Consider the following 746,037-nt stretch of genomic DNA (forward strand, 5'->3'; position numbering starts at 1 on the left):
GACCGGTCATTTCAGTCAAGTTCACCGGCGTCGTCGGCGAAGGAAAATCTGGCATCTACAAGGTCGCCGTCGACGGCGTGCCAGATACGTTGATGATCCGCGTGCAGACGGGACCGGCAATCAACGGGACGGAACTGCGTGACGCCACGGGCAAGATCACATTCGGCCAGTTCACCAACCAGATTGAGTACCAGGACGCCGGTTCGGCGCTGAACAATGAGATGAAGAAGGAAGTCCTGGCCAAGGTCGATACGAGCACCTTGACCGGCAAGACCATATCGGTGGTCGGCGCATTCAAGCTGGTCAACCCGAAGAGCTGGCTCGTCACCCCCGTGAGGCTGGACGTCAAATGAAACCGACTGCCGACACCGGACCCGCGACTGGCGACGCCGTGCTTTCGGCGCGCAACATCGTCATGTCGTATGGCGGCGTCCATGCGCTCAAGGGCGTCAATTTCGACATCCATCGCGGCAAGGTCACCACGCTGTTCGGAGAGAATGGCGCCGGCAAGTCGACGCTGATGAAGATCCTCTCCGGCGTGGTCACGCCGACGTCCGGCGACATCGTGCTCGACGGCAATCTCGTCAGCTTTTCTTCGTCCTCGGACGCGCGCGATCGCGGCATCTCGATCATCCACCAGGAACTCAGCCTGGCGCCCAACCTCAGCGTTCGCGACAACATCTTCATGGGCCGCGAACTGCGCACCAGGACCGGCCTCGACTTCGCCGAGGAGCAACGCCAGGCGCGCGCTCTGATGGCTGATCTCGAGGAGGACATCGATCCGATGACCCTGGTCGAGGATCTGCGCCTCGGCCAACAGCAGATCGTCGAGATCGCCCGGGCACTGTCGGTCGATTCGCGCATCCTCATCATGGACGAGCCGACCTCCGCGCTCAGCGCAACCGAGGTGGAAGTTCTGTTCAAGGTGATCCGCGATCTGACCAGCCGCGGCGTCTCCATCGTCTACATATCGCATCACCTCGAAGAGGCGCTGCAGATCACCGACTATGCCGTTGTCCTGCGCGATGGCGCGATTACCGCGACGGCCGAAGCCCGGGATATCGATCTCGAATGGATCGTGCGCAACATGGTCGGCGAGAATTTCGATCTCGGCTCGCCGCCGACCGGCCATGAATTCGGCGAAGTCGCCCTATCGATCGAGGATGTCAGCGTCGTCGACACTTCGGGCTCAGGTTATTCCGTCGTCGATCACCTGTCGCTGGACGTGCGAGCAGGCGAGATCGTCTGCATCTACGGGCTGATGGGTGCCGGGCGCACGGAATTGCTGGAGGCCGTCGCCGGACGAGTGCCGATGGCGGGCGGGCGGGCGCTGCTGGAAGGCGAGGACGTCTCGGGGCTGAGCATTGCCCAGCGTATCTCCAGAGGGCTTGTGCTGGTCCCCGAGGACCGGCAGCGCGACGGGCTGGTGCAGACGATGACCGTCGGTCGTAATCTTTCGCTCGCCAGCATCGAAGCGTTCGCCAGGGGCCTGTTTCTGTCTCGTTCCAGAGAGCGAGAGCTGGTCGAAGACTCGATCCGCAAGGTGACCGTCAAGACCGCTGGCGGCAACGCCATGATCGGATCGCTGTCGGGCGGCAATCAGCAGAAGGTCGTCATCGGCAAGATGCTGACGACCAATCCCAAGGTTATCCTTCTCGACGAGCCGAGCCGCGGCATCGATGTCGGCGCCAAGGCCGAAGTCTTCCGCTTGCTGAGCGAACGCGCTGCGCAGGGCCTTGCCGTCGTCTTCTCGACCTCTGAGGTCAACGAATGCCTCAGCATTGCCCACCGCATCGTCGTCATGCGCCGCGGCAGGATTTCAGCCGAATTCGGCGCCAATGCCACCAAAGAGCAGATCATGGCCGCCTCGGGCGAAGCCGTGGTCGCCTGATCACCAGGAATTTCGGAGCCCACACCATGACCGATGTCAGCCAGGCCAGAAAACAGTCCAGTCCAAGCGCGAGCGAAGGCTTCGATCTCGCCAAGCTGCTGCTCGAGGGCCGCGCTTTCTTTGCCCTGATCGTCATCATCGTCGTCTTTTCGATCCTGTCGCCCTACTACCTCTCGGTGGCGAATTTCCTGACCATGGCCTCGCATGTCGCCATCTTCGGAATCCTCGCGATCGGCATGCTGCTTGTCATCCTCAATGGCGGCATCGATCTGTCGGTGGGGTCGACGCTGGGCTTGGCCGGCGTCGTTGCCGGCTTCCTGATGCAAGGGGTGACGCTGAGTTGGCTGGGCGTCGTTCTCTATCCGCCGGTGTGGGTGGTCGCGGTGCTGGCCTGCATGCTGGGCGCCGTCGTCGGGCTGATCAACGGCGTGCTCATCGCGCGCTTCAAGGTTCCAGCTTTCGTCGCCACCCTCGGCGTCATGTACATGGCGCGCGGCCTGGCGCTGCTGATGACCAGCGGCCTGACCTACAACAATCTCGGCGGCAAGCCGGAGCTCGGAAACACCGGCTTCGATGCGCTTGGCTTCAACCGCTTGTTCGGCGTGCCGACGGGCGTCGTGGTTCTCGTGGTCATCGCGCTCATTGGCAGCATCGTCCTGAACCGCACCGCTTTCGGGCGCTGGCTCTACGCCTCGGGCGGCAATGAACGCGCGGCCGAACTCTCCGGCGTTCCGGTCAAGACAGTGCAGATTTCCGTCTATGTGCTGTCGGGCATCTGCGCCGCCATTGCCGGCCTGATCCTGTCCTCGCAGCTTACATCGGCGGGACCGACCGCCGGCACCACCTACGAACTGACGGCCATTGCGGCCGTCGTCATCGGCGGCGCGGCACTGACCGGCGGCCGCGGCAACATCCGCGGAACCCTGCTCGGGGCCTTCGTCATCGGCTTCCTGTCCGACGGTCTGGTGATCATCGGCATCTCATCCTACTGGCAGACAGTGTTCACCGGCGCGGTCATCGTGCTCGCCGTGCTCCTCAATGCCGTTCAGTATCGCCGCCGCAGCAAGCTCCCAAGCGCGACAGGTGGCCAACCGACTTCTCAGAAACGGGGGAAGGCCGAACCGGCCAATCCTGCCCAAGGGAAGACTGCCAGGTGAACTGGCAGCAACACCGCGTAATCATTGGAGGAATGTACATGAAAACCATGCTGAAAAGTCTGCTCGCGGCCGCGATGGTCGTTGGGTTCACGGCCGCCGCGTCAGCCGCGGGCCTGATCTCGATCATCGTCAACGATCCGGCCAATCCCTACTGGCTGACCGAGGGCAACGTCGCCAAGGCCGAGGCCGAGAAGCTTGGCTATACGGCCAATGTCGGCGCCCACAAGGGCGATACCAATACCGAAAGCAATTTGATCGACACCGCCATCACCAACAAGTCGGTGGCGATCATTCTCGATCCGGCCAACGCCGACGGCTCTGTCGGTGCGGTGAAGAAGGCGATTGCAGCCAACATCCCGGTGTTCCTTGTCAATGCCGAGATCAACCAGGAAGGCCTCGCCAAGGGGCAGCTCGTTTCCAACAACGCGCAGGGCGCTGCTCTCGGTGCCCAGCAGTGGGTGCAGGCCGTCGGTGAAAAGGGCAAATATGTCGAACTGCTCGGCGCCCCGTCGGACAACAATGCCGCCACGCGCTCGAACGGTTACGCGACTGTGCTGAGCCAGTACCCGGATCTCGAAAAGGCTGCTTCGCAGGTCGCCAACTGGGATCGTACCCAGGGCCACGACAAGATGCAGAGCATGCTGCAAGCCAATCCCGACATCATCGCCGTGATCAGCGGCAATGACGAAATGGCTCTCGGCGCGGTTGCGGCGCTGAAGGAAGCTGGCAAGCTCGCCGGCATCAAGGTCGGTGGCTTCGACGGCTCCCCGGACGCGGTTGCGGCGATCAAGTCCGGTGAACTGCAGTACACCGTGCTGCAGCCGGTCGCCATCTTCTCGGCCAAGGCCGTGCAGCAGGCGGACTCGTTTATCAAGACGGGTGCCACCGGTGCGGCGACCGAGAAGCAGCTGTTCGATTGCCTTCTCATCACCAAGGACAATGTCGACAAGTACACCGCACCCTTCGTGCTGTCTGAGTAATACCTGCACAGGGGGTGTCCTTGCGGACACCCCCTGTCTCTTCTACGAAATGACTGCCCTCGTGAACTGCCTTCGCAACCAATCGGAATTTGCGGCATGAAAGACCTGCTGATCGGCATCGACGCGGGAACGTCGGTGATCAAATCGATCGCTTTCGATCTGTCCGGGCGGCAGCTCGCCATGACGTCGGTGCCCAATAGCTTCGTCACGCTGGAAGGCGGCGGCGCCGAGCAGGACCTCGACCAGACCTGGCGCGACATGGCGCGGACCGTTCGCGATCTCGCGGCCAAGATTCCCGACCTCGCGCAACGAATCGCGGCGGTGGCCATCACCGGGCAAGGCGACGGAACCTGGCTGATCGATAGCGACGGCATGCCTGTCTCGCGCGCCTGGCTGTGGCTCGATGCCCGCGCCGGACGTTTGGTGGACGAGATGCGCGCCGATCCCCGGGATCGCAGGCGGTTCGAACTGACCGGCACGGGGCTGAATTCCTGCCAGCAAGGCGCCCAGCTTGCCTTCATGAAAAAGAACCATCCCGACATGCTGGAGCGGGCGGCCACCGCACTGCATTGCAAGGATTGGCTCTACTTCAAGATGACGGGCGAACGCGCCACCGATCCCTCCGAGGGAACCTTCACCTTCGGCGATTTTCGGTCGCGCACCTATTCCGACGAAGCCCTCGACATCCTGGATCTGACGACGCATCGCCGCCTGTTGCCTCCCATGCTCGAAGGCACCACCGACCATCATCCGCTATCGCGATCGGCGGCGGCGGAGACCGGCCTGCTCGAAGGCACGCCGGTGGTGCTGGGCTACGTCGACATGGTCATGACGGCGCTCGGAGCCGGCCTCTATGATCCCTCGGGCAATGTCGGCTGCACGGTCATCGGCTCGACCGGCATACACACGCGCTTCGCAGCCACTCCCGACGATGTCGTGCTGAACGCAGATGGCTCCGGCTACACGATCGCCATGCCTATTCCGGGCGCCTTTGCACAATTGCAATCCAACATGGCGGCGACGCTCAACATAGACTGGGTGCTTGGCCTTGCGCGCGACGTGCTCGCCACGGCTGGCGGCAAACCTTCTCATGACGAGTTGCTGAAGGCGCTCGACGCTTGGATGGAAGCATCGGAGCCGGGATCGCTGATCTACCAGCCTTACATATCGCTAGCCGGCGAAAGAGGGCCGTTCGTCGACCCTGACGCACGCGCCGGCTTCATCGGCCTTTCGGTCAAGCATGGCTTTGGCGATCTGGCACGCGGCGTGCTCGAGGGGTTGGCCTTCGCCGCTCGCGATTGCTACCAGGCGATGGGCGCCGTGCCGAGTGAGATCCGCCTGTCGGGCGGCGCAGCGCGCAGTCCGTCTCTACGTCGCATCATCGCGGCGGCGACAAGGGCGCAGGTGCGCACCAGCAGCCGCCAGGAAGCCGGCGCGGCGGGTGCCGCGATGATGGCCGCGGTCGGGCTCGGCGTCTACGGCTCCATGGAAGACTGCGCCGCCGAATGGGTGACGCCGCTTCTCGGCGACTGCGATGCCTATGACGAGGCGCTTTCGCAAACATACGATGCGCTCTTCCCTTCCTTCGTTGCGGCGCGCCAGGCGCTTCGGCCGGTGTGGAAGGGCATGGCGCACCGCACAGGAGCAAGATCTTGAGCAATACAACAGATGTCGTCGATCTCTTCGTGATCGGCGGCGGCGTCAATGGAGCCGGCATAGCGCGTGATGCTGCAGGTCGTGGCCTGTCCGTCATCCTGTGCGAAAAAGACGATCTCGCGCAAGGCACCAGTTCGCGTTCCGGCAAGCTGGTGCATGGCGGCCTGCGCTACCTCGAATATTATGAATTCAGGCTGGTTCGCGAAGCGCTGATCGAACGCGAGGTGCTGCTCGAGGCGGCGCCGCATATCATCTGGCCGATGCGCTTCGTTCTACCGCACAGCCCGCAGGATAGGCCGGCATGGCTGGTCCGGCTCGGGCTGTTTCTCTACGACCACCTTGGCGGCCGCAAACGGCTGCCTGGGACAAGAACGCTGAACCTGAGGACCTCGCCTGAAGGCGCGCCGATCAAGGACGAATTCAAGCGCGGTTTCGAATATTCCGACTGCTGGGTCGACGATGCGCGCCTGGTGCTGCTCAATGCGCTCGATGCAAGGCAGCGAGGCGCCAGAGTGCTCACGCGCACCGCCTGTGTCGCGGCGCGCCGTGAAGGCGGACTGTGGTCGATCGACATGCAGGATGGTCGCACGGGCGCCGTCACGAAAGTCCGCGCGCGCGCTCTGATCAACGCAGCAGGTCCCTGGGTCAACGACATTGTCAGCCGCGTCGCCGGGCAGAATTCGACGCGCAATGTCCGGCTTGTAAAAGGCAGCCATATCGTCGTGCCCAAATTCTGGGAGGGGCGGCAGGCCTATCTCATCCAGAACAACGACAAGCGGGTGATCTTCGTCAACCCGTACGAGAACGATCTGGCGCTGATCGGCACGACCGACATTCCCTACGAAGGCAGGCCCGAGGAAGTGGTCGCCGAGGCCAGCGAAGTCGACTACCTGATCAAGGTGGTCAATCGCTATTTCAAGCGGCAGCTGACGCCACAGGACGTGGTCTACAGCTTCTCCGGTGTGCGTCCGCTCTATGACGACAATGCCGACAATCCAAGCGCGGTGACGCGCGACTATATTTTCGAACTCGACGCCTCCAACGGCAACGCACCGCTGCTTTCGGTGTTCGGCGGCAAGATCACCACCTTCCGCAAGCTGTCGGAACACGCGCTGGAAAAGATCCAGCCATTCTTTCCGACGATGAAGAAAGCCTGGACGGCCAAAATTCCCTTGCCGGGGGGCGACCTGCCCAATGCGGACTTCGAGCAGTTTCTGAGCGATCTGCATGTCGAATTTTCATGGCTCAGCCCGTCGTTGGTGAAGCACTACGCTCGAAGCTACGGCACCCGCGCCAGGCAATTGCTCGCCGGCGCGCAAAGCGAGGCTGATCTCGGCCGACGCTTCGGTCCCGATCTGTATGAACGGGAGGCAAAGTTCCTGGTCGAGACCGAATGGGCTGGCACATCAGCCGATATACTGGAACGCCGCACAAAGCATGGCCTGCATATCAATGCGGCCGAGCGGAAAGCGTTCGAAGATTGGTTCGGTAACATCATGGCGACGGCGGACTGATGGCCTTCACGCTTTCCCTCAACACCAATCCTCTGGTCAATCGCTTCGCCGATCCAGACGATTTGATCGACGCGATTGCTTATGGCATCGGCATTCGCGACGTGCAGTTGACGCATGAATTCGTCAATCCGGGCTGGCCGGCGGCCACGATTGCCAAATTCCTGCGCCTGTTCAACAGCGCGCTTTCGCGGACCGGTGTCAGGATCACCTCCGGCATGACCGGACCTTATGGCCGGCTCAACCATTTCGGCCACCCGGACGCCGACGTCCGGCGCTACTATGTCGACTGGTTCAAGACCTTCGCCGACATTTCCGCCGAACTCGGCGCGCTAGGCATGGGCACGCAGTTCGCCATCTTCACCTACAAGGACTTTGACGATCCGCAACGGCGGGCAGCACTTCTCGATATCGCGCTCGAATGCTGGCGCGAGGTTGCCGAACACGCCAGGGCGGCGGGGCTGACATACCTGTTCTGGGAGCCGATGTCGGTCGGCCGCGAGTTCGGCCACACGATCGAAAGCTGCGTCACGCTGCAAGGCGCCATCGACGCAGCGAAGCTGCCCATACCGATGAAGATGATGGTCGATATCGACCATGGCGACGTGACCTCACCCAACCCTGCCGACACCGATCCCTACGCCTGGGCGAAAGCGTTTCCATTGCAATCTCCGATCATCCACATCAAGCAGTCTTCCATGAACAAGGGCGGCCATTGGCCGTTCACGGCCGCCTACAACAAGGATGGCCGCATAGTGCCGCAGAAGTTGCTGGACGCGGTTCGGCAGGGTGGTGGAACCGACAATGAAATTTGCCTTGAACTTTCCTTCAGGGAGAGGGAACCAGTCGACCATCAGGTTATCGAGATGATCCGCGAGTCGGTGGATTTCTGGGCGCCTTACGTCGACAGTGGCCGGGACAGTCTCAAGCCTCGGACTTGAGCGAATACGTCGCCCGGAAGCCGGCTTCGGCCGCAAAAGTATCGAAGGAGAAAAACAATGGCCCCATATTGGGTCGGCACGAGCTGGAAGATGAACAAGACGCTTGCCGAGGCGTTGCTGTTCGCCGATGCGTTGGCCGCCTTCGTGCCTGGTTTCGATCAGGCGATACAGCCTTTCGTCATTCCGCCGTTCACCGCCGCGCGCCAGGTCAAGGCGGCACTAGCCAACACCCGCGTGAAGGTAGGTGCCCAGAACATGCATTGGGCCGATGCCGGCGCGTGGACGGGAGAGATTTCGCCAGTGATGTTGAAAGACTGCGGGCTGGATGTAATCGAACTCGGCCATAGCGAGCGCCGGGAGCATTTCGGCGAGACGGATGCGACTGTCGGACTGAAAACGGCAGCTGCTGTCAGGCACGGTTTCGTGCCACTGATCTGCGTCGGCGAGACGCTGGACGAGCGTGAATCAGGCCGCGCCGAGGCGGTGCTGACGGCACAAGTTCTCGGCGCGCTGCAGGAGCTGAGCGGCGATCAACCGAAGGCGGAAATCCTCTTTGCCTACGAGCCTGTCTGGGCGATCGGGGAGAAGGGCATTCCCGCAAGCGCCGACTATGCCGACAAGCAGCAAGCGCTGATCAAGCAGGTAGCCGCTGACCGGCTGCCGGCTGCCCCGCCTGTGCTTTACGGCGGCAGCGTCAACCCCGGCAACGCGGCCGAACTTATCGGCCAGCCGCATATTGATGGCCTGTTCATCGGCCGCTCGGCGTGGCAAGCGGAAGGCTATATCGACATTCTGAGAAAGGCGTCGGCCGCCATCGCGCGCTAACCGCGCGAGCAATTCCGGGAAAGTGTGAAGCGGTTTTCCGTCCGGAATTGCGTCAAATCAAAGAGACAGAGACAAAAGCAAAGGAGTTCATCATCATGAAGATCGCACTCGGAGCCGACAGCGCCGGCAAGCCGCTGCTCGATGTCATCGCCAAGCATCTCGCCACCAAGCCGGAGTTGCAGGTCGTCGACCTGAGCCAGGCCGGCTTCTACGCCGATATCGCCGCCTCGGTCGGCCACGAAATTCTCGACGGCAACTACGACCGGGCCATCCTGTTTTGTGGCACCGGCATCGGCGTCAGCATCTCTGCCAACAAGGTGCCGGGCATTCGCGCCGCGTTGACCCACGATACCTATTCCGCGGAGCGCGCCGCCAAGTCCAACAACGCCCAGATCATCACCATGGGCGCCCGCGTCATCGGTCCCGAACTGGCGAAATCGATCGCCGACGCATGGCTTGCCTCCGAGTTTGATCCGAATGGCCCATCTGCCGCGAACGTGCAGGCCGTCGACAAGCTCGACGCCAAGCGCTGAAAGACGCGGCAAGTCCGCTGATGATCAGTCGGTCAAGGCGGTCCGCATCGCCTCGATCACGGTGACGGCGGACGCAGCGCCCGGATCCATATGGCCAAGCGAACGTTCGCCGAGGCGTGATGCCCGGCCCTTGGTGGCCACCATCGCTTTGGTCGCTTCCGCGCCTGTCTCTGCCGCCTGGGCGGCGGCCTTGAGACTGGCGGCCAGATCCTTGCCTGAGGCCAGCGCTTCGCCCGCCGCTTGCCCCGCCGGCGCCCATGCATCGATCATCGTCTTTTCGCCAAGCTCTGCCTTGCCGCGATCCTGAATGCCCTTGGCCATGGCCTGGAACAGGGCGACCACATCCGCGTCGTCGAGCGCCGTCTTGCCCTTGACGGCTGCCGCGGCGCGCATGAGCGCGGTCGCATAGAGCGGACCGGAGGAGGCGCCGACCGCATTCAGGAACGACTTTGCCGCCGTGTTCAGCAAGGTGGTCGGATCGGTCGCCGCGGTGTCCAGTCCGGCCACCGCATCGCGCGCAGCGGAAAATCCAAGCTCCATCGCGATGCCGTGGTCGGCGTCACCGATAACCCCGTCAAGCGCGCACAGCCTGTCCCTGTCTGCTGACATGGAGTTTGCGATCGCCGCGAACATCGTGACAAGGCGGGCGGTATCGATTGTCGTCATGTCTTAGTCCTTGCCACAGAGTGGGTTTAGCCGGCGCGAAACATGGCGCAGTCGCAGGGGTGGTCCAGCATCGTCTGCAACTCGCCGTCCAGCCGATGCAGCGTGATCGAGGCCCCGGCCATTTCGAGCGAGGTGCAGTAATTGCCGACCCAGCTTGCGTGGATGGACACACCGATCTCATCAAGCCTCTGCTTCACGCGCAGGTTCATGATGTAGAGTTCCATCAGCGGCGTTGAGCCCAGCGAATTGACGAGCACCGCGACCTTGTCGCCGCGCGCCGGCGCCATCTCGTCGAGGATCCTGTCCAGCATCTCGTCGGTGATCTCATCGGCTGTTTTCAACTTTTCGCGTGCGATGCCGGGCTCGCCGTGGATGCCCATGCCGATCTCCATCTCGTCCGGCCCGATCTCGAAATTTGGCCGGCGGGTCTGCGGCAGCGAACAGGGCGACAGCGCCACGCCCATGGTGAAGGTGTGGTCGTTGGCCTTGCCGGCGATGCGCTCGCATTCGTCGAACGACAACATCCGGTCGCAGGCGGCGCCGGCCGCCTTGAAGATGAAGAAATTGCCGGCGACGCCGCGCCTCTTGTGCCGCTGGTCGCGCGGTGCCGAGGCGACGTCGTCGGTGCTCAGCACCGTGCGCACCTCGATGTCGTCCATCGCCGCCATCTCGGCCGCCATGTCGAAATTCATCACGTCGCCGGCATAATTGCCGTACATGAACAGCACGCCGGCGCCGCCGCTGACCGCCTTGGCGCATTCGAGGATCGGGTCCGGCGGCGGCGAGGCAAAGACATTGCCGATGGCCGCAGCGTCAGCCAAGCCCTTGCCGACAAAGCCGAGAAAGCTCGGCTCGTGGCCCGAGCCGCCGCCGATGACCAGGCCCACCTTGCCCTGGCGCGGCCCGTCGCGGGCGACGATGGAGCGTGGACTGCCGTCCACGCTTTTGAGATGGCGGGGATGCGCTGCCAGGATGCCTTCCAGCATCTCGTCGACGGCGCGGTTGCCATCGTTGATGATCTTCTTGGTCTGCACCCGGCATCCTCCCGACTTCGGCATTTTCGCAGATAATACCGGGTGTTACCGGGATTTCCACCCGGCAAGGCGTATTTCGCGCGCTGAGATGTTCCCACGGCCAACACCTGGACGCAGGCGCTGGCTGTTTCAACCGCCGAGGCCGTCGCGGATGGCTGAGAAATAGCGATCGGTCCCGACCTGGCCGCCCTTGAGCGCGACCTCCAGTCCGTCGATCGCCTTGACGCGCGAGTGGGCAACGCAAAGCGGGGAACCCGGCGAAGCGGGCAGCGGCATGCGAATTGTCAGGGCATCGACGCCCGTCTCGCCGAGTGCGTGGCTCGACGTGTCGCCGCCTGCAATGACCACGCGACGCAGGCTCTGTTCCACCGTCAGGTTGCGAAGGATTTCTCCGAGGCCGCGGCCAAGCCTGTGGCGGGCGCCTTCCTCCCGGTCGATTTCGGCGCCCCTGTCGGCAGTGGGGCCAAGCGCGGTGTAGAGGATGACGCTGCGCCCGGCTTGCAGACTGGCACGGCCGCTTGCCGTTGCGCGCGTGATCGCCTGCTGCGAGGCCTCCGAAACCAGTTCGACCGGATCGACCTCGATGCCGTCGAAACCGTCGGTCAGGGCATGCCGGATCTGTCGTTCGGTGGTCGGCGAGCAACTGCCCGACACGACGGCTATCCGCTCGGCAGCGCCCGGCGGTGTGAAGCCTGGCCCAGCGCTGACGACGCCATTCGACGTCCATTCGGCCAGCAGCGCATATTCGACACCGGACGAGCCGACGACAAAAGAACCGCCGGGCTTGCGAACGCGCCACAGTTCCTTGCCGGCCAAAACCTGCGTCTCCAGACTGTCGACATCGACAAGCACGATGGCGGTGCCGTTTCCGGTCAGGCGATCGAACGCCGCCGACCGCGATGCCGACTGCAGCGTCGCAAGATCGACCAGCCCGGAGCTCAGCGCCGTCTGCCGCGACAGATGGATCAGCAGATCGGACTCATCCATTGGCGTCGTCGGGTGACGGCTCATCACCGGGTGGCGATCAATGCGGAAATATTGGTCGCGATAGGCCGCGAACAGATGGCCGAAAGCGGTATAGCGCTTGAGCTGCGGCGCGCCGACCAGCAGCGGCACGCTATCCTGCGCGAACACCGAGCGGCCGACCTCGATGGCTCGGCCGATGCTGCCGATCGTCGGGCTGGAATCGAAGGTCGAGCAGACCTTGTAGTGGCAAATCTCGGCGTTAAGCGTCTTCAGCCAGGCGAAGGCATCGCGCAGATGCGTGTCCATCCATTGCGGCGTCTCACTGCGGCTGGTGCCGGCCAGCCCTATCGCCCGGCAATGGCCAAACCGGGACAGCAGGGCCGCGTCCGGCTGGCGCATGAACAGCACGGTCGGCACGCCACCGAGCTCGAGCGCCTCCATGACATCGGTCGAGCCGGTCAGGTCGTCGCCATAATAGCTGAGAAGCAGGTCCTGCATCGTCTCAGGCTGCCTTGCCGTCGCCGAATTTTTCGATCGACCGCGCCAGTTCGGGATGGTTCAAGGCGAAGTCGGCCAGCGGAATGCCGTCGACCGCCGATTGCCAGGCTTGCTGCACGGCACGTACGCCGGCGCCCGGTCCGTCCGGATGGCTGACGATGCCGCCGCCGCAGAGATAGAGAAGATCCACGGTCCGGCCGGTTCGTGCATATGTCTCGGGCGCCTGACCGCCCCACTGGCCGGAACCTGCCACCGGTAATGCGCAGTCCCCAGCCGAAAAGATCGGCGTCGTCACCGCCTTGAAGGATTCGACGAAAGAGTCATCCGGTTCCCAGTATTTCGAGGCGATGCCGTTGATCTGGAACTGGTCGACGCCGAGCAGTCGCCAGAATTGCTGCCAGACCTTGAAGTCCATGCCGAGGCCGGGGTGACGGGTGAGGATGTCCCAGCCGTTGCGATGAGCATGCAGCACCAGGCCGGAGCGTTTTCTCAGGAATGCCATGCCGCCAAAGCCGATCGAATTGATGTTGATAACAGCACAATTGCCGCCGGCCTTCGCCACCAGATCGTGGTTGCGCATCATCTCGTCGGGATCGGCGTGCGAAATGCCGAAGGCATACATCACCTTCTTGCCGGTCTTCTGCTCGTGATCGAGGATCAGCGGCATGATTGCCTTCACCCGTTCCGACAGGGGCGAATAGGCCGGGCTCATCAGCTTCTCGTCATCCTTGATGAAGTCGACGCCGGCGGCGATCAGTTCCGCCACCATTGCCGCCGTCTCGTGCGGCCGCAATCCTAGCGCCGGCTTGACGATCGTGCCGATGATCGGGCGGTCAGTCACATTGGTCAGCCGGCGGCTGCCGGCGACACCGAACTGTGGGCCGGGATGTGCCCCGCGATACTCCTCCGGCAATTTCATGTCGACGACGCGAATCCCGGTAAGGCCCTTGATCGAATAGGTGCCGCCGATGGCAATCGTCATCAGCGCCGAAAGGTCGGTGCCGATGGCATCGAACGGAAAGGCGATGTCGACATCGGCGCGCCTGAACGGCCCCTTACCGTCATTGGGAAGCGACGGCCGCTCGGCATCGGGCAGAGGCCGAATCGCCAGCACACGTGCCGCCACCCGGGCCTTCAGTTCCTCGGTCTCGCCGGGCAGCGCTACGAAGGTGCCGGTCGACTGATCGCTGGCGATCTTGGCCGCCAGCGCTTCGATGCTTCCAGGCGTTTCGATGCGGTAGGTGAGGGTGATCATGGTCCGCTGTCTCAAGCCGAGGCGTTCGAAAAAGGTTCACTGGTGTTTCAAATCTGGTATAATGAGTACATAAGTATTGCAAGTCATATCCGGCAGCGGGATCGACAGACGGCAATTCCGGGAATTGTGGCGGCAGTGTTAGATAGGGCCGGGTCAAGGGAGTGATTCGCGGCGATGAACCGTTCGGAACCGATTGTCCGGCGCAAGCTTTCCGATGAGGTCTTCTTGCGGCTGAAGCGCCTGATCACCAGCGGCGAGCTGATGCCAGGCGACGACATGCCCTCGGAGCGCGAGCTGATGGAGCGCTTCGAGGTCGGCCGCCCCGCGATCCGCGAGGCGATGCAGGCGCTGAGCAATATGGGGCTGGTTGCGATCTCGCATGGCGAACGCGCCAAGGTGCTGCAACTCACCGCCAAGTCGATCATCAAGCAGGTCGACGGCGCCGCCAAGATCATCCTGTCGTCATCGAAAGACACGCTGGAGCACCTGAAGACCGCGCGCATCTTCTTCGAGCGTGGCATGGTCAGGGAAGCCGCCGAAAAGGCCACCGCCGAGGATGTGCTGCGGCTGCGGGCCACCGTTGCCGAACAGCGCGGCTTTCGCGGCGATTCCGAAGCCTTCATCTCCGCCGACATGAAGTTCCATACACAGATCGCCGCGATCTCCGGCAACCCGATCTATGTCGCCGTCAGCGAGGCGATGCTCGGCTGGCTGAAGGAATACCACACCGAAATGCTGATCTGGACCGGCAAGGAAAAGTTCACGCTCACCGAGCACGAAGAGATCATCGGCCGCATCGAGAAGAAGGATGCCGATGGCGCCGAGAAGGCGATGATCAAGCATCTCGAACGCTCGCGCGCGCTCTATGTGATGAACTCCGAAAAATAACGTCAGTCGATCCGGACGATCTCGTAAGGCGTCATCACGAGATGGCCTCGGCCAAAAGCTGAAATGTCGACTTGCACGTCGTCCGCCGTCAGGTTCGCCAGCCACACGACAGTGTCGCCCGAGGCCGAGCGTCCAGCCAGCGCCAGCACCTTGGTCTCATCGCTCGTCCCTGCGGCCACATGCGCAAGGCCGGCCAGTTCGCAAAGCCCCTTGATGGCTCTGAAGAGCGGCCGGGGCGATCCTTCCGCGACGGGTTCTCCGGATGACGCCAGCACGCCGAACGGTCCGGTGAAGCTGGAGAGCGTGAGCTGTTCCAGCCCAGCGGCTGCGACGCGCGCGGCATAGCCGACCGTCCAAGCCGCCGCGAACTGGCCGGCATGGCGCGGATCGCTGTCGGCCATGGCAATGCGCTGTCCCCCGGGATTGGGTTTGGTCGCTCCGCCATAAGGGTTCTGGCGCATGGCAATCGTCGACGGTCCGATCCGGTAGGGCTTTGCCCCGAAGATAGCCCGTGCCGATTGGGTGATGAAAGGCAGCGCCTCCAGCGACTGCATGACGCTGAGATCGTCGGCGGCGTGCACGATCGGGCAGGTGCAATGGGTGACGAAATCGAGCTGGTCTGCCGGAACGCGCTTGCGGTTGAGTTCGGTGAAATAGCTGAACATGCCGCCGCCGAGGCGGATATCGGGGAATGCCCGCCGCGCTGCGGCATAAATGTCGTCGAGCGGCGGGCATTCCGGCCACGCGCTGCCCGGCGGTGTCGACTGCCGGTCGACCGACGGCGACACGGCAATGGCCGAGAGTTTTAGCCCGGCCCGGCGAACCAGGTCGGCGACGCCGGACAACTCGGCGTCAAGATCACCAGCGCAGGCAACGACGCATTCGAGGGTTGTTTCGGCTGCGTAGGCAGTTGCGAGCCGGGCGAAAGCGCGCAAGGCATCGAGCCCGTGGCCGCGCGTCGGATCGTGGTGAAACAGCAGCTGTTGTGGGCCGAGTGCCGCCAGCGTGGAGAGGTTCGCCAGCGCCGTCTCGACATCCTCGGGATAGATGACCACGCCGACATCGGGCAGCCTTGCTCCCGCCTCGCCGAGTTCGACCCTGACCGGTTCGCTGGCCACTGCGGCAGCCGGCGCTTTGCCTTCACCTGCGATGCGCAGGCTGATCGTCTGGCTCAGGGGCTGGCCGGCAGGCAGCACATACGGCCACGGCAGCACCAGCGGCCGCACATAGGTCTTGTAGGAGGCGTCCGACCAGTTGCGCTGGTCCTCCATTTCGAAAGTATCGCCTTCCATCCGGCACTCAGCGATGACACCAGGCCGAACCTGATGGGAGATGGCGCGGATATCCTTGAAAGGCTGCCAGGGGTCGATCAGCTGGGGAAGTTTCGTCGCCACCACGCTGCCGTCTGTGTGCTCGACCATGACCGGGCTACCGGCGAGGTCGGCGATCGGGTGCAGGATACAGAAGCCGCAGCGGTTGGTTTCGAAATCGTTTTCGGGAAGGGCGCTGACGTCGAAGACCAGACGGCCGTCGGCAGAGCCTTTGATGGTGGCGCGGAAGCCGAGCCGGTTTCCATCGGGGGCCAGGCAGCTTGCCGAATAGCTGACCGAAAAAGCGTCGGCACCCTGCTCGATCACCAGGTCCGTCAAATTTGGCTCATAGGTGCCCCAGTCGCGGTCACGCACGATATAGGCGATGGCGCGCAGCACTTCGGTGCCGCCATGGCGGATGGTGCGCAGATTGCCGTTGACGAAGTCGGCGCTGAGCGAGCCTGCGCTGAGCCTGACCGGCTCGGCCTCGACCACGCGCGTGCCGTAGAGCAGGAAAGTGCCGGCGGTCATTTCGGCAAGGCGTCGAGTTGCACCGGTTGCCGGCTCGCGGCCCCAGCATAGGCGGCCTCGACCAGCGCGAATGTCCTAAGATTGTCGGCGCCCGAGGTCGCCGGCTCGGTCCCCTTTGCCAGGCAGTCGACCCAGTGCTGCTGGATGGCTACGACGCTTTCCTGGATGTTGTGCCAGGGCCGCGACGCCCAGGCCAGCAGCGGCGGCGAGACGTCGGTGACGGCCGTGCCGCTCTTGCCGGTGACGGTCAGCCGGTATCCCTGCGCCAGCCGGATCGTGCCGTCGCTGCCATCGATCTCGATCAGCGTTTCGGGAAACGGCTCGGTGGCGAGCTTGGTCGCGTAGCTGCAGTCGACCACGGAGGTTGCGCCGCTCTTGTGGTCCATCAGCATGGTCGCCACATCCTCGCCCGCAATGGCGGGATTGATGCGGGCGATTCGTGTCGTGATGGTCGAGACGTCGCCGAGCAGGAAACGGGCGATATCGAGGATATGGATACCGAGGTCCTCGATGATGAAGCGCTTTCCCGTCGCCAGATAGGGCTGACCGGAAAACACGTCATAGGCCGAGCGGAAGGAGATACGCCCGAAGAAGGGCGTGCCGATCTCGCCGCTATCGAGCACGGTCCGCACCGCCTGGATAGGTGACTGCCAGCGAAAATTCTCATGCACCATCAGCGGAACGCCGGCTTCCGCGCATGCCTTGACCATCGCCTTTGCGTCGGCAAGCGTCGGCGCGAACGGCTTTTGGCAGATCACCGGAACGCGGTGGGCGGCCGCCATTTCGACAAGCGGACGATGGCTGGGCGCGGTGGTGGCGATATCGACGAAGTCCAGGCTTTCGCCGGCAAATAGTTCCGCCGCATCGGTATAGCGCTTCGCAATGCCGAACTGGTCACCGACGATCCGCAACCGTTCCGGGTCACGGTCGCAGATGGCGATGATCGAGGCGCCCGCTATGTCGCGCCAGGCATGCATCTGGTTGACGGCAAAGAAGCCGCAGCCGATCAGCGCTCCCCGCAGTTCCGCCATGCTCAGCCTGCCTTTGCCATCTGCATCAAGGTGACACGTTGCTGAAGCCGGCGCTGTGCCTGGTCGACGACGACGGCGACGATGATGACGAGGCCCTTGATCACCATCTGCCAGAACGAACTCACGCCCATCATCACCAACCCGTCCGAAAGAATGCCGATGACGAAGGCGCCGACGATGGTGCCGCCGATCGTGCCGCGGCCGCCCGACATCGAGGTGCCGCCGAGCACTGCCGCCGCAATGGCGTTGAGCTCGAAGCTTTCGCCCGTCGCCGGATGCGAGGCCATCAGCTCGGACGAGATGATCAGGCCGACGATCGCCGCGCAGAAACCGGAGAACATATAGACGAACATCTTGACCATGTTGACCCGGACGCCCGAAATCCGCGACGCCCGTTCATTGCCGCCGACGGCGAAGATATGGCGACCGAGTGGCGTGTACTTGGCGAGATAGGCGGCTCCCAGTGCAACGACGATGAGGATCCAGATCGCCACCGGCAGGCCAAGCAGCCGACCGGCCCCGAGGAAGCCGAAGCCGGTGGTGCCAAGCTCCGGCTTGCCGACGAGGTTGGGAAAGGTGCGGCCATCCGACGACAGCAGCGCCAGGCCGCGCGCGACATAGAGCACGCCGAGCGTGGCGATGAACGGCGCGACGTTTAGCCTGGTGATCAGCAAGCCGTTGACGGCGCCGATCAATATGCCGACGGCAAGCGTGATCAGCGCGATCTCAAAGACGTTGAAATAGATGGTGTAGCCGATCTGCAGGTCGATGCCGTTGAGCACGAGATACCCGGCCACCATACCGCACAGGCCGACGATCGAACCGACCGAAAGGTCGATGCCGCCGGTGATGATGACGAAGGTCATGCCCATCGCCAGGAACGCATTCAGCGCCACGTGCTTCGACATCAGGATCAGATTGGCGGTCGACAGGAAATTAGGCGCCGCGATCGAAAAGAAGATCAAGACGGCGATGAGCGCGATGAAGGTTCTCGCCTTCATCAGCGTCAGCAGCAGCGAGCCGCTCGAGACGGAGGGGACAGCCGCCTTGGCCGGGATGTCAGTCATGGGCGGTTTTCTCCGTGTGCGGGGTCGGCCCGTGGCCAAGTGCCGAGGCGGAGACAAGGGCTGCCTCCGTCGCCTCGGAGCGATCGAACATGCCCGTCAGTTTTCCGTTGCTCATCACCGCAATGCGGTCTGACAGCGCCATCACCTCATCGAGATCCGAGGTGGCGAAGAGAATGCCCAATCCATCGCGCGACAGTTTGCGCATGGTGCGGAAGACGTCGGCCTTGGCGCCGACATCGATGCCTCGGCTGGGCTCGTCCATCAGCAGCACCTTGGGCCCGGTGAGCAGCGCCTTGCCGATCACCACCTTCTGCTGGTTGCCGCCCGACAGCGACGACACCTCTTGCGCCGGGTCGGCGACCCTGATCGCCAACTCCCGCACCACCTGCGTCACCGCCTGCCTTTCGTCAGCGCCACGGATGTGGAACAGGCGGGCAAAGCGCGACAGGCTGGCCAGCGTCAAATTGCTGGCGACCGAAAGGATCGAGACAAGCCCTTCGCGCTGGCGATCCTCGGGGATCAGCGCCAGCCCGCGCCGGATGCGCCGCGTCGTATCGCGCTCCTTGACCTTTCTACCGCCAATGAAGATGTCGCCGGTCGAATGGCCGTGGCGGCCCATGATGCAGTCGAACAGTTCGCTGCGCCCGGCGCCCATCAAGCCGTATATGCCGAGGATCTCGCCGGCACGCAGCGACAACGAGACATGGTCGACGGCAAGTCCGCCGGTGGCACGAGGCAGGCAGATCTCCTCGGCACGAAAAATCTCTTCGCCCGGAAGATGGCCGTCGGCCTTGGCGAAGTCCTTGGCGTCGGAGCCGATCATCTGGCGAACGATCCACTGCGTGTCGACGTTCTTCATCTCTTCCTGGCCGGTGATGCGGCCGTCACGCAGCACGGTGATGTAGTCGCCGATGCGGATCAGCTCTTCGAGCCGGTGCGAAATGTAGACGATGGCCACGCCGCGCGCCTTGAGGTCGGCGATCACCTTGAACAGGATCTCGACTTCCGCTGCACTCAGCGCCGAGGTCGGCTCGTCCATGATCAGGATGCGTGCATCGAGCGAAACCGCCTTGGCGATCTCGACCAGCTGCTGCTGGCCGATGCGCAGATCCTCGACCAGCATGTCGGGCCGGATGCCGGCCTGTAGGCGTTCCAGAAATTCCGCAGCGCGGTTTTCCTGTTGCGCGTGGTCGATTTTGCCGAAGCGGTTGGTGATTTCTCGGGTGGCGAAAATATTCTCGGCGACGCTCATATTGCCGAACAGGTTCAGCTCCTGGAACACCATGCCGATGCCACGGTTCACCGCATCACCGGATGACGAGAAGGAAACCTCTTCGCCTTCCAGCAGGATGCGGCCGGCGGTCGGCCGTTCGACGCCGGCGATGATCTTCATCAGCGTCGACTTGCCGGCGCCGTTTTCGCCGACCAGCACGTTGACCGCGCCCTTGCGCACCTCGAAATTGGCGCGCTTGACCGCAACGGTGCCGGAATAGACCTTGGAGACGTCCTCGAGCTTCAGAATGATTTCGCGCTCCGCGATCGCGCTCATGGCTTCGGCCCGATCTCTGCCTCCGCCGGCGTCACCAGCGGCAGGTCCTGGCCGCTCCCCAGCGTATAGGCGCCGAGCACCTTGGCACTGCGGCCTTCCAGCGCCTCGCGCGGCAGCTTGGAAAGCACCGTCTTGTCGGCATAAGCGTTGAAAGCCTTGCCGAACTGGGCGAAGTCGATCTGGTTGGTGAAGTCGTTGAACTGGATGAAGTCCAGGCTGTCGCGCAGCGCGGTACCGCGCACCGCCGGTCCGATCTGCACCCGTGCATCGGCTTTGCCGTCTCCGTCGACATCGACGTCGACCGTTGCCGCACGCGACTGTGTGTTGGCCGCGATAATCTTGCCTTCCAGCCGAACCGCGAAAGTCCAAGGCGAATTCGCCTGCTTGTTCGGATTGCCGTATTTGGCGCCGGCAGCCGCTGGGTCGGTTGTCGCCAGTGTGTGAACCTGCGCAAACGGTCCGGCTTTCTGCTGGAGATAGGGCACGACCTTTGCCGCCCATATCTCTTCGACCATCTTGTCTGGATTGAAGGTGGCAGCGTTGTTGCCGTCGTCCGATTTCGTCGGCAGGATCTTGCAGGCGGTCAGGCTGATGCCGACCATCACGGTAAGGATCGGCCAGTTCGGCTTGGTGTTCAGCATGGCGGCCTGTCGTTCAGCATCGTGGGCGGCCCAGGGAAAATGGCGGCGAGGGGCGATCCTGGGTTCGCCCCTCGCTATTCAAATCACGCTGGCTCAGTTCGTCAGCGCGAAGGTCTCCAGCTTGGCGGCATTGTCGCCATTGACCAGAACGCAGTCCATCAATTGCTTTTCCTTGGCCGGCGACTTCTTGTTCTTGATGAAGTCGTTGGCCTGCTCGACCGCCATCTGCGCCTGCGCGAAAGCGGGCTGCAGCACCGTTGCCTTGATGCCGCCCGAGGTGATGGAGTCGCGAACATCGTTCGATCCGTCGAAGCCGACGACGATGACATCCTTGCGGTTCGCCGCGGCAAGTGCCGCATAGGCGCCCATCGCCATCGTATCGTTGCCGGAGATCACGCCCTTGATGTCGGGGTTGGCCTGCAGGATCGATTCCATCTTGGAATAGGCTTCAGTCTGGCTCCAGTTGGCCGACTGCTGGGCGACCATCTTCAGGTCCGGATAGTCGTCGATGACGTCGTGATAACCCTTGGAACGAATGCCGGCATTGGTGTCGGATTCCTTGCCGACCAGCTCGACGAAATTGCCCTTCTCGCCCATCAGCTTGACGAATTCCTGCGCGCCGAGCTGGGCGCCCTGGTAGTTGTTGGAGACGATCTGCGCGACGGCGACGCCGGTGGCGTTGATCTCGCGGTCGATCAGGAAGGACGGAATGCCTGCGTCCTTGGCTTTCTGTACCGCGGCGACGGTGGCGTCGGCGCCGGCATTGTCGAGGATGATCGCCTTGGCGCCGCGGCCGATCGCGGTGTCGATCAGCTCGGACTGCTTGTTGGCGTCGTCGTCATGGACCAGCACCAGCGCCTCGTAGCCGAGTTCCTTGGCCTTGGCTTCGGCGCCGACGGCTTCCGCCTTGAAGAACGGATTGTCGTGCGAGGGCGTGATGATGGCGATGAGATCCGCCGCGTAGGCGGGCACGGTCGTGCCAAGCGCCAGCATGCCGGCGAAAGCCGCAAGCGTCATTCTGCGTGTAAGTTTCATGAAGTCCTCCCGTTTGAAAAATTGCCTTGGTTACCCAAAGCATCTGTCGGCATCCGAATTCGTCAGGCGGCGCGGGCGGCGGATCGCTTTTGGGCTAAAGAGCCGTTTGCCGGCTTCCCCTCCACGGATCGTTGCTCCCCAGCCATCCTCCACTCGCCCAGGCATCGTACTCCTGCGAAAACCCTGTCGATCCGAGCCATGAACAGCTAAGCCAACTGGTATGATGAGTCAACCACGAATTCAGGTGATATGTACCTGATGAGCTACGATGCCGAGCGTCGAACGGTACGGCGACGTCGCGGCGCTGCGGCAGCGCCTCTCCTCTTCAGGTGATACGCTGAATGCTGGCGGCGATCTCTTCCGGCTCGAACACGCGCTTCCAGTCGTCCCGCATCAGCACCGGCTTGCCGAACTCGATCGCCTTGTTGCAGGCATCCGAGAAAACGCCCTTGGTCTCGCCGAAAATGACGGCGCCCAGCACGTTCATATGGCCGAGCAGGAAGTCGAGCGCCGCCTGCTGGTCGACGCCGCGTGCCACGACCTCGTCGACGGCTTCCTTCATGACCACCAGCAGCGAGGCGCACACCGTCTCCGAAAGCCCGGGTTCCAGCAGCGCCATCTGTTCGACGCTGACGCGGTGCGAACGCATGACCGGCGCCCAGATGATCTTCGCGATCGCCTCGCCCTTGGCGTAATCCTCTTCCGGCCCCTGCATCAAGGCGCTGACCATATGCTGCTTGGCCTTGACGCCGCCGAAATAGTCCTTCTTTGCCGCCATATCTGTTTCGTCGTTGAAGATCGGCGGATGGCAGGGGTGGGTGACGAAATAGGTGAGGTCCGGTCGATTCGGCAGGTGGCCGGCGAAGGGTGCCGCCGCGTCGAGCACCACCACCATGGTGCCCGGCGCCAGCTTGCTCTCGATGCTGGTCGCCACCTTGCCGATATGCGTGTCGGGAACGGCCAGGATCACCACATCGGCGCCCTTGAGCGCCTCGTCGGCACTGACCGTATCGAAACCCAGTCCGGTCTTCAGCCGTTCGCGGCCGGCATCGCTGACCTCGACATGGCGTATTGTGTAGGGCGACCCGCGAAAATTGGTCGACAGGCGGTAGCCCATTTTCCCACCGGCACCGAACAGCGCAATCGTTGTCATTTGGGTCATTACTCCTGATCTCAGCGGACGGTATCGCCCGTCGTCAACTGATCAACTGGTATAATCACGCTACCAGAATTTGGCAATCCGATAATGACAATGAGGATGCGGGTCATGTGCTTCGCCGCGTCATCGGCTGCCGCCCTCGCAAGCTCAAGCACGAGAACCATGGATGACGCGCTCGGGACATGATCTCTAGATCACCAGAAGAAGCCCGCGCTTGCCCGCTGAGTGCGCATGAGCGCTGCTCTGCCATCCCCAGAAATAGGAGGCATGTGATAGGGGTCGGAGGTCGGGCCGGGCGCTACTTCAAAAGATCGACCAGCATGTCGAAAGCCGCATCGATATCGCCGCGAACCGCCGCCTGAACTGCCTGCTCGTCCCGGTCGCGCAGGGCCGCAAACATCTGTTGATGGTATGTGTTCGCGGTCGAGTAGGATCCATGCAGCATATTGAAATAGGGGCTGATCTGCAGCCATAGATCCTTGATGATCTTGAGCAGGGTTTCGGATCCCGCTGCTCGGTAGATTGCGAAGTGGAAGGTATAATTCGCCCTGAGATAGGCCTTTACGTCGTCCGCGCCATTCGCGCGTTCCAGTGAGTCCAGATCGCGCGCGAAAATCGCAAGATCCGCATCACTGCGGTTCTGTGAGGCCCAGCCGGCGGCGATGGCCTCTATCTCAAAACGTACATTGCGCAAATCGGTGAGCCGCTCGCGGCTGAGCGCCGGAATACCAATGGAGCGCCCGGATACTACCGTCAGCGCGTTGGCTGCCGTCAGGCGCCGCAGCGCTTCCCTGACCGGCATCGGACTGACGCCAAAGGCGTCGGCGAGGCTCTGAACCGTGACCATCTCGCCCGGCACGATGCTGCCGTCGAGGATCAACTCGGTGACCTGATTGTAGACCCGGTCCTGCAGAGTTTCCTTGGACAGTGGAATGATCTCGACACCAGGCTTCCTGAACGCCGATCCAGCCATCTCCTGTCAACCTTCCCGCCTGAGGGCGACACCTGCTTGTGTGGTCGTGTCGGAATGCAAGGTTCGTGGTGCCACGTCAAGCGGCTGACACGGCCGGTTTTGATATAAACGATTTCATCATTGATATTTGATCAAATCATGATACGGTCGCTGGCATCGAATGACAAGGGTTTACGTTTTGTGCCCTTGGGAGGCATTCGGTCGTTCTGTTTGGGAGGAGTTCCACATGGGTATCGGATCGAAAGTCCGGCGGCTCGCGCTGCTGGCCGGCATGGCTGCGTGCGCCTTCGGCCTGTCCGCCGCGCAGGCCGCCGAGAAGCACAAGATCTTTCTCAGCATGAGCTACATCGGCAATGATTGGCAGGCGGAGGCGGCCAACATGGTCAAGGCCATGGCCGCTCATAAGAGCCTGGCCGACAAGGTCGACCTGCAGGTCCAGGTCGCTGGCCCCAACGCGCAACGCCAGATTCAGCAGATCAACGCAATGGTGCAAAGCGGCGCCGAAGCTATCGTCGTGTATCCGATCTCGCCGACCGCGCTCAACCAGGTCGTCAAGAATGCCTGCGACAAGGGTGTGAAGGTCTTTGCGTACGACGCCGAGATCACCGAGCCTTGCGCCTACAACGTCCACATAGACCAGCTGGAAGCGGGCAGGGTGACCGCCGAATGGCTGGTCAAGAAGCTCAATGGCAAGGGCAACATCATCGCCATCACGGGCGTCCCGGGAACATCCGTTGACGATCAGCGGACAAAGGCCGCCAAGGAAGTCTTCGCCAAGTATCCTGATATCAAGATCGTCGGCGAGGCTGTCGGCATGTGGAGCCAGGCGGTCGCCCGCACCGAACTTTCGAAAATCCTGGCCACCCGCAATTGGGACGACATCAACGGACTGTGGATGCAGGTCGGCTGCTTCACCGCCAACTCGATGCAGCTCGAGGCTGGCAAGAAGACCAGCGAACTCCTGCCTTGCGCCGGCGAAGGTTCCAATGGCGGCCGCATCCAGATGCTGCCGGAGGGCACCGAAGTCGAAGGTGCCGCTCCTCCTTATGCACCGGCGGGCGCACAACGCATTTCCTATGCCTCGCCGCCTTATTCGGGTGCGCTGGCGCTGAAGCTTGCCGTCGAGGCGATCGAAGGCAAGGACGTGCCGAAGACCACCATCCTGCCGCTGCCGGTCGTTACCAATGAGACGATCAAGCTGTGCGACGAAGGCACATGGGCGGAGATGAAGGCCGGCTGCAACGCCTTCAAGCCGTCGCTGGTCTCCAATCCGGGCTGGTTTGCCTCGATCTTCTCGGACCAGACACCCGAGGTCGGCCTTAATGCTGCCCTCGTCGGACAACCGGAGAACTAAGCCTCCCAAGGCCCGTGTGACGATGCACGGACAACTGTCCGTGCGTCGTCAATCCATGCCAAGCCGGCGATCGAGGACAATGACAGAACACTCCGAGCTCCCCGCCGTCGAGATCGACGGCATCAGCAAGGCGTTCGGCCCGACCGTCGCGCTGGACGGCGTGTCGTTTGCGATCGCGCCCGGCAGCGTCCATGCCCTGCTCGGTGAAAACGGAGCCGGCAAGTCGACACTGGTGAAGCTGCTGTCCGGGCTGGTCCGGCCGAGCCAAGGCCATGTCCGTGTCTTCGGCAAGGAGATCGCTTACGGCGCACCGCGCGCAGCACATGCGCTCGGCATGCAGACAGCATTCCAGGAGATGACCCTGGTGCGCGATCTCTCCGTGCTCGACAACATGCTGCTGCCTTACGCCCCCGTCGGCATCTCCGGCCTGATCCGCCGCGGTGCCGCCCGCAAGGCCGTCCGCCGCCATATCGAAGATCTCGGTTTTTCCGTCGATCTCGATGCCGAGGTGAGCGAGCTCGAGCTTTCGGTGCGCCAGAAGATCGAGATCGCGCGCGCCGTCTACCGCAAGCCGCGCATCCTTTTGCTCGACGAACCGACCTCGACGCTCGCCGGACGCGACGTCGACTGGCTGGGCGACATCATCGCCAGGCTGAAGGCGGCAGGCACCACCATCGTCTTCATCACCCACCGCATGCGCGAGGTCCGCGCTTTGTGCGACACGCTGACGATCCTGAGAAACGGCCGCCACATCGTCACCGCGCCGGTCGCCGATGTCTCGGATGCCGACGTCATCGAAAAGATCATCGGCCGCAGCATCGAGCAGACCTTTCCGCCCAAGCCGGACAGCGCCCAGGCCTTCGGTCCGCCGGTTCTGGGCGTGCGCGACCTCAAGGTCGGACGCAAGCTCGACGGCGCCGGCTTCGATCTGCGCAAGGGCGAAATCCTCGGCGTCGCCGGGTTGCAAGGCATGGGCCAGCAGGACCTGTTCCTGGCCTGCTTTGGCATGGCCGAGATCGAGCGCGGCCACATCCTCGTCGACGGCCGCAAGGTCTGGCTCGGTTCGCCGGCCGATGCCTTGCGCCCCAACATGGCCATCGGCCTGGTGCCGGAAGACCGCAAATCCGAAGGCCTGTTCCTGAAATTGTCGGGCAGCCAGAACGCCACGCTGCCGGTGATATCGCGCTTCACACGGCTAGGCCTTGTCGACGCGCAAGCCGAGACCCGCTCCGTCGAGGCGGCATTCGCCACTGTCGAGGTCGACCGCCGCGCGCTGTGGACGCGGGCCGGTGCGTTTTCCGGCGGCAACCAGCAGAAGATCGCCATCGCCAAGTGGCTGGTGGCGCAGAGCCGCATCCTGCTGTTGTTCGATCCCACCCGAGGCATCGACGTCGGTACCAAGCACGAGCTTTATGTGATGATGCGAAACTACGTGGCTTCGGGCGGTTCGATCCTGCTGCACTCGACGGAGATCCCCGAACTCGTTCACCAATGCAACAGGGTGCTGGTCCTCTATGACGGGCGCATCGCCGCCGAACTCGAAGGCGACGCCATCACCGAACCGGCCATCATGCGCCCGGCGCTCGGCCATGCCGGGGAAGCCGCCGCATGAGCAGCGCAGCAGCCTCATCATCCCCTGTTCCCGGCGGCTTCGGACTGCGCCGTGCGCTGGTGCGCAATCGCGGCGCGCTGATCGCCGCGGCCGTGCTGGCGATCCTGCTCTTCGTCGTCGACTGGATCAGCGCCGGGCCGCTGACCTATTTCGATGTGTCGTTCCTGTCGAGCGGCGGCGCCACCTCGGCGCTCGCGGCGATCGGCCAGACGATCGTGATCCTGTCGGGCGGCTTCGACCTGTCCGCCGGCGCGGTGATATCGCTGGTCAATGCCGTGCTGGCATCGAGCATGGATCCGATGGCGCCAGGCGCAAGCATCCTCCTGTGGACGGCCGTCGGCATCGGCGTCGGCATGGCGGTGGGCGCCTTCAACGGCTTCTTCATCGCGGTGCTGCGCATGCAGCCGATCGTGGTGACGCTGTCCACCATGTTCATCCTGCAAGGCGTCACGCTGCTGGTGATGGACAAGCCCGGCGGCTTCGTGTCGCCCGATCTCGGCACCTTCTATCTCGGCGACGCGATCGCCGGCTGGCTGCCGATGCCGCTGGTGGTGATCGGTGTCGTCCTGCTCGCCTGGTTCTGGCTGAAGGGAACCCGCTTCGGCACAGCACTCTACGCGCTTGGCAGCGATCCGGAGTCGGCCGCTTCCGTCGGCATCAATGTCGTTCTGGTGCGCTTTGCCGTCTATGTCATCGCCGGCGGCTGCTATGGCCTTGCCGGCGTGTTCATCAGCGCCCAGACCGGCAGCGGCGATCCGCTGGTCGGCAATCCGCTGCTCTTGTCGATGTTCGCGGCGGTCGTCGTCGGCGGCACGCGCCTCGGTGGCGGGCAGGGCGGCCCGGTGGGCTCTGTCTTCGGCGCCTACATCCTGATGATCGTGGTGAACATCCTGCTGGTGCTCAACGTATCGGCCTATTATTCGACCATTGCCGAAGGCACCATTCTGGTGCTGGCGGCACTTGCCGGCTCGATCTCGCATGCATCGGTGCTTGCCGTGCAATTGCGCGCCGCGCGTGCCCGGTTTGCCGCCTGGCGCGCCGGCATATTGCCCTCGCAACTCGAGCGCGTGGACCGGCGTCTCAAGATCGCCGAGCCAGCCCATGCCCAGCGCCGTCCGGCATCGCCGCGCCCTGCCTTCCATCTGCGCAATGCGGAAACGCTGCGCTATGCGCTGCCGGCCTATGTCTGCCTGCTGCTCATCGTGCTTGTCACCCAGATCTGGCTCGGCCGCGCCATCCTCAATCCGGGGTACTGGAATTCGCTGCTGGTGCTATCGTCCTTCCTAGCCGTCCTGGCGCTCGGGCAGGGAACCGTCATCCTGACCGGAGGCCTCGATCTCTCCGTGCCGTGGACGATCGGCATCTCCGGCATCATCCTAGCGGGCATGGTCAACGGCTCCGACGCCGCCCTTGTCTACGCCTTGCCGGTCGTCTTGGTGATGGCCTGCGCCATCGGCTTCGCCAATGGTTTCGGCATCGTCTATCTCGGCATCTCGCCGATCGTCATGACGCTCGCCACCAACGGCATTCTGCAAGGCTGTGCGCTGCTCTATTCGCAGGGAACGCCGGCCGGGTTTTCCTCGCCGATGCTGCGCTGGGTCATGACGGCCAAGCTCGCCGGCCTGCTGACTCCAATCGTGCTGCTGATGGTCGTCTTTGTCGTCGCAGCGGTACTCCTGCTTGGCCGCACCCCGTTCGGAAGGCGCGTCTACGGCATCGGCAACGGGCTGCGCGCGGCGCGCTTGTCGGGCATCGGCGTCGAGCGCACGCTGATCCTGGTCTACATGCTTTCGGCCGTCTGCGCGGCTGTTGTCGGCGTCATGCTGACCGGCTTTTCGGGTCAGGCGAGCCTCGGCATGGGCGACGACTATCTATTGCCGTCGATCGCCGTGGTGGTGGTCGGCGGCGCGCTGATCACCGGCGGGCGCGGCCACTATCTCGGCATGCTCGGCGGCGTGTTGTTGCTGACGGCACTGCAGATGCTGCTCGCCGGCACCACGCTTCCCTATGCCACGAGGGCAATTCTTTACGGACTGGTCGTTCTGGGCGCCGTCATGGCGCTGCGCGAACGGCGGCTGCAATGAGAAGGACAGGACCATGAGCACAAGGGCGCCGGCATCGGCGGACGAATTTTTGACCGGGCTGAAAGGCCAGCGCGTGCTGGTGACGGCGGGCGCAGGCGGCATCGGGTTTGCCATAGCCGACACGCTGTCACGCCTCGGCGCCCGCATCGTCGTCTGCGACGTTTCCGACGAGGCGCTGGCCGCCGCTCCCAGCAAGATCGACCTAGTCGCGGCGGTCAAGGCCGACGTCTCGCGCGACGAGGACGTCGACCGTCTGTTCGAGGCGGTCGAGAAAAAACTCGGCGGGCTCGATGCGCTGATCAACAATGCCGGCATTGCCGGGCCGACCGGCGGTGTCGACGAGATCGATCCGGCGGACTGGCGGCGCTGCATCGACATCTGCCTGACCGGCCAGTTCCTGTGCGCCCGGCGCGCGGTGCCGCTGATCAAGGCGGCGGGCGGCGGTTCGATCGTCTCGATGTCGTCGGCCGCCGGCCGCCATGGCTACGCCTTCCGCACACCCTATTCGGCGGCCAAGTTCGGTGTCATCGGTTTCACGCAAAGCTTGGCCAAAGAGCTCGGGCCGCACGCCATCAGGGTCAACGCCATCCTGCCCGGCATCATCGAGGGCCCCCGCATCGAAGGTGTTATCTCGGCGCGCGCCAAGCAGGTCGGTATCAGCCACGAGGAGATGACCGGGCGCTATCTCCAGAACATCTCGCTGCGTCGCATGACCAGCCCCTATGATGTCGCGTCGATGGTCGCCTTCCTGCTCTCCGATGCGGGGATCAACATTTCCGGCCAGTCGCTCGGCGTCGACGGCAACGTCGAAACACTTTGAGGAACAAACCATGGCCAATGTCGCGATCGTCGGAAGCGGGTTCATCGGGCGGGCCTGGGCGATCAGCTTCGCCCGCGCCGGCCATGACGTGCGGATGTGGGACCAGTCGCCCACTGCCACAGGTGGAGCCCGCGACTACATTGCCGGCGTGCTCGGCGATCTCGCCGCGAACGATCTTCTGCGGGGACAGCAAGCCGGTGAGGTTCTTGACCGTATCTCCGTTGTCGCCGAGCTTGAAGAGGCGTTGGCAGGTGCCGTGCATATCCAGGAGAACACGCCCGAGAATCTCGAGGTGAAGCGCAAGGTGTTCTCCTTGATCGACACGCTTGCCGATCCGCGAACAGTCATCGCCAGTTCCACCTCGGCGCTGTTGCCGTCGAAATTCACCGACCATCTGCAAGGGCGGCAGCGCTGCCTGGTCGTGCATCCGATCAACCCGCCCTATCTCATTCCGGCGGCCGAAATCGTGCCGGCGCCGTGGACCTCGGCCGAGACGGTCGAGAGAACCCGCGCCTTCCTCGTCGACGCCGGCCACGCGCCACTGGTCATGCAGCACGAGCTTGACGGCTTCATCATGAATCGCCTGCAAGGCGCATTGCTTGAGGAAGCTTTCCGGCTTGTCGCCGATGGCTACGCCAGTGTCGAGGATGTCGACGTCGGCATCCGCGACGGGCTGGCGCTGCGCTGGTCGTTCATGGGGCCGTTCGAGACCATCGATCTCAATGCACCCGGCGGCGTGCGCGACTATGTCGAGCGCTATCAGGGCATCTATTCCAACATCTTTCCCCAGACGCAGCGGCGCGTCGACTGGGCCGGCAAGGTCATCGACACGGTCGAGGCTGATCGCCGCAAGCGACTGCCACAGCAAAGCCTAGGCGACCGGCAGGTGTGGCGTGACCGCCGGCTCATGGCGCTCGCCGCCCACAAGAGAAAATCGGATCAGGAGTTTGGAGAATGACGCAAACCAGTCGCAAGCCGGGACCTGCACGGACCAGGGGCAAGGTCATCATCACCTGCGCGGTGACGGGCGCCATCCACACGCCGACCATGTCGCCCTATCTGCCGATCACGCCCGACCAGATCGCTTCGGAGGCGATCGCGGCGGCGGAAGCCGGTGCCGCGATCCTGCATCTGCATGCCCGCGATCCGGAAACCGGCAAGCCCGACCAGACGCCGGAGGCCTTCGCCCGCTTCCTGCCGCGCGTCAAGCAAGGCACCAACGCCGCCATCAACATCACCACCGGTGGCAGTCCCTACATGAAGGTCGAGGAGCGCGTGCGCCCGGCCGCCCAGTTCAAGCCGGAAGTCGCCTCGCTCAACATGGGCTCGATCAATTTCGGGCTCTATCACCTGGCCGACAAATACGAGACCTTCAAGTTCGATTGGGAAAAGCCGCATCTGGAAGCGACGCGCGACCTCGTCTTCCGCAACTCATTCAAGGACATCGAGTACATTCTGGCGACCTGCTACGACAACGGCACGCGCTTCGAGTTCGAGTGCTACGACATCGCCCATCTGTACAACCTTTCCCACTTCGCCGACCGTGGGCTGGTGAAGCCGCCTTTCTTCGTGCAGTCGGTGTTCGGGCTGCTCGGCGGCATCGGCACGCATCCAGAAGACGTCGCCCATATGAAGCGCACTGCCGACCGGCTGTTCGGCGACCAGTTCCGGTGGTCGGTGCTGGGCGCCGGCGCCAGCCAACTGCGCATCGCCGCGCAATCGGCGGCCCTTGGCGGCAACATCCGCGTCGGGCTGGAGGACAGTCTGTGGGCGGGCAAGGGAAAGCTTGCCAAATCGAACGCCGAGCAGGTCTTGCTGGCCCGCAAGATCATCGAAGGGCTCGGCATGGAGGTGGCGACGCCCGACGAGGCACGCGAAATCCTGTCATTGAAAGGCGGGGACAAGGTCGCTTTCTGAGGCGGCCCGAGCAATCGCCGCGAGACGCAAAACGGAGGAGGACGGCATGAAGATCGAAGTCGTGGTGGACGTGAAGACCACACTGGGCGAAGGACCGCTGTGGGACGTCGAACAGGAACGACTCTACTGGATCGACAGCTTCGACGGGCGCGTGTTTCGGGCGACCGCCGACGGGCGCGAGATCCGGTCATGGGACGTGCCGATGAAGATCGGCTCAATGGCGCTGCGCAAGGATGGCGGCGGCGCTGTCGTCTCGCTGCAGCGCGGCTTCCATCTGCTCGATTTCGCCACCGGCGAGGTGACGCTGATCCACGATCCCGAGCCGGACAAGCCGATGAACCGGCTCAACGACGGCAAGGTCGACCGGCGCGGCCGTTTCTTCGCCGGCTCCATGGATACGATGGAAGAGGGGCCGTCCGGCGGTCTCTACAGGCTCGATCCGGATTTTTCCGTCACCCGGATCGATTCCGGCATCATCTGCTCCAACGGTCCATGCTGGAGCCCCGACGACCGCACCTTCTATTTCGCCGATACCTGGACCGGCGAGATATGGGCCTACGACTACGATATCGCCACCGGTGCCGCCACCAACAGGCGTACCTTCGTGCGCGTCGACACCAGCCGAGGCGGTGCGGCGGACGGCTCGACCGTCGATGCCGAGGGCTATCTCTGGAATGCGCTGGTCTATGACGGAAGGCTGGTGCGCTACGCGCCCGATGGCAGCATCGATCGCATCATCGACATGCCGGTCAAGAAGATCACCAGCGTCATGTTCGGCGGACCGAAGCTCGACACCCTCTACGTCACCTCGATGGCCAAGCCGCCGCTGCCGCGTTTTCCCGGCGACGGCGTTTTGCGCGGCAGCCTGTTCGCCATATCAGGCCTTGGCGTTAGGGGCGTCGCGGAACCGCGCTTCGGCGGCTGACGCCAGGCAAGCGAAGCGCCGGTAAAATACGCAGATCAGGCCTTGGCGCAGGAATTCGGGCAAGTCTGGCAATTGATGCCGAACGTGTGCATATACAGGCATACATATATCCATGCAGAGGGGTTTCCGTTAGGCTGAGCGCCCCGCGTCAAACGGGAGCATCGATTGCCAGGATTTGCGGAAAGCGTGATGCAGGGGCCGCGAACCGTGGCCGAACAGGTCGCCAATGTCCTGCGCGAAGCGATTGCCAGTGGCACCATCAAGGCGGGCACTTCGCTGCGCCAGGACGAATTGGCCGAGCAGTTTGGCTTCAGCCGCATGCCAATTCGTGACGCCCTTCGCCAATTGGAAGCCGAAGGCATTGTTTCCATCCATCCGACAAAAGGCGCGCAGGTCGCCCGGATGGACAGCGCCGAGATCAGTGAAATCTATGCACTGCGCGAATTGCTCGAATGCGAGGCGTTGCGGCTTTCGCTTCCCAATCTCGCCGGTGACAGGCTCGACGAGGCGGAACAGGTTCTCGATCAGATCGACGCGGAGCGCAATGTCGGCCGATGGGGCGCGCTGAACCGTGCCTTTCATCTGGCTCTCTACGATGCCTGCGGCAACAATCGATTGCTGGCCTTAATCGAGGCGCACCACAATGCCGCCGATCGCTACGTCCGCATCCTGCTGTCGAACCTGGACTATCGCAGCCGCTCGCAGACGGAGCACCGCGATCTGCTGGCCGCCTGCCGGCGGCGCGACGGCGACAGGGCCATAGGCATTCTGAGGCAGCATCTTCGCGAGGGAAGCGAGACGCTGGTCAGCGCGATCAGGGAAGATGGCCTGTCGCGAAAATCCTGACGACATGGCTTGAGTTGCCTCTGCGCACGATCACTGCCACATATTGCAACATCGCTACTCGATCCGAGGATCATCATGTCCCCCGACAGCAGCCTGCCGGCGCGCGCCCTTGCTCCACGTCGCCACGAAGAGATCCTGCGGCGGCTGGGCGCCCAGGGGTCTGTCAGTGTCGCCGAACTGGCCGGGTTCTTCGATGTCTCGCGCGAAACCATCCGCCGTGATTTGAAGCTGCTGTCGGATAAGGGACGGCTCGGCATCGTCCATGGCGGCGCCGCCCGCTTCGAGCCGAGCGAACCGGCAATGAGCTTGCGCAGCCACGAAAATGCCGGAGGCAAGGCCGCGATCGGCAGGCTGGCCGCCGGTCTTGTAAAGGACGGCATGGTGGTGTTCCTCGATTCCGGCACCACCACATTGGCCGTCGCACAAGCCATGGCCGACCTGCGCGATCTCACCATCTGCACGGCGAGCCTGAAGATCGCGCTTCTGCTGTGCCACGTCTCAGGCATGCGCGTGCATGTGCTGGGTGGCGAAGTCGATCCCGGCGAGGAAGCAGCCTCCGGCATCGACATGCTCGAAGCCATGTCGCGCTTTCGCGTCGACATCGCGTTCCTCGGTGGTGGCGCGCTGTCGCCCGACGGCGAAGTGACCGATTTCACCCGCGCCGGCGCCGAACAGCGCAGCCGCATGATCGCGCTTGCCGCCAAAACCTACTTCGTTCTCGACAGCAGCAAGTTCGCAAAGCTGACGCCGCTCAGGATTCCGAATTTTCAACGCGCCGCCGGCGTGATCGTCGACGCGAAACCGCAGGCTGACATCGCTGAAGCGCTTGCGCGCAAAGGGCCTGAGCTGATGATTGCCTCTTTGATGTGATATTTTGTGGTATTTTGTGTTGATATTTGGAATTCGGCTGCTATGATCCAACCGGTGTCAAAACGGCAGGATGTCCCATGGCAAACGAATTCCCCACGCAAGCGCGCGTCGTCATCGTCGGCGGCGGTATCATTGGCTGCTCGGTCGCCTATCATCTGACGAAGCTCGGTTGGACCGATGTCGTGCTGCTCGAACAGGGGCAACTCAGCGGTGGCACCACCTGGCACGCCGCAGGGCTTGTCGGCCAGTTGCGCAGTCATTCCAACATGACCAGCCTGATCAAATACTCCACGCAGCTCTATGGCGAGCTGGAGGCCGAGACCGGGCTCGCCACCGGTTGGAAGAATTGTGGCTCGCTGTCGGTGGCGCGGACCGCCGACCGCATGACGGTGCTGAAGCGCACGGCCGCATCGGCACGCGCCCAAGGCGTCGAGATCGACGTGATTTCGCCGAAGGAGGCGGCCGATCTATGGCCGGTCATGGCGACCGACGATCTGGTCGGCGCCGTCTGGCTGCCGGGCGACGGCAAGGCCAATCCGACCGATCTCACGCAATCGCTGGCCAAGGGTGCGCGCAATCGCGGCGCGAAAATTTTCGAGCGGGTCAAGGTCGCCGGCATCAGCGTGAAGAACGGCGTCGCCTGCGGTATCGAGACGGACCGCGGCAACATTGCCGCCGAGATCGTCGTCAATTGCGCCGGCCAGTGGGCGCGCAAGGTCGGGCTGATGTGCGGCGTCTCGGTGCCGCTGCATTCGGCCGAGCACATGTACATCGTTACCGGCAGGATCGAGGGCGTGCATCCGGACCTGCCGGTCATGCGCGACCCCGACGGGTTCATCTATTTCAAGGAAGAGGTCGGCGGCCTGGTCATGGGTGGCTTTGAGCCGCACGCCAAGCCGTGGGGCATGAATGGCATTCCCGAAAATTTCGAGTTCGCGCTGTTGCCGGACGATTGGGATCAGTTCGAGATTTTGATGGAAAACGCGCTGGTCCGCGTGCCGCAATTGGCCGAGGCCGAGGTCAAGAAATTCTACAACGGTCCCGAAAGCTTCACGCCGGACAACAATTTTCTCCTCGGCGAGGCGCCGGAACTGAAGAATTTCTATGTCGGCGCCGGCTTCAACTCCATGGGCATCGCCAGCGCCGGCGGCGCGGGCAGGGCGCTGGCGGAATGGATCGTCAACAGCGCGCCGACCATGGATTTGTGGCCGGTCGACATCAGGCGTTTCGCCTCCTTCAACAACAATCCGCGCTGGCTGCATGACCGTGTCAAGGAAACGCTCGGCTTGCATTACGCCATGCCGTGGCCGAACCGTGAACTGGACACGGCGCGGCCGTTCCGCCGCTCGCCGCTCTACGACCGGCTCGCCGCCAAGGGCGCCTGCTTCGGTTCCAAGATGGGCTGGGAGCGGGCCAACTGGTTCGCGGCACCGGGAGAGAAGACCGAGAACGACTATGCCTTCGGCCGCCAGAACTGGCACGAGGCGGTCAAGCGCGAAATGAAGGCGACACGCGAAGCCGTCGCCATCTTCGACCAGACCTCTTTCGCCAAGCTCCTCGTGCAGGGCCGCGATGCCTGCGCCGTGCTCAACTGGATCTGCGCCGGAAATATTGACGTACCGGACGGTACGTCTGTTTACACGGGCGTGCTCAATGCACGCGGTGGCTATGAGAGCGATCTCACCGTTATGCGGCTCGGCGCGGAGAAATTCCTCATCGTCACCGGGTCCGCACAAGCTGTCCACGATGCCGACTGGATCGTCAAAAACATTCCGTCCGACGCGCATGCAATCGTGACCGACGTCACCTCGTCCTACGCGGTGCTGGCGTTGATGGGACCGCGATCACGCGATCTGCTGGGCAAACTCTCCTCGGCCGATCTTTCCAACGCCGGCTTTCCCTTCGCTACCATCCGCGAGATCGATATCGGCTATGCCACCGCCTATGCCAACCGTATGACCTATGTCGGCGAACTGGGCTGGGAACTAATCGTGCCGACAGAATTCGCCGCCGGCGTCTATGAGGCGTTGCATGAGGCGGGCCGTGAATTCGGTCTGCTGGACGCCGGCTACTACGCGCTCGATGCCTTGCGCATCGAAAAGGGTTTTCGCGCCTGGGGCAGGGAGTTGACGCCTGATATCGACCCCTGGCAGGCCGGGCTTGGCTTCGCCGTGGCGATGGACAAGCCAGGTGACTTTATCGGCCGCGACGCGCTGGTTGAGACGAAGCCATCGGCAGCACCGGCAAGACGCGTCGTGCTGTTCACGCTCGATGATGCCGAGCCGATGCTGTGGGGCGGCGAACTGATCCTGCGCGACGGCAAGCCGGTCGGCGAAGTCCGCTCGGCCGCCTACGGCCACACGCTTGGCCGCTCGGTGGCGCTCGGCCTGATCGAGAACGAGGCGGGCGTCGACGCTGCGTTTCTCACCGGTGGTCGTTTCGAGATCGACCTTGCCGGCGTTCGCCATGCCGCGACAGCACATCTGCGCAGCCCCTACGATCCGAAGTCGGAGCGGGTGAAGGCTGATGCGGTGGAGATCAGGGCCGCCGCTTAATCCGCTGACATCGAGCGCGCCATATCCAGGAAAGCCCGCACCAGTTTGCCGCCGCTGCGTTCACGCAGGCAGATCAACGCCTCGTCCATCAGGGTCTCGGGAGCATCGATGGTGATCGGCACCAGCCGCGAATCCTGGCCGAATTCGGCCGCCGAGACAAAGCCGATGCCGGCGCCCGAGGCGACGATCTCGCGGACGGCTTCGCGGCCCTCGGCTTCGATCGCCGGCCTCAATTCGATTTTCGAGGCGGCTGCGAGATCTTCGAGTTTCTGACGCGTCTTCGATCCACGCTCGCGCATGACCAGTGATTCCTGCGCGAGCTGCTTGAGGGTGAGCGACTTTTTCGCGGCCAGCGGGTGGTCGACGGATGCAAACGCGATGATCGGCGTCGAGTTGAGTTTCAGCACCTCGAAATCGCGCCCCGTCGGCACCTCGCCCAGCACGCCGATATCGGCATCGTAGCTGTAGAGGCTGCTGATCACCGTCTCGGTGTTGCCGGCGCGCACCGAAACCTGCACGCCGGGATAGCGGGCCCGGAAGCTGCCGAGAATGTGAAGCAGATGATGTGCGGCATCGGCGACGATGCGCAGCGTGCCGGAACGCAGGGCGCGGGACTCCGTCAGGAGTTCGAGCGCCTGTTGCTCGGTATCGAACATGCGGTGGGTTATTTCGAGCAATTTCTGGCCCGAATGGGTCAGCGTGACCTGCTTCTTGTTCCGATTGAACAGCAGCACATCATACTCTTCCTCGAGCTTGCGCACCTGGTCCGAGATCGCCGGCTGGGTCAGGAAGAGCGCCTCGGCGGCGCGAGAAAAGCCACCGCAGATGGCCACCTGGTGAAAGGCTCGCAACTGGACGTAGCGCATCTCCCGTGCCTCCGACACTTCTGAAATCACCGACATCTTATCATAAGGATTGCTTAGGAAAAGATCGAAAGGAACGATTTGACTTATGTTTTGCCGACCCTCAGCCTGAGCATGGGTCGACATCCCTGCCGGCCGTTGGCACCGGAGGCGTCGCCATGCAATTTTCCATCATCCTGCTGCATCTGGCGGGTGCGGTCATGCTGCTGCTCTGGGCCGTGCATATGGTGCGCACGGGTGTCGAGCGGGCCTGCGGGCCCGCTTTGCGTGATGCCCTGAGGCAAGCTCGGGGTGAGCGGATCAAATCGGCCGGCGTCGGCACCGTGCTTGCCGTGCTGCTGCAGAGCTCGACCGCCGTCGCTATCCTGGCGGCCGGGTTTGCCGCCAGCGGCATGGTTTCGGTGTCGGCCGGGCTGGCGATCCTGCTGGGCGCCGATCTCGGTTCCGCCCTGGTCGTGCAGGTGCTGTCGTTCGACCTCAGCTGGCTTGTGCCGGCGCTGATCCTGGTCGGCGGCGCGATGGCCCTGAAGTTCGAAGTGGCTGGCATCAGGCATAGCGGGCGAATCCTGATGGGGGTCGCCTTCGTCCTGTTGTCGCTGCATATGATCGGCGAGGCGACCGCACCGATGCGGCAGAGCACCTTGCTGCCACTGGTGATTTCCTATCTGCGCGCGGACTATTTCACCGCCTTTGCCGCCGCTGCCCTGTTCACATGGCTGATCCACTCCAGCGTCGCGGCGATCCTGCTGTTCGTCACGCTTGCCGCGCAAGGCGTCTTGCCGGTCGAGGTCGGTCTGTTCTTCATCCTCGGCGCCAATTGCGGCGGCGCGCTGATCGCGGTTTGGCTGACGCGCGGCGAAGCCGTCGAGGCGCGCCGTATCCCGCTCGGCAATCTGATCTTTCGCGGCACGGCGGCGCTGGCGGCTTTGTTCGCGCTTCAGGCCGTGACCTTCCCGGCGCATCTGTTCGGCGCAACCGAAGGCCGCCAGCTGGTCAACCTGCACCTTGCCTTCAATCTGGTGCTGGTCATCTGCTGCTTGCCGTTCACCGGCATGATGGAGCGGCTGGTCGCCTTGTTGATCGCAGACAGGCCGGTGGCAAAGGCCGGAGAGGGTGGAGACCTGATGTCGCGCCGCACCAGCGCGCTCGACCGCACCGTCATGCGCACACCCGGTCTTGCGCTAGCCAGTGCCACCCGCGAGCTGCTGCGCATGGGCGAAGTCGTCGAGGTGATGCTGCGCCCAGTGATGGATTTCTTCGACGCCGGCACCGGCGACCAGATACGCCAGGCTCAAAAACTCAATGAGGAGGTCAACCGCGCCCATACCGAAATCAAGCTCTACATTGCCGAAGTCAATCGCGGCAGCATGAGCGTGGCCGAAGCGCAGCGCGGCATCGAGCTCACCGACTTCGCCATCAATCTCGAACGCGCCGGCGACATCGTCGCCAAGAACCTGCTCGTGCTCACCCAGGAGCTGCGTGACAAGAACCTGCGCTTCTCACGCGACGGCTGGAGCGAACTGGCCGGGCTTCACAACCGTGTCATGGCCAACATGCAGCTTGCACTCAATGTGCTGGTGTCGAGCGATCTCGATTCGGCGCGGCAACTCGTCGTCGAGAAGGAGCGGATGCGCAGACTGGAACGCACGAGCCACGACCGTCACCTCAAGCGCCTGCAATCGGGAATGCCGCAGAGCATCGACACCAGCGACATCCACCTGGAGGCCGTGCGGGCGCTGAAGGAGATCAACTCGCTGATGGCCTCGGTCGCTTATCCCTTGCTGACGCAGAGCGGTGATCTGCTCGAAAGCCGGCTGGCGAGAGGGGCTGCGGAAGTGAGGGCTCCTGCACTGGCCTGAGGACGGATTCCCGCCCGGCAGGCCATCACTAAAATCTATACATCGATACAAAATAACGATTTTACAAATAGATCATTCAGGCCAAGAATAAGGCCACATCGAACGCAGATCGAGCGGAGGACAACATGCTCGCCGAGACGAAATTTGCCGCGGAGCCGCTGGCCAGCCCGGCGCTGGGCGAGCCGTATCTTCTGACCCCGGGGCCGCTCACCACGGCCTATTCGGTCAAGCAGGCGATGTTGCGCGACTGGGGATCGTGGGACGGCGACTTCCGCGCCATGACATCGGATATGCGTCGCCGCCTGCTGGCGCTGACCGGGGACACGAACGATGAGTTCGACTGCGTGCCGATGCAAGGCAGCGGTTCTTTCTGCGTCGAAGCGATGCTGGGGTCGTTCGTGCCCAGGGACGGCAAGGTTCTTGTGCTGGCCAACGGCGCCTACGGCCTGCGCGCCGCGCAGACCATGCAGTATCTCGGCCGCGCCTATACGCTGATCGACAAGGGTGACTATCTGCCCCCGCGCGGCGACGAGGTGGCAGCGGCCCTCGCGGCCGACCCTGATATCACCCATGTCATCGCCATCCATTGCGAGACCAGTTCCGGCATCCTCAACCCGGTCGCTGAAATTGCCGAAGCCGTCCATGCCAAGGGTCGCAAGCTGCTGGTCGATTCCATGAGTGCGTTCGGCGCCGTGGCGCTCGACGTCAACGAAATCCGCTATGAGGCGATGGTCTCGTCCGCCAACAAGTGCATCGAGGGCGTTCCGGGTTTTGGCTTCATCATCGCCTGCAAGAGCGAACTGGACGCCGCCAAAGGCAGGAGCCATTCGCTGTCGCTCGATGTCCACGCTCAGTGGGCGCACCTGAACAAGACCGGCCAGTGGCGCTACACGCCGCCGACGCATGTCGTGGCCGCCTTCCTCGAAGCACTGCGCCAGCATGAGGCCGAAGGCGGCGTCGCCGGCCGTGGCGCCCGCTATACGAGGAACCGCGACGTTATGGTGGCCGGCATGCGCGACCTCGGTTTCGAGACACTGCTCCGGGATCGCTGGCTGTCGCCGATCATCGTCACCTTCTTCAACCCGGCTCATGCCAGTTTCGCGTTCGACCGTTTCTACGACCTGATGAAGGACAAAGGCTTTATCATCTATCCGGGCAAGCTGACCGCCGTGGATTCGTTCCGCGTCGGCTGCATCGGCCAGATGGACGAACATGTCATGCGCCGCGTCGTCGAGGCGGCGGCGTTCTCGCTTCATGAAATGGGCGTCGACACCGCCGCCCCACCCGCCGCGGCACTTGCCGAACGCGCCAAACTCGCCGCCTGAAGCGGCCGACTTCGAGGATATCAGATGAACCAGATGTCTCCCATCAACGTCGCGGTCAACGGCCGCACCTATGCCTGGCCGCGCGTGCCGGCCATCGCCATCTGCCTTGATGGCTGCGAGCCCGCCTATCTCGACGAAGCGATAAAGGCCGGGCTGATGCCGGCTCTGGTCAGGATCAAAGAGAAGGGCACGGTGCGCTTTGCGCATTCGGTCATCCCGAGCTTCACCAACCCCAACAATCTGTCGATCGCCACCGGCCGGCCGCCGTCGGTGCATGGCATCTGCGGCAACTATCTCTATGAGCGCGAGACCGGCAAGGAAGTGATGATGAACGACCCGCGCTTCCTGCACGCGCCGACCATCTTCCAGGCCTTCTATGATGCCGGCGCCAAGGTCGCCGTGGTCACCGCCAAGGACAAGCTGCGTGCCTTGCTTGGCAAGGGCCTTGCCTTCGATGAAGGCCGCGCGCTGTGCTTCTCGGCTGAAAAATCCGACACCACCAGCAAGGCCGAGCACGGCATCGACAATGCCTCGAAGCATTTCGGGCTGCCGGTGCCGGAGGTCTATTCGGCCGAACTGTCGGAATTCGTCTTCGCCGCCGGCGTCCAGCTGCTGAAGGAATTCCGCCCGGATATCATGTACCTGACGACCACCGACTATGTGCAGCACAAATATGCGCCGGGCGTGCCGCAGGCCAACGCCTTCTACGAGATGTTCGACAAGTACCTGACCGAGCTCGATGCGCTGGGTGCTGCCATCGTCGTCACCGCCGACCACGGCATGAAGCCCAAGCACAAGGCCGACGGTTCGCCCGACGTCGTCTATGTCCAGGACCTGCTCGACGAGTGGCTGGGCAAGGACGCCGCCCGCGTCATCCTGCCGATCACCGACCCCTATGTCGTGCATCACGGCGCGCTCGGCTCGTTTGCCACCGCCTATCTGCCTGATGGCGCAGACCAGGCCGGCATCATGGCGCGGTTGGCCAAGATCGATGGCATCATGCTGGTCGTCGACAGCCCGACCGCCTGCGAGCGCTTCGAACTGCCGGCCGATCGCATCGGCGACATCGTGCTGATCTCGACCGAGAACAAGACGATCGGCACCTCGGAACATCGCCATGACCTGGCGGCTCTGAACGAGCCGCTACGGTCGCATGGCGGGCTGACCGAGCAGGAGGTGCCGTTCATCGTCAATCGTGTGCTGCCAGAATTGCCGAACGAACCTGTGTTGAGAAACTTCGACGCCTTCTACTACGCCACCATGGCGGCGGCGCTGGCTTGAGTCGAGCGTGATTGTCGACCCCCACTCTGCCGAGCTTCGCTCGGCACCTCTCCCCCGATCGGCGGGGGAGAGGAAAGGCGCCAGGGTTAGCCGCGGCTTAGCCTGGAAACGTTGAGGCACTGACCTCGCCTGATTTCCTCTCCCCCCTCGATCGGGGGAGAGGTGGCCCGAAGGGCCGGAGTGGGGGTCGATCCTCCGCGCAACAAGAATCTGCTGGAGCAGAACCCATGACCAAGCTCGACCCCGCCATCAAAGTTCGCCACGAGCCGATGCGCATCGCCGGCAGACGAGTCGATGCCGACGGCGTCGTCGAGGTGCGCTACCCCTGGAACGACACCGTCATCGGCACCGTTCCGGCCGGCCGCGCCGATCACGCCCGCCAGGCGTTCGAGATCGCCGCCGGCTACAAATCGAAGCTGACCCGCTACGAGCGCCAGCAGATCCTGTTTCGCACGGCGCAAGCGCTGGCCTCGCGCCGCGAAGAAATCTCCGATCTGATCACGCTCGAGCTCGGCATCTCCAAGACGGACTCGCTCTATGAGGTCGGCCGCGCCTATGACGTGTTCACGCTGTCGGCGCAGATGTGCATCCAGGATGACGGGCAGATCTTCTCCTGCGACCTCACCCCGCACGGCAAGGCGCGCAAGATCTTCACCACCCGCGAGCCGTTGAAGGCGATCTCGGCGATCACGCCGTTCAATCATCCGCTCAACATGGTCTCGCACAAGGTGGCGCCGGCGATCGCCACCAACAATTGCGTGGTGGTCAAGCCGACCGAACTGACGCCGATGACCGCACTTCTCCTGGCCGACATTCTCTATGAAGCCGGCCTGCCGCCTGAAATGCTGTCGGTGGTGACCGGCTGGCCGGCCGATATCGGCAACGAGATGATCGCCAATGAAAACATCGACCTGATCACCTTCACCGGCGGCGTGCCGGTCGGCAAGATGATCGCCCGCACCGCCGGCTACAAGCGCCAGGTGCTGGAGCTCGGCGGCAACGACCCGCTGATCATCCTCAACGATTTGTCGGACGAGGATCTGGCAAAGGCGGCGGATCTTGCAGTGGCCGGAGCGACAAAAAACTCCGGCCAGCGCTGCACCGCGGTCAAGCGCATCCTCGTCCAGGAAAGTGTCGCCGACCGTTTCGTGCCGCTGGTGCTGGAGCGGGCGAAGAAGATCCGCTTCGGCGATCCGATGGACCGCGCGACCGACCTTGGCACCGTCGTGCACGAGAAGGCGGCGGCGCTGTTCGAAGCCCGCGTCCACATGGCTGCCGAGCAAGGCGCCGACATTCTCTACAATCCGGGCCGCCAGGGCGCGTTGCTGCCGCCAATCGTCGTCGATCGCGTGCCGCATACATCCGAGCTGGTCATGGAAGAAACCTTCGGGCCGATCATCCCGATCGTGCGTGCGCCGGACGATGACGAGGCGTTGATTGCGCTCTCCAACTCGACCGCCTTCGGCCTGTCGTCGGGCGTCTGCACCAACTCCTTTCCGCGCATGCAGAAATACATCGCCGGCCTGCAGGTCGGCACCGTCAACATCTGGGAAGTGCCGGGCTATCGCATCGAGATGTCGCCCTTCGGCGGCATCAAGGATTCGGGCAACGGCTACAAGGAAGGCGTCATCGAAGCGATGAAGAGCTACACCAATGTGAAGACATTTTCGCTGCCCTGGTCCTGACCGGACGGCATTGACGGATAGAACAATCGAGGGAGCGTTCGCCGCTCCCTCATTCGCATTTCGGAGACCATGATGGCCGCGATATCTGAACTTGTGCACACCGAAGGCGATTCCAACACCACAGCGGCTCGCGGTCGCTGGGATGCCGGGCAGGGCGATCCGCGGATCCGCGGCCTGCTCGATCGCGACGCGGCCGCCTTCATGCACCAGAGCCTGTCCAGCCCCTGTTTGTCGACGATCGCCAAGGCGCAAGGCATCTGGATCGAGGACACCGCCGGTCGCCGCTTCATGGATTTCCACGGCAACAGCGTCCATCACCTCGGCTATGGCCACCCGAGGCTTGTGGCCGCCATCAAGAAGCAGCTCGATGAGCTCTGCTTTGCGCCGCGCCGCTTCACCTGTGAGCCCGCCGTCGAACTGGCCGAGAAGCTGGCGGTATTGGCGCCCGGCAATCTCGGCAAAGTGCTGTTCACCACCGGCGGCTCGGACGCCATCGAGGTCGCGCTGAAGATCGCCCGCGCCGCGACCGGCCGCTTCAAGACGGTGTCGTTCTGGGATGCGTTCCATGGCGCCGGCTTTGGCGCAGCAAGCGTTGGTGGCGAGGCGACCTTCCGCTCGCACATATCAGGCCCGATGATGACCGGCACCGAGCACGTCGCGCCTTGGGACGGCTATCGCTGCCCCTATGGCCACGATTCCCTGGAAGCATCGGGCCTCGCCTGCGCCAACATGATTGCCTACGTCCTTGGCCGCGAGCAGGACGTGGCGGCGGTCGTCGCCGAACCGATGCGGGCGACGCCAAACCCGCCGCCGCCGGGCTTCTGGAAGCGGGTGCGCGAGGCCTGCGACCGGCACGGCACGCTCTTGATCTTCGACGAGATCCCGACCGGCCTTGGCAAGACCGGCAAATTCTTCGCGCACGAGCATGATGATGTGACGCCTGACATCGTCGTCCTCGGCAAGTCGCTCGGCGGCGGCGTCCTGCCGATCGCCGCCATCATCGCGCGCCGCGATCTCGACGTCACCGGTGGCTTCGCGATCGGCCACTACACCCACGAGAAGAACCCGGTGACGACCCGCGCCGCATTGACGACGATCGACATCATCCTGGAGGAAGGGCTGGTCGAGCGCGCGGCCGAACTCGGTCGGCACATGCTAGGGCGCATGCAGCACCTGATGGCGCGCTCGCCCCATGTCGGCGACGTCAGGGGCAGGGGACTGATGGTCGGCGTCGAGCTCGTCGAGGATCGCGATACGCGCCAGCCGGCACGCGATCTCGCCGAGCGCGTCTTCTATGCTTGCCTTGAACAGGGGCTGAGCTTCAAGATCAGCCAAGGCAACGTGTTGACGCTGTCGCCGCCGCTGGTCATTTCGAAAACCGACCTCGACGGCGCGCTCGACATCGTCGAGCGCACGGTGCTGGCGGCCTGACCGTGAAGGCCGTGCGCACCGACCGCGAATGTCCCGGCATCGACGCCGGCTTGCGGGCGAGGAGGGTCGAACTGGTGACGCTGCCGGACGGCATCCCCGAAGCTGATCTCATGCAGGCCGTTGCGGACGCCGATCTTTTGCTGATGTGCTACACGCCGATCACCGCACGGGTGATCGAGGCGGCTCCCAGATTGAACGGCATTGTCAAATATGGCGTCGGCGTCGATGCCATCGACATCCCCGCCGCGATGCGGCGTGGCATTCCCGTTGTCAACGTGCCGGATTATGCTGAGGAAACCGTCGCCGAAGGCGCCTTCGCGCTGATGATCGCGCTGGCCAAGCGGCTGCCCTCCATCACCGCGGCGGTGTCACGTGATGGTTGGATCTGGCCCGAGCAACGCTGGCTGGGGCGCGACATGTCCGGCGCCACGCTTGGGCTCGTCGGCTGCGGCAAGATCGGCCGCAGCATGGCGCGCATGGCAGGCCAAGGATTTCATGCGCGCGTTCTCGGCTTCGATCCCGGTGTCGATGTCGCAACCATGCGCACCGCCGGCATCGAGAGGGTAGAAGACCTCCACGTCATGCTGCGCGCCTGCGATTTCGTTTCCCTCCACTGCGTGCTGAACGACAGGACGCGCGGCTTGATTGGTGAAGCCGAGCTCGCTTGCCTGAAGCCTTCCGCTATCATCGTCAACGTCTCGCGCGGCGCGCTGATCGACGAGGCCGCCCTTGTCGAGGCGATCATCTCGGGGCGCATCGGCGGCGCCGGGCTCGACGTCTATTCGGTCGAGCCGCTGGCCAAATCGGGCCATCCGATGAGCGCGCTGTTCGGCCGCGACAACGTCATCCTGTTTCCGCATCTCACCTTCTTCACGCAGGGGGCCATGCGCCGGCTCGAAGACGACACGCTCGCGCGCTGCTTCGAAATTCTCGAAGGCCGGCCGGTTACCGTTCGTTCGTTCGACCCGCGGCTGCGGGCGCAGACATCTGGGGTTTCATTCGGCTGACCATCACCATCTCTGCAGCCAATCGCGGGCCTTCCGCGAGGCCGGAATCGAAGCCAGGCCAGCGTTGCGACAGTTCCATGACAACTATCAGGTAAAATTTGTCTCTCATAAAATAAATAGATTTTACTTATCGATCGTCAGTCCCCAAAGTCGGCACAACGACGAGATCGAACGGTGCCGCATAAGGCTCCGGCCTACAGGCGAGATCGTCACAGTGCATCGCAGAATGTGCCATCAATCACAGGGGAACTGAGCATGAAATCGCAAAAGGCAACCATAGCTATGGCCTTCGCCGCGTCGCTGTTGGCGTCGTCGGCTCTTGTCGGACCGGCACTCGCCGACGGCGTCGTCACCATCTATTCCGCCGACGGCCTGCATGACGGCAATGGCAGCTGGTTCGAGACCGAATTCGCCGCCTTCACCAAGGCCACCGGCATCACCGTGCAGTATATCGAGGCAGGTTCCGGCGGCGTCGTCGAGCGTGTCGCCAAGGAAAAGTCGAATCCGCAGGCCGACGTGCTGGTGACCTTGCCGCCCTTCGTGCAGCGGGCCGCGGCTGACGGCCTGCTGCAGGACTACAAGCCGGAAGCCGCCGACCAGATCGATGGCGGCACAGACAAGTACCGGCCGCTGGTCAACAACTATATGAACTTCATCTACAACAGTGCCGTCCTGCCGGAAGCGCCAAAGGCCTACAACGACCTGCTCGATCCGAAGTTCAAGGGCAAGATCCAGTATTCTACCCCCGGCCAGGCCGGTGACGGCACCGCCGTCATGCTGCAGATCATCCACGCCTTCGGCAGCGAGGATGCCGGCTTCGAGTTCATGAAGAAGCTGCAGGACAACAATGTCGGCCCCTCCGCTTCGACCGGCAAGCTGACCGCGCTGGTCAACAAGGGTGAGCTGCATGTCGCCAATGGCGATCTGCAGATGAACATGTCGCAGATGGCCGACAATCCCAATATCAAGGTGTTCTGGCCGGCTGGACCTGACGGTGTGCGCTCCACCTTCGCGCTGCCCTATGAAATCGGCCTGGTCACCGGCGCACCCAACGTAGACAACGGCAAGAAACTGATCGACTTCCTGCTCTCCAAGGAAGCCCAGTCGAGCATCAGTTCCGTTGCGCTCGGCATGCCGGCTCGCAAGGACGTCAAGCCGGATGACGCCAACTTCGCCAAGGCGCAGGAGGCGATGAAAGGCGTGACCATCTGGTCGCCGAACTGGGACGACGCGCTGAGCAAGCTGCCCGATTATGTCAAGCGCTGGAACGAAGCGACCGGAAGTTGATCCGCAAGGGAAACCCGGAGGACCACGCCATGTCGGCCGCAGCCTTTACTGGTACCAGTGTCATGGACATCGACGCCGCGAAGGTTCGCGGCGCCGGCTCCAATGTCCATTTCGACAAGGTCAGCGTTGCCTATGGCGCGCATGTCGTCCTGCATCCGCTGACCCTGGATATCGCACCTGGCGAGATCCTGGCGATGATCGGCCCATCCGGCTCCGGCAAGACGACGGCCTTGCGCGCCGTGGCCGGCTTCGTGCGACCCGCCAGCGGGCGGATCCGCATCGGCGCCACCGATGTGACCGATCTGCCGCCCTACGAGCGCGGCCTCGGCATGGTGGTGCAGAACTACGCGCTGTTTCCACATATGCGGGTCGAGGACAACGTTGCCTTCGGCCTCAGAGCACAGGGCGCCGACAAGGCGCTGATCGGCGAGCGGATCAAGGATGCGCTGGGCACTGTCGGCATGTCGGCCTATGCCCGGCGCTATCCGCGCGAGCTTTCGGGCGGCCAGCAGCAGCGCGTGGCGATTGCGCGTGCCTTGGCCGTGCGGCCGCGTGTGCTCCTGCTCGACGAGCCGCTCTCGGCGCTCGACGCCCAGATCCGCCGCAACATGGTCGAGGAGATTGCCCGGCTGCACCGCAGCCTGCCCGGCCTGACGATCCTCTATGTCACCCACGACCAGACCGAGGCGCTGACGCTTGCCGACAAGATCGCCATCATGCGCGACGGCAGGGTCTGTTCGCATGGACCGACGACCGAACTCTACCGCCGCCCGCCAAACCGTTTTACGGCCGAGTTCCTCGGCCGCGCCAATCTTCTTCCGGTAACGGTTGCCGAGGCCGTCGGGTCGAAGGGCTTTGCCACGGCAAGGCATGGTGACGCGCTGCTGACCGGCGCCGGCCGCAACGAGAAGGCCGGCGACAAGAGCCTGCTCTGTATCAGGCCGCAGCATCTCAGCCTGACCGCCGACAGCGACCATACCAACCGCATCGTGGGCACGCTCCAGGAAGTGCACTGGCAGGGCGAACTGACCCATCTCGTGCTCGACGTCGACGGCACGCCGGTGCGTGTCTCGGCGACCAGGCTGCCGATCGCCTTGCCCGAACCCGGCGCCAAGGTGCCGCTGTTCTTCGCGCCCGCCGACACCTCGCTTCTCCCGGAAGACGCCGGTGTCTGAGGCGGTCGCCATCCCTGCGCCGGCGATGAAGCTCTCGTCGGGTAAATTGTGGATAGTGCCACCGGCGGCCCTGCTGGCGCTGCTGTTCTTCTATCCGTTGGCACTGATTGCCCGCCAGGCCTTCCTCGACGACAGTGGCGTCGCCAATGTCGCCGAAGTCATCCGCGTGCTGCATTCGCGCTTCTTCCTCAACGCGCTGATCAACACGGTGTCGATCTCGGTCGCGGCGACAGCCGGATGCCTGGTCGTCGGCCTCGTGCTGGCGCTGATTCTGGCCTTCGTGCCGTTCCCCGGCAGCGGCTTCATCGCCCGGCTGATCGATACCTTCATCGCGCTGCCGACATTCCTGGTGACGCTTGCCTTCACCTTCCTCTATGGCTCCGCCGGCATGCTCAATGCCGGGCTGATGGAGACCTTTTCGCTGCCGCTGCCGCCCGTCGATTTCCTCTATTCCGCGTGGGGTGTGATCCTGGCCGAGGTCACTGTCTACACACCCTTCATCCTGCGGCCGCTGCTCGCCGCCTTTTCGCTGGTCGACCGAGGCCAGATCGAAGCGGCGAGCGTGCTCGGCGCGCGGCCGTTTCGCATCGTTCGCCAGGTCATCCTGCCGGCGGCAATCCCCGCACTCATCGCCGGCGGCAGCCTGTGCCTGCTGTTGACTGTCAACGAATTCGGCATCGTGCTGTTCATCGGCGCCAAGGGCGTCATCACCCTGCCGCTGCTGATCTACGGCAAGGCGATCCAGGAATCGGCCTATCAGGTCGCCTGTATCATCGCCGTCGTCAACATCGCGCTGTCGCTCGGCCTGTTCGGCCTCTACCGTTTCGCCGCCGGCCGGTTGGGAGCTTAGCCCATGCTGGTCTGGTCACGCTCCGGTCGTCTTGTCCTGTGGGTGCTCTTCGCACTGATCTTCGGCGTGCTGTTCCTGGCGCCGCTCGCGGTCATCCTCCTGTCCAGCCTCGCCGACCAGTGGAACGGCGTGCTGCCCAACGGCCTGACGACGGAGCACTACACTGATGTCATTTCCGGTGCCGCCGGCAGAGCGGTCAAGGCCAGCCTGGTCACGGGCTTCCTGGCCAGCGCGCTGGCGCTGGTCAGCGGCACCTGGGCGGCCCTGTCGCTGCGCCTCCAGGGCCATGCCTTGCGGCGGCTGCTCGGCCTTTTGTTCTTCATCCCAAGCGCGGTCCCTTCGGTGTCTGTCGGCCTTGGCCTGCTGGTTGCCTTCAGCCATCCGCCGCTGCTGCTCAACGGCACGATCGCGATCGTCATGATCGCGCATTTCGTGCTGATCTCGGCTTTCACCTTCGGCAATGTCTCGGCTGGACTGGCGCGGCTGTCGCCCGACTTCGAGCAGGTGGCATCGAGCCTCGGCGCTCGCCCGGCCTACCGGCTTTGGCACGTCACACTGCCCTTGCTCGCACCCTATCTGGTCGCCGCCTTCGGTCTCAGTTTCGCGCTGTCGATGGGGGAACTCGGCGCCACCGTCATGGTCTACCCGCCGGGTTGGGTGACGCTGCCGGTCTCGATCTTCAGCCTTACCGATCGCGGCGACATCTTTGCCGGCGCGGCACTGACAATGATCCTGGTCGTGGCGACGCTGGTTCTCTTGCTCGGGCTGGAGCGCATTACCAAGCGCGCTACCGGCTCGTAGGACTTTCCCGAGTCTCAGCCCTGCGCCGGCCTGCGTTCGACGATGTAGATGTGGTCTGCCGCCAGCACCACGTCGCCGCGCTGGTTGATCACCTCGCACCGCTCGATCACCCGTCCTGAACCCGGCCGCTTGGGATCGTCTTCCTTGACCGCGATGGTGGTGCGCGTGCGGATTGTGTCGCCGATGAACACCGGCTTGATGAAGCGCAGCCGGTCGTAGCCGTAGGAAAAGGCGACAGGGTTAACGACGCTCGCGGTCAGCCCGATGCCGACGGAGAACACCAGCGTGCCATGCGCGATGCGCTGGCCGAATGGCGTCGTCTTCATGTACTCGGCGTCCATGTGGTGCGGAAAGAAATCGCCGGTGTGGCCGGCATGGACGATGAAGTCGGTCTCGGTGATGGTGCGGCCGCTTGTTAGGCGCGACGCGCCAATCTCGTAATCCTCGAAATACTTGATCTGTTCCATCAGGGTCTTTCCGCAATCGGCGTCGCCGGTGCCGCGCTCGACTGATACGCCGCCTCGACCAGCGCCATAGTGCTCCAGGCATCTTCGACGGGGCTTATCAGCGTATCATCTTCTCCGGTCGCAAAGCGCTGGACATTGGCCATGCGGCCGACGAAGGCATCGGGAAACCACTCGCCGGCCAAAGGCACGGCGATCCAGCCCGTTCCGCCCTTCGGATAGATCTCCAATACATCCGGTTCGCCCTGGGGATAATCGAGGTTGAGACCCAGCTTGAGATAGGCGGCACCCTCTGTGCCGCAGATGCGGAACTCGCAGGCCTGATGCCGGCGACCGAATTTGTGGTCGTGGTTGATCGACAGCGCGCAACGCACGGTGTCGCCATAGTCGAGAATGGCGCTGGTGCGCGTCTGCGCCACCTTATGGTTGGGATGGCCGAGTGTCTTGGCGTGCACGCCTCTGGGGTCGCCGAGCAACTGCCGGATCAGGTCGAGATAGTGGATCGAATGCATGGCGATCTCGACGCGCGGCGCCTTGAGCAGGAATTCCCAAAGCTCCCATGGTGTCGCCAGCGCCAGCCAGGCGTCGAAGTCGACGATCTCGCCGAGCCAGCCCTTGCCGATGGCATCCTTCAGCGCCAGCATCATTGGCGCGAAGCGCAATTGGAAGTTCACCGCCGCGTGCAGCCTCCTGGCGCGGCAGATTTCGAGGATCGCGGTCGCCTCGGCAAGATTGCTGCCCATCGGCTTCTGGATCAGCGCCACCGCGCCGTCAGGCAAGGACTTCAGCACATCGGCATGATGCGACGGCGGGGTGGCAAGGTCGAAGATCGCGCCCTCGACAGCAGTCGCTTCTTCGACCGAGCCAAAGGCCGTCACGCCCCATTGGCTGGCCAGCTTTTCAGCCCTGGCATGATCAGGATCATAAAGCCCGGCAACCGGAAAGCCGGCCTTCCGGTAGGCTGGGAAATGCGCGTCGCCGACGATCGATCCCGCGCCGAAGGTGACGATCGGCCGGGGTTTTGAGGGTTTTGGCCAGGATTGAACGAGCAAGGCAGGGTCGAAGCCGCCTTCAGTCATGATGGAAGACCTCATCCATCTCGGCCCACCACTCGCCCTCCTTGCGGGTCGCCAGCGGCTCCTGGCATGGCATGCAGACGGCCCACCATTCCTGCGTCTTCGGGTCGGCCGCCATCTTGGCCATGTCGGCGGCATAGTCGGTGCCGTGGTATTCAAAATAGGAAAACAGCAGGTTCTCCGGCCGCTTCAGGTAGATCGAATAATTCTTGATATTGCAGGCCGAGATCATGGTCAGCACGCCGGGCCAGACGGCGGCATGGAGGCGGACATACTCCTCGACCTTTTCCGGCTTCAGTCCGAGAATCATCCCCATCCGCTGCATATCAGTCTCCTATTTCGTGATCGCCGTGGTGAATTCGGCGATGCTCATGGCCTTGACCGCGTCCCAGTCCCAATCGATGCCGATTCCCGGTTCGTCGGGCGCCAGCGCCTGGCCATCTTCGATGCGCATGCGCTTGCCGGTCAACTGGTCGAGCTGCGGAATGTACTCGACATATCGGCCGTTCTGAACAGCGCAGGTCAGGCTGACATGCAGTTCCATCAGGAAATGCGGGCAGACCGGAATGTCGAAGGCCTCTGCCGCGTGCGCAATCTTGAGCCAGGGCGTGATGCCGCCGATACGGCCGACATCGACCTGCACGATCGAGCAGGCGCCTTTCTGCATGTACTCGCGAAAATGGCGGAGGGAGTAGAGCGACTCGCCGATGGCGATCGGCGTCGGCGTCGAGTTCGACAATCGCACATGCCCGTCGATGTCGTCTGCCGGCAGCGGTTCCTCGATCCAGGCGAGGTCGAGCTCACGCAGCCTCGCAGCGCGCCGGATCGCTTCGTCGACCGAAAACCCCTGATTGGCGTCGGTCATGATCTCGTAGCCGTCGCCGACCGCCTTGCGCACCGCCGACAGGCGGGCAAGATCCTCCGACCCGTGCGGCCTGCCGATCTTGACTTTCGAGCCGCGAAATCCCTTCGCCTTGGCGGCCAGCGCATCGTCGACCAGCGCCTGCGTCTCGATGTGCAGCCAACCGCCTTCGGTGGTGTAAAGCGGACAACGATCCTTGGCGCCGCCGGCCAGTTTCCACAAAGGCAGGTTTTGCTTCTTGGCCCGCAGATCCCAGAGTGCTGTATCGATGGCGGCGATCGCGATGGCGGTGATGGCACCGATGGTCGTGGCATGGGTGGCGAATTCGAGATCGTGCCAGATCGCCTCGATCATGTCGGGATCGCGGCCGATCAGGCGCGGCACCAGATGGTCCGAGAGCAGCCGCATCACCGACGAACCGCCGGTGCCGATCGTGTAGCTGTAACCGGTGCCGACCGCACCGTCGGAATCGGTGATCGTGACGATCGGCGTTTCCTGGCTGACGAAGCTCTGGATCGCGTCGGTGCGCTTGACCTTGGGCACAAGGTCCACCATGCAAAGGTCGACTTTCTCGATTCTGGCCATGCCGATCAGCTCCGCAATGTCTTTCCGGTCTCAGTGGCAAACAGATGCGCCTGCGACATGTCGAGGCTCATGGCGACCCGCTCGCCCGGCCGCAGTGGCCTCGGGTTCAGCATGCGCGACACCCAGTCCGTGCCGTTGAATTCAACGAACACCAGCGTCTCGTTGCCGAGCGGTTCGGTGACCGTGATCGGCAGCTCGATCTGGTGGACATCGGCCGCGCCACCGGAACTGATGCCATGGCCGGTCGGGTAGATGTCGTCCGGCCGCAGCCCGAACACGACCTTGTCGCCGGTCGCGACATTGGCCTTGAACTGGCCGGGCAGCGGCAGCTTCTCGCCGCTGGCGAAAACCATCTGGCCGTCATCGATCGTCGCCTCGTGCAGATTCATCGGCGGTGAGCCGATGAAGCCGGCGACGAAGCGCGTCGCCGGCCGCCGGAACACCTCGTCGGGCGTGCCGACCTGTTCGATATGACCGTCGCGCATGATGACGATGCGATCGGCAAGCGTCATCGCCTCGACCTGGTCGTGGGTGACGTAGATCACTGTCGACTGCACCTTGGCATGCAGCTTCTTGATCTCGGTGCGCATCTGCGTGCGCAATTTGGCGTCGAGATTGGAAAGCGGTTCGTCGAACAGAAACACATCGGGGTCGCGCACGATGGCGCGGCCCATCGCGACGCGCTGGCGCTGACCGCCGGACAGTTGCGACGGGCGGCGGTCGAGCAACGTGTCGAGGCCGAGGATGGCCGAGGCCTCGGCGACGCGGCGGTCCATGTCTTCTTTGGCGGCGCCGGCGATCTTCAGGGAGAAGCCGAGATTCTCGCGCACCGTCATGTGCGGATAGAGCGCATAGGATTGGAACACCATCGAGATGTTGCGCGAGCGTGGCGGCAAATCGTTGACGATGCGTCCGCCGATCTCGATCGAGCCGGCGCTGATTTCCTCCAGCCCGGCGATCATGCGCAGCGTCGTCGACTTGCCGCAGCCGGACGGGCCGACCAGCGCAATGAACTCGCGGTCGGCAATGTCGAGATCGATGCCGTGCACGATCCCAATAGTGCCGTAGCGCTTGGTCAGCTTGGTGAGGGTAACGGTTGCCATGGGATCAGCCTTTCACCGCGCCGGAGGTCAGGCCGCCGACAAGGTGTTTCTGGACTATGTAGGTGAGGGTGAGCGCCGGGATGATCATCACCACGGCCAGCGCGCACATGCCGCGCCAATCGATGGTGAACTCGGCCGTGTAGTCGAGCAGGCCGACCGGCAGCGTCTTGGCGCTCACCGAGCGGGTCAGCTGCGAGGCCAGCGCGAACTCGTTCCAGCAGGTCAGGAAGGCGAAGATCGCGGCCGACGCAATGCCCGGTCCGGCGAGCGGAAACTCGACCTGCCAGAACGCCTGCCAGCGGGTGCAGCCATCGATCTGCGCTGCTTCCGCGAGGTCCTTGGGCACCTGGCGGAAGAAGCCGTCGATCAGCCAGATGGTGAACGGCACGTTGAGCGCGACATAGGCGAGGATCAGCCCGAAATGGGTGTCGATGATGCCGAGCCGCACATAGAGGAAGAACAGCGGCAGCGAGAGCGCGATGCCCGGCACGGTGCGCGTCAGCATCAGGCCGAGGAAGACGCTCGATTTACCGCGAAAACGATAGCGGGCGAACGCATAGCCGCCTGCCATGCCGATGGCCACCGCAATCACCGTCGAGGTCACCGAGATGATCAGCGAGTTGCGGAAATATTCAATCACCGGGATGCCGCCCTTGCCGATGCCCGAGAACATCGCGACATAGGCGTCGAACGAAATCTCCTGTGGGATCCACACCGGTGGCTTTGCCATGATCTCGACCGTCGGCCGCAGCGACGACAGCACGATCCACAGGCCCGGCAGGCAGATGGTCAGCATCGCCAGGAACAGGCCGATGCGATAGACGATGCCGAGCAGCCGGCGCTTCAGGCGGGCGGAAGAATTCTCGTCCATCTTCACCACTCCGCACCGATCTGCGTGCGCGCCGCGGCGAGCTTGTTGAAGAAGTAGACGGTGAAGGCGATCGACAGCAGGATCGAAAAATAGGCCATGGCGTTGGCCATGCCCATGCGCCCGTCGCTGTAGGCGGTGCGGGCCACCAAGGTCCATAGCAGTTCGGTGCGGCCCGCCGGTCCGCCATCGGTCATGATCTTGACGATGTCATAGGCGCGCGCCACGTCGAGCGAACGGATGGTCATGGCGATGTAGGCGAAGGGCATGACGAATGGCCACGTCACATAGCGGAATGTCTGCCACGGCGTGCAGCCGTCGACCCGCGCCGCCTCGATCGGCTCCTTGGGCATGGCGAGCAGGCCGGCGAGGATCAGGATGGCGAAGATCGCCGTCGACGACCAGATCTCGGCGATCGAGATGGCGATGAAGGCGAGATGGCCCTCGATCAGCCACGGTATGGCGTCTCGCGTGATGCCGAGCGACTGCAGCGCATTGTTCACCAGGCCGATATTGTCGTTGAACATGAACTTGAATTGGAAGCCGACCAGGATCGGCGAGAACATCATCGGAAACATCATCAGCGTGCGCAGGATGCGCTGGCCGCGCGTCGCCTTCTCGACCAGCATGGCGAGGCCGAGCCCGAGCAGCATTTCGAGATTGAGCGCGATGGTCAGCAGCAGAACCGTGCGACCGAAGGCCCACCAGAAGTCGGTGTTGGACAGGATCGAAAGATAGTTCCGGATGCCGATGAAGACGTAGAACGTTTCGGGCCGCGTCAGGCGGAACGGGGTGAAGCTCGAATAGAGCGACAGAAGCAGCGGCACCACCACCACCGCCGCCAGCACGATCATGGCCGGAAGCAGCAGCAGGAATGGCGCGGATGGCTTGAAGCCCTTCATCAGAATCCTTGAGTGTTTGTATTTGGACGGCGGTGCGTTGGCTGGGCGCGAAGGGTTAGCGTAAACCGCTGGCATCCCGCGCAACGCGATCGCCTCCCCCATTGCTGATGGGGGAGGCAACCCTGGGAGCCGTTGCTAGAGCTTGCCGGCGTCCTGGAGGATTTGTGTCGCCTTGGCGGCGGCTTCATCCAGTGCCTGCTTCGAGGTCTTGTCGCCGAGGATCGCCGCCTGCAGCTCGGGATAGACGGCGTTCGAGATCTCGATCCATTCAGGCGTCTGCGGCACGGCGAAGGCGTGCTTGGCCTCTTCCTGGAAAGCGGTAAGAACCTCCTTCTTGTAAGGATCGTTTTCGGCTTGCTTCAGGTCCCAGTCCCAGACCGCGGTGCGGGTCGGCAGCGGACCGGCGGCGGCCTCGAGCTTCTGGCTGTCCTCGTTGGTCAGCCACCAAACCAGGGAAGCCGCGGCCTCCTTGTTCGGGCAGTTCTCGGTCACCGAGAAGCCATGGAAGCCGGACCAGCCGGTGCGCTTGCCGGACGAACCCTTCGGCGCGACTTTGACGCCGACATTGCCGGCGACCTTCGACGACTTCGGATCGTTGAAGAAGCCGGCCCAGCCCGGCCAATCCAGGTTGATGGCGACAGTGCCGGACGCAAAGCCCTGGCCGAGATCGTCCCAGAGATAGTTGGTGGTGCCGGCCGGCACAGCCTTGGCCTTGTAGAGGTTGACGAACCAGTCGAGCGCCCGGATGCCGGCCTCGGAGTTGAAGACCGGCTTGCCGTCCTTGTCGAGATATTCGCCGCCCTCGGCGACGACCATCTCGTAGAAGCGGCCGTTGATCGCCTCTTCCTTACCGGCGAACTGGGTGCCGTAGAAATTGGGCGGGTTGGCGAAGAACTCGGCCTGGTCGGTGACTTCCTTCCAGGTGTCCGGCGGCACCAGGTCATAGCCGTATTTCGCCTTGAACTTGGTCTTGTTGTCGGCGTTCTCGTACAGGCTCTTCTGGTAGTAGAGCGCCGAAACGTCGAACTGCGCACGCGGCAGCATCTCCAGCTTGCCGTCGATGGTTGCCGCCTTGATCGTCGACGGCACGAAGGCGTCGATCTCTTCCTTCGGCAGCAACTTGCTGAGGTCGGTGTAGAGGCCGGTATATTGCGGCGCGAAGGAGGAATGGTTCCAGCCGACGCACCAGTTGGTGCTGCCCGAGGCGATGTCCGACTTGAGCTCCTTGTCGATGTCGAAGCCGTTCTTCTTGGTCAGGATGTTGACCTTGGCGCCAGTCGCCTTCTCCCATTCGGGAATGCGTTCGTAGAGCTTTTCATATTGCTGGCCGCCGATCAGCTTCACGTCGACGGTCACGCCTTCGAACTTGCCGGGCAGGTCGCCGGCAAGAGCAGCGCCTGCACCTGACGCGAGCAACAATGCACCGGCGGAGACGCCGGAAAGCAGTCTGTTCATTGGTATCCTCCCTTGGTGCCGCCTTCGCGGCGACCGCAACTCGTCTGATGACAAGAAGTGCTACATTCATATACAAACAAAACATTCATAGACACGTCAAGGCGAAATTTGTTTCCGCCGCGCACGTTCCTGCGTATATGAAGGGCGAAATTCACTGGAGGATGAGCCCATGGACGACAGTGAAGACGAGCGCTATCGCGCACCGGCGCTCGACAAGGGGCTCGATATCCTTGAACTGCTGGCGGGCGTCGACGGTGGCCTGACCCAGGCCGAAATCGCCAAGAAACTCGACCGCAGTCCCAACGAATTCTATCGCATGCTCGACCGGCTGGTGCGGCGTGGCTACGTCACGCGCCTCGACGGCGACCGCTATTCGCTGACGCTCAAGCTGTTCGGCCTGGCACAGCTGCACGCGCCGGTACGGCGGCTGGTCTCCTATGCGACGCCGCTGATGCGTGAGCTTGCCGAGACATCGCAGCAGGCCAACCAACTCGTTGTTTTTGATCGTGGTTCTGCCGTCGTCATCGGTCAGCAGGAAGCACCGAACTACTGGGGCATATCGATCCGGGTCGGCTCCCATATCAGTCTATTCGATACCGGCTCGGGACATGTGCTGCTCGCCTTCCGCTCACCGGAAGAGCGCCAGATGATGATTTCCGAACACGTCCGCAGCACCGACAAGACGGCGCAATCGAGCGAGTTCTTCACCCGTCTCGACCAGATCCGCGACCGTGGCTACGAGATGATGGCTTCGATGCAGACAGCCGGCGTCTTCAACCTGTCGGCCCCGGTGCGCAGTTCCGACGGCAAGGCGATCGCCGCGCTGTCGATTCCCTACATCACGGTGGTCAACGCGCCTTCCGCACCCGATATCACCAGGACAATCGAACTGTTGCTGGCAACGTGTGAAAAGCTGTCGCACCTTGCTGGATCAGCAGTCGGCTCATCGGTGTGAATTCTTATTTGAATGAAGAATTCTTTCGTGAGATGATTTGAAAAGCCAGAGGGAGGAGCCTCGCCATGATCATCGACACCCATCTTCACCTCATCGATCGCTCGGCCCTGCGCTATCCCTGGCTCGCCGACGTGCCGGCGCTCAACCGCGATTTCTCTTATGAAGACTACGCGACGGAGGCGCAGCGTGTCGGCGTCGAGCGCGTGCTGCATATGGAGGTCGATGTCGATCCGGCCGACATCGAAGCCGAGACGGCTCGTGTGGAAGGACTGTCACGGCAGCCCGGCAGCATGCTGGCCGGGGTGATCGCGTCCTGCCGTCCTGAGGAAGGAGACTTCGCGGCCTATCTCGAACGGCAGCGGGCAAACCCGTTCGTAAGGGGCTTTCGCCGCGTCCTTCATGTCGCGCCCGACGAGCTCTCGGAAGGTGCGGTGTTCCGCGACAGCATCAAGCGGCTTGGCGGCACCGGCCTGACCTTCGATCTCGTCGTGCTGCCGCACCAGATTCCCAAGGCTATCGTGCTTGCCGACCTGGCACCCGATGTGACGTTCGTCCTCGACCATTGCGGCGTGCCCGACATCAAGGGCAACAGGGAACATCCATGGCGCGAGCATATGAGCGAGATCGCCCGGCGCCCGAATGTCATGGCCAAGATTTCCGGTGTCGTCGCCTATGCCGATGCCGGCAGCTGGACGGTCGAGACGTTGCGGCCGTACGTCGAGCACACCATCAATTCATTCGGCTGGGACCGCGTCGTCTGGGGCAGCGACTGGCCGGTCTGCACGCTAGGCGGCGGCCTGTCGACCTGGGTGGCGGCGACCCATGCATTGCTCTCGGGCTGCAGCATTGCCGAGCGCGACAGGCTGTTGTCCGGCAATGCCCGCAAGCTGTGGCGGCTCGACTGACAGGTCCTTTCAGATGGTTGCCGAGACGTGCCGTTCGCGGCCATAGAGCGAAACCAGCAGCACGATGACGAAGCCGAGCGCGGCCTGCACTGCCGCGGGCTGGAAGCCGAGGCCGATGAGCAGCGTGTTGATCTCGGTCAGCACCAGCACGCCGGCGATCGTGCCGAGATAGCTGCCCCGGCCGCCGACCAGTGCTGCGCCGCCGACGACGACCGCTGCGATGGTCTGGAACAGATAGGGCTGGCCGACATCGCCATAGGCCGAGCCGGTGAAGCCGAGCAGCAGCACGCCCGCGACAGCGGCGAAGAAGGCGCTTGCTGCATAGGTGATGACCCACATGCGAACCGGATCGATCAGCGCCAGCGGCGCCGCTCCCGGATTGCTGCCCAACGCATAGAGCCGGCGGCCATAGGGCGTCCGCTCCAGCACTAGCACGACCAGCGCCGCCAGCACGACCAGGCTTGGCACCAGCCACGGCACCGGCAGCGGGCCGGCCGATCCGCCGATCGAGACGAAGCTGGAAACCGCTTGTGGCGCGGAGCCTGACGGGAAGCCGGCTGTCCACAGCAGCACCAGCCCTTGCACGACCATGCCGATGCCGAGCGTGACGATGAGCGGCTGGATGTCGAGGCTGCGCGAGATCAGCCCGTTCAGCCCGCCGATGACGAGCGCCAGCGCGCCGACCAGGCCGCAGACGAGAAAAAAGTTCCAGCCATCGCCATAAAGCTGCGCCGCCACGACATTGGCAAAGCCGATGACGAAGGGGATCGAAAGGTCAATGCCGCCCATGATGACGACCAGCGTCTGGCCGATCGAGGCCACGGCGAGCAGCGAGGCGAGCACCAGCATGGCCCGTATCGCAAACGGCGCCGAGTAGCCGGGAATGAGAATTGTGCCGGCAAGGTGCAGAAGGGCGGCGACGCAGAAGGCGCCGACGACACGGGCGTTGGTTGTCGCGAAGAGGTTTTGGCGCAAAACCATGTCAGCGTCTCCCCATGGCAAGACGTTCCTGCAGCGCTGTCAGCATCACCGCCAGCACCAGGATCGCGCCGTAGGCGATCTGCAGCACGAAGGTCGAGACGTTGAACGTCGTCAGCACGCTCTGCAGCAGGAAGATGTCGATGGCGCCGATGGCGGCACCCGCCACGCCACCACGGCCGCCGGCCAGGCTGACGCCGCCAAGTGCTACGGCGGCGATGGCGATCAGTGTGTAGGTCGGCCCGATATTGGGATCAGCCGAGCCGATCAGCGCGGTCAGCATCAGCCCGGCGCATCCGCCGAGGATGCCGGTCATGACATAGGCGATGAAGCGCACGCGCGTGACATCGACACCGGCGGTGTAGGCGGCGCGGTCGTCGCTGCCGACCGCCATAAGCTGGTCGTAGTATGGTGTGCGCCGCACCAGCCACCAGGCGACGAGCATCGCCGCCAGCGGCAGCATCGACAGCGAACCGGACAGCGCCTTGAGCCAGGCCGGCGCTGGGCCGATGGGCGCCGGCAGGATTGTCAGCGTCACGCCGGTCAGGATCAGATAGGTGCCGAGCGTGGCGACGATCGGCTGAATGCGCACGATTGTCGCCAGGAAGCCGTTCGCCGCGCCCACCAGCGCGCCGACGAGCAACGCCGCCGGAACGAGCACCAAGGGCGACGAGATGCCGGTGCCGAGGAACAGCACCTGGATCGTCAAAGCGTTGACAAAGCCCATCAATGGCCCGACCGAGATGTCGATTCCGCCACGCCCGGCGAGGATGACAGGCGTTGAGGCGATGGCAGCACCGATCAAGGGCGCCGCCAATCCGACCAGCGCCCCCCAGGAACCCGGCTGGAACCGTCCCGGGCTGAGGATGAGATTGACCGCAAGCAGCACGACCAGCAGCACGACGGCGAAGCCGAAATTTCGCCCAAGGGACAGGAGGCGCGCAACAGGGCTCATGCCGCACGTCCGAACATGGCTGATATCACGCCGTCGGTGGTGAGGGCGTTGCCGGCGATCTCGGCCGCGACTTCATTCTCACGGAACACCAGCACGCGCTGGCACAGGAGAAGAATCTCCTCGATTTCGCTGGACAGGATGACGAGCCCCATGCCGTCGGCCGCCAGCCCGCGAAACACGTCGTAGAGAACATGCCGCGTCGCCACGTCGACGCCACGCGTCGGATCGTTGAGGAGCAGGATCGCGGGCTCCAGCGCCAAGGCCCGCGCCAGCAGCACCTTCTGCTGGTTGCCGCCCGACAAAGTGGTGATCGGCGCATCGGGCCGGGGTGCGGCGATTGACAGTTTTTCGCGGTAGATGTCGTAGCGCGCCTTGCGCGCCGCCGGGCTGATCAGGCCGAGCCGTGTGTCGCGCGACAGAGTCGAAACGGCGAAGTTGTCGAGCACCGACTGCGTCGGGAAAATGCCGTTGGCGCGTCGGTCGCGCGGCAAATAGGCGATGCCGCTGGCGACAGCCTTGCGAAACCCGGTGATCTTACGGGACGCATCCGATGCACCGAGTTCGATCGAGCCGCCATGCGGCGGTTCCAGGCCAGCAAGCATCTTGAGAAACAGCTCCTGGCCATGACCATCGAGGCCGGCAAGCCCGACGATCTCACCCGGAGCGATTGCCTGCGTGATCGGGCTGGCGCCGGGCGCGATGACGAGTTCGCGAACGGCAAGACCACCAAAATCGAGAGCGGTGCGATCAGCCATGCGCAAGCTCCGCGGCGGTACGTGGCGCCATTGTCTTGAGAAGCTCAGCCGGCGTCGAAGCGCCGCGCTCTTCGGTGCGCACCACGCTGCCGCCCCGCAGGATCGAGATGCGATCCGAAAGCGACATCACCTCGTCCATGCGGTGGGTGATGAACAGGATCAGGCAGCCCTCGCCGGCAAGCGCACGCATCAACGAAAAAACGGATTCGCGATCGGCGAAGTCGAGCGCGGCGGTGACCTCGTCGAGGATCAGGATCTTTGGGTTGCGCACGATCGCGCGAGCAAGGACGACCAATTGCTGCGCGGCGAGCGGCAGCAGGCCGGCTGGCATGTCGAGAGGGACGTCGGTGACCGCGAAGCGCTTAAGCGCAGCTTTCGCCCGGTCACGGCGCTCGTTGCGGGGCACAGCGCGCCGGACCAGCCCGTCGAGGCCGAGCAGGATGTTGTCGGTCACGCTGCGATCCGGCGCGATCAGCACCTCCTGGAACACCGTGGCGAAGCCTTGCGCCTGGAAGGCCGAGGGGTTGGCGCCCGAGAACGGCTTGCCGTGCAGGAGGATCGCGCCGCTGTCCGGCTGGACGATGCCGGACAACAGCTTGACCATCGTGCTCTTGCCCGAACCGTTCTCGCCCAGGATGGTGTGGATGGTTCCCGCCCGAAACGCGATCGATGCGTCCGCGAGCGCGATCGTCTCGCCATAGCGTTTGGATATGGTTTTGACTTCAAGCATGTCGCATTTCGATGCTGGCAGGCCGGCTCCCCGAAAGGAGCCGGCCTGTTGAGAGATTAGCAGGCGTCACTTTGCACAGGCATCGGGCACCTTCGAATAGTCCCAGCCCTTGGTTGGCGCCGGGTTCGAGAAATAGGCGTCGAGCCATTCCTCCGGCATCGGATCTTTCGGCGGGATCGGGAAGATAGACACGGCGTCCGTCGTCATGCAGTCCTTGTACCAGGCACCGAGATCGGCGGTGTGGACAGGCGGGATCGGGATCAGCAGCGTGTTCAGCTTCGGCTTCTGCCCGTCGAGCATGCGCTCGCCGACGCGGAACAGCGTCTGCGCGGTCCAGTGCGGCAGCACCGCATGGCCTTCGAAGCGGTACTTGTCGGGGTTGGCCTTCCAGTAGCCCAGCGCATCGCCGGTGATCGAGCCGGTGATCAATGGTGCGGGCCGGCCGGCTTCTGCGAAGGCTTCGGCGACGACGCGGCTTTCGCTGCCTGTCGTCCACACTGCATCGATCGGCGCCGGGTTGGTGGCGATCGCCTGCAGCACCACGGTCTTGGTGACGTTGGCTGTCCAGTTGCCATTGACATTGCGCGAGATCTTCAGCTTCGGATTTTCAGTCAGCGCCTTGTCCGCGCCCTGGCGCTCCTGCACCACGATCGGGTGTCCGGCGATGCCTTCGACCAGAAGGATGCTGGCGCCGTCCGGCTGCGCCTTGCCGATCGCCGCCATCATGTCGTAGCCCCAGCGCGCATAGTTGGAATCGACATTGATGGCGTTCGGGCTGGTCACCGAACCGGCAGCGGTGATGAACGGAATGCCGGCTTTGGCGGCAGCGTCGACCGCATCATCGAGTGCCGTCGCCGAGCCCGGGATCGAGGTGATGATCGAGCACTTCTTGTCGATGAAGGCGCGGATCTGGTTGATCTGCTGGCTGGCGTCGTTGTTGGAATCAGACACCTCGAAGCTGGACACCGTTCCGTCGGCGATCAGCCCGTCGACGAGACGCTTCAATTCCTTGGTCACCGTGACCCGCCACGGATTGCCCTGGTAGGATTCCGAGTGGCACCATTTCCACGGTTTCGGCGGCGCTGTGAAATTGTCCCAGGCCGAAGGCAGCACCTTCTGCGGCGCGCCGTCATATTGCGCCTTAAGTTCGGTTGGCAGCCCGCCGATGACGCCTTGCACATCCTGCGCAAAGGCGGTCGTTGCAAGCGAGGCAAGCGCGGTTGCGGCCAGCAGGCCGCGGATCATTCCTGTCATCTCGTTCTCCTCCGTTCGGTTTGGTTCAGGCTCCTCCACCGGCAGCGCCGGACACCTGCACCGGGGAACTCTCCCGAAACAGGCGATTGAGATCGGCAACAACCTGTCGGGCTTGATGCCGGGAGGTCATGCCGGAAAGGATGCGTTCGGATGCTGCTTGCTGGAAAGTCATGTAGCCGTCGTGGCGCGGCCGCACCCATGCACCCTCCAGCGTCGCGCGCGTATCCCGATAGAAGTCGCCGGTCGCTTCATTGACAGCCTGGTCCTCCCAGGCCGCTGCATGGCCGGGCTGGCCGCCGGCGGCGGCATAGGCGCCACGCTGGACATCGCCGCTCGCGACCCAATAGGCGAAGTCGATCGCGGCATCCCTGGCTTTGGAAAAGGCTGATACGGCTATGCCGGTGCCGCCAAGCGCCGAACCGACCGGGCCGCCGGAACCGATGACCGGAACATCGGCAAAGGCCAGCCGGTTCGCCCGAAAGCCAGCCGTCGCATAGGAAACGTAACCATAGATCAGTGGCGCGCAGACGAACCTGGAACCGGCCTCCGCCATACGTTCGGAGACGGCAATCGGGTCCATCTCGAAACACGCGGGATCGACCAGCGCTGCGATCTCGCGCATTGCCTCGAAGACTTGGCTACCGATCTCCACATCGATCAGATCGTGGGACGGATCGGTCGTGCAGGCATGCCCGAGATTGCCGGCAAGCGTGTAGAACACCATCAACACGTGAGGCGGCCGCAGCGGCAGCAGCACGCGGCCTTGCCGGGCGAGATCGAGCACCTCGCTCCAGCGCGCCGGCGGCGCCGCGAGCGCATCCGGACGCCATGCCTGGACCTGGGTTGCCGCATCGATCGGGAAAGCCCATTGCCGTCCTTGCCAGTTGTAGCTCGGATAGGACTGGCCGATGCTGCCTGAGGCAAGGGCCGTGCGTTCCGCCTCGCGTCCGGCGACATCCAGCGGCTCCAGGCAGCCTTCGGCCGTGATCTGGCCGACATGCGGATGGTCGATGACGATGAGGTCATAGGCGCGCGCCAGTTCTTCGACCGGGAAGGATTCGAAGTCCTGCAGCGAGCGCTTGTCCCATTCGATGGCAATACCGGTCTTCTGCTGCCACAGCGCCGAGCAGGCGACCATCGGATCATAGCCACGCGGATGGCTCCAGGTCATGCCTTTGAGCTTGGGCGAACTCACAGGCCGAACTCCGCGCGGATGGCGGCACTGTGCTCGCCGATGCGGGGCGCCGCCCGATCGGCCTTGGCTCTTATGCCATCGACCCGGAGCGGCGAACTCGTGGTGAGGATCGACACATCGTCCTCGCGCGTCACCGTCTGCAGCATATCGAGCGACTGGAACCCCTCGTTTGCCAGCATCTCGGGCCAGGTCAGCACTTTGGCGCACCAGATGTCGGCCGGCTCGAGGATATCAAGCCACTCGTCGATCGTCTTGGTGGCGATCCGCTGTGCGATGATCGCCTTGATGTCGTCGCGCGCGGTGAACCACGACGCAGGCTTGTCGCGATAGGGTGCGAGTTCGCTGAGCGACAGGAGATCGGCCAGCTTGGGAATCGGCGTCATGGCGATGGCGAGATATCCGTCCTTGGCCGGGTAAACACCGTAAGGCGCCGACAGATAGGCATGCGCGCTGCGGAAGCTGGAGCGCCTGGGCAGCCGGCGGCCGTCATTGAGATGCGTCGTCAGCACCTCGAACTGGAAATCGACCAGCGCTTCCAGGAGACTGGTTTCGATATGGCTGCCCTGGCCGGTGATGCCGCGCCGCACGAGTGCGGCCAGAATGCCCTGCGCGCAGGCGGCACCGGCCAGCATGTCGCCGATGGCAAGACCGAACGGCACCGGCCCTTGGTCCTCATCGCCGTTTAGCCACATCACGCCGGAGCGCGCCTGCGCCAGCAGGTCTTGGCCGGGTCTCTTGACCCATGGTCCGTCTTCGCCATAGCCGCTGATCGAGGCATAGACCAGCCGCGGATTGATCTTGCGGACCGCCTCATAGTCCAAGCCGAGCCGCTCGATGACGCCCGGCCGGAAATTCTGGATCAGCACATCGGCCTTGGCCAGAAGGCCGCGCAACGCCTCGAGATCGGCCTCGTTCTTGAGGTCGATGGCAAGACTTTCCTTGGCCCGGTTGATGGCATGAAAGATGGTGGAATCGCCGCCGATCTCGGTGTCGCTGAGATAGAGCCGGCGCGACAGGTCGCCGCCATCCGGACGCTCGATCTTGATGACGCGGGCGCCGAGATCGAGCAGCCTGAGTGAGCAATAGGGCCCGGACAGGAACTGGCTCATGTCGACGACGACGAGACCGGCGAGCGGCAATTCGGCTGCTGCCGGCATGCTATTTCTCCGTCTTGCCGACGAAGTCGGCCGGGTTGCGGTACTTCACCGTCTGCAGATGCTCGCAATAGAGAACCAACTCGCCTTCGCCCTTGAACACCTCATAGCTGGCGCGGATCAGCCCCATTTCCTTGTAGCGGGGCTTCTTGTCGAGGTTGGAGCGGATCGAATAGATCGTGTCGCCAATGAAGACGGGTTTTATGAAGCGGAGCTTGTCGTAGCCATAGGAGAAGGCATTGACGCAGTTGGTGGCGACCAGCCCCAGGCCAGCCGAAAAGACAAAGGCGCCGGCGATCAGCCGCTTGCCGAAAATGCCTTCGTTCTCGGCAAACATCTGGTCCTGCACATAGGGGTGGATGTCGAGCACCAGCGTGTTGAACAAATGGCTGTCGCCTTCGGCCATTGTGCGCCGCAACGAGCGGATCTTCTGGCCGACGGGCCAGTCCTCGTAGAACCAGTTCTCGGCGTTCCACACCGGCAGCGCGGCGTGATCCGCCGGCATGTTCTTGGGATGCGTCGAGGCGACACCGACGGTAGGTGCGAAATCGTTCATGGTCGGCACCGCCAGACCTGCATGGGGCACGTCACAGCTATCGGAAAACGCATCAAGGCGTCGAAATGCAAGACGTCTCCTCCCATCAATCTTCTTTTGTAAATAGTATTTTCACATATGGGGTTGCGTTGCAAGCGTGAACAGGCGAAATTTTGGCTGCTCCCGCGCGCCAAAGCGCAGGCGGGTAGGGGAGGAAATCATGCGCGAGAATTGTCTGGTCTTTGTCGGCAGCCTGAACCGCGAGGCGCCGTATTTTCAGGGCGCTCGGGGCGTCGGCCTCAGCGTCTACAGCTTTGACGAGACGACGCTGGAAACACGAAAACTGGCCGAGACCAACGACGTCGACAATCCGACCTTCCTCTCGGTGACACCGGACGGCTCGCGGATCTACGCCAACTCGGAAGTGTTCACCTGGCGCGAGGGCACCGTCTCAGCTTACAGCTTCGATCGAGCTTCGGGGACGCTCATTTATCTGAACAAGCAACCGTCGCTCGGCAGCATAGCCGCCCACAACACCATCACCCGCGACGGGACAAAACTGCTGGTCGCCAATTACGGCATGGGCGAGGGCGGCCCGGATCGCGCGGTGGCTGTCTATGGCTTCGAAGAGAACGGCGCCTTGTCGGCGCCGCTTGCCAGCGTTTCGCATGAGGGCAGCGGCCCGAATGTGGCGCGGCAGGAACGCTCGCATGCGCACAGCGTCACCGAAACCATCGGCGGGGGAACAGCCATCGTCGCCGACCTCGGCATCGACCGGCTGGTGTCTTACCGGATCGAGCGCGAGGGCAATCTGGCCAAGCTAACCGAATCCGCTTTGCCATCCGGCGCCGGTCCACGCCACCTCGCACTGCATCCGAACGGACGCTTCGTCTTCGTCATGAACGAACTGGATTCGACCATCGTGTCGATGACGCTGGACGAAGCCACCGGCAAGCTCTCGATCATCGACGCAAAGCCGGCGGTGCCGGCCGAGGCACGCGACAGCAACCACTGCGCCGATATCCAGATCTCACCGGATGGCCGTTTTGTCTACGGCTCCAACCGCGGCCATGACAGCGTCGTCATCATGGCGGTCGACCAGCAGACAGGGTCGCTCAGCCTCGTCAGCTATATCCCTTGCGGCGGCGCGACCCCGCGTAACCTGGCGCTGACGCCGTCAGGCGGCCATCTGTTTTCCGCCAACCAGAATGGCGACCGCATTTCGATCTTCGCCCGCGACGCCGACAGCGGCATACTGACCGACACCGGGCGCGCCATCGAGGTCGGCACGCCGATGTGCGTCAAGATCGTGCGCTGAACGCCCACAACTGCGAAACCTCGGAAAAATCGCCCGAGGCTCAAGCCTGTTGTATTGCCGAGAGCTTCCAGTTCGATCCATTCTCACGCACGAAAGTCCACAGCTCGGTCGTCTCTGTCGGATGACCATCGTCGCCCGCGACGATTTTGCCGCTGGCCCGTTCGCGCGTCACGTCACGAGATTCGTAGCGCAAGGCGGCCGTGGCGTAGTCGCGCTCATCCTCGCGCCAGCTTTCCGCGATGTCGGCCTGCAGCAAGGTGATATCAGTCACCTCGTTCCTGAGACCTTTCTGGGCATTGTCGGCCAACTCTTCCGACAGATAGGATACCATTTCGGGTGTAACCGCCCGGCGCAGAGCGGCATGGTCTTCGCGCCCGAATGCTTCCTGGACATCGGTCAGCAGCTGCTGGAATGCGTCGAGATCCGTCTGGGCCAGCGTGATCTCCTCGGAGGCGGCGGCCGGAGAGCCTCCACCTGAACCGCCGCCGAAACCGGGAATTGTGAAGGAGCCTGCAGTCTGCTGCCCTGCCGTTGAGCGGTTCTCAAATCGCGAAGCCTGGGCATTGCCGGCACCGGCGAGCGCCGGCGCGGGGCCGCGCGCGGATTGCGAGCGGAAGAACCTGATGGCCAGCATGATCGCGCCACCGATCAGCAAGGCCTGAAGCAGGAAACCGAACATGCCGGCCAGGCCGCCGAAGCCCTGACCCAGAAGCAGGCCGAACAGGCCGCCGAGCAACAGGCCGCGCATCATCGTTCCACCGAAACCGCTCATGAAGCCGGGCCTCTGCAGGCCGGCCTGCGGCTGCCGGGCCGCGTTGTTCACACCGGTGTTGGGCGTCATCGACCGCTCGACCGGAGCGGCCGGTGCTGGGGCCGTCCTGGTCGGCGGTGCCGATTGGAACGTACGCATGCCACGACTGCCGAAACTGCCGCCACGACGGGCCTCGGCATGGTCCATCGCAACCATGGAGAATGCAAGGAACAGTCCTGCAAAGAGGGCTGCAAATCGGCTGGTGCGGGAAATCATCGGAGATGAACCTTTGTCGATGTGGTTTCGGAAGTTTCAGCAAGTGCCGGCCTGGATGTCGGGCATCATGCGGTCAGTCGAACAACTCTTCGAAGAATGATTTCTTCCGCTTCGGATAGCGGTGACCGTGCGAGCGGGAATAATCGTCATCGCGGCTCTGGCCATGTTGTGGCTGGGAGAATGCTGCCGGCTGTGGCTGCGGCGCGGGCGCCGCTTCCCTGCCGGAACGCTCGATGATCTTGTCGAGTTCTCCTCTATCAAGCCAGACGCCGCGGCACTGCGGACAGTAATCGATTTCGATACCCTGGCGTTCGCTCATCACGAGCGCGACGCGGCAGGAGGGGCAAACCATACCGAGGAGGGAAGTAGATGTCATACGGGGCTCCAAACCGAAAGGAATGAGCCCGCTTGACCGAAAGAGTGGAAACGGGCCCGTTAAAGCGGTCCGACATCACAATCGCCAAAAGCGACAGTCAGAGGGGCCCGGCCCGCACCGAACAGTTAGGGATGCAAAGCCGCGGCTTCAAGGCCGATATTGCCCTGCAAGAATGATTTGTTCGCCAGCGTTGCTCAGGCAGTCACCACGATTCAAATCGTCACCACGATCTCAGATCGTCACTACGATCTCAGATCGTCACCACGATCTTGCCGAACTGCTCGTTCGACTCCAGGTAGCGGCGCCTCGACGATTTGGTCGAACGCGAAGGTCCTGTCGATGATCGGCCTCAGCGTCCCGTCCTCCAGACCTTCGACGATAAACGCCTTGGCGGCCTCGAGTTTCACAGGGTTGCCGGTGATCTCGTGGACGAGGTAGCCGCGCAGTGTCAGCGTCTTGCTCAGCACCGCTGGCAGCGGGAATGGCGTCGGCTCGCGGCTGAGACCGCCATATTCGATGAGGATGCCGCCACGCGACATGGCCGCTGTGAGTGGCTCGAAGATCGGGCCGCCGACCGCATCGAACACGACGCGCACGCCTTCAGGCCCTGCGATCTCATTCAGCCGTGCCGCCAAATCCTCCTCGGCCAAGGTGACGACTTCAGCCGCGCCGGCGTCGAGCAGGGCCTGCCTCTTCGCCGATGTCCGCGTCACCGCAATCGCTGTTGCACCGACCCTGTTGGCGATCTGGATTGCCGCAAGCCCGACGCTGCTCGAGGCCGCGGTGATCACCACGTGGTCTCCGCTGTGCAGCCCGGCGATATCGATCAGCGCGCCATAGGCGGTGAGATACTGCATCCAGACGGCCGCTGCCGTCTGCCAGTCGAGCGACGGCGGATGCTGACGACAAGTCCGGCGGGGTAGGTGGCAAACTCGCCATAGGCCGGCCAGCGGATCATCGATTGCGGCGGGATGACACTGACGCTGTCGCCCGGCGCGAAATCCCTCACACCGTCGCCAATAGCCTCGATGACGCCCGCTGCCTCAAGGCCAAGCCCCGAGGGGAGCGTCGGCGTCTCGATATAGGAACCCGCGCGCAGCAGCGCTTCGGCGCGATTGAGGCCGAGTGCCTTGACCCGGATTTGAACTTCGCCCGAACCCGGTGGGGAAAGCGCGACATGCTCGATGCGCAGAACCTCGGGGCCACCATGCTGGTGAAAGCGAACTACGCGTGTCATTCGGGATACTCCAAATCATCTGAACCGAATGAGCTATGCAGCCGGTCTTGCCAGGGATAAATGGCTGTAAGAGAAGAACAGTAGAAACCAGGAGTTTTGAATATGGATCGGCTTGAGAGCATGGCCGTGTTCGTCAAGGCGGTCGATCTCGGCTCGTTCGCGGCCGCGGCGGTCGCGCTTGATCTCTCCGGACCGATGGTCGGCAAGCATGTCCGGTTTCTTGAGGAGCGGCTGGGCGTGCGGCTGCTCAACCGGACCACGCGACGGCAGAGCCTGACCGACTTCGGCCGCGCTTACTATGAACGCTGTCGGGTGGTGCTGGCCGAGGCCGAAGCCGCCGATGCGCTCGCCGCCGAACAGTTTTCGGAGCCACGTGGAAAACTGCGGGTCACCATGCCGGCGCATTTCGGGCGCCATTGCGTGACCCCCGTGTTGCTAAAGCTGGCCCGTCAATATCCGATGCTGGAACTCGACCTGTCGCTCACCGACCGCTTCGCGGATATTGCCGAGGACGGCTACGATCTCGCAATCCGCACCGGCACTCTTGACGACAAGGTGGGGGTGATTGCGCGTCGCGTCGCGCGTCAGGGCATGGTCGTCTGCGCGGCACCCTCTTATCTCAGAATTCATGGCGAGCCGCAGCGGATCGAGGATCTCGCCGACCATCAGGCGATTGTCTACCGCCGGCTCGGCCAGGTCGTTCAGCCGTGGTTGTTTGTGCGCGAGGGGCAACCCACGCTCGAGATCACGCCAACCGGACGGCTGCGGCTCGACGATCTCGATGCCATCGCTGACGCGGCCGCCGACGGCATGGGGCTGGCCTGGCTGCCCTGGTGGCTGGTACGCGACCGCATTCAGGCCGGCGCGCTGATGGCGCTGTTGCCGGACCAGCCGCGATATCTCTACGACTGCCACGCGCTTTGGCTGCAGACACCGCATCTGCCGCTGAAGGTGCGGCTGGCCGTCGATGCGCTGGCCGTCGCCTTGCCGAAATCGATGGCCTGATTGCCAATCGCCGCCGCTCAGTTGAGATCGCGCCGATACTCCTTGACCTCGCTGCGGTCGACGATCCGCTCGTCTCCGTCATGGGCAGTGATGTGGGTCTCGATCCGCCAGACGTCGCGCAGCGCGCGCACCGTCGCCGTCACTGAAAGGCGCGCCTGCCAGTCGCCGCGGCCATAGGATTTTTCCCAGGTGCAGGTGCCGACCGCCGAGGTCGGGTCGTCGGGGTGAATGGAGAACCGGTCGACATGCTTCGCTGAAAGGACGATTCCCGTATGCGGATGCCGCACCGTGCCGCCATCATTGACGACTTGGTAGACGGTCTCGCTGGTGACCTGGTCTGTCGAAACCGAGCGCTGAAAACCGTCGCCCTTGGCCAGAACCTCCTGCTCCATCGGCGCGGCGCTTTCCGGAGCCAGGAAGGCCCCCAGCGTGTCGTCCAGCTTCTGCGGCGCGCGCACCGGCAGGATCAGCCGGCTGTCCCCGCAATGGATCGACAGCGTCGCCTGCTCGGCGGTCGGAAAGACGATCGGCCAATGCGATGTCGCCAGTGCCAGCCGGATACGCTCGCCAGCCTCGAAACGCTGCCCGCAACAGCGCAGCTTGATGCGGACGGTCTCCGCCCGGCCCGGCACCATGGGTACGATGTCCAGATCATCGTTGCGATGGCTCAGATTGAGGATGCCGTAGCTGATGCGCGAGGCAGCACCTTCCGGGAACACTTGCGACAGCGTGGCGGACAGAAGCGCAACCGGCTTGTCGGAGGAGAGCTTGACCTCGAATTCGGGAAAACCGAGGATCTCGACCGCTTCGGTCAACGGCGCCGTCTCGAAGATCAGGGCATTGCCTTCTTCCGTGCGTTGGTCGACCGGCAAGGTAGGCATGACGCCATAACCGCACCAGGCGCCGGACGACAGGCCGGCCGTCTGCGGCGATGAAATCTCCAGGATCGTGTCTTCGCCCCTGGCCTCGCTCAGCACATGCGGCGCAAGGTTCAGCACCTTTTCGCCGACCCCCGGCCCCGGCCAAGCCGGCTCGGCGACCCAGCGGCCGGGCCGCTCGTCATAGATCGCCGCCGGCCGTGCGGGATCTTGAATCCAGGCGCGCAGCATCGGCTCGTCGGCAATGCCGGTGTTTATGCCCTTGAGATATTGATCCCACCAGCGCAGGCACTCCTGCAGGAAGCCGATGCGCGGTCCTGGCATGGCGAAGTGCGGATATTTATGGCCCCAGGGTCCAATCAGCCCTTTGCGGGGACCGCTTAGCTTTTCCAGCATCCGGAAGATCGGATTGGGGTAACCGTCGGCCCAGCCGCCCACGGCGTAGACCGGGATTTCGACATCGGAATAATCCTCGCAGATCGAACCGTGCTTGTAGAAATCGTCGCGGCGCTGGTGTTCAAACCAGTCCTGCATCCAGATGCCATTGCCATTCAGCCGTTGTTTCCAAAGATCGCGCCAGCGGTCGCCGACAATGAGCGGGTCGGGCGGGGTCATGGCGATGGCCCAGGCGGTGGTTCCCCACATCAGATTGTCGCACATCATCGCGCCGCCGAGATAATGCACGTCGTCGTTATAGCGGTCGTCGGTCGAGCACAGCGAAACGAGGGCTTTCAGCGCCGGCGGCCGGCGGGCCGCGACCTGCAGCCCGTTGAAGCCGCCCCAGCTGATGCCGATCATGCCGACGCTTCCCGAGCACCAGGATTGCCTCGCCAGCCATTCGATGACCACCAGGCAGTCATCCTGCTCCTGCTTCAGATACTCACCCTTGCACAGCCCTTCGCTGTCGCCCGAGCCGCGCATGTCGACCCGCACGCCGGCATAGCCGTGACCGGCGAAATAGGGATGCGTCAGCGCATCGCGCTCCACCGTTCCGTCACGCTTGCGATAGGGCAAATATTCGAGGATCGCCGGCACGGGATCGCTCTCCGCGTCTTCCGGCAGCCAGACACGCGCCGCCAGCTTGACGCCATCCGGCATCGGAATCCACAAATTCTCGATCTCGCGGATTTTGCGCGGGAAATCGGTGACGACGCGGATATCTTGCATGGCGGCTCCTCTCAACGCCCCGGCCGACACTTGCGCCGGTGGCGATCCTTATGTGTTCAGCGGGAAATGGCAGGTCAGACGGCTGTCGCCGACCGAGGCCGGGACGGGGACATCCAGCGCGCAACGGCCCTCGGCCTGCGGGCAGCGTGTGTGAAACTCGCAGCCTGAGGGGCGCGCCAGCAAGGACGGAACGTCAGCCGGCAGCGTGATGCGCTGATGCACCCTGTCGGGATCAGGCTCGGGATTGGCGGAGAGAAGGGCCGCCGTATAGGGATGATGCGGGGCGCGGAAGATCGCTTCGGTTTCGCCCTGCTCGACGAAGCGCCCGAGATACATCACCGCCATGCGGTCGGCGATCTGGCGCACGACATGCAGATTGTGGGTGATGATCAGCATCGACAGGCCCATGCGGTCGCGCAGGTCGTTGAGCAGGTTCAGCACCTCTCCCTGCACGGAGACGTCGAGGCCGGCGGTCGGCTCGTCGGCGACGACCAGCACCGGGTCCAGCGCAATCGCCCGCGCTACGCCGACGCGGCGCGCCTGGCCGCCAGATAGCTGGTGCGGGTAGCGGTCGGCGAAATCGCGCGGCAGCCCGACCAGCGCAAGAAGCCGTGTGACTTCAGCGTTGAGATCGCGATCCGACAAACCGTGGATGACGAAAGGCTCCGACAGCAGCGAGCGCACGCTGAGCCGCGGCGACAGCGATCCGACCGGATCCTGGAACATCATCGGCATGCGCCGCCGCACCGGTTTCATCGCGGCGTTGGACAGGCCTTGCAGTTCCTGTCCTTCGAACACGATCGTGCCTGCTTTCACCGGCTGAAGACCGTTGAGGGTGCGCGCCAGCGTCGTCTTGCCCGAGCCGGATTCGCCGACCAGCGCGAAGGTGCTGCCTCGTTGAAGCGTGAAGCTGACGCCGGAGACCGCTTCGATTTCGGTGGCCCGCCCCGCGAGCCTGGCGGACAGGCCGCCAACCCGGAACGAGACGCGCAGGTCGCTGACACGGAGCAGGTCTTCGTTCATGCGCTCATGGCCCCCAGTGGAACGTCCGCGTGCCAGCAATGGGCGATATGAGATCCGCCGACAGGGGCGCTGGGAGGCGTCGTCAGGCATTGGGCGTCGGCGCGATCGCAGCGCGGCTGGAAGACGCAGCCGCTTGGTCGGCGGCGCAGGTCCGGCAAGGTCCCGGCAATCGTCGGCAGCCGGGGCACACGCTGCGACAGCCGGGCGGGATCGCAGGCCAGCAGCTTCTGCGTGTAGGGATGGCGGGCGTCGTGGAAGATCTCGCGGGTCGTGCCGCTTTCCACGACCTCGCCGGCATACATCACGATCATCTCGTCGCAGAGTTCGGCGATCACGCCCAGATGATGCGAGATGAACAGCACCGAGCAGCCGATGTCGCGCTGCAGATCCTTGAGCAGTTCGATGGTGGCCACCTCCAGCGTCGCATCGAGCGCCGTGGTCGGCTCGTCGGCGATCAGCAGCGCCGGCTCCATCATCAGCGCCATGGCGATGGCGATGCGCTGCTTCATGCCGCCGGAGAATTCGTGCGGAAACTGTGTCAGCCGGCTTTCCGGATCGGGAATGCGAACCTTGCGCAGCATGGCGACCGAGCGCGCATCCTTGTCCCGCTTCGACAGACCCGAGCGATACTGGATGTCGCGCATCTGCCGCCCCACCGACAGCACCGGGTTGAGCGCACCCATCGGGTCCTGGAAAACGGTAGCTATCCTTTGGCCGCGCAAGCCGCGCATCGCCGTGGGGTCAAGCCGGGCGAGGTCTTTGTCGCCCTCGAAGATGATCTCGCCCGATAATATCTCGCCATTGTCGGCGAGCAGGCCGAGAATGGCGTTGATGAGCGTCGACTTCCCGCAGCCGGATTCGCCGACCACGCCAACGCTGCGGTTGGCCGCCACGGAAAAACTCACCTGCTTCAGCGCCTCCAGTCGCCCACTCTCGGTGTGGAAGGCGACGCTCAGATCCTTGATCGCGAGAACCGTCATGACCGCCCCTTCAGCCGGGGATCGAAGAGGTCGCGCAGCGTCTCGCCGAAGAAGGTGAAGCCGAGTGTGGTCAGCACGATGGGCAGGCCGCCGGCAATCACGATCCAGTAGGAATCGCGGATGTTGGCAAAGCCGTCATTGAGGATCGCGCCCCAGCTCGGCGTTGGCGGCCGCACGCCGAGCCCGAGGAAGCTCATGCCGGCCTCGATCGCCACCACCACGGGAATGTCCATCGATATCAGGATCAGGATCGGGCCGATGATGTTGGGCAGGATATGGACGCGCAGGATACGGCCGGCACTGGCGCCCATCGAGCGCGCCGCCATGACATGTTCGGCCGACTTCAGCACCAGCGTCTGCGTCCTGATGATGCGGGCATAGCCCGGCACATTGACCAGCATCACCACCAGCACCACCGCATAGAGCGAGGGGCCGAACAGGGTGACCAGCGTCAGCGCCAGCATGACGGTGGGAAAGCTCTTCACGGCGTCGAAGATCAGCAGCAGCACATTGTCGAGCCAGCGCGGCCCATAGCCGGCGATCAGCCCGAGCACCACGCCGACGACCAGCGACACCGCTGTCGCGCCCAGCGCGATCAAGAGCGCGACGCGCCCGCCATAGAGCACCCGGGTCAGAAGATCACGGCCGAGGTGGTCGGTGCCGAGCAGATGCAGCAGGCTCGGCGAAGCGAAGCGTTCGGCCGGCGATATCTTGCTCGGCGCATAGCTGGTCAGCGCGCTGGCAAACACAGCCGACAGCACCACCAGCGTCACCAGCGTCAGGCCGACGGCGCCGAGCGGCTCGCGCATGATGCCGCGCACGGTGCGCCACAATCCGGACAACCGGCTGCCGCCGGAAGACAGCTCAGTTGAAACTTGATCTGACACGGGGATCCAATACACCGACCAGAATGTCGGCCGCTACGTTGACGAGGACGAAGAAGACCGTGGTGACCAGCACGGCTCCGGAGACGATGGGGTAGTTGCGCACCGAGATCGCCTCATAGACCAGCTTGCCGATGCCGGGGCGGGCGAAGACGATTTCGGCGAAAACGGAAGACGACAGCATGTGGCCGATACCGACGCCGAGCAGGGTGATCGTTGGCAGCACGGCAATGCGCAGCGCGTAGGTGTAGACGATCCGGTGCTCTGTCAGGCCGAAGGCGCGCGCCGTGCGGATATGGCTGGCCTCCAGCGTCTCCAGCATCGAGGCGCGCACCATGCGCGAGATGTAGCCGATCCAGCCAAGTCCGACCGCCAGCGACGGCAGGATGAGGTGCTGGAGCCGGCTGGCGAGGTCGCCCGGTTCGCCGGCGCCGATCGCCGGCAGCCATTGCAGTGCGACCGCGAACACCAGCAGCGAATAGATGGCGACGACGAAGGACGGCACGGCGATCATCGCCACCGAAAGAACCCCGATCACCTGATCGACAAAGCCGCCTCGGCGCACCGCGGCGATACAGCCAAGCGGGATGCCAAGCGCCACCGACCAGGTGATGCCGCCGACCACCAGCGCCAGCGTGAACGGAAGCTGCTCGATCACCACGTCCAGCACCGGGCGGTTCGACAGAACCTCGGTGCCCAGGTCACCGCGCAGGACCGATCCGTAGAAGTGCAGGAACTGCCGCCACACCGGCTGGTCGAGGCCCATGCGTACGCGCAGCGCCTCCATCATCTCCGGCGTCGCGCGTGGCCCCAGCGCGACGGAGGCCGGGTCGCCGGGAATGAGGTAGACCATGGCGAACATCATCATCATAGCGACGCTGATGATGATGGCGCCAAGCCACAAACGCTTGAGGGCGTAGCGGATCATTTTCGGTACCTGTCGGACGGTCTGTGGCCGGGGCGAGCCCCGCCCGCCGATATCATGCCGGTTTGAAGTCGGTGAACACGGGTTCGCCGTTCGGCTTCAGGCCGGCCACAAGCGTGTCTCGATTCATGATGCCGGTGACCTCATGCGTCAGGAAAACGTAGTTGCCGTTCTCCTCCATCAGGTCCTGCAGCTTCTTGTAGATGACATCGCGTTTTGCAGGATCGAGTTCGACCATGCCTTCGGCGTTGAGCTTGTCGAATTCCTCGCTGGAAAAACGCTCCCAGTTCCAGACGCCGATCTGGTCGCGCGTAAACCAGGCGGTCGCCCAGCTCGGGTCCGGCTGCATGGAGAAGCGGCTGATGATCATCTGCAGCTTCTTGTAGTAGTCGCCTTCCTTGGCGCCAAGCGTCCAGAAGGTGCCGCTGTCGTTCTGCTTGATCTCCACAGTGAGACCGACATCCTGCAGGTTCGACTGCACGACCTGCGCCGCGGTCAGCCGCTCGGTCTTGTTGAGGATGTCGAGCGTGATCGTCGTGCCGGCCAGCCCTTCCTTGGCGATCATGTCGCGGGCGCGGTCCGGATCGAAATCGAACAGGTTCTTCTCGCGATGGCCGGGCAGGCCGGGCGCGATGATGCCGGTAGCGGTTGCCGCGGCGCCGAAATAAGCGGCGTCGACCACCGCCTTGCGGTCCACCGCGTACTGCACCGCGCGGCGCATGTTGGGATTGTCGAAAGGCGCGACATCCTGGTTCATGCCAAGCCAGACAAAGGCCAGCGACGGCTTCTCGACCACGGTCGTCTTTGGCGGCGGCGTCTGCTTCAGGCGCGAGATCGAGGAGACCGCGGTCCAGGTGTAGTCGAGGTCGCCGGCCTCATAGCCAAGTTCGGCGGTCTTCTCATCCTCGATCGGATGGATGTGGATTTCCGCGAAGGCGCCCTGCTCGTACTTCCAGTCGGGATTGCGCACCAGCACCGTGCGCTGCTTGGGCAGCCATTCCTTCAGGATGTAGGGGCCCGACTGGGCCACCGGCTTGACGCCCATCTTGCCACCGAGCTCGGTGATGGCGCGCTTCGACAGGATGGTGCCGGACGGCGTCGGCAAGGTCGACGTCCACAGCGGCGCGAAGGCCTGCTTTAGGTGGATCAGCCCCGACAGCTTGTCCTTGATTTCGACTTCCTTGAGCGTTGCCCAGTCGCCGGAATAGGGGCTCTTGTTGGCGGGGTCGGCGATGCGTTCGATCGAAAACTTGACGTCTTCGGCCGTCATCTGGCCGTAGCCATCGGTGAAGCCGATATTGTCGCGCAGCTGGAAGGCGACGGTCAGCGGATCGAGCTGCTTGATCGTCTCCGCCGCCATCGGCCGCCAGCCCCAGCTGTCTCCCGGCGTGGTGACGACGAGGCCTGCGAAGATGACGCTGGTGATGTCGCCTTCAGGCGCCGCCAGCCGGAAGCAAGGGTCGAGCGTCTGGATGTCGGCGTAGGATCGCACCTTGAGGATCGGCCCGTCGCTCGACCAGGAAACTTTTGGATTGACCATTGAGGCGAGGCCGAAAGCGCCGGCTCCGGCGAGCAAGCTGCGGCGCGAAACCCTGGTGTCGGCTAGAATGGACATGCTCTACCCCTCTGCTGTTTTCGTTGTCTTGTTTTTCAGGCCGCGGGCCATTCTCCAAGCCGGGCCGAATGTACCGGTCCGCTAAAACTGCTAATAATAGACATCTATGTCTAGCGAAAATTTTGCCAGCATGTCCGAATCTTGGATACGGACGATCTTGCGGAAAATCTCGACGTCTGTTCCGACCCCGCCGGCGCGTGGGCAAGCAGGCGGGCGAAATGTGATCGCGCACACGGTGCGGCCTGGCCCGCCATTCGATGGGGCCTGGATCAAGAGCTGTTGCGGAGATGCGCGTCTCCGCTGCCGTTCACTTCCAGATTTCAGCCGCTAGGCGCATGAAATTGCCGCCCAGGACATCGCGCACCGTCTGCTCGGACTGGCCGCGGCGCAGAAGAACCTCGGTCAGTTCGCGCATCTGACCTGGCGCCGCGTAGGTCGTTGCCCCCTCCGGATATTCGCTCTTGGGCCAGAATTGCGGATTGTCGGAAATGATACGGTCGATGCCTTTGACGTCAACGGGGAAGGCGTAGTCCAGCCCGATGCCGACATGATTTGGGCCAGCCATGTCAACGAGATATTCGATGTGGTCAGCCAGCCTGTCCGAGTCCGTGCGTCCCTCTCCCAGGAAACGATTGAGCCCGACAATCGCGACGATGCCGCCGGTGCGCGCGCAGGCCTTGATCTGCTCGTCGGTGATGTTGCGGCCATGGACGCACAGGGCCTTGGCGTTGGAATGCGAGAAGATCACCGGCCGGTTGGAATATTCCATCACCTCCATCGAGGTGCGATAGCCGGTGTGGGTGACGTCGACGAACATTCCGAGACGGTTCATCTCGTCGATGACCTGGCGGCCGAACGCCGTCAGGCCGGTCTCGACATCGTGGCAACCGCCGCCGGCCAGGTTGTTCCTGTTGTAGGCGAACAGGATCTGGCGCACGCCCAAATGGTGATAGAACTCCACCATCTCGATGCGGCCGTCGAGCGCGTTCATGCCCTCGATGTCGAAGGTGATCGCCAGTTTGCCCTCAAGCTTGGCCTTGCGGATTTCCGCGACGGAGGAGACCAGCGTGTAGTGCTCAGGATTGGCAAGGATCCAGTGGCGGAAATTTGCCAGCGTCCGCACGGTCTGCTCCCAAGGCAACAGGTCGAAGCCGACATCGATCGACAGATAGTCGACGCCGGCGTCGCGCCAGATCTGCAGATTGTTCAGGTCCGCCGCTGGGTCCGGCATGAAGCCGGAATGCGCGTCCCATATGATTTCACTGTCGAAAATGGCCTGGGCGGCAGTCGAAACGCTCACTTTTCCTCACTCTCTCGGTGACACCAACATAGCGGAAGGCCGGATCAAGCGGCGTTCCGGACGTGTGATCCAGATGCAGTGCGCATCAAGTATCAGGCCACAGACACATGTGTCTAGACAGCTCCGAACGGGCCTGTATGGTCGCCGTCGCTGCATGTCGCTCCGACCGGACCATCGGCAAAAGGGAGAACAAAGATGAGCTCAAACGGAAGCCATGGCGGGAGCGATAGCAGGCATATCGCCGTGATCGGCGGCGGCATTATCGGCTGCAGCGCGGCTTTCCATTTGCTGCGGTCCGGCGTGCGCCAAGTGACGGTCATCGATGCCGGCCAGCCGGGTGCCGCGACCACCAGCGCCGGCGCGGGCTTCGTCTCCCATTGGTCCGCCGGCATGATCCCGCTCGGTGAAGAAGGCCTTCAACTGCAGCAATATGGCCTCGATTTCTATCGCAGGCTGCACGAGGTCGGCGTTGAGATCGGTTATCGGCCAAACGGCACCTTGATCATGGCGCTGACCGAGGACGGGCGCGAGCGTTTCGTCCGACCGGTGCTGGACTCTCCCTATGCCCCACCGGAAATGCAGGATTTGAACGCTACGCAGATCGGGCAGAAGATGCAGGGCCTCATCGATCCGGCGCGGGTCCATTCGGCTGCCTACAATCCTCACGGCATCCAGCTCGACACCAAGCTGGCGATGGGGGTACTGACCGGCCAGATCAGCGAGTTGGGCGGCGTATTCCGCAGCAACACACGCGTGACGGCCGTCCATGATGCCGGCGATCGGGTGACCATCGAGACCGATCAGGGCAGCCTTGAGGCTGACGGCGTGATCGTTGCCGCTGGCGCATGGAACAACCAGGTCATATCGGGCCTCGGCTGGAAGTTGCCGCTGCTGCGCGTCGTCGCAACGCGCATCGTCACCGACGATCGCGGGCTGCCATCGACCATTCCCACCGTCCAGTGCCGCGAATTGCGGCTGTGGCTGCGCGAGACATTCGGCGCCGTCATGTGGGGAACCGGCCGGCATTACAAACCTCTCTACAAGACCGACGACAACGAGATCGAACCTGGCCAGCCGCACAATATCGAGCTGATGCGGGAGACCTCCGAGCAGGAGCTTGCCGAGCTGCAGACTGTGTTCCCGCCGCTGCGCGGTTCGACGATCGCGAGCTGGGCGCAAGGCGTGCCGTGCTACACGCCCGACAACGGCCTTGTCGTTGGCAAGGTGCCCGGCAGCGACAATGTCGTGGTTGTCGGCGGCGACAATGAGAGCGGCGTCACCCATGGACCGGGTCTTGGCCGGCTCTCCTGCGAGCTGGTCCTCGGGCAGACCCCGTTCGTTTCCGCCGAGCGGTTCCGTGTCGATCGCTACGCCTCCGATGCCTTCAAGTCGGAAGCCGAGATCGAGGCCGCCATGCCGGCCTGGGGCGCGCGTCATGAAGCGTCGCGGTTTGGTCGCGAGGCCTGATCTGTCAGCTGTCACTGACGCTGACTTGTCAGCTGTCCCCGACGCTTGCCTGCAAGCTGTCGCCGACGCTGCCGAGCAGCGCCTGCGCCACCGCCCTGACCACCGAGCCGGCATTCTTCCGCATGACGATGTGGAAGGAACCGGCATGGCGACGCGAGGTCTTGGTCAGCCGGACGAGCTGGCCGCGGCGCAGATGCTCGTCGGCAAACCCCGCCCAGGCGAGCGCAACTCCGCGCCCGGCGATGGTTTCATGGATCATCGACATGTAGCTGGTGAACCGAGGCCCATCGAGTTTCCGCTCGGTTCCGATCCATGACTGCCAACTGTCGATCGCGCCCGGCGGCGTCACCTGGTGCAGCAGCGGCACCGCCAGGAAAGCCTCTGGCTCCTCCGAGGCGAGCGCCGGATAACGCGTCAGGAACGCCGGCGCGCAGACCGGGAACCATTCGCCCTCGAGCAGTTTTTCGGTCACGAATTCGGACCATTGCCCGGCTTCGCCGAAACGGATCGACAATGCCACCTCGGGTTGGTCGAAATCCCGGTAGTCGGTGGATGTCTGCAAAAGCACCCGGCCATCGGCCACCTGCGATGTGATGAGAGCGAAGCGCGGCATCAGCCATGCCTGCGCGAAGTCGTGGCTGCAGCCGACCACGAATGTATCGCTGTCGTGCGCGGTCAAATCATCGACCGCTTGCCTGATGGTGCCAAGACCCTCGCGGATCGCTTCGGCCAGCGTGTTGCCGGCCCCGGTGACGGCGACGCGGTTGCCCTTGCGCGTGAACAGCTCGACCGACAGCTGACGCTCGAGATTGGCGACATGCCGGCTGACCGCCGATTGGGCGATGTTGAGCTCCTGCGCGGCCAGCGTCAGCCCGCCATGCCTGGCGGCAGCCTCGAAGACGACCATGGCGTTCAGCAGGGGAAGCGATGTCTTGAGGGTTTTCACGATCCGAACCTGCATTCATGCCTTTTCGATATGAAGGTCTATCATATCTGTATTTGCTGCAAGCCTTTCCGCATCGCACACTCTATCGAAACATCATTCTAACGCCAGCGAGCAGAAAGGTGTTTGCCGTGCAGGCCTACACACCGAACAGCCAGCCTATCGACAGAAGCGAGACCGTCAGGCTGATCGACCGGCAACGTCCGGACTGGTCGCTGGAACAGGCCTTCTATGCGGACCCGGCGATCTTCGCGCTGGAACGGGACTTGTGGTTTCCGCGCCAATGGATGCTTGTCGCCCATGCCAGCGAGGTTCCCGAAAAGGGCCGCTACATCGTGCGCCAGCTGTTCGACGAGGAGATCATCGTCGTGCGCTTCGGCGATGGCGAGGACGACATCGCGGCCTACTACAATGTCTGCACCCATCGCGGCTCGCGGCTCTGCGCCAAGGATGGTCGCGGCAAGCTTCTGGTCTGCCCCTACCATGCCTGGTCGTTCAGGCTGACCGGTGAATTGCAGTCGCGGCAGGACCTACCGGCAAGCGTCGATCCGGAAGCGCTGGGACTGCACCGCGTGCCCTCGAAATGTTTCGGTGGCCTCGTGTTCTGCGGCCTCGATGGCAACTCGTTGCCCGATATCCAGCCTGTCGCGGACGGGCTGACCGCCGGGTTGTGCGAAAACGGCCTCGACCGTGCACGCATCGTCGCGCGCAAGAATTATCTGACCAAGGCGAACTGGAAGCTGGTGCTCGAGAACTTTCTCGAATGTTATCACTGCCGGCCGGCTCATCCCGAATATTACCGCGTCAACGGCCATGTCAAAGTGACAGCGACCCGCGACGCCGACAAGGCAGTTGCGTGGCAGAACGAAATCGAGGCCTGGCACAGCGTCATCGGCGATGCCGAGTTCCACAAGGGTGCGTGGCAGGCTGGCGACCTCGACACGATGCCGTTTGCCATGCACCGCAAGCCGATCGGCTCCGGCCGCAACACGCTCTCCAATACGGGTGAGGGGGTCTCGTGCCTGATGGGCGGCCGTCACGCCTATGATGGCGGCGAAAGCGGTTTCCGCCTCGGACGCCTGTCGTTTGCAAGTGCTGCCAATGACTATGTCACGCTGTTCCAGATGATACCGCGCAGCGCCACGGAAACCGACGTCATCCTGACCTGGCTCGTCGACAAGGATGCCGATGGCGACGTCGATTCCGATGCGATCAGCTGGATGTGGGACGTCACCACGGTGCAAGACAAGAAGATCACCGAAGACAATGCCGACGGCATCATGTCGCGCGCTTACCGGCCGGGCCCCTATACGCCGCTGGAAAGCCAGACCTCGTTCTTCGTGCAGACCTATCTGTCGGAACTGCGTTCGCTGATCACCGGCACGCGCGGCGCGACCGTCAGCCAGTGGTCTGCGCCGAAGGAACTTTTCGCATCGCCGAAAGCGGCGAGCTGCAACACGCGGCTCTGACCCGCGGCCGAAGATGCCTCTTTGAGGCGTCGCATTCCGATGCCATATGAAGGTGGCCGATGGAATGTTGCGGGAGACGGTTTATGACCAAAGGTTCGGATCTGTTCGTCGCGGCCCTTGAGAACGAAGGGGTCGAACGGATTTTCGGCATTCCGGGCGAAGAAAATCTCGATATCGTCGAATCCATCCGCCGCTCCTCGATCCAGCTGATCCTGACCCGCCACGAGCAGGCAGCCGCTTTCATGGCCGCCACCTATGGCAGGCTCACCGGCAAGCCAGGTGTGTGCATCACCACCCTTGGCCCAGGTGCACTCAATCTTTCGACCGGTTCGGCCTATGCGCTGCTCGGCGCGATGCCGATGATCATGATCACCGGCCAGAAGGGCATCCTGTCATCCCGGCAGGCGCGCTTCCAGATCGTCGACATCGTCGCGGCGATGAAGCCGCTGACCAAGCTGTCGCGCCAGATCGTCTCGCCGAAGATGATCCCCTCGCTAGTGCGCGAAGCTTTCCGTGTCGCCCAGGAAGAGCGTCCCGGCCCCGTGCATCTTGAACTGCCGGAAGACATTGCAGCGGCCGAGTGTGAACCGGTAGCACTCGTGCCGACGCACCCGGTCGAACTGCCGCTGGCCAGCCCGGGCGCGCTTGATCGCGCCGCCCGTATGATCCTGGAAGCCAAACGTCCGCTGCTGATGTTCGGCGCGGCGGCGTCGCGGCCGCGCGTGACCCCCGATGTCGCGCAGTTCGTGCTGCGCACGCAAATTCCCTATTTCACCACGCAGATGGGCAAGGGAACCGTGCCCGGCGGCACGGAGCTCTATATGGGAAGGCAGCCCTTTCGGAGCGCGACTATGTGCACGAGGCCATAGAACAGGCCGATCTGATCATCACCATCGGCCACGACACGGTGGAGAAGCCGCCCTTCATCATGGGGGCGAAGGGGCCGAAGGTCATTCATGTCGGCTACCATTCAGCCGACGTCGAGCAGGTCTATTTCCCGCAAGCCGAAATCGTCGGCGACCTCGGTCCTTCGCTGGCGCTGCTGGCCGACCGCATCGAGGGCAAGATCCCCAACGCACAGGCCCTGCTGCCGCTGCGGGAAGGCATTCTGAGCCGGATCGCCGCGCGCGCCACCGAAGATCGCTTCACGCCGCAGCGCATCGTGCATGACGTGCGCGCCGTGATGCCGCCGGACGGGATCCTCGCCCTCGACAACGGCATGTACAAGATCTGGTTCGCGCGCAACTACCGGACGCGCATGGCAAACACGATCCTGCTCGACAATGCGCTGGCCACCATGGGCGCAGGCCTGCCGTCGGCGATGATGGCGGCACTGCTCTATCCCCAGCGCCGTGTCATGGCCATCTGCGGCGATGGCGGCTTCATGATGAACAGCCAGGAACTGGAGACCGCCGTCAGGCTCAAGCTCAACCTCGTCGTTCTGCTGCTCGAAGACCATGCCTATGGCATGATCCGCTGGAAGCAGGCGGTCGATGCGTTCCCGGATTTCGGCATGACCTTCGGCAATCCCGATTTCGTCAAGTATGCCGAGGCCTATGGCGCCAGGGGGACCAGGGTTGCGGAGATCGCCGACTTGCGGCCGGCGCTTGAACAGGCCTTCACCGGCGGCGGCGTGCATCTCGTCGTCGTGCCCATCGACTATTCCGAAAACACCAGGGTGCTTGTCGACGAACTGCGCGAGCGGCTGCCGGCGCCGCAGACGCCCTGACGGCAGCGACAAAGCTGCCGTCAGGATTTGCGTTGAGCGCTGCCGAAGCTCCTACACCTTGCAGTAAGGCGTTACCGGCGCGATGGTGCCGAAATCCTTGACGATTTCGTAGCCGATGCCGTCGGCCGCCGCCTTGCCCACATAGGAATGGCACAGTGTGTGGTTGTTGGTGGCGTCAACGCGAATCTTGCCTTGCGGTGCGTCGAATTCGATCGACGGCAGCGCCGCCAGCACATCGTCGTCCTTCAGCGATCCGGCCTTCTCGGCAGCCAGCGCGTAGAGATGCAGGCCGTTGTAGCCGGCCTCGCCGATGCCGTTGACCATCTTTTCCTGGCCGAATTTTTCGCGGAAGCTCGAGATGAACTTCTTGTTGACAGGATTGTCGAGCGCCATCCAGTAGGGCTGCGGCGCGTAGGTGCCGGCGGCGACGCCGGGCGGCAGCGCGTCCTTGTTGAAGACCTCGTCGAGCGGTGCAATCAGCGGCTGCTTGATGTCGAAGCTGCGATACTGCTTGAGCTGGGTGACGGCGTCGTTGCCGACCACCATCGACCAGACGACATCGGGCTTCAGCGACTTGATCTTCTGGAAGGCCGGGCCGAAATCGGTGGTGCCGAACGGATAGTAGTCGGCGCCGATGATCTTGCCGCCGGCCTTCTCATAGGCTGCCGTGATCGCCTCGGTCATCTTCTGCGGCCAGGCATAGTCGGAGGCCATGACGTAGATGGTCTTGCCGAGGGTCTCGGCCACCCACGGCATCATCGGGTCGACTTGCTGCATCGGGATCGGGCCGGTGGCGACGAAGTAGCGGTTGCATTCGCCGCCCTCGAAATTGGTTGGGTAGAAGAACAGCTTCTTGGCCTTCGAGGTCACCGACAGCGTAGCACTTCGCTCGGGCGAAATGATCGTGCCCATGATCACATCGACCTTGTCTTCGTTGATGAGCTTGCGCGCCTTGTCGATGGAACCCTTGGTCGTGGTCTGGTTGTCCTCGATGAACAACTCGACCTGGCGCCCGCCAATGCCGTTGGCGGCGTTGAGCTCGGCTGCGGCGAGCTTGTAGCAATTGAGCAGCGTCTCGCCGAGGATCGCCTGCAGCCCGGTGATCGGAATCGACAGGCCGACCTTGACGGTGTCGGCGGCGCGCAGGATCGACGGCGCACCGACCATGGCGAAAGCGGCCGCGGCGCCGCCGGATTTCAAGACAGTTCTTCTGCTTATCATTGTTGTGTTCCCTTCCAGTCCCAGACGCGCCCCATGCACGCCTTACAAGTCAACAAGCTCCCAGGCGCGCTTCAGGCGGGCCTTATAGGGCCAACAGATCCTTCAGCAGGGTCTCGTCGGCGAACGCCTCCGGCGCGCCTTCATGGACGATCCTGCCCTTCTCCATCACCAGGCAGCGGTCCGATGCCTTGAGAACGAGATCGAGATTCTGCTCGACCAGTACGATCGCGATGCCGCGTTCGCGCGCGATGCGCGGCACCAGCTCGGCGATCGACTGCACGATGTTCGGCTGTATGCCTTCCGAAGGCTCGTCGAGCAGCAGCACCGACGGCAGGCCGCAGAGCGCGCGGCCGATCGCCAGCATCTGCTGCTGGCCGCCTGAAAGCGTGCCTGCGATCTGTGCTTCGCGTTCGCGCAGGATTGGAAAATAGCCGAAGATGTCGGCCGGAATGCCGCCGTCGCCACGGTCCTTGGCAGCGCGGGTGCCGACCTCCAGGTTTTGCCGCACCGTCAGCTGGTTGAAGATCCCGCGCCCCTGCGGCACATGCGCAATGCCTGCCCGCGCGCGGCGGAAGGCCGGCGCGTTCGTGAGGTCCTTGTCACCGAGAACCACCGCGCCACCGCTCGCTCGCAAGCCGCCGGCGATGACGCGCAGCAGCGTCGTCTTGCCGGCGCCGTTACGGCCGAGCAGGCCGACGACTTCGCCCGGCGCGACACTGAGGTCGATGCCGTTCAGCACCGGGAGCGGGCCGTAGCCGGCCGACACCGCCATTGTCCGCAGCATGATCAGCGCCTCCCCAGATAGACATCGCGGACCATTTCGTCGGTCTCGATGTCATGGAAAGGACCGCTGCGGAGGCGGCGTCCCTGATGCAGCACCAGCGTCTCGCAGTTCAGCGCCCGTACGAAGCGGATATCGTGTTCGACGGCGACGATCGAGAACTCGCCCTTTAGGCGCAGCAGCATATAGGCCGTCGCCAGCGTCTCCTGCGGCGTCATGCCGGCGGTGGGTTCGTCGAGCAAAAGCAACCGCGGCTCGATTGCCAGCGCCATGCCGATCTCCAGCCATTGCTTCTGGCCATGCGCGAGTTCGCCGGCCGGTGTGGCAGCGCGATTGCTCAGCGCGACCAATTCCAGCAATTCGCCAACCGGGCGCACAGGCGAGGGCGCCCCCCAGCGGGCGACCTTCACATTGTCTTCCACCGAGAGGCTCGGGAAGACGGACGGGATCTGGAACTTGCGCGCGATGCCGAGCCGGGCGATGCGATGCAGCGGCAGGCCGGCTATGTCGTGGCCGAGGAAGCGCACGCTGCCGCTGGTCGGGCGCAGCGTACCGGTCAACACATTGAGGAAGGTGCTTTTGCCGGCGCCGTTCGGGCCGATGATGCAGCAGAGTTCCTTGTCGCGTACAGTGAGGTTCAGGGCCTCCAGCGCCTGCAGCCCGCCAAAGCGGATGCCGACATTTTCGGCCTGGAGCAGGATGTCGCTCATTGTGCGCGCCTCCCGCCTTTGAACAGGGCTTTCAGTCGCGCGTAGATCGACAGGATGCCGTCCGGAAGGACGAAGACGATGATGACGAAGACACAGCCGAGCAATAGCGGCCACAGGCTCGGGTTGAAACTGCTGATCGTCTGCTGCGCACGCTGGATGAAGATGGCGCCGAGCACCGGCCCCAGCAGCGTGCCGCGCCCGCCGACCGCCACCCAGACGATGACTTCCGTCGACAGAAGCAGTCCGGACAGATCCGGTGCCACCAACCCCGCCATGCAGACATAGAGCGCGCCGGCAAGGCCGGCGATCGCCGCCGACAGGACGAAGGTGACGAGCAGCCGCAACGGCGCATTGTGGCCGAGCGCTGCTGCCCGGACTTCATTGTCCTGTATGGCGGTCAGCACCGTACCCCAGCGGCCACGGCTGATCGACCACAGCGCCAGCACGGTCACCGCGACGATGGCCGAGACGAAGATGTAGCTGGGCAGGTCCTGGCTGAGATCGACGTGCAGCCCGCCGACATCGAAGGCAATCGGCGGAATGCCGATCAGCCCGCTGTCGCCGCCGGTGACCGAGCTCCAGGAGACCGCCGCCTGCTGGCAGATGACGCCCATGGCCAGCGTGACGATAGTGAAATAGCTGCCACGGATGCCGCCGAAAAACAGGAAGTAGCCGATGATGGCGGAGACCAAGGCCGCACCGGCCACCGCACCGATGATGCCAAGCAGGCTGGCGAAGGAGATCGCATCGTTGAGCGTGATCAGCGCCATGATGTAGCCGCCGATGCCGAAAAACGCAGCGTGGCCGAAACACAGGATTCCAGTGCGGCCCCAGAAGAAGTCGAGGCTCGCGGCGAACAGGCCGAAGATCAGCGCGTCGCGGATCACGGTCAGCTGATACCCGCCGACAAAGAACGGATAGATGATCGCGAGCGCCACGCAGGCGGCGAAGATCAGCAGCCAGTTGCGGTCGCGGGCGATCATCGCGACGCTCCGTTGAACAAGCCGTTGGGCCGAAGCCGGACAGCGACGATGGCCGCCAGCAGCACGACCGCCTGCGCCAGCGACGGCGAGATCTGATAATTGAGGATGCTGGTCAGCCCGCCGACGAAGACGCTGCCGGCGACGAGGCCGCCGATCGAGCCGACGCCGCCGACAATGACGACGAAGAAGGCGTTGGCGAGATAGTTCACCCCCATCTGCGGCAGCACGATCGCCAGCGGCGCGACCAGTCCGCCGGCGAGCCCGGCGATGGCCGCGCCGAAGGTGAAGGCGATGGCGTAGGTGCGCCGCGTGTTGATGCCGACGCCCTCGGCCATTTCGCGGTTCTGGATGACGGTGCGGATGTCGAGACCGAAGGACGTGCGGCTGATCAGCAGGATGACGCCGAGCAAGGTCAGCATGGCGATGCCGATCAGGATCAGCCGATAGGCCGGGTAGACGGTGAAGAAGAGGTCGAGCGTGCCCTCGATAGGCGGCGTCACCGGCTTGGCGCCGAGACCGAAGATCAGTTCCAGCCCTTGCTGCAGGATCAGGCTGACGCCCCAGGTGGCAAGCACAGTTGAGACCGGCCTGGAATAGAGATGGCGGATGATGGCGAATTCGAGGATGCAGCCGATCACCGCGCCGGCGATGGGGGCAGCCGCCAGCCCTAGCCAGAACGAGCCACCCATGCTCTGGACGAAATAGACCGCGAAGGCGCCGACGGTGACGAACTCGCCATGTGCCAAATTGGTCACGTTCATCAGGCCGAAGCTGATCGCCAGCCCGAGCCCGACCAGCATCAGGATACTGATCAGCGTCAGCGCATTGAGCAGCGTGGTGATGACAAAATCCATCGCGTCAGGCCGCACTGGCGAGACGTTGGCGCAGGCCGGCGAGCAGGCCTTCGGCGGCATCGATCACCGCGGCCTGATGAAGCTGCAGGTCTTGCCCGGCCCATTCGTCGATATGGTCCGACAAAGGGTCGACCACTTCGGTACGGTGATTGGCTAGCGTCTCGATGACGGCATGGCCGCAGAACGGCACATAGCCCTCGGAGTAGCCGCCTTCATGGGTCATCATCAGGCGCCCTTGCGAGGTCTCGGCGGCCAGCGCAACCATGCGCGCGGCGAGACGCCTGAAGCATTCGCTGTTGAGCATCATGCGGCCGAGTGGATCGAAGCCGGACGCATCGAAGCCGGAGGCGACGATGACGAGGTCCGGCCTGTAGGCGCGCAGTGCCGGCGCGACAACGCGGTCGAAAGTCGCTTCATAAGCACCGGTTCCGCTGCCGGCCGGCAGCGGGATGTTGATGTTAAAACCCTCGCCGGCATCTTTCCCGTTGTCGGCCAGCGCACCGCGCCCGGTCGGATAGAGATTGTCCTGGTGCACGGAAATGGTCAGAACCGACGGGTCGGAATAGAACACCGTCTCGGTGCCGTTGCCGTGATGCACATCCCAGTCGACTATCGCCGCGCGCCCGAGCAGGCCTTCATGCTGCAGCCGGCGGACAGCGACGCCAATGTTGGAGAACAGGCAGTTGCCCATCGCCTGGTCGGGCTCGGCATGGTGTCCCGGCGGCCGCGCCAGCGCATAGGCATTGTCGACGCGGCCCGTCAGCACGGCGCGCATCGCGGCATAGGTGGTGCCGGCCGACAGCAGCGCGATGTCAAAACTGTTGAGGCCGATCGGCGCCTGCGGCCCGGCGAAACCGGAGCCGCGTTCGCTGAGCATGCGAATATCGTCGACATGGCGTTGCGTGTGCACGCGCAACAGGTCGTCGACCGAGACCGGCTCGGGGATGATCGGCACCAGATGCCGCGACAGGCCGCTGACCTGGATGAGGTTGTTCAGCCGGCGCTTGGAGCCAGGGGATTCCAGATGCCGGCCGGGTTCCACGAAACGGCCGGGCGGCATCATGTCGGCGCTGGAGCCGGTGTCATGCCACATCAGCTGTTCGTGAAAAACGTAGCCTGTCGCCATCCGCAGCGTCCTCTGAAAACCAAGTGACGCTAGCAGGCTAACGATCAGATCGCCCGACCCGAAAGTGGGGTCGCGCCTCTTATCTATGCCCCTCCTTTCGGAGGGGTATGGGCGCCTGCAGATCCTTGCGCGGCGCGCACCGCCTGCACCCGGTTGGTCACCGCGAGCTTGCCGAAAATGTTCTTCAGATGCCATTTCACCGTGGTCTCGCTCACCGACAACGCCAAGGCGATATCGCGGTTGGACATGCCCTCGGTGAGATAGCGCAGCAGTTCGGCCTCGCGCTGGGTGAGCTGTTCCTTCTCGGCGGCTGGTGCGGTCAGTTTGCGTGTCGCGACAGGCATCGCCTGCGCGGCATCGATGATGCGCGACGCATAGGCTGACAGTGCGGGATCGGTCTTCGCCTGGGCCGCGCGCAGCCGCATCAACCCTTCGACAACAGGCCTTCCCTCGTCGACGAAAGAACGGATGAAGCCGGAGGGTTGGGCGAGACGCAACGCATTGAGGAGATTGCGGTCTGCCTCGCGTTGGTCGTGGGCAGCGCTGGCCGCTTTGGCGCGCAGGATCAGCGCCAATATATGGCGGCGCATGCGCCCGCTGTCTTTCGTGCGCTCGAGCAGCGCGTCGAAAACCCCCGCGGCAGCGGCATAGGATTTCTCGGCCGTCAGCAGGCGGCCCTCGGCAAAGAACTCGAACTCGTTGGCGGTAGTGATGACCACCGAAGCCTCGGTCCCTTCGCCCCGATGCTCGGCCAGCAGCGCACGCGCCTCGGCAATACGGTTCTGGTCGAGCAGCACACGTATGCGGTCATGCACGATCATCGATGCCAGGCGGCGATACACCGTGCCGTGTACGCGTTGATAGACGCGTTCAAGCATATCCAGTGCCGCTTCGGTGCGACCGGTCAGCTGCAGCACGCGGGCATAGGTCGGCACGCTGGCCAGGGGATAGACGATGACCGCCGCGCCCTCGATCTGCGGTCCGAGATTCTCGACCAGGGTCAGCGCTTCGCCCGACGCATTGGTCTCATAGGCAAGTTCCGCAAGCAGCGTGCCGGCCAGGGCCTCGGCATAGGAGTTTGCACCGATCCGCGCCCGAGCCTCGATGATCGCGTTGCGCAGCAGCCGCTCGGCGGCGGGCAAGCGGCCCGCCGAACGCTCGATCACGGCCATGTAGCAATTGGCAATGGTGACGCCGAGCAGGCTGCCGCTTCGCTCATGCGCCCGGCGTGCCGCATCGATCGCGGCGCGGGCACCTTCAAGGTCACCCAGCGCGTAGAGGTTGTAGCCGATGACATTGGCGGTCGCGCCCTCCATGAACCAGGCATCTGGCGCGATGACGCGCAGGGCCGCAAGGGCTGTGTCGCGCGCCTGATCGAACTGCTCCAGCGTGCTGTGAACGGCGGCGGCGAGAACCACGAGCTCGGCCTCGATCGTTGTGCCGGTCATCGTGCCCGGGTCGTTGCTGTCGGTCGGTCCGGCTTCGACCAGCTTGCGCGCATTGCTCAGCGTCTGTTGGGCAATCTCCGGCTGGCTGCTGTGCACCGCCAACCACAGCACGACCAGCTGCAGCCGAATGCGCTGGTCGATCAGCTTCCTCGGCAGCAGTGCCAGCAGCTGGCGCACGTAGAGAAGCTGGCACTGGGCGATGAGGTCGAGCGCATTGTTCTCCACGAACACCGCCGCGCGGGCCTGGTCGCCGGCGGCCAGCGCGTGCCCGATCGCCTCTGTCAGCATCTTGCGCTCGCCGAACCATTCGGCGGCCGCCAGATGCAGCGGCGCGATCATCTCCGGTTCGCGCCGTTCCATTTCGCGGCTGAGGAAATCGCGGAACAGATGATGGAAGCGGAACCAGCGCCGCTCTTCGTCGAGCGGCACCAGGAACAGGTTGCGCGTCTCGATCTCGGTGATCGCCGCTTCGGCGTCGGCCGCGCGCATCACCGCCCGGCAGGCCTCGGCGCTGAAGCGTTCGAAGATCGAGCTGTAGAGCAGGAATTTTGCGATCGCCGGCGGCAGTTCCAGGAACACTTCGCCCATCAGGAAGTCGGCGACGTTTCGGTTGGCGCCGGTAAAATTGCCGATGACGGTTTCCGGTGCATGCGCGGCACTCAGTGACAAAGAGGCCAGTTGCAGGCCGGCGGCCCATCCTTCGGCGCGCGAGCACAAGGTCTCCACCGTGCCGCTGCTGACGCTCAGGCCCAGCTTGTCGTTGAAGAAAGCTTCGGCCTCGGACGAGGCGAAACGCAGATCTTCGGGGCCGATTTCGAAAACGTCGCCAAGCACCCGGAGCTTGCCGAGCTGCAGGTCGGGCAGGCTGCGTGAGCCGATGACGAAAGCAACATTTTCCGGCGCCTGCCGGGTCAGGCGCTCCATGAACCGCTTCACCGCCGGCGCCTCGACGGCGTGGTAATCGTCGAAGAACAGGGTGATGTCGGCCTCGCGCGCCGCCAGACCCGCCACAAGTGCCGCGAGCACGACATCGAGCTGCGGGATGGGGCTCGACTGGAAGGCAAGGTCGAGTTCCGCCGGGCTCTGGACCAGATGGCGCAGCGCGCCCACCAGATGCGATAGGAAGGCGCCCTCATCATTGTCCGTCGCCTCGCAGGACAGCCATGCCGTCAGCCTGCCGTGGCGTGCGATTTCCGCAGCCCATTGCGCCATCGTCGTCGATTTGCCGAAGCCGGCGGGCGCGGCGAACAGCACGATGCGGGTGTCGATATGACGCTCCAGCGTCGACAGAATGGTCTCGCGGCGCACCCATCGGCGATGGTGCGGCGACGCTTGGCTGACGGATTGCGGAGCTGTTCTCATCTAGGTCCGCACAGCCTGTAGCTCTCTGGGGGAGAGTCGCCGCAGCCGCTCCACTCCGCTTCGATCAGCGGAATTTGCGGTGCGGCATCGCGCGGCAAGGTTCCCTTGATACGGGGATCGTCGACGATCTCAAATCCGGTAGCGAAGGGCACGAACCCGCAGGCGCTGTAGAATCCGATGACGCTGTGATGATCGAAGCTGCTTGTATGCAGCCAGATGCGGCTCGGGTTGAGACGCCATGCGAGCTCCAGTGCCCCGGCCATCAGCCGTTTGCCGAAACCGCGGCCGGTCAGGGACGGGAACAGGCCGAAATAGGTGATCTCGATCTCGTTATTGTCGGCGGCGAAGAACTCGACCATGCCGAGATGCGCGCCGGTTTCGTCGTGGCCGTAGTAGAGATGCTGGCGCGGGTCGGCGAAATGCTCGGTGATTTCGGCATCGGACATTTCGGAAACGCGGTCCCACAGCCAGGGTGCGCCGATCTCGAGAAAGATCGCCCGGTAGGAAACGCAATCGGGCGTCGTGATCCGTGTCATGCCCAAGGGGCGCGCGAGATCCGGCTGCGGCGTGCGCGCTTCCATCCAGGTCACCGCATTGGCAAGCTTACCAGCCGGCAGGCGATGGTAGCCAATGGCGAGATCGGTGATTTCGGCGGGCATCGTGTCTTCTGTGATCAACGCATTCCCTCGTCATGTCTTCCAGAGATAGCAGTATCGGCTTGCTGCATCCGATGCCAACTCTCCAAGACCATGGCAGCATCGAACGGCAAGTCCTGGACTGAAAGTTTGGCGCGCATGCCTCTTGCATTTCACAGGAATGGCATATGAGATATGATACACCATCCAGATGAAAGTGAAATGTGATGCCTGAGCGGATTGCGGATGAGGCCATTCTGAGCGCAGTCGATGATGGCTTCGCCCGACAGGTCGCGTTTCTGCAAGACCTCGTGCGCTTTCCCTCCCAACGTGGCGAGGAACACCCCGCGCAGTCGTTTATGGCCGCCGCCTACGAGGCGGATGGCTACGCGGTCGACATGTGGCGCGTCGATGTCGACGTGATTCGCGACCTGCCGGGTTTTTCCCCCGTGGCGGTCTCTTACGACGATGCCTTCAACGTCGTTGCTACCCACACGCCGCGAAACGCGACCGGCCGCTCGCTGATCCTCAACGGCCATATCGATGTCGTTCCGACCGGACCGCTCGACCGCTGGGTCCGCGATCCCTACGATCCGGCGATCGAGGATGGCTGGATGCATGGCCGCGGCGCCGGCGACATGAAGGCCGGCCTGTCCGCCTGCCTCTATGCGCTGAGCGCCTTGCGTAGCCTTGGCTATCAGCCGGCCGCGAACGTGTATCTCCAGTCGGTGGTCGAGGAGGAATGCACCGGCAATGGCGCGCTTGCATGCCTGCAGCGCGGCTATCGCGCCGACGCCGCCTTCATTCCCGAACCGCTGGAGCCGCGGCTGATGCGGGCGCAGGTCGGGCCGATCTGGTTCAGGGTCGAGGTCGACGGCGATCCGCAGCATGCGTCGGGTGCATTTTCGGCCGGCGCCAATGCCATCGAAAAGGCCTTCGTCATCATTCAGGCGCTGAAGCAGCTCGAAATCGTCTGGAACGCGCGCAAGGTCGATGACAGGCATTTCCATGATCACCCGCATCCGATCCGCTTCAACCTCGGCAAGATCGAAGGCGGCGAGTGGACATCGAGCGTTCCGGCGCGCTGTGTCTTCGAGATGCGCGTCGCCACCTATCCCGGCCAGAGGCTCGAAGACGCCAGGGCCGAGCTCGAGGCCTGCATTGCCGATGCGGCGCGCGCCGATCCGTTCCTGGCCAACCGACCACCCAAGATGACCTACAATGGCTTCATGGCCGAGGGCTATGTGCTGGAGGGCGCCGACGAGATGGAAGCGGTGCTGCGCCGCAGCCATACCGCCGTGTGGGGCGAGCCGCTGACGGAACACGTCACCTCGGCGACCACCGATGCACGTTTCTTCGGCCTCTATGCCGACACGCCGGCGATCGTCTACGGCCCGATCTGCCGCATGCCGCATGGCTATGACGAGGCCGTCGATCTCGACTCGGTGCGCAAGGTCACCCAGACGATCGCGCTGTTCATCGCCGACTGGTGTGGCCTCGAACCTATCGAGGCTAAGCCATGAATGCGGCGGTGCCCGATGCGTTCGGCGAAACACTCGCCGAGGACGCACCGGATGTTTCCACGGCCGACGCGCTCGCCATCCTGCGCCGGCACTACGGGCTGACCGGCACCGCGCGTCCGCTGCCTGGCGAACGCGACCACAATTTCCATATTCAGACCGACGGCGAGGGCGAGTTCGTCCTGAAGATCTCCCATCCGGCGGAAGAAGCTGGCTTCACCGATTTCCAGAACAAGGCGCTCGACCACATCCTTGCGGTCGACCCCACCTTGCCGGTTCCCTCGGTGCGCAAAAGCCTCGAGGATGAGGCGCAGTTCGCGGTTAGAGTCGCTGGATCGGCGCCGCGCATCATCCGGCTGGTGACCTATCTGCCCGGTCAGTTGCTGTCGCGCTCGCCGACTTCCGAGGAGCAGGATCGCAATCTCGGCATCTTCCTCGCCCGCCTTGGCAGGGCGCTGCGCGGCTTCTTCCACCCGGCCGCCGGCAGCGACCTGCTCTGGGACATCCGCAAGGTCGCCAAGACACGGCCGATGATGGCGCACATCACTGATCCGACTCGGAGGGCGATGGTCGAGCGCGCGATCGACTCCTTCGAGCAGCATGCAGCGCCGGTCATTCCCACCCTGCGCGCGCAGATCGTCCACAACGACATGAATTCCTACAATGTGGTGATGGATGCTTCGCGGCCGGAGGTCGTCAGCGGCATTCTCGATTTCGGCGACATGATCCATTCGCCGCTGATCTGCGACCTCGCCATCGGCGCCGTCTACCGCTGGCCGGCGGAAGGCCATCCGCTGGCACCGGCGGCGCGCTTTGTCGCAGGTTATCAGTCGCTCCAACCACTGGAGGAGGAAGAGATTGGCATTCTCTTCGATCTGATCCGTGCCCGACTTGCGCTCATCGTCAACATCGCCAGCTGGCAGGCCGAGCGTTTCCCGGCCAAGCGCGACTACGTGCTGCGCCTCGCCACCGAAGTCTGGGCTTCACTCGAACGGTTGAACGGCCTGTCGTCCACCGATGCCCGCCGCTATTTTCTCGACCATTCCAATCCGGAGTAGATGCTCGTGTCCCAGTCCTCGCCATACCCCGCAAATGCCGACGCGGCTGCATCGGAGCGCGCGCTGCTCGAACGCCGCGCCAGGCTGCTCGGGCCGACCTACCGCGCCTTCTACCGCAACCCTATTCATCTGGTGCGCGGCAACGGTGTGTGGCTCTACGATGCCCAGGGCCGCAAGTTCCTCGACGCCTACAACAACGTCGCCTCGGTCGGCCACTGCCATCCGCGCGTCGTCGAGGCACTGTCCGGGCAGGCCGCAACGCTCAACACCCACACACGCTATCTCAGCGAGATCATCCTCGATTACGCGGAAAAGCTTCTCGGCACCGTTCCGGCCCATCTCGGCCACGCGATGTTCACCTGCACCGGCAGCGAGGCGAACGACCTTGCCATCCGCATTGCCCAGCATTCCAGCGGCGGCACCGGGGTGATCATCACCGATTTCGCCTATCACGGCGCCACCATAGCGACGGCGCAACTGTCGCCGGCGGCGGTCGGGGCAAAGGGGGTGCCAGCGCACCACCGCACGGTGGCAGCGCCGGACACGTTCCGCGACCATGGCCGGGCCGCGCATGATTTCGCCGGAAATGTCGCCGCTGCCATAGAGGACATGCGAGCAAAAGGCATCCAGCCGGCGGCGCTGCTTCTCGACTCCGCCTTTCCCAGCGACGGCATCTTCTTTCCCGATGCGGCGGTGATGCGCGAAGCGGCGGATCACGTCAAAAAGGCCGGCGGCATCGTCATCGCCGATGAGGTCCAGTCCGGCTTCGGCCGGCTTGGCCAGGGCATGTGGGGCTTCGCAAACTATGGCATCGAGCCTGACATCGTCACGATGGGCAAGCCGATCGGCGATGGGCACCCGATGGGCGCCGTGCTCGTGCGGCCGCAGCTTGTCGCCTCCTTCGGTTCGAACACCGGCTACTTCAACACCTTCGGCGGCAACCCGGTCGCGGCCGCTGTCGGCCTCGCCGTTCTCGATGTCATCGAAGGCGAGGGGCTGATCGAGAATGCGCGCAATGTCGGCGCCTATACGAGTGAACTGCTGCGCGCCCTGCAGGGCCGGCACGGCGCGGTCGCTGATGTCAGGCACAACGGCCTCTATTTCGGCGTCGAGCTGACGGCGGACGGCGACGGGGCTCTGGCCGCCACCAAGACATCGGCGGTCGTCGAAGCCATGCGCGAGGACGGCGTGCTGATCTCGTCCTGCGGTCCGCGCGGCAATGTGCTGAAGATCAGGCCGCCACTGCCCTTTGCCAGGGACAATGCCGAGCAACTGGCCGAGACGCTCGATCGCGCTCTGTCGAACTGGTGATCGGAGCGGCCCGCGTATGCTGAAGCTTGAACATCAGACCCTGAATGACCGCGCCTATGGCGCGCTCAAGCAGGAGTTGATTTCCGGTGGCTTCAGCCCGGGCCAGGCGCTGGTCATCCGCAAGCTCGCCGAGACGTTCGGCATCTCGACGACACCGATCCGCGAGGCGCTGCAGAGGCTTGTCGCCGAGCGGCTGCTCGAGATGCAGAACAACCGCTCGGTCATCGTGCCGTTGCTGTCCGCGCCTGCCTTCGAGGAGCTGACGCGCATCCGCATCGCCGTCGAGGGACTGGCGGGCGAGATGGCGGCGACCAGGATGAGCGAAAGCGGGCTGGCTGACATCCAGGCGACGCTCGCCGGCATGCAGCGTGCCATTGAGGCCGGCGACGCCAGGGCCTATCTCTCATTGAACGAGGCGTTCCACTTCGCCATCTACCAGCATGCCGGCGCGCCGATCCTTTTGAACATGATCCGCGACCTCTGGGGGCGGGTCGGGCCTTATCTCAAGCTGCTGATGCAGGCCGATCGCTACATCCCGCAGTCCAACGACGCGCATCGCAAGATCGTCGCCGCACTGGAGCAGCGCAGCGGTCCCACTGTGCGGATTTTCATAGAAGAGGACATCGCCGTGGCGGCCGCTGTGCTGTCTGCAAACCTTGACGCTGCCAGGGAGCCGTCGGCCTAGCTCGTCCCGTCCAGCCGGTCGCGCAGCATGCTCCAGCCGAGCAGCATGTTGGGCGCGTGCCGCAGCACGGCGTGGAACGGTATTGGCGCCGGCGGCGCGAAGGGCAGCGGCAGGTCGCGGGCGTCGGTGCCGGCGGCCCAGTCGGCCAGAACCTTGCCCATCGCCGTCGTCATGGCGATGCCGCGCCCGTTGCAGGCGCGACCGGCGATCAGTCCCGGACCGAGGTCGATCAGGTGCGGCAGGAAATCCGGTTCGACCGCTGCCATTCCCGACCAGCTGTAGGCAAGCGGCGGCAGGTCGGGCAGACCGAGATGCCGGCCGAGCCTTCGCCAGATCGTCTGCGGTACGCGCGTATCCGCACCGGCGCCAAGGATATGCATGCCGCCGCTGATCAGCCGGTTTTCGGCGTCGAAGCGGAAGGTGAACAGATTGCGTCTGGTGTCACCGACACCTTGCCCGCCGGGAAGCAACCGGTTGCGCACTTCACGAGGCAGCGGCGCTGTCGCGATCTGGAAGACTTTCAGCGGGAAGTAGGTTCGCTGCAACGACGGATTGAGGGACCAGCCATAGGCGTTGGTGGCGATCAGCACCTTGCCCGCGCGTACCGAGCCAGAGGGCATTTTCAGCATCCAGCCATCGGCTATGCGATCAACCGAGGTGACGCGCGTCTGCTCGAAGATCTTTGCGCCGGCCTTCTCCGCCGCATCGGCCAATCCGCGCGCATAGGCGACCGGATTGAGCACGCCGCCGGAACGGTCCATCCAGCCGCCGACATAGCCTGGCACGCCTGTCAGGGCTTCGACTTCCTGCCGATCCAATGTGACTGCCGGCCGGCCACGCTGTGCCCACTGCCCGGCACGTGACTTGACCTTTTCAAAGGCGGCAGGCGAATGCGCCGGCTGGATCCATCCGTTCTGCACGGCGTCGCAGTCGATGCCGTGCTGCCGGATCAGGCGGAAAACCAGGTCGGCGCTGCCGGCGGCGAAATCGATCAGCCTTTCGCCACGCGATGGTCCGAGATGGGCCAGTATGTCGGCCGGGTCCATCTTGGCGAAGTTCGGCACGACGAAGCCAGCATTCCTGCCGGTTGCGCCCCAGGCGATGAATTCGGCTTCGAGAACGGCGACGGAAAGGCCTTTGCCGGCGGCGTGCAGCGCGGTTGAAAGGCCCGAAAAGCCGCCGCCGACAATGGCCAGGTCGACATCGAGCTTACCCTGCAGCGCCGGCCGTTCGCGGCGGTCGCGGCTGACGGCAAGCCAGAGTGAAGCGCCATGCGCTTCCTGCCGAACCGCGGCATTCATGACGGGGAAACGCTTTTGGCCGTAGTCGCCTTCGTCCGCTTGCCGAGCCAAGGCCGCCGTGGCCTGTCGCCGAACAGCCCGTTCGGCCGGACCAGCAGGATAATGCAGAGCATGACGCCGATGGCGGCGATCTGCAGCGCGGCGGCACGAGCCTGCTGTTCCGGCGGGAAGAGGATGCTGGTCAGCGTGCCCGACCCAGCCCATATCGCCCAGACCAGGATGCTGCCGACGACGGCGCCGAGATTGCTGCCCGAGCCGCCGACGATCAGCATCACCCAGACCTGGAAAGTCAGGATCGGCAAATAATTGTCCGGCGCGATGAAGCCGGTGAAATGCGCCTGCAGTGCACCGGCCAGCGCCATGATGGCGCCGCCCACGGCAAAGGCCTGGACTCGGTAGAAACGCGCGCTCTTGCCAAGCGAGATCGCCGCCCGCTCATCCTCGCGTAGCGCCTTCAGCACGCGGCCCCACGGGCTGCGCGACAGATGTTCCAAAGCGAAATAGGCGACCAGAGTCACCGCCGCGACCACGGCAAGGTTCGACAGGTTGAACAGCAGCGGCGTCTCGGCAAGGCTGCCGAAGGGGCGCGGGATGAAGCCGATGCCGAACGGGCCGCCGGTCAGTTTCTGCGCGTTGAGCGCGACCAGTTGCACGACGACGGCGACGCCGAAGGTGGTGATCGCCAGATAGTCGGACCTGAGCCGCAGCGTCGCCATGCCAGTTAACGCCGCGGCAATGCCGCCGACGACCATGGCGCCCGCCCAGCCGACAACGATCGGCAGGCCAAGGCCACCCAGCCGCGCGGCGTCGTCGGGAGTGGTCAGCAATGCCGAGGTGTAGGCGCCGATGGCGACGAAGCCGGCAAGGCCGACATTGAACAGGCCGGTCAGGCCCCACTGCAAATTGAGCCCCAGCGTGACCAGCGAAAAGATCAGCGCGGTGGTCAGGAAGAAGGCGCCGTAGCCGATCAGATCCATCAGCGTTCCCTCACACCAAACAGGCCGATCGGCCGCACGAACAGCACCGCCATCAGGATGATGAAGGAGACGGCGGCGCGCCATTCGGCGCCGATCAGCTGCACGGCACCGGCCTCGGCGAGCCCGATGATCAGGCCGCCGAGCACGGCGCCGGGGATGCTGCCGATGCCGCCGAGAATGGCGGCGGCAAACATCGGCAATAGCATGTCGAAGCCCATGAACGGGCGGATCTGCACCAGGATGCCGATCATCACGCCGGCCACGCAGGCCAGCGCCCCGCCGATGACCCAGGTGACGCGCACCACGCTGGCGACGTCGATGCCGACGATGCGGGCCAGTGCCGCGTTCTGGCTCAGGGCCTGCATCGAGCGGCCGGTCTGCGTGCGCGTCATCAACAGATGCACGGCGAGCACCAGCACCGCGGTCAGCAGCAAAAGCGCGATCTGGTCTGATGTGATGCGGATGCCGAAGCCGACCGGCATGGCGATCTGGATCGCCCGGCTGAAATAGGTCGGCCGCGAGGTGAAGGTGAATTCGAGCAGGCTTCTCAGCGCCATCGAGGCACCGAAGCTCGCCATCACCACGATGATCGCCTGGCCTTGCGAGCGCAGCCGCGAAAACAGCACCTTGTCGAGCAGCAGCGCCAGCAAAGCGGTGAAAGCCATGCCGACGATCAGCGCGACAATCAGCGGCCAGCCGAAGGACAGCGGTGCGATCGGTGCCACCTTGCCGACTGTCGCGCCGATGGCGCTGACGACGGCCAGCGTCGCGTAGGTGCCCCAGGCCATGAAGTCGCCATGGGCAAAGTTCGAGAAGCGCAGGATCGAATAGGTAAGCGTCACGCCGATGGCGCCCAGGCCGATCATCGAACCCGTCAGCAATCCGTCGACGACAAATTGCAGGCTCATGCCCCACCTCCTGTGCCGGACTTGCGGGGGCGCTGGCCGAGATAGAGTTCGGCGACCACCGGATCGTTCCACAGCTCGGAAGCAATGCCCTCGTGCCGGTCTTTGCCTTCGACCAGCACATAGGCGCGGTCGCCGATGGCGAGCGCTGCCTTGGCATTCTGTTCGACGAGCAGGACAGTGACGCCGGACTTGCGGATGCCGGCCAGCATCTCGAACACCATCGAGACGAATTTCGGCGACAGGCCGGCCGACGGCTCGTCTAGCACCAGCACCTTGGGGTGGACGATCAGCGCCCGCGCAACGGCGAGCATCTGCCGTTGTCCGCCCGAGAGGTTGCCGGCGGCGGTGCGGCGCTGGCGGACGAGATCGGGGAAGGCGGCATACATCTCCTCGATGCGCGCAGGAATTTCGCGCCGCTCAAGGATGCCGCAAGCAACTCTTAGATTGTCCTCGACCGACATCAGTGGGAAGATGTTTTCGGTCTGCGGCACGAAGGCCAGCCCGAGCCGCACCATGGTGTGGGCCGGCGCGGCAGTGATGTCCTTGCCGTCCAGAAATACTGTGCCGCCGGTGATCGGGACGAGGCCGGCGATGGCCTTGATGAAGCTAGACTTGCCGGCGCCGTTGGGGCCGAGCACCACGACGATCTCGCCCTTGGCGACGGTGATCGAGGCGCCGCGCACGATCGGCACGCCGGGCTCGTAGCCGGCTTCGAGGTCGCGGACATCGAGAACGATCTCGCTCATGCCGCGCCTCCGAGATAGGCCTCGATGACGCGCGGGTCGCGAGCGACCTCTTCGGCCGTGCCTTCGCTGAGCAACTGGCCGCTCGCCATGACGAGGACGCGATGGCAGAGCCGCGTTACCATGTCGATATTATGCTCGATCAGCAGGAAGGTGATACCGCGCGCATTGATGTCGCGGATGCGGTCGATGATGACTTCGAGCAGCGTCGCGTTGACGCCGGCCGCCGGTTCGTCGAGCAAGATGATCGCCGGATCGGCCATCATCACGCGGGCGAGTTCGAGCAGCTTGCGCTGGCCGCCGGAAAGCACGCGCGCCGGCTCATGCGCGAGATGGGCGAGGGCGACCAGTTCCAGCAGTTCAAGCGCCTTTGTCCTGGCGGCCCTTTCCTGCGCGGCGACGCGCCATGGCGTGACGAAATTGGCAAGCAGCTTTTCGCCGGCCTGACCCTGTGCCGCCAGCATGATGTTTTCGATCAGCGTCAGGTTGGGCAGCGGGCGCGGTATCTGAAACGTGCGGCCGAGACCGCGTCCGATGCGCAGATGTGCTGCTTCGCCCGAGACGCGCGCGCCGTTGAGAAGGATTTCGCCGCTGGTCGGCAATATGCTGCCGGCAAGCAGGTCGAACATCGTCGTCTTGCCGGCGCCGTTGGGGCCGATGAGGCCGAGGATTTCGCCCGCTTTGACGTTAAACGAGACGTCGTTGACCGCGACAAGGCCGCCGAACCGCCTGACGACATTCCTTGCCGTCAGAACCGGCGCGCGGGTTTCCCCTTGCCGTTTGGTTGCCTCGCTCATCAAACCCTCTGGCCGAAGACGATCGCTGCCGCCTCCTGATTATGATTTGTGATCACACTTGCGTTGATCACGCTATTCGGCTTTAACTTCCTCCGCAAGCCGAAAACCGGCCACGAACGGAATTCCATGCAAAAGGCTGCCATCGAAAAGAACAACGAGGTGATCGCGGCCCAGCTTGCGCCGGTCGGCCGCGAGACCGTGCAGGACCGCGTGTATTCCGAGCTGCGCCGCGCCCTGATTGGCGGCCTGTTCGAACCGAGCCAGGTGCTGACCATCCGCGGCCTGGCTGACGCCTTGGTCACCTCGACCATGCCGGTGCGCGAGGCGCTCGGCCGGCTGATTACGGAAAAGGCGCTGGAGGCGCTGCCCAACCGTTCGGTGCGCGTGCCGCCGATCACGCTGGAACGCCTCGACGATCTCCTGCGGGCTCGCATCCTGATCGAGGGCGAGGCGATCGCGCTGGCCGCCGCCCGCATGGGTCCGCGCCAGATCGCCACCATCGAAACCATCCTCGCCGAATGGGACGAGATGCGGGCTTTGAAACACAAGAAGGACGTCGACCGCGAAGTGACGCTCAACCAGAGCTTTCATTTCGAGATTTACCGCTCCTGCGGTTCGGCCGTGCTGATCCCGATGATCGAGAGCCTGTGGCTGCAATCGGGTCCCTGCATTCGTGTCGCCATCTACGCCTTCTCGGAAGCCGGCGAGGTCGACACCGCCCAATATCACCGCCGCATCGTCACGGCGCTGTCCACGCAGGATGCGCAGGCGGCGCGCGAGTCGCTGGTCGCCGACATCAGCCGACCCTTCACCTTCCTGCGCAGCAAGTTGCAGGCCGCCGCCGCGAAAGACCAGACATGACCGCCATCAGGATCACCGAGCCGCGCTCGCAGCTTTCCGTAACGGCATTGCTGCTGCCCGAGAAGGCGCCGGAAAACGCTGCCTTCCTCTTGGCCTACCTCGGCACGCCACGCGTTGTTCCGGGCATCCATGCGATGTGGACGGGGCCTGAGATTTCCTGTCCGGTTCCATCAACCGACCTCGAGGGCCAGGCCTATGCAAAACCGTTGCCGGCCGAGAACGCGACGCTGAACCCGCAGCCGGGCGACATCGTACTGTCCTACGTGCCGTCACGCATGTGGGGCGGCAATCCCAATGCGATCTTCGACATTGGCCTCTACTACGGGCAGGGCGCGCGGCTCTTGTTCCCGATAGGCTGGCTGGCCGGCAGTGTGGTGGCGCAGGTGCGCGTCGAAGAGCGTGACCGGTTCGCCGCCGCGTGCGGTGTCATCCGCCGCAACGGCGCCTGCGATGTCACCTTCAGCCTGATGGAGGCCTGACATGGCCGACGACGGTTTCGAGCTGTTCGACCTTCGCGTCGAGGCGATCATCCCCAAGGACAAACCTATCTATTGCGGCGCCAAGGAAGGCGACTATTTCGAGCTCAAGGGCGAGATGCTGTCGATGCCGGCAGGGCAGGGTTTTTCGATCTATTCGATCGCCGCCGTGTTGCCGCTGCTGGCAGCCAAGCAGCGCCCGACCCACCCGAACGACTGGATGACCTCGGACGCCGAGATCGCTTGTCCCGATCCCAATTGCGGCAGCCGGCTGCGGATCGTCAGGGCGGCCAGGCGGCGGTTCAGCCACGCCGAGACGACGGCGGTGCCGCTGCCGAAAGAGGATGACCTGAGATGACCGCAAACACCTTCGAACTCGGCCCCGGCTACACCATCTCGCGCGTCATTCGCGGCGGCTGGCAACTGGCTGGCGGCCACGGCGCCATTGACCGCAGCCAGGCGGTGGCCGATCTGATCGCCACTTTCGATGCCGGCATCTGGACCTATGATTGCGCCGACATCTATACCGGCGTCGAGGAGCTGATCGGTGCCGCGCGCCTGCGGCTGGCCAGCGAGCGCGGCCTCGACGTCGCGGCCAGGATGAAGGTGCACACCAAGCTGGTGCCCGACCTCGAACGGCTGGCCAGTATCAGCCGCGACTACATCAGGGGCATCGTCGACCAGTCATTGCGGCGGCTGAAGACCGAGCGGCTCGATCTCGTGCAGTTCCATTGGTGGGACTATGAACAGCCGCGCTATGTCGATGCCATGGGCTGGCTCAACGAGCTTCGGTTGGAGGGCAAGGTGCGCAATCTCGGCACCACCAATTTCGACACGCCAAGGCTCGCCGAGATACTCGCTGCCGGCATCCCACTGGTCAGCCAGCAACTGCAATATTCCGTGCTCGACCAGCGCCCGGGCAACAGCCTGGCCGCGCTCGCAAAACAGAACGGCGTCAGCTTCCTCTGCTATGGCTCAGTCGCCGGCGGCTTCCTCAGCAACAAATGGCTCGGTGCGGCCGAGCCCGCCACGCCGCTCGAAAACCGCTCGCTGGTCAAGTACAAGCTGATCATCGACGATTTTGGCGGCTGGGAGCTGTTCCAGCACCTGCTGCAGGCGCTGAAGGCCGTTGGCGACCGCCACGGCGTTGACGTCGCCACCATCGCCAGCGCCTGGGTGCTGGAGCAGCCGCAAGTGGCGGCGGTCATCGTCGGCGCCCGCAACCAGGCCCACGCCATTGCCAATGCGAAAATCATGGACGTTGCGCTCGACACCGAGGACCGGGAGCGGATTGCGGCCGTCATCGCGCAAGGCACCGGCCTCGAAGGTGACGTCTACACGCTGGAACGCGACCGCCGCGGCCGCCACGGTTCGATCATGCATTACAACCTCAATGCGGGGAAGAAATGAGCGGCGAACCCTCCCTGTTTTCACGCGCCAGCGCCGAAATCATCGACCTGCACCGCTTCTTCGTCGACTGGTTCGTCGCCGCGCGAGCCAACACGGTGGACTTCGGCCGCTTCGAACGCGCCATGGGCAAGGACCTCAGCATGGTGGCGCCGGACGGGCAGATCCTCGATCGCGAAGCGGTCGTCGACCATGTCCGCGCAAGCCGTGCTTCCTGCGACGATGGTTTCGCCATTTCGATCGAGGACATCCGGCCCGGCTGGCAGGACGCGGATACCATCGTCGTCCTCTATGTCGAAGCGCAGCTGCGCGCAGGCAAGCACAGCAGCCGTCAATCGAGCGCCGTCTTCACGACCAGTTCATCGGCGCCCAACGGCGTCGAATGGCGACATCTGCATGAAACCTGGCTGCAGGTGCCGGAACGCTGAACAAGCTCCAGAGTTCAAATACAGTCGAGTAACGAAAGGGGAACAACAATGACAAAGACGATACTCCAACTCACCACAGCGCTCGCTCTCGTCACGATGGCGGGTGCTGCGCAAGCCGCCGATTGCAAGATCACCGTCGGCCTCGTCATGGAGCTGACCGGCCCGGCCGGCGAATACGGCCAGGCCGGCGCCAAGTCGGTCGAGATGGCCTTCCGCGACATCAACGGAGCCGGCGGGGTGCGCGGCTGCGATCTCGTCACCGACACGCGCGACAGCCAGAGCCAGGGCAACATCGCGGTCGACGCCGCCACTCAGCTTGTGCAGGTCAAGAAAGTGCCGGTCATCATCGGCGGCATCATCTCGTCGGTGTCGATCCCGATCCTGACCTCGGTGACCGCGCCAGCCAAGATCGTCCAGGTCTCGCCAGCATCGTCCTCGCCGACGCTGACCGCGCTCGGCCGCGACGGCAAGACCAACGGCATCTTCTTCCGCACCATCACCTCGGATGCGCTGCAGGGTGTCGCCGCCGCCAAATATGCCATCGACAAGGGTTTCAAGAAGCTGTCGATCATCCACGTCAACAACGATTTCGGCGTCAACATGGTGGCCGAATTCTCGCGTGCCTACAAAGCGCTCGGCGGCACCATCGTCTCCGACACGCCTTACAATGAAAAGCAGTCGAGCTATGCCTCCGAAGTCACCGCGGCAATGGCCGGTGAACCGGACGGTCTCTACCTCGTCAGCACACCGGTCGACGGCGCCACGGTCGCCCGCACCTGGATCTCGCAGGGCGGCGTGCAGAAATTCCTGCTCAATGACGGCATGAACAGCCCGGACTTCATCGAATCCGTCGGCGCCGATTATCTGAAGGAAGCCTACGGCACGTCGTCCGGCACCAGCCCGACGGCCTCGACGGAGTATTTCACCAAGAACTATAAGGAATTCTCCGGCATCGAACCGACCAATCCGGCAGCCGACCGTTCCTATGACGCCGGCGCGATTGTTGGCCTCGCCATCGCCATTGCCGGCTCTGAGGACCCGGCCAAGATCAAGGACGCGATGTACAAGGCGGTCGATCCGGCCGGCACGCCGATCTTTGCTGGCAAGGAAGAGTTCGCCAAGGCGCTCGGCCTGATCAAGGACGGCAAGCCGATCCGCTACGAAGGCGTCATCGGCCCGGTCGCCTTCGATAAATATGGCGACATCACAGGCCCGTTCCGGCTGTGGAAGATCGTCGACGGCAAGGTAGCGACGGACGGTGAAATGACCACCGACGATGTCAACGCCTTGCAGGCCAAGCTTCAGTAAGCAGCATTCCGTTTGGTCCGGCATCGATTATGTCAGCATCGATGCCGGGCCAAGAATATGGCTGCCTCATTGCGGCGCTCTTGCCCGGCACTCACGTCCGTTCCGTCGCAACTTGCCTGGGGATGAGAAAGCGGGCGGCGAGCACGCAGAGCAGCACGGTGAACATCAGGATCAGCGCCACCAGCGCATTGATATCGGGTGAGAAGCCAAGCCGCATCATCGCCCACAGCCTGACCGGCAGCGTGCTTTGCGTGCCAGTGACCAGGATGGTGATCATGGTCTCGTCGAATGACAGGGCGAAGGCCAGGATGGCGCCGCCGACCATGGCGCTCGACAGGTTCGGCAGGATGATGCGCCAGAAGGTCTGCCAGCCCGTGGCACCGAGATCGTAGGACGCTTCAACCAGCGTGCGGCTCATCGACTGCAGCCGCATCAGTACCGTGCGGTAGACTATCGCCAACACGAAAACCGTATGGCCGATAACGACCGTCAGCAGCGAGCGTTCGAGGCCGATCTCGCGGAAGAAGATCAGCAGCGCCAGGCCGCTGATGATCGGCGGCATCAGGAACGGCAGGAAGATGATGAACTGCAGCAGCGAGCGTCCGGAACGGCGCCCATGATAATAGAGCGCCAGCAGCGTTCCGCTGACCACCGACAGGATGACGGTGCAGACGCCGACGATCAGCGTCGTGCGCAGAGCGACCAATATGTCGTGGTTTTCAGCCAGCGCCACATAGGTCGACAGGGTCGGCGACGACCAGTCGACGGAGCCATGCGAAATGGTGAAGAACGACGACACGATCGGCACGAACAGTGGGCTGTAGAGCAGCACCGCAACCAGTGTCGTGATCGCGGCCAGAAAGATCGTGGACAGTCGGGGCAGGGCGCTCATACCGAAGTCCCCGGGTTGCGGCCAAAGCGTTCGCCGACGAGGATTGCGGCGATCACCACGACGGCCAGCGCCACCGACAGCGCCGCGCCGAACGGCCAGTTATAGGCCGTGCCGAACTGGCTGTAGAGGATGCGGCCGAAGGTGAAGCCGCTGATGCCGCCGACCATTTGCGGCGTCAGGAAATCGCCGATCGCCAGCACGAAGACGAAGCTCGCCGCCGAAGCGACGCCGGGCAGGCTGAGCGGCAAGGTGATGCGCAGGAAGGTCTGCAAGCCGCTCGCGCCGAGATCGTCGGATGCGCGCAGCAGCACCTGCGGAATCCGCTCCAGCGACAGGAAGATCGGCAGGATGGCGAAGGGGATCAGGAGCAGGGTCAGCGTCAAAAGGATGGCGTTCATGTTGAACACAAAAAGCGTCGACGGTTCCTGCAGGATACCAAGCGCCACCAGCGCCTTGTTGAGGAAGCCGTTGAGGCCCAGGATGCTGCGGATCGCATAGATCTTGATGACGTAGCTCATCAGCAGTGGCACCAGCAGCAGCATCAGCAAGGCGTAGCGCCAGCGGCCTTTCAGCGTCGTCAGGAAATAGGCGGCGGGATAGGCAAGCAGGATGCAGATGATGGCCACCGACACGCACAGCACGATGGTGTTCCAGAACACCGGCAGAAAGACCGGATCGGTGAAGAACCTGACATAGTTGCCCAGCGACAAGCCGTAGACGATCGTGCCCTGGTCGACGCTGAAGAAACTGTAGCCGAGGAAGATCGCCAGCGGCACCAGGACGAAGACCACCGGCAAGGCAAACGCCAGCACCGTCACCAGCAGTGACAGCCGTCTTTCCGCAGGCAGTGTCGATCCGGCTTCGCTCATGCCAGCACCAGATGGCCTTCATGCGGCGCAAACGAAAGCGATACAGCCTCGCCGGATTTGAGCGCGCTGCCGTCGACGCGGCTCGGCACGCGCAGCCGCAAGCGCTGCGCGGCATTGTCGGCGCCGGCCATGATGGTGGCGACGGTCGACGAGCCGGCAAAGGCCAGATCGGAGATCGTGCCGGAAAAACGGTTGTCGGTGTCCTTTGCATCCGCAAGGTGCAAGGCTTCTGGACGGAACGCGGCGTAAGCGCTGGCGCCTTCCGCTGCGGCTTTCAAATGCGGCTGGTCGCTGATCGAACAGATGAGGCGCCCGAGCGCCGTCTCGATCGATCGCAGCTCGCCCTGGACCGGTCCGAGTTTCCCGGCCACCAGATTGTTCTCGCCGAAGAAACGCGCGACGAATTCGCAATTCGGTCTGTAGTAAAGGTCGTGCGGCGTGCCGAGCTGGCGGATATGACCGGCCTCCATGACGCAGATCCGGTCGGCCATGCCGATGGCTTCTTCCTGGTCATGGGTGACGAACAGGAAGGTGGTCCTGATTTCGCGCTGGATGGACTTTAGGAACACCTGCATCTGCCGGCGCAGTTCGAGGTCGAGTGCGGCGAGCGGCTCATCGAGCAGGATCAGGCGCGGCTGGCAGATCAGCGCACGGGCGAGTGCGACGCGCTGGCGCTGGCCGCCGGAGAGCTGCGCCGGAAAGCGGTCGGCGAAACGCCCGAGCTGGACCAGTTCCAGCGCCTCCGCGACTCGGCGCGCGATTTCCTTGCGCTGGACATGGCGAACCGAAAGCCCGTAGCCGACATTGCCGGAAACGGTCAGGTGCGGGAACAGCGCATAGTCCTGAAACACGGTGTTGAACGGCCGCCGGTTGATCGGCATGCGGCTGATGTCTTGCCCATCCAGGCGGATCTCGCCCGACGTCAGCGGTTCCAGCCCGCCGATCAGCCGCAGCACCGTGGTCTTGCCGGAGCCGGAGGGTCCAAGAACGGTGAGGAACTCACCGTCCTTGATCGACAGGTCGATGTCGTGCAGCACGGGGACCGTGCCGTAGGATTTCGAGACGGACCGCAGCGTCAAGAGGTCGGTGTTCTGGTTCATGAAATACTCTCGCATACGCTTCGGCGGTCCGGAACTCCGGACCGCCGGGTCCTTCGAAGGCATGGTGCGGAAAGATCAGGGCGTTGCCTTGACCTCGTTCCACATGTCCGAACGCTTGAGTGGGTCCTCGACATTGTTGAGCCAGACCAGCTTGTCGTTGCCGCCGGCGCTGCCGGTTTCCGTCACCGTGTTGCCGAAGCCGGTACGCTCGGAAAGCTCGCCGCCGACCTTCTTGCTCAGCATGAAGTCGATCCATTTCTCGGCTGCCGCATTATCACGGACACCCTTGGAAATGACCCAGTTGTCGAGCCAGGCAAGCGCGCCCTCGCTCGGATTGACGTAGGCGACATGGGCGCCGATCTTCTGCAGCGCCTTGACCTGCTGCTGGCCGTAATTGGCCCAGATCAGGGCCACATCATTGTTCTGGTAGATCTGCTGCGCCTCGTCGGCGGTGGTGTAGAAGCTGAGCACGTTGCGCTTGAGTTCGACCAGCTTGGCCTTGACTGCAGCCATCTGCTCTTCGTTGAGGTTGAACGGATCCTTGTAGCCGAGCGTCAGTGCGGTGAACGAGAAATTGTGCTCGCCATTATCATACGCCAGCACCTTGCCCTTGTAGGCCGGGTCCCACAGAACCGACATCGAGGTCGGCGCCGGCTTGACCTTGTCGGTGTCGTAGATCAGGCCGATGGAGTCGAAGCAGAACGGAATGCCGTAGACCTTGCCGTCCTTGGTCACGCCGCTGACCGCCGTCAGGTCGCGGAAGCGCGGCAGCACGTCTTTCTGGTTGGCGAGCTTGGTGACGTCGATCGGCGACACCAGGTCAGCCTTGATGTAGCGCTGCAACTGGGCGGTGTTGACAGCAAAGACGTCGAAGTCCTGGCCCTCGCTGCCCTTGATCTTGGCCCAGATCTCGTCGTCGCTGCCGATGAAGACGACATCGACGCCGATGCCGGTCGCGGCGGTGAAGTCCTTGACCCAGTCGGCATCGGCGTAGCCGTCCCAAGCCAGTACCCGAAGGTTCGCGGCGAGCGCCGCCGATGTCATCAGGCCGATGCTGAGCCCGATTGTCGCTAGTCTTAGAAACGCTTTCCTCAGTCCCATTTTAATCTCCCATTATCGTTCTGGTGGACCGTAATTTTCGGGCCTGCGCCGTCACAGCTGGGTAACAGCGACCAGTCCCTCGTCCGGCACCGACACCATCCGGTTGCGCAGTGGCTTGCCGAACGTCTGTGCCTGGATTTCATACTCGTCGCCGGAAGCCGTCTTGACGCCGGAGGCGTAGCTCATCACCGCCGCGCCGAAGAAATAGGCGTGCAGGTCGCCCGCCCTGCGGTGCATCGGGTAGCGGAAATGGAAGTGTTCGAGATTGGCGATCGAGTGCGACATGTGCGCTTCACCCGACAGGAATTCCTGCTCCCAGATAACAGTGCCGTCGCGCAGGATGCGCGAATGGCCGCGCACTTCTTCGGGCAGGTCACCGATCAGCAGTTCCGGACCGATCGAGCAGGAGCGCAGCTTGGAATGGGCGAGATAAAGGTAGTTCTCGCCCTCCGTCACGTGGTCGGAATATTCGTTTCCGAGCGCATAGCCGATGCGATAGGGATGGCCATCGGGTCCATTGACATAAAGCCCGACGATCTCGGCTTCCTCGGCACCGGCTTTCGCGAATGCCGGCATCGGCAGCGGCGCGCCGGGCGGGACAATGCAGGTGCCGACGCCCTTGAAGAACCACTCTGGCTGAATCCCGATCTTGCCGGCGCCAGGCTTGCCGCCCTCCAGTCCCATGCGGAAGATTTTCAAGGAATCGGATTCGTCGGCACCTTCGCCATGGGTCAGAACATGCATCTGGTTGCGCGCGGCGGCACTTCCGGTGTGGGTGAGGCCGGTGCCGGTGACCAGGAAGCGCGCCGGTTCGGGATGGTCGACCGGAGCGAGCACCTGCCCATCGCGCAACAGTTGGTCGTAGTCGATTTTCGCTGTGCCGGTCCGCTTCTCGACCAGCGCTGCGATCGACGTGCCCTGGGCAATTGCCGCTTCGGCCAGCTCCAGCACGCTGCTGGTCTTCTCGAGAGGGTGCAGATGATTGCCGTCATCGCAGACACGGCCAACCCCTCTGCTGCCGTCGGCCATTCTGAACTGAACAAGACGCATGAACTAACCTTCTTCCTTTGAAGCCGTACGGGTCACACCCAGCCCGCATCGACGATGAACTGCTGGCTTGTGCACATGCGGCTGTCGTCGGCGGCGAGGAACAGCGCCATGCGCGCGATATCGGAGGGTTGCAGCCGGTCGGGCAGGCACTGCCTTTCCGCGATCTGGCGTTCGCCGGCCGGGTCCAGCCACAGGCGAATCTGGCGCTCGGTCATCACCCAGCCCGGCACCATGCAGTTGACGCGGATGCGCTCAGGGCCAAGCTCGCGGGCCAGCGCCCGCGTCATGCCGTAAACAGCCGCTTTCGCGGTGACATAGGCTGGGCAATCCGGATCGCCGACCATCCAGGTGATGGAGCCGAAGTTGATGATCGAGCCGCCGCCCTGCGCGCTCATCTGCGGACGCACTGCCTGCGCCGCGAAAAACTGGTGGCGCAGATTGACCGCCATGCGGTCGTCCCAATAGGCAACCGTCACATCCTTGGTCTGGTGGCGGTCGTCATTGCCGGCATTGTTGCACAGCGCCTGGATGGGGCCATTGTGCTGCATTGCCTGCACGGTTGCCGCCTGCAACTCTTCGACGTTGCGCAGGTCGCATGGAATGAACAGCGGCGCGGCATGTCCGTCGGCCGCAATCGCGTCGACCAGACGTTGGGATGGTTCTTCGGCCATGTCGACGAAGGCGACGCGGCTGCCCTGGGCGCAGAAATGGCGCACCAGGCTTTCGCCGATGCCGCTGCCGCCGCCTGTTATGAAGACGCTGCGGCCCTTGAGGCTTGGATAGATCGCGTAGCCGATTTCATCCGTCATCGCGCGCCTCTCTAGTGCGAATGCCGAGGAATGCCGGCATCGCGCCGGCCGACGAGAAAGTCGAAATCGCAGCCCTTGTCGGCCTGCAGCACGCGCTCGACATAAAGGCTCTGGTAGCCGCCCTCCGGCGACGCCGGCGGCTTCCAGTCACGCCGGCGGATGGCGAGCTCCTCTTCCGACACCAAAAGTTCCAACCGGCGGCCGGCGACATCGAGCTCGATAAGATCGCCGTCGCGCACCAGCGCCAGCGCGCCGCCTGCGGCAGCTTCTGGAGCCACATGCAGAACCACGGTGCCGTAGGCGGTGCCGCTCATGCGCGCGTCCGAAATGCGCACCATGTCGGAGATGCCTTGCTTGAGCAGTTTGGCCGGCAGCGGCATGTTGCCGACCTCGGCCATTCCGGGATAACCGCGCGGCCCGCAGTTCTTCAGCACCATCACCGAGGAGGCATCGATGTCCAACTCCGGATCGTCGATGCGGGCGTAGTAATGCTCGATGTTTTCGAACACCACCGCCTTGCCGCGATGCTGCATCAGCTCGGGCGTTGCCGCGGACGGCTTGATGACCGCGCCGTCAGGCGCCAGATTGCCGCGCAGGATGGAGATGCCCCCTTCCTTGGTCAGCGGCTCGCTCATTGGGCGGATCACTTCGCTGTTGTAGTTGGGCGCGCCGTCGATCAATTCACCGATGGTCTTGGCGCTGACGGTCATGGCGTCGCGATGAAGAAGCCCCACTTCATCAAGCGACGCCATGACCGCAGCTAGCCCCCCGGCGTAGTAGAAATCTTCCATCAGGAACCGGCCCGACGGCATCAAATCGACAATAGTTGGAACGTCACGACCTAGGCGGTCCCAGTCTTCGAGGCTGAGATCGACACCGATCCGGTTGGCGATGGCGATCAGATGCAGCACCGCATTGGTCGAGCCACCGATCGCGCCGTTGACGCGAATGGCGTTCTCGAACGCTTGCCTGGTGAGGATCTCCGCGATCGTCACGTCCCTGCGCACCAGATCGACGATCTGGCGTCCGGCCATCTGGGCGAGCACGCCACGGCGCGAATCCACCGCCGGGATCGCGGCGTTGTCCGGCATGCCGATGCCGAGCGCTTCGACCATGCTGGCCATGGTCGAGGCCGTGCCCATCGTCATGCAGCTGCCCGCCGATCGGCTCTGGCCCTGCTCGGCGGCGAGGAAGTCGGCAACCGGCATGCGGCCGGCTTTAACCTCCTCGGCGAATTTCCAGACGTGGGTGCCCGAGCCGATATCCTGTCCGCGGAACTTGCCGTTGAGCATCGGCCCGCCGGAAACGGCGATGGTCGGCAGGTTGCACGATGCGGCGCCCATCAGCAGCGCCGGTGTGGTCTTGTCGCAACCGACCAGCAGGATGACGCCATCGATCGGATTGCCGCGGATGGACTCTTCGACATCCATGCTGACCAGATTGCGAAACAGCATGGCGGTGGGGCGCATGTTGCTCTCGCCCAGCGACATCACCGGAAATTCGAGCGGCAGGCCGCCGGCTTCATAGACGCCGCGCTTGACGTGATCGGCCAGCGCCCGCAGATGCGCGTTGCATGGGGTCAATTCCGACCAGGTGTTGCAGATGCCGATCACCGGGCGGCCGTCGAAAGCGTCGGCGGGAATGCCCTGGTTCTTCATCCAGCTGCGGTGCATGAAGGCGTTCTTGCCCTCACCGCCGAACCAGGCCTCGGACCGCAGTTTGCGTTTGGTGTCGGTCACGATGTCTGTTCCCGTTCCTGGCGGCGCTTGTTGCGGTTTTCGACGCTGCGGCGCACGTCCTCCTCGGCATTGTCGATGAGGACCAGCAGCGCCTTTTGTGCGCCGGTCGCGTCGCCGGCGGCGATCTTTTCGGCGACTTCCCGGTGCAGCGGCAATGAGGGGCGCTGCCCTTCCGGATTGTCGTTGGAAAGACGAAAGCTCGTCACCAATGCGGTTTCGACCAGTGCCGCCAGCGAGCCGATCAGCTCATTGCCGGTCATGCGCAGTATGGTCTGGTGGAACAAAAGGTCAGGCTTGGCGAAGCGGTCGCCGTCGTCGACCACCGCCTCCATTTCGACCAGAGCTGCATTGATCTCGGCGATCTGCGCTGGCGTGGCGCGCTGGGCCGCAAGCGCTGCCGACATCGGCTCGATGGCCCTGCGCAATTCGAACAGCGCCCGGACATCGTCGGCGCTGACACCGCTGGCATAGCGCCATGACAGGACGTCCGGGTCGAGGAAATTCCAGTCGGCACGAGGACGCACCCGTGTGCCGGTCTTCGGCCGCGATTCGACCAGCCCCTTGCCCGCCAACACCTTGATCGCCTCGCGCAGCACCGTGCGGCTGACCCCCAGCATCTCGCTTGAATCGTCGGCATTGGGCAGTGCCTCGCCGGGCAGGAAATCGCCTTGAACGATGCGCAATCCGATTTGCTCGACGACGGTCGCATGCAGAGCGGTGGAGCCGCTGGAAACCGCCACCGCGACTCTCGACGTACGCGCCATACTGAAAGATTTGTTATTCTTCATACTATTCATATGATATGTCTTATAGGCATGGCGATTGGAGTCAAGGGATGGGGGTGTGCCGATGACAAAGAATTCCGCTGCCGTTACCGAGCAGCACCAAGAGCTGATCTCGATCAGCGATGGCATTGCGACCGTGGAAATCGTCCCTGCTGCCGGCGGTGCCCTGGCGTCGTATCGCTGGCGGCAAAACGGATCCGTCGTGGATTGGCTGCGCCCTGCTGACCCGGCGGCGATCGGCCGCCGCGATGCCGGCGCCATGGCCTGCTTCCCGCTGGTTCCCTATTCCAATCGCATAAGGGGCGGTCGCTTCGCATTCGCCGGCCGCACCGTCGAACTGCCGACCAACTCGGACGATCCGCACTATGAGCACGGCCATGGCTGGCGTCGATCATGGACAGTCGTGCGGCACGAAGCCAGCAGCACGGTCCTATCCTATCGCCATGCTGCCGATTCCTGGCCGTGGAGCTATGAGGCAAGGCAGGCCATCTCGCTGATCGATGGCGGGCTGGCGATTGCCCTCTCGCTGCGCAACCTTTCGGACACGCCGATGCCGGCAGGCTTTGGCCTACATCCCTATTTTCCGTCGACGCCGTGGACACATGTCCAGGCGCGGGTGTCCGGCATGTGGGAAACCGATGCGGAAATCCTGCCCACCATCCACATACCGCCGCCGCCGGGCGCCAACCCGACCACGGGCTTCGACGTGTCGGAGACGGACTTCGACACGGTCTTCACCGGATGGTCGCGCCGCGCCCGGATCTCCTGGCCGGAGCATGGACGGCAACTGGACATCGAGGCCGAGGCGCCACTCGATTTCCTTGTCCTCTACACGCCGCCCGGCGAGCCGTTCTTTTGCGCCGAACCGGTCAGCAACATCACCGATGCCTTCAACCGCAGGGCTGACACGGGCATCGAGACCGGCTGCATCGTACTGGCGCCCGGGCACATGAGGTCCGCAAGCGTTCGCTTCACGCCTTCGCGGGAGATCTGATCGCCAGTCTGAGCCGCATCAACTGCTTTGCCTCGCCGCTTCGCGGATGGTCTGCAGCAGGATGGAGAAGGCCGGCGAGGGCGCCGTGTCGGTCCGCATCGTCAGGCCGACCGGTCCTTTGGTTTCCTCGGTGTCGACCGGCAGGGCGACGAAGGCGCCACTGCCGAGTTCATTGGCGACGACGCCTGCCGAAATGATCCAAACCGCATCGCTCTGCCGCAGGAAGGCGCGGCCGAAGGAGTCCGAGACGGTTTCGATCTCGGTTGCCGGCGCCGTCATGCCGTTGGTGATGAACAGGCGGTCGACGAAAGGGCGGATGACCGATTCCCGTGTCGGCATCAGCGCCGGGAACTCGTCGAGCCGCGCGAACACGTCCTGTCCGGGCTCAAGCAGCGGATGTCGCGCCCGCACCACGAACAGCACCTGTTCGGAGTAGAGATGCTCGAAGAAGAAGCCGGTCATGTTCTCCGGCGCCGCCAACCGTCCGACGACGAGATCGAGCGCGCCGGTGCGCAACTGTTCGAGCAGCACCGCGTTCTCGCCGGTGACGATCTTGATCGCCGCACCGGTGCTCTCTTTGAGGAACAGGCTCATGGCAAGCGGCATCACCCGCGCCGACACCGTCGGCAGCGCGCCGATGCGGATCGGGTGCCGGTTGACCGCCCCGTCCTGCCGGACGGAATCGACACCCTGCTTGAGCGCCGTGATCGCCGTACCGGCATGGCGAAGGAAGATTTCGCCGATGCGCGTCAGTCTGATGCCGCGGCCGTCGCGTTCGACGACCGCCACCCCCAGCGCCTCTTCCAGTTCGCGCAATGTCTTGGTCACCGCCGGCGGGCTGACATGCAGGAAGTCGGCCGCCCGCGCCACGCTTCCCTGCCGCGCAACTTCAAGGAATGCCTGCAGGTGACGGAACCGGATACGGCTCTCGGACATGGATTTGATAACCCCTGAGTTAATGAAACGCCAAAAAATATCATTTTACCGAACCAAACGCCTTGTGCAATGTGAGGGCGGAGGATCGAAACCGTGCCATTCGTCACCATCGGCGGCATCACGCTGCACCATCGCCACATCAAGGCGACCGGCAATGCGCGCCCAATCATATTCATCAATTCGCTCGGCACCGACTTCCGGATCTGGGACGAAATTGTCTCGACGTTCGATGGTGAAATGCCGCTGCTGGTGTATGACAAGCGCGGCCACGGACTGTCCGACATCGGCGACATCAGGTCGATCGACGATCACGTCGATGACCTCTCGGCGCTCATCGATCATTTCGGCTTGAGCAAGGTCGTGCTGTGCGGCCTGTCGGTCGGCGGCATGATCGCGCAGGGGCTCTATGCCAGGCGGCCTGAAATCGTCGAAGGCCTGATCCTTTGCGATACGGCACACAAGATCGGCACGACAGACAGCTGGAACACACGCATCGCGACCGTCGAAAGCAAGGGCATCCAGGCGATTGCCGATGGCGTGCTCAAAGTGTGGTTCACCCCCGCCTTCCACGCGGCGCGTCAGGCCGAGCTCGACGGTTACTGGAACATGATGACGAGGCAAGCGCTTGCAGGTTACGTCGGGACTTGCGCGGCCGTTCGCGATGCCGATTTCACCGATGCTGCACGCCGCATCGCGGTGCCGACGCTCTGCGTGGCCGGCGACCAGGATGGCTCGACACCTCCCGATCTCGTCCGCTCGCTGGCCGCGCTGATCCCCGGCGCGCGCTTCGAAATGATCCGCGACGCTGGACACATTCCTTGCGTCGAACAGCCTGAAGCGCTCACCGCCCTGATCCGCGGCTTTATCGCGTCGCTTGCCCCTGGAGCAGTAACCCATGGATGAAGTCCCCGGCAACGCAACCAGATATTGCACCGGCCTCGCGGTGCGGCGCTCGGTGCTTGGTGACCGCCATGTCGACCGCGCCGAGGTCGCCGCCACCGATTTCGACCAGCCTTTCCAGGAGTTGATCACCGAGGCCGCCTGGGGAACCGTGTGGGCGCGGCCGGGCTTGACCAGGCGTGAGCGTTCGATCGTCACGCTGGCGCTGCTGGCCGCACTCGGCCATGATGAGGAGGTTGCTATGCATGTGCGCGCCACCGTCAACACCGGTGCCTCGCGCGACGATATCTGCGAGGCGTTCCTGCATGTCGCCATCTATGCCGGCGTGCCGGCCGCCAACCGTGCCTTCAGAATTGCCAAGGACGTGTTTTCGGAAATGGACGGAAGCCAGAATGACCGCTGAGTCCGGCTCGAACCGAAGGCCCGAGACCGGCGCCTTCTTCCAGCGCGACCGGACCTGGCATCCGCCTGTTCTGACACCGAATTACAAGAGCTCCGTGCTGCGCTCGCCGCAGAAGGCGCCGCTGCCGTTCGACAACACGCTGTCGGAGATTGCAGGCCCGGTCTTCGGTCACGCCATGCTCGGCAAACTCGACGCCGACCTGATCCACAATTTCGCCAGGCCCGGCGAGAGCGCGCTCGGCGAGCGCATCATCGTCCATGGCCGGGTGCTCGATGAACGCGGCGTTGGCGTACCCGGCGCGCTGCTCGAATTCTGGCAGGCCAATGCCGGCGGCCGCTACCGCCACAAGAAGGACGGCTATCTGGCGCCGCTCGACCCGAACTTTGGCGGCTGCGGGCGCGCCATAACAGGCGAGGATGGCGGCTACGCCTTTCGCACCGTCAAGCCCGGCCCCTATCCCTGGCCGAACGGGCCGAACGACTGGCGGCCCTCGCACATCCATTTCTCGGTCTTCGGCCACGGCTTTGCGCAGCGGCTGATCACGCAGATGTATTTCGAGGGTGATCCGCTGATCTGGCACTGCCCGATCGTGCGCGGCATCCCCGACAAGGCCGCCGTCGAAACGCTGATCGCCACGCTCGACATGCAGGCGACGATCCCCTTCGACGCGCGCGCCTACAAGTTCGACATCGTGCTGCGCGGGCGCCGCGCGTCGCTGTTCGAAAACAGGCTGGAGGGCAATTGATGGCCCAGTCGCTCGACCGGCTCAGGGAAAGCCCCTCGCAGACCGCCGGACCTTATGTCCATATCGGGCTGACGCCCAATTTCTGCGGCATCGGCGGCGTCTATGCGACCGACCTTGGTGCGACCATGGTCAACGACAGGACCAAGGGGGAGCGCATCGGCCTGCGCATCCGGGTGCTCGACGGTACCGGCACGCCGCTCAAGGATGCGCTGATCGAGATCTGGCAGGCAGATGCGGATGGGCTTTACAATTCGCCGGCTGAACTGCGCGGCGCGGCCGATCCGAACTTTTTCGGCTGGGGCCGTTGCCCGACCGACATGGACACCGGTCTGTGCACGTTCGAGACGATCAAGCCGGGCCGCGTGCCGTTCAGGGACGGAAGCCTGATGGCCCCGCACATCACCCTCTGGATCGTCGCGCGCGGTATCAATCTCGGCCTGCACACACGCCTGTATTTTTCCGATGAGGAAAAGGCCAATGCCGGGGATGCGATCCTGGCGCGCATCGAGCACCGCGTCCGCGTGCCGACGCTGATCGCCGAGCGCAACGGCGATATTTATGTTTTCGACATCCATCTCCAGGGGGAGAAGGAAACGGTCTTCTTCGACAGCTGATGGTCAGGAGGAGCAGGATATGACCGTATCGCCCTTCGACCATCCACTGCTCTCCGCTCTTCTCGGCGACGAGGAGGCGAACCGGCATTTTTCCGTCGAGGCGGAAATCGAGGCGATGCTTGCCTTCGAGCGGGCGCTGGCGCAAGCGGAAGCTGAAAACGGGATTATCACCAAGGATGATGCCGCCGCGATCGTGGCCGCACTTGCCACATTCCGGCCCGACACCGCCTTGCTGCGGGCTGCCGTCGCCAAAGACGGCGTCATTGTGCCGGAACTGGTACGCCAGATCAGGGCGGCGGTCGGCGAACCGCATGGCGACAAAGTGCATTTCGGCGCAACCAGCCACGATGTCATCGATACCGGCCTGGTGTTTCGGCTGAAGTCCATCGTCGAGCATCTCGGCCTGCTCCTGACCGAGACCATTATACGGCTCGTCTCGCTCGAAGAGCGGTTTGGCGGCAGGGCGCTGACGGGAATGACGCGCATGCAGCCAGCCATTCCGATCAAAGCGGCCGACCGCGTCAGGACGTGGCGGGCGCCACTGCAACGGCATCAGGAAAGATTGTCGGAACAGTCGAGGCGTCTGCTGGTGATGCAGTTCGGCGGTGCCGCCGGCACGCTGGAAAAGCTAGGCGACAAAGGTCCGGCGGTGCGCGCAGCACTAGCCGCAAAGCTCGGCCTTGGCGACGCACCGCATTGGCAGAACCAGCGTGACGCACTCGCCGATTTCGCCGGCCTGATGTCGCTGCTATCAGGCAGCCTCGGCAAATTCGGCCAGGACATCGCGCTGATGGCGCAAGGTGGAACCGAGATCGAGCTTTCCGGCGGCGGCGGCTCTTCGGCCATGCCGCACAAGCAGAACCCGGTGAAGGCCGAAGCGCTGGTGGCGCTTGCCCGCTTCAACGCCACGCAGCTTGCGGGCATGCATCACGCGCTCGTGCATGAGCAGGAGCGCTCGGGCGCTGCCTGGACGCTGGAATGGCTATTGCTGCCGCAAATGGTCATCGTGACGGCCGCGTCGCTCCGCCTTGCCGCTGAGCTGGCCGCACAGGTCGAAAGTCTCGGCCACTGATGCGCACGCAAATCGTCATCGTCGGGTCCGGACCGTCCGGCCTGCTGCTTGGGCAGCTTCTGGCCGGCATCGGCGTCGAGACGGTCATTTTGGAACGCGCGAGCCGCGAGCACGTGCTTGGCCGTGTGCGGGCAGGGGTGCTCGAACAGGGCACCGTCGAATTGCTGGAACAGGCTGGCGCGGCGGCAAGGCTGCATGCCGAAGGACTGCCGCATTCCGGCATCTCGCTCGCCTTCGACGGACGCCTGCACCGCATCGACCTCGAGGCACTGACCGGCGGCAGGCATGTCACCGTCTATGGCCAGACCGAGGTGACGCACGATTTGATGGACAAGCGCGATGCGGACGGACTGACCACGATCTACGAGGCGGCAAATGTCGCGTTGCACGATTTCGACGGCGCCGCACCTTTCGCGACCTATGACAAGGACGGGGTCACGCATCGCATCGATTGCGACTTCATTGCCGGCTGTGACGGCTATCACGGCGTCAGCCGCAAATCGGTGCTCGAGCGTGCGCTGAAAATCTTCGAGCGGCAGTATCCGTTCGGCTGGCTCGGCGTGCTGGCCGAAGTGCCGCCGGCCGATCACGAACTGGTCTACGCCAATCACGAGCGGGGTTTTGCCCTGTGCTCGATGCGCTCGACGCATCGCAGCCGCTATTATGTGCAGTGTCCGCAGGACGATCGCGTCGAAGCCTGGCCGGACGATCGCTTCTGGGACGAGTTGCGCCGCCGCTTGCCGGAGCAGACCGCGGCAAGCGTCGTTACTGGACCATCCTTTGAAAAGTCGATCGCGCCGCTGCGCTCTTTCGTCGCCGAGCCGATGCGTTTCGGCAGGCTGTTCCTGGTCGGGGACGCCGCCCACATCGTGCCGCCGACCGGCGCCAAGGGCCTCAACCTCGCCGCCAGCGACGTGCGCTATCTCTTCGCCGGTTTTCGCGACTTCTACATCGAGAAATCATCTGTTGGCATCGACGCCTATTCCGGCAAGGCGCTGGCACGGGTCTGGAAGGCGGTTCGCTTTTCCTGGTGGATGACGACGATGCTGCATCGTTTTCCCGACACCGGCGAGTTCGGCCAGCGCATCCAGGAGGCCGAGCTCGACTATCTCGTGCAGTCGCGTGCCGCATCGACCGCGCTCGCGGAAAACTATGTCGGCCTGCCCTATTGAGGGCTGCGGATCATCCGGCGCCTTGCTGCCTGGCAAAATCCAAAAGCATCGGGCGCTGCCCCTTGAGGATTTTCACCTCGGCCTCGGGCAAGGTGAACCAGCCCGCTCTGTCGACCTCCGGGAACTCCTTCAGGGATCCCGACCTTGGCGGCCATTCCATGGTGAACATGTTGCTTTTGATGGCAGCCACATCGATGTCGATGCGCGCCTCGACGGACCAGGCCGTGACAACCTTGCCACCGGGTTGTTTGTAGTCGCCAAGCCGCGCGAAGGTGCCGTCGACCCTGACGCCGAGCTCTTCCTCGGTCTCGCGTTGCGCTGCCGTCAACTCATCCTCGTCCTCGCCGACGAGACCCTTCGGTATCGACCAGGCGCCATCGTCCTTCTTCGCCCAGAACGGCCCGCCCGGGTGAACCAGCAACACCCTGAGATCGCCATCGCTGCGGCGATAGATCAGCAATCCCGCACTGCGTTTTGCCATTTTTGTACGTCCATTTGCGAAGCCGGCAGCCTGCTGATGGTCCTTGAATCGTTGATGCGAACCTTGCACTAGGGGATTGCGACGCTATGTCAGGCGCGTCTGCATTGCACCTCGGTCGCGAGTCCGGCAATCTGATACCATCGCTTATTTGGCGGCTCGAAGGCTAGGTGACGATGCAACTCGGTCTTATTGGCTACTATAGCGACTTCGTGGTGTATCCGCTGGTGATCGCCGTGCTGACAGTGGCCGGGCTGCTCGAGGCTGGCGAAGAGAGTGCGCCAGGCTGGATCGGCACTGTCCTCGCCTGTCTCGGCCTCTGGACGCTGATCGAGTATGTGCTGCACAGGTTCGCTCTTCACCATATTCCTTACGTCAAGGACCTGCACGACCGTCACCATGTCGAGGAACGCAGTTCTGTGGGCACGCCAACCTGGCTCAGTCTCGGCGTGCATGCGCTGGTCGCGTTTGTGCCCGTTTGGGTGGTCTCAGATTTCGCCACCGCGAGCGCGGTGAGCTGCGGGTTGATGCTGGGATATCTGTGGTACATCAGCATCCACCACATGATCCATCACTGGCACCCGGCGCATCCGAGCTATCTCTACACGCTCAAGCGCCGTCATGCGGTGCATCACCACATCGACGAAACGGCCAATTTCGGTGTGACTTCGGCATTCTGGGATCGCGTTTTCGGCACGGCGCAGCTCTGAAGTCCTCAGTCCTCGCCGTTCAGCGCCTCTTTCCGCGACCGCCGGAAGTCTTGGCTCCGCGAGGCCCGCTCTGGACCGGCGTGTTGTTCTGGTTCTCGTCGGACAGTTTTCGCCAGCGGGCAAGGCGCTCCGGGTCGAGCGTCCCCGCCTTCAAGGCAGCCTGAACCGCGCAACCCGGCTCGTGCACATGCGTGCAGTCGCGGAACTTGCAGAGCGGTGCAAGCTCGGTGATTTCGGCAAACAGCGTGTCGATGCCGTAGCCGACATCGCTGACCTGCAGCGTCCGCATGCCCGGCGTGTCGATCACCCAGCCACCGCCGGCGATTGAATGCAGCGATCGCGACGTGGTGGTGTGGCGTCCCTTGGAATCGTGCTCGCGGATGCCCCCGGTCTGTTGCGGCGATTGCTGCGCCGATCCGGCCAGCGTGTTGACCAGCGTCGATTTGCCGACGCCGGAGGAGCCGATCAGCGCCACCGTCTGGCCGACACCGCACCAGGCAGCCAGGACGGTTGCCGCATCCGATGTGCGGGGGTTCAGCATCACCACCGGCAATCCACGCTGCAACGCCGCAGCTTGCTTCTGGTAGGTCTCGGCGTCTTCAGCGGTATCGGCCTTGGTCAGCAGGATCACCGGCGTCGTTCCGGCCTCGTTGGCCAGCGCCAGATAGCGCTCGAGCCGGGCGGGATTGAAGTCGGCATTGCACGAGGTGACGATGAACAGCGTGTCGACATTGGCCGCGGCAAGCTGCGGCACCCTGCCGCCGCCCTGGGTGCGGCGTTCCAGCACCGTCTTGCGGGTCAGGCGGCGCTTCACAAGGTGTTCATGCCCATCGACCAGCACCCAGTCGCCGACGGCGTAGTCACCGGTGTTCGCCTGCGCCGCCAGCGTCAGATCGACCGGCCCTGCCTGGGACAGGCCGGTCAGGCGATCGCGGTGGACGGTGGCGATCCGCGTCGGGACAAGATTGGCTTCGCCGGGCTCGAGCTGGTCGCCGAAAAATTCGGTCCAGCCCAGGCTGGCGAGCGATGGCGTGGAGTGATCCGTCACGGCTTTGACCACGGCGTCACGGACATTGGACGGTATCCCTGGCAGGTGGGGGCGAACGGGTAGGGTGATTTCCAAGCCGTGTATGGGCGGCATGGCGACATTTGGCAAGCAGGCCCGTAGCTGAGGGCTGAGCGGCAAGCTTCTGCAGCCCTTCGTCGAACTGACAATGAAGTCCATGACGCCATCAGTTTTGAAGCGTTAACAAATAATTTGACGCATGGAATATTTTTGCGTTCTATTGGGAACTGTGAAAATTGACTGAATAAGTTCCGTCAAGCATTGTCGCATCCGGTCAACGGCCGCATGACTGTGGGCGGGGCCGATCGTTGGCAGGGGATCAGGAATATATCGATGGCGGAGAAGACGCACCGCACGATGGACGACTTCGCCCAGGCATGCGGCGTGTCGCGCCCGACGCTGTCCAAATATTTCGACGATCCGGCGAGCGTGAAGCCGGCGACGCGGGCGCGCATCGAAGCCGCCCTGCGTTCCTCGGACTATCAGCCGAACCTTTTCGCCCGCAACCTCAACCGCAAGCGCACCCGCAACATCGGCATCGTCGTGCCGACGATCACCGATCCGTTCTACGCCGAGATGGTCAGCCGCATCGAATTTCGCTGCCGCGACGAAGGCTACTGGCCGATCGTCATCTCCTCGCATGGTTCGCCGAAGCTGGAGGCGGAGTCGGTCAGGACGCTGCTGTCGCTGAAGGTGGCCGGCGCGATCATCGCCCCGCTCGGCCTTGCCTCCGACCGCAGCGTCTTCGACAAGCTCGGGCAGGACATTCCGATCGTCTATTTCGACACCTATATCGAGGGCGATACGCCGTTCGTCGGCAACGACAACCGGCAGAGCGTGTCGACCATCGTCGACTATCTCTGTCGCTCGGGCGAACCGCCGGTCTATCTCGACATTCCGCATGTCAACCACAACTCCGGCGAACGCCAGGAGAGCTACATCGTCGCGATGGAGACCGCCGGCTTCAAGCCGGCCGTCATCGAGGCCGCGCGCGATTACACCTGGGACTTCGAACGCATCGGCTACGAGCAGACGGAAAAAATGCTGGAGGCCGGGACCTTGCCCGGCCGCACCATCCTGTGCGCCAACGATCGTCTCGCCTTTGGCGTAATGGCGGCCGCGTACTCGCGCGGCCTGAAGGTCGGCCGCAGGCCCGATTGCGATCTGCGCGTTGCCGCCCACGACGACCATCCGCTGAGCCGCTACACCTGTCCGGCGCTGACCACCATGGCGCAGGATTTCACCGCCATGGCCGGCCGCAGCGTCGAGATCCTGCTGGCCCTGCTGGACGAGGCCGATCCGCCGAAGCAGGGCATGGCGCGCACCGTCAAGCTCGGTGCCACCCTGGTGATGCGTCAGTCGGCCTAACCGGTCGACGTCGATCCCTCGAAGTGGCGCCAGGCCGTCACCCCCTCGACCACCGCTTGCCGGGCGGCGGGAATATGGCGTCCCATCGAGACGAAGCCATGGATCTGGCCCGGCCATTGCCGCAGGATCACAGGCACGCCCGCGGCCTGCAGGCGCGCCGCATAGGCTGCCCCTTCGTCGGCCAGGATGTCACAGCCGGCAAGCGCCACGAATGCCGGCGCGACGCCGGCAAGATCAGGCGCCAGCAAGGGCGAGACGCGCCAGTCCATGATATCGTCGGGCGTTCGCACATAATGGTCGCGGAACCATGCCATGGTCGTCGCGGTAAGGCCGAAGCCGTCGCCGAAACGCCGGTAGCTGTCCGATGTCTGCCGCGCGTCGGTGTTGGGATAGATCAGGATCTGGGTCGCAAGTGGTGGAGCGAGCCCATCGCGTGCGAGCAGCGCCAGCACTGCGGCAAGATTGCCGCCGGCGCTGTCGCCGGCAACACCAATGCGCACCTTGTCGATGCCCAGGTCGACGGCATTCTCGGCCATGAAGCGAAGTGTCGCCAGGCAATCCTCGAGCCCGGCGGGAAATTTGTGCTCCGGGGCCAGGCGATAGTCGGGGCAGACAATGACGGCGTTGCCGAGATTGGCCATCAGGCGGCAGATCTCGTCATGTGAATCGAGATTGCCGATGACCCAGCCGCCGCCATGCAGATAGAGCAGCGCCGGCGCCCCGCTCGGCAGTGCGTCGATGCCGCGATGGATGCGGACAGTGATGGGGCCGTTCGGCCCGTCGATCTGCTGTTCAAAGGTCGTCGCGACCGGCTCATGCTCACCTTGCAGCGTCGGGAACGAGGCGTTGTAGGCAGCTCGCGCCGCCGCCACGCTGCCGGTCTCGAATGGCTTGCCGCCGGCTGCACGAGCCATGTCGAGGACGCGCAGCGCATCCGGATCGAGCGTCATGATCATACCCTCAGGCCAGCAGATCGCTCGCCTCTTCCTCGGTCAGCAGGGCCGGCTGGACGACATCGCCCGCGATGGCGACCGAGCCCTGTGTTTCACCGGAGCGCAGGATAGCCTCCATGATCTCCAGCACATGCAGCGCCAGATTGCCGGAGGCGCGTGGCGTGTTGCCGGTCTGAAGCGAGCGCACCAGATCGGCGACGCCGAGCATGCGGTAATTGGCGCGATCGGGCGCCGCATAAGGCCAGTTGCGGGCGCCATAGAGTTCGCCTTCGCTGGCGAAATCCCTCCAGTCGGTGCCGCGTTTCGACAGCGACACGGTGCCGCCGAACGTGTCGGGGTCGGGCAGGCGCAGCGAGCCTTCCGTGCCGTGCAGTTCGATCGGATGGTTGGAGTGGCGAAAGACATCCCACGAGGCGCCGAAGGTGACGGTTGCGCCGGAGCGGAACTCCAGCAGCGACAGCACATTGGTCGGCGTGCCGACCTTGAATGTGGTGTTCTTGAATGGCCCTTCGGCAGTGATCAGCCGCTCCTCCTGGCCGCGCGTCGCCATCGCCATGACGCGTTCGACCGGGCCGAGCAGATTGACCAGCATGGTCAGATAGTAGGGGCCCATGTCGAACACCGGGCCACCGCCTGGCTGGTAGTAGAACTGCGGGTTGGGGTGCCAGTGCTCCATGCCGCGGCCCATCATGAAGGCGGTGCCGGTGACCGGGCGGCCGATGGCGCCGTCATCCATCAGCCGGCGGGCGCGGCGTCCGGCTGCACCAAGGAAGGTGTCGGGCGCCGAGCCGAGCAGCAGCCCGCGCGACCGCGCCTCGTCGACCAGGCGCCGTCCATCGGCGGCCGAGGTGGCGAGCGGCTTTTCGCTGAAGACGTGCTTGCCGGCCGAAAGGGCGGCAAACGAAATGTCGAAATGCGCCGCCGGAATGGTCAGGTTGAGGACGAGATCGATCTCGGGATCGGCCAGCAGTGCATCGACGCCGAGTGCCCGTATGCCATATTCCTTCGCCCGCAGCGCCGTCATGTCGGCCGAGATATCGGCGCAGGCGCGCAACTCGATGCCGCCGAAGAGAGCGGCATTGCGCAGATAGGTCATCGAGATATTGCCGCATCCGATGACGCCGATCCCGAGTTTCGTCGTTGATATCCCGTGCATTTTCGATCGTACCTCCCAACGCGGTCACCGTCTGCCGAATCCGCCCAGAAGTAACGGATCGCCTTCGCAAAGGGCTATACAACATTTTAAATATTGACGCGCGTAAAATTTTTATACAACATGCGAAAATGCTGGCGCGATATCGGGAGGCTGCCAGTCCTGGGAGGAGAAAATGACCGACATGAAAAAACGGCCGACCGCCGATGCGGATGCCGTGGGTCATGCGCGCATCGGATATTTCCGCCGCGGCCAGGGACCTCGACGGGGTCAGGCATAGATCACCTTGGCCCCTGTCCTATCAAGCTGGCTGCGTATTGGGCCGGACAGGCCATCGTCGGTGATCACGACATCGACGCTCGACAGCGAAAAGGCCTTGGAGGTTCCGCTGACGCCCCATTTGCTCGAATCCGCAAGGAGGACAACGCGCCGGGCCATGCGCACGAGGTTTCGCTTGGTTCGCGCCATGTCTTCGTTCACGTCGACCACATCCAGTGACGAGTCAATTGCATGCGCTCCAACAAAGACCTGATGCGCTACCAAGCCGCCGAGAGCCGTGTCGGCATCGGTGATCAGCGTGCTTACCGTGTCCGGGTAGACCCGGCCGCCGATCATGTGAACGTCGAGCCCGGGCCGATGCATCAGATGCTGCACGATATTCATCGCCGTGGCCGCGACCACGACATTGCTGAGCGGCGGTAACAGCATGGCAACCTGCATCAATGTCGAGCCGCCATCGAAGATGACCGATTGGTTGTCCTCGAACAGGTCTATCGCTGCCCGGGCGATGCGTTTCTTTGCATCGAGGTTTGTTTGCATCCGCCGGGCGAACGCGGCCGTGGTCGAATCCGTGGTCCGGGTCACCGCGCCTCCGCGGGTCTTGGTCAGCAGTCCCTTGCGATCCAGTATCTCGAGGTCGGAGCGCACCGTGACTTCCGACACGCCAAAATCGTCTGACAGGTCCTTGATGCGAACCTGTCCGCTGCGTTGCACTTCCCCCAGGATCGATTGGCGTCTCTGCTCTGACAACATTGGCCTGTCCTTGCCTCCATGCGCCAAGCGATCGCCCTGGCCTCGGTTCACTCTACCAAAAATAGGCGAATTCGAAAGCTTTCGAAAGATTGCATTTGTTATTTCTTTCGCAAACACTGGGTCCAGGATTTTGAAATCAATCAATTGGAGAGTTTTGGACTCATGAGCCTCGGAACCAAGGTGCGCCTGGCGCGCCTCTTCTCACATCCATCGGGGAATCTTTTTGGCGGCGCGGTCGACCACTTTGTCGGCTATGGCGACGTGCGCAAAGGAGGTCTTGCCGACCTGCCGGGTGCGCTTGCACGCGTCATGGTAGGCAAACCCGACTACGTCAGCATCCAGCCTGGCACCGCGCGCCATCTGTGGCCGCAATATGCGGGCAAGGCTTCCCTGGTGATCCAGGCCGGCTGCTTCACCCCAGACGATCGCATCAGTGAACTGATTGCAACGCCCGAGGATGCGGTGCGCGCCGGCGCCGATGCGTTGGCCGTGGCCATTCCGGTGCGCGGCGCGACCGAGGGAAAATACATACGCTGGCTGACCGATTCGGTGAACGCGGCGGCTCGTTACGGCATGCCGGTGGTAGCGCATATCTACCCTCGCGATTTCACCGACGGGGCAAAAATCGTCTTCACCCCCGACGAGATCGCCTATGCGGCACGCATCGGCTACGAGTCCGGCGTCGATGTGATCAAGATCGGGTACACGGGCGATTTCGAGTCGTTCCGAGAGACCGTTCGGACCTGCCCGGTGCCGGTTGTGATCGCTGGTGGTCCGAAGACCGACACGCTGCTCGGCGCCCTTCAGCAGACGGCGGACGCCATCCGTGCAGGCGCGCGCGGTGCCGTGGTGGGCCGCAATCTATGGGGGCACGGCGATCCGGAAAAGGCAGCGATCGCCTTTCGGGGCGTCATCCATGACGGCCTTTCGGCGCAAGACGCCTTGACGAAGGCGGGTGCCTGAACGATGCTCGCCGTCCCTTCAATCCTCGGCTTCGGAGCTATTGCGATCGACGACATCGTCTATGTCGATCAGCCGTTGTCGGCGGGCAAGGGGAAGGTTTTGCAAAGTGCCCGAGCTTTCGGGGGAAACGTCGCGACGGCACTTGCCGCCGTCGCGCGGCTCGGCGGAAGCGCCGGGTTCATCGGATGGCTGGGCAGTGCCGCCGACGACGCCGTGTTGTGCGATCTCGTTGCGAGCGGCGTTGAAACCGCGTTCGCGCCGCGCCACCCGCACGCGCGCCCGGTGCGCTCGCGGATCACCGTCGGTTCGGATGGGGAGCGGTTCATCGCGTATGACGACGAAGCGATGCTGGGCACCGCGCCGGACTTTCCGGACGAGGTTCTCAGCCGCGCGACTGTCCTGATCGTCGACAGTTACGGGATCGGGTCGCTGGATGTCGTGGCTCGGGCTCGCGATCTCGGCCTTGCGATCCTCGGCGATGTCGAATGGAGCCACGGCCCGGCCACCGAGAGACTGATCGGGCTCTGCGACCATCTCATTCTTCCGCTCGGCTTCGCGCGGACCGCCACCGGCCGCCAGGCTCCGGCCGAGATACTCGATGCATTGTGGTTGCCGTCGCGGTCCGCCGTGGTTCTGACGGATGGCGGCAGAGGCGTCTTCTATCGCGGACGCGACGAGACAGGGCTCTGGCACCTGCCTCCGCACCGGGTTGCCGTCGTCGACTCGACCGGCGCCGGTGACTGCTTTCATGGCGCCTATGCCCTTGCATTGACGCGCGGGGCCGACACCGCAGGCCGGGTCGCATTCGCGGCCGCGGCGGCGGCCCTTTCGATAACGGGGCGGGGCGGGCGCGAGGCGCTTCCGACCGACGACCAGGTCAAGGAACTCCTGGCATCGACGAACGCGCCGTCGGCAGTCGAACTGAAATATGCGCGGCTTGATACCGGAACATAGCCCGAACTATCCGAGGAAAAATTTCGCAGGTGAACGTAAGCCGAGGACAATCATAAAAATCAGTGGCTTAGACTTGTGGAGGGAGGAATATGGCAGAAGTCGTTCTTGAGAATATCTGCAAGACATACGGGAACAATTTTCACGCAATCGACCAATTGAACCTGTCGGTCAAGGACGGCGAGTTCTTGATTCTCGTGGGGCCGTCCGGCTGTGGTAAATCCACCGCGTTGCGGATGATCGCGGGATTGGAGGACGTCACCAGCGGCAGCCTTCGGATCGGCGGGGTCGACGTCGTCGACATGCCGCCCAAGGATCGCGACATCGCGATGGTCTTCCAGAGCTACGCCCTCTATCCGCATATGACTGTGTTCGAAAACATCGGCTTTTCGATGCGGCTGGCAGGCAAGCCGAAGGCCGAGCGCAAAAAGCGCGTGGACGAGATCGCCAAAACCCTTCAACTGACGTCTCTGCTGGACAGCAAACCCGCGAACCTTTCAGGCGGACAGCGTCAAAGGGTTGCCATGGGCCGCGCCATGGTGCGCGAGCCGGCAGCCTTTCTCATGGACGAACCCCTTTCCAATCTGGACGCGAAACTGCGTGTTCAAATGCGCGCCGAAATCACCAGTCTGCAAAAGCAGCTCGGCGTAACGACCATATATGTGACCCACGACCAAACCGAAGCCATGACGATGGGCGACAGGGTCGCGGTGTTGAAAGGCGGCGTGCTGCAGCAGGTCGACGCACCCAAGAGGCTCTATGAATCGCCGGTGAACGCTTTCGTTGCTGGCTTCATCGGGTCTCCTTCGATGAATCTTTTCGAGGCAACCCTGACGGGCGCCGAACTGATGTCCGGCGCCTTGGCCATCCGGCTGCAGGATGCAGCCTTCGTGCGCAGGCCGGGCTTGAGGTCGTATGCGGGGCGCAAGGTCGTGTTCGGGATACGACCGGAGGATCTCTATGACAGCAGTCTCGAATCCGGCCGCAAGTATCAGACGATACCGGCAAAGGTGACCTCGATCGAAGAACTCGGATCCGAACAAATCGTCCATCTCAACATCGACGCGGTCCGGGTGGACTCCGGCGACCCTGACGCGGTGCAGGATTTCGGCCTGGCGTCGAATGCGGTGGCGAAATTCGAACCGGTCAGCACAGTCCGCTCCGGCTCGGAAATCAGCTTGGCCCTGGATGATGCCAAGCTCCATTTCTTCGACCCCGAGACGCATCTGGCAATCTGAATATCAGCGATAAGACCCGCGGGCGAAGGTGAGGCGCCCGCGTAAGAAGACTTCTGGATAATCAGACGATCGGCCGCATTGTGCGGGCGAATATAAAGAAGGAGGAGAAAATGACGTTTCGTATTAAACCCGCGATGCTGAAAATAGCCGCGGCCGCATGGTTGCTTGGCGCAACCGGCGCCATGGCGGATACGACGCTGGAATTCACCCAATGGTGGGAGCCCGAATTGCCGGCTGGCTCGCTCAGGTCAATCATGGATGAGTTCGAGGCGGCAAACCCCGGAATCAAGGTGACGCTGGTCAGCGGCCCCTACGCCACCACGCGAGACCAGATCTCGGTTGGTGCTGCAACCGGAACGCTCAGCGACGTCGTCGGTCTCGACGGCGCCTGGGTGAACAATCTGAATGCGCAGGGCGCACTCGCCGACATGAATCCGATGATGGATGCGAGCGGTTTCGACAAGAGCCAGGTCGCGGATATCATCAAGGTGGACGGCAAGGCCGTGATGTTTCCCGTGGCTTCGTTCGTCTATCCGGTCTTCGTGAATTTGGACCTCGCCGCCAAGGCGGGCGTGACCAAGCTGCCGTCGACCCGTGCGGAGTTTCTCGAAGCCGCCAAGAAGATGACGCACGCCGACCAGAACCAGTATGGCTGGGTGCTGCCCCTGTCGCTGCAAACGCCATCCGGCGTCCAGAACGACATGATGTCGTGGGTTTGGGCTTCGGGCCAGTCGATGATGGCGAGCGGCAAGCCGGACCTTGAGGGCAAACCGGTGGTGGATATGCTCACTTTCGTCAAATCACTCAATGACGCCGGCACCATCTCGCCCGGCATCGCCACCAAGACCGAGCAGGAAAAGGTCGAGGAGTTCGTCAACAACCGCGTCGGGATGATGATCGACTCGCTCGCGCATGTGAACCTCATCCGCAAGCGCAATCCCAAGCTGAACTTCGACCTCATCCCGGTCCCTGTCGTGGAAAATTATACCGGCAAGCGCGGCCTTCCCTATGCTTCCTGGGGCATCGGCATCTCTGCGGCTTCGAAACATCAGGAAGAGGCCTGGAAACTCGTCCAGTATCTGATGAGTGAAAAGGTCAACGCCAAGCTCGTGTCGCTTGCAAACGCGTTCCCGGGCAACGTCAACGCCAAGCCCGATTTCGTGACCTCGGACAAGGCTTTCGGCAAGGCTTTTGAAATCTTCAAGACCGGTCATCTCGCCAATGAGTTCACGGGCCTGCCGGTGGCTGAAGACCTGATGACCCAGTTCGACGTGCAAGCCCAGAAGATGCTCGCCGGCGAGCAGTCTCCGGAACAAGCAGCCGCCGCCGCTCAGAAGGGCTGGATGGCGAAATTCTGATCGGCCTGTTCCCGTTTGCTGTCTTCGACCGGGTGACCTGACTTCGGGCAGGCCACCCGGCAACAACGGATCGGCATTCTGAGTGGACTTGTTTTTGAAAGCTTACCTTCCCTTGAAGGCGTATCCCAAGGTTGGCACATGACCCGGCAAAAGCGCTCCCACCACAAGCTCAAACGAGCGGTCGCACCCTACCTCTATCTGTCGCCCTCGCTGCTCATAATCGGGCTCCTGATGCTGCTGCCGATGGTGACGGTGATTGCCTACTCGTTCCAGAACAGCGCGGTGCTGCGTCGTGACCCATCCTTTGCCGGACTGAAGCACTACCAGGCGATCTTCGACGACCCCGTGTTCTGGGCTTCGCTGTGGCACACGCTCTACTTCACATGCATGAGTGTCATTTTCCACATGACCATCGGCATGGTCTTCGCGCTCATGCTGAACAGCGACCGCATCAATCCGACGCTGCGCAATATTCTGCGCGTGCTCTACATACTGCCCTGGCTGTTCACCGCGGTGATCATCGCCGTGATCTGGCGCCTCCTGCTTGAGCCGAACGGTGTCGTGAACAGTATTCTCATGCAAATCGGCATCATAGGTTCCAAGGTCGAATGGTTTTCCTCGCCTGAGACCGCGCTGCATGCAGTCACTTTTGCCAATATCTGGGCGGGCTACCCGCTCTTCATGGTCAGTTTGCTCGCGGGTTTGCAGGGCATTCCCAAGGATTTCTACGAGGCCGCCGATATCGACGGGGCGAAAGCCTACCAGAAGCTGATCTTCATCACCATTCCGCAGCTGATGCCGATCATCATCAGCATCTCGCTGCTCGACTTCATCTGGACCATGCAGGTCTTCCCGCTAATCTGGATAACGACGGGCGGTGGCCCGATCTACTCGACCGAGGTCCTCAGCACCTACACGTACAAGCTGGCATTTTCGAGCTACAACCTGTCGCAGGCTTCGGCCAGCGCCGTGGTCATCCTGCTGATCTCTCTCGGCCTGACGCTGTTCTATATTCGCTATCAAAAGGCTCGGTAATCACCATGAGGAAAAGGCACACGCCGAAAGACAGGCTGATCACCGTGGCGCTCCATGTAGCGCTTGCAGCAGGGCTCTTTTTCGCGGCATTCCCGATCTACTGGATGCTGAGCAGCTCGTTCAAATCGAATACCGAAATCTTTGCCCTGCCACCAACCATCCTGCCAAAGGCGTTCACGCTGGAAGCGTATGCAGCCATCCTTGGCGACCCGGTAAAGCTGCGCTTCTTCTTCAACAGCTATTTCGTGGCGGGAGCGGTGACCGTGCTGACGGTGCTGATCGCCTTGCTGGCGGCCTACGGGTTCAGCCGCTTCAATTTCCGCGGCAAGGGCAGCCTGAACACAATCATCATCAGCACGCAGACGATTCCGCCGATCACACTTTTGATCCCCTTCTTCGGGCTTGTCGTCTCATACGGTATCTTCGATACCTACGTCGCGCTGATCCTGACCTACCTGGTGTTTACGCTGCCCTACGCGATCCTGCTGATGACGGGATATCTGAACACCTTGCCCCGCGATCTCGATGAAGCCGTGGCTGTCGACGGCGGCAGCAGCTGGACCGCGCTTTGGCGGGTGATTGTCCCGATTTCACTGCCTGGTATCGTGGCGACGTCGGTCTACACCTTCCTGTTGTGCTGGAACGAATTTCTCTTTGCGCTGACGCTGACGAAGTCGACGTCCATGCGCACGGTCCCGATCGGCATCCAGCTGTTGATGGGGCAGCATGCCTTCGAATGGAACCAGATGATGGCGATGAGCGTGCTCGGCTCGCTACCGCTCTTGCTCATCTACCTCGTTGCCCAGAGGTACTTCCTCGCCGGCATGACCGCGGGCTCGGTCAAGTAGGATGTTCATCCCACGGCGACGCAGGGTGGCATCAATCAATAAGCGGTATCAAGGATTGAAAGGATGAACGTGAAAGACCTCAAAGTCGGCTGCCAGACCTTCACCTGGGAAATGTTGGGAGACCGGTTCACCGGCGGCCCCGACGATCTGCTGAGGGCGATCTCTGACGGTGGCTATGCCGGCATCGAGATCACCGACACCATGATCGGACATTATGGCGACAAGCCGGAGGAGTTCGCCGCCGCGCTGAAGACGTCGGGGCTGACGCTGGTTTCTTTCGCCTTTGGCTCGAACAGTGGCTTTACGCTGAAGGAGAAGATCGGCGACGATCTCGAGACCGCCAAACGCTGGATCGGCTTCGCGGCTGCGTTCCCGGGCGCGCTGGTCTCGATGGGCTCGGCGACGGTGGTGTCCGACGGGCCGCGCGACGAGAAGTTCGCCATCGCGGCCGAGGTCTACAACCAGGCCGGCGAGCTTGGCCGCAGGGCCGGTGTTCAGGTCGCGGTGCATCCAAGCTCGCACCACAACACGCTGCTGTTCGACCGCGCCGATTACGATGCGATCTTTGCCTTGCTCGATCCCGACCTGGTCGGCTGGGTGCCGGATACCGGCCATATACTGCGCGGCCACAAGGACATGTCCGATACGCTGCGCACCTACCGCGACCGCATCCGCTACATCCATTTGAAGGACGTCGATGCCAACGGCACCTGGGCCATGCTCGGCAAGGGCGTCTGCGACACGCCGGCGGTGATCGAGATCGCCAACACCGCACCGCGCTTCAACGGCTGGCTGGTGCTGGAGGAGGAATCCGAAACGGCCGCCGCCGATCCCGCCGGCGCGGTAAAAACCAACCGCCAGACAATGCGCAGCTTGGGCGCCTGAAGAACGAGACGATGATCAAGAAACAGGACAGACGCCTCAGGGTCGGTGTGCTCGGCTGCGGCCCCATCGCGCAGTTCGCGCATCTGCAATCCTGCGTGAAGGCTGGGAATGCCGACCTCTACGCCATCTGCGACGCGGCACCCGATCTGCTCGCCCGCATGGGCGCCACCTACGAGCCGCAAAAGATGTATGCCGACTACGACGCCATGCTCGCCGATCCCGAACTGGAAGCGGTGATCGTCGCCACGTCGGACGCCTATCACGTGCCGATGTCGATCAAGGCGCTCGATGCGGGAAAGCATGTCCTGTGCGAAAAGCCGATCGGCACCTCGGTGGAGGAAGGCGAGGCGCTGGCCCAGGCGGTCAGGCGCTCGGGCAAGGTGCTGCAGGTCGGGCATATGAAGCGCTTCGACCCGGCGCTGGAGGCGGCGCGCGACTTCGTGCGCGACGAGATCGGCGAGGTGCTGGCGCTTAAGGCCTGGTACTGCGATTCCACCCATCGCTACACCAACACCGATGCCATTCAGCCGCTGCCGGTCACCAGCAAGCTGGCGAAGAAGCCGACCGGCAATCCCAAGGCTGATCTCAGGCAATATTTCATGCTGGCGCACGGCTCGCATCTCGTCGATACGGCGCGTTTCCTGTGCGGCGAAATCGTTGCCGTGCGCGCCCGCCTCAACGAACGCTTCGGCGCCTATTGCTGGTTCGTCGAGACCGAGTTCGCCAGCGGCGCGCTCGGGCATCTCGATCTTACCGTCGCCGTGCGCATGGACTGGCACGAAGGTTTTCAGCTCTATGGCGAGAACGGTTCCGTCATCGCCAGGACATTCAACCCCTGGTACTTCCGCGCCAGCGAGGTCGAGATCTTTTACGAGAAGACCTCCACCGCCCACAAGCCGCTCGGCGCCGACGGTCATTTCTTCCGCCGCCAACTGGAAGGCCTAGCGGATACAGTCCTGAACGGCACGCCGATGCGCGGCGCCAATGTCGAGGACGGCATCGCCTCGATCCGCGCCATGGTCGCGATTGCCCGCTCGGTCGAGACCGGCGAGCGGGTCGAGCTCGCCTCGGTTTCGGGTGCGGTCTGATGCGTCTCGGCATTTTCGCCAAGACATTTGCCGGCACAGAGCCGGCTGCCGTGCTGACGGCGGTTAAGCAGGCTGGCTATGAGACGACGCAGTTCAATCTCGCCTGCGCCGGCCTGCCGTCGATGCCGGATGTCGTGCCGGCGGAAGCAGTCACTTCCATCCGCGCCGCAGCACAATCGACCGGGGTTGCACTCGCCGCACTGTCGGGCACCTACAACATGGCGCATCCCGACAAGGCCGTCCGCGACGGTGGCCTCAGGCGTCTCGCGGCCATCATCAATGCTGCTGCTGCCCTCGACATTCCGCTGGTCACGCTCTGCACCGGCTCGCGCAACGCCGCCGATCAGTGGGCGTATCATCCCGACAATAGCACGCCGGCCGCCTGGTCCGACATGGCCGCCGAGATGGAGAAAGCGCTGGCGCTTGCCGAAGACGCCGGCGTCGATCTCGGCATCGAGCCCGAGCAGGCCAACATCGTCACCTCGGCCAGGGACGCGACCAGGCTGATCGCCGAAATGGGATCGAAGCATCTGAAGATCGTGCTCGATCCGGCGAACCTGTTCGAGCACGCGACGCCACACGAAGCGCACGCCATCGTCGCCGCCGCGATCGACGAGGCTGCCGGCCATATCGCCATGGCGCACGCCAAGGATCGCTCTGGCGACGGCCGCTTTGCCACCGCCGGACAAGGCATCGTCGATTTTCCGCATTTTGTTTCACGGCTGAAGGCAGCGGGCTTCGACGGATCGCTCGTCACCCACGGGCTGTCCGCCGATGAAGCCCCCGGCGTCGCAGCCTTTCTGCGGGGACTCCTCTGATGGGCGCCGCGCCGGCGATCCTGCTTCGCGACGATGCATCGCTTCGTGTCTTCGACACGGGGCAGGGCAGGCCTCCCGTCGTCTTCCAGCACGGCCTCGGCGGTGATGCGGCACAAGTGGCGCAGAACTTTCCCGATGGTCCTTCATACCGCCGACTGACCGTCGAATGTCGCGCTCAGGGCGGCTCCGGCGTCGGCAGCAAGCGTCCTTTTTCGATCGAGATGTTCGCCGACGACGTGTTGGCTGCCGCCGATGCCGCCGGCCTCGACCGTTTCGTCGCCGGCGGCATCTCGATGGGCGCGGCAATCGCCTTGCGGCTTGCGGCCCGGCACCCGGATAGGGTCACAGGTCTCGTGCTTGTTCGCCCTGCCTGGGCTTTCGACGCGGCACCGCAAAACATGCGCCCTTACGTGGAAGTGGCGGAGCTCATCCTCAGCCGTCCGCTGGATGACGCGCGCGATGCCTTCGCGGCCTCCGCGACTGCCACATGGTTTCACACCGAAGTGCCGGACAATCTCGCGTCCTTGCTTGGCTTTTTTGCGCGCGAGAACGCGAATGTTTTCGCCGAGGTGATGCGAGCAATCGCAAACGATGGGCCTGGCGTGACGCGGGCAGCGGCCGCCGGCCTCGCGCTCCCGACACTCGTCATCGGCAGCGGCATCGATCTCGTCCATCCGCTGGCGGCCGCGCGCAGCCTTGCAGATACCATCCCCAATGCCGCCTTTGTCGAGGTGACGCCGAAGGCCACCGACAAGGAGCGCCATTTCGCCGAAATCCGCGCCGCCATCGGCAGCTTTCTCAACACAAATTTTGACAAGCAGGACCAATCATGATCTCGAAATCTCTCTCCGGCCCGGCCGCCATCGCCGAACTGCCACGCGATCGCATGATCGCCGAATTCTCGCTCTGGTCTGCCAATCTTGCCAATTTCGAGAACGACTTGAAGCGCATCGAACCCTATGTCGATCTTCATCATATCGATGTGGCGGACGGTCATTTCGCCCCGTCCTTCCTGTTCTTCCCCGACCTCGTTGCCCGCATCGCCGGGCTGACGGCGAAACCCATCCACGTCCACCTGATGGTCGATGAAGCAATCGTCGAGGCGCAGACGCGCCAGTTCATCGAAGCCGGCGCCGACATGATCAGCGTCCATGCCGAGAATGGCGAAGCGGGATTGCGCGCCGTGCGGCTGGCGCGGGAGCTCGGCGCCGAGGCGGGCGTCGTGCTCAGGCTGGAGACGCCTGTGGAAGCGGTGACGGCCTTCGTCCCGGAGGTCGCCTTCGTAACGCTTCTTGGAACCGCAATCGGCGTCAAGGGACAGAGCCTGTCGGACAAGGCCTGCGACAGGCTGGGCGCTACCCGCGCCATCCTGAGAAAGGCCGGCCGCGAGGCGCACGTGGTTCTGGCCGCCGACGGCGGCATCCGCCACGAGACCGTGCCGTTGCTGCGTGCCGCCGGCGCCGAAACCGTGGTTCTCGGTTCGCTCGCCTTCGGTGACAAGGACCTCGCCGGCCGCATCGGCTGGCTGCACGGCTTGAAGGTCGCGGCATGACAACGGAAGCCGCCCTTGCGATCGATCTTGGCGGGACGGAGCTTCGCGCCGCCTTGGTCGACCGCGAAGGCAAGATCCTGGCATTCGCGGCGGTGCCGACGCAGGCGCAGGCCGGTCCAGACGTGGTGATCGGCCAGATCGAGGCGCTGGCGGCGACCGTCCATGCCGAAGCCCCGGCACTGTCGGTCGTCGGCGTCGGTGTCGGTGCGCCGGGACCGCTTGATCCGCTGGCCGGCATCGCCGTCGGCCCGCCGACACTCACCGGCTGGCTGGATGTACCGCTTGCCGACATCCTCGAGCGGCGGCTCGGCCTGCCGGTCCGTCTGGAGAACGACGCCAATGCCGCGGCGCTCGGCGAATGGCGCTTCGGCGCCGGCCATGGCGCTCGCTCGCTGGTCTTTGTCACGGTGTCGACCGGCATCGGCGGCGGTGTCGTCGTCGATGGGCGCATCCTGCATGGCCGCCGTGGCCTTGCCGCCGAGATCGGTCACATGACCATCACCAATGAGGGCGAGCGTTGCGTGTGCGGCGTCATCGGCTGCTTCGAGGCCATCGCTTCGGGAACCGCGCTCGGCCGCCGCGCCACCGCCGCCACGGCCGCCGGCGACGGCTCTGCCTTGCGGCGCCTGTCAGCGGATGCGGAGGTGACCGGCCGCCATGTCGTCGAGGCGGCACGGCTGCGCGACGATCTTGCCTCGGCCTTGCTGGACGAGGAAGCCCGCTGGCTGGGCGTCGGCTTCACCAACCTGTTACATCTCTATTCGCCCGATGTGCTGGTCGTCGGCGGCGGCATCGCCAACGGGCTCGACCTGATGGCGCCGACCATCGAGGCAACCATCAGGCAGCGGGCCATGCGCGCCTATCGCGACGTACCGGTCGTTCCAGCACAGCTCGGCCGCCATGCCGGGCTCGTCGGCGCCGCCAGCCTTGTGCTGTTCGACGACGAGGGCACTTTGGCAGCCCGCATGCCTGTCGGCCCAAGCACATATCCGGACACACCACTGAGCAAGATCGGCACCGTCTGACGTGCGACTGCATGACAAAGGCCGCAGGCAGCATGCCTCCGGCCTTTTACGCATAAGCCACGCGTGGTTACTCGGCGGGGACGACATCCGCCGGCAGGCTGTCATCAGCCGTGTCCGCCAGCGCCCTCGCCAGCTTGGCCTCGTCGAGTTCGCCTTCCCAGCGCGCCACCACCAGCGTGGCGACGGCATTGCCAACGAAGTTGGTCAGCGCCCGGCATTCCGACATGAAGCGGTCGACGCCGAGGATCAGCGCCATACCGGCGACCGGCACCGCCGGAACCACCGACAGCGTGGCGGCAAGGGTGATGAAGCCTGCTCCGGTGATGCCGGCGGCACCCTTGGACGAGAGCATGGCCACCAGCAGCAGCAGGATCTGGTCACCCATCGACAGGTGGATGTTGGTCGCCTGTGCGATGAACAGCGCCGCCAAGGTCATGTAGATGTTGGTGCCGTCGAGGTTGAAGGAATAGCCGGTCGGTATGACCAGACCGACCACCGAGCGCTTGGCGCCGGCCTTCTCCATCTTTTCCATCAGCGAGGGCAGGGCGGCCTCCGACGAGGAGGTGCCCAGCACCAAAAGCAGCTCTTCCTTGATGTAGCGGATCAGCGACAGGATGGAGAATCCGTTGTAGCGGCAGACCGCACCCAGCACGATGAACACGAACAGGAACGACGTCACGTAGAAGGTGCCGACCAGCATGGCGAGATTGATGACCGCGCCGATGCCGTATTTGCCGATGGTGAAGGCCATGGCGCCGAAGGCACCGATGGGGGCGGCCTTCATCAGCACGCTGACCAGCTTGAAGATCGGCGTCGTCAGTGCCTGCAGGAAGTTGAGCACGGGCATGCCCTTGTCGCCGACCAGCGCCAGCGCGATGCCGAACAGCACCGAGAAGAACAGCACCTGCAGGATGTCGCCGTCGGCGAAGGCGCCGACGATGGTCGACGGGATGATGTTCATCAGGAACCCGGTGACCGACTGATCGTGCGCCTTGGCGGCGTAGGTGTTGACGGTCGAGGCGTCGAGCGTCGCCGGGTCGATGTTGAAGCCGGCGCCCGGCTGCACGACATTGGCGACGACAAGGCCGATGATCAGCGCCAACGTCGAAAAGGTGAGGAAATAGAGCATCGCCTTGCCGGCAACACGCCCGACCTTCTGCAGGTCGCTCATGCCGGCAATGCCCGTTGTCACGGTCAGGAAGATGACCGGGGCGATGATCATCTTGACCAGCTTGATGAAGGCGTCGCCGAGCGGCTTCATGCTCTCGCCGACCGACGGATAGAAATGGCCGAGCAGGATGCCGACGGTGATCGCGACGAGCACCTGCACGTATAGTTGGGCATAGAAAGGTTTGCGCTGCGCGGCAAGCGCGCCTGATTGGTCTGCGATGTGCATCGAACTCTCCCTGGCCGGATGGGCGAAAACGGATCGCCTGCGTGACTTCTCCCATCGCGGCGCTCCGGTCGCACGCCGCTGAAAGCAGTTTTGCAAGCGTCGTGCCAGATCGGGGAAAGGCCGGAATCGCGGATTTCCGCCTTTGTCAGAGGTCGCGCGGACAATACTTGTGCGGATTTCCGCACAAGTGGCGTTTGCCTGGGCGGATTTTCGCATTACACTGACCGGAAAGCCGCGAAGAAAAGGGAGAGGGCAGACGCCGCAGGCAGGCACCGATAGCGAATCCCAAGGGTTTGCCGGCCGTGAGTTGCTGCGCGAGGCGGTGGCCCGGCTGCGCGATGGCCGCTGGCTTGTCGTGGTCGCAGCCCTGGCTTTCCTGGCCGGCGCGATCGCCATCGCCGGGCGCATCGCCTCCGGCCAGGCGGCCGACAATCTGCGCGACACAGCACTTGCCGCTCTGCCGCTGGCGGCGGGAACGCTGACCGGCGAAATCGAAAAGCAGCGCCTGGTTCCCTTGGTGCTGGCCCGCGACGATGCTGTGCGGGGCGCGCTGCGCCGGGCCGGGAAGATGCAAGAAGCGGCCCTCAACGACAAGCTCAAGGCGATTGCCGGCGATGCCTCGGCCTCCGCCATCTATGTCATCGATACGGCAGGCATCGCCATATCAGCCAGCAATGCCGGCGAACCGACCAGCTTTGTCGGCATCGACTATAATTTCCGGCACTATTTTCAGGAGGCGATGGCGAAAGGTGCTGCCAGCCAATATGGCCTCGGCACGATCAGCGGACGGCCGGGACTCTACCTTTCGAGCCGCGTCGACGATAACGGCAAGCCGCTTGGCGTTGCGGTGTTGAAGGTCGAGCTCGACGGCGTCGAGGCAAATTGGCGTTCCAGCGGTTTCCTTGTCTTTGTCACCGATGAACGAGGCGTCGTGCTGGCCACCAGCCAGCCCGACTGGCGGTTTCGTGCGCTGGCACCACTGTCGGCCGAGGACGTGGCCGCCGCCCATGAGCAACTGCAATTGGCCGATGCTGCCTTCGAGCCGCTGCCGTTCAGACGCGGCGCCGGCGATGGCCTGGCGACGATCGACAACGCCGGAAAACCACGCCAGTTCGTCGAGGTGGTGCAGGATTTGCCCGGTGCAGTCCCAGGCTGGCGTCTGTGGCTGCTGACGCCCGCCGACGCTGCTCTCTCCTCGGCCGCCAATACGGCGCGCCTGACCACGCTCCTGGGCTTGCTGCTTCTAGGCTTGATTGCCTACGTGCTGACCCGGCGCCGGCGAACGCGCAGGCTGCGGCAGGAAGCGCTGGCGCGCATGAATGCCGAGCTCGAAAGCCGGGTCAGCACGCGAACGGCCGAGCTGACGCGCTCCAACACCGCACTTGCCGGCGAAATCGCCGAGCGCGAGAATGCCGAAGCCAAGGTCCGCCGACTGCGCGACGATCTCGCCCAGGCCAACCGGCTTTCCATCCTCGGCCAGATCGCCGCCGGCGTGGCGCATGAGATCAACCAGCCGGTCGCCGCCATCCGCACCTATGCCGAGAATGCAGGTCGTTTTCTGGACAGCGGCAAGACCGGATCGGCCAGCGGCAATCTGACATCGATCGTTTCGATGACCGAACGCATCGGCGCGATCACCGGCACCTTGCGCACTTTCGCCCGCCGGCCGGGCGTCGCCGCTTCGCCGCTGCCGGTGCGCGAGGCGATCGACGGCGCGCTGTCGCTGCTGTCAGGCCGCATACGCGATTCCGGCGTCACCATCGTCAGGCCGCGCGGCAATGCCTCGCCGGTGGTCATGGCGAGCCGCATCCGGCTGGAGCAGATCCTGGTCAATCTTTTGCAAAATGCATTGGACGCGATGAAGGACCAGCCCGATCCCCGCATCGAGATCGAACTTGCCGAGCGCGACGACAGGGTGCTGATTTCGGTGCGCGACAATGGACCCGGCCTTGGTCCGGAGGCGGCTGGCAATCTGTTCATGCCGTTCCAGACCACCAAGGAGAAGGGGCTTGGCCTGGGGCTGGTGATCTCGCAGGAGATCGCCCAGGAATTGGGCGGCACGCTGCGGCTCGATCCCGGCAATGGCAGCGGCGCATCCTTCACCATCGATTTGAGGCGAATTGAATGACAGACGGATCAGGGCTGGTCGCGCTCGTCGACGACGATGCGGACCTCCTTCACGCCACCACGCAATTGCTCGAGCTTGCCGGCTTCACGGTGGTCGCACTCGACGCCGCCGAGGCAGCACTTGCCGTCGTCGACAGGAATTTCGAGGGCGTCGTCGTCAGCGATATCCGCATGCCGGGCATGAACGGGCTGCAGCTGTTCGATCGCATCAAAGCGATCGACGCGGATATACCGGTGATCCTGGTTACCGGGCATGGCGATGTCGATCTCGCTGTGGCCGCGCTCAAGGACGGCGTTTACGATTTCATCCCGAAACCCTATGCCGGAGAACGCCTTGTCGAGGCGCTGAAACGGGCATCGGAAAAGCGGCGGCTGGTGATGGAAAACCGGCGGCTGCGCGAAGCCGCGGCATTGGCCGCCGACGGCCTGCCGCTGATCGGCGAGGCGCCTGCCATCAAGCGGTTGCGCGAGACCTTGCGCCAGATCGCCGACATGGATGTCGATGTGCTGGTCGAGGGAGAAACGGGAACCGGCAAGGAAGTGGTGGCGGACCTCCTGCACCGATGGGGGCGGCGGCGCGCAAAACCCTTCGTGGCGCTGAATTGCGGCGCCCTGCCGGAGACGGTCATCGAAAGCGAGTTGTTCGGCCACGAGGCTGGCGCGTTCACCGGCGCGCAGCGGCGGCGGATTGGCAGCATCGAGCATTCCAGCGGCGGCACGCTGTTTCTCGACGAGATCGAATCCATGCCGCCTGCGCTCCAGGTCAAGCTGCTGCGGGTGCTCGAAACGCGCAGCCTCACGCCGCTTGGCTCGAACGAGATCCGGCGCATCGATCTCAGGGTCGTCGCGGCGACCAAGGTCGATCTCGGGCGGCCGGACCAGCGCGGCGATTTTCGCGAGGATCTGTATTTTCGCCTCAACGTGGTGACGCTGCGCATTCCGCCGCTACGTGAACGCCGCGGCGATATCCCGATGCTGTTCGGGCATTTCCTCGGCAAGGCGGCCGAACGGTTTGGCCGGCCTGTCGCCAAGGTGAATGCAGCCGTCAGCGATCATCTCCAGTCGCATGACTGGCCGGGCAATGTGCGCGAGCTCGCCCATTTCGCCGATCGCGTCGCGCTCGGTCTCGGCCCGGACGAGGAGATGAAAACGGTTCGCGCGCATTCGCCGGAGCCTGCGGCAGCATTGCCCGAACGGGTCGGCCACTATGAGGCGCAACTGATCCGCGATGCGCTGCGCGACCATGGCGGCGACGTGCGCGCCGCCATCGACGCGCTCGGCGTGCCGCGCAAGACTTTTTACGACAAGCTCAAGCGCTACGGCATTGCCGCGTCCGAATTTCGCAATGGCGGCGATGCCGATACGCAACCCATCTCGGAAAAGCGATGAACACGACACTGGAAACGACGGCAAATCCCTCGCCGCAAGACCTCACTTTTCTCAGCGAAAGGCTGACGGCGTTCAACGACGGCGATGTCGGCGCGTCCGAAAGGCAAGCGCTTGCGGTGTTCGTGCGCGACGACGCCGGCGCGGTCGTAGCCGGCATTTCCGGTTACACCGCCTGGGGCTGGCTTTATGTGCAATGGCTCTGGGTGGATGAGCGGCTGCGCGGCCAGCACACGGCCGGCAAGATGCTGGACGCAGCCGAACATGAAGCGGTGGCGCGCGGCTGTCGAAACGCCTGGATCGACACCTTCAATCCGAATGCCGCCAAGGCCTATCAGCGCCAGGGTTATCAGCCCTTTGGAACACTTGCCGACTTCCCCGTCGGCCGCAGCCGCATCTTCCTGCAGAAGAAACTGGCTTAACCGGCGAGTTTTCCGCCCTGCATCGGCCGCGGTGCGCCGGTCGTGCTCGGAAAACTGATCGGCAGCCCGCGCAGCACGCGAACCGCGAGGAAGGCAAAGCATTCCGCCTCCACCGCGTCGCCGCTCCAGCCCAGGCTCTCGGCCTGCACCACCTCGACGCCGGCGCGGCTGGCCAGCATCGCCATCATGGTCGGATTATGGCGACCTCCGCCGCTGACCACGAGTTTCTTCGGCCGGTGCGGCAAGAGGTCGAGCGCCTTTCCGACGGCCGCAGCGGTGAAGGCGGTGAGCAGCGCCGCGCCATCCTCGGCGCTTAGGCCGTCCGCCATCGCCGCGCCGAAGTCGAAACGGTCCAGCGATTTTGGGTAGGCTTTGCTGAGATAAGGGTGCTGCAGCAGCTTTGCCAAGCGCTCCTCGTCCACCTTGCCCGCCCCGCCAAGCGCGCCGTCGCGGTCCATTTCGCCGAGCCCTTTCGACTTGATGAAATCGTTCAGCGGTGCGTTGGCGGGGCCGGTATCGAAGGCAACGACATTGTCGGCACCGTCCCACCAGGTGATGTTGGCGACGCCGCCGAGATTGAGCACCGCCACCTCGCCGCTGGCGCCGGCGCTGCGCATCAGCGCGGTGTGGTAGGCCGCGGCCAAGGGCGCGCCTTGTCCGCCGGCGCGCATGTCGGCCGAACGGAAATCGTAAGCGACCTTGGTGCCCAATAACGCGTGCATCAGTTCACCGTCGCCGAGCTGCCTTGTCTGGCCAAGCCGTCCGACCTGCGGCGCACGATGCAGCACGGTCTGGCCGTGAAAACCGACGACGCCGATGTCGGCCATCGTCATGCCATAGCTCTCGACCAATTCCTTGACCGCCGCCGACTGCGCGCGCGTCAGGGCTTCTTCCGCGGTGCGGAAGATCGCCGGCTCCGGCCCGACAAAATTCCACGCCCGCGCCTGCGTCAGCGTCTCTTCCAGCAGGGAGCGGATCGACGAAGGATAGGGCATCAGCCGGTAGGTGCCGAAATCCTCGATGCGTTCGCCATCGGTCTTGATCAGCGCGACGTCGATGTTGCCGTCCAGCACCGTGCCGGTCATCAGGCCGACGGCCCAGATTGGTTCCATAGTCGTTTCCTTGTTGAGCATGATCTCTTCCGAAAACCGTTTCCCACTTTTCGGGACCGTGCTCCAGTCCCATTGATGAGATCGCCGACAGCTTTGCGAGGCCTAACGGTTCGACCGACAAAACGTTGGTCAGATGAATCCGGTTGGCGGGCAAGGTCCAAGCCTTGCCACTGTCGAAGCGGCGGTCTCGGTGCTGAAGGCCGAGCGGCCTTCGTAGCGCCACAGGCGATGCTGGACCGCGCAACGTTGGTTCTGCAGCCGTCTGGCTCAACAACCGCCGAGATGCCACCTCTTGCCTGTCAGCCCCGAAGGCGCGACCTTGCCTGATCTGGCGAACGCTTCCGCCGAAATCCGCAAGGAGTGAAAAATCATGGCATCCGATGTGGCCGTCATTGCAGGCGCCGGCGCTGGTCTGAGCGCCTCGCTTGCGCGCCTTCTCACCCGGGAAGGCTTTCGCGTGGTTCTGGCCGCCCGCAATGTCGAGAAGCTCAGCGCTCTGACCGACGAAACCGGGGCGCTGGCCGTCGAGACGGATGTTGCCGACGTTGCGTCCGTCGCCAGCCTGTTCGACACCGCAGACAAGGCCGGCCCGCTGGCGCTTGCAGTGTTCAACGCCAGCGCGCGCACCCGCGGACCGATCGCCGAGCTCGATGCCGAAGCGGTCAAACAGGCATTGCTGGTCGGCGCCTATGGCGGCTTCCTGGTCGGCCAGCAGGCGGCGCGCCGGCTGCTGGCGCGGGGTTCCGGATCGATCCTGTTCACCGGCGCCACCGCCAGTGTGAAGGGATTTCCCGGCTCAGCCGGCTTCGCCATGCCGAAATTCGGCCTGCGCGGCCTGGCGCAATCCATGGCCCGTGAACTCGCTCCGCAGAACATCCACGTCGCCCACTTCATCATCGACGGCCAGATCGAGCCGGCCGGACAGGTGGCCGATCCCGACCGGCCGGACCGCCGTCTATCGCCGGACGCCATCGCCGAGGCCTATCTTACAACCCATCGCCAGCATCGCAGCGCCTGGAGCTCGGAGCTTGAGCTGCGGCCCTGGGCAGAGACGTTTTGACAGTGCAGCTGATCGCCTAGGGCCAACTGATCGCCTGGCGGGAAGTAACGCGGTCCTTCCGCCATTCCTTTTACATTAGGCGATACTAATATTTTGTGGCTCTGAGCTGCTTATCCGATACATAAAAAAGCCCAGTGTAATATATACGTTTGTTTAACGTCGGTTGTGCATCTTGCTGGCTTTCCCGGTCTAATTGAGAACGCGTATGCCGGTTACACGTCGTACACTGCTTGCGGCCGGGAGCGGCGGGTTGCTGATCTCGCAAGCCCAGGCGGCCAACACTCCAGGACAGCAGGCGGAGAACGCCCCAACGCCGATCGCGAGCGGCGATGCCTTGCGCATCGCAATGCCGGTCTTCGCTTCCAATCCGTTCTTCCCGGCCGACGGATCGGGGGACAATGGCATAGACATGGAACTGGCCCACGGCATCGCCGCGGCGCTTGGGGTCGAGCCGGTGTTCGACCGATCCGCCGCAACGTTCGACGATATCGTCAGACAGGTCAGTTCCGGACAGGCCGACATGGCGATTGGCAAGCTCAGCAGGACGCTTCAGCGCGGCCGGTCGATCATCTATTCCCGCCCCTACGCCATGCTGCGGCAAGGGCTGATCGCCAACCGCCTCAACCTGGCGCGTATCGCGCAAGGCAAGCCGCCAGAACAGATTGTCCGTGATTTCTCAGGCGATCTCGGCGTGATCGAGGGCTCTTCCTTCGCCACTTATGCGGCCACGACTTTCCCACATGCGCAAATCCATCGCTTGGCAAGCTGGGATCTGATCATCGATGCGATCCGAAACGGGACGATCGACATGGCCTATCGCGATGATTTCGAGATCAAGAAGCTGATGGTCGACGATCCGTCGATGACAGTCGTAGCGCGCTCCATCACGCTGACCGACAAGGTCGATACGATCGCAGTCGGCGTGCGGCCGGACAATCCGCATCTCGCGGCCTTTGTCGATCTGTATCTCGACCTCGCGCGGGGTCAGCAGATTCTCAACACGGACGAGATCATCGCCCGCTATCGCCTGGGGAGCAAAGCCTGACAATGGCCATCTCCGACGTAGCCGGACCCCTGCCTTTCGATTGGCGTCTCGCGGCAAGGCGTATCTTGCGATCGCCGGTGACGACGATTGCGATGATTGCTGCAGGAATCCTGTGCGGCCTCTACTATCCAGACTTTGCCCATGCGATCAGCCCTGTCGCACAACTTTACCTGAATTTCCTCAAGATGGTCGTCCTGCCCTATTTGGTCTCGTCGGTCATCTTCTCCATCACGGCGATGGTCCAGGACCCGAAATCGGTCCGCTACCTCGGTAAGGTGGGTATGGCCGTGCTGGTCGTGTCGTTCCTGGCCGTGCTGGTGAGCGGCACCTTGTCGCTGATCCTGCAGCCGGGCCAGATCGAGAATCCCCAGTCGCGCATCGAGCTTGGCGAGTTCATCAATTCGCAAGGCAGCGTGTCCACCGATCTCGCCTTCCCGTTCCAGCCGCCGCCCTCCAATGGGGATCCCAGCGGCGGGCATTCGATCCTGCTCGACCTGGTGCCGAACAACGTCTTCAATGCGCTGGCCTCGGGACAGACCATCCAGGTTCTGCTGTTCTGCCTGCTTTTCGGGCTCGCGATGGGGAAGATTCCCCAGCCCTCGTCCATGAGCCTGACGCAGGCGCTCAACGCGGTCTACAGGGCCTGTACGGTGCTGACCAACTGGTTCATCTGGGGGTTGCCCTTTGCAACCTTCATCCTGATCGCGGACCAGACCGCGTCGACCGGAACCAAGCCGCTCACGCTGATGGGCGGTTACCTGCTGGTGATGGGTCTTTCCTGCCTCATATTCGTTGCCGGGGCCTTTGCCATTATCGCCATCCGGTCGCGACGAAGCTACTGGACGACGATCAAGACCTGCCAGCCCCTTCTCATGGTGGCCATCACCACACGCTCTACGGTCGCCTCGCTGCCATGGGTCATCAACCTTTTGAGCGAGCGCCTGCGGTTCAGCCTGGTGGTCGTGGAACTGCTGGTGCCGCTGCAGGCGGCTTTGCTGCGTACAGGCCCGGCGCTGCTCTACACTTCGGGTGCGCTGTTCATCGCCCAGCTCTACGGCCATCCGCTTGCAGTCCCCGACCTCGTGCTCGTCGGCATCATCTCGGCGCTTCTCGCGCTCACCACCGGCGGCATGGGCAGCCTGCTCATCCTGTCGCAGATGTCCATCGTCTGCGGCTACCTAAAGCTTCCCTTCGAGGCGGCGTTCGCCCTGTTCGTCGCGGTGGATGCGGCCGTGGACACGTTCATGACGCTGGCCAGCGTCTGCACCGTCGCAGCGAGTACGGCAATGATCGCTCCCAGCCACAGGGAGGCGACACAGCCTGAAACCGTCTCGGAACAGCTCGAAGCCGAGCCTGCCAGATGATCGACGACACCATCCGTCCCCAGCTCGGCATTATCGGCGGCCTGGGGCCGCTTGCATCGGCTGACTTCTACTTCAAATTGACCCGGATGACCCAGGCGTTCAGAGACAACGAACATGTGCCTGCCGTGATCCTCAGCGTACCGCAGCTGCCCGACAGGACCGAAGCCATCCTTGCCGGCCATGACGGCCCGCTGGCGCCTTTGAAAGCCGCGGTCGCGACGCTCAATGCGCTCGGCGTCGCCTGCGTCGCGATGCCGTGCAACACCGCCCATCATTGGTACGACCAACTGGCGGCGAATTCGCGCGCGGAAATCATCCATATCGGCGACGCCGTGGTGGCGGAGACGCGTCGTAGCCTGGAGCGGGGCCGGGTTGCTGTTCTCGCCACCCAAGGCACGCTGGCCTCCGGCTTCTATCAGGACAGGATGTCGGCGGCGGGATTTGAGCTCTGCCTTCCCTCGAACACCGAATTTCAGGCGTGCGTCGACAGCGCGATCAGCCTCGTCAAGGCGGGTTCGATCGTGGATGCGGCGGTTGAAACCGAGCGCGCGCTCGACATCGCGCAAGCGGCCGGCGCCGATGCCGCCCTGCTCGGCTGCACCGAACTGTCGGTGGTGGCTGCCAGCCTCAACGACGTGAATGGATTGCTCGTCATCGACAGCAATGCGGCCCTGGCGCGAGCCTGCCTGACGCGATTAGGGTTCGGTACGCAGGAAGCCCGAGGCCTGCCGACCGTATCGCGGCCGCCAGGACATGATTGGCCGATGCGCGCCAGCTTGGCCGTACTGGCGTAACCCGATCTAGACGCTCTCGAGGTATGTCTCGATCTCGAAGTCGCTGACATTGAGCGCGAATGTGTTCAGCTCCTGGCGTTTGCAGGCCACAAAGGAGTCGCGCAGGATGGCTGGAAAAATCTCCGCCACATGCGTCCCGCTCTCGAAGGCGGCGATGGCGGATGCCCAGTCCGGCGGAAGCTTTGCCGGCGGAAGTCCCTGGCCGTCTGTGCCGATCGGATCACCGGGCGACAACTGTCTTTCGATGCCGGTCAGTGCGGCGCCCAATATGGCCGCGAGCACCAGATAGGGGTTGGCGTCGGCTCCCGATACGCGGTGCTCGATACGGCGAGCAGCGGTCGGTCCGCCCGGAATGCGGATCGCGACCATGCGGTTCTCATAGCCCCAGGCGACCGCGGTTGGCGCATAGGATCTTGGGCGCAGCCTGCGGTACGAATTGAAGTGCGGCGCGAATACCAGCGTGCTCTCGGCCATTGCCGCAAGCAGGCCACCGACTGCATGGCGCATGGTCTCCGAGCCCTGGTCGGTGCCGTCGTCGAAGACGTTGCGCCCTTCACCGTCGACCAGGCTGAAATGAACGTGAAAGCCGTTGCCCGCCCGGTCGCCATAGGGCTTGGCCATGAAGCAGGCGGCAAAGCCGTGCTTGCGGGCAATGCCCTTCACCGTGCGCTTGAACAGCACCGCATCGTCAGCCGCCCGCAACGCGTCCGCGACATGGTTCAGATTGATCTCGAACTGACCGACGCCGTTTTCGGCGATGGCCGTGTCGACGGGAATGCCTTGCGTCCGGCAAGCCTCGTAGACGTCATGGATGAAGGATTCGAAATCGTCGATTTCGTCGATCGACAGCGCCGCGTCGGAATCGAGCCGGCGTCCGGTCACCGGCGAGACAGGGCCGACCGGCCGCTGCGATTGCGGATCGACGAGGTAGAATTCGAGTTCCGTTGCCGCGACCGGGGTCAGGCCCAGGGCCTTGTAGCGATCGAGGATGCGGGCCAGCGCCCGTCGCGGGTCGCCGAGATAGGGCGCGCCGCTTTCGTCGGCAAGCCACAGCGGGACAAGTGCCGTCGGATGCGCCGTCCAGGCCACCGGCAGAATGCCGCGCCCGGTCCATTGGCACAGTCCATCGGCATCGCCGGTCGAGAAAACCAGGCTGTTGCCTTCGATGTCTTCGCCCCAGACATCCAGTCCGATCAGCGAAAAAGGCATGCGCAGCTTGCCTTCCAGCGCCTTTCTTGCCTGCTCGACGGGAATGCGCTTGCCGCGCATGATGCCGTTGAGGTCGCACACCGCCGCCCTCAGGCTCTGGATGTCGGTTCTGCTTTCAAGCCAGTTCAAAACGTCCGCAATTGCATCGCTCAATTTAAAACCTCTGGTTTTCGAAGGTGCCGCAGCCTGACCGGCCGCACGTCCCTGGTAAAAATAGCTGGTGAGTTTTAGGAAAACAGACGTGGCTGTCGCCAAGCGCTTTTCCTTATTTTTTCAAGTCACTAGCTGGTATGTCGGGAGGCATTTCAAAACCAATTGCGCGATCTGCGATCGCAACATAGAGGTTGGAGGGCGGAATGCCAAGCACGAGCCGGTAAACCAGCGCGCAGCCGCTATCGGCGGGAGCGGCGAGCTCGCTGCGGTAAGATCTGGCGCACGCAGCGCCCGAGCCACGCTGTGCAAAACGGTCATCACAAATCTTGACCTCGCATGCACTTGCACCTCTGGCCGCTGTCTGGCTTTTTGGGGTACCCATCGCAACGGACTGATTCGCGTCATGCCGCTCGATTGCAATATGCCCAAGGCAGTCTGCGGGTGGGTCGTGAAGCGCGCGCAATTGACGAAGGAGAAACAGGCATGGCCGAGTTCAAGAAGCCCGAAATCTCCGAGATGAGACCCAAGATCACCGTTATCGGCGTCGGCGGCGGCGGCGGCAATGCCGTCAACAACATGATCGCCGAGCAGCTTCAGGGTACCGAATTCATCGCCGCCAACACCGACGCGCAGGCGCTGACCATGTCCAAGGCGACGCGGCTGATCCAGCTTGGCGCTCATGTCACCGAAGGGCTGGGCGCCGGATCGCTTCCCGAGATCGGTCGCGCCGCGGCCGAGGAATCGCTCGACGAGATCATGGATCATCTGGCCGGCACGCATATGTGTTTCGTCACCGCCGGAATGGGCGGCGGCACGGGAACCGGTGCGGCTCCAATCATCGCCCAGGCGGCGCGCAAAGCCGGCATCCTGACGGTTGGCGTCGTCACGAAGCCGTTCACCTTTGAAGGCCGGCGCCGCATGCAGATGGCCGAAGAAGGCATCGAGCGGCTGCGCGAGAGCGCCGACACGGTGATCGTCATCCCGAACCAGAACCTGTTCAGGATCGCCGATGCCAAGACCACCTTCGCCGATGCGTTCGTCATTGCCGACCGGGTGCTCTATGCCGGCGTCAGCTGCATCACCGACCTCATCGTCAAGGAAGGCCTGATCAATCTCGACTTCGCCGATGTCAAATCCGTGATGCGCGACATGGGCCGCGCCATGATGGGCACCGGTGAGGCTTCCGGTGAAGGCCGCGCGATGAAGGCGGCCGAAGCCGCGATCGCCAACCCGCTGCTCGACGAAGTGTCGATGAAAGGCGCCAAGGGCGTGCTGGTCTCGATATCGGGCGGCAGGGACATGACCCTGTTTGAAGTCGACGAGGCCGCCACCCGCATTCGCGAAGAGGTCTACGAGGATGCCGACATCATCGTTGGCGCCATCTTCGACAAGGGCATGGAAGGCCGCTTCAGGGTCTCGGTCGTGGCGACGGGCCTCGACCGTGCTTTTGGCGCCGAGGATGCCGACGCCGGCATCGCGCGCGACCACGCCGGTCAGCCGGCGCGGACGCTTCAATAGTGTTCGGTAAACGGGCAGGGCGCTGCCGCGCTCCTGCCCTCGATACCAGCGTTCAGCTCAGCCGAACTTCGGGTCCAGACTGCCCGACTTGTAGCGCTTGGCCATTTCGGCGACCGGCAGCGGCTTGATCTTCTGCGCGTTGCCGGCGGTGCCGAACTGTTCGAAGCGCTCCTTGCAGAGCTTGCGCATGGCGGCCATGGCCGGTGTCAGATACTTGCGCGGGTCGAACTCGCTCGGGTTCTCGGTCAGCACCTTGCGGATGGCGCCGGTCAGCGCCATGCGGTTGTCGGTGTCGATGTTGATCTTGCGCACGCCGTGCTTGATGCCGCGCTGGATTTCCTCGACCGGCACGCCCCAGGTCGGCTTCATCTGGCCGCCATATTTGTTGATGATCTCCTGCAGGTCCTCGGGCACCGAGGACGAGCCGTGCATGACCAGGTGCATGTTCGGCAGCCGGCGATGGATCTCTTCGATGACGTTCATGGCCAGCACCGCGCCGTCCGGCTTGCGCGAGAATTTGTAGGCGCCATGGCTGGTGCCCATGGCAACCGCCAGCGCATCGACATGGGTGTCCTTGACGAATTCCACCGCCTGTTCGGGATCAGTCAAAAGCTGGTCGTGGCTGATCGCGCCTTCGACGCCGTGGCCGTCTTCCTGCTCGCCGCCGCCGCTTTCCAGCGAGCCGAGCACGCCGATCTCGCCTTCGACCGACACGCCGCCCCAATGCGCCATGTCGACGACGCGCTTGGTGATGCCGGAATTGTAGGCGTAGTCGGCCGGCGTCTTGCCGTCTTCCTTCAGCGATCCGTCCATCATGACGGAGGTGAAGCCGTACTGGATCGCGGTGACGCAGGTGGCTTCGTTGTTGCCATGGTCGAGATGCATGCAGACCGGAATGTCGGGATGGATTTCGACCAGCGCGTCGATCAGCTTGGCCAGCACCACGTCATTGGCATAGGCGCGCGCGCCGCGGCTAGCCTGCAGGATGACCGGCGAATTGGTCTCCTCGGCGGCCTCCATGATGGCGAGGCCCTGTTCCATGTTGTTCATGTTGAAAGCGGGCACGCCGTAGCCGTATTCGGCGGCGTGGTCGAGCAATTGTCTCAGTGTTATGCGAGCCACCCAATAGTCTCCCGTATCTGGTTTCAAGCGCAACGTCGCGGGCCGGCCGGTTTGCCGGTCGGCCCTTGATGCTTCTGGCGGGATTTCAAGGGAACCGCAACCTTCGGAGCGCTTCTCGATCGCAATTCTTGTTGCAGGGTTGAAATCCGGCCAGTTTGACGACCTCAGGCCGCGATCAGGTCCCGCGCCGCCAGGAGTTGCACGCAGGCGTTCGCCGCTTCCTTGCCCTTAGCGGTGAAGTGCTCGAAGAAGAAGCGGTGGTGCTCGGCGCTGTCGTGGTAGTTGTGCGGGGTGAGCACCGCCGACAGCACCGGCACGCCGGTCGACAGCTGCACGTTCATCATGCCGTCGATGACGGCACTTGCGACGAACTCATGCCGGTAGATGCCGCCATTGACCACAAAGGCTGTGCCGAGGATCGCGGCATAACGGCCGGTCCCGGCCAGGGTCTTGGCATGCAGGGGGATCTCATAGGCGCCCGGCACGTCGAAAATGTCGACGGTGAAGCGTTCGCCTCCCAGAGAGGCCAGTTCAGCTTCGAAGGCCTGTACGCACTGGTCGACGATGTCGGCATGCCAGCGCGCGCGGATAACGGCGATGCGGGTCGTTTCATAGTCTTTATGGGAATGCTGATTCATGGGTCCATCCTTCCGTTTCGAACCAGAATCAGGACGCACGATACGGATTAAGCCCGCGAAAAGCGGGCCGGCTTCCGTTTCGTCCTCTTCCATCCGGACTGTAACCGTCGGCTCCGGAATCACACCGGATCTGCTGACCTTTCCACTAGAGCGCCACGCGTCCCTTGGACGCGTAAAGGACGCTCTAGCACTTAAGAATCCACGCATTGATGCGTGGACCGGAAAGCGCTCGCGGGCTTGGGTAGAAACCCTTACCGCCGGTGGGGACTTTCACCCCGCCCTGAGAACATTAACGGCTTTGTATGAAAGGGCAGGACGCTGCTGTCAACCGTGAGAAGGTTGGGCCAAGCACGTTCGACTACCGCGTGCGCCACGCCGCCGCCGATGCGGCGATCAGCATCAGCAATGCTGCGACCATTGCGCAGGTGGCAAAACCAAAGCTGGAGTAGAGCGGCCCGAAGCTGGTGGTGCCGACAAAGACCGCGAGGTAAGTCACCGCACTGTTCAGCCCCATGATCGTGCCGCGCCGCGACGGATCGAGCGCCGACAGGCGCATCACCAGGACGTTCAGGCCGAAATGATTGGCCAGTCCCCAGATTGCCACCATGGTCAAGGTCAGCCCGAAACTGTCGCTCGTCGCCGCCATCGCGACGTAGACGACGGCGACAAGAAGATAGGCAAACGGCATGACGCGCCGCGCACCCAGTCTGTCGATGATGCCGTCGAGCAGAGCAGCCGTCCCGAAGCCTATGCCGTAGGCAAGCGCCGCCAGGCCATTGGCACTCACCGGCTGTCCAAGCCCGACATGAAGATGGTCGCCGAGATAGCCATAGACGCCGTAGAACGAAGTCATGAAGGCCGCGCACGCGACCAGCAGCGGCAAGATTCCGGGAATGCCGAGCGCTTCCAGCGGGGCGGGCGCCGGTCCGGCCTTCCTGGTGTCGCTGAGCGACGTCACTGTCAGTCCCATCCATGCAAGGGCCGCAAGCACCGCGACCGCCACGAAAACGGCGCGCCAATGCACAAGATCGGCAAGCACGGCCGACAGCGAGACGCCGGCGACCATGCTGAGCGTCCATCCGGTCAGCACGACGCCGATCGTGCCGCTCTCCCTGCCCGGTGGGGCGATGGCCGCCGCGCTGGCATAGATCGCCGGCATGGCGACGCCGGCGGCGATGCCGGCCAGCAGCTGTGCGGCGACCAGCATGATCACCGTGGGTGCCGCGGCGCTGGCGACCAGCGCCAGTGCCAACAGCAGCAGTGCGCCCTGCAGCATTCTGCGAGCACCGAGCCGGTCGATGTAGCGCGCCAGGAACAGCGCGCTGGCAGAGGTGCCGAGGCCGAACGCGGCCGCCGCAATCATCACGGCCGGCACGCTGGTCCCGAACGACGAGGCGACAGCCGGTGCAATCGGACCCAGCACAAGCGAGTTCGAGCCGATGACCGCGATGCAGCCCGTCAACAGATAGGCAAGCGCCGGGATCGGGGCTCGGGCAGTCAATGGTGCAAGTTGATCAATGTTCGACATATCGGCATAATGGCCGTATTCTATTCAGCGGAGAACCAGGAATTTCGCCATGGATGAAGAAACAGATGGCATTCTGCAGAACAGGCTGGCGGCCCGCGATCTCGACGCGATAGACCGAAGAATATTAGGTGTCCTGGTCGATGATGCCACGATCAGCTACGCCGAACTCGGCGATCGCGTCGGCTTGTCGCCACCGGCAGCGCATGAGCGGGTCAAACGGCTCCGGCGCAGCGGCGCCATCCGCAACACGGTCACCATCATCGATCCCCGGGCGGTGAAAAAGCCTTTGCTTGCCTTTGTCCATATCGACACCAGGGGCTGGGGAAAGACGCCGGAACTGATGGCGGTCTCGCAATATCCCGAAGTGGAGGAAATCCATACCGTCGCCGGCGACACCTGCATGCTGCTGAAGGTCCGCACCGAAGACACCAGGGCCCTCGAAGGCCTTTTGGCGCGCCTCTACGAAACGCCGGGCGTCACCTCGACGCGCAGCTATGTGGTGCTCTCGACCTATCTGGAGCGGCCGGTGCAGCCGGGTATCACCGAGACTTGGCCGACACCCAAGCACATGGCCGAGCCTCTGTACTAGAAGCGAGCGGCTACGCCCGCTCGGGAAACATCTGCTTCAGGCCCTCGCGCGAGGCCTTGGCGACACCGCGCTCGGTGATCAGGCCGGTCACCAGCCGCGCCGGCGTCACGTCGAAGGCCGGGTTGGCCGCCGGCGTCGTCTCAGGCGAAATGCGCACCTGGGCAATCTCGCCGGCGGCGGTCTTGCCCCAGACCAGCGAGACCTCGTCGGCCGAGCGTTGCTCGATCGGGATTTCGGCCAGTCCGTCATGCACCGTCCAGTCGATGGTCGGCGACGGCAGCGCGACATAGAACGGCACGTCGTTGTCGGCGGCGGCGAGCGCCTTGAGATAGGTGCCGATCTTGTTGCAGACGTCGCCGTCGGCGGTGGTGCGGTCGGTACCGACGATGACCATGTCGATTGCGCCGCGCTGCATCAGATGGCCGCCGGCATTGTCGACGATCAGCGTGTGCGGCACGCCGTGCCCGGCCATCTCCCAGGCGGTCAGCTGGGCGCCCTGGTTGCGCGGCCGCGTCTCGTCGACATAGACATGGACCGGAATGCCGGCTTCTGTGGCCAGGTAGATCGGCGCGGTCGCCGTGCCGTAATCGACCGTCGCCAGCCAGCCGGCATTGCAATGGGTCAGGATGTTGACCGGCTCGCCCTTCTGCTTGCGTGCCGCGATCGCCTTGATGATGGCGAGACCGTTCTCGCCGATGGCGCGATTGAGGCCGACATCCTCGTCGGCGATCTCACTGGCCCGCCGATAGGCGGCTGCGGCGCGCTGTTCCGTTGGCAGCGGCCGCAGGAAGCGCCGCATCTCATCGAGCGCCCAGCGCAGATTGATCGCGGTCGGCCGCGTCTCGTGCAGGGTCTCCCACACGGCGTCGAGCGCTGCATCCGACGCATCGTCGGCCATCTGCATGGCGACGCCATAGGCAGCGGTGACGCCGATCAGCGGCGCGCCGCGCACCCACATGTCGCGGATGGCGGTGGCGATGCCGGCAACCGTGCCGATCCTCTCGATGCGGAAATCATGCGGCAGCCAGCGCTGGTCGATGATATCGACCGAACGCCCGTCGTCGCTCAGCCAGATGGTGCGATAGTGGCGGTCGCCGACGTTCAAATGCTGCTCTCCTGTTCGATCAACGCGGCCAGTTGGTTGACCTCGTCGATGCTATGGATCTGGCGCCGGTTGACGGCGAGGTGGCGGCCGAATTTCAGCGCCTTTGCTTCACAACTGGCGCGCAGATCCTCGTCGGCAATGGTCTCGAAATCGGCATTGTGAGCGAGACCGAGGATGCGCCGGTGCACTTCGACGCCGGCAAAGCCTAGCAGGTCGGTCCAGATCTGGTGCAGCACATGGTCGAGCGCCTGCTCTGAGGCAAGGATGTCGCCCTGGTCCTCGAACAGGCTCTTTTGGTAGAGCATGCCGGTGCGCTCGCTGCGCCATAGATGCGAAAACTCGGCGCGGAACACCGACCAGGTCTCGACCGTCACACCGAGCAGATAGGCGCGCATGGCGTCGCGCTTGCCCTTCTGTTCGTGGCCGCGTTGCGAGAAGAAGGACATCCAGAAATTGGCAAGCAGCATGCCGACGTCGAAAGCCATCGGGCCGTAGAAGGCGAACTCCGGATCGATCATCCGGGTCTCCGTGTCGGTGACCATGATCGAACCGGAATGCAGGTCGCCATGCAGCAGCGTTTCGGCATTGGCGGCGAAGATGTGCTTCAGCCGCTGCGCCTCGACCTTGAGGTCGCGGTCGGCGCGCAGTTCGGCGACCAGGCCGTCGAGCTGCGGCGAGGTGTGCCGGTTCATCTTGGCATCGAAATAGGGATCGGAGAACACCAGGTTTTCGGTGATGTCGCAAAGCTCGGCATTGTCGGCGAACAGCGCCAGATCGGCCTTGCGGTCCTTGGCGGTCATATGCAGGTCCGAGCCGCGAAACAGCGTGCGGGCCATGAACAGGCCGATATCCCGGGCGATGTTCGGCAGTTGGCGGCCGTCGATCAGGGCACGGCGCAGGATGATATGCGGCGGCGCAAGATATTCCATGATGATCAGCGCCTGACCTTCATCGAAATAATGGATCGCCGGCACCGAGCCCGGCGCGCGCGCCTCTTGCCTGGTCAGCGCGTAATATTCGAAGAAGGAGCGCTTCAACGGCAGCGGCCAGCTGTCGCCGACCAGGCGGACATAGGGCAGGGCCTGCTTGACCACGGCCGCACCGCTGGCGCCCTCGACGATGAACACCAGGTTGAGATTGCCGTCGCCGACCTCGCGGACCTTCCAGGCGCCGGTGTCCTTGCCGATCTTCGCGCACAGCGCCTCGTTGCCGCCAAGGCGTGCAGCCAGGGTTTCGACCGACAGGGCTTCGAACGGCAATTCTTCAGTCATCGTTATCCTCCCGCATATGCGCTTCCAACATAACGGAGGCGTGGCGGCCGGGCCAAGCTAGGAAGCGATCTGGCAATTGTCAATCGTGTTGACAATTGCCGATGCAGCCCATAGCGTCATGTCAGGGAGGAACGCATGGTCGGCAATGCCGTGTTCCGCGTAGAGGGACTGAGGAAATCCTTTGGCCATAACGAGGTGCTTGGCGGCGTCTCGCTGGAACTGCATGCCGGTGAAGTGACCGTGCTGATGGGCGCCAACGGCGCCGGCAAATCCACTCTCGTCAAGATCATCTCTGGTGTCTACGAACGCGGCGGGGGGACGATGGTGCTCGCCGACCAGGATTTCGCGCCGAAAACCCCGGCCGAGGCGATCCGCGCCGGCGTCGTCACCGTGCATCAGAACATCAACGACGGTGTCGTCGCCGATCTCGACGTCGCCACCAACCTGACGCTGGACCGGCTGAGCGGCAGCGGTGCGCCGACCCTGTTCAATCCAATGCGCGTGCGGCGAGAGGCCAAGGCGGTTGCCGACCGCATGGGGCTGGCCATCGATTTGAAGGCGCGGGTGAGTGATCTTTCGCTGGCCGATCGTCAGATGGTGGCGATTGCCCGCGCGCTGGCGCACAAGCCGAAAGTGCTGATCCTCGACGAGCCGACCTCATCGCTCTCCAGCGCCGAGGCTGATCGGCTGTTTGCCCTGATCGACAGGCTGCGCGAGCAAGGCGTGGCCATCCTCTACATCTCGCACCGTATGTCGGACATAAGGCGGCTGGCCGACCGCATCGTATCCATGCGGGACGGGATCATCTCAGGCATTTTCGACAAGAAACCGCTCGACTATGAAGGCGCGGTCAACGCCATGCTCGGCCGCAAGATCCATCTCGACCGGATTGTTGTCAGGGATTCGGCCAATGCCGTCTTCAAGATAGACGGTCTGCGCATCGCACAAGGCGCACGGCCGATCTCGCTGACGCTCGGCGACGGTGAGGTCGTTGCCATCACCGGCCTCGTCGGCGTCGGCAAGACGGCGCTTGCCGAGACGCTGTTTGGCGTGCGCCAGCCGCTGGCCGGCACAATGACGCTGAACGGCAGGCCTTATGCGCCTGAAACAGCCGGCGAGGCGATCGCCGCCGGCGTGTTCCTCGTTGCCAAGGACCGCGGCGAGAACGGCATCGTCGGCGGCTTCAACATCCAGGAAAATATCAGCCTGCCGTTTCACAAGCGCATGTCACGTTTCGCTGTTCTCAAGCGCCGTCTGGAACGCGCCACGGCGCGCCGGCAGATCGAGGAGCTGGGCATCGTCTGCCGCTCCGAGAAGGACGAGATGTCGGAGCTCTCCGGCGGCAACCAGCAGAAGGTGATGGTCGCCCGCTGGATGGCCCAGCATGCGAGACTGTTCATTCTGGACGAGCCGTTTCAGGGCGTCGATATTTCCGCCCGGCGCGACATCGCCGCCAAGCTCAGGGCCAGTGCAAACGGACGCGCCACGCTGCTGTTCGTCACCGAACTCGACGAGGCGCTGGAGACCGCCGATCGCATCCTGGTCATGTCGGAACAGACCATCGTCGGCGAGCACCGCAATGCCGATGTCGATCTCGACCGCCTGTTGGCCGAGGTCGCCGGCGGGCCGCTGCACAGTGCCGCCTGAGCACGGGCGTTAGGAATGGGAATGGAAAGAGCATGGGTTCGGATTGGCTAAAAACGGCAGCAGCGCGCGGGAGCGCCGAATGACATTACGCGACCACGCCATCCGCTACGGATTCATCGTGCTCTTGTTCGGGCTCGTCGCCTATTTCTCGACCGCCGCCGACGGTTTCGTTTCGCCGCAAAGTGCGGTTTTCATCTTCCAGTCGGTCGCCATCACCGGCGTGCTGGCGCTCGGCGTCACCGCCACGCTGGTCGTCGGAGGTTTTGATCTGTCGATCGGCTCGGTCGCCACCTCAGCCATGATGGCGGCCGCCTATGTCATGGTGGTGCTGGAGCAGAACGCCCTTGTCGCGGTCGTCGTCTGCCTGCTCATTGGCGCCATCGTCGGCCTGATCAATGGCTGGCTGATCGTCTACATGCGTGTGCCCGATCTGCTGGCGACGCTCGGCATGATGTTCCTGCTCGTCGGCCTGCAGCGCATTCCAACCGAAGGCCGCTCGATCGCCACCGGCATGACCATGCCGGACGGTTCGGTCGCCAACGGCAAATTCTCCGATGCCTTCCTGGCGCTCGGCCGCCACCGCTTCGACTTCTTCATCCCGAACCTCATTCCAGTGTCGGTGGTGGTGCTGCTCGTGCTCGCCGTGCTGATCTGGTTCTTCCTCGAATACACACGTTTCGGCCGCATGATGTATGCCGTCGGCAGCAATGAGCGCGCCGCCGAACTCGCCGGTGCGCCTGTCAAGGCATACAAGATCTGGGCTTACGTCATTTCAGGTGTTTTTGCCTCGATCGGCGGCATTTTGCTCGCTGCCCGGCTTGGACGCGGCGACATCGCCTCGGGTAATAATCTGCTGCTCGATGCGGTTGCCGCGGCGCTGATCGGCTACGCGGTGCTGGGTGCCGCCAAGCCGAATGCGTTCGGCACAGCCATCGGCGCGCTGTTCGTCGGCATCTTGCTGCAAGGCCTGACGATGATGAACGCGCCTTACTACACGCAGGATTTCATCAAGGGCGTGGTTCTGGTCGTCGCCCTTGTCTTCACCTTTGCGCTTTCGGGCAGGGGCAGGAGATAGCTTTCGACCGGAACAGGATTTTCGAGTTCAACAAGAGTGGAGGAAAACAAAGTGAGCATTACAAGAAGACTTCTGGGGAAGGTGGCGCTCGGATTGGCCGGCGCAACCATGCTGATGCAGGTCCCGGCTTTTGCCGCGGACAAGCCGGCGCCCTTCGACAAGCCCGGCGTCAAGATCGCGCTGGTGCGCTATCTCTCGACCGGCGACTTCTTCCAGGCCTATCTCTCGGGCGTCGAGGCGCAGTCGAAGGCGCTCGGCATCGACCTGCGCGTCCTCGACAGCCGCCAGGATGCGGCTCTTCAGTCCGACATGGTCGATCAGGCCATCGCGCTCGGCGTGCAGGGTATCATCATCCAGCACGGCCTGACCGAATCGATGAAGGACGCCGCGCAGCGTGCGGTCGACGCCGGCATCAAGGTTGTGGCCTTCGACGTCAATGTCGAAAACCCCAAGATCCCGCAGATCGAACAGTCCGATCGCGACCTGGCCCGCCTCGCGCTCGAGCAGGCGGTCAAGGACAATGGCGAAAGCTGGAATGCCGGCTATGTCTATGTCGCCGGCATCGCGCCGCTCGACCGCCGCAACGAGACCTGGGTTGACGTCAAGAAGAAATATGCCGGCATCAAGGAAGTCGCGATGTTCGGCACGCTCGACAATCCGATCGCCAACTCCGTCGCCAACCAGGCGCGTTCGGTGCTGACGGCGCATCCCGACATCAAGGTGATGTTCGCTCCCTATGACGAATTCGCCAAGGGCGTGAAGATCGCTGTCGACGAAGCGGGCTTGAACAAGGGCATCAAGATCTATTCGGCCGACATTTCGACCTCGGACATCGCTGCGATGCGCGAGCCCGACAGCGCCTGGGCCGCGACCGCCGCGACCAACCCGGCCGTCGTCGGCCAGGTCTCGGTGCGTGCGCTGGCACAGCTGCTGGCCGGTGAAGACCCCGGCCACAACGTCGTCGTGCCGCCGACACTGATCACCCAGAAGGACCTCATCGACAAGGACATCAAGAACATGGAGGACCTGTCGGCCAAGCTGCCGCAGTTCGCCCACGCCGATGTCGCGATGCCGGCCTGGATGCCGAACCCGAACGCCAAGTAACTTTCGCTATCGAAGGCCGCCTGCAGCCGCTTGCTGCAGGCGGCCTTTTTGCTGAATATATTTTTACAGGTTTGCCGGATTTCAATTGTCGCAGAAACACAGTTTGCGCGTTGCAGGAAACAGGCGCGAAAGTGTCGGTTTAATGGATATTCGCGACAATATATCGGTATAGCTTTTCAGTATCGAGGCCTAATTTGTACATACCGCCATGGACCATCCTCGCAGGACTGGGAACCCTCACCCGCCAGGAGCTGTGCCAGCTTCTTCCGCATTTTGAAGAGACCAACCTTCTGAACATTGCGGCTGATAAATTCCGAGATCTTGGGGCTAAGTTCGACAGGGCTCCAGATGCTCAAACTGAAGCCGCCTTCAAGCAGCGGCTAATAGAATCCTCCGAACGGATTATGGTCTCGAATGCAACTGACGGCGCCCTACGCGTCAGGTTATGGGATCACTTACTGTCCGCGTTCGAGATCGAGGCGTCCCTCCCGCTTTCAACGCGCGTTGCGAATGTAAAATCCGCCGATCTGGCTCATCATGCAGCACTGACGCTCTCAGACCAGTTGAAGTCTGAAAAGGAAGCCGAAAGCCTTTCATCGCCTGGGAAGGTATGGAAGCGTCTGATGGCCATCTTCTCCAAGGGAGAACCAGATTTCAGCGCTATAGTAGTTGCGCAGGCTGAAATCATAGCGCGCGCCGTTGCAGAGGCTGCACAGAACGGCACCCTAGCTGCTAACGACAAAGCGGAACTGGTCAAGCGGGTACGGGAGCAGATTGAAGAGTTGCCTCCCGAACTCCGTAGCGAGGCGATGGAACGAGCCCTGAAATCGGGCGACACAGCAATTATCGGCCTGCTTGCATCAGGAACGTCCCTTGTTAGTGTTGGGATCGCAGTGAAGCTTGCTGGCTTCAGCGCTTATATCTTCGCGGCACAGGCAGCAGCAATTATTCCGTTTATCGGCGGCTCGACCACCGTCTCCATGCTGTTTGTTCTCGCAAATCCGCTTTTTATCGGACCAGTTGTGGGCCTACATTGCAGGTAGGCACGTCAAAGGCGTACATGCAAAGCGGCTCTCATCAAACATAGCTGTGCAGCTCGCCCTCAAAGGCGTCGCTGTCGGCCGTGCCGGGCTGCGGACAACCCTTGATGATTTCAAGAACCTGTGGGTCTCTGATTTTGACACATGGCCCGAAAAGCGCCGGAGCAGGATTCTCACCAAACTTTCCGATGTCCGGAAAAGAGTAGGCTCTCCCCTACCGCCAACGCCATGGCCGCCGGAGGGGATACTAGCCAAGCCTCTGAAAGACGATACCGGCAGTGCATTGCACCAAATCCTGTTCTCCAGAAACGGAGGAAACTCTGGCGAGGCTTTGATCCTGGGTGGTCTCACCGCTGGCGACATTCTCTACGATGCTGCCGCGATCGATCCCACGGTGCTCGCCGCGGCTGATTTTTCGCGATCGGAAGATATCTCGAATATTTTTGATTTCGGCATCTTCGCGGACCGCATCGGGTCCATGGCAGAGGAATCCGGGGCCGGTGCGGGGAACAATTTGCGGGGCTATGTGGCCGAGCAGATTGTTGCAACCCGTCTTGTCGAGCAAGGCCACATCGTCACGTTTCCGAACACATCTAACAATCCCGGCTTCGACCTATTGGTCGACGGGCATGCCTTTCAGGTAAAATGCCTGGCGGGCATTTCGGGTCTTCGGGAACACTTCGATAAATATCCGGACATGCCAGTATTCGCCAATAGCGAGCTTGCCGAGGCGGTTGCCGCTACCGCTGAAAAATGGGCCAGGAAGGTTTTTTACGTCGAAGGCTTCGATCGAGAAATAACCGACTTCATCATGCAGGCAGCGCTGGACGCAGGTGCATCTCTTGGCGAGATGGATGTTCCCTATTTCGCTATTGCAGTCTCCGCCGCTAAAAATCTGTTCGGTTGGTGGCAGGGAAGGGTTCCTCTTGCCGATCTGCCTTTTTCAGTTGTGCTGGATGGCGCTGTAAAAGGTGGGCTTGCGGCGGCCGGCGGGTTCTCCGGCAATATCCTCGGCTTGTTGCTGTTTGGTCCCGCCGGTGCGCTTGTCTTTGGAGGCGTCGGAGGAGCTGGAGCAATTCTGGGATCCCGTTGGACCCGTCAGCAGGTGACCCGTCTGGTTTCAGGCAATTGGCTCAAATCTCTCGATGAAACGACCAACCGGCTACACCGTGCCCTAGTTGACGAGATTCAGGCTAAAATCAGACTTCTGATTGAGAAACGCAGCCAGATTGCCGTTCAGGGTCATGAACAGGAAGCATGGTTTCTCGCTCGTGTTGCTGATGATGTTGTCGCGCTGGCCGAGCACATTTACGAACTTGAAAACGAGATCGCCCAGCAGGAGCAGCCGGAACGCGCGCGTATGTGTCTTCAGTCGATGACGGAAGCGAGCGTCCATCCCTGGTCCGTACAACAACAGCTGTCTGGAGTCCTTAGTAGCCTTAAGGAACAGCCCTCCCTGACGGAGGCAACATCCAGGAAGGCGCTGGAAGCGTGGGCTGTACTTAAATCGAAGCTGTCGCAGAAATCCTGAGTTTCCGGCTTGCCTACTCATTGAACAGGTCGGAATGGGAACCAGTGCGGGCAAGCTGTAGTTCATCGTCAGTAACGCGGTAGATCAAAAGCCAGTCCGGTTCTATGTGCGCGTCGCGATAGCCCTTCCAATCGCCTTTCAGAGGGTGATCCTTGTAACTCGCCGGCAGCTCATTTCCGGCGATCAGAAGGCCGAGCAACTCGCGCAATTTGCCGAGGTCTTTGCCACGTTTCTCCATACGTTTCACATCCCGGCGGAATTGCCCGGAGCGAACGGGAGCCAGCATGTCAGATACCCAAATCCTTGAACAACTCGTCGGCCGTGGCGAAACGCTTGCCCTTGCCCTTTTCCAATTCGGCCATGGCCTTTCGCGTGGTTGCGTTAGGCACTTTCACCGGGAAGGGAAATTCCTTGTCGGCAGCCACGCGCACCAGAAGCAGGCGGATGGCGTCGGAAACAGACAATCCCATCGCCGCCAGGGCTTCCGTCGCCTGATCCTTTGTCGCCGTATCGATCCGGGCGCGGACTACGGTATCCGTTGCCATGTCAAAACTCCTCTGAGGGCTACAATGTAGCTACAGAGCCCCAGATGCGCAAGCCCGTTGGCCCTTTCGCAAACTACCGCATCGCTGCCGCGATATTGCCGCCGTCGACGGTCGTCACGTCGGCGGTGGTGCGGTCGGCCAGCGCATGATGCAGGAAGGCCTGCGCCACGTCCTGCGCCGTCACTTCCTGGCCGAGCAGATTGCCGGACATGTAGTCCTTCTCCGACACGCCGCGCGCGCCTGAGCGGCTGGCAATCATGGCGTCGGTCAAAAGGCCCGAGCGGATACGGTCGGCGTTGACGGCGTTCGAGCGGATGCCATGCGCGCCATAGTCGAGCGCGTATTGCCTGGACAGGAACAGCGTCGCCGCCTTCGGCACGCCATAGGCGCCGAACTTCGGGCCGGGGTTGACGGCCTGCTTGGAGGTGTTGAACAGAAGCACGCCGCCGGTGCCCTGTTCGAGCATGATGCGCACGGCGTTCTGCGCCACCGACTGATGGGCGAAGAAGTTGAGCTCGAAACTCTTGCGCAAAAGTGCATCGTCGAGCTCGCCGATGCGGCCTTCCCAGGCGGCGCCGGCATTGGAAACCAGGATGTCGACACCGCCGAACACGGCGACCGCTTTGTCGAAGGCGGCACGCACCTGTGCCGGGTCGGTGATGTCTGCGGCGACGCCGATCGAATTGTTGCCGGCTTTCTTCGCTGCATCGGCGGCTTTTTCGGCGTCGAGATCGACGACGACGGCATGGGCGCCATTGTCGGCGAACAGCTTTGCCGTCGCTGCACCGATCGCGCCGGCACCGCCGGTGATCAGCACCACCTGGCCGGTCAGCGGCTTCGGCTTGTTGGAGGCGAGCTTGGCCTGTTCCAGCGACCAGTATTCGAGCGGGAACAAGTCGGCCTTGGAAAGCGGATGGAACCGGCCGACGGCCTCGGCGCCACGCACTGCCTCGATCCACATCTCACCGACATCCGACGCGATCTTCGCGTCCTTCAGGGTGCGGCCGTGGCCGAACATGCCGAGGCCGGGCACCAGCGTCAGCCGCGGCATCTGGTCAAGCATGGTGCGCTTGACGTCGTCGAGCGCATCGTTGGTTTCGAAATAGGCGCGATAATCCTTGGCGAACGCGTCGACATGGCTCTTGATCACCGCCTTGTAGTCGCCGGCCTTGTCCGCGTCGGGCGCCGGCAGCGCCATCGGCCCGGTCTTGATGCGGATCGACAGATCGGGCGTCGAGACGCCGCGCCCGGCATAATCGGCGATCTCGGCTGAATTGATGAAATCGACAATTGCCGGCGAAGTGCGGAAATCGCTGACCATTCGGTCGAAGCGGCCTTCGCCGCGCGCTACCGCCACCGCGCCGCGCAGCATCGGCGCGATCGACGCCGGCGTCGCGAGCTTTGCCGGCAAGGCTGCCTTTGCCGCCTTCGGCTTGCCGCTTGCGGCAATATAGTCCTCGGCGACGTTCACATAATGGATCATCCGGTCGTAGGCCTGCTTCGCATCGTCGCCGAAGGTGAAGATGCCATGCTTGTCGAGGATCAGGCCCTCGACGTCAGGATCGGCGTCGAAGATGTCGGCAGCCGCCTTGGCGAGGTCGAAGCCGGGCATGATGTAAGGCACGTAACCCATCTTGCTGCCGAAAACCGTCTTCACCAGCGGCTTGGAGTCCTCCTGGTCGACGATGGCGAGAATGGCGGTCGAGTGCGTGTGGTCGACGAATTTGTGCGGCAGGAAGGCATGCAGCAACGTCTCGACCGACGGGTTGGGCGAGGACGGATCGATGAGGTTGACGCGTTGCAGGGCAACCATGTCCTCGTCGGCCAGCCTGTTCAGCGCGCGCGCCTTGAGCAGCGGCTTGAGCTTGACCGCCGGCAGGCCCTGCGGCTCGATGACGCCCATGTCCCAGCCGCTGCCCTTGACGCACAGCACGTCCCACTGGTCGCCGACGAGGTCGGTTGCCGTCGTCTTGCAAGAAGTGTTGCCGCCGCCATGCAGGACCAGCCGTGGTTCGCCGCCGAGCAGCCGGGTCGTGTAGACGCGCAGCGCCAGGTCGCGGCCGACACCCTTTTTCGCGTAGTCGGCGACGAGTTTTTCGGCTGCTTCGTCATTCCACAAATTCTTCATGTTCGCTTCGTCCGGTTGTTTGTCTTTGATGGTGAAACAGGAATGCCGCGACGCTTTGATGACAATGCGCCGGCGACGGAGAGGGGATTTCCTAGGAGGCCTTTTCTGTCGTGGCAGCAGCATGATCCAGGAGCCGCTGCGCCATGTGCGCGCCGACCACCAGATGCGTGCAAAGGCCGCCGGCGATCGCCGCGAGCAGCGGTTCGAACTTGCTGTCCTCCTGCACCACCACCAACCGCCTGGCGATGGCGCGCAGCGATGCAAGCTCGGCGGAGATCACCCGCCTGTTATAACTGCAGTCGAGCACCTTGCCCTCGGCGTCTATGATCTGCCCGGCAATCACGCCGGCAGCGCCTTGGCTGCGCAGATCCGCCATTTCACTTGGCGTCAGCGCGCCGCATTTGACCAGATGGCTGTCGGCGTCGACCGCGCCGACCGAGTATAACGCCAGGTCGCATTCGCCGACACCCGACAATTGTTCTCGGATCACCGGCTCGGCACGCAGCGCACGCGCAAGTTCTTCCGTAGACAGCACCAGCGGCGCGTAGAAATTGAGCCCTTTGGCGTTGAGCCGCCGCGCGATTTCCATAGTGCATTGGTCGGGGCGATAGGAATAGGGCGCGCCGAGATTGCCGCAGAGCTGCACCACCGTGACATCCTGCAGATCGGCATAGGACATGACGTCGGCAATCATATAGACGGTGCGGCCCCAGGCGACGCCGATGCGGTCGCCCTTCTTGACCAGTTCGAGAAAGACGCTCGCCGCCAGCACGGCGATTTCCGTCGACGGGTCGGCAATATGATCATTCTCCGGCGCGATCCAGACGGCGTCGAGGCTCAGCGCATCCTCGAGCTTGCGCGCCAGCACGTCGTCGGTGAAAAGCTGGGTCGAAGTCGAGATGTTGACGATGCCGGTCTCGCGCGCCTTGCGCAGGTACATGGCGACCGAGGCACGGGAAATGTTAAGCTGGCTCGCCACCTGGTCCTGCCGCAGGCCATGGGCATAGTAGAGCCAGGCGGCCTTGTGGATGAGTTGTTCTGCCGGTCGGATCGCCATGCCGTCTCCTCAGCTGACATTATTCACGGCTCTCGACAAAAGTCAAACTGGGCAGAGGTATGCGATGCTCCCGCTTGCGCCGAATCTGGTTCATCATTGTGCCGAATGCGCTCTGTCGTGGCATCGTTTGTGGTGACGCGGCCCAAGCCTGTGATTAGAACGTCTGAAAGAAAATCGCGGGGAGCATGGGATGGGCAATCCTTACGAACAGGATCTCGACAAGAACGCGGCCAACCATCAGCCGCTGACGCCGCTCACCTATCTGGAGCGCGCGGCCAAGACCTATCCCGACCATATCGCCATCATCCATGGCCGCCAGCGCATCGACTATCGCACTTTCTGGCAGCGGTCGCTGAAGCTTGCCTCGGCCCTTCAGAAGCGCGGCATCGGCAAGGGCGACACCGTCACCGTCATGCTGTCAAACACGCCGCCGATGCTGGAGGCGCATTTCGGCGTGCCGATGACCAAGGCGGTGCTGCATTCGCTCAACACCCGCCTCGATGCGGCGGTCATCGCCTTCCAACTCGATCATGCCGAGACCAAGGTGCTGATCGTCGACCGCGAATTCTCCGGCGTCGTCAAGCAGGCCCTGGAACTGGCCAGGGTCAAGCCGCTGGTCATCGACTATGACGATCCCGAATACGCCGCCGACGCGCCGTACCCAAAGGGCGAGCGGGTAGGCTCACTGGACTATGAGGCATTTGTCGCAGGCGGCGACGCGGACTTCGCCTGGTCGATGCCCGACGACGAGTGGGATGCGATTTCGCTCAACTACACGTCCGGAACGACGGGCAATCCGAAGGGCGTCGTCTACCACCATCGCGGTGCGGCCCTGATGGCCTACACCAACACCATCCATGCCGGCATGGCCAAGCACGCGGTCTATTTGTGGACGCTGCCGATGTTCCACTGCAATGGCTGGTGCTTTCCCTGGACGCTCGCCGTCCAGGCCGGCACCCATGTCTGTCTGCGCTGGGTGCGGCCGAAGCCGATCTACGATGCGATCGCCGATCAGGGCGTCACCCATCTGTGCGGCGCGCCGGTCGTCATGTCGGTGCTGATCAATGCCAGGGACGAGGACAAGCGCGCATTTCCGCAGACGGTCACTTTCAACACGGCTGCAGCACCCCCGCCGGAAGCCGTGCTGTCGGGGATGGCGGATGCCGGCTTTGCCGTCACCCATCTCTACGGCCTGACCGAGACCTATGGCCCGGCGGTCGTCAACGAATGGCACGGCGCCTGGGATGATCTCGAAAAGGGCGAGCGCAGCGCCAGGAAGGCGCGGCAGGGCGTGCGCTATGCAGCGCTCGAAGGCCTGACGGTCAGGGACCCCGAGACGATGCGGACGACACCGGCCGACGGCGAGACAATCGGCGAGGTCATGTTCCGCGGCAACATCGTCATGAAGGGCTACCTGAAAAACCGCAAGGCGAGCGACGAAGCCTTCGCCGGCGGCTGGTTCCATTCCGGCGATCTCGGCGTCATGCACCCCGATGGCTACATCCAGCTCAAGGACCGCTCCAAGGACATCATCATCTCCGGTGGCGAGAACATTTCCTCTATCGAGGTCGAGGACGCGCTCTACAAGCACCCGTCGGTTGCCTCTTGCGGCGTCGTCGCCAGGCCCGACGACAAATGGGGCGAAGTGCCTGTTGCCTATGTCGAGCTGAAACCCGGCAAGGTCGCGACCGAAGCCGAGATCATCGATCACTGCCGCGCGCTGCTTGCCCGGTTCAAAGTGCCGAAGGCGGTCATCTTCGCCGAAATCCCGAAAACCTCGACCGGCAAGATCCAGAAATTCCGGCTACGCGAGATGGCCAAGGGGGCTTAGCTGCATCGCCACCCATGCTTCGCCTCGACAATTTGTCGCGGGCTTCGTCATCCTAGGGTGTAGCAGTCGCGAGCGACGTCGCGGAAACCCGGGAGCTGCTCCGCAGCCCAAGGGATCCATGCCGTCACCTTGCGGCCGAGCTCCGACAGTCGAGAATGGCGGCTGCAGGCTACAGCTCGCTGACCGGTGTAACTTATTGATCCGTCGCACTCTTTGACCAATGCCGCGGCATGGATCCTAGGGTCTGCGCCGCGTCGCTTCGCTCCTTGCTTCGCCCTAGGATGACGAATTCATCAGGGCCAGCCGCTAACAGCGATCGTCGATTCCACCTTCTCACTGTCACCATCTGTCACCATTCGTACGTGTATACCGAATTCGCATTGACAGGTCCTTCTTTTCGATTTACGAGTGATGAAAATCAAAATTCGTCACTCGTAAATCGATAGAGGATCATGTCCGAAGCCGCCACCATAGTCGCCGAAGCCGCCCGACAGGAAAATGTAACGCGCATTCTCGATTGCGCCGAGCGCCTGTTCCGGCACTATGGCTACGGCAAGACCAATGTCGCCGACATTGCGCGTGAGCTCGGCATGTCGCCGGCCAACATCTACCGTTTCTTCGCCTCCAAGGTCGAAATCCACCAGGCCGTCTGCGGCCGGATGCTCGGCGCCAGCTACAAGATGGCCTACGAGATTTCGCGCCTGCCGATCAGCGCCGAGGAGCGGCTCCGGCGCTACGTGCATGCGCAATACAAGATGACGATGGAGGTCATGCTCGACGACCAGAAGGTCCACGAGATGGTCATCGTCGCCCTCGAACGGGATTGGGGTGTGATCGACAAGCATGTCGACAGCATTCACGACCTGTTCGCGGAAATCATTCGTGACGGGATCGAGGCCGGTGAGTTCAGAAAACAGGATCCGGTTATCGCGTCTCGCTGTTTCGGCGCCGCGACCGTCATCCTGTGTCACCCGCAGATGGTGGCGCAATGCCTTGCCAAGACCAACCGGGCAATGCCTGACGACCTCGTCGACTATGCAATCAAGGCCTTGAAGTAGCCTCCGCCCGTCGGGCGCCGGTTTCAACGATTCATCTCCATTTCGGGAGTACGCGCGTGTCTTCGTTCAGTTCAATCATCGGCAGGTTGCCCGCTGTAGGCCGGGTGCTGCTTGTCACCGCCACTCTCGGGCTTGCCGGCTGCAGCCAGGAAAAAGCCGAAGTCAAGGATATCATCCGCCCGGTCAAGGTTGTCGAGATCGCGAAGGTACATGACACCCGCACGCTCTCCTATTCCGGGTCGGTGAGGGCCCGCACCGAGAGCGCTCTGGCATTCCGCGTCAATGGCAAGATCACCGAGCGCCTCGTCGATATCGGCCAGCATGTGGCCTCGGGCGATGTGCTCGCCCGCATCGATCCCATTGACTACGACCTTTCGGTCAAGAGCGCGCAGGCAGCGCTCGATGCCGCCGAGCGGCAGGTCGAGACCGTGGAACTCGCCCGCAAGCGTGCCGAGCAGCTTTTTGCCAAGAATTTTGCCCCGAAATCACAGCTCGAACAGGCGACCTTGACCTATGACCAAGCGGTCGCCACCCGTGATTCCGCCCTTTCGACACTGGCTCAGGCGAAGAACCAGGTCGGTTATACCGATCTCAAGGCCGACAGGGATGGCATCGTCACCACGGTCAGCGCCGACGTTGGCCAGGTGGTCGGTTCCGGCACGCCGGTTGTCACTGTCGCTGTCGACGGCGAAAAGGAAGTGCTGATCGCCGTCCCCGAAATGGAAATCGCCGAATTCAAGCCGGGCAAGGCGGTCAAGGCGGGCTTCTGGTCCGACGATGCGCTGGCGCTCGACGGCAAGGTCCGCGAAGTCGCCGGCAGCGCCGATCCGCAATCGCGCACCTTCGCCGTCCGCGTCAGCCTGCCCAACGATCCGCGTGTGCTGCTCGGCATGACCGCCAGCATCGAAGCCACGGCGGCCAATGAGCGGCAGCTGGTCTCGATCCCCCTGAGCGCACTGGCCGAGCAAGGCACCCAATCGATCGTCTGGACCGTCGATCGTGGCGCCGACACCGTTCATGCTCGTCCGATCAAGGTTGCCGAGTTCGCCGCCGATGGCGTGCGTGTCGCGGAGGGTTTGAAACCCGGCGATGTCGTGGTCGCCGCCGGCACGCAATTCATGACCGAGAACCTCAAGGTGAAGCTCGCCGGTGATACGGCGCTGCAATCGGCATCCGCGGCGGACGGCGACGCCAAGCAGGTGCGCTGACGACAGACAACCGGCTGCGCGTTCCCGCAGCCGCTGGTTTCCGGGCGGCAGGCGCCCGACCGAGACGCTCGATTGATGTAACCCCCACATCGATTTCGCGTCCCACCGCGATGAGTGCTTCTCCGCTGGGAGAGCCTTGCCGCCCGGAAGCCACTACGAACCCTCGATTTTGTTGCGCTAGATAGATGGACCAGCGTCGATGACCAATTCCACGGAAGAGAAGCGGCCCTTCAACCTGTCGCGCTGGGCAATCGGCCATCCCGCCATTGCGCGGTTCCTGTTCGGCCTGATCATCATTTCCGGCGCGCTCGGCCTGATGCGCATGGGCCAGAAGGAAGATCCCGATTTCACCTTCCGGGTCATGGTCGTCCAGGCGATCTGGCCGGGCTCCTCGATCCAGGAGATGGAAGACCAGGTCGTCAACAAGATCGAACGCAAGCTGCAGGAAACGCCGCATCTCGATTTCGTGCGCTCCTTCACCCGCGCCGGCAGCGCCATCATCACCGTGCAGATCAAGGGCGACACCAACACCGCCGAGGTGACCGACGCGTTCTACCAGGTGCGCAAGAAGGTCGGTGACATTGCCGGTGACTTGCCACAAGGTCTGCTCGGCCCCTATTTCAACGATGAATTCGGCGACACCTTCATCACCCTGCATTCGATCAGCGGCGATGGCTTCAGCTATCCCGAGCTGAAGAAGTTCGCCATCCAGGCGCGCGACATGCTTTTGACGACGCCCGGCGTCGAGAAGGCCGTTATCATCGGCGACCAGCCTGAAAAGCTCTATATCGACGTCTCGTCCAAGGCCTTGGCCGAACGCGGCCTGACGCTGACCGATCTGCAGAATGCGATCAAGGGACAGAACAATGTCGACCCGGCCGGCTCCGTCGATACCGGCACCAACTCGGTGCGCATTTCCGTCGAGGGCGATGTCGGCAAGGTCGAGGATATCAGGAACCTGCGCCTGCGCGCCGGCGGTCAGGTCACGAGGCTGGGCGACATCGCCACGGTGAGTTCGGGGTTGCAGGATCCGTTCCAGCGAAAGTACCGCTTCAACGGTCACGACAGCGTGCAGTTGGGCGTCGTCATGGCCAAGGGCTTCAAGGTTACCGATGTCGGCAAGGATGTCGAGGCCACCTACAAGCGCTTCGAAGAGGCGCTGCCCTACGGCGTTGCGGTCGACCAGATCTCCGACCAGCCGGGCGTCGTCACCGATGCGGTGGCGGAGTTCATGCATGCGCTTGGCGAAGCGTTGCTGATCGTGCTCGTCGTCTCGTTCCTGTCGATCGGTTGGCGTTCCGGCCTGGTTATCGCCATCGCCATCCCGCTGGTGCTGGCCGCGACCTTCGCCATCATGTACGAGCTCGGCATCGACCTGCAGCGCATCTCGCTCGGCGCGCTGATCATCGCGCTCGGTCTTCTGGTCGACGACGCGATGATCGTCGTCGAGATGATGGAGCGCAAGCTGGAGGAGGGGATGGTCAAGGTCGAGGCGGCGAGCTTCGCCTATTCCTCGACCGCCTTCCCGATGCTGACCGGCACGCTGATCACCACGGCCGGCTTTATTCCGGTCGGCTTCGCGGCCTCGACCGCCGGCGAATATGTCCGCACGCTGTTCTATGTCGTCGGCATCGCGCTGATCGTCTCCTGGTTCGTCGCGGTCTATTTCACGCCATGGCTCGGCAACATGATCCTCAAGCAGCGCAAGCATGCCGGCAGCCATCACGATGTCTTCGACACGCGTTTCTACCGCCGGCTTCGTGCCGCCGTCAGCTGGGCCGTGCGCCATCGCATCATCGTCCTGGTGATGACGCTGGTCACCTTCGGCACCAGCCTGTGGGCTTTCCAGTTCATTCCGCAGAACTTCTTCCCGCAATCGTCGCGGCCGGAAATCCTCGTCGACCTTTGGCTGCCGGAAGGCACCAGCATCAAGGAAGTCGAGGCGCAGGCCAAGGCGCTCGAGACCAAGATGATGGACGACAAGGACAAGCGTTTCATCGCCACCTATATCGGCGAGGGCGCGCCGCGCTTCTTCCTGCCGCTCGACCAGCAGCTGAGCAACCCCAACTTTGCCCAGTTGCTCGTCATGGCCAATGACGAACCGGCTCGCGAACGTCTGATCGTCAAGTTGCGCACCGTTCTGGCGCAAGACTTCCCGTCCATCCGTGCCAAGGTCGATCGTCTGTTCCTCGGTCCACCGACCGGCTGGCCGGTGCAGATGCGCGTCATGGGGCCGGATCGCCAGGAGGTGCGCCGCATCGCCGACCAGGTGAAGGCGAAGTTCCGTGAAGATCCGCTGCTTGGCGCCGTGCATGATGACTGGCTGGAGCCGGTTCCGGCGATGAAGCTGGTCATCGACCAGGATCGTGCCCGCGCACTCGGCGTCACCTCGCAGCGCATCCGCCAGATGCTGCAGGCGACGATGTCCGGCGCGCCGCTCGACGACTTCCGCGACGGCGAGGAGACGGTGTCCATCGTCGCCCGCGAGCCGAATGCCAGCCGCAGCCTGCTGTCCTCGGTCGACTCGGTCTATATCCCGACCGACTTCGGCGGATTCGTGCCGCTGTCGCAGGTGGCCAAGGTGGTGCCGGTGCTGGAGCAAGGCATCGAGTGGCGCCGCGACCGCCTGCCGACCATCAGCGTGCGCGCCACCTTGCCCGACGGCGTGCAGTCCAACGACGTCGTCACCAAGATGTACAATGACATGAAGGATCTGCGTGCGAGTCTGGCGCCCGGTTACAAGATCGAAATCCAGGGCGGTGCGGAGGATTCGGCGGAAAGCCAGGCTTCGATCGCCGCCAAGGCACCGATCATGCTGGCCGTCATTGTCGTGCTTTTGATGATCCAGCTGCAGAACTTCGGCAAGGCGATGCTGGTGCTGGCGACCGGTCCGCTTGGCATTATCGGTGCTGCCGCGGCGCTCCTGATCAGCGGTGCGCCGTTCGGCTTCGTCGCCATTCTCGGCGTCATCGCGCTGCTCGGCATCATCATGCGCAACTCGATCATCCTGGTCGACCAGATCGACCAGGACATCGCCGCGGGCATGGACCGCTACGAGGCCATCATCGGTTCGGCCGTTCGCCGTTTCCGGCCGATCACGCTGACGGCGCTGACGGCGGTGCTGGCGCTGATCCCGATCTCGCGCGGCGTCTTCTGGGGTCCGCTCGCCTACGCCATGATGGGCGGCATCCTGGTTGCCACGGTGCTGACCATACTGGTCCTGCCGGCCGGTTACGCCCTGTTCTTCGGCCGGGAGCCGAAGAAGCGCGGGGCGGAGGGACGGACGGACGATCTGGAACTGAGCCAGGAAGCCGAAAAGCCGCAACTGGCGCTGGCCGCCGAATAGATCGATCGCGCCAGTCGAAAAGGATCGGGCGCGCCGAAGCGCGCCCGATCCTTTTTATTTTTATGAGGTCAGATGACGAAGAACCAGTTGGCGAGCAGCATCACCACCACGCCGGCGACCAGCGTCAGATAGGGCAGCATGCCCGCCTTTTTGACCGAGAGGTCGGCCCCCGTCATGCCGAGATCGGCCAGCATGTGGTCGGGGAACTTGCCCTTGTCCTGAATGTAGTGTCGGAAGCAGAACACCGGGATGATCAGCGCTGCCGTGATCAGGCCGGCCCACAGCGCCATCGGGTTCCATACCTTGGCACCGGCGCCCATGAAGATCGCGTTGACATAGGCGAAGATCGCCCCGATCCCGAGCAGCCAGCTCGGCGCCTTCCAGGGCCGTGCGATATGGCCGTTGTCGATGCGGTGGATCCAGCCGGCGTTGAGGTTGAGGAAGTTGAAGATGATGTAACCGCAATTCGACACGGCGAGGATGAAGAAGAAGCTCGTCGCGTCGGCCGAGGCGATGGCCAGCACGATCAGGTTGAAGACGAGATCGGTCCACATTGCCCGTGTCGGCGCACCATGTTCGTTGACATGGCTGAGATAGCGCGGCAGCCAGCCGTCGACCGAGCCCTGGTAGAGCGTACGCGAAGAGCCGGCCATGGCCGTCATGATGCACAGCACCAGCGCCAGGATCATCAGCATCACCAACAGGCTGTGGACTAGCGCGCCGCCGCCGACCATGCCGGCCAGCGCGTCGGCGACCCCGGAGCCGTCGACGATCGGCGTCGCCAGCATACCGTTGAGGCCAAGCACGCCCTGGAAGGTGAACGGCACCAGGATGAACAGCAGCATGCACAGAAGGCCGGAATAGAAAATCGCCTTGAACGTGTCGGTGCCGGGGTTCTTGAACTCGGATGTGTAGCAGACGGCGGTCTCGAAGCCGTAGGTCGACCAGGCGGCGATGAACATACCACCAAGCACCAGCGTCCAGCCGGCGATGTTCCAGGCACCGGGCTCGGGCGCGTAGGCTGCGGCCAGCGGCACCAGCGGCGAAAAATTCGCCCAGTTGATCTGGCCGGTGACGATCGGCACCACGCCGACGATCAGCATCGGGACGATGACCAAGAGGCCGATATATTTCTGCACATTGGCGGTGCCGAGAATGCCGCGATGCTGGATCGCAAAGATGATCAGCATCAGCACTGCGCCGATGAAGAAGGTCGCGTTGAAGGTGAACGAGACCGGTCCCAGCGTGTGGCTGTAAAGCGTCCAGTTGCGGATTGCCGGCGTCGCCGCCGCGGTCACCGCTGTGATGGCGTCGGCGGCACTCGTCCCGGCATGCGCGGCGATATAGGCGACGACATCGGGTGAGGTTTCGGTGAACAGCGGCACTGGCGCCAGCGCGTTGAGGATGTAGGCGGCGGCGATCGAGCAGCCGAGCGACAGCACCGGCGACCAGGCGAACCAGTTGCACCAGACAGACAGCGGCGCGATGAACTTGGAATAGCGCAGCCAGGCGGTGGCGCCGTAGATCGACGCGCCGCCCGACTTGTTCGGAAACAGGCCGGCGATTTCGGCATAGGTGAAGGATTGCAGGAAGCCCATGATCATGGAGAAGATCCAGATCGCGAAGGCCAGCGTGCCGGTCGTGCCGGCAATGCCGCCGATCGAGAACAGGACCAGGGCCGGCACGCCGCTCGCCACCCAGAAGGCGCCGCGCCAGTCGATATTTCGGTGCAACTTGCCTTCGGCAAGCGGCTCCAGGACAGTCGTTATCGTGCTCATATGTCTTTGTTCCCCATTTTGATGTTCCCCGTTCGTGACGGCCGCGACTTCGCGAGGCTTCATCATCGACGCATGCTTTGGGCGGCTGTCGGTGTTTCCACTCAGTCGCATTTTTTTCTTAACAGTGAAGATTGATCCGGCGCGCTTTCAGGTCAAGCGATTTGTCGCGCCGTGCACATCACGCTTGCGAAACATGTCGGCTTCACACTGCCGCGGTGGGATTGTTCGGAAAAGGACCAAGGGTCAGGAAGCGAAAACCCGCCGGAGGCGGGTCGCGGCGCAAATCAGCACCATGGACGAATATGTAGCATAGCTGCCCTCAGCAGGTCAAGAAAAAATTCCTATCACGAACTGCAGCACGGCCTCACTGTCTTGGGAGGGAAGGGCCGTCAGGAACGCGGTTTGGTCTTTTGCGGATCGTAGTGGGCGAAGGCGACGACTCGCGCCGGCAGCCGCTTGGCATGGCCGTCGAGCTTGCCGATCTCGACCTCGGTACCGACAGCCGAATGGGTGACATCGAGCCTGGCCAGCGCGATGGTCTTGTTCAGCACCGGCGAGCGCATGCCTGACGTGACCACGCCGATCTGGGCACTGCCGACATGCACGCAATCGCCATGGCCGACGTCGACATTGGCGTCGATGTCGAGACCGACCAGCTTCGTCTGCGGGTGCTCCTTGCGGCGGATCAGCGCCTCGCGGCCGACGAAATCGTCGGTCTTGCTCTTCAGCGGCACGGTGAAGCCGATGCCGGCCTCGAACGGATCGGTCTGGTCGGAAAATTCGTATCCGGCGAAGATCAACCCGGCCTCGATGCGCACCATGTCCAGCGCCTGCAGTCCCATCGGCTTCAGCCCGTGAGGCTGGCCGGCTTCCCAGATGGCGTCGAAGACTTTTTCGGCGTCGCGCGGATGGCACCAGATCTCGTAGCCGAGCTCGCCGGTATAGCCGGTGCGCGAGACGACGACCGGAATGCCGTTGCCGCCACCAATGCGGGCGACGGCGAAGCGGAACCATTCGAGTTCGTCGATCGACGGCTGCAGCGGCGAGGTCCAGATCACCTCCCTGAGGATGTCGCGGCTCTTCGGTCCCTGCACGGCGACATTGTGCATCTGGTCGGTGGAGGAACGCACAAGGACATTGAGGCCGAGTTTTGTCGCCGTCTCGCGCAGCCACTCGCCAGACAGATCGTCGCCGCCGACCCAGCGGAAATTGTCCTTGCCCAGCCGCAGCAGGGTGCCGTCATCAATCATGCCGCCATGCTCGTAGCACATGGCCGAATAGACCACCTGGCCAACGCCAAGCTTCTTGACGTCGCGGGTCAGCGTGTATTGCAGCAGCGCTTCGGAATCCGGGCCGGTGACCTCGAACTTGCGCAGCGGCGACAGGTCCATGATCACCGCGTCTTGGCGGCAGGCCCAGTATTCGGCGATCGGCCCGTCCTTGGCGAAGGAATTGGCGAGCCAATAGCCCTTGTACTCCTGAAAGTTGCGGGTGTGCTTGGCAAAGCTCGAATGAAAAGCGGTCTCGCGGGTCATTTTCGGTTCCGAATCGGGCGTCATGCGTCTGGCGATCGCTCGCGAGAATTTGTGCTGGCCGGAATAGGTCCGCACATGGATGTCGGTCGGGTTCCAGCCATTGGCCGGCGTCGTGTCGTCGGGGCAGGCGGAGGAAACGCAAACGATGTCGGTGAGCGCCCTGAGCAGCACATAGTCGCCCGCCCGCGACCACGGCTCGTCGGACACCATGACGCCATGCGCGTCGATCGCCGTGTTGAAGAAGAAGTTGATCGCCATCCAGCCCGCGCGGGGATTGACGCCCTTGCCGGCCAGAGCGCCGTTGAAATTCTCCGAACAGTTGGTGTGTCCGGGATAGCCGATGTCGTCGTAATATTTGGCGGCGCAGGCGAGCGCGAAGGCGTCGTGCCGGCCGCATGTGTCCTGCACCACCTCGACCAGCGGCTCCATGTCCTGGTCATAGTATTTGGAATGCAGGCCGGGCATCGGGTAGCTCGCACCCATGAGCGTGCGCGTCGTCGTCACGTCGAGCGGATGATCCAGTCCCCTGTCCAGCTTGCGCGCCGAAAAGCACTGGAAATCGGTGCATTGGCGCCCGTCGACATCGATGATCTGCAGATAGTCGCCAGCCCTAACGAAATAGGCCTCCGCGGTCGCCGAATGGACGCGCAAATCGAGCACCGGGTCGGCAAGCGGATCAGCCAATACCGATTTCGCCGCCGGGCGGATCGTGGCGCGGCGAACGAAGACGGTCAGCGGTGTCGCCGTGTCATGACCATCGACCAGCATCGGCCCGCCGGGGGCGGCAATCAGCACCGCACCATCGCGTGCGACGGTGAAAGCCTGCTCGGTGCCGGCCGGTGTCGTGACGCCGAACACCCGCACGGCCTTGGCGTGGTCAAGCTGCACCTGCCGGCGGGCGAGCCCGCTCCGCAGGGATGCGAGACTGTCGTCGCCCTCTATGAGCAGCGCTTTGATGCCGGCAGCGTTGCTGTTCGATGCTTCACCAAAAATGCCGGGATCGGTCGCGCCGGTCCTGTCCCAGGCCAGAAGTTCGCAGGCCTGGCCGCCTTCGACATTGCGCACGGTGATCGCGTCGCCGGCCTCGATGTCGATCAGCACCGCGCCGTTGCCCTGGATCGTATAACGCTCCATGCCCGGCGGCAGCGCGATCTGGCCGGGCCTCAGGATGAGGCTAGGCTTGGGCGGTCCGGCGGCAATTGCGGGGTAGGGCGACTGGCTCATCTCAGCCTTGCGGTTCGAGAAACAAGTTTGCCTGTGCGTGAAATTATTTTAGCGGGAAGAATAGCAGGGGGATCGCGTTTGGCAAGGAGAGCGCGCTTTTTCCCTTCTCCCCTTGTGGGAGAAGGTGGATCGGCGCGCAGCGCCGAGACGGTTGAGGGGTGCTGGCCGGATCACCGTTCTTGCCAAGCTGGAGCACCCCTCATCCGACCTCGCTTCGCGAGGCCACCTTCTCCCACAAAGGGGAGAAGGGAAGGCCGCGCACAAGCGTTACGCTAAGTCCTTGGAGTGACTGATGTCCACGCCGTACTCCGCGCCCGAATCCAGCATCGTATGCGAAAGGCTCTCGGCAAACGTCGCAAACATCAGAACGTTGAACACCGCCTGCCCATCCGTCCGATCACTGTCGCGCCAGAGCGTGACGCTGGTGTGATCCATCGACGTCGCGGCGGCGGCGCCAACCGGAAACGCATCGGGATGCAAATCGATCGACGACAGTTTCGCCAGCATTGTCCGCGCCTTGGCGCCGGAGATGCTGACCAGAACCCGCGCATGCGACTGGTCCGACAGCGAGCCGGACAATGCGGGCTCCAGCGTCTGCATCGTGTGCTTGCCGCCCTTCGACAGCACGAAGAACTGGTCCGGTCCCGACCAGATCAGCGTTGCGTCCGAAGTCCGCACCGCCTTGGGCGCATCAGGGACAGCAACACCAAACCGAGCCTTGGCGGCTTGTCCCAGCTCGGCCGCCTGGCCGCGCCGCGCCATCACCTGGATCAGATCAAAATTGCGGATCTCGGTCAGCGAGACGCCGGCCTCAATACCGCGTGCACCATGCACGCCGGCAACGAGCGCCTTTTCAAGCGGACTGCGGGGAGCCCAGGAAAACTCAACCACGCTGGCGCCCTCCATCCGGGTCGTAGAAGACGGGATTGCAGAGTTCGACGTCATAGTCTTCGCCGCGCAATGGATCATGCGCGTGCACGATCTCGCCGATGCGTTCGCGGCCGCGTTCGACAAGCGCGAGCCCGATCCACTGATCCAACGTCGGCGAGAAGCAGACCGAGGTGACATAGCCCTGGTCGTTGCCGGGGCCGGGCGTCTGCCCCTTCGGGATGATGTGTGCGCCGGAGCGCAGCCGACGTGTCTCGTCCGTCGGCTTGATGCCGACGACGACCTGGCGATCCGGGGCTACCAGCGCCTCGCGTCCGGCCATGACGCGGCCGATATAGTCTTTCTTGGTCGACATCATCTTGCCCAGACCAAGATCGGCCGCTGTCGTCGTGCCGCTCAGTTCCGGTCCGGCGATGTGGCCCTTTTCGACGCGCATGACGCCGAGCGCCTCGGTGCCGTAAGGCGTCACGCCGAATGGCGCACCGGCTAGCATCAGATTGCGCGCCATCGCATCGCCGAAGCGTGCCGGTACCGAGATCTCGAAGGCCATTTCGCCGGAGAACGAGATGCGGAACAGCCGCGCCTTCAGGCCGCCGCGCAATGTCACTTCGCGCGCGCCCATGAACGGAAAGCCTTCGTTGGAAAGGTCCTCGGACTCATCAACGATCTGTTTCAGCAACTCCCGCGCGCTCGGTCCAGCGATCGAGAACTGCGCCCACTGGTCGGAGACGGAAGTGAGCTGCACGTCGAGCTCCGGGAACAGCACCTGGCGGCAGAATTCGAGATGCTGCATCACCAGACCGGCCTTGGCCGTGGTGGTGGTGAGAAAATAGTGGTCTTCGGCCAGCCGCGACGTGGTGCCATCGTCATAGACGATGCCATCCTCGCGCAGCATCAGACCGTAGCGCGCCTTGCCCACTGCAAGACTGGAGAAGGTGTTGATGTAGACGCGGTCGAGGAAGGCGCCGGCATCCGGACCGTGCACGTCGATCTTGCCGAGCGTCGAGACATCGCAGAATCCGACGCCTGAGCGCACCGCCTTGACCTCGCGCGTCACCGATTCCAGCCAGTCCTTCTCGCCCGCGCGGGGGTACCACTGCGCCCGTTTCCAAAGACCGGTGTCGACGAAGACAGCACCTTGTTCCACCGCCCAGTGATGCGACGGCGTCAGCCGCGTTGCATGAAAAGTCTCATCGCGATGGTGTCCGGCAAAGGCGCCGATGGCGACGGGCACGTAAGGCGGGCGATAGATGGTCGTGCCGGTCTCGGGAATGGATTTGCCTGTTACCGCCGCCATGATGGCGAGGCCGGCGACGTTGGAGGTCTTGCCCTGGTCGGTCGCCATGCCGAGCGTGGTGTAGCGCTTCAGATGCTCGACCGATTCAAAACCCTCGCGCTGCGCCAGCTCGATGTCGGACGCGGTGACGTCGTGTTGCTGGTCGACAAAGGCTTTGCCCTTGCCGGCGACATGCCAGAGCGGGGTGAGCGAGAAAACCTCGTCGTCGGCGACAGGCGCCGATCCCGCATTGCCGGTCCGGCCGGCATTATGCGCGGCTGCCGCGCCGGCGGCAAAGCCTTGACTGAGGCAGGCGCCAAGGCCAAAGGCACCATTGGCGGCACCTGCGGCGACCATGCCTGGAGGCGCGCCGTCGGGCACGAAGGCGGAGATGTCGCTGCGCCATTTCGGCCGGCCGCGATGATAGGAGGTCAGCCCGACCGCCGGGTTCCAGCCGCCGGAAACGGCGAGCCCGTCCGCTTCGACCTCGGCGCGCGCGCCGCCGGTCAGCGACACCGCGATTTTCCTGACGCCATCCTTGCCGCCGTCGACGCCGCTGACGGAACCGTGCAGCACCGGGAAGCCGCCCTTCGAGGCCAGCGAACGATGCGCCGGCGATATTTCGGGCCGTGCATCGATGACCGCCGCGATCTGCAGGCCGGCACCGAGGGCCGCTCCGACCGTGCGCCAGCCATCCTCATTGTTGGTGAACAGCGCGATCCGCTTTGCCGGTGTAGCGGCGTAGCGCGCGACATAGGTGCGCATGGCGGAGGCCATCATCACGCCGGGCGTGTCGTTGCCGGCAAAGACGATCGGCCGTTCGATGGCGCCGGCTGCCACGACGCAGCGCTTCGCCACGATCCGCCACAGGCGCTGGCGCACCTGGTGCTCGGGCGGCGAGGGCAAATGGTCGTTGACCCGCTCAATGGCGCCGTAGGTGCCGCCATCGTAGACGCCGAACAGCGTCGTGCGGGTCATGACGCGGACGTCGGGCATACCAGCCAGTTCAGCCAGCGTCCGCGAAATCCACTCGGCCGCAGGTTCGCCGTCGATCATTCCGCCATCCGACAGCAGACGGCCGCCGAGGACAAAATCCTCTTCGCACAGGATGACGCGGGCGCCAGAGCGGCCGGCTGCCAATGCCGCGGCCAGGCCAGCCGGGCCGGAGCCGGCGATCAGCACATCGCAATGCGCCCATGCCTTGTCGTAATGGTCGGGATCGGCGATGCCGGCGGCACGGCCAAGGCCTGCGGCGCGGCGGATCGCCGGCTCATAGATCGCTTCCCAGAACTTCGCCGGCCACATGAAGGTCTTGTAGTAGAAGCCGGCGACGAAGATCGGCGCGAACAGCTGGTTGACCGACATCACGTCGTGGCGCAGCGACGGCCAACGGTTCTGGCTGGCGGCCTCGAGCCCGTCATAGAGTTCGGCCGTCGTCGCCTTGGTGTTCGGCTCGCGCCGTGCCCCGGTGCGCAGCTCAACCAGCGCGTTGGGTTCTTCCGAGCCCGCAGTCAGGATGCCGCGCGGGCGATGGTATTTGAATGAGCGGCCGACCAGCTTGACGCCGTTGGCGATCAGCGCCGAGGCGAGCGTGTCGCCCTGGAAGCCGGAGAAAGCCTTGCCGTCGAAACGGAAGTTCAGCGGTGCCGAGCGGTCGACAAGCCCGCCATTGCCGAGCCGGTGTGTCTGCGCGCCGGCCATCACGCACCAACCTTCGCAGCGCCGGCACCAGCCGCCGGTTCGATGGAGGAAATCTCGTGCGTCAGCGTGTTGCGGGTGACCTTCAGCCAGGCCCGGCAACCACCGCCATGGTACCAATATTCCCTGGTCGCGCCGGCGACATTGTCGCGCAGATAGACATAGTCGAAGACCTCGTCTTCCGAGGCGCCGGCCTCGGGCCGCACCGGCTTGGCGTCGCCGAGATAGGTGAACTCGCCGAGTTCGCGTTCACCGCAGAAAGGACAGGCAATGCGCATTTCTTCTAAACCGCCTTCAATGCAGGTTCGGTTGGGCGCCCTGGCCCTTTTCGTCGATCATGGCGCCAGTTCGGAACCGGTCTAGGCGGAACCGTGCCGCTTCTTCATGCGACTCGTCGCGAGCCAGGAGGTGCGCAAAGACAAAACCGGACCCTGGCGTCGCCTTGAAGCCGCCATAGCACCAGCCCGCGTTGAGATAGAGCCCGTCGACGGGCGTCTTGTCGATGATCGGTGAACCATCCATCGACATGTCCATGATGCCGCCCCACTGGCGCAGCAGGCGCACCCGGCCGATCATCGGCATCAGCGCCATGCCGCCCTCGCAGACGTCTTCCATCACAGGCATGTTGCCGCGCTGGGCGTAGGAATTGTAGCCGTCTATATCGCCGCCGAAGACGAGGCCGCCCTTGTCGGACTGGCTGACGTAGAAATGGCCGGCGCCGAAGGTCATGACGCCCGGGATGAGCGGCTTGATCGCCTCGGAGACGAAGGCCTGCAGCACATGGCTCTCGATCGGCAGGCGCAGACCGGCCATTGCTGCGACGCGCGACGAGGAGCCGGCGACCGCCATGCCAACCTTTCCGGCGCCGATCTTGCCGCGCGACGTCTCGACGCCGGTCACCTTGCCATTGGCGTCTCTGACGAAGCCGGTGACTTCGCAATTCTGGATGATGTCGACGCCGAGTTCGCTCGCCGCATGCGCATAGCCCCAGACCACTGCATCGTGCCGCGCCGTGCCGCCGCGCCGCTGCAACAGCCCGCCTTGCACGGGAAAGCGCGCATTGTCGAAGTTCAGGAACGGGATCATCTTCCTGACGGCAGCGAGGTCGAGCAGTTCGGCGTCGATGCCGTTGATGCGCATAGTGTTGCCGCGCCGCGCATAGGCGTCGCGCTGCGCATCGGAATGGTAGAGGTTGATGACGCCGCGCTGGCTGACCATCGCATTGTAGTTGAGGTCCTGCTCCATCCGCTCCCACAGCTTCATCGACAATTCGTAGAAGCCGGTGTTGCCGGGCAGACCGTAATTGGAGCGGATGATGGTGGTGTTGCGGCCGGCATTGCCGGAGCCGATCCAGCCTTTTTCGAGCACGGCGACATTCTTGATGCCGTACTCGCTGGCGAGGAACCAGGCGGTGGCCAGCCCGTGCCCACCGCCGCCGATGATCACCACGTCGTAGCGATCCTTCGGCGTGGCGTCGCGCCAGGTGCGCTGCCAGTTCTTGTGGCCGGACAGGGCGGCACGAGCGAGCGAGAAGATCGAATATTTCATCAGTTCATTCCGAGGTCGCTCGCGTCGCGCTGGTGGTCAAATATCCAGCGTGTGGTCGCGCTCCCATTGCGTGAAGTGCGAAGCATAGGAATTCCATTCCTGCTGCTTCAGCTTTAGATATGCCGACGAAAATTCCTCACCCAGCGCCGCCTTGAGCGATTTGTCATTATCGAACTCGCGCAGCGCGTCGAGCAGGTTGAGCGGCAGCTTCGGTGCGTCTGTGACGGTATGGCCGAGCTGGTACATGTCGATGTCGTGGCGCTTGCCCGGATCGGCCTTGGAGCGGATGCCGTCGAGGCCGGCCGCGATGATGACGGCCTGCAGCAAATAGGGATTGGCCGCCCCATCCGGCAGCCGCAGCTCGAAGCGGCCGGGGCCGGGCACCCGCACCATATGGGTGCGGTTGTTGCCGGTCCAGGTCACCGTGTTCGGTGCCCAGGTCGCGCCCGAAATGGTGCGCGGCGCGTTGATGCGCTTGTAGGAATTCACCGTCGGGTTGGTGATCGCGGCCAGTGCGGAGGCATGTTTCATGATGCCGCCGAGGAAATTCCTGCCCTTGGCCGACAGGCCGAGCTCCATCGAATTGTCGGCGAAGACGTTGGTCTTGCCGGCCTTGTCCCAGACCGAGATATGCGCATGGCAGCCATTGCCGGTCAGGCCCTGGAAGGGCTTCGGCATGAAGGTCGCGCGCAGGCCATGCTTTTCCGCGATCGACTTGACCATGAATTTGAAGAACGAGTGCTTGTCGGCGGTGGCCAGCGCGTCGTCGAAGGCCCAGTTCATCTCGAACTGGCCGTTGGCGTCCTCATGGTCGTTCTGATAGGCGCCCCAGCCGAGCGCCAGCATGTGGTCGCAGATCTCGGCGATGACGTCGTAGCGGCGCATCACCGCTTGCTGGTCGTAGCAGGGTTTTGAGGCCGTGTCGTATTCGTCGGAGATCGTCTTGCCGTCAGGCGAGATCAGGAAGAACTCGGCCTCGACGCCGGTCTTGACATGCATGCCGTCGCTGGCGGCTTCCGCGATCAGCCGCTTCAGTGTGTTGCGCGGCGCCTGGTCGACCTCCTTGTCGTCCATGATGCAGTTGGCCGCGACCCAGGCGACCTCAGGCTTCCACGGCAGCTGGATCACCGAATCCGGATCCGGCACCGCAAGCATGTCGGGATGCGCCGGCGTCAGGTCCAGCCATGTGGCGAAACCGGCAAAGCCGGCGCCGTCCTTCTGCATGTCTGATATCGCCTGCGCCGGCACCAGCTTGGCACGCTGGCCACTGAACAGGTCAGTGTAGGAAATCATGAAATATTTGACGTTTTTCGCCCTTGCGAATTCAGCAAGATCAGTTGCCACGGTAGTTCCCCATTTTTATCGATTGTTGTTCCCGAGTATGCGGGAATCGGCCCTTCGTTGATCAGAAGCCGTTCTTCCCCGGTATCCAGTTGGTGCCGGCCAGCGGCACGCCGGCCATGGCGGCTGCCTCGATCGTCAGCGCGACGAGGTCCTCGGGTTCAAGATTGTGCAGGCTGTTCTTGCCGCACGCGCGGGCGATCGTTTGAGCCTCAAGCGTCATCACCTTGAGGTAGTTCGCCAGCCGGCGCCCGGCAGTCACCGGATCGACCCGCTTCATCAGTTCCGGATCCTGCGTGGTGATGCCGGCGGGGTCGCGACCCTCGTGCCAATCGTCATAGGCGCCGGCCGTGGTGCCAAGCTCGTTGTACTCCGCCTCCCAGCGCGGATCGTTGTCGCCGAGCGCGACAAGGGCAGCCGTGCCGATCGAGACCGCGTCGACGCCGAGCGCCAGCGCCTTGGCGACATCGGCGCCGTTGCGAATGCCGCCGGAGACGATCAGCTGCACCTTGCGGTGCATGCCGAGGTCCTGCAGCGCCTGCACGGCCGGCCTGATGCAGGCAAGCGTCGGCTGGCCGACATTTTCGATGAACACTTCCTGGGTGGCGGCGGTGCCGCCCTGCATGCCGTCGACGACAACGACATCGGCGCCGGCCTTCACGGCAAGCGCCGTGTCATAATAGGGGCGCGCGCCGCCGACCTTGACGTAGATCGGTTTTTCCCAGTCGGTGATTTCGCGCAATTCGAGGATCTTGATCTCGAGATCGTCGGGTCCGGTCCAGTCGGGGTGGCGTGAGGCCGAGCGCTGGTCGATGCCTTTCGGCAGCGTGCGCATTTCGGCGACACGATCCGAAATCTTCTGGCCAAGCAGCATGCCGCCGCCACCCGGCTTGGCGCCCTGGCCGACGACGACCTCGATCGCATCGGCGCGGCGCAGATCGCGCAGGTTCATGCCGTAGCGCGACGGCAGATATTGATAGACCAGTTGCTTGGAATGGCCGCGCTCCTCCTCGGTCATGCCGCCGTCGCCCGTCGTGGTCGAGGTGCCCGACAGGGTAGCGCCGCGTCCGAGCGCTTCCTTGGCCGGACCCGACAGCGAGCCGAAGCTCATGCCGGCAATGGTGATCGGAATCTTCAACTCGATCGGCTTCTTGGCATGGCGAGAGCCGAGCACCACGCTGGTGTCGCAGCGCTCGCGATAGCCTTCGAGCGGGTAACGCGAGATCGAGGCGCCGAGGAACAGTAGGTCGTCGAAATGCGGCAGCTTGCGCTTGGCGCCGGCGCCACGGATGTCATAGATGCCGGTCGCCGCGGCACGGCGGATCTCGGAAAGCGTGTAGTCGTCGAAGGTCGCGGATTTGCGCGGCGTCGTCGGCGGGTTCCTGTAGGTCATGCTGCCTCAATACGCGTCGGCGTTGTCGATATTGAAATTATAGAGGGTACGCGCCGAGCCGTAGCGCTTGAACTCCGACGGCTTGACGCCGGTGACGCCGGCGCGGTCGAGCAGGCCCTGCAGCAATTCCAGATGCTCGGTCCGCATTTCCTTGGCGATGCAGTCGGCGCCCAGGCTGTCGACCTTGCCGCGCACGAAGAGCCGCGCCTCGTAGATGGAATCGCCGAGCGCATCGCCGGCATCGCCCAACACCACCAGATTGCCTGACTGCGCCATGAAGGCCGACATATGGCCGATATTTCCATGCACGACGATATCGATGCCCTTCATCGAAATGCCGCAGCGCGACGAGGCGTTGCCTTCGATGACCAGCAGGCCGCCCTTGCCGGTGGCGCCGGCATACTGGCTGGCGTCGCCTTTGATGGTGATCGAGCCCGACATCATGTTCTCGCCGACTCCAGGCCCTGCCGAGCCATGCACGGTAATGGTGCTGCCGGAATTCATGCCGCCGCAGTAATAGCCGACGCTGCCGCGCACATCGATGGCAACAGGCTGGTCGACGCCAACGGCCACCGAATGGCTGCCTTTCGGGTTCAGCACTTCCCATGCCGTTTCGTTCGAGCCGGGAGCCAGATTGTGCAGCGCCTGGTTGAGTTCGCGCAGCGACAACTGGTCGAGATCGAAGACCCGAGGGTCGTGTGCCGCGGTTTTTGAAAACGTGGTTGCCGGCATGAACTCAATGCTCCCAGAAATAGACGGTTGCGGGCTCGGGTTCCCAGACCCTCGCATTGTCTATGCCGGGCAGTTTGGTCAGCGCGCGATATTCCGAGCCGAAGGCGACATATTGGTCGGTTTCGGCCATCACGGCTGGCTTGCAGGCAATCGGATCGCGCACCACGCCAAAGCCGTTCTTGGTGCCGACGACGAAGGTGAAGAAGCCGTCGAGGTCGGAGAGCGTGCCTTCCAGCGCCTCGCCGAGATTCTTGCCATGCGCCATCTGTGACGAGAGATAGGCGGCAGCGACTTCGGTGTCGTTCTCGGTTTCGAAGGTCATGCCTTCGCGGATCAGTTCGCGGCGGACATTGTTGTGGTTCGACAGCGAGCCATTGTGCACCAGGCACTGGTCGGCGCCGGTCGAGAACGGATGCGCGCCCATCGTCGTCACCGCCGATTCCGTCGCCATGCGGGTATGGCCGATGCCATGTGTGCCGGTCATCTTGCGGACATCGAAGCGATCGACGACTGCCTCGGGCAGGCCGACTTCCTTGTAGATCTCGACCACGTCGCCGGCGCCCATGATGCGGATGTCGGGGCGCAGCGCCTGGATGGTTTCGCGCGCTTCATCGATCTTCGCGGGGGTGGTCCTGACGACTGCATGGGTGGATTTCACCGCGATCGTCACCGGCGTGCCGATGGCCTTGGCGAGCTCCGCCTCGAGGCCGCGGAAATCGCGGTCGGGCTTGGCCGACTGGATGGTGATCTTGGCCTCATTCTTGGACGGCGCGCCATAGATGGCGATGCCGGCGCTATCGGGACCGCGATCGCTGAGCGAGATCAGCATCTGCGACAGCATCGCGCCAAGCTGGGGTTCCAGCGACTTGTCCTTCAAAAACAGTCCGACAATTCCACACATGTCAGCCTCCCGACGTTTTGTAGCTAAGAGATCGTTTGCAACTCTGAAAATGATGTATCGAATGAGGTCCGCAAATTCAATCGTATGAAAAAAATATTCCTCTAATTACCTATGCGTCTCAATGCCGCTCTGCCCACTATCGTTGCCTTGCCGGGCGTTGTGAACCCATTTGGCGGTGCGGATGCGGGCGAGCTTGTAGGCGTCCAGGATCGACAAAGCATAGATCAGGAAGCCGCCGGCGTGACGGCCGACGAAGCTGGCATCGGGCGGCGCGATCTTGGCCGTCACCCATGCCAGGATCACCATGAAGAAAAGGAATTGAAGGCCGCGCACCGGCACGCCCAGAATGACGTGCCCGCTTCCCGGCAGCACGATTGCGGCGCCGAGAACCAGATAGGGATTGGCGGGTGCAGTGGCGGAACTGGTCATGCGGCCTGCCGTTCGCTTTTGTTGATCGCGTCGCGAAGCGCCGACACCGACATCAGCAGCCTTTCGATCAGCGCGGGATCGAGTGCGGCGTCGCCGAATTCGGCCTGCCGGAAAACGCCATAGCGCGCCCGCTCGGCTTCGGCCAGAAGCCAGACGATGCGTATACCCTTGGGCGTGATCAGCAGTTCCTTGGCGCGCCCTTCGGAAAAGATCTCGATATGGCTGGCGATCAGGCCTTGCGGAAAGCGCGCCGCCCTGCGGTCGGTGCGCAGCACCGACTCGGCGGGAAATCCCGGAGCCTTGGGCAGCGTATGCTCGAGATGATCGAAATTGGAGAAGGTCGTCGGCGAGCCCGGCCGCATCATCATGTCGAAGGTGGCTGGTACCGCGACCTCTTCGGTGATCGAAACACTGAGCCAGCGCGCCGGCAGTTTGCGCGTCGCCAGCGTATCGACGATGGTGCGCACCTGGACACGTTTGCTGTTCCAGGATCCTTCCCAGGTGATGACGCCGGCGGTGCCATCCGAAACATTGGCAGCATCGGCGATGATTGTGCGGATGCGGTCCTGCTCGACGGCGAGCGCCATCGATGCCCTGCTGCGGCTGGCACGCGCTTGCCAGGCAAGGTGGAGAACGACACCCAGGACAATGGCCCCGGCCAGCAGTGCTGATGTCAGCTCGGACATTTTCTCATGCCAGGCCCGCCCGGGATCCGGACGGGCCTACTCCCATCAATAACCCTGCGGCTTTGGCCACGGCATGGTGAACTGGTCGCCGCGCCGCACGAATTTGTAACGGTAGAAGTGGAACCACAGCGAGATCAGGAAGTAGAAGGCGACCATGGCGATCAACTGCGAGCCGAAGCCGAGGAAGATTGCGAAGAAGGTCACCACGCACAGGCAGAACAGCACCATGGCCGGGATCGGATGGAAGGGGTGGGTGTAGCCTCGGCGGATCGAGCCCAACGGCCACTTCTTGCGGAACATGATGATGTTGATGCTCATGAACGTGTATTGCAGCACCCCCGACAGGATCGAAAAGGTGATCGCCTGGTTGAGGTCGGCGATGAAGGCGAAGGCCAGCGCGATCGGCAGCAGGAACAGGATCGAGCGATAGGGCGTGCGATATTTCGGATGCACGGCCGAGAACCATGTCGGCAGATAGCGGTCACGGCCGAGCGAGAACCAGGCGCGCGCCGCATCGTTGATGCAGCCATTGGCCGACGCCAGCGCCGCCAGCAGCGTGGCGACGAACAACAGGTTCTCGAGCAAAGGGCTGCCGGTCAGCTTGCCGGCGTCCCACAGTGGATAGTAGGTGATGCCGAGATATTCCCAGGGCATCAGCGAGGCGCAGACATACCAGGTCATGGCCGCCGCGATCAAAAGCGTGATCATGCCGGCCATGGTGCCGTAAGGCAGCGAGCGGGCCGGGGAGCGCACTTCCTCGGCGGCCTGTGTGGTGCCTTCGATGCCGAGATAGTACCATATGCCGAACTGGAAGGCGGCGATGACGCCGATCCAGCCATAGGGAAGCGCATTGCCTGGGGTGACCAGTTCGTTCAGCTTCAGCACCGCGCCTTGCGTCCACGGGCTGACCGAAAAGAACAGGATGACGATCGAGATATAGGCGATCGCGGTGATGACGAAGTTGACGTTGAGCGTCATCAGCACGCCGCGATAGTTCAGCCACGCCAGCACGACGATGGTCGCGGCGATGAAGGAATTGTGGGTGAGCCCTTCGACGCCGGCCTTGGCGACGATGGTGTCGCCGAGCAGGATGGCGTCGGACACTTCGAGCATCGTGTAGGCAAAGACCAGGAACAGCGCGACGTTGAACGCCATCAGCGGTCCGACGATGTGCTTTGCCTGCGCATACTGGCCGCCAGCGGCGGCCACGGTCGATGTCACCTCGGAATCGATCATCGCAACCGAGGTGTAGAGCAATCCGACGACCCAGCAGACGATCAGCGCGGCCAGCGCGCCACCCTTGTCCGCCGAGAAATTCCAGCCGGTGAATTCGCCGACCAGGACGATGCCGACGCCGAGCGCCCAGACATGGGCCGGTCCGAGCACGCGCAGGAGTGAAACTCTGTCCCCTTGGACAGCCGGGGCAGCCGGTTCAAGTGCGATCGTCATTGTTCAATCCTCACTCAGATCCGGTGTTTTTCGGAAGTGGCTTCCAGTTCGCCTTCGCGCGAGGAGGTCAGCACCTCTTCGGAGAAGGTCGTGTCGACCTTGAACCAGTCGTAGAGCATCCACAAAGCGAGCACGATCGAGATGCCCCAGCATGCGTAAGAGAGTGCCACCCACATGATCGTGTCCCCGAATTAAATCGTCCTCAGAACTCTTACTTGTCGTCGAATTTTTCGTTGATGACGTCGCGATATTCGCGGTCGGATGCGCGAAACAGGAAGACGAAATAGCCTATCAGCACCGCAGCCATTATGATCAGCGTCGGCCAGTCGATGACATAATGGAAGCGGTTCTGGATGATGTCGTGCGCGGTCTCGGGCGTGTAGCCGAGCTTTTCCCAGATCGAGGCCATGGTCGGGTTCTGGCCGAGCGCTTCCCACGTCTTGGCGTCGAGCGCGTCGATGGATTTCGCCGCGCCGGCGAGGCCCAGTTTCAGCGGCAGCCACAGCGCCACGAAAATGGCGACGACGACGACGGCGATGTCGAAAACCTGCCCGGCCTTGCTCTGCTCCGGCGGCGTGTAGCGGGACATTTCTTCTACCCCTCAGGACTTGCGGTTGCGGAATGCGTCGGCGTTCTTGATGTCGAGCCCGTAGATGAATTCCTTGTCTTCCTTGTAGTGCTTGACCATCGCCAGGATGGCGGCCGTGTTGAAGATCAGCACGGCGGCGGCGGCGATCGCGACCACGGCCTTGATGCCGCTGTGCGGGATGTAGGGCCATGTCATGAGCAGGACGAAGAGGATCGTCGCCCACAGGCAGACGATCAGGAGCGCAGATCCGCGCACGTCGGAGCGGTACAGCGCTTCGATGCGCTGTTGCATGTCTGACATCGGTTTTCCCCTTTTTCCAACGCCAGGCCCCGAATTGGCCGGCCGCTGCCCTCTTTCAAGAGAGTGAAATTTTTTTCATAAATTCAGTCCGAATCCCGTAATTGTCAAGCGCGATTTACGTGAGGTTAACTGTTTGCTTTGCGCGGTGGATTTTGCCTGACAATGAAATTAATTGCTTATGGGTATTGCGGCGTCCTGGCGTTTGCGATCAATATTCGGTCAAAGCTCCCGCCACTGCGCAGGGGGCAGGGAACAGCAGAGCATTATCGAAACGGAGGACGAGCGGATGACGGCATCCTGGAGATTTTCGACCCTGGCGGATCGCCACCGAGCGCTCGGTTCGAAGCTCGAAGACTGGAGCGGCATGGGAACCGCCTGGACCTACGACAAGGATGCCGACGAGGAGTACATCGCCATCCGCACCAAGGCTGGCCTGATGGATGTCTCCGGCCTCAAGAAGGTGCACATCACCGGGCCGCATGCTTCACACCTGATCGACCTGGCGACGACGCGCGACGTCGAAAAGATCTACCCCGGCAAGTCGGCCTATGCCTGCATGCTGAACGAGGCGGGAAAATTCACCGACGATTGCATCCTCTACCGCACCGGCCCCAATGCCTGGATGGTCGTGCATGGTTCGGGCACCGGCCATGAAGAATTGCAGCGGGCGGCTATGGGCCGCGACGTGTCGCTGCGCTTCGACGACAATCTGCACGATCTTTCGCTGCAGGGGCCAACCGCCGTCGACTATCTGGCCAAGCATGTGCCGGGCATTCGCGACCTCAACTATTTCCATCATATGCAGACGCAACTGTTCGGTTTGCCCGTCATGATCTCGCGCACCGGCTACACCGGCGAGCGCGGCTACGAGATCTTCTGCCGCGGCCAGGATGCCGGCACGATCTGGGACAGGATCCTCGACGAGGGCAAGAGCGCCGGCATCATTCCGTGCCGCTTCACCACCCTCGACATGCTGCGGGTGGAAAGCTATTTGCTGTTCTACCCCTACGACAATTCGCAGAAATATCCGTTCGAGAACGAAGGACCCGGCGACACGCTGTGGGAGCTCGGCCTCGACTTCACCGTCAGCCCCGGAAAGACCGGCTTTCGCGGCGCCGAGGAGCATTATCGCCTCAAGGGTAAGGAGCGCTTCAAGATCTACGGCGTTCTGCTCGACGGCAAGGAGCCGGCCGATGAGGGTGCGCCGGTCTATCGCGACGGCAAGAAGGTGGGCGTGGTGACCTGCGCCATGTATTCGCCGCTGGTCGAGAAATCGATGGGCATCGCGCGCCTCGACGTCGACTGCGCGGTCAAGGACACCAAGCTCGAAATCCGCAACAGGAGCGGCGCCATCAAGGCCACCGCCCAGCCATTGCCATTCGACGATCCCAAGAAGACCAAGCGCACGGCGAAAGGTTGAGGCATAATCAACAGCGAGGGGTTCGAGCAATTCCAGGAAAAGTGTGAAACGGTTTTCCGTCCGGAATTGCGTCAAAGCAAAGAGATAGAGCGGTCCGCCGTTTCTATGAAACGGTGAAGCGCTCGAAGGCACGAAGACTTAAATGGCAGCCAAAAGCATCATCAGCCGGCCTGTTTACGGAACCTTGTCTCCGCAGCCCGGCAAGCATCATCTTTTTATCGCGGATGCGGAAGGGGCGCTGGCGATAGCGGAGATGGCAGGGAGGGCGCCGCCCGGGTTTTTCGACGATGCCGAGATTGTCTTCATCCCCGGTCCCGACGGCAAGCATGTCGCCGCCCTCGAAGCGTTGAAGCCGGCGCAGTTTCACGTCGCACCGTCCTTCGCCAGCCTGCTGCCGCGGCTCAGGCAGACCCTGGCAAATGCGCATATGGGCCTGCGCCTCTATCTCGCCGGCACTGAGGGCCTGATCGGCCAGGCGATGCAGGTGGCGCTTGAAGCCGGCATCGACCACACTTCGATCCAGACCGAGCACCGCGGTTCGCTGGCGCGGCGCATGCAATGCGTCCACTGCAAGGGCATCACCGAGAATGTGACGACGCAGCCGGCGACCTGCGCGCATTGCGGCCTGCTGCTTCTGGTGCGCGATCATTATTCCAGGCGCATCGCGGCGTTCCAGGGCGTCTGCATCAACGCCGAGGATCGCAGCGAGATTCCTCCGATGGAGGAGGTTTTCCGATGAGCACCGGAACCACAAAACTCGATGTCGTGGTCAGCGACGTCGTCCCGGTCAACGACCTCGTCACCCGCTTCCATTTCCGCCGGCGCGACGGCGAGTTGCTGCCGACCTTTTCCGGCGGCGCCCATGTCGTGGTCGAGATGCGCGACGGCGAACGCACCAGGCTCAACCCCTATTCGCTGATGGGCTCGCCGCTCGACACGCGCGAATACACGATCTCGGTGCGCCGCGACGATGTCGGCCGCGGCGGCTCGCTGTTCATGCACCGGAACGTCAAGCCCGGCATGGAGATGGTGGTCAGCTATCCCGTCAATCTGTTCTCGCTCGATCTGCGCGCCAAAAAGCATCTGATGCTGGCCGGCGGCATCGGCATCACGCCGTTCATGGCGCAGACCGCTCAGCTTGCGGCGGAAGGCGGCAATTTCGAACTGCACTACACCTGCCGCACCGCATCGCTCGGCACCTATGCCGATGTGCTGCGCGAGCGCTACGACCGCCGGGTCAGGCTCTATCATGACGACCTTGACGAGCGCATCGAACTCGACCGGCTGCTGTCGACGCAGCCGCTCGGCACGCATCTCTATGTCTGCGGCCCGGCCGGCATGATCAACTGGGTGCGTGATCGCGCGGCAAGCCTCGGTTGGCCATCGGAAACCGTGCATTTCGAGCATTTCGCGGCCCCCCAGCCTGGCCTGCCTTTCGACGTGACGCTTGCCGTCAGCGGCAAGACGATCCGCGTCGATGAGCAGCAGAGCCTGCTGGAAGCGATCGAAGCGGCCGGCGTCGATCCGCCCTATCTCTGCCGCGGCGGCGTCTGCGGCCAGTGCGAAACCAATGTCATCTCTTGCGACGGCAAGTTCATCCACAACGACCACTGGCTGAGCGAGGAAGAGCACCGTTCGGGCAAGAAGATCATGCCGTGCGTGTCGCGCTTCGAGGGCCGGTCGCTGGTCCTGGAGCGCTAGGAGGAAATCATGGGCATCACCTTTCGCAAGGAAACGTTCCGCGACGATTTCACCTTCAAGAACAGCCCTGAGCACATCAGGCGCTTCCCGTTCCCTTTCCACGAAGACGCCTACATGTATGCGGTCAACATCGAGCCGCATGTCGTCGGGCCGAAAGGCAGCGTGCTGGAAAACCTGATCGACGTCGACGAGCACTATGTCGCCGAGATGCAGGACCGGGCGCTGGTGCTGGCCGAGGACCCGCTGCGCTGCCAGTCGCTGCCGCACATGACGCTGGCCGGCTGGGACTTGCTGGAACTGCTGATGGAGCAGCAGGCGCTGGGCTATCCCGAGCATTTCACGCTGACCCGCGACGGCGACCGCTGGCGCTGGAACAACCGGCCGCTCGGCATCGACGACACCTTCACCTTCGGCGACACCTCGACGCTGCCTTACGGCCCGATGGAGTACATCACCCGCCAGAGCCAGGGCGACTTCTGCATCCTCGACCAGCGCGACGGCAATCTGTGGATGGATGCCGGCATGGTCACCACCCAAGCCGACTGGTCGCTCGATTTCGACATCGGCATGAACTTTTTCGAATGGCACGCGCCGGTGCCGCTGGCGCATGAGAAGGGGATTTTTGTCAGGGCGCTGAAATTCCTCACCAACATCCAGCAAGGCAAGCCGGCCAGGCGCCTGAACTGGACGATGACCATCAATCCGCGCCTCGACACCAGCCCCGAAAACTATCACAAATGGGGTCCGGACCGGGCTACGGTGACGCCGGAGAATGTCGGCGACAAAGTGCATCTGCGCGTCGAGCTGCAGAGTTTTTGGCGCCTGCCGCGCTCGAATGGCATCGTCTTTCCGATCCGCTGCTATCTGATCAAGATGGACGAGCTGGTGACGCAGCCGAAATGGGCACGACGCCTGCACCGCGTCATCCGCGACCTTCCCGACGAACTCGCCAACTACAAAGGCCTGACGCGTTATCGCCCGACGCTGGTCGAGTGGTTGTCGAAGCTCGACGACGGCAGCCCGACGAGCCCTGGGTTCGGGCCGGATTGAGCGACGCCCGCGAAGCTGCCGATCTCCCCCTCGAGGGGGAGATCGAGTCCCGCTCAACCCGCGCTCTGCGGATAGCAGATAATCGACAGATACCGCATCGGCAGTTTCGTCAGCTGTTCCGGCCCGTGCGGCGCGTCGGCGTCGAAGAACAGGCTGTCGCCGGGCTTCATCGGGTAGAGATTGCTGCCGTGCCGGTAAACGACCTCGCCCTCGAGCATATAGAGGAACTCCATGCCCTCATGCTGGAAGGTCGGAAACACGTCGGAATCCTCGGTCAGCGTGATCAAATAGGGCTCGACGACGACGCCGCTGGTGTTGGAGCCGATATGGCCGAGCAGATTGTACTGGTGACCGGCGCGCGTGCCGCGGCGCTCGACATCGAGGCCTTGGCCGGCCTTGACGAAAACGGCGCTGCGCTCTTCCTCGAAGCGGCGGAAGAAGGCTGTCACCGGGACGCCGAGCGCCCGCGACAGCGCCTGCAAGGTGGTCAGTGACGGCGAGGTGATGCCATTCTCGATCTTCGACAGCATGCCCAGCGAAATGTCGGTGGCGACCGCCAGATCGGCGACGGTGATGCCGAGCTTCTTGCGGAAGGCGCGCACCTCGCGGCCGATCGCCACCTCCAGCACCTTTTCGCGCGTGTCGCGAATGGCATGCGGGTTCTGCGTCAGCGGCGCGCGGATGGTTTTCCCGTCGGCCGAGACCTTTGGCTGCGGCTTGGCCTTTGCACCGGCTGGACCAGCCTTGGAATCGGAAACCTTCTTCGCCATGTCGCCCCCGGCACTCCTGCGGATTTATTTCACTCTAGGTGAACATGTCAGGTGCCGATACAGCAGCGCAACTGCGACGGCAAGTCGCCTGAAAGCGCATGCGCACGATCCGGCGTTTGGCCGCGTCCGGTTTTTTGCGGGAAATCCACATCGGCGGAACGTTGTTTCCGCACCGGGCTGTTGACAGCACGAAAGGGCCAATTACTGTCCCTGTGAGTGAAATTTGTTTCGTAAGAGCAATTCCGGGAAAGCGCATAGCGCTTTCCCCTTGGGAGTTGCGTCAAGGCAAAAGTCGAAACCAGATCGGGAGGCCTGCCATGAAAAGTCGCGTTGCCGTCATCGGAGCCGGCCCATCCGGCCTGGCACAGCTCAGGGCCTTCAAATCGGCGGCCGACAAGGGCGCCGACATTCCCGAGATCGTCTGCTTCGAAAAGCAGTCGGACTGGGGCGGCCTGTGGAACTACACCTGGCGCACCGGTCTCGACGAGCATGGCGATCCGGTGCACGGTTCCATGTATCGCTATCTCTGGTCGAACGGACCAAAGGAATGCCTGGAATTCGCCGACTATCCTTTCGAGGAGCACTTCGGCCGGCCGATCGGCTCCTATCCGCCGCGCGCCGTGCTGTGGGACTACATCAAGGGCCGCGTCGAGAAATCAGGCCTGCGCAAATGGGTGCGCTTCAACAGCCCGGTGCGCATGGTGACGTTTTCGGACGAGACGAAGAAATTCACCGTCACCGCGCATGACCGCACCAACGACGTCACTTATTCCGAAGAGTTCGACAATGTCGTCGTCGCCTCCGGGCATTTCTCGGTACCCAACGTGCCCTCTTTCGAGGGTTTCTCCACCTTCAATGGCCGCATCCTGCACAGCCATGATTTCCGCGACGCGATGGAGTTCAAGGGAAAGGACATTCTGATCATCGGCCGCTCCTATTCGGCCGAGGATATCGGCTCGCAATGCTACAAATACGGCGCCAAATCGATCACCTCCAGCTACCGCTCGAAGCCGATGGGCTTCAAATGGCCGGAGAATTGGAAAGAGGTGCCGCTGCTGCAGAAGGTCGTCGGCAAAACCGCGCATTTCAAGGACGGCACCACTAGGGATGTCGACGCCATCATCCTGTGCACCGGCTACCTGCATTCCTTCCCCTTCCTCACCGACGATTTGAAGCTCAAGACCGCCAACCGCATGTGGCCGCTCGATCTCTATGAGGGCGTCGTCTGGGAGAAGAACCCAAAACTTTCCTATATCGGCATGCAGGACCAGTTCTACACCTTCAACATGTTCGACGCGCAGGCCTGGTTCGCCCGCGACGTCATCATGGGCCGCATCAAGCTGCCGTCGGCCGAGGCGATGGCCGAGCACGGCGCGAAATGGCGCGCGCGCGAGGAAACGCTCGAAGACGCCGAGCAGATGATCTGGTTCCAGGGCGACTACACCAAGGAATTGATGGACCAGACCGACTATCCCGGCTTCGACGTCGAGGCGGTCAACCAGACCTTCATGGAGTGGGAGCACCACAAGGGCGAAGACATTATGAGCTTCCGCGATCACGCCTACCGCTCGCTGATGACCGGCACCATGGCGCCGCTGCATCATACGCCATGGCTGCAGGCGCTGGACGATTCCATGGAGAGCTATCTGGAAGTCAAAGGGGTAGCAGCGGAATAAAGGTTCGGCCAGCGGCTTGAATTCTTTTGATGGCCTGATGGGTTTGCCATCAAGCTGTCAAAAGAGGAAACATGTCCTCCGGCAGTTCCTCTTTTCCCCCTCGCTTCAGAAATTCCAAGTACCTAGTCATGATTGCCCACGCTCGATGAGTAACGACGATTTGAGTTCCCCCATCTGTAGCTCCCCGATTGCCGTGTCGTGGATAGCGAGATGCGTCTGTTATGAATTTCAAGTAAGAGCGCTCTATTCGAAGCTTGTTTCGCATGACCTCCCACGCCTGACTCTCTGACGTATCAGAAGCCATCTGGCTACGAATTACTTCGACCGCTCGCGCCGCAGCGATTGCCGAATAATTAAGTGTGCTCAAGCTTGAGACGAGATCACGGAACGCGAATCTCAAGCTCAAGTTTGGAAGGACGAGATTGCTAAGCTGCTGGAATTCGGCGGCGCTCTGGAAGGCATTGCAATAGGCTTGTACGCTCTGCTCACTTAGTGCGATTGGTCGGCGTTCTTCGCCGCGAGTCATGAAATCAACTATCACCGACAGAGCCCATCCTTTTGAGAAAGCAAAGATGTCGACTAAGGCAGTTGCAAGTTCGAGCGATCGAACCGTACAAAATTGAAGAGCGTTGTCACAAGAACTTACGATATCGCACTCTACATGGACGTTGCCGTCGCGAATTTTGAATTTGAAGATTCCTTCGAATCCATTTGGATCTTTGAAAGATATAGAATCAATATCTGGAATGCTGACCCGGCGAATCTCAGGCAATACCCAGCCTTCAATAGTGATTGTATCCATGAGAGGGACCGTACAACGAAATCGACGAAAGAATGGATTATTAGGCTATCGAGCTTGAAATGGTAGCTATCACCCCAGCCTTGCCCTGGCCTTCGCCGTCCAGGCGTTGAACAGCCGGTCGGCGACGATGCCGATGAAGGCGATGGCGAGACCGGCGACGATGCCGCGGCCGGAATCAGCCTTGGATAGCGCGATGAACACTTCCTGGCCGAGATCGCGGGTGCCGACCATGGCGCAGATGATGATCATCGCCAGCGCCATCAGGATCGTCTGGTTGACGCCGAGCATGATCTCGGGCAGCGCCAACGGCAATTGCACGCGAAAGAAGGTTTGGCGCGGCGTACAGCCCGAAACCTTCGCCGCCTCGATCAGCGCCGGCGGCACCTGCCTGATGCCGTGATTGGTATAGCGGATCGCCGGCACCACGGCGAAGGCTATCGTTGCGATCATCGCGGTGACGTCGCCGACCCGAAACAGCATCACCACCGGGATGATGAAGCAGAAGGACGGCAGCACCTGCAGCGTGTCGATGATGGGCGTGACGATCTTCTCGAAGCGGTCGCTGCGCGCGGCCATCAGGCCGATCGGGATGCCGATCAGGCAGGCGATGAAGGCAGAGATGCCGCAGAGATAGACCGTTGCCATCGTTTTTTCCCACAGGCCGGTGATGGCGCAGAAGGCGGTCAGCGCGGCGACGAGAACGGCCAGCCGCAGGCCGGAGAGCTGATAGCCGGCAAGGCCGAGCAGGAAGACCGCGCCCAGCCACGGAAAGCCTTCGCAGAAGGCGCGCAGCGGGTTCAGCAAATTGAGGATGAGCGCCACGCGAAATGCTTCGATCGTGTCGAAGAAATTGATGGTCACCCAGTTCACCGCCGCCTTCCACAGCGGCGCCGTGGTGAAAGTGATCGCTTTCGGCACCACTGCCAAGGCCGGCACGAACAGGCCGAGCAGTGTTGTCACGACAAGGATGGCGATGGCCAGCGTCAGGTTGGGGTAGCGCCACCAGAGGCTCGGGCTTACCTCCTGATGGACATGGCCCTTTGCTTGGCTGTGCGCGATGGCTTGGCTCAGCCGGTCGAGTGCGATGGCGAGTGCCACAATGGCAAGGCCGGCTTCCATCGCCTCGCCGACCTTCAGCGCGCGCAGCGCCAGGAGCACGTCGTAGCCGAGGCCGCCGGCACCGATCATCGAAGCGATGATCACCATGTTCAGCGCCAGCATGATGACCTGGTTGACGCCGACCATCAATGTCGGCCGCGCCGACGGCAGCAGCACCCGCCACAGTTTCTGCTGCGCCGTGCAGCCGGCCATTTCGCTGAAATCGTCGATCTCCGACGGCACCCGCGATAGGCCGAGCATCGTTGCTCGCACCATCGGCGGGGTGGCGAAGATGGCGGTCGCAATCATCGCCGAGACCGGGCTGTTGCCGAACAGCAGCAGCATTGGGATGAGATAGGCGAAGGTCGGGATCGTCTGCATCAGGTCGAGGGCAGGGGAGACGATGAGCCTTTCGGCCCACGGCTTGCGCCACGCCCAGATGCCGGCGAACAGCCCGGTGACGATGCAGAACGGCACGGCGATGGAGATCAGCCCAAGCGTCAGCATGGCGCTGGTCCATTGGCCGAACAGCGCGATGTAGAGGAAGCAGCCGCCGACCAGCAGGCCGAGTTTTCTGCCGCCGGCTGCATGCCCCGCGATGAAGGCGGCAGCGCAGACGCCGACCCAGGACAGCCGCGGCAGGACATAGGCTTCTGCGCCGTGACCGATCTTGAAATTCTTGGCCAGCAGATTGAGCGCGAAATCGAGCGGAACGCCGAGCACAGCGGTGATCGAGCGGGTGAGCCACGACAGGTTCGACTTGATCCAGCGCATCAGCGCGCTGATCCAATCGGCGACCGGCACGACGGCGCTGGCCGGATAATTGACCGCCCAGGGCAGGTGGTCTTGCAACAGGAACACGACAAGCACGGCCGCGAGTGCCACCGCCCAGACGAGCAGCCAGACCTGAACCGGGCGCGACCGTGTTTCGCCGGCGCTTGCCGTCACCGTCATGTGCCGGCTCCGGAACGCTCAATGCCGGCCAGCAGATCGATCACCGCTTGCGGCGTCACCTCGCCGATCGGCTTGCCGCTGCCGTTGACGACCGCGAACGGCTTGTTGGCGGCAACGATGCTGGCGGAAAAGCTGGATATCTTGGCCTCCGGCGCCACCGTTCCGCCGTGCTCCGAGCCGTCGCAGGCGCGCATGAGGCTGCGTGCCGAGATCACCTTGGCGCGGTCGACGTCGCGGGTGAACTCGGCGACGTAGTCGGTCGCCGGATTGACCACCAGTTCCTCCGGCGTGCCGATCTGGATGACCTCGCCATCCTTCATGATGGCGATGCGGTCGGCCAGCCGGATGGCCTCGTCGAAATCATGGGTGATGAAGACGATGGTCTTGTGCAGCATCATCTGCAACCGCATCAGCTCGTCCTGCATCTCGCGGCGGATCAGCGGATCGAGCGCCGAGAACGGCTCGTCGAGGAACCAGATTTCCGGTTTTGTCGCCAGGCTGCGGGCGATGCCGACACGCTGCTGCTGGCCGCCGGACAGTTCGCGCGGATAGAAATGCTCGCGACCCCTTAAGCCGACAAGCTCGATGACCTCGCGCGCCCTTGCTTCGCGTGTCGCCCGGTCCTGCCCCTGGATGCTGAGCGGGAAGGCGATGTTCTCCAGCACGTTGAGATGCGGCAACAGCGCAAAATTTTGGAACACCATGCCCATGCGGTGTCGTCGCAATTCGATGAGTGCTGCATCGGAGATTTTCAGCAGGTCATTGCCCTCGAATTCGACCTTGCCGTGGGTCGGCTCGACCAGCCTCGACATGCAGCGCACCAGCGTCGACTTGCCGGAGCCCGACAGGCCCATGATGATGAAAATCTCGCCCTGGCGGATTTCAAGGTCGACGGCGCGCACCGCGCCGACCAGCCCGGCAGCCGTGACGTCGGCCATGCTGGCCTTGCCGTCACGTTCGCGGATGAAATTGGCCGCGTTCGATCCGAACAATTTCCAGACGTTGCGGCAAGCAAGCTTTACCGGACGGGCGTCTTTTGGCGCGCCCGCCGTGTTTGGCTCCTGTTCAGTCCTGTCCGTCATTCGAACGTCCCTCTGGAATATCAACAAGTGAGGCCCGGCTGGTCAGCAGCCGGGTCTCATTTTTCCAGTCGGAACGATCACTGCGCCCAGGCTTTCCAGTCGGCCTCGTGGGCGGCGATCCAGGCAGCTGCGACGTCTTCCGGTGTCTTGCCGCCGAGATCGATCTCGCCGCTCATCTTGTTGAGCTCATCGGTGTCAATCGTGTAGGCCTTGGCCACCTTGTAGGCGACCGGCCATTTGTCCTTCATGCCGGACCAGGAGTATTTCCAGATCTCGCCATGCGGCTTGCCGCAGTCATATTTGGCGTCGGGGTTCACGCCCCATTTCGGGTCGTTGTAGCACTCGGGCGTGTATTCCGGGAATTCAACCCACTCGCCCTTGTACTTGGCCGGCGCCCAATGCGGCGAATAGATCCACAGCATGATCGGCGCCTTGCGCTGATAGGCGGAATCGAGCTCGGCGAACATCGCCGCGTCGGTGCCGGCATGGATGACGGTGAAGGGCAGTTTCAGCGCCTCGACGCGCTCGTCGTCAAAGCCTTCCCAGGTCACCGGGCCGCCGAGATAGCGTCCCTTCGGTGCGGTCTCCGCCGTCGAGAAGGCTTCGGCGCATTTCGGGTCCTTTAGCGCTTCCCAATTGGGCAGGCCCGGGCATTTCTCCTTCATGTATTCCGGAAACCACCACTCTTCCTTGGCCTTGGGTCCGAGCTTGCCCAGCCGTTCGGTCTGGCCGGTCGCATCGGAGGCCTTCATGGCTTCGCCGGCGGTCGTGTCCCAGAACTCCAGGCCGACATCGAGATCGCCATTGGTGAGGCCCGTGGTCAGGCTGGAGAGGTAGTCGGCCGTGGGATACTCGACGGTATAGCCGAGCTTTTCCAGGATACCGCCAAGGATCTTGGCGTTCAGATTGACGCTGGTCCAGTCGAACAGCGCGATCTTGATCGGATCGTTGGATTCTGGTGCGGCGGCTTGGGCGGAAGGTGTCAGTGCACTCGCCGCGGCGAGTGCGAAGGTTCCCATTGTTAAGTTCGAAATCACACTGCGAAGTGACATGCTTGTTCTCCTTCAAGCTGTGAAAATTATCGTTCGTTCCCTTCTTGCGGCTTTTCTTGATTGTGTTGGAAAGGCTGGTCTTTGCGCAAGGCCGTCGGCGCCAGATTGTTGCCCCGGCTTTGGCCGACGCAGGCAAGATGGTGCTCAATTCTAGTGATGATGGAACAGGACTGCAGTGTCGGCGTCATGGTTGCCGACGGATCGCTGCGGGGGCGGTCATCTGCGGATCGATTGCCAGTCTTGCGGCGCCTTGCAAGGTGCGAGCCATCAAGGTCTCATGTTCTCGGCTGTCGACCCGGCAAGCGCCATCTCGCCAAGCCAGTTTCATGGGATGAAATTATATATATCAAGGTTCATGTCGCGCAACGACTAACACCGCGCGAAGCGTATAAATTCAGACTGCAGGCGAAGTTGACCCTCTACCAGCAGACGTAGCCGCCATCGACAATCAGGTCGAGGCCGGTGACGAAGCTCGCTGCGCGGCTGGCCAGGAACACCGTCGGTCCGACCATCTCTTCCGGCGCCGCCATGCGCCCCATCGGCGTGTCGCGCTTGAAGATCTTGACCTCTTCGGCCACCTCAGGCCGCTTGTTCATCGGCGTCAGTGTGTAGCCCGGGCTGACGACATTGACGCGCAGGCCGCGATCGGCCCACTCCATGGCGAGACTCCTGGACATGTGGATGACGGCGGCCTTCGAAGAGTTGTAGTGCGCCTGCGTCAGGCCCCGGTTGACGATGGTGCCCGACATCGAGGCGATGTTGATGATCGAGCCCTTGCCTCGCACCAGCATCTTGCGCGCTTCGGCCTGACAGGACAGGAACACGCCGGCGACATTGACCTCGTGCACCTTCTGCCAAGTCTCCAGCGGCATCGTCTCGGCGGGTTCGGAGCCGGCAATGCCGGCATTGTTGACCGCAACGGTCAGCGCACCGAGTTCGCTCTCGACTCGATCGATCGCCGCCGCCAGATCGCTCTGCGATGTCACTGTACCGTTCAGCACCAGCGCCTTACGGCCGAGTGCCGTGATCCGGTGCGCCGTTTCATCCAGCCCACCTTTCGACGCATGACCAAAACAGGCGATGTCGGCGCCTGCCTCGGCCAGCCCGATCGCGATGGCCTGGCCGATGCCGCTGCCGGCGCCGGTGACCAGCGCGACATCGCCATCCAGCTTGAAAAGATCCATCGAGTGTCCTCCCTGTCCCAGGGAGGGTATGCGCTGACCCGTGCTTCGATCAAGCGCCCGCGCGCAAGCGGCGTCGATGCCTAGAAATAACCGCTCGACGCGGCCGTGGCTTCCTTCGGGATTTCGACGCCATCGACCAGGATCTTGTCGACCAGCTCGTGGTGGAAACAGACCAGCCCCTTGATGCGCTCCGCCTCGTGCACCGGCTCAGGATAATACCAGACCAGGTTCTCGTGGCGCTTGGCCTTGGTCGTCACGTGATAGTAGTTGGAGATGCCCTTGTAAGGACAGCGCGAGATGTAGCGGCTGGGCGCGAACATATCGAGCCGCGTGTCGGCGATCGGCAGATAGTGGCGCACCGGATGGCCGGTCTCGAACAGGAACACGCCGCGGCGTGAATCGGCGACCTGCTCACCATCGAGGATGACCTGCACGCGCCGCGACGACGGCAGGCAGTCGACGCGGCGGAACGGATCGCGGGCGTGGACAAAGATCTCCTCGTCCTCCTCGAACCAGTGCCCCATCTTGCTCCAGGTGAACGTCATATAGTCCGATATCGGCGGACAGCCCTTGACCGGATCGAGATAGCGCCAGGCCGCGTCCTCGACCAGCGTGATGCCGGTGTTGAGCGAATAGTGGGTGGCTGTGCCCTTGAATGGGTCCTCTGTCGTGGTCTTGCTCGGCAGCAGGAACTCCTCGCGAACGTCGCCGATCGGAAAATAGTAGACCGGCAGATGATCGGATTCGTAGAACACCAAGGCGTTGGTCGTATCGGCCACGGTCATTGACCCCACCTGCACGCGCAGGCGCTTCTGCGTCGGCATGGTGAAGGCTATGTAGCCCGGCTCGAAGTCGTACTGCACGATGCTGTCGAGCAGCGGAAAATGCGGCCCGCGGCCGCGCAGATGAGGCTTGCGAATGGTAGTCTCCCGTTTTGTTTCTTTTGTCATCGGGCGTTGAGGCACGATCAGCTCAGGGACACGCGATCGAGCAGCAGGCCGGCGGCGATCGGCGGCAAGCCGCTGACATTCTTGCGCACCGGCACCAGCAGATCGGGGAAATAGCTGAAGATGACAGGCGTCTCGTCGAGCAGCAGTTTCTGGATGTCGGAGGCGGCAGCGCGTTGCGCGCCGACATCGAGCGCCTTGAGATAGCTGGTGACCATGCCGTCATAGGCCGGGCTCTTGAAATGCGCCGCATTCCACGGACCGTCGCTGACCAGCGGGCTCTTCAGGAAGACGTTCGGCACGCTGCGATGGGCGTAGTCGGTGATGCCAAGTGGGCTGTCCAGCCAGTCCGACTGGCCGAACACCGCCTTGCCGTAATATTTGTCCTGGTCTTCGATGTTGAGCGAGATGCGGGCACCGATTTCCTTGGCGAAATTCTGGAACAATTGCGCGTAGCCGGGAATGTCGGAATAGCGCAGCGTCGTTAGCGTGATGTCGAAACCACTGGCAAGGCCCGCCGCCTCCAGCAACTGCTTGGCCTTGGCGATATCCTGGACGCGCTGCGGCACCGTCTTGTCGGTTGCGGGGAAAGCGGGTGCGAAGGGGCTGTCATTGCCGGTCGCCGCCATGCCGCGGCACAGCCCGTCGACCAGCTTGGAGCGGTCGATGCACAGCGCCAGCGCCTGGCGCACGCGCTTGTCGGTGAAGGGGCCGGTGTTGCAGCGCATGTGAAGCTGCCGGTGCGCGGTCGAAGCGACACGCAGCACCGTGATATCAGGACTGTTCAGCACCACCTGGCTTACATCGAGCGGAACGGCGTCGAGAATGTCGACCTCGCCGGCCTGCAGCGCCAGGATGCGCGGTTGCACGTCGCCGTAGAATTTGAATTCGAGCCGGTCAGGCAGCGCCTTCTCGCCCCAATAGTCGGTATTGCGGATGAAGGTCGCGCCGACCTTTGGCGTGTAGGTCTCCAGCCGGAATGGCCCGGTTCCTTCGAACGTCTTTTCGTAGTCGCCCTTGTAGCTCGCCGGCAGGATGACGGCGTTGTAATTGTCGATCGACACCGAATAGGGAAAGCTGCCATTCGGCGCATCGAGATGGAAGGCGACGGTGTGGTCGTCGACCTTCTGGGTGCCGCCTTTCGACAGCAGCCCCTTGAACACGGAAAGTGCATTGGAAGCGCCGTTGGGGTCGGCCAGCCGGTCGAAGGTCGCGACGACGTCGTCGGCCTTGAAATCCTCGCCATTGTGGAATTTCACGCCCTTGCGCAGCTTGAACGTCCAGACGCTGCCGTCCTCGTTCGGCGCCCAACTCTCCGCCAGCACCGGCTTCAAGGTGAGGTCCGGCTGCGTGATGCAGAGAAATTCGGCGGTCTGGAAAACCAGCTGGTAGCTGCCGCTGTCATAATAGGTGACGGGATCGATGGCGCCGCCCGGCGTCGCCACGCCGGCGCGCACCGTGCCGCCCGGCTTGCCCTCCGCGCGTGCTTGCTGCGTGCCGAGGCCGGCGGCCGCGACAAGGCTGCCCAGGAACGGCAGTGAGAGACCAAGCACGCTGCCATGGCGCAGGAAGTCGCGGCGGTCCATCCTGCCGGCCAGCAATTCGTCGACAGCGGAATTTTCGATTGCAGTGAGCGTTCTGCGAGCGTTGTCGATCATCCGGAAATGCTTGGGCATGGCTGGATTCCTCGCTTGTCTTGGGGTTCGGCCATCTAGTTCATTGTTGACTGCCGCCGGAAAGCGATATTTTTTGATAGGGGTCATCGAAATTTTCGATGCAGAGGTGGGCATGGACACTGAAAATCTGCGCAGCTTTCTCGAAGTCGCCACCCATGGCAGCTTCACCGTTGCGGCCAGCCGGCTCAACCTCGCGCAGTCCACCGTCAGCGCACGGATCAGGGGGCTGGAGGAGCAGTTGGGCCGCCGGCTTTTCGTGCGCGACCGCGATGGCGTCACGCTGACGCCGGCCGGGCGGCAGTTCCTGCCACATGCCTCTTCCATCACCCGCACCTGGGAGCAATCGCGGCAGGACATCGCCGTTCCCGATGGCTACGAGACCTTGCTGCGGCTGACCGCGCCTGCCTATCTGTGGGACCGCATCACCTCGCCATGGGTCGAGTGGATGCGCGCCAGGCGGCCGAACGTGGCGCTGCGGCTGGAGGGCAGCTTTCCGGACTCGGCGATCGACCAACTGGCGGAAGGCCTGCTCGATATCTGCATCCTCTATCTGCCGCGGCCGCACCCCGGCATCGTCTACGAAACGCTGGCGGTCGATCAGGTCGTGCTGGTGCAGCATGCCGCGCAGACCAGGCCGTGGACCGAAAACTACATCCTGATGGACTGGGGGCTTGAGTTCCGCATCGAGCACGACCGCGCCTTTGCCGGCATGGTCAAGCCGGCCATATCGGCCGGACTGGTCTTCATCGGGCTGCAGCATGTGCTGTCGCAGCAAGCCGCCGCCTATCTGCCGCTCAGCGCCGTCAGCGGCCATATCGAGCGCGGCGAAATGCGGCGCATCGACGACGCGCCGGTGTTCCAGCGGCCGATCTACCTCGCCTATCCCTCCAATCCTGTTTCTTCGGATGTCCTGGATGTCGCGCTCACAGGCCTGCGCACGCTGGCCAGGGACTGGGCCGAAGGGCAGGGCTTTTCGGAAGGTGACCGTGCTCTCAGCATGGCCGGCCAGGTCTGACTGGCCAAGCCACGGAAGCGCGGCGCTATGCCGGCTCGGTCACGGCCGCTCTCTGCAGCCTGGCCAGTTCGGCATATGGAATGTGGCAGCGGATGGAATGGCCGGGCTGGGCCTCGCTCAGCGGCGGCTCCTGCTGTTCGCAGATCGGACCGATCTTGCGCGGGCAGCGCGTGTGGAACACGCAGCCCGACGGCGGATTGGTGGCGCTCGGGATTTCGCCGTCGAGACGAATGCGCGCCGTCTCGGTCTGGTCGAGTTTGGGCACGGCCGACAGCAGCGCTTCGGTGTAGGGATGATGCGGCCCGGAAAAGACCTCTTCCGACGGTCCGAGCTCCATGATGCGGCCGAGATAGAGCACGGCGATCTTGTCGGAGAGGTAACGCACCACGGCCAGATCATGCGAGATGAAGATGTAGCTGACGTCTTCCTTCGACTGCAGGTCGGCGAGCAGATTGAGGATGGCAGCCTGCACCGAGACGTCGAGCGCCGAGGTCGGCTCGTCGCAGACGACGATGCGCGGGTCGCCGGCGAAGGCGCGGGCAATGGCGACGCGCTGCTTCAGGCCGCCGGAGAGCTGGCGTGGCTTGACGGCAAGATGGCGGTCGGTGAGCCGCACCGAGCGGACGAGGTCGTTGAGACGAGCCTCCAGCGCCTTGCCGGAGAGGCCCGCCAGCCGCTTCAGCGCGCGTCCGATCAGATGCCGGATCGAATGCGATCGGTTGAGTGCGGAGTCCGGGTTCTGGAAGACGATCTGCATCGCCTTGATCTGGTCGTCGCTGCGGTTCTCCAGCCTGGGCGCCAGCGCCTTGCCTTCCAGCTCGATCGTGCCGCCTGCGTCCGGCGGCACAAGGCCGAGCAGCAGCCTGGCGAAGGTCGTTTTGCCGCTGCCGGATTCGCCGACCAGCCCGAGCGTTTCGCCAGGCCGCAGGTCGAGCGACACGTCCTTCACGGCGCGCAGTGCATGGCCATGGCTGGCATAGGTCTTGTTCAGCCCGGTGACGCGCAGCACCGGCGCTGCCGCCGCCTTTGGTACAGGCGCCACATTGCTCGGCGTCGCGCGCGGCAGCGCCTGCGCCTTGTCGTGATGAAAGCAGCGCGACAGCCGGCCGCCCAGATCGTAGAGCGGTGGCAATTCGCTGCGGCAGCGGTCGTCGGCGAGCGCGCAGCGATCGGCGAAGGCGCAGCCCTTGATGTCGGCCCCGATGCCGGGAAGGAAGCCGGGAATGGTATCGAGGCGGCCCTGGTCCTTGCGCTGGCCCCCGCGCGGCAGGCAGCGCAGCAAGGCTACGGTGTAGGGATGGCGCGGGTCGTTGAAGACGACCTCCGTCGGCCCTTCCTCGACCAGCATGCCGGCATAGAGCACGCCGACGCGGTCGCACATGTTGGAGACGACGGCGAGGTTGTGGCTGATAAACAGGATCGAGGCCGACAGTTCTTGCCGCAGCTGTGCGATCAGGTCGAGCACTTCGGCCTCTACCGTCGCATCGAGGCCGGTGGTCGGCTCGTCGAGGATCAGCATCGAGGGATCGTTGGCCAGCGCCATGGCGATCGCCACGCGTTGCTGCATGCCGCCGGAAAGCTGGTGCGGGTAGCGCTGCATCACGCTCATCGGATCGGAGATGCGCACGCGATTGAGCATCGCAATCGCCCGGTCGGTGGCCGCTTGTCCCGAAATACCGCCGAGTTCAAAAATCTCGGTCAACTGACGGCCGACGCGGATCGACGGGTTCAGCGCCTTGCCCGGGTCCTGATAGACCATGGAGACGCTTTCCGCGCGCGCCCGCCTGAGCGCCTCGGCGTCGAGTTTCATCACGTTCTGGCCGTCGAGCGAGATCGTGCCGCCGGTGATAGAACCGTTTCTCGGCAGATAGCGCACCACCGTAAGCGCCACGGTGGATTTGCCGCAGCCGGATTCGCCGACCAGGCCATAGGCTTCGCCCTGGCCGATGGTGAGGCTGAGGTTACGCAGCACGGCGCGGTTGCGGCCGGCGACGCGGTAGGCAACCGAAAGATCGGTGACTTCGAGTGCGTTTTCGGCCTTGGCGGAGTTAGTCATTGAGCGCTCCGTGAACGCCGTCGGCCGCCAGATTGACGCCGATGACCAGCGAGGCGATGGCGAGCGCATCGAACAGCACCGTCCACCAGAAGCCGCCGCCGATCATGCCGTAGTTGTTGGAGATCGACAGCCCCCAGTCGGGCGAGGGCGGCTGGATGCCGAAACCCATGAAGGAGAGCGTGGCGACGGCGAAGATGGCATAGCCGAGCCGCACAGTGGTTTCGACCAGGATCGGCGGAATGACGTTGGGCAGGATCTCGACGAACATCGTATGCAGGGCACTTTCATGCCTTAGCTGCGCGGCAGCGACATAGTCGAGTTCACGCTCGGCCAGCACCGCGGAGCGCACGGTGCGCGCGATGATCGGCGCGAAGCTCAAGCCGATGACGACGATGACCGTCGTCTTCGAGGTGCCGAGCGCAACGATCGCCAGCAACGCAACGATGACCACCGGGATCGCCATGAAGGCTTCCAGGATTCGGCTGACGACATCGTCGGCGAGGCCGCGAAAATAGCCGGTGACGAGGCCGAGCGCCGTGCCGGCCACTGTCGCCAGCAAGGTCGCCAGCGGGGCGACGGTCAGGATGTCGCGCGAGCCGACGATGACGCGCGAGAAGACGTCGCGGCCGATCTGGTCGGTGCCGAACCAGTGTTCGGAAGAAGGCGGCGCCAGCGCGTTGATGATGTCGTCGGCGAGCGGGTCGTAGGGTGCGAAGTGCTCGCCGAACAGCGCGCAGGCAACCCAGAACAGCACGATGGCGAAACCGACAAGGAATGTTCGCGAGCGCAGCAGCGAGAAAAAGACCTCGGCCAGCGGGCCGCGCGGGCGCGTGTCGTCGGATCTCGAGGAGGTGGTCTGGATGGTGCTCATTGGTCTGACCCCAGCCGGATGCGCGGATTGAGCACGGAATAGAGGAAGTCGGCGACAAGAGTGGCCACGGCATAGACGATGCCGATGGTGAGGATGCCCGATTCCAGCATCGGGAAATCCTTGCCGCGGGCGGCAGTGAAGATCAGCGAGCCGATGCCCTGGTAGCGAAACAGCGTTTCGATGACGACAAGGCCGCCGATGAGGTAGCCGGTCTGCGTGGCGATAACGGTGATGGTCGGTAGCAGCGCATTGCGCAGCACATGGCGCCAGATCACCGTGCGCCAGGGCAGGCCCTTCAGCACGGCCGTTCGCGTGTAGTCGGAATCGAGCGCTTCGATCATGCCGGAGCGCGCCATGCGGGCGATGTAGCCGAACAGCACCAGGAACAGCGGCAGCGACGGCAGGATCAGGTAGTAGAGCTGCGTGAAGAAGCCGGCGTCGCGCGGCCATGCGGCCGATATCGGCAGCCAGCGCAGCCAGACACCAAAGATCAGGATCAGGATGATGCCGGTGACGAATTCCGGCAGCACCGTCACCGACAGACCGCCGAGGCTGATGATGCGGTCGAGCGGGCGGTTGAGGTTGAGCGCGGCGACGACGCCGCCGAGGATGCCGATCGGTACCACCAGCACGAAGGCGACCGCCGCCAGCTTCATCGAATTGCCGAGCGCATCGATGACGAAAGGCGCGACCGGCGAGCGGAAGATGTAGGACGTGCCCATGTCGCCCTGGACGAAATTGGAGATCCAGCCCCAGTACTGTGCCAGCAGCGGGCGATCGACGCCGAGCGTGTGATTGAGCGCGTCGACCGCGCGCTGGTCGGCGAATGGACCCAATATGGCGCGCCCGACGTTGCCGGGCAGCACCTGGCCGCCCAGGAACACCATGATGCTGAGCAGGAACAGCGTCACCAGCGACAGCGAGACACGCCGGGCAAGGAAGGAGAGAATGGCTAAGACTCCTTGTGGAGCCAGCCCCATGCGGGAGCTGGCTGTTAGAGGATTGGCTTTCCCTTTGAGCATGATCCCGAAAAGTGGGGACCGGTTTTCGGAAAAGGTCATGCTCCAACAAAGAGTTAGTTCAGGCTTTCGATGCCTTGTCGAGGAACAGCTGCGACATGGCGGTCGGCTGTACGCCGGCCACGCCCTTCGCCGTCGCCGTCAGATAGTCGTAGAAATAGCCGAAAATAACAGGCGTTTCCTCGAGCAACAGCTTCTGGATCTTGCCGGCGTCGGCCTTCTGCGCCTCGAGGTCGAGTGCTGCGATGTAGCTGGTCGCCAGCGCGTCATAGTCCTTGTTCTTGAAATGCGCCGCATTCCAGGTGCCTTCGCTCTTCAGCGGTGCCGCAAGATAGACGTTCGGCACGCCGCGGTGGCCGTAGTCGGTGATGCCCATCACCGAATCCAGCCAGTTCGATTTGCCGAACACCGCGTCTCCGTAATAGCCGCTCTGGTCGAGGATGTTGAGATCGAGCTCGACGCCGATCTCCTTGACCCAGTTCTGGATGAGCTGGGCGTATTCGGGGATTTCCAGGTAGCGTTCGGTGGTCAGGGTTATCTTGAAGCCCTGGCCAAGGCCGGCTGCTTCCATGAGCTGCTTGGCCTGGGCGATATCCTGCTTGCGTTGCGGCACGCTCGTATCGGTCGAAGGATAGACGGCGGCGAACGGGCTGTCATTGCCCAGGGCGGAGCGTCCCTTCATCAGGCCGGCGGCCAGCTTGTCGCGATCGAGGCAGAGCGCAATGGCTCGGCGCACGCGCGCATCCTTCAACGGACCCTCGTCGCAGCGCATGTGCAGCTGCTGATGGGCCGACGACTTCAGGCTGATGATGTCGATGTTCGGATCGTTGAGCAGAGCGACACCGGCCAACACCGGCATCTGGTTGATGATGTCGACCTGTCCGCCCTGCAGCGCCAGGATCTGCGGCTGCATGTCGGTGAAGAAGGTGAATTCGGTGCGCTCGGGCAAGGCCTTGGGACCCCAATAGTCCTCGTTGCGGACGAAGGACGCGCCGACCTTTGCCGTGTATTTCTCAATTCTGAACGGCCCGGTGCCGTCGAAGCTCTTTTCGTAGTCGCCCTTGTAGCTCGCCGGGATGATGACGGCGTTGTAGTTGTCGGACGACACCATGTAGGGGAAGTTGCCGTTCGGCGCATCGAGGTGGAATTCCACCGTGTAGTCGTCGACCTTCTTTGAAGCGCCTTTCTGCAGGATGCCGGTGAACACCGACAGCGCATTGGACGAGTTGGCCGGGTCGGCAAGGCGGTCGATGCTGGCCACGACGTCGTCGGCCTTCATCTCGCCGCCGCTGTGGAATTTTACGCCCTTGCGCAGCTTGAAGGTCCACACCGTGCCGTTGTCGTTCGGCTTCCAGCTTTCGGCCAAGGCCGGCTGCAGCACCAGATCGGGGCCGTCGACGCAAAGGAATTCGGCAACCTGCTGCATGATCAGCAGGCCGCCGGCGTCCGCAATGCTGACCGGGTCGATCGTCGCCGCCGGCACACTGCTGGCGACGCGGATGGTGGCGCCCGGCGCGCCCTGGGCGCGCGCCAGCGACGGCATGCCGCCAAGGCCGGCGGCCATGCCGATGCGGCCCAGCAGCGGCAGCGACAGGCCGAGCAGGCTGCCGTGACGGACGAAGTCGCGGCGGCTGACACGGCCGTCGACGAGGCCATCGATCAGGTGATTTTCAATCGGCGTGCGATTGCGCCGGATCAGATCGAGAATGCTGTGGTTCTTGCTCATGGGTTTTTACCCTTTCCCCTATTTCTTATGGTTGACGAAATTTCGTGGATTGCTCCATTTTCCCGGCACCGGAGGCCTGTCTATCGGAACTTTAGCATGCGGTTTTGTCCGGTCCATCCAGTCGTGGCATGGACGCTCCGGATTGTTGGCTGCACTGCTTCCACCGTCTTTGTCCAACCTTCCCGACCGAAGTCGCGGCGGTTGGCTTCTCGTGTCTGGCCGTCGGTCTTGGCCGCTAGCCGTCATCTAGTTCAGCGGCAAACGGCGATAGGTTCCGGGCTTTGCCGGGTCATGATACTTGTTGCACGGTCCTTTCTCGGTAAAGTCTCTGTGACAGGCAGCGAGGTTTTCGCGCGACAAGGTGACGCCGAGACCGGGACCTTCCGGAACGCGCACGACATTGTTTTTCGGCGAAAACGATCCTTCCTCGGTGACATCCATCGGCAGCATGCGAAACAGCGACTGGTTCGGCTCCCTGATCCAGCCGAGTGCCGCGCACAGATGCAGATAGGCGGCGCTGCCGATGCCGCTGTCGCCGCTGTAGCACCAGAAATCGATCCCGGCATGCTCGCAGGCGCCGACGAAGCGCAGCAGCCGGCCGATGCCGCCATGCGTCGTCGGGTTGCCGACGAACGCGTCCGGCACTTTGGTTTCCATGGCGCGCGCAATGTCGATGTTGTGGGTCGAGAACGGGATCGAGCAATGGCGCCGCAACTCGCGCATCTCCTCGATGGTCGCCACCGGATCCTCCCAGTTGCGCACGCCCAACTCTTCCAGCGGGCGCGCCAGCCGCCGCGCGGTGCTGAGCGAATACGCCTGGTTGGAATCGATACGGATCATCGCATCGTCGCCGAGTTTCCTGCGGATCAGCTCGACCATCCTGAGCGAGATTTTCGGATCTTCGGTCGAGAACTTGCCTTCGAAGAAAGTCGTTCCATGCGTCTCGTGCAATTCGACGCAATAGTCGGCGACTTCCTGGGGCGTCGTCTCGCCCTTCACATTTGGCCCATCACCGCGCAGCGAAAAATAGTCGGTGAACGGGATATCCTTGCGTACGGCGCCGCCAAGCAACTGATAGAGCGGCTGGTTCCACGCCTTGCCGCGCAGGTCCCACAAAGCCATCTCGATGGCGCCGAAAGCCATGATGCGCGTGCGGTCGTTGATCGACTGCACGCCGGTCCAAAAGGGCAGGCAGACATGCTCGGCGCCGGCGATGTCGAAGGCATCGCGCCCGACCAGCCGCGGCGCCAGGACATTATTGATGATCGCGGCCGCCGCTGGCGTCGGCGCTTCGCCGAGGCCGACCAGGCCATCCTCGGTCTCGACTTCGACGACGGTCGGTGAAAATCCGTCGAGTTCGCCGAACACCCAGGCATAGGGCGCTTCGAGGCGCAGATTGATCGGCGTGGCTTTGATGCTGCGGATTTTCATCTCAGCGCCCGATCTCGAAGAACGGCGCGCCGAGCAGATCGGGAACGACGTCTATGCCGAGACCCGGCCCGTCTGGAATGCCCATGCGGCTGCCGGTGACCGGTGGCATGTTCGATGCCGTGCGCACCGTCACCCATTCATGGAAGGCGATGGCGTGCAGCCGGCGCTCTTCCGGCGTCGACAGCGACAGATGCGCCATCGCCGCGGTGTCGATCTCGGCGCCGCCCGTGTCCTCGACCGTGATCATGAAGCCGAGGTCGACGGCAACGTCGCGGATCTGGCGCGTCTTCGTCACGCCGCCAAGGCGCGAGATCTTCAGCGTCAGCCCGTCGGCCGCGCCCAGGCGATGAATTTCCAGCATCGCCTCGAGCGAGGTGACGGATTCGTCGAGCACCATCGGCTTGTCGAGCATGCGGCGCACCGACATGTTTTCATCGATCGTGGTGCAGGGCTGCTCGAACGTGTAGTCGATGGCGCGCGTGGCATCGGCGAATTGGCGCGCCTGATAGGGAGTCCAGCCGGCATTGGCGTCGCAGAAGATGACCGTGCCTTTCGGCACCGAGGAGGCAACCGCGATGACGCGTTCGATGTCGTCATGGACATTGCCGCCGACCTTGACCTGCAGCCGGTGGAAGCCGTCCTTGACGATGCGCTTGGCCAGCGCGGCCATGGCGTCGACGCTCCCGTGCGTGACGACCTTGTAGAGTTCCGCTGTGTCGCTTTCCTTGCCGCCGAGCAGCGTGACCAGCGGCACGTCGGCTGCGCGCGCCGCCAGATCCCAGCAGGCCATGTCGAGCACCGACTTGATGTAGGGATGGCCCTTGAACACCGTGTCCATCAGCCGCCCGATGCTGGCCAGCCCGCGCGGATCGCGGCCGATCAGATGCGGCGCGATCTCGACCACGCCGGCGCGAACGCCGGCGGGGAAGGCGGCTGAGTAAAAATTGCCGAGCGGCGCCATCTCGCCCCAGCCGGTGATGCCGCTGTCTGATGTCATGGACACGATCACCGCGTCGAAGGCGTCGGCCTCGCGCCCCTTCGACATGCGGTATGGCCCGTCAACGAAGGGCTGCATGACGTGGTAGGCCTTGATGGTCTCGATCTGCACGTGTCTTGTCCGCTGTCTGTGGTGTTGGGAACGGGTCAGGCGCCCCTCGATGGGCGTTGTTCGAGGCCGCGCGCGTAGGCAAGCAACTCCTCGAAGTCGAGATCGATATGCTCCCTGGCATGGCGCTGGGCCGCACGCATGTCCTTGCCCTTCAGCAACCGCACATAGGTTTCGTGAACGTCTTCGGCCGACACCGGCTCGTTGCGGGCATGCTGGTGGAGCGCGAAATACATCTGCAGCCGGCTGGTCAGCCGCTGCCAGGTTTCCAGCAGCACCGAATTGTCGGCCCATTCGTAGATCAGGCCATGCAGTTGCAGCGCGGTTTCGATCTGGCGTGTCGTGTCCAATGCGCGGGTCGCCTGCTTCACGGCTTCGTGGCGCCGGTCGAGCTCGTCGAAGAAGCGCTGGTCACGCAGCGGCCACGCCCGCTCGATGGCCAGCTCGTCCATCACCTTGTTGAACGAATAGGCATCGTCGATGTCCTTGGCTGTGACCTCGATGACGAAGGTGCCGGCATAGGGGATGCTGGTCAGGATCCCTTCCTGGACCAGCTCGCGCATCGCCTCGCGCAGCGGCGCGCGGCTGACCCGCATCTGTTCGGAGATACGGAGCTCGTTGAGCTTCTGGCCGGGCGCGAGCTGGCCGGTCAGGATCGCGCGCCGCAACAGCGCAACGATCTCGGCGCGTCGCGTCGTATCCGCGATAGGACTGAAATCCGCTTTCGCCATTCGGCCACTCCCAGGAAACCGAAAGCAAGACAAGCAGATTGTCGACAATCTAACAAGAGGCTATCTCAATTGATTGGCCAACGCTGCAGAGACCGTTCCGAAATTCCCTCTGGCGAGTCATATGGAGCCGCTGTGGAACGGTTGCCGCCGCTGAATGCGATCAAGGCTTTTGAAGTTGCCGCCCGTGCCGGCAGCTTCACTTTGGCCGCCTCTGAACTCGGCGTTTCGTCGGCGGCGGTCAGCCAGCAGATACGCAATCTCGAAACCTGGTTCGGCAAGCAGCTGTTCGCGCGCAGCGGCAACCGCATCGCGCTCACCGACGCCGATCGCCTCGGCAAGGCTCGGCCTGGGCATCGCGCTTGGCCAGCGGGTCATGGCGCACGCCGATCTGGAGGCCGGTCGGCTGATTGCGCTCTCCTCCGTCTCGGTGCGCCTCGGGCACCCCTATTGTGCATTCATGCCGCCGGCCAAGGCCGACCGGGCCGATGTTGCCGGTCTGGTCGATGTTCAGTCGAGCGGCGCCCGCGACCTGTGGGAAGGCCGGGGCGCCGCGCTGAAGCCGGATCCTGACGGGGGTGTTCAGGTGGCCGGCTTTTCCGGTATCGGCGATACGGGCGCTCCGGGGCCGATCTTCTGCAGATTGCCCGTAATCACCTGGTCGCCCTCGGCGACGCCGCTGAGGATGGCGACCTGATCGCCGCTCGTCGGTCCGAGCGAAACGAGCCGCTGGTCGACCGTGTTGCCCTTGCCGACGACATAGAGATATTTGCCGAGCTGGCTTGAGCCCAGGGCCGTCTGGGGCACCATCAGCGCATCGGCCTGCTCTCTCACATGCAGCCGGACACGGACATATTGGCCCGGCAGCAGCGTGAACTTGCCATTGCCGATCGTCGCGCGCGCCGTGATCGTGCCGGTCGAGCGGTCGACCGAATTGTCGATGAAGGTAAGCTCGCCCTTCTGGCTTGCCTCGGTCTGGCCGGGGAGCAGGACATCCACTTCGATCGGGCCGTTCGCACGGGCTTGCTCGATCTCGGTCAGATCCGTCTCGCTCGGGTTGAAGGTGACGTAGATCGGGTCGAGCTGCACCAGCGTGTTGAGCACGGTGCCGGCGACGCTGACCAGCGTTCCGACCGAGGCCTGGTTGCGGCCAAGGCGCCCGGCAAACGGCGCCCGGATTTCAGCGTAGCTCAGATTGAGCTCTGCCGTGCGGACCGCCGCCTGGTTCAGCGCCAGCGATGCCTGCGCTTCGCGCAAGGTGCTGGTGCGCTGGTCGAAGCCGTCCTTGGCGAGGTAGCCGCTCTTGGCGAGCTCGGTGCCGCGACCAAGATTCGATCGGGCATAGTCGAGCGTCGCTGTGTCGCGCTGCACTTGGGCCTTGGCCTGGTCGAGCGCCGCCTGGAAGTCGTCAGGCGAGATCTTGTAGAGAAGATCGCCTTGCCGGACGTCGACGCCGTCGGCTGCGGTCTGCTCCTGCAGATAGCCGGGTATCCTCGCCTGTAAGGTGATGCTGCGGATCGGCTCTGTCCGCGCGGCATAGTCGAGGTAGATCGGGATCGTCTTCTTGACGACACTGACCACCGGCACCGGCATGACGAACGCCGCCGGGGCGGGCGCCGCACCTGCCGTGCCGGCATTGAGGCTGAGATTGCCCATATCGAGCAGGTGGACGCTGGCCACCGAGATCGCACCCAGCGCGACAGCCGTTCCCAACGCGATTTTCCATTTACGCATGATCAGTCTCCAATCTCATTCGGCCGCTTCCGCCAGGGGCGGTAAAGCGTGCTCAGCAGTTGGTTCATTGTCTTGAGAGGCGGGCTCGTCTTTGCCGCGGCGTTCGCGCAGCTGTTCGATGACCGCGTAGAACACCGGCACGAACACCAGCGACAGGATGGTCGCCGCGACCATGCCGCCGAACACGGTGGTGCCGATCGACTGCCGGCTTGCCGCACCGGCGCCGGTCGCAAACATCAGCGGCAGCACGCCGAGGATGAAGGCGAAGGCCGTCATCAGGATCGGCCGCAGCCTGAGCCGTGCCGCCTCCATCGCCGCGTCGACGATGCTGAGGCCTTCCTCGCGCCGTCGCCTTGCGAATTCGACGATCAGGATCGCGTTCTTGGCCGCCAGGCCGATCAGCATGACGAAGCCGATCTGCGAGTAGACGTCGATCTGCATGCCACGCAGCAACAACGCTGCGAAGGCGCCGAACAGGGCCAGTGGCACCGCCAACAGCACCATGAACGGCATCGCCCAGCTCTCATACTGCATCGCCAGGATCAGGAAGACGAAGACAATGGCGAGGCCGAAGACGACGGACGCGATCGATCCTGCCTTGAGCTCCTGGAAGGTGATGCCGGTCCATTCGAAACCGAAATCCCTTGGCAGCGCGGTTGCAGCGGCCCGTTCCATGGCGGCAACCGCCTGGCCGGAGGAAAAGCCCGGTGCGGCGCCGCCATTGATCGAGGCCGAGGCATTGTTGTTGTAGTGCGGCACGGTCTCCGGGCCGACGAAGGGCACGAGTTTGCCCAGCGTCGAGAGCGGCACCATGCCGCCGGAGGCATTGCGCACATAGAGCCGCGAAATGTCGGCGGCACCTGCACGTGCATCCTTGTCGGCCTGGATGGTCACCCGGAAGGTGCGGCCAAACAGGTTGAAGTCGTTGACGTAGAGCGAGCCGAGATAGATCTGCAGCGTGTTGAAGACGTCAGGCAGGTTGAGGCCGAGCAGTTTGGCCTTGCTGCGGTCGAGGTCGTAGTTGAACTGTGGCGTCGAGGTCGAGAACGGCGAGAACAGCTGCTGCGGGTTGATTTCCGGCTGCTTGCGCGCCTCGGCGATCACGGCTTGCGTCGCATCGTTGAGGGCTGAACTGCCGCGGCCGGTCAGATCCTCGACGACGAACTCGAAGCCGCCCGTCGTGCCGATACCGGGGATCGACGGCGGATCGAAGCTCAGCGCAAAGGCCTCCGGGATCTGCATCAGCTTGCCGCGCACATCGGCGACGAGCTTCGACGCGCTCTGGTCGGGGCCCCGCTCCTCCCATGGCTTCAGGATGGCGAATTCGACCGCCGAATTCGATTGCGCGGCACTGGTCAGGAAGTTCAGGCCGCTGATCGAGCCGACGATGTCGACGCCGGGCGTCGCCTGCAGGATGTCACGCGCCTTCTGCGCCACCGCGTCGGTGCGTTCCAGCGACGCGCCGTCGGGCAACTGGATGACGACGAAGAAATAGCCCTGGTCCTCGACCGGAAGGAAGGTCGAGGGCAGCCGCTGCCAGACGAAGTAGGTGGCGACCAGCCCCGCCGCGAACAGGCCGAGCATGATCCAGCGCAAGCGGATGAGGATGCGCACACCATTGGCATAGGCGTGCGACAGCCTGTCGAAGCCGGTGTTGAACCAGCGGAACGGGGCGAACTGCGTTTCGCCGCGATGCCGCAGGAAGGCGGCACTGAGCGCGGGGCTCAGCGTCAGCGAGTTGAAGGCGGAGATGCCGACGGAGATCGCCACCGTCAGTGCGAACTGGTTGTAGAGCTTGCCGGAGACGCCGGGAATGAAGGCGACCGGCACGAACACCGCCATCAGCACCGCGGTGGTGGCGATGATCGGGCCGGTGACCTCGGTCATTGCGGCCTTGGTCGCCGCAAGCGGTTTGAGCCCGGCCTCCAGCTGTCGTTCGACATTCTCGACCACGACGATGGCGTCGTCGACGACGAGGCCGATCGCCAGCACCATGCCGAGCAGGGACAGCATGTTGAGCGAGAAGCCGAGCATCTCCATGACGACCAGCGTCGCCACCAGCGACACCGGAATGGCGATGGTCGGGATGATCGTCGTGCGCCAGCTTTGCAGGAAGAGGAACACCACGGCGACGACCAGCACCAGCGCTTCGCCGAGCGTGATCAGCACGTCATGCATCGACGCCGAGACGAAACGGGTGGTGTCGTAGTGCATCGCATAGGACACGCCCTTCGGGAAACGGCCCGACAGCTCCTGCATCTTGTCCTTGACGCGCTGCTGCAGATCGAGCGCGTTGGAGCCGGGCATCTGGTAAACGGCAAGCACCACGGTCGGGTCTTTACCGAAGAAGGCAGACGACGAATATTGCAGCGCGCCGAGTTCGATGCGGGCGACGTCGCGCAGCCTGACCAGCGAGCCGGTATCGGTGTTGGCGCGCACGACGATGTCGCCGAATTCCTTGGGATCGCTCAAGCGGCCGACGGCGTTGACCTGCATCTCGAAGGCGGTGCCGGCGGGTGCCGGCGACTGGCCGATCTTGCCGGCCGCCACCTGGACGTTCTGTTCGGCGATGGCGTTTTGCACATCGACGGCGGTGATGCCGAGATTGGCGAGCTTGTCGGGATCGAGCCAGACGCGCATCGAATAGCGCCGCTCGCCGAAGATCTGCACGTCGCCGACGCCGGGCAGCCGCTTCAGCGGGTCGACCACCTGCAGATAGGCAAGGTTGCTCAGCGCCACCGGATCGACCGAACTGTCGGGCGAAGTCAGGTTGACGATCAGGACGAAGTTCGGATTCTGCTTCTTGATCGTCACGCCGCCCTGGTTGACGATCGCCGGCAGCGACGAGGCGGCCTGCGAGACGCGGTTCTGCACGTCGACGGCGGCGGTGCTCAGCGAATAGCCGACATCGAAGGTGATGGTGATGGTCGAGGAGCCGTCATTGGAACTCGTCGACGACATGTAGGTCATGCCCTGCACGCCGTTGATCTGCTGCTCCAGCGGCGTCGTCACCGTGTCGGCCACCACTTGTGCGCTGGCGCCCGGATAATGGGCGCTGACCACGACCTGCGGCGGCGTGATGTCGGGAAACTGCGAGACGGGCAGCAGGAAATAACAAATCGACCCGGCGAGCACCATGATGATGGCGATCGCCGAGGCGAAGATCGGACGGTGAATGAAAAAGTTTACCACGACACGCACGCCTCTCCGGCTGCTGTTGCCCGCCCGAAGGCGCTGGCAACCCTGGACAGCCTTTGGCCGCGCTTGTCACCGAGGCCGTCCCGCGAACGCAGCAACGGCACCTCGCCACGCTGCGTATCGGCGAGCGAGCGCAACATCGTCTCGAAGGCGCGCGGGTCGACGCCATCGGCTTTCATGACCAGCCGGATCATCGGATCCCGGACGGCTTCATCTATGGTAAGATCGCGGCGCTGTGGCATGGCCGGCTCCTTGTCTGTCGATTCGCAGCCCGTGCTCGCGAACCGTTTTCATCTCTTCACCGGCCGAGGCCGCATGATTGGCAGTTTCTCGCCCCTCTCGTCTGGCAGGGCCGTTCACGGCCTTGTTATTGACGGTGGACGATATAGGTGTTACCAGTAAGTAACATTCTGGAAGTTACAGACCGGTAACACCCTAGTCAAGAGGTGGCCGAGGGTTTTTTGGAAACGAAAGGAGATCATGATGGCAGACGGCATCGTGGAGCGCTCTCGTCCCCGGGATCGGATCCTGGAGACGGCACGCGACATGTTCCACAAGCATGGCATCAAGGGCGTCGGCGTCGACGCCATCACCGAAGCTGCCGGCACGAACAAGATGACGCTCTATCGTCACTTCGAATCCAAGGACGAACTGATCGTCGAATGCCTGCGCGCCAATGCGGCCAAGGCCGGCGCTATGTGGGAAGCATTCGAGGCCGAATTCCCTGGTGACAAGCTTGCCCAGCTGCATGCCTGGGTTCGCAAGGCGGCTGCCATGCTCAATGCGGACGGCCGCGGCTGCGACATGGCCAACGCTGCCGCTGAGCTGACCGAGCCGGACCATCCGGCCAGGCTGGTGATCAAGGAGCTCAAGGAAGCCCAGCGCGCGCGCCTTGTGACGCTATGTCGGGATGCCGGCATTGGTCAGGCCGAACTGCTCGCCGATACGCTGTCGCTGCTGTTCGAGGGCGCGCGTGTCAGCGTGCAGACCGTGGGTACCGAAGGCCCGAGCACCCAGTTCGTGCGCATGGCCGAAGGGCTGATCGTTTCGTTCCGGGGCGCTGCCGCCGGTTGAGATTCGCCACGATTGTTGGCGGGTTACGGCTCTATGACGGAGGGCCGCGTACGCCTTTGACCCAGGCGGTATGGAAACTCCGGCGGCCAAACGAAAAAAGCCCGCTGCCGGGAGGAGGTGGCAGCGGGCTCGATTTTCGAATGTGGCGCGGGAGGAGGTGCACCCCATTCAGCGTCGGCATCGCATCTGGGAGGAGTAGATGGCCGACAACCAGAACCTACGAGTTGCCCAACGATTCGGCAACAAAGAAACTTGCATAGCTGCTGTGCAGATTTGCCGTGCCAATTATCATACAAATCCGGCAACAGGCATTTTTGCAGGCCGCCTGCTTCACTGCACCGGCACGTTTTCCCTGAAGATCAGGCGCGGTTCGATGAACTTGCGCGTCAGATAGGGGGCCGAGGAGGCAATCGAGCCGAGCAGGCGAATGACCGACTGCTCGGCGATCAGCCGCGCATTCTGGTCGATGACGACATCGGCGAGATCGTCGACGAGATGACCGCGCGTGTCCTTGGTCAGGTCGTGGCAGATGAACACCGGCTTGCGGTTCGGCCTGGCCTCGCGGATCGCCTTTGCAACGCCCGAATGTCCAGCTCCGACGCAATAGATGCCGAGCAACTCCGGCTCGTCGTGCAGTGCCTTCATGGTCTCGGTGTAGCTGGCATCGGGCTCGTCGTTGATCTCGACGGCGCTGCTGACGGTCAGATTGGGAAACTCCTCATTGAGCACCGAGCGGAAACCCATCTCGCGTTCCTCGTGGCCGCGATAGGAACGTGAGCCGACGACCATCGCCAGATGGCCGGTGCGGCCGCCAAGGAAGCGTCCCATCAGCAGCGCCGCCGTTCGTCCCGCCACCCGGTTGTCGATGCCGACATAGGCCGCGCGCGGTGCCGTCGGAACATCGGACACCAGCGTCACCAGACGCATGCCGGCTTCGACGATGTCGCGCAGGATGTTGCGCGTACGCGGATGATCGACAGCGATCACGCCGACGCCATTGGCCCTGAGCGACAGGTTTTCGACAGCGCTCTGCAGCGCGTTCGGCGAGATACCGGCGAGATTGTGGATCCGGCACGAGGCGACAAGCGGCAGACGCGCGGCGTAGTCCTCGATATGCCCGGCGAGATCGCGCATGAAGGCATTGCTGCCGATCGGCAGCAGGAATTCGAGGTGGGCGGGCCGCGAGGGCAGCGTCACCTGATCGGCGACCGGCAGGTAGCCGAGTTGCTTGGCCGCCTCCATGACGCGCTGGCGGTTGGCCGCACTCGCACCCGGCCGGTTGTTCAGCACCCTGTCGACCGTTGCGGTCGACAGCCCGCAATTGCGGGCGATATCCGAGACGGTGGCTTTCATGCCGCTACCTATGCGCCCTGCGATGCCGCGCCAGACAAGCGATGCGATCTGAGGCGGCGGTGATTGCCGCCATCACCCGACAGTCAGTGCGACGGCTTGCCATCGGTGATGGCATCGCGGATTTCCTTGTCCGACATGCCGGTGATGATCCGCTCTACCTCCGCCACGCTGGTCGTCTTCGGGTCGATGTCGTCGGCGACCACCTTGCCCCGGCGCATGACGACGATGCGGTCGACCACCTGGAAGACATGGTGGATGTTGTGGGCGATGAAAATGCAGGAATGGCCGGAATCGCGGGCGCTGCGCACGAAACTCAGCACGCCCTGTGTTTCGGCGACGCCCAGATTGTTGGTGGGCTCGTCGAGGATGATCAGGTCGCTGTCGAAATGCATGGCGCGCGCGATCGCCACCGCCTGACGCTCGCCGCCGGAGAGCGAACCGATCGGCGTCGTCGGCGGGATGTTCTTCGAGATGCCGACCTGCTTGAGCAGGTCGCGGGCAACCGTGTTCATCGCCTCCTGGTCCATCCGGTTGAGGAAGCGCGGCGGTTTGATCGGCTCGCGTCCGAGGAACAGATTGCGGGCGATCGACAGTTGCGTGACCAGTGCGGAGTCCTGGTAGATCGTCTCGATGCCATGGGCGATGGCGTCGCTGGTGCTGCGCAGGCTCACCTTCTTGCCACGGATGAAGATATCGCCGCTGGTCAGCGGAACGGCACCCGAAAGCACCTTGATCAGCGTCGACTTGCCGGCGCCATTGTCGCCGAGCAAGCCGACGATCTCCCGTTCATTGACATGGAAATTGGCATCCTCCAGCGCCTGCACGCGGCCGTAGGACTTGCGGATGTTCGTCATGCGGATCAGTGGCTCGGCCATGGTTCAAGTCCCCGCCTGATGCCGGCGTTCCAGCCATGAATGCAGTGCCATCATGCCGAGGATGATGGCACCGATGAAGATGTTGTAGGCAAGACCAGGCACGCCGATCAGCACGATGCCGTTGCGCATCACGCGCAGGATCAGGATGCCGAGCACGGTGCCGATGATCGTGCCGCGCCCGCCGGTAAGTGCGGTACCGCCGATCACCACCATGGCGATGACTTCCAACTCATAGCCGGTACCGCTGTTGGGGTTGGCGGCGGACGTGCGCAACGAAGAGATGACGCCGGCAAGCGAGGCCATGACCGACGACAGCACGAACAAGCCGATCTTGACCCCGCTGACATTGACGCCGCGCGCCCGCGCCGCGCTCGGGTTGCCGCCGGCCGCCTGGATCCAGTTGCCGGTGCGGCTTTGCGTCAGTACGTAGCCGAGCGCGATCGCCGCGGCGATGAACCAGAACAGTGACATGTAGATGCGGAACGGGCCGATGAAGAAGTCGCCGACCAGCGCTTCCGCCAGCCAGCTGCCCTCCGCACTCCAGGTGCGCTGGGGAAAACCGTCGGTGACGAAAAGGGCGGTGCCGCGCACCACCAGCAGCATGCCGAGCGTCACCAGGAAGGATGGGATCTTGAGCTGCGTCACGAACCAGCCATTGACCAGCCCGATGAAGGCGGCGACCAGCAGCGCGGCGACAAAGCCAACTTCGAGCGAGGTCAGGCCGCTGTTGAACAGGGTCCACATCAAGACCGGCGAGAAGCCGAACAAGGAGCCGACCGAGAGGTCGAACTCGCCGGACGTCATCAACAGCGTCATCGCCAGCGCGATCAGGCCGAGCTCGACCGTGAAAGCCAGCGTGTTGGAGATGTTCTGCGGCGACAGGAAGTCGTGGTTGAAACTCCAGAAAACGGCGATCTCGACGACGAGCAGCACGAAAGGGCCGAATTCCGGCCGTGCGATCAGGCGTGGGACGAGCGAATGATTTTCCACAGGCAATCCGCGACATGAGTGGAAGGCTGAGCGTTGCACATCGCGTGCGAAGGGCTCGGCGAAATGGAGAGCCAGTCGCGACCGTTGGGCGGCCGCGACTGTTGAGATTGGATGTTACTTGCCGGACAGGATGTCGTCGTAGATCTGCGCGGTGTCTTTTTCATAGAGCGCGCCGGTGATGACGTTGAAGCCCGGAGGAATGCCGCCGGCGGCCATATTGGCCAGCGAAAGCGCGACATAGCTGGTCGCCTGCGGGTCCTGCCACTGGCCGGCATTGACATAGCCGTTCAGTACTTCCTGGGTGGTGTCGAGCGAATTGCCCCAGCCGACGACCGGGATTTCGCCCGGCTTGATGCCGACCTGGTCGAACACCCGCTTGATCGAGCCGGTGACGAGGTCGCCTAGGCCGATGATCGCCTTGACCTTGGCCTTGTTCGCCGTGAGGTAGTCGACCATGCGGTTGATCACTTCAGCCTGATCAAGCGTCGCTTCCGTGATTTCATAGGTGATGCCGAGCGGCTCGAAGACGCTCTTGATGCCTTCCTCTTCCTGCACGCCATAGGTGGCGCCGGGGATTTCGACCGGCATCCAGACGAAGTCGCCCTTCTTCACCAGGCCTTTGTCGACCAGATACTGTGCCCAATGCTTGCCGAAGGTGACATTGTCGCCGCCGACATAGGCGTTGAAATCGGCTTTCGGATCAGGCGTGTTGAAATTGATGATCGGCACTTTCGCCGCACGCGCTTCCTTGACGATCTCGATCAGGCTGCCCGGATCGGGGCTCGTGGTGACGATGCCATCGGCCTTGGCGGAGAGGGCGGCGCGAACCGCTTCCTGCTGCGAGGCGACATCGCCGTTGTGGAACGAGGTGTTGACCGTGTTGCCGGTGTCCTTGGCCCACTGCTTGGCGCCGGCCAGGAAGTAGGTCCAGACCGGATCGGCCGGACCGCCATGCGAAATCCAGTAGAACGTCTTGGCCTGTGCCGCTGCTGGTACCACCATCAGCGCCACCAACAGGCCGTATAGAACGCGTCTTAGCCGTGTCAGCATTTGATTTCCTCCCGTTTGTAGATCGTCAGTTCAAAATCCGTCCCTTGTTCTGCGTCTTTTGCCAGTGCCGATCGGATGCGTCAGAGCATCCCCTTTTTCGACGGATGGCAAGCCTCCATCTGCCAGGCCTCCATCTGCAGGTGTAGTGGGCGCCTGACGGGGCGTCATCAGCCGTCCCATCAGATTGCATCAGTTGAGGTGATTTTCCGACTGTCGGATAATTGGTGTGATGTTTCGGTCGCGCGAACGCGGCCTGCGCCGACAAGGGCACGCCGACGACCATCCCAGGCCCACGGGACCAGGTCCGCAGCGCCCTGGCAGGGCGCCGACGATATCAGTTGCTAGATCAGATCGGCTCTGGCCAGCTCCCGCATCAGATGGCTGGCGCCGTAGGTCCAGTGCGGGCAGTCTGGCGACAGCTGCACGCGGTTGACCAGCGCGCCGAATTTTTCCGACGAGATGGTGACGATGTCGCCGACCTTGTGGGTAAAACCCTTGCCCTTCTCGCCGCGATCCTTGGACGGAACGAACATGGTGCCGAGATAGAGCGCCAGCCCGTCCGGATACTGGTGGTGCGGCCCCATGGCCGCGGCGACCAGTTCCTCCGGCGAGCGGCTGATCTCGGCCATCGAGCTTGCGCCCTCCAGCGAGAACCCGTCCTCGCCCTCGACTTTCAGGCGCACGACGGCCCGCTTGACGTCATCGATCGAGAACGTCTCGTCGAACAGGCGGATGAAGGGGCCGAGTGAGGCCGAGGCATTGTTATCCTTGGCCTTGCCGAGCAGCAGCGCCGAACGCCCTTCGACGTCGCGCAGATTGACGTCGTTGCCGATAGTGGCGCCGACGATCCTGCCGCTGGAGGCGGCGATCATGGCGATCTCGGGTTCCGGATTGTTCCAGGTCGACACCGGGTGCAGCCCGACATCGGCGCCGAAGCCCACCGAGGCCATCGGCTGGCACTTGGTGAAGATCTCGGCATCGGGGCCGATGCCCACTTCCAGATATTGCGACCAGGCGCCGCGCGAAATCAGCTTGGCCTTGATCTCCATCGCCTCGGGCGAACCGGGCTTCAGCTTCGACAGGTCGTGGCCGATCAGTCCGGCAATGTCGGCGCGGATGGCATCGGCTTTTTCAGCCGAACCACGCGCCTGTTCCTCGATCACCCGTTCCAGCAGGCTGACGACGAAGGTGACGCCCGATGCCTTGACCGCCTGCAGGTCGACCGGGGAGAGCAGGTAGGGTTTTGCTGGATCGCGCCCGGTTTCAAAACTGTTGGCGGCGATGTCATCGAGCGAACCGATCGGTCTGCCTTCGGCCGAGCGGACATGCCCAGCCGGGTCGGCCATCTCGCAAAGGTCGCGCATGGTCGGTGCCGTACGCGAGGTGATGTCGAAGACCGTGCCATCGCGAACCGTGACGACCAGCGGGTATGCAGCACCGCTGCTTCTGGCGCGTCCGACAAAAAGGCCCTCGCTGGGCAGGTGGGTCGGGTTCGTCATGGCGCTCTGTCCTCTTAGTGATCGACAATGTGGTGAAGTGATCGACAATGTGGGCTAGCCGGATCGGCGTGGCACTTTCACCGGATTCCCGTCAAAGGTCTATCCCGTCGCAGGCGATCGGAACTCTGGGTCTCCGGTCGTCTCGGCGGCAGTCCACAGGCGAAAGCCATGGTGCTCTTTCAAAATTGTGAAATTCTGACTAGGATTTTCACCAATCGCAGCGCATTCAGGTGACCCTTGGCGACAGCATTCTCCGATCCCATCTGGCGCAGGCCGCAGGCAGCTTCCACGTTTCAATCGCTTCCCAATGGCGAACGGGTCGATCTCGCCATCGTTGGCGGTGGCATCATGGGCTTGTCGACTGCCTTGCATGCCGCCCGGCTTGGCCTGTCGGTGCAGGTGCTGGACGCCGGCGAGATCGGCCAGGGCGCATCAGGCTTGAATGGCGGCCAGGTCATTCCCGGCCTGAAATACGATCCGGAATGGTTGCTTGAGCATTTTGGCCCGGAGCGCGGCGAGGCGCTTGTCAATTTCGCGGCGTCGACCGCCGACGCGGTGTTCGAGCTGATCCGCGACGAGAATCTGGCGGTGCCGTTCGTTCGAAATGGCTGGATCCAGGCGGCGCACACCGAGGCCGCGCTGAAGGCGGCGACGAACCGCGACCGGCAATGGCACGCGCGCGGTGCCGACGTCCGGTTGCTGAACGCAGAGGAGACCGCAGCCAGGACTGGCGCACAGGGTTATCTCGGCGGCTGGCTCGACCGCCGCGCCGGTGTGATCGATCCGCTCGCCTACACGTCTGAGCTTGCCCGGGTCGGGACCGCGACTGGCGTGAGGATAGCAGAGCGCCAAAGGGTCGTGCGGCTCGCCAATGCCGCCGGTGTTTGGCGTATTTTGATCGAAAATGGCCTGGAATTGCAGGCAAAGGCGGTCGTGCTGGCGACAAACGCCTATACGGACGGTCTGATCCCCGGTCTCGCCCAGACGATCGTGCCGCTGCATTCCTTTCAGATCGCCACAGCGCCGCTGCCGTCCAACCTGGCGGCCACGATCCTGCCGGAAGGGCAGGCGGTGTCGGACTCCAGGCGCATCCTCGTCTACTACCGCAAGAGCGCCGACGGCCGGCTGGTGCTTGGCGGACGGGGACGCATGGCGCTGCCGACGAGCGCCGGCGACTGGGCGCATCTCGAGCGTGCGCTGGTACGGCTCTATCCCTCGCTGTCCGGCGTTCCCATCGAGAAGCGCTGGTTCGGCCGGGTGGCGATGACGCCGGACCACCTGCCGCACATCCACGAGCCGGAGAAAGGCCTGCTCGCCGTGGTCGGCTGCCAGGGTCGTGGTGTCGGCCTGATGACTGCGCTTGGCGAGCGCATCGCCGGCTACCTCCAAAGTGGCGACGCCAGGCAATTGCCTTTCCCGGTCTCGCCGATCCGGCCGATCCCGTTTCACGCCTTCCGCCAGGTCGGCGTCGCCGCGACCATCGCCTGGTATCGCCTGCTCGATGCGTTGGAGCGCTGACCAGGGCGCTTCATCCCCTTGGGGCTCCGTTAGGGGATTCTGCTTGACAGTTTCATGAATATGAAAAACTCTAAGCCAATTTCAAATTTCCAATAGGCAGGTCGATGTCGACCCTAGTTGCCACATCAGCGCCAGAGGCCCGGTCTTCCCAGGGCTTCCGGGTCGCCATGCTGCTGCCGGGCGCGCTGGTCACCTTGCTGCTGATCCTGTTTGCGCTTGGCCTCGTGCTTTTCCTCGCCTTCCGCGGCAATGACGGTTCGCTGCTCGGCGCCGGTTTCACCGTCGCGAACTTCGTCACCGTGGTGTCCGATCCGCTGTACTGGACGGTGACGCTGCGCTCGCTGATCATTGCCGCTCTGGTCACGCTGGCGACGGTCGTCACGGCCTATCCCGTCGCCTACTACCTTGCCTTCCACGCCGGCCGGCGGCGCGGCCTGCTGCTGTTCCTGGTGACGCTGCCGTTCTGGACCAGCTATCTCCTGCGCGTCTTCGCCTGGAAGATCGTGCTCGCCTACAATGGCGTTTTGAACTCGGCGCTGATCGAAAGCGGCATCTGGTCCGAGCCGACATTGGCCTTTCTCAACACGCCGGCCGCCGTCGTCGTCACGCTGGCGCACGCCTATGCGCCTTTCGCCATCCTGCCGATCTACGTGGCGCTGGACACCATCCCGAAATCGCTGATCGAGGCCGCTTGCGATCTCGGCGCGCGGCCATTCACCTCTTTCCGCCGGATCGTGCTGCCCAATTCGATGCCGGGCGTGCTGGCGGCAGCCCTCGTCGTCTTCGTGCCGACGGTCGGCGACTATGTCACGCCGGCGCTCGTCGGCGGCCCGGCCAGCACCATGATCGGCACGCTGATCCAGGCGCAATTCGGCAAGGCCAATGACTGGCCGTTTGGCGCAGCACTCTCCGTCGCCGTCATGCTGGTCATCCTGTGCGTGGTGCTGGTCGCCCGCTTCGCCGACCGCAGATTTGGCAGCCGCACATGAGCACTGCACGCACGCAGGGAGGTGGCCGCTGGCTCGGCATGTATGTCGCCGCCTATTTGGTCTTTCTCTATCTGCCGGTGCTGCTGATCCCGCTGTTTTCCTTCAACAACTCGATCCAGGCAGCGTTTCCGCTGCAAGGTTTTACCTTGCAATGGTACGCGACGCTGTTCGGCAATTCGGCGCTGACCGGTGCACTCTTGAACAGCCTCGCCATCGGCGCCATCGCCGCCACGGGTGCGACGCTGTGCGGCATCACCGTATCCTACATGGACCTCTACGGCCGCTCGCCCCTGGCCGCCACCATCAGCGCCATCGCAAGGCTGCCGATCCTGATCCCGGGCGTCATCGTCGGCATATCGCTGCTGATCCTCATCAACCTCGTTGGTCTGGGGCCATCGCGCGTCGCCATCGTTCTCGGCCATATATTGGTGGCGCTGCCGACGACCGTGGTGATCATGCGCAGCCGCTTCGCCGCCATCCCGAAAACCATTCGCGAGGCGGCACTCGATCTCGGCGCCTCCGACTGGACGACCTTCCGGCGGGTCATGCTGCCGCTCAGCCTGCCGGCCATCGTCTCGGCATTCATGCTGGCCTTCCTGATCTCCTTCGATGAATTCATCGTCGTGTTCTTCCTGGCCGGCACCGAGCCGACGCTGCCGCTCTACATCTGGAGCCAGCTGCGTTTTCCCCGGTCGCTGCCGACGGTGATGGCACTGGGCACTTCGATCCTGGCGGTGTCCTTCGTCATCGCTGCAGCAGCTGAAATCCTGCGCCATCGCGGCTTGTCCGCCACGGCGCCAAAGCCCGCGGATCCATCACAACCAAAACAAACCAAGAGAGGAGAACTGCAATGGCATTCGACCTGAAATCGATCTCTGCAAAGACTGTTTGCGCTGGATTGACGGCGTTCGCGCTGGCGCTGTCGTCGACCGTCGCTTTCGCCGGCGACAAACTGCAATATTTCACCTGGTCGGGCTATGAACTGCCCGACTTCAACAAGAGCTTCCTTGCCGCGCATCCCGATGGCGTCGAGGCCTCGATCTTCGGTGACGACGATGACGCCTTCACCAAGGTCAAGGCCGGCTTCCGACCCGACATTGCGCATCCCTGCTATGACAAGGTGGCGCGCTGGAACAAGGAAGGCCTGCTGCAGCCGATCGACACCAAGCGCATCAAGAACTGGGACTCGATCTTCCCGGTGTTCAAGAACCTGCCAGACCTGCAGGCTGGCGACGGCAAGGTCTGGATGGTGCCGTGGGACTGGGGCAACACCTCGATCCTCTACCGCACCGATCTGGTGAAGAACCCGGAAGCGAGCTGGAACCTTTTGTGGGACAAGCAGTATGCCGGTCGCATGGCGACGATCGACGCGGTGCATGACACGCCTGTCGTGGCGGCGCTGCTCGCCGGCGTCAATCCGTTCGACATGACGCCGGAGCAAATGGACAAGGTGGCCGAGAAGCTGCGCGAGCAGCGCCCGCTGCTCTCCAACTACACCACCGACATGACCTCCGTCGAACAGGCGCTGGCCAGCGGCCAATTGGTCGCCGCCATGACCTGGAACGCGTCGGCCACCTCGCTCAAGAAGCAGGGCGTGCCGGTCGAGTTCATGAAGCCCAAGGAGGGCATGCTGACCTGGGCCTGCGGCTTCGTGATGCTCAAGGAGGCCAAGAATGTCGACCTCGCCTATGATTTCATCAACAGCCGGCTGGAGACGGATTCCGGCAAATACCTGATCGAGGCCTACGGCTATGGCAGCTCGACCAGTTCGGCCTTCGCGGCGGTGCCGAAGGAGGAGCTGGAGAAATTGCAGCTGCCGTCCGACCCGGAGGTGATGCTGAAGACCACCATCTTCACCGGACCGATGAAACAGAATGACGACCTCGCCAAGATGTTTGAGAAGGTGAAGGCGGGGGGATAAAGCTCCCCCTTCTCCCCTTGTGGGAGAAGGTGTCGCCGAAGGCGACGGATGAGGGGTGCTCCAGGGAACACCAGCGTCTCACTCCGCTGGAACACCCCTCAACCGTCTCGGCGCTGCGCGCCGATCCACCTTCTCCCACAAGGGGAGAAGGGAAAGCAAACGAGGACTAACGCATGGACATGCTGGATGAAGCGGCTGGGAAGCCGAAGGACGATGCCGACGTTCGCGTCGGCCGGCGCGTGCGGGCGCTGCGGCTGGAGCGCAATTTGTCGCTGGCCGATCTTGCGGCAAAGGCCGGCGTGTCGATCGGTGCATTGAGCCAGATCGAGCGCGGCATGTCCTCGCTTCGCGTCAAGGTGATCTGGCCGCTCGCCGCCGCCCTCGACATCGAGCCGTCGGCGCTGATCGCCGACGGCAACGATGCGGCCAACGATCTCTATTGCGTGCGTGCCGACAAGCGGCGGCAAATCCCGGTGAAATCGGAAGGCATTGCCAAGGCGCTGCTGTCACCGCCGGGCGCGACGCTGACCGGCATGCTGGTGACGGTGGAAGCCGGCGGCGGCACGGCCGAGGCCTATGCGCATGCCGGCCATGAATTCGGCTTCGTGCTGGCCGGTGAGGTCGAACTGGTGGTGGATTCGACGAAATACGGGCTGAAGGCGGGCGACAGCTTTGCCTTCAAGAGCACGCTTTTGCATGCCTTCCGCAATCCGGGCGCCGAGCGGTGCCAGATCCTCTGGGTCAACACCACGAAGCCGTCCGAGGTTCGCGATGGCGCCTGATCCACTCGTCCGGCTGCAGGCGGTCTCGAAGATTTTTCCCGGCGGCATCGTTGGGCTCGACGCTGTCGATCTCGACATTATCAGCGGCGAGTTCATCACGCTGCTCGGGCCGTCGGGCTGCGGCAAGACCACCAGCCTGCGCGTCATCGCCGGTTTCGAAAGCCCGTCGAGCGGCAAGGTGTTGCTAGACGGCCGCGATATCACGGCCCTTCGACCGTTCGACCGGCCGGTCAACACCGTGTTCCAGGACTATGCACTGTTCCCGCACATGAATGTTGCAGAAAATGTCGGCTTCGGTCTGTCGCTGCGCAAACTGTCTGGAGCCGAACAGGCTAAGCGCACCGGCGAAGCGCTCGACATGGTCGGTCTCGCCGACAAGCTTGGCGCCCGCGTCTCCGAACTGTCGGGCGGCCAGCGCCAACGCGTCGCGCTCGCGCGTGCCATCGTCTGCGAGCCGCGCGTGCTGCTGCTCGACGAGCCGCTGTCGGCGCTCGACGCGCATCTGCGCGAACAGATGCAGGTTGAGCTGAAGCGGCTGCAGTCGCGGCTTGGCACCACCTTCGTCATGGTCACCCACGACCAGACCGAAGCGCTGTCGATTTCCGACCGCATCGTCGTCATGAACAAGGGCCGCATCGAGCAGATCGCACCGCCGGCCACACTTTATGACCGGCCTGCCACGAAGTTTGTGGCGAGCTTCATCGGCACCATGAATCTCCTGCAATCACGGTTTGTCGGCCGCGATGGCGATCGCTTGCGTTTCACCGCCGGCACCCTGCCGCTGGAGGCTATTTCTGAAACCGGCGAGGCACCTGCCGAGGGCGCTACCCGCACCATCGGCGTGCGCCCGGAGGATTTGCTGGCGATGGCCGAGGCGGCGCCCGGCACCGCACCGGCGCGCGTCAACAGCGTCGTCTTTCACGGCCGCACGCTGCGCCTGCATGCCGAACTCGGGCAGGGCGCGCCTGTCGTCATCGACGCGCCGCGCCAGGCCGAGGGTTTTCGCTTCCAGGTCGGCGACGTGGCGCATATCAGCCTGCGCCGTGGCGCCAACTGCCCAGTGCTGCCAGGTTAGTTCATCGATACCTGAAACGGAGCACACGTCGCACGTTCAGCGGCCACAAGCAGTCGGGCAACGGTCGCGACTATGCCGATCGGGCGATCGACGATTTCTCAAGGACGTAGGTTTCAAGCCACCCTCAGCAGAGCTTCTTCGACTGTTGAACTCGCGGGCGATGATCCGGAAAGCACGACCGACCGTTCGCTCATTTCCGCTTGCCATGTTCCCGTTTTGTTCTAAAATCTCCGGCTTGGCGGGGATGGGTGGCGCAAAAGGAGGAAGGACATGAACGAACTGCCCACATTCAACACAGCCGAAAACGGTCAAACATCTTTCAACTGGCATGAGCGGAACAGGCGTCGTCGCACTGATCGGTTGTTCTTCTGTCACCTGATGGATGGCACCATCGCCGACCCTATCGCTTTACAAGCAACCGCTTGGCGCCAGGAACTCGGGCTGAAAGGGAAAACAATTGCCGATCACATCTCGCTTGTTGGACTCGGCGACCATGACGGATTGCCGGAGGGCTTGGTAGAACTCGCTCACCACATAGGCTCGATGATTGTCGCAAAACCATTCGACGTTTCTTTTGATCGTTTGTGCGCTTTTGGCGGTGGCGCGCTTGTTTTACGCAACAGCGACGGCAATCCTTCGCTGCAAGAATTCTGGCGAAACCTGACGGCAGTGATTTCGGATAGCCCGTTAAAGCTCTTTCTCACAAAATCCATTGAACCGCATGTCACGCTGCTTCGCGACAAAGTGGGAGTGCCCAAAATTCGCGAAAGGGCGATTGAGCCCATCAGTTGGACAGTGCGGGATTTCGCGCTCGTCCAGAGCTTCATCCAGGAAGGTCGCTATGAGGTGCCTCACCGTTGGCAATTGACGGGCCAGGACGATGCCCGGCCCGCGATGTAAACGCCTCAAATCATCGTCATATGTCCGCGGGGACCATCATCCTGACATGGCTTGTCAGCTACGGCGCGGTCCGACGATGGCAGGCCAGCAGGCTGTTCCCTACCTAAATGCGTCTGAACAGGAGGAACGAAAATGACCATCGCGGAAATTGCCAAGGATTTTACCGAGCTGCTCAAGCAGGGCGAGAACGAAGCTGCCGCCGAGAAGTACAATTCCGACGATATCGTGAGCTACGAAGCCATGGAGGGGCCGATGGCCATCTCCCGTGGCAAGGAGGCTCTCAGGCAGAAGGGCCAGTGGTGGCAGGAGAACAATGAAGTCCATGGCGGCTCTGTCGAAGGCCCCTATGTCAATGGCGACCAGTTCGCGGTGCGCTTCAAGTTCGACATAACGCCCAAGGCTACCGGCGAGCGTGTCACCATGGATGAAGTCGGCCTCTACACGGTCAAAAACGGCAAGATCACCGAAGAGCGCTTCTACTACTAGGGCCGAACCCCGGCTTCCGGCTCACGTCGCTGCAGGATCAGGAAATTAGACGGCCGGGACATTGTCCTGGCCGTCATGTGGAACGGAGATATGGCAACGGCTCTGGCAAAGCGGAAAGGGGGGTTTAGTCTGTGGAACGGATTCGACAGTCAGCCAAGGAAGCACGCTTTTGACGATCACCATGTACGGCATCACCACTTGCGACACGGTCAGGAAGGCGCGCGTCTGGCTGGAAGGCCATGACGTAGCCTACCGGTTTCACGATTTCAGGGCCGAGGGACTGGACGCGAAGCGGCTGGATGGTTGGGCGGGCAAGGTCGGCTGGGAAAAGCTGCTCAACAAGGCGAGCACGACGTTCCGCGAGCTGCCGGACAAGGAAAAGCAGGGTCTCGACGAGAAGAGCGCCAAGGCGCTGATGCTGGCCAAGCCGACCATGATCAAGCGGCCGGTGCTGGAGGTAGGCGACCGGGTTATGGTCGGGTTCAAGGCTGATCTCTATGAGGCGGCGGTGGGGAAGTAGAGCTGCCTCTCGTTCCACGGTGTTCCGTGGCGCCCCCCCTCTGTCCTGCCGGACATCTCCCCCTCAAGTGGGGAGATTGGCAGCTTCGCCGCTCCGCCATTCCTGTCACGTTCGGGATTTGCGAAGAAGATGATGACAGCGGATCTCCCCACCTGAGGGGGAGATGGCCGGCAGGCCAGAGGGGGGGCGCTGTCCCGCCGACCGCCATAAAATCTCAGCGTCCGCGCAAATACCCCGCCAGCGCCACCGCATTGTTGTGCGCCTCGTCATGCGCGCCGTAGAGCAGCGTCACCTTGCCGTTACCCAGCAGGCCTCGCAACTGCGTCACCGCCGCGCCATTCCCATCCAGCTCAGCGCGATACCGCTCCTGAAACTCCGCCCAGCGCGCCGGCTCGTGGCCGAACCATTTGCGCAACTCGTCGCTCGGCGCGATGTCCTTCAACCACAGCGTCAGCGCGGCGTCTTGCTTGCTGACGCCGCGCGGCCAGATGCGGTCGACCAGAACCCGCTGCCCGTCATCGGCAGCGGGTGGCTCGTAGATACGCTTGACCGCGATCTTGAAGGCCATCACACCTCCTGGCTGGAACCCTCAGGCCCACTCGCCCTTGCGCATGACAGGCACGCGGGCGCCGTCCTTGTGGACGCCATCGATGTCGATCTTGTCCGAGCCGATCATCCAGTCGATGTGGATGAAGCTCTTGTTGCCGCCGCGCGCCGCGATCTCGTCCTGGCTGAGCGAGGCGCCGTCGACGAAGCACTTCGAATAGCATTGGCCGAGCGCGATGTGGCAGGCGGCGTTCTCGTCGAACAGCGTGTTGAAGAACAGCAGGCCGCTGGCCGAGATCGGCGATGAGTGCGGCACCAGCGCCACCTCGCCGAGACGGCGCGCGCCCTCGTCGGTGTCGAGCACCTTCTTCAGCACATCCTCGCCCTTCGATGCCTTGGCCTCGACGATCCGGCCTTCTTCGAAACGCACCGAAATGTCGTCGATCAGCGTGCCTTGGTAGGACAGCGGCTTGGTCGAGGAGACATGGCCTTCGACCCGCCTCGCATGCGGCGTGGTGAAGACCTCCTCGGTCGGGATGTTGGGGTTGCAGGTGATGCCGTTCTTGGCGGTCGAGGCGCCGCCCATCCATTCATGGCCGTCCGCCAGTCCAACCGTCAGGTCGGTGCCCGGTCCGGTGAAGTGCAGCGCATGGAAATTATGGCCGTTGAGCCATTCGGTGCGGCTGCGCAGCGCTGCATTGTGCGCCTTCCAGTTGCCGATCGGATCCTCCACATCGACCCGCGACGCGGCGAAGATGGCGTCGGCGAGCTTCACGACCGCAACATCGTCGGCATCGCCGGGGAAGACCTGTTTGGCCCAGGCGAGGTCCGGATAGGCGACGATGTTCCAGTTGATGTCGAAGCCGGTGATCTTTTCCAGCGCCGGCTGATAAGCCATCGAATTGGCCTTGTTGGCGCGCGCCACTTTCGCCGGATCCTGTGCGGAGAGCAGCGACGGATCCTCGCCGCGCACCGCAAGCCTGGCCGCATTGTTGGAAAAGGCCTTCGCCATGCCTTCATAGAGCCAGCCGGCGGCGCGGTCGAAACCGGCATCGGCGCCGAAGCGGTAGCGCGCCAGCGTCATCTCGTCATCGTTGAAGATCGGCGTCACCAGGCCGGCGCCGGCCTTGTAGGCATGCTCGACGATCCGCCTGGTCAGCGGCAGCGCCGCGATCGATGACGTCAGCACCAGATCCTGGCCTGGCTGCAATTGCAGCCCGACCTTGATGGCGACTTCCGCCAGCCTGTCGAGCTTCACCGGGTCGATCGATGCGGAAACGCCGCGCGAATGTGTGGTCATGATCCTGCCTGTCGTAGTTTGATGTCCGACCTACCATAGAGCGGCGGCGCGGCGCTTTCCACCGCGATCGCGCCGGCGGGTTTTGGGTTTGCGGACCCGAACCGCGCCATGGTTGCTTCGATCTCTTCCCTGATCCAGACCTTGAAATCCCGGACCTTGCGGCTTTCCGCCTTGACGGACGAGGTCACCAGCCAATAGCCGAGCCCGCTCTGGGCGCGGATGCCGAAAGGCGCCACCAGCCGCCCGTCGGCCAGCGCATCCGCGGCGAGCAATTGCCAGCCCAGCATCACGCCGTGGCCGGCAATCGCCGATTCCAGGCACAGCATCGGGTCGGTGAAACGCGCACCCTTGAGGAAGCTGACAGGTGGGACGCCGGCCGTCTCGAACCAGCTTTCCCAGTTGATCATTGCTCGCTCGTCGGTGATCGCGCAGGTCTGGGCAAGGTCCTCGATCGACTTCAGTTTTTGGGCAATCGCCGGCGCGCAGACCGGGAAGACTTCCTGCGCCAAGAGCAGTTCCGTGCGCCCGCCCGGCCATTTGCCGTCGCCAAGCCGGATGGCGATGTCGATGTCTGAGTGATCGAGATTGGCCAGCCGCACCGAAGCGTCGATGCGCAGCAGCACGTTGGGATGCCGGTCGAAGTGGCGAGATAGTCTGGGCAACAGCCACTTCGAGGCAAAGGCCGGCGCCACCGAAACCACCAATGTGCATTGCGTAGCCTCGTCGGCCAGCGCCACGGCCTGGGAAAGCTCACGAAATCCAGCACCAAGGCGGGCCGCGAAGACGGCGCCGAATTCGGTCAGCACCAGACCGCTCGCCGTTCGCTCGAACAGCGCCTGGCCGAGCTGTTTTTCGGTACGGCTTATCTGCTGGCTGACGGCGCTGACGGAAACGTTGAGCTCACCGGGGGCCGCCGCCAGCGATCCGAGACGGGCAACGGTTTCGACGGCGCGCAGGCCGTTGAGGTGGACGCGGTTGAGCATGGCCATTGAGTTTTTCTAAACTGATCCGGCTGAAATCTCAATTGAAAGGCATGTCGAAACGGCGGATTTTATCGGAAGAGACAGACCTGTGGAGCCGGAAATGCTGAGGATCTTGTCGTCGTCGCTGAAGGTCTTTTTCGCTGCGAGTACGCCGTATGAGCCGCACCCGGACGGCGAAACGCAGAGATGGCTGACCGATCCGCTTTCGCATCCGGTGCTGAACACCATGTCGGAACGCGAACTGGGCGATGTGCCGTTCAGGCTGACGGCACGGCGGACAGTGCACGAGACGGCCCCGTTGCACGCCGGCGGCCGCTGCTGAGCAGGCGCCAAGCGTTCCGGCTTGAGGAAAGTCGAGGCGAGCACCACGTCCCGCGCACGCACTGGCCCAACAGATGGCGATTGTTTCAGCGATCCCTGCACTTATTGTGCAGTGCAATGACATCAGCCACCTCGACAGCGCTGCGTTTCGCCTTCGCCGGCATGATAGCCATGGCGGTTGCCATGGGCATCGGCCGTTTCGTCTACACGCCGATCCTGCCCGGCATGATGCAGGAATTGCATCTGTCGCCTGCCGATGCCGGTTGGATCGCGTCGGCCAATTATCTCGGCTACCTCGTCGGCGCGTTGGCAGCGGCGGGCGGCTGGGCGCATGGGCGCGAGCGCCTGCTGATGCTGGCGGGGCTTGGCGCCAGTACGGTCCTTGCCGCGCTGATGGGGCTGACCGATGCGATGGCCGGCTTTCTCGTCATCCGCTTTCTGGCCGGTCTGGCCAGCGCCTTCGTCATGGTGTTCATGGCCAGTATCGTTTTCAGCCACATAAACGCTGCCGGTCGCAGCGACCTGCAGGCCTGGCATTTCGGTGGCGTTGGCCTGGGCATCGCTGTGTCGGCGGCGATGATGGCGGTGCTGGTCGCCGAGCATTCGGGCTGGGCTGCAGGCTGGCTGTGGTCGGCGGCGATTTCGGCCTGTGGTTTCGTCCTCGTTGCGCTGTTGGCCAATGAGGGTCCGCTCGGCAACGGCGAAGTCACCCGCGAGCCGGCACTGCGGATGGACCGGTCGTTGGTCAAGGTCATCGTCGCCTACGGCCTGTTCGGCTTTGGCTATGTGGTGACGGCGACATTCCTGGTCGCCATCGTCCGGCAAGGCGGCGGCAGCCGCGTCTTCGAGGCCATGGTGTGGATGGTCGCCGGTCTTGCGGGCTTTCCCTCAGTCTGGCTCTGGCAGAAGATCGCGGCCCGCACCGGCCTCTATGCCGCCTATGCGCTGGCGTGCTTCATCGAAGTTGCCGGCGTCACCGCCAGCGTCGCCATCGGCGGCGCCACCGGGCCGCTGCTTTCCGGCGTGCTGCTCGGTGGCACCTTCATTGCCATCACCGCATTTGGCCTGCAGGCCGCCCGGCAGCAGGCGCCAAGCGCGCCGCGGCGGATATTCGCCCTGATGACGGCTGCGTTCGGCCTTGGCCAGATCATCGGGCCGGTCGCCGCCGGGTTTCTGGCGCAGATGTCCGGCGATTTCTTCCTCGCCTCGATCACAGCCGCGATCGTGCTGGTCGTCTCCGGCGCCATCACATGGTCGGCTGCGCCAAAATCGCCATGATTGTGGGCTTGCTGTGCCGGGCATCGGGCACGGGCATTTTCTTTCCCACTAATGTGTGACTTTATGCCCGCTGTCGTCAGCTGATTTGCGCCTAGATCGAGGAATTCGCCACAGTGTTCGTATCCTTTTTCCCGCAGCCGAAGTTGTTCTTCACTTCGGCCGCCGTCTGGAGCCTTGCGGCGATCCTGTTCTGGTTCTTCGGTGGTGAACAATTGGGTGCGGTTTTCGGATTGCCGCCCGCCGCGGCCGGCGCGCCGCCCATCATCGGCATCGCCATCCTCGTATCGAAGCCGTTCCTCTGGTTCTATCTTTATTTCGCGTTCTGCGTGCTCGTCTTCTACGCATTCTGGAGTTGGTATTCGCCGCATCCATGGCAGCGCTGGTCGATCCTGATGACCGCGGTCATCCTGTTCTTCATCTATTTCAATGTGCAGGTCAGCGTCGCCGTCAACGCCTGGTATGGGCCTTTCTTCGACTATGTGCAGGGCCTGATGTCGGGGACTGGAAAGTCGACCAACAGCGAATTTTATATCGGATTGGCTGATTTTTCGTGGCTCGCCCTGGTCGGCATGAATGTGCAGGTGGTCAACGCCTTCATCGTCAGTCACTGGATCTTCCGTTGGCGCACGGCGATGAACAACTACTTCGTCGAGAATTGGGGCAGGCTACGCCACATCGAGGGTGCCTCGCAGCGCATCCAGGAAGACACGATGCGGTTCTCGCAGATCATGGAAGATCTCGGCTCCAGCTTCGTCCAGTCGATCATGACCTTGATCGCATTCCTGCCGGTCATGATCCAGTTGCAGGCCCATATCACCGAGTTGCCGATTATCGGCGCGATTCCACAGCCATTGGTTGTCGCAGCCCTTGCCTGGTGTCTGTTCGGGACGATCTCGGTCATGGTTGCAGGTCTGAAACTTCCAGGGCTGCAGTTCCGCAACCAGCGCGTTGAGGCAGCCTACCGCAAGGAACTCGTCTACGGCGAGGATCACGCGGACCGGGCCCAGCCGGCCACCACGGCCGAGCTGTTCGAGAATGTTCGCCACAATTATTTCAGGCTCTATTTCCACTACATCTATTTCAACGTCGTCCGTTACACGTACCTGCAGGCCGACAACATTTTCTCGCTGCTGATCCTCGGTCCCTCGCTGGTGGCGCACAAGATCACGTTCGGCGCGCTGAACCAGATTTCGAACGCATTCGGCAAGGTGACCGGTTCGCTGCAGTTTCTGCTCACCTCCTGGTCGACCATCGTCGAGCTGCAATCGGTCCACAAGCGCCTGCGCGCCTTCGAGGCGACGCTGCAAGGCGAGCCGCTGCCCGATATCGACCAGCGCTATCTGGCAAGGCAGGGCGCTGAGGATCCGGCCTAAAGATCGAGGTTGGAAACGAACCGGGTTGGCGGCTCAGCCGCCGACCGAAGCTTGCTTCTGGGAAGCATCCTGCCGCGAAACATAATCGCGAAAACTGATGCATTCGACATCGGCCTTGACGCAGACCTCGCCGGCAAAGCGCTCCAGCGCGTTCCAGTAAGCGCCGTCATTCATCAGCGCGAAGTGGAAGCCGAGTTCCAGCGGAATACGCTTGTCGGCATACTGCTTGTCGAAGGCGGCGCGGAAGGCATCATAGGTCCGGTTGGCGAACTCGCCCGCTTGGCTTGGCCGTTCGAAGCCGCCGGAATGCCTGACATAGAGATTGTAGTCCATGGCGATCACCGGCCGTGACTTCGGTCCTTCTGGAATCTGCGGCAGCGAAAAGTGCATGACGCCGTTGCTGGCCGTCGGTCGGGCGGGGCCCTGCGAGACGCCGCTGGCGTCGAATTGATAGCCGGCGGCCGGCAGCGCTTCATAGAGCGCCTTGCCCGTCGACAGATACGGCGCGCGAAAACCGACAACCGCATGCCGTGCGAAATCGCGCCAGCCCTCAGGCTCGGGCGCAATGCCGTTGATGGCATAGGCGTTCTCGAGAATGTGCTCGAACGAACCGAACTCTTTCAGCCAGTCGGCCTTGCTCCAGTCCTTGCCGTCGAAATGGCCGCAGCCATGGCTGGCGATGTCGTGGCCCTCATGCGCGGCAAGCCCGATCTGCTCGAGCCGGTCGGTGACTTCCTGTTTCGAGGCGGCAAAGCCGATATTGGATTTCCCGGCGCTTCTGCCGGGTGCGGTGTATTCCTTGCGTGTTTCCGTCGACAGCAGGAAGACGCAGGACAGAAAATAGGTGAAATGTGCGCCGGTGCGCTCAGCCAGTGCTCGACTGCGCTTCCACTGCGAAATGTCGCGGGCGCTGTCGAACGAGATGATGACGACCTGCTTGGGCTTTGCCGGCACCGGTGGCGCGGGCGGGTCGGCCAGAGCCACGCCGGCAGTGACGAGCGCGGCAAGCGAAAACGCAACAACGCGGAACGGACGAAGCATAGGAAATCTGATCTTAACTCGGGGAACGTCTGCAAGCCGGCTATCGCCTAAATGTGGCGCGGGTGCGATGGGCCTCTTCGGCTGCTCGTCCGGGGCAAACATCCGTTTGCCCCGGACAATAGGCGATTTTCCGGTCGAACCCCTTCCATGCCGGCAAAATTTCGCTAAAACGCGGGCTGACAAAGGCCCGACCGGGCAGGAATGGTTTGATTTGATGTCCGACGACAGTTTTATCCGTGAAGTCAACGACGAGATCCGTCGCGAACAGGCGCAGGCGCTGTGGGACCGTTTTGGCCCAGCCCTGATTGTCGTTGCGATCCTCGTGGTGCTCGGCACCGCAGCCTTCGTCGGCTATCGCTATTGGGACGAGACGCGCGCCAACCGCTCGGGCGATGCGTTCTCGCAGGCGCTGAAGCTTGCCAATGACGGCAAGAACGATGAGGCGCTGACCGCGCTCGATCAGTTGGAGAAGGATGGCTACGGCGCCTATCCGCTGCTCGCACGCATGCGCGGCGCGACCGTCAAGGCGAACAAGGGCGACGTTCCCGCCGCCGTCAAGGATTTCGACGAAGTCGCCGCCGACACGGCCATTCCTCAGAGCATTCGCGACATGGCGCGGCTGCGGGCAGCGCTGCTGCTCGTCGACCATGGCTCGTTCGCCGACGTGTCCAGCCGTGTCGAAGCGCTGACATCCGACACCAACACGCTGCGCCACACGGCGCGCGAGGCGCTCGGCCTTTCCGCCTGGAAGGAAGGCAAGACGCAGGACGCGCTGAAACTGTTCGACCAGATCGCCGCCGATGACGGCGCCCCGCGCAACACCCGCGAGCGCGCAACATTGATGTCCGAGCTGATCCGCGGGTCGGGCAGTGCGTCGTGACCTTCAAAGTCGCCATCATCGGCAGACCTAACGTCGGCAAATCGACTCTCTTCAATCGGCTGGTGGGAAGAAAGCTGGCGCTTGTCGACGACACGCCGGGCGTCACCCGCGACCGTCGCGTCCACGCCGCCAAGCTCTACGACCTGCATTTCGATGTCATCGACACCGCCGGCTTCGAGGACGCTGGTGCCTCGACCTTGCCCGGCCGCATGCGTGCGCAGACCGAGATCGCTATCCGCGAGGCCGACCTGATCTTCTTCACCATCGACGCCAAATCCGGCCTTTTGCCTGACGACAGGACCTTCGCCGAGATCGTGCGCAAGTCCGGCAAGCCGGTCGTGCTGGTCGCCAACAAGGCCGAGGCGAAGGGCGCCCAGGGCGGTATGCTGGAAGCCTGGGAGCTCGGCCTTGGCGAGCCGATCCCGGTTTCGGCCGAGCATGGCCAGGGCATGCCCGATTTGCGCGACGCCGTGATCGGCGCGCTCGGCGAAGCGCGCGCCTTCGGCGAAGACGAAGATGGCGAAGACGAAGAGATCGCTGCCGGCGAGGTGCTGATCGGCGAGGATATCGCCGATCCGGATGCCGAGCACACCTATGACGACACCAAGCCGATGCGCATCGCCGTCGTCGGCCGTCCCAATGCCGGCAAGTCGACGCTGATCAACGCGCTGATCGGCGAAGAACGGCTGCTCACCGGACCGGAAGCCGGCATCACCCGTGATTCGATCTCGGTCGATTGGGATTGGCATGGCCGCCGCCTGAAGCTGTTCGATACGGCCGGCATGCGCCGCAAGGCCAGGATTCACGAAAAGCTCGAAGTGATGTCGGTGCAGGACGGCCTGCGCGCCATCCGCTTCGCCGAGATCGTCATCATCGTGCTCGACGCCACCATTCCCTTCGAGAAGCAGGATCTGCAGATCGCCGACCTGATCATCAGGGAAGGGCGGGCGCCGGTGATCGCCTTCAACAAATGGGACCTGATCGACCATCCCCAGGAGCTTCTGGCCGAACTGCGCGAGAAGACGGAACGGCTTCTTCCCCAGGCGCGCGGCCTGCAGGCCGTACCTGTCTCCGGCGAGACCGGGCGCGGCCTCGACAAGCTGATGGATGCCGTCATCAGGACCCACAAGGTATGGAACAGCCGCGTCTCGACTGGCAAGCTCAACCGCTGGCTGGAAGGCATCCTGGCACACCATCCGCCGCCTGCCGTGGCAGGGCGCCGGCTGAAGGTCAAATACGTCACCCAGGCCAAGACCCGGCCGCCGGGTTTCATTGTCCAGTGCTCGCGGCCCGATGCGATGCCGCAATCCTATGTCCGCTATCTCTCCAACAGCCTGCGCGAAGCCTTCGACATGCCCGGCGTGCCGATCCGCATCGCGCTGCGTACGTCGGACAATCCATTCGCCGGCAGGTCGAACAAGCGCAAATAAGCGGTCGGGCGCTGGATACCTGTTCCGGCTGTCTAAGCGACCTCCTTCAACCGCTCGTCCCGTGGCAGCGCCTGCAACGCCGCCTGCAGCAATATGTCGGCCAGCCGCGCTGCCACCGGATCCAGTTCAGCATCCTTCTGGTGCAGCACCAAGGCCATTTTGGGCAATGCCGGCAGCCCGGCGATCTCCGGCGTCATCGCGCTGACGCTGGCCGGCAGGCCGATGTCGGTGCGGATTGTCAGCCCCAGCCCCGCCGCCACGGCTGCCCAGATGCCGCCAAGGCTCGGGCTGGAAAAGGCCATCCGCCACGACAGGCCGGCGCGGTCGAGCGTTTCGGTTGCCACCGTGCGCAGAAGGCATGGCGCTTCGAGCGCCACCAGCGGCAGCGGCTCACTGTTGCGCAGGCTGGTCTCGATACGCTTTGCCGGCCCGATCCAGCGCATCGGCACATCGGCGACATGCTGGCTGTAGGGCAGCGTTTCGCCGCAGTGCCAGGCGAGCGCGATATCGAGGCTGCCTGACAAGACCCTTTCGGCAAGGTCGTGGCTGCGTGCGATCCTGGCTTCGATCTTCACCTTGGGGTGCGCCCGGGCAAATCGGCCGAGCACGTCCGGCAGCACCGCCTCGCCGAAATCTTCCTGCAAGCCGAGCCGTACCCAGCCTTCCAGCTCGACACCGTGGATGGCGGATGCCGCCTCGTCATTCAATTCGATCAGCCTGCGCGCATAGCCGAGCATGGTCTCGCCGGCCTCGGTCAAAGCGAGGCCCCGTCCTGATTTGCGGAAGATCGGCGTCGCCGCCTGTTCTTCCAGTTTCTTCAATTGCGCGCTGACCGCCGACGTCGACCGGCCAAGCCGGTCAGCGGCCTTGGCAAAGCTACCCAGCTCCATGCCGGTGACGAAACTGCGCAGGACGTCGAGGTCGAATGTTATACGTCGCATGTTGGAAGTCCCGATTTTCAGGATTGTAAGTTCAAAACTTCCTGATTTTCAGGATGAAATTATGGCGGTAGGGACAGATCGTCAAGGCCGGACCGCTGGCCAGCACGGGAAATGAAGTCATGTCCGCCATTGTCAATTGCACCGACCGGCAGCCGTCGGAACTTCTGGAAGATACCGGTTCCACCGGGAGGGTGTTCACGCCGGGCCATCGCTGGAAAGTCCTGGGCATCGGCGTTGCCGCCAATGCCGCCTTCTCGGCTACGTTCTCCGGCATCCCGGCGACGGCGGTCGTTCTTCGCCAGGGCTATCACCTAGGCAATGCCGAACTCGGTCTGGCGCTCGGCCTTCTCGGGCTTGGGGTCGCGCTCAGCGAACTGCCCTGGGGCTTGCTCACCGATCGCTGGGGCGACCGCCGCGTGCTGTTGATCGGGCTCGGCGCGACGGCGGCGTGGCTCCTGGTCATGGCGATGCTGGTCGTGCCGACAAGGACCGGTACTCCCGATGTCACGCTGCTCTCCGCGAGCCTATTCATCACCGGATTGCTCGGCGGCAGCGTCAACGGTTCGAGCGGCCGCGCCATCATGGGCTGGTTTCGGGAAAACGAGCGCGGCTTCGCCATGAGCATCAGGCAGACGGCGGTGCCGCTTGGCGGCGGCCTTGGCGCGCTCGTGCTGCCCTCGCTTGCGCTGGCTTTCGGCTTTGCCGCGGTGTTCGGAGTCCTGGCGGGTGCATCCGCTCTGTCTGCCCTGTTCGCCTGGCGCTGGCTGCACGAGCCGCCGACGGCAGGCGAGGGCCATCCCGCTTCGGCTGTGGCCGGACCGGCGCCGCTGCGCAATCGCGACGTCTGGCGTATCGCGACCGCCATCGGCCTGCTCTGCTTTCCGCAGGTGGCCGTGCTCACCTTCGCCTCCGTATTCCTGCACGACTTCGTTGGGTTGGGAACGGCGGCAATCAGTGCCAGCCTCGCCGCGGTGCAGATCGGCGCCATGGTCATGCGCATCTGGAGCGGCCGCTTCACCGACCGTTATGGCAACCGCCGCCAATTTCTTCGCCTGTGCAGCGCGTTCAGCGCCCTTGCCTTCGCCATGCTTTGGCTGCTGGTCCTGTTCGGCCCAACCATTCCGGGCGGCCAGCTCATCTGGTCGGCGGTTCTTCCGGTCGTGCTTATTGTCGCAGGCATCTCTGTCTCCGCCTGGCACGGCGTCGCCTACACCGAGCTTGCCACCCTTGCCGGCGCCGGCCATGTCGGAACCGCGCTCAGCCTTGCCAACACCTTTGTTTTCGTCGGCTTCTTCCTGGTGCCGGTGGCCATTCCGGGGCTCTTGCACCTCTGGTCCTGGTCCGGCGTCTGGCTGGCGGCCGCCATCTGCGCGCTGATCGCCCGGCCGATCTTCCTGCGCCCGGCCTGAATGGTCGGCCGCAAAATCGCCCGACTTCGCAACCACGACCTCGGGCCGACCGGGAAAACCCGATCGAATCCGTTAACGTCCCATCAAGGTTAATGCATCATTTTGCTCTCCAGTGGGGTCTGTAGCGTTCCTGGAGAGAGTTCCGTGCATCGACGTGTGTTGAAGCGGCTGGTTGCCGCCGCCGGTGAGAGAAAACGTGGCTTTCTGGGTCCGCTCGTCATCGGTTTCGGCATCTGGATCGGCTTTCCGACCGTCGCCGCCTATCAGGACATGACGAGCCTCGTTTCCGGCCTCGAAGCATCGAGCACGCGCTGGAATTCCTATGTCGAGAAATCCGTTGCCGGCTCGACCCACGCGGCCGAGATGCCCTTTGTCGATTCCGATGTCACCGGCTCCATTTCCGGATCGGGCGTCCATCTGGCCGGTGTCGGCAACGTGTCGTTTCGCGGCAAGGGCGGCAAGGTCAGCGCCACACCCGATGAGGACCGCGTCGTGCGTGCCGAGAAGAAAGGGCGCATCGTCCAGATGTCTCCCGTCGCACCGCCAAAGAACTTCAACGCCGGCTCGATCTTCGAGCGCACCTCCTCCTTGCTGCGGCCCAGCATGGACAGCGGCCTGAAAATGGCTTTCGCCAAGCCGCAGATCAAAGGGAAGGAAATCCAGATCGCCGCGGCATTCCATGCGCGCGAAGACAAGAAGCCGGATCCCGGCGTGCCGGCCATGCTGGCGGCGCTGGTCAACAACGACCATCCGGATGTGCTGGCCACCGCCTATGCGCAATCCGAGCCGGACTATGCCAAGGCATCGCCCTTCGAGGCCCTGCTTCAGGACGAGCAGCCCAATGAGGGCCGCTTCATTCCGCCGATGGCCAAGGGCGATCATTCGTGGATCCAGAACCCGCTGCCGGCGAGTGTCTTCTCCAAGAAGGAGCAGGCATGCCTTGCCAACGGAATCTATTTCGAGGCGAGGAGCGAATCCGTGCGCGGCCAAGCCGCTGTCGCCCAGGTCATCCTCAACCGCGTCCGCAATCCGACCTATCCGAATTCGATCTGCGGCGTCGTCTACCAGAACGACAGCTGGTTCAACCGTTGCCAGTTCTCCTTCGCCTGCGACGGCAGGAAGAAGCGCATCGATAGCCCAGCCGCCTACAAGACCGCCCAGGAGATCGCCATGGCCGTCACCGCCGGCAAGATCTTCATTCCGGAAGTCGGATCGTCGACCCACTACTATGCCCAATATGTCCATCCCGGCTGGGCGCGCACGATGCAGAAGATGACCAAGATCGGCCTGCATATCTTCTATCGGACCTATGGCGGCGGCTGGAGCTGAGTGCGGAGCAGCCGCTGATCCTTGATGTGGCGCGCAGCCGATCAAAGAGCCATTGCGCGGGGGATTCGCGCCATGCATCCTCGTCATCCTGGCGGGCACGATGTCGCACCTTCGTAATTCATTGATTTCATTGCCTAAAATACATGGCAATGAACTTCCGCCCGTGGCTTGACGGGCGCAAACCCTCTAACTATGTTGCCGGCGACTTTAGAAGCGGACGGACGGTGACGGTCTGACCGGGCAGGGGGGTTGCGATGGCCGACAAGAATGGGCCAGACGGAACCGGAGAAACCGGCCGCGGCAATCAGCATGAACCCGACATCCGCGACGACGATCTTGAGCGCCGCCGCCGTGACCTTGAAGCTTCGCTTGCGACAAGGCGGCCGGGCCGGCTCGAGGGGAAAGACGACGCGAAAGCGGGCAGTGTGGCCGGTTATGGTCAGGCGCTCAAACTCTCCAGCGAGTTTATCGCCGGGGTGGTGGTGGGTGCCGGCATCGGCTGGGTCATCGACCGTTTGGCGGGGACATCGCCATGGGGTCTGATCGTGTTTCTGCTGCTTGGTTTTGGCGCCGGAGTGCTCAATGTGATGCGTTCCGCCGGCGTCGTGGCAGAATTTGGACAGGGCGATAAATCGCGCCGTGGCCAAGACGACAAGAAATGACCGCGCACCATGTGCGGTAATGGTAACGAGGCCGTACGCGGCATTGACGGGGTTTGAACGTGGCAGCTGACAAGGTCGATCCGATCCACCAGTTCCATATCAACAAGCTGATTCCGATCGACATCGGCGGCTATGACCTGTCTTTCACCAATTCGGCGCTGTTCATGGTCGCAACCGTGATCGTCGCGGCTGGATTCCTGTTTCTCACGACGTCGAGCCGCAGCCTGGTTCCCGGGCGGCTTCAGTCGGTATCCGAGATGGCGTACGAGTTTGTCGGCAACATGTTGCGCGACGCCGCCGGCACGCAGGGCATGAAGTTCTTCCCTCTCGTGTTCTCGCTGTTCATGTTCGTGCTCGTCGCCAATCTGCTTGGCCTGTTCCCCTATTTCTTCACCGTCACCAGCCACATCATCGTCACCTTCGGCCTTGCCGTGCTGGTGATCGCAACCGTGGTCGTCTACGGCTTCATGAAGCATGGTCTTGGCTTCCTGAAACTGTTCGTGCCGCACGGCGTGCCGGTCTTCCTGCTGCCTCTCGTGGTGCTGATCGAAGTAATCTCCTTCGTGTCGCGCCCGGTCAGCCTCTCGGTTCGTCTGTTCGCCAACATGCTCGCCGGCCACATCACGCTGAAGGTGTTCTCCGGCTTCGTCGTCAGCCTGAGCGCGCTCGGCGCGGTTGGCGTCGCCGGCTCGATCCTGCCTCTGGCGATGGCGGTGGCGCTGACGGCACTGGAACTGCTGGTCGCCTTCCTGCAGGCTTACGTCTTTGCCGTGTTGACCTGCATGTATCTCAACGACGCCCTGCATCCAGGGCACTAGGTCCAAAAGTTTCCGGCCCAAAGATTTCCAACATTGGCGCCGGATGGAATCGCAACGGAATTTTAGATCCAAAGGAGTTGAACAAATGGACGCAGAAGCAGCAAAGTACATCGGCGCCGGCATCGCTTGCCTGGGCATGGGTGGCGCGGGCATTGGCCTCGGCAACATCTTCGGCAGCTACCTGGCGGGCGCACTGCGCAACCCGTCGGCCGCCGATGGCCAGTTCGGCCGTCTGATCTTCGGCTTTGCCGTGACCGAAGCTCTGGGCATCTTCTCGCTTCTCATCGCGCTTCTGGCCCTGTTCGGCTGAGCACTCGGGAAGATTGGACAGGCCGGCCGCGCAAGCGGCGGGCCTGAATTTCGGGGATAGTCCATGTTCGTGACATCTGCCTTTGCGCAAGAGTCCGCGCCATCAGCCGATACCAGCCACGCTGCGACGGAAGGCGACACGCATTCCGGCACCAGCGTGCCTGCTGAAGCGCATGGCACGTTTCCGCCATTCGATCCGGCGACGTTCCCGTCGCAGCTTCTGTGGCTGGCGATCACCTTCGGGCTGTTCTATCTCTTCCTGAAGCGGGTGGTGATGCCGCGCGTCGGCGGCATCATCGATGTCCGCAACGATCGCATCACGCAGGACCTCGACCAGGCGGCCAGGTTGAAGGGCGAGGCCGACGCCGCCGTTGCTGCCTACGAGCAGGAACTGGCGGAAGCCAAGACCAAGGCCAACGCGATCGGCCAGCAGGCCAACGACGCTGCCAAGGCCGAGGCCGACACCGCTCGCAAGAAGGTCGAGGCTGCGCTCGACGCGAAGCTTGGCGAAGCCGAAGCCCGCATTTCTTCCATCAAGGCCAATGCCATGAAGGAAGTCGGCAGCATCGCCGAGGACACCGCTTCGGCGATCGTCGAGGCTCTGGTTGGCGGCAAGGCCAGCAAGGCCGAGATCGCGGCTGCGGTCAAATCCGTGGCCCGGTGAGGAGCGCATCATGGATTACACATCTCTCGCGACGCTCTGGGCCACGATAGCCCTGATCATCTTCCTCGGCGTTGCCGTCTACATCAAGGTGCCTGGCATGATCGCCAAGGCGCTCGACGCCCGTGCCGCCAGGATCAGCAATGAACTGGACGAAGCGCGCCGGCTGCGCGAGGAGGCCCAGCAGCTGCTCGGCCAGTACCAGCGCAAGCGCAAGGAAGCCGAGCAGGAGGCCGCCGACATCGTCGCTGCCGCCAAGCGCGAAGCCGACATGCTTGCCGCCGACGCGCATAAGAAGACCGAGGACTATGTCGTCAGGCGCACCGCGCTTGCCGAACAGAAGATCGGTCAGGCCGAGCGTGATGCCATCAGCGAAGTGCGCGCCAGCGCCGTCGATATCGCCGTCGAGGCAGCGCGCGCGCTGCTTGCCGGCAAGATCGACGCCAAGGCCGGTGCAGATCTGTTCAAGGCTTCGCTCGCGGACGTGAAGTCGAAGCTGAACTGAGCGTTGGCACACGCAGTACAATCAAAGCCGCCCGGGCAACCTGGCGGCTTGTTTGTTGTGGCGCTGATACCAATGCTGCCGATCTCCACCCTCGTGGGGGAGATGCCCGGCAGGGCAGAGGGGGCGTGAAGGAACGCTAACCTTTGTTGTCCTACGGTCTATCGGGACAAGCCTGAGGGCATAACTGCAATCGATTGAGAGGCCGGCGGGACAGCGCCCCCTCTGTCCTATCGGACATCTCCCCCACAAGGGGGGAGATTGGCTTGTCGTCGTCGTCGCTCAATCCAGCCCGGCGAAGCTCTCTTCTTCCACCACGTCCACCTCGGCCCCACCCAGCCGGAATGGCGCAAACGACACGCGGTGCAGCCGCGCCACCGGGCCATGCGCTTCGATCGCGGTGCGATGACGAACCGTGGCGTAGCCCATATGGACTTCGAACCCGTAGCGGTCGTGATGGTTGCCGCAGCCGCACATCATGCGGTCGCGCATGACCTTGGCAACGATCGAGGCGGCGGCGATCGACTGCGAACGCTGGTCGCCCTTGATCAGCGCGCGCCCTTCACAAGGCAGTCCCGGCGGCACGTCGCGTCCATCGGCAAGCGCAAGCTTCGGCCGGACCGACAGCCCTACCAGCGCGCGCCGCATGGCTTCCAGGCTTGCCTTGAGGATGTTGCTGCCGTCGATGCCCTCGGCGCTGATGGAGGCCATCGAGACCGCCTGTGCGGAGCCGAGAATGCGCAGGAACAGGGCCTCACGCTGCAAATGGCTGAGGCGTTTGGAATCGTCGAGGCCGTCGGGAATGTTGGCGGGATCGAGCACCACCGCTGCGGCGACCACCGGCCCGGCCAGGGGGCCGCGGCCTGCCTCGTCCATCCCGGCGACCGGCCACAGCCCCTCCGCCATCGCCTTCGTCTCGAAGGAGAAGTCGGGCTTCTCGATGATCTCAAAGAGAGGCGGAGAATCAGAACGCGCGCGAGCCATGTTGCGGCGAGGTTCGCATCGGCTCCGATTCTCCGCAAGTCCCTCCGGGTCGGGTGGGGCGCCGGACCGGGAGGGCACCGTCTGCAGGCCGGGGCAGGCCGGACGGGATTCTTGGTGCGCGACGGATCAAACCATCGCGACGAATTGTCTCTTCAAAGCAGCGTCAGTTGCACCTGGTCTTTCCCGGCGGCAACGAACTGATCGGTCCGCAGCGTGCGCCGTTCGGCATTGAGACCAAGCCGCTTGGCTGTGATCTCGAAGCGCCGGCCGATCTGCCAGGCATAGGGACCGGCGCCCTTCATGCGCTTGCCCCATTCCGAATCGTAGTCCTTGCCGTCACGCATGGAGCGGACCAGCGACATCACATGGCGGTAACGGTCGGGATAATGGCGCAGCAGCCAGTCCTTGAAGATCGGGCTGACTTCCAGCGGCAGCCGCAGGATCACATAACCCGCCTCGCGCGCGCCGGCCGCACCTGCCGAATCGAGGATGCGTTCCATCTCCGGATCGGTCAGGCCCGGAATGATCGGCGCCACCATGACCGACGCCGGAATGCCGGCATCCGAAAGCTGCCGGATCGCTTCCAGCCGCTTGATCGGTGTCGACGCGCGCGGCTCCATGGTGCGCGCCAGCATGCGGTCGAGCGTCGTCACCGACAGCGCCACCTTGGCGAGCCCGCGTTCGGCCATGCGCGACAGGATATCGATATCGCGCGTCACCAGGGCGGACTTTGTCACGATGCCGACCGGATGGCCGCGCGCTTCCAGCACTTCGAGGATTTCGCGCATGATCCGGTACTGCTTCTCGATCGGCTGGTAGGGGTCGGTGTTGGTGCCGATGGCGATGGTGCGCGGCTGATAGCTGTCCTTCGAAAGCTCCTTGTCGAGCAAGCGCGCCGCATCAGGTTTGGCGAACAGCTTCGATTCGAAATCCAGACCCGGCGACAGGCCCATGAACGCGTGCGTCGGGCGGGCAAAGCAATAGACGCAGCCATGCTCGCAGCCGCGATAAGGGTTGATGGAACGGTCGAAGGAAATGTCGGGCGATTCGTTGCGGGTGATGATGCTGCGCGGCTTCTCGACCTGCACTTCGGTCTTGAAGGGGGGCAGTTCTTCCAGCGAATTCCAGCCATCGTCGAACACGTGCCGGCTGACTGGCTCGAATCGGCCGGACGGGTTGATGCCGGCCGACCTGCCGCGGTTGCGGTCCGGGCGGACACGCATGCCGCTCTGCTCGACCATCGCATTGGCCATCTCGGCTCTTCCTGCTCCGAAAGCTGCAATGTCGGCGCGCACGATCTGTTCCATTTTCGCCCGCTCCCAGGGACTGTCCGTGTTATGTCGAATCGCTCTGTTCATGAAATTATTCCTATTTCATCGATGAGAACAAAGCAAGAACTTTCTATGGTGCGATGCAAAACTGGCGCTGTGCGGCGCTTTCCGCTATTCGGCTAAGGATGCTCAGTGTTCTCATCGAAACCCGCAATGACGAGGAGGGCCTCGCCCGCACGCTCGCCTCGCTGATTGGCGGCGCGGTCGAAGGCGTGGTGCGTGAAGTCATCGTCTGCGACACAGGCTCCACCGACCAGACGCATCGTGTGGCCGAGCATGCCGGCTGTCAGTACGTGACCGGCGGTGTCGCTGCCGGCATCCGCCAGGCCAAGGGGGACTGGTTGCTGCTCCTGGAACCGGGCGCGCGGTTGGTGGAGGGCTGGATCGATGAGGTTGTCGCGCATACGGCCAGGCAGACCATGGCGGCACGGTTTTCGCGCACGCGGGCCAGCCGCACGCCATTCCTGGCACGGGTCTTTTCGGGAAACGGCGCCCTGGCCGACGGATTGCTGATCAGCAAGCGTCAGGCGGCGGCCGCGGCCAAGAGTGCCGGCAGTGCTGAGGCCATCGCCCGCGGCCTCGCAACGAAGCGGCTCGACGCCGAGATCTGGATGGCGCCCGCCAAGCAGGAACGCCGCTCCTCGACATGATTTTTTGCAGCTGCTCAGGCCATTGTGCATTGCACAAAATCTGACGCGGGGTTAGCTTCCGTTCAAGCGGGAATTGGGTTTGGGACATGCCGAGTGGCGAGCACCGATGCGGCATCGGTGGTGCTCTCATAGCCGAGGACCCAATGAAGCTTTCAACCCCCGACACATCCGGCGCGGCCAGTCTCGAGGCTATTGCGCGCGACGGCAGTCTGTTGCGACGCATCGCGGTGCGCATTCCGACCTATCTCAAGGACCTGCGCGAAAACCCCGCCTGGCTGCCGATGTTCGTGCTGGCGCGCACAATGCCTGGACGCCGCATGCATTGGCTGGGCGCAAAACGCGCCCGCCCGGTCGCCAATGCCGGGGATACGATGTTTGCCGGTGTCGAACGGGGAGCGGTCGTCGATGCGTTGCGCTCCGACGGGCTGTTCTCAGGCCTGGTCCTGCCGCCTGATATCCATGAAGAGATCGCCGACTTCGCCGGGCGCACGCCTTGCTTCGGCAATTTCGACCGCCGTCTCGAATTCATGCCGGGGGAACATGCCGAGGCCGAGAAACGCCTTGGCCGCTCGCTGCTCAGCGGGCATTTTTTCGAGCGCATCCTCGACTGCCCGGCGGCGCTTGCCATCCAGCGCGATCCGCTGCTTCTGGATATTGCCGCGCACTATCTCGGCGGCCAGGCAAAACTGATCACGACGCGCGTCTGGTGGAGTTTTCCAACCGGTGCCGCTTCGGATGCCGACAAGAACCTCGCCTCGCTCGGCAAGTATCATTTCGACCTCGATGATTGGCGCATGCTGAAATTCTTCTTCTACCTCAAGCCGGTCGACGCCGACACCGGTCCGCATGTCTATGTCAGGGGCAGCCACAAGCGCCGCAGCCTCAAGCACCAGCTCACGCTTCTGGTTGGCCACCCCGCGCAACAGGTCCTGGATGTCTATGGCGAGCAGAGCCCGGTGACGCTGACCGGCGAGGCCGGTCTCGGTTTCGTCGAGGACCCTTTTGGCTTCCATATGGGCACCGTGCCGGCACGCACGCCGCGACTGATGATGGAAGTCGGCTTCGGCGTCTCGCCGCCGTCGCGCCGGCGGTTTCATGGCGAGCCGGTCATCCGCTGAGAGCGACGCTTGCCTCGGCTTTACGGAGCTGATTTGCCGCGCCGCAAATGCTCGTCCAGGCGCGGCATCATCTCGACGAAGTTGCACGGCATATGCCGGTAGTCGAGCTGTGCCTTCAGGATGCCGTCCCAGGCATCCTTGCAGGCTCCCGGCGAACCCGGCAGCACGAAGACGAAGGTGGCGTTGACGACGCCGCCGGTCGCCCGGCTCTGGATCGTCGAGGTGCCGATCTTGTCGTAGGAGATCCGGTGGAACACTTCCGAAAAGCCATCCATGCGCTTTTCGAAGATCGGCTCCAGCGCGTCCGGCGTCACGTCACGCCCGGTGAAACCGGTGCCGCCGGTGGTGATGACGACATCGATATTCTTGTCCCGCGACCACGCCAGAACCGTGTCGCGGATTTTTTCCCGATCGTCGGTGACGATATCGCGGGCCGCCAGCATATGGCCGGCCTCGGTGATGCGGTCGGCCAGGGTCTGGCCGGATTTGTCGTCGGCGAGGCTGCGCGTATCTGAAACGGTCAGCACCGCGATGCGCACGGGAATGAAGGAGCGGCTCTCGTCAATTCTGGCCATCAGATCCCTCCGATGCGATGCTGCGCGTCGCCGCGACGAACCAGTCGGGCTGGCGGCCGCGGATTTCGGCGGCGGCGCGCTTGGCGACATTGCCGGTCTCGAACAGGCCGAAGCAGGTGGCGCCGGACCCGGACATCCGTGAAAAACCCGATCCGGCCTTGTTCAGCCAGGAAAGCGCCCTGCCGATAGCCGGCTGCATCGCCAGCGCGGCGGGCTCGAGATCGTTGCGGGTGATCTCCAGCCAGTTGCGCAGGCTATGAAAATCGATGCTGCGCGGCAGCGGCGGCAAGGCCTCGTTGTCGCGCCGGGAAAGCGCCGCAAAGACGTCCGCCGTCGAGACCGGGGTGCCCGGATTGACCAGCACCAGGCCAAGCGCCGAAAAATCCGGCACCATCGACAGTTCATCTCCGATGCCGCGCGCGACCAGGGGCTTTGCCGCCAGGCACATCGGCACATCGGCGCCGAGCGAAATGCCGATCCGCGCCAGCTCTGCGCCGTCGATATCCAGGCCCCATGTCTCCACCAGCCCGCGCAGCACGGTCGCCGCGTCGCTCGAACCGCCGCCGACGCCGGAGGCGACCGGCAGGTTCTTTTCCAGCCGGATAGCGACCGGCGGTGTTCTCTCGTGCCCGACCGCCTGTCGCAGGGCATCGCGCGCCCTAGGCACCAGATTGCAGGCGTCGAGAGGAACGGCCGGGGCGTAGCGGCCGGACACGGTAAATTCATCGCTGTCGGCGGGCGCGATTTCGATCCTGTCGCCAAACCGCGTGAACACCGCCAGGCTTTCGATCAGATGATAGCCGTCAGGTCGCCTGCCGGTGACATGCAGCGCAAGATTGATCTTGGCGTGCGCGTGCCAGCTACGCGACCCGATGTCGGTGTCCACAATGGTCTGCGAAATGGTGCTCAGTCCTTGGCCAGCCGGTACTCGCCGGTCTTCGGATCCTTGACCAAAGTGCCCATCGCGCCGTTGGCCGTCTGCTTTTCGGTACGCCGCACCTTGGCGGTCACGCGTTCGGCTTCCCTGATGAAGGTGCGGTAGCCGAAATAGGCGGCGACGCCAACGACGGCGAAGAAAATGATCTGCGGCATACCAAAACTCCTCCCACGCTGGGCCGGCGAAGGTGGCCGGTCGGGTCGGTTAAGCTCTCATGCTAGACGCTTTTGCCGTGTTTTCAAAGCTCGAAGCGAGACCACAATGCGCGCTCTTCCGCCGCATCGATCAGGCCGCTGGCGGCAGCGCCTGCGATATCGGGCGCTGAAAAGCCCTTGCTTGAGCCAAACAGGCCGAAGCGGCTGAGGAAACCGCGCGGTGTCGTGATCAGCCTGAGCTGGGTTTTCGCCCCGAAACGGGTCTTGAGCACCGTGCGCATGTCGCCGAGCGCATCGACCAGGCCGAGTTCAAGGCCCTTGATGCCGGTCCAGAACAGGCCGGTGAACAGGTCCGGGTCGTCTTTCAGTTTCGCGCCGCGCCGCTCCTTGACGAGGTCGATGAACGTGCCGTGCACCTCGAGCTGCAGCGCCTTCAGCCGCTCGACATCTTCCTTTTTCTCGGGCTTGAACGGGTCGAGCACCGCCTTGTTCTGGCCGGCGGTGTGGACGCGTCGCTCGATGCCGATCTTCTTCATCAGTTCCGGGAAGCCGAACGAAGCCGAGACCACGCCGATCGACCCGACGATGGAGGATGGGTCGGCGAAGATCTCATCACCGGCAACCGCGATCATGTAGCCACCCGACGCCGCCACGTCTTCGACGAAGACCAGTACCTTTCTGTTCTTTTCCGTGGCCAGGTCACGGATGCGCTTGAAGATCAGCCGCGACTGCACCGGCGAGCCGCCGGGCGAATTGATCGAGATGGCGACTGCCGGGGCGTCGTAGGAAAACGCCTTCTCAATGAGGCCAGCGGTGGAGGCCAGCGACAGGCTCGGCCGGAACTGGCCACCGCCTGCCATGATGGTGCCGTGCAGCCGGATGACCGGAATGGTGACGACGGTGGAGCGCCAGGATTTCGGCAGCAGACGGTTGATAAGGCGTTTCACGAGGGCGCGGTCTCCGGTCGATAGGTTGCAGGCATGTAGGGATTTCCCGGCCAACGGCAATGTGGCCAGGCAGATTAGCTCAATCTCCGAACAGCGAGGCGAGGCCGTTGGTAATCATTTCGCTGCGCTCGTCAGGGCCGTTGCCTGATTGCGCGTGCAGCATCAGGGGCGGGCGGATGGCAAGCTTTCCCCGTGCCCCGAGCGCTGCCCGCACAACGATGCGGATTGCCGCGGCGTCTGGGCGAGGGTGGACGGCGAGCATTTCGGCATCGCCGAAGCGCCCTGCGATCGCATCGAGAATGGCGCCGAGCTGTTCGGGGCGGGCGATGACGGCAAGCCCGCCGCGCGGCCTGACCACCGCCGCCGCACTGCGGATCCAGCTCTCGAACACCCCGTCCTCCATGACATGGGCCTCTTTTCTGAGGCGATCGGGGGAGGCGCGGTCCCGGGGAGCGTTGAAGGGCGGGTTCATGATGACGAAGTCGAAATCATTGTCGGCGAGGCCGGCGGCCGCCCGCGCCCGGCCCGATACGGTGACATCGGCGACCAGAACGGAGGCGCGATCGCTCAGATGGGCATTGCCGGGATGGGCAAGGGTGGCTGCCGCGAAGGCCGCCATTTCCGGCGCGCGTTCGACAAGCACCGCCTCGGCGGCCGGGCAGCGCGACAGCACCGCCAGGCCGGCGGCCCCGGCACCGGCACCGAAATCGGCGAGACGACCGGCAAGGGAGGACGGCACGGAGGCCGCCAGCATCATCGCATCCATGCCGGCGCGATGACCGCCTTGCTTGGGCTGCACCAGCCAGAACCGGCCGCGATGGAAAGCGTCGACCGTATGGGCCGGCGTGTCCGGGACAAGGGCGGCGGGCGCGGCGGACATTATCTTCCGCGGATTTCGTTGGCGATGCCGGCATCGCTGAGGATGCGCCGTGCCGCGTCGGCCTGGTCGGCGTCGACCATGACGCGCTTCTGCAAAAGGCCGATCGACCCTTCGAGAATGCTCATATTCTGGTCGGCGACAAAGCAGGCAATGCCGGCGTCGCGCATCAGCGATTCGACAAAGGAAATGATCACGGCATCGTTGGTGCGGACTAGTTCTATCATCGTATGAAACTCGCAGTTTGCGCTATTGATGTAAACGGGCAGGGGATTCCGGGGCAGAGCCGTTCCCTTGGGGGTCGTTGACATTCTGTCGCCGCCGCCGCGCCAATTCGCCACTTGCCGTGCCCATGTCCGCCGCCCTAGAGTCCATACAGGGACTAAGGGTGCCGTCGCACGCTCTATACCAAGACGGGAGTGATTGTCGTGGGTGTCGTTCTCAACATCGAAAACGGGAAGCGGGAGCCCGCCTCCATCAAGGATCTGATCGATCTGACTGCCGCCGACATGGGGCGCGTCAATGAATTGATCCTGTCCAAGGCCGGCTCCGACGTCGAGATGATCCCGGAGGTCGCCAACCATCTGATCTCGTCCGGCGGCAAACGGCTGCGGCCGATGCTGACGCTGGCCGCAGCCCAGATGTTCGGCTATGCCGGCGAGGGCCACGTCAAGCTCGCCACCTCCGTCGAATTCATGCACACCGCGACGCTTCTGCACGACGATGTCGTCGACGAGAGCGGCATGCGCCGCGGCAAGAAGACCGCCCGCATGATCTGGGGTAACCAGGCAAGCGTGCTGGTCGGCGACTTCCTGCTCGGCCAGGCTTTCCGCATGATGGTCGATGTCGGCTCGCTCGAAGCGCTCGATATCCTGTCGAGTGCGGCCTCGATCATCGCCGAGGGCGAGGTCATGCAGCTTGCCGCCGCCAAGAACCTCGAAACCACCGAGGACGAGCATTTCGCCGTCATCAAGGCCAAGACCGCCGCACTTTTTTCGGCTGCTGCCGAGGTCGGCCCGGTCATCGCCCAGGCGACGCGCAACGATCGCGCCGCGCTGCGCTCCTATGGCATGAATCTCGGCCTGGCCTTCCAGCTGATCGACGACGCGCTGGACTATGGCGGCACCAGCAAGGATCTTGGCAAGAACGTTGGCGACGATTTCCGCGAGGGCAAGGTGACGCTTCCGGTCATTCTCGCCTATCGGCGCGGCACCAAGGCCGAGCGCACCTTCTGGAAGCGCGCCATCGAGGACAATGTCGCCGATGACGCCGGCCTGGAAAAGGCGACCGGCCTGATGACCCGCCACGGCGCCATTGCCGACACGATCGGGCGTGCCCGCCATTTCGGCGAGATTGCCCGCGACGCGCTGGCGCCGCTCGAAGCGACGCCGCAGAAATCGGCGCTGATCGACGTCATCGATTTCTGCATCAGCCGGGTCAACTAAAGGCTGGACTTTCGCGACGCTATCTCTGGCCTGGGCTAAGAGGAAGTTTAGGAATTCGGTCCCGCCGTCTCGACAAGCCGCCCTGCCGCAAATTATCTATAAAACATGGCAAAGGGCACAGACGACACCATCGCGGTGCGCATCAGCAAGGTTCTGGCGGACCGCATCATCTCCGGTGCGATCGAGCCGGGGGCCAGGCTTCGGCAGGATCGCATCGCCGAAGAATTCCAAACCAGCCATGTTCCGGTGCGCGAGGCCTTCCGCCGCCTCGAGGCGCAAGGGCTGGCCATCGGCGAGCCGCGCCGCGGCGTGCGTGTCGCGTCTTTCGATCTGGGCGAGGTCAAGGAAGTCGCCGAAATGCGCGCCGCCCTTGAAGTGCTGGCGCTGCGCCACGCCGCGCCGCATCTGACATCGGCCATTCTCGATCTCGCCGAGGAGGCGACCAAGGCCGGCGACAAGTCCCGCGATGTCAGGTCCTGGGAGGAAGCCAACCGCGCCTTCCACCGCTTGATCCTCGCGCCATGCGGCATGCCGCGCCTGCTCGCCACCATCGACGACCTGCACGCGGCAAGCGCCCGTTTCCTGTTCGCGGCATGGCGCTCGGAGTGGGAGACACGCACCGATCAGGACCATCGCGCGATCCTCGCCGCCTTGCGGCAGGGAAACACCGAATCGGCGGCCGTCACACTGGGGCGGCACGTCCAATGGATTGGCCGCAAGCCGGTCAGGACGGCTTCCGGAACGACGCGCGAAGCCTTCGCCATCGTAGGTTAGACGGCCTCCGCCAAAGCCAGGGCTTGCAATCTCCAGGGAAGTGTGGATTCGATAATAGATCGAAAACAGAAATTATCTATAATTTGAAATCGATCGAAGGAATCCCAATGACAGACGTCGCATTCTCGTCCAGCAAGCCGTCGTTCAGCCCGCTCCGGCTCCAGGATCGTTCTCTTGCCTGGCAGATTGGAGCCGTTGTGCTCGGCACCCTGTTCCTGACGCTGTCATCCTACGTCGAAGTGCCGATGGTGCCGGTCCCGGTGACGATGCAGACCTTCGCCGTGACATTGGTCGGCGCGCTCTATGGCTGGCGGCTTGGCGCGCTCACCATTGCCGCCTGGTTGGTCGAGGGCGCTGTCGGCTTTCCCGTTCTGTCCGGAGGGGCAGCGGGTGCGGCGCATTTCGTCGGGCCGACGGCTGGCTATCTCTTCGCCTTCCCGCTTGTCGGCGCAATGGTCGGCTGGCTGGCCGAACGCGGCTGGAACGGCAAAAGGGTGATGCTTGCCTTCGTCGCCATGCTGCTTGGCAACCTTGCCTGCCTTGTGCTGGGCACAGCATGGCTTGCCGTCATGATTGGAGCCGAACAGGCCGTTACCTTCGGCTTCCTGCCGTTCATCGTCGGCGGCTTGCTCAAGTCGGCGCTGGGTGCCGCGACCCTCATGGCGCTTCGCGGCGGTAAGGCCAAGCCGGTCAATCCGTGACGATCAGGCTGCGCGCCCATCACCTCCTTTGCCTGCTCACCTATGTGGGCAAAGGATACAGCCCCGCCTTCACCGCCAATTATGATCTCGTCGCGGTGCGCCTGAGCCGGGGCGAGGACATCCTCCTCGTTTCCGGCCCGGACGATGTCTGCGCCCCGTTGCTTGATGAGCCGGAACCGCACTGCCTCAACGAGAGTGTCGTCGAGCGGGACCGGCTTGCCACGCAGGATGTGGGCGAGTTGCTGGCGCGGCCAATCCGCGTCGGCACCCGTCTTGATCTCGATCCTGCGATGCTGGGCCGGATGCGGCAGGCGTTTTCGGCTGGCCTTGTACGCAAGGCCTGCGGCGGCTGCGAATGGAACGAACTGTGCAGCACGATAGCGGCCGGCGGCTACAGCGACACGCTGGTGCAACGGTCTGCCTCGCCAGGCGAGGGCTGATATTGGCCCGAGCCTTAGCGGTCGAAGCGGAGCCTCAGCGTCGAATCTGTGATATATTCGGCGCCGCGTAGGGCCATGGCCGAAATCCCAAGAGCGGAAAATTGGTGCCTGTCGCCATGATTTGTTAATCGGGTGCCCGGATTGTGAATTCGAGGCGGATTGAAGCGCGACCCCAAAAAGGCCATGCTTTGCCTGGAAAGATCGAGTCTACGCCGATCCCGCTGACGCGGAGATGGCGCCTGGCTGAAAGGGATACGATGCGGCAAGGACGTGCGCGCTGGCTGACAAGGCTGGCAATTGTGACAGGCATGGCGATCTCGGCTTTGCCGGCCTATGCCAAGCAAACCACCGAACCGGTCAAGATCACGTCGTTTTCGGGCGCCTATCTGGCGGCCCGGATCGCCGAAGGCGATAACGACCTCGACAGCGCCATCGCCTACTACAAGCAAGCATTGGCCTTCGACCCGAGCGACACCGGCCTGCAGCAGAGCCTGATGCTGTCGCTGATCGCGCAAGGGCGCTTCGACGAATCCCTGGTCTATGCCGACAAGCTCAAGGAAGTGCCTGACGTCGAGCGTTTCTCGCGGCTGGCGCTCGCCGTCGATTCCTTCCACAAGAAGGATTTCACCAAGGCGCAGTACTGGCTCAAGCTGTCGCTGGAATCCGATCTCGACCGGCTGATCTCCGGGGTGATGTCCGGCTGGGCGCAGCAAGGCGCCGGCGAGCCTGCCGATGCGATGGCGTCCATCGACAAGCTGCAGGGGCCGGATTGGTTCGGCCTGTTCAAGTCGTTCCACCGCGCCCTGATCGCTGATGCATCCGGCATGCCCGAAAAGGCCGAGGCCATCTACGCCGCGACCATGCAGGATACCGCCGCCGGTGGTGCCGCTCCCGAAACCTGGATGCGCAATGCCCAGGCCTACGCCTCGTTCCTGGCCCGCAAGGGCGACAAGACCAAGGCGCTGTCGGTGCTCGACCAGGCCGAGGCGTTTTCGCCTGGCAAGCTGGAAATCGTCGCCTTGCGCGACCGAATTGCAAAAGGCGACAAGATTGCGCCCCTGGTGGCCGGCCCATCCGATGGCGCCTCCGAAATCCTGCTCGACCTCGCCACCGCGCTCAACCGTGGCGGCGGCGAGCCGTTCGTGCGCCTCTATCTGCAATATGCGCTTGCTTTGAAGCCTGATAGCGACGCTGCCCTTGTGCAACTCGCTGCCGTGTCCGAGCAATTGAAGGACGGCGAAGGCGCCATCGCGCTCTATCGCCGGATTCCCGCCGGTTCGCCGCTGAAGGAGCTTTCGGACCTGCAACTCGGCCTCAACCTTGCCGATCTCGACCGTCACGAAGAAGCGATCACTCATCTGAAGGCTTTCGTCGACGCCCATCCCAATGACATGCGCGCCTATCTGGCGCTCGGTGGCGTCTATTCCTCGAAGGAGGATTTCCGTTCGGCCGCCACACTCTACGACAAGGCTGTCGAGGCGCTGAAGACGCCGACCGCAGCCAACTGGAACATCTTCTACCAGCGCGGCATCGCCTATGAGCGCCTGAAGGAATGGCCCAAGGCCGAGCCGAACTTCCGCAAGGCGCTGGAACTGTTCCCCGACCAGCCGCAGGTGCTGAATTATCTCGGCTATTCCTGGGTCGACATGAACATGAATCTCAAGGAAGGGCTGGCGATGATCCAGAAGGCCGTCGACCTCAGGCCGAGCGACGGCTACATCGTCGATTCGCTGGGTTGGGCTTATTTCCGCCTCGGCAGGTTCGATGACGCGGTGCGCGAAATGGAACGCGCCGTGTCGCTGAAGCCGGAAGATCCGGTTCTCAACGACCACCTCGGCGATGCCTACTGGCGCGTCGGCCGCAAGCTGGAAGCCACCTTCCAGTGGAACCAGGCTCGCGACCTGAAGCCGGATCCCGATGTGCTGGCCAACTTGCAGCAGAAGCTGATGAAGGGCCTGCCGCCGATCGAATCCAACACGGCGCAGGAGACCCCGAAGGTCAAGCCGGAGCCGGTGCCCGCCCCGAAGGGATGAAGTCAGCCATTTGAATTCAACGCAAACGGGGCTCTTTTCAGGGTCCCGTTTTCGTTTGAACCGCGTATTCGGCTGGCTGCCTCAGAAGAGCTTGCGATAGACGACAAAGCCGGAGTGTTCGGCGACCTTGTCGTAAAGCTTCATCGCCGTGTGATTGGTCTCATGCGTCAGCCAGTATACCCGGCCTGAGCCGGCCGCCCGGGCACGCTCGTAGACGCCCTCGATCAGTGCCCGTCCGATGCCTTTGCCACGCGATGCCTGCGTGGTGAAAAGGTCCTGCAGATAGCAATTGGGCGCGATCGCCGTTGTGCTGCGATGGAAGAGATAATGCACGAGGCCGAAAAGCCGTCCCTCGCTTTCGGCCACCAGCGCGTGGACCGGCTCATAGGCATCGAAGAAACGCGACCATGTCATCTGGGTAATCTTACCCGGCAGGGCCGTTTCGCCCGAGCGGCCATAAAATGCATTGTAGCCGTCCCACAGCGGCAGCCATTGCTCGAAATCCTGTCGCGCAACGGGGCGGATGACGATCGGGCTGGGCATGGCTGGAACCTGTTGTCGTTGCTGCACAGGCGAACAGAGCGCAGGCCCGAGAGATGGGCAATGGGCCAGCCCCTGCAAAGCTCTCAACATTGTCCATAATGTCGGCGCGACCGCATCGGCGTGCTTTGCTTGACGCTTCGCCGCCGTGTCTCTAGGACGTGCCGGCAAGCTAGCCTGTGCTGTCGAGGCCACCCGTGACAATTGAAATCCCCGCCCATATGCATCCCAGCCGCTCGTTCCAGGGGCTGATCCTGACCTTGCACAACTATTGGGCGGCCTATGGCTGCGTCATCCTGCAACCCTACGACATGGAAGTCGGTGCCGGCACATTTCATCCGGCAACGACGCTGCGCGCGCTCGGCCCGAAACGCTGGAACGCTGCCTATGTCCAGCCATCGCGCCGCCCCAAGGATGGGCGTTATGGCGAGAACCCGAACCGGCTGCAGCATTATTACCAGTACCAGGTGATCCTGAAGCCGAACCCGCCCAACTTGCAGGAGCTCTATCTCGGCTCGCTGGCGGCGATCGGCGTCGATCCGCTGCTGCACGACATCCGCTTCGTCGAGGATGATTGGGAAAGCCCGACGCTGGGCGCCTGGGGTCTCGGCTGGGAATGCTGGTGCGACGGCATGGAAGTCTCGCAGTTCACCTATTTCCAGCAGGTCTGCGGTATCGAATGCGCGCCGGTGGCCGGCGAACTCACCTACGGGCTGGAGCGGCTGGCCATGTATGTGCAGGGCGTCGACAATGTCTACGACCTCAACTTCAACGGCCGGGAAGGCGCCGACAAAGTCACCTATGGCGATGTCTTCCTGCAGGCCGAGCAGGAATATTCGCGCCACAATTTCGAACACGCCAACACGGCGATGCTTCTGCGCCACTTCGAGGACGCCGAGACCGAATGCAAGGCGCTGCTCGATGCCGGCGCGCCGGCATCGAACGACAATCTGCCGATGCACCGCATGGTTTTCCCGGCCTATGATCAGTGCATCAAGGCCAGCCATGTCTTCAACCTGCTTGACGCGCGCGGCGTGATTTCGGTCACGGAACGACAGAGCTACATCCTGCGGGTGCGCAATCTGGCGAAGGCCTGCGGTGAGGCGTTTTTGAAGACGCAGGCGGGTGGCCTGGCGGCCTGAGTCTCAGGCCCGCTTCGTCATCTCGAAGGAAACTTTGATCGGCAATATGTTCTGGCTGCTGGCACCGTCGATTGTGCGCAATGCCTGTCGAACGCCCGGCATCGAGAAGGCACCGTGAGCCTGCGCGGTGAAGCAGGCGCCGAGTGCGAGGATCTGCAGAAGTCTGGATGCCGTTTTCATGGTCGTTGAGCCAAATGTTCCCTGCCTGAGCGTGGGTCGCTTCAGCGCTGCGTTCGGTTCATGGAAATCTTTGATCCAAGGACGGGTGGCGCGGTCTCGTCCCGACAGGATGGCCAAAATTTCTGGAAACGGGCGCAAATCGGCGATCCCCGTGCGGAAAGGGTGACAGCGGCCAGCCGAGTTGCTATGCCCCGCCCGGACCATTTTGCCGCGTGAGCCCCATCCATGCCTGACCTGCTTCTAGAACTCCGCTCGGAAGAGATTCCCGCCCGCATGCAGCGCAAGGCGGCTGGCGATCTCAGGAAGATGCTGACTGACGGCCTGGTCGAGGCGGGGCTGACCTATGAGGCCGCGCGCGAGTACTGGACGCCGCGGCGGCTGACCCTCGACATCAGGGGTCTCACCGCGCGCTCGAAGGATATAAACGAAGAGATCAAGGGGCCTTCGACATCGGCGCCCGAACAGGCGGTCCAGGGCTTCCTGCGCAAGGCCGGACTTTCCTCGATCGCCGAGGCGCATGTCCATTCCGATCCGAAGAAGGGCGATTTTTATGTCGCCCACATTTCGAAGCCGGGCAGGGCGGCCGAACAGATCATCGCGGACCTGGTGCCTGATATCATCCGCAATTTCCCGTGGCCGAAATCGATGCGCTGGGGGCCGGCCTCGGCCAAGCCCGGTTCATTGCGCTGGGTGCGCCCGCTGCAATCGATCCTGTGCACCTTCGGCCCGGAGACCGAGGAGCCTGTCGTGGTCGATTTCGAGATCGACGGCATCCGCTCCGGCAACATCACCTATGGCCACCGTTTTCATGCGCCTGATGCGATCACGGTGCGCCGCTTCGACGACTATGTTTCCAAACTGGAAGCGGCCAAGGTCGTGCTCGATGCCGACCGCCGCAAGGAGATCATCCTTGCCGACGCCCGCAATCTCGCCTTCGCCAACGGGCTCGACCTGGTCGAGGACGAAGGGCTGCTGGAGGAGGTGTCCGGGCTGGTCGAATGGCCTGTCGTGCTGATGGGCGAGTTCGAGGAGGCATTCCTCGCCATTCCAGCCGAAGTGATCCGACTGACCATCCGCGCCAACCAGAAGTGCTTTGTGACACGGCCGCAGGGTGTCGACGACGCGCTTTCCAATCGCTTCATTCTAACCGCCAACATCGAAGCCAGGGATGGCGGCAAGGAGATCGCCCACGGCAACGGCAAGGTGGTGCGCGCCCGCCTGTCCGACGCGCTTTATTTCTGGACGACCGACCAGGGCGATTTGCCTGACCTGGCTGAGCTCGAGGCATCGGCGGAAAAATTCGGGCTTGATCTCAAGAAGCCGCTCGACCAGCGCATGGCCCGCCTCGACCATCTCGGCGTGACTTTCCACGCCAAGCTCGGCACGCAGGGCGAACGGGTGGAGCGGATGAAGCGATTGGCGGAAGAACTGGCTCCGATCGTCGGCGCCGATCCCGCACTCGCGCGCCGCGCTGCCGTCTTGGCCAAGGCAGATCTCACCACTGAAGTCGTCGGCGAGTTCCCGGAACTGCAAGGCGCCATGGGCCGCAAATATGCGCTGCTTCAGGGCGAGCACGCATCGGTCGCCGCTGCAGCGGAGGAACACTACAAGCCGCAAGGCCCGTCCGATCGCGTATCGAGCGATCCGGTTTCGATCACAGTGGCGCTTGCCGATAAGCTCGATACGCTGGTCGGTTTCTGGGCAATCGACGAAAAGCCGACTGGGTCGAAGGATCCCTATGCGCTGCGTAGAGCGGCGCTGGGTGTGGTTAGAATATTGGTCGAGAATGATATTCGACTGGCGCTGGCAGCCATCGTCGGGAAAGCGTCTGACCTTCTGTCCTTCTTCCACGACCGCCTGAAAGTCTACCTCCGCGATCAGGGCGCCCGGCACGATCTCATCGATGCCGTCATCACGCCGCAGTCCGACGACCTCTTGCAGATCGTCCGCCGCGTCGAGGCGCTCGGCTCCTTCCTCGACACCGAGGACGGCAAGAACCTGCTCGCCGGCACCAAGCGCGCGGCCAACATTCTGGCTGCCGAGGAGAAAAAGAAAACGGCGGTCGCCGAAACCGTTGAGCCGGCGCTGTTTCGCGCGGATACCGAGAAATCGCTGTTTGCGGCGGTGAACCAGGCTGAGAAGCAAGCCGGCGAAGCGATTCAAAACGATGATTTTTCCGGCGCCTTGCTGGCGCTTAGCGTGTTGCGCGAGCCGGTTGATTCATTCTTTGAGCATGTTCTTGTAAACGATGAGGATCAGGCGGTGCGTGCCAACCGCCTGGCGCTGCTCGCCCGCATCCGCACGGCCACCGGTCAGGTCGCGGATTTCTCCAGGATCGCAGGTTAAGGTGAAGAAAATATTCTCTGCTACCGGCCGTTCGAGCCGGCTTACAGTCATATGGCGATGATCTCTCCGTGGCAAAAGGGACATGTTCCCCAACCCCACGGAGGCTTCCATGAATTCCGATCACGAAATCGAAGTGACAGAAGAAACTCCCGCCGAGGCGCTTGAATCCGCTTCCGAAACCATTCTCGATCATGCCGCCGCCGCAGCGATCGAAGCCGCTGACCTGTCTGATGACGACGAAGACGGCGACGATGAAGAAGGCGAAGGGTCCACCGAAGCTGCCACGCTCTCGGATGACGACGAAGATGAAGACGAGGACGAAGACGACGCCGAGGACAGCGTGAAGGCTGAAGGCGACGAGTCCGAAGAAGAAGACGACGACGACAAGGAAGAAGCGGCCTGATCTTTTCAGCCGCCGATTCCGTCGATGGCAAAGGCGGCGCTGAGGCGCCGCCCTTTGCTATCAGCCGTCCCCGAAGCCGACTGTCAGCCGCCCCGGCGACGGCCCGTCAGTTCTCAAGAATGCTGACGCGCACGCTGTTTTCGTAGACATCGACCTGGATCAGCGGTTCGCCATTGACGATGGCGCGCTTGGTCGAGGAACTCATCGCGCCGCCACGCTCCAGCATGCGTTGCAGGTCGGCGCGCTGGTCGTTGGTCCTGAACCAGCCATCAGCCTCGTCGTCGCTGTCACGGCGGTGGAATTTGTGCCAGTTGGCGCGGTCCTGCCGCACCATCTGCGCGGCATTGTCCAGCGCATAGCCGTCACTCGCCTGATGGTCGCGATCGGAAATGCGCGCGACATAGGATCCCAGCATGTCGTCGGCATGAGCCGCGACGACGCCAAGCAGTGACGCCAGCAATAGGCCTGCTCCGGTCACGATTCCAGATTTTCTCATGCTTTCCCCCTTTACCCCTTAGCGATGAAATCCCGTCTGCCAGAACCGCCTGACGAAATACAGGCGATGGCGTCTGGCGGCTGAAATAAACCGAAACCGAGTTTGTTTGGCAATCGTGCGCCGGGCGCCAGATCGCCGTCAAGTCACGCCTTCGATGTCGGCTGTCTTTGAGGCGGGGCTACTTGGTGTAGCCGTTGGGAGGCATGCGCTGCCCTGCTGCCGGGGCCGGAGCGCTCGGCGGGGCGGGTTGGTTCTCGGCGTTCCCTGAGGGGGCAGCGGAAGCGGTGGCCGTTGCCGGCGCGGTGCCAGCGGCCGGCGCGGCACCGGTCGCTGGTGCAGAGGTTGGCGCGGGTGCCGGGAAATCGGGACCGGTAACGCCGCCACGAATGACCATCGGGCCTGGCTGGAAGCCGTGCCCGGTCGCGGGCTTGTCCGGGATCGCCGCTACCTTTTCATCGGTGACGTCGGGCTGTGCTTCCCCTTTTGCCACCACCGACAGCGCATCGCTGGCGTTGACTGCATCGGCGGTTCCAGGCTGGTTAGGAGCGCCGATCCTGACGATCGATGGTGTGGAGGATGGCGCGCCTGGAAAAACCAGGGATGACGCCTGGGCTTCGCCGGCCGCAACAGCAAGAATGATACCCAGCAGGATACGCGCAGACACTGATGTCGCTCCCCTTTGCCCAGAAGCTGTTCGATAGCAGGCCGGAATTGATGCCGGCTTTCGTGGAAACATAGCATTTTAGGGATTGATAAATCGCCAATGCTCCTGCTCGCCAACAAACGGTTACCCAACAGCCGACTTGCCCAATGGCCGCCATCGTACTACGCACCCCGCATCTGTGAGGTGACGAGAGTGGCTGAAATACTTGGCTCGGGCGAGGCGCTGGAGCGGGCGCTGGCGCTGCTCAGGGAGGGCGATGTCGTCGCCATCCCGACGGAAACCGTATACGGGCTGGCCGGCGACGCGACCAACGGCATCGGCGTCGCGCGCATCTTCGAAGCCAAGGGGCGGCCGCGCTTCAACCCGCTGATCGCCCATGTCGCCGACATGGCGATGGCCGAGCGCCTCGCGCTGTTCGATCCGCTGTCCAGGAAACTGGCGCTGGCGTTCTGGCCCGGTCCGCTGACGCTGGTGCTGCCGCAACGGCCCGGCAACGGCATCCATCCGCTGGTCACCGCCGGGCTCGATACAATCGCCTTGCGCATGCCGAGGGGCTTTGGTAGCGATCTGATCGCCAGGCTCGGCCGCCCGCTTGCCGCGCCCAGCGCCAATTCATCCGGCAGGATCAGCGCAACGACCGCGCAAGCGGTGGCAGCCGATCTCGGTGCGCGGATAAAGCTGGTGGTCGATGGCGGCGCGACCCCGGTCGGGCTGGAATCGACGATTCTCAAGGCCGAGGGGGAAAGAATGCGGCTGCTGAGGCCCGGCGGCATCGCCGCCGAGGAGATCGAGGCGGCCATCGGCATGGAACTGTTGCGCGGCGGCACCGCCAGTATCGAGGCGCCGGGCATGCTTGCCTCGCATTATGCGCCAGGTGCCGCGATGCGGCTCAATGCCGGCACGGTCGGCGAGGGCGAGGCTTTGCTCGGCTTCGGCAGCCAACGGGCGGACGGCTGGCGCCGCGCCGAAGCCTTCCTCAATTTGTCCGAAACCGGGGACCTGCGCGAAGCGGCAAGCAATCTGTTCGCTTGTATGCAGGCACTCGACCGCAGCGGCGCGCGCACCATCGCCGTCGAGCCTATTCCCTGCGACGGGCTCGGCGAAGCGATCAACGATCGGCTGTCGCGTGCAGCCGCCCCTCGTGACATCACGCAACCCGCAACATAGTTTCCCCCATGATCGAAATCACAAAGACACTCGATCCCGCCCTCATCGATCGCTTCACGGCGATCGTCGGCGACAGATATGCACTGCGTGATCAGCAGGACATCGCGCCCTACCTCATTGAGCGACGTGGGCTTTGGCACGGCGCGACGTCGCTGGTGCTGCGGCCGGGCAGCGTCGACGAGGTCAGCCGGATCATGCGGCTGGCGACCGAGACGGGAACGCCGATCGTGCCGCAAAGCGGCAACACCGGGCTGGTCGGCGCGCAGGTGCCGGACAGGTCCGGGCGCGAAATCGTCCTGTCGCTGTCGCGGCTGAACCGCATCCGCGAGATCGATATCCTGTCCAACACGGTGACGGTCGAGGCCGGTGTCATCCTGCAGACGCTGCAGGAGGCAGCCGACGCCGCCGACCGGCTGTTCCCGCTGTCGCTGGCCGCGCAAGGCTCCTGCCAGATCGGGGGCAATCTTTCCTCCAATGCCGGCGGCACCGGCGTGCTTGCCTATGGCAATGCGCGTGAACTTTGCCTCGGTGTCGAGGTGGTGCTGCCGACCGGCGAGGTGTTCGACGACCTGCGCAAGCTGAAGAAGGACAACACCGGCTACGATCTGAAAAACCTGTTCGTCGGCGCCGAAGGCACGCTCGGCGTCATCACCGCCGCCGTGCTGAAGCTGTTCCCGAAGCCGAAGGGGCGCGAAGTCGCCTTCGTCGGCCTGTCGTCGCCCGAGGCGGCACTTTCGCTGTTCGGCCTGGCCATGGACCGTGCCGGGGCAGCACTCACCGCTTTCGAACTGATCGGCAGGCGGCCATATGATTTCACCCTGGCGCATGCCCAGGGTGTGGTGCGGCCGCTGATCGAGGACTGGCCGTGGTACGTGCTGATGCAGATTTCATCAGGCCGTTCGTCGGAGGATTCGAGAGCGTTGATCGAGGATGTGCTGTCGGCTGGCCTCGAACAGGAATTCGTCGGCGACGCCGTCATTGCCGCGAGTCTCGCGCAGGGCGATGCCTTCTGGAATTTCCGTGAGTTGCTGCCCGAGGCGCAGAAACCGGAGGGCGCCTCGATCAAGCACGACATTTCGGTGCCTATTGCCTCGATCCCGCGTTTCATCGAAGAAGCCGCCGGCGCGGTGGCGTCGGTGAGCGCCGGCGCGCGCGTGGTCTGCTTCGGCCATATGGGCGACGGCAATCTCCACTACAACATTTCCCGGCCCGTCGACGGCGACGATGAGGCGTTCCTCGCTCTCTATCACCCCATGAACAAGGCGGTGCACGATGTGGTGCGCAGCCTGCACGGTTCGATCTCGGCCGAGCATGGCATCGGCCAGTTGAAGCGCGACGAACTGATCGCCACCGCGCCGCCGACGGCGATCGATCTGATGCGAAGGGTGAAGGCCGCTTTCGACCCGGCCGGCATCATGAATCCGGGTAAGGTTATCTGATCCTTTCGACATCTTGTGGTTGGTGGGATTCCGATAACCATCCCTGAGATCAGCAAAATTTAACCGACTTTCTTAAGCGGGGCGGTAAGGAGCCCGCGCTACTGTCTCCATACAAACGAGGCTGGAAAAACCGGCCCGGAGAGAACCGGACACCGGCTCTCAGGAGACAGACAGGAAGGCCACTCTATGAACACCGGACTGAAGCCAGTCTGGGCGGGACGCAACATGCGTCTCGACCCATTTCGCCTGCCGCAAGTGGTGAGCTACGCGACTCGCGACGACTACGGCGATGTAACCTTCACCATCGACCAGCGCGGCGCCGTGATCCGCCGCTTGCTCGAGATGAGCGGCCTGCCCGCGATCATCGTTCTGCCTTCCAATGCGTTCCGCGGCGTTGCCGCCCGCGCCATGGAGGACCCGGACGGCAACGTCACGGTGACCCTGGAACTCCTGCACAACGACCCGATGCTGTCGGTGCCGCTGCTGGTGGCCGACGATCTCGACGATGTCGCAGCCGACTGGCGCGCCTGGGCCGACGCATACCGCCTGCCGATGCTGCTGATCGAATCGGACGGCGTTGCCCGCACCCTGGAAGAATCGCTCGGTGCCGCCATCAAGACGCTGCCGCCGCAGGATCGGCGCAAGGGGCGGATTTCGAACACGCGCCGCCCGCGTTTCCTCGCTCGCCGCAGAGCTGGCGACCTCGGTCTCAGGCTGGTCATCGACGGCCAGGAGATTATTTCGCGGGAGTAGGAAGGTTCTTCCTTCTCCCCCTGGGAGAAGGTGGCCGAGCGAAGCTCGGTCGGATGAGGGGTGTTCCAGCTTGGCAATGCCGGCGTTCCGTCACGCACCCCTCAACCGTCTTGGCGCTGCGCGCCAATCCACCTTCTCCCACAAGGGGAGAAGGAAGAAGCGCCGCTAAACCAGCGGCTTCAGAGCCACCCACACAGCGCCGCCGATCAGGCCGAGGAAGATCAGCCAGCCGACCTGGTTGTTCGACCTGAACAGGCGCAGGCATTGGTCCGGATTGTCGATGTCCAACACGGCGATCTGCCGCGCCATATGGGCGCCGGCGGCGATCAGCCCGGCCAGCGCCACCACCGGCGCCTGCGCCGACGCGAAGGCGATGGCGAAGCAGATCAGCGCGCCGCCATAAAGTCCGGCCAGCCAGGCCTTGGTGTTGTCGCCGAACAGGCGTGCCGTCGAGCGCACGCCGACAATGGCGTCATCTTCCTTGTCCTGGTGCGCGTAGATCGTGTCGTAGCCGATCACCCACAGGATCGAGCCGATATAGAGCATGACAGCAGGCCCATCGAGATCGCCGAACTCGACCGCCCATCCCATCAGCGCGCCCCAGGAAAAAGCAAGGCCGAGCACAAGTTGGGGCCAGTTGGTTATCCGCTTCATGAACGGGTAAATGGCTATGACCGCCAGTGAGCAGATGCCGAGCAGGACGGCAAAGCTGTTGAACTGGATGAGCACGACGAGGCCGACCAGGGCTTGCAGGACGAGAAACAGCCATGCCCGCCGGCGCGTCGCCTTGCCTGACGGCAGCGGTCGCGAGCGCGTGCGCTCCACCTGGTTGTCGATGTCCTCGTCGACGAGGTCGTTGTAGGTGCAGCCGGCGCCGCGCATGGCGATGGCCCCGACCAGGAAAAGCACGAGATACAAAGGCGCCGGCAGCAGCGAGAGCAGCGGGTCGCCCGGACGCGGATAGGCGCTCGCCGCCAAGGCCGCCGACCACCAGCACGGCCACAGCAGCAGTTGCCAGCCTATCGGCCTGTCCCACCGCGCAAGCTGCGCATAGGGCCATATCGAGCGCGGCAGCACGCGGTAGACCCAATGGCCGTTCGGCGCATCGGCGACACGGCCCTGGGCCGTTTTCGACTGGATGGTTTCCATGCCCATGGAGTGGCAGCAGCGGCGGAAACCGTCAAGCGGCAAGCGGAGACGCGGCGCCCGTCAGCCTTTCACGAGGCAAAGATGTCGCGGGTGGCGAACCAGTCCTTGGCCACCTCGACGAAGGCCAGCGCTGCATTCGACACACGCTGATGCGTGTCATAGGTGAGCAGGATCCGCTGCATGGGCAGCGGATCGGACAGCGGCTTGCAGATGAGCGGCAGCCCGTCATAGCTGCGGTCGCCATGCGGGCGGGTGTAGCTGACCGCAACGCCGAAGCCGTTGGCGACCATGCTCCGTTGCAGTTCGAACGAGCTTGTCGTCATGTCGGCCACAGGCGAAAGGCCGCGGCTGCGGAACAGGTCGAGCATATGCTGCCAGCTGTGCGGCTGGTCGGTGGTGATCAGCGGATAGGCGGCCAGATCGGCAAGGCTGACCGACGGGCGATCCGCCAGGGCATGGCCTGCCGGCAACAGCGCGTGCGGGCGAAGTTCACGCAGCAGGATGCGGGCGAAATGCGTCGGCAGGCTGAGATCATAAGTCAGGCCGAGATCGATGGCCGCGTCACCCAGCCGTCGACCCAGCGTCTCGAACGTCTCGTCGCGAACGACGATCTTGACGGCCGGATAGCGTTCGGAGAAGGCGCGGATCAAAGCCGGCGCGAAGAAAGGCGCCAGATCCTCGAAGCATCCCAACACCAACTCGCCGCTGACAGCCGATTTGCTTGAACCCAGGCCGATGAGTTCCTCCGTTTCGGTGAGAACCTGCCTTGCCTTGGCCACGACGGCGCGGCCGAACGATGTCGGCGACACGCCGCTTCCCCGCTGGCGGACGAACAGTTTCTGGCCGAAATTCTTTTCGACCGCGTCGATGGCCACCGAGATCGACGGCTGAGAGACGTTCAGCATCTTTGCCGCGCCGGTGACGCTGCCGTGACGCGCCACGGCAACCAGATAGCGTAGCTGCGTGAGAGTCACACTCATAGAGGCACTCTATATGTCAGATCGAAAGTTATTATTTTACCGAATGAATAGATGTTGCGATAGTGGCTTTATTCCAAGAGGAGAACGCCATGGCTTCCCGGACTGCCACCCTCGACGCCACCAGGATCGGCGCGTCCACGATTGCCGACTATCAGCGTGACGGCGCTGTTTGCATTCGCGGCGCCTTCAAGGGCTGGGTCGACACGATTGCCGCCGGCATCGAACGCAACATGCAGAACCGCAGCGCCACCGCATCCGACATAGCCAATGGTCGCGGTAGTTTCTTCGATGACTACTGCAACTGGGAGCGCATCCCCGAATTCGTCAGCCTGGTACGGGACTCACCCGCCGCCGAACTGGCGGCGGCGGTGATGCAGTCGCGCACCGCGCAGTTCTTCCATGATCATGTGCTGGTGAAGGAACCCGGCACGCAGAAGCCGACGCCCTGGCATCAGGACATCCCCTACTATTTCGTCGATGGCCAACAGACGGTGAGCTTCTGGATACCCATCGACCCGGTGAAAGAGGCGACGCTGCGGCTGATCGCCGGCTCGCACAAATGGGACAAGATGATCCTGCCGGTGCGCTGGCTCGACGATAGCAATTTCTATGCCGGCGAGGGCGACTATCTGCCGGTGCCCGATCCCGATAAGGACCCTTCGATGAAGGTGCTCGAATGGGAAATGGAGCCGGGCGACGCCATCCTGTTCGACTTCAGGACCGCGCATGGCGCGCGTGGCAATATGACCGCGGCGCGGCGTCGGGCGCTGTCGCTGCGCTGGGTCGGTGACGATGCGCGCTATGTCGAGCGGCCGGGCCGTACCTCGCCGCCCTATCATGGCCACGGCATGCAGCCGGGGCAGAGACTGCGCGAGGATTGGTTTCCTGTCGTCTACCAGCGCTGAGCAGGGTCCAGAACAAGGGTGCTGGTATTCGGCGCCCATATTCGGGGGTAACGTCCCGTGCGCAATTTCCATCAAAACACCCTGATGCCTTGACCCGTCGCCCAGAGAGCAATAGCGGGTGCTCTTCAAGGGTTAGCATCAAGAGGTGGCCATGAACGTTCTTCTTCTCGGCTCCGGCGGCCGCGAACATGCGCTCGCCTGGAAGATCGCCGCATCGCCGCTGCTGACGAAGCTTTATGCTGCCCCCGGCAATCCGGGCATCGGCAGCGAGGCCGAACTGGTGAAGCTGGATATAGCCGACAATGCCGCCGTGGCCGCGTTCTGCAAGGACAAAAAAATCGACCTCGTGGTCGTTGGCCCGGAAGGGCCGCTGGTCGCCGGCATTGCCGACGATCTGCGCGCGCAAGACATCCGCGTCTTCGGACCCTCCAAAGCCGCCGCACAGCTTGAGGGTTCGAAGGGTTTCACCAAGGATCTCTGTGCCCGCTACGACATCCCTACCGCCGCCTATGGCCGCTTCGGCGATCTGGCCTCCGCGAAGGCCTATGTCGAGAAGATGGGCGCACCGATCGTCATCAAGGCGGATGGGTTGGCTGCCGGCAAGGGCGTCACCGTTGCCATGACGCTCGACGAAGCGCGGACAGCACTCGATGCCTGTTTCGAGGGCTCATTCGGCGCCGCCGGCGCGGAAGTGGTGGTCGAGGAGTTCATGACCGGCGAGGAGGCGAGCTTTTTCTGCCTCTGCGACGGTACCACCGCGCTGCCCTTCGGCACCGCGCAGGATCACAAGCGCGTTGGCGATGGCGATACCGGTCCCAACACCGGCGGCATGGGGGCCTATTCGCCGGCCCCGGTGATGACGCCGGAACTGGTCGAGCGCACCATGCGCGAGATCATCGAGCCGACCATGCGCGGCATGGCCGAACTTGGCGCGCCGTTCTCCGGCGTGCTGTTTGCCGGGCTGATGATCACAGAGAAGGGGCCGAAGCTGATCGAATACAACACTCGTTTCGGCGACCCGGAATGCCAGGTGCTGATGATGCGGCTGAAGGACGATCTGCTGGTTCTGCTCAACGCGGCAGTTGATGGCCAACTTGCCCACACCTCGGTGCGCTGGCGCGACGAGGCAGCACTCACCGTGGTGATGGCGGCGAGAGGCTATCCCGGCACGCCGGAAAAGGGCTCGGTCATCCGCGGTGTCGAAGATGCGGCGGGCGACGGCGTCCAGATATTCCATGCCGGCACCGCCATCAACGGCGGCGCGCTGGTTGCCAATGGCGGCCGCGTCCTCAATGTCACGGCGACGGGAAGCACGGTCGGCGAGGCGCAGAAACGAGCCTATGCGGCGCTCGACCGCATCGACTGGCCGGACGGCTTCTGCCGTCGTGACATCGGCTGGCAGGCCGTGGCGCGCGAGCAGGCTGGCTGAAAGTCGGTATTGGAGGGTCGGCAGTCTACCGCAAACCGCGATCGATCTTGGTCGAAGCGGTGCTGAGTGGATCGGCTGCGGCAAAGGCGGCGTCGAGCTGCGCCGGCGAACGCTGCTCGGTCCGCTTCCAGGCGACATATTGGACAATGCCGAAACTCGGTCTCCGGGGCACCGTCTTCACGACCGGCATGCGGAAGCCGTCGCGGAAACGGGACCAGCGTGTGCCCAACGCTGCGACCATGTCCTCGAAAGTCGGCGGCGCGGCCACAGACGCATAGGTGATGGTGACATTGCCGGCGAGGCCGGCCTCGCGTGAAACCGGTAGCGGTATGGAGGCGAGATAGTCCGGCGGCACGTCGATAAGCCCGCCGAACGGCCATTGCGCGCGCAGCGTTGCGGCGTCCATCGGCGCGACATTGACGTCGATATCCTTGGGCGTGCCGGTAACCCTGTAAGGGCAGTGGAACCTGCCGCAATTGGCTTGTGCCGAAAACTGCCACAGCGCGTAGCCCTGCCAGTTGCCCATCGGAAAATGCACATCGATGTCAGGCTTGTAGCGGGCATACCAGAGTGGCAGCCGCGATAGGAGCCGGTATCTGTAACTGTTGTCGGCAATGTACTGGGCCGTTTTGCCGTTGGTGTAGAGCACCGGGAAACGGCCGATGCGCCGATGCACCTGGCGCACGAACTCCTCGGCATCATCGAGCGACATCCATTGCGAGGGATCGTTGCCCTCGATGTCGAGAGCCATGAGATCGTCCGGTGCAGGCTCGGCGAAATCGAGGAAATTATTGGCCTGCTCGACCGGATTGCCGGGGCGGGCAAGGTGATAGGCGCCCCATTTCAGGCCGAGTGCCTTGGCCACCACCCGGCGCGTCTGGAACAGTTCGCGCGTCACCGCATGGCGTTTCCACAGCGCCTTGCAAAGCTTCACCTCGGTGTCGACGCCCAAGCAGAAATAGGGCGGCGGCATCCCGTCGGACGCCTTGTTGATGAAGCCGACGATCCTCTTGTCGGTGGCAAGTTGGCCCCAGTCGATGGAATTGTACTCGTAGGCATCCACGACCAGGGCGCGGTCGGCGTTCTTCCACGGCTCGGAAAAATCCGAGGCCTTTGCCGCCGTCGACAGCGCCATCGTCGCCGCCAAGGCGAGAAGCGCTGTGCGGCGAAGGAGGCGCGCCGTCCTTTTCAAAAACAGGGAACCCCCGTTGATCAAACACAAATGCTGAACCGCTATGGTTAAGGATTTGCTTCTCGGAGCTTGGCGCCAGAAAAAACTAGCGTCGGACGAACGGCTGAACCTCAAACGGGTCCGGAGCCGGCTCTTGCCGCAGCGTGCCCTCGGCGGCGCGTTTGCGGTGGTGGGCGAGTGAGCATTGCGGCGAGCATAATATGCCGCGATCCGACCAGTAGGCGGCCCCGTGGTCCAGTCTGCCGCCATGGTAGCAGAACCCCTCCGCTCGATAGGGCAGGCCGCATTCGATGCAGCGATAGGCGTCGGGTCTCGCAAGCATGGGCGGTTCCGGTTGGCTGGTTCTGATCCGTCGCCGGTCGACTTGATCCGGCATGGATTGAACTTAATACGCGCCGCCGCGATTGCAAAATCCGCGTGACAAAATTTGACGTTTACGTAAAAAGAAGATGGGAAGACCGCTGATACGGCGGGTGGTTTTGCAGCGGCACCGGCTCTAGTGTTGGGCGGGCCGATGCATCGGGAGGAGTGAGCGGCATGTATAGGGCACCGGTCGAGGATATTGCTTTCACGCTCAAGCACGTCGCCGGCATGAAATCGGCGCTCGATGCCGGCAGGTTCGGCGATCTCGGCGATGACCTGGTCGATGCCGTTCTTGGCGAGGCCGGCCGCTTCGCCACTGAAGAGGTCGCACCGCTCTACACGATCGGCGATCGGCAAGGTGCCGTGCTGAAGGACGCTGCCGTCACCACACCGCCCGGCTGGAAGGAACTCTATCGCCGCTGGATCGATGGCGGCTGGAATGCGCTCTCCGGGCCTGAGGAATATGGCGGCCAGGCGCTGCCGACCATGCTTGGCGTTGCCGCGCTCGAAATGTGGAACTCCGCGGCCATGGCCTTCGGCATCGGCCCGACGCTGACCATGGGCGCTGTCGAAGCGCTCGACAAACACGCCTCCACAGACCTCAAGGCAAAGTATCTCGAAAAGCTCGTCTCCGGCGAGTGGATGGGCACGATGAACCTGACCGAGCCGCAAGCCGGTTCGGACCTCGCCGCCTTGCGCGCCCGCGCGGAGCCGGTGGGTGACGGCAGCTACCGCATCTTCGGCCAGAAAATCTTCATCACCTATGGCGAGCACGACTTCACCGACAACATCATCCATCTGGTGCTGGCGCGGCTGCCCGATGCGCCGGCCGGCACGCGCGGCGTATCGCTGTTCCTGGTGCCGAAATTCCTGGTCGGCGACGATGGCGCGCTCGGCGCCCGCAACGATGTCTTTTGTTCCGGACTTGAGCACAAGCTCGGCATCCACGCCTCGCCGACCTGCACCATGATCTATGGCGACGGTTTCCAGGGCGCCAAGCCCGGCGCTATCGGCTGGCTGATCGGCGAGGAGAACAAGGGCCTCGCCTGCATGTTCACGATGATGAACAATGCGCGGCTTTGTGTCGGCATGCAGGGGGTAGCGGTCGCGGAAGCCGCAACGCAGAAGGCGATCGCCTATGCCAATGAACGCCGGCAGGGCAAGGCAGCGAGCTACACTGGCACGGGTATGGCGCCGATCGTCCATCACCCCGATGTCCAGCGTAACCTGCTGACCATGAAGGCGCTGACCCAAACCGCGCGCGCCATCAGCTATTCCTGTGCCCACGCCATCGACATGGCCCGTGTCTCCGCCGGTGACGAGGCGGCACACTGGCGCGACCGCGCCAATCTGCTGACGCCGCTGGCAAAGGCCTTCTCGACCGATATCGGCGTCGAGGTTGCCTCACTCGGCCTCCAGGTTCATGGCGGCATGGGCTTCATCGAGGAGACGGGAGCGGCCGCCTTCTATCGTGATGCGCGCATCGCACCGATCTACGAGGGCACCAACGGCATCCAGGCGATCGATCTGGTGATGCGCAAGCTGCCGCTCGGCGGCGGCAACCATGTGCATGGTTACATCGCCGAACTGGCTGATATGGCCGCAGCGGTGCGGACCTCGAACCTGCAGGGTTTCGGCCGCACCGCCGACGCTCTCGACGCGGCACTTGGCGATCTCGGCGAAGCGACCCGCTTCCTGCAGAAACTGGCGGCCGAAGGCCGGGCGGACGAGGCGCTGGCGGGCGCGACGCCCTATCTCAGGCTGATCTCGCTTGCCGCCGGCGGCGCCTATCTGGCGCGCGGCGCTCTTGCCGATCAAGGCCGTATTCCCCTTTGCCGCTTCTTCGCCGAAAACCTGCTCGGCGAGGTCAGCGCTTTGCGGGCGCGCGTCATCGATGGCGCCGAAAGCCTCGCCGCTGCCGGAAAAACGCTGATTTCCGCCTGACGTTCACAAGGAAAGAACCGTGACAGACCATATCCTCGTCGAGCGCCAGGGCGCCATCCAGATCATCCGCATGAACCGGCCGGACAAGAAGAACGCGCTGACGCGCGCCATGTATGCGAAAATGTCAAAAAGTCTGGCTGAAGGCGACGCCGACCCGGAGATCCGCGTCCATGTCTTTCTCGGCGTGCCCGGCGCCTTCTCCTCAGGCAACGACCTTGCCGACTTCATGGTCATCGCCACCGGCGGTGACGGCGGCACCGAAGTCTGGGACTTCCTGATGGCGCTGGCCAAGGTCGAGAAACCCATGGTCTCCGGCGTCGACGGCATCGCGGTCGGCATCGGCACGACGCTCAACCTGCATTGCGACCTGACCTTCGCCACGCCACGCACCGTGTTCAGGACACCTTTCGTCGACCTTGGCCTGGTGCCTGAGGCGGGATCGAGTCTTTTGGCGCCGCGCATACTGGGCCAGCAAGGCGCTTTCGCGCTGCTCGGCCTCGGCGAGGGCTTTTCGGCTGAACGGGCGAAGGCCGCCGGCCTGATCTACGAGGTGGTCGAGGAAGCAGCACTGGAGGCCTCGGTGCTGGCGGCCGCCGGCCAGATCGCGGCCAAGCCGCCGCAGGCGTTGAAGATCGCGCGCGACCTGATGCGCGGCTCGCGCGACGACCTCGTCGCCCGCATCGGCGAGGAAAGCGAGCATTTTCGCGAGCGCCTGAAGTCCGATGAGGCGCGCGCCGCGCTCACCGCGTTCATGACGAGAAAGAAGGCCTGAGCCTCTTCTTCAGGGATAAAGCCTCGTCTTGTCCCAGTCGCCTTTCGCGTTGCGGCTGAAGACGAGCCGGTCGTGCAGGCGGAACGGCCTGTCGTGCCAGAACTCGATTGTCGTGGGCACGATTCGGAAGCCGGACCAGTGCTTTGGCCGCGGGATCTCGCCGATCGGGTAGCGTGCCGTGTATTCGGCCACTGCCTTCTCCAGCGCAAAGCGGCTTTCCAGCGGCCGCGATTGTTTCGAGGCCCATGCGCCGATGCGGCTGCCGCGCGGCCGTGTCGCATAGTAGGCGTCGGCTTCGGCGTCGCTGACGATCTCCACCGGTCCGCGAATGCGTACCTGGCGGCGCAGTGATTTCCAATGGAAACACATCGCCGCCTTCATGCTGCCAAGAATCTCCTGGCCCTTGGCGCTCTCGAAATTCGTGTAGAAGACAAACCCGCTTTCATCGAACCCCTTGAGCAAAACCATGCGCACATCCGGCATGCCGTCGGTATCGACGGTCGCCAGGGCCACGCCGTTGGGGTCGTTCGGCTCGCTTTTCGTTGCGTCGTCCAGCCATGCGGCAAACAGGCGAAACGGCTCGGCAGCCTCGGTAAAGTCACCGCTTGTTAACTCAGTGTCACTCATAGTTTTTCTCAAATTGTCACGAAGATTCTTACAAAGCCAAGATTCTTAACGAAGCAAGGGGGAGGCTGCCGATTGTCGCTTATCGCGCAAGCTTTTGACAGCAGGCAATGGAGCGTTATCGCTTCGGCCAGCGCGAAAGCCGCGATCGTGGCGGTCGCCTTGCCGCTTGCCGCTTGTGGCGCCGGCGGCTTCAGCCTGGAAAAAGCCGAAGTCGACCGCTCGATCCTGACCAGCAGCACATCGGCCTCGGCCGCGCCGGCCAGTCTGGATCGCGACTCCGACCAGACGACGATCGGCAATGCAGTCTCCTCGGCCGACATCGAGCAACTCGGCGGGCAGGCCGTCCCATGGGCCAATGCCGGTACCGGCTCGCGCGGTTCCATCACCGATCTGGCGGAATTGAAGGACAACGGCCAGACCTGCCGCCGCTTCAAGGCCTCGCGCGAAAGCTTTGACGGCGTTGCCATGTTCGAAGGCGAACTGTGCCTGGCCAGCGCCGGCGGCTGGCGCATGCAGGACTTCAAGGCGCTCTGATTTTCCGCGTCTGATATGCGGCTCCAGCACTGGAATTTCTTCCTATGGGAGCGCATATAAGAGGCAACCAGAGACTCAACTCTTCTCCAGGGCAGTAAGCATGCGCGACCCCTATGAGGTGCTGGGCGTTGCCAGGAACGCATCGGCCAAAGACATAAAGTCGGCGTACCGGAAACTCGCCAAAAAGCATCATCCGGACCAGAATCCGAATGATCCAAAGGCGAAGGACCGTTTTGCCGCAGCCAACCAGGCCTACGAGATCGTCGGCGACGAAAAGAATCGCGCCGCTTTCGATCGCGGCGAGATCGACGCCGACGGCAAGCCGCGATTCCAGGGCTTTGAGGGCGCTGCCGGTGGCGGCGATCCGTTTGGCGGCTTTCGCCGGCAGCAAGGTCCGGGCGGCTCGCGGTTCGAATTCCGCTCCGGTCGACCCGGTGGCGATCCGTTCGACGGCAACAGCGACATCTTCAGCCAGATTTTTGGCGACACTTTCTCCGGCGCGCGCGGTCCCGGCATGGGCGATCGCCGCCAGCAGACGACCGCTGCCGATCTGAACGTGACGCTCGACGTCACCATCGAGGAAGCGGCGACCGCTGAAAAGGTGACGGCGATGTTCCCCGACGGCCGCAAGGTGGCGGTCAAGCTGCCGGCCTATGTCGAGGATGGCCAGACCATCCGCCTCAAGGGCCAAGGCGAGCAGGGGCCGGGCCAGCCAGGCGACGCGCTGGTCAAGATCCATCTGCGCCGGCATCCACGCTACCGCATCGAAGGCCGCGACCTGCACGCCGATCTGCCGGTGGCACTGGCGGATGCCGTGCTCGGCGCCAAGGTGCCTGTCGAGACGCCGACCGGCAGGCTCGCCGTCAACATTCCGGCCTGGTCGAGCTCCGACAAGGTCCTGCGGCTGAAGGGCAGAGGCCTGCCGGAAAAGGCCGGCGGTCACGGCGATCTCTACGCTCATGTGCGTATCATGCTGCCGGAAGGCGGTGACAGCGCGCTCGAAGCGCTGTTGCGCAGCCAAAAAGGCTGATCGGCGGCTTTTGTCCCCTGAACTGTCCGTTTTGAGCGCTTGAAGGGGCTCTGTGCCTGTGCGATAGGGCAACCCACAAAGCTGAAATCTTGCGGAGAGCGCTCACATGGCGGGTGGACAGGGCCTAATGGCCGGCAAGCGCGGCCTCATTCTTGGCGTCGCCAACAATAGGTCGATCGCTTATGGCATCGCCAAGGCCTGCGTCGATCATGGCGCCGAGATAGCGCTGACCTATCAGGGCGAGGCGTTCAAGAAGCGTGTCGAGCCGCTGGCGGCGGAACTGGGCGCCTTTGTCGCCGGCCATTGCGACGTCACCGATCCGGCGAGCCTGGATGAGGTTTTCGCCAATGTCGCCAAACATTGGGGCAAGCTTGATTTCCTCGTCCACGCCATTGCCTTCTCCGACAAGGATGAGCTGACTGGCCGCTATGTCGAGACGTCACGCGACAATTTCCTGCGCACAATGGACATTTCGGTCTATTCCTTCACCACCATCGCCAAGCGCGCCGAGGCGCTGATGACCGATGGCGGCTCACTGCTGACGCTGACCTACTACGGCGCCGAAAAGGTGATGCCGCACTACAACGTCATGGGTGTCGCCAAGGCGGCGCTCGAGGCCAGCGTGCGCTACCTGGCGGTCGATCTCGGCGCCAAGAAGATCCGCGTCAACGCCATTTCGGCCGGCCCGATCAAGACCCTTGCCGCTTCCGGCATCGGCGATTTCCGCTACATCCTGAAGTGGAACGAGTACAATTCGCCGCTGAAGCAGACGGTGACGCAGGAGGAAGTCGGCGATTCCGGCGTCTATTTCCTGTCCGACCTGTCGCGCGGCGTCACCGGTGAAGTGCACCACGTCGATTCGGGCTACCACGTCGTCGGCATGAAGGCGGTCGACGCGCCTGATATTTCGACGGTCAAGGACTAGCACCCCCCAACCGTCGTCCGTCCCGATCCGCACCGGAAGACCTGATGTACCCGCTGGTTTATATAGCGCGCCACGGCCAGACCGCGTGGAACGCCGAAATGCGGCTTCAGGGGCAGGCTGACACCGATCTCAATGCTCTTGGCCGCGAACAGGCGACCGGCAACGGGCTTCGGCTAGCTGCGTTGGTTCCAGATCCCTGGGAATTCGACTTCGTCGCCAGTCCGATGAAACGGACGCGCGAAACGATGCAGCGTATTCGCGCCGCGATGAAGCTGGATCCGGATGCCTATCGAACCGATCCGCGCCTCGTCGAGGTCAATTTCGGCGATTGGCAGGGATTTACCTTTCCCGAGCTGGAGACGCGGTATCCCGGAGCAAGCGGGACGCGTGCTCTGGACAAGTGGAACTTCCAGCCGCCCGGCGAAGGCGCCGAGAGCTATCAGATGCTGCTCGAACGGGTGAGGCCATGCTTCGACGCGATCGAACGCCAGACGATATGCGTGACCCATGGCGGCGTCATGCGCACCTTGTTTCGTTTCGTTCTGGGATTGGCCGAGGACGAGGCAGCGAACCTGGAAATACCGCAGGATCGCCTGCTCAAGCTCGAAGGCCAGAGTCTGGAGTGGCTTTAATGCATGTCGCCCAAAAGTGGCCCCGGTTTTGGGAGAACGACATACATAAAACAAAGACCTAAAGCGGGTCGCCTGAAATCCGTTCAGACGCGACACGCTCTAGGCCATTTCGCAGGCGGCTCGGCGAAAGCTGAACCGCAAACGCTGCATTCAATTGAGGTTGGAAGCTCTAGTTGGCTGAGCTGTCCGGCAGTTCCATGTCGGTGATGACGTTTTCGCCATTGGTCACATCGTAGGCGATGACGATGTCCATGCCCGGCTTCAGCGCGTCGAGATCGGTCTCTGCGTTCAGCTTGTAGGACTTGCCGTCATCCAGCGTCAGCGTCGCCGTGTCCTTGTCGATCTTCTTGATCAGGCCTTCGGTCTGGCCGGCGAAAGCGGCGGTGGAAAGCAGCAGCGTGGCGGCAACGGCGCTAATCAGGGTACGCATAATCGTTCCTCTTTATCATTGCACCGGCATGGCGGCGAGCTGTTCAACAGCGGATGGAGCAGAGCAGAAACCAACCGAATGTGTCAAAACTAAATCCGCCAGATCACAGTTTGACCCCTGTGAAAAACGCCAATAGAACGCAATCTTCAGCCGGCTCCGATGCCGGGCAGGGTCATTTCATGTCTCACAACACGTTCGGCCACCTTTTCCGCGTTACCACCTGGGGCGAAAGCCATGGCCCGTCGCTCGGCTGCGTGGTCGACGGCTGTCCGCCCGGCATCCGCTTTACGCGCGACGAGATCCAGGCCGAACTCGACAAGCGCCGGCCGGGACAGTCACGTTTCGTGACGCAGCGTCGCGAACCAGATGAAGTGAAGGTGCTGTCAGGTTTCATCCTCGACGAGGACGGCGAGACGATGATCACCACCGGCACGCCGGTGTCGATGCTGATCGAGAATGTCGACCAGCGTTCAAAGGATTATGGCGAGATCGCCCGCCAGTACCGGCCCGGCCATGCCGACTACACCTATGACGTCAAATACGGGGTGCGCGATTATCGTGGCGGCGGCCGCTCCTCGGCCCGCGAGACGGCAGCCAGAGTGGCGGCCGGTGCCTTGGCGCGCAAGGTGGTGCCCGGCGTGGTGGTGCGCGGTGCGCTGGTGTCGATGGGCGAGAAATCCATCGATCGCGCCAACTGGAACTGGAATTTCATCGGCGATGCGGAAAATCCGTTCTTCACCCCCGATCCGGCTTCCGTTCCTGTCTTCACGCAGTATCTCGACGGCATCCGCAAGGCGGGCTCCTCGGTCGGTGCGGTGATCGAGATCGTCGCCGACGGCGTTCCACCGGGCCTCGGCGCGCCGATCTATGCCAAGCTCGACCAGGACATCGCCTCCGGCCTGATGTCGATCAACGCGGTCAAAGGCGTCGAGATCGGCAACGGCTTCGAGGCCGCCCGCATCACCGGCGAGCAGAATGCCGACGAGATGCGCATCGGCAATGACGGCAAGCCGGTGTTCCTGTCCAACAATGCCGGCGGCATCCTCGGCGGCATCTCGACCGGCCAGGCGATCGTCGCCCGTTTCGCCGTCAAGCCGACCTCGTCGATCCTGACCCCGCGAAAGTCGATCGATAAGGACGGCAAGGACGTCGAGATCATGACCAAGGGCCGCCACGATCCATGCGTCGGCATCCGCGCCGTGCCGATCGGCGAGGCAATGGTTGCCTGTGCGATCGCCGATCATTATCTGCGGCATCGGGGACAGACGGGGAGGGGAATAGGGGAATAGGGGAATATGTTGCGCTCTTAGCCCGGCCGGCCAAATCTTTTTGCTTTTCCCTACTCCCTTACTGCCCTACTCCCTTATTCCCCTGCGAGCAAAGCGAGCACTTATGCCTTACGACCAGAAGAAAATCGTCGAAGCCCTGCGTGCTTTCGAACGCGGCGAGATCGTCGTCGTCATGGATGATGACGGGCGCGAGAACGAGGGCGACCTGATCGTCGCCGCTGTCCACTGCACGCCCGAAAAGATGGCATTCATCGTTCGCCACACCTCCGGCATCGTCTGTACGCCGATGCCGCGCGAAGAAGCCAAGCGGCTGAACCTTGCCCCCATGGTCGCCGACAACGATTCCGCCCACACCACCGCTTTCACCGTCAGTGTCGATTTCAAGCATGGCACCACGACCGGCATCTCGGCCGAAGATCGCACTTTGACCGTTCGCAATCTTGCCAACGGCAATGTCGGTGGCTCGGATTTCGTCCGCCCCGGCCACATCTTTCCGCTGATTGCGCGCGAAGGCGGCGTGCTGATGCGCTCAGGCCATACCGAAGCAGCGGTCGATCTGTGCAAGCTCGCCGGCCTGCCGCCGGTTGGCGTCATTTCCGAGCTGGTCAATGATGACGGCACTGTCAAGCGCGGTCCGCAGGTGCAGGCTTTCGCCGAGGAGCATGGCCTCAGGCAGGTTTCGGTCGCCGACCTCATCGCCTACCGGCAGCGCAAGGAAACGCTGGTCGAACGCGTCGCCTGCTCGGAAATCGACACGCTCGGCGGCAAGGCACAGGTCTTCACCTACACGCTGCCGTGGGACTCCATGCATCACGTCGCCATCGTCTTCGGCGACATTCGTGACGGCGAGGACGTGCCGGTGCGTCTGCATTCCGAGGATGTGGTGACCGATGTCTTCGGCACCAGCCACCGGCTCGACGCCATCATGAAGACAATGGGCGAGCGCAGGCGCGGTGTCATCGTCTATCTCAGAGAAGGCTCCGTCGGCGTTGCGCATCAGGAGCGCAAGCGGCCGGCAAGCGGCGACCGCGAGGATCACGAAGAGGCGCGCCGCCGCGAAAACGAGTGGCGCGAGATCGGGCTAGGCGCCCAGATACTCAAGGATCTCGGCATCTCCTCGATCAACCTGATCGCCTCGCGCGAACGCCACTATGTCGGCCTCGAAGGTTTTGGCATCCACATCGCCAAGACCGAGATCCTCTGAGCCTCCCGTCGATCCGGTTGCCGGAGAAGACGGATAAATGCGTCCCTGCCTTCCAGCCAGCGCAGCGAGCGGCTTTTGCTGCGCCGCCCAGAAGAGGCTGATCTGGATTTCCTGATCGACCTCTTTTCGCGCCGGGAGCTTGTTGCTCATCGTCCGGACCCTGTCCCGGATACAGCCCAGCAGAGCGCCGCGCGGCTGACGCGCGACATCGGTCATTGGGACAAGCACGGCTTTGGCCGCTGGGCGGTCGAGGCGGATGAAAAGCTGGTCGGCTTCGGCGGCGTCACGGTATCGGCGGATTTCGACGGTCTGAACCTGTCTTATCATCTTCATCCGGCGAGCTGGGGACATGGCTATGCCACGGAATTGGTGATGGAAGCACTGCGCACCGCGTTCGGCCCCTTGCGTGCCGATCGGGTTGTCGGCCTCGTCCGCCCCGCCAATCCGGCTTCGCGACGGGTGCTGGAGAAATGTGGCTTCGTCTTCGAAAAAGAGGTGATGCTGCACGGGGCGCCAACGATAGTTTTGGCATTGGCGCACCCAAGAAGAGTCAATATTTCAGGCCCGGCCGCCTAGAGCGGCGCGCCCGGCCTAAGGCCCGGGCGCGCCGGAACTATTCCGCAGCAATCGCGGCTGCTTCGCATCCGTCCATCTCGCACTCAGCCGTGGCAAGGCTGCGCTGGCCAAGCAGCACCGTGGCCAGCGCGATCGTGCCTGAAGCCACAGAGACCCAGAACCCGTTCTGGGCACCGAACGCATCGACCACCGCGCCGGCCGCGAACGAGCCGAGCGCCATGCCGATGCCGATGCCGGTCATGACCCAGGTAATGCCTTCGGTCAGCATCGCCTCCGGCACATGCCGCTCGATCAGGCCGAAGGCGGTGATGAAGGTCGGCGAGATCGCCACGCCGCTGATGAACACGGTCAGCGCCAGCAGTGGCACGGTGTCGGCGGTGAGCGGCAACAGCGTGCCGAGCGCGACGAGGGCGACTGCGATGGCCAACTGGCGTTGCAGCGGCGCCTTCAGGCTGAGCGCGCCGACGATGATGCCGAGCACGAACGATCCCAGCGCGTAAACGCCGATGACAAGGCTGGCGGCGCCGGGCTGGCCAAGCTCCTTGGTGATCGCCACGGTGCTGACTTCCGTCGTCGCGAAGGTCGCGCCGATGAAGATCAGGGCGAAGGTGATGATCTGAACCGGCCGCAGGCGGATCGCCGAGCCGCTTGAGCCATGGTCCACCGGCCGCACTTGCGGCTCCGTCGAGCGTTGCAGGATGAAGGCCGCTGATCCGAATGCGAGAAATAATGTGCTCACCAGAACGCCGGCTTCCGGGAACAGGGCAGCACTGAGACCGACCGATAGCGATGCCCCGGCAATATAGACCAGTTCATCGGCCGCGGACTCGAAGGCGAATGCGGTGTTCATCTGCGGCCGTCCGCGGAAAATCTCTGTCCAGCGCGCCCGCACCATCGCCGGCATGCTTGGCATGGCCGCGGCCAGTAGGGCCGACACGAACAGCGTCCACACCGGCCAGTCCTGGTTGGCCGCCGCTATCAGGACGGCGAAAGCCAGCACCGCGATGATGGTGGTGGGCACGACGATCCGTGTCTGGCCCAGGCGGTCCACCAATCTCGATATCTGCGGCGCAACGAAAGCGTTGGCCAGAGCGTATGTTGCCGAGACGGCTCCGGCCAGCCAGTATTCGCCACGCGTCTGCGACAGCATCGCCACGATGCCGATGGGCGCCATGGCGATCGGCAGGCGCGCCATGAATCCGGCGGCCGCAAAGCCCTTGGCTCCGGGGGCACGAAAGATTTCCGAATAGGGATTTTGCATGGGTGGTTCCTCGACAAAGGACGATTCGGCAATTACATACGAAGCGTATGATTGTTAAATAGAGCATACGCCGCGTATGTCAATTGGCATACGTTACGTATGTGAATAGGGCCAGAAGCCATGCACAGACCCCGCAAGGAGATGATCGCCGAGACGCGCGCAAAGCTGATCGCGGCGGCCCGCCATGCCTTCGGCACAACAGGCTATGCGGAAGCCTCGATGGATGATTTCACCGCTTCGGCCGGGCTGACGCGCGGCGCGCTCTATCATCATTTCGGCGACAAGAAGGGGCTGCTGCAGGCGGTCATAGCCCAGATCGACGGCGAGATGGCGGCGCGCATCAATGAGGTCGCGTCGAGAGCGCCGACCCGCTGGCAGCATTTCGTCGACGAGTGCTCGACCTATATCGAGATGGCGCTGGAGCCGGAAATCCAGCGCATCATGTTCCGGGATGGCCCGGCCGTGCTGGGGGATCCAGCGCAATGGCCGAATGCCAGTGCGTGCATCGTGTCAATGACCGACCATCTGACCGCGCTGCAGGAGGAGGGGGTCGTTGTCTCGAGCCTCGACCCCGAGACGGCCTCGCGACTGATCAACGGAGCGAGCAGCCAGGCAGCGCAACGGATCGCCAATTCGAGCGACCCCGAAGCGACGTCGAAGAAGGTGGTGACGGCGTTCAAGCAACTGCTCGAAGGCCTGCTCAAGAAGCCGGATCCGCAGTCGAATTGAAGTTCCCACCGGAGCTTTTCGTGCCGGCAGCTGTTCCCGATAGGAATTTTTTCTTGACACCTGCCCTCAGCTAAGGTACATATTCGTCCATGGTGCTGATTTGCGCCGGTGACCCGCCGCACAGGCGGGTTTTTCGTGATGCTCCGTCAGACAACGCGCCGGCGAGAGGCTGCGAAAGAAAACCGTTGCCCAGAATTCGTCGCCCCGTGGTGCCAGGGCCGGCAATTGACAATCGCCGGGTTGAGTTCATCCTCTTCCACCATCTCTGAGGCGGAGATTCGGGGCACATGTGGGATTTCGAGATCGGCCGGTCGGTGTCCATCATGATGCGGACCTGGCCGTTCATCGTCTTTCGTATGATCGTCTATTTCGGCATCACGCTGGCCTACATCATGGCGAGCGGCACCGGAGCCTCGGTCGGCTATGGCGTCGGCCATATCTCCACCGATCCCGACGGGCCCATGTCCTTTGCCCTGTGGGGCGGCGTGGTCGGGTTTGGCATCGTCTCGATCGCGGTCTACTGGATCCGCGAATACATCCTCTATATCGTCAAGGCCGGCCACATCGCCGTCATGGTTCATCTGATCGACGGCCGCGACATTCCCGGCGGTCAGGACCAGATCGCCTACGCCAGGGATATCGTGACCCAGCGTTTTGCCGAGGCCAACATCCTTTTCGTCGTCGACCAACTCGTCAAGGGTGCCATCCGCGCCATCACCGGCCTGCTCGGCGGCATCGCCGCCTTCCTGCCTATACCGGGCCTGAGCGGCCTGGTCTCCTTCATCAACACGGTGATCCGCCTGTCGCTGACCTATGTCGACGAGATCATCCTCGGCTACAACATCCGCATCAATTCAGCCTCACCCTTCGAGACGGCGCGCCAAGGCGTCGTGCTCTATGCCCAGAACGGCAAGGTCATGGTCAAGAACGCCGTCTGGCTGGCGGTCATCATGTGGGGCGTTTCGTTCGTCATCTTTCTGATGATGCTGGCGCCTGCTGGTGCGATTCTGTTCCTGATGCCTGGCCAGCTCGCCGGCTGGGCTTTCGTGCTCGCCATCGTCTTCGCCTGGGCGTTCAAGGCGGCCTTCATCGAGCCTTTCGCCATCGCTTGCCTGATGCAGGTCTATTTCAAGACCATCGCGGGCCAGGTGCCGGATCCGGCCTGGGACGCCCGGCTGGCCGAGGCGTCGTCGAAGTTCAGGGAGCTCAAGGACAAGGCGCTCGCCTCCTTCGGCGGTTCGCGCTGGGGTACGGCCGGCGCCACACCCTGATCGGCCGGGCAGATGGTGTCTGGTGAGGCAGAAACGGTGTTGAGGCGCGCCACGGTGGACTTGAGCTGTGTCTCGCCTTGCCCGGAAAACGTCTCGCTCATGATCAGTTCCGGCAGCGGCAGCCGCCGTCCCCAACCATGCGTTTCAAGGTCCGGTTTGGAAGCGAACTCGGAAACACGGCCGACGCAGAGATAGGCGATTGGCGTTACGTGATCCGGAATGGCCAACAGCCGCTTCAGCGCCTCAGCCTCGATGATGCTCACCCAGCCGACGCCAACGCCCTCGGCACGCGCGGCCAGCCAGAAATTCTGCACCGCGCAGACGGTGCTGTAGAGATCCATCTCCGGATTGTGCCAGCGTCCCAGCGGCGAACCTTTCGAGCGCTGCCGGTCGCAAGTGATGCAGATGTTGAGCGCGCTTTCGCAGATGCCTTCCAGCTTGAGCTTGCGGTACAGCGCCTGTTTTTCCGCCTCGATCGCCGGCAGTTCCTGCTCGCGCGCGGCCAGGAACAGGTCGCGCACCCTTTCGCGTCGCTCGATGTCACGAATGACAATGAAATTCCATGGCTGCATGAAGCCGACCGATGGCGCATGATGAGCGGCAAGCAGCAGCCGCGCCAGCACGTCGTCATCGATCGCGGTGGGCAGGAAATGGCTGCGCACGTCGCGCCGCGTGAACATGGCGCGATAGACCGCATCGCGCGCATTCTGGTCGAATCCATCGTCAATGGCAGCGGTCATATGTTCCGGCATCGCTTGTCCCCTTGCGATTGCAGATTCAAAACGGTCAGAGCGTACTTTGTGCGTCCAAATGGACGCACGTCGCTCTGATGCCATCCGCCCGACCATGCGGATGACGATGCCTGCCAGGCCGGTCTTCTGGCTTGGGATCAACCCGCGTCCGGTGCCTTCCCGTCATCGACAGTGGCATTTACCGGCGCGGTCCCCCTCACAGCGTTGGGCACGCCACGGAATTCAACCGTGTTCCCGATTCTCCCGCTTGCGGCGGGCACCAGGCAGTACCCAGGGACCTTACGCCGAAGCGCCGGCGAGGCCAATGCCCGCGGCGACGCGAATGGACGCAGGCGCGATTTTCCCCAGTCATCGGCCGCCCGTGCATGGCCTTTGTCGATCCGGGTCACTAGATTAGGACGATGACCACCCGTCTCTACACGCATCCGATCTTCCTCGAGCATCTCACGCCGCCCGGACATCCCGAGCGGCCCGACCGCTTGCGCGCCATCGAGCGCGTGCTCGATGAGGAAGCCTTTGCCGGGCTCGATCGTATCCAGGCGCCGGAAGGCGACGAGGCCACCATCCTCTACGCGCATCCCGCCGATTTCGTCGCCCGCGTGCGCGCCGCCATTCCCGACGAAGGCATTGCCCGCATCGATGCCGACACCACTGCCAGTCCGAAGAGCTGGCAAGCGGCGATCACCGCGATCGGCGCCGCCAACGCCGCCGTCGATGATGTCTTTTCGGGCCGCGCCGACAACGTCTTCGTCGCCGCCCGGCCGCCCGGCCATCATGCCGAAAAGACCACGGCCATGGGCTTCTGCCTGTTCAACACGGCGGCGATCGCGGCGCGTTATGCGCAGAAGAAACACGGTGTCGAGCGCGTTGCCATCGTCGACTGGGACGTGCATCACGGCAATGGCACGCAGGATATTTTCTGGGACGATCCCTCGGTGCTCTATTGCTCGACACACCAGATGCCGCTTTATCCCGGCACCGGAGCGAAGACCGAAACGGGCGCCGGCAACATCGTCAACGCACCGCTGGCGCCGCAGACCGGCAGCGAAGTATTTCGCGATGCCTTCCTGTCGCGCGTCCTGCCCGCGCTCGACAATTTCGCGCCCGACCTGATCATCATTTCGGCTGGGTTCGACGCGCACCACCGCGATCCGCTGGCCGAGATCAATCTGACCGAGGATGATTTCGACTGGGCGACCGGCCAGTTGATGCAGCGCGCGGCACGCCACAGCGGCAACCGGCTCGTAAGCCTGCTCGAGGGCGGCTACGATCTGCAGGGATTGGCATTTTCGGTCGCCGCCCATGTCGGGCGACTGATGAAAGGATGAATGATGGCTGGTGAGACCAACGAAGACGTCAAGGCGATGAGCTTCGAGCAGGCACTCGATGCGCTGGAGAAGATCGTCGATGATCTGGAGCGTGGCGACGTGCCGCTCGACCAGTCGATCAGGATCTATGAACGTGGCGAGGCGCTGAAGGCGCATTGCGACCGGCTGCTGAAGGCCGCCGAGGACAAGGTCGAGAAGATCAGGCTGTCGCGCGACGGCAAGCCGGTTGGAACGGAGCCGCTCGACGCAGATTGAGGCCGGTCCGAACGATGGCCTCGCCTCACCGGTTTTTGGACATGATCATGATCGAGGCTATAACTCGTTGCGATTGAAACAGCTCAAGGACAAGAGGAGATACGGAAGCGATGTGCAGAAACATCAAGACCCTGTTCAATTTTGATCCGCCGGCAACCAATGACGAGGTGCGCGACGCGGCCCTTCAGTTCGTCCGCAAGCTGAGCGGAACGACGCGACCCTCGAAGCAGAACCAGCACGCCTTCGATCATGCCGTCGACGCCATCGCGGCCTCGGCGCGCGAACTGCTCGATTCCCTGGAAACCCATCAGCATCCGCGCAATCGCGAAGAGGTGGCGGCCAAGCTGCGGGCAAAGGCGGCCATCCGCTTTGCCTGATGCGGCCAGGCGGCCTTCGACCACCGACAAGGAGAGTCCATGAGCTTCTTCCCCGGGAAAGACCCTGAGGTGGGCGATGCGTTCGCCAGCGATCAGATCGAATTGATGGTCGTTCCGAACGCCAAGGACATCGGTGGTTTTCAGGTGCGCCGTGCCCTGCCAACGGCAAAAAGGCGGTTGGTCGGTCCGTTCATCTTCTTCGACCGCATGGGTCCCGCGATCCTGCGGGCCGGCCAGGCGCTGGACGTCCGTCCGCATCCGCATATCGGACTGTCGACGGTCACCTATCTGTTCGACGGCAAGATCCGGCACCGCGACTCCCTCGGCACCGAAATGGTCATTCAGCCCGGCGACGTGAATTTGATGACCGCCGGCCGCGGCATCGTCCATTCGGAGCGTACGCCGGAGGAACTGCGTGGCGCGCCGATGTCGGTATCCGGCCTGCAGACATGGCTGGCGCTGCCGGACGACAAGGAAGAGGTGGCTCCTGTGTTCGAGAACACAGGAGCGGTCAGGCTTCCCGAGATTGATGCCGAAGGCGTCAACGGGCGCCTCATCATCGGCGATTTCCAAGGATTACGGTCCCCGGTCAGGGCCGATTCGGAGACGCTCTACGCCGACCTGCGCCTGGCGCCCGGCGCCAGCGTGAAAATCCCTGCCGATGCGGAAGAGCGCGCCATTTACACGCTGGAAGGCGAGGTCTCGATTTCGGGCGATGTGTTCCCAGCCGAACGGCTGCTGGTGTTCCGTCCCGGTGACGAGATCGTCGTGTCGTCGCAGACCGGGGCGCATTTCATGCTGTTCGGCGGCGCCTCTCTTGGTTCGAAGCGTTACATCTGGTGGAATTTCGTCTCGTCGTCGAAAGAGCGTATCGAACAGGCGAAAGAGGAATGGAAGACAGGCCGCTTCGACATCGTTCCAGGAGACGAGGAAGAGTTCATTCCGCTGCCGGAAAGCTGATGCCTGTCGCCCAAAGTGGCCCGGTTTTGGGGAAACGACCTGCATAGAAGCAAAAGACCACAGTCTGATCCGCGTCACTGACACGCATTTACTTTCGCCGGCCGGCGGCCTATTTCGCCCATCAACCGAAAGCCTGAGCACCGTGAACGCAACGCCGCATACGCCGCTTCTCGACAAGGCCCGCATCCCGGCCGACCTGCGCATGCTTGCCGAGAGTGAGCTGCCGCAACTGGCGTCCGAGCTTCGCGCCGAGCTGGTCGACGCGGTATCCCGCACGGGTGGTCATCTGGGCGCCGGCCTTGGCGTGGTCGAGCTGACAGTGGCGCTGCACTATGTCTTCAACACCCCCGATGATCGGCTGATCTGGGATGTCGGCCACCAGGCCTATCCGCACAAGATCCTGACCGGCCGCCGCGACCGTATCCGCACGCTGCGCCAGGAAGGCGGCCTATCCGGCTTCACCCGCCGCGCCGAGAGCGAGTACGATCCCTTCGGCGCTGCCCACTCCTCGACATCGATATCGGCCGGCCTCGGCATGGCCGCGGCCCGCGATCTCTCCGGCGGCCGCAACAATGTCATCGCCGTCATCGGCGACGGCGCCATGTCTGCCGGCATGGCCTACGAGGCGATGAACAATGCCGGCGCGCTCGATGCACGGCTGATCGTCATTCTCAACGACAACGACATGTCGATCGCGCCGCCAACCGGCGCCATGAGCGCCTATCTGGCGCGGCTGGCCTCCGGCAAGGCCTATATCGGCCTGCGCGATTTCGGCAAAAAACTGACGTCTTATCTCGGCAAGCGTGCGGATCGTGCGATCACAAGGGCGGTCGAGCATGCACGCGGCTACGTCACCGGCGGCACGCTGTTCGAGGAACTCGGCTTCTATCACATCGGCCCGATCGACGGCCACAATCTGGAGCATCTGATCCCGGTCCTGAAAAATGTCCGAGACAATGGCGAAGGCCCGGTGCTCATCCATGTCGTCACCCAGAAGGGCAAGGGCTATGCGCCGGCGGAAGCCGCCGCCGACAAATATCACGGCGTCAACAAGTTCGACGTCATCACCGGCGCGCAGGCCAAGGCGCCGGCCAACGCACCGGCCTACACCAAGGTGTTCGCCGAAAGCCTGGTCCAGGAGGGCCGCGAGGACGACCGCATCGTCGCCGTCACCGCAGCCATGCCGAGCGGTACCGGCCTCGACCTGTTCGGCGAAGCGTTCCCGTCGAGGACCTTCGATGTCGGCATCGCCGAACAGCACGCGGTGACCTTCGCCGCCGGCCTCGCCACCGAAGGCTACAAGCCGTTCGCGGCCATCTATTCCACCTTCCTGCAGCGCGCCTACGACCAGGTCGTCCACGACGTCGCCATCCAGAAATTACCGGTGCGCTTTCCCATCGACCGCGCCGGCTTCGTCGGCGCCGATGGCGCCACCCATTGCGGCGCCTTCGACACCACCTTCCTGGCGACACTGCCGGGCTTCGTGGTGATGGCGGCGGCCGACGAGGCGGAGCTGCGCCACATGGTACGCACCGCGGCAAGCTATGATGACGGCCCGATCGCCTTTCGCTATCCGCGCGGCAATGGCGTTGGCGTCGACATGCCGGAGCGTGGCTCCGTGCTCGAAATCGGCAAGGGCCGCATCGTCAGGGAGGGCACCAAGGTAGCATTGCTGTCCTTCGGCACACGGCTGCAGGATTGCCTGATCGCCGCCGAGGAGCTAGGGGCTGCCGGGCTTTCCACCACGGTCGCCGACGCCCGTTTCGCCAAGCCGCTCGACGAGGATCTGATCCGGCGGCTGGCCCGCTCGCATGAGGTTCTGGTGACGGTGGAGGAGGGCGCCGTCGGCGGCTTCGCCAGCCATGTGCTGCAGTTCCTCGCCCATGAAGGCCTGCTGGAAAGCGGCCTGAAGGTGCGCCCGCTGGTGCTGCCCGACGTGTTTACCGACCACGCGAAGCCGGAAAAGATGTATGCCGATGCCGGGCTCGATGCTGCCGGCATCGTGCGCACCGTGTTCGTCGCGCTCGGGCATACGGTTCGCGCCCAGCGCGCCTGAATCAAAGTCTCAGTGACTTGAATCAGTTTGCCGGCCAACGTTCTTAACGCGTTGTTTACGCTGCCGTTTGGCGCTTTGCTTACCGTGTCTCTTGGCCGTTTTTCAACGGCGCCCTGCTAGATCGTGATCAGGCAGGGAGACAGCAACAATGAAAACGCTTCTGTGCGGCGCAGCGCTTTGCGCCGTCATCGTCGCGCCGGCCACAGCCGAAACGCGCTATGATCGCAGCCTCGAAAAGGCGGCCATGGGCATCGTCGCCGGCAAGATGGGCGACATCCGCGGCGGCTTTTCCTTCAAGCAGGTGCCGCAACTGGTGGTTCTGCCGGCCCCCGTTCCCGCACCTGCGCTTGCCATCGAGCCTTCACGCCGAGCAAGCATCGGGAGGGCGTGCGGATGGGTTGTCTCCGGCCGTCGAGCGCCCGGTTTCGCGAAGCGTATTCTGAGCTAGAGACCAGCAAGCCCTGATCGGGATTGCCCGATCGTTTCATCGTGCTTTGCCGCTGTGCGGGTGATCTAAAGGCGTCGGCACTGCTACTCCGCCGCCACCAGCTCCGCTTGTTGCGCCGGTTTCTCGGGGCGCCAGGATTGCGCCGCGTGGCGGGCGCGGTCTGCCAGGGCGGCAAGGCGTCCGCGCAGGTTTCGTCCACCCACCACTGACGACAAGATCACCGAATGCGTCGCAAAGCGGCGCTTGAAATCCTCGCCGCCGCAGAGAAAATCGATCGTGGTCAAGCCCCTGTCGAACGACCACTGGATGTAATCCATCATCAAGACCATGCCCGGCGAGGCCCGTTCGAAGGCCGGATCATAGGTGGTGACGAAAGCCATCATCGTTCCATGCTGCTCGAAATTGATCGATATGGCGATGATCTCGTCTTCGCGTTCGAGCACGAAAATGCGCAGCAACCCAAGCCCGGCCAGAACCGAGATCAGTGCCGGCAGCGCGGGGGAACCTTCGTCGAACAGGTCCGAAACGCGGCCGTGTTTTGCGAGCCATAGCCGCTTCAGCGCGGCGACGCGTTCCAGCACCGGCTCGCGGGCTTCGTGCGCATCCATCAGGCGGAAACGCAGCGCGCCGCCTTCCTCCATGAATTTGTAACCACGGCGATAGTTTTGCCGGGTTTTCTTCGACTGGCTTTCAAACCATTGTGCGCCGCGTTGTCCGGCGCTGGAAACTCGGTAGCTGACCTCGCTGCGGTGGCTCGGCTGCAAAATGCTGCCCTGGCCTGGGGCGGCGGGACCAAGCAGGGTCCGGAATCGAGCATCGGGCAACAGCCGATTGAGATACGCAAGATCGAAGCCGCCATCGTCGAGGATATGTTGCCAGAGTTGCGGCAGGATCTGTGGCTCTGCATCGGGAGCAAGCAGGACATCTCCATAGTCGCAGTGATCCTTCGCCGCCCATTCCAGCATACGGATGCCCGAGCGCCAGAAGGTCGCGAGCGCAATGACCGCCTCGAGGCGCTCGCCGCTCCAGACCAGGCCGATCCTGAGGCCGCGGCGGTCCTGATGCGGTGTGGTGTGCCACCAGGCCGAGATCCAGTCGGGATGCTGGAAAACGAGGCCGCCGGCGCGTTGCCAGAGCGCTGCCCAGGCGGGCGCGATTTCTGCCAGTCGCTCTGGCGAGGTTGCAATTTCGATCCGGTGCGCTTGCTGCATCCGGAACACGGCCGGTCCGTTCATGGCTTGCCCCCCTGCGGCGATTGCTGTGGCTCGGGCTTGTCGGCGCGGAAATGTCTGGCGATCTGCCGCCACATCCGCTGCAGCGGCATGACATAGAGGCCTGCGAGCGACTGGTAGTCGCGCACGTTGCGTTCGATCAAACCGAACTTGAAGTCCTCGTCGGGTCTCGGAACGCACAGAGTTCCGAAGAGCCGATCCCAGAACGAGAAGAGCAGCCCGAAGTTCTTGTCGTAATGGCGCGGGTCGGTGCTGTGGTGCAACTGATGCCAGTGTGGGCACAGGATCAGATTGTTCAACGGCCCAAACGAGATCTTGAAATGCGTGTGCCTGACGAAATCCATCATCAGGATGTTGCGTATGATGTAGACGTTGACGCCGAAGACCGTCAGTTCAACCAGGTTCAGCGACACCAGCGACCAGATGCCGAAGCAGATGCCGGGAATGACGCCGTCCCAGGCCCGGTTCATCAATTCGTCGAGCGGGTGGACGCGATCTTTGGTGATGCCGACCATCACCTCGGCCGAATGGTGCACCTTGTGCAGTTCCCAGAGCACCGGGTAGCGGTGCTGGGCGACATGATAGAGATAGTACGAAATGTCGTAGGCAAGCAGCATGGTGAGGGTGAAGATCGTCACCGTCACAGGCCCCGCCGGCCCCTCGATCAGAGGCGGCTGGATTGCCAGCAGCGTGGAGAGCAACCAGTTCGTCGCATAGCCGACGGCGCTGACGAAGACGACGCCGGCGGGCAGCATGAGGAATGGCATCAGCGCCTTCCGCGTCACCCAGAACAAAAGGTCGGCTTTCGCCGAAGGATGCGTGATGACCTCATGCGGGACCGCGAACTCGAAGAACTCTTTCCAGCTCTTTTTCTCGACCGTGCGCCAATAGGCGACCAGGGCACTGGCCAAAGCAGTCAGCAACAGAAGTCCGGTCGCCAGCAGGCCGGCGCCGGAAATCCGGTCAAGAACCTTGTAGACGATGTCGCTGGCCATTTCCAAAGTTGCCGCCTCTCCATCCGGGTTTTCCCGTCGTCGCGGTCATAACATTGAAGTCCTCAAGCAAATGCGATGAAAATTGGTTAAGAAATCATGAGGCTTTCTAGATTGTTGGTATTTACCCGCAGGCGGTGAGACCTCATGCTTCGGCGGTCATCCGTCTCAACGGGCGTAACGCATGGGTATTCATAAGGATGGTCGGCGGGACGGGACGCCTCACCATCGTCGCCGTGCAAGATGCTGAGCGTGATGATGGGAACGGGAGACGAAATGCTTCCAGCTGGCGCTCTTGCCATCGTCGTCGGCTTTCGCCATGAAGGCCGATGAATTCGCCTCTGCCAGCCAGCGCACGCCAGCGGCTCGACGACCTGCTCGTCCAGCGCGGGCTGTTTGCCAGCCGCTCGCGTGCCCGCGACGCGGTCGAGCGCGGCACTGTGACCGTCGACGGCGTCATTGCGCGCAAGCCCGGCCAGAGCGTTTTGCCGCAATGTCACGTTACCATCGATGATCCGGCGCAAGGCTATGTGTCGCGCGCGGCACTCAAGCTGATCGGCGGGCTCGATCATTTCGGCCTCGATCCTGCCGGCCGTGAAGCGCTCGACATCGGCGCCTCGACCGGCGGCTTCACCCAGGTGTTGCTCGAGCGCGGCGTGGCCCATGTCACCGCCGTGGATGTCGGTCGTGGCCAGATGCATCCTGATATCGGCGGCGACCCGCGTGTGACGGTGATCGAAGGGCTGAACGCCCGCGACCTCGCCGTCACCGATCTCGGCGGGCGTATTCCGGATTTCATCGTCTCCGACGTCAGCTTCATCTCGCTGAAACTGGCGCTGCCGCCGGCCCTTGGTCTGGCCAAGGCTGGCGCAAAGGCCATGTTTCTGGTCAAGCCGCAATTCGAGGCCGGCAGGGAAGCGATCGGCAAGGGTGGTCTGTTGAAGGATCCCTTCGATGCCGCCCGTGTCGCCGGCCTGCTGCAGGATTGGCTGGACTCCGTTCCCGGCTGGCGCTCGCTGGGGCTGCATCTGTCGCCGATCGATGGCGGCGACGGCAATCGCGAATTCCTGCTCGGTGGGATCAAGGACCGATGAGCGCGCGCTTCAGCATCAGGAAACTTGGCGCTCAGGGCGACGGTGTCGCCGAGACCGAGACAGGCGATCTGTTCATTCCCTTCACACTGCCCGGTGAAACGGTCACCGCCGCGCGCGAACGGGATCGCGCCATGCTGATGGCGGTGCTGGAAGCATCGCCGCTGCGCATCGATCCCGCCTGCCGCCACTTCACCGAATGCGGCGGTTGCGCGCTCCAGCATTTCGAAGCCGAAGCCTATCGCCGGTGGAAGCGCGAAAAAGTGGCGCACATCCTGAAGGGCAAGGGCATCGATTGCGAGATCGGTGACCTGGTCGCCTGCGCACCGCAGACGCGCCGCCGTGTCGTGCTTGCCGCCCGGCGCACCGAGACAGGCATGCTGCTCGGCTTCCATCGCCATCTGTCGCCGGAGATCGTCGCCATATCGGAATGCCCGATCTCGCTGCCGGAGATCGTTGCCGCCCTCGATCGCTTGAAGGCGCTCGCCGAATTGGTCTGCGCAACCACCAAATCGTTCCGGCTGGCGGTCACCGTGACCGGTTCGGGGCTTGATGTCGCGGTTCACGAATCCGGCAAGCTCGGGGAGCACCAGCGCCGGATCGCGGCTAACTTCGTCATGGCGCAGGGCTTTGCCAGGCTGTCCATCGATGACGAAATCATCATCGAGCCGAAAAAGCCGGTGGTCATGTTCGGCAGCGTCGCTGTCGCCTTGCCCCCGGGCGCGTTCCTGCAGGCAACCGAGGCCGCCGAACAGGCGATGGCCGACATCGTCGGCGGACATCTGAAGCGTGCCAAGAAGGTGGCGGATCTTTTCGCCGGTTGCGGTAGCTTTGCTCTGCGCCTGGCCGCGAAGTCGGAAGTCCATGCGGTGGAAGGCGATGCGGCAGCGCTTTCAGCGCTCGACCGTGGATCGCGCTTCGCCACCGGCTTGAAGCGGGTGACGGGCGAACGCCGCGACCTGTTCCGCCGGCCGCTGACGTTCAAGGAGTTGAATGCGTTCGACGGTGTGGTGTTCGACCCGCCGCGCGCCGGCGCCGAGGACCAGTCGAAGCAGATCGCCCGCTCGGATGTTCCCTACGTTGCTGCGGTATCCTGCAATCCGGTGACGCTGGCTCGCGACCTGCGCATCCTCATCGACGGCGGCTACGCCTTGAAGAGCGTGACGCCGATCGACCAGTTCCTGTGGTCGCCGCATGTCGAAGCGGTGGCACTGCTGGAGAAGCCGAAGAAGCGGCGATAGCCTGGAGGCTTCGGCCCTACGAACTTGGCGACAGTCGTTTCGACGTGCCGCCGCGTTGGTTGATCGACACCCAGGTGTTTGGGTTCTGCTGCGACTGGCGTTTCACGAAGTAATAGCCCGTCGCGTTCCAGGGCCTGATCTCATTGACCAGATTGTCCAGGACAAGATCGCCCTTGTCGGTTTTCACCGTCAGAATGGTGTGGCCTTCATTGTCCAGGTCGCGCACCACGGTCATCAGCAACGCCTGCCGGGGGAATCCCGCTGCCAGAAGAAGCTTGCGCTTGTAGAGCGCGTAGATCTTGCAGTCGCCCTTGCCGTCCACCGGATAGTCCCAGTGATCCGCCATCGTACCCCAGTGATCGAAATTGCTGACGGGTTTGATGGCGCTGTTCGCCTTGTGATTTATCCGCTTGAGGATGCGTAGGTTCTGCGCGGTCAGCTTGACATTCGCCGCCGGCAGAGCGGGCACCTTGCACTCCTTTGGCCGGCGATGGCAGAAATCGACCCAACCGTAGGGGACGCTGGTGCTTCCACCAACTGCGGCAGATTGCGTCGATCGCGACTTGAACGATGTCGACTGTGCCGCCGCTGGACTGGCTTGCAACCATGTCGCGCCAATCAACGAAACGAAGCCAAGCAGGAAAGAGGAGGTCAGGACGCCGGGGAAATGCCGCATTGCCAACACCACCGCAACCAGAGGGCCGGCACTGCGTTCGTGCGGAAACGGCAGCCCAGGCAGTTAAACACCTAACAATTTCCTAATGCCGATTGTGTTCACTTCAAGGTGCAGCCGGGAATTCAAACTGGAAAACGCAAGCATCAGCGGGCGCATTCGGTCTGACGCGACCATCAGGCGCCAGCGACGGACCTTTGTCATGCTTCCTGCAAGCTGTCATATCCCGCCGTCTTTGCAGCCTTGGGAAATTACGATCAAAGGTTGCAAGCCAGCGCAATGAGCTGATTTCCCCAGATGCAGAGCATCTGCGAAATCCATTCCCTTCTTCGCGAGGTCGAGTGCGGACGACACCACCGCGCTGTCCGCGACCTCTACTGTTGAGAGCCCGCCAAATGTCCGCAGCGCGATGTCAGGCGCCGCATAACGTAAGCGCCGGCGCAACTCTCATGATGGCGCTCTCGGGTGCGCTCGTCGCCTGGATTTTGCGAAAGATCGCTCGAACCGGGCTATTGCCGTCCTATGCACTTGGCATCGCGGCCATGACGTTTGTCGCAGCTGCGCTGTATGTCTCCGGCCATGACGGGACCGTCGACTGCCTGAGTGCTTGGGTCAAATATGCGATCGGTGGCGTCATCGCCTTCCTGATTCTCTACACGACTTCGCGCCGGTCTATCGGCAAGGCATAACGGCCCGGCCATCGGGGCCGTTCGCTCAGACCCGCGTGCCGCCCACCGTCATCTGGTTCATGCGCAGATGCGGCTGGCCGACGCCGACCGGCACGCCCTGTCCGGCCTTGCCGCACATGCCGATGCCGGTGTCAAGCTTCATGTCGTTGCCGATCATCGAGACGCGATGCATGGCGTCCGGACCGTTGCCTATCAGCATCGCGCCCTTGATCGGCTGCGTCACCTTGCCGTTCTCGATCATGTAGGCCTCGGTGCAGCCGAACACGAATTTGCCCGAGGTGATGTCGACCTGGCCGCCACCGAAGGAGACGGCATAGATGCCGTTCTTGACCGAGGCGATGATTTCGTCCGGCTCCATGTCGCCCGCCGTCATATAGGTGTTGGTCATGCGCGGCATCGGCTGGTGTGCGTAGCCTTCGCGGCGGCCGTTGCCGGTTGCCTTCATGCCCATCAGCCGGGCGTTCTGGCGATCCTGCATGTAGCCGACCAGCTTGCCGTCCTCGATCAGCACATTGCGGGCTGAAGGCGTGCCTTCGTCGTCGACTGTCAGCGAGCCGCGCCGCTCGGGCATCGTGCCGTCGTCGACGACGGTCACCCCCTTGGCGGCGACCTGCTGGCCGAGCAGTCCGGCGAAGGCCGAGGTCTTCTTGCGGTTGAAATCGCCTTCCAGCCCATGGCCGACGGCCTCGTGCAGCATGACGCCCGGCCAGCCGCTGGACAAGACGATGTCGAAAGTGCCGGCCGGCGCCGGTATCGCCTCGAGATTGACCAGAGCTTGCCTGAGCGCCTCCTTGGCGGCGTGCTTCCAGCTGTCCTCGACCAGGAATTCGCCAAACGCCTTGCGGCCGCCCATGCCGTAGGAGCCGCTCTCCTGGCGGTCGCCATTGCCGACAACGACGGAGACGTTGACGCGGACAAGCGGGCGGATGTCGCGCACCATTTGGCCGTCGGCGCGCACGATCTCGACATGCTGCCAGGATGCGGCGAGCGATGCCGAAACCTGCCGCACGCGCGGGTCCTCGGCGCGCAGCCAGGCGTCGATTTCCTGCAGGAGCTTTGCCTTGGCCTCGAAGGAGGGCGAGGGGATCGGATTCTCTTCGCCATAGAGATGGCGGTTGGTGCGGGCGGGTGCGGCGGCAAGCGTGCCGGAATAGCCGCCCTTGACGGTCGAAACGGCATCGGCCGCGCGCAGCAGCGAAGCTTCGGAGAGATCGCTGGAATGGGCATAGCCGCTGGCTTCGCCGGCAACCGCGCGCAGGCCAAACCCTTGGTCGGTGTTGAAGTTGGCGGTCTTCAGCCGGCCATTGTCGAACATCAGCGCTTCGCTCTCGCTGTATTCGAGGAACAGCTCGCCGTCATCGGCGCCGTTGATGGTTTCGGCGACGATCTGCTTGATGCGATCGTCTGAAATGTCGAATTGGCCGATCAGGCTGTTCATGGCGCGTCCGTTCACAGGAGGAATGGGTCTTTGCCACGATGTAGGCGCGAAGGTGCGCCGAGACAATCGCTCAGCCGCATTGTGAAGACAAAAGCGGTTTGCCAGCAGACCGTCGACGTCACTTCTGGTTGATGAAGCCGGTGATGTCGCCGGGCTTTCAGGGGAGGGCGGCGAAGCCGTCGGCAAAACCCTTGAGGTCGACCGGGATGCCGATGCCTTCTTCCGGGGTCTGGAAGACAATGAAGGTGGCCGACGTGCCGGTCTTCAGCGTGTCGAGAAGCGGCTTTTCGAGGATAACCTCGGCATAGCAGCCGTCCTGGAAACAGCGCACGAAATAGGCGCGACCGATGTCCTTGCCGTCGACATTGAGGCCAAGCCCGTTGGGCAAAAGCACGCCGAGCGGCGCCAGCACGCGCAGGATCTCCGCCTTGTTGTCGGCGGTGCGCAGCACGACGACCGACAGTCCCATCTCCGGACGGTCCTCGGCGACGACGTTCTGCATCATCACGCATTGTTCCGAGGTGGCACCGGCCGGCGTGTCGCAGATGATCGACCATGCGCCATGCGTCGAGCGAACGGTACCGCTCGGTTGCGCGGCGTTCGCCGTGCCGGACACGATCGCGGATAAGCCGATGCCAGACAGGGCGGCGAAAAAGATGACCTTCGCCCAGTTTCTCGAAAACCGAGAGTTTCTCGAAAGCCAGTAATTCATGACGGCTCCATTGCGAATCACGGCACTTTAAGCCGCGCCAAAGCCAAGTAAAGGACGAGACCGCACCAGGTCTGCCCCGAAAAAGCCAATACGGCGCTTTTCCCTGCCAATTTCGCCCGAATTGCGACGTTCGGCACGTGCGCGCCGCGGGAATGCCGCTGTGGGTTCAATGTAGGCGATTCGGGGCTGCCGCGGCTGCCTCCAAAGGCACATCCGGGCTTGCGCGCAAAAATGCCGCACGGTTTCGTCCGCTCCTTTCTTGCGGAGGGAAAAAGAGTATGGTTTGAACCAGCTTGAAACTGTCGGGATTCCCGTCCCGGCATTGTTCGTTATTCTCGTGGGTACCACAGCGAGGAACTGGGAGACGATGAGGGCGATGAGAAATTTCCTGGCAAACGCCAAGGTTCCAGCAAGTGCCAAGTTTCTAAGTGCTTGTGCCGCTATCACGTTTTTCGCCGGCGCATCCGCCCATGCCGACCAGCCCAAGAACTGGGAGACAACCTTCCAGGCGCCGGCGACCGACATGATGCGGCAGATCGAGTGGTTCGGGAACTACACGATGTGGTTCATCGTCCCGATCACCATCCTGGTGCTGATTCTTCTCGCCTATTGCATCATCAGATTCCGCGCGAGCGCCAACCCGGTTCCGTCCAAGACCAGCCACAACACGTGGATCGAGTTGATCTGGACGATCGGACCTGTCGTCATCCTGCTCCTCATCGCTATCCCCTCGTTCCAGTTGCTGACCGCGCAATACACGCCGCCGGAAGAAGCAAAGCTGACCGTCAAGGCGACCGGCAACCAGTGGAACTGGGACTACGAGTACCAGACCGACAACACGCTCTCTTTCAACTCCGCGATCCTCCAGGACGCCGAACGCGCCGCTGCCGGCAAGGAGGACCGCAAGGTCTACCCGCGCCTGCTGGCCGTCGACAACGAGCTGGTCGTGCCGGTCAACACCATGACCCGCGTGCTCGTCACCGCGACCGACGTGATCCACTCCTTCGCCATGCCGTCGTTCGGCATCAAGATCGACGCCGTTCCGGGTCGCACCAACGAGACCTGGTTCAAGGCGGAGAAGGAAGGTATTTTTTACGGCCAGTGCTCGCAGCTCTGCGGCAAGGACCATGCCTTCATGCCGATCGCCATCCGCGTCGTCTCCGATGCGCAGTTCAAGACCTGGCTGGCGGCAGCCAAGACCGATCTGCCCGGCGCCAACAAGACGCTGATGGCCGAGGTCGACGGCCAGAACAAGGTAGCGGCCGCCGGCAACTGATGCCGCGGGTTAGCAAGATTTAGGGAACGGAGCGGAACATGGCAGACGCTGCAGCTCACGACGGGCACGACCACAAGCCTTATCACGGCTGGGTGCGCTGGGTTTATTCGACCAACCACAAGGACATCGGCACGCTCTACCTGATCTTCGCGATCATGGCCGGCATCATCGGCGGCGCCTTGTCGGTCGCCATCCGCATGGAGCTGCAGGAGCCTGGCATCCAGATCTTCAGCGGTCTGGCGCAGATGGTCTACGGCATGAACGGTGACGCCGCGATCGACGGCGGCAAGAGCATGTACAATGCCTTCGCCACCGCGCACGCCCTGATCATGATCTTCTTCATGGTCATGCCGGCGCTGATCGGCGGTTTCGCCAACTGGATGGTCCCGATCATGATCGGCGCGCCCGACATGGCGTTCCCGCGCATGAACAACATCTCCTTCTGGCTGCTGCCGCCGGCCTTCATCCTGCTGCTCACCTCGATGTTCATGCCGAGCGCACCGGGTGCCTATGGCGTCGGTGGCGGCTGGACGCTTTATCCGCCATTGTCGACTTCGGGCCAGCCCGGGCCGGCCATGGATCTGGCGATCCTGTCGATCCACATTGCCGGTGCCTCGTCGATCCTCGGCGCCATCAACTTCATCACCACCATCTTCAACATGCGCGCGCCTGGCATGACGCTGCACAAGATGCCGCTGTTTGCCTGGTCGGTGCTGATCACCGCCTTCCTGCTCCTGCTGTCATTGCCGGTTCTGGCCGGCGGCATCACCATGCTGCTCACCGACCGCAATTTCGGCACCACCTTCTTTGCGCCCGATGGCGGCGGCGACCCGATCCTGTTCCAGCACCTGTTCTGGTTCTTCGGTCACCCTGAAGTGTACATCCTGATCCTGCCGGGCTTCGGCATCATCAGCCACGTCATCTCGACCTTCTCGAGGAAGCCGGTGTTCGGTTACCTCGGCATGGCCTACGCCATGGTGGCGATCGGCGCCGTCGGCTTCATCGTCTGGGCGCACCACATGTACACGACCGGCCTGTCGCTCGACACGCAGCGCTACTTCGTCTTCGCCACCATGGTCATCGCGGTGCCGACAGGCGTGAAGATCTTCTCCTGGATCGCGACGATGTGGGGCGGGTCGATCTCGTTCAAGACGCCGATGCTGTGGGCGCTGGGCTTCATCTTCCTGTTCACCATCGGCGGCGTCACCGGCGTCCAGCTGGCCAATGCCGGCCTCGACCGCTCGCTGCATGACACCTATTTCGTCATCGCCCACTTCCACTACGTGCTGTCGCTGGGCGCGGTGTTCGCCATCTTCGCCGGCTGGTACTACTGGTTCCCGAAGATGACCGGCTACATGTATTCGCCCGTCATCGCCAACACCCACTTCTGGGTCACCTTCGTCGGCGTGAACCTGATCTTCTTCCCGCAGCACTTCCTCGGTCTCGCCGGCATGCCGCGCCGCACCATCGACTACCCCGATGCGTTTGCCGGCTGGAACTATGTGTCGTCCATCGGCTCCTACATCTCGGCCGTCGGCGTCCTGATCTTCCTCTATGGCGTGTTCGAGGCCTTCCAGAAGAAGCGGATCGCCGGCGCCAACCCATGGGGCGAGGGCGCAACGACGCTCGAATGGCAGCTGCCTTCGCCGCCGCCCTTCCACCAGTGGGAACAGCTGCCGAAGATCAAGTAAGGCGGCTGCCCGCTCGAATACGAAACCGCCGGTCCGCCGGCGGTTTTGGCCAACGGATGATGGACTTAAGTACGCATGGCCCTTGTCGACGACCCATTGATTGACGAAGCGGGCTTTCGCATGTCGGAAGCGACGGCGGGCGATTTCTTCGCGCTGCTGAAGCCGCGCGTCATGTCGCTGGTGGTGTTCACCGCCTTTGTCGGCCTGGTCGCCGCCCCCGTGACCATCAACCCTCTGCTGGCGGTGATCGCCATCCTGGCTATTGCGATAGGTGCTGGCGCCTCCGGCGCGCTCAACATGTGGTACGATGCCGACATCGATGCCGTGATGACCAGGACCGCCAGCCGCCCGGTCCCGGCCGGTCGCATCCAGCCGCACGAAGCGCTGACCTTCGGGCTGGTGCTGTCGGTGCTGTCGGTGATGACGCTCGGCGTGCTGGTCAACTGGCTGGCGGCGACGCTGCTGGCCTTCACCATCTTCTTCTACGCCGTCGTCTACACGATGTGGCTGAAGCGCTGGACGCCGCAGAACATCGTCATCGGCGGGGCCGCCGGTGCCATTCCGCCCGTGATCGGCTGGGCCGCGGTGACCGGGACGGTCAGCCTCGAAAGCGTTGTCTTGTTCCTGATCATCTTCCTGTGGACGCCGCCGCATTTCTGGGCGCTGGCGCTGTTCAAGTCCGAGGACTATGCCAAGGCCGGCATTCCGATGATGCCCAACGTCGCCGGCCACGCTTCGACCCGCCGCCAGATCTTCGCCTATGCCCTGGTGCTGGCCCCGGTAGGCGTGCTGCCGTGGCTGCTCGGCTACACCACGCCCTTCTATGGCGTGGCCGCCCTGCTGCTCGGGGTCGGTTTTGCCTGGTACGCGTGGAAAGTGCTTGGCATGGCCGACGATGACCGCGTCATGAAACCGGCCAAGGCCCTGTTCGCCTATTCGCTGCTTTATCTCTTCGCCATCTTCGCTGCCTATCTGGCCGACAGCGTTGTCGAACGCGCGCTTGCCATGGGTGGAGCATGACCATGATCGAGGAAAAGCTCGAGACCGTCACGTTGACCGAGCGTCAGAAGAAGGCGCAGCGCAGCCGTTCTATCGCCATCGGCGTGGCGCTGGCGCTGCTGGTGGTCATTTTCTACATCGCGACGATCGTGAAGTTCGGCCACAATCTGGGCACGATGTGATGAGCGTCGAGAAGTCCAGGAAAGCGGCGGGCAAGAACAGCAACGTCATCGTCGCGGCTGTCTGCCTCGCCTTCTTCACCGGCATGATCGGCATGGCCTATGCCGCGGTGCCGCTCTACAAGATGTTTTGCCAGGCGACCGGCTATGGCGGCACGACGCAACGTGCCGAGAAGCAGTATGCCGGCCGCGTGCTCGACCGCGAGATCACCGTCCGCTTCGATGCCAACGTCGCCGGCGTGCCGTGGGAGTTCCAGCCGGTCCAGCGCTCGATGACGATGAAGATCGGCGAGACCGTGCAGGCGCACTATCAGGCTACCAATAAGTTCGATCGTCCCGTGACCGGCCGCGCCACCTTCAACGTGCAGCCTGAGCTGGCGGGACCCTATTTCAACAAGGTCGAGTGCTTCTGCTTCACCGACACGACGCTGAAGCCCGGCGAGACGCTGGACATGCCGGTCCTGTTCTATGTGGACCCCGACATCGTCAATGTGCCGGAGCTCAAGGACGTGAAGACGATCACGCTGTCCTACACGATGTTCCCGGTCGAGAAGACCAAGCCGGTCGCCTCCTCGGCGCCGGCCGATGGCAACAGCAAGACAATTTCGAATACCGAAGCAAATCTCGGGGGTTGATATGGCAGACGCGCACGCAAAACCACAGCATGACTATCATCTCGTCGACCCGAGCCCATGGCCTTTCCTAGGCTCGGTAGGGGCGCTCGTCATGGCCTTTGGCGGTGTCGCCCTGATGGAATATCTGAAGGGCGGGTCGTTCCCGGTCTTCGGCTTCAACATCGCCAATCCGTGGCTGTTCTTCATCGGCCTCGTGATCGTCCTCTACACCATGTTCGCCTGGTGGTCGGACACGATCAAGGAAGCGCATGAGGGTCATCATACGCGGGTCGTGTCGCTGCACCTGCGCTATGGCATGATCATGTTCATCGCCTCGGAGGTGATGTTCTTCGTTGCCTGGTTCTGGGCCTATTTCGATGCCAGCCTTTTTGCCGGTGAGGCACAGAACTACGCGCGCGCCACATTTACTGGTGGCGTCTGGCCGCCGAAGGGCATGGAGGTTCTCGATCCCTTCCATTTGCCGCTCTACAACACCGTCATCCTGCTGCTGTCGGGCACCACGGTGACCTGGGCGCACCATTCGCTTCTTCACGGCGACCGCAAGGGGCTGATCAACGGCCTGGTGCTGACCGTTGGCCTCGGCATGCTGTTCACCATGGTGCAGGCCTACGAGTACATGCACGCTCCGTTCGCTTTCAAGGATTCCATCTATGGCGCCACCTTCTTCATGGCGACCGGCTTCCACGGGTTCCACGTCATCATCGGCACCATCTTCCTGTTGGTCTGCCTGATCCGGGCGATGAAGGGTGATTTCACCCCCAAGCAGCATTTCGGCTTCGAGGCGGCCGCCTGGTACTGGCACTTCGTCGACGTGGTCTGGCTGTTCCTGTTCGCCTCGATCTACGTCTGGGGATCGGTCGGCGCGGTGATCGAGGGCCACTGATCCAGGCCTGAGGGATTTTCATTTCTGGAGGCGGCCGCGGCAACGTGGCCGCCTTCTTCTTTTTGGCGCAATGATCGCTGATCGATAGCCAATGCGACTGACAATCTTCCGGGCTATTTGCGCATTGATGATCGGGGCACTCCCGGCCTTTGCCGGCGAGAAGGTGGGCCTGGTGCGTGTTCACAAGGCCGAACGCCGGCTGGAACTGATCGGCGACGGCAAGGTCCTGCGAAACTACGGCATCGCGCTCGGCGGCGATCCCGTCGGGCACAAGCACCAGGAGGGCGATCAGCGCACGCCCGAGGGGAACTATGTCCTCGACTGGCGCAACCCGAACAGCATCGCGCACAAATCGATCCATATTTCGTACCCCAATGCCGATGATGAGGCCGCCGCCAAGGCGCGCAATGTCGGCGCGGGCGGCATGATCATGATCCACGGCCAGCCGAATGGTTATGGCTGGTGGGGCTGGCTGCTTCAATTGGTCGACTGGACCGACGGCTGCATTGCGGTTACGGACTCCGACATGGACGAAATCTGGGCGCTGGTGGCCGATGGCACACCGATCGAAATCGAGCGGTAAGCAATGAGCGACGACGCTCCTATGAGTGAAGACAGAGCGATCTGGCCGCCGATGGATCCGATCTCGGCCGGCCTGCATGGCCGCTGCCCGCGCTGCGGCGAGGGGCGGTTGTTCTCCGGCTTCCTCACTGTCGGCAAGCGCTGCGTCAATTGCGGCCTCGATTATTCCTACGCCGATGCCGGCGACGGGCCGGCGGTGTTCGTCATCCTGATCATAGGCTTCCTTATCGTCGGCCTGGCGCTCTGGGTTGAAGTCACGCTTAGCCCGCCGCTCTGGTTGCATCTGCTGGTCTGGATTCCGCTGGCTGTCGTGCTGTGCCTGGCGGCGCTGCGGCTGATCAAAGGCGTGCTGCTGACGCTGCAATACCGCAACAAGGCGGCCGAAGGCCGGTTGGATCGCGGCGAATGAGCGAGGCAACCGTTAAAGCCGATGGCCGATCGCGGCCTAGGACGGCATTGCTGCTCGGCCTTGGCCTTGTGCTGTTCCTGATCCTGCTGGTGCTCGGCACCTGGCAGGTGCAGCGCCTTTATTGGAAGGAAGGCCTTCTGCAGACCATCGACCGGCGCACTCATTCAGCGCCGCGGCCGCTGGCCGAGGTCGAGAAAGAATTCGCAGCCACCGGGGACGTCGATTATACGCCCGTCGCCGTCACCGGGACGTTCCTGCATCAAGGCGAACGGCATTTTTACGCGACCTGGGAAGGCGATGCCGGCTTCAATGTCTACACGCCGCTGGCGCTCGACGACGGCCGCTTCGTCCTGATCAATCGCGGCTTCGTGCCTTACGATCTGAAGGATGCCGCCAAGCGCGCCAAGGGACAGGTGACTGGCAGAGTGACGGTCACGGGGCTCGCCCGCAACCCCCTGCCAGCAAAGCCGTCGATGATGCTGCCCGACAACGATGTGGCGAAGAACATCTTCTACTGGAAGGACCGCGACGTCATGGCGGCGAGCGCGGGCCTGCCGGCTGGGTTCACGCTGGTGCCGATCTTCATCGACGCAGACAAGACTCCAAATCCAGGCGGATTGCCGGTTGGCGGCGTCACCATCATCGACCTGCCGAACAGCCATCTGCAATATGCCGTCACCTGGTACGGGCTTGCCGCAGCGCTCGCCGCCGTGCTCATCCTGCGGCTTCGTCGCCCCGCGAAAAAGGAATGAACGCGAGCGACGCCCCCTTTCTACCGATGCCCTTGACAGGGCAGGGGTGCGCACCTCATTTCGGCTTTGATCAACCGGCCCGGATTTAATGCTTCAGACAACCACCAAACCACCTCTGACGATCCGGCTCTGCCAGCCGCGCGGTTTTTGCGCCGGTGTCGACCGTGCCATCCAGATCGTCGTGCTGGCGCTGAAGAAATATGGCGCGCCGGTCTACGTCCGCCATGAAATCGTGCACAACCGCTACGTCGTCGAGGGGCTGCAAAGCCTTGGCGCCGTCTTCATCGAGGAACTCTCCGAGATCCCGGCCGAACATCGGCAGTCGCCCGTCGTGTTCTCGGCGCATGGCGTGCCGAAATCGGTGCCGGCGGATGCGAAGGCGCGCAATCTCTTCTATCTCGATGCCACTTGCCCGCTGGTGTCGAAGGTCCACAAGCAGGCGATGCGCCATCAGCGGCTCGGCCGTCATGTGCTGTTGATTGGTCACGCCGGACATCCCGAGGTGATCGGCACCATGGGCCAGCTCCCGGACGGAGCGGTGACCCTGATCGAAACCGAAGCCGATGCCGCAAAGCTCTCGCCCGTCGATCCGCAGGCGCTAGGCTTCGTTACCCAGACCACATTGTCGGTCGAGGACACCGCCGGCATCATCCGCGCCTTGCAGGATCGCTTTCCGGCGCTGCAGGCGCCAGCGGCGGAATCGATCTGCTATGCCACCACCAACCGCCAGGAAGCCGTCAAGGACACCGCGCCGGGCGCCGATCTCTATCTGATCGTCGGCGCGCCGAATTCATCCAATTCGCGACGACTTGTCGAAGTGGCGGAGCGTGCAGGCGCCACCATGTCGCTTCTCGTGCAGCGCGCCGCCGAGATTCCGTGGAATGACATCGGCAACATTTCGACGCTCGGCCTGTCGGCCGGCGCGTCGGCGCCCGAAATCATCGTCGACGAGATCATCGACGCGTTCCGGCAGCGCTTCGATGTCACGATCGATCTGGCCATCACGGCCACGGAAACGGAGGATTTTCCGGTCATGCGGGTACTGCGCGATGTCGAACTGACGCGGGCCGACATGGCCTTCGTCAATGGAGCCGCGTAAGGCACATGGCGGTCTACACTGACGTCGCGGAAGGCGAACTCGGCGCATTCCTGAAGCACTATCCGGTCGGCGATCTCCTGTCCTACAAGGGCATCGCCGAAGGCACCGAGAACTCGAACTTCCTGCTGCACACCTCGAGCGGCTCCTACATCCTGACGCTCTATGAGAAACGCGTCGAGAAGGCGGATCTGCCGTTTTTCCTCGGGCTGATGGGCCATCTCGCCTACAAGGGCGTGTCCTGCCCGCTGCCGGTGACCGCCCATGACGGCAGCGTCATCGGCACGCTCGCCGGCCGGCCGGCGGTCATCATCACCTTCCTGGAAGGGCTTTCGTTGCGGCGGCCCACAGCCACGCATTGTGCCGAGGTCGGCAAGGCGTTGGCGCAATTGCATCTGGCCGGCGCCGATTTTTCGATGACGCGTCCGAATGCCCTGGCCATCGACGGCTGGCGCAAGCTCTGGGACGCAGCGCGCGACCGCGCCGACGAGGTCGAGCCGGGCCTGGCGGCCGAGGTTGATGCCGACTTTGCCGATTTTGAGCGCAACTGGCCCAAAGACCTGCCGCAAGGCATCATTCATGCCGATCTTTTCCCGGACAACGTTTTCTTCCTCGGCGAAAAGCTCTCCGGCCTGATCGACTTCTATTTCGCCTGCGACGACCTCTATGCCTACGATGTCGCCACCTGCCTCAACGCCTGGTGCTTCGAGAAGGATTTTTCCTTCAACCTGACCAAGGGCAAGGCGCTGCTCGCCGGCTACCAGAGCGTCCGGCCCCTGAGCGATCAGGAAAAGGCTGCGCTGCCGATGCTGGCGCGCGGTTCGGCGTTGCGCTTCATGCTGACCCGGCTATACGACTGGCTGACCGTCCCCGATGGCGGGCTGGTGATGAAACGCGATCCGACCGAATACATCAGAAGGATGCGGTTCCACCGGGCGATCAAATCTCCTTCGGAATATGGATTGGCCTGATATCATGAGCAAACAGGTTGAGATCTTCACCGACGGCGCTTGTTCGGGCAATCCCGGCCCTGGCGGCTGGGGCGCGATCCTGCGCTTCAACGGCACCACCAAGGAGCTTTCCGGCGGTGAGGCCGAGACGACCAACAACCGGATGGAACTGTTGGCCGCTATCTCGGCGCTGAACGCGCTGAAGGAACCGTGCACGGTCGAGCTTCACACCGACAGCAAATACGTCATGGACGGCATTTCCAAGTGGATCCACGGCTGGAAGAAGAACGGCTGGAAGACCGCCGACAAGAAGCCTGTCAAGAACGGTGAACTCTGGCAGGCGCTCGACGAGGCCAACAAGCGCCACAAGGTCACCTGGAACTGGGTCAAGGGCCATGACGGCCATGTCGAGAACGAGCGCGCCGACGAACTCGCGCGCGAAGGCATGGCGCCGTTCAAGAAAGGCCCGTTCAAGCCTGCAGCAGCGCCAAAGCCTGCTGCGCCGGCAATCGCGAAGGTGCGGCGCTCGACCCAGAGCTATTGAATTTCAGGAGCGGCGCGGCTCGGGTACGAAGAAGCGGATCAGCCAGCGGGCGGCGGCAACTACTACGATATCGGCGCGCATTCCGTTGTCTACGGCTGGCAGCCGATCGACAGGCCGACACAGCCGTAAGCGCTTATCGTATCAGCAGCGCCGTGCCCCAAAGCCCAAGTGCGAACACCGTGTGCGACACCAGGTTCAGCGCCCGGATCCGCATCGGGTTGGGCCGCTTCGAGGCGGCCCAGCCGGCGCCCATGCCGGGTGCCAGCAGGAACCAGCCGGCGCCGACGGTGACAATGCCGAGGATGAAGGCCGGCAGAAATGTCGGCGCGGCAAGCCAGCCCGCTCCGGCCAGCACCACCAGGATGATGCCGTAGATGATGCCGACAAAATAGTGAAAGGCCCAACCCAGCGCCTTTTCATGCGCGTATGGTGCTGTATCGCCGATATCGTCGTGAAAGACCTTGTCACGGAGATGCCAGACCCAGCGGCCGACCGGCCCCCAGTTCGGCCGTGGCTGGCCGAACGCCTTGTGCAGGAAGATGGCCCAGAGATCCATCAGCACGGTGGCGCCGACGCCGATCGCGATAGCGCGCCAGAAGATGTCAAACATCGCTAGGATCCCCCCAAAGCAACCCATGAACCACAAGCGCCATCGCCGTTGCGGCCGAAGGCGCACTGAAGTTCAGAGCTGTCCCAGAATATGGGCCGCGCCGGACTCGTCGACACCGGGCTTGGTCTCGACATTGAGCGCGGTGACCTTGCCGTCGTCGACGATCATCGAAAATCGCTTCGAACGCAGCCCCATGCCGCTGGCGGAAAGGTCATTGTCGAGGCCCACTGCCTTGGCGAAATCGCCACTGCCGTCGGCCAGGAACAGGATCTTGCCCTCGCCGCCGGTGAAGCGCGCCCAGGCGCCCATGACATGGACGTCATTGACCGAAACGACGGCGATGGTGTCGACGCCGCGCGCCAGGATGGCGTCATGGTTCTCGAGATAGCCGGGCAAGTGGTTGTTGCTGCAGGTCGGCGTGAAGGCGCCGGGAACTCCAAACAGAACGACCTTTTTGCCCGGGAAGATCTCGGCCCCGGTGATCGGCTTGGCGCCGTCGTCGGTCATCGTCTTGAAGGTCACGTCAGGCAGCTTGTCGCCAACGGAAATGGTCATGGATTCCTCGCTTGGGAAAATGGGGAAGGGCGTGTCTTTGCGTAGCGAACCCAACGGCTTCCTGCAACCGTTGCGATGGGCTGGATCAAGGGAAAGGCAGAACCCCTTCGACAGCGCCCGCCGCACTCGTCAGCGTATAGTGAAGCCCGCCATCGGTCGGCGTCGTCGAGGGGCGGTCGAGGATCGGCACGGTGAAAATCAGCTTGCCGTCCTTTTCGCTGCGGGCCGGGGTGCCGAACATGTAATCCCGCTCGCCGGCAACGAAGAAATCCGCCGCCGCCGGATCGCCGGGAAAGCTCGCCTCGACAATCAGCGTCTCATGGTCGCCCGGCAGCACATTGATGCCGAAATCGGACCTCGCGGGCGCTGGCAGTGCCGTAAAACTCGCCTTCACCAGCGCCGCGTCCTCGGCATTGTCCGGATCGGAGGCGAGGTCGACGGTCAGCCGCGTCTGCACCGGAATGCAGATCGTTTCGCAGATGCCGAGAAAGATGTCGGCATCGATCACCGCCGGCTGGTTCGGCGTCGCCAGCGTGAATGTCACCGGCAGAGAGACCGGATAGTTGTAGCCCGCCCATTTGCCATAGCCGTCGTCATGGCGCTGCGGCGCCGGAAACGACAGAGCGGCGTCGGCGATGTTGGTGCTGGCCGAAATGTCGAGTTGCGGCGGCACGCCCGCGTCTCCCGGATCGCGCCAATATGTCTTCCAGCCGGGCTTGAGCGCTATGTCGAGAACGCCCTGTATGCGGCCGGCATCGTCGGCTTTGCCTGATGTAACCAGCCGGACCTTGCCGCCTTCGCTGTTGTACCACGCCGACGAAGAGGCGGCGGCGGGAAGAGCGGTGGCCGATCCGATGGCGGCGCCGAGCAGCAGGATTTTCAAGGTTCGCATGGCGGTGATTTGATCGTCCGTTCGTGGCCGCGCAATGATTTCATGGCCTTGCCGGTATCATATTTGCGTGACTTCGAGGGAGAAGAATGTTCGAGCCGCCGCCACAGGCTTTGGTCGAATCCAGCACGGCGCATCTTTTCGGCGCTTTGGAAACGCGTTACGCTCCCTTCATGGACTTGTTGCGCCACAAGAAGACGGTCGCTAGTCGCGGCTTTCTCGACGATCAGTTCCTGATTGCCATGCCCGGCATGAAGGACGACCGTTTCACGCGCTCGGTCATCTATGTCTGCGCCCATTCCGATGAAGGCGCCATGGGCCTGATCATCAACCAGACGCAGCAGATGCTGTTTCCGGACTTGCTCGTGCAACTGGGCATCATGAACGAGCAGGAGGCAATCCGCTTGCCGGCTCAGGCCCGCGATTTCGTCGTGCGCAATGGCGGCCCCGTGGATCGCAGCCGGGGCTTCGTCCTGCATTCGGGCGACTATCGGGTGGAATCGTCGCTGACCGTTTCCGACGACATCTGCCTGACGGCGACCGTCGACATATTGCGCGCCATATCGTCCGGCCGCGGACCCCGTCATGCGCTGATGGCGCTCGGCTATTCCGGCTGGGGTGCCGGCCAATTGGAGACCGAGATCGCAGAAAATGGCTGGCTTACCTGTCCGGCCAGTGCCGAGCTTCTGTTCGACACCGATATCGAGCGCAAATACGACCGGATCCTCGCCTCGATCGGTATCGACCTTGCGCATCTCAGCCTCGCTGCCGGACACGCCTGATCCGTTTACGCTTGCGTCAGCGGATACTGCTCTTTCAGCGTCTTCAGCACCTGGTCGCCCGGCATTGGCGCGCCGAACATGAAGCTCTGGACATATTCGCAGCCCATCTGGCGCAGTTCCAGCGCGTCGCTCTCGTCCGAAATGCCCTCGGCGACGACGGACAGGCCGAGTTCATGCGCCATGTTGACCATCGATTTCAGCAGCACCGCGCGCTTGGGCGTGTTGTCGTCGACGAAGCTCTTGTCGATCTTGATGGTGTCGAAGGGGAAACGCGTCAGATAGGCCAATGAGGAATAGCCGGTGCCGAAATCGTCCAGCGACAGGCCGATGCCGAGCTGCTTCAGCTTGGTCAACACATGGGCGGTCTGCTCGGGATTGTCCATGACGAGCGATTCGGTGAGTTCGAGCCGGAAGCAGCGCGGCTTCAGGTTGGCCCGAGCGATGACCGAGCGGACGTCGCTGACCAGGTCGCGGCGGATCAACTGCCGGCTGGACAGATTGACCGAGACCGACAGCGGCGCGTCGCCGATCTGCTTTTGCCAGCTGGCGAGGTCTTCCGCCGCCTGCTGCATGGCAAACAGGCCGAGCTGCACGATCAGGCCGCAGCTTTCGGCGACCGGGATGAAATCCGCCGGCGGGATCATGCCGCGGCGCGGGTGGTCCCAGCGCAGCAGCGCCTCGAAGCCGGCGACACTGCCGTCCTCGAGCCGCACGATCGGCTGGTAGGCAAGGGTGAATTCGCGTCGCTCGATGGCGCGGCGCAGGTCGGATTCGAACTGCAGCCTGTCGGTGCCGACAGTGCGGAAAGCCGGACGGAACGGCTCGATCCTGTCGCCGCCGAAGCGCTTGGCCTGATGCATGGCAAGCTCGGCATCCTTGACCATGTCCTCGGCCGACATCTGTGGCGAATTCCAGGTGATCAATCCGATCGAGGCGGTCAGCACGATCTCGCGCTTGGCAAAGGTGATCGGATTGTTGATGGCATGCTTGATGGCATCCGCCACGGCGGCGATGCGGGCCGGGTCCTGTTCGGACAACAGCATCAGCGCGAACTGGTCGCCGGCAAAGCGCGACAGCGAGTCCTTCGGCTTGAGCAGCCGGTGCAGGCGACGCGCGATGGTCAAGAGGATGGTGTCGCCGGCCGAGATGCCGAGCCCGTCGTTGACCTGCTTGAAACGGTCGATGTCGATGACGAAGACGGTCGGGCGCACCTTCTCTTCGGTGCGCGCGATCGAGATGATCGCTTCCAGCCGGTTCATCAAAAGTTCGCGGTTCGGCAGGCCGGTCAGGTTGTCGTGCACGGCATCGTGCAGCAGCCTTTCCTCGGACTTTTTCTGCTCCGTCACGTCGACCATGGTGCCGACGCAGCGGATGACTTCGCCGTCGGATCCGATGACCGGGCGCGCACGCAGCGAGAACCAGTGATAGTGGCCGTCGGCGCCGCGCAGTCGGAAGTTCTGCGACACCCGGCCGCGCCGGTGCTCGAGCACGACGTCGAGCGTCGTGCGGAACGTGTCGCGGTCGTCGGCATGCAGCACCGGCAGCCAGTTACGCGCCGCACCGCCGAGGCTGTTCGGCGCCAGCCCGAGTTGGATGCTGACATCGGGCTTGGTGACGACGCGGTCGCGCAGCACGTCCCAGTCCCACACCGTGTCGCCCGATCCGGCGACGGCAAGCGCCTGCCGCTCCAGATCGGAGAACAGGCCCTGATGCAGCGCGCCGCCGGCAAAGGCATGCTGCATGACAGTGAAGCCGATCAGCAGGATGATCAGGATCAGCCCGCCGCCCAGGGCCGGCTGGGCGATGTCGTTGTCGAGCATGCCGGTGATCGCCATCCACGACCCGCATAACCACAACAGCACCATGACCCAACTGGGCACCAGCATGATCGCACGATCATAACCACGAATCCCGAGGAAGATGATCAGGCCAAGCCCCGTCAGTGCGGTGGCGGCGAAGGACAGCCTGGCGATGCCGGCGGCGACCGCGGGATCGACGATCGCGACGCCGGCGATCAGCACCAGCCCGAGTATCCAGACCAGCGCGCCATAACTGAAATGGCCGTGCCATCGGTTGAGGTTGAGATAGGCGAACAGGAACACCACGAAGGTTCCCGCCAGCGCCACCTCCGTTCCCGCCCGCCACATCTGCTCATTGCCGGGCGAGATCTCGATGACCTTGTTGAGGAAGCCGAAATCGACGCAGATATAGGCCAGTACCGCCCAGGCAAGCGCGGCGGTCGCGGGGAACATCGAGGTCCCCTTGACCACGAAAAGGATGGTCAGGAACAGCGCCAGCAGGCCCGCAATGCCGATGACGATGCCGCGAAACAGCGTGTAGGAATTGACCGAGTCCTTGTAGGATTCGGGATCCCAGAGGTAGACCTGCGGCAGCTTCGGCGAGGCCAGTTCGGCGATGAAGGTGATCACCGTGCCGGGGTTCAGCGTCACCCGGAAAACGTCGGCGTCGGGACTGGTCTGGCGGTCGAGCGCGAAGCCTTCGCTGGGCGTGATGGCAGCGATGCGGGTCGAGCCCAGATCCGGCCAGAAGATGCCGGAATTCACCAGGCGGAAATGCGGTGCGACGATCAGCCGGTCGAGCTGCTGGTCGGTGGTGTTGGCGAGCGCGAAGACAGCCCAGTCACCGGTCGAACGGGCATCATTGGCCTCGACCTCGATGCGCCGCACGATGCCGTCCGGACCCGGCGCGGTCGACACCTGGAAATTCTCGCCCTGGTTGCGGTAGATCTCGACGGCGCCGGAAAGGTCGAGCGCGACGTCGTCGCGGGCGATCTTGATCGGCTCGACGGCGAAGGCCGACGATGCCGCCCACAGCGTCAGGAGTGTCGCGAGGACAATGGCGAACAGCGGCCCGTTGCGCAGGAATTTCGTCAAAAATCAGTCCTTCGTTCCAACGCCCGGCGGATCGTCCGCGATCCGGGCGTAGAGGTAGTGGTCCTGCCAGATGCCGTTGATCCTGAGATAGGATCGCAGCAGTCCTTCGCGCCGAAATCCGGCTTTTTCAAGCACGCGGATCGACCTGATATTGTCGGGAATACAGGCCGCTTCGATCCGGTGCAACCTCAGCGTATCGAAGGCGAAGCGGGTCACCACCTTGACCGCGTCGGTCATCAGGCCGCGGCCGCCGAAGCGCTCGCCGATCCAGTAGCCGACATGGCCGCTTTGCGAGACGCCATGGCGTATGTTGCCGAGCGTGATGCCGCCGGCAAGCTTGCCGCTGCTCCTCTCGAAGATAAAGAAGGCGATAGCGGTTCCCTGAGCATAATCCTCGCGGTAGCGGCTGATGCGCAGCCGCCATGCGTTGCGGTCGAGTTCGTCGGGAGTCCAGCGTGGCTCCCATGGTTCGAGGAAGGCGCGGCTTTCCCCGCGCACCGCCGCCCACTCGCGATAGTCGTTGGTGAACGGCACGCGCAACGTGACACGGTCGCCCTTCAGTGCCGGCAGGTCACGGCGAAAGAAAGGGAGCGCGAACATGGCGCTTTGAGGGGCTTAGACGGCGAGCTTGCGGGCCGCGGTCTGCGTGCCCGCCAGCGATTCGAGAATCGCCTCATAGGGCGCCAGTGTGCCCACAGGCCCGACAGCGGTAAGCGTCGGCTTGGTCGAGAACAAACGCGACGATAGATCGGTCAGCCGCTCGATCGTCAGCGCCGACAGCCGTTCCATCAGTTCCTCCTTGGCGATCGGCCGGCCGAACAGAAGCAGTTGCCGTGCGATCTGCGAAGCGCGGCTGGCCGGGCTTTCGGCTGACATGATCAGTCCGGCGCGATATTGGGCGCGCGCCCGGTCGAGTTCTTCCTGCAGGATCTTCTCGCCGGCCTTCTGCAGTTCGTCGATGATGACAGGCACCAGTTCGGCGATGTCGCTCTGGCCGGTCGCTGCATGGACGCCGAAGACGCCGGTGTCGGAAAAGCCCCAATGGAAGGCATAGACCGAGTAACACAGGCCGCGCTTCTCGCGGACCTCCTGGAACAGGCGCGACGACATGCCGCCGCCGAGGATCATCGACAGCACCTGCGAGGCGTAGAAGTCGCGCACATGATAGGCGCGGCCTTCGAACCCCAGCACGATCTGCGCGTCCATCAGGTCGCGGTCCTCGCGAAAATCGCCGCCGACATATTGCGCATATTGCGGGATGGTGCTGTCGGCCTTGCTGCGGAAGCCGCCGAGCTGCTTTTCGACCTCGCGCACGAAATTGTCATGCTTGATGTCGCCGGCGGCGACAATCACCATGCGCTCGGCGCCATATTGCCGCTCTATGAAGTCGTGAAGTTGTTTCGAGGTGAAGGATTTGACGGTTTCGGGCGTGCCGAGAATGGAGCGCCCAATCGTCTGATGGCGATAGGCGGTTTCCGTGAAACGGTCGAAGACGATGTCGTCGGGCGTGTCGTGCGCGGCGCCGATCTCCTGCAGGATCACATGCTGTTCGCGTTCGAGTTCCTGCGGGTCGAATTCGGACTCCTGCAGGATGTCGGCAAGAATGTCGACGGCCAGCGGCACGTCGTCGGAGAGCACCCTGGCATAGTAGGAGGTGGTCTCGACGCTGGTGGCGGCGTTGATTTCGCCGCCGACGTCCTCGATCTCCGAGGCGATTTCGAAGGCGCTCCGCCTTTTCGTGCCCTTGAACGCCATGTGCTCGAGCAGATGGGCCATGCCATGCTCGTCGTCACGTTCATTGCGGGCACCCGACTTGACCCAGGCACCAAGGGCAACCGATTCGATGCTTTGAAGGGTTTCGGTGGCGACTGTCAGGCCGTTCGACAGACGGCTTACCTCAACACCCATATGGCTACTACTCCCTAACGCGCCGCCCGCGCGCGGCGGCCGACGTAATCTTCCACCATTTTCAGGTCGGATGGAAGTACCGTGTATTTTTCCTCCGATGTCATCAACCCACCTAGCCATGCGGGCAGTGCGGGCGACACGCCGCTGGCGGCTTCGACGGCGGCCGGGAATTTTGCCGGGTGTGCTGTACCCAGCACCACCATCGGCACGGCGCCTGACGCCTTGCCTGCGGCGACATGCACGGCTGCCGCAGTGTGCGGATCGAGCAGATAGTTGCTGGTCGCGAGCGTCGAGCGGATGGTGGCGGCGACCTCGTCCATATCAGCGCGGCCGGCGTCGAATTCGGACCGCATCCCGGCGATTTGGTGGGGTTCGATAGTGAAAGCACCGGACTGCTTCAGGCCGTCCATGTAGCGCCGCACGGTCGCGGCGTCACGGCCGGAGGCCTCGAACAGCAAGCGTTCGAAATTCGACGACACCTGGATATCCATCGACGGCGACGTGGTCGCAAAGACGCCCTTGGTGCGGTATTCGCCGGTCGAAAAAGTGCGCGCCAGGATGTCGTTGTCATTGGTGGCAATGACCAGCCGATCGATCGGCAAGCCCATCTTCTTGGCGGCATAGCCGGCAAAGATATCGCCGAAATTGCCGGTCGGCACGGTGAAGGAAACCGGCCTGTCCGGCGCGCCGAGCGACAGCGCCGAGGAGAAATAATAGACGATCTGGGCCATGATGCGGGCCCAATTGATCGAATTGACGCCCGAAAGCGCCACCCGGTCGCGAAAGCCGTGATCGTTGAACATGTCCTTGAGCAGGCCCTGGCAATCGTCGAAATTGCCTTCGATCGCCAGCGCATGGACATTTGCAGCCGTCGACGTCGTCATTTGCCGCTGCTGCACCGGCGAGACGCGGCCATGCGGGAAAAGGATGAAGATGTCGGTCCGGCTGCGACCGGCAAAGGCATCGATGGCAGCCCCGCCGGTATCGCCCGAGGTGGCGCCGACGATGGTGGCGTGCTGGTCGCGTTCGGCAAGCACATGGTCCATCAGCCGGGCCAGAAGCTGCATCGCCACGTCCTTGAAGGCGAGCGTCGGCCCGTGGAAGAGTTCCAGGACGAAGGTGTTGGGGCCGGTCTGCACCAGCGGGCAGACAGCCTCGTGGCGGAAGGTGGCATAGGCTTCGCGGACCAGCCGCTCGAAGACGGGCGCCGGGATTTCGCCGCCAAGGAACGGCGACAGCACGCGGATGGCAAGGTCGGGATAGGCAAGGTCGCGCATGGCGCGGATCTCGGCGGCGGAAAACTGTGGCCACTCGCGCGGCACGTAGAGCCCGCCGTCGCGCGCCAGCCCAGCCAGCACGGCGTCGGAAAATCCAAGAACGGGGGCTTCCCCGCGGGTACTCACATAGTGCATGTCACAATTCCGTTACTGCCTGGCTTTTTCCGTCCACCGCAAGGTGGTTAATTCTGCACTGGCTCAGTCGCATTTTTGCCGCGCGGTTGATATACGTCACCAGCTTTGCGAGAGGGAAGTGCAGTTTCATGGCGTTTCGTACATTCAGTGGTCGCTTTTTGGCGGGTCTTGCGCTCACCGGCTTTATGCTTGCCGCCGCCGGCTGCCAATCGGGCGACAATGGCATCCTGAACCTCGGCATCGGCAAGAAGGAGGACCCGACGGCGCCACCGCCGCCGCAGGATCCGAAGATCCTGGCCAGCCAGTTGCAGGCCTATTGTCCCAGGGTGACGGTGCGGGACGGCGCGGCCTTCTTCAACACCTATTCCAGGGAAGCTCAGAAGCCCAAGCCCAGGATCAAGAAGACCGGCGATGCCGCGCAGGATGCCGCGGCCCAGGCCGAGGCTGACGCCGCTGCTGCAACGCCGCCCGACGAATCGGCCAACATCATCTACCAGGCGTCGGTCAGCGACGTGACACGCGACTGCAGCCGTGCCAACGGCCAACTGACGATGAAGATTGCGGTCGCCGGCAAGATTGTCCCCGGACCGAAGTTTTCTCCAGGCACGATCACCATGCCGATCCGAACGGCGGTGATGCACGGCACCGAGGTCCTCTACTCGCAGCTCCACCAGTATCAGGTCCAGGTCACCGATCCTTCGGTTGCCACGCAGTTCGTCTTCACCGATTCCAATGTCGTCGTGCCCGAGCCGACGGCCCAGGATTATCAGGCCTTTGCCGGCTATGACGAAACCGCGCATCAGGCAACGGCCGACAAGTCGAAGAAGACCCGCCGCAAGAGGGCTGCCGCGACGAACTAGGTCTCGGCAGTTGCATGAGGCGTGCGTCGCGGCGCACGCTTCTCAGGCGTCCGACCACTCCGACAGCGCGGCGATCACGCTTTTCAGCTCTGCCCAGCGGCGGATCACCGTTTCGGCGCCGGCCTCGGTGAGCGCGTCGGCATGGCCGGGATAACTGTGTCCCGCGCCGGTGAAGCCGATCACCCGCATGCCCGCCGCCCTTGCGCCGTGGACGCCGTGCACGGAATCCTCGATAACGAAAGTGTTCGCCGGGTTGGCGCTGAGTTTCTCCGCCGCAAACAGGAACACGTCCGGCGCCGGTTTCGTTTTCCCGGTCGGTGTTTCCATCGCCGAAAAAATCCGGTCGGTGAAAAACGGCAGAAGATGCACCTTCTCCAGCATGAATTCGATCCTCTCGGAGCGTGAATTCGAGCAAACACAGCGCGGCACGGTTACCGCGGCAACGGCCTCGCGCGCGCCATCGATGGCGCGGACGTCACTGCGCAGTTTGCGGTCGACCAATTGTTCCTCCCTGTCGATAAGAGAGGCCTGGAAGGGAATGCGGGACTTTTCCTCGACCCGCAGCATGATGTCCTTGAAGGTCAGGCCGGCATAGCTCTCCGAAATCTCCTCAGCCGATATCTCGTATCCGGCCAAGGTCAAAAGCTCGGCGTCGACGCGGGCGGCGATGATCTCGGAATCGACGAGCACGCCGTCGCAATCGAAGATGACAAGGTCTGGCTGGGGCATGGTGATCCGGACAATGGGAGGGCGAAGTGGCCTCGGAAGGCTCAGGCGGCGCGGCATACACCAACAGGGCCGCCTTCGCAAATTCGCCACACCCGTCCCTTGGCCTTCACGGAATATTTACGCTGATCGGTAACCATAACCAGGAGTAAACAGTAACGCGTGCCTTGGGTGTCAGAATGTCTGCCGTGCGTCTTCTCGACGAGCTTTCCCACGCTCCCCAGCAATCCGAATGGCTGGACACGATCCTCAAGGGCGACTGCGTCGCCGCGCTAGACCGGCTGCCCGAAAAATCGATCGACGTCATCTTCGCCGATCCGCCCTACAATCTGCAGCTCGACGGCGACCTGCACCGCCCTGATCAGTCGAAGGTCGACGCCGTTGACGACGATTGGGACCAGTTCGAGAGTTTCGAGGCCTATGACGCCTTCACCCGTGCCTGGCTGCTGGCGGCGCGCCGGGTGCTGAAGCCCAACGGCACCATCTGGGTCATCGGCTCCTATCACAACATCTTCCGTGTCGGCGCCAAGATGCAGGATCTTGGCTTCTGGATCCTTAACGACGTCGTCTGGCGCAAGACCAACCCGATGCCGAATTTCCGCGGCCGCCGCTTCCAGAACGCACATGAGACGATGATCTGGGCCACGCGCGATCAGAAGGGCAAGGGCTATACCTTCAACTACGAAGCGATGAAGGCGTCCAACGACGACATCCAGATGCGCTCCGACTGGCTGTTTCCGATCTGCACCGGCGGCGAGCGGCTGAAAAACGACAATGGCGACAAGCTGCATCCGACCCAAAAGCCGGAAGCGCTGCTTGCCCGCATCATGATGGCCTCGACCAAACCGGGCGACATCGTGCTCGATCCCTTCTTCGGCTCCGGCACCACAGGCGCGGTGGCCAAGCGTCTCGGCCGCCATTTCGTTGGCATCGAACGCGAGCAGGCCTATATCGACGCCGCCAACGAGCGCATCGACGCAGTGCGGCCGCTGGAAGAGGCCGACTTGACCGTTCTCACGGGCAAGCGCGCCGAGCCGCGCGTTGCCTTCGTCAGCCTGATCGACAACGGGCTGATGATGCCGGGTGCGACGCTCTACGATGCCAAGAAGCGCTGGGCGGCCAAGGTGCGGGCCGACGGCACGGTGGCGATCGGCGACAGCGCCGGTTCGATCCACAAGGTCGGCGCCGAAGTGCAGGGGCTGGATGCCTGCAACGGCTGGACCTTCTGGCATTATGAGCGCAGCGGTGGCCTGACCCCGATCGACGAGCTTCGCCGCATCGCGCGGCTCGGCATGGAGCGGGCAGGGGCCTGAGCCCCTGCCAATTGCTTCGAATGCCGTTGATTCAAAGGCTCAACGGATCGCGCGAAGCGATTCAAATCAGGCCTTGATTCCGAGACGTTCAAGGTCTGCTTGAAGCGTCCTTGCGTCGGTGAACAGCACAGATTGCCAGCCAGCCGCTCTGGCGCCGTCGACATTCTTCTGGCTGTCGTCGATGAACAGCGTGGCCGACGGCTCGAGGCCGAACGCGGCGACGTGGTGATCGTAGATGGCCTGGTCGGGCTTGATCTGGCGGATGTCAGCCGACACCGTCACGCCGCGCGGACGATTGAGAAAATCGAAGCGTTCGCGTGCCTCGGCCAGCGTGTCGCTGGCAAAATTGGTCAGCATGGTCACGTCGTGGCCGCTCTCGATCAGACCGACCATGATGGCGACGCTGTCCTCATAGGCATGCGGCACCATCTCGTGCCAGTGGCGGCGGAAACCGCGGATGTTTTCCGCGTGATCGGGGTGGTCCGCGATCAGCAGCGCCTCGGCCTCTGCCCAGGTCCGGCCGCGATCCTGCTCGATGTTCCAATCATGCGTGCAGACATTGTCGAAAAACCACTTTCTCTCTTCGGCATCCGGAATGAGGCGGCTGAACGGAATGTTGGGATCGTAGTGTATCAGCACGCGGCCGATGTCGAAAACGATGTGGCGTATTTCAGTCATGGGGCCTCTTTGCACTGTGTGGCGACGGCTTTTTCGTCGCGCCGGGTATCGCAGCCTCGATTGCCTTTTTCATGACAGTCGGCAGCGCCTCGCCGGAAATCTCGTGAGCGAGCGACCAGAAATGCCCGTCTGGCGCATCACCTTTGATGTGAGCGTGAAAGACTTCGAGTTCGAGAGCGAAATGCGTGAAGACATGCGCAATGCGGCCCGCATGCCGCCAGTCGGCGGGAAACGGCGCGGCCGCTTGCGTGGTTGCCCCATCGATCCGCGCGGTCCAGCCTGTCGTCGGCACCTCGGTCATGCCGCCGAGCAAGCCCTTCTCGGCCCGTTTGCGCAGAAGGATGGCGCCGTCGGCCCGTACGGCGACAAAGGCCGCGCCGTGCCGCTGCGGCTTGTCGGCCTTGGGCAGGCGCACCGGGAAGTGCTCGGGATCGCCTGAAACGACCGCGCTGCAGTCTTCGCGTAGCGGGCACAGCATGCAGCGCGGCCGGCGTGGCGTACAGATGGTGGCGCCGAGATCCATCATCGCCTGGGCGAAGTCGCCAGGCCTTATCCCGGGCACCATGCGCTCGACATGGGCGCGGATCTCGGGCTTGGCTTCGCTGAGCGGGGTTGTGATCGAAAACAGCCGGGAGATGACACGTTCGACATTGCCGTCGACAACCGCGGCGGGGCGATCGAAGGCAATCGCCGTGATGGCCGCCGACGTATAGGCGCCGATGCCGGGCAGCTCTCTCAAACCCGTCTCCGTGTCGGGAAACCGGCCGCCACGCTCGGCCACAAGATCGGCACAAGCCTTGAGATTGCGGGCGCGGGAGTAGTAACCGAGCCCGGCCCAGGCCTTCATCACGTCCTCCGCCGGCGCCGCGGACAGCGCCTCGACATCGGGCCATTTCTCGACGAAAATCCGGAAATAAGCCTTCACAGCTTCGACGGTGGTCTGCTGCAGCATGACCTCGGAGAGCCAGATGCGGTAGGGATCAGGCCGCACGCCGCGTGCATGCTCACGGGGCGTGATGCGCCACGGCAATTCACGGTGATGCACATCATACCAGCCGAGCAGGCGGGATGCGATATCGTCGCTGACACCGGATGCAGCTGTGCTGCTATCTCCAGATGCAGCTATGCTGCTATCTCCGGATGTGGCTTTGCCACTATCCCAGGATGCGGTCTTGCGGGTCTGGTCTGCTGGTGCCATTGATCTTGTATTGGCCTGGCCGGTATCTGCTGGGTCGTCGCTGGAGGACGTACATGGCAGGGAGAACGCCCTACGGCAATCCCGTCCCGGTCAGCGATCTCGCGACCAGGATCCTCGATCCGGTGCTGCGCAAGCGGGCCGGCATTTCGATCGGCCTCGTCCAGTCATGGGACGAGATCGCTGGTCCACGGCTGGCCAGCCACTCGCGTCCCGAAAAAATCCAGTGGCCGCGCCGTATGCATGAGGACGATCCGTTCGAGCCGGCCGTGCTGGTCATTGCCTGCGAAGGCATGGCGGCACTTCATCTGCAGCACGAGACGGGCGAGATCATCAACCGGGTCAACGCCTTCCTCGGCTTCACCGCCATCAACCGCATCCGGATCCTGCAGAAGCCGGTGACAGCCGACAAAGGAAAGCGCAGACCGGCCCTGAGACCGCTGACCGCGGCTGAGAAGACGAAATTGTCGGGGACTGTCGGCCTGGTCGATAATGAAGGACTGCGCGCCTCGCTGGAGAAACTTGGCGCGACCATTATTGGGGAGAGAAAATCATAGGCGTCTTGAAGAAAGTCATGGATTCGTCGTCAATATCTCGCTTTCGTGATCGCCCTTGTCAGGTTTCGCGATTGGATTGGGGATCGAGATGCCTTAATTCGCGCCAACTCTCGCCTTTTCGTGTCTTTGCATTGCAAAATCCAACCCTTGTCAGGTGATTCGTATGAACCGTCCCCCGTTTGGCCAAAGCTTGTCTCGCAGAAACGTCCTGTCTTCGCTGGCCGCCATTCCGGCGGTGGCCCTGCTCGCGGCCTGCAGCGACTCTGGCGAGGAGGCGAAGGCTGCGAATGTGAAGCCCGCTGAGCCGGCCGCTCCCGCAAAGCCGGCCACGCCGGCCGCCGCCACCGCGCCGGAAGCCCAGGGCACCGTGGACATGACGGAACTGATGAAGCCTGGCGCGCTGCCCGACAAGCAGCTTGGCAAGGACGACGCCAAGGTCACCATCGTCGAATACGCCTCGATGACCTGCCCGCATTGCGCGCATTTCGCCGAGACCACCTTTCCGGACCTGAAGACCAAGTACATCGACACCGGCAAGGTTCGCTACATCCTGCGCGAATTCCCGTTCGACCCGAGCGCCGAAGCCGGTTTTATGCTGGCGCGCTGCGCCAAGGATAACTATTACCCCATGGTCGACGTCCTGTTCCGGCAGCAGGCGAACTGGGTTGGCGTCCAGAATACCAAGGATGCGCTGCTGCAAATCTCGAAGCTCGCCGGTTTTACACAGGAGTCCTTCGAGGCCTGCTTGACGGACCAGAAACTTCTGGACGATGTGAGATCGGTCCAGAAGCGCGGCGCCAATGAATTCAAGGTCGACTCGACACCGACCTTCTTCATCAACGGTAAGACCTACAAGGGGGCGATGTCGATTGAGGAAATGTCGGCCATCATCGACCCTCTGCTCTGACGCCCAGTCAGCCCTGAGGCGGCGGCGCTTCGGCCTGCGCGGCTTCTCGTCGTGCCGCGACTTCCTTTCGCAAAACCACCGAAATCCGCTTAGCGGGCGGCGCGAATGAAGTTTTCGCGCCTTCGCCTCCTCGGTTTCAAGTCCTTCGTCGAGCCCGGCGAGTTCGTCATCGAACGCGGCCTGACCGGCATTGTCGGACCGAATGGCTGCGGCAAGTCGAACCTTGTCGAGGCGCTGCGCTGGGTGATGGGCGAAAGCTCCTACAAGAACATGCGCGCGTCCGGCATGGACGACGTCATCTTTTCCGGCTCGGGCACTCGGCCCGCCCGCAACACCGCCGAAGTCACGCTTTTCCTCGACAACAGTGACCGCTCGGCGCCTGCTGCCTTCAACGATGCCGACGAACTGCAGGTGTCGCGCCGCATCGAGCGCGAGGCCGGCTCGCTTTACCGTATCAACGGCAAGGAGGCCCGCGCCAAGGACGTGCAGCTTCTGTTCGCCGACCAGTCGACCGGTGCGCGTTCCCCGTCGATGGTCGGCCAGGGCCGCATCGGCGAACTGATCCAGGCCAAGCCCCAGGCACGCCGCGCCCTGCTCGAAGAGGCGGCAGGCATTTCCGGCCTGCACACCCGCCGCCACGAGGCAGAACTGCGGCTGAAGGCGGCCGAGCAGAACCTCGAACGACTGGACGACGTCGTCGGCGAGCTGGAAAGCCAGATCGAAAGCCTGAAGCGCCAGGCGCGCCAGGCCTCCCGCTTCAAGAACCTGTCGGCCGATATCCGCAAGGCCGAAGCAACGCTGTTGCATCTGCGCTGGACGCTGGCCAAAACCCAGGAAGGCGAGGCGCGATCGGCGCTGGCGGTTGCCACGGCACTGGTCGGCGACCGCGCCGCGGCCCAGATGGCCGCCGCCAGGGAGCAAGGCATAGGCGCCCATCGGCTGCCGGACCTGCGCGACGCGGAAGCCGCCGCCGCCGCTGCCTTCCAGCGCCTCTCGATCGCCAAGTCGCAGATCGAAGAGGAAGCCGGCCGCATCCGCGCCCGTCAGAGCGAACTCGAGCGCCGGCTGCAGCAGCTCGACGGCGATATCGCGCGTGAGGAGCGCATGGTCCGCGACAACGCGGACATTCTCGAGCGCCTGCGCGCCGAAGAGGCGGCACTCAATTCGGAAAATGCTGGTGCCGCCGAGCGCGAGGCCACCACCCGCGCGGCTTTCGAACAAGCGGCATCTACGCTTTCACAAAGCGAAGCCAAACTCGCCGCGCTGACTGCCGAGCGGGCCGAGGCTGCCGCCTCGCGCAACCAGATCGAACGGACGCTGCGCGATACCGCCGAGCGCCGCGACCGCTTCGCGCGTCAGCTTGCCGATGTCGACCGGGAATTGTCGGAGATACTCTCCAAGGTCGCTGGCCTGCCCGATCCGGCCGAGAAGCGCGTGCTGGTCGAACAGGCCATGGCGCTGCTGGAGGAGGCCGAGGCTGCCGTGTCCGAGGCCGAGCAGTCGGTCATCGATGCCCGCGCTGCCGAAAGCGCTGCCCGGCCACCGCTTCAGGATGCCAGGGCCGAGCTGGCAAGGATCGAAACCGAAGCGCGCACGCTGGCAAAAATCCTCAATGCCGCCAGCGGCGATCTCTTCCCGGCCGTGCTGGAGCAGATCAGCGTCGATCGCGGTTTCGAAACGGCGCTGGGTGCAGCCCTTGGCGAAGACCTCGACGTGCCGCTCGACCGCAGCGCGCCGGTGCATTGGGGCGAAGGCGCGATCCAACCCGGCGACGCGGCTCTGCCGGAAGGCGTGAAGAGCCTGGCCAGCGTGGTCCACGCGCCGGCACAGCTCGCCCGCCGCCTGGCGCAGATCGGTATCGTCGATGCCGCCGGCGATGGCCGCCGGTTGCAGCCGCTGCTTGCTCCCGGCCAGCGGCTGGTCAGCCGCGAGGGCGCGCTGTGGCGCTGGGACGGCTTTACCGCCAGTGCCGACGCGCCGACCGCCGCGGCGCAACGGCTGGCGCAGAAGAACCGGCTGGCTGAGCTCGATGCCGAGGCGATACAGGCGACGCTCGTCCTGCGCCAGGCCGAGGAGGCGCTGGGGGAGGCCGAACAGGCGCTCCGCCTGGCAAGCGAGGCCGAGCGCAACACGCGCCAGGCCGGTCGTGACGCGCAGCATCGGCTGGACGCCGCCCGCAATGCACTGGCTGAGGCCGAGAGGGCCGGCGGCGAATTGCAGAGCCGGCGCGCAGCACTCGATGAAGCGCGCGCCCGCATCGTTGACAGCCATGAGGAGATTTCGGCCGCCTTCGCCGAGGCGGAAATGCTGCTGCAGGACGCGCCCGATCTTGGCGATCTGCAATTGCAGCTCGAACAGTCCTCGGCCAATGTCGCGCGCGACCGCGCCGCGCTTGCCGATGCGCGTGCGGTGCATGAGGGGCTGCGCCGCGAAGCCGAGGCGCGCGCGCGCCGGCTCGATGCCATTGGCGCCGAGCGCAGCAATTGGCTGGAGCGGGCCGAAAACGCCTCGACGCAGATCGCCTCGCTTGGCGAACGCAAGGCCGAGGCCGAGGCCGAACGCGAGCGGCTGGCGGATGCGCCCGATGAAATCGACGCCAAGCGGCGCGCCCTGCTGTCGCAGCTCACCGAGGCCGAAACCTTGCGCAAGGCGGCGGCCGACCGTCTGCAGGAAGCGGAGAACCGGCAATCCGAACTGGACAAGGCCGCCACCGGCGCCATCCAGTTCCTGGCCGAGGCTCGCGAGACCCGCGTTCGCGCCGAAGAGCGGCTGACCGCGGCCGACGAACGCCGGCTGGAGGTCGAGGCGCGCATCCAGGAAACGCTGAACACACCGCCGCATCTGGTTATTCGCCATACCGGTCTGGAGGCTGACAGCCCGATGCCTGAGATGCCCGAGATCGAGCGTCAGCTGGACCGGCTGAAGATCGAGCGCGAACGGCTGGGCGCCGTCAATCTGCGCGCAGAGGAAGAGCAGAAGGAGCTTTCCGACCGGCTGGAGGCGATCGTGTCGGAGCGCGAGGACATCATCGAGGCGATCCGCAAGCTCAGGCAGGCGATCCAGAGCCTCAACCGCGAAGGCCGCGAGCGGCTGCTTGCCGCCTTCGATGTCGTCAACGGCCATTTCCAGCGGCTGTTCTCGCATCTGTTCGGCGGCGGCACGGCGGAATTGCAGCTGATCGAATCCGACGATCCGCTCGAGGCCGGCCTCGAAATCCTGGCCCGCCCGCCCGGCAAGAAGCCGCAGACCATGACGCTGCTGTCGGGCGGCGAGCAGGCGTTGACGGCGATGTCGCTGATCTTCGCGGTGTTCCTGACCAATCCGGCGCCGATCTGCGTGCTCGACGAAGTCGACGCCCCGCTCGACGACCACAATGTCGAGCGCTTCTGCAACCTGATGGACGAAATGGCCGCCACCACCGAGACGCGCTTCGTCATCATCACCCACAATCCCATCACCATGGCGCGCATGAACCGGCTGTTCGGCGTCACCATGGCCGAACAGGGCGTCAGCCAATTGGTATCGGTCGACCTGCAGGCGGCCGAGGCCATGCGCGAGGCAAGCTGACCCAGGTCGCGCTGGCTGGAATGGGCCGCACCGGAGCAATTTCAGGAAAAGGGTGCAAGCGGTTCTCGCCCGGCAAAAAATGTCAGGGCCGCGGACTGTGCCTGTGCGAATGATGTTTGGCCGGGGACCAGACGAAATAGAGCGAGCCCAGTTTCAGCACAGGCACCCTGCGATCCCGCTCGCGATCACGCAGTTCCCGGTAGGTCTTCACCTTCAGTGTGCCCCCCGGCAATCTGATTCGCAAAGCCATGATGCATAGAGCTTACGTGCTTTCTCCAGACGATGGAAGATTCATTTCAAGTTCCTCATCAGTATTCGAGCTCCTGGATGGTCGATCAGGAATTGTACTGGGCCACCAGATGACGAAATATTTGCCAAACTGCCAGACCGGGACTTCGCCCTTGTGCTCCCGCCGCCGCAACTCATGACGTTGCTTGACCTTCAATACACCGCCCGGAAGCCTGATCTTGATCGTCATCGTCCCTCAATACTGATGGCGCACTTCCTGGGTGCCGCGCCCAAAATATCTGTCCGGCCAAGTTAGAAAAATTGCTCACTCTCGGATCGGATCGTTGCAATCCGATTTCGCTGAGTCAATGGAGCCGAGGGCGAACTCCTGTGGCTATCGGCGCCGTGCAGATAAGGCTTGAGAGCGGGCTCAACCTCTGCGCCGCAAGATCCAGTTCACACAGATCACGGCCACGAGGCCACATGCGATGCCGGCGCAATCGGCAAACCAGTCGAACACATCCAGATCGCGCCGTATCAGCGCCGTGCCCTGCAGGACCTCGATCGCCGCTCCAATCATGGCCAGGAAGACGATTAGTCTTGCTTTTCGATCGGGCCAGCCGAGCCCTCCAAGGAAAGTCATGACGGCAAAGGCGCTGGCGTGGTTCAGCTTGTCGGAACGGAAACCGATATCGATCCCGTACTCTTCGAGGCGGGGTATAGGCAGCAGTGCAAGGGCAAGAACAGCGGCAAGCGTGGCGAAAAAGGCGATCCGTTCGACGGCTGGATAAAATCTCATTCTGTTCCAATCTTTGCCCGGCCGCCGGGAAAGTCGAATCCGGCTCGGTATTGGCAGTTCAGGCTGAAACTCGGATCGACGGCGTTGTTCTTCTAAAGCCGCAATTTTTGCTTGAGCTTTTTCAGCCAGGTCTGTTCCGCCTCATCCTGATTTTGATGCGCCGGGACGTAGCGCGGCCGTATCTTTTTTCCTTTGATGTAGAATGGCTTTTCGACTTCTCCAACCAGATTGACGAAAAGCCGGGATTTGTTGGTGGGTTGGCGGACTGTGACGCCGTGGACCGATTCAATCGAATTGATGAACAATACAAGAATGTTCTTGTCGTATTGAACTGTTTCGACGCATTCCAAATGGGTGTCGTCGACATAGGCATCATTGAAGAGTGTCGCTTTGGCTTTCAGCGTGGCGTATTTGGACTGGAAACGACTAATTGTCAGGTCCCCGCCAACGGCATCATAATCTTCCGGCCTCATATAAAACAGGCCAGAAAATAGCTTGTCGCCATTGTCGATGTGGCTTGTCCGCACCGATCCGGCATTGGTCACCGGCGTGTTCCCGCTGAGCATCGCATCCATCAGTATGTCGCGCGTTGCATAGGTGTCACTAAACCTGGTGCCCGCTTTCATATTCTTGAGGCGTTCATAATTGGGGTAATAATCAGGGTAAAGCTTGTGAATATCGTCGTAGAACAGGTCGGCGACCTCGCCGAAAAATGCTTGCGATACATGGTAGGCGATAAAATCGCGCCATATTTGCGGCACGGCTTCGTTCGACCGAACGCGGTGGGCCTCATAATCCCACCTGGTGTTGTTGCGGCGTGTATCGATTTCGAGCGTTTCCGGAGCGGGAAACGTGCCGGCCAATTCCTGGTAGAGATCGAGGGGAAGGGCGTCAGGCAGGATGATGTGTGGAAACGGCTCCGATCGAACGTCGGCCTTGGTGGCTCGTTGAAGGACTGAAAGCGGCTTTGACATCGATGATGTCCCAGATCGAGTTTGTCCGAATTTGGACAGCGAGGATCGTGTTCAACCTGTTCGGGTTACCGCCTTTCAACGGATCCCTTTCTGCGTCTCGTTCAAAGATTGGAGCGTTGAAAAGGGCTCCGCATGGGCTTTTACCATTTCGCTCATTAGAATATCCGCGCCAGTCATGAGGGGGACCAGGGATTCCGCAAATGTGTATGTTTTGATGCCGTAAAGCCACTTCAGGTAAAGAAGGGCAGCTGACGTGCCGGAGACGCAGCCAACGATGTTCATCCGGGATACGACAAGCTCTATCGGATATATGTGTGGCAGGTTAGCTTCCATGATCCTGGTGTTGGCGTCGGCCGTCACATTGCCAACTGTATCCAGCAATTCGGGGAAGAAGGGCTTGCTTATTCTGGGATGTTCCTTCCAGACGACGTCGTATCCCCTCTCGACGATCTGCTCCGCAATTCGTCTATAGATCGCCGCCTCTTGCGCGTACGACATTATGCGGTTTCGCGACAATGCCTGGCCGAGCAGCAGGATCCGTGGGTTGGCTGACGCACGGCAATGTTCATCGCCGCCGGAAAGCGCATCCCTGCAGGCTTCATCTATTACGTCGCGCATCAGCGAAGCGCCGACCTGAAATCTTGGTACGTTCTCCAGTGCATCGTGAATGGGGATTTCGTGAAGCAAAGAATAAAACTTCGTCACCCGTCTCAGATGGTGTCTTTCTATCCTGTCGGCCGCTTTCCTCAATCGGAACGCCGGTGAAATTGTAGAGAGTCCTGCAATCAAGACCGCGGTGATGCGTCGTCGAAACCTTGTGCCCGGCGGCCGTGACATGGTTGCCATCTCGAATGGAAGGTATGACGTCAAGCCATCCTCATACAAAACGATCTTGGCTTCAGGGTATGAATCCAGCAGTATTTTTTCCGACGGCCGGTTAACGAAGCAGGCCCAGATTTCAGCTACGGAACTCGCGTCGAGACCAATTGTGTCTCGGATCAGACGATGGATCCGGAAAATTTGCAGTTGCCCATATTTACGCTCGGACGTCAGAAGGTCGTACGCCCATATGATCCGTCTCCAGGTCCATACTTTAGACGCAAGTTCAGCAAGACCGGTCTTGAAATGCTCGGAAACGCCGGCCGTTTCATAAAGCAGGAGATAGTCCTCATGCTCCTGATCCGCCGGGGAGCTTCCATCCATTGTTGATTGGCGAAGTGAGGCAACCAGGCTGAGCAATTGCCAGCTGCCAAAGACGCAGCATATTCGAGCTGGCAATTTAAGATCTCCAGATCGGATGGAAATAACGCTGCATGTTCCGCGATCTCAACCGCAAAATTGCTTCATATCCGACAGGCCGTGTGGCTCGGGGCGTCCCACCCGCTTCGTAATACTGCCTATCGCGTCGGTAGGAAATATCTTTCAGATGGCGGGTCTAACGTCCAAGACAGGCTGGAGTTCCGCACAATAGGCAGGCGAATTCACTTCAACTGAGCGGCAGAGACCTGTCGAGATCCGGCAATAGAACCCGGTGCGGCAGACCGCTCATGCGGTCGTCTTGCTGCTTCGGGTCCCTCTCGGCACCAAGAGCACGAATTCTCCCGGTTTTCGGGAAGGTCGTTGCCCGGGAAAGCGGGTTTCGCTTCCCCCAGTCAAAAGTAAGCTCCAGCCATGAACCGGAGCTAGATGATGACAGAGGCAGAAACCAGAATGTTTCACACGCTTGATGTGCCAGCCGGTCCGGTGTGGCGGCCTGCAATCCCGGCCGACCTGACAAGGCAGGGCATGTGTGGGCGCGTCTGCGCATCATGCCCGATACAAAGCCCGCACTGCCCCTCGAACGCCCTTGAGGCCGACGCTTCGGCGCAACGTCCCCGGTGAGCAGGCTAGAGCAATTCTAGGAAAAGTGTGAAGCGGTTTTCCGGCCAAAATTGCCTCAAAACAAAGAGTTAGAGCAGCTCGCCGTTTCCGTGAAACGGTGAACTGCTCTAAGGGCGGCGCCAGAAAATGCGCCGCCCTGTCGGAGGGGTCGTCCGCGATCAGGCGGCGAGCCAGGCCCGTGTGAAATCCTGCTCATAGGCCTGATGCATCTGGTAGCCCATCAAGGCAGGTTTCATATGGCAGAACAGCTTTCGCCAGTAAGGCTGAACGATGATGCCGGAATCCTGCAGCATGACCTGCAGTTCCTTCATTACCACACGGCGCTGCTCCGGATCGGCGATGGAATTGGCCTTGTGGACCTTGGCATCGAAGTCTGGATCGGCGAACCCCGTCTCGTTCCATGCCGAACCGGTCTGATAGGCAAGTGCATAGGTCTGGATGCCGAGCGGTCGGGCGTTCCAATTGGTCGTCGCGAAGGGATACTTCGTCCAGTCGTTCCAGAACGCCGATTCCGGGATGACGGTGCGTTTCACCTTGAAGCCGGCGTCGCGCATCTGCTGGGCGACGGCATCGGAGCTTTCCTTGCGGTAGTCGGCTTCGACCGAGATCAGATCGAACTCGAAATCGAGCTGGCCGGCTTCCTCGAGCAATGCCCTGGCCCGGGCCGGATCACGTTTGATCGGCGGCAGGTCGGCGTGTTCGGGATGCATCGGTCCGACATGATCGTTCTGCGCGACGATGCCCATGCCGTCGGCGCCCAGTTGCAGCACCGCTTCGTTATCGACCGCAAGCTGTATGGCGTTGCGCACGCGCTTGTCGTCATAGGGTTTGGCATTGACGTTGCAGCGCGAGACCAGGGTGGCGGCAGTGACGATCTCGCTTTTCTTCAGGCCCAGCCTGTCGAGCATGGCGACGTCATAGGACTGCGTCTGGCCGTTCAGGTCGATCTCACCGGATTCGAAAGCGGAGACGGTGGCGGCCGAGTCGGTGCCGTAGTCGGTCCAGTCGATGCCGTCGAGGAACACTTCGCCGCCCCACCAGGACCCGTCCGGCCGCTTGCGCACCGAGGCAGCAACGCCGACATCGAGTTTTTTAAGCTCGAACGGACCCGTGGAAACGGGGTTGGCCGACAGTGGCGCTGCCTTCGGATTGAACGTGCGGTGGACGATCAATGCCGGGTAGTCGGTCATCGCAGGGATGATGGTGATGTCGGGCTGCGACAGTTTCAGGACCACGGTGTGGTCGTCGCGAACTTCGATGGCACCAGTGCGCGCCACCTTGGTGTCGGGATCGATCAGGGCGGTCATGCGCCCCGCCATCGAGTTGCCGGCGGCATCCTTCTCACACCAGCGCGTGATGTTGAAGGCGACATCCGTGGCGGTGAAATCGTCGCCGTTCGACCACTTCACCCCTGGGCGCACCTTGAGCACATATTCCGTGGCGTCCGCATTGATCTCCCAGCTCTGCAGCAGCACCGGCTCGAAGGTGAAATCCGGCTTCCAACGCACCAGCGGTTCGAGAAACTGCATCGCGATGTTGCCCATCTGCGAAACCTTGAACTTGCGCGGGTCTTCCAGCTCCATCACCTGCATGGCAACACGCAGCACGCCGCCCTTTCTGGGTTGGGCGGCTTCCTCGGCCCGCGCCGGGACCGGTTGACCGATGAGCCCATAGGCAATCGCCGTGCTGGCGCCGAAGGCGCTGGCCAACGCCAGGAACTCGCGGCGGCCAAGCGCGCCGCTCTTCGCGCCTTTCGCAAATGCGCCGATCGCCGGATGAAGAGGTCTGGATGTCATATCGGTTCTCCCATTGTTGATTTTACGCCCAAATTCGGTGGAATGCCCTTGCCGCGTCGTTGCTGGGCGCTGTTTTCTACAAGACGCAGCCGATGGCGGCGGGGCCGCGACGGCGAGGGGAAGGCAAGATGAATCTTCTGACGGCGATGCGGGTGTTCGATCGGGTCTGCCTGCTGGGCAGCCTGTCGGCGGCGGCGCGCGATCTCAACATGTCGACGACGGCCGTCAGCCGCACCATCAAGGAACTGGAAGACGACCTCGGCGTCCGGCTCATCAATCGCACCACAAGGCGCCTCAGCCTCACAGAGGCGGGCCGCGACTATGCTCCGCGTGCCCGCATCCTGCTCGACGACATTTCCGAACTGCAGGATTCGACGCGCGGCCTGCACAAGGAGACGCGCGGCCTGATCCGGGTTTCCTGCTCCAATGTTCTGGGCCACACGCGCATAACCAAGCTGGTGCCGAAATTCCTCGAAGAGAACCCGCTCACCACGATCGAGTTCGACCTCACCGCGCGTTATGTCGTCGGCATTGTCGAGGAAGGCTACGATGTCGCCATCCGCTTCGGCGGTCAGGCCGATTCCGCCTTGATTGCCCGCCGGCTTGGGGAAGTTCGCAACTATGTCTGCGCCACGCCCGATTATTGGGACACAAAGGGCCGCCCGGTCCACCCGGATGAGCTGGCAAGCCATTCCTGCGTGCTGAGCAATTTCGCCAAGCGGCTTGGCACATGGCCTTTCATCGGACCAGACGGCCCTTTCGATGCGGCTGTCGGCGGGCGCATCTCGACCAACAGCGTTGAGGCCGCCTACCAGATGACCACCGCCGGTTTCGGCATCGGCAATCTGCCCAGCCTGCTGGTCGACGCTGCGATCAGGGACGGCCGGCTGGAAGTGCAGCTGGATGAGTTTCGCCCCGGCTCCAGCCCGATCTACGCACTCTATCCGCACCGCACCTATATTGCGGCCAAGGTGCGCGCGTTCGTCGATTTCCTGATCCGCGAACTGTCGGCCGACTTCACCGCCTGAAATGCTGCCCGATTGCCGGCCAACGCCGTCCGGGGCCTGGCGCGAACGCCAGGCCCCTGCTGCCCCCGTCGCCCGACGCGGCAGCGTCATTTCCACCAGGCGGTGGTGTCGTACATCGGTCCCGGCTCCTCGAAGAGCTTTTCGTATTTGCACAGTGCCGGCGTCTTGCCGAGCGGCACCGAAACACCGTCCCTGAACGCCCATTCGCCACGTTGCGTCGTATCCGCCCGCACATAGCTGGACAGTGCAAAGGCGCGGTCGTGCTGTGACCTATTGGGCGAGGAGCCGTGCACGGTGAGCAGCCCCCATAAAGCAAGATCGCCCGGCTCCAGCACCAGCGGAACGATGGTCGCCGGGTCGATGCCGACCTTGCGCAACTCTTCTTCGGCGGTCAGACCCTTCATCAGCTCGCCGGTTCCCTCGTCCGACAGGCCGAGATAGCCGAGCTTGTGGCTGCCGGGCACGACCTGAAGGCAGCCATTGTCCAGCGTCGCCCGATCGACCGCGAGGCCTGTTGTCACGGTGGCGTCGGCGACATTGTCGAAGGCGGCCTGGTTACGAAAGCGCAGATCCTGGTGGAAGCGATAACCCGTGACATTGGCGCCAGGCGGCTTCCAGTGCAGCTGTTGGGCGATCTGTTTTATGTCGCGACCGATCAGACCCTCGAGCAGCTTCAGATAGTCGGGATTGCGGCGGAACTGCTCGAAATAGGAATTGATCCAGGAAAACCAGTAAGCCTGCAGCACATAGCGTTGGCCAAAGTCCGATTCAGGCAGGATCTGGAAATTCAGGTTGCCGTGCCGGAAGGTGGCGTGATGCTTGAGGCCTTCGGCATAGACCGCATCGGTTTCCTTCTTCAGCCGGATCATCTCGTCGCCGTCGACGAATTGTCGAACGACCGCATATCCTTCCTCGCGGTACTGCTCCACCGCTTCGCGTGCCTGCCTGTCCGTCAGCATATCCGTGACAACCCCCGTCTGTGATCTGTGTCGATCGTAACAAACGGGTTGCCGGCGATAAGCCGTGGATTTTGGCATCGACTTTCCCGATTATCGGGAAATTGAGCGGGGCCTCAAAGGTGCATTGGCCGCAACCGGCTGATCAGATACGTGCTGCGCCGGCAGGCCCTAAAAATAGGTTCGCGGCGCGACAAGGTTCTTCTGCTGGCGAACATAAAAACAATAGAAGCCGAACGCCGCGGCAAACCACATGAAGGCCTCACCCATGGCCAGCCGGTTGTTGGAATTGGTAAGGATGCTGAGGGCGAAGAAAACCAGTGTGGAGATGTAGCAGGACCATGCGGCCGGAGCGACAAGCTTGGCTCGCATGGCCAGCAGAACCTGCCTGGCCGACCAGGTGTAGAGAAAGGCAAAGAACGCCAGTCCGACCAGACCATAGCGCACGGCAATTTCCAGATAACCATTGTGGAAGACGTTTAAGATCATGGGATGATAGGTTCTGTTCTCCCACTCGGTCAGCCAGCTGGAACTGGCTCCGAAGATCGGGTGGCGTTTCCAGATATCGATCGCATCCGCCCACAGCATCAGCCTTTCCTTGGCTGCAAGCGGAACCGCATCGCTCGCGATGGCGCGGTCGAATGCGGGAAGGACGCCATGCCTGAACACATCCGGAACCAGGGTTTTGACGAAGGTCATGGTGTCGCCGGCGGTGGACGAGAAGACGTTGTGTGTTGCGACAATGCCGGCCGCCACGATCGCCAGCACGCCACCCGAAACCAACAGTTCGCGGCGATGGCCTCTCGCCAGGGTCATGACCGTCAACAGGAGCAGCGCAAGCGCAAGCGCAAGCCACACGCCCTTTGACCGCATCTCGATGATATTGACGACGGCAAGCAGCAGGACGGCTGTCGACAGCGCCCAATAAAGGTTCTTGGTTGCTTTCCCGAGGTCCGTTCTCTGGGCCGTGTAAGCCATGAATTGCAGCGTGCAGAGGAAGATGAAACCGGCCGCCACCGACGCGTGGATGGGATTGTTGAAAAGCCACGGGGCCGGTTGGATATCCTGAAACATGTTCGAACAGGCGGTGTCCGCCGCCAGGAAGACAAGACTGAGGATCATGAACCAGAGGACCAGCCGTGCGGGCTGCCTGACAAACAGCAGAAAGGCGAAGCCGGTCGTCGCATAGAACAGCGGAAACATGTAAATGCCTTCGGCGCCACCCAACTGGTGGGTGCCGAAATAGACGATCGCCAGTCGGATGAAGACATAGAGCGACCAGCCCAGACACAGGAAGCCGACCCAACCGATCAGTGGTTTGCTGTAGGTCCACAAATCCACCCTGAACCAGCGGATGACCGCGACCAGGGCCAGCGCCAGGCCCGCATAGCGGTAGGTGTCTGCCTCGCGCCACACCGCGGAAACCATGGCGAGAATGGCGAGTGCCGCAAGCAACAGAAGCAAGCTGTGGCGCGGCGCGTTGTCCTTGGCATAGTCCAGGGTATCTCGCGGCAAAGGGGGCCGCAGCAGGACGTGATGCAGGCGGCGCAGCTCGTCACTGGCCCGCAACACCCCGGCACGTAGCCGGCTCGGCCCGCCCAACCTTGCGGATTTGTAGCTTCCCGAGGGACCGGCTATGCCGGAGATCTCGCTGCTGGCGGCGAAGCCAAGCACGTTTTGGCGGGCCGAATAGACCTTCAGACCGGTATCCCAAAAGCGTTCGAGCGCGACGTCCCACGGCATTTTCATGACGGCGAGCGCCGACAACAGACCCTGCGCGCCCTCCCGCGTCACCAGATAGGCGGCGGCCGAGCCTTGCGGGCCATGCAGCGCACGACCGATCTCGTCGCCTTCCGCCGTCTCGACGGCGCGCATGAAAAAGCTGATGCGATGGTTGATCAGTTTGATGACGTCGAAATCCGGCACCGCCGCGATGATGGCCTCGATGCGCCGCATGGTGTCTTCGCTGAAGAGGACGTCGTCCTCGACGATCAGGCCATGGGCGCTGCCACCGGCCACGAACATTTCCAGCGCCTGGATATGGCTGCGGTAACAGGCATATTCGCCGGAAAGGATGTCGCGCCCGCTCAGCTTGCGTGCGGCTGGCAGATCGATCTCCGTCCAGGCCTCTTTGGCAAGCGCACGGCCGTCGACGGCGGCAATGCGCTGCAAGGTCAGGCCTGCCGCTTCGGCGCTGGCGAGCAATTCGCTCCAGCGCTGGGTCTCGCGATCGAGGTTGATGGCGAAGATAGGAAGGTTCATTGAAGTTCCATGTTGAGCCGCCACCCACCCGGCCGACCTATGTATGGAAAGAAGGAGATGTTCAAGGCGACACTGTCCAGATCATGTGCAAGACCTGAATTTGCCGCGATGGCTTTGGCTCATCTGAATTTATGACACAATCGAACTGTTAGCCGATCGGCTTCATGGAAGATCGCAAAGGTACTCTCGGTCCTAAGTGTCCGGAACGGACCTGAGCGGGATGGCTGGGGCGCCAGGATTCGAACCTGGGAATGTCGGTACCAAAAACCGATGCCTTACCACTTGGCGACGCCCCAATTGCCGTCAGAGTCGCTTGTGCGGCGCGTTATTAGCAGAGCAGCCAAAAAGCACAATGCCCCATGAATGGTGGTGAGAACGCCTGTTTGGGCAGCAAAAGCAACGCCGCCAGACGGCACCAGCTGGCTATTCGGACCACACCGCCATCTCGTTGCCGGCCGGATCGGCAAAGTGGAAACGGCGGCCGCCAGGGAACGCGAAGATCGGTTTGACGACCGTGCCGCCGGCGTTTTCGACAGCCTCGAGGGTCGCCTCCAGATCCCTGCTGTACAGCACCGGCAGCGGCTTCGATGGCGCTTCGGCGGCTTCGGCCTGAAAACCCCCGTCCAGCCCTTCGGCAAAGGCCGAATAGGTCGGCCCATAGTCAGTGAACGACCAGGCAAAGGCGGAACTGTAGAAGGCCTTCAGCCGGTCCAGCGTCCCGCCCGTCGCCGGCATTTCCAGATAGTCGAGTTTTCCGGACAGTTTCATAGCCACCCCTTTGTTCACTATATGTTCTACTCCAGAATCCCCGGAATAGCAAGTCTTTTTGCCGCATCCTGAGGCACGGCTTTGCTTAATCGATTGTAGTGGCCGGACGGCTTTACCGACGCCTTGCCTTTCGCACTGCAGCATCATATCGCTCCAAGGACGGACCGGCGGAACTTTCCGTTTCGCCAATCTTTCCAATCTCCTGCAACCGGAGAGCGATGCATGACCAAATGGGTTTTCACCTTTGGCGATGGTGCGGCGGAGGGCCGTGCCAGCGACAAGAATCTCCTGGGCGGCAAAGGCGCCAACCTGGCCGAGATGTGCAGCCTGGGGCTGCCGGTGCCGCCGGGCTTCACCATCACCACGGAGGTCTGCAACGCCTACTACGCCAACGGCCGTATTTATCCGGCCGGGTTGGAAGCCGATGTCGCGGTCGCGCTCGATCACATCGGCCGACTGACCGGTCGTCGGTTCGGCGACCCGTCGAAACTGCTGCTGGTGTCGGTGCGTTCCGGCGCTCGCGCCTCGATGCCCGGCATGATGGACACCGTCCTCAATCTCGGCCTGAACGACGAGACGGTCGAGGCGCTGGCCGCCGATTCCGGCGATGCGCGCTTTGCCTATGACAGCTACCGCCGCTTCATCCAGATGTATTCCGATGTCGTCATGGGTCTCGACCACGAAGTGTTCGAGGAAATCCTGGAGGACCAGAAGGGCGGGCTCGGGCACGAACTCGACACCGAATTGACGGCGCTCGAATGGCAGGGCGTCATCGCGCTCTACAAGGCCAAAGTCGAGGAAGAGCTTGGCAGGCCGTTTCCGCAGGATCCGCATGAGCAGCTCTGGGGCGCGATATCAGCCGTGTTCTCGAGCTGGATGAACAACCGGGCCATCACCTATCGCCGCCTGCACGATATTCCCGAAAGCTGGGGCACGGCGGTCAACGTCCAGGCCATGGTGTTCGGCAATATGGGCGAAACCTCGGCCACCGGCGTTGCCTTCACGCGCAACCCGTCGACCGGCGAAAAGATGCTCTATGGCGAGTTCCTGGTGAACGCGCAGGGCGAGGACGTCGTTGCCGGCATCCGCACGCCGCAGAACATCACCGAAGCGGCGCGTATCGCAGCAGGCTCGGACAAGCCGTCGCTGCAGAAGCTGATGCCTGACGCGTTCCAGTCCTTCGTCACCATCTCCGATAGTCTGGAGAAACACTACCGCGACATGCAGGATCTCGAATTCACCATCGAGCGCGGCAAATTGTGGATGCTGCAGACCCGCTCCGGCAAACGCACCGCAAAGGCGGCGCTGAAAATTGCCGTCGAGATGGCGCGCGACAGGCTGATCACGAAAGAGGAAGCCGTTGCCCGTATCGACCCGGCCTCGCTCGACCAGTTGCTGCATCCCACCATCGACCCCAAGGCCGCGCGCGACGTCATCGGCATCGGACTGCCGGCCTCGCCCGGTGCCGCTACCGGCGAGATCGTCTTTTCCTCAGCTGACGCCGAGGACTTGAAGACACAAGGGCGCAAGGCGATCCTGGTGCGCATCGAAACCAGTCCCGAAGACATCCACGGCATGCATGCGGCGGAAGGCATCCTGACCACGCGCGGCGGCATGACCAGCCACGCCGCGGTGGTGGCGCGCGGCATGGGCAAGCCTTGCGTCTCGGGTGCCGGCTCGCTGCGCGTCGACTACAGGGCCGGCACGCTGCTCTCGATGGGGCAGACCTTCCGCAAAGGCGACATCATCACCATCGATGGCGGCAACGGCCAGGTGCTGAAGGGCGCGGTTGCCATGCTGCAGCCTGAACTGTCAGGCGATTTTGCCGCCATCATGGAATGGGCGGACGCGGCGCGGCGCATGAAGGTGCGCACCAATGCCGAAACACCGCTCGATGCGCGCATGGCGCGCTCCTTCGGCGCCGAAGGCATCGGGCTTTGCCGCACGGAGCACATGTTCTTCGACGGCGACCGCATCGTCGCCATGCGCGAGATGATCCTGGCCGACACCGAAAAGGACCGGCGCGCCGCACTCGCCAAGCTTCTGCCCATGCAGCGCTCGGACTTCCTCGAATTGTTCGAGATCATGGCCGGCCTGCCGGTGACGATCCGACTGCTCGATCCGCCGCTGCACGAATTCCTGCCCAAGACCGAGGCTGAAATCGCCGAGGTCGCCGCCGCCATGAACGTGTCGCCCGACAAGCTCAGGCAGCGCACCGAGGCGCTGCACGAGTTCAACCCGATGCTCGGCCATCGTGGCTGCCGCCTGGCCGTCTCCTACCCCGAGATCGCCGAGATGCAGGCACGGGCCATTTTCGAGGCGGCCGTGGAGGCCGGCAGGAAGGCCGGCGCCCTGGTGGTCCCCGAGATCATGGTGCCGCTCGTCGGCCTGGTGAAGGAGCTCGACTACGTCAAGGCGCGCATCGATGCGGTTGCCAAGAGCGTCATGGAGGAAACCGGCGTCAAGATCGACTATCTCACTGGCACGATGATCGAGCTTCCCCGCGCCGCCATCCGCGCGCATGTCATTGCAGAATCAGCCGAATTCTTCTCCTTCGGCACCAACGACCTGACTCAGACGACCTTCGGCATTTCGCGCGACGATGCGGCCTCGTTCCTGGAAACCTACCGCCAGAAGGGCATTATCGATCAGGACCCGTTCGTCTCGCTCGACATCGAGGGCGTCGGCGAACTGGTGCGCATGGCCGCGCAAAAGGGCAAGGCGACGCGGCCCGACATCAAGCTCGGCATCTGCGGCGAACATGGCGGCGATCCGGCCTCGATCCGCTTTTGCGAAGAGGTCGGCCTCGACTACGTGTCCTGTTCGCCCTATCGCGTGCCGATCGCCAGGCTGGCGGCAGCGCAGGCAGCGGTGCTGGTTGCGAAGGCAGGCCGAGGATAGGATCCATCCAGCTTACCGTTTTGTAAGACAATTCACGCGAACGTGCTGGCGGCGTCGCGTAATCTCGACATTGTTCCTGCCCAATTTGCGGCCATCCGCAAATTGCTCCCGGAAACAGATGCTGCAGATTTCTCCCGCGCCGCTCCGCTCGATCCTGGTCATTCAAACCAAGTTCATAGGAGATCTTGTCCTCGCCTCGGCGCTCGCCAAGAACCTGCGGCTCGAATTCCCCGGCGCCAGCATCGTCTTTCTGTGCGAGGCCCGCTTCGAGAGCTTCGTGATCGCCCATGGTATCGCTTCCGAGGTGGTCGCATTCAGGCGCGACCGCATGCGCGGCACCCCCTTGGAGCGAGGGAAGGAGCTCTATGCCATGGTGCGGGCGTTGCGCCGCTTCCGCTTCGACCTGACCATCGACCTGACCGATTCGAAGACGTCGCGCATCCTCACCGGGCTCGTCCACGCAAAGACCCGTGTCGGATACAATCCTTCCGAAAGACCCTTGCGTATGCTGGAGCGGCAGCCCGCCAACGTCCTTGCCAAGCCCTACGGCTTTGATGGCCAGCATTTCCTGTACCGCTACCTCTCGCCGCTCGAAGCGCTCGGCATTGAACTTCGCACGGTGATTCCGAACCTTCAGCCGCTGCCATTGGAGACGGCGAAAGCATTGGCGCTGCTGGATAAGCACCATCTGCGGCCAAATGCCTTCATCGCCGTGCATGCGGGTGCAAGCTTCGAGGGGCGACGTTGGCAGCCGGAGCGGTTTGCAGCAGCGATCGTCGAGATTGCCGGCGAGACCGGCCTGGACGTCGTGCTGGTGGGCGGCCCGGACGAGCGCGAGATCGCCGAACGCATCGTCGCCAGGACCGCGCCGCCGGTCGTCAATCTCGTCGGTGACCTGTCGCTTGGAAGCCTGCTGGCGGTGCTGAAACAGGCCCGGCTGTTTCTCGGCAATGAGAGCGGCCCGATGCACATGGCGGCAGCCACTGGGACCCCGGTTGTCGGGCTGTTCGGTCTGACGGAGCCGTCGCGCTGGGGTCCCGTCGGCGTGCCCAGCATCTCGCTCCAGCCGCCGATGCCTTGCGCCTGCATGGCCGAGGACCTTTGCCGCGCGCCGGATCCCAGGAAGGCATGCTGCGTCTGGGGCCTGGAAGTCAAGCCTGTGGTCGACGCGGTGCGCGAGGTTCTTTCGCGCACCGAAATGCAGCTGGAACGCGTCATCTGAGATCATGGGTCGCATGCACGACTCTCGACGCGGTAGAAGACACGTTCGCCGCAGGAACGGTCACATTGTCGCGTGGAGCGCTTTTCTGCTATGCATCATCCTGATTTCCGCCTTCATGCGGGTCTTTGGGATGCCTGCTTGAAATGACGGGTCAGGAAATCGGTTTGATGCGCCTGCTGCAAAAAAATCTCTGGATGATCGCCATGTCGTTGGCGATGGCATCCGCCGGCCATGCCGCGCCGCTCGTCGAGCCGACGCTGCACATCAGGCCGCAGGCGAGCGGCGCCGGCCGTGTGGCACTCACGCTCGATGCCTGCGGCGGACAGACCGACAGCCGGATCCTTTCGGCGCTGGTGGACAACAAGATCCCCGCCACCATTTTCGTGACCGGCATCTGGCTGAAGCGGAACGCCGCCGCCGTCGAGATCATGCGGGCGCATCCCGATCTGTTCGAACTGGAAAATCACGGCGGTCACCACATCCCGGCGGTCGACACGCCGCGGAAAATCTACGGCATCCGCAGCGCCGGCAGCCCGGATGCGGTGCTGGCCGAGGTCGAATCGGGGGCCGCCGCTCTTGCCGGGACCGGCGAGCCGGCGCCGAAATGGTTTCGTGGCGCAACCGCCGAATACAGCCCGTCGGCAATCGCCATGATCCGCAAGCTTGGCTTCAAGGTCGCGGGATTCTCGATAAACGGCGACGGCGGCTCCTTGCTCGGCGCCAAGGAAACCGCGCGGCGCATCGCGGCGGCCAAGGACGGCGACGTCATTATCTCGCACATCAACCAGCCGACCCATGCGGCAGGCGAAGGCGTGGTGCAGGGGCTGCTGGCGCTCAAGGCCAAGGGCTTGACCTTTGTGCGGCTCGACGATGCCGAGGGCATCGGCAATAACGGCACCACGGAGTGAGTGGCCAGCCGAGCGTATCCCGATGCCTTCGGCGTTGGCTCAGTCCGGTTTGGCTTCGATCGTGACCTTGCTGGCGTAGAATGCGCCGTGGTTGCCGATTTCAGCCATCTCGTCGAAAGGCCGTTCATAGGCCCACATGGCGTTCTGGCCGGTCTCGCCGGCAGGCAGCACGCTCCAATAGCTTGCATCGCCCTTGTAGGGGCAATGGGTCGAGTGGTCGGTGCGGCCAAGCTTGCCGAAATCGATGTCGGCGAACGGAATGTAGAAGACCGCCGGATAGGGAGCTTCGGTCAGCACCTTGGCCTTCGCTGTTGAAGCGATGACCACGTCTCCGGCGCGCACGGTAACGGTGCCGGCATAGGGCTCGATGGTGATGATTTTGTCCGGGTTGCGTTGGAAACCGGGTGCGGGGTTGGCGATCTGATCCATGCGGCGGCTCTCCTTGCGTCGACTTTGAGATGTGTCGCGCAAACGCATTGTTCAAGGCCTGCCGTCGCCATGCAACACGCAAACACCTCCCCAGGCCGGCACTGCCGGATCGCGCCTCCGAATATCCTCGATACTTGTCGTCAGCTGTCAGGCAGCGGCCTTGAACACGTCCATGAGACCGGCATAGGCGGCAGCGATACCGGCGACCGGGTTGCTGCTTCTCGATACGGTCTCGACCTTCAGGGAACCACCGCCGGTCGGCAAGGTGAGCAGCAGGAACTGGCGGTTTCCGCCATCGCCGACTGACGCGGCTGCGACGTGCTGGTCCTCGCCCTGGTTCTGGACGCACATCTTGAACAGCAACGTGCCGCCGACCGCTTCCAGCGCGCCGCCGACAACTTCAACAAATTCATCTTCGGAAACAGTCTTTGTGTCCGGCACCAGATCGGCCAGACTTTCGGCAAGCGTACTCTCGAGAGCCTTGTCGTCGAGCTGCGCGTCCATGCGAACCTCTTTCAGTCGCCAATCGCACCCCTTTGCCCGTTAACGAAGCTTAACGCCGACGATGGCCGGATTGTGGCGGTTGTTCCCAATGCAGTGCTCGGCCGTATTGGCGGCTGGACAATCCGTCGGTTCGCTCCACAATGGGACAAAAAGCACAACGCAAAAGCGTGAGGGAGGACCGAATGCTGGGACTGATGCAGGAATGGCCGCTGCTTTGCCATAAGCTCATCGACAATGCCGAGCGGCAGCATGGCGTGCGCGAGATCGTGTCACGCTCGATCGAAGGGCCGATCGTGCGCACCACCTACGCCGACATCCATCGTCGCGCTCTGAAGGTCGCCCAGCGGCTGGAACGCGACGGCTATGGGTTGGGCGACCGCATCGCGACGCTGGCCTGGAACACCGCCCGCCACATCGAGGCCTGGTACGGCATCATGGGCATCGGCGCCATCTACCACACGCTCAATCCGCGGCTGTTTCCCGAGCAGATCGTCTGGATCATGAACCATGCCGAGGACAAGGCAGTCTTCGTCGACCTGACTTTCGTGCCGCTGCTCGAGAAGATCGCCGGCGCCGTCAAGTCGCTGAAACAGGTGATCGTGCTGACCGACAAGGCACACATGCCGCAGACGACGTTGCCAAATGTGGTCGCCTATGAAGAGTGGCTTGAGGAGGCGGATGGCGACTTCGCCTGGAAGACCTTCGACGAAAGCACCGCCGCAGGCATGTGTTACACCTCCGGGACCACGGGCGATCCCAAGGGCGTCGTCTACAGCCACCGTTCGAACGTGCTGCACGCCATGATCGCTGCCATGCCCGACGCCATGGGGTTGTCGTCGCGCGACACGATCCTGCCTGTCGTGCCGATGTTTCACGCCAATGCCTGGGGCCTTGGCCAGAGCGGGCCGATGATCGGCGCCAAGCTGGTCATGCCCGGCTGCAAGATGGACGGCGCCTCGATCTATGAACTGCTCGATACCGAGAAGGTGACCTTCAGTGCGGCCGTGCCGACCGTCTGGATGATGCTGCTGCAGCATCTGGAGGAGACCGGCAAGAAGCTTCCCTATCTCAATAAGGTCGTCATCGGCGGCTCGTCCTGCCCGCGCGCGATCATGACGAAGTTTCAGCAGAACTACGATGTCCAGGTCATCCATGCCTGGGGCATGACCGAAATGTCGCCGCTCGGCACGCTGTGCACCCTGAAGCCGGACTATGCTGGTCTTGAGGGCGAAGCCCGGCTCGATGTCCAGCAGAAACAGGGCTATCCGCCGTTCGGCGTCGAAATGAAGGTGACCGACGACGACAACAATGCGCAACCCTGGGACGGCAAGACATTTGGCCGCCTGAAAGTGCGTGGGCCGGCCGTTGCCCGTGCCTATTATGGCGGCGCCGGCGTGGAGCAGTTCGACGAGGACGGCTGGTTCGACACCGGCGACGTCGCCCACATCGACGCTGGCGGCTATATGCAGATCACCGATCGTGCCAAGGACGTCATCAAGTCCGGCGGCGAATGGATTTCGACCATCGACCTCGAGAACCTGGCTGTCGGTCACCCCGATGTCGCCGAGGCGGCAGCCATCGGCGTCCACCATTCGAAATGGGGCGAACGGCCGCTGCTGGTCGTCGTCCGCAAACCGGGCAAGGAACCGAGCAAGGCTGATATTCTCGACTTCATGGACGGCAAGGTGGCCAAATGGTGGATGCCGGACGATGTCGCCTTCGTCGGTGAAATTCCGCACACCGCCACCGGCAAGATCCAGAAGATCACCTTGCGCCAGCAGTTCAAGAATTATCGCCTGCCGACGGATTGACGCGATGTCGCATGTTTCGGCTTCATGGCATCGCAAAAAGGTTCTAAGTCTCCGTTCGGGTTGGGGTGGTGCGGCAATCGATGGCAAGTATTCCTGAACGGCAAACGTCGAGGGCGGCCGGATGGTCGCGGCGCACGGCCGCTTTTTCGTTGGTGCTGCTGCTGACGGTCTTTGTCGGCCATCGCTTCGATCTCGTCGAAACACCTGTCTTTCTGTGGGTGCTCGGCATTGTCGCGCTGCTGGCGGCGATGGCGCTGTTGTTTGCCGGGTTTGCCTTTTCGCGGCTCTGGAATTTCGGCGACCGCGGCGGTCGCGACCTGACGGTCGGCGCGCTGCTGGCGCTGCTGGTGCTCGTACCCTACGGCGTCGCCGCCTACTGGGCGACGATCTATCCGCCGCTCAGGGATATCTCGACAGATTTCGACGAACCGCCGGCGCTGGACGTGAGCGACCGCACGAAGGATATGAACGTGCTTGCGCCGTCGACGCCTGGGGAACAGCGGCTGCAGACCGATAGCTATCCGCTGGTCAGCGCACGCAGCTACGACCTGCCGTTCGAGACTGTCGTCAATGCCGTCGAAACTGTACTCGATCGGCGTGACTGGGATCTATCGGAACCCTATCCTGATCTCGCCGGGCAAAGCGAGGTGACCATCACCGCCGTCGCCAAGGGCTTCGTGATCGGCCTTCCCGCCGATGTGGCGATCCGCGTGACGGACGATGGCGATACGGTCATCGTCGACATGCGGTCGGCGTCCCGCTACGGTCGCTACGACCTTGGCGACAATGCCGCGCGCATTGTCGATTTCCTTGCCGAGCTCGACCAGGAAGTCGCCGGTCAGGTTGGCGCCGCGCCGGCCGAGTGAGGCACGGGCACTTGGCAGTGGGCTGCATTGCCTATCCGGCCGGCGTGAAAATGCCGTCGATGGCCGGTGCGGCATCGGTCACAACCAGACCGCGCGCCGTCAGATCCTCGAGATGGGCAAGCACCGACAATCCGGCGGCGCCATGCAGCCGCGGATCGGTATCCCTGTAGATCGCCTTGACCATGTCCACGATCGTCCGGTCGCCGGCCCGGACCCGCTCCAGGATGGCGCGCTCGCGCATCTTGCGGTGCGTCTTCAGCCCGCGCATGAAAGCGCGCGGCGCCGTCACCGGCCCGCCATGTCCGGGCAGCAGCAAGCGGTCCTCGCGGTCGATCAGCCGGTCCAGCGAGGCCATGTAGTCGGCCATCGCCCCATCCGGCGGGGCGACGATGGAGGTTGCCCAGGCCATGACATGATCGGCCGAAAACAGGATGCCGGTTCCTTCCAGTGCGAACGCCGCATGATTGGCGGTATGGCCCGGGGTCAGAACCGTCCTCATCGACCAGCCGTCGCCATCGACCGCCTCGCCGTCGGAAAGGGCGATGTCGGGAACGAAAGCCATGTCTGCACTGGCGTCGAGCGCATTGGTCTCGCCGATGTGCAGGGCTCTTGCCGGCCGGTGCGGCCCCTCGGCCAGCACGATGGCGCCGGTGCGCTCTTTCAGCCGGGCCGCCAGCGGGGAGTGGTCGCGATGCGTATGGCTGACGAAGATATGGCTGACCGGCCGGCCTGCGATCACCTCGAGCAGGGTCCGCAGATGCGCCTCGTCATCCGGCCCCGGATCGATCACCGCCAGCGTATCGCGGCCAATTATGTAGCTGTTGGTGCCGTGAAAGGTGAAGGGGCTTGGATTGCGGGCCGTGATGCGCTGGACATCGGGGGCGACGCTCACCCCCTGGCCATAGAGGGGGTCGAAGCCGGTATCGAACTTCAGTGCCATGCATCGGTGCCTTGTTTCGGGAAACGGCAAAACCGATTGCCGCATAACACGCAAGCCAATATAGGAGGATGTGAGGCCGCGAACATCTGGTAGCGGCAATCGGATTGGGGAAATACCATGGCAATTGCAACTACGATGCGTCCGCTTGTTTCTCTGGCTCTGCCGCAAAGCGGCGCGGCGCGGCTGGCAACGCAGCTTTTCCTGGCCATCGCCGGAACGCTTGTGCTGACCTTGTCGGCCAAGACCAAGGTGATGCTCGGGCCGGTCGACATTTCGATGCAGACGCTGGCCGTGCTGCTGATTGCCGCCGCTTTCGGCATGCGTCTCGGCGTCGCCACCCTGCTGCTCTACATGGCCGAGGGCGCCATGGGCTTCCCCGTCTTCCAGAGCACGCCTGAAAAGGGTCTCGGCATTGCCTACATGCTCGGCTCGACCGGCGGCTATCTCGCCGGCTTCGTGGTCATGGCGGCCATTGTCGGCTGGGCGGCGGATCGCGGCTGGGACCGCCACCCGATCAAGCTTTTCAACGCCATGCTGGTTGGCGAAGTCGTCATGATGGCGATGGGCTTTGCCTGGCTGGCGCTGCTCATCGGTCCGGAAAAGTCGTGGCAGTTCGGCGTCGTGCCGTTCATCGTCGGCGACCTGATCAAGGTGGCTCTCGCGGCAAGCCTGGTGCCGGCCGTCTGGACGCTGCTCAAGCGCGGCTGAAGCCCGAGCAGACCAGCGGCTTGAGCAATCAAGCCTTGGCTGGCGTGGGGTGATTGGCGGATTTCAGCGTGGCGTCTGCCAAGTAATCACACTTAGGTTTCTGGAAACAGCTTCGGAAACAGTGAATCCAATGCGTCGGCCGGAAAGCGTAGCGACACCGGACCTTTGGGTGTTTCCGACGCCAACAGACCGAGCGCGATCACCTCATTCAACACGCGACGCGCCGTGCGTTCGGGCAGTCCGCTAATGCGAGACGCTTCGCCGCGTTCAAATTCGCCGCGCATTAGCGCTTCCTCCAGGAGGCGGGCGGCTTCGGGTTTGAGGCCACTGCGCTCGACGTAGCGACGCAGCCGCTTCGCGAGCGTGTCGAGATCGAACAAGCCGGTCATAAAGTTCACCTGATCGATGCACACCTGCATGAACCATAGCGTAAAGTCGCCGAGTGCGCGCCCGGAGAGGTTGCCACGTCCGTCGAGATCACCCTGGCGGGCATATCGGCATGATCCATCATGCGCTTGTAGTCCGTGCGGCTTTTCACGCCGCGCGCTAGACCGCGTGAGATCGACCACAGCCCGTGCGCGGCGATCCCAGCCTCAAGGGCCATGGCGTGGCTCATCAAACGGCTGACGCGGCCATTGCCGTCGGGGAACGGGTGAATGTAGTTGAAACGCTTTCTTCCATGTCTGGCCGATCTTGGCTTCTGCTAAATACGTAATTATAAAGATATATTTCGAATTTTTCAGGATATTTGGCCGATCTTCTGGCCGATGATCGATACCGTGCTGGCTTCCGCCGGCCATACGCATCTGACTAGGTTGCCGTCCCGACGACACCAACATACAGCTGCTTCGGAACGCAATATCTCCGCTCTCTAGATCGATCTGTCTCGGCTCCCAGGCGACTTGCCAAGGGGTTGATCGCCGAAGCGGTGCTGGAAATTACATCGCATTATTGGCCCTATCGTTCGGCGTTGGTGCGTTGCAGACGGTATCTTTTCAATCGCATCAAGCAATTCTGTTGATCAAAAGTTCCCGCACTGTTGATCCGAGAAATAGATGCTTGCTGGAGCAGCCGCGCTGTCGTAGCTCTTGGTCGTTGGCAGTCGGATTCTGGTGATGGGGGTGGCCTTTGAGGAAAATTGTCCGGACCTGAGGAATGAAGGACATTGACGTCGTTATCGTGGCCATCGGCCACAGGCAGTTCCGCGCGCTGGGCGTCGACGGCCTGCAGGCTCTTTGCAAGACCCCCGGCGTCATTTACGACATCAAGGGTCTGTTCCCCAGGCATGTCACGGATGGGCGCTTCTGATGAAGGTTCTGGTCACCGGCGCGGCCGGCTTCATAGGGTATCACGTAGCCAAGCGGCTGCTGGAGCGCGGTGACGAGGTCGTCGGCATCGACAACGTCAACGACTACTACGATCCGGAAATCAAGGAGGCGAGGCTGCGGCTTCTGGACGAGGCGAGCCGCAAGACCAATGCCGGCTATCATTTCATCCGCGGCAATCTCGCCGACAAGAGCGTGGTCGACGCCTGCTTTGCCGACCACGCATTCGACCGGGTGATCCATCTCGCCGCCCAGGCCGGGGTTCGCTACAGTCTGGAAAACCCGCATGCCTATGTCGAAAGCAACATCATCGCCTACACCAACATGCTGGAGGCCTGCCGCAACAGCGCCGTTGCGCACCTGACCTATGCCAGCACCTCGAGCGTCTACGGCGCCAACACCGATATGCCGTTTTCCGAGCACAGGCCGGCCGACCACCCGCTCCAGTTCTACGCCGCGACCAAGCGCGCCAACGAGCTGATGGCGCACAGCTACAGCCATCTGTTCGGGCTGCCGACGACCGGGCTTCGCTTCTTCACCGTCTATGGCCCCTGGGGGCGCCCGGACATGGCGCTGTTCCTGTTCACCAAAAACATCCTTGCTGGCGAGCCGATCAAGCTGTTCAACAACGGCAACCACACGCGCGACTTCACCTATGTCGACGACATCGCCGAAGGCGTGATCCGTGCCAGCGACAACCCGGCCACGGGCAATGCCGCCTGGGACTCCAGCCGTCCCGATCCGGCCACAAGCAGCGCCCCCTGGCGCATCTTCAACATAGGCAACAACAACCCGGTTAAGCTGACCGCCTATGTCGAGGCGCTGGAAAACGCGCTTGGCCGCAAAGCCATCGTCGAACTCTTGCCGCTGCAGCCCGGCGATGTGCCCGATACCTTCGCCGACACCTCGGCGCTGGAGCAGGCGGTCGGCTACCGCCCGACAACGACGGTGACCGAGGGCGTCGGGCGGTTCGTCGAGTGGTACAAGGCGTATTTTGCGCGGGCATAGCGGAAGACGCCGGGTTTCATGCTCAGATTTTAAATGGTGTCTCGTTGCCTTCGTCAAGCTCTAGCGGAACAGGCAGATAAGCATTGGCAATTAGCCAATCGCTGACGATCGTTTTGATCAAATCGGACTTGGAAACTTCCATCTCCGCTGCGATTCCAAAAAGTAATTCGTCTGTTCTCGTGCCCAGATCGACACCGGCGACGTTTCTAAGCATCAGGGCGGCCCTACGAAGTACAATTTGAAGGTCGGCGCGGGATATGTCCGCTATCTGGTCGGCGGCGCTCTCAAGCTCTCCTGCAAAGATCAGGCGGCTCATTGAAGGTCACTCCAGCACAGGCGGAGTAGGATCGTACCCGATTGAAACTATCCCCGGATGCCGATGGGCGATGGCGAGTATCTGGGTCTCAAGCTCACAGTTGTAGGCCATGAGCGCCTTCACGGTCTCAAGAGGGCTGTCGTAGCGGGCGATCAGCTTCACCGCTTCAGAGTGCAGTTCGGATTTGGCTTCGGTGTCGAAGTGCATTGTGCCCATGGTGCCTACTCCTAACGCGTCGCGCGGCGCTGCGGGGTGAGTGCGTCAAGTCGTTCCTGAAGGTGCCCGTTGAGCACGATCATTTCCTTGAGCGCTTTCATCACATCACCCTTGTGGACTGCAATGAAATCCTCGGCGTGGGCCTGGAGGGCAGCCTCCTGGCGGCTGTTCAGTGTCACAATTCGATCCATGGCATTACTCCATACGCTGCATGGGCGTAGTGAACAAAAAGGGAACATAAATGTCAAGAGTGAATTGACTCGGCGAGGAACTCATTCCTATTTTTGGCTATGCCGGAACAGAGCAGACGACCGCGCCGCCTTGTCCAGACCCTGTGCCGAGCGCATGAGGTTGGTCAGCTAATCCGTGTCCGGTGCATCAACTGCAACATTACACGCCACTATCTCCCCGGGGACCTCGCCAAATTGGTGGGGGACATTCCGTTTTGGGACGTTGACCGGCACATGCGCTGCGAGCGCTGCAAACGCCGCGAGCTTGATGTGGACATTCTGCTGCCAAGCGCATCGGAGGGCATGAAGATACGCGTGAGGCGACTTGTTGAAATCCGCATGGTACGACGCGTGATCTGGAGGGATGAATAACTGGCGCTAACAGCCCAACATTTCAATCACGTGCCGCCGATTTGCTTAGCGCCGCTTACGACGAAAAAACATCACGACCAAGATTGTAAGAAAGATGGCAATCGCAAGGCCCGGTGCAACGTCCGAGAGTATCCGAAGGCCAGCCATCTAGAACAACGAGCCTTGGCTTGGCGGTACTGGTGCCTGCTCGGGAAACTTGATCTGTGTGGCAGGCTTCTCGACAATCACAAGAGCATCATCCGGCGCCGTGCGTTGTAGCCGCTTCGCTTCCGACCATGGCGCTGTCAGCCAAGTCTCTGTTTCCTCTTGCGTCCTCAGGATCACCGGCATAGCTTTTTCATGGATCGGCTTGATGAGGGCATTGGGCGCGGTCGTCATGAAACCGTAAAGCTCGAAATCGCCGGGGCCGTCCTTTACCTTGCGGACCCCATGCCATGGCGTCCAGAGGCCAGCGAAGAAGAATAACGGGCGGTCCTCATTGAGCGCGAACCAATAGTTCCGCTGAATGCCTGTCTCGCGGTCTTTATCGCCAGGAGTTGGGCTGGGCTCTGCGAAGCTTGTTACCGGCACCACGCAACGGTTCTCGACGCCGACATACTGTTGCCAATGGCTGTACTGCGGGTTGCGAATGTTGGTAGTGCCGTAGTCAGCCTTGCCCTTGACGCGCTCGGCCGGCGTCGGCATTCCCCACAGGAGATTGGCTAGCTCACGGCCTTCAGGGGCGTTACGCACCACTGGGCCGGGCTGGTTGGGATAGATGTCAACGGACGGTTCAAGGTTGCCTAGGATGTCCCGCAAAGTCCGGGTCCACTGGCGGACCGCCTCTTGTGACGTGGTGATGTTGTAGAGATTGCACATGCGGTGAATGTGCCTAGCAGCGAACCGATCAGCAAGCCCTAACGGGATATCCTGTTGCGACTAGCCCCGGTAATAGATCACCGTAGGATCAAACCAGTGTACCCGCACCGACCAAAAGAGAGAAAGAGGGGCTCCAAACCGGAATTTCTCGACTGTTGGGCCACTGACCAGTCCTCCGTCGTTCTCGGTATTTAGCAAAGCGTTTCGCACGCGATCCCGTCACTATCGCGATCCAGCCTGCCGCCCCATGAGCAGTTGCTGAGATACCATTGGGCTTCAGCGCAAGAGCTTATCTGAGAGCATTTACGGCGAGGCTCGCACGAATAGCCTTGTGACTGAGCCTGACGGCCTATGATACCGAGAGGCTGATTGGCCGCGGGCTGCGTATCTTCGGCGTGCTCGGCGCGCCACGTCCATGGGTCTTCGAAGAAGCCTTTCCACAGGCCGAGCTTGGCAGCCTTGGCGACCGCTTGTTGGGATGCATAGCCGCCATGGCTGTATTTGGGCCAGTCGAGGGCCAGCCCATTCTTGACGAGCCAGGCCGCCACGTCGGCTCCGTCCGCCCGGTAGCAATTGCCAACGAAGCGTCCGTATTGATCCCAAGTGACAAACTCGCATCGTAAGGGCTTCGATTTAGCCATGAATTTTTCGAGGGAAGTTTTGGCCTGCCATCCACATGAATACCGAAAGTGCTTCGCATCCTCGCACTGTTGATCATACTCGGGTGCGTCGATGCCGTTGAACCGAACGCGCGTCCCATTGATCTCAATTGTATCGCCATCAACTGCCGATGCGCGGCCTTGAAGCACTTCCCCGTTGGTTTGCTGACTGGGTGCGGCCGGTTCCTCGACCTGCCGTGTAACGCTCTGGGTGAGATTGCTGGCCTCCGGTCTGATCTCAACGGTGGCCTTTGGATTTGGCGAGGTAATGCCCGGTCTCTGGTACGGAACGGGATAATAATACGCGGCCAACGCAATGACTGCGAGCCAGCCTAGCCCTCCTTTCCTTGTTCGAGACAACCTACTTTCCCTCGCACCCAATGCCGTCGCGATCACCATCGAGCCCGTTAGGATCAGAGCCTGTGATCTGCACCCCAGGGGCAACCACTGCATTGTTTCCGCTGCCGCCTGCACAGTCCAAATCAGCGCTACGGGCTCGGGTCGCACCTCGGTATCCGTTGAAGACTGCCACCGCGCGCGCTCCGTCGCCTTCAATACGCGTGTTTTGGCTATTCGGATTGAACGGATCGACAGTTTGCAAAAGCATATTTGAGCGGTTCGCATCGCCGGCAGCGAGCGTCACCGAGTCATAATTATTCAAATAGTCGGCAGTGCAGCCTGAGATGAACGCAACAACTGTTGCGGTCGAAAACCAACGCCAATTCATGAAGGTATCCCCCGACACCAAACCCATCATGCACCTTTTGAATTTTGTTGTCGAATCCACTCTCTAATCCGTTTGCCTTGTGACTGGGCGTTTCCCATACAAGGCGCCGGGAGTGCTTTATTGGGTAAGGTCGATTCTTGAGCTATTGGGTATTTTTGGGTATTTTTTTAGGTATGGCCATGAAGATCGGTTTCCTGCAAATCACCCCTGAAACCCTTGCTTTGGTCTCGGAGATCGACGAATTCAAAGGGGCCGTGTTCTGTTTTCAAATCGTGCCGCTGCCTGCCGCCCTGTTGAGCGGATTGCGGCCTGAGGTTCTACTTGCAAATCCGTGGCTGAGCGGTGAAACCGGGCTGCGTTTCGTCAGTGTCGGCGTGGGACGTACGATCGAGTGTCTGTTGTATTTCGTGGCGATGGCTGCATTCTTTCTGAGCGTCACCCGCTTGCGCCCAGATCAGGTCTACGGCCTTCTGCCCTTCTTTTTCATGGGTGTCATCTGTAACGGACTGGCTGCGGCGATCCAGTATTCGCTCTCCGATAGGGTTGCCATACAGGGTTTGTTGCCGTTCACGATCAATGCGGGACTGTTTGCCAACCAGAACCATTTTTCAGCTTTGCTCTTCGTCTCCATCCCCTTCGTTGTCTACTACGGCCTGTTTCGCGGGCACCTTCTGTCCGGGTCGCTCGGCTTGATAACGCTGCTGCTGTTGCTTCTGGCCGCCGGTTCGCGCGCCGGTATTCTGATAGGGCTGGCGATCACCATGGTATCAGTCGTCTTTCTGTCCGCGCGCTCGAGGCTGGGCGGGTATGGAATACCCGCTGTCTTCATCGGGCTCTCACTCTACACGATCGGGGCGTGGACGAAGATCGATGCGAAAGTGGTTGACCCGGCCTTTGGACGGGCCGAATTTGCCCGCACGACGATCGCGGGAATTGAAGAGAACTGGGCGACGGGCGTCGGCTTTGGGAGTTTTCCGAAGGTCTATCAGATTTACGAAAAGGGAGAGATGATCTTCAAGCCCTACGTCAATCACGCCCACAATGATTATCTGGAATTGGCACTTGAAGGTGGCGCTCCTGTTGTCTTTCTGGTCGCAGCTTACGCGATATTGCTTTTTGCGTTTTCCGTTACGGCACGGCGAGATCCGCTGCAGAAAATGGCGTTTCTCTCAGTATCGTTTCTGCTCGTTCATTCCCTGGTCGATTATCCCTTGCGAACGGCGGCACTGGCGATGACCTTCGCCTATATGAATGGCGTTATCTTTCACAAGGGACTTGCTGAGCGGCTGAGCCAGAGAGGCGAGTCGACCGCCGCCCATGATGACAATCTGCTTGTTCCCGTCAGGCCGGCTTTGGCAAGACGATAGCAATGCGTCGCCTGAATTGGCCATGGATTGGCGCCGGATCGTGACCCAGTCGTTTGACGAACGCCGAGATTGACAAGCCAGTGCATGGAACCTAAGCACGGGCGGCTAGGACCGGGGGGTTCAGGCATGTCAAGGAGAGCTTCTTGAAAGGAATTATCCTTGCTGGAGGCAGTGGAACGCGTCTTTATCCACTAACATTAGCAGTCTCTAAGCAAATTCTGCCGATATACGACAAGCCGATGATCTATTATCCGCTGAGCGTTCTGATGCTCGCGGGTATCCGAGAGATTCTGATCATTTCGACGCCGCGTGACCTGCCGGTTTTTCGCGATCTGCTTGGCGATGGATCGGAGTTCGGGCTCGACCTGTCCTATGCCGAGCAGCCGCAGCCCAACGGGCTGGCGGAAGCCTTCATCATCGGCCGCAATTTCATCGGCAAGGACAACGTGTCGATGATCCTCGGCGACAACATCTATTTCGGCGATGGGCTGTCGCAGCTTTGCCGCGACGCTGCCTCGCGCGAAAAGGGCGCTTCGGTGTTCGCCTATCATGTCGAGGATCCCCAGCGTTATGGCGTGGTTTCCTTCGACAAGGCCACGGGAACGGCGCTGACGATCGAGGAAAAGCCGCAGGTGCCGAAATCCAACTGGGCGGTCACCGGTCTCTACTTCTACGACAACGACGTCGTCGACATCGCCCCTGCCATCCGTCCCTCGGCGCGCGGTGAGCTCGAGATCACGGCGGTCAACAACGTCTACCTTGAGCGCGGCCAGTTGCATGTGCATCGGTTGGGGCGCGGCTATGCCTGGCTCGACACCGGCACCCATGACAGCCTGCATGAGGCCTCGTCCTTCGTGCGCACCATCGAGCACCGCCAGGGCATCAAGGTCGCCTGTCCCGAAGAGATCGCCTTTGAACAGGGTTGGCTGACTGTGGACCAGGTTCTGCGTCGCGCCGATCACCTGGGCAAGAACGAATATGCCGCCTATCTGCGCCGGCGTGTCGTCGACCTGTCGGAGGCCTAGGTGCTGGAAGTCAGGCCCCTTGGCATCGATGGCGTTCTGGAAATCGTTCCGAAGCGACATGGCGACGCGCGCGGCTTCTTCGTCGAAACCTACAATGCCGAGCGCTTTTCGCAGGCCGGCATAGACTTGGCTTTCGTGCAGGACAATCATTCCTATTCCGCCGCGGGGGGCGTCTTGCGAGGGCTTCACTATCAGCTTGCGCCGCGCGCCCAGGACAAGCTGCTGCGCGTCATCCGGGGCAGCATTCTCGACGTTGCGGTCGACATTCGCCGCAGCTCCAAAACTTTCGGAAAATGGGTCGCTCTCGAAGTGTCGGCCGAAAAGGGCAACCAGATTCTGGTGCCGAAAGGCTTCGCGCACGGCTTCGTGACGCTCGTGCCCGACACCGAGGTCCTGTATAAGGTGACCGATACCTATTCGCAGGCGCATGACCGGTCGATCCGTTTCGACGATCCCGCCATCGGCATCGAATGGCCGTCATTGACTGGCGGGTTCCAGCTCTCGGACAAGGACCTCAAGGCGCCGCTGCTGGCTGCCGCCGAGGTGTTCGCCTGATGGGTTATTTGAGGACAGCGGCATGAATTTTCTGGTGACGGGCGGTGCTGGCTTTATCGGTTCGGCGGTATGCCGGCATCTATGCGCCAACCCGGCCTATCGGGTGACCAATCTCGACAAGCTGACCTATGCGGGAAACCTGGCCTCGCTGCGGCCGATCGAGAACGCACACAATTATCGCTTCGCGCAGGCCGATATCTGCGACGAAAGGGCCGTGCTCGATATCCTCCGGCGCGACGATATCGACATCGTCATGAACCTTGCCGCCGAGAGCCATGTCGACCGCTCGATCGATGGGCCGGGCACTTTTATCGAGACCAACATCGTCGGCACCTACAAGATGCTCAATGCCGCGCTGGAGTACTGGCGCGGCCTGCCCGAGGACAGGAAGAGCCATTTCCGCTTCCATCATGTCTCGACCGATGAGGTGTTTGGCGATCTTCCCTTCGATGGCGGCATGTTCGTCGAGGAAACGCCCTACGCGCCATCCTCGCCCTATTCCGCCTCGAAAGCGGCTTCGGACCATCTGGTGCGGGCCTGGCACGAAACCTATGGCCTGCCGGTCGTGCTTTCCAATTGCTCGAACAACTACGGACCCTATCACTTTCCCGAAAAGCTGATCCCGCTGGTCATCCTCAATGCGCTCGACGAAAAGCCGCTGCCGGTCTATGGCGCCGGCGCCAATGTGCGCGACTGGCTGTTCGTCGAGGATCACGCACGCGCGCTGGAACTTGTCGCGACCAGGGGACTGCCCGGCGAAAGCTACAATGTCGGCGGCAATTCCGAGCGGACGAACCTTGGCGTCGTCGAGACGATCTGCGATCTCCTCGACAGCAGGCGGCCGCGGGCAGGGGGCAAGAGCTATCGCGACCTGATTTCCTTCGTCACCGACCGCCCCGGTCACGATCGCCGCTATGCCATCGACGCCTCGAAGATAGGCCGGGACCTGGGCTGGACGCCCAATGAGAATTTCGACAGCGGCCTTGCCAAGACCGTCGACTGGTTTCTCGACAACAAATGGTGGTGGGGACCGATCCGCGAGCAGCGCTATGCCGGTGAACGGCTGGGCGAAGCACGCAAGGGGGCGGCGTGAGGCTGGTTGTCACCGGACGCGACGGGCAGGTCGCGGCAAGCCTCCTGGAGGCCGCCCAGGCGGCCGCCGGCGTTGAGGTCATCGCCATTGGCCGTCCGCAACTCGACCTCGCAAGACCCGACACGGTGATCGAAGCCATCGCGGCCGCGAAGCCGGATATCGTCGTGTCGGCTGCCGCCTACACGGCGGTGGATCAGGCCGAGGACGAGCCCGATCTGGCATTCGCGGTGAACGCCGTCGGCGCCGGCAAGGTGGCGCAAGCCGCGGCGGAGCTTGGCGTTCCCGTCATCCATCTATCGACCGACTATGTCTTCGACGGCACCGCCCCTGGCGCCTATGTCGAGACCGACGCCACTGCACCGCGCAGCGTCTATGGCGCCTCCAAGCTTGCCGGCGAACAGGCGGTTGCATCGGCCAATCCGCGCCATCTGATCCTGCGCACGGCATGGGTCTACAGCCCGTTCGGCAAGAATTTCGTGAAAACCATGCTGCGGCTGGCCGCCGACCGCGACGAGATTTCGGTTGTGGCCGATCAGTGGGGAAATCCAACATCGGCACTTGATATCGCCGACGGCATCTTTCATATGGCGCGGCACCTCAAGGCGGACCTGAAGTTTGCGGAGTGGGGCGTCTACCATGTGGCGGGCGACGGCGACACAAATTGGGCCGAGTTTGCACAGCGCGTCTTCGTAACGAGTCTGGAAAGGGGCAGGCCGTACGCTGCGGTGCGCGGCATTTCGACGTCAGACTATCCGACGAAGGCGAAACGTCCTGCGAATTCACGCCTCAACTGCGGTAAAATGGCCGCTACGTTCGGCTGGCGGTGCAGATCTTGGTACACCGCGTGCGACGAGGTGGTTGAGCGGCTGACGGCCCGTTTGTAGGACCTTGCCAAAGTCATCTGATTGCAGTGTCAGGCCACGATGATACGAGCGGCAACCACACAGATCAATATCGACTCGCCTGGAGTACTTGCGAATGAAGGATGCCAACCACGGACCAGATGTCGTCGGGAAAAGCTACCTAGAGACGATCGCCGATATCCACTCGGCCCTAAGGCCGCGATCCTATTTCGAAGTTGGAGTCCAGTTTGGAAATACTCTTGAGCTGGCCAAGTGTGAAACGGTAGCGGTCGATCCCTACTTTGTCTGTGCAAAGAACATCATTGGCTCCAAGCCCCGCTGCTTTCTCTATCAGCAGACCAGCGACGATTTTTTCAAGAAAACGCGTCCGAGCAAGATTTTGGGCAAGCCTGTAGATTTGGCCTTTCTAGACGGCATGCATCTGTTCGAGTTCCTCCTGCGCGATTTCATCAACACCGAAAGAGAGTGCGCGGAAGGCTCAATCATTCTGCTGCACGACTGTCTCCCTCCCGGCTACAAGATGACCACCAGGGATATGAAAACGGCGATCGAACCTGCTGACAACAACTTTCCAGGGTGGTGGGCAGGTGACGTATGGAAGGTAGTTCCCACCCTGCTGAAGTATCGTCCCGATCTATCCGTGACTGTCACGGACTGCGCGCCGACCGGGTTGGTCGTCGTTACCAATCTCAACCCCGAGAGCACGGTTCTGCAGGACGCCTATGATGATATCTTGAAGACATTCAAAGCTGACAATCGGGATGAGTATGACGACTATTGGAAGTCGGTCAAAATCGTTCGTGAAACGGCGCTCAATATCGCGGCAAGGCACCGGCCGTTCGATGGATGCGGAAAGAGTTCCTGATATGGAAGCGATGGCCGAGCGGGTGACTGGGTTGGTCTCGTCTGCCCCCCGCGCGCCCGCTCCTATAAGTCGGAAGATCGCATCTTTTCGAAAGGCGACAGCCCAATTGACTCTGCGACGCTGTCAGCGCAAGTAGGTTTTCACTTTTCCGTTATCTGGATGTGATACCTGCATGATACCTGCTCTATTCCTTCATATTCAGAAGACCGCCGGGACGTCCATACTTGCAAAGGCATCCGAGCTGTATGATCGAGAAAATTGCTGCATGCACGGCGATTATCTCAGCCGCACACCGGAACAACTCGAACCCTTGATGATGGTATCCGGCCATTTCGGTTTCGATTACGCTGAACGCTTCATGACGGGACGTTACAGCTTTACCTTCCTCCGGGATCCCGTTGAACGGCTGCTTTCATATTACAGCTACTGTCGTGGCGCGACGAGAGATGAGTATGAAATCAATACGTTGGCACATGACAACGATGCTGAAATGTTCTTTCGGGCAGGAGAGACGGCTGACTCCAAGTTCGCTTCGCACATGTGGAATCATCAAGCATGCCAACTGGCGTCGGGCTGGGGCGCCTCGTTGGTCGGCAAGAGCGATATCGAGCCAGGCGGGTTGCCGCCGGACGAGCTCCTCGATCGGGCCAAAGCCAACCTAGCTCGCTTCGATTACGTTGGGCTGGTGGAGAATTTCGAGGCCGACAACGCCGCAATCTTCGCCGCGCTTGGCGATACATCGTCGAACGTTTTCCGGATCAACGCAGCGCCGGTCCGAACGATGCGAGAAGAACTGCCGTCATCGACCCTGGACCTGTTGGCGACGTTGACCGAGATCGATCAGCAACTCTACGACTGGGCGGTCCGATGGCGGGCGTCAGCGTATCAAACCCATAGAGATGGTACTGCGGCGGTTGCCGAATACGGGGCACGGCGTGCGTCACGCCGTGGCTAGCACGAAGCAGCGCTGGCTTCGAGGATGATCGAAGCGAACTTCTCTTTCGATGTGCCAGCCTGTCGATCCCGCCATAAACTCAATGTCGGCGACCTTATAATGATACGGGTCCGCGTCACCGTAAGTGGTTATGCCGCCTCTCGGATGTGAGATAGGCCGCCACAATGGCAGGCCATCATCACACACAAAAAAAGTCGCGAACAACCTACCGTCAGTCGCCATTGTCGGCCGAAGCTTCTCAAGGCAAGTTCGAATGAGGTTGATTGGCAGGTGCGTGAACAGCGACAAGGCCAAGGCGTAGTCGAACGTGGTACCCAATTTGCCAACATCAAAATCACCGGTCACCAGCAGATTGGCCCGCGGCACTTTGTTGGCCAGTCCCAACGGCGCCAGTTCCCTGTCGTATCCGGCGTCCATGATGCTAGCATTTATGTCCGCGCCGAAATAATTACCCGCGTCAAGATAATTGGCGAAGTGGACCCCGCCCCGGAAACTGCCGCAGCCAAGGTCAATCAGCCTGTGACGGGGCTGCAGGCCATTATCGACCAGCAAGTCGAATTGCAAGCGGCCGATTTCATCCCACATTCCACCGATGATCTGGCGATGGTCGCCTGACTCCATCGCTCGGGCGATGGCGTCCGTGCGATGATAAGCGCTTGGAAGTCTTTGATCGTTGGTCATCGAACGGTGCCCCGAATGGATGCGGAACAAATTCAGGCGGCTGCAATCTTGCGAACTAGGGGCGTGTCCGAGGTCAAATCAGCGGGGGTCAACTTGAAGGTCATCCCCAGGCTGAAGAAGCCGTAGTCAACCTCATCCGGGGCCGGCATAACCTTGAAGATCACGGCATCAAGTATGCGATGAAGGTATTGTCTTTCAAAATTTGCATTCCCCATCGCTCCAACGTTGATGAAATAAACTCCGGCCCGTAGCAGGCACTTAAACTCAAAGTTGACCTGCACAGACTCGCCTACCCCTAAGCTCTTCAGCCGAAGATCCGGCACCCGATCAGTATTTCCCCCACACAGTTCCACACCGTAAGGGGATTTGAACAGGGTGCCAAACGCGAGATCGTCGACGTCCGTGGTTGCAGTGAAGGTATATTGCACCGCGTAGACACAGCCTTGGGTCAGCACGTTGACCATTTCCCCACCGGTGTTGACAATCCGCACGTCGGCAATGCGCCCACCAGTCTCTTCATATGGCGTGATGGTCTGGCTGGTAAGCGCAGGGTCCCAAAAACCATCATCAACGATCTCCGACTGTTCGGGTCTCTGCGTCGGCAACTTCGTCGCTGGTGCATGATTGCCAATCACCGGCGGGCCGTCCGAATCGCTAGTGCCGGCAAGCGTCTTGATCTCTTCACGCACTTGTCTGGCCTCTTCGCCACGAAGATTGACAAGCCGCTGATATTGGCTGGCCACCCGCTTGGGTGTGCCCTCCAATATCTTCTCGCCGCCATCGATGAGAATTGCGCTGGTACACAATTGAATGATCGTCTGGGCGCCATGCGAGGTAAACAGGATAGTAGCTCCGGCGTCCTTGATCTGCTCGATGCGGGCCATGCATTTGCGCTGGAACGCCTCATCGCCCACCCCAAGCGCTTCGTCGACGACCAGGATGTCGGGATCGACATTGATCGCGGTAGCGAAGGCAAGTCGCATATACATGCCGGACGAATAGGTCTTGACGGGCTGATCGATGAAGTCGCCGATCTCCGCAAATCTTTCGATCTGCTCGAAACGCCAGGCCATCTCCTCCCGTGGGACGCCGAGAATGGAGGCATTGAGGTGGACATTCTCACGCCCGGTGAATTCGCGATTGAAGCCGGCACCGAGTTCAAGCAAGGCCGCGATCCGGCCGTTGACTTCAACCGTACCGCTGGTCGGTGGAAGCGTTCCGCAGATCACTTGCAGCAGCGTGGATTTTCCCGATCCATTACGGCCAATGATGCCAATCACTTGGCCGTGGCCGAGTTCGAAGGAGATGTCGTTGAGAGCCGCGAAGTCCTTGTAATAGCGGCGGGGTTGCATGCCCACTAAACGTTCCAATCGCGGCACGATCATCTGCTTGAAGCGGTCTTCCGGCCGCTCGAACATCGTGTATCGCTTGGTGACGCTGCGAACCTTGATCGCAAAGGGCCGGCTATCGCGCTCAGATGACATCGGCAAATCCCCCTCGTGTCTTCTCGAAGAACAGCCTGCCTAGCAGCGCGACGATCAAGGCAACGCAGAAATAGGCGGCCAGCGCCCACCATGAAGGCAGGGTATCCATGAGGACGACGGCACGGAAATTTTCGATCGGCACCGTCAGCGGGTTTAAAACCACCCAGGGCCGAAGCCATTCCGGCATCGATGTTCGGGGCGTGAACATGGGCGAGAGAAACATGGACGCCGTCAGAACCGGACCGATCATCTGGCTGATGTCGCGAAAATAGACCCCCAGAGAGGCCAAGACCCACGCAATTCCCTGCACCAGCAGGACGAAAGGAACAATCGTAAGGGGAGCGAGCAAGATATAGAGCGACAGGCTTCCGGTTATGATCAGGGTAAAGACCAGCAGCACGGCCAGACTGATTCCGAGTTGCACCATCGCGGAACCGGTGACCACCGCCGGCAGAATTTCGATCGGAAAGACGATCTTTTTCACGAAGGTCGCGTTGTTCAATATAGCCCCCGTCGATTTGGACAGAACCTCGGCATAGAAGTTGAAAAACATGAGGCCACAAAACAGGGCAAGCGCAAAGAATCCGACGGAGTGGTTCTGGTTGGCACCTGCGGCGGCCCATTTGACGCCGAACACGGAGCCAAACATCAGGGTGAAAACGGAAAGGGTGAGCAACGGCGTTAACAGCGCCCAACCAATCCCGAAAAACGAACCCTTGAACCTGCTGCTCACGTCCCTGCGAACAAGATTGGACAAGACCTGAAAATCGCGCTGACTAATCATCGGGTGGCCTTGTGTAGCTCTTTTATCGCCTGATCGATGTGGTCCATGGCCACTTCAACGTCAACCGTGGACTGCATGGCATAGGTCTTTGGCTGCCACGTTTCAGATGATCCATTAGAGTCACATAATATGACATTGTAGTCGAACTTCTTCAGGGCACAGATACGGCTGATCCATAATTCGACTACTCCGCCGCCGGCACCCCAGAAATTGATCCAGGCGTCGGGCATCAAGTCGAAAACCACCGTTCCCGCCTTCGACCATATCAGGTTGGCAAAGGCGGACCCATGCGCTCCGACGATAATTTCGGCATCTGTGAAAAGGTCGATCTGGTCCGAATAAGCCAGCACGGCCGGATCGATGACCTTGAAACCACGCTTGACCAGCGCAGCCTGAAGCGCGGCTTCGTTGGCTATCGTCCTACCGGAATTTGTGGTTTCGCTTGAACGCCCGAGATATATCCGTCTGGCAGGATAGTCTTGAACCGCCGGGGGAAGCACGAGCGTTCGCGACATCAGATCGGCTGTTTCCGGATGCGGGAAGAACGTGGTGAACGTGGTCAGAGCATTGGAGACAATGGCCGAACGGAACTTGTAGACAGCGGTGCTGGCCGCGTCGAGGATAAGAAAATGGTGTGGAAGGAAGCCCCAGACCGACAGCATCCTGATCAACCATTTTGGCGCTTTCGTCGACAGGACAACACGCAACCGCTCAGCAATGATCTCATCACGAAACGCCAACAATTGTGGAACCATATCAAAGACCACATGGCCGAACGCTTGGGAGTAGTGCATGGGAATGATCACGTCCGCATCGATCTCGGTCGCTGTTTCAGCCTTCAGATGCGCGCCTGCATCGTCTTCCACCAAATATTCAAGCTCTGTCACTTGCGACCTGACATAGCGGTAGATGCGCATCGTTTCGGCGATGACCTGGTTGTTCCGGGTGACGAGAGCCACGGCGATCGGATGCGCCACACAATTGTGAAACCGACCGAACCGCAATGGCGCTGCCTCATAGGGAACCGTCTTCAGCATGCGAGCGAATTCGTCGCCATTGACCACGCCTTTCGCGACGTGCAGTCGCGGAGCTAGTTCAGCCTCGACGTTGCAGGGAGAGAACGCGGTCCAAATGCAATCCTCGTTCGAAGTGAGCATTTCTTGTTTGCTCGACGCCACCCTGCCAATGGATTCGAGCGAAACCTCCTGGACATCGTGCCCTTCCAACTGGTGACGACTAGAGGCCATCGCAACCTGGTCCGGGAGATCAGCGATTACTTTTTTTTTTGCGCCGGCTCGGTTGCAGAGGACGGATTAACCACGCGTTTCGCGGCACGATAGGCAAAGCGGACGGCCTTGAACATCATTGGCCTGTCGTAAAGCCGGTGCGCCACCCTGAACTTCAGGGGCACCTTGATCGAACCGGGTTCAGGCATCGTCAGGACCGCCGGGCTCGTCGTCGTCAGCTTCGGCTGAGGTTGCTCAACCGCTTGGGCGTCCCGCGCCTTTTGAATGCTTCTCGCCGCAGTTTCCGTGATTTCGCGCTGCGGCTCAGGAGCGGTTTCATTCCCGGACTGCAAGCGGCTGGCTTCCTGCTTGAGCAAAGTCACCTTGCCATCGAGGTCAGCGACTTCCCGGATTTTTGCGGCACGGAGCTTTGCGATTTCGGCGTCCCTGGCTTCCTCGGGGATCGCCGCTAATTGCTGCCTGAGTTCGAACCGCACGCGTTCCGGCGCAACGTCGTAAATATCGTCAACCATCGACATGCCATTTTTCACGCGAAGCGTGGCCTCCAGGAACCCCCGGCCGTGTCTCCGGTCTGGTTCGAGATAGCATCCCTCGGCCCATTCGTTCCAAGCATTGATGAAGACCAGTTGATCGCCTTCCGCGCGATTGGCGCGCGTCAGCGAACTCGATCCCCGCAGCCAGCGCTCATAATTTGCAACGGTGGAGCCAAGAACGATCAATGAGCGATTCTTTACCCGGGCCGTATTGTCCCAATCAGGGAAAACGGTTCGATAGATCCGCTTGCGGCTATGGTCCCTCGATAGGAAATCGCGCGCAACGTTGGCATATTCGACCGGGTAGCCTTCGAATGGCTTATAGGTCGGCACGATCTCCTTCACACCATGGAATTTCATGTTGTGCGGCGGGAACTCGACGCCTGCGTCGAACTCATACTGCTCGTAGTCGTTATTGCCGTGAACGAGCGCGTTCACGATGTGAATTTCGCCGATACCCATCTTGCGGCAATGCTCCCGCCAGCGCTTACCTGCGGCCTTGGCGTCAGGAAGATGCTGCGGCCGGTAGACGACCAGCAACGGCTTGCCATCGACCCGCAGATAGCGGGGATCCTTGAAATAGGGAAAGAGGCTTTCGATGAAGCGCAACTCCCAATCCGGACCATAGGTCTGCGCGATTAGAACCTCGTGCTCGGCGGCGTCCCATCGGCGGGTCCAGTTTTCGTTCGCCCAGCACAGGCAGAAGCCCATGTCGATGCTCTTGTCGGTCAGGAAAGCATCGACCGGCTTCTCCATCAGCCGGTGGCCGTCGAACCAGTAGTAGTGAAAGCAGAAAGCGTCGATCCCGTGCTCCCTAGCGACCTCGGCCTGATCGCGGATGGTGTCCAGGACGCGAAGGTCGTAGTAGCCGAAATCGGTCGGATAGCGCGGTTGATTATGGCCATCGTAGAGCGGCTCCGCCTTCGCAACGTTGGTCCATTCGGTGAACCCTTTGCCCCACCATTCATCGTTCTCGGGGAACGGATGGAACTGCGGCAGATAGTAGGCAACATAACGCAGCGCCATTATCGCATGCTCAGGATCGACTTCACGATGCGACGGCCGGTCGGGCCGAGCATGCGGCCAACCATCGTTCTGAACGTCGGTCGCTGCTGTGGCGAATAGTGTGGCGGCGGGACAAACGGCAAATTCGAAACAGGCTTGCCGATTTTCGGGGGCGCGCGATCGAGCAGGACAAACTCATTCTTCGGCGAGTTCGCCAGTTCTGCCTTCACGACCGTCTGATAGATCTGCGAATAGGCGCCGAGTTCCAAAGCTGCCCGGACTTGTTCGGGCGTTTTCTTCCAGTTCTCGGCGAACTCTGTCATCTCGGGCGTCCGCACGACAAAGAGCGCGTCGACGATCTTCAGATTGGCTTGGCGGAAGAGGTGCTGAAGGTTCTTGGCGCCAAAGAAGCGGATATGTGTGCGATCGAGAAGGCCCCAGTCCCGGTAGTCGACATTGTCATCAAGCATCATCGCCATCATTGCGGCATGATTGGCGTTGGGGATCGACGAGACCACGCTGCCGCCAGGCCGCAGATAGCGGGTGACCTCCCTCAATGTCTCCCAGGGATTGACCAGATGCTCGAGCACATCCGCGATGACGACGGCATCGAAGCGTCGCTCACCGAAGACCTCGCCCCATCCTGGCGTGTTGAGATCGCCCTGGACCGCGTCGACGCAAAAGCTCTTCAGGATCGGAATGCAGTTCGGATCATATTCGAGCGCGGTAACCCGACAGCCGTTCAGAGCTATCAGTGGCTTGGCGATCGACCCCGGTCCGGCGCCGATTTCGAGGACATCCTTATCCCTGCCGACTAACCGCAACACATTTGCCGCAGCCGTGTCCGAATTCGGGTCGACATCGAAAACGTAGATATCTGCTGATGTCTTCTGTTTTGCGCTCACTTATCCGTGCCTCGTGTGTCTGCGCCAATCTTTCGGATCGGCAAAGCAAGCTTTGACAATGCTTTCGCAACTTTCCACGATTTGCTCTCGTGGATAAGCGTTAGCTCGCGCGCCGCTGCCTGAAGGCTTTCCGTCACGGCCGCCAATTGGCCTCTCAGGGCCGAAACGTCAAGGCCCTGCTTGTCGTACTGCTCGGTGAGCGATCCTAAATCCGCTTGGAGAGCTGACATCTGGCTGACATGCTTTGCGATTTCCTGTCTCGCATCTGTGAGTTGTGCCGAGCGCGTTGAGAGCTCGGCATTCAAGCTCGCGATCTCATCGATTCTCGTGGCCAACTCGCTTGACTTGGCGGCGATCTCCAATCGCAGTTGTTCTGCTTGGTCCCTCAGGGTCGAAACGTCCAGGCCCCGGCTGTCGTACTGCTCGGTGAGCGATCTCAAATCTGCCTGGAGAGCTGACATCTGGCTGACATACCTTGCGATTTCCTGTCTCGAATCTGCGAGTTGCGCCGAGCGCGTTGAGAGTTCGGCATTCAAGCTCGCAATCTCACCGATCCTTGTGGCCAACTCGGTGGCCAACTCGCTTGACTTCAGTCGCTCTGCTCTTATCTCACCCTCGACCGCCTGCCCTTCCATTGGGTTCTGGTCCTCAACCATCGCTACGATCTTTGATTTCAACGCATCGCGTTCCGCGCTAAGTTGATCGACTTGAGACATCAGCGCCCGGACATTGCCGACCAGTCTTAACTCTGTGGCGGCGTAATCGGTTGTCGGCGCGAGGCGCGCCTTGGTCTCACGCGCCAGCAATTCGGCAAACATGACTTGGCCAGCCGGCAGCCAACTGTCCTCAAATTCGTCATAGATTGCATCGAGTTCGGCGGTCGCTGCTGGCGAAGACGCGTCTTCCTCGAGGTCGAGCATGGCAACATAGGCTCGCTTGACCAGATCCGGCACGCCATCATTAGCCATGAGCAAGTCGACGCTCGCCAGATGGTGCTGGTGATCAGTCGACAGATAAGCTGCAATTTCTTTCTCGACAGAGCTAATCTTGCGCGGCCATTCGATCGAAAATCGTTCTGAGATCTTCTCCAGGGCAGGCCCGAAATCTCGAACCATCGACTCGTACGACAAGAAGACACGAGGTGAATTCCTAGTGCTTCTCTCGGAGGCCAGAACGTAGTTCAGCCAAACGAGGGAGGCGAATCCCAGATCCATTCCGTCGCGCTTTGCCAGCGATTTGGCGACCGACAGTGGATTGCGAGTGATCGTTACATAGTCAGTCTTGTACCTGAGCGATGTAAGCAGTTGCTGATAGATCGGCACAATGCGCGAAATCCGCGGCTCCTTGAGCACGATCGTTGGCATGCCGCCATATTCGCCATCGAGTAGGCGAGCGATCTCGTCGTGGTAGAATCTTAACCGGCTTGCCGACAGTTCCTCGACCCGGACCGGCCTCCAATCGTCCCACCGGCTACCAAGTTCGAGCAAGAGCTGCTCGTTCAGCAGGGCCAGATGCAATGGTTCCCAATAACCTGTCCGGTTGCTTTCGTCGGCGGGAATCAAGTTCTTTGGTGGAGCAACACCCAGCAGTTGAAGCACGCCGGCCAACGCGCTGGTGCCGGACCGATGCATGCCAAGAACCATCAAGCAGGTGCGCTCGCCCTGGCTTTCTCGCTTTAACTTCGAACTCTTCATTGTCGTCGCGGCAACAGCCATAATTGTATCCCATGGATGGGCAAGCCACAGAGCTGGCTTCTGCGATCATGAGCCTTGCCTGTACTCTACGCCGGTTTTGGAAGCTGCAACCGAGTCATTACGTCTCTGAAGGCCGTCCCAGTATGGAAATGGCCAGCGTGCCATCATGTCGCGACATGTTATGACTATAATGTGGCGCGCCCGCGCCCCACCTCTGGTAGCTTTGTCCTCTGCACGCACTCGACCCGCAAACTTGGCCTTCATAGCCATTTCGACCAGTTGCGTCGTAGCGAGGTCGAGAGCAGAGTCAATTGCGGCAAAACCGAAACAACGCTGACGCGGCGGCAGTGTCCAAATCGCAACGCACCGATCGGACTCCACCGATCCAGTAACAGGGCGTCAAGCTTACTCGTATTCACGCTCTTGTCCGAAAAAACCTCTGGCTATGCCCTCGCACCCGCAGTATGCGATACAGGACGGCGGGGGTCGGGGATGGCACTTGGGTAAGGTGATTGATCGCGAAGTATCTTCGTGTTCGCACCTCGCTGGTGTCGATGCCCTTGAGCCTGGAGTCTAGTGCCGTCCAATGAACTCCCACCTAGAAGCTGTGTTCGGGCTCAGGCCACAGATGCGGCGCGCCTTCATCATGGTCCAGGACGTGGTCATGGTCCTGGTCGCCGTGGCACTCAGCCTTATCCTTTCGCGGTCGAATCTTTCGTTCGAAGCGTTCTCTGAGGAGGGCTTGGCGACATGGGCGGGCATCGTCGTCATCAGCCATTTGTTGTTCCGCTACAGTGGCCTTTACACCACCGTGTGGCGCTTCGCCTCGACGCCGGACTTTTTCAACATCCTGAAGAGCTGCGCGATTTTGACGTTCACTCTTTACATGGCGTCGCTGCTGCTGCGTTTTTACCGGCCGGTGGCGGGGCTCAACGAGCGTCAGTTCATCGTCTTCTTCCTCGTCTCCTTCACCATCATATCGGCACCCCGGCTGTTCTACCGCTTCCTGCGTGACGGCGCGAGCTGGGGGATTCTGAGCCGCAAGACCGACCAGCAGGCCAAGCGCGCTCTGTTTGTCGGCCGGCTCGGCGAGGCCGACCTGATCATTCGCTTCACCCGCACGGCGCAACCGGCGGACTATTCCATCGCAGGCATCATGGCCACCGAGCGCGGCGCACCGTTGGGCACGCGGATTCAAGGTGTTCCCGTAGTGGCGACCATGCCGCGCCTGATCGATGTCCTGGAAGACTATGCGACCGGCACCAAGAGCCTGGACCTGCTGATTTTCGGCAGCGGCGCCGAGCACGAAATCGAGGACTATTCGGAACTTGTGCGCATTGCCCGGCACGGCGAGATAAATGTGGTGCAGTTCTCGGGCCTTTCGGAGTTGGAACAGCACGGAAAGCTGGTTCTCGACACCGTCGAGATGGAAACGATCCTGCGCCGGCCGACGGTCGCGTCCGATATCCAGCGCATCGGCGCCTTTGTCGGCGGCAAACGCGTTCTGGTGACCGGCGGCGCCGGTTCGATCGGCCAGACGCTGGTCAGGCGGTCGCTGGAACTCGGAGCCGAGGCGGTGCTGGTCGCCGACAACTCTGAGTTCGGCATTTTCCAGCTGAGCCAGTATGTTGACGAGAAGGACCACGACCGCCTCAAGGTCCGCATCGTCGATGTCGCGGACCGGCGCCAGATAACGCGTGTCGTCACGGAATTCCGGCCGGACATCATCTTTCATGCCGCGGCCCTCAAGCATGTTCCGCTGCTCGAGGAAAACTGGGATTCGGCCATCCAGACCAATATCTTCGGAACGCTCGTCTGTGCCGAGGTCGCCGCCAAGTGCGGGGTTGCGCAATTTGTCCTGATATCGAGCGACAAGGCGGTGGATCCCTCGTCAGTGCTCGGCATGACGAAGCGGGCCGCCGAACAGATCATCAGCGCCTTGCATGGCACGCCGGCAGGCGAGACAAGCGGGCGTCGCCCGGCCACCAAGTTCATTGCAGTGCGGTTCGGCAACGTCTTCGGCAGCAATGGTTCGGTGGCGACCATATTCCAGGCGCAGATCGAGGCCGGAGGGCCCGTCACCATCACCGACCGGCGCATGACGCGCTATTTCATGACCGTGGCCGAAGCCGTCGATCTCGTCATCATGTCGGCGGCCGACGCCGCGTCGCGGCAGAGCGGAGACGATTATGCCGTCTATATGCTCGACATGGGCAAGCCGGTGCCGATCCTTGAAGTGGCCGAAACGATGATCCGCTTGTCCGGAAAGAGCCCATACAAGGACGTCGCGATCCGGTTCACCGGCATAAGGCCGGGTGAAAAACTCCACGAAACGCTGCATGGCGAAGACGAGGAACTCGTCGAACTCGGCATCTCGAAGATTTTCGGCCTCAGCACGGACGTCGTGGAATGGTCGGATGTCCAGGTCGCGCTCACGGCGCTGCAGCAGTCGGCGAAAAACCAGGACAAGGCTGCCGCGCTCGCCGCATTGGCAGGTCTCGACCGCGCCAAGAAGGCCAGGGCAAGTGCACGTCAAGACGCAATTCCGAAGACGGCCGGGCAGGCGACCTAGAACAATTCCGGGAAAAGCGCACGGCGCTTACCTTTGGGAATTGCGCCAAATCAAAGAGATAGATCCAATCAGAATCAGAAAGCGATCTTGCTCGTGAGCAAAGATGATCTGCGCATCGCGGTCCTGATGGGCACGAAAGACGGCGCCGCCTTCATCGAGGAGCAGCTGCAGTCCCTGCTCGAGCAGTCGCACCCTCTGGTCGACCTGTGGATATCCGACGATGGCTCCGTCGATGGCACGACCGCCATCATCGAGGCATGGAAATCCCGCTGGCGGCCCAAGGGTCGAATGACGCTCGTCGAGGGGCCGCGGCAAGGCTTCGCCGCCAATTTCCGCTCCATGATCGTCGATCGACGCATCGAGGCGGACTGCTATGCCTTCTGCGACCAGGACGATATCTGGGAGCCCGACAGGCTGGAGAGCGCTATCGACTGGATGCGGACCCAGGATGCGAAAATCCCGCTGATGTTTTGTTCGCGAACCGCGACCATGACGGAAACAGGAAGCCTTGTCGGCCATTCGCCTTTGTTTGCCCGGCCGCCAACCTTTCGCAACGCGCTTGTGCAAAGCATCGCCGGCGGCAACACCATCCTGCTCAACGCAGCGGCACGCGACCTGCTGGCCATGGCCTCCACGCGGACCGGGTTCGTCAGCCACGACTGGTGGGCCTATCTCATCGTGACCGCTGCCGGCGGCATCGTCCGCTACGATCCGCGGCCGCTGGTGCGCTACCGGCAGCATGCGGCAAACCTGGTCGGCGCCAACGTGTCCTGGAAAGCAAGGGTGTCCCGGCTTGGCCGCCTGTTCAAGGGGGAATTCGCCGGCTGGACGGACCTCAACCTTGATGGCCTCGCCGTCAATCGCGACCTCCTGACCGAGGACGCGGCGGCGTGCCTCGACCTTTTCACCCGCGGGCGCAGCGGCGGCCTTTTCCGCCGCTTGGCAGGCCTGCACCAAAGCGGCGTCTATCGGCAGACCGTTTCCGGAAACCTGGGGCTCTATCTCGCCTTCATCCTGGGGCGCATCTGAACATTGCGACGGCTGCGTGGCGCGCTTGGTCAAGAGATCGGCTCATGCTACGTCGACCGGATTGACGGCATTGGCCTGCGGCATTGCCTCGGGACTTCGGCAGGGAGCACTATCGGCCGTTCATGAAGGCAGCCAAACAAATCTTCGATCTTGCCGGTGCGGCTCTGCTGCTGCTGGCGACATCTCCTGTCTTGGCGCTCACCGTCCTTGCCGTTCGGGCATCGTCGCCGGGCCCGGCTATTTTTTCACAGGTGCGGGTCGGCCGTGACGGTCGGCTTTTCCGCTGCCACAAGTTGCGCACGATGTATGTCGGGACGCCGTCGCTACCCTCGCATGAGGCGCCGGCGGATTCCGTGACATCGGTTGGAAAGGTCTTGCGGAAGTTCAAGCTCGATGAGCTGCCGCAATTCTGGAACGTCTTGAAGGGGGAAATGAGCCTGGTCGGGCCGCGGCCCTGCCTGCCGACCCAGACGGAATTGATCGAGTGTCGCAGGCGGCTGGGGGTTTTGGCGGCGCTGCCGGGCATAACCGGCCTGGCCCAGATCAGGGGCATCGACATGTCTAACCCGGAGCTCTTGGCGCAAACGGATGCTGCCTACCTCCGCACCGCGTCGTTCTGGCTCGATCTTCGGATCCTGTTTGGAACGCTCTACCGCTGAGCAGACCATGAAAAGATCATGGTCAAGCAAGAAAGTCAGGATCTGCTGAGCCGCGCCAGCTCGGCCAGCCGCTCAAGCGTGCCGGCTTCGGGCGTCCACCCCTGCGATACCAGCAGGGCGGGGTCGCATATTTGTGTCGCGGTCAGGCTGTCCCAGAACGCCCGCCTGCCGAGTGCGGCCACCACCGGCCGTATCAGCCCGGCCGGCATCGCCATCAGGCGCACAGGCCGCCCCAAACCTCTGCGAAAGGCGGCGATGACGGCGTCGAGGGCGACCGGCGGCACATCGGCGCCGACATAGATCGGGCGAAGCAGCCCGGAATGGCTGAGCAGGTGCGACACTGCTCGCACCGCGGCCTCGGAAGACATCAGCGAACGGATTCCGGTCAAGGCACCAGTCGGCAGCGGCAGCGGCGTATCGGCAAGGCGCATCAGCGTTGCCAGATTTCCCCTCATGCCACTTCCATAGACCGGAGGCAGGCGCAACACGGCGGCGTCGGAGCGGCCATGCGACGCATAGGCGTCCAAAACCGTGATCTCGCTTTCGCGCTTCGAGCGTCCATAGGCGCATTGTGGGGCAGGAAGCGTGTCCTCGTCGATCGTTGCGCTGACGTGCGCGCCGATCACCGCCCGGATCGAGGAGAGATGAATGAAACGTCCGCTTATCTGGGCCGCCGCTGCATGCGCCAGCCTTGCGCTCAGTTCCACATTGGCCGCCTGGTAATCGGCTTCGGTTGCATTTCCCCGATCATTGTTGAGGCCAGCGCAATGGACGACGTCAGTCATATGCCGGGTCAGTTCCAGGAAGGCGGCGGCCGGCGCATCGAAGCCGGGCATCGGCACAGTCTCGTTCTCCGAACCAAGCCTCTCGGGATGGCGGGAGGCGAGGCGAAGCTCGGCACCGGCTTCGCGTAAGTGGCGCACGACAAGACGCCCGATGAAACCTGTCGCGCCCGTGACCAGAACCTTCATGGCCTTGCCCGAGACAGGTCTTGCGTGACTGGTGCAAGTGCCGGTTCGTCCAGCAAAGGAACATGACGTCCGGAGGCGAGATATGTTCCGCTCACCAGGAAGACCATCAGCACCGAGTCCAGAATGTCATGGCCGACCAGGATGCCTGTCATTCCGGCCGTCAGATAGGTGATCACCACGACGACAATCATGGTGGCGCCGAACCGCTCGTTCGGATCGCTGCTGTTTCGCAAGACCCGGGCGGCATTTCCAGCGGCAACGATAAAGATCGCTGCCAGCGTCACGGCGCCCAGAATTCCTGCTTGCACCAAGGCGGTCAGGAAGCCGTTGTGGAAATGGTTGAAGCCTGTGTCCATCGCGAACTGCTCATGAAAGCCCTGTTTGATCAGAAGCTGGGTTGCACCCACACCGTGCCCGAACAGTGGCATGTCATGGAATGCTTTGAGGCCGATCTCCCAAAGCGCAACACGTATTCCCAACGAGGTGTCGTAGTTGCCGCTAGCTCCAAGCGCACCCCAATCGGAGCGCAAAAAGTCGACCCGCCCGGATATCGCCTGGAAGCTGGAAGCGGCGATCACGACGCCGACTGCCGCCAGCAGCAGCAGCAGGCGAACGGCATTCCTGCCCCTGAGCCTGTGCCGGTTGATCAACATGACGGCTATGCCGGCAATCAGCAGTGCCAGCCAGATGGTACGCGAGCCGGAATAGATGACGGCGATCGTCCCGGCCAGTGTCGCGTAGAAGAGGGGTGTCCGGGCTTGCTCAATACTGGACAAGGCGCCAGCCACACACGTCACCACGGCAAGGCAGACGACGGTTGCGAAGACGATCGGATTTCCGGCTCCCCCCTCCGCCCTGACGCCAATCCAATATTGCTGGATGACGGCCATGAGCAGCGCGACAAAGCAGGCGGCCATGCTGGAAAGCACGACGATGCGGGCAAGCGTGGTTTTCTGCGTGTTGCTCCAGGTCGAATAGGACACGGGAAAAAACAGGAAGGTGACGAGCGGGATAAGATGCGGCGCATCCCGGACAAACGAGTTGTTGACGATGGACGCCAGGAGATTGGCGGCGCAGTAGGCATAGATCGCGACCGTCATCCAGATCATGGGCCGGTCGGCGTTGAAGCGCCTTTTCCCTAAAGCAATCAGCAGGGCGGACGAAAGGCCTCCGCAATTGAACACAAAGCTGACCACCGACCCCAGAACCGGTGGAAAAAAGAAGCAAAGGATGGAGAAGTAGTTGTTGATCCGCGAAGGCGAGAATTGCTGTGTGAGGGATGAAAGCCGGTTCAATTTTCGGGCTCGCTGTTTTCGGCAAGTGTCATGCGGCGGATCTTGTTTAGCGAAGTTGAATGCGCTCGCCTCGAAATTGCCCATGCCTCATAACGCGCTTGCCCGCTGCCGAAGCTGGTATAGCGGCCGCCCCCCGTTTTCGATAGTGTATCTGGTGGATTGCCACCGAAAATCGGCGGCAGGCGACGGTCGGCCAAGGGAAGTCGCTTGAAAGCCGTAGCCGGCCATTCAAGCAATATTTTCCCCGCGTTTTCTCGGTTGTTGAGCTTGCGGGCAGGAATTTCCGGGTTTGATGGTATCTGTGGAAAATTCATTCTCGAACCATGTGCGGCCGGGCCAGTCTTGCATTGTTCTTGACAACGGCGATCTGCTAGAACGCCGGCACGAGGAAGATTGTCCAGAAACAAGGCTCGAACCGGGCGCAAAAGCTCGATGATTTGAGGCAGGTCTTCTGTTGGAAATACGAAAGAACGCCCACGGTCCATGACAACAGCGCTTACGCATCTTCAGCGGCTTGAGGCCGAGTCCATCCATATATTCCGCGAGGTTGCGGCCGCCTTTGCCAAGCCGGTCATGCTCTATTCGGTCGGCAAGGATTCATCCGTGTTGATGCATCTGGCGATGAAGGCGTTTTATCCCGCCAAGCCGCCATTTCCCTTTCTTCACGTCGACACGACGTGGAAGTTCCGCGAGATGATCGCCTTTCGCGATCAGATGGCGCAGAAACTCGGCTTCGATCTCCTGGTTCATGTCAACGAAGACGGCGTGCGCGACAACATCAATCCGTTCGACCATGGTTCGAACACCCACACCCATGTCATGAAGACCGTGGCGCTGCGCCAGGCGCTCGACAAATACGGCTTCGACGCGGCCTTTGGCGGCGCACGTCGCGACGAGGAGAAATCGCGCGCCAAGGAGCGCATCTTTTCCTTCCGCAATGCCCAGCATGTGTGGGATCCGAAGAACCAGCGCCCCGAAATGTGGAAGATATTCAACACCCGCATCGCATCGGGTGAATCGATCCGCGTCTTTCCGCTGTCGAACTGGACCGAGCTGGATATCTGGCAGTACATCCTGCAGGAAAGTATCCCGATCGTGCCGCTCTATTTCGCCAAGGAACGGCCGGTGGTGGAACGCGACGGCATGCTGATCCTGCGGGACGACGAGCGCATGAAACTCCGCCCCGACGAGACAGTGGAGAACCGGCTCGTGCGGTTCCGCACGCTTGGCTGCTATCCGCTGACTGGCGCCATCGAATCGGAGGCCGACACGCTGGAAGCCATCGTCGGCGAAATGCTGACGGCACGGACATCCGAACGGCAGGGTCGCCTGATCGACCGCGATGAAGCCGGCTCGATGGAAAAGAAGAAGCGCGAGGGGTACTTTTGACCATGCGCCACATCATGGCAAAGAGCCTCGCCCCCACCGACGGCGTTCGCGACTATCTGGCGGCGCAGGAGAAGAAGTCGCTGCTGCGCTTCCTGACCTGCGGCTCGGTCGATGACGGCAAGTCGACGCTGATCGGGCGCCTGCTGTCCGACACCAAGCAGATTTTCGAGGACCAGCTCGCCGCGCTCGAACGCGATTCGCGCAAGCATGGCACGACGGGCGACGACATCGATTTCGCACTGCTGGTCGACGGCCTCGAGGCCGAGCGTGAGCAAGGCATCACCATCGACGTCGCCTACCGTTTCTTTGCCACGCCGAAGCGCAAATTCATCGTCGCCGACACACCTGGCCACGAGCAATACACCCGCAACATGGCCACCGGCGCCTCGACCGCCGACCTGGCGATCGTGCTGATCGATGCCCGGCAGGGTGTGCTTCGCCAGACAAGGCGACATTCGATCATCGCCTCGCTGCTCGGCATCCGGCACGTCGTGCTGGCCGTCAACAAGATCGATCTTGTCGATTTCGATCAGACGGTTTTCGACCGGATCGTCGAAGACTACGGGCAATTCTCGCGCGATCTCGGCTTCCAGACGATTGTGCCGATCCCGATGTCGGCCCGTTATGGCGATAATGTCAGCCGTCGGTCGGAAAGCATGGAATGGTATTCCGGCCCAACGCTGATCGAGCATCTCGAAACCGTGTCGGTCGACCAAGCGATGGTCGAACTGCCGTTCCGTTTCCCGGTCCAGTATGTCAATCGTCCCAATCTCGACTTTCGCGGCTTTGCCGGCACGGTCGCTTCCGGCTCGGTTGCGCCCGGCGACGAGGTCGTTGTCGCCAAGTCGGGCAAATCCTCGCGCGTCAAGCGGATCGTCTCGTATGGCGGCGATCTCGCCCAGGCGGCTGCCGGACAGGCCGTCACGCTCGTCCTCGACGACGAAGTCGAAATCTCGCGCGGCAACATGCTGGTTTCGCCTGCCGCACGGCCGCAGGTCGCCGACCAGTTCGCCGCCAATATCGTCTGGTTCGACGAGCATGCGCTGCTGCCGGGCCGCTCCTACATCCTGCGCACCGAGACCGACCAGACCAGCGCCACCGTCACCGATCTGAAATACCGGATCAACGTCAACGACTTTGCCCATGAAGCGGCCAAGTCGCTCGAAATGAACGAAGTCGGCATCTGCAACATCTCGACGCGGACGCCGATCGCCTTTGATCCCTTCGCCGAAAACCGCACAACCGGCGCCTTCATCCTGATCGACCGCATCTCCAACGCCACGGTCGGCGCCGGCATGATCCTGCACTCGCTGCGCCGCGCCGAAAACATCCATTGGCAGTCGCTCGATGTCGGCAAGCGCGTGCGCGCCGACATGAAGAACCAGCGGCCCGCCGTGTTCTGGTTCACCGGGCTGTCGGGATCCGGCAAGTCGACCATCGCCAACCTGTTCGAAAAGAAGCTGTTCGCCACCGGCCGTCATACTTATATCCTCGACGGCGACAACGTCCGTCACGGTCTCAATCGCGATCTTGGCTTTACCGATGCCGATCGCGTCGAGAACATCCGCCGCGTCGCCGAGGTGGCGCGTTTGATGGCCGATGCCGGGTTGATCGTCATTGTTTCGTTCATTTCGCCGTTCAGCGCCGAACGGCGCATGGCACGTGAATTGATGGCCGACGGAGAATTCGTCGAGGTGTTCGTCGATACGCCCTTCGAGGAATGCGCCAGGCGTGATCCGAAGGGCCTCTATGCGCGCGCGCTGAATGGCGAGATCAAGAATTTCACCGGCGTCGATTCCCCTTATGAAGCGCCGGAAACCCCGGAGATCCATCTGCAGACACTCGGCAAATCGGCCGAAGAGATGGTCGACGCCCTGGAACACTGGCTGAACGAGCGCGACATTGCCGAAGACCAATATGATAGCGGCGGCGGCATCTGACGACAGGCTGATGCTTGAAATCTTCGAGCGCCTGGCCTTGTCGGCCGGGCGCGAGGTGATGCGCGTGTTCCACGCCGGCTGTGCGGTTGACCGCAAGTCCGACGCCTCGCCGGTGACCGAGGCGGACCGCGAGAGCGAAAAGATCATTCTCGCCGGACTGCGTGCCGCATTTCCCGATGTCCCGTGCGTGGCCGAGGAAGAAGCTTCCGCCGGCATCGTGCCGCCCGACCTAAATGGGGCTTTCTTCCTGATCGATCCGCTCGACGGCACCAAGGAATTCGTCAACCGCCGCACCGATTTCACCGTCAACATAGCGCTGGTACGCGATGGCGTGCCGGAAGTCGGCGTCGTCTTTGCGCCCTGCACTGGCCGCTTCTTTTCCGGCCTGCCGGGAAGGGCGGAATCTCTCGAGATCGATGGCGGCTACCAGATCGTCGGCCGCCGGCCGATCTCGGTGAGAACGGCCGTGGCGCCGCTGGCCGTCGTCGCCAGCCGTTCCCACAACACGCCGGAAACCGAGGCCTATATTCGCGACCTTGGTGCCGCCGAAATCGTCTCGGTCGGTTCGTCCTTGAAATTCTGCCTTCTCGCCAGTGCCGAGGCTGATGTCTATCCGCGCTTCGGCCGCACCATGGAATGGGACACGGCGGCAGGCGACGCCATCCTGCGCGCCGCCGGTGGCATGACGCGCACGCTCGATGGCCAGCCTCTGGTCTATGGGAAGCGCCGGCAAAGCGACGACGAGGATTTCGCCAATCCGCATTTCATTGCCAGCGGCGGGGCAGGGGTCAGCCCCGCCTGAGAAGGCCCGGTAGCTTACTCGGCCGCTGCCTGCGCCGAATTCGAGCCTATATAGTTGCGGATCGTCTCGATGATGCGGTCCTGGTCGGCTTCGCTGAGATAAGGGTGCATCGGCAGGCACAGGATCCGCTTCGGCAGGTCTTCCGAAACGGCAAGGCCGGTCGGCGTGCGCGGATAGTCGCGATAAGCGACCTGGGCATGCAGCGGCTTCACATAGTAGATGACAGACGGAATGCCCTTTTCGCCGAGATGCGCCCTCAGCTCGTCGCGCTTCGGCGTCTCGATGGCGTATTGCGCCCAGGCCGAACGGCTGCCGTCCAGATTGCGGGCGGCGGTAACGACGTCGCCAAGCCCATCGGCATAGCGCTTTGCCACGACCTGCCGGGCGACCATCTCGTCTTCGAGAATGGCCAGCTTCTCGATGAGGATCGCCGCCTGTATCGTGTCGAGCCGCGAATTGATGCCGACGCGGACATTGTCGTACTGCGTCTCGCCCTTGCCATGAAAGGCGAACGAGCGAAGCTGTTCGGCCAGCGCATCGTCATTGGTGAACATCGCGCCGCCGTCGCCGTAGCAGCCAAGCGGTTTTGCCGGATAGAAGCTGGTCGAGCCGACCGCACCGAAGGAGCCGCACATCTTGCCGTCGAGCGAACCGCCCAGCGACTGGGCGGCATCCTCGATCACCATCAGGCCTTCGCGGTTGGCGATCGCCATGATCGCCTCGTAATCGGCGGCAAGGCCAAACAGATCGACGGGAATGATTGCCTTCGGCTTCAGCCTTCCTTCCTTCTTGATCATGGCAATGGCCGCTTCGAGGCTGGCAATGTCGATGTTGTAGCTGTGCGGGTCGACATCGACGAACACCGGCTCGGCCTTGGCCAGCGCCACCACTTCGGCGGTGGCGGCGAACGTGAAGCTCGGCACGAACACCGCGTCACCCGGGCCGACGCCGGCTGCAAACAGCGGCAACAGCAGCGCGTCGGTGCCGTTGGCGCAGGCCACGACATGCTTGGTACCGATATAGGCGGCAAGCTTGTTCTCGAATTCGGTGACTTGCGGGCCAAGAATATAGCGGCCCTCGTCGACGACACGGTCGATCGCGGCCTTCAGCCGGTCGCGGATTCGTTCGCGCTGCGCGCCTAGATCGATGAACTGCATGTCGGCCTCAAAATGGGTTAGCCAGATAATCGGCCGCTGGTACCAGAGTTGCGCTTGCCGAGAAAGCCGGGCAGGCGGAGCCCTAAATTGCGGAAGTGTCGCAGTCCGTTACCAGTTTTCCCGGCGAATGTCAGTCAGATGCCGGAAATCCGGGCTTCGTCGGGCGCTATCCCGCCCTTATAGCCTTGGAAAGAGCCCCTGCGAAACATAAAGTGATCGATTGGGCTCAACTTATGTTGAGCGTTGCTCAGGCGATTTCATGTCGCCAGGGTGGATTGGCGCCGGCCCGCGACACGGTCACTGCCGCCGCCTTCGCGCCGAGCGCCAGCGCCTTATGGATGGCGTCTTCCGACAGTCCGGAAATCGCCGCCTTCGTCAGCAGGCCTTGCTCGTGCAGCGAGGCGAGGATGCCGGCGTTGAACGTGTCGCCGGCGCCGACCGTGTCGACCACCTCGACCCTTTCGGGCATCACCGTGACGGCGTGCTCCTTGCTGTAGCCGATCGCGCCTTCGCCGCCATGGGTGACGACGATCAGCTTCGGGCCGCGGTCCAGCCAGTTGCGGATGACATCCTCATGCGAGCCGGCTTCGCCGAACCAGTTCAGGTCTTCGTCCGACAGTTTCACGATGTCGGCCATCGCCATCATGGTGCGAATGCGCTTGAGGTGCTTGGCCTTGTCCGGGATGAAGTTCGGCCGGATGTTGGGGTCGAGCATCATGACGCGGCTTTCATGCTCGCGCCGCATGAACTCTTCATAGGCACTGCCGGCGGGCTCGGAAATCAGGCTGATGGCGCCGAACAGCATGGCTTCGATCTCGTTGCCGAGCTGCGGCAAATCGTCGATCGTCAGCATGCGTCCGGCGGTGTTCTCGTCATAGAAAGTGTACGTCGCCTGGCCGTTGGTGAGCTTGACGAAGGCCAGCGTGGTTGGCCGTGGCGAGGTGTGTGCATAGGTGGAACTGACCTTGCTCGCCCCAAGCGCATCCCGGAATTGGCCGCCGAACAGATCCGACGACAGGCCGGAAAAGAAGCCGGCCGGCGCGCCGAGCCGGCCAAGTGCGATTGCCGTGTTGAACACGGCGCCGCCGACATAAGGCGCAAAGGCCGGCTCGCCCGCTGTCGTCGTGCGCGGCAGCATGTCGATCAGGGCTTCGCCGCAGCAGAGGATCATGGCTTCTTGGTCTCCGGCGGATAGATCACGCCCTTGCGTATGATGATGTTGGCGTAGAGCCGCGGCTCGCTTGTCGCGACGATGGCATGCGCCGATTTGACCCGTGCATAGAAGTCGGCGCCGGCCAGCGCAACCACCTTGCGGCCTGGCGCCCGTTTGGCGCAGATCGCTTCGATCTCATGATGGACAGGATCGGCAAGCGAGGGATCGCCTCGGACCGAGGCGCGAAACAGCGCCTCCGGCACGGCGTCATCGACAGGCAGGACACTCAATATCGCGTCGAGTACCGGGATAAGAGGGTGGCCATCGGCGCGTACCAGTCGGGTTGCCTGCTGTTCCGCCGGATAGTTTCCGTCGACAAGGGCGATTTCGTCGCCATGGCCCATGCCGCGCAGGATCGCCAGAAGCTCCGGACCGAGCAGCGCCGGGATTCCGACCAGCATCAGGCGCTCCTGGAAATCGTCGTCGAGCCGATCAGGAAGCGTTCGGAAAGCGGCAGGCTGGCGCCGCCGAGCGCCCGGGCATGGATACCGACGGTTCCCTCGCGAATGGCGGGCAGCTTCAAGCCTTCGCCGTCGATCGTGGCGATTGCCGCAATGATGGCGTCGACCAGCTGGCGGCGCACCGCCTTCGGCATCCAGCCGTCGATCACCGCCGCTTCGAAATCGATGATCGAGGATGCGGCGACGATGGCGTAAGCGAGCGCCCTTGAGGCGCTGGCGATCCAGCCGTCGAGTTCGGGTCCGATCTCGCCCCAGTCTTCCGGCGAGGTCCACAGATGCGAGGCCTCGATGCCGCGCGCATTGAGCGCCTTTTCGAGCATGGCGATGGAAGCGACATCGATCAGTTGGGTCGGCTTGCCGTCCGGCCCGGGCACGGGCATGGAGCCGAGCGCTCCGGCATTGCCGGTCGGGCCGCCAAAAAGCCGGCCGTTCAGCACGATGCCGCCACCGGCAAAGGCGCCGATATAGAAATAGACGAAGTCACGCGCAGCGCCCGCCTGCCCGAAGACGAGTTCGGCGCCGCAGGCCGACGTGGCGTCGTTCTGCAAATAGACCGGAAAATCGCATTGCGCCTGGATGTCGGCCCTGATGTCGCGGTGACGCCATTCGTCCATCACGTCGCGCGGGGCGCCGGCGGTATCGGCCCAGTTCCACAATTCGAACGGCATGGCGATGCCCAGCCCGGCGATGCGCTTGTCTTGCGCGGGCGTCAGCTCGCCGCGCATCTGCCGCATGCCGTTGCTGACGAAGTCCACCGTCTCGCGCGGCGCCGGGTAGCGATAGGAATGCTGCAGCATCGAACGGACATTGCCAAGGAAGTCGATCAACACCAGTTCAGCGCTGCGGCGGCCGATCTTCAGGCCGATGAAGAAAGCGCCTTCGGGATTGAGCGCCATCGGGATGGAAGGCTGGCCGATCTTGCCGCGCAACGGCGCCTGACGCAGCAGGAGGCTTTCTTCCTCCAGCTCGCGCATGATGACGGAAACCGTCTGCGCCGAAAGTCCGGTCATGCGGGCGATGTCGGATTTTGCCAGGCTGCCGTGTTGACGCACCAGCGACAGCACCAACCGCTCATTGTGATCGCGCATGCCGCTCTGGTTGGTGCCGCGGTGAATGAGACTGTCATTCACCTCGGGCGAACCGTGCCTCGCAATGGCCGTTTCCACCCTGTTCCTCCCGTCGTTTCCCCTCAATGCTTTTGGGCCAGAATGGGTGAACGAAGCAATGCTGTCAATAATAAATAAGAGTGATTTAATTATTGACAGGGGCTTCGGCCTGGTGTCTGTTAAGGCAGCGTCCACGCTGGGAGAATTTCGTTGGATGCGCTGCAGGTGCCGGTTGGCCGGCATCGGAATGGTTCCACTGGGAGGAAAATCGTGACCAATACAAAATTGTTGAAATCGACCGTGTTTGCCGCCGCGGCTCTGGGGCTGATGGCGTTTGCCTCGTCCGCATCCGCGGCCGGTGTCGGCGCCTGCCTGATCACCAAGACCGACACCAATCCCTTCTTCGTCAAGATGAAGGAAGGCGCGACCGCGAAGGCCAAGGAGCTCGGCGTCGACCTCAAGACCTATGCCGGCAAGATCGACGGCGACAGCGAGAGCCAGGTCGCGGCGATCGAAAGCTGCATCGCCGACGGCGCCAAGGGTATCCTGATCACCGCATCCGACACCAAGGGCATCGTGCCGACCGTGAAGAAGGCGCGTGATGCCGGCCTGCTGGTGATCGCGCTCGACACGCCGCTCGATCCGATCGACGCCGCCGATGCGACCTTCGCGACGGACAATCTCGAGGCAGGCAAGCTGATCGGGGCCTGGGCCGCCGCCACGCTCGGCGACAAGGCCAAGGACGCCAAGATCGGTTTCCTTGACCTGACGCCTTCGCAGCCGACTGTCGACGTGCTGCGCGACCAAGGCTTCATGATGGGCTACGGCATCGACGTGAAGGATCCCAACAAGATCGGCGACGAGACCGATCCGCGCATCGTCGGCCATGACGTCACCAACGGCAACGAAGAGGGCGGCCGCAAGGCGATGGAGAACCTCCTGCAGAAGGACAACACCATCAACGTCATCCACACCATCAACGAGCCGGCCGCTGTCGGCGCCTACCAGGCGCTCAAGGCTGTCGGCCTCGAAAGCCAGGTGCTGATCGTTTCCGTCGACGGCGGCTGCCCCGGCGTGAAGTCGGTGGCCGAAGGTGTCATCGGCGCCACTTCGCAGCAATACCCGCTGCAGATGGCTGCACTCGGCATCGAGGCGATCGCCGCCTTTGCCAAGGACGGAACCAAGCCGAAGCCGACCGAAGGCAAGAACTTCTTCGACACCGGCGTCAACCTGGTGACCGACAAGCCGGCCACCGGCGTCAAGTCCATCGACACCAAGGAAGGCCTCGCCAAGTGCTGGGGCTGATGCCGTTCTGACCGGCATCCAAGGAACCTGAGCGGTCGGGGCTTGATCCCCGGCCGCTTCGGGTGGACGATGGCTCGCGTGACCGCGAACAATCCCGGCAGCAGACCGGAAAGGCGTGGACTGGCGTCGGCGTTTGGCTGAAGCCTACGGGGAGAAAACATGGCTCAAGCTCAGGAATTCGAGAAGGTTCTCTCGAGCAGCGACACCAGCGTTGCTGCTTTTGACGAGCACAAATCGGCCGTCAAGCGTATCCAGCATTTCTTGCATTCGACGCCGGCCGCGGTGCCGCTGATCGTCCTGGTTCTGGCGATCATCGTCTTCGGCATCACCATCGGTGGGCGTTTCTTTTCGTCCTACACGCTGACGCTTATCCTGCAGCAGATCGCCATCATCGGCATTCTGGGGGCTGCGCAGACATTGGTCATCCTGACCGCGGGCATCGACCTGTCGATCGGTGTGATCATGGTGATTTCAGCGGTGATCATGGGCAATTGCGCGGTCTCCTACGGCATGCCGAGCGCGCTCGCAGTGGCGATCGGGCTTGCCGCCGGCGCCGCCTGCGGGCTGCTCAACGGGGTGCTTGTCGCCTACATGAAGCTACCACCCTTCATCGTGACGCTTGGCACCTGGAACATCGTCATGGCCACGAACTTCATCTATTCGGCCAACGAGACGATCCGCGACACCGACGTCGATACCCAGGCGCCGCTGCTGCATCTCTTTGCCATCAGTTTCAAGGTCGGCACTGCGGTGCTGACGCTCGGCGTCATTGCCACGGTCCTGCTCGTGATGATCCTCTGGTACGTGCTCAATCACACGGCGTGGGGCCGCCATGTCTACGCCGTTGGCGATGACCAGGAGGCGGCGAAGCTGTCGGGCATCCAGACCAAGAAGGTGTTGATGACGGTCTACACCTTGGCCGGCCTGATCGCCGCTTTCGCGGCCTGGGTCTCCATCGGCCGCAACGGCTCGATCTCGCCGTCGGCTGCCGTCACCGACTACAATCTGCAGGCCATCACCGCGACGGTGATCGGCGGTATTTCCCTCTTCGGCGGACGCGGCTCCATCCTGGGCACGCTGTTCGGCGCGATGATCGTCGGCGTCGTTTCCATGGGCCTCAACATGCTGGGCGCCGATCCGCAATGGAAGGTGCTGCTCACCGGTGTGCTGATCATCGGCGCCGTGGCAGTCGACCAATGGATCAGAAAGGTGTCGGCATGACCATGACCCAGGAACCCATCCTCACCGCGCGTGGCCTGATCAAGCGCTATGGCCGTGTCACCGCCCTCGACAATGCCGACTTCGACCTTTATCCCGGCGAAATCCTCGCCGTCATCGGCGACAACGGCGCCGGCAAGTCGTCGCTCATCAAGGCGATTTCCGGCGCGGCCGTGCCCGACGAAGGCGAGATCCGGCTTGAAGGCAAACCCGTCGCCTTCAAATCGCCGATGGAGGCACGCGAAGCCGGCATCGAGACCGTCTACCAGAATCTGGCACTGTCGCCGGCGCTCTCGATCGCCGATAACATGTTCCTTGGCCGCGAGATCCGCAAACCGGGTTTTCTGGGCGATTGGCTGCGTATGCTCGACCGTCCGGCGATGGAAAAGCGCGCCCGCGACAAGCTTACCGAGCTTGGCCTGATGACCATCCAGAACATCAGCCAGGCTGTGGAAACGCTCTCGGGCGGCCAGAGGCAGGGCGTTGCGGTGGCGCGCGCGGCCGCCTTCGGCAGTCGTGTGGTGATCATGGACGAGCCGACGGCCGCCCTTGGCGTCAAGGAAAGCCGCCGCGTGCTCGAGTTGATCCTCGACGTCAAGAAGCGCGGCCTGCCGATCGTGCTGATCTCGCACAACATGCCGCATGTCTTCGAAGTGGCCGACCGCATTCACATCCACCGGCTCGGCCGTCGCCTCTGCGTCATCGATCCCAAGCAATATACGATGTCCGATGCCGTGGCCTTCATGACCGGAGCAAAGGTTCCGCCCGAGGCAGCGCTGGCGGCCTGATACATGTCGCCCAAGTGCTGGAGGGTTGGCGGCACGGCAAGCACGGAACAGGAATTTGAAGCGCGTCGCGCGACCGTCTTGGCGCGTCACACTTGCGAATTGCCAAATTGCCGCAGGGGGCATGCCGGTTCGGGCATGTTTAAATCGATTGAATATATAGCGGTATCAGCTAGCATGGGCTGGGAGGAGCGATGAAAGCCGGTATGATCATGGCAACCGCACGAGAGGCATCATGACGAGCGCGATGACATCCGAACCCCTTCCTCCACTGCTCGAAAATCCTGATCCCAAGACACTCGCACGTGAAGTCTTGGTGGCCCTCAAATACCGGGTCGGCAAGGATACCACCGTTGCGACCCAGTACGACTGGCTGACCGCCTCGATCAAGGTCGTGCGCGACCGGATCGTCGATCGCTGGATGCAGGCGACGAAGGAGGCGTACGATCAGAAGGAAAAACGCGTCTATTATCTGTCTCTGGAGTTCCTCATCGGCCGCCTGATGCGCGATGCCTTCTCCAATCTCGGCCTGATGGACAACATGCGCGAGGCCCTGTCGTCCCTGGGCGTCGATCTCGATCTCATCGCCGCACTCGAGCCGGATGCCGCACTTGGCAATGGCGGCCTCGGGCGGCTTGCGGCCTGCTTCATGGAAAGCATGGCGACCGTCGACATTCCCGCGCATGGCTACGGCATCCGCTACGCCAACGGCATGTTCCGCCAGGAGATTCACGACGGCTGGCAGGTCGAATTGCCTGAAACCTGGCTCGATCACGGCAACCCGTGGGAATTCGAACGCCGTGAGCGCTCGTTCGAGGTCGGTTTCGGCGGTTCGGTGGAATCGATCACCTCCAAGGACGGCCGCCTCGAACGCCATGTCTGGAAGCCGACCGAGCATGTGCTGGCCGTCGCCTATGATACGCCCGTCGTCGGCTGGCGGGCCAACCGCGTCAACACGCTGCGGCTCTGGTCGGGCATGCCGGTCGATCCGATCCTGCTCGACAAGTTCAATGCCGGCGACCACATCGGCGCGCTCGCCGAAAGCAACAAGGCCGATGCCTTGTCGCGCGTGCTCTATCCCGCCGATTCCCACAAGGCCGGGCAGGAACTGCGGCTTCGGCAGGAATATTTCTTCTCCACCGCATCGCTGCAGGATATCGTCCAGCGCCATCTCAGCCAATATGGCGACCTGAAGTCCTTGCCCGACAAGGCTGCGATCCACCTGAACGACACCCATCCGGCCATCGCTGTGCCGGAGTTGATGCGCCTGTTGATGGACGTCCACGGCATGGACTTCGATCAGGCCTGGGACATCACCCAGCGCACCTTCGGCTACACCAACCACACGCTGCTGCCCGAGGCACTGGAAAGCTGGCCGGTGCCGCTGTTCGAGCGGCTTTTGCCGCGCCACATGCAGATCGTCTATGCCATCAACGCTGAAGTGCTTCTGGAGGCGCGTGCGTCCAACCAGTTCTCGGACGAGCAGATCGGCCGCATCTCGCTGATCCAGGAAAATGGCGACCGCCGGGTGCGCATGGGCAATCTGGCCTTTGTCGGTTCGCACTCGATCAACGGCGTTTCGGCGCTTCACACCGACCTGATGAAGGAGACGGTGTTCGCCGATCTGCACAAGCTCTATCCCGATCGCATCAACAACAAGACCAACGGCATCACGCCGCGGCGCTGGCTGATCCAGTGTAATCCCGGGCTGACGTCGCTTGCCCGCGAGGCGATCGGCGACCGCTTTCTCGATGACATCGACGCCATCAAGGATCTCGACGGTTTCGCCGGCGATGCCGCCTTTCGCGACAAGTTCGCCGCCGTTAAACGCGCCAACAAGGCGCGGCTGGCCAACCTCGTCGCCGACCGGCTCGGCATCAAGGTCGATCCCTCGGCGCTGTTCGATATCCAGATCAAACGCATCCACGAATACAAGCGCCAGCTTCTGAATATCCTCGAGGCGATTGCCCTCTACGACCAGATCCGCTCGCATCCCGAGCGCGACTGGATGCCGCGCGTGAAATTCTTCGGCGGCAAGGCGGCGCCCAGCTACCACAATGCCAAGCTGATCATCAAACTCGCCAACGATGTCGCCAAGGTCATCAACCGCGATCCGGCCGTGCGCGGTCTGCTGAAGGTGGTGTTCGTGCCGAACTACAATGTCAGCCTTGCCGAGATCATGATGCCGGCCGCCGATCTGTCCGAACAGATCTCGACCGCCGGCATGGAAGCGTCGGGCACCGGCAACATGAAGTTCGCGCTGAACGGTGCGCTGACCATCGGCACGCTCGACGGCGCCAATGTCGAGATCAAGGAATGCGTCGGCGACGACAACATCTTCATCTTCGGCCTGACCACCGCCGAGGTCGCCGAGCGGCGCAACAACGGCTACGATCCGCGCGCCGTCATCGAAGGCTCGCCTGAGTTGGCGCAAGCGGTTGCGGCTGTTTCGTCAGGCGTCTTCTCGCCGGACGATCCGGAGCGTTACCGCGATCTCATCAACGGTCTCTACAACAGCGACTGGTTCATGGTTGCCGCCGATTTCGATGCCTATGCCGCCGCCCAGCGCGAGGTCGATGCGGTCTGGCGCAACAGTCCCGACTGGTACGCCCGGGCAATCCGCAATGTTGCGCGTGTCGGCTGGTTCTCCTCCGATCGCACGATCCGCCAATATGCGAAAGAAATCTGGAACGTGCCTGTCTGATGTGATTGCATGAGGCCGCAAACAATGTGGTCCCGGTGATGTGAATTTGAATGTTGGATTCACATCACTAGAAACAAACACTTGGTGCCCGGGGAGGGACACTGCCTGATGAAGAAGCCGCGCGCGACCGCTGCGACAAGCGGGCCGGATGGACTGGCGCCAGCCGGCGATGTCGCGGCGATTGTTGCCGGCACGCACGGAGATCCCTTCGCCGTCCTTGGTGTCCATGAGGTCGGCAAGAGCCTGTATGCCCGGTGCTTTGTTCCGAATGCCGAATTCGTCACCGCCTACACGCTGACCGGCACCATCGCGGGTGAATTGTCCAGGCGCGACGATGGCGGCTTTTTCGAAGGCAAGCTCTCGATCAAGAAGCGGCAACCCCTGCGCTATCATGCCAGGAACGCCGGCGGCGACTGGTGGCTGACCGATCCCTATTCGTTCGGTCCGGTGCTGGGCCCGATGGACGATTACTACATCGCCCAAGGCTCGCATCTAAGGCTGTTCGACAAACTCGGCGCCCATGTCATCGATCACGAAGGCGCCACCGGAGTGCATTTCGCCGTCTGGGCTCCCAATGCGCGGCGCGTCTCTGTGGTCGGCGACTTCAACGAGTGGGACGGCCGCCGGCACACCATGCGAGACCGCCGCGACACCGGTATCTGGGAACTGTTCGTACCCGACATCGGTGCCGGACGGCCCTACAAATACGAGATCATCGGCCCCGATGGTGTGAGGCTGCCGCTGAAGGCCGATCCGTTCGCCTTCAAATCCGAACTGCGTCCGGCTACTGCTTCGGTCGTGGCGGTGCCGCCGGCGCACGAGTGGGGCGACGAGGCGCATCGCAATTTCTGGCGCAATGCCGATCACCGGCGAGAAGCCATCTCGATCTACGAGGTCCATGCCGGCTCCTGGCAGCTTCGCGACGACGGAACGTTCCTGTCATGGGACGAGTTGGCCGACCGGCTGATCCCCTATGTGGTCGAGACCGGTTTCACCCACATCGAATTCATGCCGATCTCTGAACATCCCTACGACCCGTCCTGGGGCTACCAGACGACCGGTCTTTACGCGCCATCGGCCCGCTTTGGCGACCCGGACGGCTTTGCCCGTTTCGTCGATGGCGCCCACCGCGCCGGCGTCGGCGTCATCCTCGACTGGGTGCCGGCACATTTCCCGGTCGACGCGCATGGCCTGGCCAATTTCGATGGCACCGCGCTCTATGAACATGCCGATCCGCGCAAGGGTTTTCATCCCGACTGGAACACCGCGATCTACAATTTCGGCCGCCGCGAGGTGGTGTCGTTCCTGGTCAACAATGCGCTGTTCTGGGCCGAGAAATACCATGTCGACGGTTTGCGCGTCGACGCGGTCGCCTCGATGCTCTACCTCGACTATTCGCGCAAGGCCGGCGAATGGATCCCCAACGAGAAGGGCGGCCGCGAGAATCTCGAGGCGGTCAGCTTCCTGCAGAAGATGAACAAGGAGGTCTACGGCCATCATCCGGGCGTCATGACCATAGCCGAGGAATCGACCTCATGGCCGAAGGTCTCGGCACCGGTGCATGAAGGCGGCCTCGGCTTCGGCTTCAAGTGGAATATGGGCTTCATGCACGACACGCTGGAGTATTTCTCCAAGGAGCCGATCTTCCGAAAGCACCACCACAACGACCTCACCTTCGGCCTGACCTACGCCTTCTCGGAGAATTTCGTGCTGCCGCTCTCGCATGACGAGGTTGTGCACGGCAAAGGCACGTTGCTTGGCAAGATGGCCGGCGACGACTGGCAGAAGTTTGCGACGCTGCGTGCCTACTACGCTTTCATGTGGGGCTATCCCGGCAAGAAGCTGCTGTTCATGGGACAGGAGTTCGCGCAGCGCCGCGAATGGAGCGAGGCGCGCGCGCTCGACTGGAACCTGCTTGAATTCCGGCCGCATCGCGGCGTCTGGCAGACGGTGCGCGATCTCAACTATCTCTACCGTTCGCGCCCGGCACTGCACGGCCGTGATTGTGAGCCGGAAGGGTTTTCCTGGCTGATCGTCGACGACAGCCAGAATTCGGTTTTTGCCTGGCTGCGCAGCGCGCCGGGCGGCAGCCCAGTGGCCGTCATTTCCAATTTCACGCCGGTGCCGCGCGATAATTATCGCGTGCCGTTGCCGACATCAGGCAAATGGCGCGAGATCATCAACACCGACGCTTCTGAATATGGCGGTTCCGGCAAGGGCAATGGCGGCATGGTCGAGGCGCGAGCGGAGGAAGGAAGCATCGCCGCGACGATGCTCTTGCCGCCGCTGTCCACGATCATGCTCGAGCTCGTCGCCGACTGAACCCATCGACACTGAGTAACATGTCGAGATCGAGTAACTTGGGAGGGTAGAAATGGCAGACTTGAAACGGACCCAGCCGCTGGCGCGCGATGCCATGGCCTATGTATTGGCCGGCGGCCGTGGCAGCCGCCTCAAGGAACTGACCGACCGGCGTGCCAAGCCGGCCGTCTATTTCGGCGGCAAGACGCGCATCATCGACTTCGCGCTCTCCAACGCGCTTAACTCCGGCATTCGACGCCTCGGCGTTGCCACCCAGTACAAGGCGCATTCGCTGATCCGTCATCTGCAGCGCGGCTGGAACTTCCTGCGCCCCGAGCGAAACGAAAGCTTCGACATCCTGCCGGCCAGCCAGCGCGTCTCGGAAACGCAGTGGTATGAGGGCACGGCTGACGCCGTCTATCAGAACATCGACATCATCGAGGCCTACGGACCCGAATACATGGTCATCCTGGCTGGCGACCACATCTACAAGATGGACTACGAGATGATGCTTCGCCAGCACGTCGACGCCAATGCCGACGTCACCGTTGGCTGCCTCGAAGTGCCGCGCATGGAAGCCACCGGCTTCGGCGTCATGCATGTCGATGGCAAGGACAACATCATCGCCTTCGTCGAAAAGCCCGCCGATCCGCCCGGCATTCCCGATAAGCCGGAGTTTGCCTTGGCCTCGATGGGCATTTACGTCTTCAAGACCAAGTTTCTGATGGAGCAGTTGCGCCGCGATGCGGCCGAGCCGGGCTCGAGCCGCGACTTCGGCAAGGACATCATCCCCTATATCGTCCAGCACGGTAAGGCGATCGCGCACCGCTTCGCCAAGTCCTGCGTCCGTTCGACCGCCGAGAACGAGGCCTACTGGCGCGACGTCGGAACGGTCGACGCCTATTGGGAAGCCAATATCGACCTGACCGATATCACGCCGGAACTCGACCTCTACGACCGCGACTGGCCGATCTGGACCTATGCCGAATTGAAGCCGCCGGCAAAGTTCGTGCATGACGAGGATGGCCGCCGCGGTTCGGCTGTGTCTTCGCTGGTTTCGGGCGATTGCATCGTCTCGGGGGCTTCGCTGAAAAAAAGCCTGATCTTCACCGGCGCGCGCATCAATTCCTATTCGACGCTCGAAGAAGTCGTCATGCTGCCCGACGTTCATGTCGGCCGGAACGCAAAGTTGAAGCGCGTGGTCATCGACCATGGTGTTAGGATACCGGAAGGGCTGGTGGTCGGCGAAGATCCTATTCTCGACGCCAAGCGCTTCCGCGTTTCCGAAAAGGGCATCTGCCTGGTCACCCAGGACATGATCGACAAGCTGGGGCTCTGACGCATGCAGGTTCTGTCGGTCACGCCGGAAATTTTCCCGCTCATCAAGACCGGTGGGCTTGCCGACGTGACCGGCGCGCTGCCCATTGCCTTGGCGGCCAAGGGCGTGACCGTGCGCACGCTCATGCCCGGCTTTCCGACCGTCATGGCTGCCTTCAAGAAAAAGCGGGCGGTTCTGCAATACCCCTTGCTGCAGGGCGGCAAGGCCTCTGTCCATTCCGTCCAACTCGCCGGGCTCGAACTGTTCGTGCTCGATGCGCCGCATCTGTTCGACCGTCCCGGCGGCCCCTATGGCAATGCGACCGGCGTCGACTGGCCAGACAATTGGCGGCGTTTCGCGGCGTTGAGCCAGGTCGGCGGCGACATCGCCGGCGGCGCCATCTCGGGCTACCAGCCCGACATCGTGCACGCCCATGACTGGCAGTCGGCGATGACGCTGGCCTATATGCGCTATGGCAAGGCGGTCGGCGTGCCTTCGATGATGACCGTCCACAACCTCGCCTTCCAGGGCCAGTTCGGCGCCGGCATTTTCGGCGAGCTTGGCTTGCCGGCGGCGGCGATGGCGCTCGACGGCGTCGAATATTATGGTGGTGTCGGCTTCCTCAAGGCGGGCCTGCAGGCCGCCTGGGCGATCACCACGGTCAGTCCGACCTACGCGCAGGAAATCCGCTCGCCCGAATTCGGCATGGGCCTCGACGGCCTCATCAACATGCGCTCCAGCGATCTCCATGGCATCGTCAACGGCATCGACACCGGCATCTGGGATCCGGAAACCGACAAGCATCTGGTGTCCAACTACACGGGCAGCACGCTGAAGGCGCGCGCACCCAACAGGGCTGCCGTGGAGGATCGCTTCAGCCTTGAGCGCGATGACAGCCCGATCGTCTGCGTGGTCAGCCGCCTGACCTGGCAAAAGGGCATGGACATATTGGCGCTGGTGGTCGACGGCATTGTCGCGACGGGTGCGCGGCTCGCCATCCTGGGATCGGGCGATGCCGGTCTCGAAGGCGCGCTGCTTGCCGCCGCCGCCAGGCATCGCGGCCGCATCGGCGTCGTCGTCGGCTACGACGAGGGGCTGTCGCACATCATGCAGGGCGGCTGCGACGCCATCGTCATCCCCTCGCGCTTCGAACCGTGCGGGCTGACGCAGCTTTACGGCCTGCGCTATGGCTGCGTGCCGGTGGTCGCGCGCACCGGCGGCCTCGCCGACACGGTCATCGACGCCAATGAGGCTGCCGTCTCTGCCGGCGTCGCCACCGGCTTCCAGTTCGCGCCCAACAATGGCGGCGCCTTGCTGCACGCTATCCGCCGCCTCGTCGACGCCCATGCCAGTCCGACGGTCTGGGAATCACTGCAGCGCCAGGGCATGAAAGCCGATGTGTCGTGGGACAAGAGCGCGGAAAAATACGTCGAACTCTATCGTTCGCTGCTTTCGAAAAGGGTTGCCTGAAGCATGATACGGACCGTTCCCACCAAGCCTTATTCCGACCAGAAGCCCGGCACGTCGGGCCTGCGCAAGAAGGTGCCTGTCTTTCAGCAGGAGCACTATGCCGAGAATTTCATCCAGTCGATCTTCGACGCGCTCGACGGTTTCAAGGGCAAGACCCTGGTGATCGGTGGCGACGGCCGCTTCTACAACCGCGAGGTCATCCAGAAGGCCATCGCCATCGCAGCCGCCAACGGCTTCGGCAAGGTGATGGTCGGGCAGGGCGGCATCCTGTCGACGCCAGCCGCTTCGCATGTCATCCGCAAATACAAGACCTTCGGCGGCATCATCCTGTCGGCCAGCCACAATCCGGGCGGCCCGCATGAGGATTTCGGCATCAAGTACAATGCCGGCAATGGCGGCCCGGCGCCGGAAAAGCTTACCGACGTGATCTTCGAAAAGACCAAGGCGATTTCGAGCTTCAAGATCGCCGATATCGATCCGATCGACATCGACACAACAGGAACGGTCAAGGCCGCCGGCATGACGGTCGAGATCATCGATCCGGTCGTGGACTATGCCGCGCTGATGGAAAGCCTGTTCGATTTCGACGCCCTGCGCAAACTCTTCAAGTCCGGCTTCCGCATGCGCTTCGACGCCATGCACGCGGTGACCGGTCCCTACGCCAAGGAGATCCTGGAAAACCGGCTCGGCGCGCCCAATGGCACCTGCCGCAATTTCAAGCCGCTGCCGGATTTCGGCGGCCATCACCCGGACCCTAACCTCGTCCATGCCAAGCACCTCTATGACGAGATGATGGGACCGGACGCACCGGATTTCGGCGCCGCCTCGGATGGCGATGGCGACCGCAATCTGATCATCGGCAAGGGCATTTTCGTCACCCCGTCGGATTCGGTCGCCATGCTCGCCGCCAATGCGCGTCTGGCGCCCGGCTACAAGGCCGGTTTGAAAGGCATTGCCCGCTCGATGCCGACCAGTGGCGCGGCCGATCGCGTCGCTGAAAAACTCGGCATCGGCATCTATGAGACGCCGACCGGCTGGAAATTCTTCGGCAATCTGCTCGATGCCGACATGGCGACGATCTGCGGTGAAGAGAGTGCCGGCACCGGCTCCAACCATGTCCGCGAAAAGGACGGCCTGTGGGCGGTGCTTTTGTGGCTCAACATCCTTGCCGCGCGTGGCGAAAGCTGCAAGCAAATCGTCACCGAGCACTGGGCGACCTACGGTCGCAACTACTATTCGCGGCACGATTATGAAGAGGTCGAGAGCGACCGCGCCAACGCGCTGGTCGACGAACTGCGTGCCAAGCTCGGCTCGCTGCCTGGCACCAGCGTGCGCGGCCTGAAAATTGCCAGCGCCGACGATTTTGCCTATCACGATCCGGTCGACGGTTCGATCAGCGAGCATCAGGGCATCAGGGTTCTGTTCGAAGGTGGTTCGCGGGTCGTCTTTCGGCTGTCCGGCACCGGCACGTCGGGCGCGACGTTGCGCGTCTACATCGAGCGCTACGAGCCGGACAAGTCTCGGCACGATCTCGACACCCAGGCCGCCCTTGCCGATCTGATTGCCGCGGCTGATGATATTGCCGGGATTCACAGCCATACCGGCCGCCCCAAGCCGAGCGTGATCACTTGAGAGTGGCTGCGCGCGTTTCACCTTCTCCCCTTGTGGGAGAAGGTGGCCGAGCGAAGCTCGGTCGGATGAGGGGTGCTCCAGCTTGGCGCAAACCGATGTCCAGATCACTAACGCCGCGTTCCTTCCAACACCCCTCACCCGTCTCGGCGCTGCGCGCCGATCCACCTTCTCCCGCAAGGGGAGAAGGTGAGGCGCGGGCATGACCCAGCTCGGCGCCACAGTCACCCGCGAAGGCATCCGCTTTGCCGCCTGGTCGCAGGCCGCCCGTCGGCTTTGGGTCTCGATCTTCGACGAGCAGGGCATGCGGGAAATCGAACGGCTCGAACTGCAGCGGGAAGGCGAGGGCGTCCACGCGCTGTTCGTTGCAGGTCTTGGCTCCGGAACCCGCTACGGTTTCCGCGCCGACGGGGACTATGCGCCGGAGCATGGACTGTGGTTCGACCCCGACAAATTGCTGACCGATCCCTACGCCGTCGAGATTGACAGGCCTTATGCCTACGACTGGCGGCTGGCCGATCGCCGGGGCGAGGGGGGCGATACCGCGTCGCTGATGCCGAAGGCGATCGCGGCTGCGCTACCGAAGCCTGTGCAGGCTGCGCCGCCGCTCTTCCGCGCCGGCGGCCTGGTCTACGAAATTCCGGTGCGCGCCTTCACCATGCTGCATTCGGACGTTCCCGAAAAATTGCGCGGAACAGTCGCCGCACTTGCTCAACCGGCGATCGTCGAGCACCTGAAAAAACTCGGCGTTGGCGCGGTCGAACTGATGCCGGTGACCGCGTCGATCGACGAACGGCATCTGCCGCCGCTCGGGCTGCGCAACGCCTGGGGCTACAATCCCGTGACGTTCATGGCCCTCGATCCGCGCCTTGCGCCGGGCGGCATCATGGAACTGCGAAACACGGTCGCTGTGCTGCGCCAGGCTGGTATCGGCGTCATCCTCGACCTCGTCTTCAACCACACCGGCGAGAGCGACAGGCTTGGTCCCACGCTGTCGCTGCGCGGCTTCGACAACCAGGCCTACTACCGGCACACACCTGATGGCAGGCTGGCCAACGACACCGGTACCGGCAACACAGTCGCTTGCGACCATCCTGTGGTCCAGGAAATGGTCCTCGACACGCTTCGCCATTTCGTCAGGGATGCCGGTGTCGATGGCTTCCGCTTCGACCTCGCTCCCATTCTGGGGCGGGTCGAGGGCACATTCGATGCCGAGGCGCCGCTGCTGAGAGCGATGCGCGATGACGCACTGCTGGCCGATCGCGTGTTGATCGCCGAGCCGTGGGACATCGGCCCCGACGGCTATCAGCTCGGCAATTTTCCAGCGCCCTTCCTCGAATGGAACGACAAGTATCGCGACGATGTAAGACGGTTCTGGCGCGGCGACGCCGGCATGGTGGGCGCCCTGGCGACCCGGCTCGCCGGTTCGTCCGATGTGTTTGCCGCGAACGGGCAAGGCGCCAGCCGCAGTGTCAATTTCATCGCCGCCCATGACGGCATGACGCTCGCCGACATCGTGCGCTACGAGCGCAAGCACAACGAAGCCAATGGCGAGCAGAACCGCGACGGCCACAATGAAAACCTGTCCTGGAACAACGGCGTGGAAGGTGATGCGGACAACCCGGCCGTGGCAGCGGCTCGCCAGAACGATCAGCGCGCGCTGCTCGCCACGTTGTTTGCCTCGCGCGGCACCATCATGCTGACCGCGGGCGACGAGTTCGGCCGCACCCAGCAAGGCAACAACAACGCCTATGCCCAGGACAACGAGATCACCTGGCTCGACTGGGCCGGCCGCGACCAGGCGCTGGAGCGCTACACGGCGGAACTCTCGAGGCTGCGCCGATCGATGCCGGCGCTTTCCGACACAAGCTTCCTCACTGGCCAGCCGCCGGCAGGTTCGGAGATACCGGACGTCGCATGGCTTGCTGAGACGGGCGCGCCGCTCGATGAACAGAGCTGGCAGGATCCGCAGCGGCACCGTCTTGTCATGGTCCTGAGTGGCGCCAGCGACGACGACCGCCGTCTTGCGGTGCTTGTCAACGGCGATCGCCGGGCCTGCATCTTCACCTTGCCTGAACGAGACGGATTCTTCTGGGCCCCAGCTATCGAAGCGCCGGATGCGGCGGATATCTCGCGGCCAATATCCGGGCGGACGATGATCTTCATGATCGAACGAGCGCAGGCCGGCACAAGGGAGAAGCGCAATGGCGGCGAGTGACAAGAAGGGATGGTGGCGCGGTTGCGTCATCTACCAGATCTATCCGCGCTCCTTCCAGGACACGACCGGCGATGGCAGCGGCGATCTCGCCGGTATCACATCGAGGCTCGCCCATGTCGCCTCGCTCGGTGTCGACGCCATCTGGCTGTCGCCTTTCTTCAAGTCGCCGATGGCCGATATGGGCTACGACGTGTCGGACTACTGCGATGTCGATCCGATGTTCGGCACGCTCGAGGATTTCGATGCGCTGGTCGCCGAGGCGCATCGTCTCGGCCTGAAGATCATCATCGACCAGGTGCTGTCGCATTCATCCGACAAGCACGACTGGTTTGTCGAAAGCCGCGCCAGCCGCGATAACCCCAAAGCCGACTGGTATGTCTGGGCCGATACCAAGCCAGATGGCAGCGCGCCAAACAACTGGCTCTCCGTCTTCGGTGGCCCGGCCTGGGAATGGGATTCTACCCGCCGGCAGTATTACATGCACAATTTCCTCCCCTCGCAGCCCGATCTGAATTTCCACAATCCGGAGGTTCAGGACGCGCTTCTGGAAACTGTGCGCTTCTGGCTGGAGCGCGGCGTCGACGGTTTTCGGCTCGATACGGTCAATTACTATGTCCACGACCGCTGGTTGCGCAGCAATCCACCCTTGGCATCAAGCGTCGCCGGCACCAACAGCGAGACCAACACCTACCTTTACCAGGAGCACCTGTTCGACAAGACGCAGCCGGAAAACCTGGCGTTCCTGCGCCGCATCAGGGCGCTGCTCGACGAATATGACGACCGCGCCGCCGTCGGCGAGATCGGCGATGAAGGCCGCTCGCTGCAGACGCTCGCGGCCTACACTTCAGGCGGCGACAAGCTGCATATGTGTTACACCTTCGACCTGCTCGGTCCGCAGTTCTCGGCTGCGCATGTGCGTGGCTGCGTCGAAGCCTTCGAGGCGGCCGTCTCCGACGGCTGGGTCTGCTGGGCCTTCTCCAACCATGACGTGGCGCGCCATGTCAGCCGCTGGACAAGGCCGGACAGCGAGCCCGACGCGGTCGCAAGATTCTCGATCATGCTGCTCGCCTGCCTGCGCGGCTCGATCTGCCTCTATGAGGGCGAGGAACTCGGGCTGGAGGAGGCGGAGCTGGCCTATGAAGATCTGCGCGATCCCGTCGGCATCCGCTTCTGGCCAGGCGTCAAGGGCAGGGATGGGTGCCGCACGCCGATGGTGTGGGAGGCCGGCGCCGACAATGCAGGCTTCTCCACGGCCAGGCCCTGGCTGCCGATACCGGCCAGCCATCGCGCTCGCGCCGTCGACGTCCAGAATGCCGACACGGTCTCTGTGCTCGCGTCCTACCGGGCTGCGCTGGCCTTGCGCGGGGAGCATGAGGCGCTGATATCCGGCTCGATCCGCTTTCTCGACGCCGAGGGTGACCTGCTCGCTTTCATCCGCGACGGCGGCGGTGAAAGACTGCTCTGTGTCTTCAATTTCGCCGGAGGACCGGCCAATTGGCCGTTGCCGGGGGACATCGGAGCGGTTGCGCAGCTGGATGGCAATGCCGCGGTCGTCGAGACTGAGCTTTTGCTGCCAGCGCTCGGAGCCTTTTTGGGCAGGCTCGACTGATATCCCGACGTTACTGCACCAGCACGGCACGTCCGCATGTCGCGCCGGTGACCCGGACATCGGCCACGCCGAGATGCACGCCGAGCGTATCGAGTAGATTGTAAAGCAATGTGTCGACTGGTGCGGTCACGGTTTTCAGAAGCGTCGTCACAGCTGGCTTCACGGTGCCGAGCAACGCCGTTACGTCAAGCCCGAGGATACCAAGCGCATTGACGGAAAGCGACAACTTGTCGACCAGTGACGTTGTCAGCGTCTGGGTAATGTCCCGTGTCGGCGTCGTCTTGATGGTTTTGGCGGCGATCTCGGTTTTGTTGAAGACCAGGTTGGTCGGGCTGACGTTGGTGATGTCGGCACCCGCCGAACCCTTCACCAGTATTAGCGGGATTTTTAACAGCAGCAGATTGAGGCTGACATCCGCGATGTTGGCGTCGGAGAACGACTGCGGGTTGCTGAAATCCGCGAAGGCGGTGGGGCTGTTATCGGCATCGCTGGCGGCAAGGTTCACCGCCGCGATGCCGGGCTTCGCGGCAATGGTAACCTTCAGGCTGTCGGGGCCGGTCGGGCAGTTGATGTCGGTCAGCTTGGCCTCGGCGTAGGCTACTTCGACATTCAGCGGCAGCTTGACCGACAGCAGGCTGATACCGCCGCCCAGGTTTGGGTTGCCGACGCCGACCGTGACAAGCAGCTTGATGCGCGTTTGCGCGGTGCGAACCACGGTGCCGGCTTCTCCAACCGCCAGCCATGGCGAGGATTGCGGTGGTTCGCCGATGGCGATGGCGAGCGTGGTCGACAGCACCCCGGGAATGGTGGCTCCGAGGGCGACGTCGACCTGTTTTGAACCGTTTGCCAGTCCGGCGGCGGCCGTCAGCATTCCCAAGGCGCTGGCGTCGACGCCGAGGCCGGCGGGCCTTTGGCCGAGGCCCAACTTGCCGACGGAGCCGAGATCGACCAGATGACTGAGCGGGATCTGGACCGTGCTGGTCGACTTGGACGCGATCGTCTGCAGGGCGGCCTTGGCCGTGTTGCCAAGCCCGGGCACATTGGCCATGGCCGTGGCGATCTGGCCGACGGTCGCCTTCGATGCCAGCACATCCGAATACGAGACGCCAGTTAGGTTTAGCTGTGTGGCAAGGCCGTCCACGAAGGAGAGCACGCTCACATCCGCGGAGATCAGCGCGTTGTAGTCCATGACACTGAGCGAGATGTTGCTGCCGAGCAGTCCGCCGAGAAGCGCGTTGAGGATACCGCCATCGAGGCTGGCGAGCCTCGATCCGACCGAGAACGTCGCCTGTGGCGTCATGCTGGCGGTGGCTTGGGTGCCGATGACGGGAGTGGGGATCAGCGAACTCGCGAAATAGCGGGCGGGGATCTTCTTCAGGGTGACGCGGACGGCATTGTAGGGGGTTATGCTGGCCTGGAAACGCTGGCCCACATTGGCCCCGGATGCCACATATCGCCCGGGCGTGACCGTCACGACGGTTTTGCCGACCGCCGGCTCGATCGTCTGTCCCGAGCTTTGAACGACAACCCCTGGCATGCCGTTGTCGGTCAGCGTGGTAACGACCGCTGTATTGACATTGGTCATGTTCGAGGCGGCGGTGATCGCCGCCAGATCCACCATTGCCTGCGCTTCGCGGCGCTCGGTGTAGATCGAGGCTTCGTCGATGGCCACTGCGGCCAGCGCCAGCGCCACCGGCGCGCTCAATGCCGCCATGACGGTGAAGTTCGCTTTCCTGTCACTCAGCATCAACCGGGCAAGCCGACCGATCCCATTGCACGCATGCAGCAGCATTCAAATGCCCCCGACCCTGATCGTTGACTGGCGCCTGATCGTGGTCCCGGGCATGGCTATGCCCGGGAAAAGGTTCCAGATCGGCAGGTTGCGGGCGTCGTATTGTATGGACACCACGAACTGGCTTCCATCGGCCGAGCTGTCGTTGGCCTGGTAGGTCAACTTGCTGACATCCACGAAGGGATATCCGCCGGCATTGTTGGTGACGAAGCTGGCTACGAGCGTTTGACGTTCGGTTTGGTTCAACCCGGCAATTGCCGTGCGGGCGGCATCCGCTGCGATCTGCTGGATCGAGTTGGCGGCGCCGAAGTATATACCGTATGCAACCATTCCGAGCAGAAGAAGAATGAAAATCGGTGAAAGTAAGGCAAACTCAACCGCAGAGGTACCGCGCTCTTCTTGAAATTTCCGCATTAGTTGACGGATTTTGGGCAATTTACTTGCTCCGTTACTCATAGCCGCCGCGCGTCTGAAGCTCGAACTGTATAGAAGGTACTCGTAATGTAACCTCAGGTTGCTTAAGAACGCATTAAGACATTCCGGCAAACTGGCATGGCTCCCGATTCGCGGTGAAAAATAGCGTCGAGGTGAAGAAACCAAGTCAAGCTTTTGGTTTCGGCTGGTGTTTCAGCGGCCACACCATAGCTTTCGTCGGCCTTACTTTGGGTGACCCAGAGAGTCTGTTGAAATAAAAATTCTCCGCGTTAGTGTCTGGGCACGAGCCGCAGGACGGGAACCAGCGGCGCGCTCAAAGGGGTCAGATATCGGCTCCAGGGCGTCAACACTTAATAGGCGCGCCAACGGCGGCGCCGACAGGGAGAACTTCATGCTGAAAAACATGCTGAAGGCGACTGTGTTCGCCACGACGATGACGCTGGCCGCCGGGACGTTCTACACGCAGGCCTTTGCCGAGACCGTCTATAACAGGGGCACCGCCGCTGAATCGGAGTCGGTCGATCCGCACAAGACCTCGACGGTTTACGAAGCCAATGTCCTGCGCGACCTGTTCCAGGGCTTGGTCATGCAGGACCAGAAGGCCAATCTCATTCCTGGTGCCGCCGAGAGCTGGACGGTTTCGGACGACGGAACCGTCTATACGTTCAAGCTGCGCAAGGACGGCATGTGGTCGGATGGCAGCCCGGTTACGGCGGACGATTTCGTCTATGCCTTCCACCGGCTGGAGGATCCGGCGACCGGCGCCGAATACGCCTCGATGCTCTATCCGGTAAAGGGTGCGGAGGACGTCAACACCAAGAAGGGCAAGCCTGAGGACATGGGCGTCAAGGCGATTGACGCAAATACCCTGGAGGTCACGCTGAAGGCGCCGACGCCCTACTTCCTGGAGATGCTGACCCACCAGGCGACCTATCCGGTGAGCAAGGCCTCCATCGAAAAGCTCGGCGCCGATTGGATCAAGCCCGGCAATCTCGTTTCGAACGGCGCCTATACGCTGGCCGAATGGGTTCCCAACGATCATATGAAGCTGGTCAAGAACCCGAAATTCTGGGATGCGGCGACCGTCAAGTTCGACGTCGTCAACTACATCCCGACCGAGGACCGCTCTTCGGCGATGAAGCGCTTCGAGGCAGGCGAACTGGACAGCTACGACGACCTTCCGACTGAACAGCTCGCCGATCTCAAGACCAAGTTTGGCGACCAGATCCACGTCGGACCGTATCTCGGCACCTATTATTATGCGATCAAGACCGACAAGGCGCCGTGGGATAATGTAGAGCTGCGCAATGCCATCTCGATGGCGATCGACCGCGACTTCCTCGCCGAAAAAGTCTGGCAGAACTCGATGCTGCCCGGCTATTCAATGGTGCCTCCCGGCATCGAAGGCTACACGCCGGCAATGGCCAAATATGCGGACATGCCGCAGATCGACCGCGAGGATGCGGCCAAGAAGATCCTCGAGAAACTCGGCTATACGCCCGAAAAGCCGCTGAAGATGGAAATCCGCTATAACACGTCGGAAAACCACAAGAACACTGCGGTGGCGATCCAGGAACAGCTGAAGCCGCTTGGCGTCGACGTCACGCTGCTCAACACCGACACCAAGACCCACTACTCCTTCCTCGAGCAGAAGGGCAACTATGATCTGGCACGTGCCGCCTGGATCGCCGACTACAAGGATCCGGAAACCTTCCTCGGCATCTCGCGCAAAGCCAGCGGCAACAATTATTCGGACTACAACAGCCCGGCCTATGAAGCGGCCATGGACAAGGCGGCCGCCGCCGGCGGCAACCCCGAACAGCGCATGAAGGAACTGGCCGACGCCGAACGCATCCTGGTCGACGACGTCGGCCAGATACCGCTCCTCTATTACAGCTACCACGATATCGTCTCCTCGAAGCTGCATGGCTTCGTCGACAACGTGATGGACGTGCATCCGTCGCGCTTCGTCAGCAAGGACTAACCCTGGCCAAGCCACCGCGCCCTCCAGGCGCGGTGGCGATGGTTTGCCATCGCATCGGCCCGGGTACCGGAATTCGATTTCGGCAAATGTCGGTGCGAAGATTTGAAAGCTGGAGCGCGGCCGTCCAACTGGACGCGCGCGGCTCTGGATCAAGCGGGGCACCGATGCTGCGATACGTATTACGGCGGCTTCTGACCGCCATTCCAACGCTGTTCGTCATCGTGACAATGGCGTTTTTCCTGATGCGCGTCGCGCCGGGCGGTCCATTCAACCAGGAGCGGGGGCTCAGTCCCGAGATCAGGGCCAATCTCGAAGCCCAGTTCGGCCTCAACGACCCGCTCTGGCTGCAATTCGTCCACTATCTCGGCAATCTGTTGCGCGGCAATTTCGGTCCGAGCTACAACATGCCGGATTTCACCGTCACGGAACTGTTCGCCAAGGGGCTGCCGATTTCGGTTCAGCTCGGCGCCTCGGCGCTCGTCCTGGCGCTGCTGCTCGGTTCCGTGCTCGGCACCATTGCGGCGCTCAATCAGAACAAGCTTGGCGACTATACGGTGATCGCGCTGGCGACGGCCGGCAGCACCATCCCAACCTTCGTCATCGCGCCGGTGATCCAACTCCTGTTCGGGCTGACCTGGAGGCTGCTGCCGATCGGTGGGTGGGGCGATGGCGCTTTCATCAACAAGGTCGGTCCGGTGCTGACGCTCGCCCTGCCGCAGATCGCCATCGTCGCCCGGCTGATGCGTGGCTCGATGATCGAATCCTTGCGGTCCCACCACATCCGCACGGCGCGCGCGCTGGGCCTGTCCGACTGGTCGGTGGTGGTCAAGCATGCTTTGCGCGGCGCCATCCTGCCGATCGTCTCCTTCACCGGTCCGGCGGCGGCGGCACTGCTGACCGGCTCGGTCATCGTCGAGACGATCTTCTCCATCCCAGGCGTCGGCCGCTATTTCGTCGATGCCGCGCTCAATCGTGACTACACGCTGGTGATGGGAACGGTGGTGGTGATCGCCATCTTTACCATTGTCTTCAACCTGATCGTCGACGTCATGTACGCGGTCGTCGATCCGAGGGTGCGCTATGACTGACATCGCGGCCACAGTCGCCCCCACCGTCATCGGCCGTTCGCTCTGGGGGGATGCCTGGGCGCGGCTCAAGGCCAATCGCGCCGCCATGTTCAGCCTGTACTACCTTGCCCTGATCGGTGTCGTCAGCGTGTTCGGGCCGTGGTTCGTGCCGCATCAATACACCACCATCTATGCCGACTATGTGCGCATGCCGCCAAGCCTGTCAGCCTATCCGAAGGCCGACATGATCGAGACGGCGCTCACCGAAGCGATCAAGCGCATGCGGGTCGACATCAAGGAATGGCGGCAGGAAGGCAACCAGGTCTTCGTCACCGTCAAGTCGACCAGGCCGATCGACGATCGCAACATCCGCTATCTTGACCGATCCGATGCCTTTGACGACACCAAGATCGAGAGCAAGTCGCCGGACGGTCTCGAAGTGACGATGAGCGCCTCGATCAAGCAGCAATATTTCCTGTTCGGCACCGACAACACCGGACGGGACCTGTTGTCGCGCACGCTGATGGCCGGGCGTATATCGCTGGCCATCGGCCTGCTCGCGGGCGTCGTGGCGGTGGTCATCGGCGTGGTCTACGGGGCCGCTGCCGGTTTTGCCGGAGGCAAGGTCGACGAGGTGATGATGCGCATCGTCGACGTGCTCTATTCCTTGCCCTTCATCTTCTTCGTCATCATGCTGGTGGTGTTCTTCGGCCGCAACTTCGTGCTGATGTTCCTGGCCGTCGGCGCCGTGCTGTGGCTCGACATGGCGCGCATCGTGCGTGGCCAGGCACTGTCGATCCGCCGCCAGGAATATGTCCAGGCGGCGGAAGCCATGGGCGTCGGCCAGCGCGGCATCCTGCTGCGCCACGTCATCCCCAACCTGCTCGGCCCGGTGGTCATCTACATGACGCTGCTGGTGCCGCAGGTGATCATACTGGAAAGCTTCCTATCGTTTCTCGGCCTCGGCGTGCAGGAGCCGATGACCAGCTGGGGCGTTCTGATCTCGGTCGGCGCCAAGAACATCGGCACCGCCAACTGGCTGCTCCTGTTCCCCGCCTTCTTCCTCGTCTCGACGCTGTTTGCGCTGAACTTCGTCGGCGACGGCCTGCGCGACGCACTCGACCCGAGGGATCGCTAAGATGGGGATCGCTAAGATGCGGATCGATAAAGAGGGAAACCGCTGAGATGGCTGCTTCCGAAACGATCCTCAGCGTCAAGGATTTGCGTGTCCGCTTCCGCACGCTCGACGGCGCCGTCGAGGCGGTCAAGGGCATAAACATCCATGTCAAATCGGGCGAGACCGTTGCCGTGGTCGGCGAATCCGGCTCCGGCAAAAGCCAGACGATGATGGCGGCGATGAGCCTGCTGGCGTCGAATGGCGAAGCGACAGGCAGCGTCGACTATCGTGGCCGCAATCTTCTAACGCTCAGCAAATCCGAGCTCAACAAGGTCCGTGGCCGCAAGATCAGCATGATCTTCCAGGAGCCGATGACTTCGCTCGATCCGCTCTATTCGATCGGCAACCAGTTGATCGAACCGATCCGCCGGCATCGGGGTCTGAATGTCGCCGAGGCGCGTGAAGAAGCGCTCAAACTGCTGCGGCTGGTGCATATTCCCGATCCCGAGCGGCGGATGAAATCCTATCCGCACGAAATGTCGGGTGGCCAGCGCCAGCGTGTGATGATCGCGATGGCGCTCGCCAACGACCCTGACATATTGATCGCCGACGAGCCGACGACGGCGCTCGACGTGACCATACAGGCGCAGATCCTGATGCTTCTGGCCGAATTGCAGCGCAAGCTCGGCATGGCGATCGTCTTCATCACCCACGATCTTGGCATCGTCCGCCGCTTTGCCGATCGGGTCTATGTCATGCGCCAGGGCGAGGTTGTCGAGGAGGGGGAGGCGGAGGCCATCTTCGTCAACCCACAGCATGCCTACACGAAAATGCTGCTGGCGGCCGAGCCGACCGGCAGCAAGGCGCCGCCGCTCGCCAACGCCCCAGTGCTGCTCGAAGGCAGGAATGTCGAAGTGACGTTCAGGATCGGCGGCGGGTTTCTTGCTGGCGAACCGCTGATGCTGCGTGCAGTCGATCACATCTCGATCCGGCTGCAGCGCAACCAGACCATCGGCATCGTTGGTGAATCCGGCTCGGGCAAATCGACTCTTGGCCGCGCCTTGCTGCGGCTGTTGCCGAGTGACGGGCTCATCCGTTTCGGCGATCGCGACATTTCCCAAGCCGACCGGCAGGCGATGCGGCCGCTGCGGCGCCAGATGCAGCTCGTCTTCCAGGACCCGTTCGGCTCGTTGTCGCCGCGCATGACTGTCGGCCAGGTCATCACCGAAGGACTTCTGGTGCATGAGCCTGACCTTTCGGGCAAGCAGCGTGATCAACGCGCGGTCGAGGCATTGCGCGAGGTCGGCCTCGACCCCAACGCCCGCAACCGCTACCCGCACGAATTCTCCGGCGGTCAGCGGCAGCGCATCGCCATTGCCCGCGCCATGATCCTGAAGCCCAGGCTGGTGGTGTTGGATGAGCCGACTTCGGCGCTCGATCGCTCTGTGCAGAAACAGATCGTCGAACTGCTGCGCAAGCTGCAGGCGGACCACGAATTGTCCTATCTCTTCATCAGCCACGATCTGTCGGTCGTGCGCGCCATGGCCGACTACATCATCGTCATGAAACAGGGCAAGATCGTCGAGGAAGGGCCGACCGAGGCGATCTTCAGCAATCCGCAGCACGCCTACACACAGACGCTGATGGCCGCCGCGATCGACGTGACGCGATTTCGCCTGAGCGCCTGAACCGGGCTCTGCACCGAGGCGTTGGCTGTCCGCTCAATTCGCGGTCCTCGGGCACTTGCGCGCTCGCACGGCGGCAATGGCATCCTGTTGCTGCTTAAGCCGGTCGATCCTGGCTGTTTCACGGTTGGCTACCGCGGTCTTCACGCGTGAGCCGCCGAGCAGCCAGCGTGGAACATTGGTGTTGGCGACCTTGCCGCGCGTGATTGCCGTTTGCGAGATGTCACGGGCGACGTCTCCCATCGCACTGTTGAGGTCGGTGCACGTCATTGAATCGTATTTCGCTGGATCGACGGTTCTGCCGAGCGATGAACAGCCAGCGACGAGAACCAGCGTCATCACAAGAATCAAGGGCGGGGCTGTGGTTGAATTCAAATTCATGTCGCACTCGGCCCGCCGTTTCACTCATTCCATCAGGTTAATCGACCCTAGAGCCGACGGGCCTTTTCGTCAAAATATGCGGCCGCGAAGGAACCTGCCACAGGGCTCGGCCATGCGGTCGACAGCAGGAACATCCCCAGTCTGAATTGCTATTTGCCGGGTGTGGAGTTCAATCGCTGGCAAACGGAGAGTGCCGGTTCCGGCGACGTCGAGGCGGCTTTCCTAAGCTGCTTCGGCCACCAACGTCGACGGGGGACCGCCGAGCACTGTCTGAGCGATCTCGGCGTCATTTTCATCGACATGCGCCGTCACCAGGACGACGCCCTCGGCCACGTCCTGATCATCCGCCTTCATGGCGCGCAGGGCGAATGTTCCAAACAGACCGCCGGCAACGCCGCCACAGACCGCGCCAGCCACCGCTGTTGGCAATACGCTCGCAGCAACAGGATTGATGCCAACTGCCGCAACGGCGCTCAGACATGCCAACCCGCCGGCAGCAGCGCCCAGTACCGATCCCAAAGCGGAAACCCAAACAGATCCTGCCCCGTCATTGTAAGGCCCGATGATCGCGATCTGTACGCGAGGAATTCCGGCCGCCACCAGGTTGCTAGCGACCCGCGTCGCATCGGCGTGGGAATCAAAAAGTCTGCTAATCGTCGGCATGGTCGCTTAACGCTTCGGGCTGTTCAGCAGCGTGTCGGTGAGGAATGACGCGGCAATCAGGTCGTCAACCTCGATTCGGCCCTCGCCGCCCTCCATGATGGCCGCGACCTTCTGGAAGATCTTTATCTCGTCTTCGGTAATCTGGGCTTGCTGCATCCTGGCCTTGATCTCTGTTACTCGCGTGCTCAGGGCATCGGATCGTTTGGTCTCACGGTTCGACATGCTGCTGCTCTTGGTTTCATCGATCATTTTTGCCCGCCACCCCGAATTTGGGGCAAGCGCATGCGTTTCCAACCTGGACTTCGGTCGGGCAGGGGTCAGACCTAAGTCTGGCTAGGGGCAATTGTCTTGCCGACGATGCTGCCAAAAGCATGATCAAAGGGCCTCTCGTGGCCCGATTCCTTCAAGAATCGGGCCGGAGATCTGTGGTCAGTACCCGTCGTTCTCGATCACCACGGGATGGTGCCGATGGTGGTGGCGATGGGTGGAGACGGAACCTGTCACGACAACGGTATCGCGGTGATGATGCCGGCGCCCATGGTCGTAGAACGCCACAGTACCATGGCGGCGGTGGTGCAAGCGCTGACCGTCTTCGTTGATGATCTTGACGCTGCCGTGATGTCGATGATGGGTTCTAACAACCACATCGGCTTCGGCTGCCGAAGCCACGACGGGCAGTCCAATGGAAAGCGCCAACGCGCACATGATCATTGTTTTCATTGCAATTCCTCCGTTTTCTTAATTAGCCCTTCATTGGATTAACTGCCCCTGATCGCTTTGGTTCCGGTGGTCCGGCATCGGCCCGAACGTTCACTGTCACCGCCGGATCTCGTCAACGACGGAACATTAGACGTGCCTGATGGTTTTATTTCTCGCAGCCGGGATCACGATTTGGTGTCTGCTGCGGATCCATCGGCAAAGACTGGTCGGCCCGCGTTCTCCGCAAGAGGCGCGGGCTTCCCCCAGGCAACAGGAGAGAGATCATGAACAATATCATTTGGCTCGTTGGAGCTGTGGTCATCGTGATAGCGATCTTGAGCTTTTTTGGCCTCCGCTAGCCGGACGCGCGTACCAGTTGAGATGTTTTCCGGAATCTGTCCGCGAGCGCACGCACGAAGGCATCAGGCGGCCGGTTGAGACCGTCTGGTTGCTGTCCAGTGCAACAGGCATCGCTGTCGGCCGGCGGGGAGACGCGAGTAATCTCGCTTGAGGGGCAGGTGGAGCGCCGAAGTCGGGATGCGCTAACTCTTTGTTTTTTCTGGTCGGAGTGGCAGGATTTGAACCTGCGACCCCCTCGTCCCGAACGAGGTGCGCTACCAGGCTGCGCTACACTCCGTGACCAGACCGCGGGCTTATAGCCGCCACACTTCGTTCCTGCAAGCGGCATGGCAGCACTTCTGTCGCATTTCATCGGCTTTCGTCGAGCATAGCCCGAAAGGCTCGGATTCCCTCCTGGGATAAACGTGGCTTAAAGCCTTCTGTGCTAAGCCGCAGTCCTCGACAACTCGTAATTTCCGCCACTCGGAGTTTTCCAGTCTTGTCCTTCAGCATCGTTGGCGACGCCCGGCCCAACAGTTTCGAGTTCGAAACCGAAGCGCTGATCAAGCCATCCGGCTTTCGAGAATATGATGCGCGCTGGTGGTTTGGCCATCCCGGCTCCGCGCAACTGCCGGAGCTCAATCTGATTGGCGTCCAGGCGCTCGGAATGGGGCTTGGCACGCTGATCCGCCGTGTCGGTGCCGGTCCCGATATCGTCACCGGGCACGATTTCCGCTCCTATTCGCTTGGCATCAAGCTGGCGCTGGTGTCCGGTTTGATGGCTGCAGGCGCTCGGGTGAGGGACATCGGACTGGCGTTGTCGCCGATGGCCTATTTCGCCCAGTTCGCACTGGACGTGCCTTCGGTCGCTATGGTCACCGCCTCGCATAACGAGAATGGCTGGACCGGCGTCAAGATGGGTGCGGCGCGGCCGCTGACTTTCGGGCCGGAAGAGATGAGCGCGCTGAAGCAGATTGTACTGGTCGGCGATTTCGATCTCGTCGGCGGCGGCTCCTACGATTTCGTTCGCGATTTTCGCGCTACTTATCTCGACGATCTGACCAAGGACAAGCGCATCACCCGAAAGCTGAAAGTGGTCGCCGCCTGCGGCAACGGCACCGCTGGCGCCTTCGCGCCGCAGGCGCTGCAGCGCATCGGCTGCGAGGTCATCCCGCTCGATGTCGAACTCGACCACACCTTTCCGCGCTACAATCCCAATCCCGAGGATATGCAGATGCTGCATGCCATCAGGGACAAGGTGCTTGAGACTGGAGCCGATGTCGGCCTTGGCTTCGACGGTGACGGAGACCGCTGCGGCGTCGTCGACAATGAGGGCAATGAGATTTTTGCCGACAAGGTCGGTGTGATGCTGGCGCGCGATATCTCCAGCCAGCATCCGGGCTCGACCTTCGTCGTCGACGTCAAGTCGACCGGCCTGTTCAACACAGACAGCGTGCTGCGCGCCAACAGCGCCGTCACTGACTACTGGAAGACCGGCCACTCCTACATCAAGCGCCGCGTCGCCGAGCTTGGCGCCGTCGCCGGTTTCGAAAAGTCGGGCCATTTCTTCTTCAACCCGCCAGTCGGGCGGGGTTATGACGATGGGCTGGTCACCGCCATCGCCATCTGCCAGATGCTGGACCGCAGCCCCGGCAGTTCGATAGCCGATCTCTACCGCGCGCTGCCGCTGACCTTCGGCACGCCGACCATGTCGTCGCACTGCGCGGACGATGTGAAGTATGGCGTTGTCGAGCGGGTGGTTGCCGACTTTCAGGCCATGAAGCGGGATGGAACGGTTTTTGCGGGCCAGAAGATCGCCGACCTCATCACCGTCAACGGTGCGCGCGTTGTCGCCGAAGACGGCACCTGGGGACTGGTGCGCGCCTCGTCGAACAAGCCGGAACTGGTCGTGGTCGTCGAAAGCCCGGTGTCGTCGCAGCGTCGACGGGAGATGTTCGAGGCTGTCGACACCGTGCTGCGCCGCAGCCCCGAGGTGGGCGCCTACAACCAGACCTTTTGAATGGTGGTTGAATGACCGAGCGGATTGTCAGTTTTGTCATGAGCGGCGGCGTCGGCTCGCGGTTGTGGCCGCTGTCGCGCGAGGACAATCCCAAGCAGTTCCACGATTTGTCCGGCGACGGCTCGATGCTGGCCAAGACCTTGCGCCGGCTGACGGCCCGGCCGGAAGGCGAAACGCCGATCTTCCTGATTGCCGCGGAGCGCCATGCCGACCGCGTTCACGCCGATCTTGCCGGCCTCGACCTCGCCGGCGGCGGGCCGCTGTTCGAGCCGACCGGGCGCAACACAGCCGCCGCCGTCGCACTGGCGACACTGCGCACAATGTCCGAGTTCGGCGACAGCCTGGTGCTGGTGGTGCCGTCGGACCATGAGATATCGACCCCGCGCCAGTTCTGGCAGAGCGTCGAAGCCGGCACCGAGGCAGCGCGTAGCGGCCGGCTGGTGGTGTTCGGCATCAGGCCGACACAGCCCGAGACCGGCTACGGCTATATCGAGGTTGCGGCCGAAAGCGGCGGCATCTTCGACGTGTCGCGCTTCGTCGAAAAGCCGGATCTTGCGACTGCGCAAAGCTATCTCAAGGCCGGAAATTTCTACTGGAACACCGGTATCTTCCTTTTTCGCGCCAGCGCCATGCGTGATGCCTTCATAGCGTTCCAGCCGGATATCTGGCAGGCCACCAAAGCAGCCTACAAGGCAGCGACATCGGATTTGTCCGGCCTTTACATGCCGCTAGAACTCTACGCCGCCATTCCGTCGAACTCGATCGACTACGCCATCATGGAGCGGGCAAAAGACATCGCGATGGTGCCGGCCGGCTTCCGCTGGAACGATCTCGGCTCATGGCAGTCGCTGCTCGATGTCGGCCCCGCCGACGACCGGGGCAATGTCATCATCGGCGATGTCGTCTCCATCGATTGCGAGAATTCCTACATTCGCAGTGACGGCCGCCTGCTGTCGGCGATCGGCATGAAGGACATCGCCATCGTTTCGACATCGGATGCCACCTTCGTCGCTCCGGTCAGCCACAGCCAGCACGTCAAGAAGATCGTCGAGCAGCTCGAAAAATCGGGTCGCCTGGAAACCAGGTTCACGCCGGCGCATGACCGCGTCATCGAAAGCGGCGCCTGGCGGCGGCGCGTGCATCACTGGCTGTTTCAGGAGACCTTGCCGCTGTGGTCGACATCGGGCGTCGACGAACGCCATGGCGGCTTTCACGAAGCGCTTGGCCTGGACGCTTCGCCGTTGATGAAGCCCAAGCGCATGCGCACCATGGCAAGGCAGGTCTATGCCTTCGCCGTCGCCCGGGCGCGCGGCTGGGACGGTCCGGCCGACCGGCTGATCAGCCACGGCATCGCCTTCATGGCCGGCAAGGGCCGCACCGACAAGGGCGGCTGGGTTCGGACGCTGAATGTCGACGGTTCGGTTGCCGACGCCACCGAGGATGCCTACGATCATTCCTGCGTGCTCCTGGCACTGGCGCATGCGCATATGTCTGGCAATCCCGACGCTTTGCGCCTCGGCGAGGAAACCTTCGCCTTTCTCGATGCGCATCTCGAAGACAGCCGCATGACCGGCTTCCTTGAGACATCGGACGGCAAAGGCGAGCGCCGCTCCAACCCGCATATGCACCTGCTCGAGGCCTTCCTGGCCTGGCACCAGGCGACCGGCGAGCGCGCCCATCTGCGCCGCGCAGCGCGTATCATCGACCTCTTCCGCAGTCATTTCTTCGATCCGGAAAGCTGGACGCTTGGCGAGTATTTCGATGCCGAATGGAAACCATCCGCCGGCGAGAAAGGCTCGTGGACCGAGCCTGGCCACCATTTCGAATGGGCCTCTTTGCTGGTCGATTTCGCCGGGCGCAGCGGCCAGGCCGAGTTGAGCGGCTTTGCCAGGAAACTCTACGCCTCGGCCATCGCCAATGGCCTCAACCGCGCCACCGGCCTTGCCTATGGCGCCGTCTCGCGACAGGGCCTGCCGCTCGACCTGATATCGCGCAGCTGGCCGCAGGCCGAAGCGGTGAAGGCGGCGATCGCGCTGGATGGTTCGGGCGGGCCCGATCTCAAGCCCGAGATCGAAGCGCGTGTCGGCCGGTTGTTCCGCTGGCACATCGACCCGGCGCCGCTCGGACTGTGGATCGACCGCATCGATGAACGCGGCCGCTCGCTGGCATCGGACGTTCCGGCCAGCATCTTCTATCATCTGGTCTGTGCGCTGACGCAATATCTGGACAGCACGGCCGACCTGAAGGCGTAGAGGGCTGGATCAGTACGGGCTCGCCACGTCACCCGTCTCGACATAGATCGACTTCAGCTGCGAATAGAGCGCCAGTGCGGCCAGTGAATTCTCACGCCCGATGCCTGACTGTTTGAAGCCGCCGAACGGGATTTCCACCGGCGTCAGATTATACGCGTTGATCCAGCAGGTGCCGGCCTGCAGTTCGGCGATGACGCGGTGGGCGCGCGGCAGGTCGCGCGTGAAGACGCCGGCAGCGAGGCCGAATTCGGTGTCGTTGGCGCGGTCGATCACCTCGTCCTCACCGTCGAATTTCAACACGCTCATCACTGGTCCGAAAATTTCTTCACGGGCGATGCGCATGCCATCGGTCACGCCGGTGAACACCGTCGGCTCGACGAAGAAGCCGCCCTGAAAGCCCTGCAGCGAAGGCACATTGCCGCCGCAAGCAAGCGTCGCTCCATCCTGCTTGCCGATCTCGATATAGCCGACCACCTTGTCGTGCTGCGCCTTGGAGACCAGCGGTCCCATCTGGGTTTCGGGATCGAGCGGGTCGCCGATGCGGATTTTCTTGGTCCGCTCTATCAGACGGTCGACAAAGCGGTCGTGGATGCCGCTCTGCACGAAGACGCGCGTGCCGTTGGAGCAGATCTGTCCGGTCGAATAGAAATTGCCGAGCATGGCGCCGCCAATGGCGTTCTCGATGTCGGCATCGTCGAACACGATCAGCGGCGACTTGCCCCCGAGTTCCATCGTCGCGTGCTTCATCTTCGAGCCGGCAAGCGACAGCACCTTGCGGCCGGTCGGCACCGAACCGGTCACCGAGACCTTGGCGACGACATCGTGGCCGACAAGCCCGGCGCCGACATCGCCATAGCCCTGCACAACGTTGAACAAGCCGTCGGGTAGCCCCGCTTCGCTGTAGATCTCGGCCAGTGCCAGCGCCGACAGCGGCGTGTTTTCCGACGGCTTGAACACCATGGCATTGCCCATGGCGAGCGCCGGTGCCGATTTCCAGCCGGCGATCTGGATCGGGTAGTTCCATGCGCCGATGCCGACACAGACGCCGAGCGCTTCGCGCCTTGTGTAGGCGAAGGGTCCGCCGAGATCGACCGACTCGCCGTTGTAGGCGGCAACGGCACCGCCGAAATATTCAAGGCAGTCCGCAGCCGAGGGCGCATCCGCCACCAACGTTTCCTGGATCGCCTTGCCGGTATCCAGCGTCTCGATGCGAGCGAGGTCGGCGTTGCGGGCGCGCAATATGTCGGCAGCGCGGCGCAGGATGCGCCCGCGCTCGACCGGCTTCAGCCGCGCCCAGGCGGGCTGCGCCGCTCGTGCTGCCTCGACGGCGAGTTCCAGCACGTTCGGCGTTGCCGAACGCAGCATGGCGATGGTCTCGCCGGTTGCCGGATAGATGACCGGCAGCGGGGCGCCGCCTTCGTCCTCGATGTAGCGTCCGTTGACATAGTGCGATGCCGTGGGCTGAGCGCGCATGGAAGTCTCCAGATTGTCTTTCGCGGCATGCGGATCGTGCAGTCACACGATCATGCTCTATCTGTCCGACGCCTGCCAGCGCGGATTGATCCATGGTTCCTGGTTGGACGGCGCCAGCGGCGTGCGGCCAAGGATGTGATCGGATGCCTTCTCGCCGGTCATGATCGACGGCGCATTGAGATTGCCGTTGGTGACGCGCGGGAAGATCGAGGAATCGGCGACCCGCAATCCTTCGACGCCGATGACCCGGCACTCCGGATCGACGACGCTCATCATGTCGTCGGCGCGGCCCATCTTGCAGGTGCCGCAAGGATGGTAGGCGCTCTCCGCGTGATCCCTGATGAAGATGTCGAGATCGTCGTCCGATTGCACGTGGCTGCCCGGCGATATCTCCTTGCCCCGATAGGGATCGAACGCCGACTGGCCGAAGATCTCGCGCGTCAGCCGGATGCAGTGGCGGAACTCCGCCCAGTCGTCCGGATGCGACATGTAGTTGAAGTGGATCATCGGTTTCGATTTCGGGTCCGGCGAGCGCAGCGTCACCGACCCCCGCGACTTCGAGCGCATCGGTCCGACATGCGCCTGGAAACCGTGCGACTTGGCCGCCGCCTTGCCGTCATAGCGGACTGCCGCGGGGATGAAATGGTACTGGATGTCGGGGTAGTCGACGCCGGCACGCGATCGCACGAAGGCCGCCGCTTCGAAATGGTTGGTGGCGCCTAGCCCGTTCTTGAGGAACAGCCACTGCGCCCCGATGAGCGCTTTCGAGAACGGATTCAGCACCGAATTGAGCGTGATCGGCAGCAATGATTCCTGCTGGATGTAGAGCTCCATATGGTCCTGCAGGTTGCGGCCGACGCCGGGCCTGTCGGCCACCACCGGAATGCCGTTTTCGCGCAGATGCTCGGCCGGACCGATGCCGGACAGCATCAGGATCTTGGGCGAATTGATCGACGATGCGGCGACGATTACCTCACGTCGCGCCTTAACGACCTGAATCTGTTTGTGAGCTTCGATCTCGACGCCGATGGCGCGCTGATTCTCGATGATCACCCGCCGCGCAAAGCCCTTGACCAGACTGACGTTTTTGCGCTTCAGCGCCGGCTTCAGATAGGCCGATGCCGCCGACCAGCGGCGGCCGCCGCTGATGGTCTGCTCCATCGGCCCAAAACCTTCCTGCTTGGAACCGTTATAGTCCTCCGTCAGTTCGAACCCGGCCTGGCGGCCAGCCTCGACGAAGGCACCATAGAGCGGATTTTTACGCGAGCCGCGCTGCACATGCAGCGGGCCGCCGTGCCCGCGCCAGCCATCTTCGCCGCCATCCGAATCCTCCATGCGCTTGAAATAGGGGAGCACGTCGGCGAAGCCCCAGCCGGCCGCACCCTCTTCGGCCCAATGGTCGAAGTCGCGGGCGTGGCCGCGCACATAGACCATGCCGTTGATCGAGGACGAGCCGCCGATAACCTTGCCGCGCGGTGTCGCCAGCACACGGCCGCCGAGATGCGGCTCCGGCTCGCTGGCAAAGCCCCAGTCGTAGAGGCTCATGTTGAGAGGGATCGACAGCGCCGACGGCATCTGGATCAGCGGCCCGATATCGCTGCCGCCGAATTCAATGACGATGACCGAATGCTTGCCGTCTTCCGACAGGCGATAGGCCATGGCCGAGCCGGCCGAGCCGGAGCCGATGATGACGAAATCCGCTTCAAGCATGGTTCATATGCGCCATGAAATCGGCGAGCGAGACATTGCCGCCGGTAGCCACAACAAGGACGGTCTTGTCCTTCACATCCACCTTGCCGCCGAGCAATGCCGCGATCGACGCCGCCCCCGACGGTTCGAGCACCAGCTTCATGCGCTCGAAGGCGATCCGCATCGCGCGCCGCACCGATTGGTCGTCGACGGTGATGCCGTGAACACCCGCCGTCTTGACCGCGGCAAACGGAGCATCGCCCGGCCGTCGTGACATCAAACCGTCGCAGATCGATTTCGGCCCGATCGGCATCGTCTCGATGCTGCCATGCGCCAGCGACGAGCCCATGCCATTGAAACCTTCCGGCTCGACGCCGATGATCTCTGTGGCGGGCGACAGATAATGGAAGGCGAGCGAAACGCCCCCGATCAACCCACCGCCACCGACCGAGCAGAACAAGAGGTCGGCGCTGGCACCTTTGGCTTCGAGTTGGTCAAGCGCTTCGAGGCCGGCGCCCGCCTGGCCGGCGACGATCTCCGGATCGTCGAATGGATGCAGCAGCGCCAGGCCCTCTGTCTCGGCGATCTCGCGCGCCTTGGCGGCGGCGACTTCCTCCCGCGCGCGCTCGCCATGGTCGGTCAGCACGACGCGGGCGCCATAGCCCGCCGTGGCATCACGCTTGGCGGCCGGTGCGTCGATCGGCATGACGATGGTGACGGGAACGCCAAGCGCCTGGCCGGCAGCCGCCAGCCCTTGCGCGAAATTGCCGGAGGAGTAGGCGACGACGCCCTTCTTCGCTTCGTCAACTGAAAGCTGCTTCAGGCGCCAATAGGCGCCGCGCACCTTGAATGAGCCGGCCCATTGCAGCGATTCCGGCTTGATGAAGACGCGGGCGGCGCCGGTCTCGCGGGCTAGTGCCGTCGATTCCAGCAGCGGCGTGATCTGCGTCGCCCTGGAGGTGACGGCATAGGCCTGCTTGAGATGGTCAAGGGAGGGGACGAGAAGGTCTGACATCATTCGCCTCGCGGATACCGTTTGCTCTCTTCGAGATTGTCGAGGTTCATGTGATTGCGCATGTAACGCTCGGACGCCTTTTGCAGGGGTTGGAAATCCCAGGGGTAATAGGCGCCGTTGCGCAGCGCCGGATAGACGACCCAGCGGCGCGCCTGGCTTTCGCGGACAGCGGCGTCGAAGCCGGCCATGTCCCAGCGCGCCTGGACTTTGTCCATGAATGCCGCCACCAAGCCGGCATTGGCGGGGTCGTCGGCCAGATTGTTTCGCTCGAGCGGATCGGCTTCGAGATCGAACAGTTGCGGCGGATCGAGCTCGCAGTGGACGAATTTGTATCTGCCGTCGCGGATCGCCACCAACGGCGCGTTGGACCCTTCGGCCGCATACTCCATCAACACCGGTGCGGTGCGCTCGATGCCCTCGGTGAGCGGCAGCAGCGACTGGCCGTCGGTCCACGGCGCGATCGCAGCGATGTCGATGCCGGCGAGATCGCAAAGCGTCGGCGCCAAGTCGAGATTGGAGACCGGCGTCTCGATCAGCCCGGCAGGAATGTCCTTGCCGGCGATCATCAGCGGCACCCGCGCCGAACCCTCGAAGAAGCTCATCTTGAACCACAGGCCGCGCTCGCCGAGCATGTCGCCGTGATCCGAGCAGAACAGGATGATTGTGTCGTCGGCCATGCGGGTGCGCTCGAGAACGTCCAGGATCTCGCCAAGCTTGTCGTCGACATAGGAGATGTTGGCGAAATAGCCCTGCCGCGAACGACGCACCTGCTCTGGCGTGATCTCGAAAGAGGGGTAGTCACTGGCGTGGTACAGTCGCCGGGAATGCGTATCCTGCTGGTCATACGCGATGAACCCGGTTTCCGGGTCCAGCGCCTGGCAATGCTCATAGAGATCCCAATACTGCTTGCGCGCGACATAGGGATCGTGCGGATGCGACAGCGAGACAGTGAGGCACCAAGGCCGATGGTTCGCATCGTCCTGTTCGCGCGAAAGCTGATAGAGCTTCTGCGTGGCCAGGAACACGACCTCGTCGTCATACTCCATCTGGTTGGTGATCTCGGCGACGCCTGCACCGGTCACCGAGCCCAGATTGTGATACCACCAGTCGATACGCTCGCCGGGCTTGCGGTAATCCGGCGTCCAGCCGAAATCGGCTGGATAAATGTCGGTCGTCAGCCGCTCCTCGAAACCATGCAACTGGTCCGGCCCAACGAAATGCATCTTGCCCGACAGGCAGGTGTAGTAGCCGGCGGCGCGCAAATGATGGGCAAAGGTCGGGATCGATGAGGCGAATTCGGCGGCATTGTCATAGACGCCGGTGCGCGACGGCAATTGCCCGCTCATGAACGAGGCACGGCCCGGCGCGCAGAGCGGCGAGGCCGTGTAGTTGTTGGCAAAGCGCGCCGAACGCGCGGCCAACGCTTTCAGATGCGGTGTATGCAGAAACTCCGCCGGTCCGTCCGGAAACAGGGTTCCGTTGAGCTGGTCGACCATGACGATCAGGAAATTGGTTGGCTTCATTGTCACTGTTTGCGCCGCTCGCCAAGTTTGATTTCGAGATAGTCCTCGACCAGCGCGATCGCGGTCGCGGCATCGGGCACGCCGTCTTTCAGCGCCCGCCTGATGTAGAGCCCGTCGATCATCGCCGCGGTCGCTTCGGCGGCGCGGTCGGCTTCGGCTCTGGGCAAGATCCCGGTCAGCCCGCTCATCAGGTTCGAGTGCAGCCGCCGCGCGTAGACCTTGAGCAGCCGGCGCAAGGCCGATGATTTCTGCGCCTCGACATAGAAGGCGAGCCAGGCGGCGATGGTTTCCGGCTGGAACTGGATGTCGGAGAAATTGACAGCGACCACCGCCGAGACCCTTTCGCGCGCGCTATTGGCCGAGCCAAGGGCGCGCAACGTATCGGCTGTAAGCTCCGCCAGTATGTGCCGCATCGTCGCCAAGAGCAGCTCGTCCTTGGCACCAAAATAATGATGGGCAAGGGCGGACGACACGCCGGCGCGTCCGGCGATCTCGGACATGGTCACGTCGAGCGAACCGCGCTCGCCGATCGCCGAGATCGTCGCTTCGATCAGCGCCTTGCGGCGCAGCGGTTCCATTCCGATTTTCGGCATCTCGCCATGATCCTTTGAGAGAATAGGATTATTTTTTATTGACGCGTCAATCAACAAAAAAATCGGCCGCGATCTCGGCTGTACCAAGCGATTGTACGCCTCCAGCCCTTCACGAAACCGGCACGATTGTTTATCTTTGAACAATAGATGCGAAATGCGCCGTGAGCCGACATGCCAGGCCGGCGCCAAGGATGGAGACCGCCATGACCGCATGCATCGTCGGATGGGCGCATTCGCGCTTCGGCAAGCTTGAGGGCGAAACGCTCGAAAACCTCATCGTCAAGGTGGCAACGGACGCGCTCGACCATGCCGGCATCGGTCCCGACGAGGTCGACGAGATCGTGCTCGGCCACTTCAACGCCGGTTTTTCGGCGCAGGATTTCACCGCCAGTCTGGTGCTTCAGGCCGACGACCGGCTGCGCTTCAAGCCGGCGACGCGTGTCGAGAACGCTTGCGCCACCGGATCGGCGGCGGTCCGCCAGGGCATCCGCGCCATTGACGCGAATGCCGCTCGCATCGTGCTGGTGGTCGGCGCGGAGCAGATGACGACGACGCCGGGGCCGGAGATCGGCAAAAACCTGCTCAAGGCGTCCTATCTGCCCGAGGACGGCGAGACACCCGCGGGTTTCGCCGGCGTCTTCGGCAAGATCGCGCAGGCCTATTTCCAGCGTTATGGCGATCAGTCGGATGCGCTGGCCATGATTGCCGCCAAGAACCACAAGAACGGCGTCGACAATCCCTATGCGCAGATGCGCAAGGATTTCGGCTATGAGTTCTGCCGCCAGGAGAGCGAGAAGAACCCCTTCGTTGCCGGTCCTCTGAAGCGCACCGACTGCTCGCTGGTCTCCGACGGCGCCGCCGCCCTTATCCTTGCCGACACCGCCACGGCGCTGAAGATGCGCCGTGCCGTTGCCTTCCGCGCCAACGAACATGTGCAGGATTTCCTGCCGATGTCGAAGCGCGACATTCTGACCTTCGAAGGCTGCGAGCAGGCCTGGAACCGGGCGCTGAAATCGGCCGGCGTGACGCTCGACGATCTGTCCTTCGTCGAGACGCATGACTGCTTCACCATTGCCGAACTGATCGAGTACGAGGCGATGGGCCTTGCCAAGCCGGGAGAGGGGGCGAAGCTGGCGTTGGACGGCACAACGGCCAAGGATGGTCGCCTGCCGGTCAATCCATCCGGCGGGCTGAAGGCCAAGGGCCATCCGATCGGCGCCACTGGCGTGTCCATGCATGTCTTGACCGCCATGCAGCTTGTCGGTGAGGCCGGCGGCATCCAGGTGCCGGGCGCAAAACTGGGCGGCATCTTCAATATGGGCGGTGCGGCGGTCGCCAACTACGTTTCCATTCTCGACCGGATCAGATAAACCGCCCGCATTTGCGGGAGGTGACATGACAAATCCGGTTCTGATCGAAGTCTTGCGCGGCGCGATCGTCGAGAGCGCGCATCGCGGCTCAGTCGCGGTCTTCGATGGCGACGGCAAGCCCGTGTGGGAGATCGGCGATACGGCCAAGCCGGTGTTTCCGCGCTCCGCCGTCAAGGCGATCCAGGCCTTGCCGTTGGTCGAAAGCGGGGCGGCGGATGCCTATGGTTTCGGCAACCGCGAACTGGCGCTCGCCTGCGCCTCCCACTCGGGCGAGCCGGCACATGTCGACCTTGCGCGATCCATGCTGGCCAAGGCTGGGCTGGACGGATCGGCGCTCGAATGCGGCACGCATTGGCCATCCAATCATGACGCCGAGATTGCGCTCGCCCGCGCCGGCGGCTCGCCGAACGCCTTGCACAACAATTGTTCCGGCAAACATTCCGGCTTCCTCTGCACCTGCGTCCACGCCGGCATTGCGCATCGCGGCTATGTCAAGCCGGGACACGGCCTGCAGGACATGGTGCGCGACGCCATGCAGTCGGTGACGGGCGCTGTCCATGGTGAGGACCAGCGTGCCATCGACGGCTGTTCGATCCCGACCTACGCGGTGCCGCTCAGGAGCTTCGCGCTCGGCTTTGCCCGCATGGCCACGACATCAGGTTTTGGCCCAGAGCGAGCCAAGGCTGCAAAGCGGCTGCTTTCCGCCTGCATGGCCGAGCCCTTCTTCGTTTCCGGCAGCGGCCGCGAAGACGTCGCGTTGATGGAGGCCGCACCAGGGCGGATTTTCACGAAGGGCGGCGCCGAAGGCGTCCATTGTGCCGCAATTCCGGAACTTGGCCTCGGCATCGCACTCAAATGCGATGATGGCGCCGGCCGCGCCGGCGAAGCCATGGTTGCCGCCGTCCTTGCCAAACTGTTGCGTGCCGACGAGGCCTTGGCGGCGAAGCTGCTCGAATTGGCAAACACGCCCATCGAAAATCGCAACGGTGCCAAAGTCGGAGCGCTGAGGCCGACGGCAACTCTCAAGTGACGTGATTGCGCTCGACGGTCAGATGCGCGTAGCCGCTACCGTTTGACGAGGCGAGATCGCCTGTCGCGGGCTCCGCCCAGCGCTGGCCGACAACCGCACCGTTCAGGGCGCCGTCGATGACATTGTCTGAAATGACGGCCGTACCGGCGCCCTCGACCACGGATACGACGATCCCGGTTCCTGCCTTGCGGATGATGTTGCCGGTGGCGACGACATTGCGCAGGTACGGGCCCCAGCCGATCTGCATGCCATAGAGTGGCGCGTTCTCGATGACATTGTTGGAAACGGTGGTGTCGGCCTCAACGCCGATGCCGACGCCAAATCCCGGCGAGTCGGCGGGGTAGGGGCCGCTGGTCGACAGATTGTGCACGATGTTGCCGGAACAGACGCCCATGCGGCCGCCTTCGTTGAAATTGACGATCGAGATGCCGTTGGCGGCGCCGTCGACGATGTTGTTGCTGATGATGGCGCCTTCGAACGAGAACTCGGAATAGATCGCCGTTTCGCCAGAGCGCGAGCAGGTGTTGCCCGATATCTGCAGGTTGCTGGCGCTGTTGGCACGGATGGCCGAGAAGGCGCAGTCCGAGACGATGTTGCCCGAGATGACGACATTGCCGGCGCGAAAGGCATTGATGCCGTTGCCGTTCTGCCCGGTTCCGCCGCTGCGTGCCTGGATCCCTTGGACGCGGTTGCCGGTGACCATGGTGCCGTCTTCGGCCACCTGCCAGCGGTGTACGAGGATGCCGCCATTGGCGCAGTCGGAAACGGTGTTGCCCGTGATGGCCAGCCCGCCGGCTTCGACCGAATAGATGCCGGCATCGGCGGCGCCCGATATCTCACAGCGCTCGATCCGGCCGATCGCGTGTTCCAGCGCCAGCCCGTTCTTGCCGCTGCCGGTGATCTGGCAATTGTCGATGGCGAGGTGCGCGACACGGCGCAGATCGAGCAGCCCTTGCGTGTAATCGCCCATCGCGCGGTTCGAACCATCGAAGACCAGCCCGCTCAGTTCGATATGGTCGGCCTGTTCGGCCATGAACAGGTGGCCGTCACCGCCGTAAACGATGCGCGTCGCGCCCGGCACGCCGGAAAGACGTACGCGGCCGGGCAGCGAAAGATTGGAGACGACATAGGTGCCGGGCGGCAGGAACACCGGCATGTCGCGGCTGTTTGCGTCACGCAGCAGTTTGGCGAAGGCCTTGCTCTGATCGTCTGATGTGCCGGGCTGCACGCCGAGTTCGGTGGCATTGATCGAGCCGCGCATCGAGGCTTTCTCGATGCCGCTCAAGCTTGCGGCTACCGCCTTGCCGAGCGCAAGCCCCATGACGGCAAAGCCGGCGGTTCCAGTCAGCAGCGTTCGTCTGTTCAACATCGGCACAAAATCCCAGCGTTCAACCTTGGCGTCGCAGGAATCGTGCCAGACGGTTTGCCTCTCCTCGGGACGGAAACGACAATGGCTTGTCGAGCAGCCTCTGCGGGCCTAAGTTCAGGAAATGAGCAGAGCTTTCACCCGCGAGGAAGACAGCGAAAATGCCATCGCCGGTGTCGGTGAGCGGCCGGTCAGCCAGCATCGCAATCTGGTGACGGAACGCGGCCTGGCGCAGATCGAGGAAAATCTGGCCGATCTGCGCGACATACTGGCGAAGGCCGAACGCAAAGCCGACCGCGAGCGCATAGCGGTCGTGTCGCGCGATCTGCGTTACTGGACCGCCCGGCGCGAAAGCGCCGAACTCTCGGTGCCGGAGCCGGGCAGTGACGTTGTGCGCTTCGGCATGGGCGTCACGATCGAGAGCGATGACGGCAAGAAGGTGCATTGGAAGATCGTCGGCGAGGACGAGGCTGATCCCACCAAGGGCAGCATTTCGCATGTTTCGCCAATGGCTGTCGCCCTGTTCGGCAAGAAGATCGGCGACTTGGCCAGCGTCAACGGCAAGGAGTGGGAAATCGTCAAGTTGTCCGAGAGCTAGGACGTCTCAAATCCGCCGCACTGATTGGCGGGTCATTTGGCGAGTTTCTGAAGCCCGACCTGATATTTGTCCATGACCTCGCGCGCGGCCTTCATCTGCCGTTCGAACCTGTCGGCCACCGGTCTTAAAATGATGCCGTGATCAGTTTCGATGATCTGGAGCTGATCGCCCGATTGCAGATTCAAGCTGTCCAGCATTTCCCGTGGCAAGATCAGGGCATCTGATCCGTCGTCGAGCTTGTGGATGGTCGTCTTCACGGTTACCGCACCTTGGTTGCAGTGTCAGTCTAGCACAACCTTTTCAGAGATACAGCAGTCCTAGTCCGTGGCCAGGAGGCGGTCCAGCAGGCGATCCGCTGCCTCTGGAATGACTGTGCCCGGCGGGAAGATCTCGGCAGCGCCGGCTTGCCGCACCGCGTCATAGTCCTGCGGTGGGATGACGCCGCCGGCGACGATCAGCATGTCGCCGCGGCCGAGCTTTTTAAGCGCGTCGCGCAGTTCGGGGATCAGCGTCAGATGTCCCGCCGCCAGCGACGAGGCGCCGACGATGTGGACGTCCTGTGCGACCGCCAGCCTGGCGATCTCATCCGGTGTCTGGAACATCGCGCCGACGGTGACGTCGAAGCCGAGATCGGCGAAGGCCGTAGCGATGACCTTCTGGCCACGGTCGTGGCCGTCCTGGCCCATCTTGGCGACGAGAATGCGCGGCTTGCCGCCGGTCTTCTTCTCGAAGGCGTCAAGCTTGTCCTGCAGCCCGTCGACCACGGGATGATCGCCAAGCGCCTTGCGATAGATGCCGGAAATGGTCTGCACCGTAGCGACGTGGCGCCCAAACGCCCTTTCCAACGCGAATGAAATCTCGCCGACCGTTGCATTGGCGCGCGCGGCTCGGATGGCGAATTCCAGCAGGTTTTCATTGCCTTGCGCGGCACGGGTCAGCGCATCGAGTGCGCTTTCGACGGCGGCGACGTCGCGCGTGCCCTTCAGCCGTTGCAGCTTCGACAATTGCCGGGCCCTGACCTCGGCATTGTCGATCTTCAGCACGTCGACCTCGATGTCGGTCTCGGGCCGATGGGCGTTGACGCCGACCAGCATCTGCTCGCCGGAATCGATCCGCGCCTGCGTGCGCGCGGCAGCTTCCTCGATGCGCAGCTTGGGAATGCCCTGTTCGGTCGCCGCCGCCATGCCGCCGAGCGCCTCGACCTCCTCGATATGGGCAAGCGCGCGCGCCGCCAGATCATGCGTCAGCCGTTCAAGATAGGCCGAACCGCCCCACGGGTCGATGATGCGCGTGGTGCCGGATTCCTTTTGCAGGATGAGCTGGGTGTTGCGGGCGATCCGCGCCGAATGGTCGGTCGGCAGCGCCATCGCCTCGTCGAAGGAATTGGTGTGCAGCGATTGGGTGTGGCCCTGCGTTGCAGCCATTGCCTCGATCATGGTGCGGACAATGTTGTTGTAGGGATCCTGCGCCGTCAGCGACCAGCCAGAAGTCTGGCAATGGGTGCGCAGCGACAACGAGCGCTCGTCCTTGGGCGAAAAATTCTTCTGCATCAGGGTCGCCCACAACAGGCGCGCGGCCCGCAGCTTGGCGACTTCCATGAAGAAATTCATGCCGATGGCCCAGAAGAAGGACAGGCGCGGCGCGAAGCGGTCGATGTCGAGGCCGGCCGCGACGCCGGCGCGAGCATACTCGATGCCATCGGCGATCGTATAGGCGAGTTCAAGGTCGGCCGTCGCGCCGGCCTCCTGCATGTGATAGCCGGAGATCGATATCGAATTGAACTTCGGCATGTTCTTCGATGTGTACGAGAAGATGTCCGACACGATCCGCATCGAGGGCTTTGGTGGATAGATGTAGGTGTTGCGGACCATGAACTCCTTCAGAATGTCGTTCTGAATGGTGCCGGCGAGATCTTTCTGCGCAACGCCCTGTTCTTCCGCCGCGACAATGTAGAGCGCCATGATCGGCAGCACCGCGCCGTTCATCGTCATCGATACCGTCATCTCGCCGAGCGGAATGCCGTCGAAGAGCTGCCGCATGTCGAGAATGGAATCGATGGCGACGCCAGCCATGCCGACATCGCCGGCAACGCGCGGATGATCGCTGTCATAGCCGCGATGCGTGGCGAGATCGAAGGCGACCGACAGGCCCTTTTGACCAGCGGCAAGGTTGCGTCGGTAAAATGCGTTGGATTCTTCGGCCGTCGAGAAGCCGGCATATTGCCGGATCGTCCAGGGCTGCTGGACATACATGGTCGGGTAGGGGCCGCGCACGAAGGGCGGCAGGCCGGGATAGGTGTCGAGATGCGGCAACCCCTTGAGGTCGCTTTGATTGTACAGATGCTTGGCGACGAGCCCTTCCGGCGTGGTCCGCTGGCCTTTGACCTCGACGGGAGCGCGGCGTGGCGGGACCCAGCCGATCTGGCCGAAGTCCGGGATCAAGAGCCGGCTCCGATCGATTGGTCGATGCGGACTGGAAACAGCGCCTCGCAGACGGCAACGCCTTCGGTGAAGGCCGGCCGCCGTTCCGCCGCCAGCGTCTCGACCGGACGTTCGTCTTTCGATGGATAGAGCGTGGTGCCGATGATGGCCCGTTGGCCTGTGCGGTAGGCTGCATTGCGCTGCTCCGCAGCTGCGTGGACGCGCTTCTGGATGCGTCCGTCCTGAAGGCTGGACAGGACACCGCCCTCGGCTTCGATCGTCTGCAATTCCGCCCACGCCAACTCGCACAACTCCGCGGTCAACGCCTCGACGGCGCCGGAACCATAGGCGGGATCGGTGACATGATCGATATGGCTTTCATTGGCCATGATCAGCTGCGTGTTGCGGGCAACACGACGGGCAAAACCCGCCGGCAGACCATGCGCGATCGTGTGCGGCAGGATGGAGATCGAATCGGCGCCGCCGCACGCCGCGGCAAAGCATGCAATGGTGGTGCGCAGGATGTTGGTCTCCGGATCCATCGCCGTCATCATGCGAAAGGACGTCTCGGCATGGATATTGGCGGTGGATGTCGGGATCGAACAAGCCTCCTGCACCCGCGCCCATAGCCTGCGCAGTGCTCGCATCTTGGCCGTCGACAGCAACTGGTCCTGGTCGACGCTGAGCGCAAAACCGATATGCGGTGCGGCATAGACAAGCGGCTGCCGCGCCGTCTCGAACATTCTGAGATAGGAGACAGCCGAAGCCAGCATGATGCCAAGTTCCTGCGCTTCCGTCGCGCCGGCATTGTGGAACACGCGCCCGTCAGCTTCCAGCAGCACGCCCGGAACGCCCATCGCGAAGAAATGCGCCAGCGACTGCGGCATAGAGGCCTGCAGCGCCTCGATCGACATGCGCAGCCGACCGGTTCCCGCGAAGATCGCCGCTGGATCGATGCCGAAGGAGAGGTTGAGTTTTGCCGGGTCCGACCGCCGCTTGCTCAGGAATGCGACCAGCCAGTCGGCCACGGCGCGGCTCCAGGGATGGGCGTCGATGCGAACCTGGATGCGGTTGAGCGGTATGCCGTCCAGCACCGCCTCCAGCGCCTCCGCCGTTCTCGGCAAGCCGTAGCCGAACGCGTTGGGCGCCCCTTCGAAGACCAGCGACAATCCCGTGGCACCCTGTGCAACATCCTCCAGCGCTTGGCTTCTGGCACGGTCGATGTCCGGATCGTCGATGCGCTGGCTGACGATCCATGGCGATTTCGGGTTTGTACGCACGATCGGTTCCGCCGCGGTGCTGCGGTCGTAGAGCGGTTCGATACGAATGTTGTCGTCGCTGTGCGAGACCAGCTTTTCCTCGAAGGAAGCGCCTGCCAATGCCTTTTCCGCCAAGGCGAGCCATCGCTGACGCTCGGCGTTCTCGGGTTCCACGTCCTGGATCAAGGCTCCGGCGCCCATCCGTCCTCCTCGTTTCATGCGGCCGCACCAGCCGGGAGCGGTTCAGTCTACGGTCCCCGGTCCGATATCGCAATGCAATGCGCTTTCAGAGACCGGATTCGATCCATCAGATATAGGTCAGTCCGCGTGGACGACGATTGCCAAACAGCGGCAAAATCCGCAAGCTCCAAAAACCCGATCTGAACGAATGGGGCCGATTTGGGCGAATGGCCCGGATTTGGACGAATGGCCCCGATTTGGACGAATGGCCCCGATTTGGACGAATGGCATTGTCGCTGTGCAATGGCCTCACTATACCTGCGGCAAGGCCACTGGCTTTAGACACATCAGTTTGCGGAGACCGGACATATGGCTGACGAGACCAGTATTTTCATCGGCGCCAGCCGAAAGCCCGACGACAGCTATCAGCGTGCCGAGCAGTTGTTGCTGCGATATGGGAATCGTCACGGCCTGGTGACCGGCGCGACCGGCACCGGCAAGACCGTCACCTTGCAGATCCTGGCCGAAGGATTTTCCAACGCCGGCGTGCCGGTGTTCTGCGCGGACATCAAGGGTGATCTGTCGGGCATCGCGATGATGGGCACGGCACAGGATTTCCTCGTCAAGCGGGCCGAACAGGTCAAGCTCGATCCGTATGACTTCCAGGAATTTCCCGTTATCTTCTGGGACTTGTTCGGCGAGCAGGGTCATCCGATCCGCGCCACGGTCTCGGAAATGGGGCCGTTGTTGCTATCGCGCCTGATGAACCTGACCGAGGCGCAGGAAGGCATCATGAACATCGCCTTCCGCCTGGCGGATGAGGAAGGTCTGCTGCTGCTCGACATGAAGGACCTGCAGGCGCTGCTCGCCAACATCGCCGAGCGCGCCGACGAGATCGGCTCGCGCTATGGCAACGTGACGAAGCCATCGGTCGGGGCTATCCAGCGCACGCTGCTGGTCCTCGAACAGCAGGGGGCCGCAAACTTCTTCGGCGAACCGGCACTGCGTATCGCCGATATCATGCGCACCACCCGCGACGGACGCGGCGCCATCAGCGTGCTTGCCGCCGACAAGCTGATGATGAATCCGCGGCTCTACGCGACCTTCCTGCTATGGCTGATGTCGGAGCTGTTCGAGGTGCTGCCGGAAGTCGGCGACCCCGACAAGCCGAAGCTGGTGTTCTTCTTCGACGAGGCGCATCTTCTGTTCGACGAAGCACCCAAGGTGCTCATCGATCGCGTCGAGCAGGTCGTCCGACTGATCCGCTCGAAAGGCGTCGGCGTCTATTTCGTCACCCAGAACCCTTTGGATATCCCTGAAAAAGTCCTGGCCCAGCTCGGCAATCGCGTCCAGCACGCGCTGCGCGCCTATACACCGCGCGAGCAGCAGGCAGTCCGGACGGCGGCCGAAACGTTCCGGCCAAATCCCGATTTCGACTGCATGACCGCCATTACACAGCTTGCTACTGGCGAGGCGCTGGTCTCGACGTTGGAAGCCAAGGGTGTTCCGTCCATGGTGCAGCGGACACTGATCCGCCCGCCATCCTCGCGGCTTGGGCCCATAACGGCCGCTGAGCGGCAAAAGCTGATCCAGGAAAGCCCGGTCGCCGGCCAGTACGATCAGGCCGTCGATCGCGAATCGGCTTTCGAAATGCTGCAGAAAAAGGCCAAGGACGCGCAGGATGCCGAAGAGCAGGCCCAGCAGGCCGGCAGCGGCGGCTCGCGCTGGACCATTCCGGGCTTCGGCAATGACGATCCCGCGCCGCAATCCGGTGGCAGGCGCACATCTGCACCGCGCCCGTCCAACCGCCAGACGGTCGCAGAGGCGGCGATCAAGTCGGTGGTGCGCTCGGTCGGCTCCTCGGTCGGTCGGGCAATCGTGCGCGGCATTCTGGGGAGCTTGTCGCGCGGGCGGTGACTGGAGGCAGCGGGCGCCGCTGCCTAGTCAGCTCAGAAAATCGAATTCGTGATCGCCTTGACCGGTCCAAGCAGCACCGAACCGTCCGGCACGCCGGCATCGATCGGGATCGCCTGTCGGTTGGCCGTCGCCACCATGGGTTGGCTGGCGTCGCTGGTCACGATGACCGGCGTCTTCGAGGGCACGCGATCATAGAGGTCGATAATGTCCTGGTTCATCAGACGCACGCAGCCTGACGACACCGACTTGCCGATCGAGCGCCACTCCGGCGAGCCGTGCAGACGGTAGAGCGTGTCGACATTGCCCTGGAACAGATAGAGCGCGCGTGCACCGAGCGGGTTCTTCAGGCCGCCGGGCATGCCGCCATTGTCGGCGCTGTAGGGTTTCAGTTCCGGCTGGCGGGCTATCATTTCGTCCGGCGGCGTCCATTTTGGCCATTTCTGCTTCCACTGAACGACGGCGTCGCCGGACCATTCGAAGCCGGCGCGGCCAAGGCCGACACCGTAGCGTATCGCCTGACCGCCTGGACGAACCAGATAAAGGAAGTGGCCGGTCGTATCGACGACTATGGTTCCCGGCTTCTGTCCCGTCGGGTCGGGAACGATCTGACGCAGGAATTGCGGATCGATCTTGTCGACTGGGATGGCCGGCAAATCGAAGCCGCCGTCGCTGACGGCTGCATACATCGTCACATAGTCCGCCAGAGGCGGCTCGACATAGGTTGGTGGCGGCGGCTCGACCGGACCCGGCCCGGTGGTGGCGCATGCGGAAACCGCGATCGAAGCGGCGCCCAGGGCTGCGGCATTGAGAAAGCCGCGACGGCTCAGGCGAAAAGATTCGATTTCGGTTATGGACATGGTTGCCTTCTTTAAGTCTCAAATCGCAACAAAGCGTGAATTCGCCGACAGTTACGCGGGTGCCTGACAACACCTGGGGCGATAGGCGGTTCCGATTCTGGCCCGAACGTGGGCAAAGAAAGGCGAAGCTGTGACCAGGCTGCTACTGTGGCGCCAGAGACACAGGTCTCTTAGCTGCCGGGCACAAGGGCTTCGAGCGACGGCAGGATCAGGGCCGGTGGGAAGTCCCGGTATTCTTCGGGCTGGTTGGAGCGGTTGATCCACACCGTGCGAAAGCCGAATTTGGTGGCGCCTGCAATGTCCCAGCGATTGGACGACTGGAAGGAAACCGCGCCGGGGTAGAGGCGCCAGCCGGTGGCGACCATGTCGTAGACCGCCGGATCGGTCTTGAAGCGCCGCACCGTATCGACGGAATAGATATCGTCCAGAACCTGGTCGAGCGCGGCGGATTTGACCGCCGCCTGCAGCATTTCGGGCGAGCCGTTGGACAGGATCGCCAGCCTCGCTCCCGAAGCCTTGAGCGCCTTGAGCACGGCCGGCACTTCCGGATAGCAATCGAGCCGCCAATAGGCATCCAGCAATATCGCCTTGAGACCGGGGTCGGCCGAGGGAACCTTGCGCAAGGCGAAATCGAGCGCCTGTTCGGTCAGTTGCCAGAAATCGGCATAGGCGCCCATCAGCGTGCGCACCCAGGAATATTCGAGCTGTTTGGCGCGCCAGATCTCGGACAACAATTGGCCGTCCGGCCCGATCCGGTCGGCATGACGGCGCACGGCGGCATGCACGTCGAACAGCGTGCCATAGGCGTCGAAGACATAGGCGGCGTATTGCATGACAGCAGTTTTGAGGGCAGGCGCGACAAGGTGCAAGCTTTGATTGCATTGCGCCCCGGCACTGGCCCCAACAAAACTCCATGATGCCGGTTGACGGCGCCCGCCAAAGCATCTTCCAATGGCTGTCACACGAGACCGATTGAGACGGGACGAGATGATGACACTGGCGGCTGCGGCGCAATCCACGACATGGACTTTCGTCGACGGTGATTGGCACGAAGGCAACGTCGCCATTCTGGGGCCGCGCAGCCACGCCATGTGGCTCGGCACCAGCGTCTTTGACGGCGGCCGCTGGTTCGAAGGCGTGGCGCCGGATCTCGACTTCCACGCAGCCAGGGTGAATTCCTCGGCGATTGCGCTCGGCCTGAAGCCGAACATGAGCGCCGACAAGATCGTCGGGTTGACATGGGATGGGTTGAAGAAGTTCGACGGCAAGACGGCGGTCTATATCAGGCCGATGTACTGGGCCGAGCATGGCGGCTATATGGGCGTGCCGGCCGATCCCGCCTCGACGCGCTTTTGCCTTTGCCTCTATGAATCACCGATGATTCCGGCGACTGGCTTTTCGGTGACCGTGTCGCCGTTCCGGCGTCCGACCATTGAAACCATGCCGACCAACGCCAAGGCCGGCTGCCTTTACCCCAACAACGGTAGGGCCATTCTCGAAGCCAAGATGCGCGGCTTCGACAACGCAATGGTGCTCGATATGCTGGGCAACGTCGCCGAGACCGGAACCTCGAACATCTTCCTGGTCAAGGATGGCCACGTCTTTACGCCTGCGCCGAACGGCACCTTCCTATCCGGCATCACCCGCTCGCGCACGATAGCGCTGCTCGGCGAATATGGCTTCAGGACCACGGAAAAGACGCTGTCGGTGCGCGATTTCCTCGAAGCAGACGAAATTTTTTCGACCGGGAACCATTCCAAGGTGGTGCCGATCACGCGCATCGAGGATCGCAATCTGCAACCCGGGCCGGTGGCCAAAAAAGCGCGCGAACTCTATTGGGATTGGGCGCATTCGACTTCTGCTGTTTGAGCGGATAAAAAGGCGATCGACGCTTCATCCGGAGTTGTCCCAACCCATTCCAGACCTATCTTACTCCGGTATCGACACCGGATTTTTCCACGAGGGAGTACTATCCATGGCCTTTGAATTGCCCGCTCTGCCTTACGACTATGAGGCCTTGCAGCCTTACATGTCGAAAGAGACGCTGGAATATCACCACGACAAGCACCACAAGGCGTATGTCGATAACGGCAACAAACTCGCCGCCGAGGCCGGCTTGGGCGATTTGTCGGTCGAAGAGGTGGTCAAGCAGTCGTTCGGCAAGAATGCCGGCCTCTTCAACAATGCCGCCCAGCATTACAACCACATCCATTTCTGGAAGTGGATGAAGAAAGGCGGCGGCGGCAACAAGCTGCCGGGCGCCTTGCAGAAGGCAGTCGATAGCGATCTCGGCGGCTACGACAAGTTCAAGGCCGACTTCATTGCCGCTGGCACGACACAGTTCGGCTCCGGCTGGGCCTGGGTCTCGGTCAAGGATGGCAAGCTGGCGATCTCCAAGACACCGAACGGCGAAAACCCGCTCGTCCATGGCGCGTCGCCGATCCTCGGCGTCGATGTCTGGGAGCACTCCTACTACATCGACTACCGCAACGCCCGGCCGAAATATCTCGAGGCGTTCGTCGACAGCCTGATCAACTGGGACCATGTCCTGGAATTGTACGAAAAGGCGAAGTGATCGATTTCCAGAAGCCCCGGTATCACCCGGGGCTTTTCTTTTCTGCGTCCCGCAAGAGCAAAGGTCCGGCAAAAATCATCAGGGGGAAGGGAATTTTCCCTCTGTAACATCCGTTGACGTCCTGTCCCGAAATGCCTTCATCATGGAGCCAATTGAATGAGAAAGCTTGTTATCGCCATCTCTATGCTCGCACTCGCGGCTTCGGCGGCCTTTGCCGACCCGATCCTCGACCGGCAGGCACTGATGAAGGAACGTGGAAAGATCGTCGGCGGCCTGTCGAAAGTGGTCAAGGGCGAGGAGCCGTTTGATGCCGCCGCGGTGCTGACGGCGCTGCAGGCGCTGCATGCGAATGCCGAGAAAGTCGACGTCGACGCGCTGTTTCCGGCGGGCAGCGACACAGGCGGCGATACCACTGCGTCGCCGAAGATCTGGGAAGACATGGCCGGCTTCAAGGCCACCAACGCCAAATATGTCGCCGACGTCAAGGCCGCGGCCGCTGCCGCTCCTGCCGACGTCGATGCGTTGAAGGCGCAATTCGGCGCCATCGGCTCCGATTGCGGCACCTGCCACCAGACCTACCGGGTGAAAAAAGGCTGATAGCGGGCGATGCCCTGGCTAAAGAAACTCGTCGGCGCCATCGTCATCCTCGGCGGCGTCGGCGCGGTTGCCGGGTGGGTCGGGTCGGCGCCGGTGAGGCTCGACAGGGAGACCCTGGCCAAGCTCGGTCCTGGCGACGCAGCCAGGGGCAAGCGCATTTTTTATGCCGGCGGTTGTACATCCTGCCATGCAAAGCCGGGCTCACAGGGCGATGCGCGGCTTCAACTCGTGGGCGGTCTCGAGCTCAAGACGCCGTTCGGAACCTTCGTGCCGCCCAACATTTCGCAAGACGCTAAGGACGGCATCGGCGCATGGTCGGTCGAGGACCTCGCCAATGCCATGCTGAAGGGCGTGTCGCCTTCGGGCCGACACTTCTATCCGGCGTTTCCCTATGCGTCCTACGCGCGCATGAATCCGGCCGACATTGGCGATCTCTATGCCTTCCTCAAGACGCTGCCGGCCGTCGCCGGCAAGGCGCCTGCAAATTCGCTCGGTTTTCCCTTCAACATTCGTCGCGGCATCGGCCTGTGGAAATTGCTCTATCTTAGCGACCAGCCTGTCGTTCCATTTCCCGCTGGCACGCCCGATCCGGTCATGGCCGGCCGCTATCTGGTCGAGGGGCCGGGCCATTGCGGCGAATGCCACACGCCGCGCGACCTCGCAGGTGGTACGAAAAAGAACGTGTGGCTGGCCGGTGCGGTGGCTGCCGAAGGCAGCGGCGTCGTGCCGAACATCACATCGGGCGAGGGCGGTATAGGCGATTGGTCGGAAGCCGACATCGCCAACTACCTCGAAACCGGCTTCACGCCCGATTTTGATTCCGTCGGCGGCGCCATGGTCGACGTGCAGCGAAACATGGCCGAGCTGGCGCCGCAGGACCGTGCTGCCATCGCCGCCTATCTCAAGGCGATACCCGCGCATCCAAACGGCTATCCGGCCCGCAAGAGGGCGAACTAGTCTAGATCGAGTCTGCGGATGACAGGTGGCGGTCACCGAGAAAATCGAAGCCCGTTTCGAAAAAATGGTTGTAGTTGCAGGTCAACTCTTCGCCAGGCGCGATGTCGCGCAGCGCAAAACTCTCCTCGGGTGAGGAGACGTCGCAATTAGGCTCGTCGGCATGGTTCATGTAGCGCGCGTCGTCGGCTTCGAAGACGATGTAGTTCGGATCGCGGCGGTCAGGATAGGAGTAGCGGTCGAGATAGCTCTTCACCGGGCCGGCCGCCCGCTCATAAGTCTCGACCTCGATGAGCCGATCGAACCTTGGGTCTAACTTCCAGATCAGAGTACCGCGAGGAATGTGGTTCTTGGCAAAGACGCCGATTCCCTGGATGGGTGATTTGTCGAGATAGACGTCGACGAGCAGCATAATGAACCTTTACGCGATTGGAGGCTGTCAGGCCGGGAAAAGCCGCGCACTGGGTAGCGCGCGGTCGTCGCAATTGCGAGTGAAAATGAGCGACGGGAGCTTCAAAAAGTCCTGACACCCAGCCCTCTGGAAAGGGTGCGTCGATTATCGTCCAGAGTCAGCGTTGCTGCAGCGCCAGACGGACGCCCAAAGCGCAGTAGATGCCGCCGACAACTTTGCCCTGCAATCGTAACACCGACGGATTTCGGCGCAGGAACGTGCCGAGCCGGCCAGCGCTCACGGCAAAGACGACCGTGCTGAAAAGGCCCAGTATGACGAAGATGACCCCCAACGCGGTCATCTGAAGCATCACCGATCCGTTTTCAGGCCGCACGAACTGAGGCAGAAAAGCGAGGAAGAACAGAGCGGTCTTGGGGTTGAGCACTTCGGTCAGGACAGCCTGTCGAAACGCCTTGCCGGCGGAGATCGCGAGCGCACCGGCCGCCGGGTTGGCCGGTGTTTTCTCGATGATCGCGCGAATGCCGAGATAAACCAGGTAGGCCGCGCCGATGTACTTGATGACGCTGAACAGCGTCGCCGACGCGGCGATGATCGCCGAGATGCCGATCATGGCCATGACGGTATGAAAGACGTCGCCGGCAGCGATCCCGGCGCCCGTCGCGATGCCGACCTTGGTTCCGGAACTCGTTGCCCGGGCGATCGTCAGCAGGGTGGCGGGGCCTGGAATGAAGACGAAGCCGAGCACGACCGCGATGTAGGCGATCAGGGTGGTCAGGTCGATCATTTGTTGGTTGCTCCCGTAAGCTGCGCCTTGCCCATCACTTTCAGCGCGAAGGAGTAGGTGTAGGCGATCTCTTCCAGCCGCGAAAACCGGCCGGAAGCGCCTGCATGGCCGGAATCCATATTGATCTTGAACAGAACCGGATTGTCGCCGCTCTTGCGGTCGCGCAGCCGGGCCACCCATTTGGCCGGTTCCCAATAGGTGACGCGCGGATCGGTGAGACCGGCCAGCGCCAGGATCGGCGGATAGTCGTGATCAGAGACATTGTCGTAGGGCGAATAGGCAGCGATCGTCCGATAGTCGTCGGCGGACGCGATCGGGTTGCCCCATTCGGGCCATTCCGGCGGCGTCAGTGGCAGGGTCGCATCGAGCATGGTGGTGAGCACATCGACGAAGGGAACCTCGGCGACGATGCCGCCAAAACAATCCGGCGCCATGTTGGCGACGGCACCCATCAGCATGCCGCCGGCCGAACCGCCTTGCGCGACGATACGGTCATGCGCCGTGTAACGCTCGGTGACCAGATGGCGCGCGACGGCGATGAAATCGGTGAACGTGTTCATCTTGTTCTCCCGCTTGCCGTCATCGTACCAGCCATAGCCCTTGTCCTTGCCGCCGCGAACGTGAGCAATGGCGAAGACAAAGCCGCGGTCGACCAGCGAGAACCAGTTGGTGTTGAAGGCGGCCGGCACGGTGATGCCATAGGAGCCGTAGCCGTAAAGCAGGCAAGGTGCGGATCCGTCCAGCGGCGTGTCGCGATGATGCAAAAGCGAGATCGGCACCAGTTCGCCATCGCTGGCCGGCGCCATCAGCCGCCGCGTGACATAATGGTCCGCATCATGGCCGGACGGCACTTCCTGGGTCTTCAGCAGCACCCGCTCGCGGGTGCGCATGTTATAGTCGAACACCTGCGCGGGCGTCGTCATCGACGAGTAGGAAAAGCGCATGATCTCGGTGTCGTACTCATAGGAACCCGACAGGCCGAGCGAGAAGGCCTCCTCGTCGAGGGACAGAAGATGCTCCTCGCCGCTGATACGGTCGCGCACCACAATGCGCGGCAGGCCTTCCTTGCGTTCGAGCCGGACCATGTGGTCCCTGAAGCCGATCACCGACAGGATCAGCCGGCCGGGCTCGTGCGGCACCAGTTCCTGCCAGTTGGCGCGCACGGGATCGCTCGCCGGCGCCGTCATGATCTTGAAGTCCTTGGCGCCGTCGGCATTGGTCAGGATGAAGAAGATATTGCCGCCTTCTTCCAGCTCGTACTGAAGGCCAACCTCGCGCGGCGACACCAGTTTCGGTTCGGCAAACGGATCGTCGGCGCGCATCAGGCGGTATTCCGAAGTCTCGTGATCGTTGATGCCGATCATGACCCATTCGTTGTTGCGGGTGCCGTCGACATTCATGAAGAAGCCGGGATCGGTTTCCTCATAGATCAGCCGGTCGCTGTCCGGGCTGTCGCCCAGCGCATGGAACAGTACCTTGGACGGGCGATGGTTGGGATCGAGACGCGTGTAGAAGAAGCCGTCATTGCCTGCGTTCCAGACGCCTGAACCGCCGGTGTCGGGGATCTGGTCGGCAAGCTCCTTGCCATCGGCAAGGTCACGCACGCGAAGCGTGTAGAATTCGGAGCCCTTGTCGTCGAATGCCCATAGCAGCTTGGCGTGGTCGGCCGAATGGTCGACACCGCCAAGACGGAAATAGGCCTTGCCCGCGGCCTCCGCATCGCCGTCGAGCAGGATATGCTCGGCGCCGCCGTCGCGCGACATGCGGAAATAGCGCGGCTGCTCGCCACCAAGTTTAAAGGACGAGCCGTAGGCATAGGGCCCATCCTTCATCGGCACGGAAGAATCGTCTTCCTTGATACGGCCCTTCATCTCCTTGAAAAGCTGCATTTGCAGTTCGACCGTATCGGCCATCAGCTTCGACTGGTAGGCATTCTCCGCCTCGAGTTCTGCGCGGATCCCCGCATCGAGCAATGACGGGTCGCGGAACATCTCCTGCCAGTTATCGGCCCGTAGCCAGGCATAGTCGTCGGTTCGCGTGATGCCGTGATGCGTGTCGGAAACCGGCCGCTTCTCGGGCGTTGGCGGGCTGACGATCGGAAATATGGATGTCTTGGTCATTGCGTCTCGCTTTGCCAGTATCTTCAATGGGCCAGTATCTTCAATGGGCCAGTATCTTGAAGGGCCATCTCGAATGGAGAAATATCTTGAATGGCAAATGAACACGCCGATCAGGGCAGGTTCAAGAGCCGGAGCGTATGGGTTGTGTCGGCTCCAGGAGATGAGCCGGGAGGAGAGATGATGACTATTTGGTCTCGGACTGCTGCGGCTTTCGCCGTTGCTTCGCTAACTCTGGGCTTTGCCGGCCAGTCTCATGCGACCGTATTCGCGGCTTGGCAAGTGGCCAATGTCCCGTTCGGCGACACGCTCAATGTACGCAAATACCCTTCGGGCACATCCCAAAAGCAGGCGGGATATCCGAACGGCACCGTTCTGCAGATGACCGGGCGATGCACCGGCGGAATAAACCTGCTCGACATCGCCAACCAGCCGGCATGGAAGCAGGCACAAAAGATTCGCTATCGCTGGTGCGAAGTCTGGCATGATCCGGTCCAGAACGGCAATTTCGTCACCGGCTGGGCCTATGGCAAATACATCATCCCGCATTGATTGACGCGGCAGCAATCAGCCGATCGGTCGGATGACTGGCATGTCGCCTGATTGCTCGTATATGACCACGGCAACCTGTGGTTTTGTGGACAAATGCGAACAACCAATATTTCTCGAGCGATAGCCAAGCAAGATCAAACATTAAAACCCGTTTCGTGAGTTGCCACGAATGTAACGGCGATCTGACGTTGCGTCAGCCGCCGCCGACGGGAACGCGAAATATCGATAAATTACACAATGCACGAAAGATTGAAGCTGATCGCGGAACATTTGATCAATATCGTTCAATATAGCGCGAGGGGCGAATTGACTTACTTGGTCTGCACGCTCATTGATGTGCCCGCGACACGAATCGTAGAAACTCTACCTGCACAAAATTCGTGCGATGCCCTGCTTGTAAAAAAGGGCGCAGATCGATGTAACTCTTGTTGGGGACCGAAGACCATGGATATTGTCGAAACACCTTCCAGAAACAGCGATGCGCTGATCGAATTGACCGCCGATGTGGTGGCCGCCTATGTCAGCAACAATCCCGTGCCGGTCGGCGAACTGCCGAACCTGATATCCGATGTCCATGCCGCACTCGGGCGTGTGGGCGGAACCGCCGAACAGCCGCCTGCCGACAAGCAGAAGCCGGCGGTCAACCCGAAGCGGTCGGTTCATGACGACTACATCGTCTGCCTTGAAGACGGCAAGAAGTTCAAGTCGCTGAAGCGCCACCTGATGACCCACTATGACCTGACGCCGGACCAGTATCGCGAAAAGTGGAACCTCGACCCGACCTATCCGATGGTTGCACCCAACTATGCAGCTGCCCGGTCCCAACTCGCCAAGAAGATGGGTCTCGGCCGCAAGCGCAAAGCGCGGTAATTGCTGCCAGCCAGATCGGATCGACATCAACGGCGCCTTCGGGCGCCGTTTGATTTTTGCGAGCCGCGACGCGCGGATCGGGTCGGGAAGCGTCAGGCGGTCTGCTTGAGCGCTGCCTCGGCGTCGCGCTTGATGCGCTTGACCATCGAGCGAAGGCCGTTGGCGCGCTGCGGCGACAGATGTTCGTCGAGGCCGAGTTCTTTCAATGTCGCTTCCGCATCGGTCTTCTGGATTTCGCTGGCGGTCCTGCCGGAAAACAGCGCCAGCATGATCGCGACCAGCCCACGCACGATATGAGCGTCCGAATCGCCGGTGAAGGTGATGACAGGATCGGCTCCAGCTCCGCGTTCAGTGGTCAGCCAGACTTGGCTGACGCATCCCGGCACCTTGTTGGCGGGGCTGCGCTGCTCGTCCGGAAACGGCGGCAACGCCTCGCCGAGTTCGATGACATAGCGATAGCGGTCTTCCCATTCCTCGAGGAACGAGAAGTCGTCGCGGATCGTCTGGATCGTCGTGGTCATGTCTGGGATATAGTCACGCGGCGGCTCCGCGTCACGGAAAAAACAAGGACACCGCGGGCGTCGAGAGGGCAGACAGCCCGCGGTGCGCCGTCGAAACGGCTTAATTCTGAGGCGGCAGGTTGACGGTCTCGGGCAAGACGATTCCTTCGGGCACGCTGCCGGTCATCGTCGACGTGTCGGGGCCGGCGGCGGACTTGTCGTCCATCATCGCTGCCGCGATCTTGGCGGTCTCTTTGGCGCGGGCGGTAATGGTGTGCATCGCCGACTTGCCGGTCTCGCAGACATCGGGTTTGCGTTCGCAAATGCCGGCGATATCGCCAACCGCTTCGCGTGCCGCAAACAAGGCCTGGATCGGTCCGACGCTTTCATGCCCCGCTTCATCGGGGCCGACACTCAATGGCAGCGCCAGCAGCACCAGCGAAAACCAGAAAGCCATTCTTATGAGGAAGACCATGCCCTTGCCCTCTCGTCGTGACCGGATCATGCATCCATATGGCATGACCTCTTTTGTAGGCAGGATTTTGGCACACAGGCGCAAAGGACGGCTTGCGGGCAAAGAGAGAATTTTCCTCAAATTTTAGGCAAATTCGAAACGAACCGTTCTGCAATCGATTTGTCTCAAATCCGAGTAATTTTCCTTAACAACAAATAACCATATATCCCCATGATTTCCCTGCGTTTTTCTTGAAATAGGGACGTCCAGGTGCCGAGTGCGCCCGGCCGATGGGTGCCGTCGGCGGATAACTCTCCGTTTACTATGGCTGCATTTGTCCGTGCTTTCGGCCGCCGGCATCCCGATATTTGCCGCAGGCCGGGCCCTGGTCGGCCCTGCCTTATCCATTCCTTAAACGCTGGATGCGAGTTTCAAAGCCAACCAGAACCATCTGCAAAGCAGAGCTGTCCACGACAAGTGCGAGTGCGTTGAGTTGAGTTCAATCAAGGCCAGATACGTTGAATTGCCTGGCGCGATTTCGGCCGGTTGCGAACGTATGGTCCATCCGTCCATCCTTGGGCGGAGCGACCGCGAGCGCCAGCGCCGCTTTATCGGCGTCATGCTCGCCGCTCCTTTCTTTGTCGCCGGTGCCGCGGTCACGCTGGTTACTTCAGGCATGGGCGTCGCCGTCACCATGGCCGCCATTTTCGCCGCCTTTGGCCTGTGCTGGTTCGTCGCCTTGCTGGTGGCGGCGACCGGCAAGATGGCGATAGCGAGTTGGGTCGCCCTGGTGCTGGCCGGCATTTCTCTCGGCAGTCTCATTGCCGCCGCGGGCGGGCTGAGTTCGCCTGTCGCCATGCTTGTCGTGGCGCTGCCTTTTGAAGCCTGGTGGATCGGCGCTTCGCGGCGCGCGGCACTGTGGGGAGCCGTGTCGGCCGCTGTAGCCATCTTGGCTCAGCCTTTGGCTGGAACCGTATTCCCGTTCGCAGGAGCGCAGATCGCGGCGTGGCACTGGTTGGTGCCGTTGGCCTGGACGCTCACACTGATCCCGCGCGCATCGGCATTTCAAAACACGGCCGATGCGGCTGATGTGCTCGACACTGCCGACCGGCTCGAAGACACCATCGATGCGGTGGTCTTGCGCGTCGCCCGTCATGGCGAGGTCCTGGACGCGTCGCCAAAAGCGCGCACGCTTTTGAAACTGCCGCCCGAACTGCTGTCCGGAAACGGCCTCTTCGATCGCGTCCATCTGTCGGATCGCGTTTCCTATCTCAGCGCAATGGCCGACATGCGCGACGGCGCACTGTCGCGCCGGCTCGAATTGCGCATCCGGCTGCCTCAGAATGGCAATGGCCTGACGGCCGACAATTACCGGCCGTTCTCGCTTGATCTCGTGCGTGGTGAGGAACAGGGTGATGTCTTTACGTTCGTCCTGAGGCAGAATGACGAGATCGCCCGGTTGCGCGAGGATCTGGCGGCAGCCAATGAGGCGGCCGCGTCCGCCGAGGTGGCGAAGGGACGCTTCCTGGCGGTGGTCAGCCACGAACTACGCACGCCGTTGAATGCCATTATCGGCTTCTCGGATATGCTGCTGCATGAGATGTTCGGCGCCTTCAAGGATCCGCGCCAGAAAGAATATGTCGGCTTGGTACGGGATTCGGGCCAGCATCTGCTCGCCGTCGTAACCTCGATACTCGACGTGTCCAGGATTGAATCGGGCGTCTATGCGACCGAACCCGAGCCGTTCCGGTTCGCGGAAGCGGTCGACATGTGCCAGTCGATGATGCAACTGCAGGCGCAGGCCAAGAACATCGATCTGCAGGCGCAGATCGCGCCGGACGCCGGCGACATCAATGCCGATCAGCGCGCCGTGCAGCAGATGCTCATCAACCTGGTCTCCAACGCGATCAAGTTCACTCCCGACGGCGGCGACGTCGTCGTCGGCGCCAAGCGGATCGGTTCGCGCCTGCATTTCTGGGTCAGGGACACCGGCATCGGCATCGCCGAGGAGGATTTCGCCAATCTCGGCAAGCCCTTCATGCAGATCCAGAACGACTATACGCGCCGTTTCGAGGGGACTGGTCTTGGCCTTTCACTGGTCAAGGGCCTGGTGGCGCTGCACGAGGGCACGATGTCCATCGAAAGCATGCCAGGCGAGGGCACCACGGTGACCATCAGCCTGCCGGTGAACGGACCGAAGGGACATCAGGCGGAGAAAGCCGGCGTGCTGACCATGCCTGTGGCGATGGCGAAAGGGGACAGAGATGGCTCGCTCCGCAAAACCGGCTAAGGCGGTCAAGCGCCGCAGCAATGCCTTTCAGGACGGCGCTGTCGCCGTCGGCGGCATGATCTCGCGCAATCCCGTCCTGGTGGGCGGCTCGACGGCATTCCTGGTGACGCTGTTCTACGTTTCGGCCAATGCCTTGTGGTACCAACCTTTCCCGCATGCCGGCGCATTTTTTGCGACCCGCAGCATTGCGGGCTTTCCGCACGCGACGCCCGACGAACCGGAGACGACATTCAACATCGTGCGGCCATCCGGCGCGCCGGCACCGATCAAGGGCGATCCGGTTGTCGAGCAGGTGCAAGGCATATTGAAGGATCTCGATTTCTATTCCGGGACGGTCGACGGCATTTCCGGACCCAACACCCGCAAGGCCATCCAGGACTATCAGCAGAAGGTCGGGCTCAACACGTCCGGCGAGATCGACGCGCTTCTGCTCGATCAACTGGGCGCGACGCCGAAGACAGCTTCCGTCGTGCCCAGGCCGCAGCCGCGCCCGGATATGCCGGCCGCCGTTCCGGTGTCTTTGCAGACAGGTTCGGGACAGACAAATTCCGGGCAGGCGGATGCCGCGACGCAAGCGCCCGATGCCCGCATCGTCAAGATCCAGGCCGGGCTCAAGGCGTTCGGCAATGACGACATGCAGCTGGATGGTGTCGTCGGCGCGCGCACGAAGGCGGCGATCAAGGAATTCCAGTCGCTGTTCGGGCTGCCGCAGACCGGCGAGCCCGATGAGATCGTCTACGTCAAGATGCGCGAGATCGGCCTGACCAACTGACGGCCGAAACGACGGCTCGCCGAGCGGCGGAAATATCGATAGAGAACCGGCAGTTTCGGGAGCTCTCTCATGCGCGTCACATCGGATCTGTGGGTTTCGGCCCTGTTGCGCCGGATTTTCGGCGCCGGTGGATTTGCCGCCGTGGTCAAGCGTGGCGCGACCGAGGCCGGCGCTGTGTTCGTGCTGGCGCGGGGCAGGCTGGGTGAGGTTGCCCTGTTCGGGCCGGCGCCGCAGACAAGCTATGATTCGGCCAAGCCCGACGACCGGTTTTTCACTCTGCTCGGAGCTGGTGACGATCCCGCGGTGCTCGAAGCCAGGCTGGAACGGGAGAAAAAATTCGATCCCGACATCTGGGTGGTCGAAATCGAGGCCGGTGCCGTGCCCGTCGAGGAGCTTATTTCCGTGAAGACGCCCTGAGGCCGGAAGAAGCCGCCGCATCGTCGCTGTTCGAAGCGGTGCGTGTATCGCTGTTGGCAGGTGCTGCGCCGCGAACCACCCTTGAAAGGATTTCCGCTCTCCACGACCGCATCTTGTCCTGGGCCGCCTCGCGATGCAGCAGCCGGTAGCGGTCGAGGAAAGTCCGGATAGCCTGCGGGTGCGGGAACTGGCTGGGATAGACGGCAACCGTGACCAGGAAGGCCCTGTCTTCGCTGAGGTCGAGCGAGCGCAAGGCGACAAGCAGCGAGGCATAATTCTGGTTGGCGGTGAGCGATCGCGCGATCTCGAAATCGATGTCGAGTGCATCGGCGAGCGCGGTCTGGAAGAACGCGGCGTTTCCCGTCAGCGCTGTCTCGCGCAATTTCATATAGGTATCGGCGCCCTTGAAAGGCTCGGCGGTCGCTGTCTTCTCGTCGCCGGTGCGCATCATCGAGCGCAGCCTGCGCCGTGCATTCTCGGCCGCGATGCCGAGTGTCTGTTCCCGGGCTGGCTCGCCGGAGGCGGTATCCGCGCTCGCTGGCGCGATCTTGTCTGCCCCAGCGGCGTTCGCATCCGGGTCCGGCGCGCGCACCAGGGTTGGCCTCTCGAGGGCCCTGATCAGGTCAGCAATGGTCGGGTTCAAGCCCTTGCGGCGCGCAATGGCACGCGCATGCGGCAGGCCATGTCGCCCGATCAGGGCGATGAGATCGATGTCGCTGACGGCGCGTGAGCGGATGAGCAGCGGCGCGGCAATGTCAACCGGTTCCTCGCAAAGACGGCGCACCAGGGCAGCGGGTGCGTATTCGCATTCGGAAAGGGCGGCTGCCACGTAACGGCGGGATTCGACGGACACGTCATTGAACAGCGGCAGCGTCAGGTCTTCGAGCTGGCCGATCTCGCGGCGTGAAGGGCGGGTGAGCGAGCAGAACGCCGACACCGCGGCGCGGAAGAGCCTTTCGGCCTTTCCCGAGTCTTTTCGTACCGCGATTTGCCTGAAGTCCGAAGATGACACGAAGGATACGCCCGTACTCGACACAAGCTTGGCGCGCTCCACCGGGACTATGTCGGTTTCGCGAACGCCAAGAACAAAGATCAAGTTAGCGACGATCCGTTAGCGTTCCGTTAACCCTCTGCCGGCCTTAATGACATTTGGAGGCGTTGCGTTGTGCTCCGGGGAAACCGAGAGGAATGCGCGAACCATGGGCATGGTACTGTCTTTCGTGCCGCGTACGGCACCAAACACCAGAGCAAAGCAAACCGCCGAAATGCCGGCGGCGGTGATCATCTTTCCCGGCATCCGCTATGAGCGGTCGCATGCCGGCGAAGTGCGGCCGGTCGATCCCGACAAGACGGGGTCGCCAGGGACGAAGCCGGTCCCGCACCACTGAGTTTCGGCGGCCACGGACCTTTGGTCCGGGATCATGTCTAGTGCATGTCGCCCAAAAGTGACCTCGGTTTTGGAGAACGACATGCATGAAAACAAAGACCTAAAGCGGGTCGTCTGAATCCGTTCAGACGCGTCACGCTCTAGAAGTCCTGCAACTCACAGGAACTCTGTTCGAAGAAGCGCGACACGATCGGCTTCCAGCTGCTGTCGGGGACGAAGGCACGGATGACGAAGATGCCTTCCTCGATCGGCGCTTCGACGAAGATCGCCCCCTGAAGATCCTCTGGAAGGTCCTTGCGCACGTCGATCATCTGCGCCGGGGTCAGCACCACGGCATCCAGAACGCCGCCGGTCGCTGTGTGGTCGTTGAAGGAATAGATGTTGTGGCCGCTGCGGTCATAGACCGACACCGACCAGAACGGGACATGTCCAGGTGCCTTGACGCGGACCAAACCTTCGCCCAGGTCGAACCGGCAGGCCGTCGCATAAAACAGCGGATCGACGGATTTCACCACGGGCGCGCCACCGGCCTCGGCATCGAGCCGCGTCATCTTGTAGAGGTCCGACGCCATTGACAGCCGCGACCAGGCATCGCGCTCGGAAAACTCAGGCACCAGCAGCAGCACGGCGATGTGCACGATGCCGGCACCGAGCAAGCCGAGCAGGACGGCATGCAGAAGTCCGCGCGTCGCAGCGTAAAAACTACGCATTGCAGCCGACCTTGACGATCCGCGGCAGCGAGACGTCCGACAGGCCCGTGCTGCTGGCGATTGGCGTGTCGTAGAAGGTCAGCACGAAATACATCCTGCCGAAGCCGTCTGTCAGCAGCCAATTGCCGGGCATCGGGTGATGGCCGGCGGAAATGATCACCGAATTGTCGGGCTGGCGCACCACCCCGTAGGATTGCAGCGCCGCCAGCCGTGATTTGCCGGTCTCGACCACGCTGAGCGACTGGTCGGCGGCGTAGAGCGTCCAGAACCGCGCCGTCGGAAATCCGCCCTCGATGGTGTAGGTGCATTCGCGCTTGAGCTCGGCGCCGCCCGTGTCTCGCTCGGCGACGAAGGACAGCCCCTCGGCACGGCCGAGTGCAAGCACGCCCTCGCGCGCCACGCGAGCCTTGGAATAAGGATCGGCGGACGGCGTGCCGATATCGGGAAAGGCTGTCCATTGACCGATCCGGATGGCGCCGACGCCATCCTGGACTTTCAGCGCATACCAGACGCTGCCGCCACCGCCGATGATGGCTATGGCAAGCGAAAGCAACGTCAGGAAGGCAGTTTTGAGCATGAAGGGCCGGGGACACCGAAGAGTTGCCGCTCGGGGATATCGCGGCGCAGGGCCTTGTGGCAAGCGGGCCGATGTAGAATTGCAGCCGCCTCTTCCTTCTCCCCCTGCGGGAGACGGTGGCCGAGCGAAGCTCGGTCGGATGAGGGGTGTTCCAGGCGCGCCATCACAGCGCCGACAGCGTCTCCGGCGGTTGAGGCGTATTGAGGACGGGCGCCGACTGGAACAGGCTGGTCATGTCCCGCAGCGTCTGCGTCGTGCGGCTGGACAGCACCGGCGGCCGTTCGGCGGCTGCATCGGCCACCGCCTGCGCGTCGCTCTTCTTCTGTGCTTCCTCGGCTTTGGCAGCGATCTCCTCGTCGATGAAGGGCTTGTCGATGCCCGGGATCGGCTTGAGGTCGATGTTCTGGTGCGCATAGACCATCAGGCGCTGCCATACCATCGCAGGCAGCGAGCCGCCGGTCATGTTCTTGGTCGGCGTGAAATCGTCATTGCCCATCCATACCGCCGCCGTGTAGTTGCCGGTGAAGCCGACGAACCAGGCGTCGCGGTAGGATTGCGTCGTGCCCGTCTTGCCGGCGACGACGATGTTGGGAAGTTGGGCCCGCCGCGCCGTGCCCATTACCGGTACTGCCGCCAGCATGGTGTTCATCGATTTCAGCGCCTGCTCCGACAACACCCGGTGTGGCGGCGGCGCATCCTTGGCGAAATCATAAACCACCTCGCCGGTGCGGGTGACGAGTTGGCTGATGCCGTGCCGGAAGCCGACGAAACCGTTGTCGGCGAACACGCTGTAGCCCGTCGCCTGGTCCATCACCGTCATGCCCGAGGTGCCCAGCACCATCGTCTTGTGCGCTTCGAGCGGCGATTCTACGCCCATCGCCTCGGCCATGGCCTTGATCGGCCCGATGCCAAGGTGATCCTTGGCCAGCCGAACCGGCACGGTGTTGATCGATTTGGCCATAGCCATGATCAGAGTTACATTGCCCGCCGATCCGCCGCTGTAATTGTGCGGCGACCAGGACCCCCAGCTGATCGGGCCGCCGGAGATGATGGAGTTGGGCGTGAAGCCGTGTTCCATCGCCGTTGCATAGACATAGGGTTTGAATGACGAGCCGGTCTGGCGCAGCGCCTTGGTGGCGCGGTTGAACTGGCTGGCGCCATAGTCGCGGCCGCCGACGATGGCGCGCACGGCGCCGTTGGTCTCGATGACGACGACGGCACCTTCGGTGACGTTGTACTCCTTGCCGAACTGGCGCAGGTGGAACTCCACCGATTCTTCCGCTGCCTTCTGGATGTTCGCGTCGAAGGTGGTGTGGGCAACAAGCGAGTGCTGGCCCGGTTTGGCGATCTTCTTGACCTCGTCGAATGCCCAGTCGAGGTAATAGTCCGGACTTTTCTGCTCGCCGCGGTCGACGACGTCGGCCGGATGCAGCCTTGCCTGCAGAACCTGCCCCTCGGTCATGAAGCCGGAATCGACAAGGTTGGACAGCACCACATTGGCGCGTGCGCGCGCTGCCGGCAGGTTGATGTGCGGCGCATATTTGGTGGGCGCCTTGAACAGCCCGGCCAGCATCGCCGCCTCGGCGAGGTTCAGATCCTTGACGCTCTTGCCGAAATAGAAATCGGCGGCCGCCTCGATGCCGAACGTACCGCCCCCCATGTAGGCGCGGTCGAGATAGAGCTGCAGGATTTCCTTCTTCGACAGATTGGCCTCGAGCCACAGCGACAGGAAGGCTTCCTTGATCTTGCGCTCCAGCGTGCGCTCATTGGTGAGGAACAGGTTCTTGGCCAGCTGCTGGGTTATGCTCGAGCCGCCCTGAACGACGGAATTGGCCCGCACATTCTCGAAGATGGCGCGGGAAAGGCCGAGCACATCGATGCCGTAGTGATCGAAGAAGCGGCGATCCTCGGTAGCAAGCACCGCCTTGATGACGTGATCGGGCATCTCGTCGACCGGCACGGAATCGCGCTGGATGATGCCGCGCTGGCCGATCTCGTTGCCATAGCGGTCGAGGAAGGTGACGGCGAAGTCGCCCTGGGCGCGCCAGTCGCCGGCCGTATCCTGGAAAGCCGGAATGGCCAGCGCCAGCATCACCACGATGCCGCCGGCGCCGAGCGTAAAACCTTCGCTCAACACTTCGATGATGCCACGGCGCCAGCCGTTGACGCGGAAGCGCCGCGAGAAGATCGTCGCCGATTCCCAGAACTGGCGCGCCTTGAAGCCGATCTCGTAGAGCGAGGAATCGATCCACGCGTCGAGCGCCAGCAGCCGGGCGGCGATCGGACCTCTTCTCTTGCGCGGTTCGGGACTGGCCATTCGGAATCCGGCTAGCAATTGCACGACCTGAGTACCGCAAACCGGCAATTTCAGGGCGATGCATTCCGCAAGACTATTCCTCCATTTTTCCAGCACTCACAAGGGCAGCGAAGACACAGTATCGGGTTTGTTGCTGAGGGGCGAGCCGGCTCAGGCCGGTTCGCGCTTCAGCGCCTGCGCCATGCAGTGGATGCCGCCGCCGGTCTTCGAAATCTCGCTCATGTCGACGGCCGCGACCTCGAAACCGCGGGCCTTGAGCTGGCCGATCAGCGACTGGCTGGAGGTCGGCGCGATCACCCGGTCCTTGCCCAGCGACATGAAGTTGCAGCCGAGCGCCATCGTGTCCTGGAACGGCACGTCGATGATCTCGTGGCCTTTGCCCTTCAGCCAGTCGACAATGCCGGGCTCGGTGCAGGCAAGGCAGACGGCGGTCAGTTTTTCGGCGATCGGCACCACCATCAGGTCGATATGGACGTAATATTCGTCGATGAAAGCGATGCGGGTTTCCCAGCCTTCCTTGTCGAACCAGGCCTGCACCTGGCGCGCACCTTCCTCCTGCGTGCGCGCGCCGCCGCAGCCTATCAGCACGACGCCATCCTCGATGACGTTGAAGTCGCCGCCCTCGAACGTACCAGCCGTGACCATGTCGTAGATCGGGATGCCGAGTTTTTCATAGGTGCGGATCGCGGCATAGTTCTCGCCGCGCCGCCACCAGTTGGCCATGGCGGTGATGAAGGCGCCGTAGGGCGTCATGACGCTGGAATCGCGGGAATAGACCTGCATCGGCAGCTCGGGCGTCGGCTCGTGCCAGTGGATGTTGACGCCGAAATGCTCGTAGGCGGCGACCAGGTCCTTGTGCTGTGCTTGTGCGATCTGCACGTTGCAGGGCGCCTCGCGCAGGTGCTTGCGCGACAGCGAACTGGTCGACAGATGACGCAAGAAATTGGGCGAGCCGAGCAGGACGTCGGTCAGCACGTCGGTCTCGTTGGCAAAACCCCAGGCGGTCAGCGGCTTGGTGCCGCCGGCGGGGTTGCGGCGCTGCAGCGAAAACGGCTCGGCGACAATGCGGTCATGAACGGTCATGGGATGCTCCTCGTGAGGTGACTTGGGGGTGTCTGATTGCTCGGTATCCACCAGTCGCGTCCACGCGGGGTGGTGACATATTCTGGCCAGCGAAACCCGATCGGCGGCTCGTAGTCGCAAAGCGGTGCGATCCAGTTCGAACCGCCGATGCCGCCGCCGGTGCGGGTAACGAACTCGTCCATCGCCGCCTCGCGGGCAGTCTGGTCTTCCAGCAGGCGAAGGGCGGCAAGCGCAATCGTGCGGGAGGCGCAGGCCACCATCGGGTCGATCGTGGCCGAAATACCGCCCAGCGCATTCATCACCCAGGCTGGATAGGGATAGCCGGTCTCCGAACGCAGCGCCGGGCGGGCGACATAGAAGCGCGCCGTCGGCGTGTGCCAGCTCATGTCGGTGTAATCGTCGGAGGTCGAATTGACCTGCGAGGGCGGCAGGTCGCAGCGCAGGATCGCTTCCGCCGCCTGCGGCTCGATCAGGCGCTCCAGCTCTTCGATGAACGGCTCGTCGCTCGCCATGCGCCCGGCATTGACCTGCATTTCGCGCGCGACTGCCTTGGCGTCTTCGTCCCAGCGCGGCGGCCCGACCGTCGACAGCGCTTCATAGGCGATCTCGGCCATGGCATGATTGGCAAGTCCCGGTCGTGACTTCGACACCCAATGCCGCTCGGTGCGGCAACCACTCATCGCTGCCGCCGCCTCGGCATTGCGGTCGAGCACCGCGGTGACCTGCTCGGCCATGGCAAGCGTCGGCACGCGGATCATGTACTGGATCTCGGCCAGCCCCGCCGGCAAATTGTCGGCGGTCGCTTGCCCCGCCGTCAGGATCGCCTCGCTGATCGACCAGCCGCCCTGGTGAGGCAGCATGGAATCGCGCAGAGCCTTGGAGGCCATGTACATCATCATCAATGCGTCGTTGGCGCCGGGCGCGCGCGCCGCCGAATGTGCTTGCGGAATGGGTGCAGCGCCCGCAGCCAGCGCCCAGCGCTCCGGTTGGTCGCAGATGAAGCGATAGATCATCGCGTAGGCCGCGCCGCAATGCGTGTCCCAGCGCGCCGTGTTGCAGAGCGGCAGCATGTAGAACGGATGAAAGGAGATCATGCCGGCAAGGCCGTCATAATAGCCCTTGGCGGCATGGATCGGCTTTGACCCACGCACCTTTTCCGCCGGCTCGCCGGTGAAGCGCAGCGTGCCTGATATGCCGTGGCGCTGCATCGCGGCCTTGGTCGCCAGCAGCCCGCCGAGGCTCGAAATACCCAGCCCGGAATGCGGGTCGGTGTGGCCGCCGGCCTGATTGCCAAGTCCCCGGCGCGGACGCTCGACCGTAGCGGCATCCTGGCAATTGCCGGGCACCGCGTCGTATTCGGCGTACATGCCGATGGTCGGGCCGGGGCCGTTGGTCCAATGCGCGCAGAAGGCGGTCGGCATGCCGCCGGAGCCTTCTTCGACAGAAAAGCCTTCGAGTTTCAGTCGCTCGACATACCAGGCGGCGGATTGATATTCCCGCCACGCGGTCTCGCCGTAATCGAAGATGATGCGTGTCCACGCGGACAACAACGGCTGGATGCCGTCGAGACAGGCAAGGGCGGTTGCTTGCGCCGAGGTGGCCACCGGTTTCTCCATGGCATGAGAAGAAAGCAGTGAAGCGGTTCGCTAAAAAGTGATATGTTTTCCCGGTTCGTGCAAATTCGGTTCACCTGAGGCTCCTTGCGTATACCATCCACACAAGCGCTGCGTGCGCTCGACAGCTTCGCCCGCCATGGCAGCGTCTGGCGCGCCGCCGACGAGTTGCACCTGACCCGCAGCGCCGTGAGCCATCAGCTTCGTCTGCTGGAGCGCGATCTCGGCTTCGACCTGCTCGAACGCATCGGCAAGGGCGTGGCGCTGACGCCGCGCGGCCAGCGCTACGCCAGCGACGTGCGCAAGGCGCTCACCGTTTTGGGCGATGCGGTGACGCGGGACGCCGGCACCGGCGTCGGCGGCTCGTTCGCCGTCAGTTGCACGCCCGGCTTCGCCTCGCTGTTCTTGTGCACCCATATCGGCGAGTTCCGGCAGATGTATCCTGACGTGGCGCTGCGCATCCTGACGCCGCGCCGGCTCGACGATGTCAGCAACGCAGATGCCGATGCCTTCATTGCGTTTGGTGTCGGCAATTGGCCGAACCGGGCGGTCGAGCCGCTCTGCGAAATCTCGTTCACGCCGCTCTGCAGCCCGACGCTGCTCAACAAGGTCGGCGGTTTTTCCCGGCCGTCGGACGTGCTTCGCGCCAACCTGCTGCATCTCGACGACACCGAGGATTGGGCGCGCTGGCTGGCGCTGTCCAAGGTGGAAAACCCCGACATCGAGGGTGGCATCTTCTTTTCGGACATGAACCTGGTCTTTTCGGCGGCGATTGCCGGCCAGGGCATCGCCATGGGCGACGAACTGACCAGCCGGCGGGCGCTGAGCGAGGGCCGGCTGGTCAGGCCGTTCGACATCGCGATCAAGTCGCCGCGCTCCTATTTCCTGGTCTCCGAACACGCCAAGGCTTCGCATCCGGTGCTGGAAGCGTTCGCGGGATGGCTGCGGTCGAAACTCCAGGAGAACCGCATTCTGCCGTATTGAGGGCAAGGCGGCGCCATCTCGCCATAGATGAATGGAATTTGCCGATCACGCGAAAACTATTCGGTTGCGATGAGCCGGCACCCTGCCTACGATTTCGACAAGCGTTAGGGAAAGGGCAGTATGCAGCAACCCGGCCGTGCCGCAGAGATCAAGGCAATCGGGATCGGCAAGAGCTTCGGCTCGTTCCGTGCGCTGGACAATCTGTCGCTCAATATCGGCCGTGGCGAGTTCCTGACCCTGCTCGGGCCGTCGGGTTCGGGCAAGACCACCTTCCTGATGATCCTTGCGGGCTTCGTGCAGCCGACCGAGGGCAAGCTGTTCAGCGACGGCGTCGACATCACCGACCGACCGGCAGAGCAACGGGCCGCCGGCATGGTGTTCCAGGGCTACGCGCTGTTCCCGCATATGAGCGTCGAAGCCAACATCGCCTTCCCACTCAAGGTGCGCAAGAAACCGGCCGCCGACATCAAGCGCCGTGTCGGCGAGATGATCGAGCGCGTCGGTCTCAAGGGCCACGAGAAGAAACTGCCGGCGCAACTGTCGGGCGGCCAGCAGCAGCGCGTGGCGCTGGCCCGTGCGCTGGTGTTCGAACCTGGCGTGCTGTTGCTCGATGAGCCGTTCTCGGCGCTCGACAAGAGCCTGCGCGGCCAGATGCAGGCCGAGATGAAGCGGCTGCACCAGGAAACCGGAACCACTTTCGTCTTCGTCACCCACGACCAGAGCGAGGCGCTGGCGCTGTCGTCGCGCGTTGCCATCTTCAACCACGGCAAACTGCTGCAGGTCGGAGCGCCCGACGAAGTCTACGACCGGCCGGACAACCGCTTCGTCGCCGAGTTCCTCGGCGAAATCAACATGCTGCCGCTGAAGGGCGTCAAGCCTGCCGGCAATGGCTCGACCGGCCTTTGCGAAGACCGCGCGGTCAGCATGGGCTGCAAGGCCGAACTCGTGCGCGGCGATGCCATCCTGGCGATCCGGCCCGAATACATGTCGATATCGGGCGAGGCGGCGGATGGCGAGAATGGCATCGCCGCTACCGCCACCAACTCCACCTATCTGGGCGCTGCAACGCGGCTCGACCTGACGACACGGCAAGGCGCCAAGGTTACCGTGTCGGTGCCGAACGAGGTGGCGGCCGCAGCGCTCAGCAAGGGCAATTCCGTCTGGCTCACCTGGCCGGCGGAAAAGGGTTTCCTCCTTCCGCATGGAGGGCAATGACGACGGTGTGGCGAGATACCGCTCCACCGCTTTCCGGCACTATCAACAACAAAAAAGGGGAACTGACATGACACATGACACCAAAAAACAAGCCGTCGAGAGCCTGTCCGCCAGGGCAGGTCGCGGCGAGATCTCGCGCCGGCAGTTCACACAGCTGGCGGCACTCGTGCTGGCCGGCACGCCGATGCTACTGCGCTCGACAGGTGCCTTTGCGCAGGCCAAGGAACTGGTGCTGGTCAACTGGGGTGGCGATGCCATCACCGCCTATGATGCCGCCTATGGCCAGGCCTTCACCAAGGACACCGGCATCGCCGTCAAGATGGACGGTTCGGGTCCGACTGAAGGCGCCATCGCCGCGCAGTTCAAGAGCGGCGCGCCGACCTGGGATCTCGTCGACGTGGACCCCTTCTCGGCCATCACGCTCGGCGCCCAAGGGGCTCTCGAGCCGATCGATTACAACATCGTCGACAAGAAGAAGATGCGGCCCGGCTTTGGTTGGGAATACGCCGCCTCGACCTATTTCTTCTCCTATGTCATCGCCTATGATTCCGAGAAGTACGGCAAGGACGCGCCGACCGGCATGGCCGATTTCTTCGACGTGAAGAAATTCCCCGGCAAGCGCTCGCTCTACAAATGGGGCGTATCGAGCTGGGAAGCAGCACTTCTGGCCGATGGCATCGCGCCGGCGTCGCTCTACCCGCTCGACCTCAAGCGCGCCCATGACAAGATCGCCGCGTTCAAGGAAAACGTCGTTGCCTATTGGGGTGGCGGCGCCGAAAGCCAGAGCGTGCTGCTCAATGGCGAGGCCTCGATGGCGATCGTCTGGTCGACGCGCGCTTCGCTGATCGAGCAGGATTCGGGCGGCAAGATCAAGTTCATCTGGGACCAGGGACTGATCTCGCCCGGTGCGCTGGCCGTGCTCAAGAACAACCCCGGCGGCAAGGACGCTGCGATGAAGTTCATCGCCAGTGCCCAGGACCCTGAAAAGCAGTTGGTCATGTTCGACAAGCTCGGCCAAGGTCCTGCAAACCCGGCGGCAGACGCGCTGATCACGGCCGACAAGAAGCGCATCAACCCGGTCGATCCCGAGAACATGAAGAAGCAGATCGCGCTCGACATGGACTGGTACGCCAAGAACTACGGGCCGGCGCTCGACGAATACACCAAGATCATCTCGGCCTGATCAGGGCCGGGGTAATCGGGTCAATGAGATCCTATCTCTCCGACAGGATGGGCGCGGCGCTGTTGATGGCGCCGCTGCTCCTGTTTCTTGTCCTGGCCTATGCCTGGCCGTTCCTTGGCGTCGTCAAATGGAGTTTTACGCTGCCGACGCCCGGCCTCGGCCAATATGAGGCGCTGCTCACTGACGATCTGGTGCAGTCGGTGTTCATCCGCACGCTGCGCATCGCGGCGGTCGTCACCGTGGTTTCGGTGGCCGCTGCCTACGCCATCACCGTCGTCTGGGTGCGTGGAACCCCGGCACAGCGCCTGATCGCCGAGTTCTGCATTCTCGTTCCCTTCTGGATTTCCGTGCTGACCCGTGCCTTCGGCTGGGTGGCGCTGCTCTCCAATCGCGGCCTGATCAACACGTGGCTGCAGGCGATCGGCTTCATCTCCGAACCGCTGGCGTTGGTGCGCAACGAATTCGGCGTCATCGTCGGCATGACGCACTTCCTCATTCCTTTCGCCGTTTTTCCGCTGGCATCGGCCATGCGCAGCCTCGACGACCGCGTGCTCCTGGCGGCGCGCGGGCTCGGCTCCAGCCGCATGCGCACCTTCTGGACGGTGTTCGTGCCGATGACGCGCTCCGGCATCATAGGCGCGGCGATGATCGTTTTCGTCTTCTCGCTCGGCTTCTTCGTCACGCCAGCGATCCTTGGCGGCGGCCGCAGCGTCATGATTGCCGAGCTGATCTATCTCAGGATATTCCAGAGCCCGGACTGGGGCTTGGGTGCAGCGATCAGCGTCGTGCTGGTGCTGTTCGTCGGCGCGCTGATGGCGCTCTTGTTCCGATATGTCAGACCGAAGCAGTTGATCTGATGCCGACCTACCGCCCCGGTCCCGTCTCGCTGATCATCGCCGCCTTCGTGGCGCTGTTCCTGCTGATGCCGCTGCTCGCCGTCATCCCGGTGTCGCTGACGCCGAGCCGCATGCTGGCCATGCCGTCGGGCGAACTGTCGCTGCGCCATTACCGGGCGCTGATCGAGGACCCGCGCTGGCTCCAATCGATCCTGCTCTCGATCCGCATCGGTGTCGTCAGCAGCGCCTTTTCAACTGTGCTGGCGCTGTGCTTCAGCCTTGGCGTCTGGATGTTCCAGCCGCGCTTCACCGCGGCCCTGGTCGGCTTCGTGCTGCTGCCGATGGTGGTGCCGCCGGTGGTCTCGGCGATCACGCTCTACTTCTTGCTCACCTCGATCTCGGGTTTCAGCGCGTTCTTCGGCTACGACACCTGGCTTGGCGTCGCCATGGCCCATTCGGTGATGACCGTGCCCTTCGCCACGGTGCTGATGCTGGTCTCTCTCAGCCAGCTCGACCGCCGCATCGACCTTGCCGCGCGGGGCTTAGGGGCCACTGTGTGGGAGCGCGCCACCCGCATCATCATGCCCAACATCAAGTTCGGCATCGTCACCGCCGCACTTCTCTCCTTCGTGCTGTCCTGGGAAGAAATCGGCGTCACTTTGTTCATCACCTCTGTCAACGCCATCACGCTGCCGCGGCTCATGTGGATGGGCTTGCGCGACAACATCGACCCGGCGATCGCGGCATTGTCGGTGATCCTGATCATCATCACCGTGCTGGTGCTGGCGGTGCGCAGTTTCGTGGCCAGGCAGCGCGGAGCCTAGACAAACCTCACCGAGACGCTGCCAAACCTGCCTAGATCGCCGATGACTTCGTCGCCTGCCTCGACGCTTATCGGTGTCACGCAGGTGCCGGTAATCACCACCTGTCCCGGCTGAAGCGCTATGCCCAGGCCCGACAGTTCATTGACGATCCAGGTAAGCGCGATGCGAGGATCGCCCAATACGGCTGCTCCCGATCCGCTATGTTGCGACCTTCCGGAAACGGACGCGATCACGGGGTGCTTTGCAAGATCCACGTCGTGCCAGTCGTCTTCCGCCGCCTCGCCGATGACAAACAGGTTGGCGCAGGCATTGTCCGCAATGAGCTGCGGCGCCCCGACGGCGCAGAAATTGTCATACCGTGAGTCCGGGATTTCGATCGCCGGGTGCAAGCTCGCCACGGCTTCCATCGCCTCGGCGACTTCATAGGGTACCGCACGAGGCGGCAGCTCGCGGCCGAAACGGAAAGCGAACTCGATCTCGGCCACGCGCATCTTGCTCGTCGCCAGGGAAACGGTCCCGCCGATCTCCACCGCTTTCTCGGCCAGGAGACGTCCGGCCATGGGGCCGTCGACGTTGATGTGCCTTTGTCCCGCCAGACTGGTCGCGGCAATCTTCCAGCCGAAAAGCGGAGCCGCCGAGCGATCCATGACATGCGACTGGATAGCGTAACCTTCGAGCCGTGTTTGTGGGCGCAACGCCTCGGGTATGGCGTCGAGACGGGTGCCCTTGTCCCAGTGGCCTACCAACAACCGCGACGCAGCCCTGGTCTTTTCTGCATCGAGCATCATCAGCTTCCGAAATTGCTTCGCGGATCAAAAACGGCAAGGAAACATTGCGTCATGCGACGCTGTATGGAGCGAGAATATGTGACCAGGAATCGAGAGTCCATGTTCACGGCGTGGTGCCCGCGACGGTGGTCTTGGCAAAGCCGCCCTTTCGAGATCATCGGCATCCATCATTCCGATGACGAATCGCCATCGCCTCTGCGCGTCGAATGGCTATATCTGTCAGAACACGCAGAACGCGGACAGCTTCCGAAAAGCAACAGTCGGCAGCGCAGGAACCGGAGGAAAAGACGATGACCGCGCCAGGCGATTTACAGCAGGCACTGTTTCTCAGGCTGAAAAGCGATCCATCGCTGTCGGCCTTGTTGGGCGGCGCCGGACTGCTCGAACGGCCAGCCGACAACGCCGCTTTTCCGTACGTGACCTGCGGCCATACCTCCGCTTTCGACTGGGATACGGGCATCGAGAACACCGACGATCAGTTGATTACGCTGCATGTCTGGTCGAAAGCCCATGGTGATGCCGAAACGCTAGCCATCATGGCCGCCATCCAGGCGCGCCTTGCCGACGCAGCATTGGTGATCGGCCCTCGCGGCCAGACACGACTGTCGCTGGAATTTGCCGAAGCCCGCCATGACGAGGATCTGCTCGTGCATCACGGGCTGCTGCGTTTTCGCGCGATGACGCAGGAAAATGCCTGATGCGCTTTCAATATGGTCAAAACGGAGTCTAGACTGGACTTTCGCGGGATTTCGCCTGTTCGAGGCGGTGAAATTCCAGGTTGACTGTCTCGCGTTGCAGGGGTGTGACGAGGATGTTTGCAGCGGCGTTCACCGTTCATTTCACGTTCAGCACCGATGCGTTACAACGCCGGTCATGAAAACGCTTCGCTCCCACTTCCGAACCGCGACACTGGCGCTTTGTGCTGCCGGGCTGTTTGCGTCGCAGGCGATGGCGATGCCGGTCATCGCGCCGCCCGACCTGGCCAGTCCGATCGTACTGGCGGCCTCCGATTGCTACGCCATCGGCCAACAGGTGGCCGAGCAGAATGGCGGAACGCTGGCCAAGGCCTCGCAATCGACGCGCGGCGGTCAGCCTGTCTGTGTCATTGTCGTGCTCGTTCCGGGCAAGGACGGACAACGTCCGCGCCGTTCCGAGATAGTCGTTCCGCTGAACTGATCCAATCAATCTTAGGCCACGTTTCCCAGGCCGCCGGAATCGGCCTATATCTGCCCCAGTTTTCAATCCTACAAAGCTCTTCCATCCGACAAAGCTCTTCAACAGGTATCGAACTCCGCATGCGTGTACTGGTCGTCGAAGATGACAAGGATCTCAATCGGCAGATATCGGATGCGCTGGTCGATGCCGGCTATGTCGTCGACCGCGCCTTCGACGGCGAGGAAGGCCATTTCCTCGGCGACACCGAGCCCTATGACGCGGTCGTGCTCGATATCGGCCTGCCGCAGATGGACGGCATCAGCGTGGTCGAGCGCTGGCGACGCGGCGGCCGCAAGATGCCGGTGCTGATCCTGACGGCGCGCGACCGCTGGAGCGACAAGGTTTCCGGCATCGATGCCGGCGCCGACGACTACGTCACCAAGCCGTTCCACATCGAGGAGGTGCTGGCGAGGCTGCGGGCTCTGATCCGGCGCGCTGCCGGCCATGCCTCGTCCGAGCTGACCTGCGGACCGCTGCGCCTCGACACCAAGGCCTCCAAGGCCGATGTCGGCGGAGTGCCGCTGAAGCTGACGTCGCATGAATTCCGCCTGCTTGCCTATCTGATGCACCATATGGGCGAGGTCGTCTCGCGGACCGAACTGGTCGAGCATCTCTACGATCAGGATTTCGACCGCGATTCCAACACCATCGAGGTGTTTGTCGGGCGGCTGCGCAAGAAGATGGGCATCGACATGATCGAAACCGTGCGCGGCATGGGCTACCGCATGCGTGAGCCGGAGGCGTAACTCGGAACCGCTCAAACCAACCGCAAGGACGCCGCTTTCGCTGCGTTTGTGGCCGCGTTCGCTGACGTTCCGCGTCATCGCCTTTTCCACGGTCTGGGCGATCGTGACGCTCGTTGTCATCTTCACCTTGATCACCACCCTATACCGCCAGGCCAGCGAGCGCGGCTTCGACAGCCTGCTTTCGGCGCATTTGTTCAACCTGATCGGTTCGATCGGCATCTCCGACAGCGGTGCGCTGACCGGCGCGCCAGATCTCGGCGACCTCCGGTTCTCGGAGCCGAATTCGGGCTGGTACTGGTCGGTTGAGCCCGCTTCGGAAGGCGTGCATGGCGATCTCCATTCGTCGTCGATGACCACGACGATCCCGTCACCGAGCGTTGCCGAGGTGCCGTTCAACGCGAGCTTCCAGCGCAGCTACGCAGCCGAAGGCATCGACGGCGAGCAGCTCGAAGTGTTCGAGAGCGAATTCGTCCTCGACGCCAAGAACCGCGCCGCGCGTTTCCGCGTCATGGGCAACCAGAGCGAACTCGAACAGGAAATCGCCACCTTTCAGCGCCGCCTGCTGACCTATCTCAGCCTGTTCGGCGTCGGCATGATCGCCATCAACGCGATCGCAATCCTGCTCGGCCTGCAGCCGCTGCGCCGGGTCAGGAACGCGCTCGCCATGGTGCGCGAAGGCACCGCCCAGAGGCTCGACGGCCGCTTCCCGGCCGAGATCGAACCGCTTGCCAACGAAACCAATGCGCTGATCGAAAACAACAGGCGCATCGTCGAGCGGTCGCGAACACAGGTCGGCAATCTCGCCCATTCGCTGAAGACGCCGCTGGCGGTACTGCTCAACGAGGGCCGCGCGCTCGGCGGCGCCAAGGGGCAGTTGATCGCCGAACAGGCGGCTTCCATGCAGAAGCAGGTCGAACACTATCTCCAGCGCGCCCGCGTCGCGGCACAACGCGACAGCGTCGTCTACCGCACGCCGGTGACGCCGCTGGTGCAGCGCATGGTGCGGGTTCTGCGGAAGCTCAATCCGCAGACAAATCTGTCGCTGTCGCTGCCGGCGGCCGAGATCGTCTTCGCCGGCGAGCGTGAGGACCTTGAGGAACTGCTGGGCAATCTCCTTGAAAACGCGATGAAATGGGCAAAGAGCGCGGTGCAGGTCTCGATCGTGCCCTTGACCGGCAAGGACGACCCGGCCGGCCTGTTCGAGATCGGCATAGAGGATGACGGTCCGGGCATTCCCGAGGACAAGGCGCGCGAGGCGCTGAAGCGCGGACGGCGTCTGGACGAGACAAAGCCCGGAACAGGTCTGGGCCTGGCCATTGTCGCAGACCTCGTCAACGAGTATGGAGGCGTTCTGGCGCTCGAACGGTCCGGTATGGGCGGATTGAAGGCGGTGGTGCGATTGCGGAGCCTTCAGTGATGTTCACCAGAGCCGATCGACATAGAGGGGCGGGAGATGTTGTTGGCGGCATGTCCATTGGTCCCGCAGCGGCCAGCGGCCAAATTTCCGACAAATATCAATACTATGGCCACGCCGACTTCTCGATGACGCGGCCCCCGGCGCATCCATGGCAGGCTCCAACTCAAGAAAACCGGTTGTTGGCATGAAGATTCGCGTCGCGCTTGTTTCCGCATTGCTGGCTGTTTCCGGCTGCACCACCTTGAGCGGCAAGGGTCCAACCGTGGCAGCGACACCGGCCTCGACACCTCCTTCCAGCGGCAAGGTGACCACGACGATCATTTCGGCGATGGGCGGCGGCCTCATCAGCGGGGCGATCGGCAACGGCCTCAGCGAGACCGAGAAGCGCAGCGCGCTCGAGGCTGAGTACAAAGCTCTGGAATACACGACCAGCGGCCAGAAGGTGACGTGGAAAGGCGCCCAGGCTTCGCGCTACGGCGAGGTGGTTCCGGCCCAGCCCTACCGCGTCGGTTCGCAGGACTGCCGCCAGTACACGCAGACGGTGTTTTCCGGCGGCGCCGGAGTCACGGCGCGCGGAACCGCTTGCCGCAACGCCGATGGCAGCTGGACGCCGCTGACCTGACGACCGTCTGCCGACGATTGGCGGCTGGCGTCGTCAAAGCGTCGCAGCATGCATCTGTTGGCACGGCAGAGCTCTGCCGTTATTGGAAGAACCATGCTGTTCTGGGTCATAGCCGCCATTCTCACGCTGGGTGCAAGCCTGGCGGTGCTGTTGCCGCTGGCCGCCAGCGCGAAGGGCGCGTCGTCGAGCGGCGAACATGATCTCGAAGTCTATCGCGACCAACTGTCCGAGCTTGACCGCGACGCCGCGCGTGGCTTGATCCAGCCGGCCGAAGCGGCCGAAGCCCGCGCCGAGATCGCTCGCCGCATCCTTCGCCTTGACAATGCGGGTACCGCCGGCGGCGCAAACGCGGGCCGAGCGCCGGCCACCGCAAGGCTGGTGGCGACCGTAGCCGTGCTGGCGGTGCCGCTGGTCAGTTGGGGGCTCTATGTCAAGCTTGGCTCTCCCGACCTGCCGTCACAACCGCTCAGCGAGCGGTTGGCCAAGAATCCCGCCGACAGTTCGGTCGACGAACTGGTGGCGCGGGCCGAAGCCCATCTGGCCGCCAATCCCACCGATGGCAGGGGCTGGGACGTGCTTGCACCGGTCTATCTGCGCATGCAGCGCTTTTCCGACGCGGCGGATGCCTATCGCAACGCCATTCGGCTTGATGGCGACAGCGCCGTTCGCCAGGCCGGTCTCGGAGAGGCGATCGCCGGCGCGGCAGGCGGCATTGTCTCGGCCGATGCCCAGGATGCTTTCGAGGCAGCCCTGAAGCTCGATCCGGCCAATGCGAAGGCCAGTTTCTACCTGGCCATGGCGTTGGCGCAGGAGGGTCGCGCCAAGGAAGCGACCACGGCATGGCAGGCGATGCTGGGCAGATTGCCGCCGGACTCGCCATGGCGCGGTGCCGTCGAGCAGGCGCTGGCCAAGTCCGGCAACCCCGAAGTGGCTTCCGGCGGCGCCGCCAACGGCCCCGATGCCGGCGATATCGACGCCGCATCCTCGATGTCGCCGCAGGATCGGGAAGCCATGATCAACACCATGGTTGCCGGCCTTGACGACAAACTGCGGCAAAATCCGCACGACCCGGAAGGATGGATGCGGCTCGTTCGTTCCTATGTCGTGCTTGGCAAGGCCGATCAGGCGCGTGAGGCGCTCGGTCGCGCCATTGCCGTCTTTGGGGCCGACAGTGACCAGGCGAAGAAGTTCACCGCCTTTGCCGCTTCGCTTGGGCTTGCGGCGACGGAGTAGAACAAGACATGACGCGCAAGCAGAAACGATTGTCGGTGATCGCGGGCGGCCTGGTCTTCCTGGGTGCCGCGACCGGGCTGACTTTCTACGCGCTTGGCCAGAAGGCCTCTTATTTCTACATGCCGGCCGATCTCACCACGGCAAGCGTCCAGCCTGGCCAGCGCATCCGGTTGGGTGGATTGGTCGAAAAAGGCACGATCCAGCGCGGGCAGGGGGCCACGGTCGGCTTTTCGGTCACCGACACGCACAAATCGGTCAAGGTCACCTACACCGGCATCCTGCCCGACCTTTTCCGCGAAGAGCAGGGCGTCATCACCGAGGGTAGTTTCGGCCCGGACGGGGTTTTTGTTGCCGATAGCGTGCTGGCCAAGCATGATGAGCGCTATATGCCCAAGGAGGTTGCGGACGGCCTCAAGGCCAAGGGCGTGTGGCAGGAGAGCAAGAGTGAATAGCTCCGGCAGGAGAGCGACAGTGGATCACGGGCATGGTTGAAACCGGACATTTCGCCCTCGTCCTGGCGTTTGCGCTTTCGCTGGTGCAGACGCTCGTGCCGCTGTTTGGCGCACGCCTGAACAACCAGCGCCTGATGGCCGTCGGCGGTCCGGTCGCGGTGACCGGCTTCGCCTTGACGGCGCTGTCTTTCGCAGCGCTGGCGAGTGCCTATGCGAGCTCCGATTTCTCGGTGGCAAGCGTGTGGGAAAACTCGCATTCCTTGCAGCCGTTGATCTACAAGATCACCGGAACCTGGGGCAATCATGAAGGCTCGATGCTGCTTTGGGTGTTGATCCTGACCTTCTTCGGCGCACTCGTCGCCGCTTTCGGCTCCAACCTGCCGGCGACGCTGCGCGCCAATGTGCTTGCGGTGCAAGGCGCCATCGGCGCCGCCTTCTTCCTGTTCATTCTGGCGACGTCCAATCCGTTCATCCGGCTCAACCCGGCGCCGATCGAAGGCCGCGATCTCAACCCGATCCTGCAGGATCTCGGCCTCGCCATCCACCCGCCGTTCCTCTATCTCGGCTATGTCGGCTTCTCGATCTGTTTTTCCTTCTCGGTCGCCGCTCTCATCGAAGGCCGCATCGACGCGTCCTGGGCGCGCTGGGTGCGGCCGTGGACGCTGGTCGCCTGGATGTTCCTGACCGGCGGCATCGCCATGGGATCGTACTGGGCCTACTATGAACTTGGCTGGGGCGGTTTCTGGTTCTGGGATCCAGTCGAGAACGCGTCTTTCATGCCGTGGCTGGCGGGCACCGCGCTGCTCCATTCGGCCATTGTCATGGAAAAGCGCTCGGCGCTGAAGATCTGGACGCTGCTGCTCGCCATCCTGACCTTTTCGCTGTCGCTGCTCGGCACCTTCCTCGTGCGTTCGGGCGTGCTGACCTCGGTGCACGCCTTTGCCACCGATCCGACCCGGGGCGTGTTTATCCTGTGCATCCTGACGCTGTTTATCGGCGGCTCGCTGGCGCTGTTTGCGCTGCGCGCTTCCCGGTTGACGACCGGCGGCCTGTTCCACCCGATTTCCCGAGAAGGGGCACTCGTCCTCAACAATCTGTTCCTGACCACGGCGACGGCGACCGTGCTTGTCGGCACACTCTATCCGCTCGCCGTCGAAGCCTTTTCAGCCGACAAGATCTCGGTCGGCGCGCCGTTCTTCAATCTCACCTTCGGGCCGCTGATGGTGCCGCTGCTGCTCGTGGTTCCGTTCGGGCCGTTGCTGGCCTGGAAGCGCGGCGATGTCTTCGCCGTCGCGCAGCGCCTGATGGTGGCCTTTGCAGCGGCGCTGCTGGCGACGCTGGTCACCGCTCTGTTCATCGACGGCGCCTCGGTGTTCGCAGCCCTGGGCGTAGGCCTTGCCGTCTGGCTGATCCTTGGCGCGCTCACCGATCTCGCCGTCAAATCGGGCTTTCGGACCGTCGCAACGGGGATCATGGTCCGGCGCTTGCTCGGCTTGCCGCGTTCGGTCTTCGGCACAGCCTTCGCTCACCTCGGCCTCGGCCTGACCACGCTCGGCATCGTCGGCACACTTTGCTTCGGCACCGAGAAGATCCTGTCGATGCATGCCGGCGAGACCGTCGAACTGTCCGGCCATACGCTGCGTTTCGTCGGGCTTTATCCGGCCCAGGGACCGAATTACAGCGAGGATCGCGGCCGCTTCGAGCTGATCGGCGTCAGCGGTAGCCCTGTTGGCGAAATCAGCTCCGCCAAGCGGTTTTATCCGGTGCGGCAGATGACGACGACGGAATCCGGCATCAGGACGATCGGTTTCTCGCAGCTCTACATCTCGCTCGGCGACGAGGGCAAAGACGGTTCGGTCGTCGTGCGTTTGTGGTGGAAGCCGCTGGTGACGTTGATCTGGGGCGGTGGCCTGATGATGATGGCGGGCGCGGCGATGTCGCTGATGGACCGGCGCCTGCGCGTCGGCGCGCCGTCGCGACGGCGCAAGCAGGCGAGCGTGGTGCCATCCGCGACCCTGCCATGAACGCACGGCTTTCGCTGACCTCCATTATCCTGCTGCTGGCGCTGTTTTTTGCCGGCACGGCCTTGGCGGTGAAGCCTGACGAGATGCTGCCTGATCCTGCACTTGAGGCGCGGGCTCGGGCGCTTTCGGAAGGCTTGCGCTGCATGGTCTGCCAGAACCAGTCGATCGACGAATCCGATGCCGACCTTGCCCGCGACCTGCGCGTCCTCGTGCGTCAGCGCCTCGTCGCCGGCGACACTGACCAGCAGGTCATGGGCTACGTGGTTTCGCGCTATGGCGAGTTCGTGCTGCTCAAGCCGCGTTTCGACCTGCGCAATGCATTGCTGTGGGGCACGCCTGTCCTGCTGTTGCTGGTGGGAGGCGTTTTCATCGTGCTGACCGCGCGGTCGCGTCGCTCGCTGGCAACCAATGCGCTGACCACTGAGGAACAGGCGGCGCTGGACAAGATACTAGGCAATTAGCTCGGCCATTCTTCCGAGGGCCAGTCCCGCGACGTGTGAATGACGCGCAGGATAACGACGCTCTGACGGCCAGCGATCGGGCGCAACTCATAGGCAATGATGTGGTGTGGGGCAGGCGGCCGATGAACGTCTCATATGTGCCTGTTATTCGGCCTGGCCGGCCCGTCGCCATATCACCAAGGCCTCGGCCCATTTCACGAATACGATCCGCCAGGCGTGCTTGCTGTCATTTATGAAAGCCTTGTGCTGAGTTGTGTACAAGATAGCGCATAGGGCATCGCGGCCAACGGGTTTGTGCGTCTCCCGACCCCAAAACATTACCAAAGTTTCATGTGTCGGAAATGGCGCTGTAATGTGCGCCACTCTAATTCTCTTGCTTGAGGATGCCCATCAGCAGCGTCCATTTGGAAAGAGGATACGAGATCCATGAATATTGCCCCCCGTTCATATTCCGTCACCCGCAAGCGTCTCATGGCTGCCGTCGCGTCTGTCGCCGTGGCCGGTGCGATCGGCGTCGGTGCGCTGACCAGCGGAACCAGCCCTGTTCTGGCCGATGCCGTGCGCGTCGAGGCGCCGCAGGTACCGGGCTTCGCCGATGTCGTCGAGCGGGTTTCTCCCGCTGTTGTCAGCGTCAAGGTCAAGGCCAAGATCAGCCCGGCCGCCGATGACGGCTCCGACCCGTCCGACGATCAGGATGGCATGAACAACCTGCCCAACAATCCGCAACTGCGCCGCTTCTTCAAGGAATTCCGCGGCTTTGGTGATCAGGACGGCCAGGGTGGCGGCAACAGGCGCTTCAGCCATCGCGACCGCAACAACGACCAGCCGCGGCCGGTTGCACAAGGGTCCGGCTTCTTCATCTCGGATGACGGCTATCTCGTCACCAACAACCACGTCGTTTCGGAAGGCTCGGCCTTCACCGTGGTGATGAATGACGGCAAGGAACTCGACGCCAAGCTGATCGGCACCGACCCGCGCACCGATCTCGCCGTGCTCAAGGTCGATGGCGTCGGCAAGTTTACCTATGTCGACTTCGCCGATGACTCCAAGGTTCGCGTCGGCGACTGGGTGGTGGCCGTCGGCAATCCGTTCGGCCTTGGTGGCACCGTCACCGCCGGCATCGTCTCCGCCCGCGGCCGCGACATCGGCGCTGGCCCTTATGACGACTTCATCCAGATCGACGCATCGGTCAACCGCGGCAATTCGGGCGGCCCGACCTTCAACCTCAACGGCCAGGTCGTCGGCATCAACACCGCGATCTTCTCGCCGTCCGGCGGCAGCGTCGGCATCGCCTTCGACATTCCCGCTTCGACCGCCAAGCAGGTCGTTCAGGACCTGATGAAGAGCGGTTCCGTTCAGCGGGGCTGGCTCGGTGTGGAAATCCAGCCGGTCACCTCCGACATCGCTGAGTCGCTTGGTCTGAAGTCCAACAACGGCGCACTGGTTTCCAGTGCCCAGGACGATGGTCCCGGCAAGAAGGCGGGCATCACGGCCGGTGACGTGATCACCCAGGTCAACGGCAAGGACGTCGCTTCGCCGAAGGAACTGGCACGGCTGATCGGCGCCTACTCGCCTGGCAAGTCGGTTGACGTCACCGTGTGGCGCGACGGCAAGAGCCAGACGGTCAAGGTCGATCTCGGCAAACTGCCCTCGAGCGACAAGCAGGCCTCTGTCGACCAGTCGCAGCCTGCCGCTCCGGCAAAGCCCGACACGCTGGCCGATCTTGGCCTGACCGTCACCAAGTCCGAAAACGGCAAGGGGCTGGTGGTGACCGACGTCGATCCCGACAGCGATGCTGCCGATCGCGGCATCCAGCCGGGCGACGTCATCACATCGGTCAATTCGACCGAAGTGAACGGCACCGACGACGTCACCAAGGCGATGACCGAAGCGGTCAAATCCGGCCGCAAGGCGGTGCTGATGCAGATCACCCGCGACGACACCAATCGTTTCGTCGCGCTGCCCGTCGCCAAGGGCTGAGGTCGGCTCCGGAGCGTTCTCTCGGCCTTCCGAGGCGGGTGAGGGCGTTCCGGCGGCAAGTTGGACTTTTCCAGTGCGCCGGTTCAACACCCCCGAGCCGCCGTACGGGAAAGCATGGAGGAGCGCGCGTTAGTCAGTCATCGCGCCTTCCCCCGGCGGCAGCGGGCTTCCCATCGCCCGCTGCCGCACAATTTCAAAAGCGCTTCAACGATCCGATGCCAACGACATCGGCAGCGAGCAGCTTTATCGCGCACTGCTTCGAGCGATCTCGGTCGCGATGCGCTTTGGCAAAGGCCACAATGCAGATGTCTGCCACTCAACCTTCCGGCGAAATCGCGTATAACAGCCCTATGAAGATTCTCGTCATAGAAGACGATCGCGAGGCTGCGGATTACTTGCAGAAAGCCTTTGCCGAGGCCGGTCACACCGCGCATGTCGCCGGTGACGGCGAAACCGGCTTTGCGCTCGCCGACGCCGGCGACTACGACGTGATGGTGATCGACCGGATGATGCCGCGTCGCGACGGCCTGTCGGTCATTGCCGGTCTCAGGTCCAGGGGCAACACGACGCCGGTGCTGATCCTGTCGGCGCTCGGCGAGGTCGATGACCGGGTCACGGGTCTGCGCGCCGGCGGCGACGATTACCTGACAAAGCCCTATGCCTTCTCCGAGCTTCTCGCCCGCGTCGAGGTGCTGAACCGGCGCGCCAGTGCAAAGGAAGCGGAAACCGTCTACCGCGTCGGCGATCTCGAACTCGACAGGCTGTCGCATTCGGTCCGCCGTGCGTCACGCGAGATAACGCTGCAGCCGCGTGAGTTCCGCTTGCTCGAATATCTGATGCGGCATGCCGGCCAGGTGGTGACGCGCACCATGCTGCTGGAAAATGTCTGGGACTACCATTTCGATCCGCAGACCAATGTCATCGACGTCCATGTCTCCCGGCTGCGTGGCAAGATCGAGAAGGGCTTCGACAAGCCCATCCTGCATACGGTTCGCGGCGCCGGCTATATGCTGAAGAGTGGTTAGCTGCGGCATGGCTCTTTCCGTGCCAGCCATCATGAAGACGACGGCAGCGCGGCTTTCGGCGCTCTACTTCCTGCTCTTCGCGCTCTGCGCGGTGGCGCTCGTCTTCTACATGACCTCGCTGTCGGCGCGAATGCTGACCGCGCAGACGCAGGAGACCATCAATGACGAAGTGCTCGGCCTTGCCCGCGCCTATCAGCGCGGCGGCCTGCCGGTACTGGTCCGCGTGGTCGAAGCGCGCTCGCGCCAGCCCGGCGCAAACCTTTACCTGATCGCCGACGCCAACGGCCAGATCCTGACCGGCAACGTGCAGAGCCTCGAACCTGGCGTTCTCGAAACCGAAGGCTGGACCAGCAGTCCGTTCTCTTATCAGCGCTTTGGCGAGGGAGAGCTCGAGCGCCTGCGCAACCTTCCCGCCGAGCAGGGTACCACCACCCAATCCGAGCAGAACGATGCGCAGGCGCAGGGCGAAAAAGGCCACAACGCCATTGCGCTGGTGCTGCGGCTGCCGAACCAGATGATCATGCTGGTCGGCCGCGACCTTGGCGAGCCGGAACGGTTTCGTGCCGTCATCCGCCGTGCGCTGATGCTGGCGCTCGGCATGATGGGGCTGGGCGGATTGCTGATCTGGTTTTTTGTCGGCCGCGCTGCGCTGAAGCGCATCGACAGCGTGTCGGAAGCCAGCCGTCGCATCATGGGCGGCGATCTGTCGGGCAGGCTGCCGGTGACGGGGGTTGGCGACGAGTTCGACCGGCTCTCCGAAAATCTCAATGCCATGCTGGCCAGGATCGCCACGCTCAACGAAGGCTTGAAGCAGGTTTCCGACAACATCGCGCATGATCTGAAGACGCCGCTGACCCGGCTGCGCAACCGGGCCGAAGCGACGCTTTCGGGCAAGCAAAAGCCCACCGACTACCGGCAGGCGCTGGAAGGCACCATCGCCGAGTCGGACCAGTTGATAAAAACCTTCAACGCCATCCTGATGATCTCCCGGCTGGAGGCTGGCTACTCGTCTGAAAATACGAACCGCGTCGATCTTGCGGAAGCCGTACGCGATGTCGTCGAGCTCTATGAGCCGGTGGCGGAAGAGGCGGGCGTGTCGCTGGAAGCAGACGCGCACGAGGCGGTGTCCGTCAACGGCAACCGCGAACTGATCGGCCAGGCGCTGTCGAACATCGTCGACAACGCCATCAAATATTCGACCGGCGCCAATGCCCAGCCGGCGGTGCGCGTCACGCTCGAGCGAGCCGGTGCGGACGTTCGCCTGTCGGTTGCCGACAATGGCCACGGCATTCCCGACGATGGCGACCGCGCGCGTGCCACGGAACGTTTCGTGCGGCTGGAGAAGAGCCGTTCGCAACCGGGTTCGGGTCTTGGCCTCAGCCTCGCCAAGGCCGTCATGACATTCCACAATGGCCGGCTTGAACTCTTGCCTGGCAATCCTGGATTATCCGTGGTCATGAGTTTCCCGGTTCGGGAGGATCACTGATGAGCACGGCTGCGAGAGCGAAAGATTGGCTGCTGAAGCCGGCGGCCAGGCTTGTTCCGCTCGACAAGGACCGTGCGCGGTTGGAACTGGCCGAGATCGCTTCCGCCGCGCGCGAAGAAGGACTGACGCGGCTTGCCAAGTTTCTGGCCGGCAAGGGGGAGGGCCAGGATTTCCTCGCCGCCGTCTTCGATCTGTCGCCGTTCCTGCGCGATACGGCACGTCGCCGGCCGCAAATCCTGGACGGGCTGTTCGAGCAGACAATCGAGGCTCGGCTGAAAGCGATCGGCGCCGCCATAGACCAGGCGCATTTGGCGGAGACCCTTTCGGAATCCGGCCTGATGATGGAGCTGCGCCAGTGGAAGGCGGAGGCGCATTTCCTCATCGCGCTGGCCGATCTTGCCGGCGAGGCCGAAACGGCGCTGACGGTCCCGCGGTTGAGCGACCTCGCTGACGCCTGTACCCGTGCCGCCGTCGACTTCCTGCTGCGCGACGCGCACGGCCAGGGCAAACTCAAACTGCCGGATCTCGACAACCCGTCGAAGCAGTCGGGTTGGATCCTGCTCGGTATGGGCAAGCTCGGGGCACATGAGCTGAATTTTTCCTCGGACATCGATCTGGTGGTTTTCTTCGATCCGGAAGCACCGGCGGTCGTCGACCCGCTCGACGCCACCGAATTGTTTTCGCGGCTGACGCGCCGCCTGGTTCGCATCCTGCAGGACCGCACCGAGCACGGATATGTCTTCCGCACCGATCTGAGGCTGCGCCCCGACCCCGGCTCGACACCGCTGGCGATCCCGGTCGAGGCGGCACTGCGCTACTATGAGGCGCGCGGCCAGAACTGGGAGCGCGCCGCCATGATCAAGGCACGTCCGGTGGCCGGCGATCTGGCAGCGGGCGCTGCCTTCCTCAAGGAGCTTCAGCCCTATATCTGGCGCAAATACATGGACTACGCGGCGATTGCCGACGTCCATTCGATCAAGCGCCAGATCCACGCCCACAAGGGCCATGGTGAGATCGCGGTCAAGGGCCACAACGTCAAGCTCGGGCGCGGCGGCATTCGCGAGATCGAGTTCTTCGTCCAGACCCAGCAGCTTATCGCCGGCGGACGCTTCCCTGAACTGCGTGGCCGCGAGACCGTGCCGATGCTCGGCGAGCTTGCGACACGCGGCTGGATCACCATCGAGGCGCGCGATGCGCTCGCCCGCCAGTACTGGTTCCTGCGCCGCGTCGAACATGCCGTGCAGATGGTTGCCGACGAGCAGACCCACACGCTGCCGGAAGATGATGAAGGCTTGGAGCGCATCGCCCGCATGCTCGCCTTTGCCGATGCTCCTGCCTTTTCCCAGGCGTTTCGCGCCTCGCTGCAGCAGGTCGAACGCCACTACGCGGCACTGTTCGAAACAGCACCGGACCTTTCGACAGGCATCGGCAATCTCGTCTTCACCGGCGATGTCGACGATCCCGATACGCTGCAGACCTTGCACGGCCTCGGCTTCCAGCGGCCAAGCGACATCTGCCGCGTCATCCGAGGCTGGCATTTCGGTCGCTATCGCGTCACTCAGTCGGCGGAGGCGCGCGAGCGGCTGACGGAATTGACGCCGGCTCTGCTGCGCTCCTTCGGCCAGACGCGCCGGGCCGACGAAGCGCTGATGCGCTTCGACGAATTTCTCGCCGGCCTGCCGGCCGGCATCCAGCTGTTTTCCCTGCTGCAGTCCAATCCGGCCCTGCTCAAGCTCCTGGCAACGATCATGGGTGCGGCGCCCCGGCTGGCGGCGATCATCACCCGCCGGCCGCATGTCTTCGATGGTCTGCTCGACCCGGCCTTGCTGACGGAGCTACCGGACCGCGCCTATCTGTCGGCACGGCTTTCCGCCTTTGTCGAGGGCGACCGGCTTTATGAGGACGTGCTCGACCGGCTGCGCATTTTTGCTTCCGAGCAGAAATTCCTGATCGGCGTCCGGCTGCTCGCCGGCTCGATCGATCCGGCGCGCGCCGGCCGCGCCTTCTCCGATCTGGCGGATCTCACCATCGAGGCTGCGTTGCAGGCGGTGACGGCCGAATTCGCGGCGCGCCACGGCACCATTGCCGGCGGCGTGGTTGCGCTGCTCGGCATGGGCAAGCTCGGCAGCCGCGAGCTGACCGCCGGATCGGATGTCGACCTGATCCTGCTTTATGACCACGCGCCGGACGCCGAGGAGTCCGATGGCGGCAAGCCGCTGGCGCCTTCGCATTACTACACCCGCATGACGCAGCGGCTGATCGCGGCTGTGTCGGCGCCGACGGCGGAGGGCGTGCTCTACGAACTCGACCTGCGCCTGCGGCCATCCGGCAACAAGGGTCCTGTGGCCACCCATATCGATGCCTTCAAGAAATATCAGCGCCAGGAGGCCTGGACCTGGGAGCACATGGCGCTGGCCCGGGCCCGCGCCATAGCCGGCGACGCCAGCCTGTGCGGCGAGGTTGAAGCGGAAGTGGCGGCGGTGCTTGGTCAGCCGCGCGACGCCGCAAAGGTGATGGCCGAGGCCTCGGAGATGCGCGCCATGATCGAAAAGGAAAAGCCGCCGCGCGACCTGTGGGACATCAAGCTGATCCCCGGCGGCCTCATCGATCTCGAATTCATCGCCCAAGTGGCCGTCATCACCGGGCAGGTAGGCGCCGGGCCGCGCGTTACCGGTACCGCCGAAATCCTTTCGCGCCTGTCACCGGGCTTCGCCAATGCCGGGGCGAGGCAGGAGCTTTTCGACGCCTATGCGCTCTATCTGGCGCTGACCCAGATGACGCGGCTGTGCCTTACCGGAGCCTTCGAGCGCGACGACGTTCCGCCGGGGCTTTCGGATCTGCTTCTGGCGGTGACCGACCTGCCGGATTTCGGTGTGCTGGAAGCACACCTCAAGGAGACGTCGCAGAAGGTCAGGAAGGATTTCCACCTTTTGCTTCGTACGGGATGACCGGGAAGCGATCGTCCCTTGGAATCGGGGACGTTTCGTGGTCCTCCAGTCTCATGCAGCTACTCTGTTCGCCGAATCTGCTGCAGCGCCCGGCTTGCGTGAGACTGCAAAATCCGGTCGCGCAGATAGGCATAGAAACGCGGCGGCAGCATGCCATAGTCGAATCGGGACGGTTTGCTCCCCGCGATAGGCCTGAGATCGGGACCCGGCCAGAGGAAATGATTGGTTTCGGTGACGACGATCCATGATGGCGTGTCATCGAGGCCGAGATAGGCTTTGAGGGGCGCAGGTATTTCTACTGCATCGGCAGGATCAGCTGGTGGCGAGTGTGTGACCGGAACGACCGTTATGACTTCACGGCCCTCCACGACCCGGCGCGCGGCGACAATGGCGCATGGTCGGTTTTTTGCGACCTTCTTCGGCACCCTTTTCGTGTTCTCTCACCCAGAGGTAAGAATAGCAAATCACCAGACCCGGGATAGGTTTGGGCAGGCTCACGGTGTCCAGTCTTTGAGCATTGCATCAAGCTCGGCATATTCGCTCGATACGGCGCTTTCGGCGATGGCGTTAAGCGTCTCGTCGTCCAGCTCTTCCACAGGACGGGCGACCCGTCCCTTGACCAAGACCTCGAACATCGCCGCCGACAGGAGTACCGTGTGGGTCCGGCCATTCTTTGTGATTGCGACCGGCGCACGCTGGGCAGCATCCTGAAAACGCCCGACATTCTGCTGGAATTCCGTTGAAGTCACTCGCATGACAAGGCCTTTCTTTTTTATCCAAAATAGATAAAATAGATAACTTTGTCAAAGCGTTTCACCTCGCGTCCACGAGGTGGATCAGGCCTGGGATGGTGATAAAAACTTCACGCTGCAACCTTGACGGCCAGCACGCTCTTCTTCACCGGAATGCGCACCGACACGATAGTGCCGACACCTTCGCTCGACCGGATCTTCAGCGCGCCGCCCTGAAGCTCGGCCAGCGAACGTGAGATGGCAAGGCCAAGGCCGGACCCGGCATGGCTCTTGGAGAACTGGTTCTGCACCTGTTCGAACGGCCGTCCGAGCTTTCCGAGCGCCTCCTTGGGGATGCCGCAGCCATTGTCCTCGATCGTCAGCACCAGCGCGCCGGATGTGTTGCGGGCCCTGACCGATATGTGGCCGCCCTGGCCGGTGAACTTCACCGCATTGGACAAAAGGTTGATGACGATCTGCTTGATCGCACGGCGATCGGCGACCAGCGTCAGCGCATCGGCAATGCGCGTTTCCACGGTGATGGCCTTTTGCGCCGCCTGCAGCGAAACGACGCGTACGGTTTCGCTGATCAGCGGGCCGAGGTCGATCTCTTCCCGGTCCAGAGAGAACTGGCCGGCCTCGATCTTGGACATGTCGAGAATATCGTTGATGACGCCCAGCAGGTACTTGCCGCTGCTGTTGATGTCGGTGGCATATTCCTCGTAGCGCTCCGATCCGAGCGGGCCGAACAGCCCTTGTTCCATCAGTTCGGAGAAGCCGATGATGGCGTTCAGCGGCGTGCGCAACTCATGCGACATGTTGGCCAGGAATTCGGATTTGGCCCGGTTCGCCGCTTCGGCCCGTTCGGTTTCCTTCATGTATTTGCGGTTGAGGTCGACCAGTTCGCGCGAACGCTCCTCTTCGGCCCGCCGCGCGAGGCTGAGATCATGGATCGTTGCCATCAGCCGTCGCTCACTGTCGACCAGCTTCTCCTGGTGCAGCTTGATCTGGGTGATGTCGGAACCGACCGAGACGATGCCGCCGTCCCGGGTCTTCAGTTCGTTGACCTGCAGCCAGCGGCCATCGGCCAACTGCCGCTCGAAAGTGGCGCCGCCCTGCAGGCCGCTGGTGTGGGCAAGCCGCCTTTCGGAAGCAAAGGCCAGCATGCGTTCTTCCAGAGCCGCGCGCGCGGTGCCCGGCATCACGTCGCGGTCCGAAAGCCCGTTGTCCTGCTGGTATTTGGAATTGCACATGATCAGGTGCTGCGTCGAATCCCACAGCACGAAGGATTCGTTGATGTTCTCGATCGCCGTTCTGAGGCGAAGGTCGGCAGCCTCGGAACGCAGCGCCAGATGACGCTGTTCGGTGACGTCGACGGCGATGCCGATCAGCTGGATCTCCGGCGCTTCCGGATCGATGACCTGTGCCCGCGCGCGCATCCAGACCCATTGGCCATCGGCATGGCGCATGCGGAACACCTGATCGATGTGATCGATCTCGCGAGCGACGATTCTGTTGGCGAGCTCGAACAGGTCGCCGTCCTCGGGATGGATGATCTGATCGACCTCGCCGAAGGACAGCATCGTTTCGCAAGGCTTGTAGCCGAGCATGTCGTACATCGAGCGCGACCAGTACATCTTGCCGCGCACCATGTCCCAGTCCCACAGGCCGCAGCGGCCGCGAACCAGCGCCATGTCGATGCGCTGATGCGCTTCGAGGTAGATGCGGTCGGCCGCCTGCGCACGTGCCGCCTGGCCGAAATAGGCATAGAGGATGACGATCAGCACACCGGCCGTCAGCACGAACAGGGTGACGTTCAGCGAAACGGTCTTGCGCCAGGCATCGAAAACCGCGTCCTGTGGCACCAGGGCCGCCGATGCACCCTTTCCGCCATTCGCCAGGCTGACCGCGGCGTACCAATCCCGTCCGTCGATGTTGACGTCCATGACGCCCGCACGATCGCCGAACATGAACAAGGGCTGGCCGCCCTCGACGAGGCCGTCCAGAGAATGGCCCTGCCATGGCATCGAGCGTGGCGTCACCGCGACGATCTTGAAAGCGCTGTCGGTGATGACAAGCACATGGCTGCGGCCCATCGCGCCCTGACGGCTGGTGGTCTCCAGCAGATCCTGTATGGCGCCGGGCACCGTTTCCGAGGTGGTGGCGAGCGAACTGGCCAGCTGGCCCGCCGCCAGCGTCAGGATCGCCTTGGCATTGCGCTCGACATCGTCGCGCTCGTTCATCAGCGACAGCACGCGCAGCGCCGCGATGACGATCAGGAAGGTGATGATGAGGACGGGTATTGATCGGCGCAGCAGCGGCTCGGCGGCCAGAAGCCGCCGGTAGGCCGGTTCGGCGATGAGTCGCGTATTCCCGGCAAGACCGTCGCCGCGCGTCTCACGATGCGCAAAAACCGTCCCTCCGGGCGCGCCCCACGCGTCCGCCTTCGCCATAAATGGCACTCCCCGAATTTGCCTATGCTGCTTGGTGATCCGGCAAACGCCGCACTTCCGAATCGTCAGTAAAGAATCAAAGGTGATTCGCCTTGTCCAGTGGTCCGGCGAAAAAAGATTAAAAATCGACTAAAATAATGGGCTTTCGCTGGCGCAGCGCCTAACGGAAGCCGCTGCTGGCAGGTCCTGGTTGAAATTCACCAGCTTGGCGGCGTGCACGGATCTCCCTTCTGCCACAAGGGGAGAAGGAAGAGAGCGGCTAAGCCAGCGTGCGCTCGACAATATCCCGCAGATCCGCCGACAGGTTTTCGGCGCCGGCGATCGAGAGCAGCGCTTCCCTGGCCTTCGCCTGCCGCAAGGGTTCGAGCGAACGCCAGGATCTGAGCGCCGTCGCCAGCCTTGCCGCCACTTGCGGGTTGCGCTTTTCAACCTCGAGGACGGTTTGAGCAAAGAACCAGTAGCCTTCGCCGTCGGCCCGGTGGAAGCCGGTCTGATTGGCGCTGGAGAAGGTGCCGATCAGCGAGCGCACCCGGTTCGGATTGCCCATCGAGAAGGCCGGGTGGTTGGTCAAGGCCTTCACGGTGTCGACGGTTTGCGGCCCCGGTACGCTGGCCTGGATCTGGAACCATTTGTCCATGATCAGCGGGTCGGACCCGTAGGTCGTCTCGAAAGCCGCCAGCGCCTCGACCGCCTCGGGCGAACCGTGGTGACGATGCGCGAGCACGGCAAGTGCTGCCGCGCGGTCGGTCATGTTGGTCGCGGACTGGAAATGCCCGGCAGCGAGTTCCGCTCCGCCCGGCTGCAGCGACAGATAATCCAGCAGGGTGTTGCGCAAGGCGCGTCGCCCGGCGCTTGCCGCGTCGGGGCTGAACGCTTCTCTGTCGGCAAGGCTGAGGTAGAGGCCCGAAAAAACGTCCCGGTTCGCAGTGCCGATCGCCAGCGCCAGTGCCTCGCGAGCCGCATAGATGGCATCGGGGTCGATGTTCCTGCCGATGTCGCGGGCAATGTCGGCTTCGCCGGGCAGGGCCAGCGCCAATGCCCGATAGGCCGGCTCCAGCGTCTCGTCGCCGGCAATGCTGCCGGCGAGTTCGATCAGCCGCGGCGCAAAGGCCGGCTGCTTGCCGCCGAGGATCTCGCGGAACGCTGATATCAGCGCATCGGTCAGCAATGTGTTGAAAGCCTGCCAGCGCGAGAAGGCGTCGCCGTCGTGGCGGGCGAGGAAGAACTGGTCGTCGGCTTTCTGCTCGACGGACAATGTCACCGGCGCCGAAAAGCCGCGGTTGAGCGACACGGCCAGGCGCTCGGTGACGCCTGAAAACCGCACCATGTGGCGACGCTTGCGGATATGGATGACGCCGTCCTCGACGCTGGCGCCCTCGACGCTACTATACGGCACAGGCTTGCCGCCGGCGCCGATCAGCCCGAAAGCGAGCGGGATGTGCATCAGCCGCTTGCGGCTTTCGGAGGGTGTCGGCGGCACCGACTGCTCGATTTCGAGCGTGAACTCCTGCGCGGCCGGATTGTGCGTCGAACTGATCGTCAGGTTCGGCGTTCCCGCCTGATGATACCAGAGCGCGAACTGCGACAGGTCGCGGCCGGACGCATCCTCGAACACCTTGATGAAATCCTCGATCGTCGCCGCGTCACCGTCGTGCCGCTCGAAATAGAGGTCCATGCCGGCGCGAAACACGTCGGCACCGAGAATTGTGCGGATCATGCGCACCACTTCGGAGCCCTTCTCGTAGACCGTCGCGGTGTAGAAATTGTTGATCTCGCGGTAGCGGCGCGGCCGCACCGGATGCGCCAGTGGGCCCTGGTCCTCTGGAAACTGGTGGGCGCGCAAGGTCCGCACCTCGGCAATACGCTTGACCGCGCGCGAGCGCTGGTCGGCGGAGAATTCGTGGTCGCGGAAAACCGTCAGGCCTTCCTTCAGGCAGAGCTGGAACCAGTCGCGGCAAGTGATTCTGTTGCCTGTCCAATTGTGGAAATACTCATGCGCTATGATCGCCTCGATATTGGCGAAATCGGCGTCCGTCGCGGTCTCCCGGTCGGCCAGCACATATTTGTCGTTGAAGATGTTGAGGCCCTTGTTCTCCATCGCGCCCATGTTGAAGTCCGACACGGCGACGATGTTGAAGACGTCGAGATCGTATTCGCGGCCGAACGCCTCCTCGTCCCATTTCATCGACCGCTTCAGGGCGTCCATCGCATAGCCGGCCAGCGTCTCCTTGCCGGGCTCGACATAGATGCCGAGCTCGACCGTGCGGCCGGACAGGGTGACGAAACTGTCCGCGAGCCGGCCGAGATTGCCGGCCACCAATGCGAACAGATAGGACGGCTTGGGGAAAGGGTCGTGCCACACTGCATAATGCCAGCCGTCGCCGAGGTCGCCCTTTTCGAGCGGGTTGCCGTTGGACAGGAGCAGCGGCGCCTCGTCGCGCATTGCCTCCATGCGCACCGTGTAGACGGACAGGATATCGGGACGGTCGAGGAAATAGGTGATGCGGCGAAAGCCCTCGGCTTCGCATTGCGTGCAGTAGACGTGGCTCGAGCGGTAGAGGCCCATCAGGGCTTCGTTGCCCGCCGGCGCCACCTCGGTCTCGATGAGCAACTGGAAGCGCCGCGCCACCGGTGGCTTGAGGATGGTCAACTGGTCGGGCGTCGCCAGCAGATCCGCCGGTTTTACCTTCTTGCCGTCGATCTCGATGCGCTTGAGCGTCAGCCCGTCGCCGTCGAGCACCAACGGTGCCGACACGGACACGCCGTCACGGCGCTCTATCGTGAGCACGGCGGTGACACGCGTTGCGTCTGGCGAAAGGCGGAAGGTGAGGTCGGTTTGCGGAATGAGGTAGTCGTTGGGGCGATAGTCTTCGAGCTTGAAGACCTGGCCGGTGTCCGTGCGCATTCCGTGGGTTTTCCTGTCGATTGCCTTGGCGGCGGATTGTGTCCGCTGGTCCAAGAAATTTGAAGTCCGCGCTCTTTACACGAAACGGCCCCTCGACAAAACTGAGGCAACGCCTATTTCAGGCGTTCGTTCTCCTGTCATCATCACGAGGCATCCATGACCGTCGTCACACCGAAATTCGGCATGGGCGCATCCGTGCTGCGGCGCGAGGATGCCGCCTTCATCCAGGGCCAGGGCCGTTATACCGACGACATCCAGCCGGCTGGCGTCCTGCATGGCTATGTCCTGCGTTCGCCGGTCGCCAAGGCCAGCTTCACCATCGGTTCGACCGAGGCGGCGAAGGCCGCACCTGGCGTCCATCTGGTACTGACCGGCAAGGACCTTGCCCATCTCGGCGATCTGAAATCCGGCGTCATGCAGGAACAGCCGGACGGCACCAAGGCGCCGACGCGCGACATCCCGATCCTGTGCCGCGACCGCGTCAACTATGTCGGCGATGCCGTTGCCTTCGTCGTCGCCGACAGCCGTGCCTTGGCGCAGGATGCCGCTGAACTGATCGATGTCGACTATGACGGCGAAGACGCAGCCTCCGGGACTGCAAATGCACTTGCCGAAGGCACGCCGCTGGTCTGGCCGGAGCTCGGTTCCAACCGCGCCTTCAGCTACCACATGGGCGACAGGAAAAAGACCGAAGCGGCTTTCGCCAAGGCCGCACACGTCACCCGCATCGAGTTCGTCAACAACCGGCTGGTCTGCAACTACATGGAGCCGCGCTCCGCGATCGGCGAATGGAACGCCGAGGAGAAGCGCTTCGTGCTGACCACCGGGTCGCAAGGCGTGCACTCCATGCAGTACATCCTGGCCAGCGTGTTCAAGGTCAAGAAGGGCCAGTTGCGCGTCATCACGCCTGATGTCGGCGGTGGTTTCGGGCCGAAGAGCTTCGTCTACCGCGAATATCCGCTGGTGCTGGAAGCGGCGAAGCGGCTTGGCCGCCCGGTGAAGTGGGCCGGCGACCGCACGGAACACTTTCTGACCGACGCGCAAGGCCGCGACAATTTCGTCACGGCCGAGATGGCACTGGACAAGGACGGCCGCTTTCTCGGCATGAAGGTGGACCTGCTCGCCAACATCGGCGCCTATATCTCGCAATATGGTCCGTTCATCCCCTATATCGGCGTCACCATGTCGACCGGTGTCTACGATATCCAGGCGCTCGACGTCTCGGTGACCGGCCTCTACACCAACACCTGCCCGGTCGATGCCTATCGCGGTGCCGGCCGGCCGGAAGCAGCCTTCCTGCTGGAAAAGCTGGTCGATGCCTGCGCCCACGATCTCGGCCTGCCCGTCGAGGAGATCCGCCGCCGCAATTTCATCCGGCCGGAGCAATTTCCCTACCGGACGCAAACCGGCCGGCTCTACGACACCGGTGAATTCGAAGGCCATATGGAGCGCGCCATTGAGCAATCCGAATGGAAAGCGTTTCCGGAGCGGCTGGCGCAGTCGAAGGCCGGCGGAAAAATCCGCGGTCTCGGCATGGCGACCTATATCGAGGCCTGTGCCTTTCCGGGCTCGGAGCCGGCCTTCGTCGAACTCAATGGCGACGGCACGGTGACGCTGAAGATCGGCACCCAGACCAACGGGCAGGGGCATGCCACCGCCTATGCGCAGTTCCTGTCGGAAAAGCTCAATCTCGACATCGACAAGATCCATGTCCGCCAGGGCGATACCGATGAATTGAAGGCCGGCGGCGGCACCGGTGGCTCGCGCTCCATTCCGCTGGGGGGTGTGTCGGCTTCCCGCGCGGGCGAGGATCTGGCCAACAAGATCAAGCGCATCGCCGCCGACGAGCTGGAGGCTTCTGCCGGCGACATCGAGTTGTCCGATGGTGTTGCCCGCATCGTCGGCACCGATCGCTCGCTCGATTTTTCCAGCATCGCCGAGGCCGCCAAGACGCCTGACGATCTCAAGGGCTTTGGCGAGTTCGTGCAGGACGAATGCACCTATCCCAACGGCACTCATATCTGCGAGGTCGAGATCGATCCCGACACCGGCGCGACCGAGATTGTCCGCTACACCATCGTCGACGATTTCGGCGTTACCGTGAACCCGATCCTGCTCGCCGGCCAGGTGCATGGCGGCGTCGTGCAAGGCATCGGCCAGGCACTGACCGAGGACACTATCTATGGCGAGGACGGACAGCTTTTGACGGCGAGCTTCATGGATTACGCCATGCCGCGCGCCGACAATTTCCCGTTCTTCCATTTCGAGACCCGCAACGTGCCGTCGACGACCAATGCACTCGGCATCAAGGGCGCGGGCGAGGCCGGCACCATCGGCTCGACCCCGGCGGCACTCAATGCGGTGACCGACGCGCTCTGGCGCGCTTATGGCGTCAAGCACATCGACATGCCGGCAACGCCGGCGCGTATCTGGGCGACGATCCGAGAAGCGTCGGGAGCGTGACAGCAGGCCCCGGCAGCTCCTCGGCCACAGCCAGCGATGATGCCGGCGGGCACGACACGCTTACCGGCATCATGCTCAAGATCGTGTCGGTGGCGGTCTTCGTCGGCATGCAGACCTGCATCAAAGCCGCAGGCACCGTTCCGGCCGGCCAGATTGTCTTCTTCCGCTCTTTCTTCGCCATCTTCCCGATCATCGCCTTCCTGGCCTTCAGGAAAGAACTCGACACTGCCTTCACCACCAAGCGTCCGTTCAACCACATCGCCCGCGGCCTGGTCGGCGTCTGCGCCATGGGGCTCGGCTTTTTCGCGTTGACCCGGCTGCCGCTGCCGGAAGCGATCACGCTGAACTACGCGCAGCCGCTGCTGGTGGTGGTGTTCAGCTCCATCTTCCTCGGCGAGGCCATCCGCGTGTATCGCTGGAGTGCGGTCGCGGTCGGCCTGGTCGGCGTGCTGATCATCTCCTGGCCGGAACTGACGCTGCTGAGTTCCGACGAGGCGCTCGACGACCAGGAAGTGCTTGGCGTCATGGCCGCTCTTGTCGCGGCAGCGATCTCGGCCGTCGCCATGCTCTTGGTGCGCAATCTCGTGCAAAGCGAGCGCACGGCGACCATCGTGCTGTGGTTTTCGGTGACGGCGAGCGTCATGTCGCTGCTGTCGCTGCCATTCGGCTGGCAGGCGCTGACGCCGCTCCAGGCGGCCCTTCTTGTTGCCGCCGGCTTCTGCGGCGGCCTTGGCCAGATCCTGATGACGGCGGCCTATCGCCATGCCGAAGCCTCGGTCGTGGCGCCGTTCGAATACACCTCGATGATCCTAGGCCTCGTCGTCGGCTATCTCGTCTTCGGCGACGTCGCCACGCTCCATATGCTTGTCGGCGGCCTGATCGTCGTCGCCGCCGGCATCTTCATCATCTGGCGCGAACGCCAGCTCGGCCTGGAGCGCACCCGCACGCGCAAGGCATCTTTGCCTGAAGGGTGATTACGACAGCTCGGCTCGCTCCTTCGCCAACCGAACCAGCACCGTCCTCGTCTGTTCATCGGCGGGGAAAAACGATTCGATCGCCAGTTCCGAAAGCGTCACGTCGAGCGGCGTGCCGAACACGGTGATGGTGCTGATGAACGACAGCACCTGATCGCCATGCGCCAGCCTGAGCGGATGCACGATGGCGTTCGGCTCGACCGGCGACGGCCGGCTGCCTGTCAAGCCTGACGGATAAGTCCTCAGCTCACGCTCGAGTTCGATCAGCACCGCGTCGCCGCTCGCGTCATTCTGGTGTTTCAGGCGCTCGAGCAGATGCGTGCGCCATTCCTGGAGATTGACGATGCGTGGCGCGATGCCGCCGGGATGCAGGCTGAGGCGAAGCACGTTGACCGGCGGCGTCAGCAGCGAAGCCTCGCTGACATCGGCAAGGAAGGGAGCGATGGCGGCGTTGGCCGAAACCAGGTTCCAGTGGCGGTCGACAGCGAGTGCCGGGAACGGCTCGTGGCCTTTGAGCACGATTTCGACCGCCGCCATCGCCGGTGCCATTGTCGTGTCGGTCAGCGAGCGTTCGCCGAAACTGGGGGCAAAGCCGGCGGCGAGCAGCAACTGGTTGCGTTGCCTCAGCGGGATCGACAATTGCTCGGCCAGATGCAGCACCATGTCGCGCGAGGGCGCGGCGCGGCCGCTTTCGACGAAGCTCAGATGCCGCTGCGAGATTTCGGCCTCCATGGCGAGGTCGAGCTGCGACATGCGCCGGCGCGTGCGCCATTCGCGAATGAGGCTGCCGGCGGAGGTTTGGGCTGTTGTCATGAGTGGATGGCTAGGCTGGTGAGGACGGCATTTCAATTACCTGCAAGGTTATCGCTAGGTGAGCGCTCGCAGCTTTGCCTTCACTTCGAGGAAATCCCGCCACGCCAGCTTCTTATGCGACGGGGTTCGCAGGAGATAGGCCGGATGCAGCGTCGGCATGGCCGGGATGGCGATGCCGGATGCCGTCGTGTGAACGCGCCAATTGCCGCGCAGCCGCAATATGCCTTCCGAGGTGTTGAGCAAGGTCTTGGCCGACGGGCCGCCAAGGTTGATCAGCACCTTGGGATTGACCAGCTCGATCTGCCGTTCGATGAACGGCCGGCAGATCTCGGTTTCGTGCGGCGTCGGCGTGCGATTGCCCGGCGGCCGCCAGGGAATGACATTGGCGATATAGGCTGAAGTGCGGTCGAGCCCGATCGCGGCCAGCATGCGGTCGAGCAGCCGGCCCGAGCGGCCGACGAAGGGCAGGCCCTCGATGTCCTCGTCGCGGCCGGGCGCCTCGCCGACCAGCATGACGGCGGCTTCCGGGTTGCCGTCGGCAAACACCAGGTTCTTGGCGGTGGCCTTGAGATTGCAGCCCTCGAACGCCGCCATATGCTGGCGAAGCTCGTCCAGCGTCGTTGCTGTGGTCGCCAATTGGCGGGCAAGTGCCGCCTGCGCTTCGTCGGGAACCGCAGTCGTCGCAGACGGCGACCGCGCAACGGGTGGTGCATTTGCTCTGTCCCCGGCTTCGCCGCGGGACACGGTCGTCGAGCGCAGCGGTGCGGCGGTGCCACCCGAAGGCGCTGCGATCGGCGCGCGCTCCATCGGCTTTGGCGCAACCTCGGCGAACCGGTTCACCGGCTGCTCTTCGAGCGCCTCGTCGACGCCCACGCTGGCGTAAAACGCCAGCAGGTCGGCGATATCAGGTCTGTTGGTTGGGGAAGCGGCAGTCATCGATTCACATTCGTCCGCGTGGCGGCAATTTGCAAGGCTGGCAGCTTGGGTTCCTTCGGAGCCTCTCGCCGGCGCGTTGGCTGACGGAGCATCAAACGAAAAACCCGCCTGTGCGGCGGGTCACTGGCGCAACTCAGCACCATAGGCAAAAATGTACCATAGCTGAGCTCACCGAGTCAAGAAAAAATTCCTATCGTGTCAGCCCGTTGGTATGCGCGGATCCTGCACCAGGTAGAAGGTCCATCTGGGCGTGTAGTCGGTCATCAGGAATTCGAAGCTGGCGGTTTTCAGCGGGTCGACCTTGCCATTCCTGAACAGCAGCCGGTCATAGGGTTCGAAATCGCGATCGAAATCGGCGAAATTGCTCGACCGGATATTGTCCGGCGTCTTGTTGCGCTGGTCGAAGGAAAGCCCGTCGCCGAACACGCTCGGCTGGTTCAGGATCTCCTGCAATTCGAACTGGAATTCGACCCAGGCCTGGCCGCTGTTGTTGAGCACCTCGATGCGCATATACATCATGCCGTTGGCGAATTCGCCGGCCTTGCCGAAGGCCTGGATCGGCTTTGTCGAGCGGATCGTCAGCGTCACCGGCGTTGACGAAGTCAGCTCTTCGGTGATGACGAACGGATCGTCCTTCGTGCCGATGCCCGAGGCGCCGGTGATGTGGAAGCCGCCAAGCTCGTCGGAGAAGGAGTAGGCGCCCGCCGCCCAGACCTTCACTTCGTCGGCGGCAGCGTGATGCGGCGCCAGCATCAGAAGGGCCAAAAGGAGCGCCCGGCGGATCCGGCCGGGCGGGAAAAGAAAGCGCGTCGATGAAAAGCCGGCTGGCCCAGGAAAGCGCATGGCGTGAAGTATGGCCGATAAGCAAGCCGTCGAACAATTAAAAACGCGCGCCCCGCAGGCAATGCCAGGCGAAAAGCAGTCTTCCAGCCTCGCAATGCGCGACTTTTTGGCCAAAACGGCATTGTCACGTATGCGCCGGTTTCCTGTCGTCAATTGATGCGCTATGCAGCGCGGGAGCCAGCAAGATACCCGAATGGGATAAGCCAGTGCGGAGGGGTTGATGAGCGACATCGAACGCGAAAGCATGGAATTCGACGTGGTTATCGTCGGTGCCGGTCCGGCGGGCCTCGCCGCCGCCATCCGCCTCAAGCAGGTCAATCCCGAGCTTTCGGTCGTCGTCCTGGAGAAGGGCGGTGAGGTCGGCGCCCATATTCTCTCCGGCGCCGTCGTCGATCCGATCGGCATCGACCGGCTCTTGCCGGGCTGGCGCGACGAGGACGGCCATCCCTTCAAGACGCCGGTCACCGCGGATCATTTCCTGGTCCTTGGTCCTGCCGGCTCGTTCCGTCTGCCCAACATTTTCATGCCGCCGCTGATGAACAATCACGGCAACTACATCGTTTCGCTGGGCAATGTCTGCCGCTGGCTGGCGAGCAAGGCCGAAGCGCTCGGCGTCGAGATCTATCCGGGCTTTGCCGCTGCCGGCCTGCTCTACAATGAGCAAGGCGCCGTCACCGGTGTCGTTACCGGCGACATGGGCGTCGAGAAGGACGGAACGCACGGCCCGGGTTTCGCACCCGGCATGGCGCTGATGGGCAAATATGTGCTGATCGGGGAGGGCGCTCGCGGCTCGCTCGCCAAGCAACTGATCGCCAGATACAAGCTTTCCGATGGCCGCGAACCGGGCAAATACGGCATCGGCCTGAAGGAACTCTGGCAGGTCAAGCCGGAGAACCACCGGCCGGGGCTGGTCCAGCATTCCTTCGGCTGGCCGCTTGACTTGAAGACCGGCGGCGGCTCGTTCCTCTACCATCTCGAGGACAACCAGGTGGCGGTCGGCTTCGTCCTCCATCTCAATTACAAGAATCCCTGGCTGTCGCCGTTCGAGGAATTCCAGCGCTTCAAGACCCATCCGGCGATCGCGGCTACGTTCGAAGGCGGCAAGCGGCTGGGCTATGGCGCGCGCGCCATCACCGAGGGCGGCTGGCAGTCGGTGCCGAAATTGTCCTTCCCCGGCGGTGCGCTGATGGGCTGTGCCGCGGGCTTCGTCAACGTGCCGCGCATCAAGGGTTCGCACAATGCGGTGCTGTCCGGCATGCTGGCGGCCGAGCATGTCGCCGAGGCGATCGGCGCCGGGCGCGCCAACGACGAACTCGCTTCCTACGAGGAAGCCTGGCGCGCGACCGACATCGGCAAGGATCTGAAGAAGGTGCGCAACGTCAAGCCGCTGTGGTCGCGCTTCGGCACCATCGTCGGTGTCGGCCTTGGCGGCCTCGACATGTGGCTGAACACGCTGTTCGGTGTCTCGCCCTTCGGCACGCTGAAGCATGGCAAGGCCGACTATGCAACGCTCGAGCCTGCCGCCCGGCACAAGAAGATCGCCTATCCGAAGCCCGATGGCGTGCTGACCTTCGACAGGCTGTCCTCGGTGTTCCTGTCCAACACCAATCACGAGGAAAACGAGCCGGTCCACCTGCTTGTCGGCGACATGGAGCTGCAGAAGCGTTCCGAGCACGATGTTTTTGCGGGCCCCTCGACGCGCTATTGTCCGGCCGGGGTTTACGAGTGGGTCGACAAGGACGGCAACGCCGCCGCCGATCCCACGGCCAAGGATGTGCGCTTCGTCATCAACGCGCAGAACTGCGTCCACTGCAAGACATGCGACATCAAGGACCCGAACCAGAACATCAACTGGGTGCCGCCGCAAGGCGGAGAAGGCCCGGTCTATCAGGGCATGTAGGCCCGCGCCGGCCGCAGCGCGCAAAGGTCCCGACGATGGCTCGGGGTCTCCCGTGGCATGTGGAACATTAGAACTGTTGAAACTGCCGCGCGCTTATGGTTCCATTCCTTGACGATAAGGAGATGGCCAATGCGCCTGGCGGTTCTGGCATGCCTTGTGGCGATCGGTGCGCTGTTCGGTTTGGCTTCGGCGGCCCCGGCCGGCACCAGGGTGGTGGTCAAGACGCGGACCTACGACATCACCGGGAACACGGGGCTGGCACTAGTCCAGGCTATGGACCGCAAGGGGCCGAAGCACGGCTTCATGACGCATGCCATCGCGCTGACCGGCTACGCTGTGGATTGGGACCTCGACACCAGCCAGGACAATGGCGTCTGCCGCTTGCGGCGTGCCAACGGCACGCTCAATCTCTTCTACACGTTTCCGCGTGTCGCCTCGGCCACCACCCCGACGCTCCGGAAGCGCTGGACGCGGTTCTTCGCCGGCGTCCGCGCCCATGAGGAAACCCATGGCCGCATCGCCAGGGAGATGATGCGGGCCACGGAAAGATCCATCTCCGGCCTCAGGATTGCCGACGACCGGTCCTGCTACAAGACACGTCGCGAGGCACAGCGACGCATCAAGGCCACCAATGCCGCATATGAGGCCAAGCAGCTCGCTTTCGATGCGCGCGAGCATCGCGACGGCGGCCATGTCCAGCATCTCGTCATCGCTTTGGTCAGGCCCTGATCCTTCAGCCTGGCGTCTTGCCCGTCTGGACAATGGCCGCGGTCGCGGTTTCATGTTCATCGAGCGGCTTTTGCTGGTTCAGCCTGAGCGAGAACTCCACCATGACCGGAAGGTGATCCGAGCCGGTGTCTTCCAGCCGTGTCGCCGAATGGATCGTCACGCCGCCCTTGCTGAAAACCTGGTCGATCGGCAGGCCGGCGAAGCGCCGCAGGAAATCCGGCAGCCTGATGTGGATCCAGGTCGGGCCGGCGGAAGGCATGACGGTCAGCCCGCCAAGCGCCGCGACCCGCCGCACTGCGGCACTCCACGGGGCGGCATTGCAGTCGCCCGCCATGATGGCCGTCTCGCCGAGCGCGGAAAGCGGCTCCGTCAACTCGCCGATCTGCCAGTACTGCTCGCGTGGCCAGGGCCAGCTGAGATGGATCGCGGCGACATCGACGTCGATGCCGCCGAAGTCGACGGTCGCTGTCGCCATGGCACCACGCCTTTCGCAACGCGCCTCGGTGCCGGCGGCAAAGGGCCGCCGCGAGAGCAGCGCGACGCCGAATATCTTGTTAGGGTAAGGACAGAGGATCCGGTATGGATATGCGCTGCTGATATAGCCAAGCTCGGTCGCCCACATCGCCGACACCTCGTCGAGGGTGATCACGTCGGGATTGGTCCGGCCGATCAGCGACAGCACCTTCTTCGGCGTTGGATTGTCGTAGCGCAGGTTCATCTGCAGCAGCTTGTAGATCGCGCGGTCTTCGTTCTTGGCTTCATAGGCCGCCTGAACCGGCCACAGGCGGGAGAAGGACAGCGAGCCGGAAGTGGTGGCGAAGGCCGCCACGGCAAAAAGCAGTGCCACGGCCGCTTGCAGTCGAAATGTCGTGGCCAGCAGCGGCAGTGCGCAAAGCGCCATCAGCACGGCAAGATGGACGCGGAAATGCGAGAAGGAATCGAAGGCGGGATGCAGCGTTCCGAAAAACCCGGCCACCAGCGCGATCGAACAGGCCAGCATTGCCAGGAATGCAACCGAAATCAGCAATGTCCCGAAGCCCGCTTTCTCCATGCCGCTTGCTTATCGGCAGAAATGCGGCTCAATCAAGATGACGAAATGCCCATGCGATGCGTGGAACCGGCCTACTGGAACGCCGTTTCCGAAAAACTTCTGAGCTTGCGCGAATGCAGCCGCTCCATCGGCATTTCCGCGAGCTTTTCCATCGCCCTTATGCCGATGGTCAGGTGCTGCGCCACCTGGCGCTTGTAGAATTCGGTCGCCATGCCGGGCAGCTTCAACTCGCCATGCAGCGGTTTGTCCGAAACGCACAGCAGCGTGCCGTAGGGAACACGGAAGCGGAAGCCATTGGCGGCGATGGTCGCCGATTCCATGTCGAGTGCGATGGCGCGAGATTGCGACAGACGCTGTACCGGCCCACGCTGGTCGCGCAGTTCCCAGTTGCGATTGTCGATGGTGGCGACGGTGCCGGTGCGCATGATGCGCTTCAGGTCGTAGCCCGAAAGGCCGGTGACTTCGGCGACGGCTTCCTGCAACGCCACCTGGATCTCGGCCAGCGGCGGGATCGGCACCCAGACCGGAAGATCGTCGTCCAGCACGTGGTCCTCGCGCACATAGGCATGCGCCAGCACATAGTCGCCAAGCGCCTGGGTGTTGCGCAAGCCGGCGCAGTGACCGAGCATCACCCAGGCATGCGGCCTCAGCACCGCAATATGGTCAGTGATGGTCTTGGCGTTGGAAGGCCCGACGCCGATATTGACCATGGTGATGCCGCCATGTCCCGATTTCTTCAGGTGATAGGCCGGCATCTGCGGCAAGCGCGGCGGTGCAACGCCTTCGCTGGGCGCGCTCTGCCCGCCCTTGGTGATGACATTTCCCGGCTCGACGAACTCCGTGTATCCGCCGCCGCCATTGGCCATCAGGTCGCGGGCGCGGGCGACGAATTCGTCGATGTAGAACTGATAGTTGGTGAACAGCACGAAGTTCTGGAAATGCTGCGGCGTGGTTGCCGTATAGTGCGACAGCCGGTGCAGCGAATAGTCGATGCGCTGCGCCGTGAAGGGCGCCAGAGGCCTTGGCTCGCCGAAGGCGACTTCGAAGGTGCCGTTGGCGATCTGGTCGTCGGTGCCATCGAGATCCGGCACGTCGAACAGGTCGCGGATCGGCCGCTTGATACGCTCTGCCGCCGCGCCGTCGACATGGGTGCCTTCAAGGAAGGCGAAATGCAGCGGGATGGGTGTGGTCGATTCCGACACCGTGACCGCAACCCCATGATTGCGCATGATCAGGCGCAACTGCTCGACGAGGTAGTTTTCGAACAGGCCCGGCTGGGTGATGGTGGTGGAAAAATGCCCAGGCGTCGGCATATGCCCATAGGCCTGGCGCGAGTCGATCTGGGTGAACGAGTTGGTGGTGACGCCGATCTCCGGATAGAAGGCCCGGTAGCGCTTGCCATTATCACCGCCTGCTGCCGCCAATTCTGCGAAGGAGTCGCGCAGGAACTTGGTGTTGCGATCGTAAAGCGCCTGCAGTGCCTTGACGGCCTTTTCAGCGCTATCAAAGCTTTGCCGGCCAAAAGGCTCCGGCATGACGACAGATTCGATGGCTTGTGGGTAGATTCGCTTTTCCATGGCTCAATATAGAGACTTGGATCGGCACTTGGGAGGGGTGTCGCGACCGAAGGCGGTCAAAGCGCCGTTTTTCTTCAACCGCGCTGCAGGCTGACCAGAAGCACAAAGCCGACGCCGGACTTCTTCAGGGCCGGTGCGTCGATCGTCGAGCCGGTGTCGGCGCGCATCATCGGCACGGCCAGGACCGGAGCGGCCAGAACCGTCAGGATAAGCGCCGCCCGCGGCAGAAGCCGAAGGGTCTTGAGAGCGTTGGCGGCGATGCGGTTCATGGCGTTCAGCTTTTCTTTTCGAGGTCTTGGTTTCTTTGTTCAGTTGCGAAGATGGGTGGGGCAGGCGAGGCGGCAGGTTCTGGAACTGGCTTCGTCCCAGGCGCGGGCCGGACGGCCCGCTTCAGCGACGAGGATGGCGAAGAACATTCCAAACAGGCTCACCAGCAGGCAGACGATGGTGAAGCGGCGAGCAAGCATTGGGTCGGTCTCCTTCAACACGCCGGAGAATGCCCTGATGCAACTGAACCGGCTCTGATGGCGGCGTTCATCTGCGGTTCAAGATGATTGACGGGGTTTCGACGGCGCCGGCGTCGGTTGGATAGCCGCCGGCCTCCATCGAGCATCACCGGCGCAGGATGTATCGACAAAACGAAAACGGGGCCCGTCGGGGCCCCGTCATCAGGTCGGAAAGATGCGCTCGATCAGAGCTTGTGCCAGACTTAGCTTTTATTTTACGGAATGTGTTAGGCGCATAGCTCCGAACATGGGATTTGGGAGGCACCGGAGGGGCCATGCAGGCATCTCTTACAGCGGCAAATGCGCTACATGGGCCGCGATGTGTGCATCCCTTACGATGTGCAAATGCATAGTAAAGCGCCCCCCTCCGGGGGGATTGAGCCGTACCCACATATACGTATAGTCATACGAATTTTTCTCAGAAAGGTCCGCAACCCCGAGGGACCTTAAGGAGAGCCCGTGACCACGATCAAGGTTTACCGAGGCAAGCACTGGGATCAGCAGCGAGGGGAGCATGTTCTCACGTGGGGAACCCTCGACTGGCTGAAGGCTGCGCGGGGGGAACCTGACGGGGCCGAACTGGAGTGCCTTTGGAGCAGATCGACGACAACGGTCGGTGGCATGACCCTGAGGAGTTAAGGTAAAGGAAGGGCGTCTTGAGAGCCTGGCTTGACGGGAGCAGGGAGACAACCCACGTTACCCTCAACTACGAACAGCCGAGGCGTGTGGGGACCACCGGGTGGCTGTTTAAAATCCCAAAAACCCCGCTTGCTGGTCTTATGCGCGATGTTCGGCTCATCGAGAGACACGCGCAGGATAGAGGAGAGCCCGGATGACGGTATTCCTCACTATCGAAGCCAGCCAGCCGAATGGGACGACCTATCGCTTGGCCTTTGGGTGCCGTTGGCACTTGGCTTCGTTGATGGTCTTTCTCGGACGGTTGTTCTGATGAAGAAGGGGTGCCCTGGCGACGGGGTGCCCCTTTTCCTTGGTCGGTTCTTCTGGAGGGAAAGAATATGAGCAACCTGGTGCATAACGAACAGGTCAAGCTGGGGGCGACATTCTTCAACAACCTTGGGGTTGCCGCGTTCGCGACCGGTGCGATCATCCCCATCGTGAGCCTCACGGCCCTCGGGAAGTCCGATCTGGCGACGTGGCTTCCGTTTGCAGGGGGCGCTGGGATTGGCGTCTTCTTCCACTACATGGGTCACCGAGCCCTCAGGGAACTCAAGGACGACTGACGTGGCCGAGCGCTGGTTCCAACCCAAGGTGCCCGTGAGGACCCCTGAGGGTCACCGCTACAACGTCGGGAGCGTGGAGGCTGCGGCCGACGTTCTCCTGACGTGGACCAAGAGGGGTCGACACTGGGGAGTAGCGGTGGCTTGCTGCATGGCGGCTCTGGAGGACAAGGCGACACCTCAGGAGGTCCGCAGGACCTTCAAGTTGGCCGCGAAGGAGGAGGGGAAACTCCTGCCTGAGATATCAGAATGAAGCGCTTCATCGGTTTCGTCGGCATACTCGCCATAATGTTCGGTGGGCCTACATCTGCCTTACCTGGCGGGGTCCAAAGTCAGCTGTGGTCTACGTCTACGTCCCCGCCGTTGTCTGCTTGATTGTTGGCACGGCTCTTTGGGAGCTTTTGCGTAAGAAGTGACAACCGAGGGAGAGGGCTATGAGGAGCGATCTTAGTGAGACACTAACGATGTCAGCCATAGGGGCATTCCTCGCCTACATGGCGTTCGGGACGTACTGGCACGGAGCCCTGTTCGGGTTCCTGACGTTCGCCATCAGCGCGGTCGGGAACCGTGTGGTGGCCGAGATGAAGCAAAGGTCGACTTAAATGGAGGGGACCGCGCAGGTTGGGGAAAACCCAAAATAGCGTTGAGTTACTACAGATAGTACCTAGACACGCGACTCCCGATCATTACTACAGGAGGGGTGCAGTCATACACGCCGTTGAGACTCGGAGGCCAAACCGAGTGGAGGTGTCGACCTACTGCAAAGTCGCGGGGGGGACGATGGGCGTCCACACCTCAACGTCCTCCCCCGGCTAGCCCTTATCCCGTATCGAAATTTCGGCACCGGATTGGTTACATGTGACGACAATCACCCGGTACGTCAATGCACGGTACGCATGATTTGTTGTTGATAACACCCACCCTCAGGAACAAACAGTCTACAGGAACCGAAGCCCGTCAGGATGGCATCGTGCTCAGATCAGCGATCATCGCAATTGTCTTGCTCGGGGCCCACAGGTGTCCCTCGGAGGACACCGTTGGCGAATAGGGTCCTAGAAAATTGTAGAAATCCAAGGCACATTCGCGAGCATGTGCAACCTCTACAACCTCACCACATCGCAAGAGGCCATCCGCCAATGGACCGGCACCTTGCGGGACATCTTGGGCAACCTTGAGCCGTCGATTGACATTTACCCCAATCAACTCGGGCCGGTGGTTCGCAATGCGGCAGACGGGCAACGTGAGGTCGCTAACCTCCTGTGGGGAATGCCGTCACCGCCAGAGCGAGTGAAAGGCAAAGCCGACTACGGGACCACCAACATTCGCAAGACCAACTACTTTCATTGGCAGCCGTACCTCGGTGTCGAGCATCGTTGTGTGGTGCCGGTGACCAGCTTCGCGGAGCCGAGCCCGACGCCGAGCGATAAGGACCCCGAGACCGGCATTCAGCGGAACTACTGGTTTGCTTTGAACGAGGACCGTCCGCTGTTCTTCTTCGCTGGTCTATGGACCCCTTGGCATGGGGTACGGAAGGTGAAGGACGGCCCCGGCGATCATGAGGTCTATGGGTTCCTGACTACCGAACCTAACGCTCTCATCAAGCCGATCCACGAGAAGGCGATGCCGGTGATCCTGAGGACGCAAGAGGAGACCGAGACATGGCTGAGAGCCCCTTGGTCGGAAGCGAAGGGCTTGCAGCGTCCAGCGTCTGACGACGCCCTTGTGATCGTCGAGAAGCCAGCGACGCAGATTAAGTTCCCTCAGGCAGCTTCAGATATCGGGAAGCAACTGCCCTTACTGTAGGCTGAGGGTTACTGGGCCCAATTTTGATGGCCAGGCGGTTGATGCAGTGCCCCCGTTTTTCGGTCTTCCTTCGCGGTAGTCGCACACGCGGCACCTGCCAAGTGCCCATAATTTGAGCGAATTTTCCGCCCATCTTGTGCCATAAGAATTTTTTCCTGCTATATCTTGCGTTTTCATGTTTCGTTCCTATATACATAGAGCTAGCTATTTTGACGCGTTTTTGAGGGAGTTGGTCCAATGCTCTTCAGCGAAACGGCACCCGGTCTAGATGACCTTCTTCTCGACACAGTGACAGTCATCGAACTGAGCGATCACGATCGCGAAGTGGCAGACAATCGGTATGGGCGGCTGAAGCCCCATCTTGAGCGCACAACAAGCCCGCTGCGCCCCTACCTGATGAGCAGCGCCAGCCTCATTTACGCGCAGGGTTCAATGGCCATCGGTGCAACAATTGTTAGCGGCACCGACGACGACAGGTTCGATGTGGATGCTTTGGTCGACATGCCGGTCCCGAGCCACTGGTCAGATGACGATGTGCTCGACCAGTTATTTGACGCGTTGCAGGGCTTCCCCGATGTACGCGAAATCGTACGATGCACGCGCTGCGTTCAGATGCGGTTCGCATTCATGCATATGGACGTGACCATCCTCGATCCAGCACGGGCCCCACGAGCCGAACGCGTTGGGGAGATTTTTCATAGCCCCGACCACGGGAATGGGTACCGCGTCCCTTCAAACCCCTATGGCTTCGCGGCATGGTATCGGCAGAGCGTAGTGTATCCGTCGCGCGAGTTTCTCGATGACATCAGGCATCGGCGCCGTTCGTTCGGCGTCAATCGTTTGCCTGACCTATCTATTTTCGCAAAAGCGGACCAGGAGAATTTGCCGCCTGTCATCCCGGAGCGGGTTGATGCGCAACAGGTGTATGCATTGAAACTCATGAAGCGCTTCCTCAATCTTCGATACGAGGATCGTGACATCAAGCGCCCGCCGTCGATCTATTTGACGAAACTGTCTGCTACATGCGGATATGATCCGCGAGGGCTGACTGCCCAGCTTGAACGCTTCGCTTCCAAGATCCAGTCCGAAATGAACGCTGCTTTTCTGGCCAACAGCGGGCCTGACGAGCGCAATCCAAGCTATGATCCCGATCGATTGAACGATCGTTGGCCGAACACACAGGCTGACCGCAAAACCCTTGCCGGGGACATGGCGTTTCTCATTCAGGAACTGCAGAAGGCGCGGTATTCAGAGATCAAGGATATGCTCAAGATTATTGCTGAGCTGTTTGGAGAGCGCGTCAAGGAAAGAACATTCGAGACGTTTACCAAGCGGATGGACCAAAGCACTGGGCGGCGCGGGATGAGCTTCGAGCGCGGTACCGGCACAGTTCTTCCGGCCAGCGTTATCATGGCTCCGGCAGTGTCACGGGCCGCAGTGCCGAGCCACAACTTCCATTGCGAGGACGACAAAGAGTAATGAAGGGGCTGTCCTTTCACCAGCGGCCGCGCAGCCTCGGTTCGCAACAAGCAAGAATGGCGTCTAGGTGGCCGCAATTTCAGTTCTCCCAACTGAAGGGATCGATGGTCAGCTGGGAGGGAAGAGTTCGTGGGTTTCAGAGGCCTTATCTGATTGAGGCCTTTTGGGACGCAACCTCGCCTGACAAGCCTTATGTGGTCTTGCGCGATCCGCCGCTTAAACCACGAGACGGCAAGGCCTTCGAGGACATCCCGCATCTTCTGTTCTATCGGGAACGCCCCGAGCTTTCCGGGCTTTGCCTGTTTGATCCAAACGGGCAAGAGTGGTCGAACAAGCTTCTCATAGCAGACACGACCATAGCGTGGTCTGCCGAGTGGCTTCTTTATTATGAGCTATGGCACCTCGATGGTGTTTGGCGAGGAGGCGGAGTTGGACCCGAGAACATCGCCGAAGCGCGGGCCGCGACCATTTACCGAGAGACGGGTGAACTCGCTAAGGAAGCGCCGGGATCGGTTGCCCTGGCCGCCCAATAAGCCTTTCCGTATTCTTTCGCTTGATGGCGGCGGTATCCGAGGAGTTTACGCAGCCACGCTGTTAGCGCGTGTTGAGGCCGCGATCACGAATGGTCGGCCAATCGCAGACTACTTCGACACGATTGCTGGGACTTCGACGGGAGGCATTATTGCCCTTGGTCTGGGCCTGAAAAAGACCGCTTCCGAAATACAGGACCTCTACGTCAAAAACGGCAACCAAGTTTTCCCTGAGTTCTGGTCACGACATCCGAACCTAAAGTTCGTCTATCAGTGTTTCCGTGTTCTGCACGATCATCGTGTGCTTGAGAGACTGCTGTATAGCGTTTTTCGGGATGACCGGCTCGGCGACTCTCAGGCTCGGCTGGTCATACCGGCCTTCCTCGGGCCAAAGACCGAGATCGCGGTGCTCAAAACTGACCATCACTACGACTTCAAGCAGGATTACAAAATGGCCGCGTGGGAGGCCGCACGGGCTACGTCGGCCGCTCCCGCTTTCTTTCCGGGTCATGGGGGCGACGACTATGTGTTCCTCGACGGCGGCGTGTGGGCAAATAACCCGATAATGGCGGCGGTAATAGACGCGTTGTCTGCGTATGATATCTCGCGGGAGCAGATCGAGATTTTCTCTATCGGGACTGGCAATGCCCCTTATGAGATCAGCAAGCTCGCAGTGCGAGGCGGATTTTTCAACTGGCTTGAAATTATCAAGGGCGCGATGTTCTTGACGACTGACAATGCTCAGGCCCAGGCCACGCTTCTTCTCGGCCCGGAGAAAATTCTGCGACTAGAACCGACCGGCGAAGCTGCAGCAATAGCTCTGGATGATTGGCGGTCTGCCGTTGACAACCTAGTCCCACTCGCCAAGGCCGACTTTGAAGCTCACCGTGCCGAGATAGCAGCCTTCTTTCAGGAGAAAGTAGAACCCCGGCATCGTTTTTATACTGAGCCAATTACGAAATATGAGCTTTAGAGGCTAAGCCTATTATCCCTCATCCTTCCAAATGACACGCCGCACGGTCTTAATTTCGGCAAGCCGCGTAACCTGAATGCCTTGCAGTTCTCGTGCGGAAGGGTTCTGTGTCTCGGCGTGCATGTACTCGTTCTTGCCGCATCGTTTGCAACTCATTTTGTTGCCGACCAACTCGGCTTCAATGTCTCCAAAGATTTCCCTCAGGTCACTCGGCAGGTACCAGCGCTTGACGCTGCAGAGCCCGCAGCGGACCAGCACGAGTTGCCCAATCTCATGGGCATTGCTGAGCTTCCATTCCCCGCCGCGCTTTCGTCTTCCACCAGTGTCAGGCATGGCCCAAAAATAGGAACTTATTCCTCTCTTGGTCAATCCGCTCTTGACATTTATGTTCTCTTTTTGTTCACTGTGGATATCTAAGCATTTGGAGCAATCGTCATGGCCCACATCGTGACACTTGACAGCCGCCAAGAGGCCGCTCTTCAAGCGGTCGCCGACAAGTTCGTTGCCGTCCACAAGGGCGACGTGATGAAGGCGCTCAAGGAAATGATCGTTCTCAACGGTCGTCTTCAGGACCAGCTTGACGCGCGTTCGGCACGACGCCGGGCGGCACGATAGGAGGACCGGCAATGGGCGTCATGCATTTGGACGTTGAGGCCAAAGCCGAACTGCATTCGGAAGCGGTGAAGCTGATCGCTCGATACGAGAGTCCGCTTGAGACCGTGAAGGCGCTTATGGTCTACAACTGTGAGCTTGAGACCAAGATACTCGCCATCGCCCACCGGCATCCGGGGGTAGCGACCGTTAGCTATGACGACACGCCGGTGATGTTGGGGTGATGACGGGCGTGAGCGACGAAATCAGGCTTCCTATACCCGAACACGTTACAGCCCCCGGTATCCAGCATCATTGGTGCGAGCGTCCTGGCTGCGGCAAGGATGCCGGCTGGGGGTTCGCAAAGCCAAAACAAGCACCGCATTGGTTCTGTTTCAAGCATCGTGGCGATGGTGAGAAGTGCCTGTAGGGTAAAGCAATGCCAGCCGAGCAACAGCAAGTCGATCCTCCCGCCATGGACTGGGAGCTTGCCGTTGATCAGGCCATAGCCGCCAACGGTGGAGACGCCCGAGAGGCAGCAAAGGCGCTCCTTGTCGCCAATGCCTCATTGGAACGTGAGGTGGCTCTATGGGCCCCTGCCGTCAGCTATGGGTTTAGCCGGGGATGGCACAGACGTAGGCGCGGTGAGACCGACTAAACGGAGACACCAAATGTCAGATCACATTCTTCCCCAACAGAAGGCCCCCAAGCTCATCGTCGTTACCGCCTTTGACCGCGACGAGAGCGGTGATCTTCAGCCAGCTTTTGGACCAGCCGAACAGCAGACCGAGGACAGGGCCATAAGGACCGCGAAGGGCTTGGCGGGGAAACATGCCGGGGTCATTGCCTGGTCGCGCGAGGCCAATCCGGCGCTTGGCGAATACGGGGAACCGACGACCCTCTTTGTAGGTGGCGACGTGCCAGACATGGAGTAAAAATCCCTTGACCCTATCCTCCCCGGGGGGATACGGGTGATGCCATGTCTGACAACTTACATGCATCGCATCCCGCCATCGTGAAGCGGCTAAAGCGCGCCCAAGGGCACCTCTCGGCCGTGCTGTCCATGTTTGAGGCGCATCGTCCCTGTGTTGACCTTGCCCAGCAGCTTCACGCCGTTGAAAGCGCCATCAGCAGCGCAAAGCGTGAGTTGATCCACGACCACATCGAACATTGTCTGACCGACACTGCTGAACCCGGTGGCGCACATGACAGCCTCGCCGAACTCAAGCAACTGGCCAAATACCTATGAACGGCATCGGCGCACGCATCCTCGATTGGTTCGGCTTTGGTTCCCATGACCATAACGGGCACGGGCACGGGCACGACCATTCCTCTCGCGGCCATACCCATGGCGTCATTGATGCGACCATCGCCACGACTGATCGCGGCATTTGGGCGATCAAATGGTCGTTCATCATTCTTGCGGTCACGGCACTTTTGCAGATTGGCGTTGTGGTGCTGTCAGGCAGTGTGGCGCTGCTCGCGGATACAATCCACAACGTAGGTGATGCTACTACCGCTGTACCGCTCTGGATCGCGTTCATTCTGGCACGCCGGAAGCCCACTAAGACGTTCACCTACGGCCTTGGCCGGGTCGAAGACCTCGCGGGGATCATCATCGTTCTGATCATCCTCTTTAGCGCCATTGTCGCCGGGTATCAGGCGATTGACCGGCTAATCCATCCTCAAGCAGTCACACACCTTGGTTGGCTGGCAGCAGCCGGTATCGTCGGCTTTCTTGGAAATGAGGCTGTGGCGGTGTTCCGCATAAGGGTGGGCCGCGAGATCAATAGTGCGGCGCTGATCGCGGACGGCTACCATGCGCGGACGGATGGACTTACTAGCCTTGCCGTTGTGATCGGTGCGCTTGGCGTCTGGTTAGGTTTTCCCCTTGCCGATCCAATCATTGGACTTTTGATCACGGTGGCAATCTTGGGAATTGTCTGGCAGTCAGCCCGCTCCGTCCTTACCCGTATGCTCGACGGCATTGAGCCCGGCGTAATTGAGGACATCCACCACGCAGCAGCGCACGTCCCGGGAGCCCAAATCGTAGATGCGAAGGCGCGATGGATAGGCCATAAACTCCACGCAGACGTGGCGATTAACGTTGACCAGTCCCTCTCGCTTTCGGCGGCGAGTAGGATCGCCGACACCCTTGAGCAAGAGATGTTGGAACACATGCCAGCCCTCGCCACCGCAAACGTTCGCTTCTCGGCAGAACCGGCTGGTCACGGCCATCCACATGCGCCCGAACACGATCATGGGGACGGGACATCTCACTCTCACGACCACTGAGGGTCACGTCGACGGTGCCATTTCTGGTATATTGAGCCGATGCTTCATTCGCTTATCGAATATCAGCGAACGATTTATCTGGCCCTCGCTGAGCAGATAAAGCTGCTTCAGACGGGAGGCGATTGGCTGGCATTCGTGGCCTTCCTGCCTATGGGGATCTTGTTTGGGGCGGCTCACGCATTGACACCGGGACATAGCAAAGCGGTCCTTGCCACTTACCTTGCCGGATCAGACGCGACGGTGTCTCGCGGCCTATTCGTGTCGCTCACGCTGTCGTTCACACACATCACAATCGCGGTTCTGATCGCGGTTCTCTCCTTGCCCCTTGTGTCCATTGCGCTGGGTAGCGTGGGCCGCGCTCCGCTTCTCGAAGACATCAGCCGTGGCCTACTCGGCCTTATTGGCGCCTGGATGGTTTGGCGGGCGGTTCGCCATGGCCGCCACCATCATCATGAAGGCGAGGTTGTGGGCGTGATGGCCGGATTGATCCCATGCCCGCTTACTCTGTTCGTGATGACCTTCGCGATCTCTCGTGGCGTTCCCGGAGCGGGCATCCTTTTCGCTATTGCGATGATGCTGGGGGTCGCGCTGACCCTATCCTTTGTCGCGCTCCTATCGATCTTGTTCCGTCAGCGGCTGATGCACTTCTTCGACAGAAGCCCTCGGGTGTTTGAGGCTATCTCGCGCGGATTGGAGGGCGTGGCGGGGCTATTCCTTGCGGGAGTAGCAGTTTGGCAAATCGCTGCCTGACTGCGCTAACGTGGAGGCTATGGTAGTCGCTCTTTTTTCCTCTTCAAATGTGTGAAACATCGGCTGTCGGCAATAAAGCCAATGATTGGAGCCGACAGTATGACACACTTCAAGATCGTGTTTTTTGAAAGCAGAGGCCGGGTTGTTGCAGAGCGCACCATCCCCTGCGAAAGCTACTGGGATGCATGTCAGTGGGGGTGGAAAAATATGCCCTCCAGAGCGGAAGATTTTCACGCCGAGGAAGCCTCGTACGAGGAGAAGGTGGAGGAGTCCGAGCGGGAGAATGACCTAATAATTCTGAGAGCTTTTCACATTCTCAGGAAGCGGGCTGGGCTGACCAAAGGTCTGACGTGAGTGCATTTGGGCGTCGGCCTCGCGGCCCTGTCTATTCAGCGAAAAAAGGTGGGGGCAAGGACGCACGCCTTATGGCAAGCGAGCCCGTCAGCCGACTTCAGGTTATCGTCAGGTAAGCGATCGGAGCTTCGCCTATACCGATAGAGGAGCCTGACGGGACTGAAGTTGCGGCTCAGGTGAGACAAAAGAAATGATCATCAATGATGACCATCAATCTGGTCTCCAAAGCCTGTCTCAAAAGCGAAGCTGGCATCGCGGTCGGTTGTCCCATGAACGGCGAAGCCGTCTCACCTATGGGTTTCCGACTGGGGGCCGCCAGTTATCTCCTCGACGAGGTCTGACAGGCCCCCCAGTTACCTCTCTATAGTATAGCGACGACCAGTTTCTTTGACTTAGAGGTTGCTAATGGACCTTGCGTGGTACCAAACCGCCTGCTTGGACATGCCACTCAGTTGAACGATCTCGGCCTGCGTTCTGCCTTCGGCCAGTAGTTCCCGCACGGTATCCCGAGCCTTGGGTTTTTTGACGGCTCCCGCTGGTGCCTTCAGGAACCGCGCGAGAAACTCAAGTCCATCTGGGGTCACCAAGGTTCTGACCCAGTTCTCTTCCCTCTGTCCGTAATGAATGGATATCAGACGGCCGTCACCCACCGCTGCTCTGGTGGCCACAGCGTCATGGCGATACTCCGGTTTCCTCACCGTCGGGTCGGTCACCATGGGCACCATGCGCCAAGCAACGCGGCGCCCGACGAGCCCCTGACGCTCCAGCATGGGGATGAGCTTTCGGACGGTGGTGTCGATCCCGTGGCGTTCCCGTAAGACGTCGAGGGCCTTCGAGAGTGACAGGCAATCGGTAACGATCTCGCCAGTGATGGGGTTGAAGATTTCTCCGCGAGCAAGGATGGGCCGACCGCACTCGGCCTTGTAGCGGACGCTTTCGGCGATCACCTCTGCGGCGGTGAGTGACCGGCCGCCACGGGCAAAGGCTGCAGACTTGTGTTGCTTGACCCATGCCCTGAGGCCGGGCGTGGGCTTGGTGTGCATAGTCATGGCGATGGAATGCCTTTCTTCGGGCCTTACGGCGTGTTGGGACTCGATTGGCTGAGGTTGGCAGTATAGGGGGCGGCCGGGCTTGACGCGTCTCAGGCCACGCTCTGGGGGTCGGGCGGCGTTGCCGTTCCGAAGGGCCTTAGTTTCATCGACCGAATGGCGGCCGGTGAACGAGTTCAGGCACCTGGTCTTGGTTGTGGGCGTGGTGCCCTTGGCGACAGGCCGTGAAGAAAACGGGGGCGAAGCGGCGAGGAGCTTCGTACTCTATCATTATGGGTGGGTAATCGTTCATGGAGGGCGTTCTATCCCTCAGTATGGGAACTTAATTAGCAGCCGCTAATTTTCGCGGTCTATCACTCAATATGAGCGGGCAATATCAGCGGATTGCGCACGGGCGTTGCCACGAAGGCAGCAAGCGCGTCGCTCCTCTATATGGATACCTATTCCATATGAGTACCTAATCAGCCCGGCTCGCCGGTGCTGTCGAAGATAATCGCGTGGCTGTAGCCGCTTCGCATCGTGACGACCGCCCTCCTGAGAGTCTTGCTGTCGCTCTCAAGGTCTATGCGAGACACAAGGTTGGAGATCAGCCCTTGGGCTCCCTTCCGATCCTCCTTGGCCAGCCGCGTAATCTCTTCCTGATCCATCTCGAAGTCGATGATAGCCGCCGCGTTTTCGCGGAACCTCGCCTCATTCTCGCGGATGGCTACGATCTCCTTCCGCTTCGCCTCTATTTGGCGGGCCAGTTCGTCGGCCTTGCCTAAGAGGACCTTGCGGACCTCGGCGGTTTCAGCTTCGGCAATACCGGCGAGGACGTTGGATTGCTTGGCCTCAAGGGCACGTATGGCCTCCTCAAGTTTTCCCGTGAGATCAGGGGCCGTCTGATCCTGCGGTACAGGAACAGCCATGAAACCAATGCGGTCAATCAACTCTCGCTCGAACTGGTGATATGGCCAGTTAGGGGCAGTGCATTCGGTGCGCTTGAACGTCTTCCCTGTGCAGGTCAAGTAACCCCACGACATACCGCCTTTCTTCGAGGATGTGAGGGCCATTGAGGAGCCGCAGTGGCTACAGTGGACCATGCGGGGGAACAGGTTTGATGTACGGCCTACCTGTCTGCTGTGCTGTCGGGCCCTGGTGCGCTGACGGGTGGCCAGCCATTCGGTCTCGCTGATCAGGACAGGGAAGTAGCCCGGCACCTCCTCGCCCTTAAGGACAAGGCACCCATAGGCCGCTGGTGAGCGGAGGACATCGCCGACCACAACTTGAGCCCATGAGTTCCCTGCGGGTGAGGGGATGCCGCGAGTGTTCAGTAGCTTTGTAATGGCCTGCTGCCCATGACCTTCCTTGGCAAGCTCGAAGATAAGGCGGGCGTCGTCGGCACGGGCATTGAGGCCGTAGGTTTCCCGGTCAATCCAAAAGGGTAGCTTCGCAACCTTGACCCGCCCGGCACCACTGGCGACCGCCTCACGCGCCTTCTGTGCCTTGCGGGACCATGCCTCGCCCACCCGATGCGATAGCTTGGCGCTGTACTCATAAGCCGCCTGCATGGACATGAGGGACATCATGAGGCTGGCGAAGTTAGCGCGGTAGTCTTCGTACGTATGGACCCGCTGGTCCTGCAGGGTCACCAAGGTAAGGCCGGTCTTGAGGAGTTCGGAGAGGACGGGCTGGGCATCCATGGGATGAATGCGCGAGAAGCGGTCGAGGTTCTCAAGGAGGAGGACCGTATCGCTCGGGATGGTCCCGGCCTTCACATCTGCAATGAACTGCCCAAGGCTTGCCTCAAGGTCGAGGTTGCCGCCCTTGAAGGCTGACACGCCGTTGTCGACCAATTGTCTGTCGAGGGTTAATCCATGGATTGCACAGAAGGTCTCGGCATTCTTGGTCTGTCGGGCAAGGCTGTCGCCCTGGGCCTGCTTGCCAGATGACCAGCGAGCATAGGAAATCGCATTGCGGCCCTTGAGCTCGCGGGGCTGTAGCATGACTGGACGGTCTCCGTTGGTGCCTGGAGACCGCCCAATATCAGTCTGCAGAATTAAAGTCTATGCCAGGTCTGGCTCTTGCAGATCAGCCCGCCGAGCACGCAGCCGCTCATCTTGAGAGAGGTGCCCGACAATGTCGCCTTGCCCGAATAGGTCTTGTCGTTTGCCGGATCGGTGATGTTGCCGGCATATTTGTTGTCGCCCGTCGCCTTGAGCGAGCCGATGGTCTTGCCGGCATATTTGCCGGACTTGAGCGTGATGGAAAACGAGCCGCCGCCAGCGATGGCTGCGGTGTCGCCGGCCTGCGTCTTCCAATTGCCCTCGATCGGATCGGCCCAGGCCGCACCGGCCATGATCAATGTGGCCGCAAGGGCCAGGCTCACTCTTCGAAACATGTCTTCCTCCCTTTAGATGTCCGGCCGGATGCTCCGCCTCGCCGGTCTGCCGCTTACGCAAACGTAAGCTAATCCAGCTCCCGGCAAAACAAAAGCGGTGCCGCAACGGAAGACTTTCGGATTTTGAAGGGCCCCGAATGCGCCTCCTGGCCAAGGAAATGAAACGATCGGCGCATCGCCTTTGTCTCCTGTGGTTAGCGAAGTCTTGAATTGGCATCGGGAAATTTTCGTCAAATTTGACGCAAGCAGGCTGAATTGCTGGCTTTGTATCCTTAACGAATTTCCGCGTTTACCTCTTGTTTTAGCTTTGTTTTCCTCAAATTAAGCACGCCATTTAACGACGGATTCAAGCCTGCACGGCATTCTCGAAAGCATCGGAAGAGCAGCCGCCAAGGACGAAAGAAGGCAGCTCTCGGGAGCCTGACAGGGGCCGGAAACAGGGGATTGAAATGGCACGTTTTGAAATGCTTGAAGCAGGTTTCGGCGCCATGGGGGCAACTGCCCAGGCCGACATCCTTTTCGAACTGGGCATGATGTATGCGACCGGACGCGATTGCGAGACCGATGTCGTTGCCGCCCACAAATGGTTCAACATCGCCGCCATCAAGGGCTCGGCCCGCGCCGCGGAACTGCGCTCGGAACTGTCGGCGGCCATGTCGAAGGTCGAGATCGCCACGGCGCTTCGCGAAGCCCGCGAATGGATGACCATGCACTGAAATCTGCCAATCGCAGACAGGCCTATCGAAGACAGGGAAGCTCCGGGATCAAGGCCGCACAGACGGCCGGACCCGGCGAAATTGAAGGCCGCGCAAGACGGTCACGAGGGCAAGAGAAAGAACGCGGCAGGCCGCAAGGCCCAGTCGTGCGCGACACAGGGAAGCTGAGCGGGATTTTTAGGGGCGGGGCGCCTGGAGATTGCTCGACGGGCAAAAAGCCACGACCAGCCGGAACAAGGCTGGCGTGGCTTTTTGCGTGGATGACGTCTTGCAGGCCCAATCGAGCGGCGCCAATGCGCCTAGACAGGCCGAATGAAGGATGAAATTGTCCCGCCTCTCTGGAAGAAGCGTGGCCGGGGCGGCCGCGCGTGAGTGGAGGAGTTCTACCATCATGAAAAAATTGAGTATTTTGAACGCGGCCATATTCGGCCTGATGATGAGCACGCCGGTCGCATTCGCCGACGATATCACCTTTGCGGTGATCGGCCCGATGACCGGACAGCTCGCCACCATCGGCGATCAGTTCAAGCAGGGCGCACAGGCCGCTGCCGATGCGATCAACGCCGCTGGCGGCGTCAACGGGTCGATGATCAAGCTTGATATCGAAGACGACCAGTGCGATCCCAAGCAGGCGGTGTCGGTTGCCAACCGCGTCGTCGCCGATGGCGTCAAGTTCATCGACGGCCATGCCTGCTCGGGTTCGAGCATTCCGGCCTCGGCCGTCTATGCCGAAGCCGGCGCGCTGATGATGAGCCCGGCTTCTTCCAACCCGGTGCTGACCGACGCGGCCGCCAAGGCCGGCTGGCCGACGATCATGCGCCTTTATACGCGTGACGATGCGCAGGGCGCCTTCATCGGCCCATGGATCGCCAAGAAGTTCGCCGGCAAGAATGTCGTCGTCCTGCACGACAAGAGCGCCTACGGACAGGGCGTGGCTGACGCCGTCAGGGCAACGATGAATGCCGGCGGCCTCAAGGAGGTCTACTATGACGGCATCAACGCTGGCGAGAAGGACTATTCGGCTCTCGTCACCAAGCTCAAGGACTTGAAAGCCGACGTCGTCTATTTCGGCGGCTACCATCCTGAAGCTGGCCTGATCCTGCGTCAGTCGGCGGAACAGAACCTGAAGTTCCAGCTGATAATGCCGGACTCCATCGCCTCGCCGGAATTCTGGCAGGTCGCTGGCCCGGCCGGCGAGGGCACCATGTTCGTCTTCCCGTCGGATCCGCAGGCAAAGCCGGAAGCCAAGGCAGCCGTCGAGAAAATCAAGGCCGGCGGTTTCGTGCCGGAGGGCTTCACGCTGTTCTCATACGCCACCATCCAGGCATTCGCCGAAGGCATCAAGCGTGCCGGCAGCGACGATCCGGCCAAGGTTGCTGAGGCGCTGAAGAACGGCACGCCGATCAGCACCGTTGTCGGTAATGTCACCTTCGACGAGAAGGGCGATCTCAAGAATGCCAGCTACGACATCAACCAGTGGCATGACGGAAAATATGCGCCGATCGCGCAGTAATCGCCGGCCCGGCGACTGAATAGCATAGAGAAATGGCCGGGTTCGTCCCGGCCATTTTGTTGTTTACCTTCAAACCGTCAGCTGGCTACAGCGGTCGAGATAGCTTGTTCCTCGAAGAATCGCACCAGCACTGTCCCGTCGGTCACCTGCGCGCCCTCGGTGGCAATCTCGGCGATCACGCCGTCATGCGGCGCGGCGATGGTGTGTTCCATCTTCATCGCCTCCAGGATCAGCAGCGGTTGGCCCTTGATCACGGCATCGCCCTTTCCCACGCGTACCAGCTTGACCAGTCCCGGCATCGGCGCGCGCAGGCTGCCTGAACCCGCCGCTGCCTCGTCGGCCCGTGCCAGCGGGTCCGGCACCGTAAAGGTGTAGCCGACGGCGCCTTCGAACACGGTGATGTGGCCTGGCCAGCGGGCGAGGCGTGGTGTTGAGCGAAAATCACGCGAATTGGTGTCGTCATAGGGCTTGTCTAGCGTCACCTGGAACCGCCCGTCATGCCGCACCGAAACTTTCGCGACGATTTCGTCTTCGCCAAACTTCAATCGTGTGCGTCGCGCCACGCTGTGGAAATGCGCATAACCGGCAAGCGACGACCACGGATCGTTGGGTGACGGCGATGCTCCGGCGCCGGAGGCCGCAACGGCCGCGGCAGCGATGGTTTCGCCGGTCGGCGGCGCGACCTCGGTCAGCGCCGTCTGGTGCCTGGCGATCAGGCTGGTGTCGACGTCGCCTGCGGCGAAATCCTGATCGGCGGCGAGAGCGGCAAGAAAGGCGGTGTTGACGGTCGAGCCGGCGATCTCGGTCCGGGATAGCGCCGCGCCAAGCGCCTCCAGAGCCGCCTGCCTGTCCGTTGCGTGGACGACCAGCTTGGCAATCATCGGGTCGTAATAGGGCGAGATGGCGTCACCCGCTCGCACGCCAGTCTCGATGCGCATCGTGGCGCCTTGCGGGGCCGCATCCGGAAATTTCAGATGATGCAGCGTACCGGTCGCCGGCAGGAACCCTTTTGCCGCGTCCTCGGCATAGATGCGCGCCTCGAAGGCATGGCCGACGAGCGCGATCTCGCTTTGCGTCTTGGGCAGCTTTTCGCCTGACGCGACCCGCAACTGCCACTCGACCAGGTCGGTGCCGGTGACCATTTCGGTGACCGGGTGCTCGACCTGCAGACGGGTGTTCATCTCCATGAACCAGAAGCGGTCGGCCTTCAGGCCCTGCGAGGCATCGACGATGAACTCGATGGTGCCGGCGCCTGAATAATTGATCGCCTTGGCGGCCTTCACCGCCGCCTCCGTCATCGCCTTGCGCAAAGCGGGCGTCATGCCGGGCGCCGGCGATTCCTCGATCACCTTCTGGTGGCGGCGCTGCGCCGAGCAGTCGCGCTCGTAGAGATGCACGACATTGCCCAAATTGTCGCCGAAGACCTGCACTTCGATATGGCGCGGCTTGTCGACATATTTTTCGACCAGCACACGGTCGTCGCCGAACGCGGCTTTCGCCTCGCGCCGTGCGCTGGACAACGCCTCGGAAAACTCATCGGGATGCTCGACCCGGCGCATGCCCTTGCCGCCGCCGCCGGCGCGCGCCTTGATCAGTACGGGATAGCCGATCTCGCGCGCCTTGGAGGCAAGCAGCACGATCTCCTGCGCCTCGCCATGATAGCCCGGCACGACCGGCACGCCGGCCTTTTCCATCAGCCGCTTGGCGGCGTCCTTCAGCCCCATGGCACGGATAGAGGCCGCGGATGGGCCGATGAAAATGAGCCCCGCCGCTGTCACCTGGTCGACGAAATCGGGATTTTCCGACAGGAAGCCGTAGCCGGGATGAATGGCTTGCGCACCCGTTGCCAGGGCCGCCGCGATGATCTTGTCGCCGCGCAGATAGCTTTCGCCGACGGGCGAGGCGCCGATATGCACCGCCTCGTCGGCCATCTCGACATGCAGGGATTTTGCGTCGGCATCCGAATAGATGGCGACGGTACGCACGCCCAGCTTCCGAGCCGTACGGATGACACGGCAAGCGATCTCGCCGCGGTTGGCGATCAGGATCTTGGCGAACATGGAGCCTCCGCATGTAAGGTTCGAAGTCCATGGGAAGCATGGCGCTTGAACACCCCCCTCTGTCCGGCAGGACAGAGGGGGGTGCTGTCCCGCGAGCCTTTTAAGCCCTCGGAGTAGACCTCTCCCTTACCAGGGAAGTGCTCTACCTTGCGGTCGGCTGTACCTACTTCGAGGCCGCGATCTCGCAACCGCCGCCGGTCGTGACTTTGTAGTGGCCGCGGGTGGACTGACAGGATTTCATCGCCAACTCTTCGGCCGTCTTTTGAGATGGTGCGTTGAGGTGGCCGCCGCAAACTATGTACGACGACATTATCCGTGCGTAGGGAGTGGTTGCGTACGCTGAATGGCCACCGGCCGCGACATAGGCCTTGTAGGCCTTGGTGCAGGGATCCTTGGGATTTCGCGGCAGGTACGGCGGGAAACGCTTGTCTCCCTCGCTTCCCGCCAGTGAGCCGGCCATGCCCGCTCCGGATGCTGCGAACACCAGCAATACAGCCAATATCGCCATGGCTGTTCGCTTGGAATTCGTGGATTTCATTTTGTCTTCCCCAAGGAGAAAAACCGGGCGCTTTCCGGTCTATTTGGACGCGGCGATGCTGCAGGCGCCGGCGACAGTAACCTTGTATTTGCTTTTGCTGGCCTGACAGGATTTCAGTGCCAGTTCCGCCGCCGCCTTTTGTGACGATGCATTCAGCTTCACGCCGCAAACGAAGTACTCGGTCGCCGGAACGATTGGCGTCGCCGCGAAAGCCGAATGGCCTGCGGCTGCGAGATACGCTGCATAGGCCTTCCCGCAGCCCCCGGTGGTTCCTATAGGAATGGTCACCGGGTAGCGCACGTCGCCCTTGCTGCCTGCCAGCGATCCGGCCATGGCAGCGGTGGAGGCCGCCACCATCAGCAAGCCTGCCACTATAGGGGTGGCTGCTCGTTTGCAGGTCCCGGATTTCATTCTGCTTCCCCCATTCGCAAAAAAGTCTCGGCCGGTTGCTTATTTCGATGACGAGATTGCGCAGCCGCCACTCGCGGTCTTGAGCTTCCACCGTGTCAACCCGGCCTGGCAATTGCGTAGCGCCGTCTCTTCCGCCGCCTTCTGGGACGGCGCGTTGAGCTTCGTCCCGCAGATGATGTAGAGGTCGACAACGCGCGAATAAAAGGTTGTGGCGTAGGCCGAATGGCCGCTCGCCGCGACGTAACCCTTGTAGGCAACGTTGCATTCGCCCGAACCCAAGGTCGGCGGAAAACGCACGTCTCCCTTGCGTCCTGCGAGCGATTCCGCCGAGCTGATGCCGGTCGCCGTTAATATTAGAAATGCGGAAAGTATCGAAGCAGCCGTTCCCTGGCAATATTTCAGTTTCATTTCCAGCCCGTCCCCATTGCCCCATGCTGGATAAACAGTAGCGAATATTTTGTCCCCCCGCCAGTTCACTGTTTGAGATTCGAAGCCGCCTATACTGACCAATCGCTTGGTCCATACAGTTCAGCCTTTTCACACGGCAGCAACGGCCTGCCGGTATAGTTCCGCCGTTTGGCTGTCGAAGTTGACCGTCCATTCTCACATCCGAAACACGCCAAAGCGCGTGTCCTCGATTTCGGCGTTGAGCGCGGCCGACAGGCTGAGCGCCAGCACGTCGCGCGTCTTCGCAGGGTCGATGATGCCATCGTCCCAGAGGCGTGCGGACGAATAGAGCGGATGGCCCTCATGCTCGTATTTCATCAGGATAGGCTTCTTGAATTTCGCCTCTTCCTCGGCGCTCCATTCTCCGCCCTTGCGCTCGATGCCTTCGCGTTTGACCATGGCAAGCACCGTTGCCGCCTGTTCGCCGCCCATCACCGAGATGCGGGCGTTCGGCCACATCCACAGGAAGCGCGGTGAATAGGCGCGGCCGCACATGCCGTAATTGCCGGCGCCGAACGAACCGCCGATGATGACAGTCACCTTCGGCACCCTGGCGGTGGCAACCGCCATCACCAGCTTGGCGCCATCCTTGGCGATGCCGCCTGCTTCATATTTTCGACCGACCATGAAGCCGGTGATGTTCTGCAGGAAGACCAATGGAATTTTGCGCTGGCAGCACAGTTCGATGAAGTGCGCGCCCTTCAGCGCGCTTTCGGAAAACAGCACGCCGTTGTTGGCGATGATGCCGACCGGCATGCCATGGAGATGGGCAAAGCCGGTGATCAGCGTGGTGCCGTAATTCTGCTTGAACTCGTCGAATTCGGAACCGTCGACGACGCGCGCGATGACCTCGCGCGCGTCATAGGGCTGGCGCAGGTCGGTCGGCACGATGCCATAAAGTTCATCCGCCGGATGAAGCGGCGGAATCGCTCTCCTAGAGTTCAGGCTTACAGTCTTGTTCCGATTCAGGTTCTTGACGATGCGCCGGCAGATGGCGAGGGCATGGTCGTCGTCCAGCGCATAGTGGTCGGCAACACCGGAAAGCCTGGTGTGCACATCCGCACCGCCGAGATCCTCGGCACTGACATCCTCGCCCGTCGCCGCCTTCACCAGCGGCGGGCCGCCGAGGAAGATGGTTGCCTGATTGCGCACCATGATCGTCTCGTCGGACATCGCCGGCACATAGGCGCCGCCCGCCGTGCACGAACCCATGACGCAGGCGATCTGCGGAATGCCTGATGCCGACATGTTGGCCTGGTTGTAGAAGATGCGGCCGAAATGCTCGCGGTCGGGAAACACCTCGTCCTGGTTGGGCAGATTGGCGCCGCCGCTGTCGACGAGGTAGATGCAGGGAAGATTGTTCTGCAGCGCTATCTCCTGCGCCCGCAAATGCTTCTTCACGGTCAGCGGATAATAGGTGCCGCCCTTCACGGTGGCGTCGTTGACGACGACCATCACCTCGGTGCCTTCGACGCGGCCGATGCCGGCGATCATGCCGGCCGAAGAGATCTCCTCGCCATACATCGACCATGCCGCGAACTGGCCGATCTCGAGGAAGGGTGAGCCGACATCCAGCAATTGCGCAAGGCGCTCGCGCGGCAGAAGCTTGCCGCGCGAGATATGGCGCTCACGCGCTTCCTCCGAACCGCCGAGCTCGACGGTGGCAGCCTTCTCCGCAATGTCGGCGACCAGCGCCCGCATGCGCTCGGCATTGGCACGGAAGGTTTCGGAGGAGGGGGAGATCTGAGAGGTAAGAGCGGGCATTTCAGAATTCCAAATGCTGAGACTGTAGCGTCTTCCATTCTGCGTCGTAGTTAGAAATTTCTTCGTTTTTACTATACATGATAATGTCGGCATATAATTTGTAGTAAAAAATGTATTTATTTTCGAATATATCATTATATTCGAGCTTCGCAAATATGTATGGAATATTAAAATCGTTAAAACTATTATTACCGAAATGGTCATTCATATTTTCATCAATTATTGACATAACGACAGTAGGTACGTGGACATCAGTGTTTATTCCGGAAGTGATGTGAGATTTTCTGAAATTTAGCGCGTCGCCCAACACATAATAGGCTGAATAGGCGTTATTCGCGTATTCGACGGATTTTCCAGATTTGTGTAGCTTAAAACTATTTGGAAGAGACCTAAGTAAATTATTTATTTCCCAGCTAATGGTGACATTTAGCATCGGCCCTTGTCCGACGTTCTCTAAGGCAAGAAACGTTTCGCTTGAGTTTTCTTCAGCAGGGATTCGCCGCTCGAATCTGTGTCCTATCAAGACAGGATAGGGCCTAACCGAGTTTTTGCTTTGCCGTCGCATTTCACGAGCTGTCAGCCACGCCGCAATCGCGGCAGCAAGTGTTCCTGCCGTTCCTAAGATTTGAAAAATCGTCTGCGCATTGTTTTCCACAGCCCCTACACCCCCTCCGCCATGATCTCGCGGCCGATCAGCCAGCGGCGGATTTCGCTGGTGCCGGCGCCGATCTCGTAGAGCTTGGCGTCGCGCAGCAGGCGGCCGGTCGGGTAGTCGTTGATGTAGCCATTTCCGCCAAGCAGCTGGATGGCGTCGAGCGCCATCAGCGTCGCCTTCTCGGCGGCAAACAGCACGCAGCCGGCGGCATCCTTGCGCGTCGTCTGGCCACGATCGCAGGCGGCGGCGACGGCATAGACATAGGCGCGCGCGGCATTCAGCGTCGTGTACATGTCGGCCAGCTTGCCCTGCACCAGTTGGAACTCGCCGATCGCCTGTCCGAACTGCTTGCGCTCATGCACATAGGGGATTGCCACGTCGAGGCACGCCGCCATCAGGCCGATCGGGCCGCCGGCAAGCACCGTGCGCTCATAGTCTAGGCCAGACATCAGCACTTCGACGCCGCGCCCTTCCTCATGCAGCACGTTGTCGAAGGGCACCTCGACATCCCTAAACACCAGCTCGCCGGTGTTGGAGCCGCGCATGCCGAGCTTGTCGAGCTTTTGCGCCACGGAAAATCCGGCAAAAGCCTTCTCGACGATGAAGGCGGTGATGCCGCGCGATTTCTGGTCCGGATCCGTCTTGGCATAGACCACCAGCGTCTCGGCGTCCGGCCCGTTGGTGATCCACATCTTGGTGCCGTTGAGCACGTAGCGGTCATTGCGCTTTTCGGCGCGCAGCTTCAGCGAGACGACGTCCGAGCCGGCGCCGGATTCCGACATCGCCAGCGCGCCGACTCGCTCGCCCGAGCACAGTGGCGGCAGGTATTTTTCCTTCTGCGCCGGCGTCGCCCAGCGGTTGATCTGGTTGACGCAGAGGTTGGAATGGGCACCGTAGGAGAGGCCGACCGAGGCCGAAGCGCGCGAAATCTCCTCGACGGCGATCACATGGGCGAGATAGCCCATGCCGCTGCCGCCGAAATCGGGGTCGGCGGTGATGCCGAGCAGGCCGAGCGCACCGAATTCGCCCCACAGATGCGCCGGGAATTCGTTCGAGCGATCGATGTCGGCGGCGATCGGCGCGATCCGGTCCTGGGCAAAGCGCCGCACCATGTCGCGCAGCGCCTCGATCTCTTCGTCATGCCCGAAGCTGAGCGTGTTGGTGTACATTTTTCTCCTCCCTGCGCATGACCCCGAAAATCGACTTTGATTTTCGGAAAGGGATCATGCGCGAATCAAAATGCTGCAGCGTCCTTTGCGCGTCCGAAGGGACGCGCGGCGCTGTAGGCGTCGATCTTCGCGCCGACGAGCCGCATTGTCATTGAAAGATATCTCGTGGTCACTTCGCCGATCGACAGCCGTTCGCCCGGCCGAAACCAGACGATGACGCCGGTCATCATCTGGATCAGCGCCATGGCCGTCAGACCGGTGTCGTCGATGCTGAAGGCGCCCGTCTCGGCGCCGTCGCGTAAAATGGTGCGCAACTCCTTCTCGTAGGCCGTGCGCATGTGCAGGATCTGCGTCAGCCTTTCCGGCGACAGGCTGCGCAACTCCATGTTCGACACATGCGTGGCGTGCCGACGCTCGATGTGGAAAGTGATGTGGTTTTCGACATAGGCCGAAAGCCGCTGCACGGGATCCGCACTAACCGGGCGAGCTGTTTCCCACGCTTCGGTCAAACCTTCCATGTGCTCGCGCATCAGCGTAAACAGAAGCTCTTCCTTGGTCGGAAAGTAGCGGTAGAGCGCGGCCGCCTGTACGCCGACCTCGGCGGCGAGCTGCCGCATCGACATCGCCTCGTAGCCAAAACGCGCGATCAGATTGACCGCCGCCTCACGAATGGTCGCTTCGGTCTTTTCGCCATCAGACCCGGCGGTGCGTGCCATGTCAGCTCCTCTGCGGAGCAATAATAAAACGAACGTTTAATTAATTCAAGGCGCTCAATCCAGATCCGCCTTCATGCCACGATTCTGAACCCAACAGAGGCGTTGTCTGCCTCCAACTCCTCGACGTCGACCTTGGAAACCAAAGCCCCGGCCGGCCCTTTCCAGAGGCGCTCGATCATTGTCGAGACCGCCTCATCGAGGCCTGCGATCTCGGCCGTTACGGACCCGTCCGCTTCATTGCAAACCCAGCCCGCAAGACCAAGGCTCGTGGCCTCATCCCGGGCCCAGGCTCTGAAGCCGACACCTTGCACGTTGCCGTAGACGCGTGCGTGCACTTTCCTGCGATGACCAGCCACGAATCTCTCCAAGCCTGTCTCGTTTTGAATCTGGCGCACGGCCCGAGGAATGCAACCTGCGCGCGGACGCAATAGCTGGGCCTTCCGGCTTTAGCTGGCCTTCTGGCCTTGAATTTAATTGACTCAGTCCACTAATTTAGGAAAATGGAACTGCTTTATTAGGAGCTGGCCGCAAATGTTGGACGAACGCAACGCATTGGTGGCCGATGTCCGGCGCTTCAATCGCTTCTACACGCGCACTGTCGGCCTTCTCGACGAGACGCTGACACAAAGTGCATTCACTTTGACCGAGGCGCGCGTGCTGTTCGAACTGGGTCACCGCAGCAACCCGGCTTCCGCCGAAATCGCCGGCGAGCGAGGTTTCCTGGCTGGGGCTTTTCGGCTGGAGAATGGCCCGGCGGCCTCCGAAATATCGAGACAGTTGCGTGTCGATGCCGCCTATCTGACGCGGATCCTGCGCAAGTTCGCGGGCCAGGGGCTGACCGAGGCCAGAACGGACCCGGCTGACCGGCGCCGAAGGGTCCTCTCGCTGACCGCAAGGGGCGAGGCAGCGCTTGCCAGGCTGCAGGCGGCGGCCGATCGGGATACGGCGCGGCTGATCGAAAGCGTACCCGACGACAGGTTGCATGAACTGCGCAGCGCCTTGCGCAAGGCGGGGGAATTGCTGGGTGATCCCACCCGTGAAAGCGGCGAGGTGACGTTGCGGCCGCACCGCGTCGGCGATGTCGGCTGGGTCGTGCAGCGCCAGGCCCAACTTTATGCCGAGGAATATGGCTGGACGATCGAGTTCGAGGCCATGCTCGCCGAGATCGGCGCCGATTTCATTCGCAATTTCGTGCCCGGCCGCGATTTCTGCTGGATCGCCGAGCGCGGTGGTCAGCCGGTCGGCGCGGTGTTCCTGGTTCATCAGGATGATAAGGTGGCCAAGCTGAGAATGCTGCATGTCGAGGCGTCGGCGCGCGGCTTCGGCATCGGCAAACGACTGGTGGCGGAATGCGTGAACCAGGCCCGGGCTTGCGGCTACGCCAAGCTGGTTCTGTGGACCAACGACATCCTCGTTGCGGCGCGCGCGATCTACGAACGTGCCGGCTTCAGGCTGGTCTCGCAGGAGCACCACCGCAGCTTCGGCAAGGATCTGACCGGCCAGACCTGGGAAATGGATTTGTAGGCGGCTTTTGCTGCCGGCTGCGCGCCAGCGGTATCCTAATTGCCCCGAGCCGCCGCCAAAGCACCGGGGAGTTCCTCGGCAAAAATGTCAAGCTCGTGATCGAGGCCGACGCTGACGCGGATGCAGCGGTCGAGCCGTGGCACCATCGGCTTGCGGATGAAGACGTCGCGTGACAGCAGGCCTTGCAGAACTTTCAGCGCGAAGGCGCCGTCGCCGCAGCAATCGATGGTGACGAAATTGGTCGCCGATGCCAGTGGCTTCAGCCCGTTCGCCTCGGCAATACCGGCGATGCGTCGGCGGCCGGCCGCGACCCGCGCCACCACGCTTTGCAGATAGTGCTGATCGGCGAGCGCCTCGACGCCGGCGATCTGCGCCATGCGGCTGACGCCGTAATGGTTGCGGATCTTCTCGAAGTCGCGGATCACCTGGGCCTCGGCGATCGCATAGCCGCAGCGTATGCCCGCCAGCCCGTACGCCTTCGAGAAGGTTCGCATGCGGATGACGTTTGGCCTGGAGATATCGATCGGCGGCAGCGCCGAGGCCGGCCCGAGTTCGCCATAGGCCTCGTCGAGCACCAGCATGGTGGTTTCCGGCAGCGCCTCGATGAAGCGGATGATCTCGCTCGCCTCCCACCAACTGCCCATCGGATTGTCGGGGTTGGAGAGATAGACCAGCGGGGCCTTGTCCCTGCGCACCGCAGCCAGCAGGCCATCCAGGCTTTCCCGGTCGTTCTCGTAAGGGACCGTCACCAGTCGTCCGCCGACACCGGCGATGTGGAAGTTGAAGGTCGGATAAGCGCCGAGCGATGTGACCACAGCATCGCCGGGTGCAACATACATGCGTGCCACCAGAGCGAGCAGGCCATCTATGCCTTCGCCGACAACGACGTTCTCTGCTTTTACGCCGTGATGCGCGGCTACCGCCACCTTCAGATCGTGATTGTCGGGATCGCAATACATCCACATGTCGCCGGCGATCTCGGCCATGCGGGCGATGACGCGCGGCGAGGGACCAAAGCTGCTCTCATTGGCGCCGATGCGGGCGCGAAAAGCGCGGCCACGCTCGCGCTCCTGCGCTTCGGGGCCGACAAACGGCACCGTCGAGGGAAGCGCTGCGATGAGCGGCATGAGGGGAGGGCGCTGGTGCATGGTGGAAGCTCGCTTGAAAGGGCCTTCTTGCTAGCGCGCCGGATGGGTCGGTGCAAGTTGCCGCTGGGCAGATCCGTAACGCTGGATTCTTTCGGCCGCTTTTGCTAGCGAGACATCATGAACAATCGTCTGCCGCCGGCCTGGTCCAAACACCTCAAGGTCCAAACCGGGCCGAAACCCAAATTCCCGCAGCCAAATCTGCGCAACGCAAATTCGCTTTCGCCTGCGCAGGCAGACGATGCGTTGCTGGAGCAGGCGTATCAGTTTCAGCAGGCCAAGCGGCTTAACGAGGCTCAGGACCTATGCCTTCGGGTGCTGGCGCGCACGCCTAACCATCCGCTCGCCCTGTATATTTTGGGGACCGTGTGCCTGGGCTACGACGATGAGGCGGCCTTGCGATATTTCGCACGAGCGGTCGGCGAGGAACCAAAAAACCCCTACTACCACCTTGGTTTGGCTTCGGCCTATGTGAAGGTCAGTGAATATTCACCGGCAATCGAGCATATGCAGTATGCCTTGGAGTTGCAGCCAGGTCTCATCGAAGCGCTTTGTGCATTGGGGGACGCTTATATCCAGTTTGATAAACCCGACATGGCTTTGCCGCTCTATGAGAAGGCGCTGAAGATCAACCGCGATCATCCCAAAGTGCGGATAGGACTGGCCAGCGCGCTCAGCAGCCTGGGGCGCATGGACGAGGCCGCCGCCTTTCTTAAAGAAGCAATCGAACGTCGCATCGCAATGCCGACTGCCTACAACGACCTTGTACAGACGCAAAAGTTCACCGAAGAGCCAAAGGAACTACAATCCATCGTTGGTGAACTCGGCAATCCCAAGCTTGATCTGGACGGCGTAGAGAAGCTCCATCTGGCGGCCGGCAAGGTGCTGAACGACCTCAAGCGCTATAAGGATGCATTCGGCCATTTCAACAAGGCCAAACAGGCCTCGGGCCGCTACTTCGATATCGACCAATACCGTCGGTGGGTAGATTCACTGATTGAGACCTTCACGCCTGAGATGCTGGCTGCCAGGTCGGGTTACGGAAATCCTTCGGAAGTTCCTGTGTTCGTGGTCGGCATGCCGCGCTCGGGAACGACACTCACGGAACAAATTTGCGCAAGTCATCCCGATGTCCATGGCGCAGGGGAACTAAGCAAACTCAGAAGAGTCGCGAATGCGATCGACCTCAGAAAGTCATCGGCCGGGAGGCTAAACCATGCGATGGCGTCGATCACAGAACACCTGTCCGGAACACTGGCCGAAGAGCACCTGACCTATCTGAGGGAGCGAGCGCCTGCCGCGCTTCGGATCGTGGATAAGATGCCTCATAATTTTGAACTGATCGGTCTTATCGCCGTTCTCTTTCCCAACGCGCGAATCATTCATTGCCGTCGTGACGCCATCGACAATTGCGTCTCTTGTTTTGTCCAGAAATTCGGCGAGGGGCACAGCTACAACACCGACCTGAAGACACTCGGCCTGTACTATCGAGAATATGACCGCCTGATGCAGCATTGGAACGAGGTTTTCCCGAACCTGATCTTCGAAAATCAGTACGAGACGCTGGTCGACGATCAGGAAGCGCAGTCACGCCGCCTCATCGATTACCTTGGGCTGCCCTGGGATGACGCCTGCCTGCGCTTTTTCGACAGGGATGGTTCGGTCAACACACCCAGTCGCTGGCAGGTTCGCCAACCGATCTACAAATCGTCGGTCAAGCGCTGGAAGAATTATGAAGGCGAGATCCAGCCACTCATCGATGCTTTGGGCGACTTGGCGGACACGTAACTCAGACCAGTCCTGCGTTCCGCTCATGCGCGCACGTCTCCTCGATTTGGTTGGCACTGCTGAGAAATAGAGCTGAAGAAGCTTACGGATGCGCGTGATTCCGCACCCGATGATCCCAACACAATCGCTCGGTTGGTCAATTGATTCTGCTGGTCGACACGCTCGAAGTGCTTGGCGCGAAAACTCACGCACTGCCGGACTGCCGGAGCTGCCGGGGCTCGGCTTCGTCGGCTGGCTATTGTCGCTCGCAAACCTTCAAGAAGTGCAGGGGCTCGGTCTCGGGGCGGCTCAACTGCATTTGACGAGTCTCTCGGAACCCGGCGTAAAAAACCCAGCGGTTGCCCGCCGGGTTTTCGATTTCGACAAGTCGAAATATATTAGAACGAGCGCTGGAAGCGGAGGAGGCCGCCGATGCTGTTCTTCTTGTCGGCCGGTGTGAACGATGGGTTAACATAGTTGACATCGCCAAATCGGCCTGCATGGAGGTAGTCGACTTCGGCCGTGACCGTGAAGCCCGGCACAACGTCGTAAGCGATGTTCGCGGCAACGCCGACGTTCTTCCAATCGTCAGCAGACACCTGAGCGTTGAACGAGGTTTTTTCGTTGAATTTGTAGGTGCCACCGCCCCACACTGCCCAATTGCCACCCCACATCTTGTAGAAGCCGCGACCGTTGGCGTCGACATGATTGCTGAGGTTATCGTTGAGATTGTCGTCCGAACCGTAGCCGCCCATGATGAACAGCGAGAGTTCGTTGGAGACGTTCACATCCAGGCGAACCTTGCCGGCCACTTCTTCGTAATTGCTGTCATAGGCGACGACACCGGTGATGGCGCCCCAGCCCTGCGTGTACTTCACGCCGCCGACGACATGCGGAACATAGCTGTCGATCGTGTCATTGGCGTTACCTTCTTCCAGCGAGACCACTGCCGAGAAGCCGTTGCCGGCGTCGAAGTAGTACTGGACGACGTTGGTGTCGAAATCGCCGTAGGGAACGAGCGTGTCGTTGATGACGTTGCCGGCGTAGCCGACGAACGTATCGAAGGCCGATTCGTCCTTACCGACGCGCAGGCCGCCGAGCTGGATCCAGGCGAAGTTCAGCGAGACGTCCCGGTTGTGGGCGGCGTTGACGTCCTCGAAGGCGTTGTCGTCGCCGAAGTTGAAGCGGGTCTCGGTGTAGGTCTTCAAGGTGCCGAGTTCGGTTTCCTGGCCTGTCCAGGTCTTCAGCGTGAAGCGGGTATTCTTCAGCCAGGTATTGTGGTCATCACCATCCTGGTGATCCGCGGCTTTTGCACCATCGAACGAACCGAGGTCGCCACCGCCGATGTCATAACGGACATAGCCGCCGACGCGCAGGCAGGTCTCGGTGCCGGGGATGTAGAAGTAGCCAGCGCCGTAGACGTCGCAAATCTTGACGTATTCAGCGGGTTCCGGCTCGGCGACGACGACGGCGTCGGCGGCGCGCGCACCGGAAACTGCGATCAGGGCCGCAGCGGAGCCGAGGAGAAGGCTCTTAATGTTCATTTTCTGACCTCCAGTCAGAATCGAGAACGGAGGTCGGTAAAACCCAGCTCTCATGTATTTTTTTCTTTATATTTCAGATGGATAGATAAAAAGGCCTTCAGCGGGGCTCTGTCCGCCAAAGCCGTTTACTGGCGAAAGCCTTGCCCGATCCGGTCTTGAAATATCGCTCGAACTGCCGTGCGTTGGTCTCGGTTTCGACCGCGATATAGGTCTTCAGGGCTACAGGCAGATAGGCTCTGGTCGAAGTCACATAGCCTGATTGATGCGATTCGAACCGGCGTCGAAGGTCGTTTGTCGACCCGACATAGACATCGCCATTATGAAGCTGCAGGAAATACACGTACCACATGGTCCCCGTACGCTACTTCGTAGCTTCGGGCGACACTCCCACGCCGATGCGGTTCCGGGTGGCCTGCCACCCGAAGCCCGCAGGGCGTAGGGTGGCGGAGAGGATGGGATTCGAACCCACGAGAAGCTTTTGACCTCTACTCCCTTAGCAGGGGAGCGCCTTCGACCACTCGGCCACCTCTCCGTTGCGCCGCTGGATAAAGAAAAGCGCCGGCACAATCAACAAGCCCGCATCATTATATGCAAAAATAAGAAGGCGCCGAACCGCGACCCCCATGGATGTGGCGGTTCTGCGGTTGTTTCCTGGCTAGCGACTCGGGAATTCGCCATGATTCCGTCGGCCCATCGCCGGATTCGCCGGCAAACAAGGGAGTGCGGCGGCCTGATGGTTAACGAGAGCTTTCTGAGTGAGGCCAAATCGTGTCATTTGTGCAACAACGCCGGGGGATAGCAGCCAGGCAGCCCTTTCACCGGTACGATCGTGGTTGAACCTCGCCGCCTCATGGGTAATGTCGATTTCGAAGGAGCGGCGCGGTGCGCATCTTTTTCGGTAGTGGGGATGGGGCAGGGAACGCTGTCCTTCAGCAAAGAATACCCAGACCCGTTTTTTAACTTTTGACTGGAGGTCAGAAAATGAACATTAAGAGCCTTCTCCTCGGCTCCGCTGCGGCCCTGATCGCAGTTTCCGGTGCGCGCGCCGCCGACGCCGTCGTCGTCGCCGAGCCGGAACCCGCTGAATACGTCAAGATTTGCGACGTCTACGGCGCTGGCTACTTCTACATCCCCGGCACCGAGACCTGCCTGCGCATCGGCGGCTATATCCGTTATGACATCGGTGGCGGCGACGTCGGCTCGTTCGATGGTGCAAGAAGCGCAGATCATCAGGACATCGGTGAGAGCAACGACACCTGGCGCAAGAGAGCCCGCTTCACGCTGAAGACCTGGACCGGTCAGGAAACCGAACTCGGCACCTTGAAGACCTACACCGAGACCCGCTTCAATTTCAGCAACACCCAACGCGATACGAGCCCGTTCATCAATGCTGCTGGCAACGAGCCTGTTTCGCTGAACTTCGCCTGGATCCAGCTCGGTGGCCTGCGCGTCGGTAAGGACGAATCGGCCTTCGATACGTTCGTCGGCTACGCCGGCAACGTCATCCAGGATACGCTGGTTCCCTATGGCGGCTTCGACACCAACGTCATCCAGTATTACTTCGATGCTGGCAACGGCTTCTCGGCTGTGGTTTCACTCGAAGAAGGCTATGGCGCCTACACGATCGACAGCTATGTTCCGCATGTCGTCGGCGGTGTGAAGTGGACGCAGGGCTGGGGTGCAATCACCGGCGTTGTTTCGTATGACAGCAACTACGAAGAAGTCGCCACCAAGGTTCGCTTGGACGTGAACGCGACGAACGAGCTGACGCTGTTCATCATGGGCGGTTACGGCACCGACGACAACTACACCGACGCAAGCTTGAATTTCCCTGCTGGTGGTCGCGGCATGTACAAGCAGTGGAGCGGCAATTGGGCACTGTGGGGCGGTGGCACCTACAAGTTCAACGAGAAGACCTCGTTCAACGCTCAGGTGTCATATGACGAGGGCAAGAACCTCGGCATCGCGGCGAACATCGCCTACGACGTCGTTCCTGGCTTCACGGTTACGGCCGAAGTCGATTACCTTAATGTCGGCAACGACACCGTGTCCAACTGGACCCATGCCGACAAGAAGAGCAACATCGGCGGTATCCTCCGCTTCCAGCGCTCGTTCTAAGGGCTGGTTCCTTACAGGTGAAATCCAGCCCGGGCGCGCAAACGCCCGGGCTGTTTTTGTTTCGTGACTGGATCAAGGCAAACGGAAGGATGGGGGTAACGGTAGCTGAATAAATCCGTGGGGTGGTTTCGTGGGATCCGCTGATGGGCGGATGAAATCACAACTGCGTGATTAAAATCTCTTGAAAGGACGCTTCCAAGCGGGTAGGGCTGACCTATCCCACTCGGGGGTGTGGCAAATGATGACGAACGAAGCGATTCAAGAGGGCGAGTCCTCTGATCATTTTTCGATGTTTTCTTCTCAAAGTCCGAAGATTCGATACACCTACAACAAGATTAGAGAAGTAAAATCGCATCGGGTCGGAGATCTTTTTTCAGCATATCGGGACATATTATGGGATGATGGGCGGCATAAGTATAATGTCAGCTCGTTCATCGGCGAAATAGACGAGATTCTCCTTGGTGAGCGTTTCAGCGCCTTTGACCAAAGTACCCTGGACAACCTTATCGGCACCCTGCGCCAGCGCGGCAACAGCAACGCAACCATCAATCGAAAGATGGCTGCCCTCAGCAAACTGCTGCGCAAGGCTCACAAGATGGGAGATATCCACAGCCTGCCCGAGTTCCGCCGCCAGAAGGAGCGGGCCGGTCGGATTCGCTTCCTCGAAAGGGACGAAGAGGCGCGCCTGTTCGCCGCCATCAAGAGCCGCAGCGAGGATGCCTACAGGCTTTCCGTCTTCCTGGTCGACACCGGATGCCGTCTCGGCGAGGCGCTCGGGCTGATCTGGAACGATATCCAGGAGCATCGCGTCTCGTTCTGGATCACCAAATCCGGCCGCAGCCGCACCATTCCAATGACCGAGCGGGTCAAGGAGGTCATCAAGCTGCCTCCCACCGAGGGTCGTCGGCCCAAAGGACCGTTCACCAAGCTCAGCCAGGCACAGTTCCGTGCCATCTGGAACGACGCGAAGGCCGAAGTCGGCCTCGGCGCCGACGATCAGGTGGTGCCGCACATATTGCGCCATACCTGCGCCTCGCGTCTTGTCCAGGGCGGCATCGACATCAGGCGCGTGCAGATGTGGCTCGGCCACCAAACGCTGTCGATGACGATGCGCTACGCGCATCTGGCCACCAACGATCTCGATGGCTGTGTCATCGTGCTGGAAACGCCTCGATCGACTCAGCCGGGCGGCAATTGCGCTGAAGGCCCCATGTTTTCTTCGCCCGTGACGACGCCTTCGTCGCCGACGGCAGAGCGGAAAAAGAGGGACGGGGCAGCCGCCGCCGCTAAGGAGTCCCCGAAAGCGACTCGGAAAAGTTCAAAAGCCAAGTAGGCTGAAGAAACTTGCCTATACTATCTTAGCTATCCCGTGACCTTGTTCGGTCATGGGATTTACTTCAGGATATTCTTCCGCTCGGCTTGATCGAGAAAAGTGCCTATGTCGCCCGGTAGGCTGCCGGTCTCGAGGAACGGCGCATGGCCCTGGCCCTCGACGGTGATCGTCTCCATCATGAAATGGCGCTCTTTCATCTGCTTGAGCGTGTCTATCGACAGCAATCTCGAATTGGCACCACGTATGGCGAGCAACGGGATGGCGGCCAACGCCTCGAATTGAGGCCATAGATCAGGCAGCTTCTGCGTCAGATCGAGACTGGCAACGGTATCCACCAGCTTCGGATCGAAATCCGGCACCAGTCCACCATCCGTTTCGCGGTAGAGAGCCCATACCATCCGATCCCAATCGGCGCCGGCAAGGGCGGAGAAGTCTTCGCCATGCACACTGCGCTGGGCGGCGGTCGTCTGTGTGCGTGTTTTCGGTGCCGGGTCGCGCTCGAGATAAGACTGGATATGGGCAAGTCCGGCCGTCTCGATCACCGGTCCGATGTCGTTGAAAACAATGGCTTTCAGGACGGATGGCCGCATCGTCCCGAGCACATGGATGATCAATCCCCCGCGCGAGGTGCCGATGAAGGCCGCTTCTCCGATGTTCAGCGCCGCCAGCCCGGCGAGAATGTCGCCGGCCTCCACGCCGACATTGTAATTTTTGACGTCGGGATCATAAGCTGACTGCCCGCGCCCGCGGTAGTCGAAGGCGATGACCTTTCGTGGAGTTGCCGCATGCGTCGACAGATAGAGCGCCAGCTCGTGAAAATCCCTGGCATTGCGGGTCAGGCCAGGCAGGCAGACAACCGGCCAGGGTCCGGAATTGGCCTCGCCATAGACGCGCGCATGGAGTTTTAACCCGTCCGGTGCGCTGTAGAAGAAGTCGGAAAAAAGTTGCTCGCTTGCCATCGGAATGTGCGACCTCGCTGTATCAATCTGGACAGCTACAGGCGAGGGCAGGGATGGTCAATAAAAGGCGCTCTTGCCTTCTCCCACAAGTGGAGAAGGACAGAAAGGCTCAACTCCGCCCGTTCACCAGATCCCCGACAATGTCGTATTTGCCGGAAATACGCATCTTGTAGACCTCGTAATTCTCCATCACTCGCTGAACGTAACTTCTTGTTTCCGTGTAGGGAATCCGCTCGATCCAGTCGACGACCGCGTCGATGTCCTTGCCGCGCGGGTCGCCATATCTGGCCACCCACTGGCTGGCCCGGTTGGGGCCAGCATTGTAGCCGGCGAAGGTCAGCACGTAAGAGCCGTTGAAGCGGTCGAGCTGTTCGCCGAGGAAGGCCGAACCAAGCGTCGCGTTGTAGCCGGCATCGGTGGTCAGCCGTGTTTGCGAAAACTGCAGCCCGGCCTTCTTCGCCAATTGCCTTGCGGTTCCCGGCATCAGCTGCAGCAGCCCGCGCGCGCCGGCGCTCGACACGGCGCCGATGTTGAATTCGCTTTCCTGGCGGGCGATCGCATAAGCCAGCGCCTTGCCTGAGCCGGAAATGTCAGCCGAAGCGGGAATGACGCCGAGCGGATGCGACAGTGCGCCGACATCGATGCCGCGCGCCCCGGCGATCTTGCCGATTTTCAGCGCCATAAAATGGTTCCCTTGCTTTTCGGCAAGGACGGCGAGCAGCGCCAGTTCGCCTGGACTGGTCAACTGGCCGGCAAGGTCGCGATAGAGCGTCTCGGCATAGCGGTCGTAGCCCGCCTCCTGCAGCCGCTTGATGGCGCTGACGGCCTCGCGGCCGGCAAAGTTCTGCCGGTCGGCTGCGCTTGGCGAGGGATAGACGATGTTGAGCGCCTGCCGGCCGACACGTTCGGCGGCAAGCTGGCCGTAGAATGTCGTGCCGTAGGCAGCGGCGCGCGCAAAATAATCCTTGGCGTTGCCCGGGCCGCCGACTTCGGCGGCACGGCCGAGCCAGTAATACGCGCGCGACAGCGTCATCGGCCCTTGGGCAAGGTCGGCGATGCGAGCGAAATGCGTTGCGGCAAGCTTGGGGTCGTTCAGGCCGCGCAACGCGTACCAGCCGGCATGGAATTCGGCGTCGGCCGCGTTGGTGGCACTTTCGGCAGCGTGTGTAGCGACGATCTTGTACGCGGCCTTCATGTCGCCCTGGTCGACCAGTTCACGCGACAGCACCCGGCGCTCGACCCACCAGGCATCCGGATCGACCAGAGCTTCGCGATCGGTCGGTGCCTGCATCACAATGGCTGCAGCGCCGGCAAAATCCTCCTGCTTGCGCAAATATTCGGCCTGCGCGAAGAAGTAGCCGGCCGAACGTTGCATTGCCGGCACGGCCTTCAGCAGCTTGGGCGCGTTCTTGTCGCCTTTGTCGGCCGCCGCCCATGCATCGGCGAGCTGCTGGGCGCCGGCGAGGCCGGCGACGCGCAGCGCGGAATTCGCGCGGTCGGCATAGAACATGCGCTCCATGCGAAAGCGGTGGTCCGCGGCCGGGATCAGGCTGCCGAATTCCTTGATCAGCGCCGCCTCGTCCTTGGCCTCCAGGATCGCGGTGCGCCAGAAGGGCGACAGCACGGAACGCGCCGCCTTGGTATTGCTGGACGCCACATAGGCGCGGGCGAGAACCATCACGCCTTCGAATGTCTGCGGCTGGCTGCCATCGAACGCCCTGATGACGATGTCGGGGGCAGGGTTCTCTCGATAGAGCGCGCGCTCGCTGTTCTTGCGAAGGGCTACGGTCCCCGGCCAGTTGGGCAGCATCTTGGCCGCAGCAGTGATATCGTCGCTCGGAACCTTGTCGCCGCCATAAAGCGCGATCGCCCAGGCAAGGATATGCTGGTCGAGCGACTGCGCCGGAAGGGCATCGCGCACGCCACGAGCGCGGGGACTATCACCCTGCGCCAACGCATCCAGTCCGCTTTTCAGAGGGGCGACGTCGGGCAAGGGCGCCTGTCGCGTTCTGTCCTGCAGGTCTGGCAGCGCAATTGCCGCGCCTGGAATCGGAATGGCTGAGGTGACCCGTGCGTCCACGCTGCCGCTGATCGCCATGCCCGGCATCAGCGCGAGCGCGGCGCCAAGCAGCGCGAGAAGGTGAGGCCGACCGCCCGGCATGATCCCTAAATCTTTCCTTGTCCTGGCATTCCACAAGCTGGCGAAGATGCCTCGAAGCCTAAACTTAGGTCGTGAAGAGCCCGTAAACAAAGAGTTAGCGAGGCCGTTCGAATTGCGCTTGCTGGCACCATGGCAATGCTTGCCGCGCAACCATGTCGAGACTATGGTGCGCCGCTTCGCTTTCGGTTAGAAGGCGCGACCACAAACACCGACACAAAACACCAGAAGTGCCAAGGAGTTGGACGATATGCTGAGAGGCTCGCTTACTGCGCTCGTGACACCGTTCGAAAAGAGCGGGCGTTTCGACGAGAAAGCCTTTCGCGCATTCGTCGAATGGCAACTCGCGGAGGGCACGACGGGCCTGGTGCCGGTCGGCACCACCGGCGAGTCGCCGACACTGTCGCATGACGAGCACCGCCAGGTCGTCAAGGTGTGCATCGAGGTGGCCAAGGGACGAGTTCCGGTCGTCGCCGGCGCTGGTTCCAACAACACCGAGGAAGCCGTCGGGCTCGTGCAGTATGCCGAGAAGGCCGGCGCCGATGCCGCCCTGGTCGTCACGCCTTATTATAACAGGCCGACGCAGCGCGGCCTGTATGAGCACTTCGCGGCGGTCGCCAGGGCGACCAAGCTGCCGATCATCATCTACAACATCCCGCCGCGCTCGGTCATCGACATGATGCCGGACACGATGGGCCGGCTCGTGCACGACTTCAAGAACATCGTCGGTGTCAAGGATGCCACCGGCAAGGTCGAACGGGTTTCCGAGCAGCGTGCCACGTGCGGCAAGGATTTCATCCAGCTTTCGGGCGAAGATGCTTCGGCGCTTGGATTCAACGCGCATGGCGGCGTCGGCTGTATTTCGGTGACGTCGAACGTCGCGCCGCGGCTGTGCGCCGAATTCCAGGAGGCAACGCTTGCCGGCGACAGCGCCAAGGCGCTGGATCTGCAGGATCGCCTGCTGCCGCTGCACAAGGCGATCTTCATCGAGCCTGGCGTTTCCGGCGCCAAATACGCGCTGTCGAAGCTAGGCAAGGTCGAAAACGTGCTGCGCTCGCCGTTGGTGACGATCGAACAGTCGACTGCCGACAAGATCGATGCGGCTATGAAGCACGCCGGCTTGATTAATTAGGGATGAGGCGCCACCTCTCCGCATCATGAATCAAGTCAGAAAAGCCGATCCCAACAACAAGACCGTTTCGGAAAACCGCAAGGCGCGGTTTTCCTATGAGGTGCTCGACACGGTCGAGGCCGGTCTGGTGCTGACCGGCACCGAGGTCAAGTCGCTGCGCCAGGGCCAGGCCAATATCCAGGACAGCTATGCCTCGGTCGAAGGCGGCGAGATCTGGCTGATCAATTCCTATCTGCCGGAATATCTGCAGGCCAACCGCTTCAACCACGAGCCCAGGCGGCGCCGCAAGCTGCTGCTCAACAAGCGCGAGATGGCGAAACTGTCGCAAAGCGTCGACCGCGAAGGCATGACGCTTGTGCCACTAAAGATCTATTTCAACGACCAGGGCCGCGCCAAGCTGCTGCTCGCTGTCGGCCGCGGCAAGAAACTGCACGACAAGCGCGAGAGCGAGAAGCAGCGCGATTGGTCGCGCGAGAAGGGCCGGCTGTTAAAAGAGCGTGGGTAGGCTGGGGCCATTCGCTTGAAGAACCGGATTGTTCTCTTTGGTCTGGCCAGTCTGGTCTTGGTATGTTTCGTCGCAGCAGGCGGCTACATCTATTTCAAGGCATTCTCGCCGGACCGCGACAAATATCCGCTCAGGGGCATCGACGTTTCCCATCATCAGGGCCGGATCGACTGGCCGCGTGTCGCCGCCGACGATGTCGCTTTCGCAGTCATCAAGGCGACCGAAGGCGGCGATCATGTCGACGATGCCTTCGCGAGGAATCTGGAAGAGGCCCGCGCCGCCGGTCTCGCCGTCGGCGCCTATCACTTTTTCACCTTTTGCCGACCTGGCGCCGACCAGGCGAAGAATTTCATCTCGGTTGTGCCGCACGACCAGCCGCTGCTGCCGCCGGTCGTCGACATCGAGTTCGGCGGCAACTGCCCGCAGCGGCCGACGCCCGAACAATTGAACGCCGAACTGGCCGCGTTCCTCGCTCCAGTCGAGGCGACGTTCGGCAAACCTGCGATCGTCTATCTGACCGATGAGGCAGCGCAGACCTATGCAGGGCGCATTGCTGCCCGTCCGCTCTGGCTCCGCTCGTTGCTCCTGGAGCCGGACCGCGACGACTGGGTCTACTGGCAGTACCACAACAGGGGTCGCGTTGACGGCATCAATGGCGATGTCGATATGAACGTGCTGAAGGGTGGGCCGGCGGTGCTGGCTGCACTGTTTGCGCCATCAAGCTGATCCGCTGGCGCCCGACTCTATTTCTGCAGGAACGCCGCTATCTGGCTGAAAACGCTAACGAACATCGCTTCGGTCAGCACACCGGTGTTGGTGTTGTAGCGCGAGCAATGGTAGCTCGAAAACAGCGTGATGCTGCCGGCCGGCAGCTGCCCGCCATGCTTGAACGGATAGGCGGCGACACGCCCGCCCAATGCCCGCACCGTCGACTGGTGCGCGATCGATCCCAGTGCCAGCACGGCGCGCAGGTTCGGGAACCTGGCGATCGTCGGCACCAGGAATGTCCGGCAGGTGGCAATCTCAGCGCCCACCGGCTTGTTCTCCGGCGGCACGCAGCGCACCGCGTTGGTGATCGCGGTGCCGACCAGCTCCAATCCGTCATCTGGCCGCGCCTTGAACTCTCCGCGCGCAAAACCGTGCGAAATCATCGTCGAGTAGAGCAGGTCGCCGGCATAGTCGCCGGTGAACGGGCGGCCCGTTCGATTGGCACCGCGCAGGCCAGGCGCCAGCCCGACGATCAGCAACTGAACCGCCGCGTCACCCTCGGGTGGTAAAAAAGTCGGCACCGGCGCATTGAACCAGGACGGCTCGCGCTGCCGCCACTCGGCGATGAAGTCATGCAGCCTTGGGCAGAGCGGGCAATCGCGGCCGGGTTCGGAGGCGGAAAGCACGGTCAAGGCGACCGGCCTCAATAATCGTCCTCGTCGACTTCGGCCGGCTCGGGCCTGCGCACCGGGCGCTCGGACGGGTCACGGCCAACCTCGTTCTTCAGCGTCGTCAGGTCGATGAAATGGTCGGCCTGGCGGCGCAGATCGTCGGAGATCATCGGCGGCTGCGAGGCCATGGTCGAGACGATCGATACCTTGCGGCCACGCCGCTGCAATGCCTCGACCAATGTGCGGAAATCGCCGTCGCCGGAAAAGATGACGTAGTGGTCGACGACATCGGCGAGTTCCAGCGCATCGACGGTGAGCTCGATGTCCATATTGCCCTTGATCTTGCGGCGGCCGGTCGAGTCGGTGAATTCCTTGGCCGGCTTGGTGACCACCTTGAAGCCATTATAGTCGAGCCAGTCGATCAGCGGACGGATCGAGGAGTATTCCTGATCCTCGACCAGTGCCGTGTAATAATAGGCGCGCAGCAGATAGCCGCGCTTCTGGAAGCTCGACAGAAGCTTGCGGTAGTCGATGTCGAAGCCGAGCGCGCGCGACGTCGCGTAGAGATTGGCGCCGTCGATGAATAGGGCGATTTTTTCACGAGGGTCGAACATGGAAAATATTCCTTCTCGAAATAAACACCCGTCTAAACCAAATGCGATAGCGTTCGGTCAGGCTCATAATAAATCGGCTGACCTCTATGCCATCCGAGATAGCGCCAGTTTCGCGGCAATCCAAGGGCGCGTGCGGCACTGCAAGCAATTGTGATCGGGACACCGAACACATAGGACAGACTGGTTTTGCCAAATCGGGTGTTTGAACCAAGGTTTGGGCGCCATGCAACCCAGCCATTGCCATGATGCTTGTATTTTGGCGGCGTTCGGGTTATGGACCGCGCCTGTTTTCCATCAAATCCATCGCATGAAAGGGGCAATCCATGGCCCGCGTAACCGTTGAAGATTGCATCGACAAGGTCGACAACCGCTTCGAGCTGGTGCTCCTTGCCGGCCATCGTGCCCGGCAGATCAGCCAGGGCGCGCCGATCACAGTGCCGCGTGACAACGACAAGAATCCGGTTGTGGCGCTGCGCGAGATCGCCGATGAGACGCTGTCGCCCGACGACCTCAAGGAAGATCTGATCCATTCGCTGCAGAAGCACGTCGAAGTCGACGAGCCCGAGGCCGATGGCGAGGCGATTGCCGATCAGACCGGCACCGCCGTTGCCGCCACCGACGCCGACGACGCCGAGGAGAACATCACCTTCGACCGGATGACCGAGGAAGACCTCCTGGCCGGCATCGAGGGCCTGGTGCCGCCGGAAAAGAGCGACGACTACTAAGCCAGCGTTCTGGACCTGCCTGGAATACGTTTCCGGCACTTCCGTCCAGTCAGTTTCGTGGCTATCTATGGGATGCGCCGTACGCTAGTGCGGCGCATCAATCATTTCAGCACCGCGAGATTCCGCCCATGATGCGTCAGTATGAGCTTGTCGAGCGCGTCCAGCGCTACAAGCCTGACGTCAACGAGGCGTTGCTCAACAAGGCCTATGTCTATGCCATGCAGAAGCATGGCCACCAGAAGCGCGCTTCCGGCGATCCGTATTTCTCGCATCCGCTCGAAGTCGCCGCCATCCTCACCGAAATGCATATGGACGAGGCGACGATCGCGGTCGCCTTGCTGCACGACACCATCGAGGACACGACCGCCACGCGGGCCGAGATCGACGATCTGTTCGGTCCCGAAATGGGCAAGCTGGTCGAGGGCCTGACCAAGTTGAAGAAGCTCGATCTGGTCTCGAAGAAGGCCGAGCAGGCGGAAAACCTGAGAAAGCTTCTGCTGGCGATTTCGGAAGATGTCCGCGTGCTGCTGGTCAAGCTCGCCGATCGTTTGCACAATATGCGCACCCTCGACCACATGCCGGAGGCCAAGCGCCTGCGCATCGCCGAGGAGACGATGGATATCTACGCACCGCTGGCCGGGCGCATGGGCATGCAAGGCATGCGTGAAGAGCTGGAGGAGATCGCCTTCCGCTTCATTAATCCTGAAGCCTATCGCGCCGTCACCGCACGGCTTGCCGAAATCTTCGAACGCAACAAGGGCGTGCTGACGGACATCGAAAAGGCACTGTCCACGTTGTTCGAGAAGCATGCGATCAACGCCAGCGTAAAGAGCCGGCAGAAGAAGCCGTGGTCGGTGTTCCGCAAGATGGAGGCCAAGGCGCTGTCCTTCGAGCAGCTCTCTGACATCTTCGGCTTTCGCGTCGTCGTCGACACGGTCGAGGACTGCTATCGGGCGCTTGGCGCCATCCACACCGCGTGGTCTATGGTGCCGGGTCGCTTCAAGGACTACATCTCGACGCCGAAACAGAACGACTACCGCTCGATCCACACCACCATTGTCGGCCCGTCGCGCCAGCGTGTCGAGCTGCAGATCCGCACCCGAGAGATGAACAAGATCGCCGAATACGGCGTCGCCGCCCATTCGATCTACAAGGATACCGGCGGCAAGACGAATGGCGCCGCCCACGCGATTTCAAAGGAAACCAACGCCTACGCCTGGCTGCGCCGCACCATCGAGCAGCTTGCCGAAGGCGACAACCCTGAGGATTTCCTCGAAAATACCAAGCTGGAACTGTTCCAGGACCAGGTGTTCTGCTTCACCCCGAAAGGCATGTTGATTGCGCTGCCGCGCGGCGCGACACCGATCGACTTCGCCTATGCGGTGCACACCGATGTCGGCGACACCTGCGTCGGTGCCAAGGTCAACGGCCGCATCATGCCGCTGATGACGGAACTGAAGAACGGCGACGAGGTCGAGATCATCCGCTCCAAGGCGCAGGTGCCGCCGGCGGCGTGGGAATCGGTCGTCGTCACCGGCAAGGCGCGCTCGGCCATCCGCCGTGCCACCAAGAACGCCATCCGCAAGCAATATTCGGGTCTTGGCATCCGCATCCTGGAACGCGCCTTCGAGCGTGCCGGCAAGACCTTCACCAAGGAGAGCCTGAAGCAGGTGCTGCACAGGTTGGCGCGCAAGGACATCGAGGATGTGCTGGCCTCTGTCGGGCGTGGCGAGCTCGCCTCCACTGATGTCATGAAGGCGGTATTCCCTGACTACAAGGATGAGCGCGTCACCACGGCCGTCCCCAAGCCGCGAGAGGAGGGCTGGTCGAAGATCCGCAATGCCGCCGGCATGCTGTTCCAGATTCCGGGTCGTGCCGCGCGCAAGGACAAGGACCAGCCGCGCGATGGAGCCGTGCCGATCCGCGGCGTGCGCGGCGATCTGCCGGTGCGCTTCGCGCCGGAAGGGGCAGTGCCTGGCGATCGCATCGTCGGCATCGTCCAGCCGGGCACCGGCATCACTATCTATCCGATCCAGTCGCCAGCGCTGCAGGCGTTCGATGACCAGCCCGAGCGCTGGATCGACGTGCGCTGGGACATCGATGAGCGCACCAAGGAACGCTTTCCGGCGCGCGTATCGGTCACCGCCATCAACGCGCCGGGGTCACTCGCCGATATAGCGCAGGTGGTTGCCTCGAACGACGCCAACATCCACACGCTGTCGATGGTGCGCACTGCGCCCGACTTCACCGAAATGCTGATCGATCTCGAAGTCTGGGATCTCAAGCACCTCAACCGGCTGCTATCGCAGCTCAAGGACAATTCGAGCGTCAGCGATGCAAGACGCGTCAATGGCTAGACCATGCTCCGGTTTCGGACAACATCATGGTCAATCAAAAAGAGGCAGACATGAACACCGATGAAGTGCTGGGCATTTTCCGCGAGGCGGGTGCTGTTCTGGAAGGGCATTTCATTTTGACCTCGGGCCTGCGGAGTCCGGTCTTCCTGCAGAAGGCGCGCGTGTTCATGCATGCCGACAAGACCGAGCTTCTGTGCAAGGCGCTGGCGGAGAAGATCCGCGCAGGCGTGCCCGGCAAGATCGACTATGTCGTCGGCCCGGCGATCGGCGGGCTGATCCCGGCCTATGAGACCTCACGTCATCTCGGCGTGCCGGCGATCTGGGTCGAGCGGGAAGGGGGCGAGTTCCGCTTGCGCCGCTTCGAGATCGCCAGGGGGTCGCGTGTCGTCATCGTCGAGGACATCGTCACCACCGGCCTGTCGATCCGGGAGACCATCGAGTGCCTGCGCGATCTTGGCGCCGAGGTGGTTGCCGCGGCCTGCATCATCGACCGTTCGGCCGGCAAGACTGATGTCGGCGTGCCGCTCATCGCGCTTGCCGAGTATGAGGTCCCGGCCTATCCGGCCGACCGGCTGCCGCCGGAGCTTGCCGCCATCCCGGCGATCAAGCCCGGCAGCCGCAACATCTGACGGGGCATGCCGACATGCGTGAAGACGAATTGGAAATGATCGCCGGCATCGATCATTTCGTGCTGACGGTCGCTTCGCTGGAAGTGACCTGTGAGTTTTACCAGCGCGTGCTGGGTTTTGAGCGCATCGACGCGGCCGATCGACCGACGGCGCTGGCTTTCGGTATCCATAAGATCAATGTGCATGAGGTCGGCCGGACTTTCGAGCCAAAGGCGAAGTCGCCGACATCAGGATCAGGTGATTTCTGCCTGATCACCGAGCGGCCACTGGATGAGGTCCGTGCGCGGCTCGCGGCCAATGGTGTGGTGGTGGAACTCGGCCCGGTTGAACGTGTCGGGGCCCGAGGTCCGATGATGTCGGTCTATTTCCGCGACCCGGACGGCAATCTGGTCGAGGTCAGCGAATACCTGCCGTAGCCGCTGGCGGCGCTGTGCCTTTCGGCGATGCGACTGCCGTTCCTTAAATTTGCCGCGATTGTCCAATGTTCGAAGCAAGACCTGCCGCCCCGAAGGGCGGCGACAAGCGCGGCGCACAAAAGGTGTTTGGTTGTTCTTGCGCCAGCGCGTTGTTATATAAGCTGGCGATTGCCATAGGGTGATCGTCAAGCGCAAGATGTGGCTGCCACGCCCGGCTGAAGGTGCCGTTGCGGGCGCTGTGGAACGGGAACAGAGTGCTATTTCGACGCCGCAAGCCTGATGGCCTTTATGAGCGGGTGCGTACCTATCTTTGGCCGCGCCGCTCGTTTTCGCGCTCGCTTCAGTATTTTTCCAAGCGCATCCTGCGGCTGAAGGCCACACCGCATGCGGTGGCGGCCGGCGTTGCGGCCGGTGTCTTCGCTTCATTCTTCCCCGTCGGTTTCCATTTCATCATCGCTGCCATCCTGTGCTGGGTGATCGCCGGCAATCTGGTGGCGGCGGCGCTTGGCGCGGTTTTTTTCGGCAACCCGCTCACCTTCCCGTTGCTATGGGGCGCGTCGTGGGAAACGGGCAAGCTCATCCTGCATGACCGTTTGCCGACACATGGGCCGCCGGCGCATCTGGGCGAGATGTTGCACAACCTCTCCTTCGCGCAATTGTGGAAACCGGTCCTTGAACCGATGCTGATCGGTGCGGTTCCGCTCGGCTTGATCTTCGGGCTGCTGTTCTACGCCATCACGCGCTGGGGTATGAACGCTTTCCGCGAACAGCGGCGCAAACGCCTGGCCGAGCGCGCAAGCCGGCATGCGCAATCGTCCCATCCCGGCGCAAGCATCGGTTCCACTGCGCGATGATCATCGGCATCGGCAGCGACCTGATCGACATCAGACGCATCGAGAAATCGCTGGAGCGTCACGGCCAGCGCTTCGTCCAGAGAATCTACACCGACATCGAACAGGCGCGTTCGGACAATCGACGCGCCCGCGCGGCCTCCTATGCCAAACGCTTCGCCGCCAAGGAGGCCTGCGCCAAGGCGCTGGGCACCGGACTGGCGCAGGGCGTGTTCTGGCGCGACATGGGTGTCGTCAACCTGCCCAGTGGCGCGCCGACCATGGCGCTGACGGGAGGAGCGCAGGCCAGGCTGGACAAAATCCTGCCAAAGGGCCATCGGGCGGCAATCCACCTCACCATCACGGATGATTTCCCGCTCGCTCAAGCCTTTGTGATCATCGAGGCGCTGCCCGTCGAAGAAGCGCCACATTGATTGCCTCTGACGACCGGCATTGACGTTGCCCAGCGCGCGCCGAGACTCTATACCATCCAACGCACAATCGAGGACGACATGAGCGTGGCTGAAAAATCCGAGAAGAAATCCGGCGGGCTTGGCGAGACCGTCAGCGTCATCGTCCAGGCGCTTTTGCTCGCCCTGGTCATCCGCACGCTGCTGTTCCAGCCTTTTTCGATCCCATCGGGATCGATGCGGCCGACGCTTTTGGAAGGCGACTATCTGTTCGTCACCAAATGGTCCTATGGCTATTCGCGCTATTCGCTGCCTTTCGGACCCGATATTTTTTCAGGCCGCATCTGGGGCTCCGAGCCGAAGCGCGGCGACGTGGCGGTTTTCAAGTTCCCGCCTGATCCGTCCGTCGACTACATCAAGCGCGTGGTCGGCCTGCCGGGTGACAAGATCCAGGTCAAGGACGGCCAGCTGTTCATCAACGGCGTCGGCGTGCCGCGCGTGAAAACAGGCCAGATCGACAATCCCGACATCACCGAGGAATCGCGCCCGATCGATGTCTATCGTGAGACCCTGCCCAACGGCGTCAGCTACGACACGCTTGACCTGAATTCGAACTCGATCGGCGACAACACCCGCGAATTCGACGTGCCGCCCGGCCACTATTTCATGATGGGCGACAACCGGGACAATTCCGCCGACAGCCGTTTCACCGTCGGCTACGTTCCCGCGGAAAATCTGGTTGGCCGCGCCAATCTTGTTTTCTTCTCGATCGCCGGCAAGGCGAGCCCTCTCGAAATCTGGAAATGGCCGTCGCTGATGCGCGCTTCGCGCCTGTTCCACTTCGTCAATTGATGGCTTTGAAGCGCCCGACAGGCGAAACACTGGCCGGTTTGGTGAAGGCCAAGACCGGTTACGTCTTCAAGGATATCCGTTTGCTCGAGACCGCCTTGACGCATTCCAGTGCGGTCAAGGCGGCCACCAACAACCAGCGTCTTGAATTTCTTGGCGACCGCGTGCTCGGGCTTGTCGTCGCCGATATGCTTTTCGAAAAATTTCCCGATGCGCCGGAAGGTGAAATCGCGCCGCGCTTCAATGCGCTGGTCGATGCGCGGACCTGCTCCGAAATCGGCATCGAAATGCAGCTGGAGGATCTGGTCCGCGCCGATTCTGCCTTGAAGATGCGGTCGCGGGGCTCGGGCGGAAACTATCTGGCGGATGCGGTCGAAGCGCTGATTGCGGCGGTTTACGTCGACGGTGGCATCGAGGCCGCGCGGCGGTTCGTCCTGCGCTATTGGGAACCGCGCTCGCATACGGTGATCGCAAAGCCGCTCAATCCGAAATCCGATCTGCAGGAATGGATTGCCAAGACCAGCGATATCAGACCCGAATATGTGATCGACAAGCGCGAGGGACCCGACCATCAGCCGGTCTTCACTGTATCCTTGCAGGTCCGCGGCTTTGCGCCGATAAGCGGCACCGGCGGCTCGCGCAGGGCGGCCGAAGAAGCGGCGGCTTCGGCATTTCTTGTGCGCGAAGGCGTCTGGGCCGCCGCATCGGCCCAAAAATCGGGGGGCTCGCGGCCCTCCAGTGAAGGGAGCGCGGCATGACCGCTACCGAAGAGCCGGCGACCACAGCCGCCGCCACGCATTCCGGCTTTGTCGCGCTGATCGGCGCGCCCAATGCGGGCAAGTCGACCTTGGTCAACCAATTGGTCGGCGCCAAGGTGTCGATCGTCACCCACAAGGTGCAGACGACCCGCGCCATCGTGCGCGGCATCGCCACGCATGACAATGCGCAAATCGTTTTCGTCGACACGCCCGGCATCTTCAAGCCGAAGCGGAGGCTCGACACGGCGATGGTGACCACCGCCTGGGGCGGCGCCAAGGACGCCGATATCGTACTGCTTCTGATCGACGCCGAGCGCGGCATCAGGGGCGACGCCGACGCCATCCTCGAACGGCTGAAGGATGTGCGCCAGCCGATGGTGCTGATCCTCAACAAGGTCGACCGCGTCAAGCACGAAGCGCTGCTGGCTCTATCGGCGGCAGCGAACGAAAGGGTGCCGTTCAAGCGCACCTTCATGGTGTCGGCGCTGACCGGTTCCGGCTGCAAGGACGTGCTCGATTATCTGGCCGAGTCTCTGCCGGTCGGTCCCTGGTACTATCCGGAAGACCAGATCTCGGACCTGCCGATGCGCCAGCTCGCGGCCGAGATCACGCGCGAGAAGCTTTATCTCAGGCTGCATCAGGAATTGCCCTATTCCTCGCATATCGAGACCGAGAAATGGGAAGAGAAGCCGGACGGCTCGGTGCGCATCGACCAGACCATCTATGTCGAGCGCGACAGCCAGAAGAAGATCGTTCTCGGCCACAAGGGCGAGACCATCCGCGCCATCGGCCAGGCGGCGCGCATGGAGATAGCAGGCATCCTCGAACAGAAGGTGCACCTGTTCCTGTTCGTCAAGGTGCGCGAGAACTGGGGCGACGACCCCGAGCGCTACCGCGAAATGGGGCTCGAGTTTCCGCGCTAGGCTCGATGGTCAGCGAGCTGAACATCGACATAACGCTTGTCAGCCGATTGATCGCCACGCAATTTCCCAAGTGGAAGGATCTTCCGGTCAGGCCGGTTGCACCAGGCGGATGGGACAACAGGACCTTTCATCTGGGCGGCGAGATGACCGTGCGACTGCCAAGCGCCGCGGCCTATTCCCTGCAGGTGGAAAAGGAGCATCGCTGGCTGCCGAGGCTCGCACCTCTGCTGCCGCTGCCGATCCCGGTGCCGCTGGCGATGGGAGTTCCGGCCGAAAGCTATCCCTGGCACTGGTCCGTCTACCGCTGGATCGAAGGCGAGACGGCAGAGCGCGAGCGGATTGCCAGCCTGCCGCAATTTGCGACCGACCTGGCCGCGTTCCTGGTCGCCCTTCAGCGTATCGATGCCACCGGTGGACCGGCGCCGGGACAGCACAATTTCTTTCGCGGCGGAGCACTCAGCGTCTACGATGGCGAGGCCCGGCAAGCGATTGCCGCCCTCGACGGCAAGATCGATACGGCCGCAGCCAGTGCGGTGTGGGAGGCAGCACTTGCCGCACAATGGCGCGGTGCGCCGGTCTGGTTCCACGGTGACGTCAGCTGGGGAAACCTGTTGGTCAGGCAAGGCCGATTGAGCGCGGTGATCGACTTCGGAACCTCCGGCGTCGGCGATCCCGCCTGCGATCTGGCGATTGCGTGGACGCTGTTTGAAGGCAAAAGCCGGGAGGCGTTTCGTGCCGGGCTTCCGGCCGACGAGGCGATGTGGGCGCGCGGTCGTGGCTGGACGCTTTGGAAGGCGCTGATCACGGTCGCTGGACAGATCGACGCCAACCCTGTTGAGGTTGAGAAATCCTGTCACGTAATCGATGAAGTCCTTGCCGACCGCGCGCGCGAGCGTGAAGCGCCGAACGATAAGCCGCTCTAGCCAACCAAAACCCAGTCCCGTCGCCAAACATCCGCCGTCGCATGGCGCGACCAGGGACATTCCGACCGACGCATGCTTCCCGGGAGTGCCAATCCGCCTGATCGAGGCGGACGACCACGTCGCCCGTGTCGCCAAGGTCGACTGAGAGGCGTCACGGAGGAATCGTTTTTGAACGGTTGGCTGCTGTCACAATCGGGGACGCCACAGCGCTCCAGGGTTTCGATCGTCTTGGAAGAAGCAGACAGGCTTGGAAGCGTCATCCCGCTTTTCGCCTCGGCATCAGAGTGAGATTGGCGAATGGGCGTCATCTGGCGATAGAGGGGTCGGCAAGATTCAGGTCGATGTCGGCGAAAACCAGGTAGATATTCCACATTGTGCGGTATTTTTAGAAATATAAAACGTTGAATTATATTTAGCCGCGAAAGTATCCCGTATATATATTCAATATGTGACGTTGTGCCACTTGTGCCATTCGCCGTCACGCAAAGTGTTATTTGTGCAACACAGCATTAATCTGTTCACGGAATTGGCATTATTTCGGAAATCGTCATTGAAGGCAGATGATCGATGGGTATGTTCGCCGCTGAAAAGGGCGAGCGGTGTGAGCCTTTTTCGTTGTGGGGGTGAGGCGGGAAAACATTGCCGCCAGCCACAAATCCGAAGCCATTTATAACTATGACTGGAGAGGTCAGAAAATGAACATCAAGAGCCTCCTTCTCGGCTCAGCCGCGGCCCTGATCGCGGTCAGCGGCGCGCGCGCCGCCGACGCTGTCGTTGTCGCCGAACCGGAACCGGCCGAATACGTCAAGATTTGCGACGTCTACGGCGCCGGCTACTTCTATATTCCGGGCACCGAGACCTGCCTGCGCATCGGCGGTTATCTCCGCTACGACATGGGCGTCGGCGATTCCGGCTCGCTCGATGGCGCCAACAACGTTGCCGATCACATGGACGGCGATAGGCACGACACCTATTACAAGAACATGCGCTTCACGCTGAGGACTTATACCGGCCAGGAAACCGAACTCGGCACGTTGAAGACCTTTACCGAAACTCGCTTCCAGTTCGGCAACTCCTCCGGCGACTATACAGGCGACGGCACCGGCTGGCAGGCCGGCAACAAGACCACCACCCTCAATTTCGCCTGGATCCAGCTCGGTGGTCTGCGCGTCGGTAAGGATGAAACGGTATACGACCAGTTCATCGGTTATGCCGGCAATGTCATCCAGGACACGCTCATCCCGTATGGTGTCAAGGATACCAATCTCATCAGCTATTACTTCGACGCTGGCAGCGGCTTCACGGGCGTGGTCTCGCTTGAGGAAGGCACCGCCGTCAACACCATCGACAGCTATGTTCCGCATGTCGTCGGCGGCTTGAAGTACAAGGGCGACTGGGGTGCGATCACTGGCGTCGTGGCCTATGACAGCAACTATGAGGAAGTGGCCGGCAAGGTCCGTTTGGACGTCAACGTCAGCAAGGAACTGACGCTGTTCGTCATGGGCGGCTACGGCACCAACGACAACATCAACGACTTCGGCACAGGCCGTACCCAATACAAGCCGTGGGGCGGTAACTGGGCAGTCTGGGGTGGCGGCACCTACAAGTTCAACGAGAAGACCTCGTTCAACGCCCAGATTTCCTATGACGACTGGAAGAACCTCGGCGTCGCTGCCAACGTTGCCTATACCATTGTGCCCGGCTTTACGGTCACGACTGAAGTCGATTACCTCAATGCAGGAAAATTCGACGACTTCGACTTCAACAACTGGACCAAGGCCGACAAGAAGAGCAGCGTCGGCGGCATCGTCCGCTTCCAGCGCAATTTCTAGCAGATCGACTGACCTCACCAGCCCGCCCGCAGCACATCGCTGCGGGCGGTTTTTTATGCATTGGTGTGAGAGTTACCCAGGAGCCAAGCCCATACCTTGATTTCGCCACCCGATCGGTGAAAAGCTCCTGAAATGGAATGGCGCGACGAGGGAATCATTCTCGGCACCCGCAAGCATGGCGAAACCAGCGCCATTCTCGAGGTGCTGACGCGAGCGCATGGCCGTCATCTCGGCCTTGTTCGCGGCGGCCGTTCGCGCAAACAGCAGCCCGTCCTCCAGCCCGGCAATCGCGTCGACCTGTTGTGGCGTGCGCGCCTTGATGAACATCTCGGCACGTTCCAGGCCGAAGCGATCGAGATGAATGCTGCCCGGTTGATGGACAGCGCCGTCGCCGTCTACGGCTTGCAGACCATGGCCGCGCATCTGCGCCTGCTGCCCGAGCGCGACGCGCATGAAGGTCTCTACGAAACGCTTGCCGTGATGATCGTCCATCTCGACGACGCCGACGTTGCCGGAGAACTGGTGGCGCGCTTCGAGCTTCTGGTGCTGGACGAACTCGGCTTCGGCCTCGATCTCAGTCGATGTGCCGCCACCGGCACGCGACAGGACCTGGCCTATGTCTCGCCGAAGTCGGGACGCGCGGTATCGCGCGAAGCCGGTTTGCCATGGCGCGACAAGATGCTGGCTCTGCCGGCCTTCCTGCAGCGCGGCTCCGGCCTGCGCGCGAATGCGGCTGATGTCGACGACGCCTTCCGGCTCACCGGCTTCTTCTTCAACCGCCATGTCTATGAGCCGCGCGGCATCGAGCCGCCGGACGCTCGTACCGGCTTCCTCGCCGCCTTGCGCAAACATCACGCGCGCGGCAAGGCCATAGCTGGCGAGGACGCAACCAGAGAAATCATCACATGAGCGAGGTCGAACTTTATCCTGGCCGGGTCTCACCGCTCGGGCTCGGCACCATTCCGCACGCCGATATCCTGAAATACACCGGTCTGGAATTGCTGCAGCGCATCGTCGACGGCAAGTATCCGGCGCCGCCGATTTCCTTTCAGCTGAATTTCACTCTCACCGAAGTCTCGGAAGGGCGCGCTGTCTTTCGTGGCATGCCGAGCGAGCGCCATCTCAACCCGCTGGGCAGCGTGCATGGCGGCTGGGCGGCGACGCTGCTCGATTCGGCACTGGCCTGTGCCGTGCAGACGCTGCTCGAAAAGGGCGAGGCCTATACGACGGCGGAGTTCAAGGTGAATTTGACGCGTCCCATCACGCCGAAGACCGGCGAGGTGGTCTGCGAGGGCAGGGTTGTTCACAAGGGCCGCACGTTGGCGGTGTCGGAAGCGACGCTGAAGGATGCCGGCGGCAAGCTGCTGGCTTTCGGCACCGAAACATGCTCGATCTTTCCGGCCGCCAATCTGGCGGCGCGCTGAGTTTTCTGGCCGCTTGGCCGCCGCATTTGAATGTCAGTACGACGAATGTCAGTGAAAACTGGCCTGGTTTGGGGGAACCGCCATGTTTGAAAGCCTGATCGGCCTTGTCGCCATCATCGCCTTGTTCGTCATCATTTCGCGTCAGCAGAGCCGCATCGGCCTTGTCGAGCGTGAGCTTGGCGCGCTGCGCAGCCTTGTGCTCTCGGGAGCCGTGCCGCCGGCGGCCAAGCCGTCCGAACAGGCGGTGGCCGACAACGCACCCGCCGATGTGATTCCAGCCGTTGCGGCAGCGGCCGACATTCCCTCTCCAGCGACAAGCGAGCCGGTCGCCGCACCGGCGCCAGCCACGGAAACGGAAGACTCGACCGGCGAGATCGTGTCCGGGCCGTGGACCGCTCCAGAACCGGCGCCGAAGGCGGTGGAACCCTCGGAGCTTCCCGGAGCGACGAAAGCCGCCCGCCAATCCGATGTCGAAACCGCGCTCGGCACCCGCTGGGCGGTCTGGGTCGGCGGCATCGCCCTGGCGCTGGGCGGTCTGTTCCTGATCCGCTACACCATCGAAGCCGGCATTTTCGGCCCCGGCGTACGGCTGACCATGGCCGGCGCGCTCGGCCTTGTGCTGGTCGTGGGCGGCGAGTTCGTCCGCCGCACCGGCTTCAAGATGCCCGTACAAGGCGCCGCGGGCGCCTATATTCCGGCGATCCTGACAGCGGCCGGTGCCTTCATCCTGTTCGGCACCGTCTACGCCGCGCATGGCATTTACGGTTTCATCGGGCCGGCGCTCGCCTTCACGCTGCTTGGGGCCATCGGTGTGGCAACCATTGCCGCTGCGCTCGTCCACGGCCAGGCGCTGGCCGGCGTCGGCCTTGTCGGCGCCATGGTGACGCCGGTGCTCGTCGCCTCGCAGGCACCCAATCCCTGGGCGCTGTTCGGCTATCTCGCCATCGTGCTTGCCGCCACCGGCGTCATCGCCCGCATGCGCGACTGGAAGTTGCTGATGGCGGCTGCCTTTTTCGGCACCGGTGTCTGGACCATTCTCTATATGACCGATGCGCCGGGGGCGAACCTCTCTGCGATCCTGCTCATCGACGCCGTCACGCTGGCCGTGCTCGCCCTTGTCTGGCTCGCTCGCCGTGGCGACGAAACCACGCCAGACAGGGCTTTCGACTGGCCGTCCATCGTGCCTGGCCTGTTCGTCGCATTCTCGGCACTGGGCCTGTCGGTAGACCCGGCCTTTGCTGCCGCCGGCTATGCCTTGCCGGGCGCGGTGGTGATCGCCGCGATGGTGGCGGTCACGCTTTATCGTCCGCTGGCGCTGCCGCTCCTCTATGCCGCGGGACTGGTCACGGTGCTGATCTATCTCGGCATTATCCCGCCAACCTCGATCGCTTCCGATTTTTCGGGCGGCGCCCTGGGCGTCGACGGACTGCCGGTGGCCACGTCCAACGCGCTGACCTTGCGCATCGGCATCGCACTCGGCCTGGTCTTCATCGGCGCCGGCTTCTGGGCCGCGCGCCGGTTCGCCGCTGGGACACAGATACGTGCGGCCTCATGGGCGGCGTGGGGCGTCATCGTCCCGCTGGTCGTCCTGCTGGCGCTCTGGTTCACTTTCGGCAATCTCGACCGTGACCCTGTCTACGCCGCCGCAGCGGCACTGCTGGTCGTCATTTTCGCCGCCGGCGGCGAGTGGATCGCGCGGGCCGAGGAGCCGCCGCTCAAGGGCGGTGTCGCGGTGTCGTTTGCCCTGGGCGGCGCGGCCATCGCCGGGCTGCTGCTGATGCATATGGCTTTCGATTCCGGCTGGACCACCATCCTGCTCGGTGCGGCGGCCATCGTGCCGGCGCTGGCCACGCGCTGGCGCGTCTATCCGGTGCTCGGCTGGATTTCGGTCGGCGCGGTGATCGCGGTGCTTGGCCGTGTCGCCTTCGACCCGACCATTGTCGGCGCCGGGTTCCTGTCGACGACGCCGGTGTTCAACTGGCTGCTGCCCGGCTACGGCGTGCCGGCGCTGGCCTTCGGCTTTGCCGCCTGGCAGCTTGCGCGCACAACGAATGGCCGGCCGCGCCTTGCCATGGAGGCGGCAGCGGCACTGTTTGCGCTGCTCACGCTCGCCATACTGGTGCGCCACGCCATGCACGGTGGCGTCATCGACACGGGTGCCATGACGCTCGCCGAACAGTCGATCTACACCCTGATCGCCATCGGTGCCGGCGCAATCCTGGTCGCTATCGACATGCGCTCGCCAAGCTCGGTGCTGCGCTATGGTTCGATGGCCGTCGGCGTAATCTCCGTCGGCTTCATCGTCATCCGGCACTTCGTGGTGCTGAACCCGCTTTTCACAGACGAATCGACCGGCCGTATCCCGGTGTTCAACCTGTTGTTCCTCGCCTGTCTCCTGCCGGCGGTCGCCGCCGGGGGACTGGCGCTCTACGCCAGGGACAAGCGGCCAAAATGGTATGCGCAGATGCTGGCCGTGGTGGCTGCCGCGCTTGCCTTCGCCTATGCCACGCTGTCGGTGAGGCGCCTGTTCAAGGGCGAATTCATCGGCCTGTGGAGCGGCCTCGGCCAGTTGGAAACCTACACCTATTCGGCGCTCTGGCTGGTTATCGGCGTGGCGCTGCTCACCGCCGGCGTCTGGCTTAAATCGCAGGTGCTGCGCATCGCTTCGGCCGCGCTGATCGCGATCGCCGTGCTGAAGGTCTTCATATTCGACATGTCGGAGTTGGAAGGCGTACTCCGGGCGCTATCCTTCATCGGCCTCGGCGCGGTTCTGATCGGTATCGGCCTGTTCTATCAGCGGCTTTTGACACGGGCGGCGAAGGAAAACGGATAAAGGCAAGCAAGAACAATAAGATTTCACCCCGACCGGGAATAAATCGGCCAATGGGCTCGTTATCTCATTGCTTGGGTGACCGGAGCGGCGGACCGCTTCGCGCTGGCCGCTTGCGCCGCGCCCGGAAGGCGCGTTCAATCCAGATCAACAAGGGCGACCCCGAAACCAGCGGTCATGGACGAGAAGAAGGCAGCAATCCTTGGCGAAATACCGCGCCTGCGCCGTTACGCACGCTCGCTTTTGCGCGACCGCGACGCTGCCGACGACCTTGTCCAGGATTGCCTGGAGCGGGCGCTTGTGCGGCTCGACAACTGGCAGACAGGAGAAAGCCCCCGGAGGTGGCTGTTTACGATCATGCATCATTTGTTCATCGACCAGATGCGCAAGGTGAACCGCCGCGGCGAGGCGGCGATGTTGCCGCTGGAGGCGGGCGAGGCCGTTGCCCAGCCGGCAGAGCAGGTGGAGAGTATCGCCTCGCGCGAGATCATCGACGCGTTGCAGGCGATCAGCCCCGATCGACGCGCAGCTCTTGTCATGGTTGCCATCGAAGGTTTTTCCTATGCCGAAGCCGCCAACATTCTGGGCGTCCCCGCTGGCACGCTGATGTCGCGCATTGCGCGCGGGCGTGAGGAATTGCGTGGGTTGCTGGACGATACGGCGCGTCGCCGCGCGATAAGGATCGTCGAGAAATGATCCGCCGCGACTTTTCCGAACGGGACATCCACATGGCGCTCGATGGCGAGCTGCCTGCAGACGAGCGCGCCGCTTACGACGCCTGGCTCGACGCCAATCCCGAGATGAAGGCCAGGAGCGCCCGTTTCACCGCCGACCGGACGGCGCTGCGTGCCGCCTTCGCCGGGGTGCTGGACGAAGCCGTGCCTGCGCGGTTGCGCAAGGTCGTGCTTGGCGAGGCGCCGGTCAAGGCAGCTGTGCCACGCTCGCGCTGGTGGCTTGCCGCTGCCGTGTTGCTGGTCGCCGCCGGCGGGCTTGGTGGCTACCTTGCCGGCGTCGACGGCATCGGCCAGGAGGACCCGGCGGAAGATCGGCTGGCCGAGCAGGCAATCGCGGCCCATGTCATCTATGCCGCCGAAAAGCGGCATGCCGTCGAGGTTCCGGCCAGCGACAAGGACCATCTGCAGACCTGGCTGTCCAACCGGGTAGGGTTGAAGCTGGTGGCACCCGACTTGACCGCGAACGGTTTCCAGTTGGTCGGCGGCCGGTTGCTTCCGGCAGGCGAGAGCAAGGCCGCCATGCTGCTTTACGAGGACGGCAATGGGCAGCGTATATCGCTGTTCGTCACCACGGAATCGACGGAGAATGCCAAGGGCACCTACGCCGCCACGCAAGACGGACCCGAGGCCGTCTACTGGCTGGACAAGGGCTATGGCTGCGCCGTCGTCGGCTCCTTGCCGCGCGAGCGGCTGAACGAGGTCGCCAGGAACGCCTACACGCAACTTGTAAACGGGCTGGCAAGCTGAACGGCACCGCTTTTGCCGGTGCCGTCGATCCGCGAATGCCGATCCGGCCGAAGGACCTTTGCGCCCGTCGGATCGGCGTCGGATTTGTCACAATTCGGCCCTAATCGAGGTGCGATAGCGCTTGATGAATGCCGTCGCATCGCCCCGAAAATCGGAAACGGTTTTTGGAAAAACGAGGCGAAGATTCAAGGTGGTGGAGCGGACTTCGTGCGCCCAGGTGGACGCCGGTTTTCCCAACGCCCTGGTTGGCGTCAAGGACGTGTTCGAGTAGGGCCATTTCCACCACCAATCGAGGTTTTCTGAAGCCGCATGCCTGCCGAGATCCGCACGGCCCGCGCGTCTGACGTCGATGATCTCGCCGCCATCGAGAAAGCTGTTTTCTCAAGAGACCGTATTTCCCGCCGCTCCTTCCGACTGTTCATCGAGCGTGAAACCGCCGAGACGCTGGTCGCCGAAGTCGACGGCCGCGTGGCCGGTTATGCGATCGTGCTGTTTCGCAAAGGCAGCGGCGTGGCGCGCCTCTACTCGATTGCGACCAGTCCGTTTTTCGGCGGGCTGGGTGTCGGCCGCATCCTGCTCGGATCCGCCGAAGATGCCGCCTTCGAGCACGACCGCATGATGCTGCGTCTCGAAGTTCGCGAAGACAACAGCCGCGCGATCCGCATCTACGAACGGGCCGGTTATCGCAAGATCGGGCGTGAGCCCGGCTACTATGAGGATGGCGAAACGGCACTTCGCTACGAAAAAACCTTGCGTGGCGACATTCCGATCGCCACCAAGGTGCCGTTCTACCCGCAGACCTGCGAATTCACCTGCGGTCCGTGCTGCCTGATGATGGCGATGGCCAATTTCGATCGCGGCTTCGTGCCGGATCCGGTCATGGAAATCCGCCTGTGGCGTGAAGCGACGACCGTCTTCATGATGTCGGGTCCCGGCGGTTGCGAGCCGTTCGGCCTCGCTGTCTCGGGCTACGAGAGCGGGCTCGCGGTGGAGATCTACGTCTCCTTCTATGGCGCGCTGTTCCTGCAATCGGTGCGCAGCGAGGACAAGCGCAGGGTAATGGAACTGGCGCAGGTCGACTTTCGCCGACGCGCGGAACTTTACGGCATCCCGGTGAATTACCGTGCATTCACAATCGACGATATCCGCGCTGCGATCGCTGGGGGAAAGCTGGTGCTGGTGCTGATCAGCGGCTTCCTGATGTTCGGCAAGAAGGTGCCGCACTGGGTGCTGGCGATCGGCGATGACGGCGACCATATCCTGATCCACGACCCTTGGGTCGAGGATGAAAGGCAGGAGACCATCCTTGATGCAGCCAACATTCCCGTGCCTTACGGCATCTTCATGAACATGGCGCAGTTCGGTCGCGATGGACTGCGGGCCGCCATCACTCTGGGAAAGCGTGACAGACAATGACCTGGGTCATCCTTACCGGCAGGCAGAGCGATCTCGACCAGGTGGCGACACCGCACAAGATCATCACCAACCGCGACTATCTCGCGCATCCGTCATTGTTTCGCGGCCAGCGGCCGAAGGTCATCAACCTGTCGAACAATTACGCCTACCAGAGCCGCGGCTACTATGCATCGCTGCTGGCAAGCTCGCGCGGCCACAAGGTGATCCCGACCGTCGAGACGATGATCGACCTGTCGGAACGCAAGCTCTATGAGCACGCGCTGCCGGAACTGGAACTGGCGCTCAACAAATGCCGCAAGGATCTTGGTGGCGCCTTTCCGCAAAAGGTCTGCATCTTCTTCGGCATCGGGCCGTCGAAAATCTGGGACCGTTTCGCCAAGCTGTTGTTCGATTGGTTCCGCGCACCGGCGCTCGAAGTCCACATCAAGGACAGCGCCGAATGGGCCTCGATCCGCAAGATCGGCTTTCATCCATTGGCGCGGATGACCGAGGACGAGGAAAAAAGCTTCATCCAGTGCCTGGAAACCTACACCAACCGGGAGTGGCGCGACACCAAGGGCCGCACGCCGGCGCGCTATACCTTCGCCACGCTGGTCGACCCGCATGAGGAATTGCCGCCCTCGGAGATCTCGTCGCTGCGCTATTGGGCCAAGATCGCCGAGAAGATGGGCGTCGAAATCGAGCCGATCACCAAGCGCGACCTGGCCAAGCTCGCCAATTACGACGCGCTGTTCATCCGCGAGACCACCTCGATCTCCAACCACACCTATCGTTTCGCCCGCCGCGCCCAGCAGGAAGGCATGCCGGTGATCGACGATCCGCTGTCGATGATCCGCTGCACCAACAAGGTCTATCTCAACGAGCTGATGGCCTACAACAAGGTGCCGGTGCCGCCGACGGTGATGATCGCCGGCACCTCGGATCTCGAACTGGCGGCGCAGACGCTGGGCTTTCCGCTGGTGCTGAAGATCCCGGATTCGTCGTTCTCGCGCGGCGTCAAGAAATGCGCCAACGTCGAGGAACTGAAGACGCTCGCCACCGAATGGCTGGAGGATTCCGACCTTCTGATCGCGCAGAAATTCATTCCGACCGAATATGACTGGCGTGTCGGCGTGCTCGGCGGCCAGCCGCTGTTTGCCGTGCACTATCTGATGGCCAAGAAGCACTGGCAGATCGTCAACCACAAGGCCAACGGCAAGCCCGACCAGGGCGGCATCAAGACCTTCACGCTGAAGGAAACGCCGGCGCATGTCGTCGAGACGGCAGTGAAGGCGGCGCGCTGCATCGGCGACGGGCTCTATGGCGTCGACCTCAAGGAGACCAAGGACGGCGTCTTCGTCATGGAGGTGAATGACAATCCCAACCTCGACCATGGCTGGGAGGATTCCGGTGAGAAGGACGAGGTCTGGGTGCGGCTGACGCAGTGGTTCCTGGAGCGATTGGACCGGCCGGGGCGGTAATTTGATCGGGGGGTAGGACATGCAATTTATCGTGATCGAGGACTTCACCGGCTGTGATCGCAAGGAGATCTATCGCCGCTTTCGCGACCGCGGCCGCCTGAAACCGGACGAGCTGCTCGTCCACCACAGCTGGATCGCGGCGGACATGAGCCGCTGCTTCCTGCTGGTGGAGGCCGATGACGTCACGCTGCTGCAGCGTTGGGTCATCGAATGGGCGGATCTGGTGGAATTCGAGATCATCCCCGTGGCGACAAACAAGGACATGGCTGAGGCATTGAGCGGGCACCTCTGACCATTGCCGCGTGTCACGTCAACGCAGTGCCGGCGAGCCGACTGCGCGCCGGCACTCGTCGATCAGCCACTGGCGAAACGCGTCCACGACATCGCGTCTGGCGCTGCGCTCCGGGATCGTCAGGCAATAGGGCTGGCGCAGCTCGACCATCTGGGCGAGGGGCCTGACAAGTAGGCCGTCCTCCAGCGCCTCGGCACAGTAGATCCCTTGCGCCAGCGCCACGCCCAATCCCGAAATGGCAAGGTCGAGTGCCGCGCGCGACGAGTTGGCCGAGAGCCCGCGCTGCGCTGCCCGGCCGGGTTCGATGCCGGCCGCCTCGAACCAGTTGTGCCACGACGGAAAGGACGCACCGGTCGGTCCCCAGCCGGTATGGATAAGCGGCAGGCTGGCGAGGCCTTCGGGTTTGATCGTGTCGGCCAGCCCGGGTGCACACACGGGATAGACCGCGTCCTGGACGATATCCTCGGTCGGGTGCTCGCGATAGTACGGGCCATAAGTGAGCCTGATGTCGATCAACTCACGGTCGAACGGCACCGGGTCATCCTCGCCTCTGAGCGATATGTCGACGGCGCCATGGCTGGAGACAAAACCAGTGAGGCGCTGCGAAAGCCAACCCATGGCCATGGATGGCGGCACCGACACCACGAGGCGCGGGCGGAACGCATCGCCGCCCAGCTGGCGCGCGACGCTGCCGATCTCCTGGAAGGCCATGGTCAGCCTGGGCAGCATCTCGACGCCGGCCTCGGTGAGGACGGCGCGCCGGTTGACGCGATGGAACAGCTTGCGGTCCATCTGCTCCTCGACGGTGCGGATGAGCTGGCTGACGGCGGCGGCGGATACAGAAAGCTCTTCCGCCGCCCCCGCAAAGCTGCCTGTGCGAGCCGCAGCCTCGAAAGCCTGAAGTCCTTTGAGAGAGGGAAGTACGGCCATGATCACCAAATAGACAAGCTAAGCTTATCTAAATCGCAGAAATCGTCATTTTTGGAAAGGTTTTTCATGCGCTACAGTGGATTCTATCAAATCCCAGCCTGGATCGAAGCCCGTGGATCATCGCGACGTAATTTCATCGTTGACGCAGGAGGAGCGCAACCGGCTGACCGCCAAGTCTGATGCCGCGGGCCTCGCTCAGCTTGCTGCTCATTGGGGTGCGATCGTGATCCTCGGATCGCTGATCGCCGCCAAAGTGCCGTTCTGGCCGCTGCTGATGCTGCCGCAAGGTCTCCTCATCGTGTTCCTGTTCACGCTGCTGCACGAGACGGTTCATCGCACGGCCTTTGAGGCGCAGCGGCTGAACGATCTCGTAGCGCGGGTGTGCAGCCTGGCGATCGTGCTGCCGGCGGACTGGTTCCGCTACTTCCACTTTGCCCACCATCGATACACGCAAGATCCCGACAATGACCCGGAACTGGCGTTCCCCAAGCCGGAGACATGGCGGCAATACCTCGTCCACATATCCGGCATCCCGTTATGGTGGGGCCACATCAACACGCTTTATGCCAACGCCGCGGATCGTGGTCGCGAAAGCTACGTTCCGCCAAAGGGCTATGACAAGGTGCGCATCGAGGCACGCGCCATGATTGCCTTTTATGCCGTGCTCCTTCTGCTGGCCGTCTATTTCCGGCTCTCGGTGCTTGTCTATGTCTGGATTTTGCCCGCTCTGTTGGGGCAGCCGTTTCTGCGCCTCTATCTCTTGGCCGAGCACGGTCGTTGTCCGTTCGTCGCCAACATGCTGGAGAACACCAGGACCACATTGACCAACTGGCTGGTCCGCAAGCTGGCGTGGAACATGCCGTTCCATGCCGAGCATCATGCCTATCCCGGCGTGCCGTTTCATCAACTGCCGCGGTTTCATGCGCTGATCGAGCGGCATCTCAAGGTGGTCGAGCCCGGCTATGTCAGCTTCCACGAAAAGTACATCGAGACGCTGCATTGACGATGGCCGGCCTAGCCGGTCTGGCTGTGCGGCCCCCGGGATCTCAACAGGCGCTGGATCTCGGCCGCCTTTGACGGCGCGCCGATCAGAAAGCCCTGCGCCTCGGTGCAGCCATTGCTGCGCAGGATGTCGAGTTGCACCTCGGTCTCGACCCCCTCGGCGGTGACAGTGATGCCAAGCTCGGCACCCAGCCCGATGACGGTGCGAACGATCGCCGCGGTGTCGCGATTGCCGAGGTCGTGGATGAACGAACGGTCGATCTTGATCTTGTCGACAGGAAAACGCCTGAGGTAGCCGAGCGACGAATAGCCGGTGCCGAAATCGTCCAGCGCGATGCGGATGCCGAGTTCGCGCAACTGCCGCAGCGTCCTTAGCACCACCTCGCTTTCGTCCATCAGCACGGTTTCGGTGATCTCCAGTTCCAACCGACCGGCTGGCACGCCGGAGAAAGCCAGCGCCGAGATGACGCTGCGGGCGAAGCTGCCGCTTTTAAGTTGCACGGCCGAGACATTGACCGCCACGCGCAGGCCGGCGGGCCAGCGTGCCGCCGCCGTGCAGGCTTTCCTCAGCGCCCATTCTCCAAGCGGCACGATCAATCCGGTTTCTTCGGCGACCGGAATGAAGCTGTCCGGCGCCACCATGCCACGTTCTGGGGAATGCCAGCGCATCAAGGCTTCCGCGCCGACGATCTCGCCGGAGGCGATGTTCATGATGGGTTGGAAATCGAGGTCGAATTCCTGGCGCGACAGTGCGGTCCCGAGGTCGACCTCCAACGCACGCCGTGCCTGTACCATTGCGTCCATTCCGGGTTCGAAGAACCGATACAGATTGCGGCCTTCGCTCTTCGCCCGGTAAAGCGCTGTATCGGCGTTCCTCAGCAGCGTGTCGGCGTCTCCGCCGTCGTTGGGGAAAACCGCGATGCCCAGGCTGATGCCGATATGCATCTCGCGGCTCTTGTCGCGGAACGGTTTTCCGATTGTCTCGACGATCCGCTTCGCGAGTTTTTCAGCATTGGCAATGCCCTTGAAATTGAACTGGATGATGACGAATTCGTCGCCGCCGAAGCGGGCAACGACGTCGTTTTCATTATGCAGGCAGCGCTGCAGCCGCTCGGCCACGCTCTTCAGCAGCCAGTCGCCGGCCGGATGTCCCCAGGTGTCGTTGACTGCCTTGAAGCGATCGAGATCGAGCGAGAAGATCGCCAGCGGCGTGGCCGCCGTGTCCTCCAGCGCAAGGTCGAGCCGTTCGCGAAACATCGAGCGGTTGGGCAATCCCGTCAGCGTGTCGTGATGCGCAAGATGGGTCATGCGCTCTTCGGTGCGGCGACGTTCGGTGACGTCGTCGAAGGTCACCACCCAGCCGCCGCCATCCATCGGCCGACGTGTGACCAAAACCGTCCTGCCGTCGGCAAGATGCCGATAGGCCGAATGCATTTTTGCCGCCGCCAGACAGGCTTCGGTCTTGGCGACTTCGCTGTCGACATCGATCTTCGTATAGATGCCGAGTTCCAGCAACCGTTCGAGCGCGTCGCGGTGCGTCGTTCCAAGCGGAAAGTCCGCCGGGGTGACCTTGTAGAGCTCCAGAAAACGCCGGTTGCGCACGATCATCTTGCCGTCGGCGTCATACATCAGCAAGCCTTGCGACATGTTGGCGAGCGCTGCGTCGAAGCGGCGGTGCTGCTCCTTGAGATCCTCTTGCGCGCGGCGCTGCTCGGTGATGTCTTCATAGATCGAAACCCAGCCGCCCAGAGCCAGAGGGCGGTGCGAGATGCTGACGATGCGGCCGTCCGACAGTGTTTCTTCGTAGGTCGAGGGCTTTGCCTGATCGATATAGGGCTTGCGGATGGCGTAGAGTTCGTCGGCGGTTTGCGAGGCGACGCCGATATCGACGCTGTGGCGCAGAATGTCGAGGAACCGGATGCCGGGCCTTATCACCCTGGCGTCGAGGCAAAAGATGTGTAGGTAGTTGCCGTTGCAGATGATCATCCGCTCGTCGGCGTCGAACATGCACAGGCCGTGCGACATGTTCTCGACCGCAGCCGAAAAGCGTTGGTTCTGCTCCCGCAGTTCGTCTTCCATGTGGCGGGAGCGGTCCATGCCTTCGGCCTCCCGTTTCGGGACGGCCGAACCATCCTTGGCATCAGCGACGGGCATGAGCGCGCCTGCGGACCGTGATCGAACAAGCTACTGTGGTCGCCGCTGGTTAATTTAGCGTTTTAATGCATGTCGCCCAAAAGTGACCTCGGTTTTGGGGGAATGACATGCATAAGACAAAGACCTAAAGCGCGTCGCGTGAATCCGTTTCAGCGCGACGCGCTTTAGCCGATTGCGGTCGCCGAAACCTGATGCCGCGACGTCTCGATCGCCGAAAACCGTTTCAGAAACGCGTTCTGCGCCCAGGTCACCGAACGTGGCGTGAAATCGAAGCGGTCGGCATTGAAGCCGCGCGGACGGCCGAAGAACTCGGTCGCCTCGGCGGTCGAAAAGCCGGCGAGCAGCGTTGCCTCGAAATAGGCGGCGATCTGGTCGGCGCGCTTGATCTCCTTGCGCAGCGCAGCACTTGGTTCCGGAGGCAGCGAGAAGCGCAGATGGATGGCGCGCTGCAGCCGTAACTCACAATCCTTGTAGCTGCCGCCCATCACCGATTTGAACGGCGAGATCATGTCGCCGATGACATATTCGGGGGCGTCGTGCAGCAGGGCCGCCAGCCGGGCGTCGGCCGAAGCCTCGGGCACCAGGTCGCAGAACAGCGCTTCGACCAGCAGCGAGTGCTGGGCGACCGAAAACGCATGCTCGCCGCTGGTCTGGCCGTTCCAGCGGGCAACGCGGGCGAGCCCGTGCGCAATGTCCGAAATCTCGATGTCGAGCGGCGAGGGGTCGAGCAAATCGAGCCGGCGGCCCGACAGCATGCGCTGCCAGGCGCGTGCCGGCGCGCCGACGCGGTCGGCCGCCATCAGGCCTCCTCCGCGCTGACGGCTTCCTGCGGGAAGGCGAATTTTGCCCAACCGGGAATGGCCAGCGTTACCGGAACGTCCCCGGCCATGATCGGCTGGCCGGCATCGAGCGCCGCCTTGACCCGGTCGATGCGCACAATGGCCAGACCGGTCGTGTCTACGGTCGAGCCGAGCGTGCCAACCGGCCTGCCTGCGACGGTCAGCTCGGTGCCGGGCGTGGGCAGGGGCCTGTCGGCCGATGCAATCAGCACGCGCCGCCTGGCCGTGCCGCGATGCTGCATGCGCGAGACGACCTCCTGGCCGACATAGCAGCCCTTCTTGAAGCCGATGCCGCCGGTTTCGTCCAGCAGCACATCGTGGGGGAAGGCGTCTCCGAGTTGGTAGTCGCTGCCGCTTTCGGCAATGCCGCCGACAATGCGGAAGGCTTGCCACGCGGCAAGATCGCCGGGCTCATCCGTTTCGCCATAGGAACGCGTGACGGCACCCTTCGGAAAGCGTGTGTCGGCGGCCGCCGTTGAATCAGATTGTGAGGGTGTTGATTCATGTCCCCACGCGACGGTGACAAACGCCTGATCGGATTTGGCAATCTCGACCTTGGCGCGCAGTTTGTAGAGCGTCAGCCGGCGTACGAAATCGTCCGATATGTCGGCACGGCATTCGAGCCGGAATGCATTCTCGCCGGTGCGGGAGATCAGGAAATCGAACAGGATCTTGCCTTGCGGCGTCAGCAGCGCACCGGGTTTGGCTTCGCCGGGAGCCAGGATGTCGAGATCGGTGGTCAGGATGTTCTGCAAAAAATGCTCGGCATCCGCACCTGATACGGAAATGAGGGCGCGGTCTTTGAGCTGGGCACAGGGCATGGGCGGAAAAGCAACCTGATCTTGCAAAATGGTCGGCCTTTACGTAAGCCGCTGGCACTCCCCCCGCAAGAGAGCATGGCCATGATCTACGACCTCATCCTGACAGGCAGCACAGTGGTCAACCATGACGGCGAAGGGGCTCGCGACATCGGCGTGAAGGACGGGCGCATCGCTGCCATCGGCGATCTCCGCCAGGCCTCGGCCGGCGAGACGATCGACTGCCGCGGCCTGCATATCCTGCCGGGTGTCGTCGACAGCCAGGTGCATTTTCGCGAGCCGGGACTGGAGCACAAGGAAGATTTGGAAACGGGTTCGCGCGCTGCCGTGCTTGGCGGCGTCACCGCCGTGTTCGAGATGCCCAACACCAATCCGCTGACCACCAGCGAGGCAACGCTTGCCGACAAGGTCCGGCGCGGCACGGGGCGCATGCATTGCGATTTCGCCTTCTGGGTCGGCGGCACCCGCGAGAATGCCGGGGATGTCGGCGAGCTTGAGCGGCTGCCGGGTGCGGCCGGGATCAAGGTTTTCATGGGCTCGTCCACTGGCGACCTGCTGGTCGAGGATGACGAGGGCGTGGCGTCGATCCTGAGAAACACGCGCCGGCGCGCCGCCTTTCATTCGGAAGACGAATTCCGGCTGCGCGAGCGCCTTGGCGAACGCATCGAAGGCGACCCGGCATCGCACCCTGTCTGGCGCGACGAGATCGCCGCCTTGCGCTGTACCGAACGGCTGGTACGCATTGCGCGAAACGCCCGTGCCCGCATCCATGTTCTACACATCTCGACCGCCGAGGAGATTGTGTTCCTCGAACAACACAAGGATGTCGCGACCTGCGAGGCGACGCCACATCATTTGACGCTGAGCGCCGACGACTATCTCAGGCTTGGCACGCTGATCCAGATGAACCCGCCGGTGCGTGCCGCGCGCCATCGCGATGGCGTCTGGCATGGCATTGCGCAAGGCATCGTCGATGTGCTCGGCTCCGACCACGCGCCGCACACGCTGGCCGAGAAGGCAAAGCCCTATCCGGCCTCACCGTCGGGGATGACCGGCGTGCAGACGCTGGTGCCGATCATGCTCGACCACGTCAATGCCGGCCGGCTGACCTTGCAGCGCTTTGTCGACCTGTCTAGCCACGGCCCGCAGCGGATCTTCGGCATGGCGAGAAAGGGCCGCATCGCTGCCGGCTACGAGGCCGACTTCACCATCGTCGATATGAAGCGGCGCCAGACCATCACCAATGCGCAGGCCGGCTCGAAAGCCGGCTGGACGCCTTATGACGGGAGAGAAGTGGTCGGCTGGCCGGTCGGCACCGTCATTCGCGGCCGCCGCGTGATGTGGGAAGGCGAGATCGCCACGCCAAGCCAGGGTAGGGCGGTGGAGTTTTCTGAGGCATTGCCCCGCTAGGCTCCCTACCCCCGTGGGTGGGAAGAGCCGCTCTCAATCCCCGGCGACGAAGAACGACCATTGTCCGCTAGGGGTGATACCGACGCGATAGAAAATATAGGCGCCGAACTGCTTCATGTCGTCGAAATCGCCAGCGGTGACGATCTTGAACAGTTCGACCCGCTGCTTGGCGTCCAGCTTGTCCAGCGGTAGGGCGAAGAAATACGGCCACACGTAGAGCTCTTGTGGCGTGCCGGCATCGAGGTGGACGTAGCCGGCATCAAGCACCTCCTCCAGGATGGCCAGGATTTCCTGGCCGTCCGGGTCGCCCGAGAGGCCCTTGAGGAAAGCGACGGCATCGCCATCAATGTCGGTTAGGGACAATTGCGTTGTGTTGTCGCCCGTGCCGATCAACGGCCGCAACTTTTCGATATCGCCGCCCTTGCAGGCTTCGACGATCAAATCATGCATGCGCCGCACTGGTTCCGGCAGCTTGCCGAGATCGTAGATGACCTCGGGCACCGGCGTGTCCGGATCGACGCGTGGCCTGGTCACGCCGCCATCCGCCGGACTGTCCGGCTCGGCTTCGGCAGGAGCAGTCGGCTGGCTAGACGGCGGCGGCATCCCGACCGGGTTGGGCATTGGCACGGTGCTTCCGGGGGGCGACATGTCGTCGGCCGGCGGCGTGACCGTCGGGGGGAGCTCTTCGCGCTTGATTTCGCTCAGCGCATAGGCGGGGCTGCTCGCGAGACACACAACCAGGGGAATCGCGGCACAGCAAGCGGCGAAAGAGATGCGAAGGACCAAGCCACGCGGCTTGCCTGACATCGAAAAACTCACTGCCCGTTTCTCCCTGCTTACGGGCATGACGCCCGAGCGGCATATTGCCGTCAAAGAACCGGACGTCGGTTCAGTGCCGCAGCCGTTCAGGTTCGAAGGCGCCAGCAATCACCTTTTCACGCATACGGTCGAGCAGGGCAAGGGCCGAGGTCTCGCCATTGGCACGCAACATCTCGCCGAAGGCTGTTTCGAGCGCTGCTTCGGCAATGATCTCGGGCTCTATCCCGGCGGAGAGACCTTCCGCCCAGGCCTCGCTGTGGCTTTCCACGGCGGTCAAGCGTTTTTCTTCCCTGACCAGCGCGTCGATGTCGTTGACACCATGTTCCATAAGCGAATGTCCACCCTTTCAAGCTGCGATCCATTGATGTGGATCAGGCCTGATCTGTTCATTTCACACGCAGGGACAATTAAGTATTTGTAAATACGACATTTTTTTGATCGTCTTTTACAAAGCCCGATTGCCTTGTGCGAAGCTGCGTTCAGTTCGAGTCAAACTTAGCCGATTGGGGCGGCCTGCGGGGCGAAAACCTTCAGTTTGAGTTAATTCCGCTTTCGCGCGGTAAGGTTTCGTTAATACTGTTGCAGAAGTGCAACATGAGGATTGCACCAAGATATCGCTTGGCACAAGCCGATATATCGGCTGTACCCAGCAATGGTTCGGATAGTTGTCGATGAGCGAGTGCCTAAAGCGCGCCGCGTTTGAACGGATTCAGGCGAGGCGCTTTAGGTTTTCGTTTTTATGCGTGTCGTTCTCCCAAAACCGCAGCCACTTTTGGGCGACATGCATTAGTTGCCGTAACGCGAGGCGATATCGCGAGACAGCGTCTCGCCTTCCTTCATGTAGCGGCTGATGGCTTCGGTCGCCGAGGGCGTGCACCTCGTATAGATGCCGCCGAAGGAGCGGTAGCCGCGATTGAAGCTGGCAATGAAGCGGGCGCGCCGCTCGGCGTCCGGATTTTCCGAATCGAGCAGTTTTGTCATCTCGACACGCCACTGGTCGCCCTTCTCGCCGCACAGATTGCGCAGGAAATGCAGCGAGCCCAGAACCTCCGCCAGCCGCATCAACCCGGGCTCGAACGGCGACTCGGCGCTGAGCGCGGGCCGTATCGAAACGGTCGCGCCGACCGCAAGACACAGGGCGAGGAGCATGGATGGACGATTCATAAGCCTTCTCTACCAGCTGTGTGGCTCTGCTAAACAGCATAAGTCTTTGTGGCGAAACAATTTGTCGCCCGCAAGTTGATTTCAGGACAGCAGTCCGGCGTTTCCGCCGGGGGCCAACAAGTCTTCGGCGACTGCGAATACCGAGCCTGCCAGCGGCAGCGCCGCCATCTCGCTGAGCGTATAGAAGGCCGCCGTCTCCGCATCGTCGCTGGCCACGGCCTCGCCGCCGGCATAGGCGGCGCCGAAGACTGTGAGGAGATAATCGACCGGGTGGCTGTCATCCCGGCCGTCGATGTGGATTTCCCGCAGCGGGCGATAATTTGTGGCACGCAAACCGGTTTCTTCCTGAAGTTCGCGCTCTGCCGCTGCCTCCAGCGTCTCACCAGGTTCGACCTTGCCGCCCGGAAAGGCATAGAGCCCTTGCGACGGTTGCCGGGCTCGCTTGACCAGAAGCACGGTGTCTGCCCGCACGACGGCGACCGAGACTGCCGGAAGTATTTTGCGCGCTTCGTTCATGGATTCCCAATCAGACTGAAGGCCGGTCAGTTGTGGACCGGCCAGCGTGGACAAGTTTTAGCGGTTGCGCAACGCCGGTTCCATCGCCACTTTCAGAAACCGAACCTTTCGAAGGGCACCAATCGACCATGTGCGGACGTTTCGCCTTGACCGCGACGCCGGATCAGACCGCTGCCTTTCTGGACGTGGCGGGGCTTGAGGATTTCCCGGCGCGCTACAACATCGCCCCGACGCAGCCGATCCTGATGGCGGTCGCCGGCCCTCCGCAGGCGCCGGGCTCCAATCTGCCGGACCGGCAGCCAATGCTGGTGCGCTGGGGGCTGATCCCGACCTGGGTGAAGGATACACGCGAGTTTCCGCTGCTGTTCAACGCGCGCTCCGAAGGGGCTGCCGAAAAGGCGTCGTTCAAGGCCGCCATGCGCCATCGCCGCGCTTTGGTGCCGGCGTCCGGCTTTTATGAATGGCGGCAAACCGGTGGCAAGAAGGGGCAGCCTTACTGGATACGCCCCAGGCATGGCGGGTTGGTTGCCTTCGCCGGGCTGATCGAGACCTATGCCGAGCCGGGCGGTTCGGAAATGGACACCGGCGCCATCCTGACCATCAACGCCAATGCCGACATCGCGCATATCCACGACCGCATGCCGGTGGTGATCGATCCCAGGGATTTCGCACGTTGGCTGGATTGCCGCACGCTCGAACCGCGCGATGTCGCCGATCTGTTGCGACCGGCACAGCTCGATTTCTTCGAGGCAATTCCGGTCTCCGACCTCGTCAACAAGGTCGCCAACACCGGACCGGAGATTCAGGAGCGGGGCGAGATCGGGCCGGAGCCCGAGAAGGTCAAGCGCCAGAAGTCCGGCGCGGACGACAGTCAGATGACGTTGTTCTAGCAGAGGGCGCGCGCGTCGGCGCCTTCATTTCTGGCGCCATTGGCGCCGGCCGCCCATCCCTTCAGGCAGCGCGGGGCGAAACGATCTTCTGCGCCGGCTTTTTCTTCTTGGCGGTATGGAGAAGGGCGGCGACGATCGCGGCCGGGCCGATTGCGCGATAGTGGTTGGCCAGCGCCGGCTGCTTGGCGCGGTTGGCTTCCTGCTTGGTTCGGGGCATGTCTCTCTTCCCTGGTAACATTTTCGTGTCTGCGTTTGATGGCCGATTCTGACCAAATCGTGACGCCTGCTGATCTAGCCGGCGAATGTTTCATGACTGTGCCGACATGTTTAATAAAATGTTTCAGTGCATCATTACCTGTGACCCAGCGACGGTTTTGCCGAAACTTGCGACTTGACGGCAACACAAGCCAAGGCGATAAAGCCGCCCATGAAAACGTCTTTCGCCATTTGTGGCATTTGCATTATTGGCTAGCCTCGCGCTGGTCCGGACGTTTTCGCCTCATCTCTCCCCAGATTGGACAAACGCCCCGGCCAGCAGGCTGGAGCCTGATTTGCGTTCGCGCAGGGCTGGCTTCGTCGAATTGAGTTCTGAACCGGGAAGGCACGAATGTCCGACGCATCGCAGGGCCTGCGCCTCTACAACACGCTGACGCGGACGAAAGAGGATTTCGTCCCGATCGATCCGCTGAACGTGCGCATGTATGTCTGCGGCCCGACCGTCTACGACTTTGCTCATATCGGCAATGCCAGGCCGGTGATCGTCTTCGACGTGCTGTTCCGCTTGCTGCGCCATCTCTATGGGCAGACGCACGTCACCTATGTGCGCAACATCACCGACGTAGACGACAAGATCAATGCGCGCGCTTTGCGCGATTTCGGCGGCGAGATCGCTTCCGGCACGCTGTCGTTGAATGAGGCGATCAGGCGGGTCACCGAAAAGACCGCCGACCAGTTCCACAGCGACGTGGCGGTTCTCGGCTGCCTAGAGCCGACGGTCGAGCCGCGCGCCACCGAATTCGTCGAGCCCCGTGCCGACGGCAAGGTCGACATGATCACCTTGATTCAAAGCCTGATCGAACGCGGCCATGCCTATATTGCTGCGGGCGAAGTCCTGTTCGACACGGCGTCGATGCCCGACTACGGCCAGCTGTCGAAGCGCAATCTCGACGAGCAGCAGGCCGGTGCTCGCGTCGCCGTCGACGCGCATAAGAAAAATCCCGGCGATTTTGTCCTCTGGAAGTTGTCGTCACCGGAGGAGCCGGGCTGGAATTCGCCATGGGGCAGGGGTCGGCCGGGCTGGCACATCGAGTGCTCGGCGATGTCGGCCGCCTATCTCGGCGAGGTCTTCGACATCCATGGCGGCGGCCTCGACCTGATCTTCCCGCACCATGAAAACGAGATCGCCCAGTCGCGTTGCGCCCATGGCACCGAAATGATGGCCAACATCTGGATGCACAACGGCTTCCTGCAGGTCGAAGGGCAGAAAATGTCGAAGAGCCTCGGCAACTTCTACTCGATCAACGAACTCCTGGAGACCGAGACCTTCGGCGGCCGCAAATGGCCGGGCGAGGTGCTGCGGCTGGCGATGCTGATGACGCATTATCGCGAGCCGATCGACTTTTCCGTGCGCAAGCTGGAAGAGGCCGAGAACACCCTGCGAAAATGGAAGCGGGGAGCCGACCTCGCGCCGACGGCGGCGGGACAGGTGCCCGTGGAGATCATCGACGCCTTGTCGGACGATCTCGCCACCTATGCCGCCTTCCAGGTCCTGACCCAGTTGGCCGGCGAGGCAGTGGACGGCAACGATGCCGCTGCATCGCTGAAGGCGTCGCTGCTGTTCCTCGGCTTCGACGTCGCGTCGGCGAAGGTTGATGAAGGCCACGTCGGCAAGGCCATCGCCAAGCGTCTCGCGTTCATCGCCGCCAAGAACTGGGCCGAAGCCGACCGCATCCGCGACGACCTGCTGGCCCAAGGGATACAGTTGAAGGACGGCAAGGATCCGGTCACAGGCGAACGCATCACCACCTGGGAGGTAAAAAGATGATCGATCATCTCGGCATCAACGTTGCCGATTTCGACGCTTCGAAGGCTTTCTATGACAAGGCGATGGCGCCGCTTGGTGCCGCGCTGTTGTATATGGTGCCGCTGGAGTACACCGGCGGTAAAAAGGTCGGTGGCTACGGTCGCGATCGGCCGGTATTCTGGCTGCAGGAAGGCAAGGATGGTCAGAAGGCCCATCAGCACGTCGCCTTCACCGCGCGCAGCCGCGCCGAGGTCGAAGCCTTCTATGCTGCGGCGCTTGCCGCCGGCGGCAAGGACAATGGCGGGCCGGGCCTGCGCCCGCACTATCACCCGGACTACTATGGCGCCTTCGTCCTCGATCCCGACGGCAACAACGTCGAGGCCGTCTGCCATGCGCCGGAGTGATCAGCGATGAGCCTCGACAACCGACCGATCTACACCGGCGGCTGCCAGTGCGGCGCGGTGCGCTTTCGCGTTGAAGGCGCTTTGGGCGACGCTTCGGTCTGCCATTGCCGCATGTGCCAGAAGGCGTTCGGCGCGTTCTACGCGCCGCTGGTTTCGGTGCGTGGCGCCAGGCTCGACTGGACGCGCGGCGAGCCGAAATACTTCCGTTCGTCCAACCATGTCGATCGCGGTTTTTGCGCCGATTGCGGCACGCCGCTGACCTTCACCGCGCCGGACGGGGTTGGCCTCGCCATCGGTGCGTTCGACAATCCAGCGGAGATCGTGCCGCTGATTCAATGGGGGATCGAGGCAAAGCTGCCCTATGTCGACTCGATCCCGCAACTGCCGGGCGAGGACACCATGGCCGACATGTCGTCGGCCTCCTATCTGGCCGATCTCGTTTCCTACCAGCACCCCGACCACGACACCGAACAATGGCCGCCAAAGGAAAGATCATGACCGATCAGGTAAGAACCGGCGGCTGCCAGTGTGGCGCCGTGCGCTTCCGCGTTCATGGAGCGCTCGGCCGTCCGTCCATCTGCCATTGCCGCATGTGCCAGAAGCAGTTCGGCTCGTTCTTCGGCGCGCTGGTCACGGTGCCCAGAGATGGCGTCGAATGGACCCATGAAGAGCCGAGTTACTTCCAGTCGTCGGTCAACATCGATCGTGGTTTCTGCGCCCGCTGCGGCACGCCGCTGACATATCGGCAGCCCGGCGGGCTGGAAATCGCGATCGGTGCCTTCGACGACCGTTCGGACCTGGCACCGCAGATCCAGGTCAACTATGCCGCGCGGTTGCCCTGGGTGGAGACGATCTTCGATCAGCCCGTCCACCAGGATCCTGATTATTACAACAGGCAGGAATCCATCATCTCCTTCCAGCACCCAGACCATGAAACGCCGGACTGGCCGACCAAAGGTTTACAACTATGAGCAGTCAATTGCGTACGCTTTATCCCGAGATCGGGGCGTTCGATTCCGGCATGCTCGATGTCGGCGACGGCCACCAGGTCTACTGGGAGCGTTCCGGCACCAAAGGCGCCAAGCCGGCGGTGTTCCTGCATGGCGGGCCGGGCGGCACCATTTCGCCAAAACACCGGCGGCTGTTCGACCCGAAGCTCTACGATGTCATCCTGTTCGACCAGCGTGGCTGCGGAAAATCGACGCCCAACGCCTCGCTCGAAGCCAATACGACATGGCACCTGGTCGCCGACATCGAACGGCTGCGCGAAATGGCCGGCTTCGACAAATGGCTGGTGTTCGGCGGCTCCTGGGGGTCGACGCTTGCGCTCGCCTACGCCGAGACCCATCCAGAACGCGTCAGCGAACTGGTGGTGCGCGGCATCTACACGCTGACGCGTGCGGAACTGGAATGGTACTATCAGTTCGGCGTCTCGGAAATGTTCCCGGACAAATGGGAGCGCTTCCTGGCGCCGATCCCGGAGGCCGAGCGCAGCGACATGATGGCCGCCTATCGCAAGCGGCTGGTCGGCACGGATCGAAAGGCGCAGATCGAGGCGGCCCGCGCCTGGAGCCTGTGGGAAGGCGAAACGATCACGCTGTTGCCCGAGCCGGAGACAAGCGGTCCGTTTGGGCAGGACGACTATGCCGCCGCGTTCGCCCGCATCGAGAACCACTATTTCGTCCATGCCGGCTGGCTGGAAGAGGGACAATTGCTGCGCGACGCGCACAGGCTGAGCGACATCCCCGGCACCATCGTCCATGGCCGCTACGACATGCCATGCCCGGCGCGCTATGCCTGGGCGCTGCACAAGGCCTGGCCAAAGGCGGATTTCCATCTGATCGAGGGCGCCGGTCATGCTTATTCGGAGCCGGGTATCCTCGACCGGCTGATCCGCGCGACGGACAAGTTTGCAGGCAAATGACCATGACCCGCGAGCGCCTCTATCTCTTCGACACCACATTGCGCGATGGCCAGCAGACGCCGGGCATCGACTTTTCCGTCGAGGACAAGATCGCCATCGCAAAACTGCTTGACGCTTTTGGCCTCGACTATGTCGAAGGCGGCTATCCCGGCGCCAACCCGACCGACACCGCCTTCTTCCAGGAGAAGCGCACGGAGCGCGCCAAATTCGTCGCCTTCGGCATGACCAAGCGGGCAGGGGTGTCGGCGTCCAACGATCCCGGCCTAGCGTCTCTTGTGCAATCGAAATCGGATGCCATCTGCTTCGTCGCCAAGAGCTGGGACTACCACGTCCGTGTCGCGCTCGGCTGCACCAATGAGGAGAACCTCGACGCCATCAAGGCCTCCGTCGAGGCGGCGATCGCCGCCGGCAAGGAGGCATTGGTCGACTGCGAGCATTTCTTCGATGGCTTCAAGGCCAATCCCGACTATGCGCTGGCCTGCGCCAGGACCGCCTATGATGCCGGGGCGCGTTGGGTGGTGCTATGCGACACCAATGGCGGCACGCAGCCATCGGAAGTCCGCGCCATCGTCGAGAAGGTTATTTTATCAGGCATTTCAGGCGATCATCTCGGCATCCATGCCCATGACGACACCGGCCAGGCCGTGGCGAATTCCCTCGCCGCTGTCGAGGCTGGCGTGCGCCAGGTCCAGGGCACGCTCAACGGCATCGGGGAGCGCTGCGGCAACGCCAATTTGATCTCGATCGTGCCGACGCTGGCGCTAAAGCCGGCCTTCGCCGATCGTTTCGAAACTGGCATTTCGGCTGAGGCGTTGACAGGCATTTCCAGGTTGTCGCGCGCATTTGACGAACTCCTGAACCGAGCGCCAGAGGCGCAAGCGCCCTATGTCGGCGCTTCCGCCTTCGCCACCAAGGCGGGTATCCACGCATCCGCACTGGCCAAGGAGCCGGCGACCTATGAGCACGTCCCCCCCGAAACCGTCGGCAACCGCCGCCGTGTCATGGTCTCGGACCAGGGCGGCAAGGCCAATTTCCTCGCCGAGCTGAGGCGACGCGGCATCGAGGTGCCGAAGGACGATCACCGGCTCGACGCGCTGATATCCGTGGTCAAGGAGCGCGAGGCCGAGGGCTATGCCTATGAAGGCGCCGATGCCAGCTTCGAACTCCTCGCCCGCAAGATGCTGCACGGCCTGCCGGAATTCTTCAACGTCACCTCGTTCCGCTGCATGGTCGAGCGCCGCTTCGACGCCAACGGCCAGTTGAAGACGGTCTCCGAAGCGATCGTCAAGGTGGTGGTCGATGGCGAGGAGAAGATGTCGGTGGCCGAAGGGCATGGCCCGGTCAACGCGCTCGACATCGCGCTGCGCAAGGACCTCGGCAAATTCCAGGGCGAGATCGCCGACATGGAGCTGGCCGACTTCAAGGTGCGTATCCTCAATGGCGGTACCGAGGCGATCACCCGCGTTCTGATCGAATCGCATGACGGCACCGGCGCACGCTGGTGGACGGTGGGAGTTTCCGAGAACATCATCGACGCCTCGTTCCAGGCGCTGATGGATTCCATCGTCTACAAGCTGATGAAGAACCGCGAGATGGCCGGACTGGTGGCCGCCGAATAGGGTTGAACCATCAGCGAAAGTCCATTGATCCATCAGAACTTTGCGATGGTCTTGCCAAGGTGACTGGGCCATAGCGTTGGTCCATGGCCACTGAAGCAATTACCCTGGATGCAGAGTCCAAGGCCCGGCGCGGCTTTCTGCTGGCGCTCGGCGCCTATCTGCTATGGGGATTGCTGCCCTTCTACATGAAGGCGGTCGCTCATCTGCCGCTCGCGGAAGTCATTGCCCATCGCATCGTCTGGTCGGTGCCGATCGCCGCCGCCGTTCTGATCTGGGCCGGCCGCACGGCGGATTTCAAGGCGGCGCTGCGTTCGCCACGCACCATCGCCATGGCCGCGCTGACGGCGGCGCTGATCTCGGTCAACTGGGGCATCTATGTCTGGGCGATCGCGGTCGACCGCACCGTCGAAACCGCGCTCGGCTACTACATCAATCCCCTGGTCAGCGTCGTTGTCGGCGCGCTGCTGCTCGGCGAGCGGCTCGACCGGCTGCAGATCGCGGCGGTGGTGCTGGCGGCCGTCGCCGTCGCCGTGCTGACCATCGAAGGCGGCAAGCTGCCCTGGGTGTCGTTGGCACTGGCGTTTTCCTTCGCCGCCTACGGCTTCTTCCGCAAGACGCTGCCGATCGGCCCGAGCCAGGGATTTTTGCTCGAAGTCCTTCTGCTGTCGGTGCCGGCACTTGGCTACATCGTCTATCTCATCGCGACCGGACAGGACCACATCGTGTCCAACAGTGGCACGGATACGGCGTTGCTGATCGGCTGCGGTCCAGTCACATCGGTGCCGTTGTTGCTGTTCGCCTTCGGCGCCAAGCTGCTGCGGCTGTCAACCATCGGCATCATGCAATATATCGCGCCGACCATGGTGTTCCTGATCGCCGTTCTGATCTTCGACGAGCCTTTCGGCACCATCCAGGCCATCGCCTTTGCGCTGATCTGGGCGGCTTTGGCAGTCTATTCCTGGTCGATGTTGACGACAGCGCGACGCGCCGCGCCGCAGCCCGCACGGTAAGGGGGTTCGATGTACCTGCTGCATATCGCCAACAAAAATTATTCCTCATGGTCGCTGCGGCCCTGGGTGCTGATGCGCGCGCTGGATATCCCATTTGAGGAGCGGCTGACGCCATTCCCGACCGGATCGAGCTGGGATCTGTACCGTTCCTTCTCGCCGAGCGGCCGCGTGCCGTGCCTGGTCGACGACGGCTGGGCGGTCTGGGATTCGCTGGCCATCGTCGAATATCTGGCCGAACGCCACCATGGCGTGTGGCCCGTCGAAGCCAAGGCGCGCGCCTGGGCGCGCTCGGCCGCCGCCGAGATGCATTCGAGCTTCACCGCATTGCGCAGCGCCTGTCCGATGAGTTGCGGCGTGCGGGTAGAGCCGTTTCCGATGTCCGATGCGCTGAAGCAGGACCTCTTTCGCCTCGACGACCTCTGGAATGATGGTCTTGCTCGTTTCGGCGGGCCATTTCTGGCGGGCGCTCATTTCACCGCAGTAGATGCTTTCTTTGCCCCGGTGGCGTTCCGCGCACAGTCTTATGGGCTCTCCTTCGAGGGTGCGGCTGCAGCGTATCCGGCGCAGTTGCTTGCTCTGCCGGCGATGCGCGAATGGCATGCGGCTGGGCTTGCCGAGGCCTGGCGCGAGCCCGATCACGAAGCGGAAGTGGCCGCCGCCGGCACCATCATCGAGGATCTTCGCGCCACTGCGTGAAAGCTGCCGGCGGGTGCTACATCTGTCCGAGCCGCCTGACAAAGAGATAGGTCGCGCCCGCGATCACCATCGACACAGCAGTCACCACCCAAAAGCCCATTGGCGTGTCGACCAGCGGCAGGCCCCCAACGTTCATGCCGAACAGGCCTGAGATGATGGTCATCGGCAACAGCACCGCCGTCATCACCGACAGGACGTACAGCAGCCGGTTCGACTGCGTCGTCAGCTTTGCCATAAGCTCGTCCTGCAATAGCCGGGCGCGCGCCTGCAATTGCTCGCCGTCATAGTGCAGCGTCTGCGCCCGGTGTGAAAGGCGCGCGGCCATGTCGTTGATGCTGTCTGGCAGGTCGTTGCGGTGCGAATGATCAAGGTGACGGAACAGATTGGTCAGCGTCGCCATCTGCCTGTGGATCACCACCAGATGCCGGCGCGCGTCGACCAGGGATTGCCGTTCATTGTGCCATGCGTCGCAGACGATACGGTCTTCGATGCCGTCGAGACTGTCGCCGAGTGCCGCAAGTTCCGCCACCATGCCATCGAACGACTGGCCGACGACAGCCTCGATCAACTCGGCTGGCGAGCGGAACTTGCGCGATCCATTCTCGATCGCCTTGCGGATGTTGTCGACCGACTGCAGCGGTTGCTTGCGGGCGCCGACCAGCATCGTGTCATTGAGCGCGAAGCGGAAATGGCCAAGCCCGCCCGCTTCCGCCGAATAGTCATGGCGCAGGTCCGGCAGATCGCCATAGAGCCAGTCGTCCTCGAGGTCGATGTGGCAGCCATGGCTGGCGGACAGGAAAGCTTCACGCGCCGGTGCCGGCAAAGCCCGATCGGCGCCGATTTCGTGACGGGCCCGCATGTCGGAAAGCTGGTAGCTGCGCCATGTCCAGTGCGCGGCGGCGGCGTCCCTGGTTCGCACGCCCTCAGCGGTGAAGTGATAGATGAAGAACAGTCCGTGCTCGTCGGGCAGGTAGGGCGACAGATCGGTGCCTTCCGGGGCGAGAGTGATGTCCATGGGCGGTGCCAGATGCATGTTCCGAAGATGGCGCCGCACGGCGGCTGCCTGATACTGATTCCTAGCACGCGCGAAGCCGGTTTCGTGTGACGGTTTCTTGACAGCCGATCACAGTCTGTCGATCCCCCGTGTCAATCCGGGGGTGACGCCTTCGTCACCCCCGGATGTGCCCTGTCAGTGCTTCGGGCCGAAGCCGGGGTAGGGCTTGAGGGGCACGATTGCGGCAATGTCCATCATGCCGGCCTTGACCAACGGCAAGGTGGCGAGGTGGCCGCGAACCTCAGCATCATCAGCAGCCTCGAGCATCATGCCGCTGCCCGGGATGTCGCCTCGGTTCCACACCTGACGTACCGCCCCTTCGGCGTAGAGCGTGCGCCGCTGTTCGGCTTCGCCGGGCAGAAGTGGAGCGAAATCGGCATCGGTAAATTTTTCGGTGTTGCGAGCGAGAAGGGCAAAGAACTGCATGGCGGTCTCCTTTGGTTGGGATGGCCGATTATCGCTTTTGGCTGGTGAGACAGTCCAAGACTGATTAGGCTAAAGTTGAGACCCAAAGGGACTTGAGCCTTGGAGGAGAAATGTTCGACCTGCGCCAGCTCCGCTATTTCGTCACGGTCGCCGAAACCGGAAATGTCGGGCGCGCAGCCGAAATGCTGCATATTTCCCAATCGCCACTCAGCCGGCAGATCATCCAGCTCGAGGAGCAGTTGGGTGTTTCCCTCTTTGAGAGGTCGAAGCAGCGGGTCCATCTCAACGCCGAGGGCCGCGCCTTCCTCACCGAGGCCCGCGCGCTGCTGTCCAATGCGCGACGTGTGGAGGAGTTCGGCCGCAACCTGGCCAGCGGTGCCGTCGGCCGGCTCGCCATCGGTTATGTCGAAGGGGCCGTTCATGCCGGGCTTGTCGCCGGGATGCTGCGCCAGTTCCGTCGCGACCGGCCGGATTTCCACCTGCAGCTGAGAAGCCTGCGTTCGGCGGCGCAGTTGGAAGGGCTACGGCAGCGGTCGCTGGATCTGGGCTTTGTCTACTCGCCGCCACCCGATGATGATCCGGATGTCGCCGCCATGGCGCTGCGGCATGAGCCGCTGGTGCTGGCGATCCCCGAAGATGACCCACTCGTTGAAGTGCCAGAGATCGGGCCTCACCATCTTGACGGTCGCACCTGGATCACCGTCGTGCGCCAGCCGGACGACACCAATCGCGGCCAGTTCCTTGCCGCCTGCGCCAAAGCCGGCTTCTTGCCCGACATCGCCTATGAGACGGCGGACCCGCTGACCTCGCTCGGCCTTGTCAGCGCGGGTCTCGGCCTGGCGACGGTGCAAGCCAGCCTGCGTGCCGCTGCGCCGCCGCGGATCGTGTTTCGCGACCTGCCGTGGTTCGACCGCACGGTTTCACTCCATCTCGCCTGGCGGCGTCATGACCGGCGCGCGGTGATTGCCGATTTGCGGCAGGCTGCGGCGGAAGAGGGGAATAGGGGAGTAGGGGAGTAGGGCAGTAGGGCAGTAGGGGAGTAGGGCAGTAGGGCAGTAGGGCAGTAGGGCAGTAGGGCAGTAGGGCAGTAGGGCAGTAGGGCAGTAGGGCAGTAGGGCAGTAGGGCAGTAGGGCAGTAGGGCAGAGACCTCCAGGCAATTCACTTGTTGTCACATATTGCCCTACTGCCCTACTGCCTTATTCCCCTACATCTTATCGATCACCGACTGCACGCCCTCGGTCGGGGCGTCGACGGACGATCCGGCTACCATGATGGCGGCGACGATCGCTTCGGGGTCGTCGACGACCAGCGGCTTGACCCGCTGCGCGGTGTGGATGAAGCCTTCGGCGGCCATGTGATCGAGCAGCGCCAGCATCGGATCCCAAAATCCTTTGACATTGGCGAAGACGATCGGCTTGCGATGATGGCCAAGTTGTCCCCAGGTCATGATCTCGACGATCTCCTCGACCGTGCCGATGCCGCCCGGCAGTGCCACAAAGGCGTCGGATTTCTCGAACATCTTGTGCTTGCGCTCGTGCATGTTGTCGGTGATCAAGAGTTCATCGAGCCGGTCAAGCGCTGTTTCGCTCGCCTCCTTGTTGATCAGGAAGCGCGGAATGATGCCCGTCACCTTGCCGCCGGCCTTGAGCGCGCCTTCGGCGACAGCGCCCATGATGCCTTTGGTGCCGCCGCCATAGACCAGCCGCAATCCCGCTTTGGCAATTGAGCGCCCGAGCAGGTGTCCGGCCTTGATATAGATTTCATCGCGGCCCGGAGACGAGCCGCAATAGACGCAGACGGATCGAATCGTGTTCATGTCGATGATTGGTGATTGGGTCTGAAAGCGCGGTCAAGCCCCAAGGGTTAACGGCCTGGGCTTTTTCTTGTCGGTATTGCTAAAACAGGCTAGACCGGCGTTAGGTGGCTAAGGGGTAGGGAAATATGGCAATTAATCCACTGAAGGCGTTCCTGTTCGCGGCGGGTGGGACCGTTGCGGCCGCGGGAACCGCCTATGTAGCGGGCGCACTCGACCCGTATCTCAATCCCACGCCGCCGGCGCAAGTGGCGGCGCAGACGCCGCCCGCAGCGGCAAAATCGGCCGATCCCGGCACCGAAGCGCGGCTGCCCGCCGCTGAAGTCCCGGCGGCTCCCGCCGCAGTGCCCCAGGCAACGGCACCCGCCGCACCGGCCGCGGACGCGGCGGCGCCTGCTGCGACCGGTCCGGTCGCACCGTCCTTCGATGTCGTGCGCGTCGAAAGCAATGGCTCGATTGTCGTCGCCGGCAATGCGGCACCCAACGCCAAGGTCGAAATCCTCAATGGCTCGACGGTGCTTGGCTCGACGGTCGCTGGTCCCGATGGCGCCTTCGTTATCATTCTCGATGATCCGCTGAAGCCCGGCGATTATACGATCGCGCTGCGCGCGACCACCGGTGACGTCGTAACGCCCTCGGTGCAGACCGCCGTCGTGTCGGTTCCCAAGGATGCGGCCGGCCAGGTGCTGGCCATGGTCGAGGAGCCGGGCAAGCCGGCCGAATTGCTGACCGTTCCCGCACCCGAGACAAAGCTGGCTGCTCCGGCCGCCGCGCCGGCTGCTCCCACAGCCGAAGCCCCCGCAACCGCTCCGGCGCCAGCCGCCCCAGCGCCAGCCGTGGTCGACGCGGCACCGGCTCCTGCAGCGCCGGCGACGCCGCCCGCTGCAGGCGTGACCGAGCCCAAGATCGTCGTCGAGGCGGTCGAGATCGACGGCAGCAAGATCTTTGTCGCCGGCCTCGCCGATGCCGGCCGCAAGGTGCGCGCCTATGCCAACGACATCCTGCTCGGTGACGCGCAAACTTCGACGGACGGTCATTTCCTGGTCGAGGCGACGCGCGACGTTCCGGTCGGCAGCTACACAATCCATGTCGACGGCCTCGATGCCGACGGTGTGACAGTTGTGGCCCGCGCGGCCGTACCGTTCGAGCGTGAGCCCGGCGAAGCGATCGCCGCCGTGGCACCCTCGGCGCCGAAGCCCGTTCAGCCCAAGCCGGCCGCACCTACCGCCGCCGAGGCACCGGCCGCGGCCACTACGCCTGCTCCCGCCACCGAGGCTCCGGCCGTTATGGCGGAGGCGACGCCGCCAAGCGATGTGCCCGAGACGGTGGCGCCCAAGCTTGAACATGCCGACGGCGCCGTCATCATCCGCCGCAACGACACGCTGTGGCGGATCTCGCGGCGCGTCTATGGCCACGGCGTACGCTTCTCGACCATCTACCTCGCCAACCAGGACCAGATCAGTGATCCCGACCGCATCTGGCCGGGCCAGGTGTTCAAGGTCCCGGAAAAGTCGAAGGAAGGCGAAGCCGCCGACCTCAAGGCCATGGGCGAGCAGGCAACGACAGCGCCCGCCAAGACGGAGTAGGGTTTGAGCGCCGACGGTTGAGCGCAATCTCCCCCTTGTGGGAGATGCCCGGCAGGGCAGAGGAGGGCGCTGTCTCGCCAGCCTGTCGGCCAAATCCGGTCGAGCTACCTTACGGCTGCTCGTAATGCTTTGATCGTGGAAAGTCGCGATCCTTCGCGCCCCTCTCTGTCCTGCCGGACATCTCTCCCACGAGGGGGAGATTGGCGGTTCCGGCGCTCTGCCCATAGGGTTAGCTTGCCCCGTGCCCGTTCATCGTCTATCGCCGATGAACGATGGCAGAATCCCTGATGGAAACAAACGCATCATGCGGCGGTCCGGACAGCCGTGCGGTCGCCGCCCGACTTGCAGCGCTTTCCCATCCGGCGCGGATCGAAATCCTGAAACACCTATCGACGAGCAGTTCCTGCTGCTGCCGCGAGGTCGTCGACCGCTTAGATCTGGCGCAGTCCACCGTGTCACAACATCTGAAAATACTGGTCGAAGCCGGGCTGGTTCGCTTCGAGCCCGATCGCCAGCGCTCGCGCTATGCGATCGACCATGCCGCGCTCGCCGATGTCTCCGCATCGGTGGCCGCTCTCGTCAATTCCTGCTGCTCCGGCCGCTGAAATAAGAAGAAGGCACAAGAAATGGCCGAAAAAACCGTCTCCGACTCCTCGACTTTCAAGACGCTGCTCAATTTGTGGCCTTACATGTGGCCGGCGGATCGCGCCGATCTGAGAGCCCGGGTCACATGGGCGACGCTGTTGCTGGTCGTCGCCAAGCTGACGCTGGTCGCCGGTCCCTATTTCTTCAAATGGGCGACCGACGCGCTGGCCGGCGACGCCAAATCGGCGCCGCCGCTGCCGAGCTTCCTGCTGGCGCCCGTCATGCTGGTCGTCGCCTACAATGTCGTGCGCCTGGTGCAGCTTGGCTTCAATCAGTTGCGCGACGCGCTGTTTGCCCGCGTCGGCCAATATGCCGTGCGCCAGCTCGCCTTCCGTACTTTCGTTCACATGCACCAACTGTCGCTGCGCTTCCATCTCGAGCGCCGCACCGGCGGCCTGTCGCGCATCATCGAGCGCGGCACCAAGGGCATCGAGACGATCGTGCGCTTCATCATGCTCAACACGGCGCCGACCATCCTCGAATTCGCGCTGACCACGGGCATCTTCGCCTACACCTATGGCTGGAAATATGTGGTCGTCGTCGCGGTCACCGTCTGGGTCTATGTCTGGTTCACGGTCCGCGCCAGCGACTGGCGCATCTCGATCCGCCGCGACATGAACGACAGCGATACCGACGCCAACACCAAGGCAATCGACTCGCTGCTCAACTACGAGACGGTGAAATATTTCAACAATGAGGGCATGGAAGCCGAGCGCTTCGACCGCTCCATGGCACGCTACGAGGTCGCCGCGACGCGCATCTGGACCTCGCTTGGCTGGTTGAATTTCGGGCAGGGCATCATCTTCGGCCTGGGCACCGTCATCGTCATGTGCATGTCGGCGCTCGAAGTGCAGGCCGGCACGCAGACGGTCGGTGACTTCGTCTTCATCAACGCCATGCTGATGCAGCTGTCGGTGCCGCTCAATTTCATCGGCTTCATCTACCGCGAAATCCGCCAGGGGCTCACCGATATCGAGCAGATGTTCGATCTGCTGGATGTGCCGCAGGAGATCGTCGACAAGCCGGATGCCAGGCCAATCGCGGTCAGCGCCGGCAAGGTCGAGTTCCGCGACGTGCACTTCTCCTATGACCCGAACCGGAAGATCCTGAAGGGCATCAGCTTCGAGGTGCCGGCCGGCAAGACCGTCGCCATTGTCGGGCCTTCGGGTGCCGGCAAGTCGACCATCTCGCGGCTTCTGTTCCGCTTCTACGACGTGCAGGGCGGCCAGGTGCTGATCGATGGCCAGGATATCAGGGACGTGACGCAGGAGAGCCTGCGCGGGGCGATCGGCATGGTGCCGCAGGACACCGTGCTGTTCAACGACACCATCGCCTACAACATCCGCTATGGCCGCATCGGTGCCAGCGAGGAGGATATGCGCAAGGCGGCCGAACTCGCTCAGATCGGCCCGTTCATCGAGCGATTGCCTGACGGCTACAAGTCGATGGTCGGCGAACGCGGGCTAAAACTTTCGGGCGGCGAGAAGCAGCGCGTGGCAATCGCCCGCACCATTTTGAAGGCGCCGCCGATCCTGATGCTCGACGAAGCGACCTCGGCGCTCGACAGCCACACCGAACAGGAGATCCAGGCCGCGCTCGATCTGGTCAGCCGTGGCCGCACCACCATCGTCATCGCTCACCGCCTGTCGACGGTGATCACGGCCGATGAGATCATCGTGCTGCAGGACGGCCAGATCGCCGAGCGCGGCACCCATGCCGAGCTGATGCGCAAGCATGGCCTCTACGCCTCGATGTGGGACCGCCAGCGCGAGGCGACCGAGGCCGAAGAGCGGCTGCGCTTGGCTCGCGAAGGCGACGAACTTGGTGTCATCGTCCGCCGGCGCACGTCGGAGGTGAATTGAAGGTTCGGCGTGTGATCTGATTTTTGCACTTGATCTCAACTTAAGTTGAGATTGTAGGCCGTTCCTGGAGCCCAAAAAACACCATGATCCAGGAACGGAGCAATCGAAATGAGCAAGATAAATCAGACTGTTAACGGCGGCAGCGTGTTCAGGGTGGACAAATTCGTCGTCCCGGCCGGCGCCCGCGAGGAGATACTCGCCAAGGTCAGGACAACGCATGAATTGCTGCGCCTGCAGCATGGCTTCGTGCAGGATTTCCTGCTCGAGCAATTCTCCGGGCCGGGCGAATTCAACCTCGTCACCATCGTCGAATGGGAAAGCCAGGCGGCCGTCGACAATGTCGTGCCGATCGTCAAGGCCGCGCACGAGCGCATCGCCTTCAACCCGCAGGAGACGATCGCCCGGCTCGGCGTTCGCGCCGACATCGCCAACTATCAGAGGGTTCCCGGGCTGTAGCAAGGCTGTTACGGCCAGCCGATGCCAGGTGCCGGCGCTTCGACGCTGAACACCTGGCCGGTGCGGGCGTCGCTGACCATATGCTCGAAGCCGCGCCATTCGGCGGCGAGAATGAACAGCGTTTTCCTGTCGGTGCCGCCCAGCATGCAGGCAAAGCAGCCGCGATCGACGGTCACTGTCTGCAGCACCTCGCCGCCTTCACGCACCCGCACGCAACGCTTGTTGGGAACATCCGCATACCAGGCCGCCCCTTCGGCATCGAGGCAGATGCCGTCGGGATAGCCGTCGAGGTCGGCCCAGACCCTTCGGTTGGCAAGGCTGCCGTCGGCGGCAATGTCGAAGGCGGTCAGCCGATTGGCATGGGATTCCGCGACAATCAGCGTCTTGTTGTCCGGGCTCACTGCCATGCCGTTGGCAAAGGCGATATTTTCCGCCACCTGCCGGACCGCGCCGTCCGGCGTGATCAACACGATGGTGCCGGGGCTGAAATGCTCGCCAGAAGCCGGCGCCGGTCCGCCGCCATTGACATAGGTGTTGCCGCGCCCGTCGACGACGATCTCGTTCCAAGGGCTTTTCGACAGGTCACGCAAATCGGCGCGAGTGACGAGGCTCCCGTCGGCCTCCTGTCGTAGCAGCAGCCCTTCGCGGCCGGAGATGACGAGCAGGCGGCCATCCGGCAGCCAGTCAATGGAGTAGGGCAGGACAGCCGGTACGGTGAGCATGACCTCGCGGTTGCCGTCGGCATCGACGGCGATAATCTCGCCGGTGCCCCAGTTGCAAAGCCACAGCCGTCCGTCATGCCAGCGCGGCGACTCGCCGAAAGCGAGACCGGCAGTGACGAGATGCGCTTGGGGGGCAGGTGGTTTCTGCATGTAGGGGACTCCTTGTTGAGTGCGTCAGCATCGCCAAATGGTCCATGATGGCGCTGTCTCACCAAGGACGGGCGAGGCAGCGGTCTGCCGACAGGCACAGAACCGATAATTTTGGTTTGGCTGCTCTTTGCTGAGTTCGCGACGAAGCCTCGAGGTCAGTTTTTGGAGTGTTCTTCAAACTATCGGTTGAAGTGTTCTTCAAAATATTGGTAAGACGCAGTGAAAATGAATTTCAAGCGCCTTTTTATCCACTTTTCCAAGTGATATTCTGCTGACAGACTCTGATCTACCGGTATTGCTTTCCTCCGGGTAAGAAGGCTTTGGAATGTTCGGAATTTTTTCGCGAAAGAAAAGGCTGCAGCAGTCGACAACGATTTCGGCGCACCAGCCGGAGCAACCGACGGCCAGTCCGCGCGTGACTTCAATTGTTGTCCCGTTTTCAGCAGTCGAGCGCGCCGCTAAGGAAAACTACGTTGCTGACCTCGTGACTGCAGTCATGGATTTCGTGACCGCAATGTTTGATCAGGGCCTCTACAAAGATCACGAAATACCGCCGTCAGCGAGGCAGTTTTTTCACGCTTACCTATACGGGATGGAAGTGGCTAATGGCGGCCATAGCCAATTTATTCACAATTACCGTGATCACCTCGATAAAGTCACCTCGGATGTGCATTTGGCTTTGGCTGGAATGCGAGCAGAAAACCATTTAGCTATTTTGAAACAGATGGTTGCTTGGGTCCGGGAACATCCCAAGGAAGCGGAGGAACAGACTGGATTCGAAGGTGGCCGCGCTGATTTCCTTGATGGACTCGACGATCTTTTTTACAAGGAGGAAGACAGCGTCCCGATGCTTGCCCGCGCAGTGGGTTGGATAGCCTCCTGGCCTGAACTGGAGATTGTCGACGATGCCGAATGCCAGGAGGCCACTCTTGACATTGTGATGGCCAACTCCAGGCGCGAACCTCGATTGCGCCATCGTTCGGTGTTCCATCTGAAAGCAGTGATGACGAGCCGACTTGAAGTGGGCATCGGGCTCGCCTGTGCAGCTTTGCCGCAGCCCGAGGTTAAGCTCGGGCTCGGCAAAGGACGGATGTTGGACATAGATGGCGAGAAGCAGATGACATTTCCGGTCGTAACCAACGCCGGCAGGGTGCGTTTGTGCGTAGTCACGCCAACGCATGCGGCTGCATACCAGTACCTGGCTGCTGATGGTACAGAACTGCAACTCGACCTCGGACCGGTCGATAGCGTTGATGAGTTACTTGGCGAAGGTGCTCCACGTGTCGGTCTGAAGCTGTCGCATGTCGGCGCTGATTCAATAGCGACAGTCATCGAACTGGCTGATGAATACGGGGCACCAGCAGCCCTCGACCTTCTTTTGCGCAGGGCTGGAATTGATACGGCAGGAGCAGTTGCTTTGCCATCGATGCTGATTCCGAGCGAGGGAGGATCGGTCGTCAGTTGGACAGTTGCTGCTGACGGTAGACTGCTGTTTTTGGTGTCCTCTCCCAACGGGAGCGCGCTCTTGAGGTCGGGCGCCGAAGATCCGCTGGCGGATGCCCATAGGCTTGAGATCGAAGAACATTTTGTGCGCGCCGAAGCCGATGGTGCCAACTGATCTGGGCTGATTGTCTCGAAATTCTGACGCCAGTGGCACAGGCATGCGAGCCGGTCGCGACCTCACGAACGCGGAGCGTTCGGCTATCCTGAGGCGACAGGCCCTTGCCCGTTCGCCCGCGCCGCCGATTGTTGCGTTGCGGCGAGGGGGGCTTTCGGCTATTGAGGCCGGACTTGAAACGGAGCCTGTTTTTAGCTGATGAGCCTTGTCGATACGGTCAAGAACGCGTTCGTACCGATCCATCGCGAAGGCTATCCCTTCATCGCGGCGTTTGGCGCGGCGACGCTTTTCCTCGGCTATTTCTCCTCGGTCCTGTTCTGGATCGGTCTGATCCTGACGGCCTGGTGCGTTTATTTCTTCCGCGATCCCGAGCGCGTCACGCCGGTCGACGACCGCTTGGTGGTCAGCCCCGCCGACGGCATCATCTCGGCGGTCGGGCCGGCCGTGCCGCCGCGCGAACTCGGCCTCGGCAATGTCGAGATGACCCGCATCTCGGTGTTCATGAATGTCTTTTCCTGTCACGTGAACCGCGCCCCGGTACGCGGTCGTATCGTCAGGATCGAACACCGGCCCGGAAAATTCCTCAACGCCGAACTCGACAAGGCCAGCACCGAGAACGAGCGCAACGGCCTGGTCATCGAAAGCCCCAACGGCACGATCGCCGCCGTCCAGATCGCCGGCCTGGTGGCGCGGCGGATCGTCTGTTGGGCCGAGGCGGGCGGCTCGATCGGCACCGGCGAGCGTTTCGGCTTGATCCGCTTCGGCTCGCGCGTCGATGTCTTCCTGCCCTTGACCGCCACGCCGCGCGTTGCCGTCGGCCAGACAGCGGTCGGCGGCGAAACCGTGCTGGCCGAATTCGGCGGTGTCGCCGGCACACCCCTCGTGCGGATTTCCTGAGCCGTGGGCACGCAGTATAAGAAGTTCGAGGCCCATGCCAGCGGCGGTCCGCGCATCCGCGAGATCCCGATGCGCATGGTGCTGCCCAACCTCGTCACCGTGCTTGCCATCTGCGCCGGTCTGTCGGGCATCCGCTTCGGCTTCGAAGGCCGCTTCGAGCCGGCCGTGGTGATGGTGCTGCTGGCCGCTTTCCTCGACGGCATTGATGGCCGCTTGGCGCGGATGCTGAAGGCAACCTCCAAATTCGGCGCCCAGATGGATTCGCTGGCCGACATCGTCAATTTCGGCGTCGCCCCGGCTTTGGTGCTTTATGCCTTCCTGCTCGACCGTGCCGGCTCGCCGGGCTGGATTGCGGCCTTGCTGTTCGCCATCGCCTGCGGGCTAAGGCTCGCCCGCTTCAACGTGCTCGACGACGAGAAGGCCGACCGCCCGATATGGCAGTCCGAATATTTCGTCGGCGTGCCGGCGCCGGCTGGTGCTGTGCTGGTGATGCTGCCGCTCTATCTCTATTTCCTGCGCACAGGGCTGGAGCCCAGTCGTCCAGCGGCCTTCGTCGCCACCGGCTTTACCATACTGGTCGCCTTCCTGCTGGTCAGCCGGCTGCCGGTCTATTCCGGCAAGAGCCTGAAAATCCCGGGCGACAGGGTGTTGCCGATCATCCTGGGTGTCGTGCTCTACGTACTGCTGCTGATGACCTACCCCTGGTACACGCTGACCGCTTCGGTTGCCGGCTACCTGATCTTCCTGCCGTTCAGTGTGCGCGCCTATTCGAAACGCGCCAAGCTGGAGGGCGAGAAGGTACCGCCTTCGGATATAGGTTAGAAGGTCGGCGGAAGTGCTTGATCCGACTCAGGCCGCGACGCCGAGCCCCAGCCTGTCGATCGCCAGCTTTCGGGTCGAGACATAGTCGGTCTTGCCCGAACCCAGCACCGGGATTTCCTCGACCTTGACGATGTCGTTGGGCACCATCAGTTCGGCGGCGCCCGCTTGTTTGCCGAATCTGCGCAACTCGTCGGGATTGGCGTCGTCGGCGGTGGTGACCAGCACAATGCGCTCGCCGCGCCTCTTGTCCGGCACCGCTACCGCCGCATGGCGTTCTTCCGGCCACAACGACTGCACCAGCATCTCGACAGCACCCAGCGACACCATCTCGCCGGCGATCTTGGCGAAGCGCTTGGCGCGGCCGCGAATGGTGATGAAGCCTTCGCGGTCGACAGCGACGATGTCGCCGGTGTCGTGCCAGCCCGTCAGCGGCTGCAATTCACCGGGGCGGTCCGATGTCATATAGCCCATCATCAGGTTCGGTCCGTCGAGCCACAATTGGCCGGCATCGGAAATGCCTTCGATCGGCTCAAGCTTCATGCGCATGGCCGGCAGCAGCCGCCCGACGGTACCGTCGCGGCCATGGATTGCCGTGTTGACGGCAACCACCGGTGCCGCCTCTGTCAGCCCGAACCCTTCGATGATCTCGGCCTGGAAGCGTTCGCGATAGACGCGGCGGGTTTCCGGCTTCACCGCCTCGGCGCCGGCAACGACGAAGCGCAGGCTGGAAAAATCGCCGTCCTTGGCGGTACGCGCATAGTTGGCGAGGAACGTGTCGGTGCCGAACATAATGGTCGGTTTCACCTTGCGCGCAACCTCGGGGATGATCTTGTAGTGCAGCGGCGAGGGGTAGAGGAACAGTTTTACCCCGGTGACCAGCGGCAGGATGGTGCCGCCCGTCAGGCCGAACGAATGGAACACCGGCAGCACGTTGAGCAGGATGTCGGCGGGCGAGATGGTGATGCGCGCCTCAGCCTGCATGGCGTTGGCGTAAAGGTTCTTGTGCGACAGCACGACTGCCTTCGGCGTGCCTTCCGAGCCCGAGGTGAACAGGATCACCGCCGGCTTGGCCGCGTCCTGTCGCTGCAGCGGCCAGCGCCACAGCAAGGCGGCGGCAAGCTTGTCCGGCGCGGTGACGCTCTCCCGCACATCCTCGAGCCAGAGAAGCCTGGCGCCGCCCTTTTCGACCGCCGCGACGATATCGGCAAGGTCGGCCTTCTCGACGAACGCGCGGGACGAAATCACGGTCCTTATCACCGCCGTGCGCACGGCCGCGGTGACGCTCGCCGGCCCGGCCGTGTAGTTGATCATCGCCGCCACCCGGCCGGCCGACAGAAGGCCGGTGAGCGACAGCACGACGCCATTGGCATTGGGCAGCATCACGCCGACTGCCTCGCCCGGAGCCGTTACCGCCTCGAAGCGCCTGCCCAGGACGCGGGCGCCGATGAACAGCTTGCGGTAGCTCAGCGCGCCGGAGATCACGTCCTCGATGATGATATGCGAAGCGCCGACGCGGTCGGCGGCATCGCGCATGGCCAGGAACAGGCCACGATCGAGGTTGGTGCCGAAGAGCCGCGCCTCGGCGACACGGTCGAACAGCGCGTTGGTGTTCGAGGCCTGCTCGGGGTTGCGCGCCACCAACTCAGTGATGGTCATCGGCTCCAGCACGCTGATCGACAGTTGCGGAAACCAGTGTCGTGGCGCCTTGTCCCCAGGCGTCAGCGACACCGGCAGGCTGCGCGCGCCGCCGACGAAGATCGGCACGATCTTGGCATCGGCCTGCATGGCGATGCGGGTGACGGCACGAAACAACCGAAACGTCTTGACGTCGGGCTCGACTGCATCCGGCAGATAGACAGCGAGCCGGCCCTTGCCCTTCAGCACCCGCACCAGCCGGCGGCTGACGAAGACATGTTCGGCGTTGAAGGCGATGGTACGGCCAAGCTCGCGCCAAGGTTCGAGCCACGGCGAGCGCGCCGAGACCTCATCGAGAATATGCAGCGTGTCTTCCGGCAGCAGCGACAGCATCAGCGCCGGCTCGAAGCGCGATTGATGAGAGATGACGTAGATGACTGGGGCCTGCGCCTTGCGGGCGATCCTGATGCGGCTGTCTCCGATCCGGTAGGCAAGCTTGAACGGGACATAGAGCAGCGCCTGGGTGAAGCGTAGGCCGAGGCGGAATTTTTCCGCCACGCCAATCAGGAGCCAGGCCAGAACAAGACCCGCAAGCAGCGCCAGTGTCAGGATCATGCCGCGTCTCTCCCAACGTTTTTAGCATCTCGGCTCTTTGCGGCCGTGTCGGCCAGAACCTAGACGATGTGGGAGCAAGGTCAATGCGGAGCTTTTGCTTCCCTTGGTGCGGGAAGCTGCTTCTCACGCCGCCTGCAGCCGTCCACTGATGAAACGAAATTCCTGCGTCTTGCCGCCATAGCCGTAAGCGGCTGCCGGCACTTCATGCACGAAGGCGTAGCTCTCCTCGTGCACGCCGCCCAGCAGACGGCCGAAGGCTGCGAAGATCGCCTTCAGATAGGCCTCCAGCTCAAGCTTGGTGTTGGTGCCGTCGACCACCTTGATATCAAGCCAGAACGTGTTGGTGCCGTGCTCGGCCAGCGACTTGCCGCCGGCGAACCAGTGCTGCGGATCGACATAGGACACGGCAACTGCCGTGATCGTCGGGTCCTTGCGCAGCTGCGTCGCGGTGATTTCTGTGGCCTCCTTTGCGATGCGAGCGGAAAGCGCCGCGTCAGGTTTGCCGGTGATGCTGATGTTGATGATAGGCATTCTTCTTCTCCTTGGCTTGAGCGGCGTCCGATCGCCGTTGAAACAACCATGCCACCACCTTTTAGTCAAAAAAATCGAATTGTTTTTAAATGATACTTCGATAGTATCGAAGTATGGAAACGCTCGATCCCGATCTGCTCCGAACCTTCCTTGCTTTCGTCGACAGCGGCTCGCTGGCCCAGGCGGCTGCAAGCATCGGCCGTTCGCCCTCGGCGGTGACCGCCCAGATGCAGCGGCTGGAGGAAGTCGTCGGCGAGCCGCTGCTGGCGGCGCAAGGGCGAGGACGTGGTCTGACGCCGGCGGGTGAGGATCTCGTCGGCCACGCCAAGCGCATTCTTGCCGCCCATCGCGAGGCTTGGCTGGCGCTGAAGGGCGCCCGCGCTGCCGGGCGCGTTGCCATCGGCACGACGCAGGATTTTGCCGACAGCGGCCTGCCGGATCTGCTGCGTGCTTTCGCCGGCAGCCATCCGCGCGTCAGGATCGAACTGCGGGTCGGCCGTTCCGCCGAGTTGGCGCAGGCGCTGCAGTCTGGCGGCCTCGATCTGGCGATCGTCATGCGCCAGACGGCAGCGCCGGACGAAGTCGGCGTGCTGCGCGAGCCGATGATATGGCTATGCTCACAAAAGGGGCTGGCCACGCGGCAGGAGGAACTGCCGCTGGCGCTGCTCGATCCATATTGCGGTTTTCGCGAAGCGGCACTTGCCGCACTCGATGCCGCTGGCCGCCGCTACCGCATTGCTGCCGGCAGCGCCAGTCTGGCCGGCCTGCGCACAGCCGTGAACGCCGGTGTCGCACTGACGCTGCGAACGGCTCGCTTTGCCCATTCCGGGATTGTCGAGGCGCCGCGCCAGCTTGGCCTGCCCCAGGTGCCTTTGGCTGAGTTCGCCATCCGGCTGCGCGCCGGTGCCGATGGATCGGCAGCCGATCTGGCGACCCTGCTCAGCGGTAACCTTGCCTTGTCGGGCTGAATACCCAAAGAAACCGACCTTGCGGTCCCAAGTGGCAAAGAGAAAGCCGACCTTACGGTCGGCAAGCGGCAAAGAAAAAGCCGACCTTACGGTCGGCTTGGAGTAGGACGGGCCGAGGGGTTTGGGGGGACTTGGGGATGGCCCGTCGCAGCAATAATGCCTGACCCGGATGATGGTTCCATGACTGTGTCACTTTTTTAAGAAATATTTGACGCCATGCGTTGCGAGCGCGCCATCAGCCAATCCCGCCCCGCATGGGCGAACACTGCGGTGAGCACGACGGCGCCGCCGATCATGCTGGCGGCTGGTGCAATCTCGCCCAGGAACAGGAAGGCAAACAGGATCGCGAACGGCACTTCGGCCGAACCGAGAAGCCCGGATTCGGCCGGCGGGATGAGCCGTGCGCCCTCCGTCCACAGGATCGAGGACAGCGCGAAGGACGCGCCGAAAGTGGCGAGCAGAACGGCATCTCTCGGCGAAACCGCCAGCGGATCGGTGACGAACCAACCGAGCACGAACAACAGGAATGCCGACACCGCACCGGCCCACACCACGGGCGTGTCGCGGAAGGCGCGTACCATGATCATGTAAAGGCCGCTGCCGATGGTCATCAGCAGTGCCAGTCCGTCGCCGAACAGATTGCCGGTGCCGAAGCCGGACCAGACCATGATCGCCACGCCGCACAGCGACACTGCGGCGGCGACCATCGTCTGCAACCGGAAGGGTTCGCGCGTCAGAACCCAGGCCAGCAGCGCCGTGACGAAAGGTGCTGTGGCATAGATGACAGCGACATTGGCGACGAAGGTGAACTTGAACGCCGAGATGAAAGCGATGCTGGCCAGCGCGCCTTCCACCGCCAGCAGCCAGCCGCGCCAGCCAAGCCGCAGGTTCTCACGCCCACCGGAACGGTGACGCCGCCACAGCACATAGAGGCTGATCAGGATCGCGCCGACAAAGCCGCGCCAGCAGATGATGGTCAACGGGTCGGCGTGGATTGATTTCGTCAGCACGCCCGTCAGGCCGAAGACGGCGGCTGAGGACGACACCAGGATGATGCCGAGTGTCCGCTCCGCGGCGGTGTCGGTGGCGGCTGCAATCTCAGTCATGCCGCCAGCCTACGCCGCTTGGTCCTGACATCGTAGTGTCAGCAATGATGGCGATCCACATCACAGCCGTTTGCGGGAATGCTCGGTGCCGACGATCAGCAGGCCGGCGGCGACGATCAGCGCAGCGCCCAGGAAGACTTCGCGGCGCGGCACGTCGCCCCAGATCGCAAAGCCGAGTGCGAATGCCCACAACAGCGAGGTGTATTCCAGCGGCGCGAGAACCGAGGCCGGCGTGCGCTTCATGCCTTCGAAGAGAAGATACTGCGCCAGGCCGCCGAGTGCGCCGACGCTGGCAAGCAGCAGCAATTGCGCCAGGTTTGGCGTCTGCCACCAGAGCAGCGCCGGCACCGCCGAAAACAGCAGGAAATAGAAATTGTTGAGCAGGAGCTGGATCATCGAGCGCTCGGCAAGGGCGGTCCTGCGCAAGAGCACGATGGCGATGCCCCACAAGAAGGCGGCCGCCAGCACCAGCAGCACCGGCACGGACAGGCCGAGATGGGTCGGATCGCAAGCGATGAACACGCCGGCAAAGCCGATCAGCACCGCCAGCCAGCGCAGCATCGGCACTTTTTCGCCGAGCAGGAACACCGAAAGCACGGTGACGATGATCGGGGCCGCGTAATAAACGGTGGTCAGTTCGGCGAGCTGCAGGCTGCGCGCGGCGTTGTAGTAGCAGAGCCACGCAGCAAGCGTGAAGGCACTGCGCACCAGCATCGGCCGCACGATCGGCGAGCGCATCGTGTCGGCAAACAGCTGTCGTCCGCCGATCGCCGCGCACGCGCCCAGAATGGTGATGCTGCGGAAGAACATGATCTGCCAGACGCTCATGCCGACGACCAGCAGCTTGATCGAAGCATCCTGTGTCGAAAACAGCAGATAGGCCGCACCGGTCAGCAGGATGCCTGCAAGAACCCGCTCGCGTGTTTCGAGAATGGCGATATCGGCCATAAGGCGCGTGGGACCAAATTTGCCGGAGCGGCAGAAATGCTGTGAGGAGCGACACAAGGGAGCCGTGAATTCAACTCCCTTGGTACCAAGCTATACGGGCGAAAACCCCTGCGGCGCTACGCCAGTCCGGTGCTTATATTGGGGCACGGGTCCATGGCGAGCTGCACTGTCGCAAAGTCTATTGCGTCGCCTGATAAAGCTCCGAAGCGGCTTCTTTCAGCGCGCGCCGGCCGTCGGACCTGAAATACATCATGTGCCCGCCCTCGACGACATCGAGACGGATGGGCTTGGCATTGGCGAGCGACGGGATCTGGCTCACCAGGTAGCGCGAGGCGAGGTAAGGTGTCACCAGGTCGGTGTAGCCGTTAACGATCACGACGCCGAGCGAAGGGTTCAGCGAGCGTGCGCGCTGCAGATCGTCCATCACCCCGGCATAGCCTTGCCGCGAGGCGCCGGTCCCGTAATCCCAATTGTGGCTGATTTCGCCATTGAGCAGCCGATAGCTGACATCGGTGCGAAAATGCAGTTCGTCGCTGATATAGCCGACGAACGCCGACGTCAGCGCCGGCACGCTGCGGTCGAGCACCGGATCCGGGCCGGCGATGCGGGCGCTCTCGGGCGCGATGTCGGCCGTGCCGATCGTGGCGTCATAGGGGCTGAGCACCTTGCTGCTGGCGCGGGCGAACTCCCTTGCGAACAGGCCGGTGGGGATGCGGGCGGAGTTCCGCTGCACCAGGTCGAGCGGCAGGCCGGTGATGTCAGCCACGCGTTGGCTGGCCAGCCGCCTGCCTTGCTCCAGTCCGCTGGTGATTGCCGTGAGGTAATCGCCCATCGCATAATGTTCGACGTCTGCCAGCTTCTCCCGCAACGCGTCGCCGCTGACGCCTTCGGCGCGCAGGCGCACCGCAGCCAGTGAAGGCAGTTCGAGCGCCCAATGCAGCGGCTCGAATTCGTCGGGCTGCACCAGCGTGAACTCCAGCGCCGGGGAGATCAGCACGATGCCGTTCGGACTGATGCCGATATCTTCCTGCAACGTCCTGGAGAGCAGCGCTGCGCGGAACCCGCCATAGCTTTCGCCGGCGAGGAACAGCGGCGACCCGGTGCGGCCGTTCTGCGCGAGATAGAGCCGGATGAAGGCGCCTATCGAGCCGGCATCCTGGTTGACGCCCCAGAAGTCGCGCGTGTCCTGACCCGGTGCCTCGCGGCTATAGCCGGTTCCCACCGGATCGACGAAGACGAGATCGGTCATGTCGAGCCAGCTGTCCGGATTGTCGATCAGTCTTTGCGGTGACGGCAGGAATTCGCCGTCGGCTCCCGTCGCGATTATCCGTGGACCGAGTGCGCCGATATGCAGATAGGCGGACGCTGCTCCAGGGCCGCCGTTGAACACGAAGGTGATCGGCCGCTGCTGGTCTTTGGCCCCGCTTGCCGGCGGCTCCAGTGTGTAGGCGACGTAGAAGATCTCCGCCGTGACGTCGCCCTTGCCCGATAGCAGCGACAGGGTCGCCGCCTTTGCCTGGTAATCCAGCTTGCGCCCGGCCAGCGTGATCGAATGGTTGGTGGTCTGCGGCGGCGGCAGCAGGGATAGCACGCCGCCCGAGGGCGCCGGCCGCTCCGCCGTTTCAGCCAGGACGGGCTGCGCCAGGACGGCGAGCATCGGCAGGATAAGGCAGATCAGTTTCAATTTGACCGGCATGATGGCTCCGCGACAACGACTCCCGCATAGGTATGGCCGAGAGGGTCGAAGTCAAAGGAAATGGCTGATTTGAACTTGCAACGGCTTGCGCTAGAGCCGGATGATTTCAGGTCGATCGACCTGAAATCATCCGGCTCTAAATCAAACAGATGGAGCATGATGCCGTCCGAAAACCGCTTCACACTTTTCGGCATCATGCCTAGTATGAATTGGAATGCAGTCGAACCTTTCCCTCGATCAGTTTGGGCGCTGGAGCGGCGGTGTCGCCGCTGCGGCCGTTGCCGTGACACCCGAAGAATTGTCGGCTCGCTTCACGGCAGCGGCGAGCGAGTTGCTTGGCTCCGACCGCGCCTATGTCGGCTTTTACCGTCGCGACATCACATCCCTGACCATCGACGATGCCGGTCCCGATCGCTGGAACCGCGACTACGATGCACGACTGTATCGCCAGGATCCCTTCTTCCAGAGGTTCGCCAGCACAAGGCAGGATTTCCTGTTGCCGCTGTCGGCACTCCGCAATGGCGACTTCCAGCGCACTCCCTACTATCGCGAATTCTTCGGCCCTTCCGACAGTTTCGACGAGATCACCGGCGTGTTCAATCTAGACCGGCTGACCGCTGGCTATGTCACTTTTCTCAGGCGAAACGGGGCAGTACCGTTTGGCGAGCAGGATCTGGCGACGGCTTGCGCGGCAAGCAGCGCGACAAGGCTCATTTTGGAAAGATTGCTCCATCTGTGCCGCTTCCGGCACAAGGGGGCCGCAATCGGTGACGCTCGCTCGCGGCTGAGCAGGCGCGAGACCGAGATTGCGCGGCATCTGGTCGATGGTGGCAACGCCAAGACGATTTCGCGATGCCTCGCCATCTCGCCCGGGACCGTCCGCAACCACATCAAGCAGATCTATCGCAAGCTCGGCGTGCACTCCCAGGTCGAGTTGCTGGCGGCCATCCGCGAAGCCGCTTGAGCCTGACGGCTTCCGCCCGGCTCTGTCTTTTTGCTTTGACGCAATTCCCAAGGGAAAGCGCTACGCGCTTTTCCCGGGAAAACCGCTGCGCACTTTTTCTGGAATTGCTCTATTGTCCCGTCACGATGCGCGTCCACATGCGGTTTTGTGATCGCAGCAGCTTTGGGTCGTTGTTGTCCACCACGAACAGCTTGGCCTTCACGGCATCAGGCGGAAAGACGCCGGGGTCGCTGGCTATGGCCTTGTCCATCAGCGGCAGGGACTCCGGTATCGCATTGGCGTAGGAGACATAGCTGGAATTGGCCGCGGCGATATCGGGCCGCAGATTGAAGTTGATCCAGGCCTGGGCGTTGTCGGGATGCGGCGCATCTTTCGGTACCGCCATCGTATCGAAGTTGATGAGCGTGCCTTCTTTGGGGATGGAATAGGCGATCTCCAGCTTCTTCACGGATTCCGCCGCACGGGTCCTTGCCTGGAGTATGTCGCCCGACCAGCCCAACACCACACAGATGTCACCGTTGGCGAGGTCGTTGATGTATTTCGACGAATGGAAATAGCGGATGTAGGGCCGCACCTTGACCAGCAGGTCCTCGACCTTGGCGAGGTCGTCGGGACTGGTCGATTTGGGGTTGATGTGAAGGTAGTTCATCGCCATCGGGATGACTTCAGCCGGCGCATCGATGATAGCTACACCGCAATCGGACAGCTTCTTGACCACATCGACGTCGAAGACCATGGCGAAGGAATCTGTCGGCCCGTCCGGCAGCCGCTGCTTCACCGCAGCGACGTTGTAGCCAATGCCGTCGGTGACCGCCATATAGGGCACTGCATGCAGGTTCTGCGGGTCGGCGCCGGCGATCAGCGCGAGGGCTTGCGGATCGATCTTCGAGTGGTTCGCAAGCTTCGATTTGTCGAGTTCCAGGAAAGCCCCTGCTTTGACCTGGTTCTTGAGGAACGGATAGGCTGAAGGGTAGACCACGTCATATCCGGAGCCGCCCGTGAGCAGCTTGGTCTCAAGCACCTCGTTGCCGTCATAGACGTCGTAACGAACCTTGATTCCCGTTTCCTTCTCGAATTTCTCGGCCGTGTCCGGCGCGATGTAGTCGGACCAGTTGTAGACGTTGACGATCTTTTCCTCGTCAGCCGAAGCCGCATTTGCGCAGACGCCGCAGGCAAGCAGGGTTGAGAAGATCAGAGCGCGCATAAATGTCCTCCGTTTTCGCTATGTGTTCTCGGCATGCTCCGTCCCTCAACGTCGTTGCGGGGCATAGACCGGCAAGGTGATGCAGGCGACATTGCCGCCGCCCAGCAGGATCTCTCGCGAGTTTTCGATGCCGACTATCCGGTGGTCGGGAAACAGCTTGGCCAGCGTCCGCTTGGCCTTCACATCGAGATCGCAGCCGAACTGCGGTACCACCACGACGCTGTTGCCCGGATAGTAGTTGATGTAGCTCGCCGCGATCCGGTTTCCGGCCGGTCGCGCCCAGGTCGAATCCAGCCGGTCCACGCTGTCGCTTTCTTCCGGCGTCATCTCGATCGGCATGGGGTGGGGCAGCCGGTGAACTTCCAGCGCGCGGCCCTTCGCATCACGAGCCGAACGCAGCACCTCTTCGGCTTCGCGCACGATATCGTATTGCGGGTCTTCCCGATTGTCGGTCCAGCTCAGCACGACCACACCGGGGCGCACGAAGCAGCAAACGTCGTCGACATGGCCGTCGGTCTCGTCGAAGGCAAAGCCGCGTGGCAGCCAGATGACGGTGTCGACACCGAGATAGTCGCCAAGCTGGCGCTCCACCTCGGCCTTGCCGAGATGAGCGTTGCGATTTCGGTTGAGCAGGCATTGCTCCGTCGTGATGAGCGTGCCCTGACCGTCGCACTGCAACCCGCCACCCTCGGCGATCAGAGGTGCGCGGTAGCGATCCATGTTCTCGATTTCGAGCACTTTTTGCGCCGCAAGGTCATCCAGGTCCCATGGCGAATAGAGGCCGCCGTCAAAACCGCCATAGGCGTTGAAGATCCAATCGACGCCACGCACGTCGCCTTGATCGTTGACGACGAAATTGGGACCGCTGTCGCGCAGCCAGGAATCGTTGGTGGACATTTCCACGACGCGCACATGACCGGGCAATCGCGCTCGGGCATTCTGCCACTGGCGAGCAGAAGCCGCCACCGTCACCGGCTCGCTTTGCGCGATCGCCGCGGCGACATCGGCGAACAGTTTTTGCGCGGGCTTGGCGCCGAGGCGCCAGGTGTCCGGCCGCTCCGGCCAGATCATCCAGCAGCCTGACTTGGGTTCGAATTCGCCGGGCGCGCGAAACCCATCCTGTTTCGGCCTTGTCGAGAGGGTTCGAGGCATCGGGGACCGCCGGGAAATGGAGTGATGACTTGCCCGGATCAGACGTTTTTGGGACCTTGTCCGTCAATGTCCCATTTGGGATATCGGTGTAGGCGGCTGGCACCTGTTGCGGAATGGCATTGCCTTCCCAAGGTGATCGGCGCAAATCTTGACCGGACGGCGCATGCCGGTGACGCAAGCAGTCGACGAAAGGGGAAAGCGGATGGATGCGACCGAACTGAAGGCCATGCAGGCGCCGCTGAAGCAGGCGTATCGTGACGACGCTTCGCAGGCCATGATCACGCTTCGCGCCAAGGGCTCGATCGACGACCAGTCGGTTGCCTGCAAGGTGGAGACGGGCAGGGCGCTCGCCATCGCCGGCCTGCATCCGGCAACAGGCGGCTCAGGCCTTGAGCTCTGCTCGGGCGACATGCTGCTGGAGGCGTTGGTCGCCTGCGCTGGGGTGACGCTGAAGGCGGTGGCGACGGCGCTCGAGTTCAAACTCGGCGCCGCCACGGTGGAGGCTGAAGGCGATCTCGATTTTCGCGGCACGCTCGGTGTCGCCAAGGATGCGCCGGTCGGCTTTCGCGCCATCCGGCTCAATTTCAACCTCGACACCGATGAGCCGCAGGAGCGGATAGACTCGCTGCTGAAGCTGACCGAGCGTTATTGCGTGGTATTCCAGACCATCAGCCAGAAGCCGGAACTGACGGTCAGCGCACGCCGCTGACGCCTACTGTGCTGACGGTTCTTCGGCGTCACCCTCGTCGGTGAAGGGCGAGGCGCTCGGCACGCATTGCACCGACCAGCCGGCCGGTGTCGGCTGCTTCTGATATTCGGTGATGGCGGCGGTGCATTGTTCGCGCTTGTCGAAGGTGCTGGGCAGCACGACCATGCCGCCTTGCGGACCGGCGATTACCAGATACCAGACCAACGCTGCTGCGGTCGTAGCCATGGGGATTTCCTTGTTCTGCCAGTTGGGCGCTTGTTGTGGGAGTCGCGGTGACCCTACCAACTCCAAGGAAATGACGAAAGCATGACCGCGGCACAGCTTCCCGCCGCCAAATCACAGCCGCGTGATGTGACGGCGGGTTTCCCAGCCCGATTTCGAAGCGCAATCGGCTCAGTTGGTGGCAAAACAATAGAACAAGCCATCGCCCCCGGTGCCCTTCAGCGCCTCTTGGCTGCAGCCGCCGCGCGAGGCGTGCGAGGAATTCCAGGATTTGGCGGCTGCCGAATCGTCGAGGCCGGTACGGTCGTGATGGCCCATCATCGCGGCGCCTTCCGCCCCGCTCATCGTCCAGTCGCCGCAGGTCTGGTCGGCGATCTTGGTGCCGTCGGGCTTGGAGCCGGTCAGCACGTCGTGGCGGTTCGGCGTGTCACCGCGGCCGTTGACCACTTCGCCTTTCTCGTTGAGCGCCGTCTGCTTGGTGATGCCGTTGGCATCGCTGTGCAACGAGGCGACGTCGTCAGCGATCTTGACGCCCTTGGCGTTCACCCACGGCCCCTTGCCGATGCGGTCGCGGGCGTCAGTGTCGCTGGTCGACAGATAGGCAGCCCAACTCTTGCCGGTGACGCCGGCGGCTTCCGCCAGCGATGCGCAATGCGCGTCAGCACCCTTGAGGCCGCCGAGGTCGGCACCCTTGCCGGAACCGACACTGGTGACGAAGAAGCTCATCTTGGCATCTTGCGAGTAAGCGGCGCCCGCGGCTGCGATCAGGATGGCCGCGGTGGCGAGAAGCAGTTTGCGCATGGTGGTTCCTCCGGTTTGGGCTTCGACTACGTCGAAGAAACGTTTCCGGAGGCCTGTTTAATCCCTACGCATGTCGCTTAAAAGTGCGCAGCGGTTTTTGGGAAACCGACATGCGTCAAAAAAAGGCTCAAGTTTATTCCGGCTGCCTATAGGCGACGAAGCGATTGTGCTTGGCCTGGAAGATCAATCCGGTCTCTTTCAGGTCCGGGCTGGCCAGCGGCATGATCCGCTTGGCGATCTCGGAGGGATGCGGCAACGTCTCGGGATCTTCGCCCGGCACTGCCTGGGCACGCATGGCGGTGCGGGTGGCGCCGGGGTCAGCGGCGTTCACCCTGAGCGGCAGGCTCTGCGTCTCATGCGCCCAGGAGCGCATCATCGTCTCCACCGCGGCCTTGGATGCCGCGTAGGGTGCCCAGAAGGCGCGCGCCGAGTGCGCGGCGTTGGAAGACAGGATGATCGCGCGGCCAGCATCGGAGAGCCGCAGCAGAGGGTCGACCGAGCGGATCAGCCGCCAGGTCGAGGTGACGTTGATGGTCATCACCTTCTCGAAGGTTTTTGCTTCGACATGACCGATCGGCGAAATGACGCCGAGAACGCCGGCATTGGCGACGAGAATGTCGAGCTTGCCCCAGCGTTCGTGGATGGCGCCGCCCAGGCGGTCGATGCCGGCCATGTCGGCGAGGTCGAGCGGCACCAGTGTCGCCTGGCCGCCGGCCGCCTTGATCTGGTCGTCGAGCTCTTCCAGCCCGCCGACAGTACGAGCCACCGCAATGACATGCGCGCCGGCGGCAGCCAATTCCTTGGCAATGAAATAGCCGATGCCGCGCGAGGCGCCGGTGACGACCGCAACGCGGCCGGAAAGGTCGAGGGTCATGCGATGGATTCCGGGAATTGACTAACGCTGATGGCGGTCCGGCCTACGTCCCGCTTGTCGCCAGCAGCGACAGCGTGCGCACATTGTCGTGGCCTTCGAAGTCGAGCAGGCGGGTCGGGTACTGGCCGGTGAAGCAGGCATCGCAGAATTGCGGCTGGTCGTTGTCGCGGCTGGCCTCGCCGACCGCGCGGTAGAGCCCGTCAATGGTGAGGAAGCCAAGCGAATCGACGCGAATGAACTCGGCCATCTCCTCGATCGACATGCGCGATGCCAGGAGCTTCGATTTCTCCGGCGTGTCGACACCGTAGAAGCAGGAGGCGCGTGTCGGCGGTGAGGCGATGCGCATATGCACCTCCTTGGCGCCGGCGTCGCGCACCATCTGCACGATCTTCTGGCTGGTGGTGCCGCGCACGATGCTGTCGTCGACCAGCACCACGCGCTTGCCTTCGATCATGCGTCGGTTGGCATTGTGCTTCAGCTTGACGCCCATGTGGCGGATCGAATCGCCCGGCTGGATGAAGGTGCGGCCGACATAATGATTGCGGATGATGCCGAGCTCAAAGGGAATGCCGGCCGCCTGGCTGAAGCCGATCGCCGCCGGCGTGCCCGAGTCCGGCACCGGCACGACAATGTCGGCCTCGACCGGGCTTTCGACCGCCAGCTCGGCGCCGATACGCTTGCGCACCTCATAAACGTTGCGGCCTTCGACCGAGGAATCCGGCCGCGCGAAATAGACATATTCGAAGATGCAGAAGCGGGTCTTCTGCGGCTCGAAGGGGAACAGGCTCTCGATGCCCTTGGACGTGACGACGACCATCTCGCCGGGCTTCAGGTCGCGCACGAAACGCGCGCCGATGATGTCGAGCGCGCAGGTTTCGGAGGCCAGGATCCAGGCGCCGTCGAGATCGCCCAGCACCAGCGGCCGGATGCCGAGCGGATCGCGGCAGCCGATCATCTTCTTGGCCGTCATCGCCACCAGGGAGAAAGCGCCCTCCACCTGCCGCACCGCATCGATGAAACGCGAGTTCAAATCGCGCTCCTTGCTGGTGGCGACGAGGTGCAAAAGCGTCTCGGTATCGGAGGTGGAGGAGAAGATCGCGCCTTGCTTCTGCAGCGCGCGCTGCACGGTCATGGCGTTGGTCAGATTGCCGTTGTGGGCGACGGCGAAACCGCCATCGGCCAATTCGGCGAAAAAGGGCTGGATGTTGCGCATGCCGGCGCCGCCCGTGGTGGCGTAGCGCGTATGGCCAATGGCGCGGTTGCCTTGCAGGCTGTCGATGACGCGCTGCTTGGTGAAGGTGTCGCCGATCAGGCCGACATGGCGTTCGACATGGAACTGGCTGCCGTCATAGGAAACGATGCCGGCCGCTTCTTGGCCGCGATGCTGCAGCGCATGCAGGCCCAATGTAACGATGGCCGCAGCGTCCTGCCGACCGAAAATGCCGAACACACCGCATTCGTCGTGGAAATGGTCGTCGGCCTCGGCGGAAAGCACGTCGTCTGCGTCTGCCATCTTAAGCTCCGCTAAAATCGCCATATAATGCGGGTTCGCGCCGAAAGCAACGCGGGCCGTGCAGTCGTTCACACCATCGTCAGATCCTGACGCCGTTTTTCGGCGTCAGTTTGCCGGTGCCGCCGGTGCCGGAGCGGCCGGGGCGTTGTTCGCCGGTGGTGTTGCGTCATTGTCGTCAGGCGCCGGCGCGTTGGTATCGTCGCCGCCCGCCGGAGCATCCGCCGCCGGTGCGTCCGGAGCAGCTGGCGTCTCGGCGGCCGGCTGATTCGGATTGAGCTTCTTGAGGATCGCGTTTTCCGGATCCTCGGGCAGCAGGCTTTCGAGCTTGGCGCCGATTTGTTCGAGCAGCGGCCGCGATTTGGCTTCCGTGACCCAGGCTGGCGCCTTGGCGCCGGCCAGCCAGTTGAAGAACAGCAGGGCGACGGCAACGACCAGGATGCCGCGCGCGGCGCCGTAAAGGAAACCGAGCGTACGATCGAGCGCGCCGATCCGGGAATCGATGATCCAGTCGGCGAGCTTCATGGTGATGACCGAGACGACGATCAGCGCGATGATGAAAACCACGCCGGCGGCGGCCGCCATGGCGACCTTTTCATTCTCGATGTAGGGAGCGAGGTAAGGCACGACCGGCTTGTAGAAGAAGAACGCCGCCGCTGCCGCCGCTGCCCAGGAGACGACGGACAGGACTTCGCGCGAGAAGCCGCGAACCATGGCGAGCATCGCCGAAACCAGAGTGAAGCCGACGAGAATTCCGTCAAGCAGCGTAATCGGCATGTCTTTCGCCCCACTCCATGAGCCGCATTATAGCGCCGAACATCGGGCTCTGGGTCCGACGCTCTAGTCTTCTTCGTCCACGCGGCTTCGGCGTGAGCCGGCTATGCGTGCCACGAGGTCGGCAAGCTCGGTCGGCTGGAAAGAACCGGCCCCGATCCCCCCGGCCAGTTCCCCGCTGCCCGAGGGCAGAACCGCGCTTCCAAAACCCAGCTTTTCGGCTTCCTTGAGGCGCTGTTGCGCATGCGCAACCGGCCTCACGGCGCCCGAAAGGCTGATTTCGCCGAAATAGACGCAATCGGCGGGAAGGGCAAGACCGGTGAGCGAGGAAACCAGGGCGGCCGCCACTGCGAGATCTGCCGCGGGCTCCGAAATCCGGTAGCCGCCGGCGACATTGAGATAGACATCATGGCTGCCGAATCGCACCCCGCAATGGGCTTCGAGAACCGCCAGGATCATCGACAGCCGGGCGCCGTCCCAGCCTACGACGGCGCGGCGCGGCGTGCCGAGCGAGGAGGGTGCGACCAGTGCCTGGATCTCGACCAGCACCGGCCTTGTCCCTTCCATGCCGGCGAAAACCGCCGCGCCGGGCGATTTGGCGTGGCGTTCGCCAAGGAAAAGCTCGGACGGATTGGCGACCTCGCGCAGGCCCTTGTCCGACATTTCGAAGACGCCGATCTCGTCGGTCGGTCCAAAACGGTTCTTCACCGTGCGCAGGATGCGGTAGTGGTGGCCGCCTTCGCCTTCGAAGTAGAGCACGGCGTCGACCATGTGCTCGACGACGCGCGGCCCGGCAATCTGGCCTTCCTTGGTGACATGGCCGACCAGTACGATCGCCGCACCCGTGGATTTCGCATAGCGGATCATCGCCTGGGCGGCGGCGCGCACCTGGGTGACGGTTCCGGGCGCCGAATCGGCAAGGTCGGTCCACAGCGTCTGGATCGAATCCAGGATGACGAGGTCAGGCCGCTTGCCGTCGGCGATCGTCGCCAGGATGTCCTCGACATTGGTCTCGGCGGCAAGTTCCACCGGAGAGGAGGCGACGCCAAGCCGCTGCGCCCGCAGCCTGATCTGCGCGACCGCCTCTTCGCCCGAGACATAGACGATGCGGTGGCCTTTTGATGCCAGCGCCGCGGCCGCCTGGGTGAGCAGCGTCGACTTGCCGATGCCGGGATCGCCGCCGACCAGCAGCGCCGAGCCGCGCACGAAACCGCCGCCGGTGGCGCGATCGAGTTCGCCAATGCCCGAGATGATGCGTGGCGCGTCCTCGATATCGCCGGACAGCGTGGTCAGCACCACGGCGCGTCCCTTGCGGGCGTTGCGCGTGTTGGCTGGTCCTGAGCCGATGCCGCCGGACGTGCCTTCCTCGACCAGCGTGTTCCACTCGCCACAGGCATCGCATTTGCCGGCCCAGCGCTGATGCACCGATCCGCAGCTTTGGCAGATGAATTGGACGCGCGATTTGGCCATCAGATGGAAGCCACGCCGTGACAGGCTGGCGGGGCAGCGCCCCCCTTTGGCCTGCCGGCCATCTCCCCCTCGATGGGGGAGATTTGCAGCTTCAGCGCTTGCGCCTTCTTTTCAACGCCAAAAATTGGCGAAAGCGTCGATGCCATCCGATCTCCCCCCTTGAGGGGGAGATGTCCAGCAGGACAGAGGGGGGCGCCAAGGAATGGGACCTGTCTCAATAGGTCACTCGAACCTTTCCGGCAGATGATGCTCCTCGGCGAGGTCGGAGAAGCGGGTGAACTCGCCCTGGAAGGCAAGGCTGACGGTGCCGGTCGGTCCATGGCGCTGCTTGGCTATGATCACTTCGGCCTTGCCCTGGACCTCGATCATCTTCGTCTCCCAGGCGAGATGCTCGGGCGTGCCTTTCTCCGGCTCCTTGTTCTTGATGTAATATTCCTCGCGGTACACGAACAGCACGACGTCGGCGTCCTGCTCGATCGAGCCCGATTCGCGCAGGTCGGACAGCTGCGGATGTTTGTCGTCGCGGCTTTCGACCTGACGCGAGAGCTGTGAGAGCGCGATGATCGGCACGCCCAACTCCTTGCCGAGCGCCTTCAGTCCGGTGGTGATCTCGGTGATTTCCTGGACGCGGTTCTGCGACGCCTTGGCAGATGAACCCTGCATCAGCTGGATATAGTCGATGACCATCAGGTCCAGGCCGCGCTGGCGCTTGAGGCGGCGGGCGCGCGCCGCGAGCTGGGCGATCGAGATACCACCCGTCTGGTCGATGTAGAGCGGGCGCTTATGGTTCTCCTGCGTGTAGGCGACAAGCTTGCCGAAATCGGCTTCCGTCAAATCGCCGCGCCGGATTTTCGACGATGGAATCTCGGTCTGCTCGGAGATGATGCGGGTGGCCAGCTGCTCCGACGACATTTCAAGCGAGAAGAAGCCGACGACGCCGCCATTGGCCGCCTTGACGGAGCCGTCGGCCTGTTGGGCAGGCTCATAGGCGGCAGCGATGTTGTAGGCGATGTTGGTGGCCAGCGACGTCTTGCCCATGCCTGGGCGGCCGGCGATGATGATCAAATCCGAAGGCTGCAGACCACCCATGCGATGGTCGAGATCGCGCAGGCCGGTGGCAATGCCGGACAGGTGGCCATCGCGCATATAGGCCGCGCTGGCCATGTCGACGGCATTCTTCAACGCATCGGAAAAGCTTTCGAAACCGCCATCGTAGCGGCCGTTTTCGGCCAGTTCGAACAGCCGCCGCTCGGCATCCTCGATCTGTTCGCCGGGTGCCATGTCGACCGGCGCGTCATAGGCGATGTTGACCATGTCTTCGCCGACGGTGATCAGCGCGCGGCGCGTCGCAAGGTCATAGATGGCGCGGCCATAGTCGGTGGCGTTGACGACGGTCACAGCCTCGACCGCCAGCCGCACGACATATTGCGCCATCGTCATGTCGCCGACCTTCTCGTCGGCCGGCAGGAAGGTTTTCAGCGTGATCGGCGTCGCCACCTTGCCCATACGGATGAACTCGGACGCCACCTCATAGATCTTGCGGTGCAGCGGCTCGTAGAAATGGCTGGCCTTGAGGAAGTCAGAGACGCGGTAGAAGGCGTCGTTGTTGACGAGGATGGCGCCGAGCAACGCCTGCTCGGCCTCGATGTTGTTTGGCGCTTCACGATAAAGCGGTGTTTCCGCGACGCCGAATTTTCGCGCTGCCTCTGCCATGATATCCCCGATTTCAATCCCGGCCTTTCGATATCAGAACGTGATGAGTCGGTGCTGACCTTTCTGCATCACTACCCAACCAAAGAACCTTGATGCCCGTTGTTCACAGGAACAACCAATCGTCCACAGGAGAGTATTCGCGTGCCCCGATTCCAGTTGACTCGACAGGGCCCGGATCTCTATCTGACTCGTCGGAACAAAGCAAGAACAATGGCGCTCTTCATTTTGCGATGTTGTCCAGCCTGTCGCCCCAGTCCAGTCGCCGGGCCAACTTGAAGTCGGCGCCGTCGCGCTTGATGAACAAGCGCTCGGTGGCGGTGCCGTCGTCCTGGCAAAGCTTGAGCAGAACCTTGCCGGAGCCGGATTTCGGTGGCGCAAGAACTCGTGCCTGGTGTGATGTGGGGCCGTCGCGAGAAGCCGCGACGTAGATGAATTTCTCGTCTTCCCACGGCACGTCGGCATCCTTGGCCAGCCGATGCAGGCGCGAGCGGGCGACGCGGCGGGAAAAATGGCACCAGTCGGGCTGGACCAGCGGGCAGGGCGCCTGATGCGCGCAAGGCGCAAGCACATGCGCGCCCGCCTCAATCAGCTGCCGGCGCACGGCAAGGATGCGCTGCCAGCCGGCGGGGGTGCCCGGCTCGACGATCAGGAGCGTGTCGCCAGTGAGTTGCCAGAGCCGGTCAATGAGTTTCGGCAGCGATGCCGGCGCGATTTCATCGAGCACATAAGCGCACGTGACCAGATCGGCCGGCTCGATGTCAGCAAGGTCGATGGTGGCATCACCGGCCAGCCATCTGCTCTGGGCGGCAATAGTGTTGCCGGCAAGCGTCTCGCCGACCTTACGCACGGCGGCACTGGCTTCGAACAACACCGCCTGTTCGAGATCGGGCCACAGATCGGTCGCGGCCCAAAGCACCGTGCCAGGGCCGGCGCCGACATCGAGCAAGGTCCTGGGCTGAAAGGCAGGCTTGGCGTCGCTCAGCGCGTCGAGGCTGGCACGGATCGCGGCATAGGTCGCCGGCAGCCGCGTCGCCAGATAGGCCTTCACCGCCAGATCCTCGGCCATGTGCAGACGGCCGTCGCGCAACTCGGCGCGGTAGCGGTCGGACAGCGTCTTTGCCGCTTGCTTGAGTACCGCCAGCGGAACGTTTTCGAGCAGACGCTCGACACCTTGGCGAAGGGAGGCAGGCAACTCCATCTCAAGCGCCCCGCGGGATGAGAAGGATCACCGAAGCACCGGCAATGCAGAGCGCGGCACCGGCAAGATCCCAGCGGTCGGGGCGAACGCCTTCAACCAGCCACAGCCAGCCAAGCGACGCCACGATGTAGATGCCGCCATAGGCGGCGTAGGCGCGACCGGCGGCTGACGTGTCGACCAGCGCCAGCAGGAAGCCGAAGAGGGCAAGCGAGGCGAGGCCGGGAAGCAGCCAAAGCGGCGACTTCTCCAGCCGCCACCAGGCCCAGAATGAAAAGCAGCCGGCGATCTCGGCCAGAGCGGCGGCGGCATAGAGGACAAAGGTCATGAAAAAGGTCCCGCGACGGTCACGGGACCTTTTTCAGTGCCGGCGCCGGCAATGGCAAGCGGCAATGCTATTCCTGGTCGGCAACCTTGCGGCGGCGAGCCGGCTTGGCGGCCGGGCTCTTTTTGACGGGAGCCGTTTCACGATGCCCCATATCGCGCATCTCCAGCGCTTTTTCGCATTTGGCCATGTAGTCGCGTGTCATCGGCAGCGTATCGTTCTTCTTGGCGATCTGGATCTGGAAGATCACCAGATCCTGCCAGCGGAATGCGGCTTCCGAGGCCGCCAGATAGAATTCCCACATGCGGCAGAAGCGCTCGTCATAGATCGCCTTGGCCTTGTCGCGATTGGCGGCGAAGCGCTCGCCCCAGTGCTTCAGCGTGTCGGCATAGTGGAGCCGCAGGATCTCGACGTCGGTGACGACCAGGCCCGACTTCTCGATCGCAGGCATCACTTCCGACAGCGACGGGATGTAGCCGCCCGGGAAGATGTATTTGCGGATGAAGGCGCTGGTCGCCCACGGCACGCCGGAACGGCCGATCGTGTGCAACAGCATGACGCCATCCGGCTTGAGCAGCGTCGCGCTCTTGTCGAAGAAGGTGCGATAGTGGTTGACGCCGACATGCTCGAACATGCCGACCGAGACGATGCGATCGAAACGCTCATTGAGTTCGCGGTAGTCCTTCAGCTCGAAATGCACGCGGCTTTCCAGCCCTTGCGCATGCGCCCGGTCGGTGGCGACGCCATGCTGCTCGGTCGACAGCGTGACGCCTTGCACGTCGACGTCGAACGCCTTGGCGAGATAGAGGCCAAGCCCGCCCCAGCCGGAGCCGATGTCGAGCACCGTCTGGCCGGCCTTCAGCCGGAGCTTGGCGGCGATGTGGCGTTTCTTGGCGCCCTGCGCCTCGTCGAGCGTCATATCCGGCTGCTCGAAATAGGCGCAGGAATATTGCATGTCCTCGTCGAGGAAGAGCCGGTAGAGATCGCCCGACAGATCGTAGTGGCGCTGCACGTTGCGCCGCGAGCGCGAGGCGGTGTTGATCTGCTGCAGCCGGCGGAAGGCGTGGCGCAGGCCTTCGATGGCCTTCGACCAGGTGGCGTCGATGCCGCCGCTGCCCATGTTCTGGAAGGCGATGCGCATCACGCCCAGCACGCCGCCCTCGAGAATGTCGAGTTCGCCGTCCATGTAGGCTTCAGGCACCGCCAGCATCGGATCGAAGGTGATGGCGCGCTCGGCATGCGCGGTCTTGATGTGCATGTGCACCGGTTCGCCGCTGCCGTCGCCGAAAACCACCGCCGTGCCCTTGGGGCCGGTTACCCTAAGATTGCCGGTGCGCACCAAGCGGTCGAGAACGCGCTTCAACAGAATATTCATGACCAAATGTCCCCTCTCGGCCAGACAGGCTGCCTTGGCGCGTGACCGCGAAAATCGGGATCGATTTCGCCGGAGATCTTGCGCCGAACCAAAGTTGCACAGCGTGCTTTGCGCGGCCAAAGGACGCGCGACGCCATAGTCTGCAACAATATATAGGGGTTCGAAAAGTTCCATTTGGCACAAAAATGCCCGGGCGCGAGGCCCGGGCATTGGTCCAGCATGGCTGGATGACGGCAAAGTGATCGGAGCTTGGCGTCAAGTCGTGATCAGCCCCATGGCTCCAATTGCTTGCGACGTGTGATCAGGCGTTGTCTTCGTCGCCCTCGAACTCGGTGTTCGGATCGAAGAAGTTCTCCGGCCGGGCGTTGTCGTTGATGTCGTCGCCATAGATGGCTTCGGCGGTGGTCAGCGTCTCGCCCTTGGCCTGGCGCTCGGCTTCGTCGGCCGTGCGGGCGATGTTGAGCGTGACGGTGACCTCGACTTCCGGATGCAGCGCGATCGCCACATTGGTGACACCGATGGTCTTGATCGGCTGGTTGAGCAGGATCTGGTTGCGGTTGATCGAAAAACCTTCCGCCGTCAGCAGATCGGCGATGTCGCGGGTCGAAACGGAACCGTAAAGCTGACCGGTTTCGCCGGCGGAGCGAACGGCGATGAAGCTCTTGCCGTCGAGCTTTTCAGCGACCTGGGCCGCTTCCGACTTGCGCTCGAGGTTGCGGGCTTCAAGCTGGGCGCGCTGGCCTTCGAACTTCTTCTTGTTGGCTTCGTTGGCGCGCAGCGCCTTGCCCTGCGGCAGCAGGAAGTTACGGGCGAAGCCGTCCTTGACCTTGACGGTATCGCCCATCTGGCCGAGGCGGGAAACGCGTTCGAGAAGAATGACGTCCATGGATTTGTTCCTTTGGTTGGACGCCAATCGATCGATGAGATCGGCGCCGAATGTCTTGGGAACAGGTCAGGAAGCTTGAGCGCCTTTGGCGCTGGTGTCGCTGTCCTGCCTGTGCGGCAGTTAGAGGTTTTGACCTCAACCCGGGATTTGATGTTCAACCCTGCGGCGCCCGTCGCCGTGGGAGAAGAGCGGGCGGCGAACCGCCCGCATTTGAGATATTAGCGAACCACGTAGGGCAGCAGGCCGAGGAAGCGGGCGCGCTTGATCGCCTTGGCGAGTTCGCGCTGCTTCTTCTGGCTGACGGCGGTGATGCGCGACGGCACGATCTTGCCACGCTCGGAAATGTAGCGCTGCAGCAGACGCACGTCCTTGTAGTCGATCTTGGGCGCGTTGGCGCCGGAGAACGGGCAGGTCTTGCGGCGGCGATGGAACGGGCGCCGGGTCGGGATCTGATTGATGTCGACCATTATTCTGCACCCCCTTCAAAGCCTTCGCGCGGACGGCGCGGACCACGATCGGCACCGGCGTCGCCGAACGAGCGCGGCGGACGATCGCCACGGTCGCCGCGATCACGATCGCCGAACGAACGCGGACCACGATCGCCACGGTCACGGTCGCCGAAGCCGCCGCGTTCCGAGCGCTCTTCGCGCTTCTGCATCATGGCCGACGGGCCTTCCTCATGCGCCTCGACCTTGATGGTCAGGAAACGCAGCACGTCTTCGGACAGGCCCATCTGGCGCTCCATCTCGTTGAGCGCGGCCGCCGGGCAATTCAGGTCCATCAGCGTGTAGTAAGCCTTCCGGTTCTTGTTGACCCGGTAGGTGAGGGACTTCAGTCCCCAGTTCTCGACCCGGCCGACGGACCCGCCATTTGCGGAGATGACACCCTTGTACTGTTCGACAAGCGCATCGACCTGCTGCTGCGAGAGGTCCTGCCGGGCAAGAAACACATGTTCGTAAAGAGCCATTATGTCTTATGCCTTTCTTCGTTTCTCTCCCGGTTCCCGGCGGCAAAAGCCTCTGCAACTTCTCTGACCCGCAAACCCTCGAGGGGCAGGGGGAAGAAAGGAGCATGACGAGACGGTCGAGAGCGGAGACACGGGAGGCGGAAGCACTTCCGGCTTCACACGAAGGTTCTGAAAAACCTCCGGCCCTCCGTTCAGCCCCCAGCAAGGACCGGCAGATTGCGGGCGTCTATACAGCAATCCGGCCGCAAAGCAAGGGCAAGCGGCATTCCCGTGTGTCGCAGGCGACGATCGGGAGCAGCAACGGCCGGAGTCGTGGTTTCCGGCAACCACGTCTTAACCACACCAGCAGGTTGTGTGGAGTTGAAGCCTGGCCGTCAACGGTCGATTCATCATGGAAGGCGCAAAAGCCCGGACAACCGCGCAAAAGCGGCAAGCATTTCCGGGGGTAAGGATGCTTCTCAACAAATTCTGGCGCTCGAAGAGCGGCAATTTCACGCTTGTGCTGGGACTGGGTTTGCCGGTCATCCTGACGGCAGTCGCTTTCGCAACCGATGTCTCGACCCTTATGCGGGCCAAGAGCAATTTGCAGAACGCTCTCGATTCGGCAAACCTTGCTTCTTCGCACCTTGGCGATCTCGACATCACCCGCAATGACGCTTTCAACCGCTATTTCCAGGCCAACATCGTCGGTCATGGCGAGCTCGACAATGCGCAGGCGACGTTGACTGTCGACAAGGGCGTCAACTTCGTCAAGACCAAGGCGGTTGCCTCGGCGGACGTCCATCTCAACTTCGCCTTCCTGTTCGGCGACAGCAAGCACATCGTGGTCGATGCCTCGGCGGTCGAATCGAACAACCAGCTCGAAGTCGTGCTGGTGCTGGACAACACCGGCTCGATGGCCGGCGCGCGGATGACGGCGCTGAGGACGGCGACAAAATCGTTGCTCGACACGCTCGAAGCGGCGAAATCGCCAACGCGCAAGATCCGCGCCTCGCTGGTTCCTTTCGTGACGGCCGTCAACGTCAATGGCGACGGCTTCGACCCGTCCTGGATCGACATGGACGGCAAGTCCTCAACCAACGGCGTCAATTTTCCCGTCATCGACGGCAAGCGGCCGAACCACATGGCGCTTTTCAAACAGCTCAAGAAGACCGGATGGGCCGATGCCGGATGGAATGGCACCGGATGGAAAGGTTGCGTCGAGGCGCGGCCAGGCGCTTACAATATCTCCGACACGCCACCCGACCCGGCCAAGCCCGACACGCTGTTCGTGCCCTACTTTGCGCCGGATGATCCCGAAGACGCCCAGAAGCCGTCTGGCTCCTATGGCAATTCGGATAAATACTACAACAACTCCTATCTCAACGATGTCAGCGACAAAACCAGGCTTGCCCAGTCGGGCATCAACATTCTGGGCATCGATCTCAGCAACCTGCTCGGCAATCTCATCGAACTTCTGTCGCCCGATGACAGGGATGCCAGGGAAAAGATCGCCAAATATGTTGCGCCCGCCAAGGAACTCATCACCGAGATCGGCTCTCCCGTCACTGTCGGCCCCAACCGTGCGTGTCCGACCCCGGTGGTCCCCCTGACCGACGACTTCGACAAGCTGCGCAAGGCGGCCAGTCAGATGACCGAGTGGAATGGCTCGGGTACCAATGTCTCCGAGGGCCTGTCATGGGGTATGCGTGTGCTGTCGCCCGCCGCGCCCTACACCGACGGAGCGCCGTGGAAGACGCCCGGCATCAGCAAGATCGTGCTGTTGCTCACCGACGGCGAGAACGTCGTCTATGGCCAGCGAACAAGAACCGACAAAGTCGGATTACACATCCTATGGCTATCTGGCTGGCGGCCGCTTCGGATCGGACAACCAGACGACCGCTGCGCGCAATGTCGACGGCTGGACCAAAAACGTTTGCACGCAATTGAAGAACGAGGGCGTGCAGATCTACACCATGGTGCTGCAATCCGACACCGCAGCCAACCGTGCGCTTTACAGCGCCTGCGCCTCGGATCCGAGCAACTATTATGCCGTCAACGATCCGACCAAACTGCCGAACGTGTTCCTTCAGATCGCCAACAACTTCACGAAGCTGCAATTGACCAACTGAACACGCGAACCGAGACGGACCAGCAGGCTCTGAGGAAATCGCTGGCCTCAACTCGTATGCGCGGCGACAATCTTGTCGACCGTTTCGGGGAAGAAGTCGGGCGCTGCGTGGCGTTTGCCGAACATCATATCGTACTGCAGCAGGCGGAAATCGCGGATCGCCGGATCGATCTCCTTCTGCCGCGCCCAATCGGGCGTGGCCTCGCCAGCCGGCGTCAGCAGCAAATTGCGGTCGACGACACGGTAGTGTTCGCTCATCTCGCCCAGGAAGCCGGTGTAGTAGGGATGGCTGATGCCGGCCGTCTTCAGGATATGATAGGGCAGGAAGGCCGGGCTGACAGCGCCCATGTGCTCAGCCGGCCCGGTGCGGTTCGACCAGATGACCAGCGGCGTCTCATGATGCTCGAGGGCAGCCTCGGGCGACGCTTCCTTGCGCGGCGCGACATTGTCCTTCAGGAAGCCGGTTTCGACATAGACCGGCCCGAGCGGCGGCAGATGGTCGCCGAAGAAGGCGATCACGGTTGGGCGGGAGCGTGTCTTTGCCCATTCGACGAGGCGTTCGAGACCGCGATCGGCATCGGCTGAGCCTTCGGCGTAGCTGAGCAGCGATTCGCGCGCCCACTGGCTGATCGGCGCCTGCACCCTGTGCGTGGGACTGTAATAGCGGTTCGGTTCGTAGGGACCGTGGTTTTGCAGGCTGACCGCAAAGAAGAATACCGGCTCTTCGCTGGCGTCGGCCTCGCTGATGATCTCGTCGGTCATCGCGGCATCCGATGCCAGTGGCCCGCGCTTTTGCATTGGCGGCAGCGTCTCTTCCGACTTGAAATCGTTGAAGCCGAAATCGGCGTAGACCGCGCCACGGTTCCAGAACCAGTTGGTGCCCGGATGGATGGCGCGCGCCCGATAACCCTGGCTCTTGAGGAAGGTTGCCAGCGACGGCGTCGGCGTGCGCACATATTGCTGGTAGGGGATGCTGCCGGCCGGCAGGAACGCGTTGGAGAAGCCGGTCAGCGCCTCGAACTCGATATTGGCGGTCATGCCGCCGAACTCCGGCGAGAACATCGAGCCGGAGCGCAGCGCCCGCACATTGGGGATCGGATCGGGCGTGATGGTGACGCCGGGCAGCTTGGTCGGGTCCCAGAAGGACTCGCTCATGACGATGATGATGTCAGGCTTCTCGGCCGGCACCGAGGCGGTCACATCGGGCCTGGCGATCGCCGCGATCGCCTTGTCGGAATAGCCCGGCGGCGCAGAGACATGCGCCATCGGCACATTGAGCGCAAAGGCCAGCGCAAAACCGTTGGAGGCATAGTTTTCCTTCTGGTCCCACATGATCGGGATGATCTGCAACCGGTCCCTGGTCCAGGAGAACGTGGCATAGTCCATGATCGAAACGAAGAAGGCGAGCAGCGGCACTGCCAGCGTCAGCCGCGCAAGGCGTCCCTTGCGGCTGAGTGCGGGAACCTTGCGGCGCCACATCCGCCAGCCATAGACGAGCAGCGACAGGCCGGCGACGATGCCGACGACCATGGCGAGCGCGGTCATCGGCCGGTCGCGCACCAAAAGCGGCAACAGCGCAAAGATCTGGCGGGCATAGAGGAAATCGGTCGGATAGAGCGGATCGCCGAGATAATGCGACTTCTGGTGGCCGACGAAGGCAAGCGATAGCGTCAGCGGCGCGACGATCATCAGGCTCTGATGGCTGCGGCCCAGCACCGCATCGAGGCCGATCAGGATCAGCGCGAACACGACGATGGTGGTCCAGCCCGGCTTGAGCGGCTGCAGGAAGAAGGAGACCGTGCCGGCAAAGTCGCCGCGCACGATCAGTTCGATGGCAAACACCAGGACGGCGGCGATCGCCAGGCTGATCAGCCCATAGCGCACGACCGGCCATCTCCTGCCCGGCAGATAGCCGGTGGAGGGGTCGTCTTCCAGGAACTGTGGCGCGGCCTTGCCGGCGCGTTTGTAACTCTTTGCCACTTTAACTTCCCCACCCAGCGACAAGCACGTCACTCGATTGTCATGGAATTGTCACGCAAAGCTAGCGCCTGTGGCCAAAATAAGAAGAGCCAGCAAACGAATCGTGAGCGGTTTTCATCAGGAGTGATCGCCAAAAAGCCTTTCGGAACAGGCACTCGGCGGATGAAGCTGCCGTCGAGCAGGGTCGAACCGGGCTTGACTTGGCGGCCTGCCTTGCGTCACAGGCAAGAAAAACTCGTCTATCAGGCAAGCAAAACCAGCCCTTGGGAGCCCGCGCATGGCCGTTGCATTCACCTTTCCTGGACAAGGCAGCCAGGCAGTCGGCATGGGCAAGGATCTCGCCGAGGCCTGTCCCGAGGCGCGCAGAATTTTCCAGGAAGTCGACGACGCGCTCGGCGAAAACCTGTCGAAGCTGATCTGGGAAGGGCCGGAAGAGACGTTGATGCTGACCGCCAACGCGCAGCCGGCGCTGATGGCGGTGTCGCTGGCCGCGATCCGGGCGCTGGAATCGCGCGGCTTCTCGCTGAAAGGCAAGATCGCCTATGTCGCCGGTCATTCGCTGGGCGAATATTCGGCGCTCGCGGCCGCTGGCTTCGTTTCGGTTGCCGATGCCGCCAGGCTGCTGCGCATCCGCGGCAATGCCATGCAGGCGGCGGTGCCGGCCGGCGAGGGCGCCATGGCGGCGATCATCGGATTGGAACAGGCCGATGTCGAAGCAGCCTGCGCCGAGGCTGCCAAAGGCTCCGTCTGCCAGATCGCCAACGACAATGGCGGCGGCCAACTGGTCATTTCCGGCGCCAGGGCCGCGGTCGAACTGGCGGCGAAACTGTGCACTGAGAAAGGCGCCAAGCGCGCACTGATGCTGCAGGTGTCCGCGCCCTTCCATTCGGCGCTGATGGCGCCGGCCGCGAACGTCATGCGCGACGCACTCGCCGGTGTGACAAAGAATGCGCCGGTCGTTCCCGTCCTCTCCAATGTCACGGTCAGCCCGACCAGCGATCCGGACGAGATCGCCCGCCGCCTGGTCGAGCAGATAACCGGCCGCGTACGCTGGCGCGAGACCGTGGAGTGGTTCGGCGCAAATGGCGTCACCACGCTTTATGAGATTGGCGCCGGCAAGGTGCTTTCGGGATTGGCGCGGCGCATCAACCGCGACATCGCCACTGCGTCGGTCGGCTCGGCGGCTGAGGTCGAGGCGACGCTAGCAGCGCTTGCATAAAGCCCCATTTGATCCCATTCCCTGCAAAGGGGTGTTCTCTTCTCAATCAGGAGACAAAAATGTTCGAATTGACTGGCCGCAAGGCGCTCGTCACCGGCGCATCGGGAGGCATCGGCGAGGCGATCGCCCGGATGCTGCATGCGCAAGGCGCGATCGTCGGCCTGCATGGCACCCGCATCGAGAAATTGGACGCGCTGGCTAGCGAGCTTGGCGACCGGGTCAAGCTGTTCCCGGCCAATTTGTCCAACCGTGACGACGTCAAGGCGCTCGGCCAGAAAGCCGAGGCCGATCTCGAAGGCGTCGACATCCTGGTCAACAACGCCGGCATCACCAAGGACGGGCTGTTCGTGCGCATGTCGGATGCCGATTGGGACAGCGTGATCGAGGTCAATCTGACCGCCGTTTTCCGGCTCACCCGCGAACTCACCCATCCGATGATGCGCCGCCGCCATGGCCGCATCATCAACATCACCTCGGTGGTCGGCGTGACCGGCAACCCCGGCCAGACCAATTACTGCGCCTCCAAGGCCGGCATGATCGGCTTCTCCAAGTCGCTGGCGCAGGAGATCGCCACCCGCAACATCACCGTTAACTGCGTTGCACCAGGCTTCATCGAATCGGCAATGACCGACAAGCTCAACGACAAGCAGAAAGAGGCGATCATGGCGGCGATCCCGACGCGGCGCATGGGCACCAGCGTCGAAGTCGCGTCCGCCGTCGCTTATCTCGCCTCCAACGAAGCCGCCTACGTCACCGGCCAGACCATCCACGTAAATGGCGGCATGGCTATGATTTGAACGAGGTTCTGCAGCAACGCCGGCGGGTTGTGTAAAGAGACCATTTCGGCTTGGACCTCAGCTATTTTTCGTGTAATGCGACCCGCAACCCGGCGGTTCGGGCAAAAATCGGTCCGTAGTCGTTGCGTTTCCGGCAGGACCATCTTTCAGCTTGATTAGCGGCATTCTGCCCGCTAACGAAGACAGACAAACAAAAGACGAGGATGCCCAAATGAGTGACACCGCAGAGCGCGTCAAGAAGATCGTCATCGAGCACCTTGGCGTCGATGCCGACAAAGTGACGGAGCAGGCGAGCTTCATCGATGATCTGGGCGCCGACAGCCTCGACACGGTCGAACTCGTCATGGCGTTCGAAGAAGAATTCGGCGTCGAGATCCCCGACGACGCGGCCGAGACCATCCTGACCGTCGGCGATGCCGTGAAGTACATCGACAAGGCTTCGGCCTGACGCTTTCTGCAGTCATCACCGGGGAGGACCTGCGATGAGGCGTGTCGTCGTCACGGGCCTTGGCTTGCTGTCGCCGTTCGGCATGGGCTTCGAGCACAGCTGGAAGGAGCTTCTGACCGGCCGCAGCGCTGCCAAGCGCATCACCGAGTTCGAGGTGGAGGACCTTGCTTGCAAGATCGCCCACGTCATTCCGCGTGGTGACGGCAGCAATGCCACCTTCAATCCCGAGGCCGTGCTCGAGCCGAAGGAATTGCGCAAGATCGGCGACTTCATCCTGTACGGGATTGCCGCCGCCGACGAGGCGCTGAAGGATTCCGGCTGGGAACCCAAGACGCATGAAGAGCAATGCGCCACCGGCGTCCTGATCGGCTCCGGCATCGGCGGCATCGAGGGCATCGCCGAGAACGCGATGGTTCTCAAGGAGCGCGGCCCGCGCCGCATCAGCCCCTTCTTCATCCCGGGCCAGATCATCAATCTCGTCTCCGGGCAGGTTTCGATCCGGCACGGGCTGAAAGGCCCGAACCATGCCGTCGTCACGGCCTGTTCGACCGGCGCGCACGCCATTGGCGATGCTGCCCGGCTGATCATGTGGGGCGATGCCGACGTGATGGTCGCCGGTGGCGCCGAAGCGCCGGTGACGCGGCTGTCGATCGCCGGGTTCGCCGCATGCCGGGCACTGTCGACGGAACGCAATGATTCGCCGCAAACGGCGTCGCGCCCCTATGATCGCGACCGCGACGGCTTCGTCATGGGCGAGGGCGCCGGCGTTGTCGTGCTCGAGGAGCTCGAACATGCCAAAGCGCGCGGCGCCAAGATCTATGCCGAGGTGACGGGTTATGGTCTCACCGGCGACGCGCATCACATCACGGCGCCCGCCGAGGATGGCGATGGTGCCTTCCGTTGCATGACGGCAGCACTCAACCGGGCCAAGCTTACGCCTGCCGACGTCGACTACATCAACGCGCACGGCACCTCGACCATGGCCGACACGATCGAGCTCGGCGCTGTCGAGCGGCTTGTCGGCAATGCCGCATCGAAGATTTCGATGTCGTCGACCAAGTCGTCGATCGGCCATCTGCTTGGGGCGGCCGGCGCCGCCGAAGCGATCTTCTCGATCCTTGCCATCAGGGACAATGTCGCGCCGCCGACCATCAACCTCGACAACCCCGAACGCGAAACCGCGATCGACCTGGTGCCGAACAAGCCGCGCGCCCGCCAGATCGACGTGGCGCTGTCCAATTCGTTCGGCTTTGGCGGGACCAATGCGTCGCTGGTCTTCCAGCGCTACAATGGCTGATCGTCCGGCTGCCGGGCGACGCTTTGGCGTGCCGCCAATTTTGCCATATTCGCCTCTACTCTGCCGCTGGGGATTCGTTGGGCGATCAAACGGTAGGGCGAAATGAACACAAATCCGGCAGGCAACGGAGAATTCGGGCAACGGCCGGCAACATCCGGACCGATCGTGCCGAAAACGGCCAGCGAGGCGTTGCGGCCAGAGGCCGGCACGCCGCCGCCGAAGCGCTCGCGTGCGTCACGCAGCCAGGTCGTCGTGTTCATGAACTTCGTCATCTCCTCGGTGATGCTGGTGGTTCTGGCGGCCGGCGTCGCGGTCTATTTCGGCAAGCAGGAATTCACCGAGCCCGGACCCTCCGCTAATGGCGATACCTTCCTGGTCAAGCCGAACACCGGCGTCCAGGATATCGCCGACCAGCTCGAACGCCGCGGGCTGATCAGCGATGCCCGGGTATTCCGCCTTGGCGTGCGCGCCTTCGGCAATGATTCGGCGCTGAAAGCCGGCGAGTACGAGATCAAGCCCAGGGCTTCCATGCGCGATATCATGGAGCTTCTGAAGAGCGGCAAGTCGGTGATGTATTCGCTGACCATCCCTGAAGGACTGACTGTCGACCAGGCATTGCAGCGCATCGCCGAGGAGACTGCCTTGAGCGGCGACATGCCGGCAACCACGCCGCCGGAGGGCAGCCTCGCCACCGACACGCTGCGCTTCACGCGCGGCGCGACACGCCAGCAGATGGTCGACAAGCTGCTTGCGGATCAGAAGAAGCTGGTTGACGATGTCTGGCAGCGGCGCGCGCCGGACCTGCCGCTGGCCAACGTCGAGGAGTTCGTCACGCTGGCTTCGATTGTCGAGAAAGAGACGGGCAAGGGTGACGAGCGTTCACGGGTTGCCGCCGTCTTCCTGAACCGGCTTGCCAAGGGCATGCGCCTGCAATCCGATCCGACCATCATCTACGGGCTGTTCGGCGGCAAGGGAAAGCCGGCGGACCGGCCGATCTACCAGTCGGATATCCAGAAACAGACCCCCTACAACACCTATGTGATCAACGGCTTGCCGCCGACGCCGATCGCCAATCCGGGTCGTGCAGCGCTGGAGGCGGTGGCCAACCCATCGAAGACCGACGACCTCTATTTCGTCGCCGACGGCACCGGTGGGCACGTCTTTGCCGCGACGCTGGACGAGCACAACGAGAATGTCGCCCGCTATCGCGCTCTGCAGAAGAAGCAGGCGGATGACGTCGCCAAAGCCGCCAAGACGACCGGCGGCGGCGACAGCGATGCCGTCAAGCCGGCGGACGGTGGGCCGGCCGACAGTGGGCCTGCTGACGGTGCCGACGACAGCGGCGGTGACGCGGGCGCTGCCCAGTAGAATGAAGAAAGGCGTTGCCCGACAGGCGACGCCCTGACATTTGCAAGAGCGCCGCGCGTCCGATTTCGACGCGCCTGCGGCGCAGTCATTTTCAAGCCGCACTTGCTCTGTCCGGAAAGCCGGTTCGGGGCAATGTGCCAGGGACGTGTGGGCGATATGAATTTGCAGAGCATGACCGGTTTTGCACGTGCCGTCGCCGAGCACGAAGGCACTTCGATCGCCTGGGAGGTCAAGTCCGTCAACGGCAAGAGCGTCGAAGTACGGCTGCGGCTGCCGCAAGGCTTCGAGCGGTTGGAACCGGCTGTCCGGCAGATACTTCAGAAACGTTTCGCACGCGGCAATTTTCAGGCGACGCTGACCATCGGCCGTGCCGTCGGCGCGCAGGCGCAGCCGGTCGTCAACGAAGCCTTCCTGAAGGACCTGGCCGGGCTCGCCAAGCGGCTGCAGGAGCAGTTCGGCGTTGCTGCGGCGACCTCGGATGGACTGCTGTCACTGCGCGGCGTGCTCGACATTCCCGAAACTGTCGAAACCGAGGAGGCGAGGGCCGCGCTCGATGCCGCGATCATGGCCGCGCTCGAAGTGGCCTTGAACGGGCTCGAACAGGCTCGGCAGGGCGAAGGGGCCGCGCTGGCTTTGCTGCTGTCGGGCCATATCGACGCAATCGAGGCGCTGACGCTGCGGGCAGAAGTGGATCCATCCCGCGAGACCGCGGTGATCCGGGAACGCATCGCCGAGCAGGTCAGGCTGCTGATGGACGCTTCCGCCAATTTGGATGCCACCCGACTGCACATGGAGGCCGCGTTCCTGGCCACCAAGGCCGATATTCGCGAAGAGATCGACCGGCTGAAAACGCATGTCGCATCCGGCCGGGCACTGCTGGTGGGCGGCGGCGCGGTCGGTCGCAAGCTCGATTTTCTGGCACAGGAATTTAACCGCGAATCGAATACGCTGTGTTCCAAGTCGAATGCCGCCGCCATCACCGCGATCGGGCTGGACCTGAAGGCGGTGGTCGACCAGTTTCGTGAACAGATCCAGAATCTGGAGTAGCCGATGGTTGCCAAGGATTTGGGGTCCCGCATTCGCCGCCGGGGCCTGATGCTCGTCCTGTCGTCGCCGTCCGGCGCCGGCAAGTCGACGATCGCGCGCAATCTTCTGGAAAGCGATTCCAGCCTCGAACTGTCGGTCTCGGTCACCACCAGGCCGCGCCGCGGCAGCGAGATCGAAGGCGTCCACTATCATTTCCGGACGATGCGCGAATTCGAGCGGCTTCGTGATTCCGACGCGCTGCTGGAGTGGGCCGAGGTGCATGGCAATTGCTATGCGACACCGCGCGAGCCTGCCGAACTGGCGCTGTCTGAAGGGCGCGACATGCTGTTCGACATCGACTGGCAGGGCGCCCAGCAGCTCAAGGAGAAGATGCGCGCCGACATCGTCTCGATCTTCATCCTGCCGCCATCGATGAAGGAGTTGAAGGCACGGCTGAAGCGCCGCGCCGAAGACCAGGAAGCGGTGATCGAAACGCGGTTGAAAAACGCCCGCAACGAGATCGAGCACTGGAAGGAATATGATTTCGTCATCGTCAATGATGACCTCGACCGCGCCTTCGCCGAAGTGCGCGGCATCGTCGTCGCCGAGCGGCTGAGACGCGACCGCCGGCCAGGCCTGTTCGATTTCGTCTCGGGACTGTTGGACGAGAAGACGGGTTGAGGCGGTGAAGCGCCAATCTCCCCCACGAGGGGGGCAGATCGGCAGCTTCTTACACCGCGTTTGTCAACCTTACAAACTCCTCGACGCTGAGCGTCTCGGCGCGGCGTGTCGGATCGATGCCGGCGCGGTCGAGCAGGGCCTCGCCGCCGAGGCTCTTAACGCTTTGCCGCAGCATCTTGCGACGTTGGCCGAAGGCGGCTTCTGTGACGCGGCCGAGTTTCTTCACCTCGGTGGGCAGGGGCATCGGGCGCGGCACAAGATGCACCACCGAGGAGGTGACCTTTGGCGGCGGCGTGAATGCCTGTGGCGGTACGTCGAAGGCGATCCTCGCCTCCGTCCGCCAGCCGGCAAGGACCCCCAGCCGGCCATAGCTGTCGCTGCCGGCGGGAGCGACGATGCGCTCGGCCACCTCGCGCTGGAACATCAAAGTCATCGAGGTGTAGAAAGGCGGCCAGTCGCTGACGGTCAACCAGCGCACCAGCAGCTCCGTGCCGATGTTGTAGGGCAGGTTGGCCACGATCTTGACCGGGCCGCCATTGCCGGTCGCTCGACTGGCAAGGCCCGTGAAATCCGTCTTCAGCGCATCGCCCGAAACAACCTCCAGCCGGCCGGGATAGTGGTCGGACACTTCGGCAAGAGCAGCCAGGCAACGTTCGTCGCGCTCTATGGCGATCACCTGGCGCGCTCCGTTGGCAAGCAAGGCGCGGGTCAGCCCGCCGGGACCGGGGCCGACCTCGATGACGGTTGCATCGGACAAGTCGCCGGCGGTGCGGGCGATCTTGCCGGTGAGGTTGAGGTCGAGCAGGAAATTCTGGCCGAGCGCCTTCTTCGCCTGCAGCCCATGACGCTCGATCACCTCGCGCAACGGCGGCAGCCCGTCGATGCTCATGTCCGAGATCTCATGCGGCAACCGCCTTGGTGTTCGTGTCGGCCAGCCGCCGGGCAAGCTTCAGCGCCGCTATCAGGCTGTCGGGCCGCGCCACACCCTTGCCGGCGATGTCGAAGGCCGTGCCGTGGTCGGGCGAGGTGCGGATGAAGGGCAGGCCGAGCGTGACATTGACCGCCTCGTCGAAAGCCAGCGCCTTGGCCGGGATAAGCGCCTGGTCGTGATACATGCAAAGGGCCGCGTCGTAACCAGCCCGCGCCCGGGCATGGAACAATGTGTCGGCCGGCAAAGGGCCGAAAGCGTCGATGCCTTCGGCGCGCAGGATGTCGACCGCCGGGCGCACGATCCGCTCGTCCTCGAGGCCCATGGCGCCGCCTTCGCCGGCATGTGGATTGAGCCCGGCAATCGCCAGCCGTGGCCTGGCGATGCCGAAGCGGCCGGCAAGGTCGGCAGCGGTGATACGCGCGGTGGCGACGATCAGTTCGGTGGTCAGTGCCTTCGGCACCTCGGCCAGCGCTATGTGGATGGTGACGGGAACGGTGCGCAGGTCGGGTCCTGCCAGCATCATCACCGGCATCGCCTCGACGCCGCTGTGCCGAGCCGCCAGATGCGCCAGATATTCGGTGTGGCCGGGAAAGCGAAAGCCGGCATCGTAGAGCGGCTTCTTGGCGATGGGGCAGGTGACCACGGCCGAGGCTTCGCCGGCAAGGCAATCGGCGACGGCGCGGTCGATGGCCTCGATGGTGGCGGCCGCATTGGCCGGATCCGGCTGGCCGGGGCTGTCGATGCAGCCTGCAGCCAGCGGAACGATCGGCAAGGCGCGGGCAAAGACCTGCGCCGCTTGTGCCGGGGTGGCTTCGGCGATCGGCAGCGAGAGGCCGAGCAGGCGCGCCCGGGAGGCGATCAGCGCCGGATCGGCGAGCAGGTAGAAGGGGGGCAGGGCGGCAGCTTCACGCGCCATGAAGGCGGCGATGGCGATCTCCGGCCCAATGCCGGACGGATCGCCGGCGCTCAACGCGAGCGCAGTCACTGCGTTGCCCACGTCAGCGCTTGACGATGCGGGCTTTTGCCTTCAGCTCGTCGACATATTTCTTGCTGAGCGCGTCGGCATCCTTGTCGCCGCCGGAGCCTTCGGCCTGGAACGCCATCTGGGCAACCTTGTCGTCGGACACTTCGCGCGACGAGCAGATGCCGATGAATTCGACGCCGCGTTCGGTTTCGCGCGTGACGGTGGCACCGCCGACTTTGGTAGCTTTGATCTGCTCGGCCCAGTCCGGCGGCAGTTGCGGCGCCAGCACCCGGCCCAGATCGCGAACGGTGACGTCGATCAGGCCCTTGGCGAATTCGCGCGTCGTGTTGCAGCCATTGAAGCGGGCGCGCATGGCGTCGGCCTCTCGCTTGCGTTTGCCCAGCGTCGCGCTGCGTTCAGCCGCCGGCACCACGAAGATGACCTGCTGCAGCATGTATTCGGTGGCGCTCGGTTTGGCGCCGCCTTTTTCGAGCATCTTCCTGACGAGATCCTGTTCGCTGACGGCGCCGGTGCCGTCGCCGGAACGGTAGCGCGCGCTCAAGGCCTGGTTCCAGGCCATCTGGGCGCGGATGAATTCCTTGAAGTGGCTCTTGGTGACGCCCGACTTCTCCATGACGCCGTCGAGCTGGCTGAGCTGCATCTTGTTGCTCGAGGCAAAGCGCTGATACGCGGCATCGACCTGGGCGTCGCTGATGCGGATACCAAGCCGCTTGGCCTCGGCCATACGCAGCGTCTGGTCGATCATTTCCTGGCCGGCATCGCCCTTCTTGCGCTGCAGCTTCAGGAAGGCGGCGCGATGGGCGATGTCGCCGGTGGTGACAGGAATGTCGTTGACGACGTATTTGATCTCGCTGGCGAAAGCCGGCGGCGCCATTACGGTGATCGACACGGACGTCGCCGCCACGAGCAACGCGAAACCTGCTGAAAAGAGGTATTTCCTCATCGTTGGCATCCCAATTCTATCCCGGTCCCGCCCAATTTGATCTTTCCAGGTGCGCGAAATCCGTGCCAGCCCTATGCGGCGAAACGATGTCGCCGATTGTTACTGGATCGTGTCGACGGCACTGGTCGACGAGCCGAAATCGCCGAGGGTGCGGAACGACAGATTGAAGCCGATGGTCTGCGACACCTCCCTGGTGTTCAGATCGCGCGACTGCGAGTAGGTCATCAAATAAGTGAAGCAGGAATCGTTGTAGGCGAAGCCGACGCCGTCCTTGACCAGCAGGCTTTGCTGCAGGTCGTAGGTTCCTGTGCCGAAGACGCGCCAGTTTTCGGCCAGATGCGTCGATGCACCAAGCGTGACCTCGTGGCGGTCGGTGGTGAAGCCGTACAGCGGCTGGGCCTGGATGAAGGCGTATTTGGCGCTCAGCGACACAGGCAGGCCGGAATAGGCGGCCTTCACCTCGGCGCGGCGGATCTCGAAGCTCTGTTCGTCGAAACGGCCGCTGACCGAGGCCGCGAAGCCGTTGGGGCTGTTGATGCCGAACAGGCCGACATAGTCGGACTTGGTCGTGTCGAGGCCGGAGTTTGCGCCGACATTCACCAAATCCGGCGCGGCGAACGAATTCTCGCCGCCAATCTGATAGGATTGGCCGAAAATGGCATTGGTGCCCCAGCCATTGTTGTAGGAGCCGGAATAGCGGAAGCCGACATTGGCGCGCGAACCGCCTTCGACGCGGTCGTAGCCGGAGAACTTGTCGCGTTCGAACAAGGTGGTCGCATCGAAGACCATGCTTTGGGCGTCTTCGTTAGGCACTGAGAGGCCGCCGACATATTGCTCGTTCGGACGCATGAAGACCTGTGCCATCGGTTCGATGACATGGCTGGACCCGCTGGCCATGGAAAACAGCACCGGCCAACGCATCTCAAGCCCGGCGGTTGCCATGTAACGGGCAAATGACGAGCGCATGTCGTCCTGCTCGCCCAAATGCGTCGCCATTCTGTCGATCGCGTCCAGCGAAGCCGACGACGCGTTGAGGTAGTCGACGTCGCCCTGCAGCGCGAGCAACGGCGTCAGCACCAGCCCGCCATCGGTGACGAAGCTCCGCTTCCACTCGGCCTCGGCGGTGAGACGGCCCGATTCGCCTTCGATGCCGCGGACGCGCTGCGTGGGAGTGAGGGCATTGTAGGGCTCGACGAAGGTCTCATCGACATCGTCGCGGCGGATGACACGCGCGTTGACATTGAGCGATAGCTGGCCGCCGGCCACCGACGCATCAGGAATATAGGCGTAGTCGAGCGACGGCAGCACCCAGGGTTGTTGTCCGCTTCGCGCAGAGGCGTTGTCGTCAGGTGTATCTTCCTGCACATCGAAATGCATGGCGCGCACGTCGAAATAGTTGCGGCCGTTGAGACCCGTCAAGTAGACCGACGACTGGTGGACGCTGCTATTGTACTTTTCGATGCCGTAGGTGTTCGAGAAATTCTTGTCGGTCTGCAGCAGCACGTCCCAGCCGAAGTTCCAGCGTGAGTTGATGGCGAACTGCCCCTGGGTACCCATCATGCCGCGGAATTTGTTGGGATCGCCGGCGCTGCCCGAATTGACGTTGTGGCCAGAGCTGGAGGGGAAGGCAGTGGTGTCGAGGAAAGCGTCGGGATTCTGCTGGTGTATCCCGGCGATCTTCAAGCTGTACTCGCCATTGTTGAAGCGCTGACGCCACTCGGCCTCACCGAGGAAACCCTGCTTGGTATAGCCGGTGCCGGTGACGGTCAGGTCGTAGGTCGGCGCCAATGCAAGATAATAGGGGACTTTCACGCCGACGCCGAGATCGCTCTTATAGATGATGCTCGGGATCAGGAAGCCGCTCTTGCGCTTCACCGTCGGGTCGGCAATTTCGAATGCAGGCAGATAGGCAAGCGGAAAACCGAAGAACTCGAAATTCGCATTCTCGAAGCGAACCGTCTTCTTCTCGCCGTTCCAGATGATCTTCTTGGCCTTGACGCGCCAGGTCGGCGCTTTGTCCGGCTTATCCTCGCACGGCTCGCAGGCGGTGTAGACGCCATTGTGGAAGGTGGTCAGCACGCCGCCCATGCGTTCGGCGCTTTCGGCGGCGAAATAGGCCTTGTCGATGGTTTCGACCCGCAACGCGTTGACGAAGCCGTCGGCGAAGTCATCGGTGATGTCGATATGCTGCGAATTGATCTTGGTACCGTCGCTGTTGATGACTTCGACGTTACCGCTTGCGACCATTCGCTTGGTGTTGCGGTTGTACTCGACCCGCTGGGCGACAAGGCGATTGCCACCATAGTCGATCTGCACGCCGCCAACGGCGGTCACGGTCTGATTGTCGTTGTTATAGACCAGTGTATCGGCGGCCAGCAGCATTTGCGAGCCGGATGGAACCGATGTCGCCATGTCGCCGACGTCCTGCGCAAGCGCCGGTGCCGGAACGGCGTAGGCAAGCACGCACGCCAAGGCGGTCGCCGCATAGAGGCGCGCCAAACCGGCCTGCCTGTTGCTGGGCAAAAACGCCTCCCTCACTAGCCGTCTTCCTTGTATAGCAGGAAAGTCACCCCGAAGAACATAGCCACCATGACCGGTACCCAGGCGGCTACGACAGTCGGCACGAATCCCGCCACGCCGAATGCCTTCACCAGAACCGAAACGACATAAAGCAGAAAGCCAGCGATGATGCCACCCAGAATCATCGTCGCCGACTGCCCCATCCTAGCAAATCGCATTGAAACCGTTGCCGCGATCAGCGTCATGGCGACGAGAAGGAACGGCAACGCCACGAGCGAATCAAACTGCATGGCAAAGGCATTTGCCTTGAGGCCGAAGGAGCGGGCAACCTCGATCTTTCCGGGCAGGTCGTAGAAGGGGATGGTTTCCGGGCGCGCCAGCCGCTCTTGCACGAATTCGGGCTTCAGATTGGTCGGTACGCGATCAGTTGCCGATGCCTGGATCGTGCCGTTCTGGAACGTCTTGACGTCCTGCAATTCCCAATAGCCGTCGCGCAGGAAGGCACGGGCAGCATCCTTGCGCTCGACGATGTTGCCTTGCGGGTCGAGAATGAAGAATACGACATCGGCCATTTCCAGGCCCTGGTTCAGGATGGCCCGCGCACCGATGATGGTGTCCCCCGAACTGGTTTTCTGCCGGATCCAGGGCGCGGCATCGGCCGAGACCGTATTCGATTTGCCGGAACGCAGCTGGGTTTCGATCTGCTCGGACCAGGAGAATGCGTGCGCGGCGAGCGGATTGATGACGCCAACCGACAGGACGCCGAACAGCAAGGCTCCGATACAGCAGGGCAAGAGGAACTGCCAGGCGGAAACACCGGCGGAACGCGCGATGACCAGCTCGTAGCGCCGGTTCAGCGACACCAGCGTCGCCATCGCCGAGAAGAGACCGACGAACGGCACCGTCTGCAGCATGATCATCGGCATACGGAGGCCTGAAATGGCTACCGCCGTGCCGTAGGTGAAGCCGGGCAGGCCGGTGGTGCGGCCAGACAGCTCGGTGAAATCGATCAGGAACACCAGCGCCAGGAGGCCGATGAAGAACCAGATGGTGATCGTCACGTAGCGGAAGAAGAAATAGCGGCCCAGTGTCCAGCCCATCAGCCAACCCCTTGCCCTGATGCGCCGCGCCTGGACAAACGCAATTTGAAAGCATTCCAGCTGTCAGCGATGCGCGAGGCGAAGTTTGTCATCCAGTCCGCCCAGGTCACGGGCAGTTCCAGTGTCCGGTTCGAGACGATGAACCAGATCGCCACCGCGGAAGCCACGATCGGCACACCATAGACCATATAGGCATATTGCGGGATCTCGTCCGCCTTGCTGGCGGCGAAAAAGCCCAGCCAACGCACGAACAGCGATATCGTGATCGCGGTGATCAGCGGATTGACGCGCGCCTCGCGGTGCGACCGCGCATCCCCGGCGACCGCAAGCGCGATCAGCGCGAAAACCATGGAATAGGTCCATTCCGAGAACCGCTGGTTGACTTCGGCCCGGTATTCGTAGGGGCTCTGCTGATAATACTTGTCGTTGGCGCTCGGGTTGAGCAGGTACTGCGTCGTCTGGTCCTTGGGCAGGAGCGTCACCGCTGAAGCCGCCGCCATGAATGCCGACATGTCGAAGGCATAGGAGGTGAAGCGGATGACGGAGAGATCGCCGGTCAGCGTTTTGCGATGGATGACGCCGTCATTCATCATCAGCACCTTTTCACCGCCGCGTTCGATGATGCTGCCGGTCTTGGCGTAGTAGACGAGGTTGACGCCTTCTTCGCGCGAATCGGCGACGAAAATGCCGCCCAGCCGATTGTTGGGAAGGCGCTCGCCGACCTGCAGGAACAACCCGTCGTCGATCTTGCGGAAGGTGCCTTCCTGGATGATCAGCGACAACAGATCCGCGCGTGACGACGCCACCAGGGCCCGGTTCTTCTGCCGTGCGTAAGGATCGATGCCGTTGTCGACGGCAAAGGAAAAAACGGCTGCGGCGAGCGCCAGCAACATGATCGGCCGCACGATCGTCCAGCGCGAGGCCCCCGCGGCGTTGACGACGGCAAGTTCGGAATCCGAATTCATGACGCTGAGTGTCTGAGCGACCGCCACCACCAGCGCAAAAGGCACGACGATCGGGATGATGGACGGAAGGATGAGGGCGGCGACTTCGAAGAAGGTCAGCGCCGACTGGCCGCTGTCGGTGACCAGATCGATCTTTGCCAGCACCTGCGTCGTCCATACGATCGCCAGCGTCCACACAAGAGCGGCCATGAAGACCACGAAAGCGCGGCGCATGATGTAGCGTTCAACGACCTTCATGAAGGCTTTTCTCGATTTTTTCGAACGGCATCATGCCGCCGAACAAGGTAGCTGTCCGGCAGCGCCTGCACAACTGGCTCATCAGATGGTCTATCCGGGTTCTGTCCCACATCACGCCCCCCGGCTGGGCGGAGTGTCGGCGGGAATGGATAAGAAAGGGCGAACATCGATGGTTAACAACAAGTTGCGGCAAAAAGCGGGGCCGTGCCGCGACGAATCGTCATCGATTCCATAGGTCATATGGGATGCCAATTCGGCAAAGTCTTGCCAAATGCCGGAAAACGACCAAATGTCGCGCATCGTTTCGAACCGCTTCCCCAAAAGTCGCGCATTCCCTGAAAGCAGGACATGATGAATCAAAGACCGTCGATCGCCTTCGCCAAATTTTCCGGGTCCCAGAGCGCGGTGAACAAGAAGGGCACGGTCTTCGTGCTCGCGGCGGATGAGGGCGGCCTGAGCGACGTCGCCAAGGCCGGCGATCCCGGCAAGACACTGGAGCGGGCTTTTCCCGTGGCTGAGTTCACGGGCAAGTTCGCCAGCACGGTGGAAGTTCTGGCCCCGCAGGGAGCGTCGCTCGACAGACTGGTGGCGATAGGCACCGGCAAGGTGTCGGGACTGGACGAATATGCGTGGTTGAAGCTTGGCGGCACCGTTGCCGCGTCGCTGCGCAAGGCGACCGAGGTAGCGGTGATCCTCGATGTGGTCGGCGCCTCGCCGAGCGCGAAGGACGCGGCAAGTCTTGCCGCGGGCATTCTCCTGCGCAGCTATTCCTTCGACAAGTACAAGACCAGGAAGGACAAGGACGACGGCAAGGCAGAGCCGAAGAAGCCGGTCAAGGTGACCATCCACACCGCCGATCCGGCCGCTGCGAAGAAGGCCTTCGCCGATGCCGAGGCGGTGATCGACGGCGTCCTTCTGGCGCGCGACCTCGTCAACGAACCGGCAAACGTGCTTGGGCCGGTCGAGTTCGCTGCCCGCGCCAAGGAACTCGAGGCGTTAGGCGTCAAGGTAGAGATATTGGCTGAGAAGGAAATGAAGAAGCTCGGCATGGGCTCGCTGCTCGGTGTCGCGCAAGGCTCGCCACGCGGCGCCCGCATGGCGATCATGCAGTGGAACGGCGGCAAGCCGAAGGACAGCCCGATCGCCTTCGTCGGCAAGGGCGTCACTTTCGACACCGGCGGCAATTCCATAAAGCCGGCCTCGGGCATGGAGGATATGAAGGGCGACATGGGCGGCGCCGCCGCCGTTACCGGCCTGATGCATGCGCTGGCGGCCCGCAAGGCGAAAGCCAATGTCGTCGGTATCATCGGACTGGTCGAAAATGCCGTCGACGGTCATGCCCAGCGTCCCGGTGATATTGTCACTTCGATGTCGGGCCAGACCATCGAGGTGCTCAATACCGACGCCGAGGGCCGCCTCGTGCTGGCCGATGCGTTGTGGTACTGCAACGACCGCTTCCAGCCGAAATTCATGGTCAATCTGGCGACGCTGACCGGCGCCATCATGGTGGCGCTCGGCCAACATTATGCCGGCCTGTTTTCCAACAATGACGAACTGGCCGAAAAATTGTCGGTGGCGGGGCAGGCGACTCAGGAACGGCTGTGGCGCATGCCGCTCGGCGCCGAATACGACAAGCTGATCGATTCCAAGAACGCCGACATGAAGAACATCGGCGGCCGTTTTGGCGGCGCCACCATCGCGGCGCAGTTTCTGCAGCGCTTCGTCAAGGACACGCCATGGGCTCATCTCGACATAGCCGGCACGGCGATGGGGGCGCCGTCGAACGAGATCAACCAGTCGTGGGGTTCCGGTTTCGGCGTCAGGCTGCTCGACCGGCTGGTGCGCGATAACTATGAGCAGTGAACGGGTTCAATCACTATAGGCTGAAGCGATGGCCGACGTTCTGTTCTACCACCTGACCGAATCGACGCTGGAGGACGCGCTGCCAGGCCTCCTGGAGCGCAGCGTCGACCGTGGCTGGCGCGCCGTGGTGCAGACAGGCACCGAGGAACGCCGCGATGCGCTCGACCAGCATCTTTGGACCTTCCGCGACGATTCGTTCCTGGCGCACGCAACCGATCGTGAAGCTCATCCCGGCGAACAGCCGATTCTGTTGACCACCGGCGACGGCAATCCCAACGACGCCAAGATAAGGTTCCTGGTCGACGGCGCGGTGCCGCCTGACCTTGGCGGCTACGAGCGCGCGGTGTTCCTGTTCGATGGCCACGATGCCGCCCAGCTCGAGGCGGCGCGAGGACACTGGAAGGTGATGAAGAGCGCTGGCCACGACGTCACCTACTGGCAACAGACGCCAGATCGCCGCTGGGAGCGCAAGGCGTAGACCAGCCGCTTGTGGCGGATGACTCGATCCTACAGTTTTGCCTTGATCCGGTTCTGTTTCCGGGTGACGTAGTCGCCGTGTTTCAATCTCTTGAAAACATACCAGTCGCCATCCGGAGCCTTGCGCTGGTAGATTACTTTGCCAGCCTGGCGGTGCTCGAAGCAGGTCATCGAGCCCTTCACGCCCCAGGAACCGTGCCATTGCGCACGCCAGCACAGCTTGCCGCCGCCGGGAATGAACCACATGCCGTCGCCATAGCCCGACTTGCCTTTGTCGTGGGTCCAGGACTCGAACTGTCTCTGCTTGACGGCAAAGAAGCCGGCGCCCTTCTTGCCCCACAGCCACGAATGGTTCTGATAGATCTGGTAGACGCCTTCGTCAGGAACCGCTGTGGCCTCTTGAGCCTGCTCGGCGATTTTCATCGCCGTCTTGGCTGTCGCAGGAGCCTGGAAGGCAAGAACAAGAACGGAGCAGGCGAATGCCGCTCCAAGATAATTTCCCACTACCCGCTTCACGAAACTTCTCCACAGACTGATTTACGCCACGCCTCAATCCTCATCCCGAACCGCTGGTTCGGGATGGATCACGATCAAACAAGGAGATTGGAAGTCGATCCCGATCGCGTCGGGGTCGATCAGCACGATGCGTCTACGGCAGGACGTGCTGGGTCACCCTCCAGTCGGGCAGACCATAGCCACCCAGCCACGGCCACACTTCCTTCTGGTTGAAGTAGACAACCGAAGTCAGCGCCGGGAACTCCGCGTAGGATTTGCGGGAATCTTCCTGCCATTTCGAGACATAGTCCTGCTTCCCGACATAGCCGAGTTCCGCAACGACGATCGGCTTGTTGAACACTGCAACGCGGTCATAGCCGGGCTTCAGCAGCTCAGCGAAGGTGCGGTCGCGGCCGGTCTCGTCATCATCTTTTTTCTGCAGACCGAACACCGACAGGCCGATGACGTCGACATAGTCGTCGCCGGGGTAGTATTTTTCCAAACCCTCTTCGCCTTTGGGCGACCACATGTACTTGGCTGCGGGGGCAGCTTTGCGGCAGATGTCGACTTCGCGCTTGTAAGCGGAGATCCAGTCCTTGGGAGCCCAGTTGGCCCAGGTGAAGCGGCCGTTCTTGTCTTCCATTTCCTGCGCCCAGCGAATGGTCACCGGGCTCTTCATCTGTCCCACCAGGTCGCAGATCGCCTGCATGTTGGCGTCATATTTGCCGCTCAAAATGCCGTCGCGCAATTCGGGCGGGGTGATGCGCCAGTCCTTGGACCAGGTCCACGGCTCAACCGTGATCAGCAGCGAACGGCCGCGCTGCAGCGCATAGGCGTCGGCGAGTGGCAGCGTCGACAGATCGACGTCTTCCCAGGGCAGGAACAGCTCTTCGATGCTGGCGCTCTTGTCGGCGCTGAAGTCGCCGTAGGGATCGTAGGATCCGAACGCCGAGGCGGCGCTGCTCGTCTGGACGGGGTCCGTCGCGGCTACTGAGCCAGCGCCTCCTGCCGTGGGGAACGCGGCGCTTCCGCCCAATGCCAGCGCGATTGCAAGTGCTTTTACTGTGGAGTGTTTCATGTCGATCTCCCATGGCCCCAACCTCTTGCGGAAGTTAAGGCTTCGCCCGTGCGCATCGATGCTTGATCGACACGATTACCCAAAACCGATCGGCTCTATTTGGCAGAATCTGCGGGATTTCGGAGCGACCCGTTGGCGGATGTGCGAAACCTGACACAGAGCCACCCAAAAAATTATCTCTCAAGGCCCTATACAGGGGGCGCTCGAGAGAAAGTTCGCCGCGATACTCACAAATTCGCGTCAATATCCCGATATATCATCCCTGGCTAATTTAAGAGCCGGTCGCGACCAAGAGTCAAGTGCAATTAACGGTTGCTTAACCATGTGCGCGCGACATGGTTAACGCTGCTCTCAAAGTTCGATCCTTGCCGGACAGCTTTGGCCCATCGGCGAATTCTCCAGCGCTGAAAATTTGCGGCTCATCGTTCACGTGCTGGTCGGTGGAAACTGTTCCACCGGACTATCCTTAACCAGTTCTGAAGAACCGTAGTTAAGAAATAACTAATTTAGTTGACTCTAAGGATGCCTGAGCGGATTCTGCTGCTGGGTTAGGCTCATCGGCCGTCGTTTGGCTGATGCTCGGGTGGCGGCGTTAAGTGTATGAGTGTTTCCGCGGACGTGGGGATCATCGGCAGTAAGACCATGCCGAAACGGGGGCGTGGGGCAGCTCCGGGCAAGGCGGCGGAGAAGCCTCCTTTTCTGGTGCCCGTGCTGTCGGCCGCCCAGAAGCGGATCTGGAAGCTGGGACTTGCCTGCTGGTCGGTAACGTTCGGATTTTTCTGGTTCTGGTGGCTGCAGCCCGGGCACATCGAACACGTCATCCCATACATGCTGGCGACATTGACGCTCGTATGGCTGACATTCATGCCGATGTATTTTCTCTTGAACGTGCATGCGATGAAAAAGCCGTCCAGGCTTCACACGATCCCGAAGCATTCGCGTGTCGCGATGGTGGTGACCAAGGCTCCGTCAGAGCCGTTTTCCGTGGTTGCGCGAACCCTCGAGGCAATGCTGGCGCAGGACTGTCCGCATGATACCTGGCTGGCCGACGAGGACCCGTCCGAGGAAACGATTGCCTGGTGCGATGCCCATAACGTCATGATTTCGACACGGCGCGGGCGGGAAGATTATCACCGCAAGGTGTGGCCCCGCCGGACGCGCTGCAAAGAGGGAAACCTGGCCTTCTTCTACGACCACTATGGTTATGAACGCTATCACTTCGTCGCTCAGATGGACGCGGACCACGTCCCGACGCCAACCTATCTCAGGGAAATCCTGGTCGCCTTTGCCGACCCGGCGGTTGGCTATGTATCGGCGCCGAGCATATGCGACAACAATGCCGCTGAAAGCTGGTCGGCACGCGGCCGGCTGTTCCCGGAAGGGATGTTCCACGGACCTTTGCAGTCCGGCCACACGGGCGACGGAACGCCGCTCTGCATCGGCTCGCACTATGCCGTGAGAACCGCAGCGCTCAAGCAGGTCGGCGGCCTTGGCCCGGAACTGGCCGAAGATCACTCGACGTCCATGCTGTTCATTGCGGCTGGTTGGCGCGGTGTGCATGCCATAGACGCCATTGCCCATGGCGACGGCCCGCAAACCTTTGCCGATCTTGTCACGCAAGAGTTCCAGTGGTCGCGGAGCCTGATGACGATCATGCTCGAATACTCGCCCATATACCTTTCCAAGGTATCGCCACGGCTGAAATTCCAGTTCCTGTTTCGCCAGCTCTGGTATCCGCTTTTCGCCGTATTTTCGCTTCTCATGTACATCATGCCGATATACGCGCTTCTTACGGGTCAGAATTTCGCCAATGTGACGTATATTGACTTCCTTCTATACTATGCGCCGAACTCGATTTCGCTGATTGTGCTGGTGATGCTGTTGAAGTCCTTCGGGCTGTCGCGCCCACTGACCGCCAAGACGATCAGTTGGGAGGGAATGTTGTTCTCATTCTTCGCTCGTTGGCCGTGGGTGCTGGCGGGCACGCTGTCGTCGATCCGCGATTATCTGACCAAGTCGTTCGTCGATTTTCGCGTTACCCCCAAGGGCAGCGGCCCGAAAAACCTGCTGCCTGCCCGCGTTATTGTTCCCTATGTGGTGCTTGCAATGGGAGCTTCGCTGCCGGTCCTTCTTGTAGACCGCGCCTCGGACGCCACCGGCTTCTACTGGTTCGCTGCCTTCAATGCGTTCGTCTACGGATTGCTTGTGGTCGTGATCATCACCAGGCACCTCGTGGAGAACAAAATTTCGTTGCGTTGCAATGCCGCGAAACTCGCCTTGCAGGCCTCGCTCGCTGGCGTTGCGCTCTTCGTCCCGGGCGCCGCGTTCTGTGACCGCGGCCTGGAAGGCATATATGGGCTCCAGCAGGGGGCAGGCGGTGTGCGCATCGTCAGCGTGGCCTACCCGGTTTCCGGAGCCGGGCGCGGCGGGAGCGGAACCCGCACATTCCATCTTGACCCCGCCTGGAATCCGCCACGCTGACGCCGACAGGCGTCCGTGCGCAAACAACTCCCCTGAACCGCATTTGCCTTGATAGCCGGCCGGCAAGCTGTAGCAGGGCCAGGCACGATCCCAAATTAGGTCAAATTTTAATAATATCCGGTCGAGTGCCGAAAGACCGCGCTCATCATATCGTTTGCATGATATTTAATAAGTCCCCCCTAATATACAGCCCATGATGTGAGTGGCGATGGGTCACTCGCGTGGTGCGGAAAGCAAATAAGAGCAATATATCTCCGCGCTCCAGCGACTTGTATTTCATGGCAGGGGATAGCGATGAACAAAATAATGGAAAGAGGGGCAAGGCTCGGCAAGAAACATGCCTGTGCATTTGCCGCGGTTGCATTGATCTCGATGATGTCCGGTTGCCAAAGCATGGATGCCACCAAGACGAGCTCGATCGGCACCAAGCCCGTGGTTCATTCGCTCGGCCAGAGGGTGCACTACGCCAAGGACAAGCGGCTGCATCTGATCAACCGCAAACCGCTCACCAAGATGACCAACGTGACGCGTACGAGGGAGGAGGCCTATGCGGCCTTCGTGCGGCCGCAGCGGGTCGGCAGGCCGGCGACGGTGAAGGTCTCCTACAGTCTGGGCAATGGCGGCCCGCTCCTGGGTCATTCGCCCTGGATATGTGGTCCGAGCGGTTTCGGCCAGCGCGCCAGCTGCCGTTCGCGTTACTAAGCCATCAGACCTGAAGCGCGGCCGATTTGACCGCTGCCGGGTCTTTGCCGGGGGGGCGCGAGTGGAGGGCGAGAGGTTTGCGCAGACGTTGCGCTTTGCCTCTTGCCCTCCGACCGCCATGCGTTCGTTAGGCGCGGACCTCCGTGGCATTCCGATCAGGTCACGATGCTCGGCCCGGGGCGTGCCAGCCGTCATTGTCGCCGGCCGGCGGCCGTGGCCGCGCGACATAGGCCGATGCTCCGTTCGCCTCGTGATAGACGCGTGCCAGCATTTCCGCCAGCACGCCCGACGTCACCATCTGCACCCCGGCGATGAGCAGGAAGAAGCCGGTGAACAGCATCGGGCGTGTTCCGATGTCTTCGGCGAAAAACAGCTTCAGGCAAAGCAGGTAGGCAAGGATCAGCGAACCCAGCGCGCCAAGCACGATGCCGATGCCGCCGAAGAAATGTCCCGGCCGTGTGCGATAGCGCATGAAGAAGTACATGAACACCAGATCGAGCACGACCCTGAAGGTGCGCGAAATGCCGTATTTGGACTGGCCGTGGATGCGGGCGTGGTGCGTCACCACCTCCTGCGCGATGCGTCTGGGGGTCGTCACCGTGGCCAGCCATGCCGGGATGAAGCGGTGCATCTCGCCATAGAGCTTGACGCTGCGGATGACGTTGCCGCGATAGACCTTAAGGCTGCAGCCATAATCCTTGAGGCGCACCCCGGTGACGCGCGCGATCAGCGCGTTGGCGATGCGCGAGGGCAGCCTGCGCATGAAAAACCCTTCCTGCCGGTCCTTGCGCCAGCCGACCACCAGGTCGAGATCCTCGCTCAGCAGGCGGTAGACCATACGCGGAATGTCGTAGGGATCATTTTGCAGGTCGCCATCGATCGTGGCGATGACGTCGCCGCGCGCCGCGTCGATGCCGGCCTGCATCGCGGCGGTCTGCTTGTAGTTGCGCACGAGCTCGACCGCATGCACATGCGAGCCGTAATGCGCTGCAAGGCGCCTGATCTCGCTCACCGTCGCGTCGGTGCTGCCGTCATCGACCAGCACGACCTCCCAGGGCTGGTCGTAGCGTTCCATCGCCTGGTGGATCCGTGCCAGCAGCGGCTCGACGTTTTCGGCCTCGTTGTACATGGGGACGACGATGGACAGCGTATGGTTCGGCATTACCGCGCCGTCAGGCAGTCCCGAAGCAGGGATGGGCAATATGTTCATTGGGATGGCTTCCTTGCAGGTCCGACAGCCGGATTTCCCGGCAGCGTCGATTTCGAGGGAAACAGCCAGGCGATCGCACCCGTGGCGATTGCCGAGCAGAAGATGAACAGGTGCAGCGCCAGCGCCGCCTGCAAGCCATTCTTCATCGTGATTCCGGAGGTGAGCAGCGCCGCCGCTGCTCCCGCTTCATAGGTGCCGAAGCCGGCGACGCCTTGCACCGGCAGTATGGCGGCTCCTTCGGCCCCAACAACGCCTGGAAAGGCGGTCGAAAAGGATGTCCCCAGCAGCATTGCCAACAACCATCCCTGCACAGTGAGCTTCAGCGACCAGTTCGCGATCGTCCACCACCAGCCATAGCGCGAGCGTCCGGTTGCTTCGGTGAACACATCTCGGAGCTTGCCGAGCTTCGCCACGATCTTGCCGCGGCCGGCCCAGTCATGCGGCGCACGCGCCCAGCGCGGCAGGTACCAGGCGGCGGCGATCAAGACGGCTCCGCCCGCAATCCTAATCGCCGGATGCAGGCCCGGCCATACAGCCAGGGCCAGCACGCCGACGACGAAGGCGTCCTGCAGCCTGAACCACAGCAGTGAGGCGCTGGCGCGCATGATCGGTATGCCGAAGACCTGGCGCAGGAGCAGGGGAAAGGCCGTCTCGCCGCCGCGAAAGGGCACGACGTTGATCATCGCATTGTGGATCAGAATGACGCGCAGGCAGGCGCCGAAGCGGCCATGCACCTCGTCGCGGAACTCGTCGCAGACGCGCAGCGCACGCAAGACATAGGTGACGAAGAACGCGATCGTCGCCACGGCGAAGGTGCCGGGCGTGATGCGGGCAAAGGCGTCGCCGACCATGCGCCAGCGCGAGTCGCTGGCGAGCCAGGCCAGCAGGGCCAGCGTCACAATGATCGAAATCGCTCGTTTCAACAATTCCTCCGGTCGCAACCGTCGAATTCCGCCAGCCGTAGAGATATTTGACCTTGCTGGCCGGCTTGTCTCGCTTAGCTTGCTGCGTTGGGCAGGCGAGGGCGGGTCGGCAAGGTCGCTGACCGTCGCCGGATTTCCAACGTTTGCCTGATCCCCAGCCCATAAGCCCAACGGCCTGACCAGATCAAGGCCGGCTGATTTCATAAATCAGGAGGTTGTCCGAATCCAGCCGCTTGGTCCCGATCTTGTTGAGATAGTCGATCACCCCGTCATGATGCTCGATGAACGGCCGTTTCTGACTGTCTTCGGCATCCTTTGCCACGCCGAACCAATCCGCGCCTTGCGTGCGAAGTTCCTCAAGCTGTGCTATCGCGATGGCATCGTCCTCGACGAACCTGGACCACTCCACGTCGCCGCCACCAGGCGGAAACACCCACCCGCGCGCCCTGCTGTAATAGACTGCGACGGGATCTCCCACCTCCGGAGCGATGGCCACGACAAGATCGCCAGGTTGGGCCCTGCGCGCCAGCTCGTCGCCAAGCAACTTTCCATTCATGGCGAAGGGCGCCTTCATCGTCCGGACGAGAGGAAAAGTCGACCAGACAAGCATAGCGGCCACGATGCAAATCGACCGCAGAATTATCCCAGGAGACGGAACGGTTTTGGCTCCAAGCGTCGCCAGGACGACCGCGCCACGGCCGCAAAACATCGCAAATGGCACATGGAATATATGATAGTTCCATGGATTGGTCGTGATCTCACGTGCCGCAGCGAAATAAACAACAGAGGCCGCTGCAAGCCATATGAAAGGTATGGCCGAAAGAGCGCGTTCTTTCGATTCCGCGACTGGCTGGGGCGGCATCCAGAATCCGACCGCTATCAAAATCATGAACGGATAGCCGTAAAACCACCAGACCGACGTGTTCCAAACAGATTTGAAATAGAAATCGTTGTTGAAAAATGCCCAGAATCCAGAATCCCAGATGTATCCGCTGCCCGCGACATGAAACGGCGGATAGGTTCGCCCGAGATAAATGGCCCAGCTGTAGTAAGCGCCGATGACGAACAGGCTGACCAGTCCGCTTATGAATACTTTGGCCGCATGCTTTCGCCGATTTTGCAAAAGCCAGCAAACCATCAGATAGAATATGACGCCTCCAGCAGCCAAACCCGGTGGTTTTGCAAGCACACCGAGGGAAAAGCTGGCTGTGGCGAAGGGGAGCAGCCACGCGCTGCCTCCCGTCCAGTATTTCGTGAAAAGCCAGACGCCCAAGGTTACCAGAGCCAGCATCGAGGGGTCGGGAAGAAACGAGCTGTCGATCATGATCGCCGCCGGCATCAGCGCATAGGCAAGTGCCGCGGCGTGGGCGTGCGTCTCGCCCCAGCATAACGCCGTTAGTCTGTGCAGTGAAAGCACCGTCACCAAGCCGAAAAGGGCCGCAATCATGCGGCCGAACCAGTCGTGCCAGCCAAAGAGTTGGTAGAGTATGGCGGTCAGATAGCTGACGATCTGGAACTCGCGGCCCTGATAGCTTGGCCCGGGCCCGGTCCAGCTGACCTCGGGGAAGAAGATGTTCCAGCTGCGCTGCTGGAAATTGTCGGCCATCATCGCGGTACTTGTTTCGCGCCAGCTGAAGGCATCGACCAGCGGCAAGGTTATGTTGTGGAACCTGAACAGGATCGCAATGAACAGTATCCCCAGCAAGACCGCCATGTTGGGGCTCACGGTGTTGCGAGCAGTCGTTTCCCGGACGGTCGACTGCTGCCGGTATTGCTGACCTTCAGCCTGGTTCAATTCCGGGTCGCCCGCCATTTGAAACCGCGTCCTCCCTCACGTCTGCGGATGTTGCTTTTGAGTGCGATTGTCAGAGTTGGGCAGAGCATATGACACATTTCTTAATTTTGACGACAGCGGGATGCGCACATCTGGAACGGTTGTTGTCCGTCCGCTCGCAAAGGTTGACATCACCGTTCTCGCGACTGTTAAATAGTTCATACGGCTGTCAGAGCGATGATAGTGCTACCTTGGGCAAAACGGGCATGCGAACGCCAATTGTACTGACAGCTCTGACCGGATTGCCACCGCATGGTGTCGACCGTCGACGCAAACATTGTCGGTTCGCAACTTGTATGCAACTCATGTTTCTCCTGGCCCTCTGCGGCCAGACGGCGCTTTCGGGAACGGCGCATGCGGCTGCCGCCAAAGACGGCAGACCAGCGGAAACGGTCATCGCACCGGCTCCGACTGCCTACGAGCTGCAGCTTCTTTATGCCGACCGCACATGGATATGGAAAAACGGCGCGGCCTTTTTCGCGCAGGACAATCGACGTCTCCAGGCCTGGACGTCCGGGCAGGACACCGCGTCTGTCGCGGAGGGCAGATGGCTGGTGACCAAGGATGGCAAGATGTGCATGGAGCTCGCCTGGCGATCGAAAGGTTACACCGGCGAGCAGCACCGCACCTGCTACAGCCACCGCATTCAGGGCCGGAATATCGAGCAACGCAAGGATCCGGACGGGGAATGGTACGGTTTCAAGCGATCTCCCGAGGATCCTTCCGACGAATACAAGAAATTCGAAGCAGGCGACACCAAGGGCGCGCAGTTCGAAATGACCCGCAAGCTGGTCGATGCCAAAAAGTAGGCCGCTTCCGGCCGCGCTGAGATGGCCTGGCTGTTCTCCCCGTGCGCCTGTTGTGGAACCCGCGAATCGCTTATGGTTGAGTGGCTCGGCAGGCGCGATCGGCGCGCCGATCGCATTTAATCGCATTCAATTGCATCACCCGGACGACAAGACGATGGCCTGCCATACGGTTTTGATGAAATTTAATAATTAGTGATATCTAATATAACGTGTGATGTGCGAGTGGTCACTCATGCGGCGTGGAAGCGGCCCAAGTATAGTATGTCGCAATGCGCCCCTGGCTTATACTTGATAGCAAGGGACAGAGGATGAGAAATTCCGCGAGCGTATTTCGCTCAAGCAAGAATGTCGTATCTATTGCCGCGGCTGTGGCGCTGAGCTCTATGGTTGCAGGTTGTCAAGGTATGGACGCAACTGAAACCGGTTCGGTCCTTATCAGGCCCATCGTCCACCCGGTCCGCAGTCAGCCCGCGGTCCAGCCCGTGCAGGCCAGATTTCTCGTGCGCTCGCTCCGGGCCGACCTTCCGATCCAGATGACAAGCACAATAGGGACCGAAAGTGCCTACGCCTTTGCACCGCCGCAACGGATCAAAGCCAGCACGCCGGCGCCGGTGAACATCTCGTTCAATCCGGGCGATGGCAGCACGTTCTCGGGCGGCTCGCCTTATATCTGCAGCCCTAGCGGATTTGGCCAGCGCGCGAGCTGTCACCCCCGCTATCTCTGACCCGTCGGGCGACGACCGGCGCTGCCGCCCTCACTGGCGGCAGTTTCATGGGCCTGGTCTTCAGTCCGAAAAAGGGAGCGGCCGTCCTGACAATCGTATCGATGTCTGAAAGCTCCGGCACAAAGCCAAGATGTTCGCGTGCGCTTCCCGGGTCGGCGTAGAGCTCCGCCGGATCTCCGGGGCGTCGGCTCCTGAACACTGCCGGAACCGGCCTCGACGTCATTCGGCCGACCGCCTTGACAATCTCCTTGATGGAGACGCCCCGCCCTGTGCCGAGATTGACCGCAAGGCTTCGCCCGCCACCCTCGAGATGCATGAGCGCTTTCAGGTGGGCGCGGGCCAGATCGGTGACGTGGATATAATCCCTTACGCAAGTGCCGTCCGACGTGTCGTAGTCGGTGCCGAAAACCTCGATCGCGTCGATGATGCCCGATGCGGCCATGAGCACTCTGGGAACCAGATGGGTTTCCGGCGAATGCCACTCACCGAGCTCGCCATCGGGATCGGCGCCACAAGCGTTGAAATAGCGCAGGATCGCAAATTTCATTCCGTACGCGGACGCATAGTCGCCGATGATCTGTTCGCCGATCAGCTTGGTGCGCCCATAGGGGCTGATCGGATTTTGCGAGGAGGTCTCGCGAACCGGCAACGCCTCCGGCACGCCGTAGGTCGCACAGCTGCTGGAGAAGATGATGTTTTCGATCGAACTCGCGCGTGCGGCGTCGAGCACCGCGATGGTGCCTGTCACATTGGTCGAATAATATTCGGCCGGCTCGCGAACGGACTCTCCGACATAGGCCAGCGCAGCAAAATGGATCACGGCCGTCGGCCGGTGCGTTTCCATCGCCCGCCGCAGTGCATCCCGATCCCGGATATCGCCGACGACAAGCGGCCCCCAGGCGACGGATCTCTCATTGCCGCGGCTCAGATTGTCGAAAACCACCGGCATGTAGCCGGCGGCGGCCAACTGCTTGCAGGTGTGGCTGCCGATGAAGCCGGCTCCACCCGTCACCAGGACCGCCGGCCGGCTCATGAAGCAGCAGCTCCTCTGGCGGTGTGACTTCCGTAGAGCAGGGTATCAAAATACTCGACGGTACGCGCGAGCCCCTGGCTCAAGCTGATTTTCGGCTCCCAGCCGAGATTGGCCCTGGCAAAGGAGATGTCCGGCTTGCGTTGCCTGGGATCGTCGACGGGCAGCGGCCGATGCACGATCTTCGATCGGGCGTTGGTGTAATCGACGACCAGCGTCGCCAGTTCCATGATGGTGAATTCGGCAGGGTTGCCGAGATTGACCGGGTGGGCGGGCGCGTTCGGCGCATTCATCAGCCGGATAAAGCCCTCGATCAGGTCGTCGGCATAGCAGAAGGAGCGCGTCTGCTGGCCGCTGCCATAGACGGTCAGGTCCTCGCCGCGCAGCGCCTGGACGATGAAGTTCGAAACCACACGTCCATCGTCGGGCTGCATGCGGCGACCGTAGGTGTTGAAAATGCGGGCGACACGAATATCGAGACCATAGGTTCTCGAATAATCGAAGAACAGGGTTTCGGCCGAGCGCTTGCCTTCGTCGTAGCAGGAGCGCGGCCCGTGCGTGTTGACGTTGCCGAAGTAGCTCTCGGGCTGTGGATGCACGAAGGGATCGCCATAGACTTCGGACGTCGAGGCCTGGAATATCTTGGCCTTGTTCTGTCGCGCGAGTTCCAGAAGGTTCAGCGAGCCAAGCACGCTTGTCTTGAAGGTGTGGATCGGATCTGCCTGGTAGTGCGGCGGAGAGGCTGGGCAGGCGAGATTGTAGATCTCGTCGCACTGAAGGTCCGAAGGCAGTGCATCGACGATGTCGTGCTCGATGCAGCTGAAGCTCGGATTGCGCTGAAGGGCATTGAGATTGTATCTTTTGCCGGTGTGGAAATTGTCCAGCGCGACAACGTCGTATCCGTCCCGCAAAAGACGTTCGCACAGATGCGAACCTAAAAATCCCGCTCCTCCGGCGACAAGGGCGCGTCGTCGGCTTTGGCTGGCGTCCTTTTGGCTGCCGGATTCCAGTTTCAGAACCTTGACAAGCTTAGTCATGCTTTCCTCATACGCACCGAACACGCTACCGCCGGGCCGGGACAAAGCATCGCCCGGCCACGTTCCTGAGAACGTGGCAAACCTCCGCATCTGCGGAACCGCCATCACTGATGTGCGTCAATTGTTCTTGGCTTTCGCGAAGCTGGTGCGACTACACAACCTCCGTGCTGCCGCTCAGCATTCTCCGCGCCCCGAAATCGCGATCACACGCCCGGTGTCACCATCGATTGCTCGCCCAAATTGCACATCCCAACGCATCGAAAATATACCTGTGGAAATTATAGTCAACTAAATTAGCAATTCCTTAACCAAATGCGCTCGCGAATGGTTAATCATGAAAGCGGCTACGGCCTCTCGGACCGAAGCATGGCGCACAAGGCAAATCCTGTTTATGAATCAGCATATTGGCTCGATCGACGTCAATATGTTGCCGGACGCGGCAAGCTGTCCCTTGAGGTAGAATCAAAACCTGACAGCAAGAACGGCCAAGAATGAGCCGACAGCAATATTCAGCGCGGCGCGCGAAATACACGGCTTAATTTTTGAGCGCATAGGTAGAACGTTATCGGCATTGTTGCGCAGCCACGCCGCCAATCTGGTTGCGCTCGCACCCCGCACGGTCCACCTCCAGGGTGGCTGCCGCAACTGGCCATCGCCTTTTGGCCGTCGGGGCGCTATTGGCAAGGTTACGATACGCCATGGTGATGTGAATGCGCTTTCTGTTTGTCCTGATCCTGCTTGTCGGCGCCGGCGTCGGTGTCATCTATCCCTGGGCGATGAGCAATTTCTCCGGGCACGAGATCGGCACCTGGCGGGTCTATGAGCAAGGCCGTTTCAAGCCGCTGACGGTGCCGCTCTCCGGCCGCGATGCGCCGGTGCGGGTGCTGGTCGACCTGACCGCAAGAGCCGAGCGCATCGTCTCGCAGCAGCGCACCGTGCTGACGCTGACCGCCGCCAGCAATGGCCGCACGGTGCTCGCCTCGATGCTGCAGTTCAACCATTCCGACAATCCTCGCCAGGCCAGCCCGCAACTGCCCGACAAGATCTTTCGCGACGAGGCCGGCGTCATCGCGACCGTCAGCCCGGGTCCCTACGTCTTCACCGTCGGACCGGGTGATGCCGACGACATACCGATGCGGGCTGTCGATCTCATCCTGCGCTCCGGCGCAGGCGAGATCGACAGCCGTGCACGGCCGGTCGGCTTCGCGCTGATGGCGATCGGCCTGATCGGATTTTTGCTGACCTTGCGCACTCGAGGCGGTCGGCCGGAAAATCCGAACTCTCAGCCGCCACCGCCGCGCTGGGGCAGGGGCTGATGCATGTCGCCCAAAAGTGTGCAGCGGTTTTGGGACAACGACATGCATAACGGCACAAGACGATGAACTACCGCCACGCTTACCATGCCGGGAATTTCGCCGACGTCGTCAAGCATGTCGTGCTGACGCGCTTGCTCGAGTATCTGAAGCAGAAGGACAAGGCGTTTCGGGTCGTCGACACCCATGCCGGCATTGGCCGCTACGATCTGTCGTCGGCCGAAGCGCAGAAGACGGGTGAGTGGCAAGGCGGCATCGGCAGGCTGATCGATGCCCCGTTTGCCGCGCCGGTGGCAGCACTGCTCGCGCCTTATCTGGAGACAATACGGTCGCTCAACCCTGAGGGTGGCATCCAGAAATACCCGGGCTCGCCGTTGATTGCGCGCCATCTCATGCGCAAGCAGGACAGGCTGACCGCGATCGAGCTGCACCCCAAGGATGCCGCGAGGCTGAGGACGTTCTTTGCCGGCGATTTCCAGGCCCGGATCATCGAACTCGATGGCTGGCTCGCGCTCGGCGCCCATCTGCCGCCGAAGGAGAAGCGCGGCCTTGTTCTCATCGATCCGCCATTCGAGGAAGCGGGTGAGTTCGATCGCCTCGTCGACGGGCTCATAAGGGCGCACAAGCGCTGGCCAGGCGGCATCTACGCGCTCTGGTATCCGATCAAGGACCGCAAGGCGATCATCGCTTTCCGCAAGGCGCTGAAGCAATCGGGCATCCCGAAGCTGCTCGACATCGAATTCGAGATCAGGCCGGCCTCTTCGGAACCCAGCCTCGACGGCAGCGGTCTGCTGGTGGTCAATCCGCCGTTCACGCTGGAGGGCGAGCTGCGGACGCTGCTGCCGGCCCTGCACAGGCTGCTTGCGGTGGGGCGGCCGGCGCACTGGTCGTTGGAATGGCTGGCCGGCGAGCAGGCTTGAGGCGGGCTCATTGACGACCCGGGACCCGCGCTCTTTTGGATCCGGGCATGAACGTGCCAGAGCCATTCCGGTGCCGTGTAAATTCGGCTTTGGTCAAAAAGCAGTTTCAAACTGGGAAACCATTGTCAACGCAACCGCTTGACCGCCGCCGAGCGAATCCGCACAGTGCGCACAATCGACCTTGAGAGGCTGCCATGACTCGCTTCGCCAAATCCGCTCTTGCCGCCCTGATTTCGCTCTGCACCCCGCTTGCCGCGCCTCTCGGTATCACCCAGACCGTGCAGGCCGCCGATCTTACGGTCTATTCCGATGAAGACAGCGGGGTCTGCGGTCAGCCTTGGGTACTGAACAAGATCACCAGCCGCTTTTCCTATCAGGTGCATCACGTGCCGCATCTGCCTGATGTGCAGATCACCGATTTCCGGCGCATTCACCAGCATCGCTATCTGGCGGCCGACGGTACCTGGCCGATCGGTCGCCGTTATTGCGGGGCCACCGTCAGCCTGTCCGACGGCCGCGATCGCACCATCTGGTACCTGATCGAGGAAGGCCAGGGCTTTGCCTCGATCGGCGACAATGTCGAATTCTGCGTCTCGGGCTTCGACCGCTGGATGGTCTACAACGGCCGCTGCCGCATTCTGCGCTAAACCCGGTTTCCCCTTCCAATCTCTTTCGCGCCTGTGGCTTGATCGGCTGCAGGCGTTTTTCGTGCTGCGTTGACAGCTGGCGCGATCCGTCGCATAGATATGAGACAGACCTGTCTCACCACTCGGTATGCGCCATGACACCATCGCCCGTTTCCGATAAGCGCCAGCACGTCGTTGAAACGGCCTATGTGCTGTTCAAGCGCGCCGGTTTCCATGCGACGGGTATCGACCGGATCATCGCCGAAGCCGATGTGGCCAAGATGACGATGTATCGCCACTTCCCCAGCAAGGACGAATTGATCGTCGAGGTGCTCGACTATCGCGCTATGCGTTTCGACCGCCAGCTCGACCGGCTCGCCCAGGAGGGCATTCCGCCGGAACAGAAAATCGGAAGGATCTTTGACTGGCATGCACGCTGGTTCCGCAGCGCCGATTTCCATGGCTGTCTGTTCGCTCATGCATTGGCCGAGTTCGGTGATCCCGGCCATCCGGTTTTCAAGGCCGTTGTCAGGCAGAAGAACGGCCTCAAGCGGCGCATGCGGTCTATCCTCGAAGAGATGATGCCGCGCGGCCGCGCCGAAAGCGTGGCGGCGACACTGCTTATGCTGATCGAAGGTGCGACCTTGCTGGCGCAGATGGGGCCGGCCGACGCCGCCATTCGCGACGCCCGCAAGGCGGCCATGGGCATCGTCGCTGCTTCGCGTAAGTCCCAATGAGCCCGCTGGTCATCGGGCTCGCATTGTTTGCGGCGATCCTGCACGCAACCTGGAACGCGTTCCTGCGCACGGGGGCCGACAGGTTGTGGACCGTCACCGTCATGAGCTTTTCCAGTACGGCGCTCGCCATCCCCTTAGCCTTCTTCCACGCCCTTCCGGCCGCGCCGGCCTGGTCCTACATTGTGCTCTCGGCCTGCCTGCAGGTTGGCTACAGTTTGTTTCTGGTGGCCGCCTACAGATAAGGCGAGCTGGGACAGGTCTATCCGATCGTTCGCGGCAGCGTGCCGCTGCTCGTCACGCTCGGCGGGTTCTTCCTGGCCAACCAGCAGCTCACTCTGCCGCAGACCATCGGTGTCGCGCTGGTCGCGGGCGGCATCATGGGCCTTTCTCTCGGAAGGGGCAGGGCCGCCACGACATCGATACTCTATGCGCTGGCAACGGGAGCGATCATCGCCGCCTATGCGACGGTCGATGCGCTCGGCGTTCGGGCGGCGGGAAACGCCGGTGCCTATACCGCATGGGTGCTGGTGATCTACGGCGCGTTGCTGCCGGCGGCCTTCGTCGCCTGCCGTGGCCGGCTCACAGTCGACCTGGGTGCGCCGGAAACCTGGAAGGCGCTGGGCGGCGGCCTGTTTGCACTTCTGGCCTACGGTGTCGTGGTCGCGGCCTTCGCGCTCGGACCGGCCGGTCCGATCACCGCGATCCGCGAAACCAGCGTCGTCTTCGCGGCCTTCATCGGACGTCTGTTCCTCGGCGAGGTGCTGACGCCGCGGCGGGTCGGCGCCTGCGCCATCGTCGCGCTCGGCGCCATCTGCCTCGGCTATCAGCCGTGACGGAAATGCGCATCGCGCAGTTTCTCGATTTTCCTGATGGCGCCGACAGGTAAACCGGCTAGTCTGGACTCCCGAGAGCGGCATTACCCTCGGGAGTTTTCATGGATCTCGCGACCTCGCTTGCCTTTGCGGCCGCCTTCTTCGTGTTCGCTGCCAGCCCGGGTCCGGACAACATGACGATCGTCGCGCGCACAATCTCCAATGGCGCCGCGTCGGGCATCGCCTACGGTGCCGGCACCGTGGTCGGCATCCTCATCTTCCTGATCCTCGCCGCCTTCGGCCTGTCGATCGTCGCCGCCAAGATGGCGATCGTCATGACGGTGCTTCGCTATGGTGGAGCGGCCTATCTGGTCTGGACGGGCATCAGGCTGTGGATGGCGGCGCCCGTCATTCCCGAACTGCAGCCCATCTCAGGACGGCGAGGGCTGTTGATGATTTTTGCCACCGGCATCGCGCTCAATCTTGGCAATCCGAAAATGCCGTTGTTCTACATTGCGCTGTTGCCTAGCGTCGTCGGCGCATCGCTCGACGCAGGTCATCTCGGTGTGCTGATGATGGTGATCGTGGCCCTCGAGGTCGTGGTGATCGGCGGTCATGTCGTCCTCGCCGGTCGCGCCCGCAGCCTGTTGCGCACACCAAGGATCGTACGCCGGGTGAACCGCGCGGCGGGCGGTGTGATGATCGGCGCCGGCGTTGCCGTTGTTGCCGCGCGCTGAGCGGATTGCCCAGTCATCACGCTATTTCCTGCGCGCCGCCGCCTCGGCCTGATCGAGGATCTTGCGCAGGAATGCGGCATGGCCGCGGAACGCGCGCCGTCCGCTCGTCGTCGCCCTGACGCGCGTCTGCGGCCGGCGGCCGACGAACAGCTTTTCGATGTCGACATAACCAGCCCTGGCCAGCGTATCGAGATGCGCACCGAGATTGCCGTCGGTGACGTCCACGATGGCTTTCAGCCCGGTGAAATCCAGCGTTTGCCGCCTTTCCAGCATGCTCAGCGCCGCCATGATCCTGAGCCGAGTGCTCTGGTGGATGATTTCGTCGGCACTCATCGATTGGCTCCGGCGCAGCCAAGCCGGAGGCCGCCGACAACCATGCTGCCGCCGTGGCGGACCGTCTTGGCAATCTCGAACGGCGACAGCGCCGCTTGCTCCTGTGCGATCGACATTGAAATGCTCCAGCATGCTGTACAGAATACTCTGCCATGTAGAGTTATCTGTCAATTCACGAGCAGGCCGATCTGCGTTCGTGCTTGACAAGACGATGCACCGATCGGCTGTCGCATTGCAGTATAGATCGTCCGCCTGCACGAGATGATCGCACCGATGAGGCAGCGGTCATGATATCGGCGGCCGACGATCGACACGCAAAGCTGCTCGCTGATCTTCGGAGCTTCACGAGAGGAGCGCTTCCGCGGACTGTGGAGAATGTCGGCGACACATTCTAGCCAATGGTCGAAGATCAGAAGTGAATTTCTGCGACGATCAGCACGATCATGTGCCGATCGTAACCGAAATTTAAGCTGCGAAAATCAGTCTATTGCTTCGCTGGCTAGCAAGCCGCGAGTCAGATATGCATGAGCGCGCCGGGTCATTACGGCCGTCGGCACAAAGGAAGGGGCATCGCATGGCTAAGCAGTCATCCAAAGCGCCGGCGTCCAAGGCACCGGCAAAGAAAGCACCCGCAAAAGCAGCGACGGCAAAGGTCGCAGCTGCAGTGAAGAAAGCAGCACCCGCTGCCAAGCCGAAGGCCGCGGCGGCCAAGGCAAAAGCAGCACCGGCCAAGAAGCCGGCAGCGAAAGCTGCGGCGAAACCGGCAGTGAAGAAGGCGGCACCCGCCAAGGCAGCGGCAAAGCCGGCTGCCAAGGCGGCACCGGCCAAGAAGCCTGCAGCGAAAGCTGCGGCGAAACCCGCAGCGAAGAAGGCAGCACCTGCCAAGAAACCGGCTGCCAAGGCTGCACCAGCCAAGAAGCCGGCTGCCAAGGCTGCTCCGGCAAAGAAGGCTGCGGCAGCGAAATCTTCAGCGCCGGTGAAGAAAGCGGCACCTGCGGCCAAGCCGAAGGCAGCGCCCGCGAAGGCCGGCAAGAAGTAGTCGCGCTTCCCTCGCCGGGGGCGGTGCCGAAACAGTCAAGGGCGGGTGCCTCACAGGGCGCCCCGCTCGTTGTTTAGGCAGTCGGAAGGCGAGAACAGAGGCGGACGGAGGATATCTTTTCGCAGCTCCCAGGACTTCGCCATAGGGCGGAGTCCGGTGGGGCTTTTTTCGTGTCATTCATGCGGGTGATGAAACATCGGCGCGAGGCTCGTCGGTCTTGCCAGTCGGCTGGCGGCTTCGCGCGATCCCGGCAACCATGGTGATGAAGCACCGTCTTCATGGAGCGCTCGCTAAACGGCCCTGGCCGCTGCGTCGCTCGCTGGCGGCTGGGTTTTCCGCTTCTGGCCATTGCCCGATCGCGCCCGATCGGTCAACACTGCCGGCCTGCAAAACAGGAAACGGATCATGCCCAGACTGCTCTATGCGTCGTCTTCTCCCTACAGTTCCAAGGTACGAATGGCGGCAGCCTATGCCGGCATCGCTGTCGATCTGGTGCCGATCAAGACCGAGGAGAAGCCGGCCGACTTGATGATCGCCAACCCGCTCGGCAAGATTCCGGTTCTGGTGCTCGACGACGGTCGCTCCATCCATGACAGTCGGGCCATCACCCAGCATCTCAACCGTTTGTCGAAGAGCGCGCTTTTTCCACGCAATCCCGACAAGCGGCTCGAGGCGGAAGTGCTGGAGGCATTGGCCGACGGCATTTGCGACTGTGCGCTGTCGATGGTCTATGAACGGCGCACGCGGCCTGAGGAGATGGTCTATCAGCCCTGGCTCGATCGCCAGTGGGCGAAGATCACGGCGGCACTCGACCTGCTCAACGCCAACCCGCCGAAGCTGCCGAAAAAGATCACCGCCGGCCAGATGGCGCTGCGCGCCTGCCTTGGCTATCTCGCGCTGCGCTTTGCCGGGAAATGGGAGAAGGGTCGCGCCCGGCTGACGCGGTGGGCGGCACGCTTCGACGAGAAGTTTCCAGAACTGAAGCCCTGCATTCCCGGTTGACCGCCCATTACCCGAATAGATTTACCCGGAAATCACGCGAGCATAAAAAAAGCCGGGCGCGAGGCCCGGCTTTTTCGTGTCGTGGCTTGAACGACTTAGAACTTCATACCGACGCCGAAGGTGACGCGGTTGTCGGTGGCCTTGACCTTGCCGATGCCATCGAAGCTCTTGCTGCCGAAGTCGGTGTAACGATACTCGACACGACCGAAGACATTGTCGGTCAGCTTGATGTCGGTGCCGAGACCGGCGGTCCAGCCGAGCAACGTGGCGCGGTCCGAACCGTATACGTCGTCTTCGACCTTCAGGCTTCTTCCGGCGAGACCGCCGGTGCCATAGAGCAGGATTTCCGGGGTCACGGCATAGCCGAGACGGGCTCGCAACGAACCCTCGAAGCCGGCCTTGGAATTGACGCCAGAATCGTCGCCCTTGACGCCGTTGTAGCCGAGTTCGGCTTCAGCGCCGTAGACGAAGTTCTCTTGCTGCCACTGATAGCCGCCGAAGACGCTGCCGACGAAGCCCTTGGTGCCGACGTCAACATTGTCAACACCCAGATCCTTTTCCTTGGTATGGCCGCTGAAGCCATAGCCGACGTTGAGACCGGCGTAGGGGCCGGCCCACGAAGCGACGGGAAGTTCAGCGATCGGCGCAGGTGCCGGCGGCTCTTCCGAAACCACGTCAGCAGCATAGGCAGTTCCGCTGAGGGCGAAGAGCCCGAGCGCAACGGCCAGCGGCCGTGCGAATTTGAGATTGGCTTGCATTGTTCTTTACTCCTTAAGCCACAGGACACAGGCTTGTTTCTCACGATCGCCATCGACCCGTCCGGGGGGTGAAACGGATCTGGCGTTCGTCGGTTCCAAATGTCGTGTCAAAATGCGGCTGAAGCGAACCTGAACTTGGGTCATTCCCCGGCGCAAATGAGGCAGAACCTTGACGTTGCATCTTCGCAACAGCGAAATGGCAGGAACCATCCGGTGCTGCGCTGCACACCGCTTGGTGCAAGGACTCCAGCACCCTATATTGCGGTCGGGCACGCCTGAGTCCAGGGCGGGCCAAGATGCCCAAACGGCCGTTTCGCCACAATGCTGCCCAAGGTGCGAACACCATTTAACGCATGCCGGGCCATATTTCGCCGGCACTGCTTTTTCGGGCCGAAATTGAGGATTGACACCATATGAGCAAAGCCACTGTCACGGCGCTGGTGACGGGCGGGGCCAGGCGGATCGGCAGGGCGATCGTCGAGGATCTCGCCGCGCACGGTTTTGCCGTCGCCATCCATTGCAACCGCTCGCGCACCGAGGCCGATGCGTTGGCTGCCGAAATCATCGCCGGAGGTTGCCGCGCCGCGGTGGTCGCCGCCGACCTGACCGATATGGACGCCATCGATGACCTTATCGGCGAGGCGCAAGCAGCGCTCGGGCCGCTCTCGCTGCTGGTCAACAACGCGTCGCTCTTCGAGGACGATTCGGTTCTGGATTTCGACTGGCGGGCCTGGGACCGGCACTTTGCCGTCCATGTGAAAGCGCCCGCGCTCCTGGCGCAGAATTTCGCCCGGGCACTACCGGCAGGGCAGGAGGGCCTGATCGTCAACATGATAGACCAGCGCGTCTGGCGGCCGACGCCGCGCTACTTTTCCTATGCACTGTCCAAATCGACGCTGTGGACAGCCACCCAGATGATGGCGCAAGCGCTCGGTCCCCGCGTCCGCGTCAATGCCATCGGCCCGGGGCCGACATTGAAGAACGCGCGTCAGGACGACAGCGATTTTGCAGCCCAAGTCGATGGCTTGATCCTCAAGCGCGGCCCGGAATTGCCGGAATTCGGCGCCACAATCCGCTATCTCTGGGAAGCGCGCTCGGTCACCGGCCAGATGATCGCGCTTGATGGCGGCCAGCATCTTGCGTGGCAGACGCCCGATGTGACAGGCATGACGGAATGAGTCCTATAGACCACAAAAGCAAGCCGCGCGGCGGCACCGACGATCTGCCTCCCGATATCGATCTCGAGGACGAGGCGGTCGAGGAGGTCGTTGAAACCGTCGGTCCCGATGTCGCCTTCACCGCCATCGACTGGACGCCGCATGCCGGCGACGCGGAAGGGATGATCGGCGCCGAGGTGATCCAGACGCTGGTCAAGCGGCTGCCCAACGCGCCCGGCGTCTACCGCATGATGAACGCTGCCGGCGATGTGCTCTATGTCGGCAAGGCACGCAGCCTGAAGAAGCGCGTCACCAACTACGCGCAAGGCCGCTTCCACACCACCCGCATCGGCCGCATGGTGCGCGAAACGTCGACGATGGAGTTCGTCGTCACCCGCACCGAGATCGAAGCGCTGCTGCTCGAAGCCAATCTTATCAAGCGCTTGCGGCCGCGATTCAACGTCCTGATGCGCGACGACAAGTCGTTTCCCTATATCCTCTTGACCGGCGACCATGTCTCGCCCGGCATCTACAAGCATCGCGGCGCGCGCTCGCGCAAAGGCGATTATTTCGGCCCCTTTGCTTCGGCCGGTGCCGTTGGCCGCACCATCAACTCGCTGCAGCGCGCCTTTCTGCTGCGCAGTTGCACCAACTCGTTCTACGAGAACCGCACGCGGCCATGCCTGCTTTATCAGATCAAGCGCTGCGCCGGTCCCTGCACCGGCGAGGTCTCGCACCAGGACTATGCCGAGCTGGTCAATGAGGCGAAGGACTTCTTGTCCGGCCGCAGCCAGAAGGTGAAGACGGAAATCTCGGCCGCCATGCAGCAGGCGTCGGAAGCTCTCGATTTCGAGCGCGCCGCGATCTATCGCGACCGGTTGGCGGCCCTGTCGCATGTGCAGAGCCACCAGGGCATCAATCCGGCGACCGTCGACGAAGCCGATGTCTTCGCCATCCATCAGGAAGGCGGCCAGGTCTGCATCCAGGTGTTCTTCTTCCGCACCGGCCAGAACTGGGGCAACCGCGCCTATTTCCCCAAGGCCGATCCGGCGTTGGAAGCAGCCGAGGTGCTGGGCTCGTTCCTGGCGCAGTTCTATGACGACAAGCCGGCGCCGCGGAACATTCTTCTGTCGCATGGCGTCGAGGATCAGGAACTGCTGGCCGAGGCGCTCTCCACCCGCGCTGGCCGCAAGGTCGCGATCTCCGTGCCGCAGCGCGGCGAGAAGAAGGACCTGACCGACAACGCTTTGCAGAATGCCCGCGAAGCGCTCGGACGCCGGCTGGCTGAAACCTCCACCCAGGGACGCCTGCTTGCCGGTTTCGCCGAGACATTCGGCCTGCCGAAGCCGCCAGTGCGCATCGAGGTCTACGACAATTCGCACATCATGGGCACCAATGCCGTCGGCGCCATGGTCGTTGCCGGACCGGAGGGGTTCGTGAAGAACCAGTACCGGAAATTCAACATCCGCTCGACCGAGATCACGCCTGGCGACGATTTCGGCATGATGCGCGAGGTGATGGAACGGCGGTTTTCGCGGTTGCTCAAGGAGCATGGCGATGTCCCGGCTGGGGATGCAGCCGACGGTTCGGCAGACGATATGGAGGACGATATCTCCGGCAGCTTCCCGGCCTGGCCCGATGTCATCCTGATCGACGGTGGCCAGGGCCAGATGACCGCGGTGCGCAAGATCCTCGCCGATCTCGGCATCGAGGACCGCGTGGTTGCCATCGGCATCGCCAAGGGCCAGGACCGCGATGCCGGTCGCGAGCGGTTCTTCGTCAAAGGCAGGGACTCGTTTTCCCTACCGGTCCGCGACCCCGTGCTCTATTTCGTCCAGCGGCTGCGCGATGAGGTTCACCGTTTCGCGATCGGCTCGCATCGGGCTCGCCGCAAGAAGGAAATGGTCAAGAGCCCACTTGATGAGATCAGCGGCATCGGTCCCGGCCGCAAGCGGGCATTGCTGCTGGCATTCGGCACCGCCAAGGCGGTCAGCCGCGCGGCCATCGAGGATCTGCGGAAAGTCGACGGGATTTCCGAGCAGGTGGCGAAACTGGTCTACAATCACTTCCACGAGAGTTGAAAAATCTGGCACTTTCATCTGGCCTGTCGAATCTGGCCTGTTGACCCCCCACATTTGCTTCTGATTTGAGTAGGCAGGCAGAAAGAGTTTCCCGGATATGGCCAAGCGCGCGTTCAACCTGCCCAACATGCTCACCTACGCCCGCATCGTCGCGGTGCCGATGGTGGTGCTGTGCTTTTTTCTCGAAGGACATCTGAAGTCGAGCGACTTTGCCCGGTGGTCGGCGCTGATCATCTTCCTGCTCGCCTCGATCACCGATTATCTGGATGGCTATCTGGCGCGCGCCTGGCAACAGACCTCCAACATCGGCAAGATGCTCGACCCGATCGCTGACAAGCTGCTGGTCGCCACCTGCCTGCTGCTGCTGGCTGCGGACACCGATCGCCATGCGGGCATTGCCGGCTGGTCGTTGTGGGCGGCGATCATCATCCTGTGCCGCGAAATCCTCGTCTCGGGCCTGCGCGAATATCTGGCGGCGCTGAAAGTCTCGGTGCCGGTGACGCAGCTGGCAAAATGGAAGACCGCCATCCAGATGGTCGCCATAGCGTTCCTCTTGGCCGGACCGGCCGGCGACAAGATCTTTCCGCTGACCACCCAGACCGGGCTGGTGCTGCTGTGGATCGCGGCGTTGGTCACGCTCTACACCGGCTACGACTATTTCCGCGCCGGCCTCAAGCACATCATGGACGAGTGAGATGACGACCCGGCTCATCTATTTTGCCTGGGTGCGCGAGCGCATCGGCATGCCCGAGGAAGACGTCGACTTGCCGGCTGGCATCGAGACGGTCGCCGATCTCCTGCGCTGGCTGAAATCGCGCGGCGAGGGCTACGAGCACGCGCTGCAATATCCTGACGTCATCCGTGTCGCTATCAACCAGGAGCATGTCGAGCACCGCGAGAAGATCGCGGGCGCCCGCGAAATCGCGCTGTTCCCGCCGATGACCGGGGGCTGAAATGACCGGCGGGATCATACCTGTCGTGCGCATTCAGCGCCAAGATTTTGACGTCGCGGCCGAAATCGCCAGACTGACGCAAGGCCGCGCCGATATCGGCGCCGTGGTGAGCTTCTCAGGCCTTTGCCGCGACGAGCAGGGCGCGCTCTCAGCGCTCGAGCTCGAACACTATCCCGGTATGGCCGAAGCAGAAATCGCCCGCATCGCTGCTGAAGCGGTCGAGCGTTGGCCGTTGCAGGGGCTCACCGCCATCCACCGCCACGGGAAGATCGCGCCCGGCGAGAGCATCGTGCTGGTGGTGGCAGCCTCCGCGCACCGCCATGCGGCGTTCGAGGCGGCGAATTTTCTCATGGACTATCTCAAATCGCGCGCGCCCTTCTGGAAGAAGGAGCATCGGGCTGACGGCTCGGAGGGTGGCTGGGTCGAGGCCAAGGAAGCCGATGCAACGGCCGCGCAACGCTGGAAAGCGTCCGAATAAGATCCGCCGCAGCCATGCATTGACCGCAATCCTTTGGCCAATTGGCGGAATTGGTCAGCCTGGGCATTGGCAACCCGTGGCATTGGCAGCCCAGGGCATTGGCAGCCCGGGGTGAGGGAGATGGTCATGCTGGACAGGATCGCGGAGTTCTTCATCTTCGGTTTCGTGCCTCTGGTCGTCGGCATATTGGCCGTTCCTGAGCAGTCTGTTGCCGCCGAAAAGGCAGTGAGAGGCGAAGTGATCTATCGCGAGCGCATTGCCTTGCCGCCCAGTGCCGTGCTCTCTGTGCAACTTGCCGATGTGTCGCTGGCCGATGCGCCGGCCACCATTATCGGCGAGCAGAAAGTGAAGCCGACCGGCCAGGTGCCGATCAGCTTCGAGATCAAATTCGACCCTTCCGTCATCCGGTCGCAGATGACTTACGCGTTGCAAGCCCGCATCACCGTCGACGACAAGCTCCTGTTCATCTCCGATATGCGCCATCAGGTCGATCCGCTGACCGACGTGCCGCAGACCATCATGCTGAAGATGGTCGCCCCGAACGCCGAGCCGACGGTTTCGGTCTTCGACCAGCTCTGGCTGGTCGACTATGTCGACGGCATCGGCGTCATCGCTGCCCCGCAAGCGACATTCAGGGTCAGCGAGGCCGGCAAGGCGGGCGGCAGCGGCCCCTGCAACACCTATTTCGCCACCGCCAAGGTCAATGGGCAAACGATCGTGATCGGAGACATCGGTTCGACCTACAAGGCCTGTGCGCCAGAGGTGATGGCCGAGGAAAAGGCGCTGTTCGATGCGCTGGCCAAGGCGGCGTCATACCGTGTCGAGGCCGGCAAGCTCATCATATCAGGCAAGGATGGCCGCGAGATCCTGCGCTTTAGCGCGGCGAGCTGACCCCCAACGAAAAAGGCCGGCGAAACGCCGGCCTTCTTTTTACGGAATCCAAGGTCTGGATCGTCGGCTCAGCCGACGATCTCGGTGTCCGAGAACCAGTACTTGATCTCTTCTGCCGCGGTCTCCGGTGCGTCGGAGCCGTGCACGGAGTTTTCGCCGATCGACAGCGCATGAACCTTGCGGATGGTGCCTTCGGCGGCGTTGGCCGGGTTCGTGGCGCCCATCACTTCGCGGTTCCTGGCAATGGCGTTCTCGCCTTCCAGCACCTGGACGACGGTCGGTGCCGACGACATGAATTCAACCAATTCGCCGAAGAAAGGACGGTCCTTGTGGACGGCATAGAAGCCTTCCGCTTCGCGGCGGCTCATCCAGACCCGGCGCGAGGCGATGACACGCAGGCCTGCCTCTTCCAGCATCCTGGTGATGGCGCCGGTGAGATTGCGCCGGGTTGCGTCCGGCTTGATCATGGAAAATGTGCGTTCGAGCGCCATGGGTCGTCCTTGTCTGAGAATGGAATTGAGAGTGGCGGGCTCTATACAAGCCGCCCGGCCCATTGCCAAGGGCCCCCGATCAGACGGCTGCACAGCAACGCTTTGCTTGCTATAGTCGCGTGCCGGCGCCGCGCTGAGGTCGGGCCGTATGGAGACAACATGACCATGACAGACGATCGTCAGGAACGCATTCGCAACCGTGCGCACCAGATCTGGCTGCAAGAGGGCCAGCCGGCTGGACATCATGAGCGCCATTGGCATCAGGCGGCGGCGGATGTCGACCAGGAGGACGCCACGGACAAGTCGGCAGCCAAAAAGCCAACCAAGAAGGCAGCTGGCGCCGCCAAGCCAAAAGCCGCCCCCAAGGAGGCAAAGGCTGCCACGAAGGCCGGCAAGCCAAAGAAGGCGGCCAAGTAAGTTACTGCTTTACGGCGTCAAGCCGCGGCGGCGACCTTTCGCCCCAGCCCGCCATGCAGGTCGAGGCAGCGGGCGAACCACTGCGCCACCACGTCGCCGTCGTCGAGCAATTGGTAGGGCGAGGCTATGCGCGCCCATTGCAAGGCGCCGAAGACGATATAGTCGCCAAACAGCGGCGCCGCGCCGCCGATGAACGGCTGATAGAAGAGCATCGAGCGCAATGGCTCCAGCGAGGCTCTGAAAGTGCCGAGCCCGGCCTCCCTGGCGGCCGTCACCTCCTCCAGCCTCTTGCCAAGACGCTGCTCCCGGCTTTGGCGGAAATAGACGGCGTTTTCCGCGTCCTGCATGGCATGAAGGTCCATGATGGCCGCGGTGGTCACGTAGGGATGAATGGTCACTTGCGACCAGCGTTCGATGAAGCGCGCCATCGCCTCGCCGCCTTCACCGCCAAACAGCGTCGGCCGGTCCGGATAGGCTTCATCGAGATAGAGCGCGATGGCGAAGGAATCCGCGAGGACTGTCTCGCCGTCGCGGATCACCGGAACGGTTTTCGAAACGCCGCCCTCGACAGTGGGCACCTCGAGAAAGCGCGTCGGTACGGTTGATATGTCGAGCCCCTTGTGGGCAAGCGCCATCGCCACCTTCCAGCAATGCGGGCTGAACGGACGTGTGCTGTCGCGTCCGACGAGATCATAAAGCAGAATGGTCATTGGCGGCGGCTCCCGTGCGGGTTAGGTAGGCCCCGCATCGACGCGAGCCGAGGGAAGCCATGAGACAGCATTTCATGATGTTTGCGGCCTATAATCAATGGGCCAACGGTCGCATCTATGATGCCGCCGCCGAACTCGATGATGAGGAATTCAACCGCGATGTCGGCGCCTTCTTCGGCTCGATGATGGGCACGCTCAACCACCTTTTGACTGCCGACCGCATCTGGATGAAGCGCTTCACCGGGGAGGGCGACGCGCCGACGACACTGGACGCTATCCTGCATCGGGGGTTGACCGGCCTGCGGGCGGCGCGTGAAGCCGAGGACAGGCGGATCATCGATTGGGTCGGCGGCCTCAATGACAAGGCGTTGACGGGCCGGTTCACCTACATGACCGTCTCGGACATGCGCACCGTCTCGCAAAGGCTGGCGCCGGCGCTGGACCATGTCTTCAACCACCAGACCCACCATCGCGGCCAGGCGCATACGATCTTGACCATCCTGGGACGGCCAAGCCTGGGGTTGGACCTGATGCTTTTCCAGCGGACCGAGGAGGGCAGGGCTTTCGCCTGATCGGTGGCGTTGGCGTAGCCAGTCCGAAGGTTGTGCCGACCATCGCTGCATTTTGTGCTGCAGCATCGTCTTTGCATCAGTAGGCACCGGATGGATTCAGGCAGCCGTCGAAGCCTCGCCCCTGATTTCGTTGTCCAACTGGGACTGGGTCAGGGCCGCTTCCGCCATGACCCACTGTTTGAACAACTGGACCTTGCGTGCGGCAAGGCCTTTCAGCGGAGAGACAAAATACCAGCCAGCCGTGTTCGGATGATGGACGGCGAAGGGAGCCACCAGCCTTTCGGCGCGAATGTCGCTGGCCATATAGGCACGGTTGGCCACCGCAAAGCCCATCCCGGAATTGGCTGCCTCGTAGGACATCATGCACGAGTCGAAATAGATGCTCTTGGTCTCGCTGAGCACGAAGCTGGCGCCGGCGAAACCAAGCCAGGACTGCCAATTCTGGGTGCAGGAGTCGGAATGCAGCAGGGTGAAGTGCTTGAGGTCGTCCGGTGTCACCTTCGACAGCCGCTTGTCGCCGAGGACTTCGTGGAACAGCTTGCGGCTGCACACCGGTGTCAGGTCTTCGCGAAACAGCAGATCGGATTGCAGCCCGTGAAAGTGACCGTCGCCATAACGGATTTCGAGATCGAATTCCGAGGCCGTGAGCTCATGCGTCGCGTAGGAGGTTGAGACCCGCATCACGATATCGGGATATTGCTGCTGGAACAGCGGCAGGCGCGGAAACAGCCAGCGTGCCGCAAAGGTCGGCAGCACCGATATTTTTAGCACATGCTCCTGCGATTGCCCGGTCGCTTCCATGCTGGCCGCGACGATTCGCTCCAGCGCCTCGCGAACGCGCGAGACATAGGTCTCGCCCTCCGGCGTCAACGACACCGCATTGCCGCCGCGCTGGAAAATCTTGAAACGAAGCTGATCCTCCAGGCTTTTCACGCGCTGGCTGACCGCTGAAGCGGTAATAAACTGTTCTTCACCGGCGCGCGTGAAATTACCGTGCCTTGCAGCACTTTCCACGATTTTCAGCGAATTGAGGTTGACCTGACTGAGCAGACGCACGGTTTCGACCTTAAGCTTGGCTTACACTAGCACCAGCATTCCTAATTTTACAGGGGTGGGTGAATTAATCGACTGTTTACCAAGTGTTGCCCCCATCCTGGAGAAGTACAATGAACGCCCATACCATTCCCGAACTGCGTTATGCGATGAGCCGCGAAGCCATTATCGGCCATGAAACCGCCTGGAAAGTGTCGAGTTTCGGTGTCGCGCAATATCTGCACGGCTATGACCCGGCACTGCTTGCCGCGATCGAGGAGGCTGCCCTGAAGCTCAAGGCCAGCCATGCCGTGCACAAGCACCTCGATCTGACCTTCATCACCGGGGCCGACCGTTTCATCCCCGAGATCAGGGAATTGCTGCATGACAAGCTGCGCCTGGAGCGGCTGTCCGACATGATGGGCACCAAGCTGGAGCCCTATCCGCTGTCGATCGTCGGCTCGACGGTCACCTTCATGAATCCCAGGGACGGCGCCGTGGAGTGGCATTGCGATGGCGTTCCGGTCACCGAGCTCATTCCGCTGTCGATCAGCAATCCGCTGGTCGGCGGCCACCTCGAAATCTATTGCGACGACTCCGAAACCGGCCGCGCCATTCTCGAATCCGGCCGCGAGATCCCGCGCAACAGTGTCATGCGCATCGATCACAAGATGAACTACGCGACGCTCGGCCAGTTCCTGGGCGTCCTGCATCGCACCGCGCCGATCCGGTTCGGCGAGCGCGTCACGCTGGTGCTCAACCAGCGCTCGGTGGCCAAACCCTATGTCGACGACAACAGAATGTTCTATCTCGCCGCCGACAATGACCACGACCGTGAGTGGGTCAGCGAACTGGCCGAAGATGTCTGGACCAACCAGCTCCCGGCCTACCGTCGGTTCGAGGCGGAGCATCCCGTGCCCGCCGCCGTCGATGCTCCGGTTCCGGGCGGAGCCAGGGAATCATGGTAGTGAACCATGATCCCGAAAAGTCGGAACCGGTTTTCGGACAGGATCATGGTCGAACAGCAAAATAGAATCCCATGCCGATTGTTTCGGCAGGGATCCGGCTCGATATCCGCGTTGGTCTTCGCTGCCGGTGCGGTGGCGTTGTGGTCCACCAATGCCCTGGTCGGCAAATCCCTGCTGGCCGGCCACCCGGTGTCGCAGGTCCAGTTCCTGCAATTTGCAGGCGCTGCACTCGTCTTCGCCGCCATCCGATTGATGAGCCTGAAAAGAGTAGCACCGGTCACGGCCGGGGCGGCGTTCATCTCTCTCGCGGTCGGCTTCATCGGTCTGGTCGGCACCATGGTGCTGCAATACATCGCCTTCGCTTCGATGCCGGTGATCGAGGCCAATCTGGTCGCCTACACCTGGCCGTTGATGGTCGCGGCGGCAGTCATTGCCTTGGAAAATCCGCGGCGTCCGGCACTGTTGGGTCTCGCCGCGGTGGTAGGCTTCATCGGCGTCGCACTGGTGATTTCGGGAGGGCGCAACCAATCCTGGTTCGAGGGCGATCTGGTCGGATATCTCGCCGCATTCGGGTCGGCGCTGTGCATGGCCTTATATTCGATCATGGTGGGACGGGTCGCCACCCCAGCCGATCGCCTGTTGCTGCCCTCATCGTTGATCGGCGTCGCTTTGACGTTTCTGTGGTGCGCTCGCGACGGTTTCACCTGGCCCATCGGCGCGGACCTGGCTCTCGGCCTTTATCTCGGCGCCGGTCCGATGGGCTTGGGCTACTATTTCTGGTCGCGCGCCTTGAAGCTTGAAGGCAGCGGCAGGGTCGCGGTGGTCGCCTATCTCACGCCGATCGCCTCGACCCTGCTTTTGACCTTGTCCGGCGAACGGCTGACGGTGACGGCCATTGTCGGAGCCATCCTCGTCATCGGCAGTTGTGTCGCGGTCGGTGTGGAACGTTCGGAGGCCGAAAACCATGTTTGACGAGAATGAGCGTCTGGCCATTCAGGAAGCGCATTGGCTGATCGACGAATTCGGCGTCGAGGCACCGCTTTACGCCGCGATGAGGGCCGAAAAGGCGATAGAACAAAAGGATTTCGCGCGCTGCGCCCGCTGGAAGCGTATTCTGGAGATATTGGACGAAAGTCCTGCCGCTAAGTCTGCTGGTTCCAAGTATTAGATTTTCTAATTTGCACGGCGTCGATTTCGCATGAATGCTATTTTGGCCGATTCTTCATTCTTTTATGAGACTTGGCGGTCCGTTGGGGGACGCGGTTAAAGAGATACATCGACACAAGTCTTCGCTGGGGTGGAGGATTTTGTCGCAAATAAGGTGAAAGAATTGTCAAATATCGATGATAAGACCGTTATCGAGCTGACGGCCGATATTGTCTCGGCCTATGTAGGCAACAATCCCCTTCCGGCTTCCGGCCTGCCTGAGTTGATTGCCAGCGTCAGTGCTTCGGTTCGCAAGCTCGCTGGTGCAGTTGTCGCGGAAACACCAAACCTGGTTCCGGCAGTCAATCCGAAGAAGTCGGTATTTCCCGACTACATCATCTGCCTTGAGGACGGAAAGAAGTTCAAGTCGCTCAAGCGGCACCTGCGGACCGACTACGGCCTGAGCCCGGACGACTATCGGGCCAAATGGGGCTTGCCGCCGGACTATCCGATGGTTGCGCCAAACTACTCGGCGACGCGATCGGCGCTGGCAAAGTCGACGGGACTGGGCCGCAAGCCGGCAGCAGCGCCGGCCGCTGTCGCCAAGGCAACGAAGCGCAAGGCGACTGCCTGAGAGCAGGCAAGCCACCGTTCGGCTGCTTTGACGGCGCCCTCGCGGGCGTCGTTTCGAGGCCTTGTGCGGCCAACTGGCCCGCAAGGCCTTGCGAAGCGTTGATGTCCGGTGCAAAAGCGCGGCCATGCTGATCATCAACGACCTATCGCTCCGCATGGCCGGACGCCTGCTTCTCGACCATGCCTCGCTGACCTTGCCGGCCGGCACCAAAGCCGGCCTTGTCGGCCGCAACGGTACCGGCAAGACGACGCTGTTCAAGGCCATTACCGGCGATTTCCCGTCCGAGACAGGCTCGATCAGCCTGCCGAAGAGCACCCGCATCGGCCAGGTGGCGCAGGAAGCGCCAGGCACCGAGGATGCGCTGATCGAGATCGTGCTCAAGGCCGATCTCGAACGCACGGCGTTGCTCGAAGAGGAAAAGACGGCGACCGATCCGCACCGCATCGCCGACATCCATATGCGGCTTGCCGACATCGACGCGCACTCAGCCGAATCCCGCGCCGCCACCATTCTCGCCGGCCTCGGCTTTGATGACGCTGCGCAACGGCGTCCGGCCTCCTCCTTTTCCGGCGGCTGGCGCATGCGCGTGGCGCTCGCCGCGGTGCTGTTTGCCGAGCCCGATCTGCTGCTGCTCGACGAGCCGACCAACTATCTCGATCTTGAAGGCACGCTGTGGTTGGAAAACTACGTGTCGAAATATCCGCACACCGTGCTTTTGATCTCGCACGACCGCGACCTGCTCAACCGCGCCGTCAACTCGATCGTTCACCTCGACCAGAAGAAGCTGACCTTCTGGCGCGGCGGCTACGACCAGTTCGAGCGTCAATACACCGAACAGAAGGAATTGCAGGAGAAGGGCCGCGTCAAGCAGGAAGCCGCGCGCAAGCACATGGAATCCTTCGTCGAACGGTTCCGCGCCAAGGCCTCCAAGGCGAGACAGGCACAGTCGCGCATCAAGGCACTGGAAAAGATGAAGCCGATCGCGGCCCTCGTGAACGACTCGGTGCGGCCGTTCTCCTTCCCCGAGCCGGTGAAGACGGTGGCCTCGCCGATCGTGGCGCTGAACAACGTCAATGTCGGCTACACCGAGGGGCAGCCGATCCTTAAGAAGATGACGCTGCGCATCGACGCCGACGACCGCATCGCGCTGCTCGGTGCCAACGGCAACGGCAAGTCGACCTTCGCCAAACTGCTGTCCGGCCGGTTGAAGCAGGAGAGCGGCACCATGACGGTGGCGCCCGGGCTGAAGGTGGCGATCTTCGCTCAGCATCAGCTCGACGATCTGCGGCCGGACGAAAACGCCTACGAGCATGTCCGCCGGTTGATGCCGGAGGCGCCGGAATCGAAGGTACGCGGCCGCGTCGCCCAGTTCGGCCTCACCACCGAGAAGATGAACACCGCCGCCAAGGATCTTTCGGGCGGCGAGAAGGCGCGGCTGCTGATGGGCCTGTCGGCCTTCGAGGGGCCGAACCTGTTCATCCTCGACGAACCGACCAACCATCTCGACATCGACAGCCGCGAATCGCTGATCCATGCGTTGAACGAATTCCCTGGCGCCGTCATCCTGATCTCGCATGATCGCCATCTGCTCGAGGCAACCGCCGACCGGCTGTGGCTGGTCAAGGACGGCGCGGTCAACCCCTATGACGGCGATCTGGAAGACTACAAGACGCTGGTCACCGGCGTGTCCGGCGACCGCCGCGGCAAGCGCGAGGCCGACAAGGCATCAAAGGCCGACCGCCGTCGCGATGCGGCGGCACGCCGCGCCGCCTTCGAGCCGCTGGCCAAGGAAATCCGCGCCACCGAAGCGCTGATGGACCGCATCCGCAAGCGCATCGACGGCATCGAGGACGAACTGTCCAATCCGGCGGTGTACGAAAAGGATCCCTCGACAGCGACCCGGCTGGCCAAGGAGCGCTCGCAACTGGCCCAGACGCTGGCCGGCCACGAGGAAAAGTGGCTGTCCATGTCGGCAGAGTATGAGGAGGGCACGGCGGAATAAGGAGACTGTTCCTTCCTTCTCCCCTGCGGGAGAAGGTGTCGCCGAAGGCGACAGATGAGGGGTGTTCCAGGAAACGCCAACGTCTCACTCCGCTGGAACACCCCTCATCCGTCTCGGCGCTGCGCCGATCCACCTTCTCCCACAAGAACAAGGGGAGAAGGGAAGGCCCTATCTGGCCCTACACGCCGCATTCGAAACCCGCTAGACATGCCCCATGAACCAGCACGCCAAGCTCAGAATCGGCCATTCCGCCTGTCCGCATGATTGCCCGTCGACCTGTGCGCTCGAGGTCGAACTGCTCGACGGCAATCGGATCGGCCGCGTCCATGGCGCCAAGTCCAACAGCTACACGGCCGGCGTCGTCTGCGCCAAGGTCGCGCGTTATGCCGACCGCGTCCACCATCCCGACCGTTTGCTGAAGCCGCTGATCCGCGCCGGCACCAAGGGCGGCGGCACCTGGAAGGAAGCGAGTTGGGAGGCCGCGCTCGACCTTGTCGCCGAAAAGTTCATTGCGGCCGAGGAGAGCTACGGCTCGGAGACGGTCTGGCCCTACTATTATGCCGGCACGATGGGGCTGGTGCAGCGCGACGGCATCGACCGGCTGCGCCACGCCAAGAAATATTCCGGCTTTTTCGGGTCGATCTGCACCAATCTCGCCTGGACGGGCTGGATGATGGGGGCCGGCGCCTTGCGCGGGCCGGACCCGCGCGAGATGGCGAAATCCGATTGCGTGGTGATCTGGGGCACCAATGCGGTGGTGACCCAAGTCAACGTCATGACCCACGCCATCAAGGCGCGCAAGGAGCGCGGCGCCAAGATCGTCGTCATCGACGTCTACGAAAACGCGACGATGAAGCAGGCCGATCTCGGCCTGGTGCTGAAGCCGGGCACCGACGGCGCGCTGGCCTGCGCGGTCATGCATGTGCTGTTCAAGGAGGGCATGGCCGACCGCGCCTATCTCTCGAAATACACCGACGACCCGAGAGGGCTGGAAGCGCATCTCGAGACGCACACGCCGGCGTGGGCGGCCGGGATCACGGGCCTGACGGTTGCCGAGATCGAGGCCTTCGCCCGCCTCGTCGGCACGACCAAGAAGACCTATTTCCGCCTCGGCTATGGTTTTGCACGCCAGCGCAATGGCGCCGTCAACATGCATGCCGCCTCGTGCATCGCGGCTGTCACCGGCAGCTGGCAATATGAGGGCGGCGGCGCCTTCCATTCCAATTCCGGCATCTTCAAGCTCAACCAGGATGTGCTCGAAGGCACCAGGATGCGCGATCCCTCGATCCGCTATCTCGACCATTCGCGCATCGGCCCGGTGCTGACCGGTGCCAGCGATGCGCTCTATGGTGGCCCGCCGGTGACGGCGATGCTGATCCAGAACACCAATCCGGTGAATGTCGCGCCGGAGCAGCGGCTGGTGACGCAAGGCTTCCTGCGCGACGACCTGTTCACTTGCGTGCACGAGCAGTTCATGACCGACACGGCCAAGCTTGCCGACATCGTATTGCCGGCCACGATGTTCCTCGAGCACGACGATGTCTACAAGGGCGGCGGCAACCAGCACATCACGCTTGGCCCCAAGCTGATCGAGCCGCCGGAGGGACCGCGCACCAACCATTTCGTCATCGAGCAATTGGCTGATCGCCTCGGTGTCGCCGACCGTCCGGGTTTCGGCCTGACCGAGCAGCAGCATATCGACATCATCCTGGGCAAGCGCGGGCTGGGCAGTTTCGAAAGCTTGAAGCAAGACAAATGGGTCGACCTGCAGCCGGATTTCGAGGCAGCACACTTCATCAACGGATTTGGCCACGCGGATGGAAAATTCCGCTTCCGCGCCGACTGGACCGGGCAGGCGGCGCCCAACCGGCCGCCCAAAAGCATGGGCCTGTTCGGCCCGGTGGCGCGGCTGCCGGAATTCCCCGACCATGTCGACCTGATCGAGGTCGCCGACGAAGCCCACCCGTTCCGGCTGACGACGTCGCCGGCGCGCAACTTCCTCAATTCGACATTCTCGGAAACACCGGTGTCGAAAGCCAGGGAGGGCCGCCCGGAACTGCTTCTACATCCCGACGATGCCGCGGCACTTGGGCTGGCCGATGGCGACCGTGTCGAGGTCGGCAACCAGCGCGGCGAAGTCGTGCTGCATGCAAAACTGTTCGACGGCATCAAGCGTGGCGTGGTGATCGCCGAAGGCATCTGGCCAAACAGCGCCCATGAGCGCGGCGAGGGCATCAACGTTTTGACCGGCGCCGACGCGCCGGCGCCCTATGGGGGTGCTGCCTTCCACGACAACAAGGTCTGGCTGCGCGCGGCAAGGTGAGAGAACTCAGTTGCTCTCGCGTCAAATTATACCGGCAGGGCTTCGGCCACCTTCTTTCGGTTTCGCCTAAGACTGATGTCGTCGGCGATCTGCTCGGCCTCGATCGAGATTTCGCGCAGCAATCCGGTGACCGGATTGTGAAAGCCGATGAGATAGAGGCCAAGCTCTGAAGCCCTCGCATTGACGCCGCTGCGCACTGGCTGAACGCCGGGCTCCAGCAATTTGGCGTAGCCGGGCCGGAAGCCGGTGGCGAAGATGATCGCATCGAACTCGCCATGCTTGCCATCGGCAAAACGGGCGCCCTGTTCGGTGATCTCGGCAATGTCGGGTGCGACCTTGATCGCGCCTTCGCGGATCTTGCGCACCGTGCCAATATCGATCGTCGGAATGCGCGACGAGAGCACGATCTGCTGCAACATTCCTTGCTGCGGCCGCCTGAGCCCATATTTCCCGAGCCTGCCCAACGCCAGATCGAGGATGATGGGAAACAAGGCATCGTTGATGCGCTGCGGCATCAGGCGTGCCGCCATGCCGATCATCTGGATGGGCACGCCAAGCAGTTCGCGCGGTACGATATGAACGCCGCCGCGCACCGAAATCGTCGGCCGCGCACCGCCTTCCACCAGATCGAGCGCAATCTCGGCGCCGGTATTGCCCATGCCGACGATCAGCACCGACTGACCGGCGAAAGGCATTGCGTTGCGATAGTCGGCGCTATGCAGCTTTCGGCCCTTGAAGGTATCGGCGCCGGCAAATCCGGGCATCAGCGGCTCTGCGTTGTTGCCAGATGCAATCACAACGTTTGAAGCATGCAAGGGGCCGGTCGTCGTATCCACGAGCCAGCTTCTGCCCCGCCGGGTGATCGCCCGCACTGTTTCTCCAAATCGCGGCCGCAGATCGAAACGTTGCGCATAGGCATCGAGATAGTCGACGAAGAGATCGCGCGGCACATAACGCGGATAGTCCCTGGGAAAGGGCGCGAAGGGCAGCGAGGAAAAGCGCTTGGCCGTGTGCAAATGGACGCGCTCATAGTGGCGTCGCCAGGCGGGTGCGGCCTGCTGCTCCTTTTCCAGCAGGACGAAATCCTGCCCGCTCTGCCGCAGGCACGCGGCAATGGCCAGGCCCGCCGGCCCGGCACCGATGATCGCAACTGGGGTGGTGTCGTCCAAGCGCGCCTCCGCGGCAGAATTCACAGCCCGAGAATGTCAAAAACATGGTGGGAAAGTAAAGGCCTGCCGCGCGACAAATATTTAGACAGGCAAAGGCACCGTCAACCCTACCTTGACCCGGTCCATGGCAACGAACGTGCGGAATTTGCGGACATTGTTGCTGTCGAAGAACAGTTTTCGCGTCAGCGCCTCATAGGCGCCCATGTCGGCCACTGTGATGACCAGGATGAAGTCGGCCTCGCCGGTGACGTAATAGCATTGCTGGACCTCGGGGGTCGCCGAGAACTGCCGCTTGGCCGCGTCGATCAGTTCGGCGCGTTCGCTCTCGAGTTCCACCTCGACGAAGATGGTGATGGGCTGGCCGACAGCCGACGGCTCCACGACCGCGACATTGCCGGCAATGACGCCGGTCTGCTCCATGCGCTTGATGCGGCGCTGCACCGCCGGCGCCGACAGGTTCACCGCCTCGCCGATCAACCGCTGCGGCGTCGTGTTGTCGCGCTGCAGGATGGCAAGGATGGCGAGATCGAAACTATCGAGCGAGGACGGCAATGCAGGCAATGGAATATCCTGGACGAAACAAACTTGCATTTAAGAGACCATATTACAGCGCTCTTTGCGTTGCTCCTGCAATATGTTCTCGCTGACCAACGGGACCGGCCAATGTTCCTGCTCAACCGCAACGCATCGCACCGCCGGCCGCTCGATCCGATCGATGCCGAAACCCTTGGCGTGGCCGGAGCCGACACGGTCGAGCGTTTTCTCAGCCACCGCGACAATCACCGGATGACGCCGCTGCATGCACTGCCGGCGCTCGCCAGCGAATTCGGACTGGGCGCCATCCATATCAAGGATGAGGGCTTTCGCCTCGGCCTCGGCAGCTTCAAGGCGCTTGGCGGCGCCTATGCCGTCTTCCGCCTGGTGCTGGAGGAGGCCGGCAGTCGCCTTGGCCGGCTCCTCGATGTGGCCGATCTCGATCGGCCTGATGTGCGGGCGGTCGCCGCGGCGATGACATTTGCCTGTGCGACCGACGGCAACCATGGCCGCTCCGTCGCGCAAGGCGCGCAACTCGTCGGCGCGCGGGCGGCGATCTTCGTCCACGCCGGCGTCAGCGAGGAGCGCATCGCGGCGATCGCCCGCTATGGCGCCGAGATGATCTGCGTCCACGGCAATTATGACGATTCGGTCAGGCAAGCTGCCCAGGTTTCGGCCGACAAGGACTGGACTGTGGTCTCCGACACCTCGTGGCCGGGCTATGAGCGCATTCCCGGCCTGGTCATGCAGGGCTATACCGCGATCGTACGCGAAGCCTTGCGCCAACTCCCTCGGACGCCGACCCACGTCTTCGTGCAGGCCGGTGTCGGCGGCATTGCCGCCGCGCTGGCCGGTCATCTGGCCACCGTGCTCGGTGACGCCAGGCCGACCTTCATCGTGGTCGAGCCGGCGCGTGCCGCTTGTGTTTTTGCAGCCGCCCAGGTCGGGCGCCCGGTCAAGGTCGCGCACGGCCAGCCGACGGTGATGGCCATGCTTGAATGTTACGAAGCCTCGCCGGTCGCCTGGCGGGTGCTGGCGCGCGCCGCCGACGCCTTCATGACGGTGGATGAGGACGAGGCCATCGCGGTGATGCGGCGGCTGGCCTGGCCGGCCGGCGGTGACCCGGTGATCGTTGCCGGCGAAAGCGGTGGTGTCGGCCTTGCCGGGCTGATCCGGGCGGTGGCCGACAACCGGGCCGATCTTGAACTCGACGGCAAATCGCGGGTGCTGGTGATCAACACCGAAGGCGCCACCGACCCGCATCGCTACGCCGAACTGGTTGGCATGAACCCGGCCGATGTGCTGGAAGGCAAGATGACAGCCGAGGCAACGGCATGATCGCCATCGATGCGCAGCGCCTGCTCGGCCGCATCCGCGAACTCGGCGCTGTTGGCCGGGATGGCGAGGGAAGGCTGACCCGGCTGGCCGCCTCAGACACCGACAGGCAGGGCCGCGACCTCTTCGTCGGCTGGCTTCGGCAGGCCGGGCTCGATGTCGCCATCGACCGGGTCGGCAACATTTTCGGCATCTGGCAAAACCCGGAAATTACCGGGCAAGCGCCGCTGCTCATCGGCTCGCACATCGACACCGTCATCGATGCCGGCATTTATGACGGCTGCTACGGGGTGCTTGCCGGGCTGGAAGTGATCGAGACGCTCAAGGCGACAGGCTTTTCGCCGTCGCGCCCGCTCGCGGTCGCCGCTTTCACCAATGAGGAGGGCGTACGCTACACACCCGACATGATGGGCTCGCTGGTCCACGCCGGCGGCATCGATGCCGAAACGGTGCTGGCGGCCGTTGGCACCGACGGCAGCGTGCTCGGGCAGGAGCTTGCCCGCATCGGCTATGCCGGCGACCGGGAGCCCGGCTTCCTCACGCCGCACGCCTATCTCGAACTGCATATTGAGCAAGGGCCGGTGCTGGAGCGCGAAGGCTTGCCGGTCGGCGCGGTGGAGAATCTGCAAGGCATCTCCTGGCAGCGCATCACCATCGACGGCGTCGCCAACCATGCCGGCACCACGCCGATGTCGATGCGCAACGATGCCGGCCACGCCGCCGCCCGGGTCATCACCTTCCTGCTCGACCGGACCAAAGCCTCGAACGCGCCGACCGTCGCCACCGTCGGCACGATCCGCTTCGAGCCGAATGCCATCAATGTCATCCCTTCGCGCGCGGTCTTCACCGTCGATCTGCGCGATCCCGACGAACAGCGCCTGCAGGCGGCGGAAGCGGCGCTTGCCGCCCATCTCGAGCAGCTTGCCGCCGCTGAGAACGTGACGGTTTCGGTCGAGCAACTGGCCCGCTTCGAACCGGTGATCTTCGACCTGCGCATCGTCGAACAAATCGAGGCCGCCGCGAAACGCCGTGGCCTCGGGGTCAGGCGCATGACATCAGGCGCCGGCCACGACGCGCAGATGCTGGCGTGTATCGCGCCTGCGGCGATGATCTTCGTGCCGAGCGTTGGCGGCATCAGTCACAGTCCGCGCGAACACACCGATGACGCCGAGCTTGTTGCCGGCGCCAACATCCTGCTTGATGTGGCCGCGCAACTGGCAAAGTAGGTCAGAAGGGGCAGAAGCAGAAGGGGCAGAAGAATGTCTGAACTCGATCGCGACGCGCTGAAGCAGGAAATGATCTTCTGGCGGCGCGATCTGCATGCACACCCGGAATTCGGCTTCGAGGAGAAGCGCACCGCCGCCTTCGTCGCCGCCAAACTGCGCGAATTTGGGTTGGACGATGTCACCGAAGGCGTCGGCGGCACCGGTGTTGTCGGCACGCTGAAGCGCGGCAGCGGCAACCGGGCGATTGCGCTGAGGGCCGACATGGATGCGCTGCGCATATCAGAACAATCGGACGCATCTTACCGGTCCGGCAATCCCGGCATCATGCATGCCTGCGGCCATGACGGCCACACCACCATGCTGCTCGGCGCGGCAAAGCTGCTGGCCGGTGAGGGCGGTTTCGACGGCATCGTGCGCTTCGTCTTCCAACCGGCCGAGGAATGGGGCAGGGGTGCGCTCGCCATGCTCGACGATGGGCTGATGCAGCGCTTTCCCTTCGACGAGATATTTGGCCTGCACAACATGCCCGGCCTGCCGATCGGGCATTTCGAGACCTGTGCCGGACCCATAATGTCGGCCGAGGACAACTTCGAGATCGTGCTCAAAGGGCTCGGTGGCCATGCCGCGCGGCCGCATACGGGCAACGAAACGCTGGTCGCCGCCTGCGCGCTGGTAACCAATCTGCAGACCATCGTCTCGCGCCGGCTGAGTCCGGCCGACATATCCGTGGTTTCGGTGACCGAGCTGATCACCGACGGCACCCGCAACGCTCTGCCCGGTCTTGCCCGCATCCTCGGCGATGCGCGCAGCTTCCGTCCCGAGGTCAGCGCCGAGATCGAGCGGCAGATGCGCATTATCGCCGAGGGCATCGCCGCCGCCTACAATGTCACCGCCGAGGTCAAGTACAGCAGGGAGTTCGTGCCGCTGCGCAACGATGCCGAACTGGTCGATGCCGCATTCGCCGCCGCCAGAGGCGTCTTCGAACCCGGCAACATCGCCGTCGCCCGCGAGCCGATGACCGCCTCCGAGGATTTCGCCCGCTTCCTCGACCATGTGCCGGGCTGCTTCGCCTTCCTCGGCAATGGCGAGGGTTCGGCGCCGCTGCACAATTCCAGCTACGACTTCGACGATGAGGGGCTGTTGTTCGGCACGAATTTCCATGTCGCGCTGGTCAGGCAAAGGCTCGCGGCCGGGAGATGATCGCGGCGTCACGATTGTCAAACATGCGTATCGCGAGCCGGATATGGGTAGAGTCGCGGGCAGATACGCTGTTAACAAAAACAATGTTACGATGACGCAGGGGAAAGACTCAGCTAGCCTTACCTGTGCGGCGGACCTAATTATCCGCTTGGCCGGCGCTTCACTCCTCCCAAGCGGCGCCGGCCTTCTTCTCCAAAAGTTCGTCCGGGACGCCACAGCGGGTTGCGGCAGCACGCGAACCTCGCAAAGGCCAAGTTCCGCTTGCGGTGCCTCGAGAATGCATCGGGAGCGCCGGCGAACCGCCCTCTATCTTCGACTGCGCGCGTGGACGATTGGCAAGGGAACCAAAGGCTGTTTCTATGGTTGGTTCTGCTCCAAAGGAGTGTTGCACCATGTTCCGTCTGCTCGTCGCCGGCGCCTTCGCCTATGTCACTTATCGCATCGCCAGGAAGATGGTCGAAAACGTGCCCGATACGGTCGACCCGCTGCTGTTGCCGCCGTCGCAACCCGATCGCGAGACCTTGCGACGGCAGTCGGCCGACATGGGTGTCGATCCACAACGCTAGCCGCGATCCCTTCTCTTCAGACCGGCCCCAGTCCTGCATGGGTTAGGTGTGCCCGCATCGATGTTGCGAACAAAGCAGAAACGATGCTTGATGGGCGATGAACCTCGCCACCGCTGATTCGACCTTTCGGGAACCGACCGTCCAGCCTGCCTATCTCGCGCGGCTGAACGATGCCCAGCGCCAGGCCGTCGAGCACGGCGCCGGTCAGATTGCCGGCCCGTTGCTGGTCATTGCCGGCGCCGGATCTGGCAAGACCAACACGCTGGCGCATCGCGTCGCTCATCTGATCGTCAAGGGCGCCGACCCGCGCCGCATCCTGCTGATGACGTTTTCGCGCCGCGCCGCATCCGAAATGGCCAGGCGCGTCGAGCGTATTGCCGGCGAGGTGCTCGGCCGCGATGCAGCCGTCATCACCGATGCGCTGACCTGGGCCGGCACCTTTCACGGCATCGGCGCGCGGCTGTTGCGCGACTATGCGCTGGAGATCGGTCTCGACCCGGCCTTCACCATCCATGATCGCGAGGATTCCGCCGACCTGATGAATCTGGTCCGCCACGAGCTCGGCTTCTCGAAGACGGAAGCGCGCTTCCCCACCAAGGGCACTTGCCTTGCCATCTATTCGCGCGCCGTCAACGCGCAGGCGCCGCTCAACGAGGTGTTGGGTTCCGCCTTTCCCTGGTGCGCCGGCTGGGCGGAGCAGCTGAAAGAATTGTTCGCCGGTTATGTCGAGGCCAAGCAGGCGCAAAACGTGCTCGATTACGACGATTTGCTGCTCTACTGGGCGCAGATGGCGGCGGAGCCCGAGATAGCAGCGCATCTGGGCGGGCGTTTCGACCATGTGCTGGTCGACGAATACCAGGACACAAATCGCCTGCAGGCTTCGATCCTCATGGCGCTGAAACCCGACGGCGCCGGGCTGACGGTGGTCGGCGACGATGCGCAATCGATCTATTCGTTCCGCGCCGCCGAGGTTCGCAACATCCTCGACTTCCCCAATCAGTTCGCGCAAGCCGCCGACGTGGTGATGCTGGAGCGCAATTACCGCTCGACCGAGACCATCCTTGCTGCCGCCAATGCGGTGATCGGCGAAGCCTCGGAGCGCTTCACCAAAAACCTGTGGTCGGAGCGCAAATCCAGCGACAGGCCAAAACTGGTGACCGTGCGCGACGAAATCGAGCAGGCCAATTTCGTCTGCGACGCGATCCTGGCCGAGCGCGAGGCGGGCACAGCGCTGAAATCCCAGGCGGTGCTGTTTCGCGCCTCGCATCACAGCGGGCCGCTGGAGATCGAACTGACGCGGCGCAACATTCCCTTCGTCAAATTCGGCGGCCTGAAGTTTCTCGATGCCGCTCACGTCAAGGATGTGCTGGCGGTGCTGCGCTTTGCCGAAAATCCGCGCGACCGTGTCGCCGGTTTTCGCGTATTGCAACTCTTGCCTGGCATCGGCCCTTCGGCCGCCGCGCAGATCGTCGAGACCATGACGACGGCGCTGGACGAGGCCATGGGGCTGGCCGGCTGGCGTCCGCCGCAACGCGCGGCGGACGACTGGCCTGGCTTCGTCGCGCTCTATTCCGGCCTGCGCGCCGGCGCCAGATGGCCGGCCGACCTCGAACAGATCAGGCTTTGGTACGAGCCGCATCTGGAGCGCATCCACGAGGACGCGACGACGCGCCGGGCCGACCTGTTGCAACTCGAGCAGATAGGCTCGGGCTATGCCTCGCGCGAGCGCTTCCTGACCGAACTGACGCTCGATCCGCCGGACGCCACCAGCGACCAGGCTGGGCCGCCGCATCGCGACGAGGACTATCTCATCCTGTCGACCATCCATTCGGCCAAGGGCCAGGAATGGAAGAATGTCTTCGTGCTCAACACGGTCGACGGCTGCATCCCGGCCGATCTCGGCGTCGGCAGCAAGGAAGACATCGAGGAGGAGCGCCGGCTGCTCTACGTGGCAATGACGCGGGCCAAGGACAATCTCAACCTGGTCATGCCGCAGCGTTTCTTTCCACATGGCCAGGCGGCGCGCGGCGACCGCCATCTCTATGCCTCGCGCACCCGTTTCATCCCGGCTTCGATCCTTGCCGCATTCCAGCAGGTGTCGTGGCCGAGCGCACAGGCAGCACAGGGCAGGGCGGCCCGGCCGGAGGTGCGCGTCGACATCGGCGCACGCATGCGCGGCATGTGGAAATAGCCGCGGGATAGCGCTCCATGTCGAAACCACCGGTCAGGATAACCCTCGCGGGTGCGCTGGGCCGCATGGGCCGTCAGATGGCGGACGCCGTGCAGGGCGACGCGCGGCTGGCGCTCGCCGCCCGCTTTCACCGGCCGGGCAGTGTCGGCGAAGGGCTGGTGAGCCGCGACGAGGCGCTTGCCGTGGCCGACGTGGTCATCGACTTCACCACGCCGGCTGCCTCGGTCGACCTGGCCAGGATTTGCGCCGAGCGCGGCGGGCCGGCCCTGGTCATAGGCTCTACGGGCTTCGATGCTTCTCAATCGGCTGCGATCGCCGACGCCGCGAAAACGATTGCCATCGTGCGCTCCGGCAGCTTTTCACTCGGACTCAACATGCTGGTCGGACTGGTCGAGCAGGCGGCGCGGGCACTCGACCCCGATGACTGGGACGTGGAGATTGTCGAGGCGCATCATCGCCACAAGGTCGATGCGCCATCGGGAACGGCGTTGATGCTGGGGCATGCCGCAGCCGGCGGACGCGGCATCGATCTGGAGACGGTCGCAAGGCGTGCACGCGATGGCGCCATTGGCGCGCGGCCTCCCGGTGAGATCGGCTTTGCGGTGCTGCGTGGCGGCAGCATCGTCGGAGAGCACAGCGTCAGCTTCTGCACCGAGGGCGAACTTGTAACCCTGTCGCATGCGGCCGGCGACCGCATCATGTTCGCCCGTGGTGCTATTGCCGCCGCGCTCTGGGTGGCGGGGCGCCAACCCGGCGAATACGACATGCGCGACGTTCTCGGTTTCGGCGCTCCGTGACCGGCAGCCACAACGGATTCCATTTCAACGGCCGTTAAAACGACTGAAAGCCAGCTGAAAGCTTGGGCGTGCCATGAAGTCATTACGGCGTTCGCCGTGTGACCGGTGCGGGAGCGGCCGGTAAGGAGGAATGCGGCGCAGCCGGGATGGCGCGCCGCCCAAGTGGAGGAAGTTTCGTGACCGGTTTCATCTCGAAGTGCGCCCTGCGCACAGCGGCGCTAACCCTTGCTATTGCAGCCACAAGCGCCACGGTGGCTTCGGCTGCCGACAAAATCACCATCATCGTCGGCGGCATGGAAAAGCAGATCTATCTGCCTGCCGTGCTCACCCAGCAGCTCGGCTACTTCAAGGACCAGGGGCTCGATGTCGAACTGCTCAACTCGCGCGCCGGGGTCGAGGCCGAAAATGAACTGCTGGCCGGTGCCGTCCAAGGCGTTGTCGGCTTCTACGATCACACCGTCGACCTGCAGTCGAAGGGCAAATACATCCAGTCGATCGTCCAGTTCAGCCAAGCGCCTGGTGAGGTCGAGCTGGTCTCCGCCAAGCACCCGGAGATCAAGTCGCCCGCCGATTTCAAGGGCGCCACGCTCGGCGTCACCGGTCTCGGCTCCTCGACCGATTTCCTGACCCAGTATCTTGCCGTGCGCAGCGGCCTGAAGCCCGGCGACTACACGCTGCTGCCGGTCGGCGCCGGCAACACCTTCATCGCCGCCGTCAAGCAGGACCAGATCCAGGCCGGCATGACCACCGAGCCGACCATCGCCAAACTGCTCAAGACCGGCGAGGCAAGCATCCTGGTCGACATGCGCACGCCCGAAAAGACCAAGGAAGCGCTGGGCGGCGACTATCCGGCGGCGTCCTTCTATGTCCAGTCCTCCTGGCTGGAAGGCCACAAGGATGAGGCACAGAAGCTCGCCAATGCCTTCGTCAAGACGATGAAATTCATCGCCACGCATTCGGCCGAAGAGATCGCCGACAAGATGCCGAAGGATTATTATGCCGGCAACCGGGACCTTTACGTGCAGGGGCTGGCCGGCGGCAAGGCGATGTTCACGCCGGATGGCCGCATGCCGGCCGATGGTCCGCCGACCGTGCTCAAGGTTCTCTCGACATTCTCGAAGAGCCTGCAAGGCAAGCAGATCGACCTGTCGAAGACCTACACGACCGAATTCGTTGACGCCGCCAAATAGCGGCGCCAGCCTACCACTCGTTGAATAACAAGGACTTGCGCCGGCTGCTTGAATCAACAAGGCAGCGGCGCGGCCTCCCGAACACCTGGAGATCCGTGGCACTGCCGCGGGCTCCCTTGCCCCATTGCGACAGGAGTGCGCCATGCAAGTGCAACCCATGGCGGCCGAGAAGCTGTCTCAGGCCGCGCCACAAGCCGACGCCGCGATCGCCATCGATGATGTGACCTTGCGTTTCGTCACGCCCGACGGGCACATGATGACGGCGATCCGCGATTTCACGATGACCGTGGCGCGCGGCGAGTTCGCCTGCGTCGTCGGGCCGACCGGCTGCGGCAAGTCGACGACGCTCAACCTGGTCACCGGCCTGTTGCGGCCGACGACCGGCAATGTCCGCGTCATGGGCACGCCGGTCACCGATATCAGCCGGGACATCGGCTTTGTCTTCCAGGCGGATGCGCTGTTTCCCTGGCGCAGTGTCATCGACAATGTCGCCGCCGGTCCACTTTATCGCGGCACGCCAAAGGCGCAGGCCTACGACCGCGCCCGCGACTGGATCGCCCGCGTCGGCCTCGGCCGCTTCGAGAAGCACTATCCGCACCAGCTTTCGGGCGGCATGCGCAAGCGCGTCGCGCTGGCGCAGACCTTCATCAACCAGCCCAAGATCCTTTTGATGGACGAGCCGTTCAGCGCGCTCGACATGCAGACGCGCACCGCCATGCAGGACGAATTGCTGGATCTGTGGTCGGAGCAGAAATCCTCGGTTGTCTTCGTCACCCACGACCTAGAGGAGGCGGTGGCGCTGGCCGACAAGGTCTATGTGCTCACCGCTGGGCCGGGCACGGTCAAGAGCGTCTACCGCATCGACCTGCCGCGCCCGCGCGTCATGGCCGACATCCGCTACGACCCGAACTTCGTCGAGATTGCCAAGGTGATCTGGAACGATCTGCGCGAGGAAGTGCAGCTCGGCCAGAGCCGGACCTTGCAGACCGGACATTGAAAGGAGAAACAGCATGACCGCAATCTCTCCGACCGCCAACCAGGCCGCCGTCCGCGATGCTTCCATCGCCGTTGCCGAAGCCCGGGCGAGGGCAAGGCTGCGCCGCCGCCACGCGCTTGTCATCTCCTTGCGCCTGGCGATCCTGGTCGTCTTCCTTGGCCTGTGGGAACTCGGCGCCGACTACAACATCATCGACCCGTTCTTCTTCGCCAGCCCTTCTGGCATCTGGCAGCAGATCTGGTCGTGGATCACCGAAGGCACCTCTCAAGGCCCACTCTGGCTGCAGATCTACGTGACGCTGGAGGAAACCTTCCTCGGCTTTGTCATCGGTGCCCTTGGCGGCATCGCCGCCGGCATCATCCTCGGCCGCAATCGGCTGTTGGCGGATGTCTTTTCGATCTACATCAAGATCGCCAATTCGGTGCCGCGCGTCGTGCTCGGCTCGGTGTTCATCATCGCGCTCGGCCTCGGCATGGCGTCCAAGGTGGCGCTTGCCGTGGTGATGGTGTTCTTCGTTGTTTTCGCCAACGCCTTCCAGGGTGTGCGCGAGGCCGACAGGGCAATGATCGCCAATGCCCAGATCCTTGGCGCCTCGCCGTTCCAGATCACCCGCACCGTCATCATTCCTTCGGCGATGAGCTGGATCCTCGCCAGCCTGCATGTCAGCTTCGGCTTCGCGCTGGTCGGCGCGGTGGTCGGCGAGTTCCTCGGCGCCAAGCAAGGCATGGGCCTGTTGATCTCGACCGCGCAGGGCGCCTTCAACGCCAATGGCGTGTTCGCCGCGATGATCATCCTGGCTGTCATGGCGCTGGTGGTGGAGTTCATCATCACCCGCTTCGAGAACTATGTCGTGAAGTGGCGGCCGGCGCCGTTCAACGAGCAGGGAACGTGATCGGTCAGACCAGGGGCAGCCTGACCGGTCAGGCCAGCGGCAGCCTGACCTCAACCAACAGACCGCCGGCCGCGCCATCCCCAAGGGTGACGCGGCCGCCGGCATTTTCGACGACCTCGCGTACAATGGCGAGTCCCAGCCCGCTGCCTTCCTCGGTCGAACCGGCAATACGGTAGAAGCGCTCGAAGACATGGTCTCGCTCGTCCGCCGGAATGCCAGGCCCGTCGTCGGCGACCGTCAGCACGGCTTCGCCGTCGATGGCCGCCAGCTTCACCGTGACACTGCCCTCGGCCCGGGAGTAGCGCAGCGCGTTGTCGACGAGGTTGACGATCATCTCGCGCAGCATGGTGCCGTCGCCGATGACCGGAACGGGGCCAGCCTCCTCGAGGCCGAGATCTATTTTGCGATCGATGGCCGTTGGCGCCAGGGTTTCCAGCACGTGCCGGGCGGCTTCCGCCAGGTCAATGCGGTCGGCGCGCGGCCGCCGGCTGCCTGGCTCGGCGCGTGACAGGGTCAAGAGCTGTTCGGCCAGCCGCGCCAGTTTGCCGGAACTCGCCTGCAGCGCCACCAGCGCCTCCTGGCGGGCATCGGCGGCACGTTCGCGAAGCGCATAGCTTGCCTGTGTCGACAGCAGCGCCAGGGGCGTGCGCAGCTGGTGCGCCGCATTGGCGATGAAGCGGCGTTGCGCCGCCATCTGCGCCCGCACGCGCTCCATGTAGGCGTTGAGGGCGTCGATCAGCGGGCGGATCTCGCTTTGCGCACCGGGCACTTCGACGGGGTCAAGGTCGCTGCGGTTTGGCGAGCGTACCGCATCGCGCAGCCGGATCAACGGCGCCAGGCCGCGACGCAAGCCGAGCAGCACGAACACGCCGGCAATCGCCACCAGCGCCAGTTGCTGGGCAAAGGCGCTGAACCAAAGCTGTTTGACCATGGCGTCATGGCCGGCAAGGGTGACGCCCACGGTGACTGATATTGGCGAGTCGTTGCCAGCGCCGATCACCGCATGGCCAAGGGTCAGGAGCCGCAGCTGGTGATCGCGGTAGGCGGCCTCGACACTGGCATGCTGCGGCGCTTCGGGCAGGTCGGGATATCCGGTCAGCAGCCGCCCGCCGGCTGTCTCGACGCGATAGTAGACGCTGTCGCGGTCGCCGGTGTCGAACATCTCGATCGCCGCCGGGGGCACCGTGGCATCGAGCACGCCGTCGACCATGGCGACCTGCTCGGCAATCGCCCGCGCCGATCCGACGAGCATCCGGTCGGTGACCAGGTCCGCGGTCGCCAGTGCGTTGCGCTGGCTGGTCCACAGGTTGATGGTCGCGAGCCCGGCAAGCGGCAGCACCACCCATGCCAGCAATTGCAGGCGGAGGCTGTTGATCCTCATGGCGCCAGGATCGTCACGGCGCCAAATCGTCTTGGCGCAAGAGGTAGCCGAGGCCACGCAGTGTGGCGATCTGGACCCGCGACCCTTCGAGCTTCTTGCGCACGCGGTGCACGTAGATCTCGATGGCGCTGGGATCGGCGTCGGTCTCGAAATCGTAGATCGCGGCCGACAATGCCGCCTTGCTCACCGTGCGTCCGGCCTTGACCATCAATTGCTCAAGCACGGCATGTTCGCGCGGTGTCAGCGCCAGCGCCTCGCCGGCAAGCGAAAACAGCCGCGTGTTGGTGTCGAAGACGAGATCACCGCAGGCAACGACCGGCGCGGTGCGGTCATTGGCACGGCGCAATTGCGCGCGGATTCGTGCTTCGAGCTCTTCGATCTGGAAGGGCTTGGCCAGATAGTCGTCGGCGCCCTCATTGAGGCCCTTGACCCGGCCGTCGAGACTGGCGTTTGCGGTCAGCACGATCACCGGCACCCGGTTGCCGCGCGTCCGCAACATTCGCAGCACCTCCAGCCCGCTCATGCGCGGCAGCGCAAGGTCGAGGATGACAAGCGCGTGGTCACCGGCGGCGAGCGCGTGTTCGACATCCTCGCCATCATGGACGATGTCGACGACATAGTTCGCCTGACGCAGGGTCTTGCCCAGCCAATCCGCCAGCTCGCGATTGTCTTCTACAAGCAGCAACCGCATTTCTATCGCTGTCCTGGGGTGCAGGTCACCCGGATTTCCGCCCACTTCTTCAACTGGCGCCGCCAAGTCGCGCCCGATTGATGATCGTGCACAAGCGATAATCTCGATCCAACCGCAAGGCAAATGGAGGAGATCCAGAAGTTCAGATGGTGCGCAATCGTTTCAAACCGAACCGTTCAGTTCGATTTCTGTTGACGCACTGTGTAGCAGATGGTGAACGCCGGCCTGGCGAGCGGTCGCGCCTGGTGATGGGCGTTATCGATTAACTGTCTGATTTCAAACAGTTAAATTATGACCGCCGAGGCCTGTGTCAAATTTCAAGGCCTGGATTCGAGCCGCGGGGGAACATCTTCGTGATTGGAATCCGCGGCAGGGCGAGCCCATCTCGGGGTGGTCCGAGCGACGCGAAATTCCTCCCAAGGGCACGCCACTAGACGGACATGACAAATACTGGAGTAATTAAAATGACCAAGATCGCTCTTACCGCCGCCGCCATCCTCGTTGCCACGGGCACTGCTTTTGCCGGCAGCGACAATTATGGCTCGGCCAACGCCAATCAGCCTGCCGTCGCTGTCGACCATTCGATCACCGCTTCGGTCTCCAAGTCGACGCAGACCGTCCAGGCCCCCGCTTCGCAGGGCGCTGACCGCAACCTCTTCGGCCGCTAATCGCGACTGCCGATATCGACCCAAACTTGAACTCAGGAGTAATTAAAATGACCAAGATCGCTCTTACCGCTGCCGCCATCCTCGTTGCCACGGGCACTGCTTTTGCCGGCAGCGACAATTATGGCTCGGCCAACGCCAATCAGCCTGCCGTCACCGTCGACCAGTCGGCCACTGCTTCGATCTCCAAGTCGACGCAAACCGTCCAGGCCCCCGCTTCGCAGGGCGCTGACCGCAACCTCTTCGGCCGCTAATCGCGACTGCCGATATCGACCCAACATTGAACTCAGGAGTAACTAAAATGACCAAGATCGCACTCACCGCCGCCGCCATCCTCGTTGCCACGGGCACCGCTTTTGCCGGCAGCGACAACTACGGCTCTTACAATGCCAACCAGCCTGTTGCGAACCAGTCCGTGTCCGACATCGACACCACGCATACCGGCTCGATCCCGAAGTCCGTAAAGACGCAGGGTGATGCCAATGCCAACGTGCCGGCTCAGTCGGGCCAGGGCATCTGGGGTCGTTGATTTCTGAAGTCTGCGACCACAAAGAGCGGTGGGCCTTGCCCGCCGCTCTTGTTTTTTTATGCATGAGCAGGATTTCGGCCGACGGCATCGGTGTCGGAGCGCCGATCGTAAATCGAACCAGCTGGTTCAATTTATGTTGACGAATCGTGAACGCATGGCGAGCGCTGGCTCGATGAACCGCCGCACCATGCGTCAGGCACCCTCCTTATAAGCATCTGAGATCAATTGATAAACAGGGTGAGCTCAATCCCTTGGCCGACGTTCGAGGTCCCGATTCCGCGCGTCAGGGAACGTCTTCGTGATTGGAAGTCGGCGCACGAAAAACCCAGATCGAGGCTGTCCGAGCGACGCGAAATTTCCTCCCCAGGGGCACGCCACTAGACGGACAGAATCAGGAATACCGGAGTAAATAGAATGAACAGGATCGCTCTTGCCACCGCCGCCATCCTCGTTGCCACTGGTGCCGCTTTTGCCGGCAGCGACAACTATGGTTCGGACAATGTCAATCAGCCGGCCGTCACCTCGCACGCGGTCAATGTCGACCACAGCTACACGGCTTCGACCCACAGGCAGGTCAAGCATCGCGACCTCACGCTGATGCCCGATTCGGTCCAGCCGGAATCCGGCCAGGGCAACTGGGGAAACTGACGGCTCAGGCGGGTGTGCGGCGGGCTTGGCCTGCCGCACCTGCCATGGACACTAGCCGCCCAGGTCCTTCGGCCGCAAGCAATGTGTCAGCCGGGCGGGGGATACGCCGAACCAATCGCCTTCGAAGACCACCCGGGCCAAGGCTGCCGTCGGGAATTTTTCCTCAAGTCTCGCGATCGCCTTGGCGTCCGACCCCGGCCCGGCAAGCTGTCTGGCCAACTGCTCCAGGCCCGGATTGTGGCCAATTACCAGCAAGCTGCCGCTTGAAGCGTCGGTTTGACCAATCTGGCTCAGAATGTCCGCCGCTGAAGCATCGTACAGCGCCTTGAGGAATGCGACCTGGGGCGGGACGGGCAATTCCGCCGCCACCAGCCGCCAGGTGTCGCGGGTGCGCAGCGCCGCCGACACCAGCGCCAGGTCCGGCAGCCAGCCGCGCGCCGCAAGCTCGCGCCCCATCAACCGGGCTGCCTTCACTCCGCGTTCGGCCAAGGGCCGGTCGAAATCATCGAGATCAGGGTCGTCCCAGCTGGATTTGGCGTGACGAAGCAGGAGAAGCTGTTTCATCGCCGCTCTAAGCTCAAGGCGTGATGCGCGCCAGATGCTCGAGGTCGGCTTCCTCGCGCAGCGGATCCGGGGCCATCACCACCGAGGTGCCGTTGTCGGCATCGTCGGCAAAGTGGGCAAGCACGGTGCGGCCGGCCTCCATGCGCGCCTTGCCTTCGGCGACCAGCCCCAGCGCCAGCGGATAGAGCCGGTGTTCGGTCTTCAGCACGCGGGCTGCCAATGTATCGGCGGTGTCGCCGACCATCACCGGCACGGCTGCCTGTGCGATGATCGGGCCGTCATCCATCTCGGAGGTGACGAAGTGCACGGTGCAGCCATGGATGCGGATGCCGGCGGCCAGCGCGCGCGCATGGGTGTCGAGCCCCTTGAAGGCCGGCAGCAGGGCAGGGTGGATATTGATCATGCGGCCCTGCCATTTCTGGACGAAGCCGGGGCTAAGGATGCGCATATAGCCGGCCAGCGCCACGATCTCGGCGTTGAAGGCGGTAAGGGCCGCGTCGATGGCGGCGTCATGCGCCTGCTTGCTGCCGTGGTCGGCACGCGAGACGACCTGCGTGGCGATACCGCGCGCCCTGGCGATGCCGAGCCCGGCGGCATCCGCCTTATCGGAAATGACACCGACGATCTCGGCCGGGAACGACGGGTCGCTGGCCGCGGCAATCAGCGCGGTCATGTTGGAGCCGCGTCCCGAGATCAGGACAACGGTGCGTTTCCTCTGCGCGCTCATAGGCCGATCGAACCCCGATAGATGACGCCTGCGTCGCGGCGCGGCACGATGCGGCCGATCGGCGTCACCGTCTCGCCGGCTTCCTGTAGCACGGCCGCGACCTGCGCTGCCTGGCCGGACGCGACCGCCAGGATCATGCCGATGCCGCAATTGAAGGTGCGCATCATTTCTTCCGGCGCCACGCCGCCGGTCTTGGCCAGCCACGAAAACACGGGAGGAACGTCGATCGCCTCGAGGTCGAGCTCGGCCGAAAAATCCTTGGGCAGCACGCGTGGAATGTTTTCCGGGAAGCCGCCGCCGGTGATGTGGGCGAGCGCCTTGATACCATGCGTGTTGCGGATCGCCTTGAGAATCGACTTGACGTAGATGCGGGTCGGCTCGAGCAGTGCTTCGGCCAGAGTGGCCTCGTCGTTGAACGGTGCCGGATCGCTCCACGACAGACCGCTGACGGCGACGATGCGGCGCACCAGCGAATAGCCGTTCGAGTGCAGGCCGGAGGAAGCCAGGCCCAGCAGCACGTCGCCTTCGACAATGTCATCGGTGGGCAGCAATTGGCCGCGTTCGGCGGCACCCACCGCAAAGCCGGCGAGGTCGTAGTCGTTGCCGTGATACATGCCGGGCATCTCGGCGGTCTCGCCGCCGATCAGCGCGCAGCCGGCCTGGCGGCAGCCCTCGGCAATGCCGCCGACGATCGCGGCACCCTGGTCGGGATCGAGCTTGCCGGTGGCGAAATAATCGAGGAAGAACAGCGGTTCAGCACCTTGCACGACGATGTCGTTGACGCACATGGCGACGAGGTCGATGCCGATCGTGTCGTGCTTGCCGGCATCGATGGCGATCTTGAGCTTGGTGCCGACGCCGTCATTGGCCGCCACCAGCACCGGATCGGTAAACCCGGCCGCCTTGAGGTCGAACAGGCCGCCGAAACCGCCGATCTCGCCATCGGCGCCCGGCCGGCGCGTCGCGCGCACCAGCGGCTTGATCTTCTCGACCATGAGATTGCCGGCATCGATATCGACACCGGCCTCGGCATAGGTGAGCCCGTTCTTGCGCTTGTTCACGTCGCGCTTGCTCATTTCTGGTGCCCGTTCAGCAATTTTCCTTGTCGCGGGCTCTTCGCATGAACGGTTTCTGTCCGCAAGGATAACGGCCATCTCGGCCTACAAAACCGTGGACAGCGCGCACGTACAGGCGCTCGTGATTGGCGAAAGCCAAGCTGAAGGCCGCTCCCGTGCGGGGAGATCGGCAGCTCCTCCCTTGTTGCCACCCGCCATCTTCATCATCTATCTCCGACCAAGAGGAGGTGCCAGGCATTTGACCATCCCCAACCTGATCACCATCCTGCGCCTTGTCCTGGTGCCGGCGGTGGTGCTGGCGATGCTGCAGGCGCGCTGGGACTGGGCTTTTGCCGGGTTCCTCGTCGCCGGCATTTCGGACGGCGTCGATGGCTTCATCGCCCGCCGTTTCAATCAGCAGTCCACGCTCGGCGCCTATCTCGATCCGATCGCCGACAAGCTGCTGCTGGTTTCGGTGTTCGTGGTCATGGGCCTCATCGGGCAATTGCCGCTGTGGCTGGTCGTCACCATGGTGTCGCGCGACGCGTTGATCGTCTGCGCGGTCCTGCTGTCCGCCGTCATGGCCCATCCGGTCGAGATGAAACCGCTTTTCGTGTCGAAGGCCAACACCGCCATCCAGATCGTGCTGGCGGCGGTTGTGCTGGGTGAGCTTGCCCTGTCGGTTCATCTCGACCCGCTGAGGCCGGTTCTCATATTGCTGTCCGGGGTCTTGACCGTGGCTTCGGCCGCAGCCTATCTCGTGACTTGGCTGAGGCACATGAGCTGACATGACGAAGGCTCCACTCCGGACATCCGAGACAGAAGCGGCGGCGATCGAGGCCGCGGCCGCCGACATCGCCGCGTCCGCGACCTTTCGCCGCCAGATCTTCTTCTGGCTGGCCGGCGCCGCGCTGCTGGCGCTTTTCCTCTATGTCTTCAGCGCCATCCTGCTGCCCTTCGTCGCCGGCATGGTGCTTGCCTATTTCCTCGATCCCGTTGCCGACCGGCTGCAGCGGCTCGGCCTGTCGCGTTTCATGGCGACGGTGGTCATCCTCATCACCTTCCTCATCGTGCTGGTCCTGGCCTTTGTCATCCTCATTCCGGTTCTGGCCACGCAGATGGCCGATTTCGCCGGCAAATTGCCGGAATATCTGACCCGGCTGCAAAGCCTGATCACCTCGTTCGATCCGAAATGGCTGGAGCAGAAGTTCGGCGTCAACGCCAATAGCTTGCGCGACGGGCTGAATTCGCTGCTGACCTCCGGCTTCGGTTTTGTCACCACCGTCTTCACCTCGCTGTGGAGTTCCGGCATGGCGCTGGTTTCTGTGGTCAGCCTGTTCGTGGTGACACCGGTGGTCGCCTTCTACATGCTGCTCGACTGGGACCGCATGGTGGCGGTCATCGACGGCTGGGTGCCACGCGACAACGTCCAGACCGTGCGCGCCATCGCACGGGACATCAACACCGCCACGGCAGGCTTCGTGCGTGGCCAGGGCACGCTGTGCCTGGTGCTGGGCGCCATGTATGCCACCGGGCTGACGCTGACCGGACTGAACTTCGGCATCCTCATCGGCCTGTTCGCCGGGCTGATTTCCTTCATCCCCTATGTCGGCTCGCTGACCGGGCTGGTGCTGGCCGTGGGCGTCGCCTTCGTCCAGTTCTGGCCGGACTGGACGATGATCGTCGCGGTCGCGGTCGTCTTCTTCATCGGCCAGTTCATCGAGGGCAACATCCTGCAGCCGCGGCTGGTCGGCAAGAGCGTCGGCCTGCACCCGGTATGGCTGATGTTTTCGCTGTTTGCCTTCGGCGCGCTGTTCGGCTTCGTCGGCTTGTTGATCGCGGTGCCGGCTTCGGCCGCCGTCGCCGTGCTGGTGCGGTTCGCAATAGCCCGCTATCTCGAATCGCCGCTCTACAAGGGTCGCGGCGCGGCACCTGTGCCGCAGCTTCCGGCCGATCGCGGCGGCGGCCACCGCACGCAACCGCGTCGCTGAAGTGACTGCCCAGCCAACCGACCCGCCGCGCCAGTTGCCGCTCGACCTCGGCCATGGCACGGGCTATTCGCGTGACGAACTCGTCGTCTCCGGCACCAACAACCAGGCGGTTGCGCTGGTCGACCGCTGGCCGGACTGGCCATCGCCGGTGGTGGTGCTGGCCGGTCCCGCGGGTTCTGGCAAGACGCATCTGGCCTCGATCTGGCGCGCGCGTGCCAATGCGGCGGCGGTCGACGCCAGGCGCATCGGCGACAGCATCGCCAATCTCGGCGCGCGGCCGGCGCTGATCGACGATGTCGATACCGGGACGGTTGACGAACAAGGCCTGTTCCATCTGATCAATGCGGTGCGTGGTGCCGGCTCGCAACTGCTTCTGACGGCGCGCCGCTTTCCCTCGGCCTGGGGTGTTGGCCTGCCTGATCTTGCCTCGCGGCTGAAGGCGGCTGCGACAGTCGAAATTCATGAGCCCGACGATCTCCTGCTGGCAGGCGTCATCACAAAACTCTTCGCCGACCGTCAGATCGAGGTCGAACCGCATGTCGTGCAATATCTGGTCCGCCGCATCGAGCGCTCGCTGGCGACAGCGATGCGCGTGGTGGAGCGGCTCGACCGGACCGCGCTCGAACGCAAGACGCCGATCACCAGGGCGCTGGCAGCCGAAACCGTCAGTGCCATGGATGAAGGGCAGGGCGAGTTCGAGATCTAGCCTAAGAGGCCGGTCTCAGAGCCACATTCTGGCGAAATGACGGACTGCGAGATAGACGGCAGAGTGAGCGGCGATATAGCCGGCGGCGACCAGCACAAACATCCCGATACTGACACGCCAGGAGCGGGAGACCACGGCGCCCGGGGCCTGCCTCGCCTGTCTGCGGCTTTCACGGTTGTTCCACATCGCCAGTGCGGCGCAGGCAATTGCCCACGTCACCATGACCGGAACCGTTATGCCGGCGTAGGCAAAGTAGGCCGGTCCGAAAAGCGACACCCAGGCATCGATTCCAAGCATCTGACCCCCCTGTTTGCCGAACCGCGGCGCCGGACACACGGCCGGAGCCGCAGCAAGTGAACCGTATGGCTGCGCCGGGCATTGGGCTGTGAGGGGATGGTCGGAGTGGAGAGATTCGAACTCCCGACCCTCTGGTCCCAAACCAGATGCGCTACCAGGCTGCGCTACACTCCGAACGGTCTGTTGCCTATTCATTTCGGTGGTGCATGGCAAGTGCAAAAACCTGCGAGAGCAAAAACCTTGCCGCCGTGCGCATTGCGCAGTAATGACGGGCGAAGGGTGGCGATGCTGCCTTGCACAACAACGAGGTGGCCATGTCCGCGCGCATTTTCAGCCCAGCCAAAACCGCGATGCAGTCCGGCAAGGCCAAGACCGGTTACTGGGTGCTGGAATTCGATCCCGAGTCGCGCAAGAAGATCGACCCGCTGATGGGCTATACGACGTCGGCAGACATGAGAAGCCAGATCAGGCTTAGCTTCGACACGCGCGAAGAGGCGGTCGCCTACGCCGAAAAGCAAGGGCTCGCTTTCCGCGTCGAAGAGCCGAAAGAGACCAAGCGCCGCCAGATTTCCTATGCGGAGAATTTCCGCTATGACCGCAGGACGCCCTGGACGCATTGAACGGCGCCCGGCGCCAGAATATCCAGCCGGCCCAACGGCCGGCCAGCGGTCCCGTAGCTCAGCTGGATAGAGCACCGGCCTTCTAAGCCGATGGTCACAGGTTCGAATCCTGTCGGGATCGCCAAAGCCTTTCGGTCCGTTCCGGACACATAGGTTACGGTTTATACCGGAGACACGGGCTTTCAGAGAGCGGTATCAGGTCTCGTGCGCTCAGACCGCCGCCGCCAGAAGCAGCGTTACCCCCAGGACCGTCGACGCATAGATCGTCGCTAGGAGCACGATCGGCCGAGGATACTCGGTGGGTGTTGCGAGGCTGGTTATGTCGGGACCCCGAAATGTTTCGGTGCCGGGCGACGGGACGTCGGCGGCGGTGGCAGCGTTGTCATTGCAAGCGCGCAGCACAGAAAGGCGCTGGGTTATATCCGCGGCGATCAGAGGATCGTCCGCCACCAATCTCGACCAGTCCGAAACAATGCCGATTTCATGTTGTGACATCGCGCGCCTCCCATTTACGGCCTAACAGCGATATCTAAATTATGTTCCACTAATAGTTTCGCGAGGCGGACCGCTCTTTGTCACCGCGGTCTTTTGATCGATGAAAACCACGCCCGCTGCCTCCAAGCCTCGACGGATGGCAGCCAGCTTGGCGGGACTGGGAATCCTTCGCCCGCTCTCAAAACTGCCAATCGTTCCTTCGCTGAGGCCGCACTTCGCGGCGAGTCGCACCTGCGACCACTTCAGGATCGCTCGTGCAGCTCTGCACTGCTGGGGTGTAAGGGGTTGGGTCCCTGAGACGGTGGCGCTTCGCTTGTTCACATCCTGACGGTCCTTCGCTTCGGCGGGACACGGCTTTGCACCAGGCCCGCCTTGTCCAGATCCACCGTGACCATTGTCCCGAGCGACACCGTGACCTTGTCGCCGTCGATCCGCGTAACGTCGCCGGATAATTCCATCTGCTGGCCCCTGGTCAGCCTGGTTGCCGGATCAATGACCGAATGCGGAAGACCGGGGATCGACACGCTGACGCGGTCCTTCGTGACGCGCTTCAGCACCGTCGCCATGACCGCCACCTCGTCGCCGACTTTATTGCCATGCTCTGATTCTGGGGCGGCATCCGCCGGCGTCAAGGATTAGCTGCGTCTGATATAGAAAAGTCCGCGGGCGTGGCTCGGCGCCAGCGTATTATTTCGTTACTCGGCCTTTTCGGAACCTTCCCGCGCACGGCGCGTTCGGCCCGCTGTATTCGCGGACCCTCATATAAAAGTGGACAGGCGGGAGGCAAACAAGGGTGGGGAGGAGTGTTGCCATGTCGAAGCGAGAAATAGGGATATCTTCGGCCCTCGATCGGCGCATTGCCGATCTCAGGGCCAGGATGCAGGACGCCCGGATCACGGAATACGAAATGAAGACCTTTCAAAAAGTGGCTTCAGCCATGGGAGGCGACGGAGGCTCCCTGCGTCTCGATGCCGACGACCTGATCGCGGCATCCTTTGTCGTCGATGCGCTGGGTGAACCGACGCTCAACTGAGACGGGCGATCTGGCTTCGCGCGCCGTTTTGCCCTTGCCCGGCCGGCAATTGGCCCACGCCTTCACACTTTGAAACAGGATGGCTGCTTTCCAGCGGCCGTCCTGTGGCGTCTGCCCAAGCGTCTGTCGCAAGTCATAGGCAGGGGCTGGTTGGCCGGTGGATTTGATTCCGCCGCCGACATCGAATTGGAGGGAAAGTCTTATCAATTTGTTTGGGTTGGTGCGTCATAGTAGCGACGGCTAACGGAGTTGAACGCGATGAAGCTCGATCTGTCGCCGACGAGCTGGGGCAGGGTGATCGCTGTCACGGCAGTCGGTACGGCATTCTTCATTGCCGTGGCGTTCTTCGTCGATTCCTTCAATTTTCCCTATCTTTCGCCCGAGGCCGTGTGGCGGGCGCAGATGACCGACCTGATGCTGCCTTTGGTGCTGGGCGGCTCGTTTCTGTTTTTCCTGATGTGGAAGATTCGCCAGCTGGCCATCGCGCAGCGCGATCTCAGCGTCCTCGCCGCGACCGACAGCCTGACAGCGGTGCTGAACCGTGGCGCCTTCTCGATGCTGGTCGAAGCCTATCTCGAGCAGACCCGCAAGCAGGAGCAGACCCGTTCGGGGGCGCTGCTGATCATCGACGCCGACCACTTCAAGTCGATCAATGACCGCCTGGGCCACGATTGCGGCGATCAGGCCCTCAAACTGATAGCGCAGGCGATCAAGGGGCAACTGCGTGGCAGCGATATCGTCGGCCGCATCGGCGGCGAAGAATTCGGCGTGTTTCTGCCCGGCGTGGATCCCTCGCAATCCTGGGTGGTTGCCGAAAGCATCCGCCGGCGTATCAGGGAGATGGAATTCTCACCCGGCGGCAGGCCTTGTCCGCTTTCCGTCAGCATCGGCGGCACAAGCTTTACCGGCCCGATCACCTATGAGGAAATCTTCTCCGCTGCCGACAGAAGGCTTTACACGGCCAAGTCGAACGGACGCGATCAAGTCAGCTTCGATCCGGCCGGAACGTCTCCGGCGCCTGCGCCCGGCGTCGCCACCGTGCATTGACGGGTGACTCGGAACAGCACGCTGACTCGTGCAGGCCGTCGCGCAGCAGTGCTTTGGCTGCCGTCATCACGCTAAAGAGATAGTTTTCTCACGCCTGAAGCGGCAGATATCGAAAATCTGTCGACTTATGCGCCTTGCTTCGACCAGGAGCTTTTCGGCGGGACTCCGCTTTGGAGCGGAATTTGCTCTGGCTCTCACGAGCCGCTCCTCATTAAGAAGGCTGGTCAACCCGAAGGCCTTCTCGCGGATAAGGTCATTTTGCACACACAGTGCCGGCAACAGTTGGTAGATCGCTTTGCTTGACGATGTCGGAAGCGCCGGATCGAAGATAACGTGATCGGCGGGCGCATCGAGACTTCGGGCGATCAGATCGCGCGCTGCTTGCTTCGAAATGATGTACCCGGCCGCTCCGACGTGGAACCCATATAGCCTAACCACCGAAAAACACCCGACTGACGCAGGTGCGCTTCATCGCGATGACGGTTTTCCTTAGGTAGGTTTCCAGCTTGACGATATCGGCGTTGGCCGGAATCCATCCATCATCAGAAAGCATTGGGCCAGCCGCTTCGGACAACAGGACGTCATCCTCGAAAATCGCACCAAAGGCATCTTCACCATCCGCGATGATGGTCCAGCAAACCTTGTGGCTCATAAGACAAGCCGCTTCCGTGGGGGTCAAACTTGGTGAAGTCGCAGCAAATTCCGGTCGACGCAACGCGTCCACGGCAGGAACCCGGTCGAACGAAACACCAACCTTCGCGAATTCAGCCGTGACATGGGCAAGTCGATCAGGAGACCGATCGAGGTTAATAACCATACATTTCATTGATGCCCCCCACAGGCTATCTGTCAATAATTACTGTCTTGGATCTTGAAATAACTTGCTTAACCAAATAGCGAGACTCCGCAAGGGGTAGGCGACGCAGCTTGGGCTGCCAGTGATATTTTTGAGCAATAGATGGACGACTTAGCACTCACCGAGTGCCTCGTATTGACGTAACCTGCTTAATGGGCGACCGATATCTCGGACAGCTAAATATCAGCTGAAGGTGGATATCTCTGTTCACAGCCATTTTGTAACAGTTGCGTTAGCTCTGCTCGGCGACAAGTAACGCCTCCGAGCGCCATGTGGGCAGCACGGCAACGGCCAGATTTTCACTATCGGCAAACAGCCGGCCAGGCTAACAAAGCGCAGCGACCATGATCCATTTGTTCAACGGCTTTCAGGACCCCTTCGGTGGCAGTGACCTTGAAGCTCTGGAACTGTACCGGCTGTTGAGTGTCGATTCCGAGGTGCATCTGTGGGCAACCTCCTCCAGCGTGTCCGGCGAGTTGATGCGGAATTTCCCGATTCGCCGCGTCTCGCTGTCGAAGTGGGATGTACCGAATGGCGGTACCTACGTCTTTCTCGGCTCTCATTGGCGCAACAAGATATGGCCTTACCTGATCCCGCGGCCGCGCCGGCTGATCTATGTCTTCAATACCTTTCACCCGAAAATCATCTCGCTGACGAGACGCATGCCCCGCATGCTGAACTGGCCCGACGCCGAACTGGTGCTGATTTCCGATTTTCAGAGACGGATGCTCCAAGTCGATGGCACCGTGCATCCGTCTCCGATCGATATCGAACGTTTTTCACCACAGCATCTGGGTTCGGATCGTCCCTTCACCGTCGGACGCTTGAGCCGCGATGGGCCGGGCAAACATCATCCCGATGACATACCCCTCTACGAGACATTGCTGGCCGAAGGTACAGCCTTGCGGATTCAGGGAGGGATAGGGCTCAAGGACAGCCTCATGCCGCATCCGCAACTCGAACTGTTCCCACCCGGCCAATTTTCCGCCGAAGAGTTTCTGCAGACGCTCGACGTGTTTTATTATCGCACCGGTTGGCATATGGAAACCTTCGGTCGCGTGGTGTTCGAGGCGATGGCCTGCGGGTTGCCCGTGGTCTGCCATTCATATGGCGGTTATTCCGACCATATCAGGCATGGCGAAAACGGTTTCTTGTTCGAAACGACGCAGCAGGCGGCGCGCATCCTGGCCGATCTCAAAGCCGACCCGGCGCTGCGGGCGGCAGTGGGCCTCAAGGCACGGCAGACCGTCGAGCAGATCTATTCTTCCCAAGCTGTGCGACAGAGGCTGGATTTCTACCTGCGCTAGCTGCACGTCATCCCTTGGGCCATGGGACATCCTTGGCGCAACAACATGCCCGCTGTCATCGATCTCGACATCGCGCTAAAGCAGGCACGCAAAGCGGACGAATGGGGCCGACAGCCAGCGGCGTGCCACAGACTGGGCAGGACTTCTTATCGATGACATTGATGGGCGCGGCGGCACTGCTGATCCTGATCCTGACTTACGCCGGTGTCGCCATTGGCCGCATCCCCGGCCTGCGCCTCGACCGGGCAGGGATCGCGCTTCTCGGCGGGGCCGCGATGATCGCCATCGGCGCGCTCAGCATGGAGGATGCGTACCGGGCGATCAATTTCGACACCATCACGCTTCTGCTCGGCATGATGATCGTGGTGGCGCATTTAAAAGTGTCGGGCGCCTTTCGTGGCCTTGGCGCCGTCGCCATCGAGCACGCGCATGCGCCCTTCATGCTCTTGGTGATGGTGACGCTGCTGACCGGCGTGTTGTCCGCCTTCCTGGTCAACGACGCCATCTGTCTCGTCATGGCGCCGATCGTCGTTCACGTCACCCGCGTGATCAAGCGCAACCCGATCCCCTATCTGATCGCCACCGCCACCGCGTCGAATTGCGGCAGCGTCGCAACCATCACCGGCAATCCGCAAAACATGGTCATCGGCGCGCTGTCGGGCATTTCCTATCCGGCCTTTTCGGCAGCGCTGGCTCCGGTCGCCCTGTTCAGCCTCGTCGCGGTCGTTGTCATCATCCGCATTGTCTTCCGGGCCGAATTCGCCCGCACCGTCCAATTGACGCCCGAGGTCTCGCGGGGCCGCATGCACAAGGGGCAGGTGCTGAAGGCGGTGGTGGTCTGCATCGGGCTGGCAATTGCCTTCTTCGCCGGCGTGCCCGTCGCCAAGGCCGCACTCATCGGCGGCGCCATCCTCTTGCTCACCCGGGCCATCAAGCCGGAGCGCATCTACCGCGAGATAGACGGTCCGCTGCTGTTCATGTTCGCCGGTCTGTTCGTGGTCGTCGCCGGCGCCGAAAAGACGCTTCTTTCGCCAGACATGATCGCTTCGGCCAGGAATCTCGGGCTGGACGACGTCTGGCGGCTGTCCGGCTTCACTGCGGTGCTTTCCAATATCATGAGCAATGTTCCGGCCGTGCTGGCGCTGCGGCCCTTCATACCCGGCCTCGAAAGCCCCGAGCGCGCCTGGCTGGTCGTCGCCATGAGCTCGACGCTGGCCGGCAATTTCACGCTGCTGGGTTCGGTCGCCAACCTGATCGTCGCCGAACAGGCGCGGGCCGCCGGCACGACGCTGTCGTTCGGCGCTTTTTTCAAGGTCGGCTTGCCTTTGACGCTGATAACGCTGGCCGCCGGCACCGCATGGCTGGCTTTCGGTTTCTAATGCATGTCGTTGCCCCAAAAGTGGCCCCGGTTTTAGGGCAACGACATGCATAAAACCAAAGGCTTAAAGCGCGTCGCGCTTTAGACCTGGCTGCCTGAAAGTCGCGCCCGCACCAGCGTCGCCGCGGCGCGTCCGGCCGCTTCGATGTAATCGGGGTTGCGGTGGATCAGCATGATCGAAAAGCAGCCGTCGATCAAAAGCACGATCTCGCGTGCCAGGGTTAGCGGCTCCACGATGCTGTGGCCCGACAGGGCGCCGGCCAGCCATGTTTCGAAATTCAGCTTGTGCCGCGCGCCCACCTTGACCGCCGGATGTCCGGGCATCGAGGCGAGTTCGGCGGCCGTGCGCAGGAAGCCGCATCCCTTCCATTTCGGATGGCGAGCGGACCTCGCCAGATTGGTGAAGATCGCCTCGACCTTGCGATCCGCGCCGCCTTCGGCAGCCTCGAACCAGCCGGCCATCCGCTTCAGATTGGGTTGGTCGCGGCCGTCGAGATAGGCCGCGATCAGGTCGTCCTTGCTCTTGAAATGGTAGTAGAGCGTGCGCTTGGTGAGACCCGCTTCCTCGGCAACGGCATCGACGCTGACACGACCGATTCCTTCTGCATAGAAGAGCCTGGTCGCGGCATCGACAATGCGTTTGCGGGTAGGGCTCTGCGTGTCGGGCATAAGCCTATGTATACCGACTAGTGAATATACACAAGCGACAAAGGGCATAGTCTTCCTTCCATCAGCATGATGGAGAAGGAAGAGCCAAATGACAGATCTTGTCCTTAGCGAAACCCGGGATGGGATTGCCATCCTCACCCTCAACCGGCCGGAGAAACTCAACGCGCTGAACTATGCCCTGATCGATCGCCTGCTTGCTGTCCTTGACGACATGGAAGTCGATGACAGCGTCCGAGCGGTCATTCTGACCGGAGCAGGGGAGCGGGCGTTTTCGGCGGGGGGCGACATTCACGAGTTCTCGGCCAGCGTGGCGCTTGGCGTCGGTGTCGCGATGCGGGATTTCGTCATGCGCGGGCAGCGGCTGACGGCGAGGCTGGAAGCCTACCGCAAGCCCGTCATCGCCGCCGTCAACGGCATTGCCTTTGGTGGCGGCTGCGAAATCACCGAGGCCGCACCGCTCGCTATCGCCAGTGACCGCGCTTTGTTCGCCAAGCCGGAAATCAACCTCGCAATGCCGCCGACCTTTGGTGGAACCCAGCGCTTGCCGAGGCTCGCGGGGCGCAAGCGGGCGCTCGAACTGCTGTTGACCGGCGACTGGTTTGCGCCGCCGCGGGCGCTTGAACTGGGTCTCGTCAACGAGGTTGTGCCGCATGCCGAGTTGATGCCGGCGGCATTTGATCTGGCCAGGCGTATCCTGCGGCACTCCGATCTGGCGATTGCCGGCATCCTCACGGCAGTGGCGCGCGGCCTCAACCAGAGCATCGCCGAAGGTTTGCTGGTCGAGGCCGAGCAGTTTGCCCGCATGGCCCCGACCGCTGATCTGCGCGAAGGGCTGAATGCCTGGATTGCACGCCGCGAGCCGGGCTATGACGGCTCGTGGACACATATCGCGCGTCCCGACGAGGCCAGGCGAGCCTGAAGCGGGTCGCTGGAATTCCTCAGGCGACCCGCTTCAGGTCTTTGTTTTCATGCGTGTCGTTCTCCCAAAACCGAGGTTACTTTTGGGAGACATGCACTCGTCGGAGCTGGATCAGGGCGCCACCACCAAACGGCCCTTCATGTTGGGGTGAAAGCGGCAGAAGTAGTCGACCGGTCCCGCCGTCTTCAAAGTCAGGCTTGCGGATTTCTTCGGCGGGATCATCACTTCCCAGCCGCCTTTCACGGTGGCCGTGTGGGCGAACACATCCTTGTTCACCCACTCGATCGTGTCGCCGACCTTTGCCTCGACGGTGGCCGGAGAGAACACCAGCCTGTCGATGGTGACCTGGATGGTTTCGGCTTGCGCCGGCACGATCCCGACGGCGAGCGTCAACGCAATCCACAGATGGCGGTTCTGCATGCTCCCGGTCCTTACTTGAGCATGCCGGCGACGTGTTCGGCGTGCTGCTCATGGCCCTGGAATATCTTCAGGCCGGTTTCCAGCAGGCTTTTCAGCTCGGCATTCTGCGCCGACGGGATCAAAAGGGTTTCGAGCGCGCCGTTGACCTGCTTGTGATAGGCGACCTCATTGTCGACATAGGCCTTGTCGAAGGCAGCGCCGTGGAGTTTGGCGAGCTTGGCCCGCTCCTCCGTCGCAGCTTTGGTCAGCGCCTTGCTGGTGGGGTTGTCTTCCGGGGTGACCTTGAGCTTCTTGACCAGGTCGAGCGCCTGAACATTTACAGCCTCGTGATCGCGGACCATGTCCTTGGCGAAATCGACAACCTCCTTGTTCTTCGATTTGTCGATGGCCAGCTTGGCCGCTTCGATGTCGATGACCCCGGCCGTGTAGGCGATATGGGCGATCTGCGGATCGGTCGGCTTGTCGGCGGCTTGTGCGAACGGCGCGGTGCCGAGCAGCAGCAGGGCGGCGAGCGCAGCAGTGTGTCGGATAGACATGGCATCTCCTTCGCCGGGACGCTGAAATCGCCCCGGACAGTGTTTTTCGGTTGACGGTCATTGGATGCTGGTCAGCGGCAAACGTTCCCGCTGAAATGAACTGAAATCCGCTGAGGCTCAGCTTTCCAGCCCGAGCCGTCGCATCACGGCGCTGGTCAGTCGTTCGCAACGCCGGCCGGCGAAGGGGAAGGCGTCGAGCAGCACCGGCCCGATCTGGTCGTCCAGCGCCTTGCGGACAAGGGCGCGGGCGCGGTGCAGCCTTGTCTTGACGGTTTGCGGCCGCACGCCGAGGAGGTCGGCGGTCTCTTCGATGCTCAGCCCCTCGATCACCCGCGCCACGAACACCGTCCGGTAGACGTCGGGAAGGCTGTCGGTGGCCTGTTCGACCAGTTGGAGGATCTGCCGTTGCGCCATTGTCCGTTCCGGATCGTCGCTGGGATTGAGGGGAAACCGGATGATCTCGGCTTGCGGATTTTCCGGCAGCGCCACCGTTTTGCGCCTTTTGCGCAGCCGGCCGAGCGCCTCGTTGATGACGATGCGCGATAGCCATGTGGCGAGCGAGGAGTCGCCGCGAAACGCATCGAGATGGGCGAAAGCCTTGACGTAGGCCTCCTGCACGATGTCCTCGGCCTCGCTGTCATTGCGCACGACGCCGCGCGCGATCCGGTAAAGCCGCTGATTGTGTGTCTTGATGATGGTGCGGAAGGCGTCGCCGTCGCGCACCAGCGCGCGGTGCACAAGCTGCATCTCGCCTGGCACAGCGGAAGGCACGGCCGTCAACACAGCAGGCATGGCAAGTTTCCTCAACCCAATCTCCGAACCAGGATCTCGATTGGGAGATTGGACGCTGTCGCCGGCAAAAGGTTCCCGAAGATTTTCTGCCGGGTCCGGCGGCCGCTACACTACAGTGCGAGCGAAGGCTTGTCAGGCAGCCTGCAAGCGCGCCGTGGCCGCCAACAGATCGGTCTGGGTGATCAGCCCGAGAATCCGCTTGTCGTCGTCGACGATGATGACCGCATGGCTGCGGCCGTCGGTGAGCACGGGCAGCAGACCCATGGCGGCGACGCCGGCGGCGGCTGTTGCCGCGGGCGTTAAGACGGATCCAACCGTCCCCGAGGCCTGGGTGAGTTCGCGCAACCCCACCGTGCCTGCCAGCCTGGCTTCCGCATTGACGACCGGCAAGGTGCGGATGTTGTGGTCAAGCAGCAATTGGCGCGCCGCCTCGGTGGAGGTGTGAGCATCGACCGAGATCACATCGCGCGACATGATGTCCTCGCACAGAAGGGTCTTGTGCGCGCGCACCATCGCCTGCAATTCGACCTGCCGCAGCAGCCGGTCGAGATCGTTGCGATCGATATCGAACGTCTCGTCGAGTGCGCCAAGCGCGGCATCGATGTCTTCCGACCGAAAGCCCACGCGCAGCTGCGCCGGCAGATCGCCGGTGCCGTGGCTGTTTGCCGGCGCCGCAACCGGCACATGCGGATAATTGCGCCGGGCCAGCCTGTGGAAGCCGTAGCCGAGCGCCACCAGCAGGATCGAGTTCAGCGCCACCGGCACGAATGGAAACAGGAAGCCGGCGCTGATCACGGCAGGCCCTCCCAGCACCGCGGTCAGCGCGGCCGCTCCGCCCGGCGGATGCAGGCAGCGCGTGAACGACATGGCGGCGATGGCCAGTGCCACCGCGATGCCGCTGGCAAGGGCGGTTTCGTGGATGAAATGCGCCACGATCACGCCGACCAGTGCCGATATCGTGTTGCCGCCGATGATCGACCATGGCTGTGCCAGCGGACTGGCGGGCACGGCGAACAGCAGCACCGCCGACGCCCCCATCGGCGCCACCAGCAGCGGCACGTGCGGGCCGTTGCCGAGCACAAGGCTGGCGATCACACCGGTGAGTGCAATGCCGATCGTCGCGCCGATACAGGCGACGAGACGCTCGCGCAGCGTCGCGCCGGCAAGAATGGGAACAAAAAGGCGGAAAGCCATGAGGTCGAAAACTCTGCCGATATTCCAGGGGAAGTCGAAAATGTGCTGATCGCACCGCAATGACGCGGCATCGCTGAATTTGAAAGCCAAACTGATCCGGGAAACTGCAATTTGAGGGAATAGAATTCCGCTACGCAGCCGCTGCGGCCAGACCGCGCGAAATGTCGGCCTTCAGGTCGTCGACGTCCTCGAGGCCGATCTGCAGGCGGATCAATGGACCCTCATAGGGGGCCTTCGCGACAACGCGGTCGCCGAGCCAGACCGGTACCGCAAGGCTCTCATAACCGCCCCAGGAATAGCCGAGGCCGAAGATTTGCAGCGCGTCGAGAAAGGCGTGCTGCTGCTTCTGGCCGCCACCGGCAAGCACGATGGAAAAGATGCCGCTGGAGCCGGAGAAATCCCGCTTCCATAGAGCGTGATCCGGATGGCTGGGCAGGGCCGGGTGGAGCACGCGCGCCACGCCCTTCTGGCCTTCGAGCCAGGAGGCGATGGCAAGCGTGCTGCGCTGATGGTGTTCGAGGCGCACGCCCATGCTGCGCAGGCCGCGCAGCACCTGGTAGACGTCGTCGGGCCCGGCGCAGCAGCCAAGCGTGCAGAAGCTTTCATAAAGATGCGTCCAGCAGCTCTCTTTGGCCGACACCGTTCCAAGCAGCACGTCGGAATGGCCGGCCGGGTATTTGGTCGCCGCATGGATCGAGATGTCGACACCGTGGTCGAGGGGGCGGAAATACAGTGGCGTCGCCCAGGTATTGTCCATCATGACGATGGCGCCCGCGGCGTGCGCCGCCTTGGCGATGGCTGGGATGTCCTGCACCTCGAAGGTGTTGGAGGCCGGTGATTCCGTGAACACCACCTTGGTGTTGGGCTTGATCAACGCCGCGATGCCGGCGCCGACATGGGGGGCGTAGTACTCGACCTCGACGCCCAGCCGCTTCAGCATCGTGTCGGCGAAGTTGCGGGTCGGATGATAGACGGTATCGACGATCAGCAGATGGTCGCCGGCCGACACGAAGGCGAGCAGCGGTACCGTCACCGCCGCAAGGCCCGACGGCACCAGGATCGTGCCTGCCGAACCTTCCAGCGCGTCTATGGCGTGGGCGAGCGCATCGGTCGTCGGCGTGCCGCGCGTGCCGTAAGTGTATTTCTGGGTGCGAGCCGCCATTGACGCCGCGTCGCGAAAAAGCACGGTCGAGGCATGCACCACCGGCGGATTGACGAAGCCGAAATAGTCGTGCGGATTGTTGCCCGAATGGGCAAGCCGCGTGTTGATGCCCATCCCGCCGCTAAAGTGCTCGCCGTCTTTCGCCATTCTGCGTCGCCTTGTTTGACAAGCCGCTAGCCATAGTGCGGCGGCATGGACCGTGCAACAGCCACCGTCCGCCAGGAGATGGACTTCGAATATGCCAATTCGTCGCGGCAAAAACAGCGATGCGGGGACAGGATATCAAAACGAAAAACCCGCCTGTGCGGCGGGTCATCGGCGCAAATCAGCACCATGGACAAAAATGTATCATAGCTGAGGGCAGGGTGTCAAGAAAAAATTCCTATCGCGAAAAGGCGGTCTTTGATTGACCTGCGTTCGGAGCCCTCATCTCCGCCGATCGGCTATTGTGGGCGGCTGCGGAAGGTATATGATTGTCGGCTAATATTAATCGCCGGATTGCTTCGATCAGATGCTGCCGGATGGTTGCTGCCGGTTGACCTCTGGTCCTCCACGATCCGGATCGCGCTCACCAAGCGTGAGCGCGGCAAGGGAGGAATGCCATGCCGGACGTCAAATGGGCCATGAAGGCGCGCGAATTCATCAACTGCAACTGCGCCTATGGCTGCCCGTGCCAGTTCAACGCCATGCCGACATACGGGTTCTGCCAGGCGGTCGCCGGCATGGAAATCGAAAGCGGCCATCACGGCGACACCAAGCTCGACGGATTGCGGTTCGTCGGGATTTTCAGCTGGCCCGGCGCCATACACCAGGGCGGGGGCGAAGCCGCGGTGATCATCGACGAGAGGGCGACGGAAGCCCAACGTGGCGCGCTGCTTCGCATATTGGGCGGTCTGGACACCGAACCGGGTGCAACGATATTCCAGGTCTTTTCGACCACGCTGGAGAAGTTCCACGACCCGATCTTTGCGCCGATCGAATTCAACATCGACGTCGACGCGCGAACCAGTCAGCTGCATGTCGAGGGTATAACCGACGGTCGTGGCGAGCCGATCCGGAATCCGGTCACCGGCGCTGCCCACCAGGCGCGCATCGACCTGCCGCACGGCTTCGAATACGCGATCGCCGAGGTCGGGCGCGGCTGGACAAAGGCGACGGGCCCGATCAAGTTCGAGCTGGCCGATACGCACAGCCATTTCGCCAATCTGCATCTCACGCAGAGCGGCATCGTGCATTGACCTGATCCAATGGGCGACACGGCCCTCGAGGCGGTGCTGCGGCGCGATCGTGCGGTCGTGATGGCCGCGCTCGTGGTGATTGCCGTGCTCGCCTGGGCCTATGTGCTGTGGCTCGCCACCGACATGGTCATGCCCGGCTCCGCCTTGCCGGACAGCGGAGGCGGTGACATGGCCGGAATGGACATGTCGAATATGGACGGGTCGAACATGGGTATGGGCGGCATGGATATGGGCGCCGCCGTGGCGCCAGGCATCCGGGCCTGGGCATTGGCCGATTTCGCTTTCACCTTCACGATGTGGGCGGTGATGATGGTCGGCATGATGACGCCTTCGGTCGCACCGATGTTGCTGCTCTATGCCGGCGTCGGCCGCAAGGCGCGGGCGGATGGCAGGCCCATCGCTTCGACGGGATGGTTTTTTGCCGGCTACCTCGCCGTCTGGGTCGTCTTCAGCCTCGTGGCGACCGGTGCGCAATGGCTTCTCGCCCGTCTTGCCTTGCTCGACCCCTCGATGGCGACCGGCAGCGCGGTCCTCGGCGGCCTCGTCCTGATCGCCGCCGGTCTCTATCAATGGACGCCGATGAAGGGCGTCTGCCTGCGCCAATGTCAGGCCCCGATCGCGTTCCTGGCCGGCCATGGCGGATTCCGCTCCGCTCCGCTCGGCGCGCTTCGGCTGGGCATCGATCACGGCGCCTACTGTCTGGGGTGCTGCTGGGCGCTGATGGCCCTGCTGTTCGTCGGTGGCGTCATGAACGTGCTGTGGATCGCCGGCATCGCCATCCTAGTCCTGCTGGAGAAGACGGTCCCGACCGGGCAGCTGATTCCGCGCGTTTCAGGCGCGTTGATGGCTGGCATCGGGGCCTGGATCGTCTTTCAAGCCTCTTGAGAACAGTCTTCGTCTGCGACCTGTATTGGACTGCAGCCGCCAGTAAATCGTCAGAAGACAATCTTGGGACATGGTAGTTCGCCCCACGCGGAGGTCAACAACCACGAGGTATTTGCCCGGGATGGATTTCGCTGCCGCGGCCGGTATCGGCCCCGCGTTGGCGTTGCATCAGCTTTGCCGCCTTTATTGGCCCTGCTGACTAATTCGCGGGCGTGTTTGTCTGTAAATCAGGCATTTACGGCAATCGGTTTTCAAACTCTTCGGGTTTGGGTCATTTCCCTTGACCTCACAGGAATTATCGCCTTCGATGACATTTGTGAATGGGAGGCGGCGCGTCGGTTACGATGCGGGGTTTCGGGATGGGCCGGGATGAAGCCGCGTTCACACGGGAGAAAAAAATCAGGATTTACTCCTGAAAAACAGAGAAAAGGGTCTGTGGGTCATGAAACACATTGCTATCGGCATTCTAGGCGCCGCCACGCTTGGATTGATGGCGTCCGCCGCGTCGGCGGCCACGCTCGACACCGTCAAGGCGAAGGGCTTCATCCAGTGCGGCGTCTCCACCGGCCTGGCCGGCTTTTCGGCGCCGGACGACAAGGGTGACTGGCAAGGCATCGATGCGGATTTCTGCCGCGCTGTCGCGGCCGCCGTCTTCGGTGACGGCTCCAAGGTCAAGTTCACGCCGCTCAGCGCCAAGGAGCGGTTCACCGCGCTGCAGTCGGGCGAGATCGACATCCTGTCGCGCAACACCACCTGGACCATCAACCGCGATACGGCACTCGGCCTGAATTTCATCGGCGTCACCTATTATGACGGCCAGGGTTTCATGATCAACGCCAAGAAGCTGCCGGGCGTCAATTCGGCATTGCAGCTTTCGGGCGCAGCCGTCTGCGTGCAGAGCGGCACCACCACCGAGCTGAACCTCGCCGACTACTTCAAGGCCAACAAGATGGAGTACAATCCCGTCGTCTTCGAAAAGCTGGAAGAGGTCAACGCCGCCTATGATGCCGGCCGCTGCGACGTCTACACCACCGATCAGTCGGGCCTCTATGGCATCCGCCTGACGCTGGGATCGCCGGCCGACCATGTCGTGCTGCCCGAGATCATCTCCAAGGAGCCGCTCGGACCTGCCGTTCGCCAGGGCGACGACCAGTGGTACCACATCGTCAAATGGACCTATTTCGCGCTGCTGCAGGCTGAAGAGCTCGGCATCACCAAGGCCAATGTCGATGAGATGAAGAACTCGGCCAGCCCCGAGATCAAGCGCGTTCTCGGCCAGGAAGCGGACACCAAGATCGGTACCGATCTCGGCGTTTCCAATGACTGGGTGGTCAACATCGTCAAGGCCGTCGGCAATTATGGCGAAATGTTCGAGCGCAATGTCGGCTCGGGCAGCCCGCTGAAGATCGCGCGCGGCATCAACGCGCTGTGGACCAAGGGCGGCCTGCAATACGCGCCGCCGATCCGCTGATCGAAATGTGATCCGGGAGGCAGATCATCTGCCTCCCGGTTTCTCTTTCCAGGGGACGGTCGAATGGCATCGCAGGACGTACTTCGCGAGGAGCCCAGCCGCGGCTCCTTCATCAACGATCCGAAAATCCGGGGCATATTCTTCCAGCTGCTGGTCGTCGTGCTGCTGGTGGCGGGCGTCTGGTGGATTGCCCACAACGTCATCGACAACCTGACGCGGTTGCGCATCGCTTCAGGCTTCGGCTTCCTCAAGGGCCGCGCCGGCTTCGATATCAGCGAGAGCGCGATCGCCTATTCGTCGGATTCGACCTATGGCCGCGCCATTCTGGTCGGCCTCCTCAACACGGTCATCGTCGCCATCGTCGGCATCATCACCGCGACAATCATCGGCTTCGTCATCGGCATCGGCCGGCTCTCGAAGAACTGGCTGATCAGGAAGATCTGCACCGTCTATGTCGAGGTCTTCCGCAACATCCCGCCGCTGCTGGTCATCTTCTTCTGGTATTCCGGCGTGCTGGCCGTGCTGCCGGCGCCACGCGACAGCATCAATTTGCCGTTCGGTTCCTTTCTCAACCAGCGCGGTTTCTATTTCCCACGCGCCGTGTGGGGCGACGGTTCATGGCTGATCTTCGTCGCCCTGCTCGTCGGCATCGCCATGGCGTGGTTCGTCGCGCGCAAGGCGCGGCAACGGCAGATGGCGACCGGCCAGCAATTTCCGGTGTTTTGGACATCCGCGGCGCTGATCGTCGGGCTGCCGCTGCTCGCCTATGCGCTGAGCGGCTTTCCCCTGAGCTTCGACTACCCCAAGCAGTCGACTTTCAACCTGACCGGCGGCTTTCAGGTCCGGCCGGAGTTTCTGTCGCTTTATCTGGCGCTGTCCTGCTATACCGCCGCCTTCATCGCCGAGATCGTGCGTGCCGGCATCAGGGGTGTCAGCGCGGGCCAGACGGAAGCCGCCGGAGCGTTGGGATTGCGTTCCGGATCGATCCTGCGGCTGGTCGTCGTGCCGCAGGCCATGCGCATCGTCATTCCGCCGCTGACCAGCCAGTATCTCAACCTGACCAAGAACTCGTCGCTGGCCATCGCCATCGGCTATCCGGACCTGACGGCGACCGCCGGGACAGTGCTGAACCAGACCGGCCAGGCCGTCGAGGGCGTGGTGATCATGATGGTGATCTATCTCGCCATCAGCCTTCTGACCTCGCTTGTGATGAACTGGTTCAACGCCAAGATGGCGCTGGTGGAGAGGTGAGGTAAGGACATGCAAGAACATGATATGTCCTGGGTGCGCACCGAAATGGTGCTGGCGCAGCCGGCGCCCGCCAGCGTCACCGGCCTCGGCGCATGGGTGCGCAAGAACCTGATCGCGTCTACCGGCGACACCATTTTGACAATCGTCGGCATCGCCCTGGTGGCGATGATCCTGCCGCAAATCATCAATTGGGCGTTCATCAACGCCGTGTGGACGGGGCCGGACCGGACCGTATGCGCCACGGTGGCGCAAGGCGGCATCCAGCCGGATGGCTGGACCGGCGCCTGCTGGGCTTTCGTCAATGCCAAGTTCGGCCAGTTCATGCTCGGCCGCTATCCCATCGAGGAGCGCTGGCGGCCGATCCTGGTCGCCATCCTGTTCGTGGCGCTGCTGGTGCCGATGCTGATGCCGAAGGTGCCACGCAAAGGGCTGAATGCGGTTCTGCTGTTCTTCGTGCTGCCGATCGTCGCCTTCGTCCTGCTGGTCGGCGGCATGTTCGGCCTGCCGCATGTCGAGACCTCGCTTTGGGGCGGGCTCTTGGTAACGCTCAGCCTGTCCTTCGTCGGCATTGCCGTGTCGCTGCCGCTCGGCATCGTGCTGGCGCTCGGCCGCCGTTCCAAGATGCCGATCATCAAGACGCTGTGCGTCGTCTTCATCGAGACGGTGCGCGGCATCCCGCTGATCACCGTGCTGTTCTTCGCCAGCGTCATGCTGCCGCTGTTCCTGCCGGAGGGCGTTTCGTTCGACAAGTTCCTGCGCGCTTTGATCGGCGTGTCGCTGTTTGCCGCCGCCTATATGGCCGAAGTGGTGCGCGGCGGCCTGCAGGCGATCCCCAAGGGCCAGTATGAAGGTGCCGATTCGCTCGGTCTCGGCTATTGGCAGAAGATGTATTTCATCGTCATGCCGCAGGCGCTCAAATTGGTCATCCCGGGCATCGTCAACACCTTCATCGGCATGTTCAAGGATACCAGCCTGGTCATCATCATCTCGATGTTCGACCTGCTCGGCATCGTCAAACAGAATTTTTCCGATGCAAACTGGGCAACCGCGCAGACGGCGAGGTCTGGCCTGATCTTCGCGGCCTTCGTCTTCTGGCTGTTCTGCTTCGGCATGTCGCGCTATTCAATGTACACCGAACGCCGGCTCGACACCGGCCACAAACGCTGAATGCATGTCGCCCAAAAGTGTATAGCGGTTTTGGGGTAACGACAGGCATCATTACCAACAACAAAAGAACAAGGGGATCCCTCTCATGGCCACCGAAAATGCCGTCAGCGCAGAAGAGATCAAGGTCAACGCCGCCAAGATGCAGATTTCGACGACCGATGTCGCCATCGACATCATCGCCATGCACAAATGGTATGGCGAGTTCCATGTGCTGAAGGACATCAACCTGAAAGTGATGCGCGGGGAGCGCATCGTCATCTGCGGCCCCTCCGGCTCCGGCAAATCGACCATGATCCGCTGCATCAACCGCCTGGAGGAGCACCAGAAGGGCAAGATCATCGTCGACGGTAAGGAATTGACCAACGATCTCAAGAAGATCGACGAGGTGCGCCGCGAGGTCGGCATGGTGTTCCAGCACTTCAACCTGTTCCCGCATCTGACCATCCTGGAGAACTGCACGCTGGCGCCGATCTGGGTGCGCAAGACGCCGAAGAAGCAGGCCGAGGAAATCGCCATGCATTTCCTCAAGCGCGTCAAGATCCCGGAACAGGCCAACAAATATCCCGGCCAGCTTTCCGGCGGCCAGCAGCAGCGTGTGGCGATTGCCCGCTCGCTGTGCATGAACCCGCGCATCATGCTGTTCGACGAGCCGACCTCGGCGCTCGATCCGGAGATGATCAAGGAAGTGCTGGAGACCATGGTTGGCCTTGCCGAAGAAGGCATGACCATGCTGTGCGTCACCCACGAGATGGGTTTTGCCCGCAAGGTCGCCAACCGGGTGATCTTCATGGACCAGGGCCAGATCGTCGAGCAGAACACGCCGGCCGAGTTCTTCGACCACCCGCGCCACGAGCGCACGAAGCTGTTCCTGTCGCAGATCCTGCACTAGGCCTTTCGATGTTTGCGAGGAGCCCGGCTGAAACACTGCCGGGCTCTTTTGCGTATGGGATAACAGGCGACCGTTCCTGTCGCGCTGGAGCGCTTTTGCAGAGCCGCTTTTCATGAAGAGACTGGGACGTTTTCTAGGCCTTCTGTTGATTGTCGTCGCTCTCGCCGTGACGACGGGCACCCTCGTGCCGCGGCCGCTGTGGCCGGCGGCCGCCGCCATGCCCGCAGCGACGCGCCACATCCTGGTGCTGAACAATCCGATCCACACCGATATCGCCATCCCGGTCGACGATGCCGTGCGCCGGCGTTTCCACTTCCTGGTCGACGCCGGCATACCGGCCGACAGGCCGGAGGTCCGCTACATCGTCTTCGGCTGGGGCGGTCGCGCCTTCTACCTGGAGACGCCGACATGGTCCGAGCTGAAGGCGGTACCGGTGATGAAGGCACTGACCCTCGACGCGTCGGTCATGCATGTCGATGTCGCCGGTGACGTCCTCGAACCGCGTCCTGACATCGCGGGGTTCGACATCACAGAGGACCGGTTCGCGGCGTTGCTCGATTTCATCGATGCGAGTTTCCAGCGCGGACCGGAAGGCCCGATCCTCGTTCCGGACGCGGCCTATTCCAGGTTCGACGGCTTCTACGAAGCCAACGGCCATTTCAACGCACTGGTCGGCTGCAACACCTGGACGGCGGCCGCCCTGCGCACCGCAGGCTTGCGCACCGGCTGGTGGAACCCGCTGCCTGTATCGCTCGGGCTATCGATGCGGCTGTATAATTAGCGTGGGCATTCCGCGAATTGGCGAGTGTCGCGTTCCTTCACACCCCCCTCTGTCCCGCCAACCTTTCGCAGGTTTCAGCTTTCGTCAGCCTCCGGTGCCCGCCAGCCATAGAGCCAGTCCAAATCCGCCGCGAGTTTTTCCGACGTGCGCATTTTCAGGAACACGTTGCGCGCAATCGCCACCGGCCCTGCGGCATGCCAGGCCAGCCGGTTGACAGCGCCGCGTCGGGCGACCTGCGCGACACGCGGCCGCCGCGACTGCTCCCAAACCGCAAGCGCGGCCAGCGGGTCCGTAGGGGAGGCGTAGACGGCGTCGGCAAGCGTCGCCGCATCCTCGATCGCCATGGCCGCACCTTGCGCCGCGAATGGGGTCATCGCATGCGCGGCGTCGCCGATCAGCGCCATGCCGTTCGGTGTTGTCCAGGGCTGTTGCGGGTCGACAGTGTGGATCGGCCACGCGGTCCACGGGCCGGCCTGCTCGACCAGACGGGCAAGTTCTGCCGCGGTGCCGGCAAGAGCTCGGGTCAGGATCCCGGCGTCGGCGTTGCCGGACCAGCCTTCGGCAATGCGGTCGCCCCTGGTGAAGGCCGCGAGATTGAAGGCCGCACCCTTGCTGACGGGATAGGCCACCATATGGAAGCCGGGATGCAGGAAGGTGGTGACGCAGTCCCTGGCGCCGATGGCGGCAAAGCTCTGCCCCGCGGCGCTATCAGCTGCGATGGTCGCGCGCCAGGCCAGTTCGCCGGAGAAATGGTTTCTTGGCGAAGCCGACCCCTTGGCTGAGTCGACAAGTGCGCGCACCGACGACCAGACGCCATCGGCCCCGACCAGCAGGAAGCCCTCCGCCGCGATGGTCTTGCCGTCGATCTCGGCCGTCGCCGTGATGCCATGCGGGCCGGAGGCAACGTCGCCGATGCGGGCGCCGGTGGTGAGATGGATATGCGGCACCTCGGCAACGCGCGCGGTCAGTGCGCTCTGCAGATCGGCCCTGTGCGCGACGAGATAGGGTGCTTGCCAGCGGGTTTCGGCGGCTTGCCCCAGCGGCACGCGCGCCAGTTCGCGCAAGGTCGCGGCCTTCTTCAACACCACGGCTTGCGGCCGCACCGCTGCCGGCAGCAGCCGGTCGAGCACGCCGAGCTGGCGAAGGATGCGCGTCGCGTTTGGAGAGAGCTGGATGCCGGCGCCGGCAGCTTCCAGGCGCTGCGCCTGTTCGAACACCCGAACAGGGTAGCCGCGCGAGGCGAATGCAAGGGCTGCGGTCAATCCGGCGACACCGGCCCCGGCGACGACAATTTGCCGGGAACGCGTGTCGTTCATCGGGCTGGTCGCGAAAGTCTCAGGCGGCCTGTTCGATGTAGATGCATCCGGCCGGCAGCGTTTCCGTCGCCTTCAGCTTCGGCGAATAGCGGTAGAGCGTCGAGCAATAGGGACAGACTTTTTCATTGTCGTCGCCCATGTCCAGAAACACATGCGGGTGGTCGAAAGGCGGATTGGCGCCCGTGCACATGAATTCCTTCACGCCGATGTCGATTGCCGGATAGCCCGCATCGTTCTGAAAATGGGGAATGGAACCGCCTGCCATCGTCGTCTCCTTAACGCAGTCTCGTCTGCATCTGGATCATATCAGGCCTCTTTGCAAGTTCGATGAAATCAAACTGTCGCAAAAGCCTGTCAGAGGATAAGTTAAGCCGGTTAACCCATGGCCCGAAAACCGATTTCGGTTTCCGGGAGGGACCATGGGTCGCTAGAGTGACTGGCTAGCCGGCTTGAGCGGGTGTGGAAGAGCGGGAATCATGAACGAACTGAAGCCGGTGCAGAACGAATTCGTGGATGTCGAGGTGGCTCGCCCGGAAGGCGGCAACCCTGACCGGTTTGTCAACCGCGAGTTTTCCTGGCTGCAGTTCAACCGGCGCGTTCTCGAGGAATCGCTGAACCTCAATCACCCGCTGCTGGAGCGCGTCCGCTTCCTGTCGATCTCGGCCGCCAATCTCGACGAGTTCTTCATGGTCCGTGTTGCCGGTCTTGCCGGCCAGGTGCGCGAGGGCATCACGCTGAAGAGCCCGGACGGCCGCACCCCCGAACAGCAGCTCGAACAACTGCTGCGTGAGGTCGAGCGGCTGCAGGAAGACCAGCAGAAGAGCCTTTCGGCGCTCACCGTGCTGCTCAACAAGGAAGGCATCGAGAGCATCACCCGCGATGCGCTGACCAAGGACGAGAAAATCTGGCTGGAAGATCATTTCCAGGAACAGGTTTTCCCGGTGCTCACCCCGCTGTCGATCGACCCGGCGCATCCGTTCCCGTTCATCCCCAATCTCGGCTTCTCGATGGCGCTGCAATTGCGCCACCGCAAGAATGGCGAGGAGATGAGCGCGCTGCTGCGCCTGCCGGTGGCGCTGAAGCGCTTCATCCGTCTGCCGGACCGCAAGCATCATGTCCGCTTCATTCCGCTGGAAGAGGCGGTCGGCCTCTATATCGGCAAGCTCTTCCCCGGCTACGAGGTCAAGGGCTCCGGCACGTTCCGCATCATCCGTGACAGCGATATCGAGGTCGAGGAGGAGTCCGAGGACCTCGTGCGCCTGTTCGAAACGGCGCTGAAGCGGCGTCGGCGCGGATCGGTGATCCGCATCGAATTCGACAGGCTGATGCCTGGCGAATTGCGCGATTTCGTCGCCGGCGAGCTTGGCGTGTCGTCGAGCCGCATCAGCGTCTTGACCGGTCCATTGGCGCTCAGCCAGATTTCCGAGATCGTCGCCGTTCCCCGCGACGACCTGAAATTCACGCCCTACAATCCGCGTTTTCCCGAGCGCATCCGCGAACATGGCGGCGATTGTTTCGCCGCCATCCGCGAGAAGGACATCGTCGTCCATCACCCCTACGAATCCTTCGATGTGGTGGTGCAGTTCCTGCGCCAGGCAATGGCCGATCCGGAGGTGGTGGCGATTAAGCAGACGCTTTACCGCACCTCCAACGACAGCCCGATCGTGCGCGCGCTGGTCGACGCGGCCGAGGCCGGCAAGTCGGTCACCGCGCTGGTCGAGCTCAAGGCGCGTTTCGACGAGGAAGCCAACATCCGCTGGGCGCGCGACCTGGAGCGGGCCGGCGTGCAGGTGGTGTTCGGCTTTCTCGAACTGAAGACACATGCGAAAATGTCGCTGGTGGTGCGGCGCGAGGACGGCAAGCTGCGCAATTACGTGCACCTCGGCACCGGCAACTACCATCCGGTCACCGCACGCATCTACACCGACCTGTCCTTCTTCACCACAGATCCGACGATTGCCCGCGATGTCGCCCAGCTGTTCAATTTCATCACCGGCTATGCCGAGCCGACGGACGAAATGCGGTTGGCGATCTCTCCGTTCACGCTGAGAAGCCGCATCCTGAAGCACATTGCCGACGAGATTGCCTACGCGGTGCAAGGCAAACCGGCGCGCATCTGGATGAAGATGAACGCCCTCGTCGATCCGATCATCATCGACGCGCTCTACGATGCCAGCCGCGCCGGCGTCGAGATCGACCTTGTCGTGCGCGGCATCTGCTGCCTGCGGCCGCAGGTTCCGGGCCTGTCGGAAAACATCCGCGTAAAATCGATCGTCGGCCGTTTTCTCGAGCACAGCCGCATCTATTGTTTCGGCAACGGTTACGGCCTGCCGTCGGACGAGGCGATCGTCTACATCTCCTCGGCCGACCTGATGCCGCGCAATCTCGACCGCCGCGTCGAAACCATGGTGCCGATCACCAATCCAACTGTGCATGAACAGATCCTTGGCCAGATCATGCTGGGCAACATTATGGACAATCAGCAAAGTTTCGACGTATTGGCTGATGGAACCTCCCGGCGCGTCGTGCTGGAGGAGGGCGAGGAACCGTTCAACGCGCAGGAATATTTCATGACCAATCCGAGCCTGTCGGGACGGGGTGACGCGCTGAAGTCGCATGCGCCCAAGCGCATCGCGCAGTTCAAGCGCCGCAAGAAGAACGCCGCAGCGTCCGGCTGATGCTGTCTGATTCTCAGGGCCGGCTGCAGGACCGCCGACCGCTGTCCATCATCGACATCGGATCGAACTCGATCCGTCTCGTCGTCTATGAGGGGCTGGCGCGCTCGCCGACCATGCTGTTCAACGAAAAGATGCTGGCCGGTCTCGGCCGCGGCATCGTTTCGACCGGCAAGCTCGACCCCGAGGCGGTAACGCGCTCGATGGAAGAGTTCCGCCGCTTTCGTGCGCTTTCCGACCAGGCCGGCGCCGAGCAAATGTATGTGCTGGCGACCGCGGCGGCCCGCGAGGCGGTCAACGGCCCCGATTTCATCCACCGCGCCGAGGATGTGCTGAAGACCGAGATCCGAGTGATCAGCGGTCGTCAGGAAGCGTACTATTCCGCGCTCGGCGTCATTTCCGGTTTCCATCCGGCCGATGGCATCGCCGGCGATCTGGGCGGCGGCAGCCTCGAACTGGTCGATGTCAGCGGCGAGGCGATCGGCGACGGCATCACGCTGCCGCTGGGCGGCCTGCGCCTGCAAGACATGGCGAAGAACTCGCTGGCCCAGGCGGCCAGGATCGCGCGTGACGAACTGGCGAAGGCCAAGCTGTTGAAAGGCGGGCAGGGCAGGCCCTTCTACGCCGTCGGCGGCACCTGGCGAAATCTTGCCCGGCTGCACATGGAAATGACCAACTATCCGCTTGGCGTCATGCACCATTACGAGATATCGGCCGAAAGCGCGGCGAACTTCCTCAAGCAGGTGGCCAAGGCCGAGATCGAGAAGGTCAAGGGCATCGAAGGCGTTTCGAAGAACCGCCGTTCGCTGCTGCCCTATGGCGCCATCGTGCTGCAGGAGATCATGGCGGCGATGCAGCCGTCGAAGATCATCGTCTCGGCGCTCGGCGTGCGCGAAGGCTTTCTCTATTCGCTGCTCGACGAGGCGGAGCAGAAGGCCGATCCGCTGATTTCGGCCTCGGAGGAACTCGCCCGCCTGCGCTCGCGCTCCGTCACCCATGCGCACGAACTTGTCGACTGGACCGCCAAGACCTTTGCCGCCTTCGGCATCGACGAGACCGAGGACGAGGCGCGCTACCGCCACGCGGCCGCATTGCTGGCGGACATCGGCTGGCGCGCGCATCCCGAATACCGCGGCAAGCAGTCGCTCAACATCATTGCGCACGCGTCCTTCTTCGGCGTCGACCATCCTGGCCGTGCTTTCCTGGCGATGGCCAACGCCTATCGTCACGACGGCATCTTCAACGAAGCCATCGCCCCCGAGATCAAGGCTCTGGCATCGCCGCGTTATCTGGAGCGCGCCCGCGTGCTCGCCGCGATGATGCGCGTCGTCTACCTGCTGACGGCGTCGATGCCCGGCATCATGCCCAGGCTGAAATGGGAACAGCGCGCCAACGGCGTGCTGGCGCTGGTCTTGCCGGCATCGCTGGCCGATCTCTATGGCGAGCGGCCGGCCGGGCGCCTGGCGCAGCTGGCCAGGATCACCAACCGCCGGCTGGTGCTGGCCGTCGAGGGTGGCCCCAGCATGTCGGTGAAATAAGGCGCTAGCTGCTAGCAGACCCGTGTCTTATCTGACTTAAGCGGAGACCTGCCGGTCGTACTTCGCCGGCGGCATCGCGTTTGTAGACCGGCTTCCCCCAATCCGTCGCTGCTTTGCAGCGCCACCTTTCCCCCCTCCGGAGGGAAAGGAAGGGAGCCTCGTTGGAAGAGCGTTGGCGGCAATAGGCTCGCGCCCTTCCTCTACCCCGTCAATCAGGGCTCGGCAAAGCCGGGACGGAGTGGGGGTCGACCAGCTCGGGCGCGTGTAAGCAAAAATATCAAACCGCGCCGCGCCCGTCGATCGACCATGCGCCGGCGCCGTCCATCGCCAGCGCTACAAACCCACCTGATATCGCAATGTCCTTCATCAGCATCTGCTGGTGCAGGAAGGCGAGCATCGCGTCGCCGCCGCCCTGGCCATAATGGCCGATGAAGCCGGCGACGATACAGAAGGCAGCGAGCAGAAGCGCTATGATCCGGGTCTGGAAACCGACCAGGATGAGCAGCCCGGCGATCAGTTCGAACAGTCCCGTGCCCCAGGCGGCAAGTGTCGGCAGCGGCAGGCCGAGGCCGGCGAAATAGCCTGTGGTGCCGGCGATGTCGCTCAATGCATGGAAACCGGAAGGCACGAACAGGGCGGCGAGCAGCAGCCGGGAGAGCAGGAGCAGCGCGTTGCGGGGCATGTTCACCTCCGTTGTCGGCCGCCGGCCGGCCTCGTCCCGATAGCCGATCCTATCAGAAAACTCCGGCCGACAGATCGGCGGGCATGTACCAACAACGAAAAAGCGGCGCGGAAAATTCCGCGCCGCTTTCTTGTTCGGCTATTGCCGGCTATTGGCTCAGCCGCGCTTGGCGTCGATCGAATAGGCACCGGCGCCCGAGGAAGCCAGCACGAGGAAGCCGCCCGCAATGGCGAGGTTCTTGAGAAACTGGATCATCTGCATCTGGTCGGCCCAACCGGTATGGGCGACCAAACCGGTAGCGACCGTGAAGACCGCCAGCACCCAGGCGACAATCCGGGTCTTGAAGCCGACGAGGATGGCGAGGCCGCCGAGAAGCTCGATCAGGCCGACGAGGGTGGCCGTTACGGTCGGCAAGGGCAGGCCGAGGCTGCCGAAATAGCCCGCTGTTCCGCTAATGGCGGTGAGCTTGCCGAAACCTGAAAGCAGGAAGATGACCGCGAGCAGGACGCGGCCGAGCAGGATGGTGGTCGAGGCATTGGATGCGCCGGAACCGGCGACTGAAATGTTGGTGGACATGGTGGCTCTCCGGGATGGGTTGATGCCGGGGAGATAGAGCAAACCGACTGTTCACCAAAGCCACCAGACTGGCGACACATTGTTCACAGTGCCTACGTTTTCCGTGATCGGGCGGCCTGCGCAAAATTCGCTTCGGGTGAGGTCGTGACGGGAGTAAATTCTCCCCTCACGAAATACCGGGCTTTTGGTTGACGCAATTCCGGACCGAAAACCGCAGACACTTTTCCTGGAATTGCCTACCCCGGATGCGTCATATCCTCCGGCCGCACCAGCCGGTCGTAATCGGCTTCGCTGACCAGCCCGGTGGCGAGCGCTTCCTCGCGCAAAGTGGTGCCCTTCTTGTGCGCGGTCTTGGCGATCTTGGCGGCATTGTCGTAGCCGATGGTCGGCGCCAGCGCCGTCACCAGCATCAGCGATCGGTCGAGTGCCGCCTTGATGTTGTCTTCGCGGGCCTCGATGCCGACGACGCAATTATCGGTGAAGGAGACCGAGGCGTCGGAGAGCAACTGCACCGACTGCAGGAAGTTGTAGGCCATCAGCGGATTGTAGACATTGAGCTCGAAATGACCCTGGCTGCCGGCGAAGGTGAGCGCCGCATTGTTGCCGAACACCTGTACGCAGACCTGCGTCAGCGCCTCGCACTGGGTCGGGTTGACCTTGCCCGGCATGATCGACGAGCCCGGTTCGTTTTCCGGCAGCGACAGTTCGCCAAGGCCCGAGCGCGGGCCTGAGCCGAGGAAGCGGATGTCGTTGGCGATCTTGAACAGCGCGGCGGCCGCCGCATTGATGGCGCCGTGCGAAAACACCATGGAATCATGGGCCGCCAGCGCCTCGAACTTGTTCGGCGCGGTGACGAAGGCGATGCCGGTGATGGAGGCGATGCGATCCGCGACCCTTTCGGCGAAGCCGACCGGCGCGTTGAGGCCGGTGCCGACGGCGGTGCCGCCCTGCGCCAGTTCCTGCAAGCCGGGCAACGTCAGCTCGATGCGCTTGATCGACGAAGCGACCTGCGCGGCATAGCCCGAAAATTCCTGGCCAAGCGTAAGGGGGGTGGCATCCTGCGTGTGCGTGCGGCCGATCTTGATGATGTGATTGAACTCTCTGCTCTTGGCGGCGAGCGCCTTGTGCAGGTGCTTCAGTGCCGGCAACAGATCGTGCACGATACGTTCGGCGCAGGCGATGTGCATGGCTGTCGGATAGGTGTCGTTCGACGATTGGCTCATATTGACGTGATCGTTGGGATGCACCGGCTTCTTGGAGCCCATAACACCGCCCAGCATCTCAATCGCCCGGTTGGAGATCACCTCATTGGCGTTCATGTTGGACTGGGTGCCCGAACCGGTCTGCCAGACCACCAGCGGGAAATGCTCATCGAGCTTGCCGTCGATGACCTCTTGCGCTGCCTCGACAATCGTCTTGCCGATCGCCGGATCGAGCCGCTTGAGCTCCATGTTGGCTTCGGCCGCCGCCCGCTTGACGATGCCCAATGCGCGCACGATCGACGCCGGCTGCTTTTCCCAGCCGATCTTGAAATTGCCAAGCGAACGCTGCGCCTGCGCGCCCCAATACCGGTCGGCGGCGACTTCGATGGGACCGAACGTGTCGGTTTCGGTTCTGGTCTTTGCAGCGGTCACGGGTCTCTCCTTGTCGAAGTCGGCAACGGCGTATCGCGTTGCACAAACGGCTTCAAGCGGAGAATGCGGGCGGCGAGGATGCAAATCGGTTGAAGGCGCGGCGCTTCTCTCCTTCCCACAAAGGAAAGAAGGGAAGGGCTGCGCAGTTTCGGCCTCTCACCCCAGCGGCGGACCGACAATGTCGATGCCGTTTTTTGCGCAAAGCTGCACCAGTGCCGCGATGATTTCCGGTGTTGGTTCCATCAGCGGCGGCAGTTCGGGCTGTTCGGCGGGACGGCTCGCCTGACGCAGCATCGTCTCAAAATCCGAACCGCGCGTGATGGTGAGGGTGCGCGCACCTTCCGGGGATTCGACCCGGTAGGTGTGCGGCAGGCCTTTCGGTGCGATGACGGTTTCGCCGGCGTCCGCAATGCGTTCGTGGCCGTCGATCTGAAAGCGCAATCTCCCCTCCAGGATGTGAAACACTTCGTCTTCCCTGCGATGCACATGCAGCGGCGGCGAGTCGCCATAGGGCATGTGATGCTCGACGACGCAGATGCCGTCCTCTCCTGCCATCGACGAGACGTGGATCGCGACGAGCGTGTTGTTGAACCAGAAGAGTTCCTTGCCTGTGATCGTGCCGGGGGTCATTGTCATGGCGTGTCTGATCCTTCTGTTGCCTGTGCCTGCTGGGCCGATGACGATCTAGCCAGGGATACGCCGACAACGGAAATCGAATGATCGTATGGGGCGAATTGATGCGATGAATTTGAACGCGCTCGACCTCAATCTCATCAAGGTGTTCGACGCCCTTCTGCGGGAGAGAAGCGTTACGCGTGCCGGCGAGCAGATCGGCCTCAGCCAGCCTGCCGTCAGCGCTGCGCTCAATCGCTTGCGACATCTCCTCAACGACCAGCTGTTCGTGCGACGGGGCAATGACATGATGCCGACACCGCGCGCCGAGAGCATGGCCGAGCCGTTGCGCGTGGCGCTTCGCGAGATCGAACGCGTCTTCCATTCGGCCAAGGCGTTCGATCCGGCGGAACTGGAGCGAACCTTCACGTTCATGGGGGCGGATTTCTTTTCCATGATGCTGATGCCAGCGCTGGCGGCACGCATCGCTGGCGCCGCGCCGCGCGCGTCGCTAAGGTTTCTCGATAGCGCGCGCGGCGATGTCTCGCGGCTGCTCCAGGACGATGAAATCGACGTAGCGCTCGAGCGTCCGCTGGAGGTCTCCGACTGGGTCTCAAGCACGCCTCTGTTCCATTCACCATTCGCCATCATCGCCGCGCACGACAACGCTGCGATCAGGCAGGCGGGAATCATGGAAGGCAAGACTCTGCCGATCGACCTCTTCTGCGAACTGCCCCATATTCTTCGTTCTATCGACGGCTCGATGTCGGGCTCCACCGACGAGGCGCTCCGCAAGATCGGGCGAACGCGCCGTGTAAGCCTGACCCTGCCGCACTTTCAGGCTGTCGCATTAGCCGTGGCAAATGGAAACCACCTGTCGGCGGTGCCCAGGCAGTTCGCGGTTTGGGCGGCCGAGACCCTGCCGCTCGTCATCTTTGAACCGCCGCTTCCCATTGCTGTTCCGGAAATCAGGATGTACTGGCACGCGCGCCACGACGACGAGCCACCCCATCGCTGGGTTCGCGATCAGGTCCTGGAGGCGGTAGGCGTACTTGGATTTGTAGAAAGTGGCGTCGCTGAAAATGTCGGCGCTTGGCGTGGCGCCCGGACGGATCAGCCCGCAGTATAACCACCGTCGACGGAGAAGACCCCGCCGCTGGTCCAGGCCGCCTCGTCGCTAGCGAGGTACACTGCGATGCCCGCCAGATCGTCGGGGCGGCCGATTCTGCCAAGCGGATAGCTGCGCTCGACATAGACTTTCAGCTCGGCCTTTGCCTCGGCCGGCAAATTGTCGACGGTCTTGCGTCGCATGGCGGTGTCGACAGTGCCGGGCGCGATGGCGTTGACGCGGATGCTGCGCGGGCCGAGTTCGAAGGCCAGCGATTTGGTCAGCGAGTTCAACGCGCCCTTTGACAGGGAATAGAGGCTCGAGGGCCGCTTCGGGATCATCTTGTTGGCGAAATAGGACGAGATGTTGATCACCGACGCGCCGGCCGCCAGATGCGGCAGCAGACCCTGCGTGAGGAAGAACACCGCCGTCACATTGAGCGCGAAGGATTGTTGGAACTGCGCCTCGCTGACGGTCTCGAACGGCACCAGGAAAGCCACCCCGGCATTGTTGACGAGAATATCGAGCGGCCTGCCGGATTTTTTGATGTGCTCGACGACGGCCGCAATGCCGGCCGATGTGGCGAGATCGGCCGACAGCGTCTCGATAGTGCCGCCGAGGTGCTTATGGGCGGCGTCGAGCTTCTTGGTGTCGCGGCCGACGATCAGGACGTCCGCGCCCTCGCGCGAAAAGGCCTCGGCGATCGCCAGGCCGATACCGTCCGACCCGCCGGTAACCAGCGCGCGCTTGTTGTGAAGTCTCATCGGATGCTCCGAGATTTCTGCGTCGTCGAGAGCACCGTATAGTGGCGGCCAAGGTCAAGCCGTCAGCCTATCCCACGGTATGAACTTCGACCGCTGCCATCCGGCAGGCCGGCCGAGGCTGGTTTAAGCGCCGGCGGTCGCAAGCTCCCCCAAAGCCAGCCGTCCCGCGACATAATTCTTGACCTGGCGGACAGCCTGTTCGCGCGACACGCTGCCCGGCTGCAGGCCGAGCCGCAACCAAAGCCCGTCGATCAGCGCGGTGACGCCAAGCGCGATGTCGTCGGCATCTCCGGGCGAGGCGAGGCCGCGCAGGCCCGACAACAGGTTCGAGCGCATGCGCGCATGGATCACCCTCTGGATACGAGCCATCTTCTCGTCGCGCGGCACCTCGGCGCAGAGCGACAGCCAGGCATGGCAGAGAGGCGGCTGGAACAGATGCTCCTCGAAATTGCCTTCGATCACCGCATCCATGCGCTCCATCGGTGTCTGCGCCCGGCGAAGCCGCGCGATCACCGCTTGGCACAGGACGGCGTTTGCCTCACGCATCGCGTGCTCGAACAATTCCTGCTTGTTGCGGAAATAGTGCAGCACGATGCCCTTGGAGGCACCGGCCTGCGCCGCCACCTTTTCCAGTGTCGCGCCGGCAATTCCCTCGCGCTCCAGCACTGCGAAGGCCGCCTGCCGCAATTCCTTGCGGCGGATCTCACTGAGACGCTTGAGTTTCACGGGATCGGTCCATGCATGTCGAATCCACGTTGACATCTTCGTCCGTTCAGATCAAGAATTGACCCATGGGACAATAAAAAGACCAATTGGTCAATTTTACGGACGAGGAGAACCGAAATGTTGCGCATCCTTGCAAATGGCGTCTGCCTTGCCGGCCTCATGTTGGCCACTCATGCGGCCCAGGCGGCCGAGGCCGAAGAGTGCAAGACGGTCCGCATGGCCGAACCCGGCTGGAACGACCTTGCCTTCACCACAGGGGTCGCCAACGTCTTGTTGGAGGCGCTCGGCTATCAGTCGCAAAGCCAGGTGCTCGGCATCAATGTCATCTATGAGGGCATGAAAAACAGGGACCTCGACCTGTTCCTCGGCTACTGGGACCCGGCCATGGTCACCTATTACGAGCCCTACAAGAATGACGGCTCGGTCGAGAATGTGCGCGTCAATCTCGTAGGCGCCAAATACACATTCGCCGTGCCGACCTATGTCTGGGAAGCCGGCGTCAAGGACATTTCCGACCTGCACAAATTCGCCGACAAATTCGGCAAGAAAATGTACGGCATCGAGCCCGGTTCAAACCAGTTGATGATGGACGCTATCGCCGATCCCGCCTTTGGCCTGGACGGCTGGCAGGTGGTCGAATCGAGCGAAGCCGGCATGCTTTCCGAGGTCGGCTACGAGATCAAGGAGAAGCAGTTCATCGTCTTCCAGGGCTGGGCGCCGCACCCGATGAACATGATGTACGACTTCAAATATCTGACCGGCGGCGACAAGTTCTTCGGCCCGAATTTCGGCGCCGCGACGGTGACGACGCAGGTGCGCAAGGGCTATCTGCAGCAATGCCCGAACGTCGCACAGTTCTTGAAAAACCTCGCCTTCGACATCGATTTCGAGAATGTCGGCATGGGTTATCTGATCAATGACGGCATGAAGCCGGAGGACGGCGCGCTGAAGGCAATCACGGCCAACAAGAGCCGTCTCGATGCCTGGCTCGCCGGTGTCACCACCTTCGACGGCCAACCCGGCCTTGCCGCGGTCAAGGAAAAGCTCGGCCTGTGAGGGCGGCGGTGCTGAATGCCTGCGCGAACCAGGACGGCTGGGCCGGCCGCAAGCAGTTCGTCACTGTCGGCAATCTCGACATCGCCTATGTCGAGATAACAGGCGCCGAGCCGGCACTGCTGTTGGTGCACGGCTTCACCGACACCAGCCGCAGCTTTTCGCTTCTGGCGCCCTATCTGGCCGGCCGCCGTCTGATCATGCCGGATCTGCGCGGCCACGGCGCCTCGCAGGCCGGCAAAGGCTGCGGCATAGCCGATTTCGCCGACGATATTGCCGGGCTGATCCTACGCTTGCGGCTCGACCGGCCGCTCGTCGTCGGCCATTCGCTGGGCGCCATGGTGGCCATCGCATTGGCAGGGCGACACAGGGAGCTGATTGGCGGGCTGGTGGTGCTGGCCGGCACGCTAAAGCCCGATTTCGCGCCGGATCATCCGCTGGTCGCGGGCGTCGAGGCGCTGCGCGACCCGATATCGCCGGCCGATCCGTTCTACGCCTGGTGGCATGCCTGCAGTCCCGACGTGCCTCCAGCCTTTATCGCCAGCCTGGCGCAAGAGGCCTCGGCGATGCCGACGCCGCGCTGGCGCGCGATTCTCGAGGAAATCCGCCGCGCCGATCTGAGCGATGCGGCGCGGGCCGTGCAGGCCCGGACGCTGATCATCGCCGGCGCCTGCGACCCGCTGTTCGGCGAGGCGCACCAGCAGGCGTTGCAATCCGCTCTTGCCGGAGCCGTCTTCGTCCGGGCCGAGAGCTGTGGCCACAACCCGCATTGGGAAGACCCGGCCCTTGTCGCCAAGACCATCGTCGAGGCATTTGAAGTCTGATGCATGTCGCCCAAAAGTGGCCCCGGTTTTGGGAGAACGACATGCACAAAAAAGGATCTATTCCTAAGCGCGTCGACGCGCTTTAGGAATAGATCCCGACCAGTGATTGCGATGTCGGCGACAGCCGCAAGGTCTCCGTGGGTTTGGTCAGGCCGGGTTGCGCGGCCCGCCAAAAATCCTGCCATGCCGGCGAGGCGGCAAGCGCGGCCTTGTGGCGGGCATGCGCTTCTGTGCTGGCAAAACCCATGACGCTGATGAAGACGTTTTCGTCAGCCCGTACCGGCAGGCGCGGAAAATTGTTTTCGGCAGGCTCGGTCACGAACGCGGCGAGCAGGCGTGCGTCGGCCGTCATCAGGCACGCCGTCTCAATCTCGAAGCGGGTGGTGAAATCTGCCTCCGTGCCGGGCTGCAAATGATGAATCTCGATGACAACGATGCCGGTCAGCGGCCTGTTTCGAATGGGCTTTTCGTCGCCGGCCAGGTTTGGCCGCTGCGCCCCCGCGAGGTCGAAGCCGGCGCCCGGCCACGCCGGCTTGAGCAGCAGCACATCGTCGGAATCGATCATCGTCGCGTTGGCCGCATCGCGGTGCGCCGCCCAGACCGGCCCGCCATAGAAAGCGGCAAGAGCATCTTTCCGCGCATCCATGCTGTCGAAGCCGCGCATCCAGACGAACATGTCAGGCCGATCGAGATCCCGGAACTGGCCGATGATGGTCATGCCGGCGGCCTCCTGGCCCTCGATCAGCCTGCTGTCGAAGATGTCGATGAGCGTGTCGCGCCGGCCGGGTTTCAGCGTGTATTGCCGCAGCTCGACGACAGGCGAGGCGAGCGCCGAGGGTTTCGTCGCGACGTTCTGGGGCAGGTTCATCCGGCATTCTCCAAAACAGGGTGATTGTCCTGTTTGTAAAACAGACCGGTTGTCCTGTTTTGTCAATATGCTAATGTCCGGCAATGTCAGCAGAGATGATCGCTCAACCAAAACCGCGCCCGGGAAAACGCATCAACGACCCTGAGGGCATGCGCAAGAAAGTGCTCGATGTCGCCGAGGACGCGTTCCAGACGCGCGGCTATCACGCCTCCAGCATCGGCGACCTGATGGCGGCGGCTGATGTCAGCGGCGGCGCGCTGCATCACCACTTTCCGACCAAGAAGGCGCTGGCGCTGGCGGTGATCGACGAGCGTGTGGCGGCAGCGGTCGAAGAGACATGGATCGCGCCGGTGCTGGCGGCGGCGTCGGCCCGCGAAGGCGTGCGCGCGGTGTTCGAGGCCGTGGCGGCGCAACTGGAGCAGCAGGGTTTCGTGCGCGGCTGCCCGCTCAACAATCTGGCGCACGAACTGTCGCTTGCCGATCCCGATTTTCGCATTGCCCTTGCCGGTATTTTTGCCGGGTGGCGGCGGGCGATTTCCGACAAGCTGCGAGCCGACCAGCAGGCGGGCAGGGAAGAGGGCACGGATCCCGAGCGCTTTGCCGCGCTGGCGGTCGCCGCCTATTCCGGGGCGATGTCGATGGCCAAGACGGCGCAGGATGCAAGCGTGCTGCGGGATTGTCTGGCGGGACTTGAGCGAAGCGCGCCGTCGCCATCGCAGGGCGCATTGGCGGCCAGGCGACGCAACAGGATACTGCCACGGCCGGGAACCCCTTGACTCGCCGTGCTCTGGTTCAGCTACTCGGCCAGCGGCTTGATCGTCTCGTAGCCGTTGACGGATTCCGAACTGGTGCCTTCATCGTAGCGCCGGGCGAGCGCTGCCTGCAGATCTGGCGCATAGAGGGCGGTAAATGAATCCAGCGTCTCGCCGGCACCGTTCTTGAAGGTCTCCTTGACCGCCAGGACATTGTATTTGCACTCGCCCAGGCTGAATGTCTCCTTGCCCTTCACGACCAGGCTCAGCGTCTTGGTGCCCTTCGGCGGCTTGTTCGGCGACAACTCGACGAACTCTATCGCGGCCTTTGTCCCCGCCTTCAGCGGAAACAGTTTTCGCAGATCGGAAAACGGGATCATCGCCTGGCGACCGGTGTCGCTGTCGCGAAACACCTCGATCAGGCCGGCGAACAGATACTGGGTTTGAGGCGATTGCGATTCGTAGGTGTTGACAACCGACATCATCCCGCCAGCCACGGGCCGAAATTCGCTCTGGATGCCGGGTCTCGCCAGAACGAAACCCTTCCTGGCGGACTTGACGTCGACGCAACCGGCCGCATGCGCAGTGCTCGCGCACAACATCGCGGCCAGGATCATGCAGATAGGTGCGGCTTTCATTTTTCGTCCTCCTCCGCTTGCGCAAGCGAGACATGCCAGACCCGTGGCGTCATGTCGATGATGGCGCAGAGGCGCTGGACGACCGGCCGCTGTCCATGCTGAATCAGCGTATGATGAATCGCCGTTCGACTGCATCGCTTTCCCGACGCAACTTCCTGGCGCAGGCTGCAGGATTTGCCGCGGCCGGCGCCTTGTCGCGCCCGGCCTTCAGCCAGACCGGGCAACGCGTCCAGTCGATCGACGCCACCTTCCTCTTCATCGCCGATGTCCATGCCTGCCGCATGGCGAGCGGCTTGAGCCCCAACTGCCTGCAGGAAGGCAAGACCGACGCCGCGCTGCTGCGCAACGTGGCGGTGCTGAATGCGCTTGGCGACAAGGACTGGCCAACTGAGATCAATGGCGTCGCCACCGGCCTGCGTTCGGCCGGCAGGATAGGCACGCCGCTCGGCCTTGTCGTCGGCGGCGACATCACCGACGATGGCGGCGGCCAGATCACGCAGCCGAGCGAGGGCACCCAACTGCTCCAGTTCAGCCAACGCTACAGCCAGGGCGTCGGTCCCGATCGCGTGCACATGCCGGTTTATATCGGGCTCGGCAACCATGATCTCGACCAGAACGGCCCGCCGCACCATGTCGACTGGTATCGGCGCGAACTGCGCGACTATGTCGAGGTCAACCATCGCGCCGGCGTGTTCTTCAAGCCGCCGGTGCCGGCCACCGACTATGATGTCGACACCGACTGTTACTCCTGGGACTGGGGCGGCCTGCATCTGATCCAGACGCATCGTTTCGCCGGCGATACCGGCCACGGCGCCGAGAGCAGCCTGCCATGGCTGAAGCAGGATCTGGCGACCTATGCGGCGGACGGCCGTCCGGTCATCCTGTTCCAGCATTATGGCTGGGACACTTTCTCGGTGGAACGTTGGGATGCCGCCAAGCGGCACTTCGACGATGACGGCAGTGGTGCGCCGCATTGGTGGAGCGAGGCCGACCGGCAGGCCTTGCTGGCGGCGCTGAAGGGCTACAATGTAGTCGGCATTTTCCATGGCCACCAGCACGAAACGCCGCTGATCTATCGCAGGGACGGGATCGACCTGTTCAAGCCGAAGGCTGCCTATATGGGCGGTTTCGCGCTGACCAGGGTGACCAGCGACGGCATGGACGTGGTGTTGGGCGAGGCGGCCGGCGATCACGGCGAGGTCGTCTTCACCAATGCTTTCAGCAAGGGTTGGAGCACCTGAAAAAGGCGGCCTTCGCGACCGCCTTTCCCTCGACAAAGCGCGTTTGTCTATGTCGGATCAGAGCGCCTTCTTGACCTTGTCCTTGACGTCGCCATAGGCTTTCTGCACCTTACCGGCGGTCCGGTCGCCCGTGCCTTCGGCCTGGGTCTGCCTGTTGCCGGTCGCCTTGCCCGCGGCTTCCTTGACCGAGCCCTTGACCTGCTTGGCCACGCCCGCAACCTGATCCTTGTTCACCATTTTTTGCGCATCTCCTGGGGTTCTGAATTCGGAGGAATTCATTTGCGGTAGCTAACGAGCCGGCGTCGGTTAGGTTCCAGGCGTCGCCCGGACGGCAGATCAGGTCGCGCGGCCGCCGCCTGGGGCAAGGCTGGTGGGCTAGGCTGCGAACACGCGTCGACCATGGAATTTGAATGGCCGTGCATGCGGGGAGAAAAATGGCTGAATTCACGCTCTACATCGGCAACAAGTGTTTCTCCTCATGGTCGTTGCGGCCATGGCTGGCGATGAGGCATCTGGAGATCCCGTTCGAGGAAGGTTTCGTGCGGCTGCGCACACCTGAAACCTTTGCCAATCTGGCGAAAGTGTCGCCGACCGGTCAGGTGCCGGTGCTGAGTCACAATGGCAAGATCGTCTGGGAAACCCTTGCTATCCTTGAATATCTCGCCGACCTGTTTCCCGAGAAAAAGCTCTGGCCGGCCGATATCGACGCCCGCGCGCTGGCGCGTTCGGCCGCGAGCGAGATGCATTCCGGCTTTCGCGAGGTCCGCTATGGCTGGCCGATGAATTTGCGCCGGCCGAAGGGCCACAAGCCGCTCGACGCCGAGGGCGAGGCGCAACGCGCCCGCATCGAGGCGCTGTGGCGCGAGTGCCGGGAAAAATACGGCAGGGGCGGCCCGTTCCTGTTTGGCCATTTCACCGCGGCCGACGCCATGTATGCGCCTGTCGTCACCCGTTTCGACACCTATGGCGGCACGCTGGCGCCGGATACGCGCGCCTATCTCGACGCCGTGCTGGCAACGCCGGCGATGCGGCACTGGTATGCCGAGGCGGCCAAGGAGAGGTGGCCGGAACCCGGCCCGGACGAATAGCCGGATCCAACGAAAACGCCCCTCGCACCTTTTATCGTGCGGGGGGCGTCTTTGCCATCAACCGTTCTTTCGATTGCTCTCACGAACTGCTGACGACAAGGCATAAATGCGCCTTTGCGCGGATGGTTCCTGGATGCCAGAAATTTTTTCAACTTGGCGCAAGCGCGCTGTTTGGCGCCCGGTTTGCCGTCATGCCAGCTGGTTTGGCCTGGTGTTTTGGGAGAAATCCGCATCTGTGGTTTTATGCAAATTTGACAACGCGCCAAAAGAAGCCTACAAGCAAATCGTCGATATTTGTTTGACTGACTTTTGTTATCCGCGCTTTCGAGCGCGCCTTTGACGAACTTCCCACATCAAAAATCGGGACAAACGACGTTGTGCATCCGCATGGCGTCGAACGAATATTTGCCATGGAAAGGGTTCGTCATGAGCACCGGCACAGTTAAATGGTTCAACGCCACCAAAGGTTTTGGTTTTATTCAGCCTGACGACGGCTCGGCCGACGTTTTTGTCCACATCTCGGCCGTAGAGCGCGCCGGCATGCGTGACATCGTCGAGGGCCAGAAGCTCGGCTACGAGATGGTCCGCGACAACAAGTCGGGCAAGATGTCCGCCGACCAGTTGAAGGCGGCCTGAAAAACGAATTCTGCTCTCCCGGTGACCACGGATGTACTGGCACCGGTGAGTGGCGAATTCGGGCGCATGGCCGCGGAGACCTGAGTTTCCACGGCATATCATGTGCATAAGCAGGGCGTTCCCGTGCGGTGCATCCTTTTGGATGTCATCTGGTTGCGCGACGCTCTCATGGAAGGTCAGGCGGTGCCTGGCCTTTTTCATTTTCCGCGCCTTGCCGCCGAAAGTGCGCTGCGCGCCGGCCTGGACGTGCTAAGGGACGCTCCAGCAATTTGAATTCGCCGCGCGTATTGCTTTGTGCGTGATCCTGACCGAAGACCCGGTCTCGCTCCATCGGCACAGGCTCCTGACAGGAGAAAGATTTGACCACCAGTTCAAAGACAACCGTCGATCAGGCCGTGTCCCTGTTCAGCAAGACGCAAACCCAGTCGATGTCGCTCAACCGCATCAATTCCGAGCGCGACGCCGTCAGCGAGGCACGCGAAGCCAAGACCGCGCGTCTGCGCGAATTGCGCCTGGAGAAGGAGGCCGACGAGATGGCCGCCGCCGCCGCGCTAGCCGCTTTGCCGAAGCGGGCCGGACGACGCTGATGGCCACCAAACGCGTACCGCCAACACCGATCGCCGCCGACGCAACCATTGCCGATATGGTCGAAGGCCTCGACAAGCCGGTCGAATTCGTCCGGCGTGTGCTGGAAAAGCTCGAACGCTGCAAGCGTGCCCACGGTGATGCCCAGGTTCGCGTCGGCGTGCGCGGCCGCGCCGAATGCCCGAACTACCTGATCGAGTATGTCCGCGAAGACGCCAAGACCCATGAGCGGGTGACGTATCAGGACGCCGCCTACAGCGGCAGCACGCATCGCGAACTGGCAGCCCATCACATCGAGGCGGTGAAAAACTGGTCGCCCGAGGAAATGAACATCACGGCCGTTTCGGCGCTGATCGGCCGCCTGCGCAATCCGCGCGCCCCATCATCGCGCTTCGCCGACGAGGACTGACATGGCCATAAAATTCTCCTCCAAGGATCAGCCGGCAGCCTCGGGTGCCGCGGCAAAACCGGCCAAGCCGGTTGCCGCGCCGAAAGCTGGCGATGCCACCGAGGCGGCGACCGACCTGTTCAAGTCGCCGGCGGATTCGCCGAAGGGCAAGACGGCCAAGAAGAAATAGCGCCTTGCCGCAAGACGCCGATCACAACCCCGCCGCGCCAGGGCTGTCCGCCCTGGTGGCCGCCGCAAGCATTTTGTCGTCGCAACAGGGCACCTTCGATTGCCAAAGCTGCGGTGCCTGCTGTTCCTATTCGGCCGAGTGGCCGCGCTTTTCCACCGAGGATGACGCACAGCTCGACCGTATCCCGGAAAAATATGTCGCATCCGACCTGTCAGGCATGCGTTGCGAGGGCGTGCGCTGCTCGGCGCTCTCCGGCGAGATCGGCAAGTCGACCGCTTGCGGCATCTACGACGTGCGGCCGGACGTCTGTCGCGCCTGCATGCCCGGCGACGAGGAGTGTCTGATGGCACGCCAGGCGCTCGGATTACCGGTGTAGCCAATCTCCCGTCGCCTCCGCTTGTGCGCCGACCCGCAGCCCGGTACCTTCCTGGCCGGGTAGGGTGCCGGAGGAACCATCGTGAGCATCGAATTTCTGTTGACGTCCCTGATTGTCGTGGCTTCGCCCGGCACCGGCGTTCTCTACACGCTGAGCGCCGGCCTCTCGCGCGGTGCGCGGGCCAGCGTCATCGCCGCCTTCGGCTGCACGCTCGGCATCATCCCGCACATGGCCGCCGCCATCACTGGCCTGGCGGCGCTGCTGCACACCAGTGCGCTCGCCTTCGAGACGCTGAAATATCTCGGCGTCGCCTACCTGCTCTACATGGCCTGGAACACGCTGAAGGAAAAGGGCGGCCTCAGCGTCGAGCAGGATGTGACGCCGCGCTCGGCCGGCAAGGTGATTGCCACCGGTATCCTCGTCAACGTGCTCAATCCGAAACTGTCGATCTTCTTCTTCGCCTTCCTGCCGCAGTTCGTCAGCACCACCGAGCCCAATGCGCTGTCGAAAATGCTGGAACTGAGTTCCGTCTTCATGCTTTTGACCTTCGTGGTTTTCGTCGGCTACGGCATCTTCGCAGCCTCGATCCGCAGCCATGTCGTCTCGCGGCCAATGGTGTTGACCTGGATGCGCCGGACCTTCGCCGGCGCCTTCGTCATGCTCGGCGCAAAGCTGGCGCTGGCCGATCGGTAGCGGGGAGCGGTTCAGTCTCGCTGATCCGCTCTCCTTTGTTGCGCTATTCCGGGCGAAAAGCGGTTATGCGCTTTCGGGGCATTGCTCGGGGCGCGCTACCCCTTCACATAGCCCATCGCTTCGACGATCCGCCCATCGGCCACACGCATGAGGTTGACGCCGCGCAGCGAATTGCCGTCGGTCATGAAATAGCGCCAGCGGATCGTTGCCCGGTCACCGGCAACGAAGGTTTCCTCGATATCGAAGCGCGTGCCGGCTTGGGTCGCGATCGCCGTCCAAAGCCCGACGCACGCTTCCTTGCCGGCATGGCGGGCGCCGTCCGGCGCCGGCACGGTGTTCTCGATCACGCAATCGTCGGCCACCAGCTCGGCGAGTGCCGAAGGATCATGGCGCTGGAATACGTCGTTGTAGCGCCGCATGATCTCGGCCGTCTGCTGGGACAGACCGTACGCGTTTGCGTCCATGACAAGCTCCTGTGTCATCTTCTTTCTCCTGGCTTCATTGACCTTTGGTGGCTTCGACGAGCGTTGCCTTGAGGGTGATCTGAGACACGCCGCCAAGGGCCCGCGAGACGAGGCAGCCCGCCTTGGCGGACTGTGCAAGGCGCTCGAATTCATCTTCGGCAAGTCCCGCGACCTCTGCCTCGGTTTCGAGTTCGATGCGGGTGATCGTCGGACCGGCAGCGGTTGCGCCAAGATGCACCTTGGCGACGGTGCTGATGCTTGTCGGGACATGATTGGCGTTGCCCAGCATGGCGCTCAGCGCCATCGAGAAGCAGCCTGCATGCGCCGCGGCGATCAGTTCTTCCGGGTTGGTGCCCGGACCGTTCTCGAAACGCGACGGGAAGGAATAGGCGCCTTCGAAGACGCCGCTGCAGAGCCGCAACCGGCCCGAACCTTCCTTCAGCGTCCCTTGCCACTTGGCCGAGGCTTCACGAATTGTCATGGTCGTTCTCCCTTGGGTTTGAGGACTCGATGGGTCAGGCGCCGTCGATGATCACCTTCCCGAAGACGTCGCCCTGCTGGAAAAAGCGGTAGGCATCGCCGGCCTCGGTGAAGGCGAAGACCTTGTCGATGACGGGCCGCAGGCGGTGCTGCGAGACGGCGCGCAGCATGGCTTCGAGATTGGTCCGGCTGCCGACGAACAGGCGGCTGATGGTGGCGAGGCTGCGCTGGTAGAGTGCCGCCGGCAGCTGGATCGATCCGCCTTTCGCATCCTGCAGCGTCAAGAGCACGATGTGCCCGTAAAGCGTGCTGGCGATCAGCGACTGCGCGAAGGTCGCCGGGCCACCGGTCTCGACGACGAGATCGATGCCGCCGGTCTGGTCGCGGACGGCCGCACCCCATTGCGGCATATCCGGTGTCGAAATCACCAGGTCGGCGCCCAGCGCCCGCAGCCTGTCGGCTTTCTCGCCGCGCGAGGTGACGGCGGCGACATGGCAGCCGAGCAGCTTGGCGAACTGCAATGCAAAGAGCGAGACGCCGCCCGAGCCGATGATCAGAACCCATTGGCCGGGCTTCGGAATTCCGGCGCCCGTCACCGCATTCCAGGCGGTCAGGCCGGCGCAGGTCAGCGTTGCGGCCTCTTGCCAGTCGAGATGATCGGGCAGCCGCACCGCCCATTGTTCGTCGAGAACCGCATATTCCGCCAGCATGCCGTCCAGCGTGCAGCCGAGCTGGTCGACGAGCCCGGCATGGATGCGGCCGTCGATCCAGCGCGCGAAATAGCTGCCGGTGACACGGTCGCCGACGGCAAAGCGGGTGACGGCATCGCCGACGGCGACCACTTCCCCGGCCCCGTCGCTCAGCGGAACGACGCCTTGGCGTGGCGGCAGCGGATAGGTGCCGTTGAGGATCATCGTGTCGCGTCGGTTGAGCGATGTGGCGCGAACGCGCACCACGATCTCATGCGGTTTCGGCTCTGGCTGCGCCGCCTCGCGCATCACCAGGGATTCGGTCCCGGATCCTTCGAGGCGGTAGTTGCGCATTTCGTTCTCCTCCAGGAATATATAGACTGATCTACATATTATGTAGACCGATTGTCATATTCTGCGCAAGGCCTATAATGATTCCTGCTGACAGAGGTTGACATGGCCAACGACACCCGCACCCGCATACTCGAGACGACTGGGCTGCTGCTCAGGCAGCGCGGCTATCACGGCACCTCGCTCAACGACATATTGAGCGCCAGCGGCGCACCGCGGGGCTCGCTGTATTTTCATTTTCCCGGCGGCAAGGACCAATTGGTCATCGAGGTGACGCGCGCCAGCGTTGCCGACGTGACGGAGAGGCTGGGCGAAGCGCTGGCCGCCGAAAAGGATCCGGCGGTGGCCGTCCATCATATCTACCAGTCGGTGGGGCGCATGCTGGAAGACAACCGGTTTTCACTCGGCTGTCCGATCGCGCCTGTCGTGCTGGACTCGCCCACCGACGTGCCGGAACTGGCGGAGTTGTGCCGCTCGGCCTTCGAACAGTGGATAGGCCTGCTGCGGGACGCCTTCGTCAGGGCAGGGGTGCCCGCGCGCCGCGCGCATGCATTGGCACTGCTGGTCGAATCGTCACTGGAAGGGCTGATGGTGATCGCCCGCGCCACAAGCGACCGCGCCCCGGTACAGGCTGTGGCCGATGAGGTGGCGGCGTTGATCGAAGCCGCGGTGCTTGATGGAGCAGGCCGCAATCGCGATGCGGCGATTTCCGCGGTCGGGATATCCTCACCGGGGACCTAACGTTGCGACCGCGCCTGATGTGGTCAACGCGGCAAAGACCCAGCGTATTCCAGCCATGCAGCCGAAGGCAGTGGGCTTTTTGCGCAGCTAATCCACAATGTCTTTGCGAGCAGCTGAAGCAAGGAAGGCCGAGCGTGTCTGTCCACGTTCACGCGCCGTCGCATCGATAGCTTCGAGCAGGCCCAGATCGAAAGATACGTTGATCCGCGTCGTTGATCCGCGATCACGGATCAACGGAATGACAGTCGTCATGGCGCCGTCGCGATCCTCCGCCAGTTCTGGATCGCTCATGATGGCATCGAAGTCGCGCGGCGGCGGAACTGGATCGCCATCCCCTTCCAGCATCCGGACATGGCCCGACAGCGCCTCTACGCCGTTGCGTACGGCTTCGTCGATCGTAACTCCGGCCGAGATGCAGCCAGGCATGTCGGGGAAGCTCACACCGTAGATGCTGTCCGGGTCTTTGTGGATGAAGGCAATGTAACGCAAGCTTCTCACTTTTGGTTCAGGAGGCCCGCCTGCTTCAACAAAGCGAACGGTTCCTGTCGGTATATCCCTTACGCGGATGTGGAATTGTAACGCGACCTGTAGACGACAGCCAACACCCGTTCTGACGCGTCCTAAAAGAACGAAAAAGGGCGGCATCGCTGCCGCCCTTTCCGTAAGCTTAGCCAGGTTGGCTGGATTAGAAATCCATGCCGCCCATGCCGCCCATGCCGCCGCCGCCCATGCCGCCAGGCATGCCGCCGCCAGCCGACTCCTTCTTCGGAGCCTCCGCGATCATGGCTTCGGTGGTGACGAGCAGGCCGGCGACCGAGGCCGCGTCCTGGAGAGCGGTGCGGACAACCTTGACCGGATCGACGATACCCATGGCGATCATGTCGCCATAGTCGCCGGTCTGGGCGTTGTAGCCGAAGGTCGCGCCCTTGTTCTCAAGGATCTTGCCGGCAACGATCGATGCTTCCGCACCGGCGTTGGCCGCGATCTGGCGGGCCGGAGCCTGCAGCGCACGACGAACGATGTTGATGCCGGCGGCCTGGTCGGCATTGACGCCGGTGGCCTTGATGTTGGCCGAAGCGCGCAGCAGCGCGACGCCGCCACCAGCAACGATGCCTTCTTCGACGGCCGCGCGGGTCGCGTTGAGGGCGTCATCGACGCGGTCCTTCTTTTCCTTGACTTCGACTTCCGTCGCACCGCCGACGCGGATCACCGCAACGCCGCCCGCGAGCTTCGCGAGACGTTCCTGCAGCTTCTCCTTGTCGTAGTCCGAAGTGGTCTCTTCGATCTGCTGCTTGATCTGGGCAACGCGGCCCTGGATCTCCGCCTTCTTGCCGGCGCCGTCGACGATGGTGGTGTTCTCCTTGGAGATCGACACCTTCTTGGCGCGGCCGAGCATGTTGAGGCCGACGTTCTCGAGCTTGATGCCGAGGTCTTCCGAGATGACCTGGC

At 62.6% G+C, this 746,037-nt stretch carries 721 protein-coding genes, 5 tRNA genes, 7 pseudogenes and 2 riboswitches (1 of these 735 cut by a window edge); of the genes and pseudogenes, 390 read left to right on the top strand and 343 right to left on the bottom strand.

Going from position 1 to position 746,037, the window contains the following annotated elements; all coding sequences use genetic code 11:
* From P3C39_RS14025 to P3C39_RS14065, 9 genes are all read left to right on the top strand, one after another.
* Positions 1–353: the 3' portion of a DUF2291 domain-containing protein gene (locus tag P3C39_RS14025; protein WP_063167513.1), read on the top strand. Its footprint begins 304 nt before the window's first position; 353 of the gene's 657 nt are visible here — the last part of the coding sequence; the start codon falls outside the window, past its left edge; the stop codon is at positions 351–353.
* Entirely contained in the window at positions 350–1,891 is a 1,542-nt protein-coding gene (locus P3C39_RS14030; protein ID WP_063167514.1) for a sugar ABC transporter ATP-binding protein, read from the top strand. Before P3C39_RS14025 ends, P3C39_RS14030 begins: the two co-directional genes overlap by 4 nt.
* Positions 1,892–1,917: 26 nt before the next feature.
* Positions 1,918–3,048 carry an ABC transporter permease gene (locus P3C39_RS14035; protein WP_013533073.1) on the top strand — a complete coding sequence of 377 codons (1,131 nt, stop codon included), beginning with the start codon at positions 1,918–1,920 and terminating at the stop codon, positions 3,046–3,048.
* A 32-nt stretch (positions 3,049–3,080) separates the two neighbouring features.
* Positions 3,081–4,028, top strand: coding sequence for a D-ribose ABC transporter substrate-binding protein (locus P3C39_RS14040; protein WP_023756738.1), 948 nt, complete (start codon positions 3,081–3,083; stop codon positions 4,026–4,028).
* A gap of 96 nt (positions 4,029–4,124) precedes the next feature.
* Positions 4,125–5,684, top strand: a complete 1,560-nt coding sequence (locus P3C39_RS14045; RefSeq protein WP_063167515.1) for an FGGY-family carbohydrate kinase — start codon at positions 4,125–4,127, stop codon at positions 5,682–5,684.
* On the top strand, positions 5,681–7,198 hold the full coding sequence (locus P3C39_RS14050) for a glycerol-3-phosphate dehydrogenase (protein WP_063167516.1): 1,518 nt from the start codon (positions 5,681–5,683) through the stop codon (positions 7,196–7,198). The genes P3C39_RS14045 and P3C39_RS14050 overlap by 4 nt, the downstream gene beginning before the upstream one ends.
* A complete protein-coding gene (locus P3C39_RS14055; protein WP_275953866.1) occupies positions 7,198–8,136 on the top strand; it encodes a TIM barrel protein in 939 nt (312 codons plus the stop codon). Before P3C39_RS14050 ends, P3C39_RS14055 begins: the two co-directional genes overlap by 1 nt.
* A 57-nt stretch (positions 8,137–8,193) precedes the next feature.
* Positions 8,194–8,961: a triose-phosphate isomerase gene (locus tag P3C39_RS14060; RefSeq protein ID WP_063167517.1), complete on the top strand. Its 768-nt coding sequence runs from the start codon at positions 8,194–8,196 to the stop codon at positions 8,959–8,961.
* Between the two features lie 95 nt (positions 8,962–9,056).
* On the top strand, positions 9,057–9,494 hold the full coding sequence (locus tag P3C39_RS14065) for an RpiB/LacA/LacB family sugar-phosphate isomerase (RefSeq protein ID WP_024502451.1): 438 nt from the start codon (positions 9,057–9,059) through the stop codon (positions 9,492–9,494).
* Positions 9,495–9,518: 24 nt separating this feature from the next.
* Here P3C39_RS14065 and dhaL read toward each other — a convergent pair whose 3' ends face one another.
* The 4 genes from dhaL to oiaX all read right to left on the bottom strand — a co-directional run bounded on the left by dhaL (position 9,519) and on the right by oiaX (position 13,913).
* Entirely contained in the window at positions 9,519–10,160 is a 642-nt protein-coding gene (gene dhaL, locus P3C39_RS14070; protein ID WP_027163948.1) for a dihydroxyacetone kinase subunit DhaL, read from the bottom strand.
* A 26-nt stretch (positions 10,161–10,186) separates the two neighbouring features.
* Entirely contained in the window at positions 10,187–11,194 is a 1,008-nt protein-coding gene (locus tag P3C39_RS14075) for a dihydroxyacetone kinase subunit DhaK (protein ID WP_063167518.1), read from the bottom strand.
* Positions 11,195–11,323: 129 nt separating this feature from the next.
* On the bottom strand, positions 11,324–12,658 hold the full coding sequence (locus P3C39_RS14080) for a four-carbon acid sugar kinase family protein (protein ID WP_027163946.1): 1,335 nt from the start codon (positions 12,656–12,658) through the stop codon (positions 11,324–11,326).
* A 4-nt stretch (positions 12,659–12,662) separates the two neighbouring features.
* On the bottom strand, positions 12,663–13,913 hold the full coding sequence (oiaX, locus tag P3C39_RS14085; protein ID WP_063167519.1) for a 3-oxo-isoapionate-4-phosphate decarboxylase OiaX: 1,251 nt from the start codon (positions 13,911–13,913) through the stop codon (positions 12,663–12,665).
* 174 nt (positions 13,914–14,087) lie between these two features.
* On the opposite strand from oiaX, the gene P3C39_RS14090 reads away from it, so the two are divergent.
* Positions 14,088–14,801 carry a transcriptional regulator NanR gene (locus P3C39_RS14090; RefSeq protein ID WP_063167520.1) on the top strand — a complete coding sequence of 238 codons (714 nt, stop codon included), beginning with the start codon at positions 14,088–14,090 and terminating at the stop codon, positions 14,799–14,801.
* Between the two features lie 2 nt (positions 14,802–14,803).
* Here P3C39_RS14090 and P3C39_RS14095 read toward each other — a convergent pair whose 3' ends face one another.
* The 8 genes from P3C39_RS14095 to P3C39_RS14130 form a co-directional block, all read right to left on the bottom strand.
* Positions 14,804–16,642, bottom strand: coding sequence for a hypothetical protein (locus tag P3C39_RS14095; RefSeq protein WP_063167521.1), 1,839 nt, complete (start codon positions 16,640–16,642; stop codon positions 14,804–14,806).
* On the bottom strand, positions 16,639–17,673 hold the full coding sequence (locus P3C39_RS14100; protein ID WP_063167522.1) for a Gfo/Idh/MocA family oxidoreductase: 1,035 nt from the start codon (positions 17,671–17,673) through the stop codon (positions 16,639–16,641). Before P3C39_RS14100 ends, P3C39_RS14095 begins: the two co-directional genes overlap by 4 nt.
* A 2-nt stretch (positions 17,674–17,675) precedes the next feature.
* The gene (locus P3C39_RS14105) at positions 17,676–18,740 is read right to left on the bottom strand and encodes an ABC transporter permease (RefSeq protein WP_032809713.1); all 1,065 of its coding nucleotides are present in this window, start codon (positions 18,738–18,740) and stop codon (positions 17,676–17,678) included.
* Complete coding sequence (locus P3C39_RS14110) at positions 18,733–20,289, bottom strand: sugar ABC transporter ATP-binding protein (RefSeq protein ID WP_027163942.1); 1,557 nt, start codon at positions 20,287–20,289, stop codon at positions 18,733–18,735. The genes P3C39_RS14105 and P3C39_RS14110 overlap by 8 nt, the downstream gene beginning before the upstream one ends.
* Entirely contained in the window at positions 20,286–20,930 is a 645-nt protein-coding gene (locus P3C39_RS14115; protein WP_027163941.1) for a DUF2291 family protein, read from the bottom strand. The genes P3C39_RS14110 and P3C39_RS14115 overlap by 4 nt, the downstream gene beginning before the upstream one ends.
* Positions 20,931–21,023: 93 nt before the next feature.
* A complete protein-coding gene (locus P3C39_RS14120) occupies positions 21,024–21,965 on the bottom strand; it encodes a D-ribose ABC transporter substrate-binding protein (protein WP_064995023.1) in 942 nt (313 codons plus the stop codon).
* A 325-nt stretch (positions 21,966–22,290) separates the two neighbouring features.
* Complete coding sequence (locus tag P3C39_RS14125; RefSeq protein ID WP_063167523.1) at positions 22,291–23,118, bottom strand: phosphogluconate dehydrogenase C-terminal domain-containing protein; 828 nt, start codon at positions 23,116–23,118, stop codon at positions 22,291–22,293.
* A gap of 304 nt (positions 23,119–23,422) precedes the next feature.
* Positions 23,423–24,097 (bottom strand): GntR family transcriptional regulator, encoded by a 675-nt coding sequence (locus tag P3C39_RS14130; RefSeq protein ID WP_013533053.1) that lies wholly within the window; start codon positions 24,095–24,097, stop codon positions 23,423–23,425.
* Between the two features lie 226 nt (positions 24,098–24,323).
* On the opposite strand from P3C39_RS14130, the gene P3C39_RS14135 reads away from it, so the two are divergent.
* The 10 genes from P3C39_RS14135 (at position 24,324) to P3C39_RS14180 (ending at position 37,080) form a co-directional block, all read left to right on the top strand.
* The gene (locus P3C39_RS14135) at positions 24,324–25,451 is read left to right on the top strand and encodes a sugar ABC transporter substrate-binding protein (protein ID WP_013533052.1); all 1,128 of its coding nucleotides are present in this window, start codon (positions 24,324–24,326) and stop codon (positions 25,449–25,451) included.
* Positions 25,452–25,530: 79 nt separating this feature from the next.
* A complete protein-coding gene (locus P3C39_RS14140) occupies positions 25,531–27,063 on the top strand; it encodes a sugar ABC transporter ATP-binding protein (protein ID WP_275953865.1) in 1,533 nt (510 codons plus the stop codon).
* Positions 27,060–29,147 (top strand): ABC transporter permease, encoded by a 2,088-nt coding sequence (locus P3C39_RS14145; RefSeq protein ID WP_275953864.1) that lies wholly within the window; start codon positions 27,060–27,062, stop codon positions 29,145–29,147. Before P3C39_RS14140 ends, P3C39_RS14145 begins: the two co-directional genes overlap by 4 nt.
* A gap of 13 nt (positions 29,148–29,160) precedes the next feature.
* A complete protein-coding gene (locus P3C39_RS14150; protein ID WP_024502463.1) occupies positions 29,161–29,967 on the top strand; it encodes an SDR family oxidoreductase in 807 nt (268 codons plus the stop codon).
* A gap of 10 nt (positions 29,968–29,977) precedes the next feature.
* Positions 29,978–30,925, top strand: a complete 948-nt coding sequence (locus P3C39_RS14155) for a 3-hydroxyacyl-CoA dehydrogenase (RefSeq protein ID WP_275953863.1) — start codon at positions 29,978–29,980, stop codon at positions 30,923–30,925.
* Complete coding sequence (locus P3C39_RS14160; protein WP_013533047.1) at positions 30,922–31,884, top strand: 3-keto-5-aminohexanoate cleavage protein; 963 nt, start codon at positions 30,922–30,924, stop codon at positions 31,882–31,884. The genes P3C39_RS14155 and P3C39_RS14160 overlap by 4 nt, the downstream gene beginning before the upstream one ends.
* A 46-nt stretch (positions 31,885–31,930) precedes the next feature.
* Complete coding sequence (locus P3C39_RS14165; RefSeq protein ID WP_013533046.1) at positions 31,931–32,809, top strand: SMP-30/gluconolactonase/LRE family protein; 879 nt, start codon at positions 31,931–31,933, stop codon at positions 32,807–32,809.
* A 189-nt stretch (positions 32,810–32,998) separates the two neighbouring features.
* The gene (locus P3C39_RS14170) at positions 32,999–33,655 is read left to right on the top strand and encodes a GntR family transcriptional regulator (protein WP_063167528.1); all 657 of its coding nucleotides are present in this window, start codon (positions 32,999–33,001) and stop codon (positions 33,653–33,655) included.
* Between the two features lie 75 nt (positions 33,656–33,730).
* A complete protein-coding gene (locus P3C39_RS14175; protein ID WP_024502478.1) occupies positions 33,731–34,525 on the top strand; it encodes a DeoR/GlpR family DNA-binding transcription regulator in 795 nt (264 codons plus the stop codon).
* Positions 34,526–34,602: 77 nt separating this feature from the next.
* Positions 34,603–37,080 carry an FAD-dependent oxidoreductase gene (locus P3C39_RS14180; protein ID WP_275953862.1) on the top strand — a complete coding sequence of 826 codons (2,478 nt, stop codon included), beginning with the start codon at positions 34,603–34,605 and terminating at the stop codon, positions 37,078–37,080.
* Here P3C39_RS14180 and P3C39_RS14185 read toward each other — a convergent pair.
* Positions 37,077–37,946: a LysR substrate-binding domain-containing protein gene (locus P3C39_RS14185; protein WP_013533042.1), complete on the bottom strand. Its 870-nt coding sequence runs from the start codon at positions 37,944–37,946 to the stop codon at positions 37,077–37,079. The two genes, P3C39_RS14180 and P3C39_RS14185, sit on opposite strands and share 4 nt — an antisense overlap.
* A gap of 155 nt (positions 37,947–38,101) precedes the next feature.
* Here P3C39_RS14185 and P3C39_RS14190 point away from each other — a divergent pair, with 155 nt between their 5' ends.
* The 10 genes from P3C39_RS14190 (at position 38,102) to P3C39_RS14235 (ending at position 50,644) form a co-directional block, all read left to right on the top strand.
* Positions 38,102–39,802 (top strand): Na/Pi cotransporter family protein, encoded by a 1,701-nt coding sequence (locus P3C39_RS14190; RefSeq protein ID WP_275953861.1) that lies wholly within the window; start codon positions 38,102–38,104, stop codon positions 39,800–39,802.
* Positions 39,803–39,927: 125 nt separating this feature from the next.
* Entirely contained in the window at positions 39,928–41,127 is a 1,200-nt protein-coding gene (locus P3C39_RS14195; protein WP_275953860.1) for a 2-aminoethylphosphonate--pyruvate transaminase, read from the top strand.
* Between the two features lie 24 nt (positions 41,128–41,151).
* On the top strand, positions 41,152–42,408 hold the full coding sequence (gene phnA / locus P3C39_RS14200; protein WP_275953859.1) for a phosphonoacetate hydrolase: 1,257 nt from the start codon (positions 41,152–41,154) through the stop codon (positions 42,406–42,408).
* A gap of 227 nt (positions 42,409–42,635) precedes the next feature.
* Positions 42,636–44,093, top strand: a complete 1,458-nt coding sequence (gene phnY, locus P3C39_RS14205; protein ID WP_275953858.1) for a phosphonoacetaldehyde dehydrogenase — start codon at positions 42,636–42,638, stop codon at positions 44,091–44,093.
* A 72-nt stretch (positions 44,094–44,165) separates the two neighbouring features.
* Entirely contained in the window at positions 44,166–45,524 is a 1,359-nt protein-coding gene (locus tag P3C39_RS14210; RefSeq protein ID WP_275953857.1) for an aspartate aminotransferase family protein, read from the top strand.
* Between the two features lie 2 nt (positions 45,525–45,526).
* On the top strand, positions 45,527–46,531 hold the full coding sequence (locus tag P3C39_RS14215; protein ID WP_275953856.1) for a C-terminal binding protein: 1,005 nt from the start codon (positions 45,527–45,529) through the stop codon (positions 46,529–46,531).
* A 255-nt stretch (positions 46,532–46,786) separates the two neighbouring features.
* Positions 46,787–47,818, top strand: coding sequence for a 2-aminoethylphosphonate ABC transporter substrate-binding protein (locus P3C39_RS14220; RefSeq protein ID WP_275953855.1), 1,032 nt, complete (start codon positions 46,787–46,789; stop codon positions 47,816–47,818).
* Between the two features lie 29 nt (positions 47,819–47,847).
* Entirely contained in the window at positions 47,848–48,993 is a 1,146-nt protein-coding gene (locus P3C39_RS14225; protein ID WP_024502486.1) for an ATP-binding cassette domain-containing protein, read from the top strand.
* Positions 48,986–49,843: a 2-aminoethylphosphonate ABC transporter permease subunit gene (locus tag P3C39_RS14230; protein WP_063167537.1), complete on the top strand. Its 858-nt coding sequence runs from the start codon at positions 48,986–48,988 to the stop codon at positions 49,841–49,843. The genes P3C39_RS14225 and P3C39_RS14230 overlap by 8 nt, the downstream gene beginning before the upstream one ends.
* A 3-nt stretch (positions 49,844–49,846) precedes the next feature.
* Complete coding sequence (locus tag P3C39_RS14235) at positions 49,847–50,644, top strand: ABC transporter permease subunit (RefSeq protein WP_013533032.1); 798 nt, start codon at positions 49,847–49,849, stop codon at positions 50,642–50,644.
* Between the two features lie 14 nt (positions 50,645–50,658).
* Here P3C39_RS14235 and P3C39_RS14240 read toward each other — a convergent pair whose 3' ends face one another.
* From P3C39_RS14240 to P3C39_RS14275, 8 genes are all read right to left on the bottom strand, one after another.
* The gene (locus tag P3C39_RS14240) at positions 50,659–51,114 is read right to left on the bottom strand and encodes a MaoC/PaaZ C-terminal domain-containing protein (protein ID WP_063167538.1); all 456 of its coding nucleotides are present in this window, start codon (positions 51,112–51,114) and stop codon (positions 50,659–50,661) included.
* A complete protein-coding gene (locus tag P3C39_RS14245; RefSeq protein WP_275953854.1) occupies positions 51,111–52,187 on the bottom strand; it encodes a Gfo/Idh/MocA family oxidoreductase in 1,077 nt (358 codons plus the stop codon). Before P3C39_RS14245 ends, P3C39_RS14240 begins: the two co-directional genes overlap by 4 nt.
* Positions 52,180–52,509, bottom strand: a complete 330-nt coding sequence (locus tag P3C39_RS14250; protein ID WP_127365738.1) for an L-rhamnose mutarotase — start codon at positions 52,507–52,509, stop codon at positions 52,180–52,182. Before P3C39_RS14250 ends, P3C39_RS14245 begins: the two co-directional genes overlap by 8 nt.
* Positions 52,510–52,518: 9 nt before the next feature.
* Complete coding sequence (locus tag P3C39_RS14255; protein WP_063167541.1) at positions 52,519–53,631, bottom strand: mandelate racemase/muconate lactonizing enzyme family protein; 1,113 nt, start codon at positions 53,629–53,631, stop codon at positions 52,519–52,521.
* A 5-nt stretch (positions 53,632–53,636) separates the two neighbouring features.
* Positions 53,637–54,734: a sn-glycerol-3-phosphate ABC transporter ATP-binding protein UgpC gene (gene ugpC / locus P3C39_RS14260; RefSeq protein ID WP_013533027.1), complete on the bottom strand. Its 1,098-nt coding sequence runs from the start codon at positions 54,732–54,734 to the stop codon at positions 53,637–53,639.
* A gap of 4 nt (positions 54,735–54,738) precedes the next feature.
* Positions 54,739–55,605 (bottom strand): carbohydrate ABC transporter permease, encoded by an 867-nt coding sequence (locus P3C39_RS14265; protein WP_063171551.1) that lies wholly within the window; start codon positions 55,603–55,605, stop codon positions 54,739–54,741.
* Between the two features lie 2 nt (positions 55,606–55,607).
* Complete coding sequence (locus tag P3C39_RS14270; protein WP_013533025.1) at positions 55,608–56,504, bottom strand: sugar ABC transporter permease; 897 nt, start codon at positions 56,502–56,504, stop codon at positions 55,608–55,610.
* Between the two features lie 135 nt (positions 56,505–56,639).
* On the bottom strand, positions 56,640–57,959 hold the full coding sequence (locus P3C39_RS14275) for a sugar ABC transporter substrate-binding protein (protein WP_275953853.1): 1,320 nt from the start codon (positions 57,957–57,959) through the stop codon (positions 56,640–56,642).
* A 169-nt stretch (positions 57,960–58,128) separates the two neighbouring features.
* Between P3C39_RS14275 and P3C39_RS14280 the strand changes: the two genes are divergently transcribed.
* Both P3C39_RS14280 and P3C39_RS14285 read left to right on the top strand, forming a co-directional pair.
* On the top strand, positions 58,129–58,914 hold the full coding sequence (locus P3C39_RS14280) for an IclR family transcriptional regulator (protein ID WP_013533023.1): 786 nt from the start codon (positions 58,129–58,131) through the stop codon (positions 58,912–58,914).
* A gap of 65 nt (positions 58,915–58,979) precedes the next feature.
* Positions 58,980–59,819, top strand: a complete 840-nt coding sequence (locus P3C39_RS14285) for an amidohydrolase (RefSeq protein WP_013533022.1) — start codon at positions 58,980–58,982, stop codon at positions 59,817–59,819.
* Positions 59,820–59,828: 9 nt separating this feature from the next.
* Here the strand turns inward: P3C39_RS14285 and P3C39_RS14290 are convergent, their stop codons facing one another.
* The 8 genes from P3C39_RS14290 to P3C39_RS14325 form a co-directional block, all read right to left on the bottom strand.
* Entirely contained in the window at positions 59,829–60,800 is a 972-nt protein-coding gene (locus P3C39_RS14290; RefSeq protein ID WP_013533021.1) for an ABC transporter permease, read from the bottom strand.
* Between the two features lies 1 nt (position 60,801).
* Positions 60,802–61,752, bottom strand: a complete 951-nt coding sequence (locus P3C39_RS14295; RefSeq protein ID WP_013533020.1) for an ABC transporter permease — start codon at positions 61,750–61,752, stop codon at positions 60,802–60,804.
* Positions 61,749–62,507: an ATP-binding cassette domain-containing protein gene (locus P3C39_RS14300; protein WP_063171555.1), complete on the bottom strand. Its 759-nt coding sequence runs from the start codon at positions 62,505–62,507 to the stop codon at positions 61,749–61,751. Before P3C39_RS14300 ends, P3C39_RS14295 begins: the two co-directional genes overlap by 4 nt.
* Complete coding sequence (locus P3C39_RS14305; protein WP_013533018.1) at positions 62,500–63,237, bottom strand: ATP-binding cassette domain-containing protein; 738 nt, start codon at positions 63,235–63,237, stop codon at positions 62,500–62,502. The genes P3C39_RS14300 and P3C39_RS14305 overlap by 8 nt, the downstream gene beginning before the upstream one ends.
* 66 nt (positions 63,238–63,303) lie before the next feature.
* The gene (locus P3C39_RS14310) at positions 63,304–64,491 is read right to left on the bottom strand and encodes an ABC transporter substrate-binding protein (RefSeq protein WP_275953852.1); all 1,188 of its coding nucleotides are present in this window, start codon (positions 64,489–64,491) and stop codon (positions 63,304–63,306) included.
* Between the two features lie 25 nt (positions 64,492–64,516).
* On the bottom strand, positions 64,517–65,686 hold the full coding sequence (locus P3C39_RS14315) for an extracellular solute-binding protein (protein ID WP_275953851.1): 1,170 nt from the start codon (positions 65,684–65,686) through the stop codon (positions 64,517–64,519).
* Positions 65,683–66,843 (bottom strand): CaiB/BaiF CoA-transferase family protein, encoded by a 1,161-nt coding sequence (locus tag P3C39_RS14320; protein WP_275953850.1) that lies wholly within the window; start codon positions 66,841–66,843, stop codon positions 65,683–65,685. The genes P3C39_RS14315 and P3C39_RS14320 overlap by 4 nt, the downstream gene beginning before the upstream one ends.
* Position 66,844: 1 nt before the next feature.
* A complete protein-coding gene (locus P3C39_RS14325; RefSeq protein WP_275953849.1) occupies positions 66,845–67,396 on the bottom strand; it encodes a MaoC family dehydratase in 552 nt (183 codons plus the stop codon).
* 199 nt (positions 67,397–67,595) lie between these two features.
* Between P3C39_RS14325 and P3C39_RS14330 the strand changes: the two genes are divergently transcribed.
* Positions 67,596–68,693: a lactonase family protein gene (locus tag P3C39_RS14330; RefSeq protein ID WP_275953848.1), complete on the top strand. Its 1,098-nt coding sequence runs from the start codon at positions 67,596–67,598 to the stop codon at positions 68,691–68,693.
* A 40-nt stretch (positions 68,694–68,733) separates the two neighbouring features.
* Here the strand turns inward: P3C39_RS14330 and P3C39_RS14335 are convergent, their stop codons facing one another.
* The 3 genes and pseudogenes from P3C39_RS14335 to P3C39_RS14345 all read right to left on the bottom strand — a co-directional run bounded on the left by P3C39_RS14335 (position 68,734) and on the right by P3C39_RS14345 (position 71,333).
* Entirely contained in the window at positions 68,734–69,720 is a 987-nt protein-coding gene (locus P3C39_RS14335) for a Tim44 domain-containing protein (protein ID WP_275953847.1), read from the bottom strand.
* Between the two features lie 73 nt (positions 69,721–69,793).
* A complete protein-coding gene (locus P3C39_RS14340; RefSeq protein ID WP_024502504.1) occupies positions 69,794–70,096 on the bottom strand; it encodes a zf-TFIIB domain-containing protein in 303 nt (100 codons plus the stop codon).
* A 250-nt stretch (positions 70,097–70,346) separates the two neighbouring features.
* Positions 70,347–71,333: pseudogene (locus tag P3C39_RS14345) on the bottom strand (zinc-dependent alcohol dehydrogenase family protein).
* Between the two features lie 102 nt (positions 71,334–71,435).
* Here P3C39_RS14345 and P3C39_RS14350 point away from each other — a divergent pair.
* Positions 71,436–72,338: a LysR family transcriptional regulator gene (locus tag P3C39_RS14350; RefSeq protein ID WP_275953846.1), complete on the top strand. Its 903-nt coding sequence runs from the start codon at positions 71,436–71,438 to the stop codon at positions 72,336–72,338.
* A gap of 17 nt (positions 72,339–72,355) precedes the next feature.
* Here the strand turns inward: P3C39_RS14350 and P3C39_RS14355 are convergent, their stop codons facing one another.
* The 7 genes from P3C39_RS14355 to P3C39_RS14385 form a co-directional block, all read right to left on the bottom strand.
* Entirely contained in the window at positions 72,356–74,383 is a 2,028-nt protein-coding gene (locus P3C39_RS14355) for a CocE/NonD family hydrolase (protein WP_275953844.1), read from the bottom strand.
* Between the two features lie 48 nt (positions 74,384–74,431).
* Entirely contained in the window at positions 74,432–75,406 is a 975-nt protein-coding gene (locus P3C39_RS14360; RefSeq protein ID WP_013533007.1) for an ABC transporter ATP-binding protein, read from the bottom strand.
* On the bottom strand, positions 75,403–76,386 hold the full coding sequence (locus tag P3C39_RS14365; protein ID WP_275953843.1) for an ABC transporter ATP-binding protein: 984 nt from the start codon (positions 76,384–76,386) through the stop codon (positions 75,403–75,405). The genes P3C39_RS14360 and P3C39_RS14365 overlap by 4 nt, the downstream gene beginning before the upstream one ends.
* On the bottom strand, positions 76,383–77,228 hold the full coding sequence (locus tag P3C39_RS14370) for an ABC transporter permease (RefSeq protein WP_082826413.1): 846 nt from the start codon (positions 77,226–77,228) through the stop codon (positions 76,383–76,385). The genes P3C39_RS14365 and P3C39_RS14370 overlap by 4 nt, the downstream gene beginning before the upstream one ends.
* A 22-nt stretch (positions 77,229–77,250) precedes the next feature.
* Positions 77,251–78,198: an ABC transporter permease gene (locus tag P3C39_RS14375; protein WP_063171563.1), complete on the bottom strand. Its 948-nt coding sequence runs from the start codon at positions 78,196–78,198 to the stop codon at positions 77,251–77,253.
* A 52-nt stretch (positions 78,199–78,250) separates the two neighbouring features.
* Complete coding sequence (locus tag P3C39_RS14380; RefSeq protein ID WP_275953842.1) at positions 78,251–79,810, bottom strand: ABC transporter substrate-binding protein; 1,560 nt, start codon at positions 79,808–79,810, stop codon at positions 78,251–78,253.
* Positions 79,811–80,117: 307 nt separating this feature from the next.
* Positions 80,118–81,110 (bottom strand): membrane dipeptidase, encoded by a 993-nt coding sequence (locus P3C39_RS14385; protein ID WP_275953841.1) that lies wholly within the window; start codon positions 81,108–81,110, stop codon positions 80,118–80,120.
* A 195-nt stretch (positions 81,111–81,305) separates the two neighbouring features.
* Between P3C39_RS14385 and P3C39_RS14390 the strand changes: the two genes are divergently transcribed.
* The gene (locus P3C39_RS14390) at positions 81,306–82,577 is read left to right on the top strand and encodes an FAD-binding oxidoreductase (RefSeq protein ID WP_275953840.1); all 1,272 of its coding nucleotides are present in this window, start codon (positions 81,306–81,308) and stop codon (positions 82,575–82,577) included.
* A 28-nt stretch (positions 82,578–82,605) separates the two neighbouring features.
* On the opposite strand, the gene P3C39_RS14395 is transcribed toward P3C39_RS14390, so the two are convergent.
* Positions 82,606–83,538, bottom strand: a complete 933-nt coding sequence (locus tag P3C39_RS14395) for a LysR family transcriptional regulator (RefSeq protein WP_275953839.1) — start codon at positions 83,536–83,538, stop codon at positions 82,606–82,608.
* 113 nt (positions 83,539–83,651) lie between these two features.
* Here P3C39_RS14395 and P3C39_RS14400 point away from each other — a divergent pair, with 113 nt between their 5' ends.
* Both P3C39_RS14400 and P3C39_RS32915 read left to right on the top strand, forming a co-directional pair.
* Entirely contained in the window at positions 83,652–84,989 is a 1,338-nt protein-coding gene (locus tag P3C39_RS14400) for an aromatic ring-hydroxylating dioxygenase subunit alpha (RefSeq protein ID WP_275953838.1), read from the top strand.
* Positions 84,990–85,138: 149 nt separating this feature from the next.
* Positions 85,139–86,715: pseudogene (locus tag P3C39_RS32915) on the top strand (thiamine pyrophosphate-binding protein); the annotation flags it as partial.
* 54 nt (positions 86,716–86,769) lie between these two features.
* Here P3C39_RS32915 and P3C39_RS14415 read toward each other — a convergent pair.
* The 8 genes from P3C39_RS14415 to P3C39_RS14450 form a co-directional block, all read right to left on the bottom strand.
* Positions 86,770–87,918, bottom strand: a complete 1,149-nt coding sequence (locus tag P3C39_RS14415) for a substrate-binding protein (RefSeq protein ID WP_346016441.1) — start codon at positions 87,916–87,918, stop codon at positions 86,770–86,772.
* A 103-nt stretch (positions 87,919–88,021) separates the two neighbouring features.
* On the bottom strand, positions 88,022–88,723 hold the full coding sequence (locus P3C39_RS14420; RefSeq protein ID WP_013532996.1) for an ABC transporter ATP-binding protein: 702 nt from the start codon (positions 88,721–88,723) through the stop codon (positions 88,022–88,024).
* A 2-nt stretch (positions 88,724–88,725) separates the two neighbouring features.
* The gene (locus P3C39_RS14425; protein ID WP_275953836.1) at positions 88,726–89,430 is read right to left on the bottom strand and encodes an ATP-binding cassette domain-containing protein; all 705 of its coding nucleotides are present in this window, start codon (positions 89,428–89,430) and stop codon (positions 88,726–88,728) included.
* The gene (locus P3C39_RS14430; RefSeq protein ID WP_024502520.1) at positions 89,427–90,413 is read right to left on the bottom strand and encodes a branched-chain amino acid ABC transporter permease; all 987 of its coding nucleotides are present in this window, start codon (positions 90,411–90,413) and stop codon (positions 89,427–89,429) included. The genes P3C39_RS14425 and P3C39_RS14430 overlap by 4 nt, the downstream gene beginning before the upstream one ends.
* On the bottom strand, positions 90,410–91,267 hold the full coding sequence (urtB, locus tag P3C39_RS14435) for an urea ABC transporter permease subunit UrtB (protein WP_013532993.1): 858 nt from the start codon (positions 91,265–91,267) through the stop codon (positions 90,410–90,412). The genes P3C39_RS14430 and urtB overlap by 4 nt, the downstream gene beginning before the upstream one ends.
* A 4-nt stretch (positions 91,268–91,271) precedes the next feature.
* The gene (locus tag P3C39_RS14440) at positions 91,272–92,393 is read right to left on the bottom strand and encodes a class II histone deacetylase (protein ID WP_013532992.1); all 1,122 of its coding nucleotides are present in this window, start codon (positions 92,391–92,393) and stop codon (positions 91,272–91,274) included.
* 83 nt (positions 92,394–92,476) lie between these two features.
* Positions 92,477–95,203, bottom strand: coding sequence for a LuxR C-terminal-related transcriptional regulator (locus P3C39_RS14445; protein ID WP_275953835.1), 2,727 nt, complete (start codon positions 95,201–95,203; stop codon positions 92,477–92,479).
* Complete coding sequence (locus tag P3C39_RS14450; protein ID WP_224673970.1) at positions 95,200–95,862, bottom strand: GNAT family N-acetyltransferase; 663 nt, start codon at positions 95,860–95,862, stop codon at positions 95,200–95,202. Before P3C39_RS14450 ends, P3C39_RS14445 begins: the two co-directional genes overlap by 4 nt.
* A 203-nt stretch (positions 95,863–96,065) precedes the next feature.
* Between P3C39_RS14450 and P3C39_RS14455 the strand changes: the two genes are divergently transcribed.
* From P3C39_RS14455 to P3C39_RS14470, 4 genes are read left to right on the top strand one after another with little or no spacing between them, the layout of a single operon-like run.
* Positions 96,066–97,361, top strand: coding sequence for an ArgE/DapE family deacylase (locus P3C39_RS14455; RefSeq protein ID WP_027163903.1), 1,296 nt, complete (start codon positions 96,066–96,068; stop codon positions 97,359–97,361).
* Positions 97,358–98,416 carry a phosphotransferase gene (locus P3C39_RS14460; protein WP_275953834.1) on the top strand — a complete coding sequence of 353 codons (1,059 nt, stop codon included), beginning with the start codon at positions 97,358–97,360 and terminating at the stop codon, positions 98,414–98,416. Before P3C39_RS14455 ends, P3C39_RS14460 begins: the two co-directional genes overlap by 4 nt.
* Positions 98,417–99,727: an aspartate aminotransferase family protein gene (locus tag P3C39_RS14465; RefSeq protein ID WP_275953833.1), complete on the top strand. Its 1,311-nt coding sequence runs from the start codon at positions 98,417–98,419 to the stop codon at positions 99,725–99,727.
* 16 nt (positions 99,728–99,743) lie between these two features.
* The gene (locus P3C39_RS14470; RefSeq protein WP_024502527.1) at positions 99,744–100,412 is read left to right on the top strand and encodes a GntR family transcriptional regulator; all 669 of its coding nucleotides are present in this window, start codon (positions 99,744–99,746) and stop codon (positions 100,410–100,412) included.
* Here the strand turns inward: P3C39_RS14470 and P3C39_RS14475 are convergent.
* Genes P3C39_RS14475 through P3C39_RS14495 form a run of 5 tightly spaced genes read right to left on the bottom strand, consistent with a single transcriptional unit; the run spans position 100,409 to position 105,138 of the window.
* Entirely contained in the window at positions 100,409–101,713 is a 1,305-nt protein-coding gene (locus tag P3C39_RS14475; RefSeq protein WP_063171574.1) for an FAD-dependent oxidoreductase, read from the bottom strand. The two genes, P3C39_RS14470 and P3C39_RS14475, sit on opposite strands and share 4 nt — an antisense overlap.
* Positions 101,710–102,693, bottom strand: coding sequence for a branched-chain amino acid ABC transporter permease (locus P3C39_RS14480; RefSeq protein WP_275953903.1), 984 nt, complete (start codon positions 102,691–102,693; stop codon positions 101,710–101,712). Before P3C39_RS14480 ends, P3C39_RS14475 begins: the two co-directional genes overlap by 4 nt.
* The gene (locus P3C39_RS14485; protein WP_275953831.1) at positions 102,690–103,598 is read right to left on the bottom strand and encodes a branched-chain amino acid ABC transporter permease; all 909 of its coding nucleotides are present in this window, start codon (positions 103,596–103,598) and stop codon (positions 102,690–102,692) included. The genes P3C39_RS14480 and P3C39_RS14485 overlap by 4 nt, the downstream gene beginning before the upstream one ends.
* Entirely contained in the window at positions 103,595–104,344 is a 750-nt protein-coding gene (locus tag P3C39_RS14490) for an ABC transporter ATP-binding protein (RefSeq protein WP_013532982.1), read from the bottom strand. The genes P3C39_RS14485 and P3C39_RS14490 overlap by 4 nt, the downstream gene beginning before the upstream one ends.
* Positions 104,341–105,138: an ABC transporter ATP-binding protein gene (locus P3C39_RS14495; protein WP_013532981.1), complete on the bottom strand. Its 798-nt coding sequence runs from the start codon at positions 105,136–105,138 to the stop codon at positions 104,341–104,343. Before P3C39_RS14495 ends, P3C39_RS14490 begins: the two co-directional genes overlap by 4 nt.
* Positions 105,139–105,264: 126 nt before the next feature.
* Between P3C39_RS14495 and P3C39_RS14500 the strand changes: the two genes are divergently transcribed.
* The 6 genes from P3C39_RS14500 to P3C39_RS14525 are packed head-to-tail and all read left to right on the top strand — an operon-like array spanning position 105,265 to position 109,618.
* Positions 105,265–105,999, top strand: coding sequence for a GntR family transcriptional regulator (locus tag P3C39_RS14500; RefSeq protein ID WP_024502532.1), 735 nt, complete (start codon positions 105,265–105,267; stop codon positions 105,997–105,999).
* Entirely contained in the window at positions 105,996–106,478 is a 483-nt protein-coding gene (locus tag P3C39_RS14505; protein WP_275953830.1) for a DUF3830 family protein, read from the top strand. Before P3C39_RS14500 ends, P3C39_RS14505 begins: the two co-directional genes overlap by 4 nt.
* Position 106,479: 1 nt before the next feature.
* A complete protein-coding gene (locus P3C39_RS14510) occupies positions 106,480–106,833 on the top strand; it encodes a TIGR04076 family protein (RefSeq protein ID WP_275953829.1) in 354 nt (117 codons plus the stop codon).
* Positions 106,830–107,885, top strand: coding sequence for an aldo/keto reductase (locus P3C39_RS14515; RefSeq protein ID WP_275953828.1), 1,056 nt, complete (start codon positions 106,830–106,832; stop codon positions 107,883–107,885). The genes P3C39_RS14510 and P3C39_RS14515 overlap by 4 nt, the downstream gene beginning before the upstream one ends.
* On the top strand, positions 107,882–108,310 hold the full coding sequence (locus tag P3C39_RS14520; protein WP_275953827.1) for a hypothetical protein: 429 nt from the start codon (positions 107,882–107,884) through the stop codon (positions 108,308–108,310). Before P3C39_RS14515 ends, P3C39_RS14520 begins: the two co-directional genes overlap by 4 nt.
* 48 nt (positions 108,311–108,358) lie before the next feature.
* Positions 108,359–109,618: an ABC transporter substrate-binding protein gene (locus P3C39_RS14525; protein WP_013532975.1), complete on the top strand. Its 1,260-nt coding sequence runs from the start codon at positions 108,359–108,361 to the stop codon at positions 109,616–109,618.
* A 91-nt stretch (positions 109,619–109,709) separates the two neighbouring features.
* Here the strand turns inward: P3C39_RS14525 and P3C39_RS14530 are convergent, their stop codons facing one another.
* The 8 genes from P3C39_RS14530 to P3C39_RS14565 form a co-directional block, all read right to left on the bottom strand.
* A complete protein-coding gene (locus P3C39_RS14530) occupies positions 109,710–110,510 on the bottom strand; it encodes an ABC transporter permease (protein WP_275953826.1) in 801 nt (266 codons plus the stop codon).
* Positions 110,507–111,379: an ABC transporter permease gene (locus P3C39_RS14535; protein ID WP_063167572.1), complete on the bottom strand. Its 873-nt coding sequence runs from the start codon at positions 111,377–111,379 to the stop codon at positions 110,507–110,509. Before P3C39_RS14535 ends, P3C39_RS14530 begins: the two co-directional genes overlap by 4 nt.
* Positions 111,376–112,479 (bottom strand): ABC transporter ATP-binding protein, encoded by a 1,104-nt coding sequence (locus P3C39_RS14540; RefSeq protein WP_063167573.1) that lies wholly within the window; start codon positions 112,477–112,479, stop codon positions 111,376–111,378. Before P3C39_RS14540 ends, P3C39_RS14535 begins: the two co-directional genes overlap by 4 nt.
* A gap of 75 nt (positions 112,480–112,554) precedes the next feature.
* Positions 112,555–113,580 carry an ABC transporter substrate-binding protein gene (locus P3C39_RS14545; RefSeq protein WP_064995063.1) on the bottom strand — a complete coding sequence of 342 codons (1,026 nt, stop codon included), beginning with the start codon at positions 113,578–113,580 and terminating at the stop codon, positions 112,555–112,557.
* A gap of 51 nt (positions 113,581–113,631) precedes the next feature.
* The gene (araD1, locus tag P3C39_RS14550; protein ID WP_275953825.1) at positions 113,632–114,630 is read right to left on the bottom strand and encodes an AraD1 family protein; all 999 of its coding nucleotides are present in this window, start codon (positions 114,628–114,630) and stop codon (positions 113,632–113,634) included.
* A 32-nt stretch (positions 114,631–114,662) separates the two neighbouring features.
* Complete coding sequence (locus tag P3C39_RS14555) at positions 114,663–115,439, bottom strand: SDR family oxidoreductase (protein WP_127369526.1); 777 nt, start codon at positions 115,437–115,439, stop codon at positions 114,663–114,665.
* 11 nt (positions 115,440–115,450) lie between these two features.
* Positions 115,451–117,178 carry an IlvD/Edd family dehydratase gene (locus P3C39_RS14560; protein WP_027163887.1) on the bottom strand — a complete coding sequence of 576 codons (1,728 nt, stop codon included), beginning with the start codon at positions 117,176–117,178 and terminating at the stop codon, positions 115,451–115,453.
* Positions 117,175–117,918, bottom strand: coding sequence for a FadR/GntR family transcriptional regulator (locus P3C39_RS14565; protein WP_081714243.1), 744 nt, complete (start codon positions 117,916–117,918; stop codon positions 117,175–117,177). Before P3C39_RS14565 ends, P3C39_RS14560 begins: the two co-directional genes overlap by 4 nt.
* A gap of 109 nt (positions 117,919–118,027) precedes the next feature.
* Between P3C39_RS14565 and P3C39_RS14570 the strand changes: the two genes are divergently transcribed.
* On the top strand, positions 118,028–118,957 hold the full coding sequence (locus tag P3C39_RS14570; RefSeq protein ID WP_027163886.1) for an aldose 1-epimerase: 930 nt from the start codon (positions 118,028–118,030) through the stop codon (positions 118,955–118,957).
* Positions 118,958–118,975: 18 nt separating this feature from the next.
* Here P3C39_RS14570 and pcaQ read toward each other — a convergent pair whose 3' ends face one another.
* The gene (pcaQ, locus tag P3C39_RS14575; RefSeq protein WP_027163885.1) at positions 118,976–119,893 is read right to left on the bottom strand and encodes a pca operon transcription factor PcaQ; all 918 of its coding nucleotides are present in this window, start codon (positions 119,891–119,893) and stop codon (positions 118,976–118,978) included.
* 93 nt (positions 119,894–119,986) lie between these two features.
* On the opposite strand from pcaQ, the gene pcaD reads away from it, so the two are divergent.
* The 6 genes from pcaD to pobA are packed head-to-tail and all read left to right on the top strand — an operon-like array spanning position 119,987 to position 124,799.
* Positions 119,987–120,796: a 3-oxoadipate enol-lactonase gene (gene pcaD / locus P3C39_RS14580; protein ID WP_027163884.1), complete on the top strand. Its 810-nt coding sequence runs from the start codon at positions 119,987–119,989 to the stop codon at positions 120,794–120,796.
* Entirely contained in the window at positions 120,789–121,196 is a 408-nt protein-coding gene (gene pcaC / locus P3C39_RS14585) for a 4-carboxymuconolactone decarboxylase (protein WP_027163883.1), read from the top strand. Before pcaD ends, pcaC begins: the two co-directional genes overlap by 8 nt.
* Positions 121,186–121,941 (top strand): protocatechuate 3,4-dioxygenase subunit beta, encoded by a 756-nt coding sequence (pcaH, locus tag P3C39_RS14590; RefSeq protein WP_027163882.1) that lies wholly within the window; start codon positions 121,186–121,188, stop codon positions 121,939–121,941. Before pcaC ends, pcaH begins: the two co-directional genes overlap by 11 nt.
* Positions 121,941–122,555, top strand: a complete 615-nt coding sequence (pcaG, locus tag P3C39_RS14595; protein WP_275953824.1) for a protocatechuate 3,4-dioxygenase subunit alpha — start codon at positions 121,941–121,943, stop codon at positions 122,553–122,555. Before pcaH ends, pcaG begins: the two co-directional genes overlap by 1 nt.
* A gap of 19 nt (positions 122,556–122,574) precedes the next feature.
* Positions 122,575–123,627, top strand: coding sequence for a 3-carboxy-cis,cis-muconate cycloisomerase (locus P3C39_RS14600; RefSeq protein WP_275953823.1), 1,053 nt, complete (start codon positions 122,575–122,577; stop codon positions 123,625–123,627).
* Complete coding sequence (pobA, locus tag P3C39_RS14605; protein ID WP_275953822.1) at positions 123,627–124,799, top strand: 4-hydroxybenzoate 3-monooxygenase; 1,173 nt, start codon at positions 123,627–123,629, stop codon at positions 124,797–124,799. The genes P3C39_RS14600 and pobA overlap by 1 nt, the downstream gene beginning before the upstream one ends.
* Before the next feature lie 10 nt (positions 124,800–124,809).
* On the opposite strand, the gene P3C39_RS14610 is transcribed toward pobA, so the two are convergent.
* Positions 124,810–125,280, bottom strand: coding sequence for an NUDIX domain-containing protein (locus P3C39_RS14610; RefSeq protein ID WP_224673993.1), 471 nt, complete (start codon positions 125,278–125,280; stop codon positions 124,810–124,812).
* 173 nt (positions 125,281–125,453) lie between these two features.
* On the opposite strand from P3C39_RS14610, the gene P3C39_RS14615 reads away from it, so the two are divergent.
* Positions 125,454–125,987 (top strand): sterol desaturase family protein, encoded by a 534-nt coding sequence (locus P3C39_RS14615; RefSeq protein WP_024502553.1) that lies wholly within the window; start codon positions 125,454–125,456, stop codon positions 125,985–125,987.
* Between the two features lie 19 nt (positions 125,988–126,006).
* On the opposite strand, the gene rsgA is transcribed toward P3C39_RS14615, so the two are convergent.
* Positions 126,007–127,047 carry a ribosome small subunit-dependent GTPase A gene (gene rsgA / locus P3C39_RS14620; RefSeq protein ID WP_024502554.1) on the bottom strand — a complete coding sequence of 347 codons (1,041 nt, stop codon included), beginning with the start codon at positions 127,045–127,047 and terminating at the stop codon, positions 126,007–126,009.
* 339 nt (positions 127,048–127,386) lie between these two features.
* Between rsgA and P3C39_RS14625 the strand changes: the two genes are divergently transcribed.
* Entirely contained in the window at positions 127,387–128,421 is a 1,035-nt protein-coding gene (locus tag P3C39_RS14625) for a LacI family DNA-binding transcriptional regulator (RefSeq protein ID WP_063173610.1), read from the top strand.
* On the opposite strand, the gene P3C39_RS14630 is transcribed toward P3C39_RS14625, so the two are convergent.
* From P3C39_RS14630 to P3C39_RS14640, 3 genes are all read right to left on the bottom strand, one after another.
* Positions 128,418–129,371, bottom strand: coding sequence for an alpha/beta hydrolase (locus P3C39_RS14630; protein WP_082827543.1), 954 nt, complete (start codon positions 129,369–129,371; stop codon positions 128,418–128,420). The genes P3C39_RS14625 and P3C39_RS14630 overlap by 4 nt on opposite strands.
* A 10-nt stretch (positions 129,372–129,381) precedes the next feature.
* A complete protein-coding gene (locus P3C39_RS14635) occupies positions 129,382–130,530 on the bottom strand; it encodes a Gfo/Idh/MocA family oxidoreductase (protein WP_275953821.1) in 1,149 nt (382 codons plus the stop codon).
* A gap of 267 nt (positions 130,531–130,797) precedes the next feature.
* Positions 130,798–131,559 (bottom strand): DeoR/GlpR family DNA-binding transcription regulator, encoded by a 762-nt coding sequence (locus tag P3C39_RS14640; protein WP_013532952.1) that lies wholly within the window; start codon positions 131,557–131,559, stop codon positions 130,798–130,800.
* 162 nt (positions 131,560–131,721) lie between these two features.
* On the opposite strand from P3C39_RS14640, the gene P3C39_RS14645 reads away from it, so the two are divergent.
* The 12 genes from P3C39_RS14645 to P3C39_RS14700 all read left to right on the top strand — a co-directional run bounded on the left by P3C39_RS14645 (position 131,722) and on the right by P3C39_RS14700 (position 143,320).
* Entirely contained in the window at positions 131,722–132,522 is an 801-nt protein-coding gene (locus P3C39_RS14645) for a class I fructose-bisphosphate aldolase (protein WP_063171597.1), read from the top strand.
* Positions 132,523–132,525: 3 nt separating this feature from the next.
* On the top strand, positions 132,526–133,476 hold the full coding sequence (locus P3C39_RS14650; protein ID WP_275953820.1) for a PfkB family carbohydrate kinase: 951 nt from the start codon (positions 132,526–132,528) through the stop codon (positions 133,474–133,476).
* Positions 133,477–133,565: 89 nt separating this feature from the next.
* Positions 133,566–134,711, top strand: a complete 1,146-nt coding sequence (locus P3C39_RS14655) for an ABC transporter ATP-binding protein (RefSeq protein WP_275953819.1) — start codon at positions 133,566–133,568, stop codon at positions 134,709–134,711.
* Between the two features lie 110 nt (positions 134,712–134,821).
* Complete coding sequence (locus P3C39_RS14660; protein ID WP_064995072.1) at positions 134,822–136,069, top strand: sugar ABC transporter substrate-binding protein; 1,248 nt, start codon at positions 134,822–134,824, stop codon at positions 136,067–136,069.
* A gap of 138 nt (positions 136,070–136,207) precedes the next feature.
* On the top strand, positions 136,208–137,104 hold the full coding sequence (locus P3C39_RS14665; RefSeq protein ID WP_023764771.1) for a sugar ABC transporter permease: 897 nt from the start codon (positions 136,208–136,210) through the stop codon (positions 137,102–137,104).
* A 5-nt stretch (positions 137,105–137,109) separates the two neighbouring features.
* The gene (locus P3C39_RS14670) at positions 137,110–137,952 is read left to right on the top strand and encodes a carbohydrate ABC transporter permease (protein WP_013532946.1); all 843 of its coding nucleotides are present in this window, start codon (positions 137,110–137,112) and stop codon (positions 137,950–137,952) included.
* A 63-nt stretch (positions 137,953–138,015) separates the two neighbouring features.
* A complete protein-coding gene (locus tag P3C39_RS14675; RefSeq protein ID WP_275953817.1) occupies positions 138,016–138,837 on the top strand; it encodes a sugar phosphate isomerase/epimerase in 822 nt (273 codons plus the stop codon).
* 11 nt (positions 138,838–138,848) lie between these two features.
* A complete protein-coding gene (locus P3C39_RS14680) occupies positions 138,849–139,925 on the top strand; it encodes a Gfo/Idh/MocA family oxidoreductase (protein ID WP_275953816.1) in 1,077 nt (358 codons plus the stop codon).
* Positions 139,925–140,743 (top strand): sugar phosphate isomerase/epimerase, encoded by an 819-nt coding sequence (locus P3C39_RS14685; protein WP_275953815.1) that lies wholly within the window; start codon positions 139,925–139,927, stop codon positions 140,741–140,743. The genes P3C39_RS14680 and P3C39_RS14685 overlap by 1 nt, the downstream gene beginning before the upstream one ends.
* The gene (locus P3C39_RS14690) at positions 140,743–141,576 is read left to right on the top strand and encodes an alpha/beta hydrolase (RefSeq protein ID WP_275953814.1); all 834 of its coding nucleotides are present in this window, start codon (positions 140,743–140,745) and stop codon (positions 141,574–141,576) included. The genes P3C39_RS14685 and P3C39_RS14690 overlap by 1 nt, the downstream gene beginning before the upstream one ends.
* Positions 141,573–142,295, top strand: coding sequence for a ribulose-phosphate 3-epimerase (locus tag P3C39_RS14695; protein ID WP_127367811.1), 723 nt, complete (start codon positions 141,573–141,575; stop codon positions 142,293–142,295). The genes P3C39_RS14690 and P3C39_RS14695 overlap by 4 nt, the downstream gene beginning before the upstream one ends.
* Complete coding sequence (locus P3C39_RS14700) at positions 142,292–143,320, top strand: ROK family protein (protein ID WP_024502565.1); 1,029 nt, start codon at positions 142,292–142,294, stop codon at positions 143,318–143,320. The genes P3C39_RS14695 and P3C39_RS14700 overlap by 4 nt, the downstream gene beginning before the upstream one ends.
* 67 nt (positions 143,321–143,387) lie before the next feature.
* On the opposite strand, the gene P3C39_RS14705 is transcribed toward P3C39_RS14700, so the two are convergent.
* The gene (locus P3C39_RS14705) at positions 143,388–144,716 is read right to left on the bottom strand and encodes a dicarboxylate/amino acid:cation symporter (RefSeq protein WP_275953813.1); all 1,329 of its coding nucleotides are present in this window, start codon (positions 144,714–144,716) and stop codon (positions 143,388–143,390) included.
* Between the two features lie 169 nt (positions 144,717–144,885).
* On the opposite strand from P3C39_RS14705, the gene P3C39_RS14710 reads away from it, so the two are divergent.
* Genes P3C39_RS14710 through P3C39_RS14720 form a run of 3 tightly spaced genes read left to right on the top strand, consistent with a single transcriptional unit; the run spans position 144,886 to position 148,651 of the window.
* Positions 144,886–146,844, top strand: a complete 1,959-nt coding sequence (locus P3C39_RS14710; RefSeq protein ID WP_275953812.1) for a sensor histidine kinase — start codon at positions 144,886–144,888, stop codon at positions 146,842–146,844.
* Positions 146,841–148,232, top strand: coding sequence for a sigma-54 dependent transcriptional regulator (locus tag P3C39_RS14715; RefSeq protein WP_275953811.1), 1,392 nt, complete (start codon positions 146,841–146,843; stop codon positions 148,230–148,232). Before P3C39_RS14710 ends, P3C39_RS14715 begins: the two co-directional genes overlap by 4 nt.
* Positions 148,229–148,651 (top strand): GNAT family N-acetyltransferase, encoded by a 423-nt coding sequence (locus tag P3C39_RS14720; RefSeq protein ID WP_275953810.1) that lies wholly within the window; start codon positions 148,229–148,231, stop codon positions 148,649–148,651. The genes P3C39_RS14715 and P3C39_RS14720 overlap by 4 nt, the downstream gene beginning before the upstream one ends.
* Here the strand turns inward: P3C39_RS14720 and P3C39_RS14725 are convergent.
* Positions 148,648–149,763 carry an anhydro-N-acetylmuramic acid kinase gene (locus tag P3C39_RS14725; RefSeq protein WP_275953809.1) on the bottom strand — a complete coding sequence of 372 codons (1,116 nt, stop codon included), beginning with the start codon at positions 149,761–149,763 and terminating at the stop codon, positions 148,648–148,650. The two genes, P3C39_RS14720 and P3C39_RS14725, sit on opposite strands and share 4 nt — an antisense overlap.
* A 370-nt stretch (positions 149,764–150,133) precedes the next feature.
* Between P3C39_RS14725 and P3C39_RS14730 the strand changes: the two genes are divergently transcribed.
* The 4 genes from P3C39_RS14730 (at position 150,134) to P3C39_RS14745 (ending at position 154,026) form a co-directional block, all read left to right on the top strand.
* The gene (locus tag P3C39_RS14730; RefSeq protein ID WP_127366292.1) at positions 150,134–150,823 is read left to right on the top strand and encodes an SDR family NAD(P)-dependent oxidoreductase; all 690 of its coding nucleotides are present in this window, start codon (positions 150,134–150,136) and stop codon (positions 150,821–150,823) included.
* Between the two features lie 205 nt (positions 150,824–151,028).
* Positions 151,029–151,868 carry a transporter substrate-binding domain-containing protein gene (locus tag P3C39_RS14735; RefSeq protein WP_275953808.1) on the top strand — a complete coding sequence of 280 codons (840 nt, stop codon included), beginning with the start codon at positions 151,029–151,031 and terminating at the stop codon, positions 151,866–151,868.
* 92 nt (positions 151,869–151,960) lie between these two features.
* Positions 151,961–153,232, top strand: a complete 1,272-nt coding sequence (locus P3C39_RS14740; RefSeq protein ID WP_275953807.1) for a cation:dicarboxylase symporter family transporter — start codon at positions 151,961–151,963, stop codon at positions 153,230–153,232.
* Entirely contained in the window at positions 153,229–154,026 is a 798-nt protein-coding gene (locus P3C39_RS14745; RefSeq protein ID WP_275953806.1) for an amino acid racemase, read from the top strand. The genes P3C39_RS14740 and P3C39_RS14745 overlap by 4 nt, the downstream gene beginning before the upstream one ends.
* Before the next feature lie 6 nt (positions 154,027–154,032).
* On the opposite strand, the gene P3C39_RS14750 is transcribed toward P3C39_RS14745, so the two are convergent.
* Positions 154,033–155,388, bottom strand: coding sequence for a glutamine synthetase family protein (locus tag P3C39_RS14750; RefSeq protein ID WP_013532930.1), 1,356 nt, complete (start codon positions 155,386–155,388; stop codon positions 154,033–154,035).
* A 483-nt stretch (positions 155,389–155,871) separates the two neighbouring features.
* Here P3C39_RS14750 and ftsZ point away from each other — a divergent pair, with 483 nt between their 5' ends.
* Positions 155,872–156,906: a cell division protein FtsZ gene (gene ftsZ / locus P3C39_RS14755; RefSeq protein WP_013532929.1), complete on the top strand. Its 1,035-nt coding sequence runs from the start codon at positions 155,872–155,874 to the stop codon at positions 156,904–156,906.
* Positions 156,907–156,963: 57 nt separating this feature from the next.
* On the opposite strand, the gene fba is transcribed toward ftsZ, so the two are convergent.
* The 3 genes from fba to P3C39_RS14770 form a co-directional block, all read right to left on the bottom strand.
* Positions 156,964–158,028: a class II fructose-bisphosphate aldolase gene (fba, locus tag P3C39_RS14760; protein ID WP_224674009.1), complete on the bottom strand. Its 1,065-nt coding sequence runs from the start codon at positions 158,026–158,028 to the stop codon at positions 156,964–156,966.
* 164 nt (positions 158,029–158,192) lie between these two features.
* Positions 158,193–158,666, bottom strand: a complete 474-nt coding sequence (locus tag P3C39_RS14765) for a 6,7-dimethyl-8-ribityllumazine synthase (protein ID WP_275953805.1) — start codon at positions 158,664–158,666, stop codon at positions 158,193–158,195.
* A gap of 77 nt (positions 158,667–158,743) precedes the next feature.
* Positions 158,744–158,958, bottom strand: a riboswitch (FMN riboswitch).
* Positions 158,959–159,024: 66 nt separating this feature from the next.
* Entirely contained in the window at positions 159,025–160,194 is a 1,170-nt protein-coding gene (locus P3C39_RS14770) for an MFS transporter (RefSeq protein WP_275953804.1), read from the bottom strand.
* Positions 160,195–160,243: 49 nt separating this feature from the next.
* Here P3C39_RS14770 and P3C39_RS14775 point away from each other — a divergent pair, with 49 nt between their 5' ends.
* A complete protein-coding gene (locus P3C39_RS14775) occupies positions 160,244–160,783 on the top strand; it encodes an Lrp/AsnC family transcriptional regulator (protein WP_275953803.1) in 540 nt (179 codons plus the stop codon).
* Between the two features lie 10 nt (positions 160,784–160,793).
* On the opposite strand, the gene mtnA is transcribed toward P3C39_RS14775, so the two are convergent.
* Complete coding sequence (mtnA, locus tag P3C39_RS14780; protein ID WP_063171610.1) at positions 160,794–161,888, bottom strand: S-methyl-5-thioribose-1-phosphate isomerase; 1,095 nt, start codon at positions 161,886–161,888, stop codon at positions 160,794–160,796.
* Positions 161,885–163,159, bottom strand: coding sequence for an S-methyl-5-thioribose kinase (gene mtnK, locus P3C39_RS14785; RefSeq protein WP_275953802.1), 1,275 nt, complete (start codon positions 163,157–163,159; stop codon positions 161,885–161,887). The genes mtnA and mtnK overlap by 4 nt, the downstream gene beginning before the upstream one ends.
* A gap of 135 nt (positions 163,160–163,294) precedes the next feature.
* Between mtnK and P3C39_RS14790 the strand changes: the two genes are divergently transcribed.
* From P3C39_RS14790 to P3C39_RS14810, 5 genes are all read left to right on the top strand, one after another.
* Complete coding sequence (locus tag P3C39_RS14790) at positions 163,295–164,806, top strand: sugar ABC transporter ATP-binding protein (protein ID WP_013532922.1); 1,512 nt, start codon at positions 163,295–163,297, stop codon at positions 164,804–164,806.
* Positions 164,807–164,885: 79 nt separating this feature from the next.
* Positions 164,886–165,881, top strand: coding sequence for an ABC transporter permease (locus P3C39_RS14795; RefSeq protein ID WP_027163850.1), 996 nt, complete (start codon positions 164,886–164,888; stop codon positions 165,879–165,881).
* Positions 165,882–165,932: 51 nt separating this feature from the next.
* Positions 165,933–166,985 carry a substrate-binding domain-containing protein gene (locus tag P3C39_RS14800; protein ID WP_023808755.1) on the top strand — a complete coding sequence of 351 codons (1,053 nt, stop codon included), beginning with the start codon at positions 165,933–165,935 and terminating at the stop codon, positions 166,983–166,985.
* A gap of 194 nt (positions 166,986–167,179) precedes the next feature.
* Positions 167,180–168,028: a hypothetical protein gene (locus P3C39_RS14805; RefSeq protein ID WP_275953801.1), complete on the top strand. Its 849-nt coding sequence runs from the start codon at positions 167,180–167,182 to the stop codon at positions 168,026–168,028.
* Between the two features lie 46 nt (positions 168,029–168,074).
* Positions 168,075–169,556: a hypothetical protein gene (locus P3C39_RS14810; protein ID WP_275953800.1), complete on the top strand. Its 1,482-nt coding sequence runs from the start codon at positions 168,075–168,077 to the stop codon at positions 169,554–169,556.
* Positions 169,557–169,569: 13 nt separating this feature from the next.
* Here P3C39_RS14810 and P3C39_RS14815 read toward each other — a convergent pair whose 3' ends face one another.
* The 4 genes from P3C39_RS14815 to P3C39_RS14830 all read right to left on the bottom strand — a co-directional run bounded on the left by P3C39_RS14815 (position 169,570) and on the right by P3C39_RS14830 (position 173,286).
* On the bottom strand, positions 169,570–169,842 hold the full coding sequence (locus P3C39_RS14815) for a type II toxin-antitoxin system YafQ family toxin (protein ID WP_275953799.1): 273 nt from the start codon (positions 169,840–169,842) through the stop codon (positions 169,570–169,572).
* Position 169,843: 1 nt separating this feature from the next.
* The gene (locus P3C39_RS14820) at positions 169,844–170,101 is read right to left on the bottom strand and encodes a type II toxin-antitoxin system RelB/DinJ family antitoxin (protein ID WP_275953798.1); all 258 of its coding nucleotides are present in this window, start codon (positions 170,099–170,101) and stop codon (positions 169,844–169,846) included.
* A 73-nt stretch (positions 170,102–170,174) separates the two neighbouring features.
* Positions 170,175–172,229, bottom strand: coding sequence for a bifunctional aldolase/short-chain dehydrogenase (locus P3C39_RS14825; RefSeq protein WP_027163848.1), 2,055 nt, complete (start codon positions 172,227–172,229; stop codon positions 170,175–170,177).
* Positions 172,230–172,320: 91 nt separating this feature from the next.
* Entirely contained in the window at positions 172,321–173,286 is a 966-nt protein-coding gene (locus P3C39_RS14830) for a sugar-binding transcriptional regulator (protein ID WP_013532917.1), read from the bottom strand.
* Between the two features lie 190 nt (positions 173,287–173,476).
* Between P3C39_RS14830 and P3C39_RS14835 the strand changes: the two genes are divergently transcribed.
* The 4 genes from P3C39_RS14835 (at position 173,477) to P3C39_RS14850 (ending at position 180,729) form a co-directional block, all read left to right on the top strand.
* The gene (locus P3C39_RS14835) at positions 173,477–175,117 is read left to right on the top strand and encodes an acyl-CoA synthetase (protein WP_275953797.1); all 1,641 of its coding nucleotides are present in this window, start codon (positions 173,477–173,479) and stop codon (positions 175,115–175,117) included.
* 452 nt (positions 175,118–175,569) lie between these two features.
* Positions 175,570–176,175 (top strand): TetR family transcriptional regulator, encoded by a 606-nt coding sequence (locus P3C39_RS14840; protein ID WP_013532915.1) that lies wholly within the window; start codon positions 175,570–175,572, stop codon positions 176,173–176,175.
* Positions 176,176–176,231: 56 nt separating this feature from the next.
* Positions 176,232–177,383, top strand: coding sequence for an efflux RND transporter periplasmic adaptor subunit (locus tag P3C39_RS14845; RefSeq protein WP_275953796.1), 1,152 nt, complete (start codon positions 176,232–176,234; stop codon positions 177,381–177,383).
* Between the two features lie 199 nt (positions 177,384–177,582).
* Positions 177,583–180,729, top strand: a complete 3,147-nt coding sequence (locus P3C39_RS14850) for an efflux RND transporter permease subunit (protein WP_275953795.1) — start codon at positions 177,583–177,585, stop codon at positions 180,727–180,729.
* Between the two features lie 68 nt (positions 180,730–180,797).
* On the opposite strand, the gene P3C39_RS14855 is transcribed toward P3C39_RS14850, so the two are convergent.
* The 16 genes from P3C39_RS14855 to P3C39_RS14930 form a co-directional block, all read right to left on the bottom strand.
* A complete protein-coding gene (locus tag P3C39_RS14855; RefSeq protein ID WP_024502584.1) occupies positions 180,798–182,507 on the bottom strand; it encodes an APC family permease in 1,710 nt (569 codons plus the stop codon).
* Positions 182,508–182,896: 389 nt separating this feature from the next.
* Positions 182,897–185,266 carry an aminomethyltransferase family protein gene (locus tag P3C39_RS14860; protein WP_275953794.1) on the bottom strand — a complete coding sequence of 790 codons (2,370 nt, stop codon included), beginning with the start codon at positions 185,264–185,266 and terminating at the stop codon, positions 182,897–182,899.
* A gap of 267 nt (positions 185,267–185,533) precedes the next feature.
* A complete protein-coding gene (locus P3C39_RS14865) occupies positions 185,534–186,157 on the bottom strand; it encodes a sarcosine oxidase subunit gamma family protein (RefSeq protein ID WP_275953793.1) in 624 nt (207 codons plus the stop codon).
* Complete coding sequence (locus P3C39_RS14870; RefSeq protein WP_275953792.1) at positions 186,150–189,131, bottom strand: sarcosine oxidase subunit alpha; 2,982 nt, start codon at positions 189,129–189,131, stop codon at positions 186,150–186,152. The genes P3C39_RS14865 and P3C39_RS14870 overlap by 8 nt, the downstream gene beginning before the upstream one ends.
* Complete coding sequence (locus P3C39_RS14875; protein ID WP_275953791.1) at positions 189,131–189,406, bottom strand: sarcosine oxidase subunit delta family protein; 276 nt, start codon at positions 189,404–189,406, stop codon at positions 189,131–189,133. Before P3C39_RS14875 ends, P3C39_RS14870 begins: the two co-directional genes overlap by 1 nt.
* A 16-nt stretch (positions 189,407–189,422) precedes the next feature.
* Positions 189,423–190,676 (bottom strand): sarcosine oxidase subunit beta family protein, encoded by a 1,254-nt coding sequence (locus P3C39_RS14880; protein WP_013532907.1) that lies wholly within the window; start codon positions 190,674–190,676, stop codon positions 189,423–189,425.
* A gap of 36 nt (positions 190,677–190,712) precedes the next feature.
* Positions 190,713–192,020 (bottom strand): type III glutamate--ammonia ligase, encoded by a 1,308-nt coding sequence (gene glnT, locus P3C39_RS14885; RefSeq protein ID WP_275953790.1) that lies wholly within the window; start codon positions 192,018–192,020, stop codon positions 190,713–190,715.
* A 61-nt stretch (positions 192,021–192,081) separates the two neighbouring features.
* Complete coding sequence (locus tag P3C39_RS14890; RefSeq protein WP_063167615.1) at positions 192,082–193,410, bottom strand: FMN-binding glutamate synthase family protein; 1,329 nt, start codon at positions 193,408–193,410, stop codon at positions 192,082–192,084.
* Between the two features lie 6 nt (positions 193,411–193,416).
* The gene (locus P3C39_RS14895; protein WP_275953789.1) at positions 193,417–194,142 is read right to left on the bottom strand and encodes a GXGXG domain-containing protein; all 726 of its coding nucleotides are present in this window, start codon (positions 194,140–194,142) and stop codon (positions 193,417–193,419) included.
* 4 nt (positions 194,143–194,146) lie between these two features.
* Positions 194,147–195,043 carry a glutamine amidotransferase family protein gene (locus P3C39_RS14900; protein ID WP_063167616.1) on the bottom strand — a complete coding sequence of 299 codons (897 nt, stop codon included), beginning with the start codon at positions 195,041–195,043 and terminating at the stop codon, positions 194,147–194,149.
* 105 nt (positions 195,044–195,148) lie between these two features.
* The gene (locus tag P3C39_RS14905) at positions 195,149–195,472 is read right to left on the bottom strand and encodes a hypothetical protein (RefSeq protein WP_063167617.1); all 324 of its coding nucleotides are present in this window, start codon (positions 195,470–195,472) and stop codon (positions 195,149–195,151) included.
* The gene (locus P3C39_RS14910) at positions 195,469–196,158 is read right to left on the bottom strand and encodes a hypothetical protein (protein WP_275953788.1); all 690 of its coding nucleotides are present in this window, start codon (positions 196,156–196,158) and stop codon (positions 195,469–195,471) included. The genes P3C39_RS14905 and P3C39_RS14910 overlap by 4 nt, the downstream gene beginning before the upstream one ends.
* Before the next feature lie 45 nt (positions 196,159–196,203).
* Positions 196,204–197,607 (bottom strand): amino acid permease, encoded by a 1,404-nt coding sequence (locus P3C39_RS14915; RefSeq protein WP_024502594.1) that lies wholly within the window; start codon positions 197,605–197,607, stop codon positions 196,204–196,206.
* 14 nt (positions 197,608–197,621) lie between these two features.
* Positions 197,622–197,783 carry a hypothetical protein gene (locus P3C39_RS14920; RefSeq protein ID WP_013532900.1) on the bottom strand — a complete coding sequence of 54 codons (162 nt, stop codon included), beginning with the start codon at positions 197,781–197,783 and terminating at the stop codon, positions 197,622–197,624.
* 35 nt (positions 197,784–197,818) lie between these two features.
* Positions 197,819–198,196 (bottom strand): hypothetical protein, encoded by a 378-nt coding sequence (locus tag P3C39_RS14925; RefSeq protein WP_013532899.1) that lies wholly within the window; start codon positions 198,194–198,196, stop codon positions 197,819–197,821.
* A gap of 12 nt (positions 198,197–198,208) precedes the next feature.
* A complete protein-coding gene (locus P3C39_RS14930) occupies positions 198,209–198,496 on the bottom strand; it encodes a hypothetical protein (protein WP_013532898.1) in 288 nt (95 codons plus the stop codon).
* A gap of 286 nt (positions 198,497–198,782) precedes the next feature.
* Between P3C39_RS14930 and P3C39_RS14935 the strand changes: the two genes are divergently transcribed.
* The 4 genes from P3C39_RS14935 to P3C39_RS14950 all read left to right on the top strand — a co-directional run bounded on the left by P3C39_RS14935 (position 198,783) and on the right by P3C39_RS14950 (position 202,667).
* Positions 198,783–199,916: an aminomethyltransferase family protein gene (locus P3C39_RS14935; RefSeq protein ID WP_027163838.1), complete on the top strand. Its 1,134-nt coding sequence runs from the start codon at positions 198,783–198,785 to the stop codon at positions 199,914–199,916.
* Positions 199,917–200,058: 142 nt separating this feature from the next.
* Positions 200,059–200,655 carry a dimethylamine monooxygenase subunit DmmA family protein gene (locus P3C39_RS14940; protein WP_275953787.1) on the top strand — a complete coding sequence of 199 codons (597 nt, stop codon included), beginning with the start codon at positions 200,059–200,061 and terminating at the stop codon, positions 200,653–200,655.
* Positions 200,652–201,617, top strand: coding sequence for a PDR/VanB family oxidoreductase (locus P3C39_RS14945; protein WP_013532895.1), 966 nt, complete (start codon positions 200,652–200,654; stop codon positions 201,615–201,617). Before P3C39_RS14940 ends, P3C39_RS14945 begins: the two co-directional genes overlap by 4 nt.
* 9 nt (positions 201,618–201,626) lie before the next feature.
* The gene (locus P3C39_RS14950) at positions 201,627–202,667 is read left to right on the top strand and encodes a DUF3445 domain-containing protein (protein ID WP_275953786.1); all 1,041 of its coding nucleotides are present in this window, start codon (positions 201,627–201,629) and stop codon (positions 202,665–202,667) included.
* A gap of 53 nt (positions 202,668–202,720) precedes the next feature.
* Here the strand turns inward: P3C39_RS14950 and P3C39_RS14955 are convergent, their stop codons facing one another.
* Positions 202,721–203,437 carry an XRE family transcriptional regulator gene (locus P3C39_RS14955; RefSeq protein ID WP_013532893.1) on the bottom strand — a complete coding sequence of 239 codons (717 nt, stop codon included), beginning with the start codon at positions 203,435–203,437 and terminating at the stop codon, positions 202,721–202,723.
* Between the two features lie 317 nt (positions 203,438–203,754).
* Here P3C39_RS14955 and P3C39_RS14960 point away from each other — a divergent pair, with 317 nt between their 5' ends.
* Positions 203,755–205,113, top strand: a complete 1,359-nt coding sequence (locus tag P3C39_RS14960) for an NAD(P)/FAD-dependent oxidoreductase (protein WP_275953785.1) — start codon at positions 203,755–203,757, stop codon at positions 205,111–205,113.
* Positions 205,114–205,162: 49 nt separating this feature from the next.
* Here the strand turns inward: P3C39_RS14960 and P3C39_RS14965 are convergent, their stop codons facing one another.
* The 7 genes from P3C39_RS14965 to P3C39_RS14995 form a co-directional block, all read right to left on the bottom strand.
* On the bottom strand, positions 205,163–205,915 hold the full coding sequence (locus P3C39_RS14965; RefSeq protein ID WP_275953784.1) for a hypothetical protein: 753 nt from the start codon (positions 205,913–205,915) through the stop codon (positions 205,163–205,165).
* A 69-nt stretch (positions 205,916–205,984) separates the two neighbouring features.
* A complete protein-coding gene (locus P3C39_RS14970) occupies positions 205,985–207,967 on the bottom strand; it encodes an ABC transporter permease subunit (protein WP_275953783.1) in 1,983 nt (660 codons plus the stop codon).
* Positions 207,964–209,049 carry a glycine betaine/L-proline ABC transporter ATP-binding protein gene (locus P3C39_RS14975; protein WP_013532889.1) on the bottom strand — a complete coding sequence of 362 codons (1,086 nt, stop codon included), beginning with the start codon at positions 209,047–209,049 and terminating at the stop codon, positions 207,964–207,966. Before P3C39_RS14975 ends, P3C39_RS14970 begins: the two co-directional genes overlap by 4 nt.
* 77 nt (positions 209,050–209,126) lie before the next feature.
* Positions 209,127–210,101 (bottom strand): ABC transporter substrate-binding protein, encoded by a 975-nt coding sequence (locus P3C39_RS14980; protein ID WP_027163833.1) that lies wholly within the window; start codon positions 210,099–210,101, stop codon positions 209,127–209,129.
* Between the two features lie 419 nt (positions 210,102–210,520).
* The gene (locus P3C39_RS14985) at positions 210,521–211,285 is read right to left on the bottom strand and encodes an SDR family oxidoreductase (RefSeq protein ID WP_013532887.1); all 765 of its coding nucleotides are present in this window, start codon (positions 211,283–211,285) and stop codon (positions 210,521–210,523) included.
* An 80-nt stretch (positions 211,286–211,365) separates the two neighbouring features.
* Positions 211,366–212,256, bottom strand: a complete 891-nt coding sequence (locus tag P3C39_RS14990; RefSeq protein WP_164920069.1) for a DUF427 domain-containing protein — start codon at positions 212,254–212,256, stop codon at positions 211,366–211,368.
* The gene (locus P3C39_RS14995) at positions 212,253–213,908 is read right to left on the bottom strand and encodes an ABC transporter substrate-binding protein (RefSeq protein ID WP_275953782.1); all 1,656 of its coding nucleotides are present in this window, start codon (positions 213,906–213,908) and stop codon (positions 212,253–212,255) included. The genes P3C39_RS14990 and P3C39_RS14995 overlap by 4 nt, the downstream gene beginning before the upstream one ends.
* Positions 213,909–214,020: 112 nt before the next feature.
* On the opposite strand from P3C39_RS14995, the gene P3C39_RS15000 reads away from it, so the two are divergent.
* A complete protein-coding gene (locus tag P3C39_RS15000; RefSeq protein WP_275953781.1) occupies positions 214,021–214,923 on the top strand; it encodes a LysR family transcriptional regulator in 903 nt (300 codons plus the stop codon).
* A 25-nt stretch (positions 214,924–214,948) separates the two neighbouring features.
* On the opposite strand, the gene P3C39_RS15005 is transcribed toward P3C39_RS15000, so the two are convergent.
* The 7 genes from P3C39_RS15005 to P3C39_RS15035 all read right to left on the bottom strand — a co-directional run bounded on the left by P3C39_RS15005 (position 214,949) and on the right by P3C39_RS15035 (position 223,862).
* Complete coding sequence (locus P3C39_RS15005; protein ID WP_275953780.1) at positions 214,949–216,979, bottom strand: ABC transporter ATP-binding protein; 2,031 nt, start codon at positions 216,977–216,979, stop codon at positions 214,949–214,951.
* Positions 216,972–217,850: an ABC transporter permease gene (locus P3C39_RS15010; RefSeq protein WP_275953779.1), complete on the bottom strand. Its 879-nt coding sequence runs from the start codon at positions 217,848–217,850 to the stop codon at positions 216,972–216,974. Before P3C39_RS15010 ends, P3C39_RS15005 begins: the two co-directional genes overlap by 8 nt.
* Positions 217,847–218,830, bottom strand: a complete 984-nt coding sequence (locus P3C39_RS15015) for an ABC transporter permease (protein WP_181172681.1) — start codon at positions 218,828–218,830, stop codon at positions 217,847–217,849. Before P3C39_RS15015 ends, P3C39_RS15010 begins: the two co-directional genes overlap by 4 nt.
* Positions 218,831–218,930: 100 nt before the next feature.
* Positions 218,931–220,595, bottom strand: coding sequence for an ABC transporter substrate-binding protein (locus tag P3C39_RS15020; protein ID WP_275953778.1), 1,665 nt, complete (start codon positions 220,593–220,595; stop codon positions 218,931–218,933).
* A 246-nt stretch (positions 220,596–220,841) separates the two neighbouring features.
* Positions 220,842–222,026 (bottom strand): mandelate racemase/muconate lactonizing enzyme family protein, encoded by a 1,185-nt coding sequence (locus P3C39_RS15025; protein WP_275953777.1) that lies wholly within the window; start codon positions 222,024–222,026, stop codon positions 220,842–220,844.
* A 1-nt stretch (position 222,027) separates the two neighbouring features.
* Positions 222,028–223,134, bottom strand: a complete 1,107-nt coding sequence (locus tag P3C39_RS15030) for a mandelate racemase/muconate lactonizing enzyme family protein (protein WP_275953776.1) — start codon at positions 223,132–223,134, stop codon at positions 222,028–222,030.
* A gap of 35 nt (positions 223,135–223,169) precedes the next feature.
* Positions 223,170–223,862 carry a GntR family transcriptional regulator gene (locus P3C39_RS15035; protein ID WP_275953775.1) on the bottom strand — a complete coding sequence of 231 codons (693 nt, stop codon included), beginning with the start codon at positions 223,860–223,862 and terminating at the stop codon, positions 223,170–223,172.
* Between the two features lie 132 nt (positions 223,863–223,994).
* Here P3C39_RS15035 and P3C39_RS15040 point away from each other — a divergent pair, with 132 nt between their 5' ends.
* The gene (locus P3C39_RS15040) at positions 223,995–224,432 is read left to right on the top strand and encodes a LysR family transcriptional regulator (protein ID WP_275953774.1); all 438 of its coding nucleotides are present in this window, start codon (positions 223,995–223,997) and stop codon (positions 224,430–224,432) included.
* 9 nt (positions 224,433–224,441) lie between these two features.
* On the opposite strand, the gene P3C39_RS15045 is transcribed toward P3C39_RS15040, so the two are convergent.
* Genes P3C39_RS15045 through P3C39_RS15055 form a run of 3 tightly spaced genes read right to left on the bottom strand, consistent with a single transcriptional unit; the run spans position 224,442 to position 229,033 of the window.
* Positions 224,442–225,593 (bottom strand): efflux RND transporter periplasmic adaptor subunit, encoded by a 1,152-nt coding sequence (locus tag P3C39_RS15045; protein ID WP_013532876.1) that lies wholly within the window; start codon positions 225,591–225,593, stop codon positions 224,442–224,444.
* Positions 225,594–225,608: 15 nt separating this feature from the next.
* Positions 225,609–228,785: a multidrug efflux RND transporter permease subunit gene (locus P3C39_RS15050; RefSeq protein ID WP_224674037.1), complete on the bottom strand. Its 3,177-nt coding sequence runs from the start codon at positions 228,783–228,785 to the stop codon at positions 225,609–225,611.
* Positions 228,779–229,033, bottom strand: coding sequence for a hypothetical protein (locus P3C39_RS15055; protein WP_024502614.1), 255 nt, complete (start codon positions 229,031–229,033; stop codon positions 228,779–228,781). Before P3C39_RS15055 ends, P3C39_RS15050 begins: the two co-directional genes overlap by 7 nt.
* A gap of 241 nt (positions 229,034–229,274) precedes the next feature.
* Here P3C39_RS15055 and P3C39_RS15060 point away from each other — a divergent pair, with 241 nt between their 5' ends.
* Complete coding sequence (locus P3C39_RS15060) at positions 229,275–229,865, top strand: TetR/AcrR family transcriptional regulator (RefSeq protein ID WP_013532873.1); 591 nt, start codon at positions 229,275–229,277, stop codon at positions 229,863–229,865.
* A gap of 330 nt (positions 229,866–230,195) precedes the next feature.
* Here P3C39_RS15060 and P3C39_RS15065 read toward each other — a convergent pair whose 3' ends face one another.
* The 5 genes from P3C39_RS15065 to P3C39_RS15085 all read right to left on the bottom strand — a co-directional run bounded on the left by P3C39_RS15065 (position 230,196) and on the right by P3C39_RS15085 (position 235,632).
* On the bottom strand, positions 230,196–231,218 hold the full coding sequence (locus P3C39_RS15065) for a LacI family DNA-binding transcriptional regulator (protein WP_064995102.1): 1,023 nt from the start codon (positions 231,216–231,218) through the stop codon (positions 230,196–230,198).
* Between the two features lie 83 nt (positions 231,219–231,301).
* A complete protein-coding gene (locus tag P3C39_RS15070) occupies positions 231,302–232,093 on the bottom strand; it encodes an ATP-binding cassette domain-containing protein (protein ID WP_013532870.1) in 792 nt (263 codons plus the stop codon).
* A gap of 3 nt (positions 232,094–232,096) precedes the next feature.
* Positions 232,097–233,083 (bottom strand): ABC transporter permease, encoded by a 987-nt coding sequence (locus P3C39_RS15075; protein ID WP_024502616.1) that lies wholly within the window; start codon positions 233,081–233,083, stop codon positions 232,097–232,099.
* A 114-nt stretch (positions 233,084–233,197) separates the two neighbouring features.
* Positions 233,198–234,133: a substrate-binding domain-containing protein gene (locus P3C39_RS15080; protein WP_063167633.1), complete on the bottom strand. Its 936-nt coding sequence runs from the start codon at positions 234,131–234,133 to the stop codon at positions 233,198–233,200.
* A gap of 341 nt (positions 234,134–234,474) precedes the next feature.
* The gene (locus P3C39_RS15085; RefSeq protein ID WP_275953772.1) at positions 234,475–235,632 is read right to left on the bottom strand and encodes a fumarylacetoacetate hydrolase family protein; all 1,158 of its coding nucleotides are present in this window, start codon (positions 235,630–235,632) and stop codon (positions 234,475–234,477) included.
* A gap of 237 nt (positions 235,633–235,869) precedes the next feature.
* Between P3C39_RS15085 and P3C39_RS15090 the strand changes: the two genes are divergently transcribed.
* From P3C39_RS15090 to P3C39_RS15130, 9 genes are all read left to right on the top strand, one after another.
* Positions 235,870–237,150, top strand: coding sequence for an FAD-dependent oxidoreductase (locus tag P3C39_RS15090; RefSeq protein ID WP_275953771.1), 1,281 nt, complete (start codon positions 235,870–235,872; stop codon positions 237,148–237,150).
* 104 nt (positions 237,151–237,254) lie between these two features.
* Positions 237,255–238,139: an ABC transporter permease gene (locus P3C39_RS15095; protein ID WP_275953770.1), complete on the top strand. Its 885-nt coding sequence runs from the start codon at positions 237,255–237,257 to the stop codon at positions 238,137–238,139.
* Complete coding sequence (locus tag P3C39_RS15100) at positions 238,136–239,005, top strand: ABC transporter permease (RefSeq protein WP_027163814.1); 870 nt, start codon at positions 238,136–238,138, stop codon at positions 239,003–239,005. Before P3C39_RS15095 ends, P3C39_RS15100 begins: the two co-directional genes overlap by 4 nt.
* A complete protein-coding gene (locus P3C39_RS15105) occupies positions 238,990–240,060 on the top strand; it encodes an ABC transporter substrate-binding protein (protein WP_275953769.1) in 1,071 nt (356 codons plus the stop codon). Before P3C39_RS15100 ends, P3C39_RS15105 begins: the two co-directional genes overlap by 16 nt.
* A gap of 173 nt (positions 240,061–240,233) precedes the next feature.
* A complete protein-coding gene (locus tag P3C39_RS15110) occupies positions 240,234–240,842 on the top strand; it encodes a cupin domain-containing protein (RefSeq protein ID WP_024502622.1) in 609 nt (202 codons plus the stop codon).
* A complete protein-coding gene (locus P3C39_RS15115) occupies positions 240,832–241,917 on the top strand; it encodes an ABC transporter ATP-binding protein (RefSeq protein ID WP_275953768.1) in 1,086 nt (361 codons plus the stop codon). Before P3C39_RS15110 ends, P3C39_RS15115 begins: the two co-directional genes overlap by 11 nt.
* A gap of 270 nt (positions 241,918–242,187) precedes the next feature.
* Entirely contained in the window at positions 242,188–242,817 is a 630-nt protein-coding gene (locus tag P3C39_RS15120) for a 2'-5' RNA ligase family protein (RefSeq protein WP_024502624.1), read from the top strand.
* Positions 242,818–242,949: 132 nt separating this feature from the next.
* On the top strand, positions 242,950–243,303 hold the full coding sequence (locus P3C39_RS15125; RefSeq protein WP_013532858.1) for a nuclear transport factor 2 family protein: 354 nt from the start codon (positions 242,950–242,952) through the stop codon (positions 243,301–243,303).
* Positions 243,304–243,472: 169 nt separating this feature from the next.
* Positions 243,473–243,823: an ArsC family reductase gene (locus tag P3C39_RS15130; RefSeq protein WP_275953767.1), complete on the top strand. Its 351-nt coding sequence runs from the start codon at positions 243,473–243,475 to the stop codon at positions 243,821–243,823.
* 214 nt (positions 243,824–244,037) lie between these two features.
* Here P3C39_RS15130 and P3C39_RS15135 read toward each other — a convergent pair whose 3' ends face one another.
* Genes P3C39_RS15135 through P3C39_RS15145 form a run of 3 tightly spaced genes read right to left on the bottom strand, consistent with a single transcriptional unit; the run spans position 244,038 to position 246,658 of the window.
* Complete coding sequence (locus P3C39_RS15135) at positions 244,038–244,391, bottom strand: DUF488 domain-containing protein (protein ID WP_275953766.1); 354 nt, start codon at positions 244,389–244,391, stop codon at positions 244,038–244,040.
* Between the two features lie 21 nt (positions 244,392–244,412).
* Positions 244,413–245,669, bottom strand: coding sequence for an aminopeptidase (locus tag P3C39_RS15140; protein WP_027164189.1), 1,257 nt, complete (start codon positions 245,667–245,669; stop codon positions 244,413–244,415).
* Positions 245,666–246,658, bottom strand: a complete 993-nt coding sequence (locus tag P3C39_RS15145; protein WP_275953765.1) for a LysR substrate-binding domain-containing protein — start codon at positions 246,656–246,658, stop codon at positions 245,666–245,668. Before P3C39_RS15145 ends, P3C39_RS15140 begins: the two co-directional genes overlap by 4 nt.
* A 94-nt stretch (positions 246,659–246,752) precedes the next feature.
* Between P3C39_RS15145 and P3C39_RS15150 the strand changes: the two genes are divergently transcribed.
* The 3 genes from P3C39_RS15150 to sbmA all read left to right on the top strand — a co-directional run bounded on the left by P3C39_RS15150 (position 246,753) and on the right by sbmA (position 249,624).
* Positions 246,753–246,974, top strand: a complete 222-nt coding sequence (locus P3C39_RS15150) for a hypothetical protein (RefSeq protein ID WP_024502627.1) — start codon at positions 246,753–246,755, stop codon at positions 246,972–246,974.
* 116 nt (positions 246,975–247,090) lie between these two features.
* Complete coding sequence (locus P3C39_RS15155; RefSeq protein ID WP_127385296.1) at positions 247,091–248,251, top strand: YbfB/YjiJ family MFS transporter; 1,161 nt, start codon at positions 247,091–247,093, stop codon at positions 248,249–248,251.
* A gap of 113 nt (positions 248,252–248,364) precedes the next feature.
* The gene (gene sbmA / locus P3C39_RS15160) at positions 248,365–249,624 is read left to right on the top strand and encodes a peptide antibiotic transporter SbmA (protein ID WP_275953764.1); all 1,260 of its coding nucleotides are present in this window, start codon (positions 248,365–248,367) and stop codon (positions 249,622–249,624) included.
* Positions 249,625–249,657: 33 nt separating this feature from the next.
* Here sbmA and P3C39_RS15165 read toward each other — a convergent pair whose 3' ends face one another.
* On the bottom strand, positions 249,658–250,665 hold the full coding sequence (locus tag P3C39_RS15165) for a polysaccharide deacetylase (protein ID WP_024502629.1): 1,008 nt from the start codon (positions 250,663–250,665) through the stop codon (positions 249,658–249,660).
* Between the two features lie 214 nt (positions 250,666–250,879).
* On the opposite strand from P3C39_RS15165, the gene P3C39_RS15170 reads away from it, so the two are divergent.
* The gene (locus P3C39_RS15170; RefSeq protein ID WP_013532849.1) at positions 250,880–251,545 is read left to right on the top strand and encodes a tetratricopeptide repeat protein; all 666 of its coding nucleotides are present in this window, start codon (positions 250,880–250,882) and stop codon (positions 251,543–251,545) included.
* The gene (gene der / locus P3C39_RS15175; protein ID WP_063171633.1) at positions 251,542–252,975 is read left to right on the top strand and encodes a ribosome biogenesis GTPase Der; all 1,434 of its coding nucleotides are present in this window, start codon (positions 251,542–251,544) and stop codon (positions 252,973–252,975) included. Before P3C39_RS15170 ends, der begins: the two co-directional genes overlap by 4 nt.
* 32 nt (positions 252,976–253,007) lie before the next feature.
* Here der and P3C39_RS15180 read toward each other — a convergent pair whose 3' ends face one another.
* Positions 253,008–253,916: a LysR substrate-binding domain-containing protein gene (locus tag P3C39_RS15180; RefSeq protein WP_275953763.1), complete on the bottom strand. Its 909-nt coding sequence runs from the start codon at positions 253,914–253,916 to the stop codon at positions 253,008–253,010.
* 119 nt (positions 253,917–254,035) lie between these two features.
* On the opposite strand from P3C39_RS15180, the gene P3C39_RS15185 reads away from it, so the two are divergent.
* From P3C39_RS15185 to P3C39_RS15215, 7 genes are all read left to right on the top strand, one after another.
* The gene (locus tag P3C39_RS15185) at positions 254,036–255,325 is read left to right on the top strand and encodes an MFS transporter (protein ID WP_275953762.1); all 1,290 of its coding nucleotides are present in this window, start codon (positions 254,036–254,038) and stop codon (positions 255,323–255,325) included.
* A gap of 144 nt (positions 255,326–255,469) precedes the next feature.
* Positions 255,470–256,654 carry a cell wall hydrolase gene (locus tag P3C39_RS15190; RefSeq protein ID WP_063167648.1) on the top strand — a complete coding sequence of 395 codons (1,185 nt, stop codon included), beginning with the start codon at positions 255,470–255,472 and terminating at the stop codon, positions 256,652–256,654.
* A gap of 254 nt (positions 256,655–256,908) precedes the next feature.
* On the top strand, positions 256,909–257,316 hold the full coding sequence (locus P3C39_RS15195) for an AtpZ/AtpI family protein (RefSeq protein ID WP_013532844.1): 408 nt from the start codon (positions 256,909–256,911) through the stop codon (positions 257,314–257,316).
* Positions 257,317–257,375: 59 nt separating this feature from the next.
* Complete coding sequence (locus P3C39_RS15200) at positions 257,376–258,134, top strand: F0F1 ATP synthase subunit A (protein ID WP_013532843.1); 759 nt, start codon at positions 257,376–257,378, stop codon at positions 258,132–258,134.
* Between the two features lie 85 nt (positions 258,135–258,219).
* A complete protein-coding gene (locus P3C39_RS15205; RefSeq protein WP_006206606.1) occupies positions 258,220–258,444 on the top strand; it encodes a F0F1 ATP synthase subunit C in 225 nt (74 codons plus the stop codon).
* Between the two features lie 63 nt (positions 258,445–258,507).
* Positions 258,508–259,107 carry a F0F1 ATP synthase subunit B gene (locus tag P3C39_RS15210; protein WP_013532842.1) on the top strand — a complete coding sequence of 200 codons (600 nt, stop codon included), beginning with the start codon at positions 258,508–258,510 and terminating at the stop codon, positions 259,105–259,107.
* A 10-nt stretch (positions 259,108–259,117) separates the two neighbouring features.
* Positions 259,118–259,609 carry a F0F1 ATP synthase subunit B gene (locus P3C39_RS15215; RefSeq protein ID WP_013532841.1) on the top strand — a complete coding sequence of 164 codons (492 nt, stop codon included), beginning with the start codon at positions 259,118–259,120 and terminating at the stop codon, positions 259,607–259,609.
* Between the two features lie 279 nt (positions 259,610–259,888).
* Here the strand turns inward: P3C39_RS15215 and P3C39_RS15220 are convergent, their stop codons facing one another.
* Together P3C39_RS15220 and P3C39_RS15225 are read right to left on the bottom strand one after the other, a co-directional pair.
* Positions 259,889–260,590 carry a ribonuclease HII gene (locus tag P3C39_RS15220; RefSeq protein ID WP_027164182.1) on the bottom strand — a complete coding sequence of 234 codons (702 nt, stop codon included), beginning with the start codon at positions 260,588–260,590 and terminating at the stop codon, positions 259,889–259,891.
* Between the two features lie 152 nt (positions 260,591–260,742).
* Complete coding sequence (locus tag P3C39_RS15225; protein WP_275953761.1) at positions 260,743–261,897, bottom strand: PA0069 family radical SAM protein; 1,155 nt, start codon at positions 261,895–261,897, stop codon at positions 260,743–260,745.
* A gap of 149 nt (positions 261,898–262,046) precedes the next feature.
* On the opposite strand from P3C39_RS15225, the gene P3C39_RS15230 reads away from it, so the two are divergent.
* Both P3C39_RS15230 and P3C39_RS15235 read left to right on the top strand, forming a co-directional pair.
* On the top strand, positions 262,047–262,571 hold the full coding sequence (locus P3C39_RS15230) for a glycosyltransferase (RefSeq protein WP_275953760.1): 525 nt from the start codon (positions 262,047–262,049) through the stop codon (positions 262,569–262,571).
* A 143-nt stretch (positions 262,572–262,714) separates the two neighbouring features.
* Positions 262,715–263,689, top strand: a complete 975-nt coding sequence (locus tag P3C39_RS15235; protein WP_013532837.1) for a hypothetical protein — start codon at positions 262,715–262,717, stop codon at positions 263,687–263,689.
* A 20-nt stretch (positions 263,690–263,709) separates the two neighbouring features.
* Here the strand turns inward: P3C39_RS15235 and moaB are convergent, their stop codons facing one another.
* From moaB to P3C39_RS15265, 6 genes are all read right to left on the bottom strand, one after another.
* Entirely contained in the window at positions 263,710–264,264 is a 555-nt protein-coding gene (gene moaB / locus P3C39_RS15240) for a molybdenum cofactor biosynthesis protein B (protein ID WP_275953759.1), read from the bottom strand.
* The gene (locus P3C39_RS15245) at positions 264,251–265,150 is read right to left on the bottom strand and encodes a 4-(cytidine 5'-diphospho)-2-C-methyl-D-erythritol kinase (protein ID WP_275953758.1); all 900 of its coding nucleotides are present in this window, start codon (positions 265,148–265,150) and stop codon (positions 264,251–264,253) included. Before P3C39_RS15245 ends, moaB begins: the two co-directional genes overlap by 14 nt.
* 20 nt (positions 265,151–265,170) lie before the next feature.
* Positions 265,171–265,356, bottom strand: a complete 186-nt coding sequence (locus P3C39_RS15250; protein WP_013532834.1) for a membrane protein — start codon at positions 265,354–265,356, stop codon at positions 265,171–265,173.
* Positions 265,357–265,439: 83 nt separating this feature from the next.
* Positions 265,440–266,303 carry a S49 family peptidase gene (locus P3C39_RS15255; protein WP_063171637.1) on the bottom strand — a complete coding sequence of 288 codons (864 nt, stop codon included), beginning with the start codon at positions 266,301–266,303 and terminating at the stop codon, positions 265,440–265,442.
* Between the two features lie 79 nt (positions 266,304–266,382).
* Complete coding sequence (locus tag P3C39_RS15260) at positions 266,383–267,183, bottom strand: methyltransferase (RefSeq protein WP_013532832.1); 801 nt, start codon at positions 267,181–267,183, stop codon at positions 266,383–266,385.
* Entirely contained in the window at positions 267,183–267,407 is a 225-nt protein-coding gene (locus P3C39_RS15265) for a DUF2007 domain-containing protein (protein ID WP_275953757.1), read from the bottom strand. The genes P3C39_RS15260 and P3C39_RS15265 overlap by 1 nt, the downstream gene beginning before the upstream one ends.
* Before the next feature lie 201 nt (positions 267,408–267,608).
* Here P3C39_RS15265 and P3C39_RS15270 point away from each other — a divergent pair, with 201 nt between their 5' ends.
* The 5 genes from P3C39_RS15270 (at position 267,609) to P3C39_RS15290 (ending at position 272,573) form a co-directional block, all read left to right on the top strand.
* Positions 267,609–268,625, top strand: a complete 1,017-nt coding sequence (locus tag P3C39_RS15270; RefSeq protein ID WP_013532830.1) for a polyprenyl synthetase family protein — start codon at positions 267,609–267,611, stop codon at positions 268,623–268,625.
* Between the two features lie 105 nt (positions 268,626–268,730).
* Positions 268,731–269,399, top strand: coding sequence for a GntR family transcriptional regulator (locus P3C39_RS15275; RefSeq protein ID WP_275953756.1), 669 nt, complete (start codon positions 268,731–268,733; stop codon positions 269,397–269,399).
* A gap of 107 nt (positions 269,400–269,506) precedes the next feature.
* Positions 269,507–270,100 carry a biotin transporter BioY gene (locus P3C39_RS15280; protein ID WP_275953755.1) on the top strand — a complete coding sequence of 198 codons (594 nt, stop codon included), beginning with the start codon at positions 269,507–269,509 and terminating at the stop codon, positions 270,098–270,100.
* A complete protein-coding gene (locus P3C39_RS15285) occupies positions 270,097–270,540 on the top strand; it encodes a DUF1284 domain-containing protein (protein ID WP_275953754.1) in 444 nt (147 codons plus the stop codon). Before P3C39_RS15280 ends, P3C39_RS15285 begins: the two co-directional genes overlap by 4 nt.
* 257 nt (positions 270,541–270,797) lie before the next feature.
* Positions 270,798–272,573 (top strand): tetratricopeptide repeat protein, encoded by a 1,776-nt coding sequence (locus tag P3C39_RS15290; RefSeq protein WP_013532826.1) that lies wholly within the window; start codon positions 270,798–270,800, stop codon positions 272,571–272,573.
* 81 nt (positions 272,574–272,654) lie between these two features.
* On the opposite strand, the gene P3C39_RS15295 is transcribed toward P3C39_RS15290, so the two are convergent.
* Entirely contained in the window at positions 272,655–273,116 is a 462-nt protein-coding gene (locus tag P3C39_RS15295; protein WP_275953753.1) for a GNAT family N-acetyltransferase, read from the bottom strand.
* Between the two features lie 218 nt (positions 273,117–273,334).
* Here P3C39_RS15295 and P3C39_RS15300 point away from each other — a divergent pair, with 218 nt between their 5' ends.
* Positions 273,335–274,255 (top strand): glycine--tRNA ligase subunit alpha, encoded by a 921-nt coding sequence (locus P3C39_RS15300; RefSeq protein ID WP_174299093.1) that lies wholly within the window; start codon positions 273,335–273,337, stop codon positions 274,253–274,255.
* Positions 274,256–274,258: 3 nt separating this feature from the next.
* Here P3C39_RS15300 and P3C39_RS15305 read toward each other — a convergent pair whose 3' ends face one another.
* The gene (locus tag P3C39_RS15305) at positions 274,259–274,573 is read right to left on the bottom strand and encodes a hypothetical protein (protein ID WP_145923741.1); all 315 of its coding nucleotides are present in this window, start codon (positions 274,571–274,573) and stop codon (positions 274,259–274,261) included.
* Between the two features lie 87 nt (positions 274,574–274,660).
* On the opposite strand from P3C39_RS15305, the gene glyS reads away from it, so the two are divergent.
* Positions 274,661–276,781 (top strand): glycine--tRNA ligase subunit beta, encoded by a 2,121-nt coding sequence (glyS, locus tag P3C39_RS15310; RefSeq protein ID WP_275953752.1) that lies wholly within the window; start codon positions 274,661–274,663, stop codon positions 276,779–276,781.
* Positions 276,782–276,890: 109 nt separating this feature from the next.
* On the top strand, positions 276,891–277,184 hold the full coding sequence (locus P3C39_RS15315) for an ATPase (protein ID WP_275953751.1): 294 nt from the start codon (positions 276,891–276,893) through the stop codon (positions 277,182–277,184).
* Between the two features lie 106 nt (positions 277,185–277,290).
* Here P3C39_RS15315 and P3C39_RS15320 read toward each other — a convergent pair whose 3' ends face one another.
* Together P3C39_RS15320 and P3C39_RS15325 are read right to left on the bottom strand one after the other, a co-directional pair.
* Entirely contained in the window at positions 277,291–277,680 is a 390-nt protein-coding gene (locus P3C39_RS15320; protein WP_024502648.1) for a hypothetical protein, read from the bottom strand.
* A gap of 178 nt (positions 277,681–277,858) precedes the next feature.
* Positions 277,859–278,344: a hypothetical protein gene (locus P3C39_RS15325; protein ID WP_224674176.1), complete on the bottom strand. Its 486-nt coding sequence runs from the start codon at positions 278,342–278,344 to the stop codon at positions 277,859–277,861.
* Positions 278,345–278,536: 192 nt separating this feature from the next.
* Between P3C39_RS15325 and P3C39_RS15330 the strand changes: the two genes are divergently transcribed.
* From P3C39_RS15330 to P3C39_RS15340, 3 genes are all read left to right on the top strand, one after another.
* Positions 278,537–279,511, top strand: coding sequence for an L-threonylcarbamoyladenylate synthase (locus P3C39_RS15330; protein ID WP_224674059.1), 975 nt, complete (start codon positions 278,537–278,539; stop codon positions 279,509–279,511).
* 8 nt (positions 279,512–279,519) lie between these two features.
* A complete protein-coding gene (locus P3C39_RS15335) occupies positions 279,520–280,950 on the top strand; it encodes an FAD-binding oxidoreductase (protein ID WP_224674060.1) in 1,431 nt (476 codons plus the stop codon).
* 186 nt (positions 280,951–281,136) lie between these two features.
* Positions 281,137–281,703, top strand: a complete 567-nt coding sequence (locus tag P3C39_RS15340) for a DUF6101 family protein (protein WP_127368712.1) — start codon at positions 281,137–281,139, stop codon at positions 281,701–281,703.
* A 165-nt stretch (positions 281,704–281,868) separates the two neighbouring features.
* On the opposite strand, the gene ubiA is transcribed toward P3C39_RS15340, so the two are convergent.
* The gene (gene ubiA, locus P3C39_RS15345) at positions 281,869–282,852 is read right to left on the bottom strand and encodes a 4-hydroxybenzoate octaprenyltransferase (protein WP_275953902.1); all 984 of its coding nucleotides are present in this window, start codon (positions 282,850–282,852) and stop codon (positions 281,869–281,871) included.
* A gap of 68 nt (positions 282,853–282,920) precedes the next feature.
* Positions 282,921–283,832 carry a LysR family transcriptional regulator gene (locus tag P3C39_RS15350; RefSeq protein WP_013532815.1) on the bottom strand — a complete coding sequence of 304 codons (912 nt, stop codon included), beginning with the start codon at positions 283,830–283,832 and terminating at the stop codon, positions 282,921–282,923.
* An 89-nt stretch (positions 283,833–283,921) separates the two neighbouring features.
* On the opposite strand from P3C39_RS15350, the gene P3C39_RS15355 reads away from it, so the two are divergent.
* Both P3C39_RS15355 and purD read left to right on the top strand, forming a co-directional pair.
* Complete coding sequence (locus P3C39_RS15355; protein WP_275953750.1) at positions 283,922–284,737, top strand: phytanoyl-CoA dioxygenase family protein; 816 nt, start codon at positions 283,922–283,924, stop codon at positions 284,735–284,737.
* Positions 284,738–284,888: 151 nt separating this feature from the next.
* The gene (gene purD, locus P3C39_RS15360; RefSeq protein ID WP_275953749.1) at positions 284,889–286,166 is read left to right on the top strand and encodes a phosphoribosylamine--glycine ligase; all 1,278 of its coding nucleotides are present in this window, start codon (positions 284,889–284,891) and stop codon (positions 286,164–286,166) included.
* A gap of 25 nt (positions 286,167–286,191) precedes the next feature.
* Here the strand turns inward: purD and P3C39_RS15365 are convergent, their stop codons facing one another.
* The gene (locus tag P3C39_RS15365) at positions 286,192–287,301 is read right to left on the bottom strand and encodes a glycoside hydrolase family 25 protein (protein ID WP_275953748.1); all 1,110 of its coding nucleotides are present in this window, start codon (positions 287,299–287,301) and stop codon (positions 286,192–286,194) included.
* 142 nt (positions 287,302–287,443) lie between these two features.
* Positions 287,444–287,680 carry a hypothetical protein gene (locus P3C39_RS15370; RefSeq protein ID WP_275953747.1) on the bottom strand — a complete coding sequence of 79 codons (237 nt, stop codon included), beginning with the start codon at positions 287,678–287,680 and terminating at the stop codon, positions 287,444–287,446.
* 215 nt (positions 287,681–287,895) lie between these two features.
* On the opposite strand from P3C39_RS15370, the gene P3C39_RS15375 reads away from it, so the two are divergent.
* Together P3C39_RS15375 and P3C39_RS15380 are read left to right on the top strand one after the other, a co-directional pair.
* Positions 287,896–289,665: an acyl-CoA dehydrogenase gene (locus P3C39_RS15375; RefSeq protein WP_275953746.1), complete on the top strand. Its 1,770-nt coding sequence runs from the start codon at positions 287,896–287,898 to the stop codon at positions 289,663–289,665.
* Between the two features lie 19 nt (positions 289,666–289,684).
* Positions 289,685–290,437 (top strand): crotonase/enoyl-CoA hydratase family protein, encoded by a 753-nt coding sequence (locus P3C39_RS15380; protein WP_024503596.1) that lies wholly within the window; start codon positions 289,685–289,687, stop codon positions 290,435–290,437.
* A gap of 9 nt (positions 290,438–290,446) precedes the next feature.
* Here P3C39_RS15380 and pdxH read toward each other — a convergent pair whose 3' ends face one another.
* Positions 290,447–291,064 (bottom strand): pyridoxamine 5'-phosphate oxidase, encoded by a 618-nt coding sequence (pdxH, locus tag P3C39_RS15385; protein ID WP_063171648.1) that lies wholly within the window; start codon positions 291,062–291,064, stop codon positions 290,447–290,449.
* Between the two features lie 72 nt (positions 291,065–291,136).
* On the opposite strand from pdxH, the gene P3C39_RS15390 reads away from it, so the two are divergent.
* The 4 genes from P3C39_RS15390 (at position 291,137) to P3C39_RS15405 (ending at position 294,185) form a co-directional block, all read left to right on the top strand.
* Positions 291,137–291,598 carry an RT0821/Lpp0805 family surface protein gene (locus tag P3C39_RS15390; RefSeq protein WP_013532805.1) on the top strand — a complete coding sequence of 154 codons (462 nt, stop codon included), beginning with the start codon at positions 291,137–291,139 and terminating at the stop codon, positions 291,596–291,598.
* A 100-nt stretch (positions 291,599–291,698) separates the two neighbouring features.
* Positions 291,699–292,628 (top strand): J domain-containing protein, encoded by a 930-nt coding sequence (locus P3C39_RS15395; protein ID WP_127366791.1) that lies wholly within the window; start codon positions 291,699–291,701, stop codon positions 292,626–292,628.
* 106 nt (positions 292,629–292,734) lie between these two features.
* Positions 292,735–293,553 carry an enoyl-ACP reductase FabI gene (gene fabI, locus P3C39_RS15400; RefSeq protein WP_013532803.1) on the top strand — a complete coding sequence of 273 codons (819 nt, stop codon included), beginning with the start codon at positions 292,735–292,737 and terminating at the stop codon, positions 293,551–293,553.
* A gap of 44 nt (positions 293,554–293,597) precedes the next feature.
* Complete coding sequence (locus P3C39_RS15405; protein WP_275953745.1) at positions 293,598–294,185, top strand: histidine phosphatase family protein; 588 nt, start codon at positions 293,598–293,600, stop codon at positions 294,183–294,185.
* A gap of 169 nt (positions 294,186–294,354) precedes the next feature.
* Here P3C39_RS15405 and P3C39_RS15410 read toward each other — a convergent pair whose 3' ends face one another.
* The gene (locus P3C39_RS15410; RefSeq protein WP_013532801.1) at positions 294,355–294,615 is read right to left on the bottom strand and encodes a DUF1344 domain-containing protein; all 261 of its coding nucleotides are present in this window, start codon (positions 294,613–294,615) and stop codon (positions 294,355–294,357) included.
* Positions 294,616–294,794: 179 nt separating this feature from the next.
* Between P3C39_RS15410 and aroC the strand changes: the two genes are divergently transcribed.
* From aroC to P3C39_RS15425, 3 genes are all read left to right on the top strand, one after another.
* Positions 294,795–295,904 (top strand): chorismate synthase, encoded by a 1,110-nt coding sequence (gene aroC, locus P3C39_RS15415; protein WP_013532800.1) that lies wholly within the window; start codon positions 294,795–294,797, stop codon positions 295,902–295,904.
* Between the two features lie 103 nt (positions 295,905–296,007).
* Positions 296,008–297,108: a 3,4-dihydroxy-2-butanone-4-phosphate synthase gene (gene ribB / locus P3C39_RS15420; protein WP_275953744.1), complete on the top strand. Its 1,101-nt coding sequence runs from the start codon at positions 296,008–296,010 to the stop codon at positions 297,106–297,108.
* Positions 297,109–297,141: 33 nt separating this feature from the next.
* A complete protein-coding gene (locus P3C39_RS15425; RefSeq protein ID WP_275953901.1) occupies positions 297,142–297,684 on the top strand; it encodes a GNAT family protein in 543 nt (180 codons plus the stop codon).
* A gap of 37 nt (positions 297,685–297,721) precedes the next feature.
* Here the strand turns inward: P3C39_RS15425 and P3C39_RS15430 are convergent, their stop codons facing one another.
* Positions 297,722–298,945, bottom strand: a complete 1,224-nt coding sequence (locus P3C39_RS15430; RefSeq protein ID WP_027164157.1) for an MFS transporter — start codon at positions 298,943–298,945, stop codon at positions 297,722–297,724.
* 120 nt (positions 298,946–299,065) lie between these two features.
* On the opposite strand from P3C39_RS15430, the gene P3C39_RS15435 reads away from it, so the two are divergent.
* The gene (locus P3C39_RS15435; RefSeq protein ID WP_064995135.1) at positions 299,066–299,674 is read left to right on the top strand and encodes a TetR/AcrR family transcriptional regulator; all 609 of its coding nucleotides are present in this window, start codon (positions 299,066–299,068) and stop codon (positions 299,672–299,674) included.
* A 287-nt stretch (positions 299,675–299,961) separates the two neighbouring features.
* Positions 299,962–300,945, top strand: coding sequence for a hypothetical protein (locus P3C39_RS15440; RefSeq protein WP_275953743.1), 984 nt, complete (start codon positions 299,962–299,964; stop codon positions 300,943–300,945).
* Between the two features lie 122 nt (positions 300,946–301,067).
* Here P3C39_RS15440 and bluB read toward each other — a convergent pair.
* Positions 301,068–301,793: pseudogene (gene bluB, locus P3C39_RS15445) on the bottom strand (5,6-dimethylbenzimidazole synthase); the annotation flags it as partial.
* A gap of 2 nt (positions 301,794–301,795) precedes the next feature.
* Positions 301,796–301,976, bottom strand: a riboswitch (cobalamin riboswitch).
* 122 nt (positions 301,977–302,098) lie between these two features.
* On the opposite strand from bluB, the gene P3C39_RS15450 reads away from it, so the two are divergent.
* The 6 genes from P3C39_RS15450 to P3C39_RS15475 all read left to right on the top strand — a co-directional run bounded on the left by P3C39_RS15450 (position 302,099) and on the right by P3C39_RS15475 (position 307,121).
* Positions 302,099–303,025, top strand: a complete 927-nt coding sequence (locus tag P3C39_RS15450) for a histone deacetylase family protein (RefSeq protein WP_063167671.1) — start codon at positions 302,099–302,101, stop codon at positions 303,023–303,025.
* Positions 303,026–303,028: 3 nt separating this feature from the next.
* Positions 303,029–303,280: an exodeoxyribonuclease VII small subunit gene (locus tag P3C39_RS15455; RefSeq protein WP_013532792.1), complete on the top strand. Its 252-nt coding sequence runs from the start codon at positions 303,029–303,031 to the stop codon at positions 303,278–303,280.
* Between the two features lie 110 nt (positions 303,281–303,390).
* On the top strand, positions 303,391–303,657 hold the full coding sequence (locus P3C39_RS15460; protein ID WP_013532791.1) for a DUF2277 domain-containing protein: 267 nt from the start codon (positions 303,391–303,393) through the stop codon (positions 303,655–303,657).
* Positions 303,658–303,696: 39 nt separating this feature from the next.
* The gene (locus tag P3C39_RS15465; protein WP_064995138.1) at positions 303,697–304,617 is read left to right on the top strand and encodes a pirin family protein; all 921 of its coding nucleotides are present in this window, start codon (positions 303,697–303,699) and stop codon (positions 304,615–304,617) included.
* A gap of 142 nt (positions 304,618–304,759) precedes the next feature.
* Complete coding sequence (dxs, locus tag P3C39_RS15470; protein ID WP_024503605.1) at positions 304,760–306,673, top strand: 1-deoxy-D-xylulose-5-phosphate synthase; 1,914 nt, start codon at positions 304,760–304,762, stop codon at positions 306,671–306,673.
* 148 nt (positions 306,674–306,821) lie between these two features.
* The gene (locus tag P3C39_RS15475; protein WP_275953740.1) at positions 306,822–307,121 is read left to right on the top strand and encodes a hypothetical protein; all 300 of its coding nucleotides are present in this window, start codon (positions 306,822–306,824) and stop codon (positions 307,119–307,121) included.
* A gap of 83 nt (positions 307,122–307,204) precedes the next feature.
* Here P3C39_RS15475 and P3C39_RS15480 read toward each other — a convergent pair whose 3' ends face one another.
* Positions 307,205–308,428: a GNAT family N-acetyltransferase gene (locus P3C39_RS15480; protein ID WP_224621857.1), complete on the bottom strand. Its 1,224-nt coding sequence runs from the start codon at positions 308,426–308,428 to the stop codon at positions 307,205–307,207.
* The gene (locus P3C39_RS15485; RefSeq protein ID WP_032809851.1) at positions 308,353–309,348 is read right to left on the bottom strand and encodes a sterol desaturase family protein; all 996 of its coding nucleotides are present in this window, start codon (positions 309,346–309,348) and stop codon (positions 308,353–308,355) included. The genes P3C39_RS15480 and P3C39_RS15485 overlap by 76 nt, the downstream gene beginning before the upstream one ends.
* A 326-nt stretch (positions 309,349–309,674) precedes the next feature.
* Between P3C39_RS15485 and P3C39_RS15490 the strand changes: the two genes are divergently transcribed.
* Together P3C39_RS15490 and P3C39_RS15495 are read left to right on the top strand one after the other, a co-directional pair.
* On the top strand, positions 309,675–310,439 hold the full coding sequence (locus P3C39_RS15490; RefSeq protein ID WP_275953739.1) for a TlyA family RNA methyltransferase: 765 nt from the start codon (positions 309,675–309,677) through the stop codon (positions 310,437–310,439).
* Positions 310,436–311,677: a class I SAM-dependent RNA methyltransferase gene (locus tag P3C39_RS15495; protein ID WP_224674069.1), complete on the top strand. Its 1,242-nt coding sequence runs from the start codon at positions 310,436–310,438 to the stop codon at positions 311,675–311,677. Before P3C39_RS15490 ends, P3C39_RS15495 begins: the two co-directional genes overlap by 4 nt.
* Before the next feature lie 16 nt (positions 311,678–311,693).
* Here P3C39_RS15495 and P3C39_RS15500 read toward each other — a convergent pair whose 3' ends face one another.
* The gene (locus tag P3C39_RS15500; protein WP_275953738.1) at positions 311,694–312,353 is read right to left on the bottom strand and encodes a transglutaminase-like cysteine peptidase; all 660 of its coding nucleotides are present in this window, start codon (positions 312,351–312,353) and stop codon (positions 311,694–311,696) included.
* A gap of 446 nt (positions 312,354–312,799) precedes the next feature.
* Here P3C39_RS15500 and P3C39_RS15505 point away from each other — a divergent pair, with 446 nt between their 5' ends.
* On the top strand, positions 312,800–313,039 hold the full coding sequence (locus P3C39_RS15505) for a hypothetical protein (protein ID WP_275953737.1): 240 nt from the start codon (positions 312,800–312,802) through the stop codon (positions 313,037–313,039).
* 25 nt (positions 313,040–313,064) lie between these two features.
* Here the strand turns inward: P3C39_RS15505 and tldD are convergent, their stop codons facing one another.
* Together tldD and P3C39_RS15515 are read right to left on the bottom strand one after the other, a co-directional pair.
* Positions 313,065–314,477: a metalloprotease TldD gene (gene tldD, locus P3C39_RS15510; protein ID WP_024503610.1), complete on the bottom strand. Its 1,413-nt coding sequence runs from the start codon at positions 314,475–314,477 to the stop codon at positions 313,065–313,067.
* Positions 314,478–314,634: 157 nt separating this feature from the next.
* Positions 314,635–315,189: an invasion associated locus B family protein gene (locus P3C39_RS15515; protein WP_013532781.1), complete on the bottom strand. Its 555-nt coding sequence runs from the start codon at positions 315,187–315,189 to the stop codon at positions 314,635–314,637.
* Between the two features lie 259 nt (positions 315,190–315,448).
* Here P3C39_RS15515 and coxB point away from each other — a divergent pair, with 259 nt between their 5' ends.
* From coxB to rnhA, 12 genes are all read left to right on the top strand, one after another.
* Entirely contained in the window at positions 315,449–316,465 is a 1,017-nt protein-coding gene (coxB, locus tag P3C39_RS15520; RefSeq protein ID WP_032809847.1) for a cytochrome c oxidase subunit II, read from the top strand.
* Between the two features lie 38 nt (positions 316,466–316,503).
* Entirely contained in the window at positions 316,504–318,156 is a 1,653-nt protein-coding gene (gene ctaD, locus P3C39_RS15525) for a cytochrome c oxidase subunit I (protein WP_013532779.1), read from the top strand.
* Positions 318,157–318,231: 75 nt separating this feature from the next.
* The gene (locus P3C39_RS15530) at positions 318,232–319,176 is read left to right on the top strand and encodes a heme o synthase (protein WP_127365999.1); all 945 of its coding nucleotides are present in this window, start codon (positions 318,232–318,234) and stop codon (positions 319,174–319,176) included.
* Positions 319,177–319,178: 2 nt separating this feature from the next.
* The gene (locus P3C39_RS15535; protein ID WP_013532777.1) at positions 319,179–319,337 is read left to right on the top strand and encodes a hypothetical protein; all 159 of its coding nucleotides are present in this window, start codon (positions 319,179–319,181) and stop codon (positions 319,335–319,337) included.
* Positions 319,337–319,969 (top strand): cytochrome c oxidase assembly protein, encoded by a 633-nt coding sequence (locus P3C39_RS15540; RefSeq protein WP_224674071.1) that lies wholly within the window; start codon positions 319,337–319,339, stop codon positions 319,967–319,969. Before P3C39_RS15535 ends, P3C39_RS15540 begins: the two co-directional genes overlap by 1 nt.
* A 1-nt stretch (position 319,970) precedes the next feature.
* Entirely contained in the window at positions 319,971–320,852 is an 882-nt protein-coding gene (locus tag P3C39_RS15545; protein ID WP_013532775.1) for a cytochrome c oxidase subunit 3, read from the top strand.
* Positions 320,853–320,979: 127 nt separating this feature from the next.
* Positions 320,980–321,435: a L,D-transpeptidase family protein gene (locus P3C39_RS15550; RefSeq protein WP_245268567.1), complete on the top strand. Its 456-nt coding sequence runs from the start codon at positions 320,980–320,982 to the stop codon at positions 321,433–321,435.
* Between the two features lie 21 nt (positions 321,436–321,456).
* Positions 321,457–321,843: a DUF983 domain-containing protein gene (locus P3C39_RS15555; protein ID WP_275953736.1), complete on the top strand. Its 387-nt coding sequence runs from the start codon at positions 321,457–321,459 to the stop codon at positions 321,841–321,843.
* Positions 321,840–322,595, top strand: coding sequence for an SURF1 family protein (locus P3C39_RS15560; protein WP_275953735.1), 756 nt, complete (start codon positions 321,840–321,842; stop codon positions 322,593–322,595). Before P3C39_RS15555 ends, P3C39_RS15560 begins: the two co-directional genes overlap by 4 nt.
* Positions 322,596–322,683: 88 nt before the next feature.
* Complete coding sequence (ispH, locus tag P3C39_RS15565) at positions 322,684–323,694, top strand: 4-hydroxy-3-methylbut-2-enyl diphosphate reductase (protein WP_013532771.1); 1,011 nt, start codon at positions 322,684–322,686, stop codon at positions 323,692–323,694.
* Positions 323,695–323,699: 5 nt separating this feature from the next.
* On the top strand, positions 323,700–324,662 hold the full coding sequence (locus P3C39_RS15570; RefSeq protein ID WP_024503619.1) for a homoserine kinase: 963 nt from the start codon (positions 323,700–323,702) through the stop codon (positions 324,660–324,662).
* Between the two features lie 4 nt (positions 324,663–324,666).
* Entirely contained in the window at positions 324,667–325,185 is a 519-nt protein-coding gene (rnhA, locus tag P3C39_RS15575; RefSeq protein ID WP_027164143.1) for a ribonuclease HI, read from the top strand.
* Between the two features lie 133 nt (positions 325,186–325,318).
* Here the strand turns inward: rnhA and P3C39_RS15580 are convergent, their stop codons facing one another.
* The 3 genes from P3C39_RS15580 to P3C39_RS15590 form a co-directional block, all read right to left on the bottom strand.
* On the bottom strand, positions 325,319–325,795 hold the full coding sequence (locus P3C39_RS15580) for a DUF2938 domain-containing protein (RefSeq protein WP_013532768.1): 477 nt from the start codon (positions 325,793–325,795) through the stop codon (positions 325,319–325,321).
* Between the two features lie 72 nt (positions 325,796–325,867).
* Complete coding sequence (locus P3C39_RS15585) at positions 325,868–326,350, bottom strand: peroxiredoxin (RefSeq protein ID WP_027164142.1); 483 nt, start codon at positions 326,348–326,350, stop codon at positions 325,868–325,870.
* 85 nt (positions 326,351–326,435) lie between these two features.
* Positions 326,436–327,242: a protein-disulfide reductase DsbD domain-containing protein gene (locus tag P3C39_RS15590; protein WP_275953734.1), complete on the bottom strand. Its 807-nt coding sequence runs from the start codon at positions 327,240–327,242 to the stop codon at positions 326,436–326,438.
* 170 nt (positions 327,243–327,412) lie between these two features.
* Here P3C39_RS15590 and P3C39_RS15595 point away from each other — a divergent pair, with 170 nt between their 5' ends.
* Positions 327,413–328,021, top strand: coding sequence for a YqgE/AlgH family protein (locus P3C39_RS15595; protein WP_013532765.1), 609 nt, complete (start codon positions 327,413–327,415; stop codon positions 328,019–328,021).
* Between the two features lie 5 nt (positions 328,022–328,026).
* Here P3C39_RS15595 and P3C39_RS15600 read toward each other — a convergent pair whose 3' ends face one another.
* Genes P3C39_RS15600 through P3C39_RS15620 form a run of 5 tightly spaced genes read right to left on the bottom strand, consistent with a single transcriptional unit; the run spans position 328,027 to position 334,365 of the window.
* The gene (locus P3C39_RS15600) at positions 328,027–330,915 is read right to left on the bottom strand and encodes an EAL domain-containing protein (protein WP_013532764.1); all 2,889 of its coding nucleotides are present in this window, start codon (positions 330,913–330,915) and stop codon (positions 328,027–328,029) included.
* Between the two features lie 3 nt (positions 330,916–330,918).
* Entirely contained in the window at positions 330,919–331,515 is a 597-nt protein-coding gene (locus P3C39_RS15605; protein WP_013532763.1) for a GNAT family protein, read from the bottom strand.
* Positions 331,516–331,530: 15 nt separating this feature from the next.
* Positions 331,531–332,823, bottom strand: coding sequence for a pitrilysin family protein (locus tag P3C39_RS15610; protein WP_013532762.1), 1,293 nt, complete (start codon positions 332,821–332,823; stop codon positions 331,531–331,533).
* 14 nt (positions 332,824–332,837) lie between these two features.
* The gene (gene thrC / locus P3C39_RS15615) at positions 332,838–334,235 is read right to left on the bottom strand and encodes a threonine synthase (protein WP_013532761.1); all 1,398 of its coding nucleotides are present in this window, start codon (positions 334,233–334,235) and stop codon (positions 332,838–332,840) included.
* 1 nt (position 334,236) lies between these two features.
* Entirely contained in the window at positions 334,237–334,365 is a 129-nt protein-coding gene (locus P3C39_RS15620) for a hypothetical protein (RefSeq protein WP_263499029.1), read from the bottom strand.
* Here P3C39_RS15620 and P3C39_RS15625 point away from each other — a divergent pair.
* Positions 334,364–335,095, top strand: a complete 732-nt coding sequence (locus tag P3C39_RS15625; RefSeq protein ID WP_275953731.1) for a hypothetical protein — start codon at positions 334,364–334,366, stop codon at positions 335,093–335,095. The two genes, P3C39_RS15620 and P3C39_RS15625, sit on opposite strands and share 2 nt — an antisense overlap.
* A gap of 42 nt (positions 335,096–335,137) precedes the next feature.
* Here P3C39_RS15625 and P3C39_RS15630 read toward each other — a convergent pair whose 3' ends face one another.
* A complete protein-coding gene (locus P3C39_RS15630) occupies positions 335,138–335,824 on the bottom strand; it encodes an HAD family phosphatase (RefSeq protein ID WP_275953730.1) in 687 nt (228 codons plus the stop codon).
* A 176-nt stretch (positions 335,825–336,000) separates the two neighbouring features.
* Between P3C39_RS15630 and P3C39_RS15635 the strand changes: the two genes are divergently transcribed.
* A complete protein-coding gene (locus tag P3C39_RS15635; protein ID WP_275953729.1) occupies positions 336,001–337,134 on the top strand; it encodes a site-specific DNA-methyltransferase in 1,134 nt (377 codons plus the stop codon).
* Positions 337,135–337,200: 66 nt separating this feature from the next.
* On the opposite strand, the gene P3C39_RS15640 is transcribed toward P3C39_RS15635, so the two are convergent.
* A complete protein-coding gene (locus P3C39_RS15640; protein WP_275953728.1) occupies positions 337,201–337,812 on the bottom strand; it encodes an HAD family phosphatase in 612 nt (203 codons plus the stop codon).
* The gene (gene mutY / locus P3C39_RS15645) at positions 337,805–339,010 is read right to left on the bottom strand and encodes an A/G-specific adenine glycosylase (protein WP_275953727.1); all 1,206 of its coding nucleotides are present in this window, start codon (positions 339,008–339,010) and stop codon (positions 337,805–337,807) included. Before mutY ends, P3C39_RS15640 begins: the two co-directional genes overlap by 8 nt.
* A 53-nt stretch (positions 339,011–339,063) precedes the next feature.
* Between mutY and P3C39_RS15650 the strand changes: the two genes are divergently transcribed.
* The 3 genes from P3C39_RS15650 to smc all read left to right on the top strand — a co-directional run bounded on the left by P3C39_RS15650 (position 339,064) and on the right by smc (position 344,038).
* Positions 339,064–339,564 carry a DUF721 domain-containing protein gene (locus P3C39_RS15650; RefSeq protein ID WP_013532755.1) on the top strand — a complete coding sequence of 167 codons (501 nt, stop codon included), beginning with the start codon at positions 339,064–339,066 and terminating at the stop codon, positions 339,562–339,564.
* A 163-nt stretch (positions 339,565–339,727) separates the two neighbouring features.
* Complete coding sequence (locus tag P3C39_RS15655) at positions 339,728–340,471, top strand: DsbA family protein (RefSeq protein WP_013532754.1); 744 nt, start codon at positions 339,728–339,730, stop codon at positions 340,469–340,471.
* A 105-nt stretch (positions 340,472–340,576) separates the two neighbouring features.
* Positions 340,577–344,038, top strand: a complete 3,462-nt coding sequence (smc, locus tag P3C39_RS15660; RefSeq protein WP_275953726.1) for a chromosome segregation protein SMC — start codon at positions 340,577–340,579, stop codon at positions 344,036–344,038.
* Positions 344,039–344,300: 262 nt separating this feature from the next.
* On the opposite strand, the gene P3C39_RS15665 is transcribed toward smc, so the two are convergent.
* The 5 genes from P3C39_RS15665 to P3C39_RS15685 form a co-directional block, all read right to left on the bottom strand.
* On the bottom strand, positions 344,301–344,516 hold the full coding sequence (locus tag P3C39_RS15665) for a hypothetical protein (RefSeq protein ID WP_127365665.1): 216 nt from the start codon (positions 344,514–344,516) through the stop codon (positions 344,301–344,303).
* A gap of 180 nt (positions 344,517–344,696) precedes the next feature.
* Entirely contained in the window at positions 344,697–345,065 is a 369-nt protein-coding gene (locus tag P3C39_RS15670; protein WP_013532752.1) for a hypothetical protein, read from the bottom strand.
* Between the two features lie 92 nt (positions 345,066–345,157).
* A complete protein-coding gene (locus P3C39_RS15675; protein ID WP_275953724.1) occupies positions 345,158–346,039 on the bottom strand; it encodes a hypothetical protein in 882 nt (293 codons plus the stop codon).
* 75 nt (positions 346,040–346,114) lie between these two features.
* Positions 346,115–347,317 carry an alpha-2,8-polysialyltransferase family protein gene (locus tag P3C39_RS15680; RefSeq protein ID WP_244506925.1) on the bottom strand — a complete coding sequence of 401 codons (1,203 nt, stop codon included), beginning with the start codon at positions 347,315–347,317 and terminating at the stop codon, positions 346,115–346,117.
* Between the two features lie 761 nt (positions 347,318–348,078).
* On the bottom strand, positions 348,079–349,716 hold the full coding sequence (locus P3C39_RS15685) for an ABC transporter substrate-binding protein (RefSeq protein WP_224674080.1): 1,638 nt from the start codon (positions 349,714–349,716) through the stop codon (positions 348,079–348,081).
* 128 nt (positions 349,717–349,844) lie between these two features.
* On the opposite strand from P3C39_RS15685, the gene P3C39_RS15690 reads away from it, so the two are divergent.
* On the top strand, positions 349,845–350,744 hold the full coding sequence (locus tag P3C39_RS15690; protein ID WP_275953723.1) for a LysR family transcriptional regulator: 900 nt from the start codon (positions 349,845–349,847) through the stop codon (positions 350,742–350,744).
* A gap of 86 nt (positions 350,745–350,830) precedes the next feature.
* On the opposite strand, the gene P3C39_RS15695 is transcribed toward P3C39_RS15690, so the two are convergent.
* The 4 genes from P3C39_RS15695 to P3C39_RS15710 form a co-directional block, all read right to left on the bottom strand.
* The gene (locus P3C39_RS15695) at positions 350,831–351,703 is read right to left on the bottom strand and encodes a phytanoyl-CoA dioxygenase family protein (protein ID WP_024503632.1); all 873 of its coding nucleotides are present in this window, start codon (positions 351,701–351,703) and stop codon (positions 350,831–350,833) included.
* A 168-nt stretch (positions 351,704–351,871) separates the two neighbouring features.
* On the bottom strand, positions 351,872–353,962 hold the full coding sequence (locus P3C39_RS15700; RefSeq protein ID WP_275953722.1) for an O-antigen ligase family protein: 2,091 nt from the start codon (positions 353,960–353,962) through the stop codon (positions 351,872–351,874).
* 221 nt (positions 353,963–354,183) lie between these two features.
* Positions 354,184–354,258: transfer RNA gene (locus P3C39_RS15705), tRNA-Gln, on the bottom strand.
* A 127-nt stretch (positions 354,259–354,385) separates the two neighbouring features.
* The gene (locus P3C39_RS15710; protein ID WP_275953721.1) at positions 354,386–354,730 is read right to left on the bottom strand and encodes a VOC family protein; all 345 of its coding nucleotides are present in this window, start codon (positions 354,728–354,730) and stop codon (positions 354,386–354,388) included.
* A gap of 222 nt (positions 354,731–354,952) precedes the next feature.
* On the opposite strand from P3C39_RS15710, the gene ppdK reads away from it, so the two are divergent.
* From ppdK to P3C39_RS15725, 3 genes are all read left to right on the top strand, one after another.
* A complete protein-coding gene (gene ppdK, locus P3C39_RS15715; protein ID WP_275953719.1) occupies positions 354,953–357,631 on the top strand; it encodes a pyruvate, phosphate dikinase in 2,679 nt (892 codons plus the stop codon).
* Between the two features lie 118 nt (positions 357,632–357,749).
* On the top strand, positions 357,750–358,853 hold the full coding sequence (locus P3C39_RS15720) for a glycosyltransferase family 9 protein (RefSeq protein WP_275953718.1): 1,104 nt from the start codon (positions 357,750–357,752) through the stop codon (positions 358,851–358,853).
* A 167-nt stretch (positions 358,854–359,020) separates the two neighbouring features.
* Positions 359,021–359,761 (top strand): polysaccharide deacetylase family protein, encoded by a 741-nt coding sequence (locus P3C39_RS15725; protein ID WP_013532742.1) that lies wholly within the window; start codon positions 359,021–359,023, stop codon positions 359,759–359,761.
* A gap of 39 nt (positions 359,762–359,800) precedes the next feature.
* Here the strand turns inward: P3C39_RS15725 and P3C39_RS15730 are convergent, their stop codons facing one another.
* Complete coding sequence (locus tag P3C39_RS15730) at positions 359,801–360,190, bottom strand: DUF427 domain-containing protein (RefSeq protein ID WP_275953717.1); 390 nt, start codon at positions 360,188–360,190, stop codon at positions 359,801–359,803.
* Between the two features lie 147 nt (positions 360,191–360,337).
* Positions 360,338–360,694 (bottom strand): hypothetical protein, encoded by a 357-nt coding sequence (locus tag P3C39_RS15735; protein ID WP_013532740.1) that lies wholly within the window; start codon positions 360,692–360,694, stop codon positions 360,338–360,340.
* Between the two features lie 182 nt (positions 360,695–360,876).
* Here P3C39_RS15735 and P3C39_RS15740 point away from each other — a divergent pair, with 182 nt between their 5' ends.
* Together P3C39_RS15740 and P3C39_RS15745 are read left to right on the top strand one after the other, a co-directional pair.
* Positions 360,877–362,505, top strand: a complete 1,629-nt coding sequence (locus tag P3C39_RS15740; protein WP_275953715.1) for a fatty-acid--CoA ligase — start codon at positions 360,877–360,879, stop codon at positions 362,503–362,505.
* An 80-nt stretch (positions 362,506–362,585) separates the two neighbouring features.
* Positions 362,586–363,371, top strand: coding sequence for a DUF1499 domain-containing protein (locus P3C39_RS15745; RefSeq protein WP_275953714.1), 786 nt, complete (start codon positions 362,586–362,588; stop codon positions 363,369–363,371).
* A gap of 31 nt (positions 363,372–363,402) precedes the next feature.
* On the opposite strand, the gene P3C39_RS15750 is transcribed toward P3C39_RS15745, so the two are convergent.
* On the bottom strand, positions 363,403–364,311 hold the full coding sequence (locus P3C39_RS15750) for an MBL fold metallo-hydrolase (RefSeq protein ID WP_275953713.1): 909 nt from the start codon (positions 364,309–364,311) through the stop codon (positions 363,403–363,405).
* A gap of 117 nt (positions 364,312–364,428) precedes the next feature.
* Between P3C39_RS15750 and P3C39_RS15755 the strand changes: the two genes are divergently transcribed.
* A complete protein-coding gene (locus tag P3C39_RS15755) occupies positions 364,429–365,019 on the top strand; it encodes a biotin transporter BioY (protein WP_027164125.1) in 591 nt (196 codons plus the stop codon).
* 92 nt (positions 365,020–365,111) lie between these two features.
* On the opposite strand, the gene P3C39_RS15760 is transcribed toward P3C39_RS15755, so the two are convergent.
* Positions 365,112–365,408, bottom strand: coding sequence for a hypothetical protein (locus P3C39_RS15760; RefSeq protein ID WP_275953712.1), 297 nt, complete (start codon positions 365,406–365,408; stop codon positions 365,112–365,114).
* 766 nt (positions 365,409–366,174) lie between these two features.
* Here P3C39_RS15760 and P3C39_RS15765 point away from each other — a divergent pair.
* Together P3C39_RS15765 and P3C39_RS15770 are read left to right on the top strand one after the other, a co-directional pair.
* A complete protein-coding gene (locus P3C39_RS15765; RefSeq protein WP_198327529.1) occupies positions 366,175–366,327 on the top strand; it encodes a hypothetical protein in 153 nt (50 codons plus the stop codon).
* The gene (locus P3C39_RS15770) at positions 366,327–367,352 is read left to right on the top strand and encodes an NAD-dependent epimerase (protein WP_064995160.1); all 1,026 of its coding nucleotides are present in this window, start codon (positions 366,327–366,329) and stop codon (positions 367,350–367,352) included. The genes P3C39_RS15765 and P3C39_RS15770 overlap by 1 nt, the downstream gene beginning before the upstream one ends.
* A gap of 22 nt (positions 367,353–367,374) precedes the next feature.
* Here P3C39_RS15770 and P3C39_RS15775 read toward each other — a convergent pair whose 3' ends face one another.
* The 6 genes from P3C39_RS15775 to P3C39_RS15800 all read right to left on the bottom strand — a co-directional run bounded on the left by P3C39_RS15775 (position 367,375) and on the right by P3C39_RS15800 (position 370,790).
* Entirely contained in the window at positions 367,375–367,668 is a 294-nt protein-coding gene (locus P3C39_RS15775) for a hypothetical protein (protein ID WP_013532734.1), read from the bottom strand.
* Between the two features lie 6 nt (positions 367,669–367,674).
* Positions 367,675–367,884: a hypothetical protein gene (locus P3C39_RS15780; RefSeq protein ID WP_013532733.1), complete on the bottom strand. Its 210-nt coding sequence runs from the start codon at positions 367,882–367,884 to the stop codon at positions 367,675–367,677.
* Positions 367,885–367,895: 11 nt separating this feature from the next.
* Positions 367,896–368,075 (bottom strand): hypothetical protein, encoded by a 180-nt coding sequence (locus P3C39_RS15785; RefSeq protein ID WP_013532732.1) that lies wholly within the window; start codon positions 368,073–368,075, stop codon positions 367,896–367,898.
* Positions 368,076–368,633: 558 nt separating this feature from the next.
* Complete coding sequence (locus P3C39_RS15790) at positions 368,634–369,344, bottom strand: SOS response-associated peptidase (protein ID WP_013532730.1); 711 nt, start codon at positions 369,342–369,344, stop codon at positions 368,634–368,636.
* A 191-nt stretch (positions 369,345–369,535) separates the two neighbouring features.
* Positions 369,536–370,315 carry a thermonuclease family protein gene (locus tag P3C39_RS15795; RefSeq protein ID WP_244514276.1) on the bottom strand — a complete coding sequence of 260 codons (780 nt, stop codon included), beginning with the start codon at positions 370,313–370,315 and terminating at the stop codon, positions 369,536–369,538.
* A gap of 49 nt (positions 370,316–370,364) precedes the next feature.
* Positions 370,365–370,790 carry a calcium-binding protein gene (locus P3C39_RS15800; protein WP_224674090.1) on the bottom strand — a complete coding sequence of 142 codons (426 nt, stop codon included), beginning with the start codon at positions 370,788–370,790 and terminating at the stop codon, positions 370,365–370,367.
* A gap of 77 nt (positions 370,791–370,867) precedes the next feature.
* On the opposite strand from P3C39_RS15800, the gene P3C39_RS15805 reads away from it, so the two are divergent.
* From P3C39_RS15805 to P3C39_RS15835, 7 genes are all read left to right on the top strand, one after another.
* Complete coding sequence (locus P3C39_RS15805; protein ID WP_275953710.1) at positions 370,868–372,097, top strand: O-antigen ligase family protein; 1,230 nt, start codon at positions 370,868–370,870, stop codon at positions 372,095–372,097.
* A 143-nt stretch (positions 372,098–372,240) separates the two neighbouring features.
* Positions 372,241–373,122 carry a glucose-1-phosphate thymidylyltransferase RfbA gene (rfbA, locus tag P3C39_RS15810; protein ID WP_013532727.1) on the top strand — a complete coding sequence of 294 codons (882 nt, stop codon included), beginning with the start codon at positions 372,241–372,243 and terminating at the stop codon, positions 373,120–373,122.
* Positions 373,123–373,677, top strand: coding sequence for a dTDP-4-dehydrorhamnose 3,5-epimerase (gene rfbC / locus P3C39_RS15815; RefSeq protein ID WP_275953709.1), 555 nt, complete (start codon positions 373,123–373,125; stop codon positions 373,675–373,677).
* 22 nt (positions 373,678–373,699) lie between these two features.
* Positions 373,700–374,770, top strand: coding sequence for a dTDP-glucose 4,6-dehydratase (rfbB, locus tag P3C39_RS15820; protein WP_024503667.1), 1,071 nt, complete (start codon positions 373,700–373,702; stop codon positions 374,768–374,770).
* Positions 374,767–375,654 carry a dTDP-4-dehydrorhamnose reductase gene (rfbD, locus tag P3C39_RS15825; protein ID WP_275953708.1) on the top strand — a complete coding sequence of 296 codons (888 nt, stop codon included), beginning with the start codon at positions 374,767–374,769 and terminating at the stop codon, positions 375,652–375,654. Before rfbB ends, rfbD begins: the two co-directional genes overlap by 4 nt.
* A gap of 94 nt (positions 375,655–375,748) precedes the next feature.
* Positions 375,749–376,498, top strand: coding sequence for a class I SAM-dependent methyltransferase (locus P3C39_RS15830; protein WP_063167689.1), 750 nt, complete (start codon positions 375,749–375,751; stop codon positions 376,496–376,498).
* A 172-nt stretch (positions 376,499–376,670) separates the two neighbouring features.
* Positions 376,671–377,453 (top strand): sulfotransferase family 2 domain-containing protein, encoded by a 783-nt coding sequence (locus P3C39_RS15835; RefSeq protein WP_275953707.1) that lies wholly within the window; start codon positions 376,671–376,673, stop codon positions 377,451–377,453.
* Here P3C39_RS15835 and P3C39_RS15840 read toward each other — a convergent pair.
* From P3C39_RS15840 to P3C39_RS15870, 7 genes are read right to left on the bottom strand one after another with little or no spacing between them, the layout of a single operon-like run.
* A complete protein-coding gene (locus P3C39_RS15840) occupies positions 377,439–378,134 on the bottom strand; it encodes a class I SAM-dependent methyltransferase (RefSeq protein ID WP_013532722.1) in 696 nt (231 codons plus the stop codon). The two genes, P3C39_RS15835 and P3C39_RS15840, sit on opposite strands and share 15 nt — an antisense overlap.
* A gap of 32 nt (positions 378,135–378,166) precedes the next feature.
* Positions 378,167–379,618, bottom strand: a complete 1,452-nt coding sequence (locus P3C39_RS15845; RefSeq protein WP_275953706.1) for an ABC transporter ATP-binding protein — start codon at positions 379,616–379,618, stop codon at positions 378,167–378,169.
* On the bottom strand, positions 379,608–380,402 hold the full coding sequence (locus P3C39_RS15850; protein ID WP_013532720.1) for an ABC transporter permease: 795 nt from the start codon (positions 380,400–380,402) through the stop codon (positions 379,608–379,610). The genes P3C39_RS15845 and P3C39_RS15850 overlap by 11 nt, the downstream gene beginning before the upstream one ends.
* Entirely contained in the window at positions 380,399–381,649 is a 1,251-nt protein-coding gene (locus P3C39_RS15855) for a glycosyltransferase family 61 protein (protein ID WP_275953705.1), read from the bottom strand. The genes P3C39_RS15850 and P3C39_RS15855 overlap by 4 nt, the downstream gene beginning before the upstream one ends.
* 26 nt (positions 381,650–381,675) lie before the next feature.
* Entirely contained in the window at positions 381,676–383,208 is a 1,533-nt protein-coding gene (locus tag P3C39_RS15860) for a glycoside hydrolase family 99-like domain-containing protein (RefSeq protein ID WP_275953704.1), read from the bottom strand.
* Positions 383,208–384,092: a class I SAM-dependent methyltransferase gene (locus P3C39_RS15865; RefSeq protein WP_013532718.1), complete on the bottom strand. Its 885-nt coding sequence runs from the start codon at positions 384,090–384,092 to the stop codon at positions 383,208–383,210. Before P3C39_RS15865 ends, P3C39_RS15860 begins: the two co-directional genes overlap by 1 nt.
* A complete protein-coding gene (locus tag P3C39_RS15870; RefSeq protein ID WP_013532717.1) occupies positions 384,089–385,807 on the bottom strand; it encodes a sulfotransferase family protein in 1,719 nt (572 codons plus the stop codon). The genes P3C39_RS15865 and P3C39_RS15870 overlap by 4 nt, the downstream gene beginning before the upstream one ends.
* 565 nt (positions 385,808–386,372) lie before the next feature.
* Between P3C39_RS15870 and P3C39_RS15875 the strand changes: the two genes are divergently transcribed.
* From P3C39_RS15875 to P3C39_RS15885, 3 genes are all read left to right on the top strand, one after another.
* Entirely contained in the window at positions 386,373–388,358 is a 1,986-nt protein-coding gene (locus P3C39_RS15875; RefSeq protein WP_275953703.1) for a nucleoside-diphosphate sugar epimerase/dehydratase, read from the top strand.
* 93 nt (positions 388,359–388,451) lie between these two features.
* Positions 388,452–389,387, top strand: a complete 936-nt coding sequence (locus tag P3C39_RS15880) for a glycosyltransferase family 2 protein (RefSeq protein WP_275953702.1) — start codon at positions 388,452–388,454, stop codon at positions 389,385–389,387.
* 122 nt (positions 389,388–389,509) lie between these two features.
* Complete coding sequence (locus P3C39_RS15885) at positions 389,510–390,046, top strand: sugar transferase (RefSeq protein WP_275953701.1); 537 nt, start codon at positions 389,510–389,512, stop codon at positions 390,044–390,046.
* Between the two features lie 35 nt (positions 390,047–390,081).
* Here P3C39_RS15885 and P3C39_RS15890 read toward each other — a convergent pair whose 3' ends face one another.
* From P3C39_RS15890 to P3C39_RS15900, 3 genes are read right to left on the bottom strand one after another with little or no spacing between them, the layout of a single operon-like run.
* A complete protein-coding gene (locus tag P3C39_RS15890; RefSeq protein WP_064995166.1) occupies positions 390,082–391,017 on the bottom strand; it encodes an NAD-dependent epimerase/dehydratase family protein in 936 nt (311 codons plus the stop codon).
* Positions 391,014–392,312 carry an O-antigen ligase gene (locus P3C39_RS15895; RefSeq protein ID WP_063171706.1) on the bottom strand — a complete coding sequence of 433 codons (1,299 nt, stop codon included), beginning with the start codon at positions 392,310–392,312 and terminating at the stop codon, positions 391,014–391,016. Before P3C39_RS15895 ends, P3C39_RS15890 begins: the two co-directional genes overlap by 4 nt.
* On the bottom strand, positions 392,309–392,797 hold the full coding sequence (locus tag P3C39_RS15900; protein WP_127224166.1) for a hypothetical protein: 489 nt from the start codon (positions 392,795–392,797) through the stop codon (positions 392,309–392,311). The genes P3C39_RS15895 and P3C39_RS15900 overlap by 4 nt, the downstream gene beginning before the upstream one ends.
* Here P3C39_RS15900 and cysD point away from each other — a divergent pair.
* The 3 genes from cysD to cysQ are packed head-to-tail and all read left to right on the top strand — an operon-like array spanning position 392,796 to position 396,443.
* The gene (cysD, locus tag P3C39_RS15905; protein WP_013532711.1) at positions 392,796–393,701 is read left to right on the top strand and encodes a sulfate adenylyltransferase subunit CysD; all 906 of its coding nucleotides are present in this window, start codon (positions 392,796–392,798) and stop codon (positions 393,699–393,701) included. The genes P3C39_RS15900 and cysD overlap by 2 nt on opposite strands.
* Before the next feature lie 2 nt (positions 393,702–393,703).
* Entirely contained in the window at positions 393,704–395,641 is a 1,938-nt protein-coding gene (gene cysN, locus P3C39_RS15910; RefSeq protein WP_024503688.1) for a sulfate adenylyltransferase subunit CysN, read from the top strand.
* A 10-nt stretch (positions 395,642–395,651) separates the two neighbouring features.
* The gene (gene cysQ, locus P3C39_RS15915; protein ID WP_027164096.1) at positions 395,652–396,443 is read left to right on the top strand and encodes a 3'(2'),5'-bisphosphate nucleotidase CysQ; all 792 of its coding nucleotides are present in this window, start codon (positions 395,652–395,654) and stop codon (positions 396,441–396,443) included.
* A 14-nt stretch (positions 396,444–396,457) separates the two neighbouring features.
* Here the strand turns inward: cysQ and P3C39_RS15920 are convergent, their stop codons facing one another.
* The 4 genes from P3C39_RS15920 to P3C39_RS15935 all read right to left on the bottom strand — a co-directional run bounded on the left by P3C39_RS15920 (position 396,458) and on the right by P3C39_RS15935 (position 400,440).
* On the bottom strand, positions 396,458–397,600 hold the full coding sequence (locus tag P3C39_RS15920; RefSeq protein WP_275953700.1) for a DegT/DnrJ/EryC1/StrS aminotransferase family protein: 1,143 nt from the start codon (positions 397,598–397,600) through the stop codon (positions 396,458–396,460).
* 247 nt (positions 397,601–397,847) lie between these two features.
* The gene (locus P3C39_RS15925) at positions 397,848–398,771 is read right to left on the bottom strand and encodes a carbohydrate kinase (RefSeq protein ID WP_224621068.1); all 924 of its coding nucleotides are present in this window, start codon (positions 398,769–398,771) and stop codon (positions 397,848–397,850) included.
* Entirely contained in the window at positions 398,768–399,214 is a 447-nt protein-coding gene (locus P3C39_RS15930; RefSeq protein ID WP_275953698.1) for an RbsD/FucU domain-containing protein, read from the bottom strand. Before P3C39_RS15930 ends, P3C39_RS15925 begins: the two co-directional genes overlap by 4 nt.
* Entirely contained in the window at positions 399,214–400,440 is a 1,227-nt protein-coding gene (locus tag P3C39_RS15935) for an ROK family protein (protein WP_024503692.1), read from the bottom strand. Before P3C39_RS15935 ends, P3C39_RS15930 begins: the two co-directional genes overlap by 1 nt.
* Before the next feature lie 228 nt (positions 400,441–400,668).
* Between P3C39_RS15935 and P3C39_RS15940 the strand changes: the two genes are divergently transcribed.
* The 10 genes from P3C39_RS15940 (at position 400,669) to P3C39_RS15985 (ending at position 416,937) form a co-directional block, all read left to right on the top strand.
* On the top strand, positions 400,669–401,685 hold the full coding sequence (locus P3C39_RS15940) for a sugar ABC transporter substrate-binding protein (RefSeq protein WP_024503693.1): 1,017 nt from the start codon (positions 400,669–400,671) through the stop codon (positions 401,683–401,685).
* Between the two features lie 159 nt (positions 401,686–401,844).
* A complete protein-coding gene (locus P3C39_RS15945) occupies positions 401,845–402,906 on the top strand; it encodes an ABC transporter permease (RefSeq protein WP_013532703.1) in 1,062 nt (353 codons plus the stop codon).
* Entirely contained in the window at positions 402,882–403,691 is an 810-nt protein-coding gene (locus P3C39_RS15950) for an ATP-binding cassette domain-containing protein (RefSeq protein WP_224621066.1), read from the top strand. The genes P3C39_RS15945 and P3C39_RS15950 overlap by 25 nt, the downstream gene beginning before the upstream one ends.
* Before the next feature lie 232 nt (positions 403,692–403,923).
* Positions 403,924–406,392 (top strand): glycogen/starch/alpha-glucan phosphorylase, encoded by a 2,469-nt coding sequence (locus P3C39_RS15955; RefSeq protein ID WP_024503694.1) that lies wholly within the window; start codon positions 403,924–403,926, stop codon positions 406,390–406,392.
* Positions 406,393–406,500: 108 nt separating this feature from the next.
* Positions 406,501–408,714: a 1,4-alpha-glucan branching protein GlgB gene (gene glgB / locus P3C39_RS15960; RefSeq protein ID WP_063171712.1), complete on the top strand. Its 2,214-nt coding sequence runs from the start codon at positions 406,501–406,503 to the stop codon at positions 408,712–408,714.
* Positions 408,715–408,766: 52 nt separating this feature from the next.
* Positions 408,767–410,032: a glucose-1-phosphate adenylyltransferase gene (gene glgC / locus P3C39_RS15965; RefSeq protein ID WP_013532699.1), complete on the top strand. Its 1,266-nt coding sequence runs from the start codon at positions 408,767–408,769 to the stop codon at positions 410,030–410,032.
* A gap of 3 nt (positions 410,033–410,035) precedes the next feature.
* Positions 410,036–411,481 (top strand): glycogen synthase GlgA, encoded by a 1,446-nt coding sequence (gene glgA / locus P3C39_RS15970; protein WP_013532698.1) that lies wholly within the window; start codon positions 410,036–410,038, stop codon positions 411,479–411,481.
* A gap of 3 nt (positions 411,482–411,484) precedes the next feature.
* Positions 411,485–413,113 (top strand): alpha-D-glucose phosphate-specific phosphoglucomutase, encoded by a 1,629-nt coding sequence (locus P3C39_RS15975; RefSeq protein WP_275953697.1) that lies wholly within the window; start codon positions 411,485–411,487, stop codon positions 413,111–413,113.
* Positions 413,114–413,312: 199 nt separating this feature from the next.
* The gene (gene glgX, locus P3C39_RS15980) at positions 413,313–415,328 is read left to right on the top strand and encodes a glycogen debranching protein GlgX (protein WP_275953696.1); all 2,016 of its coding nucleotides are present in this window, start codon (positions 413,313–413,315) and stop codon (positions 415,326–415,328) included.
* Positions 415,315–416,937, top strand: coding sequence for an alpha-glucosidase family protein (locus P3C39_RS15985; RefSeq protein WP_275953694.1), 1,623 nt, complete (start codon positions 415,315–415,317; stop codon positions 416,935–416,937). The genes glgX and P3C39_RS15985 overlap by 14 nt, the downstream gene beginning before the upstream one ends.
* A 10-nt stretch (positions 416,938–416,947) precedes the next feature.
* Here P3C39_RS15985 and P3C39_RS15990 read toward each other — a convergent pair whose 3' ends face one another.
* On the bottom strand, positions 416,948–418,729 hold the full coding sequence (locus tag P3C39_RS15990) for a TadG family pilus assembly protein (protein WP_275953693.1): 1,782 nt from the start codon (positions 418,727–418,729) through the stop codon (positions 416,948–416,950).
* Complete coding sequence (locus P3C39_RS15995) at positions 418,730–419,143, bottom strand: TadE/TadG family type IV pilus assembly protein (protein WP_174564973.1); 414 nt, start codon at positions 419,141–419,143, stop codon at positions 418,730–418,732. It lies immediately after the preceding gene.
* Positions 419,144–419,555: 412 nt separating this feature from the next.
* Between P3C39_RS15995 and P3C39_RS16000 the strand changes: the two genes are divergently transcribed.
* The 4 genes from P3C39_RS16000 (at position 419,556) to P3C39_RS16015 (ending at position 425,020) form a co-directional block, all read left to right on the top strand.
* Positions 419,556–421,148, top strand: a complete 1,593-nt coding sequence (locus P3C39_RS16000; RefSeq protein WP_013532692.1) for a peptide ABC transporter substrate-binding protein — start codon at positions 419,556–419,558, stop codon at positions 421,146–421,148.
* A 164-nt stretch (positions 421,149–421,312) separates the two neighbouring features.
* Positions 421,313–422,236 (top strand): ABC transporter permease subunit, encoded by a 924-nt coding sequence (locus tag P3C39_RS16005; protein WP_013532691.1) that lies wholly within the window; start codon positions 421,313–421,315, stop codon positions 422,234–422,236.
* On the top strand, positions 422,229–423,353 hold the full coding sequence (locus P3C39_RS16010; RefSeq protein WP_013532690.1) for an ABC transporter permease subunit: 1,125 nt from the start codon (positions 422,229–422,231) through the stop codon (positions 423,351–423,353). The genes P3C39_RS16005 and P3C39_RS16010 overlap by 8 nt, the downstream gene beginning before the upstream one ends.
* Before the next feature lie 47 nt (positions 423,354–423,400).
* A complete protein-coding gene (locus P3C39_RS16015; RefSeq protein WP_275953692.1) occupies positions 423,401–425,020 on the top strand; it encodes an ABC transporter ATP-binding protein in 1,620 nt (539 codons plus the stop codon).
* A gap of 33 nt (positions 425,021–425,053) precedes the next feature.
* On the opposite strand, the gene P3C39_RS16020 is transcribed toward P3C39_RS16015, so the two are convergent.
* From P3C39_RS16020 to P3C39_RS16040, 5 genes are all read right to left on the bottom strand, one after another.
* Entirely contained in the window at positions 425,054–425,398 is a 345-nt protein-coding gene (locus tag P3C39_RS16020; RefSeq protein ID WP_127368552.1) for a hypothetical protein, read from the bottom strand.
* Positions 425,399–425,620: 222 nt separating this feature from the next.
* Positions 425,621–426,061, bottom strand: a complete 441-nt coding sequence (locus P3C39_RS16025) for a hypothetical protein (RefSeq protein WP_275953691.1) — start codon at positions 426,059–426,061, stop codon at positions 425,621–425,623.
* Between the two features lie 6 nt (positions 426,062–426,067).
* Complete coding sequence (locus P3C39_RS16030) at positions 426,068–426,310, bottom strand: hypothetical protein (protein WP_027164085.1); 243 nt, start codon at positions 426,308–426,310, stop codon at positions 426,068–426,070.
* Positions 426,311–426,490: 180 nt separating this feature from the next.
* Positions 426,491–426,781, bottom strand: coding sequence for a hypothetical protein (locus tag P3C39_RS16035; protein ID WP_024503706.1), 291 nt, complete (start codon positions 426,779–426,781; stop codon positions 426,491–426,493).
* Positions 426,782–427,320: 539 nt separating this feature from the next.
* Positions 427,321–427,397: transfer RNA gene (locus P3C39_RS16040), tRNA-Pro, on the bottom strand.
* Positions 427,398–427,598: 201 nt separating this feature from the next.
* Between P3C39_RS16040 and P3C39_RS16045 the strand changes: the two genes are divergently transcribed.
* Together P3C39_RS16045 and P3C39_RS16050 are read left to right on the top strand one after the other, a co-directional pair.
* A complete protein-coding gene (locus tag P3C39_RS16045; RefSeq protein ID WP_275953690.1) occupies positions 427,599–429,119 on the top strand; it encodes a phosphomannomutase/phosphoglucomutase in 1,521 nt (506 codons plus the stop codon).
* 11 nt (positions 429,120–429,130) lie between these two features.
* Positions 429,131–431,371, top strand: coding sequence for a mannose-1-phosphate guanylyltransferase/mannose-6-phosphate isomerase (locus P3C39_RS16050; protein ID WP_275953689.1), 2,241 nt, complete (start codon positions 429,131–429,133; stop codon positions 431,369–431,371).
* A 9-nt stretch (positions 431,372–431,380) separates the two neighbouring features.
* Here P3C39_RS16050 and betB read toward each other — a convergent pair whose 3' ends face one another.
* Genes betB through betI (P3C39_RS16075) form a run of 5 tightly spaced genes read right to left on the bottom strand, consistent with a single transcriptional unit; the run spans position 431,381 to position 437,664 of the window.
* Positions 431,381–432,844, bottom strand: coding sequence for a betaine-aldehyde dehydrogenase (gene betB / locus P3C39_RS16055; protein WP_275953688.1), 1,464 nt, complete (start codon positions 432,842–432,844; stop codon positions 431,381–431,383).
* 57 nt (positions 432,845–432,901) lie between these two features.
* Complete coding sequence (gene betA / locus P3C39_RS16060) at positions 432,902–434,554, bottom strand: choline dehydrogenase (RefSeq protein WP_275953687.1); 1,653 nt, start codon at positions 434,552–434,554, stop codon at positions 432,902–432,904.
* On the bottom strand, positions 434,547–435,551 hold the full coding sequence (locus tag P3C39_RS16065; RefSeq protein ID WP_063167695.1) for a threonine/serine dehydratase: 1,005 nt from the start codon (positions 435,549–435,551) through the stop codon (positions 434,547–434,549). The genes betA and P3C39_RS16065 overlap by 8 nt, the downstream gene beginning before the upstream one ends.
* Positions 435,548–437,077 carry a choline-sulfatase gene (betC, locus tag P3C39_RS16070; protein WP_164755597.1) on the bottom strand — a complete coding sequence of 510 codons (1,530 nt, stop codon included), beginning with the start codon at positions 437,075–437,077 and terminating at the stop codon, positions 435,548–435,550. The genes P3C39_RS16065 and betC overlap by 4 nt, the downstream gene beginning before the upstream one ends.
* Positions 437,074–437,664, bottom strand: coding sequence for a transcriptional regulator BetI (gene betI, locus P3C39_RS16075; protein WP_275953686.1), 591 nt, complete (start codon positions 437,662–437,664; stop codon positions 437,074–437,076). The genes betC and betI (P3C39_RS16075) overlap by 4 nt, the downstream gene beginning before the upstream one ends.
* A 203-nt stretch (positions 437,665–437,867) precedes the next feature.
* On the opposite strand from betI (P3C39_RS16075), the gene P3C39_RS16080 reads away from it, so the two are divergent.
* Positions 437,868–439,034, top strand: a complete 1,167-nt coding sequence (locus P3C39_RS16080; RefSeq protein ID WP_027162994.1) for an acetyl-CoA acetyltransferase — start codon at positions 437,868–437,870, stop codon at positions 439,032–439,034.
* A 25-nt stretch (positions 439,035–439,059) separates the two neighbouring features.
* A complete protein-coding gene (locus tag P3C39_RS16085) occupies positions 439,060–440,064 on the top strand; it encodes an asparaginase (protein ID WP_013532676.1) in 1,005 nt (334 codons plus the stop codon).
* On the opposite strand, the gene P3C39_RS16090 is transcribed toward P3C39_RS16085, so the two are convergent.
* Positions 440,057–441,433, bottom strand: a complete 1,377-nt coding sequence (locus tag P3C39_RS16090) for a TIGR03808 family TAT-translocated repetitive protein (protein ID WP_275953685.1) — start codon at positions 441,431–441,433, stop codon at positions 440,057–440,059. The two genes, P3C39_RS16085 and P3C39_RS16090, sit on opposite strands and share 8 nt — an antisense overlap.
* Before the next feature lie 121 nt (positions 441,434–441,554).
* Between P3C39_RS16090 and greA the strand changes: the two genes are divergently transcribed.
* Positions 441,555–442,028 (top strand): transcription elongation factor GreA, encoded by a 474-nt coding sequence (greA, locus tag P3C39_RS16095; RefSeq protein WP_013532674.1) that lies wholly within the window; start codon positions 441,555–441,557, stop codon positions 442,026–442,028.
* A 32-nt stretch (positions 442,029–442,060) separates the two neighbouring features.
* Here the strand turns inward: greA and P3C39_RS16100 are convergent, their stop codons facing one another.
* The 3 genes from P3C39_RS16100 to P3C39_RS16110 are packed head-to-tail and all read right to left on the bottom strand — an operon-like array spanning position 442,061 to position 445,908.
* Positions 442,061–442,285 carry an AbrB/MazE/SpoVT family DNA-binding domain-containing protein gene (locus tag P3C39_RS16100; protein WP_024505550.1) on the bottom strand — a complete coding sequence of 75 codons (225 nt, stop codon included), beginning with the start codon at positions 442,283–442,285 and terminating at the stop codon, positions 442,061–442,063.
* Between the two features lie 60 nt (positions 442,286–442,345).
* Positions 442,346–444,469, bottom strand: a complete 2,124-nt coding sequence (scpA, locus tag P3C39_RS16105) for a methylmalonyl-CoA mutase (protein WP_013532673.1) — start codon at positions 444,467–444,469, stop codon at positions 442,346–442,348.
* Positions 444,466–445,908, bottom strand: a complete 1,443-nt coding sequence (locus P3C39_RS16110; protein ID WP_024505548.1) for a methylmalonyl-CoA mutase subunit beta — start codon at positions 445,906–445,908, stop codon at positions 444,466–444,468. Before P3C39_RS16110 ends, scpA begins: the two co-directional genes overlap by 4 nt.
* A 348-nt stretch (positions 445,909–446,256) precedes the next feature.
* Between P3C39_RS16110 and P3C39_RS16115 the strand changes: the two genes are divergently transcribed.
* Positions 446,257–447,804 (top strand): helicase HerA-like C-terminal domain-containing protein, encoded by a 1,548-nt coding sequence (locus P3C39_RS16115; RefSeq protein WP_013532671.1) that lies wholly within the window; start codon positions 446,257–446,259, stop codon positions 447,802–447,804.
* Positions 447,805–447,836: 32 nt separating this feature from the next.
* Here P3C39_RS16115 and P3C39_RS16120 read toward each other — a convergent pair whose 3' ends face one another.
* The gene (locus tag P3C39_RS16120) at positions 447,837–448,661 is read right to left on the bottom strand and encodes a L,D-transpeptidase (RefSeq protein ID WP_013532670.1); all 825 of its coding nucleotides are present in this window, start codon (positions 448,659–448,661) and stop codon (positions 447,837–447,839) included.
* Positions 448,662–448,831: 170 nt separating this feature from the next.
* Positions 448,832–449,494: a haloacid dehalogenase type II gene (locus P3C39_RS16125; RefSeq protein WP_024505547.1), complete on the bottom strand. Its 663-nt coding sequence runs from the start codon at positions 449,492–449,494 to the stop codon at positions 448,832–448,834.
* Between the two features lie 157 nt (positions 449,495–449,651).
* Between P3C39_RS16125 and P3C39_RS16130 the strand changes: the two genes are divergently transcribed.
* The 4 genes from P3C39_RS16130 (at position 449,652) to P3C39_RS16145 (ending at position 452,790) form a co-directional block, all read left to right on the top strand.
* On the top strand, positions 449,652–450,530 hold the full coding sequence (locus P3C39_RS16130; protein WP_024505546.1) for a branched-chain amino acid aminotransferase: 879 nt from the start codon (positions 449,652–449,654) through the stop codon (positions 450,528–450,530).
* A 106-nt stretch (positions 450,531–450,636) separates the two neighbouring features.
* The gene (locus P3C39_RS16135; protein ID WP_013532667.1) at positions 450,637–451,236 is read left to right on the top strand and encodes a superoxide dismutase; all 600 of its coding nucleotides are present in this window, start codon (positions 450,637–450,639) and stop codon (positions 451,234–451,236) included.
* 156 nt (positions 451,237–451,392) lie between these two features.
* Positions 451,393–451,833, top strand: coding sequence for a cytochrome c (locus P3C39_RS16140; protein ID WP_013532666.1), 441 nt, complete (start codon positions 451,393–451,395; stop codon positions 451,831–451,833).
* A 9-nt stretch (positions 451,834–451,842) separates the two neighbouring features.
* Entirely contained in the window at positions 451,843–452,790 is a 948-nt protein-coding gene (locus P3C39_RS16145; protein WP_127370988.1) for a cytochrome c, read from the top strand.
* A 1-nt stretch (position 452,791) separates the two neighbouring features.
* Here P3C39_RS16145 and P3C39_RS16150 read toward each other — a convergent pair whose 3' ends face one another.
* The 3 genes from P3C39_RS16150 to P3C39_RS16160 form a co-directional block, all read right to left on the bottom strand.
* On the bottom strand, positions 452,792–453,199 hold the full coding sequence (locus tag P3C39_RS16150; protein WP_013532664.1) for an SET domain-containing protein-lysine N-methyltransferase: 408 nt from the start codon (positions 453,197–453,199) through the stop codon (positions 452,792–452,794).
* 157 nt (positions 453,200–453,356) lie between these two features.
* A complete protein-coding gene (locus P3C39_RS16155; RefSeq protein ID WP_024505543.1) occupies positions 453,357–453,983 on the bottom strand; it encodes a LysE family translocator in 627 nt (208 codons plus the stop codon).
* Entirely contained in the window at positions 453,980–456,103 is a 2,124-nt protein-coding gene (locus P3C39_RS16160; RefSeq protein ID WP_275953682.1) for a S9 family peptidase, read from the bottom strand. The genes P3C39_RS16155 and P3C39_RS16160 overlap by 4 nt, the downstream gene beginning before the upstream one ends.
* A 177-nt stretch (positions 456,104–456,280) precedes the next feature.
* On the opposite strand from P3C39_RS16160, the gene P3C39_RS16165 reads away from it, so the two are divergent.
* The gene (locus P3C39_RS16165; RefSeq protein ID WP_164745941.1) at positions 456,281–456,652 is read left to right on the top strand and encodes an SH3 domain-containing protein; all 372 of its coding nucleotides are present in this window, start codon (positions 456,281–456,283) and stop codon (positions 456,650–456,652) included.
* A 444-nt stretch (positions 456,653–457,096) separates the two neighbouring features.
* A complete protein-coding gene (locus tag P3C39_RS16170) occupies positions 457,097–457,522 on the top strand; it encodes a MucR family transcriptional regulator (protein WP_013532660.1) in 426 nt (141 codons plus the stop codon).
* A gap of 92 nt (positions 457,523–457,614) precedes the next feature.
* On the opposite strand, the gene P3C39_RS16175 is transcribed toward P3C39_RS16170, so the two are convergent.
* On the bottom strand, positions 457,615–458,043 hold the full coding sequence (locus tag P3C39_RS16175) for a SufE family protein (RefSeq protein ID WP_027162984.1): 429 nt from the start codon (positions 458,041–458,043) through the stop codon (positions 457,615–457,617).
* 100 nt (positions 458,044–458,143) lie between these two features.
* Positions 458,144–458,497, bottom strand: a complete 354-nt coding sequence (locus tag P3C39_RS16180) for a DUF5330 domain-containing protein (RefSeq protein ID WP_013532658.1) — start codon at positions 458,495–458,497, stop codon at positions 458,144–458,146.
* A gap of 535 nt (positions 458,498–459,032) precedes the next feature.
* Between P3C39_RS16180 and P3C39_RS16185 the strand changes: the two genes are divergently transcribed.
* From P3C39_RS16185 to P3C39_RS16195, 3 genes are all read left to right on the top strand, one after another.
* Entirely contained in the window at positions 459,033–460,766 is a 1,734-nt protein-coding gene (locus P3C39_RS16185) for an ATP-binding protein (protein WP_127370050.1), read from the top strand.
* Entirely contained in the window at positions 460,741–461,538 is a 798-nt protein-coding gene (locus P3C39_RS16190) for a peptidoglycan-binding protein (protein ID WP_013532656.1), read from the top strand. Before P3C39_RS16185 ends, P3C39_RS16190 begins: the two co-directional genes overlap by 26 nt.
* Positions 461,539–461,607: 69 nt before the next feature.
* The gene (locus tag P3C39_RS16195) at positions 461,608–461,955 is read left to right on the top strand and encodes a DUF1491 family protein (protein ID WP_013532655.1); all 348 of its coding nucleotides are present in this window, start codon (positions 461,608–461,610) and stop codon (positions 461,953–461,955) included.
* On the opposite strand, the gene P3C39_RS16200 is transcribed toward P3C39_RS16195, so the two are convergent.
* Complete coding sequence (locus P3C39_RS16200; RefSeq protein WP_224621111.1) at positions 461,933–462,967, bottom strand: hypothetical protein; 1,035 nt, start codon at positions 462,965–462,967, stop codon at positions 461,933–461,935. The genes P3C39_RS16195 and P3C39_RS16200 overlap by 23 nt on opposite strands.
* 187 nt (positions 462,968–463,154) lie before the next feature.
* Between P3C39_RS16200 and P3C39_RS16205 the strand changes: the two genes are divergently transcribed.
* Entirely contained in the window at positions 463,155–463,343 is a 189-nt protein-coding gene (locus P3C39_RS16205; RefSeq protein ID WP_013532653.1) for a hypothetical protein, read from the top strand.
* A 139-nt stretch (positions 463,344–463,482) separates the two neighbouring features.
* Here P3C39_RS16205 and P3C39_RS16210 read toward each other — a convergent pair whose 3' ends face one another.
* The 5 genes from P3C39_RS16210 to P3C39_RS16230 all read right to left on the bottom strand — a co-directional run bounded on the left by P3C39_RS16210 (position 463,483) and on the right by P3C39_RS16230 (position 469,645).
* Positions 463,483–464,052: a DUF1254 domain-containing protein gene (locus P3C39_RS16210; protein ID WP_224674121.1), complete on the bottom strand. Its 570-nt coding sequence runs from the start codon at positions 464,050–464,052 to the stop codon at positions 463,483–463,485.
* On the bottom strand, positions 464,045–464,629 hold the full coding sequence (locus P3C39_RS16215; RefSeq protein ID WP_063171733.1) for a DUF1214 domain-containing protein: 585 nt from the start codon (positions 464,627–464,629) through the stop codon (positions 464,045–464,047). Before P3C39_RS16215 ends, P3C39_RS16210 begins: the two co-directional genes overlap by 8 nt.
* Positions 464,630–464,792: 163 nt before the next feature.
* On the bottom strand, positions 464,793–466,946 hold the full coding sequence (locus P3C39_RS16220; RefSeq protein WP_063171734.1) for a penicillin-binding protein 1A: 2,154 nt from the start codon (positions 466,944–466,946) through the stop codon (positions 464,793–464,795).
* Positions 466,947–467,096: 150 nt separating this feature from the next.
* Positions 467,097–468,029 (bottom strand): dimethylarginine dimethylaminohydrolase family protein, encoded by a 933-nt coding sequence (locus P3C39_RS16225; RefSeq protein ID WP_013532649.1) that lies wholly within the window; start codon positions 468,027–468,029, stop codon positions 467,097–467,099.
* Positions 468,026–469,645, bottom strand: coding sequence for an amidohydrolase (locus P3C39_RS16230; protein WP_275953680.1), 1,620 nt, complete (start codon positions 469,643–469,645; stop codon positions 468,026–468,028). Before P3C39_RS16230 ends, P3C39_RS16225 begins: the two co-directional genes overlap by 4 nt.
* An 84-nt stretch (positions 469,646–469,729) precedes the next feature.
* Between P3C39_RS16230 and P3C39_RS16235 the strand changes: the two genes are divergently transcribed.
* The 5 genes from P3C39_RS16235 to P3C39_RS16255 all read left to right on the top strand — a co-directional run bounded on the left by P3C39_RS16235 (position 469,730) and on the right by P3C39_RS16255 (position 474,684).
* On the top strand, positions 469,730–470,626 hold the full coding sequence (locus tag P3C39_RS16235) for a LysR substrate-binding domain-containing protein (RefSeq protein ID WP_013532647.1): 897 nt from the start codon (positions 469,730–469,732) through the stop codon (positions 470,624–470,626).
* A 120-nt stretch (positions 470,627–470,746) separates the two neighbouring features.
* Complete coding sequence (locus P3C39_RS16240) at positions 470,747–471,841, top strand: ABC transporter ATP-binding protein (protein ID WP_127385415.1); 1,095 nt, start codon at positions 470,747–470,749, stop codon at positions 471,839–471,841.
* A 67-nt stretch (positions 471,842–471,908) separates the two neighbouring features.
* Positions 471,909–473,024, top strand: coding sequence for an ABC transporter substrate-binding protein (locus P3C39_RS16245; RefSeq protein ID WP_027162977.1), 1,116 nt, complete (start codon positions 471,909–471,911; stop codon positions 473,022–473,024).
* A 23-nt stretch (positions 473,025–473,047) separates the two neighbouring features.
* Complete coding sequence (locus tag P3C39_RS16250) at positions 473,048–473,881, top strand: ABC transporter permease (RefSeq protein WP_013532644.1); 834 nt, start codon at positions 473,048–473,050, stop codon at positions 473,879–473,881.
* On the top strand, positions 473,881–474,684 hold the full coding sequence (locus P3C39_RS16255) for an ABC transporter permease (RefSeq protein ID WP_027162976.1): 804 nt from the start codon (positions 473,881–473,883) through the stop codon (positions 474,682–474,684). Before P3C39_RS16250 ends, P3C39_RS16255 begins: the two co-directional genes overlap by 1 nt.
* On the opposite strand, the gene P3C39_RS16260 is transcribed toward P3C39_RS16255, so the two are convergent.
* Positions 474,681–475,469, bottom strand: a complete 789-nt coding sequence (locus tag P3C39_RS16260) for a fumarylacetoacetate hydrolase family protein (RefSeq protein WP_275953679.1) — start codon at positions 475,467–475,469, stop codon at positions 474,681–474,683. The two genes, P3C39_RS16255 and P3C39_RS16260, sit on opposite strands and share 4 nt — an antisense overlap.
* A 293-nt stretch (positions 475,470–475,762) precedes the next feature.
* Between P3C39_RS16260 and P3C39_RS16265 the strand changes: the two genes are divergently transcribed.
* From P3C39_RS16265 to P3C39_RS16305, 9 genes are all read left to right on the top strand, one after another.
* On the top strand, positions 475,763–476,170 hold the full coding sequence (locus P3C39_RS16265; protein WP_064993409.1) for a DUF3168 domain-containing protein: 408 nt from the start codon (positions 475,763–475,765) through the stop codon (positions 476,168–476,170).
* A 175-nt stretch (positions 476,171–476,345) separates the two neighbouring features.
* Positions 476,346–476,648, top strand: a complete 303-nt coding sequence (locus tag P3C39_RS16270) for a hypothetical protein (protein ID WP_013532640.1) — start codon at positions 476,346–476,348, stop codon at positions 476,646–476,648.
* A 119-nt stretch (positions 476,649–476,767) separates the two neighbouring features.
* Entirely contained in the window at positions 476,768–477,433 is a 666-nt protein-coding gene (locus tag P3C39_RS16275; protein WP_013532639.1) for a response regulator transcription factor, read from the top strand.
* Positions 477,417–478,850 carry an ATP-binding protein gene (locus tag P3C39_RS16280; protein WP_024505287.1) on the top strand — a complete coding sequence of 478 codons (1,434 nt, stop codon included), beginning with the start codon at positions 477,417–477,419 and terminating at the stop codon, positions 478,848–478,850. The genes P3C39_RS16275 and P3C39_RS16280 overlap by 17 nt, the downstream gene beginning before the upstream one ends.
* A gap of 184 nt (positions 478,851–479,034) precedes the next feature.
* A complete protein-coding gene (locus tag P3C39_RS16285) occupies positions 479,035–479,472 on the top strand; it encodes a hypothetical protein (RefSeq protein ID WP_013532637.1) in 438 nt (145 codons plus the stop codon).
* Positions 479,473–479,565: 93 nt separating this feature from the next.
* Positions 479,566–480,705 (top strand): c-type cytochrome biogenesis protein CcmI, encoded by a 1,140-nt coding sequence (ccmI, locus tag P3C39_RS16290; RefSeq protein WP_024505286.1) that lies wholly within the window; start codon positions 479,566–479,568, stop codon positions 480,703–480,705.
* Between the two features lie 8 nt (positions 480,706–480,713).
* Positions 480,714–481,157, top strand: a complete 444-nt coding sequence (gene ccmE, locus P3C39_RS16295; protein ID WP_013532635.1) for a cytochrome c maturation protein CcmE — start codon at positions 480,714–480,716, stop codon at positions 481,155–481,157.
* A 32-nt stretch (positions 481,158–481,189) separates the two neighbouring features.
* Positions 481,190–483,181 carry a heme lyase CcmF/NrfE family subunit gene (locus P3C39_RS16300; RefSeq protein WP_024505285.1) on the top strand — a complete coding sequence of 664 codons (1,992 nt, stop codon included), beginning with the start codon at positions 481,190–481,192 and terminating at the stop codon, positions 483,179–483,181.
* Positions 483,178–483,642, top strand: a complete 465-nt coding sequence (locus P3C39_RS16305; protein ID WP_275953678.1) for a cytochrome c-type biogenesis protein — start codon at positions 483,178–483,180, stop codon at positions 483,640–483,642. Before P3C39_RS16300 ends, P3C39_RS16305 begins: the two co-directional genes overlap by 4 nt.
* Here P3C39_RS16305 and P3C39_RS32920 read toward each other — a convergent pair.
* Positions 483,639–483,862, bottom strand: a pseudogene (locus P3C39_RS32920) (type II toxin-antitoxin system RelE/ParE family toxin); the annotation flags it as partial. The gene P3C39_RS16305 and the pseudogene P3C39_RS32920 sit on opposite strands and share 4 nt — an antisense overlap.
* A gap of 206 nt (positions 483,863–484,068) precedes the next feature.
* On the opposite strand from P3C39_RS32920, the gene P3C39_RS16310 reads away from it, so the two are divergent.
* The 4 genes from P3C39_RS16310 (at position 484,069) to P3C39_RS16325 (ending at position 491,081) form a co-directional block, all read left to right on the top strand.
* Positions 484,069–485,622 carry a Do family serine endopeptidase gene (locus P3C39_RS16310; RefSeq protein ID WP_013532632.1) on the top strand — a complete coding sequence of 518 codons (1,554 nt, stop codon included), beginning with the start codon at positions 484,069–484,071 and terminating at the stop codon, positions 485,620–485,622.
* 350 nt (positions 485,623–485,972) lie between these two features.
* Positions 485,973–486,647 carry a response regulator transcription factor gene (locus P3C39_RS16315; RefSeq protein ID WP_023812818.1) on the top strand — a complete coding sequence of 225 codons (675 nt, stop codon included), beginning with the start codon at positions 485,973–485,975 and terminating at the stop codon, positions 486,645–486,647.
* Positions 486,648–486,654: 7 nt separating this feature from the next.
* On the top strand, positions 486,655–488,133 hold the full coding sequence (locus tag P3C39_RS16320) for a HAMP domain-containing sensor histidine kinase (protein ID WP_024505283.1): 1,479 nt from the start codon (positions 486,655–486,657) through the stop codon (positions 488,131–488,133).
* A complete protein-coding gene (locus tag P3C39_RS16325) occupies positions 488,133–491,081 on the top strand; it encodes a bifunctional [glutamine synthetase] adenylyltransferase/[glutamine synthetase]-adenylyl-L-tyrosine phosphorylase (RefSeq protein ID WP_275953677.1) in 2,949 nt (982 codons plus the stop codon). The genes P3C39_RS16320 and P3C39_RS16325 overlap by 1 nt, the downstream gene beginning before the upstream one ends.
* Positions 491,082–491,140: 59 nt before the next feature.
* Here the strand turns inward: P3C39_RS16325 and P3C39_RS16330 are convergent, their stop codons facing one another.
* The 4 genes from P3C39_RS16330 to pepN all read right to left on the bottom strand — a co-directional run bounded on the left by P3C39_RS16330 (position 491,141) and on the right by pepN (position 497,170).
* Positions 491,141–491,506 carry a hypothetical protein gene (locus P3C39_RS16330; protein WP_244506934.1) on the bottom strand — a complete coding sequence of 122 codons (366 nt, stop codon included), beginning with the start codon at positions 491,504–491,506 and terminating at the stop codon, positions 491,141–491,143.
* Positions 491,507–491,575: 69 nt separating this feature from the next.
* Positions 491,576–491,836, bottom strand: coding sequence for a type II toxin-antitoxin system prevent-host-death family antitoxin (locus P3C39_RS16335; protein WP_275953676.1), 261 nt, complete (start codon positions 491,834–491,836; stop codon positions 491,576–491,578).
* A gap of 107 nt (positions 491,837–491,943) precedes the next feature.
* Entirely contained in the window at positions 491,944–494,265 is a 2,322-nt protein-coding gene (locus P3C39_RS16340) for a PAS domain-containing sensor histidine kinase (RefSeq protein WP_275953675.1), read from the bottom strand.
* Positions 494,266–494,524: 259 nt separating this feature from the next.
* A complete protein-coding gene (gene pepN, locus P3C39_RS16345) occupies positions 494,525–497,170 on the bottom strand; it encodes an aminopeptidase N (protein WP_275953674.1) in 2,646 nt (881 codons plus the stop codon).
* A 156-nt stretch (positions 497,171–497,326) separates the two neighbouring features.
* On the opposite strand from pepN, the gene P3C39_RS16350 reads away from it, so the two are divergent.
* Positions 497,327–499,633 carry a xanthine dehydrogenase family protein molybdopterin-binding subunit gene (locus P3C39_RS16350; RefSeq protein ID WP_224674132.1) on the top strand — a complete coding sequence of 769 codons (2,307 nt, stop codon included), beginning with the start codon at positions 497,327–497,329 and terminating at the stop codon, positions 499,631–499,633.
* A 71-nt stretch (positions 499,634–499,704) separates the two neighbouring features.
* The gene (locus tag P3C39_RS16355) at positions 499,705–500,607 is read left to right on the top strand and encodes a DMT family transporter (RefSeq protein ID WP_224674175.1); all 903 of its coding nucleotides are present in this window, start codon (positions 499,705–499,707) and stop codon (positions 500,605–500,607) included.
* On the opposite strand, the gene P3C39_RS16360 is transcribed toward P3C39_RS16355, so the two are convergent.
* From P3C39_RS16360 to P3C39_RS16370, 3 genes are all read right to left on the bottom strand, one after another.
* On the bottom strand, positions 500,608–501,420 hold the full coding sequence (locus P3C39_RS16360; RefSeq protein WP_224674133.1) for a helix-turn-helix transcriptional regulator: 813 nt from the start codon (positions 501,418–501,420) through the stop codon (positions 500,608–500,610). It abuts the gene before it with no gap.
* Between the two features lie 54 nt (positions 501,421–501,474).
* A complete protein-coding gene (locus tag P3C39_RS16365) occupies positions 501,475–502,356 on the bottom strand; it encodes a uracil-DNA glycosylase (RefSeq protein WP_024505277.1) in 882 nt (293 codons plus the stop codon).
* A gap of 198 nt (positions 502,357–502,554) precedes the next feature.
* Positions 502,555–503,199, bottom strand: a complete 645-nt coding sequence (locus tag P3C39_RS16370; protein ID WP_275953673.1) for a hypothetical protein — start codon at positions 503,197–503,199, stop codon at positions 502,555–502,557.
* Positions 503,200–503,209: 10 nt separating this feature from the next.
* On the opposite strand from P3C39_RS16370, the gene P3C39_RS16375 reads away from it, so the two are divergent.
* The 3 genes from P3C39_RS16375 (at position 503,210) to P3C39_RS16385 (ending at position 505,828) form a co-directional block, all read left to right on the top strand.
* Positions 503,210–503,356: a hypothetical protein gene (locus P3C39_RS16375; RefSeq protein ID WP_155924989.1), complete on the top strand. Its 147-nt coding sequence runs from the start codon at positions 503,210–503,212 to the stop codon at positions 503,354–503,356.
* Positions 503,357–503,419: 63 nt separating this feature from the next.
* Positions 503,420–505,099: an electron transfer flavoprotein-ubiquinone oxidoreductase gene (locus P3C39_RS16380; protein WP_275953672.1), complete on the top strand. Its 1,680-nt coding sequence runs from the start codon at positions 503,420–503,422 to the stop codon at positions 505,097–505,099.
* 129 nt (positions 505,100–505,228) lie between these two features.
* Positions 505,229–505,828: a DUF922 domain-containing protein gene (locus P3C39_RS16385; RefSeq protein WP_024505275.1), complete on the top strand. Its 600-nt coding sequence runs from the start codon at positions 505,229–505,231 to the stop codon at positions 505,826–505,828.
* Between the two features lie 4 nt (positions 505,829–505,832).
* Here the strand turns inward: P3C39_RS16385 and P3C39_RS16390 are convergent, their stop codons facing one another.
* The 4 genes from P3C39_RS16390 to P3C39_RS16405 form a co-directional block, all read right to left on the bottom strand.
* Positions 505,833–506,879 carry an endonuclease/exonuclease/phosphatase family protein gene (locus P3C39_RS16390; RefSeq protein WP_063171749.1) on the bottom strand — a complete coding sequence of 349 codons (1,047 nt, stop codon included), beginning with the start codon at positions 506,877–506,879 and terminating at the stop codon, positions 505,833–505,835.
* 71 nt (positions 506,880–506,950) lie between these two features.
* Entirely contained in the window at positions 506,951–508,456 is a 1,506-nt protein-coding gene (locus P3C39_RS16395) for an AMP nucleosidase (RefSeq protein ID WP_346016442.1), read from the bottom strand.
* Between the two features lie 74 nt (positions 508,457–508,530).
* Positions 508,531–508,725 carry a hypothetical protein gene (locus P3C39_RS16400; RefSeq protein ID WP_027162961.1) on the bottom strand — a complete coding sequence of 65 codons (195 nt, stop codon included), beginning with the start codon at positions 508,723–508,725 and terminating at the stop codon, positions 508,531–508,533.
* A gap of 39 nt (positions 508,726–508,764) precedes the next feature.
* Positions 508,765–508,923 (bottom strand): hypothetical protein, encoded by a 159-nt coding sequence (locus P3C39_RS16405; protein ID WP_023812838.1) that lies wholly within the window; start codon positions 508,921–508,923, stop codon positions 508,765–508,767.
* Between the two features lie 1,055 nt (positions 508,924–509,978).
* On the opposite strand from P3C39_RS16405, the gene P3C39_RS16410 reads away from it, so the two are divergent.
* The 6 genes from P3C39_RS16410 (at position 509,979) to P3C39_RS16435 (ending at position 514,985) form a co-directional block, all read left to right on the top strand.
* A complete protein-coding gene (locus tag P3C39_RS16410; protein ID WP_275953670.1) occupies positions 509,979–510,203 on the top strand; it encodes a hypothetical protein in 225 nt (74 codons plus the stop codon).
* 1 nt (position 510,204) lies between these two features.
* Complete coding sequence (locus tag P3C39_RS16415; protein WP_275953669.1) at positions 510,205–510,453, top strand: DUF982 domain-containing protein; 249 nt, start codon at positions 510,205–510,207, stop codon at positions 510,451–510,453.
* A gap of 836 nt (positions 510,454–511,289) precedes the next feature.
* Positions 511,290–512,003: an SOS response-associated peptidase gene (locus tag P3C39_RS16420; protein ID WP_275953668.1), complete on the top strand. Its 714-nt coding sequence runs from the start codon at positions 511,290–511,292 to the stop codon at positions 512,001–512,003.
* A gap of 237 nt (positions 512,004–512,240) precedes the next feature.
* Entirely contained in the window at positions 512,241–513,482 is a 1,242-nt protein-coding gene (locus P3C39_RS16425; RefSeq protein ID WP_275953666.1) for a nucleotidyltransferase, read from the top strand.
* Positions 513,482–514,015 carry a hypothetical protein gene (locus tag P3C39_RS16430; RefSeq protein ID WP_275953665.1) on the top strand — a complete coding sequence of 178 codons (534 nt, stop codon included), beginning with the start codon at positions 513,482–513,484 and terminating at the stop codon, positions 514,013–514,015. The genes P3C39_RS16425 and P3C39_RS16430 overlap by 1 nt, the downstream gene beginning before the upstream one ends.
* Positions 513,996–514,985 carry a CBASS cGAMP-activated phospholipase gene (locus P3C39_RS16435; protein WP_275953664.1) on the top strand — a complete coding sequence of 330 codons (990 nt, stop codon included), beginning with the start codon at positions 513,996–513,998 and terminating at the stop codon, positions 514,983–514,985. The genes P3C39_RS16430 and P3C39_RS16435 overlap by 20 nt, the downstream gene beginning before the upstream one ends.
* Before the next feature lie 12 nt (positions 514,986–514,997).
* Here the strand turns inward: P3C39_RS16435 and P3C39_RS16440 are convergent, their stop codons facing one another.
* Positions 514,998–515,429, bottom strand: coding sequence for a hypothetical protein (locus P3C39_RS16440; RefSeq protein WP_275953663.1), 432 nt, complete (start codon positions 515,427–515,429; stop codon positions 514,998–515,000).
* Between P3C39_RS16440 and P3C39_RS16445 the strand changes: the two genes are divergently transcribed.
* From P3C39_RS16445 to P3C39_RS16485, 8 genes and pseudogenes are all read left to right on the top strand, one after another.
* The gene (locus P3C39_RS16445) at positions 515,421–515,600 is read left to right on the top strand and encodes a hypothetical protein (RefSeq protein WP_275953662.1); all 180 of its coding nucleotides are present in this window, start codon (positions 515,421–515,423) and stop codon (positions 515,598–515,600) included. The genes P3C39_RS16440 and P3C39_RS16445 overlap by 9 nt on opposite strands.
* Before the next feature lie 11 nt (positions 515,601–515,611).
* Positions 515,612–515,821 carry a hypothetical protein gene (locus tag P3C39_RS16450; RefSeq protein ID WP_275953661.1) on the top strand — a complete coding sequence of 70 codons (210 nt, stop codon included), beginning with the start codon at positions 515,612–515,614 and terminating at the stop codon, positions 515,819–515,821.
* A gap of 426 nt (positions 515,822–516,247) precedes the next feature.
* Positions 516,248–516,511, top strand: a complete 264-nt coding sequence (locus P3C39_RS16460) for a hypothetical protein (RefSeq protein ID WP_275953659.1) — start codon at positions 516,248–516,250, stop codon at positions 516,509–516,511.
* A 44-nt stretch (positions 516,512–516,555) separates the two neighbouring features.
* Entirely contained in the window at positions 516,556–516,825 is a 270-nt protein-coding gene (locus P3C39_RS16465) for a metal-sensing transcriptional repressor (RefSeq protein ID WP_275953658.1), read from the top strand.
* A pseudogene (locus P3C39_RS16470) lies at positions 516,822–517,787 on the top strand (cation diffusion facilitator family transporter); the annotation flags it as partial. The gene P3C39_RS16465 and the pseudogene P3C39_RS16470, both read left to right, overlap by 4 nt.
* 123 nt (positions 517,788–517,910) lie before the next feature.
* Positions 517,911–518,621 (top strand): sulfite exporter TauE/SafE family protein, encoded by a 711-nt coding sequence (locus P3C39_RS16475; protein ID WP_275953657.1) that lies wholly within the window; start codon positions 517,911–517,913, stop codon positions 518,619–518,621.
* A 99-nt stretch (positions 518,622–518,720) separates the two neighbouring features.
* Positions 518,721–518,975, top strand: coding sequence for a hypothetical protein (locus tag P3C39_RS16480; protein ID WP_275953656.1), 255 nt, complete (start codon positions 518,721–518,723; stop codon positions 518,973–518,975).
* 200 nt (positions 518,976–519,175) lie between these two features.
* Positions 519,176–519,316, top strand: a complete 141-nt coding sequence (locus tag P3C39_RS16485; RefSeq protein WP_275953655.1) for a hypothetical protein — start codon at positions 519,176–519,178, stop codon at positions 519,314–519,316.
* A gap of 51 nt (positions 519,317–519,367) precedes the next feature.
* On the opposite strand, the gene P3C39_RS16490 is transcribed toward P3C39_RS16485, so the two are convergent.
* The 3 genes from P3C39_RS16490 to P3C39_RS16500 form a co-directional block, all read right to left on the bottom strand.
* Entirely contained in the window at positions 519,368–520,024 is a 657-nt protein-coding gene (locus P3C39_RS16490) for a hypothetical protein (protein WP_275953654.1), read from the bottom strand.
* 461 nt (positions 520,025–520,485) lie between these two features.
* Positions 520,486–522,009 carry a recombinase family protein gene (locus tag P3C39_RS16495; RefSeq protein ID WP_275953653.1) on the bottom strand — a complete coding sequence of 508 codons (1,524 nt, stop codon included), beginning with the start codon at positions 522,007–522,009 and terminating at the stop codon, positions 520,486–520,488.
* Positions 522,010–522,062: 53 nt separating this feature from the next.
* A complete protein-coding gene (locus tag P3C39_RS16500) occupies positions 522,063–522,404 on the bottom strand; it encodes a DUF2147 domain-containing protein (RefSeq protein ID WP_064993369.1) in 342 nt (113 codons plus the stop codon).
* Between the two features lie 449 nt (positions 522,405–522,853).
* Between P3C39_RS16500 and P3C39_RS16505 the strand changes: the two genes are divergently transcribed.
* A complete protein-coding gene (locus P3C39_RS16505) occupies positions 522,854–523,120 on the top strand; it encodes a sel1 repeat family protein (protein ID WP_013532614.1) in 267 nt (88 codons plus the stop codon).
* A gap of 391 nt (positions 523,121–523,511) precedes the next feature.
* Positions 523,512–524,633, top strand: coding sequence for an ABC transporter substrate-binding protein (locus P3C39_RS16510; RefSeq protein WP_013532613.1), 1,122 nt, complete (start codon positions 523,512–523,514; stop codon positions 524,631–524,633).
* Positions 524,634–524,710: 77 nt separating this feature from the next.
* Here the strand turns inward: P3C39_RS16510 and P3C39_RS16515 are convergent, their stop codons facing one another.
* The 9 genes from P3C39_RS16515 to P3C39_RS16555 all read right to left on the bottom strand — a co-directional run bounded on the left by P3C39_RS16515 (position 524,711) and on the right by P3C39_RS16555 (position 532,749).
* Positions 524,711–526,693 carry an acetyl/propionyl/methylcrotonyl-CoA carboxylase subunit alpha gene (locus P3C39_RS16515; protein WP_275953652.1) on the bottom strand — a complete coding sequence of 661 codons (1,983 nt, stop codon included), beginning with the start codon at positions 526,691–526,693 and terminating at the stop codon, positions 524,711–524,713.
* A gap of 163 nt (positions 526,694–526,856) precedes the next feature.
* A complete protein-coding gene (locus P3C39_RS16520; RefSeq protein WP_275953650.1) occupies positions 526,857–527,231 on the bottom strand; it encodes a hypothetical protein in 375 nt (124 codons plus the stop codon).
* 39 nt (positions 527,232–527,270) lie between these two features.
* The gene (locus P3C39_RS16525) at positions 527,271–527,642 is read right to left on the bottom strand and encodes a hypothetical protein (protein ID WP_013532610.1); all 372 of its coding nucleotides are present in this window, start codon (positions 527,640–527,642) and stop codon (positions 527,271–527,273) included.
* 39 nt (positions 527,643–527,681) lie between these two features.
* On the bottom strand, positions 527,682–528,152 hold the full coding sequence (locus tag P3C39_RS16530) for a hypothetical protein (protein ID WP_318011939.1): 471 nt from the start codon (positions 528,150–528,152) through the stop codon (positions 527,682–527,684).
* 93 nt (positions 528,153–528,245) lie between these two features.
* On the bottom strand, positions 528,246–529,853 hold the full coding sequence (locus P3C39_RS16535; protein ID WP_275953646.1) for a carboxyl transferase domain-containing protein: 1,608 nt from the start codon (positions 529,851–529,853) through the stop codon (positions 528,246–528,248).
* Position 529,854: 1 nt separating this feature from the next.
* Entirely contained in the window at positions 529,855–530,508 is a 654-nt protein-coding gene (locus tag P3C39_RS16540) for a hypothetical protein (RefSeq protein ID WP_275953644.1), read from the bottom strand.
* Positions 530,509–530,513: 5 nt separating this feature from the next.
* Positions 530,514–531,677: an isovaleryl-CoA dehydrogenase gene (locus tag P3C39_RS16545; protein WP_275953642.1), complete on the bottom strand. Its 1,164-nt coding sequence runs from the start codon at positions 531,675–531,677 to the stop codon at positions 530,514–530,516.
* 65 nt (positions 531,678–531,742) lie between these two features.
* Complete coding sequence (locus tag P3C39_RS16550) at positions 531,743–532,393, bottom strand: TetR/AcrR family transcriptional regulator (protein WP_275953640.1); 651 nt, start codon at positions 532,391–532,393, stop codon at positions 531,743–531,745.
* 71 nt (positions 532,394–532,464) lie between these two features.
* A complete protein-coding gene (locus P3C39_RS16555) occupies positions 532,465–532,749 on the bottom strand; it encodes an acylphosphatase (RefSeq protein WP_275953638.1) in 285 nt (94 codons plus the stop codon).
* A gap of 175 nt (positions 532,750–532,924) precedes the next feature.
* Here P3C39_RS16555 and P3C39_RS16560 point away from each other — a divergent pair, with 175 nt between their 5' ends.
* On the top strand, positions 532,925–533,917 hold the full coding sequence (locus P3C39_RS16560) for a helix-turn-helix domain-containing GNAT family N-acetyltransferase (RefSeq protein WP_275953636.1): 993 nt from the start codon (positions 532,925–532,927) through the stop codon (positions 533,915–533,917).
* Positions 533,918–533,952: 35 nt separating this feature from the next.
* On the opposite strand, the gene P3C39_RS16565 is transcribed toward P3C39_RS16560, so the two are convergent.
* Positions 533,953–535,065, bottom strand: coding sequence for a pyridoxal phosphate-dependent aminotransferase (locus tag P3C39_RS16565; RefSeq protein ID WP_275953634.1), 1,113 nt, complete (start codon positions 535,063–535,065; stop codon positions 533,953–533,955).
* A gap of 117 nt (positions 535,066–535,182) precedes the next feature.
* On the opposite strand from P3C39_RS16565, the gene P3C39_RS16570 reads away from it, so the two are divergent.
* Positions 535,183–536,850, top strand: a complete 1,668-nt coding sequence (locus P3C39_RS16570) for a sulfotransferase (RefSeq protein ID WP_063171757.1) — start codon at positions 535,183–535,185, stop codon at positions 536,848–536,850.
* 377 nt (positions 536,851–537,227) lie between these two features.
* Here the strand turns inward: P3C39_RS16570 and P3C39_RS16575 are convergent, their stop codons facing one another.
* The 3 genes from P3C39_RS16575 to P3C39_RS16585 form a co-directional block, all read right to left on the bottom strand.
* Positions 537,228–538,373, bottom strand: a complete 1,146-nt coding sequence (locus P3C39_RS16575; protein ID WP_013532601.1) for a porin — start codon at positions 538,371–538,373, stop codon at positions 537,228–537,230.
* Positions 538,374–538,470: 97 nt separating this feature from the next.
* The gene (locus P3C39_RS16580) at positions 538,471–538,722 is read right to left on the bottom strand and encodes a GIY-YIG nuclease family protein (RefSeq protein WP_013532600.1); all 252 of its coding nucleotides are present in this window, start codon (positions 538,720–538,722) and stop codon (positions 538,471–538,473) included.
* Between the two features lie 92 nt (positions 538,723–538,814).
* Positions 538,815–538,905, bottom strand: a tRNA-Ser gene (locus P3C39_RS16585).
* Positions 538,906–539,354: 449 nt separating this feature from the next.
* On the opposite strand from P3C39_RS16585, the gene P3C39_RS16590 reads away from it, so the two are divergent.
* Positions 539,355–540,491, top strand: a complete 1,137-nt coding sequence (locus P3C39_RS16590) for a porin (RefSeq protein WP_013532599.1) — start codon at positions 539,355–539,357, stop codon at positions 540,489–540,491.
* A 238-nt stretch (positions 540,492–540,729) separates the two neighbouring features.
* The gene (locus tag P3C39_RS16595) at positions 540,730–541,824 is read left to right on the top strand and encodes a site-specific integrase (protein WP_013532598.1); all 1,095 of its coding nucleotides are present in this window, start codon (positions 540,730–540,732) and stop codon (positions 541,822–541,824) included.
* A gap of 59 nt (positions 541,825–541,883) precedes the next feature.
* On the opposite strand, the gene P3C39_RS16600 is transcribed toward P3C39_RS16595, so the two are convergent.
* Positions 541,884–542,783, bottom strand: a complete 900-nt coding sequence (locus P3C39_RS16600; protein WP_275953630.1) for an alpha/beta hydrolase — start codon at positions 542,781–542,783, stop codon at positions 541,884–541,886.
* Positions 542,784–542,892: 109 nt separating this feature from the next.
* Entirely contained in the window at positions 542,893–544,944 is a 2,052-nt protein-coding gene (locus tag P3C39_RS16605; protein ID WP_275953628.1) for a lytic transglycosylase domain-containing protein, read from the bottom strand.
* 247 nt (positions 544,945–545,191) lie between these two features.
* Between P3C39_RS16605 and dapA the strand changes: the two genes are divergently transcribed.
* Genes dapA through P3C39_RS16620 form a run of 3 tightly spaced genes read left to right on the top strand, consistent with a single transcriptional unit; the run spans position 545,192 to position 547,304 of the window.
* Positions 545,192–546,073 (top strand): 4-hydroxy-tetrahydrodipicolinate synthase, encoded by an 882-nt coding sequence (gene dapA / locus P3C39_RS16610; RefSeq protein ID WP_013532595.1) that lies wholly within the window; start codon positions 545,192–545,194, stop codon positions 546,071–546,073.
* Between the two features lie 25 nt (positions 546,074–546,098).
* Positions 546,099–546,578 carry an SsrA-binding protein SmpB gene (gene smpB, locus P3C39_RS16615; RefSeq protein ID WP_013532594.1) on the top strand — a complete coding sequence of 160 codons (480 nt, stop codon included), beginning with the start codon at positions 546,099–546,101 and terminating at the stop codon, positions 546,576–546,578.
* A 15-nt stretch (positions 546,579–546,593) separates the two neighbouring features.
* A complete protein-coding gene (locus P3C39_RS16620) occupies positions 546,594–547,304 on the top strand; it encodes a GH25 family lysozyme (protein ID WP_224674150.1) in 711 nt (236 codons plus the stop codon).
* A gap of 17 nt (positions 547,305–547,321) precedes the next feature.
* Here P3C39_RS16620 and P3C39_RS16625 read toward each other — a convergent pair whose 3' ends face one another.
* Together P3C39_RS16625 and P3C39_RS16630 are read right to left on the bottom strand one after the other, a co-directional pair.
* Positions 547,322–547,978, bottom strand: a complete 657-nt coding sequence (locus P3C39_RS16625; protein ID WP_127366505.1) for a uracil-DNA glycosylase — start codon at positions 547,976–547,978, stop codon at positions 547,322–547,324.
* 11 nt (positions 547,979–547,989) lie between these two features.
* Positions 547,990–548,571: an NYN domain-containing protein gene (locus P3C39_RS16630; RefSeq protein WP_010915096.1), complete on the bottom strand. Its 582-nt coding sequence runs from the start codon at positions 548,569–548,571 to the stop codon at positions 547,990–547,992.
* 323 nt (positions 548,572–548,894) lie between these two features.
* Here P3C39_RS16630 and rpoZ point away from each other — a divergent pair, with 323 nt between their 5' ends.
* From rpoZ to P3C39_RS16725, 19 genes are all read left to right on the top strand, one after another.
* Positions 548,895–549,296, top strand: coding sequence for a DNA-directed RNA polymerase subunit omega (gene rpoZ / locus P3C39_RS16635; protein ID WP_013532591.1), 402 nt, complete (start codon positions 548,895–548,897; stop codon positions 549,294–549,296).
* A gap of 128 nt (positions 549,297–549,424) precedes the next feature.
* Positions 549,425–551,653, top strand: coding sequence for a bifunctional (p)ppGpp synthetase/guanosine-3',5'-bis(diphosphate) 3'-pyrophosphohydrolase (locus P3C39_RS16640; protein WP_013532590.1), 2,229 nt, complete (start codon positions 549,425–549,427; stop codon positions 551,651–551,653).
* Between the two features lie 50 nt (positions 551,654–551,703).
* Positions 551,704–552,282 (top strand): orotate phosphoribosyltransferase, encoded by a 579-nt coding sequence (gene pyrE, locus P3C39_RS16645; RefSeq protein ID WP_024503071.1) that lies wholly within the window; start codon positions 551,704–551,706, stop codon positions 552,280–552,282.
* 14 nt (positions 552,283–552,296) lie between these two features.
* Positions 552,297–552,698 (top strand): VOC family protein, encoded by a 402-nt coding sequence (locus P3C39_RS16650; protein WP_224674152.1) that lies wholly within the window; start codon positions 552,297–552,299, stop codon positions 552,696–552,698.
* A gap of 254 nt (positions 552,699–552,952) precedes the next feature.
* Complete coding sequence (locus P3C39_RS16655; protein ID WP_013532587.1) at positions 552,953–553,552, top strand: DUF2062 domain-containing protein; 600 nt, start codon at positions 552,953–552,955, stop codon at positions 553,550–553,552.
* A complete protein-coding gene (gene acpS, locus P3C39_RS16660; RefSeq protein ID WP_024503069.1) occupies positions 553,549–553,962 on the top strand; it encodes a holo-ACP synthase in 414 nt (137 codons plus the stop codon). The genes P3C39_RS16655 and acpS overlap by 4 nt, the downstream gene beginning before the upstream one ends.
* Before the next feature lie 78 nt (positions 553,963–554,040).
* Entirely contained in the window at positions 554,041–554,790 is a 750-nt protein-coding gene (gene lepB / locus P3C39_RS16665) for a signal peptidase I (protein WP_013532585.1), read from the top strand.
* Positions 554,790–555,545: a ribonuclease III gene (gene rnc / locus P3C39_RS16670; protein WP_013532584.1), complete on the top strand. Its 756-nt coding sequence runs from the start codon at positions 554,790–554,792 to the stop codon at positions 555,543–555,545. Before lepB ends, rnc begins: the two co-directional genes overlap by 1 nt.
* A complete protein-coding gene (gene era, locus P3C39_RS16675) occupies positions 555,542–556,468 on the top strand; it encodes a GTPase Era (protein WP_024503067.1) in 927 nt (308 codons plus the stop codon). The genes rnc and era overlap by 4 nt, the downstream gene beginning before the upstream one ends.
* A gap of 5 nt (positions 556,469–556,473) precedes the next feature.
* Positions 556,474–557,391, top strand: coding sequence for an aminoglycoside phosphotransferase family protein (locus tag P3C39_RS16680; RefSeq protein ID WP_275953614.1), 918 nt, complete (start codon positions 556,474–556,476; stop codon positions 557,389–557,391).
* Between the two features lie 695 nt (positions 557,392–558,086).
* Positions 558,087–559,223, top strand: a complete 1,137-nt coding sequence (locus P3C39_RS16685; protein WP_024503065.1) for a porin — start codon at positions 558,087–558,089, stop codon at positions 559,221–559,223.
* 132 nt (positions 559,224–559,355) lie between these two features.
* The gene (gene recO, locus P3C39_RS16690) at positions 559,356–560,132 is read left to right on the top strand and encodes a DNA repair protein RecO (RefSeq protein WP_027162666.1); all 777 of its coding nucleotides are present in this window, start codon (positions 559,356–559,358) and stop codon (positions 560,130–560,132) included.
* Entirely contained in the window at positions 560,129–560,647 is a 519-nt protein-coding gene (locus tag P3C39_RS16695; protein ID WP_027162667.1) for a PaaI family thioesterase, read from the top strand. Before recO ends, P3C39_RS16695 begins: the two co-directional genes overlap by 4 nt.
* A gap of 82 nt (positions 560,648–560,729) precedes the next feature.
* Positions 560,730–563,480: a DUF2339 domain-containing protein gene (locus tag P3C39_RS16700; RefSeq protein ID WP_275953613.1), complete on the top strand. Its 2,751-nt coding sequence runs from the start codon at positions 560,730–560,732 to the stop codon at positions 563,478–563,480.
* A 174-nt stretch (positions 563,481–563,654) separates the two neighbouring features.
* The gene (locus P3C39_RS16705; protein ID WP_013532577.1) at positions 563,655–564,173 is read left to right on the top strand and encodes an RNA polymerase sigma factor; all 519 of its coding nucleotides are present in this window, start codon (positions 563,655–563,657) and stop codon (positions 564,171–564,173) included.
* Positions 564,170–564,958, top strand: a complete 789-nt coding sequence (locus tag P3C39_RS16710; RefSeq protein WP_024503062.1) for an anti-sigma factor — start codon at positions 564,170–564,172, stop codon at positions 564,956–564,958. The genes P3C39_RS16705 and P3C39_RS16710 overlap by 4 nt, the downstream gene beginning before the upstream one ends.
* 309 nt (positions 564,959–565,267) lie before the next feature.
* On the top strand, positions 565,268–566,374 hold the full coding sequence (locus P3C39_RS16715) for a GNAT family N-acetyltransferase/peptidase C39 family protein (RefSeq protein ID WP_275953612.1): 1,107 nt from the start codon (positions 565,268–565,270) through the stop codon (positions 566,372–566,374).
* Positions 566,371–567,834: a RimK family protein gene (locus tag P3C39_RS16720; RefSeq protein WP_275953611.1), complete on the top strand. Its 1,464-nt coding sequence runs from the start codon at positions 566,371–566,373 to the stop codon at positions 567,832–567,834. Before P3C39_RS16715 ends, P3C39_RS16720 begins: the two co-directional genes overlap by 4 nt.
* A 31-nt stretch (positions 567,835–567,865) precedes the next feature.
* Complete coding sequence (locus P3C39_RS16725) at positions 567,866–568,126, top strand: DUF3303 family protein (protein WP_244514281.1); 261 nt, start codon at positions 567,866–567,868, stop codon at positions 568,124–568,126.
* A gap of 18 nt (positions 568,127–568,144) precedes the next feature.
* Here the strand turns inward: P3C39_RS16725 and P3C39_RS16730 are convergent, their stop codons facing one another.
* Complete coding sequence (locus tag P3C39_RS16730; RefSeq protein ID WP_275953610.1) at positions 568,145–569,056, bottom strand: LysR substrate-binding domain-containing protein; 912 nt, start codon at positions 569,054–569,056, stop codon at positions 568,145–568,147.
* 112 nt (positions 569,057–569,168) lie between these two features.
* On the opposite strand from P3C39_RS16730, the gene P3C39_RS16735 reads away from it, so the two are divergent.
* Complete coding sequence (locus P3C39_RS16735) at positions 569,169–570,059, top strand: fatty acid desaturase family protein (protein WP_275953609.1); 891 nt, start codon at positions 569,169–569,171, stop codon at positions 570,057–570,059.
* A gap of 11 nt (positions 570,060–570,070) precedes the next feature.
* On the opposite strand, the gene P3C39_RS16740 is transcribed toward P3C39_RS16735, so the two are convergent.
* From P3C39_RS16740 to P3C39_RS16750, 3 genes are all read right to left on the bottom strand, one after another.
* On the bottom strand, positions 570,071–572,212 hold the full coding sequence (locus P3C39_RS16740; protein WP_275953608.1) for an EAL domain-containing protein: 2,142 nt from the start codon (positions 572,210–572,212) through the stop codon (positions 570,071–570,073).
* Positions 572,213–572,376: 164 nt separating this feature from the next.
* Positions 572,377–573,012 carry an HD family hydrolase gene (locus tag P3C39_RS16745; protein WP_013532569.1) on the bottom strand — a complete coding sequence of 212 codons (636 nt, stop codon included), beginning with the start codon at positions 573,010–573,012 and terminating at the stop codon, positions 572,377–572,379.
* On the bottom strand, positions 573,012–573,872 hold the full coding sequence (locus P3C39_RS16750) for a folate-binding protein YgfZ (RefSeq protein WP_275953607.1): 861 nt from the start codon (positions 573,870–573,872) through the stop codon (positions 573,012–573,014). The genes P3C39_RS16745 and P3C39_RS16750 overlap by 1 nt, the downstream gene beginning before the upstream one ends.
* 75 nt (positions 573,873–573,947) lie before the next feature.
* Here P3C39_RS16750 and P3C39_RS16755 point away from each other — a divergent pair, with 75 nt between their 5' ends.
* Positions 573,948–575,279 (top strand): dihydroorotase, encoded by a 1,332-nt coding sequence (locus tag P3C39_RS16755; RefSeq protein ID WP_346016443.1) that lies wholly within the window; start codon positions 573,948–573,950, stop codon positions 575,277–575,279.
* Between the two features lie 33 nt (positions 575,280–575,312).
* On the opposite strand, the gene P3C39_RS16760 is transcribed toward P3C39_RS16755, so the two are convergent.
* The 4 genes from P3C39_RS16760 to P3C39_RS16775 all read right to left on the bottom strand — a co-directional run bounded on the left by P3C39_RS16760 (position 575,313) and on the right by P3C39_RS16775 (position 577,778).
* Entirely contained in the window at positions 575,313–576,098 is a 786-nt protein-coding gene (locus P3C39_RS16760; protein ID WP_275953605.1) for a hypothetical protein, read from the bottom strand.
* Between the two features lie 70 nt (positions 576,099–576,168).
* Positions 576,169–576,426: a hypothetical protein gene (locus P3C39_RS16765; RefSeq protein WP_008874920.1), complete on the bottom strand. Its 258-nt coding sequence runs from the start codon at positions 576,424–576,426 to the stop codon at positions 576,169–576,171.
* Positions 576,427–576,884: 458 nt separating this feature from the next.
* Positions 576,885–577,262, bottom strand: a complete 378-nt coding sequence (locus tag P3C39_RS16770) for a TIGR02301 family protein (RefSeq protein ID WP_275953604.1) — start codon at positions 577,260–577,262, stop codon at positions 576,885–576,887.
* A gap of 81 nt (positions 577,263–577,343) precedes the next feature.
* Positions 577,344–577,778, bottom strand: a complete 435-nt coding sequence (locus P3C39_RS16775) for an NUDIX hydrolase (protein WP_024503054.1) — start codon at positions 577,776–577,778, stop codon at positions 577,344–577,346.
* A 128-nt stretch (positions 577,779–577,906) separates the two neighbouring features.
* Here P3C39_RS16775 and P3C39_RS16780 point away from each other — a divergent pair, with 128 nt between their 5' ends.
* Positions 577,907–578,668, top strand: a complete 762-nt coding sequence (locus P3C39_RS16780; protein WP_013532563.1) for an SOS response-associated peptidase — start codon at positions 577,907–577,909, stop codon at positions 578,666–578,668.
* Positions 578,669–578,729: 61 nt separating this feature from the next.
* Here the strand turns inward: P3C39_RS16780 and P3C39_RS16785 are convergent, their stop codons facing one another.
* Positions 578,730–578,885, bottom strand: a complete 156-nt coding sequence (locus P3C39_RS16785) for a hypothetical protein (protein ID WP_013532562.1) — start codon at positions 578,883–578,885, stop codon at positions 578,730–578,732.
* A gap of 390 nt (positions 578,886–579,275) precedes the next feature.
* Here P3C39_RS16785 and cysS point away from each other — a divergent pair, with 390 nt between their 5' ends.
* The 8 genes from cysS to P3C39_RS16825 all read left to right on the top strand — a co-directional run bounded on the left by cysS (position 579,276) and on the right by P3C39_RS16825 (position 586,344).
* Complete coding sequence (cysS, locus tag P3C39_RS16790) at positions 579,276–580,712, top strand: cysteine--tRNA ligase (RefSeq protein ID WP_275953603.1); 1,437 nt, start codon at positions 579,276–579,278, stop codon at positions 580,710–580,712.
* Positions 580,709–581,095, top strand: a complete 387-nt coding sequence (locus tag P3C39_RS16795) for a VOC family protein (protein WP_013532560.1) — start codon at positions 580,709–580,711, stop codon at positions 581,093–581,095. Before cysS ends, P3C39_RS16795 begins: the two co-directional genes overlap by 4 nt.
* A 6-nt stretch (positions 581,096–581,101) precedes the next feature.
* Positions 581,102–581,593 carry a GFA family protein gene (locus P3C39_RS16800; protein WP_013532559.1) on the top strand — a complete coding sequence of 164 codons (492 nt, stop codon included), beginning with the start codon at positions 581,102–581,104 and terminating at the stop codon, positions 581,591–581,593.
* Positions 581,590–582,066 (top strand): GFA family protein, encoded by a 477-nt coding sequence (locus tag P3C39_RS16805; RefSeq protein ID WP_013532558.1) that lies wholly within the window; start codon positions 581,590–581,592, stop codon positions 582,064–582,066. Before P3C39_RS16800 ends, P3C39_RS16805 begins: the two co-directional genes overlap by 4 nt.
* Positions 582,063–583,019, top strand: coding sequence for a prolyl aminopeptidase (gene pip / locus P3C39_RS16810; RefSeq protein WP_275953602.1), 957 nt, complete (start codon positions 582,063–582,065; stop codon positions 583,017–583,019). Before P3C39_RS16805 ends, pip begins: the two co-directional genes overlap by 4 nt.
* A complete protein-coding gene (cimA, locus tag P3C39_RS16815) occupies positions 583,016–584,638 on the top strand; it encodes a citramalate synthase (protein ID WP_275953601.1) in 1,623 nt (540 codons plus the stop codon). The genes pip and cimA overlap by 4 nt, the downstream gene beginning before the upstream one ends.
* Before the next feature lie 83 nt (positions 584,639–584,721).
* Positions 584,722–585,648, top strand: a complete 927-nt coding sequence (gene rarD / locus P3C39_RS16820) for an EamA family transporter RarD (RefSeq protein ID WP_275953600.1) — start codon at positions 584,722–584,724, stop codon at positions 585,646–585,648.
* Positions 585,649–585,657: 9 nt separating this feature from the next.
* Positions 585,658–586,344, top strand: a complete 687-nt coding sequence (locus P3C39_RS16825; RefSeq protein ID WP_275953599.1) for a glutathione S-transferase family protein — start codon at positions 585,658–585,660, stop codon at positions 586,342–586,344.
* A gap of 16 nt (positions 586,345–586,360) precedes the next feature.
* Here P3C39_RS16825 and P3C39_RS16830 read toward each other — a convergent pair whose 3' ends face one another.
* Positions 586,361–587,359, bottom strand: coding sequence for a transporter (locus P3C39_RS16830; protein ID WP_064993161.1), 999 nt, complete (start codon positions 587,357–587,359; stop codon positions 586,361–586,363).
* 174 nt (positions 587,360–587,533) lie between these two features.
* Complete coding sequence (locus P3C39_RS16835; RefSeq protein ID WP_013532552.1) at positions 587,534–587,824, bottom strand: muconolactone Delta-isomerase family protein; 291 nt, start codon at positions 587,822–587,824, stop codon at positions 587,534–587,536.
* A 110-nt stretch (positions 587,825–587,934) separates the two neighbouring features.
* Between P3C39_RS16835 and P3C39_RS16840 the strand changes: the two genes are divergently transcribed.
* A complete protein-coding gene (locus tag P3C39_RS16840; RefSeq protein ID WP_275953598.1) occupies positions 587,935–588,843 on the top strand; it encodes a LysR substrate-binding domain-containing protein in 909 nt (302 codons plus the stop codon).
* Positions 588,844–589,029: 186 nt separating this feature from the next.
* Here the strand turns inward: P3C39_RS16840 and P3C39_RS16845 are convergent, their stop codons facing one another.
* Positions 589,030–589,641 carry a TIGR00730 family Rossman fold protein gene (locus P3C39_RS16845; RefSeq protein ID WP_013532550.1) on the bottom strand — a complete coding sequence of 204 codons (612 nt, stop codon included), beginning with the start codon at positions 589,639–589,641 and terminating at the stop codon, positions 589,030–589,032.
* 125 nt (positions 589,642–589,766) lie between these two features.
* Here P3C39_RS16845 and P3C39_RS16850 point away from each other — a divergent pair, with 125 nt between their 5' ends.
* The 4 genes from P3C39_RS16850 to P3C39_RS16865 all read left to right on the top strand — a co-directional run bounded on the left by P3C39_RS16850 (position 589,767) and on the right by P3C39_RS16865 (position 594,187).
* On the top strand, positions 589,767–591,224 hold the full coding sequence (locus P3C39_RS16850; RefSeq protein ID WP_275953597.1) for a LysM peptidoglycan-binding domain-containing protein: 1,458 nt from the start codon (positions 589,767–589,769) through the stop codon (positions 591,222–591,224).
* Positions 591,225–591,496: 272 nt separating this feature from the next.
* Complete coding sequence (locus P3C39_RS16855) at positions 591,497–591,829, top strand: metalloregulator ArsR/SmtB family transcription factor (protein WP_013532548.1); 333 nt, start codon at positions 591,497–591,499, stop codon at positions 591,827–591,829.
* A 21-nt stretch (positions 591,830–591,850) separates the two neighbouring features.
* Positions 591,851–593,731 (top strand): ABC transporter ATP-binding protein/permease, encoded by a 1,881-nt coding sequence (locus P3C39_RS16860; RefSeq protein WP_013532547.1) that lies wholly within the window; start codon positions 591,851–591,853, stop codon positions 593,729–593,731.
* Between the two features lie 108 nt (positions 593,732–593,839).
* Positions 593,840–594,187, top strand: coding sequence for an antibiotic biosynthesis monooxygenase (locus tag P3C39_RS16865; protein ID WP_013532546.1), 348 nt, complete (start codon positions 593,840–593,842; stop codon positions 594,185–594,187).
* A gap of 8 nt (positions 594,188–594,195) precedes the next feature.
* Here P3C39_RS16865 and P3C39_RS16870 read toward each other — a convergent pair whose 3' ends face one another.
* Positions 594,196–595,059 (bottom strand): SMP-30/gluconolactonase/LRE family protein, encoded by an 864-nt coding sequence (locus P3C39_RS16870; protein ID WP_013532545.1) that lies wholly within the window; start codon positions 595,057–595,059, stop codon positions 594,196–594,198.
* A 325-nt stretch (positions 595,060–595,384) separates the two neighbouring features.
* On the opposite strand from P3C39_RS16870, the gene P3C39_RS16875 reads away from it, so the two are divergent.
* From P3C39_RS16875 to P3C39_RS16885, 3 genes are all read left to right on the top strand, one after another.
* Positions 595,385–596,677, top strand: a complete 1,293-nt coding sequence (locus P3C39_RS16875) for a DUF4375 domain-containing protein (protein WP_013532544.1) — start codon at positions 595,385–595,387, stop codon at positions 596,675–596,677.
* Between the two features lie 198 nt (positions 596,678–596,875).
* Positions 596,876–597,574: a phosphatidylserine decarboxylase gene (locus tag P3C39_RS16880; protein WP_013532543.1), complete on the top strand. Its 699-nt coding sequence runs from the start codon at positions 596,876–596,878 to the stop codon at positions 597,572–597,574.
* A gap of 75 nt (positions 597,575–597,649) precedes the next feature.
* Positions 597,650–598,396 carry a phosphatidylcholine/phosphatidylserine synthase gene (locus P3C39_RS16885; protein ID WP_224621703.1) on the top strand — a complete coding sequence of 249 codons (747 nt, stop codon included), beginning with the start codon at positions 597,650–597,652 and terminating at the stop codon, positions 598,394–598,396.
* Between the two features lie 27 nt (positions 598,397–598,423).
* On the opposite strand, the gene P3C39_RS16890 is transcribed toward P3C39_RS16885, so the two are convergent.
* A complete protein-coding gene (locus P3C39_RS16890; RefSeq protein ID WP_275953596.1) occupies positions 598,424–600,646 on the bottom strand; it encodes an AMP-binding protein in 2,223 nt (740 codons plus the stop codon).
* A gap of 123 nt (positions 600,647–600,769) precedes the next feature.
* Positions 600,770–601,177 (bottom strand): 4-oxalocrotonate tautomerase family protein, encoded by a 408-nt coding sequence (locus P3C39_RS16895; RefSeq protein WP_275953595.1) that lies wholly within the window; start codon positions 601,175–601,177, stop codon positions 600,770–600,772.
* Positions 601,178–601,290: 113 nt separating this feature from the next.
* Between P3C39_RS16895 and P3C39_RS16900 the strand changes: the two genes are divergently transcribed.
* A complete protein-coding gene (locus P3C39_RS16900; protein WP_275953594.1) occupies positions 601,291–602,145 on the top strand; it encodes a LysR substrate-binding domain-containing protein in 855 nt (284 codons plus the stop codon).
* A gap of 197 nt (positions 602,146–602,342) precedes the next feature.
* On the opposite strand, the gene P3C39_RS16905 is transcribed toward P3C39_RS16900, so the two are convergent.
* The 3 genes from P3C39_RS16905 to P3C39_RS16915 form a co-directional block, all read right to left on the bottom strand.
* Positions 602,343–603,251: a DMT family transporter gene (locus P3C39_RS16905; RefSeq protein WP_275953593.1), complete on the bottom strand. Its 909-nt coding sequence runs from the start codon at positions 603,249–603,251 to the stop codon at positions 602,343–602,345.
* A gap of 60 nt (positions 603,252–603,311) precedes the next feature.
* A complete protein-coding gene (locus P3C39_RS16910; RefSeq protein ID WP_275953592.1) occupies positions 603,312–604,199 on the bottom strand; it encodes a DMT family transporter in 888 nt (295 codons plus the stop codon).
* A 178-nt stretch (positions 604,200–604,377) separates the two neighbouring features.
* Positions 604,378–605,895: a peptidase S10 gene (locus P3C39_RS16915; RefSeq protein WP_275953591.1), complete on the bottom strand. Its 1,518-nt coding sequence runs from the start codon at positions 605,893–605,895 to the stop codon at positions 604,378–604,380.
* 214 nt (positions 605,896–606,109) lie between these two features.
* Here P3C39_RS16915 and P3C39_RS16920 point away from each other — a divergent pair, with 214 nt between their 5' ends.
* A complete protein-coding gene (locus P3C39_RS16920) occupies positions 606,110–606,859 on the top strand; it encodes a helix-turn-helix transcriptional regulator (RefSeq protein ID WP_275953590.1) in 750 nt (249 codons plus the stop codon).
* Positions 606,860–606,968: 109 nt separating this feature from the next.
* Here P3C39_RS16920 and P3C39_RS16925 read toward each other — a convergent pair whose 3' ends face one another.
* Positions 606,969–608,063 carry a polyamine ABC transporter substrate-binding protein gene (locus P3C39_RS16925; RefSeq protein WP_013532534.1) on the bottom strand — a complete coding sequence of 365 codons (1,095 nt, stop codon included), beginning with the start codon at positions 608,061–608,063 and terminating at the stop codon, positions 606,969–606,971.
* Between the two features lie 45 nt (positions 608,064–608,108).
* Entirely contained in the window at positions 608,109–609,215 is a 1,107-nt protein-coding gene (gene aguA / locus P3C39_RS16930) for an agmatine deiminase (protein WP_063171787.1), read from the bottom strand.
* 202 nt (positions 609,216–609,417) lie between these two features.
* Between aguA and P3C39_RS16935 the strand changes: the two genes are divergently transcribed.
* On the top strand, positions 609,418–609,924 hold the full coding sequence (locus P3C39_RS16935; RefSeq protein ID WP_027162698.1) for an OsmC family protein: 507 nt from the start codon (positions 609,418–609,420) through the stop codon (positions 609,922–609,924).
* 3 nt (positions 609,925–609,927) lie between these two features.
* On the opposite strand, the gene P3C39_RS16940 is transcribed toward P3C39_RS16935, so the two are convergent.
* The 14 genes from P3C39_RS16940 to rpsF form a co-directional block, all read right to left on the bottom strand.
* On the bottom strand, positions 609,928–610,149 hold the full coding sequence (locus P3C39_RS16940) for a hypothetical protein (RefSeq protein ID WP_013532531.1): 222 nt from the start codon (positions 610,147–610,149) through the stop codon (positions 609,928–609,930).
* Between the two features lie 168 nt (positions 610,150–610,317).
* On the bottom strand, positions 610,318–610,947 hold the full coding sequence (locus P3C39_RS16945; protein WP_013532530.1) for a hypothetical protein: 630 nt from the start codon (positions 610,945–610,947) through the stop codon (positions 610,318–610,320).
* Positions 610,948–611,080: 133 nt separating this feature from the next.
* Positions 611,081–611,821, bottom strand: a complete 741-nt coding sequence (locus P3C39_RS16950) for an SDR family NAD(P)-dependent oxidoreductase (protein ID WP_275953589.1) — start codon at positions 611,819–611,821, stop codon at positions 611,081–611,083.
* Positions 611,822–611,864: 43 nt separating this feature from the next.
* Positions 611,865–613,334 carry an amidophosphoribosyltransferase gene (gene purF, locus P3C39_RS16955; protein WP_013532528.1) on the bottom strand — a complete coding sequence of 490 codons (1,470 nt, stop codon included), beginning with the start codon at positions 613,332–613,334 and terminating at the stop codon, positions 611,865–611,867.
* A 105-nt stretch (positions 613,335–613,439) separates the two neighbouring features.
* The gene (locus P3C39_RS16960; protein WP_063171789.1) at positions 613,440–614,108 is read right to left on the bottom strand and encodes a CvpA family protein; all 669 of its coding nucleotides are present in this window, start codon (positions 614,106–614,108) and stop codon (positions 613,440–613,442) included.
* 63 nt (positions 614,109–614,171) lie between these two features.
* Positions 614,172–615,575: a DNA repair protein RadA gene (radA, locus tag P3C39_RS16965; protein ID WP_013532526.1), complete on the bottom strand. Its 1,404-nt coding sequence runs from the start codon at positions 615,573–615,575 to the stop codon at positions 614,172–614,174.
* Complete coding sequence (locus P3C39_RS16970; RefSeq protein ID WP_198032117.1) at positions 615,575–615,721, bottom strand: hypothetical protein; 147 nt, start codon at positions 615,719–615,721, stop codon at positions 615,575–615,577. The genes radA and P3C39_RS16970 overlap by 1 nt, the downstream gene beginning before the upstream one ends.
* A 76-nt stretch (positions 615,722–615,797) precedes the next feature.
* Positions 615,798–617,288, bottom strand: a complete 1,491-nt coding sequence (locus P3C39_RS16975) for a replicative DNA helicase (protein WP_013532525.1) — start codon at positions 617,286–617,288, stop codon at positions 615,798–615,800.
* Positions 617,289–617,508: 220 nt separating this feature from the next.
* The gene (locus P3C39_RS16980) at positions 617,509–618,486 is read right to left on the bottom strand and encodes a small ribosomal subunit Rsm22 family protein (RefSeq protein WP_275953588.1); all 978 of its coding nucleotides are present in this window, start codon (positions 618,484–618,486) and stop codon (positions 617,509–617,511) included.
* A 1-nt stretch (position 618,487) separates the two neighbouring features.
* A complete protein-coding gene (locus P3C39_RS16985; protein WP_275953587.1) occupies positions 618,488–618,811 on the bottom strand; it encodes a YnfA family protein in 324 nt (107 codons plus the stop codon).
* A 67-nt stretch (positions 618,812–618,878) separates the two neighbouring features.
* Positions 618,879–620,183, bottom strand: a complete 1,305-nt coding sequence (locus P3C39_RS16990; RefSeq protein ID WP_013532522.1) for a cyclopropane-fatty-acyl-phospholipid synthase family protein — start codon at positions 620,181–620,183, stop codon at positions 618,879–618,881.
* 301 nt (positions 620,184–620,484) lie between these two features.
* Positions 620,485–621,069 carry a 50S ribosomal protein L9 gene (gene rplI, locus P3C39_RS16995; protein WP_013532521.1) on the bottom strand — a complete coding sequence of 195 codons (585 nt, stop codon included), beginning with the start codon at positions 621,067–621,069 and terminating at the stop codon, positions 620,485–620,487.
* Positions 621,070–621,287: 218 nt separating this feature from the next.
* Positions 621,288–621,536 carry a 30S ribosomal protein S18 gene (rpsR, locus tag P3C39_RS17000; RefSeq protein ID WP_006203718.1) on the bottom strand — a complete coding sequence of 83 codons (249 nt, stop codon included), beginning with the start codon at positions 621,534–621,536 and terminating at the stop codon, positions 621,288–621,290.
* Positions 621,536–622,036 (bottom strand): 30S ribosomal protein S6, encoded by a 501-nt coding sequence (gene rpsF / locus P3C39_RS17005; protein ID WP_013532520.1) that lies wholly within the window; start codon positions 622,034–622,036, stop codon positions 621,536–621,538. The genes rpsR and rpsF overlap by 1 nt, the downstream gene beginning before the upstream one ends.
* Before the next feature lie 451 nt (positions 622,037–622,487).
* Between rpsF and P3C39_RS17010 the strand changes: the two are divergent.
* Together P3C39_RS17010 and P3C39_RS17015 are read left to right on the top strand one after the other, a co-directional pair.
* Positions 622,488–622,592, top strand: a pseudogene (locus tag P3C39_RS17010) (hypothetical protein); the annotation flags it as partial.
* 1,234 nt (positions 622,593–623,826) lie between these two features.
* Positions 623,827–624,147: a hypothetical protein gene (locus P3C39_RS17015; RefSeq protein ID WP_275953905.1), complete on the top strand. Its 321-nt coding sequence runs from the start codon at positions 623,827–623,829 to the stop codon at positions 624,145–624,147.
* 47 nt (positions 624,148–624,194) lie between these two features.
* Here P3C39_RS17015 and P3C39_RS17020 read toward each other — a convergent pair whose 3' ends face one another.
* On the bottom strand, positions 624,195–626,126 hold the full coding sequence (locus tag P3C39_RS17020) for an LTA synthase family protein (RefSeq protein ID WP_024504319.1): 1,932 nt from the start codon (positions 626,124–626,126) through the stop codon (positions 624,195–624,197).
* A gap of 277 nt (positions 626,127–626,403) precedes the next feature.
* On the opposite strand from P3C39_RS17020, the gene fabD reads away from it, so the two are divergent.
* From fabD to gmk, 7 genes are all read left to right on the top strand, one after another.
* Positions 626,404–627,345: an ACP S-malonyltransferase gene (gene fabD, locus P3C39_RS17025; RefSeq protein ID WP_275953586.1), complete on the top strand. Its 942-nt coding sequence runs from the start codon at positions 626,404–626,406 to the stop codon at positions 627,343–627,345.
* A gap of 59 nt (positions 627,346–627,404) precedes the next feature.
* Positions 627,405–628,142 carry a 3-oxoacyl-[acyl-carrier-protein] reductase gene (fabG, locus tag P3C39_RS17030; protein WP_275953585.1) on the top strand — a complete coding sequence of 246 codons (738 nt, stop codon included), beginning with the start codon at positions 627,405–627,407 and terminating at the stop codon, positions 628,140–628,142.
* A 211-nt stretch (positions 628,143–628,353) separates the two neighbouring features.
* Complete coding sequence (locus tag P3C39_RS17035) at positions 628,354–628,590, top strand: acyl carrier protein (protein WP_006203723.1); 237 nt, start codon at positions 628,354–628,356, stop codon at positions 628,588–628,590.
* Positions 628,591–628,624: 34 nt separating this feature from the next.
* Positions 628,625–629,887: a beta-ketoacyl-ACP synthase II gene (gene fabF, locus P3C39_RS17040; RefSeq protein ID WP_275953583.1), complete on the top strand. Its 1,263-nt coding sequence runs from the start codon at positions 628,625–628,627 to the stop codon at positions 629,885–629,887.
* Positions 629,888–629,989: 102 nt separating this feature from the next.
* Complete coding sequence (gene mltG, locus P3C39_RS17045; protein ID WP_013532514.1) at positions 629,990–631,255, top strand: endolytic transglycosylase MltG; 1,266 nt, start codon at positions 629,990–629,992, stop codon at positions 631,253–631,255.
* A gap of 156 nt (positions 631,256–631,411) precedes the next feature.
* Entirely contained in the window at positions 631,412–632,302 is an 891-nt protein-coding gene (locus tag P3C39_RS17050) for a YicC/YloC family endoribonuclease (RefSeq protein ID WP_275953582.1), read from the top strand.
* Positions 632,303–632,305: 3 nt separating this feature from the next.
* Complete coding sequence (gene gmk / locus P3C39_RS17055) at positions 632,306–632,962, top strand: guanylate kinase (protein ID WP_013532512.1); 657 nt, start codon at positions 632,306–632,308, stop codon at positions 632,960–632,962.
* Positions 632,963–633,011: 49 nt separating this feature from the next.
* On the opposite strand, the gene rsmA is transcribed toward gmk, so the two are convergent.
* The 6 genes from rsmA to lptF form a co-directional block, all read right to left on the bottom strand.
* Positions 633,012–633,851, bottom strand: a complete 840-nt coding sequence (gene rsmA, locus P3C39_RS17060; protein ID WP_127370435.1) for a 16S rRNA (adenine(1518)-N(6)/adenine(1519)-N(6))-dimethyltransferase RsmA — start codon at positions 633,849–633,851, stop codon at positions 633,012–633,014.
* Positions 633,852–633,861: 10 nt separating this feature from the next.
* Positions 633,862–634,890 (bottom strand): 4-hydroxythreonine-4-phosphate dehydrogenase PdxA, encoded by a 1,029-nt coding sequence (pdxA, locus tag P3C39_RS17065; RefSeq protein WP_063171794.1) that lies wholly within the window; start codon positions 634,888–634,890, stop codon positions 633,862–633,864.
* Position 634,891: 1 nt separating this feature from the next.
* Positions 634,892–635,830: a peptidylprolyl isomerase gene (locus P3C39_RS17070; RefSeq protein WP_024504313.1), complete on the bottom strand. Its 939-nt coding sequence runs from the start codon at positions 635,828–635,830 to the stop codon at positions 634,892–634,894.
* Between the two features lie 90 nt (positions 635,831–635,920).
* A complete protein-coding gene (locus P3C39_RS17075) occupies positions 635,921–638,359 on the bottom strand; it encodes an LPS-assembly protein LptD (RefSeq protein WP_024504312.1) in 2,439 nt (812 codons plus the stop codon).
* Positions 638,359–639,444, bottom strand: a complete 1,086-nt coding sequence (lptG, locus tag P3C39_RS17080; RefSeq protein ID WP_174299091.1) for an LPS export ABC transporter permease LptG — start codon at positions 639,442–639,444, stop codon at positions 638,359–638,361. The genes P3C39_RS17075 and lptG overlap by 1 nt, the downstream gene beginning before the upstream one ends.
* Entirely contained in the window at positions 639,441–640,643 is a 1,203-nt protein-coding gene (lptF, locus tag P3C39_RS17085; protein WP_275953580.1) for an LPS export ABC transporter permease LptF, read from the bottom strand. The genes lptG and lptF overlap by 4 nt, the downstream gene beginning before the upstream one ends.
* A gap of 351 nt (positions 640,644–640,994) precedes the next feature.
* Here lptF and P3C39_RS17090 point away from each other — a divergent pair, with 351 nt between their 5' ends.
* Positions 640,995–642,506, top strand: coding sequence for a leucyl aminopeptidase (locus tag P3C39_RS17090; protein WP_275953899.1), 1,512 nt, complete (start codon positions 640,995–640,997; stop codon positions 642,504–642,506).
* A 28-nt stretch (positions 642,507–642,534) separates the two neighbouring features.
* Positions 642,535–642,984 (top strand): DNA polymerase III subunit chi, encoded by a 450-nt coding sequence (locus P3C39_RS17095; protein ID WP_013532504.1) that lies wholly within the window; start codon positions 642,535–642,537, stop codon positions 642,982–642,984.
* Between the two features lie 29 nt (positions 642,985–643,013).
* Here P3C39_RS17095 and P3C39_RS17100 read toward each other — a convergent pair whose 3' ends face one another.
* Positions 643,014–643,499, bottom strand: coding sequence for a DUF995 domain-containing protein (locus P3C39_RS17100; protein ID WP_275953579.1), 486 nt, complete (start codon positions 643,497–643,499; stop codon positions 643,014–643,016).
* 133 nt (positions 643,500–643,632) lie between these two features.
* Positions 643,633–644,556, bottom strand: a complete 924-nt coding sequence (locus tag P3C39_RS17105) for a glycoside hydrolase family 26 protein (protein ID WP_275953578.1) — start codon at positions 644,554–644,556, stop codon at positions 643,633–643,635.
* A 600-nt stretch (positions 644,557–645,156) separates the two neighbouring features.
* On the opposite strand from P3C39_RS17105, the gene P3C39_RS17110 reads away from it, so the two are divergent.
* Both P3C39_RS17110 and P3C39_RS17115 read left to right on the top strand, forming a co-directional pair.
* Positions 645,157–647,037, top strand: coding sequence for a cellulose synthase catalytic subunit (locus P3C39_RS17110; protein WP_275953577.1), 1,881 nt, complete (start codon positions 645,157–645,159; stop codon positions 647,035–647,037).
* A 294-nt stretch (positions 647,038–647,331) separates the two neighbouring features.
* Entirely contained in the window at positions 647,332–647,739 is a 408-nt protein-coding gene (locus P3C39_RS17115; RefSeq protein WP_013532500.1) for a hypothetical protein, read from the top strand.
* 160 nt (positions 647,740–647,899) lie between these two features.
* Here P3C39_RS17115 and P3C39_RS17120 read toward each other — a convergent pair whose 3' ends face one another.
* The 3 genes from P3C39_RS17120 to P3C39_RS17130 all read right to left on the bottom strand — a co-directional run bounded on the left by P3C39_RS17120 (position 647,900) and on the right by P3C39_RS17130 (position 651,685).
* Complete coding sequence (locus P3C39_RS17120) at positions 647,900–648,901, bottom strand: glycosyltransferase family 2 protein (protein WP_245265361.1); 1,002 nt, start codon at positions 648,899–648,901, stop codon at positions 647,900–647,902.
* 44 nt (positions 648,902–648,945) lie between these two features.
* Positions 648,946–649,872: a lysylphosphatidylglycerol synthase transmembrane domain-containing protein gene (locus tag P3C39_RS17125; protein WP_275953576.1), complete on the bottom strand. Its 927-nt coding sequence runs from the start codon at positions 649,870–649,872 to the stop codon at positions 648,946–648,948.
* Positions 649,873–650,056: 184 nt separating this feature from the next.
* Entirely contained in the window at positions 650,057–651,685 is a 1,629-nt protein-coding gene (locus P3C39_RS17130) for a glycosyltransferase family 39 protein (protein ID WP_275953574.1), read from the bottom strand.
* A gap of 227 nt (positions 651,686–651,912) precedes the next feature.
* On the opposite strand from P3C39_RS17130, the gene P3C39_RS17135 reads away from it, so the two are divergent.
* Complete coding sequence (locus P3C39_RS17135) at positions 651,913–652,515, top strand: DUF995 domain-containing protein (protein WP_275953573.1); 603 nt, start codon at positions 651,913–651,915, stop codon at positions 652,513–652,515.
* Positions 652,516–653,193: 678 nt separating this feature from the next.
* Here P3C39_RS17135 and galE read toward each other — a convergent pair.
* Positions 653,194–654,273, bottom strand: a complete 1,080-nt coding sequence (gene galE, locus P3C39_RS17140; protein ID WP_063171800.1) for a UDP-glucose 4-epimerase GalE — start codon at positions 654,271–654,273, stop codon at positions 653,194–653,196.
* Positions 654,270–655,307, bottom strand: coding sequence for a UDP-glucuronic acid decarboxylase family protein (locus P3C39_RS17145; RefSeq protein WP_024504301.1), 1,038 nt, complete (start codon positions 655,305–655,307; stop codon positions 654,270–654,272). Before P3C39_RS17145 ends, galE begins: the two co-directional genes overlap by 4 nt.
* A gap of 366 nt (positions 655,308–655,673) precedes the next feature.
* On the opposite strand from P3C39_RS17145, the gene P3C39_RS17150 reads away from it, so the two are divergent.
* The 7 genes and pseudogenes from P3C39_RS17150 to P3C39_RS17180 all read left to right on the top strand — a co-directional run bounded on the left by P3C39_RS17150 (position 655,674) and on the right by P3C39_RS17180 (position 660,452).
* Positions 655,674–655,802 (top strand): hypothetical protein, encoded by a 129-nt coding sequence (locus tag P3C39_RS17150; RefSeq protein WP_255337192.1) that lies wholly within the window; start codon positions 655,674–655,676, stop codon positions 655,800–655,802.
* A gap of 215 nt (positions 655,803–656,017) precedes the next feature.
* Positions 656,018–656,623 (top strand): hypothetical protein, encoded by a 606-nt coding sequence (locus P3C39_RS17155; RefSeq protein ID WP_275953572.1) that lies wholly within the window; start codon positions 656,018–656,020, stop codon positions 656,621–656,623.
* Positions 656,624–656,685: 62 nt separating this feature from the next.
* On the top strand, positions 656,686–657,540 hold the full coding sequence (locus P3C39_RS17160) for a 23S rRNA (adenine(2030)-N(6))-methyltransferase RlmJ (RefSeq protein ID WP_013532491.1): 855 nt from the start codon (positions 656,686–656,688) through the stop codon (positions 657,538–657,540).
* Positions 657,541–657,734: 194 nt separating this feature from the next.
* The gene (locus P3C39_RS17165) at positions 657,735–658,187 is read left to right on the top strand and encodes a hypothetical protein (protein ID WP_275953571.1); all 453 of its coding nucleotides are present in this window, start codon (positions 657,735–657,737) and stop codon (positions 658,185–658,187) included.
* A gap of 134 nt (positions 658,188–658,321) precedes the next feature.
* Entirely contained in the window at positions 658,322–658,903 is a 582-nt protein-coding gene (locus tag P3C39_RS17170) for a TetR/AcrR family transcriptional regulator (protein WP_024504299.1), read from the top strand.
* Positions 658,900–659,736, top strand: a pseudogene (locus tag P3C39_RS17175) (DMT family transporter). Before P3C39_RS17170 ends, P3C39_RS17175 begins: the two are co-directional and overlap by 4 nt.
* Positions 659,737–659,837: 101 nt before the next feature.
* The gene (locus P3C39_RS17180) at positions 659,838–660,452 is read left to right on the top strand and encodes a LysE family translocator (protein ID WP_275953570.1); all 615 of its coding nucleotides are present in this window, start codon (positions 659,838–659,840) and stop codon (positions 660,450–660,452) included.
* A gap of 21 nt (positions 660,453–660,473) precedes the next feature.
* Here the strand turns inward: P3C39_RS17180 and P3C39_RS17185 are convergent, their stop codons facing one another.
* Positions 660,474–660,785 carry a transcriptional regulator gene (locus P3C39_RS17185; protein WP_013532486.1) on the bottom strand — a complete coding sequence of 104 codons (312 nt, stop codon included), beginning with the start codon at positions 660,783–660,785 and terminating at the stop codon, positions 660,474–660,476.
* Between the two features lie 574 nt (positions 660,786–661,359).
* Here P3C39_RS17185 and P3C39_RS17190 point away from each other — a divergent pair.
* Both P3C39_RS17190 and P3C39_RS17195 read left to right on the top strand, forming a co-directional pair.
* Positions 661,360–661,824 carry a hypothetical protein gene (locus P3C39_RS17190; RefSeq protein WP_024504297.1) on the top strand — a complete coding sequence of 155 codons (465 nt, stop codon included), beginning with the start codon at positions 661,360–661,362 and terminating at the stop codon, positions 661,822–661,824.
* Positions 661,825–662,229: 405 nt separating this feature from the next.
* Complete coding sequence (locus P3C39_RS17195) at positions 662,230–662,826, top strand: glutathione S-transferase family protein (protein WP_013532484.1); 597 nt, start codon at positions 662,230–662,232, stop codon at positions 662,824–662,826.
* Positions 662,827–662,921: 95 nt separating this feature from the next.
* Here the strand turns inward: P3C39_RS17195 and P3C39_RS17200 are convergent, their stop codons facing one another.
* Complete coding sequence (locus tag P3C39_RS17200) at positions 662,922–663,584, bottom strand: outer membrane protein (protein WP_013532483.1); 663 nt, start codon at positions 663,582–663,584, stop codon at positions 662,922–662,924.
* 413 nt (positions 663,585–663,997) lie between these two features.
* On the opposite strand from P3C39_RS17200, the gene P3C39_RS17205 reads away from it, so the two are divergent.
* The 6 genes from P3C39_RS17205 (at position 663,998) to P3C39_RS17230 (ending at position 669,144) form a co-directional block, all read left to right on the top strand.
* Entirely contained in the window at positions 663,998–664,762 is a 765-nt protein-coding gene (locus tag P3C39_RS17205; RefSeq protein ID WP_275953569.1) for an SDR family oxidoreductase, read from the top strand.
* Positions 664,759–666,822, top strand: a complete 2,064-nt coding sequence (uvrC, locus tag P3C39_RS17210) for an excinuclease ABC subunit UvrC (protein ID WP_275953568.1) — start codon at positions 664,759–664,761, stop codon at positions 666,820–666,822. Before P3C39_RS17205 ends, uvrC begins: the two co-directional genes overlap by 4 nt.
* Before the next feature lie 97 nt (positions 666,823–666,919).
* Positions 666,920–667,516, top strand: a complete 597-nt coding sequence (gene pgsA / locus P3C39_RS17215; protein WP_013532480.1) for a CDP-diacylglycerol--glycerol-3-phosphate 3-phosphatidyltransferase — start codon at positions 666,920–666,922, stop codon at positions 667,514–667,516.
* Position 667,517: 1 nt separating this feature from the next.
* Positions 667,518–667,775 (top strand): molybdopterin converting factor subunit 1, encoded by a 258-nt coding sequence (gene moaD / locus P3C39_RS17220; RefSeq protein ID WP_013532479.1) that lies wholly within the window; start codon positions 667,518–667,520, stop codon positions 667,773–667,775.
* A 1-nt stretch (position 667,776) separates the two neighbouring features.
* Positions 667,777–668,253: a molybdenum cofactor biosynthesis protein MoaE gene (locus P3C39_RS17225; RefSeq protein WP_013532478.1), complete on the top strand. Its 477-nt coding sequence runs from the start codon at positions 667,777–667,779 to the stop codon at positions 668,251–668,253.
* Positions 668,254–668,379: 126 nt separating this feature from the next.
* Positions 668,380–669,144, top strand: a complete 765-nt coding sequence (locus tag P3C39_RS17230; protein ID WP_013532477.1) for a YbaY family lipoprotein — start codon at positions 668,380–668,382, stop codon at positions 669,142–669,144.
* 68 nt (positions 669,145–669,212) lie between these two features.
* Here the strand turns inward: P3C39_RS17230 and ndk are convergent, their stop codons facing one another.
* The gene (gene ndk, locus P3C39_RS17235) at positions 669,213–669,635 is read right to left on the bottom strand and encodes a nucleoside-diphosphate kinase (protein WP_013532476.1); all 423 of its coding nucleotides are present in this window, start codon (positions 669,633–669,635) and stop codon (positions 669,213–669,215) included.
* Between the two features lie 159 nt (positions 669,636–669,794).
* Here ndk and P3C39_RS17240 point away from each other — a divergent pair, with 159 nt between their 5' ends.
* Entirely contained in the window at positions 669,795–670,052 is a 258-nt protein-coding gene (locus P3C39_RS17240; RefSeq protein ID WP_013532475.1) for a DUF2934 domain-containing protein, read from the top strand.
* 17 nt (positions 670,053–670,069) lie between these two features.
* On the opposite strand, the gene P3C39_RS17245 is transcribed toward P3C39_RS17240, so the two are convergent.
* On the bottom strand, positions 670,070–670,762 hold the full coding sequence (locus P3C39_RS17245; RefSeq protein ID WP_275953567.1) for a glutathione S-transferase family protein: 693 nt from the start codon (positions 670,760–670,762) through the stop codon (positions 670,070–670,072).
* Positions 670,763–670,821: 59 nt separating this feature from the next.
* On the opposite strand from P3C39_RS17245, the gene P3C39_RS17250 reads away from it, so the two are divergent.
* Complete coding sequence (locus P3C39_RS17250) at positions 670,822–671,334, top strand: DinB family protein (protein WP_013532473.1); 513 nt, start codon at positions 670,822–670,824, stop codon at positions 671,332–671,334.
* Positions 671,335–671,430: 96 nt separating this feature from the next.
* Here P3C39_RS17250 and P3C39_RS17255 read toward each other — a convergent pair whose 3' ends face one another.
* Complete coding sequence (locus P3C39_RS17255; RefSeq protein WP_275953566.1) at positions 671,431–672,390, bottom strand: LysR substrate-binding domain-containing protein; 960 nt, start codon at positions 672,388–672,390, stop codon at positions 671,431–671,433.
* Between the two features lie 110 nt (positions 672,391–672,500).
* Here P3C39_RS17255 and P3C39_RS17260 point away from each other — a divergent pair, with 110 nt between their 5' ends.
* The 6 genes from P3C39_RS17260 (at position 672,501) to P3C39_RS17285 (ending at position 679,439) form a co-directional block, all read left to right on the top strand.
* Entirely contained in the window at positions 672,501–673,334 is an 834-nt protein-coding gene (locus tag P3C39_RS17260) for a hypothetical protein (protein WP_024504290.1), read from the top strand.
* A gap of 45 nt (positions 673,335–673,379) precedes the next feature.
* Positions 673,380–674,306: a DMT family transporter gene (locus P3C39_RS17265; RefSeq protein ID WP_346016444.1), complete on the top strand. Its 927-nt coding sequence runs from the start codon at positions 673,380–673,382 to the stop codon at positions 674,304–674,306.
* Positions 674,299–674,502 (top strand): hypothetical protein, encoded by a 204-nt coding sequence (locus P3C39_RS17270; protein WP_027162726.1) that lies wholly within the window; start codon positions 674,299–674,301, stop codon positions 674,500–674,502. The genes P3C39_RS17265 and P3C39_RS17270 overlap by 8 nt, the downstream gene beginning before the upstream one ends.
* Before the next feature lie 162 nt (positions 674,503–674,664).
* Positions 674,665–675,114 carry a MucR family transcriptional regulator gene (locus tag P3C39_RS17275; protein ID WP_013532467.1) on the top strand — a complete coding sequence of 150 codons (450 nt, stop codon included), beginning with the start codon at positions 674,665–674,667 and terminating at the stop codon, positions 675,112–675,114.
* 124 nt (positions 675,115–675,238) lie between these two features.
* A complete protein-coding gene (locus P3C39_RS17280) occupies positions 675,239–677,116 on the top strand; it encodes an ABC-F family ATP-binding cassette domain-containing protein (RefSeq protein WP_027162727.1) in 1,878 nt (625 codons plus the stop codon).
* Between the two features lie 214 nt (positions 677,117–677,330).
* Positions 677,331–679,439, top strand: coding sequence for a molybdopterin oxidoreductase family protein (locus tag P3C39_RS17285; protein ID WP_275953564.1), 2,109 nt, complete (start codon positions 677,331–677,333; stop codon positions 679,437–679,439).
* Between the two features lie 26 nt (positions 679,440–679,465).
* Here the strand turns inward: P3C39_RS17285 and P3C39_RS17290 are convergent, their stop codons facing one another.
* Positions 679,466–680,608, bottom strand: a complete 1,143-nt coding sequence (locus P3C39_RS17290; protein ID WP_275953563.1) for an NAD(P)/FAD-dependent oxidoreductase — start codon at positions 680,606–680,608, stop codon at positions 679,466–679,468.
* Between the two features lie 81 nt (positions 680,609–680,689).
* On the bottom strand, positions 680,690–681,199 hold the full coding sequence (locus tag P3C39_RS17295) for an Lrp/AsnC family transcriptional regulator (protein ID WP_275953562.1): 510 nt from the start codon (positions 681,197–681,199) through the stop codon (positions 680,690–680,692).
* 72 nt (positions 681,200–681,271) lie between these two features.
* On the opposite strand from P3C39_RS17295, the gene P3C39_RS17300 reads away from it, so the two are divergent.
* The 9 genes from P3C39_RS17300 (at position 681,272) to P3C39_RS17340 (ending at position 691,536) form a co-directional block, all read left to right on the top strand.
* Positions 681,272–682,480 (top strand): diaminopropionate ammonia-lyase, encoded by a 1,209-nt coding sequence (locus P3C39_RS17300; protein WP_275953561.1) that lies wholly within the window; start codon positions 681,272–681,274, stop codon positions 682,478–682,480.
* Positions 682,477–683,703 carry a Zn-dependent hydrolase gene (locus tag P3C39_RS17305; RefSeq protein WP_275953560.1) on the top strand — a complete coding sequence of 409 codons (1,227 nt, stop codon included), beginning with the start codon at positions 682,477–682,479 and terminating at the stop codon, positions 683,701–683,703. Before P3C39_RS17300 ends, P3C39_RS17305 begins: the two co-directional genes overlap by 4 nt.
* A 33-nt stretch (positions 683,704–683,736) precedes the next feature.
* The gene (locus P3C39_RS17310; RefSeq protein WP_275953559.1) at positions 683,737–684,903 is read left to right on the top strand and encodes a M20 aminoacylase family protein; all 1,167 of its coding nucleotides are present in this window, start codon (positions 683,737–683,739) and stop codon (positions 684,901–684,903) included.
* 392 nt (positions 684,904–685,295) lie between these two features.
* Complete coding sequence (locus P3C39_RS17315) at positions 685,296–685,469, top strand: hypothetical protein (RefSeq protein WP_013532459.1); 174 nt, start codon at positions 685,296–685,298, stop codon at positions 685,467–685,469.
* Positions 685,470–685,566: 97 nt separating this feature from the next.
* Entirely contained in the window at positions 685,567–687,660 is a 2,094-nt protein-coding gene (locus P3C39_RS17320; RefSeq protein ID WP_275953558.1) for an ATP-dependent helicase, read from the top strand.
* Positions 687,661–687,677: 17 nt separating this feature from the next.
* Complete coding sequence (gene dapB, locus P3C39_RS17325; protein ID WP_275953557.1) at positions 687,678–688,457, top strand: 4-hydroxy-tetrahydrodipicolinate reductase; 780 nt, start codon at positions 687,678–687,680, stop codon at positions 688,455–688,457.
* 176 nt (positions 688,458–688,633) lie between these two features.
* Positions 688,634–689,647 carry an ABC transporter substrate-binding protein gene (locus tag P3C39_RS17330; protein WP_027163344.1) on the top strand — a complete coding sequence of 338 codons (1,014 nt, stop codon included), beginning with the start codon at positions 688,634–688,636 and terminating at the stop codon, positions 689,645–689,647.
* Positions 689,648–689,789: 142 nt separating this feature from the next.
* Entirely contained in the window at positions 689,790–690,644 is an 855-nt protein-coding gene (locus tag P3C39_RS17335; RefSeq protein ID WP_013532455.1) for an ABC transporter ATP-binding protein, read from the top strand.
* A gap of 13 nt (positions 690,645–690,657) precedes the next feature.
* Positions 690,658–691,536, top strand: a complete 879-nt coding sequence (locus P3C39_RS17340; RefSeq protein ID WP_013532454.1) for an ABC transporter permease — start codon at positions 690,658–690,660, stop codon at positions 691,534–691,536.
* A gap of 28 nt (positions 691,537–691,564) precedes the next feature.
* Here the strand turns inward: P3C39_RS17340 and P3C39_RS17345 are convergent, their stop codons facing one another.
* Both P3C39_RS17345 and P3C39_RS17350 read right to left on the bottom strand, forming a co-directional pair.
* On the bottom strand, positions 691,565–692,917 hold the full coding sequence (locus P3C39_RS17345) for a sensor histidine kinase (protein ID WP_275953556.1): 1,353 nt from the start codon (positions 692,915–692,917) through the stop codon (positions 691,565–691,567).
* A gap of 13 nt (positions 692,918–692,930) precedes the next feature.
* Positions 692,931–693,608: a response regulator gene (locus P3C39_RS17350; protein WP_024504276.1), complete on the bottom strand. Its 678-nt coding sequence runs from the start codon at positions 693,606–693,608 to the stop codon at positions 692,931–692,933.
* 464 nt (positions 693,609–694,072) lie between these two features.
* Between P3C39_RS17350 and P3C39_RS17355 the strand changes: the two genes are divergently transcribed.
* The 4 genes from P3C39_RS17355 to P3C39_RS17370 all read left to right on the top strand — a co-directional run bounded on the left by P3C39_RS17355 (position 694,073) and on the right by P3C39_RS17370 (position 695,450).
* The gene (locus tag P3C39_RS17355; RefSeq protein ID WP_013532451.1) at positions 694,073–694,276 is read left to right on the top strand and encodes a DUF680 domain-containing protein; all 204 of its coding nucleotides are present in this window, start codon (positions 694,073–694,075) and stop codon (positions 694,274–694,276) included.
* 47 nt (positions 694,277–694,323) lie between these two features.
* Positions 694,324–694,527, top strand: a complete 204-nt coding sequence (locus tag P3C39_RS17360) for a DUF680 domain-containing protein (RefSeq protein WP_013532450.1) — start codon at positions 694,324–694,326, stop codon at positions 694,525–694,527.
* A 47-nt stretch (positions 694,528–694,574) separates the two neighbouring features.
* Entirely contained in the window at positions 694,575–694,802 is a 228-nt protein-coding gene (locus P3C39_RS17365; protein ID WP_013532449.1) for a DUF680 domain-containing protein, read from the top strand.
* A gap of 414 nt (positions 694,803–695,216) precedes the next feature.
* Entirely contained in the window at positions 695,217–695,450 is a 234-nt protein-coding gene (locus tag P3C39_RS17370; RefSeq protein WP_024504275.1) for a DUF680 domain-containing protein, read from the top strand.
* 51 nt (positions 695,451–695,501) lie between these two features.
* On the opposite strand, the gene P3C39_RS17375 is transcribed toward P3C39_RS17370, so the two are convergent.
* Genes P3C39_RS17375 through purM form a run of 3 tightly spaced genes read right to left on the bottom strand, consistent with a single transcriptional unit; the run spans position 695,502 to position 697,817 of the window.
* The gene (locus P3C39_RS17375; RefSeq protein ID WP_063171819.1) at positions 695,502–696,014 is read right to left on the bottom strand and encodes a histidine phosphatase family protein; all 513 of its coding nucleotides are present in this window, start codon (positions 696,012–696,014) and stop codon (positions 695,502–695,504) included.
* Positions 696,015–696,027: 13 nt separating this feature from the next.
* Entirely contained in the window at positions 696,028–696,741 is a 714-nt protein-coding gene (purN, locus tag P3C39_RS17380) for a phosphoribosylglycinamide formyltransferase (protein ID WP_024505064.1), read from the bottom strand.
* Positions 696,738–697,817: a phosphoribosylformylglycinamidine cyclo-ligase gene (gene purM, locus P3C39_RS17385; RefSeq protein WP_013532445.1), complete on the bottom strand. Its 1,080-nt coding sequence runs from the start codon at positions 697,815–697,817 to the stop codon at positions 696,738–696,740. Before purM ends, purN begins: the two co-directional genes overlap by 4 nt.
* A gap of 238 nt (positions 697,818–698,055) precedes the next feature.
* Between purM and P3C39_RS17390 the strand changes: the two genes are divergently transcribed.
* Genes P3C39_RS17390 through hdaA form a run of 3 tightly spaced genes read left to right on the top strand, consistent with a single transcriptional unit; the run spans position 698,056 to position 700,493 of the window.
* Positions 698,056–698,583, top strand: coding sequence for a CDP-alcohol phosphatidyltransferase family protein (locus P3C39_RS17390; protein ID WP_013532444.1), 528 nt, complete (start codon positions 698,056–698,058; stop codon positions 698,581–698,583).
* A 1-nt stretch (position 698,584) separates the two neighbouring features.
* Entirely contained in the window at positions 698,585–699,787 is a 1,203-nt protein-coding gene (locus tag P3C39_RS17395; protein ID WP_013532443.1) for an AI-2E family transporter, read from the top strand.
* Position 699,788: 1 nt separating this feature from the next.
* Complete coding sequence (hdaA, locus tag P3C39_RS17400; protein ID WP_013532442.1) at positions 699,789–700,493, top strand: DnaA regulatory inactivator HdaA; 705 nt, start codon at positions 699,789–699,791, stop codon at positions 700,491–700,493.
* A 15-nt stretch (positions 700,494–700,508) separates the two neighbouring features.
* Here hdaA and P3C39_RS17405 read toward each other — a convergent pair whose 3' ends face one another.
* Both P3C39_RS17405 and P3C39_RS17410 read right to left on the bottom strand, forming a co-directional pair.
* Positions 700,509–700,790, bottom strand: a complete 282-nt coding sequence (locus P3C39_RS17405; RefSeq protein WP_013532441.1) for a hypothetical protein — start codon at positions 700,788–700,790, stop codon at positions 700,509–700,511.
* A gap of 97 nt (positions 700,791–700,887) precedes the next feature.
* Positions 700,888–700,964 (bottom strand) — tRNA-Pro (locus P3C39_RS17410).
* Positions 700,965–701,104: 140 nt separating this feature from the next.
* On the opposite strand from P3C39_RS17410, the gene P3C39_RS17415 reads away from it, so the two are divergent.
* Together P3C39_RS17415 and P3C39_RS17420 are read left to right on the top strand one after the other, a co-directional pair.
* Entirely contained in the window at positions 701,105–701,410 is a 306-nt protein-coding gene (locus P3C39_RS17415) for an ETC complex I subunit (RefSeq protein ID WP_013532440.1), read from the top strand.
* A gap of 47 nt (positions 701,411–701,457) precedes the next feature.
* Positions 701,458–701,534 (top strand) — tRNA-Arg (locus tag P3C39_RS17420).
* Positions 701,535–701,620: 86 nt separating this feature from the next.
* Here the strand turns inward: P3C39_RS17420 and P3C39_RS17425 are convergent.
* The 3 genes from P3C39_RS17425 to P3C39_RS17435 are packed head-to-tail and all read right to left on the bottom strand — an operon-like array spanning position 701,621 to position 702,537.
* Positions 701,621–701,905, bottom strand: coding sequence for a hypothetical protein (locus P3C39_RS17425; RefSeq protein ID WP_063171820.1), 285 nt, complete (start codon positions 701,903–701,905; stop codon positions 701,621–701,623).
* A 39-nt stretch (positions 701,906–701,944) separates the two neighbouring features.
* Entirely contained in the window at positions 701,945–702,226 is a 282-nt protein-coding gene (locus tag P3C39_RS17430; RefSeq protein ID WP_013532438.1) for a helix-turn-helix transcriptional regulator, read from the bottom strand.
* Positions 702,223–702,537, bottom strand: a complete 315-nt coding sequence (locus P3C39_RS17435) for a hypothetical protein (RefSeq protein ID WP_337122511.1) — start codon at positions 702,535–702,537, stop codon at positions 702,223–702,225. Before P3C39_RS17435 ends, P3C39_RS17430 begins: the two co-directional genes overlap by 4 nt.
* Before the next feature lie 179 nt (positions 702,538–702,716).
* Between P3C39_RS17435 and P3C39_RS17440 the strand changes: the two genes are divergently transcribed.
* Positions 702,717–702,938 (top strand): hypothetical protein, encoded by a 222-nt coding sequence (locus P3C39_RS17440; protein ID WP_013532436.1) that lies wholly within the window; start codon positions 702,717–702,719, stop codon positions 702,936–702,938.
* A gap of 258 nt (positions 702,939–703,196) precedes the next feature.
* The gene (locus tag P3C39_RS17445; protein ID WP_027163337.1) at positions 703,197–703,985 is read left to right on the top strand and encodes a GGDEF domain-containing protein; all 789 of its coding nucleotides are present in this window, start codon (positions 703,197–703,199) and stop codon (positions 703,983–703,985) included.
* A gap of 430 nt (positions 703,986–704,415) precedes the next feature.
* Here P3C39_RS17445 and P3C39_RS17450 read toward each other — a convergent pair whose 3' ends face one another.
* Positions 704,416–704,811, bottom strand: coding sequence for a glycosyltransferase family 25 protein (locus tag P3C39_RS17450; protein WP_275953555.1), 396 nt, complete (start codon positions 704,809–704,811; stop codon positions 704,416–704,418).
* A gap of 374 nt (positions 704,812–705,185) precedes the next feature.
* On the opposite strand from P3C39_RS17450, the gene P3C39_RS17455 reads away from it, so the two are divergent.
* Positions 705,186–706,148: a glycosyltransferase gene (locus tag P3C39_RS17455; RefSeq protein WP_275953554.1), complete on the top strand. Its 963-nt coding sequence runs from the start codon at positions 705,186–705,188 to the stop codon at positions 706,146–706,148.
* A 152-nt stretch (positions 706,149–706,300) separates the two neighbouring features.
* Positions 706,301–707,527: an anion transporter gene (locus P3C39_RS17460; RefSeq protein WP_275953553.1), complete on the top strand. Its 1,227-nt coding sequence runs from the start codon at positions 706,301–706,303 to the stop codon at positions 707,525–707,527.
* A gap of 80 nt (positions 707,528–707,607) precedes the next feature.
* Here the strand turns inward: P3C39_RS17460 and P3C39_RS17465 are convergent, their stop codons facing one another.
* Entirely contained in the window at positions 707,608–708,195 is a 588-nt protein-coding gene (locus P3C39_RS17465) for a TetR/AcrR family transcriptional regulator (RefSeq protein ID WP_275953552.1), read from the bottom strand.
* A gap of 88 nt (positions 708,196–708,283) precedes the next feature.
* On the opposite strand from P3C39_RS17465, the gene P3C39_RS17470 reads away from it, so the two are divergent.
* Positions 708,284–709,114 (top strand): crotonase/enoyl-CoA hydratase family protein, encoded by an 831-nt coding sequence (locus tag P3C39_RS17470; RefSeq protein WP_275953551.1) that lies wholly within the window; start codon positions 708,284–708,286, stop codon positions 709,112–709,114.
* A gap of 111 nt (positions 709,115–709,225) precedes the next feature.
* Here P3C39_RS17470 and P3C39_RS17475 read toward each other — a convergent pair whose 3' ends face one another.
* From P3C39_RS17475 to P3C39_RS17495, 5 genes are all read right to left on the bottom strand, one after another.
* Positions 709,226–709,534, bottom strand: a complete 309-nt coding sequence (locus P3C39_RS17475) for a cupredoxin family copper-binding protein (protein ID WP_027163334.1) — start codon at positions 709,532–709,534, stop codon at positions 709,226–709,228.
* 11 nt (positions 709,535–709,545) lie between these two features.
* Complete coding sequence (locus tag P3C39_RS17480; protein WP_013532429.1) at positions 709,546–710,070, bottom strand: DUF4142 domain-containing protein; 525 nt, start codon at positions 710,068–710,070, stop codon at positions 709,546–709,548.
* Positions 710,071–710,187: 117 nt separating this feature from the next.
* A complete protein-coding gene (locus tag P3C39_RS17485) occupies positions 710,188–710,862 on the bottom strand; it encodes an RNA polymerase sigma factor (RefSeq protein WP_275953550.1) in 675 nt (224 codons plus the stop codon).
* Positions 710,863–710,994: 132 nt separating this feature from the next.
* Positions 710,995–712,056 (bottom strand): HPP family protein, encoded by a 1,062-nt coding sequence (locus P3C39_RS17490; RefSeq protein WP_013532427.1) that lies wholly within the window; start codon positions 712,054–712,056, stop codon positions 710,995–710,997.
* 130 nt (positions 712,057–712,186) lie between these two features.
* Positions 712,187–713,365, bottom strand: a complete 1,179-nt coding sequence (locus P3C39_RS17495) for a cystathionine beta-lyase (RefSeq protein ID WP_275953549.1) — start codon at positions 713,363–713,365, stop codon at positions 712,187–712,189.
* Between the two features lie 455 nt (positions 713,366–713,820).
* Here P3C39_RS17495 and P3C39_RS17500 point away from each other — a divergent pair, with 455 nt between their 5' ends.
* The 7 genes from P3C39_RS17500 to P3C39_RS17530 all read left to right on the top strand — a co-directional run bounded on the left by P3C39_RS17500 (position 713,821) and on the right by P3C39_RS17530 (position 720,900).
* Entirely contained in the window at positions 713,821–714,456 is a 636-nt protein-coding gene (locus P3C39_RS17500; protein WP_013532425.1) for a DUF1326 domain-containing protein, read from the top strand.
* A gap of 9 nt (positions 714,457–714,465) precedes the next feature.
* Positions 714,466–715,341 (top strand): DUF2182 domain-containing protein, encoded by an 876-nt coding sequence (locus tag P3C39_RS17505; protein WP_275953548.1) that lies wholly within the window; start codon positions 714,466–714,468, stop codon positions 715,339–715,341.
* 442 nt (positions 715,342–715,783) lie between these two features.
* Positions 715,784–716,812 (top strand): amino acid ABC transporter substrate-binding protein, encoded by a 1,029-nt coding sequence (locus P3C39_RS17510; RefSeq protein ID WP_024505009.1) that lies wholly within the window; start codon positions 715,784–715,786, stop codon positions 716,810–716,812.
* A gap of 63 nt (positions 716,813–716,875) precedes the next feature.
* Positions 716,876–718,063 carry an amino acid ABC transporter permease gene (locus P3C39_RS17515; protein ID WP_063171823.1) on the top strand — a complete coding sequence of 396 codons (1,188 nt, stop codon included), beginning with the start codon at positions 716,876–716,878 and terminating at the stop codon, positions 718,061–718,063.
* A gap of 9 nt (positions 718,064–718,072) precedes the next feature.
* Positions 718,073–719,230, top strand: coding sequence for an amino acid ABC transporter permease (locus P3C39_RS17520; RefSeq protein WP_013532421.1), 1,158 nt, complete (start codon positions 718,073–718,075; stop codon positions 719,228–719,230).
* A gap of 85 nt (positions 719,231–719,315) precedes the next feature.
* Positions 719,316–720,119 carry an amino acid ABC transporter ATP-binding protein gene (locus P3C39_RS17525; protein ID WP_013532420.1) on the top strand — a complete coding sequence of 268 codons (804 nt, stop codon included), beginning with the start codon at positions 719,316–719,318 and terminating at the stop codon, positions 720,117–720,119.
* Positions 720,120–720,231: 112 nt separating this feature from the next.
* The gene (locus tag P3C39_RS17530) at positions 720,232–720,900 is read left to right on the top strand and encodes a TIGR02117 family protein (RefSeq protein ID WP_275953547.1); all 669 of its coding nucleotides are present in this window, start codon (positions 720,232–720,234) and stop codon (positions 720,898–720,900) included.
* 74 nt (positions 720,901–720,974) lie between these two features.
* On the opposite strand, the gene P3C39_RS17535 is transcribed toward P3C39_RS17530, so the two are convergent.
* Both P3C39_RS17535 and P3C39_RS17540 read right to left on the bottom strand, forming a co-directional pair.
* Complete coding sequence (locus tag P3C39_RS17535; RefSeq protein WP_275953546.1) at positions 720,975–722,216, bottom strand: FAD-dependent monooxygenase; 1,242 nt, start codon at positions 722,214–722,216, stop codon at positions 720,975–720,977.
* Positions 722,217–722,235: 19 nt separating this feature from the next.
* Positions 722,236–722,481 (bottom strand): zinc-finger domain-containing protein, encoded by a 246-nt coding sequence (locus P3C39_RS17540; RefSeq protein ID WP_013532417.1) that lies wholly within the window; start codon positions 722,479–722,481, stop codon positions 722,236–722,238.
* A 211-nt stretch (positions 722,482–722,692) separates the two neighbouring features.
* On the opposite strand from P3C39_RS17540, the gene P3C39_RS17545 reads away from it, so the two are divergent.
* On the top strand, positions 722,693–724,894 hold the full coding sequence (locus P3C39_RS17545; RefSeq protein WP_024505006.1) for an RNA degradosome polyphosphate kinase: 2,202 nt from the start codon (positions 722,693–722,695) through the stop codon (positions 724,892–724,894).
* Positions 724,894–726,429 carry an exopolyphosphatase gene (gene ppx, locus P3C39_RS17550; RefSeq protein ID WP_024505005.1) on the top strand — a complete coding sequence of 512 codons (1,536 nt, stop codon included), beginning with the start codon at positions 724,894–724,896 and terminating at the stop codon, positions 726,427–726,429. Before P3C39_RS17545 ends, ppx begins: the two co-directional genes overlap by 1 nt.
* A 277-nt stretch (positions 726,430–726,706) precedes the next feature.
* Here the strand turns inward: ppx and P3C39_RS17555 are convergent, their stop codons facing one another.
* The 4 genes from P3C39_RS17555 to P3C39_RS17570 all read right to left on the bottom strand — a co-directional run bounded on the left by P3C39_RS17555 (position 726,707) and on the right by P3C39_RS17570 (position 729,957).
* On the bottom strand, positions 726,707–727,111 hold the full coding sequence (locus P3C39_RS17555) for a DoxX family protein (protein ID WP_275953545.1): 405 nt from the start codon (positions 727,109–727,111) through the stop codon (positions 726,707–726,709).
* 156 nt (positions 727,112–727,267) lie between these two features.
* Complete coding sequence (locus tag P3C39_RS17560) at positions 727,268–727,687, bottom strand: DoxX family protein (RefSeq protein WP_127367736.1); 420 nt, start codon at positions 727,685–727,687, stop codon at positions 727,268–727,270.
* Positions 727,688–727,923: 236 nt separating this feature from the next.
* Positions 727,924–729,321: a class II fumarate hydratase gene (fumC, locus tag P3C39_RS17565; RefSeq protein ID WP_127368335.1), complete on the bottom strand. Its 1,398-nt coding sequence runs from the start codon at positions 729,319–729,321 to the stop codon at positions 727,924–727,926.
* Between the two features lie 156 nt (positions 729,322–729,477).
* Positions 729,478–729,957, bottom strand: a complete 480-nt coding sequence (locus tag P3C39_RS17570) for a cupin domain-containing protein (RefSeq protein WP_275953544.1) — start codon at positions 729,955–729,957, stop codon at positions 729,478–729,480.
* Positions 729,958–730,045: 88 nt separating this feature from the next.
* Between P3C39_RS17570 and P3C39_RS17575 the strand changes: the two genes are divergently transcribed.
* Positions 730,046–731,062 (top strand): LysR family transcriptional regulator, encoded by a 1,017-nt coding sequence (locus P3C39_RS17575; protein ID WP_245469215.1) that lies wholly within the window; start codon positions 730,046–730,048, stop codon positions 731,060–731,062.
* Here P3C39_RS17575 and P3C39_RS17580 read toward each other — a convergent pair.
* Together P3C39_RS17580 and betI (P3C39_RS17585) are read right to left on the bottom strand one after the other, a co-directional pair.
* Positions 731,047–731,805: an SDR family oxidoreductase gene (locus P3C39_RS17580; RefSeq protein ID WP_275953543.1), complete on the bottom strand. Its 759-nt coding sequence runs from the start codon at positions 731,803–731,805 to the stop codon at positions 731,047–731,049. The two genes, P3C39_RS17575 and P3C39_RS17580, sit on opposite strands and share 16 nt — an antisense overlap.
* A 123-nt stretch (positions 731,806–731,928) precedes the next feature.
* On the bottom strand, positions 731,929–732,567 hold the full coding sequence (betI, locus tag P3C39_RS17585; protein WP_064994372.1) for a transcriptional regulator BetI: 639 nt from the start codon (positions 732,565–732,567) through the stop codon (positions 731,929–731,931).
* Positions 732,568–732,648: 81 nt separating this feature from the next.
* Between betI (P3C39_RS17585) and choX the strand changes: the two genes are divergently transcribed.
* Complete coding sequence (gene choX / locus P3C39_RS17590) at positions 732,649–733,587, top strand: choline ABC transporter substrate-binding protein (protein ID WP_275953542.1); 939 nt, start codon at positions 732,649–732,651, stop codon at positions 733,585–733,587.
* Positions 733,584–734,408 (top strand): alpha/beta hydrolase, encoded by an 825-nt coding sequence (locus P3C39_RS17595; protein ID WP_275955447.1) that lies wholly within the window; start codon positions 733,584–733,586, stop codon positions 734,406–734,408. The genes choX and P3C39_RS17595 overlap by 4 nt, the downstream gene beginning before the upstream one ends.
* 82 nt (positions 734,409–734,490) lie before the next feature.
* Here the strand turns inward: P3C39_RS17595 and P3C39_RS17600 are convergent, their stop codons facing one another.
* Positions 734,491–735,276, bottom strand: coding sequence for an NIPSNAP family protein (locus P3C39_RS17600; RefSeq protein WP_275953540.1), 786 nt, complete (start codon positions 735,274–735,276; stop codon positions 734,491–734,493).
* 149 nt (positions 735,277–735,425) lie between these two features.
* Here P3C39_RS17600 and P3C39_RS17605 point away from each other — a divergent pair, with 149 nt between their 5' ends.
* Positions 735,426–736,052 carry a TetR/AcrR family transcriptional regulator gene (locus P3C39_RS17605; protein WP_275953539.1) on the top strand — a complete coding sequence of 209 codons (627 nt, stop codon included), beginning with the start codon at positions 735,426–735,428 and terminating at the stop codon, positions 736,050–736,052.
* A gap of 20 nt (positions 736,053–736,072) precedes the next feature.
* On the opposite strand, the gene P3C39_RS17610 is transcribed toward P3C39_RS17605, so the two are convergent.
* A complete protein-coding gene (locus P3C39_RS17610; RefSeq protein ID WP_024505719.1) occupies positions 736,073–736,666 on the bottom strand; it encodes a hypothetical protein in 594 nt (197 codons plus the stop codon).
* 110 nt (positions 736,667–736,776) lie between these two features.
* On the opposite strand from P3C39_RS17610, the gene P3C39_RS17615 reads away from it, so the two are divergent.
* Positions 736,777–737,907: a metallophosphoesterase gene (locus P3C39_RS17615; RefSeq protein ID WP_275953898.1), complete on the top strand. Its 1,131-nt coding sequence runs from the start codon at positions 736,777–736,779 to the stop codon at positions 737,905–737,907.
* A gap of 57 nt (positions 737,908–737,964) precedes the next feature.
* Here the strand turns inward: P3C39_RS17615 and P3C39_RS17620 are convergent, their stop codons facing one another.
* Positions 737,965–738,144 (bottom strand): CsbD family protein, encoded by a 180-nt coding sequence (locus tag P3C39_RS17620; protein WP_024505721.1) that lies wholly within the window; start codon positions 738,142–738,144, stop codon positions 737,965–737,967.
* 197 nt (positions 738,145–738,341) lie between these two features.
* Here P3C39_RS17620 and P3C39_RS17625 point away from each other — a divergent pair, with 197 nt between their 5' ends.
* From P3C39_RS17625 to P3C39_RS17660, 8 genes are all read left to right on the top strand, one after another.
* Entirely contained in the window at positions 738,342–738,995 is a 654-nt protein-coding gene (locus P3C39_RS17625) for a glutathione S-transferase family protein (protein WP_064994375.1), read from the top strand.
* 133 nt (positions 738,996–739,128) lie between these two features.
* Positions 739,129–739,335 carry a hypothetical protein gene (locus P3C39_RS17630; RefSeq protein ID WP_275953538.1) on the top strand — a complete coding sequence of 69 codons (207 nt, stop codon included), beginning with the start codon at positions 739,129–739,131 and terminating at the stop codon, positions 739,333–739,335.
* Between the two features lie 86 nt (positions 739,336–739,421).
* On the top strand, positions 739,422–739,631 hold the full coding sequence (locus P3C39_RS17635) for a cold-shock protein (protein ID WP_010915421.1): 210 nt from the start codon (positions 739,422–739,424) through the stop codon (positions 739,629–739,631).
* A 359-nt stretch (positions 739,632–739,990) separates the two neighbouring features.
* Complete coding sequence (locus tag P3C39_RS17640) at positions 739,991–740,218, top strand: hypothetical protein (protein WP_013532399.1); 228 nt, start codon at positions 739,991–739,993, stop codon at positions 740,216–740,218.
* Positions 740,218–740,625 (top strand): hypothetical protein, encoded by a 408-nt coding sequence (locus P3C39_RS17645; protein ID WP_013532398.1) that lies wholly within the window; start codon positions 740,218–740,220, stop codon positions 740,623–740,625. Before P3C39_RS17640 ends, P3C39_RS17645 begins: the two co-directional genes overlap by 1 nt.
* 1 nt (position 740,626) lies before the next feature.
* Positions 740,627–740,794, top strand: a complete 168-nt coding sequence (locus P3C39_RS17650) for a hypothetical protein (RefSeq protein ID WP_013532397.1) — start codon at positions 740,627–740,629, stop codon at positions 740,792–740,794.
* Positions 740,795–740,849: 55 nt separating this feature from the next.
* Complete coding sequence (locus P3C39_RS17655) at positions 740,850–741,170, top strand: YkgJ family cysteine cluster protein (protein ID WP_164754392.1); 321 nt, start codon at positions 740,850–740,852, stop codon at positions 741,168–741,170.
* An 81-nt stretch (positions 741,171–741,251) separates the two neighbouring features.
* Complete coding sequence (locus P3C39_RS17660) at positions 741,252–741,863, top strand: LysE family translocator (protein WP_013532395.1); 612 nt, start codon at positions 741,252–741,254, stop codon at positions 741,861–741,863.
* 95 nt (positions 741,864–741,958) lie between these two features.
* Here the strand turns inward: P3C39_RS17660 and P3C39_RS17665 are convergent, their stop codons facing one another.
* The 3 genes from P3C39_RS17665 to P3C39_RS17675 are packed head-to-tail and all read right to left on the bottom strand — an operon-like array spanning position 741,959 to position 743,850.
* On the bottom strand, positions 741,959–742,345 hold the full coding sequence (locus tag P3C39_RS17665; RefSeq protein WP_063171832.1) for a nuclear transport factor 2 family protein: 387 nt from the start codon (positions 742,343–742,345) through the stop codon (positions 741,959–741,961).
* A gap of 16 nt (positions 742,346–742,361) precedes the next feature.
* Positions 742,362–742,808 (bottom strand): OsmC family protein, encoded by a 447-nt coding sequence (locus P3C39_RS17670; RefSeq protein WP_275953536.1) that lies wholly within the window; start codon positions 742,806–742,808, stop codon positions 742,362–742,364.
* 34 nt (positions 742,809–742,842) lie between these two features.
* A complete protein-coding gene (locus P3C39_RS17675) occupies positions 742,843–743,850 on the bottom strand; it encodes an NAD(P)-dependent alcohol dehydrogenase (RefSeq protein ID WP_275953535.1) in 1,008 nt (335 codons plus the stop codon).
* A 102-nt stretch (positions 743,851–743,952) separates the two neighbouring features.
* Here P3C39_RS17675 and P3C39_RS17680 point away from each other — a divergent pair, with 102 nt between their 5' ends.
* Positions 743,953–744,588 (top strand): TetR/AcrR family transcriptional regulator, encoded by a 636-nt coding sequence (locus P3C39_RS17680; RefSeq protein ID WP_275953534.1) that lies wholly within the window; start codon positions 743,953–743,955, stop codon positions 744,586–744,588.
* An 87-nt stretch (positions 744,589–744,675) separates the two neighbouring features.
* Here P3C39_RS17680 and P3C39_RS17685 read toward each other — a convergent pair whose 3' ends face one another.
* Both P3C39_RS17685 and P3C39_RS17690 read right to left on the bottom strand, forming a co-directional pair.
* Positions 744,676–745,077 (bottom strand): type II toxin-antitoxin system HicB family antitoxin, encoded by a 402-nt coding sequence (locus P3C39_RS17685; protein ID WP_275953533.1) that lies wholly within the window; start codon positions 745,075–745,077, stop codon positions 744,676–744,678.
* Positions 745,078–745,273: 196 nt separating this feature from the next.
* Positions 745,274–746,037: TCP-1/cpn60 chaperonin family protein (locus P3C39_RS17690; RefSeq protein ID WP_275953532.1), on the bottom strand; the 764-nt coding region annotated here is incomplete at its 5' end.

Source organism: Mesorhizobium sp. XAP4 (assembly GCF_029269325.1).
In the GTDB taxonomy this organism is placed as follows: domain Bacteria; phylum Pseudomonadota; class Alphaproteobacteria; order Rhizobiales; family Rhizobiaceae; genus Mesorhizobium; species Mesorhizobium ciceri.

Coding starts and splice junctions, on each gene's coding strand:
- rplI (WP_013532521.1), bottom strand. CDS start 621,069: ATGGACGTCATTCTTCTCGAACGCGTTTCCCGCCTCGGCCAGATGGGC.
- cysN (WP_024503688.1), top strand. CDS start 393,704: ATGCGCCACATCATGGCAAAGAGCCTCGCCCCCACCGACGGCGTTCGC.
- P3C39_RS15750 (WP_275953713.1), bottom strand. CDS start 364,311: ATGGCACTGAAGTTCGATACCGGCTTCGACCCCCTCTATGGCCAGGGG.
- P3C39_RS15745 (WP_275953714.1), top strand. CDS start 362,586: ATGGCAAGTATTCCTGAACGGCAAACGTCGAGGGCGGCCGGATGGTCG.
- P3C39_RS17115 (WP_013532500.1), top strand. CDS start 647,332: ATGAACAAAATAATGGAAAGAGGGGCAAGGCTCGGCAAGAAACATGCC.
- P3C39_RS14665 (WP_023764771.1), top strand. CDS start 136,208: ATGACCCGGCAAAAGCGCTCCCACCACAAGCTCAAACGAGCGGTCGCA.
- gmk (WP_013532512.1), top strand. CDS start 632,306: ATGGTTGCCAAGGATTTGGGGTCCCGCATTCGCCGCCGGGGCCTGATG.
- P3C39_RS14730 (WP_127366292.1), top strand. CDS start 150,134: ATGGCATCCGATGTGGCCGTCATTGCAGGCGCCGGCGCTGGTCTGAGC.
- rpsR (WP_006203718.1), bottom strand. CDS start 621,536: ATGGTCGACATCAATCAGATCCCGACCCGGCGCCCGTTCCATCGCCGC.
- P3C39_RS15725 (WP_013532742.1), top strand. CDS start 359,021: ATGCGCCTGCTGCAAAAAAATCTCTGGATGATCGCCATGTCGTTGGCG.
- P3C39_RS16245 (WP_027162977.1), top strand. CDS start 471,909: ATGACACATGACACCAAAAAACAAGCCGTCGAGAGCCTGTCCGCCAGG.
- P3C39_RS17315 (WP_013532459.1), top strand. CDS start 685,296: ATGTTCCGTCTGCTCGTCGCCGGCGCCTTCGCCTATGTCACTTATCGC.
- P3C39_RS17240 (WP_013532475.1), top strand. CDS start 669,795: ATGACCATGACAGACGATCGTCAGGAACGCATTCGCAACCGTGCGCAC.
- P3C39_RS14485 (WP_275953831.1), bottom strand. CDS start 103,598: ATGAGCCTGCAATTTGTCGTCGACGGATTGCTGACGGGTTCGATGATC.
- P3C39_RS16115 (WP_013532671.1), top strand. CDS start 446,257: ATGGCTGACGAGACCAGTATTTTCATCGGCGCCAGCCGAAAGCCCGAC.
- P3C39_RS17620 (WP_024505721.1), bottom strand. CDS start 738,144: ATGGTGAACAAGGATCAGGTTGCGGGCGTGGCCAAGCAGGTCAAGGGC.
- P3C39_RS17105 (WP_275953578.1), bottom strand. CDS start 644,556: ATGAAACACTCCACAGTAAAAGCACTTGCAATCGCGCTGGCATTGGGC.
- P3C39_RS16535 (WP_275953646.1), bottom strand. CDS start 529,853: ATGCCCGCTCTTACCTCTCAGATCTCCCCCTCCTCCGAAACCTTCCGT.
- P3C39_RS14395 (WP_275953839.1), bottom strand. CDS start 83,538: ATGCAGGTTCGGATCGTGAAAACCCTCAAGACATCGCTTCCCCTGCTG.
- P3C39_RS14135 (WP_013533052.1), top strand. CDS start 24,324: ATGGGTATCGGATCGAAAGTCCGGCGGCTCGCGCTGCTGGCCGGCATG.
- P3C39_RS17350 (WP_024504276.1), bottom strand. CDS start 693,608: ATGCGGTTGCTGCTTGTAGAAGACAATCGCGAGCTGGCGGATTGGCTG.
- P3C39_RS15375 (WP_275953746.1), top strand. CDS start 287,896: ATGTATAGGGCACCGGTCGAGGATATTGCTTTCACGCTCAAGCACGTC.
- P3C39_RS16340 (WP_275953675.1), bottom strand. CDS start 494,265: ATGGCGAAGGCGGACGCGTGGGGCGCGCCCGGAGGGACGGTTTTTGCG.
- P3C39_RS14460 (WP_275953834.1), top strand. CDS start 97,358: ATGAATGCGGCGGTGCCCGATGCGTTCGGCGAAACACTCGCCGAGGAC.
- P3C39_RS14905 (WP_063167617.1), bottom strand. CDS start 195,472: ATGACCAGTTCCGCCACTGCACCCGCCAATCCCTATCTGGTTCTCGGC.
- P3C39_RS14490 (WP_013532982.1), bottom strand. CDS start 104,344: ATGAGCGAGATCGTTCTCGATGTCCGCGACCTCGAAGCCGGCTACGAG.
- P3C39_RS17625 (WP_064994375.1), top strand. CDS start 738,342: ATGGCTGAATTCACGCTCTACATCGGCAACAAGTGTTTCTCCTCATGG.
- P3C39_RS17675 (WP_275953535.1), bottom strand. CDS start 743,850: ATGCGCAACTACCGCCTCGAAGGATCCGGGACCGAATCCCTGGTGATG.
- P3C39_RS16375 (WP_155924989.1), top strand. CDS start 503,210: ATGGCCGATAAGCAAGCCGTCGAACAATTAAAAACGCGCGCCCCGCAG.
- P3C39_RS14465 (WP_275953833.1), top strand. CDS start 98,417: ATGCTCGTGTCCCAGTCCTCGCCATACCCCGCAAATGCCGACGCGGCT.
- P3C39_RS16900 (WP_275953594.1), top strand. CDS start 601,291: ATGGAAACGCTCGATCCCGATCTGCTCCGAACCTTCCTTGCTTTCGTC.
- P3C39_RS15005 (WP_275953780.1), bottom strand. CDS start 216,979: ATGACTAACTCCGCCAAGGCCGAAAACGCACTCGAAGTCACCGATCTT.
- P3C39_RS16140 (WP_013532666.1), top strand. CDS start 451,393: ATGAGAAAGCTTGTTATCGCCATCTCTATGCTCGCACTCGCGGCTTCG.
- P3C39_RS16910 (WP_275953592.1), bottom strand. CDS start 604,199: ATGGCCGATATCGCCATTCTCGAAACACGCGAGCGGGTTCTTGCAGGC.
- purF (WP_013532528.1), bottom strand. CDS start 613,334: ATGGCAGACGCAGACGACGTGCTTTCCGCCGAGGCCGACGACCATTTC.
- P3C39_RS14120 (WP_064995023.1), bottom strand. CDS start 21,965: ATGAAACTTACACGCAGAATGACGCTTGCGGCTTTCGCCGGCATGCTG.
- P3C39_RS14270 (WP_013533025.1), bottom strand. CDS start 56,504: ATGAAGGGCTTCAAGCCATCCGCGCCATTCCTGCTGCTGCTTCCGGCC.
- P3C39_RS17575 (WP_245469215.1), top strand. CDS start 730,046: ATGGGGCGAATTGATGCGATGAATTTGAACGCGCTCGACCTCAATCTC.
- P3C39_RS17015 (WP_275953905.1), top strand. CDS start 623,827: ATGGCCAGCGAACAAGAACCGACAAAGTCGGATTACACATCCTATGGC.
- P3C39_RS16780 (WP_013532563.1), top strand. CDS start 577,907: ATGTGCGGACGTTTCGCCTTGACCGCGACGCCGGATCAGACCGCTGCC.
- P3C39_RS17280 (WP_027162727.1), top strand. CDS start 675,239: ATGCTGATCATCAACGACCTATCGCTCCGCATGGCCGGACGCCTGCTT.
- P3C39_RS16450 (WP_275953661.1), top strand. CDS start 515,612: ATGGGCGTCATGCATTTGGACGTTGAGGCCAAAGCCGAACTGCATTCG.
- P3C39_RS14625 (WP_063173610.1), top strand. CDS start 127,387: ATGGCGGAGAAGACGCACCGCACGATGGACGACTTCGCCCAGGCATGC.
- P3C39_RS15455 (WP_013532792.1), top strand. CDS start 303,029: ATGGCTGGTGAGACCAACGAAGACGTCAAGGCGATGAGCTTCGAGCAG.
- P3C39_RS16230 (WP_275953680.1), bottom strand. CDS start 469,645: ATGGAGAAACCGGTGGCCACCTCGGCGCAAGCAACCGCCCTTGCCTGT.
- P3C39_RS16845 (WP_013532550.1), bottom strand. CDS start 589,641: ATGAACACGATTCGATCCGTCTGCGTCTATTGCGGCTCGTCTCCGGGC.
- P3C39_RS14275 (WP_275953853.1), bottom strand. CDS start 57,959: ATGAACAGACTGCTTTCCGGCGTCTCCGCCGGTGCATTGTTGCTCGCG.
- P3C39_RS17465 (WP_275953552.1), bottom strand. CDS start 708,195: ATGCCCGACACGCAGAGCCCTACCCGCAAACGCATTGTCGATGCCGCG.
- P3C39_RS15410 (WP_013532801.1), bottom strand. CDS start 294,615: ATGCGTACCCTGATTAGCGCCGTTGCCGCCACGCTGCTGCTTTCCACC.
- P3C39_RS17180 (WP_275953570.1), top strand. CDS start 659,838: ATGGATCTCGCGACCTCGCTTGCCTTTGCGGCCGCCTTCTTCGTGTTC.
- P3C39_RS15735 (WP_013532740.1), bottom strand. CDS start 360,694: ATGGACGCGCAGCTCGACGACAAGGCTCTCGAGAGTACGCTTGCCGAA.
- P3C39_RS15870 (WP_013532717.1), bottom strand. CDS start 385,807: ATGGCTGTTGCCGCGACGACAATGAAGAGTTCGAAGTTAAAGCGAGAA.
- betI (WP_275953686.1), bottom strand. CDS start 437,664: ATGCCGAAAATCGGAATGGAACCGCTGCGCCGCAAGGCGCTGATCGAA.
- P3C39_RS16085 (WP_013532676.1), top strand. CDS start 439,060: ATGACAAATCCGGTTCTGATCGAAGTCTTGCGCGGCGCGATCGTCGAG.
- P3C39_RS15555 (WP_275953736.1), top strand. CDS start 321,457: ATGAGTGAAGACAGAGCGATCTGGCCGCCGATGGATCCGATCTCGGCC.
- P3C39_RS17485 (WP_275953550.1), bottom strand. CDS start 710,862: ATGCCTGCTGTGTTGACGGCCGTGCCTTCCGCTGTGCCAGGCGAGATG.
- P3C39_RS16835 (WP_013532552.1), bottom strand. CDS start 587,824: ATGCAGTTCTTTGCCCTTCTCGCTCGCAACACCGAAAAATTTACCGAT.
- P3C39_RS15495 (WP_224674069.1), top strand. CDS start 310,436: ATGAGCGCGCGCTTCAGCATCAGGAAACTTGGCGCTCAGGGCGACGGT.
- P3C39_RS17455 (WP_275953554.1), top strand. CDS start 705,186: ATGATCCATTTGTTCAACGGCTTTCAGGACCCCTTCGGTGGCAGTGAC.
- P3C39_RS14225 (WP_024502486.1), top strand. CDS start 47,848: ATGTCGGCCGCAGCCTTTACTGGTACCAGTGTCATGGACATCGACGCC.
- galE (WP_063171800.1), bottom strand. CDS start 654,273: ATGAGCCGGCCGGCGGTCCTGGTGACGGGTGGAGCCGGCTTCATCGGC.
- P3C39_RS16680 (WP_275953614.1), top strand. CDS start 556,474: ATGGTCAGCGAGCTGAACATCGACATAACGCTTGTCAGCCGATTGATC.
- P3C39_RS14390 (WP_275953840.1), top strand. CDS start 81,306: ATGAGCTCAAACGGAAGCCATGGCGGGAGCGATAGCAGGCATATCGCC.
- rsmA (WP_127370435.1), bottom strand. CDS start 633,851: ATGAGCATCGACGGGCTGCCGCCGTTGCGCGAGGTGATCGAGCGTCAT.
- dapA (WP_013532595.1), top strand. CDS start 545,192: ATGCTGAGAGGCTCGCTTACTGCGCTCGTGACACCGTTCGAAAAGAGC.
- P3C39_RS14850 (WP_275953795.1), top strand. CDS start 177,583: ATGACCAATTCCACGGAAGAGAAGCGGCCCTTCAACCTGTCGCGCTGG.
- glgC (WP_013532699.1), top strand. CDS start 408,767: ATGGCAGACTTGAAACGGACCCAGCCGCTGGCGCGCGATGCCATGGCC.
- P3C39_RS16175 (WP_027162984.1), bottom strand. CDS start 458,043: ATGACCACGACGATCCAGACGATCCGCGACGACTTCTCGTTCCTCGAG.
- cysQ (WP_027164096.1), top strand. CDS start 395,652: ATGCTTGAAATCTTCGAGCGCCTGGCCTTGTCGGCCGGGCGCGAGGTG.
- P3C39_RS15465 (WP_064995138.1), top strand. CDS start 303,697: ATGAGCTTCTTCCCCGGGAAAGACCCTGAGGTGGGCGATGCGTTCGCC.
- P3C39_RS15730 (WP_275953717.1), bottom strand. CDS start 360,190: ATGGATCAGATCGCCAACCCCGCACCCGGTTTCCAACGCAACCCGGAC.
- P3C39_RS17135 (WP_275953573.1), top strand. CDS start 651,913: ATGCGAACGCCAATTGTACTGACAGCTCTGACCGGATTGCCACCGCAT.
- P3C39_RS15585 (WP_027164142.1), bottom strand. CDS start 326,350: ATGACCATTTCCGTTGGCGACAAGCTGCCTGACGTGACCTTCAAGACG.
- P3C39_RS17245 (WP_275953567.1), bottom strand. CDS start 670,762: ATGACCATTCTGCTTTATGATCTCGTCGGACGCGACAGCACACGTCCG.
- P3C39_RS16400 (WP_027162961.1), bottom strand. CDS start 508,725: ATGAACCGCATCGCCGCCAACGCTCTCAAGACCCTTCGGCTTCTGCCG.
- P3C39_RS17200 (WP_013532483.1), bottom strand. CDS start 663,584: ATGCAAGCCAATCTCAAATTCGCACGGCCGCTGGCCGTTGCGCTCGGG.
- pobA (WP_275953822.1), top strand. CDS start 123,627: ATGCGCACGCAAATCGTCATCGTCGGGTCCGGACCGTCCGGCCTGCTG.
- P3C39_RS14880 (WP_013532907.1), bottom strand. CDS start 190,676: ATGAAATATTCGATCTTCTCGCTCGCTCGTGCCGCCCTGTCCGGCCAC.
- rnc (WP_013532584.1), top strand. CDS start 554,790: ATGGCTTTGAAGCGCCCGACAGGCGAAACACTGGCCGGTTTGGTGAAG.
- P3C39_RS14245 (WP_275953854.1), bottom strand. CDS start 52,187: ATGACTGAAGGCGGCTTCGACCCTGCCTTGCTCGTTCAATCCTGGCCA.
- P3C39_RS14520 (WP_275953827.1), top strand. CDS start 107,882: ATGAGCGGCGAACCCTCCCTGTTTTCACGCGCCAGCGCCGAAATCATC.
- P3C39_RS17395 (WP_013532443.1), top strand. CDS start 698,585: ATGACGAAGGCTCCACTCCGGACATCCGAGACAGAAGCGGCGGCGATC.
- P3C39_RS17475 (WP_027163334.1), bottom strand. CDS start 709,534: ATGCAGAACCGCCATCTGTGGATTGCGTTGACGCTCGCCGTCGGGATC.
- P3C39_RS14945 (WP_013532895.1), top strand. CDS start 200,652: ATGAGCACCGGAACCACAAAACTCGATGTCGTGGTCAGCGACGTCGTC.
- P3C39_RS14545 (WP_064995063.1), bottom strand. CDS start 113,580: ATGGGACTGAGGAAAGCGTTTCTAAGACTAGCGACAATCGGGCTCAGC.
- P3C39_RS16700 (WP_275953613.1), top strand. CDS start 560,730: ATGTTTGAAAGCCTGATCGGCCTTGTCGCCATCATCGCCTTGTTCGTC.
- P3C39_RS15060 (WP_013532873.1), top strand. CDS start 229,275: ATGGCAGACGGCATCGTGGAGCGCTCTCGTCCCCGGGATCGGATCCTG.
- P3C39_RS16215 (WP_063171733.1), bottom strand. CDS start 464,629: ATGCTCAAAACTGCCTTCCTGACGTTGCTTTCGCTTGCCATAGCCATC.
- P3C39_RS16320 (WP_024505283.1), top strand. CDS start 486,655: ATGGCTCTTTCCGTGCCAGCCATCATGAAGACGACGGCAGCGCGGCTT.
- P3C39_RS15475 (WP_275953740.1), top strand. CDS start 306,822: ATGAAAACGCTTCTGTGCGGCGCAGCGCTTTGCGCCGTCATCGTCGCG.
- urtB (WP_013532993.1), bottom strand. CDS start 91,267: ATGGATTTTGTCATCACCACGCTGCTCAATGCGCTGACGCTGATCAGT.
- P3C39_RS14250 (WP_127365738.1), bottom strand. CDS start 52,509: ATGCAGCGGATGGGGATGATTCTCGGACTGAAGCCGGAAAAGGTCGAG.
- P3C39_RS16805 (WP_013532558.1), top strand. CDS start 581,590: ATGACCGATCAGGTAAGAACCGGCGGCTGCCAGTGTGGCGCCGTGCGC.
- P3C39_RS16160 (WP_275953682.1), bottom strand. CDS start 456,103: ATGACCAAGACATCCATATTTCCGATCGTCAGCCCGCCAACGCCCGAG.
- lepB (WP_013532585.1), top strand. CDS start 554,041: ATGAGCGTGGCTGAAAAATCCGAGAAGAAATCCGGCGGGCTTGGCGAG.
- P3C39_RS15925 (WP_224621068.1), bottom strand. CDS start 398,771: ATGATCCTCTGCTGCGGCGAAGCCCTGATCGACATGCTGCCGCGCACG.
- P3C39_RS15435 (WP_064995135.1), top strand. CDS start 299,066: ATGCACAGACCCCGCAAGGAGATGATCGCCGAGACGCGCGCAAAGCTG.
- P3C39_RS17095 (WP_013532504.1), top strand. CDS start 642,535: ATGGCCGACGTTCTGTTCTACCACCTGACCGAATCGACGCTGGAGGAC.
- P3C39_RS17635 (WP_010915421.1), top strand. CDS start 739,422: ATGAGCACCGGCACAGTTAAATGGTTCAACGCCACCAAAGGTTTTGGT.
- P3C39_RS17250 (WP_013532473.1), top strand. CDS start 670,822: ATGAGACAGCATTTCATGATGTTTGCGGCCTATAATCAATGGGCCAAC.
- P3C39_RS15085 (WP_275953772.1), bottom strand. CDS start 235,632: ATGACGAACCCGACCCACCTGCCCAGCGAGGGCCTTTTTGTCGGACGC.
- pyrE (WP_024503071.1), top strand. CDS start 551,704: ATGAACACCGATGAAGTGCTGGGCATTTTCCGCGAGGCGGGTGCTGTT.
- P3C39_RS14655 (WP_275953819.1), top strand. CDS start 133,566: ATGGCAGAAGTCGTTCTTGAGAATATCTGCAAGACATACGGGAACAAT.
- P3C39_RS16755 (WP_346016443.1), top strand. CDS start 573,948: ATGGCCATGATCTACGACCTCATCCTGACAGGCAGCACAGTGGTCAAC.
- P3C39_RS14675 (WP_275953817.1), top strand. CDS start 138,016: ATGAACGTGAAAGACCTCAAAGTCGGCTGCCAGACCTTCACCTGGGAA.
- P3C39_RS16985 (WP_275953587.1), bottom strand. CDS start 618,811: ATGACCTTTGTCCTCTATGCCGCCGCCGCTCTGGCCGAGATCGCCGGC.
- P3C39_RS16225 (WP_013532649.1), bottom strand. CDS start 468,029: ATGACCGTTCATGACCGCATTGTCGCCGAGCCGTTTTCGCTGCAGCGC.
- ccmE (WP_013532635.1), top strand. CDS start 480,714: ATGACGCGCAAGCAGAAACGATTGTCGGTGATCGCGGGCGGCCTGGTC.
- P3C39_RS14795 (WP_027163850.1), top strand. CDS start 164,886: ATGACATTACGCGACCACGCCATCCGCTACGGATTCATCGTGCTCTTG.
- acpS (WP_024503069.1), top strand. CDS start 553,549: ATGATCATCGGCATCGGCAGCGACCTGATCGACATCAGACGCATCGAG.
- P3C39_RS16630 (WP_010915096.1), bottom strand. CDS start 548,571: ATGTTCGACCCTCGTGAAAAAATCGCCCTATTCATCGACGGCGCCAAT.
- P3C39_RS16410 (WP_275953670.1), top strand. CDS start 509,979: ATGAGCAACCTGGTGCATAACGAACAGGTCAAGCTGGGGGCGACATTC.
- P3C39_RS17130 (WP_275953574.1), bottom strand. CDS start 651,685: ATGGCGGGCGACCCGGAATTGAACCAGGCTGAAGGTCAGCAATACCGG.
- P3C39_RS16255 (WP_027162976.1), top strand. CDS start 473,881: ATGCCGACCTACCGCCCCGGTCCCGTCTCGCTGATCATCGCCGCCTTC.
- P3C39_RS17670 (WP_275953536.1), bottom strand. CDS start 742,808: ATGACAATTCGTGAAGCCTCGGCCAAGTGGCAAGGGACGCTGAAGGAA.
- P3C39_RS14295 (WP_013533020.1), bottom strand. CDS start 61,752: ATGAGCCCTGTTGCGCGCCTCCTGTCCCTTGGGCGAAATTTCGGCTTC.
- P3C39_RS15020 (WP_275953778.1), bottom strand. CDS start 220,595: ATGAGCAAGAACCACAGCATTCTCGATCTGATCCGGCGCAATCGCACG.
- P3C39_RS15985 (WP_275953694.1), top strand. CDS start 415,315: ATGGCGGCGAGTGACAAGAAGGGATGGTGGCGCGGTTGCGTCATCTAC.
- P3C39_RS16080 (WP_027162994.1), top strand. CDS start 437,868: ATGACCGCATGCATCGTCGGATGGGCGCATTCGCGCTTCGGCAAGCTT.
- P3C39_RS15220 (WP_027164182.1), bottom strand. CDS start 260,590: ATGGCTCGCGCGCGTTCTGATTCTCCGCCTCTCTTTGAGATCATCGAG.
- P3C39_RS15650 (WP_013532755.1), top strand. CDS start 339,064: ATGGCAGGGAGAACGCCCTACGGCAATCCCGTCCCGGTCAGCGATCTC.
- P3C39_RS14965 (WP_275953784.1), bottom strand. CDS start 205,915: ATGGATACAATCACTATTGAAGGCTGGGTATTGCCTGAGATTCGCCGG.
- P3C39_RS15550 (WP_245268567.1), top strand. CDS start 320,980: ATGATCGGGGCACTCCCGGCCTTTGCCGGCGAGAAGGTGGGCCTGGTG.
- glyS (WP_275953752.1), top strand. CDS start 274,661: ATGCCTGACCTGCTTCTAGAACTCCGCTCGGAAGAGATTCCCGCCCGC.
- purM (WP_013532445.1), bottom strand. CDS start 697,817: ATGAGCAAGCGCGACGTGAACAAGCGCAAGAACGGGCTCACCTATGCC.
- araD1 (WP_275953825.1), bottom strand. CDS start 114,630: ATGCGTCTTGTTCAGTTCAGAATGGCCGACGGCAGCAGAGGGGTTGGC.
- P3C39_RS17190 (WP_024504297.1), top strand. CDS start 661,360: ATGGCTAAGCAGTCATCCAAAGCGCCGGCGTCCAAGGCACCGGCAAAG.
- P3C39_RS14210 (WP_275953857.1), top strand. CDS start 44,166: ATGGCCGCGATATCTGAACTTGTGCACACCGAAGGCGATTCCAACACC.
- P3C39_RS14380 (WP_275953842.1), bottom strand. CDS start 79,810: ATGTCCATTCTAGCCGACACCAGGGTTTCGCGCCGCAGCTTGCTCGCC.
- lptF (WP_275953580.1), bottom strand. CDS start 640,643: ATGAAGGTCGTTGAACGCTACATCATGCGCCGCGCTTTCGTGGTCTTC.
- P3C39_RS17680 (WP_275953534.1), top strand. CDS start 743,953: ATGGCCAACGACACCCGCACCCGCATACTCGAGACGACTGGGCTGCTG.
- P3C39_RS16150 (WP_013532664.1), bottom strand. CDS start 453,199: ATGCTGCTCGTCGACGTCTATCTCGACAAATCACCCATCCAGGGAATC.
- P3C39_RS15900 (WP_127224166.1), bottom strand. CDS start 392,797: ATGGACCGTGGGCGTTCTTTCGTATTTCCAACAGAAGACCTGCCTCAA.
- mutY (WP_275953727.1), bottom strand. CDS start 339,010: ATGGCACCAGCAGACCAGACCCGCAAGACCGCATCCTGGGATAGTGGC.
- P3C39_RS15920 (WP_275953700.1), bottom strand. CDS start 397,600: ATGCAGTTCATCGATCTAGGCGCGCAGCGCGAACGAATCCGCGACCGG.
- ctaD (WP_013532779.1), top strand. CDS start 316,504: ATGGCAGACGCTGCAGCTCACGACGGGCACGACCACAAGCCTTATCAC.
- P3C39_RS15690 (WP_275953723.1), top strand. CDS start 349,845: ATGAATCTTCTGACGGCGATGCGGGTGTTCGATCGGGTCTGCCTGCTG.
- P3C39_RS15780 (WP_013532733.1), bottom strand. CDS start 367,884: ATGGGCACAATGCACTTCGACACCGAAGCCAAATCCGAACTGCACTCT.
- P3C39_RS14505 (WP_275953830.1), top strand. CDS start 105,996: ATGACCGCCATCAGGATCACCGAGCCGCGCTCGCAGCTTTCCGTAACG.
- P3C39_RS14165 (WP_013533046.1), top strand. CDS start 31,931: ATGAAGATCGAAGTCGTGGTGGACGTGAAGACCACACTGGGCGAAGGA.
- P3C39_RS14060 (WP_063167517.1), top strand. CDS start 8,194: ATGGCCCCATATTGGGTCGGCACGAGCTGGAAGATGAACAAGACGCTT.
- P3C39_RS14985 (WP_013532887.1), bottom strand. CDS start 211,285: ATGGATCTTTTCAAGCTGGATGGCGATGTCGCGCTGGTCACCGGCGCC.
- P3C39_RS15760 (WP_275953712.1), bottom strand. CDS start 365,408: ATGACCGGCTTGTTCGATCTCGACACGCTCGCGAAGCGGCTGCGTCGC.
- P3C39_RS16460 (WP_275953659.1), top strand. CDS start 516,248: ATGTCAGATCACATTCTTCCCCAACAGAAGGCCCCCAAGCTCATCGTC.
- betA (WP_275953687.1), bottom strand. CDS start 434,554: ATGCTTGAAGCGGATTTCGTCATCATCGGCTCCGGCTCGGCCGGCTCG.
- P3C39_RS14100 (WP_063167522.1), bottom strand. CDS start 17,673: ATGGCGGAACTGCGGGGAGCGCTGATCGGCTGCGGCTTCTTTGCCGTC.
- P3C39_RS15610 (WP_013532762.1), bottom strand. CDS start 332,823: ATGGGTGTTGAGGTAAGCCGTCTGTCGAACGGCCTGACAGTCGCCACC.
- P3C39_RS16035 (WP_024503706.1), bottom strand. CDS start 426,781: ATGAAAACAATGATCATGTGCGCGTTGGCGCTTTCCATTGGACTGCCC.
- P3C39_RS16270 (WP_013532640.1), top strand. CDS start 476,346: ATGAAAACGCTTCGCTCCCACTTCCGAACCGCGACACTGGCGCTTTGT.
- P3C39_RS15490 (WP_275953739.1), top strand. CDS start 309,675: ATGAATTCGCCTCTGCCAGCCAGCGCACGCCAGCGGCTCGACGACCTG.
- P3C39_RS16335 (WP_275953676.1), bottom strand. CDS start 491,836: ATGCGAGTGACTTCAACGGAATTCCAGCAGAATGTCGGGCGTTTTCAG.
- P3C39_RS15530 (WP_127365999.1), top strand. CDS start 318,232: ATGGCCCTTGTCGACGACCCATTGATTGACGAAGCGGGCTTTCGCATG.
- phnY (WP_275953858.1), top strand. CDS start 42,636: ATGACCAAGCTCGACCCCGCCATCAAAGTTCGCCACGAGCCGATGCGC.
- P3C39_RS17230 (WP_013532477.1), top strand. CDS start 668,380: ATGCTGGACAGGATCGCGGAGTTCTTCATCTTCGGTTTCGTGCCTCTG.
- P3C39_RS15370 (WP_275953747.1), bottom strand. CDS start 287,680: ATGCTTGCGAGACCCGACGCCTATCGCTGCATCGAATGCGGCCTGCCC.
- P3C39_RS15010 (WP_275953779.1), bottom strand. CDS start 217,850: ATGAGCACCATCCAGACCACCTCCTCGAGATCCGACGACACGCGCCCG.
- P3C39_RS16970 (WP_198032117.1), bottom strand. CDS start 615,721: ATGGCATCGACGCTTTCGCCAATTTTTGGCGTTGAAAAGAAGGCGCAA.
- P3C39_RS14950 (WP_275953786.1), top strand. CDS start 201,627: ATGGGCATCACCTTTCGCAAGGAAACGTTCCGCGACGATTTCACCTTC.
- P3C39_RS15095 (WP_275953770.1), top strand. CDS start 237,255: ATGTCGACCCTAGTTGCCACATCAGCGCCAGAGGCCCGGTCTTCCCAG.
- P3C39_RS14975 (WP_013532889.1), bottom strand. CDS start 209,049: ATGACGGACAGGACTGAACAGGAGCCAAACACGGCGGGCGCGCCAAAA.
- P3C39_RS14065 (WP_024502451.1), top strand. CDS start 9,057: ATGAAGATCGCACTCGGAGCCGACAGCGCCGGCAAGCCGCTGCTCGAT.
- glgX (WP_275953696.1), top strand. CDS start 413,313: ATGACCCAGCTCGGCGCCACAGTCACCCGCGAAGGCATCCGCTTTGCC.
- P3C39_RS15515 (WP_013532781.1), bottom strand. CDS start 315,189: ATGAATTACTGGCTTTCGAGAAACTCTCGGTTTTCGAGAAACTGGGCG.
- P3C39_RS16010 (WP_013532690.1), top strand. CDS start 422,229: ATGACTGACATCGCGGCCACAGTCGCCCCCACCGTCATCGGCCGTTCG.
- P3C39_RS14095 (WP_063167521.1), bottom strand. CDS start 16,642: ATGACCGCCGGCACTTTCCTGCTCTACGGCACGCGCGTGGTCGAGGCC.
- choX (WP_275953542.1), top strand. CDS start 732,649: ATGTTGCGCATCCTTGCAAATGGCGTCTGCCTTGCCGGCCTCATGTTG.
- P3C39_RS17510 (WP_024505009.1), top strand. CDS start 715,784: ATGAAACACATTGCTATCGGCATTCTAGGCGCCGCCACGCTTGGATTG.
- P3C39_RS14265 (WP_063171551.1), bottom strand. CDS start 55,605: ATGGACGAGAATTCTTCCGCCCGCCTGAAGCGCCGGCTGCTCGGCATC.
- smpB (WP_013532594.1), top strand. CDS start 546,099: ATGAATCAAGTCAGAAAAGCCGATCCCAACAACAAGACCGTTTCGGAA.
- P3C39_RS15300 (WP_174299093.1), top strand. CDS start 273,335: ATGCATCCCAGCCGCTCGTTCCAGGGGCTGATCCTGACCTTGCACAAC.
- P3C39_RS16915 (WP_275953591.1), bottom strand. CDS start 605,895: ATGCCGGTCAAATTGAAACTGATCTGCCTTATCCTGCCGATGCTCGCC.
- P3C39_RS15015 (WP_181172681.1), bottom strand. CDS start 218,830: ATGGGGCTGGCTCCACAAGGAGTCTTAGCCATTCTCTCCTTCCTTGCC.
- P3C39_RS15225 (WP_275953761.1), bottom strand. CDS start 261,897: ATGGAACAGATCGTGCGCGCCGACATTGCAGCTTTCGGAGCAGGAAGA.
- P3C39_RS14290 (WP_013533021.1), bottom strand. CDS start 60,800: ATGGTTTTGCGCCAAAACCTCTTCGCGACAACCAACGCCCGTGTCGTC.
- P3C39_RS15080 (WP_063167633.1), bottom strand. CDS start 234,133: ATGCTGACACGGCTAAGACGCGTTCTATACGGCCTGTTGGTGGCGCTG.
- P3C39_RS15460 (WP_013532791.1), top strand. CDS start 303,391: ATGTGCAGAAACATCAAGACCCTGTTCAATTTTGATCCGCCGGCAACC.
- P3C39_RS17320 (WP_275953558.1), top strand. CDS start 685,567: ATGAACCTCGCCACCGCTGATTCGACCTTTCGGGAACCGACCGTCCAG.
- P3C39_RS15540 (WP_224674071.1), top strand. CDS start 319,337: ATGAGCGTCGAGAAGTCCAGGAAAGCGGCGGGCAAGAACAGCAACGTC.
- P3C39_RS14430 (WP_024502520.1), bottom strand. CDS start 90,413: ATGATCGCCCGCGACCGCAACTGGCTGCTGATCTTCGCCGCCTGCGTG.
- P3C39_RS16050 (WP_275953689.1), top strand. CDS start 429,131: ATGACCGAGCGGATTGTCAGTTTTGTCATGAGCGGCGGCGTCGGCTCG.
- P3C39_RS15125 (WP_013532858.1), top strand. CDS start 242,950: ATGACCATCGCGGAAATTGCCAAGGATTTTACCGAGCTGCTCAAGCAG.
- P3C39_RS15120 (WP_024502624.1), top strand. CDS start 242,188: ATGAACGAACTGCCCACATTCAACACAGCCGAAAACGGTCAAACATCT.
- P3C39_RS15570 (WP_024503619.1), top strand. CDS start 323,700: ATGGCGGTCTACACTGACGTCGCGGAAGGCGAACTCGGCGCATTCCTG.
- P3C39_RS14445 (WP_275953835.1), bottom strand. CDS start 95,203: ATGAGAACAGCTCCGCAATCCGTCAGCCAAGCGTCGCCGCACCATCGC.
- P3C39_RS16250 (WP_013532644.1), top strand. CDS start 473,048: ATGAGATCCTATCTCTCCGACAGGATGGGCGCGGCGCTGTTGATGGCG.
- P3C39_RS15395 (WP_127366791.1), top strand. CDS start 291,699: ATGCGCGACCCCTATGAGGTGCTGGGCGTTGCCAGGAACGCATCGGCC.
- P3C39_RS17340 (WP_013532454.1), top strand. CDS start 690,658: ATGACCGCAATCTCTCCGACCGCCAACCAGGCCGCCGTCCGCGATGCT.
- P3C39_RS15035 (WP_275953775.1), bottom strand. CDS start 223,862: ATGGCGAAAGCGGATTTCAGTCCTATCGCGGATACGACGCGACGCGCC.
- P3C39_RS15485 (WP_032809851.1), bottom strand. CDS start 309,348: ATGGCCAGCGACATCGTCTACAAGGTTCTTGACCGGATTTCCGGCGCC.
- P3C39_RS16935 (WP_027162698.1), top strand. CDS start 609,418: ATGGATGCGACCGAACTGAAGGCCATGCAGGCGCCGCTGAAGCAGGCG.
- P3C39_RS14310 (WP_275953852.1), bottom strand. CDS start 64,491: ATGACAGGAATGATCCGCGGCCTGCTGGCCGCAACCGCGCTTGCCTCG.
- P3C39_RS15365 (WP_275953748.1), bottom strand. CDS start 287,301: ATGGCGCTGTCGACGGCGGCAAAGGCCTCGGATTTTTCCGAGCCGTGG.
- P3C39_RS15045 (WP_013532876.1), bottom strand. CDS start 225,593: ATGCGTAAATGGAAAATCGCGTTGGGAACGGCTGTCGCGCTGGGTGCG.
- P3C39_RS17365 (WP_013532449.1), top strand. CDS start 694,575: ATGACCAAGATCGCACTCACCGCCGCCGCCATCCTCGTTGCCACGGGC.
- P3C39_RS14925 (WP_013532899.1), bottom strand. CDS start 198,196: ATGTCCCGCTACACGCCGCCGGAGCAGAGCAAGGCCGGGCAGGTTTTC.
- P3C39_RS17170 (WP_024504299.1), top strand. CDS start 658,322: ATGACACCATCGCCCGTTTCCGATAAGCGCCAGCACGTCGTTGAAACG.
- P3C39_RS16570 (WP_063171757.1), top strand. CDS start 535,183: ATGAACAATCGTCTGCCGCCGGCCTGGTCCAAACACCTCAAGGTCCAA.
- betB (WP_275953688.1), bottom strand. CDS start 432,844: ATGCGCGCTCAGCCCACGGCATCGCACTATGTCAACGGACGCTACATC.
- P3C39_RS16495 (WP_275953653.1), bottom strand. CDS start 522,009: ATGCTACAGCCCCGCGAGCTCAAGGGCCGCAATGCGATTTCCTATGCT.
- P3C39_RS15685 (WP_224674080.1), bottom strand. CDS start 349,716: ATGACATCCAGACCTCTTCATCCGGCGATCGGCGCATTTGCGAAAGGC.
- P3C39_RS16740 (WP_275953608.1), bottom strand. CDS start 572,212: ATGCCCGTCGCTGATGCCAAGGATGGTTCGGCCGTCCCGAAACGGGAG.
- P3C39_RS14030 (WP_063167514.1), top strand. CDS start 350: ATGAAACCGACTGCCGACACCGGACCCGCGACTGGCGACGCCGTGCTT.
- P3C39_RS16880 (WP_013532543.1), top strand. CDS start 596,876: ATGAGCCTTGTCGATACGGTCAAGAACGCGTTCGTACCGATCCATCGC.
- glgA (WP_013532698.1), top strand. CDS start 410,036: ATGCAGGTTCTGTCGGTCACGCCGGAAATTTTCCCGCTCATCAAGACC.
- P3C39_RS16745 (WP_013532569.1), bottom strand. CDS start 573,012: ATGGCGGCCGACCGCGTCGGCGCGCCGGCACGCGCCTGGCAGCGCATG.
- P3C39_RS17600 (WP_275953540.1), bottom strand. CDS start 735,276: ATGAACCTGCCCCAGAACGTCGCGACGAAACCCTCGGCGCTCGCCTCG.
- P3C39_RS14660 (WP_064995072.1), top strand. CDS start 134,822: ATGACGTTTCGTATTAAACCCGCGATGCTGAAAATAGCCGCGGCCGCA.
- P3C39_RS16220 (WP_063171734.1), bottom strand. CDS start 466,946: ATGGCCAGTCCCGAACCGCGCAAGAGAAGAGGTCCGATCGCCGCCCGG.
- P3C39_RS14980 (WP_027163833.1), bottom strand. CDS start 210,101: ATGTCACTTCGCAGTGTGATTTCGAACTTAACAATGGGAACCTTCGCA.
- P3C39_RS15100 (WP_027163814.1), top strand. CDS start 238,136: ATGAGCACTGCACGCACGCAGGGAGGTGGCCGCTGGCTCGGCATGTAT.
- P3C39_RS14740 (WP_275953807.1), top strand. CDS start 151,961: ATGATTGCTGCAGGAATCCTGTGCGGCCTCTACTATCCAGACTTTGCC.
- P3C39_RS14650 (WP_275953820.1), top strand. CDS start 132,526: ATGCTCGCCGTCCCTTCAATCCTCGGCTTCGGAGCTATTGCGATCGAC.
- P3C39_RS17110 (WP_275953577.1), top strand. CDS start 645,157: ATGAGTGTTTCCGCGGACGTGGGGATCATCGGCAGTAAGACCATGCCG.
- P3C39_RS17450 (WP_275953555.1), bottom strand. CDS start 704,811: ATGAAATGTATGGTTATTAACCTCGATCGGTCTCCTGATCGACTTGCC.
- P3C39_RS16710 (WP_024503062.1), top strand. CDS start 564,170: ATGATCCGCCGCGACTTTTCCGAACGGGACATCCACATGGCGCTCGAT.
- ugpC (WP_013533027.1), bottom strand. CDS start 54,734: ATGGCAACCGTTACCCTCACCAAGCTGACCAAGCGCTACGGCACTATT.
- P3C39_RS17225 (WP_013532478.1), top strand. CDS start 667,777: ATGACCGGCGGGATCATACCTGTCGTGCGCATTCAGCGCCAAGATTTT.
- P3C39_RS17205 (WP_275953569.1), top strand. CDS start 663,998: ATGAGCAAAGCCACTGTCACGGCGCTGGTGACGGGCGGGGCCAGGCGG.
- P3C39_RS16285 (WP_013532637.1), top strand. CDS start 479,035: ATGAAGATTCGCGTCGCGCTTGTTTCCGCATTGCTGGCTGTTTCCGGC.
- P3C39_RS15145 (WP_275953765.1), bottom strand. CDS start 246,658: ATGGCCATGCTCAACCGCGTCCACCTCAACGGCCTGCGCGCCGTCGAA.
- P3C39_RS17555 (WP_275953545.1), bottom strand. CDS start 727,111: ATGCCCCGCAACGCGCTGCTCCTGCTCTCCCGGCTGCTGCTCGCCGCC.
- P3C39_RS16395 (WP_346016442.1), bottom strand. CDS start 508,456: ATGGAAAAGCGAATCTACCCACAAGCCATCGAATCTGTCGTCATGCCG.
- P3C39_RS16975 (WP_013532525.1), bottom strand. CDS start 617,288: ATGGCAGAGGCAGCGCGAAAATTCGGCGTCGCGGAAACACCGCTTTAT.
- phnA (WP_275953859.1), top strand. CDS start 41,152: ATGAACCAGATGTCTCCCATCAACGTCGCGGTCAACGGCCGCACCTAT.
- pgsA (WP_013532480.1), top strand. CDS start 666,920: ATGGCCAAGCGCGCGTTCAACCTGCCCAACATGCTCACCTACGCCCGC.
- P3C39_RS17665 (WP_063171832.1), bottom strand. CDS start 742,345: ATGACACAGGAGCTTGTCATGGACGCAAACGCGTACGGTCTGTCCCAG.
- P3C39_RS15155 (WP_127385296.1), top strand. CDS start 247,091: ATGACATCAGCCACCTCGACAGCGCTGCGTTTCGCCTTCGCCGGCATG.
- P3C39_RS15955 (WP_024503694.1), top strand. CDS start 403,924: ATGACGAGCGCGATGACATCCGAACCCCTTCCTCCACTGCTCGAAAAT.
- P3C39_RS15110 (WP_024502622.1), top strand. CDS start 240,234: ATGGACATGCTGGATGAAGCGGCTGGGAAGCCGAAGGACGATGCCGAC.
- P3C39_RS16360 (WP_224674133.1), bottom strand. CDS start 501,420: ATGACAACAGCCCAAACCTCCGCCGGCAGCCTCATTCGCGAATGGCGC.
- ccmI (WP_024505286.1), top strand. CDS start 479,566: ATGCTGTTCTGGGTCATAGCCGCCATTCTCACGCTGGGTGCAAGCCTG.
- P3C39_RS16875 (WP_013532544.1), top strand. CDS start 595,385: ATGTTCGGAATTTTTTCGCGAAAGAAAAGGCTGCAGCAGTCGACAACG.
- moaB (WP_275953759.1), bottom strand. CDS start 264,264: ATGGCCAGAATTGACGAGAGCCGCTCCTTCATTCCCGTGCGCATCGCG.
- P3C39_RS16640 (WP_013532590.1), top strand. CDS start 549,425: ATGATGCGTCAGTATGAGCTTGTCGAGCGCGTCCAGCGCTACAAGCCT.
- P3C39_RS14320 (WP_275953850.1), bottom strand. CDS start 66,843: ATGCCGGCAGCAGCCGAATTGCCGCTCGCCGGTCTCGTCGTCGTCGAC.
- P3C39_RS17310 (WP_275953559.1), top strand. CDS start 683,737: ATGTCTGAACTCGATCGCGACGCGCTGAAGCAGGAAATGATCTTCTGG.
- P3C39_RS17470 (WP_275953551.1), top strand. CDS start 708,284: ATGACAGATCTTGTCCTTAGCGAAACCCGGGATGGGATTGCCATCCTC.
- P3C39_RS16945 (WP_013532530.1), bottom strand. CDS start 610,947: ATGCGCAAACTGCTTCTCGCCACCGCGGCCATCCTGATCGCAGCCGCG.
- P3C39_RS14515 (WP_275953828.1), top strand. CDS start 106,830: ATGACCGCAAACACCTTCGAACTCGGCCCCGGCTACACCATCTCGCGC.
- P3C39_RS15135 (WP_275953766.1), bottom strand. CDS start 244,391: ATGGCCTTCAAGATCGCGGTCAAGCGTATCTACGAGCCACCCGCTGCC.
- rnhA (WP_027164143.1), top strand. CDS start 324,667: ATGAGCAAACAGGTTGAGATCTTCACCGACGGCGCTTGTTCGGGCAAT.
- P3C39_RS14540 (WP_063167573.1), bottom strand. CDS start 112,479: ATGAACCAGAACACCGACCTCTTGACGCTGCGGTCCGTCTCGAAATCC.
- P3C39_RS14875 (WP_275953791.1), bottom strand. CDS start 189,406: ATGCGCATTGCCTGTCCTTTCTGCGGTGAACGCGAACTCGGCGAGTTC.
- uvrC (WP_275953568.1), top strand. CDS start 664,759: ATGAGTCCTATAGACCACAAAAGCAAGCCGCGCGGCGGCACCGACGAT.
- P3C39_RS17535 (WP_275953546.1), bottom strand. CDS start 722,216: ATGAACGACACGCGTTCCCGGCAAATTGTCGTCGCCGGGGCCGGTGTC.
- P3C39_RS17580 (WP_275953543.1), bottom strand. CDS start 731,805: ATGAGACTTCACAACAAGCGCGCGCTGGTTACCGGCGGGTCGGACGGT.
- P3C39_RS17090 (WP_275953899.1), top strand. CDS start 640,995: ATGAATCAAAGACCGTCGATCGCCTTCGCCAAATTTTCCGGGTCCCAG.
- P3C39_RS17120 (WP_245265361.1), bottom strand. CDS start 648,901: ATGCCGAACCATACGCTGTCCATCGTCGTCCCCATGTACAACGAGGCC.
- P3C39_RS14110 (WP_027163942.1), bottom strand. CDS start 20,289: ATGAGCGCGATCGCGGAGCGCGAAATCATTCTGAAGCTCGAGGACGTC.
- P3C39_RS14360 (WP_013533007.1), bottom strand. CDS start 75,406: ATGAACGAAGACCTGCTCCGTGTCAGCGACCTGCGCGTCTCGTTCCGG.
- P3C39_RS14825 (WP_027163848.1), bottom strand. CDS start 172,229: ATGAAGAATTTGTGGAATGACGAAGCAGCCGAAAAACTCGTCGCCGAC.
- P3C39_RS16110 (WP_024505548.1), bottom strand. CDS start 445,908: ATGGGCGCCGGAGCCTTGATCCAGGACGTGGAACCCGAGAACGCCGAG.
- P3C39_RS16465 (WP_275953658.1), top strand. CDS start 516,556: ATGTCTGACAACTTACATGCATCGCATCCCGCCATCGTGAAGCGGCTA.
- thrC (WP_013532761.1), bottom strand. CDS start 334,235: ATGCACTATGTGAGTACCCGCGGGGAAGCCCCCGTTCTTGGATTTTCC.
- P3C39_RS15635 (WP_275953729.1), top strand. CDS start 336,001: ATGTCTGCCGTGCGTCTTCTCGACGAGCTTTCCCACGCTCCCCAGCAA.
- dapB (WP_275953557.1), top strand. CDS start 687,678: ATGTCGAAACCACCGGTCAGGATAACCCTCGCGGGTGCGCTGGGCCGC.
- P3C39_RS16895 (WP_275953595.1), bottom strand. CDS start 601,177: ATGCCTATCATCAACATCAGCATCACCGGCAAACCTGACGCGGCGCTT.
- P3C39_RS17185 (WP_013532486.1), bottom strand. CDS start 660,785: ATGAGTGCCGACGAAATCATCCACCAGAGCACTCGGCTCAGGATCATG.
- P3C39_RS14930 (WP_013532898.1), bottom strand. CDS start 198,496: ATGTCAGACATGCAACAGCGCATCGAAGCGCTGTACCGCTCCGACGTG.
- P3C39_RS17505 (WP_275953548.1), top strand. CDS start 714,466: ATGGGCGACACGGCCCTCGAGGCGGTGCTGCGGCGCGATCGTGCGGTC.
- P3C39_RS14765 (WP_275953805.1), bottom strand. CDS start 158,666: ATGAATCAGCATTCCCATAAAGACTATGAAACGACCCGCATCGCCGTT.
- P3C39_RS17500 (WP_013532425.1), top strand. CDS start 713,821: ATGCCGGACGTCAAATGGGCCATGAAGGCGCGCGAATTCATCAACTGC.
- P3C39_RS14610 (WP_224673993.1), bottom strand. CDS start 125,280: ATGGCAAAACGCAGTGCGGGATTGCTGATCTATCGCCGCAGCGATGGC.
- purN (WP_024505064.1), bottom strand. CDS start 696,741: ATGAGCGCGCAGAGGAAACGCACCGTTGTCCTGATCTCGGGACGCGGC.
- P3C39_RS14915 (WP_024502594.1), bottom strand. CDS start 197,607: ATGACGATCGCACTTGAACCGGCTGCCCCGGCTGTCCAAGGGGACAGA.
- era (WP_024503067.1), top strand. CDS start 555,542: ATGACCGCTACCGAAGAGCCGGCGACCACAGCCGCCGCCACGCATTCC.
- P3C39_RS17195 (WP_013532484.1), top strand. CDS start 662,230: ATGCCCAGACTGCTCTATGCGTCGTCTTCTCCCTACAGTTCCAAGGTA.
- P3C39_RS14150 (WP_024502463.1), top strand. CDS start 29,161: ATGAGCACAAGGGCGCCGGCATCGGCGGACGAATTTTTGACCGGGCTG.
- P3C39_RS14145 (WP_275953864.1), top strand. CDS start 27,060: ATGAGCAGCGCAGCAGCCTCATCATCCCCTGTTCCCGGCGGCTTCGGA.
- radA (WP_013532526.1), bottom strand. CDS start 615,575: ATGGCCAAATCGCGCGTCCAATTCATCTGCCAAAGCTGCGGATCGGTG.
- P3C39_RS16125 (WP_024505547.1), bottom strand. CDS start 449,494: ATGCAATACGCCGCCTATGTCTTCGACGCCTATGGCACGCTGTTCGAC.
- P3C39_RS17545 (WP_024505006.1), top strand. CDS start 722,693: ATGAACGAACTGAAGCCGGTGCAGAACGAATTCGTGGATGTCGAGGTG.
- P3C39_RS15655 (WP_013532754.1), top strand. CDS start 339,728: ATGAACCGTCCCCCGTTTGGCCAAAGCTTGTCTCGCAGAAACGTCCTG.
- P3C39_RS14570 (WP_027163886.1), top strand. CDS start 118,028: ATGACAAAGAATTCCGCTGCCGTTACCGAGCAGCACCAAGAGCTGATC.
- P3C39_RS16890 (WP_275953596.1), bottom strand. CDS start 600,646: ATGATCCTGACACTGGCGCTGCTTGCGGGTCTTGTTCTGGCCTGGCTC.
- P3C39_RS14195 (WP_275953860.1), top strand. CDS start 39,928: ATGCTCGCCGAGACGAAATTTGCCGCGGAGCCGCTGGCCAGCCCGGCG.
- P3C39_RS14155 (WP_275953863.1), top strand. CDS start 29,978: ATGGCCAATGTCGCGATCGTCGGAAGCGGGTTCATCGGGCGGGCCTGG.
- P3C39_RS14325 (WP_275953849.1), bottom strand. CDS start 67,396: ATGAACGATTTCGCACCTACCGTCGGTGTCGCCTCGACGCATCCCAAG.
- rfbB (WP_024503667.1), top strand. CDS start 373,700: ATGAATTTTCTGGTGACGGGCGGTGCTGGCTTTATCGGTTCGGCGGTA.
- P3C39_RS16180 (WP_013532658.1), bottom strand. CDS start 458,497: ATGGTCTTCCTCATAAGAATGGCTTTCTGGTTTTCGCTGGTGCTGCTG.
- glgB (WP_063171712.1), top strand. CDS start 406,501: ATGAAGAAGCCGCGCGCGACCGCTGCGACAAGCGGGCCGGATGGACTG.
- P3C39_RS15875 (WP_275953703.1), top strand. CDS start 386,373: ATGAACTCCCACCTAGAAGCTGTGTTCGGGCTCAGGCCACAGATGCGG.
- P3C39_RS15975 (WP_275953697.1), top strand. CDS start 411,485: ATGATACGGACCGTTCCCACCAAGCCTTATTCCGACCAGAAGCCCGGC.
- P3C39_RS15845 (WP_275953706.1), bottom strand. CDS start 379,618: ATGTCATCTGAGCGCGATAGCCGGCCCTTTGCGATCAAGGTTCGCAGC.
- P3C39_RS15170 (WP_013532849.1), top strand. CDS start 250,880: ATGTCCGACGACAGTTTTATCCGTGAAGTCAACGACGAGATCCGTCGC.
- P3C39_RS17355 (WP_013532451.1), top strand. CDS start 694,073: ATGACCAAGATCGCTCTTACCGCCGCCGCCATCCTCGTTGCCACGGGC.
- P3C39_RS16205 (WP_013532653.1), top strand. CDS start 463,155: ATGGGCATGGTACTGTCTTTCGTGCCGCGTACGGCACCAAACACCAGA.
- P3C39_RS16365 (WP_024505277.1), bottom strand. CDS start 502,356: ATGACTGCCGCTTCCCCAACCAACAGACCTGATATCGCCGACCTGCTG.
- P3C39_RS14375 (WP_063171563.1), bottom strand. CDS start 78,198: ATGATCCGCTACGCCCTCAAGCGTTTGTGGCTTGGCGCCATCATCATC.
- P3C39_RS16980 (WP_275953588.1), bottom strand. CDS start 618,486: ATGGAGTTGCCTGCCTCCCTTCGCCAAGGTGTCGAGCGTCTGCTCGAA.
- P3C39_RS17605 (WP_275953539.1), top strand. CDS start 735,426: ATGCGCAAGAAAGTGCTCGATGTCGCCGAGGACGCGTTCCAGACGCGC.
- P3C39_RS16830 (WP_064993161.1), bottom strand. CDS start 587,359: ATGGACATCACTCTCGCCCCGGAAGGCACCGATCTGTCGCCCTACCTG.
- P3C39_RS14280 (WP_013533023.1), top strand. CDS start 58,129: ATGGACGACAGTGAAGACGAGCGCTATCGCGCACCGGCGCTCGACAAG.
- P3C39_RS14955 (WP_013532893.1), bottom strand. CDS start 203,437: ATGGCGAAGAAGGTTTCCGATTCCAAGGCTGGTCCAGCCGGTGCAAAG.
- ispH (WP_013532771.1), top strand. CDS start 322,684: ATGCTTCAGACAACCACCAAACCACCTCTGACGATCCGGCTCTGCCAG.
- P3C39_RS14705 (WP_275953813.1), bottom strand. CDS start 144,716: ATGCACATCGCAGACCAATCAGGCGCGCTTGCCGCGCAGCGCAAACCT.
- P3C39_RS15140 (WP_027164189.1), bottom strand. CDS start 245,669: ATGACCACACATTCGCGCGGCGTTTCCGCATCGATCGACCCGGTGAAG.
- P3C39_RS15195 (WP_013532844.1), top strand. CDS start 256,909: ATGGCCGACAAGAATGGGCCAGACGGAACCGGAGAAACCGGCCGCGGC.
- P3C39_RS17405 (WP_013532441.1), bottom strand. CDS start 700,790: ATGCTTGGAATCGATGCCTGGGTGTCGCTTTTCGGACCGGCCTACTTT.
- P3C39_RS17035 (WP_006203723.1), top strand. CDS start 628,354: ATGAGTGACACCGCAGAGCGCGTCAAGAAGATCGTCATCGAGCACCTT.
- dhaL (WP_027163948.1), bottom strand. CDS start 10,160: ATGACGACAATCGATACCGCCCGCCTTGTCACGATGTTCGCGGCGATC.
- P3C39_RS14115 (WP_027163941.1), bottom strand. CDS start 20,930: ATGCTGAACACCAAGCCGAACTGGCCGATCCTTACCGTGATGGTCGGC.
- P3C39_RS16650 (WP_224674152.1), top strand. CDS start 552,297: ATGCGTGAAGACGAATTGGAAATGATCGCCGGCATCGATCATTTCGTG.
- P3C39_RS15700 (WP_275953722.1), bottom strand. CDS start 353,962: ATGAACCTTCCTATCTTCGCCATCAACCTCGATCGCGAGACCCAGCGC.
- P3C39_RS15450 (WP_063167671.1), top strand. CDS start 302,099: ATGACCACCCGTCTCTACACGCATCCGATCTTCCTCGAGCATCTCACG.
- P3C39_RS14305 (WP_013533018.1), bottom strand. CDS start 63,237: ATGCTTGAAGTCAAAACCATATCCAAACGCTATGGCGAGACGATCGCG.
- P3C39_RS14170 (WP_063167528.1), top strand. CDS start 32,999: ATGCAGGGGCCGCGAACCGTGGCCGAACAGGTCGCCAATGTCCTGCGC.
- P3C39_RS16750 (WP_275953607.1), bottom strand. CDS start 573,872: ATGCCCTGTGCCCAGCTCAAAGACCGCGCCCTCATTTCCGTATCAGGT.
- P3C39_RS15150 (WP_024502627.1), top strand. CDS start 246,753: ATGCTGAGGATCTTGTCGTCGTCGCTGAAGGTCTTTTTCGCTGCGAGT.
- P3C39_RS15350 (WP_013532815.1), bottom strand. CDS start 283,832: ATGAGTGTGACTCTCACGCAGCTACGCTATCTGGTTGCCGTGGCGCGT.
- P3C39_RS14630 (WP_082827543.1), bottom strand. CDS start 129,371: ATGACGCTCGATCCGGATGCGCTGCGCGTCCTCGACATGGCTCGTGCA.
- P3C39_RS17265 (WP_346016444.1), top strand. CDS start 673,380: ATGGTCGAACAGCAAAATAGAATCCCATGCCGATTGTTTCGGCAGGGA.
- P3C39_RS16950 (WP_275953589.1), bottom strand. CDS start 611,821: ATGACCCTCGACCTTTCCGGCCGCGTTGCGGTCGTCACCGGCGCCTCG.
- P3C39_RS14775 (WP_275953803.1), top strand. CDS start 160,244: ATGGATGAAGAAACAGATGGCATTCTGCAGAACAGGCTGGCGGCCCGC.
- P3C39_RS15185 (WP_275953762.1), top strand. CDS start 254,036: ATGTCCGCCATTGTCAATTGCACCGACCGGCAGCCGTCGGAACTTCTG.
- P3C39_RS16355 (WP_224674175.1), top strand. CDS start 499,705: ATGCTCAAGATCGTGTCGGTGGCGGTCTTCGTCGGCATGCAGACCTGC.
- P3C39_RS17525 (WP_013532420.1), top strand. CDS start 719,316: ATGGCCACCGAAAATGCCGTCAGCGCAGAAGAGATCAAGGTCAACGCC.
- P3C39_RS15055 (WP_024502614.1), bottom strand. CDS start 229,033: ATGCCACAGCGCCGCGATCTTACCATAGATGAAGCCGTCCGGGATCCG.
- P3C39_RS16185 (WP_127370050.1), top strand. CDS start 459,033: ATGGTCCATCCGTCCATCCTTGGGCGGAGCGACCGCGAGCGCCAGCGC.
- P3C39_RS14670 (WP_013532946.1), top strand. CDS start 137,110: ATGAGGAAAAGGCACACGCCGAAAGACAGGCTGATCACCGTGGCGCTC.
- P3C39_RS14455 (WP_027163903.1), top strand. CDS start 96,066: ATGCCTGAGCGGATTGCGGATGAGGCCATTCTGAGCGCAGTCGATGAT.
- P3C39_RS17070 (WP_024504313.1), bottom strand. CDS start 635,830: ATGCCAACGATGAGGAAATACCTCTTTTCAGCAGGTTTCGCGTTGCTC.
- P3C39_RS15740 (WP_275953715.1), top strand. CDS start 360,877: ATGCTGGGACTGATGCAGGAATGGCCGCTGCTTTGCCATAAGCTCATC.
- P3C39_RS14365 (WP_275953843.1), bottom strand. CDS start 76,386: ATGACGGTTCTCGCGATCAAGGATCTGAGCGTCGCCTTCCACACCGAG.
- P3C39_RS17335 (WP_013532455.1), top strand. CDS start 689,790: ATGCAAGTGCAACCCATGGCGGCCGAGAAGCTGTCTCAGGCCGCGCCA.
- P3C39_RS14870 (WP_275953792.1), bottom strand. CDS start 189,131: ATGGCCGGCGCGCAGACACACCGGCTCGGCAATGGCGGGCTTGTCGAC.
- P3C39_RS16730 (WP_275953610.1), bottom strand. CDS start 569,056: ATGGCCGTACTTCCCTCTCTCAAAGGACTTCAGGCTTTCGAGGCTGCG.
- P3C39_RS14745 (WP_275953806.1), top strand. CDS start 153,229: ATGATCGACGACACCATCCGTCCCCAGCTCGGCATTATCGGCGGCCTG.
- P3C39_RS15675 (WP_275953724.1), bottom strand. CDS start 346,039: ATGTCAAAGCCGCTTTCAGTCCTTCAACGAGCCACCAAGGCCGACGTT.
- P3C39_RS17610 (WP_024505719.1), bottom strand. CDS start 736,666: ATGAAAGCCGCACCTATCTGCATGATCCTGGCCGCGATGTTGTGCGCG.
- P3C39_RS14720 (WP_275953810.1), top strand. CDS start 148,229: ATGAACACGACACTGGAAACGACGGCAAATCCCTCGCCGCAAGACCTC.
- P3C39_RS16515 (WP_275953652.1), bottom strand. CDS start 526,693: ATGTTCGCCAAGATCCTGATCGCCAACCGCGGCGAGATCGCTTGCCGT.
- P3C39_RS14695 (WP_127367811.1), top strand. CDS start 141,573: ATGATCTCGAAATCTCTCTCCGGCCCGGCCGCCATCGCCGAACTGCCA.
- P3C39_RS14255 (WP_063167541.1), bottom strand. CDS start 53,631: ATGGCCAGAATCGAGAAAGTCGACCTTTGCATGGTGGACCTTGTGCCC.
- P3C39_RS16135 (WP_013532667.1), top strand. CDS start 450,637: ATGGCCTTTGAATTGCCCGCTCTGCCTTACGACTATGAGGCCTTGCAG.
- P3C39_RS17165 (WP_275953571.1), top strand. CDS start 657,735: ATGACTCGCTTCGCCAAATCCGCTCTTGCCGCCCTGATTTCGCTCTGC.
- P3C39_RS16545 (WP_275953642.1), bottom strand. CDS start 531,677: ATGTACACCAACACGCTCAGCTTCGGGCATGACGAAGAGATCGAGGCG.
- P3C39_RS14185 (WP_013533042.1), bottom strand. CDS start 37,946: ATGCGCTACGTCCAGTTGCGAGCCTTTCACCAGGTGGCCATCTGCGGT.
- P3C39_RS17495 (WP_275953549.1), bottom strand. CDS start 713,365: ATGGCGAAAGACGGCGAGCACTTTAGCGGCGGGATGGGCATCAACACG.
- betI (WP_064994372.1), bottom strand. CDS start 732,567: ATGTCAACGTGGATTCGACATGCATGGACCGATCCCGTGAAACTCAAG.
- P3C39_RS17490 (WP_013532427.1), bottom strand. CDS start 712,056: ATGGCTTTCCGCCTTTTTGTTCCCATTCTTGCCGGCGCGACGCTGCGC.
- P3C39_RS14615 (WP_024502553.1), top strand. CDS start 125,454: ATGCAACTCGGTCTTATTGGCTACTATAGCGACTTCGTGGTGTATCCG.
- pdxH (WP_063171648.1), bottom strand. CDS start 291,064: ATGAGTGACACTGAGTTAACAAGCGGTGACTTTACCGAGGCTGCCGAG.
- P3C39_RS14715 (WP_275953811.1), top strand. CDS start 146,841: ATGACAGACGGATCAGGGCTGGTCGCGCTCGTCGACGACGATGCGGAC.
- P3C39_RS16405 (WP_023812838.1), bottom strand. CDS start 508,923: ATGCTTGCTCGCCGCTTCACCATCGTCTGCCTGCTGGTGAGCCTGTTT.
- P3C39_RS16260 (WP_275953679.1), bottom strand. CDS start 475,469: ATGCTCGATGCAGAAAAGACCAGGGCTGCGTCGCGGTTGTTGGTAGGC.
- P3C39_RS17480 (WP_013532429.1), bottom strand. CDS start 710,070: ATGTCTATCCGACACACTGCTGCGCTCGCCGCCCTGCTGCTGCTCGGC.
- P3C39_RS15070 (WP_013532870.1), bottom strand. CDS start 232,093: ATGGCCGAGCCACTGATCCGCATGACGAACATCCGCAAGTCCTACGGC.
- P3C39_RS14525 (WP_013532975.1), top strand. CDS start 108,359: ATGACAAAGACGATACTCCAACTCACCACAGCGCTCGCTCTCGTCACG.
- P3C39_RS16855 (WP_013532548.1), top strand. CDS start 591,497: ATGGCAGAATCCCTGATGGAAACAAACGCATCATGCGGCGGTCCGGAC.
- moaD (WP_013532479.1), top strand. CDS start 667,518: ATGACGACCCGGCTCATCTATTTTGCCTGGGTGCGCGAGCGCATCGGC.
- cysS (WP_275953603.1), top strand. CDS start 579,276: ATGTCCGACGCATCGCAGGGCCTGCGCCTCTACAACACGCTGACGCGG.
- P3C39_RS15630 (WP_275953730.1), bottom strand. CDS start 335,824: ATGCCCCAGCCAGACCTTGTCATCTTCGATTGCGACGGCGTGCTCGTC.
- P3C39_RS16840 (WP_275953598.1), top strand. CDS start 587,935: ATGTTCGACCTGCGCCAGCTCCGCTATTTCGTCACGGTCGCCGAAACC.
- P3C39_RS16325 (WP_275953677.1), top strand. CDS start 488,133: ATGAGCACGGCTGCGAGAGCGAAAGATTGGCTGCTGAAGCCGGCGGCC.
- P3C39_RS16685 (WP_024503065.1), top strand. CDS start 558,087: ATGAACATCAAGAGCCTCCTTCTCGGCTCAGCCGCGGCCCTGATCGCG.
- P3C39_RS17440 (WP_013532436.1), top strand. CDS start 702,717: ATGTCGAAGCGAGAAATAGGGATATCTTCGGCCCTCGATCGGCGCATT.
- P3C39_RS15505 (WP_275953737.1), top strand. CDS start 312,800: ATGATGGCGCTCTCGGGTGCGCTCGTCGCCTGGATTTTGCGAAAGATC.
- P3C39_RS15265 (WP_275953757.1), bottom strand. CDS start 267,407: ATGATAGAACTAGTCCGCACCAACGATGCCGTGATCATTTCCTTTGTC.
- P3C39_RS14040 (WP_023756738.1), top strand. CDS start 3,081: ATGTACATGAAAACCATGCTGAAAAGTCTGCTCGCGGCCGCGATGGTC.
- P3C39_RS16715 (WP_275953612.1), top strand. CDS start 565,268: ATGCCTGCCGAGATCCGCACGGCCCGCGCGTCTGACGTCGATGATCTC.
- P3C39_RS15835 (WP_275953707.1), top strand. CDS start 376,671: ATGATACCTGCTCTATTCCTTCATATTCAGAAGACCGCCGGGACGTCC.
- P3C39_RS16130 (WP_024505546.1), top strand. CDS start 449,652: ATGACACTGGCGGCTGCGGCGCAATCCACGACATGGACTTTCGTCGAC.
- P3C39_RS14180 (WP_275953862.1), top strand. CDS start 34,603: ATGGCAAACGAATTCCCCACGCAAGCGCGCGTCGTCATCGTCGGCGGC.
- P3C39_RS14080 (WP_027163946.1), bottom strand. CDS start 12,658: ATGCAGGACCTGCTTCTCAGCTATTATGGCGACGACCTGACCGGCTCG.
- P3C39_RS16525 (WP_013532610.1), bottom strand. CDS start 527,642: ATGAAATCCGGGACCTGCAAACGAGCAGCCACCCCTATAGTGGCAGGC.
- pip (WP_275953602.1), top strand. CDS start 582,063: ATGAGCAGTCAATTGCGTACGCTTTATCCCGAGATCGGGGCGTTCGAT.
- P3C39_RS16775 (WP_024503054.1), bottom strand. CDS start 577,778: ATGAACGAAGCGCGCAAAATACTTCCGGCAGTCTCGGTCGCCGTCGTG.
- P3C39_RS14835 (WP_275953797.1), top strand. CDS start 173,477: ATGGGCAATCCTTACGAACAGGATCTCGACAAGAACGCGGCCAACCAT.
- P3C39_RS16765 (WP_008874920.1), bottom strand. CDS start 576,426: ATGGAACATGGTGTCAACGACATCGACGCGCTGGTCAGGGAAGAAAAA.
- P3C39_RS15640 (WP_275953728.1), bottom strand. CDS start 337,812: ATGACTGAAATACGCCACATCGTTTTCGACATCGGCCGCGTGCTGATA.
- P3C39_RS16850 (WP_275953597.1), top strand. CDS start 589,767: ATGGCAATTAATCCACTGAAGGCGTTCCTGTTCGCGGCGGGTGGGACC.
- smc (WP_275953726.1), top strand. CDS start 340,577: ATGAAGTTTTCGCGCCTTCGCCTCCTCGGTTTCAAGTCCTTCGTCGAG.
- P3C39_RS17305 (WP_275953560.1), top strand. CDS start 682,477: ATGATCGCCATCGATGCGCAGCGCCTGCTCGGCCGCATCCGCGAACTC.
- rpoZ (WP_013532591.1), top strand. CDS start 548,895: ATGGCCCGCGTAACCGTTGAAGATTGCATCGACAAGGTCGACAACCGC.
- P3C39_RS16500 (WP_064993369.1), bottom strand. CDS start 522,404: ATGTTTCGAAGAGTGAGCCTGGCCCTTGCGGCCACATTGATCATGGCC.
- P3C39_RS15605 (WP_013532763.1), bottom strand. CDS start 331,515: ATGTTCGCGCTCCCTTTCTTTCGCCGTGACCTGCCGGCACTGAAGGGC.
- P3C39_RS16990 (WP_013532522.1), bottom strand. CDS start 620,183: ATGAATATTCTGTTGAAGCGCGTTCTCGACCGCTTGGTGCGCACCGGC.
- P3C39_RS14440 (WP_013532992.1), bottom strand. CDS start 92,393: ATGGCGACAGGCTACGTTTTTCACGAACAGCTGATGTGGCATGACACC.
- P3C39_RS16310 (WP_013532632.1), top strand. CDS start 484,069: ATGAATATTGCCCCCCGTTCATATTCCGTCACCCGCAAGCGTCTCATG.
- P3C39_RS15670 (WP_013532752.1), bottom strand. CDS start 345,065: ATGAGATTTTATCCAGCCGTCGAACGGATCGCCTTTTTCGCCACGCTT.
- P3C39_RS17425 (WP_063171820.1), bottom strand. CDS start 701,905: ATGTCACAACATGAAATCGGCATTGTTTCGGACTGGTCGAGATTGGTG.
- fabF (WP_275953583.1), top strand. CDS start 628,625: ATGAGGCGTGTCGTCGTCACGGGCCTTGGCTTGCTGTCGCCGTTCGGC.
- P3C39_RS17560 (WP_127367736.1), bottom strand. CDS start 727,687: ATGTCCACCAACATTTCAGTCGCCGGTTCCGGCGCATCCAATGCCTCG.
- P3C39_RS16590 (WP_013532599.1), top strand. CDS start 539,355: ATGAACATTAAGAGCCTTCTCCTCGGCTCCGCTGCGGCCCTGATCGCA.
- P3C39_RS16005 (WP_013532691.1), top strand. CDS start 421,313: ATGCTGCGATACGTATTACGGCGGCTTCTGACCGCCATTCCAACGCTG.
- P3C39_RS14495 (WP_013532981.1), bottom strand. CDS start 105,138: ATGAGCGAGGCAACCAAACGGCAAGGGGAAACCCGCGCGCCGGTTCTG.
- P3C39_RS15755 (WP_027164125.1), top strand. CDS start 364,429: ATGGCAATTGCAACTACGATGCGTCCGCTTGTTTCTCTGGCTCTGCCG.
- P3C39_RS16020 (WP_127368552.1), bottom strand. CDS start 425,398: ATGAATTTGAATTCAACCACAGCCCCGCCCTTGATTCTTGTGATGACG.
- P3C39_RS16370 (WP_275953673.1), bottom strand. CDS start 503,199: ATGCGCTTTCCTGGGCCAGCCGGCTTTTCATCGACGCGCTTTCTTTTC.
- P3C39_RS15790 (WP_013532730.1), bottom strand. CDS start 369,344: ATGTGCAATCTCTACAACATCACCACGTCACAAGAGGCGGTCCGCCAG.
- P3C39_RS17375 (WP_063171819.1), bottom strand. CDS start 696,014: ATGAAACAGCTTCTCCTGCTTCGTCACGCCAAATCCAGCTGGGACGAC.
- P3C39_RS15890 (WP_064995166.1), bottom strand. CDS start 391,017: ATGAAGGTTCTGGTCACGGGCGCGACAGGTTTCATCGGGCGTCTTGTC.
- P3C39_RS14450 (WP_224673970.1), bottom strand. CDS start 95,862: ATGCCCGCCGAAATCACCGATCTCGCCATTGGCTACCATCGCCTGCCG.
- P3C39_RS16275 (WP_013532639.1), top strand. CDS start 476,768: ATGCGTGTACTGGTCGTCGAAGATGACAAGGATCTCAATCGGCAGATA.
- P3C39_RS14860 (WP_275953794.1), bottom strand. CDS start 185,266: ATGAGCCAGTCGCCCTACCCCGCAATTGCCGCCGGACCGCCCAAGCCT.
- P3C39_RS14830 (WP_013532917.1), bottom strand. CDS start 173,286: ATGGCGATCCGACCGGCAGAACAACTCATCCACAAGGCCGCCTGGCTC.
- aguA (WP_063171787.1), bottom strand. CDS start 609,215: ATGCCTCGAACCCTCTCGACAAGGCCGAAACAGGATGGGTTTCGCGCG.
- P3C39_RS17345 (WP_275953556.1), bottom strand. CDS start 692,917: ATGAGGATCAACAGCCTCCGCCTGCAATTGCTGGCATGGGTGGTGCTG.
- P3C39_RS16090 (WP_275953685.1), bottom strand. CDS start 441,433: ATGTTGAACAGACGAACGCTGCTGACTGGAACCGCCGGCTTTGCCGTC.
- P3C39_RS15580 (WP_013532768.1), bottom strand. CDS start 325,795: ATGTTTGACATCTTCTGGCGCGCTATCGCGATCGGCGTCGGCGCCACC.
- P3C39_RS15275 (WP_275953756.1), top strand. CDS start 268,731: ATGGCAAAGGGCACAGACGACACCATCGCGGTGCGCATCAGCAAGGTT.
- ubiA (WP_275953902.1), bottom strand. CDS start 282,852: ATGGAAACCATCCAGTCGAAAACGGCCCAGGGCCGTGTCGCCGATGCG.
- P3C39_RS16430 (WP_275953665.1), top strand. CDS start 513,482: ATGAAGGGGCTGTCCTTTCACCAGCGGCCGCGCAGCCTCGGTTCGCAA.
- P3C39_RS14340 (WP_024502504.1), bottom strand. CDS start 70,096: ATGACATCTACTTCCCTCCTCGGTATGGTTTGCCCCTCCTGCCGCGTC.
- P3C39_RS14815 (WP_275953799.1), bottom strand. CDS start 169,842: ATGCTGGCTCCCGTTCGCTCCGGGCAATTCCGCCGGGATGTGAAACGT.
- P3C39_RS14470 (WP_024502527.1), top strand. CDS start 99,744: ATGCTGAAGCTTGAACATCAGACCCTGAATGACCGCGCCTATGGCGCG.
- fabI (WP_013532803.1), top strand. CDS start 292,735: ATGGCGGGTGGACAGGGCCTAATGGCCGGCAAGCGCGGCCTCATTCTT.
- P3C39_RS17050 (WP_275953582.1), top strand. CDS start 631,412: ATGAATTTGCAGAGCATGACCGGTTTTGCACGTGCCGTCGCCGAGCAC.
- P3C39_RS15695 (WP_024503632.1), bottom strand. CDS start 351,703: ATGCTGACGGACAGGCAGGCACGCGAAGCGGTGGAGCAGTACCGCGAG.
- P3C39_RS14300 (WP_063171555.1), bottom strand. CDS start 62,507: ATGGCTGATCGCACCGCTCTCGATTTTGGTGGTCTTGCCGTTCGCGAA.
- P3C39_RS14130 (WP_013533053.1), bottom strand. CDS start 24,097: ATGGCTGGATCGGCGTTCAGGAAGCCTGGTGTCGAGATCATTCCACTG.
- P3C39_RS16720 (WP_275953611.1), top strand. CDS start 566,371: ATGACCTGGGTCATCCTTACCGGCAGGCAGAGCGATCTCGACCAGGTG.
- recO (WP_027162666.1), top strand. CDS start 559,356: ATGGAATGGCGCGACGAGGGAATCATTCTCGGCACCCGCAAGCATGGC.
- P3C39_RS17530 (WP_275953547.1), top strand. CDS start 720,232: ATGAAGAGACTGGGACGTTTTCTAGGCCTTCTGTTGATTGTCGTCGCT.
- P3C39_RS16800 (WP_013532559.1), top strand. CDS start 581,102: ATGAGCCTCGACAACCGACCGATCTACACCGGCGGCTGCCAGTGCGGC.
- P3C39_RS15595 (WP_013532765.1), top strand. CDS start 327,413: ATGGACTTGTTGCGCCACAAGAAGACGGTCGCTAGTCGCGGCTTTCTC.
- P3C39_RS16565 (WP_275953634.1), bottom strand. CDS start 535,065: ATGCACCAGCGCCCTCCCCTCATGCCGCTCATCGCAGCGCTTCCCTCG.
- P3C39_RS15205 (WP_006206606.1), top strand. CDS start 258,220: ATGGACGCAGAAGCAGCAAAGTACATCGGCGCCGGCATCGCTTGCCTG.
- P3C39_RS17515 (WP_063171823.1), top strand. CDS start 716,876: ATGGCATCGCAGGACGTACTTCGCGAGGAGCCCAGCCGCGGCTCCTTC.
- P3C39_RS14330 (WP_275953848.1), top strand. CDS start 67,596: ATGCGCGAGAATTGTCTGGTCTTTGTCGGCAGCCTGAACCGCGAGGCG.
- P3C39_RS14970 (WP_275953783.1), bottom strand. CDS start 207,967: ATGACGGTGACGGCAAGCGCCGGCGAAACACGGTCGCGCCCGGTTCAG.
- aroC (WP_013532800.1), top strand. CDS start 294,795: ATGTCTCACAACACGTTCGGCCACCTTTTCCGCGTTACCACCTGGGGC.
- fabG (WP_275953585.1), top strand. CDS start 627,405: ATGTTCGAATTGACTGGCCGCAAGGCGCTCGTCACCGGCGCATCGGGA.
- P3C39_RS17295 (WP_275953562.1), bottom strand. CDS start 681,199: ATGCAAGTTTGTTTCGTCCAGGATATTCCATTGCCTGCATTGCCGTCC.
- P3C39_RS15930 (WP_275953698.1), bottom strand. CDS start 399,214: ATGCTGGTCGGAATCCCGGCGCTGCTCGGTCCGGAGCTTCTGGCGATC.
- P3C39_RS14645 (WP_063171597.1), top strand. CDS start 131,722: ATGAGCCTCGGAACCAAGGTGCGCCTGGCGCGCCTCTTCTCACATCCA.
- P3C39_RS14535 (WP_063167572.1), bottom strand. CDS start 111,379: ATGAGCGAAGCCGGATCGACACTGCCTGCGGAAAGACGGCTGTCACTG.
- P3C39_RS15235 (WP_013532837.1), top strand. CDS start 262,715: ATGAAGCTTTCAACCCCCGACACATCCGGCGCGGCCAGTCTCGAGGCT.
- P3C39_RS14995 (WP_275953782.1), bottom strand. CDS start 213,908: ATGCCCAAGCATTTCCGGATGATCGACAACGCTCGCAGAACGCTCACT.
- P3C39_RS16065 (WP_063167695.1), bottom strand. CDS start 435,551: ATGATGTCAGACCTTCTCGTCCCCTCCCTTGACCATCTCAAGCAGGCC.
- P3C39_RS15885 (WP_275953701.1), top strand. CDS start 389,510: ATGAAGGCAGCCAAACAAATCTTCGATCTTGCCGGTGCGGCTCTGCTG.
- cysD (WP_013532711.1), top strand. CDS start 392,796: ATGACAACAGCGCTTACGCATCTTCAGCGGCTTGAGGCCGAGTCCATC.
- P3C39_RS16315 (WP_023812818.1), top strand. CDS start 485,973: ATGAAGATTCTCGTCATAGAAGACGATCGCGAGGCTGCGGATTACTTG.
- P3C39_RS15430 (WP_027164157.1), bottom strand. CDS start 298,945: ATGCAAAATCCCTATTCGGAAATCTTTCGTGCCCCCGGAGCCAAGGGC.
- pepN (WP_275953674.1), bottom strand. CDS start 497,170: ATGCGCACGGACACCGGCCAGGTCTTCAAGCTCGAAGACTATCGCCCC.
- P3C39_RS16695 (WP_027162667.1), top strand. CDS start 560,129: ATGAGCGAGGTCGAACTTTATCCTGGCCGGGTCTCACCGCTCGGGCTC.
- P3C39_RS15405 (WP_275953745.1), top strand. CDS start 293,598: ATGTACCCGCTGGTTTATATAGCGCGCCACGGCCAGACCGCGTGGAAC.
- P3C39_RS16920 (WP_275953590.1), top strand. CDS start 606,110: ATGCAGTCGAACCTTTCCCTCGATCAGTTTGGGCGCTGGAGCGGCGGT.
- P3C39_RS16510 (WP_013532613.1), top strand. CDS start 523,512: ATGAAAAAATTGAGTATTTTGAACGCGGCCATATTCGGCCTGATGATG.
- pcaG (WP_275953824.1), top strand. CDS start 121,941: ATGGCCCAGTCGCTCGACCGGCTCAGGGAAAGCCCCTCGCAGACCGCC.
- fabD (WP_275953586.1), top strand. CDS start 626,404: ATGGCCGTTGCATTCACCTTTCCTGGACAAGGCAGCCAGGCAGTCGGC.
- purD (WP_275953749.1), top strand. CDS start 284,889: ATGAACGTTCTTCTTCTCGGCTCCGGCGGCCGCGAACATGCGCTCGCC.
- P3C39_RS14770 (WP_275953804.1), bottom strand. CDS start 160,194: ATGTCGAACATTGATCAACTTGCACCATTGACTGCCCGAGCCCCGATC.
- P3C39_RS17570 (WP_275953544.1), bottom strand. CDS start 729,957: ATGACAATGACCCCCGGCACGATCACAGGCAAGGAACTCTTCTGGTTC.
- tldD (WP_024503610.1), bottom strand. CDS start 314,477: ATGAACAGCCTGATCGGCCAATTCGACATTTCAGACGATCGCATCAAG.
- P3C39_RS15545 (WP_013532775.1), top strand. CDS start 319,971: ATGGCAGACGCGCACGCAAAACCACAGCATGACTATCATCTCGTCGAC.
- P3C39_RS15315 (WP_275953751.1), top strand. CDS start 276,891: ATGAATTCCGATCACGAAATCGAAGTGACAGAAGAAACTCCCGCCGAG.
- P3C39_RS16770 (WP_275953604.1), bottom strand. CDS start 577,262: ATGAATCGTCCATCCATGCTCCTCGCCCTGTGTCTTGCGGTCGGCGCG.
- P3C39_RS14350 (WP_275953846.1), top strand. CDS start 71,436: ATGGATCGGCTTGAGAGCATGGCCGTGTTCGTCAAGGCGGTCGATCTC.
- mltG (WP_013532514.1), top strand. CDS start 629,990: ATGAACACAAATCCGGCAGGCAACGGAGAATTCGGGCAACGGCCGGCA.
- P3C39_RS16015 (WP_275953692.1), top strand. CDS start 423,401: ATGGCTGCTTCCGAAACGATCCTCAGCGTCAAGGATTTGCGTGTCCGC.
- P3C39_RS17445 (WP_027163337.1), top strand. CDS start 703,197: ATGAAGCTCGATCTGTCGCCGACGAGCTGGGGCAGGGTGATCGCTGTC.
- P3C39_RS14235 (WP_013533032.1), top strand. CDS start 49,847: ATGCTGGTCTGGTCACGCTCCGGTCGTCTTGTCCTGTGGGTGCTCTTC.
- P3C39_RS16605 (WP_275953628.1), bottom strand. CDS start 544,944: ATGCCGGGCGGTCGGCCTCACCTTCTCGCGCTGCTTGGCGCCGCGCTC.
- P3C39_RS17630 (WP_275953538.1), top strand. CDS start 739,129: ATGCCAGAAATTTTTTCAACTTGGCGCAAGCGCGCTGTTTGGCGCCCG.
- P3C39_RS16380 (WP_275953672.1), top strand. CDS start 503,420: ATGAGCGACATCGAACGCGAAAGCATGGAATTCGACGTGGTTATCGTC.
- P3C39_RS16870 (WP_013532545.1), bottom strand. CDS start 595,059: ATGCAGAAACCACCTGCCCCCCAAGCGCATCTCGTCACTGCCGGTCTC.
- mtnK (WP_275953802.1), bottom strand. CDS start 163,159: ATGACTGAAGAATTGCCGTTCGAAGCCCTGTCGGTCGAAACCCTGGCT.
- P3C39_RS16420 (WP_275953668.1), top strand. CDS start 511,290: ATGTGCAACCTCTACAACCTCACCACATCGCAAGAGGCCATCCGCCAA.
- P3C39_RS16475 (WP_275953657.1), top strand. CDS start 517,911: ATGCTTCATTCGCTTATCGAATATCAGCGAACGATTTATCTGGCCCTC.
- P3C39_RS16120 (WP_013532670.1), bottom strand. CDS start 448,661: ATGTCCATAACCGAAATCGAATCTTTTCGCCTGAGCCGTCGCGGCTTT.
- P3C39_RS14140 (WP_275953865.1), top strand. CDS start 25,531: ATGACAGAACACTCCGAGCTCCCCGCCGTCGAGATCGACGGCATCAGC.
- P3C39_RS16960 (WP_063171789.1), bottom strand. CDS start 614,108: ATGCCGATTACGCTGCTTGACGGAATTCTCGTCGGCTTCACTCTGGTT.
- rpsF (WP_013532520.1), bottom strand. CDS start 622,036: ATGGCTCTTTACGAACATGTGTTTCTTGCCCGGCAGGACCTCTCGCAG.
- P3C39_RS15065 (WP_064995102.1), bottom strand. CDS start 231,218: ATGAAAGCCACCGTCTCGGATATCGCCCGCAATTGCGGGCTGTCGACC.
- P3C39_RS15335 (WP_224674060.1), top strand. CDS start 279,520: ATGATCGAAATCACAAAGACACTCGATCCCGCCCTCATCGATCGCTTC.
- P3C39_RS15840 (WP_013532722.1), bottom strand. CDS start 378,134: ATGACCAACGATCAAAGACTTCCAAGCGCTTATCATCGCACGGACGCC.
- P3C39_RS16305 (WP_275953678.1), top strand. CDS start 483,178: ATGAACGCACGGCTTTCGCTGACCTCCATTATCCTGCTGCTGGCGCTG.
- P3C39_RS14355 (WP_275953844.1), bottom strand. CDS start 74,383: ATGCAAGATATCCGCGTCGTCACCGATTTCCCGCGCAAAATCCGCGAG.
- P3C39_RS15440 (WP_275953743.1), top strand. CDS start 299,962: ATGTGGGATTTCGAGATCGGCCGGTCGGTGTCCATCATGATGCGGACC.
- P3C39_RS14735 (WP_275953808.1), top strand. CDS start 151,029: ATGCCGGTTACACGTCGTACACTGCTTGCGGCCGGGAGCGGCGGGTTG.
- P3C39_RS14555 (WP_127369526.1), bottom strand. CDS start 115,439: ATGACGGATGAAATCGGCTACGCGATCTATCCAAGCCTCAAGGGCCGC.
- P3C39_RS15210 (WP_013532842.1), top strand. CDS start 258,508: ATGTTCGTGACATCTGCCTTTGCGCAAGAGTCCGCGCCATCAGCCGAT.
- P3C39_RS16480 (WP_275953656.1), top strand. CDS start 518,721: ATGACACACTTCAAGATCGTGTTTTTTGAAAGCAGAGGCCGGGTTGTT.
- P3C39_RS16170 (WP_013532660.1), top strand. CDS start 457,097: ATGGATATTGTCGAAACACCTTCCAGAAACAGCGATGCGCTGATCGAA.
- P3C39_RS14285 (WP_013533022.1), top strand. CDS start 58,980: ATGATCATCGACACCCATCTTCACCTCATCGATCGCTCGGCCCTGCGC.
- P3C39_RS14635 (WP_275953821.1), bottom strand. CDS start 130,530: ATGCACGGGATATCAACGACGAAACTCGGGATCGGCGTCATCGGATGC.
- P3C39_RS17145 (WP_024504301.1), bottom strand. CDS start 655,307: ATGACTAAGCTTGTCAAGGTTCTGAAACTGGAATCCGGCAGCCAAAAG.
- P3C39_RS17540 (WP_013532417.1), bottom strand. CDS start 722,481: ATGGCAGGCGGTTCCATTCCCCATTTTCAGAACGATGCGGGCTATCCG.
- P3C39_RS16145 (WP_127370988.1), top strand. CDS start 451,843: ATGCCCTGGCTAAAGAAACTCGTCGGCGCCATCGTCATCCTCGGCGGC.
- P3C39_RS16550 (WP_275953640.1), bottom strand. CDS start 532,393: ATGGCACGCACCGCCGGGTCTGATGGCGAAAAGACCGAAGCGACCATT.
- P3C39_RS16490 (WP_275953654.1), bottom strand. CDS start 520,024: ATGACTATGCACACCAAGCCCACGCCCGGCCTCAGGGCATGGGTCAAG.
- P3C39_RS17160 (WP_013532491.1), top strand. CDS start 656,686: ATGAACTACCGCCACGCTTACCATGCCGGGAATTTCGCCGACGTCGTC.
- P3C39_RS14910 (WP_275953788.1), bottom strand. CDS start 196,158: ATGTCCGAGCTGACATCAGCACTGCTGGCCGGGGCCATTGTCCTGGGT.
- P3C39_RS15260 (WP_013532832.1), bottom strand. CDS start 267,183: ATGTCCGCCGCGCCCGCCGCCCTTGTCCCGGACACGCCGGCCCATACG.
- P3C39_RS15215 (WP_013532841.1), top strand. CDS start 259,118: ATGGATTACACATCTCTCGCGACGCTCTGGGCCACGATAGCCCTGATC.
- P3C39_RS16575 (WP_013532601.1), bottom strand. CDS start 538,373: ATGAACATTAAGAGCCTTCTCCTCGGCTCCGCTGCGGCCCTGATCGCA.
- P3C39_RS14685 (WP_275953815.1), top strand. CDS start 139,925: ATGCGTCTCGGCATTTTCGCCAAGACATTTGCCGGCACAGAGCCGGCT.
- P3C39_RS15180 (WP_275953763.1), bottom strand. CDS start 253,916: ATGCGACGTATAACATTCGACCTCGACGTCCTGCGCAGTTTCGTCACC.
- P3C39_RS15720 (WP_275953718.1), top strand. CDS start 357,750: ATGCTGCAGATTTCTCCCGCGCCGCTCCGCTCGATCCTGGTCATTCAA.
- P3C39_RS16560 (WP_275953636.1), top strand. CDS start 532,925: ATGTTGGACGAACGCAACGCATTGGTGGCCGATGTCCGGCGCTTCAAT.
- oiaX (WP_063167519.1), bottom strand. CDS start 13,913: ATGATCACCCTCACCTACCGCATCGAAACGCCTGGAAGCATCGAAGCG.
- P3C39_RS16265 (WP_064993409.1), top strand. CDS start 475,763: ATGACCGCGCCAGGCGATTTACAGCAGGCACTGTTTCTCAGGCTGAAA.
- P3C39_RS14125 (WP_063167523.1), bottom strand. CDS start 23,118: ATGACAACGATTGCGCTGTTCGGTGCCGGTGGGAAAATGGGCTACCGC.
- P3C39_RS16940 (WP_013532531.1), bottom strand. CDS start 610,149: ATGGCTACGACCGCAGCAGCGTTGGTCTGGTATCTGGTAATCGCCGGT.
- P3C39_RS14820 (WP_275953798.1), bottom strand. CDS start 170,101: ATGGCAACGGATACCGTAGTCCGCGCCCGGATCGATACGGCGACAAAG.
- ribB (WP_275953744.1), top strand. CDS start 296,008: ATGCCTTACGACCAGAAGAAAATCGTCGAAGCCCTGCGTGCTTTCGAA.
- ndk (WP_013532476.1), bottom strand. CDS start 669,635: ATGGCGCTCGAACGCACATTTTCCATGATCAAGCCGGACGCAACCCGG.
- P3C39_RS15590 (WP_275953734.1), bottom strand. CDS start 327,242: ATGCGAACCTTGAAAATCCTGCTGCTCGGCGCCGCCATCGGATCGGCC.
- pcaQ (WP_027163885.1), bottom strand. CDS start 119,893: ATGTCCGAGAGCCGTATCCGGTTCCGTCACCTGCAGGCATTCCTTGAA.
- P3C39_RS15105 (WP_275953769.1), top strand. CDS start 238,990: ATGGCATTCGACCTGAAATCGATCTCTGCAAAGACTGTTTGCGCTGGA.
- P3C39_RS17285 (WP_275953564.1), top strand. CDS start 677,331: ATGAACCAGCACGCCAAGCTCAGAATCGGCCATTCCGCCTGTCCGCAT.
- P3C39_RS16030 (WP_027164085.1), bottom strand. CDS start 426,310: ATGATCGATGAAACCAAGAGCAGCAGCATGTCGAACCGTGAGACCAAA.
- P3C39_RS15320 (WP_024502648.1), bottom strand. CDS start 277,680: ATGAGAAAATCTGGAATCGTGACCGGAGCAGGCCTATTGCTGGCGTCA.
- P3C39_RS14890 (WP_063167615.1), bottom strand. CDS start 193,410: ATGACCTACAGGAACCCGCCGACGACGCCGCGCAAATCCGCGACCTTC.
- P3C39_RS14790 (WP_013532922.1), top strand. CDS start 163,295: ATGGTCGGCAATGCCGTGTTCCGCGTAGAGGGACTGAGGAAATCCTTT.
- P3C39_RS16240 (WP_127385415.1), top strand. CDS start 470,747: ATGCAGCAACCCGGCCGTGCCGCAGAGATCAAGGCAATCGGGATCGGC.
- P3C39_RS16445 (WP_275953662.1), top strand. CDS start 515,421: ATGGCCCACATCGTGACACTTGACAGCCGCCAAGAGGCCGCTCTTCAA.
- cimA (WP_275953601.1), top strand. CDS start 583,016: ATGACCATGACCCGCGAGCGCCTCTATCTCTTCGACACCACATTGCGC.
- P3C39_RS14690 (WP_275953814.1), top strand. CDS start 140,743: ATGGGCGCCGCGCCGGCGATCCTGCTTCGCGACGATGCATCGCTTCGT.
- P3C39_RS16925 (WP_013532534.1), bottom strand. CDS start 608,063: ATGCGCGCTCTGATCTTCTCAACCCTGCTTGCCTGCGGCGTCTGCGCA.
- P3C39_RS17520 (WP_013532421.1), top strand. CDS start 718,073: ATGCAAGAACATGATATGTCCTGGGTGCGCACCGAAATGGTGCTGGCG.
- P3C39_RS17615 (WP_275953898.1), top strand. CDS start 736,777: ATGATGAATCGCCGTTCGACTGCATCGCTTTCCCGACGCAACTTCCTG.
- P3C39_RS15295 (WP_275953753.1), bottom strand. CDS start 273,116: ATGCCCAGCCCGATCGTCATCCGCCCCGTTGCGCGACAGGATTTCGAG.
- greA (WP_013532674.1), top strand. CDS start 441,555: ATGAGCAGAGCTTTCACCCGCGAGGAAGACAGCGAAAATGCCATCGCC.
- P3C39_RS16485 (WP_275953655.1), top strand. CDS start 519,176: ATGATGACCATCAATCTGGTCTCCAAAGCCTGTCTCAAAAGCGAAGCT.
- P3C39_RS17360 (WP_013532450.1), top strand. CDS start 694,324: ATGACCAAGATCGCTCTTACCGCTGCCGCCATCCTCGTTGCCACGGGC.
- P3C39_RS14475 (WP_063171574.1), bottom strand. CDS start 101,713: ATGAATGCCGCGGTTCGGCAGGAAGCGCATGGCGCTTCACTCTGGCTT.
- P3C39_RS14335 (WP_275953847.1), bottom strand. CDS start 69,720: ATGATTTCCCGCACCAGCCGATTTGCAGCCCTCTTTGCAGGACTGTTC.
- P3C39_RS14175 (WP_024502478.1), top strand. CDS start 33,731: ATGTCCCCCGACAGCAGCCTGCCGGCGCGCGCCCTTGCTCCACGTCGC.
- P3C39_RS15000 (WP_275953781.1), top strand. CDS start 214,021: ATGGACACTGAAAATCTGCGCAGCTTTCTCGAAGTCGCCACCCATGGC.
- P3C39_RS15950 (WP_224621066.1), top strand. CDS start 402,882: ATGGATCAGAAAGGTGTCGGCATGACCATGACCCAGGAACCCATCCTC.
- P3C39_RS14680 (WP_275953816.1), top strand. CDS start 138,849: ATGATCAAGAAACAGGACAGACGCCTCAGGGTCGGTGTGCTCGGCTGC.
- P3C39_RS15990 (WP_275953693.1), bottom strand. CDS start 418,729: ATGCTGCTGCATGCGTGCAATGGGATCGGTCGGCTTGCCCGGTTGATG.
- P3C39_RS15500 (WP_275953738.1), bottom strand. CDS start 312,353: ATGCGGCATTTCCCCGGCGTCCTGACCTCCTCTTTCCTGCTTGGCTTC.
- P3C39_RS16025 (WP_275953691.1), bottom strand. CDS start 426,061: ATGCCGACGATTAGCAGACTTTTTGATTCCCACGCCGATGCGACGCGG.
- P3C39_RS15830 (WP_063167689.1), top strand. CDS start 375,749: ATGAAGGATGCCAACCACGGACCAGATGTCGTCGGGAAAAGCTACCTA.
- P3C39_RS16795 (WP_013532560.1), top strand. CDS start 580,709: ATGATCGATCATCTCGGCATCAACGTTGCCGATTTCGACGCTTCGAAG.
- P3C39_RS17150 (WP_255337192.1), top strand. CDS start 655,674: ATGGCGCACAAGGCAAATCCTGTTTATGAATCAGCATATTGGCTCGAT.
- P3C39_RS15995 (WP_174564973.1), bottom strand. CDS start 419,143: ATGCGGAAATTTCAAGAAGAGCGCGGTACCTCTGCGGTTGAGTTTGCC.
- P3C39_RS14725 (WP_275953809.1), bottom strand. CDS start 149,763: ATGGAACCAATCTGGGCCGTCGGCCTGATGACCGGCACGGTGCTGGAC.
- pcaC (WP_027163883.1), top strand. CDS start 120,789: ATGGATGAAGTCCCCGGCAACGCAACCAGATATTGCACCGGCCTCGCG.
- P3C39_RS15560 (WP_275953735.1), top strand. CDS start 321,840: ATGAGCGAGGCAACCGTTAAAGCCGATGGCCGATCGCGGCCTAGGACG.
- P3C39_RS16155 (WP_024505543.1), bottom strand. CDS start 453,983: ATGATCGACCTGACCACCCTGATCGCCTACATCGCGGTCGTGCTCGGC.
- P3C39_RS16785 (WP_013532562.1), bottom strand. CDS start 578,885: ATGCCCCGAACCAAGCAGGAAGCCAACCGCGCCAAGCAGCCGGCGCTG.
- P3C39_RS16190 (WP_013532656.1), top strand. CDS start 460,741: ATGGCTCGCTCCGCAAAACCGGCTAAGGCGGTCAAGCGCCGCAGCAAT.
- P3C39_RS16195 (WP_013532655.1), top strand. CDS start 461,608: ATGCGCGTCACATCGGATCTGTGGGTTTCGGCCCTGTTGCGCCGGATT.
- P3C39_RS16425 (WP_275953666.1), top strand. CDS start 512,241: ATGCTCTTCAGCGAAACGGCACCCGGTCTAGATGACCTTCTTCTCGAC.
- P3C39_RS15355 (WP_275953750.1), top strand. CDS start 283,922: ATGGCTTCCCGGACTGCCACCCTCGACGCCACCAGGATCGGCGCGTCC.
- rarD (WP_275953600.1), top strand. CDS start 584,722: ATGGCCACTGAAGCAATTACCCTGGATGCAGAGTCCAAGGCCCGGCGC.
- P3C39_RS14935 (WP_027163838.1), top strand. CDS start 198,783: ATGACGGCATCCTGGAGATTTTCGACCCTGGCGGATCGCCACCGAGCG.
- P3C39_RS16600 (WP_275953630.1), bottom strand. CDS start 542,783: ATGGCAAGCGAGCAACTTTTTTCCGACTTCTTCTACAGCGCACCGGAC.
- P3C39_RS17645 (WP_013532398.1), top strand. CDS start 740,218: ATGGCCACCAAACGCGTACCGCCAACACCGATCGCCGCCGACGCAACC.
- P3C39_RS15665 (WP_127365665.1), bottom strand. CDS start 344,516: ATGACGATCAAGATCAGGCTTCCGGGCGGTGTATTGAAGGTCAAGCAA.
- P3C39_RS15775 (WP_013532734.1), bottom strand. CDS start 367,668: ATGAGCCGCCTGATCTTTGCAGGAGAGCTTGAGAGCGCCGCCGACCAG.
- P3C39_RS15945 (WP_013532703.1), top strand. CDS start 401,845: ATGGCTCAAGCTCAGGAATTCGAGAAGGTTCTCTCGAGCAGCGACACC.
- P3C39_RS17650 (WP_013532397.1), top strand. CDS start 740,627: ATGGCCATAAAATTCTCCTCCAAGGATCAGCCGGCAGCCTCGGGTGCC.
- ppdK (WP_275953719.1), top strand. CDS start 354,953: ATGACCAAATGGGTTTTCACCTTTGGCGATGGTGCGGCGGAGGGCCGT.
- P3C39_RS15710 (WP_275953721.1), bottom strand. CDS start 354,730: ATGAAACTGTCCGGAAAACTCGACTATCTGGAAATGCCGGCGACGGGC.
- P3C39_RS14640 (WP_013532952.1), bottom strand. CDS start 131,559: ATGTTGTCAGAGCAGAGACGCCAATCGATCCTGGGGGAAGTGCAACGC.
- P3C39_RS17270 (WP_027162726.1), top strand. CDS start 674,299: ATGTTTGACGAGAATGAGCGTCTGGCCATTCAGGAAGCGCATTGGCTG.
- P3C39_RS14160 (WP_013533047.1), top strand. CDS start 30,922: ATGACGCAAACCAGTCGCAAGCCGGGACCTGCACGGACCAGGGGCAAG.
- P3C39_RS16165 (WP_164745941.1), top strand. CDS start 456,281: ATGATGACTATTTGGTCTCGGACTGCTGCGGCTTTCGCCGTTGCTTCG.
- P3C39_RS15765 (WP_198327529.1), top strand. CDS start 366,175: ATGAAGGACATTGACGTCGTTATCGTGGCCATCGGCCACAGGCAGTTC.
- P3C39_RS16390 (WP_063171749.1), bottom strand. CDS start 506,879: ATGGAGAAAGCGGGCTTCGGGACATTGCTGATTTCGGTTGCATTCCTG.
- P3C39_RS14510 (WP_275953829.1), top strand. CDS start 106,480: ATGGCCGACGACGGTTTCGAGCTGTTCGACCTTCGCGTCGAGGCGATC.
- P3C39_RS17415 (WP_013532440.1), top strand. CDS start 701,105: ATGTCCGCGCGCATTTTCAGCCCAGCCAAAACCGCGATGCAGTCCGGC.
- P3C39_RS15785 (WP_013532732.1), bottom strand. CDS start 368,075: ATGGATCGAATTGTGACACTGAACAGCCGCCAGGAGGCTGCCCTCCAG.
- P3C39_RS16865 (WP_013532546.1), top strand. CDS start 593,840: ATGAGCAAGATAAATCAGACTGTTAACGGCGGCAGCGTGTTCAGGGTG.
- P3C39_RS14855 (WP_024502584.1), bottom strand. CDS start 182,507: ATGAGCACGATAACGACTGTCCTGGAGCCGCTTGCCGAAGGCAAGTTG.
- P3C39_RS14220 (WP_275953855.1), top strand. CDS start 46,787: ATGAAATCGCAAAAGGCAACCATAGCTATGGCCTTCGCCGCGTCGCTG.
- P3C39_RS17370 (WP_024504275.1), top strand. CDS start 695,217: ATGAACAGGATCGCTCTTGCCACCGCCGCCATCCTCGTTGCCACTGGT.
- P3C39_RS15280 (WP_275953755.1), top strand. CDS start 269,507: ATGACAGACGTCGCATTCTCGTCCAGCAAGCCGTCGTTCAGCCCGCTC.
- P3C39_RS16825 (WP_275953599.1), top strand. CDS start 585,658: ATGTACCTGCTGCATATCGCCAACAAAAATTATTCCTCATGGTCGCTG.
- P3C39_RS15855 (WP_275953705.1), bottom strand. CDS start 381,649: ATGGCCTCTAGTCGTCACCAGTTGGAAGGGCACGATGTCCAGGAGGTT.
- P3C39_RS14420 (WP_013532996.1), bottom strand. CDS start 88,723: ATGCTGCGGACAATGGCGGTGTCGGCCGGCTACGGCCCGCTCCCGGTG.
- P3C39_RS15860 (WP_275953704.1), bottom strand. CDS start 383,208: ATGGCGCTGCGTTATGTTGCCTACTATCTGCCGCAGTTCCATCCGTTC.
- P3C39_RS16860 (WP_013532547.1), top strand. CDS start 591,851: ATGGCCGAAAAAACCGTCTCCGACTCCTCGACTTTCAAGACGCTGCTC.
- P3C39_RS15250 (WP_013532834.1), bottom strand. CDS start 265,356: ATGCCGCAGATCATTTTCTTCGCCGTCGTTGGCGTCGCCGCCTATTTC.
- P3C39_RS15620 (WP_263499029.1), bottom strand. CDS start 334,365: ATGAAACTGCACTTCCCTCTCGCAAAGCTGGTGACGTATATCAACCGC.
- P3C39_RS15340 (WP_127368712.1), top strand. CDS start 281,137: ATGAACACCGGACTGAAGCCAGTCTGGGCGGGACGCAACATGCGTCTC.
- P3C39_RS14900 (WP_063167616.1), bottom strand. CDS start 195,043: ATGTGTGGAATTGTCGGACTGTTTTTGAAGGACAAGTCGCTGGAACCC.
- P3C39_RS16705 (WP_013532577.1), top strand. CDS start 563,655: ATGGACGAGAAGAAGGCAGCAATCCTTGGCGAAATACCGCGCCTGCGC.
- P3C39_RS15770 (WP_064995160.1), top strand. CDS start 366,327: ATGAAGGTTCTGGTCACCGGCGCGGCCGGCTTCATAGGGTATCACGTA.
- P3C39_RS17300 (WP_275953561.1), top strand. CDS start 681,272: ATGTTCCTGCTCAACCGCAACGCATCGCACCGCCGGCCGCTCGATCCG.
- ppx (WP_024505005.1), top strand. CDS start 724,894: ATGCTGTCTGATTCTCAGGGCCGGCTGCAGGACCGCCGACCGCTGTCC.
- P3C39_RS15290 (WP_013532826.1), top strand. CDS start 270,798: ATGCGGCAAGGACGTGCGCGCTGGCTGACAAGGCTGGCAATTGTGACA.
- P3C39_RS17155 (WP_275953572.1), top strand. CDS start 656,018: ATGCGCTTTCTGTTTGTCCTGATCCTGCTTGTCGGCGCCGGCGTCGGT.
- P3C39_RS16580 (WP_013532600.1), bottom strand. CDS start 538,722: ATGTGGTACGTGTATTTCCTGCAGCTTCATAATGGCGATGTCTATGTC.
- pcaH (WP_027163882.1), top strand. CDS start 121,186: ATGACCGCTGAGTCCGGCTCGAACCGAAGGCCCGAGACCGGCGCCTTC.
- P3C39_RS16905 (WP_275953593.1), bottom strand. CDS start 603,251: ATGACTGAGATTGCAGCCGCCACCGACACCGCCGCGGAGCGGACACTC.
- P3C39_RS16595 (WP_013532598.1), top strand. CDS start 540,730: ATGATGACGAACGAAGCGATTCAAGAGGGCGAGTCCTCTGATCATTTT.
- P3C39_RS15850 (WP_013532720.1), bottom strand. CDS start 380,402: ATGATTAGTCAGCGCGATTTTCAGGTCTTGTCCAATCTTGTTCGCAGG.
- P3C39_RS14700 (WP_024502565.1), top strand. CDS start 142,292: ATGACAACGGAAGCCGCCCTTGCGATCGATCTTGGCGGGACGGAGCTT.
- P3C39_RS16300 (WP_024505285.1), top strand. CDS start 481,190: ATGGTTGAAACCGGACATTTCGCCCTCGTCCTGGCGTTTGCGCTTTCG.
- P3C39_RS15025 (WP_275953777.1), bottom strand. CDS start 222,026: ATGAAAATCCGCAGCATCAAAGCCACGCCGATCAATCTGCGCCTCGAA.
- ftsZ (WP_013532929.1), top strand. CDS start 155,872: ATGGCCGAGTTCAAGAAGCCCGAAATCTCCGAGATGAGACCCAAGATC.
- P3C39_RS16505 (WP_013532614.1), top strand. CDS start 522,854: ATGGCACGTTTTGAAATGCTTGAAGCAGGTTTCGGCGCCATGGGGGCA.
- P3C39_RS14940 (WP_275953787.1), top strand. CDS start 200,059: ATGGCAGCCAAAAGCATCATCAGCCGGCCTGTTTACGGAACCTTGTCT.
- P3C39_RS14090 (WP_063167520.1), top strand. CDS start 14,088: ATGAACCGTTCGGAACCGATTGTCCGGCGCAAGCTTTCCGATGAGGTC.
- P3C39_RS14190 (WP_275953861.1), top strand. CDS start 38,102: ATGCAATTTTCCATCATCCTGCTGCATCTGGCGGGTGCGGTCATGCTG.
- P3C39_RS16885 (WP_224621703.1), top strand. CDS start 597,650: ATGGTGCTGCCCAACCTCGTCACCGTGCTTGCCATCTGCGCCGGTCTG.
- P3C39_RS14920 (WP_013532900.1), bottom strand. CDS start 197,783: ATGTGGGTGGCACTCTCTTACGCATGCTGGGGCATCTCGATCGTGCTC.
- P3C39_RS17460 (WP_275953553.1), top strand. CDS start 706,301: ATGACATTGATGGGCGCGGCGGCACTGCTGATCCTGATCCTGACTTAC.
- P3C39_RS14840 (WP_013532915.1), top strand. CDS start 175,570: ATGTCCGAAGCCGCCACCATAGTCGCCGAAGCCGCCCGACAGGAAAAT.
- P3C39_RS14055 (WP_275953866.1), top strand. CDS start 7,198: ATGGCCTTCACGCTTTCCCTCAACACCAATCCTCTGGTCAATCGCTTC.
- P3C39_RS15535 (WP_013532777.1), top strand. CDS start 319,179: ATGATCGAGGAAAAGCTCGAGACCGTCACGTTGACCGAGCGTCAGAAG.
- P3C39_RS15230 (WP_275953760.1), top strand. CDS start 262,047: ATGCTCAGTGTTCTCATCGAAACCCGCAATGACGAGGAGGGCCTCGCC.
- P3C39_RS14105 (WP_032809713.1), bottom strand. CDS start 18,740: ATGACTGACATCCCGGCCAAGGCGGCTGTCCCCTCCGTCTCGAGCGGC.
- P3C39_RS14045 (WP_063167515.1), top strand. CDS start 4,125: ATGAAAGACCTGCTGATCGGCATCGACGCGGGAACGTCGGTGATCAAA.
- P3C39_RS14600 (WP_275953823.1), top strand. CDS start 122,575: ATGACCGTATCGCCCTTCGACCATCCACTGCTCTCCGCTCTTCTCGGC.
- P3C39_RS16000 (WP_013532692.1), top strand. CDS start 419,556: ATGCTGAAAAACATGCTGAAGGCGACTGTGTTCGCCACGACGATGACG.
- P3C39_RS14425 (WP_275953836.1), bottom strand. CDS start 89,430: ATGAGCGACATCCTGCTCCAGGCCGAAAATGTCGGCATCCGCTTTGGC.
- P3C39_RS16210 (WP_224674121.1), bottom strand. CDS start 464,052: ATGCGTAGTTTTTACGCTGCGACGCGCGGACTTCTGCATGCCGTCCTG.
- P3C39_RS14530 (WP_275953826.1), bottom strand. CDS start 110,510: ATGAGCGCCCTGCCCCGACTGTCCACGATCTTTCTGGCCGCGATCACG.
- P3C39_RS14500 (WP_024502532.1), top strand. CDS start 105,265: ATGCAAAAGGCTGCCATCGAAAAGAACAACGAGGTGATCGCGGCCCAG.
- P3C39_RS15625 (WP_275953731.1), top strand. CDS start 334,364: ATGGCGTTTCGTACATTCAGTGGTCGCTTTTTGGCGGGTCTTGCGCTC.
- P3C39_RS16350 (WP_224674132.1), top strand. CDS start 497,327: ATGACCGTCGTCACACCGAAATTCGGCATGGGCGCATCCGTGCTGCGG.
- P3C39_RS15165 (WP_024502629.1), bottom strand. CDS start 250,665: ATGCTTCGTCCGTTCCGCGTTGTTGCGTTTTCGCTTGCCGCGCTCGTC.
- P3C39_RS15115 (WP_275953768.1), top strand. CDS start 240,832: ATGGCGCCTGATCCACTCGTCCGGCTGCAGGCGGTCTCGAAGATTTTT.
- P3C39_RS14960 (WP_275953785.1), top strand. CDS start 203,755: ATGAAAAGTCGCGTTGCCGTCATCGGAGCCGGCCCATCCGGCCTGGCA.
- P3C39_RS14035 (WP_013533073.1), top strand. CDS start 1,918: ATGACCGATGTCAGCCAGGCCAGAAAACAGTCCAGTCCAAGCGCGAGC.
- P3C39_RS16385 (WP_024505275.1), top strand. CDS start 505,229: ATGCGCCTGGCGGTTCTGGCATGCCTTGTGGCGATCGGTGCGCTGTTC.
- P3C39_RS16520 (WP_275953650.1), bottom strand. CDS start 527,231: ATGAAATCCACGAATTCCAAGCGAACAGCCATGGCGATATTGGCTGTA.
- P3C39_RS14895 (WP_275953789.1), bottom strand. CDS start 194,142: ATGCCGGCAACCACGTTTTCAAAAACCGCGGCACACGACCCTCGGGTC.
- P3C39_RS17260 (WP_024504290.1), top strand. CDS start 672,501: ATGAACGCCCATACCATTCCCGAACTGCGTTATGCGATGAGCCGCGAA.